781 protein-coding genes, 7 tRNA genes and 5 pseudogenes (2 of these 793 only partly in view) are annotated in these 922,746 nt (G+C 45.4%); 396 read left to right on the forward strand and 397 right to left on the reverse strand.

Annotation, left to right across the window (positions count from 1 at the left end):
- The 4 genes from R3D00_04560 to R3D00_04575 all read left to right on the forward strand — a co-directional run.
- Nucleotides 1–410, forward strand: partial view of a PAS domain S-box protein gene (locus tag R3D00_04560; protein MEZ4772433.1) — the 3' portion only. It extends 841 nt beyond the left edge of the window; only the last 410 of its 1,251 coding nucleotides appear in the window; its start codon lies beyond the left edge, outside the window; it ends in the stop codon at nt 408–410.
- Between the two features lie 2 nt (nt 411–412).
- The gene (locus R3D00_04565; protein ID MEZ4772434.1) at nt 413–1,084 is read left to right on the forward strand and encodes a response regulator transcription factor; all 672 of its coding nucleotides are present in this window, start codon (nt 413–415) and stop codon (nt 1,082–1,084) included.
- Between the two features lie 154 nt (nt 1,085–1,238).
- The gene (locus tag R3D00_04570) at nt 1,239–1,529 is read left to right on the forward strand and encodes a hypothetical protein (GenBank protein ID MEZ4772435.1); all 291 of its coding nucleotides are present in this window, start codon (nt 1,239–1,241) and stop codon (nt 1,527–1,529) included.
- 115 nt (nt 1,530–1,644) lie between these two features.
- On the forward strand, nt 1,645–2,115 hold the full coding sequence (locus R3D00_04575) for a response regulator (protein MEZ4772436.1): 471 nt from the start codon (nt 1,645–1,647) through the stop codon (nt 2,113–2,115).
- A 129-nt stretch (nt 2,116–2,244) separates the two neighbouring features.
- Here the strand turns inward: R3D00_04575 and R3D00_04580 are convergent, their stop codons facing one another.
- From R3D00_04580 to R3D00_04590, 3 genes are all read right to left on the reverse strand, one after another.
- Nucleotides 2,245–3,855 carry a SulP family inorganic anion transporter gene (locus R3D00_04580; GenBank protein ID MEZ4772437.1) on the reverse strand — a complete coding sequence of 537 codons (1,611 nt, stop codon included), beginning with the start codon at nt 3,853–3,855 and terminating at the stop codon, nt 2,245–2,247.
- Nucleotides 3,856–3,903: 48 nt separating this feature from the next.
- Nucleotides 3,904–4,128, reverse strand: a complete 225-nt coding sequence (locus R3D00_04585; GenBank protein MEZ4772438.1) for a hypothetical protein — start codon at nt 4,126–4,128, stop codon at nt 3,904–3,906.
- Nucleotides 4,129–4,244: 116 nt separating this feature from the next.
- Nucleotides 4,245–4,931, reverse strand: a complete 687-nt coding sequence (locus R3D00_04590) for a TetR/AcrR family transcriptional regulator (GenBank protein MEZ4772439.1) — start codon at nt 4,929–4,931, stop codon at nt 4,245–4,247.
- Nucleotides 4,932–5,111: 180 nt separating this feature from the next.
- Between R3D00_04590 and R3D00_04595 the strand changes: the two genes are divergently transcribed.
- The 3 genes from R3D00_04595 (at nt 5,112) to R3D00_04605 (ending at nt 7,474) form a co-directional block, all read left to right on the forward strand.
- The gene (locus R3D00_04595) at nt 5,112–6,404 is read left to right on the forward strand and encodes a Gfo/Idh/MocA family oxidoreductase (GenBank protein ID MEZ4772440.1); all 1,293 of its coding nucleotides are present in this window, start codon (nt 5,112–5,114) and stop codon (nt 6,402–6,404) included.
- Nucleotides 6,401–6,982, forward strand: coding sequence for a Crp/Fnr family transcriptional regulator (locus R3D00_04600; protein MEZ4772441.1), 582 nt, complete (start codon nt 6,401–6,403; stop codon nt 6,980–6,982). The genes R3D00_04595 and R3D00_04600 overlap by 4 nt, the downstream gene beginning before the upstream one ends.
- Nucleotides 6,983–7,045: 63 nt before the next feature.
- Nucleotides 7,046–7,474 carry an SRPBCC family protein gene (locus tag R3D00_04605; GenBank protein ID MEZ4772442.1) on the forward strand — a complete coding sequence of 143 codons (429 nt, stop codon included), beginning with the start codon at nt 7,046–7,048 and terminating at the stop codon, nt 7,472–7,474.
- Between the two features lie 145 nt (nt 7,475–7,619).
- On the opposite strand, the gene R3D00_04610 is transcribed toward R3D00_04605, so the two are convergent.
- Together R3D00_04610 and gldA are read right to left on the reverse strand one after the other, a co-directional pair.
- Nucleotides 7,620–7,835 carry a hypothetical protein gene (locus tag R3D00_04610; GenBank protein ID MEZ4772443.1) on the reverse strand — a complete coding sequence of 72 codons (216 nt, stop codon included), beginning with the start codon at nt 7,833–7,835 and terminating at the stop codon, nt 7,620–7,622.
- 162 nt (nt 7,836–7,997) lie between these two features.
- The gene (gldA, locus tag R3D00_04615) at nt 7,998–8,912 is read right to left on the reverse strand and encodes a gliding motility-associated ABC transporter ATP-binding subunit GldA (protein ID MEZ4772444.1); all 915 of its coding nucleotides are present in this window, start codon (nt 8,910–8,912) and stop codon (nt 7,998–8,000) included.
- A 64-nt stretch (nt 8,913–8,976) separates the two neighbouring features.
- Here gldA and R3D00_04620 point away from each other — a divergent pair, with 64 nt between their 5' ends.
- Nucleotides 8,977–10,779 carry an ABC transporter substrate-binding protein gene (locus R3D00_04620; GenBank protein MEZ4772445.1) on the forward strand — a complete coding sequence of 601 codons (1,803 nt, stop codon included), beginning with the start codon at nt 8,977–8,979 and terminating at the stop codon, nt 10,777–10,779.
- A 130-nt stretch (nt 10,780–10,909) separates the two neighbouring features.
- Here the strand turns inward: R3D00_04620 and R3D00_04625 are convergent, their stop codons facing one another.
- The 4 genes from R3D00_04625 to R3D00_04640 form a co-directional block, all read right to left on the reverse strand.
- Nucleotides 10,910–11,485 (reverse strand): hypothetical protein, encoded by a 576-nt coding sequence (locus tag R3D00_04625; protein ID MEZ4772446.1) that lies wholly within the window; start codon nt 11,483–11,485, stop codon nt 10,910–10,912.
- 87 nt (nt 11,486–11,572) lie between these two features.
- On the reverse strand, nt 11,573–12,550 hold the full coding sequence (locus R3D00_04630; protein MEZ4772447.1) for an OmpA family protein: 978 nt from the start codon (nt 12,548–12,550) through the stop codon (nt 11,573–11,575).
- 38 nt (nt 12,551–12,588) lie between these two features.
- Entirely contained in the window at nt 12,589–13,218 is a 630-nt protein-coding gene (locus R3D00_04635; GenBank protein MEZ4772448.1) for a response regulator transcription factor, read from the reverse strand.
- Nucleotides 13,219–13,278: 60 nt separating this feature from the next.
- Nucleotides 13,279–16,398, reverse strand: a complete 3,120-nt coding sequence (locus R3D00_04640; GenBank protein ID MEZ4772449.1) for a two-component regulator propeller domain-containing protein — start codon at nt 16,396–16,398, stop codon at nt 13,279–13,281.
- Between the two features lie 278 nt (nt 16,399–16,676).
- On the opposite strand from R3D00_04640, the gene R3D00_04645 reads away from it, so the two are divergent.
- Together R3D00_04645 and R3D00_04650 are read left to right on the forward strand one after the other, a co-directional pair.
- On the forward strand, nt 16,677–18,065 hold the full coding sequence (locus R3D00_04645) for a polysaccharide biosynthesis C-terminal domain-containing protein (GenBank protein MEZ4772450.1): 1,389 nt from the start codon (nt 16,677–16,679) through the stop codon (nt 18,063–18,065).
- Nucleotides 18,066–18,069: 4 nt separating this feature from the next.
- Nucleotides 18,070–19,206, forward strand: coding sequence for a glycosyltransferase (locus tag R3D00_04650; protein ID MEZ4772451.1), 1,137 nt, complete (start codon nt 18,070–18,072; stop codon nt 19,204–19,206).
- Here the strand turns inward: R3D00_04650 and lysA are convergent.
- The 8 genes from lysA to gldF form a co-directional block, all read right to left on the reverse strand.
- Complete coding sequence (gene lysA, locus R3D00_04655; protein ID MEZ4772452.1) at nt 19,185–20,444, reverse strand: diaminopimelate decarboxylase; 1,260 nt, start codon at nt 20,442–20,444, stop codon at nt 19,185–19,187. The genes R3D00_04650 and lysA overlap by 22 nt on opposite strands.
- A 123-nt stretch (nt 20,445–20,567) precedes the next feature.
- Nucleotides 20,568–21,026 (reverse strand): hypothetical protein, encoded by a 459-nt coding sequence (locus tag R3D00_04660; GenBank protein ID MEZ4772453.1) that lies wholly within the window; start codon nt 21,024–21,026, stop codon nt 20,568–20,570.
- Between the two features lie 75 nt (nt 21,027–21,101).
- Nucleotides 21,102–22,874, reverse strand: a complete 1,773-nt coding sequence (locus tag R3D00_04665) for a long-chain fatty acid--CoA ligase (GenBank protein MEZ4772454.1) — start codon at nt 22,872–22,874, stop codon at nt 21,102–21,104.
- Nucleotides 22,875–22,916: 42 nt separating this feature from the next.
- Nucleotides 22,917–23,660 carry a DUF434 domain-containing protein gene (locus tag R3D00_04670; GenBank protein MEZ4772455.1) on the reverse strand — a complete coding sequence of 248 codons (744 nt, stop codon included), beginning with the start codon at nt 23,658–23,660 and terminating at the stop codon, nt 22,917–22,919.
- A gap of 1 nt (nt 23,661) precedes the next feature.
- A complete protein-coding gene (accC, locus tag R3D00_04675; GenBank protein MEZ4772456.1) occupies nt 23,662–25,158 on the reverse strand; it encodes an acetyl-CoA carboxylase biotin carboxylase subunit in 1,497 nt (498 codons plus the stop codon).
- Nucleotides 25,151–26,827 (reverse strand): gliding motility-associated ABC transporter substrate-binding protein GldG, encoded by a 1,677-nt coding sequence (gldG, locus tag R3D00_04680; protein ID MEZ4772457.1) that lies wholly within the window; start codon nt 26,825–26,827, stop codon nt 25,151–25,153. Before gldG ends, accC begins: the two co-directional genes overlap by 8 nt.
- A 51-nt stretch (nt 26,828–26,878) precedes the next feature.
- Complete coding sequence (locus R3D00_04685; GenBank protein ID MEZ4772458.1) at nt 26,879–27,469, reverse strand: hypothetical protein; 591 nt, start codon at nt 27,467–27,469, stop codon at nt 26,879–26,881.
- Between the two features lie 11 nt (nt 27,470–27,480).
- Nucleotides 27,481–28,215: a gliding motility-associated ABC transporter permease subunit GldF gene (gene gldF, locus R3D00_04690; GenBank protein ID MEZ4772459.1), complete on the reverse strand. Its 735-nt coding sequence runs from the start codon at nt 28,213–28,215 to the stop codon at nt 27,481–27,483.
- 81 nt (nt 28,216–28,296) lie between these two features.
- On the opposite strand from gldF, the gene R3D00_04695 reads away from it, so the two are divergent.
- Together R3D00_04695 and R3D00_04700 are read left to right on the forward strand one after the other, a co-directional pair.
- Nucleotides 28,297–29,178 carry a DUF3667 domain-containing protein gene (locus R3D00_04695; protein MEZ4772460.1) on the forward strand — a complete coding sequence of 294 codons (882 nt, stop codon included), beginning with the start codon at nt 28,297–28,299 and terminating at the stop codon, nt 29,176–29,178.
- Nucleotides 29,179–29,285: 107 nt separating this feature from the next.
- The gene (locus R3D00_04700) at nt 29,286–30,647 is read left to right on the forward strand and encodes an alpha/beta hydrolase (protein ID MEZ4772461.1); all 1,362 of its coding nucleotides are present in this window, start codon (nt 29,286–29,288) and stop codon (nt 30,645–30,647) included.
- Nucleotides 30,648–30,665: 18 nt separating this feature from the next.
- On the opposite strand, the gene R3D00_04705 is transcribed toward R3D00_04700, so the two are convergent.
- Nucleotides 30,666–31,415, reverse strand: a complete 750-nt coding sequence (locus R3D00_04705) for a hypothetical protein (protein ID MEZ4772462.1) — start codon at nt 31,413–31,415, stop codon at nt 30,666–30,668.
- A 69-nt stretch (nt 31,416–31,484) separates the two neighbouring features.
- Between R3D00_04705 and R3D00_04710 the strand changes: the two genes are divergently transcribed.
- Nucleotides 31,485–31,979 carry a DinB family protein gene (locus tag R3D00_04710; GenBank protein MEZ4772463.1) on the forward strand — a complete coding sequence of 165 codons (495 nt, stop codon included), beginning with the start codon at nt 31,485–31,487 and terminating at the stop codon, nt 31,977–31,979.
- On the opposite strand, the gene purB is transcribed toward R3D00_04710, so the two are convergent.
- Together purB and R3D00_04720 are read right to left on the reverse strand one after the other, a co-directional pair.
- On the reverse strand, nt 31,980–33,341 hold the full coding sequence (purB, locus tag R3D00_04715; GenBank protein MEZ4772464.1) for an adenylosuccinate lyase: 1,362 nt from the start codon (nt 33,339–33,341) through the stop codon (nt 31,980–31,982).
- A 57-nt stretch (nt 33,342–33,398) separates the two neighbouring features.
- Nucleotides 33,399–33,935, reverse strand: coding sequence for a hypothetical protein (locus R3D00_04720; GenBank protein ID MEZ4772465.1), 537 nt, complete (start codon nt 33,933–33,935; stop codon nt 33,399–33,401).
- 331 nt (nt 33,936–34,266) lie between these two features.
- Here R3D00_04720 and R3D00_04725 point away from each other — a divergent pair, with 331 nt between their 5' ends.
- Nucleotides 34,267–35,931 (forward strand): hypothetical protein, encoded by a 1,665-nt coding sequence (locus tag R3D00_04725; GenBank protein MEZ4772466.1) that lies wholly within the window; start codon nt 34,267–34,269, stop codon nt 35,929–35,931.
- 68 nt (nt 35,932–35,999) lie between these two features.
- On the opposite strand, the gene R3D00_04730 is transcribed toward R3D00_04725, so the two are convergent.
- From R3D00_04730 to R3D00_04745, 4 genes are all read right to left on the reverse strand, one after another.
- Nucleotides 36,000–37,265, reverse strand: a complete 1,266-nt coding sequence (locus R3D00_04730) for an aminotransferase class I/II-fold pyridoxal phosphate-dependent enzyme (GenBank protein ID MEZ4772467.1) — start codon at nt 37,263–37,265, stop codon at nt 36,000–36,002.
- A gap of 145 nt (nt 37,266–37,410) precedes the next feature.
- On the reverse strand, nt 37,411–38,850 hold the full coding sequence (locus R3D00_04735; protein MEZ4772468.1) for a hypothetical protein: 1,440 nt from the start codon (nt 38,848–38,850) through the stop codon (nt 37,411–37,413).
- Nucleotides 38,851–38,871: 21 nt separating this feature from the next.
- Complete coding sequence (locus R3D00_04740) at nt 38,872–41,043, reverse strand: T9SS type A sorting domain-containing protein (GenBank protein ID MEZ4772469.1); 2,172 nt, start codon at nt 41,041–41,043, stop codon at nt 38,872–38,874.
- A 28-nt stretch (nt 41,044–41,071) separates the two neighbouring features.
- Nucleotides 41,072–43,144, reverse strand: a complete 2,073-nt coding sequence (locus tag R3D00_04745; protein MEZ4772470.1) for a hypothetical protein — start codon at nt 43,142–43,144, stop codon at nt 41,072–41,074.
- 149 nt (nt 43,145–43,293) lie between these two features.
- Between R3D00_04745 and R3D00_04750 the strand changes: the two genes are divergently transcribed.
- Nucleotides 43,294–43,710 (forward strand): BrxA/BrxB family bacilliredoxin, encoded by a 417-nt coding sequence (locus tag R3D00_04750; protein ID MEZ4772471.1) that lies wholly within the window; start codon nt 43,294–43,296, stop codon nt 43,708–43,710.
- Between the two features lie 96 nt (nt 43,711–43,806).
- Here R3D00_04750 and R3D00_04755 read toward each other — a convergent pair whose 3' ends face one another.
- From R3D00_04755 to R3D00_04765, 3 genes are all read right to left on the reverse strand, one after another.
- Entirely contained in the window at nt 43,807–44,022 is a 216-nt protein-coding gene (locus R3D00_04755) for a hypothetical protein (GenBank protein ID MEZ4772472.1), read from the reverse strand.
- 155 nt (nt 44,023–44,177) lie between these two features.
- Nucleotides 44,178–44,663, reverse strand: coding sequence for a Panacea domain-containing protein (locus R3D00_04760; GenBank protein MEZ4772473.1), 486 nt, complete (start codon nt 44,661–44,663; stop codon nt 44,178–44,180).
- A gap of 123 nt (nt 44,664–44,786) precedes the next feature.
- Entirely contained in the window at nt 44,787–45,518 is a 732-nt protein-coding gene (locus R3D00_04765; GenBank protein MEZ4772474.1) for an alpha/beta fold hydrolase, read from the reverse strand.
- A gap of 225 nt (nt 45,519–45,743) precedes the next feature.
- Here R3D00_04765 and R3D00_04770 point away from each other — a divergent pair, with 225 nt between their 5' ends.
- Nucleotides 45,744–46,544 carry a 2-phosphosulfolactate phosphatase gene (locus tag R3D00_04770; protein ID MEZ4772475.1) on the forward strand — a complete coding sequence of 267 codons (801 nt, stop codon included), beginning with the start codon at nt 45,744–45,746 and terminating at the stop codon, nt 46,542–46,544.
- A 119-nt stretch (nt 46,545–46,663) separates the two neighbouring features.
- On the opposite strand, the gene R3D00_04775 is transcribed toward R3D00_04770, so the two are convergent.
- Entirely contained in the window at nt 46,664–47,026 is a 363-nt protein-coding gene (locus tag R3D00_04775; protein ID MEZ4772476.1) for a hypothetical protein, read from the reverse strand.
- Nucleotides 47,027–47,494: 468 nt separating this feature from the next.
- On the opposite strand from R3D00_04775, the gene R3D00_04780 reads away from it, so the two are divergent.
- Nucleotides 47,495–49,012, forward strand: a complete 1,518-nt coding sequence (locus R3D00_04780) for a PKD domain-containing protein (GenBank protein MEZ4772477.1) — start codon at nt 47,495–47,497, stop codon at nt 49,010–49,012.
- Nucleotides 49,013–49,015: 3 nt separating this feature from the next.
- On the opposite strand, the gene R3D00_04785 is transcribed toward R3D00_04780, so the two are convergent.
- Nucleotides 49,016–50,569 (reverse strand): bifunctional GNAT family N-acetyltransferase/carbon-nitrogen hydrolase family protein, encoded by a 1,554-nt coding sequence (locus R3D00_04785; protein MEZ4772478.1) that lies wholly within the window; start codon nt 50,567–50,569, stop codon nt 49,016–49,018.
- 80 nt (nt 50,570–50,649) lie between these two features.
- Between R3D00_04785 and R3D00_04790 the strand changes: the two genes are divergently transcribed.
- From R3D00_04790 to R3D00_04805, 4 genes are all read left to right on the forward strand, one after another.
- Nucleotides 50,650–51,492, forward strand: coding sequence for a MoxR family ATPase (locus tag R3D00_04790; GenBank protein ID MEZ4772479.1), 843 nt, complete (start codon nt 50,650–50,652; stop codon nt 51,490–51,492).
- Between the two features lie 24 nt (nt 51,493–51,516).
- Nucleotides 51,517–52,740: a VWA domain-containing protein gene (locus R3D00_04795; GenBank protein ID MEZ4772480.1), complete on the forward strand. Its 1,224-nt coding sequence runs from the start codon at nt 51,517–51,519 to the stop codon at nt 52,738–52,740.
- A gap of 18 nt (nt 52,741–52,758) precedes the next feature.
- The gene (locus tag R3D00_04800; protein MEZ4772481.1) at nt 52,759–53,535 is read left to right on the forward strand and encodes a patatin-like phospholipase family protein; all 777 of its coding nucleotides are present in this window, start codon (nt 52,759–52,761) and stop codon (nt 53,533–53,535) included.
- A gap of 89 nt (nt 53,536–53,624) precedes the next feature.
- Nucleotides 53,625–55,172 carry a hydroxymethylglutaryl-CoA reductase gene (locus R3D00_04805; GenBank protein MEZ4772482.1) on the forward strand — a complete coding sequence of 516 codons (1,548 nt, stop codon included), beginning with the start codon at nt 53,625–53,627 and terminating at the stop codon, nt 55,170–55,172.
- 65 nt (nt 55,173–55,237) lie between these two features.
- Here R3D00_04805 and R3D00_04810 read toward each other — a convergent pair whose 3' ends face one another.
- Complete coding sequence (locus R3D00_04810; protein ID MEZ4772483.1) at nt 55,238–56,875, reverse strand: T9SS type A sorting domain-containing protein; 1,638 nt, start codon at nt 56,873–56,875, stop codon at nt 55,238–55,240.
- Between the two features lie 284 nt (nt 56,876–57,159).
- Between R3D00_04810 and R3D00_04815 the strand changes: the two genes are divergently transcribed.
- A complete protein-coding gene (locus R3D00_04815) occupies nt 57,160–57,738 on the forward strand; it encodes a Crp/Fnr family transcriptional regulator (GenBank protein ID MEZ4772484.1) in 579 nt (192 codons plus the stop codon).
- 2 nt (nt 57,739–57,740) lie between these two features.
- Here the strand turns inward: R3D00_04815 and R3D00_04820 are convergent, their stop codons facing one another.
- A complete protein-coding gene (locus tag R3D00_04820; GenBank protein MEZ4772485.1) occupies nt 57,741–58,460 on the reverse strand; it encodes a DUF4386 domain-containing protein in 720 nt (239 codons plus the stop codon).
- A 121-nt stretch (nt 58,461–58,581) separates the two neighbouring features.
- Here R3D00_04820 and R3D00_04825 point away from each other — a divergent pair, with 121 nt between their 5' ends.
- From R3D00_04825 to R3D00_04850, 6 genes are all read left to right on the forward strand, one after another.
- A complete protein-coding gene (locus R3D00_04825; GenBank protein MEZ4772486.1) occupies nt 58,582–59,613 on the forward strand; it encodes an LLM class flavin-dependent oxidoreductase in 1,032 nt (343 codons plus the stop codon).
- A gap of 25 nt (nt 59,614–59,638) precedes the next feature.
- Nucleotides 59,639–60,220 carry a YdeI family protein gene (locus tag R3D00_04830; GenBank protein ID MEZ4772487.1) on the forward strand — a complete coding sequence of 194 codons (582 nt, stop codon included), beginning with the start codon at nt 59,639–59,641 and terminating at the stop codon, nt 60,218–60,220.
- A gap of 83 nt (nt 60,221–60,303) precedes the next feature.
- Nucleotides 60,304–61,077 (forward strand): SH3 domain-containing protein, encoded by a 774-nt coding sequence (locus tag R3D00_04835; protein ID MEZ4772488.1) that lies wholly within the window; start codon nt 60,304–60,306, stop codon nt 61,075–61,077.
- Between the two features lie 70 nt (nt 61,078–61,147).
- Nucleotides 61,148–61,633 carry a DUF1572 domain-containing protein gene (locus R3D00_04840; protein ID MEZ4772489.1) on the forward strand — a complete coding sequence of 162 codons (486 nt, stop codon included), beginning with the start codon at nt 61,148–61,150 and terminating at the stop codon, nt 61,631–61,633.
- A gap of 20 nt (nt 61,634–61,653) precedes the next feature.
- Nucleotides 61,654–62,175 (forward strand): shikimate kinase, encoded by a 522-nt coding sequence (locus R3D00_04845; GenBank protein MEZ4772490.1) that lies wholly within the window; start codon nt 61,654–61,656, stop codon nt 62,173–62,175.
- 47 nt (nt 62,176–62,222) lie between these two features.
- Entirely contained in the window at nt 62,223–62,714 is a 492-nt protein-coding gene (locus R3D00_04850; protein MEZ4772491.1) for an NUDIX domain-containing protein, read from the forward strand.
- An 18-nt stretch (nt 62,715–62,732) separates the two neighbouring features.
- On the opposite strand, the gene R3D00_04855 is transcribed toward R3D00_04850, so the two are convergent.
- Entirely contained in the window at nt 62,733–63,143 is a 411-nt protein-coding gene (locus R3D00_04855) for a hypothetical protein (protein MEZ4772492.1), read from the reverse strand.
- Between the two features lie 164 nt (nt 63,144–63,307).
- On the opposite strand from R3D00_04855, the gene R3D00_04860 reads away from it, so the two are divergent.
- The 3 genes from R3D00_04860 (at nt 63,308) to R3D00_04870 (ending at nt 67,422) form a co-directional block, all read left to right on the forward strand.
- Nucleotides 63,308–64,330, forward strand: coding sequence for a histidine kinase (locus R3D00_04860; GenBank protein MEZ4772493.1), 1,023 nt, complete (start codon nt 63,308–63,310; stop codon nt 64,328–64,330).
- Complete coding sequence (locus R3D00_04865; GenBank protein ID MEZ4772494.1) at nt 64,323–65,012, forward strand: LytTR family DNA-binding domain-containing protein; 690 nt, start codon at nt 64,323–64,325, stop codon at nt 65,010–65,012. The genes R3D00_04860 and R3D00_04865 overlap by 8 nt, the downstream gene beginning before the upstream one ends.
- Nucleotides 65,013–65,139: 127 nt before the next feature.
- Nucleotides 65,140–67,422 (forward strand): NADP-dependent malic enzyme, encoded by a 2,283-nt coding sequence (locus tag R3D00_04870; GenBank protein MEZ4772495.1) that lies wholly within the window; start codon nt 65,140–65,142, stop codon nt 67,420–67,422.
- Nucleotides 67,423–67,660: 238 nt separating this feature from the next.
- Here the strand turns inward: R3D00_04870 and R3D00_04875 are convergent, their stop codons facing one another.
- From R3D00_04875 to lptC, 7 genes are all read right to left on the reverse strand, one after another.
- Nucleotides 67,661–68,470, reverse strand: a complete 810-nt coding sequence (locus R3D00_04875) for a hypothetical protein (GenBank protein MEZ4772496.1) — start codon at nt 68,468–68,470, stop codon at nt 67,661–67,663.
- Nucleotides 68,471–68,478: 8 nt separating this feature from the next.
- Nucleotides 68,479–69,462 carry a CHAT domain-containing protein gene (locus tag R3D00_04880; protein MEZ4772497.1) on the reverse strand — a complete coding sequence of 328 codons (984 nt, stop codon included), beginning with the start codon at nt 69,460–69,462 and terminating at the stop codon, nt 68,479–68,481.
- A 127-nt stretch (nt 69,463–69,589) separates the two neighbouring features.
- Nucleotides 69,590–70,774: an ATP-binding protein gene (locus tag R3D00_04885; GenBank protein ID MEZ4772498.1), complete on the reverse strand. Its 1,185-nt coding sequence runs from the start codon at nt 70,772–70,774 to the stop codon at nt 69,590–69,592.
- A 152-nt stretch (nt 70,775–70,926) separates the two neighbouring features.
- A complete protein-coding gene (locus R3D00_04890) occupies nt 70,927–73,035 on the reverse strand; it encodes a peptidylprolyl isomerase (protein ID MEZ4772499.1) in 2,109 nt (702 codons plus the stop codon).
- Nucleotides 73,036–73,111: 76 nt separating this feature from the next.
- Entirely contained in the window at nt 73,112–74,407 is a 1,296-nt protein-coding gene (locus R3D00_04895) for a hemolysin family protein (protein MEZ4772500.1), read from the reverse strand.
- Nucleotides 74,407–74,595 carry a LapA family protein gene (locus R3D00_04900; GenBank protein MEZ4772501.1) on the reverse strand — a complete coding sequence of 63 codons (189 nt, stop codon included), beginning with the start codon at nt 74,593–74,595 and terminating at the stop codon, nt 74,407–74,409. The genes R3D00_04895 and R3D00_04900 overlap by 1 nt, the downstream gene beginning before the upstream one ends.
- A 42-nt stretch (nt 74,596–74,637) precedes the next feature.
- A complete protein-coding gene (lptC, locus tag R3D00_04905) occupies nt 74,638–75,195 on the reverse strand; it encodes an LPS export ABC transporter periplasmic protein LptC (protein ID MEZ4772502.1) in 558 nt (185 codons plus the stop codon).
- Nucleotides 75,196–75,277: 82 nt separating this feature from the next.
- Here lptC and ppk1 point away from each other — a divergent pair, with 82 nt between their 5' ends.
- Entirely contained in the window at nt 75,278–77,350 is a 2,073-nt protein-coding gene (ppk1, locus tag R3D00_04910; GenBank protein MEZ4772503.1) for a polyphosphate kinase 1, read from the forward strand.
- A gap of 4 nt (nt 77,351–77,354) precedes the next feature.
- Here ppk1 and R3D00_04915 read toward each other — a convergent pair whose 3' ends face one another.
- A complete protein-coding gene (locus R3D00_04915; GenBank protein ID MEZ4772504.1) occupies nt 77,355–77,954 on the reverse strand; it encodes a nitroreductase in 600 nt (199 codons plus the stop codon).
- Nucleotides 77,955–78,045: 91 nt separating this feature from the next.
- Here R3D00_04915 and R3D00_04920 point away from each other — a divergent pair, with 91 nt between their 5' ends.
- The 5 genes from R3D00_04920 to R3D00_04940 all read left to right on the forward strand — a co-directional run bounded on the left by R3D00_04920 (nt 78,046) and on the right by R3D00_04940 (nt 83,485).
- Nucleotides 78,046–79,200 (forward strand): putative DNA binding domain-containing protein, encoded by a 1,155-nt coding sequence (locus R3D00_04920; GenBank protein ID MEZ4772505.1) that lies wholly within the window; start codon nt 78,046–78,048, stop codon nt 79,198–79,200.
- Between the two features lie 15 nt (nt 79,201–79,215).
- Nucleotides 79,216–80,352, forward strand: coding sequence for a hypothetical protein (locus R3D00_04925; protein ID MEZ4772506.1), 1,137 nt, complete (start codon nt 79,216–79,218; stop codon nt 80,350–80,352).
- Nucleotides 80,353–80,436: 84 nt separating this feature from the next.
- Nucleotides 80,437–80,664 (forward strand): UPF0175 family protein, encoded by a 228-nt coding sequence (locus R3D00_04930; GenBank protein ID MEZ4772507.1) that lies wholly within the window; start codon nt 80,437–80,439, stop codon nt 80,662–80,664.
- Nucleotides 80,665–80,776: 112 nt separating this feature from the next.
- Nucleotides 80,777–82,492, forward strand: a complete 1,716-nt coding sequence (locus R3D00_04935; protein ID MEZ4772508.1) for a hypothetical protein — start codon at nt 80,777–80,779, stop codon at nt 82,490–82,492.
- 213 nt (nt 82,493–82,705) lie between these two features.
- The gene (locus R3D00_04940) at nt 82,706–83,485 is read left to right on the forward strand and encodes a DUF695 domain-containing protein (GenBank protein MEZ4772509.1); all 780 of its coding nucleotides are present in this window, start codon (nt 82,706–82,708) and stop codon (nt 83,483–83,485) included.
- 14 nt (nt 83,486–83,499) lie between these two features.
- On the opposite strand, the gene R3D00_04945 is transcribed toward R3D00_04940, so the two are convergent.
- The 4 genes from R3D00_04945 to R3D00_04960 form a co-directional block, all read right to left on the reverse strand.
- Nucleotides 83,500–84,699 (reverse strand): Nramp family divalent metal transporter, encoded by a 1,200-nt coding sequence (locus R3D00_04945; protein ID MEZ4772510.1) that lies wholly within the window; start codon nt 84,697–84,699, stop codon nt 83,500–83,502.
- A gap of 19 nt (nt 84,700–84,718) precedes the next feature.
- Entirely contained in the window at nt 84,719–86,425 is a 1,707-nt protein-coding gene (locus tag R3D00_04950) for an adenylate/guanylate cyclase domain-containing protein (protein ID MEZ4772511.1), read from the reverse strand.
- A 120-nt stretch (nt 86,426–86,545) separates the two neighbouring features.
- The gene (locus tag R3D00_04955; protein MEZ4772512.1) at nt 86,546–87,709 is read right to left on the reverse strand and encodes an FAD-dependent monooxygenase; all 1,164 of its coding nucleotides are present in this window, start codon (nt 87,707–87,709) and stop codon (nt 86,546–86,548) included.
- A gap of 14 nt (nt 87,710–87,723) precedes the next feature.
- Nucleotides 87,724–88,956 (reverse strand): metallophosphoesterase, encoded by a 1,233-nt coding sequence (locus R3D00_04960; protein MEZ4772513.1) that lies wholly within the window; start codon nt 88,954–88,956, stop codon nt 87,724–87,726.
- A gap of 130 nt (nt 88,957–89,086) precedes the next feature.
- Here R3D00_04960 and metG point away from each other — a divergent pair, with 130 nt between their 5' ends.
- From metG to R3D00_04990, 6 genes are all read left to right on the forward strand, one after another.
- A complete protein-coding gene (gene metG, locus R3D00_04965) occupies nt 89,087–91,159 on the forward strand; it encodes a methionine--tRNA ligase (protein MEZ4772514.1) in 2,073 nt (690 codons plus the stop codon).
- 61 nt (nt 91,160–91,220) lie between these two features.
- Entirely contained in the window at nt 91,221–91,463 is a 243-nt protein-coding gene (locus tag R3D00_04970; protein ID MEZ4772515.1) for a DUF433 domain-containing protein, read from the forward strand.
- Between the two features lie 375 nt (nt 91,464–91,838).
- The gene (locus R3D00_04975) at nt 91,839–93,860 is read left to right on the forward strand and encodes an AIPR family protein (protein MEZ4772516.1); all 2,022 of its coding nucleotides are present in this window, start codon (nt 91,839–91,841) and stop codon (nt 93,858–93,860) included.
- Nucleotides 93,861–94,020: 160 nt separating this feature from the next.
- Complete coding sequence (locus R3D00_04980; GenBank protein ID MEZ4772517.1) at nt 94,021–94,896, forward strand: hypothetical protein; 876 nt, start codon at nt 94,021–94,023, stop codon at nt 94,894–94,896.
- Between the two features lie 86 nt (nt 94,897–94,982).
- Nucleotides 94,983–95,480: a hypothetical protein gene (locus R3D00_04985; protein MEZ4772518.1), complete on the forward strand. Its 498-nt coding sequence runs from the start codon at nt 94,983–94,985 to the stop codon at nt 95,478–95,480.
- 382 nt (nt 95,481–95,862) lie between these two features.
- Nucleotides 95,863–96,372 carry a hypothetical protein gene (locus tag R3D00_04990; GenBank protein MEZ4772519.1) on the forward strand — a complete coding sequence of 170 codons (510 nt, stop codon included), beginning with the start codon at nt 95,863–95,865 and terminating at the stop codon, nt 96,370–96,372.
- A 143-nt stretch (nt 96,373–96,515) separates the two neighbouring features.
- Here the strand turns inward: R3D00_04990 and R3D00_04995 are convergent, their stop codons facing one another.
- Nucleotides 96,516–97,013 (reverse strand): hypothetical protein, encoded by a 498-nt coding sequence (locus R3D00_04995; GenBank protein MEZ4772520.1) that lies wholly within the window; start codon nt 97,011–97,013, stop codon nt 96,516–96,518.
- Between the two features lie 488 nt (nt 97,014–97,501).
- Here R3D00_04995 and R3D00_05000 point away from each other — a divergent pair, with 488 nt between their 5' ends.
- The 5 genes from R3D00_05000 to R3D00_05020 all read left to right on the forward strand — a co-directional run bounded on the left by R3D00_05000 (nt 97,502) and on the right by R3D00_05020 (nt 102,028).
- Nucleotides 97,502–98,161, forward strand: coding sequence for a hypothetical protein (locus R3D00_05000; GenBank protein ID MEZ4772521.1), 660 nt, complete (start codon nt 97,502–97,504; stop codon nt 98,159–98,161).
- A 358-nt stretch (nt 98,162–98,519) separates the two neighbouring features.
- Nucleotides 98,520–99,338: an alpha/beta hydrolase-fold protein gene (locus R3D00_05005; protein ID MEZ4772522.1), complete on the forward strand. Its 819-nt coding sequence runs from the start codon at nt 98,520–98,522 to the stop codon at nt 99,336–99,338.
- A gap of 571 nt (nt 99,339–99,909) precedes the next feature.
- Nucleotides 99,910–100,500 carry a Crp/Fnr family transcriptional regulator gene (locus tag R3D00_05010; GenBank protein ID MEZ4772523.1) on the forward strand — a complete coding sequence of 197 codons (591 nt, stop codon included), beginning with the start codon at nt 99,910–99,912 and terminating at the stop codon, nt 100,498–100,500.
- A 99-nt stretch (nt 100,501–100,599) separates the two neighbouring features.
- Nucleotides 100,600–101,184: a YceI family protein gene (locus R3D00_05015; protein MEZ4772524.1), complete on the forward strand. Its 585-nt coding sequence runs from the start codon at nt 100,600–100,602 to the stop codon at nt 101,182–101,184.
- A gap of 4 nt (nt 101,185–101,188) precedes the next feature.
- Nucleotides 101,189–102,028, forward strand: a complete 840-nt coding sequence (locus R3D00_05020) for an oxidoreductase (protein MEZ4772525.1) — start codon at nt 101,189–101,191, stop codon at nt 102,026–102,028.
- A 111-nt stretch (nt 102,029–102,139) separates the two neighbouring features.
- On the opposite strand, the gene R3D00_05025 is transcribed toward R3D00_05020, so the two are convergent.
- The gene (locus R3D00_05025; protein ID MEZ4772526.1) at nt 102,140–102,637 is read right to left on the reverse strand and encodes a hypothetical protein; all 498 of its coding nucleotides are present in this window, start codon (nt 102,635–102,637) and stop codon (nt 102,140–102,142) included.
- Nucleotides 102,638–102,954: 317 nt separating this feature from the next.
- On the opposite strand from R3D00_05025, the gene R3D00_05030 reads away from it, so the two are divergent.
- The 6 genes from R3D00_05030 (at nt 102,955) to R3D00_05055 (ending at nt 107,442) form a co-directional block, all read left to right on the forward strand.
- A complete protein-coding gene (locus R3D00_05030; protein ID MEZ4772527.1) occupies nt 102,955–103,887 on the forward strand; it encodes a CAP domain-containing protein in 933 nt (310 codons plus the stop codon).
- A gap of 162 nt (nt 103,888–104,049) precedes the next feature.
- Nucleotides 104,050–104,631 (forward strand): Crp/Fnr family transcriptional regulator, encoded by a 582-nt coding sequence (locus tag R3D00_05035; GenBank protein ID MEZ4772528.1) that lies wholly within the window; start codon nt 104,050–104,052, stop codon nt 104,629–104,631.
- 87 nt (nt 104,632–104,718) lie between these two features.
- The gene (locus R3D00_05040) at nt 104,719–105,600 is read left to right on the forward strand and encodes an NmrA/HSCARG family protein (protein ID MEZ4772529.1); all 882 of its coding nucleotides are present in this window, start codon (nt 104,719–104,721) and stop codon (nt 105,598–105,600) included.
- A 1-nt stretch (nt 105,601) separates the two neighbouring features.
- The gene (locus R3D00_05045; GenBank protein MEZ4772530.1) at nt 105,602–106,105 is read left to right on the forward strand and encodes a nuclear transport factor 2 family protein; all 504 of its coding nucleotides are present in this window, start codon (nt 105,602–105,604) and stop codon (nt 106,103–106,105) included.
- Nucleotides 106,106–106,290: 185 nt separating this feature from the next.
- Nucleotides 106,291–106,701, forward strand: coding sequence for an SRPBCC family protein (locus tag R3D00_05050; GenBank protein MEZ4772531.1), 411 nt, complete (start codon nt 106,291–106,293; stop codon nt 106,699–106,701).
- 117 nt (nt 106,702–106,818) lie between these two features.
- On the forward strand, nt 106,819–107,442 hold the full coding sequence (locus R3D00_05055; protein MEZ4772532.1) for a hypothetical protein: 624 nt from the start codon (nt 106,819–106,821) through the stop codon (nt 107,440–107,442).
- Between the two features lie 48 nt (nt 107,443–107,490).
- On the opposite strand, the gene R3D00_05060 is transcribed toward R3D00_05055, so the two are convergent.
- Nucleotides 107,491–108,327, reverse strand: coding sequence for a hypothetical protein (locus R3D00_05060; GenBank protein ID MEZ4772533.1), 837 nt, complete (start codon nt 108,325–108,327; stop codon nt 107,491–107,493).
- An 8-nt stretch (nt 108,328–108,335) separates the two neighbouring features.
- The gene (locus R3D00_05065) at nt 108,336–109,280 is read right to left on the reverse strand and encodes a hypothetical protein (protein ID MEZ4772534.1); all 945 of its coding nucleotides are present in this window, start codon (nt 109,278–109,280) and stop codon (nt 108,336–108,338) included.
- Between the two features lie 124 nt (nt 109,281–109,404).
- On the opposite strand from R3D00_05065, the gene R3D00_05070 reads away from it, so the two are divergent.
- The 3 genes from R3D00_05070 to R3D00_05080 are packed head-to-tail and all read left to right on the forward strand — an operon-like array spanning nt 109,405 to nt 114,275.
- Nucleotides 109,405–112,314, forward strand: coding sequence for a two-component regulator propeller domain-containing protein (locus tag R3D00_05070; GenBank protein ID MEZ4772535.1), 2,910 nt, complete (start codon nt 109,405–109,407; stop codon nt 112,312–112,314).
- Between the two features lies 1 nt (nt 112,315).
- Complete coding sequence (locus R3D00_05075; protein MEZ4772536.1) at nt 112,316–112,957, forward strand: response regulator transcription factor; 642 nt, start codon at nt 112,316–112,318, stop codon at nt 112,955–112,957.
- Between the two features lie 34 nt (nt 112,958–112,991).
- Nucleotides 112,992–114,275, forward strand: a complete 1,284-nt coding sequence (locus tag R3D00_05080; GenBank protein MEZ4772537.1) for a sulfatase-like hydrolase/transferase — start codon at nt 112,992–112,994, stop codon at nt 114,273–114,275.
- 46 nt (nt 114,276–114,321) lie between these two features.
- Here the strand turns inward: R3D00_05080 and R3D00_05085 are convergent, their stop codons facing one another.
- The 8 genes from R3D00_05085 to R3D00_05120 form a co-directional block, all read right to left on the reverse strand.
- A complete protein-coding gene (locus tag R3D00_05085; GenBank protein MEZ4772538.1) occupies nt 114,322–117,021 on the reverse strand; it encodes a hypothetical protein in 2,700 nt (899 codons plus the stop codon).
- Nucleotides 117,022–117,036: 15 nt separating this feature from the next.
- On the reverse strand, nt 117,037–117,924 hold the full coding sequence (locus tag R3D00_05090) for a glycosyl hydrolase family 17 protein (protein ID MEZ4772539.1): 888 nt from the start codon (nt 117,922–117,924) through the stop codon (nt 117,037–117,039).
- A gap of 26 nt (nt 117,925–117,950) precedes the next feature.
- Nucleotides 117,951–120,299: an MFS transporter gene (locus R3D00_05095; GenBank protein MEZ4772540.1), complete on the reverse strand. Its 2,349-nt coding sequence runs from the start codon at nt 120,297–120,299 to the stop codon at nt 117,951–117,953.
- A 63-nt stretch (nt 120,300–120,362) separates the two neighbouring features.
- Nucleotides 120,363–121,538, reverse strand: coding sequence for a glycosyl hydrolase family 17 protein (locus tag R3D00_05100; protein ID MEZ4772541.1), 1,176 nt, complete (start codon nt 121,536–121,538; stop codon nt 120,363–120,365).
- A gap of 103 nt (nt 121,539–121,641) precedes the next feature.
- A complete protein-coding gene (locus tag R3D00_05105; protein MEZ4772542.1) occupies nt 121,642–125,055 on the reverse strand; it encodes a hypothetical protein in 3,414 nt (1,137 codons plus the stop codon).
- A 102-nt stretch (nt 125,056–125,157) separates the two neighbouring features.
- Nucleotides 125,158–125,997, reverse strand: coding sequence for a glycoside hydrolase family 16 protein (locus tag R3D00_05110; protein ID MEZ4772543.1), 840 nt, complete (start codon nt 125,995–125,997; stop codon nt 125,158–125,160).
- Between the two features lie 12 nt (nt 125,998–126,009).
- Nucleotides 126,010–128,412 (reverse strand): Ig-like domain-containing protein, encoded by a 2,403-nt coding sequence (locus R3D00_05115; protein MEZ4772544.1) that lies wholly within the window; start codon nt 128,410–128,412, stop codon nt 126,010–126,012.
- Between the two features lie 19 nt (nt 128,413–128,431).
- The gene (locus R3D00_05120; protein ID MEZ4772545.1) at nt 128,432–131,566 is read right to left on the reverse strand and encodes a glycosidase; all 3,135 of its coding nucleotides are present in this window, start codon (nt 131,564–131,566) and stop codon (nt 128,432–128,434) included.
- Nucleotides 131,567–132,094: 528 nt separating this feature from the next.
- Between R3D00_05120 and R3D00_05125 the strand changes: the two genes are divergently transcribed.
- The 21 genes and pseudogenes from R3D00_05125 to R3D00_05225 all read left to right on the forward strand — a co-directional run bounded on the left by R3D00_05125 (nt 132,095) and on the right by R3D00_05225 (nt 153,485).
- Nucleotides 132,095–132,574, forward strand: a complete 480-nt coding sequence (locus R3D00_05125) for a DUF2975 domain-containing protein (protein ID MEZ4772546.1) — start codon at nt 132,095–132,097, stop codon at nt 132,572–132,574.
- 3 nt (nt 132,575–132,577) lie between these two features.
- Nucleotides 132,578–132,799 (forward strand): helix-turn-helix transcriptional regulator, encoded by a 222-nt coding sequence (locus R3D00_05130; protein ID MEZ4772547.1) that lies wholly within the window; start codon nt 132,578–132,580, stop codon nt 132,797–132,799.
- 143 nt (nt 132,800–132,942) lie between these two features.
- The gene (locus R3D00_05135; GenBank protein ID MEZ4772548.1) at nt 132,943–133,914 is read left to right on the forward strand and encodes an ABC transporter permease; all 972 of its coding nucleotides are present in this window, start codon (nt 132,943–132,945) and stop codon (nt 133,912–133,914) included.
- Nucleotides 133,915–133,924: 10 nt separating this feature from the next.
- A complete protein-coding gene (locus R3D00_05140) occupies nt 133,925–135,439 on the forward strand; it encodes a sugar ABC transporter ATP-binding protein (protein ID MEZ4772549.1) in 1,515 nt (504 codons plus the stop codon).
- Between the two features lie 2 nt (nt 135,440–135,441).
- Nucleotides 135,442–136,416: an ABC transporter permease gene (locus R3D00_05145; GenBank protein MEZ4772550.1), complete on the forward strand. Its 975-nt coding sequence runs from the start codon at nt 135,442–135,444 to the stop codon at nt 136,414–136,416.
- Nucleotides 136,413–137,387 carry a sugar ABC transporter substrate-binding protein gene (locus R3D00_05150; protein ID MEZ4772551.1) on the forward strand — a complete coding sequence of 325 codons (975 nt, stop codon included), beginning with the start codon at nt 136,413–136,415 and terminating at the stop codon, nt 137,385–137,387. Before R3D00_05145 ends, R3D00_05150 begins: the two co-directional genes overlap by 4 nt.
- A 28-nt stretch (nt 137,388–137,415) precedes the next feature.
- Complete coding sequence (locus R3D00_05155) at nt 137,416–138,225, forward strand: sugar phosphate isomerase/epimerase family protein (protein MEZ4772552.1); 810 nt, start codon at nt 137,416–137,418, stop codon at nt 138,223–138,225.
- Nucleotides 138,226–138,230: 5 nt separating this feature from the next.
- Nucleotides 138,231–139,058 (forward strand): phosphogluconate dehydrogenase C-terminal domain-containing protein, encoded by an 828-nt coding sequence (locus R3D00_05160; GenBank protein ID MEZ4772553.1) that lies wholly within the window; start codon nt 138,231–138,233, stop codon nt 139,056–139,058.
- Between the two features lie 5 nt (nt 139,059–139,063).
- Entirely contained in the window at nt 139,064–140,083 is a 1,020-nt protein-coding gene (locus R3D00_05165; GenBank protein MEZ4772554.1) for a Gfo/Idh/MocA family oxidoreductase, read from the forward strand.
- Nucleotides 140,084–140,147: 64 nt separating this feature from the next.
- Nucleotides 140,148–140,669, forward strand: a complete 522-nt coding sequence (locus R3D00_05170; GenBank protein ID MEZ4772555.1) for a DUF3124 domain-containing protein — start codon at nt 140,148–140,150, stop codon at nt 140,667–140,669.
- Nucleotides 140,659–141,276, forward strand: coding sequence for a MarC family protein (locus R3D00_05175; protein ID MEZ4772556.1), 618 nt, complete (start codon nt 140,659–140,661; stop codon nt 141,274–141,276). The genes R3D00_05170 and R3D00_05175 overlap by 11 nt, the downstream gene beginning before the upstream one ends.
- Before the next feature lie 150 nt (nt 141,277–141,426).
- On the forward strand, nt 141,427–142,230 hold the full coding sequence (locus R3D00_05180) for a prohibitin family protein (GenBank protein MEZ4772557.1): 804 nt from the start codon (nt 141,427–141,429) through the stop codon (nt 142,228–142,230).
- Nucleotides 142,231–142,396: 166 nt separating this feature from the next.
- Nucleotides 142,397–143,509, forward strand: coding sequence for a glycerate kinase (locus R3D00_05185; GenBank protein MEZ4772558.1), 1,113 nt, complete (start codon nt 142,397–142,399; stop codon nt 143,507–143,509).
- A 184-nt stretch (nt 143,510–143,693) separates the two neighbouring features.
- Entirely contained in the window at nt 143,694–146,147 is a 2,454-nt protein-coding gene (locus R3D00_05190; GenBank protein ID MEZ4772559.1) for an N-6 DNA methylase, read from the forward strand.
- Complete coding sequence (locus R3D00_05195) at nt 146,138–147,148, forward strand: PDDEXK nuclease domain-containing protein (protein ID MEZ4772560.1); 1,011 nt, start codon at nt 146,138–146,140, stop codon at nt 147,146–147,148. Before R3D00_05190 ends, R3D00_05195 begins: the two co-directional genes overlap by 10 nt.
- The gene (locus R3D00_05200; GenBank protein ID MEZ4772561.1) at nt 147,138–148,316 is read left to right on the forward strand and encodes a restriction endonuclease subunit S; all 1,179 of its coding nucleotides are present in this window, start codon (nt 147,138–147,140) and stop codon (nt 148,314–148,316) included. Before R3D00_05195 ends, R3D00_05200 begins: the two co-directional genes overlap by 11 nt.
- 81 nt (nt 148,317–148,397) lie before the next feature.
- Nucleotides 148,398–148,640 (forward strand): annotated as a pseudogene (locus R3D00_05205) (four helix bundle protein).
- Nucleotides 148,641–148,681: 41 nt separating this feature from the next.
- Nucleotides 148,682–151,828, forward strand: coding sequence for an HsdR family type I site-specific deoxyribonuclease (locus R3D00_05210; protein ID MEZ4772562.1), 3,147 nt, complete (start codon nt 148,682–148,684; stop codon nt 151,826–151,828).
- 3 nt (nt 151,829–151,831) lie between these two features.
- Nucleotides 151,832–152,560, forward strand: a complete 729-nt coding sequence (locus tag R3D00_05215) for a SprT family zinc-dependent metalloprotease (protein ID MEZ4772563.1) — start codon at nt 151,832–151,834, stop codon at nt 152,558–152,560.
- Nucleotides 152,561–152,575: 15 nt separating this feature from the next.
- Nucleotides 152,576–153,142, forward strand: a complete 567-nt coding sequence (locus R3D00_05220; GenBank protein ID MEZ4772564.1) for a dihydrofolate reductase family protein — start codon at nt 152,576–152,578, stop codon at nt 153,140–153,142.
- The gene (locus tag R3D00_05225) at nt 153,135–153,485 is read left to right on the forward strand and encodes a DUF2200 domain-containing protein (GenBank protein MEZ4772565.1); all 351 of its coding nucleotides are present in this window, start codon (nt 153,135–153,137) and stop codon (nt 153,483–153,485) included. Before R3D00_05220 ends, R3D00_05225 begins: the two co-directional genes overlap by 8 nt.
- Nucleotides 153,486–153,489: 4 nt before the next feature.
- Here the strand turns inward: R3D00_05225 and R3D00_05230 are convergent, their stop codons facing one another.
- From R3D00_05230 to R3D00_05245, 4 genes are all read right to left on the reverse strand, one after another.
- Nucleotides 153,490–154,929 carry an ATP-binding protein gene (locus R3D00_05230; GenBank protein ID MEZ4772566.1) on the reverse strand — a complete coding sequence of 480 codons (1,440 nt, stop codon included), beginning with the start codon at nt 154,927–154,929 and terminating at the stop codon, nt 153,490–153,492.
- A gap of 221 nt (nt 154,930–155,150) precedes the next feature.
- Complete coding sequence (locus R3D00_05235; GenBank protein MEZ4772567.1) at nt 155,151–155,807, reverse strand: hypothetical protein; 657 nt, start codon at nt 155,805–155,807, stop codon at nt 155,151–155,153.
- Nucleotides 155,808–155,924: 117 nt separating this feature from the next.
- Entirely contained in the window at nt 155,925–156,173 is a 249-nt protein-coding gene (locus tag R3D00_05240) for a hypothetical protein (protein ID MEZ4772568.1), read from the reverse strand.
- Between the two features lie 433 nt (nt 156,174–156,606).
- Entirely contained in the window at nt 156,607–157,359 is a 753-nt protein-coding gene (locus tag R3D00_05245; GenBank protein ID MEZ4772569.1) for a hypothetical protein, read from the reverse strand.
- Nucleotides 157,360–157,794: 435 nt separating this feature from the next.
- On the opposite strand from R3D00_05245, the gene R3D00_05250 reads away from it, so the two are divergent.
- Both R3D00_05250 and R3D00_05255 read left to right on the forward strand, forming a co-directional pair.
- Nucleotides 157,795–160,890, forward strand: coding sequence for a tetratricopeptide repeat protein (locus R3D00_05250; protein MEZ4772570.1), 3,096 nt, complete (start codon nt 157,795–157,797; stop codon nt 160,888–160,890).
- Nucleotides 160,891–161,070: 180 nt separating this feature from the next.
- A complete protein-coding gene (locus tag R3D00_05255) occupies nt 161,071–165,762 on the forward strand; it encodes a T9SS type A sorting domain-containing protein (protein ID MEZ4772571.1) in 4,692 nt (1,563 codons plus the stop codon).
- Nucleotides 165,763–166,060: 298 nt separating this feature from the next.
- Here the strand turns inward: R3D00_05255 and R3D00_05260 are convergent, their stop codons facing one another.
- The 9 genes from R3D00_05260 to R3D00_05300 all read right to left on the reverse strand — a co-directional run bounded on the left by R3D00_05260 (nt 166,061) and on the right by R3D00_05300 (nt 173,478).
- Nucleotides 166,061–166,441 carry a VOC family protein gene (locus tag R3D00_05260; GenBank protein MEZ4772572.1) on the reverse strand — a complete coding sequence of 127 codons (381 nt, stop codon included), beginning with the start codon at nt 166,439–166,441 and terminating at the stop codon, nt 166,061–166,063.
- Nucleotides 166,442–166,518: 77 nt separating this feature from the next.
- Complete coding sequence (locus tag R3D00_05265) at nt 166,519–167,334, reverse strand: helix-turn-helix domain-containing protein (GenBank protein ID MEZ4772573.1); 816 nt, start codon at nt 167,332–167,334, stop codon at nt 166,519–166,521.
- Between the two features lie 147 nt (nt 167,335–167,481).
- Complete coding sequence (locus tag R3D00_05270; GenBank protein ID MEZ4772574.1) at nt 167,482–167,832, reverse strand: transposase; 351 nt, start codon at nt 167,830–167,832, stop codon at nt 167,482–167,484.
- A 54-nt stretch (nt 167,833–167,886) separates the two neighbouring features.
- Nucleotides 167,887–169,074, reverse strand: coding sequence for a protein kinase family protein (locus tag R3D00_05275; protein ID MEZ4772575.1), 1,188 nt, complete (start codon nt 169,072–169,074; stop codon nt 167,887–167,889).
- A 124-nt stretch (nt 169,075–169,198) separates the two neighbouring features.
- Complete coding sequence (locus R3D00_05280) at nt 169,199–170,065, reverse strand: hypothetical protein (protein MEZ4772576.1); 867 nt, start codon at nt 170,063–170,065, stop codon at nt 169,199–169,201.
- 34 nt (nt 170,066–170,099) lie between these two features.
- Complete coding sequence (locus R3D00_05285; GenBank protein ID MEZ4772577.1) at nt 170,100–171,149, reverse strand: CHAT domain-containing protein; 1,050 nt, start codon at nt 171,147–171,149, stop codon at nt 170,100–170,102.
- A gap of 203 nt (nt 171,150–171,352) precedes the next feature.
- Nucleotides 171,353–171,742, reverse strand: a complete 390-nt coding sequence (locus R3D00_05290) for a tyrosine-type recombinase/integrase (GenBank protein ID MEZ4772578.1) — start codon at nt 171,740–171,742, stop codon at nt 171,353–171,355.
- 556 nt (nt 171,743–172,298) lie between these two features.
- Nucleotides 172,299–172,943, reverse strand: coding sequence for an alpha/beta hydrolase (locus R3D00_05295; GenBank protein ID MEZ4772579.1), 645 nt, complete (start codon nt 172,941–172,943; stop codon nt 172,299–172,301).
- A 112-nt stretch (nt 172,944–173,055) separates the two neighbouring features.
- Nucleotides 173,056–173,478 (reverse strand): hypothetical protein, encoded by a 423-nt coding sequence (locus tag R3D00_05300; protein MEZ4772580.1) that lies wholly within the window; start codon nt 173,476–173,478, stop codon nt 173,056–173,058.
- Between the two features lie 28 nt (nt 173,479–173,506).
- Between R3D00_05300 and R3D00_05305 the strand changes: the two genes are divergently transcribed.
- Both R3D00_05305 and R3D00_05310 read left to right on the forward strand, forming a co-directional pair.
- Nucleotides 173,507–173,998 carry a hypothetical protein gene (locus tag R3D00_05305; GenBank protein MEZ4772581.1) on the forward strand — a complete coding sequence of 164 codons (492 nt, stop codon included), beginning with the start codon at nt 173,507–173,509 and terminating at the stop codon, nt 173,996–173,998.
- Between the two features lie 2 nt (nt 173,999–174,000).
- Nucleotides 174,001–174,408, forward strand: a complete 408-nt coding sequence (locus R3D00_05310) for a transposase family protein (protein MEZ4772582.1) — start codon at nt 174,001–174,003, stop codon at nt 174,406–174,408.
- 77 nt (nt 174,409–174,485) lie between these two features.
- Here the strand turns inward: R3D00_05310 and R3D00_05315 are convergent, their stop codons facing one another.
- Nucleotides 174,486–176,486: a tetratricopeptide repeat protein gene (locus R3D00_05315; GenBank protein ID MEZ4772583.1), complete on the reverse strand. Its 2,001-nt coding sequence runs from the start codon at nt 176,484–176,486 to the stop codon at nt 174,486–174,488.
- A gap of 452 nt (nt 176,487–176,938) precedes the next feature.
- The gene (locus tag R3D00_05320; GenBank protein ID MEZ4772584.1) at nt 176,939–178,864 is read right to left on the reverse strand and encodes an adenylate/guanylate cyclase domain-containing protein; all 1,926 of its coding nucleotides are present in this window, start codon (nt 178,862–178,864) and stop codon (nt 176,939–176,941) included.
- Between the two features lie 219 nt (nt 178,865–179,083).
- Here R3D00_05320 and R3D00_05325 point away from each other — a divergent pair, with 219 nt between their 5' ends.
- Genes R3D00_05325 through R3D00_05335 form a run of 3 tightly spaced genes read left to right on the forward strand, consistent with a single transcriptional unit; the run spans nt 179,084 to nt 180,346 of the window.
- Nucleotides 179,084–179,401, forward strand: coding sequence for a hypothetical protein (locus R3D00_05325; protein MEZ4772585.1), 318 nt, complete (start codon nt 179,084–179,086; stop codon nt 179,399–179,401).
- Between the two features lie 43 nt (nt 179,402–179,444).
- Complete coding sequence (locus tag R3D00_05330) at nt 179,445–179,936, forward strand: hypothetical protein (protein MEZ4772586.1); 492 nt, start codon at nt 179,445–179,447, stop codon at nt 179,934–179,936.
- 2 nt (nt 179,937–179,938) lie between these two features.
- Nucleotides 179,939–180,346, forward strand: a complete 408-nt coding sequence (locus tag R3D00_05335; protein ID MEZ4772587.1) for a transposase family protein — start codon at nt 179,939–179,941, stop codon at nt 180,344–180,346.
- A 3-nt stretch (nt 180,347–180,349) separates the two neighbouring features.
- On the opposite strand, the gene R3D00_05340 is transcribed toward R3D00_05335, so the two are convergent.
- From R3D00_05340 to R3D00_05355, 4 genes are all read right to left on the reverse strand, one after another.
- A complete protein-coding gene (locus R3D00_05340; GenBank protein ID MEZ4772588.1) occupies nt 180,350–180,967 on the reverse strand; it encodes a hypothetical protein in 618 nt (205 codons plus the stop codon).
- 282 nt (nt 180,968–181,249) lie between these two features.
- Nucleotides 181,250–181,387, reverse strand: a complete 138-nt coding sequence (locus R3D00_05345) for a hypothetical protein (GenBank protein ID MEZ4772589.1) — start codon at nt 181,385–181,387, stop codon at nt 181,250–181,252.
- Between the two features lie 61 nt (nt 181,388–181,448).
- The gene (locus R3D00_05350; GenBank protein ID MEZ4772590.1) at nt 181,449–182,636 is read right to left on the reverse strand and encodes a phospholipase D-like domain-containing protein; all 1,188 of its coding nucleotides are present in this window, start codon (nt 182,634–182,636) and stop codon (nt 181,449–181,451) included.
- A gap of 116 nt (nt 182,637–182,752) precedes the next feature.
- The gene (locus tag R3D00_05355) at nt 182,753–183,862 is read right to left on the reverse strand and encodes a hypothetical protein (protein ID MEZ4772591.1); all 1,110 of its coding nucleotides are present in this window, start codon (nt 183,860–183,862) and stop codon (nt 182,753–182,755) included.
- A 283-nt stretch (nt 183,863–184,145) separates the two neighbouring features.
- Between R3D00_05355 and R3D00_05360 the strand changes: the two genes are divergently transcribed.
- The gene (locus R3D00_05360; GenBank protein ID MEZ4772592.1) at nt 184,146–184,907 is read left to right on the forward strand and encodes an IS5 family transposase; all 762 of its coding nucleotides are present in this window, start codon (nt 184,146–184,148) and stop codon (nt 184,905–184,907) included.
- A 56-nt stretch (nt 184,908–184,963) separates the two neighbouring features.
- Here R3D00_05360 and R3D00_05365 read toward each other — a convergent pair whose 3' ends face one another.
- The 11 genes from R3D00_05365 to R3D00_05415 all read right to left on the reverse strand — a co-directional run bounded on the left by R3D00_05365 (nt 184,964) and on the right by R3D00_05415 (nt 198,233).
- Nucleotides 184,964–186,214, reverse strand: coding sequence for a tetratricopeptide repeat protein (locus tag R3D00_05365; protein ID MEZ4772593.1), 1,251 nt, complete (start codon nt 186,212–186,214; stop codon nt 184,964–184,966).
- Nucleotides 186,215–187,037: 823 nt separating this feature from the next.
- Nucleotides 187,038–187,445: a transposase family protein gene (locus R3D00_05370; protein MEZ4772594.1), complete on the reverse strand. Its 408-nt coding sequence runs from the start codon at nt 187,443–187,445 to the stop codon at nt 187,038–187,040.
- 2 nt (nt 187,446–187,447) lie between these two features.
- Nucleotides 187,448–187,939 (reverse strand): hypothetical protein, encoded by a 492-nt coding sequence (locus tag R3D00_05375; GenBank protein MEZ4772595.1) that lies wholly within the window; start codon nt 187,937–187,939, stop codon nt 187,448–187,450.
- A 59-nt stretch (nt 187,940–187,998) separates the two neighbouring features.
- A complete protein-coding gene (locus R3D00_05380) occupies nt 187,999–188,454 on the reverse strand; it encodes a hypothetical protein (GenBank protein ID MEZ4772596.1) in 456 nt (151 codons plus the stop codon).
- Between the two features lie 195 nt (nt 188,455–188,649).
- Nucleotides 188,650–189,759, reverse strand: a complete 1,110-nt coding sequence (locus tag R3D00_05385) for a hypothetical protein (protein MEZ4772597.1) — start codon at nt 189,757–189,759, stop codon at nt 188,650–188,652.
- 165 nt (nt 189,760–189,924) lie between these two features.
- A complete protein-coding gene (locus R3D00_05390; GenBank protein ID MEZ4772598.1) occupies nt 189,925–190,056 on the reverse strand; it encodes a hypothetical protein in 132 nt (43 codons plus the stop codon).
- Nucleotides 190,057–190,101: 45 nt separating this feature from the next.
- Nucleotides 190,102–191,397 (reverse strand): TolC family protein, encoded by a 1,296-nt coding sequence (locus R3D00_05395; GenBank protein MEZ4772599.1) that lies wholly within the window; start codon nt 191,395–191,397, stop codon nt 190,102–190,104.
- A 35-nt stretch (nt 191,398–191,432) separates the two neighbouring features.
- Complete coding sequence (locus tag R3D00_05400; protein ID MEZ4772600.1) at nt 191,433–194,525, reverse strand: efflux RND transporter permease subunit; 3,093 nt, start codon at nt 194,523–194,525, stop codon at nt 191,433–191,435.
- 29 nt (nt 194,526–194,554) lie between these two features.
- Nucleotides 194,555–195,622, reverse strand: coding sequence for an efflux RND transporter periplasmic adaptor subunit (locus R3D00_05405; protein ID MEZ4772601.1), 1,068 nt, complete (start codon nt 195,620–195,622; stop codon nt 194,555–194,557).
- Nucleotides 195,623–195,720: 98 nt separating this feature from the next.
- Nucleotides 195,721–196,860 (reverse strand): CofH family radical SAM protein, encoded by a 1,140-nt coding sequence (locus R3D00_05410; protein ID MEZ4772602.1) that lies wholly within the window; start codon nt 196,858–196,860, stop codon nt 195,721–195,723.
- A gap of 68 nt (nt 196,861–196,928) precedes the next feature.
- A complete protein-coding gene (locus R3D00_05415) occupies nt 196,929–198,233 on the reverse strand; it encodes a hypothetical protein (GenBank protein ID MEZ4772603.1) in 1,305 nt (434 codons plus the stop codon).
- A 357-nt stretch (nt 198,234–198,590) separates the two neighbouring features.
- Here R3D00_05415 and R3D00_05420 point away from each other — a divergent pair, with 357 nt between their 5' ends.
- Together R3D00_05420 and R3D00_05425 are read left to right on the forward strand one after the other, a co-directional pair.
- A complete protein-coding gene (locus R3D00_05420) occupies nt 198,591–201,293 on the forward strand; it encodes an alpha-amylase family glycosyl hydrolase (protein MEZ4772604.1) in 2,703 nt (900 codons plus the stop codon).
- Nucleotides 201,294–201,344: 51 nt separating this feature from the next.
- Nucleotides 201,345–202,949 carry an SBBP repeat-containing protein gene (locus R3D00_05425; GenBank protein ID MEZ4772605.1) on the forward strand — a complete coding sequence of 535 codons (1,605 nt, stop codon included), beginning with the start codon at nt 201,345–201,347 and terminating at the stop codon, nt 202,947–202,949.
- Between the two features lie 5 nt (nt 202,950–202,954).
- Here the strand turns inward: R3D00_05425 and dnaN are convergent, their stop codons facing one another.
- A complete protein-coding gene (dnaN, locus tag R3D00_05430) occupies nt 202,955–204,088 on the reverse strand; it encodes a DNA polymerase III subunit beta (protein ID MEZ4772606.1) in 1,134 nt (377 codons plus the stop codon).
- A gap of 89 nt (nt 204,089–204,177) precedes the next feature.
- Here dnaN and R3D00_05435 point away from each other — a divergent pair, with 89 nt between their 5' ends.
- Together R3D00_05435 and R3D00_05440 are read left to right on the forward strand one after the other, a co-directional pair.
- Complete coding sequence (locus R3D00_05435; GenBank protein ID MEZ4772607.1) at nt 204,178–204,825, forward strand: O-methyltransferase; 648 nt, start codon at nt 204,178–204,180, stop codon at nt 204,823–204,825.
- Between the two features lie 116 nt (nt 204,826–204,941).
- A complete protein-coding gene (locus R3D00_05440) occupies nt 204,942–206,810 on the forward strand; it encodes a LysM peptidoglycan-binding domain-containing protein (GenBank protein ID MEZ4772608.1) in 1,869 nt (622 codons plus the stop codon).
- A gap of 54 nt (nt 206,811–206,864) precedes the next feature.
- On the opposite strand, the gene R3D00_05445 is transcribed toward R3D00_05440, so the two are convergent.
- Nucleotides 206,865–208,007, reverse strand: coding sequence for a VCBS repeat-containing protein (locus R3D00_05445; GenBank protein MEZ4772609.1), 1,143 nt, complete (start codon nt 208,005–208,007; stop codon nt 206,865–206,867).
- Nucleotides 208,008–208,075: 68 nt separating this feature from the next.
- Here R3D00_05445 and R3D00_05450 point away from each other — a divergent pair, with 68 nt between their 5' ends.
- Nucleotides 208,076–208,795 carry a Two component regulator three Y domain protein gene (locus R3D00_05450; GenBank protein MEZ4772610.1) on the forward strand — a complete coding sequence of 240 codons (720 nt, stop codon included), beginning with the start codon at nt 208,076–208,078 and terminating at the stop codon, nt 208,793–208,795.
- Here R3D00_05450 and R3D00_05455 read toward each other — a convergent pair whose 3' ends face one another.
- Entirely contained in the window at nt 208,796–211,954 is a 3,159-nt protein-coding gene (locus tag R3D00_05455) for a glycosyl hydrolase (GenBank protein ID MEZ4772611.1), read from the reverse strand.
- 128 nt (nt 211,955–212,082) lie between these two features.
- Here R3D00_05455 and R3D00_05460 point away from each other — a divergent pair, with 128 nt between their 5' ends.
- From R3D00_05460 to R3D00_05470, 3 genes are read left to right on the forward strand one after another with little or no spacing between them, the layout of a single operon-like run.
- Entirely contained in the window at nt 212,083–214,152 is a 2,070-nt protein-coding gene (locus tag R3D00_05460; protein MEZ4772612.1) for an ATP-binding protein, read from the forward strand.
- A 43-nt stretch (nt 214,153–214,195) separates the two neighbouring features.
- Nucleotides 214,196–215,320: a DUF2891 domain-containing protein gene (locus tag R3D00_05465; GenBank protein MEZ4772613.1), complete on the forward strand. Its 1,125-nt coding sequence runs from the start codon at nt 214,196–214,198 to the stop codon at nt 215,318–215,320.
- Nucleotides 215,321–215,333: 13 nt separating this feature from the next.
- A complete protein-coding gene (locus R3D00_05470) occupies nt 215,334–215,846 on the forward strand; it encodes a GNAT family N-acetyltransferase (protein ID MEZ4772614.1) in 513 nt (170 codons plus the stop codon).
- A gap of 118 nt (nt 215,847–215,964) precedes the next feature.
- Here the strand turns inward: R3D00_05470 and R3D00_05475 are convergent, their stop codons facing one another.
- The 5 genes from R3D00_05475 to R3D00_05495 form a co-directional block, all read right to left on the reverse strand.
- Nucleotides 215,965–216,159: a PLDc N-terminal domain-containing protein gene (locus R3D00_05475; protein ID MEZ4772615.1), complete on the reverse strand. Its 195-nt coding sequence runs from the start codon at nt 216,157–216,159 to the stop codon at nt 215,965–215,967.
- A gap of 139 nt (nt 216,160–216,298) precedes the next feature.
- Nucleotides 216,299–217,567, reverse strand: coding sequence for a cation:proton antiporter (locus R3D00_05480; protein ID MEZ4772616.1), 1,269 nt, complete (start codon nt 217,565–217,567; stop codon nt 216,299–216,301).
- 27 nt (nt 217,568–217,594) lie between these two features.
- A complete protein-coding gene (locus R3D00_05485; GenBank protein ID MEZ4772617.1) occupies nt 217,595–218,323 on the reverse strand; it encodes a hypothetical protein in 729 nt (242 codons plus the stop codon).
- A complete protein-coding gene (locus tag R3D00_05490) occupies nt 218,320–220,716 on the reverse strand; it encodes a hypothetical protein (protein ID MEZ4772618.1) in 2,397 nt (798 codons plus the stop codon). Before R3D00_05490 ends, R3D00_05485 begins: the two co-directional genes overlap by 4 nt.
- A 45-nt stretch (nt 220,717–220,761) precedes the next feature.
- Complete coding sequence (locus tag R3D00_05495; protein ID MEZ4772619.1) at nt 220,762–222,567, reverse strand: PDZ domain-containing protein; 1,806 nt, start codon at nt 222,565–222,567, stop codon at nt 220,762–220,764.
- 64 nt (nt 222,568–222,631) lie between these two features.
- On the opposite strand from R3D00_05495, the gene R3D00_05500 reads away from it, so the two are divergent.
- The 4 genes from R3D00_05500 (at nt 222,632) to R3D00_05515 (ending at nt 225,713) form a co-directional block, all read left to right on the forward strand.
- Nucleotides 222,632–223,180: a GNAT family N-acetyltransferase gene (locus tag R3D00_05500; GenBank protein ID MEZ4772620.1), complete on the forward strand. Its 549-nt coding sequence runs from the start codon at nt 222,632–222,634 to the stop codon at nt 223,178–223,180.
- Between the two features lie 482 nt (nt 223,181–223,662).
- Complete coding sequence (locus tag R3D00_05505; protein ID MEZ4772621.1) at nt 223,663–224,223, forward strand: hypothetical protein; 561 nt, start codon at nt 223,663–223,665, stop codon at nt 224,221–224,223.
- A 90-nt stretch (nt 224,224–224,313) separates the two neighbouring features.
- Nucleotides 224,314–224,685: a hypothetical protein gene (locus tag R3D00_05510; GenBank protein MEZ4772622.1), complete on the forward strand. Its 372-nt coding sequence runs from the start codon at nt 224,314–224,316 to the stop codon at nt 224,683–224,685.
- 74 nt (nt 224,686–224,759) lie between these two features.
- A complete protein-coding gene (locus R3D00_05515; protein ID MEZ4772623.1) occupies nt 224,760–225,713 on the forward strand; it encodes a threonine/serine dehydratase in 954 nt (317 codons plus the stop codon).
- Between the two features lies 1 nt (nt 225,714).
- Here the strand turns inward: R3D00_05515 and R3D00_05520 are convergent, their stop codons facing one another.
- From R3D00_05520 to R3D00_05535, 4 genes are all read right to left on the reverse strand, one after another.
- Complete coding sequence (locus R3D00_05520) at nt 225,715–226,257, reverse strand: GNAT family N-acetyltransferase (GenBank protein ID MEZ4772624.1); 543 nt, start codon at nt 226,255–226,257, stop codon at nt 225,715–225,717.
- 37 nt (nt 226,258–226,294) lie between these two features.
- The gene (locus tag R3D00_05525) at nt 226,295–227,068 is read right to left on the reverse strand and encodes a transposase (GenBank protein MEZ4772625.1); all 774 of its coding nucleotides are present in this window, start codon (nt 227,066–227,068) and stop codon (nt 226,295–226,297) included.
- Between the two features lie 173 nt (nt 227,069–227,241).
- On the reverse strand, nt 227,242–227,826 hold the full coding sequence (locus R3D00_05530; GenBank protein ID MEZ4772626.1) for a hypothetical protein: 585 nt from the start codon (nt 227,824–227,826) through the stop codon (nt 227,242–227,244).
- 5 nt (nt 227,827–227,831) lie between these two features.
- Entirely contained in the window at nt 227,832–228,323 is a 492-nt protein-coding gene (locus R3D00_05535) for an RNA polymerase sigma factor (protein ID MEZ4772627.1), read from the reverse strand.
- 114 nt (nt 228,324–228,437) lie between these two features.
- Between R3D00_05535 and R3D00_05540 the strand changes: the two genes are divergently transcribed.
- The 3 genes from R3D00_05540 to R3D00_05550 all read left to right on the forward strand — a co-directional run bounded on the left by R3D00_05540 (nt 228,438) and on the right by R3D00_05550 (nt 230,389).
- On the forward strand, nt 228,438–229,388 hold the full coding sequence (locus tag R3D00_05540) for an alpha/beta hydrolase (GenBank protein ID MEZ4772628.1): 951 nt from the start codon (nt 228,438–228,440) through the stop codon (nt 229,386–229,388).
- A 64-nt stretch (nt 229,389–229,452) separates the two neighbouring features.
- Nucleotides 229,453–229,632, forward strand: coding sequence for a hypothetical protein (locus R3D00_05545; protein MEZ4772629.1), 180 nt, complete (start codon nt 229,453–229,455; stop codon nt 229,630–229,632).
- A 61-nt stretch (nt 229,633–229,693) separates the two neighbouring features.
- A complete protein-coding gene (locus R3D00_05550) occupies nt 229,694–230,389 on the forward strand; it encodes a hypothetical protein (protein MEZ4772630.1) in 696 nt (231 codons plus the stop codon).
- Here the strand turns inward: R3D00_05550 and R3D00_05555 are convergent.
- Entirely contained in the window at nt 230,379–232,790 is a 2,412-nt protein-coding gene (locus R3D00_05555) for an outer membrane beta-barrel family protein (protein MEZ4772631.1), read from the reverse strand. The genes R3D00_05550 and R3D00_05555 overlap by 11 nt on opposite strands.
- A 109-nt stretch (nt 232,791–232,899) precedes the next feature.
- Complete coding sequence (locus R3D00_05560) at nt 232,900–233,730, reverse strand: methyltransferase domain-containing protein (protein MEZ4772632.1); 831 nt, start codon at nt 233,728–233,730, stop codon at nt 232,900–232,902.
- Between the two features lie 90 nt (nt 233,731–233,820).
- Here R3D00_05560 and R3D00_05565 point away from each other — a divergent pair, with 90 nt between their 5' ends.
- Together R3D00_05565 and garD are read left to right on the forward strand one after the other, a co-directional pair.
- Nucleotides 233,821–235,257, forward strand: coding sequence for a GntP family permease (locus tag R3D00_05565; protein MEZ4772633.1), 1,437 nt, complete (start codon nt 233,821–233,823; stop codon nt 235,255–235,257).
- Nucleotides 235,258–235,261: 4 nt separating this feature from the next.
- On the forward strand, nt 235,262–236,800 hold the full coding sequence (gene garD, locus R3D00_05570; GenBank protein ID MEZ4772634.1) for a galactarate dehydratase: 1,539 nt from the start codon (nt 235,262–235,264) through the stop codon (nt 236,798–236,800).
- A 10-nt stretch (nt 236,801–236,810) separates the two neighbouring features.
- Here the strand turns inward: garD and R3D00_05575 are convergent, their stop codons facing one another.
- Both R3D00_05575 and pseC read right to left on the reverse strand, forming a co-directional pair.
- Complete coding sequence (locus tag R3D00_05575) at nt 236,811–237,137, reverse strand: hypothetical protein (protein MEZ4772635.1); 327 nt, start codon at nt 237,135–237,137, stop codon at nt 236,811–236,813.
- A 100-nt stretch (nt 237,138–237,237) separates the two neighbouring features.
- Nucleotides 237,238–238,377 carry a UDP-4-amino-4,6-dideoxy-N-acetyl-beta-L-altrosamine transaminase gene (gene pseC, locus R3D00_05580; GenBank protein ID MEZ4772636.1) on the reverse strand — a complete coding sequence of 380 codons (1,140 nt, stop codon included), beginning with the start codon at nt 238,375–238,377 and terminating at the stop codon, nt 237,238–237,240.
- A gap of 43 nt (nt 238,378–238,420) precedes the next feature.
- Between pseC and R3D00_05585 the strand changes: the two genes are divergently transcribed.
- A complete protein-coding gene (locus tag R3D00_05585; protein ID MEZ4772637.1) occupies nt 238,421–239,668 on the forward strand; it encodes a site-2 protease family protein in 1,248 nt (415 codons plus the stop codon).
- Here the strand turns inward: R3D00_05585 and R3D00_05590 are convergent.
- On the reverse strand, nt 239,635–240,735 hold the full coding sequence (locus R3D00_05590) for a zinc finger protein (protein ID MEZ4772638.1): 1,101 nt from the start codon (nt 240,733–240,735) through the stop codon (nt 239,635–239,637). The two genes, R3D00_05585 and R3D00_05590, sit on opposite strands and share 34 nt — an antisense overlap.
- A gap of 137 nt (nt 240,736–240,872) precedes the next feature.
- On the opposite strand from R3D00_05590, the gene R3D00_05595 reads away from it, so the two are divergent.
- Nucleotides 240,873–241,985: a DUF3810 domain-containing protein gene (locus R3D00_05595; protein MEZ4772639.1), complete on the forward strand. Its 1,113-nt coding sequence runs from the start codon at nt 240,873–240,875 to the stop codon at nt 241,983–241,985.
- Here R3D00_05595 and R3D00_05600 read toward each other — a convergent pair.
- From R3D00_05600 to R3D00_05615, 4 genes are all read right to left on the reverse strand, one after another.
- On the reverse strand, nt 241,937–242,755 hold the full coding sequence (locus R3D00_05600; GenBank protein MEZ4772640.1) for a sigma-70 family RNA polymerase sigma factor: 819 nt from the start codon (nt 242,753–242,755) through the stop codon (nt 241,937–241,939). The genes R3D00_05595 and R3D00_05600 overlap by 49 nt on opposite strands.
- Nucleotides 242,756–242,869: 114 nt before the next feature.
- On the reverse strand, nt 242,870–243,526 hold the full coding sequence (locus R3D00_05605; protein ID MEZ4772641.1) for a hypothetical protein: 657 nt from the start codon (nt 243,524–243,526) through the stop codon (nt 242,870–242,872).
- Between the two features lie 115 nt (nt 243,527–243,641).
- Entirely contained in the window at nt 243,642–244,058 is a 417-nt protein-coding gene (locus tag R3D00_05610; protein ID MEZ4772642.1) for a hypothetical protein, read from the reverse strand.
- Nucleotides 244,059–244,262: 204 nt separating this feature from the next.
- A complete protein-coding gene (locus tag R3D00_05615; protein ID MEZ4772643.1) occupies nt 244,263–246,155 on the reverse strand; it encodes a PAS domain S-box protein in 1,893 nt (630 codons plus the stop codon).
- Between the two features lie 51 nt (nt 246,156–246,206).
- Here R3D00_05615 and R3D00_05620 point away from each other — a divergent pair, with 51 nt between their 5' ends.
- Nucleotides 246,207–247,352 (forward strand): SGNH/GDSL hydrolase family protein, encoded by a 1,146-nt coding sequence (locus tag R3D00_05620; protein MEZ4772644.1) that lies wholly within the window; start codon nt 246,207–246,209, stop codon nt 247,350–247,352.
- Between the two features lie 23 nt (nt 247,353–247,375).
- Here the strand turns inward: R3D00_05620 and R3D00_05625 are convergent, their stop codons facing one another.
- From R3D00_05625 to R3D00_05640, 4 genes are read right to left on the reverse strand one after another with little or no spacing between them, the layout of a single operon-like run.
- The gene (locus tag R3D00_05625; protein ID MEZ4772645.1) at nt 247,376–247,999 is read right to left on the reverse strand and encodes a hypothetical protein; all 624 of its coding nucleotides are present in this window, start codon (nt 247,997–247,999) and stop codon (nt 247,376–247,378) included.
- A 27-nt stretch (nt 248,000–248,026) separates the two neighbouring features.
- On the reverse strand, nt 248,027–248,644 hold the full coding sequence (locus tag R3D00_05630; GenBank protein ID MEZ4772646.1) for a CPBP family intramembrane glutamic endopeptidase: 618 nt from the start codon (nt 248,642–248,644) through the stop codon (nt 248,027–248,029).
- A 10-nt stretch (nt 248,645–248,654) separates the two neighbouring features.
- Nucleotides 248,655–248,867: a helix-turn-helix transcriptional regulator gene (locus R3D00_05635; GenBank protein ID MEZ4772647.1), complete on the reverse strand. Its 213-nt coding sequence runs from the start codon at nt 248,865–248,867 to the stop codon at nt 248,655–248,657.
- Nucleotides 248,864–249,427 (reverse strand): DUF2975 domain-containing protein, encoded by a 564-nt coding sequence (locus R3D00_05640; protein MEZ4772648.1) that lies wholly within the window; start codon nt 249,425–249,427, stop codon nt 248,864–248,866. Before R3D00_05640 ends, R3D00_05635 begins: the two co-directional genes overlap by 4 nt.
- A gap of 179 nt (nt 249,428–249,606) precedes the next feature.
- Here R3D00_05640 and R3D00_05645 point away from each other — a divergent pair, with 179 nt between their 5' ends.
- The 3 genes from R3D00_05645 (at nt 249,607) to R3D00_05655 (ending at nt 252,378) form a co-directional block, all read left to right on the forward strand.
- On the forward strand, nt 249,607–249,987 hold the full coding sequence (locus tag R3D00_05645; protein MEZ4772649.1) for a heme-binding domain-containing protein: 381 nt from the start codon (nt 249,607–249,609) through the stop codon (nt 249,985–249,987).
- Nucleotides 249,988–250,076: 89 nt separating this feature from the next.
- A complete protein-coding gene (locus tag R3D00_05650) occupies nt 250,077–251,036 on the forward strand; it encodes an alpha/beta hydrolase-fold protein (protein ID MEZ4772650.1) in 960 nt (319 codons plus the stop codon).
- 154 nt (nt 251,037–251,190) lie between these two features.
- On the forward strand, nt 251,191–252,378 hold the full coding sequence (locus tag R3D00_05655; protein ID MEZ4772651.1) for an ATP-binding protein: 1,188 nt from the start codon (nt 251,191–251,193) through the stop codon (nt 252,376–252,378).
- Nucleotides 252,379–252,402: 24 nt separating this feature from the next.
- Here the strand turns inward: R3D00_05655 and R3D00_05660 are convergent, their stop codons facing one another.
- Entirely contained in the window at nt 252,403–254,667 is a 2,265-nt protein-coding gene (locus tag R3D00_05660; GenBank protein MEZ4772652.1) for a molybdopterin cofactor-binding domain-containing protein, read from the reverse strand.
- A gap of 61 nt (nt 254,668–254,728) precedes the next feature.
- Nucleotides 254,729–255,184 (reverse strand): (2Fe-2S)-binding protein, encoded by a 456-nt coding sequence (locus R3D00_05665; protein MEZ4772653.1) that lies wholly within the window; start codon nt 255,182–255,184, stop codon nt 254,729–254,731.
- A 192-nt stretch (nt 255,185–255,376) separates the two neighbouring features.
- On the opposite strand from R3D00_05665, the gene R3D00_05670 reads away from it, so the two are divergent.
- A complete protein-coding gene (locus R3D00_05670; protein MEZ4772654.1) occupies nt 255,377–256,345 on the forward strand; it encodes an NAD(P)-dependent alcohol dehydrogenase in 969 nt (322 codons plus the stop codon).
- Here the strand turns inward: R3D00_05670 and R3D00_05675 are convergent.
- The gene (locus R3D00_05675; protein ID MEZ4772655.1) at nt 256,342–256,848 is read right to left on the reverse strand and encodes a hypothetical protein; all 507 of its coding nucleotides are present in this window, start codon (nt 256,846–256,848) and stop codon (nt 256,342–256,344) included. The two genes, R3D00_05670 and R3D00_05675, sit on opposite strands and share 4 nt — an antisense overlap.
- Nucleotides 256,849–256,999: 151 nt before the next feature.
- Here R3D00_05675 and R3D00_05680 point away from each other — a divergent pair, with 151 nt between their 5' ends.
- Both R3D00_05680 and R3D00_05685 read left to right on the forward strand, forming a co-directional pair.
- Nucleotides 257,000–258,682: a S41 family peptidase gene (locus R3D00_05680; GenBank protein MEZ4772656.1), complete on the forward strand. Its 1,683-nt coding sequence runs from the start codon at nt 257,000–257,002 to the stop codon at nt 258,680–258,682.
- Between the two features lie 68 nt (nt 258,683–258,750).
- Complete coding sequence (locus R3D00_05685; GenBank protein ID MEZ4772657.1) at nt 258,751–258,927, forward strand: hypothetical protein; 177 nt, start codon at nt 258,751–258,753, stop codon at nt 258,925–258,927.
- Here the strand turns inward: R3D00_05685 and R3D00_05690 are convergent.
- The 5 genes from R3D00_05690 to R3D00_05710 form a co-directional block, all read right to left on the reverse strand.
- The gene (locus R3D00_05690; protein ID MEZ4772658.1) at nt 258,913–259,800 is read right to left on the reverse strand and encodes a glycosyltransferase family 2 protein; all 888 of its coding nucleotides are present in this window, start codon (nt 259,798–259,800) and stop codon (nt 258,913–258,915) included. The two genes, R3D00_05685 and R3D00_05690, sit on opposite strands and share 15 nt — an antisense overlap.
- Nucleotides 259,801–259,802: 2 nt before the next feature.
- Nucleotides 259,803–261,002, reverse strand: a complete 1,200-nt coding sequence (locus R3D00_05695) for a glycosyltransferase (protein ID MEZ4772659.1) — start codon at nt 261,000–261,002, stop codon at nt 259,803–259,805.
- Nucleotides 261,003–261,015: 13 nt separating this feature from the next.
- The gene (locus R3D00_05700; protein MEZ4772660.1) at nt 261,016–263,199 is read right to left on the reverse strand and encodes a Wzz/FepE/Etk N-terminal domain-containing protein; all 2,184 of its coding nucleotides are present in this window, start codon (nt 263,197–263,199) and stop codon (nt 261,016–261,018) included.
- An 86-nt stretch (nt 263,200–263,285) separates the two neighbouring features.
- A complete protein-coding gene (locus tag R3D00_05705) occupies nt 263,286–264,515 on the reverse strand; it encodes a hypothetical protein (protein ID MEZ4772661.1) in 1,230 nt (409 codons plus the stop codon).
- Nucleotides 264,497–265,789, reverse strand: coding sequence for a hypothetical protein (locus R3D00_05710; GenBank protein ID MEZ4772662.1), 1,293 nt, complete (start codon nt 265,787–265,789; stop codon nt 264,497–264,499). Before R3D00_05710 ends, R3D00_05705 begins: the two co-directional genes overlap by 19 nt.
- 229 nt (nt 265,790–266,018) lie before the next feature.
- Between R3D00_05710 and R3D00_05715 the strand changes: the two genes are divergently transcribed.
- Nucleotides 266,019–267,212 (forward strand): glycosyltransferase family 2 protein, encoded by a 1,194-nt coding sequence (locus R3D00_05715; GenBank protein MEZ4772663.1) that lies wholly within the window; start codon nt 266,019–266,021, stop codon nt 267,210–267,212.
- A 6-nt stretch (nt 267,213–267,218) separates the two neighbouring features.
- Here R3D00_05715 and R3D00_05720 read toward each other — a convergent pair whose 3' ends face one another.
- From R3D00_05720 to R3D00_05740, 5 genes are all read right to left on the reverse strand, one after another.
- Entirely contained in the window at nt 267,219–268,679 is a 1,461-nt protein-coding gene (locus R3D00_05720) for a hypothetical protein (protein ID MEZ4772664.1), read from the reverse strand.
- A gap of 63 nt (nt 268,680–268,742) precedes the next feature.
- On the reverse strand, nt 268,743–270,572 hold the full coding sequence (locus R3D00_05725) for a DUF885 domain-containing protein (protein MEZ4772665.1): 1,830 nt from the start codon (nt 270,570–270,572) through the stop codon (nt 268,743–268,745).
- A 12-nt stretch (nt 270,573–270,584) separates the two neighbouring features.
- Nucleotides 270,585–271,283 (reverse strand): Crp/Fnr family transcriptional regulator, encoded by a 699-nt coding sequence (locus R3D00_05730; protein ID MEZ4772666.1) that lies wholly within the window; start codon nt 271,281–271,283, stop codon nt 270,585–270,587.
- 21 nt (nt 271,284–271,304) lie between these two features.
- Nucleotides 271,305–271,919, reverse strand: a complete 615-nt coding sequence (locus tag R3D00_05735; protein ID MEZ4772667.1) for a DUF1684 domain-containing protein — start codon at nt 271,917–271,919, stop codon at nt 271,305–271,307.
- Entirely contained in the window at nt 271,906–273,804 is a 1,899-nt protein-coding gene (locus R3D00_05740) for a M1 family metallopeptidase (protein ID MEZ4772668.1), read from the reverse strand. Before R3D00_05740 ends, R3D00_05735 begins: the two co-directional genes overlap by 14 nt.
- 101 nt (nt 273,805–273,905) lie before the next feature.
- Between R3D00_05740 and R3D00_05745 the strand changes: the two genes are divergently transcribed.
- From R3D00_05745 to R3D00_05755, 3 genes are all read left to right on the forward strand, one after another.
- On the forward strand, nt 273,906–275,162 hold the full coding sequence (locus R3D00_05745; protein MEZ4772669.1) for a DUF2723 domain-containing protein: 1,257 nt from the start codon (nt 273,906–273,908) through the stop codon (nt 275,160–275,162).
- Nucleotides 275,163–275,172: 10 nt separating this feature from the next.
- Nucleotides 275,173–275,922, forward strand: coding sequence for a glutamate racemase (gene murI, locus R3D00_05750; GenBank protein ID MEZ4772670.1), 750 nt, complete (start codon nt 275,173–275,175; stop codon nt 275,920–275,922).
- Nucleotides 275,923–275,983: 61 nt separating this feature from the next.
- Nucleotides 275,984–276,775, forward strand: a complete 792-nt coding sequence (locus tag R3D00_05755; GenBank protein ID MEZ4772671.1) for a hypothetical protein — start codon at nt 275,984–275,986, stop codon at nt 276,773–276,775.
- A 26-nt stretch (nt 276,776–276,801) separates the two neighbouring features.
- On the opposite strand, the gene R3D00_05760 is transcribed toward R3D00_05755, so the two are convergent.
- The 6 genes from R3D00_05760 to R3D00_05785 all read right to left on the reverse strand — a co-directional run bounded on the left by R3D00_05760 (nt 276,802) and on the right by R3D00_05785 (nt 285,626).
- Nucleotides 276,802–279,417 (reverse strand): FtsX-like permease family protein, encoded by a 2,616-nt coding sequence (locus tag R3D00_05760; GenBank protein MEZ4772672.1) that lies wholly within the window; start codon nt 279,415–279,417, stop codon nt 276,802–276,804.
- A 9-nt stretch (nt 279,418–279,426) separates the two neighbouring features.
- The gene (locus tag R3D00_05765; protein ID MEZ4772673.1) at nt 279,427–279,759 is read right to left on the reverse strand and encodes a helix-turn-helix transcriptional regulator; all 333 of its coding nucleotides are present in this window, start codon (nt 279,757–279,759) and stop codon (nt 279,427–279,429) included.
- Between the two features lie 133 nt (nt 279,760–279,892).
- Nucleotides 279,893–281,038, reverse strand: coding sequence for a hypothetical protein (locus tag R3D00_05770; GenBank protein ID MEZ4772674.1), 1,146 nt, complete (start codon nt 281,036–281,038; stop codon nt 279,893–279,895).
- A 320-nt stretch (nt 281,039–281,358) separates the two neighbouring features.
- Entirely contained in the window at nt 281,359–282,612 is a 1,254-nt protein-coding gene (locus tag R3D00_05775; protein MEZ4772675.1) for a hypothetical protein, read from the reverse strand.
- Nucleotides 282,613–282,650: 38 nt separating this feature from the next.
- Nucleotides 282,651–283,700 (reverse strand): glycosyltransferase family 4 protein, encoded by a 1,050-nt coding sequence (locus tag R3D00_05780; GenBank protein MEZ4772676.1) that lies wholly within the window; start codon nt 283,698–283,700, stop codon nt 282,651–282,653.
- 9 nt (nt 283,701–283,709) lie between these two features.
- A complete protein-coding gene (locus R3D00_05785) occupies nt 283,710–285,626 on the reverse strand; it encodes an amidophosphoribosyltransferase (GenBank protein ID MEZ4772677.1) in 1,917 nt (638 codons plus the stop codon).
- Nucleotides 285,627–285,735: 109 nt separating this feature from the next.
- Here R3D00_05785 and hpt point away from each other — a divergent pair, with 109 nt between their 5' ends.
- The 4 genes from hpt to R3D00_05805 are packed head-to-tail and all read left to right on the forward strand — an operon-like array spanning nt 285,736 to nt 289,524.
- Complete coding sequence (hpt, locus tag R3D00_05790) at nt 285,736–286,281, forward strand: hypoxanthine phosphoribosyltransferase (GenBank protein ID MEZ4772678.1); 546 nt, start codon at nt 285,736–285,738, stop codon at nt 286,279–286,281.
- Between the two features lie 46 nt (nt 286,282–286,327).
- The gene (locus R3D00_05795) at nt 286,328–287,107 is read left to right on the forward strand and encodes a membrane or secreted protein (GenBank protein MEZ4772679.1); all 780 of its coding nucleotides are present in this window, start codon (nt 286,328–286,330) and stop codon (nt 287,105–287,107) included.
- 21 nt (nt 287,108–287,128) lie between these two features.
- The gene (locus tag R3D00_05800) at nt 287,129–287,863 is read left to right on the forward strand and encodes a glucosamine-6-phosphate deaminase (protein MEZ4772680.1); all 735 of its coding nucleotides are present in this window, start codon (nt 287,129–287,131) and stop codon (nt 287,861–287,863) included.
- On the forward strand, nt 287,860–289,524 hold the full coding sequence (locus R3D00_05805; GenBank protein ID MEZ4772681.1) for a sodium:solute symporter family protein: 1,665 nt from the start codon (nt 287,860–287,862) through the stop codon (nt 289,522–289,524). The genes R3D00_05800 and R3D00_05805 overlap by 4 nt, the downstream gene beginning before the upstream one ends.
- An 80-nt stretch (nt 289,525–289,604) precedes the next feature.
- Here R3D00_05805 and R3D00_05810 read toward each other — a convergent pair whose 3' ends face one another.
- The 11 genes from R3D00_05810 to R3D00_05860 all read right to left on the reverse strand — a co-directional run bounded on the left by R3D00_05810 (nt 289,605) and on the right by R3D00_05860 (nt 296,496).
- The gene (locus tag R3D00_05810) at nt 289,605–289,757 is read right to left on the reverse strand and encodes a hypothetical protein (protein ID MEZ4772682.1); all 153 of its coding nucleotides are present in this window, start codon (nt 289,755–289,757) and stop codon (nt 289,605–289,607) included.
- 181 nt (nt 289,758–289,938) lie between these two features.
- Nucleotides 289,939–290,196: a Txe/YoeB family addiction module toxin gene (locus R3D00_05815; GenBank protein ID MEZ4772683.1), complete on the reverse strand. Its 258-nt coding sequence runs from the start codon at nt 290,194–290,196 to the stop codon at nt 289,939–289,941.
- The gene (locus R3D00_05820; GenBank protein ID MEZ4772684.1) at nt 290,193–290,447 is read right to left on the reverse strand and encodes a type II toxin-antitoxin system prevent-host-death family antitoxin; all 255 of its coding nucleotides are present in this window, start codon (nt 290,445–290,447) and stop codon (nt 290,193–290,195) included. The genes R3D00_05815 and R3D00_05820 overlap by 4 nt, the downstream gene beginning before the upstream one ends.
- Nucleotides 290,448–290,515: 68 nt before the next feature.
- Nucleotides 290,516–291,370 (reverse strand): GNAT family N-acetyltransferase, encoded by an 855-nt coding sequence (locus R3D00_05825; protein MEZ4772685.1) that lies wholly within the window; start codon nt 291,368–291,370, stop codon nt 290,516–290,518.
- Between the two features lie 15 nt (nt 291,371–291,385).
- Nucleotides 291,386–291,772: a type II toxin-antitoxin system VapC family toxin gene (locus R3D00_05830; GenBank protein ID MEZ4772686.1), complete on the reverse strand. Its 387-nt coding sequence runs from the start codon at nt 291,770–291,772 to the stop codon at nt 291,386–291,388.
- Entirely contained in the window at nt 291,769–292,005 is a 237-nt protein-coding gene (locus tag R3D00_05835; protein MEZ4772687.1) for a DUF2281 domain-containing protein, read from the reverse strand. Before R3D00_05835 ends, R3D00_05830 begins: the two co-directional genes overlap by 4 nt.
- 138 nt (nt 292,006–292,143) lie before the next feature.
- Nucleotides 292,144–293,478, reverse strand: a complete 1,335-nt coding sequence (locus R3D00_05840; protein MEZ4772688.1) for a T9SS type A sorting domain-containing protein — start codon at nt 293,476–293,478, stop codon at nt 292,144–292,146.
- A gap of 336 nt (nt 293,479–293,814) precedes the next feature.
- Entirely contained in the window at nt 293,815–294,141 is a 327-nt protein-coding gene (locus R3D00_05845) for a type II toxin-antitoxin system RelE/ParE family toxin (GenBank protein ID MEZ4772689.1), read from the reverse strand.
- Nucleotides 294,131–294,337 carry a hypothetical protein gene (locus tag R3D00_05850; protein MEZ4772690.1) on the reverse strand — a complete coding sequence of 69 codons (207 nt, stop codon included), beginning with the start codon at nt 294,335–294,337 and terminating at the stop codon, nt 294,131–294,133. The genes R3D00_05845 and R3D00_05850 overlap by 11 nt, the downstream gene beginning before the upstream one ends.
- Before the next feature lie 87 nt (nt 294,338–294,424).
- Complete coding sequence (locus tag R3D00_05855) at nt 294,425–295,477, reverse strand: dihydrodipicolinate synthase family protein (protein MEZ4772691.1); 1,053 nt, start codon at nt 295,475–295,477, stop codon at nt 294,425–294,427.
- Nucleotides 295,478–295,479: 2 nt separating this feature from the next.
- A complete protein-coding gene (locus R3D00_05860) occupies nt 295,480–296,496 on the reverse strand; it encodes an NAD(P)-dependent oxidoreductase (protein ID MEZ4772692.1) in 1,017 nt (338 codons plus the stop codon).
- Between the two features lie 251 nt (nt 296,497–296,747).
- Between R3D00_05860 and R3D00_05865 the strand changes: the two genes are divergently transcribed.
- From R3D00_05865 to R3D00_05950, 18 genes and pseudogenes are all read left to right on the forward strand, one after another.
- Nucleotides 296,748–297,740: a CBASS oligonucleotide cyclase gene (locus R3D00_05865; GenBank protein ID MEZ4772693.1), complete on the forward strand. Its 993-nt coding sequence runs from the start codon at nt 296,748–296,750 to the stop codon at nt 297,738–297,740.
- A gap of 4 nt (nt 297,741–297,744) precedes the next feature.
- Nucleotides 297,745–298,254, forward strand: coding sequence for a hypothetical protein (locus tag R3D00_05870; protein MEZ4772694.1), 510 nt, complete (start codon nt 297,745–297,747; stop codon nt 298,252–298,254).
- Entirely contained in the window at nt 298,254–299,138 is an 885-nt protein-coding gene (locus R3D00_05875) for an ATP-binding protein (protein ID MEZ4772695.1), read from the forward strand. Before R3D00_05870 ends, R3D00_05875 begins: the two co-directional genes overlap by 1 nt.
- On the forward strand, nt 299,135–299,974 hold the full coding sequence (locus tag R3D00_05880) for a hypothetical protein (protein ID MEZ4772696.1): 840 nt from the start codon (nt 299,135–299,137) through the stop codon (nt 299,972–299,974). The genes R3D00_05875 and R3D00_05880 overlap by 4 nt, the downstream gene beginning before the upstream one ends.
- Before the next feature lie 157 nt (nt 299,975–300,131).
- Nucleotides 300,132–301,589 (forward strand): N-6 DNA methylase, encoded by a 1,458-nt coding sequence (locus R3D00_05885; GenBank protein MEZ4772697.1) that lies wholly within the window; start codon nt 300,132–300,134, stop codon nt 301,587–301,589.
- On the forward strand, nt 301,586–302,845 hold the full coding sequence (locus R3D00_05890) for a restriction endonuclease subunit S (protein ID MEZ4772698.1): 1,260 nt from the start codon (nt 301,586–301,588) through the stop codon (nt 302,843–302,845). The genes R3D00_05885 and R3D00_05890 overlap by 4 nt, the downstream gene beginning before the upstream one ends.
- Nucleotides 302,842–303,768 (forward strand): PDDEXK nuclease domain-containing protein, encoded by a 927-nt coding sequence (locus R3D00_05895; GenBank protein ID MEZ4772699.1) that lies wholly within the window; start codon nt 302,842–302,844, stop codon nt 303,766–303,768. The genes R3D00_05890 and R3D00_05895 overlap by 4 nt, the downstream gene beginning before the upstream one ends.
- 167 nt (nt 303,769–303,935) lie before the next feature.
- Nucleotides 303,936–304,991 (forward strand): XRE family transcriptional regulator, encoded by a 1,056-nt coding sequence (locus R3D00_05900; GenBank protein MEZ4772700.1) that lies wholly within the window; start codon nt 303,936–303,938, stop codon nt 304,989–304,991.
- Nucleotides 304,992–305,495 (forward strand): hypothetical protein, encoded by a 504-nt coding sequence (locus tag R3D00_05905; protein ID MEZ4772701.1) that lies wholly within the window; start codon nt 304,992–304,994, stop codon nt 305,493–305,495.
- The gene (locus R3D00_05910) at nt 305,492–307,963 is read left to right on the forward strand and encodes a DEAD/DEAH box helicase family protein (GenBank protein MEZ4772702.1); all 2,472 of its coding nucleotides are present in this window, start codon (nt 305,492–305,494) and stop codon (nt 307,961–307,963) included. The genes R3D00_05905 and R3D00_05910 overlap by 4 nt, the downstream gene beginning before the upstream one ends.
- A gap of 31 nt (nt 307,964–307,994) precedes the next feature.
- Entirely contained in the window at nt 307,995–308,213 is a 219-nt protein-coding gene (locus tag R3D00_05915; protein ID MEZ4772703.1) for a hypothetical protein, read from the forward strand.
- A 146-nt stretch (nt 308,214–308,359) separates the two neighbouring features.
- Nucleotides 308,360–309,658, forward strand: a complete 1,299-nt coding sequence (locus tag R3D00_05920; GenBank protein MEZ4772704.1) for an ATP-binding protein — start codon at nt 308,360–308,362, stop codon at nt 309,656–309,658.
- A complete protein-coding gene (locus tag R3D00_05925) occupies nt 309,655–310,296 on the forward strand; it encodes an RloB family protein (GenBank protein MEZ4772705.1) in 642 nt (213 codons plus the stop codon). The genes R3D00_05920 and R3D00_05925 overlap by 4 nt, the downstream gene beginning before the upstream one ends.
- A gap of 18 nt (nt 310,297–310,314) precedes the next feature.
- Complete coding sequence (locus R3D00_05930) at nt 310,315–310,899, forward strand: DUF3828 domain-containing protein (GenBank protein ID MEZ4772706.1); 585 nt, start codon at nt 310,315–310,317, stop codon at nt 310,897–310,899.
- Nucleotides 310,900–311,037: 138 nt separating this feature from the next.
- Nucleotides 311,038–311,220, forward strand: a pseudogene (rhuM, locus tag R3D00_05935) (RhuM family protein).
- A gap of 86 nt (nt 311,221–311,306) precedes the next feature.
- The gene (locus R3D00_05940; GenBank protein ID MEZ4772707.1) at nt 311,307–311,534 is read left to right on the forward strand and encodes a hypothetical protein; all 228 of its coding nucleotides are present in this window, start codon (nt 311,307–311,309) and stop codon (nt 311,532–311,534) included.
- Nucleotides 311,531–311,764 (forward strand): PIN domain-containing protein, encoded by a 234-nt coding sequence (locus R3D00_05945; GenBank protein MEZ4772708.1) that lies wholly within the window; start codon nt 311,531–311,533, stop codon nt 311,762–311,764. The genes R3D00_05940 and R3D00_05945 overlap by 4 nt, the downstream gene beginning before the upstream one ends.
- A 342-nt stretch (nt 311,765–312,106) precedes the next feature.
- Entirely contained in the window at nt 312,107–313,093 is a 987-nt protein-coding gene (locus R3D00_05950; protein MEZ4772709.1) for a virulence protein RhuM/Fic/DOC family protein, read from the forward strand.
- A 99-nt stretch (nt 313,094–313,192) separates the two neighbouring features.
- On the opposite strand, the gene R3D00_05955 is transcribed toward R3D00_05950, so the two are convergent.
- From R3D00_05955 to R3D00_05965, 3 genes are read right to left on the reverse strand one after another with little or no spacing between them, the layout of a single operon-like run.
- Nucleotides 313,193–313,552: a DUF5615 family PIN-like protein gene (locus R3D00_05955; protein ID MEZ4772710.1), complete on the reverse strand. Its 360-nt coding sequence runs from the start codon at nt 313,550–313,552 to the stop codon at nt 313,193–313,195.
- A complete protein-coding gene (locus tag R3D00_05960) occupies nt 313,552–313,779 on the reverse strand; it encodes a DUF433 domain-containing protein (GenBank protein MEZ4772711.1) in 228 nt (75 codons plus the stop codon). Before R3D00_05960 ends, R3D00_05955 begins: the two co-directional genes overlap by 1 nt.
- A 42-nt stretch (nt 313,780–313,821) precedes the next feature.
- Nucleotides 313,822–315,033 carry an Nramp family divalent metal transporter gene (locus R3D00_05965; GenBank protein MEZ4772712.1) on the reverse strand — a complete coding sequence of 404 codons (1,212 nt, stop codon included), beginning with the start codon at nt 315,031–315,033 and terminating at the stop codon, nt 313,822–313,824.
- A 115-nt stretch (nt 315,034–315,148) separates the two neighbouring features.
- Here R3D00_05965 and R3D00_05970 point away from each other — a divergent pair, with 115 nt between their 5' ends.
- A complete protein-coding gene (locus R3D00_05970) occupies nt 315,149–318,667 on the forward strand; it encodes a DEAD/DEAH box helicase (protein MEZ4772713.1) in 3,519 nt (1,172 codons plus the stop codon).
- Between the two features lie 3 nt (nt 318,668–318,670).
- Here the strand turns inward: R3D00_05970 and R3D00_05975 are convergent, their stop codons facing one another.
- The 5 genes from R3D00_05975 to R3D00_05995 are packed head-to-tail and all read right to left on the reverse strand — an operon-like array spanning nt 318,671 to nt 324,237.
- Entirely contained in the window at nt 318,671–321,067 is a 2,397-nt protein-coding gene (locus tag R3D00_05975) for a DEAD/DEAH box helicase (GenBank protein MEZ4772714.1), read from the reverse strand.
- Nucleotides 321,064–321,402 carry a hypothetical protein gene (locus R3D00_05980; GenBank protein MEZ4772715.1) on the reverse strand — a complete coding sequence of 113 codons (339 nt, stop codon included), beginning with the start codon at nt 321,400–321,402 and terminating at the stop codon, nt 321,064–321,066. Before R3D00_05980 ends, R3D00_05975 begins: the two co-directional genes overlap by 4 nt.
- 33 nt (nt 321,403–321,435) lie before the next feature.
- Nucleotides 321,436–322,227: an SDR family oxidoreductase gene (locus R3D00_05985; protein MEZ4772716.1), complete on the reverse strand. Its 792-nt coding sequence runs from the start codon at nt 322,225–322,227 to the stop codon at nt 321,436–321,438.
- Nucleotides 322,228–322,242: 15 nt separating this feature from the next.
- Entirely contained in the window at nt 322,243–322,944 is a 702-nt protein-coding gene (locus tag R3D00_05990) for an SDR family NAD(P)-dependent oxidoreductase (GenBank protein MEZ4772717.1), read from the reverse strand.
- Between the two features lie 15 nt (nt 322,945–322,959).
- Nucleotides 322,960–324,237 carry a cystathionine gamma-synthase family protein gene (locus tag R3D00_05995; GenBank protein ID MEZ4772718.1) on the reverse strand — a complete coding sequence of 426 codons (1,278 nt, stop codon included), beginning with the start codon at nt 324,235–324,237 and terminating at the stop codon, nt 322,960–322,962.
- A gap of 159 nt (nt 324,238–324,396) precedes the next feature.
- On the opposite strand from R3D00_05995, the gene R3D00_06000 reads away from it, so the two are divergent.
- Nucleotides 324,397–324,858 carry an Lrp/AsnC family transcriptional regulator gene (locus tag R3D00_06000; GenBank protein ID MEZ4772719.1) on the forward strand — a complete coding sequence of 154 codons (462 nt, stop codon included), beginning with the start codon at nt 324,397–324,399 and terminating at the stop codon, nt 324,856–324,858.
- 111 nt (nt 324,859–324,969) lie between these two features.
- Nucleotides 324,970–325,416 (forward strand): hypothetical protein, encoded by a 447-nt coding sequence (locus R3D00_06005; protein MEZ4772720.1) that lies wholly within the window; start codon nt 324,970–324,972, stop codon nt 325,414–325,416.
- On the opposite strand, the gene R3D00_06010 is transcribed toward R3D00_06005, so the two are convergent.
- The 3 genes from R3D00_06010 to R3D00_06020 form a co-directional block, all read right to left on the reverse strand.
- Nucleotides 325,400–325,663: a CatA-like O-acetyltransferase gene (locus tag R3D00_06010; GenBank protein ID MEZ4772721.1), complete on the reverse strand. Its 264-nt coding sequence runs from the start codon at nt 325,661–325,663 to the stop codon at nt 325,400–325,402. The genes R3D00_06005 and R3D00_06010 overlap by 17 nt on opposite strands.
- Before the next feature lie 64 nt (nt 325,664–325,727).
- Nucleotides 325,728–326,291 carry a DinB family protein gene (locus tag R3D00_06015; GenBank protein ID MEZ4772722.1) on the reverse strand — a complete coding sequence of 188 codons (564 nt, stop codon included), beginning with the start codon at nt 326,289–326,291 and terminating at the stop codon, nt 325,728–325,730.
- A 78-nt stretch (nt 326,292–326,369) separates the two neighbouring features.
- Nucleotides 326,370–328,292 carry a glycoside hydrolase family 28 protein gene (locus R3D00_06020; GenBank protein MEZ4772723.1) on the reverse strand — a complete coding sequence of 641 codons (1,923 nt, stop codon included), beginning with the start codon at nt 328,290–328,292 and terminating at the stop codon, nt 326,370–326,372.
- A 118-nt stretch (nt 328,293–328,410) separates the two neighbouring features.
- On the opposite strand from R3D00_06020, the gene R3D00_06025 reads away from it, so the two are divergent.
- Nucleotides 328,411–331,245, forward strand: a complete 2,835-nt coding sequence (locus R3D00_06025) for a glycosyl hydrolase (protein MEZ4772724.1) — start codon at nt 328,411–328,413, stop codon at nt 331,243–331,245.
- A gap of 86 nt (nt 331,246–331,331) precedes the next feature.
- On the opposite strand, the gene R3D00_06030 is transcribed toward R3D00_06025, so the two are convergent.
- Together R3D00_06030 and R3D00_06035 are read right to left on the reverse strand one after the other, a co-directional pair.
- Nucleotides 331,332–333,404, reverse strand: coding sequence for a TonB-dependent receptor (locus tag R3D00_06030; protein ID MEZ4772725.1), 2,073 nt, complete (start codon nt 333,402–333,404; stop codon nt 331,332–331,334).
- A gap of 111 nt (nt 333,405–333,515) precedes the next feature.
- A complete protein-coding gene (locus R3D00_06035; GenBank protein ID MEZ4772726.1) occupies nt 333,516–334,880 on the reverse strand; it encodes a linear amide C-N hydrolase in 1,365 nt (454 codons plus the stop codon).
- A 97-nt stretch (nt 334,881–334,977) separates the two neighbouring features.
- On the opposite strand from R3D00_06035, the gene R3D00_06040 reads away from it, so the two are divergent.
- The gene (locus R3D00_06040) at nt 334,978–335,835 is read left to right on the forward strand and encodes an alpha/beta hydrolase (GenBank protein ID MEZ4772727.1); all 858 of its coding nucleotides are present in this window, start codon (nt 334,978–334,980) and stop codon (nt 335,833–335,835) included.
- A 2-nt stretch (nt 335,836–335,837) separates the two neighbouring features.
- Here R3D00_06040 and R3D00_06045 read toward each other — a convergent pair whose 3' ends face one another.
- From R3D00_06045 to larE, 10 genes are all read right to left on the reverse strand, one after another.
- Nucleotides 335,838–337,982 (reverse strand): family 10 glycosylhydrolase, encoded by a 2,145-nt coding sequence (locus R3D00_06045; GenBank protein ID MEZ4772728.1) that lies wholly within the window; start codon nt 337,980–337,982, stop codon nt 335,838–335,840.
- A gap of 28 nt (nt 337,983–338,010) precedes the next feature.
- The gene (locus tag R3D00_06050) at nt 338,011–339,345 is read right to left on the reverse strand and encodes a family 16 glycoside hydrolase (GenBank protein MEZ4772729.1); all 1,335 of its coding nucleotides are present in this window, start codon (nt 339,343–339,345) and stop codon (nt 338,011–338,013) included.
- Nucleotides 339,346–339,506: 161 nt separating this feature from the next.
- Nucleotides 339,507–339,920 (reverse strand): RNA-binding protein, encoded by a 414-nt coding sequence (locus R3D00_06055; protein MEZ4772730.1) that lies wholly within the window; start codon nt 339,918–339,920, stop codon nt 339,507–339,509.
- A 168-nt stretch (nt 339,921–340,088) separates the two neighbouring features.
- Nucleotides 340,089–340,982 carry an NAD(P)-dependent oxidoreductase gene (locus tag R3D00_06060; GenBank protein MEZ4772731.1) on the reverse strand — a complete coding sequence of 298 codons (894 nt, stop codon included), beginning with the start codon at nt 340,980–340,982 and terminating at the stop codon, nt 340,089–340,091.
- Nucleotides 340,983–341,019: 37 nt separating this feature from the next.
- Nucleotides 341,020–342,636 carry a gliding motility-associated C-terminal domain-containing protein gene (locus R3D00_06065; GenBank protein ID MEZ4772732.1) on the reverse strand — a complete coding sequence of 539 codons (1,617 nt, stop codon included), beginning with the start codon at nt 342,634–342,636 and terminating at the stop codon, nt 341,020–341,022.
- Between the two features lie 119 nt (nt 342,637–342,755).
- Complete coding sequence (locus R3D00_06070; GenBank protein ID MEZ4772733.1) at nt 342,756–342,944, reverse strand: hypothetical protein; 189 nt, start codon at nt 342,942–342,944, stop codon at nt 342,756–342,758.
- A complete protein-coding gene (gene larC / locus R3D00_06075) occupies nt 342,941–343,375 on the reverse strand; it encodes a nickel insertion protein (protein MEZ4772734.1) in 435 nt (144 codons plus the stop codon). Before larC ends, R3D00_06070 begins: the two co-directional genes overlap by 4 nt.
- Nucleotides 343,372–344,181 (reverse strand): LarC family nickel insertion protein, encoded by an 810-nt coding sequence (locus R3D00_06080; GenBank protein ID MEZ4772735.1) that lies wholly within the window; start codon nt 344,179–344,181, stop codon nt 343,372–343,374. Before R3D00_06080 ends, larC begins: the two co-directional genes overlap by 4 nt.
- Nucleotides 344,178–344,837, reverse strand: a complete 660-nt coding sequence (larB, locus tag R3D00_06085) for a nickel pincer cofactor biosynthesis protein LarB (protein MEZ4772736.1) — start codon at nt 344,835–344,837, stop codon at nt 344,178–344,180. Before larB ends, R3D00_06080 begins: the two co-directional genes overlap by 4 nt.
- Nucleotides 344,834–345,637: an ATP-dependent sacrificial sulfur transferase LarE gene (larE, locus tag R3D00_06090; protein MEZ4772737.1), complete on the reverse strand. Its 804-nt coding sequence runs from the start codon at nt 345,635–345,637 to the stop codon at nt 344,834–344,836. The genes larB and larE overlap by 4 nt, the downstream gene beginning before the upstream one ends.
- A gap of 97 nt (nt 345,638–345,734) precedes the next feature.
- On the opposite strand from larE, the pseudogene R3D00_06095 reads away from it, so the two are divergent.
- The 12 genes and pseudogenes from R3D00_06095 to R3D00_06150 all read left to right on the forward strand — a co-directional run bounded on the left by R3D00_06095 (nt 345,735) and on the right by R3D00_06150 (nt 360,792).
- Nucleotides 345,735–346,340: pseudogene (locus tag R3D00_06095) on the forward strand (RHS repeat-associated core domain-containing protein).
- 9 nt (nt 346,341–346,349) lie between these two features.
- Entirely contained in the window at nt 346,350–346,913 is a 564-nt protein-coding gene (locus R3D00_06100) for a hypothetical protein (protein MEZ4772738.1), read from the forward strand.
- A 33-nt stretch (nt 346,914–346,946) separates the two neighbouring features.
- The gene (locus R3D00_06105; protein MEZ4772739.1) at nt 346,947–347,537 is read left to right on the forward strand and encodes a hypothetical protein; all 591 of its coding nucleotides are present in this window, start codon (nt 346,947–346,949) and stop codon (nt 347,535–347,537) included.
- Complete coding sequence (locus tag R3D00_06110) at nt 347,534–348,685, forward strand: RHS repeat-associated core domain-containing protein (protein MEZ4772740.1); 1,152 nt, start codon at nt 347,534–347,536, stop codon at nt 348,683–348,685. Before R3D00_06105 ends, R3D00_06110 begins: the two co-directional genes overlap by 4 nt.
- An 11-nt stretch (nt 348,686–348,696) precedes the next feature.
- Nucleotides 348,697–349,158, forward strand: coding sequence for a hypothetical protein (locus R3D00_06115; protein ID MEZ4772741.1), 462 nt, complete (start codon nt 348,697–348,699; stop codon nt 349,156–349,158).
- Nucleotides 349,159–349,188: 30 nt separating this feature from the next.
- Entirely contained in the window at nt 349,189–349,344 is a 156-nt protein-coding gene (locus tag R3D00_06120; protein MEZ4772742.1) for a hypothetical protein, read from the forward strand.
- 232 nt (nt 349,345–349,576) lie between these two features.
- Nucleotides 349,577–355,576, forward strand: a complete 6,000-nt coding sequence (locus tag R3D00_06125) for an FG-GAP-like repeat-containing protein (GenBank protein ID MEZ4772743.1) — start codon at nt 349,577–349,579, stop codon at nt 355,574–355,576.
- Between the two features lie 11 nt (nt 355,577–355,587).
- Nucleotides 355,588–356,097: a hypothetical protein gene (locus tag R3D00_06130; protein MEZ4772744.1), complete on the forward strand. Its 510-nt coding sequence runs from the start codon at nt 355,588–355,590 to the stop codon at nt 356,095–356,097.
- A 155-nt stretch (nt 356,098–356,252) separates the two neighbouring features.
- On the forward strand, nt 356,253–357,404 hold the full coding sequence (locus R3D00_06135; protein MEZ4772745.1) for an RHS repeat-associated core domain-containing protein: 1,152 nt from the start codon (nt 356,253–356,255) through the stop codon (nt 357,402–357,404).
- 11 nt (nt 357,405–357,415) lie between these two features.
- Nucleotides 357,416–357,877: a hypothetical protein gene (locus tag R3D00_06140; protein MEZ4772746.1), complete on the forward strand. Its 462-nt coding sequence runs from the start codon at nt 357,416–357,418 to the stop codon at nt 357,875–357,877.
- A 30-nt stretch (nt 357,878–357,907) separates the two neighbouring features.
- Complete coding sequence (locus R3D00_06145; GenBank protein ID MEZ4772747.1) at nt 357,908–358,309, forward strand: T9SS type A sorting domain-containing protein; 402 nt, start codon at nt 357,908–357,910, stop codon at nt 358,307–358,309.
- A gap of 11 nt (nt 358,310–358,320) precedes the next feature.
- Nucleotides 358,321–360,792: a T9SS type A sorting domain-containing protein gene (locus R3D00_06150; GenBank protein MEZ4772748.1), complete on the forward strand. Its 2,472-nt coding sequence runs from the start codon at nt 358,321–358,323 to the stop codon at nt 360,790–360,792.
- 30 nt (nt 360,793–360,822) lie between these two features.
- On the opposite strand, the gene R3D00_06155 is transcribed toward R3D00_06150, so the two are convergent.
- Nucleotides 360,823–361,167, reverse strand: a complete 345-nt coding sequence (locus tag R3D00_06155) for a TfoX/Sxy family protein (protein MEZ4772749.1) — start codon at nt 361,165–361,167, stop codon at nt 360,823–360,825.
- 209 nt (nt 361,168–361,376) lie between these two features.
- On the opposite strand from R3D00_06155, the gene R3D00_06160 reads away from it, so the two are divergent.
- The 4 genes from R3D00_06160 to R3D00_06175 all read left to right on the forward strand — a co-directional run bounded on the left by R3D00_06160 (nt 361,377) and on the right by R3D00_06175 (nt 366,015).
- Nucleotides 361,377–362,681: an MFS transporter gene (locus tag R3D00_06160; protein MEZ4772750.1), complete on the forward strand. Its 1,305-nt coding sequence runs from the start codon at nt 361,377–361,379 to the stop codon at nt 362,679–362,681.
- Nucleotides 362,682–362,758: 77 nt separating this feature from the next.
- Nucleotides 362,759–363,664, forward strand: a complete 906-nt coding sequence (locus R3D00_06165) for a gluconolaconase (protein ID MEZ4772751.1) — start codon at nt 362,759–362,761, stop codon at nt 363,662–363,664.
- On the forward strand, nt 363,654–365,501 hold the full coding sequence (locus R3D00_06170; GenBank protein ID MEZ4772752.1) for a hypothetical protein: 1,848 nt from the start codon (nt 363,654–363,656) through the stop codon (nt 365,499–365,501). The genes R3D00_06165 and R3D00_06170 overlap by 11 nt, the downstream gene beginning before the upstream one ends.
- Before the next feature lie 10 nt (nt 365,502–365,511).
- Nucleotides 365,512–366,015: a GNAT family N-acetyltransferase gene (locus R3D00_06175; GenBank protein ID MEZ4772753.1), complete on the forward strand. Its 504-nt coding sequence runs from the start codon at nt 365,512–365,514 to the stop codon at nt 366,013–366,015.
- On the opposite strand, the gene R3D00_06180 is transcribed toward R3D00_06175, so the two are convergent.
- The 3 genes from R3D00_06180 to R3D00_06190 are packed head-to-tail and all read right to left on the reverse strand — an operon-like array spanning nt 365,996 to nt 368,202.
- The gene (locus R3D00_06180) at nt 365,996–366,457 is read right to left on the reverse strand and encodes a hypothetical protein (protein ID MEZ4772754.1); all 462 of its coding nucleotides are present in this window, start codon (nt 366,455–366,457) and stop codon (nt 365,996–365,998) included. The two genes, R3D00_06175 and R3D00_06180, sit on opposite strands and share 20 nt — an antisense overlap.
- A gap of 29 nt (nt 366,458–366,486) precedes the next feature.
- The gene (locus tag R3D00_06185) at nt 366,487–367,068 is read right to left on the reverse strand and encodes an RNA polymerase sigma factor (GenBank protein ID MEZ4772755.1); all 582 of its coding nucleotides are present in this window, start codon (nt 367,066–367,068) and stop codon (nt 366,487–366,489) included.
- 3 nt (nt 367,069–367,071) lie between these two features.
- A complete protein-coding gene (locus tag R3D00_06190; GenBank protein ID MEZ4772756.1) occupies nt 367,072–368,202 on the reverse strand; it encodes a hypothetical protein in 1,131 nt (376 codons plus the stop codon).
- A gap of 212 nt (nt 368,203–368,414) precedes the next feature.
- On the opposite strand from R3D00_06190, the gene R3D00_06195 reads away from it, so the two are divergent.
- A complete protein-coding gene (locus R3D00_06195) occupies nt 368,415–369,092 on the forward strand; it encodes a DUF2306 domain-containing protein (GenBank protein ID MEZ4772757.1) in 678 nt (225 codons plus the stop codon).
- Here R3D00_06195 and R3D00_06200 read toward each other — a convergent pair.
- Nucleotides 369,040–370,974 carry a CocE/NonD family hydrolase gene (locus R3D00_06200; protein MEZ4772758.1) on the reverse strand — a complete coding sequence of 645 codons (1,935 nt, stop codon included), beginning with the start codon at nt 370,972–370,974 and terminating at the stop codon, nt 369,040–369,042. The genes R3D00_06195 and R3D00_06200 overlap by 53 nt on opposite strands.
- A 1,609-nt stretch (nt 370,975–372,583) precedes the next feature.
- On the opposite strand from R3D00_06200, the gene R3D00_06205 reads away from it, so the two are divergent.
- Entirely contained in the window at nt 372,584–373,087 is a 504-nt protein-coding gene (locus R3D00_06205; GenBank protein MEZ4772759.1) for a LytTR family DNA-binding domain-containing protein, read from the forward strand.
- 6 nt (nt 373,088–373,093) lie between these two features.
- Here R3D00_06205 and R3D00_06210 read toward each other — a convergent pair whose 3' ends face one another.
- From R3D00_06210 to R3D00_06245, 8 genes are all read right to left on the reverse strand, one after another.
- Nucleotides 373,094–374,416 carry an alkaline phosphatase D family protein gene (locus tag R3D00_06210; protein ID MEZ4772760.1) on the reverse strand — a complete coding sequence of 441 codons (1,323 nt, stop codon included), beginning with the start codon at nt 374,414–374,416 and terminating at the stop codon, nt 373,094–373,096.
- Nucleotides 374,417–374,457: 41 nt separating this feature from the next.
- Nucleotides 374,458–374,979: a shikimate kinase gene (locus R3D00_06215; protein ID MEZ4772761.1), complete on the reverse strand. Its 522-nt coding sequence runs from the start codon at nt 374,977–374,979 to the stop codon at nt 374,458–374,460.
- A gap of 10 nt (nt 374,980–374,989) precedes the next feature.
- Nucleotides 374,990–375,838 carry a DUF4943 family protein gene (locus R3D00_06220; GenBank protein MEZ4772762.1) on the reverse strand — a complete coding sequence of 283 codons (849 nt, stop codon included), beginning with the start codon at nt 375,836–375,838 and terminating at the stop codon, nt 374,990–374,992.
- Nucleotides 375,839–375,856: 18 nt separating this feature from the next.
- Complete coding sequence (locus tag R3D00_06225; GenBank protein MEZ4772763.1) at nt 375,857–377,254, reverse strand: GDSL-type esterase/lipase family protein; 1,398 nt, start codon at nt 377,252–377,254, stop codon at nt 375,857–375,859.
- A 175-nt stretch (nt 377,255–377,429) separates the two neighbouring features.
- Entirely contained in the window at nt 377,430–378,746 is a 1,317-nt protein-coding gene (gene xrtN, locus R3D00_06230; protein ID MEZ4772764.1) for an exosortase N, read from the reverse strand.
- Nucleotides 378,747–378,756: 10 nt separating this feature from the next.
- Nucleotides 378,757–381,270: an XrtN system VIT domain-containing protein gene (locus tag R3D00_06235; protein ID MEZ4772765.1), complete on the reverse strand. Its 2,514-nt coding sequence runs from the start codon at nt 381,268–381,270 to the stop codon at nt 378,757–378,759.
- Between the two features lie 218 nt (nt 381,271–381,488).
- Nucleotides 381,489–382,436: a ribosome small subunit-dependent GTPase A gene (gene rsgA / locus R3D00_06240; GenBank protein ID MEZ4772766.1), complete on the reverse strand. Its 948-nt coding sequence runs from the start codon at nt 382,434–382,436 to the stop codon at nt 381,489–381,491.
- Entirely contained in the window at nt 382,420–384,189 is a 1,770-nt protein-coding gene (locus R3D00_06245; GenBank protein MEZ4772767.1) for a hypothetical protein, read from the reverse strand. Before R3D00_06245 ends, rsgA begins: the two co-directional genes overlap by 17 nt.
- A gap of 224 nt (nt 384,190–384,413) precedes the next feature.
- On the opposite strand from R3D00_06245, the gene R3D00_06250 reads away from it, so the two are divergent.
- Both R3D00_06250 and R3D00_06255 read left to right on the forward strand, forming a co-directional pair.
- Nucleotides 384,414–385,397 (forward strand): OmpA family protein, encoded by a 984-nt coding sequence (locus R3D00_06250; GenBank protein ID MEZ4772768.1) that lies wholly within the window; start codon nt 384,414–384,416, stop codon nt 385,395–385,397.
- Nucleotides 385,398–385,436: 39 nt separating this feature from the next.
- Complete coding sequence (locus tag R3D00_06255) at nt 385,437–386,306, forward strand: hypothetical protein (protein ID MEZ4772769.1); 870 nt, start codon at nt 385,437–385,439, stop codon at nt 386,304–386,306.
- A gap of 728 nt (nt 386,307–387,034) precedes the next feature.
- On the opposite strand, the gene rplI is transcribed toward R3D00_06255, so the two are convergent.
- The 5 genes from rplI to ppk2 (R3D00_06280) all read right to left on the reverse strand — a co-directional run bounded on the left by rplI (nt 387,035) and on the right by ppk2 (R3D00_06280) (nt 389,899).
- A complete protein-coding gene (gene rplI / locus R3D00_06260) occupies nt 387,035–387,481 on the reverse strand; it encodes a 50S ribosomal protein L9 (protein MEZ4772770.1) in 447 nt (148 codons plus the stop codon).
- 13 nt (nt 387,482–387,494) lie between these two features.
- Nucleotides 387,495–387,770, reverse strand: a complete 276-nt coding sequence (gene rpsR / locus R3D00_06265) for a 30S ribosomal protein S18 (protein MEZ4772771.1) — start codon at nt 387,768–387,770, stop codon at nt 387,495–387,497.
- A gap of 11 nt (nt 387,771–387,781) precedes the next feature.
- Nucleotides 387,782–388,171, reverse strand: a complete 390-nt coding sequence (gene rpsF, locus R3D00_06270) for a 30S ribosomal protein S6 (protein ID MEZ4772772.1) — start codon at nt 388,169–388,171, stop codon at nt 387,782–387,784.
- 101 nt (nt 388,172–388,272) lie between these two features.
- Nucleotides 388,273–389,052: a polyphosphate kinase 2 gene (gene ppk2 / locus R3D00_06275; protein MEZ4772773.1), complete on the reverse strand. Its 780-nt coding sequence runs from the start codon at nt 389,050–389,052 to the stop codon at nt 388,273–388,275.
- Nucleotide 389,053: 1 nt separating this feature from the next.
- Complete coding sequence (gene ppk2, locus R3D00_06280; protein ID MEZ4772774.1) at nt 389,054–389,899, reverse strand: polyphosphate kinase 2; 846 nt, start codon at nt 389,897–389,899, stop codon at nt 389,054–389,056.
- A gap of 204 nt (nt 389,900–390,103) precedes the next feature.
- Here ppk2 (R3D00_06280) and lhgO point away from each other — a divergent pair, with 204 nt between their 5' ends.
- From lhgO to R3D00_06310, 6 genes are all read left to right on the forward strand, one after another.
- Nucleotides 390,104–391,333 (forward strand): L-2-hydroxyglutarate oxidase, encoded by a 1,230-nt coding sequence (lhgO, locus tag R3D00_06285; GenBank protein ID MEZ4772775.1) that lies wholly within the window; start codon nt 390,104–390,106, stop codon nt 391,331–391,333.
- 56 nt (nt 391,334–391,389) lie between these two features.
- Entirely contained in the window at nt 391,390–392,211 is an 822-nt protein-coding gene (locus R3D00_06290; GenBank protein MEZ4772776.1) for a prohibitin family protein, read from the forward strand.
- 24 nt (nt 392,212–392,235) lie between these two features.
- Nucleotides 392,236–393,327, forward strand: a complete 1,092-nt coding sequence (gene hppD / locus R3D00_06295) for a 4-hydroxyphenylpyruvate dioxygenase (GenBank protein ID MEZ4772777.1) — start codon at nt 392,236–392,238, stop codon at nt 393,325–393,327.
- A gap of 12 nt (nt 393,328–393,339) precedes the next feature.
- Nucleotides 393,340–394,284 (forward strand): arginine deiminase-related protein, encoded by a 945-nt coding sequence (locus R3D00_06300; GenBank protein MEZ4772778.1) that lies wholly within the window; start codon nt 393,340–393,342, stop codon nt 394,282–394,284.
- Nucleotides 394,285–394,315: 31 nt separating this feature from the next.
- Nucleotides 394,316–395,773, forward strand: coding sequence for an arginine deiminase family protein (locus R3D00_06305; GenBank protein MEZ4772779.1), 1,458 nt, complete (start codon nt 394,316–394,318; stop codon nt 395,771–395,773).
- Nucleotides 395,774–396,313: 540 nt separating this feature from the next.
- Nucleotides 396,314–396,790, forward strand: a complete 477-nt coding sequence (locus tag R3D00_06310) for a cupin domain-containing protein (protein ID MEZ4772780.1) — start codon at nt 396,314–396,316, stop codon at nt 396,788–396,790.
- A gap of 237 nt (nt 396,791–397,027) precedes the next feature.
- On the opposite strand, the gene R3D00_06315 is transcribed toward R3D00_06310, so the two are convergent.
- Nucleotides 397,028–399,148, reverse strand: coding sequence for an elongation factor G (locus tag R3D00_06315; GenBank protein ID MEZ4772781.1), 2,121 nt, complete (start codon nt 399,146–399,148; stop codon nt 397,028–397,030).
- 108 nt (nt 399,149–399,256) lie between these two features.
- Between R3D00_06315 and R3D00_06320 the strand changes: the two genes are divergently transcribed.
- Nucleotides 399,257–400,021 (forward strand): lysoplasmalogenase, encoded by a 765-nt coding sequence (locus R3D00_06320; protein ID MEZ4772782.1) that lies wholly within the window; start codon nt 399,257–399,259, stop codon nt 400,019–400,021.
- On the opposite strand, the gene R3D00_06325 is transcribed toward R3D00_06320, so the two are convergent.
- Entirely contained in the window at nt 400,018–400,623 is a 606-nt protein-coding gene (locus R3D00_06325) for a LysE family transporter (protein ID MEZ4772783.1), read from the reverse strand. The genes R3D00_06320 and R3D00_06325 overlap by 4 nt on opposite strands.
- Nucleotides 400,624–400,820: 197 nt before the next feature.
- Here R3D00_06325 and R3D00_06330 point away from each other — a divergent pair, with 197 nt between their 5' ends.
- Nucleotides 400,821–401,837 carry a PorV/PorQ family protein gene (locus tag R3D00_06330; GenBank protein MEZ4772784.1) on the forward strand — a complete coding sequence of 339 codons (1,017 nt, stop codon included), beginning with the start codon at nt 400,821–400,823 and terminating at the stop codon, nt 401,835–401,837.
- Entirely contained in the window at nt 401,834–403,036 is a 1,203-nt protein-coding gene (locus R3D00_06335) for a hypothetical protein (protein ID MEZ4772785.1), read from the forward strand. The genes R3D00_06330 and R3D00_06335 overlap by 4 nt, the downstream gene beginning before the upstream one ends.
- Before the next feature lie 3 nt (nt 403,037–403,039).
- Here the strand turns inward: R3D00_06335 and R3D00_06340 are convergent, their stop codons facing one another.
- Genes R3D00_06340 through R3D00_06350 form a run of 3 tightly spaced genes read right to left on the reverse strand, consistent with a single transcriptional unit; the run spans nt 403,040 to nt 406,411 of the window.
- Nucleotides 403,040–404,068, reverse strand: a complete 1,029-nt coding sequence (locus R3D00_06340) for a DUF3089 domain-containing protein (protein ID MEZ4772786.1) — start codon at nt 404,066–404,068, stop codon at nt 403,040–403,042.
- Between the two features lie 16 nt (nt 404,069–404,084).
- A complete protein-coding gene (locus R3D00_06345) occupies nt 404,085–405,158 on the reverse strand; it encodes an SO2930 family diheme c-type cytochrome (GenBank protein ID MEZ4772787.1) in 1,074 nt (357 codons plus the stop codon).
- A 32-nt stretch (nt 405,159–405,190) separates the two neighbouring features.
- Complete coding sequence (locus R3D00_06350; GenBank protein MEZ4772788.1) at nt 405,191–406,411, reverse strand: parallel beta-helix domain-containing protein; 1,221 nt, start codon at nt 406,409–406,411, stop codon at nt 405,191–405,193.
- Nucleotides 406,412–406,698: 287 nt separating this feature from the next.
- On the opposite strand from R3D00_06350, the gene R3D00_06355 reads away from it, so the two are divergent.
- Entirely contained in the window at nt 406,699–407,301 is a 603-nt protein-coding gene (locus R3D00_06355) for a TetR/AcrR family transcriptional regulator (GenBank protein ID MEZ4772789.1), read from the forward strand.
- Between the two features lie 20 nt (nt 407,302–407,321).
- Nucleotides 407,322–408,176 carry a shikimate dehydrogenase gene (aroE, locus tag R3D00_06360; protein MEZ4772790.1) on the forward strand — a complete coding sequence of 285 codons (855 nt, stop codon included), beginning with the start codon at nt 407,322–407,324 and terminating at the stop codon, nt 408,174–408,176.
- Nucleotides 408,177–408,182: 6 nt separating this feature from the next.
- On the opposite strand, the gene R3D00_06365 is transcribed toward aroE, so the two are convergent.
- On the reverse strand, nt 408,183–408,827 hold the full coding sequence (locus tag R3D00_06365) for a DsbA family protein (GenBank protein MEZ4772791.1): 645 nt from the start codon (nt 408,825–408,827) through the stop codon (nt 408,183–408,185).
- A 26-nt stretch (nt 408,828–408,853) separates the two neighbouring features.
- Nucleotides 408,854–409,150: an antibiotic biosynthesis monooxygenase family protein gene (locus R3D00_06370; GenBank protein MEZ4772792.1), complete on the reverse strand. Its 297-nt coding sequence runs from the start codon at nt 409,148–409,150 to the stop codon at nt 408,854–408,856.
- A gap of 148 nt (nt 409,151–409,298) precedes the next feature.
- Between R3D00_06370 and R3D00_06375 the strand changes: the two genes are divergently transcribed.
- Nucleotides 409,299–410,999 carry a S8 family serine peptidase gene (locus R3D00_06375; protein MEZ4772793.1) on the forward strand — a complete coding sequence of 567 codons (1,701 nt, stop codon included), beginning with the start codon at nt 409,299–409,301 and terminating at the stop codon, nt 410,997–410,999.
- Nucleotides 411,000–411,016: 17 nt separating this feature from the next.
- A complete protein-coding gene (locus R3D00_06380) occupies nt 411,017–411,760 on the forward strand; it encodes an EI24 domain-containing protein (protein ID MEZ4772794.1) in 744 nt (247 codons plus the stop codon).
- Here the strand turns inward: R3D00_06380 and nuoB are convergent.
- The 9 genes from nuoB to R3D00_06425 form a co-directional block, all read right to left on the reverse strand.
- The gene (nuoB, locus tag R3D00_06385; GenBank protein ID MEZ4772795.1) at nt 411,757–412,251 is read right to left on the reverse strand and encodes an NADH-quinone oxidoreductase subunit NuoB; all 495 of its coding nucleotides are present in this window, start codon (nt 412,249–412,251) and stop codon (nt 411,757–411,759) included. The genes R3D00_06380 and nuoB overlap by 4 nt on opposite strands.
- 56 nt (nt 412,252–412,307) lie before the next feature.
- On the reverse strand, nt 412,308–412,706 hold the full coding sequence (locus R3D00_06390; protein ID MEZ4772796.1) for an NADH-quinone oxidoreductase subunit A: 399 nt from the start codon (nt 412,704–412,706) through the stop codon (nt 412,308–412,310).
- Between the two features lie 120 nt (nt 412,707–412,826).
- Nucleotides 412,827–412,976 carry a hypothetical protein gene (locus R3D00_06395; protein MEZ4772797.1) on the reverse strand — a complete coding sequence of 50 codons (150 nt, stop codon included), beginning with the start codon at nt 412,974–412,976 and terminating at the stop codon, nt 412,827–412,829.
- 404 nt (nt 412,977–413,380) lie between these two features.
- Nucleotides 413,381–413,935, reverse strand: a complete 555-nt coding sequence (def, locus tag R3D00_06400) for a peptide deformylase (protein ID MEZ4772798.1) — start codon at nt 413,933–413,935, stop codon at nt 413,381–413,383.
- 64 nt (nt 413,936–413,999) lie between these two features.
- Nucleotides 414,000–414,410, reverse strand: a complete 411-nt coding sequence (gene ruvX / locus R3D00_06405) for a Holliday junction resolvase RuvX (GenBank protein ID MEZ4772799.1) — start codon at nt 414,408–414,410, stop codon at nt 414,000–414,002.
- Between the two features lie 7 nt (nt 414,411–414,417).
- Nucleotides 414,418–415,635 (reverse strand): HAMP domain-containing sensor histidine kinase, encoded by a 1,218-nt coding sequence (locus R3D00_06410; protein ID MEZ4772800.1) that lies wholly within the window; start codon nt 415,633–415,635, stop codon nt 414,418–414,420.
- 4 nt (nt 415,636–415,639) lie between these two features.
- Nucleotides 415,640–416,809, reverse strand: coding sequence for a glycosyltransferase (locus R3D00_06415; GenBank protein MEZ4772801.1), 1,170 nt, complete (start codon nt 416,807–416,809; stop codon nt 415,640–415,642).
- Between the two features lie 56 nt (nt 416,810–416,865).
- The gene (locus R3D00_06420; GenBank protein ID MEZ4772802.1) at nt 416,866–418,893 is read right to left on the reverse strand and encodes an ABC transporter transmembrane domain-containing protein; all 2,028 of its coding nucleotides are present in this window, start codon (nt 418,891–418,893) and stop codon (nt 416,866–416,868) included.
- A complete protein-coding gene (locus R3D00_06425) occupies nt 418,853–420,370 on the reverse strand; it encodes a sigma 54-interacting transcriptional regulator (GenBank protein ID MEZ4772803.1) in 1,518 nt (505 codons plus the stop codon). The genes R3D00_06420 and R3D00_06425 overlap by 41 nt, the downstream gene beginning before the upstream one ends.
- Before the next feature lie 70 nt (nt 420,371–420,440).
- Between R3D00_06425 and R3D00_06430 the strand changes: the two genes are divergently transcribed.
- Nucleotides 420,441–421,412, forward strand: coding sequence for an acyl transferase (locus tag R3D00_06430; GenBank protein ID MEZ4772804.1), 972 nt, complete (start codon nt 420,441–420,443; stop codon nt 421,410–421,412).
- Nucleotides 421,413–421,428: 16 nt separating this feature from the next.
- On the opposite strand, the gene R3D00_06435 is transcribed toward R3D00_06430, so the two are convergent.
- From R3D00_06435 to R3D00_06460, 6 genes are all read right to left on the reverse strand, one after another.
- A complete protein-coding gene (locus R3D00_06435; protein MEZ4772805.1) occupies nt 421,429–421,824 on the reverse strand; it encodes a response regulator in 396 nt (131 codons plus the stop codon).
- Nucleotides 421,821–422,750 (reverse strand): ATP-binding protein, encoded by a 930-nt coding sequence (locus R3D00_06440; GenBank protein MEZ4772806.1) that lies wholly within the window; start codon nt 422,748–422,750, stop codon nt 421,821–421,823. Before R3D00_06440 ends, R3D00_06435 begins: the two co-directional genes overlap by 4 nt.
- Before the next feature lie 3 nt (nt 422,751–422,753).
- A complete protein-coding gene (locus R3D00_06445) occupies nt 422,754–423,893 on the reverse strand; it encodes an FIST N-terminal domain-containing protein (protein MEZ4772807.1) in 1,140 nt (379 codons plus the stop codon).
- A 342-nt stretch (nt 423,894–424,235) separates the two neighbouring features.
- Entirely contained in the window at nt 424,236–426,641 is a 2,406-nt protein-coding gene (locus R3D00_06450) for a penicillin acylase family protein (GenBank protein MEZ4772808.1), read from the reverse strand.
- Between the two features lie 59 nt (nt 426,642–426,700).
- Nucleotides 426,701–427,711 carry a hypothetical protein gene (locus tag R3D00_06455; GenBank protein ID MEZ4772809.1) on the reverse strand — a complete coding sequence of 337 codons (1,011 nt, stop codon included), beginning with the start codon at nt 427,709–427,711 and terminating at the stop codon, nt 426,701–426,703.
- A 399-nt stretch (nt 427,712–428,110) separates the two neighbouring features.
- Nucleotides 428,111–429,268, reverse strand: coding sequence for a THUMP domain-containing protein (locus tag R3D00_06460; GenBank protein MEZ4772810.1), 1,158 nt, complete (start codon nt 429,266–429,268; stop codon nt 428,111–428,113).
- A gap of 473 nt (nt 429,269–429,741) precedes the next feature.
- Between R3D00_06460 and R3D00_06465 the strand changes: the two genes are divergently transcribed.
- The 6 genes from R3D00_06465 to R3D00_06490 all read left to right on the forward strand — a co-directional run bounded on the left by R3D00_06465 (nt 429,742) and on the right by R3D00_06490 (nt 435,510).
- Nucleotides 429,742–430,656, forward strand: a complete 915-nt coding sequence (locus tag R3D00_06465; GenBank protein ID MEZ4772811.1) for a MotA/TolQ/ExbB proton channel family protein — start codon at nt 429,742–429,744, stop codon at nt 430,654–430,656.
- 29 nt (nt 430,657–430,685) lie between these two features.
- Nucleotides 430,686–431,318: a biopolymer transporter ExbD gene (locus R3D00_06470; protein MEZ4772812.1), complete on the forward strand. Its 633-nt coding sequence runs from the start codon at nt 430,686–430,688 to the stop codon at nt 431,316–431,318.
- A 32-nt stretch (nt 431,319–431,350) separates the two neighbouring features.
- Complete coding sequence (locus R3D00_06475; GenBank protein MEZ4772813.1) at nt 431,351–431,947, forward strand: biopolymer transporter ExbD; 597 nt, start codon at nt 431,351–431,353, stop codon at nt 431,945–431,947.
- Between the two features lie 58 nt (nt 431,948–432,005).
- Nucleotides 432,006–432,821: an energy transducer TonB gene (locus R3D00_06480; protein ID MEZ4772814.1), complete on the forward strand. Its 816-nt coding sequence runs from the start codon at nt 432,006–432,008 to the stop codon at nt 432,819–432,821.
- 135 nt (nt 432,822–432,956) lie between these two features.
- On the forward strand, nt 432,957–433,430 hold the full coding sequence (locus R3D00_06485; protein ID MEZ4772815.1) for a hypothetical protein: 474 nt from the start codon (nt 432,957–432,959) through the stop codon (nt 433,428–433,430).
- 88 nt (nt 433,431–433,518) lie between these two features.
- Entirely contained in the window at nt 433,519–435,510 is a 1,992-nt protein-coding gene (locus R3D00_06490) for a caspase family protein (protein MEZ4772816.1), read from the forward strand.
- A 13-nt stretch (nt 435,511–435,523) separates the two neighbouring features.
- Here the strand turns inward: R3D00_06490 and gyrB are convergent, their stop codons facing one another.
- From gyrB to R3D00_06510, 4 genes are all read right to left on the reverse strand, one after another.
- On the reverse strand, nt 435,524–437,506 hold the full coding sequence (gyrB, locus tag R3D00_06495; GenBank protein MEZ4772817.1) for a DNA topoisomerase (ATP-hydrolyzing) subunit B: 1,983 nt from the start codon (nt 437,504–437,506) through the stop codon (nt 435,524–435,526).
- Nucleotides 437,507–437,649: 143 nt separating this feature from the next.
- Nucleotides 437,650–440,730 (reverse strand): AsmA-like C-terminal region-containing protein, encoded by a 3,081-nt coding sequence (locus R3D00_06500; GenBank protein MEZ4772818.1) that lies wholly within the window; start codon nt 440,728–440,730, stop codon nt 437,650–437,652.
- Nucleotides 440,731–440,881: 151 nt separating this feature from the next.
- On the reverse strand, nt 440,882–442,387 hold the full coding sequence (locus R3D00_06505) for a sodium:proton antiporter (protein ID MEZ4772819.1): 1,506 nt from the start codon (nt 442,385–442,387) through the stop codon (nt 440,882–440,884).
- Nucleotides 442,388–442,451: 64 nt separating this feature from the next.
- Nucleotides 442,452–443,696, reverse strand: coding sequence for a Glu/Leu/Phe/Val dehydrogenase dimerization domain-containing protein (locus R3D00_06510; protein MEZ4772820.1), 1,245 nt, complete (start codon nt 443,694–443,696; stop codon nt 442,452–442,454).
- Between the two features lie 129 nt (nt 443,697–443,825).
- Between R3D00_06510 and R3D00_06515 the strand changes: the two genes are divergently transcribed.
- Nucleotides 443,826–444,512, forward strand: coding sequence for a ComF family protein (locus R3D00_06515; GenBank protein ID MEZ4772821.1), 687 nt, complete (start codon nt 443,826–443,828; stop codon nt 444,510–444,512).
- On the opposite strand, the gene R3D00_06520 is transcribed toward R3D00_06515, so the two are convergent.
- The gene (locus R3D00_06520) at nt 444,513–445,505 is read right to left on the reverse strand and encodes a VWA domain-containing protein (protein ID MEZ4772822.1); all 993 of its coding nucleotides are present in this window, start codon (nt 445,503–445,505) and stop codon (nt 444,513–444,515) included.
- Between the two features lie 147 nt (nt 445,506–445,652).
- Nucleotides 445,653–446,171: a thiol peroxidase gene (gene tpx / locus R3D00_06525; GenBank protein ID MEZ4772823.1), complete on the reverse strand. Its 519-nt coding sequence runs from the start codon at nt 446,169–446,171 to the stop codon at nt 445,653–445,655.
- Nucleotides 446,172–446,341: 170 nt separating this feature from the next.
- Between tpx and R3D00_06530 the strand changes: the two genes are divergently transcribed.
- From R3D00_06530 to R3D00_06540, 3 genes are read left to right on the forward strand one after another with little or no spacing between them, the layout of a single operon-like run.
- Nucleotides 446,342–446,878, forward strand: a complete 537-nt coding sequence (locus R3D00_06530; protein ID MEZ4772824.1) for a sigma-70 family RNA polymerase sigma factor — start codon at nt 446,342–446,344, stop codon at nt 446,876–446,878.
- A 17-nt stretch (nt 446,879–446,895) separates the two neighbouring features.
- Entirely contained in the window at nt 446,896–447,519 is a 624-nt protein-coding gene (locus R3D00_06535) for a hypothetical protein (GenBank protein MEZ4772825.1), read from the forward strand.
- A 36-nt stretch (nt 447,520–447,555) separates the two neighbouring features.
- Entirely contained in the window at nt 447,556–449,973 is a 2,418-nt protein-coding gene (locus tag R3D00_06540; protein MEZ4772826.1) for a DUF5686 family protein, read from the forward strand.
- Nucleotides 449,974–449,984: 11 nt separating this feature from the next.
- Here the strand turns inward: R3D00_06540 and R3D00_06545 are convergent, their stop codons facing one another.
- The 4 genes from R3D00_06545 to R3D00_06560 form a co-directional block, all read right to left on the reverse strand.
- Nucleotides 449,985–451,901, reverse strand: coding sequence for a M56 family metallopeptidase (locus tag R3D00_06545; protein MEZ4772827.1), 1,917 nt, complete (start codon nt 451,899–451,901; stop codon nt 449,985–449,987).
- A complete protein-coding gene (locus tag R3D00_06550; GenBank protein MEZ4772828.1) occupies nt 451,898–452,272 on the reverse strand; it encodes a BlaI/MecI/CopY family transcriptional regulator in 375 nt (124 codons plus the stop codon). Before R3D00_06550 ends, R3D00_06545 begins: the two co-directional genes overlap by 4 nt.
- Nucleotides 452,273–452,942: 670 nt before the next feature.
- Entirely contained in the window at nt 452,943–454,391 is a 1,449-nt protein-coding gene (locus tag R3D00_06555; GenBank protein MEZ4772829.1) for an AMP-binding protein, read from the reverse strand.
- A complete protein-coding gene (locus R3D00_06560) occupies nt 454,388–455,311 on the reverse strand; it encodes a transposase family protein (GenBank protein MEZ4772830.1) in 924 nt (307 codons plus the stop codon). The genes R3D00_06555 and R3D00_06560 overlap by 4 nt, the downstream gene beginning before the upstream one ends.
- Nucleotides 455,312–455,413: 102 nt before the next feature.
- Between R3D00_06560 and R3D00_06565 the strand changes: the two genes are divergently transcribed.
- The 6 genes from R3D00_06565 (at nt 455,414) to R3D00_06590 (ending at nt 459,457) form a co-directional block, all read left to right on the forward strand.
- A complete protein-coding gene (locus tag R3D00_06565; protein ID MEZ4772831.1) occupies nt 455,414–455,812 on the forward strand; it encodes a DUF983 domain-containing protein in 399 nt (132 codons plus the stop codon).
- Nucleotides 455,813–455,908: 96 nt separating this feature from the next.
- Nucleotides 455,909–456,724 (forward strand): mechanosensitive ion channel, encoded by an 816-nt coding sequence (locus R3D00_06570; GenBank protein ID MEZ4772832.1) that lies wholly within the window; start codon nt 455,909–455,911, stop codon nt 456,722–456,724.
- 69 nt (nt 456,725–456,793) lie between these two features.
- Nucleotides 456,794–457,693 carry a permease-like cell division protein FtsX gene (locus tag R3D00_06575; protein MEZ4772833.1) on the forward strand — a complete coding sequence of 300 codons (900 nt, stop codon included), beginning with the start codon at nt 456,794–456,796 and terminating at the stop codon, nt 457,691–457,693.
- Nucleotides 457,694–457,695: 2 nt separating this feature from the next.
- Nucleotides 457,696–458,025 (forward strand): DUF3098 domain-containing protein, encoded by a 330-nt coding sequence (locus R3D00_06580; protein ID MEZ4772834.1) that lies wholly within the window; start codon nt 457,696–457,698, stop codon nt 458,023–458,025.
- 3 nt (nt 458,026–458,028) lie between these two features.
- Nucleotides 458,029–458,814 carry an undecaprenyl-diphosphate phosphatase gene (locus R3D00_06585; protein ID MEZ4772835.1) on the forward strand — a complete coding sequence of 262 codons (786 nt, stop codon included), beginning with the start codon at nt 458,029–458,031 and terminating at the stop codon, nt 458,812–458,814.
- A gap of 40 nt (nt 458,815–458,854) precedes the next feature.
- A complete protein-coding gene (locus R3D00_06590) occupies nt 458,855–459,457 on the forward strand; it encodes a hypothetical protein (GenBank protein ID MEZ4772836.1) in 603 nt (200 codons plus the stop codon).
- Between the two features lies 1 nt (nt 459,458).
- Here R3D00_06590 and R3D00_06595 read toward each other — a convergent pair whose 3' ends face one another.
- Nucleotides 459,459–460,646, reverse strand: coding sequence for an aspartate aminotransferase family protein (locus R3D00_06595; protein MEZ4772837.1), 1,188 nt, complete (start codon nt 460,644–460,646; stop codon nt 459,459–459,461).
- Nucleotides 460,647–460,664: 18 nt separating this feature from the next.
- On the opposite strand from R3D00_06595, the gene R3D00_06600 reads away from it, so the two are divergent.
- Both R3D00_06600 and R3D00_06605 read left to right on the forward strand, forming a co-directional pair.
- Nucleotides 460,665–460,817, forward strand: a complete 153-nt coding sequence (locus R3D00_06600; GenBank protein MEZ4772838.1) for a hypothetical protein — start codon at nt 460,665–460,667, stop codon at nt 460,815–460,817.
- A 362-nt stretch (nt 460,818–461,179) separates the two neighbouring features.
- A complete protein-coding gene (locus R3D00_06605; protein ID MEZ4772839.1) occupies nt 461,180–466,597 on the forward strand; it encodes an alpha-2-macroglobulin in 5,418 nt (1,805 codons plus the stop codon).
- A 1-nt stretch (nt 466,598) separates the two neighbouring features.
- Here R3D00_06605 and R3D00_06610 read toward each other — a convergent pair whose 3' ends face one another.
- Nucleotides 466,599–469,244: an ATP-binding protein gene (locus R3D00_06610; protein ID MEZ4772840.1), complete on the reverse strand. Its 2,646-nt coding sequence runs from the start codon at nt 469,242–469,244 to the stop codon at nt 466,599–466,601.
- A gap of 384 nt (nt 469,245–469,628) precedes the next feature.
- On the opposite strand from R3D00_06610, the gene R3D00_06615 reads away from it, so the two are divergent.
- The 6 genes from R3D00_06615 (at nt 469,629) to R3D00_06640 (ending at nt 475,451) form a co-directional block, all read left to right on the forward strand.
- The gene (locus R3D00_06615; GenBank protein MEZ4772841.1) at nt 469,629–470,672 is read left to right on the forward strand and encodes an NAD-dependent epimerase/dehydratase family protein; all 1,044 of its coding nucleotides are present in this window, start codon (nt 469,629–469,631) and stop codon (nt 470,670–470,672) included.
- On the forward strand, nt 470,669–471,229 hold the full coding sequence (rfbC, locus tag R3D00_06620; GenBank protein ID MEZ4772842.1) for a dTDP-4-dehydrorhamnose 3,5-epimerase: 561 nt from the start codon (nt 470,669–470,671) through the stop codon (nt 471,227–471,229). Before R3D00_06615 ends, rfbC begins: the two co-directional genes overlap by 4 nt.
- Nucleotides 471,226–472,542 carry a Gfo/Idh/MocA family oxidoreductase gene (locus tag R3D00_06625; protein MEZ4772843.1) on the forward strand — a complete coding sequence of 439 codons (1,317 nt, stop codon included), beginning with the start codon at nt 471,226–471,228 and terminating at the stop codon, nt 472,540–472,542. Before rfbC ends, R3D00_06625 begins: the two co-directional genes overlap by 4 nt.
- Before the next feature lie 113 nt (nt 472,543–472,655).
- Entirely contained in the window at nt 472,656–473,588 is a 933-nt protein-coding gene (locus R3D00_06630; protein MEZ4772844.1) for a glycosyltransferase family 2 protein, read from the forward strand.
- Nucleotides 473,589–473,721: 133 nt separating this feature from the next.
- Nucleotides 473,722–474,672, forward strand: a complete 951-nt coding sequence (locus R3D00_06635) for a glycosyltransferase (protein MEZ4772845.1) — start codon at nt 473,722–473,724, stop codon at nt 474,670–474,672.
- Between the two features lie 68 nt (nt 474,673–474,740).
- Nucleotides 474,741–475,451, forward strand: coding sequence for a YebC/PmpR family DNA-binding transcriptional regulator (locus tag R3D00_06640; GenBank protein ID MEZ4772846.1), 711 nt, complete (start codon nt 474,741–474,743; stop codon nt 475,449–475,451).
- A gap of 6 nt (nt 475,452–475,457) precedes the next feature.
- Here R3D00_06640 and rfbF read toward each other — a convergent pair whose 3' ends face one another.
- Both rfbF and R3D00_06650 read right to left on the reverse strand, forming a co-directional pair.
- Nucleotides 475,458–476,267, reverse strand: coding sequence for a glucose-1-phosphate cytidylyltransferase (gene rfbF / locus R3D00_06645; GenBank protein MEZ4772847.1), 810 nt, complete (start codon nt 476,265–476,267; stop codon nt 475,458–475,460).
- Between the two features lie 162 nt (nt 476,268–476,429).
- Complete coding sequence (locus tag R3D00_06650; protein MEZ4772848.1) at nt 476,430–477,242, reverse strand: dTDP-glucose pyrophosphorylase; 813 nt, start codon at nt 477,240–477,242, stop codon at nt 476,430–476,432.
- Nucleotides 477,243–477,300: 58 nt separating this feature from the next.
- On the opposite strand from R3D00_06650, the gene R3D00_06655 reads away from it, so the two are divergent.
- Together R3D00_06655 and R3D00_06660 are read left to right on the forward strand one after the other, a co-directional pair.
- Nucleotides 477,301–477,795 (forward strand): hypothetical protein, encoded by a 495-nt coding sequence (locus R3D00_06655; protein MEZ4772849.1) that lies wholly within the window; start codon nt 477,301–477,303, stop codon nt 477,793–477,795.
- A gap of 71 nt (nt 477,796–477,866) precedes the next feature.
- Nucleotides 477,867–479,246 carry a sigma-54 dependent transcriptional regulator gene (locus R3D00_06660; protein MEZ4772850.1) on the forward strand — a complete coding sequence of 460 codons (1,380 nt, stop codon included), beginning with the start codon at nt 477,867–477,869 and terminating at the stop codon, nt 479,244–479,246.
- Here the strand turns inward: R3D00_06660 and R3D00_06665 are convergent.
- From R3D00_06665 to R3D00_06695, 7 genes are all read right to left on the reverse strand, one after another.
- Complete coding sequence (locus R3D00_06665; GenBank protein ID MEZ4772851.1) at nt 479,243–479,860, reverse strand: C40 family peptidase; 618 nt, start codon at nt 479,858–479,860, stop codon at nt 479,243–479,245. The genes R3D00_06660 and R3D00_06665 overlap by 4 nt on opposite strands.
- Nucleotides 479,861–480,002: 142 nt before the next feature.
- Entirely contained in the window at nt 480,003–480,353 is a 351-nt protein-coding gene (locus tag R3D00_06670) for an MGMT family protein (GenBank protein ID MEZ4772852.1), read from the reverse strand.
- Nucleotides 480,328–481,692 (reverse strand): O-antigen ligase family protein, encoded by a 1,365-nt coding sequence (locus tag R3D00_06675; GenBank protein ID MEZ4772853.1) that lies wholly within the window; start codon nt 481,690–481,692, stop codon nt 480,328–480,330. The genes R3D00_06670 and R3D00_06675 overlap by 26 nt, the downstream gene beginning before the upstream one ends.
- An 86-nt stretch (nt 481,693–481,778) precedes the next feature.
- Complete coding sequence (locus R3D00_06680) at nt 481,779–482,924, reverse strand: Wzz/FepE/Etk N-terminal domain-containing protein (protein MEZ4772854.1); 1,146 nt, start codon at nt 482,922–482,924, stop codon at nt 481,779–481,781.
- A gap of 45 nt (nt 482,925–482,969) precedes the next feature.
- A complete protein-coding gene (gene hemW / locus R3D00_06685; protein ID MEZ4772855.1) occupies nt 482,970–484,103 on the reverse strand; it encodes a radical SAM family heme chaperone HemW in 1,134 nt (377 codons plus the stop codon).
- A gap of 5 nt (nt 484,104–484,108) precedes the next feature.
- Nucleotides 484,109–485,323 (reverse strand): pyridoxal phosphate-dependent aminotransferase, encoded by a 1,215-nt coding sequence (locus tag R3D00_06690; GenBank protein ID MEZ4772856.1) that lies wholly within the window; start codon nt 485,321–485,323, stop codon nt 484,109–484,111.
- Between the two features lie 61 nt (nt 485,324–485,384).
- The gene (locus R3D00_06695; GenBank protein ID MEZ4772857.1) at nt 485,385–485,720 is read right to left on the reverse strand and encodes a (2Fe-2S) ferredoxin domain-containing protein; all 336 of its coding nucleotides are present in this window, start codon (nt 485,718–485,720) and stop codon (nt 485,385–485,387) included.
- A 78-nt stretch (nt 485,721–485,798) separates the two neighbouring features.
- Between R3D00_06695 and R3D00_06700 the strand changes: the two genes are divergently transcribed.
- From R3D00_06700 to R3D00_06855, 32 genes are all read left to right on the forward strand, one after another.
- Complete coding sequence (locus tag R3D00_06700; protein ID MEZ4772858.1) at nt 485,799–486,671, forward strand: UbiA-like polyprenyltransferase; 873 nt, start codon at nt 485,799–485,801, stop codon at nt 486,669–486,671.
- A 50-nt stretch (nt 486,672–486,721) separates the two neighbouring features.
- The gene (locus R3D00_06705; GenBank protein MEZ4772859.1) at nt 486,722–487,423 is read left to right on the forward strand and encodes a DUF2071 domain-containing protein; all 702 of its coding nucleotides are present in this window, start codon (nt 486,722–486,724) and stop codon (nt 487,421–487,423) included.
- Nucleotides 487,424–487,515: 92 nt separating this feature from the next.
- Nucleotides 487,516–490,443: a glycoside hydrolase family 3 N-terminal domain-containing protein gene (locus R3D00_06710; protein MEZ4772860.1), complete on the forward strand. Its 2,928-nt coding sequence runs from the start codon at nt 487,516–487,518 to the stop codon at nt 490,441–490,443.
- A gap of 623 nt (nt 490,444–491,066) precedes the next feature.
- A complete protein-coding gene (locus R3D00_06715; protein MEZ4772861.1) occupies nt 491,067–491,564 on the forward strand; it encodes an Lrp/AsnC ligand binding domain-containing protein in 498 nt (165 codons plus the stop codon).
- Between the two features lie 9 nt (nt 491,565–491,573).
- A complete protein-coding gene (gene trmD / locus R3D00_06720) occupies nt 491,574–492,248 on the forward strand; it encodes a tRNA (guanosine(37)-N1)-methyltransferase TrmD (GenBank protein MEZ4772862.1) in 675 nt (224 codons plus the stop codon).
- 82 nt (nt 492,249–492,330) lie between these two features.
- Nucleotides 492,331–492,678, forward strand: a complete 348-nt coding sequence (gene rplS, locus R3D00_06725; protein ID MEZ4772863.1) for a 50S ribosomal protein L19 — start codon at nt 492,331–492,333, stop codon at nt 492,676–492,678.
- Nucleotides 492,679–492,771: 93 nt separating this feature from the next.
- Nucleotides 492,772–492,845: transfer RNA gene (locus R3D00_06730), tRNA-Thr, on the forward strand.
- Nucleotides 492,846–492,856: 11 nt separating this feature from the next.
- Nucleotides 492,857–492,938 (forward strand) — tRNA-Tyr (locus tag R3D00_06735).
- 77 nt (nt 492,939–493,015) lie between these two features.
- A tRNA-Gly gene (locus R3D00_06740) sits at nt 493,016–493,088 on the forward strand.
- Between the two features lie 15 nt (nt 493,089–493,103).
- Nucleotides 493,104–493,176 (forward strand) — tRNA-Thr (locus tag R3D00_06745).
- Between the two features lie 59 nt (nt 493,177–493,235).
- Nucleotides 493,236–494,423, forward strand: coding sequence for an elongation factor Tu (gene tuf, locus R3D00_06750; GenBank protein MEZ4772864.1), 1,188 nt, complete (start codon nt 493,236–493,238; stop codon nt 494,421–494,423).
- 84 nt (nt 494,424–494,507) lie between these two features.
- Nucleotides 494,508–494,580: transfer RNA gene (locus tag R3D00_06755), tRNA-Trp, on the forward strand.
- A gap of 14 nt (nt 494,581–494,594) precedes the next feature.
- Nucleotides 494,595–494,789, forward strand: a complete 195-nt coding sequence (secE, locus tag R3D00_06760; protein ID MEZ4772865.1) for a preprotein translocase subunit SecE — start codon at nt 494,595–494,597, stop codon at nt 494,787–494,789.
- A gap of 14 nt (nt 494,790–494,803) precedes the next feature.
- A complete protein-coding gene (gene nusG, locus R3D00_06765; protein MEZ4772866.1) occupies nt 494,804–495,346 on the forward strand; it encodes a transcription termination/antitermination protein NusG in 543 nt (180 codons plus the stop codon).
- Between the two features lie 112 nt (nt 495,347–495,458).
- On the forward strand, nt 495,459–495,908 hold the full coding sequence (rplK, locus tag R3D00_06770) for a 50S ribosomal protein L11 (protein MEZ4772867.1): 450 nt from the start codon (nt 495,459–495,461) through the stop codon (nt 495,906–495,908).
- 8 nt (nt 495,909–495,916) lie between these two features.
- Nucleotides 495,917–496,615: a 50S ribosomal protein L1 gene (rplA, locus tag R3D00_06775; GenBank protein ID MEZ4772868.1), complete on the forward strand. Its 699-nt coding sequence runs from the start codon at nt 495,917–495,919 to the stop codon at nt 496,613–496,615.
- A 3-nt stretch (nt 496,616–496,618) separates the two neighbouring features.
- The gene (gene rplJ, locus R3D00_06780; protein ID MEZ4772869.1) at nt 496,619–497,146 is read left to right on the forward strand and encodes a 50S ribosomal protein L10; all 528 of its coding nucleotides are present in this window, start codon (nt 496,619–496,621) and stop codon (nt 497,144–497,146) included.
- 97 nt (nt 497,147–497,243) lie between these two features.
- Nucleotides 497,244–497,627, forward strand: coding sequence for a 50S ribosomal protein L7/L12 (rplL, locus tag R3D00_06785; protein MEZ4772870.1), 384 nt, complete (start codon nt 497,244–497,246; stop codon nt 497,625–497,627).
- A gap of 151 nt (nt 497,628–497,778) precedes the next feature.
- On the forward strand, nt 497,779–501,582 hold the full coding sequence (rpoB, locus tag R3D00_06790) for a DNA-directed RNA polymerase subunit beta (GenBank protein MEZ4772871.1): 3,804 nt from the start codon (nt 497,779–497,781) through the stop codon (nt 501,580–501,582).
- Between the two features lie 59 nt (nt 501,583–501,641).
- Nucleotides 501,642–505,973 carry a DNA-directed RNA polymerase subunit beta' gene (gene rpoC / locus R3D00_06795; GenBank protein ID MEZ4772872.1) on the forward strand — a complete coding sequence of 1,444 codons (4,332 nt, stop codon included), beginning with the start codon at nt 501,642–501,644 and terminating at the stop codon, nt 505,971–505,973.
- Nucleotides 505,974–506,216: 243 nt separating this feature from the next.
- The gene (locus tag R3D00_06800; protein MEZ4772873.1) at nt 506,217–507,032 is read left to right on the forward strand and encodes an energy transducer TonB; all 816 of its coding nucleotides are present in this window, start codon (nt 506,217–506,219) and stop codon (nt 507,030–507,032) included.
- A gap of 95 nt (nt 507,033–507,127) precedes the next feature.
- Entirely contained in the window at nt 507,128–507,733 is a 606-nt protein-coding gene (locus R3D00_06805) for a phosphoribosylglycinamide formyltransferase (GenBank protein MEZ4772874.1), read from the forward strand.
- Between the two features lie 20 nt (nt 507,734–507,753).
- A complete protein-coding gene (purH, locus tag R3D00_06810; protein MEZ4772875.1) occupies nt 507,754–509,274 on the forward strand; it encodes a bifunctional phosphoribosylaminoimidazolecarboxamide formyltransferase/IMP cyclohydrolase in 1,521 nt (506 codons plus the stop codon).
- Between the two features lie 24 nt (nt 509,275–509,298).
- Nucleotides 509,299–510,321 carry a rod shape-determining protein gene (locus R3D00_06815; protein ID MEZ4772876.1) on the forward strand — a complete coding sequence of 341 codons (1,023 nt, stop codon included), beginning with the start codon at nt 509,299–509,301 and terminating at the stop codon, nt 510,319–510,321.
- 13 nt (nt 510,322–510,334) lie between these two features.
- Complete coding sequence (mreC, locus tag R3D00_06820) at nt 510,335–511,210, forward strand: rod shape-determining protein MreC (protein ID MEZ4772877.1); 876 nt, start codon at nt 510,335–510,337, stop codon at nt 511,208–511,210.
- A gap of 1 nt (nt 511,211) precedes the next feature.
- Nucleotides 511,212–511,718 carry a hypothetical protein gene (locus R3D00_06825; protein ID MEZ4772878.1) on the forward strand — a complete coding sequence of 169 codons (507 nt, stop codon included), beginning with the start codon at nt 511,212–511,214 and terminating at the stop codon, nt 511,716–511,718.
- Nucleotides 511,719–513,551: a penicillin-binding transpeptidase domain-containing protein gene (locus R3D00_06830; protein ID MEZ4772879.1), complete on the forward strand. Its 1,833-nt coding sequence runs from the start codon at nt 511,719–511,721 to the stop codon at nt 513,549–513,551.
- Between the two features lie 5 nt (nt 513,552–513,556).
- A complete protein-coding gene (rodA, locus tag R3D00_06835; protein ID MEZ4772880.1) occupies nt 513,557–514,828 on the forward strand; it encodes a rod shape-determining protein RodA in 1,272 nt (423 codons plus the stop codon).
- A 118-nt stretch (nt 514,829–514,946) separates the two neighbouring features.
- Complete coding sequence (locus R3D00_06840; GenBank protein ID MEZ4772881.1) at nt 514,947–515,873, forward strand: ATP-binding cassette domain-containing protein; 927 nt, start codon at nt 514,947–514,949, stop codon at nt 515,871–515,873.
- Between the two features lie 6 nt (nt 515,874–515,879).
- Entirely contained in the window at nt 515,880–516,605 is a 726-nt protein-coding gene (locus R3D00_06845; protein ID MEZ4772882.1) for an ABC transporter permease subunit, read from the forward strand.
- Nucleotides 516,606–516,622: 17 nt separating this feature from the next.
- The gene (locus R3D00_06850) at nt 516,623–518,155 is read left to right on the forward strand and encodes a Gldg family protein (GenBank protein MEZ4772883.1); all 1,533 of its coding nucleotides are present in this window, start codon (nt 516,623–516,625) and stop codon (nt 518,153–518,155) included.
- Between the two features lie 16 nt (nt 518,156–518,171).
- Entirely contained in the window at nt 518,172–519,101 is a 930-nt protein-coding gene (locus R3D00_06855; protein MEZ4772884.1) for a DUF4340 domain-containing protein, read from the forward strand.
- 12 nt (nt 519,102–519,113) lie between these two features.
- On the opposite strand, the gene R3D00_06860 is transcribed toward R3D00_06855, so the two are convergent.
- From R3D00_06860 to R3D00_06875, 4 genes are all read right to left on the reverse strand, one after another.
- The gene (locus tag R3D00_06860) at nt 519,114–520,280 is read right to left on the reverse strand and encodes a prenyltransferase/squalene oxidase repeat-containing protein (protein MEZ4772885.1); all 1,167 of its coding nucleotides are present in this window, start codon (nt 520,278–520,280) and stop codon (nt 519,114–519,116) included.
- Between the two features lie 6 nt (nt 520,281–520,286).
- Nucleotides 520,287–521,525 (reverse strand): prenyltransferase/squalene oxidase repeat-containing protein, encoded by a 1,239-nt coding sequence (locus R3D00_06865; GenBank protein ID MEZ4772886.1) that lies wholly within the window; start codon nt 521,523–521,525, stop codon nt 520,287–520,289.
- 90 nt (nt 521,526–521,615) lie between these two features.
- On the reverse strand, nt 521,616–522,755 hold the full coding sequence (locus tag R3D00_06870) for a hypothetical protein (protein MEZ4772887.1): 1,140 nt from the start codon (nt 522,753–522,755) through the stop codon (nt 521,616–521,618).
- Nucleotides 522,755–524,176 carry an MBOAT family O-acyltransferase gene (locus R3D00_06875; GenBank protein MEZ4772888.1) on the reverse strand — a complete coding sequence of 474 codons (1,422 nt, stop codon included), beginning with the start codon at nt 524,174–524,176 and terminating at the stop codon, nt 522,755–522,757. Before R3D00_06875 ends, R3D00_06870 begins: the two co-directional genes overlap by 1 nt.
- A gap of 58 nt (nt 524,177–524,234) precedes the next feature.
- Here R3D00_06875 and R3D00_06880 point away from each other — a divergent pair, with 58 nt between their 5' ends.
- Together R3D00_06880 and R3D00_06885 are read left to right on the forward strand one after the other, a co-directional pair.
- Entirely contained in the window at nt 524,235–524,768 is a 534-nt protein-coding gene (locus R3D00_06880; GenBank protein MEZ4772889.1) for a hypothetical protein, read from the forward strand.
- 92 nt (nt 524,769–524,860) lie between these two features.
- A complete protein-coding gene (locus R3D00_06885) occupies nt 524,861–526,291 on the forward strand; it encodes a T9SS type A sorting domain-containing protein (protein ID MEZ4772890.1) in 1,431 nt (476 codons plus the stop codon).
- On the opposite strand, the gene R3D00_06890 is transcribed toward R3D00_06885, so the two are convergent.
- The 3 genes from R3D00_06890 to R3D00_06900 form a co-directional block, all read right to left on the reverse strand.
- A complete protein-coding gene (locus R3D00_06890; protein ID MEZ4772891.1) occupies nt 526,292–527,644 on the reverse strand; it encodes a S41 family peptidase in 1,353 nt (450 codons plus the stop codon). It lies immediately after the preceding gene.
- Nucleotides 527,645–527,773: 129 nt separating this feature from the next.
- Nucleotides 527,774–528,172, reverse strand: coding sequence for a response regulator (locus tag R3D00_06895; protein ID MEZ4772892.1), 399 nt, complete (start codon nt 528,170–528,172; stop codon nt 527,774–527,776).
- A gap of 72 nt (nt 528,173–528,244) precedes the next feature.
- A complete protein-coding gene (locus R3D00_06900; protein ID MEZ4772893.1) occupies nt 528,245–528,634 on the reverse strand; it encodes a hypothetical protein in 390 nt (129 codons plus the stop codon).
- Between the two features lie 226 nt (nt 528,635–528,860).
- Here R3D00_06900 and R3D00_06905 point away from each other — a divergent pair, with 226 nt between their 5' ends.
- Entirely contained in the window at nt 528,861–529,268 is a 408-nt protein-coding gene (locus R3D00_06905) for a response regulator (GenBank protein MEZ4772894.1), read from the forward strand.
- Between the two features lies 1 nt (nt 529,269).
- The gene (locus R3D00_06910; protein MEZ4772895.1) at nt 529,270–529,983 is read left to right on the forward strand and encodes a DUF4412 domain-containing protein; all 714 of its coding nucleotides are present in this window, start codon (nt 529,270–529,272) and stop codon (nt 529,981–529,983) included.
- Between the two features lie 10 nt (nt 529,984–529,993).
- Here R3D00_06910 and R3D00_06915 read toward each other — a convergent pair.
- The 7 genes and pseudogenes from R3D00_06915 to R3D00_06945 form a co-directional block, all read right to left on the reverse strand.
- Nucleotides 529,994–530,410 (reverse strand): annotated as a pseudogene (locus R3D00_06915) (TlpA disulfide reductase family protein).
- A gap of 15 nt (nt 530,411–530,425) precedes the next feature.
- Nucleotides 530,426–530,755 (reverse strand): annotated as a pseudogene (locus R3D00_06920) (FKBP-type peptidyl-prolyl cis-trans isomerase N-terminal domain-containing protein).
- A gap of 54 nt (nt 530,756–530,809) precedes the next feature.
- Nucleotides 530,810–536,197: a PKD domain-containing protein gene (locus tag R3D00_06925; GenBank protein MEZ4772896.1), complete on the reverse strand. Its 5,388-nt coding sequence runs from the start codon at nt 536,195–536,197 to the stop codon at nt 530,810–530,812.
- A gap of 64 nt (nt 536,198–536,261) precedes the next feature.
- On the reverse strand, nt 536,262–537,161 hold the full coding sequence (locus R3D00_06930; GenBank protein ID MEZ4772897.1) for a patatin-like phospholipase family protein: 900 nt from the start codon (nt 537,159–537,161) through the stop codon (nt 536,262–536,264).
- Between the two features lie 6 nt (nt 537,162–537,167).
- Nucleotides 537,168–538,844 carry an AMP-binding protein gene (locus R3D00_06935; GenBank protein MEZ4772898.1) on the reverse strand — a complete coding sequence of 559 codons (1,677 nt, stop codon included), beginning with the start codon at nt 538,842–538,844 and terminating at the stop codon, nt 537,168–537,170.
- A gap of 239 nt (nt 538,845–539,083) precedes the next feature.
- Nucleotides 539,084–539,500 (reverse strand): putative toxin-antitoxin system toxin component, PIN family, encoded by a 417-nt coding sequence (locus tag R3D00_06940; protein ID MEZ4772899.1) that lies wholly within the window; start codon nt 539,498–539,500, stop codon nt 539,084–539,086.
- Complete coding sequence (locus R3D00_06945; GenBank protein MEZ4772900.1) at nt 539,493–539,696, reverse strand: hypothetical protein; 204 nt, start codon at nt 539,694–539,696, stop codon at nt 539,493–539,495. The genes R3D00_06940 and R3D00_06945 overlap by 8 nt, the downstream gene beginning before the upstream one ends.
- Nucleotides 539,697–540,074: 378 nt before the next feature.
- On the opposite strand from R3D00_06945, the gene R3D00_06950 reads away from it, so the two are divergent.
- The 5 genes from R3D00_06950 to R3D00_06970 all read left to right on the forward strand — a co-directional run bounded on the left by R3D00_06950 (nt 540,075) and on the right by R3D00_06970 (nt 545,240).
- Nucleotides 540,075–540,593, forward strand: a complete 519-nt coding sequence (locus R3D00_06950; protein MEZ4772901.1) for a hypothetical protein — start codon at nt 540,075–540,077, stop codon at nt 540,591–540,593.
- Nucleotides 540,594–540,628: 35 nt separating this feature from the next.
- Nucleotides 540,629–540,790: a T9SS type A sorting domain-containing protein gene (locus R3D00_06955; GenBank protein MEZ4772902.1), complete on the forward strand. Its 162-nt coding sequence runs from the start codon at nt 540,629–540,631 to the stop codon at nt 540,788–540,790.
- Nucleotides 540,791–540,968: 178 nt separating this feature from the next.
- Entirely contained in the window at nt 540,969–541,352 is a 384-nt protein-coding gene (locus R3D00_06960; protein MEZ4772903.1) for a BlaI/MecI/CopY family transcriptional regulator, read from the forward strand.
- A 20-nt stretch (nt 541,353–541,372) separates the two neighbouring features.
- Nucleotides 541,373–543,397 (forward strand): M56 family metallopeptidase, encoded by a 2,025-nt coding sequence (locus R3D00_06965; protein MEZ4772904.1) that lies wholly within the window; start codon nt 541,373–541,375, stop codon nt 543,395–543,397.
- 334 nt (nt 543,398–543,731) lie between these two features.
- The gene (locus tag R3D00_06970; protein ID MEZ4772905.1) at nt 543,732–545,240 is read left to right on the forward strand and encodes a T9SS type A sorting domain-containing protein; all 1,509 of its coding nucleotides are present in this window, start codon (nt 543,732–543,734) and stop codon (nt 545,238–545,240) included.
- 144 nt (nt 545,241–545,384) lie between these two features.
- Here R3D00_06970 and R3D00_06975 read toward each other — a convergent pair whose 3' ends face one another.
- The 3 genes from R3D00_06975 to R3D00_06985 form a co-directional block, all read right to left on the reverse strand.
- Entirely contained in the window at nt 545,385–551,018 is a 5,634-nt protein-coding gene (locus R3D00_06975) for an FG-GAP-like repeat-containing protein (GenBank protein MEZ4772906.1), read from the reverse strand.
- A gap of 651 nt (nt 551,019–551,669) precedes the next feature.
- A complete protein-coding gene (locus R3D00_06980; protein ID MEZ4772907.1) occupies nt 551,670–552,476 on the reverse strand; it encodes a hypothetical protein in 807 nt (268 codons plus the stop codon).
- A gap of 384 nt (nt 552,477–552,860) precedes the next feature.
- A complete protein-coding gene (locus R3D00_06985) occupies nt 552,861–554,168 on the reverse strand; it encodes a T9SS type A sorting domain-containing protein (protein MEZ4772908.1) in 1,308 nt (435 codons plus the stop codon).
- 281 nt (nt 554,169–554,449) lie between these two features.
- Between R3D00_06985 and R3D00_06990 the strand changes: the two genes are divergently transcribed.
- Nucleotides 554,450–555,949, forward strand: a complete 1,500-nt coding sequence (locus tag R3D00_06990; protein MEZ4772909.1) for an aldehyde dehydrogenase family protein — start codon at nt 554,450–554,452, stop codon at nt 555,947–555,949.
- A gap of 83 nt (nt 555,950–556,032) precedes the next feature.
- Nucleotides 556,033–556,407, forward strand: coding sequence for a DUF779 domain-containing protein (locus tag R3D00_06995; GenBank protein ID MEZ4772910.1), 375 nt, complete (start codon nt 556,033–556,035; stop codon nt 556,405–556,407).
- On the opposite strand, the gene R3D00_07000 is transcribed toward R3D00_06995, so the two are convergent.
- Nucleotides 556,408–557,355: an AraC family transcriptional regulator gene (locus R3D00_07000; protein ID MEZ4772911.1), complete on the reverse strand. Its 948-nt coding sequence runs from the start codon at nt 557,353–557,355 to the stop codon at nt 556,408–556,410. It abuts the gene before it with no gap.
- A gap of 97 nt (nt 557,356–557,452) precedes the next feature.
- Nucleotides 557,453–558,082 (reverse strand): TetR/AcrR family transcriptional regulator, encoded by a 630-nt coding sequence (locus R3D00_07005; GenBank protein ID MEZ4772912.1) that lies wholly within the window; start codon nt 558,080–558,082, stop codon nt 557,453–557,455.
- 60 nt (nt 558,083–558,142) lie between these two features.
- Between R3D00_07005 and R3D00_07010 the strand changes: the two genes are divergently transcribed.
- A complete protein-coding gene (locus R3D00_07010; protein ID MEZ4772913.1) occupies nt 558,143–558,826 on the forward strand; it encodes a hypothetical protein in 684 nt (227 codons plus the stop codon).
- Nucleotides 558,827–559,008: 182 nt separating this feature from the next.
- Nucleotides 559,009–559,623, forward strand: a complete 615-nt coding sequence (locus R3D00_07015; GenBank protein ID MEZ4772914.1) for a hypothetical protein — start codon at nt 559,009–559,011, stop codon at nt 559,621–559,623.
- A 208-nt stretch (nt 559,624–559,831) separates the two neighbouring features.
- Here the strand turns inward: R3D00_07015 and R3D00_07020 are convergent, their stop codons facing one another.
- Complete coding sequence (locus R3D00_07020) at nt 559,832–560,569, reverse strand: hypothetical protein (protein MEZ4772915.1); 738 nt, start codon at nt 560,567–560,569, stop codon at nt 559,832–559,834.
- Nucleotides 560,570–560,908: 339 nt separating this feature from the next.
- On the opposite strand from R3D00_07020, the gene R3D00_07025 reads away from it, so the two are divergent.
- From R3D00_07025 to R3D00_07070, 10 genes are all read left to right on the forward strand, one after another.
- A complete protein-coding gene (locus R3D00_07025) occupies nt 560,909–562,069 on the forward strand; it encodes an ATP-binding protein (GenBank protein ID MEZ4772916.1) in 1,161 nt (386 codons plus the stop codon).
- A gap of 128 nt (nt 562,070–562,197) precedes the next feature.
- Nucleotides 562,198–562,716 (forward strand): DUF6252 family protein, encoded by a 519-nt coding sequence (locus tag R3D00_07030; GenBank protein MEZ4772917.1) that lies wholly within the window; start codon nt 562,198–562,200, stop codon nt 562,714–562,716.
- A gap of 43 nt (nt 562,717–562,759) precedes the next feature.
- The gene (locus tag R3D00_07035; protein MEZ4772918.1) at nt 562,760–563,074 is read left to right on the forward strand and encodes a hypothetical protein; all 315 of its coding nucleotides are present in this window, start codon (nt 562,760–562,762) and stop codon (nt 563,072–563,074) included.
- A 143-nt stretch (nt 563,075–563,217) separates the two neighbouring features.
- Nucleotides 563,218–563,721 (forward strand): DUF6252 family protein, encoded by a 504-nt coding sequence (locus R3D00_07040; GenBank protein MEZ4772919.1) that lies wholly within the window; start codon nt 563,218–563,220, stop codon nt 563,719–563,721.
- A 40-nt stretch (nt 563,722–563,761) separates the two neighbouring features.
- On the forward strand, nt 563,762–564,505 hold the full coding sequence (locus tag R3D00_07045; protein MEZ4772920.1) for a hypothetical protein: 744 nt from the start codon (nt 563,762–563,764) through the stop codon (nt 564,503–564,505).
- A gap of 136 nt (nt 564,506–564,641) precedes the next feature.
- The gene (locus tag R3D00_07050) at nt 564,642–565,157 is read left to right on the forward strand and encodes a hypothetical protein (GenBank protein MEZ4772921.1); all 516 of its coding nucleotides are present in this window, start codon (nt 564,642–564,644) and stop codon (nt 565,155–565,157) included.
- Between the two features lie 35 nt (nt 565,158–565,192).
- On the forward strand, nt 565,193–569,923 hold the full coding sequence (locus R3D00_07055; protein MEZ4772922.1) for a T9SS type A sorting domain-containing protein: 4,731 nt from the start codon (nt 565,193–565,195) through the stop codon (nt 569,921–569,923).
- 173 nt (nt 569,924–570,096) lie between these two features.
- The gene (locus R3D00_07060; protein MEZ4772923.1) at nt 570,097–570,741 is read left to right on the forward strand and encodes a response regulator transcription factor; all 645 of its coding nucleotides are present in this window, start codon (nt 570,097–570,099) and stop codon (nt 570,739–570,741) included.
- Between the two features lie 17 nt (nt 570,742–570,758).
- Nucleotides 570,759–572,675, forward strand: coding sequence for a sensor histidine kinase (locus R3D00_07065; protein MEZ4772924.1), 1,917 nt, complete (start codon nt 570,759–570,761; stop codon nt 572,673–572,675).
- Between the two features lie 130 nt (nt 572,676–572,805).
- Nucleotides 572,806–573,843, forward strand: coding sequence for a hypothetical protein (locus tag R3D00_07070; protein MEZ4772925.1), 1,038 nt, complete (start codon nt 572,806–572,808; stop codon nt 573,841–573,843).
- A 306-nt stretch (nt 573,844–574,149) separates the two neighbouring features.
- Here the strand turns inward: R3D00_07070 and R3D00_07075 are convergent, their stop codons facing one another.
- A complete protein-coding gene (locus R3D00_07075) occupies nt 574,150–574,626 on the reverse strand; it encodes a hypothetical protein (GenBank protein ID MEZ4772926.1) in 477 nt (158 codons plus the stop codon).
- 330 nt (nt 574,627–574,956) lie between these two features.
- Between R3D00_07075 and R3D00_07080 the strand changes: the two genes are divergently transcribed.
- Nucleotides 574,957–575,808, forward strand: coding sequence for an Rpn family recombination-promoting nuclease/putative transposase (locus tag R3D00_07080; GenBank protein ID MEZ4772927.1), 852 nt, complete (start codon nt 574,957–574,959; stop codon nt 575,806–575,808).
- Between the two features lie 32 nt (nt 575,809–575,840).
- Nucleotides 575,841–576,779: a hypothetical protein gene (locus R3D00_07085; protein MEZ4772928.1), complete on the forward strand. Its 939-nt coding sequence runs from the start codon at nt 575,841–575,843 to the stop codon at nt 576,777–576,779.
- 5 nt (nt 576,780–576,784) lie between these two features.
- Here the strand turns inward: R3D00_07085 and R3D00_07090 are convergent, their stop codons facing one another.
- The 3 genes from R3D00_07090 to R3D00_07100 form a co-directional block, all read right to left on the reverse strand.
- A complete protein-coding gene (locus R3D00_07090; GenBank protein ID MEZ4772929.1) occupies nt 576,785–577,258 on the reverse strand; it encodes a hypothetical protein in 474 nt (157 codons plus the stop codon).
- A gap of 380 nt (nt 577,259–577,638) precedes the next feature.
- Nucleotides 577,639–578,022, reverse strand: a complete 384-nt coding sequence (locus R3D00_07095) for a GxxExxY protein (GenBank protein MEZ4772930.1) — start codon at nt 578,020–578,022, stop codon at nt 577,639–577,641.
- A gap of 600 nt (nt 578,023–578,622) precedes the next feature.
- On the reverse strand, nt 578,623–580,905 hold the full coding sequence (locus tag R3D00_07100; protein ID MEZ4772931.1) for an alpha-L-rhamnosidase C-terminal domain-containing protein: 2,283 nt from the start codon (nt 580,903–580,905) through the stop codon (nt 578,623–578,625).
- Between the two features lie 124 nt (nt 580,906–581,029).
- On the opposite strand from R3D00_07100, the gene R3D00_07105 reads away from it, so the two are divergent.
- The 5 genes from R3D00_07105 (at nt 581,030) to R3D00_07125 (ending at nt 589,267) form a co-directional block, all read left to right on the forward strand.
- Nucleotides 581,030–581,671, forward strand: a complete 642-nt coding sequence (locus tag R3D00_07105) for a sigma-70 family RNA polymerase sigma factor (GenBank protein MEZ4772932.1) — start codon at nt 581,030–581,032, stop codon at nt 581,669–581,671.
- A 134-nt stretch (nt 581,672–581,805) separates the two neighbouring features.
- Nucleotides 581,806–582,825, forward strand: a complete 1,020-nt coding sequence (locus tag R3D00_07110; protein ID MEZ4772933.1) for a FecR domain-containing protein — start codon at nt 581,806–581,808, stop codon at nt 582,823–582,825.
- 64 nt (nt 582,826–582,889) lie between these two features.
- A complete protein-coding gene (locus R3D00_07115; GenBank protein MEZ4772934.1) occupies nt 582,890–586,249 on the forward strand; it encodes a SusC/RagA family TonB-linked outer membrane protein in 3,360 nt (1,119 codons plus the stop codon).
- A 12-nt stretch (nt 586,250–586,261) separates the two neighbouring features.
- Nucleotides 586,262–587,974: a RagB/SusD family nutrient uptake outer membrane protein gene (locus R3D00_07120; GenBank protein MEZ4772935.1), complete on the forward strand. Its 1,713-nt coding sequence runs from the start codon at nt 586,262–586,264 to the stop codon at nt 587,972–587,974.
- Nucleotides 587,975–588,001: 27 nt separating this feature from the next.
- Entirely contained in the window at nt 588,002–589,267 is a 1,266-nt protein-coding gene (locus R3D00_07125) for a polysaccharide pyruvyl transferase family protein (protein ID MEZ4772936.1), read from the forward strand.
- Nucleotides 589,268–589,285: 18 nt separating this feature from the next.
- On the opposite strand, the gene R3D00_07130 is transcribed toward R3D00_07125, so the two are convergent.
- The 4 genes from R3D00_07130 to R3D00_07145 all read right to left on the reverse strand — a co-directional run bounded on the left by R3D00_07130 (nt 589,286) and on the right by R3D00_07145 (nt 592,079).
- Nucleotides 589,286–590,224 carry an alpha/beta hydrolase-fold protein gene (locus R3D00_07130; protein ID MEZ4772937.1) on the reverse strand — a complete coding sequence of 313 codons (939 nt, stop codon included), beginning with the start codon at nt 590,222–590,224 and terminating at the stop codon, nt 589,286–589,288.
- Nucleotides 590,225–590,282: 58 nt separating this feature from the next.
- Complete coding sequence (locus R3D00_07135) at nt 590,283–590,690, reverse strand: hypothetical protein (GenBank protein MEZ4772938.1); 408 nt, start codon at nt 590,688–590,690, stop codon at nt 590,283–590,285.
- 38 nt (nt 590,691–590,728) lie between these two features.
- Nucleotides 590,729–591,205, reverse strand: coding sequence for an SRPBCC domain-containing protein (locus R3D00_07140; GenBank protein MEZ4772939.1), 477 nt, complete (start codon nt 591,203–591,205; stop codon nt 590,729–590,731).
- A 70-nt stretch (nt 591,206–591,275) separates the two neighbouring features.
- Nucleotides 591,276–592,079, reverse strand: coding sequence for an RNA polymerase sigma factor (locus tag R3D00_07145; protein ID MEZ4772940.1), 804 nt, complete (start codon nt 592,077–592,079; stop codon nt 591,276–591,278).
- A 108-nt stretch (nt 592,080–592,187) separates the two neighbouring features.
- On the opposite strand from R3D00_07145, the gene R3D00_07150 reads away from it, so the two are divergent.
- Nucleotides 592,188–593,279: a hypothetical protein gene (locus R3D00_07150; protein MEZ4772941.1), complete on the forward strand. Its 1,092-nt coding sequence runs from the start codon at nt 592,188–592,190 to the stop codon at nt 593,277–593,279.
- A 3-nt stretch (nt 593,280–593,282) separates the two neighbouring features.
- On the opposite strand, the gene R3D00_07155 is transcribed toward R3D00_07150, so the two are convergent.
- The 8 genes from R3D00_07155 to R3D00_07190 form a co-directional block, all read right to left on the reverse strand.
- Nucleotides 593,283–594,023 (reverse strand): NYN domain-containing protein, encoded by a 741-nt coding sequence (locus R3D00_07155; protein MEZ4772942.1) that lies wholly within the window; start codon nt 594,021–594,023, stop codon nt 593,283–593,285.
- A 65-nt stretch (nt 594,024–594,088) separates the two neighbouring features.
- Nucleotides 594,089–595,084, reverse strand: a complete 996-nt coding sequence (locus R3D00_07160; protein ID MEZ4772943.1) for a GRP family sugar transporter — start codon at nt 595,082–595,084, stop codon at nt 594,089–594,091.
- A 12-nt stretch (nt 595,085–595,096) separates the two neighbouring features.
- Nucleotides 595,097–595,984 carry a ribokinase gene (gene rbsK, locus R3D00_07165; GenBank protein ID MEZ4772944.1) on the reverse strand — a complete coding sequence of 296 codons (888 nt, stop codon included), beginning with the start codon at nt 595,982–595,984 and terminating at the stop codon, nt 595,097–595,099.
- Nucleotides 595,981–596,943, reverse strand: a complete 963-nt coding sequence (locus R3D00_07170) for a nucleoside hydrolase (GenBank protein ID MEZ4772945.1) — start codon at nt 596,941–596,943, stop codon at nt 595,981–595,983. Before R3D00_07170 ends, rbsK begins: the two co-directional genes overlap by 4 nt.
- Nucleotides 596,944–597,050: 107 nt before the next feature.
- Nucleotides 597,051–597,554 (reverse strand): hypothetical protein, encoded by a 504-nt coding sequence (locus R3D00_07175; protein MEZ4772946.1) that lies wholly within the window; start codon nt 597,552–597,554, stop codon nt 597,051–597,053.
- 11 nt (nt 597,555–597,565) lie between these two features.
- The gene (locus tag R3D00_07180; protein MEZ4772947.1) at nt 597,566–599,344 is read right to left on the reverse strand and encodes a hypothetical protein; all 1,779 of its coding nucleotides are present in this window, start codon (nt 599,342–599,344) and stop codon (nt 597,566–597,568) included.
- A 249-nt stretch (nt 599,345–599,593) separates the two neighbouring features.
- On the reverse strand, nt 599,594–600,589 hold the full coding sequence (locus R3D00_07185; protein ID MEZ4772948.1) for an oxidoreductase: 996 nt from the start codon (nt 600,587–600,589) through the stop codon (nt 599,594–599,596).
- Nucleotides 600,510–601,418, reverse strand: a complete 909-nt coding sequence (locus R3D00_07190; GenBank protein MEZ4772949.1) for a helix-turn-helix transcriptional regulator — start codon at nt 601,416–601,418, stop codon at nt 600,510–600,512. Before R3D00_07190 ends, R3D00_07185 begins: the two co-directional genes overlap by 80 nt.
- A 228-nt stretch (nt 601,419–601,646) precedes the next feature.
- Here R3D00_07190 and R3D00_07195 point away from each other — a divergent pair, with 228 nt between their 5' ends.
- The 6 genes from R3D00_07195 to R3D00_07220 all read left to right on the forward strand — a co-directional run bounded on the left by R3D00_07195 (nt 601,647) and on the right by R3D00_07220 (nt 611,156).
- Nucleotides 601,647–602,354, forward strand: a complete 708-nt coding sequence (locus R3D00_07195; protein ID MEZ4772950.1) for a response regulator transcription factor — start codon at nt 601,647–601,649, stop codon at nt 602,352–602,354.
- A complete protein-coding gene (locus tag R3D00_07200; GenBank protein ID MEZ4772951.1) occupies nt 602,351–603,820 on the forward strand; it encodes a HAMP domain-containing sensor histidine kinase in 1,470 nt (489 codons plus the stop codon). The genes R3D00_07195 and R3D00_07200 overlap by 4 nt, the downstream gene beginning before the upstream one ends.
- 115 nt (nt 603,821–603,935) lie before the next feature.
- On the forward strand, nt 603,936–604,769 hold the full coding sequence (locus tag R3D00_07205; GenBank protein MEZ4772952.1) for a tetratricopeptide repeat protein: 834 nt from the start codon (nt 603,936–603,938) through the stop codon (nt 604,767–604,769).
- A 95-nt stretch (nt 604,770–604,864) separates the two neighbouring features.
- Nucleotides 604,865–608,569 carry a methionine synthase gene (gene metH / locus R3D00_07210; GenBank protein ID MEZ4772953.1) on the forward strand — a complete coding sequence of 1,235 codons (3,705 nt, stop codon included), beginning with the start codon at nt 604,865–604,867 and terminating at the stop codon, nt 608,567–608,569.
- A gap of 50 nt (nt 608,570–608,619) precedes the next feature.
- Nucleotides 608,620–610,533 (forward strand): tetratricopeptide repeat protein, encoded by a 1,914-nt coding sequence (locus R3D00_07215; GenBank protein MEZ4772954.1) that lies wholly within the window; start codon nt 608,620–608,622, stop codon nt 610,531–610,533.
- Nucleotides 610,530–611,156, forward strand: coding sequence for a DNA-binding response regulator (locus R3D00_07220; protein MEZ4772955.1), 627 nt, complete (start codon nt 610,530–610,532; stop codon nt 611,154–611,156). Before R3D00_07215 ends, R3D00_07220 begins: the two co-directional genes overlap by 4 nt.
- Nucleotides 611,157–611,160: 4 nt before the next feature.
- Here the strand turns inward: R3D00_07220 and R3D00_07225 are convergent, their stop codons facing one another.
- The 3 genes from R3D00_07225 to R3D00_07235 form a co-directional block, all read right to left on the reverse strand.
- The gene (locus R3D00_07225; GenBank protein ID MEZ4772956.1) at nt 611,161–612,720 is read right to left on the reverse strand and encodes a T9SS type A sorting domain-containing protein; all 1,560 of its coding nucleotides are present in this window, start codon (nt 612,718–612,720) and stop codon (nt 611,161–611,163) included.
- 178 nt (nt 612,721–612,898) lie between these two features.
- Nucleotides 612,899–613,306: a DUF1761 domain-containing protein gene (locus R3D00_07230; GenBank protein MEZ4772957.1), complete on the reverse strand. Its 408-nt coding sequence runs from the start codon at nt 613,304–613,306 to the stop codon at nt 612,899–612,901.
- 18 nt (nt 613,307–613,324) lie between these two features.
- Nucleotides 613,325–613,690, reverse strand: a complete 366-nt coding sequence (locus tag R3D00_07235; GenBank protein MEZ4772958.1) for a VOC family protein — start codon at nt 613,688–613,690, stop codon at nt 613,325–613,327.
- A gap of 293 nt (nt 613,691–613,983) precedes the next feature.
- Between R3D00_07235 and R3D00_07240 the strand changes: the two genes are divergently transcribed.
- Both R3D00_07240 and R3D00_07245 read left to right on the forward strand, forming a co-directional pair.
- The gene (locus R3D00_07240) at nt 613,984–614,844 is read left to right on the forward strand and encodes a hypothetical protein (protein MEZ4772959.1); all 861 of its coding nucleotides are present in this window, start codon (nt 613,984–613,986) and stop codon (nt 614,842–614,844) included.
- A gap of 78 nt (nt 614,845–614,922) precedes the next feature.
- A complete protein-coding gene (locus R3D00_07245) occupies nt 614,923–617,835 on the forward strand; it encodes a tetratricopeptide repeat protein (GenBank protein ID MEZ4772960.1) in 2,913 nt (970 codons plus the stop codon).
- A 13-nt stretch (nt 617,836–617,848) separates the two neighbouring features.
- Here the strand turns inward: R3D00_07245 and R3D00_07250 are convergent, their stop codons facing one another.
- On the reverse strand, nt 617,849–618,358 hold the full coding sequence (locus R3D00_07250) for a rhodanese-like domain-containing protein (GenBank protein ID MEZ4772961.1): 510 nt from the start codon (nt 618,356–618,358) through the stop codon (nt 617,849–617,851).
- 83 nt (nt 618,359–618,441) lie between these two features.
- Entirely contained in the window at nt 618,442–619,179 is a 738-nt protein-coding gene (locus R3D00_07255) for an MIP/aquaporin family protein (protein MEZ4772962.1), read from the reverse strand.
- 339 nt (nt 619,180–619,518) lie between these two features.
- Between R3D00_07255 and R3D00_07260 the strand changes: the two genes are divergently transcribed.
- The 4 genes from R3D00_07260 to pth all read left to right on the forward strand — a co-directional run bounded on the left by R3D00_07260 (nt 619,519) and on the right by pth (nt 621,766).
- Nucleotides 619,519–619,590: transfer RNA gene (locus R3D00_07260), tRNA-Gln, on the forward strand.
- Between the two features lie 10 nt (nt 619,591–619,600).
- Nucleotides 619,601–620,533, forward strand: coding sequence for a ribose-phosphate pyrophosphokinase (locus tag R3D00_07265; GenBank protein MEZ4772963.1), 933 nt, complete (start codon nt 619,601–619,603; stop codon nt 620,531–620,533).
- Nucleotides 620,534–620,540: 7 nt separating this feature from the next.
- Entirely contained in the window at nt 620,541–621,110 is a 570-nt protein-coding gene (locus tag R3D00_07270; protein ID MEZ4772964.1) for a 50S ribosomal protein L25, read from the forward strand.
- Nucleotides 621,111–621,199: 89 nt separating this feature from the next.
- Nucleotides 621,200–621,766, forward strand: a complete 567-nt coding sequence (pth, locus tag R3D00_07275) for an aminoacyl-tRNA hydrolase (GenBank protein ID MEZ4772965.1) — start codon at nt 621,200–621,202, stop codon at nt 621,764–621,766.
- Between the two features lies 1 nt (nt 621,767).
- On the opposite strand, the gene R3D00_07280 is transcribed toward pth, so the two are convergent.
- Together R3D00_07280 and araD are read right to left on the reverse strand one after the other, a co-directional pair.
- A complete protein-coding gene (locus R3D00_07280) occupies nt 621,768–622,544 on the reverse strand; it encodes an SDR family oxidoreductase (GenBank protein MEZ4772966.1) in 777 nt (258 codons plus the stop codon).
- Nucleotides 622,545–622,547: 3 nt separating this feature from the next.
- Entirely contained in the window at nt 622,548–624,263 is a 1,716-nt protein-coding gene (gene araD / locus R3D00_07285; protein MEZ4772967.1) for an L-arabinonate dehydratase, read from the reverse strand.
- 413 nt (nt 624,264–624,676) lie between these two features.
- Here araD and R3D00_07290 point away from each other — a divergent pair, with 413 nt between their 5' ends.
- Nucleotides 624,677–625,444 (forward strand): OmpA family protein, encoded by a 768-nt coding sequence (locus R3D00_07290; protein MEZ4772968.1) that lies wholly within the window; start codon nt 624,677–624,679, stop codon nt 625,442–625,444.
- A gap of 94 nt (nt 625,445–625,538) precedes the next feature.
- Nucleotides 625,539–627,119, forward strand: a complete 1,581-nt coding sequence (locus tag R3D00_07295; GenBank protein ID MEZ4772969.1) for a peptide chain release factor 3 — start codon at nt 625,539–625,541, stop codon at nt 627,117–627,119.
- Between the two features lie 66 nt (nt 627,120–627,185).
- Here the strand turns inward: R3D00_07295 and R3D00_07300 are convergent, their stop codons facing one another.
- The 6 genes from R3D00_07300 to R3D00_07325 all read right to left on the reverse strand — a co-directional run bounded on the left by R3D00_07300 (nt 627,186) and on the right by R3D00_07325 (nt 634,867).
- On the reverse strand, nt 627,186–632,015 hold the full coding sequence (locus R3D00_07300) for a hypothetical protein (protein ID MEZ4772970.1): 4,830 nt from the start codon (nt 632,013–632,015) through the stop codon (nt 627,186–627,188).
- Nucleotides 632,016–632,021: 6 nt separating this feature from the next.
- Nucleotides 632,022–632,858, reverse strand: coding sequence for a 50S ribosomal protein L11 methyltransferase (prmA, locus tag R3D00_07305; GenBank protein ID MEZ4772971.1), 837 nt, complete (start codon nt 632,856–632,858; stop codon nt 632,022–632,024).
- Between the two features lie 182 nt (nt 632,859–633,040).
- Nucleotides 633,041–633,403 carry a hypothetical protein gene (locus R3D00_07310; GenBank protein MEZ4772972.1) on the reverse strand — a complete coding sequence of 121 codons (363 nt, stop codon included), beginning with the start codon at nt 633,401–633,403 and terminating at the stop codon, nt 633,041–633,043.
- Between the two features lie 53 nt (nt 633,404–633,456).
- Nucleotides 633,457–633,894, reverse strand: coding sequence for a RidA family protein (locus R3D00_07315; GenBank protein MEZ4772973.1), 438 nt, complete (start codon nt 633,892–633,894; stop codon nt 633,457–633,459).
- 1 nt (nt 633,895) lies between these two features.
- Complete coding sequence (locus R3D00_07320) at nt 633,896–634,321, reverse strand: hypothetical protein (GenBank protein ID MEZ4772974.1); 426 nt, start codon at nt 634,319–634,321, stop codon at nt 633,896–633,898.
- A gap of 60 nt (nt 634,322–634,381) precedes the next feature.
- Nucleotides 634,382–634,867 carry a hypothetical protein gene (locus R3D00_07325; protein ID MEZ4772975.1) on the reverse strand — a complete coding sequence of 162 codons (486 nt, stop codon included), beginning with the start codon at nt 634,865–634,867 and terminating at the stop codon, nt 634,382–634,384.
- Nucleotides 634,868–634,926: 59 nt separating this feature from the next.
- On the opposite strand from R3D00_07325, the gene R3D00_07330 reads away from it, so the two are divergent.
- Complete coding sequence (locus R3D00_07330) at nt 634,927–636,114, forward strand: M20 family metallopeptidase (GenBank protein MEZ4772976.1); 1,188 nt, start codon at nt 634,927–634,929, stop codon at nt 636,112–636,114.
- A gap of 6 nt (nt 636,115–636,120) precedes the next feature.
- Here the strand turns inward: R3D00_07330 and R3D00_07335 are convergent, their stop codons facing one another.
- Nucleotides 636,121–636,663: a Uma2 family endonuclease gene (locus R3D00_07335; GenBank protein MEZ4772977.1), complete on the reverse strand. Its 543-nt coding sequence runs from the start codon at nt 636,661–636,663 to the stop codon at nt 636,121–636,123.
- A 104-nt stretch (nt 636,664–636,767) separates the two neighbouring features.
- Nucleotides 636,768–637,601: an alpha/beta hydrolase gene (locus tag R3D00_07340; protein ID MEZ4772978.1), complete on the reverse strand. Its 834-nt coding sequence runs from the start codon at nt 637,599–637,601 to the stop codon at nt 636,768–636,770.
- A gap of 271 nt (nt 637,602–637,872) precedes the next feature.
- Here R3D00_07340 and R3D00_07345 point away from each other — a divergent pair, with 271 nt between their 5' ends.
- Nucleotides 637,873–638,829 (forward strand): HRDC domain-containing protein, encoded by a 957-nt coding sequence (locus R3D00_07345; GenBank protein ID MEZ4772979.1) that lies wholly within the window; start codon nt 637,873–637,875, stop codon nt 638,827–638,829.
- A gap of 41 nt (nt 638,830–638,870) precedes the next feature.
- Nucleotides 638,871–639,809: an RQC domain-containing protein gene (locus R3D00_07350; GenBank protein MEZ4772980.1), complete on the forward strand. Its 939-nt coding sequence runs from the start codon at nt 638,871–638,873 to the stop codon at nt 639,807–639,809.
- 59 nt (nt 639,810–639,868) lie between these two features.
- Here the strand turns inward: R3D00_07350 and ung are convergent, their stop codons facing one another.
- The 8 genes from ung to rpsT form a co-directional block, all read right to left on the reverse strand.
- Nucleotides 639,869–640,555, reverse strand: coding sequence for a uracil-DNA glycosylase (ung, locus tag R3D00_07355; protein MEZ4772981.1), 687 nt, complete (start codon nt 640,553–640,555; stop codon nt 639,869–639,871).
- A gap of 18 nt (nt 640,556–640,573) precedes the next feature.
- A complete protein-coding gene (locus R3D00_07360; GenBank protein ID MEZ4772982.1) occupies nt 640,574–641,098 on the reverse strand; it encodes a hypothetical protein in 525 nt (174 codons plus the stop codon).
- Nucleotides 641,099–641,162: 64 nt separating this feature from the next.
- The gene (locus R3D00_07365) at nt 641,163–642,833 is read right to left on the reverse strand and encodes a S41 family peptidase (protein MEZ4772983.1); all 1,671 of its coding nucleotides are present in this window, start codon (nt 642,831–642,833) and stop codon (nt 641,163–641,165) included.
- A gap of 204 nt (nt 642,834–643,037) precedes the next feature.
- A complete protein-coding gene (rnpA, locus tag R3D00_07370; protein MEZ4772984.1) occupies nt 643,038–643,457 on the reverse strand; it encodes a ribonuclease P protein component in 420 nt (139 codons plus the stop codon).
- A 1-nt stretch (nt 643,458) separates the two neighbouring features.
- A complete protein-coding gene (gene rpmH, locus R3D00_07375; GenBank protein MEZ4772985.1) occupies nt 643,459–643,620 on the reverse strand; it encodes a 50S ribosomal protein L34 in 162 nt (53 codons plus the stop codon).
- Nucleotides 643,621–643,684: 64 nt separating this feature from the next.
- Nucleotides 643,685–645,523: a tetratricopeptide repeat protein gene (locus R3D00_07380; GenBank protein MEZ4772986.1), complete on the reverse strand. Its 1,839-nt coding sequence runs from the start codon at nt 645,521–645,523 to the stop codon at nt 643,685–643,687.
- 130 nt (nt 645,524–645,653) lie between these two features.
- Nucleotides 645,654–646,346 (reverse strand): DNA repair protein RadC, encoded by a 693-nt coding sequence (gene radC, locus R3D00_07385; protein MEZ4772987.1) that lies wholly within the window; start codon nt 646,344–646,346, stop codon nt 645,654–645,656.
- A 125-nt stretch (nt 646,347–646,471) separates the two neighbouring features.
- Nucleotides 646,472–646,726 carry a 30S ribosomal protein S20 gene (gene rpsT, locus R3D00_07390; protein MEZ4772988.1) on the reverse strand — a complete coding sequence of 85 codons (255 nt, stop codon included), beginning with the start codon at nt 646,724–646,726 and terminating at the stop codon, nt 646,472–646,474.
- A gap of 340 nt (nt 646,727–647,066) precedes the next feature.
- Between rpsT and R3D00_07395 the strand changes: the two genes are divergently transcribed.
- Together R3D00_07395 and R3D00_07400 are read left to right on the forward strand one after the other, a co-directional pair.
- Nucleotides 647,067–647,978 carry an ankyrin repeat domain-containing protein gene (locus R3D00_07395; protein MEZ4772989.1) on the forward strand — a complete coding sequence of 304 codons (912 nt, stop codon included), beginning with the start codon at nt 647,067–647,069 and terminating at the stop codon, nt 647,976–647,978.
- A gap of 49 nt (nt 647,979–648,027) precedes the next feature.
- Entirely contained in the window at nt 648,028–653,562 is a 5,535-nt protein-coding gene (locus R3D00_07400) for a PKD domain-containing protein (GenBank protein ID MEZ4772990.1), read from the forward strand.
- Here R3D00_07400 and R3D00_07405 read toward each other — a convergent pair whose 3' ends face one another.
- Both R3D00_07405 and R3D00_07410 read right to left on the reverse strand, forming a co-directional pair.
- On the reverse strand, nt 653,563–654,450 hold the full coding sequence (locus R3D00_07405; GenBank protein MEZ4772991.1) for an Omp28 family outer membrane lipoprotein: 888 nt from the start codon (nt 654,448–654,450) through the stop codon (nt 653,563–653,565).
- A 76-nt stretch (nt 654,451–654,526) separates the two neighbouring features.
- A complete protein-coding gene (locus R3D00_07410) occupies nt 654,527–656,179 on the reverse strand; it encodes a DUF6029 family protein (GenBank protein ID MEZ4772992.1) in 1,653 nt (550 codons plus the stop codon).
- A 128-nt stretch (nt 656,180–656,307) separates the two neighbouring features.
- Here R3D00_07410 and R3D00_07415 point away from each other — a divergent pair, with 128 nt between their 5' ends.
- Nucleotides 656,308–658,638 (forward strand): acyl-CoA dehydrogenase, encoded by a 2,331-nt coding sequence (locus R3D00_07415; protein ID MEZ4772993.1) that lies wholly within the window; start codon nt 656,308–656,310, stop codon nt 658,636–658,638.
- A gap of 50 nt (nt 658,639–658,688) precedes the next feature.
- Here R3D00_07415 and crtI read toward each other — a convergent pair whose 3' ends face one another.
- Nucleotides 658,689–660,164: a phytoene desaturase family protein gene (gene crtI / locus R3D00_07420; GenBank protein ID MEZ4772994.1), complete on the reverse strand. Its 1,476-nt coding sequence runs from the start codon at nt 660,162–660,164 to the stop codon at nt 658,689–658,691.
- 114 nt (nt 660,165–660,278) lie between these two features.
- On the opposite strand from crtI, the gene R3D00_07425 reads away from it, so the two are divergent.
- From R3D00_07425 to R3D00_07435, 3 genes are read left to right on the forward strand one after another with little or no spacing between them, the layout of a single operon-like run.
- Nucleotides 660,279–661,832 carry a D-aminoacylase gene (locus R3D00_07425; GenBank protein MEZ4772995.1) on the forward strand — a complete coding sequence of 518 codons (1,554 nt, stop codon included), beginning with the start codon at nt 660,279–660,281 and terminating at the stop codon, nt 661,830–661,832.
- 60 nt (nt 661,833–661,892) lie between these two features.
- A complete protein-coding gene (locus tag R3D00_07430; GenBank protein ID MEZ4772996.1) occupies nt 661,893–662,465 on the forward strand; it encodes an NAD(P)H-dependent oxidoreductase in 573 nt (190 codons plus the stop codon).
- Between the two features lie 6 nt (nt 662,466–662,471).
- Nucleotides 662,472–662,840, forward strand: a complete 369-nt coding sequence (locus R3D00_07435; protein MEZ4772997.1) for a hypothetical protein — start codon at nt 662,472–662,474, stop codon at nt 662,838–662,840.
- Nucleotides 662,841–663,126: 286 nt separating this feature from the next.
- Here the strand turns inward: R3D00_07435 and R3D00_07440 are convergent, their stop codons facing one another.
- Entirely contained in the window at nt 663,127–664,428 is a 1,302-nt protein-coding gene (locus R3D00_07440) for an NAD(P)/FAD-dependent oxidoreductase (protein ID MEZ4772998.1), read from the reverse strand.
- A gap of 191 nt (nt 664,429–664,619) precedes the next feature.
- Between R3D00_07440 and R3D00_07445 the strand changes: the two genes are divergently transcribed.
- The gene (locus R3D00_07445) at nt 664,620–665,720 is read left to right on the forward strand and encodes a ferredoxin--NADP reductase (GenBank protein MEZ4772999.1); all 1,101 of its coding nucleotides are present in this window, start codon (nt 664,620–664,622) and stop codon (nt 665,718–665,720) included.
- 36 nt (nt 665,721–665,756) lie between these two features.
- Here R3D00_07445 and R3D00_07450 read toward each other — a convergent pair whose 3' ends face one another.
- From R3D00_07450 to R3D00_07485, 8 genes are all read right to left on the reverse strand, one after another.
- The gene (locus R3D00_07450; GenBank protein ID MEZ4773000.1) at nt 665,757–667,016 is read right to left on the reverse strand and encodes an FAD/NAD(P)-binding oxidoreductase; all 1,260 of its coding nucleotides are present in this window, start codon (nt 667,014–667,016) and stop codon (nt 665,757–665,759) included.
- 102 nt (nt 667,017–667,118) lie between these two features.
- Entirely contained in the window at nt 667,119–667,964 is an 846-nt protein-coding gene (locus R3D00_07455) for a hypothetical protein (protein ID MEZ4773001.1), read from the reverse strand.
- Nucleotides 667,965–668,238: 274 nt separating this feature from the next.
- Nucleotides 668,239–668,778, reverse strand: a complete 540-nt coding sequence (locus tag R3D00_07460; protein ID MEZ4773002.1) for an OmpH family outer membrane protein — start codon at nt 668,776–668,778, stop codon at nt 668,239–668,241.
- A 129-nt stretch (nt 668,779–668,907) separates the two neighbouring features.
- Nucleotides 668,908–669,453 (reverse strand): OmpH family outer membrane protein, encoded by a 546-nt coding sequence (locus R3D00_07465; protein ID MEZ4773003.1) that lies wholly within the window; start codon nt 669,451–669,453, stop codon nt 668,908–668,910.
- 72 nt (nt 669,454–669,525) lie between these two features.
- Entirely contained in the window at nt 669,526–670,053 is a 528-nt protein-coding gene (locus R3D00_07470) for an OmpH family outer membrane protein (protein MEZ4773004.1), read from the reverse strand.
- A gap of 263 nt (nt 670,054–670,316) precedes the next feature.
- Complete coding sequence (bamA, locus tag R3D00_07475) at nt 670,317–672,809, reverse strand: outer membrane protein assembly factor BamA (protein MEZ4773005.1); 2,493 nt, start codon at nt 672,807–672,809, stop codon at nt 670,317–670,319.
- A complete protein-coding gene (locus tag R3D00_07480) occupies nt 672,809–673,555 on the reverse strand; it encodes an isoprenyl transferase (protein ID MEZ4773006.1) in 747 nt (248 codons plus the stop codon). The genes bamA and R3D00_07480 overlap by 1 nt, the downstream gene beginning before the upstream one ends.
- Before the next feature lie 229 nt (nt 673,556–673,784).
- Entirely contained in the window at nt 673,785–674,633 is an 849-nt protein-coding gene (locus R3D00_07485) for a DUF6089 family protein (GenBank protein ID MEZ4773007.1), read from the reverse strand.
- 452 nt (nt 674,634–675,085) lie between these two features.
- Here R3D00_07485 and R3D00_07490 point away from each other — a divergent pair, with 452 nt between their 5' ends.
- Entirely contained in the window at nt 675,086–676,084 is a 999-nt protein-coding gene (locus R3D00_07490) for an Ig-like domain-containing protein (GenBank protein MEZ4773008.1), read from the forward strand.
- 3 nt (nt 676,085–676,087) lie between these two features.
- On the opposite strand, the gene R3D00_07495 is transcribed toward R3D00_07490, so the two are convergent.
- From R3D00_07495 to R3D00_07505, 3 genes are read right to left on the reverse strand one after another with little or no spacing between them, the layout of a single operon-like run.
- A complete protein-coding gene (locus R3D00_07495; protein MEZ4773009.1) occupies nt 676,088–676,588 on the reverse strand; it encodes a succinylglutamate desuccinylase/aspartoacylase family protein in 501 nt (166 codons plus the stop codon).
- A gap of 6 nt (nt 676,589–676,594) precedes the next feature.
- Entirely contained in the window at nt 676,595–676,804 is a 210-nt protein-coding gene (locus R3D00_07500; GenBank protein MEZ4773010.1) for a hypothetical protein, read from the reverse strand.
- Between the two features lie 5 nt (nt 676,805–676,809).
- Entirely contained in the window at nt 676,810–677,211 is a 402-nt protein-coding gene (locus R3D00_07505; GenBank protein ID MEZ4773011.1) for a hypothetical protein, read from the reverse strand.
- A 93-nt stretch (nt 677,212–677,304) separates the two neighbouring features.
- On the opposite strand from R3D00_07505, the gene R3D00_07510 reads away from it, so the two are divergent.
- The 3 genes from R3D00_07510 to R3D00_07520 all read left to right on the forward strand — a co-directional run bounded on the left by R3D00_07510 (nt 677,305) and on the right by R3D00_07520 (nt 680,115).
- Complete coding sequence (locus tag R3D00_07510; GenBank protein MEZ4773012.1) at nt 677,305–678,039, forward strand: TIGR00730 family Rossman fold protein; 735 nt, start codon at nt 677,305–677,307, stop codon at nt 678,037–678,039.
- 9 nt (nt 678,040–678,048) lie between these two features.
- Nucleotides 678,049–678,912 (forward strand): mechanosensitive ion channel, encoded by an 864-nt coding sequence (locus R3D00_07515; GenBank protein MEZ4773013.1) that lies wholly within the window; start codon nt 678,049–678,051, stop codon nt 678,910–678,912.
- Between the two features lie 159 nt (nt 678,913–679,071).
- Nucleotides 679,072–680,115 carry an SMP-30/gluconolactonase/LRE family protein gene (locus R3D00_07520; GenBank protein MEZ4773014.1) on the forward strand — a complete coding sequence of 348 codons (1,044 nt, stop codon included), beginning with the start codon at nt 679,072–679,074 and terminating at the stop codon, nt 680,113–680,115.
- A 119-nt stretch (nt 680,116–680,234) separates the two neighbouring features.
- Here the strand turns inward: R3D00_07520 and R3D00_07525 are convergent, their stop codons facing one another.
- Nucleotides 680,235–682,670, reverse strand: a complete 2,436-nt coding sequence (locus tag R3D00_07525) for a DUF5060 domain-containing protein (GenBank protein MEZ4773015.1) — start codon at nt 682,668–682,670, stop codon at nt 680,235–680,237.
- Between the two features lie 165 nt (nt 682,671–682,835).
- On the opposite strand from R3D00_07525, the gene R3D00_07530 reads away from it, so the two are divergent.
- Nucleotides 682,836–683,909, forward strand: coding sequence for an AAA family ATPase (locus R3D00_07530; GenBank protein MEZ4773016.1), 1,074 nt, complete (start codon nt 682,836–682,838; stop codon nt 683,907–683,909).
- Nucleotides 683,906–684,601 carry a DUF4276 family protein gene (locus R3D00_07535; GenBank protein ID MEZ4773017.1) on the forward strand — a complete coding sequence of 232 codons (696 nt, stop codon included), beginning with the start codon at nt 683,906–683,908 and terminating at the stop codon, nt 684,599–684,601. The genes R3D00_07530 and R3D00_07535 overlap by 4 nt, the downstream gene beginning before the upstream one ends.
- A gap of 5 nt (nt 684,602–684,606) precedes the next feature.
- Here the strand turns inward: R3D00_07535 and pbpC are convergent, their stop codons facing one another.
- Nucleotides 684,607–686,970 carry a penicillin-binding protein 1C gene (pbpC, locus tag R3D00_07540; protein MEZ4773018.1) on the reverse strand — a complete coding sequence of 788 codons (2,364 nt, stop codon included), beginning with the start codon at nt 686,968–686,970 and terminating at the stop codon, nt 684,607–684,609.
- A gap of 201 nt (nt 686,971–687,171) precedes the next feature.
- On the opposite strand from pbpC, the gene R3D00_07545 reads away from it, so the two are divergent.
- Both R3D00_07545 and R3D00_07550 read left to right on the forward strand, forming a co-directional pair.
- A complete protein-coding gene (locus R3D00_07545; protein ID MEZ4773019.1) occupies nt 687,172–688,086 on the forward strand; it encodes a serine hydrolase in 915 nt (304 codons plus the stop codon).
- Between the two features lie 28 nt (nt 688,087–688,114).
- Nucleotides 688,115–690,964 carry an Npt1/Npt2 family nucleotide transporter gene (locus R3D00_07550; GenBank protein MEZ4773020.1) on the forward strand — a complete coding sequence of 950 codons (2,850 nt, stop codon included), beginning with the start codon at nt 688,115–688,117 and terminating at the stop codon, nt 690,962–690,964.
- 38 nt (nt 690,965–691,002) lie between these two features.
- On the opposite strand, the gene R3D00_07555 is transcribed toward R3D00_07550, so the two are convergent.
- The 3 genes from R3D00_07555 to R3D00_07565 form a co-directional block, all read right to left on the reverse strand.
- Entirely contained in the window at nt 691,003–692,277 is a 1,275-nt protein-coding gene (locus tag R3D00_07555; protein MEZ4773021.1) for a serine hydrolase, read from the reverse strand.
- Between the two features lie 2 nt (nt 692,278–692,279).
- On the reverse strand, nt 692,280–695,189 hold the full coding sequence (locus R3D00_07560) for a PEP/pyruvate-binding domain-containing protein (GenBank protein MEZ4773022.1): 2,910 nt from the start codon (nt 695,187–695,189) through the stop codon (nt 692,280–692,282).
- A 74-nt stretch (nt 695,190–695,263) separates the two neighbouring features.
- Nucleotides 695,264–697,030: an ABC transporter ATP-binding protein gene (locus R3D00_07565; protein MEZ4773023.1), complete on the reverse strand. Its 1,767-nt coding sequence runs from the start codon at nt 697,028–697,030 to the stop codon at nt 695,264–695,266.
- 171 nt (nt 697,031–697,201) lie between these two features.
- Here R3D00_07565 and R3D00_07570 point away from each other — a divergent pair, with 171 nt between their 5' ends.
- Entirely contained in the window at nt 697,202–697,546 is a 345-nt protein-coding gene (locus R3D00_07570; protein ID MEZ4773024.1) for a hypothetical protein, read from the forward strand.
- Here R3D00_07570 and R3D00_07575 read toward each other — a convergent pair.
- Complete coding sequence (locus R3D00_07575; GenBank protein ID MEZ4773025.1) at nt 697,515–699,167, reverse strand: altronate dehydratase family protein; 1,653 nt, start codon at nt 699,165–699,167, stop codon at nt 697,515–697,517. The genes R3D00_07570 and R3D00_07575 overlap by 32 nt on opposite strands.
- A gap of 53 nt (nt 699,168–699,220) precedes the next feature.
- Here R3D00_07575 and R3D00_07580 point away from each other — a divergent pair, with 53 nt between their 5' ends.
- A complete protein-coding gene (locus R3D00_07580; GenBank protein MEZ4773026.1) occupies nt 699,221–700,180 on the forward strand; it encodes a threonine/serine dehydratase in 960 nt (319 codons plus the stop codon).
- Here the strand turns inward: R3D00_07580 and R3D00_07585 are convergent.
- Nucleotides 700,177–701,457, reverse strand: coding sequence for a hypothetical protein (locus R3D00_07585; GenBank protein ID MEZ4773027.1), 1,281 nt, complete (start codon nt 701,455–701,457; stop codon nt 700,177–700,179). The genes R3D00_07580 and R3D00_07585 overlap by 4 nt on opposite strands.
- A 250-nt stretch (nt 701,458–701,707) precedes the next feature.
- On the opposite strand from R3D00_07585, the gene R3D00_07590 reads away from it, so the two are divergent.
- The 4 genes from R3D00_07590 to R3D00_07605 all read left to right on the forward strand — a co-directional run bounded on the left by R3D00_07590 (nt 701,708) and on the right by R3D00_07605 (nt 704,578).
- Nucleotides 701,708–702,157, forward strand: a complete 450-nt coding sequence (locus R3D00_07590) for a hypothetical protein (protein ID MEZ4773028.1) — start codon at nt 701,708–701,710, stop codon at nt 702,155–702,157.
- A gap of 99 nt (nt 702,158–702,256) precedes the next feature.
- Nucleotides 702,257–703,174, forward strand: a complete 918-nt coding sequence (locus R3D00_07595; GenBank protein MEZ4773029.1) for a hypothetical protein — start codon at nt 702,257–702,259, stop codon at nt 703,172–703,174.
- A gap of 93 nt (nt 703,175–703,267) precedes the next feature.
- Nucleotides 703,268–703,888 carry a hypothetical protein gene (locus R3D00_07600; protein ID MEZ4773030.1) on the forward strand — a complete coding sequence of 207 codons (621 nt, stop codon included), beginning with the start codon at nt 703,268–703,270 and terminating at the stop codon, nt 703,886–703,888.
- A gap of 156 nt (nt 703,889–704,044) precedes the next feature.
- On the forward strand, nt 704,045–704,578 hold the full coding sequence (locus R3D00_07605) for a hypothetical protein (GenBank protein ID MEZ4773031.1): 534 nt from the start codon (nt 704,045–704,047) through the stop codon (nt 704,576–704,578).
- A gap of 384 nt (nt 704,579–704,962) precedes the next feature.
- Here the strand turns inward: R3D00_07605 and R3D00_07610 are convergent, their stop codons facing one another.
- Both R3D00_07610 and R3D00_07615 read right to left on the reverse strand, forming a co-directional pair.
- Nucleotides 704,963–706,366: a cytochrome c gene (locus R3D00_07610; protein MEZ4773032.1), complete on the reverse strand. Its 1,404-nt coding sequence runs from the start codon at nt 706,364–706,366 to the stop codon at nt 704,963–704,965.
- 7 nt (nt 706,367–706,373) lie between these two features.
- Nucleotides 706,374–706,946: a redoxin family protein gene (locus tag R3D00_07615; protein MEZ4773033.1), complete on the reverse strand. Its 573-nt coding sequence runs from the start codon at nt 706,944–706,946 to the stop codon at nt 706,374–706,376.
- 61 nt (nt 706,947–707,007) lie between these two features.
- On the opposite strand from R3D00_07615, the gene R3D00_07620 reads away from it, so the two are divergent.
- Entirely contained in the window at nt 707,008–707,328 is a 321-nt protein-coding gene (locus R3D00_07620) for a hypothetical protein (GenBank protein ID MEZ4773034.1), read from the forward strand.
- A 53-nt stretch (nt 707,329–707,381) separates the two neighbouring features.
- On the opposite strand, the gene R3D00_07625 is transcribed toward R3D00_07620, so the two are convergent.
- Together R3D00_07625 and R3D00_07630 are read right to left on the reverse strand one after the other, a co-directional pair.
- Nucleotides 707,382–708,446: an outer membrane beta-barrel protein gene (locus R3D00_07625; protein ID MEZ4773035.1), complete on the reverse strand. Its 1,065-nt coding sequence runs from the start codon at nt 708,444–708,446 to the stop codon at nt 707,382–707,384.
- 219 nt (nt 708,447–708,665) lie between these two features.
- Nucleotides 708,666–709,997, reverse strand: coding sequence for an ammonium transporter (locus R3D00_07630; GenBank protein MEZ4773036.1), 1,332 nt, complete (start codon nt 709,995–709,997; stop codon nt 708,666–708,668).
- A 474-nt stretch (nt 709,998–710,471) separates the two neighbouring features.
- Here R3D00_07630 and R3D00_07635 point away from each other — a divergent pair, with 474 nt between their 5' ends.
- Entirely contained in the window at nt 710,472–711,482 is a 1,011-nt protein-coding gene (locus R3D00_07635) for a glutamine synthetase beta-grasp domain-containing protein (protein MEZ4773037.1), read from the forward strand.
- Between the two features lie 70 nt (nt 711,483–711,552).
- Here R3D00_07635 and R3D00_07640 read toward each other — a convergent pair whose 3' ends face one another.
- Nucleotides 711,553–712,536: an alpha/beta hydrolase gene (locus R3D00_07640; GenBank protein MEZ4773038.1), complete on the reverse strand. Its 984-nt coding sequence runs from the start codon at nt 712,534–712,536 to the stop codon at nt 711,553–711,555.
- Nucleotides 712,537–712,969: 433 nt separating this feature from the next.
- Here R3D00_07640 and gltB point away from each other — a divergent pair, with 433 nt between their 5' ends.
- The 19 genes from gltB (at nt 712,970) to R3D00_07735 (ending at nt 741,429) form a co-directional block, all read left to right on the forward strand.
- Nucleotides 712,970–717,529 (forward strand): glutamate synthase large subunit, encoded by a 4,560-nt coding sequence (gene gltB, locus R3D00_07645; protein ID MEZ4773039.1) that lies wholly within the window; start codon nt 712,970–712,972, stop codon nt 717,527–717,529.
- Between the two features lie 22 nt (nt 717,530–717,551).
- Nucleotides 717,552–718,964: a glutamate synthase subunit beta gene (locus tag R3D00_07650; GenBank protein ID MEZ4773040.1), complete on the forward strand. Its 1,413-nt coding sequence runs from the start codon at nt 717,552–717,554 to the stop codon at nt 718,962–718,964.
- 183 nt (nt 718,965–719,147) lie between these two features.
- Nucleotides 719,148–719,549 carry an RNA-binding protein gene (locus R3D00_07655; GenBank protein MEZ4773041.1) on the forward strand — a complete coding sequence of 134 codons (402 nt, stop codon included), beginning with the start codon at nt 719,148–719,150 and terminating at the stop codon, nt 719,547–719,549.
- Nucleotides 719,550–719,613: 64 nt separating this feature from the next.
- Nucleotides 719,614–720,996: an arginine decarboxylase gene (locus tag R3D00_07660; GenBank protein ID MEZ4773042.1), complete on the forward strand. Its 1,383-nt coding sequence runs from the start codon at nt 719,614–719,616 to the stop codon at nt 720,994–720,996.
- Between the two features lie 16 nt (nt 720,997–721,012).
- Nucleotides 721,013–721,990 (forward strand): deoxyhypusine synthase family protein, encoded by a 978-nt coding sequence (locus R3D00_07665; GenBank protein ID MEZ4773043.1) that lies wholly within the window; start codon nt 721,013–721,015, stop codon nt 721,988–721,990.
- 804 nt (nt 721,991–722,794) lie between these two features.
- On the forward strand, nt 722,795–722,986 hold the full coding sequence (locus R3D00_07670) for a hypothetical protein (GenBank protein MEZ4773044.1): 192 nt from the start codon (nt 722,795–722,797) through the stop codon (nt 722,984–722,986).
- Nucleotides 722,987–723,064: 78 nt separating this feature from the next.
- Nucleotides 723,065–724,081, forward strand: coding sequence for a hypothetical protein (locus R3D00_07675; protein ID MEZ4773045.1), 1,017 nt, complete (start codon nt 723,065–723,067; stop codon nt 724,079–724,081).
- Nucleotides 724,082–724,133: 52 nt separating this feature from the next.
- Nucleotides 724,134–725,135 (forward strand): hypothetical protein, encoded by a 1,002-nt coding sequence (locus tag R3D00_07680; GenBank protein ID MEZ4773046.1) that lies wholly within the window; start codon nt 724,134–724,136, stop codon nt 725,133–725,135.
- A gap of 71 nt (nt 725,136–725,206) precedes the next feature.
- Nucleotides 725,207–726,208: a hypothetical protein gene (locus R3D00_07685; GenBank protein ID MEZ4773047.1), complete on the forward strand. Its 1,002-nt coding sequence runs from the start codon at nt 725,207–725,209 to the stop codon at nt 726,206–726,208.
- Nucleotides 726,209–726,330: 122 nt separating this feature from the next.
- The gene (locus R3D00_07690; protein ID MEZ4773048.1) at nt 726,331–729,378 is read left to right on the forward strand and encodes an efflux RND transporter permease subunit; all 3,048 of its coding nucleotides are present in this window, start codon (nt 726,331–726,333) and stop codon (nt 729,376–729,378) included.
- Entirely contained in the window at nt 729,371–730,465 is a 1,095-nt protein-coding gene (locus R3D00_07695) for an efflux RND transporter periplasmic adaptor subunit (GenBank protein ID MEZ4773049.1), read from the forward strand. Before R3D00_07690 ends, R3D00_07695 begins: the two co-directional genes overlap by 8 nt.
- On the forward strand, nt 730,462–733,521 hold the full coding sequence (locus R3D00_07700) for an efflux RND transporter permease subunit (GenBank protein MEZ4773050.1): 3,060 nt from the start codon (nt 730,462–730,464) through the stop codon (nt 733,519–733,521). The genes R3D00_07695 and R3D00_07700 overlap by 4 nt, the downstream gene beginning before the upstream one ends.
- Nucleotides 733,505–734,977: a TolC family protein gene (locus R3D00_07705; GenBank protein ID MEZ4773051.1), complete on the forward strand. Its 1,473-nt coding sequence runs from the start codon at nt 733,505–733,507 to the stop codon at nt 734,975–734,977. The genes R3D00_07700 and R3D00_07705 overlap by 17 nt, the downstream gene beginning before the upstream one ends.
- A 63-nt stretch (nt 734,978–735,040) precedes the next feature.
- Nucleotides 735,041–735,844 carry a BtpA/SgcQ family protein gene (locus tag R3D00_07710; protein ID MEZ4773052.1) on the forward strand — a complete coding sequence of 268 codons (804 nt, stop codon included), beginning with the start codon at nt 735,041–735,043 and terminating at the stop codon, nt 735,842–735,844.
- A gap of 87 nt (nt 735,845–735,931) precedes the next feature.
- Entirely contained in the window at nt 735,932–737,272 is a 1,341-nt protein-coding gene (locus R3D00_07715; protein MEZ4773053.1) for a sugar porter family MFS transporter, read from the forward strand.
- Nucleotides 737,269–738,966: an FG-GAP-like repeat-containing protein gene (locus tag R3D00_07720; GenBank protein MEZ4773054.1), complete on the forward strand. Its 1,698-nt coding sequence runs from the start codon at nt 737,269–737,271 to the stop codon at nt 738,964–738,966. The genes R3D00_07715 and R3D00_07720 overlap by 4 nt, the downstream gene beginning before the upstream one ends.
- A gap of 90 nt (nt 738,967–739,056) precedes the next feature.
- Nucleotides 739,057–740,565: a glycoside hydrolase family 32 protein gene (locus R3D00_07725; protein MEZ4773055.1), complete on the forward strand. Its 1,509-nt coding sequence runs from the start codon at nt 739,057–739,059 to the stop codon at nt 740,563–740,565.
- Nucleotides 740,566–740,792: 227 nt separating this feature from the next.
- Nucleotides 740,793–741,137: a type II toxin-antitoxin system RelE/ParE family toxin gene (locus tag R3D00_07730; protein ID MEZ4773056.1), complete on the forward strand. Its 345-nt coding sequence runs from the start codon at nt 740,793–740,795 to the stop codon at nt 741,135–741,137.
- The gene (locus tag R3D00_07735; protein MEZ4773057.1) at nt 741,121–741,429 is read left to right on the forward strand and encodes a helix-turn-helix transcriptional regulator; all 309 of its coding nucleotides are present in this window, start codon (nt 741,121–741,123) and stop codon (nt 741,427–741,429) included. The genes R3D00_07730 and R3D00_07735 overlap by 17 nt, the downstream gene beginning before the upstream one ends.
- Before the next feature lie 45 nt (nt 741,430–741,474).
- On the opposite strand, the gene R3D00_07740 is transcribed toward R3D00_07735, so the two are convergent.
- Together R3D00_07740 and fmt are read right to left on the reverse strand one after the other, a co-directional pair.
- Nucleotides 741,475–741,930 carry a hypothetical protein gene (locus R3D00_07740; GenBank protein MEZ4773058.1) on the reverse strand — a complete coding sequence of 152 codons (456 nt, stop codon included), beginning with the start codon at nt 741,928–741,930 and terminating at the stop codon, nt 741,475–741,477.
- Nucleotides 741,931–741,938: 8 nt separating this feature from the next.
- Complete coding sequence (gene fmt / locus R3D00_07745) at nt 741,939–742,844, reverse strand: methionyl-tRNA formyltransferase (protein ID MEZ4773059.1); 906 nt, start codon at nt 742,842–742,844, stop codon at nt 741,939–741,941.
- A gap of 176 nt (nt 742,845–743,020) precedes the next feature.
- Here fmt and R3D00_07750 point away from each other — a divergent pair, with 176 nt between their 5' ends.
- Together R3D00_07750 and R3D00_07755 are read left to right on the forward strand one after the other, a co-directional pair.
- Nucleotides 743,021–743,683, forward strand: a complete 663-nt coding sequence (locus R3D00_07750) for a hypothetical protein (protein ID MEZ4773060.1) — start codon at nt 743,021–743,023, stop codon at nt 743,681–743,683.
- A gap of 82 nt (nt 743,684–743,765) precedes the next feature.
- Nucleotides 743,766–744,053 carry a DUF6787 family protein gene (locus R3D00_07755; protein ID MEZ4773061.1) on the forward strand — a complete coding sequence of 96 codons (288 nt, stop codon included), beginning with the start codon at nt 743,766–743,768 and terminating at the stop codon, nt 744,051–744,053.
- Nucleotides 744,054–744,097: 44 nt separating this feature from the next.
- On the opposite strand, the gene R3D00_07760 is transcribed toward R3D00_07755, so the two are convergent.
- The 4 genes from R3D00_07760 to R3D00_07775 all read right to left on the reverse strand — a co-directional run bounded on the left by R3D00_07760 (nt 744,098) and on the right by R3D00_07775 (nt 752,306).
- On the reverse strand, nt 744,098–746,341 hold the full coding sequence (locus R3D00_07760; GenBank protein ID MEZ4773062.1) for a TonB-dependent receptor: 2,244 nt from the start codon (nt 746,339–746,341) through the stop codon (nt 744,098–744,100).
- Between the two features lie 44 nt (nt 746,342–746,385).
- Nucleotides 746,386–747,621, reverse strand: coding sequence for a tetratricopeptide repeat protein (locus R3D00_07765; protein MEZ4773063.1), 1,236 nt, complete (start codon nt 747,619–747,621; stop codon nt 746,386–746,388).
- Nucleotides 747,622–747,736: 115 nt separating this feature from the next.
- Nucleotides 747,737–750,517: a DUF4331 family protein gene (locus tag R3D00_07770; protein MEZ4773064.1), complete on the reverse strand. Its 2,781-nt coding sequence runs from the start codon at nt 750,515–750,517 to the stop codon at nt 747,737–747,739.
- A gap of 97 nt (nt 750,518–750,614) precedes the next feature.
- Nucleotides 750,615–752,306 (reverse strand): DUF4331 domain-containing protein, encoded by a 1,692-nt coding sequence (locus tag R3D00_07775; protein MEZ4773065.1) that lies wholly within the window; start codon nt 752,304–752,306, stop codon nt 750,615–750,617.
- Nucleotides 752,307–752,593: 287 nt separating this feature from the next.
- Here R3D00_07775 and R3D00_07780 point away from each other — a divergent pair, with 287 nt between their 5' ends.
- The 3 genes from R3D00_07780 (at nt 752,594) to R3D00_07790 (ending at nt 756,771) form a co-directional block, all read left to right on the forward strand.
- The gene (locus tag R3D00_07780; GenBank protein MEZ4773066.1) at nt 752,594–754,222 is read left to right on the forward strand and encodes an SUMF1/EgtB/PvdO family nonheme iron enzyme; all 1,629 of its coding nucleotides are present in this window, start codon (nt 752,594–752,596) and stop codon (nt 754,220–754,222) included.
- A 789-nt stretch (nt 754,223–755,011) separates the two neighbouring features.
- The gene (locus tag R3D00_07785; GenBank protein ID MEZ4773067.1) at nt 755,012–756,004 is read left to right on the forward strand and encodes a hypothetical protein; all 993 of its coding nucleotides are present in this window, start codon (nt 755,012–755,014) and stop codon (nt 756,002–756,004) included.
- On the forward strand, nt 756,001–756,771 hold the full coding sequence (locus R3D00_07790; GenBank protein MEZ4773068.1) for a hypothetical protein: 771 nt from the start codon (nt 756,001–756,003) through the stop codon (nt 756,769–756,771). The genes R3D00_07785 and R3D00_07790 overlap by 4 nt, the downstream gene beginning before the upstream one ends.
- Nucleotides 756,772–757,282: 511 nt before the next feature.
- On the opposite strand, the gene R3D00_07795 is transcribed toward R3D00_07790, so the two are convergent.
- From R3D00_07795 to R3D00_07820, 6 genes are all read right to left on the reverse strand, one after another.
- Nucleotides 757,283–758,737: an alpha/beta hydrolase-fold protein gene (locus tag R3D00_07795; GenBank protein ID MEZ4773069.1), complete on the reverse strand. Its 1,455-nt coding sequence runs from the start codon at nt 758,735–758,737 to the stop codon at nt 757,283–757,285.
- 375 nt (nt 758,738–759,112) lie between these two features.
- On the reverse strand, nt 759,113–759,943 hold the full coding sequence (locus tag R3D00_07800; protein ID MEZ4773070.1) for an anti-sigma factor: 831 nt from the start codon (nt 759,941–759,943) through the stop codon (nt 759,113–759,115).
- A gap of 4 nt (nt 759,944–759,947) precedes the next feature.
- Nucleotides 759,948–760,490: a sigma-70 family RNA polymerase sigma factor gene (locus R3D00_07805; GenBank protein MEZ4773071.1), complete on the reverse strand. Its 543-nt coding sequence runs from the start codon at nt 760,488–760,490 to the stop codon at nt 759,948–759,950.
- Between the two features lie 69 nt (nt 760,491–760,559).
- Nucleotides 760,560–763,514, reverse strand: coding sequence for a VIT domain-containing protein (locus tag R3D00_07810; GenBank protein ID MEZ4773072.1), 2,955 nt, complete (start codon nt 763,512–763,514; stop codon nt 760,560–760,562).
- Between the two features lie 234 nt (nt 763,515–763,748).
- Nucleotides 763,749–764,528: an alpha/beta hydrolase gene (locus R3D00_07815; GenBank protein MEZ4773073.1), complete on the reverse strand. Its 780-nt coding sequence runs from the start codon at nt 764,526–764,528 to the stop codon at nt 763,749–763,751.
- Nucleotides 764,525–764,779: a hypothetical protein gene (locus tag R3D00_07820; protein ID MEZ4773074.1), complete on the reverse strand. Its 255-nt coding sequence runs from the start codon at nt 764,777–764,779 to the stop codon at nt 764,525–764,527. The genes R3D00_07815 and R3D00_07820 overlap by 4 nt, the downstream gene beginning before the upstream one ends.
- A gap of 99 nt (nt 764,780–764,878) precedes the next feature.
- Here R3D00_07820 and R3D00_07825 point away from each other — a divergent pair, with 99 nt between their 5' ends.
- Nucleotides 764,879–765,838, forward strand: a complete 960-nt coding sequence (locus R3D00_07825; protein MEZ4773075.1) for a type II CAAX endopeptidase family protein — start codon at nt 764,879–764,881, stop codon at nt 765,836–765,838.
- Here the strand turns inward: R3D00_07825 and R3D00_07830 are convergent.
- Entirely contained in the window at nt 765,810–767,420 is a 1,611-nt protein-coding gene (locus tag R3D00_07830; protein MEZ4773076.1) for a T9SS type A sorting domain-containing protein, read from the reverse strand. The two genes, R3D00_07825 and R3D00_07830, sit on opposite strands and share 29 nt — an antisense overlap.
- Before the next feature lie 24 nt (nt 767,421–767,444).
- Nucleotides 767,445–768,443: a hypothetical protein gene (locus R3D00_07835; protein MEZ4773077.1), complete on the reverse strand. Its 999-nt coding sequence runs from the start codon at nt 768,441–768,443 to the stop codon at nt 767,445–767,447.
- A gap of 106 nt (nt 768,444–768,549) precedes the next feature.
- Between R3D00_07835 and R3D00_07840 the strand changes: the two genes are divergently transcribed.
- Complete coding sequence (locus R3D00_07840) at nt 768,550–770,142, forward strand: FAD-binding dehydrogenase (protein MEZ4773078.1); 1,593 nt, start codon at nt 768,550–768,552, stop codon at nt 770,140–770,142.
- 178 nt (nt 770,143–770,320) lie between these two features.
- Nucleotides 770,321–772,207, forward strand: coding sequence for a tetratricopeptide repeat protein (locus tag R3D00_07845; GenBank protein ID MEZ4773079.1), 1,887 nt, complete (start codon nt 770,321–770,323; stop codon nt 772,205–772,207).
- 318 nt (nt 772,208–772,525) lie between these two features.
- On the opposite strand, the gene R3D00_07850 is transcribed toward R3D00_07845, so the two are convergent.
- Nucleotides 772,526–773,122 carry a hypothetical protein gene (locus tag R3D00_07850; protein MEZ4773080.1) on the reverse strand — a complete coding sequence of 199 codons (597 nt, stop codon included), beginning with the start codon at nt 773,120–773,122 and terminating at the stop codon, nt 772,526–772,528.
- A 197-nt stretch (nt 773,123–773,319) separates the two neighbouring features.
- On the opposite strand from R3D00_07850, the gene R3D00_07855 reads away from it, so the two are divergent.
- Nucleotides 773,320–773,709 (forward strand): hypothetical protein, encoded by a 390-nt coding sequence (locus R3D00_07855; protein ID MEZ4773081.1) that lies wholly within the window; start codon nt 773,320–773,322, stop codon nt 773,707–773,709.
- 159 nt (nt 773,710–773,868) lie between these two features.
- On the opposite strand, the gene R3D00_07860 is transcribed toward R3D00_07855, so the two are convergent.
- The 9 genes from R3D00_07860 to R3D00_07900 all read right to left on the reverse strand — a co-directional run bounded on the left by R3D00_07860 (nt 773,869) and on the right by R3D00_07900 (nt 782,893).
- Nucleotides 773,869–774,237 (reverse strand): transcriptional regulator, encoded by a 369-nt coding sequence (locus R3D00_07860; protein MEZ4773082.1) that lies wholly within the window; start codon nt 774,235–774,237, stop codon nt 773,869–773,871.
- An 11-nt stretch (nt 774,238–774,248) separates the two neighbouring features.
- Nucleotides 774,249–774,545 carry a type II toxin-antitoxin system HigB family toxin gene (locus R3D00_07865; GenBank protein MEZ4773083.1) on the reverse strand — a complete coding sequence of 99 codons (297 nt, stop codon included), beginning with the start codon at nt 774,543–774,545 and terminating at the stop codon, nt 774,249–774,251.
- Between the two features lie 766 nt (nt 774,546–775,311).
- Nucleotides 775,312–775,668 carry a DoxX family protein gene (locus R3D00_07870; GenBank protein MEZ4773084.1) on the reverse strand — a complete coding sequence of 119 codons (357 nt, stop codon included), beginning with the start codon at nt 775,666–775,668 and terminating at the stop codon, nt 775,312–775,314.
- Entirely contained in the window at nt 775,665–776,357 is a 693-nt protein-coding gene (locus R3D00_07875; GenBank protein MEZ4773085.1) for a hypothetical protein, read from the reverse strand. Before R3D00_07875 ends, R3D00_07870 begins: the two co-directional genes overlap by 4 nt.
- A gap of 78 nt (nt 776,358–776,435) precedes the next feature.
- Nucleotides 776,436–777,005 carry a cyclic nucleotide-binding domain-containing protein gene (locus R3D00_07880; GenBank protein ID MEZ4773086.1) on the reverse strand — a complete coding sequence of 190 codons (570 nt, stop codon included), beginning with the start codon at nt 777,003–777,005 and terminating at the stop codon, nt 776,436–776,438.
- A gap of 188 nt (nt 777,006–777,193) precedes the next feature.
- On the reverse strand, nt 777,194–778,066 hold the full coding sequence (locus tag R3D00_07885; protein ID MEZ4773087.1) for a hypothetical protein: 873 nt from the start codon (nt 778,064–778,066) through the stop codon (nt 777,194–777,196).
- Between the two features lie 282 nt (nt 778,067–778,348).
- Nucleotides 778,349–780,055, reverse strand: coding sequence for an ATP-binding protein (locus tag R3D00_07890; protein MEZ4773088.1), 1,707 nt, complete (start codon nt 780,053–780,055; stop codon nt 778,349–778,351).
- The gene (locus R3D00_07895) at nt 780,048–781,319 is read right to left on the reverse strand and encodes an SIR2 family protein (GenBank protein ID MEZ4773089.1); all 1,272 of its coding nucleotides are present in this window, start codon (nt 781,317–781,319) and stop codon (nt 780,048–780,050) included. The genes R3D00_07890 and R3D00_07895 overlap by 8 nt, the downstream gene beginning before the upstream one ends.
- Nucleotides 781,320–781,363: 44 nt before the next feature.
- On the reverse strand, nt 781,364–782,893 hold the full coding sequence (locus tag R3D00_07900) for an Eco57I restriction-modification methylase domain-containing protein (protein ID MEZ4773090.1): 1,530 nt from the start codon (nt 782,891–782,893) through the stop codon (nt 781,364–781,366).
- Nucleotides 782,894–782,912: 19 nt separating this feature from the next.
- Between R3D00_07900 and R3D00_07905 the strand changes: the two genes are divergently transcribed.
- Nucleotides 782,913–783,263, forward strand: coding sequence for a hypothetical protein (locus R3D00_07905; GenBank protein MEZ4773091.1), 351 nt, complete (start codon nt 782,913–782,915; stop codon nt 783,261–783,263).
- Between the two features lie 434 nt (nt 783,264–783,697).
- Nucleotides 783,698–783,988: a transposase gene (locus tag R3D00_07910; protein ID MEZ4773092.1), complete on the forward strand. Its 291-nt coding sequence runs from the start codon at nt 783,698–783,700 to the stop codon at nt 783,986–783,988.
- Nucleotides 783,989–784,005: 17 nt separating this feature from the next.
- On the opposite strand, the gene R3D00_07915 is transcribed toward R3D00_07910, so the two are convergent.
- The 19 genes from R3D00_07915 to R3D00_08005 all read right to left on the reverse strand — a co-directional run bounded on the left by R3D00_07915 (nt 784,006) and on the right by R3D00_08005 (nt 806,383).
- On the reverse strand, nt 784,006–786,522 hold the full coding sequence (locus R3D00_07915) for a DEAD/DEAH box helicase family protein (GenBank protein MEZ4773093.1): 2,517 nt from the start codon (nt 786,520–786,522) through the stop codon (nt 784,006–784,008).
- Nucleotides 786,523–786,524: 2 nt separating this feature from the next.
- Nucleotides 786,525–787,529, reverse strand: a complete 1,005-nt coding sequence (locus R3D00_07920; protein MEZ4773094.1) for a restriction endonuclease subunit M — start codon at nt 787,527–787,529, stop codon at nt 786,525–786,527.
- Nucleotides 787,520–787,729 carry a helix-turn-helix transcriptional regulator gene (locus R3D00_07925; protein ID MEZ4773095.1) on the reverse strand — a complete coding sequence of 70 codons (210 nt, stop codon included), beginning with the start codon at nt 787,727–787,729 and terminating at the stop codon, nt 787,520–787,522. Before R3D00_07925 ends, R3D00_07920 begins: the two co-directional genes overlap by 10 nt.
- 347 nt (nt 787,730–788,076) lie before the next feature.
- Nucleotides 788,077–788,370, reverse strand: coding sequence for a hypothetical protein (locus R3D00_07930; protein MEZ4773096.1), 294 nt, complete (start codon nt 788,368–788,370; stop codon nt 788,077–788,079).
- Nucleotide 788,371: 1 nt separating this feature from the next.
- Nucleotides 788,372–788,716: a DUF5655 domain-containing protein gene (locus R3D00_07935; protein ID MEZ4773097.1), complete on the reverse strand. Its 345-nt coding sequence runs from the start codon at nt 788,714–788,716 to the stop codon at nt 788,372–788,374.
- Nucleotides 788,717–788,894: 178 nt separating this feature from the next.
- Nucleotides 788,895–789,101 (reverse strand): GDCCVxC domain-containing (seleno)protein, encoded by a 207-nt coding sequence (locus R3D00_07940; protein ID MEZ4773098.1) that lies wholly within the window; start codon nt 789,099–789,101, stop codon nt 788,895–788,897.
- A gap of 1 nt (nt 789,102) precedes the next feature.
- Complete coding sequence (gene merTP / locus R3D00_07945; GenBank protein MEZ4773099.1) at nt 789,103–789,702, reverse strand: mercuric transport protein MerTP; 600 nt, start codon at nt 789,700–789,702, stop codon at nt 789,103–789,105.
- Nucleotides 789,699–790,073, reverse strand: a complete 375-nt coding sequence (locus R3D00_07950) for a metalloregulator ArsR/SmtB family transcription factor (protein ID MEZ4773100.1) — start codon at nt 790,071–790,073, stop codon at nt 789,699–789,701. Before R3D00_07950 ends, merTP begins: the two co-directional genes overlap by 4 nt.
- Nucleotides 790,074–790,600: 527 nt before the next feature.
- The gene (locus R3D00_07955) at nt 790,601–792,487 is read right to left on the reverse strand and encodes a cation-translocating P-type ATPase (GenBank protein MEZ4773101.1); all 1,887 of its coding nucleotides are present in this window, start codon (nt 792,485–792,487) and stop codon (nt 790,601–790,603) included.
- Between the two features lie 13 nt (nt 792,488–792,500).
- Nucleotides 792,501–793,775 (reverse strand): efflux RND transporter periplasmic adaptor subunit, encoded by a 1,275-nt coding sequence (locus R3D00_07960; protein MEZ4773102.1) that lies wholly within the window; start codon nt 793,773–793,775, stop codon nt 792,501–792,503.
- A gap of 11 nt (nt 793,776–793,786) precedes the next feature.
- Nucleotides 793,787–798,148, reverse strand: a complete 4,362-nt coding sequence (locus R3D00_07965) for a CusA/CzcA family heavy metal efflux RND transporter (GenBank protein MEZ4773103.1) — start codon at nt 798,146–798,148, stop codon at nt 793,787–793,789.
- 102 nt (nt 798,149–798,250) lie between these two features.
- On the reverse strand, nt 798,251–798,571 hold the full coding sequence (locus R3D00_07970) for a DUF6660 family protein (protein ID MEZ4773104.1): 321 nt from the start codon (nt 798,569–798,571) through the stop codon (nt 798,251–798,253).
- Nucleotides 798,572–799,153: 582 nt separating this feature from the next.
- The gene (locus R3D00_07975) at nt 799,154–799,783 is read right to left on the reverse strand and encodes a class I SAM-dependent methyltransferase (protein ID MEZ4773105.1); all 630 of its coding nucleotides are present in this window, start codon (nt 799,781–799,783) and stop codon (nt 799,154–799,156) included.
- Between the two features lie 151 nt (nt 799,784–799,934).
- Entirely contained in the window at nt 799,935–800,423 is a 489-nt protein-coding gene (locus R3D00_07980) for a hypothetical protein (protein MEZ4773106.1), read from the reverse strand.
- 3 nt (nt 800,424–800,426) lie between these two features.
- Nucleotides 800,427–801,362, reverse strand: a complete 936-nt coding sequence (locus R3D00_07985; GenBank protein MEZ4773107.1) for a site-specific DNA-methyltransferase — start codon at nt 801,360–801,362, stop codon at nt 800,427–800,429.
- Nucleotides 801,359–802,129 carry a restriction endonuclease gene (locus R3D00_07990; protein MEZ4773108.1) on the reverse strand — a complete coding sequence of 257 codons (771 nt, stop codon included), beginning with the start codon at nt 802,127–802,129 and terminating at the stop codon, nt 801,359–801,361. The genes R3D00_07985 and R3D00_07990 overlap by 4 nt, the downstream gene beginning before the upstream one ends.
- An 88-nt stretch (nt 802,130–802,217) precedes the next feature.
- Complete coding sequence (locus R3D00_07995; protein MEZ4773109.1) at nt 802,218–802,700, reverse strand: tyrosine-type recombinase/integrase; 483 nt, start codon at nt 802,698–802,700, stop codon at nt 802,218–802,220.
- 234 nt (nt 802,701–802,934) lie between these two features.
- Complete coding sequence (locus R3D00_08000; protein MEZ4773110.1) at nt 802,935–804,125, reverse strand: hypothetical protein; 1,191 nt, start codon at nt 804,123–804,125, stop codon at nt 802,935–802,937.
- A 428-nt stretch (nt 804,126–804,553) separates the two neighbouring features.
- Entirely contained in the window at nt 804,554–806,383 is a 1,830-nt protein-coding gene (locus R3D00_08005) for a thiol-activated cytolysin family protein (protein ID MEZ4773111.1), read from the reverse strand.
- Between the two features lie 172 nt (nt 806,384–806,555).
- Between R3D00_08005 and R3D00_08010 the strand changes: the two genes are divergently transcribed.
- From R3D00_08010 to R3D00_08035, 6 genes are all read left to right on the forward strand, one after another.
- Nucleotides 806,556–807,116, forward strand: a complete 561-nt coding sequence (locus tag R3D00_08010) for an RNA polymerase sigma factor (protein ID MEZ4773112.1) — start codon at nt 806,556–806,558, stop codon at nt 807,114–807,116.
- Between the two features lies 1 nt (nt 807,117).
- A complete protein-coding gene (locus R3D00_08015; GenBank protein ID MEZ4773113.1) occupies nt 807,118–807,648 on the forward strand; it encodes a hypothetical protein in 531 nt (176 codons plus the stop codon).
- On the forward strand, nt 807,623–808,771 hold the full coding sequence (locus tag R3D00_08020) for a hypothetical protein (protein MEZ4773114.1): 1,149 nt from the start codon (nt 807,623–807,625) through the stop codon (nt 808,769–808,771). The genes R3D00_08015 and R3D00_08020 overlap by 26 nt, the downstream gene beginning before the upstream one ends.
- A gap of 77 nt (nt 808,772–808,848) precedes the next feature.
- Nucleotides 808,849–811,227, forward strand: a complete 2,379-nt coding sequence (locus tag R3D00_08025) for a TonB-dependent receptor (protein ID MEZ4773115.1) — start codon at nt 808,849–808,851, stop codon at nt 811,225–811,227.
- A gap of 98 nt (nt 811,228–811,325) precedes the next feature.
- Nucleotides 811,326–812,093 carry a creatininase family protein gene (locus R3D00_08030; protein ID MEZ4773116.1) on the forward strand — a complete coding sequence of 256 codons (768 nt, stop codon included), beginning with the start codon at nt 811,326–811,328 and terminating at the stop codon, nt 812,091–812,093.
- Nucleotides 812,094–812,119: 26 nt separating this feature from the next.
- Nucleotides 812,120–812,578 carry a GNAT family N-acetyltransferase gene (locus R3D00_08035; GenBank protein ID MEZ4773117.1) on the forward strand — a complete coding sequence of 153 codons (459 nt, stop codon included), beginning with the start codon at nt 812,120–812,122 and terminating at the stop codon, nt 812,576–812,578.
- Here the strand turns inward: R3D00_08035 and R3D00_08040 are convergent.
- The 4 genes from R3D00_08040 to dnaX form a co-directional block, all read right to left on the reverse strand.
- Nucleotides 812,559–813,188, reverse strand: a complete 630-nt coding sequence (locus R3D00_08040; protein ID MEZ4773118.1) for a hypothetical protein — start codon at nt 813,186–813,188, stop codon at nt 812,559–812,561. The genes R3D00_08035 and R3D00_08040 overlap by 20 nt on opposite strands.
- Nucleotide 813,189: 1 nt before the next feature.
- On the reverse strand, nt 813,190–813,642 hold the full coding sequence (locus R3D00_08045) for a MarR family transcriptional regulator (GenBank protein ID MEZ4773119.1): 453 nt from the start codon (nt 813,640–813,642) through the stop codon (nt 813,190–813,192).
- A gap of 303 nt (nt 813,643–813,945) precedes the next feature.
- The gene (locus R3D00_08050) at nt 813,946–814,410 is read right to left on the reverse strand and encodes a hypothetical protein (GenBank protein ID MEZ4773120.1); all 465 of its coding nucleotides are present in this window, start codon (nt 814,408–814,410) and stop codon (nt 813,946–813,948) included.
- A gap of 149 nt (nt 814,411–814,559) precedes the next feature.
- The gene (gene dnaX / locus R3D00_08055; GenBank protein ID MEZ4773121.1) at nt 814,560–815,723 is read right to left on the reverse strand and encodes a DNA polymerase III subunit gamma/tau; all 1,164 of its coding nucleotides are present in this window, start codon (nt 815,721–815,723) and stop codon (nt 814,560–814,562) included.
- Nucleotides 815,724–815,931: 208 nt separating this feature from the next.
- Between dnaX and thrS the strand changes: the two genes are divergently transcribed.
- On the forward strand, nt 815,932–817,872 hold the full coding sequence (thrS, locus tag R3D00_08060; protein MEZ4773122.1) for a threonine--tRNA ligase: 1,941 nt from the start codon (nt 815,932–815,934) through the stop codon (nt 817,870–817,872).
- 121 nt (nt 817,873–817,993) lie between these two features.
- A complete protein-coding gene (gene infC / locus R3D00_08065; GenBank protein MEZ4773123.1) occupies nt 817,994–818,575 on the forward strand; it encodes a translation initiation factor IF-3 in 582 nt (193 codons plus the stop codon).
- 53 nt (nt 818,576–818,628) lie between these two features.
- On the opposite strand, the gene R3D00_08070 is transcribed toward infC, so the two are convergent.
- The 3 genes from R3D00_08070 to panB form a co-directional block, all read right to left on the reverse strand.
- Nucleotides 818,629–819,708, reverse strand: coding sequence for a tetratricopeptide repeat protein (locus tag R3D00_08070; GenBank protein MEZ4773124.1), 1,080 nt, complete (start codon nt 819,706–819,708; stop codon nt 818,629–818,631).
- Nucleotides 819,709–819,777: 69 nt separating this feature from the next.
- Complete coding sequence (locus tag R3D00_08075; protein ID MEZ4773125.1) at nt 819,778–820,458, reverse strand: RluA family pseudouridine synthase; 681 nt, start codon at nt 820,456–820,458, stop codon at nt 819,778–819,780.
- Between the two features lie 11 nt (nt 820,459–820,469).
- A complete protein-coding gene (gene panB / locus R3D00_08080; GenBank protein MEZ4773126.1) occupies nt 820,470–821,288 on the reverse strand; it encodes a 3-methyl-2-oxobutanoate hydroxymethyltransferase in 819 nt (272 codons plus the stop codon).
- A gap of 117 nt (nt 821,289–821,405) precedes the next feature.
- Here panB and R3D00_08085 point away from each other — a divergent pair, with 117 nt between their 5' ends.
- The 3 genes from R3D00_08085 to R3D00_08095 all read left to right on the forward strand — a co-directional run bounded on the left by R3D00_08085 (nt 821,406) and on the right by R3D00_08095 (nt 824,530).
- The gene (locus R3D00_08085; protein MEZ4773127.1) at nt 821,406–822,479 is read left to right on the forward strand and encodes a DUF4249 family protein; all 1,074 of its coding nucleotides are present in this window, start codon (nt 821,406–821,408) and stop codon (nt 822,477–822,479) included.
- A gap of 90 nt (nt 822,480–822,569) precedes the next feature.
- Nucleotides 822,570–822,944 carry a response regulator gene (locus R3D00_08090; GenBank protein ID MEZ4773128.1) on the forward strand — a complete coding sequence of 125 codons (375 nt, stop codon included), beginning with the start codon at nt 822,570–822,572 and terminating at the stop codon, nt 822,942–822,944.
- 176 nt (nt 822,945–823,120) lie between these two features.
- Nucleotides 823,121–824,530 (forward strand): OmpA family protein, encoded by a 1,410-nt coding sequence (locus R3D00_08095; protein ID MEZ4773129.1) that lies wholly within the window; start codon nt 823,121–823,123, stop codon nt 824,528–824,530.
- On the opposite strand, the gene R3D00_08100 is transcribed toward R3D00_08095, so the two are convergent.
- Nucleotides 824,511–826,139: a hypothetical protein gene (locus R3D00_08100; GenBank protein ID MEZ4773130.1), complete on the reverse strand. Its 1,629-nt coding sequence runs from the start codon at nt 826,137–826,139 to the stop codon at nt 824,511–824,513. The two genes, R3D00_08095 and R3D00_08100, sit on opposite strands and share 20 nt — an antisense overlap.
- 15 nt (nt 826,140–826,154) lie before the next feature.
- Nucleotides 826,155–827,228 (reverse strand): LptF/LptG family permease, encoded by a 1,074-nt coding sequence (locus R3D00_08105; protein MEZ4773131.1) that lies wholly within the window; start codon nt 827,226–827,228, stop codon nt 826,155–826,157.
- Between the two features lie 169 nt (nt 827,229–827,397).
- On the opposite strand from R3D00_08105, the gene bamD reads away from it, so the two are divergent.
- The 4 genes from bamD to R3D00_08125 all read left to right on the forward strand — a co-directional run bounded on the left by bamD (nt 827,398) and on the right by R3D00_08125 (nt 830,764).
- Nucleotides 827,398–828,231, forward strand: a complete 834-nt coding sequence (gene bamD, locus R3D00_08110; GenBank protein MEZ4773132.1) for an outer membrane protein assembly factor BamD — start codon at nt 827,398–827,400, stop codon at nt 828,229–828,231.
- Nucleotides 828,232–828,294: 63 nt separating this feature from the next.
- Nucleotides 828,295–828,600: a DNA-directed RNA polymerase subunit omega gene (locus tag R3D00_08115; protein MEZ4773133.1), complete on the forward strand. Its 306-nt coding sequence runs from the start codon at nt 828,295–828,297 to the stop codon at nt 828,598–828,600.
- A 63-nt stretch (nt 828,601–828,663) separates the two neighbouring features.
- Nucleotides 828,664–829,878, forward strand: coding sequence for a bifunctional phosphopantothenoylcysteine decarboxylase/phosphopantothenate--cysteine ligase CoaBC (gene coaBC, locus R3D00_08120; protein MEZ4773134.1), 1,215 nt, complete (start codon nt 828,664–828,666; stop codon nt 829,876–829,878).
- On the forward strand, nt 829,862–830,764 hold the full coding sequence (locus R3D00_08125) for a DUF4835 family protein (protein MEZ4773135.1): 903 nt from the start codon (nt 829,862–829,864) through the stop codon (nt 830,762–830,764). The genes coaBC and R3D00_08125 overlap by 17 nt, the downstream gene beginning before the upstream one ends.
- Here R3D00_08125 and R3D00_08130 read toward each other — a convergent pair.
- Together R3D00_08130 and hslU are read right to left on the reverse strand one after the other, a co-directional pair.
- Nucleotides 830,761–831,243, reverse strand: coding sequence for a cytidine deaminase (locus R3D00_08130; GenBank protein ID MEZ4773136.1), 483 nt, complete (start codon nt 831,241–831,243; stop codon nt 830,761–830,763). The genes R3D00_08125 and R3D00_08130 overlap by 4 nt on opposite strands.
- An 11-nt stretch (nt 831,244–831,254) precedes the next feature.
- The gene (hslU, locus tag R3D00_08135) at nt 831,255–832,643 is read right to left on the reverse strand and encodes an ATP-dependent protease ATPase subunit HslU (GenBank protein MEZ4773137.1); all 1,389 of its coding nucleotides are present in this window, start codon (nt 832,641–832,643) and stop codon (nt 831,255–831,257) included.
- A 182-nt stretch (nt 832,644–832,825) separates the two neighbouring features.
- Between hslU and R3D00_08140 the strand changes: the two genes are divergently transcribed.
- Nucleotides 832,826–833,215: a hypothetical protein gene (locus R3D00_08140; GenBank protein MEZ4773138.1), complete on the forward strand. Its 390-nt coding sequence runs from the start codon at nt 832,826–832,828 to the stop codon at nt 833,213–833,215.
- Between the two features lie 19 nt (nt 833,216–833,234).
- Here R3D00_08140 and R3D00_08145 read toward each other — a convergent pair whose 3' ends face one another.
- Nucleotides 833,235–833,582, reverse strand: coding sequence for a HepT-like ribonuclease domain-containing protein (locus R3D00_08145; GenBank protein ID MEZ4773139.1), 348 nt, complete (start codon nt 833,580–833,582; stop codon nt 833,235–833,237).
- 506 nt (nt 833,583–834,088) lie between these two features.
- Between R3D00_08145 and R3D00_08150 the strand changes: the two genes are divergently transcribed.
- The 5 genes from R3D00_08150 (at nt 834,089) to R3D00_08170 (ending at nt 840,943) form a co-directional block, all read left to right on the forward strand.
- Nucleotides 834,089–835,078, forward strand: a complete 990-nt coding sequence (locus R3D00_08150) for a hypothetical protein (GenBank protein MEZ4773140.1) — start codon at nt 834,089–834,091, stop codon at nt 835,076–835,078.
- 87 nt (nt 835,079–835,165) lie between these two features.
- Nucleotides 835,166–837,493: a TonB-dependent receptor plug domain-containing protein gene (locus R3D00_08155; protein ID MEZ4773141.1), complete on the forward strand. Its 2,328-nt coding sequence runs from the start codon at nt 835,166–835,168 to the stop codon at nt 837,491–837,493.
- Nucleotides 837,494–837,510: 17 nt separating this feature from the next.
- On the forward strand, nt 837,511–838,401 hold the full coding sequence (locus R3D00_08160) for a DUF4249 domain-containing protein (GenBank protein ID MEZ4773142.1): 891 nt from the start codon (nt 837,511–837,513) through the stop codon (nt 838,399–838,401).
- A gap of 96 nt (nt 838,402–838,497) precedes the next feature.
- A complete protein-coding gene (locus R3D00_08165; GenBank protein MEZ4773143.1) occupies nt 838,498–839,421 on the forward strand; it encodes a dihydrodipicolinate synthase family protein in 924 nt (307 codons plus the stop codon).
- A gap of 19 nt (nt 839,422–839,440) precedes the next feature.
- Nucleotides 839,441–840,943, forward strand: coding sequence for an aldehyde dehydrogenase (NADP(+)) (locus R3D00_08170; protein MEZ4773144.1), 1,503 nt, complete (start codon nt 839,441–839,443; stop codon nt 840,941–840,943).
- A gap of 79 nt (nt 840,944–841,022) precedes the next feature.
- Here R3D00_08170 and R3D00_08175 read toward each other — a convergent pair whose 3' ends face one another.
- Nucleotides 841,023–841,283: a hypothetical protein gene (locus R3D00_08175; GenBank protein MEZ4773145.1), complete on the reverse strand. Its 261-nt coding sequence runs from the start codon at nt 841,281–841,283 to the stop codon at nt 841,023–841,025.
- 193 nt (nt 841,284–841,476) lie between these two features.
- Here R3D00_08175 and R3D00_08180 point away from each other — a divergent pair, with 193 nt between their 5' ends.
- The 3 genes from R3D00_08180 (at nt 841,477) to R3D00_08190 (ending at nt 844,516) form a co-directional block, all read left to right on the forward strand.
- A complete protein-coding gene (locus tag R3D00_08180; protein MEZ4773146.1) occupies nt 841,477–842,139 on the forward strand; it encodes a transposase in 663 nt (220 codons plus the stop codon).
- 107 nt (nt 842,140–842,246) lie between these two features.
- Nucleotides 842,247–843,245, forward strand: coding sequence for a 4-hydroxyproline epimerase (locus tag R3D00_08185; protein MEZ4773147.1), 999 nt, complete (start codon nt 842,247–842,249; stop codon nt 843,243–843,245).
- A gap of 2 nt (nt 843,246–843,247) precedes the next feature.
- The gene (locus R3D00_08190; GenBank protein ID MEZ4773148.1) at nt 843,248–844,516 is read left to right on the forward strand and encodes an FAD-dependent oxidoreductase; all 1,269 of its coding nucleotides are present in this window, start codon (nt 843,248–843,250) and stop codon (nt 844,514–844,516) included.
- A gap of 2 nt (nt 844,517–844,518) precedes the next feature.
- On the opposite strand, the gene R3D00_08195 is transcribed toward R3D00_08190, so the two are convergent.
- The 7 genes from R3D00_08195 to R3D00_08225 form a co-directional block, all read right to left on the reverse strand.
- Complete coding sequence (locus tag R3D00_08195; protein MEZ4773149.1) at nt 844,519–845,280, reverse strand: LytTR family DNA-binding domain-containing protein; 762 nt, start codon at nt 845,278–845,280, stop codon at nt 844,519–844,521.
- 36 nt (nt 845,281–845,316) lie between these two features.
- The gene (locus R3D00_08200; GenBank protein MEZ4773150.1) at nt 845,317–846,846 is read right to left on the reverse strand and encodes a bifunctional metallophosphatase/5'-nucleotidase; all 1,530 of its coding nucleotides are present in this window, start codon (nt 846,844–846,846) and stop codon (nt 845,317–845,319) included.
- 91 nt (nt 846,847–846,937) lie between these two features.
- A complete protein-coding gene (locus R3D00_08205; protein MEZ4773151.1) occupies nt 846,938–847,774 on the reverse strand; it encodes a transglutaminase family protein in 837 nt (278 codons plus the stop codon).
- Nucleotides 847,775–847,786: 12 nt separating this feature from the next.
- Nucleotides 847,787–849,409: a carboxyl transferase domain-containing protein gene (locus R3D00_08210; GenBank protein ID MEZ4773152.1), complete on the reverse strand. Its 1,623-nt coding sequence runs from the start codon at nt 849,407–849,409 to the stop codon at nt 847,787–847,789.
- A gap of 54 nt (nt 849,410–849,463) precedes the next feature.
- The gene (locus R3D00_08215; GenBank protein MEZ4773153.1) at nt 849,464–850,603 is read right to left on the reverse strand and encodes a lysylphosphatidylglycerol synthase transmembrane domain-containing protein; all 1,140 of its coding nucleotides are present in this window, start codon (nt 850,601–850,603) and stop codon (nt 849,464–849,466) included.
- Nucleotides 850,604–850,733: 130 nt separating this feature from the next.
- Nucleotides 850,734–852,413: a glycosyltransferase family 39 protein gene (locus tag R3D00_08220; GenBank protein MEZ4773154.1), complete on the reverse strand. Its 1,680-nt coding sequence runs from the start codon at nt 852,411–852,413 to the stop codon at nt 850,734–850,736.
- Between the two features lie 32 nt (nt 852,414–852,445).
- Nucleotides 852,446–853,294: a Rossmann-like and DUF2520 domain-containing protein gene (locus R3D00_08225; protein MEZ4773155.1), complete on the reverse strand. Its 849-nt coding sequence runs from the start codon at nt 853,292–853,294 to the stop codon at nt 852,446–852,448.
- 35 nt (nt 853,295–853,329) lie between these two features.
- On the opposite strand from R3D00_08225, the gene R3D00_08230 reads away from it, so the two are divergent.
- From R3D00_08230 to R3D00_08240, 3 genes are all read left to right on the forward strand, one after another.
- Nucleotides 853,330–853,404, forward strand: a tRNA-Val gene (locus R3D00_08230).
- Nucleotides 853,405–853,448: 44 nt separating this feature from the next.
- Entirely contained in the window at nt 853,449–854,108 is a 660-nt protein-coding gene (gene mqnB / locus R3D00_08235) for a futalosine hydrolase (protein ID MEZ4773156.1), read from the forward strand.
- A 93-nt stretch (nt 854,109–854,201) separates the two neighbouring features.
- Nucleotides 854,202–855,155, forward strand: a complete 954-nt coding sequence (locus tag R3D00_08240) for a hypothetical protein (GenBank protein ID MEZ4773157.1) — start codon at nt 854,202–854,204, stop codon at nt 855,153–855,155.
- 80 nt (nt 855,156–855,235) lie between these two features.
- Here R3D00_08240 and R3D00_08245 read toward each other — a convergent pair whose 3' ends face one another.
- The 3 genes from R3D00_08245 to R3D00_08255 form a co-directional block, all read right to left on the reverse strand.
- The gene (locus tag R3D00_08245; protein MEZ4773158.1) at nt 855,236–856,789 is read right to left on the reverse strand and encodes an Rne/Rng family ribonuclease; all 1,554 of its coding nucleotides are present in this window, start codon (nt 856,787–856,789) and stop codon (nt 855,236–855,238) included.
- 260 nt (nt 856,790–857,049) lie between these two features.
- On the reverse strand, nt 857,050–857,913 hold the full coding sequence (locus R3D00_08250) for a tetratricopeptide repeat protein (GenBank protein ID MEZ4773159.1): 864 nt from the start codon (nt 857,911–857,913) through the stop codon (nt 857,050–857,052).
- A 17-nt stretch (nt 857,914–857,930) separates the two neighbouring features.
- Nucleotides 857,931–858,227, reverse strand: coding sequence for an HU family DNA-binding protein (locus R3D00_08255; protein ID MEZ4773160.1), 297 nt, complete (start codon nt 858,225–858,227; stop codon nt 857,931–857,933).
- 188 nt (nt 858,228–858,415) lie between these two features.
- Here R3D00_08255 and mutY point away from each other — a divergent pair, with 188 nt between their 5' ends.
- The 4 genes from mutY to R3D00_08275 are packed head-to-tail and all read left to right on the forward strand — an operon-like array spanning nt 858,416 to nt 861,900.
- On the forward strand, nt 858,416–859,432 hold the full coding sequence (gene mutY, locus R3D00_08260; GenBank protein MEZ4773161.1) for an A/G-specific adenine glycosylase: 1,017 nt from the start codon (nt 858,416–858,418) through the stop codon (nt 859,430–859,432).
- Nucleotides 859,414–859,881 (forward strand): single-stranded DNA-binding protein, encoded by a 468-nt coding sequence (gene ssb / locus R3D00_08265; GenBank protein ID MEZ4773162.1) that lies wholly within the window; start codon nt 859,414–859,416, stop codon nt 859,879–859,881. The genes mutY and ssb overlap by 19 nt, the downstream gene beginning before the upstream one ends.
- Before the next feature lie 33 nt (nt 859,882–859,914).
- A complete protein-coding gene (gene gldE, locus R3D00_08270; protein ID MEZ4773163.1) occupies nt 859,915–861,312 on the forward strand; it encodes a gliding motility-associated protein GldE in 1,398 nt (465 codons plus the stop codon).
- A gap of 9 nt (nt 861,313–861,321) precedes the next feature.
- Nucleotides 861,322–861,900, forward strand: coding sequence for a hypothetical protein (locus R3D00_08275; protein MEZ4773164.1), 579 nt, complete (start codon nt 861,322–861,324; stop codon nt 861,898–861,900).
- Nucleotides 861,901–861,904: 4 nt separating this feature from the next.
- Here the strand turns inward: R3D00_08275 and R3D00_08280 are convergent, their stop codons facing one another.
- Nucleotides 861,905–862,321 carry a transcriptional repressor gene (locus R3D00_08280; GenBank protein MEZ4773165.1) on the reverse strand — a complete coding sequence of 139 codons (417 nt, stop codon included), beginning with the start codon at nt 862,319–862,321 and terminating at the stop codon, nt 861,905–861,907.
- A 159-nt stretch (nt 862,322–862,480) separates the two neighbouring features.
- Here R3D00_08280 and R3D00_08285 point away from each other — a divergent pair, with 159 nt between their 5' ends.
- From R3D00_08285 to R3D00_08300, 4 genes are all read left to right on the forward strand, one after another.
- Entirely contained in the window at nt 862,481–862,639 is a 159-nt protein-coding gene (locus R3D00_08285) for a hypothetical protein (protein MEZ4773166.1), read from the forward strand.
- Between the two features lie 506 nt (nt 862,640–863,145).
- Nucleotides 863,146–863,661: a hypothetical protein gene (locus R3D00_08290; GenBank protein MEZ4773167.1), complete on the forward strand. Its 516-nt coding sequence runs from the start codon at nt 863,146–863,148 to the stop codon at nt 863,659–863,661.
- A 49-nt stretch (nt 863,662–863,710) separates the two neighbouring features.
- A complete protein-coding gene (locus R3D00_08295) occupies nt 863,711–864,064 on the forward strand; it encodes a hypothetical protein (protein ID MEZ4773168.1) in 354 nt (117 codons plus the stop codon).
- A 130-nt stretch (nt 864,065–864,194) separates the two neighbouring features.
- Nucleotides 864,195–864,455, forward strand: a complete 261-nt coding sequence (locus R3D00_08300; protein MEZ4773169.1) for a hypothetical protein — start codon at nt 864,195–864,197, stop codon at nt 864,453–864,455.
- 32 nt (nt 864,456–864,487) lie between these two features.
- Here the strand turns inward: R3D00_08300 and R3D00_08305 are convergent, their stop codons facing one another.
- From R3D00_08305 to R3D00_08320, 4 genes are all read right to left on the reverse strand, one after another.
- A complete protein-coding gene (locus R3D00_08305) occupies nt 864,488–865,564 on the reverse strand; it encodes a DUF3500 domain-containing protein (protein ID MEZ4773170.1) in 1,077 nt (358 codons plus the stop codon).
- 71 nt (nt 865,565–865,635) lie between these two features.
- Entirely contained in the window at nt 865,636–870,240 is a 4,605-nt protein-coding gene (locus tag R3D00_08310; GenBank protein MEZ4773171.1) for a discoidin domain-containing protein, read from the reverse strand.
- A 122-nt stretch (nt 870,241–870,362) separates the two neighbouring features.
- The gene (locus R3D00_08315) at nt 870,363–874,913 is read right to left on the reverse strand and encodes a discoidin domain-containing protein (protein MEZ4773172.1); all 4,551 of its coding nucleotides are present in this window, start codon (nt 874,911–874,913) and stop codon (nt 870,363–870,365) included.
- 102 nt (nt 874,914–875,015) lie between these two features.
- Nucleotides 875,016–876,416 carry an aldehyde dehydrogenase gene (locus tag R3D00_08320; protein MEZ4773173.1) on the reverse strand — a complete coding sequence of 467 codons (1,401 nt, stop codon included), beginning with the start codon at nt 876,414–876,416 and terminating at the stop codon, nt 875,016–875,018.
- A 153-nt stretch (nt 876,417–876,569) separates the two neighbouring features.
- Here R3D00_08320 and R3D00_08325 point away from each other — a divergent pair, with 153 nt between their 5' ends.
- Genes R3D00_08325 through R3D00_08345 form a run of 5 tightly spaced genes read left to right on the forward strand, consistent with a single transcriptional unit; the run spans nt 876,570 to nt 882,346 of the window.
- Complete coding sequence (locus R3D00_08325; protein ID MEZ4773174.1) at nt 876,570–877,349, forward strand: enoyl-CoA hydratase-related protein; 780 nt, start codon at nt 876,570–876,572, stop codon at nt 877,347–877,349.
- A 7-nt stretch (nt 877,350–877,356) separates the two neighbouring features.
- Complete coding sequence (locus R3D00_08330) at nt 877,357–878,511, forward strand: 3-hydroxyacyl-CoA dehydrogenase NAD-binding domain-containing protein (protein ID MEZ4773175.1); 1,155 nt, start codon at nt 877,357–877,359, stop codon at nt 878,509–878,511.
- A 9-nt stretch (nt 878,512–878,520) separates the two neighbouring features.
- Nucleotides 878,521–879,735, forward strand: coding sequence for a 3-oxoadipyl-CoA thiolase (gene pcaF / locus R3D00_08335; GenBank protein ID MEZ4773176.1), 1,215 nt, complete (start codon nt 878,521–878,523; stop codon nt 879,733–879,735).
- Between the two features lie 11 nt (nt 879,736–879,746).
- Nucleotides 879,747–881,801: a phenylacetic acid degradation bifunctional protein PaaZ gene (gene paaZ, locus R3D00_08340; protein ID MEZ4773177.1), complete on the forward strand. Its 2,055-nt coding sequence runs from the start codon at nt 879,747–879,749 to the stop codon at nt 881,799–881,801.
- Between the two features lie 56 nt (nt 881,802–881,857).
- Nucleotides 881,858–882,346, forward strand: coding sequence for a hypothetical protein (locus tag R3D00_08345; GenBank protein MEZ4773178.1), 489 nt, complete (start codon nt 881,858–881,860; stop codon nt 882,344–882,346).
- Between the two features lie 9 nt (nt 882,347–882,355).
- Here R3D00_08345 and R3D00_08350 read toward each other — a convergent pair whose 3' ends face one another.
- Complete coding sequence (locus tag R3D00_08350; GenBank protein MEZ4773179.1) at nt 882,356–883,090, reverse strand: RluA family pseudouridine synthase; 735 nt, start codon at nt 883,088–883,090, stop codon at nt 882,356–882,358.
- 6 nt (nt 883,091–883,096) lie between these two features.
- A complete protein-coding gene (locus R3D00_08355) occupies nt 883,097–883,825 on the reverse strand; it encodes a SprT family zinc-dependent metalloprotease (GenBank protein MEZ4773180.1) in 729 nt (242 codons plus the stop codon).
- A gap of 190 nt (nt 883,826–884,015) precedes the next feature.
- Here R3D00_08355 and R3D00_08360 point away from each other — a divergent pair, with 190 nt between their 5' ends.
- The 4 genes from R3D00_08360 (at nt 884,016) to R3D00_08375 (ending at nt 887,891) form a co-directional block, all read left to right on the forward strand.
- On the forward strand, nt 884,016–884,399 hold the full coding sequence (locus R3D00_08360; protein MEZ4773181.1) for an STAS domain-containing protein: 384 nt from the start codon (nt 884,016–884,018) through the stop codon (nt 884,397–884,399).
- A gap of 38 nt (nt 884,400–884,437) precedes the next feature.
- Nucleotides 884,438–885,361 carry a ribonuclease Z gene (locus R3D00_08365; GenBank protein ID MEZ4773182.1) on the forward strand — a complete coding sequence of 308 codons (924 nt, stop codon included), beginning with the start codon at nt 884,438–884,440 and terminating at the stop codon, nt 885,359–885,361.
- A 39-nt stretch (nt 885,362–885,400) separates the two neighbouring features.
- Nucleotides 885,401–886,183 carry a queuosine precursor transporter gene (locus R3D00_08370; protein MEZ4773183.1) on the forward strand — a complete coding sequence of 261 codons (783 nt, stop codon included), beginning with the start codon at nt 885,401–885,403 and terminating at the stop codon, nt 886,181–886,183.
- A gap of 172 nt (nt 886,184–886,355) precedes the next feature.
- Nucleotides 886,356–887,891 carry a hypothetical protein gene (locus R3D00_08375; protein ID MEZ4773184.1) on the forward strand — a complete coding sequence of 512 codons (1,536 nt, stop codon included), beginning with the start codon at nt 886,356–886,358 and terminating at the stop codon, nt 887,889–887,891.
- Here R3D00_08375 and R3D00_08380 read toward each other — a convergent pair.
- Nucleotides 887,880–889,289 (reverse strand): T9SS type A sorting domain-containing protein, encoded by a 1,410-nt coding sequence (locus tag R3D00_08380; GenBank protein MEZ4773185.1) that lies wholly within the window; start codon nt 889,287–889,289, stop codon nt 887,880–887,882. The two genes, R3D00_08375 and R3D00_08380, sit on opposite strands and share 12 nt — an antisense overlap.
- 108 nt (nt 889,290–889,397) lie before the next feature.
- Between R3D00_08380 and kbl the strand changes: the two genes are divergently transcribed.
- From kbl to R3D00_08410, 6 genes are all read left to right on the forward strand, one after another.
- Nucleotides 889,398–890,588, forward strand: a complete 1,191-nt coding sequence (gene kbl, locus R3D00_08385) for a glycine C-acetyltransferase (GenBank protein MEZ4773186.1) — start codon at nt 889,398–889,400, stop codon at nt 890,586–890,588.
- 13 nt (nt 890,589–890,601) lie between these two features.
- A complete protein-coding gene (locus tag R3D00_08390) occupies nt 890,602–891,777 on the forward strand; it encodes a hypothetical protein (protein MEZ4773187.1) in 1,176 nt (391 codons plus the stop codon).
- A 23-nt stretch (nt 891,778–891,800) separates the two neighbouring features.
- The gene (locus R3D00_08395) at nt 891,801–892,682 is read left to right on the forward strand and encodes a prephenate dehydrogenase/arogenate dehydrogenase family protein (GenBank protein ID MEZ4773188.1); all 882 of its coding nucleotides are present in this window, start codon (nt 891,801–891,803) and stop codon (nt 892,680–892,682) included.
- A 183-nt stretch (nt 892,683–892,865) separates the two neighbouring features.
- Nucleotides 892,866–895,025 (forward strand): aminodeoxychorismate synthase component I, encoded by a 2,160-nt coding sequence (gene pabB, locus R3D00_08400; protein ID MEZ4773189.1) that lies wholly within the window; start codon nt 892,866–892,868, stop codon nt 895,023–895,025.
- Nucleotides 895,018–895,311 (forward strand): chorismate mutase, encoded by a 294-nt coding sequence (locus R3D00_08405; protein MEZ4773190.1) that lies wholly within the window; start codon nt 895,018–895,020, stop codon nt 895,309–895,311. Before pabB ends, R3D00_08405 begins: the two co-directional genes overlap by 8 nt.
- Before the next feature lie 163 nt (nt 895,312–895,474).
- Nucleotides 895,475–896,230, forward strand: a complete 756-nt coding sequence (locus R3D00_08410) for a LytTR family DNA-binding domain-containing protein (GenBank protein ID MEZ4773191.1) — start codon at nt 895,475–895,477, stop codon at nt 896,228–896,230.
- 24 nt (nt 896,231–896,254) lie between these two features.
- Here the strand turns inward: R3D00_08410 and R3D00_08415 are convergent, their stop codons facing one another.
- Together R3D00_08415 and R3D00_08420 are read right to left on the reverse strand one after the other, a co-directional pair.
- Complete coding sequence (locus R3D00_08415) at nt 896,255–896,557, reverse strand: hypothetical protein (GenBank protein MEZ4773192.1); 303 nt, start codon at nt 896,555–896,557, stop codon at nt 896,255–896,257.
- A gap of 10 nt (nt 896,558–896,567) precedes the next feature.
- A complete protein-coding gene (locus R3D00_08420; GenBank protein ID MEZ4773193.1) occupies nt 896,568–896,951 on the reverse strand; it encodes a type II toxin-antitoxin system RelE/ParE family toxin in 384 nt (127 codons plus the stop codon).
- A gap of 174 nt (nt 896,952–897,125) precedes the next feature.
- On the opposite strand from R3D00_08420, the gene R3D00_08425 reads away from it, so the two are divergent.
- Complete coding sequence (locus R3D00_08425) at nt 897,126–897,836, forward strand: hypothetical protein (GenBank protein MEZ4773194.1); 711 nt, start codon at nt 897,126–897,128, stop codon at nt 897,834–897,836.
- Here the strand turns inward: R3D00_08425 and R3D00_08430 are convergent.
- Genes R3D00_08430 through R3D00_08445 form a run of 4 tightly spaced genes read right to left on the reverse strand, consistent with a single transcriptional unit; the run spans nt 897,833 to nt 902,845 of the window.
- A complete protein-coding gene (locus R3D00_08430) occupies nt 897,833–898,579 on the reverse strand; it encodes a hypothetical protein (protein ID MEZ4773195.1) in 747 nt (248 codons plus the stop codon). The two genes, R3D00_08425 and R3D00_08430, sit on opposite strands and share 4 nt — an antisense overlap.
- Nucleotides 898,576–899,622 carry a hypothetical protein gene (locus tag R3D00_08435; GenBank protein ID MEZ4773196.1) on the reverse strand — a complete coding sequence of 349 codons (1,047 nt, stop codon included), beginning with the start codon at nt 899,620–899,622 and terminating at the stop codon, nt 898,576–898,578. The genes R3D00_08430 and R3D00_08435 overlap by 4 nt, the downstream gene beginning before the upstream one ends.
- 25 nt (nt 899,623–899,647) lie before the next feature.
- Nucleotides 899,648–900,664, reverse strand: a complete 1,017-nt coding sequence (locus R3D00_08440) for a DUF1266 domain-containing protein (GenBank protein MEZ4773197.1) — start codon at nt 900,662–900,664, stop codon at nt 899,648–899,650.
- A 51-nt stretch (nt 900,665–900,715) separates the two neighbouring features.
- Complete coding sequence (locus R3D00_08445) at nt 900,716–902,845, reverse strand: 3-hydroxyacyl-CoA dehydrogenase NAD-binding domain-containing protein (GenBank protein MEZ4773198.1); 2,130 nt, start codon at nt 902,843–902,845, stop codon at nt 900,716–900,718.
- 268 nt (nt 902,846–903,113) lie between these two features.
- On the opposite strand from R3D00_08445, the gene R3D00_08450 reads away from it, so the two are divergent.
- Nucleotides 903,114–906,353 (forward strand): S41 family peptidase, encoded by a 3,240-nt coding sequence (locus R3D00_08450; GenBank protein MEZ4773199.1) that lies wholly within the window; start codon nt 903,114–903,116, stop codon nt 906,351–906,353.
- Nucleotides 906,354–906,451: 98 nt separating this feature from the next.
- Complete coding sequence (locus R3D00_08455) at nt 906,452–906,916, forward strand: hypothetical protein (GenBank protein MEZ4773200.1); 465 nt, start codon at nt 906,452–906,454, stop codon at nt 906,914–906,916.
- 296 nt (nt 906,917–907,212) lie between these two features.
- Here the strand turns inward: R3D00_08455 and R3D00_08460 are convergent, their stop codons facing one another.
- Nucleotides 907,213–909,279 carry a TonB-dependent receptor plug domain-containing protein gene (locus R3D00_08460; protein ID MEZ4773201.1) on the reverse strand — a complete coding sequence of 689 codons (2,067 nt, stop codon included), beginning with the start codon at nt 909,277–909,279 and terminating at the stop codon, nt 907,213–907,215.
- 123 nt (nt 909,280–909,402) lie between these two features.
- On the opposite strand from R3D00_08460, the gene R3D00_08465 reads away from it, so the two are divergent.
- Nucleotides 909,403–910,179, forward strand: coding sequence for an enoyl-CoA hydratase/isomerase family protein (locus R3D00_08465; GenBank protein ID MEZ4773202.1), 777 nt, complete (start codon nt 909,403–909,405; stop codon nt 910,177–910,179).
- Nucleotides 910,180–911,386: 1,207 nt separating this feature from the next.
- On the opposite strand, the gene R3D00_08470 is transcribed toward R3D00_08465, so the two are convergent.
- From R3D00_08470 to R3D00_08480, 3 genes are read right to left on the reverse strand one after another with little or no spacing between them, the layout of a single operon-like run.
- A complete protein-coding gene (locus R3D00_08470) occupies nt 911,387–912,844 on the reverse strand; it encodes an aminoacyl-histidine dipeptidase (protein ID MEZ4773203.1) in 1,458 nt (485 codons plus the stop codon).
- Nucleotides 912,845–912,899: 55 nt separating this feature from the next.
- Nucleotides 912,900–914,357, reverse strand: a complete 1,458-nt coding sequence (locus R3D00_08475) for a sulfatase-like hydrolase/transferase (protein ID MEZ4773204.1) — start codon at nt 914,355–914,357, stop codon at nt 912,900–912,902.
- A gap of 6 nt (nt 914,358–914,363) precedes the next feature.
- Entirely contained in the window at nt 914,364–916,448 is a 2,085-nt protein-coding gene (locus R3D00_08480; protein MEZ4773205.1) for a heparinase II/III family protein, read from the reverse strand.
- A 222-nt stretch (nt 916,449–916,670) separates the two neighbouring features.
- On the opposite strand from R3D00_08480, the gene R3D00_08485 reads away from it, so the two are divergent.
- From R3D00_08485 to R3D00_08510, 6 genes are all read left to right on the forward strand, one after another.
- The gene (locus R3D00_08485; GenBank protein MEZ4773206.1) at nt 916,671–917,372 is read left to right on the forward strand and encodes a DUF2490 domain-containing protein; all 702 of its coding nucleotides are present in this window, start codon (nt 916,671–916,673) and stop codon (nt 917,370–917,372) included.
- A 127-nt stretch (nt 917,373–917,499) separates the two neighbouring features.
- Complete coding sequence (locus tag R3D00_08490; GenBank protein ID MEZ4773207.1) at nt 917,500–918,060, forward strand: hypothetical protein; 561 nt, start codon at nt 917,500–917,502, stop codon at nt 918,058–918,060.
- A gap of 77 nt (nt 918,061–918,137) precedes the next feature.
- The gene (locus R3D00_08495) at nt 918,138–919,154 is read left to right on the forward strand and encodes a HipA domain-containing protein (GenBank protein ID MEZ4773208.1); all 1,017 of its coding nucleotides are present in this window, start codon (nt 918,138–918,140) and stop codon (nt 919,152–919,154) included.
- A 9-nt stretch (nt 919,155–919,163) separates the two neighbouring features.
- Nucleotides 919,164–919,556 carry a hypothetical protein gene (locus R3D00_08500; protein ID MEZ4773209.1) on the forward strand — a complete coding sequence of 131 codons (393 nt, stop codon included), beginning with the start codon at nt 919,164–919,166 and terminating at the stop codon, nt 919,554–919,556.
- Between the two features lie 64 nt (nt 919,557–919,620).
- The gene (locus R3D00_08505) at nt 919,621–920,769 is read left to right on the forward strand and encodes a PQQ-dependent sugar dehydrogenase (protein ID MEZ4773210.1); all 1,149 of its coding nucleotides are present in this window, start codon (nt 919,621–919,623) and stop codon (nt 920,767–920,769) included.
- 20 nt (nt 920,770–920,789) lie between these two features.
- Entirely contained in the window at nt 920,790–921,185 is a 396-nt protein-coding gene (locus R3D00_08510) for a cytochrome c (protein ID MEZ4773211.1), read from the forward strand.
- A 35-nt stretch (nt 921,186–921,220) separates the two neighbouring features.
- Here R3D00_08510 and R3D00_08515 read toward each other — a convergent pair whose 3' ends face one another.
- Complete coding sequence (locus R3D00_08515; GenBank protein ID MEZ4773212.1) at nt 921,221–922,003, reverse strand: ABC transporter permease subunit; 783 nt, start codon at nt 922,001–922,003, stop codon at nt 921,221–921,223.
- Nucleotides 922,004–922,014: 11 nt separating this feature from the next.
- Nucleotides 922,015–922,746 carry the 3' portion of an ABC transporter ATP-binding protein gene (locus tag R3D00_08520; protein MEZ4773213.1) on the reverse strand. Its footprint extends 15 nt past the window's final position, so 732 of the gene's 747 nt are visible here — the last part of the coding sequence; its start codon lies off the right edge, out of view; it ends in the stop codon at nt 922,015–922,017.

A 922,746-nucleotide genomic window follows, 5' to 3' on the forward strand; every position in this document is an offset into this window, starting at 1 on the left:
TCATGCCCAAGTCAATTCTTGACTTTGGACTTATTCCGGGTATTACAGAAATGATAGAGGAGTTCCAGGTATTATATCCCATTTCCGTCAACTTTACTTATGAAGGGGAGGCCGAGCTCAGCCAGGAATTTACAATCAATATATTCAGAATCGTACAGGAGGCGCTCAATAATGTTCAAAAACACGCTGAAGCAAGTAACGTAGATATCCGCCTTTTTCTGGTCAAACCCGATATCAAGATGGAAATCATCGATAACGGTAAAGGATTTAAAGAAACGGAAGTTGCACACTTAACCCAGGGTATTGGACTTCGAATCATGCACAACCGCGCACTTCAGATGAACGGCTTTTTTTCTATTCATTCCAAGATCAATGAAGGAACCAGTTTGAAGTTTATTATCCCCATTTAGATATGGAAAAGTCAACAATCATCAAAATATTTATTGCAGATGACCATAATGTAGTTCGGGAAGGGATTCGCTACCTGCTTGATGAAAATAATGATTTTTTGGTCTGTGGGGAAGGCGAAAATGGAATAGATACCCTGACCAAAATTGCGTCAATGGACGAAATGCCTGATTTGGTTCTGATGGATATCAATATGCCCAAAATGGATGGGATTGACTGTACGGCTCAACTATCTGCAACATATAATATCCGTATAAAAGTGCTGGCTCTTACCATGGTAAATCAGGGACTCTATATCCGGAAGATGATTCAGGCAGGTGCTTCCGGTTATATTCTGAAAGATTGCGATAAAGACGAATTATATAAGGCGATACATATGGTTTATGAAGGGGGTACATATTTTAGCGCCCAGGTAGGTCAAACCGTCATGAATGAAATGTCCAACCTTAACAGACCCGCCTCTTCGATTGACCAGAATGTTTTGACGAAACGTGAAATAGAAGTACTTCAGTTAATAGCAAAAGATCTCAGCAATCAGGAAATTGCCGACAAACTCTTTATCAGTATCCGTACCGTAGAATCCCATAAACAAAACCTGCTTCTCAAGACAGGAACCCATAGCGTAGCCGGCCTTATAATGTATGGCATTCGTAATAAACTCATTGATCCCGATTGAATCCGTAAATCACGCAGAAAACATTTGGTTGATTTACGGATTTCTTTGAATGCGACTTTTGGCATATTTGGATATAGATCAAATAGTCATGATTCTCCTTTTTATCGGTAATAACAAAGAGATACTGTCCGCATTCTCAGAAAATATTGAGCATATGGATACGATTATTATTTCCTCCAATTTACCCGATGAAATTGTGAAAAAATATAAGTCCTTGAATCAGGATATAAAACTGATGATTCTGGATATAAATACTTACAAAAATTCGATTCCTGAGAAAATCCTAATATTGTCAAAGCATTTTCCTCATACCGAACTATGGGCAATTTACGACTCCCGGAGTACCGGGTTAAAAGAGGAGTTATTTCGATTGGGGTTTAGTAAAATTATTTCTTACAACGATAACCTTCCGCAAATTATCGCTGAATCAGATCTTCGTCAGTGATTTACGTAGTTATCGAATTGGTTGGATTACGGATAAATATACCACCGATTTTGGGGAATATTATGGTGTTGAAATGTTATAAAGACCAATATCTGCAACAGCTAACGACGCAAATATGACCCTATACTTGAATAACGATTCTGTTGAAGGCCCCCAAAGGGATTATATTCTTGTCATTGAGGATTCGCCTTCAGATGTACGCTTGCTCAAATATTGCCTGGATAATCAGGGTTTCCCGGGTGATATTCATGTGTGTAATTACGGCAAGGCTGCAATAGATTTTTTATTTGGAAATACCCGCATGTATCCGAGGCTTATTTTAATGGATATCAGGTTACCGGACATAAACGGTCTGGAGCTGTTTCGTAAATTAAAGTCGCATCCTGATCTTGCAGATACTTACATGATTATCTGGACGGGCCAATACTCAGAAGTTGAAGCCCGACAATGTGAAGAGTTGGATGTAGTCGAATATTTTGAGAAGCCGCTTGATATGGGTGTACTAAGCAACTTTGCTTCCCGTCTTACCTATGAATGGGCAAAAATCTGCAATGGGCAAAAGTTTGAACTAAAGAGTAACCGCTGATAATTAGTGAAATAAAAACTGAGTATCCCAAAAATGAAATACTCAGTCATCATACCACTATTTACTACTATATACTACTATCAATTAACCTTATGCAGGAAGTATAACTTTGGGAAGAATCATATTGTTTTACCTGGATGGTTCTTTTTGGGAAATTGCAGTGTGAAACTGGTATCTGTGATCAGTTCTCTCTTTTTGATGCAATCCCACAATGGTCAACTCAATACCCTTGTGTTTGGCATTTTCCCTGAAATCTTCAATAATTTCAATGACATCTCTGTCGATATTAATAGATCTTGAAGCATCAATCACAACATGGGTTTTGGGGGGAATCGTATGTAGGGTATTGAGAATAGCAGCCTTGTTGATAAACGTAACCTCCTGCGCCAGTTCCAGCCTGAAATGCGTTTCGTCTTCCTTCTGAGGAGAGAAGAAAAATGGCGTTTTGTAGTTGTTAAATAAAATATAAAACACTGCGATGACCATTCCCAAAGCAATCCCTATCAGTAAATCGGTAAAAACAATCCCAAGAATCGTTACAATAAAAGGGACAAACTGCCCCAGGCCCAACTGATACATTTCTTTGAATATGGCAGGCTTGGCCAGTTTATAACCCACCATCAGCAAAATTGCTGCAAGACTTGCCAGCGGAATCATATTTAGCCAAAGCGGTATAGCCATGGCCGATATCAGCAATAATATGCCGTGGAAGAAAGCCGCGGCTTTTGTTTTTCCGCCAGACTGAATATTAGCCGAACTTCTCACAATCACCTGGGTGATTGGCAATCCGCCTATAAGCCCTGAAATAATATTGCCAATCCCCTGAGCCTGAAGCTCCCGGTTGGTGGGAGTAACCCTTTTGTAAGGGTCAAGTTTGTCTGTCGCTTCTACACATAATAAGGTCTCCAGGCTCGCCACAATCGCCATGGTAATGCCGATAATATAAATTTCTTTATTCCCAAGCTGGGAGAAATCGGGAAAAGTAAATTGCCCCAAAAACCCTGAAAATGAATCCGGAACAGGTATTTCAACAAGATGTTGAGGGTCAATCGCTAATGTCTCGTTCCCGCTAAAAAGCAAGTTCAGACCTATACCTGTCAGTACAGCTACCAGCGGCCCCTGAATCAGTGTGGTAAATTTTTGCCTTTTCATAAAGGGCTGTTCCCATATAATCAACAGCGCCAACGATACCATCGCAATAACGACTGCGCCGGGTGTTATTCCATTGAGCATATAAAACAGCTCAGACAAGGTATTGTGCCCATCTGCCTGGAAAAATTCAAAATCACCTTCCAGGTCCTGATCATAACCCAAAATATGGGGAATCTGCTTCAATATGATTACAATACCAATACCTGAAAGCATACCCTTGATCACAGAAGTAGGAAAGTAATAGCCAATAATTCCCGCCCGCGCAAACCCCAATATCAACTGGATAATACCAGCGATTACTACTGCCAGCAAAAACTTCTCAAAAGCACCCGGCCCCAGATCCTGAATCGCAGTGAAGACGATGACTGCAAGTCCTGCAGCAGGTCCGCTTACGCCCAGTGGAGAACGACTAACCAGGGCGACAACTGTGCCTCCGACTATTCCTGCAATAATACCCGCAAATGGCGGCGCACCAGAAGCTAGTGCTATCCCCAGACAAAGTGGCAAAGCGACAAGAAATACAACCAGCCCAGCCGGCAGATCATCTCTCCAATGACCCAACAGACCATCCTTATGAAATGGATTCATTATTTGTTTGTTAGAATAAAAAAATTGAAAAAATAGAAGGGGAATTATTTAGGAAAGGGCTTCCGGAGGAGGTAAAATAATTTCGGAGAAATACCCGGAGTACCAGACGGACGCAGTGTCGGCGTAAAAAACAATCAGTGCGCGGGGTTGTAATAGTGTCTGGTGGTAATAGAAAAAATGGTCGGTTTCTGTTTTTTCGTCTGCTCCGTTGTTTTCTCCGTCAACTGGCTGTTCAATTTCAGCAGAAGTAACGGATTGTGCATGCAGGGACAATAAAATTTCTATTGCTGGCCTGAAAAGGAATATAGAAATCCCTAATACAAAAAAAAGCGCTGAGACTTTGGTTTGTTTAATAGCGAAAATTTGAGCGATATGTCTGTAGAAAACCGTCAACTTTTATCTTTTCTAATCATACTAAAAACCATTTCTGTATAAAACCGGGTGATTATTCCGGCGTCATTTTGGGTATCTGTTACTGATGGCAGATGGTCTGAAAAAAACTTCTGTAAATGTGCTCCCTCAATTACGGAAGAAATCAGCATATGTGGAAATTCAAATGAAGGATTTATATCCAATACCATCTGGCTGATTCGGTTTACCAGCCGCTTATAACCGGCAAAATATCCTTCGCGGTTCTCATCATCCACTTCTTTGGTAAGATAGGTTTTGGCTGCTTCTGCCACTACAATCCGGTCAAGCAGTACTTCATTGATGTAGTTATCTCCCGAGTTTTCGGTAATGGTTTCTGTAACAATTTCAATGGCCTTTTGCAGCTTGTCTTCCGGCAAGGGAATGTTCACGGTCGCAAATACCAGCCGGTATTCCATCCATCCCCAGTACCAGCAGGTAAGATACAACAACAGCTTGTGTTTATTTTCAAAATACCGGTAAATGGTGCTTTCGGGCGAACCAGTTTTTTCTCCCAGTTTTTTGAAAGAAAACTTCTCAAAACCGATTTCATGGATCAATTCGACGGAATGACGGATAATATCATTTCCCAACCGGGAAGAATCGGGGTCTTTCAGGTACAGGCCGTTGTGAACGGTAATCTTTATTTGAGAAAATAAATCTTTCATCGGATTCTTCCTGTGAGGTCGTCGAAAAAGGGTGTCTAACAAATGTAATAGTAACACTTGTATTTATGCAAATGTTTATCATCAAATGGTCTGTATTCCGGCATCATTGGCTGTGTTTTTTTATGGGTCTTGCAGATTCAAACTTTTTTGTAACTTATTCCCCATAAATACTACTGACTCATGAATCGCAGATCCTTTCTCAAAACAACCGCCGCCGCCGGTGTCACTTATTCAGCCTTACCGCTGATATCAGCCCTTCGCCGTACCACGAAGTATCGCCTTGCGCTGATTGGCAGTGGCTGGTGGGGCATGAATATCCTTCGCGAAGCCATCGCCTTCGGCGATTGTAAGGTCGTCGCAGTCTGCGACGTGGACCGCCGTCATCTCGACGCCGCTGTCACCGAAATCAATACCCTCAACGGCGACCGCCCCAAAGCCTACGGCGATTACCGCGAAATGCTCAAAAAAGAAAAACCGGAAATCGTCATCGTCGGTACCCCTGACCACTGGCATGCGCTATGCGCCATTGCGGCCATCGAAAGTGGTGCCCACGTTTATGTCGAAAAACCGATCAGCCATACGATCAACGAGGGGAAAGCGATGGTCGCTGCCGCCCGAAACCACAACCGCGTGGTGCAGGTTGGTACACACCGCCGTGTCTCCCCACATAATATTTCCGCCCGTGAATTTATCCAGCAGGGAAAAGTAGGCAAAATCAGCGAGGTCAAATGTTTTGTCAACTACGGCCAAAACGCAGGTACCAAAGCTCCCGATGCCGAACCACCCAAAGAACTGGACTGGGATATGTGGTGTGGCCCGGCTCCGCTCCGGCCTTACAACCCCGGCATTCACCCCAAAGGCTTCCGTAATTATGTCGAATACGCCAATGGCACCATCGGCGACTGGGGCATCCACTGGTTTGATCAGGTGTTGTGGGTAATGGAAGAAAAATACCCCAAAACGGTCTTTTCTACCGGAGGAACTTTTGTGAAAGAAAACGGCATCAACGCGCCCGATACTCAGATGGCTGTCTTCGGATTTGAAAATTTTACGATGACCTGGGAGCATAAGCTATGCGCCCCCAATGCCAATGAAGATCACAATGTAGGTTGTTATTTTTACGGCACAGAAGGCACTTTCCATATCGGCTGGCTCGATGGCTGGACCTTTTACCCGGCAGATAAAAAGAAGGAGAAAATCAATTTCCCGCCCACCCTTCACCAGCCCGATGCTCAGAATATCAAAGAACTCTGGGCAGACTTCATGGATTCGATCGAAAACAACCGCCGCCCGGTTTGTGATATTGAAATCGGCCACCGTTCCACCAGTGTGAGTCTGCTTGCTATGCTTTCCTATAATCTCGGTCGCAGTGTGATCTGGGATGGGGAAAAAGAAATGGTAGTAGGAGATGACGAAGCCAATAAACTCCTATACCGCGACTATCGCGGCGAATGGAAATATCCGGGGATGTGACCTACGAACTAGAAAAATATATCCAATCGTATTTTGGTATTCCCAAAAACGATGTTGAGCGGATTATCTCCTTTTTCCGAAAGGAAGAACTGAAGAAAAATGACTTCTTCCTGAAAGCAGATAGCTATTCCGACAGGCTGGGATTTATTGAATCGGGGATTGTGCGCGAGTTTCTGAATGCGGATGGAAAGGAAGTAACCAAATGGATTTCTTCGCCAGGATACTTTGTGGTAGATCTGGCGAGTTTTCTGTTTGACAAACCCGCCCGCTGGAATCTTCAGGCGCTGACAGACTGTGAGCTACATGTTATCTGTAAATCTGACTATGATAAAATTGGTCAGCTAGTACCTGCCTGGCAGGAGTTGGAGAAACTGTTTATCGCCCGTTGTTTTACCATTCTGGAAGAGCGGATTGTCACCCATTTATCTCTGACTGCAGAAGCGCGCTATGAGATGTTTTTTCAGTTTGCCCCGGGTTTGTTTAACCAGGTTCCGCTTCAGTACCTGGCTTCCATGCTGGGCATGACTCCCGAAACTTTCAGCCGTATCAGAAAAAAACTGGCGGAAAAAACTTCTTGATATTTGTCAAGAGAGCTGATTTCTGAGAGGCCGACCTTTACCTTATACTTAACAACAAGGTAAATGAAAGTCAATCAACAAGCACCTGTATTTCAGGAAGCACAAATTCAGATTCAGGTTAGCCCTGAAAAAGTATGGTCTGTTTTGACCAATATCAGCAACTGGACCAACTGGAATCCCAAAATCACGCGGTCCGAAATGAGTGAAAAGCCCGTTGTTGGCGCAAAATTTCGCTGGACGGTCAACGGCGCAAAAATCAAGTCGGTTTTACACACCGTGGATATTGGTAAAACCTTTGGATGGAGCGGTACAACCTTTGGTGGCTCGGCGATACACAACTGGCATCTCGAAAGCAAAAATGGCGGTACTCAGGTAAGGGTGGAAGAAAGCATGGAAGGCTGGCTGGTCGCCTTATTCAAATCCAAAATGAACAACGACCTGAAAAAAGACATGGTCTTTTGGTTGGAGCAATTAAAACATGAATGTGAGTAGAGCCAGATAATTATCTGGCTCATGATAGGTCAGATAATTATCTGGCTCATAACAGGTCAGATGATTATCTGGCTCATAACAGGTCAGATGATTATCTGGCTCATAACAGGCCAGATAATTATCTGGCTCATAACAGGCCAGATAATTATCTGGCCCTACAGTTAATCTTTAATTTTTGGGAAATCCATTCCAAATTTAGAGCAATGAGCACGGCAGGCCCGACAACGACCAGGCTTCGGAGCATTGCTTGCCATATTGGGACATTCATATAATGCTCCGGATCCATTTTAGCAATGACAAGGTAAAAAACCCCTGTACTAAAGGCCAATAAACCAATGGTGAGAATAATTTTTTTTGCCATAGCTGTGGATTTGACTTACCCTAAATATGGTAAAAAAATATTTTCTCTCCCAAAATGCATAATTGCGCCAAACACATAAAGACCTCCAATGTCAACTGGTTTGAAAGTCGAATAATTTATTTTTGGAGAAAAGGGCTTCCCATAGAGAGTAAAAATCCCGCCCTACCTCGTCAAACGCCGGAAGGCGTCTTCAAGGGTAAACGTCTGTTTGCTCATGGAAAGGATCACATTATTTTGTTTTACACAAGTCTGGAAAAGCTCCCGGCGAATGTCGGTGTGAACCGCTGCATGAATGTGAAATTCGGTAGGCGAAATGCCTTCCACAGATTTTACCCCTTCCATCTTTTCTATCGCCGAAAAGTCAAACCCCGGCGTTTCAAACTCTACGCGAATCAGGGTTTCGTCTTCGGCAATGTTGCGGATATTGGCGGTGGCTTCGTCGGCTACCATTTTACCGCGGTTGATGATGATGACGCGGTCGGCAATGGATTCTACTTCAGGGAGAATATGGGAGGAAAAAATGACGGTTTTGTCTTTGCCAATCTCTTTGATCAGGTTGCGGATATCGACAATCTGGTTGGGGTCGAGCCCGCTGGTGGGTTCGTCCAGGATGAGCACCTCCGGATTGTGGATCAGCGCCTGACAAAGCCCCACGCGCTGGCGGTAGCCTTTGGAAAGCATGCCGATTTTTTTGTGCTGCTCGCGGCCCAGGCCCGTCATTTCGATGACTTCGGCAATGCGCTGCTGTTTTTGCGGGCCGGTAATCTTGTAAATCCGCGCCACAAAGTCGAGAAACTCCTGCACATACATGTCGAGGTAGAGCGGGTTGTGTTCAGGTAAATAGCCCACACGTTTGCGGATTTCCAGCGGGTGGTCGAAGATATTAAAATCACCAAGAGTAACGGTTCCGCTGTCAGGCTGGAGGAAGCACGTGATGATTTTCATGGTGGTGGTTTTCCCCGCGCCGTTGGGGCCGAGGAAGCCGAGGATTTCCCCCGGATTTACCGCAAAAGAAAGATCATCGACCGCCCTTTGGGTGCCGTAGATTTTGGTGAGATTCTGAATTGTGATGGGCATGCGTGGATGTTTGCAATAAAAGACTCAACAATTTTCGTATTTTGGATGAATATTACAACAAGCTATGAGATTGAGAGCATTTTGTTTTTTCACACTGATTATTTCTGCCTTTCTGTTTGTCGGTTGTGAGTCCGGCAGAACTCAGGAAACCGAAGCTCCCGGAGATTATATCGAAAAAGATGGAAAGGTCTATTATCGCGGCGAAAAGAATAACGATGTAGTTGTTCATATTTCCTCCGAACCGCCGTCTCTTCATCCGACCAATGCGCGGACGAATGCGCGCAACCTGATCCTCGAACTGGTGTTTCAGCGGCTCCTGGCGCTGGATATGACCTCTGGAAACCTTATGCCCGAGTTGGCCGCTTTACCTGAAAGATCGGCCGATGGCCTCACTTATACCTTTGACCTTAATCCTAAAGCTGCCTGGCCTGACGGAAAACCGATTACGGCTGAAGATGTATTATTTTCCGTGAAAGTGATGGCTGCCCCATTGGTCGATAACCTAAACCAAAAAGGATATATAGAATTCCTCAAAGACCTTCGTATTGACCCTGAAAATGATCACCGTTTTCAGGTAGAAATGAAGGAATATTATATGCACAATGACAACTTTGGGATTTATACGTTTATCCTTGATTCGCGCATTTATGACCCGGGAAACAAACTGGGCAAATATACCCTTACCCAACTGCTTGAAGAAGCAGAAAGCATTTCACAGGAAACGGATCTGATCGCATGGGCAGAAACCTTTAACGCACCCCGTTTTGGTACGGATGTGGCAACTTTCCAGGCCGGCTCCGGACCCTATAAAATGGAAGAATGGATTACCGAACAGCAGATTGTCCTTACCCGCAATGAAAGCTATTGGGGAAAAGGTCTGCCAGGGTACAACCACAGTCAGAATCCGGACCGGATTATTTTTAAAATTGTTCGCGACGACAACTCTCTCGAATTGCAGATCAAACAGCAGGAAGTGGACGTGAGTACCCAGCTGACTACCCAAATTTATGAAAACCTCAAATTGAGTGAGGTGGCAAATGAAAATTACCATATCGGTATTACGCCGCGTGATTCGTATGCATTTATTTTGCTCAACAACCGCCCGGACGGGATTGGCTCAAAAAAATATTTTGACGACAAGCGGACGAGACAAGCCCTGGCTTATGCAATACCGATTGCAGATATCATTGCTGATATTTATCCCAATACAGCCAAACAGACCATTTCTCCGGTTCCAATGGCCAACAGTGATTACAACAACAATATAAAACCATTTCCCTACAACCCTGACAAAGCCCGTAAATTGCTGGAGGAAGCCGGATGGAAGGATTCTGACGGTGACGATATTCTCGACAAAGTGATCGATGGCGAAAGGGTAAAATTTAGTTTTACGCTGATGTATCCGCCCAGCGACCAGGCTTTGGACGATTTTATTCAGCGTATCAAAAATGCGCTTGGAGAGGTTGGTATCAATTGTATTCCCGATCAGAAGGCAATGGGTGCCGCCGTGCCGATGATTCGTTCGCAAAACTTCGATGCACTCGTTATGGCCTTGTCCTCACCATCTTTGGCCTATGACTTTAAGCAGATGTTTTACTCCACCAACTGGCCGGAAGGAGACAATTTTTTTGGGTTTAACAATGCCGAGGCCGACGACCTGATCGACAAAGCCCGTGTCGAACAAGACCCAAAAAGACGCAAGGAAATGGTGGACCGGATTCAGGAAATTCTGTATGACGAACAGCCCTGTACATTTTTGTTTAATCCAACCCAAAAAATCGCCATTCACAAGCGGTTTAACCATGGCGAAATGTACCCCATTGGCGACCACGTGATTTTAAACCAGCTGGAAGTGATCAGGGAATAAGTGTCGATCTATATATAAATCGAAATTTTGCATCTCCCTGGCACGCCTGGCGTATGCTTTACGGATATACCAGGGACTACCATGACTAGTTTTCCGAATCTGAAATTGCCCCGGGTGGCACAGCGTATAACTACAACCCCAGCGAAACTCCCGCGCTGATTGTACCAAATGTTGTAATCCCCGTTTCTACAAAAGGGGCAATATTAGGTTTGATATAATATTTTGCGCCGAGTGAAGGACCGAAACGCAATCTGGTTTTGAGTCTTGTACCGCCATTTGGCAGCGGACCTTCTTTTGCGCGATAGACCACGTTTTCATAGGAAAGAAAAGCCGTGGCATAAAAGTCCCATTTGCCTGTATTTAATTCTCTGGAAGCTAATTGTTCAATCAGTGGCATAAAGCGGTAGGAAACGCGCCCCCCTACATTGATGACATGCCAGTTGTAGGCATAGCTGATTACGCCTCCATATTTAAAGCGCGAATAGGAGATGAATGGCCCAAAACTGAGTTCGTCAGTCAATCCATATTCCGCCTGCACAATGACCGGGAGGCTGAATGTGGTATAGTTGCCGTAGTTGCCAAACCCACCGATACCAATGGCCGGGCTTATGGTAAAGTCTCTGACTGCGTGGTTTTGCGCCTGTGAGATATTTGCATTCAGCACCAAAAGGCTGAAAAGTAGTATGGGGAAAAACCGGATATTCATGATTATCAATACGTTTGCTGTGGTAAATGTCTGTTGTTGTTACAAAGACATACGATTTTTCCCAAAGGTGGCTTCACAAATGTAAAGTTATTTTTCCACCAACTCTACCCGCCGGTTTTTCTCTCTTCCTTTGTCGTTTTTATTGGTGAATACCGGAACCAGCATCCCTACGCCGTGTGGTTCAAGTCGTGTTTGGGCGATACTGTACTGATTCACGAGCGCTTTTACTACGGCATTTGCTCGGTCTTCGGAAAGTTGTTGATTGTAAGCGAATGTGCCTTTGGCGTCGGTATGTCCTACCACATAGAGGTTGAGCTGCGGACGGGCTTTCAGGAGTTTGGCGATTTCATCGAGTGCGGGTTTGGATTCAGGCTTGAGGGTGGCTTTATCAAAATCAAAATAAATCCCGTAAATCGCCACTTTTCCATACAAGTCGATATCGCGTCCCATCGCATCGGCATCCAGGGAAACCAATCCACCTTCCATTTCATCTTCCTCAATGATATCGATGAGAAATACAAATTCATTGTGCCGGTATAAATGTCCACCTACAACAATATAGACTGTGCCTCCGGGGCGTTTGAGTTTTGCTGCGATATAACATGAGCCGCCCGAATCAGACGATCCCTGGTGGAGTTTGATCCCCGAATTGGTGGGGTAGGGGTTGGGAATGTAGGCAGTGCCCAGCCAGGTTCCTCCCCCGACGTCTTTTTTTACATTTCGCTCTTCAAATACACCTTTGGCGAGAACTTCAAATCCTGCTTTTTCTATGGCTTGCAAATAGTTGCGATAGACTTCTGTGAGGGTTCTTTCGGCATGGAGTTCATAATAGCGGCGATAGATTTTGCCTTCGGTTTCGATCCAGTCGTCGATTTTTCGATAGCCGGTTTCGGGGCCGGTGGCGATTTTGTATTCGGCAAAATTTTGTTCTTCGCACCAGGTGAGTACTGAAGCCGGATACCGCGTGATGAGCGGGTGATCTTCACAGCCGGCGGCGTCTTGTTGGGCAAAAGTAAAAGTGGATTTCAGGAGAAAAAATAGGATGAGCGTGCAGAATTTGTTCATGGCAGTTAGTTTTTGTTATATAGGTTTGTGTGTTTGTCTCAGACCAGCCGGTCTTTTAATGCCTTTCGCACAGCTTCAGCGCGGTTGTGGACGTGCAGTTTTTTGTAAATATTTTTGATATGGGCTTTGACCGTATTTGTGCTGACAAATATCGCTTCTGCAATGGTCTTGTAATTTTCTCCGTTGCACAGCATGCGCAGTACTTCGGTTTCTCTTTCACTCAGAGGTGATTTCCCAATATTGTGAAAAGAATTTACGATCCGGCGTGCTATATGTGCACTCATGGGCGAACCGCCACTGTGCGCTTCCTGAATCGCCTTCAACAATTCTGCCGGAGGCGTCTCTTTGAGGAGGTAACCCGTAGCCCCTGCGCACAGAGACTCAAAAACAGATTCATTGTCTTCCTGAATTGTCAGCATGACGATGTTCATGTCGGGCATTTTCTCCTTTAGTTTTCGCACACATTCAATCCCTGACATGCCGGGAAGTTCGATATCCATCAGTACAATATCGGGCCGGTAGTCGGGTATGCCCAACAGTGCGGATTCTGCATCTTCGAATACCAGGTTGCAGGTAAAACCCGGAGAATTGTCAATGATCAATTGAAGAAGTTGCCGGATTTCGTGGTCGTCTTCTACAAGCGCTGTATGGATGATCGGAGTTTTCATACTCAAAGGTAATTTGTGAAAAGGCCTCCTGCTATTACCCAAAAGGGTGATTTTATCGGGTTATTCTGTAATTTTTTTTATGAAAGTTATGGCAGTTCCCAATCCGGGTGTTCCTTCGATATTCAGGGTAGCACCTGACTCTTCTGCCCGCGATCGCATATTGTGAAGGCCGTTTACCCGCAAAAGGTTATTCGGATCAAATCCCAGGCCGTCATCGGTCAACCTGACTACCAGCTCATTTTCTTTGCCGATAAAAGCAGCAAACCTCATTGTGTGAGCCTGTGAGTATTTCAGGCTATTGTTCATTGCCTCTTTAAATATCATCAGCAGATTGCGGCGGGTGGTGAGGTCAAGCCGAAGATCATATGATTCGGGTATCTCGTTCTGGAAATGAAAATCTATTCCAGAATGTTCCAGCAGGGTATCTCCAAATTGTTTGATCCGCACTAACGTGGCCGAAAGCGAATCGTGTTTGGGATCCAGTACCCAGATAAAATCGCGCATACCGGAGGAGAGCTCTTTCAGATTTTCTTCCACGCGGTTGAGGTATTCTGTCATCTGTGGATTTTCGGTTGACTGCTGTTTCATCAGGCCGGTGTAGAGCGAGATTTTGGTAAGTTTGTTGCCTGCTTCATCATGGAAGTCGCGGGAACTCCGCGCTCTTACATTTTCTCGTTCTTCCAGCTTTGCTTTTTCTATCAGTGACTGTGTGCGCATTTGTCTGCGGACTTCTTCCGTGCGATAACGAATAAATCCTGTAATCGCCAGCCCTGCCATCAGCAAATACAGTGCATACGCCCACCAGGTTTTCCACCAGGGAGGACGAATGAGCAACCGCACGGATGTTCCGGCTTCATTCCAACCCCCATCATTATTGGAACCTTTTACATGAAAGGTATAGGTTCCCGGGTCGAGATTGGTATAGGTCGCTACACGGTTGGATGCATCTGTATAAGTCCATTCTTCGTCAAATCCATCCATCTTGTAGGCGTATTTATTTTTCTCGGGTAAATGATAATTGAGCGCTGTAAACGAAAAAGACAATACCCGCTGCTGGTAGTTTAGTAGAATTTCCCGGGTGAACAAAATTGACTGTTCCAGCATAAAATCATGAGAACGCACGTAAGGGGCAACTCTGCCTGTCAGTACCGGATCATTAAACAAGCGAAAGCCTGAAATAACTACCGGAGGGATAAAGTCATTGTCACGGATTTTTGTGGGGTCAAAATATACCATCCCCTTATCCGAGCCGAAATACAGGATACCCTTCTGGTCTTTGTAACAAGCGCGGGAGACAAACTGGTCGGAAGGCAGGCCATCTCTGGCAAAATAATTTTTAAATGTCTCTGCTTTAGGGTCAAATTTTGAAATCCCTTTGTTGCTGGATATCCAGAGATTCCCTTCATCGTCTTCGAGAATACCGCGCAAAAATGCATTGCTCAGCCCGTTTTTTTCATTGTAAGAGCGGATAAAACCTTTTCCGGGTTCAAACAGGTGAAGCCCGGTCTCTGTTCCGACCCATATTTCCTTGTTTTTTGCCCGGTGTAAATATTTAATCACTTCATTTTTATAGCCAGCCCCAAGGTTTTGTTTGTGGTAAGTCCGGGTAGTTTTGTCAAAAGCAAACAGTCCTAACTGGCTGCCAATAAGCAGGGAGTCCTCTCCTAAAGAGATAATATGAACGAAATGATTGGCTGAGTCAAAAGGGCAGGTTTCGATGGAATCTCTGTCCGGGTGAATCGTCATAATCCCTCTGTAGCTTGGAATCCAGACCTGGTCGTTTTTGTCAATAAATAATCCGTAGGATTTTTGTGTGCCAAGCGCGCCAGGATCGTTGGGTTTATAGGTGAAATGGCGGAAAACAGGCGAATTTACATCTTCTGTACGGGAAACAGAGCCATTACATGATATATATAGCCTGCCTCTTTTGTCAATAGAGATATCATTTACAAGCGGAGCAAATAATTCTCCCGGTGCCGAAAAATGTCTATATTCTCCAGAAATAACATCTATCCGGGTCAACCCTTGTTCTGTACTTATCCAGAGATTTCCTTTTGGGTCTTTTTCAATGGCTCCGACAACTGCGTTTGGCAGACTCTGTGGATTATCGGGGTTATGACCAATAATCTGGAAAGGATATACATGGCCGGGCAACATCGTAATGCCTTTTTCTGTCCCGACCCAGAGATTTCCTGCGCGATCTTCGCAAAGTGCAAATACTACTCCGGATGGGAGGTTTTTATTGATGATTTCTCCATTTTTATATTGAAATAATCCCCCATATGATCCCAGCCATAAATTCCCATTGTGATCAAAAATCAGTTTCCGTATGCGGTTGGCAGCTATATTTTCAGGATATGGGAGTGTGTAGTGCTGGCTAAAATGCACCTGCCCTTCAGCGGTATCTGTTTGTGCCAAATAGGTGATCTGCTGAAAGCCTCCGGGTTGCTGCCCTGTCCAGAGTGTGCCATCTGGGGCGGTGGTAATGTCATTCACAATTCCAGGATTGGGTCTTTCTGCCAACCCCGGCCAATGAAGGTAGTTTTTGAAGGTACGATTTTTTTTGTCAAACCGGAGCAGCCCGCTGGTAGTGCCCACCCACAGATATCCTCGCTCATCTTCTCCAATTGTAAAAATGCTTTTGATCTGTCCGCCGGGGTCTTCGGGTTTGTTGATGTGCCGGATGAATGAAATATTTCCCGCTGCATCTTTTACTACCTGATTTAACCCGCGGGAAGTTCCCACCCAGATGGTGCCTTCTTGATCCTCAAACAGGGAAATTACTTCGTCGGAGCTAATGGTCGTTGAGTCATGGGCGTCGTGCCGGTATCGGTAAAAAACTTCTTTCCCCGCATCATAACAATTGAGCCCACCGCGAAGGGATGCGATCCAGAGTTTGCCCTCGCGATCTTCCATGATATCGTAAAGATTATTGTTGCTGATGGAAGTCGAATCTTCCTGATCATGCCGGAAGGTGGTGAAATGATACCCGTCAAAACGATTCAGACCGTCTGAGGTAGCGACCCAGATAAATCCCTGATTATCCTGAAAGATATCTCTGATTGTATTTGACGAAAGGCCGTGTTCGGTAGAATAGTTTACAAATTGTTGCCCCAAAATATTTGAGCAAATCTGCAGGAAACCGGCTATCAGCAGATATATCTTGATCGTGCTTTGCATTTGCTAAAGTTACAAAGCCCTTAGCATTTTACGAAATATGGGATTTGGGAGAAATGGAATCTATGATTTCCCTAAAATGATCCGAAGAATATTGGATTTCTGATTCAATCAGTAAGGATTATAAGAAAAAGATACATTACTTCCCGAGATTTTTATTCAAAGGACGCGTCTTTGCACGCGCGGTTGAATCCTCCGGATTTTAAATTACTAACAAAAAATTTGCTTTTCTTTGGCAGGTAAACCGACAGCCTATTAAATCTCTCTTTGCAAATATCGGAATTGTTGTTTTGCTAAATCTCCTGATCAAGCCAGTATGGCTGCTCATTGAGATGGAAGTGCAAAACCAGGTAGGTCATACAGACTGGGGGTTATACTCCGGACTGTTTTCTTTTGGGTTTTTGTTTATCGCTTTTTCAGATATGGGGGTAAGCCAGTATATCACGAAGACTCTGGCTTCAGACCGTGGACTGCTGCATTCCTACTTTCCCAATCTCCTGACATTCAAACTGGTTATCAGCATATTTTATCCTTTTATTCTGGTGGGGTTGGGATGGCTGATGGGCTATGATACGCATGAACTGTATTTTTTACTCCTCCTCTGTCTGGTTCATGCAGGAAACCAGCTTATGGCTTATTTCCGGGCAGGATTTCAGGCTTTACAGCAATTTACCCTCGATGGGATACTCTCTGTCTTTGAACGAGTAATCTTGATGATTCTGGTCGGCTATTTATATATGACCAGCCTGAATATCGAACGGTTTATTTATATCCGGGTATTAACGGCTTTGCTGGGAAGTGCTGTATTTTACTTCCTCTTTGTGTGGTTGCATGGCTGGATTAAACCCAAAATGGATACGAAGCTGATCCGTCAGGTACTGAAGCTCAGTTTCCCGTTTGCTATGATGACGATCCTTTATTCAGTCCACGACAAGGTCGATCAGGTCATGTTGCTAAGAATCGGTGGTGCAAAAGAGAATGGATTGTATGCCGGGGCTTACCGCTGGCTGGATGCATTCAGTATGTATATGTGGACGGTTCTTCCTATATTTTTTGCACGTTTTGCTTATGTTATCAAAGACTTTAAGGCGCAGGAGAGATTACTGCATTTCGGGCAGGTGATTGTTGCCCTGCCCATGGTTTTTGTCAGTGTATTCGTTTTTTTCTATGGAGAGAAGTTGCTCTTTCTGTTTGGAAAGAGTTCGGCAGCGGAAATCACGGTTATGAGTGCCTGCCTTCGGGCGTTGTTTGTAGCGGTTTTATTCAACGGAATATTTGCCATATTCAGCACCCTGCTTACCTCAACGGATCACGAAAAATTTGTGAATCGCCTGGCGGTATTCAGCATATTGATCAACGTGATTCTCAACTGGATTTTTATCCCGGCTTACGGCGCTGTTGCATCTGCATGGACAACGGTAGCCAGCTACGCTTTTTTGGATATCGCCTATGTATTTTATATACGCAAATATATTCCGGTAAAAATCCCCTGGATACAAATGGGGAAAATTGCTTTGGCTGGCATATGTACTGCAGGAATATTTTTTCTTTTCGGTAAAACTTCGCTGGAATGGTATTGGACGACCCTTATCGCCGGTGTCGGACTGGCGGCATTCAGCATACTTTCCGGACTGATTTCCCTTAAAAAAATCAAAACATTTACGGTATAATTGTATGGCCCGTATCTGTCATCTTACCCTATTAAATCCTGCTACTCATACGCGGATTTTTGCCAAAATCGCCCGATCACAACTGGCGCTGGGACACGAGGTAATGGTGGCCGGTCAGGACGAATCCCCTCATCCATATCTCTGTCAGGGTGTCACCATTTTTCCACTAAAACCCTTTCGAAGGCTGTCTCCTCAACGGATATTGGCCCAGATTCGCATTTTGAGAACTGCCGTCCGGGCCAGGGCGCATCTTTATACGATTCATACTCCTGAGCTGATTTTTGTTGCGCTTTTTTTACGGTGGTTTCGGGGAGCAAAAATCATTTACGACGTTCACGAAGATTATGCTGCCAATATCCGCTATGGCAAACATTACCCCGCCTTTCTGAAATATCTGCTTGCTGGTGGTGTGCGGTTTATCGAAAAACGATTTGTCAGCCAGACCGATGCCATCAGTTTTGCGGAAGCGTGTTATGCGGGAATATTTGATGAACCAAAGGGAAAACGATTTTTTCTGCGAAATAAATTTCAGATGTCTGTCCCCCTGGCTGACTCAGAATCCCTTGTTCCCCCATTTCCCTACCTCCTCTATACTGGTACCATCGCAGAAGACTGGGGAATATTTGAAACAATCGCGTTGTGGAAAAAAATGAACCAGGTACAGCCGATAAATCTGGTCGTAGCCGGACATAGCCAGGATTTCAGGGTATTGCAGAAACTGGAAAGAATGGTAGCTGAATCTGGATTGGAAAACCAGTTTACCCTCATCGGTGGTGAAAAATATGCCGCCCACAGTGTGATTCTTTCGTTGATTAAAAACTGTACTTTTGGCACGGCCCTTTACCGGATGGGCGTTCATATCAGCGGGAAAATCCCCACAAAGTTTTACGAATATATGGCATTCGGGAAACCCCTTGTTTTCACTTCTGATCCTTACTGGAATGGGTTAAACCAACAGATGGAATTTGGGGTTCCTTACGATGATGTGACAGATATTTCCGCCCTTCTGGAGGCCATTGCAGAGAAAATCGCAAATCCCGAACCTCACCGGAAGGAAGATTTTCACTGGTCCGGAGAGGAAGGGGAATTGCGAAAAATGCTCTTATTCGTGCTGGAAAATCAGAATTCGAGTTCGACCTGATTGCGCATAATATCGTCGAAGGATTCGCGCTTACGGATGAGTTTTGCTTCCCCGTCGATGATCAGCACTTCCGCCGGGCGGTAACGGGAATTGTAGTTAGAACTCATGGTAAATCCATAAGCACCCGCATTTCGGAGACAGAGAATATCCCCTTCGCGCACTTCATTGAGTTTGCGGTCCCATGCAAACGTATCCGTTTCGCAGATATATCCGACGATGGTATAAATCCGAAGAATGCCTTCCGGGTTGGATACATTAAAAAGCTCATGGTGCGAGCCGTACATCATCGGGCGAATGAAATGATTGAGACCGGAGTCCATTCCTACAAAAACCGTCGATGGCGTTGGTTTGATCACATTCGTACGCATAAGAAAAAAGCCCGATTCGCTGACCATATATTTACCAGGTTCAAACCAAACCTCTACTTCTTTCCCGTATTCTTTGGTGAATGCAGCATAAGCTGTGCGGAGCTTTTCGCCTATTTCTTCAATATCAGTAATGATATCGCCCTCTTTATACCCGACTTTAAATCCACTGCCAAAATCAAGGAAATCCAGATCTTTGAACTCATGGGCAAGATCAAACATGATCTCAGCACTTTGCACATAAGATCTGGCGTCGAGAATATCAGATCCTGTATGAACATGAAGTCCGGAAACACGGATACCTGCGGCTTCCACAATTCGCTGTACATGACGTCGCTGGTAAACAGAAATGCCAAATTTGGAGTCAATATGACCTACGGAAATTTTGGTATTTCCACCGGCGAAAATATGCGGATTAAAGCGAATCGCGCAGGGAACGGTACCGCCAAATTCATTACCAAACTGCTCAAGAATGGAGATATTATCAATATTAATGACAACCCCCAGTTTTACGGCAGCTTTAATCTCTTCAAAAGAAACACAATTGGGGGTATAGATAATATCTTGAGGGGCAAAACCAGCTTTAAGCCCCAGGCGAACTTCCTGATAAGAGACGGTATCGAGGCCACCACCCAACTGTTTTATCAGCTTCAGGATATTGATATTGCTTAATGCCTTGACAGGGTATTTGATTTTGCAGTTTAACCCTTCAAACGCCTTGACCATACTATTGTATTTTCGGCGAATGACTGCGGCATCATATACATACAATGGAGAGCCAAACTCCTGGCAGATATCCAGCAGGTCTAACCCCTGAATTTTGTAGCGCCCGTCTATCAACGCTAACTCCTGAGACTGTTCTGAAGCGGACATTTTGTGATTATGAATTAATGAATGGTGAAAATTAAATTTTTTACACAGAAATATACATGGAAGCTGAGGCAGATTTACTGTGACTCAGGCCCATACGTCGCCATAAATAAAGTTAATGTGAGCCTACTTGAGATACCGTTTAAGCCAGGTATGCTTCATCGGAACCTCCCATTTGGAAAGGTCATCGCTCTGATCAAGAGAATTGTCGAATACAATGGTTTCAGCTGTAAGTTGGCCGTTAGCTACCAAAGCAGAGATTTCGCGAAAGTTTACAGACCGGATAACACCGTGCGCATCGCGGTAAGACACCATCGCTGCGTCCATCCATTCCAACTGTTCTTGCTGTAAAATGGTGGTAATGGCACGCTTCAGACTATCGATCGAACAGCCGGACGGGCGACTTACCCCAGGATCAGCCTGGACAATGACAAACTGATCGTATTTCAGGTCAATCATTCCATCCACAGGTGTACCATGTGTTTTCCACTGAGAAAGGAACTGGTCAAAACTATGCTGAACCCCCTTCTTTTTTTCAGAAGAAAGCGGTTGACGAAGCGAGAAAAACCAGGTGTACTGTTGCATAGTTTTCCAATTTCCGCTGCAAATTTCTATGAAAATAAGCCAGGAAACAAACCTTTCCCCGGAGTTTTAGCAATTTTATACGTCGGAATGGTAAATATGATCAATTACCTCGCGGTATTTTTCGAGCAGTACCCTTCTTTTCAGCTTTTGAGTTTGGGTTAATTCGCCTGATTCGGCAGCCCATGAATCCGTGACAAGTTCAATTTTTTTGACTTTTTCGATTTGGCTAAACTCTGTATTGTACTGGTCGGCGATTCCCTGAAAGAGTTCTTTCACGGCCAGGTTTTTCACCATTTCCTCTTTGGTTTCTGCCAGAATGCCCCGTTCGGCCATCCAGGCCTTCAGCGTATCAAAAGCAGGGGAGATTAAAGCAGCGGCAAATTTTTGTTCAGCCCCTACTACCATAATCTGATCGATATACACTGAGTCCCGAAACCGGTTTTCGATGGGTTGAGGGGCAACATATTTTCCGCCGGAAGTTTTGAAAAGCTCTTTGATCCGGTCTGTAATGCGGATAAACCTTCCTTTTACAATTTTGCCCACATCTCCGGTTTGCAGCCATCCATCTGCGTCAATCACCTGACGAGTCGCTTCAGGATCTTTGTAATAGCCGAGCATGACATTGGGGCCTCGCACACAGATTTCCCCGTCAGCGGCAATTTTCACCTCTACGCCGGGAATGGGCATACCTACGGTTCCTTCGAGTGTACCGCCCGGCTCAAACCGGTTAAATGAAATAACAGGCGAAGACTCTGTCTGGCCGTATCCTTCGCGGACTGCGATGCCGGCGGCGGAAAAAATTTTGCAGAGTTTGGGCGGTAAGGCTACCGCCCCTGTAACGATGGCGATCAGTTCGCCACCCAAAGCTTTTTGCCAGCGGCGAAACACAAAACGCCTGGCAATGGCCACTCGCCAGGCATAACGCCAACCCTGGTCCACATCCACCTGATACCGAAGGCCGATATTCATGGCCCAGAAATACAGTTTCCGCAAAGCTACCGGAAGTTCATAACCTCTGGCCAGCATAGATTCGTAGATTTTTTCAAGGAGTCGGGGCACTGTAGCAAAAAAATGCGGCTTTACCTCCTGTACTGACAACATGAGTCTGTCCAAATCTTCCTCATAATACACGGCACAACCCAGATGTATATAGGTGTAAACAACCATTCGCTCAAAAATATGGCTCATGGGCAGAAAACTCATTACCCGGTGTTCATGGGTAATAGGCAGAAGCTGGATGACCGATTGTATATTGGAGATGATATTTCGATGGGACAACATGACGCCTTTGGGAATGCCAGTCGTGCCGGATGTATAAATAATCGTTGCCAGTGTATCTGGCTCAATCGCCTTCATTCGCTTTTCGACTTCCTCCTGTGCGATATTTTCACCCAGCGCCAATATCTCCGTCCAATGTTTTTCGCCTGCTATCTGCTCTACACAAAAGATATCTTTCAGGGTTTTCATGGAGGCAGACATTTCCGCCAACCTTCGGTATAGGGTTTCATTACCCGCTATCGCAAGTCTGATCTCTGCGTGGTCAAATACATACTGATATTCCCTGTCACTCAGTGTCGGATATACAGGTACGCATACAGCCCCTACCTGCATGATCGCCATATCTATCATATTCCATTCGGGACAGTTTTGGCAAATGAGTGCAATATTCTCGCCTGGCTCAATACCCATAGCAATAAGCCCTTTGCTGAAACGATGAATCTGTGTAATCATTTCCCCGGAGGAGAGGGGAACCCAATCATTGTCCACCCGGCGATTGAAAGCATCTTTTCGGGGATACTGCTCCAACTGATAAGCAGGCAGATCAAATATTCTGGAGACTTCCATCATGCGATGAATATACAGAATTTTCTTTCTGACGAAAACACTTCCCTATTGCGCCAGATTAAACGGAGGTGCGCCTTTGAGCGATAGAATATTCAAATCAGATACTTCAGAAAGAATATCTTTAGGCAGATTATACCACAGCGGCGAATTGTCAAGTACCCAGCTGTCAGAAGAAATCGCGATTACATCCTTTTGTTCTGAAATTTCTTTATCCGGATTATTGACCAGCCAGATTTCCCAACCATAGCCTTTCTCTACAGAAATTTCCTCCATCATCTGACGCAGGCGACCGCTATTGGAGACAGGTTTGTCGAGGTAAAACACAACGCCCGAAGGCTGAAGATTTTTAATAAAATCACCAATCATCCCCAGTGCCGGATGTGTTTCATCCACTTTGCGATAGGTACCGTGCACGCTGGCAATATCCCGGTAACATCCATCCCGGCAATCCAGTACGATCCCACCTGCAAGGCCACTTTCCATTGTGATCAGCAGATTGTATCCGTCAATGGCGAGTTTTTTTCCAGCTACGTCTTCCTTCACTGCCGCATGGGTGAGGCGATGAGCCAGCGATTGGTCCGAGCAACCCGCGCGGAGTACCGCTTTGCGTTGCCGGTCAGTCAGCCGGTAACGATCTCCGATAAGTTTGAGGCTACCATTTTCCGGATAGTTGTAGGTAAGCAGATAAGAATAATCGCGAACCGCTTCATTGAGCCGGGGGAGATTGCGCGGATGAAACAGATCAGGATCATTGCCGTGCTGACCACGGTGTTTCTGCTTGGAAGGCATCTTATCTTCGGTTGATCCGCCAGGTGCTGACAGGGGTAAATGGATGTGCCTCCTGAGAAGCCTGTTGGGAGCGACTTCCGTTCATCGCCAGATCTGCAATCAGCCCTGCCACAATGGACTCTTCTTCCGTTAAGGTTTTGGTCAGATATTCGGGGCGAAAATGCTGGTTGACAAAATGGGTGTCGAAATGTCCGGAGGTAAACGCTTCATGCTCCATGACAAACCTGCAAAAGTCCAGCGTCGTCTGGATACCCACAATTTCGTATTCGTCAATTGCCCGTATCATCTTCCGAATCGCCGCTTCCCGGGAGGCATCATGTACAATAAGTTTAGCGATCATCGGGTCGTAGTAGATCGGAATGTCCATTCCCTCATCAAAACCATCATCTACCCGCACGCCACTTCCTTTGGGCGGGCGATATACTTCGAGTTTGCCGATATCGGGAAGAAAATTATTGGTAGGATCTTCCGCGTACACCCTGATTTCGATAGCGTGGCCGTTGATTGCCAGATCTTCCTGGGAAAAAGGAAGAGGATTTCCTTCAGCAACACGAATCTGTTCCCGTACGAGGTCTATGCCTGTGATCATTTCAGACACGGGGTGTTCGACCTGAAGGCGGGTATTCATTTCGAGGAAATAGAAATTGAGATTTTCGTCGAGCAAAAACTCGACGGTACCGGCGTTGACGTAATGACAGGCCTTGCAGACATTCACAGCGGCTTCGCCCATTTTACGCCGCAGTTCCGGCGTAAGGACAGCCGAAGGCGCTTCTTCGACCACCTTTTGGTGGCGACGCTGAACCGAACATTCGCGCTCAAACAGATAGACCACGTTGCCGTGGCTGTCGGCGAGTACCTGTATTTCGATATGCCGGGGTGAGCCTACATATTTTTCGATAAAAACAGCCCCATTGCCAAAAGAACTTTGGGCCTCGCTCACGGCTCTGTCCATCTGGGAGACAAACTCTTCCGCCTCATTGACGATGCGCATCCCTTTCCCTCCGCCACCGGCGGAAGCCTTGATCAATACAGGAAAACCAATCTCTCCTGCAATTTTTTGAGCCAGATCCACATCGGTAATCGCCTCATCCAATCCCGGCACCAAGGGCACATGGTAAGATTTTGCTGCCTGCTTTGCAGAAAGCTTGTCGCCCATCAAATCCATGGCATCGGGCCCCGGGCCTATGAAGATGATTCCTGCTTCCGCTACTTTCCGCGCAAAAGCGGCATTCTCCGAAAGAAATCCATAACCAGGGTGAATCGCATCAATTTTATTTTCCAGACAAATCTCTATGATCTTGTCGCCCAGCAAATAGGACTGATTGGAGGGCGGCGGTCCCAGACGAAACGACTCATCCGCAAACCGCACATGGGGAGAGTTTCTGTCTGCGTCGGAGTAAACGGCAACGGTCGCAATGCCCATTTCACGGGCAGTTCGCATAATGCGAAGGGCTATTTCTCCCCGGTTGGCTACCAGTATTTTTTTTATTTCAGGCATTCCTTTTTTCGTTTTTCCATCTTCTGAACCAAAATCTTCCCAGACCAAAAAGTACGACCAATAAAACCGGAAAACCGATATTCATTACCCTGATCCATCCTGCAAAATTGCGAGCTTTCTCTTTACTTAGCTGGCGTACCACGACTTCTTTCGAGCGAATCTGGTTGAGCGCTTCATCGCCTGCAAGATAATCAATGGCATTCATAAGCAGGATTTTGTTGTCATAAGGAAGAGAACCTCTTTCCCCCCTGTAAAGTTTTCCCTGAGCAAATTCTCCATCGGAAATAATCGCCATTTTTCCAGGTGCTGAGGGGTTATTGGCACTTCCAAATCTCGCAGCCGGAGGATTGGGCGCGAGGGAATCCACAGGTGCTTTGCGACCGGTAAATAAAGACTGAAAAATGCCTTCAGCCACTACCCCTGCGATTTTCCTTCCCTGACTAAAGAGGTTTTCCGGCGGTGGGGTCTGTATATATTCATTGACATCGATAAACTGCCTTCCCTGTATCGTACGACTGCGGGGAGAAGTATGGAGAAATACATGATTTTCCAGTCCTGGCTGGGAAAAGGTATCAATACTGGAAGCATATCGCAACAATACGGCATCCACATTCCGGCTGATCGGGTGTTCGGGGAAATTGAATACCAGCGGGGAAAATACCCACTTTTTTGAAAGAAAAGTTCCGCCTGATTCGCCAGGCTGAAAAACCTCGGTACTTTCCGCTTCGAGATCCTGAATCAGGTCATAATTGAGCTTCAGCCCATACTTCATAAACAGGTCATCGAGATTGAGATCGTACAGAGAGGTAAGGGTGGCCTGCTTGCGGTACATATCCATGTCCACCAATTCCTGGTCCATGATCCAAAGTACACTTCCCCCGCGGATCAGATACTGATCGATTTCGTATTTATCTCTTTCAGAGAAGGGTTTTGTGGGTTGAAGAATGACCAGCACATCTACAGACGGGCTTACTTCATATTCCGGCACGTTGGCCAGATTGTAGGTGTACAGGTTGTACGAATTTTGTATTTCACGACCCAGGTCGGGGATTTGTTCCACGGGGATTTCTCCATGTCCCTGAAGCAAAGCAATCACTCCACCCCGCTCTTTTTGCAGATTGCGAATAGAAGCTGTAAGCTTGTACTCCAGGTCCGCTTCTGCCTTCAGGAAGTCCACATTAGGCCCCTGAGGTGTCATGACACTTGATCCCCGGAGCAAGTCCACATACACTTCCCGGTCGCGGCTGCGCATGACTACAAGCGGCCACATATACTGCTCTTTGGTTTCGGTAGGGCCGACTCTGACTTTTATCGGTACCGGGCGATATCCTTTTTGGGTGAAAAGTTGCATCAGTTCCGGGTTTTTGGCCGGATCCACAAATTCAAACTCCAGATTACCCCCAGCGTAAAGTTTCATTTCCAGTAAAGTCGTGCGGATCGCGTCTTGAAACTTCCGGATATTGGGCGGAAAATCACCCTCCATAAATACAGTGATGATCAGAGGATAGTCAAGACTTTCTACGGTCGAGATAGTCAGATCAGAGAGTGAGTATCGCTTTTCTTTGGTAAGGTCAAACCTGTAGAAATACCCGGAGGCGATCAGATTCACCACTACCAAAAGGGCAATGACGAGGATTAACTGAATATTTTTCTGAAGACTTTTCTGCATAAAAAGATTCGACGTGAGTAAAACCCAAAAATAAGTTACAATCTCCCCCCATCAAAACCGCATCAGCATACCGACCTGCCCGGGGGAAGCAGAAATCATTTTCCGATACACCTTCTTTCCATGACTTTGATGAATCAAATATGTTGACAGATCGAAGACCAATAAAAATCCTCCCTGTAAAATCAGCGATTGGCCGTATCCGCGAAGGCGTTCCGGGTTATTCTGTGTGGTTTGTGATTTTTCGGTTAAATACAGCCCCGTAGCCATATAAGCCAAATCCAGCCCGGAGTTAAACAACAGGGTTTTCTCAATCTTCTGCTGCTCGCGAAAAGTCTGCCATTGGTCATAACCTGCCGGATCAGACTTTGCCGTACCGATCAGCGAACCGGCAGCCAGTCCCAGGTTGACGACATTCCAAAAGGCGTTCATTTCATGGAAATAACGAATATTCCCTTCCGAACCCGCACGCAATGCAGCACCTGCAGCAATATTCGTTACCGCCCATCCGCCCAAAACATACATAGACTGCCGGTTGGTCTTCAGACGAAGCTGATTGGCTGCGGTGAGGTCATTTTGCGAAAAAACATTCCCCGCCACTCCCCAAACCAGTCCCATGATCATCACATATTTTCTCACATTCATTCTTTAGAGATTTAACTCCTTTTCATGCTGATGGCAATCTTTGTCCCGATCAGGGCAATTACCACAAAACTCAAAAAATACAAAGCATCGCGACTGTCAATCACTCCGCGGCTGATGCTCTGGTAATGTTCATTTATGCTTAGTTGGAGGAAAAAATTATTAATACTGTTTAATGCTTTTATCCCGGCAATCAGGTCAAAGGCGAGATAAAAGAAAAAACATAAAAATACCCCAAGAACAAATGCGACAATCTGGTTGTCGGTCAAAGCAGAAGTGAATATGCCAATTCCCGCAAAAATACATCCCAGGAAAAACAGTCCGATATATGCCCCAATGGTTGCCCCACTGTCGAGATTCCCCACCGGATCACCCAGCCAGTAAACGGTAAAATAGTAAATCAATGTGGGCAGCAGAGAGAAAAAAACCAGGAAAACCGCGCCCAGATATTTTCCTAAAATAATCTGCCAGTCGGTGAGGGGTTTGGTTGCAAGAAACTCCATTGTACCGGTTTTGATCTCTTCGGAAAATGCCCGCATCGTGATGGCAGGAACGAGAAATAAAAACAGGTAAGGCCCGATAAAAAACAGCGAGTCCATGGTCGCAAAACCAGTCTCCAGAATATTGTATTCAAACACCCAGAAAAACAGCCCGGTTCCGACCAGAAAGACCGCGATCACCATATAAGCGATCAGCGAGTTAAAAAAAGTTGCAACTTCTTTGCGGAATATTGTGATGATATTTGTCATTGCTTAATTTGCTTCAACAAAATACAGCATTATTCGGTTTTTTTGCCAACGCCTTTAAAAATCCTTTAGAAAACCGCGTCTATGGAAACGACTGAAATACAGACAGAGAAAGTTCTGCACATTTGCAAAAACTGTGAAAATGAATTTTCCGGCCAATATTGCAACGAGTGTGGCCAACACGTAGAGGGAAATGAGCCGCCGAGCGTATCCGGAATCCTGCTTTACCACTTTTACCATTTTCTCCACAATTTTCAGGAGTTTATGTTTACTTCCTGGCAGTTGCTTATTCGTCCGGGTACAGTGCTGCTCGAATACCGGGCCGGTAAACACAAAAAATACTACAACCCCCTCAATTACTTTCTGGTCGTTGGCTCTGTGTTTCTGTTTATGACTGTCAATTTTTCGCCCGGCTCCGCTGAGGCTGCGATGAAAAATCAGATGGGAATGTACGGTCAGCAACCGGTGGAAGAGCTTTCTCCTGAAGCTTATGAAGCACTCGATGAAGCTGCAAAAAAGCAGTATGACAAGCAGAAAGCCGTTCTCTCCGCACAAATGAAATATATAGCATGGACACAGCAGCATTTTAACCTCGTCATGCTGATTACTGCTCCGTTTTTTGCCCTGGGCATTTACCTGGCTTTCAGGAAATCAGGTTATACTTTTGGTGAACAACTTTTATTTACCTTTCATTTGTACGGCTTCTCAACTTTAATCTCTTTACCCACCGTTCCATTCGCCAACCCGATGGATATGAGCCAGCCTATCAAATATTTCACCCTGCCGGTATTTGTCTTGTACTTTGCCTGGGCTTTTAAGGATTTGTATAAAATTTCAATTTTTAAGGGTATCTGGAAAATTCTCTTAAGTTATTTTTTGTACATGATTATTTTCATGATAGTTGTATTGATTCTTTCCATCGTTGGGGGAATCGGTTATGCCCTGATTTCCAAAGCTATGGCATAAGTTTGTATAAGCGGTGATTTATTTAAAAGCTATTGTTTTACCTCCGGAGAAAATATCGAATAAACGTAGTCTGGCGAGTGTGGCGCAACGCTGTGCCGTTTTGCGTAATGATATATTTCGCAGCAGGGCATCTGTATGCCCAACAGGGAAATGTTTCGGTTTCCTCCCCGGCGGAAGGCGTGTTTACCCTTTCCACCTCTTCTCCGGAGTTTTCGGCACAAATGACAGGCATCGTTGACCTCGGAGGGAAAACCATTCTATACAACCCGCATTTTTTCCCGGACTACATCTCCAGCCTGGTCGACTCACTGACCGGGGAAGGGCTGAGTCCTGTGCGTTATGTGGTCTTCAGTGATGGAAGATCTGTCCCTCCCAGCGAAGTTTCCACATTTGCTGCAAGTGCCGAGGTTATTGCGGACCTGCCGCCCGATATAGCAGGAAATCTTCATTCCCATATTGCTTTTGACAAGACACTGATTCTGTCGGGAACCCGTCGCGAGGTAAAAATCCTGTGGTTGAAAAACGGACCCATCAACAGTAAACTGGTTATTATACTCCCTGAAGAAGGGCTGGTTTTGGGAGAATGGCCGGTCAGCGATATTCCGGAAACAGCAGAAAATCTCCAGACCGCCGACGGCTTGCTTCATTATACGGTTCAGGGCAATCTGCGCGGCCTGCCCATTGTACTGCTAAGCGGAGGCCCGGGGTATTCCGGCACTTATCTGCAACCTGTGGCAGAAAAGCTCGCGCACAACGACCGCATCATTCTGCCTGACCTGCGGGGCACGGGACAGTCGCAGCCGGAGGTTTATTCTCCGGAAACTATCAATCTCGCCACTATCTGTGCAGATCTCGATACACTCAGAGAAAGTCTCGGATTGAAAGAATGGGTCGTTTATGGCCACGCCTTCGGCGGTATGCTGGCGATGGAATACGCAGCGCGTTATCCTGAAAGCGTAAAAGCCCTTGTCCTTTCCAATTCGGGCGGGATAGATCTGGAGTTTATGGAGTCATTCGGAGACAATTATGAAATGCGGATCACCCAGACTGACAGAGACTCGCTCTGGTTTTGGGAGAATGATTTCCGAAAAGCCAAAAACCCCGATCTCGCCTGGCGCAATCATTTCCGGCTGGAGCAGATACCCTACCTGTATGACAGACGGCAGATCGACCGGCTGATGCGATATTTCCCTGTGGGAAGTTTTTCCGAAAAAACCAGTGACCTGCTCTGGCTTGACCTCGAAACAAACTACTATCCAGCCGAAGCTTTGCGAAATTTCCGGAAACCCGTGCTTGTCATCGGAGGCAGGCAGGACCCCATCGGAGCTGGGACTGCATATAAGATCAGGGAAAACCTACCCGATTCCCGGCTCATTTTTCTTGAGCGGTGTGGCCATTATCCGTGGATCGAGCAGCCGGAGGAGTATTTCTACCGCATTTCACAGTTTCTCAATGAAGTGGAGAAGTGAGAGGGGGGAGCGAGAAAATCAGTAAGGCGTTCCGGCAAAACGTCCGAGTGTTTTCCCGTCTTTGATTACCCAGACAAGGTCATAATAGCCGGCTCCATCGCTGTTGTGCATGACGATATAAAGCTCATCTTTCGGGCCAATGAATACACCTGCCCGCCACGCTTTGATATTGGGCAGGAAAAGATCGCGGAGCATTTCCCGGGGAATAGAGAGTTGAAAATCTTCGGATGACACAGAAACCGCGGAAATCTCAGCAATGGGCATTTCTCCATCCGTACCAAACGGAACGGCTCCATCTATTTCTGATATCCAGTTTTCATTGAATACGATGTTGTGGTTTCGCGCATCAAAAGAGGATACCTCAATTTTGACAGAAATTTTTTCATTCGAAAATTCTGCGGCAGAGTCATTTTTACTGATCTGATTTATGCCCGGCAGATCTTCTATAAAGCGGATGCGGCTTTCGTGAATATAGCCGTAGAGCCACAGCCGGTTCATATAGAGTTTATCTTTGAGTTTGAGCTGTTTGGCTTCGGGCAAATCATCAAAATGGCGGTAAAAGGAGACGTCTCGCCATGCGCTTTGATTGTCTTCTGACTCAATCACCCAAAACACCTCAAAATCTTTGATTTGATCGAGGGGCTTACCCTGGATGCCATGTTCTTCCCGCACGTTGGTAAATCCGTCGGGGTCCTGAATGATCGCCAGTTGTGCCCAGCCTTGTGAGCAGAAGATAGAAGCCAGAAAAAGGATGAACCGATATTTCATCAGAATAAATTTGCTGCTAAATTACAACGAATGAATAAATGGATTCATTACAAATGATGATTACTACAGATGAAAGATTTAATTCTTAATGAAATTAGGCGCCGATTATTTGATGAAGGGATTCCGCGTGCAAAAAAATGCCTGAATTTATTAACAGAAGAAGAAATCTGGTACCGGCCCAATGAAAATAGCAATGCTATGGGCAATCTGATATTGCACCTCAACGGGAATGTCCGCCAATGGATCATCAGTGCATTAGGCGGTGAGTCAGACATCAGAGTGCGCCAGTCAGAGTTTGACGCGAGAGGCAATATAACCCGGGCGGAGCTGATGGCGATACTGGAAAATCTGGAAGCCGACCTTTGGCCGGTGTTGGATAATATTACGGAGGAAAAATTGGTGCAGACCTATCAGGTACAGGGGTACTCAGAGACAGGGATTGCCATTTTGATCCACGTAGTGGAGCATTTTTCCTATCATGTAGGACAGATGACCTATTTTGTGAAAGCGTTTAAGGACCTCGATACCGGCTATTATAAAGGACAGAACCTGGATGCGAAATAATTATTCCGCAGCGTTTCCCACATAATTTTCAGGTCTCAGGCGTATGAGTTCATCCTTGATATGATCTGCGATGTCCAGATTTCTTACAAAAGCCTGCAGGGATTCTTCGGTAATGGCTTCATTTCCTCTGGTGAGATCGCGCAGCGCCTCATAAGGTTTGGGATAACCTTCTCTTCTGAGAATGGTTTGTATGGCTTCTGCCAGTACGGCCCAATTGGCATTGAGGTCAGCGGCAATGGCTTCGGGGTTGACGAGCAGTTTGCCCAGCCCTTTAATTACCGCCTGGTGAGCGAGGAAGGCGTAGCCGATGCCCAGCCCGACGTTTCTCAGTACGGTAGAGTCTGTAAGGTCGCGTTGGAGCCTTGATACCGGAAGTTTGCGGCTGAGAAATTCGAGGATAGCGGTAGATAGTCCACAATTGCCTTCGGCATTTTCAAAGTCAATCGGATTGACTTTGTGCGGCATCGCCGAGGAGCCAACTTCTCCGGCTTTGACCTTCTGTCTGAAATATTCCTGACTGATATACAGCCACATATCCTGACACAGATCCATAATGATCCCATTAATTCGTTTCAGGCAATCAAAAATGGCAGAAAGCCCGTCGTAGTGATCAATCTGTGTCGTAGGGTAGGAGCGGGAGAGCTGGAGCGACTGACTGACAAAAGTATCGGCAAAGTTTTGCCAGTTGATATGCGGATAGGCGATATAATGGGCGTTGAGATTACCCGTAGCACCGCCAAATTTTCCGGGTACGGGCAGTGCCTGGAGGGTTTCTTTTTGTACTTCCAGCCTGCGGGCAAAAACTGCAATTTCTTTGCCCAGGGTAGTCGGAGAGGCGGGTTGCCCGTGTGTGCGGGCGAGGAGAGGAATAGATTTCCAGGTCTGAGCAAAACGATGGAGTGTGGTTATGATTTCCTCCAGTTGAGGCAGGTAGGCTTGTTGGACAGAATCACGGATAGACATCGGAATGGCGGTGTTGTTGATATCCTGTGAAGTGAGTCCGAAGTGTACAAACTCCTGTTGTGCGATCAGCCTGGAGAAACCAGAATGATTGATTTTTTCCTTAATAAGGTATTCAACCGCCTTTACATCGTGGTTGGTGGTTTTTTCAATATCTTTGGCGCGCTGTGCATCTTCAAGGGAGAAATCATGATAGAGCGCGCGTAAAAACTGTATTTCTTCCTGGTCAAGCGGTTGAAGAGGCGAAATACCGGTTTGGTGGAGTGCGATAAGGTATTCGATTTCTACCCATACGCGGTAGCGGATCAGGGCATATTCGGAGAAATAGGCATCGAGAACATCTATTTTACTTCTGTATCTGCCATCCAGGGGAGAAATTGCCGTAAGGGCATTCAAGTCCATGATATTGATTTTAGGAAAAGGCCAAAACTACACCGAATATGCCATTTCCCCAAAAGATCATCTAGCGCCTAATTCATTTTTAGTTTGAATGAAAGAGAAAGATTGAGTAACATCATCGACCCATTCGATTTCGTTGCAGTAGCCTTTGTAAGGCATCCAGAATACAAGTTGGAAGAAATAATTTTCATTCTCATACACAGCGATCCGGTAGAAAAGCTCAATGGACTCCTGTTCAAGTTTGCTGGCGACATAATAATCTCCGGATTTTACCACAATGCCACCGGGGAGCTTCAGTTCCTGGTCTGACTCAATTTGAAAGGAGTCTGCTTTTTCCAGTACTGTTCCTTCCACAAATTCATAATAACCTTTGAGTTTGAGACGTTTACGTTTTATATCTCCAAGATTTTGTTTGGCATCTTCAATTCCGAGGAGGTAGAAGTTTTGAATGGTATCATAGTACTGCAGGCTTGCATAAGCGTGCATATCGTAGCCAGGTTGCAGATTAGCAGGGATTACCACCTGGTAAAGGCTGTCAATAGGAATCGTGTGGTGCTGGACCGGGGAAACCGACTTGTTGCAGGATAGGAGAATCAAAGTCGGTAATAGAGCAATGTAAACGTAAACATTCACGCAGGCAATTTAAGTGAATTTGATCAAAAATTTATCTGTTCGAATGTAATTTCTGGTACGAGATTGGCGTAAATAATCAGGGTATTTTATGTTTTTTGGGTTAATATACTACTATTCAGACACTTATATAGCCAGATCACAACACAATACCGTAATATTTCGTTCAGTATCCATACATTGCCGGAAGATAATGTTTGAATTTTCTTTCAAAAGGCAAAAACAGTATATTTACAAAGGTTCAGTTTGGGTAAAAAATGTACCGGGCTGAAAGGTAAGTGAGGTAATTTTAATTAGAATGAGAAAAATAACGCTGCCGGAAGAGAAGCTAAATGAACTTGCTCAGCAAATCAGTGAGCGGATGTTGTCCAACCATTTTTTTGAGAAGGGCGTGATCCGTGGCGAGGAGCTGAAGGGCTTTTCAGACCATTCACAAATCAATAAATTTTTATTGTTTCAAGTTTTTCAGGTTTGGGATATGCAGATAGCCAAACTGAAGCACCCGTATTTTGATTTTGATCAGGCGGATATTCAGGATAGCCTGAAAGGCCTCAAGAATAAGCTTTCTCAGCATATTCGTATTAGTGAGGAGGATTTTAAACCCATGCTCAAGCGAGCGGTTTACAACAACCTGCGCCTGATCCTCGATCCCCGCGAAGCACTCACAAACTTTTTCTTTAATCAGGGCGATAAAATTCCATTGGAATTATACCTGCGTTATTCTCAATTTTTTTCCGATCTGGGTTTTATTGTCAGCAGTCTTCTGAAATACTATCAGAAAAATAATATAGACACGGTTGAAAAAGATGTCTATTTCCTGAAAATGGAAAAAGTGATTGAAGTCTATGACAAAAAGAGTGAAAAAGACTTCGATGCTTACCGTTCAGAGTTGTTTGAAAGTCTTTCCGGTCTGAAACTTTCGTCTATTGTAGAAGAAATTGAAGCCAAACTTCGCAGTGCAGAAGAGGCAAAACGGAAAGAGGAGGAAGAAGCCCGCCGTAAAGAGGAGGAGGCCATCAGACAGGCAGAAGAAGCCAAACGTAAAGAGGAAGAAGCGCGTCGCAGAGAAGAAGAAGAGCGCAAGCGCCGTGAGGAAGAAGCCCGCCGCAAAAAAGAGGAAGAAGCCAAAAAATCCAGCTTTTTTGATTCTATAGGAGAAGACGATTCCTTTGAACTTGACCTCGATGATGAAGATATTATCGTTTCTGTACCCGAAGTGAAAACGGTAGTAGAAGAAACCCCTGCTGTGAAAGAAACACCAGTGGTTGCCGAAACGCCGCCGGTAGTTGAAGAAGTGGTAGAAAAAGAAGTTGTTGCAGAAGTTTCTGCTCCGGTAGATGCCGTCATGGCAGATGAAGTGGACACCGATGAGTTTTTGGAAATGGCTGCAGTATTAGATCAGCCTGAGGAAACGCAGCCGGAAGTTGTCGAAAAATCTGACTTTTCATCTGCCGTTGTGGAAGAAGTACTCGAAATGGTAGAGGAAAAAGAAAAGCCGGTTACCCGTGTAGTTGATGTACCAGTCAACGAAAAACCAACTGAGCCCGTCGCTACTCCCAAAAAAGAGTCAACGATGTCTTTTCTGGATCGTTTCCTGACTGAAAAGGAAAATGGAAAAGCACCGGAAGTGAAAGTGGATAAGCCTACGTCAATCCTTGACAAAATTCACGAGAATGCTACAAAAACCACGGGAGATTCGCCTAAGCAGGTTCTTGATAAACTCAACGGCAGCCGTAAGATCAAGCTGGACGAGATTCCGATTCACAAACAATACCAATATGTTCAGAAGGTATTTGATGGAAATAATGTTCGTTTCCGGATTATTGTGGACAAAGTAAACAACGCAAAAAACAGTGAAGAAGTGGAAGATATCCTGGACAAATTTGTTTTCAACAACGAAACAATCGACCGGGAAGATATTGTGGTAGCAGAATTTATCAGCCTGCTGCGCAACCGGTTCTGACATGGGCTTTATAAAAAAAATGGCGCGGATGTAATTACATCCGCGCCATTTTTTTTGCCCTGACAGTTCTAATTGCTTTTCAATTTTGACAAAGCCATTTCCAGTTTTTGAAAAATGACCGGTATGTCTTCCATATTTGCTGTACCTACCGAGAGCCGGTGCCAGAGAGAGGTTTCTTCCAACCCAAAGGCATAAAAAGGAACCATAGCCACACCTGCTTCATTCAGGAGGTATTGATACACCTGTCTTCCAGTCTGAAGCGGTGTTCCTGTCGGAGTATGGAAACCGCGAAGGTCAATTTTTACGGTAAGGTATAAAGCTGCGCGTGGGCTTATGACATCCACCGGATATCCTTTAGCCTTAAGGTTAGAGAAACCCTGATAAAAACCTTTCAGCCTGCGATTAAGTTTTTCCCTGAAATCGTGGAGATACTGGTTGACATTCTCGTCTTTTCCGAGATAATCTGCGACAGCATGCTGCAGCGGGTGTGACGGCCATGAGCCAATATGAGCGAGCAACAACTTCATTTTACCAATGACATCAGCAGGTCCAAATGCCCAGCCCATACGAAGACCTGTGGCAGCGTAGGCTTTAGACAGCCCGTCAATATAGATTGTATAGGGCCTCATTTCAGGTAAAATTGATACCGGATCGAGATGTCGTGTATTGTCATAAGTCAGGCTTCTGTATATCTGGTCATAGAGAATATACAAGGGTTTTCCTTCGGGCCCTCTGCGCTGATTTTCAGCTAATACGAGTTTGCATATATCTGAGAGTTGCGCCTCACTGAAAACGGTTCCTGCGGGATTCAGCGGAGAGCAGAGAGCGAGCATGCCAGCCTGCTGGATATGAGGTTCCAGGATTTGTGCCGTTGGTAAAAAGTTGTCTTCCGGATTAGTAGCAAGTGCCAGTCCGTTGGCCTGGGCGATATGCGAGTAAAAGTGATTGTTCCACGAAGGAACCGGATAAATAATCTTTTCCCCCGGATTGAGCAGGGTAAGGTAAGCCGCGTAGATCAGCGGTCTTGCACCAGAAGACACGAGATAATCATTTGCTGGGTAGTCTAGTCCTTGCTGTTTGAGCGTATAGGTCGAAATGGCATTCCTCAGTCCTGCAATGCCATTGGCTGCAGGGTATTGGGTATGATTTTGCGCATAAGCTACTGCAACCGCATCTTTAAGCTCCTGCGGAACCGGGAAAATCCCCGGATCAAAATCTCCGATGGTCAGGTCAAAAATTTGTTCACCAGCGCGAAGTTTCTGGCGAATCTGGTCTGACAATTCCAGTATCTGAGAGCCGATGAGGTTTTCGGCCATTTTATTTACACGGGCCATAATCGTTTAGATATGATTGTACCAATGGTAAAAATTTCGAATTTTTGTTATTCTATTTCTTGATGAATTCAGTAAATTTTTGTAAATTTACCCCGTTAACGGGGTAAAGTCAGCCATTCTACCTCACTTTCGCTGGCTAAATTCGCTACCACACAAACTCTCCATTCAATACAAAATCCATAAACTTCCTGATTGCTGCCGGATCTTTCTGTAGTTTGTGCAACTCCACAGACACAAAAACCTGGTTGGTTTTTCCATTGGTATAGGTGGTTTTTGCTGCGATCACATTGGGGCCCGTCCATCCGCCGGTTGTTACCATATTGGCAGTCAGAAGACTGTTGGCGGGATCTTTGGGGTAAAAGGGATCCGCACCGGTGATGAACGTGGAACAAATCAGCGGATCAATCACTGAGCTAAAGTTCGCTGTCGGATACACTACGCTGTCAATCGGAATACGCGCCTGTCCGGAGGATGTGGACAAACTATCCATGGGCGAAAAACTGAAAATCGGAGAAATATTCGCTGTTTCAGGATCTGTGAAAGACCCTGGAAATCGCGCCGTAAAAAATATTTTTCCGCCCTGATTGAGGTATAACTGAACCTGATTAGCTGCTACTTCTATCAACATTTGCTGGCCGAAGGCTGAAAGTTGAGTTCCGTCTGAATACCAGAACACTTTGTCATACAAACCCAACATAAACCCAAATGTCGGATCCCAGAAAGGCGGAATATTATCCCTGATACTGAGATAATCGTAGCCTGGATATAGTTGTGCCAATAATGGAAAATAGGTATTGTCTGCGTTGGGATCGGTATGGTCGTCGATGACCAGCAGATCACTTTTTTTCTCACGCACAAAAAATGGCCGTGTAGAGTCAATCGCGCTAAATGCTCCCGCGATGTCCCGCACACGAATATACATGCGGTTTGAAGCTCCAACCTGCAATCCCTCCACAGGAAAGGGTAAAATGCTTTGTTTCTGTCCGCTGAAATAATGTGCAGCCTGAGAACCGTCCTGCTCAGGTGCGTCCGGAATAAAAGTGGCAAAACTTTCCCGCCGGTCAATGCCATACCATTCGCCCTGATTAATACGGATAAAAATGGAGTCGAGGGTTTCTGCTCCGTCCAGATCTTCTACACTCCAAAGTACAGACCAGACGGAAAAAACTGTGTCAGGTATTGCATTGAGTGTATCAAAAACAGCAACAGGAGTGGTGTTTTTGATGGGAATAACCAGCTCTGCCGGTGTAGGATCTGTCAGATCCAGATTGTCAATGGCTCTGACGGCGAAGACAATATTATTGGTGTCAGAACCGAAGTTAATATCAAAACGAAAAACGCTGTCTGTCCGGACGGTGAAAAACCAGTCAGAGTTGTTAATGGAAAATTCGTATCCTTTAACATATCCGTCCTGATCTTCCCCCGACCAATGCAGTCTGACCACACTATTCAGACGCTGGTCGCCCGATACATTGATGCTTTCAACAAAAATGCTGGTTTCGGGAGAAAGGTTTTCCAGCTTTTCTCCCGGATCACAGGCGAACAGCAGAAATAGGGCAAAACAAACAAACAGACAGCGTTTCATGTATTCAATCAGCTTTTACGATTAATGAATCACGACGATTTTTTTTCTTTCAATCAGCGTGCCTTCCACTTCCACAGCCAGAAAATAATTTCCGTTTGTGAGATGGGAAACAGGAATAGAAGCAACTCCTGAGAGTCCCTGTATTTTTTCAGTTCCGACCACCCGGCCCATCATATCAAAAATGTGCAGCGTTCCTGTTACCATTTTGGGGAATGTATATTCAACAACTACATTTTCTGAGGCAGGAACAGGATATGCGCGTATAATTGTGCCTGCGAGATCGTCTGCGATACCGGTTACCCCTCCCGGGCAGTTCGCTCCGCTGAATGCTTCGGCATCATCGTTGTTTCTGGGCAGAACTTTCATGGCACTGAAACTATAATACATGATACCCGTCAGACTGGCCATTGTATCGCCAGACGAAACAATACATACGGGCAGATTGGGATCCATAGTACCGGAGTTGGTGATCCAGGTTGAATCATTGATATAAGAAAAAGAGAGTGAACTGAAAGCACTGGTATTCACACGACCAGCCAATACACGACAACCTGAGAGTGGATCAAAGGGATTGGTTCCTACGCGGTATTCTGCGAAATTATTGCTGGGGCCGTCTGCATTGGCATCTACAACATAAATATTACCTCCCGCGGGATTTTTCAGTTTCACGAGCATACATTCATAGGGTTCCGTTGTGGCAACATCATAAGTGGAGAAATCGTCGGGGTTAATTTCTACCGGATCGGGAATAGCATTGCCCTGACTCAGTACGTTCACCTCAATAATATTCCCGAGACGGGTAAGACCGAAGTTGGTCACATCCTGAACCACACCTTTTGCGCGAACTTTGTCGCCGCGTTTCAGTGTGGCCAGCGTTGCGTTTCCGGTCAGCGCGAGGGCACCCCATGTGGTTTTCCCTTCCTGCTGGATATATACATACCCCAGGTCTTTGGGATCAGCAGTTGCCGTTACAACCCCTTCAACAGTTACTTCCAGTCCGTCATAACCTGAGCGGCCGCTGGAATAAATGGTGTATTGCACATCGTAAATGGTCGTACCATTTTCCCGCACCACAAAGAAATAAGGCGCTGAAGTATTGGATACCGGACTGGTTGTGGTAAAACTACTGTCATCCGTTGCGCTTAGGTAGTATTTGACGATATCACCTTCGCTGTAAGCGGTATTTGGAATAGCTGCACTATAGGTACTGCCGGTAGCTGTCATAGGAATTTCGAGGAAATTATTATTAGCTTCTCCTACTGCATAAAACAGGGAAACAGAAACCACATTACCGTCAGGATCAACTACAGATGCGGATATATTGGCATCTTCGGATGGTTTGGGGGTAATCGGGTTGCGGGTAACCGCAGAAATCAACGGTGCAGAAACCCCTACTTCATAATCACTGGGTTCAAATGGATCAATTTCATACCCCAGAAGCGTTCCGCTGTTGGTAGGAAAACAACCATTGGGGAAACCGTGAAGCACGACACCCCGGATAAAATTGTATTTAGAACCAACGACTGGAGGTACAAATATACCACCGCCACTCGGCTTGCGCTGAGCAAGGAAGCGGTCTGAAATGGTGACCAGATTGCCATTGGCATCTTCCACATCAAAGCTCACCCGCTCTACACCCGAAGCTGTGAAGTTGTCAACAGAAACTACTGTCACATTCGTAATTTCTACATAAGTACCTTCATATTGCTCGCCTGTCTGGGGAATGTTGACTTTCTGATTGTCGTTCAGGTCGCCGATATCGACAGTCTGATATGTGACCGGGCGGCCAAAGGTGATCACCTGAATTTCCAGGGGTATGATCTCGGTCTCTCCCCGAAACTGGTCAATTTTGCCTTTAACAAGTATCGAATCACCAGCAGCCAGATCCAGCACATCTGTGCCTGGTACGGGGGTAGGAACGCCTGTCGTAAAAATATCGAGACCTGAAAAGGGCCCGGTGCCACTCTGTATCCATACATTTCGGCCTCCGGCAGCCTGTGCAAGCCCACCATCCATCATGACAGTACCATAGACATATACAGTATCTCCGTGGTAGGCGGAAGTATCGTTACATGAAGCAAGATCCGGTTGTGAGACAAACTGGATTTGCTGGATGGTAAGTGTGTCGTACTGGGCTTTTGCTGTCCAGCTAAAACAAATGGCCAATAACGCCAGCGTAAGTTTTTTCATCATAATTAAAGGTTTTGGTTTAAAGGATTTTCTATTTTATAACAACGAATTTTCCGCGTTTTGTTTCACCACTGTCAAGATCCCGTACAACAAAAAGGTATAACCCCCTGGCAATGATCTGATTGTCTTGTGAAAGGAGATCCCAGGCATGTTCCCCCCCGGAAAATACAGTTGCTTCTGTATCGGAGTAAGTACTATGCCAGCGTGTGTCTGAGCCATTGTACGCTTCATTATGGTCAAAGACATCGACGAGGTCGCCTGCCAGGGTATAAATTCTTACTTCTGCATTTTTCGGCAGGTTGGCGAATATGATTTTCCGGTCTTCCTCAAAATTGCTGGATCCCTCCCAGTCTGCCCGGCCGTAGTAAGGGTTGGGATACACAAAAGGGTCGCCATTGGTAAACCCGGTATTGGCTGGTTTCCCCGCAAATATGCGCTTCAGGTTGGCCAAAGGTGCAGATTCCAATGACTCAAGGTTATTGACTACATCGCCTTCGTCAAATGCCGTAAGCGCGATGACATGCTGCCAGCCGTTGGCGATGTTGCGGTAAGTATATTTGTAGTGATAGCTTACCGGATCCCCGGGGAAGGTTACGGGGTCGTCCAGTCTTATTGACTCAAACCCTGTTTCAAAAAACTTCTCATCGCCGGGTATATCCCATTCGCCGGTGAGCTTCAACGACTGAAAGATATCCTGTGTATTCTGTACGTCAAAACCCACAGCGGTTTTATACAACCGGTATCCTTCAAAGTCCTGCTTTTTAGAAATTGGATCTACCGATTCTTCTGCATTATCTGACCAGTAAACATCAATGGTATGGTCTCCGGGAATGATTTTCATGATCGGACGATCGGGAGGAGAAGGGAGAATAAAGCGGGTAATTCGTCCGTTGCCATCGCGATCTTCGCCCGGATCGAGGCGGCAGTTGCCGTTGGCATCTTCTCCGAAGTAGGCTGTCTGTGCCCATTGCCCATTCTGGATGAGGTTAGCGCGTTGCGCCGGGGTATTTGCAGACGCCGGAAGTCCATCCAATACCCGCTTGGCACATACAATCGCAAAGGCTACATCCAGAGACTGACCGGGAAGCAGAGACGGGATCGGACCAACAGAAACCAGGTTGGATCGGTTGTTGGCATTGTTGATCTGCTTCTGTATATCTGGCCAGCCCGAAAGATGATTTAATCCGGTGGTAAGTTTCCCATATTTTTTATTGTCATCGTCGGGGAAGAAAAACAGCGGATCGGCGGAATTGCGAAACTGCCACGTATTAAAATGTACCTTAAAATCGGGTGAAGAAGGGCATGCGCCATTGATTTCTGCTCCTAAATACTTGGTGCCAACATAGCTGTCGGTATATCCCAGATCACCCAGGGCATCAAACTCATAACCCATATTGAGGGAGTCAATAAACCCGTTTCCTCCCTGGCTGAAAAATGCTGTCCCACCCGGAGGGGTGATATTGACATTTCGCACTACGCCGTCCAGCCAAAAACCGAGATAGACCGATTCTATCGGACTATTGCCCACATTGGTGATGTGATAATTGAGGATAATAAAAAAATCTGCGAAAGTAAAATTCCAGTTATAAGCCTGAAATCCAACTTCAAGACCCAACGGTTTGAGGTGGTCGGTGATCGGGATACTGCCTCCACCTGTATAAATCGAAGTTGCAGTATCTGTGAAAGTAGATACCAGATCCTGATGAGAGACTGCTTCAGGGGTGAAAAATGGACTATCAAACAGCGTAGAGCGCTCATTCAGGGCGCTTCTTGAGGTAAATTCAAAACCTCGTTTGCCGGTAGCGTAGCCGCTGGCATCATCAATGGCACCAGAACTTACGGCCACTTCCCCATTGACAATTCCCCCAACCCAAAGGCCTCCTTCGAATACATGTTCGATTCCGGAATTGGCCGGGTATTCGCAAGAAGGAAAACCTTCCACGTTGAAACTTCCGCTGAAGCTGTTGCCGATCATACCGAGGTTATTGATCGTCGCCGCGATGTTTCCGGCGTTGGTGACCTTTTCCTGAAACACGTTCGGCTGTTGTCCGAAGATGGGAAAAAAGGAAATTCCCAAAACAAAAAGTAGGAATAAACGGTTCATATCAGAGGCAAAGTTACATAATAGATGGGATGGACGTATAATCACAGCATTAATTTTCGGAAATCCCTTGAGAATTTGGTGCATAAGTCCCTTCAAAATTGTAAATTTGTACTATATTTCTTTATTACAACCATCTAAGTAAATTATATATGTATCCTCTTGAATTAACTGCCCCTATGGCTGCGGAACTTGAGAATGTAGGTTTCGATTCTCTGAAGACTTCCGCTGACGTGGACCAGGTTCTGCGCAACACGGAGGGAACCGTCCTGCTGATGGTTAACTCTGTATGCGGATGTGCAGCCGGAGCTGCCCGTCCGGGTGTGATTTATTCACTGCAACATGAAACTACACCTGACAAGGTAGTTACGGTATTTGCCGGTGTAGATACTGAAGCTACCAAAAGAGCCAGAGAATATTTGCTGCCCTATCCGCCTTCTTCTCCTTGTGTAGCTTTGTTTAAGGATGGCGAACTGGTGCACATGATTGAGCGTCATCATATCGAAGGTCGTTCTGCAGCTATGATTGCAGCCAACCTGATGGCCGCTTATGATGAATTCTGCGCATAATTCGCAGTAAGACATATCATTGAATAAAAGTCCCTTTTCAGGGACTTTTGTTTTTGGGGGATATGCAGGTTAGCCGAAATTTTTAGAAAAAATCGACTACTCTTCCCAATCGTACGATAAAGTATCGCTTAAGATTTCTTCTGAAAGTGCAATCATGTTTCTGTATTCCCCGGCAGTCAAATCATCGAGATCACCTTTGAAGTAGATTCTGAGAAATACAATATGGTAAATCTCATCAATAACCTCGGCCTTGTAAATCAGTCGGTATCCACCACTTTTTCCGGCATTTAGCCCAGGAACCATGAGTCTCATCTTTCGTAATCCCGATTTACCAGGAATTAAAACTCCATAACCAGGGTTGAGTTTTAAAACTTTCTTTAATTCTAAGCAGGTCTCCAATACCTTATGTCTGGACTTTTTTGCATTTCTCCTTCCGGACCGCTCACAATGAAACCGTACATTCATGCTCATAGGCCATCAGGGTCTTCTTCACTGCCATATAACATGAGTGTATGTTCAAGTTTTTGGAGACTTTCAGCATAATGCCATGCGGGTTCCCGGTGGCTCAGTTCAGACAGATATGAGGCGGTTTGCTGTCCATAGTTTTGAAGGATTTCATCTATCAATGATATTTCTTCCAGAGAAAAAATATCATCCTGTATATCGATTTTAGCAATTATGCGATTGATACGAAATGTGTGATGGTTTTCCTGAATAACTTCAACCTCGCCATTTGTTCGCATTCGCTTAATTATTTTTTCTCCTTTACCGGGTACGGGACCATGTTCATATTTTATAAAATCTGAACCAGTTACAGAATTTCCCAAAACCCTTAATGCAGCTGCATCAATGAAATAAATGAGTTTCCAGAGTTTGGTTATCCCCAGATTATTTACAAAAGGACTATTCCCAATATAAAGAACAAGGGCTTTGAATTTGTCTTCGCGAAACATGGCTTTTTGCTTAATGTCTTATTTGTAAATATACGGAAATGGTTATCATTATCAATGAAAATCCCTCAAAGAGCCCTACCCCCAAATACCGATAACTCATATATTCTTCCTTATTAGGGGGCACTAGTTGATCGACAACACCTCCGCCAGCACCTCGTGATACAGTGGATATTCGCTGAGGTTTTTGTGTTTGCCGCCGTCTATAGTCACAAATCGTATCTGGTTGCCCAATAGCTTCTTAAATTTTTCTCCTTCCTTGTAGGGTACTGTCTCATCTGCTGTACCGTGGAAAATGGTAATGGGGACCGTTACCTGAAGGATGTATTTGTCTGACCGAAACTGATATTCCCACGGAATTTTGTCTCCGATATATGGCAGATAATGAAGCAATAGTTCCGCCAAATTGTAAAAAGGTGTCTCCAGAATCAACTTTGCAGCGGGCAACTCTGAAGCCAGTCGTGTAGCAATACCCGAACCCAGCGACCGACCGTAAATAATAATCTTTTCAGGGGAAAAATACTGTCTGGCAAATTCGTAAAATATTTTCCCATCGGCATGCAATGCAGCCTCCGAACGTTTACCTGTACTTTTCCCAAATCCCCTGTAATCAATCATCATCACATCGTAGTTCAGGCAAAGAAAATCATTCGCTACCTTCCCCCATCGGGAAAGATCATCGGCATTTCCATGAAAATAGAGAATAAGCCCCTTAGGGTCCGGCATCCGAAACCATAAACCATTTATTTCAGCTCCATCTTGAGCAGATAAAAAAAACTCTGAGAAGGGAGTCTGAAAGGAAAATGTATAGGTTCTGCTGAGTTTTGTAGGGTGGAAAAGAAAAAGTTCGAGAAACATAATCAAAGTAAAGATTTTTTTTTGATATCACTAGCGTAAACCGCGTCACTACCGGGGAGCGCTTTGCAAAAAATGCGGAGCAACAGGAATCCATGTATTGGTTATTTTATTTTGATTTTAGGAAATTCTATCCATTTTATTTTTGAAATTGATGCATAAAAGCCCCAATTTGTGCCCGGTTTCATGATGTTGGCTAAGTTTCCTTAGTAGTATTAACTTTGCGGAATGAAAATGAAAAAGTTTGTCCACGTATGCCTTACCCCCGCACTGATCGATCAGTTTGATCTTGCGGAAGCGAATGTCGTAGTGATTGACATTCTTCGCGCGACCACTACAATGTGTGTTGCTTTTGACCACGGAGCCGAGCTGATGGTTCCTGTCGAAGATATTGAGGAATGCCGCGCTTACAAAGACCTGGGATTTTTGATCGCAGGTGAAAGAAGCGGAGAGCAGGTCGAAGGTTTTGATTTTGGCAACTCGCCGTTTTCATATCCTCGTGAAGTAGTAGAAGGCAGAAAAATAGCCATCACGACTACCAATGGTACCCGTACAATCAAAGCAGCGCAGGAACGCGGCGCAAAGGAAATCCTGGCTGGGTCTTTTTGTAATATCAGTGCACTTACCCGCTGGTTGATCCGCGAAAATCGCCACGTATGTCTGATCTGCGCCGGATGGAGAGACCACGTAACGCTTGAAGATACGATTTTTGCAGGCGCGATGGTGCGCAAACTCCGTAACCATTTCCGTTTGTTTCAGGATACTGCAATTGTCGCTGAAACGCTTTTCCAGTCAGCCAATATTCGCAAACGGTACTTCTTCCGACACTCTTCCCACTATCATCGCCTGGTACATCTCAACCTTCAGGAAGAAGTAAAATATGCGATGCGCCGTGATACGCACCCGACCCTTCCTTTGATGATCGGAAACGAACTTCGCGATATCAGCCACTGTGGCCCGGATTACCAAGCCTATAAAGAAGAAATTCTTGCCTTACAACAGACGGCAAACCCCCAGGCCAGCAGATAATGTTGACACGGAGTTGGTTCTGCCAGGTGTTTTTATAAAAAAATCAGGCCATCCTGTAAGGGATAGCCTGATTGTTCATCTTTCGGGTCGAATTTCTTAAGGGGGAATATGATGGTGCTTTATTTGGAACTGGTTGTACCCCATTCTCCAGCCTTGATAAAGGAATAACGATTTACATTTGGACCTGCGTTATCCTTGTAGTCTGCAACCGTCGTTACCAGCAATGTCTCATTGGGTAAGTATTGCAGGAAAATACGATAGGTCGCAAAACCCTGTTCATAGTAAGCTTCAAAACCATTGGCAGTTTTAATTAGTTTAGATCTGCCCCAACTCCGGTCTCCAGTCTGAGAGTCCTCATAAGTAACAATAGAAAGCGATTGTCCGTCAATAAAAATCTTCGATATCAATGCCTTTGACAACATATTCTCCCAGGTCGCTGTTGGAACCTTCTGAGAATGTTGGGCACGAGCCGAGTGTGTCATGACAGACGGGAACAAACACAAAGTCATAGAAAGAGCCAGGAGGTGTAATAAATAAAACCTCATAGTAGCAAAAAAACGGTTGTAGTATCGCTAAAGAACGAAACTTGATTAAACAATCAACATAACAAATATAGGTGCGGCAGGATTGATGAGTAAATGTAAAAAAGTTTTCGCCTTACATTGTTCTTGATTAAATACGCGGTTATAAATAGCACATTTTCTGTTCTTATCGATGTACAAACGGTTTTTTTTATCATTCTAACTACGAAAATACTTATCTGGTAAACTTATTTTTGTAAAACCTTTCACGAAAAAGTATCATTTGATTTATGGAATGATTGTTCAATGAATTGGCTGATTACTGCATATCTATGTAATAAGGAAAAGATATTCCCTAAATGGCAGATAAGTTTTATCCAATTTTGTGAAAATTCTCTTATACTTGTACAGCACTTCTACCCGGGATTTATGATGCGTTCTATACTTGTGCTTTTCCTGACAATCATTTCGATCCCTTCATATGCGCAGTTATTCCCCCATCTGGTATTTCAGCGGTTTTATGATAATATCGGCGATGATTACCCCCGTAAACTGCTCCGGTCCAGCGACGGCAACATCCTGATTGGGGGAAATACAATTCTCACAGATTCAGCCAGCTTGGATTGTTCCAATATATGGATCATCAAAGTGGATACAACCGGTGAAATGCTGTGGGAACAGGAGATCACGATGAGTGGTTGTGAAGAACTGAGAGACATGGTGTCGAGTGACGACGGGGGAGTGATATTTACTGGTGTTACCAATTCGCTTATTCCGCACAAGGAAAAAGGAGATGAAGACTACTGGGGGGATTACTTTATCGGTAAAGTGGACAGTATGGGGGAGGTTGAATGGCTTCAAAGTTATGGTGGTAGCGACCTCGACCAGGCCAATTCTATTGTAAAGGGTTTTTACCGTGAGTTTGTAATTGCCGGTGGCTCGCACTCCCGCGATGGCGACGTCGGCCAAAATTACGGCATGAGCGATATATGGGCATTGAAAATTGATACCAAAGGTCAGCCTCGTTACTCAAAAGTTGTCGGAGGTATGAATAATGAATGGGCCAATGCTATGACTCTGTGTCAGGACGGTGATTATCTGTTGGCTGGGTATAGCAGTTCTCCTGATGAAAGTTACAGAAATCCAGGACTTTACGGCAATGGTTATCTCGTACGAATGGCTCAATCGGGCCCTGTCGTATGGCAAAAATCTTTCCCATGCCCACTGGGCGGGTACTTTTCCGCAGTAAAAGAGACCGATCAGGGTAAAATTGTAGTAGCCGGCACCCGCCGCACCAAGGAGGGAGGGCAGGATTTCTGGTATTTGCGGCTCAATCAGGATGGTTCTCTTATCAGCGAACATATTCTTCCCGGTCAGGAAAATGAGGTGCTTGAAGCATTGGTCATCTGCGATGACCGTGGTTTCCTCATGGGCGGATACTCTACCTTCCGATCAGGCAAAGGGCCTTATATCAAGGGTGGCGATGATTTCTGGCTTGTGCGAACTAATTCTTCCGGAAACATGGTATGGCGCAATACCTATGGTGGCACAATGGATGAGCGTTGCAGGGATGTGCTTGAATACCGCCCCGGCGTCTATTTTGCCATCGGAGAAAAGAAAAATCTATTCACCCGAAACCACAAAAGTGAAGACAATGATTTCTGGCTCCTGCGGATAGATGAGTATCCGACCGACTCCATTGCCGCTTCTATATATGTTCGCGCCGATGAAAATCGTATCAACCGCCTCGTGCCCACACGTTTCCGCGCACGCCACAAATATGGCGACCGCTTTTTCTGGGACTTTGGGGATGGTACTACTTCTACCGAAGAAAATCCGCTCAAAACCTACGATATCTCTGGTCTCTACGAAATAAAGCTGACAGTCTTCGCCAATGAAAACTGCCAGCAAACTGTTTACCTCGAAAAATATCTGGAGGTTTGGTGAATATCAGACTTCAACTCTGGTCTCTATTTTCTGATTCTTTTTGTGAACCAACTCGTAGATATCCTTGCGCCGATCTTTCAGATTGCGTACGCTTCCATAATTATTGAGCTCTTTCAGCAGATCAAGATCGACATCTGCCATAAGTGTCATCTCTGAATTAGGAGTAGCTTCTGCCGCAACGCCGTTGCTGGGAAAGGCAAAGTCTGCGGGCGTAAACACCGCTGATTGCGCAAACTGAATATCCATATTGCTGACTCTGGGCAAATTTCCGACACTGCCCGCTATGACAACATAACATTCATTTTCTATTGCACGGGCTCTCGCGCAATTGCTAACACGGGTATAACCATTTTGTGTGTCGGTCAGGAAGGGGACAAACAAGATCTGCATACCTTCATCTGCCAGAAGACGCGATAGCTCCGGAAACTCTACATCGTAACAAATCAGAATCCCTACTTTTCCACAATCCGTATCAAAAACCTGCAATTTGTTTCCGCCTACCATTCCCCATGAATATACTTCGTTGGGGGTGATATGCAGCTTTACATATTCTTCATAAGTGCCGTCTCTTTTGCAGAGGTACCCTGCATTGTACAGGCTGTCTCCCTTCATCAAAGGCATACTGCCGGTGATGATATTGATATTATAGGAAACGGCAAACTCCATAAACTTATCCCGCAGCGGCAGCGTAAATTCAGCGAGTTTCCGAATGGCTTCTGGAGGGTTCATGTTGTTAAATCCTGCCATCAATGGCGCATTAAACAATTCAGGGAACAGGATAAAATCACTCATATAACCCGAAACAGCGTCTACAAAAAACTCTACCTGCTCAAACAATGCTTCGAGTGTCGGAAAATGCCGCATCTGCCACTGCGCAAGCCCAACCCGTACGACAGTTTTGGGGGCATTGATCAAATGCGGAGTCGCTGAGTAATAAATATTGTTCCACTCCAAAAGCGTGGCAAACTCCCTGGACTCTTCATCACCAGGCAGATATCCTGTAATTAATTTTTTTACGTGAAAATCATTGGACATTTGAAACGTGAGTACCGGATCGTAAATCTCTTTGAGTTTTACCTTATCGATATATTCGCGGGGCGTGATTTTGTCTGCATATTCATTGTAGTTGGGAATTCGCCCGCCCGCTACAATTGCCCGGAGATTCAGCTGCTCACATAACTCTTTCCTCACGTCGTAAAGCCTCCTGCCAAGCCGCATTCCCCGAAATTCTGAATGAACAAAAACATCTATTCCATAGAGCGTATCCCCTTTGGGATTATGAGTCGAAAACGTATAGTTTCCTGTAATCTGTTGGTAAGTGTGATTGTCGCCAAAATCATCATATTTTACAATCAAAGAAAGCGCAGATGCGGCTACCTTGCCATCTACTACAACGCAAATCTGCCCTTCGGGAAATTTTTCAAGGAGTGTACGAATGTGAGATTCTTTCCAAAAAGATCCCTCCCAGTTCTTGTAGGCATCAATCATCGATGATTTGAGTGCTTCATAGTCTTCAATTACTAAGTGTCTTACTTCAATTTTTTGAAATTCATTCATAAAATAAGGGTGTCAAAATGTTTTTACAGAATATAAATGGGGTGAGATATTTTCATAAATATACGTAATTTAGAAATCAGATGAAATTCAAAGGAACAGACACATACGTAGCCACCCGTGAATTACAAATTGCGGTGAGTGCTGCTATTCACCTCGAAAAACCCCTGTTGGTAAAAGGTGAACCCGGTACAGGCAAGACATTACTTGCCCATGAAATTGCACGGGCATTGGGGAAACCTATTCTTACCTGGTATGTCAAATCTACCACTATCGCACAACAAGGGCTATACGAATACGATGCCGTATCCCGTCTCCGCGATTCCCAACTGGGTTCTGAAAAAGTCGAGGATATCACCCATTATATCAAAAAGGGGAAAATCTGGGAGGCTTTTGCCGCAGATGAGCAGGTCATCCTCCTGATTGATGAAATCGACAAGGCCGATATTGAGTTTCCCAACGACCTTTTGCTCGAACTCGACCGGATGGAGTTTTATTGTTATGAGCTACAGACGACGATTAAAGCCAAAAAACGCCCGATCGTCATCATTACTTCCAATAACGAGAAAGAGCTTCCAGATGCATTTTTGAGAAGGTGTTTTTTTCACTATATCAAATTTCCGGATGCCGCCACGATGAAACAGATCGTAGATGTTCACCACCCCAATCTCAATCAAAAGTTGCTGGACCGGGCGATGAAAATCTTCTACGATGTCCGCGAAATAAAAGGACTAAAGAAAAAACCTTCAACGAGTGAACTGATAGACTGGATAAAACTGTTGATTTTGGAGCGAATCAGTCTGAAAGATCTGGAAGAAGTAAATCTTCGGGAAAACCTTCCCCCAATGGCAGGAGCACTGATCAAAAATGAACAAGATTTTCAACTGATCGAACAACTGCGAAAGTGGGGAAAACAGGGGTATTAAACGGGTTTATCTAACGGTATTTTTATGTTTATCGACTTCTTCCTTTCTCTTCGGCAAAATGGGGTAACCACCTCCATCCGCGAATACCTCGACCTGCTGGAGGCACTCGATAAGAACATCGCGGGCGATGATCTGGAAGAATTTTATTACCTCGCACGAACCATACTGGTCAAACATGAAGGCCAACTTGACACTTTTGACGTCTTGTTTGGCAAATATTTCCACGGAAAAGACGGGATGAATGATGACTTCTGGGAAAAAGTACCCGAAGAATGGTTGCGTGCCGAACTGGAAAAAATCATAGACCCCGAAGACCTGAAAGCCATTGAGTCTCTCGGCGGGCTGGACGCGCTCCTTGAGCGGTTTAAACAGTTGATGGCAGCGCAGGATGAACGCCATGAAGGGGGTGAACAATGGATCGGCACAGGTGGACAATCGCCTTTCGGTGCTGAAGGATTTAACCCTGAAGGATTTCGGGTCGGGCCCAACAGCACAGGCCGCCGCAATGCCATCAAAGTCTGGGACAAAAGGCAGTATGCCAATCTCAACGATAAACTAGAACTCAACACCCGCAATATCAAAGTCCTGCTCAAGCGCCTGCGCGTGCTTACAAGGGAAGGCCATGCCGACCAACTTGACCTGAACGGCACCATCCGAAAAACCTCCGAAAATGCCGGTATGCTGGATATCCAGATGGTGCCTTCCCGCAAAAACCGGGTAAAAGTGTTATTGCTGCTCGATATCGGTGGTTCGATGGACGATCATGTGGAGATGTGTTCCCAGCTTTTTTCAGCTGCAAGACATGAGTTTAAACATCTTGAATACTACTATTTCCACAACTGCCTGTACGATTTTGTGTGGAAAGACAACCGGCGCAGACATGGAGAACGTATCCCCACCTGGCAATTGCTCCATACCTACAACAAAGACTATAAAGTGATATTTGTCGGAGATGCCGCCATGTCGCCGATTGAGATTATGTACAGAGGAGGAAGTGTAGAACACTGGAATGAAGAGCCCGGTATGATATGGCTTCAGCGCATGAAAGAGCAGTTTCCCTATATGGCCTGGATCAACCCTAATCCCGAATACGCATGGAACTATTACAAATCCACCGAGATTTTGCGAAAATTCACTGACTTTCGTATGTTTCCCATGACACTGGAGGGGATTCAACTGGCGATGAAATCCCTGAAAGACCTTCGGATCAGATACGGAAATGAAGGCAGTCTCCAGACCTATGAGTGATACAAGTAAGACACCTGAATGAAATCTATCGGAATTGTTCTCTCCGGCGGTGGCTACCGCGGCATCGCCCATATCGGCGTGCTTCGTGCCCTTCACGAATATAATATCGAACCTCATATTATCGCCGGTACCAGTGCCGGCGCAATCATAGGCGCTTTGTACGCTGCCGGATGCTCTACTTCCGATATGCTCCGGTTCTGGGAAGAAGAAGAAATTTTCCAGTTTAGCAGGTTTGCCTTCGGCAAACCCGGTCTCGTTGACACCGAAAAAATGATCGGATCCCTCGAAAAATATATTCCCGTACAATCATTCGAAGAACTTTCTAAAAAGCTGTTTGTCACTGCTACCGACGTGATTAATGCCAGATTAAACGTTTTTAGCACGGGCCCACTGATCAAACCCATCATTGCTTCTGCATCATTTCCCGTCATTTTTACCCCTACCGAAGTGAATGGCGAATTGTATCTCGATGGCGGGATTATGAACAATTTTCCGGTCGAGGCCATCAGAGATCGGAGCGATATGATTATTGGGGTGAATGTGAGCCCGTTGCGACAGGTTTCGCTCAAAGATATCGACGGTTTTCTCGAAATCTCTCAAAGGGTTTTTGAGCTTGGGTCAGATACCACTACCCAGTCAAAAATTCCGATGTGTGATGTCTATATCTGTCCGCAGGAACTCAGCGAATACGGAACATTTGAAACCGGGAAAATTGAGAAAATATTCGAAATCGGCTATTATGCTACGCTTGAACAGATCGACATCATTCATGAAAGGATAAATAGCAATGGGTAATCTGCTTTATACATTTGTAAAAGTGGATGAAATGCTTAATTTAATGTGTTAGACAAACCCTGTCGTCCCACCCTTAACCCAAATTATATATGTTAGTTCCCAGTTTGCTGCTAAAGCAATTGTACACTTTCGGCAGTCTGAAAAATGCAGAATCCGGTGTTCAGTTTTCGATGAAAAATCGACTGAGCGATGCGACGATTACTTCACTGACGAGCTTGACAATTGGTGAAACAGACGTCCCTTTAAATAAAGTTGCTGTTGTGCTGTCAGACGGCAGGACGCTTGCTCCGTCCGATATTTCTAAAAATACGCCTATCAATTTTCCGCTGCGGGAAGTGATGGACGTTATTGCCGATATTCCCCATTTGCCCGAAGGAAAACACAAAATCGAAATAGGTTTCGAAGCCAAGCCGTTTGGAAAACTTAAGCTGAAAGTCGAAGGCGGAATTACGATCAAAGAACACCGGGCTATCGTCATCCCCCGAAGCAAAACCGATGACTACGACGAGGAGATCATCAAAATCCGCCAAAAATTTGTGGAGGATTATACCGGCAAAAACCTGGAGCATATCTCTCAGTACTCATTTGACCCGCATATTACTGCCGGCAATTGTGAGCATTTTATCGGCGTAGCCCAGGTACCCATTGGCCTGGCTGGCCCCCTTACCATACAGGGAGAGCATGCGGTCGGTGATTTCCTCATTCCTATGGCCACCGCCGAAGGTACACTGGTTGCCTCCTACAACCGGGGTATGAAGCTCATAAATGCCTGTGGTGGCGTGAAATGCAGCGTAGTCGATGATGTCATGCAGCGCGCTCCTGTATTTGTCATGGAGGATGCGCGTGCCGCAAGAGAATTTGTCAAATGGGTGCAGGCCAATTTTAAAGAAATTGCCGGACACGCAGAATCCACTACCTCTATTGGTAAACTTTCCTATATCGATCCTTATCTGGCAAGCAAATTTGCTTACCTTCGGTTTAACTTTACCACAGGTGATGCCGCCGGGCAAAATATGGTGGGCCGCGCTACTTTTGCCGCTTGTAGCTGGATTCTCGACCACTACAAAGAGTACCGGATTGCCCATTTCTATCTGGAATCCAACCTCGCCACTGACAAAAAAGCCTCTCAGGTCAATGTCATGCATACAAGGGGGAAACGGGTAACCGCAGAATGTGTGATCAAACGCGATGTGCTCGAACAGTTTATGCGGGTAGATACCAAAACGCTCGCCTATCATGCCGGTGTTGCAAATGTGGGCGCGATTCTTTCGGGTGCCAACAACAACGGCCTCCATTCGGCCAATGGTATCACTGCTATGTTTATCGCTACCGGGCAGGACGTGGCCAACGTTTCCGAATCTTCAGCGGGTATTGCCTATACTGAGCTTACGCCCGAAAATGATTTGTATTTCTCCGTTACCATTCCCTCTCTGATCGTAGCCACTTACGGCGGCGGTACGGGACTCGCCACGCAAAAGGAATGTCTGGAACTCCTCGGCTGTTACGGGCGCGGGAAGGTGCACAAGTTTGCAGAAATCGTTGCCGGTGTAGTCCTCGCAGGCGAACTTTCGCTGGCTTCTGCAATTTCTTCCTCTGACTGGGTTTCCAGCCACGAACAATACGGAAGAAACCGATAAAAAAATAGCCAGGGCATCATACTCTGGCTATTAAAATAAGGTCGGTATACAATTATTGGGAAAACTTACTTTCGGATAAATTTTTTCCGAACCAACCGGTCGCCGGATCTGATCTCTGCGGAATAAAACCCGGAGGCCAGGCCGGCGATAGTTATTTCCATCGTGTTTGTTCCCACAGGAAATCGCGCTTTGCCGGCTACTCTGCCCTGAAGGTCAAAAACCGTTATCTCCAGTGGCGCGTCAACCGGTTCTGTGAGTGAAATAAATAACTGATCATCAGCCGGGTTCGGGTAAATTGATACGCCTGCCAGTAATGATTCAGGGAATATACCATTTACGGGAGACAGCGTATCGTAGCAATTGTAATTCTGCGCCAAATAGTGATTTTGTGCTTCCACAATCCGGCTTTTCATCAGGCTGAGACTGGTGAGGTTGGTGCCGGTTTTATCTCTGGCCCAAATAAATCCCACATCCAGGCAGAGGGAAGTATGCGGCAAAAGATCAAAAGGGCCGTGAGACATGAGTCCTCGGCGGTCTGCGCCATTGGGCTGTCCGGCATCTGCGGCCACCCAGCCGGTACCAGTTACCGGATCCCCGGGAAACATATAAGTCGTAAATGGATTGGGCAATGCCGGGTTATACCCTGTTCCTCCAACACTCATGGGTTTGTTATCTTTCCAAACGCCCTGCATATACTGATAGTAATGCGCAGGGAGTGAAGGATTGCCAGTTACAGAAAAATCATTGTCGTAATAGACAAAAGCGGTCATTGGCTGATTGAGAAAAAGCGTAGCCACAGAAGGCGGTCCCGACCCGTATCCATAGTTCCCGGCCATATCATTGTTGGTTGCATTGTAGCCAAAGGATGCATTCAGGATGGTATCACAACCTACCTGGTCGTCACCGAAAACGCCAATATCGTAATCTACCCAAAGGCCGAGATAAGTATTGGTAAACGTTGTGTTCCGGCGGTTGAAAATGCTGTAGTGGACGAAAATGCTCTGATGCAGGGCCGGAAATACCAATGTATCAAAGGCATATACGAGGCCGTGAATTTCTACTCCCAGTTTGTCTCCACCTGATTCAGTATGTATTGACCTGTCGTCATTGATTATAAAAAATATGGCCTGATCTCCTCTGATTTTGGGATAATCTCCGGCAGCAGGTGTATAGACAAGGTCATGGTTTACATCTTCAAAAGGCGCGAGAAAAGGCGCTTCGCCATTACTTGTGTCACCGTGGGCCGGCCAGTTTTCGATAACTTCGGGCATGACATAACCCAGTGTATTCCAGTTCGCTTTATGCAAGTCAATAGTAGTCTGATCGATTTTCCAGAGTCGATGGTAGTGTGCGTCGTAAGTACTGTCATAAACATTGGCCAGAGGCCCCGCAAAAAAATCGTCACCGCTTTGTCCATAAGTTTGCGCAGCCAGCCGGAGGTTGTCATTGTCGTCAAACGCGCCTATCCAGAGATTTCCCCGGTAGAGAGAATGTAAGCCTGAACCTTTTGGCACTTCAAAAGAAGCATTTCCGTCAGGACCGTAGAAAAGACTGCCAGCAGAACTGATGCCTGTACGAATATCATTGACATCCAATGTATCAACCGTTTGGGAAAGTAGACCGGGAGTTAATCCCCCGGTCATTAAAATCAAGAAAAGAAGCACTCTCTCATTTGACAGAATCGCATTAACTACTTTCTTCATAATAAGCACAGTATATGCATACAGTTTTGGGTCGACAAGTTAAATATGGAAAATATTCTCTTACAGTCAGGATACACTTGTCTGGCTGTATTACGCAGCTATAAATAATCCCGTCACCCGTAAAAATTAGTTTTCCTGCGAAAACTTCCCTGAAGCGCAGTTTTTCCTGACAAATGATGGGCTGAGTTACGCGGGGGGAATGAAACTTGGCAGCTATTTGTATATTTATGACAAAATACAAAATACGCTCTGGCAGCCCTATCCACACCACTAACCCCAAGATCATGCTGGAAACTTTATTAGCCTTCGTTTCCAAATTCCCCCAATTCAGTGACGAAGAGGTGAAGCTTATTGTGGAAAATCTTGTGGTTGAGGAATATAAAAAAGGAACCATCCTGCTCAAAGAAGGAGAAGTTTCGACCCAATGTTACTTTATCCTCAAGGGCTGCATCAGGCAGTATTTTCAAATGGAAGACGACGAGAAAACCACTGCCTTTTTTACTGAAGAGCAAGCGGTTGTTTCTTTTGCGAGCTATTCTGCCCAGATTCCGGCCAATCACTACTTCGCCTGCGTCGAAGATTGTACGGTGATCGTCGGCGACTTTGAAAAGGAGAAGGAGATGTATCAAAAATTTCCCCAACTCCAGGCCCTTACGCGCACGATGATGGAGCAGGATTTTGGGCGGACGCAGGAAAATTTTGCCACATTCATTACTTCTTCTCCCGAAGAGCGGTATCGTCATTTATTGGAAAAACGCCCCGAACTGCTTCATCGTGTACCCCTGCATCAGATCGCAAGTTATCTGGGCATCACGCCTGAATCGTTGAGCAGAATCAGGAAAAGATTGGCCGCAAAGGGCTGATTTTATGTTTCAGCAATCTTCGGCTTCCCTCCTCTGATCAGAAGCCATATCGCAAACCCCAATTCTCCGACAGCCATAGGCAGACTGAGAATCATTTCCGCTGTTTTTACGCCTGCATAGGCGGGCAAAAGCAGAAAGCCAAGGTGAACAATGAGATAACTTCCCCCGGCAATGACCAGCAAAATCCCCAGAAACCGGGGAATGAAACCCGACCGGAGTGCCAGATAACCCAACCCCAGGAGGTGTAATCCAAAAACAATAAGCCCGAGAGACCATATGCCGCTAAATCCATTGACAAACATCAAAATCATCGAGTTTTGCTGCCCGGTATCAAATACCTGCAAATAGTTTTCACCCCTGGTGAGCAGCAATACAAAAACAAAATTCAACAATCCGGCTCCCAGAAACACCACATATACCAGTCTGAGCCATGCAGTAAGCAGGGAAATACTTTGATTTATGGTTTTGAGAAATTGATATAATGCCCAGGCTACCAGTATATCCAGAATCAGCACGATCAGCCATCCAAAGATACCTGCTCGGAAAAGTGAAAGGGAAGCCCTGATATTTTGCGCGGTTGTTTCTGCATCTTCAGGTACCACCAAACCCTGAAAAACGAAACCAAAAGCAAATCCGGCAGTTATAGCCATGACAACCAGTGAAACCCCGGCTATAATGGCGGTTTTTCGTTGGGAGAAATCGGAAATAAGTCCTGTGTTCATAAGAATAGTTTTTATCTGCAGGACAAAACTACCCGGGCACAACGATTATTCCATTGACTTAAGGTAAGTAATACTATCTTCATAGACTCAAAAATCCATGTTGCGCGTAAAATGAATATATATGGAAATAGGAATTGACAGCTTTGCGGCCGTACCGTTAGATGACGACAATAACCCCTCGATCAGTAGCACGCAGGCATTGGCCGAGTTGCTTGAAAGGATCGAATATGCAGATGAGATGGGGCTGGACCTCTTCGGAATAGGCGAACACTACCGGAAAGAATTTCTTGACTCTGCGCCTGCCATGATTCTCGCTGCGGCAGCGGCGCGCACGAAACGAATCCGTCTGACAAGTGCAGTTACTGTACTGAGCGCGGCTGACCCTGTGCGTGCCTTTCAAAACTTCGCCACGCTGGACCTGATTTCGCAGGGGCGGGCTGAGATGGTTGTTGGGCGCGGTTCATTTATTGAGTCTTTTCCGCTGTTTGGCTTGAATCTCAACGATTACGATGAGCTGTTTACCGAAAAGTTGGGTCTTTTGCTGGCGATCCGGGACAACGAATCGGTCACCTGGTCGGGGAGATTTCGCCCCGCACTCAAAAATCAGGCGATATACCCTCGTCCGATGCAGGATCCCCTGCCGATATGGCTGGGCGTAGGAGGTACACCGGCTTCATTTGCGCGGGCGGGTACACTGGGGCTGCCGTTGATGGTGGCGATCATTGGCGGAGAGACCCATCGGTTTCGGCCGTTGATTGACTATTATCGTCAGGCAGGTGAAAGAGCAGGGTTTGCCCCGGAGCAGTTGAAAGTCGGCATTCACTCGCTCGGATATGTGGCATCCAGTACAGAGGAAGCAGTTGAAAACTATTACCCTGGCTATGCCGAAACTTTTACCAGAATCGGAAGAGAAAGAGGCTGGCCACCGGTAACCCGGCAAGGATTTTACGCCCAAAACGGGCCTTTGGGCGCGTTGGTCGTGGGAAGCCCCAAAGACGTAGCCGAAAAAATATTGCGGCACAGCAAAGCCCTGGGCGGTATTTCGCGTTTTACTTTTCAGATGGACAATGCAGGCCTTTCGCATGAACAGCTAAAACAATCCATCGGGTTGATTGGCAGGGAAGTCGCGCCATTGGTAGCCGCGGGTCAGTAATTCAACTAAACAACTACAGATTAGTATGAACCCTAAAGTTGATTTTTTTTTCAATAAAGCCACGAAGTGGCGGGAAGAATATGAGAAATTGAGAATGATTGTTCTTGACTGCGGGCTGACTGAAGAATTGAAGTGGGGGGTGCCTTGTTACACGTTTCAAAATAGTAACGTTGTCCTGATCCATGGATTTAAAGAATATTGTGCGTTTCTATTTCATAAAGGTGCTCTGCTGAATGATTCAGAGGGCATCCTGATTCAGCAAACGGAAAACGTACAGGCTGCCCGCCAGATTCGATTCACCAATATAGAGGAAATAACGGAAATGGAACCCATCCTGAAAGCTTATATCTTTGAAGCCATTGAAGTGGAAAGAGCGGGTTTGAAAGTGGCATTTACAAAGCATACAGAAATTGTATTTCCGGAAGAATTTCAAAGTAAACTGGACGCAGACCCTGTATTAAAAACTGCTTTTGAAGCCTTGACACCGGGCCGCCAGAAAGCCTACAATCTCTATTTTTCTGCCCCCAAACAATCCAAAACCCGGGAGGCAAGGGTTGAAAAATGTATTCCCCAAATCCTCGATGGGAAGGGGCTGAATGATCAATAGATCAGCGCCGGGTTTCATGATTGCGAATTCGAAGGTTTTTGGAGAGATTGCATCAACCGTGCAATTGTATAACAATCAGGTTCATGAAAACGAAGCTGTTTCTCTTAACCATAAGCGCCATTTTCAATATTTTCCTGTTGAGAGGTGCGGACAACTACCAGGTTGGAAGTGAGTTGTATGTTTGGGCAAAATCTGGGTTAAATATTCGCGAAATACCAGACATATCAGGTAAAAAAATAGGCAAACTGAATCTGGGTGAATGGGTAAAGGTCATTTCAATTTCCAATAAAAAATCAGACATCCAGGTGATTGCTCCGCGCCCTGACTTATTCAGTACGAATATTTATCAGGATTCGGGGGCGACAGCACCCTATTATTTGACAGGCCGTTGGATTGAGGTAAGAAGTGAAAAATTTAAGGGTTTTGTTGTCGATATGTATCTGTTAAAATACCCACCACCTTCAACGGAACTCACAATGATCGATTATATCAAAACACTGGCCAGCGAGCCATGTACAATTGATACGAGCTGGGTAGATGAGGATTCGGGCTCTGATAAAAAATATTTTGATTATAAATCAAACGCCGATACCGGATTTGGATTTAGCGGGCACAATTTTATGGAAAGTGTAGGGCAAACTGTTCGTATCCCGGACATGACAGTTGAGGAAGGGTTTGTTTTTTGTAATTTTTTCTATCCACTGGAGGATGCTGAAAGAGCGAAATCAAAAGATACTCCGTTGAAATTAATGGGTTATGAAAAGGATAATTTGTGGATGATGCAAAGTGATATATGTGAAATAGGGATTTCAATAGAAGAAAATCATCTTTATATATACATGGGTTGTTCCTGTTAACGGAAGTTTAGTTTTTAGCCTGTTTGAAGTCATTTTTCCAACCATATTTTGTAAAGTGAAATCTTTATCAATGCAAACTACAACACAACTTGCCAATCGGTTTAGGGAAGTTATCTTAAACGGAACATGGATTGCAAACACAAATTTTAAAGCACAGTTGTCGGACATAAACTGGCAGCAGGCTATCCAAAAAGTCGGGGCGTTGAATACCCTGGCCGCCCTTACCTTTCATATTCACTACTACATTGCCGGTATATTGAATGTGCTCAAAGGCGGCTCGCTGGATATCCGGGATAAATACAGCTTTGATCTTCCGCCCATTCTTTCACAGGATGACTGGGAGACGCTGCTGGACACCCTCTGGGCCGACGCCGAAATGTTTGCCCAACTGGTAGAAACGATGCCCGGAGAAAAATTGTCTGAAGCGTTTGTGGACGAAAAATATGGAGACTACCTGAGGAATATTGAAGGGATGATCGAACATTGCTACTACCATTTGGGGCAGGTGGTCTTGATTAAGAAAATGATTACAGAAGGGAAAAACTATAATCAATAAAGCCCGATGTGCCACATGAAATGCAAAAAATCAATGTAATCGGGACGAGCGGTTCCGGTAAATCTACATTTGCCAAACGGTTATCACACAAACTACAAATTCCCTATATTGAAATGGACGCCATTTTCTGGGGAAAAGATTGGGCCATGCCAACCGATGAAGTGTTTTTTGAAAATGTAAAGGCGGCTCTGGATAAAGAAAGTTGCTGGGTACTCGACGGCAATTATTCCCGAACTGCACCGATCAAATGGAAAGATGCTGATACCATCATCTGGATAGATTTTAGTTTTGGCCGCACGCTATATCAGGCGGTGAAACGGGCATTTTCAAGAGCCATAAGTCAGGAGGAATTGTGGCCGGGAACGGGAAACCGGGAGAGTTTTAAGAATCTGTTTTCAAAAGATTCAATCGTGCTATGGACGCTAAAAACCTATTGGCAGAATAAAGCCAGATATTCAAAAATAACGTATGGCATTGAATATGAACATATTACATTTGTCCGCTTGAGAAGTCCGAAGGAATGTGAAAGATTTTTGGGGTAAACATTTATTTTGCTGTTATATTCCTTCAAATCAAAAAGATATACCTTATGGAATTATGGGACGTGCTGGATGAAAATCGCCAGAAAACAGGAAAAACAATCGTTCGGGGTGAAGCGCTCAATCCCAATGAATATCATCTCGTAGTATTTGCATTTATCAGAAACTCACAGGGAAAATTTATCATCTCCAAACGAACCCCCAATAAAACATCTCCGAACAAATGGGAGGTAACCGGTGGTTCTGCACTCGCCGGAGATGATAGTATAACAGCCGTAAAAAGAGAAGTAAAAGAAGAGTTGGGGATTGATTTAACCGATGAAGGCGTACTTATCAGAAGCGTAAAACACAATAGCGAATGTTCTTATTTCTCTGACATATGGCTATTTGAGGAAGACATAGATATGGAGGCGATTGTATGCCAGCCGGAAGAAGTAAGTGAAGCCAGGTTGGCTACGAAAGAAGAGATTTATTCCCTGGTAAAGGAGGATCAATTTGTCGCAGAAAACCCGGCTGTTGTAGGATGTCTGGCTTTTCTCTGAAAAGGTGCAATTTCGCCTTCACACAACTGTGAAAGTCCCTGCTCTCACGTCCACTGAATATCCTTCCGGCTCATGGGCTTTGACTTTTTCGAAGTAAAAGCTGTCGCCTTTTTTCAGGGTTTTTAAGGCGGCCTGTACTTCAGCGCTCAGCAAAGGTGATTTGCCGCTAAATGAGAGGATTTTCCCGTCTTTCCTCACGTTCAGGGTAAACTGATAGATTTTTGACCCTGCAGCGCATCCGGTTACGCTCAGCTCTTTGTGGCTGACAATCTCTGCCACGGCGATTTCACCGCTGTGTTTTCCTGCAAATGTCAGGTATGCGCCGCCGGCAATACTGTCGTCGGTCAGCGTTGTTGTTCCTGTAAATGCACTCATCAGTAAAAATACCGGAAGGGCCAGAATCAGGTTCATTACCATGTTTTTTTTCATATCTGTTTGGATTAAAAGATTTGTTGTTGGGTTGAATATAGTCTGCGGAAACGGGGACTGGTGACTTAATAGACCAACGACCATTTGCCGTAGAGGAAGAGCCGGAAATCCTGCCGGAAAATGGCGAACTTGGGCAAAGGCATTTTTACCATTTAACCCAACCCATGCAACGGCACAAAGAAATCATCATTCATTTTTTATTATGGACAGCTTATGTCTTGTCAGAATACCTGGCAAATACTGTACACGTACCGTGGGATCAGCGAATGGAATTTCTTCAAATGACGATTTATACGCTGCCTTTACTGATGATTCCGACGTATTTTATTACACTTTTTGCCGTACCGCGCTATCTGCAACGAGGGAAAACCGGATGGTTTGTATTGATTGTGCTGGCGGTAGCTTTTGCAGTATTTTTTTCACGCCTGCGGCTTACCGAACTGATTGTATACCTTCGGGAAGATATTTATTTCCGGATGCCTGCTTCCAAAATTGTGAAGAACGTGATTCGGGATTATTCGCTGATTGCGCTGGCGGTTTGTCTGTACATCATCGGAGACTGGCGAAAAAAAGAAAAAATCAACGCCCAACTGATCAAAGCCAAAGCAGATGCTGAAATTCAGTTGCTGAAGGCTCAACTCCACCCGCATTTTTTATTCAACACCCTTAATAATATCTACAGCCTGGCTCTCAGCAACTCTGATCTGGTGGCGGACAGCATATTGCGCCTTACCGAATTACTTGACTATCTGGTATATTGGGCAAACAAGGAGACTGTTCCCCTGTCGCGGGAAGTTCAACTGATTCACAACTACCTCGAACTGGAGCGGCTGCGGTACGGAGAGCATCTGGAAATAGTGTTTGACCTGAATGTACAAAATGAATCTTTGCTGGTTTCACCGTTGATCCTTTTGCCTTTTGTGGAGAATTGTTTCAAACACGGAGGAAGGGGGAAAAACGGGCGGTTTGAGGTCAATATGCAGTTGAATGTAGCAGAAAAGCTGGTTTTTTACATCCGCAACAGCAAACGAGATTCAAAAAAACAGGAAACCGGGAATGGTGGGGTAGGGTTGGAGAATATTCGCAAAAGGCTGGTGCTCATTTATCCCGGGCGGCATCGGTTGGAAATAAAGGAAGACGAAAGGTTTTTTTCGGTAAAATTTGAACTGGAATTGAAAGATGAATAAATACAACTGTGTGATTCTCGACGACGAACCGCTGGCGCTGGATGTGATTGAAAAATATCTGTCCGGATTTGAGCAGTTTACGGTCATGGGGAAATTTTCCGACCCGGTGGAGGCCTACCCGAAGATCAAAGTGATTTGCCCCGACCTATTGTTTCTCGACATCGAAATGCCAGGCCTCACAGGACTGGAGCTGATTGAAGCCATGCAGGAAAAACCGGAAGTGATCATCACCACGGCTTACCGCGAATATGCAGTGGAAGGATTTGAATTGAATGTACTGGACTATCTGGTCAAACCGATTCCTTTCAAAAGATTTGTGCAGGCGATTGATAAATTTATACAGAAAAAAGAGTCAACGAAACCAGCTTCTGAGTCTGTCGAAAACCGTTTCATCTTTGTCAGGGCTGACCGAAAAACAATGCGGATAGCGCTGGACGAAATCCTGTATATCGAGGGCGTGAAGGATTATGTAAAAATTGTGATGAAGGACCGGAAGATTATGACCAAAGAATCAGTCGGCAATTTTATGACACATCTACCCGCAGACAGATTTCTGCGGGTACATAGGTCATTTATTGTTGCCAGAGACAAAATCACAGCCTATACGGCCCATGACATTGAGATTGGCGAAGAAGAAATCCCCATCGGGCGGATGTATAAGGGGATATTGAACGAGGAGTGAACGCACGCTCATTTTTGCCTACATCATTCATTTTTCTTTTAATCCGCCGACAATTGTTTAATTTTATGGTTTGATTAAGAATAATTTTTTCTGTTCAGGACTAATTCTAAAAACTACTTCGCGCTACATGAGCTCAAAAAAAACACTTAAAGAAGAGGCGCTCCACTATCACGCCAAAGGCCGCCCGGGTAAAATAGAAGTCATTCCCTCAAAAGAAACTGCGACCCAGCGTGACCTGACGCTTGCCTACTCTCCCGGGGTTGCAGAACCCTGTCTGGCTATCGCCGAAACTCCTGAAGATGTCTATAAATATACCGCCAAAGGGAATCTGGTAGCGGTTATTTCCAATGGCACCGCAGTATTGGGACTGGGAGACATTGGGCCTGAAGCGGGCAAGCCCGTGATGGAAGGCAAAGGGCTGCTGTTTAAAATTTATGCAGATATAGATGTTTTTGATATAGAACTCAACACCAAAGATGTAGACGAATTTGTCCGAACTGTCAAAATCCTCGAACCAACTTTTGGAGGTGTAAACCTTGAGGATATTTCTGCGCCTGAGTGTTTTGAAATTGAGGAACGACTAAAAGCTGAGCTCAATATCCCGGTCATGCACGACGACCAGCATGGTACGGCCATTATCAGCGCGGCTGCTTTGCTCAACTCGCTCGAACTGGTGGGCAAAGATATCTCAAAAGCCAAATTTGTCGTCAACGGAGCCGGGGCTTCTGCGAGTTCGTGTACGAACCTGTACTGCCGCCTGGGCGCACAAAAGGAGAATATCTTTATGTTTGACTCCAAAGGCTTGATCCATCCTGACCGTACCAATCTGGACGGAAAAAAACGCGAATTTGCCAATGACAAAGCGCCTGCTACAACCACCCTCGCAGAGGCGCTGGTAAATGCCGATGTGTTTATCGGACTTTCCAAAGGCAATGTAATGACACAAGAGATGGTGAGTGCTATGGCCAAAGACTGTATTGTATTTGCCATGGCCAATCCTACACCGGAAATCAGCTATGAAGATGCGCTTGCCGTGCGCAAAGACATCATTTTCGCCACGGGCCGCAGCGACTATCCCAACCAGGTCAATAATGTACTGGGATTCCCCTATATCTTCCGCGGGGCGTTGGATGTGAGGTCCAAAGTGATCAACGAAGAAATGAAACTGGCTGCGGTATATGCCCTTGCCGATCTTGCCAAAAAGCCCGTTCCCGAAAGTGTAAATATGGCTTATGGAGGTGGAAATCTGGTTTTTGGTAAAGAATACATTATCCCCAAACCCGTTGACCCCCGCCTGCTCACGACCGTCGCTCCTGCTGTGGCCAGGGCAGCGATGGAAAGCGGCGTCGCCAAATTCCCGATCACAGACTGGGATGCTTATGAAACCCAGTTATCCAAAAGACTGGGGCAGGACAATACCCTCACCCGGGGAATCATCAACAAAGCCAAACTAAATCCCAAGCGGGTTGTGCTTGCCGACGCAGAAAATATCGCTGTATTAAAAGCAGCCCAGCAGGTGAGGGACGACAAAATCGCCACGCCCGTTTTATTGGGAAAAGTCTCAAAGATCAGACAATTGATTGCCGAAAACTATCTGGATCTGGCGGATGTTGAAATCATCGACCCGATGTCTCCGCAAAATGAAGCAGACAAATTGCGGCTGGAGAAGTTTGGCGATACGTTTTTTGAAAAACGCCAGCGGAGAGGTTACAACAAAAGCGAAGCGCATGATATGGTGCGGCGCCGCAATTATTTTGGCTGTATGATGGTGGATGCCGGCGAAGCTGATGCAATGGTAGGCGGTATGACGCGCAACTACCCTGACTCCATACGCCCCGCTTTGCAGACGATCGGTCGGCAGGAAGATGTAAAAAAAGTATCGGGGATGTATATCCTGATGAGCCGTTTTGGTCCGCTTTTCCTAGCCGATACCAGCGTAAATTTTAATCCTACCGCAGAAGACATTGTCGAAATCGCCCGTTTGGCGGCGAAAGAAGTCGAAAAATTTAACATCAAACCCCGTATTGCCCTGCTGACTTACTCCAATTTTGGGAGTGCTGCCGGGGAGGATGCGATCAAAATGCGCAAGGCGGTGGAGATCTTAAAGACACAGTATCCGTCGCTGATTGCAGATGGAGAGATACAGGCGCATTTGCCGTTTCAGACTGACCTGCTGAGAGAAAATTATCCATTCTCTACGCTGGCAGAAGCAGGCGCCAATGTGCTTATTTTCCCCAATCTTTCAGCTTCCAATATCGCCTACAACCTGGTGAAGGAACTGGCAGGAATCGAAAAAATCGGCCCGGTACTTTTGGGTTTGAAAAAACCGGTTCACCTGCTGCAACTGGGCAGTACTACCCGCGAGATTGTAAATATGATCGCAATTTCAGTGGTAGACGCGCAGCGGTAGGGAGATGATTGGGGGAATGTTTGTGGCTTATCTCAAGATATGGCCAGAAAAAGTCAGCCACGAATGTCACGAATAAACACGAAAATCAGCGCAAAAACCATTCGCGCAAATTCGTGTTATTCGTGGCTTCCCATCATCAGAGCAATCTTCAGATCACCACGAAGCGCAAAAACCATTCGCGCAAATTCGCGTCATTCGTGGCTTCCCATCATCAGAGCAATCTTCAGATCACCACCTTTCAATCCTCAATCTCCATCCAGAATATATCCTTGCTGTCGGTATTGAGACCCTCCGCAACCCCCCTTACCGTGGCTGATTTCTCTCTTCTTAGCGTGTATGAGTCATCTTCTTCATTGTAGAGAATACGGCTGGCTTTAATTGCGAAGGTTACAGGTTTTTCGCCTTCGTAGGCGACCGTATTGCTTTTGTCTTTGTCGCGGTGCACATCTGCTCCGGCTTTGGCCAGGTACCCTTCGATGGCATCGGCGGATATATCTCCCGACAGCTCAAAGTCTGAGGCATCTCTGATGAGGAAGTTTTGGGTTTGAAGAACGTCCGTAACTACAAACAGCTTTCCGGATTTTAGTTTCCTGAGAATTCCCGGGGCTTTTGTCTCCGGTTTGCAGAGATTGAGATGCTCTTCCAGCAGGACTCTATTGCTGATATCGTAGAGTTTGGGATCAGTAAAATCATATAATAGTTTGCGGGCTTTTTTGATGTTTGCTTCTGCGCCTGCATTCAGCGCTTTAAAGTGTTGCAGACCTTTGAGTTCAAACCCGCCTCCGGTTTCCACCACGTCTTTGCCCTTAAAAAAAGCGATAGCTTTGGCCTTGCTTACTTTGGGTATTTTTCCCTGGGCAGGTTTGGGAAAAAGGTCAAATAAGCTTTCACTGTAAACTTCCAGATTGTGCTGTGCTCCGGGAAGTAGGTTTCGCAGGCGTTTAAACAGACCAACAGACGATTCTTCGAGCAGGGTCAGTGGTAAAATTCCTTCCTTGGGAAGAACCACCCATGTATATCCTTTTTTCTGTACGATGCTGCTGTTCATATCTTGAGTTATAGCTTTTTATAATCGGTTTCTTTTCCATCCTTCCAGAGAGAGATGAAAGATGCATGCTCGGTATAGGTTTTGGCAAAATTGTTACAGCCCCTGCGAATGGCTTTTTCGATACTGATAGGGGGTTCCTGGGAAGTAAATCCGAGGTAAAACCGCTCGGCCAGCGCGACGGCAACTTCATCTTTTATTTCGGTCTCTTTTATCCCCAGCACATAGATTCCCTGGGCAGAAATGATTTCTGCCTGTGTAGAGGAGAAACAACTGCTGAGAAATACCAGTTTGAGGTAAGAAGTTCTTCCCTCAAAAATATCTTCCAGTTCGTGGTTTTCCAATAGCTGTGTCTCTCTATTTGAGGGGTTAATCAGGCACATGCCATCAGTTGTTCCATGGCCGGAATAATGAAGTACATGGGGTCGGTCTTCTTTGAGACGGGTCAGGAGCCGGTCGTAGTCGGTATCCCAGGTAGGAAGGAGAAAATCAAGCTCTCCACGCTGAATACTCGGTCTGACCTTATCCTGAATGGTGTCAAACTCTGACTGAAATCGGTACTGGTCGTCGGGCAAAGCCGCAAGGAAGAGGATTTTAATCGCTGACGGGGGAGACGGATTGACTGGTATTGCTGATTGCTGATTTTCGATATAGGTGCCGCCGTCCCCCATATTGATCTGCCTGCCGATAATAGTTTTATTTCCTGCGACATTGTCGCCGGAGCCGTGATGGGTTTGGTTTACGCCGCTGTTGACCGGAGCGGAGGAAAACTGGTTCAGGAGATCCAGGGTATCGTTGGTGATCTGATTGGATCTGATTGTGGCCTCTGAACTGCTCAATATTCCCATGCGTTTTTCTCTTTCCAGGGCTTTAAAGCGGTTATTTAGTTGCAAGGCTTCATTTTGTAAATGTGCGGGCACTACGGAAGTCAGTAATTGCAGTGCTTCCGCCATACGAGCTTCGGAAATGAGTTTTTGAATCTGTGTTTTAGACATTGTATCGGCAGTCTTTTTCCCCAATATACAATAATTTTTCAGGCGTGACCATAAATCTGTCAGACCTTAGGGAAAGGGTGGATGGATTTTTTAAAATGTCCTGGTTTGGATACTTCCTAATGGAATCTTACAACAATTCCAATGGATTGATCTGTAGAAATTCCTGCCAGGGAATGCCGGTTTTGCCTATCAGAAGTATTTTTCCGGGCTGAAATTTTTGGCGAAATTTCTCCATCCCGGAATAGCTGCGGGCAATACTGCTTTTGATTTCCAATGCAAGGGTTTTGCCGTGATATTCAATGACAAAATCTACCTCATCGTTGCCTTCCCGCCAGTAAAAAAGCTGATAGTGTGCTTGTCTGGCGTAATTTAGCAAATGGGCTCCTACGGCTGACTCGACCAAACGCCCCCATTGCTCTGGTTGCCCGGTGATGGTTGCAAATTGTTCAGGGTGTTTGGCTGCAATCAGGGCTGTATTGTGTACCTGAAACTTTGGACTTGATGCTCTTTGCCGCAGATGATTGCCCGAAAATTTTTCCAATCCCCCTAACAATCCCGCCGAATCCAGTAATTCCAGATAATGAGCTAATGTGGTTGTATTACCGGCATTATGAAGCTGCCCAACCATTTTACTATAGGATACAATCTGCCCTGAGTACAAACAGCCAAACTCAAACAACCTGCGCAACAAGGCGGGTTTATCAACCCGTGTCAGGGACAATATATCCCGGGAAATGCTGGGCTCAATCAGAGAATCAGAAACATATTGTTTCCATCGAAGTTCGTCAGGAATCAAAAATGCCGACCCCGGATATCCTCCAAACCAGACAAATTGCTCAGCAGTCATATCAAATGCAGCATTCATTTCTGCCAGAGACCAATGCCCGAGGTAAGTCAACTCAAAACGCCCTGTCAGGGATTCTGTCAGGCCTTGCTGCAACAGTAAACGTGAAGAACCCAACAGAACTACTTTGAGCCCGTTTTTTTGCCGGGTGTCGGCGTCCCAGTTAGCTTTTACTATTTCAGACCAATTGGGGATTTTCTGAATCTCATCAATCGCAAGAACCCCTTGTGAAGCGCCGGATTGTCGCATACGGAAACGGGCTACCTCCCACTGTTGTTCAAGCCAAACGCTGTCTCCATTTGCAATACCGTCAGCCGATACAAAATGAACAGGCATATCAATGGCGTCCAATAGTTGCCCGACCAGCGTAGTTTTTCCTACTTGCCGGGGTCCCGCTACAACCTGAATGAAGTTGCGAGGCTCGTTTATCCGCTTCAGAAGCTCCTGAAAATGAGGACGTTGATACATAAGAAATAATTTACTCAATACGTTGAGTAAATTTACTCAATATATTGAGTAAAAACCATCAGTTTTTCAGATTACAATCCTCAAACCTGATACACCACAAAAAAAGCCATCCCCAATGGAGATGGCTTTAGAAAAATCTTTATGATTGGACCTTAACGGATTCCGTAGCGAAGTACGGCTTCTGCTTTGGCGCGGGTATCTTTTACTTTTGCGAGGTCGATCAGTGCAGGCTCCGCCTTATTTTGCAGCGACTGCTGCTGGATAGCGGCATTGGATGCCTTGCTGCTGGCGAGTGTGGCTTCGTCCATTTCGGGTGCCTCGGTAACACCTGTTACTTGCAGCACATATACGCCGTTGTCTCCAGCGATAGGTTTGCTGACTTCACCGGGCTGCATGCCTGAAACTTTACCGATGATCAGCTTGTCTGCGCCAATGCCGGGGATGCTGTAGCTTTCAAAGCTGATGTTTTCAGCGGAGCTTACAGTCGCGCCTGCACCGTAGGCAGTTTTCATCGCATTGAGGTCCTGTCCGCCGATAGAAGCCAGTTTGTCTTTGATGAGTTTACCTTTTTTCTCATTGAGGACCTTGATCTCTACGTCTTCGCGAACCATATCGAGATCTTGTACGCCTTCTTCAAATTTGCGGGTAACCTGGGCAAATACGTAGTCATCATTGATGCGAAGCACTTTGGATTGCGCACCAGCTGGGGAGTTGATCGCCCAAATCACCAGTTCGCGCCCGCCATTGATGCCTTGAACATCGCGGGTGGTTTCTGTGAGTGGGTTGCTTTCGAAAGCGATATAACCGGTTTCGGTTGCAGCCTGATTGATATCACCCAGTTGGTTTGCTTTTGCGGCAAACTGGTTGGCCGCTCTGTACACGCTGTCGCGGGTAGGAGTGGTGTAAGTGATTTCTTCTTCAATATCAGCAACAGAGAAGTTTTTGCTGGTTTTGTCCAATACTTGTACAACGTGGTAACCGCGCTGGCCTTTTACCGGTCCGATGATGCTACCTGCTGAAGCTGCGGCAACTGCTTTGTCGAAATCTTCGCCAAACTGTCCTTTGCGGTACCAGCCGAGTGAGCCGCCATTGTTGCGGGTTGTAAAATCCTGGGAATTTTCAGTAGCGAGAGAAGCAAAATTGCTGCTGTTTGCCTGGCGGGCCAGATCAGCTGCTTTTGTTTTTGCAGCCGCACTGTCTGCCGCTGTAGTACCAGCCGGGGTAATCAGGATGTGGCTGATTTTAGCAGAAGATTCTTCTGCGTCTTCTGAAGCAACGAGCTTGAATACTTTATAATAGCCCCCCGTAAGTACCGGTCCGAAAACTGCTTTTTCCGGAGCGCGGACAATGCTGTCCCTAACACTTTCCGCGAGATCGCTGACCGGACGGAAGTTTTCGGAATAGGGCGTACGGCTTTTATTGGAAGTAAAAATGGAGTCGTTGGAAGCCGCGGCAAACTGTGCTTTCCGCTTCATGATTTCCAGATACGCTTTGGAAGAATCACTTGCGCTGGGTTTGACCTCAAATCGCACAAACCGGATCAGCGTTTCTTTCTCCTGTTTGTAATCTTCTTTGTGGGCCGCGATGTAAGCGCGCATTTCGCTTTCGGAGGCAGAAACCGCAGAATCAGGCATAGATGCATAAGGCACACTCAGGAAAGAGAGGCTTACTTTGCGGTTCTGATCGATGTTTTTTTGTTTCGCAGCAGCAAGAGAACTGGGATATCCGGCTTTAATGATGCCGAAATAACGCTCAATACCCCGTGAACGGGCAGCGTAATCTTCCAGTTGTTTCAGCTGGGGTGCGAGTTCCGGATTTTCCATGATTTGTTCCAGTTGCCTTTTCATGGCGTTCTGGTCATAGGGCTGTCCGGGAGGGAGGATATAGTTTCTGATGATAGGAGAAATCTCTTTTCCAGCGAACATGTCGTAGATTTCATCTCCTGTGACTTCAAGTCCGGCGTTTTTCAGCTCTTTGTCCCAGATAATTTCTGAAACCATGGCATCCCAGACCTGGTCAGCCATACGGCCGCGTACCAATTCATTGGCCCCGCCACCGGATTGGTTGGAAGCGATATTTACCCGGTCCTCATAATCCCGCCAGGAGATCGACTGTCCGGCGACAACACCTGCGTCCGGAGGTGCGGCCATTGCAGGCCCCAGGCCGGTGAAAAGGTCCGTCAGAATAAAGGCCAACAACGCTAGCGCGATCAGTATTACGATCAGCGTCATGTTGTGCCGGATCATACTCAGTGCAGACATAACAGTAGCTTTTAAGTTTGCTTTAAAATTTTAGCCCTGCAAATTACGCGCATTCGGCGTTAAATTCAAATAGTGGTTATTCACCGAAATTTCTTTTTTGCAGTTTTACAGCGATAATTCGGTTTTGAGTCGCATTCAGGATGGTAATATTGTACCCATGAATCTCTACAACCTCGTCCTGAGCGGGTATTTTTTCTGAAATATGCATGATCATCCCGCCCAGCGTTGTATAATATTCTTCTTCCGGAAGGTTAAGTTCCAGCTTTTCATTGAGTTCGTATATTTCATTTCTGGCTCCGATGATATACGATCCATCCTTTTCCTCGACAATGACCATATCTTCTTCGGGTTCTTCGTCTTCCGGGTCATCGTGTTCGTCTTCGATTTCTCCAAACACCTCTTCGACCAGATCTTCCATTGTCACCATCCCCGATGTTCCGCCAAATTCATCCACGACAATGGCCACACTTCTTTTGTTTTCAGTAAGCTCGGCGAGCAGGACATTGGCTGGCATGGTTTCCGGTACGATCAATACCGGCTGAATAATGGTTTCAATGCTATCGGGTTTTCGGAAAAGGCCGTTGGAATGGACAAATCCTTTGATATCGTCGAGATTATCGCCGTGAATAATAATTTTTGACAGACCCGTTTCCAGAAACAGATCCACAAGCTCGTCAAAACTTGTATGGATCGAGGTAGCCACAATTTCTGTTCGGGGAATCATACACTCGCGGGCTTTGGTTTCTTTCAGCGCGAGTGCATTGGTGAGCATTTCTGTATCCAGATCGGGTACAGGCAGTGACTCACTGGTTGCGATGATCTCCTGAATATATTCGTCCAGATCTTTTTTGTCCAGTTCGACGATTTTGTCATCGGTTCTGTGCCGGAAAAAAATCTGGAGTAATATTTTTGAGACGATATTTACTGCCCAGACGGGTATTCGCAGCAGGACGTAGAAAAAATAAAGCACATATGCAGAAGGAAATACAATCTGGTCTGAGTTGCGTCGGAAAATGGCTTTGGGAATATATTCGGCCAGAACCAAAACGATAATCGTCGAAATGATTGCCTGAAGGAAAGTGTAAATCAGGTATGAATTTTCGGGATCAATCCCCAGGTAAGTTTCCATACCGGGCGCCGAAAGTTTTTCCATCATGATAGTAAATACCACCAGCGCGAGGTTGTTGCCGATGAGGATCGTGATCAATACCTCTGAGGTTTTTTTATTGAAATTGGACAGGATTTCCCCGGCGCGGTCTCCCTGTACAGTTTTTAACTCGATCTTCAACCGGTTGGCTGAAATAAAGGCGATTTCTATTCCTGAAAAAAAGAAAGAAAACACCAGCATGAGTATGGCCAAAAACAGTTCCATCACTTATCTTCTTCTTCGAGTTCCGCTTCCAGTTTGCGTCGTTCTTCTTCCATATACTCATCCACGCGAATCCGCTGCCGGCGGCGAAAGACAAACATAAAAGAAAACAGAAATATCGCAAACATCAATAGTCCTACCGTGCTGGTGGGGAGATTGTCATATTCTGTGGCCATAAATATCATTGTCATGATGGCCAGGACTATGTATACATATTCAAAATACTTCATAAGCTATTCATCGTCAATCGTAAGTTCTCCCCGGGATTCGAGGATGGTCCATGCCGTAAACTCCGAATTGGCACGCATCCCATGATCTCCCGTAATGATCCGCTCAGGAGTTTCGATCCGTACAAATTTAGTGGTATAAATGGAATCCTTGCGTTCATCCCAAAACAATTGTTCTGTTTCAAGTTTTTCACCCTTTCCATTGAGCAGGACAACCGAGCCGTCAAGTTCAGCCATACCTTGTTCCTTATTATATATGCCTGACTCTGAGTTGATTTTGCTGGTAGTCAGGCCATCGGAGTTGAGAAAATTGATTTCCACGCCGTTGTCCATATATTGAACAATGTAAAAGTGTGGGTCTTCACCTTCTTCTTTTTCGATCAAATGTCCGGCAGATAGTCTTGCCGTAACCCTGGCCGAATCAGAGAAATAATATTCCACCCCAAATGCTTCTGACTTCATTCCCTCCATAGAATCCTGAAAGGGAATTTTTCCTTCGAATGAATTTTCGGAAGAACAGGCGGCCAGCAGACACATGATATACGCACAGAGAAATAAACGCATGCTGCAAAATTAACAATTTCCCATGACAAAGTGTATCTGCTGTAAAATGGGTTGTATTTAGAAAATAAATGTATTTTTAGCCATGGTGAAACAGTTAAAAGATACCGGACATTATTTTAACCGTGAACTAAGCTGGCTGAGGTTTAATGATCGGGTGCTGGAAGAAGCTGCGGATGTGTCTCATCCCTTGCTGGAGCGGTTGAAGTTTATTGCGATTTTTAGCTCCAATCTGGATGAATTTTTTATGATTCGCGTGGCGGGACTTAAAGAGCAGCTTGCCGCCGGGGTACGGGATATTGCTGCGGATGGTCTGACGCCCGAAGAAATTCTTTTTCACATTTCGGATCAGGTTCACCGGGCAGTTGCTTTACAGTACACGTTGCTGGACGAAGATATTCTCCCCAAACTCCACAAAAAAGGCATCCGGCTTCGCAACATAGCCAACCTCCGTAAAAATCAGAAAGCCGAGCTTCAGAAATATTTTCGGGAGCAGGTATATCCGGTGCTGACTCCATTGGCGGTAGATCCCACCCATCCTTTTCCTCAACTTAAAGGATTGGGGCTTAATCTTCTGGTAGAAGTTCGGAAGCCGTATCATAATGAGAGCAAAGTAGCGGTTGTGCATATTCCCTCTACCTTACCGCGTTTTATTCCTCTCGATAATGAGTCGGGGAAAACGGACTTTGTGCTGATTGAAGATCTGATACGCGAACATGTAGGGCAGTTGTTTCCCAATATGAAGGTGTTGAATGTATCGGAGTTTCGCATTACCCGCAATGCCGACCTGGATCTTTCCGAGGCGGAGGCCGATGATTTGCTCAAACTGATCGAACGGGAGTTGCGAAAACGAAGGGCAGGGACATTGATCCGGCTGGAGGTGAGCCATGAAATGACGGAGGAAAACCGCAAATTTTTAAAAAACGTAACCCGTCTGCTGGAAGCAGACGTTTATGACGTTCCCTCATTCCTCGACCTTTCGGCTTTTATGGCTTTTCTTTCACTTGGGCACAATGACCTGAAGGACCCACCTTTTTCCCCGGCACTTAGCCACAGGTTTGTGCATGACCGCAATGTGTTTGAAACCATTTCCCAGGGGGATATCCTGCTTCACCACCCGTATGACAGTTTCAACCATGTGGTAGATTTTATACAGGAAGCTGCCGAAGACCCGCAGGTGCTGGCGATCAAGCAGACGTTGTACCGCACCAGTGGCAACTCACCGATTGTGCAGGCATTAAAAATGGCTGTCAACAACGGCAAACAGGTTACCGCGCTGATCGAGCTGAAAGCCAGATTCGACGAGCAAAACAATATTGAATGGGCGAAGGAGCTGGATCGTTCCGGGGTAAATGTGGTGTATGGGGTTTTGGGCCTGAAGACCCATTGCAAGATATGTATGGTTGTGCGGCAGGAAGGACCCAAAATCCGCAGATACCTTCATCTGGGTACAGGCAACTACAATGCGACTACGGCGCGGATATACACAGACCTTTCGCTCATGACCTGCGATGAAGCGATGGGCGAAGATGCTTCGGGGCTTTTTAACCTGTTGACAGGGTATTCGATGCAAAAGAAATGGAATAAATTTCTGGTGGCTCCGCTTACCTTGAGAGATGATATGCTTCGACTCATACGGGAGTGTACCAATAAACATTCGGATACCAATCCTTCTAAAATCATCATTGTGATGAACTCTCTGGTTGACCCGGAGATGATTCAGGCCTTGTACCAGGCGTCGGTGAAGGGTATAAAAGTCGAGTTGATCGTCAGGGGAATATGTTGTCTTCGTCCGGGGGTAAAGGGGATAAGTGAGAATATTCGGGTGAAAAGTATTGTAGGCAGATTTTTGGAGCATTCGCGAATATTCTATTTCAAACACAGCGGCGAGTCGCAGATTTACCTCGGCAGCGCCGACCTGATGCAGCGAAATCTCAACCGAAGGGTAGAACTGCTGTTTCCCGTCGAAGATGCGCAGACAAAAGTACGGGTAAGGAGTATTTTACAATATTTGATCAACGATGAAGTAAAATCCCGGTATCTGACACCGGATGGCGACTATGTCCGAAGCAAGTCCCGTGGCGGGTTTGATGTGCAGCAGTTTTTGCTCGACCAGTCGCAGGAAAAACATAAGGGCATTGATACGATTGGGGGGTGAAACCTCACTCCACCCACTCCACCTTCTCCTGCCACGTAGTTTTCCTGAGGCCTTCGGGCCATTCGCCGGTAGGTACACCCAGATAAAAAAATCCCAAACATTTGTCAGTAGGGGATAAGCCCAGCCAGGTTTTCATTTCGTCGGTATAAGTCGCTCCGCCACTGCTCCAGTAGCCCCCGATGCCCAGGGCAGTAGCAGTCAGATGCATATTCTGAACGGCAGCCGCGACAGCGGCAATTTCTTCGGTCTCGGGTATCTTGGGATTTGTACCTGCCCGCATGCAGATCGCAATGATATGGGAGCACTTCAAGGGATTGTTGCGCAGCTTGTCGTATTTGACCGGGGTGAATTTGTCTTCGGGAGTCTGGGTTTTATACATTCCCGAATGCGCCTCCCCCAGATTTTTCAGCCCTTCTCCCGTAAATACCTTAAAAAACCAGGGTTCTGTATGCCCGTGATTGGGTGCCCAATGGGCGTTTTCCAGCATTAATTCGATGGATTCCCGTGGAATCACTTCCCCGGAGTACTGCCGCGGGAAAATGGATCGGCGGGTGCGGATCAGCCGGGAGACGGCCTCTGTGTTGAAAAGAGATTGTATCGGCATCTGATAAAATAGTCAGTAGTTTACTGGTCTAGTCATTTTGTTGAAAAGTTGTAAATTTAAACTCTGTTAGAATCTATTCAAAACGTACCCTATGGATGCATCGGAATTGATGAGACTGATAAGCAACGGAGAAACAAGTGTTGTGCAGTTCAAAGAAAATATTAAAAATGAACATAGTGTGGCTCAGGAGATGGTTGCTTTTTCAAATAGCAAAGGTGGCAGGATACTTATTGGGGTAAATGATAAAACATGGGATATTACTGGACTCTCTGCATTAGATTTAAGGCGTCTCACAGACCTGCTTGTGAATGCAGCTAATGAGCATGTCAAAAGTCCGATCTTCATAGAAACCGAAACAGTCGATGTTGATGGTAAAAAAGTAATGGTCGTATCTGTTCCGGAAGGCACAGATAAGCCCTACAAAGATAAGGATGGAATTATTTTCCTGAAAAATGGAGCGAACAAAAGGAAGGTGACCAGCAATGAAGAGTTGGCGCGTTTGCTTCAGAGCAGTGGTAACTTATACGCAGAAGAACGTATCATTCCCCACAGTACTTATGAAGATATTGACTGGAATAAGTTTAAGGCTTTTTATGAAGAAACTTATAAGGAACCTTGCGAAAAACCATATCTGGACAGGTATCTTCAAAATCTCAGATTGGGAGCGAATGGCAAACTCAACTTAGCGGGTGCCTTATTATTTACAGATAAACCTCAAAAAACTATAACAGGCTTTTTTATTACAGCTATCTGGTTTTGGGGAAATAATCATTGGGAAGAAAAATACCGAAGCAGTGAAAATCTGCAAGGTACACTGAGTGAGCAGTACAGGAAAGGGTATGACTTTGTGTTATCTAAATTGCAAAAAGTTCAGGCTGGACAATCCTTTAATAGTATCGGTAAATCTGAGATACCCGAAATTGTCATTCAGGAATTGCTTGCCAATGCCTTGATTCATCGCGATTATTTCATTCAGGATACAATTAAACTGTTTGTATTTGAAAACAGAATAGAAATAAAAAGCCCCGGCAAATTACCCAATAACCTTACCGAAGCTCAAATTCGTAGAGGAATCAGGAAAAAGCGCAATAATATTTTAGACTCTTTCGCCCCCCAACTACTCAATTACAGAGGTGCTGGTAGTGGGATTCTTCGTGCACTTGAAGCCTGGCCGCAGATAGATTTTATCAATGATATAGAAGCTGAACAGTTTACCGTCATTATTCACAGAACACAGTCAGCCTGATCAAAAAATCCATTCATGAAACTCCTCAAACCTTTTTCCCTCTCCGGCTCTGACCATGACGGCAACGAATACCTTCAGCACCGCCAATGGATGCGTTTTGTCAACGTCCTGGGGGTAGGCATTCACCGCATTGCTGAGGAGCAGACCAACCGCCTCATTGAGGCCAACCGTGAAATCGGCAACCAACTCGATACGACGCTCAAAACGGGTTTCCACAACCTCGAAACCGGCCAGAAAAAAATCCATAGCGCGCTCATCGACCAGACCGAAGTCATTCGCGAAGGTTTTGAAGAACTGGATGTTACCCTCTCTGCGGGCTTTGATCAGGTTGCCGGCGGACTCAATGAAGTTGCCAACCGCGTCGACCAGGTCAGCATGTCTGTCATTACTTCCGGAGAAAAACTGGCAAAAGGCATGATGGGACTCAAAGCTTCCCTCGATATGGGTATGGTCAATATCGTTTCTCAATTTGAACTTCAGCGAACAGAAATCCAGTCCGGATTTGACCGGATGACGCATATTCTCGAAAATAACCGCAAAACTGAAGCCCACGAAAGATACCGGGACGGGAAAATGGAGTACGAGCGGTATCTTCAGCATCCTGACGAACCACAGTTTCTGACCGACGCTTACGAATACCTCCGGGAAAGCGTGCGCATTTACCGGGGAAATCCATTCTGCCACCTGTATCTGGGGCATATTTTTCAGGAACCCGCGCAATACTACGATCTTGAAAAGTCGTTGGAACATTATCAGTTGTGTGCCACCTATGCCAAAGGTATTCCCAATCCACCACTGGCTGCACTGGGGTATTTCCTCTCCGCATGGGTCAATTATGCGCTGGGCAATATAGATGCAGCCATAGAAGAAGGCGAAAAAGTACGGGAGTTTGACCCTGAGGGTATTCCAGAAAACTACTTCAATCTGGCCAAGTTTTACGCAAGGAAAAAAGATACCCAAAAATCCCTCGACAGGCTGGATTTTGCTGTGCAGAAGTTTGACCCTGCTTATAGTGTTAAAGCAGATATGGACGACGATTTTCAGAATATCAGACCTGATCTCGATACTTATTTTGAAGCAATTCGTAACGCAGCCGCTCAAAACTGGGAACAAAAAATGAAGGAAATGGGGTTACTGAAACTACTGCCATGAGAATGTTTATTCCCGAAAAAATCAGAGATGATGCGGGAATTTTGTATTTTTCAAATCAATGAGAATAATCAAATACAGAATAGGATGACTACAGTGACAATAAAAATACCAGAAAACCTTCACATCAATTCGTTTGAGGTGGGAATGTTAGTCGCGACAAGACTTTTTGAGCAGGGAAGGTTGTCTTCAGGGCAATGTGCTGAAATGGTTGGTTTATCAAAGCGCGCATTTTTGGAATTGTTGGGAAAATATGGGGTATCAGTATTTGGATATGACTTTGAAGAATTAGAAAATGATTTAAAAAATGTATAAGCTGGTTATTGCCGATACAAGCTGTTTGATTGTTCTTCAAAAAGTCGCCCAGATACTCGAACGATATGAGTAACAAAAAACAATCGGAGGGCTTCAGATTATAAGTTTAAGTATGATGTTTTCTCCCGAAAAAATCAGAGATGATGCGTTTCGCCAGAAATTTCAAGAGAAACTGCTGCAGATTCAGGCTGTCCGGGAGAAACATACCTTCCTCGAATATACCCTCAACAGGCCTCTGTTTGAAGAGTTAAATACCCTCTTTGAAGAAAATCTTCAGGCTTACGAAAGTTGTTATGAAATCCCGCTTAGCCGTTTAACGGCCATTCAAACCGATTTTGAAAACATACAAAAAACGATTCACCCGCTGCGCCTCAACAAGGTGCAACAGTTGATGAAAGAGGCGGAAAATTTGCTCGAAAAGGAGGACTATGTCGTAAATGCCCGGGCGATTGAAAAGCTGGATGAACTGGAAATGCATATTCAAAAGGCCCGGGATGAGTTTGCCGCATGGGAAAAAGATCTGGCAAAATGGCGGCTTCGCCTTAAAGAGGTGATGACGCTCGTCTGGGCTGAAGATTACGCCAGCCTTAAGGCGCATTATCAGGAGGTAAAACTAACCCTGACTTCCGAAGAGCTTCCTCCTTCGCAGATCATTCCCGATGAAACGCAAATTCAAAATTTTATACAAAAACGTGCAGATGCCTTTACCCGGCTGAAAAAAAAGGCCGCACTTTCGAAAAGGCTTTTTAAGAAAGTCTCGGAGGCGGAACCGGCATTTTTCCCGCTTTCAGAGTTTCTCCTTTTGGAAAAAGAGGTTGACAGGTATATAAAAACGAGAATTTACCGGGTGGGTGCCGCAAGCCTGGCCGGGGTGGCTTTGGTTATTGCCACGTTTATTTATCTGCCTGGTATTATCGGAAACTGGCAGGAAAATAGTTTGTGGGAAAAAGCTGTGTCTGAAAATACGCTGATCAGTTATCAGGAGTATCTGATCAAGTTTCCCCGCGGAAAACATATCGTGGAGGCTTATGATGCGATGAATCATATTCCCACCGGCAAACTCAAACGGTATGAAGACAGGTTTGGTGTTTCTTTTGAATATGAAGGCGAACTCACCGACCTGAAACCTCACGGTAAAGGAGCGGCTACCTATCCCGACGGCTCCGTTTATGAAGGATACTGGGAAATGGGCGTGCGTGATAGCTTTGGTCTTTGGCGCGATACATTGGGGGGGAGTTATGAAGGTCAATGGGTAAACGGGGTCAGGCAGGGGCGTGGAAAATATATTTACCCTGATGGCAGCATCTATGAAGGTCAATGGAAAAATGATGAAATAACGGGCCAGGGAACGATGGCCTATGCCGATGGAAGCAAATACACCGGCACATGGAAATCTGGCCTTCCTGAAGGAAAAGGGATTTTGTCATTTGGCAAAAACGGCTCTTATTCGGGGCAATGGGTTTCCGGCAAATTTCATCAAAACGGCATACTGAAAGATACAACAGGTATCGTCTATAGCGGACAATGGGCGAATGGCCAGCGAGAAGGAGAAGGCCGGCAAAACTGGCCCGATGGGAGAGAGTATATCGGAAAATGGAAGGCAGATGCAGAAAATGGAGAAGGGGTCCTCTCATGGTCAAATGGTAGCCATTTCTCCGGTATCTGGGTAAATGGGCAGATTGACGGTACAGGAATATTTGTCTCCCGGTTCAGAGATGAATATAAAGGCTATTGGAAAGGTACAATTGATAGTCTGGCATTATACGACGGGGAGGGAAATATATTCAAACAGGGGAAATTGGAAGGCGGTCTTTTTATCGGACAATAGTTGCCCCTGCATCAACGGTTCCATTAATACGCCAGATTTTACCATTGAGCCTTTTTGAGTCAGAAACAGGCTATTTCTTCCGTATCTTCATTTTACTAAAGGGGTATAATAGATCCATGAGTCATTCTCCTTGTTGACTCTATAGGAATAACCATCCTTATCAGTGATTGCCCCTCCGTTCTTATGTTTGGTTTAACACTAATATCCATACGAATGGCGACTCCTTTGTTTATAGATGACCAGAGTGAATGGGACTTTTACTTCTGCACGATAGAAGATAAACCCGCATCCATCATGCTTGACCTTGCACTTATTCATACGGCTCCCCTGTCTGGAAAAAACGAATTCCTCCAGGTTGCAATAAACCTCAATTTCCCCAATGAGCATGGCCTTACCAATCCTGCGGAAGCGGAGATCCTCTATCTGATGGAAGATCAGCTGGCAGAGCATATTGCTGCAACATTAGGGGGGATTTATGCGGGAAGAAATACAACCGGAGGCCAACGGATATTTTATTTCTACTGCAATTCATCCATTGATTATGAGCGTATTGTGGATGAAGCCTTGGAAGGATTTTCAACCCATACTTATTCCAGCAGGGCTCAGAAGGATTCTGACTGGTCTTTTTATTTACAGTTTCTATATCCTTCCCAACTGGAATACCAGTCTATCCTCAACCGCAGGGTCATTGACAATTTGAAAAAGGAAGGGGATGACCTTTCTGATCCAAGAGAAATTGAACACTATCTGTATTTCCCGACACGTGAGCTGAGAGAGGCATTTGAAGAAAAAGCCGAATCGGAAAACTTTCGTATCATCAGCCGTAATTACGATTCCGGAGAAACCGAAAACCCCTACGGTCTGGTAATTGCCCGGGAAGATAAGATTGATCCTCAAATCATGGACGAGATTGTCATGTTTCTGGTGCTCAAGTCTGCTGAGGAAAAAGGCGAATACGATGGGTGGGGAACCGGCTTGTCTATTTCTGCCTGACAGGTTGCGATGAGTCACACCGACTGAATCGCCCGCCATAAGTTCATCGCACCTAACAATAAGGTAATGGCCACAATCAGGGTAAGCACCAGATTGGCGGGCAGTTTATTTCTCGACTTTTCGGGCATAAACCTGGCGTCGTTGACTACCAGCAGCAGAAATATCGCAATGAATGGAAGCAGCAAGCCATTGAGCGCCTGCGCAAGAATGATTGCGGGGATGGGTTTTATGCCCGAAAGCCCAAATAACATGCCCGTGGCCCATACAAAGATCCACACGATCCGGTAGTTGCGGGAACCGGGAGCCCAATGGGGGTTTCCGCTGCCAAACAGACTTTGTGCAGTAATCGCGGAGGCTAAAGGCGCCGTAACTGCCGAAGTAAAACCTGCGGCAAATAAACCAATCCCGAAAAATATGGAAGCCCAACTGCCTGTTTCCCTGCGCAACATTTCTCCTAATGCTTCAAAACTGAATGCGTCGGACAGCCGGGTTCCGGCAATCAAAATGGCAATAGAAATTGCCCCGCCGATCATGACTGCCGGAATCAGTCCTTTGCGCATGGCATGGATCTCCTGCTCTTTGCCTATTCCCGAGCCGAGAAATAGATTATAAGGGACGATAGTCGTTCCGATCAGCCCAATGGTCAATAGCCCTGATCCTTGAGGGAAAGTGGGCACAACCGCACCGGTGATCCACTTACCGGCGGGAATTCCGGAGCGAATCGCCACAGCAATAAATACCAGTCCCATCGCCGCTACGACAACTCCGAGGAGCCGGGAAATCGTTTCGGGTTTTCCCGCCCAAAGGACGGCCCCGCAAATAAAGCCTATGAGGAGTGTTGGGATCTTTGGATTCCCGCCAAACAGCAAAGATGTTCCGGACACAGCGCCGAGGATATTGCCGGCCTGATAGGCCGCGCAGCCAAAAATTACTGATATCCCCACAAAATAGCGGATCCACCGGGTAGCATGTTGCTGAAATTTTAATGCAATCGCTTCACCGAGATTTTTGCCTGAAGCAATAGAAACCCTTGCTGCGGCTTCCTGTAGAAAAATAGTTGCAATGGTCGAAAATGTCAGCGCCCAAATAAGACTTGTGCCAAACTCTGCGCCTGCTTTTGCCGCAGTAGTTACGGTCCCCGGCCCGATAAACGCCGCAGATATCACGGACCAAAAAAGAATACCGGATAGGGGTTTGCGGGATTGGGGTTTCATCAGTTATCTGGGCACAATTTCAAAACCACCGCTTTTTGACTTTGGGCGTAACTTCGGCGGGCAGAGGTTGTTTGGGCGTTTTGGAAATGATGTCTTTGACAAAGTACATATCTACCACGCCTTTATTTTTGACGATTTCTGTCCTTTTTTCCTCAAACTCTCCAAATGCTTTTATCCGCGAATAAGTTTCTGCGGATATATTCACCTTGCCTGCTTCTCCACTGGTTTCCATTCTGCTGGCGGTATTGACTGCATCGCCCCAGATATCATAGGCAAAACGTTGCTGCCCGATCACACCTGCAATGACCTGCCCGGTATGGATACCCACCCGAAGTTCCCATACGTCTTCCCCTCTTCTCTTTTTGCGCCCTATCCAGCGATCCATAAACTCCTGCATTTCCAGCCCCGCTTTTACGGCGTTGAGGGCGTGATCAGGGTCAGAAGTGGTTAAGTTTCCCGCTGCCATATAGGCATCGCCGATGGTTTTGATTTTATAGAGTTTGTGTTTTTCGATAATTTCGTCGAAAGCGCTGAAGGCCGTTTCCAGCTCTTTTACGAGTTCTTCAGGCGTCATTTTCGAAGCGATGGAGGTGAAATTTTTGAAATCGGTAAATAAGATGGTCACCTGATCGTGATTTACCGGAACGACTTTCCCCGTGGTAAGGAGTTCTTTGGCTACTTTTTCAGGGAGAATATTGAGCAGAAGATTATCTGCTTTCTCTTTTTCTGCTTTTATTTCACGGGCATGGCGTGATTTGGCCCTGCTGCGGCTGATCAGACCGATGATAATCATTAAAAAAACCACTACCCCCCCGATGGCCCCAATGAGATAATTTTGTTCGGCTGCTTTTTTTGCTTCCAGTGCGGCGTCCCTTGCTTCGATTTCTGACCCGGCTGCTTTCAGTTCGGCTTCCGTCTGGGCATTTTTCATTTCCAGAAGCTGTTTTTCACTTACGACCAACTGAGTAGCTTCCTGCTCTTTTTCCAGACTGTCCTTAATGGTTTCAATTTCTTCCTCAAACTCCTCCAACTCCAGTTTGACGGCCTGTTTTTCCATATAATTGCGGAGAAGAGTATAGCTGGTCGCCTGATTTTTTTCGATGATATTGACCATCTTGCGGTTGTTGGTTTGCCGGGCGATAGGCAGACTTCGGTTGAAAGCCATGAGCGCACCCTGATAATTTTCCATGGCAATATTCACTTCTCCGATGCTATTATAGCCCATGGCAATTTCTTCCATTTCTTTTGCCTCCAATGCCAGACTTACGCCTTTTTGAAGGTTGTCAAGGGCCTTTTCCAATTGGTTTTGTTTTTCATAGCAAATACCAATCAACCGATAGTCTTTCGCCATGCTGGCTTTCCAGGAGGGTTTTTCCTTGACAAGCTTTGATTTGAGGTCAATGGCTTTTTCCAGATTGTCGCGGGCAAGTGTGTATTTGTCCTGGTTCATGTACACCAATCCAATATTGCTGTACGCGAGGACTACTCCTTCCTTAGAGCGAAGTTTCTGTGCCAGCGTAAGTGCTTCTGTCGCAAAACTCAGCGCCTCCTCCGGATGATCCTGATTGACATCACGTGATGCGTCTATCAGCAGGGAAATTTTAGCTTCATTATCGGGCGCACTAGCGAGGCCTTGCTTGATTTCGTCAAGGTTGGCTCGTCCCTGAAGTTGGAAAACGCTCGCGGCGGTCAGGAGGATCAGTAAGCAGAATAAACGCACATTCATAGGGAAAAACTTCTCAAAAAATAAGCTGCCCCCTAAAATGCGAAACAATGGCCGAATAATAAAGTTATTTCCTCAACTTCTTCATTTCAACCTGAAATCTATAACCGGGTTTCGTATTTTTCAGCTTTCGGATTGAGCGGGGGAAAGGGTAGGGGAATACATTTTTTCCAGTTGTTTTTCCGTTACAGAAGCCGGGGTTATCCGCAGTAAAGTATTTCGAATTCCGGCCAGAACGGGATTTGTCCATTGCCCTACTTTCCCTAAACTCCACGATTGATTGACAATGCCTGTGGTACGCGTTATGCGCAGCGCTTCGAATGTTTTGAACGCTTCCTGTACCGAAGATCTGGCTTTCAAGCAATTAGCCACTGCAATAGCATCTTCAATGGCCATACATGCGCCCTGACCCAGGTTGGGAGTTGTTGCATGTGCGGCATCGCCAATAAGGAGGATTTTTCCAAAAGCAAACTGTTTCAGCGGCTTTACATCGGCGATATCGTTCCACAAAACCGCCTCGTCAGGAGTGTTTTCCAGAATTTTCGGAATGGGAGAATGATAGTCCCGGAAATTGCGGAGCAGTTCAGCACTTTTCCAACTGGCCATCTGAGGATCATTTTGCGGGGCGTTTTTGGTGGCAAACCAATACACCCGGTTTCCTGCCAGGGGTACAACGCCAAAACGGCCATTTTTTCCCCAGGATTCGGAAAACTGGTTCATATCCATATCTGCCGGATCCATATCCACAACGCCCCGCCAGCAGGTGTAGCCACTGTAGCGGATGGTGGCGTCTGGTACAAGCTGTTTTCTCACAGGAGAATGAATACCATCAGCAGCGATCAGCGCGTCGCCTTCTGCGAATGTGCCGTCTTCAAATTCTGCTGTCACTTTTTCTCCCTTCTGGTGAACTTTTACACAGCTTTTTCCTGTGATGATATTTGTTTCTCCAACGATATGTATCAACTTTTTATGAAGATCTGCGCGGTGAACCGCGTGACTGGTGTCTCCGTATTTTCTGAGGATATCAGGCGTAATGTTGAAAGCAATCAGTTTGCCTTTCTGGGTGTAAAGGCCTCCATTTACAAAGGCTTTTTCTCCTTTGATAATTTCATCGGCAATACCCGCCTCCCGCAGCGCACGGATGGCATTGGTCGCGATGACAATTCCGGCACCAAGGCCTTTCAGTTCCGGGACTTTTTCATACACTACAGGTTCAAAACCTTTGTTTTTTAGTGCGATGGCCGCACAAAGACCACCGATACCGCCACCGATGATGAGGATTTTCATGAGGAGAAAATTTATTACTCTTTCACCAGCTCAATTACTGTAATTTCGGGAGGAATTCCCACTCTGCCACTAAAGCCGATAAAGCCAAAACCACGGTTGACATAGATTTGCTGGTCGCCTTTACGGTACAAACCTGCCCACTGGTCGAAAAGGTATTTCGCAGGACTCCATTTTACTACCCCTGGTATTTCCACACCAATCTGCGAGCCGTGTGTATGCCCCGCAAGTGTAAGTTGAATGTCTGGCTGCTCTTTCCGTATCTGCCAGTCCCAATGCGTCGGGTCGTGAGACATCAGGATTTTCACCTGCGCGGATTCTGTTCCTTTTACAGCTTCAGACAGATTGCCATATCGGGTAAAGACTTTTTCTCCCCAGTTTTCCACTCCAATCAGAGCAAGCGTTGATTCGTCTCTGGTGAAAATATGATTTTGGTTTTTGAGCAGGTTCCAGCCAAGTTGCCCATGTGTTGCAACAACCCTTTTAAAATGGTCGGCTTTCTCTTGTTCTGAATGCCAATGGTAGTAATCGCCATAGTCGTGGTTGCCCAAAGTAGAGTAAACGCCCTCTCTGGCGTAAAGCTGCCTGAGCATATCTTCATAACCCTTTATTTCTTCTATCCGGTTATTGATCAGGTCGCCGGTAAATAATATGAGGTCGGAATCCTGTTCATTCACCATTTCTATTCCGGCCTTTACACTTTTTTTACTGTCAAAGCTGCCTGTGTGAATATCCGAAATCTGGGTAATCGTAAATCCTTCAAACTGTGGAGGGAGATTTTTTATGGGAATTTGCACCCTGCGCACCTGGAAATTATATTTTTCCCGAATAATACCGTCTGCAATGCCGATAAAGGGAATCCCTGCCGTAGCGAGTGCCACTTTACTCAGAAACTCAGACCGGGGAATCACTTTATCGGATTTCTCTCCCTGTGCCGGCGGATGTTGAAAAACTTTTTTCGAACTCCAGCGGCCCCATCTGATAATATCTTCGGCAAAAAGAAAAACAATCACCAGCGATTTTGGAACAATCAACCCCACAATGATCGTAGAAATCACCATTCCAATCACTCCCCGTGTTTCAGGTAAAAGAAAGAATGTTCCGATCAGTGATAGATACAAAGCCACATGAAGCCAGATATACAGCTTTTTTGCGAACGGCTTTTTTGAAAAAACAGTCTTAAATGCCTGAAAACAGTAAATTTCGACAAGTATGAAAAGAAACAGAAAGCTGAAAATACGGGTACTCATGCGGGAAAATGATCGTTTTCTGATTGCAATACTACGGCTATGCCGTTAATGTTTCTATTTTGAATACATATTTTACGGAACTGATGTAAAATTTCCCATCATTCCGCTTCTTCATTATCTTTGCCCCACTATGGACTACAAAAGATATACCATCACGTCGGCCCTTCCCTATGCCAATGGGCCACTTCACATCGGGCATATTGCCGGAGCCTATCTTCCGGGAGATATTTATGTGCGTTATCTGCGTATGCGTGGCCGCGATGTGGTGTATGTATGTGGAAGCGACGAACATGGTGCGGCGATCACTCTGCGTGCCAAAAAAGAAGGAACCACCCCGCGTGAAATCGTGGATAAATATCATGCACTCATCAAGAATACTTTTGAGCGGTTTGGAATTGCCTTTGATTTTTATCACCGCACAACGGAACCCATTCACCACGAAACTTCCCAGGGATTTTTTACGGTTCTCAACAATAAAGGAGAATTTATAGAAAAGACCGCCGCACAATTTTACGACGAGGAGTACCAGCAATTTCTCGCCGACCGGTATATCACGGGGAAATGCCCTATCTGTGGCAATGAACGCGCTTACGGCGATCAGTGCGAAAACTGTGGTTCATCTCTCAATCCGACAGATCTGATCAACCCTGTGTCAATCCTCAGCGGGAAAACACCTGTTCTCCGCGAAACCAAACACTGGTACCTTCCGCTTGACAAGTATCAGCCCTGGCTGGAAGAATGGCTGGAAGGGAAAAAAGGAATCTGGAAAAATAATGTCTACGGTCAGTGCAGTTCCTGGCTGAAAGACGGCCTCCAGCCCCGCTCCATGACCCGCGACCTCGACTGGGGCGTCGATGTGCCGTTGCCTGATGCTGTCGGGAAAAAGCTGTATGTCTGGATGGACGCGCCGATCGGCTATATTTCTGCCACCAAGCAGTGGGCCATCGACAATGGAAAGGACTGGGAATTGTATTGGAAAGAGCAGCCCGACCCGGCAGATAATTCCAGGCTGATTCATTTTATTGGCAAGGACAATATTGTTTTCCATTGCATTATTTTCCCGGCGATTCTTCACACTCACGGCGGATACCTTGTGCCCGACAATGTGCCTGCCAACGAGTTTCTGAACCTCGAAAACGACAAAATGTCCACTTCCCGCAACCACGCAGTCTGGTTGCACGAGTACCTGGATGAATTTCCCGGACAGGAAGACGTGCTTCGGTACGTGCTCACCTCCATCATGCCGGAGGCAAAAGACGGAGATTTTACCTGGCTCGATTTTCAGGCGAGAAACAACAACGAACTGGTCAAGATTCTCGGCAACCTTGTCAACCGTGTGGTTGTGCTGACCAATAAATACTATAACGGAGTGGTACCCGAAGCCGGAAATCTGGGGACAGATCAATCTGCGATGGATGCTTTTACACAGATTCACGAGATTACGGGCAAAATCGAAACATCCCTCGAAAACTTCCGGTTTCGCGAGGCGCAGGCCGAGTTTATGAATGTGGCCCGTGTCGGCAACAAATACCTGACAGAGCAGGAACCATGGATCAAGTGGAAATCTGACCCCGAATCGGTAAAACCCATATTGTTTACCAGTCTTCAGATCATCGCGCAGATCGGCATTTTGGCGAAACCGTTTCTACCGCATACCGCAGAACGGATATTTGACTTACTCAATATCGACGGGAGCAACCTCGGCTGGGATTCGCTTCAGGAAGAAGCGCTTATTCCTTCCGGGCATACGATTTATACCGGAGACGAGAAGAAAATCCTCTTCGAACCGATCCCCGACGAAGTCATTGAATACCAGCGCCAAAAACTCGAAAACAATTTACACACACCTTCCAAACCCGTATTTCCTCCCATGAAAGAAGCGATTAGTTTTGACGATTTCCAGAAAATGGACATCCGTGTAGGCAAAATCCTCGAAGCCTCACGCGTACCCAAGGCCGACAAACTCCTCCAGTTTAAGGTGGATACCGGCATTGACATCCGCACGATCGTATCGGGCGTGGCCGAGCATTTTGAGCCGGAGGCGCTGGTAGGCAAGCAGGTTCAGGTACTGATGAACCTTACCCCCAGGAAAATCCGCGGAGTCGAGTCGCAGGGCATGATTTTGTACGCCTCAGACAGCACGGGCAAACTGCATCTGGTAAGTCCGGTAGAAGAGGTTGAGACCGGTTCCGGGGTGAACTAGCGGTTGGGGCGGTGCTTTGTATTGTTGAGGAATTGTCGGTAAATTTAGAGAACTGTAGATTATGAAGAATATGGCACCCCAATATTTAAACCGAATAACTGTAAATCCGGAGGTTTGTCATGGAAAACCCTGTATCCGGGGAATGCGATGGCCTGTGGAAGTATTACTGGATATGCTGCTATCTGAGATGCGTTTTGAAGAGATTCTGGAGGATCATCCTGAACTGGAAAAAGAAGACATCCTGGCTAGCCTTGAGTTTGCAAAAATCCTTGTTTCGGGTAGAACGATAACGTTGGCAGCATGACATTCAAGGTATTGTGTGACGTCCATACACCATACGGATAAACAACCAGCAGAAAATACATATATCCTTTCTGACAAAAATTGTAGGAAAATGGGGGTATGCTTTCTGTATTTACCGGAAGTGTATATGGACTGGTTTGTGGGGAGGTGAGGGGGCGAGACAGAAAAATGCTACTGTCAGGGAATTTTTTTGGGTTGATGTAAAATATTGGTAGATTAGATACTTGGCTGACGTTCTTTGCAGTTAATCGGTATTGTGGAAGGATGTCCGTCCGCTGGAGGACATGGATTTTGAAGATATTTTGGGGATATACGCAATATTGCGGATACACAGATGTTGTGTGCTATGTTAAAATCCAAAACTCATTAAACAAATATGGCAAAAAATGACAAAATACTAATTGACGGTATAATTGACGACAGACTTGAAAATAAAATACCTTCTGACAAAAGAGATGAAGTTTTTGAATATTTTGTTTTTGAGCAGTTATTGAAAGACTACGACTTATCCAAAGAAGAATTAGAATTTGGCAGTGTTGACGGCAGAAATGATGGAGGCATAGATGGATTTTTTATTTTTGTAAACGGACATCTATTAATTGATACAGATAAATTTTTATGGCCTAAATCAGGCTCTATTCTCGAGGTTTGGATCATCACCTGCAAACATCACGATACTTTCAAACAAGCTCCACTAGATAATTTAGTAGCGAGTATTTCTGAACTTTTTGATTTTGCTTTAGCTGATGATGAATTAAAGGGGGATTATTCTTCTGAGTTAATATTTCTAAGGAATTGCTTAAAACAAGCATATAGAAAAGTATCACCAAGGCTAAGAGAGTTTAAAGTAAATTACCTTTATTCGTCAAGAGGAAACAAAGATGAACTTGGAGAATCTATAATTTCAAGAGGAAAACAAGCAGAACAAATTACAAAAGATTTTTTTGGAAATTGTCAAACAATCTTTGATTTTGTAGGTTCGACTGAGCTTGTAGATTTACACAGAAAAGCACCTAATTTTTCTTTAGAACTTCCCTTTTCGGATGACTTGTCAAGTGGTGAAACCTATATTCTTTTAGTAAAACTAAAAGACTATTTCAATTTTCTATCTGACAACGGCAAATTAAGACGTTATCTGTTTGACTCAAACGTAAGAGATTTTATGGGTCTAAACAGAGTAAATGAAGATATAAGAAATACTTTATTGAATGACAATTCTCCCGATTTTTGGTGGTTAAATAACGGTATTACTATTCTTGCAACAGGTGCAAGTGTGGTGGGTAAATCCATACAAATTCAAGACATTCAAATAGTCAACGGCCTTCAAACGTCAGAATCAATTTTTAGATACTTTGATGGAGGTGGAACTGACATAAAAAATCGTTCTGTATTAGTTAAAGTTATCGTATCGAACAATCCAGAAAATAGAGATGAAATCATTAGAGCAACAAACAACCAGACAATTGTTGAACTCGCTGCCTTACACGCAACTGACAAAATACAAAGAGATATTGAAGAAGCATTAAAGCTTGATGATTTTTACTATGAAAGACGAACTAATTTTTATAAAAACCAAGGTGCTCCTCAAGAAAGAATAGTTACACCTCTTTATTTAGCAAGTGGTTTTTTAAGCCTAATACTGAAAGCACCTGAACAAGCAAGTACGCTTAAATCCAAATTTATGCGCATTGAAGATTCTTACAATAAAGTTTTTTCTAACAACACTGACTTGCAGATTTGGTCAAAAATTGCATTTATTTTAAAAATTACAGATGCTTTTTTAGAAACTAAAAGACCTAATGTAAATGGATCAAGTGAGCATTTTTTGAAGTATAGACGTCATTTTGTAAGCTTTTTAGCGCTAAGCAAGGTATTTGAGAATTTTAACTTTACTATTTATGACTTAATTAAATTGGATAATAAAAAATTTACATTTCAAGAATTAGAAGAAAGTTGGGGTTTAATCAAAACAGTAATATCTTCTCAATTTTCAAAATCAAAATTGAAAAGAGGAACATTCCTTCAGTTATGTGAAGAGATTAATAAAGCAAATAATATAAAAGGGTACGATAGGCTTATTCATAATTTTGGCATCAACAACCAGAAGTTTATTGTTCAAAAAAGGGGATATAAATCTGAAAACAATATTACTGCTGATTTTATAGAGAAAGTTGACAGCATATTTCCTCAACAACCTTGGAAACCAGGGACACACAAACTTATTGCAAAACAATTATCTTGTACAGAATCTGAAATATTTTCTGCGGTTAACATTTTAATTAAGTCAGGTAAAAGGTATAAACAAAAAGATGGAATCATATATGATAAATCGGGACGCGTTATTGAAATTGATAAAGAGCGTGTGGACGAAAAAACATTGAAACTTAAGAATGAATAAAACACAGCACACAACAGGCGTTTGGCTCAATGGCGGGTGAAGTGGTTAATTGAACATTCTACCTCGCATCAACTTTTGTGGTGTATTGACAGTTTTGAGCACCGAAATCCGCCACTGCGCCAAGCCGAAAACCGTTAGCTACCATTAAAGAATAAAAAAAATGGACGAAAAAGTAATTGCAGCAATAATTGCAGCAGTAACATCAATTATAACTATTATTATTACCTCTATTTTTAAACCACGAATAGAGAAAAGGCTGCATAGAAGTAGAATTGAAATAGATCATGAGCTTGAACAGAAAAAGAAAATTAAGGAGGTGTTATCTAAGTATAAAATACACCTAATTAGCTCAGCGGATTCATTAAGAGGGAGACTTAATAATTTTGCGAAAAATTATACGAAAAAAGAGCATTATGTCAATGGAAACTATGTTGACAAGGAGAATTATTATTTTCAATCCATGATATATAGAATTCTGAATTTTTATGCTTGGATGAAAGTAATAGATAATAATCTGATATACTTAGATACTACAATTGCTTCAGAGAAAGACCTGAATTTTATAAAATACATGAGGGCAATGAAAAGGTCTTTACAAAGAGGCAAGTTAGTTCATGGCTTACAAGTTGACCCCGAAACAAGCAATGATTTGATTTACAGGGATACATTAGATGAAATGTGTCTTTGGCTTATTGATAATGATTCTGTAATTCCGTATCCCGAATTTAAGGCAAGGATTGAAGGGAACATTGATCATTATAAGAGGTTATGCGAGTTTATCGACGGTGTAAACCCAGATGAAAATAGAAGAAGATGGGATAGGCTGTATCTGTTACAGTTATTGATTATGAGTTTTATTAATTCTTATGGCTATGATTTTCAGTTTAGTAGTGCTGCAATCTTTGATAAGCAAATAGAGAGAGCAAAAAAATATGACATTTTCCCAAATGCAATAATGATGTTGGAAAGATATAAACTTGAAAAAGAAGAGAATGTGAAGAGGCTTATTGAAAAAATGAATGAATACGGTAGCTAACATCGTCTACGCGGCTAGTGATGCGTCGCAAGCTCCTTTCACCAGCGCGTAGTCGGGGCGTTACCTGAGAAAAAATTAATAAAAATATGGAAAATTCGGTAGAACAGATCAAATTCTTGATTTCAAAGAGCCAAACTAAAGAAGCATTAACTTCACTATTCAACTTGATAAAAGAAAGTGGGGACCAGAATTCTGAAATTACAGTATTGACTTTATTGGCTCAACAAAATGATTTAGAAATAATAAACACTAGAGGAGTAATTTCAAATAATGAATTGGATACTGCTCAACGAAAATTGAATGTACAGGTTTTGGAATTGCTAAATCATTATTCAGCTAATGGGCAATTAGATCTTAGCTTATTAAATATTAAGAAAAAGGGGATTGCAAATAGAGTAACAATAACTCTAGCATCTTTAACCATTTTTTTTATTGGGTTTTATATAATTTCTTGGCAATTATATCCGTCGGACGTTCCTATTGGGGCGTTCTTTGATGTAATTATTATTTCAAAATATGCAGGAATTATATGCTTTGTATCTTTAATAATTACTCTTTCGGTGAGAGCAATAACCAATAGATAGATGAATTTTTTGTTTGTATGGAAAAACGATAGGAATGTCTATCATTATTTGAATCGCGTAAAGTGACACCTCATTTCTAGTAAATAAAAATTTTCAATGCTCAGGTAACATGGGCTCACCCCCATTAAGTTAAGCCCCAAAAAGCTCAGATTGACAAGGGTTGTTACCAGGTGGTTGATAGTGGCTTAGTCCAGCCACACAAGTTACCGGTTGGGTTGTGTCAGGTAGTCTATGGCCCATCGTAAACTTCGATCCATAAAGCTTCTGTTTTCGTTGATTCAGGTTACGCTTTTTTTCTTAACTTAATGACCGTGAACACTCGCTAACCGGAAATTCCTGCTTCGCTGAGAACTTAAGCTATATAACCAGATATATAATCCCAATGAAAATAATCATTCCTTTGTTTGCGATTTGTCTGTTGTTTACAAATTGCACCCAACAACAACCCGGGACACCTACAGTTGATTTTGAAAAGGAAAAAGCAGCCATCCAGGCTGTCATCGCCAAAGAAACGGAATCTTACTATAAGCAGGATTTTGAGGCATGGAAAAGTACCTACCTTCAATCACCCGCTTTCCGCAAGTTTTGTTATTGGGAGGGGTATCCCGAAAAAGTTATAGCCTATGTTGGTTTTGAATCACTGGCAGCGGAAAAGAAAAAACAGTTCGATGCCAATGAAACGCTTTGGCAAGGCTCAACCGAGGAGCGCACAAACGAGAACTTTCGCATCACCAACGATATGGCCTGGTACACTTTTGAGCAAAACTCCTATGAAAAGGATACACGGGCATTTCTGGGAAAATCATTAGAAACCCGCATCCTTGAAAAGGAAAATGGGGAATGGAAGATTGCTTATCTGGGGTATCATTATTATCCGATGCCGAACCCATAATCGTCAAATTCCTGCTTCACTGAGAGCGTCAGTTTGCCCTTCTCCCCCAGTGTGGACCAACTGAAAAGCAGAAATTATCAATGCCGGGATTGAACACCATGTAGTAGCATTCAATCCCGGCATTTGTTTTTTTACCCAGGGTGTTAGAGCTCGATTAATGTGGGTGCGCCTTTGCTTTTCAACCAGGTGTTGAACTGCTGCTTCTCGCTTTTGCTGAGCTGACTGGCAGTCTCTTCAAACTGTTGGAACAAATTCTTGTTGGTGTTGGCATCCCTGAGGCTTTGCATGATGGCCATTTTGCCTCCAATCGTCTTCAGCCTGACACCGGCCTCGGATTGAAACCCCGCACCATTCAGATAGCTGACTGTGGCCCGGATATGGCTAAAATCCACGGATTCGATGCTTTGACTTACAGTACGACCGGCTACATTTTCAAAACAAAAGCAGGAAAAAACGCCACATGAACAGTTGTTGCCACCCTCGGCCGAACAAAACCATCCATTGCATTTTCCGACAAACAGCATTTCCGGTTCCAACAACACAGAATAATTTGCCTCGTTTATACCAGGGGTATTTTTTTCAGGGTTAGTGGGCATCCAAAAACCCAGTAGGGGGAGCAAAAAAAATGATAGATACTTCATGGCTAAAATTTTTAAAAAGTGATTGATTTGTTGAAAATGTTTACCCTGCAAAGATTGCCCGGGAATTCAGCCATTGGCATCGGTAGAATTAAGGAAAATGCCTACGCAGATCTGCGGATTTTGAACGTATCTGCCCGTCCAACTGCATGCTTCCCAGGGAAAAAAGGCTGAAAATTGGGGCAAAAAGCCCAAACTTCCCAACCTGCCCTGCTTTTTACGCAGTTGGCTGGCGTTGTATATGGATTCGTTGGTGGAGTGGTGAGGGAGGATACAGAAAGATGCTACTGTCAGGGAAATTTTTTGGGTTGAGGGAAAATATTGGTAGATTCAGCTACTATACTGACGCTCTTTAGAGATAACCAGTATCTATTTCTAAGCGGAAGGACGCGGAGGAGAAACTGCGGAGTCCACTGGAGGATAGGGATCTCGAAGATATTTAGGGGATATGGGCAATGTTGGGGGTGTGCGGATGTTGTGTGGCATTCAAAATGAAAAGACTGACATTCATATTAATCATTGGCATTTTGGTCGCTTGTACAAATAATTCAACTTCTTTGGACAAGCAAGAAAATGTTTCGACCGACTCGGCTGAAATGACGAATTCTGATACGAACGTTATAGTAGAGAATGATAATAAAAGAGAAACAACTTTTTACTTCAAGGACTCTACAAAATACTCTCAAGAGTGGATAAAGGAATTCAAAGAAAGACATAGAGGATACAAGAGTGTCCAACTCATTGACGACACGATTATCATCAACAACGACAGAAAGGACTTTATCACATTGCCAACAGACCTTCCTATCGACTCTGAAGTTTATTATGAGTTAATTCAGGACGGCAGTACATTTAGCCTTACAGTTAAAAGAATAAACTATACAACTATTGAGTATCGCTACGCAGATGTTAACACTAAGAAAGAGGGACTAGCCCATATCGAACCAGTATTCTATTTTGGAGCTGAAGGTGTGTTTGAGGATGATGACGGTATGACTTATGGGATGAACGAGTACATTGACAATTCCCAAAAGGACTGTTGGACTTACATATACGTAGGTATGCAAAGTATAAACAAGACCTTTCTCAAACACGGGTGCGAAACCCACTTGGAGAAATTGACTACACCACTATTGACTAGAAAAGAATAAAAAAAACGCCACACAACAACGGCTCACCCCCATTAAGTTAAGTCCAAAAAGCTCAGATTGACAAGGGTTGTTACCAGGTGGTTGATAGTGGCTTAGTCCAGCCACACAAGTTACCAGTTGGGTTGTGTCAGGTAGTCTATGGCCCATCGTAAAATTCGATCCATAAAGCTTCTGTTTTCATTGATTCAGGTTACGCTTTTTTGCTTAACTTAATGACTGTGGACACATGGCGGGTGACAGTGTTAAATTTAAAAGTAGTTTACTATATTTCGTTCACGCTCAGTGGATAATGCGGGCTTCGAAAACCGCTACGACATTATGCGCTGGCGTTCGCAATAAACATATAAACCATAAAAATATGAATCGCCTTGCTTTAGCAATCTGTTTTCTCCTGTTTGGGGTTGTGCTGCTTGGTCAAGGTAGCAAAGACTCTATCAGACGTGTAGAAATTCTAAATAGCGAAACCTTTACTCTATATTCTGATGGACTTGAAACAGAATATCATATTAAAGTTCTGTTGCCTGAGAGTTATGCAAAGTCGGACAAGAAGTATCCGGTTCTGTATCTTTTAGATGGAGACCATGCCTTCGCCATGGCCACAGACATCGTCACTTATATGCAATATGGCGGCCATATTCCGGAAATGATCATTGTGTCACCTGCATACAACGATAAAAACGGTCCTGATGAGGGCGGGAATAATCAAAGAAGAAGGGATTTTTCGCCATTTAGATGGGACGGGGTTCCGTCCAACCCCAGCGCTGATAAGTATTACGCCTTTTTAAACGATACCATCATTGCACACATAGACAATAAATACCGCACAAAGGAGAATGACAGAACACTTTGGGGCTATTCCAGAAGCGGGCTTTTTGTTTTATGGACCTTATTTGAAAGGCCAGGCACGTTCGACAAGTATATTGCCCTCGACACAGGTTTTCATAAGTTCAATGAATTGGAATCGAACTATCATGCCCAACACGACACGCTTAATGCGCGCCTTTTCATTGGGTACGGGAGCCTGGGCAACAGTAAAAAAGACATAGAATTCATGGAACAATTGTCTAAACGTAATTACAAAAAATTCAAATATGAATTCAAGGCTCTTCAGGGAGAAAAGCACCTGATGATTCCCTCTACAGGGCTGGCATTGGGCTTGGAATTCGTTAACAAGTAGTAACATTCTCTGACTATGAATCAGTGTACAAGCCTTTTCACACTATTACTTGTTTTTCATAGTGCATTTTAGGGCAATGCGCAAACACAATTCCTGGAACCAAATTTAAAACCCGACAAATATCAAGTCGGCTTTAAATCACTCCACGAATACGACTATAGCCGCAGCGTTCCTGATTCACAGTCTATTTTTCTGAAAACGCCATAAAACCTTGCCCGTCCATCCAGTGAAGCATCCATTTGTGAAAGAGCGAATGTCAGACTTCAACATGCAACAGCTCCTTCTGAGATGACGTCTCGCGTGGTTACAACCCCATTAAGTTAAGCTCCTACTCCCCCGATTCAGGTGGGTAGTGAGCATACCGTCGAAAAATCCTGGTGCTTCCCTTTTCATTGATTCAGGTTATGCTTTTTTGCTTAACGTAATGACTGTGGACATCAACTAACGTCATGGCGGGCTACTGGCGGATTGACAAGTCCATCCTTTTTACTACTTTTAGGCGGACGTTTTGGTGGGCACTTCGTCTGGCCGCCACGTCCGTTTAGTAAGAGCGTTGTAGCACATTTTCGTAATGAACAACAAATACCCAAATCTCTTAGCTAACATTTCCAGATATGTTACCCTAACAGAGGCTGAACAAGAGCGGCTCATATCAATTATTCATATTGCCAGAATAAAAAAACGGCAGTTCATTGATCAACCTGGTTTCACCAGTGGTTATAGAAATTATGTGGCTAAAGGGGCTTTCAGATCCTACTTTATTGATAATGACGGAAAAGATCATACTGTACAGATCGCCATGGAGGATTGGTTTGTAAGCGATTTTTACAGCTACATTACCCAAACCCCTGCAACGCTATTTGTTGAGGCATTAGAAGATTCGCTGATTTATCAAATGAAGTACGATGATATTGAAGGGCTATGCAAAGAAATCCATGCATTAAGTGAATATTTCAGAATCACAACCGAACGTGCATTTGCATATTCAAGAAAACGTGCACTTGCTAATCTGAGCATGAGCGCGGAAGAACGCTACCTTGATATGCTTGAACGTTACCCCGACATCATCTTAAGAGTACCACAAAAAGTGATCGCCTCCTATTTAGGGATGAGTCCAGAGTTTATGAGCAAGATAAGAGCTCGTTTGTCTGCACAATCTTGAACTAGTTCAAGAGTTTTTCATAATCTGCTTCATTCCGAAAGAGTGTTGCCCTTATCACTTTTGTATTGTCAATAGTGACAAAACAATAATTAAAAAAAAATGAAATTACATGTTTTTTTTGCCGGACTAATTTTGTCTACAACAATAGTTTACGGCCAAACTCAAAAATGGGGCTATGATGCCTCACATGCAAAGGTGGGGTTCTCTATTAGCCATTTTGGAATTTCTGAAACTGAAGGGAAATTCACCAAATTTGTGGGGGAAGTATTGTCCGACAAGGAGGATTTTTCAGATGCTAAAATCGCAATTACCATTGATGTAAATAGCATCAATACAGAGGAGCCTCAGCGCGACAAACATCTTAAATCTCCGGATTTTTTTGATGTGGAAAAGTATCCTTCGATAACTTTTATTAGTAAGGAACTCAAGCCTGTCGGTAAAAACAGATACAAACTCATAGGTGATTTTACCATGCATGGCGTTACAAAAGAAATTACGCTTGATGCGGTATATAAGGGAAAGGTTGTAGACCCTTATAACAATACCAAGGCTGGGTTTAGAGTAAGCGGGGAATTGAACAGAACTGACTATGGTTTGGAATGGAATGGCGTTTTAGTGGCAGGGGGTGTTCTGGTGGGAGAGATAGTTACCCTGGATATAAATATTGAGCTGATAAGATTATAACAAGATGAACCCCAAAAAGAGAATTTGGCTCATTACGGGAATCTCAAGCGGATTGGGCAAGGCACTTGCTCAATCCGTGATGGAAACCGGGGACTTTGTGATTGGGACTTTCAGAAATCAATCACAGGTAAATGAGTTTAACGAGCTACATGAGAGAAGTGGTCTGGCCATTAAATTGGATATCACGAATGAAGTTGAAATTGAAGAAGCTGTAAAATCCGTTCTCTCTAAAATTGGAAAAATTGATGTGTTGGTGAATAATGCGGGAATTGGATTTGTCGGTGCTGTGGAAGAAACGTCTGTTACAGAGGTTCGTCAGGTTTTTGAAACTAATTTCTTTGGAGCGTTAAAGCTGACACAAGCCATTTTGCCTTCAATGCGTAGCGCAAAGCAAGGGCATATCGTGCAAATATCTTCGCATGGAGGGATCAAAGCCTTTGCCGGTTTTGGTATTTACAATGCCAGCAAGTTTGCATTAGAAGGATTTAGCGAGGCACTGGCCCAAGAAGTAGCACCTTTAGGGATAAAGGTTTCAATAGTAGAGCCTGGGCCATTCCGGACAAACTTTGCGGGTAATAGTTTGGGAGAAGCGACAAACTTTATCGATGACTACGCTGAAACTGCAGGAGCATTTAGAGCAAGGCTGAAAGGAGTTGACGGAAAACAAGAAGGCGACCCCCTAAAAGCCGCTAAGGCAATTATTGAATTGGTCCATTCCGAAAAGGCAACGCTGCGTTTGCCACTTGGAAAAGTTGCATTGATGACCATTGGTATGAAATTAGAGAGCGTAAAGTCGGATTTAGAGAAAAACCGAGAAGCCGCTGAACAAGCTGTGTACGACTAAAAAACGTGCCACAACAATGTGATAAGCAATAGCGGTTTGGGTGCTAACCCGCCGGGATTGAACACCATGTAGTAGCATTCAATCCCGGCATTTGTTTTTTTACCCAGGGTGTTAGAGCTCGATTAATGTGGGTGCGCCTTTGCTTTTCAACCAGGTGTTGAACTGCTGCTTCTCGCTTTTGCTGAGCTGACTGGCAGTCTCTTCAAACTGTTGGAACAAATTCTTGTTGGTGTTGGCATCCCTGAGGCTTTGCATGATGGCCATTTTGCCTCCAATCGTCTTCAGCCTGACACCGGCCTCGGATTGAAACCCCGCACCATTCAGATAGCTGACTGTGGCCCGGATATGGCTAAAATCCACGGATTCGATGCTTTGACTTACAGTACGACCGGCTACATTTTCAAAACAAAAGCAGGAAAAAACGCCACATGAACAGTTGTTGCCACCCTCGGCCGAACAAAACCATCCATTGCATTTTCCGACAAACAGCATTTCCGGTTCCAACAACACAGAATAATTTGCCTCGTTTATACCAGGGGTATTTTTTTCAGGGTTAGCGGGCATCCAAAAACCCAGTAGGGGGAGCAAAAAAAATGATAAATACTTCATGGCTAAAATTTTTAAAATGTGATTGATTTGTTGAAAATGTTTACCCTGCAAAGATTGCCCGGGAATTCAGCCAATGGCATCGGTAGAATTAAGGAAAATGCCTACGCAGATCTGCGGATATCTCCAGGTTATGCTTTTTTTCTTATCTTGATGGCCGTGAACAATGTAGTTCGCATAATTTAACCTTTATGAATTCCAAAATCTGGGTACTCTTACTTTTTTCGATGGGCCCGTTGGCTGTATTCTCCCAACCCACAGGTAAGGCGGCTGACATATTTAACCTCATCAACGAGGCAAGAACCAACCCCGGTAGTTTTTTGACTACATATAAAACAAAAATTAATGAATACGAACCCAAGTTTATTGCAGTGCTTGAAAAATCCGCTCCCATAGACAAAGTAATATGGGATGAAAATTTAGCACTAAATTGTAAACAAATGGTTGAAGGAACCCTTAATCCTGAATACAAGGGCGTCAATAAAATGTGTGGGTTTGCTTATGGTAGCGGTAACGGTTATAGCAATGAAAATGCTTTGTATTTTTTATGCGATTCATATACGCATATACTAAACGAAGACGAATTGTATTTTGGGTTTTATATCAGTTCAAAAGGGCATGCCTTTACATGGGGAGAATCGTGTGAAGCTAAAAGGTATGTATTTGAATTGAAGGATGCCATAGATAGCTCAAAAGTTGATTTCAGAAAAATCAGCACTGCTGCTAATGAAACCGGAATAAACGCTATGGACAAAGAAATGATTAAGGAAATCAATTTTGTCAGGCAATATCCCCAGGTGTATGCTTCTATTGTGGCAGATTATTTATCAGACAGATCAAAATATTGGGGTGGATTATCAAAAGACGATTATGAAGCAGGAAATGAGCTGATTGAAGAATTGAAGGTAATGACTCCCGTGCAAATACTTTTCCCCCAAAAATGTGTTTATGAAGCAGCAAAAAAACATGGAGAAGACTGTAAAAAAAGAGGTTTTTTAGACCACACCGGCTCTGATGGCTCAAGTCCATTTTCCAGGATTTCAAGCTTCTGCAGCGGGCTGTCAGGAAATGAAAATATCGTAGGAGGAACAAAAGATGCAAGAACTTTGGTAATTGAATTGTTGATTGATAGTGGAATCAGCAGCAGAGGACATCGTTATAATATGCTGGACCCGGACTGGAAATATGTAGGTTGTTATGGATATGATGGCGGGGATATGTATAATTATATTCAGAACTTTGCCACAGATTAATTGACCATAACTGTCCTCTCCCCCGATACCACACCAGGTCTAAAGAAGAAATTCTGCTGTAAACTTTTCCTATCTTAATGACCATGCCCTATTTTTAAAACCCTAACAGGCTTCCTAAGCGTAGCAAGTTCAGGCAGTGTAACGTTGTAGCGAATTTGACAAATGAAGACAGAGCCTCTGATACACTATTTCAACAATTTTCTTCCGTTAGATGAAGAAGAAAAATCTTTCCTGGAAGAAGTTTTTAAAGAGCGAAAAGTTAAACGGAGGCAATTCATTCTTCAGGAAGGAGATGTTTGTAAACACAACACCTTCGTTGTAGATGGTTGCTTCAAAATGTATATGGTAGATTCGAATGGAAAAGAACATAACCTCCAGTTTGCAATTGAAAATTGGTGGATCGGAGATATCGGCAGCTTCCATTCTGAAGAACCAAGCAGACTTTACATAGAAGCCATAGAGAACTCAATTATACTCCAAATCAAAAAGGAAGATCAATGGAAGCTGTTTGTAGATTACCCCAAATTCAATAGAATCTTTAGGGTTCTTGCTGAGAATGCCATGGTAAGCTTACAGAATCGGGTACTTCAAAATATTAGCTCAACAGCAGAAGAACGATACTTACAATTTTCTAAAAAGTACCCGCAATTGTTTAATCGAATCTCTAACGTTCAAATTGCCTCCTATTTAGGCGTAACCCCAGAGTTTCTGAGCACCATCCGAAAGCATCTCTCCAAATCTTAATCTACCTTAAGGTTCTTTCTTAAACTACCTTATAGGCTACCTCAGCCAGGATATTCCATCTTTGTATTGTACTTAAAATCAATCAAAATGGAAAAGAAAATTATTGCAGTAATAGGAGCAACTGGCTCTCAAGGTAACGGAGTCGTAAATGCCCTGGTTAAAGATAGCACTTTCAAGGTAAGAGCGGTCACCCGCAACCCTGATAAATATCAAGGCAGAGCAGATGAAGTTGTCATGGGTGATTTAACCGACACTGAATCATTAACCCATGCTTTCAAAGATGCCCATGGTGTTTTTGTGGTAACCAATTTTTGGGAAGGTGCAGATGAGTTGGCACAAGGAAAAAATGCCGTTGAAGCTGCAAAAAAAGCTAATGTCAATCACTTCGTTTGGTCAACATTGCCAAACGTAGAGAAAATTAGTAATGGAAAATTTGATGTTCCTCATTTTACAGGAAAAGCCGAAGTTGATGAACTGGTAAAAAATGCGGGTTTTGCCAACTATACGTTTGTTCAGGCGCCTTTTTACTTTCAAAATCTAACAGGACAAATGGGCGCACAACCCCAACAAGACGGTTCCTTCGGTTGGACATTGCCCATTGATCCAGGTAAGAAAGTAATCCACATGGCAGACATCAGCGATCTGGGGAAAGTAGTAGCCGGAGCGTTATTACATCCGGAGAAGGCAGGCAAGGGAGCCTATTTATCCCTGGCTGCCGAACAGAACAGCTTCAACGATGTATTAGCAGCTTTCAAAGCCAATGGCAAAGCGTACAGCTTTTACCAGGTTCCCACCGAAGTGTTCTCCAATTTTTTTCCCGGAGCAGGAGAAATTGCCCAGATGTTAGCCTATTTCGAGAATCATACCTACATGGGCCCCAATTCGGAAGCTCAAATCCAATTGGCCAAAGAAATTTCCACTGAGCAATTCACCTCACTAAACGATTGGATTAAACAAAATGAACTTTAGAATGAAAAGAAGAATAATAACAGCAGTATTAGCCAGCATGATGATGGCTTCCTGCAACCCAAATAGTAATCAAGAACCAACAAATAGTTTAACAGAAAATATTGAAATCATGGAGAAACATGAAAAACAAAAAATAGAAGCGCTACTAAGTGAATATCAAAAATCACTTAACACTTCTGATGCAAATTTGGCTCAATCACTTTACACAAAGGATGGGATTTTTATGCCGACAGAGGCACCTTCAGGAATTGGACCTGATGGTATCCTGAAATCTTACGAATATGTCTTTTCCCAAATTCAACTGAACATTGAGTTCTTCATTGAAGAAATCCAGGTGGACGGTAACATGGCATTTGCCGTAACGACTTCAAAAGGAACTACACTTATCCATGCCACAGGCGATACCATTCCTGAGGCAAACAGGGAACTATTTGTCTTTGAAAAAGTGAATGGCGAATGGAAAATTGCCCGATATATGTTTAACAAGACGGAGCCGGGAAAATAAAAAAACTCGCTGCATCATTGTATGAAGTTAATAGCGGTTTGGGTGCTAACTCAAGCCGTTTTTTTCATTTTAAAAAAGTAAATGGCAATCTGAAACGCAGCGGTATAAAATCGCTGCTGCTCATACAGGTATGGACGTTGCAAATGTATTATTATCTTTACTCTAACAATAGAGAACTTAGGAAAATGGAAAACCAAATTACGGTAACTGCAACCATAAATGCAGATAAAGATAAGGTTTGGGATTATTATACCAATCCATTACACATTGTAAACTGGAATTTTGCCGACCCATCCTGGCATTGTCCTACCGCTGAAAATGATATGAAACCAGGCGGTACTTATAAAGCCCGAATGGAAGCCAGAGACGGTAGTTTTGGTTTTTATTTTGAAGCTGTTTACACCAGCATCATTGATGGGAAAGAATTTACTTATGAGTTTGGTGGCCGGATGGCGACTGTTACGTTCGAAAGCCTGGGCAACCAGACAGAGGTAACGGTAACATTCGATCCCGAAAAAGAAAACCCTGTTGAAATGCAAAGAGGCGGTTGGCAGGCCATCCTCAACAACTTCAAAACATACACAGAAAATAATTAACCCGGCAGGTTTCCTGTGGTCAGAAACATTTTGGGAAATTGCAGAATCTTCATCAGTTTTGCGGGAGATAACATGGGTATGGATTTCTATAAAAAACCCAAAATCTCAGATACCAAAATGAAAACTTCAAAAAAATTATTACTGGTCCTCGTTTCAGGAATTCTGCTGTCATCATGTGCAAAAATATTCTATAGCCCTGATGCCTATGTACTGGCAGACAGTCATGATATTATTGCCATTCTTCCCCCATCCGTTTCTATCGCTGCAAACAAAAAAGTGGATGCCGAAGCAATGAAGGAGCAGCAAAAAACGGAGTCCATCAATTTTCAAAAAGAAATGTACTCCTGGCTGTTGCGGAGAAAAATGCAGGGCAAAATCAGACCTGAGATTCAGGATATTGAGACCACAAATGCCACACTTAAAAATGCCGGATACCCGGAAAATGCCTTTACCCCCGAAGAGATGTGCGGAATTTTGGGTGTAGATGGTGTTCTAGGCTCAAACTACGCGCTGTCCAAACCCATGTCTCAGGGAGCCGCCGTGGCGCTGGGGGTTGTGTTTGGCGTATGGGGAGCTACCAATGAAGTCACGGTTGCGCTGGATATCAAAGATTGTGAAAACAATAAATTAATCTGGAACTATAACCATAGATTCTCGGGAAGCGTAGGCAGTAGCCCTGCTATGCTGGTGGATGGCCTGATGAGACATTCCAGTAAAAAGATGCCTTATATTCTAAAGTAGCAGGATATACGCGGGATATTTCGGAGCCATCTTCTCCAGAAATATACCTTATTGAGCTGTGTTTTTCCGGATAAATTCCCAATCGTATTCCAGCGTACCTGTAACCGTTTTGTCGGCATAGGTCAGTTGCCGGGCGGTATAGGTGAAATTTGTGATAACGCCATGGGTGTAGTCAACTATGATTTTCCTTACCCAGTTATGGTGTGCGTCAAAATCGTAAAACACTTTGACTTGTGAAGCCCCGGGTGTCAGGCTGGTTTCCTCTCCGCCGATATAAAGGCCGTCGGCGTTGTAGTTAAACGTTTCGCTATTTGAGGTCACTTCCTTTTTTCTGAGGTAACCTTTCAGATCAAAAAACTTATCCTCACCGCCTGCAACTTTTATTAGCCTGCCTTCCAGTGAAAGCACGGTGTTGTACTTGTACTTTCCCAGTTTGTAGGAAAGCGCCAGACTTCCCGACTCACCCGGTGTTACCATAGCATCTGCCGGGTAAAAAAAATCAAGTCCCTGAAACGGATATGATTTGTACCGGGTGGTGTCGCGGGCATTGATTTCGCCATTTTTCAGCCGGCTGTAAAATGTGGTGTAAGCTTTGTAATCGGGGCTGAAGCTGTACTGGTATTGGTGCCGGATGTTGTATTGGGGGTAATACTCCGCAGATGTTTCGATATACCCATTTTTAAAGGTAATTTCCTCGCTTCGCTCCAATACACCCTGACCCGCAGGGTTGGGATTTTGTTGTTTTTTGAAATGCTGTATTTCGGCTTTTACCACTTTCCCATTCAAATCAAAATCGGTGTGGCGGACTTTGGCTGTTCGGTATTGCGCACTAACCTGGGAGAAAATGCTAAATGTAACGATAAGTACGATGATTGGGAGCCTCATATTGGTGTTCATTTGAAGTTTTGTTTCATGCTGTTCAGCATCTGTTTTGCCATTCTCTCAACCAATGGCCCGAATCCGTCCATATCAACATTTTCAAAGGAACTGGCCTTTTTAGGTAAAGTGGCAAATTTCATATATTCCTCCAGCGTAAACGCAATAGAACCTGCCAAAATCCCTTCATAATAGAACCCCAAACCGTATTTCATCTCAGGATCATCAGGCACAGGATTGGGGGTGTGCAAAGTCATGGTAATTCCTTTCAGCCCTACTTCCCCTTTTTCCAACTGGGTAAGTGTATTGATGGTAAGCAATGCATCGACCTCCAGCTCGTTGGCCAGTTTCCCCAAATCTCTCACCGCTTTCATATCCATGCCTAGATTTACGATCGCAGCCGGATACGCCCGGTAGCCATGCGCCGCAGTCAGTGACTTGCTGTCTGATTTGGTAAAAAAACTTGCTATTGCAGTAGCGCCGCCGGCAAGTTTCGATACGGTCACTTCATAGTTTTGGTAAATCTGTCGCTGCGCATCTGTTTTCAGATATTCATCGGGTGTAAGCAACTCCATCCCGTTTGCTGCAAACGTTTCTTTTAGCTCTTTGATGGACAAACTGTAAAAATCGTTGACCAGCATTTTCCCGCCTGCCTCATTGATATAATTTTCAAAAACCCTGTGTTGCCGGTAGGCTTTTACATCAATCTGCGAAAAATCTGCCGTGAAGTAGGATAATAGCGCCACTCTTTTGATTCGGGGTACAACCGGATCAGGAAGATCTTTGCCCGTTTGCTTTTCATAGGCGTTGGCAAAAACTTTTACCTGGCTGGCGTAGTTGTCCTCCTGCATGATTTTGCCAAATTTTTTATCGGGCATATCCGACAGTTCTCTGATTGTCTTCTGCGCATAGGATGTGCCCAGTACCGCTAACAAAAGAATAAATGAAAGTACCTTTTTCATAAACTGATTTTTTTTTACAAAGAAAAAGCAGACCAGCACAACAGTAAATGGGGAATTGTTACCATTTGAAGTCGGAGAAAGTAGGGGCGAATACGTATATTTACCCATATTTTTGTAACTAGAAATGAAACAGAAAGCTGGCATACTGAGAGCAATCTCTATTCTACATGTCTTCTTTCATTTTGGCTTAATGTCCGGGCAAAATGAAATGTTTCATGCCTTTACGATCAAAGACGGCCTCCCCCAAAACACAGCTAATGCCCTGATGCAGGACTCAAAAGGCCAATTGTGGATTGGAACTCAGGCTGGGGTGGCTATTTTTGACGGCGCAAGATTCAAAACCATTGGAACAGAGGGCGACGACGGTTTCAGTTTGTCAAACAATATGGTGGAAAGCCTTTATGAGGATGCAAACGGACGGGTCTATATCGGTACCCGAAACGGAATGAATATTTACGACCCCGGTGACCAGAAAATCATAAACCTATTACCCGATACCTCTTCCGCCTATGGCAATAACTTTAGCAGGCCCGGTTTCTACGAAGATAGCACATATGTCTGGTTTATAAGCAGTTACTCGCTTTTTGCCATCGACAAAACCAGCGCGGAAATAAAAAAAACGGCCAGTTTTGCGCCATCCCAACTGACGGCAATGATCGCAGGCAAAGACGGCTTGCTGATCGCGTCAGATTCCGCCCTGATTTTTTACAATCCTCAAAAAAACACTTCCGGGAAGGTGGCGATTCTGCCACAGAGTATTACAACGCTTGCCTATATTGACGACAGGTTATGGATAGGAACCCGGGGAGGAATTTACGATTTAACCGGAGCGCCGATCTTAGGGAATCTACAATCGGAAGCCATTTTACATATCAATAAAAGCAGTGACGGCAGAATCTGGATAGGTGCAACCAACGGAATTGTGCTGTATGATGGAAAAAACACCCGCTTTATCAAAGCAAACCCCGACAACAGATTAGAAGGAAATTTACAACTCAGCTTTCTGGAAGACAATCATAAGCGGTTGTGGTTTGGGACAAATTCGGCGCTACATATGCTCATCCCTTTGTCCGAAAAAATAGAAAAAAACTTTGATAACCGAATTTTCAATCTACCCTCTGCCGAAGTTAACTCCATTGCTTATTCAGACCGTTTTGACATTATCGCTATCGGCACTGAAAACGGAGTAAATCTCACAAAGCTGGAACCCACGCCCGGCAAAATTTCAGTTGTAACCGCCCAAAACTTCCTCAAAAATCAGCCTGTCAACTTTACCAATCAGGATATAACCGGAAGGATCTGGGTGGGAACCAAATCCGGAGACGTTTATTGTTTTAATGAAGATTTTTCTCACATTCAACTGAAAGGCAATATAAAAGGAATCAGAGGATTTTATTATGATACCTTATCCCATCAAATATATATCGCAGGTTCTGAAGGATTGTATGCCGCCGGAGAAAATAAAGTGATTTACAGGCCCGAATGGACCAGTGATATCAAATATACCATAAGCATTTTAAATAAAGATCAGGGGTTTTGGGTATCACATTCTGATTTAATCTATGATGTTGATCTGAGCAGCAGAAAAATCAGCACTGTTTTTAAAAAGAAAAATGAGATCCCCAGCTATATGATTTCCCATCAGCTTATGGCTGACAGTTGCCTGTGGTTTTCCAGTATTTCAGGCGGTGTGTTTTCCCATTCACCTTCTGAAAATATCTGGGCAAAGTACAATTTGCTGAAAGGTAAAAATATATGGTCCACCTTTTCTGACAGCCAGGGCAGGTTATGGAGCAATTCTGATGATGGTTTGTATATTCATAATGGTCTGCAAATATTTCAAAAACTGGATATTGAGGATGGGCTCAATTACAACGACTTTAAAATGACCGCTCAAAGCCAGCTAAAATACGGGGTGTTGGTTTATGGAAATGCCAAAGGCCTCTGCATCATAAATCCAGATGAGATAAAAAATACAGCATGGGGTGCAACACCCTATATATCAGGCATTGAAGTCAATTTTAAAAACCAGCCGGTACCCAAATCAGGTGACCTACTTTTGTTGGAACCCGATGAAAAGTCTATCACTTTATATATTGGTTTAGATGATTTTGTGTTATCCGGCGGAGCCGAAATAAGCTATAAACTGGAAAGTCTGAATTCGTCCTGGTCTTCCTTCACACCCATAAACTACCCGGTCAGCTTTACCGGCCTTTCTTCAGGTGAATATTATTTATTGGTAAAAGTCAGAGACAAAAGCGGACGTATTTCCGATAAAGTACTTTCTCAAAAGATAAAAATACTTCCGCATTTTTATGAAACTGTATTTTTTAAATTGATTCTGTTTTTCGTTGTCGTGATCCTGATGGTGTTTATTGCCAATTTCAGCGCCCGGCAAAAACAAAGAGCAGCAGAAAATAAATTAAAAACAGAACGTGCCATCAATGCTGAAAGAGAGCGGATTTCACGGGATTTGCACGATTCAATTGGTGCGAGACTTACAAAAATCATTTCTGACCTGGACATTATGGAGTTGCAGGCAGAGCTAAATCAACAAGCCGTGAGCGCCGGGGAGCTTTCCAAAACAAGAGATTACACGCAGGATACCATCAACAATCTCCGCGAAACAATCTGGACCCTCGATTCCGGGGTTGTAAGACTTCAGGATATATTTCATCAGTCGCAAAAATATATTGAAAGATATTTGCCAGAGGAAATAGAATTTGAAATTAAGATGGACGAGGCCTTGTTTCTCAGACAAATCAATCCCGAAGTCGCGGTGAATATTTTCCGGATAATTCAGGAAATGACCCAGAACATGCTGAAATATAGCAAAGCCACAAAGTTTATGGTTAACTTCACATTGGAGAAAAACGTCAGATTAACTGTTTGGGACAATGGTATTGGGTTTGACTTTCAGACTGTTTCAAAAGGCAAAGGGTTGAAAAACATAATAAAAAGGCTGGACGAGATACAAGGCACAATGGCATATGAGCAGAATGGGGGAAGTAAATTTATAATCCATTTCAACTGACATGATAAAGGTAGCGATAGCAGAAGACAATAAAGATGTAAGGGAAAACCTCATCAGGGTTTTTGAGCTTTTAGGAGAGATTGAGGTTCAGCTCGTTGCAGAAAACGGAAAGGAGTTACTTCAAAAGTTGAAAAGCGCTGTTAAGCCGGAAGTCATTCTAATGGATGTTGAAATGCCTGAAATGAATGGTATTGAAGCCACCAAAGAGGTAAAAAAAATATATCCTGATATCCCCATCATTATTCTGACGGTTGTTAATCAAAAAGATAAGGTATTTAATGCTTTAAAAAATGGGGCAAATGGCTATATCCTGAAAGGAGAAAAGCCCAAAGCCATACTCGAAGCGGTCAAACAGGCTAAAGAAGGCCGGTTGCCCATGACGCCGGAAATTGCTGCTCTTACCCTGGCGTTCTTCTCCCAACACCTGGAATCAACAGCTTCAAAGGAAGATTACGATTTGACCAGGCGCGAACTGGAGATATTGGGGTTTCTGTGTAAGGGTATGAGTTACAAAACCATCGCAGACGAATGTTTTATTTCACAGCGAACGGTAAATACCCACGTCGAAAACATATACCGCAAGCTGAATGTACATAATGCCGTGGAAGCCAATAATATTGCCCGAAAAAATCGCTGGTTTTAGTATTGCTTACGCCCGGATCAACCAAAACTAAATCATGCACAAAAACTATCTTACACTATTCCTCCTGATCTCGCTTCTATATGGTTGTAAGACAGACCTCCCCGTTGACCCAGAACCGGACTATCCCAATATTCTCCTGATCATTGCAGATGATATGGGAAAAGACGCGACTTCGGGATTTTCGGAAGGCACAGTTAAACCCAATACCCCCAATCTCAATAAAATAAAAAATGACGGGCTGGTGTTCACCAATCTCTGGGTCAATCCGACCTGTTCTCCTACAAGGGCGTCCATCATTACGGGGAAATATGGATACAGAACCGGTGTGAAATGGGCAAATGATGCATTGAGCACATCAGAAGATTATCTGCAAAACTATATCACTGAAACCACCAATCACGCCTACGCCACAGCCGTTGTTGGCAAATGGCATTTATCGGGTGATGTTACCTCCGCCAATCCCGAATCTCTGGGAATAGATTATTATGCCGGACTCATCAAAGGCAGTGTTCAGGATTATTATAAATGGCAATTAACTGAAAATGGCAGCACAAGACTGGAGACCGAATATACTTCAAAAGTTTTTACCGACCTGGCCATCGACTGGGTCAATACGCAATCCAAACCCTGGTTTCTCTGGCTGGCTTACAATGCGCCGCATACGCCTTTTCATGTTCCACCTGCGGAGATGCATTCGCAGGGAAGTTTGCCCGAATATACAACGGGCGACGATCCTGAGCCTTATTATATGGCAGCCATTGAAGCCATGGATTTTCAGATAGGCCGGCTCCTGGCAGAAATACCTGCCGAAGAACTCGACAATACGGTAATCATATTTTTGGGAGACAACGGCACGCCCAATCAGGTAGCCCAACTACCCTATACCAACAATTCGGTGAAAGGCACGCTGTATCAGGGAGGAATCAATGTGCCAATGTATATTTCGGGAAAAGGTGTCAGCCGCACAGGCGAAGACAACCACTTAATCTGCAGTACGGACATTTTCGCTACGATCGCCGAACTTGCCGGGGCTGGCGTTGCCGAAATCCACGACAGCAAAAGTTTTAAGGCTCTGTTAAGTCAAGAAGCGGCACACCGGGAATTTCAGTATTCAGAAATGAATGATGGAACAGACGATTTATGGGCGATCAGTAATGGTCATCATAAGCTCATTATCAATGCCAACGGCAACAAAGAGATGTATGACTTAATGCATGATCCTTACGAAAACAATGACTTACTGAAAGGAGTATTAACGACTGAAGAGGAAAATGCCCGGGCGTCGTTAGAAGCAGAACTGTTAAATATCAGAAATTAACTGCTGATAAACGATTCCTGTGGCGTTGCAGACGAAGTGATATCGCTTAGCTTATGCCATTGAAAAACTCGTATAAATCGTCCTCTGCGCCTAACTCCAGTTTTTTTCGCAGACGCGAGCGGCTCACATTGACACTGGAGGGGAGCACATTCATCAGGTCGGCAATTTCGCGGGAGCTGAGGCCCATTTTCAGGTATAGAGCCAGGCGCAGATCGTAGGTCGATAATACCGGGAAGCGAGCTTTTAACTGGCGCAGGAAGTCCTGATGCAGTTCGTCCATCTGCATCTCAAAGGTATGGTCTTCTGCGGTCATTTTGGCGTCCAGCAGACGGTTCATTTCTGCCCAGCGGAGCTTCGTGTCAGAAGAACGGGTTTCAATGGCCGTGATTTTTCCTTTAAGCGTTTGCAGCAGGCGGTTTTTGTCTTCGTTTTCCTTCCCTTTTTTGGCAAGTTCGATCGTTTTGGCCCGCAGTTGCTTTTGGAGGGCTGCAATTTCTGCTTCCAGGCGTTGTTGCGTTTGAACAAGTTTTGCCTGCTGAAAAGCTTCGGCTTGTTTTTCCAGTGCTTTTCTTTCCTGTTCCTGAAGTTCCGTTTTTAGCCGGGCGAGTTTGTTGTTATTTCGCAAACGTTGGAGGTAAAACAAGCCAAATGCCAGTACGCCAATTCCCAGGTAAGTATACCATCTTCGGTACCAGGGGGGAAGGATGGTAAAGTGCAGGGGACGGGCCTGTGCTAAACCTGCGGATGATTGTGCTTCAAGCCATAGTTCATATTGACCTTCCGGCAAATTGAGAAAATCATGATTATGGTGAGGCAGCCACTCGCTCCACTTGTCCTGATAATTGACCAGCTTATAGCGATAACGTGCGTTTTCTTGTTGGGGGATGAGGAATTGTACCCGAACGTTGTTCAGATAATAAGGAATGGTGGCAGATGGGTTTAAGGATAAGATTGTATCGTTGTTAAATGCATACAGACTGCGTATTAGCAGATCTGCTTGTGGAGGAGTATGTTTTGAAGAGGAGTTATAGCGTAAAGCAAAACCATTATAGACCGGATAAAAATTATATGCTGCATTCAACGGCAGCCCACCCCGGATGGTGGGTAAGCTATTGACAACAGGTTCCGGGCGAAGTGGCGTGTCAACGCTTATAAAACTATCGAGTCTGGCGTTGTAGGTGTACATTAGCTGGTCAGTACTTAAATGTATGCCCAGACTGTCTGCGAGGAGTGAAGGATTTTCTCCCCCGAATACTGAAGCTAAATAAATACGCTGGCGGGCAATGAGATAATCGGAATTCAGATAGGCTTTGATGATGCCAAAATTGGGAATGTTGATCCAAAGCAGGCTGTCTGATTCCGCAATTACCTGGCTGCACGCTCCCTGAACCGGAGGCAGTTTGCGTTCAAATATCCAACGCTGATCACGGCGGCGAAACAGGAACAATCCATTATAAGTACCTGTAACGAGACGTTGATCCCCTAAGGGAGTAATGGCGAGTACACCTTCCTGCGAATATAGAGGCGTCAGCCCTTGTGGCGTAACCTGAAATAATCCCTGGTCGTGCCCACAATAGATAGTGCCCTGAATATTTCGCAGCGTCCAAACCTGCCCGGCAGAACCGGGAATAAGAGAAAAAGAGATTCCGGCAGCGGCATTTTTCAAATCTCCCCAAAGTGCGTAATAAAGGCCCTGATTGGTGCCAAGGTAAAAATCATCATGTTGCAACAAAGCCGTCTGGCCTGTGCCGAAAGCCCCCTGGTGATCTAATACATAAGCTATCTGGCTGGACAGGCGGAGTGCAGACACCCCATAATCCATACCTAGCCAAAGAATACCCTGGGGACTATAGTGAAGACTCAAAATGGTATTGTTGAGTATCCCCTTTTGTTTGTTGAGATGTTGAATAATACGGCCTTCCCGGTCTGTAATGTATACGCCATTCAGAATAGTACCAAAAGCGTAGTGACTATCTTCGATCGAAGTAAAACTAAAAACCTGATCCCGCTTCAGATAAGTATTTACCTCGTTTTGAAGCGCATTCAATTTCCCATCCTGATAAAGATATAAGCCCCGGTCCCGTGTGCTTATAAACAACCCGTCGTCGGTTTTGTCAACTCCTGCAATTTGCCAGGACTGGCCGTTGGGGTAAGGAAATACCAAAACCAGGCTGAGGCCGTCAAATTGATATAGGCCATGTTTTTCGTCAGCCAGATAGAGTACACCGCCAGTTTGGAAACTTTTAGAAAAGCGCGATGGGGCGGCAATTTTGGTGAGTTGCTCTCCCTTTTGCACATAAATATTCTGAAAGGATACAAAGATAATTTCTGCATCCAACTGATAAACACCCCAGAACTCTTCGTTTAATCCTTTGGCACTTTCCCGAAAGGGGTAGCCAGACCGGTAACTAAACCCCTGAAAGCCATTGCGTTGCCAGGCGCCAAAATCTTTATCGGCTCCGGTATATATCAGCGAATCATTTACGATTAATAGCGAACGCGTGAGCCCTTTGCTGCCGGGGTACCGTCGCCAATTGAGACCATCAAACTCCAGTAAACCTTTATCTGTGGAGAAATAGATCAATCCATTTCCTGCCGATTGTATAGCCCACACTTTTCCTGCCTGAGTATATTGCTCGGGCGAGTAGTTGTGTATCGGTGGTAAACCCTTTTCAGGGAACTTCTGCCCCAGCAGCGGATTCCCCAAAAGGAACAATAAGCCGATAAAGATACCGGTGGATTTCATGCTTAATGATACAACTTAAACATATTTCAATTGTTCATTTTTATCCCAAATTCCCCAATAAGCGCCAACGTCTCCTTCTGAGCCAATTTTCCACGATTCATCAAAGGACGAAAAATAGAAAATTTCTGCTTTATCCTGCAACGCCCAGTATTGCGTGTAGAGAAAATATTTGATTGCATTCTCTGTCGAAGGAATAGCCGCTTCCAATGTCCGTCCATGGTTGGGCCAGCCCGTCTCGGTAATGATTACCGGTTTTCCTTGTGCCGCCTGACAGGCTTGTTGATACATTTGCTGCATATACAGCAGGGCATATTCCAGCTGGCAACCTTCCCAGAAAGGGTAACAATTGGCCAGTATAACGTCGCAACTGTCGCAGATATCCGGGTGCTGGGTAAATTCGTAGTAGGCATCTACGTAGCCGACGGGAATTTCTGGCAGTGCGGCTTTTACCCGCTGTATATATTCCAATAGCTTGGCTTTGGGGAGGTCATTTCGGTAGAGTACCTCGTTGCCTACAGCCGCAATGTCCACATGTCCCGCCCGGCCCAGTTCGATCAACGCTTCGATCTCTTGTTCATTTTTGTCTTCATCTTTGCCCAGCCATGCGCCCACGAGCGTTTGTAAACCCATTTCATGAGCGATTTGAGGAATCAGTTCATTCCCTTCGATACATGAAAATGAGCGAACCCACCGGGTAAAAGGACTGATGATCTCCATTCTGCGGCGTATTTGTGTATCGGACAATGGGTCGCCAGGTTCCTGACCTTCCACATAAGCGCTGAAGCACAGACCGTGCATGCCATTTTCCAGTGCCTGGCGGTAACGGGATTTGAGGTCTTCCAGGCTAAGACCCGAGAAATCGGGCCCGGTAAGGGCGAGTTTTTTATATTTGCGGTACGACATAGGGGTATGATTTTGTATCAGCCAATTTAACTGTATTTTAGGTTTTCCTGCTTGTCCCATAAACCCCAGCGGGCGCCTACCTCGCCTTCCTGCTGCACTTTCCATGATTCGTCGAAGGAAGAGAAATAGAACATTTCCACACCGGAAGTTTTTGCCCAGTGTTGCACTTCGATAAAGTACTTCATGGCATTTTTCTCAGAAGGCGCTGCGGAACGAACCGCCTGCCCGCTGCTTGGCCAGCCGGTTTCGGTGATAATCACTTTCTTCCCACCGGCTACTTGCCGGGAGAGCTGATACATTTGTTGCAGGTACGCCAGCGCATAGGAGTTATCGGCACCCTCCCAGAAGGGATAACAGTTGATCAGTATCACATCAGCCGCTTCGGCCAGTTCGGGGTGATCGAGAAACTGGTAGTAGGCATCGACGTATCCTACCGGGATATGGGCAGGAAGCTGAGCCCTTACTTTGCGCAGATAATCGATAATTTCCTGAGGGGAAAGTTCCTTACGCATCAGAACCTCATTTCCTACGGTGGCCACGTCTACCAATCCTTCTTTTGCCAATTTTACCAGCGACTGGATTTCTCTTTCATTTCGGTCCCGGTCTGCACTGATCCAGGCCCCGACCATGGTCTTCAGCCCTTTTTCGTGGGCAATGCGGGGGATCAGTTCGTTACCTTCTGTACAGGAAAACGAACGTATCGTTTGAGCATAGGGCATAATAATCTCCATCCGCCGGCGAATCTGTGTGGCCGAAAGATTAGAGCCCGTATCCTGGCCTTCTACATATGGACTGAAACACAAGCCATGCAGCCCCCCCTGAAGTGTCTCCGAAAATAGCTTGCGCAATTCAACCATACTTTTTTCGGATAAATGCAGGTCTGAAGCAACTCTTAGCGAAAGATCCTGAGAGGTTAATTGTTCGAGCTTACCTGGCAAATAAGCAGAAGAGCCCTTTTGTACTTCTTTACGTTCATCCAAAGCTTCTCTGATCTCATTGGATTTTGCTTCAGACAAATCGTAGTTGCGCATCACAAATAAGGCGATGGCTGTACCCAAAATCGGTACACCGGAGAAAAACAATCTAAGACCGGTTATGGACTCTGCGGTATAAGACTCCGGGCTGAATCCTACAAAGCTCAGAATGATTCCGCTCAAACCACCTGCAATAGCAAAGCCAAATTTGACCATCCACCAGTAGATCGCTCCGAAAATGCCTTCCCGTCTTTTACCCGTATTGAGTTCGTCAAGATCACAAACATCTGCTGTCATTGACATCATCAGGGTGAACAGGCCACCGATTCCGAAGGAGAAGAAGGGCATCGCGAAAATAAACATATAAGGTTTGCCGGGAATGAAGAGAAACCACAGCAAGATATAACCAATAATGGAAATGCCCTGGGAGAGCATAAATGCGTTCTTTTTCCCCATTTTCTTGGACATCACCGCTACCGTCGGAATGACCGCAAAGGTGGTAATAAGTGCCCCCAGACTGCCAAATAACGTAGGCCAGATACCGGCCGCTTTCGCATCTCCGCTAAACAGGTAATAGACTACGATAAAGAAGGAAAAAGCGGCTACCGTGTTAAAGGCATTGAAGATCAGAAAGGTTGAGATACACAGTTTCCGAAAAGGAACCATCTTAAATGCTTCCTTAAACCCATTGAATATTTCAATGAGACTTCCACCCATATTGCTAAAACTCAGGGGTAAGAGGTTGCTGTCGTCTTTCGTTGATTTACCCGGAATAAAAATTGCGGGAATCATCGCCAGAATCATACACGGAATACCCACCCAATAAGCCAGGGTACGGGTAGCGGTATCGGCATTGGGAAACCATTCAGGATCGTACATGATGACCCAAAACCAAGGTGCAATCACCCAGGCCCACTGGCCAATCCATTGAGCCGTAGCCATAATGTTGGTGCGTTCGTGAAAATCGTCGCTCATCTCGTAGCCCATCGCCACGTATGGCACACTGAAAATCGTAAGCCCGAGATAGAATAAAAACGACCAGATCAGGAAGTAAGAGAAATTGTAGTTTAAGCCATTCTCCCGGTACAACTGCCACATGATCACAAAGGTGATCCCCATGATGATGGACCCAATAAATACATAGTGTCGTCTTCGCCCCCAAACCGACCGTGTGTTGTCTGAGATAAAGCCCATGATCGGGTCTGTAATAGAATCAAATACCCTGGGCAGGAAGTAAATCAGTCCCCACATCCAGCCGGGAAACCCCAGATCCTGTACCAGTACAACCATGAATATGCCCAGAGCCGCAGGAAACATCTGATTGGCCAGCATACCCAGGCCAAAGGCTACTTTCTGCCCGAATGGAACCTGCTTTTTGATTACCGATTGTTGTTTTGACATTGCTTATTGATTTTGGGGGGTAAGGTTGATTTGTCGTACTATACTCTTCTCTACACTTTCTTTTTATTTTATCGGTGGAGGCAGTATATTTTTCAGTAACTCCTTTTTTGCACCGCCATGGGTTTTGGCAATGGGTTTATCTCCTCGGGTCAACCCCTCGAAAACGCCCGCGTCAACCAGATCCCAAATAGCATATTTGGCCTTCCCGTCCACCGTGAAAAGTCCAAAATGGTTTTCCGAACCGCCAGGGTTGGCTGCATCTTTCCATGGTTCGTCAAACGCCTCAAAATAGAAGCATGAAAGTCCTGCTTCTTTCGTCCATTCGCGCATGAGCTGATAATACAGCCCCATTTTGTATTCATCGCAGGCATGAGAGCCCCCGGGACCATATAGATCATTTGCCGCACTGGCCCAGCCAGTTTCGGTGATGTGTATGGGCTTATCTACTCCAAGTCTTTGCATATATGCAGCTACCGATTCGTACTGTGTCCGGGCATAATCTCTGGCCCGCAACATAGCCGCTGTAATGCGCGCACTGTCTGTATTTTGAATTTCTTCCGGACGGCTACCCCAGAAAGCGGGATTATAGTGTGTATCATGCATGGGGTAGGTATGCATCGCAATGAAATCTACGCTGCGGATGAGTTCGTTCAAATCTTCTACGTGATATTCGGGGCCCCCACCTCCCCATGAGGCGAAATTGTCAGAGCTGGTAATCCATAAGTCTGCCGAAAGTTCACCCTGACCTTTGAGTTGCTGTAAATGTCTGACCCACTTCAGGATCACTCGTGGCTGGACATAATAGCTGGTAGCCCACTTGACCATCGATTCGTTGCCTACTGCGATGATTTTTACTATGTCCGGATATTGTTTTGCCAGTTCTACCGCCCGGGCTATTTCTTTTTCATTGCGCGAGCTTTCCTGTTCGTGGTCAGGGGGCATATCTGTCCAGGCATTGAGACAGTCGATCCACACTCCGAGCATGACGTACATCTCAAATTCGGGATCAGTCGCCTTTATCTCACGGATGGCGGCCAGTACATTGGCTGCATGGGGGAAGTGTAACTTGTAGGTGCGCAGCATACGCACACCCATGGCATGAAGGATTTTCATGTCCTCCTTAAGCTGCGGAATGGTAGGTTCAATATCGTGGTTAGCATCCCGGTAACCACCGAAGGAAATAGCCAGGTATTCGGGATTACCTAAAATATCTGCGGCGGTCCGCGTAGGGGTATTCATATCCACGTTTTCGTTGACAGTTTGGTCTGCATGCCGGGACGGTTTACACGCAACGCCCGGCATGACAAGTAATATTAAAAAAATGTATCGTATCATCGTAAGTTTATTTGAGGCAGTGAGCCGGTACACTTACTTCAATCCTCAGGATGTCTCCGCTTCGGCAAAAAAGGGATTGGCTCGTATTGGCGTCCAACTCAGGTTCACGGTTGCTGATTTGTTTCCCGTCCCTGAAGTGAATGGTCAGGCCTGCAGCTTCACTCATCTGGTAGATCACCGGCACCTGGCAGTATGTAAAGGCCAGGCTGTTGGCGGCCAGTTCAATTTCCTGTGTTTTCCCTTCAATATTGAAATAATGAAAGGTGCGGCCTTCAGATAAGAATTCCGCCCTCTTGAGTAAGTTGGGGCGAAAATATAATTTTCCATTTGATACGCCAGCCCCCAGTTCGCCAAAACGACTCAGGATATCTTCCTTTACCTGTCCTGTCATACCCGGCTGTTGGGCGCCTTTGCCCGCAGGGGTGTGGGAGTAAGGATCGGTGGGGAATGCACCGTAAAGACCTGGTGGTTTATGTACACCGATACCAGCATTGATCTCGTAATAATGTTCCAGCACGCGATGGAACGTTTCGGTACTGGCAGCAGTTTCACTGGCATTCGCACAGTATTCGTTTACGGCCAGCAACAGCTTAGACACCATGTGCCAGTAGATGGAGCCCAGGCCTTCGTAACCATAAAATGTACCTGAACGTCCGGTAAAGGATTTATGGTGGAAGACTTGCTCAAATATGCCAAGGATTTGCAAACGCTCCTGCCCGGCAAGTCCGGCGTAAACCGTACCTTCAAGGGTTTTCAGCGCAGAATCCAGATCATTGGCGTTTTTAAAGCTGCCATTGAAGTGATATCCGCCCTCAATATCTCTTTCAATAATGGTTTTATTCCCATCTGCTACCATCTGTTGCAAGAGCTTAGAGGCAGCCACCGATTCCGGGGGGATGTTATTTTTGTTCAGAAATCCCGGCAGTTCTTTATTGGGGTAGAGAAGATAGCTGTATTGGTCAGAACGAAACAGTCTGCTGGCCTTCATTGCATCAAGTACAGCCAGTACATCATCGGGAGCCAGGTATCCGCTGCTAAGTACTGCTACCTGCCCTTCGAGCATCTCACTGAGATAGTCCAGCGAGACTCCATTGTCATGGATAGTCATCAGATTGTAGGCATGATACAGGTTATCGGTACGGCGGTTGGCTGCAATGGTATGGTCGAGGAAGTCAAGGCTGGTATTAAAGCATTGAATAAGGTCCCGCCGGTCAACAGAACGTGTTTGTCCGGAAAATGAGCCAGCATAGATCTCTGATCTATAATCTCCTCCCGCGTTACCCAGGGCATCCATGATGGCTTTTCGGTCACGATCACTGATAGCCCCTTTCAAAACCCCTTTGTGTTGCTCAAAAGCATCGCGAATATGCTCATAGCAACTGACCAGTTCTGCCGAGACCGGAAATGTGTCGGAGGGCGATTGTGCCAGAACTTTCCCGAAGAAGCTCAGGAATCTTCGCAGATAGTACAGCGTTACCATCGAAACCCCATTGCCAACCAGCGCGTTATTTGCATCATTCCATTCGGGGCGCTGGGTGTTCATCCAGATACCCCCTTCAGGGATAAAGTTGGATAGTTTAGCCAGCACCGTTGCCAAAATCTTTTCAAGAAAATTGACCTGGTGGATATGGCCGGCCCGGTTTGTCAGCAAAGCTCCATCAGCCCCCATTTTTTCACGGCGCTGGCGAATGGCGCTGTCCGCTGCATGGTCAAAATCTATAGTGTCCTTGGGGTTGCGCTGGATGTCAGCGTAGGGCTTGATCCGATAGGGAACATTTGCATAGGCAAAGATGGACTGCTGGAAATATTCAGACAAGCGGCCTGGGTGGTGTTTTTCCAGAAACTCCAGAAATTTCAGCAGATAGATAATCTGGTGGTCTCCCCAGTAACCAATGAAAGACCATGGGTCATCTGGTTCGATCACCTCCCAGTCAAATCCACCTTTGGTCACCCGGTATGGATTGTAGCCGTCGAAGGTGGAGGCATTGAGGAATTTCGCAATCATGCCCTCAATAAAGTCCGGGTAAGCGTAGGCAAGCGCTTCCCAGTTCTGGAATATGTCGCGCCAGTTGCCTTCGTAGTCCAGAATTTTGGAGCCGTCTTCTTTGCGGGTATTGATCGAAAACCGGTTCCAGGGGCGGCTGGGGTCTCCATGCCGGCGGCTGAATCGGAGCGGGAGATACTCTGTACAAAGTCGCTGGAGGTGAGTATCTTCCACGGCTGCAAGCCGTTGCCGAAGTTCCTGCACCGTAAATTTTTCGGGCAGTTTTTCCAGAAAATCTGTGTGCAGGGCGTAGACCTCTTTATTAGCCTTTTCCAGATAACCCGAAAAGTCCCACTTTTCAATCTGGTAGTTGGAATCAAAAATCCCGCCCCGCATAATGTTAAACAGGACATTGCTGAAATGGCGGGTATCGCGCAGTTCATCAGCCGTACATTGCAGGCCATCGGCAGCTGCATTAAGCGCAGCAAGTCGACGGGTGCCCTGATCAATGTCTTTCTGTACAATTTCTCCTAACCCCGTTTCGTGTGAGATGCGGTGGATAAGTCCCACCACGTCGGTGTGGTTTTGGTTGAGGTTCGCGACCATAAACCAGCGTTGACTTTCACCGGGAGCCAGGGTAATGTCTTTTTGCACCAGGTAGGCTCCCTTTTCGCCTTTGACATCGTTTTCTGACTGGATTTGGCCCGTATCGCGGAATGCAGTAAGTTGTCGGCTGGAAAGCAGATATTTAGGCTTTTCCAACCCCAAAGACCATACAACATTGGCTTTCAGCGCCTCACTTGGTTCAGCTTTATCGGAGAGAATGGCACTAAGCGCAAAAATGCCCAGCCCCGAGTCCGTATGCAATTCACTGCGCTTATATGCATCAACCAGATTGCTGTAAAAGTTTTGCAGGTCGCTGCTGATGCTGGCTGGAACGATATTTTGCAGGCCATCCAGAATCTGAATGTCCAGCGCTTGTTTACTCTGATTAAACAGCGAAGCATGGCGAACAAAACCAAAGACGTCGCTCGAACTCCAGCCGTAGCGGAATCTTAGTTCCAGATCATGATTTACCTCTTCAAATATGATCTTGTGGCCATACGCATGTTTGTATAAGTTGCGGCTTACCTGAAAGTGCCCTGCCCCTCGGATAGAGAATGGCTCCCAAATGTGAACTTTTCCCCCTTTAAGCACCCGAAAGATGGATTTGCAGCCCGTTACTTCCGCAAACTCCGTAATTTTGTCGTCGGTATAGTATGGAAACAGCGCATATTCGGCACTCTTTCGCCCCGCACTTAATCCTCCATTACTGGCGACAAACATCCAGTGGTCAGATTCACTGACAATACTCATAAAAAAAGGACGCAGCTGATCACTATCACTGATCCGGAAAAATTTCTCATTATCAATAATAACCTGGCTAAGCTCTGGCATGGGTTGATATGTAATTCGTGGTAGTAGTATGGATGAACCCACCGGGACAACACTGCCCGGGATCAAGCACAAAATTAGGCATTCTGGGGCAGAGTACTTTTATTATTTATAAACCTTCACGTAATCTACGACCATCGTTTGAGGGAAAGGTGTCTGACTGGTGGGGAAGCCCACGAAGGTCCCTCCGACAGCTACATTAAGAATCAGGAAAAACGGCTGATCGTAGACCCATTCACCGGTAACATCCTCAGGTGTAATGCGCTTGTAGAGAAAGTCATCCACAAAGAAGTCAATGCGATCTGGATACCATTCGACGGCGTAGAGGTGGAAATCGGTGTCAAACCGGCTATTTTCCAAAGAATAACTGCTTGTGATAGCTGCACCTGCAGAATAACCGGGGCCGTGCACGGTACCATGAACAATATAGGGTTGTTGCCCGCGCATTTCCATGATGTCAATTTCTCCGCACTGTGGCCAGCCTACTTCGTCGATATCCTCCCCCAGCATCCAGAAGGCAGGCCACAAACCGGGCCCGTAAGGCGTTTTAATATTTGCCTCAAAGCGCCCGTATGCCTGAGAAAAACTTCCTTTGGTGGTAATTCGTGCCGAGGTAAAATTTGCCCCTGCAAAAGTCTCCCGGCGTGCAGTTAGTACCAGATGGCCCTCCCCATCGAGAGACACGTTCTCCTTGCGGTCGGTGTAGTATTGAAATTCACCATTACCCCAGCCGTTGTCGCCTGTGCCAATGTCGTAAGCCCAGTTGTCTGTATTGGGTGATTGTCCGGCAGGACCATCAAACTCATCGCTCCACGTTAGCGCCCAACTTCTTGCTTCAAGCTGCTGGGTTTCATCCACTTTGCAACTGGTCAGGCTGAAAGTGAGCAAGGGTAAACTGACGAGTGTGAAAAAGCGAAATGTTGGAATGTTAAACATAAGTTTCATGAGTCATTTTTTTTACTTGTGGAAGTACATGTTATCCACGTAGATCGTACTATTACCGATAGGCTGCCCTACCAGGATGTATTGTGCCATATGTGCCCGGGTGGTAAGTCCGACAAAATCGGTCAATGGAATATCATAACTGATCCACTGGCCCTGGGTGGGAGTAGGATAATCGATTTGATGTTCTTTGTCGTCTCCACCACCAAATGCAGCATCAGCACCAAAGTCCACCAGCTTAATGGCAAAAAAGGTAGCATTGGGGGTCCATACATCAATATGGAAATGGGTCATACTGGTAGCATTGATCTGGTTGACTACAGTTTCTATCCCTACAAAATCCAGATTCGTGTACTCTTTGGTCGCATTGCCGGCCACGGTGATATCTGCAAAATTAGCGGCGGACCAGTCTGTACGCCATGTGTCAACCGTAACGTTGGTATAGGCATCGCTGAAAAGAGAGATGACATCTGCTGCCGGAAGGGTAGGGGTGGGCGCAGCTACGGTAGGAATACTCCCTCCTCCGCCGCCGCCACTGCCGCGGAAGAAGTAAATATTATCGAGGTAAATGGTGCCGTTGCCGTCAAATTTGAGCTGGATTACATCGGCGAGGTCTACACCTGAGAATTCAGACAGGGGTATATCGACGCTTGACCAGCCAGAGGTGGGAACATTCAGCGCGTAGGCTTTTTCCTGCGGGCCCGTACTGATCAGATATACATTCAACTGGGTGGAGTTGGCGGTCCAGAAATCAAGATGCAAAGACTCCAGAGAGGAAACATTCTGCGAAGTGCCCAGCTGGATACCCTGATAGTTAAGACCACTGTAAAGCAGGGTGTTATTGCCCGCAATACTTACCTGGCTGACAGCTGTGGCCTGCCCCCAGTCAGGGTTCAGATCCGTACCGGCAACGTTGGTGTAAGCATTACTAAACACAGAAATTACGTCTGCCGCCGCCCGCGTCGGAGGGTTTGGTGCTGCTACAGTCGGTGTACTTCCTCCGCCACCACCGCCCTGGCCGTCGTCGTAGAAATAGATGTTGTCAACAAAAACATTGGGCAGGTCGCCGGAGAGTACAATTTGTGCCAGATGCTGGCGTCCGGTCAGACCGGGAAAATCCGTGAGCGGAAGATCCAGGCTGACCCAGGTCTGACTTTGCAGTCTAGGGCTGGTGATGGTAATCTCATGGGAAGAATTGTCATTGCCCCCAAAGTCGCCATCTGCCCCGATATCCACCAATAATACTTTGAATGCAGCAGGAGGATCGGTAGCATCAGGCGTCCAGATGTCCAGATGGAAATGAGTCATATCCCGAATGTCAATGGTCGGCGCAGTAAACTGAATTCCTACGAAATTGAGTTGGCTATAGCGAACGATGTCATCTCCCTGTACCTGTACTTCCTCACTTTGGGTGGTAGAAAACTGCCAGTAACCGTTAAGGAAGTCAATAGGAACATTCGTATAAGCATTACTGTAGATGGAAATCACATCTGACGCAGGAACCGTAGGCACAGGAGCGGGAGATGCTGGCAATACAGCTGCTCCGGTAGAAGTGATTTTCAGGGATCCCACTGCATCAAGATCGCCGAGTTTGGCGGTGATAGTTGCCTCACCCGCATCCATTACAGTTACCGTACCTGAAGGACTGACACTGGCAACCTGAGGATTGGAAGAAGTGTAGGTAAAGTAAGCAGGGGCGGCTTCTACCCGTTGGTTTACCCCTGTGGGCAGGTTAAACTCAGCAAAGCCATTTGCGGTAAAGATCGCACCGGTTTCAGCAAAAACGTTGAGGGCCTGCCCGTCAAAAATTCCGGCTTCTCCGTGCGCGATTGTACCCAGTTTTTCAAACCGCACCTCGTCAATCCAAAAAGTGTAACCACTCCCGTTTTCCGGTCCTTCAGAATAGAAAAACATGCCGCCTTCTTCTTTAAGCCGGCTTGGATCGGGAATGGGAATGTAGTATTTCCGCCAGTTGGTATTTACGGGCGTATTCGAAATGGTCGTGACATACCGATTGGCTCCCAGGTCATTGCCAAAGCCAAGTACGTCGATAGTAGCTGCCTGTGAGGCTCTGGCCCAGAAAGTCAGTACATTAAATCCGGAAAGATCACGTCCTCCGGGTACAAAGAATGCACCACCAGCATAAGCACCTTTGGGGTCATCAAAGTCAGGTACGGAAAATCGCATCACGGAAGTGCCCTCGTAGGCGCCCTCATCGACTACCTTAAATGCGGTTACATCAGAACCACCAAAGGCCGCATATTCCAGTCCCGCGCTGAAACCGTCCAGAAACACATTTCCATCGACGGGAAAGGACGCAGGTTCCAGCTCATCAAGTTTTCGCTCGCAACCAAGGCTAAAGGCGAGGAAGACAAAAATTCCTATCCCGATGAAGTTGTTGAACGTCTTAGTTGTCATTGGTCGGTATATTGAATGATTAAAAAATATTAATGTGAATGTAGGTACGGATCTCCCACTCATTGCCATTGCTGAAGCCAACAGCGGTCGGATCGCATACATAATTACCCTCTGCGTCAATGGTTCGGCTTGGACAATAGCGAGGACTATATTGGTCGAGGGTTCTGAAAATGCCCATTATGCCGATTTGGGTATTGGGCAAAGCAAACCAGTCTGGCTTACTTAAGGATGTCGAAAGGTCAAGGGAAACCTGCTGTGGGAAAGTGAGGTTAAAATCGCGGTGATAATCGTAGGGTCCCCAATCGTTGATCCTGTATGCACCGATAATTTTCACTTTTTTGTAGATCATTCGCAGGTCTATCCCTGAGCGCATGATCAGTCGGGCATCACTTCCGTTGGCTTGCGCCGTACCCGTGTAGATATTGGCAATCCAGCCAAGTTCGGGGCTAAGTTTGGACACGATACGGGCGTGGGCTTCCCACAGGTCATGAGCCGGCGCTGCACCGGGGAAAGCAAAGAATGTACGTCCATCGGGCAAAATACCGATAGCGGCATCCTGCGAGGTAGGCAGATGGCGGTAGACAAACCCTGCGCTAGCTGCAAACCTGGCATCCTCTGCTCTGTCGTTGTCCCATTCGTACATCCATGTGCCCGGAGTCGGGTCGTAGGTAAGGAGAATCTCTCCGGCTACGGTCTCGCGGTTGGCACGTACGATAAAGGGATCTGTAAGAATGTTGCGGGGACGTCCGGGGGCATTTGCATCGGCTACCATAGGGCCTACGATGGGGCGCTGCCACAGAAAATTGGGTGCAATTTGAAGGTTTCCGAGTCCGAGTGTAAAGCCACTTAGCACGTTGTATTGATTGCCACTACCACTGTCTTTGAGTCGCCAACCGGTATAGGTGCGGGTCAAATCTGCACCACCATTGGCTACCAGACCTTGTGCAGCGGCTGAAGCATACCACTGGATTCGGCCCTGTGCATAGGTAAGTTTAGCCTTTCCTCCCCACATATCTTCCGGGCGGATTTGATCTTGATAGGCGGTGCGATCATCTTCCGACTCGGGGTTCATCAGTTGAAAAACTCTTCCTTGCAGGGGCTGTCCTCCCCAGATACCACCAACTTCTACGCCAAGGGGCCCCAGTTTTTTTGCCAGATGTAAGGTGGCCCGTCGGGTTTTGGGGACGGGAATTGCAAAGGAGCTTTCCGAGGTGCCACGCTGGTCCAGATCTTCATGGAAGATGCCCGATACTTTTATACCGGCCAGTTCGCGGGTATATTTGACGAGTAAGGCCGGGTTCGCGCCCCACCACAACTCAGGTCCCATTGCCAGGGCCAGGCCTTTGAGCTGCCGTTTGCCGGCAAATTCGACCCCCACAGGCGCACTTCCGTTGTAGATATCGATATTGGGACCGTAGTTGGCTTCGGGATAGAGACCAAAGAAGTCGCCTTCGTATCCCCAGTGATAGTGCCCGGTACGGTAAAAGCCGGTCATGTCGAAGAGTTTGTGGTTCCACTCAAAATCGGCTCTGTACACACTCACGCGGTTGGCATCGTTCAACGTTACAGGGCCATTATTGGTCTGCACGGTGACGGGGCGTCCCCTGTTTTCATAAAATATCTCATTAATGGGGTTTTGAGCTACATTGCCCAGGATGTTAAACTCTACGTTGGCACGCATATTAGAGGCAGGCTGGCCTTTCACACCCACAAAAAAGGACTGCATATGGTCAAAGCCAAGCTGGTTGGGAAATTTTTGGTCAGCGGGATTATCCACCTCTGGCGTAGCTACAAGGCTGCCTCCGGTATTAAACGTAGTGAGTTGGGTACTCATGCGGCTGATACTGAGCTTTTTGTTTTCTTCAGCAGAAAGCGCCGCCTGGTCGCCCCGCGCTTGCAGTACATTTGACACTAAGTTGATTCTGGAAAAATGTTGGTCCAAAGCGCCAGGGTTCATGCCCGGCAGATAGGGGCTAAACTGGTGTGCCTCCTTGAGCGCATAATAAGCAGCCCGGGGATATAGCGAGTAGAGCCCCCGCTCATTTGTTGGTCCTTTGGCGCAGATACCAAACCATTCTTCGTTCATATTATTTTCCCCTTCTGCAAAGTCGCGTTGGTAGCCGCCATTTGACCACGATGCATTACTATCGTGAATATCGAGGTTTTTGGTTTGTCCAAATTTCCACCATCCATCGCTAAACTGAAAGGTAAACCCTCCGATCGCATTCCCCGTTTGGCCCATTCCGGCAGCGTTTGCATAGATTTCTCTCCAGTTACCCACCATATAGTAGGCTTGTGCTTCCTGATCTTCGCTATGAGAGATAGCATTAAAAGCATCAGCGCCAAACTCAGTAAACATGATCGGCTTGCCATATTCCTGCTTTACCCGTCTGAAGGCATCTCCAAATGAAACACCCCGGTACACATTGGTGCCGTAGATATCTACGTCGGGACATTCCTCAGCGACAATATCCAGAAAGAGAAGGTCCCCATTACAAAGCGCGACAGGGTGTTGTTTGTCTATGTTTTTCATGGCCAGTGCACCTTCATTGAAGAGCTTGTACATAGCTCTCGCCCGAATGGTGGATTTGCGGTCATTAATGGGGATATCCTCGGTTTCTGCTCCCTCCCAGAAGAGGCCGTAGTTGTTTTCGTTGCCGAGAAGGTACAGAAGCAGGCCTGGGGTATTTTGGTATTCGTTGGCCAACTCCTGCACTTCTTTAAGAAGGAGTGCCCGAACCCGTGCATCCGCGTATTCGGTGTTGGGGACCCAGGTACCGTCCAAAGTAAGTCCGTAACGACCGAAGGAGTGGTTAAGCATGGTGTAAATCCCATACTTTTCATAGATGTAGGTGATCCATCGGGCGGGTATTCCGGTATAAATCCGGATCGTGTTGACCCCCATATTCCGAAGGAGTGCCATTTCGCTGTCCAGGGCAGCCCGGATAATATCATCAGGCTGCTTCCAGAGGCTGTAAGAAAAGTTTGTACCAATGGGTTGATAGTCCCAGTTCATGCCGTTGATCATGAAAGGCTCCCCGTTTACGGTAAGCCGGGTTCCATCACTGGCATCGATTACCTTAACCTGACCGGCCTGCGCAGCAAGGCTGGTAGCCAACAGGGACAACGCGAGGTAGAAGAAAATGTTTTTCATCGAGTAGTAGGTTCTTTGACAATTTAAATTACAACCTTGAGTAGTTCTAAAATTTAGGAATAAAATACATCACGCCCTAATATACTATTGATATACAGGAAAGATTCGCATGAAAAAATGATATTCAAATATTCTGAAAATCAGGTGTTTATGATGTATATAAACAGGCTCCGGATAACAGGCAAGTATAACCGATTTAAAGTTGCCCGCTTATTAATACACATATTCATCTCCTCATTTTCCCTTGAATACTAACTTAATTCAACCGGATTTTGTTTGTGCAGGAGTGATGAAGATGGTAAGAGATACCATCGAATATGAAATAGCCGCCTCCTCCCAGGTTATCGTGATCGAAAAGGTATTTGAGTAGAAGAAAAAGAGGCGTAAACCAAAATGTCAACATCCGGGATTTGCGTACCGTTAAAACAATGTTTTTATTGCCTTTTTGCTGATAAAGAGAAAATATTTATTGTTTATCAATAAATATTTATTACCATTGCTCCATGATCATAAATTCATGGAATTGTTATGAAAAGAACTTCAGTCATTTTTCTCCAGGCAGTCGTCGTGCTGGTCAGCATGGTGGCACTCGCTATTCTGATCCGGCTTCCCCTTACCGAGGGAAGAGCTGTAAATTTAGACTTGTTTAGCATTTACGCTGACCCGTTTATCCTGTATGGATACGCAGCCTCAATCGCTTTCTTTGTTGCGCTCTACAAAGCATTCAAACTGCTGGGATACATAGGCCAGAACAGGGTGTTTTCCACAGACGCCGTTAACGCCTTAAAAAGTATCAAGTATTGTGCAATCATACTGGGTATATTGATTGTGATGGCGGGAATATTTATTAAGCTCACCCATGATAAAGACGACGACTCTGCGGGGTTTCTTGCTATGTGTATCGTGACTTCTTTTGTCTCCGTGGTTGTCGCAACCGCTGCCGCAATATTTGAAAAAGTATTGCAAAATGCCCTTGACATGAAATCCGAAAATGACTTAACCATTTAAGCTATGCCCATTATTGTAAACTTAGATGTGATGATGGCAAAGCGGAAAATTTCTCTGAATGAACTCTCTGAAAGAGTTGATCTGACATTATCCAACCTTTCTATCTTGAAGACAGGGAAAGCCAAAGCCGTTCGTTTCAGCACCCTTGAAGCCATCTGCAAGGCATTGGACTGCCAGCCGGGTGATATTCTGGAGTATGTAAATGACGAAAAATCCTCTATTTAATCGTTATTTCCGTTGCACTCAACGGGTATCGTTGTGTGGCTTTTTTCTTGACGCAATATGATGTGAAACATATGAGGCCGCAGCGAATTTTCTTTGCAGCAGGTTGCCCTTTTTGCTAAATTCATGAACGCTGATACGACTACATGGAAAATTCTGTTGCTTCTAAATGGCCTGTAAAACCCGAAAACACCCTGATTTTGGGTTGTGCCCTGTATTATGTGGTGATGGCTGTGATTGCACCGGGCTTTTTTACCATCAATAATTCCTGGAATCTGCTCTACAACCTCATCCCGCTGCTGATTGTCGCCATCGGACAAACTTACGTAATGCTCGGTGCAGGCATTGATCTGTCTGTTACAGCCATCATTGCCGTTGCCAGTATTGCAGGAGGGTATTCGCTGAGCGAAAACAGTGCATTTATTGAGCCCGTCTGGCTACGGATCATGGTAAGTATTGCTCTGATGTTGCTGGCCGGAGCAATCATCGGGCTGATCAATGGAGTAGCGGTTGCGAAGCTGGGCATGCCCGCATTTATGGTTACGCTTACCACCATGATGCTTTTCAGCGGGAGTGCCATCTGGCTCACTCAGTCGCAGAATGTGTATATGCTGCCGGAAGCATTTGTAAATATGCCTTATTCAAATATCCTGTGGATTCCCTATCCTTTACTCATTGGGCTGATGGTAGTAGGTATAGCGTGGTTTCTGTTGGACAAAACCATTTACGGAGAGTGGCTGCCGGCGGTGGGCATGAATCAGAAGGCCGCCGAAATCTCAGGCGTAAACATATCCCGCACCATCATCTGGTCCTATATTATATGCGGGATTTGTGCAGCTACCGCCTCAGTTTTATATACTGCACGCCTCGAAACAGGTTCCCCTGTCATGGGACAACACATTCTGCTGGATGTAATCGGAGCAGTGGTCATTGGCGGTACCAGCCTGCTGGGGGGAGTGGGGAAAATCCAATGGACCATCATTGGAGCAGTTTTTATGACGCTGCTCGACAATAGCCTCAACCTGATCGGGCTGTCTTACTTTGTGATTATGATGGTAAAAGGATTGGTGATTTTGCTGGCAGCACTGATGAATTTATTAAACGCCAGAAAAAATTAGCACCGGGATTATGTTACTGCAAATACAAAATATCAAAAAGTCATTTGGACAGGCAGAGGTGCTTAAAGGCATTTCATTTTCCATGGATAAGGGGCAGATACTGGGGCTGATAGGTGAAAATGGAGCCGGAAAATCCACGCTGATGAACCTGCTGGGCGGTATTTTCCCGCCTACGTCGGGCACGATGACTCTCAACGGAGCGAATTATCTCCCCGATTCACCCATAACCGCCCAGGCGCATGGTATTGCCTTTATTCATCAGGAACTAAACCTTTTTTCCAATCTCAGTATCGCAGAAAATCTTTTCATCAGCAACTTCCCGAAAAAGAGATTGGGATTGATCTCCAGAATTGACCCGCAGAAAATCAAGGAAAAATCAGTCGAACTGCTGAATCAGGTAGGCCTGGCTATAGATCCCTCTAAAAAAGTAGAATCCCTGAGCCCCGCCCAGCGCCAGTTGGTAGAAATTGCCAAAGCGCTGAGTATCAACCCCCAGGTCATTATTTTTGATGAACCTACCACCTCGCTTTCAAGGCATGAAGCCCATCAACTCTTTGAACTTATAGGCAAACTCAGGGAAAAAGGAATTGCCATGGTATATATCAGCCACAATCTGGAGGATGTGCTGCACCTGGCCGATGATATTGCCGTATTGCGGGACGGCGAGCTTGTGAAGATAGACCAGAAAAAAAACCTCAACGAGCGGGCACTGATAAAGGCAATGGTGGGCCGCGAAATATCGGAGTTTTTTCCGGAGCGAAAAGCAATGGTTGGTGAAAAAGAAGTGTTGCGGGTACAAAACCTGAACGCCGGCAGCTTTCTGAGAAATATTTCATTTGATGTCAAAAAGCAGGAAGTCGTCGGGTTTTACGGGCTGGTTGGGGCAGGAAGGTCCGAACTGGCGAGAATTTTATTTGGCATCGATGGTTGGGATTCCGGCGAAATTTTCTGGAAAGGAGAACCGGTCAGAAAAACCTCCCCGGCCAAATCCATACAAAATGGAATCGCATTCCTCACAGAAGACAGACGCGAAGAAGGATTGCTGCTCAAAATGAATATTCAGAAAAATGCGCAGCTGGCTGCGTTGAACGACTTCTCACAAGGTATTTTGCGACGCATCAACCGCAACAAAGCTGCAGGGGCAGCAGAAGAGCAACTTTCCGCTACCAAAACCAGATATGAATCTCAGACACAGCAAATGGTCGCTACCCTCAGCGGCGGCAACCAGCAAAAAATCGTGCTGGCCCGGTGGCTGCTGACCCACCCGCAACTACTGATTCTGGATGAACCCACCAAAGGGATTGACATTGGCGCAAAACGCGAGATTTACGGACTGATCAATGAACTGGTGGAAAACGGTTCTACGGTCTTGATGATCTCTTCCGAACTGGAAGAACTGCTCGGGATGTGCGACCGCATCATTGTCATGAGCGAAGGCCGGGTTACCCGCGCATTTGACAAATCTCAATTTGACCGAAATTCTATCCTCGAAGCAGCCCTGCACAAGCAAACTGAAATCAAATGAACATGCCCCCATTCCAAAAAATCCTTCAATTGCTGTCCCGCCATTCCACCATCTGGCTTTTTGTAGCGGTGCTTGTTATTTTCAGTTTTCTTTCGCCCCAGTTTCTGACCTTTAGCAATCTCACCAATATTCTCATCCAGTCTTCTTCTCTCGCTATACTGGCAATCGGAATGACCTTTGTATTGCTCACCGCAGGCATAGACCTTTCCGCAGGTTCGGTTATGTTTGTGGCGGGAGTCGTGTCGGGGAAACTGGCAGTGGCAGGATTTGCGCTTTGGGTGGTGATTCCGTTGGCTTTGGTGATCGGGCTGTTGTTCGGATTAATCAATGCCTTTTTTATATTCAGGCTGAAAATCATTCCGTTTATTGTGACCCTGGCCACTTTTTATGCAGGGCGTGGATTGGGTCTGTACCTTTCAGAAACCAGGGCCATCAATTTACCCGAATCATTTCTGCAGATCGGTTCGGCAAAGGTGATCGGCTTGCCTATGCCTGTGGTGATCTTACTTGTGGTGCTGGCAATCTCACATTTTGTGCTCACGGCGACCCCGTTTGGCAGACAGATGTATGCGGTTGGCAATGACATGGAAAAAGCCCGGAAAGCAGGCATTCCCGTTGAGAAAATCTTGCTCGGGGTTTATCTGATCTGTGGTCTTTGTGCTGCACTGAGCGGAATAGTGGCATTGGGGCAACTGGGGGCAGTCTCGCCTACATTCGGGTATCAGAGCGAATTTATGGCCATAGCTGCCGCGGTGTTGGGAGGCACAAGTTTATTTGGGGGAAAAGGCAATGTACTTCCCGGAACCCTGGTCGGGGCCCTACTTATTCAGTCTATTCAAAATGGGTTAGTCATCCTTAATGCCAATCCGTACTTCTATCCCGTGATCACGGGAATTGTGATTTTTTTGATTGTAATGATTGACAGTCTTCGCCACAAGAGCATACAAAAAAACCTGAGAACAAAAACTGCCCTATGAATAAGCAATACATTTCCCTGTTTCCGCTTTTCCTGTTGTTGTACCTCACTTCATGTCAGCCACCCAACACCGGACCCACCATAGGCATTTCCTTTGAAACCCTGCAAACGGAATACTGGGTTGCGAGTGTTGAGGCATTGAAAACGAATTGTGAGAATAGGGGAATCCAGTATTTACTGGCGGTCTCCAACGGAGATGCCAACCGGCAGTTTGAGCAGGTCAATAATTTTATCTCTCAGGGAGTAGATGGCATCATCATCACTCCCAAAGACGCACACACCATTATTCCCATTATCAAGGCTGCCAACCGCGCCGGTATCCCTATTGTCATATACAACCGGCTTCCTGCTCAGCATGCAGGTGACCATGTCGCCATCGTGGCCGACAACTATGAGATCACCAAAAATACCGTCCGGTATATGGGCGAACTGGCCAGAGCTTCGGGAAAAAAACACAAGGCCATGATTTTGATCGGCGACCTGGGCGATATCAACGCCATCTATCGCCGCGACGGTTTTTACGATGCCATCAAAGAATATGAAGATGTGGTTGAGGTCGTATCGGGAATCCCGACAGAATGGAATCAGGAAAAAGCACTGGCAGGCGTAACCAATGCTTTACAGGCCAATCCCGACATCAGTTTTATCTTTACCTCCTCAGATTTTTTATTTCCTTCCATCCTGTCAGCCCTCAAAAATACGGATAAATACTACCCCGTGGGGCACGAACGTCACGTGATTTTGGGCGGCTTTGACGGAGATGCCATGGCCTATGCCCTGCTGAAGCAAGGATATCTGGACGCCGACGGCGTCCAGGATGTTTTTTATGAATGCAGCGCTTCAGTGCAGGCCATTCTGGATGTGATTGAAGGAAAAAAGCCGGAACGAACCATCGTTGATCCAGGTTTTGTGATTCATCAGCAAAATCTGGAAGAAAAAGCACAACAAATGTGGGGAGCCAATATACCATAGTCAGACGCAGGCAACTATATTTGTTTTTATGAAACTGGGTATCAGCACGTTTGCATTTGCATGGGCCATAGGGGTAGGAAACCGCCGGCCATTACAGCCTATGAATGCCCTGGACTTTCTCCAAAGGGCAAAAGATCTGGGGCTGAACAGGGTGCAGTTTGGCGACAACCTGCCCTTACACCAGCTTCCAGAACCAGAACTGGCACAGTTGATAGGTTTTTGCCGCGACGAAAATATCCAGGCAGAAGTGGGCGCCAGAGGTTTGTTGCCCGATCATGTACAAACCTACCTCGATATTGCCGGGCGGTTCCGGTCTCCTTTTCTGCGAATTGTCGTAGATGCGCCGGGCTACGAGCCCGATATGAGCAAAATCGTTTCGGTCATAAACCAGGTACTGCCGGTGCTGAAACAGAAAAATGTAAAGCTCGCCATTGAAAACCACGACCGGCTGAAGGCAGATCAATTTGTGGAAATGGTGGAGCGCACCGATCCCGAATGGGTGGGCATTTGCCTCGATACGATCAACTCTATGGGAGCCGACCAGAGCATAGGAGAGATACTTTCTCTATTGGCTCCCTATACATTCAACTTCCATGTAAAAGACTATACCATCAAAAGGAAATGGCACAACATGGGATTTGACACCACAGGTACACCCGCAGGGCAGGGCATGATGCCGGTGAAAAAAATTGTCGAAACCTTGCGACAATACAACCGGTGTTATAGTGCCACCCTCGAACTTTGGCCGGAGCCCATGGATGACCTGGAGCAAACCATAAGGAAAGAAGCACAATGGGTGGAACAAAGTATCAATTATTTGAAAACCATTTTTATTTAAAGAATATGACCAAAGTAGCATTGTTGGGAGCAGGAGGAAAAATGGGTATGCGCTGTACCGATAACCTGCTCAAATCAGATTATGACGTGGACTATCTCGAAATTTCCGAACCGGCGATTGCCCGGCTCCGTGAAAAAGGAATTACGACCAGCGACCCCGAAGTGGCGATTCCGCAGGCGGATATTGTCATTTTTGCCGTGCCTGATGTGGCTATCAGGGCAGTGTCAACAGATGTCATCCCAAAAATGAAGCCCGGCGCAATGGCTGTTTGTCTCGACCCTGCCGCTCCGCTTGCCGGTCACCTGCCGCACCGTGACGACCTCGTGTATTATGTAACCCATCCTTCGCACCCTTCTGTATTCAACTGGGAGCCGGACAAGGAAGCGCACTTTGATTATTATGGCGGTATTGCCGCAAGGCAAACAGCCGTATCGGCCATCATGCACGGCACAGATGATGATTTTCAAAAAGGCGACAAACTCACCCGCACCATTTATCAGCCAGTTACCAAAAACCATAAAGTTACCGTGGAGCATATGGCGATTTTGGAGCCGGGCTTCAGCGAGACTTTATGCTCGACTTGCATCAAAAAAGTCAGAGATGCCCTGGACGTGGTTGTGTCTAAAGGCGTGCCTGAAGAAGCTGCCCGCGATTTTATACTGGGACATATCAATATCCAGTTGGCAGTGCTTTTTGGCGAATTGCCCATCAAGTTTTCAGATGCAGCCATAAAAGCCCTCAACCGCGCCGAAAGCATTTTATTTAAAGAGGGTTGGGAGCAAATATTTGAAATGGACGATATCAGGCGGCAGATCAAAGCGATCACAGAGTAAAACCCATGAGGAAGTTAAAGTTTGCCATTTTCGGAACAGGCTATTGGTCTCAGTTTCAGATCGGTGCCTGGCAGGAACTGGAAGGCGTGGAGTGTGTAGCCGTATTCAACCGCACCAAATCCAAAGCAGAGGTGATCGCCCGGAGGTTCAACATTCCGGCCGTGTACGACGACGCGGAAGCACTTTTGGACAATGAAAACCTCGATTTTGTGGACATCATCACCGATGTGGATACTCACGCACAATTCACCGAAATGGCAGCCCGCAGAGGCATTGATGTGATTTGCCAAAAGCCTATGGCGCCTGATTTTGAGACCGCCAAACGAATGATGCAGATAACACGGGAAGCCGGCGTCAGGTTTTATGTTCATGAAAACTACCGCTGGCAGCCTCAGTTCCGCCGGGTAAAAGCGATATTGGATTCAGGCGTCATCGGCAAACCATTCAGGTGCAAAACTGCCTTCAACACGGCTTTTCCCGTATTTGAAACCCAGCCCTTCCTTGCAGAACTCACACATTTTGCCCTTACCGACCAGGGCTCTCACCAGTTTGATGTACTGCGGTTTTTGTTTGGCGAAGCGAAATCCATCTATTGCCAGATTCAGACGGTCAACCCCACCATCAAAGGTGAAGATGTGGCCACAACCTTGCTTACTATGAAAAACGGGGTGGTATGCGTACAGGAAATATCCTTCAGTTCTCCGCTCGAAAAAGAAATTTTCCCTCAGACCACCCTGCTCATTGAAGGAGACAAGGGCAGCATACGCCTCGATCCCGATTTTGAATTGAGCATTACCACGACAGAAGGTACAGTCAGAGAAGTGGTTCCGATGCAATCTTATCCCTGGCAGACCGATCGTCTCAAACCCGAGCCGCCCAGCATTGTCGCCATCAATTACGACATCCTCCAGGATATGCGGGGCAATGGCAAAGCCGAAAATACAGGCGATGACAACTTCGAAACCGTAAGGCTGGTCTGGGCGGCTTATGAGTCAGCGAAAAGTGGAAAGGCCCTATATCTTTAGTTGTTTTTTTCTATATTAATGACTGGTAAAACAACACAAAAGGAGTGTTTGACAATTTCTGACTATGAAAATCATACAAAACCTGCTTATTCTCACCCTTTTGATCCAGTCTTGTAAAGAAAACAGTGCAATAAGCTCTGTCAATCCTGTAAATTGGGATAAGCGGACAATCCAATCCGGGCTTCCGGATTCGCTGGTGTATGGCACCAGTTATCTGTCGGTTTATTCACAGATATATAGTTATTCAGAGCATCGTACTCACAATTTGACGGTAACAGTCAGCATGCGAAATGTAAATAAAGCTGATACCGTTTACCTCCGCAAAGCAGAATACTTTGATACGAAGGGAAAGTCTATCAGAACCTATTTTGAAAAAACTATTTTCATTGAACCAATGGAAACGGTGGAAATTGTCATTGCCGAACACGATCAGGAAGGAGGAACCGGCGCAAATTTCATTTTTGACTGGGCTATAAAACCCAACTCCCATGAACCATTTTTTGAAGGGGTTATGATTTCTACTTCCGGACAACAGGGCATTTCATTTACCACGCAAGGCCAAAAGGTAAACACGTATGGCAACTGAAATATTTACGAAAATACTTTTCCTTATTGCAGTTATTGACCCGCTGGGATCGGTTCCTGTTTACCTGGAAGCCACGAAGGATTTCGATGAAAAACATAAAAAAAAAATCGCAATCCGAGCGTCATTTATTGCATTCCTGATTCTGTTATTCTTCATTCTGGTCGGCCAGATTATTCTGGAGGGAATGGAGGTTTCTCTCGATGCTTTTCAGATTTCAGGGGGCGTTATCCTGTTCCTGTTTGCCCTGACCATGATTTTTGGTGAAGGAAAACCTGAATCTGAAAAACACCTGATTAAAGACTTTAAACATGTCACAGTTTTCCCTGTTGCCATCCCATCCATTGCATCTCCCGGTGCTATTATGGCGGTTGTATTATTAACAGACAACCACATCTATACTATTCAGGAACAAGCAGTTACAACCCTTTGGGTGTTGCTGGTCGTAATTCTGACCATGCTACTGCTGCTGGGCGCGAATATGGTTCAAAAACGTGTAGGCGAATATGGGATAACTGTCATTAGTAAAATTATGGGGCTGATCCTGGCCTCCTATGCGGTTCAGAGTATTCTGAGCGGGTTGAGAGACTTTTTTTCCATATCGTCATAAAACTATATAGGTTGTAGCCAACTAAGGCATCCACCAGTCCTGATTTTGTTGCCAGCAAGATGATGGGTAAAAAAAAATATTAATGATAGTAAAACTATTCCTTTTGCACGTAGTTATATTATATGAATAACCATTAACTGTAACACAACTATGCAAGAGAAAAAGTCATCTATCCGGATTGGGGCTTCTGTACCGGCCCTTGCTCTCGCAATAATGATCCTGCTTTCTGGATGTATGGTAATCCGTCCCGGAGAAGTAGGCGTAAAAAGCAGATTAGGAAAGTTGCAAAATAAGGTATATGAGCCGGGAGTCGTGGGTTTTAATCCTTTTGTAACGCAGGTGATGCGTCTGCCCACGCGAACTGTCAACCGCGAAGTAAAACTCAACCTCCCGTCCAAAGAAGGGCTGAATGTCAATTCGGAGATATCGATCCTGTACCATATTCGCCCCAAAATGGCGCCGATGGTAATTGCCGAAGTAGGTGAAAACTACGAAGAGGTATTGATTCTGAGTGTGTTTCGCTCCGCCGCTGCGGATGTTTGCTCCCGCTTTTTTGCCAAGGACATGCACTCCGGCCAGCGGGCATTGATCGAAAAAGAAATTCGCGAACACATGGCCGGTATGCTCGACGGCAGAGGCTTTGAAATTGAGGCGGTACTGCTCAAAAGCATCAGTCTGCCCGACGGTCTGTACATGGCCATCGAAAACAAGCTGGAGGCAGAGCAGTTGGCCCAGCGCATGGAATTTGAACTGCAACGCGAAAGGCTGGAAGCTGACAGAAAAATCATCGAAGCCGAAGGCGTGCGAGATGCTCAAAAAGTCTTGTCCGAGGGCCTGAGCGAAAAGATTATTCAGTGGAGAAGCCTCGAAGTACTGCAAGAACTTTCCAAATCTCCCAATGCCAAACTCATCATCACCGACGGTAAAGCGCCTGTACTGATCGACGGGCAATAATCCAGCCTGATTCCTGCGGCCTTTTCCTACGCTGCTGAAACCACCCACCGGCACATAGAAAATCTTATCTATGCGCCGGTTTATTTTTTGCTGAAGATCTATCCCTCGCAGGCTTTATCATTCCGCCAAAAAACCTAAATTGTAGCCCATAGGAAAATGCCAAAAAATGAAGATACTCCTCTGCCCCGACAAATTTAAAGGATCGTTGACCGCGGAAGAAGTCTGTCATTCTATTGCATCCGGGCTGAAAAAAAACTACCCGCAGGCGGAAACCATTTTCCACCCCATGGCCGACGGCGGCGACGGTTCACTGGAGGTATTGTCCCGGCACCTGAACCTCAAGCCCCTGACGGTTGCCACCACCGACCCGCTGGGCAGAAACATCGCCGCTACCTGCTTTACCACTGAGGATGCCGCTTTTATCGAACTTGCCAGCGCCAGCGGCCTGGTTTTGCTCGAAAACAACCTGCGCAATCCCCTTAATACTACCACAGTGGGTTCGGGCAGAATGATCTCAGCGGTTATCGCCCGCGGGTTTCGGCAAATCTACCTCTTCCTCGGAGGCAGCGCCACCAATGATGCCGGCATGGGGATCGCTGCGGCCCTTGGCTGTGAGTTTTTGGGCGAAAACGGCGAACCGCTCCAACCCACAGGCGGCCAGTTGCACCATGTCTGCCACATCAGGCGCAACACCCTGCATGATTTTGGAAACATAAATATTACGCTGCTCTGCGACGTGACCAATCCGCTTTTTGGTCCCAATGGCGCGGCCCACGTCTATGCCCGCCAGAAAGGCGCAAATGACGCACAAATCATCCGTCTTGACGACGGACTACGCCACTTCAGCCAAATCCTTTTCAAAGAAACAGGCGCAGAAGTAGCCGACCTGCCCGGCTGTGGCGCAGCGGGAGGCATCGCTGCCAGCATGGTCGCCCTGTTTGGCGCCAGAATCGAAAACGGCTTCGCCACCATCGCCAGGCTCACAAGCCTGGAACAGCAAATCCAGTCCGCCGACCAGGTCATCAGTGGTGAAGGCAAACTCGACAGCCAGTCGCTGCAAGGCAAGGTTGTGGATGGCGTAGCGGGTCTTTGCCGCAGGCACGGCAAACCATTGACGCTGTTTGTCGGCAAAAATGAACTTGACGACACAGCATCCGCATCATTATACACAAAAGCCATTTATTCCATCTCAGAAAAAGCCAGAGACCTCGAAGACGCCATGCAAAATGGCGCCGCCTACCTTGAAGGGCTGGCGGAGCGCTACTCCCCCTATATATGAATTCATGCTACCGACATAAGGAGGAGTTGCGGGCAGAACACATTCTTTGTCAGACTCCGGATAAGCCGACAGATATATGATACCTCCGGGAAAAGTATTTGGTGGACTGAAGAAATATCAGGAGATTTAAGCGGCATACCGGTCCCTGTTTCCTGGACTGGAATAGGAATAAAAACGCAATTACATGGCTATCAAAAAATCTGAACTGTACAGCTCTCTCTGGGCGAGTTGTGATGCATTAAGAGGCGGAATGGACCCCAGTCAGTACAAAGACTATATTCTGGTACTCCTGTTTATTAAATACGTCAGCGACAAATATGCCAACGACCCCGATGCCATTATCGAAATTCCCGAAGGTGGAAGTTTCAGAGATATGGCAGCACTAAAGGGCAATAAAGACATTGGTGACAAAATCAACATCATCATTGGCGAACTGGCAAAAGCCAATGACCTGAAAGGCGTGATCGATGTGGCCGACTTTGCCGATGATGACAAGCTGGGCAAGGGCAAGGAAATGGTGGACAGGCTCTCCAACCTCATTGCCATTTTTGAAAATCCGGCGCTCGACTTTTCCAAAAACCGGGCTGGCGGGGATGATATTCTCGGCGATGCCTTCGAGTACCTGATGAAAAACTTTGCTACCGAAAGCGGAAAAAGCAAAGGCCAGTTCTACACCCCCAGTGAAGTAAGCCGCGTAATGGCAAAGGTGTTGAATATTCACGACGCTACGAACCGAACAACTTTTTATGATCCCACCTGCGGGTCCGGGTCGCTCCTGCTGAAGGCCATAGACGAAGCCGACGGAAAAGGTACAATTTACGGACAAGAAAAAGACGTGGCTACTGCTGCGCTTGCCCGTATGAATATGATCCTGCACGGGCAGGAGGCCATTGAAATTCACCGGGGGCAAAGCACCTTGTCTGACCCCTATTTTACAGAGAGTAACGGCCATCTGAAAACTTTCGATTTTGTGGTCGCTAATCCGCCTTTTTCTTCCAAAAACTGGGCAACCGGCTTCGACCCGCAAAATGATCTGTACGGACGCTTTGAAAAAGATGATGATGAAACTGCCAAAACAGGCAGGGCCATTTATAAAACCCCACCCGACAAAAACGGTGATTATGCCTTTCTGCTGCACATTCTCAAATCGCTGAAAAGCACCGGTAAAGGGGCTTGTATTTTGCCACACGGTGTCCTCTTCAGGGGCAATGCCGAGGCCGAAATTCGCAAGAGCCTGATTTTACGCGGCTATATCAAAGGCATTATCGGGCTGCCTGCCAACTTGTTTTACGGTACGGGTATTCCGGCTTGTATAATTGTAATGGACAAAGAAGGCGCCGGGGAACGCAAACATATCTTTATGGTGGATGCCAGCAAAGGTTTCATCAAAGACGGCAACAAAAACCGCTTGCGGGAGCAGGACATTCACAAGATCGTGGACGTGTTTAACAAACAGATTGAACTGCCCAAATACAGCCGACTGGTAAGTGTGGAAGAAATCAGCGACCCCAAAAATGATTTCAACCTAAATATTCCGCGCTACATCGATAGTCAGGAAGCCGAAGACATACAAGATATTGAAGCCCATTTGCAGGGCGGAATCCCCAATCCCGACATCGATGCCCTGCAAGATTATTGGGATGTTTATCCTTCTCTCCGCGAAGAACTGTTCAGAGCAGATCGGAAGGGGTATTCCCAGTTAACCATTGAGGCTTCTCAATTAAAAAATATGATTTTCTCCCATCCGGAATTCGTTTCCTTCAGCCAGGAAATGGATGCGGTATTTGATGCCTGGAAAACCAGAAATACCCGCCTTTTGAAGTCTTTAACAGCAGGTACACATCCCAGGCAAACCATACACCGCATTTCGGAAGATGTGCTGACTACTTACACTGGCAGAGCCCTGATGGACAAATACGATGTGTATCAGCACCTGATGAACTATTGGAATGAGGTGATGCAGGACGATTGCTATCAGATTTCAGCCGAGGGATGGAAAGCAGAACTCAGCATCATCAGGCAAACCAAATCTGCCACTGTGTGGGATTGCGATCTGGTGCCTAAATACCTGGTGATTGACCGCTATTTCCTTGCCGAAAAACAAGCCATTGAAAACATGGAAGCTGAAAAAGAAAGTATAGCCAATCAACTCAGCGAACTCGAAGAAGAGCACAATACCGAAGATGGCTACTTTGCCGAATTGGACAAAGTGAACAAAGCCTCCGTTAATGGTGAATTGAAAATTGTCAATGGTGAATTGAAGAAAGAGGCAAAAAATGCTCAATTACTGGATAAGAAAACGGTGCTGGAACGATACTTACAACTCATAGAAACCCAAACCGAACTCAACAAAAAAATCAAAGAAGCCCAGGCCGGCCTTGACAAAGAAGTCATTGAGCGCTACAAAACCCTCTCCGAAGACGAGATCAGGCAACTGGTAGTGGACGATAAATGGATGGACAGCATAGCGCGCAGCGTAAAAACCGAAATGGAACGCATCAGCCAACGACTGACCCAACGCATTAAAGAACTGGCAGAACGTTACGAAATGCCGCTGCCCAAACAAACGGATGAAGTGAAACAGTTGGAGGAAAAGGTAAGCCAACATTTACTTAAAATGGGATTTGTATGGAATTAGCACACTATAAAAATTTGCTTGATGACATCAAAAAAAGAATTCACCAGGCACAATCAAAAGCTTTGTACGCTATTAGTGCGGAGATGATATTGATGTATTATGACATTGGAAATATGATAATTCAACGACAGAAAAGTGAAGGCTGGGGCAAAGGCGTAATTTCAAAAATAGCCAACGATTTGAAAAATGAACTATCCGAAGTAAAAGGATTCTCCAATAGAAACCTTGGCTATATGGTGCAGTTTGCCAGAGAATATTCCAATGTTTCAATTTTGCAACAGCCTGTTGCAAAATTGCCCTGGGGGCATACCATCGCTCTAATGCAAAGGGTAAAAGATAGCGAAAAACGAAATTGGTATGCCTGTAAAGCTTTAGAAAGTAATTGGGGAAGAGATACTTTGGTACAAATGATTAAAACCAATTTAGCTGAAAGACAAGGCGATGCTGCACATAATTTTGCAATTACATTACCGGCGCCCCAATCGGAGTTGGCAAAGGAAACCTTAAAAAACCCCTATATTTTTGATTTCATGACCCTTTCCGATACCTTTTCGGAAAGAGAATTAGAGACAGAACTGATCAAACATATCGAGAAATTTCTTTTAGAATTGGGTACCGGTTTCGCTTTTGTAGGCAGACAATATCCTCTTGCCATAGGGGATAAAGATTTTTACCTGGATTTACTTTTTTACCACCTCAAGCTGCGTTGTTTTGTAGTCATAGACCTTAAAAAAGGCGATTTCAAACCAGAATATGCTGGTAAAATGAATTTTTATTGCTCGGCAGTGGACGATCTGTTGCGACACCCTTCCGACAATTCAACCATAGGGCTTATTCTCTGCCAAAACAACAATAAAATATTTGCCGAATATGCCCTAAAAGACATCAACAAACCCATAGGTATTTCGGAATACGAACTCACCCGCATATTGCCCGCAGCCATACAAAGCAGCTTGCCCTCTATCGAAGAACTTGAAAAAGAACTGCAACATGACAACTAAAAACGCATACAAACAAACTGAAGTAGGGTTGATTCCGGAGGATTGGGAGTGCAAAGACTTACAACATTACTTTTCATTTATATCATATGGATTTACAAATCCAATGCCTACAGTTTCTGAAGGCGTATATATGATTACCGCCAACGATGTAAATGAAGGAAGGATAAAGTTTGAAACAGCAAGAAAAACGACAGAAGAAGCTTATAAATATTTATTATCAGACAAAAGCAGACCAAAGAAAAACGACATACTGCTAACAAAGGATGGTTCACTTGGTAGATTGGCGTTAGTTGGTGATGAAAAAATTTGCATTAATCAATCAGTGGCTGTGATAAGGCCAAATGATAAGATTTATCCATTATTTTTAAAATTACTGTTGGAAGACACTTATTATCAAAGGACAATGATTGATAATGCTGGTGGCTCAACGATCAAGCACATTTACATAACAATAGTAAACAAAATGCAGGTGGGGATTCCCCCCACCAAAGCAGAACAAACCACCATCGCCACTGCCCTATCCGATGCCGATGCCTTGATAAGCAGTTTAGAAAAACTCATTGCCAAAAAGCGAATGATGAAGCAAGGGGCAATGCAAAAATTATTAATGGTTAATTGTCAATTGTCAATTGATAATGGGGGGTGGGAGGTGAAGAAGTTGGGGGATGTCTGTGACATAAGAAAAGGACAATTAATTACTGAAAGTACAAGAATTAATGGTTACATTCCTGTTATTGCAGGAGGTAAAACACCTGCTTACTATCATAATAAACCAAATAGGTTCGGTAAAACTATTACAATCAGTGGTTCTGGTGCAAGTGCTGGTTATGTTTCATTTCATAATTATCCAATTTTTGCATCTGATTGTTCAACAATTGAAGAAAGTGATACTTACTCTATCGAATTTATTTTCTACTTGATGCAATTATTTCAAGATAAGATTTATAAAATGCAAACAGGTGGAGCACAACCACACATTCATCCAAGTGACTTAAATCCGATTTTAATACCTATTCCTATAAATCAGGAAGAACAAACCCGCATCGCCACCATTTTATCCGATATGGATGCCGAGATAAGCGCCTTAGAAACCAAATTGGAGAAGTACAAAAAAGTAAAACTGGGAATGATGCAAAATTTATTAACGGGGAAAATACGGCTTGTTTAATGGTTAATGGTTAATGGTTAATGGTTAATGGTTAATGGTTAATGGTTAATGGTTAATGGTTAATGGTTAATTATGAATGATATGAAGGAGAATGTGATAAAAGCTAAAAGTTTTGGGTTTGCTATCAGAATAGTCAAGCTATTTCAATATTTACAGACCGAAAAGAAAGAGTATATTTTAAGCAAACAATTACTCAGAAGCGGCACAGGTGTTGGGGCTTGGGTACGTGAGGCTGAACATTCGGAAAGCAAGGCTGACTTTGTTCACAAATTAGCCATTGCTCAAAAAGAAATTAACGGAACCATTTACTGGTTAGAACTTTTATAGCAACCCAACATTAACAACTAACCATTCATAATTAATCATTGATGAAAGTAGGTCAAATAGAACGTACCACTCAAAACCGAGTCGTGAAGCTTTTTCAGGAAGTTTTGAAATACGGCTATTTGGGTAATCTGGAAAAAGAAGAAGACAACAGCAATATCAACGAAGTGTTGCTCACGGCTTACCTGACCAAAAAAGGGCATAGCCAAAACCTGATTGGCAAAGTATTGTATGAGTTCAAAAAAATTGCCACCATCAACACCCATGACAACCTGTATCAGGCCAACAAAAATGTATATGCAGCACTACGATACGGCATCAATGTAAAGGAAGAAGCAGGGCAAAACAAAGAAACGGTTTACCTGATAGATTGGAAAAATCCGCTGGAGAATGATTTTGCCATAGCCGAAGAGGTTACCATCAAAGGGCAGCAAAATACTCGTGGTGAGCAGAGTCGAACCAAACGCCCTGATATTGTATTGTACATCAACGGCATTGCCATTGGTGTTTTGGAGTTGAAACGAAGCACAGTTTCTGTTACAGAAGGCATACGTCAAAACAACGACAACCAGAAACACCTGTTCATCAAACCTTTTTACACTACGATTCAGTTGGTGATGGCCGGGCAGGATGTGGAAGGGTTGCGATATGCAGCCATCGACACACCCGAAAAGTATTATCTGAAATGGAAGGAAATCAATGAAACAAATAACCCGAATGACACTTATCTGCTGGAATTGACCAAACCTATCCGGGAGCAAGCCGCCCAGGCAGAAAATCTACTGGATCAGAACCTTATTGAAATGCTGGGCAAAGAACGGCTGCTCGAAATCCTGCATGATTTTGTAGTGTTTGACCGTGGGCAAAAGAAGTTTTGCCGCCCCAATCAATATTTTGGAATCAAAGCCGCCCGGGAACACATCCGTAACCGAGAAGGCGGCATCATCTGGCACACCCAGGGCAGCGGCAAAAGCCTGACCATGGTGTGGCTCACCAAATGGATAAGGGAATACAATCCAAACGCAAGGGTACTCATCATTACCGATCGGGACGAGCTGGACAAACAAATTGAGAAAGTTTTCAAAGGCGTGGAGGAGCAGATTCTTCGCACCAAAAGCGGAGCCGATTTAATTGAGAAATTGAATGCCACCACGCCCTGGCTGTTGTGCTCACTCATTCACAAATTTGGCAACAAAGAAGAAAGTGCCGACAAAAAGAAAGACTACGACAGCTACCTTGAAGAATTAAAAAACAGCCTGCCAAGAGATTTTAAGCCTAAAGGCGATGTTTATGTGCTGGTGGATGAATGCCACCGCACCCAAAGCGGAGACCTGCACAAATCCATGCGACAGATTCTGGGAGAAGATGCTTTATTTATTGGTTTTACCGGAACCCCGCTGATGAAGGCCGATAAGCAGAAGAGCATTGAAATTTTCGGCAGATACATTCACACCTACAAATTTGACGAAGCAGTGAAGGATGGTGTAGTGCTGGACTTGCGGTACGAGGCCCGCGACATTGAGCAGAAAATCACTTCGGCAGACAAAATAGATTTATGGTTTGAGAGCAAAACCAAAGGGCTGACCGACTTTGCCAAAACCGAACTCAAACAGAAGTGGGGCACGATGAAAAAAGTGTTTAGTTCGGTAGGTCGTTTGCAGAAAATTGTTGCCGATATTCTGATAGATATGGAAACCCGTGACCGCCTGCAAAACGGCAGGGGCAACGCCATATTGGTATCGGACAGCATTTACAATGCCTGTCGTTTTTACCAGTTGTTTCAGGACGCAGGATTTACCCGTTGTGCCATTGTTACCTCATTTGCCCCCTCATACAGCGACATCAAAGGAGAAGGCGAAGGATACACCGAGAAACTAATGCAATACGACATCTATCAAAAGATGCTCAACGGGAAAACCCCCGAAGACTTTGAAGATGAAGCAAAAAAACGTTTCACAGACGAGCCTGCACAAATGAAGTTGCTCATTGTGGTGGATAAGTTGCTCACAGGCTTTGATGCGCCCAGTGCTACGTACCTGTACATCGACAAGAGTATGCGGGATCACGGCTTGTTTCAGGCTATATGCCGCGTAAACCGCCTGGATGGTGACGACAAAAATTATGGTTATATCATAGACTATAAGGATTTGTTTGGTAGTCTGGAAAGTGCCTATACGGATTTTACTTCTAAAGCATTTGAGGATTACGACAGGGAAGATGTGGAAGGCTTGTTATCCGACCGGCTGGACAAAGGAAAAGAGCGCATGGGCGATGCCCTGGAAACCATCAGAGCCTTATGTGAAGCAGTGGCTCCGCCAAAAGGAACCCAGCAATACATTACATTCTTTTGTGGAAATCCGCAAGTCAAAGAGGATCTTAAAGACACGGAGCCAAAGCGGGTGGCGTTGTATAAAGCGGTTATTGCTTTAATCCGGGCCTATGCCAACATCGCCGATGAAATGGAAGAAGCCGGCTATACACCCGCACAAATTGAAAAAATAAAAGAAGAAATCAGGCATTATGAAAATGTCAGAAAGGAAGTTCAACTGGCCAGCGGCGACTGGGTGGATCTCAAGCAATACGAGCCGGCCATGCGGCATTTGATCGACAGCTACATTGCCGCAGAGGAAAGCAAAAAGGTTTCTGCCTTTGATGATTTCAGCCTGGTGGAGTTACTGGTGAAAGATGGGCAGTCGGCACTGGAAAAACTGCCGGAAGGGATAAGGCATAACAAAGCAGCGATGGCAGAAACCATAGAGAATAACCTTCGAAAAGTAATCATTGAAGAAAGTCCGGCCAATCCGATTTACTATGAGAAAATGAGTGTTTTGCTGGAGGAATTGATTAAGCTGAGAAATGAAGAAGCAGAGGCCTATGAAGAATACCTGAAAAAAATCACTGAGCTGGCAGTAAAAATCAAAAAGCCGGAAACTAGTAGTGAGTACCCATCAAAAATCAATACACACGGGAAAAGGGCTTTGTATGACAACTTAGACCGGGATGAGGCATGCACACTTGTGATGGATCGTGAAGTAAAATACGGCAAACACGACGATTGGCAAGGCACGCTTTCAAAAGAAAAACACTTGAAAAACAAAGTAGTAAAACCTGTTTTGGAAAAGTATGACAAACTGGAAAAACTGGATCCTATTTTTGAAGTTATCAAACAGCAAAAAGAGTACAAGTAAACCATGGAAGAAGTAAAGGTTTTACAGATCACTTCCAATCTGAGTATTGATGTTGTGCGTAAAGACATCAGAAATATGCACCTCGCGGTATATCCGCCAACGGGCAGGGTTCGCGTTGCGGCGCCCCTGCGTGTAAATGACGAAGCGGTAAAGCTATTCGCCATTTCAAAAATCGCATGGATAAGAAAAAACCAGAGAAATTTCACCGCTCAGGCCAGACAGACGCCAAGACAATACAAAGAGAGGGAGAGCCACTATTTTTTAGGCAGACGTTATCTGTTAAGAATTACGGAACACGACGCCCCGGCAAAAGTTGAAGTAAAAACCAAAACCTATATTGACTTATTTGTAAGGCCTGATACCACAGCAGAACAAAAACAAGCCATCCTGACCGAGTGGTATCGCTCAGAATTGAAGAAGCTCGTTCCTCCGCTCATTGACAAATGGCAGGAAAAAATTGGCGTTAACATTAACGCATGGCACGTAAAACAAATGAAAACCAAATGGGGGACCTGCAATATTGAGCAAAAAAGAATCTGGATCAACCTCGAACTGGCAAAAAAACCCATTCATTGTCTGGAATACATTATTGTACACGAACTTATGCACTTATTTGAAAGACACCATAACGACCGTTTTTTGTCTTTAATGGAGAAACACATGCCTCAATGGAGATTTTATAAAGAAGAATTAAATCGTTTCCCTGTAAGCCACGGGGAATGGACATATTGACATCACCCCCCCCATATGGAGAAAAAAAATATCGTTTTTATCGGAAGAAGTTTAGACGGATTTATCGCCGGCAAGAATGGCGAGCTGGACTGGCTTGACGCTGTGCCCAATCCTGACAATGTCGAAATGGGTTATGAAAAACTTATGCAGGAAATTGATGCCATCGTCATGGGCAAAACCACATTTGAGGTGGTATGCAACTTCGGTATAGAATGGCCTTATGTCAAACCTGTATTTGTATTAAGCTATTCCCTCAGCGCCGTTCCCGAAAACCTGAGCGGGAAAGTTTTTCTGCTTAAAGGAAATCCCCGCGAAATTCTGAGAAAAATCCACGAAAAAGGGTACTATAAGCTTTATATTGATGGCGGCAAAACCGTTCAGGATTTTCTGAGAGAAGATTTGATTGACGAATTGCGCATGACGACTATCCCCATACTGCTCGGCGGAGGAATCCCGCTATTCGGAGATTTACCCCACCCGCTGGAATTTGAACATGTTGAGTCTCAGGTATTTTTAAACCAAATTGTACAAGACTGTTACCGGCGGAAAAGAAACCTTTCAACTACTCAAGACAATGAATAACCAACGCGTATTTAAGATGGCATTTGCCAGTGTTTATCCGCACTATATCAAGAAAGCGGAGAAAAAAGGCCGCACAAAAGAAGAGGTAGATACCGTTATCTGTTGGCTGACCGGATATGATCAAAACACCCTGCAACAGCAAATAGAACGCCGCACCGATTTCGAAACCTTCTTTGACCAGGCGCCGGAGATCAATCCCCATGCATCAAAAATTACCGGCGTGATATGCGGACACAGAGTGGAAGAAATCGAAGATAAACTCATGCAAAAAATCCGCTATATGGATAAACTCATCGACGAACTGGCAAAAGGCCGGGCGATGGAAAAGATTTTGAGAGGGTAACAAATTACCTCAACTCAAACAAATCCTCCAACACTACGACCTGATCAATGTGATTGAGGCGATGGGTGTTTTCTGCGACGCCGTGGGTGGTGATAAGGGTAGTGAAAAGGTGTTTGTTGGTATGGGTATGGTATTGGAAAACGCGTTTTTTGGTTTCGAGGTTTTCGACATCTTTTGCCGTAACCTCATAGATTCCGGTGCTGTATTTTATTTCGCAGATATTGATGGATTGGTCGTTTCGATCAATAATCAGGTCTATCTGTGCGCCGGGCAAACCGTCGGTAGGTTTTGCCACAAAGGAGGAAATCGTAGTAAAAATACCGGATATTCCGAGTGCCTTTCGTATCTGATCAATATGGTTTAAGCAAATATTTTCAAATGCATATCCACTCCAGGATTTATAATTGGGCAGATCGCTGAGTTTGGTAAAATCTGTATGCGCGTTGAGTCCAAGGGGTTCTATGAATGTAAGGTAAAATAAAGAATAGGGATCTGTCAGCCGGTAAAGACTAAGCTTACTTTTTTTACCAAAACCATTATATATTTCGATAAAACCGGACTGTTGAAGTTCTTTCAAAATATTTGTCAGCATACCCCCATTTTCAAATCTGGTCTTGTCAATGATCTCCTGACGCGTCATACCTATCCTGCGGGTAGCCAAAGCCCTTATAACTTCAATATGGTTTTCCGGATTATCAAAAAGTGAGGCAAACAACCGGTCAAATTCATTTCGCAGATACCCATTATTTTGAAAGCAGATTTCCTGAATATTTTGTACTGCCGACAGTCCGGGTCTGACCTGGTCGAGATACATCGGAATCCCCCCCATTGCAAGATACAACTGAGTGATCTGATACCTGCTGAGCAAAATTTTTCTTGATTTCAAAAGGGCTTCTGTTTCTCCCAATGAAAATGGGTTCAAAAAAATAAGTCGGGTAACTCTGTTGTGAAGCCCTCCTCTGTCATTAATAATTTTATCAATCATCCAGGATGCAGACGAACCACATATTACGACCACGACATTTTTATTTGTTGCCCAGGTATTCCAAAACCATCCCAATCCGGTGAGAAATTCAGATCTTTTTGTGCCCAGCCAGGGTAATTCATCAAAAAATACAACCATTTTTTCCTGCTTGTATTTCTCTTCCAGTGCCTGCGAAAGCATATGGAAAGCGATTAACCATGAGGAAGGTTTTTTGTCAATTTTGAAATCAGGAAAATGTTTTTCCAGTGCAAAGCGGAAATTCTGAAGTTGATCCTGCTTGGAGGCATGCTGCAAACCCGTCAGTTCAAAATCTAAATGATAGCCATAGGTTTGTTTGATGAGAAAGGTCTTTCCGACTCTTCGCCGCCCGATTACCGCAACCAGTTCCGGTTTTTCCGATTGCAGGGCAGTCATCAATTTATTTACCTCTTCTTTCCGACCGATCAGAACCTGCTCCATATGATTTGTGTTTGTATTTCAGATGCCAATATAACACAAAAACCCACACTAATCCGCTTTATCTGCTCAAAATAGGTAGATAAAGCGGAATAGCGGCCAAATTCTTCACAAATTCTGAGTTGTGGCAATTTTTACCAGGGCATAGTATCGAAACTTGCTATTGTCACTAACTGCCAAAGCTACCTGAATGGTGCAGAAGAGGGAAAGGGCAGATAAAGAAGTTATTCTAACACTTCAAATTCAGTTAATTCAAGGTTAAAAAGGCCCTGATGTTTAATCTTTAGCAGCCCTGTACCCTGGGAAAACCAGAACTCTGTTGGCCATGTCCATGATATCCCCTCAGAAATCAACATCACATTGCGATATTGTTTACCAGATACTTTTACACTATCTTTGAAAAGCACTCTTGCATCACCAATCTGCTCATTTTTTGAATAATAGTCAGTAGATCCTCCGTAAGATCCATGAAAAGTGATTCTTGTTTTATCCTCCCAGGGATCAATTCTTATGAGAGTTCTACGAATAATTGAATCTGATTCAAATGAAATTGATTTGCAATCACATTTGAATTTAAGTGTACTAATGCAGTCCCATCCGCATTCATTAATGGAGCCAACTATTTCCGAAAATTTCAAAGTTATAGATTCGGAATTGCCTGTTATCGAGTCTTTAAAAGTGTATTTTATTTTTTTTCCGGGGAATGGAAAATAATCAGACATCTCATCGGGTAAATTATAATGAGGTACTTCCGTTGGACCACAATAGCACGGGTCTTTTTCCTGGCAGGCAAACAACATCAAGGAAAATAGAAATAATGTTATTCGATTCATTGAAGGATTATTTCTACAAACTTCAGAAAATTTCGTTTGCCTTTCCATGGTAATATTTTGCTCCTAACGTTAGGCGCCAGAGTATTTCGACCCTATGCTCACTACCCACCTAAATCGGTGGAGTGGGGGTTTAAGTTAATGGGAGGGATGCAGTGTTGGGGTTAGTTATTCTTTACTCTCTATCCATTTATACGCTTGCTCAAACATTTGTATCGGGTCGTATTCTATTATGTCAGGAGGTATTCTTCCACCATCACCTTTTTTATTTCGGTCGGTCATGATGCAATTGGTAACGCAGATTTGGGTGCTGTCAGGCATTATAAAACCTCTAAGTCCTGTACTAAACCAACCACCCGTATTATTTCTTAAGTCTATGATCCAGCCTTTGGGTTGCTGATTATAGAGCCGCTTCATGCGAGGTAGAATCTGAGATTTGGTTTAATACCTGAGTTTTTAACGAATCTATATTGAAAGTTAACCGGTGCCGTGAATACACTTCAATGCTGTCAAAGGCCTGTATGACGTATTTTCCATTATTGGACAAATTCTCCCGGGAAGTACATCCTAAGACAAGCTGAGTTAGTATCGCTACTAATGAAACTGCTAATTTTGATTGTAATCTTCCTTCCATATTTGAATTTTGACTAACATCAAATTGTTTGATTGATGGTTGGACAGTTGAAGTGTATGGTGGTTGACACACTTTTCACCCTGATTTTCCCTCTCTTTGTCGTTAGCTTGAGAAATTAATCAGTTCTCTGATATGGGGAATTAAGCCCAACGGTTGGGCCATGGTGCGTATCCCGAAGGGTAAGCCCTATAGTCGTTGTTGTAGCGCGTTTTTGTTTTAATGGTGTTGTTTTCCATATTTTTTCAAAGCAGTTTGAACATCTAGAATGGGAACTTTAAGCGTTCCGTCTTTCAAGTCTTCTGATTCGTAAATATCAAGATTGTGTATGTCGTAACTTTTATCGTTTAGGTCTAGCATGATAACATCAAACATGAAAGCAGTTTCAGTATTGGCAATAAACCAATGGACATTATCTTTTTCATCAGAAATGGAAGAGCTTTCTCCAACTATTGCGATTCGGTCAATTGAGGGTTTGATAATCAAGTTTTGGCCGTCTTGGTGAATTTTCTCATAATGTCTTAAGTGCATTTCACCTTGAAGGATCAAATGAGCAGACGCCATATTGCTGTGCCCGTGTGGTATAATGGCTCTATCTTTCTTCATTCCAAAAATTTTCTTGACAAACGCAGTCTTTTCAGGAAGTCCGTCAAGTTTGGGGAACTTTATAGGTTTCGTTGAAACACCCAAATCAGGATATTCAAATCCCTTAATCAGGTTTTCAAAGTCAATGAATTTTAATATTTCTTCAAGTTCAACCTTCGAGTAAAGTTCTTCAATCTTCTGTTGCCATTGAATGGTGGATATTGAGTCTGTCTTTAAATCCGAACAGAATTCATTCAGTTTAATAGCCCAATGGTCAGTTATAGGTTTAATATTTCTTCCAAAGGCATTACATGCAAATAGCGCGTCCATTAAAGCAAAACTTGCTACTGTTGCTAAAACTCCTTTTGTAAATTCTCTTCGGTCCATGGGTTCAGATTTTTTGATGTCTATTTCGTTCTCATTGCCTATGCTAATTATTTCTTGAAAGGTGTGATTATCCATTGTCCACCGCCATTAAGATAAGCAAATGCGTAACCTGAAGCAACGAAAGCGCCACGGAACAGCGGTTTGCTGTCCTAAAAATTGGGGTGGGGGCACTTTTGCCTATTTTTAACCATCCCCCGAATTCTACTTAAGAGCGTTATTTTAATCACTTAATCGTTTACTCTTTATATTTGTCAGTCCAAAGCAAATTGATAAATGAATCCGTCCTTCATAATATTTTATAAATACCTTAATCGTCCTTTGGCCTTGGTCATTTTAGGCTGTTTTATTTCCAGCTTACTTCCAGCACAAAACACCATCACCGATTCATTGCAAACAGCCATCACTCAAGCAAAATCGGACACTTCCCGAATTCGTTTGAAAAATGAATTGGCCCTCGCCTTGTACAAATCAGATAAAGACAGTGCACTTCGACTTTTGCAATCATCCGTCGCTGTCGCAGAAAAAATAAATTATAAAGCCGGGCTTTTTGAATCGTGGTTCACGAAGGCCCAAATCCACCTTGAGTACAACCAACTTGACAGTGCATTTTTAGAATTTACGGAAGCAAAAGAAATAGCCTCTGAAGCGAATGATAAAAGCAGGTTAATCTGGGCCTTGAATGCGTTGAGTTACAGTGTCCCAAATAAGCGGTTGGGTATTCCGTACCTGAATGAGGCGCTTGAAATTGCAACGGCCATTGGAGATAAAAAAGAACAAGCAAGGGTGATGACGAGTCTGGGTATTGTCTATTCCAACCTCTCTGAGTTTAAGAAAGCAGAGGATTATTACTTGCAAACCTTGGCCATTTATCAGGGTAGAGCAGAAAAAAAGCCGCAGGCGGATATATTACGGAACCTGGGGAACAATGCCGGCAGGTCAAACGACCTCAGTAAAGCAATTGGTTATTATGAACAGGGAGTGATGATAATGCGGGAATTGGGTAATAAAAGTGAAGAGGCAGCCCTCTATAACATGATGGGTTATGCATGCACAGTCATGGGTAATTACCCCAAGGCGCTCGAATATAGCCAAATCGCATTGAAATTGATGGAAGCAGATGAAAACAAAATTGGCGTAGCCGATTGTTGCAATCGAATAAGCGACATTTACTTGTCACTGGAAGATTTTCCCCAGGCACTTGTTTATATTGAAAAATCCTATATCCTGTGGGAGGAAATGGGAGAAGGTACCCAACAATCGGATTTGCTTTATCGAAAGGGCTATTTGTACAGGTTGAAGGAGGATTACCCGATGGCCCTCCAATTTTTGCAGGAATCTTACACATTGAAAAAAACCATTGGCCAGGCAGTAAGCCCTCAACATTTTTATGACCTTGGATTTTGTTATGGAAAGTTGGAACGCCAGGATTCGGCGGAGTTATATTTTCAAAATGCCCTCCTTAGTGCGCGGGAAACCAATAGCTCCCTCGATAAGGCGAAGAGTTTGATAGGATTGGCAAATATCCATTTCCAACAAGGGGATACCGAAACTGCCATTGCAGAATTGAACGAAGCCTCCGAACTGGCAACCGTTTCCGGCAACAAGGAACAGGAGATGGAAGCGGCAGAATTGCTCTATTTGATTTATAAAAGCAGGAACAATACGGGAAAGGCGCTTTATTACCACGAAACCTACCGCAACCTGCAGGACAGCCTTTTCAATGAAAAAAATGTGCGGCAAGTGGGACGTTTGGAAGCAAGTTATGAATTCGAAAAAGAAAAGCAAGAATTGGCCTTTGAGCAGGAAAAAGAACTGGAGCGGCAACGCTCCGTTCGCCGGTTGTACTTGATCGCTTTGGGCGTGGCCCTATTGTTCATCGGGGTCATTTACCGCTACTACCGCTCCAAGCAAAAAGCTAACGCAGAGCTCAGTAAACTGAACGAAGAGATTCTACGGCAAAAGGAAAGACTGGAAGAACTCGACCTCACCAAGTCCCGCTTTTTCACCAATATCTCACACGAGTTCCGCACACCGCTCACCATCATTTCCGGGATGATTGACCAAATTAGCGAGAAACCAGATTTGTGGCTGGAACGGGGGACGAAAATGGTGAAGCAGAACACCCAGGGACTGTTGAACCTGGTGAACCAGATACTCGACCTGCGGAAGCTGGAAGCCAATGAGTTGAAAGTGGACATGGTCAACGGTGATCTGGTGAAATACCTGCGTTACTTGGCCGAATCCCACCAATCTTTTGCTGTAAGTAAAGGGCTGCAACTGCACTTCCTGAACGATGTGGAGAAAATCAACATGGATTTCGACCCTGATAAATTGCTGCGTATCGTCTCCAACCTTTTGTCCAATGCCATCAAGTTCACCCCCGAGGGTGGCAGTATTTATCTTCGGGTAGATGAAAAATCCGTGAACGGCAATCCTGCCTTACTCCTACGGGTCCAGGACACAGGCATCGGTATCCCCGCAGAAGACCTGCCAAATATTTTCGGCCGTTTTTACCAGGTGGACGATTCGATGACCCGCAAGGGAGAAGGAACGGGAATAGGCCTCGCATTGACACAGGAACTGGTGAAATTGCTGGAGGGAAGTATCTCTGTCAAAAGTGTGGTTGGTGAAGGCACGACTTTCACCATGACCTTGCCTATCTTCAATGAAGCTGCCGTGAAGGCTGAAAATTGGGAGGAATCTGGGCTGGTGATAGAAAAAGCCATCCTTGAACCGGCCCTGGTCAATCCGACCCCAGAAGAAAGTGAGTTCGGCACTGCTGGCAAACCTAGTCTTTTGATTGTCGAGGACAACCCCGATGTGCGCCAATACCTCATCTCCTGCCTTGAAGAGGATTATCAATTGACCGTGGCCGAAAACGGGCAAGTGGGGATAGACATGGCCATTGAGCTGGTACCCGACCTCATCGTAAGTGATGTGATGATGCCCGAAAAGGACGGCTACGAACTCACCGAAACCCTGAAAAACGACGAACGTACCGACCACATCCCCATTGTACTGCTTACCGCCAAAGCTGACCTCGACTCCAAAATCAGCGGACTCGAAAAAGGGGCGGATGCCTATCTGGCGAAACCGTTTGATAAAAGGGAACTGCTGGTGCGGTTGGAAAAACTGCTGGAGCTTCGCAAAAAATTACAGGCCCGGTATGCCCAGTTGCCGGATACCACCGGGGAGGCCGGGATGACCTCTTCTCCCGAACATCCCTTCCTCCAAAAATTCTATGGCCTCGTGGAAGAGGATCTCTCCAACGCCGAATTGGACATGAACCAAATTTGCCAAAAACTGGGTATGAGCCGCTCGCAGGTTTTCAAAAAACTGAAAGCCCTCACTGGCAAATCAGCGACCGCCCTCATCCGCTCCTTCCGCCTCCAGCGTGGCAAAAAGCTGCTCGCCACCACCGACCTCACCATCTCCGAAGTGGCCTACGAGGTTGGCTTCACCTCTTTGAATTATTTTTCTGTTTCCTTTTTCGAAGAATTTGGCGAAAGACCATCCTTGTTCCGTAAATAATTGAATAACAGTATTTTATGGTTTTGTTTCGCCGCCCGGCGAAACACTTTTAGTAATGTTTCCACCCTTTGGAAACATGCTTGCTAATCTTTGAAACATACCTGCCAATGCCTTGGCGTGGTCTGTCCCACCTTTGTGCCAACAGTTTCAAGCAACAATTCAATCAGAAAATTTAGCATCATGAAAAATCTGTATTCATTGCTTCTTGTACTCGCTTTGGTCTTTGTCCATCGCTTCAATCTTACGGCTCAAGCGCTGATTGCTAATGGCGGTTCGCATATTATTAATGCGAACGGCTCCAATCAATATGAAGGGTCTGCACAAGACTATACCATTCAATCAAACATCACTTTCAATACCCTCAGTTTCACCCTCAGAGGAGGAGATGGTGGCAATGCCGAGGCTGGAACTTCAGGTGGAAACCCTTGCATTAGCAATGGCGGGGAAGGCAGCACCACCGAAGCCGAATTTTTGATAGGTAATGGTCCCAATGAGCTCAATCCCGGAGGAACCATCCGCTTTATTGTCGGGAAATATGGGGTAAGTGGCAATGTTGGCGGCACTGCGAACATAGGTAGTGGCGGCGGTGGCGGTACGGCAGTTTTATATCGCCCTAATAGTTCCTCCAACTGGACCATTCTGGCAGTTGCCGGTGGTGGTGGCGGTGCTCACCAGGGAAATATTTTTGGTAGCTGTATAGATGGTCACGATGGGAAGGGAGGTCGAAATACTGAGAACGGGGGAGATGGGGATGGTAACAACGCAGGTACCGGAGGGACTAATGGAAATGGCGGTAACGGTGGTAGTTCCGGTGGTGGCGGAGGCGCCTTTTCGGATGGAGGTAACATCAGCAAAGGCGGTGGAGCCGGTTTTCCGGATGGTGGAGCTGGTAATACTTACGGTACGGATGGTGGCTGGGGTTTTGGTGGCGGCGGTTGTGGAGAAAACACCAATAACAAGGGCGGCGGTGGCGGTGGCGGTTATTCCGGCGGTGGTGGTGGAGGAGCAATTAACTGCGGCGGCGGCGGTGGAAGCTATGTTAATTCAACCTATGCCTTGAGCAGTACCAAGACAGCAGGTGCTACCGGAGGAAGTGTTTTGCAGAACGGGCGGGTGGAATATATCTTTTCAAGTACGATTATTGAATGGACGGGAGCCATTGATAACAACTGGCACAACAGCGGCAACTGGTCACCATCCAGGGTACCCAACAGTTTGGATTTCGTTAATATTAGTGCTGCTAATAATGATCCTCACATTTGGTCTGGTTCTCCTGCCACTGCAAAGGTCGTACGGGTGTTAGGCGGAGGAGAACTGACCATTGAGCCAAATGCTACGTTGAATATTTCCCCCCGTATATCTAACGGCATTTCCAATAATGGAATGATTACCAATGACAATGGTGAAATCAACATTACCACGGTAGGATTCATCACCTATACCGGCATCTTAAATAATACGAATGCTACCTTCATCAATAAGTTTGGCGGCGTCATCAATATTGTGGGAATGGATGGAAACGGGATCTTCAACAACTCCAATTCCACTTTCACCAACCAATTGGGAGGTACCATCAATATCGGTACAGTAAGTGGTCCGATTGGTGAAAATGGCATCCAAAACGAAGCCGGCGGTACTTTTTCTAACTTTGGTTCGCTGGATATCAGAAAAGCCAACCTTGCAGGTATTCAAAACGCAGGAACTTTCTCGAACAATATTGGTGGTTATATCGAGGTTCGGGAAACCGGTCAGGACGGGATTCTTTGTACCGGAGGCGCCTTCACCAATAATGGCACAACGGAAATTGGTCAGGGCGCCGCTATTGGCGATGACGGAATTGAGAACCAGTCAGGCAGCACGTTTACCAATTCCGGAACCTTGACAATCGTGAATACCACCAATAAGGGTATCTATAATGATGGAACGTTTACCAACGACTCAAACGCTACGCTCGCTATATCCCAAACAGGAACTATAGGAATTCACAGTAGCGCCGGTTCTTTTAACAATGATGGAGGTACTATCAATATTGGTTCAGTGAGTGGTCAGATAGGAACCGTTGGGTTTCATTCTAACTCAGGTAGTGTTTGCACCAATACCGGAACAATCCATATCAGGAATACTGTCTCACATGGCTTGTTATCCTACACCGATTTTACAAACGGCGCTTCGGGTGAAATTTTTATTGACCAGACAGGTACAGTAGGTCTCGGTCATTTAGGAGGCACATTTGAAAATAGCGGAACGATTAGTATAGGTTCTATTGCTGCTTTAGGAGGGCAAGGGATTCAAAATCTGGCTAATTTCAACAACCTGGCTGGTGGAATCATCACCATTGACAACACGAACTCCTTTGGTTTAGCCAACGTAGGAGCTGCAACTATTGTCAATGAAGGTTTATTTAAAATGGGTGAAAACGGTAGTATTGGTAGCTATGCCATCTTTAACGGTAATGTGGGTAATACATGTACTTTCTATAATGGCAACTGTGGCGCAGTCATCCACATTTTTGACGGAGGCGTTTTAGACCAGGCCGACGGATTCACAAATACCGGATTAATCCTGCAGGAGTCTGCTGATGCCAGCGATATCAACATCAACAGCGGCACCATCCTGTACAATGCGGGCACCTTTACTGCAAATGGCAATGCACCAGTTTCTCTTTCCGCTAGCTTTTCTGGCAAAAGTATTTGGAGAGGCTGTAATGGTAGTACCTGGGAGAATGCTGGAAATTGGTATCCTGCTGGTATCCCTACCGCTGCTGACGGGGTGGTCATTGGTCCGGCAAATACCTATCCACAGATTAATAATTCGGCACAAGCGAGATCTGTCCTGGTTGAACAAGGGAATCTGTTCAACAACGGCACCCTTTCTGTGACCGACGGAGACCTTGATATAAATCTGGGCGCAACGGTACAGGGCAACGGACAATACTACCTGAGTGGAGATTTCAAGGTTGATGGGGGTACGTTTAATGCGGGCAACTCCACCGTTACCATGACGGGGGCTACTGACGCCATGATCATGGTAAGCGGTGGCGCTCAGACAAACTTTTATAACCTGGTTGTCGATAAACCCTCCGATAAGACGGTCTCAATCAATTCAACGGTCTCTGTCACCCATGAACTGACGATTAATTCCGGTGACCTCGCGGTGAATGGAACGCTCAACTGCCCGTCTCTACACCTGCCCAACGGAACCGATGTAACCAACGCCGGGTACATTCTTGTGCAAGGTGGCGGCTCCTTTTGGATTCAATCAGGCGCTTCGGCACAAGGGAACGGCGGATATTTTTTACAGGGAGACTTTTTGTTAGATGGCGGGACGTTCACACCCGGGACTTCTTCGGTAACTTTCGTTGGGACTGGCACCCAGAGCATCTCTCCCGACCCGGTAAGTTTTTACAACCTGGTGGTGGACAAGCCCTCCGACCAAAAAGTTATTTTTGAAGACGTAATGGTCACCAATGCTCTAACCGTTTCTGCTGGCGACTTGGAAATTACTAATGGTCATTTCCTGACCTGTCCTAATCTCTTGTTGGAAAGTGGTAGTGATTTAACCAACAACGGCAGCCTCACTTGTGCTGTTGGTCTCTTATGGGTCAAAACAGGGGCTACTGCACAAGGCAACGGGCTATACACCCTAAACAATAACTTTACCGTAACCCCGGGAGCCACTTTCATCCCGGGCACTTCTACCGTGATAATGACCGGGGCGGGTAACAGGATTATCGGCAATTCGGCTATCGATTTCTACAACCTGGAAATCAATAAAACATCGGGGGGCAGTGTTAAAATCACCGGTAATTTGACCGTTTCCAATGAGCTGAACCTGGTGTCCGGTAACCTGGATTTGAACAATAAAACAATTGAACTTACAGGTAGCGGAACCATCTTGGGGGAAAGCGCTGCGAGTTATATTTACAGCAGCACCGGAGCAGGGGTAGTGAAAAAGACGGTTGACCTGAATGCTCCCACTTCGGAAAACCCCGGCAACATCGGGGTGGCCATCACCTCCGCCGCCAACCCAGGTCTGACCACCATCCAGCGGGGGCACACCGTGCAGAATGTCAACGGTGACATGGGCATTTTTCGTTACTACGACATTTCCCCTGCTAACAACACAGGGCTGAATGCCACGGTGCGCTTCCATTACCTCGACCACGAGCTGAATAACATTCCGGAAAGCGAACTGACGCCCTTCCGGTACAATGGCAGCATATGGGACACCTACTTCGTCAGCGCCACTGACGCATCTGCCAACTGGGTAGAGACGATCCTGGTAAATGCCTTTTCTACCTGGACCCTGGCCAGTTTCAATGCGAACTTTCCGGTTGAACTGGTCCATTTCAGCACCTCAAAAACGGAGGGGGGCGTTTTGCTGGAATGGCAGACTGCCTCGGAACTCAACAACGAAGGCTTCGCAGTGGAACACAGCACCGACGTTAGCAACTGGGACTACCTCGGTTTTGTGGAGGGGCAGGGCACTTCCATGGAAGCGCATGATTACCAGTTTATCCACGGAAATCCCACCTACGGCGAAAACTACTATCGCCTCCGGCAGGTGGATTTTGATGGCAAATTTGAGTATTCGGACATACGTTCGGTGGAGTTTGGTGGTTTGGAACATCAAATCAAAGTCTTTCCCAACCCGGCCAAAACCCATTTCAATGTCCAAATTTCGGACGATTTCAGGCAGGCATCTATCCGGGTTTTCGACCTTAGTGGACGATTGGTTTTCGAACAGGAATTGGACGGGGGCAACCAAAGTCTGGTCATTGATGTCAATGCCTGGCCATCGGAGATATACCTGATTCGGGTAGTAGAGGACGGCAGAAGCGCTACCCACAAACTACAAGTGCAGAAAGACTGATTTTTTCTGATTGATACATAGGCTGGGCCTCTACAGGAGGCTCAGTTTTTTTTATTCTTTTTGACAGAAAAGTTGTTATTAATAGCTATGTCAAATTATGCTACTTCTATCCCCTGCGGATCAACCAGCACTGAATCCGCCTGAGGCAGACACAAAGTTCCAAATTTGCACGTCACCGCGCCTGACGCAAAGCCCATTGTCCACCACCATTAAGTTAAGAAAAAAAGCGTAACCTGAATCAACGAAAGCGCCACGGAACAGCGGTTTGCTGTCCTAACAATTGGGGAGTACTTCAACCTTATTCCTGGGGTGGTGAATACTTAACGATATCAATACCAATTCCGTTAGGGTCTTGAATAGCAAAATGCCTGTCGCCCCAAGGCTCATCTCTTAATTCAACTTTGATTTCAACTCCGTTCTTTTTCAGTTTATTGTAAATCGTATCCACGTCATCTACTTCTATGGTTAGATACATACCTTGTCCATTGAACGGTTGATGAAAAAATGTTTGTTGTGTTGGGTGATGGGGTAACAAAAAACTAAGTTCAGCCTGTCGATTAGGCGTATGTAACAAAAGGTAAAATTCGTTTTCAAATGTTACTCCAAATCCTAATTTGTCAGTGTAGAAAGCCTTACTCTCTGCCAACTTTTCTGTAAGTATACCTGCGTTGAGTTTCATATCTTATCCGTTTTTAAGTTGATGATGAGGCAAAATTACAAGCGCTAAAAACCATAGCCTTGTAAAAAACGGACATTCTATCTTCCAAAGGCTTTGCTGGGTGTAACACCATAGAAATTCTTAAACTCTTTTATGAAATGGGCTTGGTCGTAATACCCAAGGTCAAAGAATATTTTATTGTGCCTAAGACTTTGTGTTGAAGGTTTGGCATTCAGAATGGTTTGGAAACGCACCACCTGACTGAATGTTTTGGCTGTATCGCCAATATAAAATTCAAAGTAACGTCTTAACTGTCTTTGGCTTAAGCCGATGTCTAAATCTGTCTGAACATTTACAACCCCATAATTTTTTAGAATGATATTCAAGGCATTTTGAAAGCGGCTGTCCAAAGCGGTATTGGCTTTTGCCGCTATGTTTGTGAAGTATTTATCAAATCTGAATTTAATTTTTTCAAAGCCGTCTGCAGCAGAAAAATTGTCTGTAATGAATGCAGAAGTTTCGTGTAATACTATTTCAAGTCGTTCAAAACGATTACTCAATTCTTTTGCATCAACGTTAAAAAGTGAAGGAAACGTTGTCGGAGGAAAACGAATACCCACATAATGAAACGAATTGTCAAGTGGGAACTCTGTATATTTTTTACAAAATCCCATTACGAAATTTTCTGAAGGCTTGTCAAGCTGAAAGAAAATATCAATGCAACCATCAGCAACCACCCTGTATGTAAAAGGTTCTTGAAGTTTTTCTTCTGTTTTCAATTCCCAATAGCAGTAAATAATATTTGAGAGACTGTCGTTTGGAGAAACTTCCCGATAAGAAACACTTTGCCCTGCCTTTTTTACGGTCGGTTGCGCAGGTCGATAAAGTCGTCTTATGTTAAAGTCATTTTGCACTGTTTAGGCCTATTTATCATGACGCACAACGGTGGGTGGCGACAACGGTTTAGGTGCATGGTCGTAAGCCACTTTCACGGTCATTAAGTTAAGAAAAAAAGCGTAACCTGAAGCAATGAAAGCGCCACGGAACAGAGGTTTGCTGTCCTAACAATTGGGGTGGTGGCAGATCATGGGCGCCAGCTTAACACTTTGACTGTCAATACAGACAAGAGAAGGAAGCTCCGCACGACCTTCCCGTACCCGATCTTGTTGATTTAAGGCTAGATTCACCTGATCCATCGTCCCATCTTTATTCCATTTATCAAAATAGTAGTACACGGCCGACCATTTCGGAAAATGAGGCGGCAGATTTCGCCATTGACATCCGGCCCGTACCAGATACAAAATCGCATTCACTACACAACGGATCGGCATCGTTCGTTTGCGTTTCCAATCAAAAAATTCCGATATTGACTCCCATTGGGCATCAGTGAGTTCGCTATACTGAGTGGTCATTTTGGTTTTTGTTTGCAAACTCAACCTAATGACCTTTGCCCAATTTTTAAAATCCTAACATGCTCTAATGTGGTCTATAAGAATTTCTACAGATTTAAATCGTTTTGATTTGTCTGGATTGAGGCCTATATTCCTTATTTCAACAAGCTTTTGGTCTTTAATTTTGTCCATATTTGTTTTTCCTGTGAGTATAAAAAGGATGATCATAGTTGCTGAATATATCTCGTGTTCAAAAGCGTAATTAGAAAACCCGTCTAATTTTAATTGAGGGTCGTTGAAATATCCTTTAAAATCTGTACTTAAAGACGTTAGTTCACTTTTCATTGTTTTTACCAGACCAAAATCTGATATTTTGAAAACTTCCACATTTTCATAGATTTTCACAAGCACATTTTTGGGGCTTAAATCTCGATGCATTAGATTTTTTGAGTGCAAGTAATCTAATCCTTTTAAGAACTGGTAGCAGATCAATTTTCTTTTTTCTTTTGAAAGGCTTGAATTGGTAAACTTAAGATGTTCATCAAGAGTTCTATCCATGAATTCCATAGTGTATTCATTCGATTCCTCAAAATACTTATAGACCTCTACAATATAAGGAGAATTTAACTGTTTCATTTCGTCAAATTCTCTTCTGAAACGTAAAAGTTCTTTTGAGCTCAAATTAGACTTTGCTCTTTTTAGGACGAAATCCTTCTGATATTGTAGGTCTTTATATTTAAAAACTTTAGCGTATGATCCCTCACCAATTAGCTGCAAATTAGCAATGGTTTCAAAATGATTTGATTTTAGGGTGATTGAGTCGTTTGGTGAGAAAATTGGTTTGGTGTAGTAAATATCAATCTCTTTAAAACCGATTGGCATTGTGCTACCACCAGATTCAACAAGGAACTCAGAGCATTCTTCAAACAACTGATCATAGTATTCATCAATTTTGAAGCTATGTTTCGTATTATTGAGGCTTCTTTTCAATCTATTGATCAGACGTATATTGTTTTTAAGCTCCCTGCTTTGATCTGCCCAGAAATGAGCGTTGGAGTTTTCTGTAACAGGTAAGCGAGTATTCATTTGTTCAAATAGCCGTACTAAATTGGAGTGAAACGTTCCGAAAATGCCAACAAGATTTGGGTCATTAAAAAATTCGTATAGAAATCCGTATTCTGAAGAATTTATATCACCAATGCTTCTGCTTATTTTTTCAATTTCATTCTCAATATTCATATGGTCTTTCAAGGTTTCATACATGGTTTAAATATTCTGGTACTGCTTTTTTCATAGCTCGCAACGGGTGGATGTGCGCATTTGCCGCCGTGCGTTGGCTTTTACGGGGCTTTCGGCGGCATTGGCGAACATCCTTTGTTCTCTGCTATTATTTCATCTTTTCATCGCCGATTGTGAAAAGTCTTTCATAACTTTCCCAAAGTTTGTCAGTTTTATTATCCAAATTGATGCAGCCTATGCACAAAATTAGAATTATGACCAGTAAAATGGCTTCGATTATTAGTGAGCCAACTGTCAAAACAGGGTTCATTTCAAACACCTTCACAAAGGTCGAAATATCGTTAATCAATACTGTAAGGTGCGTGATGAATGGCGTTAAAAACAATAAGTAAGGTATGATTACCAGCGACTTAGAGGCATTATTATTGCCATTATTCTCATTAGGAATAGAGAGAATTTGCGCCATCGAAAGCAAGTCAAAATATGTTTTTTTATTTCCGTTTACTTCTTTTTCGTTTATTACGTTGAGGGCTATGTATATATTTGAATATTTTAGCCCTAAATTGTACCAAAGAACTAACGTAACCAACGCTAAAAAGACACCACTAAAAAGCCCTAAATCATTAACATCGAAAACAACTGTAGTAAAAGGCACTTCGATATACTTTCGTGAGATGTAATTTTTTTCGCTTACTTCTTGCTTAATTAAATTGAAATCAGTACAAAGGCTTGTGTTTTTTTTATATTGATTTTCAAATTCATCGTATAACTTCTTTACCTTAGGGTCGGCAGAAGTAGGAAAAGTGCCTTGTGGCAATTGAGACTTTGCCGAGCACCATTCATTAAGTTTACTATTGTAATCTTTTCCAGAAGTCATCCAACCCCAAGGGAAGGTGTTATATGCACAAATAAATACAAAGACACTTCCGAAGACCGCAACAAGCAATGTGCTTCTTACTTTTTTTATAGAAGATACGGCTTGACTGATTACCGCTAAAAGTACTTGCTCAGACATAGAATAGTTATAAATTTTGAAAGAAAGTTGAGGATTAGTCAAGGTAAATCGGGATGTTACCCCCTATTACGTTGTTTAGGTCAATTGAATTTTTTGCAAACTCAAAAGCAAACCTAATCTCACGACCAGAACCAATAACCTGATAAAACGATGTAGCAAATACTATTGCAGTATCGTCGTTAACAGCATTATTCATTCCGATGACATTTGAAATGAAACGGCGAATTTGCTTTGCTTGACTTTCTGAATAACAAGAGTTTAAGAAAACGCAAGCAACATCGTTTGAGAAAAGTTTGAACAAATTCGCAAGTGGTTCTGACTGTACAATTTCAGCCTTATCTGTTTGATTATTAAGCAGAGCAATACCTTCGGTGGTACCATGTCCCGAAAAATGAACAAAATGAGGCGAAATATCTAAAAGGGCTTGTTGCAAATCTTTTACCCTAACTGCTGTTACTTTAATAAATTCAAACTTGTCTCGGTGCTTTGACCTCACAATCTCCGCCTCTATCTCTCTCATCTCTTTATCAAGTCTTAGTGGGTTGCTATTGAGGGGATTTGCGGCAAGAAACAATATTTTAATTTTGTTTTGACTGCGTATCAAGGCTTCTACTCTCTTTTCATCTGCCTGGACTTTGTCACCAATATTTACATAGTAGTTCGTTATCGAATCGCCGCTTATGATATCGCCGCTTCCTGAATGTTGCTTATGAATATCTCCTATGTGGACATCGCCTCCTGCTGATATGTTACTTCCTGTAACTACGTTCTTGACATTTTGAACAGTAAACTCTTCCTTTTTGGGTTTTTCTATCTCTGTTTTTTCTATTTTATTCAGAAGGTCAAGGAAAGAAAAATTGATTTGATTTTTTGATATTGTTTCCTCTCCATGAGAAATTACTCCTACTCGTATTTCTTTTTGAAGTTTGTTGTATCTTGAAGACAGCAGGATTGCTTCGTTTAGGTAATTGTCTCCGTCGGGATGTAGTTGTTTGAGAAACCCAAGCAATTCTGTAATGGCATCCTCAATCCTGCCATTGGCAATCAGTCCTTTTATATTTAATATTATGTGCTCTTTGTTCATTTTTTGTTTTCCTTTTTATTGCAGGGAACATCAGTGTATCCGCAATATTGCGTATATCCCCTAAATATCTTCTAGATCCATGTCCTCCAGCGGACTGCGCAGTTTCTCCTCCGCGTCCTTCCGCACATGCAGAAACCGCTCCGTCGTTTTGATAGATTCGTGCCCTAATAGGTGTTGTATATACTGCAAATCAGTGCCTCGTTCTAACATACCTGTGCTGAGCCTGCCGAAGTATGTGTCGCAAAACTATGCCGCAATGTATGCACCGTCGCAAACGGATTGATACCTGACTCCGCCACCGCCCGCCGCATGATCTGCTGCACACTTCGCGGGCTGTAGCGCTCGTCGTTCAGACCTTCAAATAACCAATACCTAGGTTTATAAATTTGCTGATATTTCTTCAACATTCCAAATATTTTGTCCGATAGTATCACATATCTGTCCTTCTTTCCCTTTCCGGCTTTAATAAATATTTGTTTTCTGTCAACCAACAGATCATCGAGCCGCACATTTACCGATTCGCTGAGCCGCAAACCCGCAGAATATATCAGAGAAAGAATACATCGGTGTTTGAGGTTTTTTACTGAGGTCAACAATTTCTGTACCTCATCTTCGCTCAATACCTCGGGTAACTGATCTGCTCTTCGGGGGCGCAGGTCGTAAAATTGCCGTTCCTATACCGTGTCCAGTAATAGCCTTCCTCATGGTTGTATTTATTGATGTACTGCGAATTTCGTAGTATCGCTCAAAGACGCATTGCGCGTTTGAGTCGAAATAGTGATATACAAGCTCTGTCTTTTGTTGCGTCCAGCAATGGAAAAAAATTGCAAAAGGTAAATTTAGCCCCAAAATAAGCTATCCTTCCCCCCTCACCTCCCCGCAAACCAGTCCATATACAGCTCCAGCCAACTGCTTAAAAAGCAGGGCAGGTTGAGGAGTTGGGACTTTCTGTCTTTTTTGTCCTCAATTTTCAGCCATTTTTCCCATGAGAAACAGGTACTTCGATGAGCGGGTACTCTACATTAGACCTGGTGCAGCTTAGGGGAAGGGGACACTGGGACTACGCCTTTATCAACCACCTGGTAACAACCCTTGTCAATCTGAGCTTTTTGGGCTTAACTTAATGGGGTTGAGCCCATGTTATGCACCTTAATTTACTACATCTTCAATGATTTTCACGATTTCATTCGCACGATTATATATCATAAAATGCCCTCCATTATTTATCACTACTGCTCCTTCTATTCTTTTGCCAGGGAAGATCCGATCTTTATTTCCATGAATCCGAAGTATTTCAGCTGAGTTCCCCAATTCCTGCCATTCCATTATTTTATTAATCGCCCAACGTAAAAATCTAATATCAGTTTCCCTTACGATTTCTTTGAGCATTTTTTTCTCCTGCTTTTCCTTTACACTGAAAAAGTAAGGGGCAAACCATTCTCCTGCCTTTCGCAGAAATACACCACCAAATAATTTATCAATTCTCACCCTTCGTAAAATTTTGACCGGAAAACTGAACTCTTTTGGAGTTACAATGGACGAAACCAGAATGATTCTTTGGCAATTAATTTTTCGACCCATCTCCTGGGCAATTATCCCTCCAAATGAAACGCCAAGAAGGGTAATCCCTTCCTTTTCTTCTATTTGATCCAGCAATTTCTCTACGTATGATTCCAGTGATTCTTCTTTTGCAGGAATGGACCAATGAATTAATTCTGTATCGTATTCTTTAAAATTCAGCTTTTCAAACACCCTGGCGTCCGCACCTAGACCACTTATTAAATAGATTTTCATTTTTCTTTAATCTTGGTGCATAACGTTTGCACTGCCGCCCGTGCCGCCCTGCGTTGGCTTTGCGGGTTGGGCTTTGGGCGGCATGGTCGGCAGTGCTTTGTTCGCTTTATTTTTATTCAAAATCGTCACCAAGCCTAAAACCACCTTCTTTTGACTCAAACGAACTGTCTTTCACCACATTTTTATTAGTGAAATCGCCTTCAACTTTAATCAATTTATCTCCAATGATGATTTCGTCTTTTGTTTTTACGTCAAGATTGTCTGCAATATTTTTACTTCTGTTCTCAAATTTTGATGCAGTATTTAAGAATGAATTTAGTTCCTTGACAAACTTTTCATCTTTTAACAAGGTCTGCAATTTTGTTTGAATCAAGTTCTCTTGGTTTTTAATGTTGACAAAATCATCTGATGAAGACTTGTGCTCAATGTCATCAACTAAAAACCATGAACGTATCCAAACTAATGAAGAATTAATAAATTCTTCTGGGAACTTTTTTACAATAGACTTGTTCTGGTGTAAGTGATTGATAGTCAAAAGTAGTAACTTGTAGAAAAAAGAGAAAATGGGTATATCATATACGTCGATACGAAGTGAACGGCAATGGCGATCGAGCACAGGTCTGACCGAAGAGCAATTTAAAAAATTGGTGAGATTATTTGGGGAAGCCTACGAAGAAATGTTTGGAGAGTCCTTGACAAGACGTCAGGAAAACCAGGCTTCGCCCTCGACGTTTCAGACGTATGAATCGTTGCTATTTTTTGGACTGTTTAGCATCAAAAGTGGGTTAAGCTATGACCTTCTGGGCTTGAGTTTTGACCTGGCGCCCTCGAATGCGCATGCAACGCAGGGGATGTGTTTAACGGTTCTACAGGCCGCGCTGGCGCGAGGGGGCTATCTGCCGCGGCGGGAATATGCCACCGAAGAAGACTTTATGGAACACTGGAAAACGGAATCCGATATCATCATCGATGCAACCGAGCAACGGATCCAACGCCCTGTGAATCAACAGGATCAGAAAGATTTATACAGTGGAAAAAAAAGACCCATACCCTGAAAATGATGATTTTTGCCAACGCAGATAAATGCATCCGTTACCTCAGTTATGCCTATCAGGGCACTTGTCATGACTTTACGATTTTGAAAATGGAGTTGCAGCCGGAAAAGGGGGGATGGTTGGATCACCAGACGGTCCACGTTGATTTGGGCTATCAGGGAATCGAGAAAATCTATCGCATGGGACAACTGCAAATCCCGGAGAAGAAAAAGAAGAAAACAGCTTTGAGCGAAGAGCAGAAAAAGTGCAATCGGGAGAAAAGTTCTTTTCGGGTAAAGGTGGAAAATTCCATCGCCGGAATGAAACGATTTCGCTTTATGAGTGATCGTATCCGGACAAAAAATATCTGTTTTTACAATAAAGTCGCCGGAATTTCCGCCGGTTTATGGAACTTTAACCTAACTAATTGAGTATCAAACCAGAACAAGTCTAATTTCATTCTTGGTTATTATTCCAAGCAAAAATTCTAATGCCTTTTCCGCCATTGTTAATTATTTAATGATTGATTGATTTTATCCTGCCATTCAGTTGCGCTAACTAAAAGGGGATGATTTTCTTCGTAGTAGGAATTAAATATTTCTATTGCCCTTGCCATAAACTTTTTCGCTAATTTTGTTTGTTTATTGTCATAATAGGTTGCTGCAATACTCCAAAAAGTTTTTGCTAAATCAGGGTTTTGATTGTCATTAAAAGTCAACCTGATTTTTAGTGATTTTTTGTGGTAGAACAAACTCCGTTCAAAATTCCCTAAATATCTATAAGTGTTGCCAATATTGGTGTAGGCTGCCGCTAAGTAAGAGTGATTATTGTCTAATGTCTTTTCCCATATTTTTACTGATTTCTTATAAAAGTATAAACATTTTTTGTAATCATCAGAGTAATAATAAGTATTACCTAAATTATGAAGTGATTGAGCAATTTCTTTGCTTTGTTTTGGATGAATTTTATAGCGAATGGCTAATGCATTTTGATGCGCCATTATACTTTCTTCATATTTTTCCAAAAATGTTAATGTCTCTGCTTTGCTGTTTAGTGCATCCGCTAATCTTTCAGAGTTTTGACCGAAAACATCTTCACATAATTTAACAGCAGAGCCTTCAAATCGCAATGCAGTTTCGTATTTTCCAGAAGAAAAATAAAACATTCCTAATGATATCATCATTTCACCCAACAGAGAATCATCAACCAAGAATTTTTTTCTTTTTGCACTTATCACGTCAATTAAATTTTCAGAAAACATTATGAATTTACCTTTCTTGATTGGCGATTCGCTTTCGGCATAATTTACTTTCAATTTTTCATTTATGTAATTAGAGTATTCAATAAATTCAGATAATTTGAACTCATATTTCTTCCTTACAACATCACTAATTATAGGATGCATTCTAAATGTATCATCTTGTTTGCTCCATTGTAAAAATCCTTTTTGAACCAACCAATTTAAATTTTTAGTCAGATTATCCTTTTTTTCTGATGGGGATTCAATTTTCAAAAATTCCAATAGATTTATCTCGGGCGTTTTTGAGTATGATAAAAAAGTACTTGGAAACAATGAAAAATGTTTTAAGAAATTTTCTGTTTCATCTTCAATTTTATTTACTTTCAATACATCAATCAGATAGTCCACTACTGCGTAAATACGTTGATTTTTGTTATGAGCCAGTTTTGGCATATTTGGATACGAAATATTCATACCCTTTTTTTTTAACAAATCCAATATTTCTGACAGCCCCCACCTATAAGATTGTCCTAATTTTGATATAATTTCTATTAAAAGTGTGTGTTTTTCAATTAGTCTTAAAATTTCTTCTACTTTGGAATCGTCCTTTTGGTAGTTATAGTGATGATAAAATAGTGTTTTGGCATTTACATCAGATAGTTCACTTAACTCGAATTCTAAAAATCCAATCAATTTTTCTCGTGATGTTACAAGTACCTTCCAATTAGGACGTAATGCAATATTGTCAATAATTGCGGCATGTTCAATGTCTTCCGATGCATTATCAATTACCAACAAATTATGTGACTCTTTATCCTTTATTTTCAATTGTCGCATTCTGTTGATGAGAATTTCAAAACAATTCTTCTGCCAATCAGCATCTTGTTGAGTTAAATCAAATTCTGGTTTTAGTCTTAAACTATCAACCAATTGTGTTTCGTAGATGAATGATTCAAGTGTATTCTTGTTAATATTAATCCAGGCAACATAGTTATATGAATTCCTGTGTTTCGCAATAAAATATTTAGCAAGAGTAGTTTTCCCAATGCCACCTGTTCCATTTACAAGAATGACTTTATCATTTTCATCAAACAGTTGTTTGAGTTCTTTCAATTCAAATTCCCTTCCTATGACATCAGATTCATCTACATAAGGTAGTGTATTCAAAGTAATGGGTATAACATATTCTTCACCGTTTATAAAATACTTATCTCCTACATGGACATCACCCTTTGTATAGATAGCACTTTTATAAACAATATTTTTCATTTTTTTTATTTTTATAGTTGAAGCGAACATCAGTGTATCCGCAATATTGCGTATATCCCCTAAATATCCTCAAAATCCCTACCCTCCAGCGGACATCCTTCCGCAAATACCGATTATCTGCAAAGAACGTCAGCCAAGTATCTGAATCTACCAATATTTTCCATCACTCCAAAAAATTTCTCTGGCGGTAGCATTTTTCTGTCTCGCTTCTCACCTCCCCACAAACCAGTCCATATACAGCTCCAGCCAACTGCTTAAAAAGCAGGGCAGGTTGAGGAGTTGGGACTTTCTGTCTTTTTTGTCCCCAATTTTCAGCCTTTTTTCCCATGAGAAACGGGTACTTGGATGAGCGGGTACTCTACATTAGACCTGGTGCAGCTTAGGGGAAGGGGACACTGGGCGCTCCGCGCCGCATTAAAACTTAGTTGTTGGGTGCAGAATTCTCTTTTCATTTAAGCCTTTGACACAAAATACATCTCTATCTCTCCCTTACCTTTTGCTCTGATCTTTCCACGACTTTCGAAGGTTAAATCAGCATCGTCTTTAAGTAAATCGTAGATAGCTTGGCTGATGTTTACTTTGCCCACCTTGCCAGCGCTTTCTATGCGGCTGGCGGTGTTTACGGTATCGCCCCAGATGTCGTACTGGAATTTCTTTACACCCACGATACCCGCTACTATCGGACCAATATGGATTCCCGCGCGCATCTGGAATCCCAGCTTTCCTTCTGCTTCCAGTTTGGTATTTCGGTCCTGAATGAAGGACTGCATTTCCAGTGCGGCCAATACCGTGTTCTTCGTTGAATCGTCCGTGGTTACGGGTAATCCTCCGGCAGCCATATAGGCATCTCCAATGGTCTTGATCTTTTCTATGCCGTATTTATCCATGATGACGTCAAAGGCTTCAAAGCATTGGTTGATTGCGCTCACCAGTTCGGAGGCACTGAGCTTTTCGGAGATTTCGGTGAAGGAAACAAAATCGGTAAACAGGATGCTCACCAGATCAAAGTCACGGGCATCCGCTTTGCCTTTTTCTTTGAGCTCCCGGGCGATTTCTTCGGGTAGAATGTTGAGCAGGAGTTCTTCACTGCGTTGCTTTTCCTTGCTTATTTTGTTACGCTGCACGAAGAACACGCCCGCAAACAGGAGTACCACCACAAATCCGCCCATGAACCCATTTCTTGCCATGGTTTGTCGGTTCAGTTCCTGTGCGGCCAAGGCATCTTTCTTTTCCTGCTCTGCTTTCGTAGTAGCTTCCTTCTTATCAAACTCATACTGCATTTCCAGTTGGGTGAGTTTCTTGGTGTTCTCTTCGTTGAACAAGCTATCCCGCACAGCAATCATTTGTTCATAATAAGCCAGGGCATTCTTGTCCTTGCCCATGGTTTTGTAGGTATTGTAGAGGCATTGGCAGGCTTCTTTTTGGAGATCTAAAGCACCAATTTCTTCCGCTAGTGCCAGGCCTCTTTGGCAATATTTCAGTGCGCTTAAGTTTTTACCTTCCTTTTTATAGTGGATGCCGATATTGCTTAGGATATCTGCCATGCCATTCTTATCCCCGAGTTCTTCTCCGGTTACCAGCGACTTTTGGTAGTATTCCAGAGCGAGAGGGGAGTTGCCCTGATCCGAGTATATGTGGCCGATGTTGCCCAAGCTGGTTGCGATGCCAATTTTATCCCCGAGTTCTTCAAAAATGGTCAACGACTTTTGGTAGTATTCCAGGGCGCTGGGGTAATTGCCCTGACCATAGTAAATGATGCCAATATTGACCAGGCCACCCGCGATACTTTTTTTATCGCCGAGTTCTTCCTTAATCGCCAGCGACTTTTGGTAGTATTCCAGGGCACGAGGGTAATTGCCTTGTTCATGGTAAATGAGTCCGATGTTGCCCAAGCTGGTTGCGATGCTTTTTTTATCCCCGAGTTCTTCTTTAATCGCCTGCGACTTTTGCAAGTATTCCAACGCACGGGGATAATTGCCCTGGCTCATGTAAATGAGTCCGATATTGTTCAAATTTTTTGCGATGCCTTTTTTATCCCCGGGTTCTTCCTGAATCGCCAGAGACTTTTGGAAGTATTCCAGAGCCTGGGGGTAATTGCCTAAGACATAGTTTGCCATGCCTTGCAGCTTATAGCCTGTAGCAGAAGCTTTGGGGTAATGCTGTTTCTTCGCATAGGTGTGCAGGGCTTCGGCCAGGATGGCTGCCGTGTCCGGCCATGAGTACAGGTAGTCGTTCACGATGTAATCTTCGTACGCCTGTACACGCGTTGAGTCAGGTTGGGTTTGGTCTTGCCATAGAGTATATAAAGAATCAAGGCTCTGGGCTTTTAGGGCAATGCCCAAAATGTTTATTATGATAAAGAGGAAGGTTTCTTTCATTGTGAGGTATCATTAAATGGCATAACGGTTAGTATATAAAAAGCCGGCGATTTAGAAGCTCTAATCTTTCAGTTAAGCACAAAGTTTGATACGAACCCAAAGCCTTGATTTTACTAATATTTCGCCTATGTTGTATATACATTGTTACACGAAACCTTCGGTAGTTTTCCAAGTCCGTGCGTCCTAAATTAGGGGATTTACCCTTTAAATTCCAGTGCCATGAAAAAAAGAACCTGCTTGATCAGGCCTGCAAGCGAAGTAGCAGGCTTTGAGGCCTTGTATGAGTTGATGAAGGGTCAGATGAGCCTCTCGGGGAAGAGCGGGAGCACGCTGAAGAATTATGCCCACCACGTGGCGCAGATGGCGCTGCACTCAGCGTTTTCATACTGGGCGCTGCGCGCCGCACGAAGACTTAGGTGTTGGGTGCTTTTATTCTTCTTGTTTTTCAAGTATCAAAGAATATATATCATCCTTAATGGTAATGGTTTTTTCACTGTAAATGGCTTTTATCAATTCTTTAGACTTGTTCTGGTGTAAGTGATTGATAGTCAAAAGTAGTAGCTTGTAGAAAAAAGAGAAAATGGGTATATCATATACGTCGATACGAAGTGAACGGCAATGGCGATCGAGCACAGGTCTGACCGAAGAGCAATTTAAAAAATTGGTGAGATTATTTGGGGAAGCCTACGAAGAAATGTTTGGAGAGTCCTTGACAAGACGTCAGGAAAACCAGGCTTCGCCCTCGACGTTTCAGACGTATGAATCGTTGCTATTTTTTGGACTGTTTAGCATCAAAAGTGGGTTAAGCTATGACCTTCTGGGCTTGAGTTTTGACCTGGCGCCCTCGAATGCGCATGCAACGCAGGGGATGTGTTTAACGGTTCTACAGGCCGCGCTGGCGCGAGGGGGCTATCTGCCGCGGCGGGAATATGCCACCGAAGAAGACTTTATGGAACACTGGAAAACGGAATCCGATATCATCATCGATGCAACCGAGCAACGGATCCAACGCCCTGTGAATCAACAGGATCAGAAAGATTTATACAGTGGAAAAAAAAGACCCATACCCTGAAAATGATGATTTTTGCCAACGCAGATAAATGCATCCGTTACCTCAGTTATGCCTATCAGGGCACTTGTCATGACTTTACGATTTTGAAAATGGAGTTGCAGCCGGAAAAGGGGGGATGGTTGGATCACCAGACGGTCCACGTTGATTTGGGCTATCAGGGAATCGAGAAAATCTATCGCATGGGACAACTGCAAATCCCGGAGAAGAAAAAGAAGAAAACAGCTTTGAGCGAAGAGCAGAAAAAGTGCAATCGGGAGAAAAGTTCTTTTCGGGTAAAGGTGGAAAATTCCATCGCCGGAATGAAACGATTTCGCTTTATGAGTGATCGTATCCGGACAAAAAATATCTGTTTTTACAATAAAGTCGCCGGAATTTCCGCCGGTTTATGGAATTTTAACCTAACTAATTGATTATCAAACCAGAACAAGTCTTTTATTATAACGAAATTTCACCATAGAGTAATTCAAAAATGTAGACTCAATATTCAATGTAATTTTAAGGATAAATTTTTCTTCAGGATTTGGCGGGATTTCTATTCGTACAAATTCTCTGAAAATTTTGCTTAGAAATGGAAAATACAATTCAGTAGCTTCATTTACAGAAAAGAACAACCAGCCATTTCGCTCATCTATTACTGACATATAGTCTCCTTCGATATTATAGCAAACCGCTTCTATTCCCTTAATCACTTCATCATTTCGATCTACCAAAAAGAAGCTTGGTAGTAACTCTTGGGGGATTTTAGAAGCATTCTTGTCTAAGCTATCAACCCACTCGACATTAAAGATTAATTCAAAGGAATCTAGTTCAATTGTTCGAAAATAAATTTCATCCCCTTTAACTGTGAAAATGCCTGTTTGGATATTACTACGACCTTCACAGCCATACTCCCAAAAAAACGTTGAATCTGGCCATAGGGATATTGTATTAGAGCAAAATTCACTTTTAACAAAGTATTCACCAAAACAATTCTGGGACTTCGCAAAGCCACAAATGATAAAGAAAATTAATATACAAATTTGATTTTTCATTTCTTTTAGCAGCTAACGGTCTCGCATACAAGGCGTGCGACCGCATAGGGTGTACTTCGAACTATTCCCGCTGTTTTGGTCCAACTGCGCCCGCAAACGCTATACCTCCTCACTCAAAGATAACAACTGGGCCATCAATTCCCATATTAACTCATGACAGCCTTCCAGCGTTTCATGTAAGTTCATCTGCTCTCTTTTTATCTAATTTATTATTTTTTTTCAGTTCTCTCCTTTTTTTTATTTCCTTGAGAGGGAACCTAAGTAGTTACTAATTATTAATAATCATTCTGATACATCTTTTTTATCATCAATTGGAATTGTATCAATTTCTTCCAATTCTTCAATTATTTTTTTTAGTTGTTGAATTTTCGCATAATCATCTTCCGACAAAACATAGTATTTATTGCGGCTGGTTATCATGTTTGTTTGAAGGTGCAGAGCCGTTGTAACTATCTTATTTATCAGGATATTATGACGATTATCATGCAACGTTTTCAACGTGTGTCTTTTCTGCACCTTCCCACTCGCCCGTTAATTTCCAAAGTTCATAATACACAATCCATTCAACTATCCATGGAATTGTATATTCGGCAATTTTTGTAATATCTTTCCATTTCAAATCGCCCGGATAGAATAAACATAAACTGCCTTCTTTGTAAATATGGATATCTGCTCTCGGCTCAATATTAGGCGACAAAATAAATACTTGCGGAAAATGTCCAGCCCTGAATAAAATTCTGACCTTATAACGGTCGCAAGTCTCGGGTTGCAAAAAGCCGGTACAGATTAATGTATCATTTTCAATACGGCATTTTAGAAAGTCAAAATTCTTTTCGATATGTAATTTTTGATAATACGCCAATCCAAATGAGCGTGGTTGTTTATTTCCTGTAAATATAGAAATCGAACTGCCACCATAAAATCTATGCGGTTTGGACGATATTCCTTGTTCATTTTGCGAAATACTTCCGTTGCTTGTAATTTTATGGCTATTTGATGAGATGTTATTAGCCGTTTCCCTTAACTTTTCTTTTTTGGTATCTTCGTTTATAACTTGCATCATTACACCAGCCAAAGCATTTTCCTTTTGTTGAACAACTTGCTGTTTTTCTTTCTGTTGAATATAATCTCTTTCGGAAAAATCTAAGGCTTTCATTCTGTTTATTAAAGATTGTTTTTGTTCTTCTTCTTCAATAAACTTTTGCTTTAACTTTCGTACGATTTCATCAGCATTTGTTATGTCCTTGAAAAAGTCTATGCTTCTGTTAAACCAGTTTTTAAAGTTTTGAAGCATTTTTTGTACTTCGCCAAAAGCTAATTGATTAAAATTTTCGAAATTTGATTTTGCGTTGTCGGTAAAATTATATGAACCGCCGTAAGCATATTTTTCGTCAATAATAATGAACTTGCTATGCATAAATTCGCCGTGAATGGCACTATCCGAGCCGATTTTATTGACTTTTGCACCTGCCAATTGTAACTGCTTGAAATTTTTATGACGTAATAAGTTAACTTCGTCCGATGACAAAAGTAATTCTATACGAACTTTATTTGCTCGTTTAATTAGTAAGTTAATCAGAAATTCATCGGTAAACCATGAAACTGCAACTTGTATTGAAGTTGTCGCCGTTTCAAAAATGCTGCGTATTTCTTGCTGATAATTATTCATGACTGCTATTTTTAATGGTAAAACAATTTTAAATTTTATACCACAAAAATAGCTCGAAAAGGAAGGCGGGATTGAGTTCTGCAACGTTGTAAACGCCTTTGCAAGGTTGCAGAAATTTAGATTGGTAATTCTAAATAATTAGACTTTAATGATATACGTTTTTTCTCGTCTCTGTCACCGATTATAAGATACTGTTCGAAAATTGATGCTTCTGCATTACCTATTTTGTCGCGAAACGCAGATTTTATCCTGGAACATTCGGTATTTAATGTTGATTTATCTTCTGGGTTATATAATTTTTCAATACTGCTTTGCATAGTATCCAAATTTTCAAATGGCGAAATTGATTTGTAGTAATCCCAAATCTCGTTTTTATAATCTATGAGTTCTGCGAAACGTATTCCTTCTGGATGTCTCAAAAATAGATAATATAATGCTTTTTGTCTCGGGGTAAGATTTATTTCAAGATTACCATAATCCAATAAAAAAAACCTAAAATCATTAGTAATTTTCAACCTGCTTATTTTATTGTTATTTTGAAAACCTTGTCTGAATAAAGTTTGCTTTCTAATATTTTCAAATAGATTAAGTGCTTGGTTAATCAATGCAGGTTCAACATTCTCTGCAATTAATCTATCTAAACAAGTCTGGCATATATCACCAGTTCGTAGTTTTAATATCACTTGTGATTTTTGTTCACACATATCGCTAATACAGCCTAATGGAAATTTATGAACGTACTCATCAATATTGTCTAAATCCATTTTGAAAAGGACGTATAAAATACTTGATATTACTTCATAAGCAACTGGATATTTATGATGTGCCTTGATGAAATGTTCCCAATCGCCTGTGTGTACAAAAATGTTCCGTTTTCCTTGTTCAAAACTGCTAAACCAATTTAATGAATTTCGTCTTGAAGTTAGAAGTACAACAAAATCATCATCGCTAATGTGTTTTACGGTTCTGAATTTATTGCAAATACCAAAAAACTCACGCCAGCTCAAAGGATTTCCTCGTTTGCTGTCGTATATTGTTTTTTTACTTGGCTTTACGGCCCTGAACTTAAAGTTTTCATCAAACCATTGCAGAAATTTGAAATCATTTGAAAAATCAGTCAAATCATGTTCAAAAAGCATTGGTCCATTATGCGAATTTAAAATTTCTTTTACGTCAAGAAAATCCTGCTCGCTGTATTCTGTTGTTTTTATTAGATAAATCCTCATTGTATTGTCAATTCAAAATTACCGATAACATCAGTTCACGGCCATTAAGTTAGCAATTTTTTGCGTCAGATCGAGCAGGTGTGCGGAGTTCACGGTCATTAAGTTAAGAAAAAAACGTAACCTGAAGCAATGAAAATGGAAGTGTTATGGATCGAAGTTTACGATGGGCCATAGACTACCTGACATAACCCAACCGATAACTTGTGTGGCTGGACTAAGAGCATGTTAGGATTTTAAAAATTGGGCAAAGGTCATTAGGTTGAGTTTGCAAACAAAAACCAAAATGACCACTCAGTATAGCGAACTCACTGATGCCCAATGGGAGTCAATATCGGAATTTTTTGATTGGAAACGCAAACGAACGATGCCGATCCGTTGTGTAGTGAATGCGATTTTATATCTGGTACAGACCGGATGTCAATGGCGAAATCTGCCGCCTCATTTTCCGAAATGGTCGGCCGTGTACTACTATTTTGATAAATGGAATAAAGATGGGACGATGGATCAGGTGAATCTAGCCTTAAACCAACAAGATCAGGTACGGGAAGGTCGTGCGCAGCTTCCTTCTCTTGTCTGTATTGACAGTCAAAGTGTTAAGCTGGCGCCCATGATCTTTGAACATCGGGGAATCGATGCTAATAAGCGCATCAATGGTCGGAAACGCCAGTTGGTAGTAGATGTGGGCGGGCGGATTTTTGATGTGGAAGTCCATGCAGCCCATCTCCATGATGGCACAGAAGGGAAGCGCCTCCTGGGGCAGATTTCGGCCTATTCGGAGCGGTTAGAAAAAATCCTGGGTGATCAATCCTACCAGGGAAGTTTTGCAGCGGAAACCGAAAAATTAGGGTTGATTTTTGAGTGTGCCTCCAAACCCGAAAGTGCTAAGGGCTTTGTGCCGGTCGCCAAACGATGGGTAGTGGAACGCACCATTGCCTGGACAAATTTCTTCCGAAGGATTGTCAAAGACTATGAACATACCCTCCGATCGGCCAAATATTGGCTCATTTGGGCCAATATTTCGATTATTTTAAACCGAATTACCTGATGATCAAATACTTATATTTCCTAACATGCTCTTAACTTAATGGGGGTGAGCTGATGTTAGCTGACATATTTTTTCAAAAAATCTTTTATTTCATGAATGCTCTTTTTCTCGATTTTATTTTCAATGTGATCTACAAGTAAACTGACTCTATCTAAAGCTGAAGTTGCCAAAGAAATTGGTAAATTATACTGTATTGCCTGTTCAAAAGCATGAAGAGATTTTTTATAGTTATCTTTTTCAGACAAATAGGCTAAAGCTAAATAAGACCAAATATGTGGATTTTTAGGTGTTGATTTTGTTCTAGGTTCGAGTATTTCAATTGCTTTATTTGAATTTAATCTTGATTCCTCTTGATTTCCCATTAACTTTTGAACAATTGCCAAGTTTACATAAACCCAATATCTATACATACCATCTTCTGAAAAAAAGAATCTATTGGCTTTTTTAAAGCTTTCTTCCGCTTCTTTATACTTAGCAGAAAATAATTTTATACATCCAAGTTCATAATGAACTGACGGGTAATCGACTTTACTTAAAACCTTATTAATAACTATTTCTGCGGAATCAAAATCACCAATTCTACGATAACCTTCAGCAAGTCTTCGATTAAGTTGAATATCATCTGGATACTTCTCTATTAATACTTCAAGATTTTTAATCGCTTCTTTAAATATTCCTTTCTCAATTAATAATTTATTTAATTTATATGAAATAAGCTTATAATCTGGTTTGATTTTCTGAGCTCTTTTATATGCACTAATTGATTTATCAAAATCACCCTGATAATTAAACCATTGTGCTTCTAATATTGGAAACATCAAATCAATTGCTATTTCCTTCTCTCTTTCAAATTCAGCTTTTAAATGTTCAATTTCATTGATTTGTTTATCAAGTTCAGTTTTTGTTTTTCCTAATAATTCTTTCAGCTCTTTTCTGATTAAATCAATTTTTGAAAATCGGTCTGCTGCTACCCAACCTGCTATTCCAAGAATTAAAACCATAAGACTAAATAGCCAAGCGGACCAATCAATAATTTTTCCAGCGATATCATTTTTTTCCTGGTTGGTTGAATTTAAACCCTCAATCTTATTTTCCAGAATTCTATATTTTATTTCTAATTCATTATTGAGCTGTAAGATATTTTTTTTTGTTTCTTTAAAACTCTCTACTTCCTTTTCAAGAAATTCGATTTTCAATTTTAATTCCTCTTCAATTTTCGGAGGTTTTACATTTGAGGAATTATTTTGAGCAAAGGAATGACCACTCAAAACAAATAATAGAATAGCTAATAAAAGTTTGTATTTCATTTCTTAATTTATTGTGTCAGCTAACGTTCTGGCTAAACGCAGTTGGCAGCTTTTGCTGCCAATTGCCGTTTTAGCCATTGTTCACGGTCATTAAGTTAAGAAAAAAAGCGTAACCTGAAGCAATGAAAATGGAAGTGTTATGGATCGAAGTTTACGACGGGCCATAGACTACCTGACATAACCCAACCGGTAACTTGTGTGCCTGGACTAAGCCACTATCAACCACCTGGTAACAACCCTTGTCAATCTGAGCTTTTTGGACTTAACTTAATGGGGGTGATGCCCATGTTATCGGTATAGAAACAAGGGGATTTTATAATTGCTCCTGTTCAATTTCCTTAGCGACTAACCTTTAGTTTTGAGAATAAACCTTTTACAAACCTTTGGTCTTTAAATACAATAATAATAATGCTAAGAATAAAAGCTATATAAATCGGGAGCCAATTTAGAATGTGAAAGTTGAAAAACTGAAATCCATTTTTTTTTATTTCCCATTCTACAAGTATCCAGCCGGAAACAGCAAGCAGAAAAAATATTATTGTACATACAATATCATATATCATGTTCCTTTTTGTAAAGGAATAGACTTTTTCATCTTCAAACATATCCGACTTGCAGTTTAATAAAGTATTGATAAAGGCAAAAACAGATACTAAGGACAATAGCCCGGTACAAAACCACCAAAAATTAGATGTTCCTATCAAGACTCCTTGTCCAATTTCGAAAAGCCCTAATGAGAAGGGGATGAGAATATCGAAAAATTTTGGTGTCCACCTAAAAACCCCTACAAACCAAACGTATTAGACTTGTTCTGGTTTGATACTCAATTAGTTAGGTTAAAGTTCCATAAACCGGCGGAAATTCCGGCGACTTTATTGTAAAAACAGATATTTTTTGTCCGGATACGATCACTCATAAAGCGAAATCGTTTCATTCCGGCGATGGAATTTTCCACCTTTACCCGAAAAGAACTTTTCTCCCGATTGCACTTTTTCTGCTCTTCGCTCAAAGCTGTTTTCTTCTTTTTCTTCTCCGGGATTTGCAGTTGTCCCATGCGATAGATTTTCTCGATTCCCTGATAGCCCAAATCAACGTGGACCGTCTGGTGATCCAACCATCCCCCCTTTTCCGGCTGCAACTCCATTTTCAAAATCGTAAAGTCATGACAAGTGCCCTGATAGGCATAACTGAGGTAACGGATGCATTTATCTGCGTTGGCAAAAATCATCATTTTCAGGGTATGGGTCTTTTTTTTCCACTGTATAAATCTTTCTGATCCTGTTGATTCACAGGGCGTTGGATCCGTTGCTCGGTTGCATCGATGATGATATCGGATTCCGTTTTCCAGTGTTCCATAAAGTCTTCTTCGGTGGCATATTCCCGCCGCGGCAGATAGCCCCCTCGCGCCAGCGCGGCCTGTAGAACCGTTAAACACATCCCCTGCGTTGCATGCGCATTCGAGGGCGCCAGGTCAAAACTCAAGCCCAGAAGGTCATAGCTTAACCCACTTTTGATGCTAAACAGTCCAAAAAATAGCAACGATTCATACGTCTGAAACGTCGAGGGCGAAGCCTGGTTTTCCTGACGTCTTGTCAAGGACTCTCCAAACATTTCTTCGTAGGCTTCCCCAAATAATCTCACCAATTTTTTAAATTGCTCTTCGGTCAGACCTGTGCTCGATCGCCATTGCCGTTCACTTCGTATCGACGTATATGATATACCCATTTTCTCTTTTTTCTACAAGCTACTACTTTTGACTATCAATTACTTACACCAGAACAAGTCTATTCAAAGGTAACAGAAACAATTGTTAAAAACGTAAAAAAAGCATATAAATGAAACTCTATCTTTTTTGAGGTAAAAAAGCATTCAAAAGTCTCGCATACTTCAGAACCTTCAAAATATGTATTGATGAGAAATCCGAAAGCTACACCTTGAATTATACTAATCATTGTAAGGTAAACACTTGGGAAACTATCTGACATACGGATTCTCAGCTGTTCTCTATTTAATTTGGAGTATATCGGGACATTTATTTCATCTGGAGGAGTTGCCCCAATTCCTTTTCCAGTTAGCCTTTCTAGTTCTTCTTTTGAATAGTAATATCGTGTACCTTTCCCTGTACCCGTCTTATAAGGGGTTATAGCATTTTTTTTACAGAAATCTTCAAAAACTTCCATGCTTTGATTTAAAAATTCTGCTCCTTCTTTTTTTCGTAGTAGGGTTTTATCAATTGCCATAGTAAACTATTAATTTTCCTATTTGCGATGAACTAGTCCATAAAAAAAATAGTTTCTCGCATTTCGGCTAGAATACAATACATTCTAAATCTGAATACGATTGTTTTTGAAAAGTTGTTTTCTTCATTATTACCGATAACGGTTTGCATACAAGGCGTGACCAGCTTTTGCTGAGCATGACCGTTGTATGCCTTGTTACAGCCAGTTTTCAATCTTTCTTATTTCTTTTTCTTGATTATTAGCCACTTTGTACAATCTTTTGTACTCCAATCTTCCAAGATAATCTGGACCTTTTTTCGTTTCATGACAGCTTTGCCAAATTTCAAGTGCTGCTTGAATTACCAATTTCGAAAATTCTTCCGCCTTATTTTCCCAATCATGAGGTTTTAACCAAATTCTTGATTTTTTTGGTGAAAAGTGGACTGAGGCATTTCTCAATTCTTCATAATCTTCAAACAAGGTACTAAATGGTTCTTTTATTTGATTTTCATCTGAAAGAACAATCTTTGCAACATTATCTGACCTGATAATTTTTTGAAATTTTTCAATTTTGTACTTGAGGTTTAGAAATCTACCTTTCTTGCTTCCTTGTAAAATTTCTTCATCTTCACTACTCAATTTTCCCTTATTACGGAAATAGTGGTCAAATCCTATGCTATTAATGAAACTCTCCAAAAAAGAGAAAAAAGAAATTATCGTCATTCGACTATAAAAAGAAACTTCATATTTAATTGCATTTATCGAGTCTAAAGTTTCCTTATCAAACTGAGTCTTTCCACTTCTTCTAAATTTTTCTTTTTGGGCTTTCCCAAACTTGTCCAAAGTCTTCAGCCTATTTTTTGCCTTAACCAAACAAGTAAAAGCATCTTTCAAAAGAAAGTGTTCTTCAATTTCGCCTCGGTTTTTATGGATTACTAATCCGACGTTAAAATGATAAGGATAATAATCGTAGAAATTGTAAGATTTTAATTCAATTTGTTCTTCGAGCCAACCAATCATTACTCCATCACTAAAAATTTCCTTATTTATTTTATGCTTTTCATTCCAGTCTTTGGCTATTTCACTAATAGTTCTCTTTAAAGGATATTTTGCTTGTAATGGTTTTGCAATTGAAACTAACATCTTTTCATATTTAGGCAACTGCTTTTCAACTACCTCTTCACTTTCTTCTTTAACCATGTTGTGAAATTCAAGCATTAATTCGCTGTATTTGTTAAAATCCAGATCCTCCGAAAAAGCCGCCATCATTTGCAAGTAAACTGCAATATCCCAAACTCTATTTATTTCTTTTTCGAGGTCGTTCATTTATCTTTTTTCCTAATTGACTGTAACATCCATCCACCCCCAACATCGCCCATATCCCCTAAATATCCTCAAAATCCCTACCCTCCAGCGGACGGACATCCTTCCGCAATACCGATTATCCACAAAGAATGCCAGCCAAGTATCTAAATTTACCCATATTTTCCATCACTCCAAAAGATTTCCCTGGCGGTAGCATTTTTCTGTCTCGCTTCTCACCTCCTCACAAACCAGTCCATATACACTTCCCGTAAATACCGAAAGCATACCCATTTTCCTACCTTTTTTGTCAGAAAGCATAGGCAATTTTTGTTGATTTTTGTCAGAAAGCATAGGCAATTGTGCCTACTGCCCCAATGCGCCGCTTAGTCTCAACAGCTCCAGTTCGGAAAATTTTACATTGTACTGGGCCGTAATCTGCCGGTTGAGCGCCAGGTCAAACCTGCGCTGGGCTTCGTTGAGATCGAGGATGGCAGAACCGCCGAGGCGAAATTTCTCAATGGAAATCACCAGATTCTCTTCGGCAAGCTTCAGGTTATTTTCCTCGATATTCAGGATTCTTTTATCGGCTTCGTATTGATTGTAAGCGGCAGTAAGATCTCCCACAATTTGAGCCATCAGCGACTGCTCCTGTGTTTCGATGATTTCGGTATTGACTTTTGAAATGGCAATCTGCTGGTTGTTGTGGTGGCCGTCATAAAGTGTCCAACTGGCAGAGAGTCCGACAGAGAAGAGCGCGTTTCGGTTGGTCAGGATGAAGTTGGCGTTGCTGTTGGAGTAGGTATATCCGAGGGTAGAATTGAAGCCAATCCGGGGCAGTTTTGCTGCTGCGGTTTCCCTTTCTACAGACCGGCTGATTTCCACTGATTTTCGCAGGATGAGCAATTCCTTATTATTGGTTTGTGCATTTTCTATGAGGGTATTTAGGTCAAACTCATTTCCAAGATCCACATTTTCCTGCACATCAAATACTGTATTAATATCCCGGTTGAGCAGGAAGTTGAGGTATATCTTTGCGTTTTGTAATTGATTTTTTGCAGCCTCAAGATCTGACAACTGCGTATTGAGATCGGTTTGGGAAAGAAGGTAGTCACCTTTCGCCCCTTTTCCCACATTCCACCTTTCTTCAGTGATATTCAACCGGTCCTGATAATATTTCAGGAGGGTATTCATATAAGAAATGGTCGCCTTTTGTTTCATCACGTCGTAGTAGGCGCTCATCACCTGGAGGACCGTATTTTGGATGGCTAATTGTTTTTCCATACTGCTCAACTGGCTTAGCTGGTTGAGGCGGAGAAACATATTTTGCATTCTTTTCCCATCATAGAGCGTCCAGTTGAGGGCGATATTGGTATTGGGCGAAAATACTCTTCCCCAGCGGTCAACTTCGCGGCCATCGAGAAAAACCTGTCTGGTATTGCTTCCTGTTGCGGATGCGTTGGCATTGAGACTGATTTGGGGGCCTATGCCGGCGTTGGATTTGTACACCTGCATCTGTGCGGCTTTTTCATCCAGTTCTGCGATTTGGATGCCGTAATTTTGGGTTAATGAGGTACTGATTGCTTCTTCCAGACTCAGAGTAGGTTGACTGAAAATCAGGAATGGAAAAAGAAAATATACCAGTATAAGAGGCTTTAACATGCGGAACATCTGGATTAAGTAGTAGACGAAAATGCTCAGGCTATCTGGGCAGCGATTTTATCAATGTCTCTCATCCGTTCGTAGTTTTTCTTACGGGCAAGATAAATATACATTGCCGGGATAACGTAGAGTGTAAGTGCCAGCGAGAACAGCAATCCGCCAATAACCACAATACCCATCGACATACGGCTTTCGCCGGCAGATCCCAGCGCTAAGGCGATCGGCAATGCACCAAGTGCGGTCGCGAGTGTAGTCATAATGATGGGACGCATACGCATCGTGGCGGCTTCATGGGCAGCTTCCGCAACACTCATTCCTTTCTCCCGAAGCTGATTGGCAAATTCGACAATCAGAATACCGTTTTTCGTCACCAGTCCGATCAGCATAATAATACCGATCTGGCTGAAAATATTTAATGTCTGGTCAAACAACCACAGCGAAAATACGGCACCTGCTACGGCCAAAGGCACAGTAAGCATAATCACAAATGGATCGATAAAACTCTCAAACTGCGCAGCCAATATCAGGTAAACCAAAATCAGTGCGAGCAAAAAGGAAAATAACGTGCTGTTGGAGCTTTCCTGAAAATCTCTTGAGCTGCCGGTAAGTTCGGCTCTGATACGGGGGTCGCCCAGCCTGTCTCTGATAGATTCCATCGCTTCTATACCTTCGCCAATCGTTTTGCCCGGAGCCAGTCCCGCAGAGATGGTCGCACTCATAAAACGGTTGTAGTGATAAAGCTGTGGCGGGCTGCTTTCCTCTTCGGTTTTGACAATATTGTCAAGCTGAATGAGCGTACCCTGATTATTTTTGACGTAGAGTGATTTTAAATCCAGCGGTTCATCTCTGTTTCCTCTGTCAAATTGCCCGATGACCGGATATTGGCGGCCATTCATTTGGAAATAGCCAAATCGCTGTCCCGCAAAAGCCAACTGCATGGTTACTGCAACATCAGAAACGGATACTCCCATACTTTTGGCTTTTTCGCGGTCTATGGTAATGTCCAGCTCTGGTTTGTTAAATTTGAGGTCAGTGTCAAAAACAGTAAATGCAGGGTCACCTTCCATTTCCTGAAGAAAGCGTGGAACATATTCACGGAGTACCTCAAAATCAGGCGCCTGAAGCACAAATTGCACCGGCAACCCGGCCCTTTTGTTAACTGCAATCGTAGGCTGTTCGGTGGCAAAGGCTTTGCCATCCGGCATTTTTTTAAACTGAGAATTGAGATAATTGGTGAGTTCGGCCTGTGTGCGGGTTCTTTCCTGAGGATCGACTAAGGTGATACGTGAGAATGCGGTATTTGGCGCGCCTGAGCCAGCAAATCCCGGTGCGGTATAAGTCATTACCCCTTCAGCCTCCGGAAGATCACGCATCATCATATCGGCAGCGCGCTGGACATAGTTGTCCATAAATTCGTAAGAAGAACCTTCAGGCGTTGACATACTGGCCCTGATTACGCTGCGGTCGTCAAGAGGGGCCAGCTCTGATTTAAGGCTTGACCCAAAGAAATAAATCATCGCGATAATTACCGCAAATATGGGAAAGGCAACCCATCGTTTGGCCAAAAATTTTCCCAGCCCTTCGTGATAGCTGTTTTCCATGGCCCGGAAAAAGGGCTCAGTTTTTTCGTAAAAACGGTTGGGCTTGTCTTTTTTCCGCACCAGATAGGCATTCAGCATAGGTGTAAGGGTGAGGGAAACAAAAGCTGAAATCAACACCGCACTTGCGAGCACAATCCCAAACTCTCTGAATAATTTTCCAACAAACCCATCCATAAATATTACCGGAAGAAAAACCGCTGCCAGTGTGAAGGAGGTAGAAAGAATCGCAAAAATAATTTCGTTTGCCCCTTTTACTGCTGCTTCGACAGGACTCATTCCCTGTTCGAGTTTTTTGTAAATATTTTCTGTTACCACAATCCCGTCATCGACAACCAGACCCGTTGCCAGTACAATTGCCAGAAGGGTCAGCACGTTGATCGAAAACCCAAAGACCCACATGATGAAAAATGTTCCTACCAGAGAAACCGGTATGTCGATCAATGGCCGGATAGCAATAACCCAGTCCCTGAAAAATAAAAATATAATGATTACCACCAGAATGATCGCGATCATCAGCGTTTCTGCCACTTCCTCAATCGCCTGGGAAATGAAAACGGTATAGTCGAGAAACATACTAAAGGTAAAATCAGCGGGGAGATCCTGGTTGATTTCGTTGAATCGTTTTTTTACTTCTTCAGCAATTTCCAGATAGTTGGAGCCTGGCTGAGGTTTGATGGCAACACCTACGCGGGGCACATTATTGATTCGGAGGATAGATTCCTCATTGTCAGGGCCAAGTACGGCATATCCCACGTCCTGGAGCCGAATATTTTTATCGCCGATTGTTTTGACAATCAGATTGTTAAAGTCGTCTTCTGTCCTGAACCTGCCAATAGTTTTTACGGTAAGTTCGGTATTGTCGCCCTGAAGTTTTCCACTTGGCAGCTCGATATTTTCTCTGTCAAGGGCTGCTTTTACATCCTGGGTAGTAACACCCTGTGAAGCCATCCGGTCTGGTTCCATCCAAATCCGCATGGCATAACGTTTTAATCCCCATATCTGCACATTACTGACACCCGGTACCGTTTCAAAGCGCGGGGCAATGACATTGTCTGCATAATCGCCCAATTCTAATAACGAGCGGTCAGAACTTTCGAGAGTCATCGCCATAATGGTCTCCGAATCGGCGTCGGATTTGCTTACTGTCGGCAGACCATCGATATCTTTGGGAAGTTGGGACACCGCCTGGGAAACTTTGTCCCGCACATCATTGGCTGCCTGCTCCATTTCCACATCAAGATTAAACTCAATGGTAATATTGCTGGAGCCCTGATTACTGGCAGAACTCACCGTGCGGATACCTTCTACACTATTGATCGCTTTCTCCAGGGGTTCTGTGATTTCAGCTTCAATAATGGAGGAGTTGGCACCGGGGTAACTGGTTCTGATTGAAACAATTGGCGGGTCGATGCCAGGATATTCCCTGACACCCAGATACGTATATGCGATTACCCCAAAAAGAAGGATCATGAGGTTCATCACAATTGCCAGTACCGGGCGTTTGATGGATAAGGTTGAGATGGACATGATATTTTCCGGGTATTCTTGTTTGTTGATTATTTAATCAGTTCTTTCACAGTTACTGCCGAATTGGTTTTTACGGTCATCAAGCCGCTTACGATCACTGAGTCGCCCACGCTGATTCCGTCGAGAACCTGGACAGATTTTTCGTTTCGCAGACCCGTTTGTACGATTGCTTCTGTTGCTTTTCCCTCTTTCATCAGGTAGACTTTTTTCCCCTTCAGAATCGGTACAATGGCTTCAGAAGGAACCATGATAGATTTCTCAGATCCGAGGGGTACGGTTACCCTTACAAACATTCCCGGCAGCAATCTTCCATTTGTATTGTTGTAAGATGCGCGAATCATAAGGGTACGGAGGTCTTCATCTACCCTTGGATCGACAGCCAGTACGGTTGCTTCGAATATATTTTCAGATCCATCGATCGAAAAAGATACTTTCTGACCGTTTTGGATCATAGATGCATATTTTTCGGGAACGGGGAAATCGATTTTGACCGGGTTGGTCTGTATGATCTGTGCGATGATCACAGCAGGAGTGATGTAGGCCCCTTCGCTGATATTTTTCAGGCCAATTCTTCCGCTGAAGGGTGCCCGGATAGCGGTCTTTGCCAGTTGTACCTGTAGCAATTCCTTATCAGCACTAAGGGTATTGACCTGGTTCATGGCAATGTCGTATTCCTCTTTGCTGATGGCGTTGATGTCCAGGAGTTTTTTCTGCCTGGCTTCAATCTGCTTGGCTAATTGTTCTTCGTAATCCAGCTTTTTCAACTGAGCGACCAGCTCATCGTCGTTGAGTTTGGCGATCAACTGACCTTTCTGCACAAAACTCCCTTCTTTAAAGTAGAGTTTGATGAGCCTGCCGGAAACTTCGCTTTTAAGTTCTACCTCTTCGTTGGCGACAATGGTGCCTGAGGCATAAACGGTATTGTCCGTAACTTCCTCCTTCGCCAGATAGATATTGACAGGAATAGCACCAGCCGATGCGGAGGCCGTTCTTTGTTGTGAGGTAGGACTCTGGGGGGTTGAACTACTGGCAAAGAAGAGAAACTTTCCTGCAATCAGAAGTACAATTACGACCAGAATAATGATGAGAGGACGCATGTTAAAGCAATAAATTTATATAGCATGACAAGTTACATCATGTATGATAATTTAACTACTTTTTTGCCACTGCGTAACTTTTTTTGGGTTGCGAAATGCTATGCCACAAGCATTTTTCCCTCCAAAGGTGCCGGTGTTTCCCTGAAATCATACAGTTGATTTCTCAGTCTGGGGGTAAAACCCGCTCCGATGATCACCCGCTGAATTTCCTCAGCGCTCAGTCTGTAAGGAGCGCCGGCAGCGGAAACGACATTTTCTTCGATCATAATCGATCCCAGGTCATTGGCACCGCCATGAAGACAAAGCTGGGCAACTTCCGGGCCCACCGTCAGCCATGAAGCCTGAATATTTTCGATATTGGGAAGCATAATGCGGCTCAGGGCAATCATGCGCACATATTCGTCAGCACTTACCGTGTTGCGAATTCCTTTGACTCGGTTGAGGAGGGTTCCGTCGTCCTGATATGGCCAGGGGATGAAGGCTTTGAAGCCGTTTTGTCCTTCAGGTTTTTCTGATTGCACTTCTCTGATCCAGATCAGGTGTTCAAACCGCTCTTCGATCGTTTCGATATGGCCAAACATCATGGTCGCGCTGGTCGTAAGGCCCAGTTGGTGTGCTTCACGCATTACATCGAGCCATTCTTTACCACTACATTTTCCGTTGGAAATGATGCGACGCACCCTGTCGTTGAGGATTTCTGCTCCTGCCCCGGGCATAGAGTCCATTCCTGCCGCCATCAGGCGGGTAAGCGTCTCCCGGTAAGTCAGTCCGGAGAGTTGGGATATATGTACAATCTCGGGTGGCCCGAGTGTGTGGAGGCGGAGATTGGGAAACCAGGTCTTCAGTTTGCGGAAAGTATCTTCATAAAACTCCACACCGAGGTCGGGATGGTGGCCTCCCTGAAGGAGAAACTGATCTCCGCCAAGGGCGAAGGTTTCTTCGGCTTTTATCTTATAGGTCTCGTCGTCCGTGATATAGGCTTTATGGGCGTATTTCTCAGTCGGGGGAACAAAAAAGTTGCAAAATTTGCAGTTGGCGACACATACGTTTGTCGTATTGACATTCCGGTCGATCTGCCAGGTGACGATGCCCAAAGTATCTTTTTTGTGCACCTTCCGCATTTCGTTTGCCGTGTACATCAGATCGGCAGTTTCGGCGTTGTGGTGCAGATATAATCCCTCCTCCTGTGTCAGGAATTCAAAATTGAGGGCTTTTTTCAATAGGTCGTTGGTGTTCATCTTTTTTTACCTTAACTCCGACAAAGGTACAAAAGTTTCAGAAAAAAGTGAAAGGTATTCCATTTCCTTTACGGACAATCTGCCGGAGCAGGGTTGCGGCTGATACGGGCATCCATAAATGTACTGCGCCCTGCAATGTAAAAGATATTGTCTGTGTCGAGTTTAATGCCATAGAGTATATCGCCGGGTCCGGCCTGAAAGGAAACAATGCCCATGTCAGGGCAGTTGCCGGTTTTTATCACGGCATTCGCCCACCCACCTGAAAATGCGCCTAAAAATTGGGAGCCGAGATAACAGATTCCCTGTAATACATTGATTTTTGGTGTGGTAGTAGCTTTTCCTGAGCAAACCTGAAGGGCAATTTGTCCGTCGCTTTTGCGGCAGAGTTGTGGTTTTACAAGGGTAGATGCTGTAAAGTTAATGCCTCCGCACAGGTTGATCATTCCCGCTGCTTTGACATCAAAACCTGCAGGGGTATAGCTAATACCGACACCATTTATGCTTACCCGTGGATCAGTTCCTGTCGCTTGTGCAATCGCGCTTCTTCTTACGGCCATACTCAGCAGGCTGGTATCAAGCGAAACGCCCCAGTCGGCGTCGGGAAAATGGCTCAGCGAAACCTGTGGGTCAAAGATGCCCGGCGTGCCGACGTCAAACCGCAACCCGACTTTCAGTTCGAGGTCAGAACCTAAAACGACGCCCGTAATCTGTACGGGCGAACCTGCAAGGCCTGCGGCCATATTCAGCAGGCCATCGGCCTGCACAACAATGGGTTTTGCGGTTTCCATACTTTTATATACAGAAGTAAGTACCTGCCCGTCAATCATATCATAATTAGCAGCTCCGCAGGCGACCGGTGCCTGGTTGATGCGGCTGAAAAGCTCATAAAAGGCGAAGCGCAACAGGAGGCCGTTGTTGTTGGTACAATTGCCATTAGGGCAAAGCAGGGCGTGGCGACGGTTGGAATCTGGTTCGGTGGCAGGGGTAATCAGGTAGGGAATCAGTTGCAGTTTGAGTTCGTATGAACGCTGAAGTGACACGAGCGAGTCGCCGTTTCCCCTCATCCAGGGGCTGATAACCACATTCAGCAGGTGAAGGGGAGCGCCTTGTGCGTCGGTTTCCTGCGAAAGTCGTACGGTGCCAATTTCTACCCCGCTGGAAGCGGTAGTGGGCGCATCCATCATAGCGCGAACCCGCTCGCGAAGGTAGCCCTGGCTGAGTTCGATATTAAGGCTGGAAGTGGGTACAGGTACGGCGGGCGTGCCGTAACCGGGGTCGGCGGGAGCAGGCGGGCAGGCAGGGCCGGGGAGGGTCTCACAGGCGCAGCAGACCGCAACAATCACAACGAGGAGCAGCCATTTCAGGGAAGACATGTGCGTGAGATTATAGGTGGAAAACCATAGTGAATGTATGGGGTTGGCAGGTGATTTCCTAGTGGTGATGGGAAGTGTAAAGATGGGAATATGGAAGGGCATGTTTTGTGGTGGTTGGTGTCTTTGCCTTTGGCTAAAGACCTGGCAACCTGTTTGGTTGAATAGGGCCTAAATTTGTACCCGGTACAAACAATAATGATGTCATTTTCACCCTTCTGGCATACCGACAGTATTCACCAAAAAACATATATTGCAGAATAAAAAAGAAATATAGTAAGTGGTCAAACCATATTACTTTTAACCCTAAGCAATGTGGCGGCAGCGCTTCAGTATGCAAGTCAGAAGTTATAACCCCCTATGAAACACTCCCTACTCTCCATTATCATTTGTTTCCCCCTCATCCTCTTCTCCCAGTCCTTTCCGGACTCCGCGGTGGCCATGGGGTACTATCAATCGGGCGATACGACGACTTTTGTTTTTAGTCCCAGGCTCTATGGGGTCGAATGGCCCGAAAGGGTAGGGGTGACCGGTAGCTTCCGAAGCTGGAGCCAGGATATGGACGATCCGCAGTGGCTGCTTAGAATCGGTGCAGATTCTCTTTGGATATTAAGGGTTTTCAACCCTAACTTCGACCCCGTTCCGCTGCGCGCGGAGTTTAAGTTTCGCATCAATGCGGGCGAATGGCTCCAGCCTCCGGCAAATACGCCCAATGAAAAGGGTTCGAATCTCGTTTTTATGCAACACATGACACTTCCCGAACTTAAAGCAGAACTCCGTGCCTCCGGCAATATCTGGGCATCCGTAAAAGGCGCTTCACGTCCGCTGGACCCTGTGCAGTTTCGCCTCACTGACGCGCACAATCATATCATTCCTATCGCTACCGTTCTGCCCAATGAAGCAGATAATATGCTCATTATCCCGGCAGTACCTATTGATATCCGTCGTGTATACTACCTCGAAATTCCAGGCCAGCATCTCTCAGCATGGTGTAACTACGAGGGCTGGTTTCGCGAATTGTACTCCACCAAAGAACTCGGCGCCAATATCAGCGACGATAAAAGTAATACGGTTTTTCGCCTATTTGCTCCACGGGCAGAACAGGTCAAACTGTACCTCTATCGCGACCATTCAGATAAGGAAGCCTACCAGACTACAGATATGAAGGTAGACAAAAACGGTGTATGGGAAGCGGTATTCGAAGGGAACCTTGCCGGAGTATATTACGACTTTACCGTTCACGGTGCTTCTGACCCTGGCAACCATTTTTACGAAACCAACCCTGTCCATATCTCTGATCCTTACGCCCGGGTAAATGCCGAAGCATGGACTGGTCAATCATGGGGGAAAAGCCGGGTCTGGCCTCGCACCACACCTGCTACGCCGCTGAAAAATGGCCGCCCACCTATGCAGGATGTCATCGCATACGAAGTGCATGTACAGGACTTTACAGACCTGTTGCCCGTATCTGAAAACGAAAAGGGCACGCTGCCTGCTTTCTTCAAACCCGGACTAAAAAACAGTAAAGGAGAGCCGGTAGGTTTTGACTATCTCGACAATCTGGGGATAAATGTGGTCCATCTGATGCCGGTTCAGGAATTTCTCAACTATCCCGATGACGATTGGCGCGCTTCTTTTGAAGACGATCCGTTTATGATTGCAGAAGGCATCAATCTGGAAAATTACCAGTGGGGATACCGCACCTCCCACGCCTTCGCCGTGGAGAGCCGCTATCGCCGTAAAGGCGACGAACACGGAGCGGAACGCGACCAGTTCCGCGATCTCGTTCAGGCCTTCCACGACAAGGATATGGCGGTCATCATTGATCTTGTGCCCAACCACTCCGCGGAGAATATGGACAAAATCAATTATTATTTCCACTGGAACGCCATCGACAAAATCTATCACTACCGTACCCGTAACCTCGACCATATCGGTGAATACGGCAACGAAATTAAGTTTGAAAATCGCCCTATGGTACAGCGCTGGCTCATCGATCAGTGCAAACATTTTATTGAAGAGTTTGGCATCGACGGATTTCGTATTGACCTCGCCGGGCAGGTAGATCGCCAGACTTTGATCAAACTTCGCGAAGCTCTCGGCCCTGATATCATCATCTACGGAGAGCCGTGGATTGGTTCTTTTGACCCTGAGTTTGAAGAAAATCCTTCCTGGGACTGGTATAAACACAATTCACCCATTACCTTTTTTCAGGACGAAACCCGCAACGCTTTCCATGGACCGACTTCCACGCCTACTGACAAAGGCAAAGACCGTGGGTATGCTGGCGCCAATTTTCACGAGAAAGAAAACGCCAAGAAGGCCCTGGCCAACAAATTTGCCGATGATAAAACTCCTCTCAGTGGAATCGGCTACCTCGATATTCACGATAACTGGGCCATGGCTGACCGGTTTGCGCTGCGCGACTGGGACGGCCGATATGGGGTGGACGAAGAACGGTTTAAGATCGCAGCATTGTTGTTGTACACTTCCCTCGGACCGATCGTAACCCACGGTGGCACGGAAATGATGCGCTCCAAAGGTTCCGCAGAACTAAAAGAAACGCTGAAAGTCACAAAAGCCGGAACCAAGGTATATCTCCACGGCAAACGCGACACCTATAATATGCGCAAAGCCAACCAGTTTGTCTGGGAGAATGTAGGTAAAACCAAAAAGGATAAAGGGAGTTTCTGCGACTACGATGGCATGTACAAGTTCTGGCGAGGATTAAATCAATTCCGCCTCAGCGAATATGGAAAAGTATTTCGGGTTGCAGAATCCGTTCCCGATGGTTACTACCGTTGGGTGGAAACAGTCAACCCGTATCAATTGGGGTATATTGTTGACAATCGTGTATTTGTGCTGATCAATACCGGCAGCGAATTTCACGACTGGGATCACGTCGTATTGCCTGAGGGAAAATGGCGACTGATCGGCAACCTGAAAGGCGTGGATCATATTCACGGTGTCAAAGATGAAAAGGCAATGATGACGCTTGAAGGCGGAAAGCCCATAAGCTTCCGGCTTTACGGCCCGGAATTCAAAATGTGGGTGCGGGATTAATCAAAATTTCCCGTAACTTCTCTTTGTAATTCCGACCCATCAAAACTGACTATGAAAAACCCGCTGATTGTGTGTTTTTTTCTGCTAATGGGTTGCTTGCAGGCTTGGTCGCAAGCACCCGACTGGGCCTGGGCAAAAGCCCTTCCGGGTGGAACGGCAGACCGCGGTCAGGACATTGCCACTGACCGGTGGGGGAATGTCTATCTCACCGGAGCTTTTGGAAGTTCACTGACTCTGGGTGGGCAAACCCTTTGGGCAAACGGTTTTGATGATGTCTTTCTGGTCAAACTGGATCCGGCAGGAAATGTCATTTGGGCGAGAACCTTAGGCACTCAGGGTTATGACGAAGGTCGTGGGGTAGGGGTGGACACCTTTGGCAATGTGTATATTGCAGGGTCGCTTGATCTGGAAATGGCTTTTATCGCAAAATACGATTCAGCCGGAAACCTCAAATGGCAGCAATCCCCGCCAGCAAATGGTACAGTTCGCTGTTATGACCTTGCAGTGGATCCTGTGGGAAATACCTGGATCACGGGAAATTACCTTTCAAGCGGATTGACTTTCGGGCCTGACATTTTACCTGCTACCAATGGCAACGGTGGGGTGTTTATCGCAAAATACGACAGCGCGGGAAATGCACGCTGGGGCAGAAGTGCCGACGGAACGGCCATCGACAAAGGTTGGGCCATTGCGGCAGGGCCTAAGGGCGATGTCTATGTCGCAGGGGATTATACGGGAATCTCCCTTACATTTTTTGCCTCACCTGATACTACCATCTTTACACACGGGGCAATTGATATGTTTGTAGCCAGATATGACTCCCTCGGAGTACTTCATTGGGCACAGACCCTGGGAGGGAGAGGCAGCGACCAGCCCAATGGCATTGCAACAGATGTGTCAGGCAATTTCTACCTTACCGGTTCTTATCAGGATACCCTGCATCTGGATTCCCTAACACTTTTAAATGCAGGCGGGAGCAATATTTTTCTGGCAAAATTTGACACAACCGGCAAAGCCATCTGGGCAAATGCACCTGCCGGGCCAGGCCTGTGTTATGGAATGCGGGTGGATGTCGATATATGGGGACATGTATCTCTAACGGGTTATTTTAGCAGTACAACGCTTACCTTTGACACGACCACAACGCTGATAAAAAATGGTTCGGGCAGTACCGCCAATACCGATATGTTTGTGGCCCTGTATGATACCACAGGCATCTTTCACTGGGCAAAAGGCGCAGGCGGAAATGGAACAGAATACGGCTATGGCGTAGCCGCAGACAGTAGCGGGGCGGTATATGTTACGGGTTCCTGCAATACGCTGAACTTTACCGCAGGCAATTTCCCGATTACAACTACGGGTAGCTCAGATATTTTTGTGGCAAAAGTAGTGGAAAATACGACTGGATTGGGGGGATGGGAACCTGGCAATATGTTCAATGTTTATCCCAATCCGACAAGTGGTTATATTGCTATAAACTTTCCGGCCAAAACCCGGAAGGTAAGCATTGTAAACACGTTGGGGCAGGTTGTCTGGCAAGAGAACACCAGTCAACAGAACTATGCCAGGGCAGAAGTTTCTGAAGCGGGACTATATATAGTGATGATTGACTGCGGGGATAAAACCTACAGCCGGAAGCTCGTAGTACAGAAGTAGCGGAATTACGCTACATACGAATTGAGCATGATCGGCATAATCAGCATGAGAACATTTTCTCCGTCTTCCTGAACGTTGGGGAGAATAAGGCCCGCGCGACCAGGTTGCGAAAGTTCGACCACAACTTCTTCCGTTTCTACATTCGAAATTACATCCATCAGCAGGGCTGCATTAAAGCCAATTTCGATATCTGCCCCTTCATAGTGGCAGCGAAGTTTTTCCTGCGCTTCATTGGCAAAGTCCGGATCCTGAGAAGAAATTTCCAGTTCGCTGCCTTTCAGGGCAAAACGCACCTGGTGGGTGCTTTTATTGGCAAAAATATTTACCCGACGAAGTGTACCCATCAACTCCGTTTTAGATATGAAGAGTTTGTTGGGATTTTGGGTGGGAATAACATTTTCGTAGTCGGGATATTTTTGATCGATCAGGCGGCAAACGAGCAGAAGATCCTGGGTCTGGAAAAACGCATTATTGTCGTTGTATCTGATGATGAGGTCGTGGTTGTCGTTGGGGTCGAGCGAATTTTTAAGCAGGTTAAGCGCTTTTTGTGGCACGATAAACCGGGTAGGATTTGCGACCGTAACATCCACTCTGCGGTAACGAACGAGGCGGTGGGCATCGGTAGCGACAAAGGTGGCGCCATGTTCTCCAAGGTCAAAAAGGATACCATTTAAAGCAGCTTTATCTTCATCGGAAGAAGCGGCAAACAGCGTTTTGGTGACTGCTTTAAACATCGCATACATTGGAAGATTGATTGACTCTGTCCCCTCGGAATTAGGAATTACCGGAAAATCTTCGCCATTTTCGCCACTGATCTTATATTTACCATTTTCAGAACTGATTTCAACGGCGAAAGTATCTTCATCGATCATGAAAGTAACCGGTTGCTCGGGCAGTGCTTTGAGGATATCGAGCAAAATTTTTGCAGGAATAGCGACCCTCAGCGGTTCACCCCGGGATTCTATCGGCAGCAAAGTCTGCATAGACGTCTCAAGATTGGTGGTAGAGACTTTGAGCCGGGAGCCATTTATTTCAAAGAGAAAATTCTCAATGATGGGCAATACAGAGCGTGAAGGTATAGCTCCGGCAATACGGCTCAGGTGCCTGTGCAGCGCAGATGAAGACACGATAAAATTCATAATCTCGGTTTATTTCAGCTTAGCGTTGTCGCTAGCAAACAAATTTAAGAATCTTTCCCTTAATATGGTACATTTTATCCTTATAACCTATGGATTTTCTCTCTAATGATCTTCAACACTACATCGACAAAATGTCTTCCCCTGAGTCTGAAGTACTTGCCGGACTACGGCGGGAAACGCATCTGAAGGTTTTATACCCTCAGATGATATCGGGCCATTACCAGGGCCGGGTATTATCTTTTTTGTCGAAGATGATTCGCCCCAGGCAGATTCTCGAAATTGGCACTTTTACGGGCTATTCGGCTATTTGTCTGGCAGAAGGCCTGGCTCCGGGCGGAAAGTTGTTTACCATAGACCTAAATGCTGAATTGGAGCCGGTCATTCGCAAAGGCCTGAAGCAGGCGGGGGTAGAGGATCAGGTCATGCTTCATTTTGGTGCTGCATTGGACATTATCCCCCAACTTGAAGGGCCTTTTGATCTGGTATTTATTGATGCAGATAAGAGCAATTACCGGAACTATTTTGAGATGGTTCTTCCACGGCTTTCTGAAGGCGGCATGATCCTCGCAGACAATGTTTTATGGAGCGGGCGTATATTTGACGCGACCCAGAATGACAAGGAAACCGCGGGTATCAGAGATTTTTCGTCATTTGTACAACAGGATGAACGGGTTGAGCAGGTGATTTTACCGGTAAGGGATGGAATCATGCTGATACGGAAGAAAGGGCAACAATAGCACAGATTTTGCAGTAATCTTACAGGGTGAAGCGTGGGTAAATCCACCAGCCGGGGCACAAGGGTGGAAAAAAAATAGTCTTATCAGTAACTTGCCCCGGTTTAAATGATCATATTATGCGCAGAAATCTCCTGTTTGCGGTTGTCTTCTCGCTCTTGTGCCTCAATATATCAATGGCACAGCCAAACATTCCTGTCAGTATGGAATACTGCGGAATAGAGCTGACATTCACTCCTGGAGCCAGGGTAAAACTGGCTGAGTATGTAAAAAAGATACATGAAAGCCCGCGTTATTTCAACGAAATGGTTCGGCGTGCGGATATGTATATGCCTTTTATTGAAGAGGCTTTCGCCAATGTACGTGTTCCTCAGGATTTGAAATATCTTGCGATTCAGGAAAGTGCCCTCCGTCCCGACGTGGTGTCAAAGTCCAACGCCGTAGGTTTCTGGCAGTTTAAAGAAGCTGCCGCTTTACAGTACGGGTTGAGGGTAAATGAGGATGTGGATGAAAGGAGCCATATTTACCGCGCTTCCGAAGCAGCGGCTATGTACCTTGCCAAGTCCAATCAGGATTTTGACAACTGGGTATATGCAGTCATTGCCTATTATGAAGGCTTGACCGGAGCCGTGAGTTATACCAATCCGGAGTACTATTCGGCGACAAAAATGTCGGTTAATGAAGATCTTCACTGGTATGTGTTGAAAGCAATTGCGCATAAAATCGCTTATGAAGAAGCCTTAAAACTGCCCCGTAGTCCTGAGATTTATTTGTATCCGATATCTTCGGCAGGTGAATCGAATTACCGCAAATTGGTAGAGGAAAATGGGGTGGAGGAGGAATTGTTTCTTCAGTACAACAAGTGGATCAGGCCCGGAAAAAAACTGCCCAAAGGTGAAACATTTACCTGCTATATTCCTAAGAGCGGCGAATTTTATACCGGACATATAACCGACCCAAATAAAGTTCAGGGAGGCGGAACGCCTGTTTATCTGGCTTCCGCCGCAAAACCAGAAGCGGATATGAACTCGCTCGAAGCACTGCTGGACAAACAATACGAAGACAAAATCATCCAGCCCAAAGCAGAAAATTCCGAAACAATCCCTTCCGGCAATTCTCAGCCACTTAAACAAAACCCCGAAAGACCCATTCCTCCAGATCTCCGGTATGCGGCTTTGCACGCACTTCCTGCATCTGAGCTTCGAGCTAATATGTATGTGGATTTTCCGCTGAAGAGCGACCTTCACTACAATATTCAATATGTGCAGTTTGACGGAACCCTGACCGTCGAGGAAATCGCCAATCATTTTGTGATTCCTGTATCGGATATCCTGGTCTGGAATGGCCTGATCCCCGGCGCTGAGCCGAGAATTGGTTCCATGATTTATCTGGCAAAACCTTCCAAAAACGAGTACCATATTGTGCGGAAAGGCGAATCTCTCCCCGATATTGCTGCCCGGCACTTCACTTCTATCGGGAAGGTTCGGAAGCTCAACCGGATGGACAAAGGTGATCTTCGGGTGTATGTGGGACAGAAACTGTATCTGAAAAAAATGAAGCCCAAAGGTGAGCGCATCATGATTCTTTCGGAAGAATCTCCTGAAGAAGCGCCGTTATTTGCCGAAAACTCACGCCCGGTAAAACCAACAGAAAAACCTGGTTTTGTTCAGATGCCTGCATCACAACCTGCTCCTGCCATTGTAGACATGGGCAAGACCTCCTCAAGGGATGTAAAGCCCGCCCAGGAGACTCCCGCAAAAGTACAGCCACAACCTGCGGTGAAGGAGGAAACGCAGGAGGCTGTACAGAAGGTACCGATGAAGTGGACTTACCATACGGTAAAAAGTGGCGAGACGCTTTGGGTGATTTCCCAGAAGTATGGTACCAAAGTAGAGATCATCAAGATGGTGAACAAGCTGACCAGTGATACGCTGCCAGAAGGGAAAGTATTGCGGATTTTCGCTAAGGCGGAATTGGTGAAGGAGTAGCCATTGGTCTGCAAACTGTGAAGGGAGGGAAAAGGATTCCCTCACGGAAATTTCTCACTCAGTCGTTGACCGGTTCCAGTAAATCGCTAAATTATTTGTGGCTCGCCCCGCTGCGATAATGTCAGGCTTTCCGTCGTCATTCATATCTGCTATTTTCAGATCCTCGCATGCCATGGTATTGTCGTCTACCGTGTAGTGTTGCCATGTGCCATCACTGTTTTTGAAGAATAGCAAAACGCCCACTTTACCCTCTGCGTCGGGGTTTCTCCAACCCGCAACAATCTGGTCAAATCCCTGACCTAACAGGTCCGCACATGCAAGTCCATGACCCTGTTCAAAATTTTTGTACAGGCTATCTCCGTTTACTATCAATGAAGTACCATGCATAGGGGAAATTCCTGCTATTACCGTTTTCCCGTCGGCATTGCGCATTTGCCTGACTTCACCAAATCCTGTTCCTTCCTCTGCCCATTCATTTGCGATTTTCCACTCTCCGCCTGTAAACAATGCCGTGCGAATGCCTTCTTTCCCTCCGATCAGTAATTGCGTTTCTTTTTCGTTTTCCACCACCTCAAAATTGTGTGTCATGTGCATGCCGGTAGAAAGTGCTGTATATGCCCATTCACCCGAAACCTCGTCTGGTACAGGGTAAATCAACAAATTGACAGGTAATCCTTCTCCTCCCTTGTTGTCTGTACCATGAAGGGGAAGTACAGTCAGGAAATAATTCCCATTTGCCTGCACCCAATGCATGCGGTGAATCGTGACTTCATGGTAAAGTTGTACGGGGGTCCATCTCATCGTAGGATCTTCGGGGCGAATAAGGTAATGAACGGATCCTGAAAGGTTTTTGTCATGGGTTTCGCCAGGATTCCACTGTGCGCCAACCGCTACCTCGACTTTTCCGTCTCCGTCGATATCCCTGGCGGTAATGCATACATTATCAGAGCCGGTAAGACTGTCTGCCATGACAAATCTTTTCCAATCGCCATTCCTATACCAGACAAATTGCTTTTTATCTGCGAGCAGGATATCTTTTTTACCGTCACCATCTACATCACCAATGGCCAGGCCATAACCTATGGATACTTTGTCGTCCAGAATCTGTGCTTCAAATGCAGGTGTGAAAACCGTCGGTTTGCAGGCGCTCAGGCTCACAAGTATGATGGCCGGGAGGAGAAAAAAATGGACACGCATAGGGTTTGCAAATTGGGACTAAGGGTTTGGGATAAATTCGATAAATTACCGGTCAAAGTCAAATGGCAATGAAACTCTTTACAGTATCAGTATTATCCATATTGCTGCTTACGGGAATGATCGCACCCACTTCTGCTCAGCAATCGGTTGATAAACGCGATTCTCTGGCACTGGTGGCCATGTACCGCGCTACCGGCGGTGAAAACTGGAGGGAAAGCTGGGATATGAATCTGCCGGTCGATCTCTGGTCAGGGGTTTCTGTAAATAATGGTCGTGTAACCAGCCTCATTCTCCGAAGCAACAATCTCACGGGTTCTCTCCCCGATGAGGTTGGCAAGTTGGCCGAACTAACTTCTTTCGATGTCTCCAACAATCGCCTGATAGGACAAATTCCCTACGGATTTTCCCAACTCTCTCATCTCGTGTTGCTGAATCTTTCCGGAAACAGCTTGAATGGGGAAATTCCGCCCGCGCTGGCAAATCTTGGAAATCTGCAAAACCTGTTTTTGGGCAATAACCAGCTTTCGGGCAATATTCCCCGCGAACTGGGCAATCTTGGGCAGTTGAAACAGCTTGCCCTCGACAATAACCAGTTATCTGGAACTCTGCCCCATGAACTCGGCAACCTTCGCAATCTGGTGTTTTTTTCTGCATCCAACAACCAGCTGGAAGGCACTGTCCCCGAATCTTTCGCCAACCTGCGAAATCTCCGGGGACTAGGGCTTTCAGACAATCTGATCGAACAATCTGTGCTGGAAAGATGGAGTCAGATTTTGTTGCGGCGGTGATTAATCTTTTTCTGTCCCGATTAATGTGACCTGTTTTTCTATTACCATACGGTTGATCTCAGGCAATTTTTTCGTGCTGACTTCTTCCCACTTTTCGAGTTGTTTGTCAATGGCTTTGCTCACTTCCTCCAGAAAATCCAGAGACTGCTGGGTGGGTGGAAAATCGCCTAAGCTGTTGAGTGATCCGAGGTGCGCCAGTTTGTTGTTGAGGCGAATAGGGTAGTTTAATGGATCCTGTCCGCTCCGGTTTTTTGTCTGATACAGGGTTTCTTCAATGGCCGTCATAGTCGAATCTACCGATTTAATTGCGGCAGCTATTTCCTTGTATTCTTCTTTTTTGCCAATTCTGGATGAAATTTGGGCCATCTGTTCGCGCACTTTGCGTATATCGACAATCGCCTGATGGGTTTCGCTGAGTTTGTCGCGCACTTTGATCAGGAAGTCAAACTGTGCCTGCAGGTCTGAATCAGAAGCGCTTGACCGGGGATCTTTTAGAATCGTAAAGGGGCTTTCTGTCGAATCATTTCCCAATACCAGCCTGACGCGATATTCACCGGGCACGGCTTTGGGGCCATCCGTTTCTCCCCACCACAATATCATTCCGTCAAATGTTTTGGCCTCTTCGTATTGTGTATTCCATACAAATACCTGAGACCCCGCCTCCGGCTTTAAGGGGGAAGTTTTATCTTTCGTCGAAAAAGTTCGGATGACTTTACCGCCCTTTTCCAGAAATACCATTTTCATCTCCACCGAATCTGCGGGTTTTTCTTTCAAATAGTAATGAACAGCAACTCCCGCCGGGTGATTGGTGCCTGCGTTGCGGGGTTTTCTGGAAAAAGAACCTCCGGGCATACGGTAGGAATCTGCGGGTTTATAGAGGAAATAATTGCTTCCGGCCACCTGCGTATTCAACTGATGAAGGGGTGTCAGGTCATCGATCATCCAGAAACTACGCCCCTGGGTCGCCGCAATGAGTTTATTTTGTTTGATGGTAAGGTCTGTGATGGGTACAAGGGGAAGATTCAACTGAAAAGGTTTCCAGCTTGCGCCATCGTCAAAGGAGATATACATTCCGTTTTCAGTACCTGCATAAAGTAAATCTTTACGTGAGGGGTCGGCCCGCACGACTCGCGTAAAATGCTGATCGTCAATTCCATTGACAATCTTTGTCCAGGTTTTTCCATAGTCTTTGGTTTTGTACAGATAGGGACGATAGTCGCCCGACTTATACATCGTACCTGCAATATAAACCCCGCCTTTTACAAAGGGGTCGGGCTCCACGCTGTTGATCATGATCCATTCAGGCATAGCCGGTGGGGTTACATTCTCCCAGTTTTTGCCGCCATCGCGGGTGATGTGTACCAGTCCGTCATCAGAACCTGTCCATATGAGCCCTTCTTCATATGGCGATTCTGCTGCTGCAAATATGGTGGCATAGTATTCTACTCCTGTATTGTCCTTGGTAATGGGGCCTCCGGAAGAACCGAGTTTGGTGGTATCATTGCGGGTGAGGTCCGGGCTGATAATGGTCCACGACTGGCCTTCGTTGGTGGTGAGGTGAAGATGATTGGATGCTGCGAAGAGTTTTTTGGGGTCGTGGGGAGAAAAGAAAATGGGGAAATTCCACTGAAAGCGGTATCGCATACCTTCTGCCCCGTAACCCATCGGGTTGTCTGGCCAGACATTGATGGCGCGAACTTCACCCGTGCGGTGATTCTGGCGGGATAGAAAACCGCCGTAGCTGCCACCATAGACAATATCATTATCCAGAGGGTCTACCGCAATATGGGCACTTTCGCTGCCCGCGGTTTCTTCCCAGTCGTGTTCTGAAATGGAATACCCGTCGGTCCGGTGCAGAATGCGCACGGTAGAATTGTCCTGCTGTGCGCCGTAAATACGAAACGGGAAATGATTGTCGGTGACTACGCGATAAAACTGTGCCGTCGGCTGGTTGTGATAAGTGGACCAGTTTTCTCCTCCGTCAAAGGTGACTTGTGCGCCACCATCATCGGCGATGATCATTCTTTGGGGATCTTCGGGCGCGATCCAGAGGTCGTGGTGGTCGCCGTGTGGCGCATTGTAGGGCTTGAAGCTGCGACCACCGTCGGTGGATTTGTGATAACTGACATTGACGACATAGACAACATCTTCGTCCTGCGGGTCGGCATAAATGCGGGAATAATACCATGCCCGCTGGCGAAGCGAGCGATCGGAGTTGACTTTTTGCCAGTTTTCGCCGGCATCGTCGGAGCGGAATACACCGCCTTCGGCGGCCTCAATAATCGCATAGATGCGGTTGGAGTTTGTACCTGATATACTTACACCGATAATGCCCAATGTGCCTTGGGGAAGTCCTTTGTTGGTGGAAATATTTTTCCATGTGTCTCCGCCGTCTGTGCTTTTCCAAAGGCCAGAACCTTCGCCACCGCTTTCAAGACTGTAAGGCGTACGCCTGACACGCCAGGTAGCTGCGTACAAAACCCTGGGGTTGCCCGGGTCCATGATAAGGTCAACTGCTCCGGCATCTGCATTGGCAAACAGGATTTTTTCCCAGGTTTGTCCTCCGTCCGAAGAGCGATAAACGCCTCGTTCTTCGGATGATTTGTACAGATCACCGAGCACGGCTGCATATACCAGGTCGGGATTTTTGGGGTGAATGCAAATGCGGGGAATATGCCGGGACTCTTTCAGACCCGAATGAACCCATGTTTTACCTGCATCAACCGACTTCCACATGCCCTCGCCCGAAGATACATTTCCCCTGACCGTAACTTCTCCGCCTCCGACGTAGATGACATTGTTGTCGTTTTCACTTACCGCGACAGCGCCTATGGAGCCGCCAAAAAAACCGTCGGAAATATTTTCCCAGTTGGAGCCACCATCGCGGGTGCGCCATACACCGCCGCCCGTAGCACCAAAGTAAAAAAGGTTGGACTTGCCCGGTACTCCCGTTACTGCCGCAGATCGCCCGCCGCGAAAAGGACCCAGTTCCCGCCATTGCAGGCTTTTATAGAGGTTTTCCTCATATGTAAGTGTAGGCGTTTGCGGGATGACTTTTTGCGTATTTTTCTTGCTTTTCTGTGCATGAATAGGTGTGGCTGATATAAAGATCAGCAACAAAACTGCTGAAATCTGGGCCAGAGGGTAGTTTTTTTTCATTTTCGGATAATTTGGGTGTAAAAGCAACCTGAAACCGACAAGGGTAATAGAAATGTAAATTTGAGAAAAATCTTTTTGGGGAAGAAAGGGAAATTAGTAGAGTTATTCCCAATGAACAAATTTGGCATATGTCATTGTACTCTTTTCCCAAACGATTTAATTATATCCGAAGGATTCTTCTGACCGGATTTTTTGGACTGGGAATTCCGGGTCTGATGCTTCGGTTTTTTGATGAGGATGTGGTGGATCCTATGTCTGTAAGGTTGATTCCAATGACTGTGTTTTTGGCCGTATTTTTACTTTCATACAGGTGGAAAGACCAAATACGTAAGATTGAAAATGCCGCGATAGTTTCTTATCTGGTGATGATTTTGTGGCTGGCATGGGTCATTTATAAAAATCACCTTCGCTCTGACTACGCAGTAGCTGCATACCTTGTAGTGTTAATCATCCCTGTAGGCCTTTTTTCTGTGAGAGATGTTTGGCTTTTTATCGTACCGGCAACCCTGATATTGATGTTTTCTGCGCTGATGGTAAAAGAGCCGGAGACAGAAAAACATGCATTTTTCAGCTTATTGTTGATTACGGTGGGAGTCATTACCCCCTTTCAGATTAATAACCTCAAAAATAAGGCGAGAGTCTGGCAAACCGAAAAACGCCTTACAGATGTGTTTCATGCCTCAAAAGAATGTATATGGGAAATCGGAAAAGATCATCATTTTATTTTTGTCTCTGATCGGGCAAATGAAATTTTGGGTTATACGCCGGAAGAATTATATCAAATGACGCCCTACGATTTTGTAAAGGAGGAGGAAAGGGGAATGATCAAACAGTGGCTGGATTATATTTCCAGCCAGCTCAAAGAAATGCATAACGTCGAATATCAGGCGATTCGAAAAGATGGTGAAAAAATATGGCTTGAAATTACGGGCGTTCCCTTTTTTGACGAAAAAGGAAAATATCAGGGCTATAGGGGCGCATTAATGGATATTACAGGCCGCAAAACGCAACAAAAAAAGCTGATAGAAGCCAAAGAACGTGCGGAAGAGGCGGTCAAAGCGCGTTCTCAATTTTTATCGGTCATGAGTCACGAGATTCGTACCCCCATGAACGCGGTGCTCGGTACGGCACATTTGCTGATGCAGGAGAGCCCGCGCGAGGATCAGTTGGATAATCTGGAGACCCTCCATTTTTCTGCTGAAAACCTGCTGGTGATTATCAATGATATTCTTGATTACAGCAAAATCGAAGCGGGTAAAATAGAGTTTGAAAAAATAGACTATAATCTTAAAACCCTTACAGAAAGGATTGTCAAGTCACTCGCGCAGAAAGCATCTGAAAAGAACCTTCAATTTGTCCTTAAAAACGATCCGGATTTACCCGAATATGTGAAAGGTGACCCCACGCGTCTGAGTCAGATTTTGACAAACCTGATCAATAATGCCATTAAGTTTACAGAAAAAGGCGAGGTTTCACTATGCACCAAACTCATTCATTCTGACGAGAATACAGCAGAAATAACCTTCTCTGTCTCTGATACAGGGATTGGTATCCCGAGAAATAAAATTGAGCATATATTCGAAAGCTTTACACAGGCTAGTTCTGATACAACCCGGATATACGGTGGTACAGGGCTTGGGCTGGCTATTTGCAAGCGACTGGTAGAACTTCAGGGGAGCGCACTTGAGGTAGAAAGCGAGCCTGGAAAAGGTTCTTCTTTTTTCTTCACGCTGAAGATTGCCCTTGCTGAAAAAACCCTCTCTACCCAGCAAAGTGAGTCCCAAAAGGAAGATTTCCAGGATTTGGGCGGGGTGAGAATTCTTTTGGTTGAAGACAATCAGATCAATCAGAAAATTGCTTCCAAGTTCCTTGCCAAATGGGGAGTAGTTGTAGATATCGCAGATAATGGCCGGATTGCATTGGAAATGATTGGAAAAGCTCCTTATGCATTGGTTTTGATGGATCTGCAAATGCCGGAAATGGACGGATACGAAGCAGCCCGTAAGATCAGGGAAATGCCTGCTCCGGTATCAGAAATTCCAATCATCGCCCTTACCGCTTCTGCAATGAATGAAGTACAGGGAAATGTTGCTGAGGCAGGAATGAACGGATACGCTTCCAAACCTTTTAATCCTCGTGAATTGTATCGAAAAATCGTATCACTCCTGCCGCTTTCTGAACATGTCTCCGAAAGCTGAATAGATAAACGCCTATATTTGGGTTTTGGTAAATACAAAACCCATGTCTACAATCTCTGTTTTTTCCCCGATTGTGGGCCTGCTTACAGGCCTGTTTTTGATTTCAGCTATTGCCTTTGCCCAAACTGAAGATCTTCCGTTTTATACTGTAAATAAAATCTCCGGCGCCCTTCAGCTTACCCCTCGCGGCGCCTCTCATTTTGCCGGTCTGGCGCTTCATTGTATTCAGCAGGAATATCCCAATAAGCCTGGTCACGTGATGAATGATTCTGCCGATGTCCTTTCTCCTCAGACACTGCATCCGGCTTTTTTTGGATGTTTTGACTGGCACTCTGCGGTACACGGGCATTGGATGCTGATACGCCTGCTGCGCCAATTTCCCGATTTACCCGAAGCTGCCGAAATCCGCCAGGTGATCGGACAGAATATGAGCCGGGAAAACCTGCTGGCAGAAGCCGCTTATTTTGGCCGTCCCAGCCAAAAATCCTTCGAACGCACTTACGGCTGGACCTGGTTGCTTCAGCTTGCGCTTGAGCTGTACGACTGGAATGACCCGCAGGGGCGGGAATGGTATGCAAATTTGCAACCGCTGGCCGATACGATCATTGCGCGGTATCTGGATTTCCTGCCAAAACAGACGTATCCGATCCGCACGGGCGTGCATCCCAATACCGCCTTCGGCTTGTCATTTGCCTACGACTACGCCGTGGCAGTGGGAAAAGACGACCTCCGTCTGCTGATCGGGGAAACCGGGCGCCGGTATTATCTCAACGACAAAAATTGCCCGGCTTCCTGGGAGCCCGGGGGCTCTGATTTTTTATCTCCCTGTCTGGCAGAAGCTGATCTTATGCGGCGTATTTTGCCCGCTGCCGAGTTTTTGCCCTGGTTTCAGGCTTTTATGCCAGATATTCCCGCCAATCTGCGGGAAATTGCTGTCGTCTCAGACCGTACCGACGGCCAGATTGTGCACCTCGACGGGCTGAATCTCAGCCGGGGCTGGTGTATGGAAGGCATTGCTTCTGTATTGCCCAAAGGCGACCCGATGCAGCAGTTGCTGAAAGAAACTGCCCGGAAGCATATTGCGGCAACCGTACCCCATATCGCCAGCGGCGATTACGCCGGTGAACACTGGCTGGCTTCATTTGCCGTTTATGCCCTTGGAAAATAATTTCGAAAAAATCATGGAGATTTTTATTGCAAACGATGTGCATGCAGCGATTGTCGCACAGGTCTCCCGTCAGTCTTTTGATGAGGCTTTTTCGCCGACCAACAATCCCGACGACATGGCGGACTACATGGATACTGCTTTTGCCGTAGGGCAGATCGCGGAAGAAATGACCGATGATCAGAATACATTTCTCCTTGCAGCGCTTGAAGGAGTGCCTTGTGGTATTGCCAAATTGCGGCGGGGAGGGGTACCTCCGGAGTTTCTGGCTGACAGGCGTTCTATCGAATTGCAGCGGCTGTATATCATCGAAAAGGCTCACAACAAAGGCATAGGACGCAAACTATTGCAAACCTGTATGGAGATAGCCCGGGCGGAAGGTTACGAGTGTATTTGGCTGGGTGTATGGGAGCATAATCCCAAAGCCATCCGGTTCTACCAGAGAATGGGGTTTGAGTTGTGTGGAAGCCATGTATTTGTGCTGGGGAAAGATGTGCAGACCGACCTGGAGATGTACAGGGAAATATAAAAAAAGTCGCCACCGGGCGGCAGCGACTCGATTGGAATTGCAAAGGTAATTGCTTACCCTCTTATATCTTTGGGACGTAAAAAACCTGAAAGGTCACTTCCCTGTCTGATAAACTATATTAGCTTCCTGAACGGCTATTGGCGCCAACCAGTATCCAGATTACCGGGCCCAGTACAGGGAACACCAGTACGCCGACGGTCCAGAGCAGTTTTGCTATCGTTTCTTTATTACTTTCTCTCCAGATATTGACCAGTACACCGATGGTGAGGACAAACCAGAGAACAGATACGGCAAATTTAATAAGAGTAAACATGGCGGTATATTACTTTAAGTGAATGATCATTTTTGATACGAGTATAATCCTTGCCTGGTTATCCCCTAATCTGCAAAAAACTATATTTTCTCCTGAAAATATAGTTTTCCATCTGCGAAACGATCTCTGCAAAGATTCACTATTCTTCCTGATCAACAACCGGCGCTTTCCATTGGGTGTAACCGACCGCAAGTCCTTCTGCTGTTTTTACAGCTTTTCCTGACCGCTGTTTATCGTAGATGAGTACAAAGGTCATAATCAGACTGGTGGCAATAATGATAAACAGTAAAATGCCCGGATCGAACCCTTCTACCATTGCTTCGTGGGGAATGGCGTAAAAAAGCAGGATGGTAATCAATCCTCTGGGCGCAACAAACAACTGAGGGATGATATCTTTTCCCAGGAAAATCCGCAAAATGACAAACCGGATCACATAGATAGACAACACAATCAGCCCACTGACCAAAGCAACTTTTACACTAAACAGGGTGGCCAGAGAAATGGTGAGCCCAAAGATGACAAAGAAAAATGTGCGCACCACAAAAGCTGTTTCCATCGTAACCACATGAAGGCCTTCATAGATTTGGCCGGCTTTTTCGAGGTTTAGCCAGCGCCGCAGGATTCCCCTGAAAAAAAGCTCCATATTGGCAACCAGCAACCCAAAGATCAGGATAATGATCAGGGAAGAAAGGTGGATTTTTTTACCCAGTGCGTATAAAAGCAGCAATACCGATATCAGTAAAAACAGCTTGACATGGCTGCGGATATTTTGAAAAATCAGCACCAGCCCGTAACTCGCCACAAAGGATATCAAAATCGTGAGTCCAAGGTTTCCCATAAAACCGAGCGCACCGCTTTGTTCTGCCGGTCCTTCAAATTTTCCCGCCAGAAAGTAAAAAAACATAATACCGAGGATATCAGAAAATGTACTCTCGTAGATATGAAATTCCCTTTTTGTGGCTTTGAGGCCCGAAACACTCGGAATAATGATGGCACTTGACAAGATGGAAAGTGGCGTAGCGTAAAGCCAGGCTTTGGACATTTCCATGCCGGGGATATAGTAATGCAAAATCTCCGCGGCAACCCATGCTGATCCTATCAGCCCGAGAAGGGCAATGACAAATGACTTGGTAATGGGAACCAGTTTTTCGCGTTTAAGCTCCAGCTCAAGGGCGGCTTCCAGCACGATCATGATCAGTCCTACGATTCCCAATACTTCCAGGACCGGGAAAAAATTCATATCTCCCATTCCTCCTGCATCGAGGGCAAATTTGAGCAAAATGCCCAGCACGATTAACATCAGTACTGAGGGGATATTGGTTTTGCGGGCAAATTCACCAAACAGAAAGGACATAATGATGATGAGCGAGGCCGCAATAATCAGGTTGTAGGAAGACAAAATTTCCATATAAATCTTTACTTTTCAATTCAGAAATCAGGATTCATCAATAATTTTACATTCGTAGCCCCACTCTCCGATTACGCGCACAAGATCCTGGAGGTGATTTTTTTCTCTGAAAAAGGCTTTCATAATCAGCTTGCCTTTGGGATAAGACAGCTCGGGTTTGTAATTCCAGTTGATAAATGGATTGGTAGTGATCAGATTGGTAAAGGCAGCAAATTGGTCGTTTTTTTCTCCATGGTTGAGTGGCGATACTTCCAGCAGACTGTATTTGCCGCTATCCCGGTTGTCGGAAATAATCGTGTACCCGTCTGCCAGCAGGCGGGTATAGCTGACATGGTGAATGCCTTCGGGGGTGCGTATGTTCAGACCTAATGCACCTTTTCGCGAGACAATGCCCTGGATTTCTCTGTAGCTGACAATCTTTCCTTCGCTAAATGAATCATTAAACCAGACCAGTTTACCGGTGATATAATTCCTGATATGTGAAAAACCGATAATGAGAATAAACAATACCAGCGCCCCGTGAAAGCCCGGATTTATAAAAATGAAGGTCCCCGTAAGTAATATAATTGCCAATGGCTCAAAAAGTACCAGTAGCTGGGTAATAAGCGTGTTGACCGGCTTCTGAAAATTGCGTGCAATAGGGCTGTTGGTGAGGAACCTGCGCACGAGGAGAAGCATAATGAAAAATCCCAGCAAGGTGATTCCCAACATGAAAAAGGTCGTCCATGAAAATCGGAATGCCAGTAAATCGTTCATATCTTATTGTATTGAATATATTTTCCCTCTTCGAGTAGTTGTCCCAGGTCGTTGACAATGGATTCGTCAATTTCCAGCCAGTCATCCATTTGGCGGTTAAGCATGCCGATACTGAGCAGTCTGCGTACGAGCTGCTGGTATCGTTCCGGAAAAGATGGCCCAAACAGTTTCCTCAGGCGATATTCATTGGTCCGCTTTTGCAGCATAATGGAAGCCAGCAGCAGCGCCAGGTCAGGGTTTTCCAGCGGAGGGAGTTCGTGTTTTTGGGTAAATGTATTGGCGACATTGATTTCGTCGAGTTTGCGGGTTGAATGCGACCACAAGCTGAGCGAATCACCAATAATACCCCGTGAGGCCCTGTAAACGAGGTTGATCTGGCGGTCAAATTCGCGGTTGGAGATTTCCTCCCCCTGAATATTTACCAGATTTTTGTGTGTGGCTCCATGGCGAATCCAGATCGCAGATTCAATTTCTGCTGTGGACATATAGTCCATATTGATTTCTGCCTGAAATATATTTTGAATGTCATGGACTTTGCAGAGGTGTTTGTACAGGGCATTGCCCATCGAAACCACTACAAAATGCCCGGAAGAGTGATTGTCGATATACTTGGTCAGCATCCGCACATTTTCATACAGCGGCACTTCCGGACTCCACCATAGCTCCAGGTCATCAATCCATATCATAGGATGATCCTGCCGTGTGTATTTGCGGATAAATGCCAGGGCTTTGCCCAGGTCAAAAGAGACTTCCATTTTACGGCCCTGGATATTGAGTATCTGGCCGGGGCGAAGGGCAATGACTTGTTCCGGGAAAAGGCGTAGCCCTACCAGCTCACCAAAAAGTGTTTTACCCGAAAGTCGCTTTCCGGTGAGCACAATGGCGCCTCTGAATCCTTTCTGCCAGTTTTCCCATACTTTTCTGACATGCTGCAATTCGTCGTCTCTGCCGACAATAAAAGATTCACCTACATACCCTTTGGTCAGGAAAATACTCGAATAATGGCTGCCATCTGTATCACTTTTTCTGCTCTGTATATATCTGACAATTTTTTCGGAGGGACTAAGCACATCGCCTTTTTCCACGGTCTTGACAAAACTGCTCAAAATAGCCAGATAGGGCGAGATGGTATTTTTGATCCGTGTGACGACTTTATTTTTGGTAAATGAAAAACGCCCTACCGGAGACTGAAGCGGAACGAGAAGGAACGAGTACGGGTTTTTGTAAATGCCGGATATGAAAAATTCGTTTTCCAGTCGCTCTTTTATCAGCTGTTGAAGCGTAGGCAGTTGTTCTTCCCGCTTTTCCAGATTGCTGAGGAATGTTTTGAGAGAAAGGAGAAAGTCAGACTTATCGAGGTCTGTGGCACGTCCTTCGCGGTTTTCTGCAGACAGAATGAGGATACGATTGCGAATATTGACAATCGTCATTTTTAATCCGTTGGAAGTATTTTCGGTCAGCTCCCATATTTCATTGAGCAGAGGAAGGATCTGCGACTCCAGCCAGAGTTGGGTTCTTCTGCGAATGTTGATTTCTGCGACTTCGAGTATTCCCCCTTCAATGGACACCGTGACGGTCTGCTTTACCGGAAGTTTGGCGATCAATTGTTCCAGTCTTTCGGAGAATGCGTTGAGGTAGGGTTTTACAACGATTTCATTTTCAAGTGTTTCAAGCCGGGCCACAAACTTGGGCATGCTGACCTCTTTCTCGGAAGATTCCTGTTCGATCAGCTCATTTGTCAGGGTTTTGTGATCCAGAATCTCTTTCTCACAGGCAGAAAGGCTTTCATGGGTCATGACCTGAATCTGCCGGAAAATATCACCGAATGAGCGTAGTGCCTGATATTCCTGAGTCAGCTGGGTGCATTGCGCCGGTATTTTCGCGATTTGTTTTTTATAAACGGGCCATGGGTTTTGCTGATGCCCCCAACTTTCCAGCTGACGGTTGGCTTTACGGGGCGTATCGAGCAGGTTGCGGGTTTGTTCAGGTAAGGTCTGGCTCAGGCTTTCGAAAGCTTCACGGAGCACGGCCCTGGATTGTTCGTGGAGGTTGGCGGTTGCGGCCTCCGTTACGCGATCGTCAGCGAGGAGAATTTGTGCCTTTTGCTGCTGAAAGAGAATATCCCGCCACAACAGCATAAACATTTTGATCTGATCTGCCCACAGGAAGTTGGTGAAGTAGTGCGAAATCAGGGTTTCCCGCGAAAGCGTACCGGCAGCAGAGAGTTGACCAAAAGCCTCTTCTTGAGCCTGCGTAAAAACTTCGCATAGCGGCAAACTGTTTTCATTCAGTTTTTCAAAATGCAAATCGACGGAACCCGTGTTAAGTGTTTCCGTTACTAACGTTTCTGCTTTTTGGATAAAATGGGAAAAGGTTGTATCGGAGATCTCCATAGGGTAAAAATAGGAAAAATTCCTGAAACTGCCGGGAATAAAATCCTATTCCTTTACTTTTGAGCCTAGCCAGTTGTTGAGTTTCGTTGCCTCCTTTTCTTTGATTTTGGCTTTTTTGGTGAGCGTGAATTTGCGTGTAACAAAGGCACCATTATAAGGAACGATTATTTCCTCAACCTGAAAATCACTATATACCCGAAGGTTTATCGTTGCTCCCTTTTTTAGTCCGTTGACATAGTCATCAAGGCTGATTCCTGTGGCATTCCTGCCATCGATTTCAAGGATAAGATCGTTTTCTGAAAGCCCTGCGGTAAAGGCATCTCCACCGGGGTGAAGTTTGCGCAGGAGAATTCCCTGTGTGATATTTTCTGCGGAGAGGATACCCAATCCCTGTGCTCCGGGTTTGGCGTCGCTCACCGACGATAGTTCAAGACCAAATGGTTCCAGAAAGTCTTCGTAAGGAATAGGTTCTGTATCATGTACATATTTGTCAAAAAACGTTTGCCACGAAGTGCGGGTAAGTGCCTCCGCCGCCATTTGGATGCCATTTTCCGGAACTCCCTGATCTTTGTCGTAGTATTCGAGCAGCAGATAGTTAAACAGCGCATCGAGCGTTACGGCTCCGTCTGATTTTTCCCGCAGTCCCAGATCCAGCAGTAGGCCCAGCCGGGAGCCATTCGAATAATATGAAACCTGCCTTTGAGGGTTTGAGTAGGCAGAATTGTCAAGCCAGCTTTCAAAACTTGATTCCGAAGGAGAGACAACGGAAGCGGCGTAACTGTTTTCCAGTATTTCGATATTGCCAGCAACTTTGCGAAAGAACTGATCTTGGGTAATAAGTCCGGCCCTGACCAGGAGGAGATTGGCATAGTAGTCCGTAACACCTTCTGTAAACCAATGCAGGTGGGTGTACTGAGGCTGGCTGTAATCATAAGGCCAGAGTGCAGCAGGTCTAATGCGTTTTACATTCCACGAATGCCACAACTCATGCGCGGTAGTACCCGCAATGCTGGTCAGCGATTTGGGGGATTCTGTAGCCGCCGCCGGGATAGCAAAAGATACCGAGTTGGCATGCTCGACCCCATGCCTGATCTGATAAGGCTGGAGCCGGTATATAAAGTGAAACTCTGTATAGGGAAACCTTCCGAAAATTGCGACTGCTTCTTCACTGATCTTCCTCACCATTTCAATCGCGGCATCATCTACCGATTTATCGCCTTTATAATCTCCCTGGAAATACAGGTAAAACGTGGTATTCTTCAGTTGAAAGGAAAGGGTTACCATTTTTCGGGCAACTACCACCGGAGAGTCTGCCAGGTAGTGATAGGTGGGGGCTTCAAAGCGATTTTCAGACGGAATAAACTTCATCTGGGTGGCGACACTCCATGCTTCCGGTTTATCGGGCATGTGCAATGAAACTGAACCATTGAGCCGGTCGGGTACATACATAAAGAGGTTGACCGGGTTGAAATAGATCTGGTCGGGCCCGAGGTAACTCGACCCCGCGTCCGTATTGTTGGCGAAATAGTGGTAGGATATCACTACTTTTTTTCCGGGAGAATGACGTACACGCCAGGAGCTCATCGCCGTTTTTTCCCAGGCAAGGGCATTCCCCGTTTCATCCTTTGCGGAAAAATTTGAGACTGCCGCCGCAAAATCCTGCGTCCTATATCTTCCGGGGCGCCATACCGGAAGCTGAAACTCCGTAAAACTACCCGACTGTGGTGAAACCGTCAGAGAAACAACATACGTATGGGTGTGTGGAGATAGCCAGGTAAGGGTATAATCGTAGTCAGCGGCTGTAAGTTGTAAGCCGGTAATCATGGTTAAAACGGTAAGAATCCACTTCATGTGTAAGGTTTTTTCACAAATTTAGGCAAAGGTGGGAAAGATTGTTGATACTTATTCTCCTTATATGAAAATGAACATTACCAAAAACTACTTATTTACCTCTGCCCGGCTGGGTTTCCGCAATTGGGAAGACGCTGATCTGGAAGGAATGGCCCGCATCAATGCAGATGAAAAAGTCATGGAGTTTTTCCCTTCTGTGGCTACAGAAAAGGAAACCCATGAGTTTATCACAAGGATGCAGGCGCAATTTTCGGAAAAAGGGTTTTGCTATTTTGCCGTTGACAGGCTGGAAGATCACTCATTCATCGGGTTTATCGGCCTGTCTGAAAAAACCTTTGAGGCAGATTTTACTCCCTGCATTGATATCGGCTGGAGACTGGATTGCGCAGAATGGAATAAAGGGTATGCTACCGAAGGCGCAAAAAGATGTCTGGAATATGCGTTTGAGGATTTGCGACTCAACAATATTTATTCCATCGCTCCCAAAGTGAATGTGAAGTCTGAGCAGGTGATGAAAAAAATCGGTATGATAAAACTTTATGAGTTTGCGCATCCCTTACTAAAAAATGATGAACGGCTGGAGAATTGTGTTTTGTATATGATTGGCTGTTAGCTGTTGGCTGTTAGCTGTTGGCTGTTGGCTGTTAGCTGTTGGCTGTTGGGGCTTTTTGTACTTACGCGCGCTACGGCTCAACTCCTGAAAAAAGGGGGGGGGGACGGGCCTCCTGGCTACAAATCGAAGATGCCTCAGGTACATCCGACCTCTCCGAGGTCTTGTCTCCTGGCAACGAACATTCAACCTCGGAGGTCTTGTCTCCTGGCTAAAAATCGAAGATGCCTCAGGTACAGGAGTCCTTTGTTTGAAGCCTTGACGGCTTTCCCTATGGTTCGTAGCACGCTGCCCGGTTTCTCCAACGGAGAAGCACGTCACCGGTCACACTGTAATAGGGGTTTGTGTTCTCCCCTTTTCGGGGGAGAAGGCTCTCCCTGTTTTCAGGGTAAGCGAAAAACCCTGCTTTCGCAGGATTGATTGTGTGGTGGTCTGCGCCTCATCTTTGGGGTGTAATACAACAATTAACCAAACACGTAATCATTATGAAACGCATCCGACTTATTTTAACCATGCTTTTTCTTTTCCTCTCCGGACTCTCTTTGTCTGCACAAGGGGAGGTGAAACTTGCCCGCAGTGCTTCCGATCCCGGAGTCAACGGCGTGGCCTACAACTTTACCGGAAAACTACAAAGCAGCACCGGACAAGCCACTACCGTACAAGGTATGCTTGCTTTGATGAGCACGGGGGAAGGCACAATGGAAGGTGTGCTCGTGGACTCTCTCACAGACAAAACCTATTCTGTAAAAGCAACCCATTCACGGGGTTTTGTGATGACTTTTACAGGTGAAGATGGCAGCAGTTTTACCGGCGCATCTGCAGGTTTTAGCGGATTGGTTCCTCCCACGTCGCTGAGCGGAAAAGCATCTTCGGGCCTTAGCGGAACATGGACAGCCACTGACGCCAATTATTTTACCATTCCCTCCGGTACGATATTGTTTTCGCCGGAGCTGGCCTGCACATTCTGCCAGCTTATTCACTTTTGCGGTGTGATTACCACGATCCCCTGCACGGCCTGCACGGACGTCTGCAAAAAGAAGAAATAATAATTTTTTGTATTCCTGATGCCTCGCAAATACTGGTCAGTAATAGCCAGTGTTTGCGGGCCTATTTAGAACATCCATTAATAATCTGATATGAAAACTTCAACCTTCTCTGTTATCTGGGCAGTTTTATACGCCGGATTCGGACTGGGGCTTCTGTTTGTCCCCGCCCAGTTTATGGCGCCTTATGGTGTAACCCTTGACAGCTACGGAGTCCTGATGTCAAGAGTGCTGGGATCAGCCCTTACCGCCTATGCCCTGGCGTTTATTCTCAATCGCAATATTCCATTGACAGAAGCCGCATGGCGAAACCTGCTACTGGCAAGCGTTGTTTACAACCTGGTGGATATTCCCGTAGTATTGATGGCTACGGTCAATGGCGTGATGAATTCGCTGGGCTGGCTGCCGACGGGCCTCCACATTTTCCTGGCCGCGAGCATGGGATATTTTTTATTCCGGAAATAAAAATCGCGGCATTGTCAGCAAAATCTTAGGCATGATTCCGTAGATTGCCCTGTGGAAACAGATAATTAGCCTGCATGACAATCACCTTAAACCAAATCGAAGAAGCACACCGGCGCATCGCGCCTTATATCCACCGCACACCCGTGCTCACCAACAGCACCCTCAACGCCATGACGGGTGCTGATTTGTATTTTAAGTGCGAAAACTTTCAGAAAATAGGCGCCTTTAAAATCCGTGGCGGGATGAATGCCGCATTAAGTCTTTCTCCCGAAAAACTCAAAAACGGTATCGCTACACATTCCTCCGGCAACCATGCCCAGGCCATTGCCTATGCCGCCAAAATCCTCGGCGTGAAGGCTTATATCGTGATGCCTGAAAACTCTCCCGCCGTAAAAATCAACGCTGTGAGAGGCTATGGAGCCGAAATCACTTTTTGTGCAGCCAATCAGGCAGCGAGAGAAAGTACCCTTCAGCAGATTGTGGACGCTACGGGTGCGGAGTTTGTGCACCCTTACGACGACTACCGCGTGATCACCGGCCAGGCTACCTGCGCCAAAGAGCTGATCGAAGACACCAGCGGGCTGGATGTGGTCATCGCTCCTGTGGGCGGCGGCGGGTTATTTTCGGGAACCTGCCTGAGTACGCATTATCTGCTGCCCGAAGCAGCCATTTATGCGGGAGAACCAGAAGGTGCGGCAGATGCGTATCTCAGTCTGAAAAGTGGCAAAGTGCAAAAGGCAGAATATGTAAAAACCATTGCTGACGGACTTCTGACGACGCTGAGTGAAAGAACCTTCGGCATTATCAGCCAGTATGTCAGAGAAATCCTGCTGGTAAATGACGACGAAATCAAAGCCGCACTCCGCCTCGTCTATGAGCGTATGAAAATCGTTGTGGAACCGAGTTGCGTAGTTCCCCTGGCCGCGGTACTCAAAAACCGGGAGAAGTTTGCCGGTAAAAGCGTCGGGCTGATCCTTACCGGAGGAAACGTGGATCTGGCGAAGTTGGGGGATTGGTTTGGAGAATGACTTAATTTTCCACAGGTAACGTCATGGAGGTATAATCATAAGAAATGCCTTCGATTCTGAACATATCCTTTGTATTGGCCAGTGTCTCAAAATTCATTTTTTCATAAAGTCTTTTTGCCGGAATATTGTTTGCCATCACTTCTAAATCAAGCCAACTGATTTTTGGATTGTTTTTGCAGTATTCGATCACAAATGCTAATAATTGACGGCCAATTTTTAATCCGCGAAAATTCCTATCGACACCCATGCCGAGAAGCACTCTGTGTTCTGCATTTGGGTGGTTATTTGGCCGGATGTCAATATGGCCGACAATTTTGTTTTCCGGATTAATAGCTACCCAGATTTTCCTCCATCCGGTTTCCCCAAACGATTTATCCAAGGCGCCCCCAAATTTGGCCTTTATTTCGCCGGAGAGCGTAGATTGTTGTCTGGAAAGCGGCAGAAAAATGGGGGATCCATTGAGGCCGTTTTCGGAAATATGAATAGATAAATATTGAAAGAAATCTTCCAGTCTTTCTGCGGTCAACGCTGTGATGGAAATCATTTGCAGTCTGTTTTAGGGTAACGCGCGTTTTTACAAATCATATTTTGCCACGGAATGTGTCATTATCCCAATTTATGGGGTTGTTGATGATATAATTGGAAATGCGTTCAAAAGCTGCGGCATCGCGAATGATCCGGTCGTGAAAACGCGGTTGCCACGCAAAATCAATCCCCAGGCGGTTGGCGTGTTTGGTTACGGCCGATTTGTAACCGCCAATAATAGCCGACACCGAATTTTTCCCCTGATTTTGAAAACGTTGTTGCCCAATGGTTTTGGGGTGTTCGAATTCGATGGGGTGTTCGATTTCCGTGGGGGATTCGGGTTCGATGGGTTGTGGTGACGGTTTTTGGGACGGTTTTTGTGACGATTTTTGTGACGATTGTAGAGACAACGCATGCGTTGTCTCTACGGATTCCGCCGATTCCGACGATTCCGCCGATTCCGACGATTCCGCCGATTCCGACGATTCCGACGATTCCGCCGATTCCGACGATTCCGACGATTCCGACGATTCCGCCGTGATACCGGAATTGCCGTCCCCATTCAAAATTAAAATGCCGTGTATGTGGTTGGGCATTACCACAAATTCGCCTAATGCTATATTTTTGGCGTGATTTTTTATTTCGTGCCAAAACACATCTGCCAGAACGCCGGCATTAGACAAAACCATTTTCCCATTTTCAATTTCGCCAAAATAATGCAGGCGGTTTTTGGTACAAATGGTGATGAAATAGGCGCCCTTCCACCGATAGTCCCAAAACGAGGCGCGGGCAGAAGGAATGCGGTATTTATTTTGAAATTTTTCGGCCATTATGCCACAATTTGTCTTAGCAAACACATCCGCGTATTCACCATTTCCGTTGGGAAGCGTTTGTTAAGGCCTAATATCCCCGGTTTCCTCCGAAATCGCAAGAATATACTTCGGGTCCGCAAGTGCGATATTTGGGTTTGCCGCTAAAGACCCATAGCACCGCTTCATGTACTTCACTGCTGGCTGAAGTCTGCCTGTATTTTCTGTAACTCAGTGATTTGAGGGATAATGATTCTTGTGTCTTTTTTTCGCTGCTGGCTCCATGCGAGGTAAAATACAGCCGCGTAAAACAGCCAGGTAAAAATTATGCCGCCGGTCACAATGTTTTTATCGACGCCATCAAGAATGGCATGCAGGTAAAAACTGCTTAAAATCCCCAGCAGAACGGTATAAAGAGGCATAAAAACGTTGGTTACCAGAAGATTATACCTGAGCCTGGACAGTTGGGTTTTGACAAACCGGGCAGGGTCTCCGGCCATGGACTTGTGGATGTTGGTTTGTCTGAACCAAAAAATCATCGTCTGTATTCCGATTAAAAACCAGATTCCAATTAAAGGAAAAGCAGCGGTTTGATTTTTTATAAATGGCAACACAAGGATACCTGTGAGGTAAATCGTGCCCGCCAGCCAGTAAGAGATTCTGGTGTTTTCTTTTTTAAGTTGTGCTTCGAAATGGGTGATTTGTTCAGCCATCGCCTGATCCAGTTGTAAAGGCAGCTTTTTTTGCTGCCATTGTGCGCTTAATTCGTTGAAATCCATAGTCTTTACATTGTTGTGTTCCAAATAGATTTTAATTGTGTTTTGATTCTGCTGATTTTTACGCCTACATGTGTGGTAGTCATTCCCAGAATTTCTGCGATTTCTTTGTATGCATATCCTTCCAGATACAATCCGATAAGGGCTCTGTCTGCACTTTTGAGCAGGCCGATTTTTTCCAGTAATACCTCTGCCTGGCCATTTTCCGGAGAAATTGTTTCAGGTAATTCTTTTAAATACGCTGTCTTTTCGCTTTGTCTTTTTTGTTTTAGATTGAAGTTAATGGAGGCGTTCAAAACCACCCGGTAAATCCAGGTTTCCATTTTTGCATTTCCCTGAAACTGAGCAATTCCCTTCCAGATATTAATCAGCACTTCCTGATACAGGTCGTCTGCTTGTGTACGATCCTGCACCAGAATACAGCACAAGCGGTAAATCCTGTCCTTATGTTTTTCATACACGTCTTCAAACAGCCGTTGGTTCTTCAAGTTTTTTTTCAATTAGACCGATTAGAAACCGGGATTATTACAGGAGGCCTATTACTTTTTTTGTGAAAATTGACTGGAAACTAAAAATGATGCAAATTGAGCGTATCTCAAAAATTTAAGCTAACTATGCTATCTACACTCATCAATCCAACCAAAGCGACCATTTTGGTCACCTTATTCGTTCTGTCTGCATCAGCAATAGCGCAAGACGGTACGATTTATCCACTCGAAAGACCTGCCGAGCCGAAAGCCATTTTACTTGGCACAGGCGGCGTCGATGACCAGCCCGCACCTGAGACCTGGTTTCGCCAATGGGGAGACCCGATGGCGCGCAACATTTCCACCGCAACGCTTACTCCCTTTCTGCCCGAACCCGGCAAGGCAAACGGCGCAGCCGTGATTGTGGCGCCTGGAGGCGGCTTCATGTGGCTTTCTATGGGCAACGAGGGATGGGAAGTCGCAGAGGCACTCGCAAAGCAGGGCATTGCTGCTTTTGTGCTTAAGTACCGGCTTCACCCTACTCAGGAGTCGCTTGAAGACTTCGCGGCATGGATGAATCGCCCTCGCCCGGCTCCCGCTGCGCCTTCCGACTCTTCCCGAAATAACACACCGCCACGTCCGCCGCAGCGCGACCTGTCCAACCAGCTCGAAGACGCTGAGGCCGCCTACGCCATGATCCTCAAACGTGCGAAGGAGTGGGGCGTAGATACGACCAGAATTGGCATGATTGGTTTCTCTGCGGGCGCAGGCCTCACCATGCATGCAACCCTCCACTCGAAGACTATGGATCTGGCCTTTATTGGTCCGATTTATGGCGGAATGGGCCCGGTAGAGGTGCCGAAAAACGCGCCGCCCATGTTCAATGTTATCGCTAGCGATGATTTTCTCTTTCGCGGGCAGTTTGGGGTGATTGACTCATGGTTTAAAGCGGGAATTCCTGTCGAATTTCACTTGTATCAGAATGGTGGACATGGTTTTGGTCTCGGGAATCCCAACCGAACCAGCAACCGCTGGTTTGACGCTTTCATTCACTGGCTGGATGTGAACAAATTTCTTGCCGCCGGGACGGGAGAGTGACCCTGTGCTTACACGGCCACTTGTCTCTGGCAAAAACGATAGGTACAGCTAAACACTTCTGTGTATGGTAGTACAGTATCTTTCGGTCAGAGGCGGGAATGTTATGTTTTTGCCGGAAACATGGATGAATACCATGCTCTGTGTTTCCGGCACATTCTCCGACACCAACAAACCCCTCAATGACGTATTCAAAGACAATACGGGTAAAACTTACTCCGCCGAAAACGGTGTAACCACAAAGTAAGAGAGGTTTTTATGTAGAATTTCACCCGGTTTTTGTTTAGCTTTTGTGAAAAATTGACCAAATGGAAACCCTGCCGCTGTACATCTCTCTCGTGTTTGGTGCTACCACGCTCCTGACGGTTTTTCTGTTTTACCGTGCGGCCAACATGTCAAAGACAACTTTGTACATTTTGCTGGGATGGCTCGCTGTGCAGACACCTGTTGCACTTTCGGGTTTTTATACCGTGACAGATACGTTACCGCCAAGATTTTTGCTGGCTATTTTGCCTCCCCTGATCATGATTGTGATACTTTTTTCGGCAGCAAAAGGAAGGCAATATCTCGATTCCCTCAATCAGCAACGGTTGACATTATTGCATACGGTGCGCATACCTGTCGAAATCGTTTTGTTCTGGCTTTTTGTCCATCATACCATTCCTCAAATCATGACCTTTGAGGGGAGAAATTTTGATATTCTGGCCGGCCTCACCGCGCCGGTTATTTTCTATTTTGGGTATGTAAAACAACAACTCAGCCGACCGATCCTGCTGATATGGAACTTCCTTTGTCTGGGCCTTTTGTTGAATATTGTATTTCACGGCGTATTATCCGCACCTTTTCCTTTCCAGCAGTTTGGGTTTGAGCAGCCCAATATTGCCCTCTTGCATTTCCCCTTTGTATGGCTGCCTTGTTGTGTGGTGCCATTGGTGTTGTTGTCGCATCTGGCTACGGTAAGGCAGTTGTGGAAAAACAGGCTATTAGCGCTTGCTAAAACTTAACATTATACCCAATTCGAATTACCTGCGTCTCATAATAGTCGCTGCTGATGTACGAAAACCCTGCCCCCTGAATTTCCTTTCGCACAACCATTGTATTGAGCAGATCGGTGGCATTGAGGATAAACTCGCTTTTTCCTTTCTGCAAGGATTTTTTGATCCCTGCATCCAGCGAAAATCTCGCATCAATTTTTCCCTGCGGGATAAGATCAGGCGCCAGATATACTGCCGAAATCTGTAAATCTACTCGTCCGGGTAGATGAAGGATATTGTTCAGCTTGGCATTTCCTGAAATAATTTCCTGCTTTTCTGCTGTGAAGGTATTCGGTGCGGGGTATAAATTCTCTACCGTAAATGCATCAATCTGGTTGCGATATGCCGTCAGGTTGAGGTTAAATGAATACCACGGTGCGACGTCCTGGGCCAGCACCATTTCTACCCCGGTATTGTAACTCCGGCCGGCATTCTGGAAAATGGCGTAGATCAGATTGCTACCGGGGACTGTGCTGGCGATTCGTGTAATGGTCCCATCCGTAAACCGATGAAATGCAGCTGCATAAAAATACCCACTCTCCCAGCCGGTCTTGTAGCCCAACTCGAAGGAATGGGTGAACTGAGGGCTAAGCGCGGGGTTTCCCACTTTGATAATCTCCGCATCGTCGTATTTTGGAAAAATACGAATATCAACTTCATTGGGCCGGTCAACTCTCCGGTTGTAAAATAATGAAAGCTTGTTATGGTCATCAATTTTATATGCCAGCCGCACGTTGGGGAAGGGCTGGGTATAATTATAACCATCACTTTTGTAGGTGCTGTGATCGGGGTTTACATCGTATTGCAGCCCGACATATTCCAGCCGCAGCCCGACTTCTGCCTCCACCTTCTGATTTTCGAAGATATAGTTTCCATACAGGGCGGGAATCGTTTCATTGTACGTTGCCCACCCACCGGCTGTCGTGTCAAGCGGTGAATTTATCCCGGGAATGAATTGCATATTCGTGGGAATTCCCCTGCGGCGAAATTTAAAGCCACCTTCAAAACGACCGTATTTCAGAGGTTTGATATAATCTATGTTGAAGTCGGCAACATGTTCATCTGAGATCAGCTTAAAAGCATCCTTTCCGGTAAAGGTGGGTAAAATATTATCAAAAAAATATTTCTCGTCTTCTCTGTGAAAGGTGTAGTTAAACCCTGTGTTGAGGACGTGGCCGGGCTGTTTGAACTTGTGCTGGTACACAGCCGAGCCGACCACCGTTGTCTTCAACTCGTCTTCCAGAAATTGCCATAGGCGGTAGCGCTCCGAAAGATCTCCGTTGAAAAAGGGCTCGTCTCCCCGGTCAATAATTTTTTCGATCCCAAACAGGCCCGAAACCGTGAGGGTATTTTGGGCATTGAGATTCCAGTCAGCCCCCGCTTTTGTCGTGATAAAATGCGTATTGCGGTTTCGCTTGGTTTGCTGGTTGATGACCGTACCGTCATCGTAGGTTCTGGTTACAAATTCGTTTTTGTTGAGGGTTTCTGTGTATAGATAGTCGCCCTGGAAAAAGACATTCACGTTATTTTTCCGGTAGTTGAGCGAAAGCGACGGATTGATTTTGGGCGTCATCTGATATTGCGGGCGAATGGTGGGAAGATTTGCTCTTTTTTCCCATAAGGCCCCCAGACCGGTTATAAACCCTGCTTTCCCGTTAAACCCCTCCTGTTTATTTTTCTTATAGATGATATTGATAATTCCGGCATTGCCGTTTGCATCAAATTTGGCGGAAGGGTTGTTGATGATTTCAATTTTCTCAATGTTGGAAGCAGGAATATTGTCGAGGCCTGTCTGGTTGCCAAAGCCAGTGAGGGCAGTTTGTTTCCCATCCATGAGTACGGTAACCTTGTCATTGCCCCGGAGAAGCACTTTCCCGTCTTGTACAGTAACTCCCGGAAGGTTTTGCATAGCCTGAAGAACAGACCCCCCGCTCTGGCTGATATTGTCATCTACAGAAAAAGTTTTCTTATCCATCCGGCTGCTGACCTCATCCTGTTTACCTGTTATTTCGACTTCGTTGAGGGTTACGGCTTTTTCTTCGAGCTCAATGGTTGTGATGTCCAGAAAATTGGAAAGTGATCCTACAAACAACGGTTGATGGGCTGGGGAAAAGCCAATGGCCGAAATTTCGAGGAAGTAGTTGCCCGGACTTACTTTGGTAAGGGTAAAGCGGCCGTCTTCATCGCTGACGGTACCCGTGACAAAGGCGGAGTCTTTCGCGTTTTTGAGCAATATATTCGAAAATGCGAGTGGGCTTTTGTCGGTTTGATTTTTGACTATGCCTGAAATAGTAACGCTAATCTGCTGTGAATAAGCCGGAGCGGTCGCTGCGATTAAGAAAACAGCCAGGGAAATAATTATTTTTTGCATTGCCTGAAGTTGGTACTACTATATGAGCGGCAAGCTATTGTCTGATTTTGTAGGAATTCTGTTTTGGCAATAAATACTCACGCTTCATCACCCAATCCCCAATGATGATTTACACTGAGTTTCTGAGTAGTGGTTTGGGTTCGTATTGTATAGGAACCGATACAATCGGCTCTTCAAACTGAATACCTTCTTTTAGCCGGCCCACAGATCTGACGTATCCAAGATATTGTCCGTGATCTCCTTCCAGTGCATGAATCTCCAGATGATTTTCCGGTGCGATCGCTTGTATCCAGTCCCGCCATCGTTTCCACCCCTCATGCATGACATCTGCTATTTCTATTTTCAATATTCCTGCCTTTTCCCAATGTCGCTGCCACCATTTATCTGAATGCAGACAACCCAAATCTGCCGTCCACCATTCTTGAAGATGTTTGGGAACAGCGCCTTCTATTTCTCTTGTCAAACCTGAACCGGCAATTGCCAATATGCCCCCTGGCTTTAAAAACCGCGCTATATAGTTCAGATACAGGTCATCTGTCCCGTAATAAATAAACGAATCAATACTAATAATTACATCAAAGAAGCCATCTGCGAAAGGCAGAGACCTGGCATCTGCATGAATCGGAAATACGCCATTCTCAGCATCTGCATCCCGTATTCGCTGTAGCTTTTCTGTGGCATTAAACCAAAGGTCTGTGGCCCAAACCTGTACCCCAAACTCACGGTGAAGAAAGATCGATGAACATCCCCTGCCGCAGCCAAGATCGAGGACACGCATTCCTGGCTTAAGATCAAGTACTTCTGTCAACCATTCAGTCAGCCAAAGGGAATTTGCGCCACCACTGGCTCCGGAAATAATCCACTCTGGGTGATATGCGGAAGCGCGTGGAAACTGTTGCAATACAAAACGATCATCCATAAAGTCAGAAATAAGGTTCACTCAAAAATCAGGATTAATTTACTATTTTTATCCGAAGAGGGAACGATGTGGTGTCTGGTCTCAAATTTTGTAACTCAACCCCCGTGATGTATGGATCCCATATTTATTGTCCTGACCGGAATAGCTGTAACGCTTTTCTGCATCATTGTTTTACGGCTTCATGCGCTGGTCTCATTATTGTTTGCGGCTCTGGTTACAGGACTGATCACTACTCCTGCGCAGATATATGATTATGCGATTCATAATGGCCTTTCCGGGGCGGCTTCCCAAACCCTGTCTCAAAAACTGATCGGAACCAGGCTTGCCGATGCCTTTGGAAATACAGTCGGGAAAATAGGCATTCTGATCGCGCTTGCCTCTATTATCGGAACGGCGCTGATGAAAAGCGGAGGCGCGGAGCGAATCATTCGAAGTCTGTTAACGCTTACAGGCAAAAAAAATACGTCTCTGGCGTTTCTTACAGGGAGTTTTACTCTGGGGATTCCCGTATTCTTTGATACGGTTTTTTATCTGATGATTCCGCTGGTAAAGTCAATCAGTGTTCGCAATCCAAAGAAATTTAGTCTCTACCTGATGTCCGTAATGGCCGGAGGGGTAATGGCACATTCGCTGGTTCCTCCGACGCCAGGGCCGCTGTTTGTCGCAAAAGAACTGGGGGTTGACATCGGTGTAATGATGATCGGGGGAATCGTCGTGGGCGCTTTTACCGTCATTTGTGGCTATTTGTATGCTTTGTGGGCAAATCGAAAATGGGAGCTGCCCATGCGGGATACGCCGGACATCAGTATCAGAGAATTAAAGGAAAACGCAGAAGTAAACGCACAGGATTTGCCGACCTTGTGGCTTTCTCTTTTGCCGGTTTTGTTGCCGGTTTTGCTGATTACGGGTAAAACCTTTCTGGAAATGATGGTTGACCCGAAAGACCCTGCGACCAGTGAAGTTCAGCAAAATCTGTTGGCCGCATGTAAACTTTTTGGCGACAGCAATATTGCGCTGTTTATTTCTGCGATTGTGGCGATGTATTTACTTTGGAGCAAAACCAAAGCGGTAAAACCATTTGAAAAACATATTACCGAATCGCTATACAGTGCAGGGATGATTATTTTGATCACTGCTGCGGGCGGCACGTTTGGGCAAATGCTGCAGCAAACAGGTATTGGCGTCAGAATTGCCGATTTTGCCAGTGGCTTTCAGACCGCCATTTTACCCCTGGCGTTTTTTATTACGCTGGTGATCCGTACAGCGCAGGGTTCGGCGACAGTTGCGATGGTGACAGCGATTGGTATTATGAGCGGATTTCAGGGGGCAGAAGGGCTGGGCTTTCATCCGGTGTATCTGGCACTGGTAATTGGCTGCGGCTCGAAAATATTTCCCTGGATGAATGACAGCGGGTTCTGGATTGTTACCAAAATGTCAGGAATGGAGGAAAAGGAATCGATCCGTTTTTTTTCCTATTTATTGACGGTAATGGGTTTCTCCGGACTGATCATTACCATGATTTTATCTCTCATCTTCCCATTTGCCTGAAAATATGACCGACCCTTTTGAACAAACCATCGTCTGCACTTCTCCACTGGATAATGTGGGTATTATTTGCCATCCTCAGGGCCTGAAAAAAGGGATACATGTAGGGAAAGATGTGATATTAGTACAAGATATACCGATGGGGCATAAAGTGGCGCTGAGCGATATAGCAGAAGGCAAACCCATTGTGCGATATGGGCAGGAAATCGGTTTTGCCAATACCGATATCGCCAAAGGTGCCTGGGTTGACGAGCGAAAAATTGTGTTGCCACAGCCGCCTGATTTGCTGAATATTCCCCTCAAAGTATCTGCCGTACTGCCTTCAGAGCCCTTAAGCGGTTATACCTTTCAGGGCTATCGCAATGCAGACGGTACAGTGGGAACCAAAAATCTGCTCGGCATTACCACAAGTGTTCAATGTGTAGCGGGTATAACCCAGTTTATTTCCCAAAAGATCGAAAAGGAATTGCTTCCCCTTTTTCCCAATGTTGACGGAGTTGTTGCGCTCAACCATAGTTACGGGTGTGGAATAGCCATAGATGCGCCTGCCGCAATGATTCCTGTCCGGACAATCAGAAACCTCGCCCAGAATCCCAATTTTGGCGGTGAAATTATGATTATCGGCCTGGGCTGTGAAAAACTGCGGCCCGAAAGATTGTTGCCTGAAACCGATCATAAAGATGCACATTCCATTCTCTACCTGCAGGATGAAGCTTTTTCCGGATTCGAAGAAATGGTGCAAGGGATCATGGAAATGGCCGAAAGCCATCTGAAGAAACTCAACGCACGGCAAAGGGAAACCTGCCCGGCATCTGATCTGGTGGTGGGGATGCAGTGTGGCGGGAGTGATGCTTTTTCGGGTATAACCGGCAATCCGGTGGCAGGTTTTGCGGCAGATTTAATCGTACGGGCAGGCGGTACAGTCATGTTTTCGGAGGTTACAGAAGTCCGGGATGCTGTGCATTTACTGGTGCCCCGGGCGGTTACCCCAGAAGTAGGGCAGGCACTTCTCGATGAGATGAAGTGGTATGACGATTATCTTTCAGACGGCGGAGCAGACCGGAGTGCAAACCCATCACCCGGAAACAAGCGGGGCGGGTTGAGCAATGTCGTCGAAAAAGCATTGGGTTCGGTGGTCAAATCGGGAACAAGTCCCATCGTGGATGTGGTCAGCCCGGGCGATAAGGTGCGCAAAAAAGGTTTGAATTTTGTAGCGACACCTGCGAGTGATTTTGTTTGCGGCACACTGCAACTGGCGGCGGGAATGAATGTCCATATATTTATCACCGGTCGTGGTACACCCTACGGACTTACAATGGTGCCTGTGATTAAGGTTAGCTCCAATTCTGCGCTGAGCAACCGCTGGTTTGATCTGATAGATTTTGATGCAGGACCTGTAGCATTTGGCACAAAAACTATAGAAAAAATGGGCTGGGAATTGTTTGCGATGATACTGGATGTGGCAAGCGGAAAACAGAAAGTCGCCGCTGACCGTCTGGGAATCCACAATGATCTGGTATTATTTAACCCGGGACCGTTGACGTAGGTTTGAGTGGTTAAGGTAAACGACCAATTTCATCAATGATATCTTCTTCTACGGTTTTATTTTTCTCCCAGTTCTTTTTAAGTATCTGGTATAATGCAACACAACTTAGAATGCCAAACGGGAGAACGATTAAATTAAAAATAAAACTATTCTCTTGCTCTATGGAAATGCTACTCCACAATTCGTAAGCAATCGCAATCAGTATTCCGCCTATAAAGGTTCCGATGTAATAAGACACTACACCTAATATGGCGTACCCCCATTTGCTTTTGTCATAATCGTCCGCCAACTCATAATATTGTTTACCAATAAAATATAAAAGCGCTAATCCCAGCATAGAAGTGGTTTTGTTGTTGATATTTCGAATGTATGTTTTTTTGTCGAAAAATCACCTTCCTATCCCCGGTTTTCTGATGGTAAATGTTTTGAAAGTTTTCTCAAACAAACTCCTGAACACTTTCCACGACAAATTGCTGTTCTTCATCTGTCAGGGTCGGGTATAAAGGCAAACTCAGGCAACGCTCATAATAGGCTTCTGTATGAGGGAAATCGCCTTTCTTCCAGCCGAGTTGCTGATAATAAGGTTGATAATGCACCGGAATATAGTGTACCTGTGCATATATGCCCTTTTTGCGCAAATGTTCGTAAAGACCTTTCCGGTCATTTATCTGCACTACATACAGGTGATAGGCATGTCCGGGGTGGGGCAGGGGAGACTGTAAGGCTGTACCCGCAAATGCTTCGTCGTACCGACTCGCCAGCTCACGCCGCCGGGCCAGGCCTTCTTTCGCCCGCTTCAACTGCGACCATCCCAATGCTGCCTGTATGTCGCTCAACCGGTAGTTGTATCCCAACTCCAGCATTTCATAATACCAGCCGCCGTGATCTTCCGCAAGCAGATGCCGCTCTCGGGTGATGCCGTGAGTTCTAAGCCGAAGCAATTGCTGGTAATGGGCTTCGTTGTTGGTGGTGATCATGCCGCCTTCTCCGCTGGCAATGTGTTTCACGGGGTGAAAGGAAAATATCGCCAGCTCGGCGAATGTACCGTTTCCGCAAAACTGTTGGTTGCCCTGTGTATCAACGAAAAACCCGCCGGGGGCATGGCAGGCGTCTTCGAGCAGCCAGCAGTCGTATCGGTCTGCCAATGTGCGGAAATCTTCCATATTGACGGGCATACCCGCAAAGTCAACGGGAATAATGCCCTGGTAACTGCCTTTTGGCACCTGGCGCAACTTGTCTTCGACAAGATTGGGATCGAGCAATAAGGTTTGCGGATCGATGTCGGCAAAATCAATTTCTCCTCCGCAATACAGCACGCAGTTTGCCGAAGCGGAAAAAGTATTGGGGGTGGTGATGACTTTATGCCCGGGTTTTACGCCCAGACTCATCGCCGAGAGGTGGAGTGCTGCGGTACCATTGGCAACAGCTACGGCATACTTCGAGCCGATATAGCGGGCAAATGTTTCCTCAAACTGCGCAATCCGCGGGCCGCCGGTGAGGTAGTCAGAGCGAAGGGTTTCTGCCACAACGGCTATATCTTCTTCCGTTATATGTTGTCTGCCATAAGGTATCGCCATAACTCAATTCTTTTAACTAAATTCGCTGTACTGACGCCAAAATATGAAGCCTCAATTTACACTAAAAACCTACCTGATTCATGCCGGTTTATTCTTACTTTCTGTTTTTACTACCCTTCTTGTAGGGGCTGAGCTTACAACCGGCAAAATATGGGCAGGATGGGGATTGGTGGAACCGCAATATCTGCTGCATTGGGCTGATTTGGCTAAAGGCATTTCCTATTCATTGGGTTTTTTGCTGTTCCTAACCTTCCATGAGTTTGGGCATTTTTTTACGGCTTTGTATCACCGGGTACATACAACGCTTCCCTACTATATTCCGATTTATTTTCCTGTTCCGGGTATTCTGAATATAGGCTCATTTGGTGCGGTGATTGCATTGAAGCAGATTCCCGATAGTAGTCGCAAATTTTTTGATATCGGAATTGCAGGCCCGCTCGCGGGTTTTGTGATATCTGTTTTGCTTTTGGTTTATGGCTTTTCGCATTTGCCCCCGATGGAAGATTACATCATGGGCATCCACCCCGAATATCAGGAAACGTTTGGCGGGGTACCTTCCGATGAACAAATGAGGGCGTGGATATTGTCGGATGAAAATCGCCAGGCCTATGTGATTGGCTCCAACCTGCTTTTCGAATTTTTGAAAAAAGTAATTCCTGATGACCCCACACAGGTTCCCGGTCAGTTTGAGATCATGCATTATCCGCTGCTGTTTGTGGGGTATATCACTTTGTTTTTTACCGCACTGAACCTTCTTCCGATCGGACAACTCGATGGCGGGCACATCATGTACGGGATGTTTGGGCGAAAAATGGCCGGGTATATTTCCCGCATAGCGATCATCGGGCTGATGCTGGCAGGCGGTACAGGTTATGTGGAGGTCAGAGATATTTCGCCGGAGAAAGTACTGGTAATGGGCGTGTACGCTATGTTTTTGATCTATATTTTTTCGCAGTTGCTCGGCAAGGAAAACTGGCGGGAGGTTGCTGTATTTTCGCTGATTTTGTTTCTCACACAACTAATTCTAAAGCTGAACGTCCCTTCAATTACGCCCAATTTTATCTGGATCTTTTACTCTTTTCTGGTTATCCGTTTTGTAAAACCCGATCATCCGGCAGCCTTTCACGAACATAAGGTAAATCTTCCCCGGCAGTTGTTGGGATGGCTCGCCATATTGATTTTTATTTTATGTTTTACGCCTTCCCCGATTCAGGTTGTGGGAGGGGAACAGGAAGTGCTGGATGCTGTGGTGAATGACTATTTATCCTTGTTGGGTTCATCCAGACCATAATAAATATCAAACAGGAATGACCGTTTGGCTTTGATTTTCTCGCCCTGTTCAAGTCCTGACCAAAAAGTAAAGCCAACCACCTCGGTATGTTTATCGCCGTCATCTTCTTTGACGATGATTTTATATTCCTGGGTTTTGCTGCCTTCTTTCCACTGTTCAGGATTGGTTTTTCCCTCTGTAGAAGGCCATTGCGGGTTATGGTCTTTTGCGCCGGCATAGAGCAGGTTTTCTTTACTGGCTACCCATTCCATGATTTTGAAGCGGTATTTGGTGGCATATATGGGCACCTGATCATATACGGCTTCCTGATAGGTTTCCTGGCGGGTTTCGTAAATAGGGCGCGTGCAGTATTTGTCTTCAAAATAACCATTGCCTTTGTCAATTTGCCCGCAGACATAACGTTCTTCCCCTACTTTTACCTGTACATCGCGGGTTCTGGTTTCATAGCCGCGGAGGACCTGTTTGTATTCTCTGATAGCCTGGAAGGAGGAAACATCATAAGCACCCTGAGGAACACTCCATTCTTCTTTGGCTACAGGCTCGTAATGGAGCATTTGGGTGGTTCTCTCCCAGGTAAACTGTTCGACAGTTACTGAAATCTGTTGGGGAAATGAGCGGAGCAAAAGAACGCCACCCAGCAGAACCAGCGCAGCAATGATGATATTTCGTAGCCATCCGCCGCCGCGTTTGGTGGAAGCGAGGCGCTGCTGTTCGAGTGGGTGAATGGTGCGCTGGCGTTTCTGTCCTTCGATGGGTACATCATCAAGGCCATATTCCCGTTCTTCGAGATTTACATCTTCACTGGTTTCGTCGCGGGGGTTTCCGCAGGACCAGCATTCGGCCTGAGTTGCTTTATTTTGGGCAGTACAATGGCCGCAAATCCAGTCCACACCTGCACTTGCTGCTTTGAGGTGGGTGTCTTCCGTTACGATTTCAGCATCTTTGGGAAGGTAAAAAACGACATCCTTTGGCCTGGGAGAAGCACATGAAGAACATTTTGTTTGAGGTCCGGGATTCCCGATATGACCACAGGTGGGGCAATCCCATCTACCAACTCTTACTGCCATAGGTTTTATGATTGATTTGCCTGGTGAATTTATGACTCAATGATCGAAGATCAAAACACTTTACACTTTACCATTTCTAAGGAAATGACGTTATTCGGGAGTGGAAGGTTGGAAAGAGATTTCAGCGACAATGATTCATGGCAAAAAACAGACTTAACCGGGTGTTTCCACCGATAGATAGAAGATTTATCTGGATCGGGCTGGGGGTGATCACACTTTTGTTACGCCCGCTATTTCGGGTAAACCCTCAGTTTACGGAGGTGGTATATTCGAGAGGGATATTTTCTCTGCTCAGAATCATCTGGGACTACACGCTTGGGTGGTCGCCATTTGCGCTTCTTTACCTGGCGGTTCCGTTGTTGTTGGCCGGGGGGATTTATGCGTTGGTAAAGAGTTTTCGAAAACCCAAAGGAAGGTCTGTGGCCAACCGGCTGGCGGGGGCGTTGCTCAATCTTCTGGCATTTGCCGGGTGCGTATTGTTTTTGTTTTACTTTTTATGGGGGTTTAACTATTACCGGGCACCGGTGGACAAGCGTCTGGGGCTGAAGGCAAAAAAGATGAGTGAGGAGTTGGTGCGGAGTGAATTTGAGCGAGCGACGGAAGACTTGCTGAAAGCCCGGGAGGTTTTATATTCGCCCGATGAGGCAGCACCGGCAGTCTTGCCGCTGCGGGAGCTGGAAAACAAGCTGCGATCGAGCCTGGTTTCCTCGCTGAAAGCGACGGGATATACGACGCCCGGACGTGTCCGGGCGAGGGCGTTGCGCCCCAAAGGGTTGCTGTTGCAACTGGGGGCTTCAGGTATTTATATTCCTTTTGTATTTGAAGGGCATGTGGATGCTGCGATGCCGGCCATTACGTTTCCTTCCACGATGACGCATGAGATGGCACACGGCTATGGATTTGGGGACGAGGGTACTTGCAACTTTTGGGCGTGGCTGGCCTGTTTTCAGTCAGAGGATCCTACCGTAAGATATGGCGGGCTGCTGGGTTACTGGCGGGAAGTTGCGGTGATGTACCGTATGCTGGATAAGGATGGATATATGACAAAAAGGGCAGAATTGCCGCCCGGCTTGCTTTCTGACCTGGAAAGTATCAATGATGCATTAAAAAAGTACCCCGGATTTTTTCCACAGTTTTCCGATGAGGTATATGACTCGTACCTCAAAAATCAGGGGATAGAGGAAGGTATGGGCAGTTATGGTCAGGTCGTGCGATGGGTAGCAGCCTGGCGGGAGAGAACCTCTATGTGAATCGAAGATACTTCAGTACCATTTCCTTCCAGACGAATAATTCTTACTGGTTGATGATAGAGATAGGCCACGATCGCTGGCAGATCTTTTAGCCAGAGTATTTCGTAACTCAGGCCCATACGATGCTGGCCGAGGAGGTATTCGGCGACCGGGATGCGGCCAGAGAGAACCGCAGCCGGTTTGGATACGTCAAGTTCAATATCTTCCCGCAGAATGTGCAGCAGTTCGCTGAGGTTTTCTCCTTTACAGACCTCCACAAACGTCTGATAAATAAGCAGATGATGTTCTGGATTTACTTCAAACCGCTGGCGGCTATCCCGCAGATGCCGGCGTGCGCGGGTAAGTATCTGGCGGCAGTATTCTTCGGTAATATCGAGCAATTCTGCGATTTCTCTATGTGAGTAGTCAAATACCTCTTTCAATAAGAAAACCGCTCTTTCCACGGGAGAAAGTTTTTCCAGCATGGCTCTCATTCCCAATGACAAGGTCTGTCCTTTGTCGATAATCCCGGGAAGAAAATCGGTGAGAAGCTCCGGGGCAATTTCGGGCTGGCGAACTTCTTTTTTCCGGTTGCGGATATGGTTGAGGCATTTGTTGACCAGTGTTTTGACGAGATACCCTCTGATGTTTTCTATATCAGATTTCCCCATTGACAGCCACTTTAGCAGTGTTTCCTGTACGAGGTCTTCAGCATCAGAAGCACTTCCCAGCATATTGTAAGCAATTGGGAAGAGGATGGGGTAGTATTGATGATAAGCAGATTCAGACATGGAGATAATGATTACGTGCAGTTCTGGCAGATTAAGCGTCATACGTTTGACACTCTGCACTTGTTGTTTGTGACAGCAGAGACGATTAATTGGAAAAAATATTTTGTCAATGACTTACTCCATTTCTCTGATACGCATCCGGCGGTCTTTGATAATGGTATATCTGAGTGTGATCACGGGTTGAAGATGACCGCCCCGCACACCGATATACCCGTAGCCAAATGTACTGAAACCCAACCCCGGGAGGTAATAAGCCAATAAATCTTTGCGAGGTTTGGAATACCCCATCTGAGCGGCCAGGTCAATGTATAGTACACTTGAAATGCGGAGTGAAAACCCAATTGTCGTAGAAACGCCCAGCTTAAAACCCGAGACAGACTTTAGTGCGGGATTGCTGTTGAGCGGATCTTCAGGAAGCAGATTCTCCTGATACCAAACGCCGATAAGATGGAAACCCATATAGGGATATTCGTAGTCGTTTTCACTCGGATTGGTGAGCCTTCCCCCGGCTGAAAAGTAAGCTGCCCGGTTTTTTTGCTGTACAAAGTCACTCAATGCATGAAAACCAGGTGCTACACCTTCCCGGTTTCGGTTTTGGTTTCTTACACCTGCACCAAGCTCAAGGGAAATCCCTGGTGTCATTTGCATGTTTGCTCTGACATCCCCGGTTCCCATCATAAGCGCAGCGATATTGACACCTAAATCAGTTTTAGGTTGCGCAATAGTATAGAATGGCAACAAGAGCAAAAGCACCGGAAAACATCTTTTCATACGAAGCGCAGATTTCGCAACTAAATGCTTCGGATAAAATTAAGAAACTTTGCGGGCTTTTCTATTGCTATTTGTGAAAACCCTGTAACACGATGTTAGATTTTCAATGATATCTCTAATTATAGAGGACCATAAAAGGATCTTTGCGCGCAAATGCTTTTGAAAATTCCTTGCGCTGTTTCCATGCTTTTGCAGCCTCTACGGCGTCTTCATATGTGCTGAAAAAACCTGCAAGCAGAAGTTTTTCATTGCCGATATCAGGGTTTTGCCAGAGCATGGTGCCTTCTGGAAACTGAGAAGGGATGTGGGCCATATCTTCAAAGCGGGCCAGTTGAACTACAAACAGCTTGGTAGGGATTCCATCGCCGCGAATAATGGGGTTGATCTGGTGAGGAACTTCTTTTTGAAGGTGGTAGGAACCGCTGCGCGTGCGCACAGAAAAGGCATCTACCTGCCCTTTTTGTTCCTGACCCCATACAATACCGGATGATAAAACAGCAAGCAGAAAGGTTAAGATAATTTTGGTTTTCATAGAATATCGTTCTTTTTCAGTTTCTCACCCTGTTGGGGGTGGGGTTTATCATTGTGAATGAATATAACGCGAAACAAGGAAAAATTACGCAATTCCTTGCGATAATTTGCAGGTTTTTTTCGAAACAGATATTATCATAAACGAGTTTATTTTGAATCTGTTGGAAAATTCAGATACTGGATAAAAGCCGGTTCATCGGTTGGCTCAAATCCCGTATAATTCGGGGTTTATTTTTGAAATATTGGAAAATTTTGGCGCCATGGGAAGGGTAAGGATAAAGGATGTGCCTTCTTCAGGTTTGCTATATATCTCAATCGTTCCCATCATCGCCTCTGTTTGTTGTTTTACCATATGAAGTCCCAGCCCTTTGCCTTCTACATGAAAGTGAAATCGCTTGTAGAGGCCAAAAATATCTTCTCTGTTTTGTGTAAGGTCAATTCCCAATCCGTTATCGCGGAAAGTAATAACTGCCGAACTATTTAATGTTTTTGCCTGTACTTCAATTTTGGGGCGACGATGCAAAGACCGATACTTGATGGCATTCTCTATCAGGTTATGAAAAATACTGTGGATGTAGGGCTCAATGGTAAAGATGGCGGGAACGCTGGTGAAATCGTAGATGATTTCGGTATCTGTTTGTCTGATCATCTCTGTAAGGTTCGAGGATACCTCTTCCATTACCTGATCTAATCTTACCACTTTGTGTTTACGCACAGGGCTCCTTTTGACATCCAGAATCGAATTTAAATCTGAGATCACCCGGTCAAGCGTTTCTACAGAGCTCCGCAGATTTTTGTTGAGTATAACCAGCTCATCATGCTCCAACCCGTCTTCTTTTTCATAAAAATCCATCAATCCCTGGATGTTGGCGACAGGCGCCCGCAGGTTGTGAGAGGTGATATAGGCAAATTGCTGTAATTCTTTTACATGAGCTTCAATCGTATTGTAACTCTCTTTCAGTTCATGCTCAGATTTTAAGCGTTCTGAAATGTCATTGAGAATCCCTACAAAATGTGTGATTTTTCCGTCGGAATCGGTTACCGGAGATATTTTTACTTCGTTGTAAAATAACTCTCCGGTTTTCTTGTAATTGCGTAAAACCACCTTACACTCCTTTCCTTCCTCAAATGCATTGTGTATGATTTCCAGCCCACGTTGGTTTCTGTCACCCATTTGCAGAAAACGACAATTTCTACCTAATACCTCTTCCCTCGTATAGCCTGAAATTTTCTCAAAGGCAGGATTTACATAGATAATCGGGTTATCTTCCTGATTGGGATCCGTGATCAAAAGCCCATTGCTCGAAGACCACATGGCCCTGTCCCGTATCCGCATACTTTCCTCGTTTTTTTTCTGCTGGGTAACATCTCTGGCTACCGAATAGAGGATCCCCCTTTCAGGCTCTGGTCTCGCTGTCCACGCCAGCCATTTGACGCTGCCGTTCTTACAAATATACCGATTCTCAAAATGGATCGTCGGTACCCCCAGGATTTGGCGCTCAAATTCTTCACGCGTATTTTCGAGGTCTTCAGGATGTACAAATTCGATAAAGGGCTTACTCAACAATTCTTCCTGTGAATAGCCCAGCATTCGCTGAAAACCGGGATTGATCTTCTTGAAATACCCATCTGTACCCATAATACACAGAAGATCAAGGGAAAGATTAAACAGACGCTCATAGGTAAGCAGGTCTGTTTCTGTCTGCCGTTTCTGATCCCTTTCCTTCCTTTCTCTTATCGCACTAACTACGACCTTTCCCAGTCGGGACAAATGGTCTTTCAACACATAGTCTGCCGCTCCCTGCTTGAGGGTTTCTACAGCAACTTCAATAGAAATTGTCCCCGTAACGAAAATAAAGGGGATTTCTGGGGTAATACTCCGCGCTGTAGCCAAAGCTGTCATCCCATCGTATTCGGGCAATGTGTAATCAGCAAGAATAATATCTGGTGCAAATTCGATCAGGGCACGCTCAAAAGCGGTCCTTGTCATCACATGCTCCATCTGGAAGTCCAGTCCTGTATCTTCCAGATGATATTGCATCAGTATCACGTCTCCCCGGGAATCTTCCAGAACCAATATTCGGATAGGTTTATCCAAAGTGTAAAATGATTAATTTAGTACGCTTGTTAATTTAACCTTTTCCCTGAAATGAAAAAAAACAATCCTGTACGCCTGATTGCATTTTTTACACTAGTCTTTTCTTCTCTGCTATTTTCATGCCGGGAGCGTCCCAAACAGGAAAATACCGCACAACACGTACTGGTACTGCCTTCTGCTCCGGAATTTTCTTACACCGGCCGGTTTGATCTTTCCAATCCGTCTCAGGCGCGATTTGCCTGGTCGGGTTCTGCAATAGATTGTATATTCGAAGGCCCATTCTGCCAACTGCTGATGGACAACCTCTCACAGGCAAATGAAGCCGATGGCAGTCCACGCACCAACTATTATCGCATTGCGATTGACGATATGGAACCCTTTGTTTTACAAACGATTCCCGGCAAAACCGAATACCTTTTGGCAGATAGTCTTTCCGACGGCCCGCACCACTTGTCTATTTTCAAGCGTACCGAAGCAGAAGTCGCTACAGGCGTATTTCTTGGACTGAAACTGGCGCCGGGCAAACGCCTGTTGAAACCTGAAAATCGGCCTGCGCGCAAGATTGAGTTTATCGGCAATTCGATCACCTGCGGTTATGGCAATGAAGGCGACAGCCGCGATTGTCATTTCTCCTCCGCTACCGAAAATGCCTGGGAGACTTACAGCGCGATTACCGCCCGCAATCTCAATGCACAATATGTGTCTGTCTGCTTTTCTGGCAGGGGAATGATTCAAAATTACAACCGCTCTCAGTCGGGTACGATGCCCGAACTTTATCAGACCATTATTCCCGGAGAAGATTCGCTGAAATGGAACTTCCAAAGCTGGATTCCTGACATAGTTGTGATCAATCTCGGTACCAACGACTTTGCCCATGAAAACCCCAATGCCTCAAAATTTGTGACTACCTGCGCAAATTTTTTGAAAACCATTCGGGGAAATTATCCCGAAGCAGCCATTGTCTGTCTCTCAGGTCCCATGATGACCAATGATGGTGCGCGCAAACCGCTGGGTACTTTACAGCGCCATATTGATGAAGCCATCGCCATACTGGCAGCCGGAGGAGAAAAAAAAATTTACCGGTTTGACCTTACCTCTCAGGGGCCTTTGGGCTATGGCTGCGACTGGCACCCCAATCTGGCACAACACCAACTGAATGCAGAAGAACTGACGACTTTTTTGCGAGGGTTGGAGTAGGGGATGAGGTTTTATATTTTCCTTTATCTTTTTAACCCGATTATCAGGCCGGTAAGTGCGGTCAGCCCACATACAACCAACCAGAATACGACATTGTAGCTATCGATAAAAAACCTGTAAGCAGCGGTAAAAAGGAATAATACTATTCCTGTGATTATCCAGTCAGGTTGGTTTTCCAGACGATTTTCGTTGCTGATTTCAGGCGCTAGTCCAAAGAAAAGTTTAAAAACAGGCCAGTCCCAAATCAGTAAATATACATTTGCCAGTACCAGCCCCCCCGTGATTATCGGTGTATTATGAAAATCATAGGAAAGGGTAATGATGAAAATATTTAAAACGATAGGCATAAATATGACTGCCCCCAGTTTGGAAAATTTTTGCGTCATCAATAGCCCTCCCGCAATCAGTTGCCCCAAACCGATAAATTTCCAGTACAATCCCGACCTGTAAAGCGTTTCGAAAAAATGCCAGGCCGTATCGATCGGCATATCTTCTCCACTCTCTCCCGTAAACCTGCCGCCTTTGATTTTAATCAGACTGGCAAATACAAATGCACCACCGATCAGATAGCGGAGATAGATGGTGAAAAGTTGAGGTAAGAGAGAATGCCTGAGTTTATTCAGGCTTTCGTTTAAGTTTAGCTTCATCGGAATGCCTGTGCAAATGGTTGATTTTTACGCAAAAAAGCCAAAAAATAAATAAGAGAAGATATTTGCCAACCCGTGAGCAATCCATCCCGGAATAATACTCCCTCCCGCCATTTTCTCATTGATCACTACCATAAAGTAAGAACCAACAGCCGGAAAAATGAAAATAACTACCAGAAAAAAGAGGTTAGGAGTAACAAACGCAAACAGCAGCGTATGAATCGCTCCAAAGATGATTGCCTGGACAATATTACCTGTCTGAAGCCCCCAAAGTGCAATCAGTCGTTTGGCAACAAAACCTCTGAAAAATAATTCTTCTGCCAGAGCAGTTTTTATAAGAGCAACCAGAAAAATGGTAACAATCGTTTCCCAACCTGCTCCCATGAGGCGTATTTTCCCGGTTACACTTTTGGGGTCAAGCATAATTTCCCTGAATTCGGGACTCAGCTGGTTGAGTAAAATGATCGGCCCTGTCAGTAAAAGGATCACTAACAGTGCCATCATATTGGCTTTTTGGGGGGAGCTTTTTAATCCGCACCAGTCCAAAAATCCTGTAGCCTTTTTTTCCCTGATCAGGTACACGACAAATGGAATCGCAGCGAAAACCAAAAGTTGGAGGATGGAGGAAATCAATTCGTTGAGCATAGCTAAGTATTTATGGTTGATCTCTGGTGAATTCAAGAATATCTCCCGGCTGGCAGTCCAATACGTCGCAAATAGCCTCAAGGGTACTGAAACGAATGCCTTTTGCCTTACCGGTTTTCAGGAGAGATAGGTTGGTTACCGATATGCCTACTTTTTCTGACAGCTCGTTCAGTTTCATTTTTCGTTTGGCCATCATCACATCCAGATTGACGATGATACTCATACAATCAGATTTTTATCTTCCAGTAAATTTTTCCCCTCGGTAAATATCTCTTTCATCACAAAACAGGCTACTGAAAACAGTAAGGGTGCAAAAGCAATTGTAAAGTTTAAATCAAAATCACCGTTTTGATAGTAAAAATTAAAACAACTCAATCCAAAAGCAGCCAAAGCCCATTTACCCATTACCTTAAAATGGCGGATGTTTTCATCATAAAAGGTGTGAATGGTTCGGATCGAATGGAGTATTTTCTTTATCCTTAAAATAATTGCCAGTGAAAGGATAAAAAACAGCGAGCTTCTGAGCAGTAGCCAATATACCATAACATGACTAAGCTGGCTTAGTGAAAGTGAATCCGCTGAAAGATTCTCCTTATTGATCCTGATGTCCTGGATACCAAATCCAGCTTTAAAACCTGAGGAAATTTCTACATTGCAGTAAGCCTCCGGATTAATATGCCAGTGCAGGAGGATCCCCGCAAAACCTGCAAAAAAGAGGATAAACAACAACATTACCCCATTGGTAACCCAGATCGCCATTTGAATGGTTCGGTTTGTTTCCACATTTAATTTTTGTTAAAGGTAAAAAATTTTATGATAAACATAAAAAAATTGCCAAAAATGATTTCCCGAAGATCGTGTTTGCATTTCCTTTGCACAGGAAAAAATTCTTTGATAACTTACTATTGTTACGAGCAGTAATTTTCGATAACTATATAAACACTACTATTTATTTTACTATTATGAAAAAGTTTTTATTCCTGAGTTTATTGGCCATGGGCCTGATCGCAGTTACCGGCTTCCAGTCTGCCACCAACGCTGAGGCTGCCGGCTTCAAAATCTCCAAAAAGGCGAATACTGTCATTCAGGCCAAATGTTATGGCTGCCACAGTGCTGAAGGCAAAAGTGATAAAGCCAAAGCAAAGTTGATGTGGGACGACCTTTCAGGACTTTCGGCAGAAGAGCAACTGGAAAAAATGAAAAATATCCAGATGGTTCTTCAGGAAGGAAAAATGCCTCCGAAAGGATTCGTTGAGCGTATGCCTGACAAAAACATTACCGAAGCGGAAAAGGCCATTATGCAGAAATGGGCTGACAAGTCTGTGGCGAAATTGTCTAAGTAATGGTATTCCAATAACACCTTTTAAAGCCCGCCTGAAGAATTAATTTTTTGCAGGTGGGTTTTGCTTTTACAAAACTAACCTTTCCTCTTATGAACACCCTCCGCTTTAAAATTTATCTCACTTTTCTCCTGATATGTGTATCAGGTTTTTCCCTTTTCGGGCAAATGGAAATTCGCACGGGTCTGGAACTGACGCCTGACCATTTTCCGCAGGAAGGGGTTCCCAAAGGCGAGCTAAAAGGCCCTTTTGATTTTCGCAGCAAAATCATCGAAGGTACGGTTCGCCAGTACTGGCTGTTTATTCCGGCTCAATATGAAGCCTCAAAACCCGCCAGTGTGCTGGTTTTTCAGGACGGCTACCGCGCTACCAACCCTGAAGGCTCTATTCGCGCGCCGCAGGTGATGGAAAACCTGATCGCCAAAGGCGAAATGCCCGTTACGATCGGCATTTTTATCAGTCCGGGCAACCTCTCCGATGAATATCCCACCGACCTCGGTTCACGCAACCCCAATAACCGGGCGGCAGAATACGATGCGATGAATGATCGTTATGCGCGGTTTATTGTGGAGGAGATGTTGCCTGAGGTTGCTAAACAATACAATCTGACGAGCGACCCGGAGCAAAGAGCCATCGGCGGTACAAGCAGTGGGGCGATTGCGGCTTTTACGGTTGCGTGGTATTATCCGGATGTATTTCACAAAGTGTACAGCGGTATCGGCAGTTACGTTTCGATTGGTTTCCGGCCTGATGAAACACCCATCAAACTCGGCGGACAGGATTATCCGGCGCTCATACGTCGGGAGGCCATTCGCCCGATGCGCATTTTTGTTCAGGACGGGGTGAATGATTTAAGCAATAAATGGGGCAATTGGTTTTTGGCCAATCAGCAAATGATCTCCGCGATGAAATACGCCAATGACGATGCAGACAAAAACAATGTCCCCGGTCCGCGTTACCAGTTTACGTCGGTCTGGACCGACGGCGAACACAGCGACAAACATCCCGGAGCGCTATTGCCCGAAGGACTGAAGTGGCTTTGGGGGGAATGATCGCTGGTGGATCAGGGCAGAAAATAATGGAATCAAGGTTCTGATTGAAAATAGCAGACACATCCAGTCTTGCAATCTGAAACTTCAACTTTCAAATTGCAATATTTTTGCTATATTTCCTGTAATTTGAAAGTTATGGCTTCGAAATACAGGAATGATACACCGCGTCTTAACTCATGAGCTTATCAAAGCGCTCCAAAATATGCCCGCAGTAGCGCTGCTCGGGCCGCGACAGGTTGGAAAGACGACGCTCGCCCTTGAGATGGCGGAAGCGCATATCAAAAAACCTGTATCCTATCTGGATCTCGAACTGGATACGGATTTGTCCAAACTGGAAGATGCTGAAGGGTATCTGCGTACTTTTGAAAATAAGTTGCTGATCATCGATGAGGTTCAACTCAAACCTGATCTGTTCCGGATTTTAAGAGGTTTGATTGATATAAGAAAGCGGGCCGGGGAAACGAATGCGCAGTTTTTACTTCTGGGTTCTGCTTCAAGAGATTTGCTTCAGCAGTCATCGGAAACATTGGCCGGACGTATCCGGTATCTTGAACTTAAACCATTCTCGGTTTTGGAAATAGAGGCGCTTGACACCCTGGCGTTTTCTCCTGAAAAGCTCTGGTTTCGCGGAGGATTTCCGCAAAGTTATCTTGCCCCCGACGATGAAGAGAGCTGGAAGTGGCGCTCTGATTTTATTGCTTCCTATTTAGAGCGAGATATTCCGCAACTGGGATTAAATGTTTCCGCAACGCGAATGCGCCGTTTTTGGACCATGCTCTCTCATTTGCATGGTCAACAAATCAATATGTCGTCTTTAGGCAAAAGCCTGGAGGTTACACACACGACCATCCGTACCTACCTCGATGTACTCACGGATTTGTATATGGTGCGACAGCTTCAACCCTGGGCCGGTAACACAAAAAAACGCCTGGTCAAATCCCCCAAGATCTATATCAGGGATAGTGGTTTATTACACAGACTCCTCTCGATTTCTGTTTACGATGATCTTTTGGGACATCCTGTCCTTGGACATTCCTGGGAAGGTTTTGTGATTGAAAATATTCTGGGCAATCTTCCTGATACATGGCAAGCCAGTTATTACCGAACGGCAGATCAAACAGAGATTGACTTGATCCTTGAGAAAGGAACAAAAGATACCTGGGCCGTAGAAATTAAACGCGCTATTGCGCCAAAAGCACAGGCTGGGTTTCACCGGGCGTGTGAGGATGTAAAAACCACCCGGAAATTTGTATTGTATTCGGGGAAAGACCGATTCCCACTGCCTTATGATACAGAAGCAATCGGACTTGTCGAGTTTTTAAAGTTGTTGACAACCCATTAAAAATATCCCAAAGGTTCTTCGATTCTACCCCAACTCATTCTTGCCCCTGGCATTCATAAACGGTTGGTCGTAAAATCGCTTGCCTGTCGCTTTGTACAGGGCGTTGGCGAGGGCTCCTACGATTGGGGGGAACGGTGGTTCGCCCAAACCGGTCGGATCTATTTCGTTTTCCACAAAATGTACTTCAATGGATTTCGGTGCTTCGCGGTGGCGGATGAGGCGGTATTTGTCAAAATTGCTCTGCTCCGGTGCGCCGTCCTTAAATGTGAGGCCGCTGTATAATGCGTGGCCGATTCCGTCCACGATGCCGCCTTCTGCAAGGTTGGTTGCGCCAATGGTGTTTACTACAATCCCGCAGTCAATGGCACAATGAACTTTTTCTACCACGGGTTTTCCATCTTCCATCACCAGATCGAGTATCTGCGCCACATAGGAATTGTGACAGAAATAGGCGGAAACGCCTCTGTGTACGTCGGGCTGGTCATTTTTTCCCCAACCTGATTTTTCCCTCACCAGTTCCAGTACTCCTGCATAACGGGCCGCATCATAGTCGTTGTTGGTGCCGACCGGATTGGTTTTGGCGCGTTCCAAAAGCTCCAGGCGGAATGCAATCGGATCTTTCCCCATGGCTTCTGCTACTTCGTCGAGAAAGGCTTGTTCTGCGCCGGCAATAAAATTTGACCTCGGCGCGCGGAAAGCGCCGATGCTGATATTGGAATCCAGCGCCCATTCCTCTGCGAGGTAATTGTCCAATGCTCCCGCAGGGAAACGGTTGGCTGCGAGCGGACTTTCGGGTATGCCTCCGGCGCGGACGTGGAAGCCAATCAGGTTATTGTCAGCGTCCAGCGCTGCGCGATATGTGGCGTGGTAGGCAGGGCGGTAATTACCGTTGGTCATGTCGTCTTCACGGGAATAGATCAACTTGACGGGCGCGTTCATTTTTTGTGAAATGACGGCAGCCTCTACCAGAAAATGTCCGTAAAGTCTCCTTCCAAATCCTCCACCCATGCGGGTCATCTGTATATCTATATTTTCGAGCGGAATACCCAGACGGGCAGACACGCTTTTTTCCATGTATTCGGGTGTTTGTACCGGTCCCACCAGTTCGGCTTTATCTCCTGTTACATGGGCAAAAAAGTTCATCGGCTCCATGGTATTGTGAGCGAGAAATGGGGCTGTGTAAGACCGTTCGATCACCTTCGCCGCATTTTTGAAGGCCGTTTCCGGATCGCCGTCTTTACGGGATACTTTTGCCAGTTTTGCGCCCAGTTCGGCCATATTGGTCGTATGCGCACTGGTGTTTTCCAATCCGGCAGGCATTTTTCTTGAACTTTTTGCACCGGTAATAAAGTGGGCGAAAGTATCTGTATAATCCTGTATCGGCTCCCATTCTACTTTTAATGCCTTCTTTGCGTTCATTACCTCCCAGGTAGTGTTGCCTACGATAACTACAAGTTCGGGAAAAGCCGTGGCATCAAACATGTGTTTGTCATACCCTTCATTGAAGGTATTGATCGTGAAAATATCTTTTATCCCTGGCATGGCCCTGGCTTCGGCGTCGTCCACGGATTTCAGCTTTAATCCAAATGCCGGCGGATGTGTCGCCATGGCGATCAGCATTCCTTCGCGGCGATAGTCCAGTCCGTAGAGTGGCTGCCCGGTCACAATTTTGGGGCCATCCACGTTTTTGCGGGAAGTGCCGATGATGGTAAAGTCTTTTACATCTTTCAGTTGCACCTCGGGCGGTACGGGAATATGGGCTGCGGCGGAAGCCATTTCGCCATAACCGGCTGACTTTCCGCTGGTTGTATGATACAGAATACCCGCGGCTGTGGTGATTTCGGCGACAGGTACCTGCCATGCCTGGGCAGCTGCTTCGCGCAGCATATGCCGGGCCGTAGCGCCTGCCATACGCAGCCCCGGCCATCCCTGCCGGATAGACTGACTTCCTCCTGCCAACTGGCGTGTAAATATATCTGTATTGAGCGGCCCCTGCTCTACAATGACTGTTTTCCAGTCCACGTCCAGCTCTTCCGCTACAATCATGGGCATGGAAGTTTTTACATTCTGGCCTATTTCCGGGTTGGGGGAAATGATGGTAACCAACCCGTTTTCCCCAATTTTCAGATAACCATTTAATTCAAACCACTCCTTGGGCATGGTTAGCACATCTGCTGGTTTTGTTACGCAGGAGGCCAGCCAGCTAAAACTGAGCATCATACCACCCCCGGCGAGCGCCGTGGTTTTCAAAAAAGAACGTCTGCTATAGGATGTTTTTACAATCGTCATTGTCTGCGTTTATGAGGGGTTAATAGCCGAAGGGTACAGAAACATTTGGAAAGGAAGCGTACTAAGCGTTGGCAGCGGCTTTGATTGCTGCTTTGATACGGGTATAAGTACCGCATCGGCAGATATTGCCGTTCATGGCAGCTTCAATTTCCGCATCGGTGGGGTTAGGATTGGCTTTCAGCAAGGCCGCAGCGTTCATGATTTGCCCGGCCTGACAGTAGCCACATTGGGCCACGTCCAGTTCCAGCCATGCTTTTTGCACGGGATGGTCGCCATTTTCAGAGAGACCCTCGATGGTAGTGATGGACTTGTTGCCAACTGCCGAAACAGGCAACTGACAGGAGCGCAAAGCTACCCCGTCAAGGTGAATGGTACATGCGCCGCACATAGCGATTCCACAGCCATATTTAGTTCCCACCAGATTCAGATGGTCTCTGAGTACCCAAAGGATGGGAGTGTCGGGATCGACATCTACCTGATGTTTTTGTCCGTTGATCGAAAGATTAAAAGTAGCCACGATGGTAATATTTACAGTAAAGTAAGGATTTTTTTCTAAAAGACGATGGCGTAAAGCAAACATTATCCTGCAAAATTCAAGCAGGACGGATGAAAATCAGGTTCATATTTTCATTTATGACGTTCCCTTTCAACTCTCAGCCCATATTTTCTGTCTTTCCGGTATATTGCGATCAATAAAGCAGATACCCTGATGAAGGCAATTGTTTATTACGAATACGGTACTCCCGACAGGCTGGAATTAAGAGAGGTGGAAAAGCCTGTGCCCAAAGACGATGAGGTATTGATAAAAGTTCATGCTTCGTCAGTAAATTCATGGGATTGGGATCTGCTTAGGGGGAAACCCTTCCTAGCCCGGCTGGGCGGGCTGCTAAAACCCCAATACAATATTCTTGGTGCCGATGTGTCTGGAGTGGTTGAATCAGGCGGCAAAAATGTGAAAGAATTGAAGCCGGGTGACGCGGTATTTGGTGATATATCGAGGTGCGGCTGGGGTGGTTTTGGGGAGTATGTATGTGCGCGGGAAGATATGTTGTCGCTGAAACCGGAAAATATGTCATTCGAAGAAGCGGCTGCTATGTCTCAGGCAGCAGTTCTTGCATTACAAGGACTTGTTTGGAAAAGTCCTATTCAGTCAGGACAAAAGGTATTGATCAATGGAGCGGGTGGGGGAGTGGGTACTTTCGCCATACAATTGGCCAAATCGTATGGCGCAGAAGTTACGGGTGTGGACAGTGCCGGAAAACAGGATATCATGCTGTCGCTGGGTGCTGACTATGTGATTGATTATGAAAAAGAAGACTTTACTCAAAATGGTCAGCAGTATGACCGGGTGCTTGATGTTATGGCTTTTCATCCGATTTCCGATTACCGGCGTTCACTGAAACCTGAAGGCATTTATGTAATGGTTGGCGGTGCTACAAATAGAATCTTCCAGCTTTTGATTCAGGCGCCATGGATATCGATTACCAGCAATAAAAAAATGGGCATTTTGCTCCATAAACCTAACAACTTAGATCTCGATATTTTGAAGGCTTTTTTTACAAATGGAAAGGTAAAATCGGTAATAGACAGCTATTACTCGCTGGATGAGGTTCCAGAGGCGCTTCGCTATTTCGGAGAAGGGAATGTAAAGGGAAAAATTGTGATCAGGGTGGGTTAAAACTTCCGCTCCATTTTTGTGAAGGTGCTCTCCTCCCCGTTGTGGTAAAACATAAATACGCAGAGGTACTGCATATCGGCATCTGTAAATGCTTCTACTTCGGGGTTATACTGGCTAAAGCTGTTGCGCGAACTGGTGGCCATACTTTCGTTGGATTCCAATAGAGGATCGTGTTTCCAGTCGGCAGTAACCTCGTTGTAATACTCCATCAAGGTTTTTCTGAATTTGGGGTTTCTGCCTGTATGAGTAGTTTTGATAATGCTTACGATGCCATCACGCATGGTAAACTCCACCTGCATCTCGTAGAAAGGGTTGGACTTGTTGGCATATACATAAAAACCTGGTCTCTGGCTGACCAACTCAAACCCGTCACTGATCTCTCTGGGGTTGGCATGACGTTGCAAGTCTGCTTCTGTCATTCCCAGTTGAACTTCTGAAACCTGGGCGGTGAGTACACTTGTGAGGCAGAACATCAGGATCAATCCTACGACCGTTGTTTTCATATTACAAACAGTAAATATTGGTAAATCCCCAAAAACCTAACAAAGGTACACATTCTTCCAGCTCTACCCCAAACAAATTCGTGGTAAATGTTTCATGGATATACGCCCGGAATTGCCTAACTTTTCGATCAGGAACGAAAACAAACTCAATATGCGATTTCTTCAGAGACAAAAACTGCGGGGATGGATAATAGCGGGGCTGGTTTTTTTCAGCTTTGGATTTGTCACCCAAACGGCAGGAGACTACTTTGAGATTTCCAAAAGCATGGAAATCTTTGCCGAAGTTTACAAAGATGTGAACTCCGAGTATGTAGACGAAACCAACCCCACACAGCTTATGCGTACAGCCATAGAAGCGATGTTGGGCTCATTGGATCCTTATACCAATTATTATTCAGAGAGTCAGATTGATTACTCTAAGCTCATGGGTTCGGGCCAATATAGCGGCATTGGGGCAGATGTGACATTGAGAGACGGGAAAATCATCCTGATGGAACTATACGAAAATGGCCCTGCAGATGAGGCCGGGCTTAAGGTAGGAGATGAAATCATCCGCATAGATGGAGAGCAGGTTTCCAACAAGGGGTTGTCGATGGATGAAATCAATAGCCTTCTCCTCGGTGAAAAAGGTTCTTCTGTCGCGTTGACCATTTTCCGTTCCGGAGACAATAGTGCCAGTTCTATTTCTCTTCAACGGGGCGGTACCGAAGTGCAGGGTGAAAATGTACCTTATTCGGGGATGGTAAATGAAGACATCGGCTATATCCTGTTATCGGGTTTTATGCAGGATGCTGGCAGCGAAGTTGCCGAAGCGACCCGCAAACTCAAAAAAAGCAATCCTGACCTGAAGGGCATTATTCTTGACCTTCGCGGAAATCCCGGCGGGCGCCTGGATGAGGCGGTCAATGTGACCAATGTATTTGTCCCGCAAAATGAAAAAATTGTGGAGATGAAGGGCCGTACCCGCGATTCTCAAAATACCTTCGGTACCCGTATGCCTCCCGTTGATACCGACATCCTCCTGACCGTGCTGGTAAATGGCCGGAGTGCCAGTGCCTCTGAGATTGTCGCCGGGGCCATTCAGGATCTCGACAGAGGTGTCATTGTCGGGCAGCGGAGTTTTGGTAAAGGGCTGGTACAAAATGTGCGTCCGCTCAGCTACAATACCCAGATGAAAATTACCATTGCCAAATACTATACCCCAAGCGGCAGGTGTATCCAGGCTATTGACTATACACAACACAGACAGGACGGAACCGCAGATCGCATTGCCGACAGCCTCCGTAAAACATTTAAAACCCGCAATGGTCGCACCGTTTATGATGGGGCAGGGGTGGACCCCGAAGTGTTGGTCGAAAAACCTGCGCTTCAGCCGGTAACCCGGGCACTGGAAGAACAACGAATGATCTTCGACTTTTCTACCTGGTTTAGCCTGAAGTATGATTCTATTGCCCCGCCACAGGTATTCGAAATTACTGACGATATATTTGAAGCATTTGTCGCTTTTGTCTCCGCCAAAGGATTTACGTTCCGTACCGAAACGGAAGCTGACCTGAGGCGACTGAGCGATATCCTTCAAAAAGAGCAGTATAAGACGGATATCGACCCCGAACTGAAAAAATTGTCCGATCAGCTTTCTGCATTGAAAGAATCTGATATTCGTACACACAAAGCTGAAATTTCGCGCCTGCTCAAAAAAGAACTGATCAACCGATACTATTACAAACAAGGTGTGCTGGAAGCTTCGTTTAAGGATGACCCGGATATTCTGGCTGCAGTCGCAGTGCTGAATGATACTATTCGATATGGGAAAATTTTAAATCCTGAAAAATAGCCGGTATATTTAAAATATTCCCCTGTATTTTATGGTTATCTGATAATACAACCCTTAACCTAAGATATATGGCTACATTAGGCATCTCTTCACTTCAGTTGGTAATTTTTAGTGTCATTTTGCTGATTGTGATCCTCGGTGTCATCTTTATCGTCAGCGACAACCGGGCTTATCAGAAACGTATGAAGGAAAGGTCGCTTTCCCGAAAAGTTAAAAAAACTCAAAAGGAATCAGAAGTTGTTTGACGGGCCTGTCTTATCGGGTACTTCTCTTAGCGCCCTCAATAAGGCTTTGATATGCAGGGTTTTTCCTGAAAATAAATACCTCAAGGCGGTACGGGGAACCACCATTGAATAAAAATAGACGAGAAAAAAAGCAAACTGGAACCCGGATGTATTCCGCTTCATAAACAGGATGCGGTTTCGGTTGTAATAATACGTCCAAAGGGTACTTTCTCCGCCTACACTGAGCGAAGCATGATGGAAAACCAGCGCGGTTGGCTCAACCAGCAATTCAAATCCTTTCCTGCGCATCTGCTCACACCAGTCCAGTTCCTCATAATAGAGAAAAAAAACCTCCGGCATGGAACCTGTTTTTTCGACCACGGCTCTTCCGACCATCATCGCAGCTCCGTGAAGATAAGCTGTATGCATGGTAGAATGGTATTGCCCGGTATCTGGTTGACCTTTGCCTATGGCATGGTTGCGCCCCGTCCAGGGATTAATCTGCGTATAACCTGCGTACTGAATGACTCCCGGCGGATTTATGTAATGAATAACCGGACTGACTCCGCCTGCATCGGGGTGGTTTTTTAGTGTATTCAGGAGCTTTTCCAGCAGATCGGGCGTAGTGATCACATCATTGTTGAGAAAACAAAAATAGTCGCCTTTAGCTGCCTGTATCCCCAGATTGTTTCCCCCGGCAAATCCAAGATTTTGGGGACTCAATATAAAAGTTACTTCGGGAAAGTCTGCCTGAAAAGCTGCATCGGGCGGGTTTTGGGAAGCATTATCCACAACAATGATCTCCCGCTCCGGACCGGTAAGTTCCCGGCAGGAATGTAGAAATGCGCGCGTAGCATCGGGTTGATTGTAATTGATGGTGATAATGGAAATCATCCTCAGGGTTTGTTGCCGGGTATTACTTCGTTTTCTGTCTCTCCATGTGGTGTATGGATAAATTGTTTATTGGCTCCTTTTAACTTAAAGAGCAGGGTAAACATGGTGAAAAAAGTGCCGGGCAATGTTATCAATGCCTGAAAAAATCTTCGGTTGTAAAACGATAAAGGTACGGCCAGCGCCAATGCCAGTCCAAGCAATGCAAGCAATCCCCACCAGGTCAATACGGGTAAATTCAGCCATGGATGCAGAGGAATCGAAATCATGGCAACCATGCCAAGCAGGCCGATATTGATCACACGCGGCAGTTGAATATTGCGAAAAACCGCACTGTTGAACAGCGAAAAATCTCCCCGAAACAATGCCTTCATTCCCGTTATAAAGTGTTTTGCCAGATATTGATACTGGCTCGCAATCCAGCGCCTTCGCTGGTTCGCAAATGCTTCCTGGTGTGCTACTTTTTCGTCGTAGACAACGGCATCCCGCACATACCTTACTTTTACGCCCCGAATGCCCAGTCGTACTTCCATATCCCGGTCAAATCCTCCGGTATTGTCCATATCAGCGAGTACCTCCGCCAGCAGCGAATAGTCAAAAGCCATAGCAGAGCCGCTCAGGGATGCCGAAAGGCCAAGTGCGCTACTTCCCTGCCTGTAAATATGGTTGTTGAGCATTTCGCTGAGGCCATCCAGCACCGCAAGTTTTGTGTTGGAATTTTTTGCGGTTCTTCTTCCCTGAATGGCAGAAAATCCGGCATCTCTGGAAGCCGATATTTTTTCCAGAAAATCATTTTCCATGACATTGTCTGCATCCAGAATAACGGCGAGGTCATACGTTTCTGTCAGCGCTGCCATACCTGCCCTGAGTGCCTTGACCTTGGTGGATACTTCAAATGATACCTCGACCAGTCGGATGGGCAACTGGCGCAATTGCAGCATGGTCTCAGGGCGAAGATTGTCGGCAATGACCACCACTTCGTAATGTTCGTGAGAATAACTCTGATGTAATGCCCTGGTCGCTGAAGAAATGATAACAGCATCCTCCTTATAAGCCGGAATCAGTACGGCTATTTTTCGGGCCCGCTCTGAAGTAGTAGGCCGATTTATCCTTGGCGGATGGAGGACACCTGCCAGGGAGAAAACCAGTGTGTAAAATACCACATACAGAAAATACAGGAGTAAAATCAGCTCAATTACAATCATTGATTTACCGAAATCATTGATTCAGGTTGCGCATTTCTACTTTATTGAGTACCGAACCCATCAATTTCCCTTCATGCTCAAGGGTTTTCAAATAATCGATAGAAGCGCGGTCGGCAGCGTCAATAGACGTGGTTGCCGAGAATACCGGCAATACTTTGGCAGCAAATCTGCTAAGTTCCTGAGAGTCTGCATACTTATTGAGTGGCGCACCTTCCATCAGGATATGGTCATATTTTTCGGAGAGTTCGATCAGCAGATTTTCAAAATCCTCGGGGTCGAGGACTTCTGCGGGCGAAAAATTACCACCTTCACAGCCAATAACATCCACACCTTTAAATACAGACGAGGAAATCAATGCTTTGCGTGGCATATCTTTTTTGATATATTTTTCCAGTGAAGGAGACGCACCGGTAATCTGTGTCAGCGAATTGTCTTTAAAATTGGTGTCAATAATCAGGACTTTTTTTCCGCTGAGACTGAGAGAGTAAGCAAGCGAAATCAGCAGGGAGGTTTTCCCGGAATCGCTTTTTGTACTGGTGATCAATAAGGTTTTGGGCCCTTCCTCAATGATTTCGTGGCGCACTTTCCTGAGCAATTGTTTGTAGTTTTCCAGGCTGGGGTTTTTGTGGGTTTCGTTGAAGAGCGAAACGAGGTCCAGATTGGTATTGGTCAGTCGGTTGAGGGGCGCGAGATATTTTAACCCGGTCTGAGCGACAAAGTTGGATGGATAACGGATGCTTGTATCGAGGTACTCCATCAGGAAAATAGCCGAAATACAGAGCGCCCCGGTAATCAGTCCGCTCAATACGACGAGCATCAGCGTGCGGGAAGGTTCTGGTTTATCCGGAGGTTGTACAAACTCCACCTGACTTACAGAGCCAAGCGTTGCATTTTGGGAGGCCATTTTGGCTTCGTTGAGTTTGGACAAGACCGTAAGGTAAGCGTCGCGTGCGAGTTCTACTTCTTTTCCGTAGGAGGAAGGAGAGGCTTCGCTGACCGTAAATGTCCCAGCCTGATTTCCCAGTCGCTTGAGTTCTCTGTCGATAGAAGTAATGCGACCTCTGGCAATTTCAATGCGCAGTTCGCTGTCGATCTTCTGATTGATCAGTCTTTTCCGCTCGGCATCAGGGGTTCCGTATTCTTCAGATACAGACTGAAAAAGTTCTTCGGCTAGTTCTCTTCGTGTGGTAGCCAGCGAGTCGAGAATACCCTGGGCTTTAAAGCCCATACGAACATATTTGTTGTTGAGTCTTCCCAGGCGGTTGCGAAGAATCATCACCTGGTTTCCCCCACGGGTAACTTCTGTTTCGAGATAAGGTTTTTTCTCACTTCCGGCAAAGTAGTTGTCAATTTCTATGAGTTTTCTTTCTGCGGAAAATATCTCCTGGTTGGCTTTTTCCCGCTCTGTTTCCAGCTCGGTTACGAGGCTAAGTATGTCTTGTGCCGAATTGGAGATATCTGCAACGCCTTCGGATTTACGGTAAGCATCCCAGGCCTGCATTTTTTCATCGAGGTCATGTTTTTTCTCGCCGAGCATCTGGGAGAAATAACTCACACTATTGCGTGCCTGAGAAGCTTGTGAGCGGTTATAAAAACGGATAAACTCCTGACAGATCGTATTTACCACAAGCGCAGACAGATAGGGGCTTTCGGATTCATATTCAATACTGATAAAATCAGTTCCCGGAATCCGCTTTACGATAAGATCTTCCTTGAGAGAGGCATCATCATACCTCATCAGGCGAAGGATATCAATATGTTTTCGCTCCAGTTCGTCGGTTGAAAGTAACACCTGCAGGGAGTCGAGCCGGGTTTTGTATCGTTTTTTTGCGACACGTATTTCATCAGCCGAGTACATCGTCCTGACAGCACCGAGATTGCGCATGGGTTCCGTATTGTCGAGGTCGTGAAGCATAAGCTGATAGGAAACGAGGCTTAAGACTTGTGGGGACTGGATAAGTTCTTCCATTCCACGAAACTTAGCTTCGATTTCATATTTTTGCTTTCCCTGCATATCGCTCAGGGAAAATATTTCATCGTTACCCTCAGTGATCCCCGAGGACAAACGCGCATGCGCTTTATACTTTTTGGGAGCATTTCTGGTAATGAGAAAAGTCGTGACCATAGCGAGTGTAGTTACTGCCAGAATCAGCCATTTTCTTCGAAGCAATACTTTTGTAAAGTGCAAAAGGTCCATAGAAATACAAATAAATCACGCTTGCGAAATAATCAAATTATTCTTTGAAAAAAGGGACGGATTCCTTTTCCGAATAACAGGGTATTTTATAAATACTTTATATTCAGTAAAAAAGCCACCCACAAAATCAAAGCCGCCATGCCTGCAAGTACTGCCAGAAATAGCGGTGCTTCATGTAGCGGAAACCGGGATTTACCCCAGGTCACCTGCTTTAGCGAATGAGAAAGGCTTACCGCCGAATCTTTGGTCGCCTTCAATTTACCCAAAACTTCAAGATACGCTTCCCTTGCGGCTTCCATTTCCAACCTGTAAGGGGCAAGAGCTGTTTCTTCTTTGAGGGTAAGTTTCCCGCGAAGATACTGAATTTGTTGCTCCAGAAACTGTTTTCTTGCCAGCGCACTTCCCAATTCTACCATCAATTCACGATCGTCGGTCCGGGTGTTTTGTGCAAAATTGGAGGTCCTGATGATTGTCTGCTGATTTTTATCCTTTTTATTTTTGAGCATAACCGTTTTCAGGCTTTCGATAAGTGCCTCTTCTTCTTTTTTGTTGATCTCCAGTGTACTGATCCTCGTCAGTATTCCTGCAATTTCGGAATGCCGGGCCTGACTCCGGATAAACTCTCGGTGAAATTGAAGCCGGTTAGATTTTTCTTCCAGCTCCGTACGTTTTTGCTCCAATAATCGCTCCAAAAGATCAACAGATTTACTCAATCTTTCTTTTCCGACAATTTCATAATACCGAATATATTCTTCTGCATAGACATTGACCATGTAAGTAGCGAGTTCTGACTCTGGTGAATGTGCCTGAATACTGATTTGGTCTGTATTGGGAATTCGCCTGACCGATAAGTCCCGGTTGATTTTTTCGGGCGTATAATTCATCCTTTCCAGAATATCTGTGATCATACTGTCCAGAGAAGACGGCGAAAGTCCGAGCTGAAGTTTCTCCCTTTTTTCTTTGATTGCTTCGACTGCAAATAGGCGCATTTCTTCGGGATAGGCACCTTCTAACTCTTCATGGGGGAAAAAAGGTGTTTTTTCCATATCATGTATCGCCAGGCGGAATGCCAGCAGACTTTGCATTCGCGGCTGGTTCATGGAGGAGACTAATTCATGAATCCGGTTGTTCAGACTTTCCTCGGTTTCATTTTTATCGAGTGCAACGACCTGTATCCGGGCCTCAGAGGTGAATGACCGGGGAAGGAAAGTGAAAATCGCATAAATCAGCCCCATAATTGCAGTTGGAAAAACAGCAATCACTACACCCGCTTTGACACGGCCCCAAACTCCGCTGTTTATTTTTCTTTTGCCCATAAGAGTAATAATTTTTCTTTGAAAAGCCCGCCAAAATGGAGGCAAATCACAATGCCTAATGTAATCCAGAGGAAGTTTAAAAGATTCGGTATTCTCCTTACGTTGTTGTGGGCTATGTCTTGTTGAAATCGCGAAAAGTTGTTGTATGAAAGGTACGCCATCGTATTGGCGCTGGTGATCATTTCCTGATATTCTCTACTATCATTGCTGGTGTTTCTTCTTGGGATAATGGTCCAATTTGTCTCTCCATAGAAAGGAATAATTTCCTGATGTGCGGCTTCAATATCCTGGTCCAGGTTGTTGACCTCAAGGCTGAGCTCCTGGAGCCTCTGTGCGTGCAGCCGAATGGTGTTTGCCAATGTCTGGTAGCTGTCCGTTGGATATTCTTCCTGTAAATTTTTCAGATAACGGAGTATATGCTGACCTTCGGCGATGATATCACTTGCTTCCTTCATCCGTATCTCCTGCTGTTTCTCCAAATTTTGAATATGTTTAATCGCTGATTGGGTCTGCGCGTTTTCCCTTACCTCAAACATGGTGAGCCGGGGATAATGGGGATGTAGCCAGTACTGGCGGCCGTCAACCTTCATGGCAAATCGCTCTTCATCAAAATCGGGGGTCCAGTTGTCGGCCAAAACATTTAACTGCTGCTGAATGACGCTGATCTCTGTCTGTACGTTGGTTTGTAATAACGCCTGATCCACCTGTACGATTTCCCTGCACAAATCATTGACGACAAAGGCCGATAAAAGATCGTTTTCGCTGGAGAAAGAAATGATTCCGGCGTTTCCGTCCTTTTCCCAGATGATTTTCAGGTTTTGAAAAAGACTTTGTGCATCATATCCCATTTGCAAAAGTAATTTCTGCGGATGGTTCATGAGGAGAATTTGGGGATCCTGCGTGTGAAGATATTGGGCAAACTGATCGCGGTATTGTTGTTTTTGTTCGGCGGAATAGCTTTCTGGTACAATTCGGAATGGCGTTGGTGTGGAAAGGTCATGTACCGCCAGCCGAATACCGGTATTGCGCAGTGCATTGAGCAGCAATGTTTTTTCCATTTCTCTGGCAGGTATCGCATATGCTTGCAGGAAGGTTTCCGGCAAAAACATTTCCTTCCTCAAAACCGAATCGGGCCTGATGGTAATCCTTGTCTGATAGGTGAAAGAGTCCGTCCTCCTTACAATTACCCAACCGCTGAGCAACAATAAAGCTACCAGGAAAAATTTTCCGGTTTTAGAACCTGTCAAGGAATTGATATGTGTAATTCTCCGCATGATAATCAAAAGCTGCCCGCCGGCCCCTTGCTCAGGCTGTTTATGTATGCATCAGTACAGAAAGATCAGGGGCTTTAACCTAATAAATATAATGAGAGAATAACCGCTGACATATAGAATGGCGGCTGGCTGCCCGTCTGGTAGTCTGATCGGGGAAAAATCCATGTTGAGTTGTACTACCGGTTGACTTTAGATTGAATAATCAATTAACTATCTGTTACCTTTGTATATGCTTCATGCTTTCGAAATTCTTTTCTGGAGTTCCCTTGCTGTCATTTTTTATGCCTATATCGGCTATGGGCTGATACTGGGCCTGCTGGTCAAAATAAAGGGATGGCTTAACCTGTCTGATTTTCAGGTATCTGCTGATTTTGTACCGGAAGTTACTGTTGTAATTGCTGCTTATAACGAGGCGGAAATTCTTGAAGAAAAAATTCTCAATACCCTTGCGCTGGATTACCCCGCCGAAAGCATTAAGGTAATTTTTGTGACTGATGGATCTGATGATCACAGTTCGGAAATTCTCCAACGTTATCCTTCTCTTCTCCATCTTCACCAACCGGTTCGGGCAGGTAAAATAGCTGCGGTCAGTCGTGTGATGCCACGGGTGACTACGCCGGTGACGGTATTTACAGATGCAAATACCCTGCTCAACCGGGCTGCTATACGCAATTTGGTCAAACATCTTTTTCACCCTCAAACGGGTGCTGTGGCAGGCGAAAAGCGAATTTTGAGCGAGGATGCCGATAATGCGTCCGGGGCGGGAGAGGGATTGTACTGGCGGTATGAATCGCTGCTTAAAACCTGGGACGCCAGGCTCTATTCGGTCGTTGGCGCTGCGGGAGAACTGTTTGCCATTCGCACAGAGCTGTTTGAAGCACTACCCGAAGATACGTTGATCGAGGATTTTGTGCTGACCGTAAAAATCGCTCTGCGAGGGTATCGTGTGGCGTATGCGCCTGATGCGTTTGCGCTCGAAGGGCCTTCGGCCTCTGCTTCGGAGGAACTGAAGCGAAAAATCCGGATTGCCGCAGGCGGCCTTCAGGCTGTCGGGCGACTTCGCGCTTTGCTCAATCCTTTAAGATATGGTGTGCTTTCCTTTCAGTATATTTCTCATCGGGTGCTTCGCTGGACCCTTGCCCCCCTGGGGTTGCCGATTGTGGCGTTGAGCAATCTGATCCTCGCATGGCAGGGGGAATGGACGTATCAACTGATTTTGGCGGGCCAAATACTCTTTTACCTGGCAGCATGGGCAGGGTATATGCTGGAACACCGGCATATACGGCTGAAACCGCTATTTATTCCCTACTATTTCTGCCTGATGAATTATGCTGTATTTGCCGGTTTTTTTCGACTGATTCGGGGGCAACAATCCGTAATATGGGAGAAAGCCTCTCGCCGGGGAACAGGGAAAACTTCCTGAAACAGATTATTTTTTTGCCTTGAGGACCTGTGAAAAAAGAAACGCATCGCGGATTTCTTCTTTATAGGTCTGGTCGAGTTCTATATCCTGGAAGAATGATCCTCCTGCAATAAAACGTACCGTTACTGCCTTCTCAGGGTTTTGGGCAATCGCCTCGATGATACCCTGATCCCCTCCGACGGGGAAGCGAATCTTTTCAACCAGCACACCTTTTTTCTGATAACGTACACTGCGTTTGTCAAGGGTGGGAATCCGGCTGCTGATTAACGGCTGTTGATCTGCAATATGGATTTCAACGCGTGTGTGATAAAGTCCTTTTTCCGAGCTGAATGTGGAGGAAAGGAATAATTCTCCTTTTTCGTCCAGATCTGCTTTGATACAGGGCGTAGTAGCCTCTTCATCCATCTCATGGAAAATATAAGTATAACTTCCTTCCCCCCGAAGCCCGTCTTCCTGTAACCTGAAACGATCGTACAGGCCGGCGACGAGTGATTCATTTTTCAGTATTTCGCCCACAAAATCCTCTTTTTTCACAATGGAATTTAAGGTCACGCTAATATCGTCCTGCTTCATAGGAATCACGACGGTTCTTTCCCGCTGGGCAACCGAAATACAATCCATTTCATACAATTTGAAATCGGAGTCTTTATCGATGACAAGATAGAGTACTTCTGTCGCTTTCTGATAAGCGAGGAGCACTTCATTGCGGTTTGCAATCACATCTTTTACCGTAAAGTCTATATTATCTACCGATGGGTCGAAACTGTGATTAAGGCCTCCGGGACGGGTCCGATAGTTCAGATTGGGACTATGAGCAACCCGGAAATTTTTGCCAAGCAGGGCAGCCGCAGCCAGATTTTGTTTTTCTGAAAGTTTATCCAATACTCGCTGCGTATCAAATACATCTTCCGTACGGGGAAATCCCGGATAAAAAACCAATTCTTTTCCACCAATAGTTACAACAATATAGTTGGGCGCTTTTTGGGTGATGGTGAATAGTCTGTTGCTGAGAGGTAACACGTTTACAGGCTCAAGCCCCATGGGAATCTGCATAAAAGGATCTTCCCAGACAGGCGTATAGTCTCCTTCAAAATTGCTGTTAGGCTGGAAAAAATGTACGGAGGAGGGGGTGCGGTCAGGAGTATAAATATTTCCGTCGGTTGCTACCTTTTCAATCATACCTTCTGCTACTTCCGGTTCCTTGAGCTCTTTGCGGGATGCTGGTCTTACATATATCCAATGTTTCATTCCGGAGGGAGAACGGTCAAAATATCCTTCTTCCACTGCCTGAAGATAAGTGCGGGAAAGATAGATTTCTGCCCCAACCTGAATTTCATCAGTCGATGGTTGTGTGGTTTCCTGAAGTAAGGAATAGTCCCGCTCGCATTCAGAAAACTCCTGCGCTTCCGTGGTTGCAGCTGTAAAAAATAAGAGCAGACTCAGAAAAATGGTAGTTTTTGTGTTCATATACGCCTCCTTTCAACGAGTCGAATTGTATTGTTCAATAGTTGTTTAACTTATCCAGAGCAATTAGCTTGCCAGTTTTTTTTCAATCAAACGTCTGATTTCCAGCGTTACAACATCAACAGGCGCAGAACCCGTAAATAATAAAGCATTATGATATTCCGGTAGGTAAAATTTATTTCCAAGAATCTTTTCAGCGTACATCCTTATATGTATCAATTGTGAAAAACCCTCCCACGCACTGCAAACTAATCCCGGATGAGAGAGTATGACCTGGATCATTTCGTCTGCTTCTTCGTCAGAATAACCGGCCTTTTCCATCAGGTATTTTTTCCCCTGGGCAGTTGTCCATTTTTCATGGTGAATACCCGTATCGGCAACGAGGTTTGCCGCTGCCCGCAACTGGGCTTCAAGATACGCGATGCGGCCCGTCGAATCCCCTGAATACTGATTCAGGTCGTGGTCCATAATGTAATCTGCATACAACGCCCATCCTTCTGCAAAAGCGGGGTATTGCTGATACTTCTGAAATTCCGGTATATCATTTTGCCGTGTGAGCAGGCTTTGCCGAAATTGATCCCCTGGGACAAGGTAACGGTAAATTTCCGAGCGATTACGATACAGTTTGTGTTTTTCGCGCATTTGAGGGTGAATCCACAACCGGTCAGGCAAGGTGGAATCTGCTGATGGGAAATACTGAAGGGAAACGGGCAGGGTATTGTCATGTTCTCCCGCAGGGATAAATGAAACTGATGCCAGAGATTCGGTATTTTCAAATATACCGCCTATCATGGGGCGGGTTTCCCTGTACAATTTCTGGTATGCGGTGAGGCAGGGGTTGTACCGAATCTGCCCGGTGACGCAGGAAGTAGGTTGTGCAGATGACCAGGCAAGCAACTGTTTGCCCGGATATTTTTCTTCTGAATGGGGAAGGGTGAGTGCCCGTGCCAGCAGTAAAGCCAATGAATCGGCGCTTTTCTGCCCTTTTTCATGCAGGTCAGCGGGTTTTTGTCCGTAAATACCCGCCTCTTCGAGCATAAGTGCATAAAATTTTTCCCCATTTTCCCATTGCCATACCCCAGTTTCTGGCTCTTCTCTGGCAGGCAGCTGCGCCAAAAACTCATCCAACCGGGTATATGCCGGGTAAATTTCCTGTTCCACTACATGTGAAGACTGTTCCAGCAGGTTTGCCGATTCGTATTCGTTGATTTCCGTAGGCTCAATTTTGATCAGCTTTCGTGCATACCCTATATAAAATGGATTTTGATCTGGTGGAATGGCCAGAAACCGGGCGATTTGTGCGCGCATCGCTGCAATGAGCGAAGGCGGAAGGTGGATGCCTTTTGCTTCCCTTTCTCTGGTAACTTTGATCGTTTCCTCAATACTTTCATCTACATTTCGGAGCCGGATCAGATAATGATTTGCCTCATCCTGTGTTGTCATCTCATGGTGAAGGGCAAACAATCCCGGTAAACTGACCTGCGGTCCGTCCACAGGATTGAGGAAGAATACATAATCGGCGAAGGCTGCTTTTTGTTTTGCAGCCTGTAAGGAACGCCTGATAAGGGTATGGGTAATTCGCTGCCGGTCTGTAAAATCGACGGTATCGATTTGTGCCATCTCCTGAAGAAATCCATCGGCGAGGCTGGCATTTTTTTTCAGCAGGCTTTCCCGGCTGGTGAGTTTCCGGTCATAATTGCCTGCCTGGTCGCGCAGCGAAGGGCGAACCTGGCTTAAGAACTCAGGATCATTTTCGATCATGGAGACCGCTACCCGCTCAGCCCACTGGTCGATATTGTGCCCTCTGTCCCAGGCAAAGCGGGCTACCCAAATGCCACCAGCCAGCAGCAAGGCTAAAAGGATAATGATTGGTAGATGTCGCAGCGTGATTTTCATATTTAGAAAAGTCTATGCCACTTCGGCCTGCAGTTTCTGTAGATTTTTTACTCTGATACGTTTTCGATCAAAGTCCAGCAGATTGTCTTCGCGAAACTGGTTGAGGATGGTGGTAACTGTTTGCCGGGATGTACCTGTGAAGTTTGCGATTTCCTGATGGGTCAGGTAGTTGCGAATAACGACCGAGCCATCGACGATATTTCTTCCACTTTTTCGGGCTTGCTCCAGAATATATTCAGCGATTCGTGTTTTAGCATCTTTAAAAAGCAGCGATTCCAGGCGTTTTTGAGTGTAAATCACCCGTTGCCCCATTAGTTTGTTGAGGAAATCCTGAAATCCGGAGACATCACGCATCAATCCGACCACATCTTCCCGTCTGAGGATACATAGTTCCGTATCTTCAACTGCTGCGGCATAATCGTTTCGTTTATTTTCTCCGTAAACCGCCATTTCCCCAAATATCTCTCCGGGGTGAAGAATCGCGCGAATCATTTCATTGCCGTCTTCTGTATATCCGGCAATTTTGACTGCGCCCTTATGGATAAAAAATACCCGATCAGAGTTATCATCACTGAAGTAGATAAACTCTCCCTTTTTATATTGCCTTTTGGGTTGTTTGGCATAATTTTCCTCCGCGCCGTTGATTGGGCAAAAGCATTCCAGGAGGTTTACCTCTTCGAGGTACCATATACTGCCATTTTCCGTATTCATCGGATCAAAAGATTTTATAGGTTAATGAGCCCGATAATCTTTTACGCCTGCTTCTATACGCGTATTGAGGAAATTTTCCGGCGGCGGGATCGGGCATGACCATCCGTCGCTGTAAGCACAATAAGGATTATATAGAAGGTTAAAGTCGATTTCTATGGTATTGTCTTTGGGTACATTGAGGTCGAGATATCTTCCACCTCCGTAAGTCTCTGCACCTGTAGTAAGGTCGGTAACCGGGAGAAACAGATGGTCCTCGTATTGTTTTACACCTGCGAGCTGGAGGTTGCGGTAGGCCAGAAGCTCAAAAGTTTCGCCTTTAAGTTCAAAAGATAACCGGGCGTAGGATACAAATTTTTTATTTCGCTTTGGGTCGCTGGTCGGCATCTCAAATGCCTGCGCTTCAGGAGTAAGTTTTACCTGAGCGACTACCCGGTAGGCAGGGTCAGGTGCAAAATATTCCAGCCCGTGAAATGCTGAAGCTTCTTTCCTGAAAGGAGAAGTTTCAGGGTTTTTAAATTCCCTGTGAACCTGCCTGCGGTGTTTTTCTATTTTACGGATATAGCCTTTGTCAGAGCCCGAGAAAGCAGTCAGGAAAATAAACACCAGTACCAGTAGTGATAAATTAAATATCCTCATGATTTTTATAATCCAAAATAACATCCATACTTGTGACGGCAATCGGGTGATAATTGGGTCTTGCTTCCTGGTAGATGTCGAGGGCCAGTTTTTTCCCTTCTTCTGTTTTAACCATTTCCTTGTAAATAGGTTCAAGAAATTTTCTCCGTCCTACTTTTTTCAGAAAGGCCCGGATTGCCGGATGGGCCTGAGTATATTGATTGTGAATGGATTTTACATACCAGATACACTGAATTTCAGGATTTGTATTTTTACTCAACGAAAATACAGAGTCGAGGGCTGCCATTTGTGATATGTTCAGCGAATCAGGCATGCTTCGAATAAAATGCTGCCATTCATGTGAACTCCATCCTGTGGTTGTGAGTTTTTCCGGAGAAATACCTGCGATCCAGGCTGCAACCTGATCTTCCACCGCTTTAAACCTGACAGATGGCTGATAGGGAATATTATCGGGAATACCGGTTCCATAAACCCAGTCGTGAAGTTCGATTTTCATTTCCATGTCTGGGTATTTGGAGAGAAGATTTTGCTGAAGAATCGTTACAAAATGATCGGTCGTCATGGTTTGGAAGGCATTTTCTGCAAAATAGCTCTTCAGGAAATCATCAAATGCCTCGCGGCCGACATTTTCTTCAATAAGTCTCAGAAAAAAATACCCTTTGTCGTAAGCAATAGAGCCGACCCCGTCATCCGGGTTTCTACCTGTAAGATCAATGGCCAGCCGGGTGTCAAGGCTATCATCCGGCCATAAACCTTCTACTTCTTCTTCCAGGTCCTCATAACTGATTTGTGCCAGCATTTCCGAATATTCACGGCCTTTGAGTTTTTCCATGATGCGGTTTTCAAAATAGACCGTAAACCCTTCATTCAGCCAGAAATCATTCCATGTGGCATTGGTCACAAGGTTTCCCGACCAGGAGTGCGCCATCTCATGGGCTACAAGTGCCACCAGGGATCGGTCACCTGTGATGACCGTAGGGGTAGCAAAGGTCATCCGGGGGTTTTCCATTCCACCAAAGGGAAAACTGGGCGGCAAGACAATCAGATCATATCTTTCCCATTGGTAAGGGCCGTAGAGTTCTTCAGCGATCGTCATCATTTGTTCCATTTCGGCAAATTCCCAAACGGCCGCGTCAATTACTCCCGGTTCTGCATAAATGCCGGTACGTGCGCCTACGGGTCTGAAAACAAAATCGCCCACAGCCAGTGCCAGTAAATAAGCGGGAATCGGCTGTTTCATTTCGAAGGAATAAACGCCTCCGGGCATAACCTCTACGGGGTTTTTGGCACTCATTACAGCCATCAGCCCGTCGGGTACCTTGACCGTGGCGTTGTAAGTAAAGCGAATGCCCGGGCTATCCTGTACCGGAACCCAGGTACGTGCGTTGATCGCCTGAGATTGTGTCAGGAAAAAGGGCGAACGCTTATCTGCCGTAAGTTCTTTGGGCAAAAACTGTAAGGCTTCAGCACCAGGTTTTGTGGAGTATACCACACTCACATACCGGGTATTTTGCCGGAGCTCCACCATCAGCGCCTGCCCCATAATGGAGTCATTTTCTCCTAATTTATAGGTTGCAATTTTTTCATCTGTACCATCGGGGGAGATCATTACCGAGTGAATATCCAGATCTTTTACATCCAGGTAGAGCTCTTTTGCATTTCTGCGCACTTTTTCAACCGTAAGCAGGGCCGTTCCTTGTAAAATTTCTTTTTCAAAATCTACGACAATGTCCAGATCAAGATGAGTGACCCGCGCTTCATAAGGGCGGGAGTAAGAGTGCGGATCTGCAATTTCGTCTTCTACGGGTGATTCAATGGTGCAACCAGCCAGCCACAACACGACCGGAAGAATTTTCATCCATCCGGCTAAATAGGTTATTTTCATAATATCTGTTCAGGGTCCGGTTCATTTATCCCGCAATTTAAGTTAATTGGTGAAAATCTGAAAATTTGCAGTCTTTTGGGTAAGATTCTATTTTTCCAAACATGTACAGAGTAAAAGTATGGGGACCCGTTATCACTTTCCTCTGGATTGCCGGGGTGTATCTTCTAACGCGAAATCCTCACCCTGGTTTTGGTGATGCCCTTGGATTCCTGTATCATGCAGAAAAGGGCTTTGATTTAGCGACAAATGCTACCAGCCATTTTCTTTATATCAATTTTGCACATATAGTAGTCGTCCTTTTACCCTTCCTTTCAACGATTGTTGTGTTGTCGCTCCTTTCGGTTGTATTTGGGTTGCTTTCGCTGGAAAGACTATATCGGCTCGCCCTTTATATCTGCAAAGATCGGCAGGCTGCACGGTTTACCGTACTGATCATCGCTTTTAGTTTTACCTGGTGGCGGCAGGCTGTTGTGATAGAGGTCTATACTTTTTATTGCTTTTGTGTTTTGCAGGTATGGGTATTGGTTGTAAAAGATGTCATTTCCGGAGAATACCGCCGCTTACCCCATGCGGGTTTCTGGATGGGTTTATCTGTGCTGGCGCATATTCAGACTTTGTTACTGATTCCCTTTTTTCTTTTATATCTCTGGTGGGGAAGATCAAATAAAAAACAGGTTGCCCTTTCTTTGGGTATAAGTGCCGCTTTGGGGAGTGTATTGGTCGTTTTGCCTTTAGTTTTTCATTTAAACCCGGTTGATGCTGTATTTTTTGATAACCATTTTCGGGGAGAAGTTTTGGGCATTCATTTGCGGGATCTCATCATGGGGAGTTTTCGCAGCCTGGGATATCTTTTGTACAATTTCCATATTTTCATTCCTTTTTTAGTTCATGGGCTGATCGTAACCTGGCGGCAGGAACGGAAAATGGTACAGTTGCTGGGGCTTGCGGCACTTCCGGTCTGGTTATTTGCCATGCGGTATAATGTTTCAGACAACTATGTATTTTTCCTGTTGCCATATTTTGCACTTGCTGTATTTGCCGGTATGAGTTTTCGCTTTATGGTTTCCGGAATTCAGACCGGATGGCTGAGGATTTGCGCAATAATTTTACCATTTGTCTTATCGCCATTGATATATTTTTTTGCGTGGAAAACAGCTGAACAAATACCTGCTATGCAGGCGTTTGCCAATTCCAAAGCCTATAAGGGCGGAATCGCCTTTTATCTTTGGCCCGGACAATCGCAGGCACCTGACCCGCTCCGGCTGGCTAAGGAAATTCGGGAGGGGAAAGTAGCTCCTGTGCCAGATTTTGAGCGGTATCCCATGGCTTTAAAGTATCTGGAAATCCAAAACCTATAATCTTTTGCCTGTGAATCCATCACCCATTGGCATATTTGACTCCGGACTTGGCGGTCTTTCTGTATGGAAGGAAGTAAAAATCGCCTGTCCATCCGAGTCGCTGATTTACTACGCCGACAGCGGCAATTGTCCGTATGGCAGTCGTCCCCCGGAGGAGATTATTCATCTCTCCTCCGAAATCACCCAATTCCTCCTCCGCAAACACTGCAAACTGATTGTCGTCGCATGTAATACCGCAACGGCAGCGGCCATCGCACATCTACGGGCAAATTTTTCCGTACCGTTTGTCGGGATAGAGCCCGCATTAAAGCCGGCAGCGCAGCTGACGAAGACGGGCCATATCGGCGTGCTCGCTACCCGCGGCACCTTTGCCGGGGCACATTACCAGCGCACAAAAGAAAAATTTGCGAGCAAGGTGGAAGTCCATATCCAGATAGGAGAAGGCCTGGTCGAACTCGTTGAAAACAACCAGGCCAATACACCGGAAGCAGAAACACTGGTACGCCGATACATCGGCCCCATGCTCGACGCTGGAGTAGATCAGATTGTACTGGGTTGTACGCATTACCCATTTCTCCTGCCTGTCATGGAGAGGGTGGCCGGAGACCGGGCAAATATCATCAATCCCGCCCCGGCTGTGGCGCGGCAGGTCGTAAGCCAGTTGGAACAGTTGGGATTGGCTGCACCGGAAGAAAATCAGCCGGAATATTCGTTTTTCAGTAGCGGTGACAGTGCGCGTATATTCGAGATGATTGGATAAGGTTTTTATTTTGGCCCTAATTTTGCTTTATTACGAATATCCAAATCAAAACTCTAAGCGTATGGACTTTTCCTCAACAGAAAGCTGGTTTGATATAACAGTAGCTGTGGTAAGTGTGGCTGCAGTCATTATCGGCCTGGTTACCATCCGCAAAATGCTCAAAGAAGAATCCTTAAGTCTAAAGCAGCCTCTCGTGCAGCCGGAAATTACGCTGCCCGAAAGTCCGGGATATTCGCGGACTAAGTCTGTGATAGAAACGATAGAAGAAAAAAACAAAAAAGAAAATCCTCCCGAAACAACGGCCTCCCGGCTGAAAAAAAGCGAGACCGCTCCCAGTCCTGTTAAAGCCAGCCCCAAAATTATTGCTATTCCGGAACCTCGAAATCGTGAAAAGCAGGGGATTTCCGATATTTTCTTCAACCGGTTCCGGCGCAAAATCAGTACCCAAACGGGGAAAAGCCTCATCATTACGACCGATGAGGTGCTGACAAAACCACCGAAGCACCATGTTCCGCCAAGGCTGAAAGGGGATCAGCTTACGCTGGAATCCCCCAACAAACTGTTGTTCCGCTTAAAAAATGAGGGGCATAAACTCATTTATAAAAAAATCCAGGCAGGGCCCAATAATGAGTTGAATATTACCTACGAACCGCCGCAACGGCGAATCAATATGCTCCTCGAAGAATATGATCAGGGGGAGATTATCTCCTTTTCACTTACCGGTACCAACGTGATTTCTCAAACCTATCATTTCACGATTCATTACGGTGATATGAATGGCAATTATTACACGCAGCAAATCGGTGGACTGGGCCGCGAGTTTCCGATCGTAGATGCACCGGTAAAAGTGTAATCCTTATCAGAATAATCTCCGTTTACTTATTCATCTTTCAGGGTCTCCGCCGGATTTGTCAATGCAGCCTTTATTGACTGATACCCCACTGTGAGCCATGCCAGTACAATCGCCAGAACTGCTGCGGCAACCAGCGTAAATATTCCCACATTTACCCGATAGGCAAAACCACTGAGCCAGTTGTTCATCAGATACCAGGAAGCCGGAAGTGCGATCATTGAGGCGAACAATACAAGTATGGAGAAGTCTTTTGACAACATCGATACAATGTTTCCCACAGTCGCGCCCAGTACTTTGCGGATCCCGATTTCCTTTGCTCGCTGCAAGGTGGTAAAAGATGCCAGGCCAAATAATCCAAGGCATGCAATCAATATCGCCAGTGAAGCAAAAATGCCGAAGGCTTTACCAATCTGCTGTTCTGACTGGTACAACTGCTGGTAGGAGTCGTCGAGAAAATGATATTCAAACGGGCGGTGAGGAACCATTTCTTTCCAGGTTTTTTCGAGGTGAGCGATTGCCACGTCGGGGTTTTGAGGACTGATTCGCACCAGTGCTTCATAGTAATCGTAAGGGGAAAGGAAAATCACAAGCGGTGTGATTTCTTTATGGAGCGAGGCAATATGGAAGTCCGCCACCACTGCCTGAATAAAACCTGCTCTTCCGTTGAGGTTGACCAGTTGGCCAACAGCTTCTTCCGGTTTCCATCCAAGCGTCTGTATGGCTTTTTGGTTCATGATAAAGGGAAAATCTTCGCGAAGTGCGCTCGCCGGGGTGTAGTTGCTTCCGGCAATGATTTCCAGCCCAAGGGTTTGAACCACATCCACATCTGAGGCCATCGCCTGTACCAGGCGTGAGTCCGCTTCATTGGCGGGTTTAAACAGGGTGTAGGTTCCGTCTATTTTTACCGGATTTTCAGAAACAGCGGATACTTCCAGTATTTCCGGGATATTTTTCAGGCTGCCTTTAAGGGTTTCCCATTTTGCGCCAATTTCACGGTCCATGGGTAAAACCACAAGCTGGTCTTTGTCATAACCCAGGCGGGTATGCTGAATCAGGTACAGTTGCCGGTACACGACGAGGGTACATACAATCAGGAAAATAGAAATGGCAAACTGAAAAACCACGAGGGTTTTGCGCAAGAGGTTTCCTCCTGAAGAGGATCTGTATTTACCCCGGAGGATCTGCACCGGTTCAAACTTTGTAAAAACTACAGCCGGCCATATTCCTGAAGCCAGGCTGACAAAAATACCCGTAACTATAACCAGGGGGATCAGAAAGGGAGTGGTAGAAAAATCAAGGGAAAGCTCACGGTGAATCAGCGTGTTAAACAAAGGCAAACTCAGGCGTGCAAAGATCACAGCAACGCCAATCGCCAGAAAAGTAATCAGGGCTGATTCGCCGATGAACTGTGAAAAAATCTGGCTTTTATATGCGCCTACAACTTTTCTCAGCCCCACTTCCCGTGCTCTGTCCACAGACCGGGCTGTGGCGAGGTTCATATAGTTGATGCACGCGATCAGCAAAATGAGCAGCGCAATACCCGAAAAAATATACACATAGCGAATGTCGCTGCCAGGTTCCAGCTCATTTTCTGCATCGGAGAAAAGGTGAATGTCGGCCAGTGGCGTAAGGCGGTACAGCAGGCTTTTATTTCCACCCAACTCATCGCCCAGTTCGCGCTCAATGAGTGCGGGTATTTTTTCCCGTAGAGCGGCGACCGCTTCCGGACTTTTGAGCAGGAGGTATGTCTGGTAATTGGCTGACCACCAGATTTCTTCTTTTGCGGCCTGGAGAGAGGAAAAGGAAGCGAGGAAATCTACATGGAAGTGGGAATTTGGCGGCATATCTTCCATTACGCCGGTAACTTTGTAGTCCCGGCTGTTGTTGATATTCAGCACCTTTCCCATAGGGTTTTCGTCGCCAAAATATTTTTTAGCGCTGGAAGCTGTGAGAATGATACTTGCCGGGTTGTTGAGTGCATGTTGGGGATCACCCGATGTAAGTGTAAAAGAAAAGATGTCAAAGAAAGTAGAATCTGCATAAAACAGCCCTGATTCCTGAAAAACACGGTCGCCATATCGTAGCACATCTGTACTGAAGGTACCCGATGCCAGCAGCCGTACCCCATTTTCCACTTCCGGAAACTCCCGCTGGAAAACGGGCGAGACAGCAGTAGGGGAAACCGCAATATGCCGGGTATTGTCTCCGTCCCTCATTTCCATACTGACCCGGTAGATCCGGTCGAGATTTTTGTGAAAGCGATCATAACTCATCTCGTGCCTGACAAACAAAATCAGCAGCAGGCAGGCTGCGAGGCCGGTTCCAAGTCCAAATACATTGATCAGGGAGTAAGAAAGATGTTTTCGCAGGTTGCGAAAGGCGATAGTGAAATAATGTCTGATCATGGCAGGGTTGATAAAGGTGAGAGGAAATGCGAAAAGCTTAATTCTGAAAAGCGGTAACAAACTCAGCATGCTGAGGAAATACTTCCATCGGGCATACAGATTGTTTTTTTCCGTTGAATGAAGGTGAAACAATTCGGTCAGGTCGCCGAGAATATCTTCTGCGATTTCAGCTTCCAGTCCCCATTGGAGAAATCGCTCCATCCATGTGGGGGGGTGAACGGGTGGTTTGCCTGGCATGGTAGGGGATTAAGAAAAATCAAAAGCGACAGGGGGTACAGAATCCCATAGTTGACTGCGCAGATCTTTGGCTTCGGTCAGGGCCCGGTAGCCATAGACCGTAACACGGAAAAAGCGTTTGCGTTTTCCCCCGCGTTCGGCGGTGGCTTCACCCAGCCTGGAGCTGAGATATCCTTTGTCTTCCAGACGTTTTAAGGCTGTGTGCAGGGCACCTACGCTGATCGATCTGCCCATACGGTTTTCTATCTCTTGCTTTACGCTTACGCCATACGCCTCATCAAATAAAGCTGCGACTGTCAGTAGTACGATTTCTTCCAGTTCTCCGAGATAAGTCCCTTTCATACTTAAAATTATATTATTCCTAAATGTAGGTAATATAATTAAAAATGCAAATGGTTAGCTGAAAAACAAAAAAAAAGCCCCGAAGGGCCTTAGAAACAGATTCACCTAAAAATTTTTAGCCAGCCAAAAAAAGTTATGTTCTTGTTTGTTTGTATTTATCCACTTTAGCTTTTTCCTCCCGGGTAAGTTGTGGGTATATCCGGTCAAAATAAGGCTCATCGATAAAATATTTAATCACATAATCATCGCCGATATTGATGTTGTTGGACCGCATGATTCCGAGCATCATAGGTATCCAGCTGTATTCATGGTACAGTGGTTGAATAGGGGTTACCGCTTTTTGTGAAGTTTGAGGAGCTGAATAATAAGCCTGACGCATATTGCCGGCTACATATTTTCCCTGCTGTTCAATTTTGGAATCATACGTAACCATTTGGGTGATGACGTTACTCTGCTCAGGATCAGACGTGATAGATTCCAGCCTTTTTGCCTCTGCCCTTGAGATATACTGGACAGACTGAACAAATAGTTTTTGGGCAAAGAGTTTGAAAGCCGCGACGTTAAACAGGTATTCTTCGCCAGTGGCATAAAATACCGGACGATCTACATTTTCGACAAATACGGTTCCATCATTTTCGATATAGTAGCCTCGGATCACATTTTCACTCAATACAATCTTCAGGGGGGTGATGTGTTTTTTTACGAGGTCTTTATCATCTGGACCGCGATAGCTGAATGTGCGCTCAGGCAGCCAGTCAGTATGAAACATGACCATCTTTTTTTCTGCATTGTATCTGCCAAACTTGATAAAAATGTGCCGTAGAAATACCTTTTCGAAGGGTTCAATATTTTTCTTCGCGAGGTAGGTGTCCACAAACTCAATTTTTTCCTGGTCGGCGTTATGGTTGCCAAGCAGAATGATTTTTTCAAAAATCTCAGTCAGTCGCCGGTTCATTTCAATAGAATCGGAAACGTGAGAAGAATGTCGGTTTAGGGAAAAAACCTGATTGTTGCCAGTGCGGAGCAGACAGTTTTTTTCATAAAAATTTAAAAAACCGAGTCCGCCGAAGTTAAGTGTCAGGGTTTGTACAGAAGCAGCATAGCGTCCTTTCAATTCGGCATAAGCAGCCAGTTTAAATCGATTGTCGATGGTGAGAGGATAAGAACTGACATTGTCATTAATTACTTCTTCGAGGGAGATTGTGTTGGAATTACTTTGAGCAAAGATCGGAGCAAGCAGCAGACAAATGGCCAAAAAGCCTAACGTGGTTTTCAACATTGACAGGACTGATTGTATAATGAAATTGAGCGTTGAAATATGTACATATGACGGTAACGAGACACAATTACGACTTACTCATGCGTATTTTCAATGCGAAAAATAAAAAAATATAACATCTTGTTTGAAAGGTTAATTCTTCGCAATTAATCAATATCTAACATATTCGGGAGCCGAAATATTAAGACTTTCGCATAAAATACAACTGCCAATCATGGCATAAATGAGTTTTATATTCATTTAAACCACTTAAAATACGATCCGCCTGAATAACTTACTTCTGAGTATAAAATCTTCGGCTGACTATTTAGGAAAATGCATCATATCAGTGTTTCTCCGAAGATAACCAACAGTTGCGCTATGCCGGCCAAAAGGCCCAGTACAGCACCGACAAGGATAAGTTTCCACTCATCTTCCTGAAAGATCGGCCTCAGAAAGCCCGCAAACTCAACCGGGCCCAGGGCCTGCATTTTGGTGCGGAGGGTGTTTTCAATATCGAGTGCTTCTTCCGCATATCCGAAAATATGTTTAATAGAGTGGGGGAGTTCTTCTACAAAGCGCTGGGAAACAGTGTTTTTGATTTGAATATATTTGCGGGTGCCCTGTGTGAGCTGGATCAGCGGTTTGGATATACCGGCGATTGCGTCCACGGCTTTTTTTACATGAATATGAATCATGGTTACCAGCCGGTCTGATGCCGGGCCGGTTACGAGGCGTTCAAATATATTTTTGGAGGTGAGGATGCGTTCGGTGATGATTCTCGCATATTCTTCTGAGACTTCCATCTGGCGTTTGATAAACATGCCCTGAATTGTCCAGAAACCCACTACCCTTGGGCGGAGCGGTTCGAATATCATCTTCAGCGCGAGATAATTGGTAGCCCAGCCTACGATAAGTCCGGCCACCGGGAGCGTCCACCCGGCCGAAAATCCTGCACGGGTAAGCCAGAGGTAAATACCCATTTGTAAAAGGCCAAACAAAAAGCCAAAATAAAAGCCTGATTTTTCGATAAACTTAAACTCTTCTCTTCCTACATTCAGGAAGATCTGGTTGAGTAAATCGCGGTCATTTTCTAGTTCTTCCACGACCATTCCCCTCAGGTCAAAAAGGTCTGAGATATTGTTTTTTATATCCTGCATCAGGTTTTCAACTACCTGAGGAAGGTCTTCGGAGGCTTTTTGAAAGATACGGTTTTTGAGCAGTGGGGGCGCCGATTCCCAAAGTACGGGTGCCTGTTCTTCCAGTGTTTCGTTGATAATCTGTTCTGCCAGGCGTGTTAATGCAGGCTCCATTTCTTCGGCTACACGCTCCGGTTCTATCTGTTCAAACCGATCCTCAATCGTAATGAGTTTTTTGGTAAGCAAATCGACTGCCTTACCTGCCATGGCACCGGCTTTTGAGGGTATAATGCCCTGCCAGCCAATCTTCCAGAAACCGATAAAATTGAGTGGGTAAAAGGTCATCTTGAGGGCAATCACATTGGTGCCCCAGCCGACAATCGCGCTGATAAAAGGGATGCTGGCATATTGCCAGAACACCGGGTTTGAAAGGGTATTTGTCAGAGCTGCCCACATGGACGCAATTTATATATTTTCGGGGAATGTTGTTCCAATTACCGGAGGGCAAGTTCGAGCATCCGGTCAATATGATCGGAAACTGAAAGTTTGTGCAGGCCGGCAAAGTCAGGTGCAGGGGAAAAAGTACGATTTGGCAGGTTTCTAATGGTTTTTTCCCATTCGACCGCTTCAAATCCGTGAATGACGATACCTTCGTTTTCAGATATGATTTCTGCGGCCCCGACTTTATGGGAGATCAAAACCGGCGTTCCGCAAGCTACGGATTCGGAAACAATCTGGCCAAAAGGCTCATACTTCGCGGGATGAATAGTGAAATCTGCCGCGGTAAATAATTCCTCCGTATGCTGCACATAACCGATGAAGGAAACATTGGCAGGTAAGGTACCGGAATGTGATCCCTTGCCGGCAATTTTAAGTTCAAACGGGCCGTCTTTCAGTCTGTCAAATACTTCAAGCAGAAGGGGCAGCCCTTTTCTTTTATGACTGGTAGAGACAAATACGAATGATAACTTTTGGGGGTCCATACCAAACTGATTGCGAAGGCGTGTGCGTTCCGGGCGAAGCTGGTAATTGAAAGTATTTATATCGAGCGGCGGAAACAGTACCCGGATTTTTTCCTTCGGAATGTGGTAAAGCGACAGGAGTTCTTCCTCAATCATGGCAGAAGCGGCTAAGATCAGGCGGGAATTTTGAAAAGCCCTTCGGTCCATACCGATTTCCATTTTGTCGGAAAACCCTTTGCCCTTTCGGTTCATGGCATGCAGAAAACCCAGGTGATTGGAAGGGGCCAGTACTACCTCCTGGCTGGAAGTGCGTTCCAGTGAAAGACTAAAATCAAACTTATGTACATCCATATAGCGCCTGACACGCTGCTCAAAAGCATAGCGTCTGAACTTCTTTGGCAGAAATCCAAAGCCCAGCTCAACAACAGTTACTTGTTCTGGAACAGGTATTGTGGCATCAGCTTTTCCGCAGACAACCGTTACCCGATGGCCTTTGGCATGGAAGGCATGGATATAATTGATCAGCCGGGTCTCAAGGCCCCCGTTTCGGGTGAGGCGGTGATGGATCAGGGCAATATTCAATCGGCGAAATTAAGCGATATCAACCTGATAAGCACGTTCATTTTTTCCTTCGTAATAGTTGATGAAGGACTGATTGACAATTTTGTTTCCACCGGGAGTCGGGTAGTTGCCGGAGAAATACCAGTCGCCGGTAAACTTAGGCATTGCTTTGGCGAGATTTTCCAGTGGTTGGTAGATAATCTCCATCTCAAAGGCAAAATCCGGCGGTCTCACCATTTCGGTGATTTTTGCAGAAACTTCATCTTCGGTGAAAGGCGCGTAAATTTCCTTTACCACATTTTTCTCAGACATGGTGCCTTCTGCCTTCATCTGGATGATTTTTTTGTAAACCTCATCGATGACAGACTGTTTGCCGGTATCTTTCAGCAATTGAATGGTAGCGGAGAATGCGACCAGCTTTTCGATCTGAGACATATCAATCCCATAGCAGTCCGGGTAACGGATTTGCGGGGCGGAGGAGACGATGACAATTTTTTTAGGTTTAAGCCTTGCCAGCATATGGAGGATACTTCTTTTCAGGGTAGTACCTCTTACGATAGAGTCGTCGATAAGGACCAGGTTATTTTTTCCCGGATCGCTTATACCTCCGGTAATATCATAGACATGAGACACCATATCGTCGCGGGAGGAGTCTGCTGCAATAAAGGTGCGGAGTTTGTCATCTTTGTGTATCACTTTTTCGACCCGGGGCCGCATATTGAGGATACGGCTAATGTCTTCAGGTTTGGCTTTGGCGCCCAGTTCCTGAATCCATTCTATTTTTTGGTCGGTAAGGTGTTGTTCAAGTTGTTTGACCATTCCTTCGAATGCACTTTCAGCAGTATTGGGAATATAGCCAAATATGGTATTGTCAAGGTCTTGCTGAATGCTGTCGAGCACTTTTGGCACAACATATTCCCCGAGTTTTTTTCTTTCCTGGTAGATCTCAGGATCATTGCCGCGGGAGAAGTAGATTCTTTCGAAAGAACAACTGCGTCGTTCACCCTGTTCAGTAAATGGTTTTACTTTAACTTTTCCATCTGCCTTAACGGTCAGGGAGTATCCGCGGGGAAGTTCTGTAATATCTGCGGGGGGAAGATTGAAAATCGTACTGATAGCAGCACGCTCAGAGGCGGCAACCACCACCTCATCATTTTCAAAATAGAAACAAGGCCTGATGCCGTTGGGGTCTCTAACGACAAAGGCATCACCGTTGCCGATGATGCCTCCGATTACGTAACCGCCGTCCCATGCTGAAGCTGCGTTTTTAAGGACTTTATTGAGGTTAAGTTCTTCGCTGATCAGGTTGGTAATTTCGTTGCGGGTATAACCTTCCTTTTTAAACTTTCGGTAGAGGTGGTCATTGGCGATGTCCAGAAAATGCCCAATACGCTCGAGCATGGTTTCTGTATCGGTCATATACTTGGGATGTTGCCCCAGTTCCACAAGTTTCTGGAAAAGGTAGTCAACATTGGTGAGGTTAAAATTTCCGGCAATGGCCAGGCTCCGGTTGATATATTCGTTGGTACGAATGACGGGGTGGCAGGCATCAATCGAATAACTGCCATGGGTGCCGTAGCGGAGGTGTCCCAGCATTACTTCCCCGGCGTACTCAAAGTTTTGCTTTAGGAAAGTCGCATTATCCCAGGAGTCGGGATAGTGTTTTTTGATTTCCGCCAACCGGTCTTCAATTTTTTTGAAGAGTTTGGTCCACGGGGAAGATTGATTTTCCCGGATTCGGGCCATATATGGGCGACCGGGTTTGGTATTCAGCTTGATACTGGCGAGTCCGGCACCATCCTGGCCCCGGTTACGCTGTTTTTCCATGAGATAATACATCTGGTTTAGTCCCCATAGGGCCGTACCGTATTTCTCTTCGTAGTAATCCAAAGGTTGGAGTAATCGTATCAGGCCGATACCGCATTCATGTTTGATCTGGTCGCTCACGAGTAGATCATTTAAGGTGAAACTGCTGCAAATTTACGGAATGAATCCTGATATTTTAACGAAAAAAGTATTTGATCTGGTCTACTGGTAAAAAATTTTAAATTTGTACATGGAAGAAGTAACAATAAAAGATAAAATTTTCACTCCTTATATCGGTGAAAATGACCTCCAGTCTCGTATAAGGGCGCTTGCCCGTGAGTTAAACGAAATCTATTCGTCTAAAACTCCTTTGCTGGTTCCTGTATTAAATGGTGCATTTTTATTTACTGCTGACCTGATTCGTGAAATGAACACGGGGCCGGAAGTGCATTTTATCAGAGTTTCTTCTTATGGAAATGAGATGACCAGCTCCGGAAATATGAAGGTTCCCATCGGATTGGAAACAGAAATCAGAGACCGGCACGTACTGATTATTGAAGATATCGTTGACTCTGGTTTTACCTGTGATTATCTGATGGATTATTTTATTTCCTTCCACCCGGCTTCGGTAAAAATTGCCACACTTTTGTACAAACCTCTCAGTCACAAAGGGAAATATAAACCTGATTTTGTAGGGTTTGAAATCCCTCCGGAATTTGTCGTGGGGTATGGTCTCGACTACGCGCAACTTGGGCGCGAACTGAAAGGGATTTACCGACTAAAACCTCAGGAATAAGGAGTTTTTTCCTATATTACCCCTGATCATTAAATTTTCTGCTCTTATGAAAACGATTACTACCTGCTATTCGAAGGGATATTTTCTCCTGATTATCCCGGCTTTTCTATTGATTTCCGGTGTTTCACGTTTTGATTCCCATTCTTTCTTTGCCGAAAATGCCTTGGTAGGTGCCTGGGAAATGGTACAATACAATGGTGAAAAACCGCCTGTGAAAATTGTTCAGATCTTTTCCCGCAATTATTTCATGTCCACCAATTACGATCTGGAAAATAAGGTGTTTGAAAGCTCCATGGGTGGATTTTATGAGATGAATGGCAGCTCGGTTACGGTTACGATTGACTATCATACCCGGGATACCAGTATGATAGGGCAATCATTTTCCTTTAAAATTAAATCTCCCGATGAACAGACCCTCACCTGGAAAGGGAAAATCAAAGAAGAAAAGATCACGGCTGTTTGTACCAGAATCGATGCCGGTGATACACCGCTTGCCGGTGCATGGGCAATCGGGCGCAGGGTCGGTCAGACTGGCGAAATGCGCGAAATGACCCCGGGTCCCCGCAAAACAATCAAGATCCTCTCCGCAACCCGTTTCCAGTGGACAGCCATGAATACCGAAACCAAAGAATTTTTTGGTACGGGTGGCGGCACTTACTCGCTCAAGGACGGGGTTTATACTGAGAATATCGAATTTTTCTCCCGCGACTCTACCCGTGTAGGGGCCAGTCTCTCATTCGAAGGAAAAGTAGAAGGGGATGAATGGTTTCATAGCGGTCAAAGCAGCCGTGGCCTGCCTATCAATGAGGTCTGGATCAGACAATAAGTCCAAAAGCAAATAAATGTTATGAACATTTCTACCCTGGATACTCCACAGGCTTTGGGAAAAGCTGCTGCCGCCCGTGCTGCGGAGCTGATCGCTGCTGCCATTGCTGAAAGAGGTTCTGCCAATATTATTCTCGCTACCGGCGCCAGTCAGTTTGAAGTACTCAGCCATTTGGCGACTGCCGATGGGATCGACTGGGCAAAAGTAACGATGTTTCACCTCGACGAATATATTGGTATCTCTTCGTCACACCCTGCAAGCTTTCAAAAATACCTGCAGGAGCGGTTTGTTGATCTTGTGACTCCGCTTCGCTCCGTAAATTTTGTGCGTGGCGACGCTGCCGATCCCGCTGAAGAGTGCCGGCGTGTGGGCAAAATTATTCAAAATCATCCGATCGATGTAGCGCTGATCGGGATCGGAGAAAATGGCCACCTGGCATTTAATGATCCTCCGGCAGACTTTGAGACCGAAGAACCCTATATTGTTGTGCAGCTTGACGATGCCTGCCGGAGACAGCAACTGGGGGAGGGCTGGTTTCCCAGTTTTGATGCGGTACCTGACAGAGCGATTTCTATGAGCATCAGACATATACTGGAAAGCCGCTGCCTGATTGTATCTGTTCCGGATGAAAGAAAAGCGCTGGCGGTAAGAAATGCCGTTTTGGGCGAAATTACGCCCCAATGTCCGGCTTCAGTCTTGCGCACACACAACAATTGTCATCTTTTCCTCGACACCTTTTCAGCCTCATTATTATGAATAACCTCGACCTTTGGGTAGTCATTATCTATTTTATCGGGATCACCGCCTACGGCCTTTGGGTTTCGAGGCGTACCCGCACCTCTGACGGGTATTTTATGGGCGGCCATAAACTCCGGTGGTGGACCATGATGGGCCAGGCCTTTGGCACGGGTACCCACGCCGAGATGCCGGTAGGACTCGCCGGCGCTACCTATTCACTCGGTTTTGCCACGATCTGGTACCAGTGGAAAAATATGCTGATCACGCCATTCTACTGGTTTATGGCTCCCTGGTACAGACGGAGTGAACGCACGACCATTGCGGGGATGATGACTGACAGGTATGGCAAGGGAATGGGGTTGTTTTATACCATCTATGCCGTCCTGTTTTTTGTGTTTACCATGGGCGTGATGCTGAAAGGTGCGGCTAAAGTCATCTCAATCGCCTCGGGCGAAACCATTTCTCCCGAAGGGGTAGTGATCGGTATGACCCTGGCTTTTATGGTTTACAGTTTTGTCGGCGGATTGGTCGCTTCTGCCCATACAGAGTTTATTCAGGCATTTCTGATTATTGTGCTTTCGTTTTTGCTGATTCCTTCAGGTTTGAGCCAGGTGGGCGGATTTGCCGGAATGCGCGAAGTGCTTCCGCCGGATTTTTTCCAGCTTTTCAGTGAGGCGAGCGGGCTTACGGGGTTTACGATTGCGATGCTTGCGATAAATGGAATAGTGGGGATAACCGCCCAGCCGCATATGATGACGATGTTTGCCTCTGGAAATACGGAAGTAGCCGGAAGGGTAGGGCAGACCTATGGCACCTTTGTCAAGAGGCTGGTAACCATCGGCTGGGCACTTACAGGCATGGTGGTTGCTGCATTGGTGATCAAAACCGGTGCAGAACTTTCTGATCCGGAGCATGCTTTTGGCTATGCGACAAGGGTATTACTGGGGCCGGGGCTTACAGGATTGATGGTTGCGTGTATTCTCGCAGCGAATATGTCTACCTGCGCCAACTTTATGGTGAATCTGGGGGCATTGTTTACCCGCGACATTTACCAGACCTACATCAATCCTGATGTGGAGGACCAGCAGGCGCTGAGAATCGGTCGTATCTCCGGCCTTGCCCTTACGATGGCGGGTGTAGGTTTTGCGCTGATTGTGGAGAATGTACTTTCGGCATTTTTGTTTGTCGAAACAATCTCCGCCTTTATCGGGCTGATGATACTGGGAGCGGTATTGTGGAAACGTGCCAATCGCTATGGAGCATTTGCGGCAGTAATGACGTCGTATATCTCGTACTATATTTTCAATTATTTTGAAGCTGGCAAAGTCTGGCAGTTTATCTACTCCTGGCAGCCGGCGCCTTTTGGCTGGGCGATATTGATTGGTGTGGTGGCGTTGGTGGTGGTAAGTCTGCTTACACCGGCAGAGGATCAGGGGTTGATCGACAGATTTTTCACCAAAATGCAATCAGTCGCCACTGTGGACAGAAAAGAAGGCGAACCCATCGAAGCAGAGAAACTGGGCAGGGGGCTGATCATGCTCGATGTGCCTGGCTGGTTTCACAAAGGTCGCTGGGACAACTTTCTGGCGCGATACCGCGAAGACTGGTGGGGATTCTGGCTGGCCTGGCTGTTTGTGGGACTACTGATTCTGGTTGCGTGGGGAGTGATGCAGTTGTGATGTGATCTTTCGGAGGAGGGGGGTAGCAAATCCCCCAATTTTAGCAAATGAATGATAGGTAATTGCCCCGATGAATGACCTCAAAACTGGCCTCCGGATAGGTTTCCAGCCAAAGCGCAGGTGGTTTTGGGAAGGGTTGTTTTGCCTACTTGCCGGGGGCCCAGCAGCACGACTACTTTGCCGGGAACCATTCTGCTTTCAACCTGAGACTTAATAATTCGATGAATTTTCATACTCTAATACATAAAATTCAGCATAAAATTATGTATTAGCGAGCTAATTTAAAACTTCATCTCAGATTTTGGCGGCTCGCTACCTCCCCCCAATATTTAATATTTTCACCCAAACTCCAGCCCCGCCAGGGCGTATTGCCGGGCGGTGATGTCAAATCCGGTCAGTACAGTTGGGGCAGGATTAGTCATAATGAAAGCGGCATTTGGCAATTAAAATCTCATCATCTTTTACCTGGTAAACCAAACGATGTTCGCCGTCAATTCTACGGGACCAAAACCCTGCATACTTATATTTAAGTGGCTCTGGTTTTCCAATGCCTTCAAAAGGATTTCGGGAAATGTCTTTGAGCAGATCGTTAATCCGTTTTAATTTATTCTTATCTGTTTTTTGCCAATACAGATAATCTTCCCATGATTCCTCCACAAAAACATATTTCATTCCTCAATCAGATTTTGACTGCTGGAATTTCCGGACTTGAGTTTCTCTATTGCAGCGTCCAGTCTTCTCTCATTTTCTTTCGATGAAAGCTCGTGTTGAGTAGCACATAAAGAATTGTATTCTGCCAAAGACATAATTACAACCCCATTATCTTTACCTCGGTTAATGATAAGTATTTCAAAATTTTGAGTAACTCTGTCGAAGTAACGCTTAATGTCTTTTCTGAAATCGGATAAGGTTGTGGTAAGCATAACCATTATTTTTGTACATATATATGTACATTTTGTCGCATTTCCAAATAAAATCATAACCCCACCCTTCACCCAAACTCCAGCCCTGCCAGGGCGTATTGCCGGGCGGTGATGCCAAATTCTACATTTTTGTCCAGATTCATGCGGGTAAGAAACCGTACCGGCTCAAAGCCCGCTTCTTTCAATATGTTCAGCCAGTCTGTATGGCTGGCAAAGGTGTCGAGCATTATCACTTTTTCGCGGTGAAGATGAATCATTTCCAGAAGTAGTTCCCGGGCCGTCTCCATATCCTCTGCCACCAGCGGGCCGATGTGAAAGGCTTTGGTTCCATTACGGGTAAATATATATCCCGATACCTTTCCATCTACTATTTTTACCCATCCATTACCTGGCCCGCGATTCAGAAAATTGGTTAGAACCCCCCTTCTATCCGCGCCAAATACCTGTTGGTCTGCTTCGCAGACTGCTTCCAGGTTATCGGCTGAAATGGGGCCCATTCCCTGAGGAAAATATTCTGCCGCCGCACCGGGAGACCGGAGCAGGCGCACGATCTGACATTCTGCCACAAACCCCATTTTCTCATACAACGGCCTGCCCATATCTGAAGCATCGAGGCGCACCAGGCCCAGATCTGCTACCGACTCGATCGCCAGTTCCATCAGCCGCCGGGCGATGCCCTGCCCCCTGAATTTCGGATCTACCAGCACCATACTCACCCACGAAAACCGGTGGCTGTAATTGATCGTGGCGGCAGTGCCGATGACCTGGTTTTCATATTCGGCTACAAAACAGCCTTGCGGGGAGATGTTGAGAAAAAATTCCCAGTCAGCTTCGACCTGATTCCAGCCAGCTTCATTTTTGAGTGTCATTGCGCCGGAAAAATTCTGGCTCGAAAGAAAACGAAAGGATATGGAAGGAAACATAAAGGCTATTTGCATTCATTGCGATAAAAGTTGTACTGGATACCGGGAAAAGATATTATCCTGAGAAATAATGATACAATCTTCATCAATTGCCTGTGCTATTAGCATCCTATCGAAAGGATCCCCATGATGGAATGGAAGTTTTAATAACTGCTGATAGGCACCAAAACTAAAATTTAATAACCGATATCCTCTTTGGATGAGATGTGCTTCCAGTTGGTCTACGGGAATAGACATTTTTAATTTTCCTAAACTTGATTTAATGACTATTTCCCAGATAGAAGCATGACTGATGAAAATATCTTCTGGGGTTTCCTCAATCAGCCTTCGCAATTCTGGCTTCAACAGAGAATTCCCTTCTTCCTGCCAGATCAGTATATGGGTATCAATAATATAACTCAAGGCATATAATCCTTAAAATCATCTAAAGGTGCATCAAAATCCGGGCTAATATAAGTAAATACCCCTTTGCCTCCCCCAAAGGTGCGCCGGGATTTCAATTGTTTGAAAGGTGATTTCTCCACCTTTTGCTTAATCTGCCATAAACGCATAATCCATTCTTCCTGGCGCAGGTTGACTATCCAGTTTATCAATTCTTCCCTGGCAGATTCAAGATTTGGGAAAGTTGAAGGCATACTTTTTTTATAAATATACGATTTTTTTAAAAAATGATATGAAAGGTTATTGCGGCGATAAAATAAAAGTTAAAGGAAGTTTCAAATATATTAAATGAAACTTCCTTCAAATGAAAAATAACCTTTTCTAATACCTCATTATTCTACTACCAATGTCTGCCTGGCTTGATTGGTGCCGTCTGTAATGGTAAAATAATATGTGCCACGTGGCCACGAAGATACATCAAGCTCCTGCTCTGCGCCGGCACTGATTGTTCCTTTCCATATCTGCTGGCCGGTAATGCTGATCGCCGTTGCCTGTCCGCCTTTTTCGGAAAATCCTTTGGCTGTGAAGTGAACCATCGTTTTCGCTGGATTGGGCCAGATGTGAATCTCTGGTTTTATGTTTGCTGCATTGAGGGAGAGTTCTACTACGTCGCTGTAATTAAACTGCCCGTCGTAATCAACCTGACGTAGCCGGTAATAATTTTTTACTGCAGAAATCTGGTAGTCGGTAAATGAATAGTCCAGTCTTTCGTTGCTGGTACCTGCTGCCGCCACGCGGTCCAGTTCTTTGAATTCCTGTCCATCGGTAGAACGCTCAACCGCAAAATAATCTGCATTCAACTCTTTGGCTGTGCCCCACGTAACGACACCGTTGCCATTTTCTTCTTTTGCATCGATATACAGCCATTCGACCGGAAAAGAATTGCTTTCACCGGTTGCCTGAAAAGCGGTGGGGAAAAACTTTTGCAGATTGGTTGCGCCCCCGGTTGCTGCTGTCATGCCAAAATATACCCATTCCTGCCCGCTGAATATACTGGTGACAATATCACCGGTATAACTCACCCGCAAATTTCCTTCGTAATAGGTATTCAGTGTATGGGAATCGGGAATCCATTCGATTTTTACAGAATGGGTGGCGCCATCTTCTACATTGGCACAGGATGGCGAAATACAGGCTGTACTGGAAATTACATTTCCCTGGTTTCCATTTTTTATATAACTAATATGATCATCTGCAAGATCATGCACACTTGAGCCATTGTAATAGGTGTCAAATTCAATGGTAAGGGAGGGCGTGATACCTGCATAACCCTGGCCACCGCCGCCTGTGCCTATAGCATTTTTTTTCGAGCTGGAATTTTGAAATACGAAAGCAATTCCGTCTGCACCGTAATCACTACTGCCAAAATTGATGTCCATTTCGAATATAAAGGAATTATTTAAAGATATCCGTTCTGCAAACCAGGCTGCACCAGCTTTGCCACCAGCATTGGGTGTAAGGGTAAAGCTGCCATCCGAATTTTTTACGGCATTTCCTTTGAGTGACATGGAGTCGAAGGCAGATACATCACTCTGAGATTGTTCGGTTTTAAGAGTAGCCAGAATGCCTGCGAGGATCAGTCCCCCGGTCAGAATACCCAGAACTACTTTTTGCCTTAAAGAAAAATGGGCGGAATTGCGAAGGTTGAGTTTTCGGTTTTTTGCCATTATGGGAGATTAATTGTTCTCCCAAAATTCCCGCTTTCACCATTGATTTGGATGCAAGATCGCGCTGGAATCTAACCTGTGTAATAATTGTATAAATTATAAACCCATACGGAGCATAAAATACCCCTCGCGTTTCCTCTGTGTACTTTGCGTGAACCGGAGATTCTTTGATCGGAGATCGCTTTCATTCTTCTGGACGCAGAGTACCGCAAAGTACCACGCAGAGTTTCGCAGAAACTCCCAATTTCTTTTATCATTCCAGATATTATCATTTGGCCTTACCCAGCCATTCCCTCACAAACGCATCGTCATTGAGCCAGGGATAAATATGGGTTTTTACTGAATGAACTTCAGGAGAGCCATGATCTGGCTGTCAGAAATATTTTCCTGGTCAGACTTGTCGTAAATAGAGAGGAGAAAAACCGTATCCCCGGCTACGTAGAAATGTGTAATGACCCTTGCTCCGCCTGATTTCCCCTTGCCCTTTGAAGCAATGGACAAGCGTAACTTGTAGCAGTTATTACCAAGAGATGTACCGGAAGTGGGGGCGTTCGAAAGTAGATTGCCAAGTTCCGCGAGTTCCTTTTTCAGGGAAGGATATTTTTTGATGAGCTTTTTTGCCTCTTTTCGAAAAGGGGCAATCGTATCGATCTTATAGCTCACTGAGAAACTCGCTTAAAGGTTGTGCTTTTTTCTTTCCGGCCTTGATTTGATTTATTTCCTCTACCGCTTCTTTCAAGCCTTCCAGCACTTCGGCTTTGTACGGGGTGAGCGGCTGAGCCTTTACAAACTTGAAATTTTTGAGCAATTCCATAATAAATGCTGCCTTATCGTCCCGAATTTCCAACAAAATTTTCATAATCGAATCTTTTCATTAGCCCCAAAATATACGATAAATTTAGCGAAAAGATCGCCCATTAACAAGGGAAAGCGGTTCCAGATATTATCATTTGGCCTTACCCAGCCATTCCCTCACAAACGCATCGTCATTGAGCCAGGGGTATGCCGCATATACGCGGTTGATCTCCTCCATCTGCCCGGGTGAAAGTCTTTCATGTGGGTCCAGACACCAGATCCCCTGCATCAGTCCCTGCCGCCGCAACACTTCGTGCAGCCCTGCTATACAGCCGTGAAAGTGGTTGGCTGCGTCAAAAAAAGCTGCATTGGCGTCGGTAATGGCGATGGATTTACTCAGCCACGCGGGCGTGAGCGGGGTATGGTTTTGGCGAATGGCTTTCAGTTCTTCAAATATCTCCACCACGGTTTTTGTCCATACCGACCAGTGCCCCAGCAGTCCGCCCACAATGTATTTTTCATACATTTTCCCCTCCCGCTCAAACGGATACGGCGTCACCAGATCCAGCACGATATTGTCGTCGTTGCCGGTGTAAAGGGCAATTTCATCCCGGCGGGAAGAGTCGCACACCGCCCGCACCACTTCCAGTGTCTGATAGCGGTTAAACGGCGCGATTTTAATAGCCATCACGTTGGGAATTTCGGCAAATGACTTCCAGTAGTCATAACTCAGCACCTTTCCGCCCACGGCGGGCTGAAGGTAAAACCCAAACAGGGGCATCACTTCTGCGAGCCTGCGGGCGCGGTCGAGGAGGGCTTCTTCGGTCCAGCTTCCGAGTCCGTTGAGGCTGACAAGGGCGAGGTCGTAGCCGAGGGAGGCCGCCAGCCGGGCTTCGCCCAGTGCCTGCGAGGTATCTCCGCTTACCCCGGCCACTTTCAGTACAGGCCGCGAAAGATTTGCCTTTTCCACTTCCTCTGCCGCGAGGCGGAGCACGGGTTCGTAGAGATTGTGTTGCGGGTGGCGAATGGCAAACTGGGTGGTGTGAACCCCAACTGCCAGGCCGCCGACACCTGCGGCGAGATAATAGCGGGTCAGCCTTCGCTGGCTGTGTTCGTCGAGCTTGCGGACTTCGGTCAGTGCCAGCGGATGGGCCGGAATGACCGTTCCTTCCATCAGGAGTTGATATTTTTCGGGAGAAAGCATGGTTAGAAATTGCCTTTTCGTTGCTGGAAATGTGTGGGTTTGCCGAGTTCTGCGCCGCCTGCCTGTACCCAGGAAGCAGTCCATTCGATCATCTGGCGCAAGCTGACGCGGGGATAGCCAAACAGCCGGTGAGAGCGGCTGGCGTTGTTGAGCAGGGCGGTAGGTTGGGGTTCGCCGGTGAAAACGGGTTGCCGGTCAAAGTATTCGCCAAACTTTTCGGCCAGCCAGCGCACGGAGATCGTTTCGGGGCCGGTGACATTGAGGATCATTGGCGGGTCATCGCAGTGGCGGAGTGCGCGAATGGCGATTTCGTTGGCGTCGCCCTGCCAGATGACATTGACATGGCCCATGCTGAGGTCGATAGGTTGGCCGTTGAAAACCGACTTTGCCACGTCGAGCAATACCCCGTAGCGCATGTCTATGGCATAATTGAGCCGGTAGATAAGCATCGGGGTATGATTTTTTATGGAGAAGTATTCGAAGATACGTTCCCGGCCCAGGCAGGACTGGGCGTATTCACCTATGGGCTGAGGCGGCGTAGTTTCGTCGGGACCGCCAGAGGTAGCGGGGGTAAACGGATAGATGTTGCCGGTAGAAAAAACCACGATCCGGCTGTTTTTGAAAGATTCTGCCACCCGGCCCGGGAGGTAGCTGTTCATCGCCCAAGTGAGCGGCTGATTGCCGGAGGAGCCAAACTTCATGCCCGCCATATAGAGGACATTTTCGGCCTGGGGAAGAGCGGCGAGATCGGCTTCATCGAGCAGGTCAGCGGAGATCGTGAGAATGCCACTGGCTTCGAGCAGCGCGCGGGCATCGGGGTTGGAGAAGCGGCTGACGGCAAAAACCTTCTGAGCGGAACCCGCAGCCATAAGCGCGCGACGAAGGAGCAGCGCAAGACTGGGCCCCATTTTACCCCCCGCGCCGAGGACAAGGAAGTCGCCCTTTATGCGGGAAATATCCTCCAGCAGCGCAGGCGAGGGATCAGAGAGTTGAGCATCGAGTTCGGCGATAGAAAGCATACAGTCGTAGTTAGAGGAGAAATATAGGGAAAAAAGAATTTACCTCCACCCGTTTTCAACTCCGGAAAAAATACGTGGCGTTGTGGAAAATTTTGGAGGTTTATTTGGCAGATAGATGTAAATTTGGAGGGGAGGGGATGTTATGGGCTAAGGCTAACTCATAAACTGCAATTCAAAACTCAACTAATCCATCTTAATGACATAGCATAATTGAAGGCAAAGATTTTGGAATACAAAAGAAAATTTACGGAATGAAATTAAATAACAACCAATTAAATAACTTCATAAGTCGAATAAAACTTAGACAAGAAAATATGCCTAAGTATCGTGACCAAGTTGCTAATCTTAAAAAAAGCCTTGAAGACAAAATCAAAAATGACAAAAGAACAGGAATAAAGGTTACAAAGTTTCTTATTGCCGGTTCTTGGAAAAAAAGGACTATTCTGCGACCAACAGGAGACAATCCCATAGACTTAGACTTAGTGCTTTATGTAGAAGGTGATGAGGGCTTAAAAGACGATTTGAAAAAACTTCACGATTTCGTTGTTGAGTATTTGGAAGAAATATATCCACAGAAAGACATCAACCGAGATGTAGATGCTGAAGGAAATACGAAAACAATAAAAATACGGTTTATGGGGACAGGATTGGAAGTTGATATTGTCCCTGTTATTCCGATTGCTTCCCCAAAAGAATATGTTTGGCAACCTCAACGTGGAGGAGGCGGAAAAAAATATATCACTAGCGTTACTAAACAATTGGAATTTGCAAAAGATAGAAAGGATAAAAATCCCTCTTTCACGTCAATAGTTCGAGCTATCAAATGGTGGAGAAATTACAAAGAATTAAATCCCACCGATGATGAGACGGGTCTTTCTTCGTACACTATAGAATTAATTGTTGCCTACCTTGACATTACAAAAGGTTTAAAGCAAAATATAGAGGAAGGAATAATACGTTTTTTTCAATTTGTTAGTACGTCAGGTTTCCCGATTATCAAATTTGTAAATGCAATAAATAGCGTTCCGATATTTGATACACCAATTTACGTTGCGGACAGTACAAATAATGAAAATAACGTAGCTAAAAAAATTGATACTGCGAAATGGGATGAAATTATTCAAGAAGCTGAGGACGCATTTGATTCTTTAAACATTGCACAATCTAAGAACTTTGAAGGAGAAACTATTGAAGAATGGAAACGTGTTTTTGGCCCATCATTTAACGTTAACGAATTAAATTGAACATATGTATAATACTTTCACAAATACATTAACCTACACTGTTATAGATATTAGAAAAACATTTGAAGGTTGCGAAGCAGACATTAGAATGATTGCAAGAAGAACTAACAAGTGGTCGATGGAATATGTTGACAAAGTTTTTCATGACATAATTAAACTAGCAGAAGAAGAGTACCTGAATTCAGTCGATATAATCCTGTTAGACATAAATAATGTAGTTATAAGAGCAACAAAGTTTGTAGTTAATTCAAATGGCAAAGCAATTGAAAGTGACCGGGCAGGTGCAAATGATTGGTCAGACATATCAAATACAAGACTTTCTGTTATTTTGTCATATACACAAAAATGGAAATCGCTAACTAATGACCAAAAGATGAAATTTAAAAATGACAATGGTTTTAAAATTGGTTGGGTTGATTCAAATATTGACAATAGCTTTTCACACCTTAAACAATCAAATGGGCAACTTTACGCGAGTAAAGGATATGAACTTCAGAAAACCGTATACAAATAATGGCTACAATTTTTGATAATACTGTAGAGCTTCCAAGTAAGGCTATTCAAGAGCGAACTGAAAATCTGATTGGCTTTGACTCAAAATTCCAAAGGATATATGGAAACTTAAAACTATTGCTTGACCAAGATGGTCTAATAAAATGGAGTAATAAACATCACCAAACCGAACTTCCCATAATAAAACAACTTACGGAAAGGTATCCACTTATATTACTTTCAGGTGATGCAGGAACAGGAAAGACAGTATCTGCAGAGGCAATTGCGGACAGAATGGTGCGAGAGCTAAAAAAAGAAGGGTTCTTTCTTAAACTAAGCACAAGGGTAAGAGGTGAAGGATTACATGGTCAAATGGGAAACTTAGTGAATGATGCATTTGCCGAACTAAAAAAGCAAGCAGGTAAAAGTCGTTTAGCTTTTCTTCTTATTGATGAAGCCGATGCCATTGCAACAACACGTTCAACAATGCAGATGCATCAAGAAGAAAAAGCAGGAGTAAATACACTAATCCAAAAAATAGATGAGATACGTGAATTAAAAGGACGAGCAATAATTTTTATGTCCACTAATCGATTACACTTTATTGACGAAGCAATTGTTAGAAGGGCGTCGGTTATATTGGAATTTGAAAGACCAAATTATCAAGAAAGAATGGCTCTATTCGCGAAAAGTCTTTTAGGAATAGTCTTTTCGGAAAATGAATTAAAAGAACTTTCAGAATTGACAAGCCCGGAGAAAAATGAAGGCATAGGGCATTCTTTTTCAGATATACGATTAAAAATCTTACCCGAGGCAATTGCAACTTGTTTCCCTGATTCACCGCTTACATTTGATGTTTTATGTTCAACTATTAAAATGATTAAACCTAGTCCAAAAATCAAATGAAGTATGTACTACAAATAGTTGCCGCATTAGTAATCATGCTAGCAGGTAAGTTTTTTGTTCCTGAAGAACTAAGACCTGAATTTGTTGGTGGGGGACTTATCCTTTTGATTACATTATTATTTGTAGAAATTGGTCATGAAGTTTATACAAATTGGAATCGTATACCTTTCTTAGTTCGTTGTTGGTATTTAGGAATGAGAGGAGAATATGTTCGATTTTCGATGTCCTATCAATATAGGATAAAAATCCAAAACAGATACCTGCTTGTAAAAAACTCAAACTTTGGACATTACCAACTTGTTGGCGGTAAATATAAACGTAATGTATTCACCAACAACATACTTAAGACGATGGGTGCAACTGATGATTCAAAACTACAAACAGTCGGATTAATGAAAGATGACTTGGCAGTTTTTGTTCCTGCAAAAAATGCAATTAAGTTTATTGATTGGTTTAATACTAAGAAAGATAGAGAAGTTTCGCATTGGAGAGAGTTCTATGAAGAATTAATTGATGTAAAAGGAAAGGTCTTACCTCATGATATATTTCCTTACATCAATTATAACTATACTTGTTCTGTCATAACCCCTTTGAAAAGAACTCCTGGTTGGGAATGTTGGGAAATACTTCAATATGATGTTTTAGACTTATTACCCAATTCTGAACAAGAAGCTGAACTAGAAAAATTGTTGGCTCAAGGTGACACAGACTATATTAAATGGGCTGACGAAGAACTAATTAAACACCTAGGTCACGACAACAGAGAGAAAAAAAAGTTATATGACATTGGGCAGCACACAAAATGGGTAATACAAGAAAAATGGAGCAAAGACTGACAACCAGAAGGGCAACATATAGCGGCACATTCGATAAGCGGGGTTTTGCGCTCAAGAGATAGTTTTGTAGTTAAGGTAGAGATACTGTAACTGTGACATAATAAGAAAGATACAAGTAATTTGGACTAATGTGCCCCCCACCCAAAAAAACCACCTCATGTTCGAACAGACTTTTAAAAATATAGACGACATCCTTCACAAAGACGCTGGCTGCGGAAGTGAACTGGATTATGTGGAGCAAACCTCCTGGATTTTGTTTCTCAAATATTTGGATGACCTGGACCGCGACCGCGCCACAGCAGCCGAACTCACCGGCAAGACTTACTCGCCTATCATCGAAAATGAATACCGCTGGACAGTCTGGGCGGCACCTAAACTGGCTGACGGAAGAATTGACCACAACGCCCTGACCGGCGATGACCTCACCGACTTTGTCAACAACCAGCTCTTTCCCTATCTCAAAAAATTTAAGCTGAGTGCAGAAAGTGCCGACACTATCGAATACAAAATCGGGGAGATTTTCAGCGAACTGAAAAACCGCCTGCAAAGTGGCTACAACCTGCGCGAGGTGATCAACCTCATTGATCAGCTCCGGTTCCGCACCCACGCTGAGAAGCATGAAATGAGCCATCTGTATGAAGACAAAATCAAAAACATGGGCAATGCCGGGCGAAATGGTGGCGAATACTACACCCCCCGTCCGCTGATTACGACCATCGTAAAAGTGGTGGCCCCAAAAATTGGCGACAAAATTTATGACGGTGCTGTGGGTTCTGCGGGCTTCCTGTGTGAGGCTTTTACTTACCTCAAAAACAGCAAATCGCTATCAACTGCCGAAACCGAAATCCTGCAAAAACGCACGTTTTACGGCAAGGAAAAGAAGTCGCTGGCTTATATCATCGGCATCATGAACATGATTTTGCACGGTGTGGAAGCGCCCAATATCATCCACACCAATACACTGGCCGAAAACCTTGCCGATATACAGGAAAAAGACCGTTATGATGTAGTGCTTGCCAATCCGCCTTTTGGAGGAAAGGAACGCGCCGAAGTGCAGCAAAACTTCCCTATCAAAACCGGGGAAACTGCCTCGCTATTTTTGCAGCATTTTATTAAAATCCTGAAAGCCGGAGGCAAAGCCGGGGTGGTGATCAAAAATACCTTTTTGAGCAATACCGACAATGCCACCGTGGCCATCCGCAAAACTCTGCTGGAAAGCTGCAACCTGCATACCGTATTGGATTTGCCGGGCGGCACATTTACCGGCGCAGGCGTAAAAACCGTGGTATTGTTTTTTGAAAAAGGAAAACCCACGCAAAAGGTATGGTTTTATCAATTGAACCTCGACCGCAATCTGGGCAAAACCAACCCGCTGAATGAAAACGACCTGGCAGAATTTGTGGAACTACAAAAGACCTTTGCCGATAGCGAAAACTCCTGGAGCATCGACGTACAGACAGGGCATGCCCTGTCTCAACAGTACGACCTTAGCGTAAAAAATCCCAACAAAAAAGAAGAAGCTGCCCTGCGCCAGCCGCAAGCCATTTTGGAAGAAATGAAAGCCTTGGATGAAGAAAGTGCCGAAATCCTTAACTCAATTATAGAACTGATATGAAGAAAGGTTGGGAGATAAAAGATTTTGTTGATGTCTGCACTTTGGTTGGTGGAAGTCAACCGTCTAAGGATGATTTTATTTACGAGCCTAAGGATGGCTATATAAGATTGATTCAAGTTAGAGACTACCGAACAGATAAATACATAACATATATTCCAAAGGAAAAAGCAAAAAGATTTTGCACAAGAGAAGATATTATGATTGGCAGGTATGGTCCCCCAATTTTTGGGATTTTCAAAGGTTTAGAAGGAGCATACAATGTCGCTTTGATGAAGGCGGTGGTCAATGAGAAAATATGTAATAAAGATTATTTCTATCTATTTCTACAAACTGATAATATTCGTCAATTTGTAGAACGTTCATCAAAGAGAGCCGCTGGACAAGATGGTGTTAGAAAAGAATTGTTGGATAAATATCCTGTCCCCCTCCCACCCCTCCCCGAACAACAACGCATTGTTTCCATTTTAGACAAGTGTTTTGCCGCCATAGACAAGGCCAAAGCCCATGCCGAGCAAAACCTCAAAAACGCGAAGGAGTTGTTTGAGAGCTATTTGCAGGGGGTGTTTGCTTCGACAGGCTCAGCAACCGGGAAAAAAGATGGTTGGGAAGAAAAGAAGCTAAAGGAGCTTACTAAAAAAATCGGAAGTGGTGCTACACCTCGGGGGGGACAAGAAAATTACAAGCAAGAAGGAATTTCTCTTGTTCGGAGTATGAATGTTCACGATTGGGAGTTTAAAGAACGAAATTTGGCATTTATAGATGATAATCAAGCGAAAGAATTAGATGGAGTAACACTTGAAGAGAATGACGTTTTATTAAACATTACAGGTGCGTCAGTAGCGAGGTGCTGTATCATTCCTAAAGAATATTTACCGGCGAGAGTTAATCAGCACGTTTCAATTATTCGCCCAATAAAAGAGGTACTTGATTCAAAATTTTTGAACTTACTTCTTACTGCTAAGCCCTACAAAGACCAACTTTTATTCACTGGCGAGCAAGGTGCTACAAGGCAAGCTATCACAAAAGCACAAATTGAAAATTTCAGAATTTCGATACCACCACTCCAACAACAACAAACCATCGTCCGCCAATTAGATGCTTTGCGGGCCGAAACGCAAAAGTTGGAGGCGGTGTACCGGAAGAAAATAGAGGATTTGGAGGAACTGAAAAAGAGTATTTTGCAAAAGGCGTTTAGTGGGGAGTTGGGTAGTGGAGAGTCTGTCGAACCAAGAACCAAGAAAGAGATTACAGTATGAAGAGTTATTACCGAATAATGTTAGGAGCCAGGAGCATCCATGCAGCAGAATGTTATGAAAATAAATTCATTGGTGCAGGTTTTTCTATTGAACAGGACTTGTCAAAAAAGCTTCCGGATAATTGGAGAGAATTTAATCTGCAATTTATACCCGTATGGATGAAACTGCATCCGGGAAAAAGTAAAATTGCAGCCGGTCTTTCCTGTGGCTATTTATGGACAGTAGCAAAGGGAATCAATATTGGTGATATTGTAATATGTCCTACCGGAGAAGGCACATACTATGTGGGCGAAGTATCTTCGGACTATTTTTACGTTCCAAATACTCCGTTGCAACATCGAAGATCAGTAAAATGGTATCCATTAATCGTCGAACGCTCTGCTATGAGCGAAGCGCTGCGAAATTCTACAGGCTCTATCGGAACAGTAAGCAACATCAGTAAATACGCGGAAGAGATTGAGAAGCTGATTGGAGGAAATAAACCCCCTACGATTATTAGTAACGATGATACCATTGAAGATCCTTCAGTATTTGCTTTGGAAAAACATCTTGAAGATTTTTTGGTTGCTAACTGGAAGCAGACAGAGTTGGGAAAACACTATAACATATATGAGGAAGATGGAGAACTGGTCGGTCAGCAATACCCCAGCGATACGGGGCAGATTGACCTATTAGCGATTAGTAAAGATAAAAAAACACTGTTAGTGGTAGAACTAAAGAGGGGACGAGTCAGCGATAATGTAGTTGGGCAAATTCAGCGATATATGGGTTATGTGAAAGAAGAGCTGGCGGAACCCAATCAGGAAGTGAAGGGGATTATCATTGCGTTGGAAGATGATCTGCGCATCAAAAGAGCGTTATCTGTAACCAACAACATAGAGTTTTATCGTTATCAGGTAAGCTTTAAATTATTCAAAAACTAAAATATTTGGGCATAAAACTTTATTTGATGGTCATTTGACAAATGAAAAATTATGAACGAAGCAGAAACCAGAGCAGAAGATGCCGAACCCCAATACTTAAAAAGACTAAAATTTGGTTGACAAATTGTATATAATTTGTATATTTGTCAACCAAATTGGAATGAGAAATGAAAGACATAATTGGCATTAGAATAAAGAACCTGCGCAAGCTGCATGGCCTTTCCTTAGAAGATTTTGCTAAACGCATTGGCGTAAGCAAACAAATGGTTAGCAAGTATGAGCAAGGCAAGTCGGTGCCCGGCAGCGATGTGTTGCTTGCTCTGGCTAAGCAGTTCAACCAAAAACCAGATTACTTTTTTAGAAAACCCGAAGTGGCATTGGGCGAAATAAACTTTCGTAAAAAAAGCTCCTTCGGGGCTAAGCGAGTAAGTGCCCTTAAAGAAGAAATTCGTATTCAGATAGAAAACTATCTGTACATAGAAAATACCTGCGGTATATCCAATACCTTTGTAAACCCTCTTGGCAGCCTAAACATAGCCAATGTTGAGGATGTGCGCAAAGCTGCTTTTGTTTTAAAAGAGAGGTGGCACATTGGCCAAGACTCCATTTACAATGTAATAGATGTGCTGGAAAGCAACCACATTAAGGTTATAGAAGTTGAGGATGAAAGCAGCCAATTTGATGGTTTGGCAACGGTTATTGACGGCAAATATTACATCATTGTAATTGCCAAAAACATGCCGGTAGAGCGCAAGCGTTTTACCCTTATGCATGAGCTTGGCCATTTGCTTTTGCCCATTGCTAGCTTAGAAGTAAGGCAGCAAGAAGCGTATTGCAATGCTTTTGCCTCAGAAATGCTGCTATCCATGGCAAACATTGCAGCCGAATTTTCGGCCAGGCGCCATAACATTTCTATGGTTGAGTTGATTCATGTACAAGAAAAATACGGCATCAGCATTCCGGCCATTGTTTACAAACTCAGCGAAGCTGAAATAATAAAACAAGCCCAACTTAAAACTTTTTACATACGCCAAAACACCAACCGCGAATTAAAAGCTGAAGTAGAGGCAAGCCGATATTCAGGAGAAGAACGTTCGTATCGTTTCGAGAATTTGGTGTATCGCGCAGTTTCCGAAGAGCAAATTACCATGAGCAAAGCATCGGCATTGCTACAAGTAGATTTGTCCGAATTAAAAAACATGTTGTCGCTAAACGTTTTTTAGATGAAGCTGTACATCAACGATGCCAACATTTTGATGGATATAGTCCAATTGGACATTGTTGATTCTTTTTTGTCTTTAAATGCGGCCCTTTACACTACCGATTTTGTTTTTGCTGAACTAAATCAATTACAGCAAAGTGCAATGCAACGCCAAGAATTAATACGCATAAAACCAGATGGCGAAGACTTAGCCTCTATCTTTGAACTTTTTACCAATATCAATGGCTTAAGCATAGAAGATTGCTCTGTGCTTCATTTTGCTGAAAAGATGAAAGGCTGCTTAATTAGCGGTGATGGAAAACTGAGAAAAGCAGCCAAAGCAAGACACATAGAAGTGCGTGGAATTATCTATATTATGGAGCAAATTAAAACACAAGGCTCACTTGATTTAGTAACCTGCGTAGATAAATTGAACGAGTTAAAAACCATCAATGAACGCCTTCCAATGGATGAAATTGACCCACGAATAGAAGCGTGGCGTTTAGAAATAAACAACCAGAGATGAACGAAGCAGAAACCAGAGCGGAACTCATAGACCCCAGACTACGTGCCTGCGGCTGGGGCGTGGTGGAAGGCTCTAAAGTCCTGCGTGAATACCACATTACCCAGGGAAAAATACAAACAGGTGGCAGAGGCAAACGCGAAATTGCCGATTATGTATTGGTGTATAAAGGGCTAAAACTCGCGGTAGTGGAAGCCAAAAGTGCCGGACTACCCGTAGGGGAAGGGGTGATGCAGGCCAAAAAATATGCTCACAAACTGCAACTGGATTTTACCTACGCTACCAACGGAAAAGAGATCTACCAAATCTCCATGAAAACTGGCGAAGAAGGTTTGGTATCAGATTTTTTAAGCCCTGAAGAACTTTGGAATAAAACGTATCCGGTCGCTTCGACAAGCTTGGCCACCAAAGCGGACGCGGAGGCCCTCGAAGCCACCGCAAGATGGAGAGAACAGTTTGCCAATGTTCCCTTTGAAGATAAAAGCGGTACCTGGCAGTTGCGTTATTATCAGGAAATTGCAGTAAAAAAAACTATTGAAGCCATAGCAAGCGGTAAAGACCGTATTTTATTGACCCTTGCCACAGGAACAGGCAAAACAGCTATCGCTTTTCAGATTGCCTGGAAACTTTTTCAAACCCGTTGGACAGTTGGCCAAACTCACCGGCTCACAGGGACAGCGGCTTCTGAAGCCCCGATAAAACGCAGACCAAGAATTTTATTTTTAGCAGATAGAAATATATTAGCCGATCAGGCCTACAATTCATTTTCGGCATTTCCCGAAGATGCTTTGGTGCGGATCAAGCCGAAAGAAGTCAATAAACAAGGGCGGGTACCCACCAACGGCAACATTTTCTTTACCATTTTTCAATCGTTTATGTCGGGTTCGGACGCAGAAGGCAAGCCGGTTCCGAACTACGGACAGTATCCTCGCGATTTCTTTGATTTCATCATCATCGACGAGTGCCACCGTGGCGGCGCAAATGACGAAAGCAACTGGCGGGGAATTTTAGAATATTTCAGTCCGGCAGTGCAACTGGGTTTAACAGCCACACCCAAACGAAAAGACAATGTGGACACGTACCGCTATTTTGGCGAGCCGGTTTACATTTATTCGTTGAAAGAAGGCATCAATGACGGTTTCCTGACGCCATTCAAAGTAAAACGCATCAAAACCACTTTGGACGATTACCGCTACACTTCAGACGACACGATTGTAGAAGGCGAAATTGAAGAAGGCAAACTCTATGAAGAAAAAGACTTTAACCGCACCATCGAAATTGAAGAACGGGAAGCGAAGCGGGTAAACATCTTTTTAGAAGAAGCCAGCCAAACCGAAAAGGCTATTATTTTCTGTGCCAATCAGGGACATGCAGCATTGATAAGAGATTTGGTAAACCAAAATGCAAAAAGCAAAGACCCATTTTATTGCGTTCGTGTAACTGCCAATGACGGCGAAGAAGGGGAAAGACTACTAAGAGAGTTTCAGGACAATGAAAAGACAATCCCAACCATTCTGACTACTTCGCAAAAACTCTCTACGGGAGTGGATGCAAGGAATATTCGGAATATCGTTTTGCTTCGCCCGGTCAATTCGATGATTGAGTTTAAACAAATCGTAGGGCGAGGCACACGGCTTTTTGACGGTAAAGAGTTTTTCACGATTTACGACTTTGTCGATGCTTACAAGCATTTCTCAGACCCTGAATGGGACGGAGAACCTTTGGAAGAAGAATCTTGCAAAAAGTGCGGGAAAAACCCGTGTGAATGCGAGTATGCGCCACCGCAACCTTGTCCGACTTGTGGTCAAAGCCCTTGTATTTGCATTCAGGAACCGCCGCCACCTTGTTACAAATGTGGTCAAAGTCCATGCGTATGCAAGAAGAAAGTAAAAGTCAAACTGGCTCGTGGCAAAGAGAGAGAAATCAAACATATGGTTTCCACTTCCTTTTGGAGTGCGGAAGGAAAACCAATTTTGGCAGAAGAATTTTTGAGTAATCTGTTTGGGGAGTTGCCAAAACTATTCAAGGACGAAGAAGAATTGCGGAAACTGTGGAGCAATCCTCAAACCCGCAGGATTTTGTTGGAAAGGTTAGACGAAGCAGGTTTTCCCAAATCCGATTTGCTGACCTTACAGAAGTTGGTAGAGATGGAAAAAAGCGACCTGTACGATGTATTGGAATATGTTTTCAATGGCGACTATATCGCAATGACCAGAGAAGCCAGAGCCAAAGCAGCAGAGGCAACCATTTTTGCCTTACTCAACGACAAACAAAGAGAGTTTATCACCTTCGTTTTAAGCAAATACATTGAAACCGGCGTAGAAGAACTAGACCAGGAGAAACTCCCAATCCTACTGACAAACAAGTATCAATCATTAGAAGACGCGAAAGAAATTTTGGGTGATGTAGCCAACATCAGCAGACTGTTTATAGAATTTCAGGAACATCTTTACAAACAGAAAGCAGCGTAATTAAAGTAACACCTGCGAACAACCTCCCCCCATGCCCAAACCCCTCACTTTCCTTCTCACACTGTTAACCCTGAGTGTATTCGCGCAGAAAAATCCGACGGAGGAAGCTGCGCCCATTGTCGCTGAAGGGAAGCTGTTGTACAAATCGGAAATGGCTTCCTGGTATGGGACAGACCTGTTTCTGGAAAAATATAATAACAGAGATCATATCGGCGGGTATTTTTCCTACACAGATGAGTCTGTTCACTAAACTGCGTCACCCTTGCGTTGCGGGTAACAGTTGCCCATCTGAGAGGGTTGAAAAATGTAAACTATTTTCATTTTTGAATAAAGAAATTGGTTTTTTATCAGTTTTGTTCCTATTATTGCAAACGAATTGCAAAAATAGAGGATAAAATGATCATCAACTTTAGTGTTCAGAATTTCGGCTCAATTAAAGACAAACAAACGCTTTCATTTGAGGCTGACAAATCAACACACCTTGAAGATGCTTACATCGTAAAATTTGGCGAGCATAGAATATTGAAACTTGCCTTGATTTATGGTGCAAACGCGTCGGGCAAAACAACCATACTTAACGCACTCTCTTTTTTAAGAGATATTGTTATTAATCCGGAAAGAAAAAAAAATAACGAATTAGATTTTAGTCCGTTTCTTTTTGACCCAAATACCCCTAAACAAAACTCAATTATTTCAATAGAGTTTTTCCAAAAAAATATTAAATACTTTTACGAAGTAGAGTTCTTTAAAAAAGCGATTGTATCAGAGGCATTGAATTTTTACAGCCCAAATAAAGCTACCGTTTTTAAGAGAAAAACTAATCTTGAAAATCAGTTTACGGAAATAACTTTTGGTAGCAAAATTTCTACGGATAAGATTTTTGAAAAAACGCTTGAAGCTAATACACTGTGGAACAATACAGTTCTGGGTGGTTATCTAAAAACAAATATTGACCTCAAAGAGCTACAAGAAGTTGTAGATTGGTTTGGTAGTTATCTCAGCCCAATGGTTTATACAGGAACCGAATTAGAGGGGTTTATTACTTCAAAAATCGACGACAACGAAATTTCTAAATCTGACGTTGTTACAATCTTAAAGAAAGCGGACTTTAATATCTCAGATATTGTTATTCAAAAAGAAGAAGAGGAAATTCCTGACGGGTTAATTGATTTTTTGAAAAAACAAGTCAAAGTGCCGAGCGATAAGATTAAGGAGTTGCAGGAAAAAGGAAATATAACCGCCATAAACATTGAATTTGAACATACAGTAAATAACACTAAATATACTTTACCGCTGGAATTTGAATCGCAGGGAACGAGGCGTTATTATGGTTTCGCAGGCTTGTTAGCTCTATTAATCAAAAGCTCAACAGCATTTCAAATTGACAAATTAGAAGCGTCGTTGCACCCTGATTTATATTTACATTTCCTGCTTTCTTTTCTCTTGAATGCTAAAAACTCTCAAATCATTGCGACAACACACAATCGCGAAATTTTAGACAACAAAGACATATTTAGAAATGATGCAATATGGTTCACAGACAAGCAGGAAAGTTGCTCTACCGAACTTTATTCATTAGCTGATTTTGATAGTTCTGTGGTTCGTAACACTACAAATATTTTAAATGCTTACAAAAGCGGTAAATTAAGTGGAACACCTAATCTGGGCGATACTTTCATTGATTTAAGCCTATGAGAAAGCCTAAGAAGATTGCGCCCAGGACAAATCCTTCTTTCGCTGTTGTAGTGGATGGCGAGACGGAAGTTTGGTATTTACAAATGTTAAAGCGGAACGAACGGGATATTCGTGTCAGCATAAAACCCGAAATTCCGAGCAAAAAAAGCGTAGAGGAACAATATAATTTGGTTTGTGATTTGTCTGGAAAAGAGTTTACAAAAGTTTTTTGGATTATTGACCTTGATACTTTTATCAAAGAAGCCAACGAAACACCCAAAGGAAAAAAATCACCCCTCAAAACTTTTGAAGAATATCGAAAAAATCTTGCAGGCAACTTCAAAAATGTTGTCGTGATTGTAAATAATCCTTGTCTTGAATTTTGGTTTCTGCTTCATTTTGAAAAAACATCAAAATATTTCGACAATTGTTCAGGTGCGGAAACACAACTGGAAAAATACTTAAAGAATTACGAGAAAACACAAAAATTTTTCACGAAACAGAATGATGACATTTATTTGAAGTTAAAACCAAACTTAAAGACTGCATTACAAAATTCACTTGCGCTTGGAAGCTTCAACAACCAAAAACCGACAAAAGCAATGTGCGAAATGGAACTATTGTTTCAATCAGACGAACTGAAAAAACACTTTGAATAAAAGACCTACACTTCCCCTATGAAATACCTACTCATTTTCTTCCTTGCATTCTCCTTGCTGCTATCTTGCAACAACGCCACTTCTACCAGCCAAAATGTGTCCACCGACACTGGCGGTTTGCAAGACGACCCCGACCTCGTGGCCATCGACGCGTGTATCCACGGCTTCTATCAATGGTATGAGACCAATATGAATACCCTGGCAAATATCGCCTACGTCAGGTCTGGCAAACCCGCCACGCTCGACAACGCCAATCTGGATGAATATTATGCAAAGCTCAAACAAAGCGGCTTTATCAGTCAGGTTTATATTGACGGCGACAGAGCGTATTTAAAAAACCTCGAAGCGACTTATTGGAAAGATGAAGATGTGACCGAACAGCCGCTCTCAGGTCTCGATTACGATCGTTTTTTCTGTGGCCAGGACTATGACATCGTCTTTTGGACGACGGCCCCCGTGGCTGCGGACGGGCTGGGCACAAACCAGGCAACGGCTACCCTTTCCGGTGTGGAATGGGACATGGAGCGAACACAAAAATTTGAGATGGTACGAGAGAACGGCAAGTGGCGCATCGCAAAAATTCTTTGCGAAACAGGGGAGTGAGGCCGCAGGGGGCTGTTGATCTTCCGGGGATATTCGCTGGGCTATGCTAGTTACCCCCGAAAAACACTTAACTTCAAACCTGAAAACCAACACATCCAACCATGAGTGAAATCATCATATACAAAACCCCCGACAGGAAAACGGGACATCGAATACTTCAATCTGGACGCGATCCTTTCCGTAGGTTATCGGGTGAACTCCAAACGCGGCACCCAATTTCGGCAGTGGGCAACCCAGCGGCTCAAAGATTACCTGGTGCAGGGTTATGCCATCAATGAAAAACGCCTGGCAGAAAAACAACAGCAGGTGGAATATCTGAAAACAGGGATTCGCCTTAAGCCGCCACAAAAAGATAGCAGTAACAACAAAATATTTGTAAATTAGCCTAAAGGTAACCGCTGAATCAAATGGTAGAATTTAAAATACAGCTCGAGGAAAGCATTGTCCAGACTTTTGGCTATAAAGAAGTAGAAAAATATTTACAGGACTTTGTAAAAACAATGTTGTTGAAAGCAGCAGCACAGGATATTCTGGAGGATTTGAAAACAATAGACCTCCAAAATGACAAAGAATGGCAGGCAGCCCGGCACCTTGCGTGGCAGCAGGAGAGCCATAAATATATTATTGCGAGATGATCGATTTTGTCATTGATGCTAATGTTTTAATAAGTATTCTCCTAAGTGGAAAAGCTGGTTATAGGCCTATTTTGTCATTTAATAATTTTATCCTTCCTGATTTTGCCCTTATAGAAATTGAGAAGTATAGGGATATTTTGAGGAGTAAAACTAAAATGTCGCATCTGGGGTCTTGGAAGTCTTCCGCCGGATGTTCGAAACCAGGGATCTTTCTTACTCACGCGCGCTAAGGCGCAAAACCCCGGGCAAACTAGAGGGGCGACCATTGAGGCTACAAATCGAAGATGCCTTAGGTACATTTGACCTCTCCGAGGTCTTGCCTGACGGCAACCCCCGGCATAAATACCTTTCTTTTCGTTTTTCCGGCGAAGCCGAGACTTCGGAGAAGTCAAATGTTTGTAGCCGAACGGCGTCCTCTTTTTTATTTTCTTTCTTGTTACGCGCCGCAGCGCGCAGCGATACTTTTTGAAGACTTTTTGCGAACACTTTGATGAGATAAGCCTTCTCTTTAACCCTTTCAAATACCCCCGAAAAACACTTAACTTCACACCTGAAAACCAACACATCCAACCATGAGTGAAATCGTCATATACAAAACCCCCGACAGGAAAACCGAAGTAGAAGTTCAGTTTGATGGAGATACCGTGTGGCTGACACAGGTTCAAATGGCCGCGTTGTTTAATCAAACCAAACAGAACATCAGTTTGCACATCAATAACTGCTTCAAAGAAAAGGAGTTAAGCAAAAAAGCAACTGTCAAGGAATCCTTGACGGTTCAAGCTGAAGGCAAACGGCAGGTAAAACGTAAGCTGGAATACTACAATTTGGATGTGATTATTTCGGTCGGATACAGAGTAAAGTCAGTACGCGGCACCCAATTTCGGCAGTGGGCAACCCAGCGGCTCAAAGATTACCTGGTGCAGGGTTACGCCATCAACGAAAAACGCCTGGCAGAAAAACAACAACAGGTGGAATATCTGAAAACCGGCATCCGGATACTCAGCCGCGCGATTACCCAACAGGCAACCGAAGAAGACAGCCAAGTGTTGCAAATCTTTGCCAAAGGGCTGGAATTGCTGGACGATTACGATCACGAACAACTGGATGCTAAAGGTAAAACCCAACGCCAGACCGCGTACCCCGAGGTGCAGGAGTATTTGGAATTGATAGCCAATATGAAGTCGGATTTTGCCTCTGATGTTTTTGCAAAACCAAAAGATATGGGTTTTGAAAGTTCGGTAAAACAGATAGAGCAAAGTTTTGACGGCAAAGATCTCTATGAGACCATTGAAGAAAAGGCCGCCACATTGCTATATCTGATTGTCAAAAATCACTCATTTGTAGATGGCAATAAACGCATAGCTGCTGCCTGCTTTTTGTATTTTCTGGAAAAAAACAAGATGCTTTATGCTGATACCACCCCGATCATCAGCAATGATACTTTAGCTGCATTGACCTTGTTTGTAGCCACCAGCAAACCCGAAGAAATAGAAACAGTGAAACGGTTAGTGATCAGCATTTTAAACCGAAGCACCTCACCCCCACACAATCACCCTTAGATTATTCGCCGCCAGAATTGCCAGGATCAACAGGGGTAACATGGTACATATAGTCTGTGAATAAACGATTACTGTAAAATAATGAGGGACCGAATACAGTTACGATTTACTACTAATTACCACTTTGATTTCATCACGCGTTATTTCCAACAATTGGGCTTCATCTATTTTACTGATAATAGTACCCCAATATTCTTCAAAAAACATATGCATCTCCCGAATCCGAATATTACCCAATCGTAAATGGATAACTTTAACTGACGGATCCAACATACATCGGAAAAAGAAATCAGAGTCTCTGGAAATAATGATTAAGTTATTCTCTTTGGCATAATTCCAGATTAGTGTATCACTCCAGTCAGGCCCTAAATCCAGTTGATGGATGAACTCCGGTCCCTGAAAATAGTTGAAAAACTTGGGCAGATTGATATCAATCAGAAACCGGTAAGGATGACTCATTACCCAGCGAGTTTATAGACAATTGCCTCTCGATCTACCGCCTGTGCCGCAAAAGCCAGGCATGCATATATATCTTCTTCATTCAGAAATGGGTATGCTGTCAGGATATCCGCAGCACTGTCTCCTGCGGCCAAATGTTCCAATATTGAGCGGACGGTAATGCGTAATCCACGGATAGTTGGTTTTCCGTTACAAAGATCGGGATGTATGGTAATGAGTTTCTGCATACAAACTTAGGTTTTGTTAAAGATAGCGATTTCTTTTGAAATTTACCCCCACACAATCACCCTTAGATTATTCGCCGCCAGAATTGCCAGGATCAGTAAACCGATGGCGCCCAGAATGTTTTGCGTGCGGCTGTTGGCCAATTCTCCCATGACCTGCTTCTTGTTGGCGATAAGGAAAATGACCAGCCCGATCATCGGCGCCAGATAAATCGTGACCGCCTGGGCAAATACAATCATCTCCAATGGCAGTCGCCCAAAAATCAGCGCCGTCGCCGCTCCCATTACAATCACTACGGTGATGCATATCCGCACCCCGGGCCGGTGAAATCCCTCTTTTATGCCGAGGGTTTCGGCGAGGATCGAACCGCCAATCGTCGCATTGCCCAGCAAAGATGAAAAAGATGCGCCGAAAAGGCCAAACATAAACACTACTTTGGTAAAACTTCCAAACAGGGGTTCGAGTGCCCTGCCCATATCCGTGGCTGTTTTGACTTCGATTCCCTGTGGCTGCAAAACCGCGCCCGCCGCCGCCATGACCATGATACTGATAAGCCCGAGAATGATAATCCCGGTCAATGCTTCCCCTGTCGCCGTCTTTTTCTGCGAAATATCCCAGCCTTTTGCCCGCACCAGATACGACTGGTAAAACGCGCCCACAATCGAAAAACTGGAAGCCGTAATTGCCGCTACCAGCAAAACCGATCCCTCCGGCAGTCGCGGTACAAATAGCCCGTGCAACATTTCTCCTACCGCGGGTTGCGCCACAAAAACCGTAATCAGGAAAGCCAGCAGCATGGTTCCCACCAGAAATATCATCACTTTCTCCAGCACTTTATAAAACCCGGGGAAAAACAGCAGTCCGATCGCCAGGGCAGAAAAAGCGAGTACAAAAGGAGTGGCAGAGGTGTGAAACAATTCGCCAAAAGCTATGCCCGCGCCGATAGAATTTCCCGCCTGAAAAGCTGCCGTAACGAGAAATGTGCCGATGCCGGTGAGAATGGCCACCCACCTGCCGTAATGTTCAGTTGCCAGGCTGATCAGGCTTTGCTGGGAAGCCAGGCCAATCCGGGCAGACATCTGGGTAAAAACCGACATAAAAACCAGTGCCAGCGGGATCACCCACAGCAATTGATAACCAAATCCGGCACCCAGCTTTGAGGCAACGGTAAGGCTCCCCGGCCCAAAGACCAGCGCGGCGGTGATGATACCCGGCCCGAGGTTACGCAGGAGTTGTAAGAAGCTGAATCTTTGCATAGGGGAAGATAGGCGGAAAAGTTGATTTCATTGTATCCTGTCTTATTTTCTCCGGATTAATACTTTTTCCCAGAGTTTCCATTACTTTAGGTTCAGAAATAATCGAAACCTAATTATGGCTTATCTCTCTTTCGGCAATACCTGGTGGGGAAAACAGTGGCTTCAGTCCCTCGGGAATATTGATTATGAAAGCAGGCTTCCCCGTGGAAGGGCCTACGCCGGAAAAGGCGCCGTAGTCAGTATAAAACTCACCGAAAAAGGCATCGAAGCGAAGGTACAGGGCACAAGACCCAACCCCTATCAGGTGGACATAAAACTTACGCCCTTTTCGCCCAAAGAAAAAGCCACTCTCCTGAGCCTGATTACAGAAAACCCCTTTTTCCTCTCCCAACTCCTCAACCGCGAAGTACCCGCCGAACTCCACGAGGCTTGTGAAAATGCAGATATTCACCTTTTTCCCCGCTCATGGAGAGATATGCATGGTAGTTGCTCCTGCCCCGACTGGGCGGTACCCTGCAAACATATGGCTGCGGCCCTCTACCTCACCGCCAACGAAATCGATAAAAACCCTTTCTGGATTTTTGACCTCCGGGGTTTTGATATACTGAAAGGGCTGGCAGCTATCGGTTTTACCGGTTCGGAAAGCAAGGCCATTTCCATCCCCCGGGTGCCGGGGCTGATGGACATAAAAGAAGCAGTTCAGCCTGGGCAGTATGAATGGGATGAAGAACTATACCAACAAATTGACCTGGCCACAATTCCCGACTGCAAAGACCAGCTTCTCACCCTGCTGCGAAGAAAACCTGTCTTTTATCCGGAAGGCGATTTTTGGGAAGAATTACGGCTGGTATATAACAGAATTGCCAAATCGTTCAGGCAGATGGAAACATCAGCAGAAGCAGATGAAAATACCCTGCGGCAATTGGACAGAGTGGAGAATGTACACATTCTGACTGATCCCGATCTGGCACTTGACGCAGTGGAGATGGAAGACGCGGAGGGGAATACCATTTTCGAATTTCAATACATAGAAGAACTGTTGCCCGTATTGGAGTCCATTCCTCCCTCGCGGTTGGAACTTCAATCTCCTGCACTCCGATATTTGCATCTGCTCACCCGCCTTGCACAGAAACTTGTACGACAGAGTGCATTTATCCCGCAATTGCTGGAGTCAGACAGCGGAGATTTTTTTGTGCGATGGCTGCCAGCGATGATGAGCGAAGAAGTGGCCGGTATCTGCGAAAAAGTGCGCCGCCTTTGTCCGCCCGATTTTATCTCCTGTGATGAAGAAGCATTGGCTCCGATAGAAGAGGAATATTTCCAGATGCAGATTTCACTCTTTATCGATCACTATGTACACAACTGGTCAGATATACCCGAAAATCATGTTTCCCGCTTTCACCAGTTGTTTTTCAATTCGCTGCTTATCCCATTCCGCCAATTTGCCAACCGGGAGGCTCCGGGAGCCATTCACCTTTGGCTGGGCAGGTTTTATATTACACAAAAAAATTATGTTCCGATACTAAACGTAACAGATACAGGCGCCGAATTTGAGGTAAATATCCTCGTGGAAAGCCGTCAGACTACACCGGAAGTGCCCGTCACGCTGGCCCATTTTCTGAGTGAAGACCAATACAAATCCCAGCGGGTCGAACTGCTGCGCGACCTCGCCATGCTGGCAGATCATTTTCCGCAGATCAGACAACTGGTAGCCAATGGAGGGATTACGCCGCTGCGGTTCAATTCGGAGGAATTTGTCGAAATCCTTCTCAAAACGATACCCGTCTTTCGCCTGATGGGAATCAGAATATCGATGCCCCGCGAACTGCATCGGCTGATTCGCCCACAGTCTGCGCTTTTACTTGATCAGGGAGACGATGGAAAAGTAACCATAGGATCGGGGATTATCAGCCTGGATGAGATGCTGGTATTCAGGTGGCAGGTGGCCATCGGAGATGATAATATTTCGGTAGAGGAATTTCTCCGCATGACAAAACAAATGGCAGGAATCGTCAAATGGAAAGAGCAGTACGTGTATTTTGACGAAAAAGAATTGCGCGTACTTTCCGAAAAACTGAAAAATCCGCCCGAACTCACCAGCCGCGACCTGCTTCAGGCAGCACTTATCGGCGAATACGCCGGAGGGAAAGTAACCCTCAGTGCTGCTGCGCAAAAAATATTCGACGAACTCCTGACGCCCAAACCCGTGCCATTGCCCGAAGGGTTGAAAGCCAGTCTCCGTCCCTATCAGCAGCGGGGATTTGAGTGGCTTTACAAAAATTCCCGGCTCGGTATGGGGTGCATTATCGCCGATGATATGGGCCTGGGCAAAACCATTCAGGTAATCACTACCCTGCTGAAATGGAAAGAAGAAGGCAGGCTCGAAACCCAGAAAGCATTGGTCATTGCCCCGACTTCCCTGCTCACCAACTGGGACCGCGAAGTCAAAAAATTTGCACCCAAACTGCATACCACGCTTTACCACGGCCCGCAGCGCAATCTTCATACGTTGAAGGAAGCCGATATTGCACTTACTACCTACGGCACGGCCCGCAGCGATATGGCCAAACTCCAGAAACAAAACTGGGCAGCCATTATCATCGATGAGGCGCAAAACATCAAAAACCCCGCAGCAGAGCAGACCAAAAGTATCAAAAAACTCCACGCCCCGGTGCGTATTGCCATGAGTGGTACACCGGTCGAAAACCGCCTTTCAGAATACTGGAGCCTGTTTGATTTTTCCAATAAAGGATACCTCGGCAGCCTCAACCAGTTTAAGGATTTGTACGCCCGTCCGATTGAAGTAGAAAAAGACCATCGCATATTGGATCGGTTTAAAAAAGTTACCGAGCCTTTCCTGCTGCGGAGGCTCAAAACAGACAAAACGATTATTCAGGATTTGCCCGACAAAATCGAACAGGACCAGTATAGCACACTTACTCCTAACCAGGCCGCACTCTACGAAGGCGTGCTCGATACACTCCTCCGCGATGTGGAAGGGCAGGAAGGAATCGAAAGGCAGGGGCTGATTCTCAAGATGATTACGGCACTCAAACAAATCTGCAACCACCCGTGGCAGTTTCTCAAGTCCGGAGAGCGAAACCAGGATCTTTCGGGCAAAGCGCGGCTCCTGATAGATTTGTTGTCACCTATTCTGGAAAACGGGGAAAAGGCCTTGATTTTTACCCAGTACCGCGAGATGGGCGAATTGTTGTGCGAATTTATCGAAGAAAACTACGGGCAGCGGCCACCGTTTTTGCATGGCGGCGTGAGCCGGAAGGAAAGAGACTATATGGTTGACGCGTTTCAGAAGGACAGAAATACGCGAGTATTGCTGCTTTCACTCAAAGCCGGGGGCACAGGCCTGAACCTCACGGCGGCCAACCATGTGATCCACTACGACCTGTGGTGGAACCCTGCGGTGGAAGCGCAGGCCACCGACCGCGCATTCAGGATCGGACAGACCCGCCAGGTATTTGTGCATAGGTTTATCACCAAAGGTACATTCGAAGAGAAAATCAACCTTCTCATTCAGTCCAAAAAAGAACTGGCAGACCTGACGGTGGCAGCGGGAGAAAAATGGATTGGAGATTTATCTGATAAAGACCTTCGGAGGCTGGTGGAGATGGGATAAAAATCAAATCTCCCTGAGCAATTGCAGCAATGCATCTGCAGAAAGTTTTCCGCTCGTATCCGTTCCTTCCAGCAGGCTGTCGGCAAGGTCGCGTTTGTCATGGTGGAGTTGTAAGATTTTTTCTTCAATCGTGCCTTTGGTAACAAGCCGGTAAATGGTCACCGGTCGTTCCTGCCCGATACGATGCGCCCGGTCTGATGCCTGATCTTCCACTGCGGGGTTCCACCACGGATCGAGGTGGATGACGTAGTCAGCGGCAGTAAGATTTAACCCAACGCCTCCTGCCTTGAGACTGATCAGAAACAAATCACCTTTTCCGGACTGGAAGGATTTAATTGCGATTTCACGCTGTTTCTGAGGGGTACTGCCATCGAGATACTGGTATGGAATTCCCTGATCTTCAACCCATTCGCGGACAATATCGAGGTGGCCGACAAATTGACTGAAAACCAATGCTTTGTGATTATTCTCTCTAAGGTCATTGACAATTTCTCCAAATATGGCGAGTTTGGAACCTGCAACTTTACTGTTTTTGTCAACCAGCTTTGGATGGCAGCACAACCTTCGCAGCCGCATGATTTCTGCCAGAATCTGGAGCTGTTTTTCGCCAGCTTTACCAGAAAGATTGCTGAGTTTTTCGACTGCATGAATGCGCATGGCTTCGTAAAGTGCAGCTTCTTCTTCAGAAAGCTCTACGGATAACGTAACTTCTGTTTTTTCCGGCAATTCATCCAACACTTGATTTTTGCGACGGCGTAGGATAAAGGGATGAATCAGCTTTTGGAGTTGCCGCCTGCGGTCGGTGTTTTGCAGTTTTTCTATGGGAATGGCGTACCGTTCATTAAAGTCCTTGAGTGAGCCCAACAGGCCCGGGTTAATGAAAGTAAACAGGTTCCACAATTCGCCGAGATGATTTTCGATCGGTGTGCCGGTGGTGATCATTTTAAAACCGGCCTGAATTTCCATGGCAGCTTTGGAGCGTTTTGCCTGGAAATTTTTGATTGACTGGGCTTCATCCAGAACTGCCACATTCCATTCGAATGTGCTCAGCTTTTCGATATCAGACTGGAGCAGTCCATAACTCGTGATAAGCAAGTCAAACGGCCCCAAATCGTGAAGCAGGTGTTCCCGGTCTTTGCCTGCATAAAGAATCGGGTTTAGGGTAGGGGCAAACTTACGTGTTTCGGAGACCCAGTTTCGGGCGACTGTAGGCGGGGCTACGACGAGCGAGGGGCCAACATCAGCCCGGTAGAGCAGGAGGGCCAGCGCCTGAATGGTTTTCCCCAATCCCATATCATCGGCCAGACATGCCCCTACTTCCCACTGTGCCAATTGGGTAAGCCAATGGAAACCTTCTTCCTGATAAGGGCGCATATCTGCCTCAAAGGTTGAGGGCACTTCAGCCCTGATGGCACGGGCATTTTTCAACTTTGTGAGTTTGTCCCGCCACGCTTTGTCGGTTTTAAAATCACCGGCAGCACTGGCTGCTTCTTCCCAGGCTGGTGCTGCAAGAGGGTGGATTCTCAGCGAATTTTTGTTTTCATCAGACCATGCCCGCATTTCATCCAGGCGTTTGCGAAATTCGCCGGTGAGTGCCAGAAACTCGCCTGAGGATAGCTGTACAAACCGCCCCGGCGATGATTCCAGTAATCGCATGACTTCGAGGAGGCTCATGACTGCACCATTGTCCAGCTTTAATTGCCCGCTGGCTTCAAACCAGTCTTTTTCTTTTCTGATATTTATCGAAAGGCTGGAAAGTGCGGCTCTGGATGCGATTTTCAGTTTTTGCCCTTCGGGCCATTCAATTACAATCTGGTCTGTAAGGGGTTCCAGATCCAACAAAATCTGGAGACAATCTTCCGGACTGTCAAATATCCATTCATGGCTGCCATCGTTGGACAGACTCATGAGCTCCGACGCCTGAATTAACGTCTGCTCACTTTTCTTTTCAGCCTTTAAATCGCGCACAGCCTGCATCCGCTGTCCCTGGATTTCAGCCATTATATTTTCCCTCCCACTTCCCGGTCTGATAAATGGTGGATCGGATTTAAAGGGTTTGACAAAAGTTTCCAGGCGAAAACCTTCTCCCATGGGCACAATAAATAAATGAATCTGCGGGTCAGCGATAATTTTGGGAATGTCCAGGGCTTCGGTTTCCAATACAGACTGAATATTGATAAGCCCTGCAAGTTTACCAGCTACTTCCTGAAGCAAATCTTTTCCGGTAGAAGGGATAACCATTTTTTTCCCGCCAATCTGCTCACTGATGCGGATATGAGAATCGTTCACCTCATAATATTTATAACGAGAGGGAGTTTCTTTTCTAATAATAAAACCTGGTTCGCTTACTTCTACAGATAAAGCTACTTCAAAGCCGCCGTCCTTTCGTTTGTCAATCACCCGGAGGAAGTGATTATCTGTTCAAACTCCTCGTGCCATGTTGTTTCTCTGGATGCCTGGCGCAAAACATGGAAGTAACTATCGTCAGTTAAAGTATAAAATTGGTATGGATTGGTCTTCTTTATGAGATCAGCGTTTAACAACAGCTTTATTTGATCTGCGAATTGTTTTAATGTGACATTTGCAGATTTCGGTGAATGGGTGCGAAAGATATCTAGTTTGTTGAAGATAGTCCCCTGTCCATTACCCCCTCCGTTAAAAAGGATGATGTAGAGTATCCACTTTTGTGTTTCAGGCAGCTTTTTATAAATCTCTAAAAACTCAGCTTCTTTCATAGGGGTTTAATAACCTTCAATTATAGATATTTTTTATGAAATACTTTGTTCAAGATACTCCGCCCACGTCTGCGAATGTTTGACAATGGCACTGGTCGTAAGCCCGCCTTCGGCTAGGTTTTTGCCGAGCTTGCCCGCAAGCGTAATGGGCACATTGATTATCCATCGCTTTTTATTATGGGCTTTAAGCCACTGTGCAGCCGCCTCTCCCATGGTTATTACCTCCGGCCCACCGATTTCAAGGGTGTCGTTGATTGGGCCATTTTCGTAAATATCCATCAGTTTATCCACGACAAAAATCAACCCCACCGGCTGATATTTGATGGCTTTGGGCATAAATGCTACAGGATATTTCAGGGCCTTCTTAATGGTTGTATTGAGAAAAGTATGAAACTGCGTAGACCGCAAAATGGTATAATCCACCCCGGCATCTTTTATTACCTGCTCAGCGGCAATTTTGATTTTGTAATAACTGATCGGCAACTTATCGATGCCTACAATGGAGACATAAATTATGTGATTCACGCCTGACAATTTTCCTGCCTCCAGCATTTTGCGGGTTCCTTCTACATCGGTAGCCGGGTTAAACGGCCGGGTAGCAGACGCCAGGTGAAAAATGGTATCGATATTTTCAAGACATTCACTCAAACCTTCTCCGGTAGCCAGATCGAGTTTTTTCCAGTGTGTTTTCAGGATGTCATTTGCAGGCTGATTTCGGCTACCGATCACATAAGGGACATGGTTGTTTTCAAAAAAACTGACCAGTTCCCGCCCCAAAAGGCCTGTTCCTCCGGTTACCAGTACTTTTTTTGCTGAGTTACTCATCAGATGTCAGATTTATCACCAGGGAATTTCTCTTTTGTCCCGGAGAAATTTACCCGAAAGACTCAAGGGTGCTTCAGTTGCCAGCCATACGGGGGTTTCTGCTCCTTTTTCTACCGGACGATTTGCGCCACTGCCTCCCATATCGGTTTTTACCCAGCCGGGACAAACTGCATTTACCGCGATTCCCTTTCCCGAATAATACGAGGCTAGTTGAAGGGTAACCCCGCTAAGTGCGGTTTTGGATAAACAATATACCGGAGAAAAGGTGCTCGCGCCCTGTGAAATTGCCCCGCCTCCGCTGGAAATATTGATAATCCGGCTGCCTTTTTTGAGCAAAGGGTCAAATGTTCTGGTCACAAGCAGTGGCCCTACCGAATTGGTATGAATGGTCTGATAAATGATTTCCGTAGGAATGTGGATGATATCGTGTGATCCGTCCAGAAGCACAGCCGCATTGTTGACAATCACATCCAGATGACCGGTCTCTGATTCCACCTCATCCAATGCCCTTCGAATACTGGCTTCTTCGGTTACGTCCATCTCTACAAAAGTAGCGCGAATGCGTTCTCTGGAAAGCAACTCTATTGCCTGAAGGCCCCGCTCGCGACTTCTTGCAGTCAGAAAAACGGAAAACCCCAACTTCCCGAGCTGTCGGGCTATTTCAAAACCAATTCCCTTATTGGCACCCGTAATCAGGGCGGTCCTGTTTGTGTTCATGGTACCAATATAGGCTTATTTGGCCATCTGTTCAACCCCCACATTTACCTTCTCCAGCGCCCGCTCCAGATCAAAAATGATATCTGCTGCAAACTCAACTCCTACGCTGAGTCTGACCATTTTCCCGGTAATGCCCATCTCCTCCCTGTGCTGGGGATCAATCCCCGCATGGGTCATGGTGGCGGGGTGTTCGGCCAGACTTTCGGTGCTGCCGAGGCTGACTGCGAGTTTGATGAGGCGAAGTGCATTGAGGAAACAAAATGCGTTTTCCTCCCCACCTGCCACATCAAACGAAAGCATGGCTCCCGGCGCTGTACACTGACGGGCGTAGATTTCATGTGCAGGCGTACCCGGCTGAAGAAGTCCGGGGTAATACACTTTCTCGATTTTGGGGTGGTTTTGGAGGAATAAAGCCACCTGCTGTGCATTGGCGGTCTGCTGATCCATCCGCACTTTGAGGGTTTCGAGGCTGCGCAGCAATAGCCAGCCGGTCCACGGGCCTGCCATATTGCCCAAAAATGTGCGTAATGTTTTGACACGGGTCATCAGGGTTTTATTGCCCAGCACGGCTCCGGCAATCACGTCGCTGTGCCCGCCTATGTATTTGGTGGCCGAATATATGACCAGATCTGCTCCGTGCTGCAACGGATGCTGCCACAAAGGCCCCATATAGGTGTTGTCCACGGCAGTGAATACCGGCTTTTCAGCAGTAGAAAAATACCGCGCCACGGCTGCACACCCGCTGATATCGGTCAGGTCATTGGTAGGGTTGGCAGGCGTTTCAATATAGATAAGTGCCAGCCGGTCGGCCATCCCTGTGTCTTCAATCTGCTTTATCAGTTCCTCCGAAGAAATCCCGGGTCGAAAACCGATTGCGTGAATGCCCATTTTACTTAAAAAATGATGGATAAAATGATCGGTTCCTCCATACAGCGGATTGCTGTGTACAATCAGGTCGCCGGGTTTGAGAAATTCGAGCAGCACGGTCGTAATCGCTGACATTCCGCTCTCAAAAACAGCACATTCTTCTGCCTGGTCCCAAAGGCAAAGGCGGTTTTCGAGAATCTCAAGGTCTGGATTGTTGATTCGGCTGTAAATTAACCCCATCTCTTCATTGGGCCTTTTCTCTCTGAGGCCATAGGCAACTTCGAAAAAGCCTTTTCCTTCCTCTGCGGTTTTAAATACAAAGGTAGAAGTCTGGAAAATGGGGCATTTGATCGCACCTTCGGAGAGTTCGGGTTTGTACCCATAACTCATCATCAGGCTTTCGGGGCGGAATTGGTGGTTTTGCATAACTGAGGGTATTAATTCTCCTTCAAAAGTAAATATTATGGTTAATATTTCTTAATTAATATCTATAATCAGAATATTATTCTTTAATTCGCCACATCATAGAATAAATACATATTCAGACCCCTTCATTTCACCTTTTTCAGAAAATTATTCTGCCCTATGACCGACCACATCGACAGATCTATCCTGCGTTTGCTCCAAAAAGATGCAAAAATGACTACCAAAGAGCTCGCCTCACAGCTCAGCCTGACCGCCACTCCGGTATTTGAGAGAGTCAAAAGACTGGAAAAAGACGGCTATATCAAGGGCTACCGGGCCGTACTCGACCGGCACAAACTCAACCTTCCGCTGGTAGTATTTTGCAATGTGGAACTTGAAAAACACAGGGAAGAATTTCTCGCCCGGTTTGAGCAGGATGTACAGTCTCTCCCCGAAGTGGTGGAGTGTTATCATATCGCCGGGCATTATGATTACTTGCTCAAAGTTGTGGTCAAAGACATGGAAGTATATCAGCATTTTGTCACCCGCAAGCTCGCCGCCCTCGAAAATATCGGCAAAGTTCAAAGTTCTTTTGTGATGACAGAAGTCAAAGACAGCGGATTGCTGCCTGTTGCGACATAACTACAATACGTTGCGACATAGGTGATACCTCATAGGAGCCGCACAGCCCCATCTTTGTATCGTTGGTTGTGCCAACAATCTTTTTCACCATAACCATTTAATCCTATGAAAATGTCATCATTCATCCGAACCCTTTTCTCCCTTATTATGTTCTGGGGTATCCACACCGCAACCGCTCAGAATTTCCACGTATGGAATGAAGGCGCGGGTCTTAGCACCAGCCAGCCCTTAGGCGCAAAACTGGTAAATAAAACCTTTACACTTTCTTCCACCAAAAACGCAGTGCTAAACGGAGTAGTCGTAACTTTCAGTACCGACGCTTCTCAAAATATTGTCGCCAGCGTCAAAAATGCCTCGGGAGAAGTCCTCGCAACCAATAAAACCGTTTTCTTCCGCCAGGTACCGGGCGGTGGTACCGAAATTGCCTTTGACCTCGATACGCCTGGAGATGCCAGCCTCAATTTTATTGTCGCTTTATCCCGGGCAACAAAAGTAACCGGTAAAGCCACCATAAACGGGGAAGACACAGCAGTAGGTGTGCTTAGTACGCTTGCCTGACCACCAGCTTCAATTCCCAAAAATACTTCCCTACATGGATTCCATCCATGATGGCGTGATGAACTTCTAACCAAACGGGGATTTTCATTACGCCGTTTTCGTTATACACTTTGCCCAGCACGATTTTGGGAATGGTATCTGCCCTGCGAAACCGGCGTGCATGCTTAAAGGAGGTAAAAGCTATCCAGGGAATAATGGAAAAATGTATCAGGTCAAGCGATTCTTCTCTGTCTTCCAGTTTTTTCACGGCTTTCTGCGCAGCGATTTTTTCCTTCCCATCCGAGCGTACTCCTGTACATCGGAGGGCTACATTAGCGCTTCATGGCATACGTCTCCTTAGCCTGATTGAGATGGCGCTTCTCATGAGTTGTGATAATATCAAATGCTCTTTCCAGCGAATAGACAATCACTTTGCTGGCGGGAGAATGAATGACTTTCCTCGCATCAATCAGATCGCCACAGCTTTCCATCCAGTCCGCAAGTGCTTTCTGGTGGGCTTCAAACCGTGAGAGAATATCTCCTTCGATCTGGCTTTGCGAAGGTTCCCAGATCGGGAAGGTTTTCATCTTCTTTTTCCTTTCCGGCTCGACAGACTTGAGAATAAAGTTTCCGAAAAAATTGACAAGAAAAGGAAACCTTGCGTGAAAGGGCGGCTGATAGGTACCCTTCCTGATTCCTTCCACAATCGGAAGGTAGGTCTGGTTGATGGTAATCAGGTGATCCATATTTTGCGCCACACTCCATACGCCGGCATTGGGCTGCCAGTTGAGTTCCTCCGGCGTAAGGTTAGCAAAAGCCTCCTGAAATGCACGGGTGGTTTCCTGAATTCCTTTTTTCCAGGACTGGATTTTATTACTTGTGGAGGGCAGTGGCATAGGTATTTTTGCGATAAATGTAGCGGAATCGGGCAAAAATTCAAACTCTGTCGCCGGGGATTATTGCTAACAAATAGCTTACTCTATTTTCAGTTCAAACGCTGCTCCGGATTTCTCAATATGCAGTTCCTGTTTTTCCGAATTGTACTCCCACGATTCTGCTCCAGCAATACTTTTGGGCTTAAATGCAGATTTTACCACAATCGTCCAGTGATGATTTCTCTCCGCCGAAATCTTAATTTCCTTTCCATTATTCTTCGAGGCAACTGATACGGGCGAAATATAAAATCCATCTCCCAATGGCTCAAAATAGCTGATTTCGCCGGGATTTTCGGAAAGAACATATAGCTTCATTTCCTCTGAAAATTTTGCTGTATCACCCGGTTCGATCAACACCATATTTTTCAGATCAACGGGAGCAATATGGAAATGGCTGTCTTCTTTTACGCGCTCATATATCTGTTTTTCCAGATCTCCGGGTTCCTGTCGATGGGGTACCGGATCGGCATTTAAAAATACAGGCTCAGGAAGCGCTATTCCGGAAGAATTTTCCAGCACCGTGGGGTCATGTTTTTTCAGTGTGATCGACACATTTTCCATTTTCCAGTCTCTGGCGTAAGTGACCGTTCCGCCCGATTCTGCTTCAATGGCGATGTTTTTCCAGGTCAGATCGTGAATAGGTTTTTCCGGATAGGCATTGGCGTAGAAAGCCCTTTGGGCATTTTTTACTTCGATATCTGTTAATAAAATGTCTCTGAATTCCGGTATTCCTTTTTCTGGCGGTTCGACTACCTGGGTCATGGTTTTCCACCACTCCGGTCTTTCTTCTTCGGGAATTTCATCTGGTATTTGTGGATAGCTGTATTCGGGATACCAGTTAAGTTCAAACTGAAAAGGGCTGTTGACATCGGTCATTTTTATGTCGTGAAACCAGACATTTTCAATCAACCCTCCGCGAACTTTTGCCGACTTAAACCTGATACCGGTATTGGTTCCGATTGCTTCCAGTCCATAAACTTCAATATTTCGCATCCCGCCGGAAGTCTCACTGCCGATGGTAAAAAGCCCGTGCCCCGCCCGGGTGATACAGTTGCGGTAAACGATATTTTCTGCGGGCTTGTTGACTCTCAGTCCGTCGGCATCTCTCCCGGCTTTGATGCAAAGATTATCGTCGTTGCAGTCTATATCGCAGTTTTCGACCAGTATATCTTTGGAGGAATCTGTATTTATCCCGTCTGAACTGGGGCCATACCCATCGATATTGTTGCGGATAATCAGACCATCGACGTGAACCTTTTCCGAATAGGTAAGCGAAATCGTCCAAAACCCAGCCTGTTTGACGGTGAAGTCTTTGAGCAATACATTTTCAGACTTATAGATTACGACCGGCCTTACTCTTTTACAGTCGTAGTCCACGGCCCACCGGATATTGCGATTCTGGTAGTCCACCCACATCCCTCCGCTGCGTGGCGGATCACCCCAAAATTTGTCCCACCAGTATTTACCGCTGCCAAAAATGGTTCCCTTGCCCGTGATCCGCACATTTTTTTCCTCATATACATTGATCAGCGCGGCAGGCCAGTCCATCTCAATTCCTGCCACCCGGGTGCGTCTTTCAGGATAATACAGATCATCGGGTATGGCAATCAGCGTTACTCCTTCCCCAATGTGGAACTCAACATTAGACTTAATAAAAACCGCCCCTGTGAGGTAGTCGCCTGCCGGAAAAACCACCTTTCCTCCGCCTGCTGCTGCCGCAGCGTCTATGGTCTGCTGAATCGCATCAGTATTAAGCGTTTTTCCATCACCCACTGCTCCGTAGTCAGATACCTGAAAGACCTTTTCGGGAACCCGGGCAAATGCCGGATTGTAAAATACGGATTCCAGATCGGTTACCAGTTTACTTTTTTTACCTGAATCAGGAGAACCACATCCGGCCAGAAGGATGAGAAAAATGGCGGGCAATATTCGGAGAGGTTGGGGCAAAGAGGCTATTTCCACAGGTTTAGATTTTTGTTAGGGCTAATAAAATGGTTTTTTACCTGAGTAACAAACCACCCCTACTTCCGGGGATTTTTTTAATTTACCTTCCGTAATTAAATCCATACATCTTCCCGAAATGAAACGCGCGATTCCCATTCTTCTGCTTTCTGCACTTTTTATGGCCTGTGAGCCACCTGCTCCCGGTTTTCATTTACCCGAAATAACCCGGGAAACCAAACCCTGGTCCCGCTGGTGGTGGCAGGGAAGTGCCGTAACCCGGGAAGGCATTACCGCTGAGTTGGAAGCCTACCAAAAAGCCGGTTTCGGGGGACTCGAAATCACCCCTATCTATGGAGTACGCGGTGAGGAAGATCAGTTTGTCGAATATTTATCTCCCCAATGGGTGGATCTGCTGGAATTCACCCTCAGCGAGGCAAAAAGGCTGGGACTGGGAATAGACATGGCCACCGGAACAGGCTGGCCTTTTGGCGGCCCCTGGGTAGGCGAAAACGATGCCTGCAAATATCTCGCCTATAAAACCTGGAAGTTGAAAGAGGGAGAAAAGCTTAACCAGCCCATCGAATATCAGGAAGAAGGGTATGTCCGGGCGGTTACCAATCACGTCAATCAACCGATACGGGCAGAAGACCTCGTTCAGCCTGTGGCGGCAAATAAAAATCTTCAGGCCCTGGCACTGGATCAGGTTCGCTTTCCGCACTCCATGCCCTTACAATCGCTGGTGGCTTATTCGGATCGGGGCGAGTCTGTCGATCTCATGACGCATGTAACGCCCGAAGGGAAACTCAACTGGCAGGCGCCTGCCGGAAGCTGGACCATCTATGGAATATTTCAGGGGCAACATGGGAAAATGGTGGAAAGAGCCGCGCCCGGAGGAGAAGGAAATGTCATTGATCATTTTTCCAAAGAGGCTATCCAACACTATCTGGCCAGGTTTGACAGTGTTTTTGCGGAAAGAGACATAAGTACACTAAGGTCTTTTTTTAACGATAGCTACGAAGTGGATGATGCGCTTGGACAGGCAAACTGGACGCCCGGCCTGCTGGAGGCTTTTCAGGAAAAACACGGTTACGACCTGCGCGCACACTGGCCTGCCTTATTCGGAGAAGATACCGAAGAAAATCATCAGCGCGTCCTTTCAGATTTCCGGGAAACGATTTCTGATTTGTTGCTGGAAACATTTACCACAGAATGGAGCCAGTGGGCAGAAAAAAGAGGCGCCATCACCCGAAACCAGGCGCACGGTTCACCCGCCAATATTCTCGACCTTTACGCCGCATCTGCCATCCCCGAAACAGAAGGCACGGATATCATACGCATCAAACTGGGAACCTCAGCCGCACATGTCACAGGAAAAAAACTCGCTTCTTCCGAGTCCGCCACATGGCTGAATGAGCATTTTTTCTCCAGTCTCGCCGATTTAAAACAAAATACAGACCGGTTTTTTGCCGGCGGGGTAAATCATATTTTTTATCACGGGAGCTGTTATTCTCCTCCCGGAGATCCCTGGCCGGGGAGGCTATTTTATGCAGCCTTTCACGCCAATTCAAGAAATCCGCTCTGGCATGATTTTCCTGCTTTTAACCAGTATATCGCCCGCACACAATCTTTTCTCCAGTCAGGAAAACCGGACAATGATATTCTCCTCTATTTTCCCGCTTATGACCGGTTTGCTGCTCCTCAAAAAGAGTTGCTGGATCATTTTGACGGGCGCGGTCCGGGTTTCATCGGGTCGGAAGTCGAAGTGCTCGCCCGCAAACTACAGCAGGAAGGATATTCGTTTGACTTTATTTCAGACCGCCAGATTCAAAATATTAGTATATCAAATGGAAAACCGGAGACCGGAGGCGTCTCTTATCAGACCATTGTTTTGCCAGCCTGTAAATATTTGCCTTTAAATACCCTCAGTCATATCCTGATGCTGGCAGAAAATGGCGCACAGGTCGTGATCCATCAGGCTTTACCTGAAAGTGTCCCCGGATTGGGCAATCTGCAGGAAAATCAGGCCCGGTTTCTTCAACTCCTCGAAACGCTTTCCTTTGAAGAAACAACTGTTGGTATAAAGCAGGCCAGCCTCGGCAAAGGCTCGGTTTTCATAGGAGGCGATATGGAAAAAATGCTGGCTTATGCCGGGACAGAACCGGAGGCAATGGCCGGAAAGGACCTGAATTATACCAGAAGATCCTATGAAAATGGCTATTATTATTTTGTCGCCAACTGGTCGGGAAAGGAAATGGAGGGGTGGATTCCGCTACAAAAAGACGCGCAGTCTGTGATGATCTATGACCCTGTAACGGGGGAAAAAGGAATAGCCAAACAGCAACCCGGAGAAGATGGAAAACCTGAGATATATCTTCAGCTTTCTCATGGCCAATCGCTTATCCTTATCACTTCTGACAGAATACCGGAAGAAACGCCCTGGCATTATCTCACAAAGACCGGAAAAACCTCTGCTTTGGAAGGTGAATGGGAAATACGCTTTATCGAAGGAGGGCCCGTGCTTCCGCCTCCGGTCAAAACCAAAAACCTTGTTTCATGGACTGAACTGGGAGAAGATTACCAGCATTTTTCCGGAACAGCGGTCTATCAGCTTGTTTTTTCCCGCCCCGAGGGCGATGGCTGGATTCTGGATCTGGGCGGGGTGCATGAAAGTGCGGTAGTAAAACTAAATCATACGCCCATAGGGACGTTGTTTGGGCCCACCTACCAGATTTTTATTGATCCGAAACTTATAAAAGAGCACAATACTCTTGAAATTGAAGTGTCCGGACTAATGCTCAACCGCATCATTGACATGGATCAGAAAGGGGTTCCGTGGAAAAAATTCTATAATGTAAACTTCCCCGCGAGGAGAGCCGAACACAGGGACGAAAACGGTTTGTTTGACGCTTCCCGTATTTCACCGGTTCCTTCCGGATTGCTAGGGCCGGTGACACTTTCTCCCGCAAGGTAACGCAATGGTGTGCGCTCCGGAGGGTACGGTTTGCTGTGTTTTATAGCCATCTGAACTGATTCGCCTTTCATTCGGGGTTATCATAATTACGCCCCTTTGGCGAATTTCAGTCCCACAAAAAACGTCCTTGGTCGCGCCGGGCCATAGATATAGTTGCTGTCCCGATACCTTCCCGTGTCAAAATCGCGCTGATAGCTGTTGAATATGTTTTGAACCCCTCCCGATATTTCCAGTTCTGGCCCGGTTTTCCGGAATGAAAATCTATAGCTGATTTTGCTGTTGAGCTCAAAAAAATCGGGCGAATCTATCACTACATCCTGCACTGTTCCTTGCGCTCCGGCAAAATGGGGCACTTTCATCGTTCCTGTATAAATGCCCGAAAGAGAACCGCTTAGTATTGATTCTGGTAAAATACTCAGGGTGAAAAATCCATAAGCATTGGGGGTGCGAAGGTAATTGCGGATTCCGGGAACTTCACTGGACCAGGCTATGGGTTTGTCGTAGAGGGATGACTGCAACGTAAAGCCGGTTTCTACCTGAACCTTCTGGTCGTAATTCAGCCGCCCTTCCAGCGTAATGCCTTTGACCGTAGAATTGCCGCCATTTTTGCGCAGCAATCGCTGATTGCCTGCTGCATCGGTACCGATTTCTTCCAGAACAAATGTATTGTAGAGTCGGGTATAAAAAACCTCCGCCGTAAATCCGTAGATATAGTTGGGTTGTGGATTGTTGTAGTCTGCCGAAAAACTGAAGCTGTCTGATGTTTCTTCCCGAAGATCTTCGGCGATCTGCACCCTGCTTATTCCCCCTCCGGCAAAAGCTATGTGCAGATCAGTTTCAAACGCCTGAGGTGCTTTAAATCCTTTGGCATAACCTGTTCGCAACTGGATGTTGTACACAGGTTTAAATAGCAGACTTAATCTGGGCGTAAAAACAGGGTGATCCACAAAATTGTGAACATTCATCCGCACGCCACTCAGGAGGGTAAGTTTGCGGGAAAATGCCCAGTCGCTTTGTAAAAAACTGGCGGTAAGGTGGGTCGTCTGATCAATGAGGTAGCCGTAGGCCGGAATCTGGTCGAAGGTATAGTCATACTGGTGTTCTAGACCTCCTGTAAAGGTATTCTGGCTTTTGCCAATCTGGATTCTGTGGTTGTATTGCACACCGCCAACTACGGTATGGCTGCGGGTATTTCCCCATCCGTCGCTTTGGTCTATGCCGGTGTAATGCAGGCGCGTTGTGCGCTGGAAGGAAATAAAAGTATTGACCCAGAAAGTTTTGTCTTTTGGGGTAAATGAATAATCCAATCCGCCTACGGTGATATGGTGCACTCTTTCTTCCGCCTGGTCAGTCTGTTCTGCCGGTAATTCAAATTTATTTCCTCCCCGGCGGTATTCGTAAATCTGCCAGGCGTTGATGCCGATTTTATGCGCAGGTGCGGGTTTGAAAAATAGTTTTGTCCCGAAGGAATGGTTTTCCAGACGGGGAATCTCGGAAAAATCGTCATTGTTGGCGTCGTAATAGTCGCGATATCGGTGGGAAGTGAAAACAGACATTCCCGCGGTTTGTTTTTTGTTTACCAGGCTTAGGTTTCCGTTGAGAAAATGATCGGGAGTCTTACCATCAATCAGGGAAGAACTCTGTGAAAAAGACCAGTCGTTGTTTCGGGGCTCTTTGGTGATAATATTGACTGTTCCGGCGATCGCATTGGCACCAAACAATACAGAACCGCCGCCACGTACAATTTCCACTTTTTCTACCTGCGAAGCCGGAATCTGTTCCAGGCTGTAAAGGCTCATCAATGAGGTGAATACGGGGCGGCTGTCGATCAATATTTGACTGTAATTGCCAGCCAGTCCGTTCATCCGCAGTTGGGTATAATTGCAGGTCTGGCAATCTGTTTCCATCCGGAGACCGGGCTGGAAACAGATACCTTCGGAGAGCGTGTTTGATTGGGTGATGCGGAAGGTGTTGGCTGTAAGGACGTTGACTGCGACAGGATTGTCAATTCTTCGTTTGGCAGTGCGTGTACCCGAAATGACGATTTCTGTCAGGTAGAAAGAGGAATCGGAAGAAAACGGTTGATCCCCTGACTGTAAAGACTGTGTAAAAATGTATCCCGGCAGCATGATTACTGCCATAAGATAAAAGGTTTTCATGTTTTGTATTTAGTTATGGCAAATATAAAAATTAAATTGTACGATACAATAATTTAGGTGGGTCTAAATATATTTGTATCGTCAATTTCCTGCTTGCCATATCTTTACGGCTTATTCCAGTCTCATTCCCTGAATGTGATAATTCTCATGTAGTAGTAAAGCTACCTGTGAAAATTGTTGGGGAAGGTCTGCCTGGTTCCATTCTGCAAAGATAATGGGTTCGTCAATGGAAGGCCGCTGATTGTGATCTTTGTCCACGACAGCGGCAATAGCATATTCGGCTAAGGGAATATTGTAAAAGGCAAACTCTTTGACGCCATTGTACATGAGTAGTGTGCCTACCAGTTCTGATCTGCGGGTGGAAAATTCCTCCTGATTTCTGAGCGTCGCAATAAGTACATACTGGTTTTCCAGCTTTGTATCAAACGACACCACAAGGCTGGTATGGTTGTGAAATAGCGCTACCCTCGAAGGTTTTTGTGCCTCGAAGATAAACCGGGAAATATCGGACAGATTTTTTGAAATGCCGATCTTTGGCATCGTGATATCAATCAGGTGCTGGTTGGCTGCGAAGGTCAGGGGCTGAAGACTCCATTTCCTGGCATTCAGCTCTGCATATTGCGGGTTTTGCCCTGCCGCAAAGTCAAAATCCGAGAATGCGATACTGCGTATTTTTTTCTGATCTCTTGTACGAAACTGAATTCTCTGCCTGCTAAGGTCATAAACGATTTGCCATTGGGTAGGTTGGCTGCCTTTTTTTTGATAAGCGCTTTCCAATACATCAAAAAAACTCTCCGTCTCATCACTTTCTTCAGCGAGCGTACGATCTTTTAGCCGTAGATAACGGTTGAGTGTATGATTTCCCTTGCGGAATGTGCCTTTGTTTTTTTCATAATAGATACCGGCGATATACGCGGCACTATTGGTGCAAACTGTGCTGTTATCTGTGCGTGGCGAAATTACCGGTTTTCCGTTCAAAAACTCTACAATCACAGACTCTCCTGATTGGTCTGCGATGGTATAATGAATTTTTCCTCCGACAGGCCGGATGCTGAACTTCCCGGCGTTTTGGGCAACTTCTTTGGCTGTGGCATAATTGTCGAGTTGATACTGAATCCATTCCAGTTCTCCGATATATTGTTGTGTGGGGTCAAACGGGTAAACGGTTTCTTCCAGCCATAGCATTTCTACTACCAACCCTGCTTCATTCATGCCGCCATAGGGCAGATTTTTCCCATACTGGTTGAAGGTAATACTCCCAAATGTTGAAGTCCATGTAACGGGTATGCCCTCGAAAATGGGCAAGGCAGATCTGGTTTCACCCCGGTTATTCTGGATCAGGTATCCTTCGCCAAACATCCAGTCGAAATTTTTCCCCACATATACGCCTGCATCCGTCTGAATGACGAAAGATGAGCAGCATAAAACAACTGCAGAATAAGCGAGAAGAAGTATGGTTATCACAGTCTTTTTCATAAAACTAAAATAGGAAAGATTCAGGATCTGATAACATTGTGTCTTACGTTTTTCAGCTATATATTCAATGTTCCAACTTACCTCAAAAATTACTGCTATGACTCAGCATTTGATTAAAACTGCGGTCGTTTTATTTTTGACCGCTTTCCTCCCTTCTTTTTTATTAGCACAGGAGCCTGTCGTTATTCCGCTTTGGGAAAATGGCGCCCCCGGTTTTGAAAACCGCAAAAATGAACCCGAGCAGGCGCAGGACTGGTGGGTACGCAATGTGCACAATCCTTCCATCACCGTTTTCCTGCCTCCCAGAGATATTGCTACGGGTACGGCGGTGGTGATCTGTCCTGGTGGCGGGCATAAAAATCTTGTATTTAATGCTGAAGGGCGCGATGCTGCGGCTTATTTTAACAGTATTGGGGTTGCTGCATTTGTACTCAAATACCGCCTTGCCCGGGAAGATAATTCGCCGTATTCGCTCGACATTCATCCTCAGCAGGACGGCTACCGGGCGATGCGCCTGGTCAGAAGCCGGGCCAAAGAGTGGGAAATCGATCCAAACCGCCTGGGCATTATGGGTTTTTCTGCCGGCGGGGAAGTGGTTTCTATGCTAGCTTATGGTACAGGTGAAGGTGATCCCAAAGCTGCCGACCCGATCGACCGGGAGAGTGGCCGCCCTGACTTTCAGATACTGATTTATCCGGGGCCGCTGGGCATTCCGGATGTGATACCATCTACCGCGCCTCCGGCTTTCCTCGCGGTCGCCAATGACGACCCTTGCTGCCTGAAGCCTACAATGAAAATTTTGGTGGGCTACCAGGCCGCCGGTGCCAAAGTGGAAGCGCATATCTATTCCCATGGCGGACATGCCTTTAATATGGGCCTTCGCTCCAATCTCATTACCCTGCAGACCTGGCCGCAACGCCTGACTGACTGGATGAAAGACAATGAGTTATTGTAGCGCTACCATTCTGCTACAACACTTTCATATGCGTGCAGTTCCTGAAGCCTGAATTCCAGGTAACCCTCTTTCCATGTGAAAGGGACTGGTTTGTGATCTGTAATGGTAAACATGCCCGACGGCTGGGTTTGCATTTTTATCCTGAAATGAATATCTCTGACCGGTAACGGTGCGAAATAGGTATTGCCACTGAAGCCGGTCAGGTTGATCAGATGGATGATCATACCGTCAGGTGAATGTTTGTCTATATTCTCCGGTGTGTTGAGGGTATATTTTTGCACAATAACTTCTACCCGCTCATGGGCGTCAGTAGAAAGTAGATCTTTGATATCCGGGCAAAGATATTCTACTACATCGAGCAGAATATTTTTATGCTGTTCGTATCCGTGGAGGTAGTACAGTTTGCCGAGATTTTCGGGAAGCAGGGCCGCTTTGCTTTTTGCGTGGTGTTTGATCCCCAGTGCGTAAAAACCTGTGGGTTCGTGTCCTCCGATTTTTTCGGGAGGCCCCGGCCTGCCGGGTGTGTATATCGGCAACTGTTTTTCATCCGCACCGGCAAAGTCATAAAGGCCGAGATTAAATTTCCAGAAAAGGATTTTCTGAGGAAGAAATCGCCGGAAAATGGTTTTGTCTTCCGGTGCCAGGTAAAATCCATCTCCTTTATGGTTTTTGTCTATGACGTTGGCGCCAAAAATACGCGCCAGTGCATCCGGATTTCCGGTAAATGAGCGGTTGGTGGCTATCAGATGGGTGCCGTTTTCGCACAGGTTGGTAATTACAGCCAGAGACAGCGAATCAAGAGTGACAATTTCAGGGAAAATGATTATCCGGTACTTGCCCATTTTTTCGGCGAGGTGGCCGATTTGTTTGTCTTCAATGATATCAAACTGCAAATGCGCCTCTTTGAGCATCAGCTGAATGCCCCGGTATTCCTGCATCGGTTCGCCTCCGGGCCAGTAGCCAGGCGCGATGACAGCAATTTGTGCGGGAGACTCGTATTTCCCAAAATAGGGTTCGTATTGTTTGTGGAGCCCGTAAATCTCGCGCCAAACAGGAAAATTCCGTTCATCTTCATAATCACGGAAATCGCCCATCAGGCTGATGTCAAGGCCGGAGCCGTTGGCGATATTTTCATACAGGCGGATGGCAGTTTCCTCAGGCTCTATGGCATTGTACCTCGATTGGAAAGAAATCTGTTGGATACTGGCATTGCTGACGATATGGTCGGGGTACGAATTTTCGACATTATTGACATTGTCAGAAGCCATGTAGGGCCAGTAAGGCAGGCTGTTGGTTTGCGTTTCATGGCGAATGATATCGACATAGGTATCGTTGTATGTACAGATAGCAATCTGCGGATTTTTGGCCTTTACACGCTCATGCAGATGTTGGCGCCAAATATCAGTAGTGGCAGTTTTAAACGCCTGGTACTCGCGAAATACCGGATCAAGTGGATTTTCCTCCAATGGCAGTTTTTTTCCTCCGCTAAAGGCTGCAAAACTTTTTTTATCCCATTCATTCTGGTCAATGCCGTAGTATTTTCCTTCATAGGCATTGGCGGTGTGATAGCCGGGCATATTGAGGAAAATTCCGTCAATGGGGTAATTATCAATGACTTCTTCAATGATTTCGAATGCTTTTTCCTGTAAATAAGGGGCATTCACGCTGGTGAGGTACATATCGTCATTGGTGATTCTTTCCCCTTTCTCAGAAATATAACACCAGTCTGGATGTTGTTCAAAAATGCTTTGCTGTACTCTGCTGAAATCAAATCTGACGATCACCCTGATTCCCGATTTATGGCATTTTTCTATGACATCCCCCAGCATATTTTCCTGCATGTACGGGTTGGTGTAATGGAAAGGTAGTTTTGTAGGGTAAAAGGCCATAATCCCTCCGGCATTGATCAGTAAGACATTTGCCGAAAAACCCTGGAGGTCAGCTAAGAGGGAATCAACATTTAGCTGCGCTTCATAAGCAGGGAGGTTGGTCTGCAAGAGGCGAAGGTTGTTGCTTTTCCACCAGCGCATGGTATCGGGCCATTCTGCCAGCGAAGCAGATAGCTGTGGGCTGTGTTCCTTGTGAGGAGTGCAGCCTGTCATCATCCCAATCAGGGAAATGCAAAAAATCAGGGCAAGGGGTTTCATATGAGGAAAGTTAGAATTCGCCAGGTCGTTACCAGCCAGGTACAAAAAGATCTTTATAATCGAGTTTGCAACTATCGATAACGGTCAGGAAATAGTCGCTTTCATTTCTGTCAGGCTCAAAAGCAATATGACTGAATGTAAACAGACACCCCATTTCTTTTGCCAGAGAGATAAACTCGGGGTTGGGTATTTTCAGCCGGTTGTCGATTTCTATGGCTTTATGGTTGTTTTTGGCGAGCGTGAGCGCCTGTCGAATGCGGGCGTCGGTCCATATTTTTGAGTAACTGTCTTTGAGTTCTTCCGGCAGAAGTGTAGGGGTAGCCCATATATCAACGGAAGGATTCTCCAGCCCTTTCATAATTTCTGCGAAGTAGGTGTCGGTAAATTTTTTCAGATTCGTCTCAGACGCCTGAGAAGCCTCAATATTCATATCACTGATGACATAGTCGTATTTTTCCAGTTCTTCGGGGGAAATATCCTTTAGAGTGGAAGGGTTGTTTGCTTCAAGGCCCGTAAAAACCGGCAGATTTTCCAGGTTTTCTGTTGTGGGTCTTCCGGCTTGAGAGAGTATGCCCACATTAACACCTTCCCGGTAGGTATTTTGAACGGCCCGGTTTGCGCTAAAGGATTCGGTAGGGACTACGTGCAGATCGATAAAAGCAAACTGCTTTGACTGTAGGCTTTTCATTTGTTCGAATGCTTTACTGAAAGGCATCGAATCACCGGAAGGGCCGCCATCGGGCAATTTTTTTACCTGAATATTTCTGTAGAAGACTTTACTTCCGGGGTCATGTCCCTGGAGGGCAAAAGTCCCGGATTCCAGGCTATCGGCTACCGAAATGAGATGATCAACGGTAACGATATCGTTTACTTTCACCAGCAGATGTTTGCCTTCAAAGCGAATGGTCATGGTAAACCATACACTATCTGGAGCGAAAGCTTTGTAGACGTTTTTTACGCTGTAAAGACTTCCGGTTTTTTTGAGTTCGCGGTAATCCCCGCCGCCGATGTGGGTATTGTTGACCTGGACTTCATGTCCGGCAGATGGCCAGCCTTCTTCCTGAAACCGGGTATGGTAATAGACCCCGGAATTGGCGTGAAGGTGTGTCATGATTTCGAGCTTAAGCTCGAAATTGGTGAATGATGCGTTGCCATCCTCTCCCATATAAAACAGGTGGGCGCGGGGGCCTTCGGCTATAAGTACGCCGTCTTCCACGCGAAACGAACCAGGGTTTTCATTGACTTTCCATCCGGACAGATCCGTACCGTTGAACAACGAAATCCATTCCTCTTTTGGTGCGGGCTCCTGGCAGCTTGTGAAAGCGAGAATGAGCAGAGAAAAAAAGAAGCTTAGGGGTTTCATATAATAGCAATGGTTAGTAGTAGATAATGGGCCTCAGCGAGTTCTATGTCTATATAAGGAAAGATTTTGAATGAATGATGTGTGAGAGGGATAAATTTTGAGTTTTGGGCAAAAAAAAAGCCCCTTTGCAGGGGCTTAAATTTTTTAGGATATATAGATAACTAGTATCTCTTGTTGTATCCACCACCGTCGTTGTCGCGGTATCCACCGCCACCACCACCACGGTTGCCACCACCGTAGCCACCACCGCGGTTGCCGCCGCCACCACCGTAGCCACCGCCACGGTTGCCGCCGCCACCGTAACCGCCACCGCCTCTGCTATCACCACGCTCTTCTCTCGGTTCAGCTTTTTTTACAACAATTGTTCTTCCGTCCAATTCAGTATTGTTCAGTTCTTTAATGGCGTTTAAGCCTTCTTCGTCGCTGGGCATTTCTACAAATCCGAAACCTTTTGATTTTCCGGTGAATTTGTCAGTAATGATTTTTACTGAGCTAACGTCTCCGTATTCTTCGAAGGCTTCCTGAAGGTCTGACTCTAATGTGTCAAAGTTTAATTTTGCTACAAAAATGTTCATAAAAAAAAAAGATGATAATAGATTAAAAGGTAAATCCTGTGTAGCAAATGGAATCTTTCATAAAAATAACTTTACTAAACAATAATTTCCTCGTTACTACAAAGATACACGAATATTTCAAGTATAAATGCAAAAAGTTAAATATTTTTTTTAAATTCACCGTGAGGGTTACGAATAATGCACATTTGATATTTTTTCTAGTGCAAGTGTGAGTGAATGGGTTCCTTTTTTTCCGTAGCCCTGAGCCTCAACTGCTTTATAAAGTTGGTGTACAAGTGCCAAACCTGGCAGGGAAAGATTCATCCGGCGCGCTTCTTCGAGGGCAATTTCCATATCTTTTACAAAGTGTTCGACATAAAAACCGGGTTCGAAGTTGCGGTTTACGATCCTGGGGGCGAGGTTGCTCAGCGTCCAGCAACTGGCTGCGCCGCCACTGATGGCCTCCAGCATGACATTGAGATCAAGTCCGGCTTTGTAGCCATAAAGTAAGCTTTCACAGACGCCAACCATCGTCCCTGCAATGGCGATCTGGTTACACATTTTGGTATGTTGGCCCGAACCTGCTTTGCCTTCGTAAATGATATTTTTCCCCATGATCTCCAGCAAAGGCATGATGTGATCAACATCCGCTTTGTCTCCGCCTACCATGATGGACAATGTGGCATTTTTTGCTCCCACATCTCCGCCTGAAACGGGTGCATCTACGGAGCCGATCCCCTTTGCCCGGGCTGCTTCATGTATTTTTACAGCAAGGCTTGGGCGGGTAGTGGTCATATCCACCAGCGTACTTCCCGTTTTTGCTCCGGCAAGGATGCCATTTTCCCCAAAATAAACCTCCTCTACATCTGTAGGAAAGCCTACAATGGTAAATATAATATCGGCCTGTGCGGCCACTTCCTTCGGTGATTCTGCCCATTTTGCGCCTTTGTCCAGGGCTGCCTGAGCTTTTGCTTTGGTACGGTTGTAAACTACCGCTGAATATCCTTTGTTGATAAGATGACCGACCATGGAAATGCCCATGACTCCAGTGCCAATCCATCCGATTGTGGGTAAAGAAGACATAGTTTGCGATTAAATTTCTTTCCGAAAGGTAGCAGATTTATCGCAATAAAGTAAATGAACCGGAAGTTGTACGCACTTTGCCATCGTCATACCGGACATTGGCCATAAAAATATATACGCCTTCCGGGGACGGGCTGCCTTTTGCATTTCCATTCCAACCTGTAGCCTGGTCATTGGGACTTAGTCCTTGCGCCTCGTAGATCAGATTTCCCCAACGATTAAAAACTTTGAGATTGTCAATAGATACCATGTCTTCGCTTCCCATGACTGTAAATACATCATTTATCCCATCATCATTTGGGCTAAAGGCATTGGGCGCAAAAAAATCGTAGTAGGAAAGATCAAGATTAACCGTGCTGTCGCATCCGTATTCGGTTTTCACATGGGTAGTATATTTTCCGGGGGAATAGTACCTCGCCTGTCCGACCTGGTAAAATTCTGTCGGGAAAATTTTAGCCGTAACAAATACTGCTGTATCTACAGATACATGGAGGCTAAGTTCGATGATGCTGTCGCAATTATACTTTGTTTTTAGCGTGTCGTAGTAGGTACCTCTGTATCCCAGGTATTGATTGTCAAAAAAATAGGATTCGCCTTCGCAGATAGTTATAGACTGCTTGCTCACTACTTCAGGGCGAATATATTCATAGACTCCGGAAACCCGGCACCCCAGCAATGGGCTGTTGGTCATCACCTGATAGTTGCCATTTCCATACATTTTGGTAAGGCGGCTTTCGGTTTCGCCTATCAGTGCGATGCCGTTTTTATACCATTGGTAATCGATGGTGTCATTGTGCGGTACAGTCAGGCTGAGAAAGTCCGAACACAGGTCGCCCGTAGGCCGGATGTTAAACTCAAATGAGGCTTTGTCAGCCAGCAGGAGATTGTCAAAAAAGTAATAGGTGGAGGTATGATAATCGATTTCCACACAATCTGGTCCGATGGCAATGGCATAAATATCTTCTGACGGGATCACGTTTATCTCTACAAGTTTCCACTGATTGGATCCGGAAATGGCTAGTGAGCCCAGTTGTTTCCACCCGGGAGCATTGGTCGGGCAACCCAGATACTCATTTCCTACACCAAAGGGGAGGTTGCTGCAAGCGGTAGAACCAAAAAAAACAATATTGGTAGGGGGCGAATTGTCCGCATTGGTGAACCCGATATAAAACTGAAATTTATATTGAATGCCTGCCAGTAATGGCCCGGTGAGACAGGCCCCGGCATATTCTTTCCAGTTGGGATTATTGCCATTCCCGCCAAATCTACCGTTGCGAAAACCTACACAACCCTGTCCGTCGGGAATCGGCAGCGGAACCGGCATTCCATCCCATCCCATCCAGCCGCAAGTATTGATGTAGTCTGTGGTAGGCTCTGAGGCCTGAATCCAGGTATTGGCACAATCCATCTGCGCCCGGTTGCTGGGACAACAGGTATGATCTTCAAAGGAAGGATTGGGAATCAGGGAAATCGGCTCAATAATTGGGCAATGGCAATCCGGATCGCGGAGGTCAATCAGGCCGTCGCCATCGTCGTCAATTGCATTATCACAAATTTCCATTGGTGGTGGCTGGGAAATTCCCTGCACCATCGCGATAAGTGAAAAAAGGCCAAAGCAAAGCAATACCCGGGAAAAGCGGATGATCAGAATCATAGGGATGATAGATAATGTACCGAACTTGATGCTCTCCCATCAGGCTGTTTAATATAGTACAACATCTGCTCCCAAACAACAGTTTGGCAATTTTTAAATCAAGAAGTCTGCCTTTCAGATCAGCGGGTGTTATTTTTCGTCATTTGTTTTTTGACGATGAAAAACAGACCCAATCCGACAGCTGCGATCATTAATATCGCCTCCCAGCTGCTCCAGATTCCAAAATGATCGTGAGGTACGGGAATATCATGTGCCATGGCTGCTGCTGGCAGTAAGGTAATCAGGGTGAAAAGTCCGCGAATTTTCATGAGTCAGTAGTTAATAAGTGGAATAATGCTGTCTGTAGTTGCTGAATGCTAATATGGTGTTTTTCGCTCAATTCGCGCAATGATTCGTATTCAAATTTGCGTGATTTTCTTCCGGATGGCCTTTCCACCTCTTTGATTCTCACATTTCCGTATGGAGTTTCTGCTTCAAATTCCCGACGGCGGAGGGTTTTCCGGTCAACCTGATAGTACCTTATGCCGATGGTGGTGGTATTTTCCAGAATAAAATCACCGATCGTGTCAATATTTTTTTCAGGAGAAATAATGGTCATATTTACCCCCGGGCGGCCTTTTTTCATCTGAACGGGTGTGAAAAATAGGTCTGCCGCGCCCAGTTGGAGCAACTTTTCCTGAAAGTCTTTTCCCAGAAACTCCGCAGGCATATCGTCTACGGTGGCTTCCAGTACGATCATAGTCTCACCTGAAATTTGTTCGGTTGTTTTTTTTTTGATGCAGATTCTTCCAAAACCGAAATCCGCACCACATTGGGGTTGCGAAATCGCTTCTGGCCGGGGCCGTAGGCAATTTTTTCCACACTAAATACCTGCGGCTTGAAGTCTGGTTTCAGGTAGCGGAGAATCGCCGCCCCCGTTGGGGTAACTTTTTCGCCTTCCTCGTCTCCTTTATACACAGGCATGCCGCGCAGCAGGTCGGCAGTCGCAGGTGCAGGAACAGGCAAAATGCCGTGCTGGGTTTTGACCATGCCAAAACCGGTACAAATCGCATCCGAATACGTCTGGGTAACATCCAGTTTGTCGAGCATTACCGCACAACCCACAATATCGAGAATAGAGTCCACGGCGCTGACTTCGTGAAAATGAATTTTTTCCAGCGGAATATTGTGAACCCGCGCTTCGGATTCACCAATAAGTGTAAATATCGCTTTGGCAATGGTTTTTGCGCCTTCCGAAATATGACCTTTATCGATGATGGCGAGAATATCTTTCAGATGGCGGTGTGTTTGGTGATGATGGTGGGGTTGAATGTGTAAAAGCTGGCTGTGTTTTTTTTCTTTTTGTTCATTCAGGTCAATGATTTTTACATGATTGCAGACGATGCCATTGACATTGACAGCAGCGACTTCCACTTTTCCATCGGGAAGATGGAGTTTTTCAGGTAGAGTTGCGATTTCTTCCCACGCATCAGTCAGGCTGCACAGGGCGCTGAGGAGCATATCACCTGAAAGTCCGGAGAATGGTTCTATATAAAGCGTACTCATAGGTTTTTTGTCATGTTGAGGATGCGAAATGCAGCCATAGCTGCGCCATAACCATTGTCAATATTAACAACTGTAATACCATTGGCGCAACTGGCAAGCATAGAATGTAAAGCCGCATGGCCATTTGCCGCCACCCCGTACCCCACACTTACCGGAACGGCGATAATGGGCTGTGGTACCAAACCGCCCAATACCGTAGGCAAGGCAGCTTCAAAACCTGCGACGGCGATAAGGATTTTATATTTTTTGATTTCCTCCAGCCGCCCAAGCAGCCGGTGAAGGCCCGAAACGCCTACATCCACGATTTTTTCCGAACCTACCCCCAGATAAGTGAGTACATGGTCAATTTCGTTTACCACGGGCAGGTCAGAAGTTCCACCGGCAATAATGGCCACATCATACGATTGGGCTGGTTGCGGTACGTGGCGAAGCAAAAATACACCTGACAGCGGGTCATAAACAGCAGAAGGAAAGTCTGCGAGAAGGACTTCGGCTTTCTGTTTTTGCAACCGGGTAATCAGGGCGTTTTTATCCTTTTCCTGATAGTTGAGGAGAATATGCCGGATAATATCGACGGGCTTGGATTCACCGAAAACAATTTCCGGAAAACCGAGGCGGTCTTCACGTTCGAAGTCTATATGGAAAGGCTGGCTCATTTGTGATGGATGACCCGGTTGAGTTTGCCGGAGACGAGTCCCTCGTCATCCATGGTACATGTCTCAAAACCCAGCTGGCAGATTGCCGACTGTATGGTTTCAAAATCGGCCTTCAGTCGAGATAACTCCGAAACAGGGACTTCAATTTTGGCTTCTGCCCCGAAGTGGCGGACGCGCACATCTTCAAATCCCCATGCATTGAGAATACCTTCTGCCGCTTCAATCTGGCGGAGTTTTTCTTCGGTGATGGCATTGCCGTAGGGCACCCGCGAACTAAGGCAGGGGCTGGCGGGTTTGTTCCAGTTGGGAAGCCCGAAGTGGTGGGCGAGGTTGCGGACATCTGATTTGGAGAGGCCGCAGTCAGCGAGCGGAGAGCGCACCTGATGTTCGGCAGCAGCCTGGAGACCGGGCCGGTAATCGCCGAAGTCGTCAGTATTGGTACCGTTGAGGAGGGTATAACCGGGGTATTTTTGCAGCATATGTGTGAGGTCGTGGTAGAGGTGTGATTTGCAGAAATAGCAGCGGTTGGTGGGATTGGCGAGATAGTTGGGGTCGTGAATTTCGTTGGTTTCGATGATTTCGAGTTTGAGGCCAAAGCGGCGGCAAAACTCCCCGGCAAAGGCGAAGTCTTTGCGTTTGAGACTTGGCGAAACGGACATACAGCCAACGGCTTTTTCCCCCAGGAATTTACCCGAGAGGAACAGCACCAACGTCGAATCAATCCCGCCGGAGAAAGCCGTGAGTGTGCCCGATTTGTCCTCAAACCATTTTTCCAGTATTTGGATGTGTGAGTGGATCATAGGGGAAATATAATGAATTTGGGAGAAAGTTGAGCATATAGGTTTTGTTCACCCTTTCCCAAACCCAACAGCCTGAGTTGGGGAGACCCACCGCCTCTACGACCCGGTACTGGGCCGCATGCTCTCCCCCGACAACTACATCCAGGCCGCCTTCGGCTCTCAGGGCTACAACCGCTACAGCTACGCGGTGAATAATCCGCTGCGGTTTACTGATCCGAGTGGGGAATGGGTGCATATTGTGGCGGGTGCGTTGATTGGTGGGGTCAGCGGCGCGGTGCAGACTCGTCTTTATAATCGAAATAATCCGTCCGCGCCGGTAAATTATTGGATTGGCAGGGATGTAGCTCCGGGCAGGTCACCTTGGGCGTTTAAAAATACTCCACATCCCAGGTCAGGGTATATTTTACGATCCTTTCAGGCAAGAGATGGAAGTACTAACACTTTTACTGCATGGTCTCTTGAGAAAACAGAAGGCGGAGTCAAAACTTATGAAATTTGGGGGAGTACTTATCATGATGCATGGGATATTATAACTTCTGGTCAAGGAAATAATCTGAATACCATTAATAAAGCTATATTTAACACTCTGACTGGTTACCGGGTTCAATTTTATTTTCAATCATCACCCTCTTCAGGTTCACACCCAACACTGTCCTTTCAAAGACCTGATGGAAAAGCATATTTGAAACTTCGATTTCGCTAATAATAACAAATGGTGAATACACTTTTAAAACCTAATGCCGAACTACCCGACTATCTATTTACAAAGGATTATGCTACGTTTTATCCCTTTGGAGTAGAAATGATCAATAATGAGAGGAATACATTTTTCCTAAGCTTGTGCCGTTTCCTGAAAAACGCAGGAGAAAAAGAGTTTTCGATAAAACATCTAGGCTCTATTGACTTCTATCTGTCTGGCCTGGGTAAAAATCATGAAAGAATATTCGTAGAAGAGTTTGATCGAAAATTTTCAACGGATTTATCGGTTCAGGCAATTTTGGATGGGCTAGTCCTCCCTTCGGCTCCTAAACTCATGTTTTTAGCAGACTTCCACAAGGGTATTATACATGGTACCATTGGGGATTGGGTTATTTATTTTGACCGCCCATTGGAATTGTTGCTAGTAGGTATTGACAAATCATTGGTTAATACTTTTGAGTCGTTTTTTCTGTGTGAGCAAGTGTTCAACGATTACTATTACCAACCAATTGAGAAATATACCACAATGAGTAACCGTGAGCGTTTTGAACAATTTAAGAAAAACTACCACTTCTGAAATATCTAAAGATAGACTTTCATCTACAACCCCATGATTTTTTCCCGCAAGCCAAATACAAGTCTGCCGGATTATGTCTTTACCGAAAGATATGAAGCTATTTTTGTATTTGAGGTGGATATAATCGCCGAAACCGATCCTTTTCTTCGCTGTCTCCAATCTTTTCTAAAAAAAATTGGGCAGGAAACCTTTTGGGTTAAAAATGCAGGAGAATTTTATCTACCCGCTAATACTCAGGGACCTGCCCTACATCTACCTATATTTGAGAAATGTTTTGATATATATAGCCAGCCTCCTGAAATAAATAAAGAGCTTATTCTCACATACTCGCTAGGCAAGTGGCCACTCTATTACCTTGATATCGCCTGGGATGGCGCAATAGAAGGAGAAACGCTGGACTGGGCGTTACATTTTGAGCGTCCGGGGGATTTGGCAATTTTTGGAATGAAAGCCGCTTACAGACCTTTTTTTGAACAGACTTTCCTGCAAGATAAAACGATGTTAGAAAGATACATGACCGATCTTCGGTTTATCCAGGCATGGGTACTACGCGACGAAACCCAATTCCAAACATTTATCCGCAATTATTTCCCCTCCGAAATCGAAAAATATAAAAAGAAATGAAAAATCTCCTCCTCTTCCTGCTAATGGCCTTTGCCGGAGTTTTTCCAGGTGAGGAACAGGCGCGGGGTGAGGAGACCTCCGTACTCATCCACATGAACGGGCGCCTCTACGACCCGGTACTGGGCCGTATGCTCTCCCCCGACAACTACATCCAGGCCGCCTTCGGCTCTCAGGGCTACAACCGCTACAGCTACGCGGTGAATAATCCACTGCGGTTTACTGATCCGAGTGGGGAATGGGTACATATTGTGGCGGGGGCATTGATTGGGGGAACAATAAACTGGGTTTCCAACGGTTCAGAATTTAGTTGCGACGGCCTAAAATATTTTGGAATTGGAGCTTTAGCAGGTGGGCTAGGGGCGGGAATTAGATCAGGTGTTGGTACTTCAATGGCTGGAGGAAACTTTTTTGCCGGTTTCGCTGGGTCTCCAGTTTCTGCAACAGGCTTTATTACTGGTGCAACTTCTGGTACAGCATCAGGATTAGTTTCCGGGTTTATATCTGGGACCGGAAACAGTCTGATGAAAGAGCAAAACCTAAAACATGCTGTAAAAGTTGGACTTAGACAATCACTCACACAAGGTATAAAAGGCTTTATTTCTGGTGGTATTCAGGGAGGTGCAGATGCGGTTAATAAAGATCTGAATTTTTTTACGGGTACTGCTAAATTAGACTTATCAAGCGGCGTGGGTGCGCACAATATTTCCAATACAAACCAAACAATTACAGGTAAATATGTGGGTTCATATGAAGGCGTTAATGTGTATGAATCAAAATCATTAGGCTCTGGTTCGCTTAGTGGTGGAATAACACTTCCCGGTTATGGTATTACTGTCGGAAAAGGTGTTTTTTCACAAAACTTATTTCCTGAGTTAATGCAACATGAATTTGGCCATATCTTGCAATCCAACATGGTGGGCTTATATGCTTTTTACAAGGTTATTGGAATAGAAAGTTTAGCTAGTGCATCCAGAGATGGTATCGGAGGATATAGTCATAATACATTTTGGACGGAAACGTGGGCCAATTACCTGTCCCAAAATTACTTTGGTAATCGTTATATTTCTTCAAGTATGTTCCCCATCAAAAATATTAATTGGTTTGATTACTTCCGGTTACGATTCACATCTCCTTTCTTCTGGCCATAAAATAAAATAAAATGAAACAGCTTGAATTAATTATTTTGGCTTTCCTCCTCACCGGTTGCCCCGCCTATGACCCTCCATTACAGGTCATAACCATTCACAATTATTCCGATTCGGCGGTGTATGTTTATTCGACTTGTGAGGATTCCCTTCCGCGCCTTCCGGAGTTAAAACTATTTCAAATTTGGAATGACAACCGTGTTGACGCACAGGGGAACAAAATGGATACGATTATTTCGCCTTCCTACCGAATTAATGCGTATGCTTTCGGGGAAATACATGGCGCAGGTAGTGCTGCAAACCCCACGCTTCCCTGTGAAAAACCTCCTTACCTCCGTTTTTTCTTTATTCCCGAAACCACAATGCGTACTCACTCCTGGGCCGAAATCCATGAAAAACAACTCTATTCAAAAAAAATGTCGTTCAACCTCTCCCTGCTCGACAGTCTGGGTTGGGTGATTAAGTACGTGCCTTGATTTTTTTATTAAAAATCTAACCACTCTCCCATGAAAAATCTCCTCCTTTTTTTCCTATCCCTCCCCCTCGCCGCCTTCGCCCAGATCGGGCCGCCCTGTACGCCGGAGGTGGTGCTGAGTTATGACGCGGCGGGCAACCGTATCCAGCGCAAGATATACGTATTAAAACAGCTCAACTTCTCATAAAAAACCGCTATCCTCTTCTTCTCCTGACTACGGCCTGTGGTTTTGAAGAAAGGGGAATCTGTATTACTTCAATATTGGAATAAAACCGCATCCAAAATCTTTCGGCTTAACAATTTGTTAATATTGAAAAAATATTCTGTTAATATGGGGGGGGGTAATTGCGAGTGTCAAAAATACGGCAATCCATTTTTTGAATGTTTTGTTTTTTCCTCCATTTTTAACAACTTTGTTTATGCACAATACCCGGTTATTCCTGTGTATTTTGGGGTTAGGACTATCTTTTGCTTTCGGGCAGGGGAATGTTCAATATCAGAATCTTTTTACAGAAACTGCCTTTTCTGGAAGAACGCTTTCTCAAACGCTACCCGTAGGCACAACCTCTGGGGTTGCAAACGTTTCGCTTTCTGGGGGAGCAGGTTATTCAATCCCGATAAATTTACCTCCCGGTACAGGGGGAATGATTCCGTCGGTTTCGGTAACTTATAATAGTCAGTCTGGGAATGGTTTACTGGGCATGGGCTGGAATCTGTCGGGGCTATCGGTCATTCACCGCCTCGGGCAAGACTGGTATCACGACGGAAAGGCGGGGCCTGTTTCCCTGGCTGGAAATCCTGCTTCGGGCATCGCCGCAGGGCCTTTTGCACTAGATGGAAACCGACTGATTGCAACGAGCGGAGTAAACGGTGCTGATGGAGCCGTTTATGCTACGGAAAGTGAAACTTTTTCGCGCATCACTTCTTACGGCATTTCGGGTAATGGCCCCCTCTGGTTTAAAGTCGAAACCAAGTCAGGAATTGTCTTTGAATATGGCAATAGTGCAGATTCCCGCCTGATGCAGGAAGGCGGAAGCAGCGTACTCTTCTGGCGACTCAACCGCATGTATGACCTGCACGGCAACTATGTGGATTATAAATATCTGACTGATGACCGTGAATCGCGGATAGATGAGATTTTGTACACGGGTAATACGGTCACCGGGCTTGTTCCTTATAACAAAATAAAGTTCCATTATGGTCTTCGAATGGATGCTACTACGGCTTATCTGGACGGTTCTCTTTTAAACAGTAGCCGTCTGATAACCAAAATTGTATTAACCGCCGAAGGGGGTGTTATCAGCAAGGAATACGAGTTTAATTACGCTCAGGACGATCTTTATTCCTACCTGACAGAAGTGATCGAAAAAGGTAGCAATGGTTTGCAGTTCAATTCAACAATTTTTAAATATGGTGAAACTTCACCTGACTTTGAAGCTGTGGAGACGGATGATATAGGACAACCATATTTTCATAATTTTACAGGAGACTTTGATGCAGACGGCTACTCCGATTTGATACGAGTTTCTTTCAATACTCAGCCGGTTCCTGGAACAGATATAACCTATTATACAGGTTTTCAATATTACCGAAAAATACCAGGATCAGATGATTTTCAGTATATCTCCAGCCAGACTTTCCCTAATGATGATGATAACTATAGCTGGATTAATGGTATAGATGTACCCAATCAATACAAAATATCCAGTGCCGATTTTAACGGAGATGGCAAGGAGGATCTTCTGATTGAAAATAGAGTAAAAAATGCTAATAGCTCTTATTGGAAACTATCCGGTACTCGCATCTACTATTTAAATTCCGAAGGAAATGCTTTTACTGCCACGGATTATCCTACTGTAGCTCCTTATGACATCATCAATGCTTCCACCTGGAATTATTTGTACAAAGGAGATTTTAATGGAGACGGAAAAAGTGATTACCTGACCAGTCTGAGCAATGGCACTGGTTATAAAGTATTTTTATCTTTTCCCGGAATCAGTCTTAATCATCACGTTTTAGGTCAGTTTGGTACGACCAATTCCTATACAAACGAGGTTTCAGGAGCCGATCAGGTTTTTGTAATTGACTACGACGGCGACGGGAAAACGGAATTGATGACACTAAAGGAATCTGCCTGTAAGATATTTTCCTTTGAAAAAAATGCCAATAATGAATATGAAGCCGTTTTAGTTTATAATTCCAGTTCCACTCAATGGCGTGATGTTTATCCCGGTGATTTTAATGGCGATGGAAAAACGGACTTTCTGACACGTACCTCACCAAATATTTGGGAGATCGCCTTCTCAAAGGCTGCCGGGAATTCGTTTGATACTCATCTTTACTCTTTTATCGTAACTCCTGATACATCAAATGATATGATCCGGATACTGGATCTGAACGGAGATGGGAAAACGGATGTTGTACACGGCGAAGGTGATCCTCAGAGTTCTTCGTATTGGACAAACGTAACTCTTCACACTTATTACTCAAACGGGTTTGATTTTGAATATACTGCTACACAACCGGGGGATGATACCCATCATGACTGGCCTTTAATTGCCGGAGATTTTAATGGCGATGGCGGGAGTGATTTTTTCTTTGTCGAACCCAATCTGCCTGACAAACTCTACTACTTCCGCAAAGAAGATAAATCCCGCTTGCTGGACAAAGTGGCGGATGGATTCAATTTTGTAACGGAATTTGATTACAGCCGGATGACTGCCGGAGGGAGTTTTTATGTAAAAGGTTCGGGTTCGACCTTTCCGGTGAATAATGTCCAGGCTGCCGGCTGGCTGGTTTCTGCACAAACCCAGCCGAATGGGATCGGAGGATTTCACTCCACCACTTTTGCTTACGAAGATGCCCGCATTCACCGTCAGGGCAGAGGATTTCTGGGATTCCGAAAAGTGTATTCCAGTCATGCGGTTTCCGGTTTTTCTACCACCCATGAATTTACTCTTAACAATACCTATTACCTCTCTATCCCGTGGAAGACACAAACCCGGAAGATTTTGGACAATAGTCTGATATCCGAAACCGTTCAGACATATTCGGTGAATAACCTCGGCAACGGACGTTTCTGGTTAAGACCGGATCAAAGTTCCACACAGGATTTTATCCGATCCCGTACCTCCAACCAAAACTGGGCCTATGACAGCTATGGAAATGTATTGGTTGAAAATGCTTCGGTCAATACGCTGGAATACACCGTAACAACTCATACTTACGGGTCATTTGGTACCTGGATTCCCTCTCATCCTACACAGACTACTTTCCAGAAGATTCGCAATGACAGTGCCCCTACCTCGCATACCCAAACCACTACCCGGGTTTTCAACAATAAAGGCGAACTCACCCAAATCAAAATCCATGCGGGGCAACCTAAAGAGATTACAACAACCTATACATACAACAACTTTGGGAATCCGCTGAGCGAAACGGTTTCCGCCTCAGGGCTTGCCAGCCGCACAACCAGCTATACTTATGATAGCAAAGGGCGATATCCGACCGTCATTACCGACGGTTTACTCCAATCGGAAACCCGAACCTATGACCCCAAATGGGGTACACCTCTCTCTATTCAAACGCCTGATAACCTTACTACCACTTTTCAGTACGATGGTTTTGGCCGTTTGACCCATACGACTACTCCGGAGGGATACACCATCCAAAACTCCCTTGTCTGGGATATTCAACCCGCCAATTATACCCTCTATTATAGGCGTACCCAGATACCCGGCAAACCAGAATCCAAAGTCTGGTATGATCTTCTGGGACGCGAAAAGAAAGCCCATGTACAGGGATTCAGCAGCCAGTGGATACAAACACTGACTACGTATGACACCCAAGGAAATACTGCAACTACCACCCTTCCGCATTACCCCGGTGATCCTGCCGTAATCACAACGTTTTCTTATGATATCTTTGGCAGGGTACTTACTGCAATCAACAGTGCAGGTACGACCTCCTATAGTTATACGCCAGGGGTAGATGGCTCACTTACCGTTGCAGCGACTGACCCTGCCGGTCAGACAAGCAGCCGGATATTGGACGCAGCCGATCAGACGCTTTCCAGCACGGATGCAGGAGGTACGCTTACGTATGACATCAACAGCCGGGGATACCAGACCCGCGTAAAACTCGACGGCGTAGAACTGGCAACCATGCAATACGACCTGTATGGACGCCAGACCCAGCTTACCGATAAAAACGCAGGTACAACTTCCTATGATTATAATGCTTTGGGAGAACTCATTTCCCAGACCGATGCCAAAGGTCAGGTACAGCAGATGCAATACGACATTCTCGGTCGGATACTTACCCGTACCACTCCCGAAGGCGTTACTACCTGGCAGTATGTCACAACGGGTAATGGCAAAGGCCATCTGAAAAAAATCACCGGATATAATGGATTCACCCGTGAATATACCTACAATGCCCTGAGCCAGGTAACTCAGGAAAAACAGGCAATCAGCGGAATCAATTTTCTTACGAATTATACCTACAGCGCTTATGGCGATATTGCGACGGTTACTTACCCTTCGGGTTTTGGTATCCAGCGGATTTATACCGCCAATGGATACCTGCGTCAGGTAAAAAATCTCAACGGAACTGTTACCCTCTTCAACGCGGTCACCGGTACGATGAATGCTCTGGGGCAGTTTACTCAATATACCCTGGGCAATGGAAAAGTTACTACCAAAACTTACAATGCCTACGGTTTACCGGTCAATACTTCTACCCCCGGTGTACAAAACCTTTCGACCGCTTTCAATCTTCAGACCGGCAATCTCACCAGCCGTACCGACCATCTGAAGTCTAAAACAGAAACGTTTACTTACGACAATCTCAACCGCCTGACAAATGCACAGGTATCGGGGCAGACTGCTTCAACCATGGCTTATTTGGGAAATGGTAATTTTTCTACCAAATCCGACGCCGGGGTATATGACTATCATGCCAAAAAAATCCATGCGGTAACAAAAGTTACCGATCCGCAAAATGTCATTCCCTCCTTTCAGCAGGATATAACCTACACATCCGATCACGATCCGCTCACCGTTAGCGAAAACGGCTATGACCTGACCTTTTCCTACGGCCCGGACGGTCAGCGGAAAAAATCGGTGCTTATGCACAACGATGATGTTCAGACCACCCGATATTATGTAGGGGCGTATGAGCGTAATGTCAGTGGCAGCACTACGCAGCATATTCATTATGTCTCCGGCGGCGACGGGTTATGTGCTATTGTCGTGCGTCAGGGCAGTACGGATACCTATTATTATGCCTATACCGATCACCTCGGTTCGATACTGACCCTCACCAGCAATACCGGGGCCATCGTCGCGGAGCAAAACTTTGACCCATGGGGACGCCCCCGCAACCCTACCACCTGGACTTACAGCCTCGTACCCACCGCACCCACCTGGCTCTACCGGGGTTACACCGGCCACGAACACCTGCGCGAGTTTGGCATCATCCACATGAACGGACGCCTCTACGACCCGGTACTGGGCCGCATGCTCTCCCCCGACAACTATGTTCAGGCCGCCTTCGGCTCCCAGGGCTACAACCGGTATAGCTACGCGGTGAATAACCCGCTGCGGTTTACTGATCCGAGTGGGGAGGTGATACAGGTGATATTAGTTGTCGGTGCTGCGCTTATCGGCGGTGGTTTTAACCTTTGGAGCAACTGGGAAAAGGTGGATAACTGGCAGACTGGCCTGGCTTATTTTACCAGCGGAGCGGTTGGCGGAGCGGTGAGTGTGTTTAATCCCTATGCCGGGGGGGCCATCACCGCAGGCGGAAATATAACAATAGATGCCGTTACCGGAAACCTCCCGGATATCAATAATACACGCGAACTTTTGGGTTATAGCCTGGGCGTGGGGTTTGATGCGCTTTCGGCAGGGATGGCAGGGAAAACCGCCGAGGGGTTGGGCGCACTGGGTAAAGCAGGCTGGCGGTGGATTGTGGGAAGCAGCCCCCAAACTTACCAAATGACCCTTCAGACTACGGGTTCGATGGCAGGGCAGTACCTGATGGAGTCGGTGGAGCAGACGGCTACAAAAGTGCCTTTTGTTCAGATGGCGGGGCAAGCGGGGGTGAGAGGTGGAAAAGTATTATTAGAAGCCCCTAAAGTCATGCATAAACACCACATTTTCCCTCAGGAATTTCGACGATATTTTACCAATCAAGGTATAGCTAACATTGACGACTATACAATCCAAATCAGTAAGCAGACTCATTTGAAAGGGGTGCATGGCAAGGGATTAGGAAACTTACCAGGAAAGTGGAATGAGCTTTGGTCAGAATTTATCTCTACAAATCCTAACGCTACACCTTCCGAAATTTTTTATTTTGCAGAAGGATTGTTGAAGAGATTTGGACTAGAACATTTACCCTACATCCCATATTGATCGCGATAAAAATGAATAATGTATCAACCAACGGAGAATCACTGAGTTTACTCCCCGAAAAACGGTATTATGTGATAGATGCTTTATACCTGAATGATATCAAAGACAAAATAAATTCTTTGGATCAGGCCAATCTTGATCAAGAGATACGAGAAAAAGTGTTTGCTTTTCCCCGGACAGATACCCCTTTTGTCAAGTATGCTTCAAATCGTAATATTTTCTCTATTGAACAGATAAAAAAGGTGAATTATAATGAGGAAATGGCAAAGGATACGATTTTTTCCACAGATACCGGAATGATACTGCTTATTGAGCAGGGTATTTTGATTGATTTTATGCAGAACTTTGATTACGATACCTTGACCGATTCTCTAACTGATCTGATAGACATAAAATACTGGGATGAACTTACTAATAGGTATGCGCCCGGCCTGGTAAATTTAGCGATTGCGCCCGGTATTCAGTCCGGGTTTGATTTTGAAGGGAGTGGTACTTATAAGATAACCTTTTTTAACTCATAAGAATGGTTTTACCCTATTTGAAGAAACCTATCGGTCTTTTGAGCGTGTGATTTCTATGGGGGGAATAATCATTGAAATCACCTACCCCTCCTTTGATGACAAGGAACTCGATAAAACCTTAAACACCGAAATTGTCAAAATAAAAATCTAACCCCATGAAAAATCTCCTCCTCTTCCTGCTAATGGCCTTTGCCGGAGTTTTTCCAGGTGAGGAACAGGCGCGGGGTGAGGAGACCTCCGTACTCATCCACATGAACGGGCGCCTCTACGACCCGGTACTGGGCCGTATGCTCTCCCCCGACAACTACATCCAGGCCGCCTTCGGCTCTCAGGGCTACAACCGCTACAGCTACGCGGTGAATAATCCACTGCGGTTTACTGATCCGAGTGGGGAATGGGTACATATTGTGGCGGGGGCATTGATTGGGGGAACAATAAACTGGGTTTCCAACGGTTCAGAATTTAGTTGCGACGGCCTAAAATATTTTGGAATTGGAGCTTTAGCAGGTGGGCTAGGGGCGGGAATTAGATCAGGTGTTGGTACTTCAATGGCTGGAGGAAACTTTTTTGCCGGTTTCGCTGGGTCTCCAGTTTCTGCAACAGGCTTTATTACTGGTGCAACTTCTGGTACAGCATCAGGATTAGTTTCCGGGTTTATATCTGGGACCGGAAACAGTCTGATGAAAGAGCAAAACCTAAAACATGCTGTAAAAGTTGGACTTAGACAATCACTCACACAAGGTATAAAAGGCTTTATTTCTGGTGGTATTCAGGGAGGTGCAGATGCGGTTAATAAAGATCTGAATTTTTTTACGGGTACTGCTAAATTAGACTTATCAAGCGGCGTGGGTGCGCACAATATTTCCAATACAAACCAAACAATTACAGGTAAATATGTGGGTTCATATGAAGGCGTTAATGTGTATGAATCAAAATCATTAGGCTCTGGTTCGCTTAGTGGTGGAATAACACTTCCCGGTTATGGTATTACTGTCGGAAAAGGTGTTTTTTCACAAAACTTATTTCCTGAGTTAATGCAACATGAATTTGGCCATATCTTGCAATCCAACATGGTGGGCTTATATGCTTTTTACAAGGTTATTGGAATAGAAAGTTTAGCTAGTGCATCCAGAGATGGTATCGGAGGATATAGTCATAATACATTTTGGACGGAAACGTGGGCCAATTACCTGTCCCAAAATTACTTTGGTAATCGTTATATTTCTTCAAGTATGTTCCCCATCAAAAATATTAATTGGTTTGATTACTTCCGGTTACGATTCACATCTCCTTTCTTCTGGCCATAAAATAAAATAAAATGAAACAGCTTGAATTAATTATTTTGGCTTTCCTCCTCACCGGTTGCCCCGCCTATGACCCTCCATTACAGGTCATAACCATTCACAATTATTCCGATTCGGCGGTGTATGTTTATTCGACTTGTGAGGATTCCCTTCCGCGCCTTCCGGAGTTAAAACTATTTCAAATTTGGAATGACAACCGTGTTGACGCACAGGGGAACAAAATGGATACGATTATTTCGCCTTCCTACCGAATTAATGCGTATGCTTTCGGGGAAATACATGGCGCAGGTAGTGCTGCAAACCCCACGCTTCCCTGTGAAAAACCTCCTTACCTCCGTTTTTTCTTTATTCCCGAAACCACAATGCGTACTCACTCCTGGGCCGAAATCCATGAAAAACAACTCTATTCAAAAAAAATGTCGTTCAACCTCTCCCTGCTCGACAGTCTGGGTTGGGTGATTAAGTACGTGCCTTGATTTTTTTATTAAAAATCTAACCACTCTCCCATGAAAAATCTCCTCCTTTTTTTCCTATCCCTCCCCCTCGCCGCCTTCGCCCAGATCGGGCCGCCCTGTACGCCGGAGGTGGTGCTGAGTTATGACGCGGCGGGCAACCGTATCCAGCGCAAGGAAATCTGCGACGAAAACCCGCCGCAAAATCGCCTTGAAAATCCGCAGGCTGCGCTACTGGTTTATCCCAATCCTCATGACGGGAGGTTTAGCGTGCGTATCACTAACGATATAGATGTGCAGATATGGCTCTACGACCGCCAGGGCCGCCTGATACTGTCCGCCGGCCTGCCTCCGGAAGGGCTTAAAATTGACCTCTCCGCCCACCCCGCCGGGGTCTATTACCTCCGGGTAAAAGGCCGCGATTTTGAAGCCGCTCAGGCGGTGGTGAAACAATAACTCCACACATCATGAAAAACCTCTATACCCTTCTTCTCCTGGCCGCAGCTTGTGTTAGTAATACCTCCGCGCAGGACTACTTTATGGGCGTTTTGCCGCAGAACGGCCCCGGCAGTGCCGGAACGATTTTTCGGGTAAATACGGATGGCAGCGACCTTGCCGTCACCCATGCGTTTGAAAGGCCCGTCCGCAGCCCCAAAGGAGGCCTCCTCGCACACAGCAATGGCTATCTCTACGGCATCGCCGAAGCCGGAGCCGACGAAAACGGGGCACTCTATCGCCTCGATTCGGACGGCAGCAATTTTACCGTTCTTTACTCTTTTCGTCTCTCCGATGGCAGTATATTTTCGGGCGACCTCACCGAAGGCGACGATGGCAGGCTCTACGGCGTATCGGTTTTCGGCGGCACTTACTTCAACAATGGTCAAATCTTTACCATTGATCCCAACGGTGAAAATTTTGCCACCCTTCATTCTTTTGATTCGCTGTCAGGTGCCTTTCCCCGTGCAAGTGTCACGATGGGCCGCGATGGGAAACTCTATGGACTTACTTCCAGCGGCGGTCTGTATGATACCGGCGTGATTTATACGCTCGAAAAAGACGGAAGCGGCTACAAGGTTCTGCACAACTTCAACCTCACGGATGGCTATTTTCCCTATGGCCAACTCACCCACGCTGCTGACGGCAAACTCTACGGGCTTACTTCCAGCGGCGGACAAAGCGGACGCGGGGTACTTTTTCAGATCAATACCGGCGGTAGTAATTTTCAGTTACTGCATGAATTTTCTGGAACTGATGGGAGATCTCCCCGGGGCACTTTGCTCGAAGCACGCAACGGTAAATTTTATGGAACCACCACCTTTGGAGGCAGCCTCAACGGAGGGATAATTTTTGAAATGGAACCCGGGGGCAACAACTTTCGAACGGTCTATGAGTGGCAAATTTATCAGGATAAGGGTGAGTTTTACCCTGGGGGCGACCTGCTTGAAGGCTCTGACGGAAAACTGTATGGCACACTCGGGGGAAAAGACCCTTCGCCCGGTGCGGTTTTTTCGGTGGAAAAAGACGGCAGCAATTACCAGGTTTTGCATCACTTCGACGGCCCGACCGGTGCTTTTGGGGTGGAAGGATTCCGATACTGGGGGGTAGTACAGGGAACTGACGGCAAACTTTACGGAACCACTCCCCGTGGCGGACTTAATAATCAGGGCGTGGTTTTCCGGATAGACACCGACGGCAGCGATTTTACCGCACTCGAAAAACTCGGCAACTCGGAAGCCGGTTATCAACCCGTAGGCAGCCTGCTGAGAGGTAACGATGGAAATCTCTACGGCATGACCGCCCGTGGCGGAGAATATGACAAAGGAACCATTTTCCGGGCCGATCCCAACGGGCAAACGATCACCACCCTTTTTGCTTTTGACGGAACCCACGGCGCTTCGCCCATGGGCGACCTCATGCAGGCACGCGACGGCCGACTTTACGGGATGACGCCCTACGGCGGAGAAAAAGATTTCGGCGTGATCTTCGGCATCAATACCGATGGCAGCGATTTTGCCCTGCTTCACACCTTCACCGAATTTGCCATCGCTCGTCCCGAAGGCAGCCTGATCCAGCACAGCAACGGCAAACTCTACGGAACCACCCCCCGTACCGATTTTGCGTTATACGGCACACTGTTTGAAATCGCGCCCGATGGCAGCGGTTTTGAGATTCTCCATTATTTTGATGACTCAACGGGAAATGATGCCGGAGGCACATTGCTGGAACACACTGACGGCGCACTCTACGGTTTGACCCGCGATGTGATTTTCCGCATAGCGGTAAACACCGGCGAATACACCGTACTGCACAAAGCCGGTGAAAATACCAGCAAAGGTGCCAGCGGCGCGTTGATCGTCGGGAGCGACGGCAAATTTTATGGCCTCACGCCCGTCGGTGGCCCGGGAGATAACGGGACGATTTTTTCCATACGACCTGACGGCAGCGACTACCAGATGTTGCATGCTTTCGACATCGAAAAAGGCTACTATCCCTTTGGCGACCTCACCGAAGGCGACGGCGGCAGGCTTTACGGCATGGCTTCCGAAGGCGGACAAGGATACGGGCTGATATTTCGTATAGAAAAAGACGGCAGCAATTTCGAAGTACTGTTTGCCTTCGACCGGAGTACTGGCGGACTGCCGACCGGCAATCTCCTGCCTGTAAAAAGCCGTACCAGACTCAAAACCGGGCAAAACTTCTGCATTTTCCCCAATCCCGCACAGAGCTGGGTGAATGTGGAAATCCTTTCCGGCAATACCCAGACACCCCATACGGCCGAACTGCTCACCCTCTATGGCGGCCTCGTGGACCGCAGAGAATTAGCCGCAGGCGAAACCATTACGGGACTTTCCCTCGCCAATCTCTCCGCCGGAATATACCTCGTGAGGGTATATTCCCCCGGCAAAAAAGGCGAAGTGCTGAAGTTGGTGAAGGAGTGAGTATCCATAACGCGGGGTTTAACCCCCGCGTTATGGATACTTCTTACTCGCTTTCGCCTTTGGGTTAAAATCGAGACACTCCTGAATCCAGAATTCCAGGTCTTCGTCTCTGTCAGTGCCTTCCCCGTCGATAAATAAAAAACCTTTCATGGGCCGGCCGGTAAAGTCCATTTGCCGGCAGCCTTCACGGGTAAGGGCGTCATCATAATGTTCCGGATCGATTCTCGCCATCAGGGTTTCCTGAAGGATGCCGACACACATTTTGTTGTCAACCATAAAGGTGAGTCCACCCATCATTTTTTTTTCGGAGAATGGGATGTTCCGCTGGAGCAAAGACCTGCGCACCCGGTCAGCCAGTAGTTCGCTGTAAGCCATAGGTTAGGTTATTTGTGGTAAATGAAAATGGGCTGCGGCGCGGAATGGGTGAATATAGGATTTTTTGTGGGAAAATGTTTATCACTGGATAGGTATTGTAATTTTTGCAGATTAGGAATTAGATTCCTGATTTACATGAATGATTCCTGCATTCATTCCCTCTAATTCCAAAAAAAATTGCATCTTCCCGAAAAGATAAACGATTCCCCGTGCTACCTAAAAATCATCCCCGCCTGCTCAATGCCTGGAGTTCCTACGACTGGGCAAACTCGGTGTACAACCTCATCGTTACCACCGCGATTTTCCCGATCTACTACTCCTCCGCTACCCGGGCTGCTTTTGGCGGAGAAATGGTGGACTTTTTTGGAATTACGGTGAAAAACTCCGTGCTCTATACCTATGCGATTTCCTTCTCCTTCCTGATCATTGTTTTCCTCTCACCGGTCCTCTCCGGTATCGCTGATTACAGCGGACGCAAAAAGCGTTTTATGCAGATGTTTACCTATCTGGGGTCGCTGGCCTGTATCGGGCTCTATTTTTTTGACGGGGCAAATATCGAATATGGTATCATCTGCGCCATCCTGGCGAGTGTGGGATACGCTGGTTCTCTCGTATTTTACAATGGCTTCCTGCCTGAAGTGGCAACCAGCGATATCATGGACCGCGTCAGCGCAAAAGGATTTGCCATGGGTTACCTCGGCAGCGTCGTGCTCCTGATCATCAACCTTGTCATGATCCTCAATGCAGAAAAATTGGGTTTCGCCAGCGATGGCTCTGCCACCAAGTTTGGCTTTCTGCTGGTGGGTTTCTGGTGGCTGGGTTTTTCACAGATTGCTTTCCATTTTCTGGAAGATCGCCCCACGGGACATAAAATCGACCGGTCTGTATTGGGAAAAGGGTTTTCTGAGATCAAAAAAGTATTTGCCTTTATCCGCACCCGCAAAGTCATGGCGAGATATTTATTTTCATTTTTTTTCTACAGTATGGGGGTTCAGACAGTCATGTTGCTGGCTCCTTTGTTTGGCGAAGCGGAGGTGAGCATGAAAAGCGATGAAATGATTATCGTGGTGCTGGTATTGCAAATTCTGGCGATTGCCGGGGCTTATGCAACGGCCTGGTTTTCGGGCAGATGGGGAAACCGGCTGGCGATTTCGGCTTCGCTGGTGTTGTGGGTAGGCATTTGTATTTCGGGGTATTTTCTGACTGATAAAATTGCTTTCTATACCCTTGCTGCAGTCCTTGGATTTGTGATGGGGGGCATTCAGTCTATTTCCCGATCTACCTGGTCAAAACTGATTCCCGAAGAAACGGGCGAACCTGCTTCTTTTTTCAGCTTTTATGACATTACTGAAAAAATCGCCATTGTGTTGGGAACATTTTCTTATGGATTTATCGAACAGCTGACCGGAAGTATGCGCAACAGTATGATCGGGATGTCAGTTTTTTTCATTGCAGGCCTGATTATACTCCAAACCGCCGGACTAAAACTGGGCAAAGTGAAGGAGCCCGTCTGAAAAGACATGTTTTTGGGTAAATGTTATCGTTCCCCCCGGGAATTGTGTATTTTGGTGCCGCAAACAAAAACATGTATATGAAACCTATTTTACCCCTGATTTTTTCGGGCATTGCGCTGTCATTGTTCAGTTGCCATACAGGTGCTGCTGATTCGAATACAGAGAAAACAGAAAAGCCGGTAAATGTATCCTTCAGCCTCACAGAAGCCTGGGCGACAGATACCCTGCTTCGTACCCCTGAATCAGCCCTGTACGACGAAACCCGCGACGTGATCTATGTCTCCAATGTCAACCTCAATCCCCGCCAGAAAGATGGAAATGGTTTTATATCCAAAGTATCCACTAAGGGTGAAATACTCGATCTCTATTGGGTAGATGGACTGAGTTCCCCCAAGGGAATGGGCCTTTTTGGTAATATTCTCTACACCACAGACGTAGATGAAATCGTGTCGATCGATGTGGAAAAGGGCGAAATCATCAACAAAATTGCACTCGAAAAGGCGGGTATGTTTAATGATATTTCGGTAGATGCTTCCGGGAGGGTGTACATTTCTGATATGGATTCCAGCCGTATTTATATTCTCGAGGACAACCGGCTTTCACTCTGGAAAGAAGGCGATCTGGATTTGCCCAATGGGGTACTCATCGAAGAAAACCGCCTGCTTGTTGGGGAAGTGGGGGTTAGTGATTTTGCCGCTTATTCGCTTTCTACGGGTGAAAAGCTGGCCATTGCCGAAGATATGGGACGCCCTGACGGGATTGTCGCTACTTCGGTTCCGGGTTATTATCTTGTTTCCGACTGGCAGGGGGAAATTTTCCTGGTCAATCCTTCCGGCCAAAAAACGAGCCTCCTCAATACCAAAGAAGCGGATATCAATACCGCTGATATATGGTTTATGCCTTCCGAAAATCTTCTGCTGATTCCCACATTTTTCAACAACCGACTCGTGGCTTATCAGGTAAATGTATCGGATGAAGGATAATACACAACACGAAATGAACCGCATACCTGAATATGAGGGGAGAATAGCCGCCCTTTCCGCACAACTTGCACTACTTACCCGTCAGTACAACCAGCTTTCCTGGGCGCGTCTGGTTGTATTCCTTGGCGCAATAGGCATTGATTATCTTCTGTTTCAATGGAATACGCCGGTCGGTCTGGCCGGTGGAATGATTTTGCTGGTTCTGTTTCTTTACCTTATCCGGTGGCATACAGTTGTGGCGGAGAAACGGGAACACAATCAACGCCTCTTATCTGTCAACGAGGCAGAAATCCTCTCACTAAAGGGTGAATGGAAAGATCGCTCTGACGGGATAGAATTTCGCGATTACGACCACCCGTATTCTTACGATCTCGATTTTTTTGGCCGCGGATCGGTGTTTCAGTTTATCAACCGCACAGGCACTTCCATTGGGCGAAATGCGCTGGCAGAAGGGCTGAAAAATCCTTTACAATCTGTATCCGAAATTCGTCTGAGGCAGGATGCCGTTGCAGAACTGGCAGAAAAACCCGCGTGGAACCTGAATTTTCAGGCATTGGGTATGGGGAAGACAGATACAGCGGAAAATAGCCGTTCGTTGCTGGCGTGGCTGGAGGAGAAGCCCTATTTTACTTCTCAATCTGTATATCCCCGCCTGATATGGATTTTACCCGGACTGTTTTTTTTGTCTTTGTTGGGGTGGCTGATTCCGACTATTCCCGAACTGGGAATATCGCAGTACCAGATTCCCGGAAGTGTTGCGCTGATGTTTTTTCTGATCAACCTGGGGGTTGTGGGAATCAACCTCGGCAGGGTAGGGCGGCAGCAGGTTCAGGTAGGTAAAAAATCTGAAATGCTCCGCAAATATGCAGATCTGCTGGCTCAGATAGAAGGAGAAGCATTTGTATCACCACTCCTCCGGCAGGATTATGCAATGATCGTAAAAGACGGCGTTCCTGCCAGTGAGCAGATTAAACAACTGGGAGATCTCACCTATATGCTCGACCAGCGGCTCAATGCTTTTATGGGGCTTTTGCTGAATGGCATCCTGCTTTGGGATATTCGTTATGTATTGTTATTGGAAAAATGGCGGGAAACCCACAAAGCAGACCTGCCTGTCTGGTTTGAGATAATCAGTCGCTGGGACGCATTGGGCAGTTTTGCAAGATTTCGCTACAACTACGCCGATCTGATTTTTCCAGAAGTATCGGAAGGCGCTTTTTTCATGAAAGCGGAGCAATTGGGGCACCCCCTGCTGGACGCAGGCATTCGGATAAATAATGATGTGGAATTGGCCAAGCCGGGAGAGTTTCTGATTATCACCGGAGCAAATATGGCAGGGAAAAGTACATTTTTGCGAACCGTAGGCGTCAATCTGATTCTGGCAATGAATGGTGCCCCGGTTTGTGCTAAAAATTATGCGTTTTCCCCGATAGAGATGATCACCAGTGTAAGGACGCAAGACTCGCTCTCAGACAATGAGTCTTACTTTTATGCCGAGCTCAAACAATTGAAAAAAATCATCGATAAACTCAAAGAAGGCCGACCGGTTTTTGTGATTGTGGATGAAATGCTCCGGGGAACCAATTCGAAGGATAAAATGATCGGTTCCCGCAAATTTATCGAGCAACTCATTCAACTCAATGCCGTAGGACTTGTCGCTACGCACGATCTTTCGTTGGGGAAACTCGCAGATGATTATCCCGATTTTGCGCGAAATAAACGATTTGAAGTGGAAATTACCGGCGATCTGCTGACGTTTGACTACAAACTCATGGATGGCATTTCTCAAAACCTGAATGCAACTTTCCTGATGCAAAAGATGGGGATCATGCCCTGAATGGTAGAATATGATTACTGCAAGAACAGAACTTCGCCTTTTATCACTCGAAGATTTTGACGAATACCACCGGCTGAGTGCTGACCCTGAGGTGATGCGATATATAGCACCGGTATATACACACGAAGAGTCAGATAAAAAATTGGGTGAGCTTATCGAATGGCAGGAGGAACATCCCGGAATGGGTTACTGGACGGTGCGGAGTCGCGAAGACGGGCGGTTTGTGGGTATATTTTGCCTCAGATATTTAGGTACAACAGAAGAAATAGAAATCGGATATCGTCTGGCACGGGAATTCTGGGGAAAAGGGCTGGCTTCAGAGGTAGCCGCTTATCTGATCGATTATGCCCGGAAAACATTAAATGCCACACGGCTGGTTGCCGTTACAGACCCTGAAAACCTCGCCTCTCAGCGGGTACTTATAAAAGCAGGTTTTCAATATCTGGAGGACCGGTTTCATTACGGTGCAAACCTCAACTACTTTTTCCTCGATTTTACAACGCCTCCATCATAAACCGCGAAAAAACGGTGTCTTCCAGGAGGTTTATTCCCTTTTGTGTTGCCGTATCAGTCATGGTCGAATCTGCAATCATAGCCGTTTTTATGCCTCCTGTATGTAATGTGTGGGAGGGTCTGCCGGTGAAATACATGGTAGCGATCAGCAATGCTACGGCTGCCGCCACCTGATAGGCGGGGACCCTGAGGCTCAGCAATTTGCCGATGCGCCCGGTAACCGTTTCTTCCTGTTTCCTTCGCAAAGTTTCCCGCACGATTCCCTGTATTTCAGGTCGGGGACGAAGGGTTTTTGCTTCCTTTTGGAAATAGTGCTCCGCAGCAAGCGCCGTTTTTCTAATGGCTTCATATTCCGGCGCAGACATTTCTGCCAGGATCAATTCCCGCTCCTTATCCGTAAGTGCGGAAAAAGGTTTCTCTCTCATCATTTTTTCAATATCCATAGCGCTTCATTCTTTAATTTCATTGGTGTCTATTTGCCCGGATCAAAGGTTTTAAGACCATTTGCCAGCTTTCGGAGGGAGTAAAATATCCGCGACTTGATCGTTCCCTCCGAACATCCCATCACTTCGCTGATTTCTTTAATTGACAGTTCTTCCTGATAGCGGAGTACAAAGACCTCGCGGTGATTTTCGCTGAGATTCTCCAGTTCCTCTTCCAGTTGAACGACAAATTTTTGCTGGTCCAGGGAATGTTCGTCTGGTGGTTCGGTAATATTGATCCCGCTCAGATCGTCCATGGTGGACATGATTTTGCGCACTTCCCGGCTTCTGTACTCATTTTTGACCATATTGGAAGCCACACTGTAAATCCAGGTTGAAAAGCGTTTGTCGGGGTGGAACAAATGCGGCTTTTCGACAATTTTGACAAAAAGATCCTGCAAAAAATCCTGCGCCTTTTCCTTGTCATGATACAACATCCTCCAGAAATAATGGAGCATACGATCAGCATACCGGCGGTACAATTCATCGAATCCCCGCTCGTCATGCTCAGCGATCAGTGTCATCAGTTCCTCATCGCTGCAATGCTCATATATCGGCTGGAAAAAACGCATATTTTACTCTCCCAGGGCTTTTTTTACTTCCGCAATTCTTCCTGTATCCATCCCGATTTTTTCAATCAGCCTTTTCAGTTCTGCTGTTTTGGCTGTCTGCTTTTTCTCTGTATAATATTGGTGCAACATCAGTAAAGGCGTGAGGTACGTGGAACGCATGGGGGTAATGCTCGAATATGGCGAAAAATAGCTAAAGTTGACTTTCAGGTGGTCGAGAAAAAATTGTTCTTCCACATTTTTTGCAAGTACGGCGAGGTTATCAAATCTTTTGACGCTGTATTTGGAGGCCAGCCCCACCACGTATAGATTTTCTCTGTGATTTTTTATCGATTCGGGAGAAACGGTAAGCGCAAAATACAGGGGACGTCCGGCGTTAGCGAGAAGATGACCGACAAGTTTGTCCTGAAAGGGTGCATATCCGTCGCTGGCAGGGATAAAGGTAAAGGGTTTGATATTCAGCCGGGACAATAATCCGGTCAGGTAGGGTTTATCCATAGCCAGAGAACGATTCAGCACGATTACATCCGGGCGTACTTTCATTACATCCTGAAGCATCCATGCAGGGTATGTATCGTTGTCGCCGTTGGTAAAAAGGATGGCGTTTGGTTCGAGACTTACCAGCACATTGTAGTTGAATGCGAGCAGTTCTTCCGGCATGGCGCCTGTTTCGTACCATTTTTGGTTAAACTCCTTTCTTTTCCCCGGGTTGTTGCTGAATTCATAGTAAGTGACCATTTCCTCCATGATCTGGGGCATATCAGGGCGCAGGCGATAAGCTTTTTCGAGGTAGGGAAACCGGGAAATATCGTTGCCCCCATTGCGGTACATCAGAAAGTTCCATGTGGGAGATTCCGGGAGGTGTTTTTTCATTTGGGAAAGGAGCGCCTCTGTGTTTTCGGGGCGGTTGCCTTCATTGACGATGCCTGCTGCGCGATTGGCTTCGTAGTAGTTGAGCCATGCGTTTTCGTCTTCAGGGTTGGCGGTGACCGCTTTTTTCCATAAGGAAACCTGCGTTTTGTAATAGTTATAATCTCTGAGTTCGCGGGTAATGCGGGCGATCTGCTCCGGCTGTTGGGGGAAGGCAGACAAGGCTGAAATAATCAGGATAAATATTAAAAATAAATTTCTGATCATGGTCTTGGTGTTGTTTGAGAATAAGTACACGTGTGGCGATGTTTGGTTCAATTTTTTCTTATTGTATTAGAAACTGAATCCCGTTTATTTGAGGAAAATTTCCTGGCTATGCATTTGGTGTCATTTCCTTTGGGAGAATCACACCTGAAGGCTTCGGAAAAATTGGGAAAACGCTTATACAAAATAAAATAATTGTAAATCGTCGCCTGAGTATGAAAAAAGCAGTTGTTCTCGCAAGTCGTATCCTGCTGTTTTTGCTGGCATTTGGAATTGCGGCATACGCACTTTCTTTTTTCAGTTTTAAAGTGGAAGACAACTTCCTGAGTACCAAACCATCGATTTTACTGGGAAGTTTTTTGTATCGGCTAGCATTTTATGCGCATGTGGGTGGCGGTGCGGTTGCGCTGGTTACCGGCCCCTTTCAGTTTTTGCCAGGATGGCGAAATCGCCGGCTTTCCCTGCATCGAACCATGGGTAAAATATATCTGGTTGCTATTCTGATGAGCAGTATCTCCGGGTTTTCGCTGGCATTTTTCGCAAATGAAGGCGTCGTTACCGGGATAGGATTTGCTTTGCTGGCAGTTAGTTGGTTTACCACCAGCCTGATGGCATATATCCGTATCCGTCAAAAAAACATTACCCTGCACAAGGAATGGATGCTTCGGAGTTTCTCCCTGACATTTGCTGCGGTTACACTTCGTCTGTGGCTTCCATTGCTGCTGGCGGGGTTCCGATGGCCCTTTGCTGATGCCTATATTTTTGTGGCCTATATGTGTTGGATCCCCAACCTTGTAGTCATGGAGCTGATTATCCGCTGGCCGAAATGGCGGCGTAGGGTTAATTCCCCGCCACAATCAGTTTTTTCCAGCCGAGACCTTCCGGCGAACTGATTTCCACGATATAGATGCCCTCCGGCCATTTTCCTACCTGAAATACATATTCCCCTGTCGAAAAATCAGGCGAAAAGTCCTCTGTGATAATTTTCCCTGAAAGATCGTAAAGCCGAACCACATTAATCTTCTGAAGGGTTGTTGAAAGCCTGATCACCACAGTTTCGCTGGCAGGATTTGGGTAGATTTCGAGGGGTAACGAGTTTTCACGGGAGAAATCCAGTCCTGTGGAAAGAGAATCGGTCAGGGGAAATGTTATCGATGAAGGCTGAGAACTGTTGATATACAAGGTATTGGTCGCTACCAGGGGATTTACCAGCGTGTCTCCGTTCAGGTTGGGATACATTGGGCCATTGGTATTCATATTGCGATTGAAGCGAGGATAGTTTGCCGAACTCACATCCAGGCGAATCTGATGCCCGGGCAAAAAAGTATAGGCAATATCAGGCAAAGTAAGTCGGATATGATAAATCTGTCCGGGTGTCATAGCCATTGTATCGGCGGCAGTATATCCGTTGCGAAACCGCATCCGTTGAATATCGTCTGAAAGCAGCATAGATCTGCCGTCGGGATAAACATCGGTAAGGCGTATGGCGAAGTCCGTATCCAGCCTGTTGGACGAAACATATAATTCTGCATACGGTTTGCCTTTTACGATCACAGGATTTGTGAGAATTTGAGAGGAGAATAGCAAAATATCATTGCGGGATTCGACAATATTGCTTTGGTCATAAGGACCTTGAAGCTGATCTGCCCGAAGTGTAGGCCCTCCATGAGTGGGAGATGGGTCGTTGGGGTCGTAGGTATATGTCAGATGGCCGGAAGAAACAGTGGGGCTGAAAGGTTGAATCTCTCCGGTTTCATGGAGAAATAAAGTTTGATTGAATGTACCCGTTGGAGGCCAGGAGGAGGAACCTTCCCATGTATTCTGTCCCATTTGGAAATACTGTACTTTGGGGGTGTTTTCCCATCCATTGGGCAGATCCCGGAGGTAAAAGTCAAAAAATTTCAGGGCCAGCGAATCACTCCATCCTGCGGCTTCGGGATAAAAAAGTTCACCTTGCTGACCAGAGCCTACATAAGCTGTACCAAAACCTCCGTGAGCCCAGGGACCCATCAGGAGCCGATGTTGGTCTTTTACCGAAATATCAGAGGAAGTCTGAAGGGCATTGTATAGTTCGGTCATGAGTTCGACATTATGGTCATACCAGCCACCGATCATAAAGGTGGGAACTTTAATTTCGGAAGGGTAGAGGCTAGTAGATTCTGCAATCTGCCAGAGAAGATTTTTGACAGGGTTGGCGTAGTAGATGGGGGAAAGGCCAAATCCGAGACCGTCGAGTTGTTCTATATGTTCTGTAATAGCAGCACCGCCGGGGAATGTTTGGAGATAATTATTTTGAGACCCTGCGACCAGGGGAGCGATACAATCGAGTGCGGGCGGATTTTCCCTTGCGGTTTGGTATTGAATACCACCAAGCGCAGAAGGGCCCCAGGTTCCGATTTTGCCATTTGACCAGGATTGAGTGTTGATCCATTCCACCACATCATAGCCATCTTCCCCCCTTTTGGGAGTAGCAATACAAGCATTGGCAGATCCGTAAAAACAACGCCAGTCCACGATGACAAAGGCGTAAGGACTGGAACTGAGTTGTTTGCCTGTGCCGAGGGGGAGATTTAACCGGTAAAGGATCCGGGAGTATGGCGTCTGGATCAGAATGGTAGGAAAAGTACCGGTAGTATTGGGCAGGTAAACATCAGCTTTCAGGGTTTTACCATCGCGCATAGGAATATCTACAACAGTAGGATTCAGAATTTGGGCAGAAACAATACCCGGATAAAAGAGGCCGGAAGCAAGAAGGATAAGGAGAAATGATTTCATACTGAGGATGTTTTAATGAAGACTTCTTTTGCATGTAAAACGTTTAATCGAAGAGAGAAAAAAAATATTTTTTGGGGGGGGGAATGGCATAATGCTTTGGGAGGCGGTTTGGAACGGTTTGAAACGGTTTGCAACGGATTTCAACGGTTTGTAACGGATTTTATCGGTTTGGAACGGTTTCTAAAAGATTTCAACGGTTTGTAACGAATTACAACGGTTTTCAGCGGATTTTATCGGTTTCAAACGGTTTGCAACGGTTTAATTCGGTTTCCAACGGTTTTTAGCGGATCTTATCGGTTTCCAACGGTTTCCAACGGTTTCCAACGGTTTTTAACGGTTTTTAACGGATTTTATCGGTTTCCAACGGTTTCTAAAAGATTTCAACGAATTGCAACGGTTTCTAACGAATTACAACGGTTTTCAGCGGATTTTATCGGTTTCCAACGGTTTCTAAAAGATTTCAACGGATTGTAACGGTTTCTAACGAATTACAACGGTTTTCAGCGGATTTTATCGGTTTCCAACGGTTTCAAACGGATTAAATCGGTTTCTCAAGGTTTTCAACGGATTGTAACTGTTTGGAATCGCAGAATCCCCAAGGATCGGTTTGCAACGGTTTGAAACGGTTTGCAACCGAAGAACCCCTAAAGGACCGGTTTGCACTGGATTCCACCGTAAGTATCAGTGCTATTTTGCTGATTATCAATTATCTATGTTTGGCTCAAATCCGTTATAAACGGTTTGTAACGGATTTTAACGGATTAAATCGGTTTCTCAAGGTTTCCAACGGATTCCAACCGAAGAATTCCTGACGAATCAGTTTACGCCAAATTCTGGAGTAAGGATTAGTATTAATTTGTTGATTATCAATATTTTGTGATTGGATCAAATCCGTTTGTAACGGTTTGCAATGGATTATAACTGTTTGGAATCGCAGAATCCCCAGGGATCGGTTTCCAACGGTTTCCAACGGATTTTATCGGTTTCCAACGGTTTCTAAAAGATTTCAACGGATTGCAACCGAAGAATCCCTAAAGGACCGGTTTGCACTGGATTCCACCGTAAGTATCAGTGTTATTTTACTGATTATCAATTATCTATGTTTGGCTCAAATCCGTTTTCAACGGATTTTAACAGTTTCAAACGGTTTGCAACGGTTTGAAACGGATAGCAACGGATTTTATCGGTTTCCAACGGTTTCTAAAAGATTGCAACGGTTTCTATCGGATTCCAACGGTTTGCAACGGATTGTAATGGATTGTAACTGTTTGGAATCGCAAAATCCCCAGGGATCGGTTTCCAACGGTTTCAAACGGATTAATTCGGTTTCCAACGGTTTTCAACGGATTGCAACGGTTTCTAGCGGTTTTCAGTTGTTTCCAACGGTTTAAATCGGTTTCCCCAACGTTTCCCAATCCCACAGGACTGGTTTTCCACGGTTTCTAATCGCTCATCTTAATTTTTTCCTCTAAAAAATATCGCTGATTATCAATCACTTGTAATTTTTTTTATTTTTTTTCCGAAAACCTGTTTACGTTTTTCGGCTCTCGTTGACTAAGTATTTAGATAAGCAATTATTTCGATTACCCACAATCAAAACTAACGCCCTATGGAATTTACCCCAATCCTTGAAAATCATGAACGGAGCATTCCTCCCGATCAGGTTCTTACTTTTTTGCAGTCCAATCACCATATTTTTCAATCTTCTCCCGAATTGCTCCAACGTGTCCTTCGGTTTCTTCAAACTTTTTTGCCTGTCGGAAAATCTGAAAAGGAAAGGATTCTGTTGCCTCAGACAAATGGATTTTTACTGGTCGATGAAAAGGAAATCCTTTACCTGAAAGCAGAAGGTTCATATACCTATGTTACGCTTCATAATGGTCAAAAACTTTTGATCTCCCGTTCTTTGAAAGACTTTGTCATGGTGCTCAGTGATGAATGGTTTGAGCGAATACACAAATCCTATATCATCAACCTCCGATATCTGAAAGGGTACTCCCGGCTTCAGGGGGGGACTGCCATAATGGAAGACGGCACCGAGTTGCTGATCTCCCGGCGCCGTCTGACTATCTTTCTTCAGAAAATGGCAAAAATCGCCATGTCTCTGGAGTAATAACCATTAATTCAAAATCTCGATCTCTGTTGACCAAAGGGGTTTGCCATCTGTGTCAAAAAGGCTGAGTTTTACTTTCCTCGCCAATCTTTGACCGGTGATTTCTACCATGGCAAAATTCCGCTGGCCAAAATACGATCCCGGAACCCGCAACGTATTGGCTTCCTTCGGATTATTATGAATACCGGCAGTAAGCGGTGAAGTGGTAAAATCATAAATTTTCACTCCGTATTTTTCATATACCGAAAATTCGGCGTGATGGCGGTCTCCGGTAAGGAAAATGACGTTTTTGATCCCTTCTGAAGCAATGGTGTTAAGAATATATTCCCGCTCTTCCGGGGCAATCGCCGAATAAGTTTCTGATTCGCCCGAAGTATTGATCATTTGTCCGCCTATGCAAACAAATTTTATTTTAGCTGTCGAACTGATGATCGCATCCATAAACCAGCGAAGCTGGGTTTCTCCAAGGATACTTCGTTTTTCTGTTTTTTTGTCGTTGGGATCGCGGAAATACCGGTCGTCCAATAAAAAAAACTGTGCATCTCCCCACTCAAAAGTAGAAGTTACACCGCCCTGATTTTCAATTCCGTAAGATGGGTTTCCCCAGAAAAGCTGAAAGGCTCTGTATGTGAGATTTTTGTCCCGAAACGTGTGGTCGCTGTCGTTGGGGCCGTAGTCGTGGTCATCCCATGTGGCATAATGAGCCGTCGAAGCCAAAAGGGGTTGCAATTCTGCAACATTTCGGGTATGTGTATAGCGATGAATAATTCCGGTATTGGTGTACCAGTCTGCTTCCCGCAGGTATGTATTATCGCCCAGCCAGATCATCAGGTCGGGGTTTTTTCGATGAATGGATTCAAATATGCGATAATCACCGCCATATGGAGTGCCCGGACGGTCATAAGGTTCATCATTGATGTACGAACAACTCCCTACTGCAAAGCTGAACTCGGGTGGATCTGTACGCCACTGCCATAGTGGGGGCGTCTGGAAAGTCATCGCATAAGGGCGTGCTACTTCCTTTCCGTTGATCAACAGTTTGTATGAATAGATTTGTCCGGGTTTTACCTGGTCCGCAATCAGACGGGCAGTGTAGGCTTCGCTGAGCCGCGTCTGATAAATTTCTGTTCTGTAAGCAATTTTGGCGCCTTCACCGGCTGAGTATTCAAATTGTACCTGGGCAGGGCCATTGGTCTGTACCCACAGTAGGACTTCCCGCATTTCGGAGTACCCTACCATAGGACCTGACAAAAGCAGGGCTTCTTCGTCCTGTGCAAATATTCCTGTTGTTGTCAGGAGAAAAATCACAAAAAGTTTAAGACTGCGCATGATATTTTTGATGTTTGTTTCGTAAATCTACAAACTTCCTGTCAAACCTTTGTTTCTTCAATCAGACTTACCAGTCCTCTTGTATTAAGTTTGGGAGATTCCAGCACAAAATGTGCCTTCAAATAGTAAGGTTCGCGCTTTGAGAGTAACATCTCAATATGGGCAGGCAAATCGGTATCTTCAACCGCCCGTATCATAGGACGCTCTGCTTTCTGAAGCCGGAGGCGGTCATAAAGTGTTGCTGTCGTTGGTCTCAGGTAAATAGATATTCCCAACATGTTGATCAACTCCATATTGTCTCCAAAACACGGTGCGCCCCCACCTGTGGCTACGATACGGTTTCGGCCCGTGGAATGGGCAATTTGCTTCAGGGCTTCTCTTTCGGTTTCCCTGAATTTTTTTTCTCCTTCCTGCTCAAATATCTCCCGAATGGTTTTTCCTGCTTCTGCTTCTATAAAATGATCGAGGTCCACAAAGTCCCAACTCAGGGCATTTGCTGCACTTTTTCCCAGGGTGGTTTTTCCTGCCCCCATAAATCCGATCAGAAATACTGTTTTTTCCATGATTCGGAACCTACATCCAGCTTACTCCTTTTCCGGCAAGGGGGTTCGCTTTGGCAGCTTCTGCCTTTTCGAGGGTTTTGCCCGCTTCCCACCATTCCTGATAGGCCTGGAGTGCGGCTCTGATCTGCGCGGTACTGTTAAATCCTTTGGGGTTTCCTTTACTGGTTCCCAACACTGGTGCGCGGGAAGGGGGCATAAGGTCGCCGGTAATTTCTTCGGATGCCAGTGTTCCTTTTCGAATGGCTTCTACCAACCACAATGCTACCAATCCGGTGCGAACACTGTCTGGCCTGTAAGTGCTCTGCGGATTGCGTGGATAGTTTTGTACATAACTGCTATCTCCTCCGACCATTAGCAATGCGGGTATATCTTCCCAGTACAGTTTTGGCAGAAAAACCCATTCCCATGTATCGGTCGCAAGTGCTGCAATCACCTGATTTACCGGAACAGCGGGGTGGATCATTTCATACTTTTCTGGATCAGGCGGGGGAATAAGCTCCAATAGCAAAACGGCCGTATTGGTATCTCCCGCCACAATGTCTAGCTGGTTGTCGTAAGTTGCTCCGTTTTCGTTGAGTACGGGTTGAAAATATTTCCGGTTTGCTTCGACCAGATACTTATACCCATCCTCAGAAATGAACCGGAAATTGCTTACCCCATCGGCTCCCGTCCATTGTGAATCAATGGCTGTAAGGTAATTGCTGTCATAATATCGGTACAATACCACCCTTGCGCTGTCTAAAGGCTGTTGGGTTTCTTTATTTACTACCTGAAGATTTATGATCGTAGGGTAGGGACCACAACCCCAAAAAAGAGTAATGGCTGTAAAAAGAAAAATGCTAAAGGTGAGTTTACGCATGTTAAGGCCTGAAAGGCATTATTTTTTGAGCAAGAAAGATTCTGCGAGGGTTGAGGGTTTAGGGACGCTTTCGCGTGAAGGGTATTCACTCAGGAGATACTCTTTGACAATATTCGAAACTTCGACCGCACCGCGTCGGTTGGGATGTGTATAGTCTTTTTGCGCCAGAGAAGGGTTCGAATTTACCCATTTGATCATGGAGTTTCTTCCGCCCATGCCTGAATACAAGTCAAGGAAAGCAATGCCTGTCTCATCGGCTACTTTACGCTGAGCTGCCACAATCAGCGGGATGCTCGGGTCAGTCTGGCGTACCCCATTGATCACCGAACTTTTATCTCCTACACTTACCATCAGAATGTCCACGCCTGGCATGTTCTCCTGAAAGTGTTTGACAACTTTCTTCATCCCATTCTCATAAAACTTATAATCGGTTTTATTGGACATAATGACATTGAGGCCAAACTGCAGAACGATAAGGTCGTAGTCGAGATGTTCGTGAAATTCCTGCAGGGTTGTAGCGGGTATCTTGGTCAGGTTCATACCGCTGTTTCCTCTTGAGGAAAAATTATCTACATATATCCCCACACTGTCTTCAAAGCTGAGCCCATATACAGGAAGATCTTCAGGTATATTAAAATTTAACCTGATTTCAGCAGTTTTTGTGTCGCCGATGGTAACTTCATTGACAGTTTTTGTCTCGTTGAGCGGGAATGTATCCTTTTCTTCATTGATCGTGACGAGTACAAAATTGTCTGAAGAATTCCCCATGGGTTGTTTTCCGTAAAAAAGCCTGATTTTATGAAAAATCTGGGTCGTGGGGTAAATGTCTTCGCCCCAATATTTTACCCACGTTTTTCCGGGCATTTTTGCTGCCTGGTGTTCAGTGAGAAATAATTCGCCGGAAATTCCGAACTCATGTTTGGTAGGATTGGGGGTAAGAAAACTGTATTGTTTCCAATCTCCGCTGAATCTGTGTTTGATTGACTGGCGGAACCCATAAGTTTGGGAAACTATGGGTACAAAACCTACACCTTCTCCGCCAAAAATTTGCTGAAGGTCATTGCGCAATGATTGTGTAATCAAATCGCCTTCAATCATTGAATCGCCAAAATAGGCAATTCTGGCTTTACCAGTTTTGTTTTTTGCCCGGTCAAGGGCTGTATAAAAACCTGATAAGGGTGATTTTCCGGGTGTAGCCTGATCGCTTTTCTCAACTGCATCCCATTTCTCTTCCCCTTCCAGTGAATCATCTGTGTACAACTCTTCCATCTGAGGGACAACCGTATCAATGGCTGTCCATGCCGGAATATCATCCAGAGACATTTGTTTTCCTCCAAAAATGGCCTGCAATGTGAGTACCATTCCCGTGGAAATAAGTAATATCATAAATCCCTGAAGCAGATGATTTGACCTCATACGGTTACTTTCAAACATCACAGGTTAAACAAACACAAGGCGCTTTTTACACCAGTACGATTATACACTTTTGTTTCGAAATCCCCAATGCGAATTTATCCAAAACCTAAGTTCTGCGTATTTGATCACCAGCAAGTTGTGTGCCGTGGATGGCTGTTCTCTGCAAAAATACAGGTTATTTTTCGGAAAATATCACCCTCCTTTCCAGAAGTTCCCGGCATTGCGCTCTGAGGGTGATTTCATCTGCTGCCGTCAGGTTGATCAGGCTAAATGGTTTTTCACCTTTAAGGGTATTCCAACGCCATTCAAACTGGCTGAGGGTCTGCTGTGTGCCATTGTCATACCACCAGGCTGTGTACAGAATTTCCTTGTCTTTACGTAACTCTGCTAAAAATACTTCCTTACCGCTGACTTCCATCGTTCGTATATGTTCGGTTTCGTAACCGCTCGCCTGCCAGCATATAGCCGGAGTATGGTCTGATCGCCAGAATTTGCAAGGAGGTTTTACATACAATAGCACCTCCTTATTCTGAAACTTAGCCAACCCTGTGTCGAGCATTTCTTTTTCCATGCCGGGGATTTCCAGTGCGAGAAGTTCTGAATCTATAGGCTCATACCGATAAAAATCCCTGTTGATATTAAACAGAAATATTGCTGTTATGAGTACAGGCAGAGCAAACGAAAAGCCTGCAGGTACCGGACGTGTATATGCCGGAGAAAAAAACGGGCCTTTATTTCCGGGAGTAAAATACCTGATAAGTAAAAAGATAGGAGCTGCTACATACAAAATCAGGCTGCCCAGACCTATAAGTTCATGGCTCAGGGTTTCCTGTGGTGAACGGAAAATCACAATCAGCAGAATGCGGCAAAAGTTGCCGATCAAAAGCAATATCATGGTTGTGCTGTAAAGAACACTTAGTTTCCATACAGTGAAGGAAACCCGTGATTGTTTTTCTGCATAGGCGATAAGCAATGTGGTGATGATCAACCCGGCGATCATGGTATTCAGTCCCATGCAAGCCTGGTCCACCGCAAAACGCATGCCTCCGGTTTCAAAAATATTCCCGCTTACACTCACCTTCATTCCTGCCGACTGCAGGATTTCGGCTGAAATCCGACTTAACTCCAGCCTGATCGGGAAGGTGAAAATTCGCATGATAAACTGCAACATGGGAGAAATCAACACAAGCAGGATCAGGGGTAAAATACCCATTTTCCCATGCCTTGCCTCCAGTATCAGCAAGATCGTCGCACCAATACTCATCAGGAAAAATGTCTGCATATGAACCAGGTGGAAACAGAATATACTTCCTGCTGCCATCCATCCATAGCGCATCGAATACTCTCCCGGCCGTTTGATCGTGAATACCATCGGAACGAGCATCAGGCAAAGTATCACATTCATCTCTGGCCGAAGGTATTCCATCAGATTCTGGATTCCTGCCAGTATTACCAGTAAAATGAATGCTGCGGTGATCGCTTTTTCTTTCATCTCAGTGGTCTTAGAATCTGAATCGTTTGATTTGTACTCCCGCAATGATTAGTCCAACCAGCACAATGAGCGCCCATTCATGGGGTTCGGGTGCGCTGCCATCGTTGTGAACGGATGCATTGCCCAGTGTTTTTTTGTTTTCTTTTATGTCAAACCGTTCATAATCCTGCTGGGTTTCCAGTACGGTGAGGCTCGATACCGGCGATACAACATACGCTTCCTCTGCCTCTCTGATCCATTCTTCTTCCAGTTTTTCCTTATCAAAATAGCGTGTGCCGATTGACCGCATCAGGTCATTGTAGGCGTAGAGACGCATCAAATGGTCCGGGGCTGAAGAACTATGTGCCAGCGTGTCCATACTGATGCTTATTCCGGCGGCATGAATATTCACCTGCGAAGTGGCCTCCTGCTCAGAGATGAATATCCCCCGATCCAGCCATGCCTGAAGGCTTTCCGTACTGCCTGTTGTGTAGTCAAGTACTCGCAATTCTTTCAGCGTCCGTACATAGGGGGAAATTTCTGTTCCGATATCAAACCATTTTACCTTACCAGAAAAACCTGCCAGATAGGCGCTTAATCCATTGGCGAAAGGTGTTTCTTTCAGGTCGTTGAGTAGTGGAGAACGGCTGCCTGAGCGGGAAATAACGAGTGTGTTTTCAGGGTTGGGAATCAGATGCAGAGGAAGCAGGGAAAACTGGTTTTTGCGCATTCCATCAGTTACTTCCCTGAAATTATCGCCGGTAAGCAGTGCTCTTTGTGGCGTAAACACATACACAGGAAATTTTCCGGTCAGTGCGCGGGCAAAATCGAGGTCGCTGTTGGTCCAGCTGCGATTGATATCCAGCACAATTTCCTGTGGGGTAAATGTCGCTTCATGTACCGCAATGGGTGAGAGGTGAAACGATTTTCCCTGGAAGGAAAAATAGTCTTCGGCCAGTTCTGTTGCGGGGAACTGCAATTTCCAGTCTGGCTGATAACTTCCTTTAAAGGTAAAAATTCCTTTCTCCTTTTCTCTGAATCCCCAGAAGAGCTTGGGTTTGGATGTATAGTCTTCCGGAACCGTAAGGGTAATTTCTTCACGGGTGTCTGCGGTTTCCGGGCCGTTGAAATACACATTTTCCAGCTCCAGCATCTGACCGTTGATAGTCAGCGGAGCGGTAAAACCCATTTTGAATACGCGGTCTTCATCGGGAGTGCAGGGAAAGACCGTAACGGATATGCGGTTGCCTTCCTGCCAGTGTACCAATGCGGGGTCGCGCCTTTCGTATCCTACAATTGTCTCATAGGCTTTGTCAGCTTTGCTGCGGGTGGTAAGTCTGGATTTTTGTTCGACGCCATTGATCCAGAGAGAAAGAGAAGTAACCACCGCACCTTCGGGCAGGTAGAATGAATAAACGGCCTCTTCCTGGCTCCAGCTTTCGTAGGATTGGTTGTGAATAGTGAGGGTTTTTTCGAGATAGGCCAGGCGATATTTCGGGAAAATGCGGATATCGGTCTGAACCTTGCGGGTTTCTAGGTTGTCGCCCCGCCATAGGCGGCGGTGGGTCATATGTCTGGCGTCATAGCGGGATTCAAGGAGTTTGATCAGCGTTTCGTCGGTGAAATTGAGTTTTTCGTACATCATATGCGCAATGACCGCCAGGGGATTGTGGCGCTGATTGCCCTGATAGGTGAGCTGGTTCAGCATGCCGTTTAACTCACCGGTCCAGAATGATTTTTGAGAAAAAGCCTCACTCATGATCACCATTTCGGTGAATGGCCCGTCGGGTAGCTCCTGGCTCAGAACTACCCACTCGGGCAATATGTCAGCGTATCGGGTTTGATATACGCTGCGCGCAGATAAAATATCTTTTTGTACGGAGTTCCATTTGGCGAGGAAACCACCGAGAATCAGTAAAGGAATCGTTACACCCAGCCAGAAAGCGCGTTGAGACCAGGGCAGGGGATTCATTCTGAAAAGCGACTGGATGAAATGAATGACCCAGAAAACCGGAGCGAGCGCAAGCATCGATATGCCCAGGACAATAGATAGCGGAATCGCGTAAATATTTAACGGGCCAAGGAAAATTGCCATATAAAAGGCAACCAGCATTCCGGAACCGTTTACAAAATAAATCACATACTGAATGGCTGCGGGGAGTTGACTTCTGTATGGAAAAGCGAGAATCGCTGCGTGCATAGCGATCATAAAGGCGTTCAGCCAGTTGGTATATGGAGCGAATACGGATAGTTCCCTGCTGAGATTGAGCGAATGGGCGGAAAGCGAAAACAGGACAAGGGCTATGGAGTAGAGTTTTTCATCACCTTTGGAGAAGTTTGCCAATCCGTGTTCCCGAAGGTGGGTGATGATTATCGCGATAAAATAGGATACGGTAATTCCATACACGACCCAGAAAAGGCCGCCGCCGTTGAAAATATGATGATTGTAGTCACCAAAAACCTGGTAGGTAAATATTCCCAGGCAGGTAAGCAGGCAAAGGTAGCCGAAGTGAAGCATGCTGAAACGGGAGAGGGACTGTTGCATAGTATAGTGAGTTGGCGGTGAATATTGGTAGAATACAATCAATACGATTGCAAAGTACTTTGTGTTGCAAAGTAAATTATTTTTTTAAATAAAAAAAAAGCGGGATATTGATATATATCTCACTCGAAAGATAGATTACATGATTTCGCTTAACCCAAACTCATGTTAGATTACAAACCTCATATGATTTGGGTGCATTTGGGGAGATTTCGCAGGGTCTACCCCTCCGTCTCCTCCAGCATCCGGAGATAACTGTCATACCTTGAGGCATGAATTTCCCCGGCCTCTACGGCGGCTTTGATGGCGCACTTCGGCTCATTGGTGTGGGTGCAGTTGTTGAACTTGCATTCGCTCATCAGTTCCTGCATCTCCGGGAAATAATGGCTCAGATCCGTGCGCTCAAAATCGGTAATCCCCAATTCCTTGATCCCCGGAGAGTCAATGATATACCCGCCTCCGGCCAATGGATGCATCTCTGCAAAAGTAGTGGTATGAACGCCCTTATTGGAATACTCAGAGACTTCGGATGTTTTGATGTCCAGATCAGGGTCGGCCAGATTGATAAATGTAGATTTTCCCGAACCAGAATGCCCACCGATAAACGATATTTTTCCGGTAAGCAGTTCTGCTGCACGCGACTGATAGCTGCTATCGCGTGAACTGACATGGATCACTTCGTAGCCTATCCGACTATAAAGGTCTGTGATTTCCTCCAGTCTTTCCTTTTGCTCGGGACTATTAAGCAGGTCAATTTTATTGATGACAATTTTGGCAGGAATATGATACGCCTCCGCCACGACCAAAAACCGGTTGGCAAAGCCTGTGGAGGTTACCGGCTGGTCAATAGTAAACAACAGAATCGCCTGATCAATATTGGCCGCCAGGATATGTACTTTATGTGAATGGGCAATGGCCTTTCGGAGAATATAATTTTTGCGGGGAAGGATTTCCTGAATGACACCGGTTTCGCCTTCTTCGTGCCCGGAAAATAATACTTCATCTCCTACCGCTACCGGGTTGGTGGTATTGAGCCCTTCTATGCGAAATTTTCCCCGGATAATACAATCATACTGCTTACCGTCTTCGGTTTTTACCCGACTGCTGGAACCTACCGATCTGATGACGATACCCTGAGTCAACCCTCGCAAATCAATCGTTTTTTTCATACAGTTCTTTTACCGCTCCTACTGTAATCTTTTGCCATAACTCCATATTTTTTCGCTGCGCTTCGGTGAGAGTGGACTTTAATGCAAATTGAGGAATCATCCGGTAAAACCCTGTATTGACAGCTATTTTCGCTGTATGAAGCTGGTTCATATGAAAATAGTGGATTTCTATATCCTGCTCTGGCGTATCTGAAAAATATCTGAGCAAATCATTCAGATTGCCTTCTACTTTCATACCATTGATGCTGATGATTTCATCTTCTTCCGCCAGGCCTGCAGCCAGTAAAGAACTTCCCGGCAACAGACTTTCTATCATCGTATCTCCCTGCGCGTTGACCGTGGTTTTCATTCCCCACCAGGCTTCCCCTGGGTCATTGGGTTGTATCATATACAGATCCATACCCATATATTCACCGAGCCTTATCAGCGCCTGCTCCAATGAGTAGGTGCCGGAAACATATTTATCAAAGAATGGCCCGAAATCCTGTCCGCTGATACCTTCAATAATTCTGCGGTAATCTTTTCCGGTATAACCTCTGCCTGCTTTTGCAATGGTATGGTACATTTCCCACATGACATTGTCCAGTGAAAATTCATTGCCCGTTGCCTGTCGTATTTCCACATCGAGGAGCAGAGATACTATATATCCTTTGGTGTAAAAGGATATCCTCCTGTTGGGTGTTCCTGTTTTTTGATAGCCATTCACCCAGCTTTGAAAACTTGCTTCTTCCAGCGATATATAGGCCATTCCGCCCATATTATAGTGTGTGGAGAGTTCTCCGTTGATACTGTTGATCCACTGCTGGGGCGTCCATATTCCTCCTTTCCATATCATCAGATCGCCATAGTAGGTAGTAACCCCTTCTGTGATATAGTGAAGTTTGGAGTAGTTTTCTCCGTCGTAGCGGTAAGGATACATGTCTGCGGGGCGAAGGGCTTTGACATTCCATGTGTGAAACAATTCGTGGGAGGAGATTTCCAGCCAGGATTTGTACATGGCTGGCGTCATCAGCTGATGCCCGGGGCCCATAGCGATTACGGTCGAGTTGTGATGTTCGACGCCATGCCGGAAATGGTAGGGGAGCATCACATATAAATAGTGATATTCGTCCACAGGAAACTCTCCATACACCGCCAATTGTGCCTGGGTATAGTTTCGAATATCTGCCTCCATTTTTTCCAGATCGGGTCTGCATTCTCCCTGAAACCACAAATGAGTAGGGATACCGGCGATTTCAAACGGGTGATGAATCAGGTCTTCTCCTGCGAGAAAAGGCGTATCGACCAACTGATGAAAATTTTCCAAATGATAGACTGGTCCCTCTCCGGCAAATCCTCCTGCCAGTATATAATTGCCGGGCAGAGATATCGTGAGTTCGCAGGGGGAATCGATCAATTCCTGCCGGTACATAAACAGGTTGATCCCGTTGACATAGATACGTTTGTCATCAAAGTAGGAACCTCCGGCATCGGGAACATTGGCGAAATACAAGTAAGTGACAGTGAGCGTTGTTTCTTCCGTCACATTTACCTCCCAGCAATGGGTAGAGATTTTTTCTATCCTCATCGCATTTCCGTCGATATCACGGGCCGTAACGTCAGAAACATTTTTGGGATAGGCCTGAAGCTCATATCTTCCGGGCCGCCATTTGGGAAGGAAAAACCGGACAGGACCTGGTGTTACCTGTGTTTCAATTTCTACTTTCACCAGCCTTTCCTGGGGCCGGTTAAATGAAATCGTATATTTCATCATTCGTCGTCTTCGGTTTATGAATTAGCCCTAAATATAGGCAAAATTGTCCGGAAGAATTTTTGGACAGATTGTATAAAACGGGAAAATCAATTTTTTTTTCTATCTTACTACGGCAATTAAATGAATCATTTGTTTAATTATTCCTGCTGAATATTGTGACTTTACGGAAAATACTTTATCAAAAAACTATAAAGTATTTTCTTTTCTACCCATAATATAACCCTATGAGATTATTACTACTGGCACTGGTTGTGGCACTTGTAGGTTGGATTGGTGGTGGATCCTGGTACTGGGTTTGTAAAGTGAAAGGGCATTGTGATGCGCTTACAGTAACAGATTTGCCAGCTAATGACAGCATTAGCCCAACTGTTCGTGGAGCTCCATTTTCCGTTTTTTATGAGGGAAAACCTCTGATGACACAAAATGCGAATCTCCGTTTCCCGCGGTCGGGTGCTTCCGGTTTTGTTCCAGGCGAGGTTAAGACCGCACTGGACTCTCTGGCCGGCTACCTGAAAAACCATCCTGACAAGGACCTTGAAATCACGGGGCTTTTTGCGTCGGATGAATCCAACACTTCCTCTTTTTCCAACCTTGGACTTGCACGAGCTGATTTTGTGCGCGGACTACTGGCAAATAGCGGTACACCTGACGATCGTATGATCCGGAGTTTTGAACTGGGAAATACGGCCACGATGCCTTTTACAGCAGAGGATACCTTGCTGGGAGGAATCAATTTCCGCCTCGTTGACAGAGCCATTGCGGAAGCCGTCGCACCTGACCCTTCAGATACATTAAGTACTGAAACAAACACCACTGCCCGCGCTGCCGGAAATGAAGAAAAGTCGCGATCATTTGAAGCGGAATCTCCGGTATTTGAAGCGAGGAACCTCTACTTTGACTTCAGTAGTTCCCAGCTTTCCATGAATGAAGATATCCGGAACTATATCACAAAAACTATTCAGTATCTGAATCAGAACTCCGGGAAAAAATTGCTTCTCACCGGCCATACCGATGGTACAGGGACTGACGAAGACAACAAAAAACTTGGGCTGGAAAGAGCTGAAACTGTCCGGAAATTTTTTGTGGAATTTGGCCTTGCCGCAAGACAGATTGAAGTAGCTTCCAAAGGTGAATCACAACCATTGGGCTCAAATGACAGCGACGAGGGCCGTGCAAAAAACAGAAGGGTCGAAGTTAAAATTCAGTAAAATATTCCTCTTAAAACTATCATTCCAATATAATAAAACATGAACTGGGAAGGAATCATGGATGATCTGTCCGTAGCACTCATAATGATGATTGTAGCTGCCATCCTCGGCGGCCTCATCATATGGATCATCAAACAATGGGCCTACCGTGCCCTGAAAGCACGCTACGATCAAAAAGTAGGAGAGTATAGCGATTTATCTAATCAGCATACACTACTTGTTGGGAAAAATAAGGAACTGAGCGCTAAATATGACGATATCAGCACCAAATATTTGGAGCTGGAAGACAAGTTCAATATCCAGAAAAAGCAGTTGGCAGAATGCTCCACCAAACGCTCGGAGCTTGAAGCTGAGGTAAATACACTCGCTCCTTTTCGCCGGAGATTTGAAGATGTGTCTGTTTTGTATGAAAATGCAGTAAAGGAAATAGATGACTTAAAAACACAACTGAAAAGTATTCAGGTCAAACACGACGGGGCACAGGATGCGTTGAAGTCTGAGTTTGAGGAGAATAAAAAACTCCGGGCAGAACTGCTTCATTTTCAGGCTGCTGAAGTCAAGGCACATGAGCCCGAAGCGCAGTCCAAAGGTTTTGTGGACACAAAAGATAAAGAAACTGCAACCCTGGAGCGTATTCAGGCAAGAGCCCAGGAAATCAATTTTGACAGGATTGGCGTTGCTTCTGTTTCCGATAAAGATGACCTGAAACTGATTAAAGGCATTGGGCCATTTATCGAGAAAAAGCTTAACAGTATTGGTATTTTTACCTTCCTCCAGATTTCAAAATTTACGGCTGAAGATGAGGAAAAGGTAAATGAAGTGATTGAGTTTTTCCCCGGAAGAATCCGGCGGGATGAATGGAGCCGTCAGGCAAAACAATTTGACAAGGAGAAGAAAAAGAAGAATTGATAATCCTCCGGGATCATAAAATTCATTTCTGCGATTCCTTTGCGTCCTCTGCGTGAACCTTCGATATGTTGATCGGAGATCATCTACCTGCTTTTGAACGCAGATTACGCAGAGTACCACGCAGAGTAACGCAGATGCCTTTGCGAAACTCTGCGATTCCTTTGCGTCCTCTGCGTGAACCGTCACGATGTTGATCGGAGATCATCCCCTGCCTTTGAACGCAGATTACGCAGAGTACCACGCAGATTAACGCAGATGCCTTTGCGTCTGCCCGTGCAGATGCGATTCCTTTGCGTCCTTTGCGTGAACCGTCACGATGTTGATCGGAGATCATCCCCTGCCTTTGAACGCAGATTACGCAGAGTACCACGCAGATTAACGCAGATGCCTTTGCGAAACTCTGCGATTCCTTTGCGTCCTCTGCGTGAACCCGAGAATTTTTTATCGAAGATCAGTTTCATCTCTTTAAACGCAGAGATTTTATAACTCCGTAAAAAATAGTTGGAAATGTTTTGTAAAAAAAAGTAGAAACGGGTGACTTTTTCGGTTTCTGCCTGTCATAAAGACAGAATCGAAAATATTGATTCTCGTTCTAATTATAGGGCGTTTTCATGGCTGCATGAGGCTGTCTCTTTGGGAGAGCCTCATCTTTTTTTTGTAGAGGTAAGGCCAAAAAAAATCCCCATCCAGATAGGACGGGGATATAAAGCCTTTGAAAGTCAATATATTTAGTCCTCTTTGCGGAGAACTTCAATCGCAATTTCAGCTTTGACCTCTTTGTGAAGGTGGATCGTAGCAACGTATTCGCCTGTTGCGCGGATATCTTCCACGATGATCGTTCTGCGGTCAATTTCAAAACCTTTTTCCTTCAGCTTGTTAGAGATCTGGATAGAGGTTACAGAGCCAAACAGTTTACCATCCTGGCCAGCGAGGGTTTCGATGACGATTTTCACGCCATTGAGTTTTTCCGCTTCATCGCGGGCCTGCTGTTTGATGAATTCCACTTTATGGGAAGCCTGACGTTTTGTTTCTTCCATGGATTTCTTGGCCGACTCAGTCGCCATGACAGCCAGTCCCTGTGGGATCAGAAAATTTCGGGCGTATCCGGGTTTTACTTTTACCACGTCGTCTTTATCCCCGAGATTTCTTACCGGTTGAGTGAGTATTACTTGCATGAGTTACGGTTTTTTACTTCAAATCATCGGTTACATAAGGCATAAGGGCCAGATGACGGGCACGTTTAATAGCCACAGACAACCTGCGCTGAAATTTCAGGCTGGTTCCAGTCAGTCTTCTGGGAAGGATTTTCCCCTGTTCGTTGACAAACTTCAGGAGGAAATCAGGATCTTTATAATCAATATATTTGATTCCGGCGCGCTTGAAACGGCAGTACTTCTTTTGTCTCTGCTGGGTCCGGATTTGGTTGACCGCGGTAGGTCCGATTACTGAATCTCTTTTTGCCATAATTTCTTCGATTAACGGTTACCTTTGGTCGCGTCTTTTCTCAGCCCAAATCCCTGCTCACGGCGTTTGTGATTAAACGCAACAGCATGTTTTTCAAGCTTCACAGTCAAATGTCTGATTACCTGGTCGTCGTAACGGTATGCCTGATCCAGTTTGCTTACAAAATCACCATAAGCTCTGAACTCAACATAGGCATAGTAGCCGTTCGTCTTTTTCGCTATAGGGTAGGCTAGCCTGCGCATGCCCCAGTGCTCAACATTGAACACTTCCCCATCATTTTCCCTAATGAGGTTGACAAATTTGTCAACTGCCTTTTTGTGCTCAGCCTCTGGCAGATCGGGAGTGAGGATGAACGTTGTTTCGTACTCGTTTTTAAACGATTTTGGTTGAATATCCATCATAGGGTTTAGAAAATGGAGTACAAAGGTAGAACATTTTCAACAAATGTCAAACCCCTCCCTGTGTTTATCGCAAGTATCTTCCTCAATGGGAAAAGTGGAAGTTATTTGGGGTCATAGGGAATGGTTGCCAGGATATATTCCATAGCTTTGATTCGTGCGTTTGTCTTTCGGTTGGCATCGATAATCACCCAGGGAGACCTTTCTGTATGGGTAAGGGCAAACATTCTTTCTTTATAGATCGTGTACTGATCCCACAGCTCCTGCGCCCGATGATCCACTGCGGTCATCTTCCATTTTTTGAGCGCACTGGCTTTGATTTCATTGAAACGGGTTAATTGCTCTTCTTTGGTAATGGAAAAATAGAACTTAATCAGATAGGTGTCTGATTCAATAATCATTTTTTCAAAATCATTGACCTGCCCCATGAAAACCTGGTATTCTGCGTCAGTGCAAAACCCATTCACCGGCTCTACAACCGCCCGGTTATACCAACTGCGATCGAAGAAGACCATTTGCCCGGGATGGGGCAACTGATTGACGTATCGCTGAAAGTACCATTGTCCTTTTTCCTCCACTGTGGGAATGCCCAATGCTACTATGCGGAAATGCCTCGGATTGATGTGTGCGCTAATCCGTCGGATGGCACCTCCTTTGCCAGCTGCATCCCTGCCCTCAAAAATGACTACTACCTTTTTTCTTTGTTCAATCACCCAGTTCTGTAGTTTAATCAGATCTGCCTGCAATTCTCGTATCCTTATTTCATAACGTGCTGCGCGAACACATTTCTCCAGATCGACTTTATTCTCGGTAAGTAGGTGCTTGAGACCTATGCCGGAGTTGAGTATCTGTACATCTTCAGGGCTGAGTTTCTGTTTTGGCATATCAGATATCTATTTGTTCGAGGTGGCGATAATAGCGAATGATAATGTTTGGATCAGGAAGGGTGGTAGTTCCCGTTTTGCCTTTGCCCGAATAGTCAAACTGTGAAAGCATATAGCGCATACTCTCCAGTCTGGCAGTACGTTTATTGTTGGTTTTGACGATGATCCATGGACAAAAAGCTGTATGGGTCCTGGAAAACATTTGCTCCTTGTAATGGGTGTAGCTGTCCCATAACTCCTGCCCTTTCATATCTACAGGGCTGAATTTCCAGATTTTGAGGGGGTTTTCCAGCCTGGAGCGGAACCTTCGATTTTGTTCCTCCTTAGAAATGGAAAACCAAAACTTGATGAGGGTGATCCCATCCTCGTAGAGCATATGTTCGAATTCAGGGACCTGAACCATAAATTTTTTATACTGGTGTGAATTACAGAAGCCCATGACAGGCTCCACCACTGCCCGGTTATACCAGCTTCTGTCAAAAAAAACGATCTCCCCGGGGTTCGGCATTTCCTTGATATAGCGGCGGAAATACCATTGTCCCTGTTCTACATCCGTAGGCCGGCTCAATGCGACAACCCGGATCGTGCGTGGATTGAGATGCTCAACAAAACGCTTGATAGATCCGCCTTTGCCTGCTGCATCCCTGCCTTCAAATATAACCGCTACCCTAAGTTTTTTTTTATTGACCCATTGCTGCAGTCTGACCAGCTCAGTTTGAAGCAAGATCAGTTCCTCCTCATAACGCCGGTTTCGCAACTGTTTTTTTAAATCAATGCCCTTTCGACTGGCAATCTTTAGCAGGTCTCCTCTTATTTTTACACTCAGTAAATCTTTTTCAGTAAACATTTGAAATTTAATTGGCAGGATTTGCAAAAAGGATAAGATCGTCTCTTTCATGAAAATTTCAAAATGAATCCTGTCATTGGAAAAAAGCATTAAATTACTTATACAGTGGTACTGTTCAAAGCCGTATGTCTCCCGGATAACCGCCCCCTTTTTGTTTGACTATCCTATTCCTAATTCTCATCTTTGCGGATCAATATTTAGTCGATGGAAAGTCCCGAACAAATCTATGATATCATTGTAGTTGGTGGTGGAATTGTAGGCCTCAGCTCTGCTTATAAACTCCAACTGCGCAATCCTCACCTCAAAATACTGGTGCTGGAAAAGGAAAATCAGCTCTCCATGCATCAAACAGGCCGCAATTCTGGTGTTATTCACAGTGGACTCTATTATAAGCCTGGTTCATACAAAGCCAAAAATTGTGTCACTGGTCGGCGGGAACTCGTCAAATTTGCCCAAACACATAAAATCCCTCATGATGTATGTGGCAAAGTGGTCGTGGCTACAAATGAGAGTGAGCTTCCTTTTCTGGAAAAAATATTTGCCAATGGTATCGCCAATGATACCGAAGGGATCGAAAAAATCACCGGCGATCAGGTCCGCGAAATAGAACCCCACTGCGTTGGCATCGCCGGTATCTATGTTTCCTGTACAGGTATCATTGATTACCCTGCGGTTGTATATAAACTCGCCGAGCTCCTCACCGGGCTTAATGAAAATAGCCGTGCCCTTACGGGCCAGAAAGTGCTGAATGTCACCAAAGGGGAAGACTATTCGACAATTACTACCAACTGCGCGCATTTTAAAACCCGCCATGTGATCTACTGCGGGGGGCTGTTTTCCGATCGCCTCGCAACAATGGATGGCGTCGATATCTCTGCAAAAATTGTGGGCTTCCGCGGTGATTATTTTGACCTCGCAGACCATGCCCTCGATAAGGTGCGAAACCTGATTTATCCTGTCCCTAATCCTGCTTTTCCTTTTCTCGGGGTGCATTTTACCCGAATGATACACGGTGGGGTAGAATGTGGTCCCAATGCGGTGTTTACCTTCAAAAGAGAGGGGTATGGTAAAACAGATTTCAACCTTCGCGATACCGTTGAGTCTCTTACCTACAAAGGCACATGGAAACTTTTTTCACGCCACTGGAGATTTGGGTTGGATGAATATCGCCGGGCATTTTCAAAACGGCTTTTCCTCAACCAGATTCAACGACTGATTCCGTCTCTGACAATGGATGACATCGTACCGGGAAGATCAGGCGTAAGGGCAATGGCTTTGGGAACCGACGGAAATATGATTGAGGATTTTCATATTGAATACAAAGACCGCTCGATTCATATTCTGAATGCCCCCTCACCCGCTGCAACCTCCGGACTTGCAATTGGTGAAGAAGTAAGTGTGCTGGCTGAAACCCGTTTTGGTTTAAAAGTCTGAATGGGAATTGTCCTAAAAATTTACCTAATTGAATTATGAAAAAAAACACAGGTGACATGAACAAATCAAGAGTGGTACTAACCGCCGCGCTGGTGTTTGTCGGCTTTATTTTGCTGGTAACCATCACTTCAGGAACATTTATTACCATTCCGGCGGGGGAGCAAGGGGTACTGTTTAAAAAGTTTAGCGGCGGGGTAGATACCTCCCGAACCTATCAACAGGGATTCCATGTGATTGCCCCCTGGAATACCATGGTACGCTATAATACCCGTCTTCAGGAAATGACCATGAACAACATGGAAGTGTTGGCCAACAATGGACTTACCATTAATCTGGATCTTACCATTCTCTATAAGCCCATTCCTTCCAAGTTGCCCCAACTCCACAATGACCTGGGCGAAGAATACGCCAATACCATCATCGTACCCGAAATTCGCTCTGCCATTCGCGAAGTGATCGGTAAATATGATCCCGAGGAATTGTATGCCAGCAAAAGAGATGCTATCCAAACGGAAGTTGCTACTAAAATGGACAACGCGCTCTCCGCAAAAAATATCCATATGGATGCAGTACGTATCCGTAATGTCGTCCTTCCTGCCACCATCCGCGACGCGATCGAAACCAAACTGCAGGCAGAACAGGAATCCCGCAAATATGACTTCCTGATCGACAAAGAAAAAAAGGAAGCCGAAAGGAAAAAAATAGAAGCTGAAGGTATTAAAGAATACCAGAATATTGTTTCCCAAAGTCTCTCCGATCGTCTGTTGAAATGGCAGGGTATTGAGGCTACCAAAGAACTATCCAATTCCCCCAATACCAAAGTAATCGTTGTAGGTGGCGGTGAAAGTGGCCTCCCGCTGATTTTGGGTGGAAACTAACCAGGTATATTAACGCTTTTGATTATGCAAGATTTTCTTCCGCTCAAAGGGATTGACTATGTAGAAATGTATGTGGGCAATGCCAAACAGGCGGCCCACTTTTACAAAACTGCTTTTGGCTTTCAGTCTGAAGCCTATGCCGGACCCGAAACCGGAATCCGCGACCGCTCATCCTATGTATTGGTACAGGACAAAATCCGCCTTGTACTCACTACGCCTCTTCAACCGACCAGTGAAATCGCTGCGCATATCCACATGCACGGCGATGGGGTAAAAGCGATCGCTCTGACAGTTCCCAATTCCGGCAAAGCTTTCGAGGAAACGGTCAAACGTGGCGCCAGACCGTATCTCTTCCCCAATCGCTATGAAGATGATTTCGGCGAAGTGGTGCTCTCTGGTATCCATACCTATGGTGATACAGTGCATATTTTTGTAGAAAGAGAAAATTATTCGGGGGTATTTATGCCCGGTTATCAGGCCTGGGAATCTTCCTTTAATCCTCCTTCCACAGGTTTGCGATATATCGATCATATGGTGGGAAATGTGGGCTGGAATGAAATGGACCGTTGGTGTGAGTTTTATCGGGATGTCATGGGCTTTTCTCAACTGGTTTCTTTCGACGATAAAGATATCTCGACGGAATATACCGCGCTGATGAGTAAAGTCATGAGCAACGGGACGGGCAAAGTGCGTTTCCCCATCAATGAACCCGCTGAAGGAAAGAAAAAATCACAGGTAGAAGAATACCTCGACTACTATAAAGGTCCTGGTGTGCAACACATTGCCGTCGGTACAGGCAATATCATCGAAACCGTCAATGAACTGATCAGCCGTGGGGTTGAATTTCTCCACGTTCCGACCAGCTATTATGATACACTGGCAGAAAGAATCGGGGAAATAGACGAGGAAATCAGAGACCTGAAAGAGTTAGGTATCCTGGTCGATCGCGATGAAGATGGTTATCTGCTTCAGATTTTTTCCAAGCCGGTAGAAGACCGCCCGACGATGTTTTTTGAGATTATTCAGCGTAAAGGCGCAAGATCCTTCGGGAAAGGCAACTTTAAAGCTTTGTTTGAGGCAATTGAAAGAGAGCAGGAACTAAGAGGAAATCTGTAAGCCCTTCATCCTATGGATTCGCGCCGCCGCAGGCAGTTGCAGTTTACTTCACATCTTATGATGGTGAGGCCGTTGAATTTCGGCTTCAATGAGCAGACCGCTGAAAGTAATGCCTTTCAGCAAAAAGATTCCAGCCTGTCGGCTTCTGAGGTTCGGCGACAAGCTGTAGCAGAGTTTGATTCTTTTGTGGAAATCCTGCGAAATGCTGGTATAACCGTAACGGTATTTGAGGATATTGCGGTACCCCATACGCCCGACGCTGTGTTTCCCAACAACTGGATAAGCTTTCACAGTGAGGGTAAAATATGTGTGTATCCCATGCTCGCACCCAACCGCCAGGCAGAAGTAAGGCAGGATATGATTGCGAAAATGTCCGAAATATATTCTTCGGCAGAAGTTATTGACTTTCGCAGTTATGCCAAGCCCGGCCAATGTCTCGAAGGTACCGGAAGTATGATTCTCGACCGGGCAGGCAAAGTGGTATATGCCTGTATTTCTCCCCGAACAGATATTTCCCTGCTGGAAAAGTTTTGTGAAATAATGGGATACCAGTCGGTTGTATTTACAGCTACAGATGAAAATGGGCAGGAAATATACCATACCAATGTTTTGATGGGATTAGGCGACGGTTTTGCTGTCATTTGTATGGATGCGATTTCCGACAAAACGGAGCGGGAGCACGTGTCGGAAGCCTTGTCGGCAGGTGGATTCGAAATCGTCAACCTTTCTCACGATCAAATGAATCATTTTGCCGGTAATCTTTTGCAGGTGATAAATGAAGATGGGGTTGGCTATGCGGTCGTAAGCCAGAGAGCCTATGACGCATTGGATGTCTCTCAGATCACACAAATTCAGAAATATAGCGAGATACTTGTCATTCCACTTGACGTTATCGAAACCTTTGGCGGAGGTAGCGTCAGATGTATGATGGCAGAAGTATTTCCTCAATTGAAATAAAAACCCGATATTTCAGACTTAACCTTTTTTTATGAAGCCCCGGATTCTCTCGGAATACAATAAATTAAAGAAAGTTCTGATTCATACCCCTGGTGCAGAACATCGTCAACTTATACCATGGGAAGGCGATCATCATCTGATGGGTCCCAATCCCAGGGCCTATCATGAACTACAGCGAAATCACCGCGACCTGAAGGCATTTTTATGCCGTGAAATCGGTGAAGAAAATGTGCTGGAACTCAGGACCCTGGTTTCCGAAATTTTTGAAAATGCAGATTACCGCGAAAGAGTCCGCATTCTGCAGGATACGCTGTATGAAAAAGCCGACGAATATCTCGACCATTTGCAGGCAAGGGGAATAAAGCTCGAAAACTACGAAACCCACGAATTGGTCTGTGACCTGATTGAAGGATATCCGCGGAAGCTTACCCTCAACAATGGCCGCCTGCCCAATATTATTATTCCTCCCAAGCGGGAGATCATGTGGATGCGCGATTCCTCTGCGGTAACGCCCTGCGGCGTGGTGATTAATTCGATGGAGTCGCCCCGGCGCCTGCCCGAACCAACGCTGGTGCGTTCGGTGTTTAAATATCACCCCATGTTTGATGAAGATTCGATTTTCCTCGACATGGTAGATTTTCTTCGGAAAATAAAAGAAGACAATACCTGGTCTGGCCTCCGCGACAAATATTACCTTGAAGGGGGAAATATCATTGTGCTGAGTGAGGAAGCTCTGGCAATTGGCGTGGGGAAACACGAGTTTTTGTACTCCAACCGCACGACACGGCCTGCTTTCGAGATACTGGTAAAACATTTATTTGAAGCCGACAAAACCAATAAACTCCGAAGGATATATCTGGTAAATGTCCCCGACCTGAGAGGGTTTATTCATCTCGATACCGTGTTTAATATGTTTGGTCCGAAATCGGCGATTTGTATGCCCTATATTTTTGGCCATCCTGACCCACCCGGGCATGAAACTGCGACGGAAGTATTGCAGCATTTTGTGCGCTGGTTGCGCCGCAATATGGGCGCCAATCAGACCGACCTAAGCCGTATTCCCACTACCCAGCATTTTGAGAATGCAGGCAAAACGGAGGTGTATGACCGAGATTATATCCGACAAAAAGGCCAGGTCGTGCGGTTGCCACAGCCTGCCCGGTATTTTCTCGATCAGTTGGTGGACGACAACCTGATTGATCTCAACCGAATCGTCTGGATAGGCGGAGACCCGGAGGAAAGCATTACACCGTATGAAAATCTAATGGATGCGTTGTTTGATCAGCACAATATGGCGGGGAATATATTCACCACTGCCCCTTACCGTGCGATTGCTTATCACCGCAATCCCGTGACAGCCGATAACCTGGAAAAGGTATTGAAAAAACTCAGCCCTGATGCCTATCTGGAGCGAATGTCCTCCAACGAAATCCGCACCGACAACGGCGGGCCGCACTGCCTGACACTGCCGTTGTTGAGGGAGGAGTAGAGAATGCCGGGAGGTGAGGAGATCGTTTTCTTTCCGGTCTAAGATGCTTTTTGCATGTTTCTGCCCTGCATGCCTTTCAATGTTGTATCTTGCAGACATTAGAGCCCCTAAGAACATGTTGGGAAATAGTCTTTCACGATCCTTCGGAAAACGGGGGGCAGATTTCGCCATGGGCAACCGGTTCGCACCAGGTACAAAATGGCATTGATCACACTTCGAGTGACATCATCCGCTTGCGTTTCCAATCAAAAAATTCCGATATTGATCCCCAATAGGCATCAGTTAATTCGCTATATTAAGAGGTTATTTTGGTTTTTGTTTGCAAACTCAACCTAATGACCTTTGCCCACTTTTTAAAATCCTAACATGCTCTTATGGCGTGTAAACGGCTGCCAGTAAGGTTTTTAGCTCTTAACCAGGTTTGCCACGTGCGGACAGGAAAATGCTGCTAAATCGCCAACTTAGCCAATCCCGAAACTGTTGTACGCAAGCAATGAATACCGAACAAATCAGCAATATAAAATCATTAAAAAGTATACAATGAAAAAATCAATTTTCGTCCTGTTTATTTTGTCCTCACTATCAGGGTTTTCCCAGGATTCTGAATATAAAGTATCCTCATATCTTACAGAGGGTACAAAAGCACCAAATACTCATTACCTGGGAGAAGCCTGGCTGAATGGTATTATTCACAATGATGCCGAATTGGGTTATAATATTACAAAAGCAACCTTCAAAGCTAACTCAACCCTGGATTGGCATAAACATAGTTCTGCACAAGTCTTAATAATTGTAGATGGAGAAGCCTATTATCAGGAGAGAGGAAAGGAACCTGTAATTCTAAAAGAAGGTGATGTTATTAAATGTGAGAAAGATATCGAACATTGGCATTCCTCTACCAAGTTTAGTGATGTAACGTACTTGGCTTTATATGGTGGTGAACAACCAACTACTTGGACTGAAGTAGTAACCCAAAAATATTACGACGAAGTAGCCGAAAAGCTAAAAAGTAATTAATAATCATCAAGGGTTATAAATTCAGAAAATTAAAAAATGCCAGCGTACAATACGGGTTTGGAAAAAGTGGTGGTTCCATGTCCCGCAGATTCATTTCTGGTTAATCAAAAATTGGTTCTCTGCTTAAACATTTGTGGTTTAAAAAAACCGAGGTAGTTTACTTCAAACAGGGTAGGAAATGAAAAAGCACAGGCATTTTCCCTGTGCTTTTCTGTGTTACTTCTTTCGTTATTCCAGCTACACCACTTCCGCCGCATTCTCCTGCGCAAGTTTGTGCTGAATGTCTGGCGGAACGGTTGTAAACTCAATAAACTCCCGTGAATGTGTCGCCCGTCCCTGGGAGATTGAACTTAGCGCCGTGGCATATTTGTATAGTTCTGCCAGCGGCACCCGTGCCGTGATTTTCTGATAAGCCCCTTCGTTGCTAAATCCTTCCACAATCGCTCTGCGTCCCTGAAGATCGGTCATTACATCGCCCATATTATCGTCCGGAACCAATACTTCTACCCGGTAAATGGGTTCTAGCAGCTTAGGACTCGCATCGAGAAATGCTTTTTTGAAGGCATGTTGCCCGGCGATTTTGAAAGAAATTTCATTGGAGTCCACCGCATGCATTTTGCCGTCATAGACATACACGACGATATCCCTGGCGTAAGAACCCGTGATAGGTCCTTCCTCCATATTTTCCATGATCCCTTTGAGAATGGCCGGCATAAACCGTGCCTCAATTACCCCGCCTACAATACAGTTGCAGTAAACGAGTTTTCCGCCCCAGTCGAGCTCTACTTCCTGTCTTTCCCTGACTTTCAGCTCGGCGGGATCTGTATAACCTTCGTAGTATGGGGCAATTTTGAGATAAACTTCTCCAAACTGACCGGAACCACCACTTTGCTTTTTATGTTTATAGTATCCTTCGGCAACTTTCTGAATGGTTTCGCGATAGGATATTTTCGGTTTGATATATTCAACTTCCACACCATAGACATGACTGAGCAGCCATTTTGTTACCATGAGGTGTAGTTCTCCCTGCCCGTGAATGAGGGATTGTTTCAACTCTTTGGAGTATTCAAATATCAGGGTCGGATCGCTGGAGGCAATTTTAATCAGAGCCTGCGCCATTTTCTCATCGTCTCCTTGTTTTAGCGGAGCAACCGCTGTGCGTATTTTAGGGTTGGGGAAAACGATCGGATCAACGGATTCCTCATCGTCTTTTAACCGGAGGGTCTGATTTGTGCCCGTATCTTTGAGTTTTACAGTAACACCAATATCCCCTGCGGCCAGCTCGTCTACGGTATGGCGGTTTTTACCGTCAATAGTTGAAATCTGATTGATTTTGTTGCGGGTACCATTCGAAGTATTGGTAAATTCCATTCCAGCTTTAAGGCCACCAGAAACTACTTTAAAATAGCTCATGGCACCCGTGTGTTTTTCGTTGGTAGATTTAAACACAAACAGGGTAGAATTGGAATCGGTAACTTTTATTTCTTTTCCGGAGGTAGTTTTTTCAGGTCCCATATCACCGGGAGATGGGGTTACATTCGCCAGAAAGCCCATAAGGCGTCCGCTGCCCATGTTCTTTTTGGCAGAAAGGCAGAATACCGGAAAAAGATCGCGGTTGACCAGACCAGAGCGGAGACCTTTACGCATTTCGTCCTCGTCAAGCTCACCTTTTTCAAAGTACAATTCCATCAGTGACTCGTCATTTTCCGCCGCAGCTTCAACCAATGTGTTATGTAGTTCTTCTGCTCTGGCTTTTTCGTCATCGGGAATGGGGAGTTTTTCTGGCTTCCCACCTTCAGGCGGAAATTTGTACATGACCATTTTTAAGAGGTCAATGATCGCATTAAAGCCATCTCCGGTATTGTAAGGATACTGAACCAGTATGACTTTATCGCCAAATTGTGCTTTGGCCTGCTCAACAGTATTATTAAAATCTGCTTTGGATTGATCCAGTTGGTTGATAATAAAAACAGTAGGCTTATGATACTTCTGCAGATACCGCCATACCAGCTCGGTTCCAACCTCTACCCCATACTGAGCATTGAGGGTTACAAGAGCCGTATCCGCAACACGAAGTGAGCTGATGAGTTCTCCTGTAAAATCGTCCAAACCTGGAGCATCAATGATGTTGATTTTCGTCCCTCTCCACTCCGTGTGGAGGATGGAAGAAAAAATAGAATTTTTCCTTTCGATTTCTATTTCATGAAAATCTGAGATGGTGTTGCCTTCTTCCACACTTCCCATGCGGCTGAGCACACCACCTTCGAACATCATACATTCCGCCAATGTGGTCTTGCCCGATTTTGAGCTGCCCACCAGGACGATGTTTTTAATTTCGTTGGTTTGATAATGTTTCATAAGTTCGCTAGTGATTAGTCCGCTTATAAATTAGGGAAAAACTCAAACAGATGCACATAAAAGGCGGATAAATATTTGAAATTCGTACAGTTTTAGTGAATTTTTCCTATGAATAATTCTTCTGAAAAAACACCAACCATTATGCCTGTTCGTCTGAAGAATTTTACAGTGTTTTTATTTGTATTCGTTGTGGTTTTTCTGGCAGAATTGACCGCCGAATATTTTTTTGAAGTATATCCGGGGTTTTATTTTGTTGTTAAGCCCTTGGTAATGTCCATTCTCCTTTTGTATTATCTCTATATAACCCGGGCAAAAGGCGGATTGTATGATCTTATGATGATCATGGCGCTGTTGTTCTCTCTTACCGGAGATATCCTGTTGATGTTTTCGGGGATGGACTGGTTTATTGCGGGTATAGGCGCGTTTCTGATTGCCCAGCTTTGCTATATTTCGGTTTTTGGGATGAATACTGCCCCCCGTCAAACCCGGAGAGTACTGGTGCGAAAACCCTGGCTGGTAATTCCCGTGATTTTATATGGAAGTGTGCTCACAGCAATCATTTTTCCCAACCTCGGTACCCTGACCATTCCGGTATCAATATATAGCACAGTATTGGTGATCATGGTACTGGCAGCGATCAATCGTTGGAAATTTACTTCGGTAAATAGTTTTATGCTGGTATTGCCGGGTGCAATCCTGTTTTTGCTTTCTGACAGTATGATTGCCTACAGCCGGTTTGGCGATACAACTCTGCCCTCGTTATTTGTGCGGTTTTGGATAATGGGTACGTATATGGCTGCGCAGTTTTTGATTGTATGGGGGATTCTGGTGGAGAGAAAGCAACCTAAGCCACAGGTTCCGGGGATGAATTAAAACACATGAATCAAAATACGAACGCCAAACAGGATTAATACCAGTCCGATGACCCGGTATGTGGCTTTGAGAAAACCCGGTTGAAACAGGTCTTTCAGCCGGTTGGCAAATATTACCTTCAGTGAATCCGTGGTAAGGATCCCTAAAAGTGTTCCTCCAAGAAAAACCAGTTGGCTGGATGAGTCAGGGGTATGGGTTCCTGCAAAAGCAATCAATCCCATCCAAACCGCAAACACAAAGGGGTTGATAAAATTTACCAAAAAGCCTTTGATAAAGAAGTGGAGGTAGTCGAAGGTTTTGATTCTGATCTTTTCAGCCTGGTTAAGTACGGGCCTTACTGCATATCGCAACCCCAGGCCGATAAGGATAATGGCGCCCGCAATACCAATAAGCATTTCATTGCCAGGATTGGTGAAAAAAGAAGAAATACCAAATCCAAACAGAAGTAAAACACAAAGGGCATCACTGAGAAAAATCCCCAGGGCAACTGCCAGGCCAGACTTCAGGCCATGCTCAAGGGTACTATGAAGCAGGGTGAAAAATACCGGACCAATAAAGATGATCAATGCAAGTCCGTAGATAAATCCTTGTAAAAACGTCATGCTGATCCGTTTTTGTTGTCCTGCCCCACCTTTTTAATCGCGAATTTGGGAACAGGATGAGGCAAATATACATATTTTCGCAAAAGACCAAAGACCTTCCGCTTGTTTCTATTTGCACTAAAACCATGCCTAAATCAGAAATCACTTTCGGGATGTCCTTTCTTTTGGTAACTTTCGGGGGTATTATCAATCGCACTATGATTAAAAAATTTACTTTTCTGATCATTTTATTACAGGCGGTTTTGCCTGTAAAAGCGCAGCTATTTCCGCAGCTTGGTGCCCAACGCGCAGGAATTTCTGCCCTTACTTTCCTCAAAATGGATGTTAGTCCGAGATCAGCGGGCCTGGCCGGTGCTAATATTTGCCTTACCGGCGACGCCTATTCTACTTTTACTAACCCGGCAACACTCGCCGAAGTGGAAAATTTTTCACTCGCCGGTTCCAATACGTTCTGGATTGCAGATATCAACTATGCCTACCTCACGGCGACTACACATAATGCCCGCGCCGGTACATTTGGATTTTCTCTCAGTGCTCTGAACTCAGGCCCGATGGAGGTTCGTACCACCTTCCAGCCGGAAGGTACGGGTGAATTGTTTTACGCCAATTATTTCACAGCCGGACTTAGCTATTCCAAAAGTCTGACCGATCAGTTTAGCTGGGGAGTAACCGGTAAATATGTTCAGGAACGACTGGCTGAGTTTGTGGCACAGACCGCAGTCGTTGACCTGGGGTTTTTGTATGAAACCGATTTTAAAGACCTGCGATTCGCAGTGATGGTTCAGAGTTTTGGGGTAAACTCCACCCTGAAAGGCAGCGTTAAGCTGGACACGACCTTTAATAAAAAAACGCTTTCTCTCGACTCCTATCCTACGCCTACAGTTTTTATGCTGGGGATATCTATGATCCCCTGGAAAAGTGCTGATGGCAAACAATCCCTTACTACTCTCATTCAACTCAATCACCCCAACGACAATGCCGAAAATATCCGCATGGGAGTTGAATACAATTATAAAAATCTTTTGTTTCTGCGGGCGGGGTATAAAATTAATGTCAGCGACCAGAATTTCCCCACAGGTGGGGTAGGTATCCGCACCCGTGCAGGACGCCATCCGCTGGTATTTGATTATGCCCTCGATCCGATGAAGTATCTGGGGGTAGTGCATCGTTTTGGGTTAAATTTTACCCTCAATCCTGAAAATAGTATCCGATGAACAGATTGATCTATTCGATAAATATTCTTTGCATCGCTCTCTGGGGCTTTCTTGCCGGGTGTGAAGGGTTCTTTGGGAAAAAAACACCTACCGATTTTCTGGACGAACCGGTTTACAACGATCGCACGGTAGCCTATGTGCCCATTCAGCCGGTATGGGATAATTTCACCTACCCGACAGATATTATCGCCGGCTGGGACGAATTGCTGTATGTGGTAGATCAGGGCACAGAAGAAATCATTTCTCTCGATCAGGCCGGAAATGAACTGGGGCGTTTTCGTGTACAGGGGCTAAAAACTATTGCCCAGGACCGGCGACTTGATATCCTGGCGACAGGGACGATTGATACAACAATCAACGGAACCGACTTTACCCTGCCGGCCATATACCGCATAGACCTTAATAAGTCCGGGGAATATGGCTTAAAAAATGCGAAGATCAGCAAACGGATTATTCATCCATTTTACTATCGGTCGGGTACTCCTACAATCAGTGATGAAGCGGTTTCATTTACCGGAATCGCTGTCCAGGGCAGCAATAAATACTATGTATCCCGAAATGGTCCTTCCAATGCCCCCAGCCAGTTTGGTGGCCCGGACAATACGGTGCTCGTATTTGATGATACGGATAAATTTCAGACACCAGTGTTTGTAACCACAAATCTTGGGCTGATCCGCGATTACTTCAAGGCACCTCAGGGATTGACAACACCTGCACAACCGCCGCAAAGCCCGGCGGTATCCATGGCCCCTGATTTTATATTTGCTTCCATCGGTACATCCAATGTGTTACGGGTACAGTATGTTGCTGCGATAGAAACGCCGTTTGGTATCAGTTATCAGGTGCAAAATTATCCGGTAGGCGATACCTCCCGGGCAGATCGGTTTCTCTATGAAGCCAACCGGTTTACTACACCGATAGACGTTACGCTCACAGGAGATGGTACAAATTATCTGTTTGTGGTAGATGCCACAAAGGATTCCCTTTTTCAGTTTAACGGGCTCGGGTACGAAGGGGTTAATCCGCCCGCTGGTTCTGGTTCCAGAAAGGCGATTCTCGCCTCATTTGGTGGCACAGGGAGTGGACTTACCCAATTTCGCGAGCCCCGGGGGGTGGCGTATATCAGCCGTATCGTTTACGTAGCAGATGCAGGAAACAGCCGTATATTGCGGTTTAAGCTTACAACAGATTTTGAGTAGCGGTTATCTCCTGGAGGTATGGGCCTGACTATATGCCTTCACCCTTTGATCGATATTCGTTCTGATATTTACCCAAAAGAGATTGTAATCGCCAATATGGTAATTGCTGGTGAAAGCAAGCGGAAAGGGCTTTTTCGTCCAAAGCAATCCATTGTGAGCCTGAGCATCCAGTTTATGGCTTTTGATTTTTTTGTAGTTGGGGTATAAAAATCCTTCGTGCAGGGAAACTGGCGCATACAGGGTATCAGAACGCCATGACAGCGGATTTGTCACCAGGGCACTATCATAAAAATGGGCAAAATCATTTTTAGGGGTTCTGTCCCGTCTCCAGGTATTCCAGCTGATTACACAACCGGTCTGGTCTGGTGAATCACAAGCCGGTATGAACGCCATCGTATCTGCCGGAAAAGGCCAGCCAATGAGATAAGCTGCTACCAGTTTATCCTGCAGGGGTTTGCCATCAAAAAACTCTTTGATCAGCCTGATCCCATGGATTGTTCCCTGGCTATGGGTCGCAATCACAATCGGGCGTCCCTGGTTGTAATGCTCCATATAATAGAGGAACGACTCCCTTACATCCACATAGGCAAAGTTGAGCGCCTTGATTTCAGAGACTTTATCGTCTGAAAAGAAACCCCCAAAACTCATTTGCCTGTATCTGGGCGCATAAACCCGGCAGTTGTGGTTAAATACACTTGCCTGGTGTTTAATGGCCCGTTGATCGGTTTTTCCATTGAGTTCCTTGTCATTGACATTTGCATTCCATGCGAGCCCTCCCATGAAAGTTGTGGGGTGGATAAAAAACACATCTACCGGAGCGTCAGCCTGGTCTTCAGGGGTAACGTTGGGAGGCGTAATATCCGCAAAGTCAGACTTGTCTGGCAGAGCAGCCCAGGTATAAGTTTGGCTGTAGTCGGGTGCCGCCGAGGGGGTGTAGGCCTCAAATGGTTTTTGAGGAGGTTTGGTAGTAGAACAGCCAATTCCCAAAAGGAGAAGCAGCGTCATGAGAAAAATCAAAGGATTGATTTTCATTGTAGGTTTTCTCTGGTTATTGATAATCTTCCGGACTCATACTTTTTATCCAGGTCTGAATCAATTCAAGTGCTTCGGCATGAACCATTTTTCTTCCCACCTCCGGCATCATGACTCCAGGGTCTGTCGATGCCATCCGGAAGTAGAGTATGGAGGTTTCCGGGTTTCCGGGATTGATATCATACTGATGCCCACCTGAACCCCTGCCGGCTGCGACCGGAGCTTTAAATATACCCCATATATGTGGATCTTTCTGATGAATATCGAGAAATAATCCGGAAGTGTTGGCAGGCCCTTTGGGATTATGGCAATGTGCGCAATTGATGTCGAGCCAGGCCCGTGCCCGTTCTTCAGTTGTCCCTGACCGGGGGTCATTCCAGACCGCTATACGCGGTATCGTCGTTTTGTCCTGAGGCAATCCTTCAATTATACCTTTCTCTGCCCAGTAAGCCAGCTGATTAGGGACATTCAGCCCAAAAACTGGCTCAAGGGGATGATTGAGTTGCCGGGCAGAAGGACCTATGGGGACAAATACTCCATCATTGTTATGGCAGCCCTTGCATTGATTCAGATTGGGCATGGCGTATTCCAGCATTACTTTTTTTCCCTGGCCGTTGGTCCACTTTACGGGTTTCGTGTCCCCCGCGACTTCAAGCACAGCGTCTGTCTGTGTTTCATTCCAGTGGTAGGGAAATGCCTCCCATCCGGATTCTTCCCTGATCAGGAGGCGCGTTTCCATGAGGCGCCTTCCTTTGGCAGGTTTGCGCTCGTCGTTGTAGTAAAAAAACGTTTTGATAAGGACGGTACCAACCGGGAAATCCAGTACCTGTGTACCGTTGTAAGTGGCTTTTTGCCCGGGAGGGACCTTGACAAAACGCAGTTTTTGTGCATAGTCTGTAAACAATGGCGTCGCCAGTGAATAGGGAATCACCCCTTCTGCCGGAATTTGACCCGCGATATCACCCTCAAAAAAGCCGTATTCAGAAAGATTCATCAGGGGTTTGAATCGCGGCGAATCTGATGGCATAAAGCCACTGTTTACCCAAAGAGAAAGCATCGCAAGTACTACTGAAAATGTCAGCAATACCATTCTTTTGGATACATAAAAAGTGTTTGAACAAATCATTTTATTGAAGTGCGTAGAGCCGGCGCTGCGATTGCATCACATTCGCAGTCAAACGGTTTGGGATCTGTACTGATATTTTTGAAATTGTTTTCTGCATCAAGGCTGGCAAAACTGGCATTGCCATTGTTTCGGATACAGATTCTGTATTCTTCTTTGAATGAGCCATCATCATTTACAGTTGCTTTATCGAGGATGCCATCAAAAAGGATATCCGGAACATTCTTTTTAAACTTGAGGAATAACAATTTGCCGATAGGATTTTTCAGGGTCGGCATGGTCTTTTCTCTTGAAAAATTATTGTCGTGGATATATACTCTGGTAGGGTAGGGGTAATAACCTTTGTCTTTAATCGGAACCTGGGTCATGTAGTAGCTGATGATAGCCGCACTTGCCGTCCGGTTTGCATGGATCTCATTATTAAATACCTCTACATCACTGGTAGCGAGGACCATCACGCCAGTACCCGGAGGCACCGTAGCCACTGTATTTCCTTTTGGTGCAAAGTTCTTGAAATTATTTTCATGTACATTATTATTATACACCCGTACCTGTCCGCCTTTTTTCTTTGGAAGATCTGGCAGATCAAAAACCAGAATTCCACCTGTATTCATATAAGCTTCGCAGTTGTGAACATCAGCCCGGGTAGAATTTTCAATTTCAATACCGGCTACATTATGATAAGCGCGTGAATGGCGAACAATGATATTGTCTGACTGCCCCACATATATCCCCGCGTCGGAGGCACCGATTGCTTCGCATTTTTCGATAAGGACATTGGTGCAACTCACCGGATAAAACCCATAGGAGCCATTTTTGGGTGAGACTTTCCCCGTCCATTCTACCTTCATATTTACCATAGAAATCCCTTCGGTGTCCTTGGCTTTTAATCCATCACCTTTGGCATCCTGAATGGTAAAACCTGTGATCATGATATTGGCGCAATTGGTAATATTGATGCCTTCCGCACCTTCCTCCTGGCCTTTAAAAGATATGATGGATTTTTCTACTCCCTGACCGCGTATAACCAGGTCTTTTTTTCCTTCCAGAGAGATTGTCCCTTTAGCGGTATAAACGCCTGCAGGAATATCTATGGTATCGCCGGGCTGAGCCATGATGAACTGAGTTTGAAGCTGTTTCCGGATATCGCCTGATCCTGTCTGTGACCATGAAGGCAACCACAAACTGATAGTAAATAGAAAAATACACACGTTCTTCATTGGGAGTGAGATTATGGATGAATAGTAATAGTAGAATTGTTGTGCAAATTACGCATTACTGATAAGATTGACAATTTGCATAAAGCCCAAATTATTGAGAATAATTTTCTATATTTTACTCCTTTTTCATTAATTAACCAGAAAATTATATAAGCAATAATTGATTAAGTTTGGTTTTCAAACATTAGCAAAGGCTAATATTACAAAAATTTGAATTTTTTTTTAAAATTAACTAAGTTCGAATCCACGATAGATTTTAATAGTTTGTGATTTTCGCAAATTGATAAATGGGAAGAAAAAGTAAATCAACCGTCAGAAAACAGGAGATCCTTTCGTACTTCTACGATGTTATCATTGATGAGGGGTTTGAAGGGGCTTCTATAGCTAAGATTGCCAAACGGATGGAAGTGAATCCCAGCCTTCTTATCCACTATTTCACCAACAAAGATGCGATGGTGCTGGGTCTGATTGACTATATTATTTCTACGTATTCTTCTCATATTCTGCCCGACTTTTCCCATGTAACTGATCCTCTGGAGAGATGGGAGGATGTACTTGATGTGGTTTCCCTGATTCAATGGGATCGAATTATGAACAATACCGTTTTTTACAGTTGTTATACCCTCGCGCTGCGGCTTCCTGAAGTAAAAGAGCGGTTTGAAAAATATTATTCATCTCTGCGCAATGCTCTGGTTAGCGAGATTGTCCATGCAAATAGCCATAACGTGATACAGGTCAAAGACCCTGAAAAGGCGGCCAGACTCATGATTTCATTGGTTGAGGGTTCGAATTTTTATCAACATCTTGACTCCTCCAATCCGGGAAACAATGATCGGGCGAATATGATCAAACTGACCATTCGGAATATGTTTGTCGGAAATAAAATCTGAACTTCCTACAGCTACTTTATATGTCAACGCCACTAAATTTCCGACAGGAACTGACTGCCGTATTTGGGAAACCTGTTTCCGAAAACCCTACTCAGGCAATGATTGAAGCTGCCTACAAACATCACGGGCTTGACTGGCGGTATCTGACGATTGAAGTTGATCCTGCTGATCTGGCGTCAGCTGTAAATGGCGCGAAGGTTATGGGTTTTCGGGGATTTAACTGCACCATTCCCCACAAGGTTGCGGTAATTCCTCTTCTTGATGCGCTGGGTGAATCTGCTGCGCTGATGGGGGCGGTAAATTGTGTGGTACGGGAAGGCAATCGTTGGGTAGGTCAGAATACAGACGGGAAAGGATTTGTACGGTCGCTAAAAGAAATCACAGATACCGCGGGTAAAAAAATTGTAATTCTGGGTGCGGGCGGTGCTGCCAGGGCGATTGCTGTTGAGCTTGCACTGAACCATGCAGGGCATATTACGATTGTAAACCGCTCCGAAGACAGAGGGCGCAGCCTTGTGCATTTGCTCAATGAAAAGACAGCGGCGCCCGCCAATTTTGTCCATTTACATGAGACCTTTTCACTTCCACCCGATACAGATGTATTTATTAACGCGACGAATATCGGTTTGTACCCGGATGTGGATGCGCGGATTCCGCTGGAATTTGGCTCTCTGAAGCCAGCGATGATCGTGGCCGACGTCATCCCCAATCCACCCCGCACCCACCTGGTGCTTGAAGCAGAAGCTCTTGGCTGTAAGGTCATTGATGGCCTGGGTATGCTGGTCAATCAGGGCGTGATCGGTATGAAGTATTGGACCGGGATAGACCCGGACCCAGCGGTTATGCGAAAAGCACTGGAAGATATTTTTGGTTGACGATGACTATTCGCTACGGGGCGCTTCTCCGTTGAAAATCCGTTGAACAATAGCGTCCATCCGTTCAAAAGTACTATAGCCGATTGAAATCGCCCATAGCGTACGGTTATGCTGCAACAGCATCGTGGGGAAACTATTTGCCCCCACTTGTCTTGCCCATAAAAAATCATCCGTTGTCTCTTTCCGCACGTCTTCCTTGTAAAACAGGGCCTCAAACGCCACAGGATCTACGCCAAATGGCTCAAGCAGCGGGAAATAGGTTTCAACTTTACCCGTGTCCTGATTGTCTCTGTAAAAGGAATGCTGGATTGATTTGAAAAACGAAAGTGTAGATTCTGGCTGTAAATGGCGAAATGCAACCACAGCCCGGCAGGGTTTTTCGGTATCGTAAACAAATGCACTTTCGGGATCGAGAATGGCATAATTGAAAGGTTGCCCGCTAAGTTCTGTTACCTGTGCCCAATGCTCATAGAGAAATCTCCGCAGATCCTTATTCATAGGATGGATTTCGTGTGTTCTCAAACCACCTACCACTACCTCAAATGGAAAAGATTCATAGCTGTTTTTGAGTTTCTCCAACTCGTCAGAAATACCGTAACACCACGAACAAAGGGGATCACCCACATATATAAATTTGGTCAAGTCATCCATAGGGATACAAAATTAATCATTTTTTACTAATCGATTTTCTCCAAAGCGATCAGTGAATAGGCTACCGGTTTTTCTGAAAATAGCGCGCTGGTCTTAGGCCATACAGCCTTAAACACACTACTGTTGCGATATGCTTCCAGACTGCTTTCATCTTCCCATAAACTATGGGTATAGCGAATGAAGGGGTTCCGGGCATCTTTCATCAGTTCCAATTGCCGGCACCCGGGGAAATGGCGAATTTCATTTTTGTGTTCATTGAAAATCTGCTGAAAAACTTCCAGTTTATCCTCCTGGAAAACCATTCTGACGATACGTACGATCATAGTTTAGATTGAATAATGGCAAATTTAACCATGAGGCTGCTTATATTCAGAGAGATTGTCGCTTTTTTCTTTGTACTTAAACATCTAATTTTAAATTGCGTTTACAAAACGGGAATCTCCGGAAAATTGATTTATCGAAAATATTGGTATGAAAAATATTTTGTCTGTATTCACCCTGATCTTTATGGCTTTGTCTTCTTTTGGACAGGAGGCTGTTTGGGTATTTTTTAAAGATAAAGGTTCTTTGTCCAGATTGGAAAATCCCCACTCATTTTTAAGTGCGGATGCGATTCTCCGTCGCGAAGAAAAAAATATTCCCATCACAGTCTCTGATCTTCCGGTAGAGCCTGCATATGTGAAAAGACTTAAGTCAAACAATTTTGAGGTAGTTTCGACTTCCCGCTGGCTTAATGCTGCGGTAGTGCGCATGGATTGCAGCCGCAGAGCGGAGGTTTTGTCGCTGGATTTTGTGGCGGGGATACGTCCTGTTGCCCAAATCGTATCGACTGCTACAGATGATGCGCCTGAAGCTATCAGCCCGGGCATTTATTCTCCCTTGCTTTACGGGCAGGCAGAAGAACAAAATAATATGCTGAATATCGCCGGTCTGCATGAAAGAGGATTTACCGGTCGGGGCGTGAAGATGGCGGTACTGGACGCAGGGTTTCGGGGAGTAGATACCATTGCGGCTTTTGATTCCATGCGGGCAGAACATCGCATTCTCGCTACCTGGGACTTTGTGGATAATGACGAGACGGTGTATCATTCGGATGCACATGGAACGCAGGTGCTTTCGGTAATTGCCGCGAATATTCCCGGTCAGTTGGTGGGAACCGCGCCCCATGTTTCAGTTATCCTATTACGCACCGAAAACTCCCGTTCTGAAACCCGCCAGGAGGAATACAATTGGGTAAAAGCTGTGGAAATGGCCGATTCTTTGGGGGTCGATATTATTCATTCTTCTCTGGGATATACCGAATTTGACGATGATGAAGAAAGTTATACCTACGAAGATATGAATGGGAATACCGCGATAACCACAAAGGCGGCGGATATGGCTGCCCGGAAAGGGATCATCATCACGGTAAGTGCGGGTAATGAAGGCGACAATCATTGGCAGCATATTGTGGCCCCATGCGACGCAGATAGTGTGTTGTGTGTAGGCTCTGTAGATCGTCTCCAGAATCTTTCTGGTTTTTCCTCGATCGGCCCTTCATCCGATGGTCGTATAAAACCAGATGTAGTTGCTATGGGAAGCCGCACCATGGCTGCAAATCCTAACAACAGAATTTACGGGGTAAATGGCACCTCATTTTCCGGGCCGTTGATTGCAGGTTTTGCCGCTTGTCTCAGACAAGCGCATCCCGAACGCAGTAATATCGATATCATCCGTGCCGTCCGTCTGAGTGGAGACCAGGCCGGTCTTCCTGATGAAAAATATGGTTACGGCATTCCCGATGCGGTCAAAGCAGATTCGTTGCTTTCCAATGTGGAAGATCTGACGATGGTCAAAATCGAAACACTTGAAAAACCCCAGCGGGGACTAAAGGTTGTTCAAAAGCCTGTGATGATTCTAGATGCTGGAGACAATATAGTTTTCACCGAAAAACCCCAAACTGCTGTGGTCGTAGGGGAGCAACAGGTAAGTATCAGTACAGAAGGAGCGGGTGCGGGCATCGTCAGCTATACAATCTATAAGGGCAAACAAAAACTTACGATCAGCGATACCGAACTGAGTGCGGGTGAAAAAACAATCACACTCAACACAAAATATCTGTTGAAAGGCAAATATTATATCGATATCGTTACTGACAGATTCGAAGAAAAAATTCCTTTCGAAATCCGTTAATATAACCCCTGGCTTCTATGATTAAAGATATTTCGGATAGTCTTTCCGCCTATGGAAAGGCGTTGAGAATGATCGGACAGTACAATCTGTGGCGATATATTATGATCCCGGGCTTGGTAAGTGTGGTAGCTATATTTTTGTTGTTAGCAGGCCCGGTAGTATGGTTTGCCAACAGCTCGGTGGAGCAGATGATTGTGGACATGATTCCCATCGAGGGGTTGAAAGGAATTGCCGAAGGCCTGGCAGATGTGCTGGTCTTGTTAATTACCGTGTTTTTCATCTTCTTTTTTGGGAAATATATTGTCCTTGCTGTTGTATCTCCATTTATGGGAGCACTTTCAGAGAAGATCGAAGAGATTGAAACCGGCAAAAAGGTTTTATCGGACAGCCATTTTTTTGCAGACCTGATCCGGGGGATTACGGTTTCGCTGCGGAATCTGCTGATAGAAATATTTTTGACACTACTTATACTGCCGTTGCATCTGATCCCAGTTATAGGAACGATTGCGGCCACAGCGCTGAGTGTGAGTGTAGAGGCTTATTTTGCCGGTTTTGGCAATATGGATTACACACTGGAGCGGAAACGATACAGCGTTGGGCAGAGTGTTTCATTTATTCGCCAAAACCGGAGTAAGGCCATAGGCAATGGCCTCGGTTTCCTCGGAATATTAATGATACCGGTACTTGGATGGTTTATGGCCCCGGCGTTGGCAACGATAGCCGCAACCATTACCTCGTTGAGCGTATTGCAGAAAGATTAGTCCTGGAGGAGCGAGTGTTCCTTCCGGATTTTTTCCTGAATCGTCTGAAGTGCTTTGATAACAGATTCTGGTCTGGGCGGACAGCCGGGAATATATACATCAACGGGAAGGAAATTGTCTACCCCTTGAACAACGCCATAAGCTCTGTGCATACCACCGGTAGAAGCGCAGGCTCCCATTGCGAAGCACCATTTTGGGTCAGGCATTTGGTCCCAGATGCGTTTGATTGCATGAGACATTTTGTAGGTACACCATCCGGCTACGATCATGAGGTCAGCCTGACGAGGTGAAAAGCGAAATACTTCACTGCCAAACCGGGATACATCATATTTAGGTCCGGCGAAAGCCATCATTTCGATTGCGCAGCAGGCAAGCCCCATGGGCATTGGCCATAAAGCATTGGTACGTGCCCAGTTGGTCACAAAATCAACGGTGGTGAGCATATACCCCTGCTGAGGTAATTGTTTTGCTAATGCTTTTTCTAATCCCATGACAATAAAACCGGATTAATGAATATTTTGTTTTGATTGGAATGAAGATAGTCAGATTACCACTTCAGCCCGCCTTTTTTATAAACGTAAATGTATCCTACAAAAAGAATCAGAATAAAAACCAGCATTTCAACAAAAGGGAACACCCCAAATTTTTGAAGCAACTGGCGGTACTGAACAGCCCATGGATACATAAATACCACCTCGATATCAAAGAGGATAAATAACATCGCAACGAGATAGAATTTTACAGAGAAACGCTCATTGGCCGAACCTACGGGATCCATACCGCTTTCATATACCGAACCTTTGACCTTATTGGGACGGGCGGGCCCCAACAGCCAGGAAAGATTGGTAAGCAACAACCCCAGAAACAGTGCGATACTGATCAGGATAAAAATAGGAACGTAGTTGAGTATAGTTGTGGACAGGATCATCGGTGTATTTATCTCCATAACTGATCATTCTGAATTAGCCCCTAAATATAGAGACAATTGCCGGATTCTTCCAATTATTTCATAAAAAAAGGGAAGCCGTAAGACTTCCCATCGCATTTTTTTGAATAAGAGAAACTGTTAGTTGAGAGAAACATTGTGCATTTCTTCCAACTGGCTGATCATGCGGGTAAGTTTTCTGTTTTCGCGTTCACCCAGATTTCTTACACCAATTCTTTCAGCTTCGTGGATCATGTCGAGACGAGTGCCAAGCTCATGATAGCTGAGCAAAGTACTGCCGTTAAGTTTGTTTCTAACAACTTCCCTGTTCAGAAAGCTCTTAGTGTTCTGTAATTTTGAGTGCAACTCTTGAGAAGTCATAAAGAGAAGTGATTTTGAGACATACTAAACCTAATATCCTCGCAAATATAAGAGGAAAAACCGGACTTCCCAAATAAAATGTTAAAAAAAACGAGCAAATACTGCCAATTATTGCATGAACCGTAATCGTTTACGTAAAAAATAAAATTTTTATAAAATCCTGTATATTCTGTGATTACTGCCTGTTGAAGCGGAAATGACGGGTAACAGGAAAGTCTGATTTTTCGTTTTTTTGTTTTATAATGAAGAAATGTTTCGCGATTATCTTACATGACCGTCTTTGAAAGAATTTATCAGTTCTTGTCATCAGAACTTCATGCCTTCCTGTTAAACTTCATCGGGTATTCTACATCTATATCTCCTCTGATGATTCGCTGTAGTTTGGGCTTTAGCATAGAGCGGCGGAGATTGGATATATGATCCATAAAAAGGATGCCCTCCAAATGGTCATATTCGTGCTGGATCACTCTGGCTTTCATACCAGAAAAGGTTTCGGTTTTCTCTTCAAAATTTTCGTCGAAGTAGTGGAGGGTAATATCACTTCTTCTCCTTACCACTTCGCGTATATCAGGAATGCTTAAGCAGCCTTCTTCAAATCCCCAGGGTTTACCTACTTCCTCCACTTTTTGGGGATTAATAAATACCCGTTTGAAGTCCTGCATTTCTTCGTCTTCCATAGGGGCACCATCCACTACAAACACCCGTATCGGAAGATTGATCTGGGGCGCAGCCAATCCCACTCCCTGGGCATTATGCATGGTTTCAAACATATTTTCTATCAATACAGGCAGATCCGGATACTCGGGGCCGATTTCTGCTGCTTTTGTTCTCAATACCTGATGGCCGTAACCTACGATGGGAAGAATCATGTTTTTCTCTTTGCGACTATTTTCCAGCTCGCAAATTTCTCTCTTTCCGGCAAAAAATCAAAACTTAACGATTTTCCATAAACTCCTGAAGAATAATTGTCGCACTAATCTGGTTTACCAGGTGTTTGTCTTGTCTTTTTTTTCGGCTCAAACCTGCGTCAATCATCGTCTGGAAGGCCATTTTGGAGGTAAATCGCTCATCCCGGAAATGTATTTTTACCTGTGGGTATTTTTTTTGCAACTGATCACCCAGATTTCTCACGGCTTCAGTAACATGGGTATCCGTGCCATCTGTGCGGGTCGGAAACCCCAACACGATTTCACTGATCGCTTCGCTGGCAAATAGTTCTGCTAACTTATTGTCCAACCCGCTGGTATCAAAACTACCAATACCCGTGGCAATGATCTGCATCGGGTCTGTCCAGGCCAGGCCTGTGCGTTTTAATCCATAATCAATAGCTATGATCCGTGGCATACAGTCTTCATGATTTATAGGTTTTGGGAAGGAGTACCCGGAAGGTCGTACCCTTGTCGACTTCTGAGGATTTTACAAATATTTTCCCCTGGTGATAATTTTCAACTATTCTTTTTGTCAGGCTCAGGCCCAATCCCCATCCGCGTTTTTTGGTAGTAAATCCGGGTTCGAATACTTTTTTGAAATTGCTTTTGGGTATGCCTTTTCCTGTATCTGTAACATCAATATAATACTGAAGCCCTCTTTCTCCAGCATCAATGCGGATTACGCCTTCTTTGGACTGTATGGCATCCAAGGCATTTTTAAGAAGATTTTCAATCACCCAGTCAAAGAGCTGTGGGTTGACAAACAGCTTACTCTCCAGGGGAATATTGTTATGTAGTTCCAGTTTGATACTGCCTCGCTGAGTCATTCGTTTTTTGAGGTACTCGGCAGAATGATCCAGGACTTTTTTGAGACTTGTCTCAACGAGTTCGGGTTTGGAACCAATCTTTGAAAACCGTTCTGCGATATTTTCCAGCCTTTTGATGTCCCGCTCCATCTCTAATATGAGTTCGCTGTCATCGGGGCGGTTCTCCATTTTGAGCTTCAGCAATTCAATCCAGGCCATAAGACTGGATACCGGTGTCCCAAGCTGGTGGGCGGTTTCTTTTGCCAGTCCTACCCAAACTTTATTTTGTTCGTTTCGTTTGGCGATCGCAAACCCTGCAAACACGGCACCGATAAACACAAAGGCCACAAGCATCTGCACAAAGGGAAACCATCGAAGCCGCTGTACGAGAAGAGAATTTCCGTAGTAAACCTTTTGAAAACGCCCGTCATCAAATTCGACTTCTATGGGAGGATATTCCTGCTTTAACTGTGCAAGTTTTTTCCGTATGGCGATTTCTCTTTCCGCTTCAGTAAGGGTTTCCGGAAGTTGAATATTGTCGCCGTCAATCGATTCTCCTTCACCAACCAGAATTTTTGGCGTTTGGTCATCATTGGGGCGTATAATTCTGCTATGGATAAACGCGAGCGCTTCTGACGCAGAATTGGGATCATCCGGGTCAATTTCGTCTGTGATAAATTTGAGTGCGTCGCGATATAATTCCACCCCTGATTTTTCTTTTTCTTCCAACTGCCTGGCCAGGTAATTGGAGTACACCAAAGATCCCGTGAGAATGATCCCGGCAAATCCATATATGATCAGACGGGTGAGCAGTCTTGTTTCAAATGAAAGCATGCTATTATTGTTTCAGCAAAGTTTCCAGCTTTTGCACTGATGTTTCCCAACTAAAATGGTTCTTTACGAAAGATACCCCTTTATTGCTTAAGGTCTGATGTAAATTTTTATCTCTATAAATGCGAATGACCTGCGCGGCAAAGGATTCTGCGGTGTCGGCAAGCAGGATTTCTGTATTTGTTTCTGCACCTATGGCGTTATTGACCAGCGGGGTTGTTACGCAGGGAATGCCCATAGCCATAGCCTCGAGGATTTTATTCTGCTGGCCGCTTCCCGTGAATAATGGCGCGACAAAAACTTCTCCCTGGGTATAGGCGTCTCTGATATCTTCAACCCAACCTGAAACAGAGACTCTGGGGTCTTTTTCCAATATCGTTACCCCTGAGGTGGGACGTGCTCCGGCCAATAATACCCTGGCATCAGGAATCTGTTTCCATATTTCGGGCATGATTTTCCGTACCAGAAACCGCGCTGCCGTGACATTGGGGAAATAGCCCAGGTTCCCGACAAATACTACAAGGTATTCTGGCTTTGGGGGCTTTTCCTTCCGGGAAAAATATTGCGTATCTATCCCGTTGGGGATAATGCTTACGCCTGCCTGGGCCTCCTCTGGCAACAACTGCCGGTCCTGCTCCGAAATAATGGTTCGCACACCCGATTGCCGGGAAGCATATATTTCTGCCTGTGATAATTTTTGGGCTTCCCACTTAAAAAATGGACGAAGCCAGGAGCTTGCATGTTCGGCCCGGCGATTCATACCTACCGAAAAACAATCCATATAATCCAGTATCAGCGGCAAATCCCAGTTTTGAGTATATGGATACATCCGTATCAACTGACAGAATACGGCATCGGGTTTTTCTGCTGCTAATATCCTATCGAGCTGTTTTTTTACTGATTGCCTGAAAAAATACCCTACCTGAAACGGATGACCGGAAAATATGGTCATGATCAGGTGCCAGATAATGCCGGGCCGTGTAAGTGGAAAGGTGAAGACCTGCGAGCAGAATGGTTTCAACGCTTCAAAATCTTCGTTACTTATCGACTGGTCTGTAAGTGAGCAAAGTACAATTTCGTGTTTCTGACTCAGCACCCGTATCTGATGATAGATACGAAGTTTGTCCCCTTTTTCAAGTGGATACGGAAATCGTGAGGTGAGAATCATCAGCTTCATACAGGGGCAATTTACGATTTTTACCCATGCAACGAATACAGATGACGTACGAATGCTTATCCTTCCAACTGAAGTTTGAGCAGGTTGCTGTATGCACCTGCCTGAAGTATGGAAAGCTCCTCATGTGAACCCGACTCGATAATTTTTCCTTCATTCAGCACATAGATCCGGTCCACCTGCCGGATTGTGGAAAGCCGGTGTGCAATGATAATGGTGGTACGGCCTTCCATCAGCTTATTGAGAGCGGACTGAACCAGGCTTTCAGACTCGGCGTCGAGTGAACTGGTGGCCTCATCGAGGATGAGGATGGCGGGATCTTTCAGTATCGCCCGGGCAATCGCAATGCGCTGCCGCTGGCCTCCTGATAGCTTGATGCCTCTTTCTCCTACAATGGTATCGAGTTTCTCCGGAAAACCCTGAATAAAGTCCCATGCATTGGCCTTGATTGCAGCGGCCATGATTTCTTCTTCTGTTGCATTCGGTCTGCCGTAGGCAATATTTTCCTTGATACTGCCGCCAAAAAGTATCACCTCCTGAGGTACGACGCCAAGGTTTTTGCGGAAAGCAGCCAGGTCATAGTCGTTGATACTTTTTCCGTCCACAAGAATCTGCCCGTTCTCCACCGGATAAAATCGCATCAATAGCTGGGTAACGGTAGATTTTCCTGCACCACTCTGCCCTACGAGGGCGATCTTTTCTCCCGCAGCAATGTCGAGGCTAAATGATTTTAATACAGCAACTTCGGGCCTCGCCGGATAAGAAAAGCCTACCTCGCGAAAGGCGATATTCCCTTCGATTTTTGCCGCAGCAGTTTCTTCTTCGGCTAGAATAAGCTCGGGCGTTTCACCCATGATCTCTCTGATTCGTTCGGAAGCGCCGATCGTTTTCTGTAGCTGGCCATAAAGATCTCCCATACCCGCAACAGAACCTCCGATGAAGGTTGTGTAGAGGATAAATGACACCAACTGGCCGATGGCAATTTCTCCTGAATTGATCATATGGGCGCCAAACCAGATGACGAGGATGATTCCGCCAAAGAGGGCCACGAAAATAAATGAGACAAACGCGCCGCGAAATACAGCTGCCCGTAGCGCTGTACGCACAACTTTCCCGAGGGCAGTTTTATATTTTATGGTTTCAAGCAACTCATTGGCGAAGGCTTTGACGATCGAAACAGACTGAAAAGTCTCTTCGACAATGGTATTGGACTCGGCGAGAAGATCTTGTGTGGATTTGGAAAGCTTGCGGATATATCTTCCAAATATCAGGGCGGCAACGATGATCAGCGGAAAAGTGCCCATCATAAAGAGCGTAAGTTTGGTTGATATCATTACGACCAGAATCACGACTCCTATAACAAAAGTCAGAATCTGCCGCAGAAACTCTGCCAAAGAAAAAGACAACATATCCTGAAGCTGGGACACATCCGCGGAAATGCGGCTATTAAGTTCACCGACACGACGCTGCTCAAAGAAAGGAATCGGGAGGGTGATAATCCTTCGGTAAAGATCAAGCCTGATATCGGCCATGGCACGCTCACTTACCTGGGCAAAGAGAAATATTCTCAGGAAAGAAAAAATTGCCTGAATACTGAGAATACCGGCGAGTATAAGTGCTGTATAATTGATTTTGCTTTCAGAGAGTTTTACCCCTGCCTCCGGCGGTGCGATGGCTTTATCAAGATCTTCCCGGGATATTTTTTCTCCGGCTTCCGCAGATTTCCGGAGTGTCTCTATTTGCTGGCGCACCTGGGCATTGTCGGTTTCCCGTGCGTTGAGCAGCTTGTCTATGTCCGCTTCTGATAGTTCGCCTCCAAGCAGTACTTCTTTTTGGAGTTCAGGCAGAACCACATCCGCCATAAACCGCGGCTTGGCTGCATCGACCAGTTCTCCCAAAAAATAAGGGAATGTCAGTGTCGCACCCGTAGAAAGCAGCAGAAAAAACAATCCCAAAACAAAATACCAGCGATAGGGAAGTATATAGCGGTATATACCCGTCAGCTTCTTGAGCCCTTCTTTGGTAATTTTCTTTTTTTCAACTTCTTCATTCTTCATAATATCCGCCATAATCCGAATCGTCATCATCTGAAGGCATGTTCAGCATGCCACTCAGCAAGTCTTTAAATTGTGAGCCGGAATCAATACCCTGTTTTCCGACAAGAGAATATTCTGCCAACCCATGAAGGACGAATTCCATGAGGAAATATTTTTTTTCTTCTGAAGTTTTTGGATGGGTATCCCTGACCAGTTTTTCAAGTCCGGGAATAGACTTTAGCCTTTCTCTATATTGTTTTTCATTGAGATCAGCGGGGAGATCGAGAACCTGGCCGCGACCAAACCAGCGGGTGATTTCGCGGTAAGGATTGTTGTTATCGTTTCTTTTGAGTTTTTCCGGGTTGGGGAAATAGCGGGCAAATGTAACCCTGATAGCCTTATTGATCAGCTTTTGTGCGACAATAGCCGGCCCTTCCTGTTCGCCTTCATATACGAGCTCAATTTTCCCGGTGATGGCAGGCACAACTCCCACGAGATCGCCCACACGCGTATAACCTTTGGGTTCATTGTTGATAATGATTCGCCTTTCTACTGAGCTGTGAAGGTTTTCATAGGCGGTGATGGTCAACCTGGCGGATACGCCGCTTTTCTCATCTACAAACTCACTGGACCGGGCCTCGATGGCTACCTGCTCAACCAATTCAGCGCAGATATCTTCAATGACTACCGTTGCTTTTTGTTGTTGGGGAATACGGGCTTCCTGGCGGGTAATCTGCTGAGAAAGTTCCAGCGATTTGGGGTAGTGAGTCAGAATCTGGCTTTCGATCCGGTCTTTGAGCGGAGTCACGATGCTTCCCCGGTTGGTATAATCTTCGGGGTTGGCAGTAAAGATAAACTGTACATCCAGCGGAAGTCTCAGCTTAAAACCCCTGATCTGGATATCCCCTTCCTGGAGGATATTAAACAAAGCCACCTGAATACGCGGTTGAAGGTCAGGTAATTCGTTGATTACATAAATGCCTCTGTGCGCACGGGGAATAAGCCCGTAGTGGATGACCCTTTCATCAGAATAAGGCAGTTTCATGGTGGCAGCTTTGATCGGATCGACATCCCCGATAAGGTCAGCGACCGTAACGTCGGGTGTGGCCAGCTTTTCTGTATATCTTTCAGAGCGATGCATCCATTCTATGGGGGTTTCATCTCCTTTTACCGCGACAATATCCCTTCCGAAGCGGGAAAGCGGCTGAAATGGGTCATCGTTAAGTTCTGAACCGGCAATTACCGGAATATATTCATCCAGTAAATCAGTCATCTGCCGGGCGATACGCGTTTTGGCCTGTCCCCGAAGTCCAAGCAGGATCATATTGTGCCGGGAAAGAATCGCCCTTTGCATATCAGGGATAACGGTTTCTTCATAACCGACGATTCCTTTGAAGATATCACTGCCATTTCGCAGCGCAATGATCAGGTTGTCGCGCAATTCGTCTTTGATAGATTTGGGAGTGTAGCCATAAGCTTTGAGTTCTCCCAATGTCTTTATATGTGTAGGAATGGAATGGTCTGTCATTGAAAATATTTGAATAATTTAGTGGTGAAATTACAATCAATTTATTGCAAGCCCAAAAGGGAAAACGTATATGGCAGCATTTGATCCCGAATTCTATATTTCGCGGCTATTTTCCTCCCAAAGAGACTTCGCCGGACTTGAAGCCGAATTGTGGGCATTCCAGTACCGCCATAATCCGGTAATCCATGCTTTTTGCCGGGAACTTGGAACTAATAAACAGGTATCCGTACCCATTGGTTTTTTTAAACATTTTGAAATGAAAACCGGTGAATGGACACCGGAGACAAACTTCTATAGTAGCGGTACCACCGGACAAATTCCTTCTCAGCACCCGGTGAAAGACCTTTCTTTGTATGAAAAAAATTCTTTGGAAGGGTTTTTCTCTTTTTTCCCCCGGCAACCCTACCGTATCCTTGGGTTACTGCCATCTTACCTTGAAAGATCGGGATCTTCGCTGGTTCATATGGTTAAAACATGGATAGCGGCATTTGGTTTGCCCGGAAGTGGATTTTATTTGCATGATTTCGAATCTTTACGAATAGCCCTCAAAGAAAGCGAAGCTGCAGGGGAGCGGATACTCCTGATCGGAGTCGCTTACGCTTTGCTGGATTTCGCCGAAGAAATGGGGATTCAACTCCCGCCTGACGCGATTGTCATTGAAACCGGAGGCATGAAAGGTCGTAAGGAAGAAATTATCAGGGAGGAACTGCACGCTCGCCTGAAGGCTGGATTTGGACTGCCACATATTTACTCAGAATACGGAATGACAGAGCTCCTGAGCCAGGCTTACACAGACCATACCGGAAGGTTTCGCCCGGCACCTACGATGCGGGTGTATGTCTCGGATATCCATCTCAACCGACTGATCGAGCCTGCGGGCATTTCGGGGCGGTTGCATATCGTCGATCTGGCCAATGTTTATTCATGTGCTTTTATCGCGACAGATGATATTGGCCGGATATATCCCGACGGGACATTTGAAGTGCTCGGAAGATTGGATACAGCAGAAATGCGGGGCTGTAGCCTGATGGACACCCGGTGATTGCTGATTAAGTAAATCAGAGATATTCTTCTCTCAATTCATTAAAAATCTCAACGGTAAGCGGCTTGTTTAAAAACCCGCTGATACGTTCATTGATATCGGCAAGCGCTTTGTCTGCGGGATTGATAGACGTTGACAACATCCATATTTTGGACGATTGGCTGCTGACTTTTTTCTCGTAAGCTTTGATAAATTCCCATCCGTTCATACCGGGCATATTGATATCCAGAAAGATAACTTCCGGCGACGCCCCATCATTATCATTGACAGAAATCAAATAGTCGAGCGCCTCTGTAGCACTTTGAAAAAACACAAGGTCTTCTGCAATTTCAGCTTCCCGGGCGATGATCTTATGATAGTAGTTCGTAGGGTAATCATCATCTATGAATACCAGACATCTGAATTTTTTCATTCAACAATCATTTGGGGAATAGTGAAGTAAAAAGTACTGCCCTCACCGGGAGTAGATTCAGCCCATATTTTCCCATCATGAAGCTCTATGATTTTTTTGCAACGCGAAAGCCCGATTCCGGACCCCTCCATTTTGGCGGAATGATTTAATCTTTGGAATATGATAAAAATCCGATCTCTATATTCGGGGTTAAAACCTATTCCATTATCAGTGATGGAAAACTCCCATGCGTTCCATGAAGCTTTGCAGTCAATATACACTTCAGGGATAATATCATCTTTTGAATATTTTAAAGAATTGGAGAGGAGATTTTGAAACAGAGAATGCAGTTCGTTTTGATAGCCTAATACAACAGGCAGGGGCGCCTTCCTGATAACTGCCTGCTTCTCTGATACAAGGCTGGACATATCTGTAAGCACATCATCAACCAAAGTATTGCAATCAACTTCACATTTGGATCCGACTTTGCCAATCCTTGAATATTCAAGGATTGCCCTGATCTGATTACTCATGCGAATACTCGATTGAGAAATGAACGACAGATACTCTTTCGCTGCATCATCCAGAGAATCTCTTTTTTTTCTTTCCAGAAGCTCTACAAAGTTTAAAATCGTACGAAGGGGTTCCTGAAGATCGTGAGAAATAATATAGGCAAACTGAGCCAACTCTTTATTTGTCTCTGAAAGTTGTTCGTTTATCCGCTGCATTTCCCGTGTATTTTGGTAAAGTTCTTTATTTTTCTCCTCGATCTCCTCAACCGTTTTGCTTAAAAAATTTTCTGTGATTTTTTTGTTTTCCCGCAATTTCTCAATGATGAATTTTTGGCGGATATTCTCGTTTTCCATGGAAAGAAAAAGCGCATGCGCCTCCTCTTTTAACTCATTGGAAACAGATGAATCATTTTTTATTTTCTCCCAAAAATCCATAAGTTACATTGCTTTCAGACTGAATAGAGAACAAGTTACATTGTGAAATGCACAATCCCCGTTGATTGCGCTGTTTCCAATTTCTCCATTTGACAGAAATCCTGCCATTGGAACGTTCCAAATTTCGTGTATAAATTTTACCTCATCCTCCAGCATAGGCCCCAGAGATGTATGCCGCCCTTTGCATGATACCATTACCAAAGCATCTATATCAGAGAAGGTTTCACTGAATTCTTGAAACTGCCGGACCGTATCATCCACCACGGAAATATCAGGTGGCGGACAGAATTTGAAATTTACCCCTGTATTTATTTTTCCTGCTGCCAAAAGCGCTCGGTTTTCCGTATCATAAATCAATAGCGAGCGCAGATAGCTGGTGCCATCATTCTGGAAAATTTTAAGCGGATATTGGCCTGGAATGGTATAAAGGCCGTCATTGTTGGCGAGTTTGTATTCGATATTTCCAAAATAATTTAAAAACAGATCTAGTGCAGGCAGACCGTCTATTTCATAGATGATGTTTTTGTCGGCTTTAGTTACCGTATGAGTTTTTCCAAGCGGCTTCCATCCACTTACCGCAAGGCCTTTCATCTGTATTTTATCTGTATCGAGTATAAGGGCAGAAACACCAAAATTGCTGACGCTTTCATGCGTGAACGTGCAAGTATTATTATGCTGAATATTGTCTCCGGCCAATCCCCCATAAATTGGAATTTCTCTGGTAATATTTTTCCGTATGCCCTCTACCGGCCCATCACCTACTACTCTTACACCACTGATAAACAAGATAATTCCAGGATTTTGGAAAGTCTGATCTGCAATTTCGTACAATTTCTCTCCTGAAGAGTAGGCCTCTACGTCAGTATGCTCAAACTGAACAGTTTTAAAGTAGGACCGATTGAAGTCCATCAATAAAACAGAAAAAGTGTTGCTCAATATGGCATTATCCAATATTTCTCCCGAGGTCGTACAGCCAATCAGCTCTATATGGTTTTCACGAAAAATACTGAGGCTATCTTCAAATGGGAAATCAGGAGAACTAAATCCTATGGCTATGGTTGGCTGAAACTGATGGTGAATAACTGATTTGATTTGAGACGCCAATTGCTCTATTGATGTAGCGGAAATGGAAATCACGTTCATAATGCTCCCCTTTAAGTGAATAGTAGCGATTGTGTCATATTAGGAAATGCTAATTTGCGAAACCCTCAATTATCATTCCCTTTTTGGAAAAAATAAAATATATAAGAAGAAAACAATGATTTTTGTTTTATGGATTTTGGATCTCAGAATAAAACTAAAATATGCTAAAGGTGATATGATACATTCTTTATGTTCCAGTTGTATTTTTATGCGGGAAGTGCGAAATAACCGTGGGAGTATATTCCTGCAATGTGAAAAAAGTCGCTCGGATGTTTCGTTTCCCAAATATCCTATGCAGCCCGTGTATGTGTGCAGGGGGTACAAAAACTCAAAGTAAACAGACTATTTTCCAGTCATCCAGAAATGATTTTTTTGTTTTTCCCCGATTTCCTTCCGGTTGGTCAACATGGTCCGGTATTCGCCCCGTAAATACATCTCTGCCTGGTCGCTGTAGTGCGGACTCATGGGGTTGCCGGACTGCCCCGTTGGCAATATAGTCTGCGCGTGTTCTATATCTGCAAAATCTATTACGGCCCTTCGGGACGGGCCCATTTTGGCTTTGTAAAAACCTGATGGAGAATTGGAAAAGCCGGTATTATTGATCACTTCCTGACCACCAGCGATAGGGAAGGGGCCGACATTAAATAATTTGTCAAGCGGAGGCTGTTTTCCGAGTGGATGCTCATGTTCAACTGTGTGGATTTTTGCCCATTTCCATTCATTGACATCATTGCCCAGCAAAGTTTCCAGTTCAGCCAAAGCTTCAGAAAATGCCTGGTTGCAGATGTCTGTACGACTTTCCTTCATATCTGCGGTCAGCAGGTTGTCCCACCAGAGCGAGGAGTCATTGGCCAGAAAGTAAGGAAGGGATCTTTTGATCAGGTGTGTAGTCGAGATAGCCAAATAGTCCTTTTCGCCCAACTCGTCCATCATGGCCAGATACATCATGCGGTTGGTAAGCTTGTAAAACAGGGTAGGGCCGACCTCATCCAATCCATGACTTCCATCCCATTTTTGCATGATTTCGATAGCTGTTTGTGCAATGGCGGATGAGTTCTTTTCTTTATCAATCAATGGGAGAATGGTTTTCAGTATTTCAGGGTAAGCCGGAGTGGTATCATCATTGGCCATATCCCGTACTTCTTCTGCGGACCATACCGCTTGATTATCCAGCAGGCTTGTGATTCTCCGGGCACGGATTTCGGGCACATAATAACCCGGTATCAGGAAGCCATCCACTGCCTCCGGCTGGTTATTGGCGGAATATACATATCCCGTGGGGGGATTTTCGCTTTGCGGATGTGAAGCAAAAGGCAATACCTCCAGCGGTTCATCTTTGCCCGATGCTCCGTCGAGCATAAGTTTTGTGTTGACATGATCGGCATACCTGACCAGATGCCCGGTCGTCCACCACGCGACATTCCCTGCCGTATCACCATACATGACATTGAGCCCGGGTGCGTGAACAATGGCCACGCTTTCTTTCAACTCTTCCATGGAATGTGCATGAGCAAAGCCATAAGCGCCTTCCAGCACCCGCGGTTCTGTCTGAAGATAACTCCACCAGAGTGAAACCGGCATAGTATCCACTTCGGCAACCGGTGCATATAAATGATTGATCACAGGCCCGTGGCGTGAAATCTGCACGTTGATCGTTGTATCCTCTTTTCCTTTGACATGGATAACCTCCTCCCTGATGGTGAGATTTTCCCAGTGATCATTTGCCCAAACCTGATCGGTATTTTCGGGATTGACCTTCTCCCGGTAAAGATGCGTATCATCATTTTCAAACATCGTGAGTCCGATCGCATGACTTCTGGTATGGCCAATGGGGGCAAAGGGAAAACCGGCAAGATGATTTCCGTACAGCATAAACTCCGGAGTTTCGATATGCGCTTCATACCATACAGCGGGTTGGCCATAACCGATATGAGGGTCATTGGCGAAAATAACTTTTCCGGAAGCAGATTTTTGAGGGCTGAGTACCCATGCATTACTTCCTATGAATGAGCCAATAGGCAGCTGATTGAGCACCTGGTCAATGGAAGCCGCAAGAGAGGGTTTTTGCAGGGAGCTGTCCCCAAAATGCCAGGGAATTTTTGCCTGGTTGCCCTGTACGTTGAGGTTCAGGTCGCGAAGATAATCTTCGCCATACAGTTGCAAAATTTTGTTGACCAGAGGTTCTTCCTTAAGACCTTCAGCAAAACCAAAAGCCATGTAACCGGAGACATCATAGAGAAATTCGACGGTAAATGGCTGTTTTTCAAGGCCAAGGATTGTATATTCAATTGGAGTTTCTCCTGTTTCTACAAAAGCGTTGACGCCATTCAGGTAGGCGGTCGCCGCTTTTACCCAGGGTTGATCAGGGTTTGACCGAAATTTTTTTGCGGCAGTTGTCGAATGTTGATGAATGCCGAGGGTGCGAAAAAGCAGATCTGCTTTGATCAGGTCAGGGCCGAAGGTTTCGGCCAGCCGCCCTTCCGCCACACGGCGGATCAGCTCCATCTGAAACAGCCGATCTTTGGCGTGGACATATCCCAGTGCAAAATAGACGTCGGTCTCATTTTGTCCATAGATATGAGGAACCCCAAAGTCGTCGTAGAAAATTTCAACAGAATCAGAGATTTCCTCAGAGGCAAAAGCACCGTCATATTCAGGGGCGGTGGAGGAAACAAAAATATATCCACCGGCGATACAGATCAGGACAATTGCCAGAATGGCAATCAGGGAGAAGCGTAGTATTTTCATAATCCAGCGTAAAAATTTAAGGCCGGAAGTTATGAAATGTTTTTAAATAACTGATGAGGCTATTCTCCGGCGTATTTTCCGTAGAGGAATTTACCCTTTTGCACTTCACCATTGGTTTTGGTGAGCGTACCTTCTCCGTGGACACGGCCGGCGTTAAACTCCCCTTCGTAGATATTACCATCGGCGTAGGCGTACTTGCCATTGCCATGGCGTTTGTCCATATTCCATTCACCCTCATAGCGGCTGCCGTCGCTGTAAACGTAGATACCTTTGCCATGCTTTTGTCCATTCAGCCACTCCCCTTCATAGACATCGCCGTTGCTGTGAGTCAGTTTGCCGGTACCATTGTATCGCCCATTGCGAAACTGCCCGGTATAGCTGGAGCCCGCCTGGGTGGTTAGTGTACCGATTCCGGTCATTTGACCTTGCTGCCATTCGCCTTCATAGACAACGCCTGAGGCAAAATCCATTCTTCCCTGGCCATTTTTATCGCCATTACTCCAGTTCCCCTCATAGATATCGCCTTTTTCCGAGATCATTTTTCCATGCCCGTTGCGTTTGTTATCGACAAAATCACCTTCGTAGATATCCCCGTTTGGGTAAATATATTTTGCAGTACCATTTACTTTTCCGTTGGTCCAGACACCTGATATTTCTGTGCCGTTGGGAAAGGTAAGTACACCCGTACCATTTTGCTGATCCTCCGCCCAATCGCCTTTATAAATATTGCCATTGCTGAATGTGTAGGTACCCGAGCCTTCCATTTTGCCTTTTTTATAGGTTCCTACGTAGATGTCTCCGTTTGAATATGTGTAAACCCCTTCTCCGCTCATCTCATCATTTTTCCATTCGCCTTCATACTGGTCGCCGTTGGCGAGTTTGTAAAGACCCATTCCATGGCGTTTTGCGCTTCGCCAGTCACCCTTATAGTAATCACCATTGGGATAGGAATACACGCCTTTTCCGGTATCGCAGTCGCCTTTGATACATTGAGCCGATAGTGAAAATGGGGCAATTGCCAGAAGGGAGAGGCTAAGAACGGTAATCAGGGATTTGTAAAAATTTCGCATATTCAGCAAGTAATTAGGCACCGTTAAAATTAATGGATTGGCTTGTGGCATAAAGGTAATTTCCGATCAATTCCTTACATCTATTAGAAACCGCCTGCTAAGGTCCATTCAACTGGCATTTTTGAGGCCGATATTTCTCGCAGATTTATCCACATATACAATAATCAGTCCACCAGTCAATTACATTGTTGATAATTTACGAAAATTATAGGAAATTCTCAGCAACGGCATCTCACCTGGATTTGCATAAAAAATCAAAGAATTCGGCGCGAAATCGTCAACGAATAGATGTCTTACTGCCAAAAATCTACATTTTGTGCAAAAATCTTACGAGGTTGCAAGGCCGTTTGGCCGGAATTAAAAAATCCATCCGAAAATAATTCCGGTAATCCGTAGTATTTAAACCTGTTTTCGGCTCCCTTCAAATATGCTGTAGCAGTGAAATCTGCAGGGGAGTGCGCCATTGAACACATGAAGTTTTTTATCGGGGCGAAGTCCGATACTTTTCATCGCAGGATGGTTGGAACTGACGATCCAGACCTTATAGCCAGCCCAGGCTTTTTTCATCCGGTCTCCGATGTTTTGGTAGAACCCTTCAATATCTGTCTGTTCGATTCTTTCACCGTAAGGCGGATTCATAATGAGCGTTCCACCATTTTCGGGTGCAGGGCGGGTAAGAAAATCCTGTTGAGAAAATCGGATAATTTTTTCCATTCCGGCAGCCTTTGCACATGCCTGGGCGATTTCAAGATTTTGTGGAGAAATATCAGACCCTTCGATGAGTCCGGAAAAAGGTTTCTGTTTTCTTCGCGCTTCGTTTTTGACTTTTTGCCAGAGCGGATAATCATAGTCGCGCCAGGAGCGGAAGCCAAAGTTGCGGCGAAAAATGCCTGGCGGAGTATGGGTGGCAATGAGGGCAGCTTCTACGGGCAGGGTTCCCGATCCGCACATAGGGTCCACAAAATTGCCCTGACCGTTCCATTCGGCCAGCATAATCAGACCTGCGGCTAAGACTTCGTTGAGAGGCGCAATATGTCCCTGGTTTCGGTAACCACGCCGGTGAAGAGATTCCCCGGAACTGTCGAGCGCGAGAGAAACCTTGTTGCCGGCGATATGAAGGTTGATGCGAAAGTGCGGATTTTGCAGATCTATGGACGGCCTTTTTCCGGTTTTTGCACGGAATTGATCCACGATTGCATCCTTGGTTTTGAGAGCAGCATATTGAGAGTGCGGAAAATGAGGAGAAGATACGGCCGCGTGAATGGCAAAAGTGTGGTCATTTCCCATGATGGAAGTCCAATCAAACTCCTGCACCCGGCGGTACAGCAAATCGTCGTTGTCAGCTTCAAAGTCAAAAATAGGCACAAGGATACGCAAGGCTGTGCGTAGGCAGAGGTTGGCTTTATACATCAACGCCTTGTCACCGGAAAAGCGCACAGCACGGTTGAGGACAAGTACATCCTGCGCACCGATTGTGCGGAGCTCTTCTGCCAGGATTTCCTCAAGCCCAAATTGGGTGGTAGCGATCAGTGGAAACGATTCAGAAAGGGGATTCATAGGGCAAATGTAGGGAATACGGGAGGTATTCGGGGCGTAAATAAAAAAAAATGGAGAATATTTATGGAAAAATATGGAACAGCGAGTCTCTGAGAGTAAATGATATCCAGGCAGCTGCAAAGATATCCGTTCTTTGAATTACGAATGAAGGTCTGAGCACACTTCATCCTGAAGAAATCAGGACAAATCTGAATGCAGGGGCATATGATGACGGAGTAATGAACGATATGAGCGCAATTTCAGCAGGAATCTGACATGGAATTTCATCAATTGGAAATTGAAGAATTTAAAGCAGATTTGGCGTCGGTAACGATTTCGATAGAAAAAAACCGTTGGCATTGAAAGTATTTGCGGGATTAGTAATATTATTAAGGTCAACAAAATTATATTAATTCTTTGTGTTTACGATCCAAATACATAATTTTGGACAGATTAACTTCTAAATTGTACATCAAACTAAAAGGCTTTCAGACATGGCTGAAACTAACAAACCTACGACATCGAATGCCTCAGGCGAGGCTCAGATTAAACCCGCAAGCCCTTTAAAGGCAATCTTTCCGCTAATCGCGATTCTTGTTTGTTTTGTGATTGCAGAGATTGCTTTCTGGAAAGGTTTCGGACACCCCAGTAACTTCAAGAACGGAGAGAAACTGGATGCAGACTATCAGGCTTGGGTTCAGGCTACAGGCGGAACTGACGAAGAGACAGCTCCTCCCCAGGCTCAGGAACAAGAACCCGCAAACACTTATGGTCTGATTTACAAAGGTGGATGGGTAATTCCAATCGGTATGACACTTGCCCTGGTACTTTTTACTTTCTCGATTGAAAGAGGTATCACGATCGCTCGCGCCGGTGGAAAAGGAAACACCGATGTATTTGTGAAGAAAGTAAGAAACCTTCTTGCAAAAGGAAATGTAGATGGAGCTGCACAGCTTTGCGACAAACAGCGTGGATCTGTGGGTAACATTATCAAAGCCGGTCTTCGCAAGTACAAAGAAATGGAAGTCGCTGACCACATGGAAAAAGAGCAAAAGAAAACAGCTATTCAGTCTGAGATTGAAGAAGCTACGATGCTTGAGCTTCCTATGCTGGAAAGAAACCTTCCGATTATCGCTACCACAGCATCATTGGGTACACTTGTCGGTCTGATCGGTACCGTATTGGGTATGATCCGGGCGTTTAGTGCGCTGGGTGAAGGTGGTGCACCAAACGCGGCAGAACTTTCCGTAGGTATCTCTGAGGCGCTTATCAACACTGCGCTTGGTATCTCTACTTCTGCACTTTCTATTCTTGCGTACAACTTCTTTACTACCAAAATTGATGGCATGACCTATGCCATGGATGAAGCTGGTTACAGTATTGTTCAGACCTTCGACGTAAGAAACTAATTTTCTGGTTCTACTAAAAAAATTGAACAATGTCAGCAAAAAAGCCTAAAAAACACCCACCGTCAATTGACATGACGGCAATGGTGGACGTGGCATTCCTGTTGCTTACTTTCTTCATTCTGACAACTACTCACTTCCGTGAGGATTCAAAGGTTGAGGTTGACATGCCTGGTTCAGTATCGGATCTTCCGGTACCAGAGACAGAGCTTTGTATTATCTCACTGGATCCAGAGGGCAGAGTATTTGTTGGATTTTCGGATCCTCTGACGCGCGAAGAAGTGCTGAGGCGGTATCTTTCCGAAAAAGAGGTAACCATTTCCAAAGAAGGAGCCAGCTATTTTTCTACTCTGCAGGAATTTGGTGTTCCGCAAAGAGAATTACAAAAATGGCTCGATTCTAAAGGAGATGATCTGAAGGAATATCCACACACTGGAATCCCTGCTGCGGTAACTGATTCTGCTACCATGACAGGTAATGAACTGAAGGATTGGATTCGTTGGGGACGTCTTGCCGACCAGCGCATGCGCTTCGCTATCAAAGGCGACCAGGATGCCGGTTATGATGCCGTCTCAAATGTGATCAGTTCTCTTCAGGAATGGAACGTGAATCAGTTCAGCCTCATTACTTCTCTTGAAGAGGGAGGTACGGTTGAAGTGGAATAAACATTATATCACCCTTTAAACTTGAGTATAACATGGCTGATGTAGATACCGGGTCTAAAGGCGGTGGGCGATCAAAAAAAGGTGGTCCCAAAACCAAAAAGAAGTCTACAAGGATTGACATGACCGCGATGGTGGATGTGGCCTTCCTTCTTCTTACCTTCTTCGTTCTCACCGCTACCATGGCAAGTTCTTCTGTAATGGAACTCACCATGCCCCCTAAAGTACCTGAAGATCAAATAGATGATCTTCACGTAGATATTCTCGAAGATAAGATCATGACCATCGTTCTCGATGAAAACGATATCGTTAAATACTATATCGGGATCACAGAACCTGAAATTCTTGAGACAAATTTCTCCGATGATGGGTTGCGAAAAGTGTTGTTGAGCCATATTTATTATGGAAAAACCATTGGTGCGCCACTTTGTAAAGATGTTAACGGTGCAAAAGGATGCTGGGACCCGATCTTTGTGATCAAACCCCGCAAACAAAGCCGCTACAAAAATCTGGTGGACCTGCTCGACGAACTTGCGATTACGCAAGCACCCAAGTACGCGATTGATAAGTTTACTCCGGACGATAGTCTTCGTCTGATTGGTGAATTTGTCCCGAAAGAACCGAAAAAGTAAGCCAGTCCCGGATCGTCGGTACTGCACGATATTTTGAAACATTACACATCGACAAACTATGTCTCAGGCAATCAGAGCATCTTTAGACGAAATGGTCTTTGAAGATCGTGAGAAGCGGTATGGCGCATATTTTCTTCGGAAAAAATACCCACGCCACCTCATGGTCGGTACGGCCATTATTGGAATCGCTGCTGTTCTGTTTACCTTTGCTCCCCTTATCGCCAAAGGTCTTGGTATTAAGGGAGAGGTAAAGGAGAGCAAAAGCCTTTCTGTGACAATCAATATGGAGGACCTCCCACCGCCACCGGCGATTGACGAGGACAAACCACCACCACCACCGCCACCAAAGGTTCCGCCACCACAGGTAAAAACGGTCGCTTTCCAGATTCCCGAACCAACTCCGGAAGATGAACTGGAAGACGAAGACCGGACAATCGCTGAAGTGGATGAACTGAAGGAAGCTCCAAATATCGGTCTCGAAGACAAAGAAGGTGCTGATGAAGGCTTCTTTGATGGTGAGATTGATGCTGACGGTGACGTACCTGAAGTAATCGTTGAACAGGAACCTGAAATCAACGCATTCATCTTCGCGGAAGAAGAACCACAGCCTATCAATATGGATGATATCAAGAAATTGATCGGTTATCCGCAAATCGCCCGGGATGCCGGTATCGAAGGTAGTGTGGTCGTAAGGGTTCTCGTTGATAAAAAAGGGAACTATGCCAAACACCGCGTAATCAATCAGGTACACCCCATTCTTGAAAAAGCTGTAACGGATCATGTAAACAAGCTCCGCTTTACTCCCGCTATTCAAGGTGGAAAACCGATTCAGTTCTGGGTGAATATCCCCTTCAACTTTAAGCTTCTGAACTAGGAGTTGTGTTGAAAGCTACATATAGAAGCCGTTCCATTTGGAACGGCTTTTTGATTTTTCCCGATATGCAAAATATATCCGCTTTCCGGTCGTATAGCTAGTACACCTATCCCCTCAACATCTAACTTTCACTGAATGCCAAGGCTTCTGTTTGTTTCCCTAACGTTCTTCTTTTTCATCAACCTTTCTCACACTTTTGTATTTTCTCAGGAGTATATTTCTGCCATCGGTGCCCGGACCGGTTCTGATACCGGTATCAGCCTGAAACATTTTTTTGCGGAAAGCAGTGCCTTTGAAGGCATGCTTGTGTATCGCCAGACAGGCGTTAGGGTAGTTGCTCTGGCCGAACAGCATTTGTTTTTAGGCCGCCGCGCAAACTCTGCTTTATATTTCGGCATTGGCGGGCATTTTGGCTATTCCGGTCTTGTCGTACCTGAACAAACCCCCCGCCAGGTTGCTGGAGTAGATTTCCTCGTAGGATTTGAATACGTTTTCCCTCATTCACCGCTCGTATTCGCCTTTGACCTGAAACCCTTGTTTGAGCTTCGTTACGATCCGGTGTTTTCTGGCAATAATGCTGCGGTTTCTCTGCGTTATACAATTCGATAGCAGACCAGAGGGTAATTTGGTTTACTGATATTATTTTGCGAATTTGAAATTTCCCAGATAATAGCATTAATCCCGGTAATTAACCCCTATGAGCAGCAAAAATATCTACGCCTTATTGGTCGGTATTGACAAATACAAGGCACCCGTTCCCGCACTCGATGGTTGCGTAAACGATATGCGCGCGATGCGCGATTTCCTTGATCGCAAAGCGCGCCGCAATGGAATTCCGCTTAAAATGGAAGTACTGGAAAACGAAGATGCTACGCGGGTGAATATTGTCTCCAAATTTGAAACCCATCTCACCAAAGCCACTAAAGATGATATTGTATTTTTTTACTATAGTGGCCATGGCTCGCAAGAACCCGCTCACCCGATTTTCTGGTCGATAGAACCTGAACATAAAAATGAAACGCTTGTCTGCTATGACAGCCGCAGCTTCGACGGAATGGATCTGGCTGATAAAGAACTCGCTACACTGATCGACCTCGTTGCACAAAATAACCCGCATATCGTGGTGATTACCGACTGCTGTAATTCGGGTGACAATACCCGCGGGGTAGATTTTACTAAAACCCGTCAGTCGGCTGCAACTACCAAAACCCGCTCTCTGGATACCTACATTCTACCCAGAGGCTTTGATTCTGACCGTAGTGCTATGTCTGTTGCTGGCACAGAGTCGTTTACAGTACCTTCTCCCAGACATATTGCATTAGCGGCAGCACATTCCTTTCAGCTCGCGAAAGAAACGAATCTTGCCGGTTCCCCGCGGGGGGTATTTACTTACTCTTTGTTGGAAGTGCTGGAAAATGCCGTAGGCCCGCTCTCTTACAGCGACCTTATGCGGAGAGTTCGGGGGCTTGTGCAGCAGCGAACCTATGATCAGGTGCCGCAGATAACTGCAACTATGGAGAACGATATCAATCTCAATTTTCTGGATGGTACAACTGCGGTTAAGACAAATTATTTTATGCTTTCGAGCAGCCGGCAGGCAGGATGGGAAATGGATGGCGGTGCGGTACATGGTATAGTTGCAGGTACATTTGGCGGACCGCAGACCGAACTTATGGTTTTTAGGGACGGGGCAGATGATGCAGAGATGGCTAATCCGGCAAAATCTCTCGGGCGGGTTTCCGTTAAAGAAGTTGCTCCGGATAAAAGTATTGTACGGCTCGAAGGAAACCTGCAGTTGGATACGACCAAAGCCTACCGTGCGAAAATTGCTTCCATGGCAGTACAACCTACGGTTGTCTATATTAAGTCGGTCAGTGAACATGCAAAAAATCTGGTGAAAATTGCGCACGGCAATGCGGAAGCTGAGGAAAAACTGATGGTAAAGCTTGTTGACGACCCCGCTCAGGCTGATTATAAACTGATTGCAAATGAGCGGAATGAATATGTCATCACCCGGAAAACTGATGCGGATACGCAACCACTGGTAGAGCAAATTAGTGGGTTTAGCCCGGAAAGTGCGACAAAAGCGATTTCGAATCTTGCACATATTGCCCGCTGGGAACGACTGCGCGACTTGCGCAACCCCGGTAGTGCGCTTAATTCGACCTCTGTTGGTCTTGATATCCTTCATCCGACAGAGAATCGTGTATTTCAGTCGGAGCGCGATGGCGATGTTGTCTTGCGTTATCGTAAGGCAGACGGCCCGTCAGGTGTTCCCCGCTTTAGAATAAGAATGGTAAACCGGGGTAACCAAAAACTCTACTGTTCGCTGATCTATATGTCTTCTCTGTTTGGTATTGACCCGGGGTTACTTCCTCAGGGAGGCATTTGGCTAAACAGTGGGGAAGAAATCATGGTGAGAAATGGCGCGATACTCAAGGCAGAAGTAGCCGATAGTTTTATCTCCTTTGGGAGAAAAAGCGTGCAGGAGATCCTTAAGGTGATTGTCTCCACCAAAGAATTTGATGCCAGTCTTTACCGGTTACAGGAACTGAATCTTCCCAGGGCGACCAGTCGCTCCGTAGGGGTAGATGGAACACGCGGTTTCTCCTTTGAAGAAAATGCCCGGGCAACAGGCGACGACTGGAATTCCATCGATTTTCCTGTTACCATTTTACGGGAAGATTGATTCCTTCGGTTTCCTACAAGTCTATATTAGCATATTTAGCATTGCGCTCGATAAACTCCCTTCGGGGAGCCACATCATCACCCATGAGTATGGAAAAGAGGTGATCGGCTTCTGCTGCACTTTCAATGGTTACCCGTTGAAGCGTTCTGCGGTCAGGGTCCATCGTCGTATCCCATAGCTGGTCAGGGTTCATTTCTCCCAGACCTTTGTATCGCTGTATAGTTACCTTCGACTCGTCACCATGGCCTAGTTCATCAATCGCTTCTTTGCGTTCAGCTTCTGTCCAGGCATATTTATGCTTTTTGCCAGCCCGTACCTGATAGAGTGGGGGAGTAGCGATAAAAACGTGTCCCCCTTCAATTAATTCTCCGAAATAGCGATAGATAAGGGTAAGGAGCAACGTGCGAATATGGCTTCCATCTATATCCGCATCGGTCATGATAATCATTTTGTGATAGCGGAGTTTTTCGAGGTTCAGGTTTTCGTCATCGCCGATGCCGGTAATACCTAAAGCGAGGATAATATTTTTGATTTCCTCATTGTCGTAGATCCGGGAAGGATGAGATTTTTCGACATTGAGGATTTTACCGCGAAGAGGAAGAATCGCCTGAAACCGACGGTCTCGGGCTTGTTTAGCGCTTCCTCCAGCGGAGTCTCCTTCCACAAGGAATAATTCACATTGTTCGGGGTTGCGGCTGGAACAGTTGGCTAGTTTGCCGGGTAGCCCGCCGCTGATGGCAGAGCTTTTTTTCTGGACAGCTTCTCTGGCTTTTTTGGCTGCATGCCGGGCTTCTGCTGCGAGAATGACCTTGGATACAATCATTTTAGCGACAGAAGGATTTTCTTCGAGATAATAAGCCAGCTGTTTGCTCACAATGGAGCTTACAATGCCTGCGACATCGGAGTTTCCGAGTTTTGTTTTGGTTTGCCCTTCAAACTGAGGTTCCTGTACTTTTACGGAAATGACTACTGTCAATCCTTCCCGGAAGTCGTCGCCGGTAATATTGAACTTGATTTTTTTCAGATGCCCTTCAGCCTCTGCGTAGTTTTTCAGCGTACGGGTAAGGGCCGTTTTAAATCCCGAAACGTGAGTACCTCCTTCGTGCGTATTGATATTGTTGACGTAGGAATGGATATTTTCGTTGTAGGAAGAATTGTATTGAATGGCCAGCTCTACCGGCGTAGTTTGCTCGTCATCGATTCCATTAATATAAATCGGCTCACTATGCAGCGGTTGGCGATTGGAGTCGAGGTGTTTGACAAACTCTTTCAGTCCTCCTTCAGAGAAGAAGGTTTTGGAAAGATACTGCTGCCCTTCATTTTCTGGCTTTTTCAGATCTTCTTCAGAGAGTGGTTCGCGTTTGTCGACAATGGTAATGCGAATACCTTTGTTGAGGTATGCCAGCTCTCTCAGCCTGGAAGCCAGGGTATCAAACTTATATTCACTGGTAGTAAAAATGGTGTTGTCTGGCCAGAAGCGCGTTTCTGTCCCTCTTTCGGTAGTTTCTCCAATAACTCTCACCTGTGCTTTTGCCACACCCTTTTCATATTCCTGGAGATATACATTTCCGTCGCGTCTGACCCATACATGACAGTCACTGGAAAGTGCATTTACACAGGAAACCCCCACACCGTGGAGACCACCGGAAACTTTGTAGCTATTTTTATCAAATTTCCCCCCTGCACCCAATCTGGTCATGACAAGTTCCAGCGCAGAAAGGCCTTCTTTCTCATGAATATCAACCGGAATACCCCGACCATTATCTTTTACGGAAACAGAATTATCCTCGTGAATGATCACATCAATATTTGAGCAGTGCCCGGCCATCGCCTCATCAATCGAATTGTCCACCACTTCATACACCAAATGATGCAGCCCGCGTTCCCCAATGTCTCCAATGTACATTGCGGGTCTTTTTCTCACGTGTTCAATGCCTTCAAGAACCTGAATATTACTTGCCGAATACTCTTGAGACTGGTTTTCCAAATCACTCATTGACTTTGTTTTTCGGTTGTTTCTTTGGTTTAATTTTGCCTTTAAAATTACATAAAAAAGCGCATTTTTCCCATTTTAATTATGAATAAAAAAAGGGCAATACACACTGGAATCGCCCTTTTTTGAGTTATGTAAACGAATGGTTAGTTTTTCTTCTTTTTGGGGAAACCAAACTTGTCCTTCAGGTCATCAAGTTTACCCTTAAGGTCCTCTCCTGCTCCTTCTCCGATCCCTTCTTTGAGCTCTTTGGCAAGCTCCTCTTTTGTTTTTCCATTGGTTACAGAATTGAGCAGACTGTCTTTTACCTGATTGGCGGTTTGGTTAACTACACTTTTCAGGCTGTCTTTAGCCTCTTTCTTAATATCACTGATCTGCGACTTGATACTGTCTTTATTCAATTGTACATCCGTACCGATTTTTTCAGAAAGTTTATCTTCAGCCAGATTTGTCAGTTGGTTGCCGACTTCGTCTCCTGTGCCGCCGCCCGCTCCGCTGATTTTGGGTGCCTCGATCGTACCGCCGAGTTTCAGATTTACATTTACCCGCTCACTGGCTTTGATGGCTCCACCCGAAAGGTTGGAAAGTGCGGAGAAAGCTGCATTGCCAATCGCACCCGAAGGTGCATCGATCTGCACATCGTAATCGAGATTGCCTGTAAGATTTTGTCTTCCCGATAAGGTTAACAAAATGTCCTGCACTTTCAGGTTTAGCGGACTGATTTCCAGAAATCCGTTTTCAATTTTGAATTTTCCCTGCAAATCTTTGAGGTCCATTTTTGAAAGCGCTTTAAGATTGGTCTTTTCTGCGAGGGCATTCATCGTTCCCGCATTTTCGAGCGAGCCTGTAATCACCTGGAAAAGTCCAAGGCTGTTGACATCTTCCAATACAGGCATCATATTGGGGGTCAGACGGCCTGAAATGCCAAACTCGGTATTGCAGATTCCCTGTACAAATTTCAGAACGGGTGCATATCGCTGTAAGGTAGTGAAAGAGGCAAATGCATCCTTGATCCCGAGATTCTTGATGTCCATGTAGAAGTTGTAAGTGGGGTTTTTCAGGTTGGCCGTGTTGTAAATGCCATTCATGGCTACCTGGCTCCCCAGCATTCCAAATGCTACATTTTCCATTGCCATCTCCTGATTCGCTACGACAATTCTGCCTTTGATGTTTTTCAGTGTCAGGTCATCGTAAATCACTTCCTTCATATCAGCATCAAAGACAATGTCGAGATTGTCGGGTACAGGTATTACTTCCAGTTCGCTTTCCTCTGTTCCGGTAGTGGTTGTTGTAGTTTCTTCTTCTTCCATCCACTCATTGAGGTCCATACGATTTGAGACAAGGGTCATATTCCCTTTCAGCATTTGGTTGTCCATCAGGGCATAAGCCATGTAGTTGCTGAAATAGCCATCAACCGCATAATCACTGCTTCCGAGTTTCCCTCTCGCACCTGAAATCTCCATGCGGGCAGGGGTAAAGGTGGCCGTACCGGTTTCTACCGTTACTGCTTTGGGCAGATAATAGTCAGTGTAAACCAGATTTTGTACCTGAACTGTGCCGCTGGTCGCCAGATTGGTATAGTTTTCTGCCTCAATATCAGAGTACTTGCCTTTGGTAGAAAACTGATCGACGATAAGTTTTCCGGTAAGGGTCATGCTGTCAATCGGGTAAATTTGCATGAGTTTTTCCAGATCAAGTTTCCCTGCTGCTTCGACCAGGTAATTGGGGTCATCGAAATTCACAATATGGGCCTTGCCTGTGATTTGCTCTCCGTCGAGTTTGAACCGAAATTCCGGTACATCCAGCACGCCACTTGTCATGCTGCCATCGGGGTCTTTCAGCGATCCGTGGAAATTAAGCTCTGTGAGTTCGGCGGGATATTCGGCATTTTTAATATACCCTTCTGTCATATCCATTACCGCATCTACGGTTGGGAAAGTGCCTTTGGCTTCATCATAAACGCCATCTGCATTGGCATCAATTTTGAATTTTCCCCTGAGTACCGTGCCTTCAACAGGGAAAATGCTGGTAAGTTCGTCGAGGTTCAGATCGGCGGCCAGATTGCCCTTGATTTTCATTCTTTCCAGCCCGCTGATCTGCGCTTTGGCATCGATGGGGTTGCTGCCAAAATCTGCATGCATACTGCGAAGATCTACGGATGTTTTTTCCAGATCTCCGTCGGGATTCAATATGGAAACATCCAGATTAATATTGTTGACGGGTTTGGGCAGATCGGGGTATTGCATCATCGCGTTGGCTACTTTTAGATTAAGCCCAAAGCCCGGCATCTTTGTATCGTTATATATGCCCTTTACAAATCCGTCAAATGCCAGTTGCCCATCGGTTTTGAGGTCTTTAAATGACTCCGAATAGACTCCCGGAACGAGCGAAAGAATACTGCGGAATGAGGTGCTGGGGGATTTGAAACTGAGATCCATATCGATATCATCTGCCGGCATGGATACCCATCCACTGAGATTTACGGGCAGTTCGTTTACCGTAAAAAGGTTGTCCAATAAATCGATTTTAAACTCCGTCGCCGTTGACACAATCTTCATATCTGCTTTTGCATCAGCTTTTGCCTGATGGAGATATTCAATACCATCATAAATTACCGTTAGCTTTTCTGCCTGGGTGAGGGTATTGAGTTCGTAGGTTTCGAGGGTAAAATCGCCACTGCCGGAGTGATTGAGGCCAATGATTTCTGCCCGCATGGGGAAGGTCGCATCATCATAAATAATGGTCGAATTGGTTAGCCGGTATTCTTGTAGTTTGATGACAAGGTTGGACGTGCTTTCTTCTGCCTGGGGTTCTTCGGTGGTGGTAGAATCTTCTTTGAATATATCCCAGTTTGCGGTTCCATCTTTTAGGACAAGTGCTTTAATTTTTCCCTCGTCGAGCATGATTTTTTTGAGATTCACCTCAGAACCGGAGATGACGCTCATAATATCGACGACAAGATCAAAACTTTTTCCCTGAATGAGGGTATCCGATGCGAAGGTATCTACCCCTACTACGCCAAAATCCTGAATGGAAATTCGGGCATTGGGAAAATTGCGGATAAAAGAAAGCCCTACATCTGCGAAATAAACCTGGGCATTCAGGGACTGATCAATTTCCTCACTTACCACAGCCTTGATTTTATCCTTAAAAAGGAATGGCAATGTTATTAGGGTGATTATCAGCAGAATGAGGACAATACCTGTGATTTTTAATACTTTTTTCATCACCTGATTATATGTGTTTCGGATTATTCTGGGAATAGCGGAAAAGTACCCGATAAAGGTACAAATTATTACCCACAAGCGGAATAGTGTTGTGGGTTTGCTTTGCTATCATACGTGTATAAATGCGGTCAGTTTCTGCAACGATTTCCGGCTAGATGCCATGGAGCAGATAAAAGAACACAAACCAGGTAAGAAAGAGTATGGGTAGAAGAATAATGAGGCTGTAGCGAATGATATATCCAAAGAAACTCGGCATTTCTACGCCTCTTTCCTCTGCGATGGATTTGACCATAAAGTTGGGGCCATTGCCGATATAGGTAAGTGCGCCAAAAAATACAGCTGCTACTGAAATGGCCCGGAGATAATCTTTGGTGACCATATCTACACTTCCCGCCGCAAATGCAGCTACGTCTGCGGGATTACTTACACTCAGATCAAATTTTGCCAGGGCCGCGGACAGAAAGTTGAGGTAAGTCGGTGCATTGTCGAGCACCCCGGAGAGTGATCCGGTGATCCAGTACATACTGTTGACGGAGAAAAAGGATTTTCCGGTTTCGCTGGCCGCAAATTCTCCAATCAGTTGAAGTGCAGGCATCATGGCAAAGAAAATGCCTGCGAAAAGGAAAATCACTTCATTGATTGGGTCGAAGGTGAATTCATTACCGCGGAGTGCCGATTTGTCGGCGAGGAAATAGCTGGCGAGACCCGCACTAAGCTGGATAACTTCCCGGAGGAAGGAGTATTTGGAACCGTGATAAGTAATTGCGGGCACCCATTCCACTACATTGGGATCAAGAAAAACGGCTCCTACAATGATTCCCAGCCATACGAAGTTGCGTGTGCCACGCAAAATGAGTCTGCCTGAGTATAAGGATTCTACCCTGTCGAGGTCTTTTTTATTTCTCCTGTCAAAAAAGAAGAATACAATGGAGAGCAGTCCAAGAGCAAAAAGCCATTCCGGGAAAACGTGGATCAGCGTCCAGGTAAAAGGCACGCCTTTAAGAAAACCCAGAAATAAGGGCGGATCGCCGATAGGGGTAAGTGAACCACCGACATTGCTGACCATAAAAATAAAAAAGATGATATGGTAAGGTTGCAGGTGATCGCGGTTTAGTCGGATATAGGGCCTGATCAGAAGCATTGAGGCACCAGTTGTTCCGATAAAGTTAGAGAAAACAGCACCTATCAGCAGCAGCACAAGATTCGCAAAAGGGGTTCCTTCCCGGTCAATCTGAATCAGAATACCTCCTGATGCGATATACAACGGTGCCAGCAAGGCAATAAAGGAAATATATTCAGACAGTGCGTGTGTAGGCTCATGCGCACCGGGAAGCCCTACGAGGTAATAGATAAGGGTGATAAGACCCAGGCCCGGGGCAATATATTTATAGTATTTGTGCCAGAAATGCGGGAAAAAAACAGGACCCGTCGCAATCATCACCAGCAAGATGATGAAAGGAATGACTGATATTGGATTGGGTTGATGCTCCGCAGTAGAAGCATGGGCTTCGCCATGATCTCCTTCAGGTTGTGTATCGGTCTGATGAATCTCTTCCTGATCAGCAGTATGGGGTTGTTGACCCAATACCTGCGAATAACCAAATCCAAGAGAAATCAGGAGTAAAAAAAGTACATTTCTGACGATTCGGTTTCTCATAGGTAAGACATCCGGCGATTCGTCCCGAAATAACTACATATAAAAATAAGTTCCAAATCTACATTTAATCAAACTGCGTTTTAAGGATATCTTCGAGCACCCAATTCAGCGAGTTTTGCCATAATTCGCGGGGAAATGGATTTTTTTCAAAAGTTCTTTTTAATGCATTTTCAATTGTAAGCGAAATATCTTCGAAGATTTTCTCATCATTCAGCGATACATTAGGGGACATGAGATAGGCAAATGTGCGGGCCATACCACAATTGGCAATAAAATCAGGGATAACGGCTACCTGATTATCTGCATATAACCCGGTTTCACCCAAAAATATATCGGGATCATTGAAGGGTACATTGGCTCCGCAGGAAATTACTTCCAGTCCGTTTTCCCTCATCTGATCCAACTGGTATTTGGTGACGAGCCTGGATCCGGCAGCGGGGATAAATACTTCTGCACCGCTCGACCAGATTGTGGTATTTATTTTTTCAAAAGGGATGACATTTTCCACTGCCAGCTTATTTCCGTCCCGGTTGAGATAGAGTTCTTTTACTTCCGGCAGGCTCAGACCTTCTTTCCGGATGATCCCGCCACTTCTGTCTATGATTCCTGTAATGCGAAATCCTTCCTTGGCCAGGGTCAGGGCTGCGGCTCCTCCTACATTGCCAAATCCCTGCACAATTACCCGTTTTCCTTCCATGGGTATTCCCCAGATACGGTAAAAATGTATGACGGCCATTCCTACCCCAAAACCCGTTACCATATCGGAGACTGTAATGGTTTTTTGGTCAGTCGTGGGCGCATAGTCGTTGTGGGTAACCCTTTTGCTTACACCGATTGAAAGTTGTTGGATGATGGTTTCTTTTTCTTCCGCCGAAGGTTGGATGTGACCATTGACCACTCCTTCCTGCGGGTGGCTGATCCCCAACGCTGAAGTTATGGGCATTACCTCTCCTACTTCGTCTACATTGAGGTCTCCGCCAGTTCCATAATAATATTTCAACAGCGGCCTTACCGCTTTATACCAGCGCTCAAGCACTCCTTGTTTGCGGGGATCTTCAGGATCGAAATCTATGCCCGATTTGGCGCCACCTATGGGCGGACCACATACCCTGAACTTGATTTCCATGGTTTTGGCCAGGGAAAGCACTTCATTTAGTGTGCAACCCTTGCGCATACGCGTACCACCACCGGCTGCGCCATTTCGAAGAGAATTGATCACTACCCAGCCTTTTGCTTCTGTTTCGCTGTCCTGCCAGGAAAATATAATCTCAGGGGTCTGATGTTCAAACTTCTTTAACTGATCGGTCATAATAAAAGTCCTTTTTAATCCAACCCCAAATATGGGCACGCTTTCAGTGATTCGCAATTTATGAGAAAGAATTATTAACGATTTTTGGGATTTCTGAATTCTTCGTACATTTCCTCAAACAACCATACCATGATCACACATTTAGCACAGCTCTTTGTGGCCAATTCCTGTTACGGCTGCGAATCTCCCCTCACCATTCAGGAAAGATATATCTGCCTGAATTGCCTTTCCCAAATGCAGGAAACACAATATCACCGTAAGATTTCGGAAAATGAACTGTACTACCGCCTGGCAGGCCGTATCCCGCTTGATGGTGCCATGAGCCTGTATTTTTTCTCCAAATCTGGCCGGCTTCAGAAAATCCTTCAGCATCTGAAATATAAAGGCGCCCCCCGCCTGGGTGTATTTCTGGGGCAGTATTATGGGTTTATGTTGCGGGGAGAAGCCTGGTTGAATGAAGTACAAGCGATTGTGCCTGTACCATTGCATCCGACCCGCCTTATTCAACGGGGATACAATCAGGCAGCACAAATAGCACAAGGGCTAAGTCTGGCGCTGGAATTGCCATTGGAGACACAGTTGCTGAGGCGAACGAGGAAAACCCTTACGCAAACCAAAAAGAGTGGCGGGAACCGCTGGGAAAATGTCTCCGGTGCATTTGAGCTAAAAAAAACACCGCCAAAGGGAATTTTATTGGTAGACGATGTGATTACCACGGGTGCAACGCTCGAAGCGTGTATTCGCGCACTGACTCAGTCTGATTCGCCCCCTTCGAAAATATATATCGCCAGTATAGGGATGGCGCAGAAAGGATAATTATTGTTCCAGCGGATTATAGACGAAGGTCAGCATGAGCAGAAATGAACAGGCAATGAGTACAATCGCTACCTGTACAAAAATCGGATAGTGATCCTTTACCTGGCGGAAAACATTTTCTTTAATCTCTGCTTTTTCCATGTCAGAGATTTCTTCGAATATTTCTTTCAGCCTTTCCTGATCTGTCGCTCTGAAGAATCTTCCGCCTGTATTGGCTGCCATTTGCCGGAGGGTTTCTTCGTCCAGATCCGAATTGCCGCCTTGTGCTGCGATTTGGGGCGGGGTATTGTTTTTCCCGATCCCAATACTATATATCCGGATATTAAAGCTTGCAGCGAGCCGCGATGCGGTAATGGGATCGATTTCTCCGCGGTTGTTGGCGCCATCGGTGAGCAGTACCATAATGCGCGAGGGATTTTCGCTGTCGCGCATCCGGTTGATCGATACAGCTATCGCCTGTCCAAGCGCCGTTCCCTGCATGGGAAGGATATTGAAATTGATCCCCTCAATCATCTTGCGCAGCAGGTCGTAGTCGAGTGTCAACGGAGTGTAGCTGAGGGCGTTTTCGGCAAAAAGTACGATGCCGATCTGGTCATTTTGCCTTCCGTCAATAAAAGATATGGCGTTTTGTTTGGCGACTTCGAGCCGGTTGGGGGTAAAGTCTTTTGTTTCCATACTCCCGCTGGTGTCGAGCAGCAGCATAATATCGACGCCGGGAGACTGGTTTTCAACGATTTCCCGGGAAGTCTGTGGGCGGGAAATCGCGACGATAATCAGGGCTATACCTATCAGTTGAAGTGCACGGGGGAGAACCCTTAAGAAGGCTAGATTTACCTTTGGGCGTTGTAGTTTGGTGGGGTCATAACTGAGGCGGATAACAAGCCGCTGTTTGCGGAAATACTGCAAATACCAGAACAGGTACATAGGGATAATAAGAAGCAATAATAAGGCTTCCGGATTGGCAAAGTGATCTATCCCCAGCAATGATTTCATTCAAAAAGTTTAGCCGCAGCAGTCCTGTAAATTACGCAGGATCTCCGGCGTAAAGCAAGTAGAATGCGCAGCAATTCAGACCGTTCACAAGGAAAGTAGGGCCGTACTGATGTACAGCCCACTGGAAAATCTATTTCACTGCTGAGATTATTTCAGCAATTTATCTACCGCAGCCAATGCTTTTTCATACTGAGGCTCCTGGGCAATTTCAGGAACAAGCTCAGAATAGCGAATGGTATTGGCTTTGTCGACAACAAATACCGCACGTGCAGAAAGACCTTTCATCGGACCTGAAAGAATTTCTGTATTGTACTCGTTGATAAAGTCTTTGTAACGAAAGTCGGAACCTGTCACAATATTGGATATACCTTCTGCGCCACAAAATCTTTTAAAGGCATAGGGAAGGTCCTGAGAAACCACAATGCCTACTACTCCTGCTCCTCTTTTGCCCAGTTCCTCATTAAATTTGCGTGTTTCCATCTGGCATATACCGGTATCGATACTGGGTACGGCAATCAGGACTTTGACTTTTCCTTCAAAATCGTCAAAAAGACTTGCTTCGCTCATATCCTCCTTTACAAAAGTAAAGTCAGAAGCTTTTTCGCCTGCTTCAGGAATATCGTCTTTAATGGAATAGGGTTTTCCTTTGAGTGTTACCGATGACATAGATTGAGAATTTGATTGATTTTGGTCTGCGAAGTTAAGGAATAAAAATGAATTCTCAGATCAAACCATCAAAGCGATTTTTGGTTTCAACCCTCAGATAAAAAAGTCATCTTTACAGAAAGGCTGTAATTTTTTGTCTGACATTACGACTTATTTACCTGACCATTGCGATGGATATAAAGTCAAATAAAGAACAAACATTTGTAAATCTGGTGCAAGAACATCAGGGGATCATCCATAAGGTCTGTCGGGTATATGGCAGCCGGGAGGAAGATCACCGGGACTTGTTTCAGGAGATTGTACTGCAATTGTGGCGGGCGTATGATTCGTATAAGGGCGATTCGCGGTTTACTACCTGGATGTATCGCGTCGCGCTGAATACGGCGATATCAGGATTTCGCAAACATACCCGTTCCCCACAACTTCAGATTCTCTCTGATAAAGAGCTGGAAATACCCGGCTGGGACATTGACGCAGACCGCCAGGAGCAGATGAGGTTTCTTTATCAGGCGATCAACCAGTTGTCAGAGGTGGAAAAAGCCATTGTGATGCTTCATCTTGAAGACCATAGTTATGATGAAATCGCCGAAATCATTGGTATTACACGCAACCATGTTGGCGTTAAGTTGAATCGTATCAAACTCAAGCTCCGGCAACTTCTTGAACCACATCTGGCAGATAACCCGCAAACATTTGATGCCACTTAGCACCGTAGGTCAGACACATGAATCTTGAAGAACTAAAATATATCTGGCAGGAGCACGCTGATGATGTTTCCGAAACCATGCAGGTAAATGCATCGGAAATTCACGCTATGCTTCACGCCAGAAGTAAATCAGCCCTCGATAAAATCAACCGCAACATGATGATTGATCTGGGGGGCTTTGTACTGATTACGCTTGGAGGTATTGCATGGGCCCTATACTCCAATACGGTTTTCAATAATTTTGAAATCGGGGTGTTATGCCTGATGGTGTTAGGATCTGTTCTCTTCTACTGGAACAAATTCCGCGCACTAAATCGGGTTTCCATCACTACCGGAAATCTTCGGTCTTCTCTGGAGGAGATTACGACTACGCTTGATTTTTATGTCAAACTCTATTTTTACCTGGTTGTGTATGCCGTACCTGTATTGGGGGCTGGAGGTGTCTTTTATGGATTTTACAAGGGCAGTCAGGAAGAAGGCCGGACCCTGTCTGATGTTACGCCTGCGATCTGGGCTTTGCTGTTTGTCATAATGATACTGTATGCAGGATTTGCCGTCGTCGCCAGTCGCTGGTACGTGCGGAAAATGTTTGGTATTCATTGTCAGGAACTTAAAGATTGTCTAAAAGAACTGGAAGAATAATTACAACAGACCGTTTCTGTATATCGTTTTTCCCTTATGTCAGCTTTTTTCAGACCCACACTCCGCAGAATCCTGTTTTTCAGCGGTTTCCTTTTTGTGCATGCTCTTTCTGCCCAAACTGAAATCAGGGGCAGAGTTGTGGACAGCCTCTCCCACGAACCGCTGGCATTCGCCAATATATTATTTGATGTAGAACATAAGCTGGGCGTAACGGCTGATATTCAGGGAAATTTCCTGATTCGTACCAGTCAGCCTGTTTCTCAACTTCGAATCAGTTATCTGGGCTATAAAACAAAAATAACAGCCCCTGTCTTTGACGGGCTAATGGAGATCCCGCTAATGCCTTCAACCCTTCAACTACAGGAAGTGCTGATTTTGGGCGACAAAAATCCAACGGAAAAACTGATTCGCAGGGTGATTGAAAACAAAAAGAATAACAACCCCGAACGCCTGCCTTCTTTCTCCTACAAATCCTACAACAAGATCAATTACGACCTGTTTACCTTCGGAACGGGAAAACAGGATACCAGTCTGGCCAAATTAGACCGGCTGGCCGATAAGATGGGGCTGCTTATCATGGAGTCTGTTACGGAACGGAAATTTATCTTTCCCGACAAGGACGAGGAGGTGATAACGGCAACGAAAGTATCCGGATTTAAAAATCCGTTGTTTGCATCGCTCGCTACTGACATTCAGCCTTTTTCCTTTTATCAGGAAATTATTCCTATCCTTGACCGGTCTTTTGTAAATCCAATCGCAGACGGAAGCCTCAACCGGTACGATTTTTCTATTCAGGATACCATTTACGGAGAAGAAGATACGGTGTATATCGTGGCGTTTTCGCCCCAAAAAGGGAAAAAATTTGATGCGCTCACGGGCCATTTATATATCAATACCTATCAATACGCAGTTCAGAATGTCATTGCCAGGCCCGCAGAACCAGGGCTGATGGATATTGTAATTGAGCAGCTTTATAGCCGTATTGACGGAAAAAAATGGTTTCCCGAACAACTAAATTTTGAACTGATTATCCGCAATTACCCGCAAAAGAATGTGGGAATGAAAGCCAGTGGACAAAGCTATATACGCGATATCCAGCTAAACCCTTCGATTGATAAGAAGGATTTTGGGCTGGAAAATGTGCGTATGGAAAAAAATGCCGGACAAAAAGATTTGCGGTATTGGACCGGACAACGCATCGATTCTCTCACTGAGAGGGAAAATCGCACCTATACTTTTATGGATAGTATAGGCCAGAAAAATAATTTTGACGGAATCCTCAATCAGGCTGAAAAATTGTCCCGTGGGAGACTGGGTTGGAAGTTTTTGGAGGTGGATATCAATAAGCTGTTTGTTTTCAATGAGTATGAGGGAAATCGTCCCGGACTGGGACTTTATACAGGAAAAGGCCTCTCCGAATGGTTTTCCATCGGTGGGTATTTCGGTTATGGATTTCGGGATAAAGCCTGGAAATACGGGGCCGATCTCACTTTGAATTTTTTTCCCCGACACGATGTGCAAATATATACTGCCTGGTGGCACGATGTGATGGAGCCGGGGCAGTCGCGTCTTGATACGGAAAGAGGCCTTACCAATGTGCGTTCATTTATGACTTCGCGGATGGATCGTACGGACTGGAAACAGGCGGAGCTGAGTTTCCGGGGTTTTCGCTACGGAAAAATTTCTCTGGGCGGAGTTGCCTATAGTCGTTCTCCCGGTTATGATTATTTCTTTATGCGGGATAATGGTACGGAATGGTCAGGAGATTATCAGGTAGCCGAAGCTTTTCTTCGGTTTCGGTATGCTTATAAGGAGCGGATTGTCGAATCCTTTGGGCAGAAAATATCAATGGGGAGCAAATACCCGGTTTTTTCGGCGATTGTGGTTCAGGGATTGGATGAAATTGCAGGAGGAGAAATTCCCTATTCGAAAGTAGAGGCCGGGATTTCACATTCATTCAAAACCAAAAAGTGGGGCGATACACATATACAGGTACGGGGAGGGTTGGCAAATGGCGAAATTCCTGCGCCTTTATTATTTCATGGGCCGGGCAGCAAAAGCAAAAGTGTATGGGTGTATCTGGACAATTATTTTCAGACGATGGGGCTTTATGAGTTTCTCTCTGACCGCTATGCCCATGTTTTTATCCGGCAGGACTTTGGTTCATTATTATTTCAAACACAAAAATTCAAACCCCGGATATCGCTTGTGCAGGGAATTGGTTATGGGAATCTGGCCAATCCTGCGCAACATCAGGGATTTGAATTTAAGACCATGGAGAAGGGCTATTACGAAAGCGGCCTGCTTGTCAACCAGATTTTCAGGATAAACTATCTCAATATCGCTTATCTGGGTTTCGGCGGCGGTGTTTTTTATCGTTATGGCGCCTATCAGTTGCCCGATATGAAACAAAACCTTGCGCTGAAAGTTTCGCTTACGTTTTCCACAAGATAAGACCAGCGGACTTATTTTTTCTCCTTTTTGGTTTCAATTAAAATCACACCGTTAGCTCCCGCTTCGCCATATTTTTTTGTGGCCTTTTTGCCTTTCAATACAAAAACACTCTCTATCATATCCGGATCAAGGGTTTTGATCATAGAGTCATCCTCTTGCTTTTTTCCATTCAAAATGAAAAGGGGCGGGGTATCAGTTTCAGGCCTGATCTGTATGATTGAATTTCCGTCGATCGCATCTACTGCGGGTACATCAGGTATGGGGGGAACTGCCGGAGTTGCAGGAACTGCCGGAGCCGCCGGAGTTGCAGGAACCACGGGAGTTGCAGGCGTGATTGAAACAGCAGCCGGAGCCCCCGGTGCGGCAGAGTGGATGGTAACAGCAGCCGGAGCCCCCGGTGATGAGGCCGTTGCCGGAGCGGCTGTAATCGTTGCGGTTCCGTTAACGACTGGTGGAGTGGGCGGAGTGGGAATTGCAGGTTGTGTTCCTGCTCCACTGCCGACCCAGATATTGAGGGCACTGCCTTTTCCATTTTCGTAGGTTCGGGTAATTTCTACACGCATATTAGTGCCCGATCCGCTGAAGTTGCCGGAGTTTCCATCAGGAAATTTGATCCTGCCCACAACTTTTGAGAGTTTGCCGCTGGTGGTATACTCTTCCTCATTGATGATCAGGTCAATGTCTTTGGTTTTGAGATCAGCTTTCAGCGCTGCGAGATCTTCGCGTGTCATACCTGAATGAATCACAACCCGAAACTCTTCCTTGATCGTTGCAGGGATGACAGGTTGGGACATAGTAGCTGCTGGCGATTCAGGTTCTACGGAAGCAATCAGAGAGGGCGTAGGTGTAAAAGGTTGTATGAATGGAAGCTCGGGTATAGCTGCCGTAAGGGGCTGAGGCTGGGGAGGTGTATGAAATGCGAAAGTGACAAAACCTGTGAGCAAAATCACCAGACTTAGCAGGTTTTTTCCCGTTTTGGTTGTGGGTTGAGTGATGCCAAACAGGCGTTGAATCCGCGCTGTGAAATGGCCGTTTTTTTCAGTTGCTGACATAATTAACTGTGGTTTGGGTGATAAATAAAAGGAATAAGCCTGCGTAAGCGCTTCGGCATAGATGTGCACGTCTCTGCCTGTAGCCAATACGCGATCATCACAGCATTCTTCGCGTAAGTCGCGGATTCGGCCGGAAATCCACCACATTGCCGGATGATAAAAAAGAACGGTTTCTATAAAAGATTGAAATAAGTTTACCAGAAAATCTGCCCGCCGGATGTGGGCCAGTTCGTGCATAAGCAGGGCTTCTACATGGTCGGGCGACATGCCGCTCAGCATACCTGCGGGGATAAGGATCAATGGCCGAAAATGCCAGAGGGTAACAGGGCCTTCGGTCAGCTGGGAAACCAGCAACCGCACGCTGCGGTTGATTCCGGCCTCTTTGGCAAGCACCTGCAGTCTGGCACTCCATTCTTTTGGAGGGGCAAATGTCTGCTTTGTACTCAGCCTGACCAACCCCGAATATCCTACTGCCAGCCGACCGGCAAAAAAAAGTGCGCCGATAAACCAAATCGCTACAACCAGCGGGGTGTACTGCCGCCAGGTCTGGCCAATGGCGGATAGTATTTGCCTGAAAACAGGCTCATGGTTTTGTGGGTTTGTGGTTTGCGCCTCATATCCTGAGTGTGTGCCAAAGGTGATTTCCACCGATGAAGACTGCTCCAGATATTCCCCAACAAAGACATAACCTATGCTGAAGAATAATACCAGACCGGTGAGAACCGAAATATGATATCTGATAAGCGGTGTGCTTTGTTTGAATAAATTCAGGAGGATATAAAGCACAACGGCAGCTGCCAGCCCCAGCCAAAGGCTGTGGAGGATCGCCCATCCAAGGCTGTGAACTACTTGTGTAAAAATATTTGCATTCATCATGATGGGTCTCCTTTCTTTTGTTCTTCCAGCCATTTCTCCAACTCAGCCAATTCTGCCGATGAAGGGCGCGATTGCCCTAAAGCATGAATCGCCAGGTCCATGGCGGAGCCCTTAAACACTGCGTCAACCAACTGGCCAAAAAGGTTTTTCTTAACCTGAGATTCCCGTATGAGCGCTTTATATTCATGCACTTTTCCGCTGGAAACACGCACGACCATTTCCTTTTCAGTCATTCGCTGTATTTGTTTCAGTGTAGTGGTATAGCCTACCTCTTTGGTCTCACACAATTTTTCATGCACAAACCGTACTGTGGCAGGCTCATGCTCCCATAGGATCTGTAGTATTTCAAGTTCGCCGGGTGATGGAGTCATTTTAATTGTTATTGGCTGTTGGGTGTTGGCTGTTGGGTATTGGCTGTTGGGTATTGGCTGTTGGGTTTTGGCTGTTGGGTTTTGGCTGTTGGTTTTGGCTGTTGGTTGTTGGCTGTTGGGTGTTGGGTGTTGGCTGTTGGTTATTGGCTGTTGGGTTTTGGCTGTTGGGTTTTGGCTGTTGGGTATTGGCTGTTGGGTATTGGCTGTTGGGTTTTGGCTGTTGGGTTTTGGCTGTTGGTTTTGGCTGTTGGTTGTTGGCTGTTGGGTGTTGGGTGTTGGCTGTTGGGTATTGGCTGTTGGGTATTGGCTGTTGGGTATTGGCTGTTGGGTATTGGCTAATAGCTAAAGGCTAAAGGCTAATAGCTAAAGGCTAAAGGCTAATAGCTAATAGCTAAAGGCTAATAGAAGTTATGATTCAAAGATATACGACATTTGTCGTAATTCAAAATGGTCTACGACATTTGTCGTAAAAAGTTTTTTGATATGTATCTTAAAACAAAATAGCTATTACAAATAGGTGTAGAAAAAGATAACCATCTGCCGGGCAGACAGGCGGACGAATGAAAGACAAATAACCTTAGGCACCCCGATTTGTGGTCATTCGTGTCGAAGATCTGTATCGGAAATTCGTGGCCTTTCAACAAAGGGCTAGGAAAAAATAACCCCTGATTTAGAAAATGATTTCAACCGGAAAGCCTTTTGTTTTCTGTAAAAATTCCTCCTGGTGAGTAGGGGATGAGAGTCCAACGTATGCAGACCAGCTCCCGTCGGAATGGCAAACCGCTTTGCATTTGGTTACATGGCTGATTTTCCGGATGGTGGTTTCAATTTCATCCCGGGTGAGCTGATAGATTGCGGCTTCTTCTGTGATGCTTAGGGGCATCTGATCGACAATCCGTATTCCCTGGGGAATCATTGCCGGATCAGGCATAGCCTTTACCAGAAAGTCATATACTGCTTTAGGGGAAATCTGTATATTCTTTTTCGGTTGGATAAAAGCTACAGGAACCCATCCGAGTTGGTTGTCGGGAGAAGGAATTACCACAACTGCTTCTACATGCGGGTGGCTGGCAGTGATTTTTTCTACTTTGTCCAGATCTACCAGGCTTTCCCCGGTCTGAATCTCTCTGAGAAATGGTAGTTCCTGCCAAAGCGGCCCTTCCATGTGCGTGTTGGGAAAAGGTTTGCCATCTAACGTAAATCCAATACCCAACTGGTCGATCATCTCCGGTCCGGAGACTTCGCCCAAAACAATTTCCCTGCCTGATAACCAGGGCATAATGTTGCCGCCAACCAGCCCCATACCATGACTGATGGGATATGAAGACCATATAGCGGTAGTTTGATCACCCGTAGGCTCCGCTAACAGCTTTTGCGCTGAAAGGAGGAGTTTTTCGTGAGAAAAAGGCCTGATTTCCGGTTCGTGGTGTGTACCAGACGAATGAAGCAATACAGCAATATCCTGGCTTTGCGGCGGGGCAGAAAGTAACGAATCTTCCGAAAATTTGGCCCTTGTGCGGTTAAAGTCGCCGATTTCCTGTCCTGAAATTTTTTCGGCTTTTCCTTTTTTTCTCAGAGTAAACCGCATACTGGCCTTTTGCAGCGTGCTGAGGTAATCGACGAGATCAATTTGCAGAATGGTTTTTACAAAGGACAAATGCGGTCGGATAAGTTCAATCTTGTCCCAAAGATTTGATTCTGCAAAAGGAGCAGTCGTCACCAGAATACGCGCTTCAGATTGTTCGAGCAGATCGCCAATCTGGTAGGCTTCCAGCCCGGGGTGAATAGGGAAAACAGTGGCAATAGAAGCTGCTCCCCAGAAAACAAAACAAGATTCTGCAATATTGGGTAGCAGAAAGGCAATGGTATCTGTTTTTTTTATACCCAGCGCATGAAACATATTGGCTGTCTGGTTGACTTCCTGAAGCACTTCTGCAAAAGACCATTGTTTCGGTTGGCGATATTTTTCAGGAGGAAAAAATGCAGATAGGCCGGTCTCTTCCCCTTTTTGTTGAGAAGCAAGGGAAAGCAGATCATAAAGGGTGTCGGGGCGATTGGACTGGGAAAATGATGTCGTCATATAAGCAGAATAGGAGACATTATGTAAATTAGATTTCATTGAAAATCAGGGTATTGGGGTAATTTATGCGCTACTCGAAAGTTGTAGAGGCCGGTACAAATGCCCACGGTGGTGTCCCGGAAGTCATTTTTATAGGCGCGGCACTCATCTTTCACCATCCGGTATCGCTTCACCCCGCCGATAAAGTGCTCGATTCTGACCCTTACCCGGGATATGTCCCGGTTTTGTTGGACTTGTTCGGAGGTGAGATCCTTGCCTTTGGGCTTTTTTTGCGGCTGAACAATCTCTACCCCTGCCGGGGCATACCCCTGGTAACCGGTATCCTGCCATAGGCGAAAGCCTGCGGGAATGGAATAACTATCCGCCATCCGCTTATCATGGACACTGCCCGCATAAGTGGGACTCACATACACAATCACTCCGAGCATCGTGGCAAGGAACGCATTTTTGACCGTATGTTTTTTCTTTTTCCCACTGTACTGCGCTTTTTGCTGTTCGGTATCCTGCGGACGCGGCACTTCCCGTTCGGAACCATCGTGCAGTAATTCCTTCCCGCTCTGGTTCTCCAGCGCGGTCTGAAGGTCCGCTTCGGTGCGGGCAGGCATACTTTCGCTCTGTTCCAGGGCCAGTTGCAGTATCGTATGAAGACCGTGGATATAGACATTCGCCTGGGCCTGTTCCATCTCAAACACCTCTGCCTGCACTTCCTGTACCGGATTATGTTTCAAATAGAACAGAATGAAACACAGCCGCTCGGCATGACTCGGTAAGGGACTATTTTGATAGATCACACTTCGCCGAAGACCCTTTCTGGGCTTCCCGTTCAACTCATGCTTTTTCAAATAGGCATCGTGGACGGGCCCAAATTCTGCCAACAGCCGTTCGAAATCTGCTACCCGGTAGCCAGTCATCGACAGAAAATGGCTCGGACTTTTAATCCACTTTTCGTATTTTGACATCTCTCCGCGCGTTTAGTTACGAATTTAAATTTACATAATCTTTAGGATAATCATTCAGTAGTACCTAAATTTATCGCGTCGCTGCAAATAAGCCAAAAATCGATGAATGATCAGATAACACCACATAAAAAGAATTGCTCAAGGGTAGGAGCGGCACTGTTGATGAAGTGCCCCAATTGTTGCAATGCCCCATTATTTATCAATCAAAACCCCTATAATTTCAGCACAATGGGAAAAATGCCCGATGAATGTCCGAATTGCGGACAGGATTTTGTGATTGAGCCGGGGTTTTATTTTGGCGCAGCCATGATCAGTTATGTGATCCAGGTATTTATGATCGGCTTGTGTGCCGCGGTGGTTTATCTGGCCGGAGGCACAGAACCCTTACAATACATCATATCCATCAGTCTGGTGATTTTGCTGACTGCGCCTTATGTGATGGTGGTTTCCCGCGGGTTGTGGTTGAGTATTTTTGTTAAGAAGGATGGTTCTGCTGACTAGTTCAGGTTGCTTGAAAATATGAGTTTATGAAAGAGTATTTGAATAACTTTTATAATTTTACCCCTGTATGAAAGTTTTATTTAATCCTCTAACACCATGGTAGAAACAATTATGAAAGAACTGGAAAACTGGGTACTGGCACATTACCAAAGTATATTACTGGCATTGGTTACCCTTATTGTTGGTTTGTGGTTGATCAAATGGGTAACCCGCGTAGCCAGAAAAGCGATGGAAGTCAGAAGTATGGATCTTACGCTTCGCACGTTTTTTTCCGATCTGATCAGTATTTCCCTCAAGGCGGTGCTTTTTATCAGCGTAGCCGGCATTCTGGGTATTCAGACTACTTCTTTTGTAACTATTTTGGGTGCAGCCGGTCTGGCTGTAGGTCTTGCCCTCCAGGGCAGTCTGGGCAATTTTGCCGGTGGGGTATTGATCCTCATTTTCCGCCCTTTTAAAGTGGGTGATCTGATTGAAGCACAAGGGTATATCGGCCACGTTACTGCGCTCAATATTTTTGTAACCACCCTAAAAACGCCCGACAGTAAAACGGTTATTCTTCCCAACGGCCCTCTGTCCAATGGCTCAATCACCAACTTTACGACACTCAATGAGTTGCGCGTAGACCTTTCAATCGGCGTCAGCTATAAGGCAGATATCAAAACCGCTCGCTCTGTGATCATGGAAGCAATGGTCAACAATCCGAAAGTACTGGAAAAGCCTGCGCCTTCCGTCAGCGTAAGCGAACTGGGTGACAGTTCTGTTGTGCTTGCCGTAAGGCCGTATGCAACAGTTGCTGATTACTGGGACGTCTATTTTGGTGTGCTGGAAGATGCCAAAGAAGCGCTTGACAAAGCCGGAATTGAAATTCCCTTTCCGCAACGTGTGGTACATCACATAAATGATGCGGAATAAGGAGGTTTTTGAACCAACGATCCGGGTACGTGTATCATATTCAGAAATTTGCAATTATCTTTGAGGCAAATGCGTACCGATAAATTACCATATCAAACGAGATATCTGAAGAGCAAATCGCGAAGTACTTATGTCACTTCGCTGCTCAGTATTTCATTGGTACTTTTTTTCCTCGGATTATTCCTCGCCCTGATTTTATTTGGGGGAGCTTTTGCCCGCAATGCCCGTGAGGCCATTGTGATGAAGGTGTTTTTGCACGATGGGATCAAAACAGAGGCATTAAAAGATCTGGAGTCCCGCCTGGCTGCTATGCCTTTTGTGCGGGAACTCCGCTATATATCCAAAGAAGAAGCGGGGGAGATCATGCTGGAAAAAACAGGCGAAGATGTGAAATCGATGATGGATGGGGTAAACCCGCTGCTGGCATCTTTTAATGTAAATCTATATCCTTCCTATATAGCCGCAGACAAACTTGCGGAAATTCAGACGACCCTTTCTCAGGAGCGGATTGTGGCAGAAGTCGCCTATCCGGCAGATATGATCATCAATCTCAACCGTAATATTCAGATCATATCCCTGGCATTCCTCACTGTAGGGCTGATTCTGGTAGGAATAGGTTTTTATCTGATTTTCGGCACGATCCGCCTGGCGATTTATGCGGAAAGACTGACGATCAGAAGTATGCAGCTTATCGGCGCAACGCAGGGATTTATCAGAAGGCCATTTTTAATTAATGGCCTTACCCAAGGCGGGCTTGGCGGTTTGATCGCCAGTGGTTTGCTGATCATATCGGTGGTATTTTTACGCCGCTGGCTGGAGTCGATGAACCTCGGCGGGAGCTTTTCTCTGGGCGGTACACTAATTGGATTATTAGCGGGAATTGTGTTATTTGGACTCGCTTTAGGTTTGTCCGGCAGTTTTTTCGCAGTCAATAAATATTTAAACAGAAACCTGGACGAATTGATGTAATTATGAGCAAATCGAAACCAACGACCAAAAAGATGGTGACCACAAGTTCGCCCACCATCTCGAAAACTGCTGCGGAAAGCCGCGCCGGTTCAACCAATCATTCTTCTATGGTGCTGCCTTTTGTGCGAATGAACTATATCCTGCTCCTCGCAGGTGTGGCACTCATTGCTTTCGGTTTTTATCTGATGTCATTAGATAACTTTGTCGATGCAACGCAGTTTTCCATTTCTCTGCATATTGCTCCGATTGTAGTTGTCTCAGGATTTGTCGGCATAATTTATGCTATCATGTACAAACCGGCCGCCGCAAAAGATCAGGTGGTTTCAGAATAATTTATGAATATTATACAAGCGATTATCCTTGGTATCGTCCAGGGACTCACAGAATTCTTGCCTGTAAGTAGTAGTGGTCACATCGAACTGGGAAAAGTATTGTTGAATACGGAGAATGTAGGGATAGATTTCTCCATCCTCGTCCACATTGCTACCGCACTCAGTACCGTCATCGTTTTTAGAAAAGATATTGCTCAACTTCTGGTCAGTATCATCAGACTTCAGCGCGAATACATCGAATATGCCGCAAAACTGATTCTCTCTGCCGTACCGGTTGGGATTGTAGGGCTCGCTTTTAAAGATGAGCTGGAAGTGCTATTCGAAGGAAGAATCGTGCTGGTCGGCTGTATGCTCCTTATCACTGCCCTGCTTCTTTTTCTCACTACGCGTGTCAGGACATCAGAGAAACCCGTAGGATTTGGCGAGGCCATCATCATCGGCCTTGCCCAAATGGTGGCGATTTTGCCGGGGATTTCCCGCTCAGGAGCGACCATTGCCACGGCGCTTCTGCTGAAAGTTGACAGGAGTCAGGCTGCAAAATTTTCCTTCCTCATGGTTTTGATCCCAATTTTTGGCGAAGCACTGCTCGACATTGTCGATATGGCCAAAGGTGAAGCGGTCTGGAGTATGGGCACTGACATTGCCCTGGCCGGATTTCTTTCGGCTTTTATTTCTGGATTATTTGCCTGTACCTTCATGCTTCGCATCGTAAAAGGGGGAAAACTGTACTATTTTAGCATTTATTGTGTGATCATTGGGATTATCGCAATCATTGCAGGATTGGCATAATCAATTTCCTTCGTAGATTGCAATGGAGAACCATTGCACTATGGAGGCTAAACCAGATGACTTTCAACCCCCCAAAGGCAAAAACCGCCTTCGGACATTCAGGATTACTGCAGTTCTGACGGGGCTGGTCGTAGCAATACTGCTGCCTTTGGGCTATTATGTCTCAACCTCAACGTCTGGGTCTCCCCAAAAGCTGTTTGCTGAAATACATGGCGAAGATATTCCCTCCGACAAAGGGGTATTGCTGAAAAATACGCCGGGTCATTCCGCCCAATTTGCTTCTGCAATGGCCTTTTTCCGTGAAGGAAATTACGAAAAAGCGCTGGCAGGCTTTACAGACCTGATTAAAACCGGTCCTGAAAATGATACACTTGCCTGTTATATGGGCATTACCCATCTGGAGTTAAAACATTCAGACACAGCGGTTTTCTGGCTTGAAAAATCCCTTTCGTTCAAAAGATCGGGCTTTATTTCCGAAAAGGCAGAGATCTATCTCGGCCTCGCCTATGTCCTGAAAGGCGATTTTCCCAGGGCAAATGATATTTTTAATGCCATTGCAGCCAACGAAAAACATACCTACCACAACGAAGCGATAAAAGCTGAAGCCCGCCTCCTACGGTATATTGAAAGGGAAGAGGAATAGGCTATCTGCTGTTCCATACTTCCCCGACAGACGACAGCATCAGGTCGCAGGCAGTGTGAAGTTCGGCTTCGGTAATCGTCAGCGGTGGCGAAATTCTGAGTCCGTTGTCAATATTGATAAAGCCCAGGGTAAGCAACCCTTTGTCATAAGCGACCTTTCGCACGGCTTCTGCAAATTCGAAGGTTTCAAAGATTAAGCCGAAAAGCAACCCTTTACCTCTCAATTCCTGAATGGCGGGGTGCCTGAGTCGCTGGCGCAAAATAGCTTCTTTTGCAGGCATTTGGGCCATAAGATCTTCGTCTAGTATTTTGGTTACCGCTGCAAGTCCTGCGGCGCAGCTGACCGGATTTCCTCCAAAGGTGGTAATATGACCAAACATGGGATTTTTCTGAATCACCGCCATGATCTCTTCCTTGGCCACAAATGCACCTAATGGTAAACCGCCTCCCAGACTTTTTGCCAGGAGCAAAATATCAGGCTCAACCTCAAATCCCTGAAGGGCAAACATGGTTCCGGTGCGGCCAAAACCCGTTTGGATTTCATCCAAAATCATCAGCGCTCCGGTTTCATCGCAGCGCTGACGCACTTTCTGCAGATAGTTGTCTTTGGGTAAAATGATTCCTGCCGTACCCTGGATCACTTCAATGATAACTGCTGCGGTTTGGTCCGTGATCTGGTCAAGATCCTCCTCCTGATTAAAACGAATATGACTGACACCCGGCAGCAGTGGGCCATATCCCACCTTTTTTTTAGGATTTCCGCCTACACTCAGCGCACCATGGGTACTGCCATGGTAGGCGTTGTAGCAGGAAACAAGTTCTCCCCTTCCTGTATATTTTTTGGCAATTTTCAGCGCACCTTCAGTTGCTTCCGCGCCGCTGTTGGTAAAGTAAATTTTTTTAAGATTGTTGTTCAGCAATTCGATGATTTTTGCGCCGTACTGCACCTGCGGTCCCATGACTGCTTCCCCATATACCATGGGGTGAAGATACAAAGCCGCTTGTGTCTGGATCGCCCTCACCACTTCGGGCGCACTATGTCCTACATTGGTTACACATATGCCGCTGATAAAATCCAGCCACTTCCGGCCGTGAGGGCCATAGAGATAAACGCCCTCGCCTCTTTCTATTTCCATACCGATAGGCTCTTCCGAAGTATGGGCAATGTAGCGATCAAATAGTTGTTTCATGCCGCAATTTACAAAAGTATGCGGTTTACAATATCCTACCGGATGCGGAGTTTTTTTGTCGTAAATGCCCGGTCTCCGATCGCTATTTGTGAAAAATATATACCCGAAGGAAGCCCTTCAGGTGTTTCATTGGAGCAAAAACTTCGGACAGAAGTACTGGTGTCGGAATAAATGGCCACAATTTCGCCATGAAGATCAAATACCGTTAATCTTACCACGACACCAGAAGCGGACGAATTGGTTTGCTGAGGTTCAGCAACCGTAGGAATTACCGCGTTTCCGCTTCTGTAGTATGTTTTCGATAATGTGCAGGCAGACAAAGTGAGAAAGGTGAGAACTATAAAAAAATATTTCACGATTCAATTAGTACATAAATTGGAATACATGAAGAATTGACAAAAATGATGCTGACATTTTCCGGATGTAAGGAATTGTAAAAATTCGCACAAATTATTTTTTATCCTTTCGCAATCGGAAAAACGGCAATTCCTTTGTAATTTTCAGCAACTCCCCAAAAATCTAAAAACCAGACCATGAATCTCCTAAAAGCTATTACGCCCGCGTTGCTTTCCCTATTGATTGTACTCACAGCTTGTAACCGGGACACCGTAAAAGTTGTTGACTTTTCTCCTCAGGGAGAAGTGCAGCCATTGCAGTCGTTTACCATTGAGTTTTCACACGCACTGGCACCTGCAACGCAGTCAGATGAATGGCTGAGTGATGCTTTTGTCGTATTTGAGCCTCCGATTGTAGGTAAATTTAAATGGGTTTCACCTCAAACTCTGTTATTTTCTCCCGACCAGCCCTTGCTTCCCAGTCAGGATTATAAAGCTTCAATTGACAAAAAGCTCGTATTGGGAGATTCGAAACTGAGTGGCAAGTTTGAGAATTTTAATTTTCATACTCCCTATTTTGACCTCTCAGGTGTAGAATTTTTTTGGAAAAAGATTCCTCGCTCTGATCATCGCCTCACAGTACAGGCAAACCTGATGTTTCCCTACCCTGTAGAGCCGGCAGAAGTTTCCAAATATCTCGAGGTCTCTATCGGGGGCAAACCCTATACCGATTTTGAGGTGGTCAGCGAACAGTCCACCGATGTGATTGCTGTCAATTTTGGTGAAATGCAGCAAAATAAAGAGAGCCAGGCTTTCCGGATTACCCTGAAAAAAGGCCTCAACTCGGTACTCGACAAGACTGCGCTTTCCGAAGACCGGGTGGTTGAGAAAGAATTGCCCGGGATCACCCGGCTCGCCATCACAGGAGTGAGCTCGGGATTTGACAACGACGGTGGATGGATTGAGGTTACTACCACTCAGGAAGTGGACAAAGATCAGTTGGCAAAATACATTACTCTCAACCCCAAACCTTCCAAACTCAATTTTACCGTAAGTGAAGACCGGTTCCGGATAGAGGGCAAAATGGTGGCCGGCAGTATGATGGACTTTAAAATAAAATCGGGACTTCCCGGTCTGTATGGAGGCACGCTCGAAAATGATTTTACTCAAAATATTGTCCTCGCTGACCTTGAGCCGCGCTTGCGATTTGCAGATAAATATGGAACCTATCTCCTTCGAAGCGGCCTGAAAAATATCAATGTAGAAGGTACCAATGTCTCCAACGCAAAAATGCGCGTGTACCAGGTTTTCAAAAATAATCTCCTGTTTTTCTTCTACAACAACTACAGCTACAGCAACCGGTTTTACTCCTATTACCGGGAAAATGATTACGACGATGCCTCTTATTACGACGTGGATTATTATGGCAAATCGCTCTATGAGGCAGACATAGATTTTGAAGATGCGCGCAACAAAAGACAATCCCATACTATTAACCTGGAAAGCGCACTCAACAACCGGTTTAAGGGTATTTATATCGTCGAAGTAAGGTCCGAAGATGACTACTGGATGCAGGACGCCAAAATTGTCTCTGTCTCCGACCTTGGGCTGATTGCCCGCCACAGTGCGAATGAACTGCTGGTTTTTGTCAATTCCCTGAAAACAGCGGAGCCTGTTGCCGGTGTGAATATCAGCCTGATATCTGCCAATAACCAGACCCTCGTCAGCGGAACCACCGATGCCGAAGGTATTGTGCGTTTTCCCAACCTGCGCAAAGATGCCGAAGGTTTTGAGCCGAGAATGGTCACGGCAGAGCTGGGCGAAGATTTTAACTTTGTCGATCTGATGGCAACCCAGGTCGAAACTTCCCGCTACGATGTGGGGGGCAAATTTGTCGCAGATGACAATTATGATGCTTTTATCTATTCTGACCGGAATATTTTCAGACCTGGTGAAACCGCACACCTTTCTGCTGTATTGCGTACTGCCAGCCTCGAAACGGTAACAGATGTACCTGTTAACATCAAAGTCATTTCCCCGACAGGAAAAACCCTCGAATCCTATCAGAAAAAACTCAACGAACAAGGCTCTTTTGAGCTGGCAGTGGATATTCCGTCTTTTGCGCAGACCGGACAGTATGTGGCAGAACTTTATACCGGAAGTGATAAATTTTTGTCTTCCTACCGGTTTAGTGTGGAGGAATTTGTCCCGGATAAAATTCGTGTAAACCTCGCTGCAGACAAACAAACACTTGAACCAGGCACGCCGTTAAAAATAGAGGTTTCCTCTGAATATCTGTTTGGCACACCCGCAGCAGGGCATAAATACGAAATGGACGTTCGCCTTCGCCATCAGCCATTCAGGAGTAGTAAATTTCCCAATTACGATTTTGCCTCCTACAGCAATCAGGATTCCTATATGGATAATGATTTTTTTGAAGGAAAACTCAATGATGAAGGTAAGGCGACCATCACTTATAATTTCCCCGCGCAGATTCAGAGTGGCGGATTTGTCAAAGGAACCGCTTCTGTAAGCGTGTTTGATGTTACCGGGCGTACGGTCAGTCGTTCTGTTGATTTTAATGCATACCCCTCCAAATCATTTATCGGCATACGTTCTGCCGGTTATTACTTTGGTACAAATAAAGACCTCTCGTTTGATCTGGTAGCGGTAGGGCCTGACGATAAGCAGATCAGCAGCCTGGATGTGGAAGTCGAACTGGTGCGGATGGAATGGCGAACTGTTCTTGAAAAAAGCAATTACAGCGGGCAGTATCAGTACCGCTCGGTGAAAAAAGAAGTTTCAGAATGGAAAAAGCCACTGAAACTTTCCAGTACTTCCCAGGCCTATACCTTCCGGACAAATGAATCCGGTGAACATGAGTTGCGCATTTCCAAACGAGGCAGCAGCGATTATGTGAAGAAAAATTTCTATGCCTACCGATGGGGTGATGCGACTGCCTCTTCCTTTGAAATCAACAAAGAAGGGCAGGTGGAAATTATTCTGGATAAGAAGACCTACAAACCCGGCGAACAGGCAAAGGCCTTATTTGTGGCACCATTTACAGGGAAAATGCTTGTAACGATTGAGCGGGAAAAAGTCATGGAGCATTTTTATGTGGACATGGATAAAAATTCTCTGGAGATTCCCATTCCCCTCAATGATCAGTATGTGCCCAACGTCTATATTACAGCTACGCTTTTCCGCCCGCACAGTGCCGATGATAATGTGCCTTTCCTTGTCGGCCATGGCTATGCGACAGTAGAGGTAACGCAACCTTCAAATAAGCTGGAAGTATCTATCTCAGCCCCGGAAGGAAAAGTCAAACCCCGTACTACGCAGTATGTAACCGTAAAAGCAGGCGCCGGGCAGGATATATTTGTTACCCTTGCAGCGGTGGATGAAGGGATTCTTCAGGTTAAAAATTTTAAGACGCCCGATCCTTACGAATATATGTATGCGCGCCGCAGACTCTCTGTAGAGAGTTTTGATCTGTACCAATATCTTCTCCCTGAAATTGCTTCTGTCAGGTCTTCTCCGGCAGGCGGCGATGAAAATGAAAGCGCAAAAAGACTGAACCCCATCAAATCCAAACGGTTCCAACTGGTATCGCAATGGTCGGGAATCAAACGAACAAACAGCAGTGGAGAAGTTCGCATTCCTGTCGAAATACCTCAGTACAATGGAGAGATCAGGCTGATGGCAGTAGCATATCAGGGCAAAAGGTTTGGTTCGGCAGAAAAGGCGATGAAAGTCAGCGATGATGTCATCCTCCAGCCTTCGGTGCCTCGTTTTCTTACGGTCAATGACTCGCTCGTGATTCCGGTAACCGTGATGAATACAACTGCCAAAGCGGGTAATGTGAGTGTGAAGATGAATGTGGCGGGAACGATGAAGATATCTTCCAACTCTTCCCAAAGCGTAAATGTTCCGGCAAATGGCTCCGCTACGGCTCAGTTTGTGCTGCTTACCGGAAAAGAAACCGGTACAGGTAAACTCACCTTTGAGTCATCAGGACTGGATAATGTAAAAGAAGAAATTGAAATTGGTATTCGCCCCAGCGCTCCGTTTGTGGTGGAAAGCGAATGGAATACATTAAAAGCAGGCGAAACCAAAACCGTAAAAATCAATGAAAAATTCCTGGCAGGTACACGCACCACACACCTGACGATCAGTTCATTCCCTGCGGTAAAATTCAGCCAGCACCTCCGCTACCTTGTGGGTTATCCGCACGGATGCCTGGAGCAGACGACCTCGCAGTTGTTTCCTCAGTTGTATTTCAACGAACTGGCTTCCCTGGTTGCGGCTGACCTTTACAAAAGAGGCAATCCTGTCTATTATGTGAAGGAAGGTATCAAAAAACTGGAAGGCATGCAGCGGTACGACGGCTCGTTTAGCTATTGGTCAAACGGCACTTATTACAACTGGTGGGGTTCGGTGTATGCTACACATTTTCTTGTGGAGGCGGAAAAAGCCGGGTATGAAGTGGATAAAAATGTGCTAAACAAAGCCCTGGATTTTCTGTCGAAAAAGGCTGTGACGAAAAGCACATTTCAGTACGTGAGCTACAACGGCGATGTGCGGGCAACTTACCAGATTGCAGACAAAGAAATAGTCTATTCGCTCTATGTACTTTCTCTTGCCGGGCGTGCCGACGTTTCGACGATGAACTACTATCGCGCCCGTCCCGAGCTGCTTTCCGGCGACGCCAAATACCTGTTGGCGGGAGCTTTTGCCCTCAACAATAACTACAACGTTTACAACGAAATTCTGCCCAAAACCTTCGAACCAGAAGCTTGTCGCAGGACTTCAGGCGGAAGTTTTGACTCCGAGGTCAGGGCCAATGCCATTATGCTGAATGTGCTTTTGGATGTAGATCCTTCCAACAAACGCATTCCCCAAATGGTGAAATACCTGAGTGGAATGGGCGATAAGATCTGGTCTACCCAGGACAGGTCATGGACCTTCCTTGCCCTCGGCAAGGCGGCGGGCAAGCAGTCAGGCTCCGACGTCGATGTCGAGGTGCTGGTGGACGGAAAGTCCGTCCGCAAGATCACTTCGCGCAGCGAAAATATTCCCGCCGAACTCCTGAACGGAAAGGAAATCACTCTCAAAGCCACCGGAAGCGGGGAGACCTATGCCTTCTGGTCAACAGAAGGAGTACCGCTCAACGGAGTGAAAGAAGTGGACGACGGAATGTCGGTGCGCAGAACCTACTTCAGCCGGTTTGGCAACGAAACTACCACATTCAGTCAGGGCGACCTGATCGTAGCCGAAATCAGCCTGACAGGCGGAGAACAGAGTGTGGAGAATATCGTCATCTCAGACCTTGTACCGGCGGGATTTGAGATAGAAAACCCACGGATCAGCACATCTGCTGACCTCGTATGGGTCAACGAGGCGAAAGATCAGTTTACTCCCGCCTATATGGACGTGCGGGACGACAGGCTGATATTATTTACCGACCTCCCCGCCAAAAAGGTGCAGAAATATTACTATATGCTCCGCGTGGTAAATACCGGAACATTCCAGCTACCGGCAATAGGCGCAGAAGCGATGTATGACCCGGCGTACAAATCGTATCACGGAGCAGGTGTGGTGAGGGTAGGGCGATAGTTTAACTACTCAACCGCTCCACATCCTTTCGGATCTCAACGAGTACCTCTTCGATCTCTTTCGAAACTGATTCCACGTCGCCGGGGATTTTTTCCAGATTGCTGCGACTCTGGGTATCGAGTTCGATGGCTTTTAACTTCTCCACGATCCCATCCAGCCCCAGGTGACGGCTTGGTGGGATCATTTTATGAGCAGACATACTTACGGTGTCCCAGTCTGCGGCTGACGCACCCTTAGTCAGCTTTTCCAGATTGCTGGTCGCATTGGAAATAAAAATATTGAGCATGCTCACCACAAAAGTTTTGTCCTGGTTGGCGAGGTGAAACAGTTGGTCGAGGTTGTAGGTGTTTTGCCCTGTTGGGGAAAAAGACGGCTCTTCGGGTTGGTTTTTATTGCTCTCTACAGACATATCGTTTCCGTTAAGACCCAATAAACTAACAAGCCGGCCATAAAGTTCACTTTGATCAAAAGGTTTGAGAAGGTAGCCATTCATTCCATTGCTCTCAATGGTTTGAATTTCGGAAGGAGTTGCGGTAGCGGTAAGCGCCAGAATAGGGAGTTGTAACCTCAGCTGGTTTCTAATGTTTGAGGAAGTCTCAAATCCATCCATTTCAGGCATTTGAAGGTCCATCAGGATAAAGTCATAGGCTGGACTTCTGTCGAGATGAAACATTACCTCTTTGCCATTTTCGACGACATCTGCCAGTACGCCCCATTTGTCCATAATGGTTTTGATCAGCAGCCGGTTGTAGGGCTCATCGTCCGCAATCAGCGCCTTTTTACCGGTTAAGAGACCCGTTTGCCGGGCTTTGGCTGTGATAGTTTCCACGAGATCTGCTTCCGTACCCTGGGTAAATGGAATGCTCAACAAGACTTTTGTACCAATGCCTTCTTCACTGGTAACAGCTATTTCCCCATTCATCATTTCCGCCAGCTTTTTGGTGATGGAAAGTCCCAGGCCTGTGCCGCCATATTTGCGGGTGGTTGTATTGTCAGCCTGTTCAAAATCCATAAAAATTTTATCCATACTTTTCTGCGGAATACCCACACCGGTGTCTGCAACCTCAAATTTTAATATTTTCTGACCACTGGTTATATCTCCGGCAGAAACAGTAAGCCGCACTTCGCCTTCGAGGGTAAATTTGATCGCATTGCTGACAAGATTAAACAGCATTTGCTTTACGCGAAGAGGATCACCCTTCACTACTTCAGGAAGATCTCCTTGAGTTTCGCAAATCAGCGATATGCCTTTTGACGCTGCGCTATGAGAAAATGTATCTTTTACAGATTCGATTACCTGCGTGGGGCGAAATCCAATGGTTTCAAGTCGAAAATTTCCTGACTCAATTTTGGAGTAGTCGAGGATATCGTTGATCAGGCCCAGCAGGTATTTGGCAGAATTGCGGATAGGATTTAAAAATTTCCTTTGGTCATAGGTAAGTGGCGTCTCCGCCATCTGTTCTGCAAAACCAATGACTGCATTCATGGGCGTGCGAATTTCATGGCTCATATTGGCGAGAAACTCTTCTTTGGCCTTTCCCAGTTTTTCTGCGCGTGCTTTTTCCTTTACCAGTCCTGCCTGAAGCCGGTGATTGTGGTTCATGTCTGCATAAATGACCCCCAGCAAAAGCGCAAAAACAAAAATCAGGACAGATCCAAAAACTTTCAGTTGGAAAAGTGTTTTGTCAACTAATACACCAGCATCAACCACGATATTTCCTTTTTCTATTTCCTTTGCTTTGTTGAGTTTCTCAAACTCAACCCTGATACGGGTCATTTGTAAGTTCCCCCTTTCCGTAAGTTCAATAATGCTGTCCGTTAAAATACTCTGCCTGAAAGCTACTTCACTGATCTTATCATCTGTAGTTGCCTTGAGTTTTTCAATCTCTTTGGCGGGGATAACCTCTGTATTAAATTTGGGCTTGTAGGTAATGGAGTCATAGATAATGATCGTATCTGGCTCTGGCAGTTTGACGGGCGGCTCCTCCGTTATAATTTTTTTCTTCCGGCTTTTGGTCCGGAAAGAAATCCAGTTTCGTTTTGTCTTTTTGGTTTCTTCAGATGTATCCTCGGTTTCAGTAACTTCCTCTTCTTTTGTTTGAACCTGAGGTCTGGGTTTGATTTCAGGCACAGCAGAAATCAAAGACTCTTCCTTAAAATCTTTTTTGGAAAGTTCCTGAATCTGATCTTGAGTAAAATCAGTAAACATCTTGATAACCTCTCCCTTTTCGTCGCCAAGGTAAATGATGGAGTCATTGATGTTCATAAGTCCCAGAATCAGGTCATTGATAACATGAATCGCTTCTGACTGATTCGTATTCCCAACAGTGAATCTATCCAGATTTTTGAGTTTTAATAGAATGGCATCATTTTCCAGTTCATAGCTGCTCAGAGTTGCCGGTTCGCGGGTGAATGCGTAGTTTTTAACACTCTCGTTGCTTTTAATCAGCGATTTTTCCAGGCGGCCCAGTTCATTGTAGAAAGTATCCGGGTTAATGGCGATTTGAAGGCTGAATGCAAGGTCTTTTACATTGTTATAGGCAAAAAAACTCATGCTCGCCACAGCAGTAAGTGCAAGAATAAACCCCAACAGGATCGTGAGCCTTACTTTGGGATGGTTGTCTATTTCCTTTATTGCAGATTTCATTTGTACAAAAATACCAGAAAGCAGGGATATTTTATGATTCTCTCAGATAGAACGGGCAGAAAACCAATGATCTTATGAACAAAGCTTTTTATCCGTAAGAATGTTGGCTTTACCCTCCATTAGTTCCCGTTTACGCTGAAAGAGGTTTTCCCAATCGGGAATTTTTTAATTTTTGTATCGGAAAAATTTGTCAACCCATATGACCTCCTGAGTAGTATTGACATTTTGCGCAAACTTTTCCTCCTGAAATGTAAGAATATTCAAATTGTCATCTGGAAGCCAATCGATCCGGTACTAAATTTGAACTATCTGCACACCGGAAGCAATCTATGATTTTGTTCTATAAACTAATGATTATCAACATCTGATTTTAGTATTTCACACATGAAAGTATTAATCACCGGAAATTTAGGTTATGTCGGCCCTGGCCTGGTCAAGGAATTTAGAAAGTTCCATCCTGAAACCACCCTGATTGGCTTTGATATCGGGTACTTTGCCAAACATCTTACCAGCAATACGATCAGTCCGGAGTCTTACCTGGACATGCAGTACTATGGTGATGTAAGAAAATTCCCTGAAGAGATTCTTGAGGGGGTTGACACTGTGGTAAGCCTTGCTGCTATTTCAAATGATCCCATCGGAAACCAGTTTGAAGAGGTTACCATGGACATCAACTACCGGGCGAATGTGAATATCGCTAAACTCGCCAAAAAGCATGGGGTGAAAAAATTTATTTTTGCGTCCAGCTGCAGCGTTTACGGTGCCGCCGGAGAAGATGCCCGTACGGAATCTTCTGACCTCAACCCCTTGACAGCTTACGCCAAATCCAAAATCTATTCTGAGACGGATCTGGCACCTTTAGCTGACAGCAATTTCCAGGTCACCTGCCACCGCTTTGCTACTGCTTGTGGCATGAGCGAAAGACTGCGTCTCGATCTGGTACTCAACGACTTTGTTGCAGGTGCTCTTACTTCCGGCGAAATTTCCATCCTCAGCGATGGCACACCCTGGCGTCCGCTGATCAACGTGCTGGATATGGCCCGTGCGATCCGCTGGTCTCACAACCGCGATGCTTCCGAAGGGGACTATCTCGTAGTCAATACAGGCAGCAATGTGTGGAACTATCAGGTAAAAGAACTGGCTCTCGCCGTTCAGGAGATTTTGCCAGAAGTGAAAGTGTCTGTGAATGAAAATGCCGCGCCTGACAAACGTTCCTACCGCGTCAACTTTGATAAATTTGCGGCGATCGCTCCGGATCACCAGCCACAATATGATCTGAATACTTCCGTCAGAGGACTGGTTGACGGCCTTCGTAGCATAGGATTTGGCAATGCTGACTTCAGAAATTCTATGCTCATGCGTCTAAATGTAATACGCGACCTTCTGGAAAAAGGACAAGTTGATAATAAATTAAGCCTGGTAGTATGAAATTCACTGAAACCAAATTAAAAGGAGCTTTTATCGTAGAACCAACCCCCTTTCAGGATGACCGGGGGATGTTTGCCCGTTTTTACTGCCAGCGCGAGTTTGAAGAACACGGGCTGAATCCGGCAGTAGTCAATACTAATGTATCCAGAAGCCGCTACAAGGGTACGCTCAGAGGTATGCATTTTCAGCGCGCACCCTGGGCCGAATGCAAACTGGTTCGTTGTACCCGCGGGGCATTGCTGGACGTGATCATCGACCTCAGACCCGATTCTCCTACTTTCAAGGAGTGGATCGGTGTAGAGCTCACCGCCGAAAATTATAAAATGCTGTTTGTGCCTGAAGGTTTTGCCCATGGATTTATGACATTGGTTGACGATACAGAAGCCACCTATCAGGTATCTCAGTTTTACGCGCCCAAGTTTGAGGGTGGGGTAAAATACAACGATCCCGCCTTTGGCATTGAATGGCCGATGGCACCTACCGTTATCTCCGATAAGGATGCAAACTGGCCCGATTTTACAGAAGAAGCATTTTTAGTAAAAGAAGAAAATATATGATTATCGTAGATCAGGCTCTTGCCAAATTTGCCGCTGAAGGCAAAAGAATTCGTGTAGGAATGGTTGGCGCTGGTTTTATGGGCCGTGGCGTGGTACTTCAACTGGTTCACGGTTTTGAAGGAATTGATATCGTCGCCATTTCCAACCGTACGCTTCCCGCCGCTTATCAGGCATGGAATGAAGCCGGTATTGAAGACGTAACCGAAGTGTCATCGCTGACCGCACTCGAAAATGCCATCGCATCCGGCAAACCTGCCGTAACGGAAGATGCCATGCTTATCTGCACGGCAGGGAATATTGACGTCGTACTGGACGTAACCGGTGCCGTCGAGTTTGGCGCACATGTCGCTATGACTTGTATCGACAACGGCAAACACCTTATCTCGATGAATGCTGAGGTCGATGGTACGATTGGGCCGATTCTGAAAGAAAAAGCCGATAAAGCGGGGATTATCATTACCAACGCCGATGGCGACCAGCCAGGGGTAACCATGAACCTCTACCGGATGGTAGTAGGTATTGGTCTCCGCCCGGTCCTCTGTGGGAATATCAAAGGTCTCCAGGATCCATACCGCAACCCAACCACGCAGGAAGGGTTTGCCCGCCAATGGGGACAAAAAGCTCACATGGTGACGTCTTTTGCCGATGGTAGCAAAATTTCTTTCGAACAGGCGATTATCGCGAATGGCACTGGCATGCGGGTAGCAAAAAGAGGCATGTACGGCTTTGAGGTGGAAAGAGGCAGACATGTGGATACCATGACGGGCCTTTGGCCGCAGGAAGAACTCCTCGAAGGTCCGGGTATTGTGGACTATTGCGTGGGCGCTGCGCCTGGACCGGGTGTATTTGTCTATGCGACAACCGACCACCCACGTCAGAGACATTATCTGAATCTGTACAAACTGGGTGAAGGGCCAATTTATTCCTTTTTCCGCCCATACCACCTGTGCCACTTTGAAGTACCCAACAGTATCGCCAGAGCTGTGCTTTTTGGTGATGCTACGCTGGTCCCTAAAGATAAGCCCTATGTCGATGTCATCACTACCGCCAAAATTGACCTGAAAGCAGGACAGACGCTCGACGGAATCGGCTGGTATATGACCTATGGCGAAGCTGAAAATGCCGACGTCGTTTACAAAGAACGACTGCTTCCTATGGGATTGGCCGAAGGCTGCGTGCTGAAAAATGATGTGCCCAAAGATCGTGCACTCACTTATGATGATGTGATTATCCCTGAAGGCCGGCTGATCGACCAGTTGCGGAAAGAACAGGACGAAAGATTTTTTGTCAACGTCCCGCAATTTCAAGGGTAAGTTTACAATATAATTAGCAGAACCGGGTTTCTAAAGAAACCTGGTTCTTTCCTTATTTGAATTTCTGACATTTATTTTTTGTGCCTTCCACCTTCTGCTAACTGTACTTCCTGATGAGTGGTATTACTCATAAAAACCCTGCTCCTCTTGTTTCCATTGGTATCCCGACCTATAATGGCGGTAATCGTATTGAAACAGCCCTTAACTCCATCCTTTCGCAAGACTATGAGCATGTGGAAGTAATTATCTCCGACAATGGCTCTCAGGATCATACGGAGCGCGTATGCAGGGAATGGGCTGCAAGGGATTCTCGTGTGAAATATTTTCGCCACAACGAAAACCGCGGCGTTTCTCCCAATTTTGAGTTCGCCCTGCAGCAGGCTACCGGCAAATACTTTATGTGGATGGCAGATGACGATGAAGTGGTTTCCGACATTCTTCATCGCTATGTGGATTTTCTTGAAGACCACCCTGACTATGGGCTTGTCAGCGGGCAGATCAATTACTGGAAAGATGGGAAAATGCGCTATCGCGAAACCAACCTCAGCTTTGAAGGGCGCAGTGGAATTTTGCGCGCCATCAAATACTACTGGAAAGTCAAGGAAGGCGCTTTGATCTATGGGATGATGCGAAGGGAGTGGGGGCAAAAGGTCAGATTTTTGCCCGTATTGGGCAGCGATTGGCATTTTGTGGCAGGAATGGCACTCCAGGGAAAAATTAAAAACCTTGACTTTGTGGGTTACAATAAACACGCAGGCGGGGTTTCCAGAGACTTCAGAAACTATGCGCGGGTATTTGGGGAGAAACCTATTTGGGGGATTTTGCCCTATGTAAAAATGGCACTTGACGCATTTCGACTGGTTGTTTATAGTGAAAAAATCTACCGTACCGTCTTTGCACCTGTACGATTGATCGCAGCATTAGCATCTGCAATTGGGATTTTGGTGCACTACTACCTGTGGATTAAACCACGTACTTTTGGTGGTATGTTGCTTCGCTCGATGAAGATTAAAACGCCTACTGAGCGAAAATTAAATACCCTTTAGGGGAAATATTTCTGATTCAGGGAAAGCGTCATCCTCTGTATTATTCTCATAAAATATTGGTTTATCTGAGCAGTCTAGTCTTGGAATACCAATTTTTAGTGTTAATTTTTCCTATCTGGAAATATTAATTTCGATGAATAACCCTTACCTGGCCAGTCAATCTCCCCTGGTCTCTATAGGCATTCCTGCTTATAATAGCGGAGACAGGATAGAAACGGCATTGAATTCAATCGCACGGCAACAATACCCCAATATCGAATTGATAATTTCAAATGATGCTTCAACGGATCATACCGATGAAGTCTGTCGTAAATGGGCTGAAAAAGATTCCCGAATCAAATATTTTTATCAGGAAAAAAATCTCGGTCTGGCTGCCAATTTTGAATTTGTGCTTCATCAGGCCACCGGAAAATATTTTATGTGGATGGCAGATGATGATCATCTTGTCCCTGACATTATCAGTTATTATGTAAATTTTTTGGAAAATCATCCGGCGTACTGTCTGGCAAGCGGAAAAATCAACTATTGGCAGAATGGCCGGCTAAGATACCAGGAAGGTAGTCTGAGTTTTGAGGAAGACCGGGGGCTGATTCGAACAATAAAATATTACCGGAAGGTCAAGGAAGGTGCACTGCTTTATGGGATGATGAGAAGAGAAATGGGGCAAAAAGTGCGTTTTCTTCCCATATTGGGCAGCGACTGGCATTTTGTCGCAGGTCTGGCTTTTCAGGGAAAAATCAAAAACTTTGACTTTGTTGGCTACAACAAATACGCAGGTGGCGTTTCCCGCAATTTTAAGAACTATGCCCGGGTGTTTGGCGAAAAACCGGTATGGGGGATATTCCCTTTTATAAAAATGGCAATTGATGCTTTCCGGCTTGTCATTTATGGCGAAAAGATATACAGCACTATCTCTCTTCCAGTTAGGATTATGGCAGGCATTTTTTCCTCCCTGGGTATATTATTCCACTATTATATCCTGATCAAACCCCGTATTATTGGAGGAAGGCTACTGCGCTTCATGAAAATCAAAACACCACGTGAATGGCGCATGGAAAAATTGCAGCAGGCAGAACAAGAATAACTACCATTTTGTATTTTTGTCTTTGCGGACGAAGCCTTACTTTTGTCTCCGAAAGAAAATAATATCATATGGGAAGAGCATTTGAATACCGCCGGGCGGCGAAAGAAAAACGTTGGGACAAAATGTCCAAGATATTCCCCAAACTGTCAAAAGCAATTACGCTTGCAGCGAAGGAAGGGGGAGGCGATCCTGAAATGAATGCCAAACTGCGCACGGCTATCCAAAACGCCAAAGCGCAAAATATGCCCAAAGATAATATCGATGCGGCAATCAAACGAGCAACCAACAAAGATGAGGGTTCCTTTACCGAAGTGAACTACGAGGGCAAAGGCCCGCACGGTGTACTCATCTTTGTAGAATGTGCAACTGACAATACAACCCGTACAGTAGCCAACGTCAAATATTACTTCAATAAGTTTGGGCAGGGAATGGTACCTACAGGCTCTCTGGAGTTTATGTTCTCCCGTAAAGCGGTATTCGAATTTGCCATCAATCCCGATCTGGATATGGAAGAACTGGAGTTTAACCTCATTGATGCCGGCCTGGAGTCTATTGAAATCGAAGGAGATGTGGGCTATATATATGGAGATTATACCAATTTTGGTTCGCTGGATAAAGCCATAAGGGAAAATGGAATAGAAGTCCAAAAAGCTAGCCTTGAGCGGATTCCTACTTCACCCATTTCCCTTACGGAAGAACAGATCACCGAACTGGAAGTCCTCCTCGATAAAATCGAAGAAGACGACGATGTCCAGGCTGTATATACCAATATTGAATAAATCTGTTTAGGTGCTCTGATTGTACACCGGGCGGTCCTGTAAAAACCATTCCGCCTGTCCTTCATTCCAGAGCTTATTCAGCTTGTTTTTGTCTGCCAGCGTATCCATGCACTGCCAGAATCCTGTGTGGCGGTAGGTATAAACCTGTCCGTCAGCTGTCATATTCTCCAGTGGGTTGTGCTCAAACATGAGTTTGTCTCCATCGACTCCTTCCGGAATATAGTCCAGAACCTCAGGGTTGCAGACAAAAAATCCGCCATTGATCCAGTTCTCATCGCCTTTTGGCTTCTCCTTGAAGTTGGCAACCTTATGATCTTCGCTGGCATATACGGAGCCAAAACGACCGGATACCTTTACAGAGGTCATCGTCAAAGCCCCTTTGTGAGATTCGTGAAAACTGAGCAGATCGTGAATGTTTACATTTGCAACACCATCACCATAAGTAAGCATAAAAGGCTCATTGCCAATATATTTTGCGGCGCGCTTGATCCTTCCCGCTGTCATAGTGTGAAGACCGGTATCCAGCAAAGTTACTTTCCATGGATCGACAAAATTGTCGTGTACTTCCATGGCGTTATTGGCCAGATCAAAGGTGACGTCACATTGCTGTAAATAATAGTTGGCAAAATAATCTTTGATATAATGCCCCTTATAACCCAGCAAAATCACAAATTCATTAAACCCGTAGTATGAATACGTTTTCATGATATGCCATAGGATCGGGCGACCGCCAATCTCAGCCATTGGTTTTGGCCGGATATCAGTTTCTTCTGCAAGGCGGGTTCCAAATCCACCTGCCAAAATTAATACTTTCATTCCTGATGATATTGTTGTTAAATACTAAACAAAAAGACGATAGAAATTAGATTTCCCTCCAAGTATACATTCTCCTAAAAAGAAACAAAATCAAACTTTCCTGAATTCTCACAATTCACTTAAAAACTGCCGGAAATCATGTATTACCGGGAAAGGAAAATTTCATGCAGGAGGATTTCCTATTGCTTCCTGCAGATTTGCCGGTGTCCCTACATCCAGAAAAGACTGATCCGGAAAAATAACGCTGTTTACTTTTAGCCCTTCCCGCATGGCAGCCTGCATCACATGGCCGAGATAAATTTCTGCGGGATTAATGGCTTTCCCTCTTTCTTCCTGATCCAGTCTCAAAAAGTTATGCATAAATTCCGAAAAAACCGGCGTCCAGGCTGCGATAATCCAGCTGTATTTCAGGCTGCATGCCCCTTTGGGCTTTATATTGATTTCCAAAAGTGTCCCATCCTCAGCTACATCTACCATATCGCTTTTGTGCACCTGCTCCTGATCTCTCACTTCAAAAAGTCCGACAACCAGATCGGATCCGCTTTCTTCCAGTCGTTGGTTGAGCTGCGCAAATGCGTCATCAGGCTGAAATAATATATCGGGGAACCCTAAAAATACTGTCGCTTGTTTGGCAAATGGGTAAGCCTGGTCCAATGTGTAGGGAACACCATAAGGCAGATCCATGATCAGGTAACCCATATCCATCCCCGTAGCACGCCCGTCACCGTAATAGGCAGGAATGTCCCATTTCCCCGCACGAAGGATAAAAATCGTTTTTTCTGCGCCTCCTTTGTTGTATTTTTCGAGCAAATAATGTGAAACAGGCCTCGGGCGGAGGATGCCATCAGTGTCTGTTTTGAAGCCAATAGGCAATAGTTCTTTACTACAGGGTAATGTGCCCAGCCGGGAGGCAGTTCCTCCGGCAGGAATCAACCCGATAATTTCTCTCTGGTTCGATTGATTGATAGATTTCATGTCCGGAATATATCAATTTTCGTACCGCTAAACCCTTTACAAAAATAAAACACAAACAATGAAGTCAATGAAACTCAACCGGATTGCAGGCCTTTTCCTGACTGCACTTCTGACATTTGCTGTTATCTCCTGCGAAGTAGAAACCGTAGGCAATTCTACTCCCACCGCAGATCTGATTTTCCTTCTTACCGATAGCCAGGGCCAACCGGTAGAAGGAGCTATCGTCTATATTTTCCCATTTAAATCTGGGTATGACAACTATATCGCTTCCAATCCCGACGGAAATGATCTGATTACCCCTTCTCTTCCTTCTGAAAATGTATCCGTCTCAGATGGTACAGGACAGGCAACTTTTACCAACTTTACACTGGAAGGTAATTCCTATGCTTCAGGCACCACCTATTTCAACCGGCCTAACCCGCTCTATTTCCGCATTCAGGCTACAAAAGGCAATACCCATATCACCAACGATTCGGATCTTTTCAAAATCACATTTGACGAACTGGAATCAGGCACTCATATTGTGGAGGAGATTCCGGTTGTCCTCAATTGATTTTTGTTGGGGATTCAGGCACGGGGATTGACGGGGAATTATTATATTGGCCCTACAAATCTGTTTCCCCTATGGATGACTCCGGAAAATTTCGGATTTTTGTTGTTGAAGATGATGAGTGGTATCGTGAACTGCTGGGTTTTAATCTGGAATTAAACCCTGACTACGAAATTACTAAATTTGATACCGCAGGCGCCCTTCTGCGCCAGCTCGATCAACAACCCGATGTCATTACCCTTGACTATCGCCTTCCCGATATGGAAGGTGCAGAAGTGCTGCGAAAAATTAAAGAATACAACCCCGATATCGAGGTAATTGTTATCTCCGAGCAAAATAGCATCGAAACGGCTGTGAACCTGCTCAAACTGGGGGCTTACGATTATATTACCAAAACCAACGATATTCGCGACCGCCTTCTCAATGTCGTCAACAATATCAGGAAAAATGCTTCGCTGAAAGTGCGCCTTAATACACTTCAGAAAGAAGTCAGCCAGAAATATGATTTTGAAACCAGCATCATCGGCCAAAGTACGGCGATCAAGCGGGTATTTGAGCTCATTGAGAAGGCGATCAAAACCAATATCACGGTTACCGTTACCGGTGAAACAGGAACAGGTAAAGAGTTGGTAGCCAAAGCCATTCACTTCAGCTCAAAAAGAAAGGATTTTCCGTTTGTCGCCGTGAATATGGCTGCGATTCCTTCCGAACTGATTGAGAGTGAATTGTTTGGCCACGAGAAAGGGGCATTTACCGGTGCCAACAATCGACGCATCGGTAAGTTTGAAGAAGCGCATAAAGGAACCCTTTTCCTCGACGAAATCGGCGAAATGGATATTACTTTCCAGGCAAAACTCCTGCGCGCGCTTCAGGAAAGGGAAGTGGTAAGAATTGGTAGCAACAAACCGGTAAAACTTGATACGCGTATCATCGTGGCTACCAACCGGAATCTGCTGGAAGAGGTGAAAAACGGAAAGTTTCGCGAGGATCTTTATTACCGCCTTTTCGGCCTTCCGATCGAACTTCCTCCACTTCGGGACAGAGACAAAGATATTCTTCTGCTGGCCAAATATTTCCTGACCAATTTTAGCAAGGAAAATGAGCTCGACACTTTTACCCTTTCATCCGCTGCCCAGCGAAAACTGCTTTCTTACAACTATCCCGGTAATATCCGCGAATTAAAATCTATCGTCGAACTCGCAGCTGTCATGTCCAACAGCCAGGAAATTGACGAAGATATCATTACTTTCAGCACCTATGACCCCCTTCCCGATGCCTTGTCGGAAGAAATGACGCTGAAAGAATACACCAACCGCATTATCGATATTTATCTCAGAAAACACGACGACAATATCAAACTCGTGGCTGAAAAACTTGATATTGGTGTTTCTACCATCTATCGTATGCTGAAGGAGCGTAAAGGGGAAAGCGACGATGGCGACGAATCCTATTAAGGCGAAACAGCCTTCCTGAAACGGACACTCCAATAGGGATCGTCCATATTATCCACCCTTACGCCACGGCTGGTCGTCGAATGAACAAATTCGATCACATTACCCCTGACTTTTGTGACAAGCCCTACGTGATTGATTCTGCTCCCATTGTTGGAGGAGAAAAACAGAAGATTACCCGGCTCCACCTTTTTGAGCGGAATAGATCTCCCCGATGATGCCATCTCCGAGGATGTGCGGGGAAGTGAGATATTCACCGCCTTATAGGAAGTACATACCAGTCCGGAGCAGTCCATGCCATTTCGACTCGTACCACCATATTTGTAGGGCGTTCCTACATAAGAAAGGGCAGTTTTTATGACTTTTCCGGTCTGATTACTTACGTCTGTTGTTTCTTCTTTTTTGGGAGAATGTTCATACACGACTTCCTTTTTGGGTTCAGGTTTTGTCGTTGACGGCCTGGCCTCAGGCGTAGGAGTCGTGGTGGATGACGGATGATCTTTTTTGTTGGTCAGATAGTCATACCGCTGAACTTTCTTTGCCGGCGTACAGGCAGAAAGGATTCCGGCAGCAAGCAGGGGAAGGGCAAGGTTTTGTGAAAAGAATGAGTTTCGCATTTGCTCAGGTTTGGGGAATAACTTATACAAAGACAGACAATTCATGCAGACAGATTGCATGGATTACTTACTTTTTTAAGTTTTTGCAAACATCAGGCCTGTGCAAAGGCAGGTGAAAAGAAAGCATACACGGATATTCACCCTAAAGCATCAGTTCTTTGGATGGATCCCAAAAATATTTTTCAAAATCGACAATCTGGTCTTCTGATACTTCAATTCCTTCTGCCCGGAGGGAGTCTTCCATTGGTCTTTCGGGAGGGAAATGGATTTTTCCGGTAAGCATACCGTTGCGGTTGACTACGCGGTGAGCAGGAATATCCATCTGGAAGCTTTGGTTTAAGGCATATCCAACCATTCGTGCACTTCTTCCGGTACCCAGGTAACGGGCAATGGCTCCGTAAGAAGTTACCCTTCCCGCAGGAATCAGCTTTACCACGTCAAAGACATTTTCATAAAAATTGTCTTTATCAGCTATTGAGCGGTTTTTCTTCATGCCATACTTCCAGTTTATGAATAATGACCAAACACAGCCAGAACATGGGCCCGATCTTGTCCACTTCTATCAACTCGTTGAGCAAACTGTGAAAGAGGATGGTGATCAGACTCAGCAATGCCATCATCAATATACTGCGGTATTCTGAATTTTGCATTCGCGGATACAGCCAGGAGGCTTTTAATACCATATAGATGCACAGCCCGAGAAATAAAAATCCGCCGATCAGTCCCTGCTCTGAAAAAGTAAGGAGGAAATAGTTGTGCGTAGTGGATTGTTCGGGGTTATCACTCACATATGTCCGAAACGCATCGTCAGTATATCGCTTGTAAACCTGGTTGAATGTACTGGGACCTGAGCCCGTCAATGGCATGTCGGCGATCATATTTTTTGCTGCTACCCAGCGGTAAAATCGCTCCATACTGGAAATTTCGGTTCCGCTGATCGTAGCCTGCAAATGGCCCTGAATATCCCCTTCATGCCAGATCGTTTTCTGGTAGTTGGGGGCAAATTCATAGAACTTGTTGTCATTGATCAGATATGCCAATACCAGTGTGACTATCAGCAGCGTGGCGTAGATCATTTTATCAAAAACCATTCGCCTGACGGCAAAATCCACTACAGGCAAAATCATCAGGGCCAGCCATGCCCCTCTTTTGTAGGTAAGAATGGTTGCTATGGCGAGAATAACAATTCCTGCATTGATGATATACCACTCCAGGCTTCGCGGAGAATACCAGCTACGCGCATACCAGCACCACGGAATAAACAATACCAATGTCGCTGCATAAATTACCCCATTGGCAAAAATTGGAAAAGCAACACCATTCGCCTCCTCAAATGAGAATCCTAATGATGCATGACGGATCGTAACACCTGTAGCTACGACCACCATAGGCATAAAAAATGCCCAGAATATTTGCCTTATCGTTTTGGGATCTTCAATGACTTTTTCCGCTATATAAACAAATGCGGCCAGGTACCACAGTTTTGCCAGCAAAAATTTCAAGGAACGCAGGGGAAACTCTGAGGTAAGCGTGGTAAAGCAGGTCCAGAATATGATCAGAAATAAGAGTATGTGAAATCCATAGACTTTTCCTTTCCGTGAAAACTGTCTGCCAGCCAGGATATTTAACACAAATATCAGCAGGAAAACGATCATCAACGGTTCCGAAAACATATCAATCGCAAACGCCGTCCCAATCGAATATTGCATCGAGATGGGAATACAAAATACCATAAGAAAAAACAGCGGGCGGTAATTGTAGATTACCTGAAGTGCTACAACCACCATTACCGGTACCGCATACAATGGCCATATATGTAACCTCAAAGCCATCCCAAATGACATTAAAGTCAAAATAGCGATCCCTGCCAATGAAAGTATTCGCCAAACTTTAATAGGTATTTGAGATAACAGCTGGGTCATGACAGGTCGGCTTCTTTGCTACCGAAGGACTCCGTGATTTTATCGACGAGTACCGCTCCCATGATCGAGACAAGACCCGCCAATAAGATGGTCGCAGCCAGAATCACCCAACGCACTGGGCGGGCTTTTTTGTCAGCCGGTTTTGCATATTCCGGAATCAGCAGGGTTGTGTAGTCCGACTGATCCATCATGTCAAGGTATTCGACTTTTTCGCGGGCGTCTTTGAGATCGCGGGCAAGGTATTCGCAGACTTCTTCCAAAGCCAGTACCTGATCTACTCCTTCGCGAAAGGTTTCCAGATTGATGTTGGTTCCGCTGCGCTGACTGGTGAGGGCATAAACCTTACTTTGGAGCACTTCTGCTTCCTCATTGGCTTTTCGGGTTTCTGCACTGCTTTTCCCAAAACTGCTGCTGATAATGCGCGCTCTGGTACGTGCTCCTGCCAGCTCGGCTTCGGCAGACATAACATGATTTACCAATGCTTCCGTCTGGTATTCGGTATTAAACACATTATAGCGCTTCCGCACATTGCGAAGGCTGTCTGTATATAGCTTCAACTGTCGCTCAAGATGGTTATATCCTTCCTGATACATCTTCAGAATAGAGGATTTATTCTGGGTCAGCATCCGTTTGTTGACTTCGTCAGTCTTTTTGATAATGAGATTGACAATATCCGCTGCACGCTGAGGTTCCACATCATGCGCTTCGATGAGCAAACCGTTTCCACTGATTCGTACAGTTGCCACCATACCATCATAGTTCCGCATGACATAGAACTTTGGCGAAGCGTCGGTTTCTTTGTTAATGCCATAGGGTTTCCACAAATTGAGCGAGTCTATGACAAACATTTTTACCTCCTCGGAGTTGACAATATTGTCCAGTTTCTCCACTTCCTTGGACTCACCGTAGAGAAACAAAATCGGCTCATCATGGAAAAGATTGATCACGTCGTACCGCTCCGGGCTGGTAGGGTAAATGACGGTGCTGGATTTAAATTCGGGGGGATAAATAAAAGGCATCGTAAAAATAAATGCCAATAGAGCGGCAGCGCCTACCACCCCTGTTATATACCACATATACTTCTGCACAACCTTAAACAGGTATAGCAGATTAAATACATTTTCCTGATTTTCTTTGGACATACCCTGAAATTTGTTGCCAAATTTAGGAATTCATTTTGTTTATCCTTAATCCAGAAAAAAATCCCGGATAATCTGGTCGGAAAGAAGCCAGCTTTCGGGCGTGAGAGAGTAGCTGTTACCCGCTTTTACCATTTTCCCAGCTTCCAAAAGAGCGTGTATTTCAGCGGAAAATCTTTCTTCCCAGTCGGGGAAAAACTGTTCCCGGATATAGGTGAGGTCTATGCCTTCCCGTTTTCGCAGATGGGTCATCATATACTCGTGGTAGCGGTCGCGGAGGGTGAGTGTTTCGGTTTCAGAAATGGCGACCTGATCGGACTGGATAGCGGAGAGATATTGCTGGTTGTGTGAGACATTCCACATTCGGCGGATGCCGTCAAAGGAATGAGCGGAAGGACCAAGCCCCAGATAGGGAACCTGCTGCCAGTAGGCACTGTTGTGCCGCGACCTGAAGCCCGGGAGGGCGTAGTTGGACAACTCGTAGTGGTCGTATCCCATCTCCGAAAAGTAGTTATGGGCCGTGAGAAACTGATCCTCGTATATCTCATCCTCCGGGAGAATTGTCAGTCTTTTTTTTACCTGGAAAGCGAGTGCCGTTTTTTCTTCAACAGTGAGGGCATAAAGCGAAATGTGCGGGATTTTTAATATCGCCAGCTGCTGCATATGCTGATACCATTCTTCTGAAGACTGTCCCGGGATCCCGAAAATGAGGTCAGCAGAAAGATTGTCAAAACCTTCGGCCTGCGCGTTTTTGAGGCAGGCGATTGCCTGCGCTGCCGAATGGCTGCGGTTCATCAGTACAAGATCGCGTTCTGCAAATGACTGGATACCAATGCTCAGGCGGTTTATACCCACATGCCGGAGTTCCCGAAGCTTTTCCAGAGTAAGGTCATCCGGATTGGCCTCAAGCGTGATTTCGGCGTCTGATTCTATGGAGAAATAGTTACCTGCAGCTTCCAGTATGCCGGCAATTTCTTCTCCTTCGAGCACGCTGGGAGTGCCTCCGCCAAAATATATGCTCTGGAGCGATTGGTTTTCCTGAAAAAAATCTTTCCTCAGTTCCAGTTCCCGGCAGATTGCCCCCACCATTTCCTTCTTTTGTTTGAGGGAAGTGACAAAATGGAAATCACAGTAGGTACAGGCTTTTCTGCAAAAAGGGATGTGGATATATAAAGTAGGCATTGGGGTCAGACCTTTGCGGCGGTGACCTTTCTCCCCGGGTAAACTTTCAGTCCTGCCTCCAGACAATCCATAGCGGCATCGAGGTCATGCTGGTTGAGCACGTACGCGATCCGAACCTCATCTTTGCCAAGGCCTTTGGTTGCGTAAAATCCTGCACCCGGCGCCATCATGACTGTTGCTCCGTTGTGGCTGAATGCTTCAAGCATCCATTGACAAAAGGCCTCCGAATCATCTACCGGAAGTTTGACCATTGCATAAAAAGCACCCGTTACCCGGGGGCACAAAACCCCCTCCATACGGCTGAGGCGCGAGAGCAGCAGGTCGCGGCGGGCAACATATTCTTCTACAATGGTATCATAAAAACTTTGGGGAAGATCATAGACAGCTTCAGCGCCTATCTGACCGAATGTGGGCGGAGAAAGTCGCGCCTGTGCAAGCCGCAATACCGCATCCATGATCCCGTTGTTACGGGAAATGACACAGCCAATCCGCGCACCACAAGCAGAAAATCGTTTGGAAATAGAGTCGGTGATAATTACATTTTCTTCTGCCCCTTCCAGCTCCAGCACCGAATGATGTTCCAGTCCGTCATATGCAAACTCGCGGTAAACCTCATCGGCGATGAGATAAAGGTCGTGTTTGAGTACAATATCACGCAGCTTTTGCAAGGACTCTTTGGGATACATGATACCGGTAGGATTGCCCGGATTGCAGATCAGTATGGCTTTGGTTCGTGGTGTGATCAGCTCCTCAAACGCTTCGATCGGTGGTAAGGCAAAACCATCCTCAATCTTTGTGGTAATCGGCACCACTTTGATATTGGAGAATATAGAAAAGCTGTTATAGTTGGCGTAAAAGGGTTCGGGAATAATAATCTCATCCCCCGGATTCATACAGCTGGCAAATACAAAACTCAGCGCTTCCGAAGCACCCGTTGTAACAATGACCTGATTGAGGTCAATAGAATGTCCCAGCCGTTGGTAGTAACCCATGATTTTTCGTCTGAGAGATTCATTACCCGCAGAATGAGAATAAGCCAGCACCTTGATATCTGCTTTGGCGATGGCTTCAAAGTATGCGGGAGGAGTTTCAATATCCGGCTGGCCGATATTCAGGTAGTATACATGATTACCCCGCTTTTTCGCATTTTCAGCAAAAGGAACAAGTTTCCTGATAGGGGACGCGGGAATAGTTTTTGCTCTTTCAGATAACAGGGGCATGGTAGTAAAATAAAGGATGATGAAACCGCTAATATAGTGGGTTTCGGCTTAATCCGCCAATTCATTCCAGCAACGATTTCCCTCCCGTTTCAATTATGAGTCGTTTTACCGGTTCTCCATTATAGCAGTGCCGGGTAACGATCTCCGGTACATCAGAAGGCGCAACTTGGCCATATAAAACCATATCGTCCAGCATTCGCACAGATATACCTTTGCCGCAGTTGCTGAGACAGGGAGTGGGTTTGATGGTAAAATGTGCATCCTGCTTTTCTTGAGCGACAAAATCCCTGAATGCCTGGATCAGTTCCTCTGACCCGCGTTCGGAGCAACAACCTACCCCCTTGAGTTTGGGGTTAACACTATTGCACACCAGGATATACCACATTTTTTTTCGCATGGTTACTAAACCAATAAACAAAGGAATAGTTTGTTATTGTTGCCGACAAACGTAAATTTCGATATAGTATTGACAGATATGCAGAAATATTTCTCTCTGGTTAAGTTTGCCCACACCATCTTTGCTTTGCCATTTGCTTTGCTGGGGCTGTTTCTGGGCTTTTGGGTGCTGAATGCGCAGGGGGCGGAACCTGACAAACCGTGGTGGGTTTCTCTCATTCTGGTTGTGCTTTGTATGGTCTTTGCGCGGAGCGCTGCGATGGGTTTCAACCGGTATATTGACCGCGATATAGATGCAGAAAATGATCGCACGCGCATGCGTGAGATTCCTGCCGGTGCAATTTCCCCCTCCCGTGCACTGACCTTTGTGGTCGTTAGTTCCCTGCTTTTTGTGGCAACAACCTGGTTTATCAATCTGCTCTGCTTTTTCCTTTCGCCTGTGGCACTATTGGTTATACTGGGTTACTCTCTTACAAAAAGATTCACGGCTTTATGCCATCTGGTGCTGGGGCTGGGGCTTTCTCTGGCTCCGGTAGGGGCGTTTATTGCCGTTACGGGGGTATTTCAATGGGAACCGATCATTCTCGGGATAGCCGTCCTCACATGGGTCAGTGGGTTTGATATTATTTATGCGCTTCAGGATGAAGAGTTTGACCGCGAACATGCGCTCAATAGCATCCCTGCCTTTCTTGGAAAAAAGAAAGCGCTTATGGTATCTACGGCTTTACATTTTTTGACAGCCTCGATGATCGTGATCTTTGGGGTTAGTATTGCTGGTGGATGGATATTCTGGCTTGGTTCTGTAATTTTTCTTTCCCTGCTGGTGTACCAGCATTTTCTGGTCAAACCCCATGATCTGTCCAAGGTCAATCTGGCTTTTTTTACTACCAACGGTATCGCTTCTGTTGTATTTGCCTGTTTTGCTATAGGCGAACTTCTGCTCCGCGTTTAGGCAATCGTTGTTGCCCAACTTTTCGCTTTTGACTCCTAATTCTTTTCCTCATGGCATTCCTCACCGCACAATGGTCTCATCTGCTCAACGTTACGTTCCCCGTGCCGCCGGAAGTGCTGCTGCCTCATGTTCCCGAAGGGGTAGAACTGGACGTCCAAAACGGAAATGCCTTCGCCAGTGTTGTAGCTTTTGATTTTCTGGATACAAGGGTAAAAGGGCTGAAAATTCCTTTTCATATCAACTTCCCCGAAATCAATCTTCGCTATTATATCAAACTCAATGGAAAACGTGGGGTGATGTTCTGGAAAGAGCTTGTCCCCAAATTCTGCATTGCAATGGTTGCCCGTCGTCTTTACAATGAGCCTTATGAGTCGGTACAAATGGATTCCTCTATTTCTACTGAAAATGGCCTTCATGTTTTAGATCATATTTTCTCCTACGGCGGAAAAACGCACCGGATAACTGCCCGGTTTTCAACTGAAAAAAGCCTGCCACCGGCAGATAGTATGGATTACTATTTCAAGGAGCATGACCTTGGCGTAGGCGTCTCTCATCGTGGAAAACCGCTTCAGTATGAGGTCAGACATCCGGAGTGGGAGGTCTTTCAACTGAAAGATTACCACCTTGATATAGATTTCGGTTTGGTTTACGGAAAAGAGTGGGACTTTCTGGCGAATACCAAACCGCTTTGTGCACTGCTTGCCGTGGGATCCGCCATAGAGGTTTTTCCCCCAACACTAATTATCCCTTAAAGCGCTTTTCTTTTTAGACGAATTCTGCTATTTTCGTTCGATAAGGGGTATCCTGATCATATTTTTCCTTTCACCAACTTTTGAGCGACCATATGAAATGTGTGCACGGTTTTCTTGTTGCCTTTTTTTTCCTTACCATTTTCTCGTCTTCTTTTGCCCAGCAGACAGATGATGCCAAAGCTACTCAATGGGCTGACAGCCTGATCCGAAAGATGACAATAGAGGAAAAAGTAGGGCAGCTGTTTATGGTTGCTACTTTTTCTAACAAGGACGAGGCGCATTATCAGTCAATTGAAAAAATGATTTCTTCTCAACACCTGGGAGGACTGATTTTTATGCAGGGAGATCCGGAAAGTCAGGCGAAACTGGTAAACCGATATCAGAAACTTTCGGGTGTACCTTTGATGATTGCGCAGGACGCAGAATGGGGGCTGGGTATGCGCCTCAAAGGGGTTGATAACTATCCCAAAAATATGACCCTCGGAGCGATTCGCGATGATTCGCTTTTATATCGTATGGGAACCAGTATGGCAACAGAACTGCGTGCCGTGGGGGTTACGGTCAATTTTGCCCCCGACGTGGATGTCAATAATAATCCGGCAAACCCGGTGATCAATTATCGCTCCTTTGGGGAAAATAAATACAATGTGGCGAGAAAAGGAATTATGGTTTCTTCCGGAATGCAGGATCATGGGGTGATTGCCTGTGCCAAACATTTTCCCGGACATGGCGATACAGATGCGGATTCTCATTTTGATCTGCCGGTTATCTCTCATGGCCTTACCCGCCTCGACACCCTGGAGCTGTATCCTTTCAGTCGCCTGATCGAATCAGGAGTGGGGGCTGTGATGGTTGCGCATTTATACATCCCTGCTCTTGATCCCACGCCCAATCAGGCAACTACCTTATCCCGAAAAGTTGTACAGGATCTGCTGAGAGATAGTATGGGTTATAATGGGCTGATATTCACCGATGCCCTGAATATGCATGGTGTTGCTAAATATTACCCGTCTGGAGAAGTTGCCCTTCGCGCATTTCAGGCAGGGAATGATATTCTGTTATTTCCCTCCGATATCCCCCGGTCGTCTGCACTGATCCGCGAAGCAATTGAAAAGGGGGAAGTCTCCGAAAAAGAACTGGAACAACGCCTGAGACGGATTCTGGTGGCAAAATATAAGTTGGGTTTAGGTAAATGGCAGCCCCTGGATCTCAGTAAGGTTTCCGGGAAAATGAATTCGGTGGAATCTGCCGCACTCCGTACCCGCCTGTATGAGTCTGCTGTTACCCTGGCGCAAAATCGCGGCGATCTGGTACCATTGCGCAACCTCGACCGAAGGAAAATTGCCTGTGTGCAAATCGGCAGCGGTAGTGGCGGAACATTTGAGCAGACGGTAAAGAAATATGGTGATGTCAGGTTTTTTTACCTGAATAAGAATTTCTCCGAAGAAGATAAAAACCGCCTGATCGCCCAGCTGGAAGGTTTTAATACTGTAATTCTCGCTGTGGTGGGAATGAATAATCAGGCTTCTGATAATTTTGGGATCACTGCTTCTACCTCCGGTTTGTCGAAAGCAATCGCAGATAAGATTCCTGATACAGTAGTTGCGCTGTTTGGCAATCCTTACGCATTAAAAAACTTCGGCGAAGAAGATGCGGTGCTTGTCGGTTACGAATCTGTCGCTGCCGCACAACGTGCAGTAGCCATGGCGATTTTTGGCGGTATTCGTGTGGACGGCACTTTGCCGGTTACGGCTTCCGAACAATTTCGTCAGGGAATGGGAGTAGTAATTGATGCGCCGATCCGTTTTGGATTTGCAATGCCGGAAGCCGAATGGATGGATAGCCGCGTACTCGGTAAAATTGATTCCATCGCCAGTCACTATGTACAGCGTCAGGCATTTCCGGGATGTGCGATTTTGGTGATGAAAGGGAATCATATCGTATATGATAAGGCATTTGGGAAAATGGATTATACCCGCCAAAGTCAGCCGATAGATACCTGGGAAACGATGTACGATCTGGCTTCTGTCACCAAAATAGCTGCGACCACCATCTGTACTATGCACCTGGTGGAGCAGGGGCGGCTGGAACTTGACGCACCGATCAGCCGGTATCTGCCCGATCTTCAGGGAAGCAATAAAGCAAACCTCACCATCCGGCGCCTGCTTCAACATAATGCAGGTTTACCGGCGTGGATTCCTTTTTATCTGCAAACATATAAGGACCCGGGCCGGCATGATCTGAATCCGGTTTATTACTCTTATATCCCGACCCGCGCCTCCGAAATTCAGATTGCCCCCTCACTGTATGCAAAAGATACGTTGGAAAATTTTGTCTGGGAAAAAATAAGAACCGTGGAGGTCCGCAATACAAATCGGGTAAAATACAGCGACATTGGGATGGTCCTAATGGGGAAAATAATTGAATCGGTGACGGGAAGTACGTTGGATGAGTATGCCGATCAATGGGTTTACCGGCCGTTGGGTATGAGCCGTACAATGTTTAACCCCGGCAAAAAAGGGTTTGCCGCCGACTGTCCGCCTACAGAAGCGGATACGACATGGAGAAATACGATTGTAAAAGGATATGTGCATGACCCGGCGTCTGCTATTATGGGAGGGGTTGCCGGTCATGCCGGACTTTTTTCCAATGTATACGACCTGGCCAAACTCATGCTGATGATCAAATCAGGAGGCAACTACGGAGGCGAGCGTTTTTTTCGGCAGGGAACAATTGATTATTTTACCCGAAGACAGCTGGACTATAGCCGCAAGGGACTAGGATGGGATAAACCCGAAATATTAGCCCAACATTCAACACCCGTTTCTGCTGCCGCCTCTTCCGCAACCTATGGTCATACAGGTTTTACGGGTACATGTGTCTGGGTGGATCCCACCTACGATCTGATATATATATTTCTTTCCAATCGCACATTTCCTTATCCCAACAACCATTTACTGATGAGGGAGAATGTGAGGACGCTCATCATGGATAAGATATATGAATCCATGAAAGTATAGGAGGAATGGATTTCTGCGTAGTTCAATCCCCAATATTTTGAAAAAGTGACAATGTAGTGAAAGTGCAGAGATGAAGGGTCTAGATCAATACAGCCGGAAATAAAACAAAAAGCACTACACAAAACTGATAATCAGCAAAATATAAGCAATTCCTTTAATTGTATTTTCCCTATATTTTTTTTCCACTTTTTTAAAGTTATAGTGGAAATACAATAATTTTTTTAAATTGAACCGCGAATAGCATTGGATTGACTCCTCAAATATTTCGAGTGAAGATAGTCAGCAGCCTTGACTTACGGAATAAAAAAAAATCCTTCCCGGTAAAGAGAAGGATTTTTGTGAATAAGGCTTTAGAATGCTGTAGGGGAAGGATTCGAACCTTCACGAGGGGGTTAGTCCCATTGGGCTTTTTCCCCATCTCCTCACCCCCGAGACCAGAGGGCATGGCTGCCAGTTTCATCACCCTACAAGATTTATCAGAAGAACTTTTTTTTCATTTGATTAAGACAAAGTTAATAGAATATCTAATATTTTCAAAATAATTTAAAAAAAAATACAAAAGTTGAAAAAAATCAAATAGAATAGGCTTTTCGTTTAAAATATTAAAAAATTGCATAAAAAATATGGCCACAAATTTAGAAATTGACAAACTTGATTTGCAGATTCTGTCCATGTTGATGACAGATGCACAAACTCCTTACACAGAAATTGCCAAACAATTGGATGTTTCAGGTGGTACAGTGCATGTAAGGATGAAAAAATTGGTTGGCTTGGAGATTGTAAAGGGGTCTCACCTGGAGGTAGACGCCGGTAAGCTCGGATTTGATATATGTGCATTTGTAGGCATGTTTTTGGAAGATGCTTCTATGTACAATCATATTGCCAAACAATTGGAGGCAATTCCAGAGATTACCGAGATCCATTACACGACGGGTCGTTACTCTATTTTTCTGAAGATTGTGAGTAAGAATACCCGGGAGCTACGGACGATTCTCAATGATAAAGTGCAGAAAATCACGGGAATACAACGTACGGAGACATTTATTTCATTGGAGGAGAGCCTGAAGCGTCCGATCCAGGTAATGAATGCTGCAGATACATTTGCCTTAAATCTGGAATAATCAGTTTCGATGCGGATTGACATCATTTCCTGTGTACCCCAGTTGCTATATAGCCCACTGGATCATAGCATTTTGAAGCGGGCGAAGGATAAAGGCCTGCTTGAGGTATATGTGCACGATCTTCGGGATTATGCAGATAACAAATACAAGCAAGTGGACGACTATCCTTATGGAGGAGGTGCGGGTATGGTATTGATGGTCGAACCAGTCGCCAGGGTAGTCAGGGCATTGCAGTCTCAGCGAGTATACGACGAGGTAATCTATCTCTCTCCGGATGGAGAGCGATTAGATCAAAGGATGGCCAACCAGCTATCAATGTATGAAAACCTGCTGCTGATTGCGGGGCATTATAAAGGTTTGGATCAGCGTGCCCGGGATTTATTTGTTACGAAAGAAATATCGATTGGAGACTATGTGCTTTCGGGTGGAGAATTACCCGCGTTGGTACTGACTGATGCAATCGGCCGATTAATCCCCGGAGTTTTGGGCGACGAAAGCTCGGCTTTGTTCGATTCTTTTCAGGATAATCTGCTGGATGCGCCACAATATACACGTCCGGCTAACTTTGAAGGGCATGATGTACCAGAAGTACTTTTGTCAGGACATGCGCGAAAAATTGAGGAATGGCGTGAGCAACAGGCACTTGACAAAACCCGAACACGAAGGCCCGACTTATTGGAATAAAAAAATCACGCCTTTTTTTGATTTGGTTTTGCAGAATGGTTGAAAAGTCTTAATTTTGCCCTCCGTCTAATGAAATCTAGTAATGGAAGACTTGATAAAACTGGTTCAGGCAACTTATGTACGTGATGAAGTTCCTAGCTTTAAAGCAGGTGACACTGTGAACGTACACGTTAAAATTGTGGAAGGAAATAAAGAACGCGTTCAGCAGTTCAAAGGTGTCTGTATCCAGCGTAGAGGCGAAGGAGGTACGGAGACTTTCACTGTGAGAAAAATATCCAGCGGAATAGGTGTTGAGCGGATATTTCCGATTCATTCCCCTTCAGTTGAAAAGATAGAAGTAATCCGTAGAGGAAAAGTTCGTCGTGCACGTCTTTTCTACCTTCGCGATAAGATTGGTAAGAAAGCTCGGATTAAAGAATTAAAGAATTAGTAGTTTTTTTATTGATGTATTGATTTCTCTGATTTACTTTTCTACTTTTGCAGAGCTTTTGAGGAAGGGGGCAAATTGGAGAGTCGATCAAATGCCGGTGTAGCTCAGTTGGCCAGAGCAGCTGATTTGTAATCAGCTGGTCGGCGGTTCGAATCCGTCCACCGGCTCGTTAAATAAAGGGGAGATACCGAAGCGGTCAAACGGGGCAGACTGTAAATCTGTTGGCTTAGCCTTCGTAGGTTCGAATCCTGCTCTCCCCACAATGTTGACAGCTGAAATAGAAGAAGAGTTACCAACCTCTTCTTCATTTCTGAAAGTTCTTTCGAGAAAACAAGAAGCGGGAGTAGCTCAGTTGGTAGAGCATCAGCCTTCCAAGCTGAGGGTCGCGGGTTCGAGTCTCGTCTCCCGCTCAATTTTGTAAAGGTGCCAATGTAGCTCAGTTGGTAGAGCACCACCATGGTAAGGTGGGGGTCACCGGTTCGAGTCCGGTCATTGGCTCAAAATCCTGTAAATCAGAATTTTTTTTAAGCATATATTTTGAATCAAGCTTTATAAAGATGGCAAAGGAACAATTTCAACGCACCAAACCTCACGTGAACATCGGTACGATCGGGCACGTTGACCATGGTAAAACTACCCTGACTGCTGCAATCACGAAGGTACTTGCTTCTAAGGGCCTTTCGAAAGTGAAAAACTTCGACGAGATTGACAACGCTCCGGAAGAAAAAGAAAGAGGTATCACTATCAATACAGCCCACGTTGAATACGAAACGCTCAACCGCCACTATGCACACGTTGATTGCCCCGGCCACGCTGACTATGTGAAAAACATGGTTACTGGTGCTGCGCAGATGGACGGTGCGATTCTGGTAGTTGCAGCTACAGATGGTCCTATGCCTCAGACACGTGAGCACATCCTGCTTGCCCGCCAGGTAGGTGTACCTTCTCTGGTTGTATTCATGAATAAAGTTGACCTCGTGGATGACGAAGAGCTTCTTGAGCTTGTCGAACTTGAAATCCGCGACCTTCTGAGCATTTATGAATTCCCTGGTGATGACATTCCTGTTATTCAGGGTTCTGCACTGGGTGGTCTTGACGGCCAGCCTCAGTGGGTAGCAAAAATCGAAGAGTTGATGGATAGTGTGGATAGTTACATCCCAACTCCAGAGCGCGACAAAGATAAGCCCTTCCTGATGCCGGTAGAGGACGTGTTCTCTATCACAGGTCGTGGTACAGTTGCTACTGGTAGAATTGAAAGGGGTGTGATCAACTCAGGTGATCAGGTAGATATCATCGGTCTTGGTGCCGAAAAAATGACTTCTACAGTTACCGGTGTTGAAATGTTCCGTAAAATTTTGGATAAAGGTGAAGCTGGTGATAACGTAGGTCTTCTTCTCCGTGGTATCGATAAGGAATCTATCCGCCGTGGTATGGTTATTATCAAGCCAGGATCTGTAAAACCTCACACCAAATTCAAAGGTGAGATTTACGTACTGAGCAAAGAAGAAGGTGGTCGTCACACACCATTTTTCTCCAACTACCGCCCACAGTTCTACTTCCGTACCACTGACGTTACCGGTGTAATGACCCTCCCTGAAGGTGTTGACATGGTAATGCCTGGTGATAACATCACGATTAACGTGGATTTGATCTACCCGATTGCTATGGAAAAAGGTCTTCGTTTCGCTATTCGTGAAGGTGGTCGTACCATTGGTGCTGGTCAGGTAACAGAAATTATTGAATAATTAAAATACGGGTTAACGGACACCTGAAAATGGTGTCCGTTAATTATTTTTTTTGGAAGGCCTTGTGTTAAGGTCATCTCGGATACGGGCGTAGCTCAATTGGTAGAGCGACGGTCTCCAAAACCGTAGGCTGAGGGTTCAAGTCCTTCCGCCCGTGCAAATAAAAGTGTAATGGAAAAAATCAGAGCTCTTTTTAAGGAATACTCAGACGAACTTTTATATAAAGTACAGTGGCCATCACTGGATGAGTTACAGAGCAGTACGGTGACAGTTCTGATTGCCTCAATTATGATCGCACTTGTAATTGCCGCAATGGACTTTCTGTTCAATTCCGGTATGAGTGGTCTGTATTCCTTGTTTAACTAGTTAGCAGGAGTGAGATGGCGAAAGAGTGGTATGTAATCCGTGCAGTTAGCGGTAAAGAAAAAAAGGTAAAACAATACCTTGAAAGTGAAATTGAACGCCTCAAATTGGGTGATCAGATCAGTCAGGTCCTCATCCCAACCGAAAAGGTATTTGAGATGCGCAATGGAAAGAAAAAACTGCGTGAGAGAAATTTTCTCCCCGGCTACATTCTCGTGGAATGTGAAATGGCTGGAGAGTTGATTCCGATCATTAAGGAAGTTCCTAACGTGATCGGGTTTCTCGGCGGAAAACGTGGGAGCGATCCTGTACCCCTTCGCTTATCAGAGGTCAATAAGATCCTTGGTAAAGTAGATGAGATGAACGAAAAAGGCGAAATGCCCGAAGAACCGTTTATCAAAGGTGAACCTGTAAAAGTAATGGCAGGTCCTTTCAATGGCTTTACTGGTGTGATCGATGAAATTTATGAGGATAAGAAAAAACTGAAAGTAGTAGTGAAAATTTTTGGTAGAAATACCCCGATTGAGCTAAACTACTTCCAGGTTGAAAAAGAATATTAAAGAGTTTGTTACTGGTTGTTGGTTGAAAGTTGTTTTAGTATTGTGAGTGCTGTTACAACTTTTGCTTCTCTCTGATGACCGCTAACCATCAATGTCTAATTGCTAATAATAGATGGCTAAGCAGATTTCTACCTATGTGAAACTTCAGGTGAAGGGCGGCATGGCCAATCCTGCTCCTCCAATCGGACCTGCACTCGGCTCTAAAGGGCTGAATATCATGGAATTCTGTAAAAGGTTTAACGCCCAAACACAGGATAAACAAGGTCAGGTTCTGCCGGTTTTGATTACGGTTTACGCTGACAAAACATTTGATTTTGTCGTCAAAACCCCACCGGCAGCCGTAATGCTGATGCAGATAGCGAACATTAAAAGCGGTTCTCCGGAACCTAACCGTAAGAAAGTCGGGAAAGTATCATGGGATGACTGCAAGAAAATTGCAGAAACCAAGATGCCTGATCTCAACGCTTTTACACTGGAATCCGCTATGAAAATGGTCGCTGGAACAGCAAGGAGTATGGGTTTGGTTGTTGAAGGTACACCTCCCTGGGGAGAAGAAAACTAATTTAGATCATGGCGACAATTACGAAAAAGCATAAGCAGGCAACCGGCGCAGTCGATAGTGAAAAATACTACGACCTGAGCGATGCCTGTGCACTTCTGAAAAAAGTTGCATACGCCAAATTTGACGAGTCCGTCGAACTTCACGTCCGCTTGGGTGTGGATCCCCGTCAGGCAAATCAGATGGTGCGTGGTGTAACTACATTACCCCATGGAACGGGTAAAGCTGTACGCGTACTTGTGCTCACTACACCAGATAAAGAAGCCGCTGCAAAAGAAGCGGGTGCCGATCATGTGGGACTGGATGATTATATCCAGAAAATCACAGAGGGTTGGACAGATATTGACGTAATCATCTGCTCCCCTGATGTAATGCCTAAAGTCGGTAAACTCGGCCGTGTGCTGGGACCCCGTGGCCTGATGCCTAACCCTAAAAGTGGTACGGTTACTCCTGATGTAGCAAATGCAGTAAAAGAAGTAAAAGCAGGTAAGATTGACTTCAAAGTAGATAAGACCGGGATTATTCATGTCGCAATCGGGAAAGTTTCTTTCTCTGCGGATCAATTGATGGATAATGCAACAGAAATGCTGCAAACGCTCAACAAAATGAAACCCGCGACATCCAAAGGTATCTACTTCAAATCAATCTTTATGGCTTCTACGATGGGCCCCGGTATCAAGATTGAAAAATCCAGCGTTCAAGGACTTTAAGTTATGACGAAAGACGAGAAAATCCAATTTGTCAAAGAATTGACGGAGAAGTTGAAGGAATATCCCAACTTCTACATTGCTGATGCCGGAGGAATGACCGTAGCCCAGGTAAACGACCTGAGAAAGCTTTGTTTTGAGTCTAATATCCCTATGCAGGTGATCAAGAACTCCCTGATTAAAAAAGCAGTGGAAAATCTTGGCGCTGATATGTCGGATTTGTATGGCTCTCTCAAACAGCCATCTTCGGTATTCTTTGCTACGGCAGAAAACCCCAGCGTACCAGCTAAATTGCTCAGAAAGTTCAGACAAACAAGTGAAAAACCCAAGCTGAAAGCGGCTGTTATTGATACCGCTGTTTTCATTGGGGATGATCAACTGAAAATCCTGACCGAACTGAAATCCAAAGATCAACTCATTGGGGAAATCATTGGATTGCTACAGAGTCCGGCCAAAAATGTTGTTTCCGCTCTTCAATCGGGTGGTGGCAAACTGGCAGGAATCCTTAAAACCCTTTCTGAAAGGGACGCATAATCCTGTGGGTTGCTTCCTTCGAAGGTCAAACTTTGAAAGCCCGCATTCAATTTGATAGTTTATTTACTTATAAGATTTATTTAATAGCATTAAGAAAATGGCAGATCTTAAAGCATTCGCAGAACAACTGGTGAACCTGACAGTAAAAGAGGTAAACGAGTTGGCAGACATATTGAAACAAGAGTACGGCATTGAACCCGCAGCAGCTGCTGTTGCTGTTGCTGCTGCTCCTTCCGCAGACGCTGGTGGTGCTTCCGCAGTTGTTGAGCAAAGCGAGTTCGATGTTATGCTTAAAAGTGCAGGTGGTGGCAAACTCAACGTAGTGAAAGTTGTAAAAACAGTCACTGGTCTTGGCCTGAAAGAGGCTAAAGAACTCGTTGACAAAGCTCCCGTTGCTATAAAAGAAAAAGTGAGCAAAGAAGAGGCTGAATCTATCAAGGCTCAACTCGTAGAAGCTGGTGCTGAGGTAGAGGTGAAGTAGTATGTCCCGTAAAGGGATTCAAACTTCTACCCTTAAGATAGACCTGATTCGGTGTAATCAGGTCTATTCCCCTATATTATGGCCTAAGATTTGATTTCGTTTTTTTACATCGCGAGCATTTCCTTAATTTCACCCACAAAATTCTATCGTATTGGCTAATACAAAAGATTCCAACCGGATTTCATTCTCCAAGATCAAGAAGGTAATTGAATATCCGGATTTCCTGGAGGTTCAACTTTGGTCTTTCAGAGAATTTATGCAGGTGGACACTCCGCCTGATAAAAGGAAAGAAGAAGGGTTATTTAAAGTTTTTAAGGAAAATTTCCCAATAACCGATGCAAGGGAAAACTTCGTTCTTGAGTTCCTGGATTACTACATTGACCCGCCCCGCTATTCAATTGAGGAGTGTAAAGGCCGGGGGCTGACTTATTCTGTCGCCCTCAAAGCTAAACTTTTCCTCTACTGTACGGACCCGGAAAATGAAGACTTCGAGCCGGTAACTCAGGAAGTGTATTTGGGAAATATTCCCTACATGACCGATAACGGTACCTTTATCATTAATGGTGCCGAAAGAGTCGTTGTAAGCCAGCTTCACCGCTCACCCGGTGTATTCTTTGGCCAATCCTACCATGCCAATGGCTCTAAACTCTATTCGGCACGTATTATCCCTTTCAAAGGTTCCTGGATTGAATTTTCTACTGACGTAAATAACGTCATGTACTCCTACATTGACCGGAAGAAGAAATTCCCGGTCACAACCCTTATGCGGGCGATTGGTTATAGTTCGGACAAGGATATCCTTGAAATTTTCGGACTCGCTGAGGAGGTAAAGATCAATAAGGCTAACCTGAAAAAATGTGAAGGTCGTAAACTGGCAGCCCGGATCCTTCGCACTTGGACAGAAGACTTCGTCGATGAAGATACAGGAGAAGTGGTCTCCATTACCAGAAATGAGGTCCTCTTTGAAAGAGACCATATCATTGAAAAAGATGATATCGATCAGATTCTGGACTCAGGGGTGGCTTCTATGATCCTTGTTGCCGAATCTACCAATGCAGCTGAATATTCTATTATATATAATACTCTTCAGAAAGACAATGCCAACTCACAGAGTGAAGCCGTCGATCTGATCTACCGCCAGTTGCGTAATGCAGAACCACCAGATGAAGAAACCGCTCGCGGGGTAATCGATAAACTCTTCTTTAGCGACAAACGCTATGACCTCGGTGAAGTTGGGCGTTACCGGCTAAATAAAAAACTTCATAACACTTTTGATGAAACCAGCCAGGTGCTCACCAAAAGTGATATTATCAAGATTGTTGAATATCTGGTCGAACTCCAAAACAGCAAAACGCATGTTGACGATATTGACCACCTGAGCAATCGTCGTGTAAGAACTGTCGGAGAGCAACTGTACTCTCAGTTTAGTGTAGGTCTCGCCCGTATGGCCCGTACCATTCGTGAGAGAATGAATATTCGGGACAATGAGGTATTTACACCTTCAGACCTTATCAACGCACGTACCCTCTCCAGTGTTATTAACTCTTTCTTCGGTACCAACCAGCTGAGCCAGTTTCTCGATCAGACGAATCCTCTCTCTGAGTTGACTCACAAGCGCAGGGTTTCTGCTCTTGGCCCAGGCGGTCTTTCCCGTGAAAGAGCGGGATTTGAGGTAAGGGACGTTCACTATACTCACTACGGAAGACTTTGCCCGATTGAGACCCCTGAAGGTCCAAACATTGGTCTTATTTCTTCTTTGTGTACGTATGCTAAAATCAATCCTATGGGATTCATTGAAACGCCGTACCGTAAAGTTGAAGAAGGACTTGTCTCCGAAAAGGCTACCTACCTGAGTGCGGAAGAAGAAGACGATACCATCATCGCGCAGTCCAATGCACCTATTACTGATGAAGGAGCATTTGTCAATAATAAAGTAAAAGCCCGTAGAATGGGCGACTTCCCGGTTGTTGAACCGGATGTCGTTGCTTTCATGGATGTTGCACCCAATCAGATTGTCTCTGTTGCTGCTTCACTTATTCCTTTCCTGGAAAATGATGATGCCAACCGTGCACTCATGGGTTCCAACATGCAACGTCAGGCTGTACCGCTGCTGAAACCTGAAGCACCTATCGTAGGAACGGGTATTGAACGCAAAGTTGCAGAAGATTCCCGCTCTATGATGAAGGCTGAAGGATCTGGTGTTGTTGATTTTGTGGATGGTAGTAAAGTTGTGATCCGGTATGACCGTACCCCAACTGATGACCTGATCAGCTTCGACTCCAGTCTTGTCACCTATCCGATGCCTAAATTCCAGCGGACCAACCAAAATACCTGCGTGAACCTTCGTCCTACTGTAAAAACAGGGCAAAAGGTGGAACTGGGTACGGTAATCGCCGATGGATATTCCACAGAAGATGGTGAATTGGCCCTTGGGAAAAATCTTCTGGTGGCATTTATGCCATGGCAGGGATATAATTTTGAGGATGCGATTGTAATTTCTGAAAGGGTGGTTGCCGAAGACGTTTATACCTCTATCCATATTGAAGAGTTTGAACTTCAGGTTAGAGATACCAAACGTGGAGAGGAAGAACTCACCCGGGAGATTCCAAACGTCAGTGAAGATGCGATCAAACATCTGGACGAAAACGGGCTGATCCGCGTAGGTGCAGAAGTAAATCCCGGTGATATCCTGATCGGAAAAATTACACCTAAAGGAGAGTCTGATCCAACCCCGGAAGAAAAATTGCTCAGAGCGATCTTTGGCGATAAGGCGGGTGATGTAAAAGATGCCTCTCTTCGGGTGCCGCCATCCATTCAGGGTGTGGTCATTGACAAAATGCTTTTCTCTAAAGAAAAGAAAGAAACCAAGGCCAAAGCCAGAGATAAAAAGATGCTTACCACTTTGGAAGAGCGATATACATCAGAACTTGCTGAAATCCATCAACTGATGGTTTCCAAGCTGATGGCATTGCTCGGTGAAGAAAAATCCAAGGGGGTTAAGAATAAATTCAATGAAGAAGTAATTGCTTCAGGTAAGAGATTTAGCGAAAAATCTCTCCAGGCACTCAACTTCCTTGATGTGATTCCTGCGGACTGGACTTCGGATGATAGCCTTAACCGTAGTGTTGAAGTGCTTTTCCGGAATTACAAGCGCAAATACGATCTGATCGAAGGAAAATTCCGCAGAGAAGAATATCAGATAAGAGTGGGAGATGAGTTGCCGTCCGGTATTCTGAAACTGGCAAAAGTGTATGTTGCCAAAAAACGGAAACTGAAAGTCGGGGATAAAATGGCGGGTCGCCACGGAAACAAAGGGGTTGTAGCCAAGATTGTTCCGGTAGAAGACATGCCATTCCTTGATGATGGAACACCTGTCGACATTGTACTTAACCCACTGGGGGTACCTTCTCGTATGAACCTGGGACAGGTATATGAGAGTATCCTCGCATGGGCAGGTAAAAAACTCGGTCTGAAGTTCGCTACGCCGATCTTTGACGGTGCTACCGTTGATGATGTAAATGATTATCTGAAGAAGGCAAAACTTCCTGAATATGGAGTTACCCGCCTGCTCAATGGTCAGTCTGGCGAACGCTTCAGTGAAGCTACTACTGTCGGTGTGATTTATATGCTTAAGCTGATCCACCTGGTAGACGATAAGATGCACTCACGTTCGATCGGTCCATACTCGTTGATTACACAACAGCCGCTGGGTGGTAAAGCTCAGTTTGGTGGACAACGTTTTGGAGAGATGGAAGTGTGGGCATTGGAAGCTTTCGGCGCAGCGCATATCCTCAGGGAAATGCTTACAGTTAAGTCTGACGATGTCGTAGGTAGAGCAAAAGTCTATGAGTCAATTGTAAAAGGTGATGTGCTTCCGATCCCGGGGGTACCAGAATCCTTTAACGTATTGATTCACGAACTCAGAGGTCTGGCCCTTGAGGTGACCCTGGAGTAAAAATTATAGTTTTCCTTTGGGAATAATATATCATTTATTAAACATAGCGGAGGTAACGCATGCCCATAGCTAAAAACACCAAAATCACCAGTGATTTCAGTCGAATCACCGTAAGCCTTGCTTCTCCTGAAGCGATTCTGAACCGTTCGAATGGTGAGGTGCTAAAGCCTGAAACCATCAACTACCGGACATATAAGCCGGAGAAGGACGGGCTGTTTTGTGAACGGATCTTTGGCCCTGTGAAAGACTATGAATGTCACTGCGGGAAGTACAAAAGAATCCGTTATAAGGGAATTATCTGCGACCGTTGTGGCGTGGAAGTTACCGAAAAGAAAGTCCGCCGTGAGCGGATGGGGCATATCCAGTTGGTTGTGCCTGTAGCGCATATCTGGTATTTCCGTACTCTGCCAAGTAAAATTGGTTATCTGCTGGGCCTTACTTCCAAAAAACTGGACCAGGTCATTTACTATGAAAGGTATGTGGTCATCAATCCAGGGGTATTGGAAAATGAGGGTATTCAGAAAATGGACTTCCTAACGGAAGAAGAGTATCTGACCCACATGGAAACGCTGCCCAAAGATAATATGATGCTGCCGGATGAAGATCCGCAGAAGTTTATCGCTAAAATGGGGGCCGAAGCACTTGAAATGTTGCTTAGTACGATTGATCTCGATGATCTTTCCTACACACTTCGTCAACGTGCAGCGAATGAGTCTTCTCAGCAGAGAAAAAATGATGCGCTGAAGCGTTTGAAGGTTGTCGAAGCTTTCCGCTCGGCAAACCGCAGAATGGAAAATAAACCCGAATGGATGGTGGTGCGAATTGTACCGGTAATTCCTCCGGAACTTCGCCCTCTGGTGCCTTTGGAAGGTGGCCGCTTTGCAACTTCTGACCTTAACGATCTCTACCGCCGGGTAATCATTCGTAACAACCGTCTCAAGCGCCTGATCGAAATTAAAGCGCCTGAAGTAATTCTCCGCAATGAAAAGCGGATGCTTCAGGAAGCCGTTGACTCGCTGTTTGATAATACCCGTAAAGTAAATGCCGTAAGATCTGATTCCAACAGAGCGCTGAAGTCTCTTTCTGATATGCTCAAAGGAAAGCAGGGGCGTTTCCGTCAAAACCTTCTGGGTAAAAGGGTTGACTACTCTGGTCGTTCTGTAATTGTGGTTGGACCTAACTTGAAACTCTATGAGTGTGGTCTTCCTAAATCCATGGCGGCTGAATTATTTAAGCCTTTCGTTATCCGGAAGCTCATCGAACGGGGGATCGTAAAAACAGTCAAGAGCGCGAAAAAACTTGTTGACCGTCGCGACCCTGTGATTTGGGATATCCTCGAAAATACGCTGAAAGGCCACCCGGTTCTCCTCAACCGTGCGCCAACGCTTCACCGTTTAGGTATTCAGGCTTTTATGCCTCGTCTGGTTGAAGGTAAGGCGATCCAGCTTCACCCGTTGGTTTGTACGGGCTTTAACGCTGACTTTGACGGTGACCAAATGGCGGTGCACGTACCGCTGAGCAATGAGGCTTGTCTTGAGGCTATCGTACTGATGCTTGCCGGACACAATATTCTTCACCCTGCCAACGGAACACCTATTACTCTTCCTACTCAGGACATGGTATTAGGGGTGTACTACCTTACCAAAGGTCGTCCAAAGCAGAAAGGAGAAGGCTTGCTTTTTGGAAGCCCTGAAGAAGTCGAAATTGCTTATAATGAAGGAGTAGTTGCCAAACACGCCTATATCAAACTTCGCCATTTCAAATACGATGATAATGGTGAAATTCAAATGGGCGAAGATGGTAACCCTTTAAAAGAAATCATCGAGACCACCGTCGGACGGGTAATGTTTAATAAAATCGTTCCCAAAGGTGCCGGCTATGTAAATATTCTTCTTTCGAAGAAGTCCATGCGTACGGTTATCATGGATATTTTCCTCCGGGTGGGGCTTGTTGATACGGTTAAATTCCTCGATGACCTTAAAGATCTTGGTTTCCAGGAAGCTTTTAAAGGTGGGCTCTCTTTCTCATTGGGTGAGGTTATTATCCCTGTCGAGAAAGACATACTTATCAAAGAAGCCGAAAATAAGATTGAAGATGTGGCTGCCAGCTATGCCATGGGTCTTATTACGGAAAATGAGAGATATAACCAGGTAATTGACATCTGGACTCATACCAACTCCCGCCTGACAGAGACGCTGATGAAGCAGTTGAGCGAGGATAAGGATGGGTTTAACAACATCTATATGATGTTCCATTCCGGAGCCAGGGGTTCCAAGGAACAGATTCGTCAGCTTGGCGGTATGCGTGGTCTGATGGCTAAACCACAGAAAACGCTTAAAGGCTCTGCCGGTGAAATTATTGAGAACCCGATTCTCGCAAATTTCAAGGAAGGACTTTCTGTATTGGAATACTTCATCTCTACCCACGGTGCACGTAAAGGTCTCGCGGATACAGCGCTTAAAACGGCTGATGCCGGGTATCTTACCCGCCGTCTCGTAGACGTAGCGCAGGACGTGATCATTACAGAGGAAGATTGTGGAACGCTTCGTGGTATTACAACTACGGCTCTTAAAGAAAACGAGGACGTGATTCAGCCATTAGGTGAGCGTATTCTCGGTCGTGTATCTCTGAATGATGTAATTGATCCATTGAATCCCGATGTAATCATCGTCGGTGCCGGTGAAGAAATTACGGAAGCGGTTATGAACGCGATCGATGAAACGGCTATCGAAGAAGTGGAAATTCGTTCCGTACTTACCTGTGAATCCAAAATGGGTGTTTGTGCCAAATGCTACGGTCGTAACCTGGCTAACAACCAAATGGTTGAAGCAGGGGAAGCTGTTGGCGTTGTCGCTGCTCAATCTATCGGAGAACCAGGTACACAGCTTACCCTTCGTACTTTCCACGTGGGTGGTACTGCACAAAGGGTTACCTCGGCAAGCCAGTTGATCGCCAAATTCCCCGGTCGTGTGGAACTTGAAAACGTAAGGTTTGTTGAGCGTGAAGTAGAGGATGACGACGAGCCAGTGCGGATCATCATTAGCCGTACCGGTAAACTCAAAATTGTCGATGAGCAGTCCAGAATTCTCTTCTCCAACAAAGTACCTTACGGGTCTTACCTTTATGTAAATGATGGTGAGCATGTAGAAAAAGGAATGATGCTGTGTAAATGGGATCCATATAACTCCGTTATTATCTCTGAGTTTGAGGGTAAAATACAGCTGGATGATGTAAAAGAAGGGGTAACTTATCTGGAGGATATCGACGAACAGACCGGACACAAAGAGAAGGTCATTATCGATAGCCGCGATAAAGCTATCAACCCGACAATTATCATTCTGAATAAAAAAGGTGAAGAGCTTAGAAGTTATAACCTTCCCGTAGGCGCGCACCTCGTAGCTGGAAACGGTGAATCTGTTACTGCCGGTCAGATTATGGTGAAAATTCCAAGATCTGGTGGTGGTACTGCGGATATCACGGGTGGTCTGCCAAGGGTAACCGAGCTTTTCGAAGCACGTAACCCCTCTAACCCAGCCGTTGTAACAGCTATTGAAGGTGTGGTTAAACTGGGTGGAATTAAGCGTGGTAACAGGGAAGTATTTATTATCTCCCCTGATGGCTCTGACGAAAGACGTTATCTGGTTTCCCTCAACAAACATATTCTTGTTCATGACGGGGATTATGTAATGTCCGGAGAGATGCTTTCTGATGGAGCGATCGCACCTAAGGACATCCTCTCGATCAAAGGCCCAAGCGCTGTTCAGTCATATATTGTGAATGAAATCCAGGAAGTTTACCGTATGCAAGGTGTACCTATCAACGATAAACATATCGAAGTGATCGTGCGCCAGATGATGCAAAAAGTAGAAATCGTGGATGCTGGTGATACAATTTTCCTTGAAAAAGAAGTTGTAAACCGTCTGGATTTCCAGGAAGAGAATGACTGGATTTTTGACAAATTGGTAATTGAAGAACCAGGAGATTCTACAAGTCTGAAGCCGGGACAAATAGTCTCTCAGCGCAGATTGCGGGACGAAAACTCCGGGCTTCGCCGTCAGGATCTGAAACTGGTAAAAGCCAGAGAAGCCAGATCGGCAGTTTGTCAGCCCGTACTGATGGGTATTACCCGGGCATCCCTGGGTACCAAGTCGTGGCTCTCAGCTGCGTCCTTCCAGGAAACTACCAAAGTACTGAGCGAAGCTGCAATTACAGCAAAAACAGATGACCTCGGAGGTCTGAAGGAGAACGTAATCGTTGGGCACCTCGTACCAGCCGGAACAGGACTTCGTAAGTACCACGACATTCTCGTGGGAGATATGGAAGAATACAAAGACCGGATGGATGGACGGGAGACAAGTGCCAGAAATACTTCTACCGTGATTTCCGACTAGGTTATCCATTAGATATGTTACAGGAGAAGGGGCTTTTAAAGTCCCTTCTTTTTTTTGCGCCATTTGTGGATAGCTCAATGATTGTCCTATTGAAAAATATTCTCTTTTTTTCTGCCTTCTTTATGGAAAAAGAGTAGAAGTCCAGTCTTACTGATAAGCCTGAATATCAATGTTGTATTGAATTCCCGGAGTCATTTTCCAGGGGACAGGCCGATCTATGTACATCAAAAAACAATTAAGACTATGACACAAGTAATCACCGCATCTCTGGACGAAATGGTCTTCGAAGGCCGGGAGAAAGACTATGGAGCCTTTTCGCTTCGTAAAAGCTATCCCCATCACCTATTAGCCGGAACAACCGTCATTGGTATCACAGCCTTTCTCCTTACGTTTGGGCCTCTCATTGCCAAAAGTATGGGGTTTTATCAGGTAGTACCATATGAAAAAGAAAAAATAGCCATTGTTATTAACCCGTTTGAAATCCCCCAGCCGCCTGCAATCGACGAAGAAACCCCAGAACTTCCCCCACCGCCCCGCATCGAAAAAGATTTGCGAACCTTAGCCTATCTGATTCCGGAACCAACACCGGAAGAGGATTTAGATGATGACGAAGCGTCGATTGTTTTGATAGATTCCCTGAAGGACGTCCCGAATATTGGGCTGATCGACAAAGCGGGTGCGGATGAAATCGCATTTTTCCCGGGAGAGCTAGACGGAACAGGGAGTATTCCCGAAGTTATTGTTGAGCGCGAAGTGCCTATTGATGTCTTTATTGTTGCAGACGAAGAACCTCAACCCGTCAACATGAGTGAAGTTCAAAAGTTGATTGGTTATCCGCAAATTGCTCGGGATGCCGGGATACAAGGGAGTGTAATTGTAAGGGTATTGGTCGATAAAAAAGGGAATTATACCAAACACAAAGTGATCAATCAGGTACACCCGATCCTTGAAAAAGCTGTAACAGATCATATTGATAAACTTCAGTTTACACCTGCCATTCAAGGTAAAAAACCCATCCAGTTTTGGGTGAATATCCCCTTTAATTTCAAGCTTTTATGATAATGACTCCATAATGTAAATAAATCAGCCGTTCTCTTTGGAGGACGGCTTTTTGTTTATGGAGATATGCTTACCTTTGCGGAAAATCATAAAGTTTGGCTGCATCTTCACCCATTCGTATCGCAATATTTGCCTCAGGTGGTGGCTCAAATGCGAAGACTATTCTTACCCGTTTTCAGGAGTATCCGGAAGGCGAAGTAGTATTGCTGGTAACTAATAATCCGGAGTCTGGAGTTGTGCATTTTGGTGAAGAGTTTTCTGTGCCGGTCGAGATTCTCACCAGAGAAAAATTTTCCGATGGAACATATCTCAATGCACTTATGCAGCGTTATCATATAGATCTGATTGTGCTGGCTGGTTATCTTAAACTTATCCCGGCGCAAACCGTTTCACAATTCCCCCAAAGAATTCTTAATATCCATCCGGCCTTATTGCCCGCTTATGGAGGAAGGGGAATGTATGGTATGAATATTCATAAAAACGTTATAAAAGATGGTGCTTCTCATTCAGGCATCACCATACATTTTGTGAATGAAGTATATGACCAGGGAGAAATCGTCTTTCAGGAGGCTATAGCGGTAGATAAAAACTGGTCACCTGAAGACCTCCAGAAAGAAGTGCAAAAACTTGAGCATCAGTATTTTTCGGAGGTAATCAAAAAAGTGTGTGAAAACTTACTCAGGCAAAATAATAATTTGTAATTTCACGGTCTAAATTAGTTATGGGAGGAGATATTCGCATTCGGTCGGCATTAATTTCTGTTTACCATAAAGAGGGATTGGAGCCATTGATCCGGGAATTGATTACCCGGGAGGTTGTGCTGTACTCAACCGGAGGTACTGCAGAGTATTTGCGTACACTGGGTGCTGATGTTGTCGAAGTTGCGGATCTTACCGGTTACCCTTCTATTCTTGGCGGCAGAGTAAAGACGCTTCACCCCAAAGTGCATGGCGGTATCCTTGCACGCCGGGGAAATCAGACAGATGTAGCAGAACTGGATACGTATGATATACCCGTAATTGATTTGGTAATTGTAGATCTGTACCCATTCGAAGCTACCGTAAAAAGCGGGGCTGATGAAGTTGCTATAATTGAGAAAATAGATATTGGGGGCATTGCGCTTATCCGTGCGGCTGCCAAAAATTTTGAGGATGTAACCTGCATCCCCTCCCAAAAATACTACTCTGCCCTGACCGAAATTCTTTCAGCGCAGGATGGCTTTATTTCTCCCGCCCAAAGGAAAATGTTTGCCGGGGCAGCATTTGACACTTCTTCACATTATGACGCGCAAATTTTCCGCTACCTGAGTCCGGAATCTCCCAGCCTGAAGATTTCTCATCAGGAGCCAATGGTATTGCGTTATGGAGAAAATCCTCATCAGAAGGGTTATTATTATGGAGATTTGAGCAGCCAGTTTGAACAACTCAACGGCAAAGCCCTGAGCTACAACAACCTGGTGGACATCGATGGTGCACTGCAGCTTACCGATGAGTTCTCTGAACCATTTTTTGCTATCATTAAACATACCAATCCCTGTGGATGTGCGATCGGAACAGATCTCTCTGATGCATGGGAAAAAGCACTTGCAGGTGATCCGGTATCTGCTTTTGGCGGTATTCTTGCTTGTAACAGAGCAGTTGACAGTCAGGTTGCTGCATCGATCGATAAATTGTTTTTTGAAGTGCTGATCGCTCCGGACTATTCGGAAGATGCGCTTGCGATACTTCGGCAGAAAAAGAACCGGATTTTGCTAAAACGCATTCAGCCAAAGCAACCCGCCCAAATGATTAAGGGGGCGGTAAACGGGCTTTTGGTACAGGACAGAGATACGGTGAAGTTAAATGAAACTGATATTGCTGTAAAAACTACCCGTAAACCAGTCCGTCAGGAAATTACAGACGCGATATTTGGCGATACGGTCTGTAAACATCTAAAATCCAATGCTATTGCAATAGTCAGAAACGGGCAGTTGATTGGCAGTGGGGTAGGGCAGACTTCCCGTGTGGATGCGATCCGGCAGGCAATTCGGAAAGCATTGGATATGGGATTTGAACTTAGCGGCTCCGTACTGGCTTCAGATGCATTTTTTCCCTTTAAAGATTCCGTTGAAATCGCTAATGAACATGGCATCCGGGTGATTGTCGAGCCAGGAGGATCCGTAAGGGATGAAGAGACGATTAATTTTTGTGAAAATAACGATATGTGCTTAATTTTCACCGGAGTACGGCATTTTAAGCATTAATAATTATTGTGAGGAATAGAATACATGGGCTTTTTTGATTTTTTTACTACAGACATTGCTATTGATCTTGGGACAGCGAATACGCTGATCATGTATAACGATGAAGTCGTCGTTGACCAGCCGTCTATCGTTGCTGTGGACCGCATGACCGGGAAGGTAATTGCCATCGGTAATGAGGCGCAGCAAATGCATGAAAAAACCCACGAAAAATATAAAACCATTCGCCCGCTCCGGGATGGAGTGATTGCGGATTTTACCGTTGCTGAACATATGATCCGGGGTATGATCAAACTGATCAGCAACCGGAAAAAGATGTTTTCCACCAGCTATCGCATGGTGATCTGTATTCCCAGTGGAATTACAGAAGTGGAAAAACGGGCAGTAAAAGATTCTGCCGAACAGGCAGGTGCCAAAGAGGTTTATCTGATTGCTGAGCCAATGGCTGCGGCTATCGGGATAGGCCTGAATGTAAAAGAGCCTACCGGGCATATGATCGTCGATATCGGTGGGGGGACTACAGAAATTGCGGTAATTGCACTTTCCGGTATTGTTACAGATCAGAGCATCCGTATCGCGGGAGATGAATTTAACGATGATATCCTCGACTATATGCGCAAACAGCACAATATGCTGATTGGCGAAAGAAGCGCAGAAAGAATAAAAATCGATGTAGGTGCCGCACTGCCCGAACTCGAATCACCCCCGGTAGATATCGAAATCAGAGGAAAAGACCTGATGACAGGAATCCCCAAAACGATTTCTGTTTCTTACCGTGAAGTTTCTCATGCGCTCAACAAATCTATAACCAAGATTGAGGATGCGATTCTCAAAGCGCTTGAAAATACGCCGCCAGAGCTTTCTGCTGATATTTACGAGCGGGGCATTCACCTCACCGGAGGCGGTGCTTCACTTCGTGGACTGGATATTCGTTTGGCAGAAAAAACTAAACTTCCCATACACGTGGCGGAAGACCCCTTGAAAGCAGTGGTAAGAGGTACGGGTATTGCCCTGAAAAATATTGATGAGTTTAAATATCTGATGAGCTAGATTTCCTTCAACTATGCTTCGTCTGCTGGCATTTTTTTCGGCGTATAGAAACACGATTCTTTTTCTGATACTGGAAGGAGTCGCACTCTATATGGTCGTCAATTATAATGACCACCAGCGGCATCAGATGGGCGACTTCCTGCTGGAATCTACCTCGGCTTTTTACGAAAAAAGGGCATCTGTCAATTACTATTTTCATCTCATTCGGGATAACGAACACCTGAAAGATGAAAATATCTATCTGCGCGAACAACTTCTGAATGCAAAAAATCATATTGCTCAGATGGAAGCTCGTATGGGGAAAGATTCTCTTGTACAATTGCTCCTGAAGGATAGTACGGCAGATCGAAGTTCGTTTTCTTTTATTTCGGCCCGGGTAATCAAAAACTCTACGAATAAGACGTATAATTATCTGGTCATGGATAAAGGCGCCGCTGATGGTGTTGAGCCTGATATGGGAGTAGTTTCGCCTGAAGGAATTGTAGGAAGAGTGATTCGGGTTAGCGACCGGTATAGTCTTGCACTGAGCGCGCTGAATGTGGATTTTAAACTAATCCTCAACACACTCAGCCCGGATCGGAAAGAAGAGGATATGAATGTGGGCTTTTACGAATGGCGGGGCGGCGATCCCAGACATGCATTCTTAACATATATCCCCGAGACCGCAAAACTTGATACCGGTTATACAGTAGTAACCTCTGTGAACAGTCAGATTTTTCCCCCGGGATATGTGGTAGGGAAAATCTCACGACTGGGAAAACAAACGCAGGACGGATTTTATAACGCGCAAATGGAACTTTCTGCCAATTTTAACTCGCTTACGAATGTGTACCTGATCTCCTCCAGCAATAAAGCTGTTTTGGATTCACTGGAAAAAAACCTTCGATAGCATGTATGGATCACTCAGATATATTGTGGCTTTCTTTATTTATGTGTTCTTCCAGGTCGCTATGCTCAACGACCTGACACTGTTTCACGTAGCTACACCATTTGTCTATCTGCTTTTTTTACTTACGCTCCCTTTTAATCTTCCGGTTCCGGTCCTGTATATCATTGCATTTATCACAGGATTTGCGATAGACGCATTTTCAGATCATGCGGCCACAGGGCTTCACATATTTGCATCGCTTATGGCTGTTGCCGCAAGAGGCCGGATAGCCACTTTTGTCAGTACCACCAATTACCGGAGCATAGATGAAATTTCTTTTCGAAATCAGACCCCGGTATGGTTTGTGTGGTATCTTCTCCCTTTAATTTTCCTGCATCATTTCACATATTTTTTACTGGAGGCGTTTTCCTTTCAGTTTTTTCTTCTGACGCTGTTAAAATCGATTTCGAGTACACTTTATACGTTTTTTATTTCGTATATTTTGTGTTATCTGTTTTATCAAAAATAAATGGACAATCTCAGGATCAGGGGCGGTATAATTATAGCAGGCATTGGGCTGATATTCCTGATATTTATCTGGCGGCTATTTTCTATACAGGTATTAAATAATGAATACGCCCAGAAGGCCTTAAACTACGTAGTAAAAACCAAGTCTATTATTCCCCCCAGAGGAAATATATACAACCGATACAGCGAAATCTATGTAAGCAACAGGCCCACCTTTAACCTGATGATTACTCCCAACGAACTGGTTATTCCGGATACGTCTGTACTGATCGAATTGCTGGGGATGACACAAGCGGAGATTGACGATATTATTGATAAGGCGAGCAAACACTCTATGCTCAAAGAATCGGTTTTTGCCCGATACGTAGATCCGGAAACTTACGGCAAATTGCAGGAAAGATTATGGAATTTTGGTGGATTTTCTTTTTCTGCCAGCACTACCCGATATTATCGTTACCCTGTCGGAGGCAATATTCTGGGTTACATCAGCGAAGTGAATGCCCGGGAAATTGAGAATTCTGACGGGAAATATATCAGTGGAGACCTGATTGGAAAATCGGGTATCGAAAGAGCGCATGATTCCACCCTTCGGGGGATTCAGGGAAAACAGAAGATTCTCAAAGATGTACATAATCGTGAAGTGGGTAGTTTTGCTCATGGAAAACAGGACAAGCCGGCGATCAAAGGCCGGGAAGTCATGTTGGGGATTGATACGGAATTGCAGGCTTTGGGGGAAGAGTTGATGAGAAATAAGAAAGGGAGTATTGTGGCAATAGAGCCTGCTACGGGAGAAATTCTGGCTTTTATCAGCGCCCCTTCCTATAACCCTTCTGCCCTTACCGGTAGTGAGCTGCAAAAAAACTGGCGAATGCTTCAACTTGACACCCTCAACCCGTTGTTTAACCGGCCATTGATGGCGGAGTATCCTCCGGGGTCCATTTTTAAGCTCCCTGTTGCGCTGGCAGCATTAAATGAAGGAATCATAACACCTGATACTTATTATAGCTGTGGCGGAGGGTTTAAGCGCAATCATGGTAAGCCCGGATGTCGCCACCATATTACCCCGTTGAAACTGGAAAATGCCATCAAATATTCGTGTAATTCCTATTTCGCCGCGACGTATATGGATTTCCTGAACAATACAACCAAGTATAAAGACATATATGAAGCCTATAATACCTGGTACCGCTACATGGATTTGATGGGAATAGGGCGAAAACTAAATGTGGATTTGCCTTATGAGAAAGACGGCAATCTTCCCTCTACCGACCTTTACGACAATGAGCGGGTTTTTTACGGGAAAAACCGTTGGAGTGCGACGCATGTTATCAGTAATGCTATCGGACAAGGGGAAATCCTGATGACACCATTGCAAATGGCGAATATGGTCGCTATGATCGCCGGACGTGGCAAATACTTCCCTCCACATTTTGTAAAAGCTACCAAAGGGGTTAGTGATCTTCACTGGAACAGAGTGCCTTATGATACAATCCGTACCGGGATTAGATACGAACATTTTGCCGTTGTCGTAGATGCTATGGAAAAAGTGGTGGACGGGGGTACAGCCGGGCGTGCTTTTATTCCCGGTATAGCAGTCTGTGGAAAAACTGGCACCGTGCAGAACCCCCATGGCGAAAATCACGCGGTATTCGTAGGGTTTGCGCCTAAAGAAAACCCTGTAATAGCCATTGCAGTAGTGTTGGAAAATGCCGGAGGCGGAGGGAGCTGGGCTGCGCCTACCGCCAGTATTATGATCGAAAAATATATCCGAAGGGAAATAAAGGACAAAACTTTTGAGTATAAACGAATTCTGGATGCCAACTTTTTAAGATAATTGTTTTGAACCGGAAGAATTTTGATTTTGACCTGATTACGCTGTTGCTGTTCCTCGGACTCACACTCCTGGGTTGGATGACCATTTATGCAGTTTCCTCTGCGGGTGGCCATACAGCTATTCTGGATATGGCGGCAACACATGGTAAACAGGCTATGTGGATTGGGATTGCCCTGGTGTTTGCCATGTTGATACTGTCCCTTGATTACCGGTTTATAGAGGCTACCAGTTACCTCGCGTACGGGATCAGTATTGCGTTGTTGATCGTCGTTTTGGTCGTCGGACGTGAGATCAACGGTGCAAGGAGCTGGATTGTGATTGGCGGTATTCAATTTCAACCTTCAGAGTTTGCAAAACTGGCTACAGCTTTGGCTTTGTCCAAGTATATGTCGAGGTTAAATTTTTCGATGAATAATTTGCGGCAGCTATCTGTAGCCAGCCTGATGGTAATTGCTCCTGCGATCATCGTTATTCTCCAAAACGACACCGGATCGGCATTGGTTTTTGGTAGTTTTCTGCTGGTATTCTTCCGTGAGGGCCTGAACCCCCTCGTTTTGGTTTTTCTGATCTTAACCGGTGTGGTGGCAATCGTTACGTTAGGTGTCGGGAAGTTGCTGGTCATTGCAGCTTGTATTGCAGGTGTCGGTGTGGTCTCATTTCTCTACTTCTACAATCAACGGCAGTGGGTTCGTATCCTGATGGTTCACCTAATAGCGGTAGTATTCCTGATTGGTATATCTGTGAGTGTGGATACTTTGGTAACAAAACTCGCCGACCATCAACAGATCCGTATTAAAGTACTGTTTGATCCCAACCTCGACCCTCAGGGGGCCGGATACAACGTTATCCAATCAAAAATTGCCATTGGTTCGGGAGGCATTTCCGGTAAAGGATATCTGCAGGGAAATTATACCAAATATAAATTTGTACCCAAACAGGTGACCGATTTTATTTACTGTACCATTGGGGAGGAATATGGCTGGATTGGCACGAGTGGCGTTATTGTTTTGTTTTTTCTGTTGATCTGGCGAATACGATTTCTTGCCGAAAACTCCAAAACGAGGTTTGCCCGGATATATGGCTACAGCATATTGTCGATCATCTTTTTTCACGTGATGGTAAATATTGGGATGACGATCGGGCTCATGCCGGTTATTGGTATTCCTTTGCCGTTTTTCAGCTATGGGGGCTCTTCCTTGCTGGCGTTTACAGCGCTGATTTTTATAATGGTAAATCTGTATTCTTACAGAATTTCTGTTTTAGGTTCTAAAGTGTAGCGCATCACCCCTCTTCGGCATCAGACTTTAACATTGCTTTAACATTTGCGGCTTGACAATCCCTGTCGAAGCCTATATTTTTGTTCTCCATAATTGCTTAATATTTTGATGAATAGTCATGGATATTACTGTTCGTAATCTTACCAAGACCTACGGAGATCAAAGAGCGGTGGATAATATTTCCTTTCAGGTGAAAACAGGGGAAATTCTGGGTTTCCTTGGTCCCAATGGTGCCGGTAAAACCACAACGATGAAGGTCTTAACCTGCTATATGGCACCTTCCGGAGGAACAGTGAAAATCGGAGATCTGGATATTTTTGATAACCCTGAAGAAATCAAAAAGCATATCGGCTATCTGCCAGAAAATAATCCTCTTTACCTCGAGATGCCGGTGCTGGAGTATCTCGCTTTTGTTGCGGAAATACAGGGGGTGAGCAAGGCGGAGTTCCCGGCCCGAATACGTTCAATTGTCAGTAAGTGCGGCCTGAACAAAGAAAAGCACAAAAAAATCGGTGAACTCTCTAAAGGATACCGTCAGCGGGTAGGTCTGGCTCAGGCATTGATCCACGATCCCGAAATATTGATCCTTGATGAACCAACGACAGGACTTGACCCCAACCAGATAGTCGAAATCCGGAATCTGATCCGTGAAATAGGAAAAGAGAAAACGGTCATCCTGAGCACACATATTTTGCCTGAAGTAGAGGCTAGCTGCGACAGAATCCTGATTATCAGCAATGGAAAAATCGTTGCAGACGGAACCCCCGATACCCTGAGTAAACAGGCCCAGGGAAGGCATGTGGTCAACGTCAGAATTAAAGCAGATCAGGAAGATGCGGTCCGGCAACTGCGCATAATGAAGGATGTTTCTACGGTCGAAATCAATCCATCAAAACCCGATTGGTTTCAGATTACCAGTACTACCGGTGTGGAAACGAGAGAAGCTGTATTTCAGCTTTGTGTAAAAAACGGGTGGATACTCACTGAGATGACGCCTGTTGAAGAACGCCTAGAAGATATATTCAGAGAATTAACCCTGAAATAATTTCCTATGAAAAATATATGGATCATCGCAAACAGAGAATTCCGGACTTTTCTGGACTCTCTGGTCGCGTATATCCTGCTGGTCGTATTTCTTGGACTCAGCGGATTGTTTACCTGGCTGTTTGGCACAGATGTATTTTACATCAAGCAGGCGACCATGCAGCCATTTTTCCAGATCGCCTACTGGACCTTATTTTTTTTCATCCCCGCACTGACCATGCGTATGATTGCTGAAGAAAAAAGAGTAGGCACTATGGAATCTCTGCTTACACGTGCTATTACAGACTGGCAGATTGTCGCAGGAAAATACCTGGCCTGTATGCTTTTGATTGCCATCGCCTTATTATTTACCATACCCTATTACCTCACAATCGCCTGGCTGGGGCCTATCGATCACGGGGCCGTCTGGTGTGGTTATCTGGGACTACTCCTTCTGAGTTCTGCCTATATCAGCATCGGTATTTTTACTTCAAGTATTACCAGTAACCAGATCGTTGCTTTTCTTCTCGCACTGGTGATCGGTGTATTTTTTCACTGGATATTTGGTTTGGTGAGTAGTGTAGCTTCGGGTAGCCTGGCATCATTGTTAAACTATTTAAGTACATCCACACATTTTGCTTCTGTATCACGGGGCGTTATCGATTCCCGGGATGTGATTTACTTTGTCTCGATCTCAGCGCTGGGATTAATTCTGGCAGAGATCCAGCTGGCGGGGAGGAATGTTGTCGATTGAGATTTAAAGGGAAAACTATGAAACTGACAAAATCAACAGTTACAATACGATTAATCCTGTATGTGGGGATTTTTATCATGCTGAATCTGGTCGCTGGCAGGCTGTTTTTCAGACTTGACTTTACGGCAGATCATCGTTATACCCTGAGTCAAAGTACCAAGGATATTCTGAAAGGGGTGGACGAATTAATTACCATCACAGCTTATTTTTCCCAAAACCTACCGCCAGAACTGAGCAAAACCAGCACGGATCTAAAAGATTTACTGGCAGAGTATAAGAGCTATTCCCCTAATATAGAATATGAATTTATCGATCCGGGCGACAACGAGGAAACCCAGCAGGAAGCCATGCAGGCGGGAATTTTTCCGCTCGATATTTCTGCCCGTGAAAGGGATGAGATCAAAGTAGTGCGCGGATATATGGGCGTGCTGATCAAAATGGGCAACAGGCAGGAGGTGATTCCCCTTTTGCAATCTGCTTCTGGTATGGAATATTCGTTGTCTTCCAACATCAAAAAGCTTTCCGTAACCGAAAAACCGAAGGTTGGTATTCTGCAGGGACACGGCGAAGTTGGCTCAGACCAATTGCAACAGGCCATTGCAGAACTAAGTAATCTATATGAGGTAGATACATTTTCTCTGGCGACAAATTCTGAAGCCTGGTCTGCATTCAAAACGGTCATTATCCTTGGCCCCGATCAAATGATCCCTCAGGAGCATCTGGATGCCATGGATCAGTTTCTGGCCAGTGGCGGCAGACTTCTTGTCGGGATAAACACCGTAGGGGGAGATCTTCAGGCACAGCGCCCATGGGATAGAATCAATACAGGCCTTGATACCTGGCTTAGCCAAAAAGGCGTGCTTGTCGAACAGGCTTTTCTAACCGATGTAAAAAGCGCAACAATTACGATGCAGCGCAGGCAGGGGTTTTTTGTGGTTTCTCAGCCGGTTCCATTTCCTTACTTTCCTACTATCAGTAATTTTGCCGAGCATCCGATTACGCAAGGACTGGAAGAGGTGCTGATTCAGTTTGGTAGCCCTGTCACCATTATTGGAAAAGATACGGCCATTCACATAAAACCACTTGCGATGACAACCAATCAGAGTGGAAAAATTGCCCCGCCTACCTACTTTGATCCGGATAAACAGTGGACTACTCAGGATTTTGGTTATGGCGTTCAGAATATTGCCGTTACGCTGGAAGGAAAACTGAATGGCAACGTCGCTTCAAAAATGGTAGTTATCGGTGATGGAGATTTCCCTGTGAATCCTCCCCAGCAGCAAATTTCTCCCAACAATGTAAACTTTCTGGTGAATGCTGTGGACTGGCTTACGGATGATACCGGGCTGATTGCGCTCCGAACCAGCAGCGTCGATTCCCGTCCCCTCGAAAAACTCATCCAGGATGACGATGAAACCATCGTTATGCGCAATCTGGTGAAATATGGCAACTTCTTTATTCCAATTCTGATTGTAATTGTATTTGGTATTGTTCGTTTTCAACGGCAGCGGGCCAAACGCCTGAAATGGATGGCAGAAGATTATAGTTAGTGAAAACCTGAAGATTATGTTCAAAAGATTCAGTAATAAACAGCTTATTATCGTCTTGGGATCTCTCACCGTTTTGTACCTTCTTTCACTGGTGCTGGGAGGGAAATCAGAACGAACATTTAAAAAGACGATCTCTGCAATTGATACTGCAAAAGTTAACCTGATACGTATCACTCCCCCCAACGTTTCCCCTGTTTTACTGAGCCGGGCCGGGAATGAATGGACCGTGCAAATTGACGGAGGTGTCCAGGCTCCCACTTCACCAGGTGCGGTAAAAAGTGCATTGGCATCCATTGCTTTTCTTGAAGCCAAACAACTCGTAAGCCGAAATGAAGATAAATGGGGCGAATATAAAGTCGATACAGCCGGTACCCGTGTTGAAGTGTTAACCGGAGAGAAAAAGTCTCTGGATCTGGTACTTGGCCGTTTTGAATACAAACAAACGGGGATGATGTCTTATGTCAGGGAAAATGGATCAGATGAAACCTATTTGGTGAATGGATTTCTGGAGTCTTCTTTCAATCGGAAAGCAGATGACTGGCGGAATAAAACCCTGCTCAAAGGTCCCCAAAGCGAATGGATGAGCATAACCTTTACATATCCGGGTGATAGTTCTTTCCAGATAATAAAAGCTGCTGACAATACCTGGATGTTGAGCGATTCGGGTGCCTTAAATACCTCAGAGGTAAATAGTTGGCTGAGCGCCGCAGCTAATACGAATGGAACAACCTTCTCCGAAAAACCACCGGTAATTACCGCTCCATTGTATCAGGTCACGGTGCAAACTACCTCTGGTTTAGTAGAGGTAAAAGCTTTTGAAGATGAGAATAACCAGTTTATCCTGACTTCTTCTCAAAACCCCGGTGCAAATTTTGCAGATGCTACGGGTGATATTGTAAAAAAACTGTTTGTCTCAAAAACTAAATTTCTCCCCAAATCTGATTGAGGAAGATCCGGTTTATTCTGAACCGGCGTTTTCCCACACCATTACGGCCATGGCAGTAGCCAGCAGCGGATCGTCTTCTTTGTTTCTTGCACCATCTGGATTTGCAAAGCTTCCATCGGAGCGCTGGTAAGAGGAAAGTATCTGCCAGATTTCCTGTTGCCAGGTGCCTTGCCAATTCAGGGCTTTATAAACTTCAGACCGCACCCAAAGGTGGTATATAATCAAAACTGTTTGCCATTGCTCAGGGTTGTCGGCGGGAATCCCGCTATCGTACGCCAGAGCAGGATGCGCTTCCAGCCATATGCGAGCCTTCTGTATGGCCGGATTTTCCAAATCGGGGTCGCAGGCCAATAACGCAAGTAAACCGTCACAGGTCGCTGTGGCATAAGACCGGAAGCAGGCCGGGCTGCTTTCTGTTTCGGCGATAATGCCGCCTTTATTTGCGCTGTAAACCACCGGTGAAATATAAAATCCGCCATCGGAGACCACAGGTTTTTCTTCTGGCGGTAGTACGGAGTTGTACCGCAGAGGATTGGGCTGCGGAAGAGAATCTTTCTGCAACACACCCAAAAAGCGAAGGGCTTTTTTATAGGCAGAAGATTCTGCATAGCCTGAGGCCCGTAGGGCCTGAAGAACTTTTCTCGTATGAGAAATATCCAGATGCCCGGTTGTACCGGGCCTGATATCGGGTTCTCCAAAACCCCATGCGCCATAAGCTGGGTGATTTTTTTCTATCCCCCTGGGTTCTGAAAATTGTTGCCCGGCGAGATAGGTCTGCATTTTTTTTATTATGCCCGCATCCTCCGCATCGCTGTTAAGGACAAGGACTCGCAAGGCATAAGCCGTTGCATAGTTGGGATATTCGGGTATCTCCGGATCACTGAGACCGATGACACCTTCAGCGTTCATGTGGCTGCGGATAAAATCCAGTGCTTTTTGCTTTTTGCGATGGGGAACCGGATAGATTGACTCCGGTATCTGAAGGAGTGCAAACAGCACAAATGGGGTATGTGCTTCTCCGCCTTTCATTATGCCATGAGCAGGACTATGCCATCCCCCGTCGGGGCCCTGCCGGGACCAGAGGTAATGAACTGCTTGTTGAAGCGGTGTATTCACCTCTGCTGTTTCCCGGCAGGAAAAAAATAGCATGACAAATAAGAATAAAAACCAGCGATACATGGTGTTCTATTGGCGCTCAGCAGTAAAACTTTTGTCCTGATCGACGGTAATTGTCAGCAAGGCTGCAGCTGTACAGAAAACCGGGCTGGTGATACAATGGTGGCCAGACCAGCTTCCGTCAGGGTTTTGAATGCGGGTCATCATGGTTTTCATGCGATTGTTCCAGTTGGTCCACTCTTCTCCTCCGGAAAGAACCATGGATTCGCTTGTCATCATATGCGACAAAAATTCTTCTCCACCATTGTTGCCAAAACCTGCCATTACCTGATCCGTCTGAACTTGTTTTCTGGCAATTTCATTGGTGCGCACATCTTGCATGATGGCTTTTACTTCGCTTTCTCCCATTCCGGTTTTTCGGAGGTTTTCCTCTGTCATCGGAATTGCCTGGGAAGGGGAACTCATTTGCATATCGTCAAATACCCCTTCGTCGCGGGCCGTTTCGAGCTGTTCTTTTGCTTTTTTGTAGGACTTGGCCGTAGCGCGTGTAGTACTGGAAAGCGAGTAGAGTTGTACACCCGCAGATTTGTCGGTAACAACGGCACCGCTGGTAGCATCGATATTCATTTTCTGATAATCTTTGCTTCTGATCATGGTAACGGAGTCAACGGCATACCCAGCCTCAGCGGCCTCTTCCAGAGCAATATTCGCTACAGCAGACTGAAGCACTCCTGCCCATGTGCCTCCCTGAATGCTGCCATCTGCATTTTGCGAACGCTGTATTTTACTCAGACATTTATCCTGTGCCTGATTGATGCGTTTGGTAAGTGCAGGATCATCAGTGGCAAAAGGTAGAATTCGGGTGAAAAACCGGGAGGTCATAGATACATCGATGTTTTGTCCCAGTTTTACCTGTGGTTGTGTTCCTGTCAGAGAAGTGATATTGACAGATTCTGCCGGCGATTTTTCAACCTCTTCGAGAAGAAAATTCAGTGCCTTGCGGAGGTTGGTTTTATATTCACCTTCATGAAGGGTATTGCCAGCCCGAAGCAAAGCCATAGCCGCAAAAGCTGTGGTGGCAGGATCTACCTGTACGGCTTTGGGATCAAGGATTCCCTGATTGGCATGGGTGCCTGCCCCCCAGCCACCGTTTTCAAACTGAGCCTTTACCAGCCATTCAATTCCTTTATGAATGACCGCTTCCGTTCCGTCGGGATCAACATTCTTAACTTGAGTGGGTTCAGGTGGGGTTGCCGCAAAAAACAGCATAAGGAAGTACGCAAGTGATACGCTTACAAAAGTTTTCATTTTGTGAAATTATTAGAGTGAAACAATTTGTCTGCGTGCAACCTTAACTGTACATGAAAGACAAATACATCTTCCCGATTCCACAAGCCGTTAGAAAATAATTTTTTCCCAAACCTCAAAACCCAGTCTCGGCAGATTGATTTCGGCATTGAGCAGGATGATCAGGTCTGCCTGTTTCATTTCCTCTATTACATCCAGAGACATGACAGAAGCCCTTTCTCCGTTGATTTCTCTATGAGGTAGTAGTTCCAGACCATAATACCAGAACTGAGATTGTGGGTGAAACAATTTTTCATGCAAACCTTGGTCATACCAAATCTTATAGTAGCTGTCTCCGATAACAATGACTTTCGGCTTCTGCTGGGTAGTGTCTGTGGCTGAAAAATTGTAAACGGGTTTTGTTGCCTGATTGCCGGGTATGGCAAATAGCAGGTTCATGGCCCGCTCGACTTCCCAATCGGTATCATTTCGCTGGTAATAGGTTTGGGGGGAATAGGTCATTTCCGGAAGGTACAATCCTGTAAGCGAAAGTGCCTTACTGCGCATGGAGTCAGCTGCAATCGCCGCGCCCCAATGGCTCCAGTGAAGGCCTGTGCGGGGATACAGGCGTATGTCGGTTTCTTTTTGGACTTCCGGGAATTGGGAATAATCGATATTTGGCACATGATACTGGTCGAGCAGGCGGGTAAATTGTTCCCGGTTAGTTGTGATCTGAGGGTTTTTCAGGTAATGGCCGGGGATCATTTCGGGCATAAATGTCGGTTTGCCAGGCGGGGTGATCACAAGCACACGTGTGTTGAAAGGCTGAAGATAATCCTGAAGATTGGCGATTTTCCGGACCAGAGACTCAGCGGAATCATTGGCGATCAGATCTTTTCCCAGCCAGGCATCGATATAGGTTTTGTCGTATAGTTCGCCGTTTTTCCCCACGACAATTCTTTGGTTGGCCGAATGGTTGAAAAGGGAGTAATCCAGCTGATTATTCGCTCTTACAAACCAGGGTCTGACGGGGTAATTCTCTTTTGCATATTCGTTCATCCGTGACACATACTGTCCGGAAAACCATGTGTCGAGTTTCAGCGGCAGCTTTTTTGTCGGGTAAAAACTTCCGGAAAGCTGGACAATGGTAATTTCTCCAATTTGGGAAGGGAGGAGGGCGATATAGGCAGCCGGAACGAGCAGAATCACCAACTGCAACCCCAGGATTATATATTTCAGTTTGTGATTCATTAGAAACGGAAATATATGAATGGGTTAAAGTCGCGGGCAAAAAGTTCGGTCAGGCAAATGATGCCGATGCAGGATGCCGAAACTGCCCGGAAAATGATCACAGGCATGGCGACGGTTCCTGAATAGAGTTTCTCAGGCATTTGTTCGATTTTGGGCAAAAGCCCCATAAATGAAAAGATACCGGCAAAAATCAGGATCGTCATGGTGCGGGAATCGGCGAATATATCCATATGAAAGTTTTCGAAGGAAAACATTCTTCCTAAAAAGCCGAAGGCATAGGTGAGCGTATCAGCCCGGAAAAATACCCATCCCACCAGAACGATGATATAGGTAATGAAAACAGAAGGTATTCGCCCGAGAAATTGAAGCCATTTCCGGAAAAACAGGCGGTCGGCAATGAGAAATAAACCATGGAAAGCGCCCCAAACCACAAAATTCCACGAAGCACCGTGCCAGAATCCGGAGATCAGGAAAACAATCCATAGATTGAAGAAAGTGCGCAACTCGCTTTTACGGTTTCCTCCCAACGGGATATACAGATAGTCGCGCATCCAGTTGCCCAGTGAAATATGCCACCTCCGCCAAAACTCAGTGATACTTTGGGAGATATAAGGGAAATGAAAATTCTCTGCAAACCGGAAGCCCATCATCAGGGCAAGCCCAATGGCCATATCGGAGTAGCCGGCAAAGTCAAAATAGATCTGAAAAGAATAGGAGACGATTCCCAGCCAGGCCATCCCTGCACTGATTTGTTCGGGAGGAAGGGCAAACAGCGGATCGGCAAATTCACCCAGTGCATTGGCAATCAATACTTTTTTTCCCAGCCCGGTGACAAACCTGAAAAACCCTGCAAGTTTGTAGTCGATATGCTCGGTGAGTGTACGGTCTGATAGCTGTGTGGCCACTTCATTGTAGCGCACTATGGGCCCGGCGATCAGCTGCGGGAAGAGCAAAATATACAAAGCGTAATTGACAAAATTTTCCTGAACCGGAGCTTTTTCCCTGAATATATCGAGGGTATAACTCAGTTTTTGAAAGGTAATGAAAGAAATCCCCACCGGAAGCAGAATATGCGGCAGGGGAATCTGGGCAAATGAAAAAACAGAAAGCGCGATATTGAGATTTTCCGTAAAAAAATCGAGATATTTGCAAATCAACAGTGTGCCAGTATTGAGTAGAATGACCAGAAGCAGCAGTCGGTTTTTTACTTTTCCTTCGGAATACCAGATCAGCCGGTTGAGGTAAAAATCAATTACCAGCCCGGCCATTAATAAAAAGAAAAATACAGGAGCTCCCCACAAATAGAAAACAGAACTTCCGGCAAGTGCAACATGGTTTTTCCATTTGTCCGGAGAAACAAAGTACAAAACCAGAAAAACCGGAAAAAAATATAAAAGGAAAATAATGCTGCTGAAAACCATAAGTTGGGCTTTGGCGAAAGGACAAAAATAGGCGATCAGCAATTAACGAACAACCGCTATGTCATCAGGTCAGATTTTGGAGGAAGGTATTGATAAAGGCGCTCAATTTCATGCAATTAAGCGGGAGTTTTACCGGGTACTCCTGGTGCTTGGGCTATTGTCTTTTGCCGCCGGTTTACTCTATCTGTGGGCCAGGCCATTGGAAGCAATATTTGAGAATAGTGGAAATACATTTCACATTTTACCTCAGCAAGAGTTTGCGATGGAAATGATTCTTGAGGGAGTATCCGGGCGTGATCAGGTTTCGGTGTCTGTGATGCGCAAAACTATCCACAAAGCTGAGCGCCAGGCTATGTTGGTGGTGTCGGCAGGAGAGTTTTGGCAAAGCGTGGAGGCTGTAAAGGAAAAAAAAGAAGGCGGGTGGGAATTATTGTCCCAAACCATTAAACTACCCGAAAACCTGAAGGATAAGGTACTGAAAGTCTATTGCTGGAATCCCGCGGGAGGGGAATATGATTTTCTTGACTATCAGGTGGTTGTTCTTTACAGAGGCAAGTTTTTCAGGAAGATATACAGGAAAGAATCCCCATGAAATTCGATTTGTAAGCAGGTGTTCGGGTGTGATATTGCAAAGGTTATTGATAATATATTTCCATTGCCATAGATAGCAGAATACCACTCAAATTGAGACCTCAAAACCGAAATACCATTACCCCCTCGCTCAATGTTCGCTGGAAACTATCTGCCACTGCGGTTGGCATTGTTACCATTTTGCTTGCCGGGATTTTCGGTACCATGGGGACGAATGCTACGGAAATCTGCGGCAACGGGATTGACGATGATGGGGATGCCCTGATAGATTGTGAAGATCCGGATTGTACAAACAGTTGGGATTGTCTGGTCATACCGATTGGCGATCTGGCAGAGACTGGAAACTGGACGGGGAGTGGCTTTGGCCCTTTTGCCGCATCTACTCCAGGCGGAGAGGTTGTGGTAACGGCAAATGTTACAGTCAGTGGAAATGCAAATTTTCAGGCGACGCCTGTAGGAGTAATGGGTACAGGCGCTTTTTGGCAGCGGGGTATTCAGGGGAAACCCTCATTTGAAACGGTTGTGTATTGGGATAAAAACCCTGAGTCAGGAACAACCGATATTGACAGAGCCTCCGATGATAAGGGTAGGGGGGTGATGACATTCGCATTTAGCGAAACAGTCAAAAATCCGGTATTACACATTGACCGTATCGGAGGATGGGGAGGCTCGATTTCCAGCAGTGCAAAATTTACTGTAACTACGCCAGGCGTTACACTGGTAAGAATGACTGGCACGGATGATTTTCAAGTTACGGGAACTACTTTTTTCCGGACACCTGATATCACTACTACTGCCGTGGGTGAGGCAAATCAAAGTGCCAATATCGGCACTGCTGCCGGGACCATGGTTGTAAAAGGTACATTTTCCAGCGTGAGTTTTTCCTACACGGGAGTAGGTGTGGAGGGAACGGGAGGTGATGGCATCGAGTTTATCTGGACACTTGACACCGGCAGTGCCCTGCTTCCGGTGGAATGGCTGGGATCCGCCGCAGCATGGGAGGGAGAAGATGCCCGTATATTCTGGCAGACTGCGCGGGAATTGAATTCTGATTTCTTTGAGGTGGAAAGAAAAAACACTGAAACGGAAAAATTTGAGGTCATACATAAAATGCAGGCAGCAGGAGCCAGCGACCATAAGCAGAGTTATGAATTTTTGGATATGGGCATTGCGAGGATGGTCAAAGGGAAGACCCTGTTTTACCGGATCAGACAGGTGGATATGGATGGGAGCTCAACCTATTCCCCTCAAATGGAGCTGTCTTCTAATCTGGAAAAACAGCAGATCAGTATTTTCCCGAATCCCGCATCCGAAAAGGTTACCATTCAATTTCCCGCAGGATCGGGCAATGAAGCCGGCCGGCTGTTTGTGACGGGAATCAGTGGCCGCAAAATCAGAGAAGAGGTGATTGCGGTTGGAGAAGATGCAGAAATATTGGATGTGAGCGAATGGGCTAAGGGAATTTATATTATCCGATATGTGAATGGCCAGCAGGTATATACCCGGAACCTTGTAGTAAAGTAATCAATTTTTACCGCGTATCAGGGAAAGGACAAATTCCAGTTGCGTATCTTTTCCCAGGAGAAAGTCTGTAAGGGAATCTTCTACATTCAGGTCAGGCGGCAATCCCTGGTTTACAATTCTGTAATCATCTTTGCGGGTGGTAAGCCGAATGGTGGAAACTCTTCCGGTTATCCGGCTGTTGGGGAGAATAAATTCCACAGAATTGCCAAAAGTCCCGGTTTCGATACATCCACAGGAAGTGCCTACAGTCTTGCCCATTTCATTATACGTAAAAGCATGATGCAGGAGGCAGGAATTGGAAATGGAAAGGCCATTGGTCAGGAGGTAGGTTTCCCCGGTAAAACGCAGCTTCTCAGGCTTGGGAGAGATGGGTTCCCAGATGAGTGTATCATAAGTATTTACCGGATTTTGCCACCCACTGGCGAGTTCTTTTCCCACAAATTTTTTAAAAACTGAAATCGCAAGTCCCGGGAAAACCATATCGTATTTAATTCTTTCTTTAAAAAGCGGGCTTGCTCTCACGATACTGGTATAGGCGTAGAAAAAAGGTTTGTCTGAAAGAAAAGAAAGCAGTTCGGGGCCGCGAATGATATAGCCGCCTTTATTTCCCCTTACATCAATGATCAGGTATGAGACCTCAGACTTTCGGATGGTGCGGAATGATTGTTTGAGAAATTGCCTGTATTTCAGCTCATTTCCCTGTGCGAAAGAGCCAATTCGGAGCACGGCAGCCTGATCTTCAGGGAGAAGATTGAGTTGAAAAGACTCCTCAAATTTTTTTCTGACTTTGGGCGGCTTTTCTGTTTTTTTGATACCGGGATATTGAATCAGCGAATCTCGGCTGCTACCTGGAGTTCTGACCTGAAGGGCATTGATGCTGTCAATCGGAAAAAACAGCGGCAGGCTATTGGCAAAATTTTCTTCCATCAATCCGATACGGGTAGGAGAAATATCGCCGTCTGTATAATGTTCTGCAAGCAGTTTTCGGGCAATCCAGATGGCAGGTACACCATTAATGGCGATGAGTTCTGTGCCCGTAGAAACCCGGTTGCCCGGATCCCCGGCTATATATATTCGTTGGTTGAAGTATCGGATTTTCAGCGGCAGATAAAACCCACCGGCGTGGGCATAGGGATTGGCCGCCCAGGAGAGCCATATACGTGTATGGATATCCTTTACACTTATAATGATGGGATTAAGCTGCTGATAGAACCAGATCACGGATCTCGGCTGAGCGATACTATCTTCAACAGCCCGGAAAAGAGATTCCAGCTCTTCTTTTTGGATGAAAGCAAAAGGATCGGTCGGCGTGGTATAGAGGACAGACCGCAAGGAATCGATATCTTCCTGCATTTGGGCGGGAGTGAGCGCAGCGCGAGGTGTATGCCGTTTTTGGGCAAACAAACTAAAACAAGAAAAAAGACCCCATAACAATAACAGGAAAAGCCGCATGAAACATAAACGAGGGTAAAGATATCTTTGTTATAAACTGGTTGTACCTGACAGCCAACGGCCGATTGTCAAGGCCAGTACATCCTGCCTGACCGGTTTGGGAATAAAATCATCCATACCGGCTTCCTTGCAATCAGACTGGTCTTCGGGCATGGTATTGGCGGTGAGTGCAATAATAACCGGGCCGCGTTTGCCATATTGCTCATATTTTTTCCGAATGATTCGGGTTGCTTCCAGCCCATTCATTACAGGCATCTGAATGTCCATAAGAATAAGGTCATAGGAAGCTTTTTCCAGCGCTTCTATGGCTTTGAGGCCGTTTTCTGCGAGTACTACAGAGTAACCAATTTTCTCAAGTAACTTAGTGGCAACTTTCTGGTTGATGAGATTATCTTCTACGAGCAGGATTGAAGGGACATTCGCGGTCATGTTGGATCGTTTGTTTTGTCCTTAAAAGTAATAAGCTGCAACGAAAAGATTCGGGTAAGTTTGGCCCAATACTTACCAGCCCACCATAGAGGTCAATTTGAGGAAACTAACTTTGGTCTGGGGGCATACCGGGATAGAATAGTCAGGATCATTGATCTGTTTTTCATTGACAACGATCACAAACTCATTGCGCTGAAAAGCTGCCATTGCGATACCAAACAGGATTTCCGGATCCAGTCGATGTTTTCGGTTTAGCTTATAGCCGTTCAGGACAACTTCTGCGTGAGCCGGCTGTACCAGTCCCCGGTAGTATTCCGGCCGTTTATGATTATATTCATTCACTTCCTGAAATATACGGGCGCGTATCAGTTCTGATGCACTGATATTTTCACTGTTTAGCTTGAGTTTCACCTGATTGAGAATACTGCCAGCTGTCGTTTCATCATGGATAGTCATGTACATGGAGTAAAGCGTTTTTTCAAATAAAGTATGAGCGATTGGGGGTAAATGAAACGCTTGCAGGTTAAAAGAAATAGGGTGGATTCGGGGTAAAATCCTGTTTGAACTATAACGAAAAACCGTGCCGAAAGAAGTGAAATCACGTATTGAGAAAGTAATTATCTAACATCATTTTTTTTTCTTATTTTCACAGACCACATTTGTTATATCTATTATAGTCTATCGGTATATGACGTTGATTAAACGAGCACTGATTATTGATGACGATGAAGTCAATAACTTTATCTGTATCAAAAATTTACGTGACTTAAACTTCGCACAACTTGCCAGCTACTGCACACGGGGGAGGGAAGGCCTTGACCTGTTGGCAGATACTTTGAAAAATAAACCTGAAGAATTTCCTGATGTGATCTTCCTCGATATCAATATGCCACTGATGAGTGCATGGGAGTTTCTGGAAGAATATAAGACCATCCAGGCTTCTTTCCCGGGAAAAGTGTATTTGTTTATACTTTCTTCTTCTGTATACCGGAAAGATATTGAACGCGCATCCCAATATGATGTAGTTACTGACTACATTATCAAGCCTTTAAACAAAGAAAAACTGTTACAAATCCAAGAAAAATACTTCTCCTGATATGAAAACTCTTACTTCTGTTCTTATTGTTCTTCTGGCATTCGTTTCCCATCTGTCTGCACAGAAATTTGAAGGCACCGTAACCATGAATAATTCTCTCTACGGGGGAATGACCACTTCTTTTTATATTCAAGGTGATCGTGCCGCGATGGTTTCTCATAGTAAAGAGATAGAGCCCGGAAGCCGGACAGTCATTGACCGTGTTACAGGAGACTATCATGTAATCTCTCAGATGCAGGTTGTGAAGTATAACCTGTCTGATCCGCAGTTTGCTGCGCTTCCCGGCCAAAATGCAACAGCAGAAGTAACGAATACCGGCGAGTTTAAAACCATTGACGGGTATCAGTGTGAAAAAGTCCTGGTAAATCAGGGGGGGAGATCTGCCGAATTATGGGTTGCTGCTTCCCTTGCAAATCTGGATATCGCCTCATTTATGATTCCACGTTCGCTGCGCAGGGAAGGCCGTTTTCTTCATGTAGAAGGCGTAACGGGTTTCCCTTTAGAGATCAATGGAACGGATGATCGCTCCGGACAGCCATTTACCATTAAGAATACGGTTCGCGTCGGTAAAGTGGATAGTGAAAAATTGACTATCCCCGCTGTCGCCTCCACGATCGAGATTAATTCTCTGATTGAAGATATCGAAGACGCCGGCGGGGATAGAGAGAAACTGAAACAGGTTAAAGAAAATCTGAATCAGAACAATCAGAACTAGTAATTTCGGATTAGTTACTTCCCAGTAATTCTTCCAGTTTGCTTTCCAGCGAAGGGCCGCGGAGATTCTCTGCGATCACTTTGCCTTGTTTGTCGAGCAATACGGTATAGGGAATCGCATTTACGCCGTAAGCCTGAGCGGCTTCACTTCCCCAAAACTGAAGATCACTGACATGATGCCAGGTGAGTTTATCCTGTTCGATAGCTTGTACCCATGCATCTTTGGTGCGGTCAAGACTTACCCCAAAAATCTCAAATCCTTTGTTTTTGTATTTGTTGTACATGCGCACAACATTGGGGTTTTCGGCGCGACATGGGCGGCACCAGCTTGCCCAAAAGTCTATCAGCACAATTTTCCCTTTTAAATCACTGAGATTCATCGTTTCTCCGGATGGCGTAGGGAGGGAGATTTCCGGTACGGATTGGCCCGCCTGGAATTTGGTAGCAGAAGCCGAAGGTTGTTGCTGCTGCTGCTGCATCATGGCATCACGTTGTTTTTGACGAATTTCATTCTGAAGGGACATCAGCAGGTTTTGCGCCTGTTCTTCCGTCAACGCCGGTTCCTGACCTTCCGCGGTAGAGGTATAGCCGTGGTAGACCATTTCACTGTTGATTTCAATATCTTGAGCCTTGAGGTTATTGCCCAGGTCTCTGCCCAGCGCGTAGGAAATGCTGTCCATCTTGGTTTCCATTTTCCCGACCCCAATCTTGCCTGTATTATTGCACGCACCCATGATCAGGGATGCAATCATTGGAAAAATTATTTGTTTCATTATTCTAAAATTCAGGTTTTGTCTGACGATGCGAAGTTAATTAATTATTGTCGTTTATTCATCAATCACCACTTTTTTCACAACAAAACGGTCTTCTGACTGGATTTTGAGCAGGTAAGTACCTTTGCTTATACCGATCACGTCCACTCTGTAAACGGGACTTTCCATATGGTAATCTGCGCGGAAAATTTCTTTTCCTTTGACGTCCCAAAGACTGATCTCTACTTTTTGAGTCCAGTTATCTTCAAATCTTATATCGAAAATTCCATTTCCGGGGTTGGGATAAACGGAAATACCTGCTTCTCCGGTCAGGTCTCCGATACTTACATTGTTGATGTCAATGGTCTGAGTCAGTGTATCGCTTCCACATTCATTTTCTGTAATCAGCTGTATATCATATACGCCGTTGGTTATATAAGTGTGGAAAGGGTGAATATCCTGTGAGATCGTACCATCGCCAAAATCCCAAACATAGCTGTTGCCTGCCAGTGATTGATTGGTAAACGCAAAAGTCTGAAAGCCGCCAAAATAATTGTAGGAGAAGGCTGCAACCGGCAGAGAATCGACCTGGATCTGAAAAATTTCCATGTCATTCCCTTCAGCATTGGAAACGGTCAGCGAAATGTCTTTCTGCCCGCCAGTAGCGTAAATCACCTGATGGGGTCCTGAGGTGGTGGCACTTGCCGGGAAAGCATCTGTACCAAAATCCCAGCTATAGCCCGATAGGCCAATACCTGTACTATTGTCTGTAAAGATTACTGTATCCCCCTGGCAAATCTCAGTCTGCGAAGCCGTAAATGCTGCATCAGGTGGTGTGATACCCGTAATAGATACCGTTTGGGTAAAGGTATCTGTGCCGCAAACACCCGATGCAACGAGCGTAACGAGGTAGTTTCCATTTGCCAGATATTCATGGGTAATTGTGGTATCGGTTTGAGTAGTTCCATCTCCCAAATCCCAGAAAAGATTATCCCAGCTGGTGGCGCCGCTGGTAAAGCTGACAGCGTTGACACCCGTGACAGAATAGACAAAAGCAGCGACTGGCTGGTCAATTACCTGGATTACCTGCGAGAGTGTATCCGTTCCCAGTGAATTGCTGACAATCAGGGTAATCGTTTTTAGTCCGGGCGTGGAAAAAGTGGTGGATACCGGTCCGGGAGCTGTCGAACTCTGAAGCGATGCGTCAACCGGAAACTGCCAGTTGTACTGTAAGCTGGTGCCGACAGAGTTTTGGCTGAAAGATACCGGCACTCCTACACAAAAAGGCCCGGCAGGAACGGTAAAAGAAGCCTGCGGCGATACACCTCCCAGTTCTTCGATATTGATATTGTCGATATACAAATTGTTGCCGTAGCCGGTGCGGTTGGTAAAACGCACAACCACCGAATTGCCCACATAAGCAGAGAGATCTACCGAATCTTTGCGCCAGGAAGAGGCATTGGCCGGTGCCCAGGAACTTGTCTGGCTTCCTGCGGTAGCGAGGACCAGGCCGGCTTTGCTGTAAGCGACAGAATTAAACGACTCCCCGCAATCTGTAGACACTATTATTTTCAATTCATCGGCAAAACTGTTGCTGAATTGTGCATAAGCCACATCAAACGTGAGCATGGGACTTCCTGCTGCCGTCAGGTCAACCGGGAAAGAAGTAAGGTCGTCTTCTGAACCCGCTGCATTATAATTGTAGTTGTCTATAAATGCCGCCTGAGTGGTCGCACCTGTGCTTCCCGGAACAGAAATAAGCGTCCATGTGGTGCTGTTGTCAGGGTTGTTAAGATCCCATCCTACCGGCGGAAAAACGCCTGATTGAAAGTTTTCAGTGACAGAAAGCAATGCTCCTGAGCTTGCAACGATGTAGGCGGTTTTGATAAGTGTATCAGAACCATAAAAATTGGTAGCGGTAAGACTTACCTGATAGGTGCCGGGTTGCGCAAAAATCACCTGGGGATCTTTGGAGCTGCTGTCTGTATTGTTGACAAAAGTTATTGTAGCCGGGGAAAAACTCCACTGCCAACTGGTGGCACCCAGTGTCGTCAGATCTGTGAAGGTAACTATATTGCCTGGGCATACGCTTTGTTTGTCAGAGGTGAACTCTGCTACTGGCGGAAGGGCAATATTGGTTACGCTAATATCGTCGATGGCAATGTCGCTGGTAAAACCGTCTCCGGTAATTCCTCTAAACCTCACCTGCACCAATGGCCCAAAACCGGCAAGGCTCACCTGGCCTTCTTTCCAGCTATTTCCCTGATCTCCGGTAACCGGGGGAATGACATCTGTGTAAAGATTATTTCCATCAAAAATATCTACATGAAGTTCGCCCATATCTGCTCCCAGCATATGATACCAGAACCGAAGCACCGGATTGGGGGTACCTGTAAGGTCAATACATGGGCTGACAAGCCCGGCGGTGTTGTTGCTGCATGCCGACGCTTCGGTATAGAGATATTTTCCGGAAGCATTCCCCGGGTTGTGGTCAATCGTGGGGCCGGTTCCGTTGGAAGGCGTTCCTCCATTATCCACCCGCCAGTCAATATCGTCTCCTGCACCATTGGTGATGTTGAGCCAGTTGTTGGAAAGAGTACAGACCGTAAGGCCGCAGTCGTTGCCAGTACCGCAATTGGGCTGTGATTCAAAATTTTCAATAAAGGGAACTGATAAGACTGCCGAAGGAACAACGGAAAACGAGGTATTTGCCTGGTTATTTCCCGGGTCCTGGTCTCCCGCCAGTGTAATCCATGCAGAGATTGAATAAGACAAGTTGGTGCCAAACAGTTCTGGCTGGGTAAAAGTATAGATGCCTGCGGCTCCCGGTAAAATAGTTCCTGTAAAGGTTTCCGTAACGACAGGGCTATTTCCCACCTGATAAGAGACACTGAAACCTGTTTGAGGATTGGTTCCGGCATTCTGAATGTTGACTGATATATAAGTTGTATCGCCAAAACACTCAGAAAGAACAGGCAGGCCAGGATAGGCAAAGTTGACGAGTGCGAGATCATCATCTTTGGGACATGGAGCAGGTATGGCGTACTGTACGGCATTTGCCCTTCGGCCTTTCAGCCCTTGTGGGCCGGTCGCTCTTACCGATATCCAGTTGTCAGCCTGAACAAAATTTCCCGTGAGGGTGATGCTATTAGTGGCGGTAGAAGCTACGGAGTCCATGTATTTATCTCCGAGCAGAAATACATCATATCCCGTCGCCCCTGTTACGGGCGCCCATGTGATGAAAAATGAATCGGGACAGGCGGCGCTTACCTGAATATTTTGAGGAACACCGGAGATTGTGAAAGGATATTCGCTTTGCCCGGAGACCGTACCTCTGTTGATCTTTACAAGTGCCTGTCCTGTTACTGTATTGGGCACATTCCAGCTGTACATCCGGCTGTTGCCCGGAATATTGCCGGCAATGTTTGTCCAGGTAATACCACCATTGGTGGAGTAGCTGATAGCAAAAGTACCAGCATCGCCGTAGGCGTCCCAGTGAATCCGCCGGGTTTCTCCCGGCACGAAACCTTCGCCACCAGCGGGATACACTACTGTAATTTCTTCAGGGGTAAATTCATATACCACATAATATTTTTGAGGTCCTACGGGAACAGCCGTGCCGTTGACCTGCAAGGTATAAGCGCCTGCCGCCGGGTCTGTGAGTCTCACCTGCTCAACGTTGTTGAGATTGTCGATACCGGGGACAGCCGGCTGGTTGAGCGTATTTACATTCGGTGCAGCGTTGAGCACAAGCGGGAGAAAGGTCGTATTCGCCTGATCTTTCACTTTCATATCGAGATTGTTGACAAGCGCGACAGCCACACTGGGGGAGGATTCTTTGTCAAGCCAATACACCATGATCCTCGCTTCTTTGGTTCCGGCGGGAATATTGATGGTATGCGTATTGGAATCGCCCTGAGAGATTACATCGCTGAAGTATCGGTTTTCTTCTAATGTTTTGACTGCCCGGAGTCCGTTGACGATTCCCCATCCATACTGGAAGTCGGGACCGGGAACGCCGATTTCGTTGGCAGTATTGAGCATAATGGCTTTGATGAGCGGAGACTCCGGATAGGCGTTTCCATTGAGTGCTCGATAGGCCTGATACAATTGTGCGACTACACCTGCCGTGCTGGGAGATGCGGCAGAAGTTCCGCCTCCGGGTGAATAACCATTGTTGGGATCAGTAGAAATCTGACCCTGGCCGTGGGCAGCGATGTCGGGTTTGATCCGGCCATCATAAGCCGGTCCGCGGCTGCTGCTGTTTTCAAGCGCAGCGTCAGCATACAGATTGGCGACGGCTATGACATTTTTCCCCTGTTTGTGGCCGCCGGTGATATTTCCCCATTGGCTACCTGCGCCATAGCCACAGTTGTTATTGTTGCTATTTCCTGCCGAAAAAACATGAAGGAGATTGGGGTTGTCGTAAATCTGTTTGTCCACCCGCTGGGTAACGGTGGTGTAGCCGGTATTGCAGCCATCGGAATAGGAAGAATTGGTGATCATGACACTGTCATTCTGATGGAGCGGCAGGGTATTGTCAGTGAAGGAAGCATCGTAGTCTAGCACATAAATATGCGCACCCGGGGCTGCGCCACGTGTAGTGGGATCGATATTTCCCGCTCCGGCAAATACACCGGCAACCATATCACCATGTGTGCCTGCAAGCGGTGCTGCTGCATTGATTTGAGTCGTACGGTTTTGGAAGTCTATATGCGGCCCGATTTCTCCGTCGTCTCTGACAAGGACATTGATGCCTTCGCCATTGTAATGCCTGCCCAGTGGGTGATCTGAGTCGAGGTTCGCCGCCCGGTGGAGTGAGCGTCCGCCGTCATCTTCCGGTTCTCCCGGAGGACTTGTCGGCTCCACGTAAGCCACCTGTGGCAGGTTGGGCAGATCGTACATTCTGTCAATGGGCAGTTGTATAAATAAAACCGGCTCATCTTCCAGACTTCTCAGAATGGTCGCCTGCAAGCCGCGAACAGCAGCTTCTACCTGACTTGCCGGAATGCCGGGATAATACTGAAGATACAGTTCGATCCGGTCGCCGCGAACCGCCCACCAGGGCAGACTTTCATTAAAAAGGCGGGGATCGATTTTTTCGATAGAAGCAGGCGCTACGATGCTGCGTATGCCCATCGTTCGGAGAGAGGATCGGTTTAGGCCTGCGGGAATAGCTGCCAGCCAGGTATTGTGGGGGAGATAGTCATAGAGGCGGATGCCGGTATTTTCCATTCGTTTTTTCGCCTCATTTCCCGGGATTTCATAAAACTGAATATAGCGGTAATAGAAGCCATTCAGCTTATGATTTTGGTCATCGGGGTTGGAAATGAATTTTTCCAGATTTTCGGGGAAAACCACGGTTCCTGATTTAAAAAGGACCTCGGGTGTTGATTTTTGACCGAAGAGAAAGGAAAACCCAAAGATCAAAAAAAGGAAAAGTAGCGTAGCGTTACGAGACATGTAATAAAATTTTGGGGAATGAATACTGCTGTACTATATGTGCTGAAAGATGAATTTCCCTATCTTACTCAAATAATCGATGGAAAATTTGTTGGAAAAATGCCTTGATTTTTTGCCAGAAAGAAAGCGAACCGGACATTTCCAGCGTGTCAACACCTGCCTTGCGGAATCGGTTGCGATAAGGATTGGTGGGCGAAAATCTTCCTTCAACAAGTCGGGTGATTTCCGGCATTTTTTTCATGGCAGACTGGTAGCCTTCTTCGAATATCTGGTCTGCTTTTTTGAGGTCAAAAAAACCATAATTGCCGACTGGTGGTTCGATCACTGCGTCGCACAACAGCAGCCGGGGCCTGACATTGTTCCACATGACCAGATCGAGGGTGCGATAGCCTATATCAATGAGGCTTTCCAGACTTTCCGCTGGGCCGACCGGGCATACATTCACCCCAATGATTTTATCGCAAAATTTTTCGAGCGGCTCTACGGGGAGGTTGTTGAGTACCCCTCCGTCTGCGTAGAGATGTTCTCCGATTTTTCTGCTTTTAAACAGAATCGGAATAGAAGTCGAAGTAACCACCACATTGAATAGCGGGCCTTCGCCAACTATTTCTGATTTGCCAGTGGTGAGATTCGTAATAGACACAAACATGCGCTTTTTCAGCGCGGCAAAATCATCGGTTTCGATATATTCCCCCAGCAACTCGTCTACATAGGAATTATCGATCAGCCCCATAGAGGGCAGGGTAGGCTTAAAGAGCCGTGTGAGGGAGGAGTTTTTAAAAATATCCAGTATTTCCTGCGGGGAATAACCAGCGGCATACAGCGTACCGACCAATGCTCCGGCGCTGGCACCGGAAAGATAATCAGGCGAGATATTGTTTTCTTCGAGTGCCTGAAGGACGCCAATGTGGGCGATACCTCTGGTACCGCCCCCTGACAGACATATTCCTATGGATTGACTCATTGAGGATTATTTCCAATGTACTCCTCTTCCGCCTTCATACCATTTTTCGTAGTGGGCTTCGTATTTATCATCTACTGCGCCACGTTTGATTTTCAATGATGGGGTAAGGATACCGTTGTCGGTTGTCCATTCGCCCTGAACCACCACCGCGTTTTGGAGTTTTTCGTGGTGTTCGAGTTGGGGATTCACCTCAGCGAGCGTTTCTTTTATGCTGGCAGCAATTTCTTCCCGGTCTTTTGCCCTTCCTTTTTCAGACAAGACGACCAGGGCAATCGGCTGCGGGATATTGGAACCGACGACACAAACCTGCTCGATATATTCGTTTTTGGAAAGCAGCATTTCAATCGGGTTGGGTGCTACGTATTTTGCTTTGGAAGTTTTAAATATATCTTTCACCCTTCCGGTAATGCGCACATACCCGTCGGGATCAACTACGCCTTTATCACCGGTGTGGAGAAATCCATCGCGAATCGTTTCGGCTGTTTTTTCGGGTTCCAGATAATACTCAGTCATGTTTGCAAGGCTTTTCACGCAGATTTCGCCCTCTTCCGTGATTTTCATTTCGAGGTTGGGCATAGGTTTTCCTACCGTTCCAAAGCGGTATTGACCGGGGAGGTTTGCATGAGAGTAGGCTGCATTTTCGGTCATTCCATACACTTCAAATATGGTGATCCCCAGGTTTTGATACCATTCAAGATGGGCCCGCGGCATAGGAGCTGCACCGGTCAGACACACGCGGGCGTTGCTAAGGCCGAGTGCTTCGCGTATTTTTTTGCGGATGACGTTATTGATAATAGGTATAGCAAGCAGCAGGTTGAGTTTTGACTGGGAAAATTTGGCCAGTACCCCGCTTTGGAATTTGGCCCAGATACGCGGTACACCGAGGAAAACTGTCGGGCTACCTTTGACCAGATCGTCTTTGAAGGTTTCGAGCGAATGGGCAAAATTGACTGAACCACCGCAGCGAAGCGTTCCCATGGTGATGAGCATTCGTTCGGCAATATGGGACATAGGCAGATAGGAGAAAAATTTATCTGCTTTGGTAAGGCTGAAAATATCATTAAAAGCCTCGATGGCAAATACAGGCGAGATAAAGTTGAGGACCACCCCTTTGGGCGTACCGGTGGTACCGGAAGTATAGATGATGGTCATCATTTCATTGAGGTCGCGGGTAGGGTTGGCGGCCATTGGTGCATGATTGCTGGTATAATCTGCCCAGGTTGGATAGTTTTCCATTCCCGGGAGGGTGTCATAGATGCCAAAGCTGATACACTCCACGCCATCGATGATGCCCTTTTTCATTTCTTTCCAGTCGTGAGCGTCGAGTTTGCCTACAAAAAGGAGTTGCGCTTCACTATGTTTAAGGATATAAGAGACCGTGCCTGCATTGACATTGGGGTAAATGGGCACCGAGATATGCCCGCTCATCATGATGGCGAGATCAGCCATGATCCAGTGCGCGCAGTTTTTGGACAGGATGGCAATGCGGCTGCCAGGTTCAAGGCCACGGGCTTCAATGGCGGCAGCCATTTTTCGAACTTCCGTTGCCACTTGCCCCCAGGTCCAGGTAACGTATTCAGAGCCAAGCGGCTGGGTCAAATAGACTTTGTCGGGCTGAGATTTTTCCCAGCCATATAACAATTCAAGCGGAGTTTTGAGATTAGTTTTTGTGAGCGTCGCCATAGTAGTCATTTGTAAGTTAATAGGGATCAAAATAGGGAATTATCACTGGTTTACAAAATAACATAACTACAGGCAGAAATGTTTGGGAGGAGGCAGGTTGGCATTATACACGATTTCCGACGGTCGTTTTGACGTGCGGGTTTAGCGTTCCCTTTTTGGTTTTCTTATAAAGCCTTCACTTAGCCCAAGGGTAAGTGCAAAATCGCACTATACGATCTTCATGTTTATTTATCTCAGGATTATTTCCCTTTTATTGTTTCGACAAAATCGGCAAACCTAAGAACTTTTGTTCCATGATAAGGGTTCAGAACTAGTAAATCTTCATCACCGGTGACGAGAAACTGCGCTTTCAATTCCGTACTTGCTGCAAGGAGATAATTATCGTTGGGATCGCGAGCGTCGGATACCTTTGTTTGGGGACGATAAAGGGTCGTAAACTGAAAAATCAGGTCTTTCGTAGCTTCTACTCGCTCACTTTTCAGATACTTTTGAAGCTTAGGACGCTCAACAACATTGAGAAACTCCTTAACAGTATCTGTGCAGGTTATAATCTCAATCTCCGGGTTGAGCAAAATATTCTCCAACTGATTGAGATTTTTTCCAATAGCAAATGAAACCCAGATATTAGTATCAAGGATTGCCCGGGCTTTATTCATTTCCCTGACGGTATGCCTTTATTTCAGCCATAACTTCGTCCTCAGTAACCGGGACATCCAGGGGGGCATTGTTTTGATATTCGCGGATTATCTGCTTGGGGCTTAAAACCTCCGCAATTCCCAGCATAGAAATAAGTTTCAGAAAAAAATCCTTCTGATCGGGTTTTACACGTAAGGTGATAACGGTATCTGACATATCCACTCTTTTCCCTAAATATACGCAAATCTCAACCCTAAAGCATAAAAAACGAAATTTTTGTTGTGAACAAAAATGATTCCACCGACATTATTCGTATTACCGACGGTCGTTTTGACGTGCGGGTTTGACCCTGTCCGGTTTTTTTAACGTACAGGGCTTAACCACAAAGAGATTACTTAGTGTCCTTTGTGCCTTCTTCGTGTACTTTGTGTTTCAATACGAGGCTTAGCCACAAAGGTCTCACAAAGGGCACGAAGGGGTTTTTTAAAAATAATCGTTCAATAATCATTTTCTGTTATATCCAAATATTTTATTAAATCCCCTTGACAATTTACTCCCCTGTGTATATTGTCCTTCGTATAACCAATACCCGCCATGAAAGTGATTTTTCTTTTTTTTCCGTTTTTGTTCCTCACCGCCTGCGAGCGTGAGGCCCCGCAGCCCCCTGATCCGCTGGATCTGCTGCCTCCTGCCACACAGACGGGTGAAAATACCCTTGGCTTCCTGCTCGATGGAGAGCCTTGGCTGCCTAACCGGATTTTTCAGGGGGATTATCGGAAGAGTGATGGAAGGTTTAATATTCAAACACGAAACGAAAAATACGATGAGAATGGAAATCCTATTGGAAGCACATTCTCTATTGGCTCAATTAATACTTCATTATTGAACGAAGGTGATTATCAAATAACTGAGTACGGTAATCTTTCTGCGGGAATTTATTTTTTAGTGGGGTGCTATTATGTTTCCTTTTCTGATGAGCCGGGACTGCTTGATATTACTCGACTGGATACTTTTGTACGAATTATATCGGGTACTTTTCACTGTAAAGTTATTAGCGAAGATTGTACCGATACTTTAAATATTACCCACGGACGTTTCGACGTTTCTTTCTGATTCTTGAATTTCTTCCTTTAACATAACTCATCACCATGCGAAATCTCATGATTCTCGCCGTACTTTTTGTGCTGGCGCCGGGACAACTACGTTCTCAAATCACCACCTACCATGACACCCTCCCCGCCGGGATGTATCTCGTACGGGTTTTTACCGGTGAGCAGATGCGTACATTTAAGCTGGTGATTGTGCGGTGAAAAGCTGTAAATGACAAAATAAAGAGGCTGTTTCAGAAATGATACTGCCTCTTTTTTCTTTCCCGCAAATTTTTTTCTTCCCCCCAACTTGCATTTACGAATCTTTTCGTATATACTTGTATTACGAATTTATTCGTAGTTTGGGTGGTGGCCACACCCGCAACCAAAAAATAAACCAATGACAAAACCCACTAATGGCGAACTCGAAATCCTCCGCATCCTCTGGGACCACGGACCTTCGACTGTTCGTTTTATCAATGATCAGTTGAGTACAGACAAAGAGGTTGGCTATACCACCACGCTCAAACTCATGCAGATCATGTTTGAAAAAGGCCTGCTGGAACGCAGCAGGGACGGGAAGACGCATATTTATCACGCTTTGGTCTCCGAAGAAGATACACAGCGTCAGTTACTTGACCGGTTTCTCGACACGGCTTTTCAAGGTTCGGCCATGAAACTCGTGATGCAGGCCCTGGGCAACCACAGCACAACTTCTGAAGAACTGGATGAAATCCGCAGGTTTCTCGATGACCTGGAAAACAATCAAAAGAAAGGAGTATAATCATGATTTTCCCAAATAATATGCTGACAAATATTCTGACAGAAGCTCTGGGATGGACGCTTCTGCACTCGCTCTGGCAGGGTCTGGTTGTCATGACCGCCCTGGGAATTCTCCTGACCCTGATGAAAGGCCGTTCGCCCGAATCACGGTATTATGTGTCTCTCCTTGCTTTGGGAGCAATGTTTGCCTGGATTGTGGCTACCTTTTTTGCGCAGTACAATACCATTTCCGACCAATACTTTCTTGCCGGGTATGCAGCAGAATGGTCGGGCGATTTTTCAGAAGATTTTTACGCAGCAGATGGAGTGAGTCCGGAAATTAGCTTTTCGCTATGGTCATTTTCCGAAAAGATTCGTCCCTTTATGCCCTGGATTTCGGTAATATGGGCAGCCGGGTTTATGTTTTTTACTGTCCGGTGGGCTGGTGGCCTGTACCATATCCATCAGTTGCGGTCCAATGGTATAAGACCGGTCGCCTACGACTGGCAGCTCAAGGTCAATAAACTGTCTGAACGGCTGGGCCTTACGCGAACCATTACGCTTTACGAGTCTTTTCGGGTATCAGTGCCCATCGTGATTGGTCATCTGAAGCCGGTGATATTGTTGCCAGTAGGGATGTTGAATGGGATTTCTCCTGCCCAGCTTGAAGCCGTGATTGTCCATGAACTTGCCCATGTCAGGCGCAATGATTTTGCGGTGAACCTGCTGATTTCGCTGGTAGAATCCATGTTGTTTTACCATCCGGCGTATTGGTGGATATCTTCGCACATTCAGGCCGAGCGGGAACATTGCTGTGATGATCTTGCCGTAAAATACTGTGGCGACCCACTTTCCTACGCCAAAGTATTGGCTGATCTGGAAGAAAACCGTTTGGAAAATATGCGTTTGGCTATGCAATTGGTTGGCCGGAAGAAATATCTGCTCAGAAGAATTCGCCGCATTGTAGTTCCCGAAGCCAGTGAGCCACAAATTCAGGGTAAATCTGTCTTTGGCCTGGTGCTGGTCATCACCATGACTGCCATTGCCTGGCTTTCTCCACAGACCGGAAGAACCTTTGGGACAAACTATGCAGAGGAAATGGATTATGATTTTCCCATCCTGGCTTCCATCCCTTCAGTACCGGGCATGATTGGCTATCCGGAATTTTATGCAGCGATCGACACACCACCACCAGGAACAGAACCCCTGGATGAGCCTGTAGGCGGTTGGGGAGAAATGCCGGAGATGCCCGAGATGCCCGAGTTTCCGGAGTTTCCCGACAATTTTTACAGCTCAGCACTGCCAGACAGCGCAGCTATGGCGGAATTCAAGATGTCGATGCAGCAGTTTCAGGAAGAGCAGAAAGAATGGGGCCGTCAGGTAGGAGAATACTGGAGAGAATATGCCCAGCAACTCAGCGCACAAAGTAATGTGTATGCTCATGCGGAATCGAGCAGAAGACTGGAGCATGCTTTGGAAAAACTGGCTCAGGCAGAAATCTACGCAAACGAAGACCAGATCAGAGAATTGGCGGAAGCACAGGAGCGGCTGGCGGAAGTCCGGGAAAGGCTAGCGGAAGACAGAGAAGGCCGTTCAGAAATGCAGATTGAGCGCGATCTTCAGCGAAGAGAAGAAGACATTATCCGCCGGCATGAGGAAGCCAAAGAGCGGGAACTGGCAGCATTGGAACGTGCCCGTGAGATGCAGGAGCGCCAGAGAGAAATACAGCTTCGCCAGCAAGAGATCATGGAGCAAAACCGCGAACGCATGCGGGAGGTGGAGGAAAAGGTAAGGCGTGATCAGGAAGCGCGGATGCATGAGATGGAAGTGAAGATGAAAGCGATGCATGAAAGGCATGATTCTATGAAAAAAGAGCTTCAATCAGAACTGCGCCGCGATGGACTGGTTTCTTCAGATAATGGAAAAGTGAAAATCAAAATCAGCGAAGATTCCTTTAAAATCAACGGGCAGAAGCTCACAGAAGATCAGGAACGCAAATACCGCCGAATATTAAAGAAGTATGGATTTAACGCGGGAGATGAAGGAACCCTCCAGTTTGACTTTTAATTCACTTTGATGATTTTTATTACATGGCTGATATTTGCTCCGGCAGGTATCAGCCATTATTATTTTTGAACTATTCCGCAATCCGAAAAGATCAAACGCGCTAATTTTTATTATTGACGAAAATATACCCACGTTAAGGTATGGCAAGAAGGCAGGTGGTACAACATTTGCCTTAAACCTTACATCAGAACATACCCAATAGCAGACTTTGTAGAGAGACAGAAAAATAGAGTATAACGCGAGATTGACTTGGCGAATGAGAAGGATATTGTTTACAAATGACTTGCCTGTTGCTTTAAAATTACCACGAATAGTAAAAAAAGGATTGACGTTAATGTGTGCATTTGGTCTGGGGGGCCTTGTGCAAATTCATGCACAGGGCACCTGTCCTCCAGGTGGATGTAAGGGTCCAAACCTGATTTCCAACGGAAACTTCGAAGCAGAAATCACGGATCCCAACAATCCATTGGTAAATTTCACTTCCGATCTTTCCTATATTGTATGTCCTCCGCCCAGCACGCTGGATTTGTGGGGGCGCATCACCATACTTAATGACCCTAATATTTGTTATTTCGCGTGGAATGGAAATGACCATACCTACGACAATGGCGACGGCCATATGCTGGTGGTAGATTTTCCGGCACAAAATCCTGATGGCAGCAATAACTTTATGGATATCTGGGCTACGACGGTTACGGTTACCCCCGGACAAACGTATTGTTTTGGTGCCTGGTACAAAAACCTGAATACGGCTGCCGGCGTTTCCCGCCCTCGCTTCCGATACATGGTAAATGGTACGCTGATTGGATTTTCTCCCAATCTTCCCGACGACGGACAATGGCATTATTTCGGATACAATTATACAGTACCAGCCGGAGTCAGCACCCTCAATATATCTGTTAAAAACGGAAAGTGGGGTGGAGGCGGAAATGACCTGGCCATGGATGATGTGGAATTTCGCGAGGTTCGTACCGGTTATAACCCACCCATTGCAAATGATGACCAGGTGATTATTCTCGCCAATACAGGCAGTTACCCGATCAACGTACTGGCAAATGATCTGGGAAATAATCCCGGATTTACGCCCGGCGCTTCAGATATTTCATTGAGCAGCGTGCCTCCTTCTACAGCAGGAAATGTATCGATCATGCCCTCCGGTCAGATTGATTTTGCACCTGCTGCCGGATTCACCGGAGATGCCGTGTTTAAGTATGAAATTTGCCACCCGTCTGGTTGTTGTACAGAAGCTATGGTAACCGTGAGCGTGGACAATATCCTTCCTGCAACCATAGAAGATTTCAAAGCACAGTTGGTGTATTCGGGTGCAAAACTTACGTGGGCTACAGTGGAGGAAGTAAATAGCCAGCGATTTGAGATTGAGCGTTCGGTGGATCTTGTACGGTTTGAGAAAGTAGGGGAGGTGAGAGGTGCCGGGTTTGCCACCGATCGTACGGAATATGAATATACAGATATGCAGGTACAGACGTTGGGCGCAGCCCGTGTGTATTATCGTCTGCGGCAGGTAGATATGGATGGGCGGTCGTCTGCAGGAAAAGTGGTGGAAATAAGTGTAAGCGGCGAGGCGGGTTTGGAAGTGAAAGCCTATCCTAATCCAGTGGCAGACGATGTGATTAAGGTGGAAATCGGAAGTATTTCCGATGCTCCGGTAGTCATTCAACTGATCAGCATTAATGGTCAGGTGGTGCGTAGGCAGATGCTGCCTGGAGTCAATGGTCGCCGAGTGGTGAAGATGGATGTAAACGGACTTTCCGGCGGTATGTACCTGCTTTCTGTTTCTCAGGGTAGTGAGTCATTTAGCCAAAGAATGGTGATCACCCCCTGATTTTTACGAAATTTTTCTGATATCTCCTTCCGGATATTTTTCAGTGGCTGTCCCTATACGGGATGGCCTTTTTTTATATAAGCAAACCGGAGCCGCCTTTGCAGGTCTGACCCCGGTTTGAATGTATATAAAGTGTCGGAAGGATTATTCTTTCATAAACCGCTGTTGCAGTTCGATTTCATCACTTCTAAGAATAAATTGGTACATACCTGACGGCCAGTGGGTCACATCCAGAGAAATCAGTTTTTCACCATATGTATTCTCAAAATCTTTTTGCCAGATCTCTCTTCCTTGCAGGTCAAAGACAAAGAGACTCAAATAGCGTGAATCGTTTGTAAGAAAACGGATTTGAATATCTTTACTGCCCGGGTTGGGATATACCTGTAAAAAAGCATCCGAATGGGATACCCACTGAATCTCCCTGATGTTGCTGAACGTATATGCCCCCCCGAGGTCAACGATTCGGAGTCTGTAATAGACCTTTCGGGAATGGTTTGCCGGTACGTTCTTATCGAGGAAGCTGTAAAATTGGCGGGTACTGCTCTTGCCAGAAGCGGGAACTTCCCCGACTGCAATAAAATTTCTGGAATCCACAGAGCGTTCGACAATAAATTTGTCAGTATTTTCCTCTGAAGCGGTCATCCAGCCGATATAAGCATCATTGTCTTGCCTGACGGCATGGAAGTCAAGCATTTCTACGGGCAGCGTTCCACTTACTTCAACCTGCAAACCACCGCCGGAAAAACCGCTGATACTGTTGAATTGAACATAATGCAATCCTCCCTCAGTACCGTAGGCAGCAGGGGAAAGTTCTGTATAACCCGGCCGGGCAGATAATCCATCGGCAGCGGTAATGTCACCGTTGTTCCAGGTGTCATCAACCTTAAACCATTTTGCCGGTTGAATCGTGCCACCTGATGCTGTGGCAAAACTCGAAGCAGAATCTGCCATTGCAACTGAGTCCGCAGGGTCGAAATAGAACCGTACATTCACATTTGCAGTCAGACCGGCATCATCCAGTGTGCGCACAAACCAGTCTCGCCCCATGACAAAATGCCCCTGTGAGCCGGAGGTAACAATCCGGTTTAATGCTTCTTCGCGACGCAATTCTACATAGTCAACTCTGGTCGTATTGCTGCCGTGAGCGATGGAAAACAATACCTTATCCGGCTCAATGGCGGGATAATAGTAGGTATAACCTGCTGACACAGCATCTACACAAAAGTTGGTGCTGCGAATCGTGCCGGTAGTTGCTCCGCTAAATACGTGCTCACCTGCGCTGAATAGATAATGGGTACCTGTAACCGGGTAAACGAGTACAGGACTCAGGCTGCATCCATCGCCGTCGCGCCAGTCAGGCTGGTTGGCAGCGCCACCGTTGTTTGGAAAAATATCTTCAGGTGTTGAGCCCGTACTGGTTTTACTGTCTGTATAACCCGTGCCATCAAATCCATTGTCTGTGGGAGGTGTTGTCCCAACGGTCTGATCTGTGCTTTCCACACTGTTGTTGTCATAACAATCGAGGAGACCGTCATCATCTGCATCGGCACTGCAACTCAGGTCGCTGGAAACATCTCCGTCGTCATACCCATCCCATGCCTCATCGGCATCGGGAATGCCATCGCCATCGGAGTCTGTATCGAGGTAATCGGCATAACCCGAACCGTCTGTATTTTCCGGAATGAGGAAGTTGCCACCGTCGTATTCGTCGAGTATGCCATCTCCGTCTGTATCAGTGATACCTGAAACTGTGTAGCCGGAGGTGGTTTGTGCTTCCATATTGTCGAGGATGCCGTCATCGTCTGCATCCACATCGGCAAAACTGGGGTGAACGTCACTGTCCGCGTCATCGCTGTAGGAGTCGGGGAAATTGTCCGCGTTGATGTCTGCCCCGGTTGTCGTGATGGCTGTTCCGCCGTCATCGGCATCGAAGGTATCGGAATAGCCGTCACCATCAGTATCTGCAAATGCACCATCCACGATGCCGTCATGATTTGCGTCTGTTCCGCCTGATTCTGTAATGTCTGCAATGCCGTCGTTGTCTGTGTCGAGGTCGATATAGTTGGGAATACCATCGCTGTCCCAGTCTGGCCACATGCCGTTGTCGCCTCTTGCGTATGCTATGGCGCCATCGCCGTCGGCAAGACCATCGTTTCCTGTGTCCGTACCTGTGGTTTTGATGAGTGCTACACCATTTGTGCCCGTACCGGCCGGGCCATCGCTGGCGTTGCTGTCCCAGGCATCTGCCAGCCCGTCGCCGTCGGCGTCGGTGGTGATGTCGGCAAGGCCGTCTCCGGTAGCATCTACTGCTCCGACTTCAATCACATCAGGCACACCGTCATTGTCTGAATCCAAATCAATCCAGTTTGGGATATTGTCTCCATCGGTATCAATATCTGTGATTGCGCCACCGTGCTGATACCCTACGCTTGCGTCCTGGTCCGCCAATCCGTCGGTATCCGTGTCAGTTCCGTTGGTTTGTACGAGCGCGGTTCCGTTACTACCGGTTCCTCCGGGGCCGTCGTTTGCATCTGTGTCATAGATGTCGGCAAGTCCATCTGCATCCACGTCTGTGGGGGTATCCAGATGTCCGTCGCCATTGTTGTCTATACCTCCGGCTTCGATGATATCGGTAATGCCATCGCCATCTGTGTCGAGATCAAGGAATCCGGGGATACCATCTCCGTCAGGATCAGTATCTCTGCCATTGCCGTGAGAATAGCCAATGCCGGCATCGTCTGCTTTACCGTTTGCGTCTGTGTCAAAACCAGTTGTCTGGGCCAGGGCAGAACCGTCTGTACCGCTGCCAGAAGGGCCGTCGCTTGCATCGCTGTCATAGACGTCGGCAAGGCCGTCGCCATCTGTATCGGTAGATACTGCCGCATCGACTCTGCCGTCGCCATCGCTATCCACACCTCCGGCTTCAATGATATCAGGCATACCATCATTATCTGCGTCGAGATCCAGATGGTTGATGATACCATCGTTGTCTGCATCTGCGTCATTACCTTCACCATCGGTATAGGAGTCCGCCAGCCCGTCAGATCCGCTGTCAATAGCCAGTATTAAAGGATCAGTTCCTCCACCTGCATCAGTACCAAAAACACCGTCATCGTCAGAGTCAAATACATCTGCGAGGCCGTCTCTGTCCTGGTCAAGGTCATTGTCAGGCTGGCCATCTCCATCAGCGTCAAAACCTCCTGCCTCAATGAGGTCGGGAATACCATCATCGTCAGAATCGAGATCTGCATAATCTTCCAGTCCATCATTGTCTGTATCCGGATAAGGCATCGGTGTGCCACTGGTGAATGCGCCCCCGGCATTGTCATAGGTATCACACCATCCATCTGTATCGGTATCGGTCAGTGAGGCCGGGTCGGTTGTAATCGCAAAACAATCTACGAGTCCATTTCCCTCTGCATCGGAGCCTCCGGCTTCAATCAGGTCAGGGATACCGTCATTGTCGGAGTCGAGGTCAAAGGCATCGGGAATACCGTCGCTGTCGCGGTCATAGACATCGTTTACCCCGTCCCCATTATTGTCGTTCCACGCTGGAAAACTGGCTGTAATATCATCGTTGTCCATATAGTTGGGAATACCATCGGCATCTTCATCGCCGGTAGCATCAAACCCCGTATCACCATCTTCCTGTGTATCGGGAATGCCGTCATTGTCAGAGTCGAGATCCAGAAAATCGACTACACCGTCCTGATCTCTGTCGGGTTCAATGGCGCAACCCGCATTGATATAGGCGTTGGTGATATTGTTGGTATAATCACATTCCCCGATATAAGTTACCGGGAAATCCAAACTGAGATCCAAAGGCAATTGAGCCGTTGCGAACCCTGTGTCATTGAGTACAACAAACAGATCTCCGGGAAAATCACCCGAAGTGAAGGGGATGTAAAAAGTCATATTTTCATAATTCCCTTCATCTACGGTCACGGTAGTCATGGCAGTATCGAGAAATATACTGCCCGACACCCTGGGATTGCCCAGATAAAAGGCTACTGTAGCACCCGCCGGAAATTTTCCATCGCCGGTATTGCCGATACGGACGATGATGCCCAGGGAGTCGTTGCCACATTTTGAGTTGTCGGAGCCGAGAATATGCGGCTGCACATCCGGAGCCTGGAAGGCGGGTTCTCCATTTACGAGTCGGGTAGGGGACTGCACGAGAAAGCCGTTTAATTTGGGTACTATCCAGTGGTTTTGCTGGTGTACCGGTACCGTGAGGTCATCATTGATATTGGTACAGAGGAAAGTATGTTGATTCCAAACGGGACGGGCAGGCACCCATGGCTGAAATTTGGACCGGTAAGCGCGGATGAAGTTGTTACCAGAGAACCCCGGGCCGTTTCCAATCTGAGAAGTCAGGACTATTTCTGATTGCCCATCGTCATTGACATCCACGACCAGTGGATAGTCAAAACGGGTGCCGGATTGGGAAACGATTTTGACCAGTTCGTCTCCGGTTGCACCATCATAGACATAAAGATATTCTTCATCGCTATACACAACTTCATTGGCGCCATCGCCTTCAAAATCATAGACCGTACTTCCCGTTCGCTCGGAACCATCATCTGTCACATATGTCCATTTGGCAACCAGCGTTCCGGAAATATTAGTGTCGAGGACTGCGTACACATTTTTACCTGCTGCACCGATTTCCATATACCCATCGTTGTCAAAATCAGCCAGGTTGATACGGCCGCCGGAAGTGGTACTCCCGGTCATTGTATATGTCGTAAACAATTGAGAACCACTGCGAATATCCCACATGGAAATCTTTCCACTAACCATGATTACCGCATCGGGGTCACCATCGTTGTCCATGTCTGCCACGCTCGTAACACCATCTCCCAGCCCTGAAGCCCAGCTTACCGCAGTAAGTCCACTGATACTTGTCAGATCCACGGCATAGCAGGTATCACCGGCAACCAGTTCCAGTCCATCGCAGGGGCTACCGCAAGGGCTGCCTGTAGCAGGGATAATATCTGTGGAACTGAATATATCCACCGGTACTGGAAATGATTCTGTATTTACATATCCGCCTTCACTGCCTCCACCCAGTCCATCGACACCATTTACCAGAAGTACTCCGTCTGAAGCCCGGAATATCTGGTTGCCTATATAGATCTCCGGCTCACCTGAACCATCGAAATTGGCGATGTTGGGTGAATTGTGGCTGGCAGGTACGGTGCTCGCGCTGGTCCAGGTAATTGCCCCGTTATGTTCGGCTCTGACTAGATTTTTTGCATTGTTAACTACAAATATCTCTGCGGTTCCGTCTTCATCAATATCTGCCATTGCCATATTAGAGTAGGAATGTATTCCGTCGGTAATGGTAATGCTGATCTCATGCGAACCGTCTATGCCGCTAAAAATCCGAATATACCCAGGCGTACCCGCAAATTTTCCCAATACTTCCGGATCGCCGTCATTATCAACATCTCCTACCAGTGGTGTATGGCGTTGGTCGATAGGATAAGACACGTCATCGGTTTGCCACACGAGTTCGATCTCAAAGGTATCTGCATTTGCCGGTGGGATAAACTGGCAGTCGGGAATTGGGACCCCATAGTAAAAATCTGCACAGGCAGGCGTACCGCCGCAGTCAGTATCAAAGCAGTCGATGAGTCCGTCACCGTCATTGTCAATGCCATCACCACAATTTATTTCCTGTGAAAAAGCGAAAGATAAACCTGTGAAAAGCAGAAAGACGAGCAACGCTGTTTTGGAAGAGTAAAGAGCAATTCCCCTTCTTTTTGATATCATACTTTCATGAATGGGCTGTGTGAGAGGAGAGGGTAATGCCTGTTTGGGTCTTGAAATTACTTGAGCAGAGTGGATGCGCAACCCTTTTTTCATTATATATTGCGGTTTTGGGGATTAGAATGAATGTCGGGTAAATATCAAATCATTGGGGGAAATAGTAAATATCTAAACATGGATATTTCATACATGAAATTTTATGTATAGGGAAGTACTTTTGGGTCGATCTTTGTCTCGTTAATAGAGGGTTATTAGGTAAATCTTCCATATCCTTCGGATACGGAACAGGCAAAACCCGTGGTGGTTACACTTTTTGGGAGATAAATTATGAAACGAAATCATTCCTGTTGAGGTAAAAAGTGGTTCCAGCCGAAATCTGAAAAGCCTGCGTAGCTATGCTGAAAAATATACCCCAAAACATGTTTTACAGATTTCCCCCCGACCTTTTTCGTATGATGGGGAATTCATCAACCTACCACTTTACGCTGTGTTTGCGCTGGGGAATATTTGTAATGACATTCTGAATCAAGGATAGACGTTTCTCATATCCATATTTAGGTTGATCGGGGATAAAAATATGAAGCGCACATTAGCGCTGAATCAATCTCAGCGAAATGTGCGCTTTGTTTTGGCTTTATATGAAAACTATATTTCTTAATTCATAATCTCCAACCGCATCATCACGATCCCTTTTTTGAGGGTTGCGGCGGCAGTGGTAGCCTTCATCAAATCGTTGACGTTTTTACCCGGATGCACTTTCGCCATGTATTCCTGAAAGAAAGGTTTAAAATACTGCCTCATATCCTTGTAAAGGTCAACGGTTGCATCCTGATAAGGCATATCAGCCCCAAAGGGAAACCATTGCTGCATCAGCACCCATCCTTTGAGTTTTCCGTCGTTGATACGGGCCTGGTGTACGGGCTTCCATATATCCGTTTCCACTTTGACATGATCTGCACTGGTTTTTCCTTCGGGAAAATCAAAATAGTTGAGCACGGTCACAGTGGCGTCAGACATCTCTTTGGCGAAAATCGCATCAGTTACTGCCCAGACCTCTTCCTTGACGATGGTTCTCAGCTCTCCTGTGCGGTTGATTAATGCCATTTCCTCGGCATTAAAAAGTGACTCTACATTGTCCGGGTAAAATGACTTTTCATAAAAATCGGCCAGCTTTTCTTCACCGACATAGGTGTTGCGAGTGATAAAATTAAATTCAGAGTTTGCACCTGCTGGAGAAACCACTCTGAAAAATTCCCAGGAGTCAATCATACCGGCTTTCTTTTTGGCCTCGTGGATTCTTTTCCAGAGTTTTTCGACTTTGATATAGTCTTCTTCCATTCCAGGTGTAGCTTTCATGTAGTTCACAACATGGAAAACCGTGGGGCTGGTGTTTTGGGCAGAACCGGTAACAAACTGGCAAATGAAAATTGCCAAAAGGAGGGAAATAATTGCTTTTCTCATAATTTGGAAAATTATAGTCATGAAATATTGGGGATACAGAAAAGTTGCGATCAGTAATTGAACGCATTAAAAAGCCAAGATTTGCAGGAGGTTGCGCTACTTATGACCAAATAGCATGAGAAGGGAAAAACACTTGTTTCTTAAATGTAAGATAAAATCATGAAAAATCAATGTTTTAGGAATAATTTTTTATTGGAAAAATCAAATTTTTGTTTTAAAAGGATTCGCTATTGAATCATTAGCTTCTTTCTACCTGCTGACAATACAAAATTGCCCATTTCACAGGGAGGGAAAAATACAGGGAAATCCCCTGGTATATACTGGTTTTCCGGTATATACCAGGGGATTTCCCAAGTCCATAGCCTGATTCTATGCTATGCAGATTTAGTATTTTAAAACCCGAATGGCTCCCACTGTTTCGCCTACACGTACTTTTGCAATGTAAACGCCGGGGGAAAAAGTCGCCATATCAAGCGTTATCTCATTGTTTTCGCTGCGGGTTTTCAGCACCATTTGTCCCATTTGATTGTATAGCTCCAGTCCATCAATGCGGGCTTCAGCCTGAATAAAAAACTGATCATGGACAGGGTTTGGGTAATAGGTGAGGTTGGCTTTTAATTCTTTTTCAATTCCTACGGAAGCTGCTGCGCCAAATTTTACATCATCCCAATAATAAACCGAATCAGCGCCAATCGCTACACCGTCTGAACCAAAGTAAAAGAAAATGGAAGCCATGTTGAAGTTATAACTAAAGTTGATGGCCGCAGTTCCTGTGGCTTCGTTGCTAAAGTCAAATTCCATAGTTTCCCATGCATTGGCGAGGGTGGTATTGGTTTGTGTTTCGACGCTACGTGTAGGATCTTTGGCGTCTTCTATTTTCAGGCGGACAGGGATTCCGACTTTTGGGGAATAGACACGAACGTTCATTTTGGTTTCAGTTGGTGATACGGGAATGGACGTTGCGAATCTTGGTACGCCCATTGTCGTTCCTGCCCAGGTTGCAGCTCCCAAAGTCTTGACGGTTTTTGCAACTATATTGCTTCCTCCCGTCGGATCAGCAGACAAAGTAGAAGAGTTTCCGCCAAAATCACTCATCCTATAATCTACGGTCGTATCGTTGAAAGTAATAGGCAGATCAATCCGGGACAGATATGGGCCATCGAAAATGAGCTGTACATCGTCAAACAAAAACGTAAAATTTGCAGAGCCATCGCCTACGGTTCCATTGTCAAAAATAAAAACAAGCTTAGAATAAGATAGCAAGGTATCTATATAGTTATAATCAAAGGTCAGTTCTTCCCATGTATTGGCAACTGTAACGGTGTCTTCTACTTCAAAAAAGATGGCACCATCTGTCAGGTTTTCTGCCTTTAGCACTACGCGGGCGCCAGCGCGTGGGGAAAACACTTTTATTTTAAATGTCCGGTTGACCGAAAAATCGATGGGATTTTCCATTGTCAAAAAGGTGCCCCCCCAGGGATCTCCGACACCTTTGACCATCTGACCTACGTTTGCGCTGGTGTTGATGCCATTGGATTGCGGATTGGCGATGACTGTGGCTACACCTCCGCTGAAGTCGGTGAAGCTATAAACCTGGGTTGTGGATTCAAAGTCGACAGGAAGGGAAAGTCCCTGGGCAAAAGAGAAGTTTGCTCCTAAAAGGAGCATAAAAAATGTACAAAATTTTGACATAATAGATGGGTTAATTCGTGGGTAAGAGCAGCCGTGCGCGGGAAGTCCGAATGCGATTTGCTCATTTATAAAATTGCCATCAAATATGGCCGATACCTAATTTTCTCTCACACCTCCTATACACCACCTCGCCCAAACACTACATTTTGGGTACGTCATATACGATAATGTCTGAGATCGCTCAACTTTGATAGGATAATGCTATCATCTGAATGAATCGTTCTATCTACCTGCATAGTGTATAGTGTAAATTTGAAATATTACTACTAATACTCAGCATTATGACTTATCAAAGACCAACTTTCAAGGCTCGTTATGAAAACTTCATAGGTGGGCAGTTTGTTCCCCCGGTAAAGGGCGAATACTTTGACAACATCAGCCCCATCGACGGGAAAGTGTTCACTCAGGCTGCCCGCTCTGGCAAAGAAGACATTGAAGCTGCGCTCGACGCTGCGCATAAAGCTTTTCCTGCATGGAGCAAATCCTCTGCTGCCTCCCGCGCCAATATCCTCAACAAAATCGCCGATGTCATGGAGGCAAATCTGACTGAACTGGCGATTATCGAAACCATTGACAATGGAAAGCCCATCCGGGAAACCATCAATGTTGACCTTCCGCTTTGTATTGACCACTTCCGTTATTTTGCTGGCGTGATCCGCGCTGAAGAAGGCGGAATTTCTGAACATGACGAGCACACCGTCAGTATTTGCCTGCCTGAGCCATTGGGAGTGGTAGCCCAGATTATCCCCTGGAATTTCCCTCTCCTCATGGCTACCTGGAAAATTGCCCCTGCCCTTGCTGCTGGTTGTTGTACGGTTGTAAAACCCGCCGAGCAGACACCGACTTCGATCATGTGTCTGATGGAACTGATCAAAGATGTGGTTCCCGCAGGTGTGTTAAATGTTGTTTCGGGTTTTGGCCCTGAAGCGGGCAAACCGCTGGCTCAGTCTCCTCGCGTTGCTAAAGTAGCATTCACCGGAGAAACCACTACCGGACGCCTCATCATGCAATACGCTTCTGATAACCTCATCCCTGTTACTATGGAACTGGGCGGAAAATCCCCCAATATATTTTTCCCCTCAGTGATGGATGCCGACGACGAATATCTGGACAAAGCCATTGAAGGCGCGGTTCTGTTTGCGGTAAACCAGGGCGAAGTATGTACCTGCCCGTCGCGGATTCTGGTTCACGAAAGCATTTACGACCGGTTTATGGAAAGGGTAATTGCCCGTACCAATGCCATCAAAATGGGCAGCCCACTTGACAACACAACCATGATGGGCGCGCAGGCTTCCAATGACCAGTATGAAAAAATCCAGTCCTATCTGAAGCTGGGAAGGGAAGAAGGTGCCGAACTCCTTTGCGGTGGCGATGTGAAAAAACTTGACGGCGAACTCAGCGGCGGATATTACATTCAGCCTACGCTTTTCAAAGGGCACAACAAAATGCGCATTTTCCAGGAAGAAATCTTCGGACCGGTAGTATGTGTTACGACCTTCAAAACCACCGAAGAAGCCATTGAAATCGCCAACGATACCCTCTATGGCCTGGGCGCAGGCGTATGGACCCGCGATGCACACGAACTCTACCAGGTGCCCCGCGCGATTCAGGCAGGGCGTGTGTGGGTCAACTGCTATCATGCGTACCCGGCGCATGCACCTTTTGGCGGCTACAAAAAGTCAGGCTTCGGGCGGGAAAATCACAAAATGATGCTGGGCCATTACCGTCAGACAAAAAATATGTTGATCTCTTATAACAAGAACAAGTTGGGCTTTTTCTAATTTTTTTTAATTTCCATCAGGGTTCCTGCATCACTCCTGAGGGAGAGGACTGCAGGAACTTTTTTTATACAAAATCTAAAACAATGACACCACGAATAACCATTAGCGAGGAAGCAAAAGCCGTCGTCAGCCAACTGAAAGCCCGGTTTGGCGAACTGATGTTTCACCAGAGTGGAGGATGTTGTGATGGGTCTCAGCCCATGTGTTTTGAGGTAGGTGATTTTCGTGTGGGAAGCAGTGATGTTTGTCTGGGCAGTATTGAGGGCTGCGAATTCTGGATGAGTAAAGATCAGTTTGAATACTGGCAATATACGCAGTTGAATATCCACATTACCCCAGGCCGGGGGTCGAGCTTTTCACTGGAAATACCGATGGGGTTGCGGTTTATTACCCAGTCGCGATTGTTTACAGATGAAGAAATGGCCAATCTTGCGCCATTGCGTTTTGTTGAGGATTGATTATAGGAGGAGTGGATTATTTTTGTTGTTGAGCTGCTGATATTGTTTGGGGGTGATGCCTTCGAAGTGTTTAAATACGCGGATAAAATAATTGCAGTCCTCAAATCCCGCTTCGAAGGATACATTTTTGACAAACAGATTCCGGTCTTTCAGGAGGTGTTTGGCCAGTTTGATTTTTTCTGAAAGCACCAGTTCCATCGGGCTGATGCCCAGTTCTCTTTTGATCAGCCTGTAAAGGGAAGCGGTACTCATATAAGCGGCATTGGCCAGGTGTTTTACCTCAATCTTTTCGGTCAGGTGTTGTTTGATATAGTCAATCACCTGGATCAGTTGCTGGCTTTTGCCGGTAAGGTCTTCGGTATCCACGGCTTTGAGCGACTGCGACTGAATGATTCTGACCAGCAGTTCCTGCAGGGTCAGGTCGGCAAATATATCTTTGGTAACGGAAGAACTCTGGCAAATCTGAACCAGCTTGTTGATGGTAATGGCCAGTTCTTCGTTGTTGTAGAAAAAATAATTGCGGTCGTCCAGTTGCCAGTAATTATCATTTCCCTCTTTAGGGTATTTTTCGTTGAGATATGCCAGCACCTGATTGATTTTGTGGTGGTCAATGGCCAGTGCCAGACATTGGGTAGGATTGGAGAGCGTGGCTTCGGGGAAATCTATTTCCATCAGTGCACGTGCAGGAACGATGACAGACTCACCCGGCAGGTAGTCAAATTCCGGGTCGTCAAACAGGTGCATGACTTTTTTTCCGCGGAGCATACTGGTGACAACCAGATCGTCAAACTTCAGGGGTACAAGTTCAGACTGTTTATAGGTTTCAAACAGATTGAGTTCGCAGCTTTCGAGATTATAGATGGTGCGGTTTTCGACCAGCGTTTTGAGAGAACCGTCGGGCGTGAGTTGCGGCGCCAGGGGAGTAACCTTTCGTTTGGAGAGTTTCATGCTAAACAGATCGTAGTCCTGTTAAGCAAGATAAACAAATTTTTATTGATTTCCCTATATTCAAGCGCTACAACGGTTTGGCAGCTAAGCCATGGTTTTAATGTGGCTTAGGTGCGGTTATTTGTAAAAATTCCCCCTTACCTTTTTCAGTTAGATACGGATAGAAGAAGGAAATTAAAAGGAAAGCATATTTTTCGATCTTTTCTTCCTTGCTAAGGATATCGTAAATGGATGATGAAGTCAACCAGTGGTCACTCAATATTTTGATCAATGTGATCAGGTTTTTGAACTCATTTTCAAATTCCTCTGCCCGCATCAGGCCATTATTGATCATCTGTTCGATCACGGTTTGATACATCCTGGATCTTACTTGTTCAACCGAAACCAACACTTCTTTCACTCTCGGAAATGAGGAACAGATATACTTCAGATCATTGAACAAAAATCTAAATTCATACACAACCGAGAAACCCACTTTAGTTCCATTGAAGAAATCTTGCAAGTTAACGGTAGGATGATCGATTTCTTTATTGAGCTTGATGGCTCTCTGCAACATCTGATCATGTAGGTACAGAATGATGCTTTCATGATCTGGAAAATGGTAGATCAGATTGCTGTGACTGATACCTGATTCCTTCGCCAATTGACGGATAGAAACATTATTCACTCCCTGTGAATTGTACAGTTCCTGTGCAGTGTTTATTATTTTTTCTTTTGTTTTATTCATTTAGTCCAATTGGTCTAAATTTTTTAGTACATTTGGTCTAAAATTAATCAATTCCTTGTTATGAAAAGAAAACAAATTCTGCAGATTACAAATACCTCATGGTTTCCGTCCTTTTTAACTCGTTGTATCTATGAGTTTATGACATGGTTTGTTATGAAAGTCAATGCGGCAAAACCCTTTTTACCAGTAATTGAAGAAGGTTTAGCACATGCAAACCGAATAGTGGTGATCAATAAGAAGTGCGGGGCCGGATTTGAAACTGTCAATCCTTTAATCGACGAAAAGATTGGTAGAGGGATAGTGGATGCGCAGAATTTTACAGCGAAGGAAGAGGGTCTGTATCTGAGCGTCAATTCTTTTCATCAGTTCACTGCGGATGAAGCAAAGGCTATACTGACGAAGGTTTCAAAAAACAGGCAGCCGATCGTGGTGGTGGAGGGTAATAACGATAGCCTTTGGCAAGTATTCGGGATGGCCGTTATCGTTCCATTGACCGTGATTCTGACAGCACCGTTTGTCAAACCTTTCCGTGTGGAAAGACTGGTTTTTACCTATTTGATACCTGTGTTACCTTTCGTTACTTTTTTAGACGGGTTCATTGCTTTATTCAAGCTTTACGCTCCACAGGATCTCGATGAATTGACCGCATCCATTGACGCAAAAAACTATTACTGGAGATCCGGTAAAATGGATAACGGAAGAGGGGGAAAGATCATCTATTTAATTGGTTATCCTGTGAAATAATTGCGGATGACACCTGTCTAAACGCCCCCATACTATATCGTCTCACCGCTTTTGGTATGAATGAGTCGTTGATATAGTCCCAATAGGGATAAAATGTACTTAAGGCATCACCGATAGAGCTATTTTGCCGCAGATAATTTCGTGGAAAGTGGTATTTTGGAGGGAATTAATTCTATATGCTAATGCCCAAACGTAACCTCCTCCTCCTGCTGGTTTTTGTTTTTGTGTTCCTGCGGCTCTCCGCGCAAACAGCGCCTGCCGCAAATGCTGACGCTCTGCCTTATTACGAAATTCCCGCTTATCCCGATAGTTTTTCCGCCGAAAATGTGGTCGCCCGCATGATTGACGGGCTGGGCTTTCGCTATTACTGGGCGACCGAAGGGTTGCGTGCTGAAGACCTGGCTTTCAGACCTTCACCAGAAGCCAGAACGAGCGAAGAGACGATTGACCATATCATGGGATTATCCGCTGTCATTCTGAATGGAATCAAACAACAGCCCAACGTGCGAAGCGGAGAAGAAACTTCCACGTTGTCATTTGAAGTAAAAAGAAAAACTACGCTGGAGAACCTGAAAGAAGCCAGCGACCGCCTCAAAACCTCAGGTGCCAAACTGGAAGACTACAATATCGTTTTTATGAATGGTGATTCAAAAACCGAATTTCCCTTCTGGAATATGCTCAACGGCCCGATATCCGACGCGCTTTGGCATGTCGGCCAGGTAATCACTTTTCGACGGTCTTCGGGCAACCCATTCAACAGCAAAGCCAGCGTTTTGACGGGAAAAGTGAGGCAGTAAGCGGCCGGTTTTAAAAGCAGACTTGTATAAAATAACTGCGTCGTCAGGGCCATGTGTACAGCTGGCGCGACTGGAAAATTGAAGTATAACCAAAAAATATTTCCCGCAGATTGAAAATCCGATTTTCAATCTGCGGGGATTTTTAAAGATTCGAGTATGATTCTATGAGTAATTACACAGGTGCGAAGTTTGAAAGGCCTGCCGGGAGCTAACGAATAACTGTTTTTAAACCAAAACCAGAATCAACAAGGTCACACAAATACAAACAAGCCTCGCGAAAGGAATTTTGTTCGGGTGACCACTTCGATACTTTCTGATACAGGTATATTTCACTGTCAAAAACAGCAGCTTCAATTGTCCATGTGGAGCCATCAAATCCCGAACGCTCACTTATATTCCCCCGGATATCCCAAAAAGAAAAACGATCTAATTTTTGAGATATTTCACTCCAATCACCTGTAAATGGATAGGAGGAACTGTCGCATAGAATTTGATACTCAGGTATGGTTTGAGCGATAAGCTTTGTTGCAATTATATTAATTTTTTTTACTCTCACATAGCTGCTGTCACCTTTTCTCACTAAAGTTACGGCAGCATATGTTCCGATAATATCAGAACTATAAAGAAACCTCACAATTGCATCTCCTTCGGTTTCTCGCCCATAATCCGGTTCATTCAGTAAGGCTAAAAACTGTTTTTTGCCTTCGGATGTTTCTCGTTCATATTCAATATCATTTCTAATATCTTCCAGGCATAGCTTATCGCTGACCAGATAATTCAGGAAGTAATTTGCCTGACCATTCTGGTTTAAAACCGCTGCATATTCTGTAAGTGCGTTGCGCAACTCAGCTCCCATAAGATCAGAAGAAGGGGGTGGGGTAGGGGTGCTTTTGCAACAAGATAAAAAGCAAACGCCTGCAATGATGATCCCAGATATTATTTTCATATTTGATTTATTTCATTAACATTCGATTCCTCCGGAATCAAGGCTGCGTGACCTTCGCGCCTTTTGGGGCTACCCCAAAACCTGCCAAAAGACATCATTACTTTTTCCTGATTCCATAATCATAAACCAGGGCGTTTGGTACAAGGTTAAGGAAAAAAACATTGAAATTTTTTTAGAAGATCCCTCTCCCCAAATAAGCAAATCAAGTGTATTAACCTGAAAAGTGAGGGATTAGAGAATGTCCGCAGGCGGATTTTGGAAAAAATGCTAATCTTTTATACAAATCCGGGATAGTATCCCAGATTTGTATAAGATTTCCCATTTTGTTATTTTAGCAGTATGATTCACCGTATGCTGTCAGATAAAATACGCCAGATGGCGGCTAAAATGCCGGTCATCAGCATTACCGGCCCCAGGCAGTCAGGAAAGACCGTACTGGCCCGTGAGTTATTTTCCGAACTACCTTACGTAAATCTTGAAAACCTTGAGCAGCGAGCCTTCGCATTAAATGATCCGGCAGGGTTTATCCGCAGTTATGCAGAAGGGGCTGTGATTGACGAAGCACAGTATGCGCCGGACCTATTTTCATATATACAGGTAAGGGTGGATGAAACTCGCCAAAACGGTAGGTATGTACTTACAGGATCTCAACATTTTCAGCTAACGGAACGTGTCAGTCAGAGCCTTGCCGGACGAGCAATAAATTTTTACCTGTTGCCCTTCTCCCACAGTGAGTTACATACTGCAGGCTGGTTGCCGGAAGATTATGAGCAGTTGATTGTAAAGGGGTATTATCCACGCATATACGATCAGGAACTTGAAGCAACAGATTTTTATCCTTCCTATATCGAAAACTATGTAGAACGCGATGCCCGCCAAATGATCAATATAATGGATTTAGGCAAGTTTCAGCTTTTTATACGTTTGTGCGCAGCCTTGAGCGGGCAACTTATCAATTATTCTTCCCTGGCAAACGAAGTCGGTACAGATGCAAGTACAGCCAAACGCTGGCTTCATCTGCTGGAAAGCAGTTTTATCATTTTTCTACTTCAACCTTATTACCGCAATTACAATAAACGCCTGGTCAAAACTCCTAAGTTGTATTTTTACGACACCGGGCTTGCCTGTTCGCTTTTGGGGATACGTTCTGTTGAAGAATTGCAGGCCAGTTATCGTAAAGGTGCTTTTTTTGAAAATTTTGTGATTGCAGAGACCTACAAACAATTCTACAACCGGGGACAACGCCCTCCTTGTTATTTCTGGCGGGACAATAACGGGAATGAAGTGGACTTGTTAATAGAATCGGGCGGCAAACTGTTTCCCGTGGAAATCAAGTCGGGAAGAACCATTCATCAGGAATTTTTCAAAAATATACAGTATTTCAATAAGATCGCCGAAAACGCAGAGGATCAGGGCCGGATTGTCTATGGTGGAGATTTGCAACAATTGCGCAGCCAGGGCCATGTTTACGGTTGGCGGGATTGGGAGATTGGGCATTAGACATCATTTAAACAGCGGAGATTTTTCATTTTCACCCTAATATCTCACATTATTTCGTTAAATCCCCTTGACAAATTACCCCCCTGTGTATATTGTCCTTCGTATAACCCTTTATACCGATACCTGCCATGAAAGTTTGTTATTTACTGATAATTCTTATTTTATTATGTGGCTGTCATACCCCTACCCCTGATCCGGTTAAGCCTGCGGAGTCTGTAATTGTCCGAGCCGGCCAGATGTATGCACTTGTAAATGGCCAGGAATGGCGTACTTGCGGGCCTGTAACGGCACCTAAAACATTTGCTCAATTATTTGTTGCAGAATATTTTGATATGGTAGGGGCCGGACTTTGCAGCAATACTGAAATTTATTTTAAGATTATCAATTTACAGGGAGAAGGAACTTACTTTTTAGGTGATACCAGCAGTAATTATGCTTTGTATTGGGGGCATAATAAATATTATACTGATGCTACCCATACGGGAGAAATCACCATTGAGCAGATTGATTCGATGACCAACCAAGTAGAGAAACTTCCTTATAGGGTCTCGGGTACTTTTAGTTTTACTGCAATAAATGAAGCAAACAGCGATACGGTATTCGTAACTAAAGGCTATTTCAATAAAATTGATGTGTACGTTTTCTGATTTGTTATTTACTACGTCCGAACACTTTTAAATACTGCTTATCATGTCTATGCGATTTGTTCTGTTTGCACTCCCATATCTACTGGGAATGCAGGGTATATTGGCGCAAGCACCTGTGCCCGTACCTGACGATTCCGCTCATTTTACTGCGAGTCTTCCCTACCCGGTAAGAGATAACCTCTACTATGACAACAGCGACAAAACCCTCTCCCAAATCCGACTCGACGCCGGGGACGGCCTCGGCTTTCGAACGATCAGTCTGAATGAAAGCCTGAATGCCCAATACCCTACCGGTGGGGAAAAAATCCTGCGTCTGCGGTTGAGTTTTACCGACGGCACGGTGCGGGAGTGTGGTTAGGTAATGGGGTGCGCGATTTTCTTAAACAATCATTCAAAGAAAATTTTCTGTTAAATCTCTTTATTTTTTTAAATTCCCTTGACAAATTACCCCCCCCCCCTGTGTATATTGTCCTTTGTATGACCCTTTAACCAATACCTGCCATGAAAGTAATGTACTTTTTTCTTCCCCTTTTGTTCCTGATCGGTTGTGATGTCTTGCCGGTAACGCCCTCTCTCCCCCCCGAAACCCAAGAGGGTGCCGGTACGTTTGGCGCACTCGTGGATGGGGTCGTCTGGCGACCGAATAATGGGGGACAGGTTTTCCCGCTTGCTCTGGCGGCCTCGTATGGGAGCGGTTCTCTTATACTAGGAGCTGTAAATCGGGATATTAACTCTGAAATCGAATTTTATTTACAAGATACTGTCTATAGTGAAGGTACCTATCTCCTTGCCAAAAGTAAGACTCCCTTATTTTATGTGAAGTATGAAAAAGAGGACATCCGCTACTTCCCTAACGCCGATAACTACGGTACACTTGTCATTACGAAGTTGGATACCCTCGACATCGGATTTGTCTCCGGCACCTTTGAATTTGAAGCGATTAGTGAAATAGATTCGACGGATACGGTGCGCATTACCGACGGTCGTTTCGACGTACGGTTTTAACCTTCCCTTTTTCTTCTAAATCTACCTTTATTCTACTCCTATGAAAACTATTTTTCTCCGCTTTTGGGCGGTACTGGTTTGTTGTGCCTTTTCCGGGCTTTACAGCCAAAGTGTTACGATTACCGACAGTGCCTTTGTGCCTTTGGATCAGATGATGGACTCTGTGTTTGAACATGTCAGCCTGACTGCCGTGACTTCTCAACACCTGATCTCCCGTGCGCCGGTGATCGTGCCGATAGACCGGTTTCACGGGGGAGCCGGTGCCGATACCGCCGTTTTTTGGCAGTGGCAATCGCTCTATGCGACCTTACATTTGGCTGCCCTCACTCCCGCTGCCCAACTACCGACACCGGAAAACGGGTATGTGCCCCTTGTGGAAAATCTCTCCTCCCAAGACCCGATTCCGCTGGCGGTTTTGCACTACAACTATCACTTCCTCGATAGCCTCGCTTTGGAGGACAATCTTCTGACCGTACAAGGGATTCAACTTTTTGACGTACCCAACCGCCCCCGCAGCCCCTTTCTGGCCGGGACTTTGTTTATCGCCGCACCCGTGCGCGAAGTCGTTTACACCCTAACGCCCAGTTTTACGATACGGGATAACCTCTACTACGACAATAGCGACAAAACCCTCTCTCAAATCCGGCTCGACGCCGGGGATGGACAGGGTTTCCATTCGGTCAGTCTGAATGATGCCTTAAATGTCCAATACTCTACGGGCGGGGAAAAAATCCTGCGCCTGCGGTTGAGTTTTACCGACGGCACGGCGCGGGAGTGTGGTTAGGTAATCGGGTGCGCGATTTTCTTAAACAACCATTCAAAGAAGATATTCTGTTAAATTTATTTATTTTTTTAAATCCCCTTGACAATTTACCCCCCCCCCTGTGTATATTGTGTCTGTCATACCAAGCTCATCGCCTATGAAAACCCTGGCTTTTCTTTTCCTGCTCCTTCTTGCCGCCTGTGAGCGCGAGGCCCCACAGCCCCCTGATCCGCTGGATCTGCTGCCCCCCGCCACACAAACCGGCGAAAATACCCTCGGCTTCCTCCTTGATGGCGAACCCTGGATGCCTAACCGGATTTTTCAGGGAGATTATCGCAAGAGTGATGGGAGGTTTAATATCTACACTCGAAATGTTCAGTTTGACGGAAATGGAAATCCATCTGGGAGTAGTTTCTCTATTGGCTCTATAAGTGTTCAAGTTTATCAAGAAGGCACATATAAAATTACTGATCGAGGTAATCTATCCGCTGTAGTGGATTTTCTAACTGGATGTACTTATTGGTCCTTCTTAGAAGACCCTGGCGAATTATCTCTTTCAAAGATGGACACAATTAATCGAGTTATGTCTGGTACCTTTCATTTTAAGGCAATCAGTGAAGACTGTACCGACACCCTATCCATCACCCACGGCCGCTTTGACGTTTCCTTCTAACTATTGAATTTCTTCCTCTAATATAACTTATCACCATGCGAAATCTCATGATTCTCGCCGCACTTTTTGTGCTGGCGTCGGGACAACTACGTGCTCAGATCACCACCTACCATGACACCCTCCCCGACGGAACGATCCTCACCCTCGTGGACAGCAGTAAGCCGCCCATCGAAGTCATGATTGACTCGGTGTTTGGCAGTCTGGACTTCAGCGACGTCAGCACAGGGCTGCTCATGGATCGCACGATTCACTTTGTGGATTATACCCGGTATGACGGTACACTTTCAGATAGCAATCAGGTGGATTACCGCACCTTTTTGTCGCTCTATGCTTCACTTTACAGTGCACCGCTGGATACCAGCGCCCGCCCGCTACCCGACCTGCCTGCTTATAAAGCTACTGCAGAAGATGTGGCCTCAAGTGGCGTCGTACCAGTGGGCGCGATTTTGATGCATTACCACCGGATCAAACCTACGGCACTGGCTGATGAACTCCTTGCGCTCAATGGTATCCAGCTTCAGGATGTGCCGGGTCGCCCGGAAAGCCCATACCTGGAGGGACGGATTTTTGCCGTTGCCCCTTTGCGAACCCGTTTTGAACAGGCCGGGTTGACTTTTCAGTTTCCCGCCAGCCTGTATTACAGCAATAGCGGACTGACACTGACCGATATTGAGTTTGATCCGGGGAATGGCGTGGGGTTTCGGCATTTAAGTCCGGGGGAATCGTACTCCGCCATTTATCCCGACAGCGGGAGTTACCTGCTTCAGTTTCGTTACCATTACAGCAACGACAGTATCTTTGAAAGTCGGGGAGAAATAGAAATAATGACCGGTGCGACCTATCGTTATGCCAACACAGCCGATGCAACTGTCGCCATTGCTGCTACCACCGAGCATGATGGTGCAACCCTGTCTATCAGCTACGGCTGCGGGCACAGCTCCCTGACTAAACCCTTCATCGTCGTGGAAGGGTTGAATCCGAACCGGGAGATTGGGCGGAATGTGGCTACTTATAGAACTTTTCTAAACAATGTCAATGCTCAAGCAGGTGTAATTTTGCAGCCCCTCCTCGAAGAAGAAGGCTACGACCTGGTTTATGTGGACTACGAAAATGGCGGGGATTTCATTGAGCGCAATGCCAAGCTGGTGGAGGATGTGATTGACTGGGTCAATGCCCAGAAAGCCAGCCAGCCCAATGCCGAGGAAAACGTAGTCATGGGCCGCAGCATGGGCGGGTTGGTAGCTCGCGTGGCCCTGCGCACGATGGAAAACAACAACGAAGATCACGACACCCGGCTCTTCATCACCCAGGACTCGCCGCATCAGGGGTGCTATATTCCGTTGGGGTTGTTATATACCTTCACACATTTATACCACATGCGACGCCCCTTTGGCGGTGCCTACCTGCGGGATGATAAGCCCGAGATCAGCCAGGCTTACGGAGCGATTTATGCCCCAGCGACCCGGCAGATGCTGGTGCAATTTCCCTTACAGCAAACGCCTATATCCAACTTATGGCCGGATAATCCCAACTGGGAACTGGACATTACTTACCCCGATAGTACATGGTTAAAATCTACCCCTTTCCTGCAATGGCTGGACAGCCTGGGCCACCCCCAGCAATGCCGTGTAGTAGCGATTGCCAATGGCTCCGGAGAGGGGCAAGAGCAAGATCCTGGTTTTGGACCTAACGATCCCATTAACTGGATTTCCATAAGTGAAAATTTTGGGGCCGGGCCCTACTTGTTTGGGGGAACTGCCTATGTTAATACGAGGGCTTCTGGCCTTCCGGATCGAACATCGGCTTTGAGTCAGATATACCGAGGGAATTTTCTGATATTTTATAATTTTTTGCCGTTCCCCCTACTTTTGTGGCACAACTGCTCTAGTACACGCATCCGGGTTGCAAACACCGATCCCTACGAAACCGCACCGGGCAGTATCTTTGACCCGGCAGACCTGGGCGATAATACCGAGGGTCTGGGAACGGTATATCAGGATCGCTGGCATTTCGTTTCAGTGTCCAGCGCGCTAGATCTCGACAGCCCGGAGAATGAAGACTTATTTTACCCGGTGAATCCCAACAACATTCTCAACCCGGCCAATCCCCTGACTCCCTTCAAAAACTACACGGCACCGACGTCCGTACATGCCACAGCCTCGCTGCCCGAGGTGAACGAACTACATACGCAGTTTACCTTGTCCAATGAGCCTTTTTTTATCCGGGAAATGGTCGGGGCTACCCTCTCAGACCCGGTCGTGACCGGTAGTTCCGATGAATTACTGGCTTCTTTCAACTTTGGCCGAAGTGACATCGCCTATACCAGCACCTACATTTCTTCAGATGTGCGTATTGTCTCCGGGCGAACGCTGGGAATACAGCGTGCGGTCGAACTAGGCGTTACGGGTTCCGGGCTTGGGCAAGCTTCCAGCGATGAAAGGTTTGAAGTAACGGTGTTGGGCAGTAGCGAATGCAGCCAGGACGCCAATGCTACCGTTAGCATCGAAAACGGCCTGCTGGAGATCGGATCGGCCAGTGGCAACCGCCAAGGGGTGCTGCGCTTCGCCAGTCAGGGCGGAAACACCAGCACCTTAATCGTGAATAGCACCCTCCGCATCCACGACAACTCCCGGCTGGTGATCGAACCGGGGGCAACCCTCCGCATTGAAAACGATGCACATATCGAACTTCTGGGCGATAACGCTGTGCTGGAAATCCGCGGCAACCTCGAACTGGGGGCGTATGCCTCGCTGAGTTTTACCGGCAGTGGATTTATCCGCCTGGGTATGGCCGTGCAGGGCACGACCAATGTCCAGCTTATCGGCACCGGCCAGCGACTCGAACTCCACGGCTCCGGGCCGACCGACAAAGTCCTCGAAATCATGGACTTCACCGCCTGGTACCCTGATTATGACATTGACATGACCATCATCACCGACGGCAAGGTTGAACTCGGTGCAGGTGCCTGGCTCGATACCGGCAACGGACAGGTGATTTTTGCTAATACACATTTTACGGCCATCACCCCCGATGCCGCCCACCGCTACCATACCATCTATACCAATGGGCAGTCCAATCAGTTTCTCGAAAATCTGGAATTCTCCTGGGGAATCCGCGGCCTGAGTGCCCGCAACAACCTCAGCAACGGAGCCTCTCCCACGATCTGGGACAGCCAGTTTCACGACTGCACCACCGGGCTGTACTCTGAAGGCAAAGGACTTACCCTCAACAACGTTGCGTTGTACAACAATACCACCGGCTGGCAGGGCGTCGGACATACCTTTGGCGGGAACTTTGTCAACAGCCAGGCGAATACAAACGGAGCCGGAATCTTTTTCACCGGCAATAGCAACCTCACCCTCACCACCTCGCAGGTCAACAACAACGGCAGCGGGGTATATTATTCCGGGACGGGAAGTGTCACGGGTTCCTGTGGCGAAGTCCGCGACAATTTCAGCTACGGCATTCTCGCCGTCAACAACGGGTCGGTCAATTTTTCCTCCCAAAAGAAAATGAACCTCTCCGGCAATGCCCCTTCGATTTCGTTGTCTCAAGCCAGCAACCTGTATCTCAGCAACGGAAGAAACAACCTGATTCCCGCCAGTGGCAGCAAGGCCGTAAATGGAACTCTCAGCGGGAGTATCACTTTGATCACCGCCACCCGCAACCAGTGGAACACCCGCATCCCGCCGGGCAATCCGATCCCTAATCCCGGCCAGTCGCCCGTATCGGGGCTGGACTACACCCTGACCAACGGCAGCGGAGCGGCAGTTACCCTGACCGACAATCAGCCCTTTGTTTTTGCGCCTTGTGGCGGCGGCAATCCCTCCGGGCTGATGGTGGAGACCGAACCCTGCACCAATTGTCCAACGATGCAGACGCCTCATGTTCCCGGTCTGCGGCTCGATTTGGCCCTCAATCAGGCCCTGGCAAATCTGGCAGATAGTCTGCCCGCTGTCCGGGCGATGGGTGTGACGCAGTTGAGCGAAATCCTCGATCATGCCTTTCCCTACGGCGTCAATCACCCCCGGCTGCGCCGCCTGCTCGACCTCGGCTGGCTCGAACTCCGCGATTACACCGCCCGCGAAATGGCGGCAGATACCCTTCCGGTAGATTCCAGCCTTCACACCCCGTTACTCACCGGGCGGCTGGCCCTGCTGCGGGCGGCGGTCAACCGGCGCAGACTTCAGCATCAGGCAGCGGGAGATTCTGTTCGGGCGTTTTACCTCGCCACTGATCGCGCCCTGCTCTACGAATGGGCCGGACGTACTGGCAAAGCCCTGCAACAACTCGAAAATCTGCAATCTCCCAACCGGACACCCGAAGAGCAGGAATACCTTGATCATTGGATTTGCCATCTCCGGGCGAAACAACAATACCGGCAAGGGCTTCTTACCCCGTTGCAGTGGGACAGCCTGATTCAGACCTGTCCTTTGCCTTCGGCAGTTTCGCCGGTAGCCTCGGGCACGGCGCTTCGCCTTTCAGCACCAGCGGAGCCGGAGATCATTCTTTATCCCAATCCCGCCACGGACCGGCTGTATATCAGTTACACCCCGGTGGGAATTCCCGACGATCACGCCAGCCTTCGCGCCACGCTACACGACTTGCAGGGCGGAGAAGAAGGGGAAATTCTGCCCTCACAAGGCGTATTCGCCGGAAATAACGAATGGGAAGTTTCCACCGCCCATCTCCCCGCCGGGGTGTATCTCGTACGGATTTTTACCGGTGCGGAGAGCCAGACGTTTAAGCTTGTGATTGTGCGGTGAAGGTGATATACTACTGACAAAGTCCAACCATCACGAGATAGAGATCCTTTCCTTCTTTGCTACGTCCTGCCGTGGTTATTTTATTTACGAAAATATAGAACCCCCACTGCCGCCCGCGCGGAGGTGACAAAGATTTTTCCTTATTTGACAAATGGATTTTTCTATTTTGTCAAATGATTTTACCCTTATCTGACAAAGGTATTCGCCTCCTGCTTGCCGATGACCACCAGATGATCCGGCAGGGGCTGGCTGCTCTGCTTTCCGGTGCCGAAGGAATCGCAGTCGCCGGGGAAGCCTGCAATGGCCGGGAGGTGTTGGAAAAAATTATACCGCTCTCCATTCAAGTCGTGCTTATGGATCTCGACATGCCCATCATGAATGGGCTGGAAACCACCGCCGAACTGAGCCGCCGCCACCCCGAAGTGGGAGTGCTTATCCTCACCATGCACGCAGAACCCGCACTAGTACAGCGCTGTATGCAGGCAGGGGCGGCGGGGTATCTGCTCAAAACCGCCGATCAGGACGACCTGCTTTACGCCATACGACGCGTAGCGGCGGGTAAACGATATTTTGATCAGGACATAACCCAATCTCCTCCTTCAGACAACTCCGCCTTTGCACTACTTTCCACCCTTACCGCCCGTGAAAGAGAAATTCTCATACTGATCGCCCGGGGCAAAACCAATCAGGAAATGGCAGATGAATTATTCCTGAGCGTCAAAACCGTTGATACCCATCGCACCAACCTGATGCGTAAACTAGGCATTCATCAGGTCGCCTTGTTGACCAGTTTTGCTATTAAAGCCGGATTAATCTGAGGATAACACTGACCAATATGATACGCTGTTTTGTTTTTCTGCTGAGTCTTTCTATCACGTCTTTGCAGGCGCAGCCCGACAGCCTGATTGCCGCCCTCCGGACGGCCAAAGACGATACCAGCCAGTTGCGGCTACTCGGTGATATAACCTGGAGCTTTTATGGCAGTGACCGTGAACAAGCCTTAAAATATGCAGATGAAGCGGTTGTCATCGCAGAGCGGGTGGCCGACCGGAGATGGCTGGCACAGGCATACAGCGACCGGGGCGCGATGTATATGGTTTTTGGAAATAATGAGCAGGCATTGACTGACTATCAGAAAACACTTGACATCCGCATACAACTGGGATTATTGGAAAAAGCCGCCGCCACCCGCACCAATATCGCCACCATACGGTTTCGCAGGGGAGAAATACAGGAAGCCATTGACCTGCAACTGCAGGCGATACGGGTGTTTGAGGCGAAAAATCAAGCCATTCCCCTGTGCCAAAGTTACGGCAACCTGGCCAACTATTACAGCGAAATTCTGGACTGGAAAACCTCCCGCATTTATGCTGAAAAAGCCTACCTCATTGCCGACAGCCTGAATATTGCCCAGATGAAAGCGGCGACACTATTTTCCATAGCCAAGTCCTACGAACCCGAAAAACGCTACCGCGACATGATCCGGCTTCTGCTCCGGTGCCTGGAAGTGTATGAAGCCGAAGGCATCAAAACCGAAGCCGCCTCGCTTTACGGTTCGCTGGGCAATTGTTATGCAAATATAGGCGCAACAGACAGCGCGATCCTGTACATAAGACAAGCCGTAGAAATCAGCACAGCCACCCAGGACACCGGTCGAATGGCCTATAGTCATGTACTCCTGGGGCGTCTATTGGTCGCAGAGGGCAAAACCGCCGCAGCCAAAACGGCCCTTGAGCAAGGCTTATATTTTGCCCGAATCTCCCGCCGCCGCAAGGAGATGGCCGATGCTTCGCGCTGGCTGGGAGAGGCCTATCAGCAGGAAGGCACTTACGACAAAGCCTATCAGGCATTAAACACTTACGTCCAATTGCAGGATTCTATCCTGAACCAGGCCCATCAGGAAGAAATCGCCCGGTTGCAGGTAACCTTTGAGACCGAACGAAAAGAGCAACAGATAACCCTGCTTTCTGCCGAAAACCGCAACCAGGCATTGCAGATGCAGGTAACTCTCATAGGCGTTTTGTTCCTGGCACTCATTGCTGCGGCAGGTATTTTCCTCCTGCGCATAAGGCATCGCCAACGGCTGAATGCCGCACGGCTGGAAACCCAGCAGCGCGGAATTGAAGCCCTGATCGAAGGAACAGAGTCCGAGCGCCGCCGACTGGCGGCCGAACTTCACGACGGCCTTGCCCAACAACTGGGCGCTTTGCGTCTGGCGGTACAACGCCTTCAGGCAGACCTGGGGCAGGCGCCCGCGGCACTTTCCACGCTGGTACAGCGTATCAGTGATTCCCTGCAGGATGCAGGTGCAGAAGTACGCGACATTTCTCATCAACTATTGCCCCGGGCACTTGCAGAGGTCGGACTTGCTCCGGCGCTGAAAGACATGCTGTCGGCTATGTTGCAACCCGCAGGCATAACACTGGCGTGGGAAATTCATCCCCCCGAACTCGCCGAAAGGCGATTCGATGAAAAAACAGAACTTACCTTTTTCCGCATTGCGCAGGAAACCGTCAACAATACCCTCAAACACGCAGACGCGACCGCTTTTGCCGCAAGGCTCAGTCTCGAAGGCGATGAGTTGCACATGACCCTGAGCGACAATGGCAACGGCTTTGACCCAGCCCAAAACACCATTGCAAGCCTCGGGCGGGTGAATATGCATACCCGCGCCGAACATATCGGCGCAAGGCTGTACATTCATTCAAAGGTAGGAGACGGGACAAAAACCGAAATACAGGTGAAAATCTAAGGTATTCACCTGAGAAAAATACAGCGATCGCCCGATTTTCGCGGAAGAGGTAAAACCCGAACTTTGGTTTATTCAAATGAGTTGCCGGCACGCATTTGAAAAATCTTAAACCTTAAAGTTCACACTTCCCATGCGTAAATTATCATTTATCACCTCGCTAATGCTGGTGCTGACACTCTGCGCCGCAAACCTCGTATTTTCCCAAACCCAGATTCCCAAAGCTGCACCCAATGCCAAAGCAGCAGCGGGCAAAGCCGCACTCGATTTTCCCGTAGAAGGGCGGAAAGCCAAAAACGGACGCGGTTATTCCGCCAATCTTTCTGCCTTAACTCAATCTCCCAAACGCATAGCTTTAGTCTCCTTTTACGGATTTGACCCCGGGATCACCCGCGTTACAGCTTCCTCCTATTCTACCGCTTTTACCACGACTACCACCACGACTACCCGTACCCGCAGTGCCGGAAACGGCGGAGAGATTGCCGCAATGTTTTACGACAAAGGACTCAGTGGTATGCGTTCTACCTTCTCACAATACGGAATGCAACTGTTGACTCCCGACGAATTTCTCGATACAGAGGAAAAACGCACCGCTTACCAGGCGTTTCGTGTGCAGCACAGCAAACTCTCCGAATTTGCTACCAATATAGGCAACCAGTCGCTGTCAGTGTATTACGGTTATCCCGAAGGTTATACCGTTTGCGATATTGAAAACGAGCCTTACGCCAATTATACCAAAACCGGTCTGGTCGGAAAAAAAGGCAAAGTAGTGGACGTCAAAGTACAGCAGTTTCGCAAAGATCCCAAAATGACCGAATCGCTCGGATATGACCTGTGCAAGGCACTTGGTGTGGACGCAGTCGCTGTGGTGTATTTTACCCATACCCGTCCCAACGCCGAAAAAAATATGCTGCACAACTTCAACCTGGCGATTTTTGGTCCCAATCCGATTGCCCTTCCGGATGGAAAAGAAGACGCTGCACTCTATTCCAAAGGCGTTTTTTATGCAGGTGCGCGGTATTATCTGGGAATGGACGGCTTGCCTTTCCGCGACTACAATAAGAAAAAACCCGAAACACAGGCCATGTCTGATGAAGGAATAGACCATATACTGACCGGCCTTTCGACCGCCGTAGGAACCTATATCCAGAAAAGTACCGGCGGGAAGTAAGCGACGATGGCCGCGTGTAATTACCCGCCATTTCGCGCCGTGACGCCAGCCTCCGCAGGGAGGCTGGTTTGCGTTTAATGGGAAAATTTCCCGCAGATTGAAAATCGGATTTTCAATCTGCAGGGATTTTTGTGAATGATTGTATCAATGGTCAGGTGCGAAGTTGGAATCATCTGCCGGGATGATGTGGGAATTTTTCGCATATTACATTAACATTCGATTCCTCCGGAATCTGGGTCTGCGCCCTGCCTTACTGTCTGCGCATATGCGCTTTGTGTTTATCCCGACAGGATTCAATTCCGATTTTCATTTCAGCAGCGGCACTCTGTTCGCAAAACACGGAAAAGGCTGGTCTTTCAGCGGGTCGGTATAATAAGAATCCGGTGTACAGTGTGTTCCTTCACATTTTTGGACGTAGGCGTGTTCGGCTGCTATGTGGAAGCGGTAAGTGTTGCGCTCTCCTGAAGGGTGCCTATGATAGGTCAGTTCGATGGCAAAAACATGCCAGGCATTGAAGGTGAAGCCCGGGTCTATGGCGCGGATTTCGTCCATAGAGGCCATGTGCAGGAGATCATCTCCGTAGATATCCGTATCGAGAAAAGATTCGGGCAGATTAAAAAACTCCACCTCTTCAAAGACAATATCAAAATTGCGGTAAGAGGTACGGTCAAAACTCGCGCTGAGCGTAAGTGTGCCCTTATCAAAATCCCTGATCCAGAACCCATCCCACAAGCTGTGAACCGGTATCTGCGCGTTGATTTTTTGTATGAGGGGCTGAGTCATAAAGAAGCGTTAAAACTGGTAAGAAGATTTTTCTTTTCCCAATCCATAATGATAAACATATAGATTTGATACAAGGATTTGGTTGTGATAACACTGCCATTCATAGAGTCTTAATGAGATGCGTACAAGTTGGCAAAAGCTATTTAAAAATTCATAAAAATAAATTGGGATATCGACCCGCTCACTATCACGCAGCATGTCGGGCCTTTCCAGCAATTGGTGGAAGCTGCAAAAAAGTGATTGGACGTGCATATTTTACAACCATTCCCAAATAAAAAAGCAAGAAATGAAGGCTAAAATCGCTTATATTTGTAGGGAGAAGTTTTAGAAATGAGCGAAATCAGAGAAAAATACCTCAATCCATTTACGGACTTTGGATTCAAGAAACTGTTTGGAGAAGAACCAAACAAAGACTTGTTATTAGATTTCCTGAATGAATTGCTGAGAGAGCGAGAAGGGGAAATCAAGGATTTAACTTATTTGAAAACTGAACAACTTGGAACCGGAGACTCTGACCGGAAGGCTATATTTGACCTGTATTGTGAGAATGAACATGGCGAAAAATTTATCGTCGAATTACAAAAATCTAAGCAGAATTTTTTTAAGGACCGAACGCTTTACTATTCTACTTTCCCCATCCGAGAGCAAGCCCGCCAGGCAGACTGGAATTATGAATTAAAGGCAATTTATACTATTGCCATTCTGGATTTTGTATTTGAGGAAGACAAAACTGACAAAGAAAAATATCGCTACGATGTAAAATTAACAGACATCGAGACCTGTAAAGTTTTTTACGATAAACTCACATTCATTTACCTCGAAATGCCCAAATTCCGGAAAGAGGTGGAGGAGTTGGAGACAAGGTTTGAGAAGTGGCTGTATGTATTGAAAAACCTTAATCGTTTAGATCGGATACCGGAAAAGTTAAGAGAAAAAATATTTGAACGGCTATTTGAAGTAGCCGAGATTGCGAAATTCACCCGCGAAGAGTTATTATCCTATGAAGACAGTTTAAAATATTACAGAGATCTTAAAAACTCATTGGATCTGGCAAAAGAGGAAGGAAAAGTTGAAGAGAAAATAGAAACAATTAAGCGCGGTCATCGTGAGGGGTTGTCGGTTGATATACTATCAAAACTGACAGGATTAACTCAGAATGAGATCAGGCGAATAATTAGCTAGTATTTATAAAAGACAGCCGGAAAGTTTATCCTATGATCAAATCTACCTTCACATTATCATTTTTTTGTCTTATTTTTTTTCAGGTTTTTTCCCAGCCCGCTGTAACCCCCGCCCTTGAGGTGCTCTCATCCTGGCCCAATGTGCGCGACTTTAATCTTTCGGCCAGTGGAAATGAGGCGTATGTCTCGCTGCAAAGCCTGGCGGGAGATATATCGGTCATCGCCTGCCTCAAAACTAAAAAAGGCAAATGGCAAAAGCCGGAAATCGCCTCCTTTTCGGGCAAATACCACGACCTGGAACCTTTCCTCTCGCCCGATGGATTGCGGCTTTATTTTGCTTCCAACCGCCCGTTGCCCGATAGCGCAGACAAACCTAAAGATTACGATATCTGGTTCGTTTCCCGCAAAACCCTCACTTCTGCATGGAGCAGCCCGACCAATCTGGGATCAGCGATCAATACTACTTCTGATGAGTTTTATCCCGCCATTACCCTCAGCAACAATCTCTATTTTACCAGCAACAGGGCGGGAACCAAAGGGGAGGACGATATTTTTTTCAGCGAATGGAAAAACGGTGGCTATACACAGCCTTTATCTTTGTCTGATTCTATCAACTCTGCCGGGTATGAGTTTAATGCCTACGTCGCGCCCGATGAGTCGTACCTGATTTTCAGCGGCTACAACCGGCCCGGCGGACTGGGCAGCGGAGATCTATATATCAGTTATCGCGGCAAAGACCACCAATGGACAAAAGCCCGTAACCTGGGCGAAGGTGTCAATTCAAAATACATGGACTATTGTCCCTATCTCGATCACAAAAACCAACTACTGTATTTCACCAGCAGAAGAAGTACTCCGGCAGCAGCAGCCCAGTTTGAAACGATCGACCAACTCGGCAAGGAACTCAACAAGTACGAAAACGGCATGAGCAGGATTTACAAAGTCTCAGCCAAAGGGTGGATGAACCAATAAAACACCTATAGCACCAGCGTTACATCTTCTCCTGTGATATCCTCAGCGATAGATACAAATAAGTACCAAAGCAGAAAGTCAAACAACCACTCACTCTGCGGGTCTGTATTTGTGATTTTGGTGGAAGTATAACCTTTGCGTGTTTCGAGGCCGTAGGCAAGAATGTCTTTGCCCTGATAGGTAATGGCGTATTCCGCCAAAGGGTTGTTTCGGATTACCAGCGTGTACTTAAGATTGTTGTATTCGAGGACAGAGGCATTGGAATACCACCTTTTTGGGTAGGTTTTGATGATAATCTGGCGGTTTTCGTCGCGTATTTCCAGACGATTTTTCCAGAAACCAGTACGGGAGATGAAGTATTGTTTGCGACCAATGGTAACTGTGGCAGCGTTGCCTTTTATTTCCAGTTTTCCAATCTCTTTATCCTGAGAGGTCAGCGTATATTTTCCTTCAGAAATTTTTACCCAGCTTTTTGTCATGAGGGGATAATTATTTATAAAAGACACCCATTCTGACTACTAACTTATGGCAGTTTTTGTTTCCTTCTTGCCACAATCCCAGGCCTCAGCTTTTCAAAATAGGCTAAGAAAAACCATCAGCCCGGCAGCCAGGCACCCGAATAAAAGACCAATAAACTTAGGCATCCTGATTTGTGGAAATTCGCGTCGAAGATCCGTATCGGAAATTCTTGGCCTTTCAACAAAGGGCAAAGTAGGTATAACCACGAATGCACGAATGGAAGACGAATAATTGTAGGCATCCTGATTTGTGGAAATTCGCGTCGAAGATCCGTATCGGAAATTCGTGGCCTTTCAAAAAGTCGCCTAAATATAAGCCTCCCGATTTGTGTTCATTCGCGTTATTCGTGGCCTCTTATTATCCGCCTATAATTCAGTTTTTGTTCGCCGAAGTTTACAATTAGTGCCAATGTATTTGCTGAAGCTTTCAGGTAGTTTATTGCCTGCGCTGTAAATACATCTGCGATGTAAGAGACCGCTTTAACTTCGAGGATGATTTTGTCGAAAACGACAAAGTCCGCAAAAAATTTATGGTGAAGAACAATTCCTTTGTAATTGATACAATACTGTTTTTCCCGTTCAAAGGGAATTCCTGCTTTTCGGAATTCATATTCCAATGCGTCTTTGTAGACTATTTCCAGAAAACCAGAGCCGAGGTAATTGTGTACTTCCATACACTTACCAATAATTTCAAAACTCTCCTGTTTGAAAAGGATATTTTCCATGATATTGTGCTTTAAGGTTGCGTTGCCATCGAAAATAATAAAAAACCACGAATGCACGAATAAAAGACGAATAATTTTAGGCATCCAGATTTGCGGCCATTCGCGTCGAAGATCCGTATCGGACATTCGTGGCTTTTCAACAAAGGGCAAAGTAGGTATTACCACGAATGCACGAATGAAAGACGAATAATTTTAAGCATCCAGATTTGTGTTCATTCGAGACATTCGTGGCCTTTCAAAAAGTCGCCTAAACATAAGCATCCAGATTTGTGTCCATTCGCGTCGAAGATCTGTATCGGAAATTCGTGGCCTTTCACCAAATGGCAAAGTAGGTATTACCACGAATGCACGAATGGAAGACGAATAATTGTAGGCATCCTGATTTGTGGAAATTCGAGTCGAAGATCCGTATCGGAAATTCGTGGCCTTTCAACAAAGGGCAAAGTAGGTATTACCACGAATGCACGAATGGAAGACGAATAATTTTAAGCATCCAGATTTGTGTTCATTCGAGACATTCGTGGCCTTTCAAAAAGTCGCCCAAACATAAGCCTCCCGATTTGTGATCATTCGAGACATTCGTGGCCTTTTTTTTCAGGCTCACCGCTTCGCCACAATCTCAAAAACTCCACTGCCCAATTCGAATACCTGTCGTTTTCCGCCAGCAAAATTTTCGGTGCGGAGTAGCGAAGCGGGCTGTCCGTCAATGTGGACTGAGGTAAATTCTGCCGGCAGCCAGATTTCCGCTTCTGCATTGCCCGGGATGGAAACATTCATTCTCCATCCATCTCTGCTCTGGCTGATCTCGCAACCAATACTCCCTCGGATGCAGGGCATCTTGATCGCTGCGTGTTCAAGACTTCCGGGCTGCGGACTGATGCGAAACCTGCGGAATGCAGGTTCCAATGGCTCGATACCCATCAGTTTGCGGGCGGTGATGTTGGCGGGAGCAGCACCCCATGCATGATTCCAGGTGAGGTTGGGTTTAAAATATTCGTCCCAGGCCTCTGTGGTCATGGAGGACCCTACCCGGATCATATTGCGCCAGCTCCGCAGGCTGTCTGCTGTCATGAGCGACAGCGCATAGTCAGCTTCGCCTGCCTGATAAAGTGCATCAAGCAGGTGTTGTGCGCCATAGACACTGCATGCCATTCCGCGGCTTTTGACAAATGTGGCTACGCTGGGCAGGTGCTTTTCCGGAACCAGCCCAAAAGCCAGCGCAAACATATTGGCGTGGAGGCTGGCGTGGTCAGTAGATTCTCCGTCTTTGAATATGCCTCTTTTTTTGTCGAAAAAGGTCTTCATAAAGCTCTCCTGATGCAGTGCCGCCCTATCTGAAAAAAATTTCTGATCTGCCGCATGGCCTGTTACTGTTGCAATCCGCTCCATCAATACCAGCGAGCGGTAATGAAAGGCATTTACGACGGTATTAAAATCGTTATAAACATAGCCGTCTGTTTCTCCTCCGGGTTTCGGACTCGCATTGGGGGGCGGCGCCTGCCCGGGTTTAGGGCCTTGCGGCCAGTCGACAATATCCCTGAACTGCTCCACCGGGCCGGGAAACCTGAGGCTGGTGAGAAATGCCTGCGTCTTTTTTCCTTTTAGGGTGCTGATTAGTCCGTTGGGTTCTGCCAGGTCAATCAGCGATTTTCTTTTCAGGTCTTCGTAGCGGTTGTGGAGGAGATCGGCGTCGCCGGTTTGCATATAGTCTTCCCACGCCATCAATATCGTATGCATTTGCCACTCTGTCGGCCAGGAGGCATGGTCGAGCAGGAAGTTGACGGTATATTTTCCGATAGAATATTCGCGATCCACTGTATAGTGTCCCAATTGCTGAATGTATGCGTCGGCTTCATAGGGCATACGTTCCCGGTTGCCATCGGCATATACTCCCAGGAATGGCGTAGCTTTCAGGGTGTATTTACACAGGTTCCAGACTTCATTGAGGTTCGTGTCTGAACAGGAAAAACTGGCAGCCTGGTCGTCAAAATAATAAAACAGTGCAGCCTGCTGCATGTGGCTGATCTGATAAGTATGGGCCTTACCCGTTATTTCGACATACCGGAAAGGCAATACTTCGGGGTAATGAGGCGCGAGTTTTTGGGTGTGTAGATACCGTGAGGGAGGTCTTTGTGCAAGCCGGAGTACATAGTGGTGGGTCCCTTTTTTGAGCGTCATTTCCACCTTTTCATAGCCGATATTGGATTTTCCCGGGTCTTTATGTACGGAAAAGTTTTCATATTTTCTTTCGCCCAGATGGACAGTGATGGGAGTATGGTCTTCCGATGTCGTAGCGGTAAATTCGAGGATGCCGATGGCAGATTTTTCGAACCCTGCGAGATAAGTTCCCGGGGTGGGAGTTTGTATATATACCGGGTCAAACCGGTAGAAGGAGGCACATTGCCGGTCTTCAGATACCCAATTGCCGGTTCCCAGTTCGACCCAGTTGCTTTGCCCCGGGTAGTCGAGTCCGGAGCGGTCGAAGTTTCCTGTGTGGAATGCCTGAGGCATGCTGTAAACACTTTCCTGTCCGTCGGAAGCCCATACTTTTACCTGCCACCAGTAGTTGCTGAAGGAAGTCAGTGGTTTGCCTCCATAGGAAATATTGACCGAGCGCGAATCCTCCTTTTTCCCGCTGTCCCACAGGTCTGCTTTGCCTTCCTGAAGTAAAAATGGCGAAGAAGCCACAAGGATGTGGTAAGCCGATTGTTTTCCACCAGTTTGAGGAAACACCCACCCAAATTCTGGTGAAGGATCAGTAACTACCGCTGCTTCAGGGGCTCTGAGGAGTTCGCAGGTAAGGTCTGTGGGCGGTGGCAGGATTTGGGAGAAACCAGCCAAAAAATAAAATAATAAAATCAGAACAGCGGATATTTTTTTCATAGGGGTGTAGGTTAAGGGGCTCAGGATCGACATTAGATATAATTCCGAAAAAAAAATTATACTTTCGTAAAACGCACAGGATACTCGCAAAGGATTATACTTATATCCGGGACTACATACAAAGTTGAAGCGAAAAATAACATATCAAGGTGAGAAAACCGATATCGATCAACTCGCTACAAGGTTGGCTGCGGGTGACCCGGAGGCGATTGAGCTGATTTATCGCAATTATTTTCACAGGCTTCTCTACTACGGTATTCAGGTGGCAGGGTCGCAGTATCAGCATGAAACAGAGGATGTGATTCAGGAATTTTTCATCTGGCTGGCGCAAAACCATAACAAAGCTGGTAAAATCCAAAACCTGGAGTCTTATATGTTTCAGTCCATTCGCCGAAATATTCAGGCCAGACTGAGTGCAGACAAAAACGCACAAGCTTCATTTGAGCGATACAACAATCTCACAACTCCCCTGCGCGAGAATGTGGGGCATTCTCCTGAACAGGATCTTATTCAAAAAGAAGAGGTGGCTTCCCGGAGTGATCTTATCAGACAAGAACTGGAAAAACTGCCGCCATATCAAAGGGAAGTATTATATCTGCGCTATTTTGAAGATAAGTCCTATCAGGAAATTGCTGATATTCTTTCCGTGAGCGATCAGGTTGTTTACAATTATGTTTCACGTGCCATGAAAAACCTGAAAAAACACCTGGCAAACCTTTCCATTCTTTTGCTTTTCCCGTTTGGCTTCTTCCGGCCCTTTCCCTGAAAAGCGGCTTTATTTACGGAAATAAACCTGCCCGGCCTCATATCCGAAACATTTTTTAATATTTTTTCTCTTCCAGAGGGTTAGAAATTCGCTGATTTTCTCATCTACCTAATAAACACCCTTAAACTTCACCCATGGATGTCGAAAAATATGCCTCCTATTCAGTGGAAGATTATCTCGAAGATCAGGATTTTCGACACTGGGTTGCTTTAGCAGAACTTGAAGAAAATGAGCGGTGGCAGGCTGTTTTTAGTCATTATCCGGATCAGAAAGTTATCGCTGACCAGGCCAGGTTGTTATTGTTGGAAATGAAACAATATTTTCAGCCTGATGACATGGCGAACAAGCCACTGAATCAAATATTTATAGAAAGCCTGAAACTTGAGGTAAGCCATCAGCAGGATGCCGTAATTGTAAAGATGCAGCGTCGTATTTTCCTGAAGCGATTGACACTTGCCGCATCTGTTGTGTTGTTGCTGGGTTTTTTCTCATGGATGTGGTTGGGGAACTGGGGGCAGGGCATGGAAAAAATCGCAACCGGCTATGGAGAGTGGAAGAAATTTTCCTTGCCGGATGGATCGGAAGTAAACCTTAACGCACATTCAGAGATCAGTTTTGCCAGCGAATGGACCCCGGGATCAGATCGTAAAGTATGGCTGAAAGGCGAAGCATTTTTTTCAGTGGTCAAGGACTCCAGGAGGGCAAAATTTACGGTTTTTACAGATGACCTTGCGGTTGAGGTGTTAGGCACTTCTTTTAATGTTTTGAGCAGGGGAGACCAGACAGAAGTTTTTTTGCAGGAAGGAAAAGTAAGGCTGGAAATGGGATCTGAAGAACAACTGCTGGCCCCGGGCGAATTTATTTCCTATTCTTCCCCTAAAAAGGCGATTACAGAATTCAAAAAATCTTCTTCGGAATTGCACATAGCCTGGAAGGATGGGGCATTAATCCTAAAGGACAAAACCGTAGCGGAAATATTTGCCAAGATGGAAGAGATTTATGGCTATGAGGTAAATGTCAACAATCCTGCATTGCTCAACGTTCGGAAAACAATCGCCATACCTATGGATAGAATAGAACTCGCCATCCCGATACTCGAAAAGCTATTGGGAGTTGAGATACGATTGGAAGATGACCAGCTAATGGTCAGATAAAGAAAACCGGATCAATCTGCGAAATTGCTCCGGCTAAAGTTGTTCAAATATAAAATGCGAATCTATGAACTTAACTAGTTACTACCAACTTTTTAGGTGTAGTGTGTTGGTCTTGTTGTTGTGGGGGAGCATAATCCTTCCGGCTTCAGCCAATGACGAAACACCTTTTCAGGAGCGACCGCTTGTCGAAATTCTGAAAGATTTTTCGGAAAGATATGAGGTTCTCTTTTCCTACGACTCCAAATCTCTTGAAACGATCAGGGTTGACTTCGAATTTTCTGCCACTGAAAATCTTGAGTCGGCCATTAAACGTTTGCTAAGTCCGATCAATTTTGGCTATGAGTCATTTGGCGACAAGTACTATGTGATTTACGAGAAAAGTGAATCCGGGAAAAAATCCTTCAAAAAAATCAGCAAGTACATCGACAAGATCCAAAAGCTCGAACAAGGTGGGAATCTCAGCCTTCAACCCCAAAAAGTGAGCGCAGTAAATCAACTGAAATCTGTTGCATCATCTGCAATTAAACTTCGAATAGAGATTTCTGTAAATGGTACGATTACCAATGAGGCAGGAGAACCATTGGCCGGTGCAACTGTGATTGCAAAAGACACCCGGCAGGGAACACTTACTGACGATGCGGGCCGTTTCCAACTGACAGTTCCCGAAACTGTTACCACGCTGGTGATTTCCTATATTGGTTATACAACTCAGGAGGTACAAATTGCCGGGCGAAATACCATAGATGTTGTCATGGCGGAATCAGGCAGTTCATTGGATGAAGTGGTCTTGGTTGGATATGGTTCGGCAAGAAAAAAAGATCTTACAGGAGCAGTGGCCCGGGTAGATCTGGAGAAAACCCGTTTGCAACCCAATGCAAATCCTGTACAAAGTCTCCGGGGTACAGTAGCAGGAGTAACCGTGATTGACAACGGTCGTCCGGGGTCAGATGCTTCCATTCTGATCAGAGGCAGAAACTCTATCTCAGCCAACAACAATCCACTGATTGTGTTGGATGGAATTATTTATGCCGGTGGTCGTTTGTCGGATATCAATCCCAATGATATTGAGTCGATTGATATTCTGAAAGATGCGAGCTCTTCTGCCATTTTTGGTTCTCAGGCTGCAAATGGCGTTATCCTTATCACTACCAAAAAAGGTACAACAACCAAACCTACCATTTCCCTTAACAGCTATTATGGGTTGTCGGATTACGCCCATACACCCGATTATCTGGATGCCGAACAATACCTGGCCGTGAGGAAAGATGCGGAGCTGGCAGACAACGGACCTTTGCCTTTTCAGGCATTGGAGGAAGCCAATATTGCTGCAGGTATCAGTATTGACCCATTTGAGGCAATCAAAAGGAGAGCACCTATTTCGAGCAATGAGTTAAGCGTATCCGGACGTACCGAAAAAGTTACCTACTACTATTCCGGTTCCTATACCACAGCAAAATCTCCGGTTCAAGGCGACAATTTTAGTCGTGTTGCAGGGCGGATCAATCTGGAAATGAACATTACAGACTGGCTGAAAATCGGAACCAATAGCGGCTATAATGTAAATGATTTATCTGGAAACAGAGCTAGTTTGTTACATGCAACTTATCTGAGCCCATACGGTAATTTGTACTACGACGATGGGGTGCCCCGCCCTTTGCCAATGGATATCGGGCTGGTAAATAATCCGCTTTCCAGTACTTTGCTCAACGAAAACTTAAACATTTCCAAAACCCTTTTTACCAATACTTATACTGAGATTCAATTGCCTATATCGGGGTTGTCTTATCGGTTAAATCTGGGTTATACCCAAAGGAATGAAAAACTGTACAATTACAGACCTTCATTTAACCGCGAACAATTTTTTAACCTGGGAAGTGGAAGTAAGTATAATTATGAATCGCAAAACGTAACACTGGAAAACATTGTGCGGTATGACAAGGTGTTTGGCCTGCATCATGCTTTTAATGCCACATTCCTGTATGGTTCCTATATCTTTAAGGATGAAAGCTCTTCTTTAAGCAGTAACAATATTTTCAATGATGCATTGGGTTACAATGCCCTGGAAATCGGCGAAAATTTTGCCATCTCAACAGGTGCTGGAGAAAGCCAGCAGGTGTCGACTATGGGACGACTGGGTTATCGTTACAAAGGAAAATATATAGTGGACTTCACCGTGCGCCGTGATGGTTATTCTGCTTTTGGGCCTGGCAGAAAGTATGGGGTATTTCCAGCTGTGGGTCTGAGCTGGAATATTTCAGAGGAAGATTTTCTGGCCGATATAGAGCAAATCAATAACCTGAAGATCCGCGCTTCGTGGGGTAAAAATGGAAATCAGGGTGTGAGCCGATACTCTTCTTTGAGTAATGTCAGTCAGACCTATTATGTATTCGGAGACAATAATGCACCTTCTGTCGGTCTTTATAGTTCTTCACTCGGCAATCCTAATCTGGGATGGGAAACAACTACCAGTGCAAATATTGGCGCAGATATCGCAGTTTTTTCAAGCCGCATCATGGCATCTGTTGAATATTATCAGAGTCATACCAAAGATCTGCTGCTGACACAACGGATTCCTAACACCTCCGGGTTTGAAACTTTTCTGAGAAATATCGGAGAAACCGAAAACAGGGGACTTGAGCTCTCCCTTACCACTGTCAATATTCAAAAGAATGATTTCCGGTGGAGCACAAGTGTTGCCTTTTCCCTCAATAGGAATAAGATCGTAAAGCTGACCGGCAATGACCTGAATGAAGATGGCGTGGAAGATGATGATATTGCCAGTAACTGGTTTATCGGTTATCCTTTGGGTTCCAATTTTGATTATGTATTTGATGGTATTTTTCAGGATGGAGATGATTTATCCTTAATACCCGGTGCAAAACCCGGTCATGTAAAATTTAAAGACCTGAATGAAGATGGACTTATCACACCGGCAGACAGAACCATCGTAAATACCAGCCAGGCAAATTTTCTTGCAGGCATTACAAATAGCTTCTCTTACAGAGGTTTCTCGCTGATGATTTTGTTTAATATGCGCCAGGGAGGTTTTAGCCCAAATTCAAGTATTAATCCGGGTACCAACTTCTATGATCTTGCCAATGTACTTGATGTTCCCTACTGGACACCCGAAAACCCAATCAATACAAATGCTGCGATCAACTATCGCAATCCCCTTGGGTACAGGTTTTATCAAAGCACAAGCTTCATCCGTTTGCAGGATGTTTCCCTTTCTTATGATCTGCCAGATGCGTTCCTCAACCCGCTAAAAATGAAAAGTGTGAGGATTTATATAAGTGGTAAAAACCTCATGACCTGGACGGAATGGAATGGTTGGGATCCCGAATTTGGTGTAGGCGGAAGAGACCCCGGAAACAATGGGCCTTTGATGAAGTCGGTTACCGCAGGTTTGAATATTCAACTTTAACAGCATCATCTTATGGAAAAATATATAATTTTTAAGTCATACACGGAAAAAGTATTCTTTCTTATCGGGATGGTTTGTTTCTCCCAGTTATTTATCAGTTGTAATGAGTCTTTTCTCGATGAGGTTCCGCTGGACCGTTTTAGTCCTGAAAATCTTCTTGTAGATGAGGCCGGATTTAATACAGCAGTAGTCGCCCTCTACCAGGCTGCCAGGGAAGAGCATGCCATTGGAGGTGTCAACTTTGACTATATGAATCTCGGCACAGATATCGTCGAGTGGGGGCGTCCGGATGGAAGAGGTTTCAAAGATTACACTTTGCTGAATTCTCAGTTTGACCCCGTGGTCGGATATTGGGATTGGGCTTACAAAAGTATGGTCCGGCAGTGTAATTTTATCCTTGACAATATCAATAAGCCTGAAGTCAAAATTGAAGAATCTCAACGCGCATATATTGCCGCTCAGGCAAAATTTTTCAGAGGTTACACCTACAATGTTTTAGCCGTTTTGTATGGCGGTGTGCCCATTGTTGATTTTCAGATAACCGAACCCAAGTTTGACTATCAGCGGGCAACGAAAGAAGAAGTGTTACGCTTTGCTATAAATGATCTGGAAGCTGCCGCAGCTGATTTGCCGGTAGTTGAAAACGTATCAGATGGCCGTATTTATAAAGCTGCTGCCTATCATCTACTGGCAGAAGTTTATATTAGTCTGGCAATGGAAACAGGTGATGTTTCTTTTTATGATAAATCCATTGCTGCTGCCAACAAGGTCATTAATGGCGAAGCCGGCCAATACCAGTTGATGACAGAGCGTTTTGGTGACCTCAGTCGGCCCGGTGATGTATTCTCCGATTTATTTTGGGGCAATCAACAAAATCGTTCTTCCGGCAACCTTGAAGTCATTTTCGCCTGGCAATTTGAAAGTTTTACGCTGGGTGGTGGTATTGGCAACGGAGAGGGTAACATCAACCCGCGATGGTGGGCGCCTGAGCAGGATCGTATTCGCACACCAAATGGTGTGATCAATCTTCGGTCAGACAGTTTGCAGAGAGGAATTGGTGTAAATTCACCGACCAACTATTTTAAATACGATGTCTGGAAACTGGATCCCAATGACATGAGAAATTCCAAATACAATATCCGCCGGGAGTTTTATTACAACAACCCGGAAGATCCGGAGTATTTTGGTAAAAAAATACTGACAGGGCGGGACAGCAATGGGAAACTGGTGGTGGCACTGGAAGATGGTACTCTCACAACCCAGATTCTGGATACTTTGCGGATGTACTATCCATGGATCAGGAAAATTGATGGTATTCCTTTTAACGATGACCCTGTAAGCGGAAGATCAGGAAATGATATTATCAGGATTCGCCTGGCCGAAACTTATTTGCTGCGTGCTGAAGCCTTTCTCCGTAAAGGAGATTTGCAAAGCGCCGCAGATGATATCAATATCCTAAGAAACCGTGCCGCAGCGATTCCTGTTTCTTCCGGAGAGATAGATATCGACTTCTTACTGGACGAGCGTGCCCGGGAATTAATCGTCGAAGAACCCCGGAGAAGGACATTGCAAAGAATGGGTTTATTGTATGAAAGGGTGAAAAAATACAATCCGCCTTCAGGAAATACTATTCAACCCCACAATGAGCTGTGGCCGATACCGCAAAAGTTTATTGATTCAAATACCGGTGCTGCCATTCAGCAAAACCCCGGCTACCCCCAATAACTTCTTATCACAAAACCAACCATTGTTATGAACCGCAGAAATTTTATAAAAGATACAGGGCTTTATTCCATGGGATCGCTGCTGATTCCTTTTGTGATGCAAGGTTGCTCAAAGCCTGATCCTACGCTTTTAGTCATCTCCGGGTGGCAGGATGTGAACATTGGCGACATTGCCCATACACCGGGTCTTCTACATATCCTTGAAACCTTCCTGCCAGAAGCAAATATTATCCTGTGGAAAAAAAGTGCAGGTGAAGAGGTGAAAAAATTGCTGAATGAAAGTTTTCCCAAGGTGAAAATTATCTTCGGAGAGGTAGATCAGGAAAAAAATGTCGATAGCCCTGAGGTACTTGCCGCCTTCGATTCCGCTGACCTGATGATCCATGGTTCCGGTCCGTCTGTGGTGGGCCAGGTAAACCTTGAAGCATGGGTAAAACATAGTAATAAACCCTTCGGCATATTTGGTACTACAATCCAGACAATTAATGATAACCTGAAGGTTTTGCTGCAAAAGGCATCATTTATCTATACCCGGGAAACCGCCTCTATAAAAGCATTGGAAGAAGCCGGAATTACAGGTGAACATATCTCATTTGCCCCCGATGCGACCTTCTTTTTAAACCTGCATGATGAGGCAAAAGCACAACAGTTTCTCCAGGAACATGGGCTGGAAGAAAAAAAAATCATCTGCGCGATTCCCCGGCTGAGATATACACCCTATCACAAGATCAGAAAAGTCGATTGGACGGAGGAGCGTATCCAAATGGTAGAAAGCGTCAATGCAGAGACCAAAGAAAAAGACCACGCTAAACTTAGAGAGGCGATGATCACATGGGTAAGGGAAACGGGTAACAAAGTGCTTATCTGCCCGGAAATGACCTATCAGGTTGATATTATGGATGAATTGCTGTTAGATCCGCTGCCTGAAGATGTAAAACCGTTTGTAGTAAAAAGAGGGTATTGGATGCCTGATGAAGCGGCTTCTGTCTATTTACATGCCCATACAGTGCTGAGTTGTGAGTGTCATTCTCCGATTATGGCTATCGCCAACGGTACGCCTGCCTTTTACCTCCGGCAACCCACTGATACGATCAAGGGGCAAATGTACTATGACCTAAACCTATCTGACTGGGTTTTTGAAATTGACGAGACAGAAGGGAAACAAATATCAGACACCTTAATGGCTGTATATAATGATTATGATTCCGCAAAACTGACGGTAAAAAAAGTTAACGAACGGATAGGTGGTATCTATTCTAATGCTGTGGAGGTGGCAAAAGAAGCGATAGGATAAACGAAAATCATCCCAGTTTCATTTCCCCAACAAAAACGTAACCGGTAATTCAAACCTTTTTCTCCAGGCATTTTCGGAGTGGTCATCTCCCTGAAATTTCAGGGTTTGCCAGTTGAGTGTGTCATACCCGTGGTGCTGCATCAAAGTGTCTATCCGCAGCTGGAAGGGCTCGTACATAGCGTCAAGGGTTTCTGTCCCGTAGTCAAAATAGATTTTATGTGTGGCAGGATCTGGTAAATGCGCACGCATGTAATCGGCAAATGCCTGGGGAACGGGGTTGTTTTCCGCTACAAAAAAACCCGGCCAATGGGTTGACAAACACGCCGCCCCGCCAAATATGTCGGGATATTCGCAGATTGCATACATGGAGATCAGTCCGCCCATGCTCGACCCTGCGATAAAGGTGTTTGCTCTGTCTGCATAAGTGGCGTACGTACTGTCGATATGAGGCTTTAACTCTGTCGTCAGAAATTTTAGATACAGGTCTGAATACACCTCCGCAGCAAACAAAGGCGTTTCTCCATTTCGTTTTGCCTCATGAAGCAATGAATCGCGAAATGCAACCGGAAGGCTTTCAAATGGCTTTTGCGGGAAATATTCGGAATGTCTCAGACTGCCGCCATTCCAGACACCCACCACAATGCACGGCATGATTTTTTGTTCCGCAATCAACCGGCTGATGGTTTCGTCCACTCCCCATTCCTGTTGGTTCCAGGTGGTGCCTGCGTCGTACAACATTTGCCCATCGTGCATATAGAGAACCGCATACTTTTCTGCCGGGTTATAGCCTTCAGGCAGCCATATATCTACATTCCGGGCGGGAATATATTGGGAGGGGAAGTTCTCCAGCCGCTCGATCTTTCCGGCAGAAGGGACAGGCAGGTTGGTCTGTACGCTTTTTTCAGCACATCCAATGAAGAGAAAAGAGGCCAAAAGGGGAAATAGAAATACTTTCATGGATTCGGTTTCTGTTCCGCCAAAATATCTTCTTTCCCCCAATAAAAAAACTTCGCGGCTACTTCGCCCGCATCTTATTGCCTCTGGCGTCATGGGTTACTTCAGCAAGACCGAGTGCTTCCATCAGCGGGGGAATGTACATGCCAAATCGTCCTCGAAGGCCTTTTTTCATCCCGTACCAGCCGCCGACAGGGTTAGCTTCCGAGCGGCCCCAGGCCTCAACAGTTCCTTCCTTAGCGTGTTTTTGCTCATCAGCGCTGCCGAGCTCCATCCAGTCTCCATGGGCTTTGAGCATGGCGTGGAGGTCTTCCAGGCAGTTGATATTGTAAAACAAAACGGTTTTGCCTACGGTACAGACCAGGATTTCCTGGCCGTCTTTTTCCTCCACATGCATCGTGTAGTCGGAGGTTAATGGCGGCGTTTTGAGCTGAATTGGCTGTGTTTTGGTTCCGATTTTATGTTTCATTGTAGTGATTTTTAGATTCTTGTACAGGTAGAAATGTTTTATTTTGTAGCGGCAATCGTTTCAGTCTCTTTTTTCAGATCAGCGGCAAATTGCTCAAATGACTGGTCAAAAGACGGAATATATTTGGCATACAAGGGAAACATCGGGCTGCCGATCTTTTCGACCATGGAGAATGTAACCATTCCATTTGCCTGGGTAGCCAGGGTGTAAATGCGGTTTCCCTGACCATCTCCCCAAACCAGTCGTTTTTCTGGCTCCAGTTCTTTAATCTTCAGCTTAAAAGTGCGTTTAGGATCGAGCGTTGACTTCAGCTTTATTTTCTCTCCTTTTTTGATATTGCCTTCTATCGAAATCACAGTAGAATTCCACCTCGGGAAATCACTGGCATTTGTCAGCAATGACCAAATAATCGCCGGATCGGCTTTGATGTTGATGCTGATAGTGGTTTCCCGACTAAAAGTTTTTTTTATGGTTACAGCCTTAGCAGTGTGTTTTGTAGTGTTGGATGTTGACATAGTTTTTAGAATTAGTATCAGATTTTTTTATTTCTGAATCTTTGACGCAACAGCCCAACAAAACGATAGGCTAAATTTCACTTTTTTCTAAAAATTTTTCCATCACCTGCCGGTTGTGAGCCAGATGATGAAGTTGTAGCTCCGCAGCACCCGATTCAAAAGGGTCGATACCCTGAATGATTTTCATTCGCAGATCAAAAAGATGCTCCTTGTCTGTGTTGTCAGCTTCTCTGGCCATATCAATTTTGACGAGTTCTTCCTGTGTTTTTTGTTTGGGGTTAAATATTCCATTCAACTCCGAACATTGATGGCAAACGCCTTCCTTGTTGATCAGCGCACATCGCCCATCAAATATCCCGATCATTTTCGTCCTTCCCGTATGCAGGTAGTATTTCACCATTGCTTCCGAAATATCCACAATCCGGGCAATTTCACTCACCTTAAATTCATATACCTCTTTGAGATACAGGCAGATTTGTTGTTCTAGCGGTAATGATTTGGATATACAGGTAAAACAAAAAGTGATATGCTCTTTGATTTCGAATGCGCCCTGCGGCGAAGTCATCCGGATATTCATCGCCTCCTGGAAAAACTCCCGGTTGGCCATGGCCGCTTCTTTGCAAATGTCTGTTACATTTTCCGGCCAGCGTTTTTTTGCGCGGAGATTGTCCTTGGCGAGGTTGGAAGCAATGGCAAAAATCCACGTTTTGAGGGTAGAATCTCCCCGGAAGCTGCCGAGTTTTTCTGATGCTTTTAAAAAAGTATCCTGAACAATATCGTCAGTATCTTCCACACTAGCCGTAATCCGTAGGATATAGGCACGGAGTTGACCGCGGATCGTGGTGAATTCGTTGGCGAGGGTTTCGTTTGTCATGTTGTCTTATGGCTTTTCATGATTCGCTCTTGGCAATATTGGGGAGAAATTTCATATTTTTTTGCAATATTCACTGATCTGTTTTTTAGACCTAAAAAAGCAAACTCCATGAATACTTTACACGCCTATTGCCACAGATTATTATTTACCGCATTGGCCCTAACACTTATTGCTGGTTGTGGCAAAAAAAATGAGCCAACGGATGTTGTCCCCGAAATTGCTGAGTGGAAAAAACATCCAGACTTCATTTCTTTTGTACAAAGATCATTGAATCTGATTGCAATTGAAGATGAACTTATGGTTTATGGCGAAAATGCATGTTCTGTTATTAGCCCCAATAATGAGGCAGCTCACTATTTTTCTTCAACAACGGGAGTCCAATATAAGTTTCCGGCATCTGGTATTTTGAGATTTTTGAGTAGTGATAATAGCTCGTCAATGGTTATCGAGACCTGGTGTGGAAGTCAACCGTCTTTGTTTTTCTATGATTTTGCGACCGATACTATTCCTTCTCAGATTCTTCTGACCCGGTATTTTCAGGGACGCGCCAGTTCGGTCGGATTTGACGGCAAGTTTACCTTTCTGGTACCAGCAAAAAGCAGCGACCTAAATCATCCTTTATTCTATTGGGTGACCATAGACACAACTCAATATTCGGGTGGAAGCTTCCGGATTACTTCTGGAAAAGTTACCCCGGTTGTCTTTACAGATGTTGTAGTACAGAATATGGAACTAGTAAATATCGAATACCTGAATGGTTATTTCTGGGTTTCGTTTTATGATCGCAGCATGCCTGGATACGAATGGACATATCGTCTGCACCCTGATCATGGCTATCTTAAAGTGGCTGATTTGGGCTTTAATGAGCTGTTTAGCTACAACGGGCAAATGTATGGTACGCGTCAGACATACCTGTATGAAGCGTCTCCGGATGGTATGGGATGGGTAAAAAAACAGACATTCTCAGATGCAGTTGTGAGCCAACTTTCTTATCAGGAGGTTTTGGGCGAAATCTACTTTTATGGAAACCAATTTATAGGAAAACTTCAATGGAATAGCGGTAATACAATGGAACTCATTCCCTTCCAAAATCCGGGACTGGAAGATAACTACATCACAGCAATTGAACATTTTCAGGGAAAATTGTATGTCTCTACTTATGCAGGGCTATTTTGGCTGGAAATAGATCAATTGAAATAACGTTTACTCCTTATTCCTCACATAAATCAGTTTCACATTTCCCTTCTGGTTTTCGCGCTGGTCAATTTCAAATTTGTTGACAGACTTAATGAGCGGCGTTAGTTTCTGGTAGCCATAATTTCGGGAGTCGAAGTTGGGTTGTTTTTTCTGCAAAAGGTTGCCCACGTCTCCCAGAAATGCCCAGCCCTCGTCGTCGGCGAGGTCGGAAATCGTCGCGGCGATCAGTTTGATCACCTTGGGTGTGATTTTGTCCACACCGCTTTTTCCGCCGGTTTTTTCCTTCGAAACGGCTGACTCGGTTTTAGGAGATTGGTTTTCGAGGATTTCGAGGTAGATAAATTTGTCGCAGGCTACGATAAACGGATCAGGCGTTTTTTTCTCCCCGATTCCATATACTTTCATGCCTGCTTCCCGCAATCGGGTCGCCAGCCGGGTAAAGTCGCTGTCGCTCGATACCAGACAAAATCCGTTGACTTTCTCCGAATAGAGGATATCCATTGCGTCGATAATCATCGCCGAGTCGGTGGCATTTTTGCCTGTGGTGTAGGAATACTGCTGAATGGGCGTAATCGCATTCTCCAGGAGCAGGTTTTTCCATTTGCCGAGATTGGGTTTGGTCCAGTCTCCGTATATGCGTTTGATGGTCGGATTTCCGTATTTGGCGATTTCCTCCATCATTTCTTTTATATAAGCCGAGGGAATATTATCCCCATCAATTAATACCGCAAGTTTTATCTCTTCCATTGGGGCCTTGTATGTAGGTGTACAATTTAGTAAAACTTCGGCACTATACGCCTGAATTGTACTCCTTATCTGGCAACTATGATCAATGCCAGCCCCAAAACATATAGAAGCAGCATGACATTGAGTACTTTTCCTGTTCCTGCCGGCGCTTCTTTAAATTCTTTCCAGATAAAAATACCCCAGCACGCTGCAACAATGGTAGCTCCCTGTCCCAGTCCGTAGGAAATAGCCGGGCCGGCTTTGTCAGATGCCAAAATACTGAAAGACATCCCGATGCACCAGATAATACCACCCAAAATGCCCATCAAATGATCTTTTCTGCTGCCCTCAAAATAATTTTGAAAGGACAAAGGCGCTCCGGATATGGGCTTTTTCATCAGCCAGGTATTGAAAATAAAATTGCTTAACAAAATGCCTGCGGAGAAAACAAAAACTGCAGAATATGGGCTTAATTTTCCGGGTATTGGTTGCGAAAAATCGGGAAACATGGAATTGGCGACATATTTATAAAAAAGACCCATGAGCGCACCTGCTACCAAAGATAGAATCAAACCCCGGGAGGGTACGCGATTTTGGGTACTGGCCAGTTTGCGATAGGCGTAGGCGTTGAGGAGGATTGCGATCGTGATAAGTCCTACTCCGCCAAATAACAACACGGCATTTCCCACAGGCGCATCCAAATAATTGACGATCACCCCAATGACCAGTGCCAGTCCAATTCCAACGGGAAAAGCTACCGACATACCCGCTATGGCAATCGCCGCTACCAATAAGATATTGGCAAGATTAAAGAGAACTCCGCCCGCTATGGCTGAAAACACACTGGACGAATCTGCTTGTGCCAGGTCGTCAAAAAAAGGTCGCCCCTGTGTGCCAACCGAACCTGCACTGATACCCATGAGCAGCGCAAAAAGGATAATACCCAATACATAATCCCAGTAAAACAGCTCAAAACGCCAGTTCGATCCGGCTAATTTTTGAGTATTGGCCCATGATCCCCATGCCAGCATCGTGATGACACAGAAACCTACAGCCAGAGGATAAGATTCCAGAATAAACATACCATGAAGATATTAGAGTTGATGTCTATAGGGCGCAGAGGCTTGTGCCCCCATTTTTTGAACGGAAAATGCTGCGGCCTGGCAGGCAAAACGGATCGCTTCTTTTATGTCCTGGTTCTCCAAAAGTGCTACGGCAAGTGCGCCATTAAAAACATCACCTGCGGCTGTGCTGTCCACTGCATGTACCTGGGGTGCGGGTATATGAAAGGTTTGTTGAGAATCGGCATAATAGGCCCCCGCTGCACCCATCGTCAAAATCACCGCCTGGCAGCCTTTTTTCAAAAGGATCTGGCACGCATCCGCTGCAGACGGGAGATCTTTAACCGGTATTCCGGTCAACAAAGAGGCTTCCGTCTGGTTGGGGGTGATGAGATACAGATTTTGGTAAACGGCTGAAGGAAGTAAAGCCGCCGGAGCCGGGTTGAGAATTAATTTTTCACCAAAATGCTGTGCCAGGAAACTTACCGAAGGAAGGGGTGTTTCTAGTTGGGTGAGGAGTAAATCTGCTGCCTGCAGCGCTTCAAAGTGTTTTTCCAGCCATGACACTTCCAGGAGTGCGTTTGTGCCGGGAGCAACCACGATCTGATTTTCTCCTTCTGCATTTACGGTAATTAAGGCTACCCCAGATGCTGCACCAGGAGTAGTTTGGACAAGCGCGGTATCTATTCCCTCGTTTTCATAATTTTTAAGCGCCTGTCTGCCAAACAGATCATCGCCCAAGGCGCACATAAACGCTACATTGCCTCCGAGCCGGGCTGCCGATACTGCCTGATTTGCGCCTTTCCCTCCGGGAAACATAAAAAAATCTCCCCCCAGAATGGTCTCTCCCGGCACCGGAAACCGGTCAGTTTTTACAACCATATCGGTATTAGAACTTCCGACCACTACTAGCTTTTTCATGGGAGCTGATAGTTTTTCATTCGGGAATAGAAGTCGTGCAAAATGGCTTCTTTCTCAAAATTTTCCCAAACCTCTATTTTTCTTGGATTGTCGGGGCGCTCTGTCCAGGCATCGTTGATGAGTATGGGAGCGGGAATGGTTGTTTTCTCGGCCCATTCCGGATTTTTTACAACTGCCACCGCCACCATATCAAAAAGTGCCCGGGAGGGAGGGTTGCCGTGCAGGTCTATGTGGCTGAACAGGTCCAGAGAATAATCCCCGAAATGGGTGAAACTACCTCCATTTCTGCCCTCCACTGGTTTTTCGGCTAATGGGCCTGCACCGGGCATTTTGTCGGCAATTTCCTGGGGTGTTGCCCGAACTGCATCAGTGCCGCTGGGTTTTCCATATCTTACGGTTACCATCTCAAAAGGAACCGGCGTACTGAGCACGTAGTTCATGGCTGCGGTATCATTTTCCTGGTTATATTCACCGGGTTCGGGATAATTGCTGCCCAGCCATACGATTCGGGTGCGGTTTGCCAGATCGGGATCCTTTTTGAGTGCACGGGCCACAGTGGTAAGTTTACCTACAGCGATAATTACCGTACCGGGGTTTTCCCTCGTCTTTTGAAGCATAAACTCCACCGCTTCCATGCCATCTTCAGGAAGGCTATCGATCTGCGGATAAGAGGCATTGGCGCCTTTTAAAAGGGGGATTTTTGCATCCAGATTGTATAGCGCCAAAATCCGTTGCGCTTCCTGGTATTGTTGATGGATATCTCCGCCATTTCTGGTCGCATTCACAGAGACCCCCAGAATGTTAAAAACGTCTGCATTGCTGAGCAGATAGGCGAGGGCATGCTGGTCGTCGAGTTCGTTGTTGGCATCAGTATCAAAAATGACCGGAATTTTTGCCTTTTCTTTGGGCGTACAGCACCACAGGGCGCTTATCAGCAGAAGGAGATAAGAGTACTTCATAGGCTGGCGTAGCTAATGGTTATTGTTTGTGTTTCCTAATTTAGAGAAAATTGGCATCCACACAACACGCTCACAAGCTCATTCCCGGCTAATCGCTGATTTTACCATCATTCGTATTGATAGGGTTCGTTTCCCTCTGCGAGCTTCCTTACATTTTCCAGAACTTGTTTCATGTATGTCGTCCAAAAAAGCTTCGCAAACAACCAGTTTAAAGGATATAATAACACATTGTTTGCATGAAGGCTATAAGCGTAATCAATCTGGATTTTATTTTTTTCAATTTCGAGGGTACTCCACTCACCGACAAATTTGGAAAAGCCCAAAAACCACGATTGAAAATCGTACACCTCAATTTTCCAATATTTGTTTTCAATTCGCTCAATGACTTTGTCCATGGAAACAAATCCTCCTTTTTGAATAAACGATTTTGTCGCGTAAGCCTTTTTCGTACCGCCGGGTTTTCCCCAGTTATGTTCGTCAGAGGTTCCGGTAATTCGCGGCATGAGCCCCATTCCTGTATGAACCTTCGTTACATCGCACAACATGGGTGCTTTGAATGCCCTTTCCAAAGAGCAATGGTAAACGGTTGAAACACTGGTTTTGAAAATCATGTTTTTTATGTCTACCGGATTGTGATGGTATGCTTAAACGGCACTATACCGGTAATGTAAAGATGCTGTCCCTCGCCTTTAATGGATCCGAAATGGGTGGAATACACCTCTCCATCCAAACCATTGGTACGCGCATGTTCGTGTTTTCCCGGGCCGATTTCAATGGTATCACTTCCGACGGTATATTTCGCAAATCCATCGTCCAGGAAGAAGTCTTTCTCATTATCTCCCTGCATGGCACCCTCAAATATTCCACCGTCTTTAAAACAAAGATCCAAAGTAATCTCCACATTTTCAGCCCCATTAACCTCAATCTCCATCCTGAAGGCGTTTTCAGCTTCCTCGATTACAATTGTTGATTCCAGCGACAGGGTCGTTTTGGGTCTGGATTCAAAATCCATTTTGCTCCAAAATCTTCCGTCAAGTGATGGACTTAGCAGATAATCCCCTTTTTCATTTCTTTTTTCGGCAGGCATGGGATGATAATAGTATGCCTCTTTTTTTTCATATAGGGTATATCTGTTCCCATCCTTTTTTAGTCCGGCACTTCTGACGTAGCCAGTGTTAAAAAAAGAAGTGGAAAGGCGTGCATATTCCATAATGGCAGCTCCCTTTCTGTATGTAAAGAATGTGGGGTTGCATGATCTCCCGGATGCCACCGTAAGGGGCAGATCATTGCCGCCAAAAATGGAAACCGTGATGGCTCCTCGTTTGATTCTGACCAGATCCGATTCGGTAAAATGTTGTGTGTAGGTCTCGGGTAACGGTTTCCCCTTAGGCATTTCTTTTTGCAAAATTTTACTGCTCATAAAAAAAGGCAAAGCTCTGCTGATAATATATCTGTCGAAATCACCAAGGCGCTCAACCTCGCGTGCAACTGATGCAAAAAAATCGCTTTTTTCATGGATAGCCATATATCTGTAGGCCATATAATTCAGATAAACGGATATCGGCCTGAACTGATCCTGTCTTCTTGAATCCAGGCTCACCAGTTCGCCATCTGGTTCCATATAATAATAAGTGGCAGTTAGATTTCTGGAAACGATCTCAAATAGTTCCGGACGGTTTAATATTTCACCCAATGTGATAAAGGCCTGATTTTCAACCACCGCATAGTTTCTGCTTCTTTCGGGATAGTTACCATCTGAATTTTGATAAATGCCATCAGCCAGCCATTCTTCTATCCGCTCGACATACTTTTTATCTCCGTATAATTTGTAAAGTTTGGCTAGAGTGGCAGATATTTCCCACCGGTGATTGGGGGTATGAACGCCACCTGTCCTGATTCCTTCACCTGCTGCCAGCAGGAATTTGTCAAGTTTGTTTTTTACAGTGTCTATTTCTTTGGTCTTATTTTCCTTCAGAATCAGCGCTGCGGGATATAATGAATCCAATACAAATGCAGTATCAGGAGGCGATTTTCGGTTTCCTCCGGAATCAAGCGTACCATCCGGATACTGAAACGCCCGTAATTTGTCTATGGTACTACTCATAGCATTCAGAACCTCATCTGAGCCATAATACAAGGACTTTGGATGAGAAAAAGCGGCTGTCAGGACTGAAAATGATTCGCTGAGGTTGCGGTAGTATTGCCTTTGCCGGGTCGATGACAGGGTTTTCAGAAATTGTTCGACCGATGTGTCGTTGGCTTTCACCAGGCGGCTTAACATCGCTTCATCAATAGAATCTGTGATTGTAAATGATTCTCCAAAGAGATTAGGTGGGTTAAATGCAGCTATAACAGCCAGCGAGCTTGTTTTGATAAACGTTTCCCTGCTTATTTTTTTCATATTTACTTAGCATTAGTTGAGGAATAAGGCATTGTAAATGATGAATCTAGGAAAAAGCTGGGAAATGAAAATTGAAATTTTCATTTTTATCAGGTCGGGCGGGGGCTGTCTGGATACATTCTCTCCCTTATCGGTACGCTTTACTCCCCTTATAAATCAGGATTGCATTGCCTTTGCCGGTAAAATATCTCCAGATGAAAATCCCCGGCGGGTATGTTGCCGGAGTCTTATTCCTGGACTTTATCGGTCTTACAAATAGCTGAATCCAACTAATTCTTCAGAAACATTCCAGAGTTGTTTTGCTATGGCTTCATCTTGGGATAAGTCCGTAAAAGTTGCTTTTCCTGCCTTCCCCTTGTACTCCTTATAGCCTGTTGGCCCAAAATACTCTCCACCCTTTGCCTCTCCTAAGGCAGCCAGAATGGTTGGCTTCGCGCCTTCATAGGCAGAATGTGTTAGAAATGGCGCAATTGTATATTTCACTAAAAGATATAGCCATTTAGGATAATGTCTGCTCAATTCTGTATCGGCAATTCCCGGATGTGATGCCGTCGAAATGGTATGTTGAATACCCGCTTTTTGTAACCTTCGTTGCAATTCAAATGCAAACATTAAACATGCGAGTTTTGATTGTGCATAGGCTTTCGCCGGAGAGTATGTTTGTTCACTTTGTAAATCGTCAAAATTGATTTGTCCGTTTTTATGAACCAACGAGCTCAAGGTAACGATTCTTGAATGAGGGGTTTTAATGAGGGTATCCAACAACAAACCCGTGAGTAAAAAATGCCCCAGATAATTTGCGCCTAATTGTAATTCAAAACCATCTTCGGTTTTGGAATAGGGGGGAGCCATTACACCTGCATTATTAATCAAAACATCTAATTTGTCATATTTTTTCTGGTATTCAGAGGCGAAATTTCTAACAGACTTTAAGCTGCTCAAATCAATTTGCATGATTTCCAGATCAGCATTTGGATGCGCTTTTTCAATTTTGTTTTTCGCGGCTTCTGCTTTAGTGATGCTACGGCAAGCCATAACAACTTTTGCGCCCTTTTTGGCTAATGATAAAGCGGTTTCATAACCCAGACCCGCGTTGGCTCCCGTAACAATCATAATACGGTTGTCCTGAGAGGGGATATTCATGTTGTCTTCCATTTTTTTGCTTTTAATTATGATTTCTAAATTCAACAGGAGTAAGTCCTGTTTTTTGCTTGAAGAGCCTGCTGAAATATTGAGGATATTCAAAACCTAATGAATAAGCTATCTGACCAACAGAATCATCAGAACTTAACAACAGGTTTTTGGCTGTTTCGATGAGATGATAATGAATGTGTTCCTGGGCGTTCATCCCTGTTTCTCTTTTGAGCAAATCGCTCAAATAGCTCGGAGAAAGATGCACGTGATCAGCCAAATATTTAACAGATGGTATAGATAATTCAGTATTTTTCTCTTTTTTGAAATAGTTTTTCAGTAATCGTTCCAGCTCTGATACGATCCGGGAATTACTACTTTTTCTGGTAATGAATTGCCGGTCGTAATAGCGGGAACAATAATTCAGAAGCAACTCGATGTTGGAAACAAGCAGCGTTTGACTGTGTTGGTCAATATTTTCCTGCAACTCCATTTCTATTTTTTGTATGATGCCTTCAAGTATTAGCTTTTCTTTGGCGGAAAGGTGCAGTGCTTCAGATCTTTCGTAAGAGAAAAAAGTGTAATTATGGATATGATTTCCTAAAGAAGTGCCATATAACAAGTCGGGATGGAAAAATAATCCCCAACCATGTTCCTCGTCTTTTTCTTTCTCCAGTTCCCCGCCCAGGGTAATGATTTGCTTAGGCCCAACACATACCAAACTACCTTCCCGAAAATCGATAGATTGCCGGCCGTATTTTATCGTACTTACGCAATGGTTTTTGAAAATTATTGCGTAGAAATCAGCACTTAAACTAATTTCCTCTTCCCCGTACTGATTGGCCTTACTAAAATCAAAAACAGCCAACAGGGGATGATTGGTCGTGCATTGTGCAAAATCATTGATATCGGTAATGCTGTTCAGGTGAATAAGTGGTTTCATATAGGTATAGGACAATTTCTATCATCAAATTTCAATGTAAGCCGGTTGTTTCTGTTAACACAAATTCATGATTTCTGTATACCATTTGCATTTTTTTAGCTGACGCCCAACATCCGAATATACGTTGCCATATTGCTTATCTCCTTATCGAATGAGATAAAAAACCATTTATTCTCTTATGTCATTTCCGTTACACTTTTGTGATACTTACTTTTCTTATTTGGGGGTATGAAAAAAGTATTGCTCGTCGAAGACGACCGGGACATCGTCAACTTGCTGGAAATTCACCTCCGCGACCTGGACTGCCAACTCACGAAAGCCTATCACGGTCCTGAAGGACTGACCTATGCGCTCGAAAATACTTTCGACCTCATCATACTCGATCTTATGCTCCCGGGTATGGACGGGATGGACATTTGCCGTAATGTCCGCGCGGAAAAAATCCATACACCGATCCTCATGCTCACCGCACGCTCAGAAGAAATCGACAAGGTAATGGGACTTGAGTCAGGGGCAGATGACTACCTCACCAAACCCTTCAGCATCCGCGAATTTATCGCCAGAGTCAAAGCCATTTTCCGCCGCATGCAGGTGATCCGGAAAGAAACCTCCGCGGAGGCGCAAAAACCGCTGGCTTTTGGCAAACTCGAAATTGACTTCGAAAACCGCAAGGTAAGAGTCGCCGGACAAAGAGTCGAACTCACACCTAAAGAATTTGATCTGTTATACCTGCTCGCCTCCCACCCGGGGAGAAGTTATTCCCGCGACCGGCTGCTGAGTCTGGTATGGGGATATGAATTTAACGGCTACGAACATACAGTCAATTCCCATATCAACCGGCTACGCACCAAAATAGAACCCGACCTCAGTCAGCCTACATACATACTCACCACCTGGGGCGTCGGCTACAGGTTTAACGATGAGATAGGATCATGAAAAAGATAATCAACAGCCTGTACTGGCGAATTTCTGCGGTTTTTATGCTGCTGCTAATCATAATCGGTGCGGCATATACCTGGATTACGGTTGAGACTGCGGAGCAATATTTTTTGCACAAACACCAGCGGCTCAATGCATCTATTGCTGAGCATACGGTAAAAGAAGTGCCCCCTTTTCTCAATGGCGAAGTCAGCAAGGATGCGATGGACAAAATTATGCATTCGATGATGGCAATCAATCCTGCCATCGAGGTGTATATTCTCGATCCCAAAGGCAATATTCTCACCTATGTTGCGCCCTACAAAAAAGTCAAACTCACTGCCGTCAGTCTTGATCCTATCGATGAATTTATCCAAAACCGGGGAGAACTGATGATTACCGGCGATGACCCCCGCAATCCTGGCACACAGAAAGTTTTTTCGGCGGCTCCCGTGGTGGAAAATGACCAGGTTATGGGGTATGTTTATATCGTTTTGGCGAGTGAGGAATATGTTTCGGTAGGGAAATATTTGTTTGGTGATTTTATGCTGAACCTCAGCGGCCGGAATATTCTCTTTACCCTGGTGGCTTCCCTGCTGGTTGGGCTGTTTGCGATATGGTTGCTTACCCGAAATCTCAGAACCATTATTGAGACCGTAAGGCGGTTTGCTGCGGGAGAGTTATTTGCCCGTATTCCGGTGAAGGCGGAGGGCGAGCTGGCCCAGCTTTCGCGTACGTTCAACGAAATGGCCGATACCATTGTAGAGGACAAAAAACGGAAAGAAGCGATCGAGAATCTGCGCAAGGAGCTGATTGCCAATGTGTCGCATGATCTCAGGACTCCGCTTGCCGTGATCCGCGGCTATATTGAGACCCTTTCGATCAAAGGCCCGACGCTTCTGCCTGCGGAGCGGGAAAGGTATGTTTCTGTTTCTCTTGACAGTATCGACAAACTCGAAAAACTGGTCAACGATCTCTTCGAACTCTCCAAACTGGAGGCAGAGCAGGTGCAACTCCGCAAAGAACCATTTTCTCTTTCCGAACTGGTGCAGGATGTTGTCTTTAAATACCAGTTGCTCGCCCAGAAAAAAGGGATAGACCTCCGGATGAATGTGCCTACCGGACATTCGATTGTGCTGGGAGATATCGCGCTGATCGAGCGGGTATTGCAGAATCTCATCGACAATGCCTTAAAATTTACGCCCGGCATGGGCAAAATTGAAGTGCAAATGGGTAAGGAAGGGGAAGACGTGCGCGTATTTGTCAATGATACAGGGCCGGGCATTCCGGAGTCGGAAATCCCCTTTATTTTTGAGCGATACCACAAAGCGCATCACATTGTCAATAAAAATGGCTCAGGGCTTGGTTTGGCCATCGTCAAAAAAATCCTTGAACTGCACAATACGACGATTTCCATTCGAAGCAACCACAATCAGGGCAGCCAGTTTTCGTTTGGATTGCCCCTGTATTTGCGGGAAGGCTGAAAATGCAAACAAGTGCTTTTTCAGATGTATATAATCATGCAGGTATAAATCCAAACTTTCCTGTGTTTCGTAGGTATGGGGATTTTTTGAAATAACCCCCAAATAACTTCTGTACATGCGCTTGAAAATGACCGCAATCTTCTCCTTGCTTTTGCTCTTTTCCGTTTTTTCCTTTGCTCAAACAGCACAACAGTGGGTGGATAAGGCCCTTTCTTACGAAAACCTCCACAAACAAATTCAGTATTGCACTGTGGCCATTCAGGTTGATTCGGGTTTCAGCCCTGCCTGGTATTATCGCGGTGTGGCCAAACGAATCCTTTTTCGCTACGATCAGGCGCTGGCAGATTTTAATCAATCGATCGTTTTAAATGCATCTTTTGCTCCGGCATGGAATGAGCGCGGGCTCACCAAAAGATATCTCAACCTGTATGATGAGGCACATGCAGATTTTAACCAGGCCATTGCACTTGATTCGACATTTGCCGAGGCCTATATCAACCGCGGCAGCAATAGCTATGATCTGGCGCAATACGCTGCTGCACGCAAAGATTTTGATCAGGCCATCGCCTTAAATCCGGGTCTTTCGGAGGCCTGGTTTTTTCGGGGGAATATACATTATGACCTGGAGGAGTATGATCAGGCAATTGCCGATTTTAGCCGCGCCATCGACCTGGAAGCAGATCATACCATGGCACTCAACAATCGGGGCCTGGCAAAATTTCGGTCAGGAAAAACAAAAGAAGCACTTCCCGATTTTGAAAAAGCCGTTTCCCTGACGCCAGATTATGCCTTCGGGTGGTTTAACCGAGCCATCGTGCTCACCGAATTGTCCCGCTATAGCGAGGCTATTCGTATCTATGACCGGGTAATTGAACTGGATCCGCGTTTTGAGGAAGCGATTCAAAACCGGGAACATTTGAACGAAAAAATTGCCCTGACAAATCGATAGAACTTCGGCGGCGAATTGTAACATTTTCGCCGCCTTTATCTTCATTCCATATTCAATTTGCGTACCTTTGCAGCGGTAATCGCAAAATCATGGATATGGATACAACAAAGACCCAACTGAATACCCGGAAGCAGCTTGAAAACATCCTCAAAACCCGTATTCTCCTGCTCGATGGAGCAATGGGTACAATGATCCAGCGCTATAAACTGGAGGAGGCTGATTTTCGCGGTGAAAGATTCCAGCACCACCCCGGGCAACTGAAAGGGAATAATGACCTTCTGTCTATTACCCAACCTGAAATCATAAAAGAAATCCATCGCCAGTACCTTCGGGCTGGTTCTGATATCATTGAAACCAATACTTTCAGTTCTACTTCAGTCTCTATGGCTGACTACCATATGGAAGATCTGGTGTATGAACTGAATTTTGCCTCTGCAAAAATCGCAAAAGAAGTAGCTGAAGAGTTTACCCGCATGGATCCCGACAAACCGCGGTTTGTGGCTGGTGCCCTTGGCCCTACTACCAGTGCGGCTTCGCTTTCCCCCGACGTCAATGATCCGGGGTATCGGTCTGTAACTTTTGACGGACTGGTTGACGCTTACTACGAACAGGCGCGCGGCTTGCTTGACGGCGGGGCTGATATCCTGCTGGTGGAAACCGTATTTGATACGCTGAATTGTAAAGCTGCGCTATTTGCAATAGATACACTTAAGGAAGAACGCGGTCTTAAAGACTTGCCCGTGATGGTTTCCGGAACGATTACCGACGCCTCCGGGCGTACGCTTTCGGGGCAGGTCGTAGAAGCATTTTTTATCTCTATCGCACATGCCGATTTGTTTAGTGTGGGACTGAATTGTGCCCTTGGAGCCAAACAGCTTCGCCAATATGTAAAAGACCTTTCCCGTATCGCCCCCCTGCCGGTCAGTGCCTATCCCAACGCCGGACTACCCAATGAATTTGGCCAATACGACCAGTCTCCCGAGGCAATGGCCGGGCTGATCCGCACATTCATGGAAGATGGTATTATTAATATTGTGGGTGGATGTTGCGGCAGTACACCTGACCATATTCGGGCGATTGGCGAAGCGGCAATGGGTTTTGCTCCAAGGGTTATTCCCGCACAGCGCACCTTGCCTATGCTCAGTGGCCTCGAACCGCTGACCATCACAGCTGAGACCAACTTTGTCAATGTTGGAGAAAGAACCAATGTTACCGGCTCCCGTGCATTTGCCCGCCTGATAAAAGAAGGGAAATACGAAGAAGCCCTTTCTGTCGCCCGTCAGCAGGTCGAGGGTGGCGCGCAGGTGATCGATATCAATATGGACGAGGGGATGCTCGATTCCAAAGCAGCGATGGTCAAATTTTTGAACCTGCTGGCTGCCGAACCAGATATCAGCCGTGTGCCTGTGATGATCGACTCCTCCAAATGGGAGGTCATTGAGGCAGGCCTGAAGTGTATCCAGGGCAAGGGAATTGTCAACTCAATCTCCATGAAAGAAGGCGTCGACAAGTTTATCGAACAGGCAAAAACAGTCAAAAAATACGGCGCAGCGGTAGTGGTGATGGCCTTCGACGAAGTAGGGCAGGCAGATACCTTTGAGCGGAAAACGGAAATCTGCGCCCGCGCCTATAAAATTCTTACCGAGGAAGTTGGTATCAAACCCTGGGATATCATTTTTGACCCCAATATTTTCGCAGTTGCTACCGGCATTGAGGAGCACAACAATTATGCGGTGGACTTCATTGAAGCTACCCGCTGGATCAAACAAAATCTGCCGTATGCAATGGTCAGCGGCGGGGTGAGCAATGTCTCTTTTTCCTTCCGGGGAAATGATGCAGTACGCGAGGCCATTCACGCTGTATTCCTTTACCATGCGATCCGGGCCGGCATGGATATGGGCATTGTGAATGCAGGTATGCTTCAGATCTATGAAGATGTGCCCAAAGACCTGCTGGAAAAAGTCGAAGATGTGATACTCAATCGCCGTGACGATGCCACAGAGCGACTGGTAGATTTTGCAGAAAGTGTCAAGCAGAGCGGTGCCACCCGCAAAGTCAACCTCGAATGGCGGGAAAAACCGGTCAACGAACGATTGACCTATGCATTGGTAAATGGAATCACCGAGTTTATAGAGATTGATACAGACGAGGCCCGTCAGCAGTATGTACGGCCGCTTCATGTGATCGAAGGCCCGCTCATGGATGGGATGAATGTAGTCGGGGATTTGTTTGGTGCCGGGAAAATGTTTCTGCCGCAGGTAGTGAAAAGTGCGCGGGTGATGAAAAAAGCCGTTGCGTATTTACTGCCTTATATGGAAGCTGAAAAAGAGGGTACGGAAAGCTCTTCCGCCGGGAAAGTTCTGCTTGCTACGGTTAAAGGCGATGTCCATGATATTGGTAAAAATATCGTTGGAGTAGTATTGGGCTGTAACAATTATGAAGTGATCGATCTGGGAGTAATGGTTCCGCTGGAAAAGATTCTCGATACAGCCGAAGCCGAAAAAGTGGACATTGTAGGTTTAAGCGGACTGATCACGCCTTCCCTTGACGAGATGGTTTTTGTAGCTCAGGAAATGGAAAAACGTGGAATGAAACTCCCGCTTCTCATTGGCGGAGCCACAACTTCACGGATTCATACAGCCGTTAAAATCAACCCTCAGTACTCCGGTCCGGTCGTTCATGTACTGGATGCTTCCAAATGTGTACCCGTAGCGAATAAACTCCTCAGCGAGGAAGTTTCTCAACGGGAAGTGTACGCTCAGGAAATCAAAGCCGAATACGAACTGATGCGCGAAGGTCATTTGGCCAGATCCAAAGCCAAAACTTACCGCAGCCTTTCGGATGCGCGAAAAAACAAGTTCTCCATTGATTGGCGTAAAGGGGTGGCGCCAGCTCCGGCAAAGACGGGGGTGCAGGTGTTTAATCATTACGATCTCGCTGAAATCAGTACCTATATTGACTGGACACCTTTCTTCTATACCTGGGAGATGAATGGACAATTTCCCAAAATCCTCGACGATGCAGAAAAAGGTACAGAAGCACGCAAACTGTATGAAGATGCACAGGCAATGCTCAGCCGTATCATTGAAGAGAAATGGCTCGAAGCTCATGCGGTTATCGGTCTTTTTCCAGCTAATACCGTCAATGACGATGATGTAGAAGTTTATGCAGATGAGTCCCGTACGACATTGCTGACACATTTCTATAATCTCCGCCAGCAGGGCGAAAAGGCCGACGTGCCCAATACTTGTCTGTCAGATTTTATCGCACCCAAAGAAACAGGGCTTGCCGACCATATCGGGGCATTTGCTGTTACCGCAGGCATTGGTATAGAGAAAAAACTCGCAGAGTTTGAAGCCGATCACGACGATTACAGCAGCATCATGCTCAAAGCGCTGGCTGACCGGCTGGCAGAGGCTTTCGCCGAACTAATGCACAAGCGGGTGCGCCGCGAGTTTTGGGGGTATGCCGCGGATGAAAATCTCTCAAATACAGATTTGATCAAAGAGATTTACAAAGGCATTCGCCCCGCGCCGGGATATCCGGCCAACCCTGACCACACAGAGAAAGTTACCCTGTTTGACCTGCTGAAGGTAGAAGAAAATACAGGTATCCAGCTCACAGAAAGTCTGGCAATGTTTCCGACTTCCTCCGTCAGTGGATTGTACTTCAGTCATCCTGAATCCCGGTATTTTGCCGTTGGCAAAATCACCCGTGAGCAGGTAGCCTCTTATGCAGCGCGCAAAGGCATGGAGGTTTCGCGTATGGAGCGGTGGTTGAGCCCGGTGCTGGGATATTGAGGCTGACGGAAATTCTTTTTGCCCCTGGCATCAACCGAGCCTGTTAGTTTATGAAGTTCATACAAAAATATGGCTGCTTTCTTTTCCTGGTTCCGGGCCTTCTGGGGTATATTTCCGGTACGGCTCAGAACGATAGCCTGCGGCTTCTTTGGTCCCGGATGCCTGCTGACACGCACGCTGTCCGATGGCTTCACCACATGCTTCGGGAAGATCGTTTTTTACCTCCCGATTCGCTGTTCTCTTTTGCATCTGAAGGGGCAGCACTCGCTCAAACGCTCAACGACAGGCAGGGGCTCGCGTTTATGCAATTGTATCAGGGGCTGGCAAATGCCTACCAGGGAGACTTTAATGTAGCACTGGCATTTTTTGAACAATCTCTCTCGGGACAGATAGAAACCGGCGATACCCTTCAGGCAGGGAAAGTGTTGATCAATATGGGACTTGCCTATTATTACCTGGGCAACACCGGCCAGGCGCTGGTGCAGTATGAACAAGCGGCAGACTATCTTCGCAAAAGTGGCCAGGCGGATGCCCGCTTGTTTCACAACATCGCTATGATATACCGGAAGCAGGGAAAATATCTCAGAGCCGAAGAGTATTACCGGCGATCCCTGGTACTCAAACAGGAAGAAGGGGACTCTACCGGAATGGCAAACACATGGTTTAACCTGGCAACGCTCTGGCACCAGCAGGGAAATCCGGATCAGGCTCTGGGTTACGCAAGACAGGCACTGCAGCACTATCAGTCAAAAGAAGATGCAGCCGGTGCAGCCGCCGCCTATACCGTCATCGGTGGTATTTTTATTGATATAAATCAGCCCGACAGTGCCGCGAAAGCGTTGAGCCGGGCAAGTGTTTATTTCTCCCAAAATCCTGATGCCGATTATGCAATGGAAAACCTTGCTGATAACGGACGACTTGCCGCTGTACGACAACAATGGCAGAATGCTGAAGCTTTTTTCCTGAAAGCACTTTCAAAAGCCCGAAGCCAGGGCCGTAAGGAGGAAGAGGCAGACATTCATCTCTATCTTAGCAGGGCACTCTATGAACAGGGGAAATATCAGACTGCTTATTCTCATTCCGATACGGCCAGATTGCTGGATGCCGAAATTAATGACGCACTCAAACTTTCCCTGACCGAGGAGATGCAGGCAAGATTTGAAGTTGAAGACGCAATCTACCAGCAAAAAATGCAGCAACTTACTTTCCTCCAGCATCAACGGATAACCCGTATATTATTCGCTTTTGCCGGGATCGTTATTATCTCCGTGCTATTTTTTCTTTATCAAAAAAACCGTGTCAACCATATTCTCAAAGCCAAAAATGATGTCATTGCCCGTGCATTGAGTGAAAAAGAATTTCTCCTGAAGGAAATCCACCATCGGGTAAAAAATAATCTACAGTTTATCTCCAGTCTACTGCGCCTCCAAACCCGCCACCTGGAAGATGATCATGCCAGAGATGTGCTTATGACCAGCCGTAGTCGGGTGCTCGCTATGGCAATGGTGCATAGGCATCTGTATTTGGAGGATCAACTGACAACCGTGCCTGTAAATGAATACCTGGGACGGCTGATTGACGAACTGGCAGCCATGCACATAAATGAGAATTGTAAAGTTTCTTTTCAGGTGGAAATCGAACCCATATCTTTGGATATTGATCAGGCTGTACCTTTGGGGCTGATTGTAAACGAACTGGTCATCAATGCCATGAAATATGCTTTTATTGGAAGGAAAACTGGAACGGTGAGTGTCTTGCTGAAACAAACGGAGCATGAGCTTGTGCTAAATGTTGCGGATGATGGGGTAGGAGGAACAGAATTAGTGGAGGAAAATGACCGCACAGGTTTTGGCTACCGCCTTATTCAGCTATTGGCAGAAAAACTAAAAGCGAAGCTGACCATTTCCTCAGATCAGGGTATGATGGTAAATTTGGCTTTTCCCTTTACTGTATCTGCCCCATGAATCACCCTACGCTTTTGCATATTCTGGTTGTTGAAGATGACCCTGTCGTACGGGCTGACCTTACGGATGCCTTATTTTCTCTGGGGTACGCCTTTGTTTCTGAGGCGGGAGATGCTATTCGCGCCCGGGAAATGATGGAAAGTGATTTGCCCGATCTGGTTGTACTCGATATTCATCTGGGGACAGGGGAAGACGGCATTTCCCTCGCACGTAGTATCAATGAAGAATACCGGATTCCATTTATTTTCCTTACGGCTTATTCTGACGATCGTACGCTTTCGGGAGTCAAGGAGACCTTGCCTGCCGGCTTTGTCTTAAAACCCTTTCACGAACAACGACTTAAAGCCGCCATCGAAATCGCCCATCACACCTATTACGCCGTCATCAGACCCCACTGGCAGAAAATTGAGGATATCAATGAACATGTAGCCGAACCACTTACTTCGCGCGAACTTGAACTGCTGGCCTTGCTTTGTGAGGGGCAGAGCAACCGCGAACTGGCGACCCGGCTACATGTGTCTGTAAATACCATTAAAACCCACCTGAAAAATCTCTACCTCAAACTGAATGTCAGAAACCGGGCTGAGACTATTGTCAGAATGAATGAGATCATTTTGAGGTGAATTCCTATTGTTTCCTGATTTTACCTGAAATAAAACCTGACCCTCCCGAAAGTTCGATTATGTACAGAGAGGCCGGGAGTTCGGATAAATCGATTTCCAGCTGCTTTTCGGCATTTATGGTTTGAGCATACACCTGCCGCCCTGCGATGTCGCGCACTGTGAGCCAGTTCCATTTGCCTTCGGGAACCGGGACAAAAAACCGGTCATGGGTCGGGTTGGGGTACAGGCCGAGTTTAATGCCGGGCAGGAGATCGCCGATAGATGTGGAAGCGTCCACGTCGTTGTGAAATCGCGCCAGTGCCAGATGGTTCAGGCCAGTGCTGGTATAAATTCCGCCCAGAATAATTTTGCCATCAGGCTGCAATGCCAGACTCTGTCCGTTGGCATATGTGCTGGCAAGGTCAACCCCCAGCCCCGAAAGCGCCAGTCCGTTGCTGCCAAAACCAGCGTCCGGACTGCCGTCAGTGTTATATTTCGCGACAAACATATCCCGTGCCCCGTTGATGGTAAGCTGCCCGGTAACGAGGATTTTTCCATCGGGCTGAATGCACATACTTCGGGGTGAGACAAAAGAACCCAGGGCGGAAGAGACTTTTCCATCCCCGCCGCCGAAGGCGGGGTCTGGGCTGCCATTGGTCAGAAATCTCGCCAGCAAGAGGCCTGAGTTTGTGCCAAAATTGGAGGGCTCATCAGCTGCAATGACGGGAAGCCCCCCGGAACTGATGCCGACATAAATCTGCGTAGGAAAGTCGTTGGAGGTAATCGTAGCGATGCCGTTGTTCCCAAAGCCGGTGTCTTTGGTCCCATTTGCGTTCAGTCGTCCGAGGATATAGTTTCCGTTGCCGGTGATGCCGCAAATATACATTTGCCCCGAAGCATCTACTGCCATATTTCCGCCGCCGCCCCAACCGCTGAGACCAAGTGTCGTTTCTCCATTGGTACCAAACCCGGTATCAAGGGTTCCGTCAGATTCAAAACGACATGCCCCAAGATCCTGATTGGTAGTGCCTGTAGCGACAATTTTCCCGTCGGATTGCAGATACAGCGACAAAAGCTGATCGAAGCCCCCCCAGTCTTTTTGCACAATTCCGGTTCCGCCAAAGGTAGAGTCAATATCACCATTGGGATGGTATCGGACCAGCAGCCAGTCGGCTATAGTATTGGCTGCACCGCCAACGATGATTTTGCCGTCTGGCTGGCGTATCGCTGCGTATCCATACTCCCGGTTGCTGCCGGGCACATCAGTATGAACGATTCCCGGATACCCCCACACCGGGTTCCCCAGCGTATTGTTTCTGCCAAAATTTGTATTTACGCTGCCATCAGCCTGGTACCCCAGCATCAGCAACTGCCCGCCAAATCCGCCATAGCGCTCTCCAACAGTGAGGATCGAACTGTCAGGAAGTACAAGAATGGCATTGGCCGTTGTGGTATAACCCGGATCAATATATAATTGAATGCCATCGCTGTCAAAACTGTTGTCAAGTGTGCCCGGCTGAGCAAAAGACAGGTCATGCAGCAGGATGAGAAGGGAAAATGAGAAAATAAAATATCGTACATTCATAGCAGGTATAATTTGTTACCTGCAATTTCATTCCGTCGGAATCCCCGTCCTTCACCCCAACGGGTGATTTTTACGCGCTTTATTCAGCCCGGCTTTCGCACAAAAAAAAAGACCTTTCCTTCCGGAATGGCCTTTAGTCTCAAAATACGATGATATTAGGAAAGTCTTAATGACCGTGTCATTCATATTTCCGCCAGCCGCCCAAAATAGCGCCGGTGGCCAGGAATGTCAGGAAAGTATTGCCCTGATCGATAAATGCCAGCAACGGCCGGAAAGCAAATACATCCTGTGTCAAAACCTGTGCGAAGAGAAACACAAACCAAAATAGTGCCGCAGTTTGTAATCCCTTGACTACAGAGTCAATATTTAGTTGTTTAAATAAAAATGCCATACCATACACAGTAATGGCTCCGGTGATAATAGCTATAATGTAAATACCCGGGCTCGCACCTTCCGCGTCAGCCAGTGTGAGTTTGTTTTGTGTCAGCCATTGTTCCTGAAAAATACCATACCAAACGGCGGGAATAATCATATGAACAGGAATGGCAGCTACAGCTGCGAGGTGGTTGATTTTCAGATTTCTCATAGTAAATAGTATTAGTAGTTAGGCGGCCGATTCGTCCATTTCAATCGCGCCGTGCATATTACCTTCAGTATCAAGAAAATATACCATAAAACCAACAGTAGGAATAACCATCTTATCTGCCACAATCGTACCACCTGCTGCCCGGATATTGGCAATGGTCTCGTCCAGATTGACCACACCTATGGTATTGACCACGGGCTGTGGCGGATTTGTGCGCTGGACCAATGCACCACTTATGCCTTCTTCGGTCTTATCTCCAGTGATAGCCATCCAGTACGGTTGATCTCCCCATTGGGAAATTTGCCAGCCAAAAACATCACTGAAAAATTTGGATGCACGCGTGGCATCATCAACAGGGATTTCGAAATGATTTACTCTTGCCATGATTATTAGGTGATTTGGTTTAGTGACTAAATATAGCTAATAATATTGGTAATATGCTAATATAAATTGCAAAATTTCTGTTTTAGCAAGTTTGACCATAGAAGCTATGAATCTGGTCAGGTTTTTTTTCGCTTTTCGTCCAATGAAGGAAACAAACAAATCACACGGCGAAACGCCGGATTCAGGTTGCTGTTTCCCCCATTCGTTCTTTCATCAAAAAAAGCAATGAAACTATTTCGTAAATAGTCAAATCGCTCTTTTATCCTGGTTCTTGCACCTAATCCATTATCGCCATGGTTGCTACGTCTCAGCTACCTGTCATCTTTCTTGCCTGTGTCAATAGTTATCAATCTGGAAAAAGACTCCGTTTCCTCGTAGATGAGCGAAAAGAAGTCGCCCGGATTATAGACCATCCTCCCGGCCCTCCGCTTTACCTGCCTGTACAAAAGGGAAATATTTCAAACGAATATTTCTTTGATATGCTCAACAAAAACCAGTATCAGGACCGTGTGGAAATTCTTCACCTCGTAGGGCTGGCAGACGAAGATCACCTTCGGCTGGAATCAGACAATTTTGAGGTGCCTATTCATCTCGATGAATTATCCAAAACAGTTGGAATGTTTCCCAATCTGAAAGTGGTCTTCCTGAGTGGCTGTGCTACGCCTGGTTTGCTGGAAATGCTTATCAAACGCGATATTCCGGCAGTCATTGTAACAGAATCTACTGAGAAAGATGTTCAGACAGCAGAAATCGCAACAACTTTCTACAAAGCGCTGGCTTTTGGACACAGTGTTCAGCGGGCCTTTGATCAGGTGAAAGCAAAATTTGTTCGGATGAAAATTCATAAAGTGGAGTATGACGTCGAAACGAATGTATTCACCTGGCGGGGGAAACGCACTTATGAGAAAAGAGGCCTGATGGACTGGGGGTTGTACTATATGGAAGACAACCTGCAAAGGCTTTGTCAGCGCCCTCGCCAGATCAGTCTGATGCCTCTGCCTATGGGGAAAGAATATGTCGAAACAAAGCGTATCGCAAGAAGAGTAAAAGCGCTTTCTTTTACTGCCGCTGTAATCACCTTAGCCCTGCTCGCCTTTGGTGCAAAGCTCTATTTTGAAAGTCTGGAGCAATTGCAATTTTTATCAAATTTCTGAAAACTGATCCGGTGCATGCCTGTGAGTTCGTGAAAATCCTAACTTTGTGTTACCTTCAGTAACCACAAAGCAATCATCATGAAGTTTTTTCTTCCAGTTGTATTCCTCCTGACAGGTTTTCGCCTCGCCGGACAACCTATGGATGCCGATCATACAGCCGCCGCTCGTGAAAAGCTCGCTCTCGAAAGAAAAATCGCCCTTGAAATGGAGAATACTCTTTCCGGGGAAAAACTGTCGGCATTGATTCGCCTCGGCCTTTGGGATGACGCTGCAACATTCATAGCGGCAAATACCTCTTCTTCTGACGAAATAAAACTGCTTGAGGCAGAGTTTCTGATCCTCAACAATGATTTTTCAAAAGCTGAAACACTGGTAAATGCTGTTCTTGCAACAGAACCCACAAACCATAAAGGCAAACTTCTTCTCGCCAGGCTGAAGATCGAGGCGTGGCTGCTGGATGATGCAGAAAAAATCTGTTCAGAACTTCTCCGGATCAACGAGCGGGACGAGGATGCTGTCCTGCTGCTTGGCCGTACGTTTATGCTCAAAAAAAATTATCCGAAAGCGCTCGCTTTGGCTCAGCAGGTGATTCAGTGGAATCCTGCCAATGCTGAAGCCTGGCTCCTCGAAGGCGATATTCATTTCTGGAATCAGGAACCCGGAAAGGCCGAGCCGGCACTTCGCCACTGCCTCGAGTTGGACCCGTTGAATGCAGATGCGCGCTTCAACTATGGCTATGCTATATGGCGTCGCGTTGATGCTACCCAACTTAAAGACATGGCTGCGCAATGGGAAATCGCTCTGGAAGTAAATCCGCTCCATTACCTTACCCACTGGCATTGGGGCAATGGACATACGCATCTCACCTATTCTGACTATGTAGATCCCGATGAGGAGGAAATCCTGAAGGAGCTCGAACCCGCAGAAACGCTGATTTCCCAAAACAAAATAGATGCTGCAAAAACGATCATCCGGGGGGTAGGGGACACCTACTTTGCTTCGGTTATTCCTGACATGATGCTGGGATCAGCCTTTTATATGGATTATGACAAACCTGCCCGGCTAAGACTCGATTCTGCCCAACAGATTTTCCAGAAGATATTAAAGCAAAAAGCCCATTACGGTCCTGCACACAACGGACTGGCTGCCGTGATCAAGTATAAAAGATTTCAATATCTCGCTGCCTTCGATTCTCTGGAGAAAGTCATCACTGACACAAAGATTAACGATCCGGAGTCTTTTGAACAGGTTTTTCCTGACACAAAGTATTATCCCGGAGACAGAGTGCAAAAAATGGTATGGAACCAACTTTATACCAGTGTGGTTTATTTTCCTTTTCTGGTCAAACTCAACCGGCAATTTGTCATTCCCCCCCTGCATATTGACCTCTCCCGGGCGATGCACAGTACGTATTTCCGGGGAGCAACGACATTTGACAATCGGCAATGGATGGATATTCGCGGTGTAGGAAGCGGGGCTACCGGAATAGAATATGTAGAGCGCGGCGCACATCAGGAGAGAAATGTTACGCTTCATGAATATGTGCATCTTTTTCATGGAACCATTTTTACAGATGACGAAATGCGTAAAGTCAGGGATTGTTATTATGATGCGATGGCCAACGGGCGTATCCTCGACTATTACAGTGCCAATAATGAGTTTGAATTTTTAGCCCAGACTTTCACCGCTTATTTTATTCCGGTAAAAGTCCACCCGCTCAATCATAAATCAATCAATACTACCGGCGACCTTATCCGGAAAGACCCCCGTACGTATGCATTTATCGATAGCCTTGTGAACCGACACCGGGAATATCTTTCGGGTAATACGCATGTAATGGCAGGCAACTGGGCACAGGTCTATCTTTCTCTCTCCGAATCAGCGCAGTATGATAATGATTATTCGCTGGCTTTACGTTATCTGGATTCTGCCATGGTCTGGGACAGTGTATATCTGCCGGTATATCTGAGTTATGCCGAAATTCATGCAAACGAAAACCGGTTTGAGCTGGCGGATGAGTGGCTGCGCAAAGCCACAATCATTGATCCGGGTTATGGGCCCACCTATCAAAAAGCTGCGGCGATTGAAAATAAACGTTTTCTGCAAGGAAAATCGACCCTGGCCACAACGGTAAAAGAACAAGCGCATTTATACCACCAGGCATCTACCGTTGAAGATGATCTTTCGGTACGGGCCGAACTGAGCGAAAGCCAGCGTGAATTTTATCGCGATTACGCATTGCTGTCTGAGGCTGTGGAAACGGCAGAAAATTATGCCATGAACGCCCCCGTCATTTCTACTTATCTGCGTGACAGGAAAGATGAGTCGCTGGCTTTTGCATGGGAGATTCGCGGGAAAATGGGCGATATGGAGGAATCGGTTGCATTTTTTGAAAGGCTGGTGAGCCAAAAGCCGCAAAATTATCTTCACCGGATACAATTTGCGCAGGTGCTGATTGCCAATGGCTTTTATGATCGGGCTGTAGCAGTTTTGAGCGAATCTCAGACCATCCTCGAAGCCGCAGGAAATCCTAACCCGGTATTTACCGGCCTGATCGCCTGGGCTTATCTTTGTGCCGGAGATACCAGCAAAGCTCGCGCTTCACTTTTGCCCATTTCTGATGGGCTTATGAAGCCCAGGGGCGATAAGCAGATGTGGATTCGCATCGATGCAGCCCTGGGCAATGTCGTAAATGCACACAAGGAACTTGCGCAACTGGGTATTCCCCGTCTTCCATACCCTAAGGCAGAATACTACTTTACGCTGGGAATCCTGGCAGAGCACGAATTAAAATATGAGGCAGCCATTGAGGCGTATACCCAGTCGGTAGAGGCCAATCCTTACCATTTCGAATCCAGACTACGTTTGCTGAGTCTGCTCGAAAAAAAGGGAGATACCAAACAAATTAAAAAAGTTGCGATGAAAGGCACGGTGCTGCCCATTCCGCCCGGCCCTGTTTTTCTTGAAAAGCTGGAGAAATTTATAGATTAACCGGCGGGAGGTATTAATATACTTTCTCCCCTTTCAGCAGCCATTGACTCCACTGAAAGTTGTAGGTATGAACTTTTTCCGTATTGCTGCCAGACAGGTCGACGACTGTATTTCCGTGGTTTTTCCAGTCAAATATACCCCCATAGAGATTATAGACCTGGGTGTAGCCCATAGATTTAAGTTTTTCTCCGATTCGTTCGCTTCGGTAGCCCACGGAGCAATAGACTAAGATCGGCTTGTCTTTAGCGATTCCTGAGACCACCTTCGGGTCAAAATGATCATAGCCTGCGTCAACGGCTCCCGGAAGGTGGGAGACCTTGTATTCTTCGGGTTCGCGGGTATCCAGAATAACATACTGATGGAGCCCTTTTTGCTTCACTTGATCGGCATGAACCAGCGGAACGGTTTTTTTATACATTTTATCCAGCATCCGGTAAAAATCGGGTTCGGTTTTTTGCTGGCAGAATAACATTCCTGGAACCAGCCATGCGGTAAGCAAAATCGTATGGATTAATCTTTTCATAGAAAACCTGCCTGAATGAGGAAAACTCATTACAGATTAAACGAAGAAAGAAGCCGAAAGATTGGTTATTGCGGAAACAATCCTCACCCTAAGGCCATGTATAATCCGGCAGCGGCTAACGCGCCCAAAACCGGCCCGGCTACCGGAATCCAGGCATAGCTCCAGTCGCTATCTCTTTTGTCGGGTACCGGCAAAACTACATGCATAATTCTTGGTCCCAGGTCCCGGGCAGGGTTAATGGCGTAGCCGGTCGGTCCGCCCAGCGAAAGACCAATAGCAACGACCAGCAAAGCCACGGGAAGAGCGCCCAGTGTGCCCAGCCCAATGGTCGCGTTTGAGACGCCATCAGCAGCAAATGAAGGACTGACCGCATACAAAACCGCAAACACAAGCACGAAGGTTCCGATAAGTTCGGTAAGGAGATTACTGACAGTATTTCGGATTGCTGGTCCTGTGCAGAAAGTGGCAAGTTTGGCATCACGGTCATCTGTAGCTGCATAATGATCTTTGTAAGCCAGCCAGACGAGTGTTTGTCCCAGGCCCGCCCCGATAAACTGAGCGACGATGTAAGGAGCTACCTGCGCCCACTCAAACTTTCCTGCTACAGCAAGGCCGAGGGTAACAGCAGGATTGAGATGGGCCCCACTGTAAGGCCCGGCTACCCAGACACCCGTAAAGACAGCCATGCCCCACGCGAGTGCAATGACAATTAAGCCGCTGTTGTTGCCTTTGGTTTTGTTGAGGAGCACATTTGCGACCACGCCATTTCCCAATAAGATCAGGAGCATGGTGCCAATAATTTCAGCGATAAATGGAGACATAGGAACGCGTAAGTAGTAGTGTAATAGAAAAAATAAGAAACGAGTAGAGAATAATGATAATCAATTATACAACACCCCATGCAGGGAAACAATATGTGAGGCGTATTTTTCCGATTTTTTTGAAAATGGTTTAGGATCTAAATTGACCAGGCGACGAAGTAAAGTTTGCAGAAAAGGCTCATTTTGAGGAAATTGCAGAATCGGGCTGAAGGAAGCCGTAAAGGGATAGCCGGGATGTGATAAATAAAGGTTAAGAAAATTAAATTTTTTTTGATTTTGGGGTTGATTCGAAGCGAGAAAAACACGTACTTTGCCCCCGTTTAAAAATCAAATGGTCTTTGTCCTGTGGTGTAATTGGTAACACAGCAGATTTTGGTTCTGTTATTGGGGGTTCGAGCCCTCCCGGGACAACAACAGCTCTATGTCATCGCCAATAAAAATATTCTCGGGTTCTGCATCCCGATACCTGGCCGAAAAGATTTCGGATTTTTTCGGTTCACCTTTAGGTAAAATAGAATTGCTAAAATTTAGCGACGGGGAAATGCAGGTGTACTACGAAGAGTCAATCAGAGGTTCTGATATTTTTCTGGTACAGTCAACATTCGCGCCTGGGGATAATATCATGGAGCTTCTCCTGATGATTGATGCGGCAAGAAGAGCATCCGCCAATCAGGTAGTAGTAGTGATTCCCTATTTTGGTTACGCACGTCAGGATCGGAAATTCAAGTCCAGAGTTTCTGTAGGGGCGAAACTGGTAGCCAATATATTGACCGCAGCAGGTGCAGACCGGATTGTGACAATGGATCTTCACGCAGGTCAAATCCAGGGATTCTTTGACATTCCGCTCGATCATCTTGACGCTTCGGCGGTTTTTGTGCCTTTCCTCAAAAGCCTGAATCTGGAGAATCTTTGCATCGCATCCCCTGACATTGGCGGTTCTGCCCGGGCCAGGAAGTATGCGCAGCTTCTCGAAGCAGAGCTTATTATTGTGGATAAACACAGGGTAAGGCCCAACGAAGTCGAATCCATGCAGGTGATCGGAGACCCTAAAGAGCGAAATGTTGTACTCATTGATGACCTCATTGATACAGCAGGTACACTCTGTAAGGCAGCGGATCTATTGATGGAAAGTGGTGCGCTCTCAGTCAGAGCAGTAGCTACCCACCCGATTCTTTCTGGTAATGCTTACGAAAGAATCGCAAACTCCAAATTAAAGGAGGTGGCAGTTACAGATACCATTCCCGTCAAACAACAAGTACATAACCTGAAAGTCATCAGTATCGCACCTGTATTTGCGAAGGCCTTCAGGAAAATACATAACTTTGAATCAATTAGTTCACTGTTTCTAAGCTAATTAAGGAATGAAAACGACGGAACTGAAAGCCCATAAAAGGGAAAATGTGGGGAAAAGAACGGCTAAAGACCTCAGAGCCGCTGGAAATATCCCTGGCGTAGTGTATGATGAGCAAAATGCTACACATATCTACATCAGCGCCAAAGATGCAGCAAAGGTCCTCTACACCCCTGAAACCTATATCGTAAAACTGGAGGTTGACGGTGCAGTTACTGAGGCTATTGTCCGCGATGCTGAATATCATCCGGTAACGGAAAAAATTCTGCATGTGGAGTTCCTGAAGATTTCTGACAATAAAAAAGTGAAACTCACACTCCCCGTAAGACTGAAAGGTGTTCCAGTTGGGGTGACCAAAGGTGGTAAACTTACCCCTAAAGTGAGAAAGCTTATGGTAAAAGGGATTCCATCCAAACTCCCAGACCTGATCGAAGTGGAAGTTTCTCACCTTGACCTCGGCCAGACTATTAAAGTTGGGCACGCTAAAGTTGACGGTGTTGAAATCCTGACTTCTCCATCTGCTGCTCTTGCGAGCGTTGAAATCCCACGTGCACTCAGAAGTGCAACTACAAAAGCCTAAATATAAGGCATCCCCTGGCCTTATTTATACGATACATTTTTTACCGACCCCGGTCCTTCCGGGGTTGGTTCTTTTTGTTTAGAAGACTTATGAAATACCTCATTGCCGGACTCGGAAATATCGGAGCAGAATATCATGAAACCCGCCATAATATAGGTTTTATGGTTGCACAAAGGCTGGCCGACAAACTCAGTGTTTCTTTTGAACCTGACAGGCTGGCAAATAAGGCTGTAGGTAAATATCGGGGCCGGCAATTGGTCATTATTCAGCCTACCACCTACATGAACCTTAGTGGAAAGTCTATCCGCTACCATCTCAACGACCAGAAAATTCCATTGGAAAACCTGATCGTCATTACTGATGATATCGCAATTCCATTTGGTACCCTTCGTATGCGGGGAAAAGGCTCTGATGGCGGCCATAACGGACTCAAGGATATCCAGGAGGTAATGGGTACCCAGCAATACGCCCGTATTCGCTTTGGTGTTGGCAGCGATTTTCCCAAAGGAACACAGGTTGACTATGTCCTATCCCGATTTTCGGAAGAAGAATATGGGCTGATTCCTCCCCTGCTTGATAAATGTGTGGACGGAATCCTGTCCTTTATCAGTAGCGGTCTGGATCGCACCATGAATACATTCAACACCAAATCCTGACTTACCCTGCGCTCCATCCGCCATCAACCATTTGGCAGGAACCCGTAACAAATGATGAAGCTTCGCTTGCAAGAAAAAGCGCGACGCTTGCTACTTCTTCCGGCATGGCCATCCGGCCCAAAGGCTGGGTTGCAGACATTTCCTGATAAGCTTTTTCCGGATCAGGGTATTCCTTCAGGCGCATTTTTACAAATGGCGTCTCTACCCGCCCGGGACAAATCGCGTTGACCCTTATGCCCTGTTTCGCGTGGTCTATCGCAAGGGATTTGGTGATGCCCACCACGGCAAACTTCGTAGTACAGTAAGCCATGCGTTCGAGTACAGCCTGAATACCTCCAATTGAAGCAATATTGATGATATTGCCCGCTTTTCGCGCTACCATTTCAGGGAGAAACGCTTTACAAAGATTAAAAACGCCCCGTACATTCACCTGATATAGCCTGTCCAGATCCTCTACGGTAGTCTCCAGCATCGTACCGACAAAGCCAATTCCGGCATTGTTGACAAGAATATCAGGCAAATGGTGTTCGCTCTTGAGATTCTCAGCCAAAACCTGAACGGCCTTTTCGTCTGCTACATTCAATTGGAAAAATTTGGCCTGAAAACCTTCTTTCCGGATTTCTTCTGCGGCCTGCTCCCCATTGTCAGGATTAATGTCTGTGAGATATACAAAAGCCCCCTGTCGGGCAAATAAAGTGGCAATGGCCAGTCCAATCCCTGATGCTGCGCCTGTTACCAGGGCAGTTTTCCCCTGAAGGTCAAAAATAGGTTTACGCATAAATTAGTGGTTGTCTTTAGGTACAGCTGAACCTGATTTTCCGATGAGGAAATCCAGGTCGGCCCCTTCGTCGGCCTGTGTCACATGGTCAACATATATCTTGACATACCCTCTGGGCATAGGCCGCTCCGGAGGAGTCCATTCGGCTTTGCGGCGGGCAAGCTCTTCATCAGAAACGTCGAGATGTAGCCTCCGTTCCGGAACATTTACCTCAATCATATCGCCATCTTTCACCAGCGCGAGGGTACCACCAATGGCTGATTCCGGAGATACATGCAGAAATACAGTTCCAAAAGCTGTACCGCTCATCCTGCCGTCTGAGATCCGCACCATATCTTTCACGCCTTTTTTGAGTAGTTTTTTAGGCAATCCCATATTACCTACTTCCGGCATGCCGGGATAACCTTTGGGCCCTACATTTTTGAGCACCATGATGCAGGTTTCGTCAATATCGAGATCAGGATCATCTACCCGTGCATGGTAGTCTTCGTTATTTTCAAATACAACCGCTCTTCCCCTGTGTACCATTAGTTCGGGAGTGGCAGCAGAAGGCTTGATTACTGCACCATTTTCGCAAAGATTTCCTTTCACTACAGCAATCCCCCCTTCTTTGAGTATAGGGGCATCAATAGAGGCAATTACCTCCCGGTTGAAACACTCAGCATCCGCGATGTTTTCTCCAATCGGCAGCCCGTTGACTGTAAGCGCATCCAAATGGAGATGCTCACTGAGTTCTTTCATAACTACAGGCAGTCCACCGGCATAGAAGAAATCCTCCATCAGGTATTTGCCGGAGGGCATAAGGTTGACGAGGAAAGGGATACGGCTACCGAGGCGGTCAAAATCGTCGAGGTTAAGCTCGACGCCCACCCTTCCGGCAATGGCAAGCAGGTGAATGATAAAATTGGTAGACCCGCCAATGGCGGCATTTACTTTAATCGCGTTTTCAAACGCTTTGCGGGTGAGTATATCGGAGATTTTCAGGTTTTCATTGACCATTTCCACAATCCTGCGGCCAGCCAGCTGTGCCACTACTTTTCTCCGGGAGTCAGCGGCAGGTACGGCTGCGCCTCCCGGCAGAGTCAATCCTAGCGATTCTACCATACAAGCCATGGTGGAGGCTGTACCCATAGTCATACAATGCCCCCGGCTGCGTGACATGCAGGATTCTGCAAATAAAAATTCTTTGGGAGACATCTTGCCTGCACGAAGGTCTTCACTAAATTTCCAGACGTGAGTACCGGAACCAATGTCTTCGCCGCGGTACTTCCCATTGAGCATCGGCCCACCCGAAACAACGATCGTGGGAAGATCGACACTCGCCGCTCCCATGACCGTGGAAGGCGTGGTTTTATCACAACCACAGAGCAATACTACGCCATCAAGCGGGTTGGCACGAATGGTTTCTTCGGTATCCATACTTGCCAGATTGCGGAAAAGCATGGCAGTAGGCCGCATCATGGTTTCGCCCAGCGAGGTAACCGGAAACTCCAGCGGAAAGCCGCCCGCTTCAGACACACCTCTTTTCACAGATTCAGCCAACTCTCTGAAATGCGCATTACAGGGAGTAAGCTCTGACCAGGTATTGCAAATACCAATAACAGGTTTTCCTTCGAATTCATCATTGGGGATACCCTGATTTTTCATCCAGCTTCGATAGATGAAGCCCATTTTATCGGTTTTTCCAAACCATTCGGAGGAGCGTAGTTTTTTTGACATAGGTAAATAGATTCTTTCTCCAACTAAAGAAAAGTTTTTGTAAACTGAAACCGGGTGCAACGATTGCCTCAAAAGAATGTAAGAATTTCCTTGTATAAAGGGGGCTTCAGGATGTAAGAAATTAGAAGTTTAATGCAAAAGAAAAGGAATTAGTAAGTGTCATATTCGTATATGACGAAAATTTGTAGTAAATTTACGCCGTTGACTTAATGCCGGACTTGCAGTATTCTGCTTACTTGACATATTAAAAATGGCCGTAAATTGCTCATTATCGGGCCTTGAGTGGCCAATTACTATGTTAAGAATTTGCTTATTTGAATAAGTATGAATAACTATGCAGAACGGAAATATATTAAGTGAATAACGATACATCTGACATTAATCTCTAATCGATTACACAACGCAAAATTGTCATGAAACTATCAGTAATGGTTATCAGAATTATGGTATTCGTGGCTGCGACCACGTTATTAGGCTCCTGCGTATCTAAGAAAAAATACGAAGAAGCTATGACCCGTGCGGCAGCTGAAAAAAGCGCGCTGGAAAGTTCTCTCGCTTCTGCTCAGGATGAAAATGCAAAACTGAAAGCAGACGCAGAGGAGCTTCAGAAAAACCTCAACATGAGCAAAGAAGAAATCTCTGCGCTCAGCAAAACAGTTGCAGAAAACAATGCAAGACTTGCTGAGATGAAAAGTGCTATCTCTGCTGCTTTTGAAACTTACGATCCCAATGATTTCAGCATCGAAGAAAGAAATGGTAAACTCTACATTTCTATGCAGAACAAAATCCTCTTCGAAGCTGGTCGTGATCGCCTCCTGAAAGATTCTCAGGATCTTATCGCAACAATGTCTGAGACTTTGAAGAAAAATCAAGGTATGTATGTGGCTGTAGAAGGTCATACAGACAATGACCCTGTTGTGGTCAACAAAGCTAAGTTCAAAGACAACTGGAGCCTCAGCGTAGCTCGTTCAATCTCTGTTGTAAGAGAGCTGGAAAAAAATGGTGTTTCTTCCGATCGCCTTACCGCTACCGGTAAAGGTGATACTCAGCCCATCGCTTCCAATGATTCTGATGAAGGAAAAGAGAAAAACCGTCGTACTGAGTTCGTGGTAACTCCTAAAGTAGATGGTCTCTACAAAATGTATAAGAGTGGTTTTGGTGGAAGCGGTTCTTCCAACTAATCTTTACTCTTTTTAAATGAAACTGTATCCCGCTCAAAAGAGCGGGATTTTTTTTGTCTAAAAAAAGCTACCTTTGCGATCTGATTTTCTACATATTATGGGATTCAAGGAAGAAATTAAACGCCGGAGGACATTTGCCATCATCAGCCACCCGGATGCAGGGAAAACAACCCTCACCGAAAAATTGCTGCTTTTTGGTGGTGCAATCCAGGTTGCCGGAGCTGTTAAATCCAATAAAATTAAAAAATCTGCGACTTCCGACTTCATGGAAATCGAGCGGCAAAGGGGTATTTCTGTCGCTACCTCTGTCATGGGGTTTGATTATGAAGATATTAAGGTCAATATCCTGGATACTCCCGGACACCAGGATTTTGCAGAAGATACCTACCGGACCCTCACCGCTGTAGACAGTGTCATTGTTGTCATAGACGTCGCTAAAGGCGTGGAAACCCAGACGGAAAAACTCGTCGAAGTCTGCCGGATGCGGGATACACCTATTATTGTTTTTATCAATAAACTTGACCGTGAAGGTCAGGACCCGTTTGTACTCCTCGATGAAATAGAAGCCAAACTTGGGCTGAATGTTCGCCCACTTAGCTGGCCGATTGGTATGGGGAAATCCTTCCGCGGGGTGTACAATATGTTTGAAGAGAAACTGGTGCTCTTCTCCGCCCATGGAAAACAGGCAGAAGCAGACTCCATTGCATTTTCTGATCTCGCCAGCCCCGAACTGGAAACTTATCTCGGGAGTCAGGCCAAAACCCTTCGCGATGAAGTAGAATTGCTGGAAGGTGTCTATCCCGAATTTGATCAGGAGCTTTACCGGGAAGGTTTACTTTCTCCTGTGTTTTTTGGCAGTGCGGTCAATAATTTTGGTGTAAAAGAATTGCTGGACTGTTTTGTGCAAATCGCTCCTTATCCACAGGTTTGCCATACAGAGGAACGCGATATTGAGCCATTCGAAGATAAATTTACCGGGTTCGTATTCAAAATTCACGCAAATATGGACCCCAACCACCGAAACCGCATTGCCTTTGTGCGTGTTTGTTCCGGACAATTTGAGCGCAATAAAAACTACCATCACGTCAGAATTGGAAAAAATCTCAAATTTGCCAACCCGACCTCTTTTATGGCGTCCAAACAATCCGTAATCGATGTTGCCTATCCAGGTGATATTGTTGGCCTTTATGACTCGGGCAATTTTGTGATCGGTGATACCCTTACAGAAGGTGAAAAAATTCATTTTAAAGGCATTCCCAGCTTTTCTCCCGAGCTCTTTCAGTATGTGGAAAATGCTGACCCCATGAAAGCAAAACAGCTGGCCAAAGGGCTGGAACAGCTAATGGATGAAGGGGTGGCCCAATTATTTACCAATGAGTTTACAGGTAGAAAAATCATTGGAACGGTAGGCGCACTCCAATTTGAGGTTATACAGTATCGTCTCAAACACGAGTACAATGCTACCTGCCGCTACGAGTCTGCATCGCTTTACAAAGCTTGCTGGGTAACCTGCGACAAGCCCGCCAAACTCAAAGAGTTTAAAGAGCGGAAGAAAAAATCCATGGCCAAAGACAAACACGGCCGGGATGTTTTTCTGGCGGCTTCCGCCTGGGATCTCAATTCTACGCAGGAGTTATTTCCCGAAGTGAAATTTCACTATACCAGCGAGTTTTAGAATACTTGACAATCATACAAAAAAAAATCCCGGCACATGGCCGGGACTGTTTGTTTGAGTTATATCTTATTTCTTGATAAATTTCTCGATGTACTCCTGTCTGAATTTGGCGACTTCGTCATCATTCGCCATTTCAAAGCGGAAGCCTGATTCGCTCTTGCGTTTGTCAACTTCGGCCTGGAGCGGATAGTTGTACTCGTCGTAGTAGGTTGACCAGGTCCTGACTACGTCATCTTCAAAGTGGAAATAGACCCAGTTAAATTCGTCTACTTCAAGATAAATAGTCACCTTATCGGGCTGTTTTTCGCCCAAACCTGAAATTGCCCCAAACTTATAGACGATCTTCGCATTGACCATTTTATTGATGGTTTTCCCTGCAATTCCGATCAATCCTACTTCTGAATCACTGTAGAGGGACTTTTCATCCCGGCTAAAGTTGAAGTTGACATTGGAAAGAAGCAGCGTAAATGGCAACTGCTGAGAAAGTTTGATGTCAGTATAGACCAGCGAGTTTTTCACATTTTCGAGGAATTTACCGGTTTCACGTTCACCTTTACTTCCTTCATCAAGGAGCTCTGAGATATTCTCCAGGAATGCCCGCTGGTTGAAGTCAATATTCTTACTGGAGGTAGTCAGGAATAGCAGGTTGTCGGCAAGTTTGCCTAACTGTTCCTCCGGAATGACCGGGAAGTTGACGCCCATCACCAGGTTGGTAGAAAGCTGCCGTTTGCGCATATCCTCTTTCCAGGAGCCAGCCATCTTCATCGTGATGGTTTTGTCCAGGAAGTCGTAAGGGAAGTTCAGGAATCCCTGGGTCGTAATCGTATTTTCTGCGTCATTAAAGCTGACGGTTGTTCCTTTAAAGACCTGATTTTTCAGCTTCTCTTCCGAACCGATTTTAAACTCTTTTTTGCGACGGTCGAATGTAAGACCTCCCGAAGCAGAAAGTATTTCTATATCGTCGTCAGCGTCTTTCGCCTGGAGGAAGTTGGAGTAGAATACCCGGTTTTCGGGAACAAAATTCAAGCCTACGGTAAGTACTTCCCCTGCTTCGTTGGTGAGGTTCGCAGCGATCGGTATAAAGACCGAGTCAGGGTTTACGATTGTATTTTCAAAATTAAACCATGCGCCTTTAAATACAGGGTTTTCAGATTCGATTTTTACTTCACCGCCAAAGCTGAGGAATTTGCGGGATGCGTCAAGTTCTGCCTTACCCCGGAAGAAAATCCGCTCAGTCAGGTAAAATCCATCTTCTTCAGAAATACCACCGGAAGCAATGGTTGATGTATCGGAGTTTACTTTAATGTTATTAAACTCAATATACTGAGGTTTGCCATTTACTTCTATGTAGTCGTACTTACCCCCGCCTTCGTATTCGTTTCGCCCAAAAATGCTGACCGTTGCATCATAGATCTTGTGCATTTTGGATTCCCTGTCTGCTTCAATGACGGCATTTTCGAGAGACTTGATCAGCCCGTTGTCCTGGATGATCACTTCCTGATCTTTGGGCGTGATGATCGCATCTGCTACATAGATATAAGGCACTCCGGAGACCACCACTTCCCTTGTGTCCAGTTTGTAGTAGGAATCTTTGGCATTAAACCGGAGACTGTCCTGCTTGGGATCGGAGGAGACAAAATAGTTGTCTTTAATATAAGAGCTAATTCCTTCAAGCTTCAGGTCATCCGTTGAACGCTGGTACACGCCTTTTGCCATTGTGGTAGCGTATTTATGGAGCGGGAAGGAGGCGAGTTCTTTACCCACTTCCTTAGTCTCAAATTTGGAGGAATGACGCCATACGTCGTAGGTTACTGAAACATTTTTTGCGATGAAATGGACGATTTCGGGATCGTCTTTATCCACCACGGTAAAGTCACATCCATCGGCTTTGAAATCCATTTCATTGAAAACAATACTGTCTCCGCTGATTTTGATCTGTCCCAGAATGATTTCTCCATTACCGGTCATTCCTTTTTCGGTGATACTCAACGTGCCGGAGAACTGCGCTTCACCTCCAAAGATGGAAAGAGCCTCATAGGTCGAACTTACCGCCAGGGCACTATCTTTGGTGTACCAGGTATAGAGCGCTGTTTCTGCATTTACTTCCGGGAAATAAACGCCTCCGCGGTATCCCCGTTGCATATTGAAATAAGAAACATGGGCCATTACGGAGTCAAAATGGAATACAAAAGAATCGCTTTTAGCGACAGTTCCCAGGTATTCTATCCGGCCATTGCCGCGAAGCCCTTTGTTGTCGAGACTGATTTCGTTGAAGAATCGTCCATTGCCATCGTAAATGCGGTAACCTTCAGGCGGTGCGATTGCCTTAAAGCCGAGGGTATAGTCATCCATTACCTGTAGTTCCTGCCGGAATTCAGGGAAAATCTCTGATGAAAAGAAGCTCCCTTCAAACCGGAGATTGGTTCCATCAAATGTTTCCAGACTGTCAAGCACAAAAGGATCTACAGAGAAATACATTTTATTTTTCTTGTAAACGCCACTCTCGATTTCCGGACGTTCCCAGTACAGATAGGAATTGGAATAGCTGTCAAATACGGGGAAATAAGGATAATCTTTTTCACCGCTTTTATTGTTGGGATCATCAATATGTATAGCACCTGTGATCCCTTCAAATACCGTATGGCTCAACGCTCTTTCCAACGGAGTAGGCTCATAGCCTGGCGGTGGATTTCGTACTAACACAAATCGCAGCGAATCGATGGAGTCGCACATGATTTTGTAGCTTTCATAGTCAAAAGTAAAGCTTGGCCGCTCCTCATCATTGGAGTAAAAATTGATTTTACCACTGGCAACTGCCCCGCCAAACTTCAGATTTCGGTTTTGCTGAACCGTTACCAGGCCTTCCATTGGCACTACTCTGACGTACACAGAGTCGCTCAGCGAGAAATAGTTCACCCCCCGCATCTGGATGTCCATTGTCTCAAGATTCATTACGGCATGGCTGCCCGTATCGACTTTTGAAATAACCTGAATAGCATCAAAATCTTTTTTCTTCCTGGCCGCTTTCGCCCAGTCAATAAGCTTGGGCAGGGGTTTGATCTCCTTTGACTGTTTGTTATAAGTAATAAACCCTGAGCCTTCCAGACTTGGCAATGCACGCTCAAAAGCTGTTTTTGCAGTTAGTTGTCCATTCTCGGCCAGAATATCTTCTGTAAATATCGGTCGGTTGGGGTTGATGGTTGCATACCGGTATATCGCACCTATCGGGTTGAACGGAAGAATATTTTTGAACTGATCAAAGCGGGTTTTGGTAAAATAGTCAAAAGACTCAATCGCCGAAATTTTATTCTCCTGGTCAATGAAGGCCGTAAACTCCAACTGATTGGTGCGGAGATCCCATCTGATTGTTTCAAAATAGAGGAAGTACTCATGGTAAGAACTCGTAAATGGGATGCTCTTAAAGTTTCCGCGTTTGGGCTTTTTCAGGGTTACGGTAGAGTCCTCTGCGGTATATACCACGTCCATCGCCGGATGATAAATGCTATCTTCATCGCTGGTATAGACAATTGCCTCCATGTCTTTTCCCACCATCTTTTCAAGGTCGAGGATAAACGCCTCTCCCTGAATTTTCATCACTGTTTTGGCACTGCGCTGGATTTCTATTTTTGCCTTGATATGCTTTTGAATCTGAGAGGGATACAGCGAGGCTTCGTCTATATTTCCATCTTCATAGGCCGTTTCAGATGAGGCGTCGGAATCCGATGCATAAAAAAACTCCGTATCACTGCCCGAATATTCCGGCTCAAAGGAAGAAGTGGTCGCTGCTTCGAGATCCCACTCATTCTCGTCCATGGTGTCATTCTTTTTTTCATCGGCCAGCATCTCACTGGAATTATAGCCGGTGTACCAGCTTTCATCATAGCTGCCGGCTGGTGCAGGAGGGTTCGTATCTTCTACCCATATATCGTAAGCGGAGCCAATTTTCCTGATCCCCTGAAGAGAAAAACCCCCTTCATAACGCACGTTTGGGATAAAATTCTGAATAACAACGCCCCCCTGATAGCTTTTGAAAAATGGATAATTGGCTTTATTGATATCGGTTGAACCCGTGTTTCTGTCCTCAAATCTTCCCACAAGGGATTCACCGATCAGGCTTTTGTACTGGAAATCCACGGTGTCAACCTTGATCAGCCCATAGTTGAGGTTGAGTTTGTAATCGCGAAAATCACAAAACACATCGTCTTTGTCCAATCCCATTTTGCTCCAGCTGACCCGGCCATTTGTACCGGTAAAGGTCATGGTAAGCGGGTTAAAGTCTCCGATCGTACCGGAAATCCGGGAGCTGTCCACATCTGACATATAGACCACCTCGGTATTATCAAAACGCACAACGGGTGCTTCGTAAGCATTCTCACCGCTGCCCAATTGTAAGAATAGGAGGGTAGGGGTATTTTGAGAAGCATACCAGGAAAAGCGCTTGCGTTTAATGAGATAACCCTCCGGGATATACTCGGAGAGAACCTTAAGGTATTTTTGTCCTCTTATAGCATCCAGGTTGGTGATCACAAGCATGGTTACCTCCTGAAATTCTGAAGGCCTGATTTTTACATAAGAATCGCCTCTTTTGAGGGATGCAAAAATGAGAGAATAATTGGCAAGCCCCGGGGTTGTCTTGTACCGTTTGCTTACCATGATATTTATCTGCGTAATAAATAACTCCTTCTCTTCAGGAGAAATCTGGCCGCTGTTCCAGACTTCGGTCAACGCCGCTGCCGCCCTGTTTCCCAATTCGTCTTTTGACTGGTTGAGGTTGGCTGTGAATTCCTGTAAAAATGCGTCGGGCTCGGTTGCAAAAAAACTCACCCCCTGGGCAATTGCCGAGGCTCCCGGTAAAAGCAAGCAAAGGAAAAGCAGAATCCGAGAAATCATGTGCATGGATTGTTAATTTTGATGATTGACTAACGACAGTGCAAGCCAATCATTATCTTCTTCACGATTAGCCAAATAAAAATTGCAGGATTCGTACAGCTGGCGAATCTGTGCTTCATCCCGTTGATAAAAACCACTGATCAGGAGGAAGCCTCCCGGTGCAAGCGCTTGTTGGTACAGCGGAATATCCGCCAGGAGTACGTTGCGGTTGATATTTGCAAGAATGATATCAAATGTCTGGCCCTGAATGGCCGTTACATCTCCCTGCTCAATGGTCATCCGCGATATTCCGTTGACACGGGCATTTTCCGTTGCATTTTCGAAACTCCAGGCATCAATATCAATTCCGAGTATCGGGTTTGCGCCCAATTTTGCTGCAAGGATACCCAGTACGCCCGTGCCACAGCCCATATCCAGCACCCGTTTCCCCTCAAAAGATATCGATTTCATTAATCGAAGGACAAGTCGGGTTGTCTCATGATGTCCTGTACCAAAAGACATTTTGGGATCCAGGATAATCGTATGCTCAAAACCCGGCTCTGGTGTTCGAAAAGATGGGACTATCTGGCAAAATTGGTCGATAGCAACCGATGGATAATTGGATTCCCAGACTTCATTCCAGTTTTTCGATGGAATATGATCAATGTTCACGCCGATACCTTCTTGTGGAAAGATATCAAGCGTGGCGTAAAGTTGGTCCTGATCAAACAAATGTGACTCCACATAAGCAACCAGGCCCGTATCGGTGTCCTCAAAAGCAGAATAACCTATCTCAGCCAGTAAGGCTAGCACAGGCTCTCTCAAAGCTTCGGGCGCAGATACTGAAACGGATATAAAGTCTGTTTTCAATTTCCCTGCAAGTCGGTAAAGTTATTGATCCTGTCAGTAAAGATGCTTCGATACGCTGCTGTTTGAAGTTAAAATGCAGGTTTGTGGGGTTTGGAATCGAAAGCGTTATTCGTGTGAATAATTTACCAGATGGTTACTACGAAGATATAATTAAATTCTGAATGAAGCAATTTTTGCACAATTCATCTACAACCTACTGCCGTACGAAAATCTGTATAGGCGACAGAGAAGTCAGCAAATCCCTTTACGGGTTCTACGAAGATGGTAAAGTTGGCAAATCCTTTCACATCCGTAAAAAACCAGTGCCCGGGTTCATTGGCAAATGCTTCTGTATCTTCCCTGAAGACCACAAAATCTGCAAATGATTCAATTTCCTCTACAAAAACTTTATAGTTGGCGAAGGCAGCCACTTCTTCTACATAAACAGCGCCGTACAATTCGCATATGTCTTTAATTGGGCGGGGCTCCGGCTTATGTGTGGCATAGCCTGACATCATGGGGAAAGAGAAACTCAGAAATAGGATCGCGATCAGGAAGTATTTCATAGTGTCTAAAGTTGATCTTTTTTAAGTATAACGTAAAAAAACGCTCAAGTGGTTTATTTGCCCTCCGGAATCGCCGCGATTACTTTTAATTCAATCGCAATAGGTGTAGGGAGGCTGGTAATTCCCAATGTGGTGCGGCAAGGTTGATTTTCTGCAAAATACTCGGCGTATATGCGGTTATAAACCGGAAAATCATCCTTCATATTGGTCAGGAATACCGTTACGTCAACAATATCATTCCACGATAGCCCGATTTCTTCCAGAATATATCTCACATTGCGAAATACAGAATGACACTGTCGCTCAATGTCATATGCCACGATGTTTCCTTTGTCATCCAGCTCTACTCCAGGGATTTGTTTGGATCCCCGTTCGCGCGGACCTACCCCTGACAAAAACATCAGATTCCCTGCCCGGCGCGCGTGAGGGTACAGACCGACAGGTTCCGGCGCTTTTTCCGAATGGTGGATTATGGAACTTTCAGGTATCATTTTATTTTACAACAGGTACCAACTCCCATGAAATTTCCTCCAGTGCATCTGCTTCCGAGCGCAACCACATTTCATTCTGCTTCAGCATAATGATATCATAGGCGGTTGCCTGATCCCCAAATATCATATTGATTTTGGTTTTTTTTGATATCAGATACCAGCTCCCCTCCCGGCATGGGCCTTCTTTGCTGCATATACTCAAGGTGCCGTCTTCTGAAAATGTAATGGTCGAATCGGACAACTCTCCGGTCCGGTTAAATCCGTCCTGAATGGCGTAAGCCCATTCCCAGGTATTGGTCACCCGATCCTCTACTGTGTGAAGACTCACGTAAGGCCCTTCATCAAAAGTAGTCGTAACATCACAGCCGGTAAAAGCCAGCAATACAAAAGCCAGGAATACAAAAATGTAACCAAATGTCTGATTCATAGGTTTGTTGGGTAGTTCTGAATTAACGGTACAGCAGTAGTTGTATTATATCTCTTACCGTCAAAAGAACTCAAGCTTCAGAATCGTGCTGTCATCTCTCAGCCACAATTCTCCATCTGCCAGACGTGTTACTTCCCATCGCTGGTTTACGTCTTCGCTATAGGTAATGTCCGGGTTATAAGGATCTTTGAATGTAAAAGTATACAATACTTCCAGTTGTTTGCTCCCGTCGAGAAACTGCCATTCACCAATCCCTTCGAGTGGCATAATGGTGTCCTGAGTAAATGGCGGAACTGCAATCAGCCGGTTAGCATCAAAATAGGAAAAATCCCCGTTTTCATCAAACTTAAAAAAGTCCTGGGCATAGTTCTGTGTAACTTCTGCACCAAAAAGAGAGGCATCCTGTACACGCCATGTGGTAGAAATTTTGCTCTTAGCCGATTTCAGGCTTAGTGCCGGGCCGTCAGCATACCCTGTACAGCCCGCGAGGAGCAAACTTCCCGCCACGAAGGCAGTGATATAAAAGAAAATAAGTGTTTTTTTCATAAAAAATCTGCTTTGCACAAATGTAGAAAATTCAACTGATTATTACATATTTTCGGGGCATGGAACTAAAAACACATATTCAAAAACTTGCGGCGGAAATTTTTGATGAGGTAATTTCCCTTCGTCAGCATATTCACGCACATCCTGAGCTTTCTTTTGAAGAAAAAAATACTGCTGCTTTTGTACAGCAACAACTCGGCAGTATGGGGATTGAATACAAAGCTGACATTGCCGGGCATGGGGTCGTAGGGCTAATTCACGGAAAAAACCCTTCTGATCGCGTGATTGCTCTCCGGGCTGATATGGACGCGCTTCCCATCAAAGAAGAAAATGATGTTCCATACAAATCTCAGCATCCGGGTGTCATGCATGCCTGTGGTCATGATGTACATACTGCCTCTCTCCTTGGCACGGCCCACATTCTTTCCCAGGTTACTGATCAGTTTTCGGGTACGATCAAGCTGATTTTCCAGCCGGCTGAAGAGAAGGTGCCCGGCGGCGCTTCATTGATGATAAAAGAAGGGGTACTTGCCAACCCCAATGTAAATGCGATCCTTGGCCAACACGTACAACCGCATCTGGAAGTAGGGAAAATCGGTATTCGCTCGGGTATGTATATGGCTTCTGCCGATGAGATCTATATGCGTGTCATCGGAAAAGGCGGGCACGCTGCGCATCCTTCACACTTTATTGATCCGGTGATGATGACAGCCCAGATTCTTGTAACGTTACAGCAGGTGGTGAGCCGCTCCGACCCCCGGATTCCGACCATTCTTTCTTTCGGAAAAATCATAGGCGAAGGCGCTACCAATATTATCCCCAATGAAGTGTATGTGGAGGGAACCCTTCGCACTATGGATGAAGTATGGCGGGAAAAAGCCCTGGAGAAAATCGCAGATATTGTTCATTCTGTAGCGAAAGGGCTGGGCGGAAGGGTTGAACTGGACATTCGCCGGGGGTATCCTTTCCTCGTCAACGACGAGGCGCTCACGGCTAAGGCCAAAAGCCATATTGTCGAATACATGGGCGCAGAAAATGTCGAAGAAATCGATCTGTGGATGGCGGCAGAAGATTTTGCCTGGTACACCCATGAAGTCCCCGGCTGTTTTTATCGTTTAGGCACCCGCAATGAAGCCAAAGGAATTGTCCATGGTGTACATACACCACGATTTAATATTGATGAGCATGCATTGAAAATCTCTACCGGGCTTATGGCCTGGCTGGCTATCAGGGAACTCTCGATGTAATCTTGTCTATTTTTTCAAACGGCTCAGGTCCAGTTCGAATCCTGGCAATACTTGTTCGCCGGATATTTTTTCTCCAAATCCGGTAATTACTTGTTTGCTCCCATTGATGCGGTAAATAGAAACAGTTTCCTGCTGCGGATCAATCAGCCAGGCGAGTTGACAACCGTTGTCCATCCACTCGGTCATTTTGTGCTGAAGCTCAGATAAACTGTCGGATTGAGAGCGAATCTCAATAATAAAATCAGGACAAATAGAGGCAAATTTTGTCTGATCCTCAGGTGAAACTGCATTCCATCGGTCTGCGGCAATCCAGCATGCATCAGGGGATTTGACAGACTGGTCGGGTAAGGTAAATCCGGATGAGGAATCGAATACTTCACCTTTTCTATGGATGAGATTCCAACTGTAAAGCTGGCCAAATACTTCACCGCTATATTTTCCAGAGAGAGAACCTGTGGGGGACATAATGATAATTTCCAGATTTTTGGAACGTTCAATCCGCAAATCCTGATTTTTTTGACAAAAGTCAAAAAACTCGTCTTCATTCATTTGATCAAGATATCTGGATTTTAAGCGAATGGTCTGCAACATCAGAAGGTTTTTATTTTAAATATACGATATTTTGCGGAAAATGTGATCTGTAAATGGAAACGTCAGGATATCATATTCACTATCCAATCTCTTGAAAAGCCAATAACGGTGTCTTTTTCCGGTTCATACTGCGTTTCATGATAAAGCCCTTCCCATAGTTTGAGGGTGACATTTCCTCCTCCGGCTGACTTCGCAAACGCTTCACTGGCTTGCCAGGAAGTGATTTTATCGCCTGTACCGTGATGAATCAGGAGTGGACAGGGGAACAGATTGGCGTGATCCAGTGCCCAAAGCCCTGCCTCATATACACTAAAAAAGAGAATCGAACTCATTTTATCATGAATCATCGGATCATTTCGGTAGCGATCGGCTTCTACCGGGTCGCGGGAGATAAATCCTGCATCCAGTTTTGTTGATTGAGCAAATGCCGGTGCAATTTTCATCATGATTTTTCCCAGAAATAATTGCATTGCCGGAGGTTTTACCGCAAGTTTCAGCCATGAAGAAGTGGCAATCACCCCTGCAACCGGAGGTTGAAACTGAAGCGCATAATTAATGACAAAATTTCCGCCCATGCTATGCCCATAGAGGAATCTGGGGCTTCCCGGCCAACGTATTTCTGCTTCAGCGAGCAATGAACCTATGGCAGCCATTACAGCCTCATAAGATGGAATTACCCCTCTTTTACCTTCCGTTTTGCCGTGGCCAAAATTGTCAAAGGCAATGACTGCAATACCAGCTTCATTCATCAGCTTTGCAACATAATGATACCTTCCGGTGTATTCGCCGTGGCCATGAACGAGGCATACAACTGCTTTTACCGTTGGGACAGGTTCCCATATTTCTCCGGCTAATCGATGAGTGCCGGAGACCAGTGTGAAGGTAGAATGTGGCATAGTATGTAGTCTTGCAGAAGTTTTCTTTCCAGAAAATGATTGTCCGGAACAAAATACGAAAAAAAATGCTATCCATATTTACTCATTATTTTACTTTTTTTCTCATAGAACGATATGGTAAGTGGCTGAAAAATAACCTCTTGCAATTATGGGTGTAATATTGGCAGGCATGGTGATTTTTACCTTGTATAGGTTTTTTTCCATGGAACAGGGAGAGATACCCGCGATATTTATTCTGTCATTCATCTACAATCAATCAACATAATCAACCATGGAAACATTTTCGCGGGCAAAGAGCCAGCTTAATATTGGCCGTGACACCGAAATCATTCTACAGGCAATCCGCGCGCTTAGCGGAAATTATGGAGCGTCCTTTATAATCAGAATGTTGCGAGGGCAGAAGTCATTGAGCCTTCGCAAGGACGAAGATGCAGATCTTCCGCAGTTTGGAGTATTAGCGGAATACAATGCTGAGACGGTCAGAGGCATTCTCAATTACTTATTGAAGGAAGAATATCTTCAGGTAATTAATGCGCGGTTTGGCAGTCTGGGTATTACTGAAAAAGGTGAATTATATCTTTCCAATCCTTCTGAAATCTGGGTGCAGAAAAAAGTGATTAATATGAGTATCCTGGATCGTATGCTAATGAAGGAGTTGCGGGAAATTCGCCGGGATCTGGCCCAGACAGAAAATCTCCCTCCCTTCAGGATATTTACGGATTACAGTCTTGAAAAACTGGTAGCTGTGAAGCCTGAGAATGTGGACGATCTGAAGCGGGTACCAGGTTTTGGCGATTATAAAGCCAATCGCTACGGTCCGGCTATTTTTCAGTCCATTACCCGGGTATCGGAAAAAAAAGAGGATGAGGATCGTTTTCAATTGATGAAACAACTCAATTCACCCGGGTACCGGCAGGTAAAAGATCTCTTTCAGGCAGGCGAAACGATCGAAGCTATTGCAGCAAAACGGTCGGTGAAAACTGAAACTGTAAGGCAGATTTTGCAAAGACTACATCGGGCGGGAGAAATAGACATGCGAACCTGGATTGAGGAACATGTTGCAAGTGAGGTTTTGGAGAAGGGGGCAGAGTATTTTCGCAAGACACCCGATTCACGGTTGAAGGAAGCTTACGAAAATCTTGGACTCGACTATGACATTTTGCAAATGTGTAAACTATATGTGGCAGATGTTTCAACTCGTCAGGATGATTTGCCGATGGCTTCCTGACAGGATCAAAGATTACTATTCAATTTTCAACAACCATTATCATGGAATCACAAGCTTATAATCAACAACCCATTGACATTGGCATGGAGGCGATGGCCGTGCTGAAGACTGTACTCCTTTTGGAAAAGGATTATTCAGGTAGCTATATCCAGCGCATTCTGACCGGGAATGATTCTTTCGGTTGGAAGAAACAACAGCATAAGCGCCTGGAGACTTTTAGTGAATTGGGGGAACATCATTTTGCTTATGTGGATGATCTGATCAATTACCTGATTAAGCATGGCTTTTTGAAAATATCCAATCCTGCTTATGGCTCTATTGCCCTGACCGATGAAGGGCGAAAATGGATGGAAAACCCCGACTCATTGATGACTACCAAAGGGGAACTTCGAAAGAGCTGGTATCAGGTAGAGCTGATTTCTGCTTTGAAGACGCTGCGAAAAGAAACAGCTGAACAGAAAGATAAACAGCCATTTGAACTGTTTACCAACTATACCATGGATGTTTTGGCGGATAAGCTTCCGCAAACAGAAGAAGCCTTAAAGGCAATACCCGGTGTCGAGAAAATGGATGGGGCGACCCGGTTGATGGTTTTGGCGGAGATTACGCGAATTGTGGAGAAAAAGGAAATTGACGATGAGACCGGTGTTTTTCGCAAAGCGTATTCTCCCAGCCATCAGAAAATTAAAGCATTGTTTCTCGACGGTAAGAAAGTATCGGAGATTGCCAGCGAAAGAGACTTGAGCCAGAGCACAGTTACCAATTATCTGGAAAACCTTCACCTTGCCGGAGAGATAGACCTTCGTCCATGGATAGAAGATACGATCGATGGCAAAGTTTTGCATAAGGTGACGCAATACTTCAGGCAGGTTCAATCCAGAGGGTTAAAGCAGGCATTTGAAGTGCTGGGGGTAGATTATGGCACATTGCGATTGTGCAGGCTATATATGGATACGCCTACCATGCAAAAGGCTTCTTGAGTGTTACTGGGTTTGAAGAAGGCCCCGAACGCAGAAATGTAGTACGGGTGCCTGTCTTTTTACACCTGCCAGTTAATCGGTGTAAGGCCTTTTTTTTCCAAAATGGCATTGGTTTGGGAGAAATGTTTACAACCCAAAAATCCATTATGTGCAGATAGTGGTGAGGGGTGAACAGATTTCAGCACATAATGCCTGGTAAGGTCAATGGTGGAACCTTTTTCCTGTGCATATCGGCCCCAAAGTAAGAAAATCAATCCATCTCTGTGATCGTTGAGCGCTTTGATGGAGGCAGTTGTGAATTTCTCCCAGCCTTTGCCCTGATGAGAACCTGCCTGATGTGCCCTTACAGTCAGAATAGAATTTAACAGCAACACACCTTGTTCGGCCCAGGGCTCCAGATTGCCATGAGAGGGAATGGAAATACCTACATCGCTTTGCAGTTCTTTGTAAATGTTTTTGAGAGAAGGGGGAGGGGCAATACCTGGCGGTACGGAGAAACTTAATCCATGGGCTTGTCCGGGTCCATGGTAGGGGTCTTGTCCCAAAATCACGACTTTGACTTTTTCAAAAGGCGTTTTATTAAACGCATTGAAAATATCCTTTCCCGGGGGGAAGATGAGCTGTCCGGCGTTTTTTTCAGCCAGAAGGAAGGTTTTCAGCTGTTGAAAATAGGGCTGAGCAAATTCCTCATAAAGAACCTTTTTCCAGCCTGCTTCAATTTGAACGGATTCTGCGGGATGTGTCATGGGTATCAGGAGTTGTTGCTATGGTTGAGGGGGCTTATACCATTTTTTGCGAAATACAACCATCGCAATGAATAGAAAAGATAAAAGTACTGCAAAACCCAGCGTATAGGCAAGAAAGGATGTATCTGCTGTACTATTTTGGGGCGGGAAAGCATCTTGTGCGAATGGCACTTCACCAGATATATGGCTGATAAGGGTATTGCCCATACAGCCATCGGTTTTGAGCCCAAATTTTTTCTTTACAAAAACGAGATATGTGCTATCCGCTTTAAAGGGGTAACCACAGTCTTTTTCCCAGGGAGCATTGACGATAAGGTATTTTGCCGCAGGGCGTTTCCATGTACGGTTTACTTCAAAAGAATACTTAAGCCCTCCGGACATCCAGTTGGTATTGACAAATACCACTTTACCTTCAAAAACAAGGTCTGCATCGGCAAAAGATTGAGTGATATCGGTATCTGGTTCACAGGAGCACGGTTGAGCCAAAGCCTGACCTGTAAGGAGGCACAGAGAAAACAGAACCGCGAAAAGGAGTTTTTTCATAGCAGTAAAGCTAAAAAAAATCCGGCGGCTGTAAACAGACGCCGGAAGAATCTATGTATTTCTTTTAGTTTGATCCTTTAGAAAGCAGTTTGCGGTAGGTATCTGGATTTTCCAGAACCTGGATAGCAGAATTAATATCAGAATCTTCGCCAAATGTCACCTGGATTTCACCGGGTTTGTAATAATATCGCCGGGCGATTTCCTGACGGAGGAGCATGACAATTTCTTTTTTGTGTTTCTGAAGGTCTTTGTCTTTTACCAGTGCCAGTTTGCGATCGAGTTCAGAGAGCGCTGATTTTAGCTGATCTGAATAGGATTCTTTTTCTACGGTTTCAACCAGTTTGTCCATTTGTTTTTCCGCATTGGTTTCGTAATCAAACTTTTGGGCTCGTACAAAATCGACAAACTCCCGGTAGGTTTCATCAGAGATTACAAACTCTCTGGGGGAAGGGATGGTCGGGTGGTTTTTGACAAATTGAGTAGCAAAATCAAAAATAAGGTTTTGGCTGCTGAGTTCGTTGGTAACGATATTGTTTTTTGTTACTTCTACGGCTACGTCTGGTTCGATTCCACCACCATCATAGACCGTTCTTCCATTTCGGGTTGTAAAGGAATTTTTGAGGCTGTCAGGAATTCTCGCTACGCTGCCATCTTCATTGCGTTCCGCATAATTGATTGCTTGAATACAGCGCCCGCTGGGCGTGTAATATTTGGCAGTCGTGACTTTCAGTTGGGTATTATAACTCAGGGGCCGGATATTTTGCACAAGCCCTTTCCCAAAACTTTTTTGGCCTACAATGACGCCGCGGTCAAGATCCTGAATAGATCCGGCGACAATTTCGGATGCGCTGGCGCTTCGGCTGTTGACCAATACAGCAAGAGGAATTTCGGTATCTACAGCATGGCGCTGAGCGTTATGTACATGGCGAGTGCCATCAATCCTGCCCCGGGTTTCTACGATCAATTCTTTTTCCGGAACAAATACATTCGCAACATTTACCGCTTCGTCCAACCTGCCTCCGGGGTTTCCTCTAAGATCGAGGATAATACCGGAAAGCTGGGGATTTTCCTTTTTTAAGGTTTTGGTTGCTTCCTGCACTTCCAGCCCTGCATCCTGAGTAAAACCAGTCAGAGATATATAACCTATTTTATCATTGACCATACCAAAATAGGGGACATTATCGACTTTAATCCGATCCCGGGAGAGCGTTACTTCTGAGGTACTTTCTTCTCCGGGCCGCTGTATAGTGAGGATTACTTCCGTTCCTTTTTCTCCGCGGAGGATATTGCGGACATCAGAGACATCTTTTTCGGGTGTGATGACTTCTTCGTTTATCTTTAAAATACGGTCGCCGGCTTTTAGCCCGGCCTTATCGGCGGGGTAGCCCTCATAGGGCTCAATTACGATGATTTGATCGTGCATTTTCCCAATTAGTGCACCTACGCCGCCGTATTGCCCGGTGCTCATAAATTTAAAATCTTCCACATCTTCTTCACTGATGTAGTTGGTATAAGGATCGAGCGAATTGAGCATCGCATCAATGCCTGTGCGCATCAGACGGGAAGGATCCGTATCATCTACATAGAAGGAATTAATTTCCCTGTAAAGCTTGCCGAAAATATCCAGATTTTTGGAGATTTCGAAGTAGTTATCCGTGATATTGGTAACAAATCCGACACTAAATGAAACGGTTATAAGTAATAAAACGGCCAGGAATTTTCTTTGCTTTATCATACGGATTGGTTGTTTCAGACTAAAGTTAGTTCAATTTAGCCAATAAGTGTTTTGGAAAAGGCAAAAAATACCCATGAATATGATTCATGTAATACTATTACCTGAATTGTAAAAAAAAGGTTTTCGGCTTTCCTCCAAAATAATCCGGGGGATTGAGGCTTAAGATAATGATTTGCCTTGAAATCTGAAAAGAAGAGAAAAAAATTATGAATTATTTAACTCTTTCTCAATGCGTCGGAGTGCCGTACTCATGGCATAGGCAATCCCGTCATAAGGGGCTATGCGGGCATTGTTATATTTAACAAGTATGATAAGATTTTTGCCTTTTTGAGTAAGAGCAGGCAATAGAATATGTTTATTGAGCCGAAAAGCTTCACGCATCCTTCTTTTGAGGAGGTTTCGGTCAACAGCATGTTTGAAACTTCTTTTTGGCGCTGTAACGGCAACAGACAATGCCGCCTGGGAGAGCCCGGGAGGTACGTCAAATGCGTAAAAAAATCTGAGCACGCCAACCGAAAAACGGGAGCCGTGCTCAAACAAATATTCGAATGCGATTTTACTGCGCAGCCGTTCGTTTTTGCGAAGAAAGAAACGCCGGTTTTCCAACGAATCTAACTGCGACACGTTATTTGCCTTTATGTCTGCCTTCGTCGCTAACAGTAAGCTTGTGGCGTCCTTTAGCTCTACGGGTAGCCAGAACTTTTCTGCCGCCGGCAGAAGCCATTCTTTCCCGGAAGCCATGCTTGTTTCTACGCTTCCTGTTACTTGGTTGATATGTCCGTTTCATAGTTCTTAATTTTCAGGAGTGCAAATTTAGCAATTATAGTGATAAGGCCAAAGATTTGGTGACATTATTGATAACGTTCTACAATCTTCTTGAATTCGGGCTTATCCTTATATGCATTGAAGGCAGCCGTGAAGTCCATAATGCTGGCTACTTCGGCGCCTTTTTTGAGTGCGATCTCGATATTTGAGTAGACAAGGGCTTCTTCTTCCTGGGCTGCATAGATAGCTGCCAGCACGCCATATGGTTTGGCGGCCTCAGGTTGTAGCCTTATGCCTGTCTCTACATCCTCGATAGCTTTGGCGTATTCCCCGATATTGAGATAGAGGAGCCCCCGGTTAAAATACACATCTGCGTACTCATGATTGATTCGGGTGGCGTCATTGTAGTCAATCAGTGCATTTTCATAATCTTTTAGCCTGAATGAAAGATTTCCGCGCTCATTATAAGCAACATAATTTTCCGGATCAATCGAAAGAATATGGTTGAAATGTTCACGTGCCATATGGAAATCTTCCAGTTTTTCATAACACTCAGCCAGGCGAAGATCGACTACTTTGTAGGCCTGGTCATCTCTGACGCGCATGAGTTCAAAAAACTTCGCGGCAGTTTCCCATTCTTCTCTTTCATAACTTTCACTTCCTCTTGCCCAATAAACCATATCTTCCACTGCGGAAACAATAAAGTCGCTTTCCTGGTCAAAGAGAAATTGCGGCATTTCCATACTGATCTGTCCCTGATTAATCGTGTTGGGTTTGCCTGTATAGAGATAATGGAAGTTGATCAAAACGGCGTCGCGTGTGTTGATGGTATAATCGCCCCAAAGGACAAGGTTGGCATTACAGCTTCGGATAATACTTTCTGCCTTTTCTATTCCCGGCGGGCAATCTCTGAAATCGATTTTTTGGGTGCTGAAGTTATTGCCATCCTCTTCCAGTCGCTGGATCCGTCGCCAGATGGCTTCAGTATAATAGGTATCTGAATTTTCGCAATTTTCATCTTCATAAAAGGGCAGCTGAAGAACATTGTATGAGCCTGAGGTTTCAAACAGACAGTCTTCGGGCTGGTGAAGCAAATTTTGTATTTGCTCAGGAATCTGTAACAAAAATGTGAGTACAATGAGTAACGAGGAGGCCAGTAAGACGGAGCCGATCCGCCTGATTCTGCGCGATCGTTTTTTCTCGTCTTTCATCGCCGGCTCTATTTCAGGTAGCAGCACGGGCAGTTTCCATTCCAGCCGGGATTGATTTTCCTGAAGTACATAAAGCCCCCAGGTGACCTGTTTTCTCGCTTCGTCTGTTTGTTTTCCTTCCCAGACCAACCGATCCTGGTCCAGGTCATAGCTTACTTCTTTGAAGGAAAATTTATGCGCATAGCTGTCCCGGATTCTTTCTACGGCCTGACGTATACTGAGTCCACGGGCAATACCGGTATAAAATGCATGGGCAATGTCCTGCGCATTTCGGCGATTGTTGTCAACCTGGGTTACCATTACTGCCGGGATATCTTTGAGCAATAAGGCTTCCAGCAAAGCGGGCGTGGCACAGCCGTTGAGAAAAACGAGAGAAAGTCCGGGAAGGCGGGAAATAAGTTGAGTGAAACCTTTTGGATCCAGGGCCTCTTCTCCAAATCCACCTTCAAAGTGAAGGTATTCTCCGGAAGAAAAACCAGCCAGGTGCAAAATGTTTACCTGTGGACTGTAAGTATATTGGCGGAAGATGTCAAAAATGAATTTACCCTTTTCCGGCTCCTCAAAAATTACCTCATAGATGGTCTGTGCACTTTCCTGTGCAAAAATTTCGGTAATCATCTTGCGCTCCTGTGCAAGCAGCCGGGACTTTCTACCGTCGCGGTAGCTGTTTGCCGAAGCAAGAAGTATGACGGGTTTAGGAAGATCCGTTTTCATAGACCGGTAATCCTTAGTGTCCTAAGGATGAAAAAATACTCCATTCCGTGGTAAAACTAACGATTTTTTACATTTTTCCGTTGATTCTGCTGTTTTTATATTATACAAAAAACCGTGCCGAAATTGATTTTCAGCTCAATAATCCCTGATCTGCGAAGGAATAGTACCCTCTGGACGATACTATGATGTGATCAAGTACCTGAATATCAAATACTTTTCCTCCACTTACCAACTTCCGGGTGATCTCAATATCTGCCTGGCTGGGGGTAAGATTCCCCGATGGGTGGTTGTGAGAAAGGATGATGGCACTGGCCAGGTGATGAATCGCTTCCCTGAATATGATTCGCGGGTCAATGATGGTAGCAGAGACCCCACCCCTGAAAATCTGTTTTTCCGCAATGATTTCGTTATTTCGGTTGAGAAACAATACGTAAAAAACTTCCTGCTTCAGGTCTGCGAGCCGTGGGGCGAGGTAGTGTGCGACCGACTCTGAATGTGTAAGCCGGGGCGCTTCAGAAATTTTCATCAGTTTTCTGCGTCCCAGCTCAAAGGCGGTAATGATCGTGATGGCTTTGGTTTTGCCGATTCCCTTAAAACCGGTAAGCTCGGCTACGCTGGCCTGCGCCAGTTGAGGTAGTCCGCCCAGTGATTCGAGCATTTCGCGGGCCATATCAAGTGCCGATCGGTCCCGGGTGCCGGAAGCGAGCAGAATAGCAAGCAACTCAGTGTCGGTCAGTGCTTCTATGCCTCTTTGAAGGAGCTTTTCTCTTGGGCGGTCCTCCAGTGCCCAATCTTTAATGGATGTGTGCGTATAGGTTTTCATTCCGGCAATCTCGTGAAAGTGCAAAAGATTGCGATGGAAAAAAACGCGCAAAAGTAAATAAGAAATCCCGCCGGAGGCGGGATTTCCATATAATCTTATTCTGGTAGTTTTAGACTAACTTACTGTTAAGCAAGCGCATTCACGTGGCGGGTGAGCTTACTTTTCATGTTAGCAGCAGTATTTTTATGGATAATGTTGGATTTAGCAACTTTATCAATCGTACTGATAACTTTTGGCAGCATTCCCAGGGCTTCTGCTTTATCAGTTGTTGTACGCAGGCGCTTAATCACGGTACGCATCGTTGTTTTTTTGTAACGATTTCTCAATCTGCGCTTTGCATTTTGTCTGATCCTCTTTTTTGCTGACTTGTGATGTGCCATATATCTAAGTTTCCTATATTTCTCAATTGGTGGGCAAATATACAAATAGGAATCCAAAAGGCAAGCGTTGTGTTCAGATTACTTATTAAAATTTTTAATAATCTTCATTTTACTTTTTGCGGAGCCTGCTTAAGGCCCCATACAAGTCTTGGTTTTTTCACCAATTTTCCTAAATTGGAAGGTATTCTGCCCTAACGTGTTCATGATCACGCTGAAAAATCGACATTTTAACACTGAATGTTATTTTTCCTGCAAAAAAGAATGTGCCTGTGTTGCACAAACTATTTGTGCCTGTTATTATTACTCCGTGTGATTTATCTGAAAAACTTATTTGCTGGAAATGCCGGTATTTGAAGCAGTTTTCAATCACGATTTGCAGTTTCTCAGGCGTTATCTTGAACTGGGAGGCAACCCCAATCTCAAAAATGAGATTGGCAGTACCCTGCTTCATGAAGCTGTACAGGAGGGGGATCTGGAAATCGTAAGACATTTACTTGCTCATGGTGCTTCTGTAAACAACCTCGATGGATATGGCAATACGCCTATGCATGTGGCTTGTATATTTGGTCACAGGAAAGTGGCGGAAGAACTGGTTTGTTTTGGTGCAGAAATCGATTCTACTTCAGAAATGCGCACCTGGACGCCCCTTATGCTGGCTATCAATGAAAGTTATACGGATATGGCTGAATGGCTTATCAGGCAGGGGGCCAACCTTAATTATGTGGAATGCAATGATGGATGGACGCCACTATTGGTTGCTTGTGAACAGGGACTGAAGGATATGAGCATCCGTCTGATCAAACGAGGGGTGAAAATTGATGCAAAACTCACGGGGGGCGATGTGCGGGGAAGATCTGCAATTCATCTGGCGAGCTATTATGGTGAAGTTGATATTGTAAAAGAATTGCTTGGGCAGGGACAAGACATCAATCTTACGCCGGAAGGTGGTGGTCTCAGTGCTTTGCATTGGGCTGTCTACAACAATCATTCCCGTCTGTTGAAGTTTCTGCTTTGCCAAAAAGCAGAGGTGAATATTTGTGCAGGAGGGATTTATCAAAACCGCACGCCACTTCACTATGCTGTTTCCTGCGACAGACCCGAAATGGCCAGGCTTTTGCTTGAATATGATGCTGACCCGCTTCAAAAAGATGATGAAGGCCGGCACCCGGTTGATCTGGCGTTGAAAAGGTTTAAAGAAACCCGCCTTATCAGACACGAAAAAATGTTAACCTTGCTCGAGTCTTATATCTGAGCCTTCGGCTTTCGTCCGAAACACACCTAACTTTCAATCTCATACCGTAATGTTGAGAACCGCTGTCGTTACCGTTATTTTTGTATTTAGTTGTTTTTTTATTTCTGCCCAAACACCGCTTTCGCCGGAATCGCACGGGGGAAATCCGACTAAGATACTCGACCTGAAAAATCCTGCTGCAAGTACCCTGGTCAAGATTACAGAAGAGGACTTTTCCCGGCAAAATCCGCGCTTCCGCAGCTTTTTGCCAAAAGAAAGAAAATGTAGTACACTGGAAGTTGAAGCGGATATGCAGATTCAACATGCCGATGAATCTGAAAGCAAAGATGAATTTGAAGAATGGCTTGATGGTGCGATCAAACGCGATCAGACTACGCGTTCTCTTAGCCGAAAAGCCGGTCCCGATGAGGTAATCACTTTGCCTGTGGTTATTCATGTGATTTATTCCTACCCAGCTGAAAATATCAGCGATGAACAGGTGCTTTCTCAAATAGAAGTGCTGAACCAGGATTACCGCCGCACCAATGCTGACCAGGACCGCACTCCTAAAGAGTTTAAAAAGGTGGCTGTTGATACGGGTATTGAGTTTTGCCTCGCCACCGTTGATCCTTCCGGAAATCCTACCACCGGCATTGACCGGGTATCTATGAGTGGGAGCCCGTTTGCCGAACGATATATAAATGAGACTATAAAACCTGCAACGATATGGGATACCGATCGGTATTTGAATATTTGGGTGTGTAATATCGCCGGTGGCATCCTTGGTTACGCGCAGTTTCCCGTATCTTCCGGGCTCACAGGGCTTCCCGGCTCCACGGGAAGGGCTGATGCCGATGGCGTAGTAATCAGTTACAATACATTTGGTACAAGTGGTACTGTAGTGGCTCCGTTTGATAAGGGCCGTACCGCCACCCATGAAATCGGACATTGGCTGGGCCTGCGTCATATCTGGGGAGACGGTCCCTGTGGCGTAGATGATTTCTGTAAAGATACACCCGAAACCAGCCAGGCAAACTTTTCATGCCCTCCGGGAGTAACCGGTTGTGCCGGTACCAATGCAATGGTTCAAAATTATATGGACTATACGGATGATGCCTGCATGAATATGTTTACGGCTGAACAGCGTATGCGTATGCGCGCGGTATTGGAAAATAGTCCCAGACGCAACAATCTGATTAATTCTACTACCTGTATCGCCGCTAAAACTCCTCCCGAACCTGCCTTTACTGTCGATCTCCGTACAGGATGCGGGCCACTGACAGTAAACTTTACCAATAACTCAACCAACGACCCCGAAACGTTTGAATGGTCATTCCCCGGAGGAAAACCTGCTACCTCAAATAAACCGGAACAAAAAGTAGTTTATCGTCAGGCGGGGGTATATCCCGTCAGTCTGCGGGTCACCAATTCCGGTGGTACGCGCTCCATTACCATGGATCAGTATATCCAGGTGTATGAAACGGGCAGGCAACTGCCATTGGAAGCTAAATTTGAAACAGGAAACACTTTTCCTCCCCAAGGATTTGTGATCCTTAATCCCGATAATGATGATACATGGGCTCAATCCGGGAAGGTAGGTGGAATGGGGAAAAGTAATGGCGCGCTCTGGTTAAATAACTACGATAATAATCTGACAGGTGGTGCTGACTGGTTTATGACTCCCGTTATGGATTTCTCTACGGGGGTAAATACCCGCCTGAGTTTTGATCTGGCTTATGCGATGTTTGACGAAAAGTACAGTGATACTTTAGGTATTTTTATCTCTACCGGTTGTGAAGCTTCTTTTCAGAATATTTATTATAAAGGCGGAAAAGACCTTACCACCGGATCCGCTCAATCCCGGGTTTTTTCCCCCCTTGCCGGAGAATGGCGAACAGAAATTATTGATCTCAGTCAGTTTGACGGTTTACCTTTTGTCCAGATTGCTTTTGTGGGTTTTTCCGGACATGGAAATGATTTGTTTATTGACAACCTGAATGTCCAGTCCCGCCCGGTCCCGGCTCCGGTTGCCGACTTTGTCGTGACTTCCACAACAGTTTGTGCCGGTGGATCGATTTCATTCAGCGATAAATCTTCCAATACCCCGACGTCGTGGGTTTGGTCATTTCCCGGGGCAAGCCCGGCCAGTGATACTACAGCCAATCCCGTCGTAACTTTCCCCTCGCCGGGTATTTACGATGTCATGCTGACCGTCTCTGGTCCCGGTGGCAGCCATACCATCAACCGTGAGGGATATATCGTCGTAAAACCTCGTCCTGCGCTGAAACTCACTTCTACCAAAACTGATATTTGCCTGGGCGAAGAAATCACCCTTACCGCTTTCGGTATGGACAAGTATATATGGGATCTGAAAGGCGATGCCCCCGCTCCGGCTGGTAATGCCATTACCCTGCAACCCAAAAATGATGTTGTCTATTCAATCACGGGTGAAGGTGATGCTGCTTGTGTTGGGACAGCTTCCGTAACGATCAGGGTTCAGCAAATTAGGCCACTGACAGTTACCCCCCCTGTAGCAACGATATGCAAGGGAGGAGAAATCGGACTGAATGCGACGGGTGCACGCAGTTATTTATGGTTTCCGGCAGCAGGACTAAGCAATACTTCCAGCGGATTTGTAAACGCATCTCCTGAGCGTACGACAGACTACACCGTTACAGGGATCAGCGATACAGGATGTGAACTGAAATCTACCGTAAGGGTTGAAGTGGAGGAGATTCCTCAAAACTTTCTGCTTTCAGCATCCCGGCAACTGCTCTGCCCGGGGGAAACCGCAACCCTCACCGCCTCCGGCGCTGCCGGGTATGTGTGGGCTCCGGCCACCGGACTCAATACAACCTCCGGTGAACAGGTGCTGGCCTCGCCTGCACAAACCACGACTTATACCGTTACTGCTACCACACAGAATGGCTGTACTTTTCAGAAAAAAATTACGATACAGGTAGCGCCCCGTCCGGATGTAAATATTCAATCGGGAATTACGGCGGTATGTCAGGGGCAGCGCGTGCGATTGAGCGCTTCAGGTGCCGATGCTTTCCTATGGTCTCCGTCTGCGTATGTAGATCGCATCAGTGGCCCGGTAGCAGAGGCATTCCCGGAAGTAAATACAACATTTTCTGTCGTCGGAAGCAACTCCTTTGGCTGCCTAGATACAGCAAAAATCTATATCGAGGTATTTAAAGCTCCACCTGTCGTCATTGATGCTTCTGCAAAAGTGATTTGCCGGGGCAGTAATGTGAAGTTAAGTGCCGTGGGAAGTGGAAGTTTTACCTGGGATCCAGCCCCTGGTCTGAGGTCAGCTTTTAATCAGGAAGCGATTGTTTCGCCAACTACTGATCAAATCTACGCCGTTACCAATGTCGATCCGAATGGCTGTCTGGCCCGTGGTGAGGTCACCATTCAGGTTGCAGATGGCCTTCGCCCCGTGGCAGATTTTAAGATGGATCAGTCTTTTTCCTGCTCTGGCCAGGAAATACAATTTACCAGCACATCACAAGGCGCTGTCGATTTTCTCTGGGAAATCCCCAAAGGTATTCCGTCCACTTCCACCTTGCCCAATCCCCGAATAAAATTTATCGAAGAAGGCGTTCATGATGTTGTATTGACCGTAAGGGGGTGCAATGGACAATCGGACAGAAAAACTGCGCTGGGTGAAATTGTGATTACTGCGCCATTCTCCCTTCGGCTTAATACGGGTGATGTTACGGTTTGCCGTGATTCGCCTTTCCGGTTGGAGGCTTCGGGCAATGGCGCTGGAAATTTTACATGGTCTCCGGCTGTGGGGCTTGATAAAACAGAAGGAAAATCGGTTGTCGCAAACCCTGAACAAACCACTACTTATACGGTCACTGCTTCTGACGCTCAGGGCTGTCAGGCATCACGGACCGTGACGCTGTTTGTCAGTGGTCTGGGCAATAAGCTAAAAGTTGCGCCATTTGCACCTGTTATTTGTGCCGGGGAATCTGTTACACTTTCTGCGGTAGGTGCAGTCAACTACGAATGGAGTCCACGCACAGGGTTAAATACTTTTTCTGCTGCTTCGGTGGTCGCAACACCCACAAAGACCACTACTTATACAGTTACCGCTTCTGACCTGGACGGATGTGTGTTTACTGATACGGTACGGGTGGAAGTAAGGCCGCGAAAAGTAATTACTGTAGAACCGGCTTCTCCCATGATATGTGAAGGCTCGTCTATAAAATTGCGTGTAAATGGAGAAGGGGTATATAATTGGTCGCCAGGGTATGGGCTTGGTGCTGTCACCGGTAATGAAATTGATGCTTTTCCTACTCAGACAACCACTTATACGGTAAATGGGGTAGATGCTCAGGGTTGTACGAGCACGGGACAGGTAACAGTTTCCGTTGAAAAAATCCAGCCGATAAGTGTATATGCGCAGGATAATGGGATCTGTAAAGGTCAGGCAACGTTGCTGACTGCCAAAGGTGGCGGGAGCTATGTATGGAGTCCTGCTACCGGGTTGGATAAAACCTCCGGTGCGATTATTTCTGCGGCGCCTAAAGTAACTACTACCTATACAGTTACCGGAGGATCAGCCAACTGCCCTCAAACACAGACAGTAACTGTCGAAGTCGCAGAGCCAAAGCCACTGAAAATTGAGCCCGAAACGCCTCAAATTTGCATGGGAGGAGTCGTAAAGCTGGAGGTTTTTGGGGGCACGACTTATATCTGGAATGGTGATGAGGGATTGAGTTCTGCCGCAGGATCAGTGGTATCCGTTTCACCAAAGAAAACAGCAAGCTACACGGTAATGTCTGTAGACACTGCGGGCTGTGAGACCTCTGGAGCTGTGACGGTAAGGGTCAATGCCGGAGGATTTCTTTCTGCAACCACTTCTGCTTCGAGTGTATGTGCCGGAGAAGAAATTACCCTTTCGGCAGATGGGGCAGATACTTACGAATGGTTGCCGGCGCGGGGAGTACTGGCTCGCCCGACTGCGCGCACATATGCAAGGCCAGATACTTCTGTTAGGTACACGGTCGTAGGCAAAGATGTACTTGGGTGTGTGGATACCGCTTCTGTAAATATTGGCGTTAGCCGGATCGATGCAGATTTTGAGCTTTCTGCCATGGATATCGACCTGGCAGAATCCACCGGACTGGTTCGGTTTACCGATAAAACTGCCGGCGCACAAGCCTGGATATGGGACTTCGGTATTGGCAGCACTTCACGGCAGCCAAACCCCAGCCACGTTTATACAGAGGCTGGAACCTATATTGTTACGCTTCGTGTTTCTGACGGTGTATGTGAAGATATTGTGCAGAAGGAAATACGGGTAAAAAACTCCAGCAGCCTGGAAGATATTACAGATCTCGGGGAAATCAATATTACCTCTAAGCCAGTCAACGGTCGGGTAGATATGGTGATGAACAGCCCCCGGAAAATGTACCTGCGTATGCGTCTGCTCGACGATGCGGGTTTCCAGTTACTCTCGGGCTCTCTGCGAATCAACTCCGGTGAATACCGCCAGCAGTTGGACCTGACTGGCTTTGATACCGGTATTTACCATATTCAGCTGACGGATGGCGTTGCAACAATTACCCGAACGATTGACTATCAGCAATAATTACTGGACAAGCGGAAGCATTTCTACCTGACGCACTTCCTGGGTCGTGCGGTTGTGTATAAAGGCAACGATACTGCACCGGGAAGGATCAAATTCTGGATTGAGCTTATAGGAATAGCTCAATGTAAATCGCGCATCTTTGCTGATCGCTGAAGTACTTACAGGCTGCCCCCATGTCCCGTTGATGGCGGCACGAAGTACATTGTGATGAACATAATCCGGAATGTCAGGGCTACTGCCGGTAGCTTTATAGTCTTTTTGCCAGTCAACAATTCCATCTTCAATCAGGAATACAGAAAGATGATCATCAGCAGGCGCAGTTGTCAGGTATTTGATATCGACTACAGTTGTGAGCTTCAGACTGTCAGGGTCGTAACAGTTGAAAATTCGGAGACCGGCTTCCGGTGCCTCCTGCAATCTCTGATCGACATAGGTAGGCCATGAATTGAAATTATTGTTCATATTCACGCGGTCAACCATCCCAAAAGGAACCGCACTGGTATTGTTAAGGGCACTATAAATCTCAATACCCGCAGGTGTGGTAAAGTTGGTTCCATATTGACTGGCACCCGCCGTGTAGGTAGACAATGATCCTGCATGAATGGTGACAAGAATTACTTTCCCCTCTTTCGCTTCAATCAGCTGATGTACTTTTGCCGATGCTTCGGGGCAGTTTCCGCATTTGTGCCCGGTCATTTCTTCCAGCAACACCTTTTTTTCAATGGTGGTTCCCGCTCCAAAAGCTTCGGTCTGCCCTGCATCTGCCAGGCACTGTTCATCTGCTGAAAGAGAAGTTACTTCATCCAGATAGGGTGATTCTATAATGTCGCAGGCTCCCGCGAATATTAAAACCAATGACAGTAGTGCGAATATCCTGATAGCTTTCATTGTAGGAACTTTTTTTCGTAAAAAAACAAAATTTGTCAAAAAAATCTATCGTCTTCCCGACATAAATTAAACATCATCAAAACGAACTGCTAAGTGCAAGGCCAAAACCGTTGGAGGCCGGTACTTCCCGGCAGATTCCACCCACACATAGTAATCCTCTGCGCTGGCGGCTGTAACCCAACGAAATGCGGTTGGCTTCAAAAGCGTAAGCGAATGAAAAATTATAATAATGTACCCGTAAGTCGGGATCGGGATTTCCATAGTTATATTCATCAAAAACGGTAATATACCAGTTGGGGGAAATCGATAATTCTCCCAAAACCATCGCCCAACTGCCCATATCCTGTTTGGTGTACATATGTTGCAATTCGCCTCTTACAGATACTTTCCGGGCGATTTTATATTGCGCCTCAATCACCCCGATATGGGTGTCTACCAGTTCGTGCCCTCCATTATTTGTACCCAGTGTGATGACATTCTGGTTGTATTTGAGGTGGATATAGGTGAGGATCGTGCGAAGGTTTTTTGTCCACCTTTTGTTGAATTCAAAATTGATATCTTCAAAATACAGGTTGTGAAGATCGCCCATAAACGATGATTCGTAGCGGAATTTGGGCTCTGTAAATACCGTATCCAGTCCGCTGATCCGTGAATAGTTCACCGTGAGTTGGGTGCCGTATTTTCCGCCCAGTTTTGTCCCCTTCTGAATCGTGTAAAGAATACTCGCCTGAATCCCCACTTCTCCGTTGAGTTGTGTCGCATAGGGATAGAGGGTAGGCAGCCGGTAGGTGTGGAGTTTGGAGATTGCCGGGAGAAAACTCAGCGATAACTCCTGAAGAGAAACCGTTCGCTCCGAACGAAAATCCATATTATCGATTCGTTTGGCACTGACATTTATCCCCAATCCTTTTTGCGAATAGGTTGCATTCACATAAAGCGCATTTCCGGGATTATAGACATATCGGTTGAGTTGAAAAGGATCGTTGATTTTGTAGGCATATTCTGCATCCATGGCAAAATTTCCATAATTGAGGCGGGTTCTTGCAGAAAATGCGGAAACATTCTCCGGAAGCTTTAAAATCAGGTCGTCGTCTTCCTGAAATTTATTCACAACACTCGCTCCAATCGTAATGCCCAACTTTGACTCTCTCAAAAATGCGGTTGCCTGATTGAGGTTGAGTTCTGTATCTGCTCCCCGGATCAACGAAGAAGTTCTTTCCCAAAACTTGCGCTGCTTTCCAATGAATCCCTTGACATAAAAGCCGGGTATAGGCGAAAATTTGGCGCGAATGCCGTCGATGGAATTATCAATTCCCAATGCCCACTCCTGATAAGCGCGGAATATAATTCCATTTCCAAACTGATCGTAAAAATTGCCGACGGTAATATCCAGTTTGTCTGAGTTATAGGAGGCAAACCGGTATGGCAATCCCTGGCCTTTATACCGCTGATCAAAGCCCAGCAGCGGATTGAGGTAAGCTTCATATCGCACGCCGGCGCTAAACTGGTTTTTCTGATACGTAAGCTGTAAAAAGCTGTTGGAAAGCACATGCTCATCTACCGCAGATGCACCGATAATCGAATCAGGAAACAGATACTGCACATCTGATTGAAAACTGCCGCTGATACTGCCTGCATTCCCTTCCTGTGCGAGCAGAAAAGTAGGGAAAAAAACTACAGATACCGCAAACAATATTGCCTTAATGAAAGTAGTAAAAGTATCAACCATAAATGCCAACTAAGGTAAAAGGGGAATTGCAAAGATAGACAATTATTCTTTTTACATTCAACTTCGATATTTCCCTCCTTCGTAAGAAATGGTTATCTTGATGCAAACACAATTTCAGGACATACTACATGAAAAATCCCTCTTCTGTAACCCCACTTTCACCCGGCCAAATGAGTACGGGTGTGTCGTATTTCCTTCCACTGATCTATATTGCCTGGTCTGATGAAGTATTAACGCCCACGGAAATAGCGTCGCTGGAAGCAATCGTAAAAAAGCAGGAATGGCTGGAGCCGGATGAAAAAAACATCATCATTTCTTATCTCAATCCTAAAAATGCGCCTTCCCGGATGGAGCTCACTGACTGGAAACAAACCATCCTTCAGGCTGCTGAAAATCTCCCGGTTTCCTCCCGAAACGATCTGCTCAAACTCAGCCGGGAAATCGCAGGGATTAGTTCCTCCGGCAAAATGGAAGCCGCTGCGATGATTGCCCTTCAGGAGGTAGAAGATGCCCTGGGGCTGATCACCAAAGAAGCTGTCAGCGAATTATTGCAAGAGCGGCATGCTGAAACGCCTGTGGAACTACCGAAAATACCTACTCCTTCTTTTGACACGGTTGTTCTTCAAAACCTCCTTGACGGCCCGGAAAAACCTACGCTCGATAAGGTGCGCCGGTTGCTGGCCGACCCGGTATTTTCTCTGGAAAAGGTAAGCCCGGTAAAGGAAATCTATCGGGAAACGATTCTCTCATGGTGTCAAATGCTGGCAGATCAGGGGTTGGGCGCCCTTTCTTACCCTATCGAAACCGGGGGCGAAAATAATATGGCCAAATATATCGCTGTGTTTGAGACGCTGGGTTATCACGACCTCAGCCTGGCGATAAAATTTGGGGTGCAATTTGGTTTGTTTGGCGGGAGTATATTGGGACTGGGTACAGAAATACATCATAAAAAATATTTACCCGATGCAGGCGCCCTCAAATTACCCGGCTGCTTTGCCATGACCGAAGCCAACCACGGCTCCAATGTCAAAGACATTGAAACAACGGCTACCTATGATATTCACAGTCAGGAATTTATTATTCATACCCCTCACTATCACGCGCACAAAGAATATATCGGTAATGCAGCCGTACACGGGAAAATGGCGACAGTTTTTGCGCAGCTCTACACTGGCGGCGAATGTTATGGCGTTCATGCCATCGTGGTGCCGATCCGCGACGAAAACGGACAGCCTTTGCCTGGGGTAAGAATTGAAGACAGTGGCCGTAAACTCGGGTTAAATGGTGTGGACAACGGGCGGATCTGGTTTGACCAGGTGCGTGTACCCCGCGAAAATCTACTCAACCGCTTTGCCGATGTAAGTCCTGAAGGGGAATATTCCAGTCCCATTACCAGCGACTCCCGGCGGTTTTTCACCATGCTAGGCACGCTCGTGGGAGGAAGAGTCTGTGTACCTATAGCAGGACTGAGCGCCGCCAAAACCGGGCTGACCATCGCTATTCGCTATGGCGCAAAACGCAGGCAATTTGGCCCGGCGGGACAACCCGAAACCGTGATTCTCGATTACCAGACCCATCAGCGGCGGTTATTGCCCCTGCTAGCCAATGCCTATGCTTACCACTTTGCGCATCGCTATATGGCGCAGCGATTTCTAAGCCAGAGTGAAGCCGATGCCCGCGAACTGGAAGCACTTGCTGCCGGGTTGAAAGCAATGAGCACATGGAATACTACCCGCACCTTGCAGGAATGTCGCGAAGCCTGTGGCGGAAATGGTTATCTCGCTGTAAACCGCTTCGCCGATCTAAAGGCAGATACGGAGATATTTACCACTTTTGAAGGGGATAATACCGTGCTGATGCAATTAGTTGCCAAAGGCAGGCTGACTGACTTTAGGCAGGAATTTAGTTCGATGAATTTTTTCGGAATTGTCAATTATGCCGCACGGCAAGCAGCGAAGTCCCTGCTGGAGCAAAATCCTTTTGTGATTCGCACGACAGGAGAGGACCATTTGCGCGACAGCGAGTTTCACCTGTCGATGTTTCGTTATCGTGAAGAGGATATGGTCATGTCATCAGCGCGGCGCCTGAAGCAGCGGATTGAAAGCGGAATGGACTCCTATCAGGCGTTTATCGAAGTGCAATATCACCTGATGGGTATGGCAGAAGCCTATGTAGATCGCGTGGTGCTGGAGCAGTTTGTACAGGCTGTGGAAGCATGCGAAGACCCTGCGTTGAAACCGGTGCTGAAAAAACTCAGTGAGCTGTATGCCTTGACCCGGATGGAAACACATTTTGCGTGGTATCTGGAAAACGACTACCTCGCCGGCGTGAAGAGCCGCGCCATCCGGAGCCAGGTCAATGCTCTGTGCCGCGAGTTGAAGCCGGAGGCGGTAGGGTTAGTAGATGCCTTTGGGATTCCGGAGGCGTTTTTACGGGAGACGATTGGAGGGGAGGAGTAGAGGTTTACAGATACATGCTTTATTGTAAATCTAAAGTGGTTTGCTCCTACTCAAAAGTTTCGCATTACCTCTTTCGCCACAACCTGTCCGGAAATCAATGAAGGGGGAACGCCCGGTCCGGGTACCGTCAGATGGCCGGTATAGTACAGGTTGCTAACCTTGCGAGACTTGAGTTTGGGTTTGAAAAAGGCCGTCTGTAACAGCGTATTTGCCAGCCCATAGGCATTTCCCTTGAAGGAGTGATAATCCTTCTCAAAATCGCGCATCGCATAACTTCTCCTCAAAATCACCGAATCACGTATATCGTCGCCTGTAATAGCTGCATACCGGTCCATGACTTTCTGGTAAATAGCCTCGCGTTGCGCATCGCTGTCTTCCAGCCCCGGTGCAAGCGGAATAAGAATAAACATATTTTCGAGCCCTTCGGGTGCTACGCCCGGGTCTGTTTTTGTAGTACTTGATACATAAAACAGCGGACGTGTCGGCCACTTCGGGTGCGTATAAATTTCCTCTGCGTGGAGGTCAAAGTCTTCGTCAAAAAACAGGTTATGGTGCTGGATATCAGCAACTTTACGGTTGAGGCCCATGTAGAACAACAGGCTCGAAGGTGACATTGTGCGGTTTTCCCAGTATCGGGAATTGTAGTTGCGCCAGGGTTTGTCAAGCAGGGCCTGGTCGGCGTGTTGGTAGTCGGCATTGGCGATGACCACGTCAGCGGTAAATTCGCCCTGAGCGGTGATGACTTTCGATGCCTTCCCATTGTCAACCACAATCTTTTGTACCTCATGGTTGAGTTTGATCTCTACGCCGACAGATTCAGCCAGAGAGACCATTGCCTTTACGATTTCGTACATTCCGCCCATCGGGTACCAGGTACCGAGGGTAAGGTCGGCATGGTTCATCATGCTGTAAAGTGCGGGCGTATTGGCTGGGGTGGCGCCGAGAAACAGCACCGGAAATTCGAGGATTTTTCGGAGGCGGGGGTTGGTGAAATATTTTCGCACATGTGTGCGCATGGAGCTAAACATCTGTATGCGGAAACTCTCCCTGATCAGGCGATAGTCGATAAATTCGGTGATAGAATGAGACGGGCGGAAAACGTAGTCTTTCATCCCGACCTCGTACTTGTATGCGGCCTGTTTCAAAAATTCGCGGAGTTTCGCCGCTGCACCGGCTTCCTCTTTTTCAAAAAGTGCTTCCAGCTTGCCCATATCAGCCGGCACATCTACAAAATCATCTTTCCCAAAATATACCCTGTAACCCGGATCGAGCCGCACGAGTTGATAATAGTCGGAAACTGATTTCCCGAAAAGATTAAAATACGCCTCGAATACTTCCGGCATCCAATACCAACTGGGACCCATATCAAAGGTAAAACCGTCTTTTTCCCAGATGCTCGCCCTGCCGCCAGCCTGGTCGTTTTTTTCCAGAATCGTAACCGTATATCCTTCCTTCGCCAGTACAGATGCGGCAGTAAGCCCTGCAAATCCTGAACCTATGACAATTACCTTTTTATCTTTCTGCATGGATCGTTTTGTTTTATACGCCGGTCAGTCGAATTTCCGTATCTTTATTTTACCGGCAAAGAATTCTTCTAATAAACACCCGGATCAGACATTTGTTTTTATTGTTGACCATTTATGCGACTGATTTATATCATACTTCTGAGCGGCCTCGTGGTTTTTTTCTCCTGCAGACAACCATCGGTCGAATCTTTTGATATCCTCATTGAAAATGGGCAGGTATTTTTGGGCGATTCGACCGCCGCACGGTCTGTTTCCATCGGCATTCGCGGAGATACGATTGCCTGGATCGGAAACCATAAAAATGTAACGGCAACTCTGCGTATTGATGCCTCCGGACTGATTGTGGCGCCGGGGTTCATTGATCCGCACACACATACTCTGGAAGATTTGCTGGATACCGCCGACCGCGCCAACCTGCCTTTTCTCATGCAAGGCGTTACTACTGTTGTGACGGGAAATGACGGCGGTGGGCCCCGCGATATTGCAGGTACTTTTTCCCGGTTTGAAGCCGGGGGAATAGGTACAAATGCCGCACTCTATATCGGCCATGGAACCATTCGCAGTCTCGTTATGGGCGCGGCAGATCGAATTCCTACAGAAGAAGAGCTATCTAAAATGAAGGAAATGGTAAGGGCAGGGATGGAGGCAGGTGCTTTGGGACTTTCGACAGGATTGTATTATGCGCCGGGGAGTTTTTCAAAAACAGAGGAGGTAATCGAATTGTCAAAAGTAGCAGCCGCTCACGGGGGGATTTATGATTCGCATATCCGCGACGAAAGTTCCTATAATATCGGACTGTTAGGTGCGATAGGGGAAGTGGTGCAAATCGCCAGGGAGGCAAAAATTTCCGCACATATTGCGCATATCAAGGCATTGGGAACAGATGTATGGGGGAAAAGCCGTGAAGTAGTAGAAATGGTTGAAAATGCACGAAAGGAAGGCCTGGACATCACGGCAGACCAATACCCCTATCTGGCTTCCGGCACGAGTGTGGAGGCTGCGCTTTTGCCCCGGTGGGTAATGACTGATTCGAGAAAGGCATATCTCCAGCGGCTAAGCGATCCGTCACTTTTGCCCCGTATCAAAGAAGAAACCCGCGAAAACCTGCGAAGGCGCGGGGGAGCCGCAACGATTCTGATCACCGAAACAAAGGATTCTGCACTATTGGGAAAAAACCTGGCGGAAATTGCTGCTGAAAGGAATGCCGATCCTGTGGAAGTAGCCCTCGACATTGCCCGGAAGGGTGGGGCAGGGGTCGCCTCATTTAATATGAATCCCGATGACCTGACTTATTTTATGAAACAACCCTGGGTGATGACTGGATCAGATGGTTCTGGCGGGCATCCTCGAAAATATGGCACATTTCCCCTGAAGTATAGAGAATTTGTCAGAGAAAAAGGGTTGTTGACACCGGCAGAATTTATCTGTAAAAGCAGCGGACAGGTAGCCGAAACCCTGGGAATAGAGAAAAGAGGGTTTCTTCGAATGGGCTATTTCGCAGATATCGTCATATTTGATCCGGAAACATTCACAGATAAAGCTGATTTTTCCCACCCGCGACAGTTGGCCGAAGGGATACAGTACCTATTGGTAAACGGTACGCCTGCCATTGTAGAGGGAAATTACACCGGTGTTTTACCCGGACGACCTATTCGAAAGGCAAAATAAACAATTGCCATCTTTTGATGGTTGTATGAGTTTTTGGGAAAGGTTTGTTAAATTACTCTCATGAAGGTATCCATCATACTGGGAAGTGTACGGGAAGGGCGTAAAACGCACAGAGTTGCTCATCATCTGGTGAAACTACTGGATGCACAACCTGGAGTCGAAACCCTGCTGATGGATCTGGAGTCCTATGATCTGCCGTTGCTCAAAGATCGCTGGGAAGAGCAGGTACCTGTAAACCCTGTTTTGGCAGAATTTAGCGCCCGGCTAAAATCGTCGGATGCCCTGATTTTTGTTTCTCCGGAGTACCACGGCAGTTATACCGGTGTTTTGAAAAACGCGGTTGACCATTTCTGGACAGAATTCAGCCGCAAGCCCATTGGCGTTGTGGCTACCGGTGCGGGTAAATTTGGGGGAATCAATGCCAGCACCGAAATGCAATTGTTGATTTTGTCTTTAGGTGCGTTTCCCATGCCTTACAAATTGCTGGTACCCAATGTCAATAAGATATTCGCCTCGGATGACATGCCATTGGACGAGCAGTTTGAAAAGAGTGTGGATAAATTTGTCTCCGAGTTTCTCTGGTTTGCGGGTGCATTGGCGAAAGCTAAAAAGCCGGTTCTTTCTCAAAAATAGTCTCTGATGAAAATACTATTGCTAGCCAATACGGTATTTGAACTCCTGGTAGGAATTCTTATGCTGGCGGTTCCTACTGTTTTTTTTCCTGACCTCGCCCATACAGGAGACCAGCTTGCCTTGTCCCAGGCTTTAGTGCGTGGTTTTGCCTTTGCGGCATTGGCCATGGCCGGGTTGAGTGGGTTCATGGTAATACGTCCGCTTACGCCCGAGGTGAAATTTTCGGGGCTGGGTGCATTAGCGATTTTTCACCTGGGACTTAGCATTACTCAATTGCTCAACGTCATCAATGGCCTGGTCCCCGTGCCGGTATTAATTATCCATGCCATTTTTGCTGTATTTTTTCTGGGAACTTTTATCTGGAACTGGCGATAAGCTAAACCGTCTCAGTGCATCTTCAAGGGTTAGATGCGTAAGCGTAATGGCTATTTTGTAATGTTTTTCACAAAACCAGGCAGCATTGGGTGGATGGCCGACAAAACCTTCTTTTCTGGAACGGGCATACCATTCAACATCACCTGGAGTTCTTACAAAATAGACCAATCTGCCATTACTGGCATCCATGCGGAAGTCATCGCCGCACACTTCGCAAACCGGAGGTTTCATAGAAAAATTATGTATGGTACGTTGCAAGTTTAAGCATACTTTTTCTGCCCCAATATTAAATTTTGATTACCTCAGTGTTCTCTTTTTTTCTGAATGGCCGGATAATCAGCCTTGTGCCTTTGTCGTAGGTGAAATAACTCCATACCCAGTTGACAAATACTACCAGCCGGTTGCGGAAACCAATCAGGTATAAGATGTGAACAAACATCCATCCCAGCCATGCGACAAATCCTTTGAGGTGCAACTTGCGGAAATCCATCACCGCTTTGTTTCGGCCTATGGTTGCCATTGAGCCTTTATCAAAATAGCTAAACGGAACCAGTTCCTGCTTTTTATAGGTCCGGATCAGGTTTTTGCCTAATCTTTCTCCCTGTTGAATAGCACCCGGAGCTACTTGTGGATGGCCGTTGGGATAGTCTTCTGTTCGCATAAGCGCAAGGTCTCCGATAGCAAATACGTTGCTATAGCCTTTTACTTTGTTAAACTCATCCACTGCCAGCCGGTTTCCCCGCTCAACTACTTCTTTGCCCAGTCCTTCGACGAGGTTTCCCTTTACACCGGCTGCCCAGATCACGGTAGAAGCTTCGAGTTCTTTGTTGAGGTTGGTCGAAACATGCGTGCCGTCATAGCCGGTTACCATAGTATTTAGCCAGACGTGGACGCCAAGTTCTTCCAATGCAACTTTTGCATCTGCCGAAGATTTTTCAGACATACCTGCCAGTAGTTGGTCACCCGCTTCCAGCAGGTGAATTTCCATTTGCCTGAGGTCTAGTTCGGGATAATCGCTGGGCAGCACGTGGCGTTTGAGTTCTGCCAGCGCTCCTGAGGTTTCGACTCCTGTTGGGCCGCCGCCTACTACGACAAATTTGAGCAGCACATCTTTAATTTCCCCATTTGCCTGCTGGAGGGCCGTTTCAAAGTTTTGGAGAATCAGACTGCGAAGATCCAGCGCTTCCGGAATGGATTTCATACCGACGGCCTCTTTTTCCAGGTCATTCATTCCGAAAAAATTGGTGGCACTACCGGTGGCCAGAACCAGATAGTCGTAGCGGATTTCACCGATGCTGGTGTTGACGATATTTTTAGTTGTATCTATATTTTCAACGGTTGCCATCCGGAAGATAAAGTTTTCCTGATTTTTGAAAATCTTGCGTAGCGGAAAGGCAATGGAATCGGGCTCCAGACCACCCGTAGCGACCTGATACAGTAAGGGTTGGAAGGTATGATAATTATGTTTGTCGATCATGACGATCTGGAAGGGACTATTGCGCAGGGTTTTTGCGAGCGTAATTCCTCCAAAACCTCCGCCAACGATCAGCACGCGGGGTTTGTTGGTCATCGGGACTACTGCTTTCATTGAATGTATATTAAGTTGTTGTCTAAAAAATGGTTAACAGATTTTACGAATTTTGGGAATGCTTGTTGATGAAATCCCGCGAATTTTGATTGTCTGGAGATGAATAAAATATACGAACATTCGTTAGCTTTTTCGGTTTTTGTTGGAGTGAATCATTACTTTTGTTGTTTAGTGAAAGTTCACGTCTAGTTATGAGAAGAAAATTTTATTCAGTTGCCATAGATGAAATCCGGGACGAAGTGCCGGGTGTGTATTCTTTATATTTTATTAATCCTGACCCTGAGGTTTTTACCTATTTTCCCGGACAGTATCTGACGGTAAGAATTCAGCTGGGAGGCGAAGATTTTCGGCGGTGTTTTTCATTGTCCAGTTCTCCGTTTTGCGATGACCGGCTTTGTATTACTTTGAAGCGAATCCCCGGTGGAGTTGTAACCAATTATTTGCGGGACAATTTAAAGGCGGGAGACCTCCTCGACATCATGCCGCCGATGGGCAATTTTGCCGCAGAAATGAACCCTGTGGAGCCCCGGCATTATATTCTCATAGGAGGAGGCAGTGGTATTACGCCGTTGATGTCTATGGTAAAATCTGTGCTTACGGCAGAGCCTGAAAGTGAAATCTCCTTGTGGTATGGCAACCGTAGCGAGTCTGATATCATTTTTCGGGAGGAAATTTTAGCCTGGCAAAAAAAATATTCCGACCGGTTTTTTCTTCATCTGACACTTTCGCAGCCCGATGAAAACTGGAAGGGATTTTCCGGGCGTCTTGACAAAAACCGTATATACGACCTGATTTCGGAGGTATTTATGACTTCCGAGCTCCGCAAAGTGTATTATATCTGTGGCCCGGAGGGAATGATCGAGGCTGCGCTTTCAGCCCTGGAAAAACACGCGGTGAACCCGGCAGATATTCACCGCGAACATTATCTGGCTCCCGCTCCCGACGAACAGGATGAGACCGAAGTGGAAGAGCCCACAGAAACCTCCCTGAGCGATGGAGAGGAGACTTATGTTTTGACGACTCAAAAGGTGAGGGTAATCATGGATGGCGAAACCCATGAAATCACGGTCGAACCCGATCAGGTCATTCTTCGCGCTGCGGTAAAAGCGGACTTGGATCCGCCTTATGCCTGCCAGTCGGGAATCTGCACGACTTGCCGCGCGATGTTGTATTCAGGCGTAGTTTCTATGGATGAAACCGAAGGGTTGAGTGAGGAGGAAATCAACGAAGGATTTATTCTGACCTGCCAGGCACATCCGCTGACAGCAGATGTGGAGATCGAGTACCGGTAAAAAAAGAGGAGTTGATCAGTCAACTCCTCCATAAAATTATACATCTACACCTTTCATCATTTTGTTCCAGTAGAGATAGGGAAGCCCATATTTTTTCAGCATCCAAAGGCGCCAATGCTCTTTGCTCGAATCAAAAACCAGCATTTGTTTGAGTTTGGGATCTGGAATGAAGTTGCTGTTGTAGTCAAATTCAGCCAATACCATTTTTCCATATCCAGTAACTAGAGGGCAAGACGAATATCCGTTGTATTGTTTTTCCCCTATCTGATTATGTTTCATCATTTGCAAAAGATTGTTGGTTACTATGGGAACCTGCTTTCTGATGGCGGCTCCGGTTTTGGCTGTAGGGAGAGCCGCTACATCGCCTAACCCAAAAATATTGGGATAATTTTTGTGTTGCAGCGTATGAATGTCTACATCGAGCCAACCGGCGCTATTGGCAAGTACAGATTTTTGGACAAATAGAGGTGCAGTTTGTGGTGGTGCTATGTGGAGCATATCATAGGGGATCGTGATAATTGAATCTCCGGTCATAACTTCTCCCAGCGGATTGCCTTCATTTACGACACATTGGTTTTCATCCGTGTGTACACTTTTGAAGGTGATAATTTTGTTGACAGGGTCAATTTTTGATGGTGCATAAAAAGGTTTAAAGTGAATGCCATAACGATCTATGACATGCATGAGGGTTTCTCTAATTTCCTTTACACCAAAGATTACTGAACCGGGTGTAGCAAAAATCACATTCGTTTTGCTTTTTAGTCCATTTTTTTGAAAATAATCTGCTGCCAGGTAAGCGATTTTCTGCGGCGCCCCACCACATTTGATGGGGGTAACGGGCTGAGTGAAAACAGCATTCCCCCCTTTAAAATTTTTTAGCACTTCCCAGGTATGCTGAGGATTCGTATAGTTGCTACAGACTACACCTTCTCCCAGTGATTCCGTTAAACCTTCAATAAGGGATGTATCCATGACCAGACCGGGAGCAACAACCAGATAATCATAGGAAATATTTCCGTTGGCCTGAGTAGAAATCTGATTTTGTTCAGGCAAAAAACCAGTCGCTTTGTCTTGAATCCAATCAACACCTTCGGGAATCAGTGTTTTCATCGGGCGGGCTGTGTCCTCAAATTTAAATGTATTGGCACCTACCAGGGTCCATGCAGGTTGATAATAATGCGTTTCTGCGGGTTCTACTATGCCTATCTTTAGGCTGGAATCCATTTTTTTCAACTTGGCGGCTGTCATGATTCCGGCGGTACCCCCACCGATAATCAGGATTTGGAAATGTTTCATACGGGTAGTAATAGTGTTTAATTGAAATATTATAATATTATAATTAAATAAACCCTGAGAAAAATTCCAAATTTTGGGAAGGAACGCACAGCGGGAAGCAGGTTAAAAGGAAAAATCTAATATTATAGCGGCAGAAACCAGCCGGTCATTGTCAGGGCTTTGCTGGTTGTCAGGCAGCCATTGCTGTCCGTCAAGGAGATCATCTCCTACGAATAAATATTTCCCTTCGAAGCCCAGCGAAATCATATCCGAAAGGCTAAATCTAACCCCTCCGCCTACAACAAAACCCGTATTGATTATATAATTGCCAAACTGGCTACTATTGATCTGATCGCGTTGTGCGAGGGTTTCATAGGAATTATCCAGCATTTCTTTAAGATCCAGCCGTGTGGTGGCAGGATCGGAAATATCTATATTTTCATATGTGTAGATCGCATTTGTAGATTCATTCCAGACATTGGTAGAAGTCTGGTAAAATTGAAAGCCCATACCAGCCAGTGCGTATAAGTCCCAGCCTTCGGCTCCTTCCTGGCTGAAAATCCGGTTGAGATTGATTTTGAAGAGAAAGTCCATCTCGTGGTATTTCATTTTATAATTGAGAAATACCTGGCTGGTGCTATCGTAAAAATAGGTGGAATCGGATTCCCCGTTAAGGGCAGAATTGAAGCGAAACCCTCCGGTAGGTGAGACGTCCAGTCCGGAGGCAGACCCTGTGCGGTAGCCTACTCTGAAGTCAAGTGCCCGGGATACAGATTTTTGTACAAATAATCCGCCTTCGAAAGCAGGAAGATCTGTTTTCACATCGCCATTCACAACTGCTACGCCCAGATTTATGCCCAGAGACCAGTTTCCCTGACGAGGTTCTTTTACCCCATAGTATTGGGCGTGGAGTGGGAGCGTGGATGCCAGAAAAAAAATGGTTGTGTATATCGTGGCGTATAATCGCATATTCGAATATTTTGGTCTTCTGTGTAAATGTACACAGGTTTTGATAAAATTGAGAAGTAATTGAAATAAAAGAAAACACATGATTTATCCTGAATTTTGGAGATGAGGCAGGTATAAACCCCAGGAAAACCCCGGCCATGAAACCGAATACACGACCTTCGCCGATTACCCATACAACATCTGAGGAAGCTCCGACGCTACCATAAAAAAAAGCCGCTGAAATTCAGCGGCTTCAAGAATGTAAATTTTGCAGTAAAAACTGACTAACAGAAGATTATTGTCCTTCCGGAATTTTAATTCCAAGACGTGTCATCAGCTTCTGTGTAAGATCATGCTCTTCTGGTCCATGAAGGACGATAGATACACCCGAACCATCGACAGTGTTGAGGATGTAATCATAACCTTCAGCGGTGGCAAGAGCCTTCAACTGAGTTTGCATCTTCGTTACAATCGGGTCCAGAAGATCCTGACGTTTTTTCATCAGGTTTTCCTGAGCAGTTGCAGATTGCTTTTGAATTTCTTCATCCAGTTTGAGCAATTCTGCTTCACGGCTTTCTTTATCAGCTTGAGTAAGTTTTCCTTCCTGCTCCAGTTGAAGATATTCCGTATATTTTTGTTGGGCGTATTGCTGTTTTACCTGTAACTGCTCTCCCAGTTTTTTCTCGTATGTCTGGAGCGTTTGGTTCATGGTTTTGGTTTCTGGCATATATACGAGAATCATCTCAATATTTGCATACCCGATTTTCTGGGCGAAAGTGGTTCCCGTCAGCCCAAACCCAACCAGAAGAATAATTGCTAATGTCTTCAGCCTCATAGTTTTCAAGTTAAAAGTAGTCGAAGATATTCTTTGATGGCCGCAAAGGTACAAAGAAATATCAGTTTTTAATCAGGTTTTTATCAGGCAAAATGTATCTGCCTGATGAAGAACGGCAAGGAGCGGGAATTATTTATTTCCGTCTGTAACTTCTGGAAGTTTGATTCCCAGTTTATCGAGCAAATCTTTGGTGATATTGTCTTTATCCGGAGCCTGAAGCAGGACTGAGTTGCCATTAGTGGCAGAATTGAGGATATAATCCAGCTTTTTAGCTTCAGCAATTTCTTTAATGAACTTTTCGATTTTTTCGAGAATCGGAGCCATAAGGTCCTGTTGTTTCTGAATAAGTTTCTGTTCAGAATCGGCCTGGAGTTTCTGAAGTTCAGTCTGAAGTCTTCTGAGTTCATCTTCATCAGGTTTTAATTCTTCCTCAGAAGCACCTGCCGCTCCTTTTTCCTGATACTCCTGTAGCTTGAGTTGGAAATAGTCGTCCTTTGTTTTGAGGGATTGTCCCAGCTTTTGCTGATAGCTCTGAAGCTGTTGATTCATGGATTTTGTCTCAGGCATCACAGAGAGTACAGCTTCCAGGTTTACATATCCAATGGTATGTTGTCCTGCGACAGTCCCACAGTAAAGAAGAAAAAGTCCGGTAATAATAAATAGTCGCTGATTCATTGTTTCGTTTATAGATTGATTTTTGAAGCAAAAGCCGAAAGTTCAATTGGCCTTCGGCTTTTCCTTATCCATTTAGTTATTGCCACCCTGGACAAAACCCAGCTCGGCAAGTACATCATTGCTCAGGTCGTAGGTAGAATTGGTATAAAGCCAGGTAACTTCTCCTGCTTTGTCGAATACCAGATCAAAACGTTTTTGTTTGGCTATATTTTCGACCGCACGGAAAACCTTGTCCTGAATCGGCTTCACTTTGCTTTCCTGAAGGGTAAACAATTCCCCGCTATAGCCAAATTTTTTTTCGCGATATTCTTTGGCTTCTCTTTCTGCCTGGAATATTTCGTCTTGTTTTTCCTGTTTTACATCTTCCGGCAAAAGCACTTCCTGAGCCTGATAGTCGGCATACATCCGCTCAATCTCCTGGTATTTGGTTTCCAGTTCCTGTTGCCATTTCTGAGATACACGCTCTATTTCATCCTGCGCAGACTTATATTCGGGTATTTTGCCCATGATAAATTCTGAATCTACGTAGGCTACTTTTTGTGCCAGACTCATTGAAGTAGCTGCAATGAGTATCAAAACGAGCGATAAGACTTTTTTCATAATTCTTTTTGTTTGATTGTACATAAGGGGATGGCTGTTTAAACGTTCCCGGTTATTTTAACGCAATTTATGTACAATTCACTGGTTCATTGATAATCAACCCTTCACAGTTGATAACAAAATAAACACGGTCTTAACATTTTACAGCGCAAAATAGCTAAGATTGCGGCTCTCTGCAAATTCCGGGGCATCATTAACGTTTTGGTAACAGTTTGCCGGATCCTACTTTAACAGTTGAATCCGGCAAAATTTATCTCAGTTGATCAGAACTGCTGTCCGATAATAAAGTGGAACTGGCTTCGCTCGTCTTTATTGGTCTGGTCAAATCCATACCCCCAGTCAAGTCCCAACAGCCCGACCATCGGCAGCATTACCCTTACCCCTGCACCTGCGGCTCGTTTCAGGTTAAAAGGATTGTACGCTCTGAAGTTGTCAAATCCATTTCCTGCTTCAAGGAATGCGAGTACCCAAACCGGCGCAGACTGGTTGAGCGTAATCGGGTATCGAAGCTCCATAATGAAGCGGTTGTAGATCGGATACCCGTTTCCATTGTTGGTGATGGAGTTGTTGGGATAACCGCGCAGGGCGATAATCTCACGACCATCCAATCCCCAGAAACCAGTACCAATCATACCTGATCCTCCCAGGAAGTATCTTTCAAACGGAGAGATGCCCAGTTTTTTATTGTAAGACCCAAGGTATGCGGCTTCAATTTTGGTGCTGAGTACCATATCTCCGAATATTCGGAAAAACCAGTTGCTGTTGAAGCGCCATTTATGATATTCAAGCAGGTTGTATTTCTGTCCGTCGGTCATTTCCGAATAATCTTTCTCTTTGCCAAAGCGTGACCAGGGTGGGGTAGCTTCTATAGAGAAAGACATAATAGAACCGCTTCGCGGGTAGATCGGCGCGTCCACGCTGCTTCGGTCAAATGACTGACGCAGGGTAATAATATTGATAAACGCCGTGTTTTCCCCTTCAAATCCCGGGAATACCTGGGCTGGTTGCAGGATGTCGTAATATTTGTAGCCAATGGATGTGCGGGAGGTGAAAAAGTCATCGGGGAACTTCAGCCTGCGGCCGTAATCAATGGAAGTATTAAAAATACTGTTCCGGTAAGGGTCAAGTGAATTGATATTCTGATATACCAGATACGAACCATTGATACCGAGGGAATTGGGTTTTTTACCACCGAGCCACGGCTCAATAAAGGAAACCGAGAAGTTTTTATACCCAACCCCATTCATCTGGAAGGCGAGGCTGAGACGCTGTCCATCACCAGATGGCACTGGCCGCCAGGCGCCCGGCTCAAAAATGCGGCGAGAGGAGAAGTTGTTAAATGCCAGCTGAACCGTGCCTACAAAACCACCGGCAATAACATCACCTCTGGAGTTGCGGATACGTCCACCCCAGCCACCCTGAAGCTGAAGCTGGTCAGAAGGTCGTTCTTCTACCGTATATTTTATATCAACTGTGCCGGTATTCTGGTTGGGAATGGGGACTACGCCGAGTTTTTCCTGATCAAAATAGTTGAGTGCAAGGATTTCCCGCTGGCTGCGGATGATATCCGATCTGCTAAATTTGGCACCGGGCGAGGTGCGAAGCTCACGGCGAATAACAAAATCACTGGTTTTGGTATTGCCTTCAATGATAATCTTGCGGATTGTCGCCTGGGGCCCTTCCGACATGCGCATTTCGAGGTCAATGGAATCGCCTTCTACGAGTACTTCGACCGGGACAAGGTTAAAAAACAGGTATCCGTCGTCGAGGTAAAGCGAACTGAGGTCAGCGCCATTGGGATCACCAAAAAGTTTGGATTGAATTTTGGAGCTGCTGTAAACATCGCCCTTTTTGATGCCGAGTGCTGAAGCGAGGAATTCCGAATTGTATTTATAGTTACCAGACCACTCAATATTGCGGTGATAGTACTTAATACCTTCGTAAACATTTATTTCCACAATCAGTTTTCCTTCTTTGTTGAAGTACGCGGTATCTGATTCTACCAGTGCATCGCGATAACCCGCATCGTTGTAGGCTTTGATCAGGCCATCGTGCGCTTCTTCAAACTGTTTGGGCACATATTTGGATCTTGCCCAGATTCTCCACCAGGCTTTTTCATTGACTTTTTTGAGTTTGGCTTTAACTTTTTTGTCAGTGAAAGCAGTATTGCCATTGACGATAAGTTCTTCAATTTTGACGCGGGATCCTTTATCTACTTTAATATTTACCGTAACACCATTTTTGAGAATTTTATCTGGTTCGGCCTGAATGTCAACAGCGATATTGTAGAAACCTTTTTCCACATAAAAATTGCGGATGACCCTTTCTGCCGATTTCTCTTTGGATTCGGTGAGGATGGTCCCACGGATGAAGTTGATTTTTTCACGAAGGTCATCGGCCTGAGCTTTGGAAATACCTTCGAAAGAAAACTGAGAGATTCGTGGTCGTTCTTTTACTTCAATCACAAGGAAGATGGTATTCCCGGTGATGTTATCTACCCGTATTCGGACATCGGAGAATATATTCTCTTTCCAGAGTCGTTTGATGACATCAGAGACCTGAAGTCCGGGAACGGTAATGGCTTCCCCGATTTTCAGGCCGCTAAGGCTGACAATGGCATTTTTGTCGCTATACTCTGCACCTTCAACCTCTAGTCCGGCGAGGATATAGGTTTGCGGATTGTCGTAGTCAAATTGTGCCTTCGCCAATGGAAGAAACAAAAAGGCTATAAAGCCCAGAACAAACAGTTTTTTCATCAGTTACTTTGAATTTGTTCACTAATCTTGCCGAATCTTCTTTCTCTTCCCTGAAAGTCTGCAATCGCTTCATAGAGGTCTTCCCTTCGGAAGTCTGGCCAGAGTTTTTCGGTAAAAAATATCTCCGAATAGGCGATTTCCCATAAAAGAAAATTGCTGATCCGGTATTCTCCGGAAGTGCGGATGAGTAATTCAGGATCGGGAATACCGGCCGTACTCAGCGATTGATGGATAACCAGGTCGTTGATATCCTCAGGCTGTAGCTCTCCTTTTTTGACTGCTTCCGCAATCTTTTTTACAGCATCCGTGATATCTGTCCTCGATCCGTAACTCAGTGCCAGCGTGAGCGTCATCCGCTGGTTGGCGGCTGTGATTTTCATCGCTTCTGAAAGCATTTGCTGGCAGTTTCCGGGAAGCCGGTGAATATGGCCGATGGCGTTGAGCCTGACATTATTGTCAATCAGCGTCGGGGTTTCTGCCTGGATGGTTTTCATCAGCAATTGCATCAGCGCAGTCACTTCAGTTTTCGGGCGATTCCAGTTTTCAGTAGAAAATGCAAATAACGTAAGAAACTCAATTCCCAGCTCTGCTGCTGCTTCGGTTGTATCCCGCACAGCTTTAATGGCCGATTTATGTCCGAAAACCCGGGCATTTCCTTTGGTCCTTGCCCATCTTCCATTCCCATCCATAATAATTGCAATATGTTTGGGAAGATTATTCGGATCGATCTGTTCCTTAAAGCTCATGAAAGAATGTATCGGCTTAATGTAGTTGAATAACGAGATAATTTTCAGGCAGTTGCCCGAATTCAAGCGCTACAAAGCTAATAAATTGCCTCCGGCAGAAAAAGGAATATTTCTTCTCTTCGACAATAAGAGGAAATTGGCGCATGAAAGGTTGCATGAAACAAAAAAAGAGGTTTATCTGAAACCAGATAAACCTCTGTGTTTTTTTGGGGGGAAATGGCCCAATAGCTTAGAATTGAGGGCATTTCACCCAGTCGAGGATATAGTTGACTCTGACAATGGTAAAGATATACCAGTCGGTCTGGGTGCGATCACCTCTGATTCCGTTGACGTTTGCTGCTCCGTCAGGATAGGTAGCGAGATCTATTCTGTCAGAAAGCAAGGCAGCGGTTGGGTTTTGAGCCCTTAGTTCCTCCAGATCCGGGTACAATCCGCTTACGTCGTCAAGATAATCTGTAAATGTTTTTCTGAAGCCGGTCTCAAGTTCCAGATCCAGATTTTTGGAGATGGCAAAACGCACGCCGGCACCCAGAGGCACAGCAAACTGTGTGAGCGCATAGGGGGTCGGGTACCGACCATCGGGATTAGGGAGAAACTGGCCTTCTGTACCCATAGGCTGGAGGTCATACCACCGTCCATTGAGTTGAGCCTGTGGATTAAACGTAAAAACAGATGCACCGCCAAAAACATAGGGCGTATAGATCGGCCGGTAGGCATAGTTTCGGTCTGTCGGCACAAAATCAAATACAACCTGGAAGCTGGCTTCGGTAATTGGCGTACGGAAGCTCAGGTTTCTCCGGTTACGCTGGAGATTATTGGAGGAAGCATCGGTAGCATTGGCATAACCTCTGTAAAAACCCAGCCGGGCACTCATAAAGGGGTTAAACCTGTAAGACCCGTCAATTCCTACTCCAACCTTCGTAAATTTGAAAGTCAGGTCATCGTCGAGATCGCCGAGATAGTTGGTTGCGCCGGCAGCTACGCCTACACGAAAGTACCCGTACCGAAACTGAGCGGACAGGTTGGTGGCAATAAAGAGCGCCAGTGAGGTAACAAAAATTAACTTCAGATCCTTCATGCGAAGTTTTGATTTATCCGGTGAATGGTGATAACAACAGTAACTTTTTTTATGCCGGGCGTCCAAAGTTAATTATATGTACATGGATTTTCCAAAGTAATCATCGCCATTAGCTGGATTTTGATCAGAATTCCATAAATGATAATTTACCGGAAACCGAAATGAAAAAAAGTTAAAAAAAACTAAATGTCGAAATTTAAATCTGTAAACAACTTACATAGGCAGATATTTCATTTCTTCAAGTTGAAGGCGGGCTTTGGTTTTTCTACTTTATCAATAAATGTACCAAATCACAGCGTACCCTAACAATAAGACATAAACCATCAACGATAACCGGGCGCGAATCCGTATATTTGTGATGGGTTAGTTTTAAATTTCTGCATCAGAATTCTAAGTCCATGGTATCATCGGTCTCTTCTGGAATATATTTACCGAAATTTCGGGGATTACGGGTGATTTTTTTTATATTTTTTCCCGCCTCCCTGTTCGCACAGCGTCCTTATATCTCTGCTTCTTTTCCCCGAAATGGTGCTACCAATATCGAATGCAATTCTTTTATCTCAGTTTCTGTCCAATTTCCCTCTGAAGGTAAAATTCTGGATCCCGTAACGCTTACGCCATTTTCTGTAAGGTTATTTCCCAAAAACGAACCTTCCGCTGCAATCGCTGCCCGGCTACAATATAATCCTGAATTTCGCACCCTTACCCTCACGCCCATGGAATTGCTCGAATCTCGCATGGCGTATGTTTTTGAGGTTACCGAAAATCTTGTCGATGAAAGGGGGTTTGGATTTATGCCTTACCGCTTGACCTTTTATACCGGTGACTGTCTCCCGGAGCCGGAAGTTGCACCGGATGATTCGGTTTCTGAAATTTTTATCGCTGAAGATTCGGTGATTCCGCCTATCACCTGGCTGGACCAATGGTATGCTTACCGGCGGGGTGATTCGATTGAAGTGCGGTGGCGAATGGTTCAGGAGTATATGAATGCTGATTTTACGATAGACCGGTCGGCAGATGGAAAGGTGTTCGAAATTCTTGACCGGGTTGATTCCCGTGGTGATAGCTATACACCGCAATATTATTCCTGGATGGATACCCTGCCCAATGAGGGAAATAATTTTTATCGGCTTACCCTTGCCGATATTTATGGAAAACTGGCTTATACGGATACGATTTCGGTATTTATACGGAAGGTGAGATTTCGCAAAACTACGCTGAAGGAAGGCGACCCTCTGTATGTAGATTTTGTCATCAATCAAAAAACAACCATGGCGTTTGTGCTTAAGTCCGGGGCCGATGAAATCCTGATCCGGAGAGCAGGTGCTATTCCCGCAGGTATCCAGGAACGGGCAATTTCTCTGGGCGACACACCGCCGGGGCGTTATCTGGCGGTTCTTCGCACGCCGGAAGACACCTTGATTGAAGAAGTGCTGATTCAGGCAGATTGAGATCTATTTCCGGATAATACCGAGATGGAGAATTCTTGATCCGGTCTGATTTACCGGATTTACACTTTTTCCAATGACAATACCTCTTTCCGGGGCAAAGTATTCACTCATCACATCACCAAAAACATTTCTGACAATCGCTATCCGCTGATCTTTTTCTACAATTTGTGTTACTGAAGGGAATACTTCCAAAATTCCTCCATGATCGGTATAAAGCCAATAAGAACTTTCACAGATGACCGTAGGGGTTTCGGGTTGTTCGATCTCTCCTTCCGCCATGTTGAGAAATACGAGCAGATTGTGGATACCCGAAAGGCTGGAGCGTATCATACCTTTTTGGAATTTATGGGGGTTTCCCACTTCCAGGGTTATCGCCGGAATGGAATGATCTGCCGCCGCACCACGCAGGGTACCGTCTCTCGGCGGGTTGTGTCTGATACATACCTCTATTTGTCTTTCATCCTGGACGCGAATTATGATTCTGCGTAAATTTCGTTGATCAATGCTTCATCATTGTTGAGCGAGCGAAAGAGCCGGTTGCGGAGTTTTCCTTTTTGATTGATCAGGGTCGCACCACGAAGAATGGCTGCTATCCAGTTTATCAACCAGCGGACTTCTCGCACGCCTGGCATAGACGGCCAACGGGCGAATGCCTTTCTCAAGACTCCCCAGCATCATCCGGATATCCGCTACATAGGTATGGTTGCTGTTATTGGGCATGGTTCCTACATGGAAAAGTTTGCCCAGGTACCCCTTATATAAATATGATATCCCCCCTGCTCCTGATTTTCATCGAGCAGAGGCATAGATTTGTGGCCGGATGGGCAGGAATTGGTTTCGATTACCACCATCTTCCGCTCACCTTTGGCATTGGTAACATGAAATAAGTCCGCGCCTGAATGTAAAAGATAGCGGGGTTTGTAATCTAAAAGTTCTGCGAGATGTTTTTTATTGACGCTGGGGTTGAGATGGCCAAACCTTTTGATGATTTTTGCGGTACTTAGGTTCATGAAATAAGCTACCATGGGATGAATTTGGGCATTTAACGCTTTTGCATACCAGTGGTTGGAAGGCTCAAACTCTCCCGGCTGAATAATTTTTGTCTTTTCAATATTGACTGAGGGCATTTGGCGGGTTATTATCGCTTAAATTTGACGTCAAAGATTCCTGCGGAAAATTTGACAAAGCAGATTAATTTTCATGTGTGATAAGATTAAGAAATGACTACTAAAGATTTGGACAGGACTTCTGAACAATATTTTCTGGAAGGCCCCAGAAGTCGTACGGATGAGTTTTTTCGTGTGATCAGAATTGCAGGAGAGTTTATAAGAGGTTTCCGTAAACTGCATTTTGCCGGCCCATGTGTCACCGTTTTTGGTTCTGCCAGGTTTAAAGAGGACAATCCCTACTATGGCTACGCAAGAGAGATCAGCGGGAGAATCTCCAAACTGGGATTTTCCATTATGACCGGCGGCGGGCCTGGGATCATGGAGGCCGCAAACAGGGGCGCCAAAGAGGCGGGGGGCACATCTATTGGGTGTAATATTATTTTACCCCATGAGCAGCATCCCAATCCTTATCTGGATATCAGCATAGATTTCCGCTATTTTTTTGTGCGGAAAGTGTTATTGCTGAAGTATTCATATGCATTTGTGGTAATGCCTGGCGGCGCTGGTACACTTGATGAATTGTTTGAAACACTCACGCTTGTGCAAACCGGAAAAATCAAAAACTTTCCGATCGTACTTTTTGGCACCGATTACTGGAAAAACCTTGTAGAATTGATGGAAAGAATGGAGGAGGAAGGCACGATTTCCCCGGGTGATAAAGACCTTTTTTTACTCACAGATGATATCGAAACAGCAGTTGAACACGTAAAAAAAGCACTCAATTCAGACTTTGGAATAGTAAAAAAAACAGGACGACCACGGCGTCAGTGGTGGCTTGGAGAATAACCTATACGAATGAAACCTAAATCTATATTTGTTTTTTTGGTAAAGCTGTTATTGTTGACGGGGATGATTTATGTCCAGACCGTATATCCTAACCTCAATGAAAAACTGCATTTGCCCATTAATCTGCCTCAGGCAATATTTTTCTTCTTTATTACTCATCTGGTCTTTGACTTTGTGCGAATTATTCTTACGACATTTTATTTCCGGAAACACAATCTGCCGCGTTACACACGCGACAATTTTACTATCGGTACCCGACAACTGGCGATGATCGTCGATATTGTGACTTTCATATTTTCCGGACTGGTGTTGTTTAATATCGAAATCGTTCAGGCACTTACAGCCATCAGTATCTTTGCCGCGGCCATTGCGATTTTGTCCAAAGACTACATTTCCAATATGATCAATGGGTTGATTATGATGTTTTCCAATCAGATTTCGATCAACGATTATGTCCAGATCGGCGACAACAAAGGCAATGTCATCGATATGAACCTGATCAATCTACATATTTTGAATGACGATGATGACTTGATTTTTATTCCCAACAGCATTGTCCTCACCACTACGGTCGTCAACTACACCAAACGCGCCATCAACCGGGTGAGTATAGAATTTGAGATGGCATTCACTCATCTCAAGAATATTGAAGACCTGGAAAATTATCTCGCAGGTAGTCTGGAAAATTATAAATCGCAGATTGTGGAGGACAGTTTCAGCCTTCGTACCAGAGAAATCAGGAAAGATCTGGCGCTGATGAAATTTCAGTTTATCCTTGGTCATAGCAATGGCGATGCACTGGCTTTGGAAAGAGAAATCCGCCGGCAAATCAACCGAAAAATTGTTGAATACCTCGATATGAATAACGGCTGAGCAAATCGTCGGTGAAATGGCTTTTGGAAGGAAGGTAAGACCTTGGTAGCTCTCGCGAAGCCTGTGTGTTCATTGTGGATGATATCTTCTTTGGGAATTTATTAAATCTTGCTACTTATCACAAACAGACCTTATATTAGGGTAAATACTTCTACTCCTATGCAAAAGATTATCACGCCTTTACTCTTTATGCTGTGTGTGGCTTTCAGTTGCAACTCTGGCACAGAGCCTAAAACCACAGATGAAAAATCAACCACGACTTACCCGCATACGGGTAAAATTGAACGACTAGACCCCACATTTGACGATATTGTTGGGGCCGATGCTGCCATCGAAATTCTCGCCGACAGTTTTGACTGGTGTGAAGGCCCGCTTTGGCTTCCTACCCGGCAGGCACTCATTTTTTCTGATATTCCGCCAAACACAATCTTTATGTGGAAAGAAGGCGAAGGGAAAAGTGTATTTTTAAAACCTGCCGGATATACGGGCGATGATCCCCGCCTGGGCGAGCAAGGTTCCAACGGACTTATGCTCGACCCACAGGGCAGGCTTGTATTGTGCCAGCACGGCGACCGCCGCATGGCGGTCATGACAGCCTCACTTGATGCGCCCAAACCCGAATTTGAAACGCTTGCAGACAATTACGAAGGTAAACGCCTCAACAGCCCCAATGACGGTGTTTTCCACAGTAGTGGCGCACTCTATTTCACTGATCCGCCATACGGGCTTGAAAATGGGGTAAATGATTCACTCAAAGAAATTCCTTTTCAGGGTGTATATCGCCGTGCTCCTGACGGCACAGTTACTCTTCTGACCGACGAACTCAGCCGCCCCAATGGAATTGCTTTTTCGCCTGACGAAAAAATCCTCTATGTCGCCAACTCCGACCCCGGGCGGGCGATCTGGATGGCTTATGACGTACTTGACGATGGCTCCATCGCCAATGGCCATGTGTTTGCTGATGTAACTTCGCTGGTTCCCACTGCCGCCGGTCTTCCCGATGGAATGAAGGTGGATGAAAAAGGGAATATTTTCGCTACCGGCCCCGGTGGTGTGCTGGTATTTAGGCCTGATGGCAAACATCTTGGTACGATCATGACAGGACAAGCTACTTCCAACTGCGCCTTCGGCGATGATGGGAGCAGCCTGTATATGACGGCTGACATGTTTTTGATGCGCATTAAGCTAAAAACCAAAGGGTAATATTTCCGAAGGAGTTTTAAACACAAGAGCACAAAGAAGTCACGAGGTTCACTAAGGACACCCTTGAGTTCTTTGTGCCTTATTTGTGTGCCTTATGGGTAATTAACTGCATAATTCCTTCATCGAATCACCAGTGGTTGCACGCCGGACATATTGTCCATGTCGATCCTGAGCCAGTAAACGCCTGCTGTCAGATTACCCGGCAGAGAAATATCGATGATTTCCGCGTATGTTTCCTGTGCAGAAAGAGCTGCAACAGGTCTTCCTGCCACATCCAGAAGCGTGAACTGTGGCCTTTCTTTCGAAGATTTGAAGCGTACATGAATCATTTCGCCTGCGATTGCCGGGTTGGGATACAGGCTGAATGTCTCTCCTCCCATATCCCTGTCAATGGCAACATTGCTGTATTCTTCATCCACCCGGAAGGCGAGATCCCAGTCGAGTTTGGGCACATTGATTTGCAACTGGTTGTTGGTGGCAAATGCAGGTGCACCGAGAACAATCGCCCCTGTAAGGCAATTATACCATTTGACGTAATAGGCTCCGTCTTTAAAGCCATTGACAGTTACCTGCGCATTGAAAACAGAACCAGGTTTTCCATTGGCAGCAATATATTGGTGGTTGTAGTTGTTGCTGTACACCCACCCGCCGGCATGGATGCTGTCTGCCGATACCAGTGCATACACATCCACGGCTGAACCTGCATTGGTAAAGGTATAGGATGAAATAGTGATCCAGTCCGTACCGGTATTATCCACTTTGATTGAATGCGCACCTGCCGGAACATTGATCGAATAGCTCTGGTTGATTTGGGCCGCTTGTTCAAGCTGTTTTGTCCCATCCAGCCAAATGGCGATTTTGGGATCTGTACCTGCGGCACCTCCTGTTCTGACGGTAAACTGACCCGGATCACCATAGGTAATCTGAAAGGTTGGAGGGGATCGGAATTCAGTATTCCACTGAGAACCATACATGTATTGAGCGAGGCTTGCATCGGCGGGAGAAAGGGTTCCTCCCTGGTTGATGGTGATATTGGCCGTTGCTATTTCTCCCCAGTTCAGACTTGGCGTGAGAACAAGATCTCCCGGAGCACCTGCAACGAAGGCATCCGCAGGGGCCATATTTTGAGCGACAAAAGGTATTTCTTCTGAAACTGCAACTACTGGTTTAAAGTGATAATAGAGGTTTTTGGGATGAATATAACTATCCCACCACCAGGTCATGGCCGTACCCAGTCCGCCACCAAAAATAGCAGCCCAAAGGGAGTTGTGGATATGTACCCCGTCAGGGTCCTGATTGCTGATGGAACTGGAGCCTCCCAGACCAAATTCGCCGGAAAGCGTGGGTTTGTCGTACTGGTCGAGATACGAAGTGATGCCTTTTACAACCACTCTTTCGATATGCGGGGTGTTGAGGTAGAAATGAGTTTGCGTAATATCCATATCCGGAGCGGTCCAGATAGCAGGATCATTTTTGTCATTGGAAAAGCTGGTGGTAACGATATGGCCGTAAGGATCAATGGATTTTATGTATGCAGCCATTTCGTCGTGCCAGTCGGAAACGTCTCCTTTGTGCAGATCAAAGTTGTCGGTGAGATCTACTTCGTTAAACAGTTCCCAGGCCATAATACTGCGGGCATACCCCCATCGTGCAACAACATACCGGAACCGGTTTTTGGTATGGGCTTTCGCTGTCGGATTGGAAAAGAAGTCCCAGGTATTTTGACAGGGACCACCGAGGTTGGCATTGTAGGGATTGTCTGACCAGTTGGGGTTGGTCTGGGCAGAAACCTGTCCGTGATGCTGGAGGCAGAGCATGACATATACACCGTTTTGCGCGCAGTAGTCAAATAGCCAATCCTGATAGCGGGAATTGAATTCCTTGTATTTGCGCAGGCCGAGAAAACTGTCGCTGCCATTTCTCCACTCGATACCCAGCCCCCAGTGTGCGTGCCAGAGCCGGAAGAAGTTGGCGTTGTTGGTAATCAGTCCACCCACCCAGTTGGTATAATCGACAAAAGGATTGGAGACCTGCCAGGCGATATTTTCCCCGACAGGGATGTATTGATCACCATTGTCAAATTGAAGATATCGCGTAGCACCAGTTTTGACAAAACCCTTATTCTTCGGATTTGAAGCGATATCACAGGTAAAATTTTGTGCGGTAAACGCGCCTGTACCAGAGTTGTCGGTAACGGAGACCACATACGTCCAGATACCCGTCTCATGGGGGGAGAATCTGACGCGGAAACCTTCGGTTCCATTGTCGTTGAGCGTGCCGGCACCTGTAAGGGTATAATCTTTCATAAAAAAACCATCCACAATCTGTTGGTCACCAGAGGGAGAAGTAAAGGTGGCAAACACCCTGATCTGATCGTAGTCGTAGGGGTTGGTATAATTGGCGGTCAGGCTTACCGATACCTCAAATTTTTCGTATTGTCCGACAACCGTAGCAGCGGGCGTAACACCATTGATAGAGGGCAAAGCAAACATAAATGCCGGTTGGAGGGAAAATATAATTGCAGTATAAATCAGGCGCGTATAATGTTTTTTCATAGCTTTAGGGTAAGAATGTGTAATCTTTCTACAAGGTATTTACCCATGACAAGATTTACATCCGTGTCTGTCATGGTTTGGGGGGATTTGCCGTAAAACACATATTCAAATAATTTGTGTGGGAGGAAAAAAGTATTGAAATTAAGACCATAAGGTTGAGTACCTATGATAGAGCGAATCGAGATTAGAAATTTTAAATCTATACAAAAGCTGGATTTACGCCTGAATCCGGTCAATATTCTGATTGGTGCCAATGGCGCAGGTAAAAGCAATTTTATAGATTTTTTTCAATTGGTCAATAAGATTTATGAAGGGAAGCTAAAGCTCTATTCTGAACAAAAAGGAGCTAATAACTTATTATATCGGGGAATAAAGCATTCCAGCTATATCATGGGTTTACTTGATTTTGACAATACAAATGCATATAAGTTTATTGTAAAGCCTGGCAACGACGATGTTTTGTATATTTCTGAAGAGGGCGATTTTTTTAATAAGGATGAGGACGATTCTAAAAACTATAACAGCAATTGGCATTGGCATCTCGCAGAGCCTCCATACCGGTATGATTCTGAAAACAGAGCATGGTATGTAAAAAATTACCTGAAAAGTTTTCGCGTTTACCATTTTCATGATACAAGTGATACTTCACCTATGAAGGTAAGTAGCCAGATAGATGACAATGATTTTTTAAGAGAAAATGGTGGCAACCTCGCATCATTCCTATATTATCTACAGCAAAAGCATCAAGCTATTTTCAAAAGAATTGAAATGGCTGTAAGATCAATAGCACCTTTTTTCGAACGATTTGACCTAAAACCTCGTCGAATCAATCCGGATCAGATCAAGCTGGAATGGAAAGAACGTGATTCTGATATGTATCTTGACGCACATAATTTTTCTGATGGGACATTGCGGTTTATTGCATTAGCTACGTTGCTGATGCAGCCTGACCCTCCAAAAACAATTTTGATAGACGAACCTGAACTGGGCCTGCATCCTGTAGCTGTACACAAATTAGGGTCCCTCATACAAAAAGCGTCCGCCACATGTCAGGTAATTGTATCTACCCAGTCCATAGAGTTAGTCAACAACTTTCTTCCTGAAGATATAATTACCGTTGATCGGTCAAATGGCCAATCTGTGTTTCGCAGATTGGAAAAGGACTCGCTGGAACATTGGTTGGAGACCTTTTCACTTGGTGATATCTGGCAAAAAAATATTATCGGTGGGCAACCATGAAAAGGATATATGTAATTGTGGAGGGGCTTTCTGAGATGGAATTTGTGAAAAGGGTAATGGAGCCTTACTTTACAGCAAAAAGAATTATAATTTCTGGTATTCCTATGAAAAAAAGTGGCGGAGGGTCAGGCTTTTCTAATTTGGATCATTTTAAAAATAATGTTACCCCCTTATTATTTGAATCAGATCAGCCTGTAATTACCACTATGATTGACTTGTATAAGTTCCCTGTACAATCTGGTAATCCTCATGAGGAAAGACTTTTAAAACATTATGACAAGGTCTCAAATATAAATGAAAAGCTTGCTGGTCTGGAAAAAGTACTGTCTGCAGTAGTAGATAAAATTAAACCATATCCAGAGTTTCTTCCATACATCCAAAAACATGAGTTTGAAGCATTGCTGTTTTCTGATCCCGATGTTTTCAACATTGAAGACCCAAACATTGTAAGTGATATTGCCGCCATACTTATAGATAACCCCAATCCAGAGGATATAAACACTACTTTCGATGGGCATCCGGCCAGGCGGTTGGAAACTATTTTCGCAAAGCACAAAAAGAAATATGTAAAAGGTGCTGACGCGGTTGACTTTGCAGAAATAGCCGGAATAGAGAAAATAATGGAAAAATGCCCGCGGTTCAAAACCTGGATTTTGGATTTGGTTTCTATGGCAATATCCCCGACTATGTAGATAATTCAATAATACCTCACCTCAACTTCTACCTGGCTTTTTCTGCCCCGGTCATCCATACAGGTAACCTTTAGTTTTCGGTTCTCGGGTTTGAAAAACACTTTTTCCTCCGGTGCCGCCGCTACGATAAACCGGTCATTTACATACCAGTAGTGTTTTCTCACCGTCGGGGCACTAGCTGCCTGCAACAAGATTTCCTGTCCGGCTGCGCGCTCTACCAAATACTCAAAATCCTCAGATGGAGACAGGATTTTTGGGCCTTCTCCTGAAAATCTGGCTTCACATCCCTCAAAATGCGGTGGTGGGGTGAGGATCGCCCGGTTGTTGGAAGCAAACCACAATACCAGCTCAGGATCATACATCGGGAAAACTTGTTTCTTATATCCTGTATCTGGCAGACATACCGGACAATATTGTACTTTTTCATCATTGCTGACATACAACTCCTGATGCAGGTTGCACTCCTGAAGTGAAGAAGACTTTTCGAGATAGTAGTCTGTCATAAAATGACTGCAATATTGCCCGGGTATTTTCCCGGTTTCTGCGCATACCTTGCGTGTATTGACTGAGGGAGGCTGAGGAAACCATTTTTTCTCCGGATTGTAATCTATGGCGTTAAAAATGTCCATCAACAGTGGTACAGCCATATAAGATCCTGACAGCTCCGGCGCCCCGGTTCCGTCAAAATTCCCCATCCACACGCCTACGGTAAACTGAGGGGAAAATCCTATGGCCCATGCATCGCGTTTTCCGTAGGAAGTACCTGTTTTCCAGGCGATTTTCGGCCTTTTGGAATCATCTACCAAGGTTTGCGGTATGTCTGGCCTTTCGAGTTCAGACAGGATATCGGCAATCAGCCACGATGCGCCTGCAGAAAAAAGCCGAACTTCCTTCGTCGTATCAACACTTTGTGATTGAAGATACCGGAGAGGAAACATATTACCTCCATTTGTAAAACTCGCATAAAACCGGGTCAATTCTTCCAGCGTTACACCGCATCCTCCCAATACGGTCGAAAGGCCTAAGTCCTGCCTGCGGTTTTTAATGGTCTCAAACCCGGCAGTTTCAAGCAGGTCAAGAAACTGGTCATTGTCGAGATCTCTGACCAATCGCACAGGGGGAATATTAAGGGAATGTGTGAGTGCTTCAAATACGGTAACTTCCCCCCGGAACATCATATCGTAATTTTCGGGAATAAAAGACTGGAAATTGCCGGGAATATCCATCAGTTTGGAAGCTGGGGTAACCAGGCCTCTGTCAAATCCCAAACCATAAGCGGCCGGTTTGAGCGTAGAGCCGGGTGATCGGATAGCCTGTACTCCATTTACCTGCCCCAGCGCCTGGTTATCCGAAAAATCAGCCGATCCGCAGTAGGCGACAACTTGCCGGGTATGATTATTCACCACCAAAACCGCGCCGTTGGACACATTCAGTCGCTTAACTCTTTGCACATGGTTGTATAAAAGCCGCTGAACAGTATGCTGTACGTTGGGCTTGATTGTGCTGTGAATCTCCTGTTGATGGGGGTACTTTCGCTTTAGTTCGTAGCAAATATGAGGTGTTTCGGGGATAAGGCTTTCTCTGGAGGCGTTTATGGGTTCCAGTTCTGCCGCTGTAAGAGATGTCTCGGTAAATATTTTTTTCCCCCGGAAATAGGCGATCCATTTATCCCGGGCTTTTCGTGCTTCTTCCGGGTATCGATCCAGGCGTAAGGAATTGGGCCGGTTGGGAATAACCGTTAGCAGAATCGCCTGAGAAAGGCTGATCTTTTCAGGGGGGCGTTGGAAAAAGATATAGGACGCTGCGGTTACTCCTTCAATATTCCCGCCATAAGGAAGGTAGCTCAGATACATTTCGAGAATCTCCCGTTTGCTGTATTTCCATTCGTACTGAAAGGCTCGGAACATCTCCCGGATTTTGCTGGTATAGGTTCTGGGGGCGGGGGAAGCCATTCTCGCCAGTTGCATGGTGATGGTCGATGCGCCGGAAACCCGCTTACCCGAAGAGATATTGTGTACCATTGCCCGTAGCATTGAAAAAGGGTTGATGCCCGGGTGATAATAAAACCACTGGTCCTCTTTTTCAATCAGGGCTTCTATCAGTTCGGGGCTTATATGATCCAGCGAAGTGTACATTCTCCACTTGTCGTCGGGCGTCAGATAAGTACAAAGTAATGAGCTGTCAGCAGCAAGAATGGTCTGCGAACAAGTCTTTGGAATGGGGGGCGGAAACACCCATGATATCAGAATAAAGAAAATAATTCCCAAAATAAGAATTACACCCAGCCGGATAGAGGTTTTGACTGCGAGAGACCTCGGGGCTGTGCGCGACTGTTTCTTTAGTAGGAGAATTAAATCCTTGATATTCATTACAATTATGCGTGATTTTCAAAGAAACGCGTCCATAAGATACAATACAAAAAAATTTCTGGTATTGTATTTGTAAATTATTACAAAGATGTATCTTTCGGGCTCATTCATCATTTTAAGAGAAGAATTCGGCCGATCTTCACTGGTAACAAAAATGATGAGCAATAAAGCCGAAAAACATCATTATTCACCTATCATATTGTGAAAAAAATTCTGGTTTTAATCCTGCTTCCGGTCTTTCTAATGAGTGGGCCTGCAAGACCTACCTATGAGGTAGTTCCCCCTGTCGATCCGGAAATCCCTGTTAGAGTATCTGACGAATCTTTTATTCCTCTCCGCGATCTGGAAGATACCCGGTTGGAGGCTCGTCTCCGACAGAAGCTCAATGAAAATGCAGAGTGGAAAGGCCTGATTGCAAATGATAAAATGGCGGTAGGGCTCGTTGACCTTCGCGATATGAATAATCCCAGATTTGCTGCCATTAATTCCAACACGATGATGTATGCGGCCAGTCTGCCTAAAATTGCGATTCTGCTCTCCGCAATGGATGCTATAGAGAAAAATGAACTGGCTGAAACACCGGAAATCAGGCAGGATCTCCGGCTGATGATCAGCAAATCCGACAATTATGCCTCTACCCGAATGATCGATCGTCTGGGATATGCAAAAATCGAGCAGGTACTCACCGATCCTCAGTATGCTTTATATGATCCCAATTTTGGTGGCGGACTGTGGGTAGGTAAAAGATACGCAGCAGCTGGAGAAAGACATCCCGATCCAATAAAAGGACTGAGCCATGCGGCTACGGTTTCGCAGGTTTGCCGCTTTTATTATATGATGATTTTTGGAAAACTGGTCAGTTATGAGAGATCACGGCAGATGCTGAATATTATGGGACGCCCCGAGCTGCACCACAAATTTGTGAATACTTTGGATGCCATAGCCCCTCAGGCGATGTTGTTTCGCAAATCAGGCTCCTGGCAGAATTACCATTCTGACTCCATATTGGTTTGGGACAAAGACCGGAAATACATTCTCGTTGGGCTTACTGAAGCATCAGATGGTGAAACAATTCTCCGCAATTTGGTATTATCTGTGGAGGATGTGCTAAATTGACCCTGCCAAAAGATAATGCAGGCAGACGATGACTCAGGCCAGAGAGGCAATAAAATATTTACTGCGTAAAACCTTTGATATCAGAGAAGGTGAACTACGGCGTGCTTTTTTTATGCAGGCTAATATTTTCCTCCTGATTTCGACTCTCCTGATTGTCAAACCTACCGTAAATGCCCTTTTTCTCTCGCGTTTTGGTGCAGAAAATCTTCCCGGTGCTTTTATCCTCGTTGCAATTGTTGCCGCAGTCATTTCTACGCTGTATTCCCGTGTATTAAGGAAACATTCGCTTGATAAAATCATCTCGGGAACCCTGATCTTTTCGATCAGTGTGCTGATCCTCTTCGGGATTCTCCTTCGCCTGAACGTAACGGTAGGGTGGGTGCTCTACATTTTTTATATCTGGGTCTCGATATTTGCCGTACTTTCTGCCTCTCAGTTCTGGATTTTTGCCAACCTCGTATTTAATGCCCGGGAAGCAAAGCGCTTGTTTGGCTTCATTGGCGCGGGTGCCATTGCAGGCGGGATATTTGGGGGGTATCTGACCAGCATTCTGGCCCCGGTGCTGGGCAGTGAAAACCTGGTATTTGTCTGTGCGCTGCTTTTATTTATCTGCATTCCCATCACGCGGTACGTCTGGAAAAAATTTGTCCTCAATACAAAAACAACCTTTACCCGTGAGCGGAAAAATCAGGGAATTGCCGACCATCCGTTTCAACTCATTCTCAAATCCCGACATTTGACCTATCTGGCCGGAATTACCGGCGTAAGTGTCATTGTAGCTAAACTGGTGGACTACCAGTTTAGCGATATTGCTGCTACCTATATCGCAGATCCTGATGAACTGGCAGCATTCTTCGGATTCTGGTTTTCCAACCTGAATGTAATCTCTCTCCTGGTTCAGCTTTTTCTCACCCGACGTGTTGTGGGTACTTTTGGGGTGGGAACTTCCCTGTTTTTCCTTCCCGGAGGTATTTTGCTGGGATCTATGATTCTGCTTTTTATGCCGGTACTTTGGGCAGCAGTAATCATTAAAGTCAGCGATGGAAGCCTTAAACAGTCCATTAATAAAGCTGCTACCGAATTATTGGCACTGCCTATTCCCACCGAAATCAAAAACCAGGCTAAAACCTTTATCGATGTCTTTGTAGATAGTATCGCTACAGGTGTAGGCGGACTGATTTTGATTTTTCTGGTGAATGGAATGGAATTGCCCTCGCGCTATATCAGCCTGATGACGGTACTGCTGATTTTGTTTTGGGTTTACCTGGCGGTAAAAATCAGACAGGAATATCTTCGATCATTCAAACTGAAAATCAACCAGTCGAAAACTGGCTCAGAAAAGAAGGAACCCGATTTTTCACAGGAATCAGTAATCGGTGGGTTAAAGCGGGTTTTGGAAAATGGAAATGATTCACAAATTCTTTTTGTGCTTCGCAAGATTCGTGAAATCAGCGACGAACGGCTGCTGGAGAGTGTCCGGGCATTGCTTTCTCATCCTTCCCCAGAGATCCGTACAGAGGTTATCCGGAACCTGTATTATATGAAAAATCATCAGGTCGCGGATGAGGTGATGCCTTTTATCCATGACTCAGATCAGGGGGTAAAAATTGCTGCCTTTGAATATTTGATCGAACATCGTCCTGAAGATATTGAGGTGCTGATGCAGGCATATCTTTCTGACAAAGATTATCGGGTGCGTGCAGCGGCACTGGTAAGTCTTGCCAACGAAACCCGCGATAATGCATCGCTCAGGGAGTCTTTTGACCTTGAGGGGCGTATCCAGGCTCGGTTAAATTCCCTCTCCACTGTAGTGGATCCGGAGGAAATGGCTTTCCGGAAAATAGAAATTCTCCGGGCTATTGGTCAGGGTAATATCCCCTCATATTATGACCGGATAGAAAAGTTTTTGTACGACCCCGATCCGGTTGTGGTCAAACAGGCAATTACTTCTGCTGCGGATACTAACCATCCCCGGTTTTTGCCTCTGATTGTGCCGTTTATCGGTTTGGAACCATTTGCCAATGCTGCTAAAGCAGCGCTCGTCAGGTTTGGACCAGGCGTTGTGGATGTGTTGATGGCACTGGCAAAACAACCCGAAACCCATGTGGAAATGATACGGGCTATGCCGGTGGTTGTGTCACAGATCGGAAACCAGAAATCGGTGAATTTTTTATTTCACCTGATAGACTATGAAGACCTCATGGTCAGGATTGAATCTCTGAAGGCGCTGAATACTCTGAAAATAAATTTCCCGCATCTGAAGTTTCATGAAAAACTGATTCTTCATAAGATCAATGAAGAAGTCCATGTTTTTCAAGATACATTGGCTGTCTTGTATGCCCAAAGCCAGAAAAATGCAATTGATCATTCTTCGGCTCCGGACGCAGAAATAGAAATCACCGAAGCCCGCAAGAGTTTGATCTCCCTGTTGGAAAGAAGGCAGGATGGAAGTCTGGAAAGGATTTTTCGATTGTTGGGACTCAAATACCCTCCCGATGATATGTTGAATATTTATCGTGGACTTCAAAGCAAACAGGAAGATTTCCGGATAAATGCTGTCGAGTTTTTGGATAATCTGCTTGCTGCTCCATTAAAAAAACTCCTCATTCCGATTGTGGAAACAGCTATGCTGGATACTATTTCTGATAAGGCAATTGAACATCTGAATCTTTCCATCCCCAATGAGTACCAGTGTTTCCAACTATTGCTGGAAGGAAAGGATACCAGGCTGAAGCTGGCGGTTCTGCATTTGATTGGCTTGTTGAAAGATGCCGCATATATCCCCATGGTGGAAACTATGGTTGACAACACCAACCCCAAAATCAAAAATTTTGCGGCAAAAACACTGGAAAGACTGAGGGGAGAGGGACATTTGTAATGCCTGGCGGTACCCCAGCCTAACGGGAGGTACTTTCCTCAAGGTTTAGCCTCTGTACGTATCAGCTTATCAATCCGCGACGCAAGGGCATAATGGTCGTTGCTGGAGTTTTTTCGCAAGACATTGGACATCAGGGTAACCATATAGGTCGTGCCGTCGGGATGTTCGACGATCGCTACAGAATTCATAAAGTTATCAACATTGCCCATATATTTCCCGCATTTAAATCCCTCCTCTTCCTTGCATTTGTACAAGCTTCCCGATTTAAAATAAACCGCCGCATTTTTGAGCGCCGCTGAAGAAGCGTATCTGATCCTCCGGTCAGTCATATACATCAAACGCTTGATTTCCAGGCTGGTGGAGTCATCCACAACTTTGCCCCTTTCCATGGCCACCAGAAACTTCATCAGCCCATAGGGTGTGCCGATACTGCCACCCATCGGCGGAACAAAACTTTCCCCTCCATTGGTAAACAAGCGGCCCAACCTCCATTCATCTTCGGTAATTCCCAACTTGCGCAGCGGCTCATTCACCACCGCTATCGACAACCTCGCCAGACTGTCTTTGGGTGTATTTTTGAAATAGTCATTGGCTTCTTGCTCTGTGAGCTCGGGGTAATGATCACCAAATATCCGCATGAGCATGGCTTCTCTCCATACAACACTCGCCGCCCCGTTGCTACTGACTGAAAGCATATGGTCCAGCCACTCGTAGAGGGAAAAGGTATCGGCTTCTACCAGCGTTCTTTTGAAAAACTTTTTGGTATCGGGATTAAAAAAAGGGACCGTATGTTCATTGGGAATGGCCCATTTCCCGGCTCTTACAAACTTTGTTCTTAAAAGTGCCTGCCGGGTATGAAATGAGTCTGGGTATATTTTGGCCAGTTCGGTGAAAAAACCGGTCGCTACAGCAAGTTTGCCTACACTTCCGGGTTGGAAACCTCTGTTTTGCTGCTTTTGAGCATAACGGATGGGTTTGCCTGGCGTGATGTCGAGCAGGGTAACAGAATAGCTTTCATTCAAATAAGGAAACATGGCCGAAAGTGCTTTCTGAAGCTGAGGATCAACTTCTGGCAGTGTTTCCAGACTGTCCCCTCTTTCGCCCATGAGATTGAGCTGAATGTCGCATATAGATTTTTGTGCGCCCGGTACCGGATAAGCATCCTTTATTTCTCCCATAATGACCAGTTCCAGGCGTTTGAGCCTTCGAATACCGGAGGTTTCGTATCCGTCAATCGGGTAACCGGTTGCCAAAAGGTTTTCAGGAAGGATATATATCGTACATAGTACCAGCCAGAGGATAATATTTTTCATGACTAAAGAGTTGTGTTGAGTGAAACAGCTTGATTTTCAGGAAGTTTTGGGGTAATGGACAACAAATACTCTGAGGCAGCGGCGCGTTTGTTTTCGACAAAAGGCCGTACCTGAAACAGCCATAGTTTATTGTTGAGGAATCCAAATTCTACATCAAACGGGCCGTTGGTTTCGATTCCGGGAGTTTTGGGTAGTTTTTCTCTTACTTCTGAAGAAAGGGTGCGAATATCGCCGAGGTTTCTGGCATTCAGAATAGGCTGTTCAAAAGTGGCAATATTCTTTTTTGTTCCCCCTGTGACCGGCAGTCGGTTGTATACGGGTTCACGTGCCGGGGAGAGGAGCATATTTTTGCCGTTGGCCACCATCAGGTATGATTCTGCCGCCTGACCATCAACGGCGCCACCTGCACCTCTGCTGAAGGCTATTGTGATGTCTTCCATGTTATCAGACACAATACCTTTGGTGATCATTACCCCTGAGTAATCCACATCCACGCTGGGAATAATCAGAATGGATGGATAGACATTTTCGGGATTCAGCAGGTATTTTTGCCGCCATTTGTAGCTGCGTTCGGTATATGGCGATGCCCAGACATCCCTTATACCCTGTAGAATTTTTTGCTCATCCACCGCATTAAAAATGGTCAGGTTTAAGCCCGCACCGCTAAAGTCTTTAAGGTCTTCCATATTGGTATCGCTGCGGAGAAATACCGGAATTTTTCCCAACGGCTGGCCAAGTACCGATGTGAACCCTTGCTTCATTTCTTCCACAAATTCAGGTTTAAGGGGAATCTGTTTGATCGCTTCGCGCAGTTTTTCCAGTCCCTGAAGGGTAAAAGTCTCAATGTCTTTGTCGCTGCAATCCATTCCCTGCATTTCATTGGCTTCCCAGAAAAGGTCATATACATAATTCCAGTAGGAAATTTTGTTGTCTGGCATAAGCTGGTCCATGTGCTGGCGAAATATGCCAAAGGGAATCACCAGGCCTTCTACTACATTTTCGGGGAAAAGGGCTTTGAGTTGCCCGAGGTTTGCAGCTTTTGGGCCGCAAAGTTTGCCCGAATCATTGGAACGAACGGCTCTCAGGTTGAGAATCTGGGTTTGGGAAAGTACCATCCGCTCGACCGGAACCCTGATTTTTTCTTCACTGCGCTGTTTGACTTCGAATAGCTTACGCTCTTCCGCCGTCATTTGATCGGCCAGTTTGAGGATAACGGTCCCTTTGTTGGAGACCGCGTAAAAAACCTTTTTGCCCGAAAACTTGCGAAGTTCTGCGAGGTTTTGATCCGATACAACTGCATTGGGGATGCCCAGGTTACGGGCGAGCAGTTGCACATGGGAAACCATATTCCCCTCACTGACAGTGGCAATTCCGGCAACGGGCTTGAGATCCCCGGGCGGGCGCTGAAAAATGTAGATTTTATCAGCGGAGACTTCTATTTCTCCTGCTGTTTCGCCTACTACCACCAGTTCGCCAAAAGCAAATCCCGGGTTCAGGCCCCGAATCTGTCCCTGATTGGAAATGCCCATCACCTGATTGGAGAGATTGGCCTGAACGGCAATCAGGTCGCCGAGTTTGCCTACTTCGCGGCCCAGCGGAAGCAGTACGGATGAGCGAATGCGGTCATCCTGGAAACCAAGAGCCAGCGGCTCAAAACCACTGTAAAGTGATACTACGTCCTGGAAATTGGCGCGTGTCATTCCTGCGCCCCATTCGACCACACGGCGGGAAGATTCCAGAATGGCAATCAGCTCGTGAATATCCATAGACTGGCGGCCTTCGGCAGGCGTAAATGCTTCGGAAATTTTTTCCCATTCCCACATTTCCAAAAATCCACAGCCTGTTGCTGCCATGCTCAATGCCTCAATTCTGCCCAGTGATTCTCCGAGGTTTTTTGCCTCCCATCGGCTTACTTCTGAAAAAAGCACATCTTCGAGCAAAACAGACATATCAAACAGGGCAAGACGGGCTTTGGGATCAGCGATTTCAAGAATATACTTCCGGATATCCAGAATAGCTTTGGCAATAGCGGTAGTTTTTTCAGGGCCTGTGGGCTTTTCTGCATAGGCATTGATGAAGTTGATCAGGGAAATCCGCGCTTCTGATCCTGCCGGTATAGCTGGCAGGTAGCGGTTGAGTGTGCGCAGGTTAATGGGCTGATAGGCCTTGTTCATGTCGGAAATGAGCTGATCAAATTGTTTGAGCAGCTCCGGTGTAAGCTTGCTGCGGTGGGCATCCCTGAAGGCACGTACCTTCGCCAGGTCCGAAGGCTCCGGTTGACTGTGAATTTTGACCCGGATGTCCATAAAGTCCGTGTATTCGTCTGCAATGATTTTGGAAACGGCCCGGATATTTTGTTTGCGGTTGTCGTCTTTTCCGTGAGGAATATCCCTTACTGCTTGCCTGAAAAGGAAGAATTTTTTATTGATGAAGTCATTCTCCGCCAGACTTTTATCAAAAAAATCTATTCCCCAGGCTTCCTCATCTTCCACCTGAATCGCACCGCGGTAAAACTGTCCTTTGCGTAGAATCCAGCCATTGTCTGCGGCACGCAGGTATTTTTCGAGCTGGTATTGTTTGAGCCGGGAATGGTTATGGGCCTCATCCAGAAATTCGGTGTAGTCGGTATTGGAAAGAATCTGGCCGAGGAAAACATGGTTTTTATTACCCAATGCGATTACCTCTTCCTTATACCTGGCGCGCTGAACGCCTCCGGGATTGTCGGGACAAGGGTCTTTCGGCATGCGGATTTCCCCATCGTTGCAAAACCAGCGAATGTCGCGGTATGGCCCCCGGATATCGGTTTTGTATGCCTGTATCTGCCTGGCTATTTGCTGATTGTCAATGGATTGCGCAGGAGTGAAGAAGGGCACAAGTCCAAGGATCAATAGAAGTGTAAATCGTCTGTTCATGCTAATGGAAATAGGTAACGATCGTTTTAGTTGCGTACTTATATCAACGAAAAAATCCGTGTTTCCGATGGATATTAAACTTCATTTTGTTGTAGCATTTCCGAGAATATACCATTTTTTCTGCTAAGGCTTTCATAATCACCTGCTTCAACGATTTGTCCCCCCTGGATTACAAGGATCCGATCCATATCTTTCAGGGTCGAAAGCCGGTGTGCGATGACAATAGCTGTAATTCCCTGAAATAGTTGGTGAAGGGCTACCTGGATTTTACCTTCTGATTCATTGTCGAGATGGGAAGTCGCTTCATCCAGAAAAAGTATATCGGGATGCCGGTAAATGGCTCTGGCAATGCCCAATCGCTGTTTTTCTCCACCTGACAAGCGGATACCTTTTTCTCCGATCAGGGTATCAAGTCCCAACGCATGCCGGTTGGCAAATTCATCCACCCTGGCAATGCGAATGGCTTCCGCAAAACGCATTTCGCCTTCTTTATCTGGCGTAATACCCAATGTGATATTATCTCTGATGGAGAAATTGAAAAGCTCGGTCTCCTGTAAAACTACGCCTATATGCCGGGTGTATGATGCGCGGCGAATATCTTTAATGGACATATCGTCAAATCCGATAAATCCTTCATAATCTTCGTACAGCCCCTGCATGATTTTGAAAAGTGTGGTTTTCCCTTCACCCGAAGCACCCACAATTCCGATCTTTTCGCCCCGCCGGATCGTGAGGTGAATATTTTCCAGTACCTGCTTTTGTTCATAGCAAAAATTCAGGTCGCGAATGTGAAGTGACTGCCAGTTTATGGGGAAATCTTGCGTTCCGGTTGTTTCAACGACAGGTTCTTCCTTCAGAATTTCGTTGACGCCCATCAGGTCTATCTGCGCCATCATATACTGGTGGTACATGTCTGAAAACCTGGATGCAGCGGATTCTATTTTGCTGAAATAAAAAAATACCTGTGCAATAATCCCAACAGCAAATCTACCCTGTAATACTTCCCAGACAGAAAACCCGATGATTGCCAGGCGGAAAAATTGCTGATGAAGCCCAAGTGCAGCCAATCGGGTGCGGAACAAAAAAATGCGGTGCCTGAGCGCTTCAAGCAGATTTTGGGAATGAACGGCAAGATGCGCGATCATCGATTTTCCCAGACCGATAGTTTTGATGGTTACGATACTATTCAGCACTTCAAACTGCATACTGTAAAAAGTATCTTCCATCCCGTTGACGACTTTTGATTGGTCTTTGGCGAGTTGGGTAAGCCGGGTCGAAAGCCAGTAATGGGTGACAAAAAACAGAATCAGGATTAGGTTGAGCTCCCAGCTCAAGGCAAAAAACACGAAAGTAATGCCGATTAATCCCACCGTACTATCGATCGCGTGATCGACAAACATTCGTATCAGACTATTGAGACTGGTGCCGCCCCTGCTGATTCGTTTGAGTTTGCGACCGCTGGACTGCCCTTCATGCCAGTGAAGATCGAGGTTTACTACATGTTCGATCGTTCTGAGCTGGAGTGCAACGGCAGCTTTTTCAGCAACATTATAGATCAGGTAACGGGCAATCTCCAGGCCGCTGTAATAGCCCAGAGCGGAGAGCGCAATGATGCCCATCAGATTCCATGCAGGAGTAGTTTTTTCCCCAGGATTATAAGTTGAAGCAAAGGAAATAATCTCTCCGATCGCCCAGGGGATAATCAGCCAGAGCGCACTGGCTATAATCGCCAGTATCGTACCTATTGTAAATGCACTCCGGTACTTTCGGATGTACAGCCATACATCCCGAACCAAATCTTTGCCGGAGTAATCTTTCAACTGAGGTATTGATTTATCCATACGTTGTGAAACTCACCGTAAAGCTAGGGGTTTTTCGGTGGATTTTACATCAAAAGCGTCGTGCCGTGTACACGGTTGTTCAGGATATACACACGTATATTCATTCGCAATTGGTCAAATCAAAATTGTTTCTTAGCTTAGATTTATCACTTGCTCTAATCCACCACCATTATGACAGCGCTTAAATCTATTGCTTCTGTTGTTTTGCTCATTCTTACGGCTACCTATATGTTTGCTGGCCCTGTAGCAAAATCTCCCGCCATTGATGCACAGCAAACTTCGGCGAAATCCAGCCTCACGGATATCAGCAATCACTCTGCTGCCGAAATGATTACTTCAGATAAAGTAATTGCTCATAGTGAAAAGGAAAAAACTGCCCCTGCACAGAAATCCGGAACGCAAAAAGCGGGCATGCTGATTTTAATTTTCAGTGTGGCAGGTGTCTTTTTATTTCCTGCGGTAATGGAATTTGTAGCTTCCGAATCTATAAAGAGATCCCTCTTTTCCAGGGGATAAAATCATCCTGACCCAGGCGTACCGCCTGAGGAAGTGCTTCGCCGCTGGCGACCTTGATGATATAATCCAGAATCTCTGCTCCCTTGGTTTCAATGGTATCCTCTCCGGATATAATCGTCCCTGTATTGATATCGATGATATCGGGCATCCGGTTGTACAACATGGTATTGGATGCTACTTTTATGACGGGTGCAATCGGGTTGCCGGTCGGCGTGCCAAGACCTGTGGTAAACAGGGTAATATTCGCGCCTGAACCTGTCAGGGCAGTGGTCGATTCTACATCATTGCCTGGAGTGCAAAGTAGATTTAAGCCTGGTTTTGTTACCTGCTCTGTATAATCGAGTACATCTGTAACGGGTGAAGTTCCTCCCTTTTTTGCCGCTCCCGCTGATTTGATCGCGTCTGTAATCAACCCATCTCGGATATTGCCGGGAGAGGGGTTCATGTCAAAACCCGAACCTACGGCTTCTGCTGCAGCATTATATCTCCGCATCAGGTGAATAAATTTTTCTGCGGTTGCTTCATCCACACAGCGATCGGAAAGTTCCTGCTCTACTCCACAAAGTTCGGGAAACTCTGACAAAACCGCCGTTCCTCCCAAAGCTACAATCAGATCTGCCGTATGGCCGATGGCCGGATTTGCAGAAATACCGGAAAAACCATCGGAACCTCCGCATTCCAGGCCAATGACGAGTTTGCTCAGCGGTGCAGGTGCGCGACGGAGTTCATTTGCCTTTGTTAGTCCTACGAAGGTTTGTTTCAGTGCCTGGCTGATCAGGCTTTCTTCGGAGCGGCTTTTCTGCTGTTCGTAGATATAAAGGGGTTTGTCAAATGCGGGAGAAATTTTGGCAATCGCTGCTTCAAGGTCTTTGACCTGTGCATTCTGACAGCCAAGACTGAGTATGGTTGCCCCTGCGACGTTGGGATGGGTGATATATCCTGCGAGCAGTGCGCACAGTGCCTGAGAGTCCTGACGTGTTCCGCCACATCCGCCTTCGTGGGTGAGGAATTTGATTCCGTCTACATTCGGGAAAAAACGATTCGCCCGTGACTGCTCGGGGGAAAGATGAATATTGGCCTCCAGCATTGCTTCAGCTGAAGCTCCGCTCTCATACATACGTTTGAGCGATTTTACATCGAGGTTGTAATCTTTTTTTGCACCATAACCGAGTTCGTCCACCAACATTTCTTTGAGCACCTGCACATTGCGGTTTTCACAAAAGACCATTGGAATCACGAGCCAATAGTTGGCAGTGCCTACTTTTCCGTCGCTCCGGTGGTAGCCCATAAATGTCGCATTCTGCCAACGGGTTACGTCGGGTACGTGCCATTCGGTGCGCCGTTTGCCGAGTTTGTATTCACTGGAGGAATGTTTGACATTTTCTGTGGAAAGCAGGCCTCCCGCAGGAATCGGCATCACAGCCTTTCCTACAAGAACCCCATACATATAGATCGGGTCTCCGACATTAAAATCCTTTGCAGCAAATTTGTGTTTTACCTGAATTTTTTCCCGTATGACAAAACTTTCTGCCATATAGGTTACTTTTTCCCCTTCGGATAAATCTGCCAGTGCAACGATAACGTTGTCGGCGGGATGGACTTTCAGCACGCGGTTATTCATATCACAAATTTATTTGAAAATATACATCTGAAAAAAAGAATTATTTTCACTCTATGAAAGTTTATGAGGAAGTTATCGCCGCAGAAAATCGTATCCGTCCCTGGATACTCAATACGCATGTGGAGTTTTCTCCATGGCTGAGTCAAATGACCGGAGCCAATGTCTGGCTGAAAACGGAGCATATGCAGATTACCGGTTCCTTCAAACTTCGGGGCGCTGCAAATAAAATTTTGTCTCTGTCCCCGGAGGAAAAAGAACGGGGCGTAATTACGGCTTCGACCGGCAACCATGGTTCTGCCCTCGCTTATATAGCTGCAAAGACGGGTTGTAAAGCGACGATTTATCTTCCCGAAAATGCCGCGCCCACCAAAGTCGAAATGATGAAACTCTACCATGCCGAACTGGCGTTTTGGGGGGAAGACTCTGTGGAAACCGAAAACCACGCCAGAGCTATGGCTGCGGCGATTGATGTACCTTTTGTTTCGCCGTACAACGATCCGCAGATCATCGGGGGGCAGGGCACGATTGGGCTGGAATTATTTCAACAGGTTCCCGATATGGATGCGGTGCTTGTGCCGGTCGGTGGGGGAGGACTGATTGCGGGAATTGCCGGATATTTGAAAACGGTTTCGCCCAATACAGAAATCATCGGCTGTCAGCCTGAAAACTCCGCCGTGATGTATGAATCCGTTAAAGCCGGAGAAATTTTGGATATACCTTCTCTGCCCACCTTATCAGACGGTACGGCAGGCGGATTGGAGGCGGGCAGCATTACTTTTGATTTGTGCCGGCAATATGTTGACGATTACCAGTTGGTTTCGGAGGAGGAAATAGCCCATGGTTTGCGGTTGCTTCTCGAAAAACATTATATGATGGTAGAGGGAGCCGCCGCACTTTCTGTTGCCTCTTTGCTTCAGCAGCCTGACCGCTATAAGGGCAAAACCGTTGTATTAATTCTTTGTGGCAGGAAAATGGGCCTCAATACTCTTCGGAAAATATTGGAAATGGTTTAGTTTGTTTCAACGACAAATAGCCCGGCTTTTCCGGAAGGATATTTCGCAGAATATAGAATTTTGGAGCCATCTGGTGCCCACTCAAGCCCGAAGGGTTCCGGCTTTGTCAGTGAACGGTCAGTGAGTTGGCGAAGGCTGCCGTCGGTCATGTTCATGATCCAGATGGTCGGGCTGCCGGTGCGGTCACTGATGAATGCGAGTTTTTGTCTGTCGGGGGAATAAGCCGGGCTGTAATCATTCCATTGAGATGGTAGTACAAGGACTTCCGCCCCGCCTGATGATGAAATGCGGAATAACTGCCGGAGATAACCTTCGGGTCTGCTGTAGGTAAGTTCATCGGCTCCCGGTCCCCATGCAGGTCGTCCGGGATACTGGTCTTCGATTTCTGCGAAAAAACTTCCCAACACCTCGTGATTGACGATTTTTGTAGGGTTGTAGGCGGAATTGTACCCTGCGGGTATTTTCCATATCTGATAGACAGCACTTCCGAGGCGGTTGGACAAAAAGGCAATCCATTGGTTGTCAGGCGACCAGACCGGGAGAAGGTCGGATGAATCGCCCTGGGTAATTGTTGCAACAGTTTGTGAAGTACGATCGAAGATATGAATGTGGCCTGGCCCGTTGGAGAGCGATCCCGGACTGGCAGACGGCCCGTAAAACACAATTTTATCACCAGCCGGAGACCAGTGTGGCGCTTTACCTATAGAAACAAGAGTTTCTGTTTTTTGATTCAGGTCGTAAATATAAATGCCCTGTAAGGCGTCAGCGCTTGTAATGGGGCCCGGGAGGTCTGCCTGAAAGGCTACTTTATCTCCTTGCGGAGACCAGCTTCCCCACGAACGGGAGATATCCTGGTTTTCTACCAGCGGAGTGATGGCCGGGGTACTGTTTTGCTGGATCATGATCGTCTGCGAAACCGCAGCCTCCGAAGTACCGTTGATTGCCCGGATAGCAAAATAGTAAGTTTTGCCCGGTTCGGGATTTTCAAATAAAAAGGTGTTTTCACTTGTTCCCAAAGTTGCGATTACCTCTTTGGGCTGGCTGCTTTCTGATGAAAACAGCACATAAAAAGCTTCCGGATCTACCTGCTTATTTTCCGGAAGATCAAATTTCACCCAACCCCAATGGAGTCGTATGCCCTGAGAGGTCTGCTCTCCCTGAAGAATGGGTTTCGCAACCTTAGCGTATGGTTGTAGCGGCTCCCCTCCATCTTGCGAGCACCCGCTGGCAAACAGAACCAAAACCAGGGTAATGATTTCCCAAACGCTGCGCTTCATATCAATTTCAATTGTTTTTCCTGAAAACGTTATGAGAGCTGAAAGTGCTGCATGTAAAACAACTAAGTTTTCGTGCGCACCAACACCCAACACCCAACACCCAACAGCCAACACCCAACAGCGCCTCCGTCCGATACTTGTAAATCTGAGTAAAAGAGAGGATATTGGGTTGGGGTGATAGGGGAATAAACGCAAGAGGTGGATACGGATATTGGGATGTTATAGGACATGAAAAAAAAACAACTCCAAAATGAGACATTTAACGATAATATTTTTGATCATTCAAATCGGAAATGTTCATGGTTCCGAAATAATTAAAGTAGCTCAAAACCCTGATACAATTGATAATTGGCAAGTTTATATTGATAATCAACTACTACATAAAAGTAATGAAGTAGCTAATAATTTGGGGTTAAACAATGAAGGAATAAAAGTTCGATTAAGCGCAATAGATAAAGAAATAAAAATCTATTTTGGAGGATGTTTCGGTGGAATTCCGCATTATGTCAAAATGGTAGATAAAGAAGGAAATGAAATAGGTTTGTTTCAAAATTCCCTGGAAGGAAATTATTATAAAAATATTGTTTCCATTCCCAAATATTTTTTGGAAAAAATAGGAAAAAGACGAATCATATTGTATGAACTGAGAGAATTTAATGGACCACAGAAATACAAATTAATTGAATTGGAAATTGAGTAATGAAAAAAGAAAAAGTCCCATAACATCAGCTACACCACGCCATGCTTCCCTTTGGTCAGCACGGCGGGTAGCTTGGGCGTTATCCACAAAATGATAAGAATGAAAATCACCCTAACTGTACTCATAACGGCAATAACCATTCAACTTTCTTATTGCCAAATCAACATGTCAGATTCATCTGCTCAAATCGTAGGTTATTGGCGTGTGGGCGATAAACAATCTTATGATGTGTCTTATGAAACGTATAAAATCAAAGATCAAGACACAACATTTAGAATGATGATAAAGTATGAGATTGATGTGACTGTTAAAGATTCGACCGAAAGTAGCTACACGATTGAATGGTTCTATAAAAATTATGACATACATACCGATAATGAGCTAGTAAAAAAGATTTCAAAAGCCGCTGAGGATATTTCTGTAATTATCAGAACAGATGAATTCGGAGCTGTGCAAGAAGTTCTCAACTGGGAAGAAGTAAGAGATTACATGGATAAGGCTATGAAATCTTTGAGAAAGGAACTTAAAAAAGTGCCAGGAGCTGATAAAATCATCGATCAATCCATGGCAATTTATAACAGCAAAGCAGCAATTGAAGCAAATGCAATTAAGGACGCACTACAATTTTATACTTTTCATGGAGGGGCATATACTTTGAACGAAAAGGTTACCGGTCAAATGCAATTTGCAAATAACTTTGGTGGGGATCCTTTTGATGTAGACGTTACTCTCAGTCTTGACGAGCTTAATGAAGAAGATGATAATTGCGTCATCAGAATGCATCAAGTTGTCAACGCTGAACAATTGAAAAATGCAACCTATCAATACCTGGATAAGATCGGAACTTTCGGAGATCAAATGCCGGACATTAGCACATTACCAGAATTAACTAACGAAGTTTGGACTGCATCAAGAATTCATGGTGGAACTGGCTGGACAACATACAGTATAGAAACTAAAGAAGTGAAATCTGAAGGCTCTGCAAACATTGAAGAACGAATCATTCAGCTAAAATAAATGTGCATAACAAAATGCAAGAAATTATATCCATTGATCCAAAGCTACACTTCTTTCATTGCCGTAGGGCAGTATTATAAAATGACAGAATAAATGATACGAGTTGTATTATCAATAGTATTCACACTAAATCTTTCGCTGACTTTTGGACAGTTATCAGGACATAAGCTGGTGCATCATGTAGGTTCAACTACTGACAGTACTATTCAAGTAATTTTCGAACAAGTCGATATTATAATGAAGCGATACATAATATTTGAGAATAAAAATTCCATAGACACACTTTTTTTATCCTGGACTGACAATAAATTCCACTCTAACACTTGTCAAATTGATCAAATACAAATTGACGGAAAAGGAATGAAAGAAATACATATTACGTGGACATACACGAAACCTTTTGGATTAGGAGACTATATTGGCGGACAAACAAGTTGGGGCGAACAACGAGAATTCGTTAATCACGAAATATGGAATTTAGATGCCAGGGAACGACTTTTTAGTGCAGTTTCTTTGTACTCCGTTGAAAAATACACTACCTATCACGGGATAAACGAGAAAACAATAAATACACATTCATTGTGGAGTTATGATTTTTCAATCGATGAACATGGAAGAATAACAATCTCAAACATAAAAAAAACGCAAGACCAAATACCAGATAATACAGAAGGAAGTTACACTTTTGCAGAGAGAAAATATTACAAACTATGAATAGAAAACCTCTGATAACAACACCTGCCCAAAAGTGGCGGTTCATTGGTTAAGTCAAGCTTTGTGTTTCGATCAAATTGTGTATCCCTCGTTTCGGATGAAGCGCTTCTGAATCCCGCTCGAAAGCCAGGCGGCCAAAACGTTATCAAACATTTTATGGAGATATTCAAACAACTTAACAAATTCACAAAGACAGTTCTAATCACAGGACTGACATTCATGCTGTACGGATACTTGTGCAGACTAATTGGAATCTATTTCTTCTGGGAATGCAAATCAATTGGCTGGATACTTTTGTTCATTGGGGTAATTGGCTTCCTATCCAACAGAATTAAAATTAAAACGACAGAGAAGAAAAAAACGAATCTTGAAAAAGTCGGAATTGGAATCATCATTTTTGTTTTGCTTGTTCAGACAATTTTGGTTGCAGTAATCCCATTCACCGACGCATATTTGGTTGCAACTACACATCTCATAAATGACGATAATCTTAAAACTGAAATAGGCAATATCACAGGATTTGGACTAATTCCAACGGGTAGTATTCAAAAGGCAACAGACTCAAGCGGTGAGTATGGCAGTGCGACAATTAATCTGACTGTAAGGGGAGACAAAGCATTTAAGGATATTACAATTTATGTTGTTAAAAATGCTGACAGCCCTGAATGGAAAGTTGAAGGAATAGAATAAAAACATTTGCTAATGCGGGTTTTGCGTTAGGGGGCGGATGGCGCGAGTAGAAATCCGCCGGGCCGAAAGCAATTAATAAACATTGGTGCTGGCAGCCAGTTTTCGCTTTCAAAAACCCATCAACACACCGCCCGAAACCTGCAGCTGACATACGCATGGTGTTCTTAAAGCCAAGAATTTCATTAAGGTGGCTACAGGCATCAGATGTTGTGAGAAATCAATTTTCATGACACCGTTTAGCAAACAGACTCTCAAAAGCCAACACCCAACACCCAACCCCCAACCGCCAACACCCAACCGCCAACACCCAACCGCCAACAGCCAACAACCAACACCCAACCGCCAACACCCAACAACCAACAGCCAACAACCAACACCCAACATTTAATCTAGCACCCCGCCGCTCAGGCTGATATTTTCGTCGCCTGCCTGATAGGGGACATACGTAATAATAAACTGCAGCATTTCGTCTGTCGTGCGCATGCTTCCGTCTCTTTCGGCTACCGTTTGCGGCGGGTCAAAAGGGTTGTAGGGATTTTCGGACGTGTTGTCAAATGTCGCTTCGACACAGATCACTGCCCCCCGGGGAATTTTCAACATTTTTTCAAACGTATAATAAAACTGCCAGCGAAAATCCCACTCCGGAATGCGAATCAGTGGAATGGTATCTCCTTCAAGCGTGATCGCATACGCAAGGAATGATTTTCCCAGTAAATGCATATGGGGATTGAGGGTAAGCAGGGAGATATCGTGTTGAATGACCGCGCGGGTGGTAAAAGTCATCACCGTATCGGGAGGAATCACCAGTGGCGGCACGATGTCCGAAATACCCAGGGTGCCCAGCTGAATTTCCATTGTAGGGCGTTTGGGGGGCTTTTTGGCAAAAAACACATTAAAACGCGAGCGGTCAAAAGTATCCGTTGCCGAAGGCCCGTAATGCATATCATTGAGCAACATTGCCCCTTTTCGCTTCATTTGGTAACCACCGATATCTTCAGGATATACGGGCGGCGTAACTCCGGGCAGATAACTGCACACCAGTGGAGTCAGCGTGGGGTAGGTCTTATCGTCATTGAGCAGGCCGAGTTGAGGATAGGCAATTTCCACCGGTACTTTTTCCCTGTCAACATATCGATCTCCTTCAAAAACATCGCGTTTGGCCCCATATTCATAGCTGATCAGGTGCCCGTTCATATGGTGGACGACTTCTGCATTTCCCGGCACAAACTCTATGAGCCGGATGAAGGTGTCTGTCGGAATCTCGTAGGGAATTTTCATGAAAAGAAACCGGTCCAGATTGTCGCCTGCGATGGCAAATGGTTTTTCCATTTCGATGACGAGATCAGGTTCGCCGAGTTGAGAGCCATCTGGATAATGGGGCAGGGGAGGAATGAGGGAAGATTCGCCCAAAAGACGGCCCTGATTCAGCCATTTATCCAGCAGATCGATTTCGTATTGAGATAAGCGTTTTTCCCCCTGAAAATGGCGGTAATCAGGATCAGCGGGCCAGGGAGGCATAAACCGGGTTCGGGTAACCTGTGCGATCATTTTTGCTTTTCTTGCGACGTCGCGGTAGGTGATAAGGGGGAAAGGCCCTGCACTGCCCGGGCGATGGCAGGGAGTACAATTTTGGTGAATCAGCGGTGCAATGTGTTCGCTGAAGGTAACAGTATCGGGAAGGCGTAAATCGCGGTTTTCAGCCGGATTTCTATTTTCACCGGAATCACATCCTGATATAAACCACAGGGAGAAAACAGCGCAAAAGCCGGAAAATATCAGTAATCGCATCTGCATATTATTCGATCAGACAGCCGATAGCTTCAGTTTGGGATACGGTAACAGGTTTTCCCGCAAGAATAGCGATCAGAGCATCCCGGAGAAAAAATCGGGTCGTGACCGTGCGGTGTTTGCCCAGCGCAGCGATCCAGTTATCAATTTTTCCCTGGTATAAGATTTTGCCCTGATCATTTACGACAAAGGCTTCAGGGGTAACGTTTGCCCCGAGGAAGCAGGTCAGGGAAAGATCGGGGTCAAGCAGCACCTTTACCGGCGGATGGTATTTGCCCATAAAGGACTGTATTTCTATTTTTTCGTAGTATTTGCCGGGAAATATTCCGATAAAACTTACTGCATTTTCTGAAAATTCGCGTCTCAGATTGCTGATGGTAAGGGAGTAATTTTCACAAAGCGGGCAATCGGGTGAAAGAAAGAAAAACACTGTGGCTTTGTATTTGTTTATGAGCTGAAGCGAAACAGGTTGCTCTCGGATGTCATACAAAGCGATGTCGTTCAGCCTGCTCTGGCCAAAAATTATATCGAAGCAGACAATCAGCGTAATAAGTATGATAAATCTTCGGATCAAATTCATAAATTGTATATCCAGCTGACTTTAAAGTTAGCAAAATATTTGAAGACTGATTAAAAAGGACATGATGAGACTACTGGCAACGTTACTGGTAGCCTTGCTCTCTGTACAGGTCCATTTGGGGCAGGAAACAGGAAGCCAGGCAAAGTCGGCGAAACTCCGGCAGCTAAACAATTACAAACAGTGGGCAGCAAGGGAAGCCGAAGAACCTTCAGCGAAACCAACTGAAGTGCCACATTATACACCGGCAAGCCCCAAATTGAAAAAACATCCCAACAAGTGGGCTCAATATTCGCCGCGGAGAAAAAGGAAGACCCAGTCAGAACAGGAGGCCTATCAGCGGGTGCGGCAGGGGCGAAACGGGCGGATACGGCCGGCAGAATAAAAAAGAGGCTGCCAATAAATGACAGCCTCCCACTTAGGAACTGAGTTTAGAAATCAGAAAGCATATACAGCAGCAATGAGTACCTGTGCTGCTGACTTTGTTGCTGCGCCGTTGCCATCCACAAAAATGGACTGGCTGGCCATATCGTAGCGAACTTCAGGAATAAGGGTGAGCGAGCCACCTGAGATATTAGCGGAAAACGTGATTGCATTTACGTTGGCGTCTTCTGTTTCACTGAGGATACCAGCGGTAGCGTTGGAGCGGAAATGCTCATATCTCAGGCCGAGCGAAACATTATTTTTTACGGCATAGTTGATATAAGCGGCAGCCCCTGCAAAAGTTGCAGCAGTATCACCACCGGCGGAGTAGGTGGCGGCATTTAAGCCGAGCATGAGGGCATCTGATACTTCAAAGGTCGTGGTAAGGTCTGCAATGGTACCGTTTGAGCCGTCGAGGAAATTGGCATAAACATTCCATCCTTCAACAGGAGCAACAAATACCTGGGCACCGATGCTGGTAGGGCCGATTTCAGGGTCAGCGGTGTAGACGTTCCACGGGTTAAATGCGCCAACCATAACGCCAAACTTGTCGCTGAAGTTATAGTTGAGTTTTACGCCTGCATTCTGGAAAGGGCCGTTGGTAAAAAGATAAGAAGTGGAATAGTTGAAGTTGCCTGTGGGAGCAATGACTTCGTAGCCTACGAATGTTCCCATATACCCACCGGTAACAGAAAATTTGTCGGTGAAGGCATAGGACACATAGAGGTTCTGAATATTGGGTGCATAAGCCGGAATATCGACGGCATTTTCTCCATCACCGACAGTGGTGCGGAGCGGCCCTGGGCCTACGGAACCAGCATTGCGAGGACCAAAGGAAATTTCTCCGGTAAAAGAAGCTTTTCCAGTTGTTTTTTCCAGTTTTAGGTCGATCATACCGATAGAAACGGAGTTTTGCTCGTCGCCAAAGCTGGTCGGAATATTGCCTGTTCCTGAGAAATCATATTTATAATAGGTATCCACTGAGCCGGAAATCTGGAGTTTTTCTTCTTCTTCCTGCCCAAAGAGCAGGGAAATTCCTGCAAAAAGAGATACAATAAGGGTAAGTCCTGACTTTTTCATTTGAGTTAAAGTTTGTTGGATTGAATAAAGATGATCATAGCCTCAGGGGTAGAGAAGCTTATCATACTACCGTAAACTTGCAGATCAGGAAAGAGTGTTTTGCAGAAAAAAAATAAAGCTTTTGATAGTCACTGACCGAAACCATACAGTCAGGAATAAATGCGAAAGAGAAAAAGAGTTACCGGCTGGTTGTTCAACCGGCAACTCTGTCTAAGAAATCTATTCTTCGTAAATGATCGTGTACCCTCTGATACCGTGCTCGTGGCTGTCCAGACCGGAAGCTTCGTGCTCGGGAGAAACCCTGATTCCCCATACTTTTTTGAGTACAAAGAATACCAGAAAAGCGAAAGAAAACGCAGCTGCACCGCATACTGCTACACCTATGAGCTGGTTGATAAATTGATCAATACCTGCTTTTGCACCGAAAATACCTACTACAAGTGTACCAAAGATACCACAAGTGAGGTGAACAGAAACGGCGCCTACACAGTCGTCAAGTTTCAATTTGTCAAGACCTACTGCTGACAGTACTACCAGGCCACCTGCGAGAACACCGATGAGCATAGACTCGTAAGGAGACATCAGGTCAGCACCGGCAGTAATACCTACCAGACCGGCAAGGATACCATTAAGTGCCATACCAAGGTCGAGGCGGTTGAACATGAACCTTGCGGTAATCACGCCACCAATACCACCTGCCGCCGCCGCCAGGCAGGTATTTACCAATACCAGGGAAGTGGCACCGGGAGCCGCAGAAAGTACGCTTCCTCCGTTAAATCCAAACCAGCCCAGCCAAAGCAAAAATACACCAATGACTGCGAGCGGGACGCTGGAGCCAGGAAAATCGTTGACTTTTCCGTCTTTATATTTGCCGATTCGGGCACCTACGAGCATGATACCAGCCAAAGCGCCCCATCCACCGATGGAATGTACCAGGGTAGAGCCTGCAAAATCATAAAAGCCCAGTCCGTCGAGGAAACCGCCGCCCCATTTCCAGGAGCCGATAATCGGATAGGCCAGGCCTACAAATAAAGTCGTGAAGATCAGGTAGCTGGAGATTTTTATACGCTCTGCAACTGCACCGGAAACGATGGTAGCAGCAGTAGCGGCAAACATACCCTGGAACAGGAAGTTGGTCCAATAGGTATAACCACCGTTATATTCGGTTGTGGTACCAGCTTCAGGTAAACTTAGCCCAAAACCAGCAAACCCCAGGAATCCGTTGAATGCATCACCCAATTCTTTGGGATACATGAGCGCAAACCCAAAGAGTGCGTAGGTGATAAGCCCAATCGCAGGGGTAAGGGTATTTTTAAACAAGATATTAACCGTGTTTTTGGCCTGTGTGAAACCAGATTCGACAGAGGCAAAACCCAGGTGCATAATAAATACCAGCGCGGTACAGATCATCATCCAGACATTGTTGGTCGTCAGAAGAGTGTCTGCAGCCTGTATGTTTGTCTGTGCAAGACCGGCACCAAGAGCTGCCAGAGAATCCGTTAACGCGCCAGGTACGGCGGTGGATAATGAATCAAGGAGCTGTTCGTCCATAGGAAAGAGTGTTAGTGGTGAGATGAATTTCCGAAATTGTGTAAACTAAATATGTCATTTGTCTGAAAAAGGCAGAGAAGGGTAGAAATTATGACCAGTTTTCTTTATCCCGCCTTATTTTTAATGACCAAAAGTCAACAAAAATGAATCTTAGGTGTATTTTGTGTAAAAAATTTGGGGTATTTTTGAAATTTGCTACTTCTTATAAGCCATAAATCAAAAATATCTCATGATTTTCTGCTTAAATACTGGAATTGGTAATAAAAAAAGAACTATTTTTAATTTGTGATTGCAATAATGGTGATTTTTTGAAGAATATCAAACGAAATAGTATATTTTTTTCAATTTCATTATTATTATCGTGCAAATCAGGGTTTTTTTAAAAAAATACTTTTCTTTTTTGAAATTTATTCATAAATCTGCGGCATCTTTTAGGAGTTTATCTCAGATACCTAATTTTCAACTATTCTAAAAATGGCAAAAGCAAAACTCGAGTACATCTGGCTGGATGGATCTTCACCTACCCAAGGCCTGAGAAGTAAGACAAAAATTGTATCGAATTTTAGCGGCAAACTGGAAGACTGCCCGATGTGGTCTTTTGACGGTTCTTCTACCGAGCAGGCAGAGGGCCGTTCGTCAGACTGTCTGCTGAAACCGGTCGCTATTTATCCTGATCCGGGACGTATCAATGGTTATCTCGTAATGACCGAAGTCCTGAATCCGGATCGTACACCGCATGTAACCAATGGACGTGCACAGATTGATGACGACGATAACGATTTCTGGTTTGGTTTTGAGCAGGAGTACTTCCTGTGGGATCCGGTGACAAATATGCCTCCCGGATTTCCGGAAGGTGGATACCCTGCACCGCAAGGACCATACTATTGTTCAGTTGGGGTAAAAAATGCATTTGGACGGGAGATCGTGGAAGAGCATCTCGATCAGTGTCTGGAGGCAGGCTTAAACGTGGAAGGTATTAATGCAGAAGTGGCTACTGGTCAGTGGGAATTTCAGATTTTCGCAAAAGGTGCTGCTGACGCTGGTGATCAGATCTGGGTTGCCCGTTATCTTCTGGAACGTCTGGGCGAAAAATATGGTCTGGGCGTCAACTGGCACCCCAAACCAATCAAAGGAGACTGGAACGGAAGTGGGATGCATATCAATTTCAGTAATACTTTGCTCCGCACTGCCGGTAGCAAAGAAGCTTACGACAAAGTATGCGAGGCTTTCCGCCCTGTAATTAAAGAACATATTGCTGTTTATGGTGCTTATAACGATCAGCGACTGACAGGTAGACACGAAACCCAGTCGATTGACAAATTTAGCTTTGGTGTTTCTGACCGTGGTGCTTCTATCCGTATTCCGATCGGAACGGTAGAAAACGGCTACAAAGGATGGCTGGAAGACAGACGCCCCGCCTCCAATGCAGATCCGTACAAAGCTGCCGCAAGAATCATCAAAACAGTAAAAGGAGTAACTGCATAAGTCAAAGATGTCTTGCAGATCACTTGAGTGTTTTTGTGAAGGAGCGGCTTCGGTCGTTCCTTCCTTTTTTTTATACAATTTCTCCCTGCGTCATTCGCTCAAATTTCCGGATAATTTCGGCGAGTTTTCCGGGAGCTTCCCATACCATCATATTTCCAAAGGGCTCTTCGAGGCAGTTGGCCGTAGCAGAAGGAATATGCTGCGCCAGCAACTGAGAAGCCCTGGGGTCTATTCGCCGGTCTGAATAACTGGAAATCAGGGTAACCGGAAGCGAGAGGTCAGAGAGTCGGTCGTGGAGGTTTTGTCTACCTATCTGATCCCAGACACTTTGAATGATTTGATGCTCATCTCTCAAAGCTACTTTCATAAACGCCCGCAACATCGACGGTGCAGGACTGTCGCCAAAGGCTACTGCCGAAAAACTCCAGCCATAGAGCTCCGTCTTCAGTATGCGTCGGAGTAAACCCGAACCAATCATCGAAAAAGGGAACCGACGCTGCGTTTTTTCTCCTTTTGAAAGCGCCCCAAAACCCGCAAGTGAAACCAGGCCTTTTACCCTGTATCTGCTTTCTTCCGGATGATCCAGCAAATATTTCATCGCCAGAAATGCCCCCGCAGAATGCCCAACCAAAATACAGTCTTTAAGATTGTAAAATTCCAGCACCTGTTTCAGATCTCTGGAGAGGATTTCAGGGCTAAAACCATCTGATCCCGGTTTTGATTCACCATGTCCACGATGATCAAATGTGATCACCTGGTAACCTTTGGCGGCCAACTGGCGCCAGAGAAGATTCATCGTTACCAATGACAATCCCAAATCCGGAATCAGGATCATCGCAGGGCCAGACGCTTTGTGCAGCGACCGTATCAATCCGCCATCGGCTGTGGGAATGAATTCCTCCACTCCGTCGGGTTCCATCAGAAGCGTATTCTCTGACATCGAATCCGGATTGTTTTTGAAAATATAGAGATTCACAAGAACCCCTACCTGCATCATAAATAATAAAATGGCAAGGGCACAAATGATACAAAGAAGCAAATTCAGCAGAATCATGTCTTTCAGGATCAAGAGTTAAACTTTCTTATTGAGCCAACTTCCATACCGTAGCAGCCTTAAGGTAACTCTGAATCTAAGAAATTTTTCGGTCATTGCCGAAAAAAAAACACTCGCATGAGATTATTTATGTTGTAAAAATCGGGCTTTTAGGTGCGATTTTTTTAATAGCATATGGGTAAAACTTCAGATAAGTAAAAATTTTACAAAAATTTTATTGAAATATTAAATAATGTCGATTTTTATTATTATTATTGTCACTGAGTTTACACAAGGAGTCAGATAACTACATTTATTTAACCGGCCATTTTGTTTGCCTTCAGGCAGGCGATTGGTGATATTTTTGCGGGCTTATTTTTCTATAGTAGAAAAATCGGCAAGGGGGTCTTGCGCCGGAAAATTTTGGTCATCTGCCCGAAATATCATCCCAGCAATGAAAGATTCTGACCAACGTTCGCTTTACGTTCCCGAATTAGAGCATGATGCCTGCGGCATTGGATTTGTCGCCCACCTCAAAGGAAAAAAATCGCATAACATCGTAGAAGACGCCCTTACCATGCTTACCAATATGGAGCATAGAGGTGCTACGGGTAGCGATCCCCGTACAGGCGACGGTGCCGGGATTCTCATTCAGGTTCCTCACCGTTTTCTCTCTGAAGAATGCCAGAAATCGGGGTTTACCATTCCTGATTTTGGCCAATACGGGGTGGGGATGATTTTTTTTCCTTCCGATGAAATCAAACGCGAACATTGCCGGGATATCCTGAAACAATATGTGGAAAACCGTGGGTTTCACCTGCTGGGATTCCGTAAAGTGCCTGCTGAAAAACAGTGGATTGGGAAAATTGCCTTCGACGCATCTCCTGAAATCGAGCAGATGTTTGTTGCTCCTAAGGAAAAATTGTCTCCCGATGCATTTGAAAGGCAGCTATTTATCCTGCGCCGTTTTGTGGGCCATGCGATCAACAAGCAGGTGCCCAATATCAATGATGAATTTTACTTCACCTCTCTTTCTTTTAAGACGATTGTCTATAAAGGTCAGTTTCGTACCGACCAATTGAGACCTTATTTTCCAGACTTGCACGATCCTCGGGTAGTTTCTGCCCTGGCGCTTGTGCATTCCCGTTTTTCGACCAATACTTTTCCCCGCTGGCGACTGGCTCAACCTTTCCGCTACATCGCCCACAATGGCGAAATCAATACGATCAGAGGAAATATCAACTGGATGCGGGCCAAAGAAGGGGTGATGACCTCCTCTTACTTTAAGCAGGAAGAGCTGGAAATGTTATTTCCTATCTGCGATCCCTCTCATTCTGATTCGCGCAACCTCGACAGTATGGTCGAATTGCTGGTCATGAGCGGAAGATCTCTTCCTCATGCCATGATGATGGTCATACCAGAAGCCTGGCAGGACAACAAGTTGATGGATGCGGAAAGAAAAGCATTCTACGAATTTCATTCTACACTTTCTGAGCCCTGGGACGGGCCGGCGTCTATTTGCTTTACTGACGGTAATATTGTGGGTGCTACGCTTGACCGTAATGGCCTGCGTCCTTCCCGTTATACCATTACCCGCGACGACCGGCTGATTATGGCATCTGAAACGGGTGCTTTGCCTGTAGAGCCTTATAATGTAAGACAGAAAGGTCGCCTTCAGCCTGGAAAAATCTTTGTAGCCGATCTCTCTCAGGGAAGAATTATCAGTGATGAAGAACTGAAGCAGAGCATTTCGTCCCAACAACCTTACGGCGATTGGCTGAAAAAATATAAGCTGAATCTTGAAAGTTTTCCTCAAAGAAAACCTGTGTATCCGTCTCTTTCCGGAGAGGCGCTGCTGCGCACACAGAAATTATTTGGCGTGACCAGTGAAGACCTGAAAGTTGTCATTGGTAAATTTGCCGAAACGGCACAGGAACCCTTGGGCTCGATGGGAACAGACACCCCGCTGGCCATTCTTTCTTCTCAGTCTCAGCATATCTCTCATTACTTCAAACAACTGTTTGCCCAGGTCAGTAACCCTCCGATAGATCCTATCCGCGAACGCCTGGTAATGTCGCTGAGAACATGGATCGGGGGGTCTAAAAATATATTGATCGAGTCGGAGGAGGCTTGTAAACATATTACCATCAAACATCCGGTACTTACCAATCAGGAACTGGAAAAAATTCGCCAGATAGCGCACGAAGATTACCGGGCGGTTACCATTGATGCGGTTTTTACCCCTGGGCAGTCATTGAAGGAAGCCCTTACGGTATTGTGTAAAAAGGCGGAAAAAGCGGCATCTGAAGCTGCTGATTCTGCCAAAAATGGCAAAGCATATAATCTGGTAATTATCATCAGCGACAGAATCGCGGGCAAAGACCTGGCACCTATCCCCGCTCTGATGGCTGTAGGTGCGGTGCACCACTGGCTGATGGAGCGCCGCCTCCGGTCGTTTGCAGATTTGATTGCAGAGACCGGCGACGCCCGCGAGACCCACCATTTTGCCACACTGATCGGCTATGGTGCGATTGCTATCAATCCCTACCTCGCCTTTGAAAGTCTTACCGAACTTAACCAGTCGCATCCCGATTTTCAGGAATACGCTGAAGAAAAACTTCACTACAACTTTATCAAGGGGATTAATTACGGGTTGCTGAAAATCTTTTCAAAGATGGGCATATCCACCCTTGAATCGTATCACGGGGCACAGATTTTCGAGATACTGGGGATAAGCAAGGAAGTGGTCGATTTCTGTTTCAAGGGAAGTATCTCCCGAATCGGCGGTCTTTCTTTTGAGGAAATCAGCAGAGAAGTACTGATCCGCTATTTGCAGGCATTTCCCGAAAACCCAAATGCAAAACTGCGATTGGAAACAGGTGGACTTTACCAGTGGAAAAAAGATGGAGAGGTTCACATGTTTAACCCTGAGACGATCCATCTTCTCCAGAAATCGAGCAAAAGCAACGATTACGGCCTCTATAAAAAATACGCAGCGAAGATCAATGAGCAGATGAAAAAGCCCATCACGCTGCGGAGTCTGCTTGACTTTACAGATCGCCAGCCGATTCCGCTGGAAGAAGTAGAGCCTGTCGAAAATATTCTGAAACGTTTTGCTACCGGGGCGATGTCGTTTGGTTCTATTTCTCATGAAGCGCATTCCACGCTTGCGATTGCCATGAACCGCATTGGCGGGAAAAGCAATTGTGGTGAAGGCGGGGAAGATGAAGAGCGTTATAATAGGTTGCCCAACGGCGATTCTACCCGTTCTGCCATCAAGCAGGTTGCTTCCGGACGGTTTGGCGTTACAAGTTATTACCTCAGCCAGGCAGACGAATTGCAAATCAAAATGGCACAGGGTGCCAAGCCTGGTGAAGGCGGCCAGCTCCCCGGCCACAAAGTAGATAAATGGATCGGACGAGTGCGGCACAGTACGCCCGGTGTGGGCCTGATTTCGCCGCCGCCACACCATGATATCTATTCTATTGAAGACCTTGCGCAGCTGATATTTGACCTGAAAAATGCCAACCGGCATGCCCGAATCAGCGTCAAACTGGTATCAGAAGCAGGCGTCGGAACCATTGCCGCCGGCGTAGCCAAAGCCCATGCAGATCATATTCTGATCTCAGGGCATGATGGCGGTACAGGTGCTTCTCCGCTGAGTTCGACCCGCCATGCGGGACTCCCCTGGGAGTTGGGACTTGCCGAGGCACATCAGACATTGGTAAAAAACAATCTTCGCAGTCGCGTTACGCTTCAGGTTGACGGACAGGTCAGGACGGGTCGCGATATGGCTATTGCCACCTTGCTCGGGGCAGAAGAGTGGGGGATAGCCACCGCAGCACTGGTGGTTGAGGGGTGTATTATGATGCGCAAATGTCATCTCAATACCTGCCCGGTAGGAGTCGCTACCCAAAACCCCGAGCTTCGGGCGATGTTTACCGGCAGTGCAGATGATCTTGTCAACTTCTTTACCTTCCTGGCAAATGACTTCCGGGAGCATATGGCTGAACTGGGCTTTCGCACAGTAAACGAAATGGTTGGTCAAAGCCAGAAACTGAAAGTGCGCGACGATATTGACCACTGGAAGCTCAAAACTATAGATCTTTCGCCTGTCCTGTACAAAGCGCCTCACGCAGAGAATGTGGGCCTTTATCAGCAGGTCGAACAGGAGCATGGGCTGGAAAAAGTACTTGACTGGCAATTGCTGGCCGCATCTAAAAATGGCATTTCACATGGTGTGCCTGTTTTTCACTCAGCAGAAGTGCGAAATGTTGACCGGGCAATTGGCACCATCGTATCTCATGAAATATCCAAAATCCATAAAGGCAAAGGACTGGCGGCGGGCACCCTTCATTACAAATTTACCGGATCAGCCGGGCAAAGTTTTGCAGCCTTCGGCGTCAAAGGTATCCGCTTCGAACTCGAAGGGGAAGCCAATGACTACGTCGGCAAGGGACTTTCCGGTGCACAAATCATCGTATATCCCCACAAATCGGCACCGATCGAACCCGGAAAAAATATCGTCATCGGCAATGTAGCCTTTTACGGTGCAACTTCCGGTGAAGCATTTATCCGTGGAGTGGCTGGCGAAAGGTTCTGCGTGCGAAACTCCGGTGTAAAGGCCGTCGTGGAAGGTGTAGGAGATCATGGCTGCGAATATATGACCGGGGGAACAGTCGTTGTGCTCGGCAAAACCGGGCGAAATTTTGCCGCAGGTATGAGTGGCGGAATCGCGTATGTATATGACCCTGAAAATGAATTTAAGGTAAAATGCAATCCGGAACTGGTCGAGTTTGACCCGCTGGAATACGATGATATCGAAGTACTGAAAAACCTCATCAGCAGACATTATACATATACAGGAAGCCGTATTGCCCTAAAACTGATGACCGAATGGTCGGCGGCTTTTGATCACTTTGTGAAAGTTATTCCTACCGATTATAAGAATGTCCTTCTGGCAAACCATGTCAACGCATGGAAAGAGAAAGAAACAGAAAAACTGGTAGGCTAAAAAAATATTACGCAAAATTATTATGGGAAAACCAACAGGATTTTTAGAGTATAAGCGTGAGCTTCCCGGTACAAGGGATGCTGAAGAAAGAATCCTTGACTTTAAGGAATTGTATCTTCCCTTTAGTGAAGAAAAAACCCGCGAACAAGCCGCCAGGTGCATGGACTGCGGGGTGCCTTTCTGTCATCAGGGCTGCCCGCTGGGCAATCATATTCCTGATTTTAATGATGCCGTTTACCGCGAAGACTGGGAGGCTGCCATTGAGATTCTCCTATCCACCAATCCTTTCCCTGAGTTTACGGGAAGGATTTGCCCGGCGCCCTGCGAAGGATCTTGTGTACTGGGGATCAACCGCCCACCGGTAAGCATCGAACATATTGAGAAAACCATCATCGAAAAAGCATTCGAACTGGGCTATATCAAACCGCAGGCTCCGTCCTTCCGGACTGGTAAATCAGTTGCGGTGGTAGGTTCCGGCCCCGCAGGTCTTTCCGCAGCTGTATATCTCAATCGGGCCGGACACAACGTAACGGTTTATGAGAGAGACGCAAATCCCGGAGGATTGCTGCGTTATGGGATTCCGGATTTTAAACTTGAAAAATGGGTTGTAGAAAGGCAGATAGCTTTGATGGAAGCTGAAGGTATTCATTTTGTCTGTAATGCTCATATAGGTGTAGATATGCCAACAGAAGAGTTAAAAAAATACGATAGCGTAGTGGTTACCGGTGGATCAACGGTTCCCCGTGACCTGAATACTACGCCAGGAAGAAACCTGGAGGGGGTTCATTTTGCCATGGACTTCCTTACCCGCCAGAATAAAAAGATCGCGGGAGAGTGGACACCCAAAGCGGGGGATATCAGCGCTGCCGGGAAACATGTGGTAGTGATCGGCGGCGGAGACACCGGCGCAGATTGTGTGGGCACTTCCAATCGTCAGGGGGCGCTTTCGGTAACTCAGCTGGAGCTTCTGGAAAAACCTCCGGTCCAAAGAAGCTATTCTAATCCATGGCCCGAATGGCCGATGGTTTTGCGGAGCTCTTCTTCACATGAAGAAGGATGTGAGCGGCAGTGGTCTGTATTGACCAAAGAATTTGTTGCCGATGAGAATGGCCATATCAAAGCCATAAAGATATGTGAAATCGCCTGGCGCGCTTACGGCAACGGGTTTGACATTATCCCCAATACCGAGCAGTTGATCCCCTGTGATCTGGCCTTGCTGGCCATAGGATTTATGCATCCACAGGCAGAAGGCATGCTGGCAGATCTCGATTTGGACCTCGATGAGAGAGGAAATGTGAAGACAAATGAATACGCAACATCTGTCGAAGGAGTATTTGCCGCCGGAGATATGCGAAGAGGACAATCACTGGTGGTATGGGCGATTGCAGAAGGGCGTGATTGTGCAGAAAAAGTAGACGAATTTTTGCGCAAATAAACCCGTAAAAAGCAATAAATTTGACGATCTATCGACATCAATTGCAGACATCAGTTTTTGATGTCTGTTTTTTATTATTTTTGGGGCAAATTTGTATTCACTAATGCTATACAAATTCAAAAAATTATCGCTAAAATTACCAAAAAAACATTTGTTTACGCCGAATTTTGAACTAGACTGACAATGAAAATCCATGTTTCAAACATTGATCGTTCTACTTCCGAAGATGAATTGTTCGAAATATTCGAAGAATTTGGAGAAGTGACTTCTGTAGAATTAAATGATGATCCTGACCCAGGTAGAGAAACTTTTTCTGCAACGGTAATCATGCCATCAGCAATTGAGGCGAGAGAAGCCATTTTGGAGCTCAACGGAGAAAATATTGATGGCAGAAACCTCCGTGTGGTAAAAGGCAAGCCTTCTCCGCAACAGGGTAGTGCTAATAGTTCTTATGATGATGATGGCGAAGAAGAAGATGAGGATGATATCTCAGGTGGTAAAGTTTGGGAGAAAATCCGCCGCCGCAAGCCACCAGCATCCAGTGATAACCCTACAGGCGGCATAAAAGGCAAGAAAAAAAGATAACGATTAACAAACAAAAGCAGAGGTATCCCGGTACTTCCTGCTTTTTTTAATGAAAAGACAAAACATGCAGAGTTATTTAGATTTTATTAATCAAAGCTACGTTTTCCCCCAGGAAGGGATTAAAGTGCTGGATGATGAGCTGTATTTTCAGGGGGTTAACCTCATGGAACTTATAGAAACCTACAAAACGCCGCTGCGGTTTACGTATTTGCCCGTGATTTCAAGTAAAATCCAGAAAGCCCGAAAATTATTTTACCAGGCAATCAAAAAGAAGGATTATAAAGGAGATTATAAATACTGTTACTGTACCAAAAGTTCCCATTTTCAGCATGTTTTGGTGGAGGTATTGAAAAATAACGTTCAGCTTGAAACTTCTTCGGCTTTCGATCTCCCGATTATCGCCTCTCTGCATAAGAGTGGAAATCTTGAAAAAGATATTCTGGTTGTTTGTAATGGATTTAAAGATCTTGAATACAAACAAAACATTGTGGATATGATCCACGATGGATTTAAAAACATCATTCCCGTACTCGACAATAAGGAGGAATTCAATTTTTACCAGAGTGAACTGCTTGAACCCTGCTCGCTCGGAATGCGGATCGCCACGGAGGAACCGCCAGATTCCAGCTTCTACACCAGCAGACTCGGTATTCGGGCAGATGAAGTAATCGATTATTACAAGACCCGCCTGGCTGAAGCGCCTCAGTTTAAAGTAAAACTCCTGCACTTTTTTGTTCATACCGGGATTCAGGATTCTCCCTTCTTCTGGAGTGAGCTTCGCAAATTTGTAGATCTCTACTGTCGGTTCAGGAAAATTAATCCGGAACTCAAATACCTCGACATCGGTGGTGGTTTGCCTTTTTACAACTCTCTGGAGTTTGAATATGATTACGAATACGTCATCGAGGAGATCGTCAATACCATCAAGGAAATCTGCCGCGAACACGAAGTGGAAGAACCAGACATTCTCACAGAATTTGGCAGCTATACCGTTGCCGAAAGCAGTTGTACACTCTTCAAGGTTCTGGGCAGGAAAATGCAGAATGACCGCGAAAAGTGGTTTATGATTGACGGCAGTATCATTAGTATGCTCCCCGATGTATGGGCACTGAACCGCAGCTTTATTCTTCTGCCTATCAACAATTGGGACGCTGAATATGAACGTGTGTATATTGGTGGAATGACGTGTGACAGCGATGATTACTACAACTACGAAGCCAACGTCAACGCGGTATTTATGCCCAAAACCCGAAAACAGCAGTATTTGGGCTTTTTCCATACGGGTGCTTATCAGGAAGTATTGAGTGGTTTGGGCGGTATTCATCATTGTCTGATGCCGGATCCCAAACATGTGATTATGACCATGAATGAAGATGGCTCAAAATCCTTCCGGGTGCTCAGGGAAGAGCAGAATAGCAAGCAGGTAATGAAAATTCTCGGGTATTAAAAAATAATCAATTGCAATGACCACAAAAGGACCGATCAGTCAGTTTATTGAAAAAAATTATCTCCACTTCAACGCTGCCTCTCTTGTCGATGCAGCCAAAGGATATGAAGCGCACCTCGATGCCGGAGGGAAAATGATGATTACGCTGGCAGGTGCGATGAGTACAGCCGAATTGGGTATATCCCTCGCCGAAATGATCCGGCAGGACAAAGTGCAGATCATCTCCTGTACAGGCGCAAATCTGGAGGAAGATATCATGAATCTTGTGGCCCATAATCATTATAAACGTGTGCCCAACTACCGGGATCTCGGCCCGCAGGAAGAGTGGGATCTGCTAGAGAATGGATTTAATCGCGTAACGGATACCTGTATCCCAGAGGAAGAAGCCTTCCGCCGGATCCAGGCACATATTTTCAAACGCTGGAAGGATGCAGACACTGCCGGTGAGCGTAAACTTCCCCATCAGTTTATGTACGAAATGCTTCTCGGCGGAGACCTCGAGCCCTATTACGAAATAGATCCCAAAAACAGCTGGATGTTGGCCGCAGCTGAGAAGAACCTGCCTATCGTCGTGCCTGGTTGGGAAGACTCCACGATGGGTAACATATTTGCTTCTTACTGCATCAAAGGTGAGATAAAACCCACCACCATGCGCTCAGGTATCGAGTATATGACCGAGCTGGCAGCCTGGTATCCCAAAAAAGCAGACGAAGGAAATATCGGCTTTTTCCAGATTGGAGGAGGCATTGCCGGAGATTTTCCGATTTGTGTAGTTCCGATGCTGTATCAGGATATGGAGTTGGAAGAAACGCCTTTCTGGGGCTATTTCTGTCAGATATCTGATTCTACCACAAGCTATGGTTCTTATTCCGGTGCCGTACCCAATGAGAAAATCACCTGGGGGAAACTGGGCATAGATACCCCCAAATTTATCGTCGAATCAGATGCTACCATTGTCGCACCATTGATTTTTGCATGGGTATTGGGTTGGTAGTGTTTTGCATTATTAAAAAAAAGTAGTAACTTATTTTCAATAATACTAAAATTGGTCCAGGCGGTTAGTGTCGCACTCCTACGCCGACCGGATCAAACCTAATGGCGGAGGTCCCCCCTCCGCTCTTTTTTTTGAAGTCAGAAGTCAGAAGGGAAGCGCAGGGGGCTTATTTCTTTCTTCGTAAATCTTATATCGTAAATCGGACTTCATCCGGATAGGAGAGCTATTCACTAACAGATAGGACTGCGACCCGAAAGAATGGTCAATTGTTAATGGTTAACGAGGTGGTGTGCTGCGACACATTGTTTGCAGGGAAATTTTGGGGGGATGGGCCTGCGGCTACCGTCATTGCGCTCCTACGGAGCTTGTTCTGGGCAGAACATCAATAGCGCGGTGGTTTTAACCCCGCGCAACAAAGGGCGTGCTGCGACGCACCATTTGCAGGGAAATTTGGGGGGGTGGGCGCCTGCGGCTACAAACATATGACTCCTCCGGAGTCCCGGCTACGCCTGAGCAAAGGTTTTATCAATAGCGCGGTGGTTTCAACCTCGCGCATCAGACGACGCGCCGTTTGCAGGGAAATTTGGGGGGATGGGCGCATGTGGCTATAATCCTTTCACTCCCTTAATGGGATCTTCGACGCTTCGCGGTTTCGCACTGCGGCGTGCAGAGAGTTTCCAGGCTGCGTCCGGCTAGATACGGGATGCGACCTTCTAATGTTAAGAAATTGTTAAATTTTAATTCGGGTATCGGAATATTCGAGGGGGGGGGTATTTTGTCTGCTCACTATTAAAACACTTAACTATGTCAAAAAAAGTCAAAATTTTCACCCTTTTGCTGCTTCTGGCCGGAGCGGCAGTTCCTTCTGCAAAAGCATGTTTCATTGTGTGTGGTGGGACTACTTACTCCTGCAATAACTGCCAGCAGGTAGCACCAGACCGCATCTTCTGTCCTGCAAGTGGTAACGAGTACGGGTGCGGCGAAATGGATCAATAACCTGTGTTCGCCTGTTATCAGGTTCTCTGTTGCAGAGTATCGGATAACAGGCTATCTTCTTCCCTTAAATCCTTCCTAATGAAAACAACTTTAATCGCGTGGGCTGCTTTGCTTTTTTCCTGCGGAGTACTTACCGAATCCTCCCATCCGGAGTTGATGATTCCCCTGAAAGCGGATATTGTCACCGATCAATTGCATGATACGCTGTTCTTTTCTCCCACTTGTATGTTTGCGATTCCCGGAGGTGTCTGTGCAGGCTCTCGTGACGAAGGCAGGATCGTTTGCACGGATATGAATTTACAGGCGGGTCTGGTTTTCGGAGAAAAGGGCTTAGGCCCCGGAGAGTTCCAGAGCCTCCATAAGGGGGTATGGCACAATGATGAATTTCACCTGTTCGATTTTTCAAAAAAAAGCATTCAGGCTTTCGACAAGTCAGGTTCTTTCCTCCATGAAATCAGAGTGCCTGCGGAATATGACCGATCGTCGCGATTTGCGATGGATCAACAGGGAAACTGCTTTTTTAGCACAGGCTACCAGCCTTCGGTTGGGCTGTTATTCAATCTAAATACCAAAGAAATTGACTCCTACTTTGGCACCGGCATCAAACCGGAGAAAGAAAGAATCCCTGCGGATTTACACTTAACTCTGGATGGATACCTGATCGCGATCCTTGTAACGGTAACGATGCCCCGAATCCTCGTCTATAACCAGGCGAAACAACTGATTTTAGATTTGGATTTATCGGATTATGAAGTAATTAAACAGAAAAGGGAAATGCAGAAAGCAGATGACGATCCTAACCTGCTTTTCACCAGGGCGATTGCAGAATCAACCTTCGATAAGGCAACCCAACGTCTTTATGTGTGGGCACTCCACCACTATGGAAAAGATACAAAAGGAGAAATTTTAGGGAGTGCCGACATCATGTATGAGTTCCAGTTTGCTCAGGGAACTTTGGAGCTTAGAAAAACCTACCATCTTCTGGGTTTGGAAGGAGGGCCTCTGCCTGTGTTTATCGGTTTTGCTGTGGAACAAAGGAAAGTGTTTGCGATTGACGGTGAAGGGCTTTTCTACAAATATACCCTGTCGGATTAAATGGTACAACGGCACTTTCACTTACCTCATTAAGAGAAAATTAATAAACCCTATGCGATATTTCTGTTTTTTTGTCTGGTGCGCCTTCATGGGCTGTACTACCTCTCAAACGACCCGGGATCCTCAGTCCCTTATTTTTCTCACCCCCGACCTCGTCACAGAACAGCTTCATGATACGCTTTTTGTCAGATGCAACGGCATGTTTTCTGCAAACGGTCGCGTCTGTATAGGTGATTATGACGGAGGTAGGATCATCTGCACAGACGTTGACTTTCAGGCTCAGACCATATTGGGCCGCAAAGGACTTGGCCCGGGAGAAATCATGTATCCCGGACATGGTGTTTATTACGAGGGACAGTTCTTTATCTACGATGCAGGTAAAAAATCAATACAGGTTTTTGGGGAAGAGGGTGTGTTCATCAAAGAAGTGCGCCTGCCGGCAGAATATGATAATTATTCAACATTTGCCATCGGCGAAGATGGCGACTGCTACCTCGGTACCGGATTTGTGTCTTCGGTAGGGCTTAGGTTTGATCTCGACTCGCAGAAAACAGTGTCTTTTTTTGGTGTGGGGGACAAAGCGGAAGACGAGAAAAAAGCACCCGCGAATTTACTCAGGCTGAAAGATGGCCATTTGATCTCCATCTTAGAAACGCTTCCCCGTATCGTAGTATATGGCCCCGACCTTAAGGCCAGATCAACGTACGACCTCTCTGATGATGAGTTGGTAAAAGGCGGTGCCGAATTCCGAAAGGTTAAGGGAGACCCCCACGCATTTATGTTTTCGGTTTTTGGAGGAGCCCAGCTTGATACCGGGACCAACCGGCTGTATGTACTGGTGTTTGGGTATGAGCCGGGGGACGACAACACTGCGGCACGTACAATCTACGAGTTTCAGTACCAAGATGGATCATTATCTCACCGAAGTACCTACCGGCTTACAGGGCCAGAAGAATCGAAGCCAGCCTTTTTGAGTTTTGCGGTTGTGGATAAGCAAATATTTACCTACGACCTGATAACCGAGCTTTTCTACCGCTATCCATTGCCCGGCTAGGTACGGGATCTTCTAGTGTTAAAAAATTGTTAAATTTGAGCAGGTTATCTTCTTCTATTAAACGATTTCTGATGAAAACAACCTTAATCGCGTGGACTGTTTTGTTTTTTTCCTGCGGAGTACTTACCGAATCCTCCCATCCGGAGTTGATGATTCCCCTGAAAGCGGATATTGTCACCGATCAATTGCATGATACGCTGTTCTTTTCTCCCACTTGTATGTTTGCGATTCCCGGAGGTGTCTGTGCAGGCTCTCGTGACGAAGGCAGGATCGTTTGCACGGATATGAATTTACAGGCGGGTCTGGTTTTCGGAGAAAAGGGCTTAGGCCCCGGAGAGTTCCAGAGCCTCCATAAGGGGGTATGGCACAATGATGAATTTCACCTGTTCGATTTTTCAAAAAAAAGCATTCAGGCTTTCGACAAGGCAGGTTCTTTCCTCCATGAAATCAGAGTGCCTGCGGAATATGAACGGTGGTCGCGATTTGCGATGGATCAACAGGGAAACTGCTTCTTCAGCACAGGCTACCAGCCTTCGGTTGGGCTGACATTCAATCTAAATACCAAAGAAATTGAGTCCTACTTTGGCACCGGCATCAAACCAGAGAAAGAAAGAATCCCTGCGGATTTACACTTAACTCCAGATGGGTATCTGATCGCGATCCTTGTAACGGTAACGATGCCCCGAATCCTCGTCTATAACCAGGCAAAACAACTGATTTTAGATTTGGATTTATCGGATTATGAAGTAATTAAACAGAAAAGGGAAATGCAGAAAGCAGATGACGACCCTAACCTGCTTTTCACCAGGGCGATTCCAGAATCAACTTTCGACAAGCAAACTAATCGCCTTTATACCCTGGTTTCTCACTACCACAATCAGGCCGAGTCGAGCGCCGACATCATATATGAGTTCCAGTTTGATCAGGGAACTTTGGAGCTTAGAAAAACCTACCATCTTCTGGGTTTGGAAGGAGGGCCTTTGCCTCTGTTCATCGGATTTGCTGTGGAACAAGGGAAAGTGTTTGCGATTGACGGTGAAGGGCTTTTCTACCGCTACCAACTCCCGGAATAAAAACGTCAGATCATTCTATACCCAATAGTCAAAGTGCTGAAATACGATAGGATCGGATTTCACGTATTTGATTCACAAAGAAATTCGTACCTTACCATTTGAGCCGCCATTAGTTGTGTAGTATGAGCCCAGGCCAACCTCTTGTTCTCACCCCTTTCAGAATCCTCACAGTCACGGTGCTGCTGAGTGTGATGGGGCTGTGGAGCATCCAGTATCTGGCCATTCAATGGCTCCCTTCCAGGCCGGGTTCTGTGCTGGAGGTTTCTTACACCTATCCCGGGCAAGAAGCCCGGCAGATGGAGCTTCAGCTTACCCTGAAGGTCGAATCGCTGCTCAGTTCCATCTCTGGCATTGAGGACATCCACTCCACTTCCACCCGTGGCCGTGCCTTCGTTCGCTTTAAGATCACCCCAAACATGAACCCGGAGAAGGTACGAAGAGAAGCGCGTGCCCTGCTTCGGCGCCTGCAGCCACAACTTCCCGTCGGGGTATCGCTCCCCCAGATCAGGCTCTCGCAATCGGGAAAGCGAGATGGTGCCACCCTCTTGCTCTGGGGGCCTGATCCCTACGAACTGGAGCAGATATATGCCAAACACACCGGGCCGCTCCTTTCCAGAATCCCCGGCATGGAGGAGGTGAATGTACAGGGAAGAAAACACTTTCAATGGAGCATGACCCCTCTTCATGATGCCCCACTTCCCCTTGAGGAGATCGCCAATGCCCTGGAAAAAGCAGGGATGCAGCAGGTTGTGGCAACAAACGAAGCCGGATTTGTGGCCGTTCAAATGCACCCAGACCCGCAAAACCCTCCCTGGGAAGATATATACCTGCCTGCGCAACAGGGAAATCTCTTACCCCTGCCCTCCATCCTGAAGGTAGAACTGGGCCCCGATCCGCAGCAAGAGTCCGTTCGGGCCAATCAACTGCCAGCTTTGTTATTTTCGGTCTTCTATCGGGAAGATGCGAGCATCCTCCGCAGTTCTGCCAGGCTTAGGGATGCAGTAGCCGAGGTGCAGGCAGTTCTTCCTGAAGGGTATTTTTTTGACATCGTTGACAACAGCGCAGATCTACTCCAGGCCAATCTCAGCAGCAGCCTTCGGCTTGCCGTATTTTCATTGCTTGGAATCATCCTGGCTCTTTTCCTCATCGCCAGGTCGGTGAGATACTGGCTCACCCTTCTTTTTTGTATGGTGGTCAATCTGGCATTGTGCGCGCTCCTCTACCGCATCTTTCACATTCCCGTTCACTTCTATACCCTCGCAGCGTCTTCCGTTTCATTAGGCCTGGTGGTGGACAATTATCTCATTGTGATGGAGCGGGCCAGGCAAGGGAATCAGGTGAATGCGGTACTGGAGCTTTGGTCGGCAGTGCTGACTACCCTGCTGCCGCTGGCAGTGCTGGCCTTCGCGGGTAGCGAAGGGAAAGTTGCCTTCAGCCTGGGTTTCTTTGAGGTCTTATCAGTCAATCTGCTGATCTCCATCTTCGTTGCCGCGCTGGTGCTGCCTGCCCTTCTTTCCATATGGCCCTTGCCCCGCAGGCTGGTGGACCCAAAAATGTCCGCTTCAACCCCGCATAGGTGGTGGTCATGGGCGGTGAAGCACCGGAGGCTGATTCGCATCGGGTTTGTTCTTGCGCTGGGGATCCCCCTGTCACAGGCTGGCCGTCAGGAGATCATCATCGGCGAGGAGAATGTGAATACATGGAGACAGTCGTCATGGTACCGGCAATACATCCAGCCCTGGGCTGAGCCTGCCCTCGGTGGAGTCTGGAGGCTGTTTGATGAAAAGTCGGCTTTTCAGTCGGCGCTCGTGGAGACTGACCGGCCTGCCATACTGGTAAACCTTTCTGTGGATCCTGATGCGAGCAATGAAGAGTTTATCCGCGTAAGGGAGCAGTTGGAAGCCTGGATCGGATCGGTGGAAGAGGTGGACTTTGTGCTTTCAAGGGAAGTAGGAAACACCCAAACCAACATTAGCATTACCGTGAAGCGGCCATTTGAAGACACAGGCTTCCCATTTTTATTGAAATCCAGGTTGGAAAGAATTGCCGCGGAAACAGATGATCTGAACTGGTTTATCAGGGGTACCGGCAAGTTTCAGGATGGCCACCCATACAGGAAAGGTAACAGTTATGATGAGGGAAACGGCAGCATTTTCCTGGTTGGTACCGACTACCCGGAAACAGAGCGGCTAGGCAATAAGGTGGCCGCGGAGTTGAAGCGTTCCCCCCGTGTTCTCAGCGCCGGAGTCACCACTGGTCGTACTATTCCCATTCAAACCTATCGCTGGGCTCCTCCGTCGAGCCTGAATCCTGTTTCCGGGGGGCACGAGGTTGCGCAAAGCTTTTTGAGTTCATTTACTGTTCAGGCTCAGGGATTCGCCTTCCCCATCGCTTTAACTCCGCATAACAAGTGGCAGCAGTTCACGAGTGTGAAACAATATCCGCTTTGGGATGTTCATGGGCCATTCTACTTTGATCCGAGGGGATGGCGCGAAGCCGTTCTGCGGGATAATCAGATTGACAGGTTTAATCGAAAATACATGATCCGGACGACCTATACCTTTCAGGGAAATGCCAGGGCAGAATCGGCGTTGGCAGAGGAAGTAAAGCGCAGGGTTGGGGAGCAGCTCCCCATTGGCTATCATTTTGCAGAGCCTGAGATGCTCGGCTCTGGCACAGATTCTTCCTCCGATGCATGGATATGGGCCATAGGCGGGATCCTGATCTGGATTGTGCTGGGTGCCTGCCTGGAGTCATGGCGCGAAGCATGGAAGGTGTGGCTCATGATTCCAGCCTCTTTGATCGGGGTAATGCTGGTTTTTGGCCTCAGCGATTTGCCCTGGGACGAAGGCGGGCTTGTTTCTGTAGCTCTGGTAGCCGGTTCTTCTGTCAACCTTGCGTTGTATCAACTCGCGGGATGGAGTCGCATACGGGCCAACTCCGGCACAGCAATTTCTCCTCTCCAGGCCTGGGAGATGGCATGGCGGGAAGTAAGGCCATCCATGATCAGCACGACCCTCACCACCATCGCCGGAGTGACCCCTTTTCTGTTTATGCCCACCATTCCCTTCTGGACTAGTCTGGCCGGAGGAATTCTGGGAGGGCTGGTGATGTCTCTGTTTGCTACTTTTACCTTGTTACCCGGACTCATTATCCATCCAAATGAATAGATCGCTCATGGAAACGCAAATGCTCAAATGGGTATTGATGTTGATCACGCTTTTAGGTTGCTCTGCGCCTGGTACCGGACCCAGACAGCAGGTAACGGAGCAAAAACCCGAAGCGCAGGTGGCCCTGCTTCCGGATGTGGACACCTTCCAAATCAAAATCAGCACTTTTGAAGATCGTCGGGTGGCTGTAGGAACCCTGGAGCCATCGAGAAAAGTGGTATTCCGGCTTGCTGATCCCCTGGCCCCGGTTGAATTTAGGGTGCACAACGGGCAGGTGGTGAAAGCAGGCGATACCCTGGCCATTCAGCCGCAACCCGGGCTGTGGCTGGCGCTCGAAAAAGCAACTCTGGAGCTGGCGGAGCGGCGTGCTGCCTACCTCGAAAGGCTGCTTGGGTTAGGATATTCGACGGAAGATTCTTTGTCCATTCCAGTGGCCGTTCGCAATCAGGCAGCGATGAGTAGTGGGTGGCTGAAGGCTAAGGTTACACATCAGGAAGCGAAGCTCGCGCTGAAGCAGGCCGCCATCATCGCGCCGTTTCCCGGGGTTATTTCGGGCATTAATCTTCCGGAAAAGGAACAAGATCCCGCATTCGCCCTGTCCCTGGCAGACCTAAGCTCCTTGTTGGTTACCTTTCAGATACTGCCGGGTGAAATCACCTTCCTGAAGCCAGGAACTGCGATAAGGGTAAACGTCGCGGGGGTAAACAGGGTATTTCAGGCGAAGGTAGAAGAGATCAACCCAGAGGTATCTGCCGGTGGTCTGGTTTATGTGCGGGCGAGATTTGCCCCGGCGGGAGAAAAACTGCTGCCAGGTATGGCAGCAGAGGTTGTTTTGTTTCGGGCGGTACCCGGGCAAGTGGTTGTGCCTACAACGGCTTTGCTGCACCGGCAGGGGCGAGAATTGGTTTTTGTCTGGAAAAATGACAGTGCCTTCTGGCGATACGTAACCCCTGGCCCGCAGAATGCCGAATGGGCTATCATCCGGGATGGGATCCAACCTGGAGAAATCGTGATCAGTGAGGGCGGTTTCGCGCTTGCCAATGCTGTTCCCGTGTCTGTCAGGCAGAAGGATATTTCAACACCATGAAAGACTGGATATTCATTTCCCGGCCATTGGGCTTAATCACTCTCTCCCTTGCGCTGGCATGTGCAGGGGCGGTGGCGGTCAATTTTCTCAATACATCCTTGCTTCCCGAGCGGGCGGCTCCCCTCCTCGAGGTTAGGATTCACCAGCCAGGCTTTGACGCGGTTTATATGGAAACGCAACTCTCCAACCCTCTCAGGGCGGCACTTGCACCGATGTCCGGGCTTGTCTCTATGGAAAGCACCTGTGAATCGGGGGACTGTTTGCTAACGCTTCATTTTTCAAGGGATGCAGACATGGAAACAGCCCGTCAGGAAGCCAGCGACCGGGTGGATCAGGCCATAGAATCTGGAATCGCCATTCTGAACCGGCCTGAAATTCGGCTTCCAACCCTTACAGACCTCCCCGTGATGTATCTCTATCTTCAGGTAGAACAAGACCCAGGCTCTGTGGGGTTTGAGGACGCGATGATGGCGCTGAGCCAGTGGGCTAAGGAACGGGTTTCACAAAGATTAGAGCAGCAGCCTGATATTGGTACTGTAGAGATAGCGGGATTGTGGGTGAAACATTGGGAAATTATTCCCGATGACCAGGCTTTGCTGATGCGGGGGATTCACCCCAGTGCGTTGCCCGGCTTGATTCAGGCAGCCACGCCCGACCCGGTGCAGATTGAACTCCGGGAAGGGTACCGTTCCCGGCCTGTCCAGATATTTTCGTCTCAGTTCCTTGAGCCAGATTCTATCCTGATTCGCACTCAAAATGCTTCCTTTTTTCTGGGGGAGGTGGCGAGTATCCAGCAGAAAACCGAACCGCAGGAGCATCAGGTTTTTCTGGACGGATCGCCCGCCTTGTGCTTTGCTTTGCTGCAACGCAGTGGTGCCAACCTGTCCAACATGAGCAGGCAGGTAGCGGCTGTCTGTGAGGAACTTTCCGCCAGCCAGGCTCGTGTTCGGTTTGTAACGACAAGAGACCAGACCGAAATCCTGGAACTCGCCATCCAAAATATGTGGCAGGGCTTATTGCTGAGTATTTTTATGGCGGGTATCCTGTTTTTCCTGTTTATGCGACAAGGCCTTGCCGCTCTACTCATTGGTCTGTCTGTAGGCGTGGCCCTTTGCTGGACCTTAGGCACCTTCTGGGGGTTGGATATTGGCATCAACAGCCTCTCCCTCGCAGGGCTTGTGATCGGTATCGGCCTGATGGTTGACAACGCAATTATACTGTTGAACCAGATCCGACTTTTGTTGGAAGATGGGTTTCCTCTCGCGGAGGCAATCGGAAAAAGTGTTTCCGATTTGGCTTTGCCCCTGGCCACCTCTACTGCCACCACCATTGTGGTATTTATTCCTTTGCGCGCGGGCGGAGATACGGTCAATGCGCTGTTTTCGGAACAGGCAATCAGCATGTCAATTAGCCTCTCAACTTCTTTTCTCGTCACTTTGGTTCTGATCCCACCGGTCTATTTTCTTTTGGCGAAACGGTTTCCCCGCATGACTAAAACAGCCCCGGCCCGGTTTTGGATCAACACCCAGAAGGCTTACAAGAACACGCTGTCCATTTTACTTCATCGGCCAGGTATAGCTTTTGCTGCCACTATCGGGGTACTTGCCCTGGGCCTGATTTTGATGTGGAGGTTGCCACACCAGTTGTTTCCCACTATGGAGCGAAAGCAACTCCTTGTTCGCTTTTTTTGGCCGGAGGATACATCTATTGATCGTATGAAGCAGGAAATGGAGGCCTGTGTCGAACATTGCGGCACTTCGGTCTTGCATTCATCTATGCACATGAGACAACAGCCCTTTTTGCGCGACCCAGACCCCCTAAAGCCCAATGAATCTGAGTTGTTACTGGAATTTACCGACGGTAACACCGCTCATGTCGAGGCAGAAAAAATTCAGTCTTTTCTTTCCCGGCACGAAGGAATGGCCCGGTGGCGCATAGCTCCCATGCCAACCCCTTTTGAGTACCTCTTCACTCATCGTTCTGATCTCTCTGATTTGCGGGGTTATTTACCTAACAACACAGACTATGATCCAGCAGCGATAGAACTCCTGCGCCAGTCATTGTCTCTGGAATTGGATATCCCCCTTGTGACCGAAGAACCGCTTGAGGGGCTGATCATCTTGCCAGATCCTGGTAATCTTTCCCGGGCGGGTCTCTCCGTAGAAGAACTTCTTCGCCAATTGAAGTGGAGTTTAGGCGAATCGTTTCAAATCAAGCTGGCGGGAACCACCCGAACGATCTCCCAAAGCAGTTCATTCGGCAAGTTAACGCCTCAAGCAGTGGCCGCAATTCCCATTGTGCTACCCAACCGCTCAACCATCCCGCTGCATACTTTGGCCAAGGTTTTGCCTGCCACCAAATTTGCCCGCGTTCATGCAGATGAACATGGGGTGTTCATTCCATTTTACTATCCGGCATCTCATCCACTCCTCCCCCAACTCAAAGAAAAAATAGCCGTCATCAATCACCAAAAGCCTGAACTGTTTTTGTCTTTTTCCCCACCCGATGAAAAATCTGATGCCCAATTGCGTGATCTTGTCTCTGCAATTCTATTGTCGGTGGTGATGTTATTTCTCATCCTTGCTGCCCAGTTTGAATCATTTGGGATACCTTTGGTCATCCTCCTTGAGATTCCGGTCGTGATGGCAGGAACTGCAGCCATGCTGTTTTTCTGTGGGCAAACGCTGAACCTGATGTCGTTGATCGGGTTGATTGTAATGATGGGGATCATTATCAATGATTCCATTCTAAAGCTCGATGTTATCCAAAAAAGACGAAGGGAGGGCTTTTCGGCGAAGGATGCAGTCCTTCAAGGAAGCACGGAGAAAGTTTCTTCGGTGGTACTTACCTCCCTGACTACGATGGCTTCCACTTTCCCTTTTTTGTGGTCTGACGACTTAGGCTCACAATTGCAGCGCCCATTTGCCTTGGTACTCGGAGGTGGAATCGGGATAGGCCTTTTGGTTACCCTGTTCCTTGTTCCTGTCTGGACATTCGCGTTTTCCAGAAAAAATCCCACCCAATCAACCCCAACCCACTATGAGATTAAAGCATAGGATTCTTTGCCTGATGATTTGCTGGCTTGCAATGGGAGTGGAAGGCATTGCCCAGACCTTCACGCTCCAACAGTTTCAGCAGTTGGTCTGGGAGCAGGCAACCAGGATGCCATCCTATTATTCCCTCCAGGCTGCACGGGCGGAAAGCCGCCTGACACAATTACGCGCCCTCCCACAAGTGACCCTAGTGAGTGAGCCACTTAACCTCAACAGGCAAAATGTCCTTCGGTATAACGCTGTCATTGATGCTGACGAATACCGCAACCAGCAGCTTATCAGAAATAGCCTTGATCTGAGAATTGATCAACGGGTGGACGCATTGGGGGGAGTGTTGTCGATACAATCGGGTTTGAGCCGCCTCCTGTCCACCACGGGACCAAACACGATTCTCAACTACGGCGTCACCCCGGTTCAGCTCAGATGGACTCAGGATTTTGGAACCCTCGGTGAAGCTGCGAGAGAGCAGCGGGAATTGGCCCTTTCATTGGACCTCGCCCAGAAGGAATTTTTCCAGGAAGCTGCAGATCAGGTCAAGGAAATTTCGCTTGCTTACCTTGAGGCATGGAGTCTGCAAGATGGGATAGCGTCCACAACAATACGACTTCAGCAGCGCGATACCTTGCTGAATATTCAGGACAGGCAGTTAGAACAAGGGTTTTCTGACCTGAGCCAGCGACTCCTGCTGGAGCAGTTAATCCTCGAAGACTCACTTTTATTGATGGATCAGTTAGCTCAATTTGATGATGCCTGCTATCTGTTGTTTCAGCGCGGGATAAAGCCAGTTTCCAGTGAAAACTGGCGACTGGATCAGCCTGATCTGCCTGGATCGGGGTTCGTTGCCCTGCCACGCATAGATACATTTGTGGCTCGGAACTCTGTAGCCGGAGCGCAGGCAAGGGTTGATCTTTTTTCCCTGGTAAGAGAAGTACGAACCAGAAAACTGAAAGCATTGCCTCAGCTATCCGTCTTTGGAGGAATCGGAACCAATCGATTTTCCAGCGATCCATGGTGGACTGCAACGAACCCCTTCATCCCACAGCAATATCTGAACATTGAGCTGAGTATCCCTATATGGTCCTGGGGAATCAACCAATTACAGGTACAACAAAGTTCATGGTCTGTCATGGCGCGCCAGATGGCCTTTGAGCAAACTCAGCAGGCGGAGGCTCAGCGAATCAATCAATTGATCAATGCATATAACAGAGTGAGGCCGAAGTTAGACATCCTACTTAAGCTGGAAAAAATCCGTGAAGTTCAATATCAGCTTACTCTCAAGAAATGGACACTCGGCCAATCCTCAGTTCAGGAATTTTATGAAGCCACCCAACAGTGGAAGCATTCTGAACAAGAGTACTTTGCTTTGCTCAGAGAAGCCTGGGAAACCTACTTGAGCCTACAGTCTGTGTTGCTTCTTGATCCTATATCGTTGACTCCTTTACCTTTGGCAGAAGAATAACCCTTTGGCTACTACTCTGTAAGACAGGCAGCAGAATCTATCGTCAAATTTACTTTCACCCCCATGAACCTATTCTCCGTAAAATGTCCCTTAGTGGCGATGATCCACGTGGATGCGCTTCCAGGCACACCCAAACATCAATACTCCCCACAGCAGATTGTGGATCGCGCTGCGGCGGAAGCAGCAGTGTACCGGCAAGCGGGAGTAGATGCCATCGCGATCGAAAATATGCACGACGTGCCCTACCTCAACCGCAGTGCCGGCCCCGAAATCACGGCCATGATGGCCGTGCTGGGGCGGGAGGTAAAACATACCTCCGGACTGCCCTGCGGCATACAAATATTGGCAGGGGCCAATCGCCAGGCGCTTGCCGTCGCGCTGGCTGCAGGCCTCGATTTTGTCAGAGCCGAAGGCTTTGTCTTTTCCCATATCGCAGACGAGGGCCTCATGAACGCCGACGGCGGCGACCTCCTCCGATACCGCCGGCAAATCGGGGCAGATCATATTCGCATTCTCTCCGACATCAAAAAAAAACATAGCGCACATGCTATTACTGAAGATGTTTCTCTCCCGGAAACGGCTCAAGCAGCTGAATTTTTTCTGAGCGATGGCGTCATCGTCACCGGAACCGCCACTGGCGCAGAGGCCGATATTTCGGAAATTCAATCGGTAAAAGCGGCAGTAAAAATACCGGTCTGGGTAGGATCGGGGGTTACTATCGACAATCTTCCTGTTTATGCTCCCGTATGTGATGGAATGATCGTGGGCTCATATTTTAAAAAAGATGGCTACTGGGCTGGTGCAGTTGACCCCGAAAAAGTAAAACGTTTTGTGGAAAAGCTGGATGCGCTGAAAAAGCTGTTATGATGGATTTCCACCGCCAATCTTATTTTTGCATCGTAGGTATTCTTGCGTAAATTCCGCCACTACTACTAATATTTGCAAATAACTACTATGAACCGAAACAAAGTAATTTTCTGGTCAATTACCGTCGCACTCGCGGGATTTTTATTTGGGTTTGACACCGTGGTTATTTCCGGTGCAGATATGTCCCTTCAGGAGTTATGGCCCAAAGGCGAACTTTTTCACGGATTTATTGTCATGGCTTCCGCACTTTGGGGTACGGTAATTGGCGCCATATTTGGCGGTATTCCTACAGATAAACTGGGTCGAAAAAATACCCTGATCTGGATTGGGGTGCTGTACTTTGTCTCAGCCGTAGGGTCTTCCCTCGCAGGTGATCCCTGGGTATTTTCATTTTTTCGTTTTATCGGTGGATTAGGAGTAGGGGCTTCCACCATTGCCGGCCCTGCCTATATTTCTGAAATTGCCCCCGCCAAAAACAGAGGCAAACTGGTGGCTTTGTATCAGTTCAATATCGTCTTTGGTATTCTTATCGCTTTCATTTCCAACTACCTTTTGAAAGATATCGGTGAAAATGCCTGGCGCTGGATGGTGGGGGTCGAAGCAATCCCGGCATTTGCCTATACGCTGATGGTATTTACCGTTCCGGAAAGCCCCCGCTGGTTGCTTGTGATGAGAGAGGACCGGGATGCCGCTGCAAATATCCTCAGACAAATTGACCCCAAAGCAGATGTCGATGCCGAGATGGCGGTAATTATGACAGATCACCACGATGCTGACCAGAGTGAAACGATATTCATCAAAAAGTACCGTTACCCGCTGATTCTGGCGTTTTTGATTGCTTTTTTTAATCAGTTTTCCGGAATCAATGCCTTCCTCTACTACGCTCCGAGAATTTTTCAGGCAGCAGGGCTCGAATCCAGTACGGCATTTTTGAGCAGCGCAGGTATTGGGCTGGTAAATATGGTTTTTACTTTGCTGGGTCTTAGCCTGATCGATCGTCTGGGCCGCAAACAACTGATGTATATTTGTTCATTTGGTTATATCGTTTCCCTTTCTATGGTATCCCTCGCCTTTCTATGGGGTTGGCAGGGAATGGCCGTTCCGGGCTTTATGTTTTTGTTTATTGCTGCGCATGCAATTGGTCAGGGTACCGTGATCTGGGTGTTTATCTCTGAAATATTCCCCAACCACCTCCGGGCGAGTGGGCAGTCTTTTGGTAGTTCTGTTCACTGGGTACTGGCTGCTGCGATTCCATCACTCATTCCGGTGTTGTTTTCCAAAATAGGAGAGGCTCCGGTATTTGGTATTTTTGCCTTTATGATGGTGTTGCAATTATTGTTTGTCTGGAAAATGATGCCTGAAACCAAAGGGGTTTCTCTGGAAGAGCTGGGAACTGAATTTGCCGGAAAAGACTTCTTTCAAAAATGAAAAAGCTGCTACTATCAGGTTTATTTCCTGTTGTCATCCTCAGTGCGCAGAATCAGTTTTCTGATGTATCTGCTGCTGCAGGTTTAGATGGAAAAGGCTCCAGCTATGGGGTTGCTATAGCTGATTATGATAAAGATGGCTTTGAAGACATTTTTGTAGTCCGTACTTATGACGAAAACCTGCTTTACCGCAATATGGGCGATGGAACCTTTGTGGAAGTCGCAAGGGAAGCAGGATTAAATTTTGCCGGTGAAAGTCGTGTGGCTGCCTGGGGTGATTTTGACAATGACGGCTGGCTGGATCTTTTTGTGGGGAATAATAAAGGTACCCGTGATAAAATGTACATCAACCAGAAAGACGGAACATTTCTGGACATATCGGCATCTGCACGCACACTCCTCTCTGCTACCGGCAATGCCATGGCCGTTTTGCTCGCAGATATCGACGGCGACAGCTTCCTCGATATTTATGTGGCCCGGATGAATGACCAAAATACGCTGTATCGCAACCGGGGAGATCTGACCCTGGAGAATATTACAATTTCCTCCGGAGCGACGGATACGCAGCTCGCCATGGGCGGGATTTTTTTTGACTATGACAACGATCACGATCAGGATCTTTACCTCGTGCATGATAATTATCAGGCTAATATCCTTTATCGCAACAACGGAGACCTTACCTTTACCAATGTCGCGCAAACCGCAAAGGTCGATGTAAAGGCTTTTGGAATGGGCGTTGATGTGGGTGATGTAAATAATGATGGGTGGCCCGACCTTTATATTACCAATCTTTACAATAATGTTCTTCTGCTCAACAAGGGAGATGGAACCTTCCAGGACATAACCCGCACTGCCGGTACAGGCGACTACGGAATGGGGTGGGGTACCTTCTTTTTTGATGCAGATAATGACGGCTGGCAGGATATTTATGTGGCAAATACTCCCTCATTCCCCAACGTATTTTACCACAATCAGCAGGATAATACCTTTCTGAATGTGGGTAAGGAAACGGTATTGGCCAGCAATGCCAGTAGTTATGGCGCGGTACCGCTGGACTATGACAATGACGGGAGGGTGGACATATTTATTACCAATGGCAATGGGGCTGCAGGTAACCAACTGTTTCACAACGAAAATGTAAACCCAAACAACTGGGTAAAATTCCGACTGGAAGGCACAAAGTCAAATGCCGCTGCAATCGGTGCCCGGGTAGAAGTTTTTGCAGGAGAAAAACGCTGGGTGGATGAGCTTAACTCCGGCTCAGGTTATGTCAGTCAAAATAGCCATATTCTCCATTTTGGAACCGGCTCTGCTTCTTCTATTGATTCGGTCGTTGTTTTTTGGCCAGGAAAAGAACGGCAAGTGTATAAAAATCTGGCTGTCAACAGGCTTCATATCCTGACAGAAGGTAAGACGATCAATGAGGAGATTCCGTTGGAGAAAGGACTTCTCTGTGTACCCAATCCATTTTCTTCAGAGATAAATCTGTATTACCACCTCAGTTCTCCCCAATCGGTGAAAATCACGGTTTCTGATCACCTGGGCCGCCTGGTGGCAACCTGGGAAGAACCCGAAAAACAACCAGGCCTGTACTCCGTTTTGTGGAATGCAGAAAACCAGCCGCAAGGAATGTATATCTGCACCTTTTTCTCCAGAGAGGGCATTAAACAATCGAAAATAAATAAGAAAGATTAAAATTTTATGAGCCGAATGTCGCCCATTAACCGGATTTTTATAATTTTATCGCTTCTGACTTTCCTCAGTTGCCGAAACGATACCGCAACAATGGAAAAAAGCAAATCGCAAACGATTACGGAAGGATATTATCAGGAGGCACATCGCCCGCAGTTCCACTTCTCGCCCCCTTCAAAGTGGATGAATGATCCCAACGGGATGTTTTTCTATGAAGGGGAATACCATCTGTTTTACCAATATTATCCTGACGATGTTGTCTGGGGGCCTATGCATTGGGGACATGCGGTAAGTCCTGATCTCATTCATTGGGAACATTTACCGATAGCTCTGTATCCCGACAGCATGGGGTACATATTTTCCGGCAGCGCGGTTGTCGATCACCAAAACACCAGCGGACTGGCTCCTGATGGACAGGTCCCGTTGGTCGCTATTTTTACTTATCATGACCCGGAAGGTGAAAAGGCCGGGCGAAACGATTACCAGTATCAGGGAATCGCCTACAGCCTCGACAAAGGGCGGACCTGGACCAAGTACGAAGGAAACCCTGTTGTACCCAATCCCGGACTCAAAGACTTCCGCGATCCGAAGGTGTTCTGGCATGAAAAAAGCCAGCAGTGGGTGATGATTTTTGCGCGTGGCAATCAGGTGAGATTGTATCATTCTCCCAACCTGAAAGAATGGACGATGAGCAGCGAATTTGGGGAAACCTACGGAAGCCACGGGGGTGTCTGGGAATGCCCGGATCTGTTTGAACTGCCTGTAAACGGCGATCCTAATCGTAAAAAATGGGTAATGCTGCTCAGTATCAACCCCGGAGGCCCCAATCAGGGTTCTGCTACTCAATACTTTGTGGGAGATTTTGACGGAAAAACATTTACCAGCGACAATCCTTCCGAACAGACCCTCTGGCTGGATTATGGCGCAGACAACTACGCAGGCGTTACCTGGTCAGATATTCCCGATTCTGATGGCCGTCGGCTGTTTCTCGGCTGGATGGGCAACTGGCTTTACGCAATGCGTGTACCCACAGACCCCTGGCGCAGTGCCATGACCATTCCCCGCACGCTTGAACTTATCTCAACCTCAGCGGGTATTCGCTTAAAAACAGAACCTGTAGCTGAACTTCAACTGATCAGAGGAGAAGAAAAAAGCATAGATGGTGCTACGGTTTCCGGTATTATGCCTGTTATCAAAGATTCGGGAACACTCGCAGAATTGGTCTTGTCCTTTGATATGGCGGGTTCATCTGCCACAGAATTTGGCCTCGAACTTACCAATGATAAAGGCGAAAAAGTGCGGATTGGTTATGAAAAAGCCGGAGACAGATTTTTTATAGACAGGACTCAGTCAGGCAAGATTGACTTTGCAGATGAGTTTCCAGGCGTACACTACGCCCCCAACGTACCCGGGAGTTCGGCGATTTCCATGCACCTATTGGTCGATGTCGCGTCAGTTGAGTTATTTGCCCAGGACGGTCAGGTAGTGATGACAGATATATTTTTCCCTAATGAACCATTTGTCCGGATGAATCTGTTTTCAGAAGGCGGAAATGTAACTTTCACAGGAGGCAAAATCACCGGGTTGAAGGGGATTTGGTGAATAAATCATTAGGAAAATCCATTTCTTCAGTAGCTTCTTCATAAATGATTAACTCATAAAGTCTCCCCATAAAGGCGAACTTTTAGTTCTTCCAGAGTCAACATTTTCGAATTGCTATGTCGGATATTTTTTTCCGGATTGAAGTACACCCAATAGGGTGAATAGAAATATGAAAAGATGGGTGTGAACCCCTTGATTTTAGTTGCCTGATGAGTTAACTTTACTAAATGAAATACGTAAGAGAAGTTGTGGCCTATAAGCGTTATTTCCTTGATTTTTATAATCAACAAACGGATAAGGTTCAGGCTAAGATTGAGTGGACATTAAATTTGTTACGAGTGTCTCAGAGGGTTTCTGAAAAATATTTTAAGCATATTGAAGGTACAAAAGGGTTATATGAAGTACGTGTAGAATATGGCAGCAATATCTTCCGGATATTTGCATTCTTTGACAAAGGTAAACTTATTGTTCTGGGAAATGCTTTTCAAAAAAAAGCTCAAAAAACCCCTAAAAATGAAATAGAGAAGGCAATTAATATAATGGAGGAATATTTCGATGAAAAAAACACCTAATAAAAATATTACAACCCTTAGCGAAATCCTTGATGATAAATACGGGAAAAGGGGAAGTGAAAAACGAGAAAAATGGGAACAGGAGTTTGAAGCATTTCGGTTGGGGGTTCTTCTTGAAGAAGCTCGTATAAAACTGGGGATGACTCAGGAAGAGCTTGCGCAAAAGTGTGGGACCAACAAGTCTTATATATCAAGGATCGAGAATGATGCCAGTGATATCCGACTTTCTACTTTAATGAAAATTATTCAACGTGGGTTAGGAGGGCAACTTAAGCTGACAATAGAGGTATAGTCTTAGGGAAACAATCTTGATTTAGCTGCCAGTATTACAATGTCCTCAATATTGCCGCGAAAAAAGATAGTCGCGTATCAGGTCAAATTCCTCCCAGTCTTTGCGGTGAAGGGTGATGATCTGGTCATTGAAATGAACAGAAACCGTATCTTCATTTAGCATGTCTGGATTTGCATATACCAGTGGGAAGGCGTTGTTTTCTCCCTTAAAAAGAATCTCATACACAGAAATCATCGAAAAATGGTCGTTGACAAAAAAGATTTCTGCAATTGTGCGGCGTAGTTTGCCGTAGGCAAGCAAGTTGCCGATTACCAACGCAATGACTTCCCCTGCAATGGCGATCCACAGGATAGATTGGCCACTACTTCCGGCGGCCACTCTGACCATGATCGCTAACATCAGGATAGCATTGATCGCACCATAATACTGCATGGCGTATTCCTGAAGAATAACGATTCCGTTTCGTGATCGGGGGTATTGATGGCTTTGAAAACTAGTCATACACAGGGTCACAGTTTAAATCCTCGGAGAAAATCTTCGGTCTTCATTCTTTTTTTTCCTTCCATCTGAAGATCTGTAATCTCCAGCCACTGATCTTCGCAGGCAAATCTCAGGGTTTTTCCATCGGAAACAAAGCTGCCAGAAGGCTGATCTGTTGTTTCGCCCGTAAGTGTGGCATAAAATATTTTAAGGATTTTGCCCTCCAGCAGAGTCCATGCAGCAGGGTATGGCGAAAGTCCCCGGATAAGATTTCTTACTTTTACGGCGGGTTGATCCCAATGGATATGGCAATCTTCCTTAAATATTTTAGGTGCGTGGTGTACAGCCAGAGAGTGGATTTGCGGTACAGCGTGCAGAGAACCATTTTCCAGGCCAAAAACGGTTTCCAGTACCAGGTCGGCGCCGGTTTCCATAAGTTGATCGTGAAGGTCGCCGGCAGTCCATTCTTCGGGAATATCCATTTTGTGCTGGAGCAAGATATTGCCGGTATCTATTTTTTCGTCTATCAGGAAAGTGGTTACCCCTGAGGTTCTTTCTCCATTGATGACTGCCCAGTTGATCGGAGCGGCGCCGCGGTATTCAGGCAATAAGGAAGAGTGCAGGTTAAATGTGCCCAAACGGGGGATTTTCCACACAACCTCTGGCAGCATACGGAAGGCAACAACTACGATCAGGTCAGGTTGTGCAGCCTCAAGCGCAGCGATAAATTCCGGGTCGCGCAGCTTTTCCGGTTGAAGTACAGGGATTTGTTTTTCCTGTGCATACACTTTTACAGGAGAAGGACGAAGCTGTTGCCCTCGCCCGGCGGGTTTGTCAGGAACCGTAACTACAAAAGGAATTTCATACTCAGCACTGACCAGCCGGTCGAGCGACGGTACGGCAAATTCCGGGGTTCCCATGAAAATAATTCGCATAAGACACAAATCTACACAATTCGCAGAAATCTTAACGCCAGGACCAATGAAAGATCTGCTTTTTTTGTATGTTGTTCAGTGGTGAAAATATTTTTATATTGAAATATTACACATGTTGTTTTAAGGTAAAATATAATTCATAATTTTGCGTTAACTACAGGAATCCCCAACTGTCTATGAGAAGAAGCCTTACACTGATTGGTTTTGTATGTATTTTCTATGGTTATAGCATAGGCGCGGACTATTTTTTCCAGGCCGTAGAAGATCACTTGTATGAAAATCCTGCAAACTGGCTCCCAACCTACCCCGGGGCTGAAGTGCGCACCGGAGACAGGGTGGTTTTAATGGAAAATGTAAGTTTTGTCGGTTATGATATCGTGGTAAATGGCTATCTGGAAATCGGTATGGGGGTATCGCTGATCTCCGGTGAAAATGGCCTGCTTGTCTCCAACACTGGTACAGTTGACAACTCCGGGGAAATTCTGGTGAAATATATTGAAAGCTCCGGGCGAATCGCCAACCAGATCGCAGCCCGCATCCATCTATTTAACTTTCACGCCTTTGAGGGCGCCATTACCCATAATTCCGCTTCGGCCACTTTTGTCACCCTGCTCGATCTTGAAAACCAGGGCAGATTTGACAATTATGGAATCTGTAAAGCAGGCAATGATTTCCGAAACCACGCTTTCTTTTATCAGATAAGATATGCAAATCTCGACGTTCGTGGCAACATTATCCTCTCCCCGGGCAGTGTACTTACCCATTCACCACAAAGTACGGTTGTATCCGGCAAGTTGAAAAAATTCCTTATTTCTGATCGTCTTCCTGACGAATTTTAAGTAAATAATTTAAACCTTCTGCCGGTTTCCGGGTTTTTAAATCGATGCCGAATTCCGATATTGCCATCGATTACAAACCCCTATGGATAAAGAAAAGCTGAAAAAAGCCTGGGATTATACAATTATTCTGGTTGTTTTTGCTGTAACTGGTTCCACCGCAGCCATTATACCGCGTTATCTGATGCCTCTACTGGGTTTGGAATGTTGCAATTTCTGGTATGTATTTACCTATATCGTGGTTATTACCCCCATTTACCAGGTGCTTCTTCTGATTTATGCCTTTCTGTTTGGGAAATTTAACTACTTCTATGAAAAAGAGAAGCGGATTTTCCGCTGGATGACTGGCTGGATGCGGAAGAAACCTGCATAAAAAAACGCCGGATATTAAATCCGGCGCTTAGCATCATCAACTCATCAAAAGAAAAAACTAAGACTGGTTCGTAAAAATCTCGGGCTACCCGGGGTAAAGTGAATTTCAGTTACGGGCGAACTTTCTCCACGCAATCTCGATTCTGTTTCAAATTGTGCTTCGCGCCATTCGGCGTCGAGGAGGTTCTCAGCTTTTACGCTGAGCTCCCACGGGCCCAGCCTGTACCCAACCTGCGCATCGAGCAGGCAATACCCGGAAGCCGTGAGGCTGTAATCTTCATTCGCAGGGCGGTCTCCCAACCACCTGTAACGCAGACTGGCGCTAAATCCTCGCTGGCTCTGCCACGACAATCCGCCCGTGCTGCTCAACATCGGTGCCAGCGGAATATATGCTTCTGCTTCGGCTGCTTCCAGCGACCTCGGATGGGTAAAGTTAATGTCAATATCTCCATACAGGTGTTTACTCAGCTGATATCGCATCGTGAGATCTACCCCGGTCCGAATGGTTTTTCCCGAAGGCTCTACAATTCCGGCGTCACCTACATATACAAATTCCTGTTCCAGATACAGTCCCCAAACCGCAGCCTGAATGATCATTCTGGGAATTGGTTTCACAAAAAATCCGAGGTCAGAACCTATCGCCCGGGGTAATATCTGACGTGGGTCGGCACTCATTATCACCCGGGTATCATTGCTGTGAAATCCGGTGCCTGTATTGAGGTAAACCTGAAGGTTTTCTTTCGGAGACCAGGTGAGATTCAGTTTTCCGCTAAGGATGCCTTTTTCCTGTCCGCGTCTGTCGTAAGTGGGCGTCAGTTTGTTGGCATATATAAACCGAAACTGGTCGTATCTGATCCCTGCCTCCAGGTTGAGCCTGGGGTGTAATTCGAGATTTGCCCGGGCAAATCCAAACATATTTATTTCGTCGATATCTCCAAAAGCCAGCGAATCGAGTACTTCACGCCGGTTGAGGGTATGCGAAAGTTCGTTGTTTCTGATTTTATCCGCGCGAACGCCCGCTCCGCTTTCTATCCTGAATGGTAAATTCCCCAGGGTCATTACCTGATCGTAAGTGGTCTGGTAGCCCAGTATCTCGCGGTTTTCTTTCTGGCGTATCTGGTCTCCATGGACAGAGTCTTCCAGAAAAAATGTAAAGTTGCTGTACAGCTCAAAATCGTATTTGATCCAGTATAGTTGCTGCCGGAAATGGGCACCCGAAGGCGTTTCTGAAACAAATTGCACATTGATATGAGATCGGGAAGTCTCTCCGCCTTCCGTATTGTCAATCGCACCCCAACGAGTAATGGCTCCTGATTCGACAGCCCTTGTGGGAACCTGCCCGCTGGCGTCCCATCTGCTGCGAAAATGTGCAACAGAAACGGTCAGAGACTGATTGTCTGCGATTTTTTCATTGTACTTGAGCATGATATTGTTTCGGAGAAAATTCTGCGAACTTTCAAAATAGCCGTCCTGCGCCATCCATTCTCCCGCTGCATACACCTGGCGATTGTCCTGACTCAGTAGTTTTACTTTACTCATCAGCCGGGTCAGTCCGTATTGGCCGGCTTCCAGTTTTACCTGACTTTCCCGCAGAAAATCTTCTGTATAAAAGCCTACCTGCCCGGCTGTAGCAAAGTTTCCGGTTGCAGCATCATAGACTCCTTTCTGAAAATGGACATCTTCGACCACTTCCGGTATCAGAAAATGTAAGTCTGCATATCCTTGTCCATGCGCGTGAGAGACCATGTTTACCGGCATCCCGTCCACCGAAAGGCTGATGTCTGTGCCATGGTCGATGTCAAAACCCCGCAAGAAGATTTGTTCTGCTTTGCCTCCGCCTGCATGTTGTGCAATAAACAGGCCTGGCACCATTTGAAGGATATCCTGGGAAGAACGTACAGGGCGAAGGCGAATGTCCAGTGCCGGGATATTGCGAATGGTTTGTGCCGGGCCTGTAGAAGCAGCGATTACGATCTCATTCAGCAAAACTTCTCCCGGTGTGAGCCGGGTGTTGACTTCTACTGTTCCGGAGGCGGGAATGGTCACCTCCAGGGTTTTGGTTTCGTACGAGATATAGCGGATGGTGAAGCTTACCTCTCCTTCCGGGAGATTGTCAAAAGAAAACTTGCCCAATGGACTGGATACGGCTCCCTGCCGGGTATCATTGAGGTAGATCTGTGCGCCTTCCAACGGCTGATTTGTTTCTGCATCGAGGATAATTCCCCTGATATTTCCCGCAAAAACAGCAGTGGAAAAAATCATACAGAGGATAAGGGTGATGGTTCGCATGACGACAATTGTTTTGGAAAATGAAATTCAGAAACCGAAATAACCTAGTTGTTAAGCGCGGCGAGTTCGGGGTCGCGTGAGCCTGTGCGATTCGCGATTTTAAGGTGTTTTTGTACATTTTCCTGATCACCCAGGTAGGTATAAATTTCTGCCAGTCGCTGGTTTACCTGAATATTCATCGGGCGGCGGGCATACTCTTTCATTGTTTTTTCCAGCGCAGTTTCCGGATCGTTAAAGAGTTTGAGTGAAACTGTGGCATATTCCAGCCCCATTTCATGGCCGCTTTTTTCATCATCTGCCATCATATCTATGATTTCTTCGCTGAGTTGTGTTGCTTCAGCCTCCCTGCCTGTTTCTTTATAAAGCAATGCCAGATCTTCGTAAAAGCTCACTTCAGGAATGATTTGGGTGGCTTGAATCAATAGTTTTTCTGCTTTTTCAAAATCTCCCTGCTTCTTTGAAAGTCTGGCCAGTGCTGCAATCGCAAATGGATAGTTTGCCCGTTGGGCGAGCGCGGTTTCGTACTGTATTCTGGCCTGCATGGTGTCGCCGTAGGTTTCATACAAATGGCCAAGATTGAGCAGGCACCAGGTGGTTTCTTCAAATCCGGGGTATCCGGCTGATACGGCCATTTGCATCGCTTCAATGGCACCTTCTACCTGACCGTGGATTTCGCGGAGGTAGGAAATTCTGGAATAGGAGCGAAGATCGGGGCGAATGGACACCATTTTGTCGGCCATTTTCACCGCTTCTTCATAGTTGCCAAGTTCGACATTTGCATCTACCAGCGCGCCGTAAACCAGTGCATTGTGAGGATTGATGCTGACAGCTTTTTCGGCGGTTTGTTTGGCTGCTGCAAACTGGTGCAGAGATAGTTGAACCGAAGCTTTCATCAGCAGGGCAAAAAACTGTTCGTCCTGGTTGGGGTTTGCTGCCAGAATCCCTTCGAGCAGCCCCAGTGCTTCGGGGTAGTAATATCCGTGTTCGCCGGTAACTCTTGCCTCCTGAAGGAATAGCTGTACGAGTTTCAGCCTGGATTTGAGGTCTTTTTCATTTACCCAGATGGCATTGGAAAGGGTAGAATATTGGTCCAATACAGTCTGGCGTTCTTCCGGACTTCCGAGGCGGGCGTCTCTTTCCAGCAGGGTAGGCAATTCTATTTTTGCCTGTTGGGTTCTTGCAGTTGTCTGAATGCAACTGCTGATCATGGATGTCGCAAAGGAGATCGTAAGCAGGATCGCGATAATAACGATGATGGAGGGTTGAGGTAAACGGTTCATGACGTAATTTTTTATGAGTTGAATGGAAAAATGAGGTGATAAATAGAATTGTGAAAAAGAGTGCGGCGTACCACCCATTGAGCCAGATGGCACTGCCGCATTCCTGCATGAATCTTTAATTTTGTTTGATAAATCTTTCGGACTGAATGACTGAGCCATTGACAATCTGCATGGTATAAATACCGGGTGCGAGATTTGATACGTCAACAGCGTTTTGCCATTTTCCTCCGGGGACAAAAAACTTGTCAGTCTGTATGATTTGTCCAAGCGCACTGAATATGGTCATGCTGACTTCCCCTGCCTGTCCTTCTTCCATATTGATATTGAGCACATCTGTGGCTGGGTTTGGGTAAAGGAGGCTGACGGGTGTATTGCCAGGATTGGCGGTGCGGGCAAAGAAGTTATTGCTAATCACCGTAAAGGTGATCGTTTTGGGCATTCCCTGTACTCCCTGGCCTGATTTTCCGGTATAAGGTGTCGCCGTTACGGTGTAGGTTCCGGGTGAAAATACCAGCTGGAAAAATCCGCCGTTGCCGTTGTCGCCAGGCATGGAGTAGGGGAATGTATTGTCTTTGCTGAAGTTGAGGTTGCCATTCAGGGCGAAGACTACGCTTCCTACCGTACCGGGAGTTGTCGCTGCTACGATATTGAGTTTGTTGGTGCCAATCTGGTCAAGATCTACTACATCGCCATCGCTGAGCGGGCCTACCGGCTGATCGCTGACTGCATTGTAGAGGGTGAAATCTGTAACGGAAAGGTTGAGTGCAGAATTGATTACGGTAAAGTTGACCGTGCGGGCGATGCCTGGAAGACCGTTTCCGCTGGTGCCACTATATGGGGTAGCGCGGAGTGAGTACTGGCCAGGGGTGATTTCGTACTGGTAGTAATTGACCGGGCTACCTGATTTGCTGGAACCAGCCAGTGCATAAGGAGGATTGTTTTCCGTCCGGAAGGTTGGATCCCAGTTCAGACCGAATACCACACTGCCTACGACACCGGGGTTTACATTTGCCCGGAAGTTGACTTTGTTGGTAGGAAGGCTGGCCAGATCAATGGTATCTCCATCATTTACCACCATTACATCCACATCATTGAATGCGTCGATCAGCGTAAAACTTCCAACGGACTGCGTAGCGGGGAGAACCGTAGGCTGCTGGTAAGTAACTGCTTTTCCACCGCATACCCCTGTGCCCTGCCAGGGAAGCTGTACGTAGGGAAATCCTGTGCGGAAGGCTGCATCGTTGGCTTCAACACCTGTGCTGTAAGTAAGCACGTCAAGCAGATCCTGTGTTACGGGTGAAGCATTGGGATCGGTAGGATCAAAATCGTCATACCACAATCCGATAGCAGCGAGTACCACACCTGAAACTGCCTGTAGTTCGATACGGGTTACATCATCCTCGAGTCTTCTTCCGTTTGGAAATCCGTCCATGTTGGGGATAAACTGCAAGGCAGCGCTTGATGCATAGGTTGGATCCGTAAGGCCTAATACTGCGGCATTGACCAGTCCGAGAGAGGAAAAAGCAGGGTCATTGCGGTCTGTTACCGGTACGGCCATATTCAGACGGAGCATATCACCACCGGAAGGAAGGAAGTTGTTGACAAACGGTTTGCCTGCTGCGAGCGGGTTGCCGCCTTTGCCGGTAGCGAGCTGGTAGGGTGGGAAATTGGGAACTCCGGTATGGAATGCCGGCCAGAGGTCCACCGAGCGTGGTTTTCCCGGTCCGGGCAGAAGCAATGTGCCAAATATAGCGTCGTCAAGTGCTGTACCGGCTACGGCTGCACTGCCTTTCAGACCAAACAGTCCGTCATTTCCATTACCGAAGTCAAACGCGCCAAGAGAATTGCGCTGAATACGCAGTGAACTAAGCGCTGGAACCGCCCCCCCAAAGAGCGCATCATCCATGTACAATCCCAGTTCAGGATTAAAAAAAGATTCGAAGAAAGCGGGATTTTCGTTGTAAGGTGTGCGCGCATTCCACTCGTCTTTATTGCCAATCGGAATAACCGCTTCGTTGGTCAGTGGCATGCCCAGGCGGGAAACCTGTACCCATGGACCTGTGTAAGAAGCGTTGGTTCCTGCATTGAGGGTACGCATTTGCTGGCGGCTGGCTGAAGCCCATACGCCGATGACAAAGTCGCCGTCGAGGATATTGGCTGCCAAACTCACATCTTTTCCGTCTTTTTGGAGAAGGGAAATCGGTACCTGAATGGCGATTGTGCTTACGTTTTTGCAGGCTACACCGTCCACGGGCATGCCGCTCTGGCGTGGTGCATCACCGAGGTCAAATATTCCGCCCAGATCTACAAAGAAAGGATCGTCCACCGGACCGCAGAATACTTTTTCGCCGCTGGGGAGGGTAGTAATGGCCATGTTAAACAGCGACTCATAATCTGTTGCTCCGAGGCCTACAGGGGAAAGAATCGAACGTGCACCGATGTTGTAAGGCGGTACATATCCGTTGGTAGCGAGTGTCGAAAAAGTCGCACCACCATCCGTACTTCTTTCCATGGTATAGGTAGTCTGGAGGTTTTCCATTCCCAGCCTGATATTGAAGAAAGTGGAAGGATCAGAATTGGTTTTGGTGAAAGTAAATCGGTAGATAATATCATCGCCGGCAGTTGTCGCGTCATTGTCAATATGAATCTCGTAGCGGATGTTTTCTCCAAACTGGTAGTAGTTGGGTCCACCCTGTGCGAGTTGCAGCGGAACGTAGTTGGCGATAATGGTGACCGTGTTGGGGTCATCGGGGCTGCGGAAGGCATACAGATCTGTATTGTCCGCAAGGGGATCATTGGCGATCAGTGGCGCTTCGCGGTGGCTGGAGGCAAAGAGCGCTGCGCCCAGCAACAGGAAGACCGTCAGTGCACAAATTTTGTTTATGATGGAATTCATAGGATTAGTCTGATTAGAAAAATTTGGTTACAGCGATCCCACCTCATGTAATTACACGAGTGTATATCCTGTATGTGAGAGGGTTTAAGGTTTGGACCTATTGACCGGCTTCAGTGCCGCGCCAGGGAGATGCCAGATAAGGGAACATGGGTTTGAATGCTGCGTCGTTGGACTCCACACCGGTAGAATACTGGAGCACATTCAGCAACTGATTCGTTACAGGTGATGCTTCCGGATTTGCGGGTGAATAGTCATCGTACCAAAGCCCGACGGCTGCGAGTACTACACCGGCCACGGCCTGGAGTTCGATCCGTGTTACGTCATCTTCCAGCCTTCTCCCGTTGGGGAAACCATCCATATTGGGGATAAATTCAATATTGGTGTTGGCGTAGGTCGGATCGGTAAGCCCCACTACTGCGGCATTGATCAGCCCGAGTGAAGAGAAAGCAGGATCGGTACGGTCAGTTACCGGCACGGCCATATTGAGGCGAAGCATATCACCACCATTGGGCAGGAAGTTGTTGACAAATGGTTTGCCTGCTGCTAATGGATTTCCACCTTTTCCGGTAGCCAGTTGGTAAGGGATCACATTCGGCACACCGGTATGGAAAGCAGGCCACAAATCTACAGATCTGGGTTGCCCCGGACCGGGAAGCAGAAGGGTTCCAAATACTGCGTCGTCCAAAGCCGTACCGTCGAGGGCAGGATTGCCTTTCAGGCCATACAAACCATCATTACCGTTGCCGAAGTCAAACGCGCCAAGCGATTTGCGCTGAATCCGAAGAGCAGAAAAAGCAGGAACTGCACCACCAAAAAGAGCATCATCCATATAAAGCGCTAATTCTGGATTGTAAAAATACAAGGCATGGGCAGGGTTTTCATTGTAAGGGGTGCGTGAGTTCCAGTCATCTTTCTGGCCGATCGGAATAACCGCTTCGTTGGTCAGAGGCATACCCAGGCGTGAAACCTGTACCCATGGACCAGATTCGGTGAACGAACCGTCAGTATTCAGGGTGCGCATTTGCTGGCGGCTGGCAGAAGCCCATACACCGATGACAAAGTCTCCGTCGAGGATATTGGCTGCCATATTTACACTCTTGTTGTCTTTCTGTAAGGTAGCAATCGGCACCTGAATGACAATCGCATGTGTGTTGAAACCGGCCAGTCCGTCGCGCATGGTGGTTGTACCCTGGCGGGGAGAATCGCCCAGATCAAAGATTCCGCCCAGATCGACAAAAAACGGATCATCAGCGGGACCGCAGTAAACTTTTTCGCCGGTAGCTGCCGTTGTAATCGCTGCGGTGATCAGGTCTTCATAGCTGTTTGCGCCGAGGCCGACAGGACCTTCAATTGAGCGGGGACCGATATTGGCGGGAGGAACGATACCGTTTGAAACGATGGTTACAAAAGTCTGTCCGCCGTCCACGCTTCTTTCGAGCGTATAGGTGGTTTTGAGATTTTGTTGTCCGAGGCGAATGTTGAAGAAAGTGGTGGGATCCTCATTCACTTTGGAGAAAGTCGCACGGTAGATAATGTCGTCGCCAGTGGTAGTCACATCGTTGTCGATGTGAATCTCATAGCGGATGTTTTCTCCGAATGAATGATAATTGGGACCGCCAAACGCATCCTCCGCAGGAACGTAACAGGCGATCAGTGTCACGGAGTTGGGATCGTCGGGCGACCGGAAGGCATACAGGTCCGTATTGTCTGCCAGCGGGTCGTTGGCGATCAGAGGCGCTTCTCTGTGGCTGGAAGCCATCAGGAGGGCCTGCGTCGTGCCCAGAATCATCAGGGAAACTCCAACGAGGAGGCCTTTGACGAGGGCGGTAGTTTTTCGCATCATAAGTTCACTAATTTTGAAATGATAAGAAGGTTATTTTCAAAAATTCAGCATACCTACGGGAGCGGGAAAGATTTGGATTTAGGTGAATGCGAAAATTTTTAATTGTCAATTGTTAATGGTTAATGGGGGAGGGGTGCTCAACGCCGTTTCCGTTGCTTCAAACATTCCCCCCAAAATCATTATCTTTACGATATGCCTCAATCGTGAAATAGTATTTCAACATTTCCTTCGCAATGACTTCGCACATACCTCTGCTTTTGTTGATCCTGCTGCCTTTGGCGGGAATGGCGCCTGAATCCGCCGAAAAACCTGCCCCGCTGCGCGCGGGTAAGGACTTTGCCCTGTTTTTTGCGGTGGATACGTATGACGATCCGGGCTGGAAAGACCTCAAAAACCCGGGGCGTGATGCCGATGCCCTGGCGGCGGAACTTCGCGATGTATTCGGCTTTCAGACAGCGGTGCATAAAAACAAAACCCGCAACGAGATTTTTGCGATCCTGGCGCAGTGGAGCAACAAATCTTTTCCCGCCGATGGCCAGTTGCTGATCTTTTTTTCCGGACACGGAGATTTTAATACCTTTCTTACCACCGGATTTTTTGTATCGCGGGAAGGGAAATACGACGATCCTTACAATGATTCGCATCTCGATCTGAATAAGATCGGGAATATTGTTACGAACATTCCCTGCAAGCATATTCTGCTGGCGATAGACGCCTGTTATTCGGGCACGATAGACCGCGAGATCGCCTTTAATGACAAGGCAAAACCCACAATACACGGTTCCGAAACAACCACTGAAGCGGATCGCCAGGCTGTAATCGCCCTACAACTCCGGAACAAATCGCGCCTTTTACTGACCTCCGGAGGTAAGGAACGGACGCCCGACGGCACGGATCATTCCCCGTTTACCAACGGATTTCTGAAAGCACTGCGGAGCAGCTACACGTATGGGGATGGCCTGCTGACGTGGCGGGGCCTGCTGGCGGAAATGGAAAAAGTGATCCCAACTCCCCATATAGGTGCGCTGCCTCAGGACGCCAGCGGCGGGTTTGTATTTGTGGCGGGGGCTGTGTCGGTGGTTACAAGACCCGTACCCCCCGTTGTCAAACCCACGATTGACCAAATCCCCGTCCCGGAGATGGTAAAGATCACAGGCGGGACGTTTAAGCGGGAAAACTATAACGTAACTGTAAGCGACTTCTGGCTGGGGAAGACGGAGGTGACCAATGGGCAGTATGCGGAGTTTTTGAATGCCAAAGGCAATCAAAGTGAGGGTGGTGTGGAATGGTACGATGCTTCGGGATCGGGGTATAATGGTTATGCGGAAGCTGCGATCCAGAAACAGGGCAATAGCTGGGTGGTAAAATCAGGGAGAGAAGATCACCCGGTCAATTATGTGAGTTGGTTTGGGGCAAAGGCTTACTGCGACTGGCTGAGCGAGCGAACGGGGCAAAACTGGCGGTTACCGACGGAGGCGGAGTGGGAATACGCAGCGGGGGGCGGCAGCACCGGTCGCACGATATATGCAGTTACAGACAGTGAAGCCAGCCTGGGCGACTACGCCTGGTTTACGAGCAACACAAACAATACGGGCACACGCCCGGTGGGACAGAAAAAGCCCAACCGGCTGGGCCTGTACGACATGAGCGGCAATGTGTGGGAGTGGTGTGGGGATTGGTATGGGTCTTATCCGGAATCGGCGCAGCAAGACCCGACAGGCCCGTTGAGTGGCTCGTACCGTGTTTTGCGCGGCGGTGGTTGGGCCACCTCTTCGGTGAATTGCCGCGTGGCTAATCGCATCAACAGCACGCCGGGGTCTCGCCACGGCAACGATGGGTTCCGGGTTGCCCGCCAGTTCTAGCTGCCTGTTCGGCGTTGTTATGAGCTGAAGGAAAAAGAGAAAGAATAAAAAAAAGGGGGGAAATATCTTTTTGGATCGGTCTGCCCGGCTGGCAGGCGCGGGAAGCGCCGTCCGCCTGCCGGGCTGACTGATCCAAAAAGATCGGGGTTTGGGGTCGAAGATTCTCGCAAGGAATCTGAGATCCCATAGGAGAAGCCTTAGACAGGGGGGCGGTAGCCCCAATTTTTATAAAATTTTTAGCAAAACAGATGCTGTCATAATTAGTTTTTATTTTGGTAGTTCCACACGGAAAAACGATTGCAGATTACTTCAATAATGCGTAGCATATATGTGGAAAAGAGGGGGATATATCCGCCGTTGGATGCACGCAACGGCGCGCCGCAGGGTGAAAAATCAAGGAGGTGGCGTCGGTTGCTATAAAAATGCCATCCCTTCGGGATTATTCTTTAAGGACTATCGCCTTCGGCTAAAAATATATCCCTCAGCAGCAGGGCATTTTACAGCTTTGCGCTTCGATAGACTTCTTGCATCCGGATTGTTCAGTGTGGAGCCCCAAACCTTGTGCCTTCAGCACACATTGATATCAGCCCCTTGAGGGCAGCAATGCCGAAAAGTATCCCCAGCCAACACCCAACAGCCAACCCCCAACCCCCAACAGCCAAAACCCAACAGCCAACACCCCAACCCCCAACACCCAACAGCCAACCCCCAACAGCCAATTGCAAATCTCCCCCACAGCGTTTATCTTTACTTTTTGCTGATCTGCTTCTAAAATAACGCAATCCAGTCATGCCGAAAACCATTCGCCCTCTGCTTGCAGCTGTAGCCATTTTCCTTTTTCCGGGTTTTTGTGCTTTTGCTCAGGTAGCCGATTTTCGCACGGAGAAACCCTATCTCCACGAACAAAAAGACCGCTACCAGCACTGGCTCGAATACAGCGGGATCGGAGACATCCTGCGGGTATATGATCTGACGGTTGAAGAAAGGGATGTGGTATTGTTCCTCGGGTTTACCCGCCCTGCCGGCACCGATTATATGATCAATGCGTGGGAAACGCTGAAGTTTTCATTCGAAGCAGAACATCCCATTCGCCTCGAACAGGCACTGTTTTACAAATGGATCAGTCTTTCCGGAATCTCTCAGGACGCCAACGTCGGGGTGTATGTCTATAATACCTATGAGCCCGGCCTTCCCAAACTCTTTGGCCGGCAGATTTATTTTGATGCTGATTCGGGAAAGGTAATGGTGGAAGAATATAACCCCAAATCCATGGTGCGGAAAATTGAAATCACGCCCCCCACATTCAGCGACAAAAAAATCTCAGAAGCAGAAATCCGGAAACAATGGAGCAAAAAGGTTGTCTTTGATAAAATCTACGCCTACGCAAAAAACCGCTATGAACAGACCCGGTGCGATCAGCGGTTTCCTCAGGTAAAACCTCCCCTGGAAGATGATGATGTCCTGCGGTTTGAGGTGATTGACCTTTGCAAAGAAGTGCTGGTGGACGAATCCCAAAATGCACTGTGCGAACTTTTCCGCAGCCTGAGTATTTCTGACTGCAACTGGGTAAAGCGTGAAATGCTGACATTTACCATTACCCACGAAGAAACCGTCTCCGGCGTGAAAATCACCGTCGATATCGAAGGGAAATACGGCTCTGGTTTTTACAGTAACCTTTCCGGTCTTCGCGGTTATATGGATATGGAGGAGGAATTTAAATCTTACCTCGAGCGTTATGCAGACCAATTTAAAACTGAACTGAAAAAGATCCTTACGGAATGAAACTGCGAGCACTTATACCTGCGATTCAGGCGCGGATCGCTGCAGGCGAACAGGCATCCATACTCGCCTGGCTGCTGGAAGTTACCCGGTTACCCGCGCTCGAAAGCTACAAAAACACGGTGATTCAGCTTTCCGCCCAGTGGGAAGAATACCAGCGTGAAAAAAGGCAGGGTACCACCGCAGACGAAGTACTTCGCCAGCGGCGCAACCAGATTCGCCAGGCCTTGCTCGAACTCACCGACGAAATGGAGGACAATTTTCCCGATGTGGAAGTTCCGCCGCTGCCAGAGCCAGCGCCCGTCCCAGCCGAAACAGGCGATTCTCCCAAACCCACTTCCTATCGCATCAAGGGCATACGTGAGGCAAAATTGAGGGGGCATGTGATGGTGTTGCTGTTGGCGATCAAATTGGGGCTGATTGTATTTTTATACATCTTGTGGGATTCGGGCAGCAATTTCTCCACGGAGCAGTTTATCGGCACGATCGCGATGATTGTCCCGTTGTTTGCCGCGTGGCTGGGCGTGATGTTTGACGACTGGCTCGGCAAACGCAATCTTGAAGAAGACGATTCGCCCTATGTGAGCCGCAAATTTCAGATGACCGTATATGTGGTGCTGGCGGGGTATGGGCTGATATTTTTCAGCATTCTCAACCTCAAAGGCCCGGGCATTATTACCCACGAGCAGATGAACGCATTACTCGCAACGCTGGAAGTGGGGCTGGGCGTGTATATCGGGAAGCTGGTGAAAGCGTTGGCTAATGGTTAATTGTTAATTGTCAATGGTTAATGGGGGAGGGGTGCTCAACGCCGTTTCCGTTGCTTCAAACATTCCCCCAAAAATCATCATCCTTACAATATACCTCAATGGTGAAATAGTATTTCAACGGTTACTGCGCAATTTGATGGGAATTTGCCTCGCCAATTGAAGAAAGAGGCGCAAATCCGGTGGGTTCGAGCCGAAGGTCCCATACAGGAGAGCCTCACCCTCCGGGCCTTATGCCTCCGGCAAACATAATCCCGCCAGTCCCTTTTCAAATAGGGACGACCCGGCGGAAGGGGTTCGACACGCTGCGCGCTGCGGCGCGATAAATACCGGCGGCTGAGGTCACTCGAAGCCCCGGCCAACAAAGGGCGCCTGCGGCGCAAATCCGGTGGGTTCGAGAGCCTCACCCACCGGCAAAACGGCCCAGCCACCGGATTTTATGCCTCCGGCAAACATAATCCCGCCAGTCTCTTCTCAAATAGGGACGACCCGGCGGAAGGGGTTCATCATAATCCTACTCTCCCCGATAACTGAATTTTTTCACAGCTTCGGTATTTCCTGCTTTAACGTGGCATAGGTAAATTCCCGCTGTCAGTCCCTGGTTTTTCAGGTTGATGGTGAGTTTCTGATGGCCGGCTTGCACGGTGTCGGAAAATATGATCCCCGCGCTGCGGCCACTCAGGTCGGTGATTTCGATGGTTACTTTTTGGGTTTTCTGTAAATCGATTTTCAGGTACAATTGCTCCCGCACGGGGTTGGGATATAGTCTTACCGCCGGTGGCGTAAGTTTGGGGTCTATCGCGGTGGAAGCTGCCGGGGTGCGGTACAGCCAGATGTACGCGGCTTCAAATTCTCTGGCCCAAAACCATTCGCTGTGCTGTCCGTCGGACTTTTCGACCGAAAGGACTTCATCCACACCAAATCCTGCGGCGTGGAGGGAATCTTCCATCCGGTGCATATCGGCTACATAACTGGCGCCTTCCTGGTTGCCGATCAGTTGGTAAATGCGCATATCTGCCTGTTTGCCGGTACTGGTTATATGTTGATAGGCTTTGGCTCCGGCAAACCAGTACGCCGATGAAAATGCGCCAACCTTACTGAATGTCTGCTGAAATTTTATCCCCGCATAGGTGGAGATCAATCCGCCCATCGAGCTGCCCATGATGCCGGTCGATTCTCTGCCGGGGCGTGTACGGTACAGACTGTCGATATGAGGCTTCAGGGTGTTGATGAGAAAATCTACATACAAATCGCCCTGCCCGCCGCCGTAGCTGGGATTTACCCAGGGGGAATATTCATCCAGACGGGCACCTCCTCCATTGTCCACGGCTACTACTATGATGCCACTGTCACCTGAGGCGTACAGGTCGTTGAGGGTTTCATCGACCTTCCATTCACCGGAAAAAGAGGTATAGCTGTCAAATACATTTTGTCCGTCGTGCATATAAAGTACGGGATATGTACGGCTGTTGAGCGCATAGTCGGGCGGAACATATACCCACACCCGCCGGTAGCGGTTGAGCTGCGGCATATATACGTTGTCGGAAAGAATGGATACGTTTGGCGCTGCACTGGTCTGTCCGCCGCCGCCGCCACTCAGGTCTTCCCAACCGAGAATCTGTAGATTGATGGTGTCGCCATTGCCATAAGTAAAAGTGCGGTCGGGGATAAATCCGCCGTTGGCATTGGCTTCTACTTTTGGCCAGCTCCCGCGGGTAAATTTGAAGGAAATCGTACCGGTTCCTGCCGCGATGACAATGCCCAGCGTGTTGTTGACGGTGTCTTTGGTCAGTTGATAACCTGCATTTCCGGGATCCCATCCGTTAAAGGAGCCGGCAATATAGATGGGGTCGCCGGGAGGTGTATTGGCGGGGATCGCGTTGACGATGATGGTTACCTGGCCAAAAGAAGTAAGGCAGGTAAAGAAGGTTAGAAGGAGTAAAAACTGTGTTTTCTGTAAAAATTTCATTTGAAAATTTTTGCAAAGATAGGGTTTCGGAATTGTAAAGTAATTGGGAATTTCTATGAAACTTCCTGTCTGCATTTGTTGATGCGTTCAAAGGCAGGGGATGATCTTCGATCTGAGGTGATGGGGTTCACGCAGAGTACGCAAAGGAATCGCAGAGTTTCGCAAAGGGGTCTGAGTTATGCTGCGTGGTGGTTGGGGCTTTTTTGCAGGATTTTTTGTTTTATTGTGTTCAGTATCTTCGGTATGTACCCAACACCCAACAGCCAACACCCAACACCCAACAGCCAACAGCCAAAACCCAACACCCAACACCCAACAGCCAACACCCAACACCCAACACCCAACACCCAACACCCAACACCCAACACCCAACAATCACCCCAATTTTCCAAGGAGAAACATTTGATCGAGTGTAGGGTTCTCACTGCCTCCGCGGGGCTCAAGGGTAACGGCAAATGCAGCTACATTGCCAGTGGAGGAGATTGACTTCATGTGGAGGAGGTCGGTGGTATTGTCAAACACACCGAGGTCAACGGGTTTATCGTCGATGATGGCCCAGAGTTGAAATTGTTTATCAGTTGCCGGGCTGAAAAGGTTCCCGACGGAAAGATACAATTCGTTGGAGGTTTTATCCCAATAAACGCGTGCGGTATATTCGGGTGCATTTTCGAGGCCGTTCAAGGTTACTATCTGGGTTTCTGATGAACCTAAACTTTTGAGTTGTTGGGAAGTGCGGTTATAATTTTCAGCAAGTACCTGCTGTTGCTCTGTGAGCAGCGCCAATTGTTTGCCGGTTTCTTCGAGTTGGAGGTATTGGAAGAGGTTTATGCCTACACTGAGAAGGAATGCAACCGCTGCGGCAATAGCGATAAATCGCCAATTGATGCGGCGGGGAGAAGAAAGTGGCTGAATGTTATCCGGTTTTTCTTCTGTAAGTGGAGGTACAATATTGTCAGTAACATCACTAATATCTGACTTGTCTTCTTCTGCGATTTTCAGTTTGATTTTAGAGAGCAGATCATGGGAAGGTTGGCGCTCGTACAACCCGGCGAAAGCTTCGAGTGATTCGCGGATAGCCGATATTTCTTCCCTGATTTCGGGGAAGGTTTCGGCGTAAGCTTCTACCTCGCGCGCCTCCTCAGGAGGGAGTTTTCCTGCCACATACAGTTCCAGGTTACCGGATTCTATGTATTCCCGAATGGTCACTTTCTTATGGGTTTAAATTCTCTCTCAATATTTTCAAAGCAGATCGAAGTCGCGTCTTTAGTGTACCCAATGGGAGTCCGAGGTTTTCGGCGGCCTCTTCGTGGGTATAACCAGTCAGATAAACCATCTCAATCACTTCCGAATGCTCTGGCCTGAGTTTGTTTACCCATTCCCTCACACCGATATTGTCGGGGTTGAAGGAGTAGGTTTGCTGTTCAGACTCGATAGATACGGGATTGGAAGGATTTTGGATTTTTTGTTTGAATTTAAATTCTGCCGAGCGAATCCTGTCGATAGCGGTATTGCGGCAAATATTGAGCAGCCAGGTAAATAGTCGCCCTTTGGAGGTATCATAACTGGCGGCATTTTTCCAAACTTTTACAAACGCATCCTGCAAAACATCCTCTGCAATTTCCTGATCTCCGACAATGCGGAATATGATCCCCAGCAGGTTGGTGCCATACTGGTGATAAATCTGATCAATCGCCTTTGTATCACCTGCCAAAAGCAGGGCTACAATTTGCGCTTCTGTGAGGATTTCCGGCATATTCAATGGGAAATTAGCAAGAAGGGCGCGTGCATGCAAAAAATATTTTCATCGGACAGTCAGGCAGAATTATTCAAAACTCAATTCTCCGACTTCTATGACTTCACTTTCTGCTTCAAGCCGGAGGGTGATTTGTTTTGTCTGTTGATTTTTCCGACCGTAACCCGTGATCAGTTTAAGCTGGATATTGGTCGGCCCTGCAATCCGCTGCTGGCGGGTTCCATAATAGTTTACCTGCACTTTGTATTTTCCTTTCATGGCTTTTTTGAGCAAAAATTCTTCGGGTCCATATCCTCCGGTAAAATCTGAAGAAATCATTCCGCCAATTTCCGTAGATGTGTGCTGGTAATAACATTTTTCTCCCCGGGGATCAGTTACCCAAAGATCCATATCCACGGCATCTGCATCCCAATCCAGCACCACGCGAATGTCTGTGGGAAGATCTGCCAGCAGCCGTTCGTCTATTTCCTGAAGATTCAGCGGCTGCGTACTTCTTGCGATGACGGCGTTCATTTCCTGTGCAGTGAGAATACCGATTTCGGGAAAACGGGTATCCCATGGAGTACTTACTACCTTGTACAACTGGTCCACCGCTTCCTGATATTGACCTTTGTCAGCAAGCGTCAACCCGAGGTCGCGCCAGGATTGGGGTTCTTCGGGGCGTATTTCTGTGATTTTTTTGAATATAAAGATGGCTTCATCATATAGGCCCAATTGCTGCAAGCGGCGCGCAACTACACGCAACAGCTCGTGGTTTTCGAGTTCCATCTCTGCGATATTGGACAAAACCTGCAAGGCAATATCGTCCTTTCCTTCATTCTGGAAAAAGTTAGCGACATCCAGAAAAAAGGCGGGGGAAACGGCATAGGTGGATTTGAGTTCAAGATAGGTCTCAAACTGGCCTGATTTGGTTGCGGCTTTCAGTTCGGTAAGGTAGGGCATGTCCGGATTCCATTCCCTCAGGATAATATCGCTGGTTACGGTTTCTTCGTCCGTTGTTTCATCTGCGACTTCTTCAGATTCTCCGATATCATCAAAACTTCCAAAATCATCATCGCCCCCAAAATCACTCCAGGCTCCATCGTCAGCTAAGTCACTGTGCACCGAATTGCTTTCCAATAGTCTGCCTTCATCTTCCCGTTTGGACTGTTGTTCGTAGGGTTTGTCGGGAATGGCAAATTCTCTTTTCCACCATTCGATCCGGCTGTAAAAACCTTCAGCAACCAGATCAAGATGGCTGAGTAATTCGAAGGTTTCCGCTTCTTTTTTCCGGGCGAGGAGATCTGCATACGTTTCGCGGAGCTCTTCCGGCGGGGTGATTTCGTGGGTTACATAGTCTTCTACCCGGTCAAGTACGAGGAGCGAAGTTTCACGGGTCAGGAGCGAAAACCGTTTGCCGATAGCCAAAATCCGGGACTTGTTTTTTTCGTGCTGGAGATCAAGCTCACGGAGTGTTTTTCCCGCCCAGATGGTGCTTACGGGTACAGCGCTTACGGCATCTTTTAGCCGGTCGAGGTAAATAACCTGACTGCGCACGACATTTCCGTTGAATCCATAATTGAGGGTGATGGTCGCCTCGTCCCGCAGCAAGATTCCCGCCATGGAGAAAGTCTGGTTTACCTCCTGCGGAAGAGAAGGCGTAAGGGCAGATACTTCGGTGGGATTAAAGCTGGCAGAAATAAACTGAAGGGAAGAGGAATTTAGGGTTGTAACAGCCTCTGTTGTGGAGAGTTGATTGAGGTTGACAAATTTCCCTCCGGTAGCCCGGGCGATATGGCGAAGGAGCGAAAAATCGGCAGCATTGCCCGATGTGAGGGTGTGGACAGGTTTGCCGGTGAAGTCAAATTCGTTTTCTCCGAAGGTTGATATTCCGTCAGTTACGAGCAGAAATTCATCTGCTTCATATTTTTTCAGATCCAGTGCCTCCAGTCGCGTTGCACCGTCGTTGGGCAGATTTTTGACCACTTCGGTAAAAGCAGCTTTTTCCTGTCCGGAAAATGATTGTGCAGGTTGAGGAAGAATGTGAAAGGGAACGAGAATAATGTCAGGGTTGTTGACAGATTCGAAATACTGGTTGAGCACCGCGAGTTCTTTTTCTCTGTCTCTACCGCTGGCAGAGTGAGATTGATCCCATAGTACGCATACTTTGGCCGGGGATGATTTTTTTATCACCGGAATGGGCGGAACTTCTGCGGTAAGGTAAAACCAGGCGGAGTCCCGGGATATGCCCTCTACCCATGCCCGATGGTCTTTCTGACCTTTGGGAACTACAAAAGCCAGCCGCTGGTCGGGGAGATAGTCATTAAATGTCTGGGATGCCCGGTAGGCTTCTTCCCATCGGCTAAAAAACAAGTTTGCAAGTTCGTTTTTGTCTGTTTTAGGTTCAATTTCCTGCTTAAAGACGGAAACATCTACAGAAAACACTTTGACTTTATCCGGAAAATTCATGGGCAACTGATACAGCCAGCCCTCCGCTGACGTCGGCAATTCCTGCTGATAAGCTATGACAATGCGTTTGTAACCCTCCGCCGGTATGGGGTAAACACGGGCTTTGAAGTTGTTTCCCTGACTCCATTCTGCAAGGCCCGGGTCGATCTGCTGCCTGACGGTTTGTTCGTAGGCTACCCGTGCTTTAGTCTTTTCTACGGGTACGCCTTCGCGCAATTTGCCATTGACATCCATGGCAAATCTGGTAACTGTCTGGCCGTCTGCCAGCGGGAAATACCATTGTCCTTCCAGCAACCGGTCCATAGGATTAAAAAAAGTAATGTCAAGGGTAGTCGTCGCCATGTTGCCCGTGACCTGTACATTCAGATGGATTTCTGAAATGGAAAGAGGGTGAGAAGCGGTATCATCATCCGATTTGACAAGAAGAGCAGGTGGCGGGCCGGCAGGAGTTGGTGTTTCGGCAGCAACCGATTGTGGTTCAGGGGTTTGGGTTATTTTTTTTGAGGGGTTACAACCCAGTAGAGAGATTAGCAGCAGGAGGGATGTGACTTTCGTCTTCGGGAGAAATGATTTCATTCGATTGTTATAAAATACGAATATTCGTAATTGTATATAATTATATTATACCTATAATTGTAATATAATTTTCTGCAACAGATTTGACTACATGAATGTAAGCAGCTTACGGCAGAAAATAAAGTGATTGTGAGAATCTAGTCCTTGTTCTAAGCATTCGCATTTAACCTTTCATTTGTATTCCTTATTACCGATTAGATCAGCAGGTTTGTCCGAAAGGGTAAATCTGCTGATTTAGTTTACGTGCCCGGAGATAATATTTTTGATAAAGGCAGCTGTTTTTTCCGGTTGTTCGAGCGGAAACATGTGTTGTCCTTCGAAGGGAATGAAGGTTGTCTTTGAGAAGATGCGCTGTTGCTGGTGAATATTTTTTACCGGAACGACTCCCTGTGTGGCATACATATAGTAGCTGGGCACGGTGGGTTTTGTATTGCCGATTTTGGCGGGTGTGGTAGCAAACAGTTTGCTCTCCAGCGATCGGGGAATGGTGAGTTCAAATCCTCCGGAGGGAGAAGGCTTCAGCCCGTAGTTGATATAGGCATCGAAGGCTTCCGGATCAAAAGCTTTAAACAGCGATTTATTCTTCCAGTAATGATAGGCTTCATTCCGGCTGTCAAATTTTTCCCTCCGGCGGCTGGCCTTTTTGGCAATGGGGATTACCTTTTCAGAGATCCCCAGAGAATGCACAATGCCCATTCCCAGCCGAAACCACCAGGGGAAAATCGGCGGATCGAGCATGATGATTCCTTTAAACAGATCGGGTCTTTCGATCGCCGCCCATAAAGTAAGTACACCACCGAAAGAATGCCCCAGGCCCCAGACCCGTTGTTGACTTCGCGTTTCTACATTTTCAATCAACTCCTGAACCATGGGCCGCCAGGTTTTGCCAGGCTGATATTCACCTAATCCAAAAACATCGACATAGGAAACGGTATGTGGCTGGAGGTGGTGGAAGAATACTTCGTATGTTCTCGCTGGAAAACCATTGGCGTGGGAAAAGAAAATCTCACTCATTGATACAGATCAAGGAAAAAATTGATAACCGCATAAAGTGCCACCACAGAAAGATCGACAGATTCGTAATCATAACTTTCTTCCGGTTCTTCCTGCTCCTTCAGGGGTTGGTAGGAAAACATTGTACGGAGAGAATCTGTGGCAGGCATTTCTGCACAGGTTTTGGAGGAAAAAGGCTCAGGTTTCATACACAAACGGTATGATGAAAAACCCAAAATCAGACTGATGGTAAGAATATACAGGTATTTCATTTGCCAATGGTTCCTTCTCTATACGAAAATGCCGGGGCAAAGGACGAAAAATCTTCAGGAAATTGCCAATTCTCACGCGTCTTTCGTTATTTGGCCTATATGGAAAAACACAGCTTTATCAACCGGGCTTCCAGTGGCAACAACAAATGGCCATTGTACCTGGCGGTGATCGTTTTACTGGTAGTGGGAAATGTGATTATTTCTATTCCTATCAGTTTTCTTTTGTTGTATCTGGGGGTAAATCCTGCCGATTTGCAGAACCTTGACTCGATCAACCCTGAAGATTTGGGGGTACACCCGGCGTTAGGGCTGGCAATCCTGATTTTACCTTTTGTGATTTCGATTCCAATCTTGTGGTTTGGGTTGAAATATATTCACAACCGCCCATTTTTGTCGCTGATTTCTCCGCTAGACCAGATCGACTGGAAGCGGTTGTTTGTGGCAATGGGCTTCTGGTTTTTACTGATGGTAGGGTTTGAAGTAGTGGCTTATCTGACAGAGCCTGAAAATTATACGTGGACATTTAACGCCGCGACATTTTTTCCTTCCCTTCTGGTTGTATTGTTATTGATTCCTTTGCAGACCTCGCTGGAGGAACTTGTATTCAGGGGGTATTTGTTGCAGGGATTTGGTTTGTGGTTTAAACGCCCATGGGCTACGGTTTTGCTGTCTTCGGTATTGTTTGGCCTGATGCATATTGCCAATCCCGAGATCGGTGAGTTTGGGTATGGGATCTTGTTGTATTATATCGGGTTTGGGGTAATCATGGCCGTGATTACTGTGATGGATGAACGAATGGAAATCGCTTTGGGCGTACATGCCGGGAACAATATTTACGGCGCGACTGTAGTGACTTTTTCCGGCTCAGCCCTTCAGACGCCCACTTTGTTTACAATTGGTGAATATCACGTGGGGCTAATGGTTGTGGTTAGCCTTATCGCTTCGGCGATTTTTATTATCATCATGATGCGAAAATACGACTGGAAGGATTGGGGGAAATTATTTGAAAAAATCACCCCTGAGGAAGATATCATTGAACCACCAGTTTCTTTACCATAGCTCCATCTTTCCATTTAATTCTGATGAAGTAGATTCCGGGAGAAATATCTTTCAGGGAAATTTCTGTAAAAGCATTGACAACAGAGCCCTGAAAGACCCGGTTGCCCCGGAGGTCGGTTATATCCAGAACAGGCTTTGCCGAAGCGGGTAAGAATGTCTTAATCTGCACAAAATCCGAGGTGGGGTTGGGAAATATTTGGAAGGATTCTGTTTGCAGTAAGTCTGTTATACCAACAGACTGGCAGAGATTTTCCGCTTCAGCGAAGCTGGAATAGGTAGTGCTATCTACGAGCACGCCTATTTCGAAGAGCGCATTCACATTTGTTGCCGTGTCGGTGCTGTTTAAAACCAGCAAAGGAATATCGGTAAGGGAAGCGGTCAGCGTATCGAGTGAAAATCCCGGCATCGTATCAGCAATGCCACCAGTTTCTCCCTGCTGATTCATCCTGAGGTAATACCAATTGGGGTTAATGCCTGTAACATCATTGGCATAACCACAGGCAAATAACTGACAGTTGTCAAGCGCAAGGAGATCGCTGATCGTGCCCTCAGCGCTGGCTCCGTAAGTTTTGTTCCACAGGTGATTTCCCAATTTATCCACGGAGAGAATATAAGCCTGGCCTGTCAAAGCGCTGAGGCCGTATTTTCCGGTGATGATAATTTCATCGTCGGCTCCACGCACGGCATCGGCAACAGAGACATTGATATTGTGGCCTCTGATCCATTCCAGCCCAGATATTTGCGGATTGGTTTTGAATATGGCCATTCCCAGAATCCCATTGCTTAAAGAGGACTTATTGATGACGCCGGAAAATGATCCGTCGGAATTTTCGGTGATGGAGACAAGGTCATCAAACCCGGCAAAAGCAAATCTGCCCGAATTGTTGCCATTCTCATCAAAAGAATATATACCCGAGGCAAAGGATTGGCCAAACCAGTCGCGAAAGGAGACGGCCACCTGCAAGTTGCCCGACTGGCCGAGGAGCATATCATTAAATTTAATATCGTAGTCTGAGTGGAAAAAATACTTTAGCCATTGTTGTTCGCCATCCGGACTCACTTTCAGGAGAAAACCATTGTCATTATTGTCAAAGGAATCTGTAAACCCCGCCACGTAAAGGGTATCGCGGTGGACAAGGATTTTGGTTGGAGTATGGCGGGCATAATTGCCATAGAGCCTGGCCCATATCAACTGACCGGTAGAATCAATTTTGTAGATAAAGGACTTGGAATCTGTAAAAGGTGCAGGGCTCAGCTGACCGGTCACATAACTATTTCCTGCCGCATCTGCGATACTGCTTTTGGGAGAAACCGTCTGAGGGTTACCGATACGTCTGGACCAGAGGTATTTTCCTTCGCTGTCCACAACGACCATGGCGGAAGCATGTGTACAACTGGTACCTGCGCATGCGAGACTATAGCCCAGCATGAAGATTTTTCCGCCATATTCGTGGGCGCAGACCGATCGCTCGCGAAAGGAGTGGGAGATGCGGAGAATTTTCTCTGAGTTCAGGACAAAACCGGAAGGTTGTCCGTAGAGGAATCCAATATTGAGGAAGAGGAAGATGTAGCAAGTTTTCATGATATGCGAGTATCGGAAAAAAAATTATTTATTCACCGGACAGGCGCCAATAAATTTCTCCTTTACGGTTTTTTCGTTGCTGATATCCTGGTAAAATAGCGCCAGGTATTTTTGATTTTCTTTCGTCATTTTTTTATTCAGCCAGGGGAAATCGTTGATTAAGGCTTCGAGTTGAGGGCGTATTTTCTGAAATTTTTCGAATGCGGATTCAAATTCTGCCTGACTTCGGCAAATAGAATAGAAGCGTCTTCGCTCAAAATTTTCCATAAAAGGCGCGGTATAAGGCGCATTTACCCAACCCGACCAGTCAAAGTCGAAAGGGATAATGAAGGGCGGTTCTTGCGGGTTGTGCTGAACCAGTTTGATGTTTTTCTCAATTTTAATATCCCAGTCCGTATTGCCGATCATATATTGAAACAAAAATACCAGCAGGGTTTGTTCCCTTTCAGTACTGTCAGGAGGAAGATTTTGCGCTTCAATAAGTTCGCCGCCCAAACGCTCGGCAAGCATATCTTCATCTTCAATGAGAAAGGCAAATTTTTCCATTGGCTCCATTCTGCCGAGGACATCTTCATAGGTGACTTTCACCAGACGCACCTGGAAGCTGTAGGGCGTAAGCAAATGCAGCATACGGTAGGCGAGATATTCACGCAGGACATACGCTTCGTCGGTACAATGGCTGACCAGCTTGAGTTTGCGGTGATTTTCAAACAGCGTTTCAGGTATATCTTTTTTCTCAAATTTGATCCGCATGGGCGGAAACTCGCAGTTTTGCTTTTGGCGTCGGAAATGCCCTTTGACGAGGATTTCGCAGTCTAGGCGGATGTTGGAGCCGGCCATTTGATAAAACACCGTTGCCGGGTGATCAGGCGCATCATCGGACCTGTCGGCGAGAAACTCCACCATCGGTGCCACGAGACGGAGATGAAGGAGGGAGTCAGAAGCAAACAGATCATTAGCCTGGCCCCGAACATTCGTGAGCGCAAGCAAGAGCGGCAGAGATAGTAGCAGGTATCTATTCATTTTTGGGGAAATAAAGACTCTACGATACCAAATTTACGAGGTTAACGGTGAGAGTTGCGAAAGTATTTTTTTACTATTTTACAGGTGCATATTTATTTTTAACCCCATGACCTCTGACGTAATCATTATTGGCGGCGGCCTCGCAGGAATTACCGCTGCTATCGAACTCCTCGACCGCAACTTGCGGGTAATCTTACTTGACCGCAACGGCGAGGATCGTTTGGGTGGCCTGGCCGTATGGTCGCTCGGCGGGCTGTTTTATGTAGATTCTCCCTTCCATCGAAAAGCGGGGATCAAGGATAGCACCGAACTCGCCCTCAGTGACTGGCTTTCTGCTTCAGAATTTGATGATGACGACATCTGGCCCCGACGGTGGGCCGAACACTACGTCAGCAACTGTACGCAGGAAGTCTATGAATGGCTCAAACCCAAAGGGGTAAAATATGTGCCCTCCGTGCAGTGGGTAGAGCGGGGGCTTTTCCGGCCCGGCAACTCAGTGCCCCGGTTTCACCTTGTCTGGGGCTCCGGACGCGGGCTGGTCAATCATCTGACGAGTCATCTGTCGCAACACCCCAACCGGAAAAATCTGACTCTGATGTTTCGCAGCGACGTAACAAAACTGCTTACCCATAATGGAAAAGTAAGTGGGGTAGTGGGGAAAAATCTCGATAACGGTCAGCCCTTCGAAATAGAAGCCAGCCATGTGATCGCCGCTGCGGGAGGTATTACCGGCGATGTGAATGTAGTCAGACAACACTGGTATAAGCCCTGGGGCGCACCACCCGAAAAAATGCTTTCGGGATCGCATCTTGTCGCCAACGGCGACATCCACCGCCACGTCCAAGAAGCTGGCGCCCATGTCACCCACCTCGACCGGCAGTGGAATTATGCCGCCGGAGTACACCACCCGGATGCAGATCACCCGGATCATGGCCTGAGCATCATTCCCCCCAAATCTGCCCTATGGCTTAATTACCACGGAGAGCGTATGGGGCCCATGCCGCTGGTTTCTGGTTATGACTCCCGCTACCTGGTAGAACGCATCTGTCAGGAACCCAAAAAATACTCCTGGCAGGTGATGAACCGCAAAATCGCGGACAAAGAACTGGCAGTTTCCGGCTCCATGTACAACGATGCGCTTACGCAGCAGAAAAAATGGGCATTTGCCAAAAATATTCTATTCGGCAACCGCGAACTCGTAGACACGATGATTGCCCGATGCAAGGATTTTGTTGTTGCAAACACGGTCGAAGAACTCGCCGGAAAAATGAATGCCCTTACCGGGGAAAAAGACATTCACCCAGAAATCCTTCGGAAAACCATTGAAGCCTATGATGCTACGATTGACCGCGGAGAAAAATACTTCAACGACGAACAACTTCGACGAATCGTTCATCTCCGTCAGTATAGCGGGGAGCGGCTTCGTACGTGTAAGTTCCAAAAAATCATGGACAGCGGCGCTTTACCGTTGATTGCCGTCAGGGAGTTTATCCTCGCCCGGAAAACCATTGGCGGCATCAAAACGGACCTGCAGTGCCGGGTGCTGACACCCGATGATCAAGTAGTGGAGGGGTTGTATGCAATCGGAGAAGCCGCGGGTTTTGGTGGCGGAGGAATTCACGGACTGAGAGCGCTGGAAGGCACGTTTTTGGGAAATTGTGTGTTTAATGGGAGGGCGGTTGTTAGGGGTATGGTTTAGTCTGGCGGGAGCCCCGTACCCCGTTAACGGGGTACGTTACAAAAAAATATTGTAACTTATACCCCAAATATAACCAATTCCCCCAAAATCTTTTCATTTTCATTGAACTTTTTTTTCTAATAAAACCCTCGCTCTTAGACAGATCTTTGCACTTTTATCCGTTACAATGAAATAGTCTATGATGATGAAGGATATTCCGCAAGTAATCCTTGCCTGTTTATTGTTTTTCCCTGTTTTGGGCCAGGCGCAGCAAAAACACGACCCCGACAGTCTGCTCAATTTGTATAACCTCGAAGTCGACGAAAACCAAAAGCTTTTTCTTCTTGCTCACCTCTATAATGCCTTTTTGTATAGCGACTGGAAGCAGTCTTTTCACTATGCACAACTGGAACTTCAGCTTGCTCAAAAACTCCGTGATACTACACATATTGCCATGGCCCATTATCACCTCGGTGTGCTTTACAACAATGCCGATAAGGCCGATTCGGCCAGGGCTTATTACCTGCTGGCGAATGATATTTTTCAGCAAACCGGCAACACCTCGCGCCAGTTGGAGGTAAAACATGCGCTCGCCATTCTGGCTTATGAGGAGGGAAATTATCCTGAAGCGCTGGCGATGATTGATCAGAATATTCAATCGCTGGAAGCTTTCCCTGAAAAAGTTTCTGATCTGTCTATGTGTTATGACCTCCGGGGAATGATCAACCTGTATCTCGGCTATCATACCATTGCGCTGGAAAATTCGCTCACCGCCCTGAATCTTCAAAATCAGATCGACGAGCCGCTGCGCAAAGCAGATGTGCTCAACCATCTCGCAGGCCTCGAAATGCAGTTTCAGCACCTTCAGCAATCCATCGATTATAACCTCGAAGCACTGAAAATATACGAAGCCTATGACGACAAATATTATCAGGCGCAGGCTAATAATGATATCGGTAACGTCTTTTTTTACCAGAAGAACTATTCAGAGGCGCAATCCTATCTGCTCAAAAGCAAATCTCTCGCCCGGGAAATCGGTTCCCGCGACCTGGAAGCTACGGCAATGGCAAATCTGGGCAAACTCTACCGCGTTGAAAAAAAATACGCGCAATCGCTGGAAATCCTGGGTCAAAGTCTTAATCTCCTTTCTACCGGCCCCAACCTCAACAAAAAAGCAGAGGCGCTCATCGATATGGCAATGACCCGCAACGATATGAACCAGCCGGAAAAAGCGATTCCCCTGCTGTCGCGGGCCATTGCACTGACAGATAGCATTTCCGCAAAAGATAACCTCCGGCAGGCGTACTTCAACCGGGCAAAATCTTTCGAACTGATGGGCGATTTCAAAAAAGCATTAAAGGATTATCAACTGTACGATTCGATCAGCGATTCGCTCTACAACAAAACCCGCTCCCGGCAGATTGAGGAAATGCGCACGATTTACGAGACGGAGAAAAAGGAAAAAGCCCTCCTTATTCAGGAAAACGAAAACGAAATTCTCAGACAGGATGCTCGCCTTCGATCCTTTCAGATCCAGATGCTGATTGTGGGAACGGTTCTAATTGTCGGAATCGCAGCCCTGCTTTTTATTATCTACCGCCAGCGGGTGATCCGCCGGCAAATCATTCAGGAAGAAGAGCGAAAGGCATTAGAGCAGGAACTCGAATTTCGCCGCCGGGAGCTCACCACCCATGCTCTTCACCTCGTATCCAAAAACAAATTGCTCACCAGCCTCAAAGACGCCATCGAAAAAATCAAAACCGAAGCGGAAGAAAAAGCGCCTTTTGCCAGTCTGATTGGTTCCATTGACCAGGATTTGCGGGGGGATGCGGATTGGGAAAATTTTGAGAAATATTTCCGCCAGGTGTATTCCGATTTTGACGAAAAAATCAACCGGGCCTTCTCTGAACTCACAGGAAATGAAATCCGGATGATTACGCTGATGAAAATGAATCTTTCCACCAAAGAAATTGCTGCCATCCTCAACATTACTCCGGAGAGTGTCAACAAAGCCCGCTATCGCCTGCGCAAAAAACTCAACCTCGACACCGACCAGAACCTCCAGCAGTTTATTCTGGCGTTGTGAGGGGTTTTTGGAGAGTTTGGGAGAGTTTGGGATTTATGGTGTTTGTAGGCTTTTAAGCGTTATAAAAATCCCGTGGGCAAAGCCAATGATTATGTGTCCGATAATAAATAAAATTCAAAGTCCAAGTTGTCCAAGTCCATATTCATCGTGTCCTGTCAACAGCGTTGAATAGTTGATTACAAAAGTCATATAAACCATGAAGGCTATGGTATGACCGGTAAATATTTTCCAAAAAGATTTGCTTTTTACTGTCATTAGGTAGGTCGCCAATAACAGAAAAGGCGAAACCAAAAGTAATATGAGGAATACTGTCGCCATTTAATTTGTCAGGTTATTTAGTAGTTTGGTCATTTCGTTATACGCTTCTGATTTTAATCGTCCCAATCTAAATTTTTTGAATTCAGGCCAATCGGGATTTGACTTAACTATTGACTTGTCAGCACCAATAGTCAAGGAAGCAACAACTGTATTGTCTTTAAAAAAGTCAAGTTGAAATTCTGGTTCGTAAGTCGTCTCTGCCCAGTCAAATGAAACAGGGTCATTGATTATTTCTAAAAATTTTGTTGTCTGTTCATCAGAAAAAGCCTTTTTAAAACCAAACGGTAATTTTTTAATTGTCAGCTCATCAAAGGGCGTCATTGGATATAAACTGTCAATTTTGTTTTTGTCGTCTTGAAGGTCAGCAATTAGTTGTTTGGTAGTGTTTATATAAAATTCTCTTGTCGTCCATCCACCATCTGTGTCAGGCCCAACATTTAATGTGTCCGAAAACAAAGTGTCAATGAGTTGTTGGTCTGAGTATTTGTCCCAATACTTTTCATAGCTATGCTCAAAGTCTTTCTTGTTAGTCATTGAACCGCAAGCGGCAACAAAAATCGTCAAAGTCAATATGATTGTTTGTTTCGTTGTCGTCATTTTAACATTGGCTATAACGGTTAGTATAAGAGCATGTTAGGATTTTAAAAATTGGGCAAAGGTCATTAGGTTGAGTTTGCAAACAAAAACCAAAATGACCACTCAGAATAGCGAACTCACTGATGCCCAATGGGAGTCAATATCGGAATTTTTTGATTGGAAACGCAAACGAACGATGCCGATCCGTTGTGTAGTGAATGCGATTTTGTATCGGGTACGGGAAGGTCGTACGGATTTTTGATGTGGAAGTCCATGCAGCGCATCTCCATGGTGGCACAGAAGGGAAGCGGCTCCTGGGACAGATTTCGGCCTATTCGGAGCGGTTAGAAAAAATCCTGGGTGATCAATCCTACCAGGGAAGTTTTGCAGCGGAAACCGAAAAATTAGGGTTGATTTTTGAGTATGCGTCCAAACCCGAAAGTGCTAAGGGCTTTGTGCCGATCGCCAAACGATGGGTAGTGGAACGCACCATTGCCTGGACAAATTTCTTACGAAGGATCGTCAAAGACTATGAACATACCCTCCGATCGGCCAAATATTGGCTCATTTGGGCCAATATTTCGATTGTTTTAAACCGAATTGCCTGATGATCAAATACTTATATTTCCTAACATGCTCTTAACCTGAAGCAACGAAAACTGAAGCCTTATGGATCAAAGTTTACGGAGGGCGTCAGGCGATATGGTAGTCTCTGGTTGAAATCGGTAGAGATCAGGGCCAACCCTGTATTATCTGCTTCTTTTAAGTTATTTAGCCAGTTGATAATCTTGAATCAATATTTCTGAGGGAAGTTTTAGGATTTCGGTAAGTTTTCGAATCATTTCTACTGTCAACTTCTTTTTCCGGTTGAGAATTTCAGAAACACGGCTTTTCCCGCCGATGATACCGACTAAGTCCTTCTGTTTATAATTCATTTCCTCCATTCGGATTTTTATCGCCTCAATGGGGTCCGGAGATTCTATGGGATAATATTTGTCCTCAAAATTTTCAATTAGCAATGACAATACTTCAGCCTCATCTCCTTCCGCGCTGTTTACCGGCGAGTCGAAAATTTCTTCTAATCTGGCTAAGGCCAGATAATAATCTTCATCAGTTTTTATCGGTCGAATATTCATTTTTATTCCATTTAAATGAGTGAACCGTCTATTTTATCGTACTCTTTGTGAGTGCCAATAAATCGTATGAAGGCCCAATTTCGCTCAAAATTAAATTTGACAATCAGACGATAATTGTTCCCTTTGATATTGAACACAACCCGATCATTGCTGACAATACTTGCGCTTCGGTACGTCTTTTTTATCTCATTGAAGTTATTCCAATTTGACTTTTTTGCAGTTTCATACCACGTCTTCAGATGTTGCTCACTGTAAGGATGGATTTCCCAGTATTCTCTTAATGTCCTTTTCGCAATTATTCTCAACATTGATTGATTGATTCAACGGCAATAATACAAAAAAGTTCTCATAAAGAGAACAGTCGCATGAGATTAATTTTAGGAGGTAACGTTTTGTGCCTAGGCTCAGTTTTTGCTTGTCCAAATATAGTGTTTGAGCGCCAACCCGCAAAAAATTGAGCTTAGGCGCTGTTAGTGGGTCGTAGCTGCCACACAGCTTGTCCGTCTACAAGTGAATTAACATCAAGTCAAGCGTCTTTGTCGATGTGTCGATGGAGAGATAAATAGGCTCAGGATTAAACTGTTTTGGCTTTTGAACAAATTTAAAAAGAGTAGAGTCAGTGTGCCAGACCCCTTTTACTTTAGAGGTGTCGACCGAGCTCCAATTTTTGTCAAACTCGTGCGTCACGCAATTGTAGCTTTCTGATGTTCGAATGATTTGTTCTAAATTTTCAAAATAGTTGTCGTCGAACCGAATGTTAACATACCAAATGTAGTCAAGGTCAAACGCTCCTTCAGTATTATGAACTGAGTCAACCAGAACCGTAAACATTGTCGTGTCAAGGTTGATGTCCGTTAATTTACCGATGTCGTACTGAATAGAAAATTTTGAATTGTATGGCTTTTTTGTCGTCGTCGAGCAGTTTGACAACAGAACAATGATAAGGAAAGTCAGTATTAATTTTGTCGTCATTGTCTTGATGTTTTGTCCGTCGCAGCTATGCCCACTAACGGTTAGTGTATGCGTAGTGGCGAGGTTACGAGCCATTATCGCATACACAATGTTAGTGGCTGCCTATTTAACCTCCCAATATGCAATAAAAATGCAGATAGCAAATATTACAATATTAGGTATAATAGAAAGTTTTAGTTTGTAGTTTATCAATCCTGCTACAATCATCGTCAAACCCAAGCATAAGGCCGAAACTGCAGACAAAATAGGATAGTAATTCAGTACTGAAGGTAAAAATAAACCTATTGCACCTAAAACTTCTAAAATCCCCGCTATTTTGATTTGTTTTTCATCAAGGTTTACAAGCCCTTTCATTCCTTTTTTAAGAAGACTTGTTTTGGGAATAAGCATTTTGTTTGCTCCAACAAAAGCAAATAATGCCGCAATTAGTCCTTTTAAAATCCAAATAGTCGTTATCATAATCGTGTCCAAGGATTAATACCTTCTTTTTTAAGTTGATTATAAATTAAACGCATATAATAAGTATCAAAAACAAATGTTGTCAAGATAACTATGAAAATTAGTGTAGCATCTTCTCCTTTATGGTCAGCAAAAAGATAAGAAAGCCCAACCGTCATAGAAGTCCCAATCCATTTAGACCAAGCAATTGTAAATGATTGTCCCTCCGAACTTTGACGTTGCCAGTACATCAGCACAAAACAAACAGAAATAACGAGATTCTGAATAAATGCAATGAATTTAGCACCTTCAAAAATTTCTTTGTGGAAATATGGCTCAAACTGTCCGAAAAATGGACCACCTGCTATCATAATTCCAAACGAAGAAGCAAATGCAACAACCGCAAGCAGTATCCATTCGGATTTTGAAATTTTGTAGCTACTATGAAAGTATTTGTAACCATATAAAAAGAAAGTAATTACGATTCCCACATCACAAATCATCCAAACCGTATTGATGGCTGTTGCCAAGCCACCGCTGGCGTGAGGCGGATAAATTAGTGAAAACGTAACTTCCCAAGCAATGTTTAGAGCTAAGGGAACAAGTGGCATTCCATACGATTTGTCTTTGATGCCACGATACACGAGTGCTACATAGGTAATTGTCCAAGCAATACCGCTAAGCAATACGGTTAATTCTACCCAATTCATATTTGCAAAATTTTAAGTGAAATAATTGTGCAAAGATGAAATGAAAATATTGCATAGACCCTTGAAGAACTTTAAGACTTAAAGTGTTCGCTTAAGATTACTCAACCATTCAGGGGAAATGCCTATAAAATTTGCGATATGCCTTGAAGAAACATTTTTAATTACTTCCTGATAGTCGGAAATAAGCAATTCATACATTCTCTTTGGTGAGTAGGTTAAGAGTTTCGTCCTAAAATCCAATTCATTCAGTAAAGCCAAAATGATTTGGGATTGATAAAAATTCTTAATTGTAGCACTTTTCTCTATTGCTTGTAGTAAATCTATTTTGGAAAATGCAAAAATGTCGGAATTTTTAATTGCCAATAATTTAAAAGTGCTTTTAGTTTCTTGAAAGTAGCTTTGTGGCACTGTCATAAATGGCTGAAAACTGTCTAAGAAGAAATTGATTGTTTTTTCTGTTCCATCATCTTTGAGTAGTTGCATAGCAAATCCACCTTTCAATATGAAATAAATAGATGTGCAGTTGTCCCCATAATTTATTAATGTTTTGTTAGTCTTCACATTAATTGGAACAATGATTTTCTGCAATAACTCTATGTCTTTGTCAGCTAGATTCGCTTGGTTTAGTATGTCTATTAGTTTGTTCATTTCCTATTGCGAAGGTTGTGTCCAAAGGTTGCCACTAACGTTTTGCAGCTACCCGAAGGTGGCGATTTCGAAGCACGTCACTGTCAATCAAGCAGGAGCTTTGATAGAAGCACAAAGCTTGATTTAACCACTGAACCGCCACTTTTGGGTAGGTGCTGTTAGTGGTAGCCGTTCTTGCCGTCCACTCGTCAAAATTCTGCAAACCATTCATAGCTTTCAATTTTTTGATACTCTTTCGGAACCGTTTTTAAAACTACGCCTTCCTTTTCTGTCGGGCTGTAAGCTCTCTTTTTTGTTTTGATAAATTGTCCCTGATTTTTTGAGTCTGGATAAATGAATTCAATTGTGTCTACTTGAAGCCCGTTCCATTTGTACTTATAAAGTCCTACTTCTCCGGGGTGTCCATATCCAACTCCACGAATTATTTTCTCCTTTGCTGAAAATGTCGGATTGATAAATTCATAATCATTAGTGAAATTTCCTTTGTCGGGTTGGTTTAAATAAACATTATAAACGTCACGTCTGCAACAACCTGAAGAAGGATACCAATGAACAAGAAAGTCTTTATGTCCGTCTCCGTTTACATCAAATATCGTATCTCGGATATAAGTCATTCCATCTTGTTCTCTGTAAATAAGTTTTTTAGCGTCGTTGTCTTGTACTTTGTATAAGTCAAGGTAAGTTGCCCAAGGAACGTGTCTGCGTAATAGAAAATACTTTTGATTGTCTTTGAAAAGTCTGCCGATTTCGATTTCAATTTTGATTATGTAGGAACTGTCGTCAGGTTGAATTTCGTATTCCTTTTTGAAATTATCAGTTTTGAACTCTGTCTGTGCAACTTTGAAAGCGTCTTTTAATGCTATGTCAAGACGTATGCTGTCAATTCTATTCTCTTCCTCAAATTGTTTTTGCCTTTCTTCTTTCGTTAGTTCATTTTTAGAAGGTGTTTTTGGAATACTGTCATTTTGAGTAATAGAATTTACTTCTTGGTTTGCAGTCTGTCCACAACCAAAAATTATTGTCAAAATTACTAATGTTAATATGTTCGTTGTTGTCTTCATACGGCTACCACTAACGGTTCTCAGCTATACGCAGGCAGGGATTTTAACCACTGAATTTCCTACGAAGAACTGAACTTTAAATTTACCACTTTCCTGTCCTACGAAGCACGAAACCCCTGCTTGCGTATAGGTGATGTTATCGCTTCGGTGTTCTTTTTCGTCCTGTTTGTCGGTCAGCGTTGGCAAAGACATACTCTTTTGCAATTTTTGGCGGTGTGATGGCTGGTGCGAATTGCAAATGTGTATGGCTTTTAGTGTGGGCATAGTTTCTGTCATTCGTTATTAGTTTAATTTCGGTGTACTTGAATCTGGTTTTATAATAGGTTCATCAAACTTCATTATAATTGGCATTGGAAAATCTACACCTGTCAAAATTGCTTCGCCCTCTCCAAGAATTGGTAAAAAATCCAATGTGTTTTTATTCGCTGTACTACAAGCATTACTTACTGCTTCTTTGTCAAAATGATTAATTAGTCGATGTGCTATAAATGTTCCCATTTGACTTAGTGTGCCTTGTGGAATGTCTCTTGGCATTTGGGTCGCTATACAAAGGAACAAACCGTGCTTTCTACATTCTTTGGCTATGGAATCGAAAGCGTCTAAAGGTTTACTGTCAAAATACTCATCTTTAATAGACTTATTTAGAAACTGATGGGCTTCATCAATAAAAACCACAACGGGTGAATCTTTGAATGAACCACTTCTTGCTTTTGCTAAAAGAAATTTGCCAATTGCATTTACTAATGTTTCTCTAACTTGAAAATCATATTTTACATTTTCTAAGTTTAAGCGCAATAATTTGTTATCGGTGTTTTCGATAGAAATAAATTGATTGAGAATATCAGTTAAGTCATTTTCTGTTTTCTCTTGTTGGAAACCAAATATTTGGTTCAATTCAGGTGTATTGGCAAGATTGGTAACTCTTGATATCAAACTCACACAATATGAAACATCATTTGGAGCCACGCCTCCCCAAGTAGTTCCATTGTCATAGACACATTCAGCACTTAATTGATGGGATAATTTCATAAAATCAAAATCTGCCATTCCGTTTTCAATAGCTGATATGTTTCGGTAGTAAAAAACATCATATGGTTTCTTAGGCTTTCCGTTTTTTTTCAATAAACCTTCTTCAATCGGAATAGCTTCTCCGTTATGTTCAATTTGTATTGCTTCTCCTGCAATTTTCACCATTTTTAGAGACCTTATAGCTTCCATCAGCTTAGGCGTTTGTGTTCTTGGTGATGGCTTCAACAAGAAAAACATATCATCTATTGTAAGTTGAGAGTAATGAAATATGTTTTCGCCATTACCAATATCAATAGATTTTATTTTGTCATAACTGCCACGATACTCCCCAGTCGCATCAATCAATATAGCTTTATTACCAGTTGCTATTAATGATTCTACCAATTTGCTTACAGTATAACTTTTCCCACCTCCTGTAGTTCCAACAATAGCACAATGGCGTCCAAAAATAGATTGCAAATTTATTTTGACTTGGGTATTAGGACTTGAAACTAAACTTCCTATTGCAATTGTGTTTGCGATTTCGCCACTTCTTACACCAAACCTTGACATATATTGTTGCACCAATTCTCCTGAACTTACAAATACTTTTGCCCCAATGTTTGGATAGGCTGTTAGTCCTTTTTTGACATCAAAAGGGTTGTATAAATCAAAAGACAAAAGGATTTCAATTTTTCCTGTAGGATGAAAATCACTGGTTTGAAATGCTTTCTCATTCAAAGAAAGTCGTTCTGATTCTGGTAATGATAATTCTGTAATTCTTCCTAAAAAACCATACTTATCGCCTTCAATCACGACAAAACTACCCACCAAGCCACCGTTAAACTCTTTGCCAAAATGCGTAAACCCATTCAATAAAACCGAAGATGGAAAATGAACTTTCACATATTGCGGTAGCACCTGATTGATATAACCAAGAAAATATTCGTGCTTGAAAGGATTTATCTTTTGGTTACTCATTTTTCAGACTTATTGTTACTTGTTGAGGGTTTTCATATGTTTTAATTTCTGGGAAATAATTGGCAAAATCTGTAAAAGTTTCTGAAACCATCAAAATCCTTTCGGTTTTCAAAGCATTCTCTTTTATAGTTTTTAGTGATTTTGAAGCGTTAGGATTGTCAAAGCCAGGGTCAATAATCGCTAATCTAAAACCAGGGTTTTGATTTAATGCTTCTTCAATGGCTGCATTAATATGCTTGTCATTAAAACTGTAACCTATGCAGACTAATAAAGTGTCATCATTCAATCTAAGATTTCTTTGAAACCGTGCCATCATTTCAAAGAATGGCTGTTCATAAGAATCTTCATATTTGGCTTCTCGTGGATAAACCATTAAAGCCTCTTCTGTCTTATTGTTGACTATAACATCACCAGTTTCTTTATTTCTTTCCCAATTGATAGAGCCGTGCAATTTGTGTAAATGAAAAACACGTTGTACGAAATTATCTTCTTCTTTTAGTTTGCTTCCTTCTCTTTGTACTATATCATAATCAAAATATCTACCGCTAAATGTCCTTGGAAAAGTATAGGAAAAACCATCAATTACAATTGCGTTTGCAACAGTTGCTGCATCTTCAAAAAGCAAGTCATAATTTAATGTAAATATTTTAACTCTTGGACTTGTTTGCTTCCGTTGCAACACTTTTTCAAGCAATACTTTGTGTGGGAATGCTTCATTTGATGGTGTTGGAATTGTGCATCTGTCTTGTATGAGTTTAAAAAGTAAATCCTTTAATTCCGATAGTTTTTTCTTTCCATCTTTGAAGACAATATCTTTATCCTCTGAAAATTTAATAAAGCCTTCAACTTGACTTAATAAGGCTTCAATATCCTTTTTGTCGGTTTTTTCTTTAGGGAATTTTACTGCATCAATGATATTGTTTAAACCATCAACTTTATCTGTTTTAAATTCTTTTACCGCTTCATCCCATAATTGAGCCATTGAAAGACCTTTTACATCCATAGAAGAACCAGCACCAGTAAGAATTATCAGGTTTTTAAATGGTTTTTGAAAAAATGAAGTGTAAACTTTGCGTTTTTCATTATTGGCAAGTTCAGCCGTGTGTTTTATCTCTTTATTGTCCGCATCTAATTTTGGATAATTCTTTATTTCTGAAATATTTACAAGTTTTCCCTTGTCAAATTCAGCATCTTTAACCTCAATTGTTTTAGATTTCCCATTAATTAAAATGTGTGTCCAGTTTTCTATTATTTCTTCTGCCATATCTAAAACGCTTTATAAATTATTATTCATTATCCCTTAATTTACTAAGCCATTGATTTTATCATACTTTCTATAAAATCAATTTCCTCTTGTGTCAGTTTATACTTTGCATACAATTGTTTGTCAATTTCAACTGTCGATTTACTCCAGTCTATATCTGATTTTGCAGTAAAGTTTTGCAAAGGAACAAACTTGTATGTCTTTGAAGTACCGTGTTGACTTACTTTTGGTAAACTATGCATAAACCTAGCAAACTTGGTAGAAAAGTATTTCACAAGATTCGTTGAAGTTATTAAATCTAAGTTCAATGTAGCCCCCATCACAATGTAAGTTTCAGTACATATAGTTTTAGGTTCACCAACGAAAGCATTTAGATTGTCATCATTTAATTCAGTCCCAATGTTATTAGCATATGGAGCAAAGACTTTATAATTGTCTATCCAATTTGCATTTTTAGTAATTTCATCTCTTTCTACAAAACCAATTTTCTTACTCTTGCCATAACACATTATCGGTTTTTTTAATCCCTTTTTATCAAGTCTGAATTTTTTCGCATCATTAACAACATTGCCTTCAAGGTCAAATGGCTTTCTTGATGAAATGTGATTTTCAAAAGTTTTAAAATCTTTATGAGATTTTACTTTTGATATGATTTCTAATGCAATACTATGGCGTATAAGAATATCAGAGTCAGGTGTTTTCAAACTTCGTATATTCAAAACAGGTGTTAAATTATTCTTGTAGGTATATAACTTGGTTAAATTTTTAGAATTATCATATGATTTGTCTCTTATGAAATAACAAATACCTCCACGATTATTGGTGTTTTGAAATAAAATATCTGGTTTCAGAAAATCGTGTAATTCAGAAATGTGCTTGTCGTTAAGCATAATTTCTCTGAATTCATCTAATCCTTTACCACCAGCATACCAACGTGTCGGCATAATCATAGAAATGTAGCTAGGATTTAATTCTTTTGCTGACTCTACAAAAAGATTGTAAATTGGTTTGGCACTTGCTTGAGCACCACCGTCACTTTGCTGATATGGCGGATTGCCTACAATTACATTGAATTTCATTTTCTTGTTGTTTATTTTAATGGTTTCTTTTTCAATGAATTTGTTTTCACTGATTAACTCGTAAGAGGTGTAGTTCGTTTCAATTAGTTTTACATCTAATTCGAGCAAATTGTAAACTTTTCTAGTAAACTCATACGCAATTTTTGATGTTGGTATTGAGTAGAATTTGTTGGCTACTTCTTTGCCAAACTTTTTATATACGGCATATACAAACTCGCCTTGTTTGGAAGCAATATCTAAAAGCATTGTATTCTTGTCAATGGCTTTGGCTGGCAAACCGTTTATGATTTTGTCGGTAACAAATTCGGGGGTTACAATTTCTGAATCTGACAAGCGACTAAATTTCTTCATTGCATTACTCGCTCTTTCTATTGGAGAAATTGCTGTATCGTTGGCTAATGAATTAATATTGTGAATTTTATAATCTAGTTCACTTAAAATAAATGGGTTGATGTGCTTTTGAAACAAATCAAGTATGGTGATTTCAAGACTCAAATCAGCCTACTAGACAATTTTGAAAAAAGGCGAAAAAAGCAAGAGTATTGTGTTTACCAAGACAACGATACCTATGCCTTTTTCGCAACTACTCAAATTTAGTAAAATCTACCAAGACTATGGTCTGGGTGCAGCAAAGAATTTTTACCTGCTCGTATCGCTGATCAGTTTGGGCCAAACGGTCAACCTGTACAAACTCAAGGACCACGTCAGCAGCGTACTGGGCAAGACACACACCGATGTGCAGAGCCACTACCAGCGGCTGATCCGATTTTTAAAGACTGGGGTAAGTCGGAAGAATTTCTGCACGACATCCTGCGCCACAATCTGGGGCTGCTGCGTCAGGGGGGCATCAGACGCTGATCCTTGACGGCACGAGTTGGCAGTTTGGCCAGACCGAAATCCACTACCTCGTACTGGCTGTCCAGGTAGGCGGCGTAGCCATCCCCTGTACTGGAAGCAGCTCGGTAAGATCGGTACCTCTAATCAGGAAGAACGAAAAGAGATGATGGACGAGGCCCTCGGTATCTTCGATCTGCGTGGGATGACCCTGCTCGCAGACCGGGAATACATCGGCAAAGAATGGTTTAAGTACCTCAGCGACAAGGGCCTACACTTTGTGATCCGGATGAAGCGCGGCGACTACGAGCAAGATACTAATGCCGTCTGCGGGCGGAGCTATCGGGCCATGTACCGCCGCTGCCAGCAAAAAAGAAAGTCGTCAGCAAACGGATCACCCTCAACCATACTTCCTATACCCTCGTCATGATGCCCAACCCTAAAGTCGGCGCAGACGAACCCGTCATGGTTTTCCTCACTACCCTTCGTAGTAGCCGATACGCCGCCGCCGCTTACAAGCTCCGATGGAAGATCGAGTGCATGTTCAAGCACCTCAAGACCAACGGCTATCACCTCGAAGACCTCAACCTCAAAGACGCGGGCAAAACCCGGCTCATGATGGCCCTCGTAGCCACCGCCTACCTGCTCGCACTCCGAGAAGGATGGCGAAGAAAAAGAAAATACCGCTCAAAAAATACGCCGACGGAACCCGATGGCCAGCCTGCTCCCTCTTCCGGACGGGTCTCGCCTATCTGATCGAAAAATCCCAGCAACTACAACGATTCCTTACCTATCTTGAATCCATCTCCAAAACCCCTAAAACCCCTCCTGATTAAAAATGTATAGTAGTATGGACTCAAATTTGAAGCTATTCGCAAATTATCTGCGTTATCCTTGATGTGGTTAATGATTTCTTGTAAAGATTTAACTCTTGAATCTGTCAAAAATGCAAAGAATAAAATCCTTGCATAATACATAGCAAATTGACCTTTGTAATCATTTACTGCTTCATCATCTTTTGACTTGGATTTTGTATTTTCTTCATTTTCGTCCTCATCATTATCGGAAGTATCATCTATATCAATTTCGTCTCCTTCGCCTTTTGCTGGTGGAATTTCTAATCCTTGACGAGAACCAATTTTTCCTTGTCTTTCAATTTCAGATTTGATTGCTTCAATATCCAATAAAGAATAATCAATTGAAATAGTTGTAGCTTCATCAAATACACTTCTACTACTCGAATATTTGCGAACAGCATCCAAAATATCAGCTGGCTGTATTTGAACAATTTTGTTATTGTTTAACACTACAATTGGAGATATTTCAAGTTCTTTTCGGATTCGTTCCTCTAATTTGCTGTTTCCGTTAGATTCAGTATTTACATTGTAAATCTGTGATTTATGTTCCTGCATTTGGAACATTCTATTAGGGTTAAAGTCAACCAACAAAGTTTGTGGTTTCATATTGAACTTAACCACATCACCACTTGGCTCTTTGAAAACCTTGATGTATTGATTTTGTAAACGAAAAATTGCTTGGTCGTATTCTTGTGGAGAAGATGTGTCCTTTAAGTAAAGCATAGTATCCCATTCGTGTACCGTGCTACCAGTGAGCATTCTGTTTACTGTCAAAGTGATAGTTTTTACATTCTCACTTTCACACTTTTTTATTTTGGTTTGTACTGATTGTGTGTCTTTGAAGTTTTTTTCATTCTCAACCCCAGAGATATTGATGATTACGTAATTACTAAGATGTTTGAACTTGTTATTCTTGATTAATTCCTCCAATGCGTCACAAGATGCTCTGTAAGGCAAAACACAAACGATATGACGACACATTTTGCCCTCTTTTAATTTATCGTAATCTAGGAAACTTAGTAAATTTTCATCCTCTTCTGAGCCATCAATTACTTTAAGTAAGTCAATAATTTCTTGTTCATACTTAAATTTTTTGTGGAGTTTATTTTCCTTGTCTAAGGTTATTGATTGTGGTCTGAAAAGTTCTGAAAAAGCATAGGTTACACCTTTCTTTTTCATTTCTTCCATTTTTTTTCGGGAAGATTCATTTGGATTAAAAGCAAAACGAATCATTTGAGGAAAACCATAATAAGGGTTGTCCCATTCTTTAACTTCGTCTTTATTAATATTTTCTAAATCCCATTGTGCTTGGTCTTCTGCAATATTTGTGAATTGATAGAATGCAATAATATCATCATTTGTGAACTCACTATTCATCAAAATACGATAAGGTGTACCAGAAAGATGTATGCGAATTTTCGCATTAAAAACTTTATTGGCAAATTCTAAATCGTCTAAAGTATTGTCATTTAGTTTTAGCTCACTTTTTATTTCTTTGGTACTTAAATTTTCCTCTTTTAGGACTTTTCCGTACTCGGTTGCTCTCGCTCCAAAATGTGTTTCATCGATTAATAATAAGTCAATTTGATTTTCAAATACTTCTTTGTGTTTGGTTTTTATTTCATCACCTTGCAAGTCTTGTAATGTTAGAAACAAAACAATTTTCTCATTTGCCTCTTGTTTCTCGGCAATAATCGTTTCGCTTGTCAGGAGAGAAGTACTATCTAAAAAACAATATCCATCAAATTTAATATGGCTTTCAACCGTTTTTTTCCATTCTTCTTTTACATCAGCTTTTGCAGAAACTACAACCACCAATTTTGCATTCATTTCAACTGCACAACACATTGAGGTAAATGATTTACCAAAACGCATTACCGCATACATCAACAAATTGGTTCTGCCTTTATTTAAAGCTTCTCGAAAATTATCTACCGTTTTTTGTTGATTGGGTCTTAGTGGATATTCTTCTATTCTTGTGTACGTATGTGTAATTGGAATATGACTTTCGTCAAAGCGATAATATTGATATTTTGATTCGTTGTTTTGATGTCCGCTTTTTATGTCTTCTATTGCTTCTTGCAGGTCTTCTTCTGTTGCGTTTTCAAAAAACTCATTTGAGTAGTATGGGATTCCTTTTAAAGCGTTAGGCTTTAATCGACTTCTTTTTAATTCGTTTTCAAGGAAAAAGTGAACTGCATAATCTCTGAAAAAAGTTTCATCATCAACTTTTGCAACATCTTCAAACTTTTTTTCAAGGTTAGGGAAGTGTTTACGCCACTCATTCAATCTCATTTCAATTGGTCGATAAGTATCACCAACTTTCAAATAATTTGGAATTGTCTCTGTGGTAAAAGCATAGATTTGAGGTTCAACTCTTCCAATGATAATATCATTGAGCACATCTACATTTATATTGTTTGCTTCTGCCATACTTATTTCTTTAACAGGTCAATAAACCTAATTACTTTACCTTCTTTACTTGTTTCTTTATCGTTTACCTGCCAATCCATAATGTTGCAATAGATACCATTGTGTAATTTTATGTTTTGTGATTCACAACCTTTACATTTTACAATATCAGTTTTTGTTTCAAAAATATCGGCTATTTCTATTGAGTAAGTTTTGCAACTATTGGGAATAACACCTTTCAGTCCATCCATTTGCCAAATATTCCAAGAAATGATTTCTGCTATATTTTGGATTTCTTCAATTGACGGTTCTGTATCAAATTTTTGATTAAAGTTTTCAATGAATGTTACAAGTAATGCTTCTCGGGCTAAAAGCAAACTGTCCCCTTGCCATTCAAAACCATAAGTACTTTTGTATGCTATCTCAACAGCTTCTAACCATTCAGATTTTGAATCCAAATTTTCATTCACAACTCTTAATTTCCTATCTAATAAGCCAATTCTGTCTGTAATCTTGATGGATTTACCAGTTGTCGTGTCATATCTGCTAACCAAATAAGGAGCTTCGCCACAAGAAATTTCTAACCGTGTATCTTGAACATAGTCAAGCCACGTTTTATCTGCTGGGAATGATATTTTGTCTTTAGTGGTTTCCCAAGATTTAGTTTTGTTTTTCAATACAATTTCTTTATTGAAAACGCCTTCTCTTCCAAACCAAGAATTGTCAACAAGGTTGTTTTGTGCATTACAAATCCAAGATGGCGTGAAAACCTCTGCCATTTCTTTAGAGCGTGATAACTGCAAAACTTTGTCTTTGTGAACTCTAGGCATTATTACATTTCCTTTTTCACCTGTTATTAAATCAGGTAAAATCTCCGAATCGAACTTGTAGGAATCTCCTAAATGTTCGTAGTTGTCTGTTGCCCAAAATATGTTCTTTTGAGTTGTTTGGTCACGAAGTAGTATGTCGAGAATGTCAGGATACTTCTCGATTAACTCATTTTCTAATATGTCGATAACTACTTGCACTTGTAAACCTCTTCGTTAGTTTTTAAAAGCTCTTTTACATCAATATTTAGAATATTCGCTATTTCATACAGCACTTCAAGTCTTGGTTGTTGTCGATTTTGTACATAACCATTTACCATATTGTAGCTTTTGCCTAGCTGTTCGGCTAACCAAGTTTGCTTAATTCCTTTTTCTTCAAGTACTTCTTTAATTCTGTTCATTGTTGTCTAAAGATGTCAAGTCACAAATTTAGTTTTTATTTTTCAATATCTCGTTTTTCAAGATAAAAAATGTTTGAATAATTGTCTAGTTGTCCTGTCTGTGCGTTGGCAAAAAATGGCTCTTTTGGTTTTTTGAGCGTTGGCTTTTGTGTCGGGAAAAACCAAATGTGCCATTTGTGCGGTTGGCTTTTTACACTGAGCGATAACGGTTAGTATATAAAAAGTAGGCGGTTTCGAAGCACTAAATTTTCGGTTAAGCACCAAGTTTGGCACAAGTCAAAAGCCTTGATTTCAGCACTCTTTCGCCTATTTTTTATATACATTGTTAGGTTGCATTTTTTCTTTAATCAGGCAAGTAATCCACAACTAATTCCACCTACTATGCCTAACCCCATTATAGGTTTAAATGCTTTTGTAATTAATGCGTCCGGCAAACTTAAAATTGAACCAACTAGCAAACCTTTTAACCAGCCTGCCATAGGCAAGTCAATATTGAATATTATAAAACCAATGGAAAAGCGATTAATGAAAGAAGCAATAATTGCCTTTTTCTTGTCTTCAAATTCCATAAAAAACATTGGAATTATTGAAGCAATTCCTAATACCAATCCTGCTATTAAACCTTTTATGATATTGTCCATTTTAACTTTTTAATTTATAAGCAGATTCAAGCCAATCAATTATCTGTTTGTCGATTTCATCAGGATTTTTAATCCGCACGGTATTTTTAAATCTATTGGCTGATATTTTTTCAGTTTTTTCGATTCGTGGGTTGTCAATTTCAAAATTGGTATGAATGTGAAGTAAAAGGCAATCTTTTCTTGTATAGACTCCTGCAAACCCGGATTTAGCGTCTAAATGGATACTTGTCTTTTTTGGTGATTGCACAACAGTCCCAAACTTTTCACATTCTAAAATCAATCTTTTGTAAATAGCAGAAACAATCGTCTCTTTGTTTTCAAAATGGTCAATGACTTTGTATTCCATTATCTTTCGTTTTTTTAATGCAACCTAACGTTTTGCAGCTACAAGAAGTTGGCGATTTTCACCACAAATGTTGATGCGGAGAACCAATTTTGATTAACCACAAATGTGTCTGCGGAGCACTGAACCGCCAATTTCTTGTAGGTGCTGTTAGTGGCTGGGCTTCTTTGTTTTCGGTTTGTCAGCAACATTTCTTGTCTTGTTGAATTGGCGGACATTTTACACTTCCGTAACTGCAATAAACACAACAGTCGCCTTGCTGTGGTTTTAAAACTGTCTTACACTTTTCACATTCGTAAAAATATTGGCAAGCATCTGTCGGCATTGTTTCTTCCTTTTTGTGTCCGCAGTTGGGGCAAGTGATTGTTGACTGTAATATGATTTCCATTTTATTTTTCCTTTTTGTCTGTTACTGAATATCCTGTTCCGTTGATTGCTTTTTCAATTTCGGCAATGTTCGTTTTTGAGTTGTCAAATTCTACAATTGCGTTTCCGTTTTCGTATGAAGCAGTAGATTTAATTATCCCCGAAAGTTTATTCACTTCGTGGTTTACGTGTTCTTCACAACTTGCACAAGTCATTCCGCTAATGGAAAACTCAACTGTCTGAACATTTGATTTGTCAACCACAATGATTTGTTTTTCTGTCTTGGGATAAAAAATGTGAGCATAAAAAGGAAAGGCAAGCATTACTATTGCAAATGCTGTTACGATACCTAAAAACATTTTGGATTGAATGAATTTTGGTTTTTCTTCTGTCTCGCAATTGCAGTCAATTTGTTTTTTGGGTTTCAACTTTTGATACCACGCAAAACCAAGAACTAAAATTGTCAAACCGATAAAATACGGTCTTGCCGGTTCGAGCCACGAAAAAGTAGAAGCAAGTCCACTTGTTCCTGCAACAAGAGCCAATACTGGTGTGATGCAACAAAGTGAAGCAGCAATTGCTGTCAAAAGTCCTGCACCGATTAATTTTTTGTCTGTTTTCATATTGTTTCCAAAATTTTGTTTTCGTGAAGTATTTTGAAAAACGGTTTGAGCATTTTTTCATACTCTTTTGTCAATGAATAGAAAATGGTTTGTGCTTGTCTTTCCGTTTCAATAAGTTTTCGGTCTTTGAGTTTTCGCAGATGTTGTGAAATTGCCGAAATGGTCATACCAAGAATATCACTCAAGTCGCAAACGCAGAGTTGTTTCTCTTCGTAAAGCAGGAACAGGATTTTTAGTCTAACATTGTTGCCCGCCAATTCAAGTCCGCTCGATAAATAGTCAAACGAACCGTTCAGTTCTGAAACACGGTCTTTACATCGGTTAATTTGTTTAACGTCCGCCTGTTGTCTTATACAAGAAATGTTGTCCATAGTGCAAAGATAGTCAATTTGTTTATTTAAGCAACTGCTAAAATACAAAAGGTCAAAAAGAACCCGATTTTGTCTGTCGGGTTGTGTCGTCATAGCCTTGCCACTAACGGTTTGCAGCTACCCGAAGGTGGCGATTTTACGCACCAACTTTCATTCGGAGAACTACCGTTCAAATATACTCAAAACTGTCCTACGAAGCACTACACCGCCACTTTTGGGTAGGTGCTGTTATAGCCAGTGGTTCTGTCTTTCGTGTCAGTGTCTACCGTGCTTTCAGAGTTTTTTGTTGTCATTTTACCTGTCCCGAAAAACGATTTATTGTCAGTCGGGAATGAGCTGTCGGGAAAGATTTAATTTTTGCGAAGCGAGGGAATTTTTACTGTCTTACCGTGCAGTTGATTTTGGCATATCTTTTTGTTTGAGTGTTGGCTTTAGCTCTTTGCCGCCCGCAGGAACGAGGACGGCAATGTGCTAAAAGAGGGTAGGTACAAAAAGTATGACAAAAAGAAGCGTGGGCTTTATTTGTTCTATTCTTTAAAATTCATTAATCTCAAACTTGTCAAAATTACAATGAGTGTTACACCAACATCAGCAGCAATTGCAAAAACTAAATTGCTGTAACCGATGAACGCAAGCGTTATGAATATTAATTTTACTACTATTGCTCCGATGGTGTTGAATTTGATTCTGCGTAATGTTTTTTGGCTTAACCGAATTAAAAAAGGAATGAGTGAAAGTTTATCGTTCATTAAGGCAATGTTTGCTGTTTCTATGGCGGTGTCGCTACCTGCCGCTCCCATTGCGATACCTACGGTGGATTGTGCTAACGCTGGGGCATCGTTTATGCCGTCACCAACCATTGCCACTTTTCCGTATTGTTGCAAAAGTTCTTTGATTTTTTCAGCTTTATTTTCGGGTAACATATTTCCAAATATTTTTTTGATGCCTACTTGCTTTGCTACATAGTTTGCTGCTTTTTCACTGTCGCCTGTAAGCATTACGGGTTCAATATTGAGTGTTTCTATATCCTTTAAAGCTGCTGCACTGTCGGGTTTTATTTCATCCATCAATCCTATTATTCCTGCAACTCCGTTTCCAAAACTTACTACTACACTTGTTTTGCCTTGTGCTAAAAGTTCCGCAACAATTTTTTCCGCTTCGCTGTTGGTGTGTTGATGTTCTTTGATGAAATCTAATTTGCCTACATAAATTGTTTCGTCTTCACATACCAAACATTTTGCGGTTGCACCTTTTCCCATAATGCTTTTGAATGCTTCGGCTTTATGTGGTTCAAAGCCTTCTTTACGACTTGCATCAACTATGGCTTGTGCCAATGGGTGTTCTGAAAATATTTCTGCTCCTGCGGTGCAAGCCAAAAGTTCTTCACGGCTTGTTCCGTTTAATGGAATTACATCACTAACAATTGGATTACCAAAAGTGATTGTCCGCGTTTTGTCCAATGCAATTGCTTTAATGTTTGCCAATGTTTCCAAATATTTTCCACCTTTTACCAATGCACCTTTTGCAGATGCGTTTCCGATTGCTGCATAGATTGCAACTGGCGTAGATATAACCAATGCACAAGGGCAAGCGATTACTAAAAGTGTTATTGCCTGTTGCAGCCAATGATTAAAGTCTAAGTGCAAAACGAAAACAGGAATGATAAACAACAAAACAGAAAGTGCAAGCATTACAGGGGTATAATACTTTGCAAATTGCTGAATGAATTTTTGCGTTTCGCTTTTGTTAGATGCCGCTTCAAAAGTGAGGCGAACAATTTTTGAAAAAGTGGTATCAATAGAAAGTTTTGTTGTTTCTATTTCTATGAAACCATTTTTGTTTAAAGTTCCTGCAAACAAGTTATCGCCTGTGTGTTTGTCTTTAGGGATGGGTTCGCCTGTGATGGCGGCTTCGTCAACGGTAGTTTCGCCTGAAATAATTTTTCCGTCCAACGGTATCATTTCACCAGGTTTTACCTGAATGATTGTGCCAACCGCAATTTTATCAATGGGAACATTTTGGTTCTGTGATTTTACAAAAGCTGTCTTGGGTGCTTTACTCACTAATTCATCTAATGCTGATTTTGAATTTTCTATCCCAATATCTTCCAATCGTTCGCCCAATACATATAACACAACCAAAACGGCTGCTTCGGGAAACTCCTTTAGATAAAATGCACCGATTACCGCTATCAGCATCAGCAAATTGATATTGCTGAATTGGAGTTTAAAAAGTGCTTTTACACCGCTCCAAACTACTTTGTAGCCAATGCCAAAAATGAATGCAGCAAAAACAAAAGGTGCATAAGGCATTGGTATATGAATGCCGATGATGGATAAAACTTCTAAGGCAATTACAATGGCAATCGCGAAAAGAAGAAAGAGGAATTTTTTATCGTTAAATGGTAGTTTCATTGTTTTTGAATTTTTAATGTTCGTGTGCCTCACCTTTATTATTCATTTTAGCCAAAATAAAAAATGCACCATTCACTACAACTTTGCTGTTGGCAGGAATTTCTTTGAGCAAAGTAATTTCGCTGTAACCTATATCAGTCGTTCCTTTTCGGATGGGGATTTTTTCAAAGGTTGTTCCTTCTTCGGTGTGTTCAGGTTCTTCTTTCTCACCGTGTTCGTGTCCGTGTTCATCGTGTTGGTGTTCGGCAGTTTCTTTTTCCGAATGATGTTCTTCTTCTTTGTGGGCATCGGTAACAATAAAGATATAGTCTTGTCCTTCATGGTTAACAATGGCATTTGTAGGCACTGCATCAACGGTAGCGTTTTCTAAACTTACTAAGGCGGTTATGCTCATGCCGTCAATTAATCCTTGTTTGTTGCCTTTAACTGTTGCATGAACCGCAATGGCTTTGGTGTTTTGTTCAAACGTGTTGCTGATGGCGTAAACATCGGCATCGTATTCTTTGCCCGGATTGTTGGTGAGTGTGAAATGAATGGTTTGCCCAACTTTTAGTTTCTGCAAATCTTTTTCATACACATACAAATCCAAATGCAGTTGGCTGTTGTCGACTATTTCGGCAATGGGGTTGTTGGCATCTACATAGGTTCCGATATTAACCAATACATTACTGATTGCTCCGCTTATGGGGCTTGTAATATTGATTACCGATTGAATATTCTCACTTGTAAGAGTTTCGGAATTGATGCCGATTAACTCCAACTGTTTTTGCAGACTTGCCTTTTTTGCTTTTAAAGATTTTAATTCTGCTTCGGCTACCTGCAAATTTTTTAATGCGGTGGCATTGCCTTGTTGCAATTCTTTTTGTCGGGCAAATTCCAATTGTGCCAATTCTGCTTTAGAGGAAACACTTAAAAATTCTTCCTGCATGGTAATGAAAGAATTGTTGGTAATGGTGGCAATTACTTGTCCTTTGGTAACTGTATTTCCTGTTTGCACCAAAATAGATTTGATAACTCCACCAAACAGGGCTGTCGTATTTGCCTTATTGTTGTTTGGCACACGCAATAAGCCGTTTGCTTTGAGTGAAGCGGTAAGCTGTTTTTTCTCAATGCCTCCCAACTCTATTTTTATAGATTTCATTTGCTCGGATGTAAGCATTGCCGTGTTGGAGTTTTCGTGTTCATCGTGATGCTCGGTTTCTTCTCCGTGTGTTTCGGTTTTATTGCTATTGCAGGATGCAAATACTATGGATATTGCAAGGGCTGCTATGAAGATTACATTTTTCATTTCTGTGAAATTTATTTGTTGATTAAAAAATTGATGTTGATGATGGATTGATTAATTTGATTGATGGATTGCAGATAATTTAACTGCACATCGGTAGCAGTTTGCAGGGCTTGCAAGTATTCAATGTAGCCAATGTCGCCACTATTGAAACCAACTTTTGCGGTGCTAATAATTATATCGGCATTGGGCAAAGCGGTTGATTTGTAGTAATTGTATTGTTCCAAGTGCTGATTGTATTGCTGAAAAGCATTTTGCAGTTGGTTTTGTAAAATCAGTTTTCCGTTATCGGCTTCTTTTTGCATTGCCTGTTGTTTGAAATCAAGCGATTTGATTTTTGAAGCGTTGCTGAAAAAAGTAAGCGGAATACTAATACCTACATTGAAACCCTGAAATCTTTGGTTGCCGTCAAAAAAAACATCTGAACCGTTAACCGTTTGTGTCCCAATTAAGGATTGATTGAAGTAACCAACACTGAAATCAGGCAAGGTAGATGCGGTTTCTACCTTTTTGGTTTGTTCTGCAATTACGGCTTGCTGATACAACACTTTCAGTGATGGATTATTTGCAATAAGTGTGGTGTCGAACGAACTACTTAATACAAGCGGTTGAAAGTTTTCGTTATTGTCAATCGTAAATTCTTCGCTTGTGTTCATTAGCGTTTTTAGCGAATTGTAAGCCGTTGCAAAGTCTGTTTCATTTTGTTTGAGCAAAAGCGAAAGTTGTCCCCGCTTGGTTTCGGCTGTGGTTTTTTCCAACAAATTGGTTTCACCTGTTTTGTATCGCAAAGCTGCTGCACTCACAAAATCGTTATACAAACTATCTAAAGATTGCAGTTGTTTTTTAGTGGTTTGCAAATACTGCAACTGATAAAACCAGTATTGCACCTGTGCTTTTATTTCGCTGGCGGTGGCTTGCTGTTGCAATTCGCTACTTTGCAATTCGGCTTTATACAAACCTGATTTTGCAGTGAAATAAGTTGGGAACGGAATACTTTGCGAAACCTGAAATGCTTTGTCCTGATTGATGCTATTGTATTGCCCAAACTGAAAATTGACATTTGTTTTGGGCAATTCAAAAAACGACTTTTTCAATGTGGTAGAAGATTGCACATTGAATTGTTGCGATTGAATTTCCAAATTATTTTTCAATGCCGTGCTTATTGCATCTTCAACCGAAATGGTTTTAGTTGATGGTATTTGGGCGTTTGCAGCATTGAATGAAAGCAATGCAAAAACTAAAATGGTCGCGGCTGAAATTTTTCTTTTTTCTTTTTTAATTTTAGAAAATATCAGATATAGCAAAGGCAAAACAAATAGCGTTAAGAAAGTAGCTGTGAGCAAACCACCAATTACAACGGTTGCCAAAGGTTTTTGCACTTCTGCTCCTGCACCGTGTGAAAGTGCCATTGGTAAAAAGCCCAATGATGCAACGGTGGCAGTCATTAACACTGGTCGCAAACGGATTTTTGTTCCTTCTTTTATCCGTTCTAAAATGTCAGTCATTCCATCTTTTTCCAATTGGTTAAATGTTCCAATAAGCACAATGCCATTTAAAACTGCTACACCAAACAAGGCAATAAAACCTATACCTGCGGAAATGCTGAAAGGCATATCACGAATGAGCAAAGCGAACACACCGCCTATTGCACTCATTGGAATTGCGGTATAAATTAGCGTTGCTTGTTTTACTGAACCAAAGGTGAAATAGAGTAACATAAAAATGAGTGCCAATGCCACAGGCAAGGCAATCATTAGTCTTTTGCTTGCTGCTTGCAGATTTTCAAAAGTGCCTCCGTAGGTGTAATAATAACCTTCGGGTAATTTTATTTTTTCATTCAGTTGCTTCTGAATATCTTCTACTACACTTTCCACATCTCTGCCTTTGACATTAAAGCCAACTACAATTCTGCGTTTACCATCTTCACGGCTGATTTGTGCAGGACCTAATTCCATTTTTATTTCCGCAACTTGTGAAAGGGGAATTTGTGTTCCGTTGGCAGTAGGAATATACAAATGGCTTACATCGTCAATATTATTACGATGGGTGCTGTCAAGGCGAACTACTAAGTCAAATTTGCGTTCGTTTTCAAAAACAACACCTGCCCCACCACCTGCAAAGGCGGTGCTTACAATGTGGTTGATGTCCTCAATGTTCAAACCATAATTGGCAATTTGACTTCGATTGTATTTGATTACTATTTGCGGAAGACCTGACACTCGTTCTACATTTGGTTGAGTAGCTCCCTGCACCGATTGCACAATAGGGGCAATTTTATTGGCATAAGATAGGAGTGTGTCCATATTTTCACCAAAAATTTTGACTGCAACATCTTGGCGAATACCTGTCATAAGTTCGTTGAACCGCATTTGGATGGGTTGATTTTTTTCAAAGAAAACGCCCGGAATTGTGTTTAGTTTTTCTTCAAATTCCTCGGCAAGCTCGTCATAGGAAATATCCCGTTTCCAGTCACTTTGAGGTTTTAAAATTATCATCATGTCCGTTGCTTCGGGTGGCATGGGGTCGGTGGGCACTTCTGCTGCTCCTGTTTTTCCTACAACCATTTTTACTTCATCAAATTCTTTGATTAGGCGTGATGCCTGCATAGAAGTTTCCAAACTTTGTGAAAGTGATGTGCCTTGCGGCAAAATGCAGTGAAAAGCAAAATCGCCTTCCTGTAAGGTTGGGATAAATTCACCGCCCATCTTTGAAAACAGAAAAACAGAAAATACAAAGACGGCAACGGTTGCACTTACAATTACTTTTTTGAAACGGATGGCTTTATCCAATAATGGTGCATAAATGCGTTGGAATAAGTTCATCATTCTATCGCTAATAGTTTGCTTGTGTGAAATGTTTTTTGGAAGGAACACAGCACACATCATTGGAATATAAGTAAGCGATAAAATCAATGCCCCAAAAATGGCGAAACCAACGGTTTGAGCCATTGGGCGAAACATTTTACCTTCAATACCTATAAGCGTAAGAATTGGAATGTAAACTATCAGGATAATGATTTCTCCAAACGCTGCACTGCTTCGGATTTTAGAAGCAGATTGAAAAACTTCATTATCCATTTCTTTTTGTGAAAGTCTGCCAATTGTTTTTCGCAAACCCAAATGATGCAAAGTGGCTTCTACGATAATTACTGCACCGTCCACAATTAACCCAAAGTCAATTGCTCCTAAACTCATCAGGTTTGCACTTACGCCAAATACATTCATTAAGCCCAATGCAAATAGCATTGATAAAGGAATGGCAGAAGCTACAATAAGTCCTGCACGAAGGTTTCCAAGGAATAAAACCAATACGAAGATTACTATTAAAGCTCCTTCAATCAGGTTTTTCTCTACCGTGCTGATGGCTCGGTTTACTAAATCTGTCCTGTCTAAGTATGGTTCTATAACTACATCTTTGGGCAATGATTTTTGAATGGTTTGCATTTTGTCTTTAATGCGGCTAACCACATCGGCACTGTTCGCACCTTTCAGCATCATTACCACTCCGCCAACTGCATCTACCTCACCGTTGTAAGTCATAGCACCGTAACGAACCGCACTGCCCAAGCGAACTTCAGCAACATCCTTAATCAAAATGGGAATACCGTTTGGATTTGTTTTCACTACAATGTTTTTGATGTCGTCAAACGAACCAATCAAACCAACTCCACGAATGAAATAGGCGTTTGGTTTTTTGTCAATGTAAGCACCGCCTGTGTTTTCGTTGTTCTTTTCTAAAGCCGTAAAAATTTCAGGAATGGTTATGCCCATTGCAATAAGACGGTCGGGGTTTACTGCTACTTCATACTGTTTCAGTTGTCCGCCAAAGCTATTTACTTCCGCAATTCCGGGTGTGCCGTAAAGTTGTCGGGCAACAATCCAGTCTTGCATTGTCCGCAAGTCCATAGCGGTGTATTTGCTTTCACTGCCTTTTTTCGGGTGAATGATATATTGATATACTTCGCCCAATCCTGTGCTGACTGGTGCTAATTCGGGAGTTCCTACACCGATGGGGATTTTACTTTCGGCTTCTTTCAGCCGTTCGTTTATCAGTTGTCTTGCAAAGTAGATGTCTACTTTGTCGTCAAACACAACGGTAATTACTGAAAGTCCGAAACGGGAAATGCTCCGCAATTCCTCCAAGTCAGGAAGATTGGCTATACTTTGTTCAATAGGGTAAGTTACCAACTGTTCCACCTCTTGTCCTGCAAGGGTTGGGCAAACGGTAATAATTTGCACCTGATTGTTGGTGATGTCTGGAACTGCATCAATAGACAGTTTGGTTGCACTCCACACTCCCCAAACAATGAGTGCAAGTGTCATCAATGCAATGATGAATTTGTTATTTATGCTGAACGCAATTATTTTGTCTAACATTTTTTTAATCAGTTTAATGAATGAATACAGGATTACTTGCGGTGCGTTAGCACCGTAAGTAAGGTTGTTTTGTTCCGCTTTCAGCGGAACATCATAAATTCATTAACTGATTTTTGGCGGTTGCCAGATAGACAAATACACCTCCGAAACAAAAGAGGCATTGTAAACAGGGAAGTACTTTGTCGCAATAGGTGTCAGGTTGCGTAAAGTGGTTGGGTAAAAAATATTGGTTATAGACTGTCCGCAGCAGGCACACATACAAAAGGGAGAACAATTCTCGGTATCAGTGTCGTGGTCTGAATGGTCGGTAGAGGCAAAAGTAGATTGGTCGGCACCCTGATATTTACAGTCGTCCTTGTCGCTGCATGGCATAACTGCCAGAGCAAAAAGGTAAAAACTGAATATGAGGGTAAAAATTTTCACAGGACAAATGTAAGGATTTTAGGTTAAAAACAAACAATGTCCAAAAACAGCAGATTGTTGCTTACGGGGTGAATTGAGCGAGGCAAATTTTTGGGCACGTGTTTTTGCCTTGTGGGTTGGGTTTAGCTCTTTTGCAGGTGGTGCGAAGCAAGTTTTTAAAATGCGTAATTTTTCTACGCATTTTAAAAACTAACCTGCAAATGTGCTAAACGAAGCGTGGGGCAAAAACCGTGACAAAAAATTGAGGGTCGGCTTTTTTTCCTTTTTTCTCTTTTTAAAGTGCGGTGGAGTAAAAATTAAATCTTTCTTGGGTCGGTCTGTGTGTCGCCCGTTTTTCTGTCTACCAACAATGGTAATTTGGTCTGTCCTGTTAAAAATTGCACGGTCATTGTCAAGGTTACACGGTCGTCCTACCATTGGCTATAACGGTTTGCAGCTACACGCAGGCAGGGATTTTAACCACTGAACTTCCTATGAAGAACCAAACTTTAAATTCAGCACTTTCCTGTCCTACGAAGCACGAAACCCCTGCTTGCGTGTAGGTGCTGTTATGCCTTCGCCCTTCTATTTTCTCGTGTCGTGTCAAGCCGTTTGTAATTTTCTGAAACTGCAAAAAACAAAGTTCTGAATAGTGTCGAACGGTGTCTTGTGGTCAACCGTAATACATTTGATTTTCTCAAAAAACTTTTTCAGTCGGTCAGTCATTGTCGTTTCTGAATATTGTTTGATTTCTATTCCACTACATTTTTTTGGTCCTTGTTCCGAAAATGTCCCGATTACCAAAACACCTGTCGAGTTTATATTTTGTTCAGCAGTTTCCAAGTAGTTAGAAATTTCTTGTTCGTCTGTCAAAAAATGAAATGCCGCTCGGTCGTGCCAAAAGTCATATTTCTCTGTTGGTTTAAAAGTCGCTGCGTCTGCAACTATCCATTTTACATTTTTTGCTTTGTCCCCAAGTCGTTGTTTAGCTCTGTCAATGGCAGCCGCTGAAATGTCGAGAACTGAAATGTCTTGATAACCCAAGTCGAGTAAATGGTCAACCAAAAAACTGTCGCCACCGCCAATGTCAATCACTTTTGCAGTTGTCGGCACGTTGAATTGTTTAAAGAAGTCCAAAGAGGTTTCTGGTGTCGGTTGAAACCAACTAACTTCTTTCAGTTCTTTTGTCTGATAGATATTTTCCCAATGTTTTTTGCGGTCAAAGTTTTCCATTTTTCTATGTCGTTTTTATGTTTCGATGTCGTCTTTTAGGGTGAGGCATAACGGTCTCGGGTATGAAACGTAGGGCATTTCGAAGCACTTAACTGTCCGCCCGAAACCGAGCTTGCTTAGTGCCGAAAACTTGCGGAAACCACTGTCCGCCCTATGTTTTATACCCATTGTTGGGGGCAGTTATTTTTATAATTTTTTCAATTGTGTCATATTTCTTTGTAAGGTTTGAATAACCTATTTCCGACAATTCCATAAATTTCCTGACACTTGCTTTTTCTTTATATCCTGCCAAATCTTTAAACACATCAAATGAGATGTTACAGGAATAAATTTTATCAAACTCTAATATTTTATCATAGTAAAGAATTGTGCCGTCAATTTTATATTTAGGAGACCAAAGTGATTTAGACAAATTCGTGTCTTCAAATTTTGCTTTAATAGTAGCGTAATAAACAAGGTAGCCCTTATTATATATAAATAAAAAATCGCCTTTTGATATTCTGTTCCAAGTAATGTCTGGACTGATTACACCCCACAGTTGTTTTATACCATTAGCAGTGGTAATACCGCTAATAGCAGTTTCAAAGAACTTTCCGTTTTTACTGACATCAGCTACAGGTGCAAAGAATATGCGTTGCATAGTTTAGAAAAGACTTTTTTGTTCAGCACTAAGCTTTTTAGACTTACCATTCATTTTGTGACCATATTTGGACTCAATTTCTTTCCAAAAATCTTTTAAAGCGTCTTCGTGATGATTTAAAAACCACTGAATATGATTTTCGATATATTCATTTCGTATTTGAGTGTCATTTAAGTCATTTGGAATTCGTTTCATTCTCGGGTCGATACTATCAAAAGCAGTAAAATCTTCATTTAAACGGTCTTTGGTATTCTCTACATACTCTTCATTTAGTTCGATGCCGATAGCATTTCTCTTTAGTTGTTGACAGACTCGAAGTGTTGTACCACTCCCTGAGAAAGGGTCAAGAACTAAATCGCCTTCATTTGAAGAAGCAAGGACCATTCTTTCGATTAATCCTTCTGGTTTTTGAGTTGGATGATTTTGTCTATTGCCTTGGCAATAATGTATATGAGAAAACTCCCATACATCGCCTGGGTTTGCTCCACGCATATTATTTACAGAACGATAGAACTTTTGTGGAACTCTAATATCATCGAGATTGAAAGTGTATTTTGAAGTTTTATTAAACATTAAAATATCATCGTGTCTGGGCGAAAAGCCTTTCTTTTTTCCTATACCTTGGGTGTAGTACCAACAAATCCAATTGTTGAATAGCATTTTATTGTCTTTCTCAAGAATTTGGTATAAATAAGAAATGAAACGAAAACCCATAAAGACATAAATAGTCCCGGTCGGTTTTAATATTCTTCTTGCTTCTGAAGTCCAATCTTTTGTGAATTGAATGTAATCATCAAAATTTCGTGAATCAGACTTGTTGCCGTAGTCCTTATTCAAGTTATACGGGGGGTCAGCAACAATCAAGTCAATAGAATTTGAATCCATTGCCTTCATTTTTTCGATTGCATCACCGAGTATTATTTGTTGTTCAGTTTTCATTTTATCCAATTGTATTTTGTGGCAAGTGCCATCCAATCATCAACTGACCGTTTAGAGGATGCGATATACTTTTTGTCAAGTAATTCAATGAACTCCCAAGCTGTTCTTTTTTGAATGGTTACATAGTGAATGTCTCTAATTTGAATTTGACCCGTGCCAAGTGCGGGATTATAGCTAATGTCAGGGTCTGAAAGATATTTAATATCGTAAGCATTGTATTTTACGACTTCCATAATCCCATCCATTAAACCCGTTTCGTCATTTTTTACTGAATAGACCTTGTGCTTTAATGAAAGTATTACAAATAAATAGTCAGGGTCATCAACGTAAGCAGAACGAATCCTTGCAAACGAAGTTATGTTCGGTGATTTACCTGAATTGTCAAAATCTTCTGCTGTTGCCTTAACATCAACTTCAGCAGTTACAACAGGGTCAAATTCTCTGTTTCTTTTGAACTGTAAAATGACGTCCGCACGATGCAATCTCTCTAAGGCTTCTACATTTATTAAGTTCCATTGATTGTTTTTGTCTTCTCTTATAATTTCAAAAGTTTCTTGTGCCCACGCTTCCACAAAAGGTCCTGCAATTTTGTTGATGTTTTCCATCGGCAAGCCAAGTTTCAAATTTGTATTGATGATTATTTTGTTTTCGCCTTTGTCAATTGCGTTCTTAATAATCTGCTCAATTGATTTGATTGCAATTTCGCTTGACTCTGGGTAGTCTTTACTTTCTTGCGGTTTCTTGATATTTAATCCTGTATAATCCATTTGTCAAATTTATTCCTTTGTCTTCTTTTTTAATTGCCCCCAACATCCGTATATACGCTACGCGTAGCGTTTATTTCCTTATTGACTCTTACGAATATCCCCCCTTTTCCCCAGATTTACAAGTATCTGGCAGAGATATATCCAGGCTATCCAGCGGAGATACGGGCTTGTGCTGGCGAGCTACATGGGTATATACCTGCGTAGTTTTGATGCTGCTGTGACCAAGTACTTCCTGGATATAGCGGATGTCGGTTCCTGCCTCCAAAAGATGCGTTGCGTAGCTGTGCCGCATCATATGTGCCGTAACCGTCCGATGGATGCCTGCCCGGGCGGCGGCTTGTTTCACCACCTGTTGCAGGCTGCGGTCGCTGTACCGCTCGCCCACGGTTTCGCCTTCAAACAAAAAGGTCAGTGGCTGATACTGTGCCATATAAGCATCTAAAACCGGAACCAGCATTTCGGGCAGCGGCACCTCCCGATCCTTTTTCCCCTTGCCCCGATTTACACGAATCACCCTGCGTTGCAAATCAAGATCTTTCAGGCTCAATCCAATTACTTCTCCCAGACGCAAGCCACAATGATTCCCGATCAAATGAGGTATCTACGCGCTCTGCAAAGCCTTCAATCGGCTCCAAACCTTTACTCCCAGACCCGAAAACGGACCAACTGCCACACCTGAGAGCTTCCTCCCCGACATCCCCAATCCCCATAGCGCTTTAAACTACCGAAGGTGGAGCCTGGCCTAAGCTTCTGTCGAAGGCAACAACAGCGTTTTCATGCTGGGCGCTGCCCGCCGCACGAAAACTTAGTTGTTCTGTGCAGTATTTTTTTGTTCGAAATAATATCTAATCAATGACGTCAACTTTTCATTTAAATAATCTCTCTTCTCAATTAGAAGTCCGTCATTATTGTATTCAAAAATTGTTTTCTGATTTGGAAGAGTTTGGATTTCTTTGATTAATCCATTCTGATAAACATAGTTGTACTTGGTGCAATCGTCTTTCGAATCTGCAATTTGCAGGCAATTATCCACCAAGTTTCCTTTTTCATCGAACTCAGATATATATGTCCAATCTCCTTTGACTTCAATGGTTTTAAAGAGCCTGTCATTTCTGTAGTCGAATGTTTTAATAGATTGTAATGAGGGTTCATCTTCTGAGTATTGTTGAAGATACCAACCTGTAGAGTCAATTTGCTTGATTAGATTATCATTCGCATCGTAGAAATAGTACTTCTTTGAATGAATTTCATTTTTTCTTGTGTACCAAATCCACTTAGTCAAGTTTCCATTACTATCATATTCTTTCTCTCCATTCAAGTATCGAGGGTCGCAATAGAAACATTTAACAGAAGCTGTGTCGGGCGTATAGCTTTCAGTTGCTAAATATCGAGTACTATCGTCTGTGTAGTAATTTCTTATTTTCAATCCTTGGTCATTGTACTCGTACTCATATATTTTTGCTTGTACACTATGCAAATGAAAGGTGTCTTTTGTGTACTTAGAAACTGAATATGAATGCTCAATTCTGTTATAGACTTCTTGAGTCAACAGTTCTTTTTCATCATATTCATAAATTGTTTCATTGATATTGATATCCCAATTTATTGAACCAAACTCCTTTGTTTTTTCTACTTCAATAGGTTGGTCAGTATGTTTTATCAAGTGTCCTTTTGAGTCATAATAGTCCTTGAATTTGTACCAAGTCAGAAAAGTAGGGCCGTGAGATTGTATGTTCAAATTGCAATTGATCCCTGTTACTAAATTGCTATCTCTATTCAGCTTCTGATCAAAAAGTTTGATGCTGTCTTTTTTTACTTTACCGTTCTTTTTCAATTCGAATGAGAATGCCTGAATCCTTTCAACGTTATTATCAATAAAGTCCTGATATGTCCAAGACATAAGACTATTTCCTCCTGTCGAGAAAATCGTATTACTTCTCTGTCCAAATGTGATTAATGGTAAAACGGCTAATATGTATATCAGTATGGTCTTCATTTATATTGCACACAACATCCGTATATACGCCACTCATAGCGTTTATTTCCTTATTGCCTCTCCCCAATATCCCCCCTTTCCCTCAGATTTACAAGTATCTGGCAGAGATAGGTCCAGATTATCCAGCGGTGTTCGCAGCAAAATAAAGTAAACACGAAGGGCACGAGGAAGGCACAAGGGGCACAATGGAAATGCCATCTTTGTGCCCTTCGTGACACCTTTGTGTATCTGCCTATGCAGATGGTTTCCTGACTTCCCCTTGCCCTGGTTTACCCGGATCTCTCTGCGCTCAGTTCGAGGTCTTGCAGACTCAACTTTGTTTATCCCGAAAAATCCACCATACCCAAAATCAAATTCCCCGAGGTTGAGCATATGGGAATCTATAACCTGTATGTCCTCTGACCAGTCTGCTATTTCTCCTATATCTCCTATATATCCAGCGGCCCGACTACCACGTTTTTGTCCATGTCGTAATAGACGTATTTTTTGCCCGGCCCGTCAAATATCGCCATTACCACCCGACCGCTCTCCGATCCGTCGGCGTTGGTAACATGGAGCCGTAAGGCAGCACCGACGCTGGCAAAGGGGATTTCGAGCGGCTCGTCGCGATCCCGCACCTGCAAATCTTTGATGGAACGCGGGGTGCTGAACTGGCCCGACTCGAAAAGTGTGTATTGTGTGCCTTCAAAATTAAACAGGCAGGCGATTTCTCTCGTTCCTACCGATACATCCATCGCAGCGCCCACAGCGGTAAACGGACAGGTATAATCCGTACCCCATTGCCAAAGTTCATACGCGGGCGAAAATGAGAGATTTGCCGGAGTATAAACGCAAAACTTTGTGCCGTCTTTGCTGAAAAAATACGTCTTTTTGGGGTCATTGTCCGAGCGGATATTGAGGGCTGCGCCTACACCTGTATTTCGGAAAGGATGGGTATTGTCTGTTCCCCACTGCCAGATACCGTAAGGGCCGGAAATTACGCCCTTGGAGTTTACATTCACATATTCGTTGGAAATGCCGTCAAACAGTGTCATTTTGTTTGAGACATTCCCCACCACATAACACGCAGCCCCTACGCTCTGTCTCGCATCGGTGAATGTCGGCAATCCGCCCGTAATATTTTCACACTCCGTAACCGTATATTCTGTCGCCAGATTCGCTGCAACCACAATCGACGGATCTTCCAGGCTCCTGACTACATAAGAGATCGGCGCGCCATTGTTGATTGAACCGCCCAGTTCGATAAATGTCTTTACATCATTCATATCCCCGATCAGTGCGCCTGCTGCAAGGCCGGCATCACCACCATAAGCATAACCCGACACACTCACCTGGTCGAGTTCTTCCACACTTTCGACCTTGATTCCGCCCCCGCCGCTTACCAGGCCGCCTTTAAAGGAGCCTTCAACCGCAGCCTTAATCTCTTCAGCACTCTGGGTGGACTGAATCAGCAGGTAAAAGATTCGCCCGTAATTGACCGAGGAGATATACGTCGCAGGGTTGTTTTTGTAAACGTATTTCTGCAAATCTTCGGGGGTAACGCTGGGGTCAAATGAGGCTTCCGGATCGGGGATATCATATACGATAGAGTAAAGAGACTGGGTTACTTTGACAAATACACTGTTGAATGACTGGGAGCTGTTGTAGTTAAATGAACCTTTTACCTTGGTGGTCAGGCTCGAAAATTTGACGTTCATCTTTACGCCCAGTTCTTCGAGCGAACGCACTTCCTCGCGGGTATAAGAGATATTGGCCGTGAGGTTTCCGTTGTTGCTGCCGATCAGGTCATTGGTTGCCTGGGCGATGGAGGAATAACTCACCTCGGGTACAGTTTTCGTAACAACAGAAGAGCCATTGAGGGTATTGATCGTAATTGTACCCGGGCCGCGTTTCAGGGGAATGATTTTCGGCGCACCTTCTGACACCGATTTACCCTGAAGGAAATTTCCTGGATAGACGATTTCGGCATTGTTGGACGAGTACATGATAAAGTCTTCGGCATTTTGGGAAATGTCCACTTTGAAGTCTTTACAAGCCCATATCTCCTCATCGATGATCTGTTGTGGTGCTGCTGCAGGAACGGTATCGACGACCTCATATGCGGCGGGATTTTCAACTACCCCTCCCAGACTGACGACGGAGTCAAATGTCAGTTCGCCTACCGGTGGTTCTCCCTTGTTGCAGGCGAGGGTAAAGAGCAGGAGAATGGTTGCGAGGGATGGGGTAACATAGCGCGGAAATGAAGGCAAATTTTTCATAACAGAGATTTTACTGTGGTTGATTGATTTACCTCCAAATACTGCAAAACCGCCTCAGATTGCTAAAAATGCCTATGGACAAAGTATGGACAAGTGAAAATTTATAGAAAATTGTTACTTGAATTGCAGCATTATCAATAGATGGTTGTCTGTATATATACATCCCTCAACATTGTTGAAAAAGAATGGACATACACCGGAATTTCTACTGAGTGCCTGCCGGAAAGGCGATCCGAAGGCACAAAAGGAGATGTACAGGCGATATTTTCCTGCTATGTACAACACGGCCCTCCGAATGGTAAATGATCCCTTCGAGGCTGAAGATCTTATGCAGGAAGCTTTTCTGGATGCATTTGAAAATATGGACGCTTTTGAAGGTCGCGCATCCTTCGGAAGCTGGCTAAAGCGAATTGTGATTAACCGCTGCCTCAATCATTTGAAAAAGCGGAAAATCGATTTTGCCTATGCCGACGAAGAAACATGGGAAAAAATTCCGGAGAGAAATGTAGAGGAACACAATGTGCAAATCTCTCCTGAAACTGTTTCTCAGGCGATCGCCCAACTGGCTGATGGATTTCGGATAATACTGAGTCTGTATCTGATTGAAGGATATGACCATCAGGAAATTGCCCAGATTCTGAATATACAGCCTTCTACTTCCCGTTCGCAATTTGTGAGAGGACGTGAAAAACTTCGGAAAATCCTCATTCAGCAATTTGAAATGAAAATGTAACATGGAAAATCATACACTCGACGAAAAAATTATTTCCATACGGGACAAGCTTGACGTCAATCTTCCTGTAAAAGGGCATGAGGCCCGGTTTGCCCAAAAACTCAGGAATAGAAAACGACAAAAAACTTCCATCATCTGGTGGAAATATGCCGCAGCTTTTGCCATGCTTATATCTCTGGCCGGAACGATATGGCTGGTCAGGCAACAAAAACCAGAACCTGTTTCATCGATAGAAACCGAACTTGACGAACTGGAGGTGTACTATACAACCCGATTTCATGAAGAATTTTCCCGTCTCGATACCTACAATCTGGAAGAATATGCATTTGCCCGCCAGCTAAAAGAAGACCTCGACCAGATCGAAATATCCAATGAAAATTTCAGGAAAATGATTCGCGAGCAAGGTAAAAATGAATACCTGATCGATGCGATGATTGAAAACTATCAGATGAAACTCAAAATACTTCGGAAGCTGAAAAAACTGATCGAAAAAACTGAAAAAACGCATGAAACCCACCAGTCTCCTTCTTAAATCAACCTTTGCAATCATTCTCTGCGCACTGATATCCATAGCCGGATACACGCAGGAAGTTACACGCGAGATTCAGCGTACAATTGCAACAAAGCCTGATATGACCCTCTATCTCACCAACAAACAAGGTGATATACATATTGATACGTGGAACAAACCGGAGATTCGGTTTACCGGTACGATTTTGCTGAAAGGGAGCAATACTGATCTCCTCGAAAAAAAACTGGAATCGATGGTGATAAAAATTTCTTCCGATGAAAAGGAAATCCGAATCGAAAATCAGGCGTCTTCGGGCAATCAGGTAATTTGGGGGACCCAACCCCGGAATTCTCCCTATTTCTTCAATATTCAGACATTCTCAGGTGTGAGCAGCGAAAAAACAGATTTTCATATTACCGTTCCCCGCAACATGAAGCTGCATATTGATCACCAGTATGGAGATGTTTTTGTCGGAAATACAGATGCGAATGTCGATCTGACGCTGAGACATGGCACACTCAAAGGAGAGGTGATGAAAGGCAATAATAAACTTTCGCTTTCTTATACAGACGGTACATTAAAGGAATTGGGAAAAGCAACCATTGAAGCTCAAAAATGTCAGCTCCATATCATCGGAGCAGGCAGGCTCGATATTCACAGCGCATACTCCGAGTTTGAGATTGACCAGGCCGACAGCCTGATTTCCTCCCACAAACACAATGAGTTTGAAATCAAAAATGTAGGTTATCTCAAAATGGATGAAAACTACTCGGATGTGAATGTATTTCATCTTTTTAATGAAGGAGATTTTCGCTTCAACTACGGAGATTTGAAACTCGACTGGGTAGCTCCCGATTTCAAATACCTGAACCTAACCGGGGAACTATCCGATTTTGATGTGAAACTCGATACGACCGCAACTTTTTCACTGGAAATCGATTCCGATCTCACGGAGTTTAATCTGCCGGATGATCTGGTGATCATCAGCAAAAAAAACATGGCGCCGTTTCCCTCCCTGCGGCTCCAGGGAGTAAAAGGATTGGAAAGCCTTAAGACAATCCGTTATCCGGAAAATGTACAGATCAAAAACAAACCCAAAAGCATTGTGATCATTACAAAAAGCGGAGGGGTAATCCTGAAATAATCCAGTAATTCATTCCTTTTTTTGTCCATTGTCATATCTGTAAATCCATTGTAACTTTACAGCCCAAAATCAAAGGAATGCCGAATTTGTCCTATCGTTCAGTTTGTACAGTAATATTATTTCTGGTTGTCGCCATCACCGAGGTTTTAGGCCAGTCCGGCCAGATTCGCGGACGTGTCGTTGATGCAAGTACACGCGAGCCGCTGGTGGGTGCCACGGTATTTATCCCTGCCAAAAAAGTTGGCGCCTATACCAATGACCAGGGGATTTATAGCTTTAAGGTAAACCTCTCTGCCCAGTCTGAAGATCTGGAAGTGATATCTTTCTATTATGGATATGACACAACCCGCCAGGTGGTTACCCTCGCCAATAATGATATCCAGACGCTGGGTATTACGCTTCAGGAAAGGATGGTGTACGCCAATGAAGTGGAGATTATTGGAAAAAAGACGGGCGAAATTGTGAAAACGGAGGTAGATGCAGGGGTAACAACGATTTCTCCGCAGGAAATCAAGCTGATTCCTTCGGTAGGCTCTGCTGACCTTGCGCAGTTTTTGCAGGTTTTGCCAGGGGTGGTTTTTACCGGAGACCAGGGCGGGCGTCTGTATATCAGAGGCGGAACGCCGATTCAGAATATGGTACTGATGGATGGAATGATCATGTACAGCCCTTTTCACTCCATCGGGCTTTTTAGTGTGTTTGATCCTGATTATATCCGAAACGTAGATGTGTATTCTGCCGCATTCCCTGCGCAATATGGCGGTCGGGTTTCGTCTGTGATTGACATCAATACCCGCAATGGCAACTTTAAGAATTTCAGCGGGAAACTCGATGTAAATCCATTTATGACCTCTGCGCTGATTGAAGGGCCGCTGGGAAAAACCAATTCGCAGGGTGGGGGATTGAGTTATATGCTTTCGGCGAGAAATAATTTTATCGATAAAACCGCCAAAACATTATACCCATATGTCAATGACACTACGGGGCTTCCTTACAATTTTCTCGACTTGTATGGAAAACTCACACTGACCGATGGGGTCAATTATACAAACCTCTTTGGTTTCCATCAGACCGATAATGTAAACTTTGAATTTCCGGCAGATATCGGATGGGATGCTTCAGGTGGCGGTGCCAATTTCCAGCTTTTGCCTGCCGATGCAGGTGCGATTGTCAGCGGCTCATTTGCTTATTCGCAATACAATACCTCGCTCAAAAGCCAATCTGAAAATTTTCCCCGCCGCAGCGGCATCAAAGGATTTAACGGAACCCTGAAGGTTGGTTATATCTTCAATTCCGTAGATGAATTTGCCTTCGGCATGACTTTCCTGGGATTCCGAACCGACTACCTTTTCACCAATTCATTTGGTCTTCAGACCGAGCAGGTAGCCAGCAATACAGAAGCTGCGGCATATATGCTTTATAAAAAGGTCATCCAAACCAAAAATGCAGCCGGAGAAGTATTTGACCGGGCAGTCATTGAGCCTAGTGTCAGGGTTCACTACTACAACAACCAGTCTCAGCCACAGGTTGAACCGCGAATCAGAATGAAACTTAACCTCCCCCGTGTCAGTCTGAGTGCTGCCGGTGGCATGTATTCTCAGAATCTTCTGGCCGCAGTCTCCGACCGGGATGTGGTAAACCTCTTTCAGGGTTTTCTCTCAGCGCCTTCGAGGCTCGATGACCGGATCAAAAAAACTACCCTCCAAAATAGCTGGCATGCACTTGGCGGGATAGAACTGGAACTTTTCGAAAACCTCTCCACCACTGTGGAGGCATGGTACAAAGACTTTACCCAGCTGACTAATATCAACCGGGATAAAATATTCCCCGAAGATCCAGACTATATTACCGAAGTGGGAAATGCCTACGGCTTTGATGTCGTGCTGAAATACCAGACAAAGCGGATGTATTTCTATTCCAACTATGGCTGGGCAAAAGTTACCCGTACCGATCGCCTTCAGACTACCCCCCGTACATATCCTACCGTGTTTGACCGGCGGCATACCGTAAATGCTGTTGCTGCCTATAAAGTAGGAGACTTTGCCTTCAGGGATCAGGATGGTTTCCGCACCCGGCCCAAATTTACGGATCCCAAATGGGAGTTTAGTTTTCGCTGGACCATGGGCTCTGGTTTTCCTTTTACCCAGACGCAGGGTTATTTCGAAAAACTCAACTTCAGAGATGATGGCGCACTTACTGATCTTTCCACCCAAAATGGTTCCCTGGGACTGATCTTGAGCGATGATCTCAACGGAGGCCGTCTGCCTTATTACCACAGACTGGACCTTTCTGCCCGCCGTCGCTGGATTTTGGGAAATCATACGCTCCTGGAGGTCAATTTCAGTATGATCAATACCTACAACCGGAAGAATATATTCTATTTCGACCGGATTGCCTTTGAACCTGTGTATCAGTTGCCGGTAATACCAAGTCTGGGCATTACCGCAAGATATTGACCGCTGGAAATGTTGGATAAATGAAGGAATGAGTTGGAGCTTGTAGAAGTTTCCCTTAAATTCATTCCCATAACAGATTTTATTCAATATCAGGAGAGATGAATTCCCCCCGACCCTATATTCTCGCAGAAACGAACTGGAAATCTGTAAAGGAAATTCAGTATGATGTGGCCGTACTTCCATGGGGTGCGACAGAAGCGCACAACTACCATCTTCCCTATGCTACAGATAATTTTCAGGCAGATTATGTGGCCGCAGAGGCAGCCCGTATAGCCTGGGAGTCTGGTGCTAAAGTGGTGGTACTGCCCTGTATTCCCTTTGGCGTGAATACCGGCCAGCTGGATATCACCCTTTGTATGAATATGAATCCCACAACTCAAATGGCGATTCTTCGGGATGTTGTGGACGTCCTCGACCGGCACAATATCCGGAAGTTTGTCATACTCAATGGCCATGGGGGCAACCATTTTAAACAGATGGTGCGTGAATTGAGCTTTTACCACCCGCGGGTATTCAGTTGCTGGCTCAACTGGTTTCAGGCGGTCAACTGGAATGATTATTTTGATGAGCCGGGCGATCATGCAGGTGAAATGGAAACCAGCGCCATTATGCATATTGCGCCGCAATTTGTACTCCCACTGTCAGAAGCGGGGGATGGCGCCGCCCGAAACTTTAAGATCAAAGCGATACGGGAAGGTTGGGTGAGTGCGCAGCGTCCATGGACCAAAACAACGAAGGATACAGGCGTGGGCAACCCGAAGGCAGCAAGTGCAGCAAAGGGAGAGAAATACCTCGCAGACTGTGCCCGTAATATCGGTGAATTTCTTGCTGAGCTGGCAAAAAATGATCCGGAAGAAATGATATAAAGCCATTGTCAGTTATTAGCCAGTGTATGCAAGTAAGAAAACCCTATATAGAAGATATGCCCGCATGGACCGCCATGCGAAAGATTTTATGGCCTCATACCACCCCCTCCGATAATCAGGAAGAGGCCCACCGGATATTTTCCGGTTACCCCATTGAAGATGAAGAGGAAACAGGCGCATTTATGTTGGAAGGTCCGGGGGGAGAACTGGTTGGGTTCATTGAGGTATCGATGTATGCAACGTTGCCATATTATCCCGAAAAACCGGTAGGTTTTGTCGAAGGATGGTATGTCGCGGAGGCATTTCGCCGCAAAGGTGGAGGCCGGAAACTGATGGAAGCAGCTGCCGAATGGGCTTCCCGCCGACGCTGTCGGGTGCTGGGTTCAGACACCGAAGTCTGGCGAAAAGAAAGCGTCGCTGCCCATACGGGTACTGGCTTTGCCATTGTCCACCGCGAGGGTGAAACTATTTTTTTCCGTAGGTAGATTCTCCGGGCAGATTCCTGCTTATGTCTGATACTATTTTTTCAAATACCGGTTTTGACTGAGGTATTTTCCCGCTACATGAAATATGGTAACGGTTATATAATCCTGCCTCCAACTGTGTGGTTTGGCTGGTTGAATCCTCGGGCATCCATACAAATGAACCATTGGGTAAGCCTTCCGGCGGAGAAATCATCAGAGAATCGCGCTGTCGTTCATACCGGCGAAAAAGAAACAGAAAGCCTGCCGAATCCGCAGCATAATCGGCAAGGGTGACTTTTAAGGTATAACCATCCGGATGCCGGTAGAGCCGTTGAAGGGAAGAAAAATTACGGGTGAGAAATACACTGCCTGTAGTCGTGAGCGGAAAAAAACCTTCCGGGCGCTCCGGTAAAATGCGAAGAAGTACCTCTTTGGAAACCGGAACCGTGTCGCCGGAAATGATACGGTTGGCAAGCGCTTGTTGAACCTCCGTAATATTTGCCGGAGGCCGGTAGTCAGCATTCTGGCGGGAGCAGCCCCAAAAAACAGATACCAAAAAAAGCACAGCTAAAAAGCTGTGCAAATGTTTTTGTTTGTGCCCATGATCGGGCTGGTAAGGCGTAGAAGGCATATTAATATCCGGGTAAACTAACCTTGGATATTTTCTCAAGCCCATCCACCAAAATCCCAAACTGATCATCTTTCATTACCTGCTTCATGCGGGTTGAAAGTTCTCTTAAAAAGTCAGCATAATCAGTAAGCAATTTTTTGCCCTTCGTCGAGATGTGTACATAAATGGAACGGCGGTCAGTTTTTGAATTGACCCGTTTCACCAGTTTTTGTGTTTCCATTCGGTCGATGATATTGGTGAGGTTACTCAATTTAACCTTAACCGTTTCTCCGATATCCTTCATCTTTTTGTCTCCGTCAGATTCCAGAAGCTTCAGAATATCAATTTCGACAGCAGAAACCTTAAACCGCTTTTGCACAATCTCCTGATGTTTGTTGATGACTTCGCTCAATTGAAACAAACTTTGCTCCAGGCGATCAAGTTTGTCAACCTTTGCATCTTGATTATCATGCATAATGATGGGAATTAAAATTGGGTTGAATTAGCTATTGGACAGTAATATACAATATCCGGGAATAAATACACAGTATATTTTCTAATCGAACCACCTATTAGCAAATGAAAACCGAGACCACAGGTAAAGTTTTAATAAGTTGCTCAAGGGAAAATACGTTAAAAAACCAAAATCTTACCAACCGGCTTTTTTACTGATTCGTGTTATGCCGAATGCTGAAATAACCTGTCGAAAGACTATTCACAAAAAAAACACTTTTTTTACGAAAAGGCAAGATGTGAAAGTTATTTTTTTCAGAATCTTTTAATCGTAGATAATTCTTGTTCTGAATATTTCCTGTAGTTTCCTTAGACTTGGATTTTTCCTGGCCATTTCTGACAGTTTTTCTTCATTGGTATAGGGGATCTCTTTACGTGCAGGAGACAGGCTTTCATCTACTGATAGCTCCCAGAAGATTTCATTCACAGACAGGTTGGTTCTTAGATAGGGTAAAAGGTCGGTTTCCTTTTCAACCATTTGCTTAAGTAGCTCATTCTCAAGGGAAAAAGATAGTTTGTTGTGCGTAAGTACTGCCTTCCCATTTTGTAATGCGGATGCCAGATTCATCCGGTTTCCCTTCTTCAGAATCTCAATGTAGTTTTTCAGTACCTGTTCAAATTTCTTCCCATCAATATCTATATTCGGATTGATCGAATAACTAAAATTTTCTTCCTGTCCCGACTTTTTTTCTTTCTCTGCCTGGAGTTTTTCCAGTGCATTCATTTTCATCGCAGAGAAATTGTCAGAAATTTTCAGGGCAGGTGAAATTCCTTGTACACGGGTTTTGACCACTGGTGGAGTGGGGGAGTTGACTACTGTTTCGGGCTGGTTTTCAACAACTTTTGCCGCTGAGTTTTCTTCTTTTTCGGTTTCTCTTTTTAAGACTGCGGGCTCAGTTTTTTTTTTTCAGGTGGGGCAGAAACATGTCCATTGGACGCTATCCGAATAGCCGTTTCCAAATGTGCCAGTTTGATCAGCGCCAGTTCTGCAACCAGTCGGGGATGGCTGGCTGTTTTGGTTGCCTGCTCCGACTGCGAACATAGATGGAAAGCATTCAGCAGAAACGTCGGCGATACGGACTGGCACTGCTCTTTGTAGCGCTCCCGAACATTCTCGGAAGTCTCCAGCAACGTAAGGGTACGGGGATCCTGACAAATCAGCAGGTTGCGCAAATGTTCGGTCAGCCCGACCATATAATCTTTTGCCTCAAATCCTTTCTCTACAATTTCATTCAACAGCAGGAGCAATGCGCCGTGGTCTGATTCTGATATGAGAGAAATCGTGCGGAAGTAATATTCGTAGTCGAGAATATTCAGGTTTTCGAGTACGGATGCAAATGTGAGTTTGCTGGTAGTATAGCTGACCAACTGGTCATACAAACTCAATGCATCGCGAAGTGCGCCATCAGCTTTAAGTGCGATCTGCTGTAAGGCTGCATATTCGTAGTCTACCTCCTCCTCTTTGGATATATACTCCAAATGCTGGGCAATATCGTCCACCCGTATTCTCCGGAAATCAAACTTCTGACAGCGGGAGAGAATGGTCGGAAGGATTTTGTGTTTTTCAGTAGTGGCGAGAATAAACAGCACGTGTGCCGGGGGCTCTTCCAGGGTTTTAAGAAAAGCGTTAAACGCTGCCTGAGAGAGCATATGAACCTCATCTATGATATATACGCTTCGTTTGCCATTGGGTGGCACATAGCGGGTCTGCTCGATCAGGTTTCTGATGTCATCCACACTATTGTTGGAGGCCGCATCCAGTTCGTGGATATTGATGGACTTCCCCTCGTTGTAGGAGTTGCAGGAATCGCAGCCATTGCAGGGTTCTCCGTCTTTGCCCAGGTTTTCGCAGTTAATGGCTTTGGCGAGAATACGGGCACAAGTGGTTTTCCCAACTCCCCTTGGACCTGAAAACAGAAAAGCATGAGCCAGTTGGTCCAGCAGAATCGCACTTTTGAGTGTGTTCGTAACGTGCGCCTGACCCACAACAGAGGCAAATGTGCCCGGCCTGTATTTTCTGGCAGATACGATATAATTTCCCATAAGACAAAGCTAATAAAATTTGTCCCGAGGTTCAAAGGTTGTTTATAAGTATCAGCGGGAGTTGCAACCATCGTTATATCCTGGAAATCTCGGAATGATACTCCGCATTTTCAAGGATAAGCTATTTCAAAATTCCCCCCACAACTAATTTTCTGATTTTTCTTATTCCTGTGTATCTTAGCGCTCGATTTTAAGAACTGAGAAGAAAATGCAGGAAAATATTCAGATTCACCTGCCCGATGGTTCCGCTAAAACTTATGCAAGCGGCGTAACCGGCGAGGTGATTGCACAGGAAATCAGCGAGGGACTCGCCCGCGTAGCACTGGCTATTAAGGTCAATGGAAAGGTTGTGGAGCTCAACAGACCCATAACCGAAGATGCAAAGGTTCAAATCCTTACGTGGCATGACCAGGACGGCAAAGAAACCCTGTGGCATTCCTCCGCTCATATTCTTGCCGAAGCCATCGAATCACTTTACCCCGGCGTAAAACTGGGCATTGGTCCCGCGATTGAGCGTGGTTTTTATTATGATATCGATTTTGGCGATTATGAGTTTGGTGCCAGCGACTTTGAAAAAATAGAAAATAAATTTTTGGAACTCGCCCGTACCGGCGAAACGTTTGTGCGCAAAAATGTTTCCCAGGCGGAAGCCAGGGCTCATTATGCAGGTATCGGCAATGAGTATAAAGTCGAACTGATCGACAATCTGGAAGATGGCAATATCACCTTTTACTATTCGGGCAATTTTGTGGACCTCTGCCGGGGACCCCATATTCCCAATTCGAAGGTGATCAAAGCGGTAAAAATCCTCAATACCGCCGGCGCCTACTGGCGCGGAAACGAGAAAAATCCTCAGCTCACCCGTCTGTATGCCATTTCCTTCCCCAAAAAGGCAGAACTTGACGAATACCTCGAATTGCTCGAAGAGGCCAAAAAACGCGACCATCGCAAAATTGGCAAAGAAATGGGGCTGTTTGCCTTCTCCGAAAGGGTAGGGCTTGGGCTGCCACTCTGGTTGCCCAAAGGTACCCGGCTGCGCGAGACCCTCATCGACTTTCTGAAAAGAGTACAGGAAAAAGCGGGTTACGAACCCGTTACCACGCCCCATATCGGAAAAAAAGAATTGTACGTAACTTCCGGCCACTGGGAAAAATACGGTGCCGACAGCTTCCGTCCCATAGATACCCCACAGGAGGGAGAACAGTTTATGCTTAAACCCATGAACTGCCCTCACCATTGTGAGATTTACGCGACACGTCCACGCTCTTACCGCGATTTACCCTTGCGATTGGCTGAATTCGGTACGGTGTACCGCTACGAACAGCATGGAGAACTGCACGGACTTACCCGCGTACGCGGCTTTACACAGGACGATGCCCATATCTTCTGCCGGCCAGATCAGGTGAAGGAAGAGTTTATCGCCGTGATCGATATCGTTTTATATATTTTCAGGATACTGGGGTTTGACTTCAAAGCACAGGTTTCGCTTCGGGACCCTAACAATCCGGCAAAATATATTGGTCCAACCGAGCTATGGGATCAGGCTGAAAATGATATCCGCGAAGCTGCCGCAGAAAGAGGGCTGGAAACCGTGGAAGTAGAAGGAGAAGCCGCATTTTACGGACCTAAACTCGACTTCATGATCCGCGACGCGCTCATGCGTGAGTGGCAGTTGGGAACCATTCAGGTGGACTACAATTTGCCGGAACGATTTGGACTGGAATATATCGGCGCCGACAACGAAAAGCACCGGCCGGTGATGATTCACCGCGCACCCTTTGGTTCGCTCGAAAGATTCACTGCGGTACTGATCGAACACACAGCGGGAGACTTTCCCTTATGGCTGGCACCGGTGCAGGCAATTATTTTGCCTATTGCCGAAAAGTTTAATGATGCGGCAGAAAAATTGCGGTTAGAACTACGCGATGCAGGGTTTCGTGTCGAAGTGGATGGCCGCAATGAAAAAGTAGGCAGAAAGATTCGCGATGCCGAAGTCGGCAAATTCCCCTATATGCTTATTTTGGGAGAAAAAGAGATTGCCGAAGGAACTGTTTCCGTAAGAAAACGTAAATCGGGCGACCTGGGATCCATGACAAACAAAGGATTTGAAGAACATCTGAAAGCAGAAATAACAGAAATGCTTACCTGATTTTCCCAAATTTTGGAAAACATACCCGAACCGTTAGTCTGATTTTGGCTAATTTATCTTTTTTAATTATATTCAATTTTAGATTTTTTTATCCGTAAAACTAATTCAAAACGAAACTAATTTGGCGAAAAGAGAACAAAGTGCTAATCCTGTAAGAAAGCGCAACGAAAGACCCCACCGAATCAACATGGAAATTCGCGTGCCTGAAGTACGTGTGGTAGGTCTGGATCCTTTCTCAGAAGAACTGGGAGGAAAGGAAGATGGCCTTTACAGAACTTCTGAAGCTATTCGTATTGCCCAGGAACTTGGGCTTGATCTTGTAGAAGTTGCCCCTAATGCAGAGCCGCCAGTATGCCGGATTGTGGAGTATTCCAAATTTCGGTATGAGCAGAAAAAGCGGGAAAAGGCCAATAAGGCCAAACAGCATACCGTGGTGATGAAGGAAATCCGCTTTGGCCCCAATACGGATGACCATGACTTTAATTTTAAGGTTCGGCACGCTGAAAAATTTCTCAGCGAAGGAAATAAACTGAAAGCATACGTTCAGTTTCGTGGCCGGAACATTATCTATAAAGAGCGTGGAAAAGACGTATTGGATAGATTTTCGGAAGCGCTTGACGAGGTTGCTAAAGTTGAAATGGAACCAAAAATGGAAGGGCGGAGAATGATCATGATCATGACGCCTAAAAAGGCTAAAGTCTGATCCATTTTTTGGCAAAACAATATAGTCCCGACAGAAAGTAATTTCTGCCGGGCTTACTGGTTTTTACCCACCAGTCTCAAAAATCTTGGATCTGATGTATATGGTTCGTAGGCGGGTTCGAGCAATACATCTACAATGTCATCGTAGTAATATTTCATTGCCAGCTCGAGGTAATGGAAAAACTGATCATCATCTTCCATCGCCGCATATATTTCTGCCAGGGTTGCATAGGCAATCGACCGTTCACCATCTACAGCCAGTGCATTTTTTGCATCGATAACTGCCGCTTCATAATTTCCGTTGAGCAAATGGTAATATGCGCGGTTGTTGTATGCCAGCGGATGTGGGGCAATTTCCAGCGCATGGTTAAAGTCGTCGAGCGCCGCCTCCGCATCTATGGCAATTCGGAGTGCGCCTCTGTCCACATAATAACCCGCCTTATTGGGGGTCATCTCCAGCAATTTGTCATATTCTGAAATCGCTCCCGGCGTATCGCCCAATTCCATAAAACACTGGGCACGCCATACATACAGCTCTTCAAGCCGGGGAAGGTAAACCTGTGCTTTTCCAAAATCCTCTGCCGCAGCCTGAAAGTCGGGGTTATTTTTTCTGAAATAACATACACCGCGCAGCATAAATATTTCTTTGTCTTCCCCCGAATCCAACGCTTTGGTAAAGTAATGAATCGCCTGGTCGTAAGATTCTTCTCTGGAGAATATTTCCCCCAGACTCTTCAGGGCAAAACCGTTTTTGGGATCTGTTTTCAACACTTCCAGAAAATCATCCTGGGCCTCTTTTGAAAAAGATGCAAACTGACAATTGAGATAAAGTTTTCCTCTGATATTCCTGTAAATAGGATTGTGTGGCTGAATATCAACCGCCTGATCAAAATCGTCGATGATCTGGCCAAATGTATCGGGCGTGTGGAGGGCATCGCGTTCGCTTTGTGAATACAAAGCCGAACCTCTGAGCAAATAGACTTCGGCAACTTCTTCCTCATTCAGGAAAAATTCACTTCCATTCTCCTCATACATCCCAATGGCGAGACTCAATTGCTGATAAGCAATTTCAAAGTCTCTTGCTTCAAAGGATGCTTTGCCCTGAGAAATATATTCTTTGAGTTTAGGCACCATAAATAAGTACGTTTAGCCGCTTTTTATTTCCTGAAACGAAAGCCCTGCAATATAGTTATAAGGGCTCAATTAGTGAAAATCCCGCCACAAATCATTGTCGGGAAGGGGAACCTGAAGGTCAAGTGGCTGTTTGGTCACAGGATGTGTAAGGGATAGTTTACCTGCGAGGAGCGCAATGGATTTGTCCGAATTGAAGGTCGTTTTTCCGTACTTTACATCTCCAACAATGGTACAGCCAATACTTGCCAATTGTACCCTGATCTGGTGTCGCCTGCCGGTGAGCGGGTTGATTTCGATTAAGGCTCTTTCTCCAACCGTTTTCAAAACCCTGTAATGCAACTCTGCATCCTTTGCATCGTGTACGGGTTTGATATAGGCCCGCATGATGTTTTTGTCTTCCAGTTTTTTGAGATAATGTTTGAGCGTCCCGGCCGGTATTTCCGGAATACTTTCCGTAATGGCGTAGTAGGTTTTCCGAATACTACGCTGTTGAAAATCTTTGGAAATTCTGGCAGCGGCTTTGGAGGTTTTGGCTAAAAGCAAAATGCCACCGGTAGGGCGGTCGAGACGGTGAAGCAGGGCAGCATAGACATTCCCCGGCTTATTGTACGTATCTCTTATATAGGCTTTCACCCAGTCAAACACACTTTCATCTTTCGTTTCATCTTCCTGAGAAGGCATGCCGAATGGTTTGTTTACGGCAATGAGATGATTGTCTTCGAAAATAATTTCCACGGATGCTTCGATCATTTATGGCAAAATCAGTAAGCTTCATCTTCTGTGGGGAAACTTCCGGATTTGACATCGGCTATATAGTTGCCCACAGCATCTTTCATCACGTCGTAAAGATTGGCATAACGCCTGAGAAAACGAGGACTAAATTCATTATTTATCCCCAACATATCATGCGTTACCAAAACTTGTCCGTCACATCCGGGGCCTGCTCCGATACCGATAGTTGGGATCAACAACTTGCTGCTGACATCTGCTGCGAGTGCCTGAGGGATTTTTTCAAGCACAATGGCAAATGAGCCGGATTCTTCCAGATTTTTTGCATCACTGATCAGATTTTTTGCCTCTTCCGCTTCCCTGGCGCGTACGGTATAGGTGCCAAATTTGTAGATAGACTGTGGGGTAAGACCCAAATGGCCCATGACGGGAATGCCTGCGCTTACAATTCTTCTAATTGAATGTGCAATAAAAGCGCCACCTTCCATTTTGATGGCGTGCGCCCCAGACTCTTTCATAATCCGTATGGCACTTTTTAAGGCATTTTTAGAGTCCCCCTGATAATAACCAAAAGGTAAATCAACGACAATCAGTGCTCTCTTCACCGCTCTTACGACTGCGCTGGCATGATCAATCATCTGTTCCAGCGTGATGGGAAGGGTAGTCTCATGACCATGGATCACGTTTGACGCAGAATCTCCCACCAGAACAATATCTATTCCGGCATCATCTACTACTCTGGCAAAAGAAAAATCATAGGCAGTAAGCATACTGATTTTCTCTCCATTTTCTTTCATCGCCCGGAGTACATGAGTGGTGACTCGTTTTATTTCTTTCTTGGAAGCTGACATTCGCGGTAGTCCTTTCGTTACAATGTGTAATCCAATTAGCAATTTATATCGTGCTAAATTAGAATATTAATTCCATATTCGCGGAAATCACAGAAATTTGCTTGTATTTTTGCAGTCATGAACAGAATACTCTTAGTAACAGCCGGCATCCTTTATTTGTTTATCTCTCTCAATGGATGCTCCACGGAAGTTGATTTAAATGCGCCTCCCAAGGATATATGGGTGGTGTACGGGGTTCTTAACCCGCTGGACAGCGTTCAATTTATCAGGGTTTCCTCTGGCTATCTGCCTACAGAAAATGCGCTGGATTATGCCCGGATCAATGACCTTAGCGTCAAGGGCCTGAAAGTGGTCCTCTCCGGAGATGGGAAAGTATATGAGGCTGTCGAAACAGATAGTGTCCTGAAAGAGCCGGAAGATGGAATCTTCTATCCCTTTACTACCCTGTATAAAATCCAAACCACGGGTACTGGCGCACTTACTCCCGGAAAAAGATACGACCTGAAAATTACCAAACCCGATAAGGCGGGCTTTGAGCTTTCGTCTTATACTGAGATTCCGGCGAATATGACTTTTCAGAATATCAATCCGGTTCCCGGGGGCCCAGGTGGCAGCCAGCGTTGTCTGCGCCGCGCACCACTGGAGGCTGAATATAAGGTCGAATTTAGCAAAGGTACAGGCTCCGCCTTTGAAATGAGAGCATTTCTGCGATACCAGGTAGATCAGGTCGAGAAAATGGCGGTTTATGGCCCTACCCAAATGTTTGATGAAAACTACCGATGCACCAGTTCTGGCGGAAGTTCGATGTGTTACCAGTTTCGGGAAAAGGAAATCCTGGTGTATCTGTACAATGAACTCAAACCTGATCCCGGCAAAGTTTTTACTTATGGCGTGAATGACCAGACACGCTGTAATGATAATGCGGCTAATCTTCCGGATGATTTTCGCCTGGAGGTTACCGCAATGGATCGCTTTCTTGCAAACTACCGCCGCGCAAATGATCCGCGATTTGTTGATCTCAACAGTGTCCGCCCCGAATACTCCAATATCACAGGTCCCTCTGATGCAGAGGTCATTGGCCTGTTTGGTTCGGTCAACTCTGCCAGTGGAAATGTGCGCCTGAGCGCCTGCGCTGAATATTTATTGAGGCTAAACAATGCGCCGCAACCCGCTGAGCCATGCTCCTTGTAAGATTGTTTTTGAATATCCTGTAAAAGGCCTTAATTTATGCGGGCATATTCGAAAGTGATATGGTAATCATAGCTAAACGGGCTAGTTTGTATGCATGAATATAGTGGTAAGCGAATCCTGGTGGTAGAAGATGATGAGGTAAACCTTATGATCGCAGAACATATCCTGGGAAAGGCCGGTTATAGTGTTTCTACCGTAAATAATGGCGAAGAAGCCATTGAAATAGTTGGGCGTGAATCGTTTGACCTGATCCTGATGGATATCGAAATGCCAATTATGGACGGACTGGAGGCCACGCCTATTATCCGAAATCTTGAAAATGGCCGTAGTATTCCCATTGTGGCGCTTACCGCTCACTCCATGCCTGAAAAGATAGAAGAATTTAAAGGGGCAGGCCTTGATGATTATATTATCAAACCCTTTGATGGTGAAAAATTTAAAGTCATCTCTGACCGATACCTGTGACCCGTTTCCCTCTCCCCTTAGTTTTATATTCAATCCGCAAACAAACTTTTCGGAAGTACGAATCATGTTCCAGTTTTTCCGGAACTATTTCGACTTCTCCAAATGGTTTTATGGTATAATAATTTTCCATATATTCGGTGGCGAATCAAAACACCCCAAACTGAAAATCCCTGGCTATGAAAAAGCTATTACTATCAGTATTTCTTTCATGTTCTTTATCTCTGGGGGTCGCTCAGGATTTTGTGATCGATACAGTCTTTTTTGAGTTTGATCAATCCTCAATTAAGCCGGAATACAAAACCAGACTTGACTCTCTGATGGGCTATTTTACTGCATACCCATCTTATTTTATCCAAATCTTTGGACATACAGATAGCGTCGGAAACGAAACCTATAATCTGGAACTTTCCCGCGAAAGGGCCCGCGCAGTCGCTTTATACTTTATTGATCAAGGCGTTGACCTCAAAAGGGTTGAATACGAAGGGCTGGGAACTGCCAAACCTGCCGCAAGCAACCTTACCTTCGATGGCAGGGTGAAAAACCGTCGGGCGGATGTTGCAGTCGTCGTTTCAAATGAAGTCGTGGCGCCTGTAGCCACCGGGCCGAAAGATAATGACTCTATGCAAACGGCAGGGCCGGTAGAAATGGCTCCCGTAGTAATCGTAGATACCATTTATTGCGACTATAACCCATTTCTCGTAAATCCAGACCACAAAACGGTGATCATCGCACCTGAAGGTACCAAAGTGGTTATTCCGCCTAATGCTTTTGATACGGAAGAAGAGGAACTGACTGTGGAAGTCAACGAGCTTTACTATCGCAGTGATATGATCCTCAATGATATGGGAACCATATCCAAAGATGGCCCCATTGAAGCTGCCGGTATGTTTTACTTTGATGTAAAGGCCAACCGCCGGGCTGTAAAACTCAAACCTGGGGTGAAGTTTGAAGCAGAACTTCCCGCTACCCGCCGCGATGCAAATATGGCTGTGTATGAAGGTTCCGGTGGCAATCGCTCCGCGATTAAGAAACCCAAATTCGTAAAAACTGAAGATGGTGGCGCAGTCGGCTTTACCCCGGTCAATACCTGGACTAAAATAAGCCAGGACGAAGTCCAGTATAAAGGAAGAGAAAAAGCCTATACCTTTGAGGTGCCTGAGCCAGGCAGATATGCCATCGGGCGTCCGTTGTACTATTCCCAGAATACAGATATTGAAGACAACGGATTGGACATCTTCATCAAACTCAAAGGCCGCAGATATGAAAAAACTACCAGCGTGATGATCGTTGGTGAAGTTACAAAAACCTATATCCCGGCAAAGAAAAAAGATACCCGCAACTACGAAGCCCGGAAGGTAAAATGGGTTGATGACAAGACAAAACTTATTCTCGTGGCTATCCAGTATGATGACCGGGGCAATCCCTGGATTGCTAAAAGGAAATTTGAACCCGGGCAGCTTATTCAGGAAACCAAAAAAGACCGTAAAAGAAAACGCAAAGCCTTGCCTTCGATCAAAATTACCGTAAAGTTTAGAAAACTGGATAAGGAAAGACTCGAAGAACTGATCACTGAGCTGAACGCCTAGGCGAACGATATACATCAAAATAAACCCCGGTTTCTATCTTTTCCCAGTGGTCAAGCACGAATCCGGTAATAGAAGACCCGAAAGGCCCGGTATCCCGGGCCTCTTTCATTTTATCTTTTTCGATAAAAATAAAGTCAGCCTTTTTTCCCAAATCTGCTTCCATCCATTGTTCGTTTCGCCCACTGTTCATTTCATTGTTGTGCGCCCAATCCGTCGGAAGTGGATTCTGGCTATTTGTCAGGAAATTTGCCAATGGATATGCCGGTAAAACCGAAAACTGTCCGCCATATTTTTGACTGAGTTGTTGCAACTCCGAGGTTTTTAAATAAAAATCATCTCCGGTATAAATCCATCCAAAGTGCGGAAAAACCTCTGCCAGCAGGTAATTCATCTGATCGCGGGGAGCATCCCGGTAAGGATATTGATAAAGAATGGCAAATATCCATATAAGCACAACCAGGATAATGCTATAAAAATACCGCGGTACAGTAAAGCCAAATTCTTCATACAAACCATAGATCACGCCAAATAATATCGGTGTAAAACAGAGCATATTGTTGGCATATCCCCAACTGATACCTGTGCACCATGAAAGCAGGAGAAATACAATCAGTAACGCAAAAGCCCGTCGGTTTACCCAGAAACCTTTGACCGCAACCCCCGCCGCAATGAGAAAAAACGCTTGACTGAATCCGTATGACGGGCCTGTATAAATATGAAATCTCAGCGTGCGGTAAATATGTAACCCCAATAAACTGAAGAATACAAGTCCAAAGATAATGGCTGGAAGATATCTTCGGTCATACAGTCCCTGTGCCCGCCAGACGATGAGAAGCGGAACCACAATCAGGAGAAACGGCTTGACATAACGAATCAATCCAACGGACAATAGGTCTTCCAGCGTGGTGGCGCCTGTTGTCTGCTGCCAAAACAGCAATAACCAGCCCGGTTCGGCCAGCAAAATCAAACCGATACTTACAGACAGAAAAATCGCAGTAAGAGCGGATACCTGCAGGAGTACCTTTTTTCCTTTCAAAAATCCCAACAGAAAAAAACCTGCCGGAATCATGGGATAAAACCCCTGTTTGCATAAGCCGGATAAGAATATAAAAATGATACCAAGGAAAAGCTGGAAAGTATTTTTACCCCGGCAAATCCGGTTGATTCCCAGTGATGCAAAAAATATCCCATCGACAGTATGCCAGGGCATCGGCGGAAAGTTGTGTACGGAGCAGATGAAGGCGATGAATGCAAAAGTTCCCGGAGAAAGCCCGATTTCCTTAAAATCAAAATATGACTCCAGGCTTCTTGTTATCCAGTAACTACTGAGGCTGATAAAAAAATAGAATAAAAACCTTTCGAAGGTAATGACCCATTCTGAAGGAAAAATCAGCATCGGAATGGCATGGAGATAAATACTGACCGGCGGGCGCACGTAAATAAAATCGCGATAAGGAATCTCTCCATTGACAATTCGCCAGGAAAGCGCCTGGATGAAGCCCTGGTCTGTGTCGCAAAATCCATACAGACCAAATGCCAGAAAAGCTGCTACCGGTAGCAACAGGCAAGTCAGCAACATTCGATCCGGACGTGAAGGATTTGTGTTCATACAGGTTTAGGCCCATCATTTGGGTGCAATCCTAAGCAAAAATACCGAAATCGGGAGGAAAACGAAATTGGGCATCCAGACAGCCAGCCATGGAGGAAAGCTGTTGCCTACAAATGCCTGCCCGGCAAACAATAATGCCACATAGATAAAGCATATCAACAACCCCAGTCCAATCTGAAGGGCAATTCCGCCCCGCGACTTGCGGGAAGACATGGCAAAGCCTATCAGGGTGAGAATGATGATGGCCACGGGATCAGAAAACCTCCGGTTTTTTTCGATATACAATTCCTCCAGAATATCGGAACCGCGCATTTCCTCCAGCTTAATATAATGGGTCAGATCACCTAAGGGCATACTCTCAGCCTTTTGTTCTTTGATAAAAATATCATCAGGCGTCAGGAGAAAAGTTGTGTCTATCTCAGAGTAAAAGCGGAGCGATTCTTTACTTCCGTTGATGTCTCTGACCCTCGCGTCGCGCAAAATCCAGCTTTGGGTAGAATCGACCCAATAAATCCGGCGAGCCTGGATTTTGGTCACAATATCGCCATCCTTAAATCTTTCCAGGGAAAATGTCAATCCTTCTGCTTTCCGTTCATTGTAATAACTGATATAGATATAAGTATCCTGTGCGACCTTTTTATGAATGTTCTTATTGCTCGATATCTTCCTTTTTTTGAGGTATTTATATTCAAACTCAATCCTGACCGCCGTAGATTTTGGGACTGTATAAGCCTTCAGGTAAAAAGATACCCCTGCAAGAAATATCGAAGCGATCAGGTAAGGAGCCATGATCCTGTAAAAACTCACGCCGACACTCAGCATGGGGATGATTTCCGTACGAGCGGCCATTCTCGATGTGAAAAAAATGACAGCAAGGAAGATACAAATGGGGGTAAGCAGGTTTCCCCAAAACGGAATGAAGTTGAGGTAGTATTCAAAAAGCACCTCAGACATTGGCGGCTTTTTTTCAATAAACTCATCCAGTTTTTCCACAAAATCCACCAGCAGGCAAATGGCAAGCACCATTCCCAGTATAAAGGCGAAAGTCGTAAGATATTGGCGGACTATATATGAATCAATTTTCTTCAAGGCAGCGTGGTCTGGGGTGTTACATGCAACCCAATGTGCATGAATTTCGTCTGTCAGTTGTACCCAAAGGTAAAATTATAAAATCTTGTTCAAACTCCTTGTGTGATTATTTATCATAACTGATCGGGGGTTTGTGATTTCTGCCGCTGAATGTATAACTTTGCCACTCATGAAATGGACATTTCTTATAATTATTGGCAGCTTTGTCTGTCTGGCTACATTTACTTCATGTTCCAAGGAGTTCAAGAAGTATAGCCAATGGTCCCGTAAAGGTACCGTTTCCCAGAAGGATTCTGCGGCTTTTTACTTTTACAAAAAAGGGGACTATGAAAAGGCGGCCTTCCTTTTGGAAGATCTTCGCGGTACGTATCGTGGATCAGAACGGGCCAAAACCGTTCTTTATCACTATGCCTACGCCAAATACAATGGTTCCTATTACATCATTGCTGCACATTATTTTGAACAGTATGTGCAATTGTACCCGGGCGATGCACTTGCCGAGGAATGCAACTTTATGATCGCCTATTGTTATTATCTCGAATCCGACCCTTCTTTTCTCGATCAGGGCTATACGACAAAAGCGATTACGCAATTCCAGCTATTTATCAATTCCTACCCATTCTCCGATAAAGTCGCGCAAAGTAATGAACTGATGACTTCGTTGAGGGAAAGACTTGCCAAAAAAGAATTTGATACGGCCGAATTATATTTCAACGTTGAAAACTATAAAGCGGCAGTTACGGCATTTGAGGTTTTTGTACAGGAATATCCTGATTCCCGCTACCGTGAAGAAGCACAACTTATGCTGGTGAAGGCATCTGTCCTTCTCGCCGATGTAAGTATATATACCAAAAAGAAAAACCGCTACCTCGATGCGATTGAATGGTATGAGCGGTTTGTTGACAAATTTCCTAATAGCGCTTATCTCAAAGAGGCCGAAAACCTTTATGTCAGGGCCAAAAAAAATCTGGGGAAAATACTCGCGTCAGAAAACGAGTCATAAAAAATATATACAAAACCGATTTTTTGCGTTATTTTTGCACAGCAATTAAAATTATACCAGACTATGAAATCTTTTTTGCCGATTGATGTAAGGAGACTGGGCGATCTGTCCGGGGGAAATGTATATAAATCTCTGATTATCGTTGGAAAACGGTCCAATCAGATAACAATGGATATTAAAGACGAACTTACTTCCAAGCTGGCAGAGTTTGCACCTGCATACGATAATCTGGAAGAAGTGATGGAAAATAAAGAGCAGATCGAGATCAGCCGCCATTACGAAAGAAAGCCTAAAGCTACCCAGGTGGCATTGGAGCAATTTCAGGAAGGTGAAGTTTTCTTCCGCGATCCGCATGATAATGCACTCTAAGTGTAAAGACAAAATATAAAAATCCTTATAATAGCGAGTCCAACGACTCGCTATTTGTCCATTATGCTGGAAGATAAAAAAATTATCCTGGGTGTTTCCGGTAGTATTGCTGCCTACAAAGCGGTGTATCTGCTTCGCTTGCTGAAAAAAGCGGGCGCATCAGTGAAAGTGGTGACTACTCCGGCCGTTTCAGAGTTTGTAGGTGAACTGACCTTCGGTTCGCTTTCCGGGGAAAAGGTTTTCAGCGGATTGTGGGAAGCCAACTGGTCAGAACATGTCTCCCTCGGTACCTGGGCTGATCTTATGGTCGTCGCGCCGGCTACCGCCAATACGCTGGGCAAATTTGCTCATGGTCTCTGCGACAACGCGCTTACTGCTGTTTACCTCGCTGCCCGCTGCCCGGTATTGGTCGCTCCCGCCATGGATGCCGATATGATGATCCATCCCCGCACCACACACAATATCAAAACCCTGGAAGCCGACGGCTGCCGTGTTCTCCCCACAGGTACGGGTTTTCTCGCCAGCGGGCTCGAAGGTCCAGGCAGACTGCTGGAGCCGGATGAAATATTTGAACACATACTGACCTTCTTTTCCGATAAACCGCTCAAAGGCAAAAAACTGATGGTAACCGCTGGCCCCACCCGCGAAGCCATTGACCCGGTTCGATATATCTCCAATCACTCTTCCGGAAAAATGGGCTATGCAATAGCCGAAGTTGCCCGCGATATGGGCGCGGAAGTAACCCTCATCTCAGGCCCTACTTCCATAAATCCTCCGCAGGGAATTACCGTAACCCGCGTAGAATCTGCCGATGACATGTTTGCCGCAGTAAAAAATATTGCAGGCAATCAGGATGTTTTGATTATGTCTGCCGCTGTCGCTGACTATTCTCCCGAAACCATCGCCGACCAGAAAATCAAAAAAATAGGGGAGGATATGGTGCTTAAACTTCGAAAAACTACCGATATCCTCAAATATCTGGGCTCCGTCAAAACGAGCAACCAACTGCTTGTGGGTTTTGCCCTCGAAACAAATGATGCGTTAGAGAATGCAAGAAAAAAACTAACAGGGAAAAACCTCGATTTCGTAGTTTTAAACACTTTGCAGGATAAAGGCGCGGGGTTTTCGCACGATACCAATAAAATCACCCTGCTGGACAGATTTGGACAAACAGAGGAATTTTCACTTAAATCCAAACTTCTGGTCGCGCGGGACATCCTAGCCAAGGTTATTTCGTTACTAAAGAAAGATGCCTCAAAACATGAAATCACTGACTAAATTGTTTCTATTAGGGCTGTTTTTCGCAATTACAGCTCAGAGTTATGCTCAGGAACTGCTTTGTAATGTAAATGTCGATGCCAGCCGCATCCAAAGCGACCGGACGGTGTTTGAAGATATGCAGCAGACCATCTCCAGATATATCAATTTTCAAAAATGGACCAATGATGAGTTTGTGGCCCAGGAACGAATCCGGTGCAACCTTCAGATCATTGTGACGCAGCGCCCTTCCCCTGATTATTTTGTCTGCTCAGCCAACCTCCAGGTCTATCGCACAGCCTATAATACAACCTATGAGACGCTGCTGCTCAATATCAGCGATACGAAATTTAATTTCCGGTATGTGCCTTTTCAGCAGTTGGCTTTTGTCGATAACTCATTCAACGACAACCTCACCGCGTTGCTGAATTATTATATTTTTCTGATTCTGGCCTTTGACTACGACACCTATTCCCTCAACGGAGGGGCTGCATGGTTTCGGAAGGCGCAGGAAATCGTCAATCTTGCTTCCAGTGCTTCGCAGGAGTCAGGCTGGCGTTCTAATGAAGATACCCGCAACCGGTATTGGCTCACAGAAAATCTGATGAACAACAGCTACCGGGCGTTTCATACAATCTTGTATAAATATCACCGTCAGGGACTCGATATGATGGAGTCCAACCCCGCCAATGCCCGGAGGGCGATTATGGACTCGCTGAAGGAACTTCAGCGCCTTACAAAGCAGAATTCGCTGCTGGTATTGACCAAAACTTTTCTCGACGCCAAAGACGACGAATTGGTAAAAGTATTTACCAATGCATTTGTAAACGATAAAAAAGAATTTGTCGAGATCATGCAGGATGTCGATCCGTCCAATATCGCCCAGTACAATTCAGTGATGAACTAGAATTCGATATCAAAAGAAAAAGGCATCAGGGAATTCTGTACACCTTCCATCCTGAGAATATCTCCGCTTTCCCCCTGAGTGAGAATGATAAAGGGTTTTTTAGCCATTCGTTCGTATTCTACCATTACCTGACGGCAGCCGCCGCAGGGCATGGCCGGTACGGTGATTTCTTTTTTATCACTGCGTGCCCGGACGGCGATTTTCCGGATTTGTGCACCTTTGCCTAAGCTTCCAATATGAAAAAGTGCCGTGCGTTCTGCACAGATGCCGGAAGGATAGGCGCGATTTTCCTGATTATTTCCGGTAATGATTGACCCATCTTCCAGCAGGACGGCACACCCTACCCGGAATCCCGAAAAAGGAGCATAGGCAAGGTCAGTCGCTTCCAGTGCCGCTTCGAGGAGGGCAGCTTCGTCCGAAGGCAGTTCTGAAGCCTTCAGGTGTTGGGAATAGGTAATCTCCAGTTTTTTCTTTTCCAACGGACTAGTTTCTACAAAATATACTGACTCAGATCTTTTTTCTTCACCATTTCTCCCAGCCTTTGTTCGACAAAACTACGGGTAACCAAAAACTTATTTTCGACATTTAGGTCTGGAACTTCAAACAGGATATCGTTGAGCAAATTGCTCATGATCGTATGAAGCCGCCTGGCGCCGATATTTTCTACTTCCTGATTGACATTGAAGGCCATTTCTGCAATCAGTTCGATAGATTCTGCGTCAAACTCCAACTGCACATCTTCACTTTCCAGCAATGCCTGGTATTGGCGGGTAAGTGCATTTTGTGGCTGGGTAAGGATTTTTACAAAATCTTCTCTTGTCAGAGATGACAGTTCCACCCGAATGGGAAATCGACCCTGAAGTTCGGGGATCAGATCGGAAGGTTTTGCCACGTGAAAAGCACCCGCAGCGATAAAGAGAATATGATCCGTTTTGATGCTGCCGTGTTTGGTATTGACAACCGACCCTTCAACGATTGGCAGGAGGTCGCGCTGCACACCTTGCCGGGAAACATCAGGCCCCCCGCCGTGGCCACCACTCACAGCTACTTTATCAATTTCGTCAATGAAGATAATCCCACTGTTTCCGGCTCTTTCTATGGCATCTTTTGTTACAGAATCCATATCAATCAGGCGGGAAGCTTCTTCGTCTATCAGGTATTCACGCGCTTCAGCGACAGTCATTTTGCGCTTTTTTTTCTTTTTGGGAACCATGCCACTGAGCATATCCTGCAATCCGTCAAAACCTTCCATTCCCATAGGGCCGACCACCTGCACATTGTGGGTGGGAACGACCATTTCGACTTCTATTTTCCGGTCTTCGAGTTCGCCGCGATGGAGTTTTCCCCTGAATTTTTCGCGCGTCCGTTCGTTGAGTTCTTCGTCGGAGAAATTGACCGGCGACTGAAACCCCACTTCCTGAGATTCCCATTCGCCGCTGGTGGTTTTCCCCTTTTTCTTTACAGGAGGGATGAGAATATCCAGAATCTGTTCATTGGCGTTTTCGCGGGCCACTTCACGGATCTGTTCTTTTTGTTCGGCCCTTACCATATTGACAGCCTGCTCCACGAGATCGCGCACCATGCTTTCGACATCGCGGCCTACGTAGCCCACTTCGGTAAATTTGGAGGCTTCCACTTTAATGAAAGGCGCTTGCGCCAATTGCGCCAGCCTGCGGGCAATTTCTGTTTTCCCCACGCCGGTTGGCCCGATCATCATGATATTATTGGGAATGATTTCCCTGCGGATATCCTCTCTTGCGTTCATCCTGCGCCACCGGTTGCGAAGGGCAATGGCGACCGATTTTTTTGCGTCTCCCTGTCCGATGATATATTTATCGAGTTCCTGTACGATTCGTGCGGGTGTCAGACTATCTTTCATGTAATTGATTCACTATTCAATGGATAACAAAATTACTAAATATTGCGGGATGAAGCCTAATTTCTCTAAAGGATATATTTAAGCTTTCATTTTACCTGTAACAGTATGCTTTATTTTGGTTTGGAAAATATTCGAATCGGGAATAATTTTGTAAAAAGATCAAATATTCAGCCGAAATAATCATGCCGGAAGGTACAGGTACAACCCATCGATTACTTGCTTCAGAGAGACTTCAGATCAAAAACCGCCTGTTTCAAATTGCATTTGCCAGTTTGATTTTGAGTATATTTTTTTTGGCGAATACGACAAATATCCGGGAGGCCAGTAGTAGCGACTTGACACTAAGCAGGGATGTGGATTCCGGAGCTATAGAAGTTTTTATTGAAGATGCCGATAAAAATTCAGCAACGGAAAATCTGATTGAAGGCGATATCTTGCTCTTTTTTCAATGTCCGGACTACGAATGGGTGAAGGTTTCTGCGGTGAATGGAAATCGAATCTTGCTGGAAAAGCCCCTGACGCGAGGTTATTTGTCGGCAAGCCGTATCGAGGTGATGCGGGTTTTGGAGTGAATGAGGAGGAATAATGGATTTAGCTATTTTCCTCAAGCATCTTTTCAATATTCCGTTTTAAATCCCTCAGTTTGTTTTCAATGGCATTCCAGATGATCACAGTATTTATTTTGTAATAATCATGAACCAGAATATGGTGAAAGGCTATAATTTTCCGCCATTCCATGTGGTTATTCTTTTCCCGAAGTTCTACTGACAGCTGATGGGCAGCTTCGCCAATGATCTCAAAATTTTTGATAATAGCAAACTGCGCCATTTCATCTTGTGAAAAGGTTTCGTAGGTGAGTGTATCACAAAACCTGAAAATCCGGTCAATTGCTTTGACAATGTGGATGAGTCGCTCCCTTTCAGACGGCTTCGCGTTCATAGATAAATCTTTTTACTTTTTCTATAACGGGTTTGATTTTTTCCCGTTCCTGTCCCTCTTCTATCAGGTTCAACTCGTGATATATTTTTTCACTCAACTTACCTTGGTCTGCGTTTGTAGCTAAGGTTACTACAATTAGAAATTTTTTGGGGGCACTGGGCGAGTAAAGCGTCTTCGGTTTTGCGATCCCCTATTTTCGCATCCCCTTTCGTTTGTAGATAGTTTACGGTTTTTTACCTGTTTCAAGACTCCAAAACTTGAATTTATATAAAATTTAAAATTGGAAATAAAATATTTTGGCATTTCATTTTTTTTTTTTTTTAATAGATTTACTTATCGAACACCAATTAAATAATTGCACATCCATCCATAAATGACTGGATCATGGGAAGTCATCAATAATTAGGTGATAATACTCTGGTATTGAATTATTTATAATTCAACAATAAATACTACCTGCATAAAAGGGTAGTGGGGTTTTATTTTAATTAATTAAATATTTTTTTATGAAAATATTAACAAAAAGACAAATTTATTTGTTTGCGAATTTGTATTTCGCCATTATTTTATCTTTGTTCATCACATCATGTGCTACTTCAGATGATCAGATGTTAGAACAGATATCCTTTCCTGAAAAAGAAAAGATTATTGAAGTCACGAACGATTACCTTACTTTTAAGGATCAGAAAAGTTATGACTCGATTCATACGTACTTATTCAACCATCAGGCTTTTTTGTCAAGCTGGGAAAGCTCGTTTGATAAGTTTAAGAGTATGAGAACAGTATTTGATCAGATTACAACAGATGAGCAAGAAGCAATAAGTCTTAATATGTCTCTGGCGGGGTATGAGAGTTATATTCATCTTGTCAGAGAGGAAGATGGGGCGCTGGATGCAGTGAGGGTAGTTAGTGATCCCGTGACGGCTACCATGGTAAATAAAAATGGGCTTCTTTGGATTGGATCAAAACTAGTTAAGTTTACCTACAGCTTTATTATTGAAGTTGAAAATCCTACAGATGATCAAGTAGTAATCCTAAGAAACGCTCACGACGGAAAACTCCCTTCTTTTGGAAAACTTACAGGTATCGAGCGGAAAAATATTTCCCGGACGGTTACTAGTAGGGCCTCCGATAATTGTAATAATGTATATATAACCAACCCGCAACGAAGAATTTGTGGTGAAGTTTATTCAGGTTCTTCAAATTATCAGTACATTATAGGTCTGACCAAACACCAAAGGAGAGTATCACTTATTTGGTGGTCGGATAACGTAGAGAAAGTTACTTTGAATGTTACAGGAACGGTTACTTGGGGTTACAGTTCTCCCATCTCTGTAAATTATTCCGGAGAAGAAAATAATGATAATAAAATAGAGGTATCTGTGATAGAATGCCTAAACCCTTGCGTACTGAGTTCTGCGGATCTTGATGGGGCTCATAGTTGTTTATGCGATAATAATGAGGAACCAGAATGTTTTACTAATTTGGTTGAGTAAGAGAAAGATTCTAAAAGGCTCTGTGTAAAGAAGTCATTAAACCTCTTTACACAGAGCCATCTTAACGAACTTTTTAAAACATACCTTATGCGAACACTAATACTTCTCCCGCTTCTGATTTTGGGTCGTTTTCTTCATGCTCAAAACGTTACGATTAGCGGATATGTCAGAGAAGCGGAAAGTGGTGAAGCCTTGGTAGGAGTGGTTGTCTGGGATTCTATCAGTAAAAAAGGGGTTCAGGGAAATGATTATGGGTTTTATAGTCTGACGGTTCCGGCGGGTATTGTCAAACTCCGGGCGTCGTTTGTTACCTATATTCCTTATAAAAACGATATTTGGGTTTTGGGCGATACGGTGATTAATCTTAATCTTTCCAGTAAAACTTTAGCAGCCGTTCAAATTATCGGGAAAGGCGAAGATTACTCTCCTGTACCAATCAACCGGCTGCAGATTTCTTTGCAGGAACTCGAAGCGGTACCTGCTCTACTGGGGGAAAAAGATTTGTTGAAATCACTGGCACTCACTCCGGGCGTGAGTGTCGGTACCGAGGGAAGCAGCGGATTATTGGTACGAGGGGGAAGTCCCGATCAGAACCTGATTTTACTGGATGATGCAACAGTTTATAATTCTTCTCATCTTTTTGGTTTTGTATCGGTGTTTAATACCGATGCCATAAAAAAGGTGGAATTGTACAAAGGTGCTTTTCCGGCTCGGTATGGTGGGCGTTTATCATCCGTCTTGGATATAAAAATGAAAGAAGGAAACCTACAGGGAAAAAAAGGTTTGGCGAGTATCGGGCTTTTGTCTTCCCGTGTAACTTATGAAGGCCCGCTTAAATGGCATAATACTTCGTTTATTCTGTCCGGAAGGGCATCTTATCTGGGTTTGATCGGGCTTCCGATTTATCTGGCCTATCAGGCGGGCGCAGCAGATTCCTATTTTAATTACTGGCTCTACGATGTCAATGCTAAAGTAAATCATACCTTCAAGGACAAAAGCCAAATTTTTGTTAGTTTTTACAATGGGTATGATAACTGGTTGGGGCGGGACCAAAGTTCCAAAGGCAATGAAAGTAAGTTTGGGCTGAACTGGGGAAATACCACAAATACGCTTCGTTATAACCGCATTTTACACCCCAAACTGTTTTTAAAAGGAATGGTACTGTTTTCAAATTATGGCTACCGGATTCATGCCGGAGAAAAAAGCACACTGACGGAAGGAGATTCTACTTTTATACTCAAACAAAGTACCCGCATATCCTCGACGGTTCAAGATATCGGGGGTAAATTGAGCCTGGATTTTTTTCCATTTTCCTTCCATACCTTGCGCACGGGTGTCGAAGTTCTTTCCCAAAAATTTCACCCCGGAGTAGTTACCAATGAAAATAATATTTTTACTACTCCGGATGAAAACCCCAATCCCAAGTTTTTTACCCGCACGTTGGCCGGATTTGCGGAGTATGAAGCGCGTTTTTTTTCACGGATTATTTTGAATATGGGGGTGAGGGGTTCTGTTTTTCAACCGAAAGATACTTCTTTTTATGCCTGGGAACCCCGTCTTTCGTTTAATCTATTGCTATCAAAAGACTGGGCTTTTCAGGTTGCATACAGCAAAATGCGGCAAAATCTCCACCTTCTTTCTTCGAATGGCGCGGGTTTGCCCAATGATATCTGGGTACCGGCTACAAAACTTACGGGTGCTGAAACTGCCGAACAATATAGCGTGGGTCTTTCCGCTTCCATTCCCGATATACCCTTAACAATAACCTTGGAATCTTACTACAAACAATTTGCCGGACTGATTGACTACCAGACCGGTTACAGTCTGATCACCAATTATCGGCAAAACTGGGAAAATTTGGTCGAAACTCAGGGCGAAGGAAAAGCATACGGAATTGAGGCTCTTATTCATAAAAAGGAGGGCAGAATATCGGGCTGGATATCTTATACATGGTCGGTCAACCAACGAAAATTTGAGAATATTAACCGGGGAGAATGGTTTGCCGGAAGGTTTGACCGCAGGAATGACTTTTCGGTCACCGGGTCTTACACGCTAAACAAGAGATGGCGGTTATCCGGAACTTGGGTTTATAGTTCCGGCTCTCCGGTGACACTGCCTGTATCGGTTCAGCAGGACAACGAGGGACAGGAAGTTTTGATTTACGGAGATCGAAATAACAGCCGGATGCCCGCCTATCATCGTCTGGATTTGGGTGCGGAGCTAACCATCATCCCTTCTTTGTCCAATTCTCCGACGTGGAATTTTAGCATTTATAATGTGTATAACCGACAGAATCCTTTTTTTCTCGAAATAAAAAAAGATAACTCGTCTCCTCCCGATACGATAAAGTACAATCTGGTTCAGCGATCCTTATTCCCTTTCCTCCCTTCGATTTCTTACTCATGGAGATTCTAAATTGTAAATGGTTCATTATGAAACATATACTATTCATTTTGGTGGTTAGTTTGACGATAACCGGATGCCAGAAAATCATTTCGATACCCGTGCCAGTACAGGAATCTCGCCTGGTCGTCTGGGGATTTTTGAATCCGGATGAAGAAATTTCGGTTACGATCAGCCAGACTGCACCCGTTTTTGAAAATCACCCCAAGAACCTGAGCGTGAAAATAGCTCTTCCCGCTCTTTATGAAAACGGTATTTTTCGCGAAAATCTCGTTCATGTTCAGGATGGCATCTATCAGTCGCCGAGTGGAATCGTGCCAGTTGTTGGAAAAACCTATCGTGTATCCGTGGAGGCTGCTGGTTTTGCAAAAATCGAATCCCCTGACGAAAAAGTTCCGGAAAAATTAAAACTCACTTCCTTTGTTTTTCAGGACTCTGCTATTTCTGCAATCAATGAAGGACGCGCGGCGGGTGTGCTTACCCTGATTTTTAATGACGATCCGCTGAACAATAACTATTACGGGGTTCAGATTATTCCCTTTGAGACAGAAGATGAACCTTCGGGTTCGCTCGATTGGCTATTGGGATATGACGAAACTTCACAAGAACTTTGCGGTGTTCTTTCGAGTGGAATTGGGACGGTAATTTCGGATGTTTGCCTTAATTCCGTAGGCGGAGATACTGTGAGAGTTGCGATTGAAACCAGCTACGATTCCTCCGATGGTTTTCGTAAATATCATCATCTGGAAGTATTTATATACAGCATTTCTGCTTCATATTACAGCTTCCTCCAAAGCCAGCGTACTCCCGAAGGGCTGGAACTGGCTTTCTCTGACCCCGGTTCTCTTTTTTCGAATATTTCGGGCGGTTATGGTGTATGGGGAACCTTCGCCGTTTTTCACCGGCGGGTGGACCTTTAGTTTGCTAAAATCCTACCACCTTCTGCCAATATATTTCTAGCAACCGCAAGGCATTGTCGTTAAATTTACCGAAATTTTACCGACAATTCTTTTGCTATGAATGTAAACTGGACCGGAATTTACCCCGCAGTAACTACCAAATTCCTCGCCGACGAATCCCTTGACCATGAGGGTTTTGCCTTCAACCTAAACGCCCAGATTGAGGCCGGAATAGATGGCATTATCGTCGCTGGTTCTCTTGGCGAAAACAGCGTCCTTACGCCGGAGGAAAAACAACTGCTCCTCCATACTGCACAAAAAACCAGTGCCGGGCGCGTACCGGTTCTGATATGTGTGGCTGAATGCACCACCCGCGACGCTGTCGCTTTTGCCCACACTTCGCAGGAAAACGGGGCCGATGGCCTCATGGTACTCCCGCCCATGCGTTACCCCGCCGATAGCCGCGAAACACTCCAATACCTTCACCGCGTGGCAGAATCGGTTGACCTCCCAATCATCATTTACAACAATCCGCTGGCTTACAATATCATGATCACGCCCGATATGTTTGCCGACCTCGCCCAACACCCCAATGTGCAGGCTATCAAAGAATCCTCCGGCAATGTCCGTTACCTCACCGACCTGATCAACCGCTTTGGCAAACGCTACAAAATCCTCTCAGGGGTGGATGATCTCGCCATGGAAAGCATCATCCTCGGTGCAACGGGCTGGGTAGCCGGACTGGTCAACGCTTTTCCACGCGAAACAGTAGCTATTTACCGGCTGGTACAGGCTGGAAAAATCGCCGAAGCCCGCGAAATTTACCGCTGGTTTTTCCCGCTCCTTCACCTCGATGTGTCCACCAAACTGGTGCAAAACATCAAACTCGCAGAAGTCGCCACGGGTCTCGGTACAGAGTATGTCCGCGAACCCCGGCTGCCACTCGCAGGTGAGGAAAGAGAACAGATCTGGAAAATCATTCAGGATAGCCTCGCCTCCCGCCCGGATGTCGAAGCTTATCTGAAAACTATTCACGCTTAATCCTTAGACTCAATTTTATATGTACGCTATTAATCCCGCAACCCAACAACCGCTTCCCGGAGAGTTTCCCGCCACACCGGCTACCGAAATCAACCGCCTGGCAGAACAAGCGCATGAGGCTTTTGCCATTTACCGCCAGAAAAGCGGAAAGGAAAAGGCAACTTTTCTCCATGCGATTGCAGACGAAATTCTCGCTCTGGGCGACGAACTGATTCAAAGAGCGGTCGCTGAGTCCGGTTTACCCGAAGGCCGTATCACGGGCGAACGCGGACGTACCGTGGGGCAGTTGCGGATGTTTGCCGACTATGTGGCAGAAGGTTCGTGGGTGGACGCGCGGATAGACTTTGCCCAACCTGAAAGGCAGCCGCTGCCCAAACCCGATATCCGGCAGATGCTGGTTCCGGTGGGAGTGGTGGTAGTGTTTACTGCCAGTAACTTCCCGCTGGCATTTTCCACCGCGGGAGGAGATACCGCCTCTGCCCTTGCCGCCGGAAATCCGGTGATTGTCAAAGCCCATGAGTCGCATCCCGGCACACACGCGCTGGTAGCGAAGGCGATACAAACTGCCGCTGAAAAAACCGGTATGCCCGCAGGCGTATTTGCTTCGGTATATGGACAGATACCCGAAGGACAGACATTGGTAAAACATCCGCTGGTAAAATCGGTGGCGTTTACCGGTTCTTTTCGTGGGGGAAAAGCTCTGTACGATGCCGCAGCGGCAAGACCTGAGCCGATACCCGTATTTGCTGAAATGGGTAGTATCAACCCAGTGATTTTACTGGAAAAAACACTGGAAATACGCGGAAAAGCTGTAGCCGAAATGTATGCAGGTTCGGTGACAATGGGCGCCGGACAGTTTTGCACCAATCCCGGACTGCTGATCGGAAAAGGAGGGGCTCATCTCGATACATTCATTCAGCATCTGGGGGCGGCCATTCAGGCGATTTCTCCCGCGACCATGCTCAATGAAAAAATCTATCGCGGGTACGAGTCCGGGCGGGGCGAAATGCTCAGTCAGAACGGTGTAAACCTCGAAGGGCAGGCCGAAAAAGCGGGCGATGAATGGCGGGGATGTGGCACCGTCGCTTCAGTGAATGGGGCTGATTTTCTGGCGAATGTACATTTACAGGAAGAAGTGTTTGGCCCGTTTACCCTGGTAGTAAAATGTGCTGACGATGCAGAGATGCAAACGGTGGTCAGCCAGCTCCGGGGGCAACTTACGGCAACTGTGATGGGCGAACCGGAGGAAATGGTTGCTCATGCCAACCTGTTAGGTGGATTGCGGGAGAAAGTAGGCAGGCTCATATTCAACGGAGTGCCTACGGGTGTGGAGGTATGCCATTCGATGTTTCACGGGGGACCATTTCCCGCTACGACAGACAGCCGTTTTACTTCCGTAGGATCAAACGCGATCCGTCGGTTTGCGCGGCCAGTGGCCTATCAGAGCTGGCCGCAGACCCTGCTTCCGGAGGAGCTGAAGGATGGAAATCCGCTCGGAATAAAACGAATGGAGGTGAAGTGAGGGCGGGAAAGAGGTTTGGATTGGGAGAGATTGTAGATTTTTTCTCACAGATTTCAGTCCTCCCTTTTGACATCAAATCCTAAAACTCCCCCATTATACTCACGTACGGAATCCACAATAATACACTGTACTCCCTGATACTCGCCCGGGAGATCGTGGTTTCGGTGGTACCCAGATTGGAAGTAACAAATATTTCCCAGGTGCTATCGGGATGAAACAGTCCGTTGACCACTAGTCGGGGTTCCGGTTCGGGAATCGGATAATCCTTCCAGGTAAAACAGCCGCCTAGCAAGACTGCAAGGCTGAAAAGAGCGAGTAAATGAAATCGTGTAGCTTTCATAGTGTAAAAACGAAGTAAATACACCACTCGTCTGAGGTAAAATGTGGGAAAAATTATCATCATTCTTTCTTTCCGATGGATAAAAAGGTTTTTCTATATTTGGATACCTTTTTTCACGGGTCAGTATGCGTTCGCAATGGCGTTGGACACATTACACTCATTAAACTAGGTTTAAGGAGAACAGAAAGAATGCATGGATAAATTTCAAAATAAATATAGAATACCTTCTGCTCGATTAAAGGGGTATGATTATGGGGCGAATGGAATGTATTATGTAACCATTTGTACCAAAAATCGCTTGCATTATTTTGGTGAAATCGTCTCTACGCCAAACGTGGCGGCGGATAATTTGGGCGTTGTAGAGACGGATAATGTAGGCGTTGTAGAGACGGATGATGCGGACGTTGTAGAGACGGATAATTATCCGTCTCTACAACCGACCGAAATCGGAAAAATCGCAATAAAATTTTGGCAGGAAATTCCTGAACATTTCCCATTTGTCGAATTAGATGAATTTATCATAATGCCCAATCACATTCATGGTATTTTGGTGTTTAATAAACCTGATAAAACCGATTGGACACCCAATCAATTTGGGGTTCAATCGCAAAATTTAGGTTCCGTAATAAGAGGGTATAAAGCGTCTTTAAAAAGATTTGCGAACCAAAATAATATTGAATTTGAATGGCAACCGCGATATCACGACAGAATCATTCGCGATGAAAGAGGATTGAACGCCGTCAGACGATACATCATTGATAACCCTGCAAATTGGAACAATGATTTATTGAATATGAAATCCAATGTGGAATCCAATGTGAAATCCAATGTGGATGTAGAGACGGGTAATTTGTAGAGACGGATAATTTGTAGAGACGGATAATTATCCGTCTCTACAAATAATCACCCGTCTCTACAAAAAACCATTGAATGATTTATTGAATTTGAAAATTCTCCTAACCTATGCGCAAAACCTTCTTTTGTATAGACGCTCACACCTGTGGAAATCCTGTACGCCTTGTAGCAGGTGGCGGGCCTCACCTCGAAGGGGCTTCCATGAGTGAACGCCGCCAGCATTTTCTCCGCGAATATGACTGGATTCGCCGTGGGCTGATGTTTGAGCCGCGTGGCCACGATATGATGTCGGGCAGTATTCTTTATCCTCCCAATGACCCTGCTAATGATGTGGCGGTGCTGTTTATCGAAACCAGCGGCTGTCTCCCTATGTGTGGGCATGGCACGATTGGCACGGTGACTATTGCCATTGAAGAGGGGCTGGTAACTCCCCGCATTCCCGGAAAACTCCGCCTCGAAACACCCGCCGGGCTTGTGGAGGTTTCCTTCGTTCAGGAAGGCAAAAAAGTGCGCTCCGTGCGCCTCACGAATGTGCCTGCTTTTCTCGCCGCTACAGGTATCAACGTCGAATGCCCTGACCTGGGTATGCTTACCGTGGATGTCGCATACGGGGGCAATTATTACGCAATCGTCGATCCGCAGGATAACTTCTCCGGCATCCAGAATTTTACAGCCGGAGACCTGATCCGCTGGAGTCCGGTACTCCGCCGCCGTATCAATGAAACCCATCGGTTTGTTCACCCCCAAAATCCCACCATCAATGGACTTAGCCATATCCTTTGGACAGGCGATACATTGAGCCCGGAAGCCGACGCCCGCAACGCGGTGTTTTATGGCGACAAAGCCATTGACCGGTCTCCGTGTGGCACCGGGACTTCTGCGCGTATGGCGCAGTGGGCTGCCAAAGGCAAACTTGGTGTGGGAGATTCTTTTGTGCATGAAAGTTTTATTGGTAGTAAGTTTACCGGAAGGGTGGAATCAACCGCAAGGGTAGGGGATTATGAGGGTATTGTGCCGAGTGTGGAAGGCTGGGCAATGGTTACGGGGTATAATACCATTGTGATTGATGACGATGACCCTTATGCACATGGCTTTCAGGTGATTTGACAATGAAACAAAATAGAAAAATACTGATTGTCGGTGGTGGCGTAGTGGGGCTTTTCTGCGCCTGGTTTTTGGTTGAAGAGGGTTTTGAGGTGACGATTATTGAGCGGGAACCAATGGAGTCGGACGCAGGCTGTTCAACGGGGAATGCCGGAATGATCGTTCCCAGCCATTTTATTCCGCTTGCCGCACCGGGGGTTGTCCGCCAGGGTTTTCGCTGGATGATGAACCCCGAAAGTCCGTTCTATATTCGTCCGCGGGCGAATATGGATCTGCTATCCTGGGGCTGGCGTTTTATCAAGGCTTCAAATGCGGCGCATGTCAAACGGTCTATTCCCCTACTCCGCGATCTCAATCTGGAAAGCAAACGGCTCTATGCGTCTTTAAGCCAAAAAGAAGGATTTAGTTTTGGCTGGGGGGAAAAGGGGATTTTGATGTTGTTCAGGACGGAGAAATCGGGAGAAGAAGAAGCAAGAACTGCCGAAAAAGCCAATGAAATCGGCCTGAAAGCACAGATGCTTTCTCCTGCGGAAGTACAAGCGCTGGAACCTGGGGTGAAAATGGATATCCATGGAGCTGCATACTATCCCGGCGACGCACATCTTCATCCCAATTCTTTGCTGGCTTCGCTCCGGCAACAACTCATTCGGCGAGGGGTGGAAATCTTTGACTACACAGAAGTGAGGGGGATCGGGGTATCGGGAAATACAATCAGTCAGGTATGTACGTCCTCCGGCGATTTTCATCCTGATGAGGTAATCATTGCCGCGGGTTCCTGGTCTGGAAAACTGGCGGGGCTGCTGGGCATAAAACTTCCTATGCAGGGCGGAAAAGGTTATAGTTTTATGATTGGGGAGGAAAAAAATCACCCGCAAATTCCTGCAATCATGACAGAAGCCAGGGTAACGGTTACCCCGATGAACGGACAGTTGCGGTTTGGCGGTACACTGGAAATTGCAGGCGAAGACCGATCGGTGAATCTGCGCCGGGTGCGGGGCATTGTGCGGGCTATCCCGAAATATTTTCCTGAAATCAAACCTGAGATGCCTTCCCAGCCGGAAGAAGTCTGGCGTGGCCTGAGGCCTTGTTCGCCCGATGGGTTACCCTATATTGGCAGGTCGGAGAAATATGCAAACCTTATATTTGCAACAGGCCACGCGATGATGGGTATTAGTCTTGCACCTGTAACGGGAAGACTGGTTGCGGATATTCTTGCCGGGAAAAAATCACAGATACCGATGGCGTTGTTGAAACCAGAAAGGTATGCTAAGTAAAATTATCCTTCGATAGACATTCGCTTTAAAAATTCGGACTTTCTGCGGGCAGAGACGTCAATATTTGTTCCGTCGGTAAGTTCTACATAACCTCCCCGGCCACGGGTGTAGTTTTTGAGATAGTTGAGATTGATGAGGTGAGACTGGTGAATACGGAAAAAATTGTATTCGGCCAACATCTCATCGTACTCTTTGATCGTACGTGAGACAAGGATACGACGCCCATCCTTAAGAAAAATGAAAGTATAATTCCTGTCAGACTCACAGCGAATGATTTCGTCAGGGTTTACGACCGTAAATCCATTAGTGGTCGGCAGGACAATCCGCTTGAAATTTTGTCCTATGTTACGGATGTTGCGGATCAGCGCATCAATTTGTTCGGACTGATTCCCCTGGGTTCCGGATTTGTGTTTTTCGACTACTCTTTCCGTCGCGTGCTGGAGCTCTTCAATATCGACAGGTTTCAGGAGATAGTCGGTTGCTGCAAACTTGAACGCACGCATGGCGTACTGATCGTAAGCCGTAGTGAAAATCACATCAAAATTGAGCACTTCGGCTTTTTCCAGTACCTGAAAGCCATCTCCGTCAGGCAATTCGATATCAAGAAAGACGAGATCTGGCTGATGTGTTTTCAGGGCTTGCAGAGCGTCTGCTACATTACCAGCGATAGCTACCACTTCCACACCATCGCAATACTCGGTAACCAGTTCCTTTAAAAGCTCCTGGCTATTTTTTTCATCCTCAACAATTAAGGCTTTTATCATAATCAGTTAAACTAGTTCTTAAATCTGATATCCAATTTACCGTTTTTTCAGATAATCCACTAATGCAAGTCGAATATCGCGGCTCAGGTCTCCGGGCCCAGGGTATTCAATGGAGATGATGTCGGGATTGGTTTTTGTGAAAAAAGACATATTTGCCTCCAGGCCGGTTAATAGAAAGTCGGTAGTCGCTACCCGATAGTTGCTTTGATCATCAATAATTTTTCCATCCACATACCAATAGTCCCCTTCGGTAGAGATTTTATAGGTTTGGAGGTAGCCGCCGGTTCCCCGGTTTTTTTCGCCGGCTTCGAGCAGTTGTTTGAGTAGCTTGCCGCGCATTTCCACCGTAACGATCCCCCCGCCAAAAGGCAGCGCTCTGACAATATCAAATTCGGTAATATTACCAGAGAGCTGGTCGTCAATTCTGACAGAACCTCCATTAAATAACGAACAATCCGGGTTATTGCCTGCGGCAAACATAGATTTCGCAATAATCACCCCGAGGTTGGTGGGACGTGTACGAATGGTTTTTTCAAATCCATCGAGTGGTTCGGTAACTGTAGTTACGATTTTTGTCATCTCAAAACCCAGTTCGGAGAAAGCTGCATAGGCGCGTGTTTCCCATGCCTTTACCTTGGCATCAACAACCGGATCCAGTGCAATGGATTCGTTTAGCTGAATAAGTTCTGATTTTACCGCAACCGTTCCGGTAGGTTCCTGAAAGCTGATCCGGTGTACATAAGCACTTTTTGCGTTTGCATCAGCTTTGGCGATGGGTACTTCTCCTATTTTTTCAAAATGGTTTTCGTGCTCATGCCCTCCCATGATCAGCTTAAGATCAGGCAGTCGCCGGGCAAGTTCCTGATCCTGTTCAAGCGAAAGATGGGTAAGTGCGATCACAAAATCTGTTTGACTTTGCAAGTGTTGATAAACTTTTTCGGCGTAGGCAAATTCTTCTTCATACAGGACAAAATCTACAGGGTTGACATTCAGGCAAACTGCCATAACGCCAATCCTGATCATTTTCCCCGTGGCACTTTTCACCTGCCAGATGCTGTATTCGGGAAGTGGCACATCTCCGGAAGCGGTTTTATGGGTAAAAGCAGTAACCGTATTTCCGGATTTATGGCGAATATTTCCGCTGATCCATTCAAAATTTGCTTCATTGATCCGGTCGATGAGATCTCCTTCTGGAATATCAAATTCGTGGTTTCCAAAAGTGGCAAGATCTACGCCGGTCTGGTTCATGATATCGACCATATGCGCGCCACGAACCCTTTTCCCGTCGAGTTTTACTGTGCCGATGACAGATGGATTCAAAAAATCACCAGCCAGGACGGTATATGTGTTTGGATTTTGGGCGACCAGTTGATTTCGTAGCGTGGCTACTCTGGCCATTCCGCCGGATTTTCCTCCTTCGAGCGGCGCGATTTCATATACATCATTGATATGAAGAATTGACACTTCTGTGGTTGTGCCTGAAGTATTTTGGGTTAACCGGGTGGATTTGCAACCCCATAAAAGCGGTATCAATGCCACAAAAATGACGAGAATTTTCCTATGCATGTAAGCAAAAATTTGGCGGAGGCAATGCTGTTTACCTCCGCCCATAATTACATAATTCGCACAAAAGTCGCAATGGTAACCGGGAAATTCCTTATTCGGCATTGATTTCTTTCATCAATCTTTCCAGGCTTTCGACTTTTTCCTGATTTTTTTTCTTCTGAAAACAGACAATCAGCGTCTGAATCATTTCATTTAATATCTGTACGGGAGAACTTGCCCGGTAATATTGTTCATGATTGGTGACATTCAGATCCTTGAGGTACCGGGTAAGATCTTTATAAGTGAAAAATGTGCCCCGGTTGAATACATCGATATACAATTCATCTTCGTGGCCAGGGACTGTCAGTACAAAATATCCCGGAAGGATAACACCCTGAACCGGCAAATCCAGTTCATTGCAGATGATCATATACAGAAGACAGAGCGAGATAGGTCCGCCATTTTTGTCCATGAGGACACGGTTTATCAAATAGTTTTCGGGGTCGTAGGGGTTTTTTCGATCCGCCTTATACTTTTCTCTGTCAAACATCATCCGGTTGACGATACGGAGTTTATCAACTGTATTCATACCGGATCTCAGTTCCAACCAGGTTTTGTTGACGAGACGGTTGATGAAGTTTTTATAATCTTCAAGACGTATTTCGGGAAAGTGATACTGAGTCAGGAGAAACCATCCTTCGAGAAGAGAATCATTGCCGGACTTGTACCATTGGCGAAGCGCATCAATCGTGTTCTTACTTTGAATGATATGGATAATGTCTTCAATCCGGCTTTGCGCCAGTTCGTTTTTTTCAGTTTCCCAGGCTTGTTCTAACTGCGGGATTACCTGGCCCCCCAGAGAAATAAGCGTTTGCACGATATGCGTCCCAATTTCGGGGTCGTCATCATCCAGCAAACGGATCAGGGCTTTTAATTCAGTTTCCTTCATCGGTTGGTATGCTTAAGTCTGAATGACACCGGGGTTGAAGGTGCGAAAATGGGGGTTGAGATTCGCCGCTTCAATTCCGGTAGAAATAATTTTTCTCGTATCCTGTGGATCAATAATTCCGTCTATCCACAGTCGTGCCGCTGCATAATAAGGCGAGGTTTGTTTATTATAACGTTCTGTAATTTCATTAAGTAGCTGCTGTTCAACTTCCGGGTCAATAGTTTCTCCTTTTTTCCTGAGAGAAGACACCTGTATTTGTAGCAGCGTGTTGGCTGCCTGTTCGCCGCCCATCACCGCAATCTGTGCCGAAGGCCAGGCAAAAATCAGTCTTGGGTCATAGGCTTTGCCACACATGGCATAATTTCCTGCACCATAGGAGTTCCCGATGATAAAAGTAAACTTGGGTACCACCGAATTTGCCACCGCGTTTACCATTTTTGCTCCGTCTTTGATGATTCCCCCCTGCTCTGACCGGGATCCTACCATAAAACCCGTTACGTCCTGGAAGAAAACTAACGGAATGCGCTTTTGGTTACAATTAAGTATAAATCTGGTGGCTTTATCTGCGGAATCACTGTAAATCACCCCGCCGAGCTGCATTTCTCCTTTGGCAGACCGCGAGATCTCCCTTTGATTGGCTACAATGCCTACTGCCCAGCCATCTACCCTTGCATAGGCTGTATAAATGGTTTTACCAAAACCCGCTTTGTATTCATCAATACTTTCTGCATCTACGATTCGGTTAATAATCTCCCGCATGTCATAAGTTTTTGTTCTTTCCTTTGGGAGAATGCCCGCAATTTCTTTGGGGTGAAGAGCCGGAACTCTCGCTTGAATGCGGCTGAATCCTGCTTTTTCTTTTTCACCGATTTTTCCGATGATAGAACGTATGGTTTGAATACAGGTTTTATCATCCGGCATCTTATAGTCTGTCACACCTGAGATTTCACAATGGGTGGATGCCCCACCGAGGGTTTCTATATCTACGTCTTCGCCAATAGCAGATTTGACCAGATAAGGGCCGGCCAGAAACACCGAGCCTGTACCATCTACAATCAGTGCCTCATCAGACATGATGGGCAAATAAGCGCCGCCAGCCACACATGGCCCCATAATCGCCGCTATCTGGGTGATACCCATACTGCTCATAACCGCATTGTTGCGGAATATTCTCCCAAAATGTTCTTTATCGGGAAAAATCTCGTCCTGCATAGGTAAAAATACCCCGGCACTGTCTACGAGATAAATAATGGGCAAGTGATTTTCTATAGAAATTTCCTGCGCACGCAGATTTTTTTTGCCGGTCATTGGAAACCATGCACCGGCTTTTACGGTTGCATCGTTGGCGACAATCATGCATAACTTTCCTGAGACATGCCCGATGCCTGTGACTACACCAGCAGAAGGACATCCTCCGTATTCCTCATACATGCCATCCGCAGCCAGAGCGCCAATCTCCACAAAATCATCCTTATGATCGAGCAGCATGTGAATCCGCTCACGGGCTGTCATCTTGCCCCTTTCTTTGTGTTTTTCAATCGCTTTGTCTCCGCCGCCCTTGTATATATCTTTTAATTTGTAATGAAGTTTTCTGAGAAGCTCCCGGTTATGGTCTTCATTCAGATTAAAGTTCATGTCGCTATTTGAATAGGTCGTCTTTGGTTTCACGTTGAGGCGGTGTTAATAAGTCTATTTCAAATTTTCAGCGGGTTCCGGATCAGAAGTACTTTTTTCATCACCTCCGGAAATATGTTCCTCCTGAGAAACATTTTTTGTTTTTCTGAATACACGGCGGACCCAGCCAGGAAGAATAATAGGGCCGATAAATAAATACGGGTAGTAACTAATCAACCTCCAGAGGGTGGCCAGGATCAATACGTATCCGGTGGGGGAAAATTCTGCAAAGAGCCGGGAAAATAACCCCTCGGCTACCCCCGAGCTGCCGGGGGTAGGAGAGATAATCATTACGACAAACATAATCGCCTGCCGGGCAAAAGCGACAGTATGCTCAAACATACTCAGGCTTTTAAATGCCGCAAGGACAAAATTCAGCACCAGGTAACGACCCATCCAGGCAATGAAGGTTGCTGACCATGCTTTTGCCCAGAACAGAAAAGACTTGGTCCGAAATTCTTCTGAGGAGATAAGCAGGTCATCGGCCATTTGGGTTCCCGATTTGCGCCAACGCCGGAAAAGTTTGGTGGAAAAAAGGCGCTTGATCGCATGGCTGGTTCCCTGAGGTCTGATAAAAAGGGCAAATGCTAGGAGTAATACGTATAAAAATATGATCCCGTATGCTACCCAGAAGGTGACAATCACCCCCATTCCAAAAGCACCAACTTCTGAGTTTACCCGTGAAAAAACGGCATCCTGCCCCACAAGTACAACGGCGATGGGCAACATGACCAGGTAAAATATTTCGTCAAGGAAAATGGTAATAAAAACAATCGCCGTGCTTCTGCCGGCGGTAATCTTCTCCTTGATAAACATAAAAATCGCAATCGCCGAACCTCCCACCACGGAGGGTGTGAGCGCAGATGCAAATTCCCAAAGCAGTGTTACCTGAATGGCTCGTTTCCACCGAAGTTTCCCATCCGTCAGAATACGCATTCGCCATACATAACCAACGTCCCTGATAATCATCACCAGAAATCCCAGTACTACCCAGATCAACACATCTACCGTCCAGTCTATATCCGTGATGGGATTCAGGCCATTATCCATGACCTTGTATATGGCAAAACCAATAACGGCAATACCAATCAGCACCGGCCATATAATTCGGCTGGGGCGAATTTGATCCAGAATATCCTGTTTTCCTATTGCCATTAGAAAATGGTACGGTTCATACTTTTTACGGTTTATCCCTTTTTCTACAAATTCTGCTTATCAGATCAATTTTCCTACCAAAAGTTCTTCTTATGCTATTTTTTCCGAACCAGCTGACAGATAGAATTGTTTAAGGGGAATTTTCTGCACGCAATATTTCCCTGCTTTTTCTTCTATAAAATACAAATCCCGCAGATTCATACAGTCGCTCGAAATTACGAAATCTTTGCCTGAAGGCTTCGTTTTCCCTGTGTACTTTTACGGCTAAATATACGTCTTTATCGATTTCTCCTTCTGTCAGCCAGGCGATAGTGGGGGCTTCTTTTTGTGCCGGAGGGCTGACTTTACCGTAAAAATAGGGCAAATAACTTTTGTACCAGGCTGTCATTACATATACATCCTGACCTGCAAGCCCGGCGAAAAAATCCTGTGGCGCACCCTGTGTATAGCGGGCAACCCTGGGTACAACAAAACCAAATTGCCCGTTGACAAAAAAAAGCGTCAAAAATACCTGTAAGTACAAAAACTGCTGCCACCGCTGTTTGAAGAGCAGATAAAAATTGACAATCAGTCCGATAAGAAATACGGCCCCAATCATCCATTCGAAGCCACTCCACGCTACTTTCATCGTGAGATTGGCCCGGGCAAATGGATCTGCGATCAACGCTGAAATTTCATTGGTATGTGCTGCTGCAAGGTTGACCATTACAGGTGCAATTCCCCAAATCAATAGCCCTATCGCCAAAATCAGCCATATATCCCAGGTCATGCGTTTTCTCCCGGCCAGTAGTTCTGCAAAGAAAAAAGCTGCAAGAAAAGCTCCGGGAAAATATAACAGGGAAGCATAATGAACAATTTTGGTCTTCACGATGGAAAACAATACCATGATTACCCAAAACCATATCAGCATAAACCGGTGAAGCAGCCGTTCATTTTGGGATTCAGGTTTTAAAGCCATTGCTCTGAAAACAAAAGCACTTAAGGGAAAACAACCCGGCAAAAACACCAGGAAATGGTAATAAAATGGCTGCGCATGCCCGGCTACATCCTGCTGAAATAACCCCAATTGGTATCGCAAAAAATTATTGATAAATTCTGTACCGTGAGCGACGGTTTCGAGCCCGTACCAGCCCATTATCACGATTACCCATGCCGCAAGAAACTTCAGTGTGGCTAATACCGGAATCCGGAAACGGTCAGTGACGAGTTTATAGATTCCGTAAATGAGCAAGGTTACCAGCAGTGCAACAGGCCCTTTGGTAAGCGTGGCAAGTCCTATCCAGAATCCCGCTGCCCACGGCCCGCTATCTGCTGATGCGCGGGAATTATCTTCTTTGATCAGAAAATCATGCCTGAGAATCTGCATGAGTCCCAGGAAAATAAAAAAATTAAATACAGGGTCAATGATTCCCGATTTAAAATAAATGACAGGCAATAAGGTCGCCAGATAAAATCCAGCCAGCAGCCGCGCAAACGCTTCACCTTTAAAAAACAAACCATTCCAGTAAATGGCAGCCAGGGTGAAAATTCCTGCCAGCACATTGGGAAACCGCGCTGCGAATTCATTTACGCCAAAAATGTGCATAGAAAGCGTTTGCAGCCAGAAAAAAAGTGGAGGTTTTTCAAAAAACGGCTGATAGTTGATTTGCACCTGGAGATAATTACCGGTTGTGATCATTTCCCTTGCGGCTTCCGCAAAATTGATTTCATCCCAGTCAAAAAGTGGCGGTGCACCGAGGAAAAGCGCAAACCCCACGGCGCAGATCAAGGCGAGAAGGCTAAAATCACGGATATGGGGGCGAATCGGCATAAAGTTTTGGCGTTGAACGTAAATAAAAAATCTTATAAACGGGAACGCAGCCCGGGTTGGATGATTGTTGAAAACTGGCGGTAAAGGTTGGCAATTTCCGGCTGATCGTGTAGTAACTGCAAATGTTTTTCAATGGTGATCATATCACTTCTGATCGCGGGACCGGTCTGACTTTGTGCAGGGCCTAAAGAAAATACATTTTCAAGATGTCCCATAATTAAAGCCTGATAAACAGAAAAATCAACGGTTGGATTGATTTCCTGGGAGAGGCGGTACAGACAATTTGTAAAATTATTGACGAGCACCGCACCCAGATGGAGCCGGAGGCGAGACTGGCTATCCATAACCTGTACTGTTTCAGACAGCGATTGGGCCAAAGGGAGAATCGTTGTGAGCACAGTTTCAGACCCTTCTGCGAAAACCGGAATCTGCAAAAATGATTTTGTGATCTGCGCTTTAAAAGATTGCAGCGGATAGAGTACCCCAATATTTTCGCCCAGGGGCGATAAAACCTCTAAGGGCGTGCTTCCTGAAGTATGGATAACGATTACATCCGTAGAGATTATCGCGGCAAGTTGATGTGCAATCTGAGGCAAAGCCTGGTCACCTGTGGTAAGGAAAACGATATTTACTTCCGGCGGAATGGCCGTAAGGTCAGTATGACCCACAGGGATTTTGAGAGATTTTGTATAAAAATTTACTTTTTCGGAAGATCTGGAAATAAGGGTAGAAACAAAAAAACCGGCCTGATTGAGCGCAGGTATGAGGCTCCATGCCAGATTTCCGGCACCGATAACGGCAATATTACTATCTGAGGGGCTGATCATTGCCCAAAGGTAATGAATTCTATTTTCACAGCCTTGTGTGGAGTTGTATTGCATTTGTCGGATATTCAAACCATATTTGCAGCCTGAATGGGACGTTAGCTCAGTTGGTTTAGAGCGCTGCTTTGACAGAGCAGAGGTCACTGGTTCGAATCCAGTACGTCCCACTTCCCTTCCCATTTCATCCGTGTCATTTTCAGCGGTATCTTCAATGTTAATCTTACTGGTAGCTGCGACAGAATTAGAATCGGCCTGGCTGCGTGAGGCTATGGGGTTCCGCAAGGAAGGTCATTTATATGTTTCCGATTTTAGGGGACGTAGGATAGAATTGCTGCATACGGGTATTGGAATGGTCAATACGGCCTTTCATCTGGGAAAATATCTGGCAGTTCATCAACCTGACATGGCTGTAAATTTTGGAATAGCAGGCAGTTTTGACTATGCACGGCGCCTTGGCAGTGTGGTGGAGGTGGTAAGTGATACTTTTTCGGAATTGGGGGCCGCAACTCCTGAAAAGTTTCTGGATCTCCAGGCAATGGGTTTTCCTTTGATGGAACATGCGGGGAAATTGTGGTTCAACCGGCTTGAAAACCCTGCCCCGTCGGCGTTAGACATTGTACAGGTGAAAGGAATCACCGTAAATACCGTACATGGTGACCCCGCAGCGATCGAAGTGGTGCGCAAAAGATGGAGCCCGGAAATTGAGACGATGGAAGGAGGCGCATTTTTTCATGCGATGATTCATTCTGAGATTCCGTTTTTTGCCTTCCGGGGTATTTCTAATTATGTAGAGTTGCGCGACCGGAGCAAATGGCAGATACCACTCGCGGCAGAACAGGTACAAAGATTTATAAAAAAGGAAGTTTTATAATATGCAACCCGTTGTCTTGTTCGTAGGTTGTTTATTGGTTAATTCATCCGAAACCCATACATTAGCGAAATAAAAACAGAATTTAACCACACTATGGCAAGCACTTTAGATAGTTCGAAGACAACGAGCAGAGCCATTCTTGTAATTGTAGGCATCCTTGTATTATCAGCACTGGCATATTTTTCGGTAAAATATTTTTCCGAAAAAGGAGCCAATGAAGAGAATGTTGCCACTATAGAAAATCTGAATAACGAAATTCTTCAATTGGAAGAAAAGATCCTTAACCTGGAAGTTGCGATTGAGGATCAGAATATGGAGTTGGCAGAGAAGGATAAACTCCTCGAAGAGAAATATGAAGAACTTGAAGCCATGGTGGGACGGGTTGCCGAGGCAAAAAAGGATAATAAGGCAAATATTGCGAAAATCAAGCAATTGGAAAGCCGGGTTTCTGAGCTGAAAGGTCTGGTTGACCAATACAGTAAGCAGATCGAATACCTCAAAGAACAAAATCGCCAGCTTACCGGGCAGGTTGACAGCCTCGTAGTAATCGAAGGGGAGCTGACTGTACAAAACAAGACACTTACAGCCCGCAATGAGGCGACTTCCCGCGAGCTGGAGCAAACACGGAAAATCGCTTCCGCACTTAAAACCAAGGATTTTCGGTTTATCAATATTAAGAAGCCGGGTAAAAAGGAAAAGGAAGAAGAGGAGTTTTCCCGCCGCACGTTGAAAGATATCAGAATCTGTTTTACGATTCTCGAAAATCCGATCACACCCTCCGGTGAAAAAGAGGTATATCTGGTTTATGAAAATCCGGATGGAACGGCCAATACCAATTTCACCTCAGGTTTTAGCGGAAAATTTATTCACAACGATGAAGAAAAGGTATATACCGTCATGAAGTCCATCAATTATGAAAATGATGCGACAGAAGTGTGTATGGACTATTCACCGGCAGAGGAGAATAAATATCAGAAAGGCACCCAATATGTGTCGGTTTATTGCGACGGTCGGCTGATCGGGCAGGGGACGTTTGAGGTGAAATAAAAAGAAATCGCCACTCAAACATCTGACATGAAGGGATCTGAAATCCTTGTGCCGGATGTTTGCGTGGCGATCTTAATAGGTTAGAATTTTATTTCTTCCCCTAAAGCATTAAAATACTTAGCAGAGGTGAAAGGCATGGAGACATCGTCCTTGATTTTCACCCAAACCCAGTAGTTTTTAAACCATTTGGCCTGGTAACTATTGAGGAATCCTTTTCTAAGGTAAGAAGCAACAAACGGATTGACATTGATGGTCAGCTTTTTCTCCTTGTTTTGCTTGATAAGGAAGTCAATATTATTGGCGATCTCATCAGCAATAAGAATAGAAGGCTGAATTTTGCCGGATCCATTACAGCTCGGGCATACTTCCGAAGTCTGAATATCAATCTGAGGCCGCACCCGTTGCCGGGTAATCTGTATCAGACCGAACTTACTCATCGGGAGGATAGAGTGTTTGGCGCGATCGGTTTTCATCTCCTTTTTGAGATGGTCATTGAGGATTCGCCGGTTTTCAGACTTTTTCAGATCAATAAAGTCCACTACGATAATACCACCCATATCGCGGAGGCGAAGTTGGCGGGCAATTTCTGTAGCAGCTTCCATATTGACTTTGAGCGCAGTCTCTTCGAGAGTCTGATTGCTGAGATTTTTGCTTCCACTATTCACATCAATGACGTGCATCGCCTCGGTATGTTCAATGACGAGGTATGCCCCATTGGCCATAGATGCCACTTTCCCGAAAGAAGCCTTGATTTGTTTTTCAAGCCCCATATATTGAAATAAAGGGATTTTACCTTTGTAAAGCTTAAGCCCTTTCAGGTAATCAGGCTGGCGTTCTTTCAGATATTCTTCGATGTCTTTGAAGGCCTGAGGATCATCGGTGTAGATGGCGTCGAAGCCATGACTAAGCATATCCCTAAGAATGCTTGTAGCGCGGTTGTGTTCACTTAGGACCTTCACGGGTGCGCGGGAGCTAGGCATGTCCAAAGTCATGGCATGCCACTTTTCAACGATGTCGGAAATGTCTTTGCTAAGAGTAGCAGCGTCTTTTCCACTTGCAGCGGTACGGACGATCATTCCGAAATTTTTAGGACATAGGCTTTCGGCAAGAATCTTGAGCCTGCGACGTTCATCGGCGGAGCGGATTTTTTTGGAAACCGAAACCACATTGGAGAAAGGCACCAGGACGATATATTGTCCCGGGAGAGAGATTTCACTGGAGAGGCGCGGGCCTTTAGTCGAAATCGGCTCTTTTACTACCTGAACCAGGATATCCTGATTGGGTTTAAGTACTTCCTCCATTTTACCATGCTTGTTGATATCAGGCAATGGATTAATGGTTTCCAAAATGTCAGCGCGTCCGATTTTTTCGACCCTGGTTGCTTTCATATATTTGAGCAGAGACCTAACCTGAGGTCCAAGATCAAAATAATGAAGGAATGCATCTCTCGGATGTCCGACATCCACAAATGCTGCATTTAAACCGGGAACGATCTTTCGGACTTTTCCTAAGAACAAATCACCGACAGAGAACTCCTCTGAAAGTTTTTCATGATGGAGTTCTACAATTTTTTTGTCTTGCAGAATGCCTATTCTGAGTCCTTCTTCAGTTTTGCTTACAACTAATTCATTCACTAGCTAAAGTATTAAGCCTAATTCCTCTCCGTGAGGATAAAGCTGAAGCTGAGATGACTGGTGCTAAGGAGATAGTAAGCAGGTCAAAAAAAGAAAAATGAACTGACCGGTGCGTCAATTCGGGCTAGGCATCGCTACTCAACCCGTTATTTTTTCTTCTTATGACGGTTTTTTCTGAGTCTCTTTTTCCGCTTGTGGGTTGAGATCTTATGTCTTTTTCTTTTCTTTCCGCAGGGCATAACGTATCCTCCTGATTTTATTTATGGTAAAGTATTAATTAACTCGCGGGCAGAAAGCTTGATTTCATCATCGGCTTCCTTACTGCGAATGAGTTCTTCCAATAGTGGTTTTGCAAGTGCTGGTTGTTCCATTCTGATGAAAGTAACCGCCAATTGCAATTTGGCCGGGCCGTAATCCGGTGCGTTTTCCAGCACTTTTTCAAATCGCTCACGGGCTTTGTCCAACTGATTGGTCTGAAGGGAAAATACCCCCAGATAATAGCCTGCTTCAATATGATTCGGATTTTTTTCAACTACGGACCTGAGGGTCATAATGCCTTTCATGCTGTTTTCCGGCAATCCTGACTGAATATAACCCAAACCAAGGTACATCAATGCTTCCTCTTCGTTGGGATTTTCTTCCACAACTTTCGAGAGATAAGCAATAGATTTTGCGGAGTATTGGCGAAAAAGCAACGAATCTGACTGGACATAGTCCAATTGAGAGGCTTTTTGGCTCAAAATTCCGGCCTGTATTCTGTTTTTTAAAGAACTTTCTGTCTGAGCCAGTTGGTCAGCATAATCTGCTGCATACTCAAACCGATTTCTCGAAGCCAGCAACTGAACAATGGAATCCAGTATTACTGTTTTCTCCCGGCCTTCAGCTTGCGATAGCTGTCCGACCCATCGGTCATATTTTTCATCCTTAGCCAGAGGCGGGATATTGGCAGAAGCTGCACTGGTCTGCGGTAAGGCCACGCTGGTAGTTCCTAATGCCGTTTCTGTCTTGTTGTGAAGGTTCGATTTATCGGCAAAAAACAACATCAGACAAACCAGCAACCCTACGGCAACTACAATAAATCTAAGAGAACGACCTCCGGTGAATATGGATGAAGAAACAGACATATTTTTTCCCTGATACCTTACGAAGCGGGTTTGATATCAGAGCTTTTTACTTTTTCAACAAATACTTTTGCTGGTTTGAAGCTCGGCACGAAATGCGCCGGGATCTCGATGGATTTGTTTTGTGAAATAATCCGGCCTACTTTTTTCTTTCTTGCCTTTACGACAAAACTACCAAAGCCGCGGACATATACATTCTCACCGTTCGCAAGGGAATTTTTGACAACCGTGAAAAATCCTTCAAGGGAAGCAGATACGTCTGCTTTGTCAATACCCGTCTTTTGGGCAATCTCTACGATTACTTCTGCCTTAGTCACTGTAGGTCTAATTTACTAGTTAAGAAACAATTACGGACAATCGCCTCCCGACAATTGAATCGCAAATTTAGCACAATCGTTTAAATCACAAAACTTTTTCTGACAAAAGCTTTCAGTCTTTCTAATATGCTTTAAAAACTGAAAATAGTATTTTGCGCATTCGGTGATCATTTTCTTATCTGTGCCCTATGAATTTTGGCCTGTATGTTGTTGACTGGTATGAATCTAACGGCAGAAATCTTCCCTGGAGAGAAACGCGTGACCCTTATAAAATCTGGATTTCTGAGGTAATTCTTCAACAGACCCGCATTATTCAGGGTATGGGGTATTATCAGCGTTTTATCCGTCGTTTTCCTGATGTAACTACTTTGGCAGAGGCTTCCCTCGACGAAGTGCTCAAATATTGGGAAGGACTTGGCTACTACAGCCGTGCCCGAAATCTGCATGCCGCAGCAAAGCAGATCGTAAATGATTATCAAGGCGTTTTTCCCGATCACTACGCTGTGCTCCAGAAACTCAAAGGAATTGGGCCTTATACTGCACGGGCAATTGGTTCATTTGCTTTTGGTAATGATACCGGGGTCATCGATGGTAATGTCCTTCGGGTAATGAGTCGCGTATTGGGTGATCCTTCTCCAATCAATAAGGCCAGCACGCGCAACCGGTTTCAGACAATCATCGATGGTTGGGTGAAAAATGTGGATTCCCGTCTCTTTAACAATGGTATCATGGATATCGGGTCGGTCATTTGTACGCCTACCCGTCCGGGATGCCTGATCTGCCCGCTACAATCATCGTGTAAAGCTTATCAGGATGGAATGACGCACCTGCTTCCTGTAAAAGAAAAATCCGCTGACAGAAAAATCAAGTACTACAACTTTTATCTCTCCACCCGGGCCAACGGTGACTTTCTGATCCGCCAGCGCCCCGAAGACGGTCTTTGGGGAGGACTTTGGGAAGTGCCCAATGAAGAAGTGGATTTTGTGGAATGGGAGAAAAAATCAGGTAAACACGGCGGCCAGTTCCTTTTTTCCATGAAACATGTTTTCACCCATTTTGATATGTTTATCCATGTATTTTTGCTCTCCGGTGATTTTTCGGAGGAATGGCCGGAGGCCCAATTTATTTCTACAGATAAAATTTCTATATTTGCTTTTTCTAAAGCAGTGTTGAAGATTTTTGATACATGGCAAAATACGGACTGAATCAGGTGACGCTTATAGGAAATCTCGGCAGAGATCCAGAAATCAAATACCTGGACCAGGGGGTCGCCTTCACCAATCTTTGGATGGCCTGTACCGAATCATACCGTGATAAAAACGGAAATAACGTGGATCGGACGGAGTGGATCAGTGTAAACCTGTGGCGCTCTCAGGCTGAAATTGCAGCGAAATACTGTCGGAAAGGCTCTACCGTATGTGTGGAAGGCCGCCTGACTACCCGGACCTGGGATACCCCGCAGGGTGAAAAACGGTCAAAAACCGAAGTGGAAGGGCGCCGAATCATTCTACTCGACGGTCGCCCCGGTGGTGGAGATCAAAATCCTACCTCTGTTCCCGTATCTGAAACATCCGGCCATTTTCCCGGCTCTGATTCAGGAACTAATCAATTTTCAAATACACCCGGGGAAGGACTCGATGACTTACCCTTCTGACATAATCGTTTTGTTTCACTTAATTCGAAAGTCGTGGACCCGGACCCTGGGAATTTTTTAACCCATACGATCATTCTGCTGGACCAATTGTCGTTATGGCCTGAACTTATCGGGCACTACCTTCTTTTTTTCCTGCTTATTTCCATCTCCTTTATCGTTTCTGCGACAGAGGTTGCCTTTTTTTCTCTCTCCAAATCGGATATCGAGGAATACAAACAAAACTCCGCCCGTGATTCCCAGCGAATCTGGCAGTTGATCAGCCTGCCCAAACGCCTGCTCGCTACCATTCTGATTTCCAATAACTTTGTCAATGTATTTGCGATTCTCGTCGGCTCTACGATTATCCAGGCCTATGCAAAAGCTTATGACTGGTCTGCCTATAATCTCAACTTTTTTATGGGGGGCTCCGAATTTTCCCTTACCCTGGAGTTTTTGCTGAATCTGGTGCTCATTACCAGCATTATTCTTTTTTTCGGTGAAATTATTCCTAAGGTATATGCTGCCAAAAACCGGCATGTGATTGTGAAACGTGTGGCTGTGCCGCTGGAGATTTTACGCACACTTTTTAAGCCGCTTGCTTATATTTTGATCGAAGGAACCCGTTTTATCGACAATAAATTTAAAGTAAAAGAAACCAACGCCTCACTCGATGACCTCCGACACGCGATTAATATTACCGCCACGGATGAGGCTAGCAAGGAGGAAAAGGAGATTCTCAAAGGTATTGTCAACTTCAGCAATATTACCGTAAAAAGCGTCATGCGGGCAAGGGTGGATGTAACTGCCATCGATTTGCATATGTCCTTCGAAGAACTAATGAGTTTTATCAACGAACATAATTTTTCCCGTCTGCCGGTATATGAAGAAAGTCTGGATAATGTAAAAGGCATCCTGCATATCAAAGACCTATTACCTTATCTCAAAACTGATAGCCCTGATCTGGATATTCAGTCTCTGCTGCGGGATGTGCATTTTATCCCGGAAAGTAAAAAAATCGATTCCCTGCTGGAAGAGTTCAAAAGCCAGCGTATTCATATTGCCGTTGTCGTGGATGAGTTTGGCGGTACAGCGGGAATCGTTACCCTCGAAGATGTGATTGAGGAGATTTTTGGAGAAATCAACGATGAGTTTGACAGCGAAGACTGGGTTTATACCAAGATGTCGGAGGAGGAATATATTTTCGAAGGGCGCATTTCGTTGATAGATGTAAAGAAAATAGTGGGTCTTGAAGACGATGTTTTTGAAGATGCCCGTGGCGATAGCGACAGTATTGGCGGGCTGATTTTGGAACTTCACGGCAAAATTCCTTCTGCAGGGGATATGATTTTATACAGAAACTACGAGTTGCATGTCGAGTCGGTCAGCAAAAACCGGATCAATATGGTCAAATTTGTCATAAAAAAAGAAGATGAACAGTTAAAATCTGCTTAATTCGGGTGTATGCAAAAGCAAATATTTTTTCTCGCAGGTGTACTGCTGTTTCTTTTATCCGGTTGTGAGGAATACGTGCCTTATCCCCGCCCATTTGGTTTTTATCGGATTGATATTCCTGCGCAGACTGAGCATACACAGTTTTCCACTCAGGTGTGCCCGATGACTTTCGAATATCCCGCTTATGGAGAAATTTCCCGCAGTTCGTCAGATTCCTGCTGGGTAGATATTCATTTCCCTTCTTACGACTGCAAATGGCATATCACCTACCGCACCGCTGATAAAAAACTGAAAGATCGCAATTCCCACTATGAGGATTATCGCCATCTGATCTATCAGCATAGCAAAAAAGCTACTCAAATTAAAGAGACTCCGCTTTCTGTACCGGCAGGACAAGGCGTTTTGTTTGAAATATATGGGAATGTCGGAACCCCTGCGCAGGTATTTCTTTACGACAGTACGGAAACGCAGATTGTTATGATGTCTTTTTATTTCCAGACAGCTTTAAAAAATGATTCCCTTCAGCCTGTCATCAATTATATGAAAGGCGAAATAGGGCATATGCTGGAAACTTTCCAGTGGGAATAAGATATTAACTGCAAAGCGGGCATGTACCCTGAAGCAGCACATTTACCTCCGTAAGTTTGTAGCCGGAAGGCATTTGAATGGCGGGAATACGCACCTGATCCACACATGAAGTTTTGCCACACACTTCACATTTGAAGTGAATATGGTCGTGATGGTGGTCGTGACCTTCCAGGCAGTCTGTCGGGCAGAGCGCATATTTCATCGCACCGGCATCGTCGAGGACTTTGTGTACAATGCCTTTTTCGAGAAAAGTGGAAAGCGTGCGGTAAATGGTTACCCTGTCGCAGTTGTGGAGGAGGGCAGATTCGATTTCTGACTCACTAAGTGCGACTTCCCGCTGGAAAAAAACTTCCAGAATGGCATTCCTGCTGTCTGTGACGCGGAGTGAATGGCTGCGAAGAATCTGGCTGACAGATGACATGAGGCAAAGATACGGAAATTTTCTGGAACTCTGTGAAACGCTGCACAACTGAAGAGTCCCGGTTATTTGGATAAGAATATCTCCCGTTTTCGAATATTTTCCCTATCTTCTAAAAACATGTTCGACACCACACCCAGCCATCACTAAAACCCAATATACATGCAAAAACATATGCTTTTCGCCCGACAAACCGTCTCCACGCAAGAAGGCCAGTGGCTATGGGATACGCGGGAGGTGCCGGATGGCATCTATCTCTATGAGTTGCGCACGGAGGCACAGGAATTGCTGGCACAGGGGAAAATTGTAGTGAAGAAATAGAATCACCTACGGTTGGGAATCTTGGGTTTTACGCAAAGTTTTGCAAAGGAATCGCAAAGTTTCGCAAAGAGAAAAGGGCAAACTCCGCGGAACTCTGCGTGGCACTTTGCGTTACTCTGTGTTCAAAACCTGGGAGCCGATCTCCGATCAATATCCCTAAAGTTTACGCAAAGTTTCGCAGAGGAATCGCAAAGGTCTCGCAAAGAACGCTAAGAACTCCTTTGCGTATTTTGCGGTTCTTGGCGGACTTTGCGTGAAACCTGCGGTTGGGTATATTTCACTCATGCGGATGCGGGCTCCGTTGGATAGTACTCGCATTGATTTGATATTTATTAATCAAATGGCTTGTATTTTTTTATTTTATTTATCATATTACAGGTATTGTAAACCATAAAAAATCACAATCCGATGAATTATTCAATCTTGGTAAAGAAAAGCTCTCTCTCTCTCTCTCTCTTAGAGATAGACTCCACGCGAAACCCGGTATTTCAGGATCTGAAAAGCTGGTGAGTTTTATTCGAATCCTTACAATCATTTGTTTTGGGCTGACCTTTTCCTTGTGCGATGTAACGGCAGGAAATGTTGTAAAAGCGAAATCCAAAAGCAGTGGTTTCATTGAATTTGCCCATAACCCGTTCAACACTTTTCCATTTGCTCCAGACTCACTATTTGAAAAGTATTTTAACTTACTAACATACTTAGCTACTAAAATCCAAGAGGATTCTCTTTATGTTGAGAGTGATGAATACGCTCAATTAAAATCTCAACAGGCTCTCATCGAAAATAATATAAATGAAACTTACAATTTGGATACCCTGAGTGAGCAAGAGGCGTATAACCTTTTTGAAGAACAGTATCAGGAATATATTGATGAGGGAGAACCGGAGCAGACTACTCTTACATGCCTCGCATTATATGTAACTTGTTTGGCGTCGGGAGGTTCGGGAAAACTTTGTATGCTACTTTACGAAATATGCAATCAAATAGGTCCACCCAATCCTAACTATAATCCCAATTATTAAAAGCGGAAGATTCTACCCGAAGGTTTTTGTGAAGAATAATTATTCAATTATGAACACTCATGGTTTTGAAATAAAAATCAATGGTGAACGCCTTTGTAGGGCAGGGTTTGATACTGGTCAATATGTTTTGGCTTGTGCGCTGGATTTAAAAAGAGAAACAGGGGAATCTTCAGATAGGATGGAGATTAATGTAATTGGTACTGAAGAAAATACCACCAAACAAATCATTTGGTTATTACAAAAGGCTTTGCTGAAAGGCGATCAAATTTCCATTGAAGTAATTACTGGAAATTTCGATCCACCTTTGTATCAGTACACTTTTCCAAACACTACAGCCATTGATTTCGAAAACGATTCAATCGAAGATATACTGGATCGTGGGAGAGATCTTTTTGACAACTAGTTTTGGCTTGTTACTCGTTCTTCTGACTTTAACCTTTACAAATATGAAAACCAATGGGTTAGAAATTTCACTTAACGGTCAGCCCCTCTGCCGGGCAGGATTCAAAGCGGATCGGTATCACCTGACCTGTATGCTACAGATAATCAAACATGCCGAGCAAGCTTCTGACCAGATCGAGATGATTGTTGGAGGTACAGAGGGATCGACTCTCAAATTAGTCAACTGGGTGGAGCAAACTCTCCGGGAAGGAGATAAAATTACTATTCAGGTAGTTTCCGGCGGCGATTACGAACTCCCTCAATCTTCTTTTGACACGAAACAGGATCTCAATACATCGGCATGGTTAAATAGCTCACTCAAAGATCTACTTGATTCTAACCAATCGCTTTGAATGCTCCGTTTTGTTAGGAATGTGAATGTATTTCACTCATGCGGATGCGGACTTTGCTCGTAATGCCTCCGCAGTAAATCTTCTCCGAAGTCGTTTTCCAGGTCGCGGACGGTCGTGTGGATGTGGTTGGCGTTGTTTTGGATATTGTCGTATTCGATCAGGGTAACAGGGCCGTGGATGCGGTAATAGTGTGCATCGCCGGGTTCGATTCCGCCCATCCACGCGAAGTAGAGGTTTTCTTTTCCGGCTTTTTCTATTTTTGCCCGCTGCGTATCAGCAATGTCTGTTTCCATATTGTCGAGGAATACATTCATCAATTCCCACAGTGCAGCCTGCTGTCCTTCATTCATCTCGCCCCAGGTGATGCCCTCAAAGGCTTCGAGACTGGCTTTGCGTTTGGTGCCGGTGATAATGTCGGCAGGTGCTTCTGGTGCGATAATGGCTTTTGCCTGCTGGCCTGCGTCCAAACTTTTGATCAGGGCGCGGGCGAGATCCTGCTCTTTTTTCAGTACTTCGGTTCCCTTTTTGGGGCCATCCAGCACAATCGCCGGATTGGTAGCCATAAAGGCGGGTGTGGCGGATACCTGCCGTGTTACGCTCGAAAAACTGAGCGACAGGTGATGTCCTTCAAATCTCCAGGCCCAGGGTTCGTCGTGAGAAGGGGTGCCGAAAATTGACACAAAGTACAATTCTGTATTGCGGCGCGGTCCTCCGGGCTCCAGTCCTTCGATGACGCGGAGCACTTCTTCAAGTTGGATGATGCTGGTAGCTTTGCGGTAACCTTCATCGCTGACCACGGTATTGAGCAGATCCATGGCTTTTTTGCGCTGATCTTCGCTCATATCCCGGAGCGGAAGGCCTTTTCTTTCAATCGGAACAAAATTAACATTGTATTTTTCTTCATGATCAAAGGAGAAAGTCGCCTGGGCTTTCTGTTCTTCTGACAGGGACGCCAAAAAATCCTCTGCCGCATGGGTCATTGCATGCATGGTAGCGTGTTCGACGGTAAGGGTGTCGGATTGTTGGGTTGAACTGGAGGGTTTGCAGCCAACCAGTGTTGCCATTACAGTGAAAAAAAGGCTTATGAGGAGGAAGGTAAGCTTGTTCATGAGTAGTAGTATTTGCCGGAATTTTTAGTTTATCGTTGTAAGATAATAAAAATTCCGGCAAATACAGCGCGTTACCGCAGAATCAGTTTTTCGGTAATGGTTTCACTTCCGTTGTTTACGGTTACGTAGTAAATGCCTGACGTCCAGCGGTGTATAGGTAAATTCGCTTTTTCAAATGTGGAGGGCTCTGGTTTGCGGAGGTGATACAGAAGCTGCCCACTTTGGTTATAGACATGAACCTGAAGCTGGCGGGTGCGGATGGTGTGAATTTCCAGATTGGCTTCAGTAGTGGCCGGGTTGGGAAAAACATTGATAGCTAATGGTTTTACCGGTGCCGAAAGATTGAGTTCAACCGTATTGCTGTAGGCGTATTTCCCGTCGTAATCTACCTGTCTGATCCGGTAATAAATTTTTTCGGACTGGTGGCTGTAAATGTCGGTATCAAGGTGCCAGTAAGTCTGTATCAGATCGGTTGTGCCGGCGCCTTTGATGGTTCCAATTTCTGTAAAACTCATTCCGTCCGTGGTTCTTTCTACGGAAAAATAGTCATTGTTCAACTCTCTGGCAGTCGCCCATTCGAGCAGGGCATTTTCACCGTCCTGGGTTACCGTAAAGTCCAGCCATTCGACCGGAAAGGAAACACCTGTACCGTCACCGAAGGTAAAAATATCTCCGTCATGGAAAATGATGGGCGTGTAAAGGTACGTTCCCCCGTCAATGAGGCTATATACATTTGTGTTGGGATTGGCGGGAAAATTGGTCTCTCCACTGCTGTTGCGGTAAATGGCCGTAACGTTGGCGGGCAGGGAAGCTTTGGCTATACGAAGGGTAACGACGCCGACGTTGCCGGTGTTCTGTACTTTCCATATTCTGTTTACGCCGTTGTCGGCGCCGCTGTACAAAGTTTTACCCAATGCGGCTACGCTCCCGTTGTCATCTCCCCAAATGAGGAAACTGCGGTCGTCGGGAAAAGTGGCTGTGTTGGCTGCGTTGCTTGCGGGAAATACACCTCCGTTGCTTCCATGAAATATTTCTACACTGCTGGTTCCTTTTGCCTGTCGCTGGTCAATGGCGCTTCGCGTATCTCTGCCTATGCCTGTGATCCGGTTGTCGTATCCGCTTCCGGTGTTCCATGCAATCGTACCTGTACTGCCGTCCCAGTCAGATGCGTAATAGTCGTGGGAGAGCGGAATGCCGTATTGGATGGCCAGGTAGGTTTCCACACGCTGGCGTTCAGGGGTGGTGAGGGCCGAACTGAAGGCGACAATTTCTGCAATACTGCCGGTAATTCCTCTGCCGTTGAAGGCTCGGTCCCGCCCCAGATACCAGGTGTAGTTTCCTGTTTCATTGCTCTGGAGAATACGCGAGTGGATTTGTACCGAAGCCGGACGCGGATGGGTAAGCAAATTGGTCAGGGTTCCGTTGACGTAGTTTTCTCCGTTTTTGGATTTGGTTGGGGTATAGGTATTGTTGAATACGTCGGGAGTACCGGTATCGTCTCCGTGAAAAAGGCCGTTGCCGTTATTGTTGGTGAAAGGGGTTTCCCAGGCCGCGGTGGAGGTGTGGTTATAGACGATAAAGAAACTTCGTATATCGGGGTTTCCGGTGAGGGTAAAATAGTCATCTCCGCCTGATTTGTCGAAACTCAGCACGTCGTTGTAATTCAGTGCGGCGGGCGAATGCTGGGGTGCTCCTCCTCCCAGCGAAAAGTCAAACCCTTTTCCGCTCTGATCTTCCCAGGTGTTGGTGCCTGAAATACCAGTACTTCCTTTGAGCCAGAGTTGGAGGTCTGACGAAATGCCACCCGGACTGCTGCAATCGCCCATACGGGCCATGATGTCGAGTTCTGCAACCGAAGTCCACGGATTGCTGTTTACTTCTGAAAGTGCTACCAGCCGCACATATCGGGCATACTGGGGGCTGAAGTCCACGGCATGTTCATCGCTGGTGGAAGGGAATGTGCCTGTGGCAACGGCTGAACCCCAGTTGGTTCCGTCATTGCTGAGAAAAAATTCGTAGTCTTCGATGTTGCCATTTTGCGATCCGTCCTGGCGTGGATAATACCGGAATCCGGTGATTTCCAGTGTTTCGCCGAGATCGAGCTGCAACTCGTGCGGATGGGCGGGACTGCCTCCGGTATATTGCGTATGCCAGAATGTGCTGAAGTTGCCGTCAAAGGCGTTTTGTGCAGCATTGGCCGCGCCGGGTTCTTCACTGCTGACAAAATGCAGGCTGATCTGGTCGTCGGGTACGGGTGCTGATTCACAGCCGGGATCGAGGCTGAGGATCCAGTCTTTTAAAACTGAGATATAGGCGGTATCGACCACGCTTTTGGCAAGCGGGGGCATGGCGTCTGCGTCCACGCTGTTGTCCCTTATATACATGATAGAACGGGCGAGGTCTTTGGGTTTGATCACCGCATCGTCTGTAAACCCATAGCTGCCCTGAAGCGAACCATTTACCAGGTTTTGCTGATTGAGCGGGGTGGAAAACCGCGCATCGAAATTGGCGCCCACTCCGTTGGGCTGGTGGCAATGGGCACAATTGGCGTCGAGATAGGAGCGCACACGATATTCAGGCGTAGCGGTGTTGTCGCTGATCGGAACGGATTTGGGGTAGGTGGGAATATTCGGTTCGCTGACCGGATTGGAAAAAATGCCCAGATGGTTCCATGTGCGGAGCTGATTGTCGGTGACGCCCGAGCCATAGGTGAGGTCTCCATTGAGCTGGTGCGTGCGAAGGCCCAGCACATTTTCGGCGTTGTCGTTGTGGCAGGAAAGGCAGTTTGCCCTGCTGGGTATGCTCCATACGCGGTTGCTGACTGATCCGTTGCTGTGGGTAATGGCGTACTGGATCGTATCTGCTCCGGTCAGCAGTGTCGCTTCGGTTCCTGCTTTGTTCCATTTGTAAGTCACACCATAAACGCCTCCTCCCTGTTGTCTGATGAGGAATCTCGTTTCCAGTCTTCGCACCAGCGAGGGGTTGTTTTCATCGAGGGGAATTTCAAAATGTTTGACAAAAACGGTTCCTTCGGGAAATCGCCAGTTTCCGTTTTCTGAAAAAGTAACCTGTTCGCCTGCCGTATTGTGCGTACCGTCATTGGGAATAGCTACCCAGCGTTGTTTGTGTGCGGCGTCAGACCAAAGGGGCGAATTGACATTGTAGGGGAGCAATCCTCCGGAAGGGGTAAGGTTGATGAGGTCGGTAAATGCTCCGGTAGCGGAAAGCAAAGCCGGCGGCTCCGGCGAAACTGCCTGCGGCACGAGTTTATAAATTTTCCCGCCGTCGAGGTTGGTTCCATAGAGTTTGAGCACATACACTTCTCCGGTAGAGTCTGTGGCAAAAGCAGAGATTCCGTTTTTGTCTCCGGTGCCAAAAGCGGGAAGGGTAGTGAGGTAATTGACCTGAGAAGTGCCTGTAAACGGGTCGTAGTCGAGGGTCCATACTTTGCGCTGTCCGTGGTCTCCAAAAATGTATTTCCCCCCCAGTACCGAAGCCCATTTGCTGCCGCGATAAACAAAACCTCCGATGACACAATTTCCTTCACTGCGCGGATAGTCATACACGGGAAATTTTTCTGTACCAATCAGTGGATTGGGTTTTGCTTTAAGGCTGCCCACGGAGCTTTGGTCGAGATTTCCTTCGCGGTAAGGCCACTGAAGGTTGCCGCCTTTGGGTACAAGACTCACTTCTTCGCGCGTGCCCTGGCCGATATCGCCTACCCAAATATCGCCGGTGACCGTATCCATGGTCATGCGGTGCGGGCTTCGAAGGCCGATGGCATAAAATTCTTCCAGCACAGAGCTATCCGCCGGCGCCTGCCAGGGGTTGTCATTGGGGATAAAATATCCCTGTGAAAAGCTGTTGGGCCAGCCTGTCGGCGGCGTAGCGGGGTTTAGGGGCTGCCGGCGTATCGGGTGGCTGCGAGTAGGATCCATGTCCACATCGATGCGAAGCGCACCCGCCAGAAGGCCTTCGTTGATTTTCTGGCCGTTGTTGTACTGATCATAGGATCCTCCTTCATCGCCTATCGAAAGGTAAAGAAATCCGTCGGGGCCAAAAAACATGCCGCCTCCGTTGTGCCACTCGTGGCGGTCGTATTGTCTGATGAGGATATATTCTGATAAAGGATCAATGACCTGGGTGGCAAAATTGTAATTCCAGCGCGAGAGGATCAGGTAGGCGAGTTGACCCTGCACCGTAGGGCCGTAGGCGCGGTAATAGGTGTAGATATATTCGCGGTTGGGGCTGCCGGGCAGGCCAAACTCAGGGTGAAAGGCAGCGCCGAGAAACCCCGCATCACCGGAGGTGATGACCTTGCTCTCAATATTGAGGATCGAGGTTTTGCTGCTGGTGGTGGTATCGTTTTTTTCGAATGTCCATAGCCTGCCTTTTTTGCCTACCATCATAAACTTTGTGGAAAAAGGCATTTCCAGCAATTGCACCGGATCCATAAAGGTGAGGTTGGGATAGGCCTCTACTGCTGTCCATGAAGACGAACTCGAAGGCGTCTGGGATGGAAACAGGTTGTTGAGGTATGTTCCGACTGCCTGGGGCGTATCCAGCCCATAGTCGAAAATACGCGGAGGAACGACCATGCCGGTGATTACCAGAAAAACAGTAAGCGCAGCGAAAAAAGCGGCTGGTTTTTTCTGAAAAAATGGGGGAATTTTCATGGAAACTTATTCAAATAAAATCATTGCCTGTTGACGCAGGGTGTTTCATTTGGGATGGTTTCTTTGGTTCGCTGCAAATAGCCGATTCCTTTACAAAAATTGAATGATTGTTTAATGAATGGTTATTTTTGGGGTCTGATTAGTAATTTTTGTGTTACAATATCCCACCCATTGTCAATTCTGACAAGATAGACGCCTGAAGCCCACTGGTGTACGGGCAGCGATAGAATTTCTTCACTTTTGGGATCGGGTTTTCGGTAGTGATAAAGCAGCTGCCCGCCCGCGGTGAATACTTCGGCTTGCAGCAACTGGGTTTTTATTGTCTGAATATTTAGGATGGCGTGATCTTCTGCCGGATTGGGAATAATACGCAAGGTGAGCGGCTGTTCAGTCTGAAGGGGATAAAGTGCCTTCGTATTGCTAAGGGCGTAGGTGCCATCGCGGTTGATCTGCCTGATTCTATAATATAAGACTTCGGCGTGCAGCCTGAAAATTTCTTCGTCGGAATACCAGTAAGTGCTGAGCGCCGAAGTTGTTCCCGATGCTTCCACTCGGCCAATTTCAGTAAAATTTGCGCTTCCGGTTGATCTTTCCACAGAAAAGTATTCACTTTCGGTCTCTCTCGCTGTTACCCATTGCAGCAAGGCATTTTCTCCGTCCTGAATCACTTGCAAGTCTAGCCATTCGACAGGAAAAAGTTCGCCTTCTCCATCGCCAAACGTGAATATATCGCCATCGCTGAATATGACCGGCGTTGAGAGATAATCACTGCCACTGGTCAATGTATAAACTTTTGTATTGGGGCCAGCCGGAAAAGTGGTCTCTTGCTGGTTATTGATATAGATGGCAGAAACGTTTGCGGGAAGGGCATTTTTTGCGATTCGCACAGTAACCAAACCGGTATTGCCTGTATTTTGCACTTTCCACACGCGGTTTAAGGTTTTGTTCTCTCCTCCGTAAATGGTTTTCCCCAGTGTATTGATGCTGCCGTTATCGTCTCCCCAAATCAGGAAACTGCGATCTTCGGGAAAACTATGGGGGTTTTCCTGGTTGCTGGCGGGAAATATGCCTCCGACATTGCCGTGATAGATTTCCACCGGCCCTTGCCCTTTTGACTGCCGCTGGTCGAGGGCAGAATAAAAGTCTTTTCCGATACCCGTTATGCGGTAGTCATACCCTTCTCCCACATTCCATACGGTTGTTCCGCTACTTCCGTCCCAGTCTGAGGCGTAATAGTTGTGCGAAAGGCTGATGCCATATTGAATGGCCAGATAAGTCTCCACCCGCTGGCGTTCGGGCAGACTGAGTGGAGCATTAAATGCAATTACTTCTGCAATATTGCCTGTCATTCCTCTTCCATCGAAGTTGCGGTCAATACCTGCAAAATAGTTAAAAGCGCCGGACTCGTTTGCCTGAAGGATGCGGGAATGAATTTCCATTGTGGAGGGGCGGGCGTGATTGAGCAGGTCTGTCCGGGTTCCGTCGACGTAGTTTTCTCCGTTTTTGGATATCGCCGGTGTCCAGATATTGTTGAAAACATCGGGGGTATTGGTATCATCGCCGTGAAAAATGCCGTCAACATGATTGTTGGTAAAAGGGGTTTCCCATTCGTTTTTGCTGGTATGATTATAAACGATGAAAAAACTCCGGATGTCAGGCCCGCCATACATTCCCAGCGCGTCTTCTCCATCGGTTTTGTCAAAGGCAATTGCTCCGTTGAAATTGATCTTTCCGGGCAAATATTGCGGATTCCCTCTGATAATATTAAAATGATAGCCTTTTCCGCTCTGGTCATCCCAGGTATTCGCTGCTGAGATTCCCGAACTTCCTTTCAGCCAAAGCTGAAGGTCGGCTGAGGTGGCACCCGGGCTGCTGCATTCGCCGGTTTTAGCCAGAATATCGAGTTCTGCGACGGATGTCCATGGGTTGCCATCAACTTCAGAAAGTGCAACCAGACGCACATATCGCGCAGTTTTGGGGTTAAAACTGACTTCTGCTTCTGTTCCGGTGATGACAAATTCTCCTACCGCCGCGGGGGCTCCCCAATCGGTTCCGTTTTCGCTGAGATAAAATTCATAATTCGCAATCGTTCCATCCGGAGCGCCATCCTGTCTCGGGTAATAGCGAAATCCGGTGATTTGTTTGGGTTCGCTGAGGTCGAGTTGCAGTTCATGCGGATGCGCTGGGCTACCGGTTGCAAACTCCGTTTGCCAGAAGGTGTCGTAATCTCCGTCAAAGGCTTTGTCGGCAGTATGGCCTGAACCTGCTGCTTCGCTGTCAGCGAAGTGGAGCCTGATCTGCGAATCAGGAACGGGTGCCGGCTCGCAGCCGGGGTCAAGGCTGAGTATCCATTCTTTCAGTACCGAAATATACTGTGTGTCCACCACGCTTTTTGCCAAGGGTGGCATAGCATTAAAGCCTGTGCTTTTATCGCGGATATATAGGATGGAGCGTGTCGGGTCTTTGGGTTTGATCACTGCCTGGCCAGTGATTTCATAATTGCCCTGGAGCGAACCATTGACCAGCCGCTGCTGATTCAGCGGGGTGGTAAAACGCGCATCAAAATTTGCTCCTGCGCCATTGGGCTGATGGCAGTGGGAACAATTGGCGTCGAGATAGGAGCGCACCCGGTGTTCGGGTGTGGCACTGGTGTCTGTGATGGGTACAGACTTCGCATATCCGGCGATCTGGGCTTCGGTTATGGGGTTGGAAAAAATGTCCAGATGGTTCCATGTGCGCAGCTGATTGTCTGAAACACCTGAAGATGGGTAGGTAAGTTCTCCGTTGAGCTGATGGGTGCGGAGCCCGAGTACATTACCGGCGTTGTCGTTGTGGCACGACATACAGTTTGCCCGGCTGGGAATGGTCCAAACCCGGTGACTGACATCGCCATTGCTGTGCGTAATGGTGTATTGAATGGTGTCTTTATCAGAGAGTAAAGTGGCTTCTGTTCCTTCTTTATTCCATTTGTAAGTAATGCCATACACGCCGCCTCCCTGCTGCCGGATCAGAAAACGAGTTTCCAGTCTGCGCACAACAGAAGGGTTGTTTTCGTCGAGGGGAATTTCGAAATGTTTGACAAAAACGGTTCCGTCGGGGAATAACCAGTTGCCGTTTTCTGAGAAGGTTACCTGTTCTGCCTGCGAATCAAACGCCCCGTCATTGGGAATTGCCACCCATCTTTTTTTATGGGCGCCATCAGACCATAGTGGCGAATTGACGGTATAGGGAATCAGCCCATCTTTTGTGGTGAGATTGGCGAGGTCTGTAAAAGCGCCTGTTTCTGACAGCAAAGCGGGGGGTTCGGGGGAAATGGCCTGGGGCACAAGTTTGAATATTTTCCCACCGTCGAGGTTTGTGCCAAATAGTTTCAGCACATACACTTCCCCCACCGAATCGGTGGCAAAGGCAGAGATTCCGCTTTTATTTCCTTCTCCGAAGTAGGGCACGGTGGTAAGGTAATTGACCTCTGAAATCCCTGAAGTCTCGTCATAATCGAGGGTCCACACCGTGCGTTGCCCGTGGTCGCCGAAAATATATTTTCCGCCAAGGACGGTATTCCATTTTTCTCCCCGGTACACAAACCCGCCGATTACACAATTTCCCTCACTGCGTGGGTAGTCAAAAACGGGCGTTTTTTCTGTTCCGATCAGGGGATTGGGTTTGGGCTTAAGGTTGCCGATCAGGTTTTGTCCTAAACTTCCTTCGCGGTAGGGCCACTGAAGGTTTCCGCCTTTAGGCACAATGCTCACTTCTTCTCTGGTATCCTGTCCTACATCTCCGACCCAGATTTCACCGGTGGTGGTATCTATTGCCATTCGGTGGGGACTGCGAAGACCGATGGCAAAAAATTCTTCGAGAATTGTGCCGTCTGGCGACTGCCAGGGATTGTCGTCGGGGATATAATACCCCTGTGTGAAACTGCCGGGCCAGCCAGCCGGAGGAGGGCCTGGATTGACCGGCTGCCTTCGAATCGGGTGGCTTCGGCTGGGGTTCATGTCCACATCAATACGGATAACCCCGCTAAACAGCCCTTTGTCGATTTTTTGCCCATCATCATACTGGTCATAAGCGCCGCCTTCATCGCCGATGGATAGGTAGAGATATCCTTCATTGTCAAAAAACATTCCCCCGCCATTGTGCCATTCGTTTCGGTCAAATTGTTTGATGAGGATATATTCAGATGTGGGATCAATGACCTGTGTGGTGAAGTTGAAATTCCATCGGGAGAGAACCAGGTAGGCGAGTTGTCCCTGTAAGGTCGGGCCATGGGCACGGTAGAAGGTATAGATATAAGCCTGATTGGGATTGCCGGTCTGCCCAAACTGCGGGTGAAAAGCAGCGCCGAGCAGCCCCGCATCATCTTCGGTGATGACCTGATTTTCAATATTGAGGATAGTGGTTTTGCTGGTGGTGGCGGTGTCTTTTTTATCAAATGTCCACAGCCTGCCTTGTTTGCCCACAATCATAAATTTTGTGGAATGGGGCATTTCCAGCATTTGCACGGGATCGGTAAAGGTGAGGTTGGGATAGGCCTCTGCGGCTGTCCATGAAGATGAACTTGATGGCGTTTCTTCGGGGAAGATATGACCGAGAAAGGTTCCGGTAGCTGATGGCGTATCAAGCCCGTAATCAAGGATTTTGGGCGGGAAAATCATGCCGCTGATCACCATGAAGATTGTACAAACCGCAAAAAATATTATTGGTTTTTTGTACTGCGGAAGTTTCGTTAAATGCATTGTTAGTCAGTGAATGGATTCCCGGAGCTTAAATTTTCAGTCAAATACCCACTGGGCGAGGTCAACTTTTCGGTTGTTGTAGGGCGGATAACGAAGCGGGTTGTCGTAGAAATTTTTAGTTTTCATCACGCTTTTAAAGTGGGAAAATGTACGAAAACTTTCTTCCCCGTGGTAGCTTCCCATTCCACTGCTGCCTACACCGCCAAAAGGCAGATGCGGGTTGGCCAGATGAACCATGGCATTGTTGATACAGCCGCCGCCGAAGGGTATGCGTTGGATAAACTCGTCTGAAGTTTTATCATTTTGGGTAAAAATGTAAAATGCCAGTGGCTGCGGATTTTTTTTCACGATCGAAAGGGCCTCTGCCTGGGTTTTCCAGGTGAGCACAGGCAGTATCGGGCCAAATATTTCTTCCTGCATGAGCTTGTTTTCCGGTCCTGTGTTTTCTATTACTGTGGGCGCAATGTACAGGTCTTCCCGGTCGGTCTGCCCTCCTGCGACAATATTTCCTTCGTGCAGGTATTTTTCAAGAACATCAAACCTCCGGTGGTTGATGATTCGGGCATAACTTTCGCTTTGCTGCGGATTATCGCCAAAAAATGCATGGATATAATGCCGCATTCGCTCTACGAGCCGGGTTTTCTGGCTTTCATGGACGAGTACGTAATCAGGCGAAACACAACTTTGGCCCGCGTTGAAATATTTGGCCCAGGCGATGTGTTTTGCTGCGGTGTCAATATCGACTTCACTGTCAACGATGGCGGGGCTTTTTCCTCCAAGTTCCAGTGTTACGGGGGTGAGCGTTTTTGCAGCGGCCTGTGCGATGATTTTTCCTACGGGAGTACTGCCTGTGAAAAAAATATGATCAAAGCGAATGGTTTCCATTAACCTGCCGACCACCGTTGCTCCATCGCCTGTGACAATATGAATATAGGCCGGATCAAAATTTTCTGAAACCATTTTTTCCATCAGGGCAGAAGTCCGGGGCGCAAGTTCTGAGGGTTTGAGAAATACCGTATTGCCTGCGGCAATGGCACCAACGAGCGGCGAAAACAGCAGCATAAAGGGATAGTTCCATGGTGCGATGATCAGAACGGTTCCTTTGGGTTCGGGGAGAATACGGCTGGTGGTAGGAAAAAGTACAGCAGGAGTTTTGACTTTTTCCGGAGCCATCCAGGCTTTTAAATGGCTGAGGGCAAAAGCAATTTCGTCATATACCAGCCCGATTTCACTGGTAAAAGCTTCAAACACTGGTTTTCGGAGGTCGGCTTGCAGGGCCGCAATAATTTCCTGCTCATGGTCTTTGATGACCGTTCTCAGTTGTTTTAGCTGAGCTGCCCTGAATGCATATTCGCGGGTTTTTCCGCTTTCAAAAAAAATCTGCTGCTGCTGATAGCGGAGGTGATAAGTTGAGTCTGATTGCGGGGTATGTGACATGGTGCCGGATATTGAAATCGTCAATTACTACGAAAATAGGCATTCTGTGGCAATAATTCGCCCATATCATAAAGCGGTATATTTTCTCCGCCTTCTGCTTCATTTTGACCACCTGTATGATTAACTTGCATAGTCAATCAAACACCTACCTGTATGAGTTCAATCCTTTTTGATAAAATAGAAGGAATAGGAAAAATCACCCTCAACCGTCCGGAGGTTTATAATAGCTTCAATCGCGAAATGGCCCTTGACTTACAGGACAGACTGGACGAATGTGCGGTGGATGACAATATCCGGGCGGTGATGATTACCGGAAGCGGGAATGCTTTTTCTGCCGGGCAAGACCTGAAGGAAGTTACTGACCCTGATGAAAACCCGGGGTTTCAGGTCATTCTTCACGAACATTTCAACCCGATTATCCGCCGTTTGCGCGAATTGAAAATTCCTGTTGTTGCCGCTGTTAATGGCGTAGCTGCGGGGGCGGGAGCGAATATAGCTCTGGCCTGTGATGTGGTCATTGCTGCGGATACCGCCTATTTTGTGCAGGCATTCAGCAAGATCGGGCTGATCCCGGATAGTGGGGGTACATTTTTTTTACCAAGGCTGATCGGCTTTCAGAAAGCCCTGGCAATTGCTATGCTGGGGGATAAAATCTACGCCAATGATGCCGAACGTATGGGAATGATCTACCGGTCTGTTCCTGCACATGAGTTTGAGGCTTTTATCTGGCATATTGCCCATACGCTGGCGGCCATGCCTACCAAAGGACTGTGGTTTACCAAAAGAGCATTTAATAAGTCAATGAGCAATTCGCTCAATGAACAACTGGATTTTGAAGAAAAACTTCAGATCAAGGCGGGGGAAACCGACGACTACCGGGAAGGGGTAGCCGCTTTTCTGGAAAAACGCCATCCACATTTTACGGGAAAATAAACGAAACATGACAATCGGAATTATCGGCGCAGGAGCTATGGGGGGGGGGATTGCACAGGTCGCCGCCGCTGCCGGCGCGGGAGTAAAAGTGTACGACAAATACGACCAGGCACTGGTTGCCTGCGATTCGGGCATCCGGAAAATCATGAACAACCTCATCCAGAAAGGGAAACTTTCTGCTCACGCCGCCAATGAAATCCTTGGACGCATCGACTACGCCGCCGAATTGGACGAACTAGCAGGCTGCGACCTGGTGATAGAGGCCATTGTCGAAGATCTGAGCGTAAAAAAAACGATATTCTACGAACTGGAAAGCGTAGTCAGCGGGCATTGTATCCTCGCAACTAATACTTCCTCTCTCTCCGTCACATCGATCGCTGCCGCCTGCCAAAATCCTGAAAGGGTAGTGGGCATCCATTTTTTTAACCCCGCACCACTCATGCGACTGGTTGAAATTATTCCTGCGGTGCAGACTGCTCCTGCGATTGTTCAACAGGCACGAAATATCATAGATTCCTGGGGAAAAACTACTGTAATCGCCAGGGATACGCCAGGTTTTATCGTCAACCGTGTGGCACGCCCCTTTTATGGCGAAGCCCTGAAGATATATGAAGAAGGTACTGCCTCTTTCGCAACGATAGACTGGGCCATGACTGAGATAGGGGGATTTCGGATGGGGCCATTTGCCCTGATGGACTATATCGGGCATGATGTGAATTATGCGGTAACAGAGTCTGTGTTTACAGCCTTTTATTTTGACAACCGTTACCGTCCCTCCTTCTCACAAAAAAGAATGGTAGAGGCAGGGTATCTGGGTAAAAAAGCAGGAAGAGGTTTTTACCATTATACAGAAGCGGCGATTCCTCCCGAACCGGTAAAGTCAGAAAATACAGGGAGAATGATCGTGGACAGGATCGTCGTTATGCTCATCAATGAAGCAGCCGATGCACTTTTTCTCGGAATAGCCAGTCGGGATGATCTGGATAAAGCCATGACTTTAGGCGTAAATTACCCCAAAGGACTGCTGCAATGGGCGGATGACATAGGCATACAAATCTGTGTGGAGCAAATGGACAAACTATCTGACGAATATCGCGACCCCCGCTACCGTTGCAGTCCCTTGCTGCGTCGTATGGCAGAAACGGGGGAGACATTTTACTAAAAAGGAATGATGAAAGAGGCCTATATCACAGATGGGGTCAGAACCCCGATAGGAAATTTTCGGGGAAGTCTGTCCGTCGTTCGTACCGATGATCTGGCGGCGATTCCCCTCCGGGAACTGGTGCGCAGAAATCCGCAAATTCCCGCCGATGCCTGGGACGAGGTAATCATGGGTTGTGCCAACCAGGCTGGCGAGGACAACCGCAATGTCGCCCGGATGAGCCTTCTTTTGGCGGGGTTGCCGGTAAGTGTTCCCGGCGAAACGGTAAACCGGCTTTGTGCTTCAGGTATGTCGGCAATTATCCATGCCAACCGCGCCATTAAAGCCGGGGACGGCGACTTGTTTTTGTGTGGCGGGGTGGAAAATATGACCCGCGGGCCGTGGGTGATTTCGAAAGCCTCTGCGCCTTTCGGTCAGGATGCGCAAATGTTTGATTCCAGTTTTGGCTGGCGGTTTGTCAATCCCCGGATGGAGGAAATGTATGGGACCGAAGGTATGGGGCAAACTGCGGAAAACCTCGCCGAAAAATATAGGATCAGCCGTGAGGATCAGGACCGTTTTGCCTGGCACTCACAGATGAAAGCATCGCGCGCACAAAAGGCGGGACGGTTTGCCGAAGAGATTGTGCCGGTAGAAATTATCCGGCGGAAACAATCACCGCTGATTGTGAGCGAGGATGAGTTTATCAAACCCGACACAACACCGGAGGTGTTGGCCCGGTTGCGTCCCGCCTTCAAAAATGAAGCCGAAGGTGGTACGGTTACGGCAGGCAATGCCTCCGGCCTGAATGATGGCGCCGCAGCCGTAGTCGTGGCGTCAGATGATGCGCTGAAGCGCTTTGGCATCCGGCCCCTGGCAAGAATTGTCGCTTCTGCGGTAGTAGGTACAGAACCCCGTATCATGGGAATCGGCCCGGTCGAGGCATCTGAACGCGCACTGAAAAAAGCCGGTCTGGCGATGACAGATATGGACATTATCGAAATCAATGAAGCGTTTGCCGTGCAGGTACTTGCCTGCACCCGGGCATTGGCACTTGCCGATGATGATCCAAGGATCAATCCCAATGGCGGCGCCATTGCCCTGGGCCATCCCTTAGGAATGAGCGGTACACGTATTGTGTTGACTGCCGCGCTCGAACTTCAAAAACAAAACAAGCGATACGCCCTCGTTACCATGTGCATCGGGGTAGGACAGGGGTATGCGACGATTATTGAAAGGACCTGATTTATCTGGAAATGACTACAAAACTTACGAACCTCGCTTTAGGAAAATGGATACCCCACGAAGGTGCGGGCATTCCCCAATACAATGCCGTAACTGGTGAGCTCATCGCAACCTGCGGAAGTGAAGGGCTGGATTTTGCCGAAATGATGCGCTACGCGCGCCGCACGGGCAATCCCAACCTCCGCAAAATGACCTTTCAGCAGCGTGGGCTTATGCTGAAGGCGCTTGCTCTTTATATGCATGAAAGGCGAAAGCAATATTACCCGGTCAGCTATCAGACCGGTGCAACCAAAGGCGATAGCTGGGTGGACATTGATGGGGGAATCGGTACGCTGTTTGCTTACGCGAGCCTCCGCCGGAAATTTCCCAATGAAACCTATCATGTGGATGGCGAAACGGTAGGGCTTTCAAAGGGCGGCACTTTTATCGGGCATCATATCATGGTTCCGCGTCGCGGCGTGGCGGTTCATATCAATGCATTCAACTTCCCGATATGGGGAATGCTGGAAAAATGTGCGGTCAACTGGCTGGCCGGAATGCCCGCAATTGTCAAAGCCGCAGAGCCCAGCTCTTTTGTTACTCATGCTTTTGTGCGCGATATGATCGCCTCCGGCATTCTGCCTGAAGGCGCGCTGCAACTGGTTTGCGGCCCGGGAGAAGGAATTCTGGAGCCGGTTACCTCGCAGGATGTAGTAACTTTCACGGGTTCTGCTTCCACCGGGCGTTTGCTCAAAGCCCATCCCAATATCATCGAACATGCGGTGCCCTTTACCATGGAAGCTGATTCCCTCAATGCCGCAGTATTGGGTGAAGATGCTGTGCCCGGAACGGAAGAGTTTGACCTCTTTGTGAAAGAAGTTCGCCGGGAAATGACCCTGAAATGCGGGCAGCGCTGTACGGCCATTCGCCGCATTCTTGTTCCAGAAAACCTGATAGAAGACGTGCAGATTGCCATTTCAAAAGAACTGGCAAAAACCACCATCGGCAATCCTGCGGACGAATCTGTACGCATGGGAGCTTTGGTAAGCCGGGTTCAGTCAGAAGAAGTAGCCCGGAGGGTAAATGAACTTGCCCTTCAAAGTGAAATTGTCTTTGGTGGGTTGGATCAGCCATTCGAAGTGATGGGAGCGGATCGGGAGAAAGGTGCTTTTTTTGCCCCTGTGTTGCTCCGCAATGACCGTCCGTTTGATAATCTGGGTTCGCATGAAATTGAAGCATTTGGACCGGTAAGCACGATTATGCCTTATAAAAATCTGGATGAAGCGATCGAACTTACCCATCTGGGGAAAGGTTCGCTTGTGAGCACTATTGCTACTTTTGATGACAAACTGGCCCGTGAGTATGTGATGGGTGCGGCTTCCCATCACGGTCGTATTTTGGTACTAAACCGGGAAAGCGCAAAAGAAAGTACGGGGCATGGTTCGCCCATGCCAATGCTTGTACACGGCGGGCCGGGAAGGGCAGGGGGAGGAGAAGAAATGGGCGGAATGCGCGGAGTCAAACATTACCTTCAGCGGTGTGCGATTCAGGGTACGCCCACAACGATTACCGCAGTTACGAATGTTTTTCAACAGGGAGCAAAATATATAGAAACGCCTGTTCATCCTTTTCGCAAACATTTTGAAGAGTTGGCGGTAGGGGAAACGGTCATTACCCATAAACATACAGTTACCGAGGCTGATATTGTAAACTTTGCCAACCTTTCGGGAGATAATTTTTACGCGCATATGGATGTAACTTCCCTGGACGGAACGATTTTTACGGGTAGAGTAGCGCACGGATATTTTGTGTTGTCCAAAGCCGCAGGTTTATTTGTCGATCCGAAGAAAGGGCCGGTTTTGCTGAACTATGGACTGGAGGAATGTCGGTTTACCAAACCTGTTTATCCGGGTATGACCATCGGGGTAAAATGTACGGTAAAAGAAAAAGTAGATCAGGAAAAAAAGACCCCGGAAGATGTCGCCAAAGGGATTGTGAAATTTTTAGTGGATGTATATGACGAAACAGGCGAAACCGTTGCTATCGCCACAATTTTGACAATGGTCAAAAAATTAGATCAGCAGTAAATTTGTGGAATTTCTGTAGCTATATTTGTTGATACCACCACTAATTACAACATGATATGAAACCTGTCCGGTTGATTTTGATTCTTAGTCTTGCCCTGTTTTTGATGACATTATCAGGCTGTAAAGGGACAAAATCCCTGGCTTCCACCAAATACCAGACCCGCTATCTGCCTGCGGTTGTTGCGGATCTCTATTTGGGTATGCCGATGAAAGCCGCAATCGCAGCTCACCCCGGAATGAAGTTTGATTCCGACGATGATTTCCGCAAGTCCTATATTGAGACATTCGATAGCGATGGCCTTTCCAATATCACCTATTATTTTGATGATAATGCGGAAGGGTCATTGTATGAGTTTATCATCGAGTATGATAATGCGGAAGAAAGGGATGCGGTGGCTGCAAAATATTTGGGTAAGCCCAACTATGAAGACAATACCGAATGGCTCTACGACAGCCGTGAAGGTTTTAATATCCACGCATGGAATTACAATAGCAAACTGGTTATTGTCGGTGTGATCAAAGGTACGGAATGGTCTGAGGAATAACGACTGGGTTTAGCTATTGTATTTTTCGAGAATATTCAGGCAGACCTCAAAGTTTTTGGGATAGGGAACTGAAAACTCCACTTCTTCACCGGTGCCTGGATGCGTAAACTTCAGTGAGCGGGCGTGAAGGAGATAGCCATGGTTGATGGGTTGTTCATCTTTTCGCCCGCTGGCTACATATTTGCGTTTGATGTCGGAGAGGAGAATGTCTTTTCCTCCATAAAGTGTATCGCCTACGATAGGACAGCCAATCGCAGAGAGATGAGCCCTGATCTGGTGCATACGTCCGGTAACCGGTTCGCAGCGGAGGAGGGTAAAACTCTTAAAATTGTGTTCAGAGTTGACGATAGTGAGTGCTTTTTTCCCTGAGTGCTTATTAATGGTTACTTTCTTATTAGTTGAAATAAGCAGTGAGAGATCGATTTCCCTGTTTTCAAAGTGATGAACGCCGTGGATGATCGTTTGATAGACTTTCTTTACTTGTCTGTGTTGAAACTGAAGGGCGATATTACGGTAGTTTTCGGGTCCTTTGGCCATAAGCAGGATGCCCGAGGTGTTTTTGTCCAACCGGTGGCAGAGTTGAAGTTCGGGTAAATAAGCCTGAGACAGCTGACTCAGGTTTTGATTATTTTTATCATCGAGACTTGAGATATAAAGGGGTTTGTTGACGACCAGGATATGTTCATCTTCATGAATGATGATATCTTCAAAGCGAATGAAGGGGCGTTTTTTCTGTACTTCCATAATCTTTTATTTTCCGGGGGCATCAAGGATTCCGATTACCCAGGACATATTTTTAATTTTTGCATCAGCGGCTTTATAGCCGGGATAGAATTTATTCACCCAGTTCCAGAAGTTTTGGCTGTGATTCATTTCCCTCAGATGCATGAGTTCATGAATAATCACATAGTCAATCAGGGGTATGGGCAGAAAGATCAGGTACCAGTTGAGGTTGATATTTTTTTTCCCGCTGCAGCTTCCCCATTTACTTTTGACATTTTTGACGGAGATAACATTCACAGAGGAGCCAGTCATCTGGGCCAGGTGCTGAGTACGTTGAATGAGATATTTTTTTGCCAGCGCTTTTAATGCTGCAAAAAGGATGAGGTGTAACGGAGTTTTCTGGTCTTTGAGCGGCAGGGAAATATGTATTTGCCCATCAGCAGTCATTTTTACAGACCGTTTTGCCGCAGTAGTCATGACAAAAGGAATATACTGCCCCTGGTAGAGAATTTTGGAGTCTGCGATTTCTTTATAAAACTCTGCCCGGTTTTCCTGCAGCGCCTTCATATTGATATAGTTGCGCAAAATCCATGTTTTTTTCTTTTCGATAAAAGCCCTGGCATCATCAGTCAGCACACCGCCGGGCGTGCGGATAATCAGTTTGGGGTCAGGGCCGGCAAACTGAATGCTGATATTTCTGCTTCGGTTTTTCTCTACGAGACAGGGGATTTTTTCGCTAAGGATTTCCAGGGTCATAAGCCGGTGGCGTCACAAATCAAGTCAGAAGTTTATGGTGTAAAAATAACAACTATTTTCCCCTTAAAAAACGTATCACTCCACCTATTTGACCTTCCGGACATGATTAGCGGAAAATGAAGCCTTTGTACTTGTGGGTATTTCCCAAGATTGTGTATCTTTGACAATTGCACACGTAAACATCGGAAATATGAGATTAGAAAAAAGTGTAGAAGATAAATACACCATTATAAAACTTCTGGATGAGAAACTGGATTCTCGTATTTCTCCCGAACTAAAGGGTGAATTTATCAACCTGAATGCTCAGGGAAGTAAGAATATTATTCTCAACCTTGGAGATGTCAAATATGTGGACAGCTCCGGATTAAGCGCGATTCTGACAGCCAACCGTCTGTGTGGTACTTCAGGCGGGCTGCTGGTTATCTGCCATATCAACAGTCATGTAGAAAAGCTTATCAAAATTTCTCACCTTGAATCGGTATTGAATATCCTTCCCACGCAGGATGAAGCTATTCAGGAAGTCTTTATGGCTGAAGTAGAAAATGAAATCAGCGAAGATGCTGAAACCCTGTAGTAAACCGGCCATAATAGATCACTATAAAAAAAATACGCGTGTTTGAAGTTCAAATTCTGGGAACAAGCGCTGCCATTCCTACCAATTCAAGATTGCCCTCTGCTCAGGTTGTAACGATCAATGACCGTCATCATCTGGTGGATTGCGGTGAAGGTACCCAGATTCAACTTCTTCGGGCAAAGGTGAAATATTCCCGGTTGGATGCTATTTTTATTTCTCATCTCCATGGAGATCATATTTTAGGGGTACCGGGTTTGCTCAACTCATTGAGTTTGTATGAGCGAAACTTTCCGCTTAAACTTTTTGCGCCTTCCGGTTTGAAAGATATACTGGATCTGGTATTTGAGCAGACCCACAGTTATCTCAATTTTGAGCTGGAATTTATTCCGACAGAAGACTTCGCGCCTGGATCTGTGTTATATGAAACCGATCGTTATCAGGTGTATGCGCTTCCGCTCGAACACCGGATTTTTTGCCGGGGATTCAAGTTTGTCGAAATCAACAAACGCCCCCGTTTTGACTTCTATAAAGCCAAGGCCCTTGAAGTGCCCAATCAATACTTTGGTTTGCTGAAGCAGGGCAACCAGGTGGAGTTGGAAGACGGGAGAACTATTACCCCGGATGATGTACTCCTTCCTCCAGAAAATCCCCTTTCATTTGCTTATTGTTCGGATACCCGGTACAACGAAGAATTGATTGACCATATTCGACATACAAGACTGCTATACCATGAGTCCACTTTCCTGAATGATATGCAGGCAAGGGCACAGGAAACTTCCCATAGTACCGCATTGGATGCCGGGCGAATAGCAAGTGCGGCGGAAGTCAACCAGCTTTTGCTGGGACATTTTTCCGCACGATATAAAGATCTGAAGCCGTTTCTGGATGAAGCAAGATCCGTTTTCCCAAACACACTTCTCGCAAAAGAAGGGTATGTGTTTAATGTAAAAGATTTTGCTTAATTTACGTTGCAACAACGATTTGAGTATTGATTCTACCCGATGTACAAAAAAGAAAACCTCCTGTTTATATTTTTGGGCGGATTTTTTATCACCAATGCCCTGATAGCTGAGTTTATCGCCGTTAAGATTTTTTCACTGGAAGAAACCTTTGGTCTTGCTCCTGTGAATATGACGCTTTTTGGCGAAAGCGGGCTTGCTTTCAACCTTACCGTAGGTGTTTTGCTTTGGCCGGTCGTATTTATCATGACCGACGTGATCAATGAATATTACGGAAAACGGGGCGTAAGGCTTTTGTCATTTATGGCTGTGGGGCTGATATCCTATGCCTATCTGATGGTACTGCTGGCCATGAAAGTAAAACCTGCAGGATTTTGGCTCGAGCTGAATGCCGATATCACACCAGATATTAATGTGGCTTTTGGCCGCATCTTTGGCCAGGGGCTTTGGATTATCATTGGTTCCTTATGTGCTTTTCTCATCGGCCAGCTGGCCGATGTGCGGGTCTTTCATCTACTTCGAAAGGTGACCGGCTCTTCCAAAATCTGGCTGCGAGCGACAGGTTCTACGCTGGTTTCTCAATTGATCGATAGCTTCGTCGTACTTTTTGTAGCTTTTTATATAGGACCTCCGCCCGAAAGAAAATGGACGCTGATCATGGTGCTTACCATTGGATCAATGAGTTACATCTATAAGTTTTTTATGGCAGTGGTACTCACCCCCCTGATTTATCTGTTTCACGAAGTGATCGATGCCTATTTGGGCAAAGAGCGGGCAAACCGCCTTATCGAAATCGCCGCAGGTAATATTCCCCATGACGAATAAACCAGGGGATAATTGAATTTCTTACCTTTAATTATTCAATTTTTATGGAATAAATTCCATAAACCGAAAGAGTTTTGGCGTTTTTTTTCGAATAAATGCCCTATTTTTCTGCGATTTAATTAAATTTTTCTTATGTTTCTGTACCTTTATTTAATCCAAGCCTTTTACTGTTGTGGATATTCTGGAACGAATCATAGAAAATCTTACCAGCGACGAAGTCAGGCGTTTCAAAATCCTGTCCAACCGGTTTAAGGCCGATGAGGAGAAAAAGCTGCTGGTTCTTTTTGACGCGATCCGGTCCGGTAATTTTAAAGACTCCGAAAACGATGTGATCGTGCAGTTTTACGGCGGTACGGATGCCAAATCCAAAAATAGCTACTACCGTCTCCGCAACAAGCTCCTGAGCAATCTTGAAAAAAGCCTTCTTTTTTATCATTTCAACTATAAAAACTCGATAGAGTCATATAGCAATATTCAATTGTCGGTGCTCTATAAGGAACGGGGCCTCTATCGTGAAGCTTTTTACAGCCTCCGGAAAGCCGAAAAAGTAGCTACCGATTACGACCAGTTTAATGTACTTGAAATTATCTATGATGAGATGCTTCAACTTTCCGTTCATGTAGATGTTGAAATTGAAGCTGTCATTAGCCGCCGAAAAGACAACCTCCGGAAAATTGAAATCCTTCGCGCAAACAGTGAAATTCTCGGGATGATCACCCAGCAGCTTACCCGCCGCAATTATTCGCGCAACAGCAAAACGACAACGGTGATCAAAACGATGGAGAATATCAGAAACCGGCTCGAAGAGCATAAGGATATTTTTCATTCTCCCTCCGGAAAAATCATGATCCTCAAGGCGGTTGTAACAATTTTGATTCAAAAATCGGCCTATAGCGAGCTGAATGAATATGTGAAAAATGCATTTGAAGATTTTGAAGTAAACAAACTGTTCAACAAAGACAATCACTCGACTCGGGTAATGATGCGGATCTGGCGGGTGAACTCTCTGCAAAAATTGCTGAAACTTGAAGAAGCCGAAACCCAGATTGAACTCTTGTACGATGATTTGTTGCTCCATAGTAAGCAGAACTACAAGGAGTTTGCATTTTACTATTACTCGGCCAAAATCTACAATCAGAAGCTGACCGGTGATCTCAAAGGTGCCTCCCGGATATTGGAAGAGGCATTCTCCCAAAAGGAGATCATCCGCAACGAGGTGCACGAACTGTACCTGTTGATCAGTCGCGCGGACCAGTTTTTCAGTCAGGAGATGTACGATAAAGCCGTAGATGCTGTCAAAAAAATAAAATCGCACAAAGGCTTTTCTATGGTTGATGAGGAATTGCGACTTTATGTGCACGTATTTGAAATCGTCAATTTTTTTGAAGCGAAAGAATATAAACATGCAGAATCAGCATGGCGTGCATTGAGGAAAAATTTCAAATCCTTACTTAAAGATGAGTTTTATGGGCATGTGTCAAAATTTTTGACAGTAATCATGCGACTCAATACAGCCGCACTGGATGGCAAAACTGTATTTATCAAATCTGCTTACAAACATTATATTGCCCAGTTTCCCGCTTCCGAGATTGGCAACAATCAGATTATTCCGTACGAAATTTATCTTGCCTCCAAGGTGGAGGAGAATAGCACCTACTATCAGCTATTCATTGAATCGATCAGAAATATCAGAGGTTTATCTCTTTAGGATTTTTCCTTTTACCTCTTTTCCCCCATACTCCAGCATATAGAAGTAAACGCCCGATGATTTTCCCGAAAGATCAGCATTGATTGTGTTTTCTCCACGGATTCCATCAAACTGGCCTGTCCATATTTTTCGGCCTGTCTGGTCAAAAATAAATAATCTTACCGGACCTCTTTGTCCCATGGGAACGGTAAACGTGAGGTTTTGATCGAAGGGATTATTGTGGACAAATGGCTGATCAACATTTTGATGATCAGTTGTTTGTGTCCAGGTGGCGGTTGCTGAAGCCAGGGTAAATTTACCACCGGTAGGCGTATAGGCGATCAGTTGGTAGTGATTGGTTCCGTTGTGAGGCGCTTCATCAAGGACGGTATAATAACTGCCCATTTCATAATTGCCGGTACCAGGTATATCAAACAAGCCGGAGAACAGCTGTGCCGGTAAGTCCGCTTTTTCTATTTCGAAAATAACGCCGGGTTTTTCGTATCCGGTTTCCCATGACAGAGCAATACCTGAAGGAACCGGCTCGGCGACAAAACCATAGTCATTGCCGGTACCGGCAGTTTCTGATTCATTCGCAGCCCCTACAGAAAGTTCCCAGACAAAGGATGCCAGCGCGACGGCAGTATCTGGCTCTAAAACGGCAAAAGCCATAGGCCAGACAATGATATCATGTGTAACACTTCCACCGCCAAACCGGGCGGCATCAAATACATAATTGGATACAGGAATTGTAAAGCTATCTCCAGGTGCAACCGCCAGGCCCGGGCTGAAATTTTCGACAAGTTGGGTAGGCGCATCTCCATCTACGGACAGCATCAGGGTAACCGGATGAATAAAATCGCGAGATGGGTCCTGGTTGACAACCGTGAGATCAAAGCTATAAGAAGTGCCCTCTATAATGATACCGGGAACAGGCATGGGTTCTGCAACAGCCAGCTTATGGCTTAGGTTGGCCATGGTATGGTTGAAAATGACACTTTTGGCAGCGGAGTCATTGGAAATCACCCCATAAGCCATGGGCCATACGATAATATCATGCGTAATACCACCACCGGTAAAACGCGTGGCATCAAACAGATAGCTTTGTACCGGAAGCAAAACAGTATCGCCGGGGAGTGTAGGCGAGGGAAGTGAATAATTGCTGAGTAATGGGAGAGCAGGCCCGCCATCTACCGACATAAAAAGCGAAACCGGAACATTAATCGCAAAGATCGGGTCTTCATTAATGACCGGAATATCAAAAGAATATTGACTGGTATCGTTGATAACACCTGGAAAAGCTTCAAGGTTGATAATAGACAACCTTGCAGAAGTGCTTTGGGCTTTTGCGGGTGTTCCTGAAATCAAAACAATGAAGAGGGCGAACAATCCTCCTAAAAAGTAACCCCTCATATTCATAATGGAGTGGAATTATATCGAAATCTACAAAGTTTCACCTAACTTTACAAAATATACGAACCAATCGTATCTTTCGTATTTGCCCCCGAAACAGAAATATTAAAACATATGCACGCAGATTTTATCCAACATTTACAGAGAGAGATCGCTGATATTCAGTCTTCAGGACTATACAAAAACGAACGGGTGATTACCAGCCCACAATCAGCTGAGATTACCGTTTCGGGTGGTCAGCGGGTGTTAAATTTTTGTGCCAACAATTATCTGGGGCTTTCTTCGCACCCTGCTGTAGTTGAGGCTGCCAAAACGGCCATTGATACCCATGGATATGGCCTGTCTTCGGTAAGGTTTATTTGTGGTACCCAGGACATCCACAAGATTCTGGAAAATAAAATCTCCCAATTTTTGGGAACGGAAGACACCATTCTGTATGCTGCTGCCTTTGACGCCAACGGCGGTGTATTTGAGCCGATTCTCGGTGCGGAAGATGCGATTATTTCTGACGAACTCAACCATGCCAGTATTATCGATGGTGTGAGATTGTGTAAAGCGGAGCGGTTTCGCTACAAAAACAACGACATGGTCAGTCTGGAAGAATGTCTGCAAAATAGCAGCCATTGCCGTACAAGGCTGATTGTAACAGACGGCGTGTTCTCCATGGATGGTACCATTGCCCAATTGGACAAAATCTGTGACCTGGCAGATCGCTATAACGCAATGGTGATGGTGGACGAATGCCATGCCACAGGATTTATGGGCAAAACAGGTCGTGGTACCATCGAACATTGCGGCGTAATCGGAAGAGTGGATATCATCACTGGTACATTGGGAAAAGCATTGGGCGGAGCTTCAGGTGGTTTTACTTCCGGCAGAAAAGAAATTGTCGAAATGTTGCGCCAGCGATCACGGCCCTACCTTTTTTCAAATACGCTGGCACCATCCATTGCGGGAGCAAGTATTGCCGTATTGGATATGATTTCCCAAACGACAGAACTTCGGGACAAGCTGGAGTTTAATACCCGATATTTTCGTGAAAAAATGACGGCAGCAGGGTTTGATCTGAAACCGGGTACCCACCCGATTGTACCAATCATGCTGTATGATGCCGTATTGGCTCAAAATTTTGCTGCCAAACTGCTCGAAAATGGTATCTATGTGATCGGATTTTTCTACCCGGTCGTGCCCAAAGGACAAGCGCGTATCAGGGTACAACTTTCTGCCGGACACGATTTGCATCACCTGGATAAAGCCATTGAAGCATTTACCCAAACCGGCAAAGAGCTGGGGGTAATCAAATAAAAATTGTATAACCATGCTGGAAAACACGACACCTATCCTCCAGAAACTGGCTTACGGACACACGCTCTCTGCCGACGAAATTAAACAGGCGCTGGATATCATCAGCGATGAAGATACCGTGCCTGACAAAGAGAACAGCAACGGGTTCTATTTCCTCGCCCTTACTTTTGGGTTAATGGCCAAAGGCCCCACAGCCGAAGAACTATTGGGTTTTGTCGAAAGTATCCGCGACCGGTCTGTCAAACTGGAAACCACTGTGCCGGCTTCCAATATCATCGATATATCTGGTACGGGAGGAGACCTGATCAAAACGATCAATGTCGGCACAATTTCCAGCTTTGTACTTGCTGCCGGAGGTTTGTCCGTGGCAAAACAGGCTACCCGTGGTTATACCGGTTATACCGGAAGTGCCGATTTGTACACGCAGATCGGGATAAATCCTTATAGCGTGGATTCCGGTCATGCGGTCAGAAGTCTGGAAGAATTGGGTTTATCTGCTTTTTATACCCCCGGACTGACGGATAAGTTTAAAAACCGGATGGATTTTCTGGTCAAGCTGAAAACCATCGGTTTATCATATCCTACCCCCTGGCATTTGATTTCCTGGGTATATTCTCCCTTCACTATGGAGAACCGAATTTATGGAGTATTTGACCCCAGATATGCCGAAACGCTGACCCGTTTATTTCAGAAGATGGATTACCGGAATGTACTGGTTATACATGGAATGGACGGGCTTGACGAATTTTCCAACGTAGGAGAAACATTTGTCTCAGAATTGAAGGACGGAAAGATCAGGGAGTATATGGTTACGCCCGAAGATTTTGGTTTGAAACAAAGCCCGGTGGCATCCATTCTGACACTCACCAAAGAAGAAAAAGCCAGGCTGGATCACCCTATGACACTTCAGGCAGAGCGGGACGAACTACGGGAAATGGGCAAAAAAAGGAATATACGGGCATTTTTTGAGATCCTGAATGGAGAGGAAACCGGTCCGCTGCGCGATTTGGTGATGATGAACTGCGGTGCGGCGTTTTATGTATCGGGGAAAGCCGGGAGTTATCGGGAGGGGACCGACATGGCCCGCGAGATACTGGTTTCCGGCAGGGCTTCAGCGAAGCTGAAGGAACTGATTCGTTTTGCCGGCGCGGAAGAAAAGGTCGCAGAAACCATGAAAAATCTGTGGTAGTAATAACCCGCAATTTCTGACAGATGAAAATACTTATTTTGGGTGTGAATGGAGGTTTTGGAAAACTTTTTCATACCCTGTTGTCAAAGGAAAATCTGAAAATATCCGGCGTAGATCTCCAGCCAGAAGCGGAAGGCGAAATTGCGCCCGAAAACTATATCAGCTGCAATCTCTTTTCCCCCAACGAATCTACACTAAAGGAAATATCCGTTGCAGATGTAATCCTGGTCTGTCTACCTGAAAAAGTAGTCTATCCATTGCTGCCAACGATTCTCCAGCATGCCCGAAAAGAAACATTGATCGTAGAAACGACTTCCGTAAAAAGCACCATTGCTTCGATCATCAATGAGCGCGCTATTCAGCGGGAAGTGTTGAGCATCAATCCGATGTTTGCGCCAGACCTTGGAATGAAAGGTAGCAGTATGGTGGCTGTGAGATTTAACCCGAATTCTGCTACAGCATGGTTTTCTTCTTTTGTGGAAAAACAAGGTTGTCGCATTACCTGGATGACTACTGAAGAGCATGACATGCTCACGGCGATGACGCAGGTAGCCACACATGCAGCGATTATCAGCTTTGGGTTTATGCTCGAAAAAATGAATTACGACGCAGATCGCAATATTCCGGTTTCTCCTCCGCCTCATCTCAATCTGCTGGCATTGTTTTCAAGAATAAAAACGGCAAACCCCGAAGTTTACTGGAAAATTCAAACGGATAATCCATACGGCGAAATGGCCAGAGAAGCCTTGTTGGGGAGCCTATCCTCCTTTAACGATATGATTAAAAATGCTGATAAAGAAGGATTTGAGCAACTAATGAATCATTCATTATCCAGCGAAAAGAACCATGCCCAAAAACTGGCGGAAGAATGTCGGGAGATCTTTGCTCATCGGTTTAAGGGATAAAACTGACAGTTGAAGCAGATTATCTTCCTTTTATATCAGGCTGAATAAGTATGGTATTTATGTTTTTGTATATTTGATATCAGATCAGCATATAGCCAACCAGGCCCAGGTTACCCACCAAATTTTTTTCCTGTATCAATTCAGGTAGGGAAATTCATATCATCTGTTAACCTATTCGTATCAATGAGAACACTGATTATCGACAATTACGATTCCTTCACTTACAATCTGTTTCAGCAAATTGCTGAAGTGAGCAACCACGAGCCGATCGTATTCTACAACAATGAGATTACAATTGAGCAAATCCGCGAACTGAATCCCTACAACATTATCATTTCCCCCGGACCGGGCAATCCTTCGGTTCCTGCCGATTTTGGTGTTTGTGGTGATGTGTTAAAGACCATCAGGGATATTCCAGTATTGGGAGTATGTCTGGGACATCAGGGGCTGGGGCATTATTTTGGCGGAAAAGTCGAACACGCGCCTTATGCAATGCATGGCCGCATCCGCAATGTGTGGCACAACGACAATGCGCTTTTCAAAGGAATTCCGCAGGGATTTCCTGTCGTGCGCTATCATTCTCTGGTGGTAAACAATGATCTTCCTGACTGTTTTGAAAAACTGGCCTGGACAGAAGACGATATTTTGATGGGCATCCGGCATAAAGAGTTTCCATTATGGGGCATGCAGTTTCATCCGGAGTCGATTAAAACTTCGTTTGGCCATGACCTGATTCGCAACTTTTTCCAGATCACGGAGAAGTTTTATCAGGAAAATGGAATGGCTGACCGGAAACTTGATGCCGGGGGGATTAGCATGGACCACAATTTTGCTTTCCGCAATCAGGGTGAAAAGTATGAGGTGATATATGAAAAGCTGGAGATAAATCCAGATTCACATCAGGTATTTGACAACCTGTATGGAGACGACGAAAATGTATTCTGGCTGGATAGCAGTAAATTGGAGAGAGGACTTTCCAGATTCTCTTATATGGGAAAATATGGGGAGAGTGAAGAAGATATTCTGGTTACCTACAAATCCAGCGAAAAACTACTGAAAGTGGAACAGCACGGAATGGTCAATTACCGCGAAGGTTCAACCATATTTGATTTTCTCGATGAAAAGATCAAAGAATTCGCCACAATGACTGAGGGACTTCCTTTTAAGTTCAACTGCGGATTTGTGGGATATCTCGGTTATGAACTCAAGCAGGACTGTGCCCCGGTAGGTGCGCTGGACGCCAAAATTCCCGATGCGGTGTTTGTATTTGCTTCGCGACTCATTGTCTTTGACCATGAAGAGAACTGCACGTATCTGTTGGCACTTACCTCAAAAAATGATCGTACAGCAGCGGAAGCATGGATTACAGGGACCCGTGAAAAACTTCAGCATCTATCTCCGATGACACCGTTGGTTCTGCAATCTTCAGATGAAAAGGTCAGCTTTAAACTGCACAAAGGCTACGATCAGTATATTGAAGCAATCAAAGAATGCCAGCGGAATATTGTTGATGGGGAAACGTATGAGGTTTGCCTGACCAACTCCGTTTCTACAGAGCTGGATATCGATCCATACTATTTGTACCGTGTACTTCGCGAGACGAATCCTGCGCCATATTCCACGTATATGCGGTTTAGGGATGTATCGGTAATCTCTTCTTCTCCTGAGCAGTTTCTCGATATTCGCCCTGACGGATGGGTTTATACCAAACCAATCAAAGGCACATTGGAGCGTTCCGCTGATCCTGTCATTGATGAAGAAATCAAAGAAAGGCTGAAAAGCAGTGAAAAAGATCAGTCAGAAAACCTTATGATTGTGGATTTGCTGCGCAATGACCTGGGCCGTGTATGTGAAGTCGGTACAGTCAGTGTGCCTCATCTGATGGCCATTGAAAGTTATGCCACCGTACACCAGATGGTAAGTACCGTGAAAGGACGCCTTCGGTCCGATCTGAGTGCAGTCGATTGTATTAAGGCAACCTTTCCCGGAGGTTCTATCACAGGCGCCCCCAAAATAAGGACGATGGAGATTATCGACAGAGTAGAAGGACTGGCAAGAGGCGTATATACCGGCTCGATAGGATTTTTGGGGTTGAATGGCACTTCCGAATTAAATATCGCCATCCGTACTGCTGTCATGGCTGGTGAAGAAATTACCATAGGAAGTGGGGGGGCGATTGTTGCGCTTTCCGATCCGCACAATGAATTTAAGGAGATTATGATTAAAGTTTATCCGCTGGTAAAAGCCATTGTAAAAGCCGTGAGGGGAGATTTTGACCCCACATACTTTGAGATGGGCGAACTCAGCGGCCCGCAAATGATAAAAATTAAAAACGATGCCTAGTCTGGAAGAATTTAGAAATGAGATAGATCAGTTAGACAGAACGATCATTGAAGCGCTTGGGCGCAGGTATGATATTTGCCGGGATGTCGCCAAATACAAAAGCGAAAACGACATTCCTATGATGCAGCCTCACCGCGTAGAGCATGTGAAAAACAAAGCGGTGGAGATGGGCAAACAATATCGTCTAAACCCCGATCTGGTCTATAATATCTATTCCCTGATCATCAACGAAAGTTGCCGTCTCGAAGATGAAATCATCGAAGAGCTAACCGAAAAGAAAAGCTGATTATATTTGCCCCTTCCCGTGAAGGGGCTTTTTTTTTAAATTCTATCAGTCTTTTTATAAAATTGGGATTATCAAAAATTTTTTCCGCATACCGATCTATACGCCGTCCGCATCGCTGTGGCAACAATTACTTATTTCTCTGCTCAGTGGAGTCGCTGTATGTATGGTTTTATTGCTTTTTCGCCCGTTTCATGTGACACTCAGGAGTTGGTGGGAATTTTGGGTAGTGATTGGTTATGGCGGGGTTACGATGATTTCTGTACTGATCAACCAATTATTTTTTGATCGGCTAATGCCTCGGTTTGCAGGTCAGGTTCAGCGAATTGGCGATCAACTGTTTTCAATTGTCTGGATGATTCTTTTTATTTCGGTTGCCAATTTTCTCTATCACAATGCAATCAACCACTTTGGTGATTTTAGTCTGCGTACCCTTTGGATGGTGGTAGAGCGAACGGCTGTGGTTGCGGTTGTTCCTTTTTTGTCTGTGTATATGCTGTATCTGTATCAAAAGGTGAAAACCTATGAGAAAATTGCGGGGGAATTCACTTCGCACCCGGTACAGTTGGCGAAAAATACATCAAACCTCTGGCTGAAAGGAGAAGGCAAAAGTGATGTATTGCAGATTTCTCCCGAACAGTTGTTATACCTCCAGTCAGCAGACAACTATGTGGAAGTATTTTGGATTGAAAATGAGCAGGTGAAAAAATATTTGTTGCGGGGCACGCTCTCTATGATGGAGCCTCAGTTGGAGGGGCAGAATCTGGTCAGGTCTCACCGGTCATTTATTGTAAACCTTTCGCAGGTACTGACATGGGAGCCTTCTTCGAATGGATTGATGCTCCGCCTCAAACATGTAGAAATTCTCATCCCCGTTTCCCGGAAATATTTACCCGCCATCCGGAAAGTATTGGGGGCTTAAATTTTTATTTATTTCTATTGTGGTTTATAATGCTTTACCCAATGAATGGAGCGGAATTTGTTTTCCATTTTTTTCCAGAACAAGATTATAACCACAGGCTTCAATAACATGTAGAAAGTTTTTAAGACCCATATCTTTAGATTTGCCGGATCTTATTTTTTGGATAGCTGTTCCAGATAAACCAGCAGCTTTTGCTAGTTCACGCACGGATTTCGCATCCTCATCCATGATCGCCAACAAAAGCTCTGATAAGACTAATTCACGGTATCCTTCACTTTCCAATTTGCCGAATTCTGGATTTTGCTGCCAGCGTTCAATTGTATTCATATTGTTTAAATTAGAGCTTATAATAATTACCCTCCTGTATTCTTTGCTGATAGTCATTCATTGCTCTTAATGCACGGTCTTTTTCTCCTTTAGGAAGTTTTTGCTGCTTTTTTTGAAAGGCATTTGTAATAATAATCTTCTGTCCAGAGACAAAGAAACATAAAAATCTATGCGGTTGGGGTTTGAACACATATACTTGATCCCCTTCGTTACGAAACCTATCTTCTCCCCGAATCTTTCCTATATCTCCCATCAAACGCAGAAGGTTTGCAAGCTTTGCTTTATCTTTTACGGAAAGCCTTTCCGCATAATCAAGCGGCTGGCTTTTTCCATTTTCGGAATAGTACCATTCAATTTGAAAGGCTTGCCCTTTATATGCAATATATTCTTTCATACGACATTTGTGTAACCATGGTTGTACGGTTGTGAATTTAAACGATTTTCTTTAGAATCAAAAAACAAAATCACGCCTCACCCCAAATACCCGTTATTAGTCCCAAAACGGCTTTATGCTTTGTCTGCCGGCATTTTTCAATCGTAGATTCAGGAAAATAAAATCTGCGAAAAAATGGAAATCTTTCACACAGTACTTATGGTCATCCACATTCTGGCGGGTGCTTTTTGCCTGCTGGGTGGTGCTTATCTAATCATTGCTCCCGGAAAAGGAAATGCCCGGCATAAACAACTGGGGCGTCTGTTTACCTGGTGTATGGCTACAATCGTGGCAACCGCTTTTATCATGATTGGCTTTTTCAGGTTTAATATTTTTCTTCTTGTTGTATCAATATTCAGTGGTTATCTGACTTTTTCGGGATACCGGGTACTCCGGCGTAAGACGCCCGGCAGCCATACACATCTCGACTATTGGGTAGCCGTGGCAACGATGCTTACCGGTATCGGACTGGCGGGTTATGGGGGCTGGATACTAATGATTAATGGCAGTCGGGGGATGGTATTGGCCATTCTGTGTATGGTCTTTGCATTTTTTATTTTTATGACTTCACGCACTGACCTTATTGTTTTTCGCCAGACAGAGATGCAGGATCGCCTGTGGTGGAAATATCACCATATGCGCGCCATGATCGGCGCTTTTATTGCGGTGTTTACGGCTTTTCTGGTCAATAATATGGGCAATTTTATCCCTGATTTTGGCTTCAACTGGATAATCTGGATTTTGCCGGCAGCTGTGGGCGTACCGCTTTCAGGGTATTGGGCAAAGCTGATGAAGCGGGAATTAGCGCTGAAGAAAACGGTGAAAAAGAGCGAGGTTGTCAATTAACAGCCTCCGGTATAATACCAGATATTGGGAAAACCTGCATCGTCCATCAATTTGACCCAGCCTTTCCATGTATTTTGAATTTTTGCGTCTCCTTCGCAAGGGTGAATATCATAGAGCGTTACTTCTACTTCTGCCCACAAGCCTTGTCTGTTGCCCGTAAAAGCGATCAGATAGGTATCCCCTTTCATGCTGGTGATTTTTTCGCCTGAAGGAGACGGTGATTTGCGCAGATTCAGGGCAATCGTATCATGCGGATGAAACAGAGATGAACCTATTTGAAGTATGTGATCCATCCACCGAACGGGTTTGAGATGGCAGGCGCGGAGGTTGGCGATTTTGATCCAGGCAGGTTTTTGAAGGGTGTGGGACAAAATCCGAAGAAACCCATCTTTCTCTTCAAAAAATATCAGCCCTGAAGCATCGTAATTAATTTCTCTGCTGTCCCGTTCATCGATGAATTGTTTTTGGGTCTTTCCGGCCAGAATAAACACGGGGCGAGCAAACTGGTAATTTTCCCCGCCTGGGGATTGGATGGTTCCGATTACCGGACCATTGGGGCTTTCATAGATAGGGAAATCAACACCAAAGGGCAGAATCATCGGTACATTTTCAGCTATAAAACCCGAAGAATCGCCTGTTGTGATTACCCCAATTCCCCAGAGCTGAGGGTTTGTGTCCCATTCTCCGGCAAAGGCGGAGGAACAAGAAAGGATAAGCAGCAGTAAAAAAAGCAGATTTTTCATTCCTTAAGTGCTTGCTGAAGTTCGGTGATAGTATATTTTCTGGGAGAATCTTCCATGAGTGGAATGGTAATCGTAATTTGATCTCCTTTGAGTAAATAGGTAAGTTCTTCTGTTCCGTATTCCGGGTCAGAGGGGTCTAGGATCAGTCTGCCAACCTTCCCGGAGACAATGTCGGCGATAAAAATATGTTCACCTCCGCTCATTCCACCGAAGTGATGGATGATGATCATATCACCGACCAGCCGCGCACTTTTGATCGAATACCAGCGCAATTTTTCGGGGCCATTGGTCAACATGGCATCGGAAATAAACACCCAGCGATACCGGTTTCCGGATTTAACCGTAACACCATGGGCAGTTACATAGACCTGGTATTTACTGCTCGAATCAGCCAGAATAAAGTCGGGGCGAGGATTTCGTGTATTTTGAGGCGAAAGATTTTGTGCGTAATACACCAGCCAGGCTTGTTTTAGTGGTTCTTGTGCTGACCGGTTATTGTCTTCCCAGTCTGCGAGATAATTTTCTCTGAAGTAAGCAGCCAGCTTCTGAAGCGTGTCGCCTTTGATTTGAATGGAATAGGGTGGGGGAATATTCATCGGAATCGTCTCCCATTTGACGGCAGGCGAAATGATCTGGGAGTAATAAGCATTTCTGACCGGTTTGCGGTTGTTGAGGTATCCCGAAATCAGCCAATGCAAAGACAGGTCGGGGGTGGAAAACCGTTTTTCACCATTCCATTGTTGTTCCAGTACCTTTAACACCCACTGGTTTTGTTTTGCGGCCATCTGATCTGTAATGGGAATGATATCGAGAAATTCACAAAAACACCCCCCTTTATCTACTTCAAATCGAAGCCCGGTTTTCCCATCGGAGAGCGTATAATGTGTGTACCCAAAACTCGTCCCGAAATCTGATTCCCACCGCAGGGTATCAGATACGCCGTCTTTATTCATATCTGCGATCTGGAGCTTTTCTGATTGAGAAAATAATGTATTTGATATCAGAATAAGCCCTGCTGCTATACTTATATATCCAAACTGCATGTGCGCTAATTTAAATCCACCCAAATCATCCTCTGTTATATAACGGCAAATCCCAGATTATTTTATTCCAGGGACTTTTTTCTTCCTGAATGAGTCTTTCGTAAGCCTTTTGATACACACTTCCGTCGCGACTGGTTTCCACTCCTGACCAGAATTCTCTTCCGAGCAGGAAGCTGTCAGCCAGTTCCTGCCATGAATCAAAACGCGACTGCAATACCTGGGCAGCTGAAATGATTCTGTTCCAGGCGTCTTCTTCATCTATATATTCTGCCAGATAACCTGTACGACAATTGTCAATAAACCGTAGAACGTCCCAGGCGAGGAAACTTGTATTTTGCACATCACCCTGATTATTCCTGATCATCTCCACCCGGTGAATTTCTTCTTCTCTTTCCTGCGCATCTTTGATCGTCGGAATAAACTGTCTTACATATTCGTCAATTTGCATGGGCGTCATGGCGGTGATTTTTGTAATCATCTCACTAAATTCTGCCCGATGTCCTTTTTCAAACAGCCATTCCTGGACTTCCTCAAACTCTTCGGCGTCGTCAATTTCCCATTCTTTGCTGAGTTGTTTTTGGGCGAGAGCTTTTCTCCTTTCGGAGGGCTCTGCACCCCCAAGCAGATGATGACTTAATCCTTTGACATTTGACATAATGGCTACAGTTGCCAGAGCCCAGGTTTTGGGGGAAGGCCCGGGCGGTTTAGCCCTGGGAGTGAGCATTCGTTTTATTCCCAGCAAAATTCCTCTGACGATACTGCGAAATTTATGGATAAATACAGACGCAAAAACCACAGAAAGCAGGTACAGTATTGCCCCCCACCAACCGCGCGTGATATGAAATTGTATGGTAGCAAATGCCGTAGCGACCAATGCCCCGGCGATATAGGCCGCAATGACGAGGTAGTAAATAAATTCAGCGGAGGTACGGATACCGGAGATTGTGCGAACCTGTTTACGAAGGATCCCCCTATAGCTCAATAACATAAGTATAGCACCGATGGCTGCAATTATATAGGGGCTATTGGGTGTCACTTCCATGCCCAAAATTACGCAATCTCATGGAATTTCCATGTCGGATTCATATTCCTTTTAATAAAACCGCATGCCTTGTTCTGCCAGGTCTGAAAAAATAGGCGCAGGCTTAAAACGGCTTCCAAAGTCATCTTCCAGTTCGCGCAGCATGTGGAGGATTTTGGGAATCCCCATGCTATCGGCATATCGAAATGGCCCCCCCAGAAATGCGGGAAACCCTGGTCCGAAGATCGCGCCGATATCTCCATCGCGGGGCGATCGGATAATCCCTTCCCCCAGGCAATAAGCCGCTTCATTGACCAGTCGCAAAGCCAGCCGGTGCTGAATACGGATGCTGGAGAAGGTACGGCGTTTTGTGCCGCCCAAAAGCTTATAAACCTCACGGTTGATTTCCCCTTTCACTTTTTTACCATCTTCACCTGTGGTGTACTGGTAAAAACCGCGGTTATTTTTTCTTCCGAAATAACCCTCTTCTACCATTTTCCCAAGATTGACACCAAATTTCCCACCTCTGGATTCAAACAGGTTCTGGAGAGCACCAGATGTCCCTTTATGCAAAATATCGAGTCCCAGTAAATCCATGAGTGCATGAGGGCCCATGGGAAACCCGAATTTTTGCATGACGAAGTCAGTTTTTGCAATTTCTCCGCCTTCTTCCAGCAGGATCATGGCCTCATTTAGCATAGCTGCCAGAATACGGTTGGTATAAAACCCCGGGCCATCTTTCACCACGATACACGTTTTTCCCTGGCGCACACCCATATCAAATACACTGGCAATGGTTTGTTCGCTGGTTTTTTCGGTGGTAACGATTTCCAGCAAAAGTGTATCACTGACAGGATAGAAATAGTTTACCCCCACAACCTGAGAAGGCCTTTGAGATACGCTTGCGATTTCTGAAACGGAAAGCGAGGCAGTTCCGGTAGCAAAAAGGCAGTGGGAAGGAGTGACAGCTTCTGTTTCTCTGAGAATTTGTTGCTTAAGGGCGAGGTTTTCCTCTGCGGTTTCAATGATGATGTCTGCGCCAGAAAATACGGAATAGCTGGTGTCTGTATATACGTTTTCTGCAATACGATTAGACTCGGTGATTGTCAGCGCCTTTTTCTGCAATCTTCGCTGAAGATCGGCTTGCAACTGAGTGAGTACTTTATCCAGTGGGGCTTTAGAGAGATCTTTCACCCTGAGATCAAACCCATTGATGGCGCTTGTAACAGAAATCCCTGCGCCGATACGCCCTGCACCGATTATGCCGATTTGTCCAATGGGTGTGAAAGCGGTCTGGTAAGGATTTTTCTTCATCTCTGTCATGGAGAAAAATACGCCGATCAACTGTCTGGAGACGTTTGATTGTACCAGCTCGTCAAAAAATTGAATCTCCATATGCGATCCCCTGCGCACCCCGCTGCGAAAGCCCGCTTCTACACAGTCAATAATATGGAGCGGTGCGGGGTAGTTGCCCTGGGTTTTCTCCATTACCTTTTCGCGTGCTTTCTGGAATATCAGCGCCCGGGTTGCCGGAAGCATTTCTGTCAGCTTTTGCGAAAAGGAAAGTTTACTTTTCCTTCGGATTCGCGGCGCATTTGCGATTTTTTTGGCCTGGTCCAACAGCTGATCTGATGTGCAGGTACGGTCAATGATGCCGAGGGTTTCTGCTTCGTAAACATACACATTTTTGCCTGTAAGCATGATTTCCAGTGCCTGGCGGATGCCGATCAGCCGGGGAAGACGCTGGGTACCTCCGCCACCGGGCAAAAGACCTAACTTGACTTCGGGAAGCGAAAAAACAGTGGATTTTTCTTCTACAGCAATCCGACCGTGGCATGCGAGCGCGATTTCCAGTCCTGCCCCCATGCAGGCACCATGGATAGCGGCGATATAATTTTTCTTCGAAGCAGCGAGCCGGTTCAGAATACCATGACCAATCATGCCTGACTCGGCGGCTTCCCCCGGCCCCATTCTTAAAAATTGCTCGATATCGGCGCCTGCAATGAAGTCTTTTTTTCTGCTGATAAGTACGGCACCCTTGATCTCCGCATTATGCTCAATTTCATCTACAACTTTTGCAAATGAGAGGACAAGCTCCGGTGAGATTTTGTTCAAAGGAGAATCCTGCTGATCCAGCCAGATAATGGCAATATTGTCCTGAAGTTCAACGGTTAAGAAAGGGTTCCGTACGAGAGTAATCATAGCCTGGAATGTAAATGGGTCGACGGGAATAAAATTACGCTTTACTGAAGAACTATTCGTTCAGTTAAACCGACATTATTAACCAAACGCGCACAATATTGGTTAAAGTATAAAGCGATCATTTTTGAATCGGCAATTTTGACCAGCAGGTCAGTACATTTTTTACTGGAATTCTCTCTGAGAATTAAGTAATATCGAAACCGAATCCTTTCTACTACCCATGCTCAAAAATAAAATTAACATGAGATTGATTGCCTTGTTTTTTACGATGTATTTTTCTTCGTTATCGGGCGCATTTGCCGTTGATGATTCTCCCCTATGGATGCGGTATCCGGCGATCTCTCCCGATGGAAGTGCGATCGTTTTTTCTTACAAAGGAGACCTTTACCGGGTAAATACATCCGGTGGAATGGCAACGCCGCTTACACTCCATGATGCACATGATTTTATGCCAGTATGGTCTGCTGACGGAAGTAAAATTGCGTTTGCTTCAGACCGCCACGGAAATTTTGATGTTTTTTCGATTCCCTCCGCAGGTGGTGTTGCTACACGCCTGACTTTTCATTCTGCACAGGATTACCCCTCGGCTTTTACTCCCGATGGCAGTCGTGTTCTGTTTTCCTCTGCGCGGATGGTGCCACAGACCAGTACAGATTTTCCTTCACGCGGGTTTCCCCAGTTGCATTCTGTTTCGCTAAATGGCGGAATGCCCCGGATGGAGCTCGGCAATTTTTTGGAAGCAGCGCGCCCTGACAAAAAGGGTAACCGTATCCTTTATCACGATGTGAAAGGATTGGAAGATGACTGGCGCAAACACCATGTGTCTTCGGTTACCCGCGATATCTGGCTTTACGACAAGGCCAAAGATACCCACACCCAGCTTACGACATTTGAAGGCGAAGATCGCAACCCGGTCTGGAGTACAGACGAATCAGAAGTCTATTATCTCAGTGAAAAAAGCGGAACTTTTAATGTCTGGAAACTGGCTCTCAGCAATCCATCCCAGCCGGTACAGATCACCAGTTATACCGACCATCCTGTGCGCTTTTTGTCTATATCAGATGCCGGAGTTTTGTGTTACGGTTACCGGGGCGAAATATTTACCCTTACTCCCGGTCAACAGCCCCAAAAAGTATCGGTTGCCATCGCGATTGATGAAAAATACAATGACACAAAAGTAGAAGTGATCACGAATGGCGCTACAGAAATGGATCTTTCTCCCAATGGAAAGGAAGTGGCTTTTGTTGTGCGGGGAGAAGTATTTGTAACTGCTGTGGAAAGTGGGTTGACCAAACAAATTACGAATACTCCTGAGCAGGAACGGTCAGTCAGCTTTAGTCCTGACGGAAGGAAAATTCTCTACGCAGGCGAGCGAAATGGCAGCTGGAATCTATATGAAACACAATTGACCAGGGATGAAGAGCCGTATTTTTATGTTTCGACGATTTTGAAGGAAAATGAAATCCTCGTTTCCCCTGCCGAAACCTTCCAACCTTCCTATTCCCCTGACGGAAAAGAAGTAGCCTATCTCGAAGAGCGCACTACGTTAAAAGTGATCAACCTGGAAACAAAAAAATCAAGGGTGATTCTTCCCGCAGACAAAAACTACTCATACTCCGATGGCGATCAGTGGTATGACTGGTCTCCGGATGGGAAATGGTTTCTCGTAACCTTTATCGACCGGGGCAGGTGGGTAAACGAAGTCGGACTCGTCAGTGCTGAAGGTGGTTTACCGGTAGTCAATCTCACCAACAGTGGCTATACCGACGCTGCACCCAAATGGATGATGAATGGAGAAATGATGATCTGGTTTAACGATAGCCGGGGGATGCGCTCCCATGCAAGCTGGGGTTCGCAGGATGATGTTTTTGGGATGTTTTTTACCAAGGATGCGTGGGATAAATTTCGCCTCAGCAAAGAAGATTATGAGATCGAGAAAATGAAGGAGGATGCAAATGAACCCAAGGACAAGAAAAAAGAAGGGGAAAAAGACAAAACGAAACCCTGGATCATTACACCCGAACTCGCAGATCCGCTCAAACCTGACCTGACCAATATTGAAGACCGCATTGCACGTTTGACCATTCATTCTTCCAGTTTGTCAGACGCCGTACTTTCACCTGATGGAACCAAACTTTATTACCTGAGCAGTTTTGAAAAAGGGCATGACCTCTGGATGCACGACCTTAAGGAGGATGAAACCAAAATCATCACCAAGCTCGAAGAACGTGGTGGCTCTTTATTGATGGATGCCAAAGGGAAAACCCTGTTTGTGCTCAATAGCGGCAAAATTTACAAAATCGACACTGACAAAAAAGATAAAACCCCTGTGAGCTTTAAAGCAGAAATGACCCTCAATCTGCCCGAAGAAAGAGCTTATATGTTTGAACATATGTGGCGTCAGGTGCTCAAAAAGTTTTATGTAACCGATCTCCACGGAGTAAAATGGACTGATCTGAAGGCGGAGTACGCCCGTTTTCTCCCTTATATCAACAACAACAACGACTTCTCCGAAATGATGAGTGAGTTGTTGGGCGAACTCAATGGTTCACACACCGGGTGTTTTTACCGAAATGCAAATCCTGCCGGAAATCAGACCACTTCGCTTGGGATTTTTTACGACCCTGCCTATGCCGGTGCCGGAATAAAAATTGCCGAAGTGCTGGAAAAAGGTCCCCTCGAACTAGCTGAGGCCGGTATCAAAGCCGGGCAGGTGATCGAAAAAATTGATGGAAATGAAATCCCTTCAGGGATGAATTTCTTTACCCTGCTCAACCGAAAAGCAGGCGAGCATACCCTGCTTTCCATGTACGATCCTCAAAACCAGAAACGCTGGGAAGTGACGGTAAAACCCATATCCATGCGTGCAGAGTCAGAGTTGCTGTATCAGCGGTGGGTAAAGACCCGTCGGGAAGAGACCGAAAAAGAATCTAACGGCCGGGTTGGATATGTGCATGTAAGAGGGATGGACGACGGGAGTTTCCGCGAAGTGTTTTCGGAAGTTTTGGGTCGATATGCAGACAAAGATGCTTTGATTGTGGATACCCGGTTTAATGGTGGCGGCTGGTTGCATGACGATCTGGCGACTTTCCTCAGTGGCAAAATGTACGTTACCCTTGAACCCCGCGGGCAGAAAGTTGGCAGCGAACCACAGGATAAATGGACAAAACCCTCTACGGTACTTGTGGGAGAAGGCAACTATTCGGATGCCCACTTTTTCCCCTATGTGTACAAGGCACTCGGGATCGGAAAACTCATAGGAATGCCGGTTCCCGGTACAGCTACGGCTGTGTGGTGGGAAAGACAGATCGATCCAACACTTACGTTTGGCATTCCACAGGTAGGAGTCAAGGGAATGGATGGCAAGTATCTGGAAAACCAGCAACTAGTTCCTGACTTTCAGGTGAAAAATATGCCGGGTCCGGCGCAAAAGGGACGAGACCAGCAGCTTGAAAAAGCCATTGAGGTCATGTTGCAGGAAGCGAAAAAGACCGAATTGGAGCGTTGAGGTTGAACTCACCCCGTTCCCTGTGGGAACTGCCCCCGATCTTTGGAAGATTGGGGGCAGAATATTTCCCTTTCTGATATAGGAAAATATAAAAAGAGATGAAAAAGCTATTCTATTTCTTCCTCTCTCTCGCCCTCGTCTCATGTGATTTCAGTTATCCGATTAAAATAAACGAGCAGGATTCCTTCGTCGTGAAGTCTGATTGTGGTAATCTTTTCATCCATACCTCCGTGTGGGGAGGGAATGAATTTCATGTGTATCTGAAAGGTGAGAACATAGAAAACCCCTTTACAATAAACATTGACTCGGTGGAAATGTTTCTTCCGCAGGTTGCGGCTTTCCAAGTGATTGAAAAACATTTTGTTGACTCCCGCAAAGGCAGGTCATTACCTAAGCAGACATATCTTCTTGATCAAAATCAGGAAGAAACCATGTTGTCCGTAAAAGTAAATCGGGATATTCGGGAAGGTCTGGCCTTTTCTCTTTATGCCAAAGGTTTATTAAACTGTGAGGGAAAATCCCTGATTCAAGACACAATTATATTTCAGTATGTTAGAAGATAACGCTAATGGCCTGATACCGAATTTTAGTCCCTCAACAAATCATCTCGTTCTCCCCTGAAAATGAGCATATTACACTTCTTTCCACTACACCTGCGATGGTATGTGCGAAAAGACCCTTCCTCGCTATCGCTCGTCAGGTCCGAAGGACTCCATCAGGAGGTTACGATCCGCCCCGTTACCAAGTCGCTTCTCCAGCCGGAGAAGCGAAACTCAAACTGCCAGGGCAGTCATCCCGACCAAAGGGAGGGACCTTTTCCTCCAACCATCGTAGATGTAGGTATTGAAATTTTAATTCCTTACCGGGTGAGTTTCTCCCGCCATTTCTCCCGAAAACCTATATCCAGCGACAAGGTGAGCAAAATCTCCCGCGACTGTCCGGGGAGCGAACCTCCATTGCCGAAATAGGGCTGATAATACCGGTATTCCTGCCCCAGGATGTTGTAGAAACCAAGCCCCAGGTCAAGTCCGCGATATATCCAGCCTTTGTAGCGGAAAAAAACATTCAGGAGCAGGGTAGGGGATACCCGGACAAGAGCGCCTTCCGGTATGCCGGGCTGGTCGGCGGGCAGAGAAAAATCGTACCCAAATCTGCGACCGATATAACTACCTGAAAGGTTGGCGCTGAGATCTTTTCGGAGGAAGTAGCAGGCATGGAAATTCAGCCGGTGCCGGGCAAATGCGAGATATTCTTTTTCGGAGACCAATTCCCTTCCCGCTGGCAGAAGGCTGAATTCCCTGACCGAATTTGGGCGCGAGAAAGTGCTGCCAGCCGGGCTGTAAAAACTATAACCAGCTGTAAGCCACCCGAATGCGGATTTATACCTCCCTTCGGCTTCAAGTCCCTGAGTGCCGATTCCCGGGCCGTTTCGGTACACTTCAAATCCAGCTTGTGGACCCAGCGTGCGGCGTATCAGGCTGTCCTGGTAAAAGTCATACTCTATGGCATTCTGACGAGCATTTCGGAACAGGTTGAGGGTAAAAGACCATGCGGGTGTGGGTTTCCATTCTACTGCAAATTCCCCCAGAAAAGCATCTTCCGGGCGGAGGTATTTGGACTGGATATTGATCATTGTGCTGTCTTTGTTGAAGGAATAACCATTGAAATACGACATCGCAAAATTGCCTGCAGTGGGAATGCGGAGGTAAGTGCCAGCCAGTAGTCTAAAATCCCACCGGTTCCAGGCGCGGTGAAAACCCAGCCGGGCAGTAATGAGTTTGCCAAAGGCGCTGTTGATACCGAGGCGAATACCCGGAGAGAAATCAATTTGAGATTTTCTGATTATACTTTCAAAAAAGAGATCACTTTGAAGCGCAGCAAATGTGCGGGTGTCGTTCAAGACATTAGGTCTTTCCTGGACACGGTTGCTGCCCTGCCCAAATATTTCCAGACCATAGTTTAGTTCTCCCGAAGGTGTCAGATGACGCGCTGCGAGCCTAAAGCTGAGCTGGTTGCTGTATTGATTTCTAACCATGCGAATGGTCGAATCAGGGAGGCCCCGGAAGCGCGAAAACTGGATAATTCCGGCGAGTTGGGGGGAGATGGTGATGTTGGGTGAAAGAATCCAGTCGTGGGAAAGGAGGAGGAGGTTATTTTGGATGCTGGGGTGGATTTTGGGGATACCGGAGCTGTCGAGGCGGGTTACGTCGGTGAAGTCGTAGTAATCGCGCGCATAACGCAAACGCAATTTTCCAAGCCGGAGGTGAAGTTGGGTGAAAGCCGGGTCGAGGTCTGAATTACCTGCGAGATTGATCACCCGACCAGTGAGGTTGCCGGGGGGCGACCAGGCAAAACTATTGCCGGCACTTCTTTGGCCGCGTCCGCGGAAGATCGAAAAATTGAGGCTGGCATTTTTCCAGTTTTTACCCAGATACACGCGTTGGTTGCTCCGGTTGGCACCGCCGTCCATTCGCCCGCCGGAATAACCCGCGGAGAACCCCGACTGCTCCGCCCCATTGCTGGTATGGATACGAATCACGCCCTGTTGGGCAAACAGCCCTTCTGCAACAGATGACGGCCCTTTAACAATTTCAACTTCCCTGATAAAATCTACTGGGAAATGATTTCCAAAAGAAAGACCACCGGTAAAGAGGTCATTGACCAATTGTCCGTCAATTTCCACCCGCATTCTTCCTTCGGACCACATTCCCCGAAAACCCGCACCCACTCTTCCTTCCTCCCCTGCGGCAAAAGAAAATCCAGGTACAAGACGCAGGACATCCATCAGATCCCTCGCTCCGGAAAGCATGATTTCCTCTCCGGAAATGCGGGTACTTACATTACTCGTTTTTGCCACAGAATCGATTTGAGACCAGAGGCGAAGCGACCATGTGAAAAAAAGAGAGAAGAGTAAAATATACCGCATACCATTTAGGATTATTAAAACAGACTTACCGGAAGGGCAAAACGCTGTACGTGACGGTAAATATTCATGCTGAGGGAGAAGTAATTGTTTTCGGTTTTTCCCGTAAATTGCAGCATTTTATTTATGGAAGAAAATCAGAATCAGGGATATGTCAGGGTAAAAGCCAAACCCGACGGAATTACCACCATAACTTTTTTTCATCCCGCGCAAAATTCTTTGCCGGGAAAAATTCTTAACGACCTTGCGGTTGCCATTGAGGATGCCGGGAAAAACGAAGCCGTGAAAGTGATTATATTGAGCAGTGGTGGTGATCGCACCTTTTGTGCAGGGGCGAGTTTTGACGAGCTTATACAGATTGGAGATTTTGAGACAGGGAAGAAGTTTTTTATGGGCTTTGCAAAGGTCATCAACGCCTGTCGCACTTGCGGGAAGATAATCATAGGCCGGGTACAGGGGAAAGCCGTAGGCGGCGGAGTGGGGTTAGCAGCGGCTACAGATTACTGTTTGGCTACAAAATTTGCCCAGATAAGGCTCAGCGAGCTTGCAGTAGGTATCGGTCCGTTTGTTGTGGGGCCGGCGGTAGAGCGAAAGATCGGGGTTTCGGCTATGTCGCAGCTTGCGCTTAACGCCACGGAATGGCAGACTGCCGGATGGGCGATGCAGCGAGGATTATTTGCCGAAGTATATGACTCAGCTGAGGTTATGGATAATGCTATAACCACGCTTGCCGAAAAGCTGGCGGCCTCCAATCCGGATGCATTGCGGATGCTGAAGAAAGCCTTTTGGGAGGGCACGGAGCATTGGGGCGAATTGCTGGAACAGCGGGCGGAGATGAGCGGCAAGCTCATTCTTTCGGAGTACAGTAAGCATGCGATCGGGAGGTTTAAGGGAGAACAGTAAGGTTGAGGTATAGAGCCGTTTGAGGCCCCCGGAGGGTTGGCATCACAAAGGACTTTTAAAGGTTTAGACCGGATTAAACCGATTAAGCGGTTTAATCCGTTTCAACCAGACTTAAACGTTTTCAACGGCTTTAAACGGATACCAGTCGCAGAGTCCAATAAGGACCTGTTTGTAGCGGTTTTAGGAAAATATATGGAGATGCAATTTGTTGAATATCAATTAATTGTGTGATAATTCTCAATATCCAGGAGTTTTAAACGGATTTTTTAAGGAATATTTTTAATAAGTGGCTGATTGTCAATTAATTGAAGAGGCTGTCTTTGTCTACAACAGTTCAAACGGTTTAAAACGGTTTGCAACGGATTTTTTCAGGAATTGTGCTTCGTAAGTATTTGATTTACAGTTGTTTGCGAAATTGGCTTCTGCCTCCAACCGTTCAAACGGTTTCAAACGGATTTTTCCAAGAATATCTATACTAAGTAGCTGATTGTCAATCAATTGAAGAAGTGGTCTCTGCCTCGACCGTTCCAACCGTCTCAAACGGTTTGCAACGGATTTTTTGAGGAATGTATTTTAATAAGTAGTTGATTGTCAATTGATTGAAGAGGCTGTCTTTGTCTACAACAGTTCCAACCGTTTCAAACGGTTTTAAACGGATTTTTCCAGGGATATCTCTGCTAAGTAGCTGATTGTCAATTGATTGAAGGAGTTGTCTCAGCCTCCAACCGTTTCAAACCGTTTGAAACGGATTTTCTCAGGAATTATACTGCGTAAGTATTTGATTTTCAGTTGTTTGTGAAATTGGCTTTTGCCTCCAACCGTTCAAACGGTTTCAAACGATTCAAACGGTTTGAAACGGATTTATCCAGGAGTATCTCTGCTAAGTAGTTGATTGTCAATTGATTGAAGGGGTTGTCTCTGCCTCAACCGCTCCAACCGTTTCAAACGGTTTGCAACGGATTTTTGAGGAATGTATTTTAATAAGTAGCTGATTGTCAATTGATTGAAGGAGTTGTCTCAGCCCCCAACCGTTCAAACGGTTTCAAACGATTCCAACCGTTAGAAACGGATTTTTTGGAGAGTCTTTTGTGTAATTATTGGTTTGGCATATGCCTCCGAATGGTTTTTTCGACTCAAAAGTCTCCAGGGGATAAAATCCCTTTCCATCAAATACGCCTTTCCAGGCCTGCTTCCTGATAACTTTTGATTACGCCCTCACTGGCGTCCGCTTCAGTGTTTCCAACAAAAATCCCCAGTACTTCTGCACACTGCTGATCTGAACTTTTTCATCCGGACTGTGTGCGCCGCGTATATTCGGTCCAAAGGAAATCATCTCCATTCCGGGGTAATTTTGACCAAGAATACCACACTCCAACCCTGCATGACAGGCATTTACATGTGGCTCCGCCTGGTACATTTCCCGGTACAGATCACTCATGATTTTTACAATCGCTGCATGGGGGTCAGGTGCCCACCCGGGGTACGAACCTTCAAATACAACGGATGCACCTGAAAGTTCGAAAGCACTTCGAATGGCTTCCGCCAGATCCATCTTTTCGCTATTTACCGAACTTCGGGTCAGACACATAAGGGTATAACTGCCTCCCTGTATCAGTACCCGCGCCAAATTATTAGAGGTCTGTACCAACCCCTCTATTTCAGGACTCATTCGGTAGATTCCATTTGGACAGGCATAAATGCTGCGGAGCAAGAGTTGCTGAAATTGTTCGCTCAGTACGTATGGATGGGGTTCCGATGGTGCCAATTGAATACTTAACCCAGGATCAGTGGTGTGATACTCTTGTTTCAAAATGGCCGTCTGATCTTCAAGAAAATCTTCAAAAGCTGAAATGCTGTCTCTCAAAATGGCAATATCCGCAAATGATTCCCTTGGAATGGCATTCCGAAGTCCCCCTCCGTTTATACTATGGATTCGTATCCCAAAAGACTCTGTAGCAAGAAACAATAGCCTGTTCATCAGCTTATTGGCGTTTCCCCTGCCAAGGTGGATTTCCATGCCGGAATGGCCCCCCGTAAGCCCCTGAATGCTGAGCCGAAATGAGGTGGCCCGAGATGGGGTCGCTTCTTCTGTATATGATCCGCTAGCGGTAACATCCACACCACCGGCACATCCGATGGTAAGCTCACGGTCATCCTCGGTATCTAGATTGAGCATGATACTGCCATCCAAAAGACCGCCTTTCAGCTCGAGAGCGCCGGTCATCCCGGTTTCTTCGTCAATGGTAAACAAAGCCTCAATGGGCGGGTGGGCAATATTCTTAGAAGCTAAAATGGTCATAATTGACGCTACGCCAATCCCATTGTCTGCACCCAATGTCGTTCCCTCAGCCTTGACCCAGTCTCCTTCTACATACATTCGTATGCCTTCAGTGGCAAAATCAAAGTTTGTACCTGAATTCTTTTGGTGAACCATATCCAGATGACTCTGAAGCACAACGGTCTGCCGGTTTTCCATGCCCGCACTTGCGGGCTTTTTAATAATGACATTTCCCGCTTCATCGACGTGGGTCGGAAGCCCAAGTCCTTCACCAAATTTTTTGATAAACTGAATAACTTTTTCTTCCTTCTTTGAAGGACGTGGAACTGCATTCAGATCTGCAAAATAGTTCCATAAAGGTTGTGGGTCGAGGTTTCTTACTTGCATATTTTGTACGATAGTATGAGCAATTTCTTTGATTTGCCGGATTTTCAAAGTTAAGTTAATGCAGGGCAGGATGCAAGGAAAGAATGTTTTCTCTCCACCGGATATGGGCGGCCTTCAACTTTTGATACACCTCCGGGTAAATGGCAATCAGGTTTTCAGTTTCACCCGGATCTTTCTCCAGATTGTAGAGAAACTCTCCCAGTTCAAGCTCTACCATCTCGTATTTGGCGTGATTGTCTTTTGTCGCAGAGCGAAGTTTCCATTTTCCCGCCCTCACTGCTGTTTCCACGCCTGTGTCCCAAAATAAGGTGTCGTGTGTGTTTTGGGTACTGAACCCGGAAAGCAAAGCCGTCATATCCCTTCCGTCAACAACCTGTGGAACCGGGATTTCTACTGCTTTGCAAATTGTCGGAAGTATATCCATACTGCTGACAACCTGATCGTTGACCGCTCCTCTAAGAAAATTTCCCGGCCAACTGATAATCATCGGAACCCTTATTCCTCCTTCATAAAGCACATATTTTGAGCCGCGAAGGGGGGTATTGTTGGCATAAATCGGAGTAGAACCACCATTATCTGAAATATAGATCACCAGCGTGTTTTTATCCAGCCCCGATTCTTTCAGATAATCCATTACTCTGCCCACTTCCCTGTCGAGATAATACAGTTGCCCGAGGTATTGGGCTCTGCCTTCTGGATTATTGGGTTTGCGCCCTGCTTGATACCATTCGTAGTAATCTTCTGTTGACGGATCCCAGTCATGATAACCGCGAAGACCTTTTTCTGTCAAATATTCATGGGGCAACTGATGGGTAAAATTGTGGACAGCATTAAAGGAAAGCTGAAGAAAAAACTTTTCGGATTTGTGTTTTTGTAAATATTCGACTGCTTTTTTTCCCAACAATTCGGTCGAAAATGCTACCGTATCCACTTTCCTGAAATTTTCCCACATGGCCTGCTGATTCAGGCTTTGTCCGTCTTTTTCATAAGTTTTTTTGACCAGTTGGAATGCCGCTTCGAGTTGGTCATGGTGATTGAAATAATGTTTTCGCGCAGAGGTATGGCCAAAAAAATACTCAAAACCATGGTTGAGCGGAAAACTTCGGTTGCTAGTGTCTGCATCTGCATTGCCGTAATGAACTTTGCCGATATATCCGGTTCTATAACCTTTACCCGCCAGCAGTTCGGCAATGGTCGGAAATTCCTGCCGGTGAATGCCCGGCCCTCCGTACCAAAATGTGCCCCATCGCTCCTGATAACATCCGGTGGCTATGCCTGCCCGTGAAGGGCTGCATATAGGAGAAGTAGCATATGCCTGTGTAAAACGCACTCCTGATGCGGCCAGCCGGTCAATATTGGGTGTTTGTACATCGTCGGCAAGTTGGGTGCAGCTCATGTCTGCGTAGCCCTGATCATCCACTACAATCAACAAAACGTTGGGTATTTCTTTAGGTGAATGACAGGAAAAGCAGAAAAGTATAAATATCAACAAGAAGGGGAATACAGGTTTCATAAAAAATCAGGGTTCTGTTGTCGCAATTCTAAACATATTTTCTCCTTTCTCCACATAGAATTTTATCCCCCCGCCTTCGGGAGTCGTTGCCAATAGCGCTCCATTCGAAGTGAAAATTTGAAATTTGCCAGGGTAAAACAGCCGAACTTCTGTTCCGGGTGAAGTAATCTTCAGTCTGTCATTTTCAAGAAAAATGCTGATTGGTTGGGAAGATTCAAATCCGTATTCCCCGGCTTGAAATAGCTTTGCCTCATTTGCCATCCAAAAAGGGATATACTGCGCAGATTGCCTGAACACTGCCCAGTTTCCCTGAAAAATATATGATTTCCAGATTATTTTCTCTCCGTCTGGCGCCGCAATAAAATAATCCGCCCACTGATTTGTATGTGCAACTTTGATCATGCTTCCGCTGCTAATATTGCAATTTTCGACCTGGGCCGGTGCATGTGCAGAATCATAGGGGAAAATGATGGAAATAATGGCCGCATTTCCCTGCTCATTGGAAGGATAAGTAGCGTACAGGTATTTACCTTCGTATTCTCCACATGCTTTTGTATTGGCTTCTGTGTAGGGAAACTGATAGGCACTTACAGAACCCATATACCCTGTTCTGATCTCTGCTCGTAATGGTTTTGTACCCAGCGAAAGGGTGACCTTCACGGGCCTGCCGCTATAATTACAGCCTTCAACCGGCCATGTAAACGCATTTTGGGAAGGATGAATGACAGGGTCGGCGGCAGAATTGGGATGGAGGGCAATATTTACCTCCCGGTGAGGTTCATTGGTTTTTACTTCATCGATAAGAGCAAAATAACCATTGGTTTCGGGATCGGGCTGAACCAGGAAAAAGTTTCGGTTGTGGTGCCCGTTGGGAAGGGCATTTCCTGAACTACCGCTGGCCCATGCCAAATTTTGACCCAACCACGAAGCGGTGATGCCTGCCCCCTGAGTGCTTACATGGTTGATGTCGTCAATAGAAATAGTATTGGAGGATTCACTGGTTTCGTGAAGATATTTCCATCGTTCAGGATCAGGGCCCTGCCATTCATTATAACCCGAGTTTCGGAGTATGTGCTCACCGTATGCTGCTATGTGTATAGCATTTATGTCTTTGTGATTATGACTTTCCTTTGTTGTGGTAATATTCCACATTGCCCCTGCGAGTGCATGGGGCGAAGGAGAATGTTGAATCAGCCATGCACCACCATTGGGAAAAATGCGGCTTTCAGGGGCTTTGGCAGCAGCAGGCAGGCTGTCGCAAAGCAGAAAATGGAGCAGATCGCCTTTAACAGATTTTTCAGAATAATCGCCCAGAAACCAGGCAATGGATGTTTGTGCTTCCTGTGAAAATCTGCCCACACGTAATGCTGCGACCGACCATTCCTGAAAAGTCTTACGCGGCGGTGTATCTCCAAAGGTATAAGAGCGGTTGAAGGGCGTGTGAATGTAGCCGAATGTCCATTCGTACAAATTTTGAAAGACTGAATCACTATAAAACTCATGATAGCCCTGGTATTCACATACATCCATAAAAATCTTCTTTTGAATGCGCTGATCCATATATAACCTGCTGAAAGCATAACCAGGACCGGTAGTGTAAACGCCATCCGGAGAAGTAAGGCTTAGAATATGTGCCCGGTATAAGTTTTTAAGCCGGACAAATTCTGATGTTTTTCCGTGTAAATACAGTTCCATCATCGCTTTAATGGAATATTCAGACGCATTCCACTTGGGAAGATGGCGGTCAGCAATAAACGCACAGTGGGATTCGATCTCTTTTCTGACCGAAGGGGCTAGGTCGTCATACATAATGTCCATGGCCAGCAGGGTGTAAAAGGCAGCATGGGCAGGAGGTACACTGGAACCGTGCCCATCGGTCATGGTATCTCTGGTAGTATGAACAATGGCCCAGGCCCGTGAGAGGTCCTGTTCCATTTTGGATACATAGGTTTTCCTATGCGCCGGGTTGAGTATATAGAGCAGGCTGGCTGTGCTGGCAATGGTGGGAATTGTTGAGTTACAGAGTTCAAAGAAGTCCTCGTTTCCCGTAAAATTTGTCGCATAAAACAGGCTGTCAGCCTTAGTTTTCATGGAAGACCATGGCCATTTTTCAGCCTTTTCGCGCAATACGGAATATTCATTTTCCCCGACTAGTATAAACGGATGCCGAAGTGAGGGAGAATGGCAGCTTATCAGGAGAAGTATAGATAAATATAGCAGCGATAAGGATTGTACAGGCATAGTGTAATATACGAATTATTCACTATTTTTCTCCCCGTAATTACCTCAAACGATTTCTCATGAAGATTGCCCATGTATAAAAGGCTGGCTTTATTTGTACTGCTGGTGGTTGTTTACCGGTACTTGATCGCACAAAGCAGTGAAAATCAAATGAATTTCTCTTATCTGTACCTGGGGCAGTTGCGGATCTCAGATTCATGGAGTATTCATACCGATGTTCAGGAGGTGAATTATGAAGCATTGAACCATTTCAGCCAGGTTATCATCCGCGTGGGGGCAAATTATCATTTAAAGGGAGGAAGTATATTGACTTCGGGTATTGGTTATGTTCGTTCGGTACCATTTGATGAATCAACGTTAGACTCGGCCTCTGATGAGTTGCGTTTGTGGCAGGATGTAAGGTTGAAAAATACCTTGGGACGGTTGAAAGTGGGACATCGCTATCGATTTGAAGAGCGATGGGTAACAAATGGTGCTGATACAAAATTTTCTTATCGGACACGATATCATCTATCCTTTACCATCCCGATCAACCATAAGGAGATTAAACCAGGTACAGTATCGCTTGCCATATTTGATGAGATATTTATCAATATGCCCGATCTGAATCTGGGGTTAAATCGTATCTCCGGCGGTCTGGGTTACCAACTGAATCCTACAACTTCACTTCAGATTTCCTATCAGCATAGCGTAGGGAATGGCGACATTTCCCGCCGGATTCAGACGGGGTTGTTTTGGCGGCCCGATTTCCGCAAGGCGAAAAAAAGCACCTGATACGCAGTTATTCATTAATTCCTCCCAAAGAACCGCATTTGCGACACGCCTGATAATTGCAGCCTAACTCCCCGGTTGCTGAGGCGTATCAGGAAGAAACGACTGATCAACCATAAACCTCAAAGTCATGAAAAAATTGTCCTTTTATACAACCCTTAAAGCTGCCGCGCTTTTATTTACAGCTGCCATTGTCACGACCTCCTGTGTAAGAGTGGTTGACGGTCCTGCCGGACCTCAGGGCCCTCCGGGACAAAACGGCAACGCCAATGTCATTAGTATCAACTATGAAGTATTTGACAACAACTGGTATGATGTCGGAACGCCCGGTGCAGATGATTATTTCCTTGCCCTTGACCTTGATGTACCAGAAATCACAGCCGATATTGTAAACTCAGGCCTCGTGCTGGTCTATTACCGACCCGACAATCAGTCTCCCTGGTTTGCGTTGCCTTATACAGTTATTTCCCACAGCCCGAGTTATATGGAAAAACTCGACTTCATTTACGATGTGGCATATGTCGGTATGCAGAGCAAAGCCACGGACCGCAATGCCAGTGCCTGGAATGGAACATTCCGCATCGTCATTGCCTCTGGTGTACCGGTTGGGAAAACTGCGCTGGATTATTCGGACTACAATGAGACCGCCGCTATGTTTGGTCTCGATGAAACCCAACAGATTTATCGTTAACCTTTACCTTTGCCATAGATCTTAGAAGAGCCGTCCCCCGGGACGGCTTTTTTGATGGGGAAATGTTAGCTTTGGGTATGAATACAAACAGACTAAGAAAAGTAAAAGAAATAGAGAACTTTTCCGGGGATAGGACTCTAAAGATACTAGGGAAAATCAAGCCTGTAAGAAAAGGATTCTACCGTATTCTTGATATTCCTGTTTCAGGAGATGCTCCTAAAGATTTTATTCAGCTATATTCATTCGGAGAGGGGCGAAAAGATCAAATAAGTACTTGGCCTAAATATATCGCAAAAGTTGGGAAGAAATGGTACCCCAATGAGAGTCTTGTGGAGTACCTCTTAAACCGAATTGGCGAAAACCTTGGTTTGAATATGGCAAAGTCTGAGTTAAGAATAGTGGATGACCAATTGAGGTTTTTAAGCAAATACTTCTTGAAAAAAGGAGAAATTCTTGTTCATGGTGCCCAGATTTTTTCAGGTTTTCTTGAAGATAATGATGATAGCTTTGTCCATGAAATAGAACAAAGCGGACTTTCCCGGGAATTATTTACCTTTCAGTTTGCTATCAAATCTATCGGGCATAGTTTTCCCAAAGAATCGGAAAGTATATGTATAGAATTTGTTAAACTATTAATATTTGATGCAATTACTGGAAATAATGACAGGCATTTTTATAATTGGGGAATAGTTACAGATATCGAAGGAAAAGAAAAACCTGCTTTTTCTCCCATTTTTGATACTGCAAGGGGACTATTTTGGAATTATAGTGAAGACAAAATCAAAAAACTATTTAAAGGGGTAAACCGTATAGACGAAGTTCAATTTCAAAAATATATTGATAATTCACGACCCAAAACGGGATGGGATGGGCTTTCAACCGTAAACCATTTTGAACTAGTTAGATTGATTTATGAGTCTTACCCAAAATATTCGCTGATTTGTCAGAAAATTCTTCATGATGATAACCTAAAGGTCTGCATCAGAATGATAGAGCAAGAATTTAAATACTTTCTTTCGAAGGAACGTTATATATTAGTAGTTGAGTGCCTGAGCCAACGATTTAAAAGACTTCAAGGTGTCTGTGGCTGTTAATGAATTTATATGCTAAAAAAATTGATAAATATCATTTGGAAGGCAGAAGGTCAGGAAGATATCCTAACTCCTATTAACCAACAAGCAAAGTTTGAGCTTCGTTATGAATCTCTTGTTATAGGTATTTTGCAACTTAAAGAAGGTATCTGGACGTTTTCTTATTCTATTGAGTTTCGAAACCAAAATAAAATTAAGCCATTGACGGATTTCCCTGACATTGAAAAAGTCTATCAAAGCGAAGATCTGTATCCTTTCTTTATACAAAGGATACCGGGGCTTAATCAGCCTAAAGTTAAAGTTGCAATCGAAGTAGAAAATATAGACAAAACAAATGAAGCCGAGCTTTTGAAAAGGTTTGGTCAATACTCCATCGCCAATCCTTTCCGGCTGGTTGTTGCCTGATTTTTTCCTCCAACTTCAAAAATCCTTCAAATCCTTTATTAATTTGCAGAAAATTATACTGCAAATGCTGAAGTTATCTTTCATTTCCGCTGTGCTTGCGCTTATGGCCGGGTTGTTTTCTGACTGTAAGCCTTCCGAACCCGTTCAGGTTTCGCAGGTGATCTCCTCCGAAAAACTCAATTTCCGGGTGGATACCGTGCTCTCCGGTCTGAAAGTGCCATGGGGCCTGGCATTCCTGCCCAATGGTGATATCCTTTTTACCGAAAGAAAAGGGGAACTTTATCTGATCCATGACGGCAAACTCAATCCCGAACCCATCGGCGGTGTGCCCAAAGTGAAAGCTAAAGGCCAGGGCGGATTATTTGACCTCGAGCTTCATCCCAAATATGAGGAAAATGGCTGGATTTATCTTTCCTATGCCTCTCCCGATGAAAAAAATGAAGAAGGCGGTGGATCCAATACGGCTTTTATGCGTGCCCGTCTCAAAGATCATACGCTGGTTGACCAGCAGGTAATCTTTAAGGCAAGCCCCAATTATCAAACCAACCACCACTATGGTGCGCGTATGGAATTTGACAATGACGGATATCTTTACCTCACAGTGGGCGACCGTGGCGGAACCGATTTTGTGCAGGATCTGACCAATCACCGGGGGAAAGTCTTTCGCCTCAATGATGACGGAACGGTTCCTCCGGATAACCCCTTTGTCGGCGTACCTGGCGCAATGCCCGAAACTTTCAGCTGGGGACATCGCAATCCACAAGGATTGACCCTCAATCCCACAACCGGAGAAATCTGGGAAACCGAACACGGCCCAAGAGGGGGCGACGAGTTGAATATTATCCGCAAAGGCAATAATTATGGCTGGCCGACCATTACTTATGGTATCAACTATGACGGAACCATCATCACAAAAGATACGGTAAAAGAAGGTATGGAGCAGCCTGTGATTTTTTGGCGGCCATCTATCGCTCCCTGCGGAATAGATTTTGTAACCAGTGATAAATACGCGCCATGGAAAGGAAATATCCTCGTAGGTTCTATGAGTTTCCGGTATCTGGAGCGGGTAGAACTGGAGGGCAATGAAGTTGTACACCAGGAAAAATTGCTGGAAAACATTGGCAGGGTTCGCGTAGTTCGACAGGCTCCCGATGGATATTTGTATCTGGGAATTGAAGGGCCTGGAATGATATTGCGGCTGATTCCAGAGTAAAAACGTCAATAAAAACAACAATGAAGATCAGTTTGACAATCGCTGTTTTTATCACCATTCTTGGTGCAGGTTTTCCGGATGGCGAATGGGAAAAAAGCAAAAACAGGGGAAAAGAAGTCTTTGAAAACTACTGCGTTGCCTGTCATCAGGGCACTGGCCAGGGCATCATCGGTGCTTTTCCTCCGCTGGCTAAGTCTGATTACCTGATGGCCGATCCCGCAAGGGCAGCACGGGCCATCAAGTTTGGCCAAAGTGGCGAAATCGTAGTCAACGGCGTCAAATACAATAATTACATGGCAGAACTGGGGCTCGAAGATCAGGAAATCGCCGATGTGATGAACTATATCATGAACAGTTGGGGCAATAAAGCTGATTCGATGATCAGTGTGGATTTTATCAGGGGAATTAAAGAATAGCGTTTCCTCCTTTCCTGGAAAATCCACAGAATTAGTTAAAAATCTTTGTTTAATGACTTTAGCCTGATACCCTGCGCCGGTAAGACGATCCAGAGTGTCAGGCTAATCCATGCTATGACAAATCCGGGACCTGATCCTAAAAATTTCTTAAAAACTGCGCCCGTAAAGCCCATCAGCGCAGATATGTCCAACTTCATCAAAATCAGGATACGCGAAAGGTCAATAGGGTTACACACGGATGCACCAAGGGCAAATTTTTCCAAAGGGTAATCGCTGAAAACGGACATCACGACAAGTAAAACTCCATCGTAAATAACTGCAAAAAACAACCAGATCAGGATCGTGATGCCAAAACCTTTGATCCGGTTTTCAAATTGAAGGGCGATAAAAAATGAAATTGCCGAAAAGATAAACGAAAGGAATACACCTGCAAACAAAAGCGTGAGATAATTGCCTGTTTCACCTGACCCGATAAGCCCGTATATCAGAAAAGGAATACCCAACCCGACAATCAGACTCAGAGAAAGCGACAAGGCGATCCCCAGGTACTGCCCCAGAAAAATATGTGTTCTGCGAACGGGCTGTGCCAGCAGCAATTCGGTGAATTCCCGGGAATTGTAAAAATAAGTAACCCCAAACATCGTAGCAATCAGCGGTACCAGCATCAACACTACATTCATCAGGCTGATGATGACCTTGGAAACATCATTGCTCAGCACAAAAAGCCCTGTCGCCAGCACCAGGTAAAACCCGCAGTACACATAGGTCCAGCGGCTGCGGATCAGGTCAAAAAAGCTATATTTCAGGATTTTGTACATGGCTTTGTAGGTTAATAGTTAGCCTTTTGGAAATTTGCGGTAAGTGCTTGCTTCGAATGTTCTTGTAATAGCAGGTTTGCAATGGCCTGTTCGATGGTCTCCGCGCCATATGTTTGGAGCAGTTTGGCGGGACTTCCCCTGAAATACATATCTCCCTCCAGTAGAAAAACAATTTCGTCTGCAATTTCTTCGACAAAACCCATGATATGTGAGGTGATGAGAATGGTTTTCCCTTTGGCTTTTTCCCGTGCGATCAACTCCTTTAGCCGTATCATGGCCACAGGGTCAAGCCCTGAGGTCGGTTCGTCTAAAATCATGATGGGACTGTCATACATAAATGCAAGCACCAGGTTAACCTTTTGCCGGGTACCTCCGGAGAGATTCCCCAGACGTTGCTGCACAAATGCCTGCAGTTCAAATTTTTCTATCAGCTCTTCGTCATTAGCCCTGCGGGGCCGAAGATCCTTTACCATCCGGAGAACTTCCTGCACTGTGAGGTTTTCCGGGAACCTCGCTATCTGAGGCAAATAGTCAATCTGGTCGCGATATTCCCACTGCCGGTGAATGTCGGTGTTGCCGAATAAAATTTTGCCTTTGTCGGGAATCACCATTCCCAAAATACTTTTGATCAGGGTGGTTTTGCCGGAACCGTTGGGACCCAATATGGCAAAAATTCCTGGCTTGCTGATGTCCAGGCTTATGCCTTTCAGGACTTTGATTTTGCCAAAAGATTTATGCAGGTT

This window comes from Bacteroidia bacterium (assembly GCA_041391665.1).
GTDB lineage: Bacteria > Bacteroidota > Bacteroidia > J057 > J057 > JAGQVA01.

What these genes read in the sequence shown, in the direction of transcription:
- R3D00_08470 (MEZ4773203.1), bottom strand. Translation starts at nt 912,844, where the DNA reads ATGCAAGTAAGAAACCTCGACCCACAACCTTTATGGAACTATTTTGCA.
- ppk2 (MEZ4772773.1), bottom strand. Translation starts at nt 389,052, where the DNA reads ATGCCAAAACAGAAACTCAGCCCTGAAGATGTACAGATACTCAACTCC.
- R3D00_05075 (MEZ4772536.1), top strand. Translation starts at nt 112,316, where the DNA reads ATGATAAAGGTAGCGATAGCAGAAGACAATAAAGATGTAAGGGAAAAC.
- R3D00_06100 (MEZ4772738.1), top strand. Translation starts at nt 346,350, where the DNA reads ATGGTGAATACACTTTTAAAACCTAATGCCGAACTACCCGACTATCTA.
- R3D00_08515 (MEZ4773212.1), bottom strand. Translation starts at nt 922,003, where the DNA reads ATGTACAAAATCCTGAAATATAGCTTTTTTGACCTGATCCGCAGCCGC.
- R3D00_05115 (MEZ4772544.1), bottom strand. Translation starts at nt 128,412, where the DNA reads ATGACAACTAAGACGTTCAACAACTTCATCGGGATAGGAATTTTTGTC.
- R3D00_07615 (MEZ4773033.1), bottom strand. Translation starts at nt 706,946, where the DNA reads ATGAATTTGATCCGAAGATTTATCATACTTATTACGCTGATTGTCTGC.
- R3D00_04665 (MEZ4772454.1), bottom strand. Translation starts at nt 22,874, where the DNA reads ATGATGGAAGTCTCCAGAATATTTGATCTGCCTGCTTATCAGTTGGAG.
- pabB (MEZ4773189.1), top strand. Translation starts at nt 892,866, where the DNA reads ATGAGAACACTGATTATCGACAATTACGATTCCTTCACTTACAATCTG.
- rbsK (MEZ4772944.1), bottom strand. Translation starts at nt 595,984, where the DNA reads ATGAAAAAGCTAGTAGTGGTCGGAAGTTCTAATACCGATATGGTTGTA.
- R3D00_07170 (MEZ4772945.1), bottom strand. Translation starts at nt 596,943, where the DNA reads ATGAAGTACTCTTATCTCCTTCTGCTGATAAGCGCCCTGTGGTGCTGT.
- R3D00_07640 (MEZ4773038.1), bottom strand. Translation starts at nt 712,536, where the DNA reads ATGATTCTGCTGAATTTGCTTCTTTGTATCATTTGTGCCCTTGCCATT.
- R3D00_06175 (MEZ4772753.1), top strand. Translation starts at nt 365,512, where the DNA reads ATGATTACTGCAAGAACAGAACTTCGCCTTTTATCACTCGAAGATTTT.
- R3D00_07160 (MEZ4772943.1), bottom strand. Translation starts at nt 595,084, where the DNA reads ATGTTTATTCTGGAATCTTATCCTCTGGCTGTAGGTTTCTGTGTCATC.
- R3D00_06180 (MEZ4772754.1), bottom strand. Translation starts at nt 366,457, where the DNA reads ATGGATATTGAAAAAATGATGAGAGAGAAACCTTTTTCCGCACTTACG.
- R3D00_07605 (MEZ4773031.1), top strand. Translation starts at nt 704,045, where the DNA reads ATGGAGATATTCAAACAACTTAACAAATTCACAAAGACAGTTCTAATC.
- R3D00_05385 (MEZ4772597.1), bottom strand. Translation starts at nt 189,759, where the DNA reads ATGAACGACCTCGAAAAAGAAATAAATAGAGTTTGGGATATTGCAGTT.
- R3D00_05515 (MEZ4772623.1), top strand. Translation starts at nt 224,760, where the DNA reads ATGACAATCACCTTAAACCAAATCGAAGAAGCACACCGGCGCATCGCG.
- R3D00_06205 (MEZ4772759.1), top strand. Translation starts at nt 372,584, where the DNA reads ATGGAATTTACCCCAATCCTTGAAAATCATGAACGGAGCATTCCTCCC.
- R3D00_06585 (MEZ4772835.1), top strand. Translation starts at nt 458,029, where the DNA reads ATGAATATTATACAAGCGATTATCCTTGGTATCGTCCAGGGACTCACA.
- R3D00_06540 (MEZ4772826.1), top strand. Translation starts at nt 447,556, where the DNA reads ATGTCAGCTTTTTTCAGACCCACACTCCGCAGAATCCTGTTTTTCAGC.
- R3D00_04970 (MEZ4772515.1), top strand. Translation starts at nt 91,221, where the DNA reads ATGAAGAATATGGCACCCCAATATTTAAACCGAATAACTGTAAATCCG.
- R3D00_05315 (MEZ4772583.1), bottom strand. Translation starts at nt 176,486, where the DNA reads ATGAAAAATATTGTTTATAAAAGTGCTATCTATACAAAGGGTGATGTC.
- R3D00_06060 (MEZ4772731.1), bottom strand. Translation starts at nt 340,982, where the DNA reads ATGTCTTCTTTACCCACAATCGGATGGATTGGCACTGGAGTCATGGGC.
- R3D00_06375 (MEZ4772793.1), top strand. Translation starts at nt 409,299, where the DNA reads ATGAAAAATATTTTGTCTGTATTCACCCTGATCTTTATGGCTTTGTCT.
- R3D00_08405 (MEZ4773190.1), top strand. Translation starts at nt 895,018, where the DNA reads ATGCCTAGTCTGGAAGAATTTAGAAATGAGATAGATCAGTTAGACAGA.
- R3D00_04650 (MEZ4772451.1), top strand. Translation starts at nt 18,070, where the DNA reads ATGGCCCGTATCTGTCATCTTACCCTATTAAATCCTGCTACTCATACG.
- R3D00_05200 (MEZ4772561.1), top strand. Translation starts at nt 147,138, where the DNA reads ATGACAACTAAAAACGCATACAAACAAACTGAAGTAGGGTTGATTCCG.
- R3D00_05660 (MEZ4772652.1), bottom strand. Translation starts at nt 254,667, where the DNA reads ATGACGATTGTAAAAACATCCTATAGCAGACGTTCTTTTTTGAAAACC.
- R3D00_05005 (MEZ4772522.1), top strand. Translation starts at nt 98,520, where the DNA reads ATGAATCGCCTTGCTTTAGCAATCTGTTTTCTCCTGTTTGGGGTTGTG.
- R3D00_08505 (MEZ4773210.1), top strand. Translation starts at nt 919,621, where the DNA reads ATGCTGAAGTTATCTTTCATTTCCGCTGTGCTTGCGCTTATGGCCGGG.
- R3D00_07935 (MEZ4773097.1), bottom strand. Translation starts at nt 788,716, where the DNA reads ATGGAATACAAAGTCATTGACCATTTTGAAAACAAAGAGACGATTGTT.
- R3D00_04635 (MEZ4772448.1), bottom strand. Translation starts at nt 13,218, where the DNA reads ATGAAAACTCCGATCATCCATACAGCGCTTGTAGAAGACGACCACGAA.
- R3D00_07380 (MEZ4772986.1), bottom strand. Translation starts at nt 645,523, where the DNA reads ATGAAAACGGATCTTCCTAAACCCGTCATACTTCTTGCTTCGGCAAAC.
- R3D00_06200 (MEZ4772758.1), bottom strand. Translation starts at nt 370,974, where the DNA reads ATGAAATCATTTCTCCTTATCCTTCTTGCTTCCGGCCTCTTTTATCCG.
- R3D00_08180 (MEZ4773146.1), top strand. Translation starts at nt 841,477, where the DNA reads ATGGATAAATTTCAAAATAAATATAGAATACCTTCTGCTCGATTAAAG.
- R3D00_07465 (MEZ4773003.1), bottom strand. Translation starts at nt 669,453, where the DNA reads ATGAATCAGCGACTATTTATTATTACCGGACTTTTTCTTCTTTACTGT.
- R3D00_06290 (MEZ4772776.1), top strand. Translation starts at nt 391,390, where the DNA reads ATGAACAAATCAAGAGTGGTACTAACCGCCGCGCTGGTGTTTGTCGGC.
- pbpC (MEZ4773018.1), bottom strand. Translation starts at nt 686,970, where the DNA reads ATGAATATCAAGGATTTAATTCTCCTACTAAAGAAACAGTCGCGCACA.
- R3D00_07215 (MEZ4772954.1), top strand. Translation starts at nt 608,620, where the DNA reads ATGAAGTTCATACAAAAATATGGCTGCTTTCTTTTCCTGGTTCCGGGC.
- R3D00_06450 (MEZ4772808.1), bottom strand. Translation starts at nt 426,641, where the DNA reads ATGAAAATACTACGCTTCTCCCTGATTGCCATTCTGGCAATTGTCCTG.
- R3D00_04870 (MEZ4772495.1), top strand. Translation starts at nt 65,140, where the DNA reads ATGAGCTCAAAAAAAACACTTAAAGAAGAGGCGCTCCACTATCACGCC.
- R3D00_07120 (MEZ4772935.1), top strand. Translation starts at nt 586,262, where the DNA reads ATGGAAAAATATATAATTTTTAAGTCATACACGGAAAAAGTATTCTTT.
- R3D00_05645 (MEZ4772649.1), top strand. Translation starts at nt 249,607, where the DNA reads ATGAAAAAGTTTTTATTCCTGAGTTTATTGGCCATGGGCCTGATCGCA.
- R3D00_04750 (MEZ4772471.1), top strand. Translation starts at nt 43,294, where the DNA reads ATGTATCCTCTTGAATTAACTGCCCCTATGGCTGCGGAACTTGAGAAT.
- R3D00_06535 (MEZ4772825.1), top strand. Translation starts at nt 446,896, where the DNA reads ATGAATCTTGAAGAACTAAAATATATCTGGCAGGAGCACGCTGATGAT.
- R3D00_06680 (MEZ4772854.1), bottom strand. Translation starts at nt 482,924, where the DNA reads ATGTCCAAAGAAAATCAGGAAAATGTATTTAATCTGCTATACCTGTTT.
- R3D00_07835 (MEZ4773077.1), bottom strand. Translation starts at nt 768,443, where the DNA reads ATGAATAGATACCTGCTACTATCTCTGCCGCTCTTGCTTGCGCTCACG.
- R3D00_07520 (MEZ4773014.1), top strand. Translation starts at nt 679,072, where the DNA reads ATGCAAAAGATTATCACGCCTTTACTCTTTATGCTGTGTGTGGCTTTC.
- R3D00_04630 (MEZ4772447.1), bottom strand. Translation starts at nt 12,550, where the DNA reads ATGAACAAATTCTGCACGCTCATCCTATTTTTTCTCCTGAAATCCACT.
- R3D00_06220 (MEZ4772762.1), bottom strand. Translation starts at nt 375,838, where the DNA reads ATGCGTAAACTCACCTTTAGCATTTTTCTTTTTACAGCCATTACTCTT.
- R3D00_08465 (MEZ4773202.1), top strand. Translation starts at nt 909,403, where the DNA reads ATGGAAGAAAATCAGAATCAGGGATATGTCAGGGTAAAAGCCAAACCC.
- R3D00_06155 (MEZ4772749.1), bottom strand. Translation starts at nt 361,167, where the DNA reads ATGGCTTACAGCGAACTACTGGCTGACCGGGTGCGCAGGTCTTTGCTC.
- R3D00_05375 (MEZ4772595.1), bottom strand. Translation starts at nt 187,939, where the DNA reads ATGGGTATATCATATACGTCGATACGAAGTGAACGGCAATGGCGATCG.
- pth (MEZ4772965.1), top strand. Translation starts at nt 621,200, where the DNA reads ATGAAATACCTCATTGCCGGACTCGGAAATATCGGAGCAGAATATCAT.
- R3D00_04595 (MEZ4772440.1), top strand. Translation starts at nt 5,112, where the DNA reads ATGAATCGCAGATCCTTTCTCAAAACAACCGCCGCCGCCGGTGTCACT.
- R3D00_07040 (MEZ4772919.1), top strand. Translation starts at nt 563,218, where the DNA reads ATGAAAGTAATGTACTTTTTTCTTCCCCTTTTGTTCCTGATCGGTTGT.
- R3D00_07990 (MEZ4773108.1), bottom strand. Translation starts at nt 802,129, where the DNA reads ATGGATTATACAGGATTAAATATCAAGAAACCGCAAGAAAGTAAAGAC.
- R3D00_04660 (MEZ4772453.1), bottom strand. Translation starts at nt 21,026, where the DNA reads ATGCAACAGTACACCTGGTTTTTCTCGCTTCGTCAACCGCTTTCTTCT.
- R3D00_05310 (MEZ4772582.1), top strand. Translation starts at nt 174,001, where the DNA reads ATGATGATTTTTGCCAACGCAGATAAATGCATCCGTTACCTCAGTTAT.
- R3D00_05650 (MEZ4772650.1), top strand. Translation starts at nt 250,077, where the DNA reads ATGAACACCCTCCGCTTTAAAATTTATCTCACTTTTCTCCTGATATGT.
- R3D00_07480 (MEZ4773006.1), bottom strand. Translation starts at nt 673,555, where the DNA reads ATGAGCTTTAAGGAACAGATCGATCCGAATAATCTTCCCAAACATATT.
- R3D00_07135 (MEZ4772938.1), bottom strand. Translation starts at nt 590,690, where the DNA reads ATGAAACATAAAATCGGAACCAAAACACAGCCAATTCAGCTCAAAACG.
- R3D00_07890 (MEZ4773088.1), bottom strand. Translation starts at nt 780,055, where the DNA reads ATGAGTAACCAAAAGATAAATCCTTTCAAGCACGAATATTTTCTTGGT.
- R3D00_05155 (MEZ4772552.1), top strand. Translation starts at nt 137,416, where the DNA reads ATGAAACTGGGTATCAGCACGTTTGCATTTGCATGGGCCATAGGGGTA.
- R3D00_05620 (MEZ4772644.1), top strand. Translation starts at nt 246,207, where the DNA reads ATGAAAAAAAACAATCCTGTACGCCTGATTGCATTTTTTACACTAGTC.
- kbl (MEZ4773186.1), top strand. Translation starts at nt 889,398, where the DNA reads ATGCACGCAGATTTTATCCAACATTTACAGAGAGAGATCGCTGATATT.
- R3D00_04815 (MEZ4772484.1), top strand. Translation starts at nt 57,160, where the DNA reads ATGCTGGAAACTTTATTAGCCTTCGTTTCCAAATTCCCCCAATTCAGT.
- R3D00_08185 (MEZ4773147.1), top strand. Translation starts at nt 842,247, where the DNA reads ATGCGCAAAACCTTCTTTTGTATAGACGCTCACACCTGTGGAAATCCT.
- R3D00_07485 (MEZ4773007.1), bottom strand. Translation starts at nt 674,633, where the DNA reads ATGAAGGATCTGAAGTTAATTTTTGTTACCTCACTGGCGCTCTTTATT.
- R3D00_06590 (MEZ4772836.1), top strand. Translation starts at nt 458,855, where the DNA reads ATGGAGGCTAAACCAGATGACTTTCAACCCCCCAAAGGCAAAAACCGC.
- rplA (MEZ4772868.1), top strand. Translation starts at nt 495,917, where the DNA reads ATGGCGACAATTACGAAAAAGCATAAGCAGGCAACCGGCGCAGTCGAT.
- R3D00_05150 (MEZ4772551.1), top strand. Translation starts at nt 136,413, where the DNA reads ATGAATAAGCAATACATTTCCCTGTTTCCGCTTTTCCTGTTGTTGTAC.
- R3D00_07865 (MEZ4773083.1), bottom strand. Translation starts at nt 774,545, where the DNA reads ATGTTGAGAATAATTGCGAAAAGGACATTAAGAGAATACTGGGAAATC.
- R3D00_06605 (MEZ4772839.1), top strand. Translation starts at nt 461,180, where the DNA reads ATGAATCTCCTAAAAGCTATTACGCCCGCGTTGCTTTCCCTATTGATT.
- R3D00_08435 (MEZ4773196.1), bottom strand. Translation starts at nt 899,622, where the DNA reads ATGCAGTTTGGATATATAAGTATAGCAGCAGGGCTTATTCTGATATCA.
- R3D00_08195 (MEZ4773149.1), bottom strand. Translation starts at nt 845,280, where the DNA reads ATGATAAAAGCCTTAATTGTTGAGGATGAAAAAAATAGCCAGGAGCTT.
- R3D00_07145 (MEZ4772940.1), bottom strand. Translation starts at nt 592,079, where the DNA reads ATGACAAACGAAACCCTCGCCAACGAATTCACCACGATCCGCGGTCAA.
- R3D00_04820 (MEZ4772485.1), bottom strand. Translation starts at nt 58,460, where the DNA reads ATGAACACAGGACTTATTTCCGATTTCTCCCAACGAAAAACCGCCATT.
- R3D00_06595 (MEZ4772837.1), bottom strand. Translation starts at nt 460,646, where the DNA reads ATGAAACAACTATTTGATCGCTACATTGCCCATACTTCGGAAGAGCCT.
- R3D00_07580 (MEZ4773026.1), top strand. Translation starts at nt 699,221, where the DNA reads ATGAAAGTTTATGAGGAAGTTATCGCCGCAGAAAATCGTATCCGTCCC.
- R3D00_07620 (MEZ4773034.1), top strand. Translation starts at nt 707,008, where the DNA reads ATGATGAGACTACTGGCAACGTTACTGGTAGCCTTGCTCTCTGTACAG.
- R3D00_08155 (MEZ4773141.1), top strand. Translation starts at nt 835,166, where the DNA reads ATGCGAACACTAATACTTCTCCCGCTTCTGATTTTGGGTCGTTTTCTT.
- R3D00_05680 (MEZ4772656.1), top strand. Translation starts at nt 257,000, where the DNA reads ATGCGATTTCTTCAGAGACAAAAACTGCGGGGATGGATAATAGCGGGG.
- rplS (MEZ4772863.1), top strand. Translation starts at nt 492,331, where the DNA reads ATGGAAGACTTGATAAAACTGGTTCAGGCAACTTATGTACGTGATGAA.
- R3D00_07000 (MEZ4772911.1), bottom strand. Translation starts at nt 557,355, where the DNA reads ATGAAACTCTCCAAACGAAAGGTTACTCCCCTGGCGCCGCAACTCACG.
- R3D00_05025 (MEZ4772526.1), bottom strand. Translation starts at nt 102,637, where the DNA reads ATGAAGTATTTATCATTTTTTTTGCTCCCCCTACTGGGTTTTTGGATG.
- R3D00_05365 (MEZ4772593.1), bottom strand. Translation starts at nt 186,214, where the DNA reads ATGAAATACAAACTTTTATTAGCTATTCTATTATTTGTTTTGAGTGGT.
- R3D00_07570 (MEZ4773024.1), top strand. Translation starts at nt 697,202, where the DNA reads ATGACAGCGCTTAAATCTATTGCTTCTGTTGTTTTGCTCATTCTTACG.
- rpsT (MEZ4772988.1), bottom strand. Translation starts at nt 646,726, where the DNA reads ATGGCACATCACAAGTCAGCAAAAAAGAGGATCAGACAAAATGCAAAG.
- R3D00_05960 (MEZ4772711.1), bottom strand. Translation starts at nt 313,779, where the DNA reads ATGCAGAAACTCATTACCATACATCCCGATCTTTGTAACGGAAAACCA.
- R3D00_05765 (MEZ4772673.1), bottom strand. Translation starts at nt 279,759, where the DNA reads ATGAAAGGGACTTATCTCGGAGAACTGGAAGAAATCGTACTACTGACA.
- R3D00_08310 (MEZ4773171.1), bottom strand. Translation starts at nt 870,240, where the DNA reads ATGAAAATTCCCCCATTTTTTCAGAAAAAACCAGCCGCTTTTTTCGCT.
- panB (MEZ4773126.1), bottom strand. Translation starts at nt 821,288, where the DNA reads ATGTCAGCTTCCAAGAAAGAAATAAAACGAGTCACCACTCATGTACTC.
- gldA (MEZ4772444.1), bottom strand. Translation starts at nt 8,912, where the DNA reads ATGCCCATCACAATTCAGAATCTCACCAAAATCTACGGCACCCAAAGG.
- R3D00_05275 (MEZ4772575.1), bottom strand. Translation starts at nt 169,074, where the DNA reads ATGTATGAAACCTTGAAAGACCATATGAATATTGAGAATGAAATTGAA.
- R3D00_07810 (MEZ4773072.1), bottom strand. Translation starts at nt 763,514, where the DNA reads ATGAAATCATTTCTCCCGAAGACGAAAGTCACATCCCTCCTGCTGCTA.
- R3D00_07785 (MEZ4773067.1), top strand. Translation starts at nt 755,012, where the DNA reads ATGCCGAAAACCATTCGCCCTCTGCTTGCAGCTGTAGCCATTTTCCTT.
- R3D00_06650 (MEZ4772848.1), bottom strand. Translation starts at nt 477,242, where the DNA reads ATGAAATCTATCAATCAATCGAACCAGAGAGAAATTATCGGGTTGATT.
- R3D00_07840 (MEZ4773078.1), top strand. Translation starts at nt 768,550, where the DNA reads ATGACCTCTGACGTAATCATTATTGGCGGCGGCCTCGCAGGAATTACC.
- R3D00_06140 (MEZ4772746.1), top strand. Translation starts at nt 357,416, where the DNA reads ATGAAACAGCTTGAATTAATTATTTTGGCTTTCCTCCTCACCGGTTGC.
- R3D00_08330 (MEZ4773175.1), top strand. Translation starts at nt 877,357, where the DNA reads ATGACAATCGGAATTATCGGCGCAGGAGCTATGGGGGGGGGGATTGCA.
- R3D00_04855 (MEZ4772492.1), bottom strand. Translation starts at nt 63,143, where the DNA reads ATGAAAAAAAACATGGTAATGAACCTGATTCTGGCCCTTCCGGTATTT.
- R3D00_05020 (MEZ4772525.1), top strand. Translation starts at nt 101,189, where the DNA reads ATGAACCCCAAAAAGAGAATTTGGCTCATTACGGGAATCTCAAGCGGA.
- R3D00_07005 (MEZ4772912.1), bottom strand. Translation starts at nt 558,082, where the DNA reads ATGAATAAAACAAAAGAAAAAATAATAAACACTGCACAGGAACTGTAC.
- rfbC (MEZ4772842.1), top strand. Translation starts at nt 470,669, where the DNA reads ATGAAATTCACTGAAACCAAATTAAAAGGAGCTTTTATCGTAGAACCA.
- R3D00_08035 (MEZ4773117.1), top strand. Translation starts at nt 812,120, where the DNA reads ATGCAAGTAAGAAAACCCTATATAGAAGATATGCCCGCATGGACCGCC.
- R3D00_06195 (MEZ4772757.1), top strand. Translation starts at nt 368,415, where the DNA reads ATGAAAAAAGCAGTTGTTCTCGCAAGTCGTATCCTGCTGTTTTTGCTG.
- R3D00_05835 (MEZ4772687.1), bottom strand. Translation starts at nt 292,005, where the DNA reads ATGCCTTCAACTTTCCCAAATCTTGAATCTGCCAGGGAAGAATTGATA.
- R3D00_07425 (MEZ4772995.1), top strand. Translation starts at nt 660,279, where the DNA reads ATGCGACTGATTTATATCATACTTCTGAGCGGCCTCGTGGTTTTTTTC.
- mreC (MEZ4772877.1), top strand. Translation starts at nt 510,335, where the DNA reads ATGCTTCGTCTGCTGGCATTTTTTTCGGCGTATAGAAACACGATTCTT.
- R3D00_04945 (MEZ4772510.1), bottom strand. Translation starts at nt 84,699, where the DNA reads ATGAAACCCCAATCCCGCAAACCCCTATCCGGTATTCTTTTTTGGTCC.
- R3D00_08455 (MEZ4773200.1), top strand. Translation starts at nt 906,452, where the DNA reads ATGAAAAAGCTATTCTATTTCTTCCTCTCTCTCGCCCTCGTCTCATGT.
- lysA (MEZ4772452.1), bottom strand. Translation starts at nt 20,444, where the DNA reads ATGTCCGCTTCAGAACAGTCTCAGGAGTTAGCGTTGATAGACGGGCGC.
- R3D00_07095 (MEZ4772930.1), bottom strand. Translation starts at nt 578,022, where the DNA reads ATGGAAAATATCCTTTTCAAACAGGAGAGTTTTGAAATTATTGGTAAG.
- R3D00_05610 (MEZ4772642.1), bottom strand. Translation starts at nt 244,058, where the DNA reads ATGAAAACCAAAATTATCTTAACCTTTCTGCTTGCTGTTTTATCATCC.
- R3D00_07700 (MEZ4773050.1), top strand. Translation starts at nt 730,462, where the DNA reads ATGAAAGACTGGATATTCATTTCCCGGCCATTGGGCTTAATCACTCTC.
- R3D00_08170 (MEZ4773144.1), top strand. Translation starts at nt 839,441, where the DNA reads ATGTACGCTATTAATCCCGCAACCCAACAACCGCTTCCCGGAGAGTTT.
- R3D00_05445 (MEZ4772609.1), bottom strand. Translation starts at nt 208,007, where the DNA reads ATGCGTGTCCATTTTTTTCTCCTCCCGGCCATCATACTTGTGAGCCTG.
- R3D00_06935 (MEZ4772898.1), bottom strand. Translation starts at nt 538,844, where the DNA reads ATGGCGACGCTCACAAAAACTAATCTCAAAACTCCGCTTGAATTGTTA.
- R3D00_06635 (MEZ4772845.1), top strand. Translation starts at nt 473,722, where the DNA reads ATGAATAACCCTTACCTGGCCAGTCAATCTCCCCTGGTCTCTATAGGC.
- R3D00_08350 (MEZ4773179.1), bottom strand. Translation starts at nt 883,090, where the DNA reads ATGGAAGTACAGAAAAAACGCCCCTTCATTCGCTTTGAAGATATCATC.
- R3D00_04885 (MEZ4772498.1), bottom strand. Translation starts at nt 70,774, where the DNA reads ATGTATCAACGTCCTCATTTTCAGGAGCTTCTGAAGCGGATAAACGAG.
- R3D00_05450 (MEZ4772610.1), top strand. Translation starts at nt 208,076, where the DNA reads ATGAAACTCTTTACAGTATCAGTATTATCCATATTGCTGCTTACGGGA.
- R3D00_06510 (MEZ4772820.1), bottom strand. Translation starts at nt 443,696, where the DNA reads ATGACCGATCAGTTAAAGAAGTTTGAACATCAGACCCCTGAGATTATA.
- R3D00_08020 (MEZ4773114.1), top strand. Translation starts at nt 807,623, where the DNA reads ATGAAACCCACCAGTCTCCTTCTTAAATCAACCTTTGCAATCATTCTC.
- R3D00_06435 (MEZ4772805.1), bottom strand. Translation starts at nt 421,824, where the DNA reads ATGAAAAAATTCAGATGTCTGGTATTCATAGATGATGATTACCCTACG.
- R3D00_05260 (MEZ4772572.1), bottom strand. Translation starts at nt 166,441, where the DNA reads ATGAAACTCAACGCAGGTATACTTACAGAAAAGTTGGCAGAGAGTAAG.
- R3D00_04575 (MEZ4772436.1), top strand. Translation starts at nt 1,645, where the DNA reads ATGACCCTATACTTGAATAACGATTCTGTTGAAGGCCCCCAAAGGGAT.
- R3D00_07895 (MEZ4773089.1), bottom strand. Translation starts at nt 781,319, where the DNA reads ATGGCAGAAGAAATAATAGAAAACTGGACACACATTTTAATTAATGGG.
- R3D00_05415 (MEZ4772603.1), bottom strand. Translation starts at nt 198,233, where the DNA reads ATGTCTTCCCTGAAATGGCTGCTCCTCGTTGTGATTGTTGCGGTCTGC.
- R3D00_07175 (MEZ4772946.1), bottom strand. Translation starts at nt 597,554, where the DNA reads ATGATTTTCAAAACCAGTGTTTCAACCGTTTACCATTGCTCTTTGGAA.
- R3D00_07855 (MEZ4773081.1), top strand. Translation starts at nt 773,320, where the DNA reads ATGCGATTTTGTATCGGGTACGGGAAGGTCGTACGGATTTTTGATGTG.
- crtI (MEZ4772994.1), bottom strand. Translation starts at nt 660,164, where the DNA reads ATGCAGAAAGATAAAAAGGTAATTGTCATAGGTTCAGGATTTGCAGGG.
- tuf (MEZ4772864.1), top strand. Translation starts at nt 493,236, where the DNA reads ATGGCAAAGGAACAATTTCAACGCACCAAACCTCACGTGAACATCGGT.
- hemW (MEZ4772855.1), bottom strand. Translation starts at nt 484,103, where the DNA reads ATGCCTACTTTATATATCCACATCCCTTTTTGCAGAAAAGCCTGTACC.
- gyrB (MEZ4772817.1), bottom strand. Translation starts at nt 437,506, where the DNA reads ATGAGTGATTTGGAAAACCAGTCTCAAGAGTATTCGGCAAGTAATATT.
- paaZ (MEZ4773177.1), top strand. Translation starts at nt 879,747, where the DNA reads ATGACTACAAAACTTACGAACCTCGCTTTAGGAAAATGGATACCCCAC.
- R3D00_07705 (MEZ4773051.1), top strand. Translation starts at nt 733,505, where the DNA reads ATGAGATTAAAGCATAGGATTCTTTGCCTGATGATTTGCTGGCTTGCA.
- R3D00_08115 (MEZ4773133.1), top strand. Translation starts at nt 828,295, where the DNA reads ATGAAATCTTTTTTGCCGATTGATGTAAGGAGACTGGGCGATCTGTCC.
- R3D00_07140 (MEZ4772939.1), bottom strand. Translation starts at nt 591,205, where the DNA reads ATGTCAACATCCAACACTACAAAACACACTGCTAAGGCTGTAACCATA.
- R3D00_07730 (MEZ4773056.1), top strand. Translation starts at nt 740,793, where the DNA reads ATGAAATACGTAAGAGAAGTTGTGGCCTATAAGCGTTATTTCCTTGAT.
- R3D00_05355 (MEZ4772591.1), bottom strand. Translation starts at nt 183,862, where the DNA reads ATGAGGATTTATCTAATAAAAACAACAGAATACAGCGAGCAGGATTTT.
- R3D00_06065 (MEZ4772732.1), bottom strand. Translation starts at nt 342,636, where the DNA reads ATGATTCTGATCATCCGCTTTTCCCGGGTATTGCTTTGCTTTGGCCTT.
- R3D00_07115 (MEZ4772934.1), top strand. Translation starts at nt 582,890, where the DNA reads ATGAACTTAACTAGTTACTACCAACTTTTTAGGTGTAGTGTGTTGGTC.
- gldG (MEZ4772457.1), bottom strand. Translation starts at nt 26,827, where the DNA reads ATGCAGAAAAGTCTTCAGAAAAATATTCAGTTAATCCTCGTCATTGCC.
- R3D00_05635 (MEZ4772647.1), bottom strand. Translation starts at nt 248,867, where the DNA reads ATGAGTATCATCGTCAATCTGGATGTGATGATGGCCAAACGAAAAATG.
- mqnB (MEZ4773156.1), top strand. Translation starts at nt 853,449, where the DNA reads ATGTTAATCTTACTGGTAGCTGCGACAGAATTAGAATCGGCCTGGCTG.
- R3D00_06960 (MEZ4772903.1), top strand. Translation starts at nt 540,969, where the DNA reads ATGACAAAACCCACTAATGGCGAACTCGAAATCCTCCGCATCCTCTGG.
- tpx (MEZ4772823.1), bottom strand. Translation starts at nt 446,171, where the DNA reads ATGTCATCGGTAACACTCAAAGGAAAACCCTATTCCATTAAAGACGAT.
- R3D00_07695 (MEZ4773049.1), top strand. Translation starts at nt 729,371, where the DNA reads ATGAATAGATCGCTCATGGAAACGCAAATGCTCAAATGGGTATTGATG.
- R3D00_08015 (MEZ4773113.1), top strand. Translation starts at nt 807,118, where the DNA reads ATGGAAAATCATACACTCGACGAAAAAATTATTTCCATACGGGACAAG.
- R3D00_05675 (MEZ4772655.1), bottom strand. Translation starts at nt 256,848, where the DNA reads ATGAAAACAACGGTCGTAGGATTGATCCTGATGTTCTGCCTCACAAGT.
- R3D00_05885 (MEZ4772697.1), top strand. Translation starts at nt 300,132, where the DNA reads ATGTTCGAACAGACTTTTAAAAATATAGACGACATCCTTCACAAAGAC.
- R3D00_06050 (MEZ4772729.1), bottom strand. Translation starts at nt 339,345, where the DNA reads ATGAAACCCCTAAGCTTCTTTTTTTCTCTGCTCATTCTCGCTTTCACA.
- R3D00_04610 (MEZ4772443.1), bottom strand. Translation starts at nt 7,835, where the DNA reads ATGGCAAAAAAAATTATTCTCACCATTGGTTTATTGGCCTTTAGTACA.
- R3D00_06700 (MEZ4772858.1), top strand. Translation starts at nt 485,799, where the DNA reads ATGCAGAAATATTTCTCTCTGGTTAAGTTTGCCCACACCATCTTTGCT.
- R3D00_06340 (MEZ4772786.1), bottom strand. Translation starts at nt 404,068, where the DNA reads ATGAAAATCAATCCTTTGATTTTTCTCATGACGCTGCTTCTCCTTTTG.
- R3D00_06440 (MEZ4772806.1), bottom strand. Translation starts at nt 422,750, where the DNA reads ATGGATTTTTGGGAGAAAATAAAAAATGATTCATCTGTTTCCAATGAG.
- R3D00_04980 (MEZ4772517.1), top strand. Translation starts at nt 94,021, where the DNA reads ATGGACGAAAAAGTAATTGCAGCAATAATTGCAGCAGTAACATCAATT.
- R3D00_05565 (MEZ4772633.1), top strand. Translation starts at nt 233,821, where the DNA reads ATGGATCCCATATTTATTGTCCTGACCGGAATAGCTGTAACGCTTTTC.
- R3D00_06515 (MEZ4772821.1), top strand. Translation starts at nt 443,826, where the DNA reads ATGATCACACATTTAGCACAGCTCTTTGTGGCCAATTCCTGTTACGGC.
- R3D00_05655 (MEZ4772651.1), top strand. Translation starts at nt 251,191, where the DNA reads ATGATACACCGCGTCTTAACTCATGAGCTTATCAAAGCGCTCCAAAAT.
- ppk2 (MEZ4772774.1), bottom strand. Translation starts at nt 389,899, where the DNA reads ATGTTTACTGAAAAAGATTTACTGAGTGTAAAAATAAGAGGAGACCTG.
- R3D00_04895 (MEZ4772500.1), bottom strand. Translation starts at nt 74,407, where the DNA reads ATGGAACTGTTTTTGGCCATACTCATGCTGGTGTTTTCTTTCTTTTTT.
- hpt (MEZ4772678.1), top strand. Translation starts at nt 285,736, where the DNA reads ATGGAAGAAGTAACAATAAAAGATAAAATTTTCACTCCTTATATCGGT.
- R3D00_05510 (MEZ4772622.1), top strand. Translation starts at nt 224,314, where the DNA reads ATGAAAACTTCAACCTTCTCTGTTATCTGGGCAGTTTTATACGCCGGA.
- R3D00_07650 (MEZ4773040.1), top strand. Translation starts at nt 717,552, where the DNA reads ATGGGAAAACCAACAGGATTTTTAGAGTATAAGCGTGAGCTTCCCGGT.
- R3D00_08145 (MEZ4773139.1), bottom strand. Translation starts at nt 833,582, where the DNA reads ATGAACGCGAAGCCGTCTGAAAGGGAGCGACTCATCCACATTGTCAAA.
- rplK (MEZ4772867.1), top strand. Translation starts at nt 495,459, where the DNA reads ATGGCTAAGCAGATTTCTACCTATGTGAAACTTCAGGTGAAGGGCGGC.
- R3D00_05255 (MEZ4772571.1), top strand. Translation starts at nt 161,071, where the DNA reads ATGAAAAATCTGTATTCATTGCTTCTTGTACTCGCTTTGGTCTTTGTC.
- R3D00_07330 (MEZ4772976.1), top strand. Translation starts at nt 634,927, where the DNA reads ATGGAACTAAAAACACATATTCAAAAACTTGCGGCGGAAATTTTTGAT.
- R3D00_06940 (MEZ4772899.1), bottom strand. Translation starts at nt 539,500, where the DNA reads ATGAATAAAGCCCGGGCAATCCTTGATACTAATATCTGGGTTTCATTT.
- R3D00_06505 (MEZ4772819.1), bottom strand. Translation starts at nt 442,387, where the DNA reads ATGAGAAACCGAATCGTCAGAAATGTACTTTTTTTACTCCTGATTTCT.
- R3D00_04860 (MEZ4772493.1), top strand. Translation starts at nt 63,308, where the DNA reads ATGCAACGGCACAAAGAAATCATCATTCATTTTTTATTATGGACAGCT.
- R3D00_08050 (MEZ4773120.1), bottom strand. Translation starts at nt 814,410, where the DNA reads ATGAAAATGAATGCACTGGAAAAACTCCAGGCAGAGAAAGAAAAAAAG.
- R3D00_07775 (MEZ4773065.1), bottom strand. Translation starts at nt 752,306, where the DNA reads ATGATTCTGGGCACGACGCAGGCCCTCCTGATGGCTTCCAGCCACAGA.
- R3D00_06305 (MEZ4772779.1), top strand. Translation starts at nt 394,316, where the DNA reads ATGAAGCCCCGGATTCTCTCGGAATACAATAAATTAAAGAAAGTTCTG.
- R3D00_05220 (MEZ4772564.1), top strand. Translation starts at nt 152,576, where the DNA reads ATGGAGAAAAAAAATATCGTTTTTATCGGAAGAAGTTTAGACGGATTT.
- R3D00_07290 (MEZ4772968.1), top strand. Translation starts at nt 624,677, where the DNA reads ATGAAACTATCAGTAATGGTTATCAGAATTATGGTATTCGTGGCTGCG.
- R3D00_06080 (MEZ4772735.1), bottom strand. Translation starts at nt 344,181, where the DNA reads ATGAGTACGCTTTATATAGAACCATTCTCCGGACTTTCAGGTGATATG.
- R3D00_05395 (MEZ4772599.1), bottom strand. Translation starts at nt 191,397, where the DNA reads ATGTTAAAGCCTCTTATACTGGTATATTTTCTTTTTCCATTCCTGATT.
- R3D00_08165 (MEZ4773143.1), top strand. Translation starts at nt 838,498, where the DNA reads ATGAATGTAAACTGGACCGGAATTTACCCCGCAGTAACTACCAAATTC.
- R3D00_07590 (MEZ4773028.1), top strand. Translation starts at nt 701,708, where the DNA reads ATGAGACATTTAACGATAATATTTTTGATCATTCAAATCGGAAATGTT.
- R3D00_07565 (MEZ4773023.1), bottom strand. Translation starts at nt 697,030, where the DNA reads ATGGATAAATCAATACCTCAGTTGAAAGATTACTCCGGCAAAGATTTG.
- R3D00_05590 (MEZ4772638.1), bottom strand. Translation starts at nt 240,735, where the DNA reads ATGGCAGTAAGAGTTGGTAGATGGGATTGCCCCACCTGTGGTCATATC.
- R3D00_06445 (MEZ4772807.1), bottom strand. Translation starts at nt 423,893, where the DNA reads ATGAACGTGATTTCCATTTCCGCTACATCAATAGAGCAATTGGCGTCT.
- rplJ (MEZ4772869.1), top strand. Translation starts at nt 496,619, where the DNA reads ATGACGAAAGACGAGAAAATCCAATTTGTCAAAGAATTGACGGAGAAG.
- R3D00_08085 (MEZ4773127.1), top strand. Translation starts at nt 821,406, where the DNA reads ATGAACAGAATACTCTTAGTAACAGCCGGCATCCTTTATTTGTTTATC.
- R3D00_05410 (MEZ4772602.1), bottom strand. Translation starts at nt 196,860, where the DNA reads ATGAACACCAACGACCTATTGAAAAAAGCCCTCAATTTTGAATTCCTG.
- R3D00_05190 (MEZ4772559.1), top strand. Translation starts at nt 143,694, where the DNA reads ATGGCTATCAAAAAATCTGAACTGTACAGCTCTCTCTGGGCGAGTTGT.
- R3D00_05000 (MEZ4772521.1), top strand. Translation starts at nt 97,502, where the DNA reads ATGAAAAGACTGACATTCATATTAATCATTGGCATTTTGGTCGCTTGT.
- R3D00_05470 (MEZ4772614.1), top strand. Translation starts at nt 215,334, where the DNA reads ATGGAGATTTTTATTGCAAACGATGTGCATGCAGCGATTGTCGCACAG.
- R3D00_05555 (MEZ4772631.1), bottom strand. Translation starts at nt 232,790, where the DNA reads ATGCAAAAAATAATTATTTCCCTGGCTGTTTTCTTAATCGCAGCGACC.
- R3D00_06390 (MEZ4772796.1), bottom strand. Translation starts at nt 412,706, where the DNA reads ATGGAGATAAATACACCGATGATCCTGTCCACAACTATACTCAACTAC.
- R3D00_05940 (MEZ4772707.1), top strand. Translation starts at nt 311,307, where the DNA reads ATGGTAGAATTTAAAATACAGCTCGAGGAAAGCATTGTCCAGACTTTT.
- R3D00_08040 (MEZ4773118.1), bottom strand. Translation starts at nt 813,188, where the DNA reads ATGCCTTCTACGCCTTACCAGCCCGATCATGGGCACAAACAAAAACAT.
- R3D00_07020 (MEZ4772915.1), bottom strand. Translation starts at nt 560,569, where the DNA reads ATGAAAATAATATCTGGGATCATCATTGCAGGCGTTTGCTTTTTATCT.
- R3D00_07195 (MEZ4772950.1), top strand. Translation starts at nt 601,647, where the DNA reads ATGAAAAAAGTATTGCTCGTCGAAGACGACCGGGACATCGTCAACTTG.
- R3D00_08025 (MEZ4773115.1), top strand. Translation starts at nt 808,849, where the DNA reads ATGCCGAATTTGTCCTATCGTTCAGTTTGTACAGTAATATTATTTCTG.
- R3D00_07395 (MEZ4772989.1), top strand. Translation starts at nt 647,067, where the DNA reads ATGCCGGTATTTGAAGCAGTTTTCAATCACGATTTGCAGTTTCTCAGG.
- R3D00_05215 (MEZ4772563.1), top strand. Translation starts at nt 151,832, where the DNA reads ATGGAAGAAGTAAAGGTTTTACAGATCACTTCCAATCTGAGTATTGAT.
- R3D00_07555 (MEZ4773021.1), bottom strand. Translation starts at nt 692,277, where the DNA reads ATGAAAAATATTATCCTCTGGCTGGTACTATGTACGATATATATCCTT.
- R3D00_07770 (MEZ4773064.1), bottom strand. Translation starts at nt 750,517, where the DNA reads ATGAATTCCATCATAAACAAAATTTGTGCACTGACGGTCTTCCTGTTG.
- R3D00_06320 (MEZ4772782.1), top strand. Translation starts at nt 399,257, where the DNA reads ATGAATAATTCTTCTGAAAAAACACCAACCATTATGCCTGTTCGTCTG.
- R3D00_07110 (MEZ4772933.1), top strand. Translation starts at nt 581,806, where the DNA reads ATGGATGTCGAAAAATATGCCTCCTATTCAGTGGAAGATTATCTCGAA.
- R3D00_07950 (MEZ4773100.1), bottom strand. Translation starts at nt 790,073, where the DNA reads ATGGACAACATTTCTTGTATAAGACAACAGGCGGACGTTAAACAAATT.
- R3D00_05170 (MEZ4772555.1), top strand. Translation starts at nt 140,148, where the DNA reads ATGAAAATCATACAAAACCTGCTTATTCTCACCCTTTTGATCCAGTCT.
- R3D00_05405 (MEZ4772601.1), bottom strand. Translation starts at nt 195,622, where the DNA reads ATGCGTCCTCTCATCATTATTCTGGTCGTAATTGTACTTCTGATTGCA.
- R3D00_05400 (MEZ4772600.1), bottom strand. Translation starts at nt 194,525, where the DNA reads ATGTCCATCTCAACCTTATCCATCAAACGCCCGGTACTGGCAATTGTG.
- R3D00_04830 (MEZ4772487.1), top strand. Translation starts at nt 59,639, where the DNA reads ATGAACCCTAAAGTTGATTTTTTTTTCAATAAAGCCACGAAGTGGCGG.
- R3D00_06365 (MEZ4772791.1), bottom strand. Translation starts at nt 408,827, where the DNA reads ATGGATGACTTGACCAAATTTATATATGTGGGTGATCCCCTTTGTTCG.
- ruvX (MEZ4772799.1), bottom strand. Translation starts at nt 414,410, where the DNA reads ATGCCACGGATCATAGCTATTGATTATGGATTAAAACGCACAGGCCTG.
- R3D00_07345 (MEZ4772979.1), top strand. Translation starts at nt 637,873, where the DNA reads ATGGAAACATTTTCGCGGGCAAAGAGCCAGCTTAATATTGGCCGTGAC.
- R3D00_05380 (MEZ4772596.1), bottom strand. Translation starts at nt 188,454, where the DNA reads ATGGCAATTGATAAAACCCTACTACGAAAAAAAGAAGGAGCAGAATTT.
- R3D00_06040 (MEZ4772727.1), top strand. Translation starts at nt 334,978, where the DNA reads ATGACTCAGCATTTGATTAAAACTGCGGTCGTTTTATTTTTGACCGCT.
- R3D00_07320 (MEZ4772974.1), bottom strand. Translation starts at nt 634,321, where the DNA reads ATGAATCAGACATTTGGTTACATTTTTGTATTCCTGGCTTTTGTATTG.
- ppk1 (MEZ4772503.1), top strand. Translation starts at nt 75,278, where the DNA reads ATGGTGAAACAGTTAAAAGATACCGGACATTATTTTAACCGTGAACTA.
- R3D00_08390 (MEZ4773187.1), top strand. Translation starts at nt 890,602, where the DNA reads ATGCTGGAAAACACGACACCTATCCTCCAGAAACTGGCTTACGGACAC.
- R3D00_05745 (MEZ4772669.1), top strand. Translation starts at nt 273,906, where the DNA reads ATGTACAGAGTAAAAGTATGGGGACCCGTTATCACTTTCCTCTGGATT.
- R3D00_08140 (MEZ4773138.1), top strand. Translation starts at nt 832,826, where the DNA reads ATGCCGGAAGGTACAGGTACAACCCATCGATTACTTGCTTCAGAGAGA.
- R3D00_07975 (MEZ4773105.1), bottom strand. Translation starts at nt 799,783, where the DNA reads ATGGAAAACTTTGACCGCAAAAAACATTGGGAAAATATCTATCAGACA.
- R3D00_05280 (MEZ4772576.1), bottom strand. Translation starts at nt 170,065, where the DNA reads ATGTCTGAGCAAGTACTTTTAGCGGTAATCAGTCAAGCCGTATCTTCT.
- R3D00_04760 (MEZ4772473.1), bottom strand. Translation starts at nt 44,663, where the DNA reads ATGTTTCGCGAAGACAAATTCAAAGCCCTTGTTCTTTATATTGGGAAT.
- R3D00_04590 (MEZ4772439.1), bottom strand. Translation starts at nt 4,931, where the DNA reads ATGAAAGATTTATTTTCTCAAATAAAGATTACCGTTCACAACGGCCTG.
- R3D00_05390 (MEZ4772598.1), bottom strand. Translation starts at nt 190,056, where the DNA reads ATGCTTTCTGACAAAAAAGGTAGGAAAATGGGTATGCTTTCGGTATTT.
- R3D00_07070 (MEZ4772925.1), top strand. Translation starts at nt 572,806, where the DNA reads ATGCGTAAATTATCATTTATCACCTCGCTAATGCTGGTGCTGACACTC.
- R3D00_07670 (MEZ4773044.1), top strand. Translation starts at nt 722,795, where the DNA reads ATGTCAAAAAAAGTCAAAATTTTCACCCTTTTGCTGCTTCTGGCCGGA.
- R3D00_05480 (MEZ4772616.1), bottom strand. Translation starts at nt 217,567, where the DNA reads ATGGAAATTTTGTCTTCCTACAACCTGATTATTGCGGCCTCGCTCATC.
- R3D00_07575 (MEZ4773025.1), bottom strand. Translation starts at nt 699,167, where the DNA reads ATGAATAACCGCGTGCTGAAAGTCCATCCCGCCGACAACGTTATCGTT.
- R3D00_04950 (MEZ4772511.1), bottom strand. Translation starts at nt 86,425, where the DNA reads ATGAATGTGCGTTTATTCTGCTTACTGATCCTCCTGACCGCCGCGAGC.
- R3D00_05530 (MEZ4772626.1), bottom strand. Translation starts at nt 227,826, where the DNA reads ATGGATTTCAACGAATTAAGCGCACAATGGCAGCAAAAAAAGCTGCCT.
- R3D00_08300 (MEZ4773169.1), top strand. Translation starts at nt 864,195, where the DNA reads ATGCTACAGATAATCAAACATGCCGAGCAAGCTTCTGACCAGATCGAG.
- R3D00_04580 (MEZ4772437.1), bottom strand. Translation starts at nt 3,855, where the DNA reads ATGAATCCATTTCATAAGGATGGTCTGTTGGGTCATTGGAGAGATGAT.
- R3D00_07055 (MEZ4772922.1), top strand. Translation starts at nt 565,193, where the DNA reads ATGCGAAATCTCATGATTCTCGCCGCACTTTTTGTGCTGGCGTCGGGA.
- R3D00_08030 (MEZ4773116.1), top strand. Translation starts at nt 811,326, where the DNA reads ATGAATTCCCCCCGACCCTATATTCTCGCAGAAACGAACTGGAAATCT.
- R3D00_06950 (MEZ4772901.1), top strand. Translation starts at nt 540,075, where the DNA reads ATGAAAGTGATTTTTCTTTTTTTTCCGTTTTTGTTCCTCACCGCCTGC.
- R3D00_08275 (MEZ4773164.1), top strand. Translation starts at nt 861,322, where the DNA reads ATGCAAAAGCAAATATTTTTTCTCGCAGGTGTACTGCTGTTTCTTTTA.
- R3D00_05425 (MEZ4772605.1), top strand. Translation starts at nt 201,345, where the DNA reads ATGAAAAACCCGCTGATTGTGTGTTTTTTTCTGCTAATGGGTTGCTTG.
- R3D00_05320 (MEZ4772584.1), bottom strand. Translation starts at nt 178,864, where the DNA reads ATGAAAGAAACCTTCCTCTTTATCATAATAAACATTTTGGGCATTGCC.
- R3D00_06670 (MEZ4772852.1), bottom strand. Translation starts at nt 480,353, where the DNA reads ATGAAGAAAAACCGCTCAATAGCTGATAAAGACAATTTTTATGAAAAT.
- rsgA (MEZ4772766.1), bottom strand. Translation starts at nt 382,436, where the DNA reads ATGAAAAAAACGATTGATTTGCGAGGGTTGACTCAGGGTATCGTCATC.
- R3D00_06580 (MEZ4772834.1), top strand. Translation starts at nt 457,696, where the DNA reads ATGAGCAAATCGAAACCAACGACCAAAAAGATGGTGACCACAAGTTCG.
- R3D00_06905 (MEZ4772894.1), top strand. Translation starts at nt 528,861, where the DNA reads ATGACGTTGATTAAACGAGCACTGATTATTGATGACGATGAAGTCAAT.
- R3D00_07075 (MEZ4772926.1), bottom strand. Translation starts at nt 574,626, where the DNA reads ATGACTCAGCCCCTCATACAAAAAATCAACGCGCAGATACCGGTTCAC.
- R3D00_04620 (MEZ4772445.1), top strand. Translation starts at nt 8,977, where the DNA reads ATGAGATTGAGAGCATTTTGTTTTTTCACACTGATTATTTCTGCCTTT.
- R3D00_05040 (MEZ4772529.1), top strand. Translation starts at nt 104,719, where the DNA reads ATGGAAAAGAAAATTATTGCAGTAATAGGAGCAACTGGCTCTCAAGGT.
- R3D00_06455 (MEZ4772809.1), bottom strand. Translation starts at nt 427,711, where the DNA reads ATGCGAAATTTTTACAAATCCCTGATTACCGTTCTTAGCCTCTCCCTT.
- R3D00_05945 (MEZ4772708.1), top strand. Translation starts at nt 311,531, where the DNA reads ATGATCGATTTTGTCATTGATGCTAATGTTTTAATAAGTATTCTCCTA.
- R3D00_05345 (MEZ4772589.1), bottom strand. Translation starts at nt 181,387, where the DNA reads ATGATAACCAGCCGCAATAAATACTATGTTTTGTCGGAAGATGATTAT.
- R3D00_08305 (MEZ4773170.1), bottom strand. Translation starts at nt 865,564, where the DNA reads ATGAACAAGCTTACCTTCCTCCTCATAAGCCTTTTTTTCACTGTAATG.
- R3D00_05305 (MEZ4772581.1), top strand. Translation starts at nt 173,507, where the DNA reads ATGGGTATATCATATACGTCGATACGAAGTGAACGGCAATGGCGATCG.
- R3D00_08420 (MEZ4773193.1), bottom strand. Translation starts at nt 896,951, where the DNA reads ATGAAAGAATATATTGCATATAAAGGGCAAGCCTTTCAAATTGAATGG.
- R3D00_04745 (MEZ4772470.1), bottom strand. Translation starts at nt 43,144, where the DNA reads ATGAACCGTTTATTCCTACTTTTTGTTTTGGGAATTTCCTTTTTTCCC.
- R3D00_07780 (MEZ4773066.1), top strand. Translation starts at nt 752,594, where the DNA reads ATGACTTCGCACATACCTCTGCTTTTGTTGATCCTGCTGCCTTTGGCG.
- R3D00_05890 (MEZ4772698.1), top strand. Translation starts at nt 301,586, where the DNA reads ATGAAGAAAGGTTGGGAGATAAAAGATTTTGTTGATGTCTGCACTTTG.
- R3D00_07365 (MEZ4772983.1), bottom strand. Translation starts at nt 642,833, where the DNA reads ATGATAAAGCAAAGAAAATTCCTGGCCGTTTTATTACTTATAACCGTT.
- R3D00_06150 (MEZ4772748.1), top strand. Translation starts at nt 358,321, where the DNA reads ATGAAAAACCTCTATACCCTTCTTCTCCTGGCCGCAGCTTGTGTTAGT.
- R3D00_05080 (MEZ4772537.1), top strand. Translation starts at nt 112,992, where the DNA reads ATGCACAAAAACTATCTTACACTATTCCTCCTGATCTCGCTTCTATAT.
- R3D00_04705 (MEZ4772462.1), bottom strand. Translation starts at nt 31,415, where the DNA reads ATGAAATATCGGTTCATCCTTTTTCTGGCTTCTATCTTCTGCTCACAA.
- R3D00_05970 (MEZ4772713.1), top strand. Translation starts at nt 315,149, where the DNA reads ATGGCTTATCTCTCTTTCGGCAATACCTGGTGGGGAAAACAGTGGCTT.
- R3D00_07415 (MEZ4772993.1), top strand. Translation starts at nt 656,308, where the DNA reads ATGAAAAATCCCTCTTCTGTAACCCCACTTTCACCCGGCCAAATGAGT.
- R3D00_04795 (MEZ4772480.1), top strand. Translation starts at nt 51,517, where the DNA reads ATGTTTATCGACTTCTTCCTTTCTCTTCGGCAAAATGGGGTAACCACC.
- R3D00_06530 (MEZ4772824.1), top strand. Translation starts at nt 446,342, where the DNA reads ATGGATATAAAGTCAAATAAAGAACAAACATTTGTAAATCTGGTGCAA.
- R3D00_07630 (MEZ4773036.1), bottom strand. Translation starts at nt 709,997, where the DNA reads ATGGACGAACAGCTCCTTGATTCATTATCCACCGCCGTACCTGGCGCG.
- R3D00_04725 (MEZ4772466.1), top strand. Translation starts at nt 34,267, where the DNA reads ATGAGAAAAATAACGCTGCCGGAAGAGAAGCTAAATGAACTTGCTCAG.
- R3D00_05950 (MEZ4772709.1), top strand. Translation starts at nt 312,107, where the DNA reads ATGAGTGAAATCGTCATATACAAAACCCCCGACAGGAAAACCGAAGTA.
- R3D00_05995 (MEZ4772718.1), bottom strand. Translation starts at nt 324,237, where the DNA reads ATGCAAAACCACCAATTCCGCCCCGAAAGCCTGATGATGAGTTATGGG.
- R3D00_05270 (MEZ4772574.1), bottom strand. Translation starts at nt 167,832, where the DNA reads ATGACCACTCAGTATAGCGAACTCACTGATGCCCAATGGGAGTCAATA.
- R3D00_06120 (MEZ4772742.1), top strand. Translation starts at nt 349,189, where the DNA reads ATGAAAAATCTCCTCCTTTTTTTCCTATCCCTCCCCCTCGCCGCCTTC.
- R3D00_04890 (MEZ4772499.1), bottom strand. Translation starts at nt 73,035, where the DNA reads ATGTCTGCACTGAGTATGATCCGGCACAACATGACGCTGATCGTAATA.
- rplI (MEZ4772770.1), bottom strand. Translation starts at nt 387,481, where the DNA reads ATGCAAGTAATACTCACTCAACCGGTAAGAAATCTCGGGGATAAAGAC.
- R3D00_07805 (MEZ4773071.1), bottom strand. Translation starts at nt 760,490, where the DNA reads ATGCCGGAAATCCTCACAGAAGCGCAAATTGTAGCCCTGCTTTTGGCA.
- R3D00_07325 (MEZ4772975.1), bottom strand. Translation starts at nt 634,867, where the DNA reads ATGAAAAAAACACTTATTTTCTTTTATATCACTGCCTTCGTGGCGGGA.
- R3D00_08250 (MEZ4773159.1), bottom strand. Translation starts at nt 857,913, where the DNA reads ATGTCTGTTTCTTCATCCATATTCACCGGAGGTCGTTCTCTTAGATTT.
- metH (MEZ4772953.1), top strand. Translation starts at nt 604,865, where the DNA reads ATGGATACAACAAAGACCCAACTGAATACCCGGAAGCAGCTTGAAAAC.
- gldF (MEZ4772459.1), bottom strand. Translation starts at nt 28,215, where the DNA reads ATGACAAATATCATCACAATATTCCGCAAAGAAGTTGCAACTTTTTTT.
- R3D00_06460 (MEZ4772810.1), bottom strand. Translation starts at nt 429,268, where the DNA reads ATGAATCCCCTTTCTGAATCGTTTCCACTGATCGCTACCACCCAATTT.
- R3D00_05820 (MEZ4772684.1), bottom strand. Translation starts at nt 290,447, where the DNA reads ATGCTTACCACAACCTTATCCGATTTCAGAAAAGACATTAAGCGTTAC.
- R3D00_07830 (MEZ4773076.1), bottom strand. Translation starts at nt 767,420, where the DNA reads ATGAAAACTTGCTACATCTTCCTCTTCCTCAATATTGGATTCCTCTAC.
- R3D00_04755 (MEZ4772472.1), bottom strand. Translation starts at nt 44,022, where the DNA reads ATGAGACTCATGGTTCCTGGGCTAAATGCCGGAAAAAGTGGTGGATAC.
- R3D00_06875 (MEZ4772888.1), bottom strand. Translation starts at nt 524,176, where the DNA reads ATGGTTTTCAGCAGCATTATTTTCCTTTTATATTTTTTTCCGGTTTTT.
- R3D00_06035 (MEZ4772726.1), bottom strand. Translation starts at nt 334,880, where the DNA reads ATGAAAAAGACTGTGATAACCATACTTCTTCTCGCTTATTCTGCAGTT.
- R3D00_07715 (MEZ4773053.1), top strand. Translation starts at nt 735,932, where the DNA reads ATGAACCGAAACAAAGTAATTTTCTGGTCAATTACCGTCGCACTCGCG.
- R3D00_05475 (MEZ4772615.1), bottom strand. Translation starts at nt 216,159, where the DNA reads ATGTTTACTCTTATTAAATTTGCCGTATCTGTTCTCTGGTTTGTCCTC.
- R3D00_08360 (MEZ4773181.1), top strand. Translation starts at nt 884,016, where the DNA reads ATGAGATTAGAAAAAAGTGTAGAAGATAAATACACCATTATAAAACTT.
- R3D00_05285 (MEZ4772577.1), bottom strand. Translation starts at nt 171,149, where the DNA reads ATGAACAAAGAGCACATAATATTAAATATAAAAGGACTGATTGCCAAT.
- R3D00_05520 (MEZ4772624.1), bottom strand. Translation starts at nt 226,257, where the DNA reads ATGATTTCCATCACAGCGTTGACCGCAGAAAGACTGGAAGATTTCTTT.
- R3D00_05865 (MEZ4772693.1), top strand. Translation starts at nt 296,748, where the DNA reads ATGAAATTAAATAACAACCAATTAAATAACTTCATAAGTCGAATAAAA.
- R3D00_07720 (MEZ4773054.1), top strand. Translation starts at nt 737,269, where the DNA reads ATGAAAAAGCTGCTACTATCAGGTTTATTTCCTGTTGTCATCCTCAGT.
- R3D00_04765 (MEZ4772474.1), bottom strand. Translation starts at nt 45,518, where the DNA reads ATGTTTCTCGAACTTTTTCTTTTCCACCCTACAAAACTCAGCAGAACC.
- R3D00_06225 (MEZ4772763.1), bottom strand. Translation starts at nt 377,254, where the DNA reads ATGAGGTCAAATCATCTGCTTCAGGGATTTATGATATTACTTATTTCC.
- pcaF (MEZ4773176.1), top strand. Translation starts at nt 878,521, where the DNA reads ATGAAAGAGGCCTATATCACAGATGGGGTCAGAACCCCGATAGGAAAT.
- R3D00_06415 (MEZ4772801.1), bottom strand. Translation starts at nt 416,809, where the DNA reads ATGAAGCTGATGATTCTCACCTCACGATTTCCGTATCCACTTGAAAAA.
- R3D00_04625 (MEZ4772446.1), bottom strand. Translation starts at nt 11,485, where the DNA reads ATGAATATCCGGTTTTTCCCCATACTACTTTTCAGCCTTTTGGTGCTG.
- R3D00_05160 (MEZ4772553.1), top strand. Translation starts at nt 138,231, where the DNA reads ATGACCAAAGTAGCATTGTTGGGAGCAGGAGGAAAAATGGGTATGCGC.
- R3D00_06300 (MEZ4772778.1), top strand. Translation starts at nt 393,340, where the DNA reads ATGGATTCGCGCCGCCGCAGGCAGTTGCAGTTTACTTCACATCTTATG.
- R3D00_04735 (MEZ4772468.1), bottom strand. Translation starts at nt 38,850, where the DNA reads ATGAAACGCTGTCTGTTTGTTTGTTTTGCCCTATTTCTGCTGTTCGCC.
- R3D00_08220 (MEZ4773154.1), bottom strand. Translation starts at nt 852,413, where the DNA reads ATGCCGATTCGCCCCCATATCCGTGATTTTAGCCTTCTCGCCTTGATC.
- R3D00_07870 (MEZ4773084.1), bottom strand. Translation starts at nt 775,668, where the DNA reads ATGATAACGACTATTTGGATTTTAAAAGGACTAATTGCGGCATTATTT.
- R3D00_08380 (MEZ4773185.1), bottom strand. Translation starts at nt 889,289, where the DNA reads ATGAATATGAGGGGTTACTTTTTAGGAGGATTGTTCGCCCTCTTCATT.
- R3D00_05165 (MEZ4772554.1), top strand. Translation starts at nt 139,064, where the DNA reads ATGAGGAAGTTAAAGTTTGCCATTTTCGGAACAGGCTATTGGTCTCAG.
- R3D00_05910 (MEZ4772702.1), top strand. Translation starts at nt 305,492, where the DNA reads ATGAACGAAGCAGAAACCAGAGCGGAACTCATAGACCCCAGACTACGT.
- R3D00_05120 (MEZ4772545.1), bottom strand. Translation starts at nt 131,566, where the DNA reads ATGAAAAACATTTTCTTCTACCTCGCGTTGTCCCTGTTGGCTACCAGC.
- R3D00_05730 (MEZ4772666.1), bottom strand. Translation starts at nt 271,283, where the DNA reads ATGAATACGGAAAATGGCAGTATATGGTACCTCGAAGAGGTAAACCTC.
- R3D00_07315 (MEZ4772973.1), bottom strand. Translation starts at nt 633,894, where the DNA reads ATGATACCTGAAAGTTCCATAATCCACCATTCGGAAAAAGCGCCGGAA.
- R3D00_08430 (MEZ4773195.1), bottom strand. Translation starts at nt 898,579, where the DNA reads ATGAAAAATCTGCTTTTTTTACTGCTGCTTATCCTTTCTTGTTCCTCC.
- R3D00_07940 (MEZ4773098.1), bottom strand. Translation starts at nt 789,101, where the DNA reads ATGGAAATCATATTACAGTCAACAATCACTTGCCCCAACTGCGGACAC.
- R3D00_06850 (MEZ4772883.1), top strand. Translation starts at nt 516,623, where the DNA reads ATGAAACTGACAAAATCAACAGTTACAATACGATTAATCCTGTATGTG.
- lptC (MEZ4772502.1), bottom strand. Translation starts at nt 75,195, where the DNA reads ATGCGTTTATTTCTCTGTGCGTATATCATGTGTCTGCTGGCCGCCTGT.
- R3D00_07340 (MEZ4772978.1), bottom strand. Translation starts at nt 637,601, where the DNA reads ATGCCACATTCTACCTTCACACTGGTCTCCGGCACTCATCGATTAGCC.
- R3D00_05860 (MEZ4772692.1), bottom strand. Translation starts at nt 296,496, where the DNA reads ATGCTTTCTATCGCCGAACTCGATGCTCAACTCTCTGATCCCTCGCCT.
- R3D00_05720 (MEZ4772664.1), bottom strand. Translation starts at nt 268,679, where the DNA reads ATGAACACAAAAACTACCATTTTTCTGAGTCTGCTCTTATTTTTTACA.
- R3D00_07980 (MEZ4773106.1), bottom strand. Translation starts at nt 800,423, where the DNA reads ATGCAACGCATATTCTTTGCACCTGTAGCTGATGTCAGTAAAAACGGA.
- R3D00_08125 (MEZ4773135.1), top strand. Translation starts at nt 829,862, where the DNA reads ATGAAATCACTGACTAAATTGTTTCTATTAGGGCTGTTTTTCGCAATT.
- R3D00_07235 (MEZ4772958.1), bottom strand. Translation starts at nt 613,690, where the DNA reads ATGGCAAGAGTAAATCATTTCGAAATCCCTGTTGATGATGCCACGCGT.
- R3D00_08450 (MEZ4773199.1), top strand. Translation starts at nt 903,114, where the DNA reads ATGTATTTTTCTTCGTTATCGGGCGCATTTGCCGTTGATGATTCTCCC.
- R3D00_08160 (MEZ4773142.1), top strand. Translation starts at nt 837,511, where the DNA reads ATGAAACATATACTATTCATTTTGGTGGTTAGTTTGACGATAACCGGA.
- araD (MEZ4772967.1), bottom strand. Translation starts at nt 624,263, where the DNA reads ATGTCAAAAAAACTACGCTCCTCCGAATGGTTTGGAAAAACCGATAAA.
- R3D00_08075 (MEZ4773125.1), bottom strand. Translation starts at nt 820,458, where the DNA reads ATGATCGAAGCATCCGTGGAAATTATTTTCGAAGACAATCATCTCATT.
- R3D00_06845 (MEZ4772882.1), top strand. Translation starts at nt 515,880, where the DNA reads ATGAAAAATATATGGATCATCGCAAACAGAGAATTCCGGACTTTTCTG.
- R3D00_05920 (MEZ4772704.1), top strand. Translation starts at nt 308,360, where the DNA reads ATGATCATCAACTTTAGTGTTCAGAATTTCGGCTCAATTAAAGACAAA.
- R3D00_05805 (MEZ4772681.1), top strand. Translation starts at nt 287,860, where the DNA reads ATGAATAACCTCGACCTTTGGGTAGTCATTATCTATTTTATCGGGATC.
- R3D00_05050 (MEZ4772531.1), top strand. Translation starts at nt 106,291, where the DNA reads ATGGAAAACCAAATTACGGTAACTGCAACCATAAATGCAGATAAAGAT.
- R3D00_05700 (MEZ4772660.1), bottom strand. Translation starts at nt 263,199, where the DNA reads ATGGACCTTTTGCACTTTACAAAAGTATTGCTTCGAAGAAAATGGCTG.
- R3D00_06970 (MEZ4772905.1), top strand. Translation starts at nt 543,732, where the DNA reads ATGTGTGCATTTGGTCTGGGGGGCCTTGTGCAAATTCATGCACAGGGC.
- R3D00_06135 (MEZ4772745.1), top strand. Translation starts at nt 356,253, where the DNA reads ATGAAAAATCTCCTCCTCTTCCTGCTAATGGCCTTTGCCGGAGTTTTT.
- R3D00_08045 (MEZ4773119.1), bottom strand. Translation starts at nt 813,642, where the DNA reads ATGCATGATAATCAAGATGCAAAGGTTGACAAACTTGATCGCCTGGAG.
- R3D00_07035 (MEZ4772918.1), top strand. Translation starts at nt 562,760, where the DNA reads ATGTCTATGCGATTTGTTCTGTTTGCACTCCCATATCTACTGGGAATG.
- coaBC (MEZ4773134.1), top strand. Translation starts at nt 828,664, where the DNA reads ATGCTGGAAGATAAAAAAATTATCCTGGGTGTTTCCGGTAGTATTGCT.
- R3D00_04960 (MEZ4772513.1), bottom strand. Translation starts at nt 88,956, where the DNA reads ATGAGTACCCGTATTTTCAGCTTTCTGTTTCTTTTCATACTTGTCGAA.
- R3D00_05060 (MEZ4772533.1), bottom strand. Translation starts at nt 108,327, where the DNA reads ATGAGGCTCCCAATCATCGTACTTATCGTTACATTTAGCATTTTCTCC.
- R3D00_05545 (MEZ4772629.1), top strand. Translation starts at nt 229,453, where the DNA reads ATGGTAGTACAGTATCTTTCGGTCAGAGGCGGGAATGTTATGTTTTTG.
- R3D00_05085 (MEZ4772538.1), bottom strand. Translation starts at nt 117,021, where the DNA reads ATGAAATCCACCGGTATCTTTATCGGCTTATTGTTCCTTTTGGGGAAT.
- R3D00_07675 (MEZ4773045.1), top strand. Translation starts at nt 723,065, where the DNA reads ATGAAAACAACTTTAATCGCGTGGGCTGCTTTGCTTTTTTCCTGCGGA.
- R3D00_06170 (MEZ4772752.1), top strand. Translation starts at nt 363,654, where the DNA reads ATGAAGGATAATACACAACACGAAATGAACCGCATACCTGAATATGAG.
- R3D00_06910 (MEZ4772895.1), top strand. Translation starts at nt 529,270, where the DNA reads ATGAAAACTCTTACTTCTGTTCTTATTGTTCTTCTGGCATTCGTTTCC.
- R3D00_07815 (MEZ4773073.1), bottom strand. Translation starts at nt 764,528, where the DNA reads ATGAGTGAGATTTTCTTTTCCCACGCCAATGGTTTTCCAGCGAGAACA.
- R3D00_05735 (MEZ4772667.1), bottom strand. Translation starts at nt 271,919, where the DNA reads ATGAGGATATTTAATTTATCACTACTGGTACTGGTGTTTATTTTCCTG.
- R3D00_06665 (MEZ4772851.1), bottom strand. Translation starts at nt 479,860, where the DNA reads ATGCGAAACTCATTCTTTTCACAAAACCTTGCCCTTCCCCTGCTTGCT.
- mutY (MEZ4773161.1), top strand. Translation starts at nt 858,416, where the DNA reads ATGAATTTTGGCCTGTATGTTGTTGACTGGTATGAATCTAACGGCAGA.
- R3D00_07760 (MEZ4773062.1), bottom strand. Translation starts at nt 746,341, where the DNA reads ATGCGAACCATCACCCTTATCCTCTGTATGATTTTTTCCACTGCTGTT.
- R3D00_06575 (MEZ4772833.1), top strand. Translation starts at nt 456,794, where the DNA reads ATGCGTACCGATAAATTACCATATCAAACGAGATATCTGAAGAGCAAA.
- R3D00_08495 (MEZ4773208.1), top strand. Translation starts at nt 918,138, where the DNA reads ATGAATACAAACAGACTAAGAAAAGTAAAAGAAATAGAGAACTTTTCC.
- R3D00_05980 (MEZ4772715.1), bottom strand. Translation starts at nt 321,402, where the DNA reads ATGAAAGAAGCTGAGTTTTTAGAGATTTATAAAAAGCTGCCTGAAACA.
- R3D00_04880 (MEZ4772497.1), bottom strand. Translation starts at nt 69,462, where the DNA reads ATGTCTAAAACACAGATTCAAAAACTCATTTCCGAAGCTCGTATGGCG.
- R3D00_04785 (MEZ4772478.1), bottom strand. Translation starts at nt 50,569, where the DNA reads ATGAATGAATTTCAAAAAATTGAAGTAAGACACTTAGTAATTGAAGAC.
- R3D00_04805 (MEZ4772482.1), top strand. Translation starts at nt 53,625, where the DNA reads ATGTTAGTTCCCAGTTTGCTGCTAAAGCAATTGTACACTTTCGGCAGT.
- R3D00_08205 (MEZ4773151.1), bottom strand. Translation starts at nt 847,774, where the DNA reads ATGAAGGAAACTGAATTAAAAGCCCTGATCCGTTTGCTGGATGATGAC.
- secE (MEZ4772865.1), top strand. Translation starts at nt 494,595, where the DNA reads ATGGAAAAAATCAGAGCTCTTTTTAAGGAATACTCAGACGAACTTTTA.
- bamA (MEZ4773005.1), bottom strand. Translation starts at nt 672,809, where the DNA reads ATGAAAAAACTGTTTGTTCTGGGCTTTATAGCCTTTTTGTTTCTTCCA.
- R3D00_05175 (MEZ4772556.1), top strand. Translation starts at nt 140,659, where the DNA reads ATGGCAACTGAAATATTTACGAAAATACTTTTCCTTATTGCAGTTATT.
- R3D00_04835 (MEZ4772488.1), top strand. Translation starts at nt 60,304, where the DNA reads ATGAAAACGAAGCTGTTTCTCTTAACCATAAGCGCCATTTTCAATATT.
- R3D00_04775 (MEZ4772476.1), bottom strand. Translation starts at nt 47,026, where the DNA reads ATGACACACTCGGCTCGTGCCCAACATTCTCAGAAGGTTCCAACAGCG.
- R3D00_08005 (MEZ4773111.1), bottom strand. Translation starts at nt 806,383, where the DNA reads ATGAAAAATTTGCCTTCATTTCCGCGCTATGTTACCCCATCCCTCGCA.
- R3D00_06855 (MEZ4772884.1), top strand. Translation starts at nt 518,172, where the DNA reads ATGTTCAAAAGATTCAGTAATAAACAGCTTATTATCGTCTTGGGATCT.
- R3D00_06625 (MEZ4772843.1), top strand. Translation starts at nt 471,226, where the DNA reads ATGATTATCGTAGATCAGGCTCTTGCCAAATTTGCCGCTGAAGGCAAA.
- R3D00_05455 (MEZ4772611.1), bottom strand. Translation starts at nt 211,954, where the DNA reads ATGAAAAAAAACTACCCTCTGGCCCAGATTTCAGCAGTTTTGTTGCTG.
- R3D00_07530 (MEZ4773016.1), top strand. Translation starts at nt 682,836, where the DNA reads ATGATAGAGCGAATCGAGATTAGAAATTTTAAATCTATACAAAAGCTG.
- R3D00_05775 (MEZ4772675.1), bottom strand. Translation starts at nt 282,612, where the DNA reads ATGTGGGCAGCTCTGACAAATACCCTTTCAAACCCGGTGTTCTGGCAA.
- R3D00_07685 (MEZ4773047.1), top strand. Translation starts at nt 725,207, where the DNA reads ATGAAAACAACCTTAATCGCGTGGACTGTTTTGTTTTTTTCCTGCGGA.
- R3D00_08485 (MEZ4773206.1), top strand. Translation starts at nt 916,671, where the DNA reads ATGTATAAAAGGCTGGCTTTATTTGTACTGCTGGTGGTTGTTTACCGG.
- R3D00_05905 (MEZ4772701.1), top strand. Translation starts at nt 304,992, where the DNA reads ATGAAGCTGTACATCAACGATGCCAACATTTTGATGGATATAGTCCAA.
- R3D00_05500 (MEZ4772620.1), top strand. Translation starts at nt 222,632, where the DNA reads ATGAAAATGAACATTACCAAAAACTACTTATTTACCTCTGCCCGGCTG.
- R3D00_06600 (MEZ4772838.1), top strand. Translation starts at nt 460,665, where the DNA reads ATGCGGTTTACAATATCCTACCGGATGCGGAGTTTTTTTGTCGTAAAT.
- R3D00_07470 (MEZ4773004.1), bottom strand. Translation starts at nt 670,053, where the DNA reads ATGAAAAAAGTCTTATCGCTCGTTTTGATACTCATTGCAGCTACTTCA.
- R3D00_07220 (MEZ4772955.1), top strand. Translation starts at nt 610,530, where the DNA reads ATGAATCACCCTACGCTTTTGCATATTCTGGTTGTTGAAGATGACCCT.
- R3D00_05925 (MEZ4772705.1), top strand. Translation starts at nt 309,655, where the DNA reads ATGAGAAAGCCTAAGAAGATTGCGCCCAGGACAAATCCTTCTTTCGCT.
- R3D00_08475 (MEZ4773204.1), bottom strand. Translation starts at nt 914,357, where the DNA reads ATGAAACCTGTATTCCCCTTCTTGTTGATATTTATACTTTTCTGCTTT.
- R3D00_05625 (MEZ4772645.1), bottom strand. Translation starts at nt 247,999, where the DNA reads ATGAAGCTAAACTTAAACGAAAGCCTGAATAAACTCAGGCATTCTCTC.
- R3D00_07445 (MEZ4772999.1), top strand. Translation starts at nt 664,620, where the DNA reads ATGAGAAGAAAATTTTATTCAGTTGCCATAGATGAAATCCGGGACGAA.
- R3D00_08150 (MEZ4773140.1), top strand. Translation starts at nt 834,089, where the DNA reads ATGAAAATATTAACAAAAAGACAAATTTATTTGTTTGCGAATTTGTAT.
- R3D00_04985 (MEZ4772518.1), top strand. Translation starts at nt 94,983, where the DNA reads ATGGAAAATTCGGTAGAACAGATCAAATTCTTGATTTCAAAGAGCCAA.
- R3D00_05870 (MEZ4772694.1), top strand. Translation starts at nt 297,745, where the DNA reads ATGTATAATACTTTCACAAATACATTAACCTACACTGTTATAGATATT.
- R3D00_07300 (MEZ4772970.1), bottom strand. Translation starts at nt 632,015, where the DNA reads ATGCACATGATTTCTCGGATTCTGCTTTTCCTTTGCTTGCTTTTACCG.
- R3D00_07150 (MEZ4772941.1), top strand. Translation starts at nt 592,188, where the DNA reads ATGAATACTTTACACGCCTATTGCCACAGATTATTATTTACCGCATTG.
- R3D00_08490 (MEZ4773207.1), top strand. Translation starts at nt 917,500, where the DNA reads ATGAAAAAATTGTCCTTTTATACAACCCTTAAAGCTGCCGCGCTTTTA.
- R3D00_05850 (MEZ4772690.1), bottom strand. Translation starts at nt 294,337, where the DNA reads ATGAAAATTTTGTTGGAAATTCGGGACGATAAGGCAGCATTTATTATG.
- R3D00_08190 (MEZ4773148.1), top strand. Translation starts at nt 843,248, where the DNA reads ATGAAACAAAATAGAAAAATACTGATTGTCGGTGGTGGCGTAGTGGGG.
- R3D00_06555 (MEZ4772829.1), bottom strand. Translation starts at nt 454,391, where the DNA reads ATGAAATCTAATTTACATAATGTCTCCTATTCTGCTTATATGACGACA.
- R3D00_06465 (MEZ4772811.1), top strand. Translation starts at nt 429,742, where the DNA reads ATGGCTGAAACTAACAAACCTACGACATCGAATGCCTCAGGCGAGGCT.
- R3D00_08425 (MEZ4773194.1), top strand. Translation starts at nt 897,126, where the DNA reads ATGGAAATCTTTCACACAGTACTTATGGTCATCCACATTCTGGCGGGT.
- fmt (MEZ4773059.1), bottom strand. Translation starts at nt 742,844, where the DNA reads ATGCGAATTATTTTCATGGGAACCCCGGAATTTGCCGTACCGTCGCTC.
- R3D00_08480 (MEZ4773205.1), bottom strand. Translation starts at nt 916,448, where the DNA reads ATGAAAACTAAGGCTGACAGCCTGTTTTATGCGACAAATTTTACGGGA.
- R3D00_04685 (MEZ4772458.1), bottom strand. Translation starts at nt 27,469, where the DNA reads ATGAATGTGAGAAAATATGTGATGATCATGGGACTGGTTTGGGGAGTG.
- R3D00_07845 (MEZ4773079.1), top strand. Translation starts at nt 770,321, where the DNA reads ATGATGATGAAGGATATTCCGCAAGTAATCCTTGCCTGTTTATTGTTT.
- R3D00_05065 (MEZ4772534.1), bottom strand. Translation starts at nt 109,280, where the DNA reads ATGAAAAAGGTACTTTCATTTATTCTTTTGTTAGCGGTACTGGGCACA.
- ung (MEZ4772981.1), bottom strand. Translation starts at nt 640,555, where the DNA reads ATGACACATCCCGCAGAATCCGTTCAAATTGAAGCAGGCTGGAAAAAG.
- R3D00_05240 (MEZ4772568.1), bottom strand. Translation starts at nt 156,173, where the DNA reads ATGAAGCGGCTCTATAATCAGCAACCCAAAGGCTGGATCATAGACTTA.
- R3D00_06005 (MEZ4772720.1), top strand. Translation starts at nt 324,970, where the DNA reads ATGTCATCATTCATCCGAACCCTTTTCTCCCTTATTATGTTCTGGGGT.
- R3D00_08285 (MEZ4773166.1), top strand. Translation starts at nt 862,481, where the DNA reads ATGCAAAAACATATGCTTTTCGCCCGACAAACCGTCTCCACGCAAGAA.
- R3D00_07190 (MEZ4772949.1), bottom strand. Translation starts at nt 601,418, where the DNA reads ATGAAACCACTTATTCACCTGAACAGCATTACCGATATCAATGATTTT.
- R3D00_06355 (MEZ4772789.1), top strand. Translation starts at nt 406,699, where the DNA reads ATGGGAAGAAAAAGTAAATCAACCGTCAGAAAACAGGAGATCCTTTCG.
- R3D00_06045 (MEZ4772728.1), bottom strand. Translation starts at nt 337,982, where the DNA reads ATGAAACCCCTTGCCCTGATTTTTTGCATTTCCCTGATTGGGATGATG.
- R3D00_06570 (MEZ4772832.1), top strand. Translation starts at nt 455,909, where the DNA reads ATGGTAGAAACAATTATGAAAGAACTGGAAAACTGGGTACTGGCACAT.
- R3D00_08320 (MEZ4773173.1), bottom strand. Translation starts at nt 876,416, where the DNA reads ATGTCACATACCCCGCAATCAGACTCAACTTATCACCTCCGCTATCAG.
- R3D00_07875 (MEZ4773085.1), bottom strand. Translation starts at nt 776,357, where the DNA reads ATGAATTGGGTAGAATTAACCGTATTGCTTAGCGGTATTGCTTGGACA.
- R3D00_07755 (MEZ4773061.1), top strand. Translation starts at nt 743,766, where the DNA reads ATGGATAAAGAAAAGCTGAAAAAAGCCTGGGATTATACAATTATTCTG.
- accC (MEZ4772456.1), bottom strand. Translation starts at nt 25,158, where the DNA reads ATGCCTGAAATAAAAAAAATACTGGTAGCCAACCGGGGAGAAATAGCC.
- R3D00_05725 (MEZ4772665.1), bottom strand. Translation starts at nt 270,572, where the DNA reads ATGAAAATCACGCTGCGACATCTACCAATCATTATCCTTTTAGCCTTG.
- R3D00_05550 (MEZ4772630.1), top strand. Translation starts at nt 229,694, where the DNA reads ATGGAAACCCTGCCGCTGTACATCTCTCTCGTGTTTGGTGCTACCACG.
- R3D00_08000 (MEZ4773110.1), bottom strand. Translation starts at nt 804,125, where the DNA reads ATGAAGACCATACTGATATACATATTAGCCGTTTTACCATTAATCACA.
- R3D00_07250 (MEZ4772961.1), bottom strand. Translation starts at nt 618,358, where the DNA reads ATGAAAAGATTAATCCATACGATTTTGCTTACCGCATGGCTGGTTCCA.
- R3D00_06215 (MEZ4772761.1), bottom strand. Translation starts at nt 374,979, where the DNA reads ATGGAAAAAACAGTATTTCTGATCGGATTTATGGGGGCAGGAAAAACC.
- R3D00_06830 (MEZ4772879.1), top strand. Translation starts at nt 511,719, where the DNA reads ATGGACAATCTCAGGATCAGGGGCGGTATAATTATAGCAGGCATTGGG.
- R3D00_07680 (MEZ4773046.1), top strand. Translation starts at nt 724,134, where the DNA reads ATGCGATATTTCTGTTTTTTTGTCTGGTGCGCCTTCATGGGCTGTACT.
- R3D00_04865 (MEZ4772494.1), top strand. Translation starts at nt 64,323, where the DNA reads ATGAATAAATACAACTGTGTGATTCTCGACGACGAACCGCTGGCGCTG.
- R3D00_08345 (MEZ4773178.1), top strand. Translation starts at nt 881,858, where the DNA reads ATGAAACCTGTCCGGTTGATTTTGATTCTTAGTCTTGCCCTGTTTTTG.
- larC (MEZ4772734.1), bottom strand. Translation starts at nt 343,375, where the DNA reads ATGATCGTACTGGAAGCCACCGTAGACGATATGCCTGCGGAGTTTCTG.
- R3D00_07050 (MEZ4772921.1), top strand. Translation starts at nt 564,642, where the DNA reads ATGAAAACCCTGGCTTTTCTTTTCCTGCTCCTTCTTGCCGCCTGTGAG.
- R3D00_07015 (MEZ4772914.1), top strand. Translation starts at nt 559,009, where the DNA reads ATGCCCAAACGTAACCTCCTCCTCCTGCTGGTTTTTGTTTTTGTGTTC.
- R3D00_05125 (MEZ4772546.1), top strand. Translation starts at nt 132,095, where the DNA reads ATGAAAAGAACTTCAGTCATTTTTCTCCAGGCAGTCGTCGTGCTGGTC.
- R3D00_08315 (MEZ4773172.1), bottom strand. Translation starts at nt 874,913, where the DNA reads ATGGTGATCAGCGGCATGATTTTCCCGCCCAAAATCCTTGATTACGGG.
- R3D00_07335 (MEZ4772977.1), bottom strand. Translation starts at nt 636,663, where the DNA reads ATGAATGAAGACGAGTTTTTTGACTTTTGTCAAAAAAATCAGGATTTG.
- R3D00_07405 (MEZ4772991.1), bottom strand. Translation starts at nt 654,450, where the DNA reads ATGAAAGCTATCAGGATATTCGCACTACTGTCATTGGTTTTAATATTC.
- R3D00_04710 (MEZ4772463.1), top strand. Translation starts at nt 31,485, where the DNA reads ATGAAAGATTTAATTCTTAATGAAATTAGGCGCCGATTATTTGATGAA.
- R3D00_06210 (MEZ4772760.1), bottom strand. Translation starts at nt 374,416, where the DNA reads ATGCGCAGTCTTAAACTTTTTGTGATTTTTCTCCTGACAACAACAGGA.
- R3D00_05990 (MEZ4772717.1), bottom strand. Translation starts at nt 322,944, where the DNA reads ATGAACACAAACAGGACCGCCCTGATTACGGGTGCCAATAAGGGAATT.
- R3D00_06660 (MEZ4772850.1), top strand. Translation starts at nt 477,867, where the DNA reads ATGGATGACTCCGGAAAATTTCGGATTTTTGTTGTTGAAGATGATGAG.
- R3D00_05840 (MEZ4772688.1), bottom strand. Translation starts at nt 293,478, where the DNA reads ATGGCAAAAAACCGAAAACTCAACCTTCGCAATTCCGCCCATTTTTCT.
- R3D00_08295 (MEZ4773168.1), top strand. Translation starts at nt 863,711, where the DNA reads ATGAACACTCATGGTTTTGAAATAAAAATCAATGGTGAACGCCTTTGT.
- R3D00_05955 (MEZ4772710.1), bottom strand. Translation starts at nt 313,552, where the DNA reads ATGAGTCATCCTTACCGGTTTCTGATTGATATCAATCTGCCCAAGTTT.
- R3D00_07665 (MEZ4773043.1), top strand. Translation starts at nt 721,013, where the DNA reads ATGACCACAAAAGGACCGATCAGTCAGTTTATTGAAAAAAATTATCTC.
- R3D00_05095 (MEZ4772540.1), bottom strand. Translation starts at nt 120,299, where the DNA reads ATGTCAAAACAACAATCGGTAATCAAAAAGCAGGTTCCATTCGGGCAG.
- R3D00_07560 (MEZ4773022.1), bottom strand. Translation starts at nt 695,189, where the DNA reads ATGAACAGACGATTTACACTTCTATTGATCCTTGGACTTGTGCCCTTC.
- R3D00_06315 (MEZ4772781.1), bottom strand. Translation starts at nt 399,148, where the DNA reads ATGAAACATTATCAAACCAACGAAATTAAAAACATCGTCCTGGTGGGC.
- R3D00_04740 (MEZ4772469.1), bottom strand. Translation starts at nt 41,043, where the DNA reads ATGATGAAAAAACTTACGCTGGCGTTATTGGCCATTTGTTTTAGCTGG.
- R3D00_04840 (MEZ4772489.1), top strand. Translation starts at nt 61,148, where the DNA reads ATGCAAACTACAACACAACTTGCCAATCGGTTTAGGGAAGTTATCTTA.
- thrS (MEZ4773122.1), top strand. Translation starts at nt 815,932, where the DNA reads ATGCAGGAAAATATTCAGATTCACCTGCCCGATGGTTCCGCTAAAACT.
- R3D00_05705 (MEZ4772661.1), bottom strand. Translation starts at nt 264,515, where the DNA reads ATGGGCAAAAGAAAAATAAACAGCGGAGTTTGGGGCCGTGTCAAAGCG.
- R3D00_07930 (MEZ4773096.1), bottom strand. Translation starts at nt 788,370, where the DNA reads ATGGACAATATCATAAAAGGTTTAATAGCAGGATTGGTATTAGGAATT.
- R3D00_05045 (MEZ4772530.1), top strand. Translation starts at nt 105,602, where the DNA reads ATGAAAAGAAGAATAATAACAGCAGTATTAGCCAGCATGATGATGGCT.
- R3D00_05690 (MEZ4772658.1), bottom strand. Translation starts at nt 259,800, where the DNA reads ATGATTTCCATTATCACCATCAATTACAATCAACCCGATGCTACGCGC.
- R3D00_06480 (MEZ4772814.1), top strand. Translation starts at nt 432,006, where the DNA reads ATGTCTCAGGCAATCAGAGCATCTTTAGACGAAATGGTCTTTGAAGAT.
- R3D00_06520 (MEZ4772822.1), bottom strand. Translation starts at nt 445,505, where the DNA reads ATGAAATCATTGCTGGGGATAGATCACTTTGCCAATCCGGAAGCCTTA.
- R3D00_05915 (MEZ4772703.1), top strand. Translation starts at nt 307,995, where the DNA reads ATGCCCAAACCCCTCACTTTCCTTCTCACACTGTTAACCCTGAGTGTA.
- R3D00_05460 (MEZ4772612.1), top strand. Translation starts at nt 212,083, where the DNA reads ATGTCATTGTACTCTTTTCCCAAACGATTTAATTATATCCGAAGGATT.
- R3D00_07245 (MEZ4772960.1), top strand. Translation starts at nt 614,923, where the DNA reads ATGAAGTTTTTTCTTCCAGTTGTATTCCTCCTGACAGGTTTTCGCCTC.
- R3D00_07910 (MEZ4773092.1), top strand. Translation starts at nt 783,698, where the DNA reads ATGGTTTTCCTCACTACCCTTCGTAGTAGCCGATACGCCGCCGCCGCT.
- R3D00_04605 (MEZ4772442.1), top strand. Translation starts at nt 7,046, where the DNA reads ATGAAAGTCAATCAACAAGCACCTGTATTTCAGGAAGCACAAATTCAG.
- R3D00_06110 (MEZ4772740.1), top strand. Translation starts at nt 347,534, where the DNA reads ATGAAAAATCTCCTCCTCTTCCTGCTAATGGCCTTTGCCGGAGTTTTT.
- R3D00_06930 (MEZ4772897.1), bottom strand. Translation starts at nt 537,161, where the DNA reads ATGAGTCAATCCATAGGAATATGTCTGTCAGGGGGCGGTACCAGAGGT.
- R3D00_05880 (MEZ4772696.1), top strand. Translation starts at nt 299,135, where the DNA reads ATGAAGTATGTACTACAAATAGTTGCCGCATTAGTAATCATGCTAGCA.
- R3D00_05740 (MEZ4772668.1), bottom strand. Translation starts at nt 273,804, where the DNA reads ATGAAAATAACCTATTTAGCCGGATGGATGAAAATTCTTCCGGTCGTG.
- R3D00_05755 (MEZ4772671.1), top strand. Translation starts at nt 275,984, where the DNA reads ATGGACTTTTCCTCAACAGAAAGCTGGTTTGATATAACAGTAGCTGTG.
- R3D00_05325 (MEZ4772585.1), top strand. Translation starts at nt 179,084, where the DNA reads ATGAAAAAAAGAACCTGCTTGATCAGGCCTGCAAGCGAAGTAGCAGGC.
- larB (MEZ4772736.1), bottom strand. Translation starts at nt 344,837, where the DNA reads ATGAGCCAGCCTTTCCATATAGACTTCGAACGTGAAGACCGCCTCGGT.
- rfbF (MEZ4772847.1), bottom strand. Translation starts at nt 476,267, where the DNA reads ATGAAAGTATTAATTTTGGCAGGTGGATTTGGAACCCGCCTTGCAGAA.
- merTP (MEZ4773099.1), bottom strand. Translation starts at nt 789,702, where the DNA reads ATGAAAACAGACAAAAAATTAATCGGTGCAGGACTTTTGACAGCAATT.
- R3D00_06640 (MEZ4772846.1), top strand. Translation starts at nt 474,741, where the DNA reads ATGGGAAGAGCATTTGAATACCGCCGGGCGGCGAAAGAAAAACGTTGG.
- R3D00_05630 (MEZ4772646.1), bottom strand. Translation starts at nt 248,644, where the DNA reads ATGCTCAACGAATTGATTTCCTCCATCCTCCAACTTTTGGTTTTCGCT.
- R3D00_06870 (MEZ4772887.1), bottom strand. Translation starts at nt 522,755, where the DNA reads ATGAATCACAAACTGAAATATATAATCCTGGGGTTGCAGTTGGTGATT.
- R3D00_06965 (MEZ4772904.1), top strand. Translation starts at nt 541,373, where the DNA reads ATGCTGACAAATATTCTGACAGAAGCTCTGGGATGGACGCTTCTGCAC.
- R3D00_07125 (MEZ4772936.1), top strand. Translation starts at nt 588,002, where the DNA reads ATGAACCGCAGAAATTTTATAAAAGATACAGGGCTTTATTCCATGGGA.
- R3D00_06245 (MEZ4772767.1), bottom strand. Translation starts at nt 384,189, where the DNA reads ATGATGAAATATACGATTTCATTTAACCGGCCCCAGGAAAGGCTGGTG.
- R3D00_08440 (MEZ4773197.1), bottom strand. Translation starts at nt 900,664, where the DNA reads ATGGAAGTGACACCCAATAGCCCCTATATAATTGCAGCCATCGGTGCT.
- R3D00_07455 (MEZ4773001.1), bottom strand. Translation starts at nt 667,964, where the DNA reads ATGCGATTATACGCCACGATATACACAACCATTTTTTTTCTGGCATCC.
- R3D00_07090 (MEZ4772929.1), bottom strand. Translation starts at nt 577,258, where the DNA reads ATGACAAAAAGCTGGGTAAAAATTTCTGAAGGAAAATATACGCTGACC.
- R3D00_04900 (MEZ4772501.1), bottom strand. Translation starts at nt 74,595, where the DNA reads ATGACAATGATATTTATGGCCACAGAATATGACAATCTCCCCACCAGC.
- R3D00_08370 (MEZ4773183.1), top strand. Translation starts at nt 885,401, where the DNA reads ATGTACAAAAAAGAAAACCTCCTGTTTATATTTTTGGGCGGATTTTTT.
- R3D00_07400 (MEZ4772990.1), top strand. Translation starts at nt 648,028, where the DNA reads ATGTTGAGAACCGCTGTCGTTACCGTTATTTTTGTATTTAGTTGTTTT.
- rplL (MEZ4772870.1), top strand. Translation starts at nt 497,244, where the DNA reads ATGGCAGATCTTAAAGCATTCGCAGAACAACTGGTGAACCTGACAGTA.
- R3D00_07230 (MEZ4772957.1), bottom strand. Translation starts at nt 613,306, where the DNA reads ATGAGAAATCTGAAAATCAACCACCTCGCAGCTGTAGCTGCCATTCCT.
- purB (MEZ4772464.1), bottom strand. Translation starts at nt 33,341, where the DNA reads ATGGACTTGAATGCCCTTACGGCAATTTCTCCCCTGGATGGCAGATAC.
- R3D00_06630 (MEZ4772844.1), top strand. Translation starts at nt 472,656, where the DNA reads ATGAGTGGTATTACTCATAAAAACCCTGCTCCTCTTGTTTCCATTGGT.
- bamD (MEZ4773132.1), top strand. Translation starts at nt 827,398, where the DNA reads ATGAAATGGACATTTCTTATAATTATTGGCAGCTTTGTCTGTCTGGCT.
- R3D00_07885 (MEZ4773087.1), bottom strand. Translation starts at nt 778,066, where the DNA reads ATGAAGACAACAACGAACATATTAACATTAGTAATTTTGACAATAATT.
- R3D00_08215 (MEZ4773153.1), bottom strand. Translation starts at nt 850,603, where the DNA reads ATGGCAATAGGAAAACAGGATATTCTGGATCAAATTCGCCCCAGCCGA.
- R3D00_04570 (MEZ4772435.1), top strand. Translation starts at nt 1,239, where the DNA reads ATGGATACGATTATTATTTCCTCCAATTTACCCGATGAAATTGTGAAA.
- R3D00_05035 (MEZ4772528.1), top strand. Translation starts at nt 104,050, where the DNA reads ATGAAGACAGAGCCTCTGATACACTATTTCAACAATTTTCTTCCGTTA.
- R3D00_04770 (MEZ4772475.1), top strand. Translation starts at nt 45,744, where the DNA reads ATGAAAATGAAAAAGTTTGTCCACGTATGCCTTACCCCCGCACTGATC.
- R3D00_07200 (MEZ4772951.1), top strand. Translation starts at nt 602,351, where the DNA reads ATGAAAAAGATAATCAACAGCCTGTACTGGCGAATTTCTGCGGTTTTT.
- R3D00_06325 (MEZ4772783.1), bottom strand. Translation starts at nt 400,623, where the DNA reads ATGACGTTTTTACAAGGATTTATCTACGGACTTGCATTGATCATCTTT.
- R3D00_04995 (MEZ4772520.1), bottom strand. Translation starts at nt 97,013, where the DNA reads ATGAAGTATCTATCATTTTTTTTGCTCCCCCTACTGGGTTTTTGGATG.
- R3D00_05350 (MEZ4772590.1), bottom strand. Translation starts at nt 182,636, where the DNA reads ATGAATAATTATCAGCAAGAAATACGCAGCATTTTTGAAACGGCGACA.
- R3D00_06380 (MEZ4772794.1), top strand. Translation starts at nt 411,017, where the DNA reads ATGATTAAAGATATTTCGGATAGTCTTTCCGCCTATGGAAAGGCGTTG.
- R3D00_07280 (MEZ4772966.1), bottom strand. Translation starts at nt 622,544, where the DNA reads ATGCGTAAACCTATTTTTGACCTTCAGGGGAAAACTGCCCTGGTAACA.
- dnaX (MEZ4773121.1), bottom strand. Translation starts at nt 815,723, where the DNA reads ATGGGAAATTATATCGTATCTGCCAGAAAATACAGGCCGGGCACATTT.
- R3D00_05670 (MEZ4772654.1), top strand. Translation starts at nt 255,377, where the DNA reads ATGAAGGCAATTGTTTATTACGAATACGGTACTCCCGACAGGCTGGAA.
- R3D00_07585 (MEZ4773027.1), bottom strand. Translation starts at nt 701,457, where the DNA reads ATGAAGCGCAGCGTTTGGGAAATCATTACCCTGGTTTTGGTTCTGTTT.
- R3D00_04935 (MEZ4772508.1), top strand. Translation starts at nt 80,777, where the DNA reads ATGATGTTTTCTCCCGAAAAAATCAGAGATGATGCGTTTCGCCAGAAA.
- R3D00_05135 (MEZ4772548.1), top strand. Translation starts at nt 132,943, where the DNA reads ATGGAAAATTCTGTTGCTTCTAAATGGCCTGTAAAACCCGAAAACACC.
- rpsR (MEZ4772771.1), bottom strand. Translation starts at nt 387,770, where the DNA reads ATGGCAAAAAGAGATTCAGTAATCGGACCTACCGCGGTCAACCAAATC.
- R3D00_07450 (MEZ4773000.1), bottom strand. Translation starts at nt 667,016, where the DNA reads ATGAAACATTTCCAAATCCTGATTATCGGTGGGGGTACCGCCGGAATC.
- R3D00_07270 (MEZ4772964.1), top strand. Translation starts at nt 620,541, where the DNA reads ATGAAAACGACGGAACTGAAAGCCCATAAAAGGGAAAATGTGGGGAAA.
- R3D00_05930 (MEZ4772706.1), top strand. Translation starts at nt 310,315, where the DNA reads ATGAAATACCTACTCATTTTCTTCCTTGCATTCTCCTTGCTGCTATCT.
- hppD (MEZ4772777.1), top strand. Translation starts at nt 392,236, where the DNA reads ATGCAAGATTTTCTTCCGCTCAAAGGGATTGACTATGTAGAAATGTAT.
- R3D00_05420 (MEZ4772604.1), top strand. Translation starts at nt 198,591, where the DNA reads ATGAAACACTCCCTACTCTCCATTATCATTTGTTTCCCCCTCATCCTC.
- R3D00_07265 (MEZ4772963.1), top strand. Translation starts at nt 619,601, where the DNA reads ATGTCATCGCCAATAAAAATATTCTCGGGTTCTGCATCCCGATACCTG.
- R3D00_07350 (MEZ4772980.1), top strand. Translation starts at nt 638,871, where the DNA reads ATGGAATCACAAGCTTATAATCAACAACCCATTGACATTGGCATGGAG.
- R3D00_05440 (MEZ4772608.1), top strand. Translation starts at nt 204,942, where the DNA reads ATGCGCAGAAATCTCCTGTTTGCGGTTGTCTTCTCGCTCTTGTGCCTC.
- R3D00_07725 (MEZ4773055.1), top strand. Translation starts at nt 739,057, where the DNA reads ATGGAAAAAAGCAAATCGCAAACGATTACGGAAGGATATTATCAGGAG.
- R3D00_06025 (MEZ4772724.1), top strand. Translation starts at nt 328,411, where the DNA reads ATGAAACGCGCGATTCCCATTCTTCTGCTTTCTGCACTTTTTATGGCC.
- R3D00_07525 (MEZ4773015.1), bottom strand. Translation starts at nt 682,670, where the DNA reads ATGAAAAAACATTATACGCGCCTGATTTATACTGCAATTATATTTTCC.
- R3D00_05695 (MEZ4772659.1), bottom strand. Translation starts at nt 261,002, where the DNA reads ATGATTGTAATTGAGCTGATTTTACTCCTGTATTTTCTGTATGTGGTA.
- R3D00_06840 (MEZ4772881.1), top strand. Translation starts at nt 514,947, where the DNA reads ATGGATATTACTGTTCGTAATCTTACCAAGACCTACGGAGATCAAAGA.
- R3D00_06475 (MEZ4772813.1), top strand. Translation starts at nt 431,351, where the DNA reads ATGGCTGATGTAGATACCGGGTCTAAAGGCGGTGGGCGATCAAAAAAA.
- R3D00_07085 (MEZ4772928.1), top strand. Translation starts at nt 575,841, where the DNA reads ATGATCAAATCTACCTTCACATTATCATTTTTTTGTCTTATTTTTTTT.
- R3D00_06890 (MEZ4772891.1), bottom strand. Translation starts at nt 527,644, where the DNA reads ATGCAGGAAGATATCGATTCCTTGCGGTCTGTCCTCTATACCACGCCG.
- def (MEZ4772798.1), bottom strand. Translation starts at nt 413,935, where the DNA reads ATGATTCTTCCCATCGTAGGTTACGGCCATCAGGTATTGAGAACAAAA.
- nuoB (MEZ4772795.1), bottom strand. Translation starts at nt 412,251, where the DNA reads ATGGGATTAGAAAAAGCATTAGCAAAACAATTACCTCAGCAGGGGTAT.
- R3D00_05130 (MEZ4772547.1), top strand. Translation starts at nt 132,578, where the DNA reads ATGCCCATTATTGTAAACTTAGATGTGATGATGGCAAAGCGGAAAATT.
- R3D00_06165 (MEZ4772751.1), top strand. Translation starts at nt 362,759, where the DNA reads ATGAAACCTATTTTACCCCTGATTTTTTCGGGCATTGCGCTGTCATTG.
- R3D00_06985 (MEZ4772908.1), bottom strand. Translation starts at nt 554,168, where the DNA reads ATGTCAAAATTTTGTACATTTTTTATGCTCCTTTTAGGAGCAAACTTC.
- R3D00_05770 (MEZ4772674.1), bottom strand. Translation starts at nt 281,038, where the DNA reads ATGTTGAAAACCACGTTAGGCTTTTTGGCCATTTGTCTGCTGCTTGCT.
- R3D00_04925 (MEZ4772506.1), top strand. Translation starts at nt 79,216, where the DNA reads ATGAAACTCCTCAAACCTTTTTCCCTCTCCGGCTCTGACCATGACGGC.
- R3D00_06980 (MEZ4772907.1), bottom strand. Translation starts at nt 552,476, where the DNA reads ATGAGAAAAGCAATTATTTCCCTCCTTTTGGCAATTTTCATTTGCCAG.
- R3D00_08510 (MEZ4773211.1), top strand. Translation starts at nt 920,790, where the DNA reads ATGAAGATCAGTTTGACAATCGCTGTTTTTATCACCATTCTTGGTGCA.
- R3D00_05875 (MEZ4772695.1), top strand. Translation starts at nt 298,254, where the DNA reads ATGGCTACAATTTTTGATAATACTGTAGAGCTTCCAAGTAAGGCTATT.
- R3D00_05295 (MEZ4772579.1), bottom strand. Translation starts at nt 172,943, where the DNA reads ATGAAAATCTATTTAATAAGTGGTCTAGGTGCGGACGCCAGGGTGTTT.
- R3D00_05435 (MEZ4772607.1), top strand. Translation starts at nt 204,178, where the DNA reads ATGGATTTTCTCTCTAATGATCTTCAACACTACATCGACAAAATGTCT.
- R3D00_08240 (MEZ4773157.1), top strand. Translation starts at nt 854,202, where the DNA reads ATGGCAAGCACTTTAGATAGTTCGAAGACAACGAGCAGAGCCATTCTT.
- R3D00_06975 (MEZ4772906.1), bottom strand. Translation starts at nt 551,018, where the DNA reads ATGATATCAAAAAGAAGGGGAATTGCTCTTTACTCTTCCAAAACAGCG.
- R3D00_06130 (MEZ4772744.1), top strand. Translation starts at nt 355,588, where the DNA reads ATGAATAATGTATCAACCAACGGAGAATCACTGAGTTTACTCCCCGAA.
- R3D00_04975 (MEZ4772516.1), top strand. Translation starts at nt 91,839, where the DNA reads ATGGCAAAAAATGACAAAATACTAATTGACGGTATAATTGACGACAGA.
- R3D00_04875 (MEZ4772496.1), bottom strand. Translation starts at nt 68,470, where the DNA reads ATGAACAGCAGCATCGTACAGAAAAAAGGATATACATGGGTGGTTCTT.
- R3D00_05010 (MEZ4772523.1), top strand. Translation starts at nt 99,910, where the DNA reads ATGAACAACAAATACCCAAATCTCTTAGCTAACATTTCCAGATATGTT.
- R3D00_05195 (MEZ4772560.1), top strand. Translation starts at nt 146,138, where the DNA reads ATGGAATTAGCACACTATAAAAATTTGCTTGATGACATCAAAAAAAGA.
- R3D00_06610 (MEZ4772840.1), bottom strand. Translation starts at nt 469,244, where the DNA reads ATGAAATCTGCAATAAAGGAAATAGACAACCATCCCAAAGTAAGGCTC.
- R3D00_05595 (MEZ4772639.1), top strand. Translation starts at nt 240,873, where the DNA reads ATGGCAAAAAACAGACTTAACCGGGTGTTTCCACCGATAGATAGAAGA.
- R3D00_07595 (MEZ4773029.1), top strand. Translation starts at nt 702,257, where the DNA reads ATGAAAATCACCCTAACTGTACTCATAACGGCAATAACCATTCAACTT.
- metG (MEZ4772514.1), top strand. Translation starts at nt 89,087, where the DNA reads ATGGACTACAAAAGATATACCATCACGTCGGCCCTTCCCTATGCCAAT.
- pseC (MEZ4772636.1), bottom strand. Translation starts at nt 238,377, where the DNA reads ATGGCGATACCTTATGGCAGACAACATATAACGGAAGAAGATATAGCC.
- hslU (MEZ4773137.1), bottom strand. Translation starts at nt 832,643, where the DNA reads ATGAAAGATAGTCTGACACCCGCACGAATCGTACAGGAACTCGATAAA.
- R3D00_05965 (MEZ4772712.1), bottom strand. Translation starts at nt 315,033, where the DNA reads ATGCAAAGATTCAGCTTCTTACAACTCCTGCGTAACCTCGGGCCGGGT.
- R3D00_05340 (MEZ4772588.1), bottom strand. Translation starts at nt 180,967, where the DNA reads ATGAAAAATCAAATTTGTATATTAATTTTCTTTATCATTTGTGGCTTT.
- R3D00_04800 (MEZ4772481.1), top strand. Translation starts at nt 52,759, where the DNA reads ATGAAATCTATCGGAATTGTTCTCTCCGGCGGTGGCTACCGCGGCATC.
- trmD (MEZ4772862.1), top strand. Translation starts at nt 491,574, where the DNA reads ATGCGGATTGACATCATTTCCTGTGTACCCCAGTTGCTATATAGCCCA.
- rpsF (MEZ4772772.1), bottom strand. Translation starts at nt 388,171, where the DNA reads ATGATGGATATTCAACCAAAATCGTTTAAAAACGAGTACGAAACAACG.
- R3D00_06705 (MEZ4772859.1), top strand. Translation starts at nt 486,722, where the DNA reads ATGGCATTCCTCACCGCACAATGGTCTCATCTGCTCAACGTTACGTTC.
- R3D00_07550 (MEZ4773020.1), top strand. Translation starts at nt 688,115, where the DNA reads ATGACTCAGGCCAGAGAGGCAATAAAATATTTACTGCGTAAAACCTTT.
- R3D00_07960 (MEZ4773102.1), bottom strand. Translation starts at nt 793,775, where the DNA reads ATGAAAAATGTAATCTTCATAGCAGCCCTTGCAATATCCATAGTATTT.
- R3D00_07860 (MEZ4773082.1), bottom strand. Translation starts at nt 774,237, where the DNA reads ATGAATATTCGACCGATAAAAACTGATGAAGATTATTATCTGGCCTTA.
- R3D00_06865 (MEZ4772886.1), bottom strand. Translation starts at nt 521,525, where the DNA reads ATGAAAACTTTTGTAAGCGTATCACTTGCGTACTTCCTTATGCTGTTT.
- R3D00_06345 (MEZ4772787.1), bottom strand. Translation starts at nt 405,158, where the DNA reads ATGGTATTGCTGACATTTTCAGTAGTACTTGCGATGCTTTCTCTTTGG.
- R3D00_06425 (MEZ4772803.1), bottom strand. Translation starts at nt 420,370, where the DNA reads ATGACAGACCATTCCATTCCTACACATATAAAGACATTGGGAGAACTC.
- R3D00_07795 (MEZ4773069.1), bottom strand. Translation starts at nt 758,737, where the DNA reads ATGAAATTTTTACAGAAAACACAGTTTTTACTCCTTCTAACCTTCTTT.
- R3D00_04640 (MEZ4772449.1), bottom strand. Translation starts at nt 16,398, where the DNA reads ATGCAAAGCACGATCAAGATATATCTGCTGATAGCCGGTTTCCTGCAG.
- R3D00_07740 (MEZ4773058.1), bottom strand. Translation starts at nt 741,930, where the DNA reads ATGACTAGTTTTCAAAGCCATCAATACCCCCGATCACGAAACGGAATC.
- R3D00_05900 (MEZ4772700.1), top strand. Translation starts at nt 303,936, where the DNA reads ATGAAAGACATAATTGGCATTAGAATAAAGAACCTGCGCAAGCTGCAT.
- R3D00_06675 (MEZ4772853.1), bottom strand. Translation starts at nt 481,692, where the DNA reads ATGGCTTTGAGGTTACATATATGGCCATTGTATGCGGTACCGGTAATG.
- R3D00_05540 (MEZ4772628.1), top strand. Translation starts at nt 228,438, where the DNA reads ATGCTATCTACACTCATCAATCCAACCAAAGCGACCATTTTGGTCACC.
- R3D00_06565 (MEZ4772831.1), top strand. Translation starts at nt 455,414, where the DNA reads ATGAATGATCAGATAACACCACATAAAAAGAATTGCTCAAGGGTAGGA.
- R3D00_07915 (MEZ4773093.1), bottom strand. Translation starts at nt 786,522, where the DNA reads ATGGCAGAAGCAAACAATATAAATGTAGATGTGCTCAATGATATTATC.
- R3D00_08100 (MEZ4773130.1), bottom strand. Translation starts at nt 826,139, where the DNA reads ATGAACACAAATCCTTCACGTCCGGATCGAATGTTGCTGACTTGCCTG.
- R3D00_07440 (MEZ4772998.1), bottom strand. Translation starts at nt 664,428, where the DNA reads ATGAAAGCAGTAGTCCCGATGACCAACAAACCCCGCGTGCTGATCGTT.
- R3D00_08210 (MEZ4773152.1), bottom strand. Translation starts at nt 849,409, where the DNA reads ATGAACTTTAATCTGAATGAAGACCATAACCGGGAGCTTCTCAGAAAA.
- R3D00_06655 (MEZ4772849.1), top strand. Translation starts at nt 477,301, where the DNA reads ATGAAGTCAATGAAACTCAACCGGATTGCAGGCCTTTTCCTGACTGCA.
- R3D00_05335 (MEZ4772587.1), top strand. Translation starts at nt 179,939, where the DNA reads ATGATGATTTTTGCCAACGCAGATAAATGCATCCGTTACCTCAGTTAT.
- R3D00_06895 (MEZ4772892.1), bottom strand. Translation starts at nt 528,172, where the DNA reads ATGACCGCGAATGTCCCTTCAATCCTGCTCGTAGAAGATAATCTCATC.
- gltB (MEZ4773039.1), top strand. Translation starts at nt 712,970, where the DNA reads ATGAAAGATTCTGACCAACGTTCGCTTTACGTTCCCGAATTAGAGCAT.
- R3D00_08355 (MEZ4773180.1), bottom strand. Translation starts at nt 883,825, where the DNA reads ATGACCCTGGAAATCCTTAGCGAAAAAATCCCCTGTCTCGTAGAGAAA.
- R3D00_05810 (MEZ4772682.1), bottom strand. Translation starts at nt 289,757, where the DNA reads ATGAAAATTCATCGAATTATTAAGTCTCAGGTTGAAAGCAGAATGGTT.
- R3D00_06990 (MEZ4772909.1), top strand. Translation starts at nt 554,450, where the DNA reads ATGACTTATCAAAGACCAACTTTCAAGGCTCGTTATGAAAACTTCATA.
- R3D00_07080 (MEZ4772927.1), top strand. Translation starts at nt 574,957, where the DNA reads ATGAGCGAAATCAGAGAAAAATACCTCAATCCATTTACGGACTTTGGA.
- R3D00_05485 (MEZ4772617.1), bottom strand. Translation starts at nt 218,323, where the DNA reads ATGAACGATTTACTGGCATTCCGATTTTCATGGACGACCTTTTTCATG.
- R3D00_07510 (MEZ4773012.1), top strand. Translation starts at nt 677,305, where the DNA reads ATGACTACTAAAGATTTGGACAGGACTTCTGAACAATATTTTCTGGAA.
- R3D00_06410 (MEZ4772800.1), bottom strand. Translation starts at nt 415,635, where the DNA reads ATGCTTTCATTTGAAACAAGACTGCTCACCCGTCTGATCATATATGGA.
- R3D00_07625 (MEZ4773035.1), bottom strand. Translation starts at nt 708,446, where the DNA reads ATGAAAAAGTCAGGACTTACCCTTATTGTATCTCTTTTTGCAGGAATT.
- R3D00_06945 (MEZ4772900.1), bottom strand. Translation starts at nt 539,696, where the DNA reads ATGTCAGATACCGTTATCACCTTACGTGTAAAACCCGATCAGAAGGAT.
- R3D00_06710 (MEZ4772860.1), top strand. Translation starts at nt 487,516, where the DNA reads ATGAAATGTGTGCACGGTTTTCTTGTTGCCTTTTTTTTCCTTACCATT.
- R3D00_08410 (MEZ4773191.1), top strand. Translation starts at nt 895,475, where the DNA reads ATGGTTTTATTGCTTTTTCGCCCGTTTCATGTGACACTCAGGAGTTGG.
- R3D00_06545 (MEZ4772827.1), bottom strand. Translation starts at nt 451,901, where the DNA reads ATGATGAATGCAAATATTTTTACACAAGTAGTTCACAGCCTTGGATGG.
- R3D00_05070 (MEZ4772535.1), top strand. Translation starts at nt 109,405, where the DNA reads ATGAAACAGAAAGCTGGCATACTGAGAGCAATCTCTATTCTACATGTC.
- R3D00_04565 (MEZ4772434.1), top strand. Translation starts at nt 413, where the DNA reads ATGGAAAAGTCAACAATCATCAAAATATTTATTGCAGATGACCATAAT.
- R3D00_06815 (MEZ4772876.1), top strand. Translation starts at nt 509,299, where the DNA reads ATGGGCTTTTTTGATTTTTTTACTACAGACATTGCTATTGATCTTGGG.
- R3D00_05015 (MEZ4772524.1), top strand. Translation starts at nt 100,600, where the DNA reads ATGAAATTACATGTTTTTTTTGCCGGACTAATTTTGTCTACAACAATA.
- R3D00_04780 (MEZ4772477.1), top strand. Translation starts at nt 47,495, where the DNA reads ATGATGCGTTCTATACTTGTGCTTTTCCTGACAATCATTTCGATCCCT.
- R3D00_08460 (MEZ4773201.1), bottom strand. Translation starts at nt 909,279, where the DNA reads ATGCGGTATATTTTACTCTTCTCTCTTTTTTTCACATGGTCGCTTCGC.
- R3D00_07255 (MEZ4772962.1), bottom strand. Translation starts at nt 619,179, where the DNA reads ATGTCTCCATTTATCGCTGAAATTATTGGCACCATGCTCCTGATCTTA.
- R3D00_04695 (MEZ4772460.1), top strand. Translation starts at nt 28,297, where the DNA reads ATGGAAACGACTGAAATACAGACAGAGAAAGTTCTGCACATTTGCAAA.
- R3D00_07360 (MEZ4772982.1), bottom strand. Translation starts at nt 641,098, where the DNA reads ATGAAAAAACTCCTTTTCGCGGTTCTGTTTTCTCTGTGCCTCCTTACA.
- R3D00_07985 (MEZ4773107.1), bottom strand. Translation starts at nt 801,362, where the DNA reads ATGAAAACTGAACAACAAATAATACTCGGTGATGCAATCGAAAAAATG.
- R3D00_08090 (MEZ4773128.1), top strand. Translation starts at nt 822,570, where the DNA reads ATGCATGAATATAGTGGTAAGCGAATCCTGGTGGTAGAAGATGATGAG.
- R3D00_08325 (MEZ4773174.1), top strand. Translation starts at nt 876,570, where the DNA reads ATGAGTTCAATCCTTTTTGATAAAATAGAAGGAATAGGAAAAATCACC.
- R3D00_06420 (MEZ4772802.1), bottom strand. Translation starts at nt 418,893, where the DNA reads ATGATGACGATTCGGATTATGGCGGATATTATGAAGAATGAAGAAGTT.
- R3D00_06690 (MEZ4772856.1), bottom strand. Translation starts at nt 485,323, where the DNA reads ATGCCCCTGTTATCTGAAAGAGCAAAAACTATTCCCGCGTCCCCTATC.
- R3D00_06330 (MEZ4772784.1), top strand. Translation starts at nt 400,821, where the DNA reads ATGATTAAAAAATTTACTTTTCTGATCATTTTATTACAGGCGGTTTTG.
- R3D00_07045 (MEZ4772920.1), top strand. Translation starts at nt 563,762, where the DNA reads ATGAAAACTATTTTTCTCCGCTTTTGGGCGGTACTGGTTTGTTGTGCC.
- R3D00_05855 (MEZ4772691.1), bottom strand. Translation starts at nt 295,477, where the DNA reads ATGCTTTCTCCCGAAAAATATCAACTCCTGATGGAAGGAACGGTCATT.
- R3D00_04670 (MEZ4772455.1), bottom strand. Translation starts at nt 23,660, where the DNA reads ATGCCTTCCAAGCAGAAACACCGTGGTCAGCACGGCAATGATCCTGAT.
- R3D00_08395 (MEZ4773188.1), top strand. Translation starts at nt 891,801, where the DNA reads ATGAAAATACTTATTTTGGGTGTGAATGGAGGTTTTGGAAAACTTTTT.
- garD (MEZ4772634.1), top strand. Translation starts at nt 235,262, where the DNA reads ATGACCGACCCTTTTGAACAAACCATCGTCTGCACTTCTCCACTGGAT.
- R3D00_05180 (MEZ4772557.1), top strand. Translation starts at nt 141,427, where the DNA reads ATGCAAGAGAAAAAGTCATCTATCCGGATTGGGGCTTCTGTACCGGCC.
- R3D00_05685 (MEZ4772657.1), top strand. Translation starts at nt 258,751, where the DNA reads ATGGCTACATTAGGCATCTCTTCACTTCAGTTGGTAATTTTTAGTGTC.
- R3D00_07690 (MEZ4773048.1), top strand. Translation starts at nt 726,331, where the DNA reads ATGAGCCCAGGCCAACCTCTTGTTCTCACCCCTTTCAGAATCCTCACA.
- radC (MEZ4772987.1), bottom strand. Translation starts at nt 646,346, where the DNA reads ATGAAAACCTATACGCACACATCCATTAAAGATTGGGCACTGGAGGAC.
- R3D00_08175 (MEZ4773145.1), bottom strand. Translation starts at nt 841,283, where the DNA reads ATGAAAGCTACACGATTTCATTTACTCGCTCTTTTCAGCCTTGCAGTC.
- R3D00_07430 (MEZ4772996.1), top strand. Translation starts at nt 661,893, where the DNA reads ATGAAGGTATCCATCATACTGGGAAGTGTACGGGAAGGGCGTAAAACG.
- R3D00_05465 (MEZ4772613.1), top strand. Translation starts at nt 214,196, where the DNA reads ATGTCTACAATCTCTGTTTTTTCCCCGATTGTGGGCCTGCTTACAGGC.
- R3D00_06250 (MEZ4772768.1), top strand. Translation starts at nt 384,414, where the DNA reads ATGAGATTATTACTACTGGCACTGGTTGTGGCACTTGTAGGTTGGATT.
- R3D00_08280 (MEZ4773165.1), bottom strand. Translation starts at nt 862,321, where the DNA reads ATGTCATCTGTCAGCCAGATTCTTCGCAGCCATTCACTCCGCGTCACA.
- R3D00_06470 (MEZ4772812.1), top strand. Translation starts at nt 430,686, where the DNA reads ATGTCAGCAAAAAAGCCTAAAAAACACCCACCGTCAATTGACATGACG.
- R3D00_05605 (MEZ4772641.1), bottom strand. Translation starts at nt 243,526, where the DNA reads ATGAAAAGATGTTTTCCGGTGCTTTTGCTCTTGTTGCCATTCTATACT.
- R3D00_05330 (MEZ4772586.1), top strand. Translation starts at nt 179,445, where the DNA reads ATGGGTATATCATATACGTCGATACGAAGTGAACGGCAATGGCGATCG.
- R3D00_06070 (MEZ4772733.1), bottom strand. Translation starts at nt 342,944, where the DNA reads ATGAAAATTCGCGGACTTTTCACCCTGATTACCTTACTGCCAGCAGCA.
- R3D00_04790 (MEZ4772479.1), top strand. Translation starts at nt 50,650, where the DNA reads ATGAAATTCAAAGGAACAGACACATACGTAGCCACCCGTGAATTACAA.
- R3D00_07765 (MEZ4773063.1), bottom strand. Translation starts at nt 747,621, where the DNA reads ATGAACCGTTTACCTCAACCCTCCATCATCGTTATTATCGCGATCCTG.
- R3D00_05715 (MEZ4772663.1), top strand. Translation starts at nt 266,019, where the DNA reads ATGCTTCATGCTTTCGAAATTCTTTTCTGGAGTTCCCTTGCTGTCATT.
- R3D00_06615 (MEZ4772841.1), top strand. Translation starts at nt 469,629, where the DNA reads ATGAAAGTATTAATCACCGGAAATTTAGGTTATGTCGGCCCTGGCCTG.
- R3D00_04850 (MEZ4772491.1), top strand. Translation starts at nt 62,223, where the DNA reads ATGGAATTATGGGACGTGCTGGATGAAAATCGCCAGAAAACAGGAAAA.
- R3D00_06695 (MEZ4772857.1), bottom strand. Translation starts at nt 485,720, where the DNA reads ATGCGAAAAAAAATGTGGTATATCCTGGTGTGCAATAGTGTTAACCCC.
- R3D00_07600 (MEZ4773030.1), top strand. Translation starts at nt 703,268, where the DNA reads ATGATACGAGTTGTATTATCAATAGTATTCACACTAAATCTTTCGCTG.
- R3D00_06370 (MEZ4772792.1), bottom strand. Translation starts at nt 409,150, where the DNA reads ATGATCGTACGTATCGTCAGAATGGTTTTCCAGGAGGATAAACTGGAA.
- R3D00_07535 (MEZ4773017.1), top strand. Translation starts at nt 683,906, where the DNA reads ATGAAAAGGATATATGTAATTGTGGAGGGGCTTTCTGAGATGGAATTT.
- lhgO (MEZ4772775.1), top strand. Translation starts at nt 390,104, where the DNA reads ATGGAAAGTCCCGAACAAATCTATGATATCATTGTAGTTGGTGGTGGA.
- R3D00_06185 (MEZ4772755.1), bottom strand. Translation starts at nt 367,068, where the DNA reads ATGCGTTTTTTCCAGCCGATATATGAGCATTGCAGCGATGAGGAACTG.
- R3D00_04810 (MEZ4772483.1), bottom strand. Translation starts at nt 56,875, where the DNA reads ATGAAGAAAGTAGTTAATGCGATTCTGTCAAATGAGAGAGTGCTTCTT.
- R3D00_06030 (MEZ4772725.1), bottom strand. Translation starts at nt 333,404, where the DNA reads ATGAAAACCTTTTATCTTATGGCAGTAATCATGCTGCCGGGATACATT.
- R3D00_07225 (MEZ4772956.1), bottom strand. Translation starts at nt 612,720, where the DNA reads ATGAATGTACGATATTTTATTTTCTCATTTTCCCTTCTCATCCTGCTG.
- R3D00_07065 (MEZ4772924.1), top strand. Translation starts at nt 570,759, where the DNA reads ATGATACGCTGTTTTGTTTTTCTGCTGAGTCTTTCTATCACGTCTTTG.
- R3D00_08095 (MEZ4773129.1), top strand. Translation starts at nt 823,121, where the DNA reads ATGAAAAAGCTATTACTATCAGTATTTCTTTCATGTTCTTTATCTCTG.
- R3D00_05225 (MEZ4772565.1), top strand. Translation starts at nt 153,135, where the DNA reads ATGAATAACCAACGCGTATTTAAGATGGCATTTGCCAGTGTTTATCCG.
- R3D00_08415 (MEZ4773192.1), bottom strand. Translation starts at nt 896,557, where the DNA reads ATGAATACAATTGAACGCTGGCAGCAAAATCCAGAATTCGGCAAATTG.
- R3D00_06900 (MEZ4772893.1), bottom strand. Translation starts at nt 528,634, where the DNA reads ATGTACATGACTATCCATGATGAAACGACAGCTGGCAGTATTCTCAAT.
- R3D00_05245 (MEZ4772569.1), bottom strand. Translation starts at nt 157,359, where the DNA reads ATGGACCGAAGAGAATTTACAAAAGGAGTTTTAGCAACAGTAGCAAGT.
- R3D00_05815 (MEZ4772683.1), bottom strand. Translation starts at nt 290,196, where the DNA reads ATGAAATATGTTTTTGTGGAGGAATCATGGGAAGATTATCTGTATTGG.
- R3D00_07735 (MEZ4773057.1), top strand. Translation starts at nt 741,121, where the DNA reads ATGAAAAAAACACCTAATAAAAATATTACAACCCTTAGCGAAATCCTT.
- R3D00_05710 (MEZ4772662.1), bottom strand. Translation starts at nt 265,789, where the DNA reads ATGCGGAGAATTACACATATCAATTCCTTGACAGGTTCTAAAACCGGA.
- R3D00_05525 (MEZ4772625.1), bottom strand. Translation starts at nt 227,068, where the DNA reads ATGGCCGAAAAATTTCAAAATAAATACCGCATTCCTTCTGCCCGCGCC.
- xrtN (MEZ4772764.1), bottom strand. Translation starts at nt 378,746, where the DNA reads ATGAAAGAAAAAGCGATCACCGCAGCATTCATTTTACTGGTAATACTG.
- R3D00_08225 (MEZ4773155.1), bottom strand. Translation starts at nt 853,294, where the DNA reads ATGCAATACAACTCCACACAAGGCTGTGAAAATAGAATTCATTACCTT.
- R3D00_07030 (MEZ4772917.1), top strand. Translation starts at nt 562,198, where the DNA reads ATGAAAGTTTGTTATTTACTGATAATTCTTATTTTATTATGTGGCTGT.
- R3D00_07435 (MEZ4772997.1), top strand. Translation starts at nt 662,472, where the DNA reads ATGAAAATACTATTGCTAGCCAATACGGTATTTGAACTCCTGGTAGGA.
- R3D00_05895 (MEZ4772699.1), top strand. Translation starts at nt 302,842, where the DNA reads ATGAAGAGTTATTACCGAATAATGTTAGGAGCCAGGAGCATCCATGCA.
- R3D00_06880 (MEZ4772889.1), top strand. Translation starts at nt 524,235, where the DNA reads ATGTCATCAGGTCAGATTTTGGAGGAAGGTATTGATAAAGGCGCTCAA.
- R3D00_08070 (MEZ4773124.1), bottom strand. Translation starts at nt 819,708, where the DNA reads ATGGTGCCTAAACTCAAAGAATATATTTCTCAGGGCAAAGCATCCTTT.
- R3D00_05145 (MEZ4772550.1), top strand. Translation starts at nt 135,442, where the DNA reads ATGCCCCCATTCCAAAAAATCCTTCAATTGCTGTCCCGCCATTCCACC.
- R3D00_06500 (MEZ4772818.1), bottom strand. Translation starts at nt 440,730, where the DNA reads ATGAAAAAAGTATTAAAAATCACAGGTATTGTCCTCATTCTGCTGATA.
- R3D00_06350 (MEZ4772788.1), bottom strand. Translation starts at nt 406,411, where the DNA reads ATGAAGAACGTGTGTATTTTTCTATTTACTATCAGTTTGTGGTTGCCT.
- R3D00_07060 (MEZ4772923.1), top strand. Translation starts at nt 570,097, where the DNA reads ATGATTTTACCCTTATCTGACAAAGGTATTCGCCTCCTGCTTGCCGAT.
- rpmH (MEZ4772985.1), bottom strand. Translation starts at nt 643,620, where the DNA reads ATGAAACGGACATATCAACCAAGTAACAGGAAGCGTAGAAACAAGCAT.
- R3D00_06925 (MEZ4772896.1), bottom strand. Translation starts at nt 536,197, where the DNA reads ATGTCTCGTAACGCTACGCTACTTTTCCTTTTTTTGATCTTTGGGTTT.
- R3D00_06550 (MEZ4772828.1), bottom strand. Translation starts at nt 452,272, where the DNA reads ATGACTCCATCACCCGGCGAACTTGAAATACTACAGATCCTATGGGAG.
- R3D00_06800 (MEZ4772873.1), top strand. Translation starts at nt 506,217, where the DNA reads ATGACACAAGTAATCACCGCATCTCTGGACGAAATGGTCTTCGAAGGC.
- R3D00_04920 (MEZ4772505.1), top strand. Translation starts at nt 78,046, where the DNA reads ATGGATGCATCGGAATTGATGAGACTGATAAGCAACGGAGAAACAAGT.
- R3D00_05575 (MEZ4772635.1), bottom strand. Translation starts at nt 237,137, where the DNA reads ATGCTGGGATTAGCGCTTTTATATTTTATTGGTAAACAATATTATGAG.
- R3D00_05825 (MEZ4772685.1), bottom strand. Translation starts at nt 291,370, where the DNA reads ATGTTTCCTTCCATATCCTTTCGTTTTCTTTCGAGCCAGAATTTTTCC.
- R3D00_06145 (MEZ4772747.1), top strand. Translation starts at nt 357,908, where the DNA reads ATGAAAAATCTCCTCCTTTTTTTCCTATCCCTCCCCCTCGCCGCCTTC.
- R3D00_04955 (MEZ4772512.1), bottom strand. Translation starts at nt 87,709, where the DNA reads ATGAAAATCCTCATCATCGGTGGCGGTATCGGTGGTCTTTGTGCGGCC.
- R3D00_07750 (MEZ4773060.1), top strand. Translation starts at nt 743,021, where the DNA reads ATGAGAAGAAGCCTTACACTGATTGGTTTTGTATGTATTTTCTATGGT.
- R3D00_05985 (MEZ4772716.1), bottom strand. Translation starts at nt 322,227, where the DNA reads ATGAGTAACTCAGCAAAAAAAGTACTGGTAACCGGAGGAACAGGCCTT.
- R3D00_06335 (MEZ4772785.1), top strand. Translation starts at nt 401,834, where the DNA reads ATGAACAGATTGATCTATTCGATAAATATTCTTTGCATCGCTCTCTGG.
- R3D00_07310 (MEZ4772972.1), bottom strand. Translation starts at nt 633,403, where the DNA reads ATGAAATACTTCCTGATCGCGATCCTATTTCTGAGTTTCTCTTTCCCC.
- R3D00_07710 (MEZ4773052.1), top strand. Translation starts at nt 735,041, where the DNA reads ATGAACCTATTCTCCGTAAAATGTCCCTTAGTGGCGATGATCCACGTG.
- R3D00_06955 (MEZ4772902.1), top strand. Translation starts at nt 540,629, where the DNA reads ATGCGAAATCTCATGATTCTCGCCGTACTTTTTGTGCTGGCGCCGGGA.
- R3D00_06105 (MEZ4772739.1), top strand. Translation starts at nt 346,947, where the DNA reads ATGATTTTTTCCCGCAAGCCAAATACAAGTCTGCCGGATTATGTCTTT.
- R3D00_05100 (MEZ4772541.1), bottom strand. Translation starts at nt 121,538, where the DNA reads ATGAATACCCCTACGCGGACCGCCGCAGATATTTTAGGTAATCCCGAA.
- R3D00_04700 (MEZ4772461.1), top strand. Translation starts at nt 29,286, where the DNA reads ATGATATATTTCGCAGCAGGGCATCTGTATGCCCAACAGGGAAATGTT.
- R3D00_07410 (MEZ4772992.1), bottom strand. Translation starts at nt 656,179, where the DNA reads ATGGTTGATACTTTTACTACTTTCATTAAGGCAATATTGTTTGCGGTA.
- R3D00_05370 (MEZ4772594.1), bottom strand. Translation starts at nt 187,445, where the DNA reads ATGATGATTTTTGCCAACGCAGATAAATGCATCCGTTACCTCAGTTAT.
- R3D00_04940 (MEZ4772509.1), top strand. Translation starts at nt 82,706, where the DNA reads ATGGCGACTCCTTTGTTTATAGATGACCAGAGTGAATGGGACTTTTAC.
- R3D00_05235 (MEZ4772567.1), bottom strand. Translation starts at nt 155,807, where the DNA reads ATGGAAAGGCAAACGAAATTTTCTGAAGTTTGTAGAAATAATCCTTCA.
- R3D00_05760 (MEZ4772672.1), bottom strand. Translation starts at nt 279,417, where the DNA reads ATGCCAGGCAAACCACCCGTTCACCCCCCCACATGGATGGAGCGATTT.
- R3D00_07880 (MEZ4773086.1), bottom strand. Translation starts at nt 777,005, where the DNA reads ATGAACAAACTAATAGACATACTAAACCAAGCGAATCTAGCTGACAAA.
- R3D00_06125 (MEZ4772743.1), top strand. Translation starts at nt 349,577, where the DNA reads ATGCACAATACCCGGTTATTCCTGTGTATTTTGGGGTTAGGACTATCT.
- R3D00_07240 (MEZ4772959.1), top strand. Translation starts at nt 613,984, where the DNA reads ATGGTTGCTACGTCTCAGCTACCTGTCATCTTTCTTGCCTGTGTCAAT.
- R3D00_07850 (MEZ4773080.1), bottom strand. Translation starts at nt 773,122, where the DNA reads ATGACGACAACGAAACAAACAATCATATTGACTTTGACGATTTTTGTT.
- R3D00_05600 (MEZ4772640.1), bottom strand. Translation starts at nt 242,755, where the DNA reads ATGTCTGAATCTGCTTATCATCAATACTACCCCATCCTCTTCCCAATT.
- R3D00_05495 (MEZ4772619.1), bottom strand. Translation starts at nt 222,567, where the DNA reads ATGAAGTGGATTCTTACCGTTTTAACCATGATTACCGGCTTACAACTT.
- R3D00_08445 (MEZ4773198.1), bottom strand. Translation starts at nt 902,845, where the DNA reads ATGATTACTCTCGTACGGAACCCTTTCTTAACCGTTGAACTTCAGGAC.
- R3D00_06310 (MEZ4772780.1), top strand. Translation starts at nt 396,314, where the DNA reads ATGAAAAAATCAATTTTCGTCCTGTTTATTTTGTCCTCACTATCAGGG.
- rpoC (MEZ4772872.1), top strand. Translation starts at nt 501,642, where the DNA reads ATGCCCATAGCTAAAAACACCAAAATCACCAGTGATTTCAGTCGAATC.
- R3D00_05360 (MEZ4772592.1), top strand. Translation starts at nt 184,146, where the DNA reads ATGACCACTCAGTATAGCGAACTCACTGATGCCCAATGGGAGTCAATA.
- R3D00_07180 (MEZ4772947.1), bottom strand. Translation starts at nt 599,344, where the DNA reads ATGAAAAAAATAAGCAGGGAAACGTTTATCAAAACAAGCTCGCTGGCT.
- R3D00_05795 (MEZ4772679.1), top strand. Translation starts at nt 286,328, where the DNA reads ATGAAAACGATTACTACCTGCTATTCGAAGGGATATTTTCTCCTGATT.
- R3D00_06490 (MEZ4772816.1), top strand. Translation starts at nt 433,519, where the DNA reads ATGAGCAGCAAAAATATCTACGCCTTATTGGTCGGTATTGACAAATAC.
- R3D00_08200 (MEZ4773150.1), bottom strand. Translation starts at nt 846,846, where the DNA reads ATGCATAGGAAAATTCTCGTCATTTTTGTGGCATTGATACCGCTTTTA.
- R3D00_04990 (MEZ4772519.1), top strand. Translation starts at nt 95,863, where the DNA reads ATGAAAATAATCATTCCTTTGTTTGCGATTTGTCTGTTGTTTACAAAT.
- nusG (MEZ4772866.1), top strand. Translation starts at nt 494,804, where the DNA reads ATGGCGAAAGAGTGGTATGTAATCCGTGCAGTTAGCGGTAAAGAAAAA.
- R3D00_07460 (MEZ4773002.1), bottom strand. Translation starts at nt 668,778, where the DNA reads ATGAGGCTGAAGACATTAGCAATTATTCTTCTGGTTGGGTTTGGGCTG.
- R3D00_07100 (MEZ4772931.1), bottom strand. Translation starts at nt 580,905, where the DNA reads ATGAAAAAAATATCCGCTGTTCTGATTTTATTATTTTATTTTTTGGCT.
- R3D00_06825 (MEZ4772878.1), top strand. Translation starts at nt 511,212, where the DNA reads ATGTATGGATCACTCAGATATATTGTGGCTTTCTTTATTTATGTGTTC.
- R3D00_05140 (MEZ4772549.1), top strand. Translation starts at nt 133,925, where the DNA reads ATGTTACTGCAAATACAAAATATCAAAAAGTCATTTGGACAGGCAGAG.
- R3D00_07130 (MEZ4772937.1), bottom strand. Translation starts at nt 590,224, where the DNA reads ATGAAAGTATTTCTATTTCCCCTTTTGGCCTCTTTTCTCTTCATTGGA.
- R3D00_04915 (MEZ4772504.1), bottom strand. Translation starts at nt 77,954, where the DNA reads ATGCCGATACAATCTCTTTTCAACACAGAGGCCGTCTCCCGGCTGATC.
- R3D00_06255 (MEZ4772769.1), top strand. Translation starts at nt 385,437, where the DNA reads ATGAACTGGGAAGGAATCATGGATGATCTGTCCGTAGCACTCATAATG.
- R3D00_06055 (MEZ4772730.1), bottom strand. Translation starts at nt 339,920, where the DNA reads ATGAACATTTTTGTAGCAAAATTAAACTTTGACACATTAGAGTCAGAC.
- R3D00_04845 (MEZ4772490.1), top strand. Translation starts at nt 61,654, where the DNA reads ATGCAAAAAATCAATGTAATCGGGACGAGCGGTTCCGGTAAATCTACA.
- R3D00_04930 (MEZ4772507.1), top strand. Translation starts at nt 80,437, where the DNA reads ATGACTACAGTGACAATAAAAATACCAGAAAACCTTCACATCAATTCG.
- R3D00_05185 (MEZ4772558.1), top strand. Translation starts at nt 142,397, where the DNA reads ATGAAGATACTCCTCTGCCCCGACAAATTTAAAGGATCGTTGACCGCG.
- R3D00_05110 (MEZ4772543.1), bottom strand. Translation starts at nt 125,997, where the DNA reads ATGAAACTTATGTTTAACATTCCAACATTTCGCTTTTTCACACTCGTC.
- R3D00_07925 (MEZ4773095.1), bottom strand. Translation starts at nt 787,729, where the DNA reads ATGAACAGAATTAAAGAAGTACTTGAAGAAAAAGGAATTAAGCAAACT.
- R3D00_07025 (MEZ4772916.1), top strand. Translation starts at nt 560,909, where the DNA reads ATGATTCACCGTATGCTGTCAGATAAAATACGCCAGATGGCGGCTAAA.
- R3D00_06995 (MEZ4772910.1), top strand. Translation starts at nt 556,033, where the DNA reads ATGACACCACGAATAACCATTAGCGAGGAAGCAAAAGCCGTCGTCAGC.
- purH (MEZ4772875.1), top strand. Translation starts at nt 507,754, where the DNA reads ATGGGAGGAGATATTCGCATTCGGTCGGCATTAATTTCTGTTTACCAT.
- R3D00_04730 (MEZ4772467.1), bottom strand. Translation starts at nt 37,265, where the DNA reads ATGGCCCGTGTAAATAAAATGGCCGAAAACCTCATCGGCTCTCAGATA.
- R3D00_05105 (MEZ4772542.1), bottom strand. Translation starts at nt 125,055, where the DNA reads ATGCCAGAGCTTAGCCAGGTTATTATTGATAATGAGAAATTTTTCCGG.
- R3D00_05490 (MEZ4772618.1), bottom strand. Translation starts at nt 220,716, where the DNA reads ATGGAGATCTCCGATACAACCTTTTCCCATTTTATCCAAAAAGCAGAA.
- R3D00_06235 (MEZ4772765.1), bottom strand. Translation starts at nt 381,270, where the DNA reads ATGCAACAGTCCCTCTCCCGTTTCAGCATGCTTCACTTCGGCTACCTT.
- ssb (MEZ4773162.1), top strand. Translation starts at nt 859,414, where the DNA reads ATGGCAAAATACGGACTGAATCAGGTGACGCTTATAGGAAATCTCGGC.
- R3D00_05090 (MEZ4772539.1), bottom strand. Translation starts at nt 117,924, where the DNA reads ATGTCGTACCGCAAATATAAAAAACTCGCCCTTACCGGGCCCGATTTC.
- R3D00_06115 (MEZ4772741.1), top strand. Translation starts at nt 348,697, where the DNA reads ATGAAACAGCTTGAATTAATTATTTTGGCTTTCCTCCTCACCGGTTGC.
- R3D00_07825 (MEZ4773075.1), top strand. Translation starts at nt 764,879, where the DNA reads ATGGAAAAACACAGCTTTATCAACCGGGCTTCCAGTGGCAACAACAAA.
- R3D00_06715 (MEZ4772861.1), top strand. Translation starts at nt 491,067, where the DNA reads ATGGCCACAAATTTAGAAATTGACAAACTTGATTTGCAGATTCTGTCC.
- R3D00_07660 (MEZ4773042.1), top strand. Translation starts at nt 719,614, where the DNA reads ATGCAGAGTTATTTAGATTTTATTAATCAAAGCTACGTTTTCCCCCAG.
- larE (MEZ4772737.1), bottom strand. Translation starts at nt 345,637, where the DNA reads ATGATCCACTCACACATCCAAATACTGGAAAAATGGTTTGAGGACAAA.
- R3D00_08500 (MEZ4773209.1), top strand. Translation starts at nt 919,164, where the DNA reads ATGCTAAAAAAATTGATAAATATCATTTGGAAGGCAGAAGGTCAGGAA.
- R3D00_07955 (MEZ4773101.1), bottom strand. Translation starts at nt 792,487, where the DNA reads ATGAAACTACCATTTAACGATAAAAAATTCCTCTTTCTTCTTTTCGCG.
- dnaN (MEZ4772606.1), bottom strand. Translation starts at nt 204,088, where the DNA reads ATGAATTTTATCGTGTCTTCATCTGCGCTGCACAGGCACCTGAGCCGT.
- R3D00_05505 (MEZ4772621.1), top strand. Translation starts at nt 223,663, where the DNA reads ATGAAACGCATCCGACTTATTTTAACCATGCTTTTTCTTTTCCTCTCC.
- R3D00_07505 (MEZ4773011.1), bottom strand. Translation starts at nt 677,211, where the DNA reads ATGCCCTCAGTCAATATTGAAAAGACAAAAATTATTCAGCCGGGAGAG.
- R3D00_07010 (MEZ4772913.1), top strand. Translation starts at nt 558,143, where the DNA reads ATGAAAAGAAAACAAATTCTGCAGATTACAAATACCTCATGGTTTCCG.
- R3D00_07155 (MEZ4772942.1), bottom strand. Translation starts at nt 594,023, where the DNA reads ATGGAAGAGATAAAACTTGCGGTATTAATTGATGGGGATAATATTCCC.
- R3D00_05800 (MEZ4772680.1), top strand. Translation starts at nt 287,129, where the DNA reads ATGAACATTTCTACCCTGGATACTCCACAGGCTTTGGGAAAAGCTGCT.
- R3D00_06430 (MEZ4772804.1), top strand. Translation starts at nt 420,441, where the DNA reads ATGGCAGCATTTGATCCCGAATTCTATATTTCGCGGCTATTTTCCTCC.
- R3D00_07610 (MEZ4773032.1), bottom strand. Translation starts at nt 706,366, where the DNA reads ATGCGATTACTGATATTTTCCGGCTTTTGCGCTGTTTTCTCCCTGTGG.
- R3D00_07205 (MEZ4772952.1), top strand. Translation starts at nt 603,936, where the DNA reads ATGCGCTTGAAAATGACCGCAATCTTCTCCTTGCTTTTGCTCTTTTCC.
- R3D00_06485 (MEZ4772815.1), top strand. Translation starts at nt 432,957, where the DNA reads ATGCCAAGGCTTCTGTTTGTTTCCCTAACGTTCTTCTTTTTCATCAAC.
- R3D00_06560 (MEZ4772830.1), bottom strand. Translation starts at nt 455,311, where the DNA reads ATGTCAAAATACGAAAAGTGGATTAAAAGTCCGAGCCATTTTCTGTCG.
- aroE (MEZ4772790.1), top strand. Translation starts at nt 407,322, where the DNA reads ATGTCAACGCCACTAAATTTCCGACAGGAACTGACTGCCGTATTTGGG.
- R3D00_07500 (MEZ4773010.1), bottom strand. Translation starts at nt 676,804, where the DNA reads ATGCCCAATAACAGCAACCATACCTATGTAGCGGATATCCGGATGATG.
- R3D00_05230 (MEZ4772566.1), bottom strand. Translation starts at nt 154,929, where the DNA reads ATGGAGCAGGTTCTGATCGGTCGGAAAGAAGAGGTAAATAAATTGATG.
- R3D00_07515 (MEZ4773013.1), top strand. Translation starts at nt 678,049, where the DNA reads ATGAAACCTAAATCTATATTTGTTTTTTTGGTAAAGCTGTTATTGTTG.
- R3D00_07965 (MEZ4773103.1), bottom strand. Translation starts at nt 798,148, where the DNA reads ATGTTAGACAAAATAATTGCGTTCAGCATAAATAACAAATTCATCATT.
- R3D00_07820 (MEZ4773074.1), bottom strand. Translation starts at nt 764,779, where the DNA reads ATGAAATACCTGTATATTCTTACCATCAGTCTGATTTTGGGTTTTTCA.
- R3D00_06000 (MEZ4772719.1), top strand. Translation starts at nt 324,397, where the DNA reads ATGACCGACCACATCGACAGATCTATCCTGCGTTTGCTCCAAAAAGAT.
- R3D00_05055 (MEZ4772532.1), top strand. Translation starts at nt 106,819, where the DNA reads ATGAAAACTTCAAAAAAATTATTACTGGTCCTCGTTTCAGGAATTCTG.
- R3D00_06860 (MEZ4772885.1), bottom strand. Translation starts at nt 520,280, where the DNA reads ATGTATCGCTGGTTTTTATTCTTATTTGTCATGCTATTTTTTTCCTGC.
- R3D00_06190 (MEZ4772756.1), bottom strand. Translation starts at nt 368,202, where the DNA reads ATGATCAGAAATTTATTTTTAATATTTATCCTGATTATTTCAGCCTTG.
- R3D00_05585 (MEZ4772637.1), top strand. Translation starts at nt 238,421, where the DNA reads ATGAAGCCTCAATTTACACTAAAAACCTACCTGATTCATGCCGGTTTA.
- R3D00_07655 (MEZ4773041.1), top strand. Translation starts at nt 719,148, where the DNA reads ATGAAAATCCATGTTTCAAACATTGATCGTTCTACTTCCGAAGATGAA.
- R3D00_06015 (MEZ4772722.1), bottom strand. Translation starts at nt 326,291, where the DNA reads ATGCCACTGCCCTCCACAAGTAATAAAATCCAGTCCTGGAAAAAAGGA.
- R3D00_04825 (MEZ4772486.1), top strand. Translation starts at nt 58,582, where the DNA reads ATGGAAATAGGAATTGACAGCTTTGCGGCCGTACCGTTAGATGACGAC.
- R3D00_07790 (MEZ4773068.1), top strand. Translation starts at nt 756,001, where the DNA reads ATGAAACTGCGAGCACTTATACCTGCGATTCAGGCGCGGATCGCTGCA.
- R3D00_07635 (MEZ4773037.1), top strand. Translation starts at nt 710,472, where the DNA reads ATGGCAAAAGCAAAACTCGAGTACATCTGGCTGGATGGATCTTCACCT.